This window comes from Symbiopectobacterium sp. RP, assembly GCF_050472005.1.
GTDB lineage: Bacteria > Pseudomonadota > Gammaproteobacteria > Enterobacterales > Enterobacteriaceae > Symbiopectobacterium.
Genome location: NZ_JBGOGS010000001.1, coordinates 108797 through 1023570, shown reverse-complemented (window position 1 = coordinate 1023570; position 914774 = coordinate 108797). Strand labels below are relative to the sequence as shown.

Sequence of the window (914774 nt, the reverse complement as noted above, 5' to 3'; positions counted from 1 at the left end):
GTACCCGATCCATAAAGGCGGCCGTCAGTCTATCCAACACCTGCTCTGGCGCTTTGTTGACATAAATATAGAGGTAGCGCGCATAGGGATAACGCCCGCTGCGAATATTGTCCGGCGCAACATAGTCGTTTCCCTGCGCTGCCAGCGGCAGCATTTTCACTCCGCTGGCGCGAAAACCGATGCTGGCATAACCAATCGCCTGTGTGGAGGTAGCTACGACCTGCACCACCGACACAGAACCCGGTAGCTCATTTACCAGCGGCAAGAAATCACCGCCGCACAGCGCTTGCTGCTTAAAAAAAACCATAGGTGCCTGGCGCTGAGTTGCGCCCGTAGCGCAACACACGGCGCGATGCCCATTCCCCCGTCAGCCCAAGATCGCTCCAGTGGGTAACAGTTTGAGTCGCCCCGCAGCGATGTGTAATAGAGAACAGCGTATCGAGCTGTTGCACGTTCAAACCCGGCAGCGGATTATCCTGATTCACTAACACCATCAGCGCATCCATCGCCACCGGCACAGCCAGTGGTGGATACCCATAGCGTTGCACAAAGGCCTCAATCTCACTGGCCTTCATTGCACGGCTTATCGGACCGAGTTGTACCGCGCCGGAGGCAAGTGCTGTGGGGGGCGATGACGATCCCGCCGCCTGCATCTGTACGTTAACGCTGGGATAATGCTGGTTGAAATCGGTGGCCCAAAACGCCATCAGCGTCGCTAGGGTATCAGAGCAGGCACTTGAGAGATTACCCGCCAGCATTTGCTCACTGTGCGCAGTGTGGCTCCAGCCACTGAATAACAGCGCAGCACAGAGCAATAAATCCGAAAAAAGCGGGGCTGGCATCATAGGTCAACTATCCATCAGGCCGAAGGGGTGGTGCTATTCTCCGACAGAGAGGCAGGGACAATCAACCGGTTAGGAAGCGTAAACATAAAACGCGCTCCGGCACCAGGTTCACTGAGGATCTCCAGCCGCGAATCATGGTGGCTGAGCGCATGCTTAACGATAGCAAGCCCCAATCCGCTGCCGCCCGTTTGGCGTGAGCGGGCTTTGTCCACACGATAAAAACGCTCCGTCAGGCGAGGGATGTGCTCGGCGGCGATACCAGGACCATTATCGCTGACCTGAAACTGCGCACCCTGCGTGATTTTTTGCCAGCACACTTCAATGCGCGTGCCTTCCGGCGTGTGATTAACCGCGTTGTACACCAGATTGGAGAAAGCGCTGTGAAACTGCTCTTCATTGCCGTAAACGCTCAGCCCATCGTTGATGCGAAACACAATTTCGTGACGATCCTGACTCAGCGTCTGTGCTTCGCGTTGTAGTATGCGCAGCATACGTGGCACATCGACCTTTTCCGCCAGATTGATCGGTGCTGCTGCTTCGATTTTCGATAACGTGAGCAACTGTTTCACCAACCCATCCATGCGCCGCGCCTGCTCCTGAATGGTTGGAAGCGCTTTGCTGCGTAAGGCACCGTCCAGCGAATCGTCCTGCATCATCTCTAGGTAACCTTGCAGCACGGTGAGTGGAGTGCGTAATTCATGACTGACGTTGGCGAAGAAATTACGCCGAACCCCTTCCAACTGGTGCATCTGGGTAATGTCGCGCACAACCATCAATAACTGCCCTTCCGAGTACGGCATAACACGGAATTCGACATGGTGTGAATTGATCAACTGCAGGGTCAAGGCCAAGGAGAAATCCTGCTGACGCATGTATTGGGTGAACTCGGGATAGCGCAGCAAGTTGAGGATATTCTGGCCGTTATCTTCCGGCCAACGCAGGCTGAGCAAGTGCTGCGACAGACCGTTGCACCAGATAATGGTGCCCTCTTCGGTGGTAATCACCACACCATCGGGCAGCGACTCGGCACCGCTGCGAAAACGCTTGATCAGCAAAGCCAGCTCGCGCCGCCGCCGCCGATTGCGCAGCTGCATTTGATACAACCCGTAAAACAGCGGCTCCCAACTCCAGCGCCCGGGTGGCGGTGTCATGCTGCGATCGACCCACAGCCAGTAGGAGAGTTTAAGCTGGTTGTAATAATTCCAGCCAAGCACCACCAGCACCGCCGCCAGCATAAACCAGGGCAGGTAGCCGAAAATCAGGCCAAGCAGCAGGGCTGGCAAGCAAAAAAAAGCCAGCTCCAATGCCAGCTTTTTCCACGAAAGACGTTCTAACACGTTAAAAATTCTCCGCTTTGGCGGTATTCAGCCACGATGTCGCGCTCGCTATGGCTCACGCGCACATCAATAACGCGTAGAAAAACGGTACCCCGTTCCCCGGACCGTTTGCACCATTTTATCGTGTCCGCTGGTTTCCAGCACCTTGCGCAAGCGACGAATATGCACGTCCACAGTACGATCCTCAACATAAACGTTAGTTCCCCAAACGTTATTGAGCAACTGCTCGCGGCTGTATACACGCTCAGCGTGCGTCATAAAGAAATGCAGCAGTTTGAATTCGGTCGGCCCCATCTCCAGCGCGTGTTGTTCTGTGGTAACGCGATGCGAAGTTGGGTCCAGACTCAACCCCCTCATTTCGATCACCTCTTCCACCGTCATGGGTGAAATACGGCGCATCACCGCATTGATGCGTGCTACCAGTTCTTTGGGCGAAAACGGCTTGGTGATATAATCATCCGCGCCAACCTCAAGCCCGCGTACGCGATCTTCCTCTTCACCGCGCGCCGTCAACATCATAACCGGAATATCCCGCGTCAGCGCTTCGCGCTTCATGTGCTTGATAAACTGCAATCCCGAGCCACTTGGCAGCATCCAGTCCAGCAGTACCAGATCCGGATAGGGTTCGGACAAACGCGTCACAGCGCTGTCATAATCTTCCGCTTCAACGGACTGATAGCCGTTTTGCTCTAACACGAAGCACACCATTTCACGGATCGGCGCTTCATCTTCTACGACCAGTATGCGTCTTGCCATTGTCCATCCTGCCGTTAGTCAGCGTATGAAACGCGTCAACAATAACGAAATCTCACCATTGCCCGCTTTACCTATATAAGGTGCCTGAGCAGCTTATCTTCTGCGGGCGAAAGCAGTATGCGTCAGTTTTATGACAGATTTATGAAAACCCAAACTGAAGGTAACACCCGATTTAGCCACTGTTTCCAAAATTTTCGCAGCGATAACGACAGCCGTCGCACTCACAGCTTATAATCGCCCTACAGTAGATAGCACGTCTAACAGGAAACGCCATGCGTATCATTCACACCGCAGACTGGCATCTGGGCCAATATTTTTATACTAAAAGTCGCGCACCGGAGCATCAAGCGTTTCTCGACTGGCTCATCGAGCAGATAACCGAACATCAGGTCGATGCGCTGATTGTGGCGGGTGATATCTTTGATAACGGTTCGCCGCCGAGCTACGCACGCGGATGCTCAACCGGTTTGTGGTGGCATTGCGCACCACGGGATGCCAATTGGTGTTGCTGGCCGGAAACCACGATGCGGTAGCAACCTTAAATGAATCGCGCGATCTGCTAGCATGCCTCAATACCCGTGTTATAGACAAACGACATTATTTTGATAACAATTAGCTGTATTTTTTTGCCACATATCATGGCATTGGCTGTAATCATTTTTAAGTCGGTTGGCTATATCACCAACGCCACCGAGGATGTGACGCTGCAGGTCTTCACACTTAATACCCATCAAGGCGCGCCCAGTGCAATTCTGTGCGCGATTCCCTGCGTCTGCGCGACATCCTGCGCAGCTTGGCGGGTCAATCCGGCGTGGAAAAACAGATCGCCTTGCAAGACGCCATCAGCGAACACTACGTGCAATGCTATAGCCAACCGACATTATTTTGATAACAGCCAGCTATGCTTTTTTGCCGCATATCAGGGTATCTGTTGTAATCATTTTTAAGTCGGTTGGCTATATCAGCACGCCTGCGATTTGCGCGACACGCTGGCAATGGCCCTGCCGAGAATTATGCTCATTTCTGCTGTACGGGGTTTCGGGGAGGGTGGGGTATCCTGCTGATTGATTTCGTGGATGATTTCAACAACAGAGAGATGATACCCCATGAAAAAGTCTACCCTACAGGTCTCCGCAGAACCAGATATTGCCGGTGATCCCTTGCATGAACTCATTCGTAACGGTGCCAAGCAACTGATATAGCCAAACGACTTAAAAATGATTACAGCCAATGCCATGATATGTGGCAAAAAAATACAGCTAATTGTTATCAAAATAATGTCGCTTGGCTATATCGGCGTCACTGAGCATAGACGTAAGGAGCTGGTTGCGGTCGAAGATGTTTATCGAGAGTCAGAAGCAAACTGGGCCGAACTTCTTAATGGCCTGCGAGCACGTGGCCTAACCGTATCTCCGAAGCTGGCTACGGGAGACGGTGCCCTTGGTTTTTGGAATGCAATGGCAAAGATATTCCCGGACACGCAGCACCAACGCTGTTGGGTGCACAAAACCGCTAATGTGTTGGCTTCACACCCCAAAGCCATGCAACCGAAAGTTAAGGCTGAGCTGCGGGAGGTTTGGCTAGCAGAGAGCCGCGATGCCGCTAATGAAGCCTTTGATGTTTTGTTGGCAAGGTTTTCAGCGAAGTATCCTGCAGCGATGAAGAAGCTGGAGAAAGCTCGAGAAGAACTGCTGGCATTCTACGACTTCCCGTCAGAGCACTGGGCGTCAATAAGAACGACAAATCCGATTGAATCGGCTTTTGCGACTGTGAGGCTACGAAGCAGAGGCGCGAAGAACGGTGGTTCGAGAGAAACAACCCTGTCAATGGTATTTAAGCTGCTCCAGTCAGCTCAGAAAAGCTGGAACCGACTAAGAGGATTTGACCTGCTGACCTTGGTTGTAAGCAACGTCCAATTTAAGGATGGAGAGCAGATTCACGAAGCATCAGAGCGGAACGTAGCCTGATCGCCATACACCAGATTTGCTAATAACTCCTGTTTTTCGTCCATAAAGTAACCTGCTTTTGATGTTGGATTGAACATATCAAAATCAGGCAATTACACAATCTCGTGTACAGGCTCCCTTGTTGCGTGCTGAGCAGTGAGCTTTCCTGTCTGGAAGAGACAACAATACGATCCATGGCAGCGACTCTCTCTGTTAACTGATTATTATGACTCAGGATATCAGCATAGATAGTTGCATAGGGTTATTAAAGACGTTTTACCCTTCTTTACGCTGTGAAGTGCTAATTTTATAAGCATTATGATGATATTACGTCCAGTTAACGCTAAATAGGTTATTTTTAGCGCAGTTGAGCGTTATCAGGCTTTACAACCTGTCGGGCTGCGTTTATAGTTCGCTTCGTTGTGGAGGGGTGGCCGAGTGGTTTAAGGCAGCGGTCTTGAAAACCGCCGAGTGTAACAGCTCCGTGAGTTCGAATCTCACCTCCTCTGCCAACTTTTTCAATAAGTTATGCAATTTTTAAATGTGGTAAAAACATCACTTAGCGTTAAGTTAGCGTATTATTGCTTAGTTGGTCCCATTTTAGGTGCATCCAAAGATGGCGTGACTCTAACTTTTCTGTCATACACCAGAACCTGATTCTCAGATTTATGTCCACTAAATAGTTACTTATCTTTCATGCTCCCTTTGTAATCTGATATGGCCTTAGCCTTCAAGTCATGAAATGTGCAATCAAGTTCGTAACCAAGTTGTACAGATGATGCTTTTGAACGTGCCTCCATCCATCGATTGCTGAAACCACGACCACTATAATGCCCTTGATGGAGCCTGTACACGAGATTGTGTAATTGCCTGATTTTGATATGTTCAATCCAACATCAAAAGCAGGTTACTTTATGGGCGAAAAACAGTTACATGCTCTGGCTAATGAGCTGGCCAAAAATCTCAAAACCCCTGACGCTCTCAACCAGTTTGATCGCCTGCTGAAAAAGATCTGCGTTGAAGCTGCCCTTAATGCTGAAATGACCCATCACCTCGGGCATGAGAAGCCCCAGTCCAAATCTGGAACTAACACGCGCAATGGCTACTCCACAAAGACTGTTACCACCGGCGATGGTCCGCTGGAACTGCGTACACCACGTGATCGTGATGGTTCCTTTGAACCGCAGCTGGTGAAGAAGAACCAGACCCGGATCACCGGGGAGTTATGCTCATTTCTGGTGTACGGGGTTTCGGGGAGGGTGGCGTATCCTGCTGATTGATTTCGTGGATGATTTCAACAACAGAGAGATGATACCTCATGAAAAAGTCTACCCTACAGGTCTCCGCAGAACCAGATATTGCCGGTGATCCCTTGCATGAACTCATTCGTAATGGTGCCAGGCAACTGATAGCTGCCGCCGTTGAGGTTGAGCTCGAAGCCATGCTGCAACAACATGCTGAACGCCGCCTTGACGATGGGCGTCATGCTGTCGTTCGTAACGGCTATTTGCCACAGCGAACCATACAGACGGGTATTGGGGATGTTGAAATTAAAGTGCCTAAGGTCAGGGAGCGCAGCGGCAACGGAATATGCTTCAACAGCGCGTTGTTGCCGCCTTATCTGAAACGTGCAAAAAGCGTCGAAGAGTTGCTACCATGGCTGTATAGCCAAGCGACATTATTTTGATAACAATTAGTTGTATTTTTTTGCCACATATCAGGGCATTGGCTGTAATCATTTTTAAGTCGGTTGGCTATAGCAGCGATACACCACCGGGCGGCAAGCCGCCATGGCAGCCCTTCCTCCGGCATCATCACAATCGTAGCAATGTTGCGCTAATGCAGGATTACGCCGCGAACGGGCGCAAAAATCAGAAAACCTGCTGGGTTTGGTAACCGGGACGCCTTTTTCATCAACAACCACCAATGCAATCATCATGGATTTGCTGAAGTTATCCTGCAACGTTTGCAGTCGGTCAACGTCAAGGATTTCTTGCAATGGGTATTTGTTGTTCATCATGCTCTTTTCTGTCAGTCAGACACCGTGTCTGAGAATCCGTTCTCACCTCTCCGCCGCCGTAGGAATATCCATTCAGTTCCTATTGATAACGGTTTTGTATTATTTACGATCTCCAGTATGGATGCTATGACCTATCTCACACGGTGCTATTGCGATAAGAATGACAAGAAATTACACCTGAAAATGTTTGTTTTGTTTGAGCCCGATCGACTCTTGCGCTATGACGAGGTAGAGGTTTTCTCTTCACGTTCCGGCCAGCAAACCAACAAAACACCCACCATAATGGCGAACACGCCGATGCACGCCAGCCATGAAAAATGCTCTGGATAGTCGGGTAAGAGAAGCGAAGCAAACCACACCAGCACATAGCTCAGGCTCAAAAATGCGTAGGCTTTGCCCAGCGCCAGACGCTGTAAGGCGAATTGCCAGACAATGAGCGACAGCACGTAACACCCCAGCCCAGCGGTAAGCAGCAGCCACTGGCACGCTGCGCCATCCCACAGTATGCGTATCGACCATACCGGTGGCAATCCAGACAGGGCGTATTTAATCGCCAGCTGCGCGATGCTGACCAACATGACGCTGAGGCACGCCGCTAGATATCCCATGCTGTCGCCTCCACGTTAAACCGTAACACCGAGCAAAACGACGCCCGAGATGATAAACAGAATGCCGAGGCTATGCCGCCACCCAATAGGCTCCTGCCAAATCCAACGGGCGGCCAGCGTGATCCAAACCAGATTCAGACTCAACATCGGATAGGCAATGCCAACAGGAAGCTGTTGCAGTACGACCAGCCACAGCAATAACGCAAGCGCCAGCAGCAGCAGAGCAACACTCAGCCATCGCGCTACATAGGCAGGATGAACCGCTCCAGCCGCCTGTTTTTGGCACATCTGCCCCATGCAGCTCAGCATGCTGACCAGCAAAACCCCCAACCATGCACTCACTGCGCGTGATACTCGACAACGGCAAAGCGTCCTTGCTGATAGACACAGTCCGGCGTTGGCAACGCATGTATCGTCGTCCTGTCGTCATCGTCCAGCAGTAGCATCAGCGTAATATTGCCTTGTTGACGGTGAGCCGCGAGCCAGTCAGGGAAGGCGTCCTCAGAAACAAACCGTTCTGCGCTGTCCTCAAACGCCAACCCCCAAGCAAGTTCACCGCGACGGCTATAGAGAAAAATATCGTTGCGCTGCAACTCCCAGGCAATAGACGAGGAAACCCCTACGCTGTTGGACAGCACATAGCGGCTCGCTTGCAGTTGCGCATGAGCCTGCTCAATCATCGCCTGCGGCTGTTTGGCATTCTCCACACGATCGGGAATGGCAGCGCCCACCAGCAGCGCCAATGCCAGCGGGCACAGCGCCGCGCAGGCCCAGCGATTACGCGGTTGCACAATCGACAGGCTCCCGATCAACGCCCAAGAGAGAAATATCACCGCTGCCGCCAGCATCTTGCCATATTCCTGCGGTGTATAGAGCGGATAGCTCGCAAACCGATGAGGTGCCAAAACCAGCACCACAGACAGCAGCCCTATAACACCAAACAGCATATTGATAAGTGCGTTGGCGCGCAGCGCCTTGGCACCCTCGCGGGCAGCACCCAGCACATGATGAGCCAGCAACGCCGCCAGCGGCGCGTAACAGGGCAGTATATAGGTCAGTAATTTTCCTTTCGCGAGGCTGAAAAACAGCAGCGGCATGAGAGTCCAGCCCAGCAAATAGATCAGGCCGCTGTTCGTTTTCCTATCTCGCCACCCTTGGCACAACGCTCCGGGTAGGAACCCCAGCCAAGGTAACGCACCCAGCAGAAACAGCGGCAGGTAATACCAAAACGGTGCCCGGTGCTGGGCGCCTTCCTGGGCAAAACGCTGGATATGCTCTACCCAAAAAAAGTAGTGCCAGAACGTTGGTTCACGCTCTGCTATGGTTAGCGCCCAAGGCAATGTCACCGCCGCCGCACTTAACACGGCCAACGGCCCATACATCAACAGTGATTTCCACTGTTTCTTTTCTGCCACCCACGGCAGCACGCTAATAACAGGTACCGCCAGCGCCAAAAAGCCTTTGGTCATCACCCCCATGCCACAAGCCATCCCCAGCACCAGATACCCAATGGCCTTCTTGCCCGCGGACTCTGATTCAGCGGCATACCAGAAACTGCACATGGCGAGCGAGAGCCACAGCGCGAGCATAGGATCGAGCACAGCGTAAGTCCCGACACCGTAGACCAGCAAGCAGGAAAGGTAGATTACCGCCGCCAGCAGCGCAGTACGTTTGTCACGCCAGATCCGCCAGGAGAGCCACGCGACCAGACAGGCGGTCAGCGACGAGGAGAATATGGCTCCCGCACGCACCGCAAAGTTGGAATGACCAAAAAGCCATTGAGCGAGATTGTTGATCCAGTAACCCGCTATGGGTTTTTCAAAGTAGCGAATACCTAAAAATCGCGGCACCGCCCAATCTCCCGAGGCCAGCAAGCCACGGCTGATTTCTGCATAGCGGGTTTCATCCGGCTGCCAGAGCAAGCGGTATTCAATAGGAATAACGTAGTAGAGTGCCCACAAAGCGACCAATGCGAGCGTGTAAGTTACTGCTTTCATGACTGACCGACCTGATCGTGTTGGCTATTCAGCCACTGTTGACAGCCTAACCATCCTTCCCGCCCGTCAATGGAGTGGCGCACAACCTGCCCAACGGGCAAATCTGCCTCGGATTCAAGAAGCAACGCCCCCAGAGGACAAAACTGAAGTCCTTCAAGATGTGCCATGGAGAGCAACGCCGAAAATTCCCGCTGGAAGGCGATGCCCTCCACCTCAGCGTGCACGGTATACACCGGTGTCCCTCGCGCGCTGTGCATGGCGTTGAGCAAATAGCGATTGAACTGCTGTGGTTGCACGGTGGAGCCGATAACCTCATCCCAGGTGGGTAGTGAAACCGGAATCTGAACGGTACCTAATGTGCCATCTGCCAGACGAGGCAGAAATGGTGTGCTGCCGCGACAATCGCTGTTGTAGCGGAAACCAAAGCACTGCTTAGCCTCAATGACACGCTGATCTGCCCGCCATCCAGCCACGGCGGAGCAGGTGACGGCCTTGCCCAGCAGATCCTCCAGCGCGGTCTTGCCCAGCGCAATATGGCGATGTAACTGTACTGGGTTCCAAATGCCCGCCCAGGTTTGCCAGGCAAAGTGATCCCAAGCATGAAGCCCCACCTCGTGGGTACGTGCCGTTTGTCGTATGACGTCCGCATTACCGCGCCCAATCAAACGGCCTGGCCAAGCAGTCCCCGCCAGCAGGATGTCCCAGCCATACAACGAAACCGCCTTGGAGCGCAGCATCTTCCACAAAAAAGCCGGTTTGGCCAGACGCCAAAGGTGACGCCCCATATTATCTGGTCCAACGCTGAAAAAGACGCTTGCCTGAATCCCATGTTGCTCCAACGTCTCCAGCAGGCGCGGCATACCCACTCTCGTACCGCGCCAGGTGTCAACATCAATACGCAGCCCGACACGCTTCATGGGGTTGAATCCAGTGAAGGGTGAGCACGCAGGAAAAAGTCCAGCGTTTCGTCAATCGTCCGTTGGATCTCGACCTGTGGCTCCCATCCCAAAAGGCGGCGCGCATTGGCGATGCTTGGTTTACGGTGTTCCACATCCTGATAGCCTTTGCCGTAGTAACTGCCACTCTCCACCACGAACATGCCAGCAAACGGCGGATACATGTGCCGAAGCGGATGACGCTCAAAACTTTCGAGCAACATCTCTGCGAGCTCGCGGATGCTGGCCTCGTTTTTCGGGTTACCGATATTGATAATTCGCCCATCACAGGCGTTGTCACGATTTTCAATGATGCGAAATAACGCCTCGATGCCGTCGTTGATATCGGTAAAACAGCGCTTCTGTTCACCGCCATCAATCAGCTTGATGGGCGATCCTTCCACCAGATTCAGGATCAATTGCGTAATGGCACGCGAACTGCCGATACGGGCGGCGTCCAAGCTATCAAGCCGTGGTCCCATCCAGTTGAAAGGGCGGAACAGCGTAAAACGCAGCCCCTGCTTCTCGCCGTATGCCCAGATCACCCGATCGAGCAGCTGCTTCGATACCGAATAGATCCAACGCTGTTTGTTAATCGGCCCAACCACCAGCGATGAACGATCTTCATCGAACATCTTATCGCTGCACATCCCGTACACTTCAGAAGTGGAAGGGAAGATGATGCGCTTCTGGTGTTTGACGCAGCTACGCACGATTTTCAGGTTCTCTTCGAAATCCAGCTCGAACACCCGCAGCGGATTACGCGTGTATTCAATCGGCGTGGCAATAGCGACCAGCGGCAGAATGACATCACATTTCTTGATGTGATACTCAATCCACTCCGAGTGGATGGTGATATCCCCTTCAACAAAGTGAAAACGCGGGTTAAGCAGGAAACGGGCAATTGCATCGGAACCGATATCCAAGCCGTAGACTTCGTAATTTTCATCTTGCAGCAACCGTTCCGTCAGGTGGTTGCCGATAAAACCGTTTACCCCAAGGATCAACACCCGAACGCGCTTGGGTTGGCACGGCAAGCAGGCATTCAGCCTAGCCCCTTCCACCATGCCTACGGTTTGTGCCAGTTGTTCACCCGCCATAAACACGCTGTTGTCACTCTGACCGGTCACAATCTCCAGCGCATCGCTGCCGCAGGCAACCACCAGTGGTGAAACCGACAACACTGTTCCACTCGGCGCGCAAGGGAAATCCTGTCGCAAACGCGAGGACCACACCGTCAAGCGTGTCGCACCGGCATAACAAAATGCGCCCGGCCACGGATCCGTGACTGCACGCACTAGGTTGTGCAATTCATGCGCAGGCCGCGACCAGTCCATCCGCCCTGCCTCAGGGGTTCGCCGGGTGACATAGCTGGCCTGTGCGTGATCCTGCTCCTGTTGCGGATAGTTACCGGATTTAATCACTGGCAGGATATCGCGTAACAGACTGTCTGCACATTCGCACAGTTTATGGTGCAAACCAGGGGCATCGTCATCCGGTGCGATATCGACCCGCTGTTGCGCGATAATCGGGCCCGCATCGGGTTCTGACGTCATGCGATGCAGCGTGACGCCCGTCTGCGTCTCTCCGTTAACCAATACCCAATTCAGCGGTGCGCGGCCACGGTATTGCGGCAATAGCGAGCCATGCAGGTTAAACGCCCCTAAGGGGGCGCACTGCAAAATCGCATCACTCAGCACGCGGCGGTAATAGAAAGAAAAAATGGCCTGCGGTGCGAGCGCGCGAATGCGTTCACGCCACAGCGGGTGGTTCACGTCTTCCGGTGTATAGACAGGAATACCAGTTCTGGCGGCAATACGAGCCACTGAGCCAAAAAAAGGATTTTCACCGGGCGTGTCCGCGTGGGTGAAAATAGCACTGATGCGATAGCCAGAGGCCAGTAAGGCATTGATGCAAACGCATCCCATATCATGGTAAGCAAAAACAACGGTATTCATTTCACATTACTCTCTTGGTGAGTCTCGTCTTTGCGGGTCTCACCCTTAACGACGCGTTGCACAAAATAACGAGGGCGAGCACGCACATCGTTGTAAATACGGCCAATATATTCACCGAGTATCCCCATCCCCACGAACTGCGCACCGATAAAACTGAACAGAAAGGCAAACAGCATGAAAACACCCTCGGCCGCCCATTCAGGCCCAAATACCAGACGCAACACCACCAGCACAAAGGTCAGAAGGAATCCTAAGAGCGCGATGGCGCTACCTATCACGCTGAGCAGACGTAAAGGCGTCGTGGTCAGGCAGGTCACCAGGTCATACATCAGGCTGATCAAACTGATCACGCTGTACTTGGAATCACCGTGCAGGCGTTCAGCGTGCTCGACAGGAATCTCCGTAGCCTTACGCGCGAAGATATTGGCAAGGATAGGGATAAAGGTGCTGCGTTCGTGGCAGGTCAACATGGCATCGACAATATGGCGCCGATAAGCGCGCAGCATACAGCCATAATCGCCCATGGCCTTGCCAGTGGTACGCTGGATAAAACGGTTTATCAGGTGCGATGACATTTTGCGAAACAGGCTATCCTGACGGTTTTGACGCACCGTGCCCACCACGTCATAGCCTTCATCGGCTTTTGCCACCAGACGCGGGATCTCTTCCGGTGGATTCTGGAGATCGGCATCCAGCGTAATAATTAAATCACCCGTGGCATGGCTAAATCCTGCAATGATCGCAGTATGCTGACCGTAATTCCGGTTAAGCAATACGGCTATCACGTGGCTATCTGGCATTTCGCTGGATTGCACCATCAGTCGCGCTGAGTTGTCATTGCTGCCATCATCAACCAAGACAATCTCATAATCCTTACTCAACGTCTCACAGGTAGCCACCGTGCGCTGAATCAGGGCGGGCAGGCTCTCTTGCTCGTTGAATACCGGGATGACAACGGAGACTTTTTTTATCAAAGGAAAGGTGAACATATCAACCGCAGGCAAGCTCGCGCAGCGCATCGATAACGCGTGATGTGTCGTCATAAGTCATATCCGGAAACAGGGGAATGGATAACAGGCGTTCGCTGTTCCACTCCGTATGAGGAAGTTCAAGTGCGGGAAAACGCTCACGGTAATATTTCTGGGTATGGACGGCGCGAAAATGCAGGCCGGTGCCAATCCCTCGCGCTTGCAGTGCAGCCATTAACGCATCGCGTGAAATACCGCAGCGTTCAGCATCCACACGCAAAATAAACAGGTGCCAAGCGTGGTGATGGGGCCATTCAGGCTGACGTAATGGCAGCAGTGGCGTATCAGCAAGCGCCGATAAATAGCGTTGCGCAATCTCCTGGCGCCGCTGGTTAACGTTCGCCAGCTTGCCAAATTGCACTAACGCAATCGCGGCATGGATATCACTGAGATTGTATTTGTACCCCGGTGTTATCACTTCTGCTTGCGGTGCACGTCCCTGTGCAAGTCTGTCATAAGCATTCACGCCAAGGCCGTGAAATTTAAGGCTGCGGATACGCTCGGCAAGCTGGTCATCATCGGTGACCACCAGTCCGCCCTCGGCGCAGGTCATATTTTTGATGGCGTGAAAAGAGAAAATCGCAGTGCCTTTAGCTCCGACAGGGGCTCCGCGATACTCGGCCCCAACGGCATGCGCCGCATCTTCAATAACGGGGATACTGTGACGGTGCCCGATAGCGCGAATCGCGTCCATATCTGCGGGTGCACCGGCGTAATGCACGGGAATAATGGCGCGTGTGCGGGGCGTGATAGCCGCAGCAATGGCCTCCGGCGTGACCATCAATGTATCGCGATCGACGTCTACCATCACCGGCACAGCGCCAAGCAAGACAACCATGTTGAGGGTTGAAACCCAAGTCAGCGAGGGGGTAATAACTTCATCGCCAGGGGAAATATCCAGCGCCATCAAGGTTACGTGCATCCCGCCCGTCGCGGAACTGAGAGCAATGGCGTGCTTGTTGCCGGTCAATGCGCAAAAAGCAGCTTCCAGTTGCTGATTTTTTGGCCCTGAAGTGATCCACCCGGATAACATGACCGTATTCACGGCAGCAATCTCTTCATCTCCCAAGGAAGGGCGAGAAAAAGGTAAAAAATCAAGCATGACAATATCTTGGTGATAAAATAACAAACGTAAAAAACATCATGATTTCACCGACTTATTTTCTATTACCTCGCAAAAGGAAAACCGCCTTATTTTCTATTACCTCGCAAAAGGAAATAAGAAAAAAGTCGGCTGATAAATATAGGCGAGCCCTGTTTTTTAGCCATTACAAACAATGATACAGGTACGCATTACTAAAATAACCCAGATGAACACCCCAAACACTCCTCATCTGAATTGTGTTTAAAATACGTTTAATTAAACCATTCAATTAAAAGTTCAGTCGGCTCTTCTTATTTTATATATTCATTTAGGTTTTGTTTAAAAATCAATAATAGCCATTAGCGTGGCTTTGTTGAATAAACATATTTTATGCTGCACCCCCGGTGAAACGACAGATCCTCGCAACGCAAAATCATGCAGTTAGGCCTCATAAGAAAACTGTAAACCTGAGGTGACAAGCATTTTCTACCAAAACTGGCTGGCAAAACAGCATGACTTACTATTATTCAACAAAGCCCATTAGCGTCACAATAACATGACGTTCAAAAATAAAAATCACATTATCACTGTGCAAATGACGGTATGGCGGGGTCGATATTCAGGCGTTATTTAAGCCAATGGGGTCAATGAAATTGCCTGAGTTTCACACTGAATCAAGCATTCTCCACAGCCATGACAGCGCGCGCTGTCTACATCAGGCAAGCCACGCTCACTGAGAGAAAGCGCCTGACTTGGGCAAGTATCGATGCAACTGCGGCAATGGCGTTGCTGACTGATACAGGTAGTGCCGATCGCCGGACGTAATCTGGTATCAAAGTGTGCCTGTGGCAATAGCGCTCCCGAGGGGCAATGCTTGATGCATGACTGACAGCCATCGCAACTGGCGTATTCAATGGCCAGCTGCGGATAACCTTCTTCATTGACGATCAGCACCCCCATTGGGCAAGCATTAACGCACTGTTGGCAACGGTCACACTGTTGATAAAACTGTGGTGCAGGCAGCGCACCGGGAGGAAATGGCGCACGTGGTTGAGCGTTATTGGGTAGCGGCTCATGCTGGTGCGAAGCATTAAGAAAGGCGCGGAACAACCCGCGCCGACTGACGTAGCGATGAGACAAATATCCGCGATAGTAGCGCTCATCCTTTTCCATCAGAAAAACATCCGTGATGTTTCGGGCTGCAACCCATAATGACGCTGCATCCCCTGTAGCAGTAAGCGGGTCACGGCTGCCAGTTGGGCATAGAACGGGCTGTGGGGATTTTGCTGCAAGCGTTCCAGATAGCGATCGCTCCAGGGCAGCAAATACGTTTCCAACAGCGTGTGTGCAGCCTGCTCTTTCTCTTGTTCCAACAACGCAGCGAGCGCCAGCAGCATCAATCCGAACTGATCCTCCGGTTCCTGCTGCGCACCGGTAAACGACAGCCCGTGCTGGTGTAGGAAAGCACGATAGCGTACCGTACTTTCTCCCATTAGCAGATTGTCGTTTTCCAGATAGACCGACGCCCAGGGCGGCGCAAACATCTCTCCCTGCCCTTCGAACAGTACCGAGTATTGCCAGATAAACGCTTCTGCGTCAGGCACTGGCCAGTGCTGACACAGCGCTTCCATTTCGGTGCGTTCTGCCCAAGGACACAGCGTAGGCAGCGCAGATAAACTCGCCACGATAGCCTGCACATCTGGGGGTGTCGGCGGATAGTAAAAGAGTGCGCCCAAAAAACGTGGCAACACGGCTATAGATGACATCGGGCTCTCCCCTTAGGATGCCGCCCTGTGCAATAGCATACAGAGCGGCACGGCATTACATCGGCAACGTCCACAAGTTATAGAACGCGACACGGCCCGCTAGCTCAGCGACAATCACTACCAGCGCACAGGCCACCAACAGTGAGCGTCCGGTTTTATAACGAACATGTACCATCGCTCCCATGATGCCCACAGCGAGCAGGATAGCCTGCGCACTAAACCAGGCCAGCTGTGCACTGGTCAGCGCACTGTCTGCGCTCATCAAGGTTGCCATGTAGCTAGGACGAAGGCAGAAGCTCGCCAGCGTAGCCAATACGCTAACGGCCAGTCCAATGCGGCGCGCGCCCAATACCGCTGCCAGCGCACCGCCACCAATCATCGGCGTCAGCAACATCATCAACAGCGTGTAGTTGATGTTCCAGGTTGTCACGGTCGGCAGCTGATAAATGCGCGGGATAGCCAACAAGAACAGCACACCCACCACGGCAGCGATCCAGGTCAGCGCACTGAACAGGCGTTGTGCGCCGCGATTAAGCAGCAACCCCAGCGCTCCGAGACCGCCAAACGCGCAAAACAGCGACGAAAGCACGATTTCGTTGCTCATCGGCGAGTGCCCGGCGCGCAGCAGCACGTTCATGGCACGCAGTGGCTGCCCGAGATGCAGCCCCGCGATCGGCAGGGCCAGACCAAACAGACACATTGCAGCAAACAGGCCAATCGCTAACGGCCGCGCCTCCACCTGTTTTAGCATCCCCGCCACCAACAGCAGGATAAACGCCCCCACCGCACTCTGCGTGAGCACGGTAAAAAACACCAAAGGCAACTCATGCATGGCGCACCTCCTGCAAGTTTTGAATAGCACCGTCTTTATCGCCGCTCGGCCGCGCTTTCGGGTGCGGTTTGACGATCAGATTCGGGTGCGTCAGCGACGCAGAGGGTAACGGTGCGATCTCGTTTTCGCTGCCGTATTTGGCACGCAGTTCATCAATGGGCCCAAAATCCAGCGCGCGCTGCGGACAGGAATCAACACAGATCGGACGCAGATTTTTCTGCAACCGATCTAGGCAACCGTCACATTTGCGCATCACCTTGGCGTACGCATCAAACTGCGGCGCGCCGTAGGGGCAACGCATCTCACAGTAACGGCAGCCAACGCACACGTTCTCATCCACCAGCACTAGCCCATCCTCTTTGCGCTTGTGCATGGCACCGGTTGGGCAACCTGCCACACAGGTCGGATCGTCACAGTGGTTACAGGCAATTGACAGGTAGTAGCTGTAGGTGTCGTTTTGCCAGGACTCGCCCTCTTTTACCCAATTGCCGCCACCGTACTCATAGACACGGCGCAGCTTCGGGCCAAGATCCAAATCTTTATTATCCTTGCAACTGACCTGACAGGTTTTGCAGCCCGAACAGCGCGAGGAGTCAACGTAAAAGCCATATTGTGTCATCAGTCATTTCCCCTTAAGCGCGCTGAATCTCAACCAGGTTGGTGTGTTGCGGATTACCTTTCGCCAGCCGCGAAGGCTCCTGGGAGGTCAGGGTGTTAATGCACCCGCCAACATCGACGCCCCTGCTGTCAAGGCGCGTCCAGGCCCCCTGCGGCATAGCGGCAACGCCAGGGAGAATGCGCTGTGTGACTTTGCAGGGGATTTCTACCACGCCGCGATCGTTAAATACACGCACGCGATCGCCAGATTTCAGTTGGCGCTCCGCAGCATCGATCGGGTTGATCCAGACTTCATCCGGCACGGCTTCATGCAGGAATTGCACGTTGCTGTAGGTGGAGTGGGTGTGGCCCTTGGTATGGAACCCAGTGAGTTGCAGCGGATATTTGGCTGTCATCGTTTTATTGAGATGAGATTCACGCACCACGCAGAACTCAGGAATTGCAGGGATACGATCACCTTCCGGTAACGTCCAGGTTTGAGCCAGTTTGGCTAGCGCTTCGGAATAGATCTCAATCTTGCCTGACGGTGTTTTCAGCGGATTGGCCTGCGGGTCTGTCCGGAAATCCAGGAAGGCAATGCTCTGTTTTTCCGTCGCGATCTGTTGATCGATAACGCCCTTCTCTTTCGCAACCGACCATTCCGGCAAGTAAGTGCGTTTCTCTTTCACCTGTTGGTAATGTTTTTCGACCCACTGCGCCTGCGTGCGGCCTTCGGTAAATTGCGCTTTCAGTCCGAGATGACCAGCAATATCGGCACAGATGTCGTAGGTACTGCGCACTTCCCACATCGGCGTGATGGTTTTCTGGATGGCAATCATGTAGTTGTGCGAGCCCGTTGAATACGAGCTATCAACCAGATCTTCCGCTTCCAGATAACTGGTTTCCGGCAGCAAGATATCAGCAAATTTGGCGCTAGGTGTGATGTGGTTATCAATCACTACGATGGTTTCACACAGGGTGTCATCCGCCAGAATTTTACGCGTGCGGTTGATATCACCGTGCTGGTTCAACAGCGCCTGCCCTGCCTGATTAACCACCATTTTAATGCCGACGCGCAGCTTATCTGCGCCTTTCACGCCCATGGTCGTGGCCGTCATTTTTTCGGGATTAAGGATGGCATCCGTCCAAAGATAGCAAGGGATCGAGGTTTTGATCGGGTTGCTGCCCACCGGCAAGGTTGGAACACCGTAAGGTGTGCCATAAGGCCAGTTACCGTTGTTGGTGCCCTGCAACCCAAAGTGACCAGTAAGCGCTGGCAACGTCTGGATAGCGCGCACAGTTTGCTCACCGTTGGCGTGGCGCTGCGGCCCCCAGCCCTGGCCGATATAGCAGGCGCGCGCACCCGCGATTTCCCGCGCCAGTTGACGAATGCGCACCGCCGGAATGCCAGTGACGGTCGCCGCCCATTCAGGCGTTTTGGCAATGCCATCTGGCCCGGTTCCCAGAATATAATCCTTGTAGCTGGCATTCGCTGCCGCAGACGCGGGCAGCGTGCTGGCATCAAACCCGACGCTATAACGGTTGACCAATGCTTCGTCGATCAGGTTTTCGCTAATCAGGGTGTGAGCCAACCCCGCAACTAATGCCGCATCGGTGGTTGGGCGAATCGCTAACCACTCTGCATGCTGGGTGATAACGGAATCGGTGTAACGCGGATCGATGATCACCACGCGAGCCTGTGATTTTTCTAACGCACGACGCAGTTCCTCCACCTGTCCGCCGCCGGACATACGGGTTTCCGACAGGTTGAGGCCAAAAAACACCACCAGATCGGAATGGGCAATTTGCGTAAAGTGGCTGCCAACATAGGTACCGTGCGTATACGGCGTGGCAGTCTCGATTTGCGCGGTAGAGTAGGTATTGTGATAGTTCAGGTAGCCGCCCGTCAGGTTCAGCAGGCGTTTCCACGCGTGCCTTCCCTGATTGTGGTAATAGGCACCGGATTGGTAGTTGTAGTAGATCGCCTCATTGCCATATTTCTCAGCAATGCGCTTCATTTCCGAGGCGACAAACGCGGTCGCCTCTTCCCAACTGATGCGTTTGAATTTGCCTTCACCGCGTTTACCGACACGCTTCATCGGGTATTTGATACGATCCGGGCTGTAAACGCGCCAGCGGTTAGAACGCCCGCGCAAACAAGGACGGATCTGGTGTTCACCGAACACGCTGTCATCTTTGGCATCTTCCGGCTCGATACGCACGATGCGATCGTCCTTCACAATCACCTTCAACGGACAGCGACTGCCACAGTTAACCAAACACGCGCTGTGACGAACGGTTTCATTGTCGTTCACCACGCCGGTTGGGACCACCGCCGGCTGGGCATTGGCAGAAAACGGCAAGGTGATGGCACTGGTAATCGCCACCGCCGAGCCGATTTTCGCGGCATCGATCACCGCGTCCCGACGAGATATTTCCTGGTGTAGAAGGTCTTCAATAATTTTCTTCATGATTATGATCCCACTTTGCTTACCCTGCTAACCATAAAGGCTTGCTAATAATATGGGATTGATATCGATCAAGCGGGCAAGACCTATTGCCCCCGAAAGGGTAGAAATGTGATCGTGAAACGTCGTTATTTACTTAAATATATAATGCTTTTTGGTTTTAAATGCTGCTTTTTTTTGCAGAAACGCAGGTAATGATAATGAGATTTATTGCCATTTGTGAATAGTGTTTTATCTATAATATAAATAAAAATATTACCACACAGAATTTATAAAAGATACTTACCTTGAAGGGCTTTGTTGAATAAACATATTTTATGCTGCACCCCCGGTGAAACGACAGATCCTCGCAACGCAAAATCATGCAGTTAGGCCTCATAAGAAAACTGTAAACCTGAGGTGACAAGCATTTTCTACCAAAACTGGCTAGAAAAACAGCATGACTCACTATTATTTAACAAAGCCACCTTGAAGAGCAAAAAACAGTCTCCCTCTCATTTACACATAAAATCAAAAGGTTAAATGAAACAATTTCAAGCTCCGCTCGAAGACGTTATCGGGGAGTGAAGAGAGTAGAACACAATACCTAATAACATGAATAATATAGCTTAATTATGTTTATAAAATTCAGATTATACACATTACTATACACATAAGTTTTTGCTTGGCTTATTTTGGGCTATATTTCGCACTCTACTGACACTGTCACCACACTATATCCCTGAGAAGGCCGATAGCCGCTCTTTGTGGTTTTCGCTCATATCAAACGCAAAATCTTCATGCTCTGCCTGCCACGTACCAAACGACATTAGGAACGCGACGGCGGGGTCTATCTTGTTGGCGGATTTCTTCTTGTTCGGGGCTTTGTTGAATAAATTAGAACTTGTAACGACTGCGCCCCATACGGGTCGATTGTTACGTGATGCGAATACTGTTCGGCATTCCTAATAGCGTGATCAGGTTAAGCGCTTTGACCATGGCCATGGCTTCACCCACCTGACCATCGTAGTCTCTCAGACTTAGATGACCACCCAGAAGCCTTTTGAACCGGAACATGGCCGTTTCAGTCACTGAGCGCCGGTGATAGCCCACTTTCTTTTTCCAGATATCGTTACTACCGCTAATGCGCTGATTTGCAACAGCGTGGTTACGCTCGTGGTAGCGATCTTGCCAATATTGCGCCCCCCTTCGTGGCGGGATAAGCGGCCTTATTTTCTTCCTCAGCAGAACATCATAGCAGTAAACTGTATCGTAAGCGCCGTCAGCCGATGCCTCTCTGATTTTCCGGTGGGTCTGGTTTATCAGCGCCGGTAGAGCTTGGGCATCAGTCGTACCACTGAGCGACAAATCCGCACAGATAATCTCATGCGTCACACTGTCTACTGCCAGGTGCAGTTTACGCCATACCCTGCGTCTGTCGGCACCATGGTGCCGGACTTTCCATTCGCCTTCGCCAAAGACCTTCAGGCCGGTTCCATCAATGACCAGATGTGAGATTTCACCACGGGTTGGCGTTTTTATGCTGATGTTCACTGTCTTTGCTCGCTTGCTGAGCAGCGAATAGTCTGGACAATGGAGCGACAATTTAATCAGTTTAAAAATCGAGTCACCAAAGCCCTGTAAAGCCCTCAATGAAAGGCCAAACACGCGTTTCATCATCAGGACTGTGGTGATGGCCATATCTGAGTAGTGGAGCGGTCGTCCACGCCGTTCAGTAGTGTTTTTTTCCGTCCATGCAGCAATGACTGATTCATCTAGCCATACGGTTAGAGAAGCGCGCTGCTTGAGGGCCTTGTTATAAGAGGGCCAGTTGGTGATTTTAAAATTTTGTTTTGCCATGGAGACCTGATTTTGAAACAACTGTGTTGATCTGCTCCGATGATTACCCAAAAGTTCTATTTATTCAACAAAGACCCTGAAGAACTGGGGAGCCAAGGGAAGAACAAATGTTATCGGCGCTTTATTAGGCACAACGCTGTTTGCTATCGGATTATTTGATATCAATATTAACAGCGATGTTTTCTATTCCTGGGTCACACAAGTCCTTATCCCAGTACTCCCTAAAAACAGTGTAATCGTGATGGACAATGCAACTTTTCACAAAAAACATAATATTCAACAAGTCATCATCGATGCAGGGTGTATGGTGGAGCATTTGCCTACATATTCGCCAAGTCTTAACCCCATTGAGCATAAATGGGTACAAGCAAAAAGCAAAAAAAGAGAGAGTGGTTGCGATACAGAGATTTTGTTCTCAGTCCATATGGTGTAATCAAAATTAAGTCGCTTTGCTATAAGACAACAGAACCTCTTCATTGACACAATATCTTACGAAGAAGTTGGTTTACTTATGCCAAGCCGCTACACTAGAACAACGTTCTGTCATCGATTGATTTTCCATCTCAGATGGATGGCTTCGAAAGCCATTTGTACTCGTTATCTCGCTTGCGGTTGTTTACTTTCATTCATCCCAACCCCCTGCTGGAAAAGCAATGCGCCACCTCGCCGTGCTGCCGTATAACAGAAAGCGAGAGGGTATCGACGCCAGTTTTTCGTTTTAACAATTCAAGGAAGGTGTTTGCGTGCAGAAATATTTGTCAGAGGCGCGGAGCCTGTTAACGCTCGCGGTTCCTGTCATTATTGCGCAGGTTTCCCAAACGTCCATGGGTGTCGTTGACACCATTATTGCGGGTGCTTATAGCGCCACCGATATGGCAGCGGTTGCAGTCGGTACCTCCGTGTGGTTACCGGTCATCCTGTTTGGACATGGTTTATTAATGGCGCTCACGCCCGTGGTAGCCCAACTCAACGGCTCTGGCCGACGCCCGCGCATCGCCCATCAGGTTCAGCAGGCGTTTATTTTGGCCGCGATCGTTGCGGTTATCACCATGATAGTGCTGTATAACGGCAAGCATGTTATTGCCATGATGCATACCGACTCACCGGAGCTCGCGAATGTTGCCATCGGCTATCTGCACGTGATGCTGCTGGGAGTACCGGGCTATCTGTTCTATCAGGTGCTACGCTGCCAGTGTGAGGGGTTATCCAAAACCAAGCCGGGCATGGTGATTGGCTTTATTGGCGTGCTGATCAATATTCCGCTGAACTACATCTTTATCTACGGCAAATTTGGCATGCCCGAACTGGGCGGTGTGGGTTGCGGCGTCGCGACAGCTTCTACCTATTGGATCATGATGCTGATGATGGCGTTTTACAGTATGCACGCACGTTGGTTGCGCGATATCAAGTGGCAGCGCTGGCAGATTGATTTCTCCGCCATGCGGCGTCTGTTTTCGCTTGGTTTGCCCATTGCGCTCACCCTGCTGTTCGAAGTATCTCTGTTTGCCATCGTCGCCCTGCTGATCCTGCCGCTCGGCGTCATTGACGTTGCCGGGCATCAGATAGCACTGAATTTCAGTTCTCTGATGTTCGTGTTGCCGTTGTCTATCGGCATTGTCTCGACGATCCGCGTTGGTCACCGGCTGGGGGAAGGTTCCGTGGAAGATGCGCGTGTTGCGGCCTACACCGACATCGCAACCGGCGTGATGTTGGCCTGTTGTACCGCTATTTTCACCGCGTTGCTGCGTGAGCAGATCGCCTTGTTGTATAACAAAAACCCTGAAGTGGTCGCTATGGCGGCGCAGCTGATGCTTCTGGCCGCTATTTATCAGATTTCAGACGCGGTGCAGGCTATCGGTAACGGCGTATTACGTGGCTATAAAGATACGCCTTCCATTTTCTACATCACCTTCGTCTCCTACTGGATACTCGGTTTACCCAGCGGTTATCTGCTGGCAATGACCGATTATTGGGTGCCGCGCATGGGCCCTGCCGGTTTCTGGTGTGGCTTTATCATCGGACTCACTGCTGCCGCCATTATGATGATGCTACGTATCCGTTATCTGCAACGCCAATCGCCCGGTGATATTCTGGCGCGCGCGGCGCGCTAGCCCTGATATCACCCAACGCAAGGGGGAGCACGCCACCAGCGTTGGGTGAAAAAAACGCAAAGTGAACACAAACGCAGCAGTCGTGCGGTTCAACCGCATAAATGTTGCATTTGCGTCTTGCCAGCACCACGTTCACTCGCTATAGCCAAACGACTTAAAAATGATTACAGCCAATGCCCTGATATGTGGAAAAAAATACAGCTAATTGTTATCAAAATAATGTCGCTTGGCTATACTATGCGCCCCGCACGGCAGCACAGGGCATTGCCCGCTGCATTAGTGACCCGTCTTACAAAAGGCGTTCTTAGCTCAGCTGGTTAGAGCACCACCTTGACATGGTGGGGGTCGATGCTTCGAGTCCATTAGAACGCACCATTTCTTGTTCCTCAGTGTTCTTTTATCACTCTGTTTCCAATCTCCTGAAGCTCATTTTTGGCAATAACACCCGATAGTTATCATCAAGAGGCAAACCAAAGAGGTGGTCTGCGCAGGGATTGTGCTTTACACTGTGCGCTGCAAAAATAAGGTGATAAACGATTAGGTAGGCGGTAATGGCGATGAACGGAACGATCACAACCTAGTTTGAAGTGTCGGCTGATACCCGCATTGATAAAGAAAATACGGTGCTTTCTGTGGGCGCGCTAATGGGAAATATCAGGCCGAAATCAACCGCTAAATCCAGTGACGTTCGTTCGATGAAAAAATTGGCGATCACCACCTTCCAAGGTTCGACGTTAATTTTCACAGAAGATGAAATAGACATTTAGGCCACGGTGAAACTGCCCAAGGTGTGAAGCCATTTCGCTGCCGTGTTCACTGCGTCCCTGATGGCGCCCACCAGATTCAAACGCCGTAGCGATCGGGCTTTGCGCCCGGTTACAGCCCCGGCGATTACAGGTATAATCCCACAAATTTTTCTACGGTTTCGAAACGACGATGACAAAACTCACCTTACAAGAGCAGATGCTGAAAGCGGGATTAGTGACCAGCAAAAAAATGGCCAAAGTTGAAAGAACGGCCAAAAAATCACGCGTTCAGGCGCGTGAAGCCAGAGCCGCGGTAGAGGAAAATAAAAAAAATCAGCTTGAACGCGATAAACAGCTCAGCGAACAACAGAAACAGGCTGTGTTATCTAAAGAGTATAAAGCTCAGGTAAAACAACTGATTGAGATGAACAAAATCGACATTGCAAAAGGTGATATTGGTTTTAACTTCACGGACAACAATGTAATCAAAAAGTTGGTTGTAGATAAGCTGACGCAAACTCAGTTGATTAATGGTCGTCTCGCCATCGCGCGTCTGGTTATTGATAACAAGGGTGAGAACCAATACGCAATTATCCCCGCGAGCGTGGCCGAAAAAATTGCGCAGCGCGATGCGAGCAGTATTGTTTTACACAGTGCGCTGAGTCAGGAGTCGCAAGATGATGAAGAAAATCCTTACGCCGACTTTAAAGTGCCCGATGATTTAATGTGGTAACTGACGCAGTAGGTTGTTGTGGTTTTACTGCATTTCACCAACTGACTAGACAATGTTGGTGGTACGGACAAACACCTTACCCCGTGGGGACGACGTATGAACAATGAAATACCCCTTAAATATTATGATATTGTGGATGAGTATTCGACGGAAGCCGCCACGTTGGTGAACGAGTCAGAGCGTGACGCTCTGGCTCACTATTTCAAATTGCTGATCACTCGCTTAATGAATAACGAAGAGATCAGTGAGCAGGCTCAGCACGAAATGGCGCGTGAGGCCCATATCAACGAGCAGCGTATTGATGAGATAGCGACGTTTTTGAATCAATGGGGCGATGCGGAGTTTTTCTCGCTCACCGCCCTTCAATAATGTGTATTAGTCGCGACTAAATCTGACACTGGACCTTGAAAGGTTGAGAGTTACCGGTTTTGATATGGGTGTCTAATCCTTAAACAAAACGCGAGGTAACTCTCATGCTTCATACTAACAATCCCATTATCAAACACAAAGCCGGCCTGCTCAATCTCGCCGAAGAACTCGGTAACGTATCAAAAGCCTGCAAGAGCATGGGCGTGTCACGCGATACATTTTACCGTTATCAGGAACTGGCTGCTGAAGGCGCCATTGATGCGCTGGTTAACCAGAACCGCCGGGTTCCGAACCTGAAGAACCGCGCCGACGAAGCCACTGAACGCGCGCTTGTTGATTATGCTATTGAGTTTCCGCCCCATGGGCAGCACCGGACCTGTAATGAGCTGCGTAAAAAAGGCGTGTTTATCTCCGGCAGCGGCGTGCGCTCCATCTGGCAACGACACGACCTGGAGAACTTCCGTAAACGCCTGAAGGCGCTTGAGGAAAAGCTCGCCAGAGAAGGCATTGTCCTTACCGATGCTCAAATCGCAGCCCTGGAGAAGAAGGCGCACGATGATGAGGCCTGCGGTGAAATCGAGACGGCACATCCCGGGTATCTGGGCTCGCAGGACACCTTCTACGTGGGCAATCTGAAGGGGGTGGGCCGTATCTACCAGCAGACGTTCGTGGATACGTACTCGAAAGTGGCACACTGCAAGCTGTATACGAATAAAACACCGCTCACCGCCGCCGACCTGCTCAATGATCGCGTACTCCCGTTCTACGAGGCTCAGGGACTGCCGGTGCTGAGAATACTGACCGACAGGGGTACGGAGTACTGTGGTAAAGTGGAGCAGCATGATTATCAGCTTTATCTGGCTATCAACGATATCGAGCATACGAAAACGAAGGCGATGTCTCCGCAGGCGAACGGCACCTGCGAGCGCTTCCATAAAACCATTTTGCAGGATTTTTATCAGGTTACGTTCCGCAAGAAGTTATATGGAGACTTGGAAAGCCTGCAGGTAGATCTGGACAACTGGTTGTGGCATTACAATAATGAGCGAACTCATCAGGGAAAAATGTGCTGCGGGCGTACGCCGATGGCCACTTTACTCGATGGAAAACGGAGCTGGGCAGAAAAGAATCTGAACCAGATGTAATCTGACAGACACCTGTATAAATAATCGGTAACTGTCAGATCAGGTCTGAGCTAGTACAACTAATCTGAGTGTCAGAGCTACGCCTTGCTGAACTTTCACTCGCCGTCCGGTGTTCTTGTCTTTCCGCTTCGCTTTTGCTGTTCGCGTTATGATCACGGATGTTTCCCCGATCTCCATATTGGCTTTTTTCCCTTTTCAGCCAACCTGTCCGTTTGCGATAAATGGCAGATCGTCTGCAATTTCACCAATTTTACGGGTGTCACCGCCCCACTCGGCCCGATGCCCTTCCTTTCCCCGGATAAGCCAACATATTCCCTGGGAGCTTAATGTGCGCATAGCCCGATAGAGTCACCTTCACGGTCAATGAGATGAACTAACTTCTTCCCGGTATCAAGAGACTCAACGCGGGCGATATCCCAGTACTCCCTAAAAACAGTGTAATCGTGATGGACAATGCAACTTTTCACAAAAAACATAATATTCAACAAGTCATCATCGGTGCAGGGTATATGGTGGAGTATTTGCCTACATATTCGCCAGATCTTAACCCCATTGAGCATAAATGGGCACAAGCAAAAAGCAAAAAAAAGAGAGAGTGGTTGCGATACAGAGATTTTGTTCTCAGTCCATATGGCGTAATCAAAATTAAGTCGCCTAGCTATAGGGCGCTCGGCTATGAGGTCGAGCGCATCATCAGGAGTAGGGAGCAGGTCGGGGTGAATGTGATTTGTCACGTCAAGGAAGGGGGGTCGGCAAGTCGAAATAAGCGGTAACTTATTGATAAATAATGTCGTGTATTGTTGTGTTTTGTCGCCTATTTTTTGAGCATGAAATGAGTCTAACTATATGATAATTAGTATGTTAGTACTTTAGACCTTCGCTGGTAGTTATACAGTTCCTGCTTGCGTTTAGGCAGCATCTCCACCTCGGCGGGCTGAAAGCCGCGCTCCTAGAACCAATGGATGCTGTGCGTGGTGAGAACGAACAGTTTCTTCAGCCGCTGCTGACGTGCCTGTGCCGCAACGCGTTGTATAGCCAACCGACTTAAAAATGATTACAGCAAATACCCTGATATGTGGCAAAAAAATACAGCTAATTGTTATCAAAATAATATCGCTTGGCTATAGCAACATGTCTCCGCGCGAGGAACTGCGATAGTCAGGATGTACCGCGACGCAGGCCATTTCTCCGATGCTCTCTTCAGGGAACGGGTACAGCGCTTCGCAGGCGATGGTCAGGTTATCGCGGACCACCACGGTAAACTTATCGATCTCCATTTCCAGCTGCTCACGTGAGCGGCGCACCAGAATCCCCTGTTGCTCCAGCGGACGGATCAGCTCGAGAATGCCGCCAATATCGTTGATGGTGGCTCGGCGCACTTGCTCCGCACTCTCCATGACGATCTGCGTACCGATACCGTCACGAGAAAACAGTTCTTGCACCAGTACCCCGTCTTCCTGATAGCTGATGCGCCATCTATTGTTCCGGTGGTGTCCTTGAGTGTCCATTTTTCAGTTAAAAATAGAAATGTTAGCGCCATTTATTGTCCGGTCTGATCCATCTAAAACCGTTGCGATCCGTGCCTAAAACGGGTACATATCCGGGTATCTTAAGTTGGTAACGGGTATCTATGAAACTCAATGCGCGACAGATTGAAACAGCAAAACCCGGTGACAAGGATTACAAACTGCCGGATGGTAATGGGCTGTTTTTGCTGGTAAAAACCACTGGTGCCAAGTACTGGCGTTACCGTTACACCTTTGCCGGCAAGGAAAAAATGTTGGCAATCGGCGTCTACCCTGCGGTATCCCTCGCCGCTGCACGACGGAAACGCGATGAGGCCCGGCAAAATGTGGCTGCGGGCGTCGATCCCGTGAAAGCAAAAAACTATGGTGCTTCGGCGGCAGCGGCGAAAACCATTACCTTTAAAGAGATTACCATCGAATGGCATGAATTTAAAAAAAACCGCTGGTCCCCTCGCTATGCTGCCGACATTTTAGAAGCGTTCGGCAAAGACATCTTCCCGGCGCTAGGCAATCTTGCGGTTGCGGAGATTGAGCCAGTAATGATGCTGGCGGCATTGCGTAAAGTTGAAGCACGCGGCGCCACAGAGAAAGCGGCCAAAACGCGGTGCTGGTGTGGTGAGGTTTTCCGCTATGCGGTGGCAACCGGACGGGCTAAGTTTAACCCTGCCGGGGAGCTGAAAAGCGCCATGGTGAAACACAAGTCTACGCGGCATCCTTTTCTGCGCGTCGACCAATTGCCGGACTTCCTCATGGCGGTGGATGGTTACACTGGCAGCATAATAACGCGCTTGGGCTTGCAAATTCTTATGCTCTCTGGTCTACGTACGCAGGAGCTACGCTATTCACAGTGGGACTGGGTGGATCTTGATGGGGAAAAGCTGTGGTCAATACCGGCTGAGGTGATGAAGATGAGCCGACCACACATTGTACCGCTGTCATCGCAACTGATTGCCCTGTTGCGTGAACTCAAGACACTGAGCGGACGGTATAGGAATATGTTCCCCGGAAGGAATGATCCCTCAAAGGTGATGAGCAACAACACGATTAACCGGATGATAGCGACCATCGGCTATAAGGGAAGGGTAGTAGGGCATGGTTTCCGGCATACGATGAGCACAGTACTCAATGATCAGGGGTTTAACCCCGATTGGATTGAGCTGCAACTCGCACACGTGGACAAAAATGTGATTCGTGGAACCTATAACCAGGCCCTATATCTGGATGGACGGCGGGAAATGATGCAGTGGTACGCGGACTATATCGATCACTTGAGGCTGATTTAAAGAAACTGTTTTTTCCACGCTTCGATCTCGCCGCGTACCCAGCGCGCGGTACGGGTGCCGAGCTTTTTTTGCTTGGGAAATTCACCATTACTGATGCGCAGGTAAATGCAGGATTTTTTTAACCCTACGCTGCGTTCCACTTCTTTAATCGTTATCAGGTCGGTGTCTGAAATTATCGGTGTCATGCTCTGCCCCTTTTCTTCATGGCTTCCAGCAGGATATCCTGCACGTTGCGTTTTGAATCGCGCCGTTCCATCACCAGTTCGTCTACGGTATCGGCGGCGATAATATGGTGTATCCATACCGGGCGGTTATGCCCCGCCTGTATCTGGCGTGTTGGCCCGATACGTTCGATAATTTGTTGGTACTGTTCCAGATCCCACCAGTGCGAGAAAAACACCAGGATGTTTCCGCCATCCTGTAAGTTAAGGCCGTGGCCTGCGCTAGCTGGATGAGCGAATAGCACCGGGATTTTACCGGCATTCCAGTCGCGCAGCGTCTGTGGATCGGAATCAAGCTGTTTACCCTTTGGAAAGGCTTTCAATAAACGGGCTAAATCGCTTTTAAAGTGGTAGGCAACCAGCACCGGCATACCGCCAGATTCGGCAATCACGCTTTCCAGCGCTTGCAACTTGGCGTCGTGGATTTCTGACCAGGTACCTTTGTCGTCGGTATAGATAGCGCCGCTGGCGATTTGCAAACACTTCACGGTTTTTGCGGCGGTGTTTGGCGCTTCAATGCCGTCACCATCCAGTTCCAGAAACATCTCCTTTTCCATTTCCTGATACTGCTGGCGTGCCTTGGGCGGCATTTCCACGCGGATCACGTTATGGATCGGTTCCTCAATAACAAACCAGTCGGCGGCATCCAGTGAGATCGTCACATCGCGTAGCGCGGCCTGTATCTCATCCTGCGAATGGGGAAAGGGTTCCAGCTTTGTCCAGCTTTGGCCGGGAAACTGGATTGCGTTGAACCAGCGCGAGGTAAATGCGCCGTATGTGCGCCCCAGGCGCTGGCCCTGATCGACAAACCACGCTTGCCCCCACAGGTCTACCAGACCGTTTGGTGCTGGCGTGCCGGTGAGATTGCCCCAGCGGTGGACATGCTTATGTGCGACCTTGCCAAGTGCTGCCGCACGTTTGCCGCCGCCGCGCAATCGAAAGGATTTAAGCCGGGTGCTCTCGTCGCCAATTACGCTGGCGAACGGCCAGCGCTCACCCAGCGTTTCAACCAGCCATACCAGGTTGTCATAGTTGGTGGTAAAAACGCTGGCGTTGCTGTTCGTCAGCGCTGCCAGCCGTTCTTTTACGCTACCCATAATGGGCTGGATCTCGATATTGCGCAGATGACTCCATTTGTTGGCTTCATCCGGCCACGTTGACCGTGCCACGCGCAGCGGCGCAAGAACCAACACCGGTTGGGTTTCGGCTCCGCACATAAAGAGATCTTCCAGCGTAGTCAGTGTGGCAACTGTTTTACCCATACCCATGCCAGCCCACACGTTGCAGCGCGGATTATTAATGAGGAAATTGGTGATTAATTCCTGATATGGCCGTGGGGTGTATGGTTTTGTCATTTTCAGCCTCAGAATAGTTTCGCTATATCCACGTCGTAGACTTCCAGCCATGCTTCACGGGGGTAGCATAAAATTCGTGCATCCGTGGACTCATCCCAGTAGTAGGATTCCATCGCGTCATGTTCGTCCTGCCATGTGGTGAGTTGGCGGTAGCTGTACCAGTTACCTGTGGCGCGCCACACTGACCGGACGGAAGCATAGTCTTTGCTGGCACCCAGCAAAGCCGCCATTTCTTCGCGTTCTTTTATCGCCTTATTGGCGATGCGCTGGTAAACAGCATTACGCTGGCAGGCGGTGGCTTCCCGTTTTTCGCTGATCTGCGCTTTGGTGCGTAAAGCTTCATCGCGTTCATCGGTGAGTAATTCATTTTTCTTTGCAAGTTCGGCGGCGAGCATTAATGCTTCGGAGAATGATTGGGGTACTGGGTGTTGAGGCAACTGATAGCCGCCTGTCTGACGGATTGACGGCAAAACGTCTTCGCATACCCAGTCCTGCACTTTTTCAGCAGAAGGTAATTTGCTTCGCATAATGAGACGGTATAAATCCGGCTCTGTCAGGAGGATGATCCCTTTAGAACGTTCCCCTAAACCTAATTCCTTACACTGTAGGAAATTAATTTTAATCAATGACTTACAGTTATATTCTAGTGCTTGGTGTGGTTTCTCGTAACCTAAAGCCTTTGCGACCTCGACAGCGAAAAATACCGGTTTTCCTTTGTACAGCATTCCGCTTATTTCGATATTCAGAGTTTCATTGTGAAAAATTACAGGTTTGGTTAAATTTTGCATGCTAAAGCTCCTCACAAGTTAATGTGCTTAATGAAGCCCCGACGCGATCTCGGGGCGGAATGACTGGATTAGTGGCGCGTCAGGAAGTGTTTAACGTCGTCTTCGTGCCAGTGGTCAAGGCGATCGGCAATGCCCCGTCGCTGCTGGCGGTGGCAGCGCTCGAAAAGCTGCTTCATTTCAGAAAGTACGGTGTTCGAATCTTCACGTTTGCGCAGAATGCGTTTGAGGGTTTGCTTTTCCGCTTCGTGGATGGTTTCACGCAGGGTTTCGGTGACGTAGTAAATACGGCGGCACTCTTTGGCCAGTAGAGGGATGTGCTGCACTTCAAAGGGCATCGGCGACGGGGTGCCGGTCACATCGCGCAGGGCATAATAAACGGCATTGGTCCATGCCTGTTCAAAACGGAAGCCGCGGGTGATGCACCAGACTAAGCGCGCAAGGTTCCGGGTATCGGTGTTCATAAAACGCTCGGGGGCTTCGGGCTGGTAGACGGGGTGACCCACTTCGCGGTCGAGAATATCCAGCACCCATTTGCGAAACTCTTTGGCTACTGGGGTACGGGCAAACATGGCGACGAGATGTGCGCCACGCAGGGAGAAAATGCGGACTGTTTTTTTGTAATTTCCTGAGACCTTCAACTTGAGGGTCTCAGTCATATCAGCCGAAAACTCGTCAAAATTTTGCTTATACAGCATGGTTACCGCGTTGCTGGTTGCGTACTCGAGGGCTTTAGCAAGCTCGGCAGAGGTGAACCAGATCTGCCCGTTGTGAGCGATGGTTTCAAGAACGGTATTGCGGAACATTAAGGTTGTCATAGTAATGATTTCCTTGTTAGTTAAGGAACATCACCACCTAGAGGTCTCAAACTCATATTGGCGGTGAACTGAATAGGGTTGAGACTACCGGCTAACAAGGACCCGGCGAGCCTTGCGGCTCCCCCATCCAGCCCACCATTATTCTGATATGGCGGACTGACGCATAAAAAAACACGCTGTAGGCGTGTTATGCGCCTTGTTAGTTATCCGGGGTCTCAAACCCGGCACCTGAATTTGCAGATGCAGAGTGACTATAGCGCATGGGTTCTCCCTAGGTCAATTGGGTGGTTTATTGTGCTATTTACCACGTATCCCTGTTTTTCACCCTGATGCAGCGGAAATCCTCCAGTTTCACCTTATCGCCGAACGACTTACCTGCCTCCTTAGGCTTAAAGAGCAGTTTTTCGCATTCTGACATGGTGAGTTTCACCTTAGAGAACCGTAGCCACTGAACATCCAGTCCGCCGGGCTTTTTGATAGTTGCCGTTATTTTGTACATTAAGTCTCTCCGAGGTTGTTTATGTGTCTGACGACAATTAAGACGCTGAAAAAAGTGACATAAAAACCGGGGGCAGGGGGCTAACTTGTAAAATTTTGCAGGTTGGCGGTCAGATCGCTTACACTTGGCTTAACGCAGGAGGATTTCCCATGGGCCAAGTTGCATTTGATACATTGCAGGCATCGGAAGAGCTTGAGACTGCTGGCATTTCCAGAGAGCAGGCGCGGGCGATCTCGCTCGTCGTACGCAAGTCTCATGAGGTGGCGGATGTGGCTACAAAGGCTGATATTGCCGAGGTAAAGCGCGATATCGCTGATGTCCGTAAGGACATGGAAGCTCGCTTCGAGAAGAACGAAGCTCAGATGCAGGCTCGCTTCGAGAAAACTGAAGCTCAGATAGCCTTACTCCGTAAAGATGTTGAACATACTGCAAATGGATTATTGATAAAACTGAGTGCTGTGATTCTCGCTATCGCCGGTCTGGCATCAACCATTGTCACGCTGGTAATTAAACTGCTTTGATTTTACACCCCCCTTCCTGCGTCAGGCGGCTAACCTGTTTGCGCAGCCGCCTGTTGTCTTCCGCCATATACCCAATCACCGCCCTGAGCGTCTGCGTTTCCCAGTCCTCGTTAGGCTGTCTGCCCAGACTGACCAGATAGCGGGCATCGTCTATACTCTCGCCGCCGTTGGTGATGGCGACGACCTCGCCCATATTGGGGTGTCTGAAGGTCAGCACCCGTGCGTTATCCAGTTTCATTGAATACCCTCCATATTTTTGCTGTCCAGCACAACCACGGTAAAACCCAGCGCGCGCATCCGGTCGTGTTCCCGAAGTTGATCTGCCCGTGGCTTCTCGCCAGGAGCTTTGCATTCAACGAAAACGAGACGGCCACCAGGTAGCAGTACCAGCCGATCAGGAACAGAGCGGCGTCCGGGGGACACAAACTTGTAGGCAATACCGCCCGCTTTTTTCACTTCCGCTACAAGGTGCTTTTCGATGGTGGATTCACGGATGTAAGCCATCGGTAACCGCCTCTTTCAGTTTGTCCCGCCCGATCTGCATCAGGCAAAAGTCAGAGCGGTTTTCGCTCCACATTTGGTTTAGCGGGTTACGCGCTGACCGGTTTGCTTTCGCCCATATTTTGGCGGCGCGGCGGTAATCGCCCTCGCGTTCAATTTGTGCAGCTTCACGCGCAGCACGGAAATAAAGCGGATTGTCATTTTTTTTAAAAGACATAAGGGTTACTCCTTACGGTAGCGGTAGGCCTCGAACCCGCCAGCAGACAGTGGTAGGTCTAAAGCCCATGCGGGGTTAGTTGCGAGCAGGATGCTCAGGTGTTCGTGGGAGTAATCAGAATGGTCTGGCGCTTCCGTTAAAATCTCGTCATGCACCGTCAGTATGATGTCGTAACCGTTGTCCTCCACACCGGGCATATTCGCGGCCATCACATCACGGGCGGTAGCCTGGGTTACGTTCTCTGCCAGCTTGCCGCCGTAGGTTTGCAGGCGTTGCCATTTCCGGCTGTAGGTGTTGATGCCCATGTAGCTGATCTTGCCGCTGTCGTCGATACGTGCGCCGGGATAACAGACCGCCCGGCCAGAGGGAAGCTGAATACGTAGCCAGCTTCCGTCGCGGCGAAGCTTTAATTTGCGGCAGGAAATGGTTATGCCGGGTGTGGCAATGGCGCGGCGGGTGGCCTGGTCGATCTCCTTCCAGAAGCTGAATGTTGCCGTGTGGGCTTCGCGCCAGAGGCGTTTAAAAGAGTCGCAAACAACATAAGCGCGTTTTGACAGTCCGTAGGTTCGCTTCTGTTTTACCGACCATTCATATGCACGGATAGCTTCATCCAGAATGTTGCGCGGAATATTGGCGATAGCGGCGGAGGCCATTTCTTCGAGGTCGATGTTGTACGCCAGCGAGAACGTCAGAAATGCGCCAACGCCCCCTTCATAGCCCAGCGCCAGCTCCTGCACCTTGCCGACCTGACGCTGATCTTTGTCCACTTCATCCGGGTGGACGCCGAAAGATTTTGCATAGGCCAGTTTGTACAGGTCATGGCCAGCGCGGATCGCCTCGCCTTTTTCATCGGTACCGATGATGGTGTCATAATCCCGGAACGCCTGTAGCTTCCACTTCTCCCCGGCTAACCACGCCAGTACGCGCCCCTCGATGTTGCTAAGGTCAGATACCACCAGTTTTTTATCGGCAGGGGCCATGATGCAGCCGCGCAACGCTGAACTGGTCAACTGCATCACATCGTCGTAAAGCAGGTCGGCGCACCCGGCTTTCAGTGCTTCAATACCACAGTCAATGTCGGCTTGTTTCAGCATTGGTCTGGGTAAATTTTGCGGCTGAAATAAGCGCCCGGCCCAGCGGCCTGTGCGCGATGCCCCACAAAACTGCAATGTGCCGCGCAGACGTCCGTCACGGCTGACGCCTTTCATCAGGGTTTTGTATTTACTGGTGCTGGTGGAGCTGGCCTGTAGGCGGATAGCGAGTAATTCACGAAGTTCAAACGGTAAATCAGGATCGTTAACCCGGCGCTGCAAGGTGCTGGCCTGCATATCGGGCAGTTCGATACCAAAGGCTTCTGCTATGTGTTTCAGCATGGCGTCACGCTGTGTTGCCGCTTGCACCGCGTTGTCCGTGAGCTCCCGCGTTCGTTTGGCCAGAACCTTCTGTTCACTGTCAACCGCCGTCACCGCTGCTTCTGCGAGGGGGACATCCATGAATACGCCGCGATCATTGATACGCTGATCCCGGTGCCAGAGCGCCAGTTCCTGACCTGAGTAATTCCAGGCAGGTAGCTTTTTGTCGATCTCACGCATGGCATCAATATCCAGTCCGGCGTACTCAACGAATCGCTGCCACTCGACAGGGTGTGTTTTCGCGCTAGCGCGGCGGATAGCGCTGTTTTTGGGTCGAGGCTTGCAGAATAGCTGGATCAGTTGCTTACCAGCCTTATCCTTGGCTTTATCCTGCGAAACACTGAGAATGTCACACAGATCGCCCAGCGATCCCGGCAGGCCGTGCGCCAGCGCCCTGACCATTGTATCCCGCCAGCGCTCAACGCCACCGGCAGCTATACCCGGCATGGCGTGATTTAATACCGTGCGGTCGAAATATGAATTATGGGCGTAAATCAGCCCATCAGGATTGGCTAATGCGGTTCGAAGCGCCGTGGGCATGGGCTTTCCGCGGGTCACGTCCCATACCTGCACGGGGTCAGTATCAATAGCCCAGGCAAAAAGCATGATCTCAGCCTCCTCTGTATACGCATGGGTACCGTTTTTGATAGGCACCTCGCTGAAGGTTTCAAGATCGAGATAAAGACGTTCAGGCATGACCATGCCTCCGTATTAAAATCGGTTACAAAAAGCCCCTGGCAGAGCAGGGGCTGGGATAAATTAGCGGGGTAGTTTTGGCGGTATGTATTTGCCGATACGTGATTCTATTGTTGGTAAAACACACATGCTGTCGTTGAACCGGTCGTGCAGAAGGTATACCAGTTTTGAGTCCATGACCTCGAGGGCAGGACGCAGACGGGATCGCCAGATTTCATCAATACGCCTGAAATTATGCAAAACGGCGTGCAGATTGCCAATAAACATTTCTTTCTCGGCATCGCTGATCTCTGGCTGGATTTTCAGAATTCGCTTCACATTGCCATTCTTGTAGAAGAGTTGCTGCGCTGCGACTGCGTCGTCCACTGTCGGGTAAACTCCGATATAAACGTTCTTTTCACCGTTCCATACATAAGCCCTGTAAGGGTTGTATTTGCTCTGGTGATGGTAAACCATCTTAGGCAGGCATTCCCTGTGTGGAGCAATGACCGTTGAGGATTGTTGGTGCAACTTCTTCTCACATTCGATGAAGTAGCGTCGCACCTGACGGCCTTGCTCGTTGCGCTCAACCATCGCCAGCTCTTTTGCTGTGTTCAGGGTGAGATGGTAGTCCTTGCGGTTGTGGCCACCTCGGTTTCTTGCTTCCCAACTTTGGGAAGCAATCATATAGTCCTGATTTTCAAAGAATCCGTACTCTGCTATACGTTCGGTAATCCACGATGCGAAGCGTTTACCTACTTCGAGGAAAGCATGGAGATCGCGAGCATTGCAAAGTAATGCGGGTTCGTTTGATATTGTGCCGTTGAAAACGGGGATGAGTTGAGTAGTCATTTTTTATGTCCTTTCGATTTGTTCAGAATACCCTGTGTTCAGCAGGGTGGTCAGGTACTTGAACACCGTCGAAAGTCGGCCTGCATCCTTAACCTTTCGGCTCTTTTTCGGTATGCACGCTACCCGACCATATCTGAAAAATGGACATAAAAAATCCGCATGACTGTCGGGTGCGGTTTCCGCTTTCGATGGTGTGTTCAGCACCTGTAGCGGACTATAGCTCCCGACTTCCATTAATGTCAATCCTCGCCGGGTGGTGAGTGGGTTTAAATCAACGCTTCTGCGTCAGCGCCTTCGCTCATATTCTCGAAGTCATCCGGCGTCGCTACACCGCCGCCAGCGAAGGCGTCACCATCGCGCAGGAACTGGACGCCGCCCAGTGACGCGTTAATGCGTTTGCCGAAATTGTTATCCATTGCCCATATATCGATGGTGGCGTTAACGTAGCAACCGGCATACGGCTTGCCATCGGCGGCGGTCAACGCGGAACGAGCACGGTCGATAACCAGTGGTCGGGCTTTATTACTGGCGGAGACAAACTTATTACCGGAATAGCCCTCGTATTCTGCTTTTTCATCGCCATCGTGCAGGCAGACTTTCAGGCCGGTGCGTAAGGATTTAAGAACGCTGTCGGTTTTCGGCCCCCATTTTTCTTTCGCTACCTGAGCGATAGCCGCTTCAATTTCTTTCACGCAGGGATGGTCGGGTGGGAAAATAAATGCAGCGCTAAATCGTGGTTCACCTTCGCCATTAACAGTCTTAGGTTCAAACAGCGCAGGGAAGGCCAATCTTACATTTGATAATTTAACTTTCATCGTGATGCTCCTTAAATGAGGGATTCAGCGGCTTCAACATCGTCAAAGTCGTTTACGGGATTGATAATTAATGCCGGTTTGGGATCGGCTTCTGGCACCATGGCGGGTTTTCCATCAGGGCGGGTAATAATGGCTTCTACCTGTGCCCAGCGGCGCGGATTGTCTTTTTTCAGCAGGTTTTCGGCCTGTTTGGGGCCGATCAGTTTATGCGTGTAAATCTGATTGCCCTTCAGCCTGAACGATTTGAGAAGCGCTTCCGCTTCGCGCTCATCACCCCAGATGCGATTCCCCTGTTTACCCTGAACCAGTTTATAGCCGGAAACGGAGTGCCCATTTTGCAGCAGGTTAAATGCCGCAGAGCGGACGCTTTTACACCAGCTTTCGATATGGTCAATCAGCGGTAGCGTTTCGCCCAGCCATTTCCCATCCGATTCAGCCAGCTTCTGACGGGCAGTGGTCAGTGCGTCTTCCAGAGGCGGCGGGTCGGCTATTTCGCTGAAATCATTTATTAGCGCAGCCGCGACATACTCCGCTTGCACCTGGCATTTACCTCGCCGCTTACACCAGCGGCAGGTTTTCTCTCCGGGGTGATAGGCCGAAGCCGGAATAACATCGGGGCCGTTTTTCCCGGCGTCGTCTGCCAGTTGCAGCACATCGGCAGCGATGGCTTTCACGTTCTGCCCGAACTCCTCCAGATTTTGTACGCTGCATTCGTATTCGCTGAGGTGGTTGATGCGGGGCTGGTGGATAAACATGCGTACACGATGGATGTCGGCGATCAGGCTGACCTGCTCCAGCGCCCCGAGGGCGTAAAGCATGAGCTGGGGGTTTTCGAACGCATCCACTTTCTCATAACCGTATTTGAGGTCGTGGATCTGGAGTTCATCACCGAGGATGATGACCGCGTCCGAAGTACCAAACTGATTGGGTATACCAACGATGTGAGAGAAGTCGCATTTCTGCTCTACCAAGAGTATCGCGCCGGGTTGCTGTGCCAGCGTCCAGACCGCTTCAACGTACTCTCCCACCTTATCAACCATTTCCTGGCTGACCTGCGGGACAGGACTGGCTTTTAACTGAGGTTTCAGCCGGTTACGGAGGATCGTTTCGGCCAGATGATGCGCTGTGGTGCCTTCTTCGGCATAACTCGTCGTTTCATCAGCTTCAAACTGCTCCGCTGCCAGTGCCGCGTTGCAATGTAGCCAGCGGTGAGCGGATGAGGGGGACAGTTTCGCGTGAATATCTGGCATGCCTTATCCCTCCGCCAGCGCCTGTTCTGCGAGCATCACAACGTCTGCCAGATTTTCCTGTGGCACCTGCCCCAGCTTCTGGGCACCGAATTTATTCAGGATGTCTACGGCCTGGTGACGATAACCGCCTGTCGTCAGTTCCATAATCAGGTTTCTCGCCTGCTTGAAAATGTCTTCCGGGGTATCGCCAACGGTGGCTTCTGTTTCCTTTTTGGTCACTGTCGGCTTAACACCTGCGCGTTCATCGCGTGGCATATCCAGCAATAATTCGGCGTATTCGCGACGCTCGGTGATCCCCGGCAACGCATCCCAATGCTCAAGTATCTGGACAGCCAGATTGAATACGTCCTCACCATGCAGTTGGGTTGCGCGCGGCACGCCTTTCAGGGCCATCGTCAGCGCGTCAATCTGCGCATTGCGATCTTTGCCGTTGAGCGTTTCCGTCACGTCAACCGCGGCGGTGATTTTATCGCTGTCCAGATAACGGCCCTCGTTACCGTAGAGCGCCGCCAGCGCAACGGCTACCGGCAGGGGTTGGTCTTCAAGACGGGGTTTTTCCTGTTCCGCTTTTTTGGGGCGGGTGCTGTCTGTTTTCGGTTGTGGTGGAGCAGGGGGAGTAAAGACGTTACCGCTCTGCATTGCTGCGATTAGCTGGCGCATTACCTCAGTATTTTCTTTAATGACTACTTCAAGGCTCATGAGGTACCTCAGGTATAAAGGGTGATCGGAAAACGGGCATTGGGGTTTTGTTCCAGTTCATCGCGCTTACGTAACCAGCGCAGGCGGCGAACGGTGTTATTGACTGGCGCAGTGGCCATCGGGGCGGTTTTAACTTTTTCCTGTTGTTGCATCGTGGTCCTCCTCAGCGAACTTAATAAAGCGCCCGCGACCAGGGCCGACGCTTGATAAATTCACATTTGCTTGAGGGACATGCAGCAAAAAGCATGTCCCTCATCACGTTCCTGTCTCGCATTCCGGTTTCAACGGGTTAGCCAAGACATTCAGCGGGCCACTGAATTGCGGGGGGTGACTGCCCTGTCCAGATTGTTAAAGAGCGGGTGGTGTATGCGATCTGTATATTCACAATCGCATAGATAGTATCGAGACTTGTTTTCGCATTGTCAATTCTTTTTCGCATTAATTTTCTCGAGAGAGGTTCTCTTGGTTTTTAAATTAGTCTGGGTAGTACAGCGAATCTTTGACTATGCCTGCCACGTAGAATATTTTTTTTATGGTGTGCGCCTCTAGACGAATAGGGGCATGTTCTGAGTTGATTGAAAGCAAGTTAACAATTCCATCTTTTTGAAAGAGAAATATTTTTACCATTACTTCCCCTTGTGTATCTTGAACTAGTACTTCATCTCCTGGCTTAAATTTCCGGTTAGGCTCTATCACAACAAACTCCCCGTGTTGTATCCGAGGCATCATTGAATCTCCTTGGCACTTGAGTGCAAATGCATCTTTATCCTTTGTTGGCCACAAGACATAGCCATCCCCTTGGCCAACAGCGTATTCTTGAGGATCCCAATAGCCACCACCGCCAAGTTGTGCCGTACCCAGCATCGGTACTTTAGTAAAAGTCAGAGGGATAGGCTGACTAGGGAAAGCTTCATTTTGTTGGATCTCTTCCGGTTGATTATTATCTTTGAGAGTTAAATCCTTATATAGCAAGTCGTTGGCCTCTACATTGAAAAATTTTGCAAGGTTTTGAACCACCGCCAACCTTGGGCTTTTGACTTCACCATTTAGCATTCGGTGCAATGTAGGTTGTGGCATCCCTATTCGCCGTGATAATTCAGTAACACTTTTTACATGCTTCTTTTTCATTAAGCTCTTGATATTTCTGTTTAAATTTTCAGTTCCTACGTGCATTTGTACGTCTCCAGATATAAAAATATGTCTTTTAGCATATTATAATCGAATAATAATAATTTTTTTGCATTGCATACTTCTATGCGAATTGTTATTTTTAATGCGGTTAATGCATAAATTTGGAGTTGAGATGATGAATAAAAAAACACCTCAAGAAGTTGTTAGGGCGCTGCTGGCCCTTGGATTCACTCAAAAAGACCTAGAGAAGGACACTGGTGTAAAACAACCTTCAATAAGTCGAATACTTACGGGGAAGAACGGTGATCCTCGGATATCTACAGTGCGTGCTCTAGAACAGTTCTATCTAGCACAAATAGCTACTACTACTACCAAGGCCAAGGCCAAATAACCCATGCCTATACGGTATTCAACAGGGCTGCACGCCAGAGACGCCAAACCAAAGCCTGCGGTATGTGAAAACTTCTCGCGTTTTAGTGACACCCTGGAAGATCTTCGCAAGGCCATCGGCATCTCGCAGGAAGACACCCGGGCGCAGATGTACGCCAAAAAAGCACACCTGCCCTATATCTGGCATTCGATGAAGGATGTTGCTGTTGGTCGTTATGCGCTCAATGCTGGTGATCGCGATGTGCTGTTCCTTGATATGGACGGCTGCGATGAAGAAGCATGGCGGGCGTTGCGCGACGCACTGGCCTGCTTCTCATGCTTCACGTACTCAACACCCAGCCATCTGCACCCGACGGTTAATGGCGAACAGCGCTGGCGCATTTGCATGGAGCTTGACCGTCCTGTCACACCAGAGGAGTACAAAATCCTTGGCCCGGCGGTAGAAAACTGGCTGATGGACTGTATCAATCTGCTGGATGACTACCCTGTCCGCTGGGACCGTTCCGTCTATAACCCTGACCATATGCTCTACGGACCCGACGAGAACGCAATATTCGAACGTTTCAGCGGCGCGCCTGTTACCGTCGATATCCTGCTGGCAAGGGCGGGTGATTTACCGATCCGCCCCGTATCCGACCACTCTGGCGATGACTTATCGCGTCTCGTCGATCTGAATAACGTTACCCAACAGACCGTTGACGACCTGCGTTCGGCAATGTGGCATCCCTCTGTGCTGGCCGATGCACAACCCAAATGTGGCAGACATAACGCCTGGGCGTCAATGGGCTGTCGTCTCGCGTGGTTTATCGGGACCGAATTTGAAAACCAGGCCAGAGAGCTGTGGCTGGAATGGTCTGTTGCGGGTGGCGGCAGTGCTGCTGATATTACGGAGGCTGAACGCCGCTGGGATGAGGGGAAGCTTGTTGCGGATCGCACGGGCTATCAGGCCATCTTTACCCGTGCACAGAAAGAAGGCTGGATAAATCCCGGTGCAGAGCGTATGCGCTTATCCTCTGCCGCCAGCGTGGATGATTTTGAAGACCTGACCAGTACCGAAGTTGCAGAACCTGCGCCGTTGCCTCCTTTCAGAAGAGACAATAAAGGAGCCATAGAAGCCATTATCGACAACGTAGCGTTAGCGCTTTTGCGTCCTACTTTTACGGGGGTAGAAATTCGTTACGATATTTTCCGCGATGCAATTATGTTGGCCCCAAAAGGAACCAACGGCTGGCGTGCATTCGGCGATGAAGATTATAGCGAACTCCGCGTTATCCTTTCCCGGCGTAGCTTCAAAGAGGTCAATAAAGATCTAATGCGCGATGCTGTTTTTATGGTTGCTAAAAGACAGCCTTTCGATTCTGCTACCACATGGCTCAACGGGCTGGAGTGGGACGGTGTGCCACGTATTGAATATTTCTACCATACGCACTTCGGTACCGCCGACACGCCATACACACGCGCGGTGTCCATGTACATGTGGACGGCGCTGGCGGGCAGGGTGCTGGAGCCGGGCATCAAAGCCGATATGGTGCCTATCCTGGTTGGCGCTCAGGGGCTGCGTAAATCAGCTGGGATTGCAGCTCTCTCACCAGATCCTGAATTTTTTGCTGACATATCTTTTGCTGATAAGGACGACGATCTTGCACGCAAGATGCGCGGATGCCTAGTAGCAGAAATAAGCGAATTGCGCGGACTCAACACCAAAGATCTCGAGTCAATCAAAGCCTGGGTGACACGTACCCACGATAAATGGGTTCCAAAATTTCGCGAATTTACAACTACCTTTGCGCGCCGAGGGATCCACCTTGGGTCATCTAATGAGGACGAGTTCCTTGCTGACAAGACCGGGAACCGTCGCTGGTTGCCTGTGGACGTCGTCGAAATGGTTGATACCGATGCCATAGCGCGAAACAGAGAACTACTGTGGGCGGAGGCACGAGAGACGTTTAAGCACCTTGGTGGCATCCAGTTCCGCGAAGCTGAACGCCTCGGCGCGAGTGTCCATGAGCAGTACACTATTAAGGATGCCTGGTTGGAGACGGTAGAGAAATGGCTCGACACGCCCGACCTGATGACTAATAACATTCCGCGAAATTGCGAATTTTTACGCGCTAGCGATGTTCTACGGGATGCGATTGGGTTAAATCCCAGCCATATCGGAAAGCGCGAAGAAATGCGAATTAGTAATGTTTTGCAAAATTGCGGTTATAAGCGCGTTCAGCGTCGTATCGACGGGAAAATGACGCGGGTATTTGAGGCGTTGTACCAACCCGTACCAACCTCAAAATAGAGGTTGGTACATCTTAATTCATTGATTTTAGAGGCCTGTACCAACTGTACCAACTGTACCAACCTATTACTTCTTATGTGTGTGTGATCATATAACTCCGTTTTACCAGTTTATATAAAACAGGTGGGTACGGTGGGTACGGTGGGTACAGGCTGGTACAGGGCGAATTAGTAATTTTTTGCATGTTGGTACGTACCGCAAACTTAACGGCAACAAACACGAAGGGGGGCGAAAATGCAGTTTGTGAATTGCGTGCACGGGAACCAGTGCGTTTTGCCCCCCTGTACTCTCGCGCATGCGCGCGTTTTGTCCTGAGGAGTTCGCACGATGCAAATCGACTGGTTTAACGTCATCATCGATATCGAACGCGCGGGGATGACGCAGCAACAGATAGCGCAAACCCTCCACGTATCCAAGTCAGCGCTGTATGGCTGGAAAGCGGGAGCGGTACCGCGCTACGACGATGGGGAGGCGCTCATTCGCTTATGGGTACTGGTCACAAACAGAGCGCCGCAAGAAATCCCTTACACCCGTTTTTTTCAAAGCCGGTACCGCAAGCGCTAACGTGTCAAAAATACCCGGTTCGTTGCATGATCATGGCGAACGGCGATACCCGCCATTTGTTACAAAAATGTTATTTTCAAAAAGCACCCATTCCGGCGCAGTAAACACGATCTTTTGCGCCCTTCACCCTGTTTTATGCTTGAGCGCCATTTCGTCGGTGCGCTTAACAGCCATTATGTTAAATAGCCCCCCGAATCGATTATTTTAGTCGGAAAACCGAACAGGCCTTTACGCATGCTGCAAGCTCCAAATGCCAACGGAGTAAGCAACATGGGTCGACCTAAAAAGCAAATCGAAGTTCCGGGCGAAATCATTACGTCATCGGAGGTGGAGGGTACGGCTAACCCCCCTGAACAACTGAACGCCGCCACCGCTGGCGCAACGGTTATTACTGATGCGGACGCAGATGGTGGAAGCGGTATTGCTACAGACGCTGTCACAGCCCGCAACGCGGCGCTTTCTGGGCTGAACGCCGCCGCCTTTCAAATCATCACTAAATTCGACGCGTATGGCTTTACCGACCTCACGGATCAGCCGTTAACGAACAACCTCGATTTTATCGACCTGGTTAAACAGGCCACCACGCAAACCACCAGTACCGCAGTCACCAACGAGGACGGGCAGCGCAAGCCGCATAAAGCCCCCGTACTGACTGACAAGGGCTGGCACGTTCCCAGCTAAGGAGAATCCGTCATGTGTGGAGGAGGTTCACCCACCGTTGTGCGGTACGACCCAGAAGCGGAAGCCGCCAAAGCAGCAGACGCCGCCGCCAAGGCAGCAAACGCGGATTCAGCCGCACGCCGTAAACGTAAAAAGGGATCATCCCTGCTTGCCACGGGTTCAGAAGGGGCAGCGGATTCCGGCACGTCACTGCTTGCGTCTGGTGCAAGCGGTAAAACCAACTTGGGGGCGTAACGTGGTCAACGAAACAGCCAGCAAAATAATCCGTCGGGCGGATTCACTGAAAGCATTACGCCAGTCCAATGAATCGGCCTGGCGCGAGTGCTTTGATTTCACCTACCCGTTGCGCGGGGCGGGCTTTTCTTCCGATGTACTGGACGCCAGCAGCGCTAAATCCAGGGTGGCGCAGTTGCTGGACGGTACCGCAACGGACAGCACGCGCATTCTTGCCTCGGCGCTTATGTCCGGTATGACGCCCGCTAATGCGCAGTGGATGGATTTAAACAGCGAAAGCCTCACCGACGAGCAAAAAACGTGGCTATCCACCTGCGCAACGCTGGTATGGGAAAACATTCACGCGGCCAATTTTGACGCGGAAGCCTACGAAGCCTGTTTGGATGTGGTTATTGCTGGCTGGTTCGCACTTTACATCGATGAGGACAAGGAGCAGGGCGGCTTTACCTTCCAGCAGTGGCCGCTATCGCAGTGCTATGTCTCATCGTCTCGTCGTGATGGCATTGTTGACACCCTGTATCGCTGCTACCCGTTAACCGCAGAGCAGGCGGTAAAAGAATTTGGCGACAAAAACGTGAGCGACAAAATCCGCGACGAGGCCAAGAAAAAACCTGACGCGAAATTCGATTTTATTCATGCCATTTTTCCGCGTGATACCTATGTGGCCAATGCCCGTCTCGCAAAAAACATGCGCTTTGCGTCGTATCACATCGACGTCCAGGGCAAGTGCACCGCGCGCGAGTCTGGCTATCATGAATTTCCCGTTGCCGTTCCTCGCTGGATGAAGATCCCCGCCAGCGCCTACGGTGTCGGCCCCGTTTATGACGCGTTGCCCGACTGCAAAGAGCTAAACGAAATTAAGCGCATGGAGAAAGCCGCCGCTGACCTGGCGATTTCCGGCATGTGGATCGTGGAAGACGACGGTGTAATAAACCCGCGCACCGTCAAGGTGGGGCCACGCCGCATTATCGTCGCCAACAGCGTGAACAGTATGAAGCCGCTGTTAACCGGTGCCGATTTCAACGTTGCGTTTACGTCCGAAGAAAAACTACGGGCGCAAATCCGCAAGATTCTGATGGCCGACCAGCTACAGCCGCAAGACGGCCCCGCCATGACCGCCACCGAGGTGCATGTGCGCGTGGCTCTGATCCGTCAATTGCTCGGACCCGTGTACGGACGCTTTCAGGCTGAATACCTGCAAATACTGGTTCAGCGTTGTTTCGGCATTGCGTACCGCGCTGGCATCTTCCCCGCCGCGCCTGAGGGGATGGACTCCGCCAATTTTAACGTGCATTACATTTCCCCGCTGGCGCGCGCGCAGAAGCTGGAGGACGTGACCGCCATTGAGCGTGCCGGGGCCAACATTGCGCAACTGGCACAGATTGATCCCGACGTTACCGACCTGCTGGATACCGACTCAGCGGCTCGCGTGGTGTCCGAAGCGCTGGGCGTTCCCGCCAAGGTGATTCGCAGCGCCGACGATGTGGCCCGTTTACGTGAACAGCGCAGACCGGCACAGCAGCAGGCAGCACAACAGCAAATGCTGATGCAGGCAGGGCAGGAAGCGGCAACCTCGGCAGGTAAAGAAGCCGGTTCCGCATTGGTTCAGCAGATGGTAGGGGGAGCACGATGATCTTAAAGGATGCTCGAGCAGAGGATTACAAGCGCGTTTTTGAAGAAACGCCGGGCGGACAGCAAGTGCTGGATGAGTTAACGCGGCGTTTTGGTGGTGCCGTGTACGTCAAGGGGGGCCCTGAAGGTGAACGCCAGACATGTTTTAACGCCGGGCGACGTGATGTGCTCGATTTTATTTTACGCAGGCTTAACGAAGCAGACGAAGAGATGGAGTAAGCAACAATGTGGAAGCTTAAATTCCCGTTCATGAATCAGGCTGGCGAGGGCGAAGGCTCAGGGGGGAGTGATGGTGGTAACGACGGCGGTGGTAATGCGGGTGGCGAAGGTGGCGGCGCTTTGCTCAATACTGGCGCAGCACAGCAACCGGGCGCGACAGATTGGCTACCGGAAAAATACCGCGTTGTGGGCGAAGACGGTACCCTCAATATTGAAAGCTCTGCCCGCAAACTGGCGGATGCGCATACGCATTTGGAAAAGCGCCTTGGCAGCGGGGACGCGCCGCCAAAAACGGCGGATGAGTATGCACCTAAGGTAGATGCCGAGGGCTTCAATTGGGATGAGTTTAAAGCCGATCCCCAAATGCAGGGCTTCTTAACATCCGCCCACGCCAAGGGGCTAACCAATGACCAGTTAAGCTTTGTGCTCGGTGAGTACATGCAGCGTGTGCCGGAACTGGTGGGCGGTGCCGCACAACGGGATCAGGAAGCCGCCCGCACAGCATTGCGCGAGGTGTGGAAAACCGACGCGGAATTTAACAAAAATATCGGGCTGGCATACCGGGCGTTTAATTCTCTGGCTGATGAGGCCGACAAAGGCCGCATTGACGAGATCGGCAATAACCCGATGGTCATTCGCATGCTGGCAAGAATCGGCGGAGAAATGCAGGAAGATTCCCCCGCTGGCAGTGATATCAATCTGGAAGAGCAACAGACCATTCGTGATTTGATGAAGTCGGATGCCTATATGGATCCGAAACACGCCGATCATGAAAAAGTCTCTGCGCGTGTCCAGGCGTACTACGCGAAAACCTACGGCAACACACCCGTAGCGTAATACTGTGACATGTCACAACAAGCCAGCCTGAGCGCTGGCTTTTTTTATTTGGTCGGGAAACCGAACGCGCACCTTGCGCACAATCACTCTACCAGCCCGGCGTGGTAGCCGGATACCTGATTTCCCGCCGTCTGTAAGCGCCAAGCAGTCGGTGTATTGGGCCGGGAAACCGACACCCCACAGGCGAAACAGAATTGGAGTGCGCATTATGGCTTTTGATGCCAATAAAAGTATGGTCACCGCCGCCTTTGTAACGCAGTTTCATGATTCTTTTGAGATTGCCTCACAACAAAAAGATTCCCGTCTGCAGGCAGCGGTACAGGATCGCGGGCAGATCACCGGTGCGTCGTTCACCATCAACGACATGGGTACCATCGAAATGAACGCCATTACTACGCGTTTCGGTAACACCGTGTGGGATGTGCCGGAAGCCGGCACCCGTAACGCACTGATGGCGGATTACGGTGTGTTCGTTCCTGTCGAAAAGCGCGACCTGCGCAAGCTGATTGCTGACCCTCAGGGGCCCTATCTGCAATTGACGCTGGCCGCCGCCAACCGCCGCAAGGATACGGTGATTTACCGTGCATTGCTGGATGCGGTACCGCGCAAGACGGAAAACAACGGCGCTTACACCAACGTTGCGCTTCCTGCGTCCCAGAAAATTGTAGCGGGTGGCACGGGCTTGACCAAAGCCAAACTGATAGCCGCCAAAGCGATGTTCCGCCGCAACGAGTGCGACGAGCAGAACGGCGAACAGCTTTACATCGCCTACAACGCCGACATGCTGACGCAAATCCTGAGTGACACCACATTGACCAGCGCCGACTTTATGGCGGTCAAGATGTTGCAGGAAGGGTCTGTGTCTAACCACTGGCTGGGCTTCCAGTGGATCGCTTATGAAGCGCTGGATGCTACCAGGGCCGCAAGCGTGACCACTAAAACCACGGTGGCCTGGGCGAAGTCTGCCGTGCATTTCGGTACCGGTGCGGAATATAACGTCGATATCGGTCCGCGTCGTGACAAGAACAACACCATCCAGATTTCCGTGGATGCGTCTTACGGCGCAGGCCGCGCCAACGAGAAGAAAGTGGTTGCGATTGATTTTGTCGCGTAACGCCGCGTGGGTATTGCCGGGGGTAAAACCCCGGCCGTTTTTGTTAAAGGTACCGCTATGGCTTCCAGTGTTTCCAGTGTTTCTATCTGTTCTAACGCGCTGCTTATCCTCGGTCAGAATCCCATTAATGATTTTAAAGAGGACTCTGACAGCGCACGCCTGTGCGCCAACGTTTATCCCACCGTACGTGAAGATTTATTGCGTAAACACCCCTGGAATTGTGCTGTTAAACGCGTGGTGCTCTCCCCCTCCAGTACCGCCCCTGCTTTTGGCGTTGCGTATCAGTTCCCGCTGCCGGGTGACTTGCTGCGCGTGCTATCCGTGGGTGATGAGTCAGACGATATCCAGTACCGACAGGAAGGGCGGAAAATCCTCGCCAACATCAACACACTGAAACTGCGTTACCTCTTCCGCAACGACGATGAATCAACGTGGGATCCGGCACTGGTGGCGCTGGCAGAAGCGTTTATGGCAGCAAAGATAGCCTATGCGGTAACAGCATCCGCCAGCCTGCGCGATGCGCTTACGCAGGAAGCCGCCTATCTGCTGCGTCAGGCCAAGGCCATTGACGGACAGGAAGACCCACCAGAAGCGCTTGGCGGTTATCCGTTGCTCACGTCGAGGTTTTAACCATGCGCGCCAACCTGATAAAAACCAATTTTACCGCCGGTGAAATTTCCCCGCGCTTGATGGGGCGCGTGGATATTGTGCGTTATGCCAATGGCGCAAAACAGGTAGAGAATGCCGTGTGCGTGGTTCACGGTGGCGTTAAGCGTCGCCCCGGTACGCGTTTTATTGCGGCCACGAAATACGCCGATAAAAAATCCCGCCTGATCCCTTTCGTGTTTAACCGCGCTCAGGCGTACGAACTGGAATTTGGCGACGGCTACGTGCGCTTTTTCCAGAACGGTGCGCAGGTGGTTAATGATGATTTAACCCCTTACGAAATCAAAAGCCCGTTCACCGAAAGCATGCTGTCCGAAGTGAAATTCGTGCAGAGCGCCGACACCATGTTTTTGGTTCACCAGGACATCCCGCCGCAACGGTTACAGCGACAGGCGCAAACCGATTGGACGCTGGCTGCTGCTGAATTTGTGGTGATGCCATTTGATGAAATCCGCGACACACCGGAAAAATGGTGCAAGCCCTCGGTAAAAGAGTTTGTCGGCACGTCGATAACGCTCACGCTATACGATACCGAAAGCGCCACGTCCTTTACCGGCAGTGGCTGGGTGGCGGCTGATGTCGGGTCGTATGTGCGTATCAATCGCGGGCTGGTGCTAATCCAATCGGTAAACAGTGCGCAGGTGGCCGCCGGTGTTATCCGTGCTGACCTGTCGGCAACACAGTCCGCCTCACCGGGAGCATGGACGCGTGAAGATAGTGTGTGGTCAGAAGCGTTGGGCTATCCGGGTGCCGTGACGTTCTACCAGCAACGGCTGGTGCTGGCGGGATCTCCTGAGTACCCACAAACGGTGTGGTTCAGTGAAACCGGCGCTTACCTGTCTTTCGAGCTGGGCGATGACGACGACGATGCCATGTCGTTTACGGTTTCCTCTGACCAGCTAAACCCTATCGTGCATTTAGCGCAGATGAACACGCTTATTGCGCTGACCTACGGTGGCGAGTTTACGTTAACCGGCGGCTCGGATGCCGCCATCACACCGACCAATATATCCGTAAAAAATCCCAGCCCCTACGGTTGCAATACTATTCGCCCGGTGCGCGTTGGTACCGAAATCCTTTTTATCCAGCGCGCAGGGCGCAAACTGTTTGCGGTCGCTTATGACCCCGACAGCTACGTCGCCTATTCCGTTAATGATCTCTCTGTATTGTCTGAGCACATCACCGGATCGGGCATTGTGGATATGGCCTACCAGCAGCAGCCGGATTCTATCGTCTGGCTGATACGCGCAGACGGAACCCTGTGCTCTATGGTGCTCGATCGTTCGCAGGATGTGATCGCCTGGTCGCGGCATGTCACCGAGGGTGCCTTTGAGTCGGTATCTTCTATCCCCACCGATTCAGGCGATGCGGTATATACCATCGTCAAACGTGAAATTAACGGCGAGACGGTGCGCTACGTTGAATTGCTGGGAGATGAATTGCGCAGCGATGCGACGGTTACCGGCACCCGTGAGGCAGGGGCAAAAGCGTGGGGAGGCTTACATCACCTCGAAGGAAAAACCGTTGATATCGTGGCAGACGGCAACGTCATGCCCGCACAGGTAGTCACCGATGGCGCTGTCACGTTGACCCGTACCGCGAAAAGCGTCGCCATTGGACTGCATTTCAACACCACCATTGAAACACTGACGCAGGAAATTTCTACCAGCGAAGGCACCGTACAGAACGCCAAGAAACGCACCAGCGAAGTCACCATGCGTTTTCTCGACACCACCGGCGCCACCTGCAACGGGCAAACCCTCCCTTTTCGTCGCTTTGGCCCGAAAATTCTCAACCAGCCGGCACCGCTTTTCACGGGCGATCACTCGTGGGGAAAACTCGGTTGGGAGAAAGGCGAAGACACATTACGCATTCAGCAATTGCAGCCGCTGCCGTTCCATCTGCTGGCTGTGATGACCACTTTCACCAGTAATGGGGGTTAACCATGATCCGACCCGCAACAAAAGAGGATATTCCGGCGCTGGTGCTGCTGGGTATGCGCATGCACCAGGAATCACGCTACCGGAATTTTTCGTTCAGTGCGGAAAAATGCCGCGCGCTGGCGGAGCAACTTATCGATGCCTGTTTTGGGGTTGTGCTGGTCGCAGAGCACGACGGGCAGATTATCGGCTGGATGGGGGGCGGCATCGCTGAACAGTGGTTCTCCAGCGATCGCATGGCGTTTGAATACGGCGTGTTTATCGATGCAGAACGGCGAGGCGCCCCCGCCGGATACCGACTGGTAAAAGCGTTTATTGCCTGGGCGAAAGAAAACGGCGTGCGCGAAATCCGCATGGGTATCACCACGGGCATTCATGAAGCGCGTACCGGTGAACTGTATCAACGGTTGGGGCTGGTACGCGCTGGCCTGTTGTATTCGATGGAGGTTTAACAATGTGTGATCCGGTTACATTAGCCATTGCCGCTATAGGCTCGTCCGTTCTTGCCGCAGGTGGTGCGCTAGCGAGTGGTATGCAGCAAAAAAGCATGGCTGATTATCAGGCGGCACAAGCAGAGGCCGACGCGGAGGCCGCAAAATCAGCGGCGCGGGTTGAGGCCGAACGCATCCGAAAAGCGGGCGCGGCACAGGCATCACAGGCAAACGCTGGGTATGCGGCCTCAGGCGTTGAAACGGGATCGGGAACCGCATTGCGCATTACGTCGGGGATTGTGGGTGATGCGGAAGAAGACGCCACGATGACCATCCTCAACGGGCAAAATGCCGCTTCACGCTATCGGGCACAAGGACAGGCTGACAGGATTAGCGGCCGCAATGCTGCCACGTCTGGTTATATCAGTGCGGGAAGTTCATTACTGTCATCTGGCGCGAAAGCGTATTCTGGCTGGAAGACCGCGCAAGATAAGCCAGCCACCAAAACCGGCGCATCAACAAACAACCTGTTCGGCAACATGGGGATTCATTAATGCGTATCCCAACGGGTAATTTTGGTAACGCGGCTCCCCCCCCCCAGCCAACGCGCGTCAATGTGAGCGGTACGGGGGCTATCGGGCAAGCGGTGGCGGGGTTGGCGGATGATGTAAAGCAAGAGATTAACGCGGTCGTGCGCGCGCGGGCTGGCGAGTCGATGCTCGATTATCAAATCGGTATAAAGGACTCTCTCGAATCAATCCGACGGCGAGTGGAAGAGGGCACACTGCGTGCTGATGAAGTAGAGAATGCATATCACGACGCGGTAGGAAAGCTGGAAAAGCCGCAATTCTCAGGGCTGGGTATTGCAGAAACACAGGTTGCCGAGGGTGGGCTAAAGCACTACGAATCTGATGGACTCACCACGGCGCAGGGCTACGCGCGTGCCGCACTGAAAATCGAAGCGCGTGATCAGGTTGATAGCGGGCTGGATAAGCTGGGTAAACTGACCAACTACCCCGGTGCAGATATCGAAAAAATCAACGCCATGTCTGCTGCGTATGAGGAACAGGGGCGGCTTGCTTATGGTGCGCAGTGGGCCAAAGTACGCCAAAGCTGGGTTGATCAGAATTGGTTTAATCAGGCGCGACAAAAATTGATGGAGGCCAGAAACAACGGCACCGCGCTATCAGATTTGAGTAATCAGCTTACCTCTGAAAAAGGTTTTTATATTGATAAGCTTGATCCAGACAAGCGCACTGCGTTGCTGAATCAGGCTATGGGCTATCAGTCGCGGTTAGAAGCAAAGGCAACAGCGGCAGAGGCAAAGCGGGAAGCATTAGCGTTACGCGCAGTAAATTCAGTTGCCCCATTGATCTACGCGGGAAAGACAGTCAGTGCTGACTTGCAAGATAAAGTCATGACCGCAACGATAGGCACCAGTGCGGAGGGAGAGGCCAGGGAATTATTAAGTCTTGGCCCACAAATTCAGGAGGTGATCAGCAAAGGCCCGTTGGAATCGACTAACTATGTTAGCCAGCTATCCGCCGAACTGAATAAAAAAGGCGGCACGATTGCTGACTATCGCAGGCTTGAAATGTTGGATAGAGCAGTGCAAGCCAACAATAAGCAGTTAATGGAAACCCCATTGCTGTTCAACCAAAACCGCACGGGGGATGCTATTACGCCCCTTGATATGACTGCCCTAAATCCGACAACTGCCGCAGCGATGAGTGCTATGGAGGGCGCTGATATTACTCAACGGGTTGGCGCGACCATTACCGATCGGTCTGCGACCATTGATGCTGTGCGGAACAATACAGGCGTTAATGTTCCACGCCGATTACTTCTTCCGCAGGAGGCGTCTTATCTGTCAGGGGAGTTGAAGAAGCAATCCGTTGAAGGCCAGGCATCGTTGTTATCCCGCCTCAGGAACGCCGTTAATAGCGATACCGATTATCAGTCAATCATGCAGCAAATCGCCCCTGATAGTCCGGTAACAGCTTATGCTGGCAGCCTTGCTGTTACTGATACCCCGCTTACAGTGGAAAGCGATTACTTTGCCGATGACGTAACCGTTACAGGCCAGCAGGTTGCACAACGTCTGCTGATTGGTAATCAAATTCTTAACCCATCAAAAGAGCAACGAAACGAAGACGGAACGCCTAAAAACTTCCCCATCCCGTCTCAAAAGGAATTCACCACTGCAATTGCCAATACGCTTGATAAGGTATTTGCAAATATGCCCCAAGCGTATCAGCAGGGCGAACAAGCCATTCGTTCTTATTATGTTGCTCGTGCGGCTGAGAAGGGGGTGATAACCGGCGTAATTGACCCAGATATTATTAAGGAGTCGATCAAGGCTGTTATAGGGATCGTGGTTGACATTAACGGGCAAAAAACCATAACCCCGTGGGGAATGTCAGAACTGTCATTCAAAACCGCATCAAAGAAAGCGTTTTCGGATGCTGTAACCAATCAGGGTCTTCCTCCTACCGCGCTTGATAAATTCGAAAGCATGGGCATGCAGTACGTTGGTAAAGATCAGTACCTGATGATTTACGGGAAATCCCCGCTGCTAGACCCATCGGGTAAAAAAGTGATCATTACTCTTAGCGGGGCGGGCCAATGAATATTTTAGATTTTGACGCTCGAGGCATTGAAACAATAAAAAACCAACCTGGAGGGATCCAGATTAAGGATATTGGCCCCGCCTTTGCTGATTGGAACGCTCCGCTTGATTTAATTAACGGTGCCTTTCGTGGGTTAAATAACGTCGATTACACGGTAGAAAAAAACCTCGCTGATGCGTTTAGGCCATTAACAGCAGCGGCAGGTTTGGATAAATCGTGGGATGAACGAATTAAAAACATAGCCAGAATTGGTGAAACCAGTAAACCAGATCCGTTAACGACCAGCACGGTAGGGCAATTATTAGATGGCTTTGGCGAAGTTATAGCGCCCGCAGCGGTGGGATCCGCATTGGGGGGGCCGATTGGGGCTGCTGGCTTAACGGGCGTAGCAACCACGCAAGTTAGATATGATGAGGCGTTAAAGAAGGGGGTCGATGATAACACCGCATTTGGAAAGGCCATATTAGAAGGTGGCGTAAATGCTGTTGGCGTAGTAATCCCCTCCGCCCCTTTTGCAAAAAGCCTCAGTACCCGATTGTTGGCTGGAGCTGCAAGTAATGCCGGTTTGGGTGTCGCTCATCGCGCCGCAACACATGAATTACTGGAGCGGAACGGATATAAAGAAATGGCCCAGCAATATAGAGCCTTTGATAAAACCGCGCTGGCGACCGATGTGATCCTTGGGGCTGCGTTCGGCGGGCTGGCCCACCTTTACGCTCGCCCATCGCCTGAGATTGTAGATGCTGCAATGACCGCTCGTGGCGCTGAGCATTTCAGTGAGTCTACCGCCCCCGGTTTACCTGTTGATATTGCGTCCAGCGTGGTGCATCAAAACGCACTGGATCTCGCCATGCGGCAACTGGACGCAGGAGATAGGGTGGATGTGTCGTCACTTGATGGCGTAAACGACGCAGCATTCCTTCTTCACAACGAATCTACGGTTTCAGCAGAAACAATCCGTTTGCGCGGCCTGGCCGATCAATTACTTCCGCGAGGTGAACGTAAGTCGTTAACGGAAGAGTCTCGCAACCTTGAGTATCAATTGCAGAAAGCAAAGTCTGACCTTAATCAACTAGCTGATACACCACTCACTGGTTCAAGAAGGAACTTAGCAAAAGCCCGCGCTGAACGTGCAGCTACGATCGAAACTCTCAACGCTAAAATTTCTGATTTGGCATCTCGATTGAGAGAAACAAAGGAGCAACTAGCACCACATCAGGATGGTGGGCTTTATTATGAAGCACGCTCCAACCTTTCCAGGCTGGAGCAAGGGATCGTTCCCGCCTATTTGCGTTTGATGCTGCGTGATGAGGCCGGAATAACCGATCGCACACGGGGATCATCCCCAGCAGCAGATATTTCATCGCCACAAGACAGCCGCGCCCCACGCGCTCAAGAGAATACCTCTGGCGCTGGTAGTGGTAAGTATCCCCCATCCGTTGAACGACTAAGAGCACTGGTGCTGGCTAACCCTGAGGCTAACGTTATTTCCGCATTTGATAATGAGGGAACGCCGATTCAGCAAAATGTCACGGAGGTTATGGCTGATATCGACGCCAACCTGCAAACTGCACGCCGTGAATCCACCATGTTTGGTACCGCTGTCTCTTGTTTTTTACGTAGGGGATAACCATGCATCCGAATTGTATTCAGGAAGTAGAGAGCGCCATCGGAAGAAAGCTGACGAAAGCGGAAACCGACGGGATAGATACAACGATAAGCTATCACCTGCGTGAACTTGCAAGAGAAGATCGCCAGCGTTTCAGTTCACTATCCCAGCAAGACAGACTGATGGAGGCGGCACAGCGTGCAATGGTTGCCCATATTCAGCGTGCTGAAAAAATCGCAGAGCGCCGGGCGCTTAATATGGTGGCTCAGGTTAAAAATGTTGAGGCACTAACTGAACGTGCTGCCGTGCTGGGCGGTAAAGCGCCATTTCATAAAGCGCTGTTTGAACGGCTGCGGCAATTGGATGTCCGCGTTCGAGGTGAGCGCGCGGCGGCATTCAGTGAAATAGTTGACACGATCAATGCTGTCGAGCCCAGATTTCTTGGTCTGTTCGATAACCCCGTAGCGACGAAAGCGTTTATCTATGAGGTTTACGGTATCAATACCGGGAATCCGGTAGCAGCAAAAGCCTCAAAAGCATGGAACCAGCAGATTGAAGGGTTGCGCCAGCGGGCTAATTCTGCGGGCATGGATATGGGTAAACTTGATTATGGCTACGTCCCGCAGCCGCATGATCTAGCACGCATGGTTAAGGCGGGCAAAGAAAAGTGGACTGACTTTATTCTGCCTGTTCTTGATCGCTCCCGATATCTGAATGAAGACGGTACCGCGATGGATACCGGGCAGATGCGGGACTTTCTCGGCAAAGCCTATGACACAATCACGACTCAGGGAAATAATAAGCTTGAACCTGGTCAGGTTGCTATGGGCAGCCGGGCATCCAAGGGTGATGAGTCACACCGCCAGATTCATTTTAATGGCGCTGACGGCTATCTAAAATACATGGATACCTATGGGCAGGGTACTGTTTTCGAGGGAATGCAAAGCCATATTTTCGGCATAACAAAAGATATTGCGCTAATTGAGGAAATGGGGCCCAACCCCAGCAGGACGTTTGATCTACTCAGGGATACCGCCACAAATAAGGATGCAATCAATCTACGAAAACACCCTGCGTCATCCCGTGAATTTGGTGCAACGCCAGAAATGGTGTGGGATACGCTAAACGGTTCGTTGAATATGCCTGTCGAGGCTAGATTGGCTGACAGACATCAGGGGGTGAGAAACCTACTGACATCTACCAAGCTGGTGAGGACTTTTTTATCGTCAATTACTGATGTTCCTACGCTAATGCTGGCCTCCGCGTACCATAATCTTCCGATGGGGAAAACACTGGTGAATACGCTAAGGAGTTTCAGCTCTGACTACCGTCAAGATGCTGCGCGTCTTGGTTTGGCGACGGACTCCATTATTAGTGATATGAGCCGCTTTCATGGTGAAAAACTCACGCAGGGGTGGACGGGGAAGTTAGCCTCGGCGACGATGCGCGCTACGTTGCTTGAGGGGTGGACTAACGCAATCCGGCGCGGTTTTTCAGTCACCATGATGTCGAAAATCGCATCAATGAGCCGGAATAACTGGAGTGTGCTGGATCAGGCTGATCGGACATTAATGATGCGTCGTGGTATTACTGAAAGCGATTGGGCTGTATGGCAGCAAGCAACACCTGAAACCTTTAAAGGTCAGCCCATGCTAACACCACGCAGCATTCGCGCCATTAGCGGCGCTGATGATATCGCCAAGAACTCTGCGATTGGTAAGTTGCTAGGGTTTATTAACGATGAATCAGAGTATGCCTCTCTTGGCTCCGATATTATGGCTCGTGCTGCAATGATGCAGGGAACGCAGCGCGGCACTTGGGGCGGAGAAATGTTGCGACATTTCATGCTGTTTAAATCATTTTCTTTCGGAATGATGTCGCGTCATTTGCGTCGAATCAGTGAAATCGAGAATGGAACCGGCAAACTCGCATATTCCGCGTCTTTATTAGTGGGTACCACTCTATTTGGCGCACTAGCCATTCAATTAAAGGATATTGCAGACGGCAAAGATCCGCGCGATATGTTTACGGCTAAATTTGGGGCGGCGGCATTTCTACAGGGGGGTGGGATGGGTATCGTTGGCGATATGATCTATACAGGAATGGGCGGCGACAGCCGAGGTGGACAACCCAACTGGATGAACTTGCTTGGCCCCGTGTTTGGCACTAGCATTGATGCTGTTAATGTGACGCTGGGTAATGCAACCAAAGCGGCGTTAGGAAAAGATACGCACGCCGCCGCCGATCTGTTACGCTTTATCAAGCAGAATGCCCCCGGCGTTAACTTTATGAACCTCTGGTATACCAAAGCTGCGTTTGATCATGCATTCTATAACCAGATGATGGAAGAGGCGTCACCGGGTTACTTGCGGCGCATGAAAGACCGAGCACGCAAAGACTGGAATCAGCGTTCCTGGTGGGAGCCGGGTGATAGCACACCGAACAGAGCGCCCGATCTTAGTCGGGCGTTGGGGGATTGATGGGAAAAATATTTTTAGAAAACATTAGCAACTCTTTGAATACCCCTGTCAATCGGCATTGGCTTTTATCTTGCCATTGCGGGTCTTTTTCTTTCTTATATGATTGGACTATTGGCCCGATTGTCCGATGGATTAAAAGCGGTTCTTAGCCTCCACTGATAGATATAGTCAGAAAACCGAACGCCCCCCCATAGCATCATAGCCTCATGTTTATCATGGGGCTTTTTCTTATGCACAACGATCACAAAACCCGCCTTTCCGTACTGAGCGACAAACTCACCGATGCCGTGCTGATCGAAGCCGATCCTGACAACTGGCCCGGCGCAGGTAAAGCCATCGACAAGCACACCAAACAGGAGCGTGGCGATCGCTACTGGTTCAAGAAGAACGCGGCGGCCACACTGACGCTGTTAACCAAGGTGCATACCCTTATCGGTATCCATACGCGCGGCGGAACCCCGACAGCCGAGGGTGACGATGATGATTTTGCTTTAGGTCAGAAGGTTGCAGCCGCTGAACGGGAAGCGGCGGCCATCATTGAGCGGTTACAGAAAGGGAAAAAATGATTTCCTTTGTCGCCTTCTTCATCATGTGGGCGGAGCGCATGAAGTGGGCGGTGCCGGAATGTCATTACCGCGCCGTTAACTGGCTGGAGCATCGCGGCGATTTGGCGGTGCTCCGCTGCTTTCGTGGCTTTGGTAAATCCACTATTCTCGCCGTGTATAACGCCTGGCGGTATTACTGCGACCACACCTACCGTATTTTGCACCAGTCTGAATCCGATGGTACCGCGTATAAAACCAGCCGCGACACACAGAACGTCATCCGAAACCATCCTTTGACGCGCGGCATGCTGCCAGACAGACAGGGAAAAGTAGAACAATGGTGGGTAAATGGCGCGTTAGATAGGCGAAACGCCAGCATGCACGCCAAGGGCATTCTTTCTAACGTCACCTCTGCCCGCGCCGACGAGTGCCAAAACGATGACGTGGAAGTCCCGCGAAATATCCAGACGCCGGAAGCGCGCGAAAAATTGCGGTACCGGCTCGGCGAGCAAACGCACATTCTGGTACCGGGTGGGCGCAAGCTGTATGTCGGTACCCCGCACACTCATGACAGCCTTTATGACGAGGTGGAAAAATTGGGCGCTGACTGTCTTACCATCAAGCTGTTTCACCATGAATACCGTATCGAGGAAAAGGACGCCAGGCACAAGGAATACGCCTTACCGTTCCGGCCGGAATTTGTTTTTGCCGGGATTTACCACGGGGCGCGGCTGTTGGTGGAGGGTACCGATTATCGGTTGATCGCTGACGGTATCGTTTTTGCCGCAGCGCCTGACATGCTGATCGACTGTTACGCCGGGTGCGAGTGGCCGGAACGGTTTACCCGTGACGAAATGCTACGCCGCCGCCGCGAAACGCGCACCATCAACGAATGGGACAGCCAGTATCAGCTACACAGCAAGCCGGTGGGTGATGTGCGACTCAATCCCGATCGCATTCGTGAATACGCTGTGCACCCTGAAATCCGCTATGCCAATGGCGGTTGCTCTATGTGGCTGGGCGGCATGCAAATCGTCGGCGCGATCGCCTGGTGGGATCCGGCCATCGGGAAAATTAAGGCAGATGCCAGCGCCTTTTCGTTGATGCTGACCGATGCGCGTGGGCATTTGTATTGGCAGGTGTGTCAGGCACTCACCGGAGATCAGGCCCAGTTCGATGATAACGACAAAATTATTGGCGGCCAGGTGGTGCAGATACGCGACCTGGTGATCAAGTATCAGATCCCCCGCGTGGTGGTGGAGGTGAACGGCCCCGGCAGTTTTGCCGGAAAACTGCTGCGTCAGGCATTGAAGGGTACCGGGTGCGGCGTTCAGGAAGCGTTTAGCGTTACCAACAAGCAAAAGCGCATTCTCGATGCGTTCGAGGCTCCGCTTTCCTCTCGTTTCCTGTGGGCTCCCAGCGACGTGCTGGACGGCCCCATGTATGACCAGATGCGCGATTTCAATCCAGCGGTTGCCAATCAGCCTGATGACTATATCGACTCAGGCGCGGGGGCAATTAGTCAAACGCCGGTGCGTATCGGTAAATTGGTCGGGAAACCGAACGCCACCAGTCGGGAGAATTGGCAACCCTACGATGGTGAAATCATGGTCGATACTGACCATTAAGGCGAATGTATGGCAGTCCCCGATCAGACCCCCTTCAACGTCTACACCGCAAACGGCGTAACAACCGTTTTCCCCTATGAGTTTTATCTGATCAATGCTGGAGATTTAACCGTGTCGCTGGATGGTGAGGCGGTTTCTACAGGGTTTACCGTGACAGGGATTGGCAACGTTAACGGCGGTGAGGTGACGTTTTTAACGCCCCCGGCAAATGACGTTATCGTCATGCTTGAGCGTGTGGTTGCGCCGGTGCGCCTGACGGAATACCAGGATAATGGCGATTTATTGGCGGATACCGTTAACCTCGATTTTGATCGCCTGTGGATGGCGATAAAGCAAAGCTTTGTTTCACTCGGCTTTGCATTGTTACGGCCTGTTTCTGGTGGCCCATTCAGTGCCAAAGGGTACCGCATTGCCAGTCTTGCCGACCCAGTAAATGATCAGGATGCTGCCACAAAAGGCTATGCAAATACGCTGGATAGAAAAACCAATCAGCACATTGAAACGTTAAACAACGCGACAAACAATCGCGCCCTGCGAGTGCCTGAAGCGGTCATTTCCCCTATACCTAATGCGGCAACGCGGGCCGGTAAGCTGCTTTCCTTTGATGCATCTGGGGCACCCATTGCGGCACTACCACCTACGGGAACTGCCGCCGATGTGTTGACCGAACTGGCACAATCAAACGGTGCTACAAAGATTGGCAGTCAACAACCTGACGGTAAAAGCGAAACGGTGCAGCAGGCATTGAGCGCCATACGTAAAGCGGTAGGCAGCGTCAATACGCTGGTATCCCGTGGCCGGGTTCCGGCATTAAGTGGCAATAATCAGGGTACGCCCGGTATCCAGCTGTATGAAGCCTACCGCAATGGTTATCCGACCCCTTACGGTAATGTCATTCATCTCAAAGGCGCATCGTCTGGCGGGGAGGGTGAATTGCTGATGGGCTGGAGCGGTGCCAGTGGTGCTCATGCCCCGCTTTATATTCGCAGTCGTCGGGATTGGAGGCATGCGCCCTGGTCTGCATGGGCGCAGGTTCTCACCGCCAATGAACTGGCAGGTATTCCGTTGCCGTTCCCGGGCGAAGTTCCCCCTTCAGGGTGGTTGAAATGCAACGGGCAAGCATTTAACAAAACAACCTATCCGGTTTTAGCCTCCCTCTACCCCACCGGCAAGCTGCCCGACCTGCGCGGCGAATTTATTCGTGGCTGGGATGATGGGCGTAAAGTCGATACCGGCCGCAAATTACTGTCAGCGCAAGGTGATGCGATTAGAAACATCACCGGGAAGTTTGCAAATAATGGTTTGGCTTGGGCAGAGGGCACTTCATCGTCGGTGGGGGAAGGCGCATTTACCCGATTAGAGGGCGGTTTCCCCTCTAATAATGATCTTGGATCCGGTGGGTGTCAGTATGAACTCGATATATCGAAGGTCGTACCCACCGCAAATGAAAACCGTCCGCGCAACATTGCCTTTAACTACATTGTGAGAGCCGTATAATGAGCCACTATTCTACTGATATTGAAACCGCCGAATTAGGCGAAAACAGCCTGAGTAAAAATGCGGGATGGATCACGGTTTATCGCGTGCATCCGGACACACGGGAATACCAAAGCGCGAGCATGGAATACCTCATGCCCGGTGTAGGCCTTCCCGCACACAGTTACCCCAATAAACCGGTGTTGCCGGCCGCGGGTCAGGCATTACGGCGCAGCCTTGACGGGTTGTACTGGGAGCATGTACCTGATTATCGCGGTAAAACCGTTTACAACACCGGAACACGCGAAACCTCGACTGTCGCGGCGATGGGTGAGCTACCCGAAAAGGTAACGCTACTGGCTCCGGCAACGGAATTTGATACCTGGAACGGAAAGGAATGGGTAACAGACAAAGCGGCCCAGCACAAAGCAGAAGTCCAGGCGGCGCAGCAGGCGGCAAAGCAGGAATTAGCGTCACGGATGACCGTTGCGAATGCGCGAATTCAGCCGCTACAGGATGCAGCAGACCTCGATATGGCCACGGAGGCAGAAAGGGCGCAGCTTGTCGCGTGGAAAAAATACCGCGTGCTGCTTAACCGTATCGACGTTAGCACAGCGCCTGATATTGCGTGGCCGGAAGCGCCAGACTCAGGCCGCCAGTGATGCTGAGGTCGCAAACGGCATCATAGACAATCAACCTTTAGTCAGGAAACCGAACGCATAACAGTCGAGCATACGCATTACCAACAGACACGGGATGCGTATGCAAATGAATGACAAAGGGTCATACTTTTGGGGCTGGTTGACGGGCGTACTGGCGGCGCTGTCACTACAGGATATTATCTTTGCCGCGGGTGCAGTTTTTACGGCAATCTTCACGGTCTACACCTATCGCTCAAACGACAGAAAAAACAAGGCGCTCGCATCGGAAGCCCGGCGACAAACTGACATTCTGGAACAAATAGCCGATGGTAAGTACAACGTAGAGCCTGACGTGCTTGTCGAAATAATTTCCCACCTGAAAAAAACATTAAGAGAGCAGAAATGAGTGCCTTAAAGACGCGGCTAAGTGCCGTCATTCTCGGGCTCATACTGGCCGGCGCTCCCGCATCGGTTATTCTTGACCGATTTCTTGATGAAAAAGAGGGCAACCATTTAATTGCATACCCAGATGGTGGTGGTGTATGGACGATTTGCGGTGGTGTAACGCGGGTAGATGGCAAGCCGGTAGTGAAGGGCATGAAGCTGACCGCTGAGCAGTGCGCAAAAGTTGATGCCATAGAGCAGAAAAAGGCGCTCGATTGGGTGGAGCGCAACGTTAGCGTGCCGCTCAACGAACCTCAGAAAGTCGGCATTGCCTCATTTTGTCCGTGGAATATCGGCCCGGCTAATTGCTTCACATCAACGTTCTACCGCAAATTAAATGCAGGCGATCTGATTGGTGCCTGTAAAGAAATTAAGCGCTGGATTTGGGACGGTGGGAAAGATTGCCGTATCCGCTCAAACAACTGTTACGGGCAGATTGAACGGCGCGAGCAGGAATCTGCATTAACCTGCTGGGGGCTGGATAAATGAACACGGCTACGCGACTTGTTGTTTTCCTGTTAGCGCTGGCGTCCATCGTCGGCGCGGGTGCCTGGCTGGCGGCGCGCCACTACCAACCCACCATTGATAACCTCAATGGGCTGCTGACAACCTGCAAAACGGAGAAGCGCCAGCAGGATGCGGCGATATCAGCCCAAAACAACGGCGTGGCGGCATTAAAACTTTTAGCCGACCTGCGAGAAGCCAGTGCAAAAGCAAAACAAGAGGAAGCCCGCAAATCGGCACAAACGGAGTATGCCGCTGCGAATGCCGTTCTGTCTGAACAAACCATGGGTGAAGCATGCGCGGCGGCGTCAGCGGCATTTGATGATGAGCTACGGCGGGAGCGTTCGAAATGAATCGCGTAATTCTGGTGGGTGTTTTGGTGCTGGCGGGTTGTGGTGAAACGCCGCGCCCTTATCCTGTTTATGTCGAGGTTAAAGTTCCTGTGCCGGTACCGTGTAAAACTGCCGAGGTATCAAAACCGGCTTTCGCTGTAGAGCAGTTAAAAATCGGTGCACCTATCGATCAGCAGATGCGGGCGCTACGTGCAGAACGTCACCAGCGTATAGGCTACGAGAAAGTGTTAGAATCGGCTATAAATGCTTGCGAGTGATTAGCAGAAATAATATCAATATATTAATCTTTTAATTTAGTTCCCACCAGAACCACCCATCGGCTTCTATCATTGCTAGGCTTTGTTGAATAATAGGTAATCATGCTGTTTTTCCATGCCAGTTTTGGTTGAAAATGCTTGTCATCTCAGGTGTACAGTTTTCTCATGAGGCCTAACTGCATGATTTTACGTTGTGAGGATCCGTCGTTTCACTGGGCTGCCAGCATAAAATCTATTTATTCAACAAAGCCTCATTGCTATTGCATTTCTGCTATCCATCCTCCGGCTCTCTGTGTTGTTTTAATGGAGTTGTAATAACTCTTGTTATTTTGGCGGTCAACCCTTTCCGGGATTATAGGGGTTATAATGGTTGTCTTGAAGAGGGAGAGTCGCAAGCGCGGTAGTAGAGTTTTGTGTTACGGTGGCTTATTGATGCGAAATTTATGTGTTATCTAGCGCAACGCAAAAAGTAACACATAAATTCAATTTATTGTTTTATAATGATTTTAAAGCATGGCTCGCACATGTCGCAGTTAATGCATTTAGGGGTGATCAGTAATGCCATTTCTTTATACCTTGCAAAACTAGCTGCGGATTATACTCGTAACGGCGTAACGGAGCACTCTCTTTCCCCGATATCTCTCGCATAAAATAGCGTAGTAAGCCAAATAATGAATAAAGTTTTCTGTGGCTTTGCCGATATCCATTTTTCTAAGTATAAGCAGGCTAACAACGTATCACATCAGGTCTTATGACAAAATGTATCGGGCAGCAGGGGAATTTAGGGGTTATACAGGCACTGCCTTCTGAACTTGGGGATGCGGCAGCTTTTGAACGCCAGTATTGGCATCACTGTCAAAGACGCTATAACTTTCAGCCTATTTACCGCACCAGCGGCAAACTGTTAGCGATAGAGCTTCTTACTGCTGTGTTTTCGCCAGCGTTCCCGCAGCGTTTTGTTTCACCTGAAACCTATTTTGCCAGTATCAATGTGGCTGAGCGGTTACAGGTAGTGATTGAGCAAATGCAGCTTCTGTCGCGTTGGCATCCTCGCTTTATTCAGCATAGGTATCTACACATCATAAAGGGTTAAAAACCACCATAGCGAAGTGGGCAAGTTCTTCCGGGGTATATACCCGTGATCATTGAAGATGCTTGATTTTACGCGGTAAGGAGATCATGCTCACCCACTATGAAGATATTTATTACCGACAAGCAAAAAGCCGAACTCGAACACCTTCATGACACCAGTCGTGATAAGCGTGTTTGTGATCGCATCAAAGCCGTCCTGCTGGCCTCCGAAGGCTGGAGCTCTGCGATGATTGCGCAAGCTCTGCGTCTGCACGAAACGACGGTAAACCAACATATCAACGATTACGTCAACACTCGCAAACTTAAACCTGAAAACGGTGGGTCTGCAAGTCGGCTTTGTGCTGAAAAGACTGCGCTCTTAATCAGCTAATTATCTCAACATCTCTTCCATCATACCCACGACATCGTGGCTTATGTCGAACATCGCTGGGCTATCCGATTCAGTATTCCCGGCATGAACAAGTGGTTGCACCGTCATGGTTTCTCCTACAAAAAACCGGCGGGCGTACCCCATAAATTCAGTGAAGAAAATCAGAAGCATTTCATTGAATATTATGAGAATTTAAAGAAAACAGCCGGCAATGAGGCGATTCTGTTTATCGATGCGGTTCATCCGACACAAGCCACAAAGCTCAGTTATGGATGGATACGAAAAGGGCATAAAAAGTCAGTTAAAACAACGGGAAGTCGAACCCGTCTGAATATACTGGGTGCGCTGAATCTGAGCGATATCGGCGGTACGGTTATTCACGATTACAAAACAATTAATGACTACAACATTGCTCGTTTTTTCATTGAGATACGCAAACGTTACCCTGATTACCGACAGAGAATCCATGTAATACTGGACGGTGCGGGTTATCACCGAACCCAATTGATTAAGGATTGGGCCTTTGTCGTGAACATAGAGCTTCACTATTTACCGCCTTACAGTCCGAATCTGAACGCGATAGAACGCCTGCGGAAAGTGATGAATGAGCATACACGGAATAATCGCTATTTTGAAAACACCCGCGATTTTCGGGATGCAATATTCAATTTTTTCACCAATAAGAAATAGCGGACTCGCTGACGTCCAGAATTCACGATTGTTTTCAGGTGCTCAAACCTGCATCTTGAGGTTTATTGGGTATAGTCTGCTAATAACGTCAAGGTATTTAGCAGGATGGATAGTCCGGCAAGCAGCGCTGGGGCGCTTTCTTTACGCCCTCGTTTTTGTTGTCGTCCGGATAATCGGCAAATTAACTGACGGGCTGCCGCATTGTCGTCTCCTTCAGCGCGTTGCAGCCGCCATACCAGCACACATGCCATGCTAGCTATCAATAACCTGCGTAGCAGGGCACCAGCACTGCGCTGAAGCCATTTTTCTACATCATGACCGGCACCTTTCAGCAGCTTAAAAAAGGATTCAATACCCCAGCGCCAGTAATATAGCAAAACGACTTAAAAATGATTACAGCCAATGCCCTGATATGTGGCAAAAAAATACAGCTAATTGTTATCAAAATAATGTCGCTTGGCTATAATATGCCTAAAAAGGTGAGCGATGGTTCGCCACGGCGGCCCGTTCGATAGAAACATCCTGTAAAACTACATCTACAAGTCCAGAGGTTGTCATGATCAAGAAAATCGGAGTATTGACGAGCGGTGGCGATGCGCCAGGCATGAATGCGGCGATTCGCGGCGTAGTACGCGCGGCGCTGACGGAAGGTTTGGAAGTCTACGGTATCTATGATGGCTATCAGGGCTTGTACCAGGATCGCATGGAGCAGTTGGACCGCTACAGCGTGTCTGATGTTATCAACCGCGGCGGCACCTTTTTAGGATCGGCGCGTTTCCCCGAGTTTCGCGACGATCACGTACGTGAAGTCGCGGTACAGAACATGAAAAACCGTGGTCTGGATGCCCTGGTGGTGATCGGCGGTGACGGTTCTTACATGGGGGCCAAGCGCTTGACTGAAATGGGCTTTCCGTGTACTGGCCTGCCGGGCACCATCGATAACGATGTGGCAGGCACCGACTACACCATTGGGTATTTCACCGCACTGGAAACCGCACTGGAAGCCATTGACCGTTTACGCGATACCTCTTCTTCTCACCAACGTATTTCCATCGTGGAAGTGATGGGACGCCACTGCGGCGATCTGACGCTGGCCGCGGCGATTGCCGGGGGCTGCGAATTTATTGTGTTACCGGAAGAAGAGTTTAAATCGGAAGATCTGGTGTGTGAAATCAAAGCAGGCATCGCTAAAGGGAAAAAACACGCCATTGTCGCCATTACTGAGCACATCTGCGATATCGACGAACTGGCACGCTATATTGAAAGAGAAACCGGGCGTGAAACGCGTTCTACGGTGCTGGGCCACATTCAACGTGGCGGCTCCCCGGTAGCTTATGACCGTATTTTGGCGTCGCGTATGGGCGCGTATTCTATTGAACTGCTGCTGCAAGGCTACGGCGGTCGCTGCGTCGGTATTCAGAACGAAAAAATGGTGCACCACGATATCATCGATGCCATTGAGAACATGAAACGGCCCTTCAAGCGTGATTGGCTGGAGACGGCGAGAAAGCTGTTCTAAATCTGGTGCCTGTATTCTTTCGCAATAAAAGCCATCCCGCCGTATGACGAGAGGGTGGTTTTTTTTCTTGATGTGGCAGTCTGTCAGGTCGCTGTCGTGTTCGCGGCAGCTAAGCGGGCGTAGGTTGAGGCTGTGTTTTTTATTTCTTTAAAAAATAGCGTTGAAAAAACAGCCATGAGGAAAACCAGCATGAAGACCAATCCGATTAAAACATTACGCCTTGCCCGCGCCTGGTCCTAGGAGTAACTGGCGGAACTCTCCTCCTTAAGCGTCAGAACCGTTCAGCGTATCGAGAATGGTGAGCGTGCCAGTTTGGATACTCTCGGTGCCATCGCGCAGCGTTTGGCGTGAATGTTATAGCCAACCGACTTAAAAATGATTACAGTCAATGCCCTGATATGTGGCAAAAAAATACAGCTAATTGTTATCAAAATAATATAGCTTGGCTATACCGAGTTGATGACGGAAGAGAGTGAGCAAACCCTGAGCGGAGAATCGCTTGAGCTGCGCGTTCAGGCAGCGAAACGTCAGGTGCGGCAAGAGAGCCGTTTCTGGCGCTCGCTTGTGGTTTATGTTGTGGTCAATCTGGTGCTGTTCGTGGTGAACCGAATGACATCGCCAGGCTCCCACTGGTTCCTGTGGCCGCTGCTAATCTGGGGCAGTTTTCTGGCGCTGAATGCCGTGAAGGTGTTCTGGCTGCGCGATCGTTGGCAGCGCTGGGAGCAGTCGCGTGTACAGCGAGTGCTGCGTAAGCCATAATAGCGTCATACACTTAAACGGGTAGTGCTGGCATTGAGCCAGCGTAATAGAGAGATAATAATAGAGGTCTTCGCATGACAAAAGTGACCGTTGCCGCAACGCAGATGGCGTGTTCCTGGGATCTGCCCAAGAATATTGAGAATGCCGAAAAACTGGTGCGACAGGCGCACGCCAAGGGTGCTCAAATAATCCTGATTCAGGAGCTGTTCGCCGCGCCTTACTTCTGTATCGATCAGAGTCCCGAGCACTATGCTCTGGCACAAACGCTGGAAACCAGCCCGCTTATCAAACACTTCTCCGCACTGGCGGCTGAGCTTGAGGTGGTATTGCCGCTGAGCTTCTTTGAGCGCGCCAATAATGCCTATTACAACTCGTTGGTGATGATTGACTCCGACGGTAGCGTGCTGGATGTGTACCGTAAAACGCACATTCCCAATGGTCCGGCGTATCAGGAAAAGCAGTTCTTTATCCCTGGCGATACCGGCTTCAAGGTGTGGCAGACGCGTTACGCTAAAGTGGGTGTGGGCATCTGCTGGGACCAGTGGTTCCCGGAAACCGCGCGCAGCCTCGCGTTGCAGGGCGCAGAGCTGATTTTCTACCCTACCGCTATCGGTTCTGAACCGGCCTATCCGGATATCGACAGCCAGCCACACTGGACGCGCGTGCAACAGGGCCACGCGGCTGCCAATCTGGTGCCGGTGATTGCCTCTAACCGTATTGGGACTGAAGCGAGCAAATATATCGATGGGCTGGAAATGACCTTCTACGGCTCTTCTTTCGTTGCCGATCAAACCGGTGCGCTGTTGGCGCAGGCGAACAAAACGGATGAAGCGGTGCTGGTGCACACCTTCGATCTGGAAGCGATCGCCGCGCAACGCGCCAGTTGGGGGCTGTTCCGCGACCGTCGCCCGGAGATGTACACAGCGCTCGGCACTTCTGACGGCAAGACCCGGAGATAATCGATGTCACCTTCGACTCTCACTTCGACGCCGCGTCAGGATGGCTTTTTTATGCCTGCCGAATGGGCACCTCATGATGCGGTGTGGATGATCTGGCCCTACCGGTTGGATAACTGGCGTAATAATGCCTTGCCTGCGCAGCAGACGTTTGCCGCAGTGGCACAGGCGATTGGTCAGAAGACGCAGGTGATCATGGGCGTGCCAGCGCAGCAGATGGCGCAGGCGCGTAGCCTGATGCCTGCAACGGTGACGATGGTTGCGATGGAAAGCGATGATGCTTGGATGCGTGATACTGGACCGATCGTGGTGCTAAACGGTAACGGTGAGCGCCGGGGTATCGACTGCCAGTTTAACGCTTGGGGCGGCGAGTTGGGCGGGTTGTACGACGACTGGCGACAGGATGAACAAGTCGCGCAGCAGGTGTTGGCGCACCACGGTGATGCACGCTATGCGGCACCGCTGATTCTGGAAGGCGGCTCTATTCACGTTGATGGAGAAGGCACGCTGTTGACCACGGCAGAATGCTTGCTGAATCCGAACCGCAACCCTCATCTGAGTGAGGCTGAGATTGAGCAGTTGATGCGTGACTACCTCAATATTTCCACCATTATCTGGTTGGAAGAAGGGGTGTATAACGACGAAACCGACGGCCACATCGATAACATGTGCTGTTTTGTGCGCCCCGGTGAAGTGGCGTTGCACTGGACGGATGATGAAAACGATCCGCAGTATGCGCGCTCTGTCGCGGCGTATCAGGTTTTATCCCAGGCTCGGGATGCCCAAGGGCGTCCTCTGAAGATCTGGAAGCTGCCTGCGCCGGGTCCGCTCTATGCCACGGAAGAGGAAGCGGCGGGTGTCGCATCGGGTGATGCGATTGAACGTTTAGCCGGTTCGCGTCTGGCGGGTTCTTACGTAAATTTTCTGATCAGCAATCAGCAAATTATCTTCCCGTTACTGGATGCGCATACCGATGATACGGCGCGTGACCTGCTGCAACAGATGTTCCCAGATTACGCCATTGTAGGCGTGCCTGCGCGCGAAATTCTGTTAGGCGGTGGCAACATTCACTGCATTACTCAGCAGATACCGTCGGTCCGTTAAGCCGGTTTCTCTATCACCAAAAGGCTCCGGTAGTCACCGGAGCATCAAACAGCCATTCCCGCCCACCTCTGTCATTCCCGCGAAAGCGGGGAATCTCTTGCAGAAGAGATGCGTTTTTTTCGCAGAGATCTCCGGCTTGCGTCGAAGATGAAGGGAGGCGCCGATATTAATCTATTTGGTTGGCTCTTGATCCAGATTATCCGCAGGAAGTTCACCGGGTAGATATAGCCAACCGACTTAAAAATGATTACAGCCAATGCCCTGATATGTGGCAAAAAAATACAGCTAATTGTTATCAAAATAATGTCGCTTAGCTATAGCAAGGCAGTCGGCCTGCCGGGATGATCGCCATCATGGACAAGAAGGCCATGATCAGCATACCAAACTTCAGCGCTTTCAGGCGCGATTCCTCGTTGACGCGCACCGCTTCAGCCACTTGTTCTGGCGTTGTCGTGGTTTGCGACAGCACGGTGAGCAGGCGATCATTACTGATAAAGTTAATATTATCGAGATTCACCTGTGCCTGAATTTCAGGGGTCAGCACAGGCGTTTGCACAATGTTGCGCATCACGCTGGAGCTAAGCAATCCTACCAACAGCGCACCGGCTACGGCGGTATAGCCAAACGACTTAATTTTGATTACATTATTTAAATGAGCTATTCAATTGATTTTAGACGTAAAGTGATATCTACACGGGAAGAAGAAGGGTTGAGTATCCGAGAAACAGCGAAGCAATTTCGGATTGGCCCTGCCTCTGTATCGCGTTGGATTAATCAAATAGCGTCAAAAGCATCGACCACGCGTCAGCGAAAGAGCGATAAATCCGAGTTGATAAAAGATGTTGAACCATATCCAGATGCTTACCAAAAAGAACGTGCAGAGCGTTTTGGCGTTTGTCAGAAGGCCATTTGGCAAGCTCTTAAAAAGCTGGGATTGACCTATAAAAAAACGCTACGTCATCCGAAAGCCGACGAAAGCGCCCGGCAAGCATTTCAACAAAAAATACAACAGTATGAAAAAGAAGCTAAGCCTGTTGTTTTTATTGATGAAAGTGGTTTTCCACACGATACCCCACGGACTCACGGCTATTCCCCAAAAGGTCAACGGTGTTTTGGCCTGAAGAACGGGGGAGCCAAGGGAAGAACAAATGTTATCGGCGCGTTATTAGGCACAACGCTGTTTGCTATCGGATTATTTGATATCAATATTAACAGCGATGTTTTCTATTCCTGGGTCACACAAGTCCTTATCCCAGTACTCCCTAAAAACAGGGTAATCGTGATGGACAATGCAGCTTTTCACAAAAAACATAATATTCAACAAGTCATCATCGATGCAGGGTATATGGTGGAGCATTTGCCTACATATTCGCCAGATCTTAACCCCATTGAGCATAAATGGGCACAAGCAAAAAGCAAAAAAAGAGAGAGTGGTTGCGATACAGAGATTTTGTTCTCAATCCATATAGCAAACCGACTTAAAAATGATTACAGCTAATGTCCTGATATGTGGCAAAAAAATACAGCTAATTGTTATCAAAATAATGTCGCTTGGCTATATGGTGTAATCAAAATTAAGTCGCTTGACTATAAATAACAGCAGCGCCACGGCTGTCGCAACCACTGCGGTGCGCGTTATCCAATGTGCATACTGCAAATCCATCACGCACCTCGCCTCAACAAAGCATGTTATCCAATCATGACATTACTTCATGACAGCATGGCTAAACACGAGCGCATAGCGCTGAAAAATGAACAGGCACCACAGCAGCGCAATGCCACCCAGTGAAGCCCCCACAAAACCAATCTCATTCATGCCGACATGCGTGATGATCTGGTTGCCCAGCAACGCACCACCGCCGATACCCAGATTATAGATGCCGGAGAACAATGCCATGGCAACATCCGTAGCATCAGAAGCCAGCGTCAGGACTTTTACCTGCATGCCAAGGCTCAGCGCCATGATAACGATGCCCCACAGCACACAGACGATGGACAATCCCAATGGATTATTGGTCATTGGAAACAACAGCGCCATGCACAACGGCAATGCCACGATGCTCGCCACCAGAAAGCCCGCTGGATAGCGATTGCTGTAGCGGCTGAAAAGCATGCTGCCGATGATACCGGCACCGCCAAAAATCAGCAGCAATACGGTGGTGAAATTTTCGCTTAATCCGGCGACCCGCTGCACGAAAGGTTCGATATAGCTGTAAGCGGTAAAATGGGCCGTCACCACCAGCACCGTCAGTGCATAAATACACAGCAGCGCCGGGCGCTTAAGCAGCAATGGCAGGCTTTTCAGCGAACCAGAATGGCTGCTGGGCAACGGAGGCAACAGTTTCATCAACACCAGCAGAATTACAACAGCCACCACGCCAATACCGCTGAAGGTGACGCGCCACCCCATGTACTGCCCGATTAGACGACCGAGTGGCAGGCCCAGTACCATTGCCAGCGCGGTGCCGGTTGCCAACAGGCTCAGCGCCTGCGCTTTCTTGCCCGGCGGTGCCAAACGCACCGCCAACGAGGCTGTAATTGACCAGAAAATGGCATGTGCCAACGCCACACCGATACGTGCCGCCACCAGCACCCAGAAATTCCAGGCCAAACTAGAAATGACGTTGCACACGGCGAACAGGATAAACACATTGATCAGCAGTCCCCGCCGTTCCATATCACTGCATGCCAGCATAAAGGGCAACGACATGGTGCCCACCACCCAGGCATAAATCGTGATAATCAACCCGAGCTGTGCGGCGCTCATCGAAAAACTGACGGCAATATCGGACAACAAGGCAACGGGCGTAAATTCAGCGGTATTAAAAATAAAGGCCGCCATAGCGAGACTGATAACACGAAACCATGCTATCGAACGGGATGAAAGGGTCATGGGCTGCACACTACCAGATATCAACAACGTAGAAAGAAAATCGGCAGCGCGTCGCGCCGCAGGAAGCGGCATCGAACGCTGCACGTGAACAGAAAAATGGCCGGGCTACGCCAAAGGCAGCGCCTACACCGACCAAAATCTGTAAAGCAGATCACATTTTACGCTGAATCGAGGCGAGCCGTGGTACTTTTTTTAAGCCGTTAATCGAAGAACAGCGCGGATTTTAGGTGCCAACGCAAGCATAATCACTGTTTAGAGGGATGAATTTAATGGTTTTATATGGCGTTTCGTTCCCTAACACCCCACTGTTTTTGAAAGCCTTTTCCTAAAAAACAGCAAAAAAAATCTATGGTCACCCCCGTTTTTGCAACACAGATTTTGATTTATGATGGGCTTGCGTAAATCTATTCGGCGTCTGGTGGGCATTAATGCCCGCGCCACGATGAGTTCCACGCCTGCCGAACCTTAAGAAGCCCTCGGCTTCATAGAGCCATTTTTTATGTCAGGTTCATCAGCAGGCCGATATGCCGTTCATGTCATCAATTATCTGTCGTCGCAAAACCAGAAAGTAATCTGTTAACTCACTGAGCCAGCGATTTTTTTCGGTGGCTCTTTTATTTGCTGAACGCCGCCTGATGGACTGTCACCGCCCAGGCTATCCGCGCAAGTTTGTTCGCCAGCGCACACGCCACCACATTCGAGTGAGGCTGACAAGCTGCTTTGTAACCCACTCTGCCAGACGCCCTGGGTTGTGTTCCAGCCGCTGCATAAACACCCGCGCGCATTGCACCAGCCGCCGTCGCAGATTCTTGTCACCCCGCTTGCTGATGCCCATCAGTGTCGTCTTCCCACCCGTGCTGTACTGACGGGGAACCAGCCCTGTCGAAGCCGCAAAATCACGGCTGCTGGCATGGTTTTTACCATCCCCCAGGGGTGTGGCTAACAGGCTCGCTGTTATCGGCCCGACGCCGGGAATGGTCAGCAGACGTTGGGCAGTTTCATCCTCCGCAAGGTGGGTTTTCAGTTCCTTATCGGTTTCATCAATTTCCCCGTTGAGGTAAATATACTGGCTGTGAAGTCTGCTCAGAAGCCTTGCCAGATAAGGTGGGAAATCATTTTCTTCCAGCACCGCGGCCAGACGCCGTATCACGGCAATACCGCGAGGCAGACTGACACCGAACTCCAGTAAAAAAGCGTGCATCTGGTTGGTGGTTTTAACGCGTTGCCGTATCAGCGAGCCACGGACCCGATGTAGGGCAGCCACATTGCCTGCTGGTCTTCCGTGCGGGGTTTTACAAAGCGTATGGAGGGCCGGGAAGCTGCTTCGCAGATATAGCAAACCGACATTATTTTGATAACAGCCAGCTATGCTTTTTTGCCGCATATCAGGGTATCTGTTGTAATCATTTTTAAGTCGGTTGGCTATACCTATGGCCCATGGGGCGGGAACTCAATAGCATAATCAACAACCGTGCGTTCAGTGGCTTCGTCGGCGCGGTTCTTCAGGTTCGAAACCCGGCGGTTCTGGTTAACCAGCGCATCAATGCCGCCTTCAGCAGCCAGTTCCTGATAACGGTAAAATGTATCGCGTGACACGCCCATGCTCTTGCAGGCTTTTGATACGTTACCGAGTTCTTCGGCGAGATTGAGCAGGCCGGCTTTGTGTTTGATAATGGGATTGTTAGTATGAAGCATGAGAGTTACCTCGCGTTTTGTTTAAGGATTAGACACCCATATCAAAACCGGTAACTCTCAACCTTTCAAGGTCCAGTGTCAGATCTAGTCGCGACTAATACACATAATGCGATGCCGGAAACGCATCCTGCGGGATAAAGTCAGGCGGCAAGGGCTCCTCTCGCGCACGCTTTGATACCCGGTGTTCTACGGTGTTAAGCGTGGTAAAGGTTTCGCTGCATTCCAGATTTTGACACTGATGATACTGGCGGATAGTCATTTCGCTTAGGCGGCGACTGGTAGGGGTGCGGGCTACTGCACCGCAAAATGGACACGTGAACATAATGATCTCCCCTGCGGGAGTTGAACTCACGGTTATTCTATTCACTTTCTGCAATCCAGTCAGATATTTTCGCTTCCAGCTCCAGACGTGTGGTAAAACTGCTGCCATCAATCACATGTTCCGCGCGTGAAATATAGCCAAGCGACATTATTTTGATAACAATTAGCTGTATTTTTTTCCACATATCATGGCATTGGCTGTAATCATTTTTAAGTCGGTTTTCTATAACGCCTTGCCGGATGCCGTTACCCCACCACCGGGCAGGATAAACAGCAATGCTCCGTTTTTAACCGTGGCAATCGCGCCCAGCATTTCTGGCATTCGGGTTAAAAACGACATATTGCTTTCTTGTGTCTGGTCGGCGTGGTCAATGTCAATGTTCATCAGCATGTCGCTGATTTGCGCTTTCAGCCCGCAACGGTGCGCGATAGCAGACACCACACGCTCAACAGTCACATCGTGCCAGGACACCTCACGCTTGACATTAAATTCATCACGAAAATCTGCGCTACGTGCCGTGATGTTGAGCACATCCGGCGGGTCTTCATGGGCGACTTCATCAACGGTATAGCCAACCGACTTAAAAATGATTACAGCCAATGCCATGATATGTGGAAAAAAATACAGCTAATTGTTATCAAAATAATGTCGCTTGGCTATACTCTTAACAAAAGGGCGAACGAACTGTGGGAAATCAACTTTGCCTCATGGCCTAAATCAGCGACTCTGCGAGCCATGAAGTGTGCACCGCCGCAGGACTCCATCACCACGGTCGCCGCCTTGCAGGATGCAAGAAAATGAATCAGCTGAGTGCGGGAAAACTTTTTACGCACCAGACCATGCATTAGCGAGCAAAGAGACGATTTCAGCGGAGGATCTCGCCGATGAGCTCCTGATGATCTATCCGGTTCAGCGCCAGCGCTTGGACATCTGGCGTCATTTCCTGCAACCGGCAGGCATCAGTCCAACGTTAAAGAGCGTGGATATAGCTAAACGACTTAATTTTGATTACACCATATGGACTGAGAACAAAATCTCTGTATCGCAACCACTCTCTCTTTTTTTGCTTTTTGCTTGTGCCCATTTATGCGCAATGAGGTTAAGATCTGGCGAATATGTAGGCAAATACTCCACCATATACCCTGCATCGATGATGACTTGTTGAATATTATGTTTTTTGTGAAAAGTTGCATTGTCCATCACGATTACCCTGTTTTTAGGGAGTACTGGGATAAGGACTTGTGTGACCCAGGAATAGAAAACATCGCTGTTAATATTGATATCAAATAATCCGATAGCAAACAGCGTTGTGCCTAATAACGCGCCGATAACATTTGTTCTTCCCTTGGCTCCCCCGTTCTTCAGGCCAAAACACCGTTGACCTTTTGGGGAATAGCCGTGAGTCCGTGGGGTATCGTGTGGAAAACCACTTTCATCAGTAAAAACAATAGGTTTACCTTCTTTTTCATACTGTTGTTTTTTTGTTGAAATGCTTGCGGGGCGCTTTCGTCGGCTTTTGGATGACGTAGAGTTTTTTTTATAGGTCAATCCCAGCTTTTTAAGAGCTTGCCAAATGGCCTTCTGACAAACGCCAAAACGCTCTGCACGTTCTTTTTGGTAAGCATCTGGATATGGTTCAACATCTTTTATCAACTCGGATTTATCGCTCTTTCGCTGAGGCGTGGTCGATGCTTTTGACGCTATTTGATTAATCCAACGCGATACAGAGGCAGGGCCAATCCGAAATTGCTTCGCTGTTTCTCGGATACTCAACCCTTCTTCTTCCCGTGTAGATATCACTTTACGTCTAAAATCAATTGAATAGCTCATTTAAATAATGTGATCAAAATTAAGTCGTTTAGCTATAACACCCTATTGCTAATTCAGATGGTGGCGGCACGCATGGGTATTGCCGCGCTGCCACACTGGGTAGTGGAAAGTTTTGAGCGTCAGGGTTTGGTGGTGAAACGCTGGGTGAAGGATTGTGGAGCCGACTGTACGCTGCGGTACGCGATGGAGAGCAGAGCCAGCCGGTACTTGAAGCCTTTATTCGTTCTGCCCGCCAGCACGCGTGTTCGCATCTGCCGTTCGTGCGGGATGCTGCACGACCCAGCGCTGGTGTACCCAGAAAGCCGCAAAGATAATCAGAGACCCCAGCGCGAAATGCCCCCAGTCGGGCGTCTTCTGCCAGAAGAGGAAGTTAACCAGTAGTCCGGCAGGGACGTGAAAGTTGTTCATGATATAGCCAAGCGACATTATTTTGATAACAATTAGCTGTATTTTTTTGCCACATATCTTGGCATTGTCTGTAATCATTTTTAAGTCGGTTGGCTATACCAATAAGCGTAACGTTTTGCATGATGATCCCCTTCAGAAAGAAAAACACTCTGTTAGCGTACCGCTCACAGGGTGGGGGTGACCATCTCATTAAGCCCGTCATCATGACGGGCAAAAGACAGGGATGGTGTCTATGGCAAGGAAATCAACTTCTTACTACTATCACTACTCACTACAGGGTTACTCAGGGATTTGGTTCACTTTTCAGCGCACCACAGGGGGACATGGAGGCTTCAGCTTGGGATAACTGCTGCCGCATCTCGTTCATTCGCTGTTGATAACGCTGTTCAAGAAGTATTTTTTCTAAGAATTCAGCAGGTTATATATTTGATTGCGCACACGTGTCATTTCTATCTGGCGTTCAACCTGTGCTTGCATCATCTGCGAAATCTGTTTTCTGACGGCCGCTTCATCAAATTTCTCTGCGGTCACCAAAGTGTGCATTTTTTCTATATCATTTATAGCCAAGCGACTTAATTTTGATTACACCATATGGACTGAGAACAAAATCTCGAGCCTGTTTAAGATTTTGTGTAAATGCCTTTTCTCAGAAGTGACCGTCAAGGCGGTCACCGAACTCGATAATAAAGCGACTCATTGCCATACGCCAGTCCTGTAAGGGCATCGTCCATTTCTGTGATGCCGCCTGGATTGCCAGCCATACGACCTTCTTCACCGAGTCATCAGTCGGGAACACCTTGCGTTTCTTGATTGCATGCCGGAGCACGCTGTTCAGTGATTCTATAGCGTTCGTCGTATAGATTACCTTGCGAAGTTCCTGCGGGTACGAGAAGAATGTCGACAGGTTGGCCCAGTTTGACTGCCACCTCCGGCTTATCTGCGGATAGCGGTGATCCCCATGTCCCACCGAACGCCTCTAGCGCCTGAAGCCATAGGTATCTACACATCATAAAGGGTTAAAAACCACCATAGCGAAGTGGGCAAGTTCTTCCGGGGTATAGTCTGCTAATAACGTCAAGGTATTTAGCAGGATGGATAGTCCGGCAAGCAGCGCTGGGGCGCTTTCTTTACGCCCTCGTTTTTGTTGTCGTCCGGATAATCGGCAAATTAACTGACGGGCTGCCGCATTGTCGTCTCCTTCAGCGCGTTGCAGCCGCCATACCAGCACACATGCCATGCTAGCTATCAATAACCTGCGTAGCAGGGCACCAGCACTACGCTCAAGCCATTTTTCTACATCATGACCGGCACCTTTCAGCAGCTTAAAAAAGGATTCAATACCCCAGCGCCAGTAATACCAGCGAGCGACTTCCGCGCTGGTGAGCTCGTTGCTAACGTTTGTGAGCAGCGTCCAGCGTCCGATAAATTTACCGTGAGTATTGGTAAGGCGAACCACAACTAATCTGAGTGTCAGAGCTACGCCTGGCTGAACTTTCACTCGCCGTCCGGTGCTCTTGTCTTTCCGCTTCGGTTTTGCTGTTCGCGTTATGATCACGGATGTTTCCCCGATCTCCATATTGGCTTTTTTCCCTTTCCAGCCAACCTGTCTGTTTGCGATAAATGGCAGATCGTCTGCAATTTCACCAATTTTACGGGTGTCACCGCCCCACTCGGCCCGATGCCCTTCCTTTCCCCGGATAAGTCAACATATTCCCAGGGAGCTTAATGTGCGCATATGCCCGATAGAGTCACCTTCACGGTCAATGAGATGAACTAACTTCTTCCCGGTATCAAGAGACTCAACGCGGGCGATATCAGCCGTCAAAGCATCCATATGAGTCAGACTCTCAGACAAGCCCTCGGTTAGCGTTGAACGACAACCCGCCCTATCGGTTAGAGTTTGAGACAGGGGCGCTATTGGTAAACCATTTGCAGCATCAAGCAGTAGGCTGGTTTGTATAGCCAAACGACTTAAAAATGATTGCAACAGATACCCTGATATGCGGCAAAAAAATACAGCTAATTGTTGGCCTTGTTGAATAAATAGAACTTTTGGGTAATCATCGGAGCAGATCAACACAGTTGTTTCAAAATCAGGTCTCCATGGCAAAACAAAATTTTAAAATCACCAACTGCCCCTCTTATAACAAGGCCCTCAAGCAGCGCGGTTCTCTAACCGTATGGCTAGATGAATCAGCCATTGCTGCATGGATGGAAAAAAACACTACTGAACGGCGTGGACGATCGCTCCACTACTCAGATATGGCCATCACCACAGTCCTGATGATGAAACGCGTGTTTGGCCTTTCATTGAGGGCTTTACAGGGCTTTGGTGACTCGATTTTTAAACTGATTAAATTGTCGCTCCATTGTCCAGACTATTCGCTGCTCAGCAAGCGAGCAAAGACAGTGAACATCAGCATAAAAACGCCAACCCGTGGTGAAATCTCACATCTGGTCATTGATGGAACCGGCCTGAAGGTCTTTGGCGAAGGTGAATGGAAAGTCCGGCAGCATGGTGCCGACAGACGCAGGGTATGGCGTAAGCTGCACCTGGCAGTAGACAGTGTGACGCATGAGATTATCTGTGCGGATTTGTCGCTCAGTGGTACGACTGATGCCCAAGCTCTACCGGCGCTGATAAACCAGACCCACCGGAAAATCAGAGAGGCATCGGCTGACGGCGCTTAGGATACAGTTTACTGCTATGATGCTCTGCTGAGAAAGAAAATAAGGCCGCTTATCCCGCCACGAAGGGGGCGCAATATTGGCAAGATCGCTACCACGAGCGTAACCACGCTGTTGCAAATCAGCGCATTAGCGGTAGTAACGATATCTGGAAAAAGAAAGTGGGCTATCACCGGCGCTCAGTGGCTGAAACGGCCATGTTCCGGTTCAAAAGGCTTCTGGGTGGTCATCTAAGTCTGAGAGACTACGATGGTCAGGTGGGTGAAGCCATGGCCATGGTCAAAGCGCTTAACCTGATCACGCTATTAGGAATGCCGAACAGTATTCGCATCACGTAACAATCGACCCGTATGGGGCGCAGTCGTTACAAGTTCTGATTTATTCAACAAAGCCCTACATATTCGCCAGATCTTAACCCAATTGAGCATAAATGGGCACAAGCAAAAAGCAAAAAAAGAGAGAGTGGTTGCGATACAGAGATTTTGTTCTCAGTCCATATATAGCCAATCGACATTATTTTGATAACAATTAGCTGTATTTTTTTGCCACATATCAGGGCATTGGCTGTAATCATTTTTAAGTCGGTTGGCTATGATATTGATCATGACCGCCTTTGTTATGATGCCAGTAACCCAGAATATGCTTAAATTCGTTGAGCAAAATAATGGCTTTGTTGAATAAATCAGAACTTGTAACGACTGCGCCCCATACGGGTCGATTGTTACGTGATGCGAATACTGTTCGGCATTCCTAATAGCGTGATCAGGTTAAGCGCTTTGACCATGGCCATGGCTTCACCCACCTGACCATCGTAGTCTCTCAGACTTAGATGACCACCCAGAAGCCTTTTGAACCGGAACATGGCCGTTTCAGCCACTGAGCGCCGGTGATAGCCCACTTTCTTTTTCCAGATATCGTTACTACCGCTAATGCGCTGATTTGCAACAGCGGGGTTACGCTCGTGGTAGCGATCTTGCCAATATTGCGACCCCCTTCGTGGCGGGATAAGCGGTCTTATTTTCTTCCTCAGCAGAGCATCATAGCAGTAAACTGTATCCTAAGCGCCGTCAGCCGATGCCTCTCTGATTTTCCGGTGGGTCTGGTTTATCAGCGCCGGTAGAGCTTGGGCATCGGTCGTACCACTGAGCGACAAATCCACACAGATAATCTCATGCGTCACACTGTCTACTGCCAGGTGCAGCTTACGCCATACCCTGCGTCTGTCGGCACCATGCTGCCGGACTTTCCATTCGCCTTCGCCAAAGACCTTCAGGCCGGTTCCATCAATGACCAGATGTGAGATTTCACCACGGGTTGGCGTTTTTATGCTGATGTTCACTGTCTTTGCTCGCTTGCTGAGCAGCGAATAGTCTGGACAATGGAGCGACAATTTAATCAGTTTAAAAATCGAGTCACCAAAGCCCTGTAAAGCCCTCAATGAAAGGCCAAACACGCGTTTCATCATCAGGACTGTGGTGATGGCCATATCTGAGTAGTGGAGCGATCGTCCACGCCGTTCAGTAGTGTTTTTTTCCATCCATGCAGCAATGGCTGATTCATCTAGCCATACGGTTAGAGAACCGCGCTGCTTGAGGGCCTTGTTATAAGAGGGGCAGTTGGTGATTTTAAAATTTTGTTTTGCCATGGAGACCTGATTTTGAAACAACTGTGTTGATCTGCTCCGATGATTACCCAAAAGTTCTATTTATTCAACAAAGCCCAAAATAATATCAATTTCAATGATACGCAGTCAGTCAGTTTGTTTATGGATAAAGGATTAGGCAGCTACAGAAACTATCTGGTGCATTACTCTGACCGCGATCTTATTTATTTTTTCTACAATATCCAGTTGGGTAACAAAGATGACGTCCTTCAATTGGAAGAAGATGAATTGCAGTCATTGCCGTTGATGACGCTGATGCCAGCTTATGCATTGAGCGAAATTCAAAGTGCTTTCAAAATTGCATTTTATCTCTAAGTGCCATTTCTTGTTATTGATATGGTGGTTTCCAGTATTCTGTTAGCACTTGGGATGATGATGATGAGCCCCATCACGATCTCTATCCCGATCAAGTTGATTCTATTCGTCGCGATGAATGGCTGGAGACTGTTAACCAAGGGGTTAATTAGGCTTTGTTGAATAAACATATTTTATGCTGCACCCCCGGTGAAACGACAGATCCTCGCAACGCAAAATCATGCAGTTAGGCCTCATAAGAAAACTGTAAACCTGAGGTGACAAGCATTTTCTACCAAAACTGGCTTGCAAAACAGCATGACTCACTATTATTCAACAAAGCCGGTTAATTACCCAATATACAGAACTCATGACATCATGAATAACATCCTCTTTATGGATTTGTTGAATAAATAGATTTTATGCTGGCAGCCCAGCGAAACGACGGATCCTCGCAACGTAAAATCATGCAGTTAGGCCTCATGAGAAAAGTGTACACCTGAGATGACAAGCATTTTCAACCAAAACTGGCATGGAAAAACAGCATGATTACCTATTATTCAACAAAGTCCCGGACACCACAAGATGCCAATAAACCGCAATTGGCATCCGAGCCTTTTGCTTTATCTCCATTGTCCCAAATCTCATCGGGCGTAGACAATCCTGAGGCTTCGCTGACTGCATCTGCCCGTATGACGAGCTTGTTAGGCAAAATAAATCAGCTGACAGGTGATGGAGTTATGCTCATTTCTGGTGTACGGGGTTTCGGGGAGAGTGGCGTATCCTGCTGATTGATTTCGTGGATGATTTCAACAACAGAGAGATGATACCCCATGAAAAAGTCTAGGCTGTGTCCTTTAATTGCTTGAGCTATAGTATCCATCTGTTTCTACGACACTTTTGATTATGGCTCGCTACGATCTTTCTGATGAAGCATGGGCAATCATTGAGCCCTTGTTGCCAACCGTTTTGACATCTCCGCGGGCCGGCCGGCCATGGGCAGAACATCGAAAAATCTTCAACGGCATGTTCTGGATACTGTGTTAAGGTGCACCATGGCGTGATTTACCTGAACGTTACGGCCCATGGAAAATCGTTTATAACTGTTTCAATAGATGGTCAAAGTCTTGAATCATTAACATTATTTTCAATAAGTTACTTTCATTTCTTGATGCTCATGGACTTGTTGACTGGTCAGCCACTGCGCTGGATGGCAGTAATATCCGTGCGCTCAAATGTGCGGCTGGCGCTCAAAAAAACATCTCGATATTACCAACGATAATAGCTTGGGTCGCTCACGAGGTGGTTATGGCACCAAAATCCACATGGCGACTGACGGAAGCGGCATCCCGCTAAACATCGTACTGAGTGCTGGGCAGGGTCACGAAAGCCTGTTTGCGTTACGACTCCTGGACGGAATTGGCGTGCAACGCCAGAACGGCAGCATGAAGCGTCGTGGCCATGCAGTACTGACTGACAAAGCCTACTCTGGGAATGCACTACGTAACGAGTTGAAAAAAGAGGGATAAAAACGGTTATTTCCCGAAAATCAAATGAAAAACTGGCTTCAGATGGACGCTCGCAACTTGATCGTGATGCTTATCGCCGCCGCAACGTTGTGGAAAGGTGTTTTGGCCGTTTAAAGGAATATCGACGGATCGCCACACGTTATGAAAAAATGGCAAGAAGCTATCTAGCAATGGTGAAACTGGGCTGCATCCGCTTGTTTTACCGCCGGTTACGCAATTAAGGGACACAGCCTACCCTATAGGTCTCCGCAGAACCAGATATTGCCGGTGATCCCTTGCATGAACTCATTCGTAATGGTGCCAGGCAGCTGATAGCTGCCGCCGTTGAGGTTGAGCTCGAAGCCATGCTGCAACAACATGCTGAACGCCGCCTTGACGACGGGCGTCATGCTGTCGTTCGTAACGGCTATTTGCCACAGCGAACCATACAGACGGGCGGGTATTGGGGATGTTGAAATTAAAGTGCCTAAGGTCAGGGATCGCAGCGGCAACGGAATATGCTTCAACAGCGCGTTGTTGCCGCCTTATCTGAAACGTGCAAAAAGCGTCGAAGAGTTGCTACCATGGCTGTACCTGCGAGGCATATCCACCGGTGATTTTCACGAAGCCCTGAGGGCGCTTCTCGGTGAAAAAGCTAATGGCCTCTCTGCCAGTACCATCAGCAGACTGAAACAGCAATGGCTTGAAGAGCACAGGCAATGGTGCCTGCGTGATTTAAGCGATACGCGCTACGTTTATTTCTGGGCCGATGGCATATACAGCCATGTCAGGCAAGATGATCACCTTTGCCTGCTGGTCATTATCGGCGTCACTGAGCATGGACGTAAGGAGCTGGTTGCGGTCGAAGATGGTTATCGAGAGTCAGAAGCAAACTGGGCCGAACTTCTTAATGGCCTGCGAGCACGTGGCCTAACCGTATCTCCCAAGCTGGCTACGGGAGACGGTGCCCTTGGTTTTTGGAATGCAATGGCAAAGATATTCCCGGACACGCAGCACCAACGCTGTTGGGTGCACAAAACCGCTAATGTGTTGGCTTCACTCCCCAAAGCCATGCAACCGAAAGTTAAGGCTGAGCTGCGGGAGGTTTGGCTAGCAGAGAGCCGTGATGCCGCTAATGAAGCCTTTGATGTTTTGTTGGCAAGGTTTTCAGCGAAGTATCCTTCAGCGATGAAGAAGCTGGAGAAAGTTCGAGAAGAACTGTTGGCATTCTACAACTTCCCGTCAGAGCACTGGGCGTCAATAAGAACGACAAATCCGATTGAATCGGCTTTTGCGACTGTGAGGCTACGAAGCAGAGGCGCGAAGAACGGTGGTTCGAGAGAAACAACCCTGTCAATGGTATTTAAGCTGCTCCAGTCAGCTCAGAAAAGCTGGAACCGACTAAGAGGATTTGACCTGCTGACCCTGGTTGTAAGCAACGTCCAATTTAAGGATGGAGGACAGATTCACGAAGCATCAGAGCGGAACGTAGCCTGATCGCCATACACCTGATTTGCTAATAACTCCAATTGAATAGCTCATTTAAATAATGTAATCAAAATTAAGTCGTTTAGCTATACAGGTGACAGAGCGCTATCAGCGCTACAGACGCTCTTTGGCATCGGCAATCGCCTGTGCGACCTGCTGCGGTGACACACCGCCTTTGGCCGCGCGTTTTTCCAAACAGGATTGCAGCGACAGGATGGGATACACGTCATCGCCAATGGTGGCACTGAATTTCTGCAAATCCGCCAGCGGCAATGCTTCCAGCGGCTTACCCTGCCGAATAGCTTCCACCACGGCCTCACCGACAATGTGGTGCGCTTCGCGGAACGGAACGCCTTTTGCCACAAGATAGTCTGCCAGTTCGGTCGCATTGGCGTAACCCTGCTGCGCCGCTTCCTGGCAGCGCGGACGACGGACCTGAATGCCTTCCAACACCAGTGCCGCCATCATCAGACAGTCACGCCAAGTATCGAGCGCGTCGAACAGCCCTTCTTTGTCTTCCTGCATGTCCTTGTTGTACGCCAGCGGCAAGCCTTTGAGCGTCATCATCATGCTGGTCAGCGCGCCTTGCACTCGACCCGATTTACCGCGGATCAGCTCCAGCGCATCCGGGTTTTTCTTTTGCGGCATCAGGGATGAACCGGAGGTCACACGATCGGACAGCTCAACAAATCCGGATTCACCGCTGTTGAAGAAGATCAGATCCTCGGCAAAGCGTGACAGGTGCACCATGCCTATCGAGGCATTAGAGAGCAGTTCCAGCACGTGATCGCGGTCTGACACCGTGTCCAGACTGTTACGCGTGGCAGACGCAAAACCCAGCCAGCCTGCTAGCTGCTCACGATCGATAGGATAGGCCGTCCCGGGCAACGCGCCGCAGCCCAATGGGCTGACATCAAGGCGTTTTAACGTATCTTCCAGGCGGCTTTCATCGCGTGCCAGCATTTCATGGTAAGCCAGACACCAATGGGCAAAGGTCACCGGTTGAGCGCGCTGCAAATGGGTGTAACCCGGCATCACCGCATTCTGATTCGCTTCAGCGGTAGCCACCAACGCGGAACGCAGCTGGCGCACGGCCAGTTGCAGTTCGCTGATTTGCGCTTTACACCAAAGTTTAAGATCGGTGGCGACCTGATCGTTACGGCTGCGGCCAGTGTGGAGTTTTTTACCCAAATCACCCACTTTATCGATCATTTTCTGCTCTACCCAGCTATGAATGTCTTCGGCGTCGCTTTGCAGAATCTGTTCCGGATCAGCTTGCACCTTGGCCAGCAGCACATTCAGCGCCTGCTCTAACTGCTGCTGTTCCTGTTCGCTGAGAACATTGACCGTCACCAGCGCTTTTGACCAGCCGATAGAGCCGATGATATCTTGCTCCGCCAGACGGTAATCAAACCGCAGCGAGTCATTAAATTGTTTGAACCGCTGATCTGCCGCCTGACTGAAACGACCGCCCCACAACGCCATAACCGATACTCCCAAAATGTGCTTCAATGTCTTGTAACCATGCGGGCGGACCCGCATGCTCGCTTCCGTTGCCTTTCAGCCAACGGAAATGCCTTACAGATTAACAGATTTACGCCAGAATCCGCGTGCCAATCGGCGTGCCGTTAAACAGCGCGGGCAGTTGATCGGCATGACGCCAACTGGCGATATCTACCGGGCGACCCAGCGCGCGAGCCGCATCCAGTGCCGCGTTGACTTTAACGATCATGCCATCGGTAATAATCCCCTTCGCAATCAACTGCTCTGCTTTCTGCGCGGTCATTTCCGCAATACGTTGCCCCTTAGCATCGAGGATACCGCTCACGTCCGACAACAGGATTAAATCGGCACCCAGCGTCTCCGCGAGCGCGGTTGCGGCCTGATCGGCGTTAACGTTCATCAAATCGCCTTGTTCGGTAATGCCGATAGAACTGACGATTGGCAGATACCCGGCGCTCAGCAGCGCATTGGGCAGATCGGCAGAACCCGCCTGTGCTTTACCCACGTAACCCAAGGATTCATCCAACTGCGTTACCGTGCTCATGCCGCCATCCACCAGACACAAACCCACCGCGTTGATGGCGTGTTTCTTCGCCCAAGCCAGCAGCGTTTTATTGGCCGAACCCGCCAGCGCACCGGTGATGATGTCGATCTGATCCGCTGGTGTCACGCGCAGCCCATTTTTCTTCACTACGGGTAGCGCCAGTTTTTTCATCAGGTCATCCACTAGGCAGCCGCCGCCGTGCACAATGACCAGCGGGCGCTGGTATTGCTCACGATAGGCAACCAGCGCCGTAAACAGACGCTCCAGCGCTTCTTCGCTGTCCAGTAACACACCGCCCAGTTTGATAATTAACGGATTCATCGCTTTCGTGCCTCAGGATTATGTCAGAGCAAAGATTGGGTTTCAGGGAAACCAAAACGAATATTCAGGCACTGTACAGCTTGCGCCGCCGCGCCTTTAAGCAGGTTGTCTTCCGTGGCGACCACAATCAGGTGCTCATCCTGTACGGAGAAACCGATATCACAAAACGGCAAGCCAACAACTGATTTTAGCGCCGGAACCCCTTTATCGTAGAGGCGCACCAGCGGTTTGTCGTGATAGGCATTGTGGTAAGCTTCCTCCACATCCTGCGCGCTGACCCCCGGCTTCAGGCGACAGGTAATGGTCGCCAGAATCCCGCGCACGAAATTCCCCAGATGCGGCGTGAAGATAACCGGAATGCCCAGGTGGGTCGCAATTTCGGGTTGATGGCTGTGATTGAACACGCCATAAGGTTGCAAGCTCACCTCGCAGAAGCTGCTGGTGAGCGACGCTTTACGTCCGGCTCCGCTCACACCGCTGACTGCATTGATAACCGGCCACAGGTCGGTGTTGAGCAGTTGTGCATCCACCAGCGGTTTCAGTGCCAGCTGTGACGCAGTCGGGTAACAACCGGGGACGGCAATCAGCTGCGCTTGCTTGACGCGCTCCGCCTGAAACTCGGCAAGGCCATACACCGCCTGCGCCAGCCAGTCAGCGTGTTGATGCTCGAAACCGTAGTAGCGGCGATAAAATTCAGCATCCTGCACGCGAAACGCACCTGAGAGATCAAACACCACGCAGCCTGCGGCCAGAAACACTGGCGCAAGATCGTGACTCACTTTGTGGTCGGTCGCCAGAAACACCACATCGATGCCTTTGGCGGCTTCGGCGGCATCCGTCAGCGCCTGTACCGGCAAATCGATGATGCCTTTCAGTTGAGGGTGCAGATCAGAAATGCGTTTGCCCGCATCAACGCTCTGCGCGGATACCGCAAGTGCGGTAAGGTTCATCTGAGGGTGACGATTCAGATAGAGTGCAAGTTCAGCGCCAGTATAACCGCTTGCGCCAACAATCAACGTATTCAGCATGGGATCTGCATACCTTCCACTAAAATAATGTAAACAGTGCATCGTTAAAAACAATGTCGTTAAAACAGGGTATCTACAAAACCCCAAATCCGCTAACGGTATTCGACCGGTGCAAGTGTAGACTATCAGGTAATGTCTCATCCAAGGGTTAGAAACAGTTTCCTTTTGCTACGCGTTATTGCATTTTTATTCAAAATAAATGCATTAGTATTAATACTATCCTAACATAAGGCTGTCAACAGTGAAGATGAATTTACCCCCATTTATTGAGCTGTATCGGGCGTTGATCGCGACGTCTTCCATCAGCGCTACCGATCAGGCGCTCGATCAGAGCAATGAAGCATTAATCAATCTGCTCGCCGGATGGTTTGCCGATTTGGGCTTTCACGTTGAGGTACAGCCAGTGCCCGGTACGCGGCATAAATTCAATCTGCTGGCATGCATCGGCCAAGGCTTGGGGGGCTTGCTGCTGGCCGGGCATACCGATACGGTGCCGTTTGATGATGGCCGCTGGACGCGCGATCCCTTTACCCTGACAGAACACGATAACAAGCTTTACGGGCTGGGCACTGCGGATATGAAAGGCTTCTTCGCCTTCATTCTGGATGCGCTGCGCGACATCGATCCGGTAACGCTGACCAAACCGATTTACGTGCTGGCCACCGCCGATGAAGAGACCACCATGGCGGGCGCCAAATATTTTTCTGAATCTACGCAGATACGCCCGGACTGCGCCATCATTGGCGAACCAACATCGTTGAAACCGATTCGTGCCCACAAAGGCCATATGTCAAACGCAGTGCGGATTCAGGGGCAATCCGGCCATTCAAGCGATCCTTCGCGCGGCGTAAACGCTATCGAACTGATGCACGGTGCCATCTCCCACTTGATGGTGTTGCGCAATACGCTGCAAACCCGTTATCACAACGCGGCGTTCCATATCCCCTATCCAACCATGAATTTCGGCCATATTCACGGTGGCGATGCTGCCAATCGCATCTGTGCCTGCTGTGAATTGCATATGGATATCCGCCCACTTCCAGGATTAACGCTGAACGATTTAAACGGTCTGGTGACAGAAGCGCTGGCGCCAGTGAGCGAGCGTTGGCTAGGACGCGTGAGCGTCAGCGAGCTGCATCCGCCGATCCCCGGCTATGAATGCCCAGTGGATCACGCCTTGGTAGGGGTGATTGAGAAATTACTGGGCGTGCCCACGGATGTGGTGAACTACTGCACCGAAGCGCCGTTTATCCAGACGCTGTGCCCGACTCTGGTGCTCGGCCCCGGTTCGATCGAACAAGCCCACCAGCCTGATGAATATATCGACACCGCATTTATCGCCCCAACGCATAAGTTGATCACCCAGATGGTGCAACATTTCTGCCGGTAAACGGCTTTGTTGAATAATAGGTAATCATGCTGTTTTTCCATGCCAGTTTTGGTTGAAAATGCTTGTCATCTCAGGTGTACACTTTTCTCATGAGGCCTATAGCCAAGCGACATTATTTTGATAACAACTAGCTGTATTTTTTTGCCACATATCAGGGCATTGGCTGTAATCATTTTTAAGTCGGTTGGCTATAACTGCATGATTTTACGTTGCAAGGATCCGTCGTTTCGCTGGGCTGCCAGCATAAAATCTATTTATTCAACAAAGCCAACAAAATTTTAAAATCACCAACTGGCCCTCTTATAACAAGGCCCTCAAGCAGCGCGGTTCTCTAACCGTATGGCTAGATGAATCAGCCATTCTGCATGGACGGAAAAAAACACTACTGAACGGCGTGGACGACCGCTCCACTACTCAGATATGACCATCACCACAGTCCTGATGATGAAACGCGTGTTTGGCCTTTCATTGAGGGCTTTACAGGGCTTTGGTAACTCGATTTTTAAACTGATTAAATTGTCGCTCCATTGTCCAGACTATTCGCTGCTCAGCAAGCGAGCAAAGACAGTGAACATCAGCATAAAAACGCCAACCCGTGCTGAAATCTCACATCTGGTCATTGATGGAACCGGCCTGAAGGTCTTTGGCGAAGGCGAATGGAAAGTCCGGCAGCATGGTGCCGACAGACGCAGTGTATAGCGTAAGCTGCACCTGGCAGTAGACAGTGTGACGCATGAGATTATCTGTGCGGATTTGTCGCTCAGTGGTACGACTGATGCCCAAGCTCTACCGGCGCTGATAAACCAGACCCACCGGAAAATCAGAGAGGCATCGGCTGACGGCGCTTACGATATAGCCAACCGACTTAAAAATGATTACAGCCAATGCCCTGATATGTGGCAAAAAAATACAGCTAATTGTTATCAAAATAATGTCGCTTGGCTATAGCTATCAATAACCTGCGTAGCAGGGCACCAGCACTGCGCTGAAGCCATTTTTCTACATTATGACCGGCACCTTTCAGCAGCTTAAAAAAGGATTCAATACCCCAGCGCCAGTAATACCAGCGAGCGACTTCTGCGCTGGTGAGCTCGTTGCTAACGTTTGTGAGCAGCGTCCAGCGTCCGATAAATTTACCGTGAGTATCGGTAAGGCGAACCACAACTAATCTGAGTGTCAGAGCTACGCCTGGCTGAACTTTCACTTGCCGTCCGGTGTTCTTGTCTTTCCGCTTCGGTTTTGCTGTTCGCGTTATGATCATGGATGTTTCCCCGATCTCCATATTGGCTTTTTTCCCTTTCCAGCCAAGCAGTCCGTTTGAGATAAATGGCAGATCGTCTGCAATTTCACCAATTTTACGGGTGTCACCGCCCCACTCGGCACGATGCCCTTCCTTTCCCCGGATAAGCCAACATATTCCTTGGGAGATTAATGTGCGCATATGCCCGATATAGCCAAGCGACATTATTTTGATAACAATTAGCTGTATTTTTTTGCCACATATCAGGGCATTGGCTGTAATCATTTTTAAGTCGGTTGGCTATATTGATAACGCGGCTGTCCTGCCGGACTTTCAGAACGATACAGTCAAGGTAAACAATGGGATAAACCGCATCCAAGGGGCGATTTTGCCACTCAACAACCTGCTCCATAACGGCATCGGTGACCTTCGATAGCAGGGCGGGTGAGACATCCGCGTCATACAGTTCTTTGAACGCAGCGGCAATTTCGCGGGTGGTCATCCCTTTGGCATACAACGATAAAATATGGTTATCCATCCCGGTGAGCAGGGTCTGGTTCTTCTTCAGCAGTTGCGGTTCAAAGGAACCATCACGATCACGTGGTGTACGCAGTTCCAGCGGACCATCTCCGGTGGTAACAGTCTTTGTGGAGTAGCCATTGCGCGTGTTAGTTCCAGATTTGGATTGGGGCTTCTCATGCCCGAGGTGATGGGTCATTTCAGCATTAAGGGCAGCTTCAACGCTGATCTTTTTCAGCAGGCGATCAAACTGGTTGAGAGCGTCAGGGGTTTTGAGATTTTTGGCCAGCTCGTTAGCCAGAGCCTGTAACTGTTTTTCGTCCATAAAGTAACCTGCTTTTGATGTTGGATTGAACATATCAAAATCAGGCAATTACACAATCTCGTGTACAGGCTCCCTAAAAACAGTGTAATCGTGATGGACAATGCAACTTTTCACAAAAAACATAATATTCAACAAGTCATCATCGATGCAGGGTATATGGTGGAGTATTTACCTACATATTCGCCAGATCTTAACCCAATTGAGCATAAATGGGCACAAGCAAAAAGCAAAAAAAGAGAGTGGTTGCAATACAGAGATTTTGTTCTCAGTCCATATAGTGTAATCAAAATTAAGTCGCTTGGCTATATCATTTGACGATGTTGTGGTGGAATCTGTACTTGTCAGCAGCCAGTAACGGTATTTTAGCGGTTGTTGTAGGGGACGTCACTGTCATTGAACTGGTCGGTGTAATGACAAACACGGCGACAGCATCCGTCAGGTGTTGCGCTTGATTTTGCAGTGATTGTGCAGCCGCAGAGACTTCTTCCACCAGCGATGCGTTTTGCTGTGTTGATGCATCAAGCGAGTTATTAGCAAATCTGGTGTATGGCGATCAGGCCACGTTCCGCTCTGATGCTTCGTGAATCTGTTCTCCATCCTTAAATTGGACGTTGCTTACAACCAGGGTCAGCAGGTCAAATCCTCTTAGTCGGTTCCAGCTTTTCTGAGCAGACTGGAGCAGCTTAAATACCATTGACAGGGTTGTTTCTCTCGAACCACCGTTCTTCGCGCCTCTGCTTCGTAGCCTCACAGTCGCAAAAGCCGATTCAATCGGATTTGTCGTTCTTATTGACGCCCAGTGCTCTGACGGGAAGTCGTAGAATGCCAGCAGTTCTTCTCGAGCTTTCTCCAGCTTCTTCATCGCTGCAGGATACTTCGCTGAAAACCTTGCCAACAAAACATCAAAGGCTTCATTAGCGGCATCGCGGCTCTCTGCTAGCCAAACCTCCCGCAGCTCAGCCTTAACTTTCGGTTGCATGGCTTTGGGGAGTGAAGCCAACACATTAGCGGTTTTGTGCACCCAACAGCGTTGGTGCTGCGTGTCCGGGAATATCTTTGCCATTATTCCAAAAACCAAGGGCACCGTCTCCCGTAGCCAGCTTGGGAGATACGGTTAGGCCACGTGCTCGCAGGCCATTAAGAAGTTCGGCCCAGTTTGCTTCTGACTCTCGATAACCATCTTCGACCGCAACCAGCTCCTTACGTCCATGCTCAGTGACGCCGATAATGACCAGCAGGTAAAGGCGATCATCTTGCCTGACATGGCTGTATATACCATCGGCCAACAATAAACGTAGCGCGTATCGCTTAAATCACGCAGGCACCATTGCCTGTGCTCTTCAAGCCATTGCTGTTTCAGTCTGCTGATGGTACTGGCAGAGAGGCCATTAGCTTTTTCACCGAGAAGCGCCCTCAGGGCTTCATGAAAATCACCGGTGGATATGCCTCGCAGGTACAGCCATGGTAGCAACTCTTCGACGCTTTTTGCACGTTTCAGATAAGGCGGCAACAACGCGCTGTTGAAGCATATTCCGTTGCCGCTGCGCTCCCTGACCTTAGGCACTTTAATTTCAACATCCCCAATACCCGTCTGTATGGTTCGCGGTGGCAAATAGCCGTTACGAACGACAGCATGACGCCCGTCGTCAAGGCAGCGTTCAGCATGTTGTTGCAGCATGGTTTCGAGCTCAACCTCAACGGCGGCAGCTATCAGTTGCCTGGCACCATTACGAATGAGTTCATGCAAGGGATCACCGGCAATATCTGGTTCTGCGGAGACCTGTAGGGTAGACTTTTTCATGGGGTATCATCTCTCTGTTGTTGAAATCATCCACGAAATCAATCAGCAGGATACGCCACCCTCCCCGAAACCCCGTACACCAGAAATGAGCATAACTCCTGTTAATATTGATATCAAATAATCCGATAGCAAACAGCGTCTTGCCTAATAAAGCGCCGATAACATTTGTTCTTCCCTTGGCTCCCCCGTTCTTCAGGCCAAAACACCGTTGACCTTTTGGGGAATAGCCGTGAGTCCGTGGGGTATCGTGTGGAAAACCACTTTCATCAATAAAAACAATAGGTTTACCTTCTTTTTCATACTGTTGTATTTTTTGTTGAAATGCTTGCCGGGCGCTTTCGTCGACTTTCGGATGACGTAGAGTTTTTTTTATAGGTCAATCCCAGCTTTTTAAGAGCTTGCCAAATGGCCTTCTGACAAACGCCAAAACGCTCTGCACGTTCTTTTTGGTGAGCATCTGGATATGGTTCAACATCTTTTATCAACTCGGATTTATCGCTCTTTCGCTGACGCGTGGTCGATGCTTTTGACTCTATATCCAAACGACTTAAAATGATTACACCCAATGCCCTGATATGTGGCAAAAAAATACAACTAATTGTTATCAAAATAATGTCGCTTGGCTATAGTCGGTTAGCGTGTTATGTGATAGATTCGTCTGCAAAGATGCTCATTTACACGAATTTATACAGCTGAGCACATTATGGTTCATTCAAACCCATTTCTCTGATGCGATAATGCAAAAAAACAATCGTATTTCATTCTGTGAGCAAGCAAGTTAAGGTTAAATCATGATCACCACTGACGGTAACAGCGCAGTCGCTTCTGTAGCTTGGCGAGCAAACGATCTCATCGCCATCTACCCGATTACCCCAAGTTCTTCCATGGCCGAACAGGCTGCCTCATGGTCGAGCGATGAGCGTAAGAACGTGTGGGGAGACACGCCCCGGGTGATCGAAATGCAGTCGGAAGGCGGCGCGATTGCTACCGTGCACGGGGCGTTGCAGACGGGGGCGCTGGCGACATCGTTTACCTCATCGCAGGGCTTGCTGTTGATGATCCCGACGCTCTACAAGCAGGCCGGACAGTTAACCCCTTTCGTGTTGCACGTTGCCGCCCGCACCGTCGCTACTCATGCGCTCTCCATTTTCTGCGATCACTCCGACGTGATGGCGGTGCGCCAGACGGGCTGCGCCATGCTGTGTGCCAACACCGTGCAAGAAGCACAAGATTTCGCCTTGATTGCACAAATCGCAACGCTTAACAGCCGCGTCCCCTTTATCCATTTCTTCGACGGTTTCCGCACTTCACATGAAATCAATAAAGTGGAACCGCTCAGTGATGAAGTATTGCTGAAACTGCTGCCCCAGGATGCAATTGCCGCACACCGTGAGCGAGCGCTTACACCTGAACGTCCGGTGATCCGTGGCACCGCCTCCAATCCGGATACTTTCTTCCAGGCACGCGAAGCCACCAATCCGTGGTACAACAACACCTACTCTCACGTTGAGCGGGCGATGGATGCCTTTGCCGAGGTTACCGAACGTCGCTATCAACCGTTTGAATATTACGGGCACCCAGAAGCGACGCGCGTGATTGTGCTGATGGGCTCGGGCGTAGGGACGTGCGAAGAAGTGGTGGATGCTCTGCTCACCCGTGGTGAAAAAGTGGGTGTGCTTAAAGTGCGTCTGTATCGTCCGTTCTCAGCGCAGCATCTGCTCGCCGCTCTTCCGCAAACCGCGCAGAGCATCGCTGTGCTCGATCGCACTAAAGAACCCGGATCCCTAGCAGAACCGCTTTATCTGGATGTAATGACCGCACTGGCAGAAGCCTTTTCCCGTGGGAAGCGGGCAACATTACCACGTACCATTGGTGGCCGTTACGGTCTGTCTTCCAAAGAGTTCACACCACAGTGTGTACAGGCTATTTTTAATGAGTTAGCGCTTGCTAACCCAAGACCGCGTTTTACTGTAGGGATTTATGATGATGTAACCCACCTTTCACTGCCGTTGCCGGAGCAACACTTCCCCTCCAACGCCGGACTGGAAGCGCTGTTCTACGGACTCGGCAGCGATGGCACTGTCTCCGCCACCAAAAATGCCATCAAGATTGTCGGTTCCAGTACACCAATGTTTGTACAGGGCTATTTCGTCTACGACTCCAAAAAAGCGGGCAGCCTGACGGTATCACACATGCGCGTTGGCCCGCACCCGATCAATTCGGCCTATCTGATCGATCAAGCCGATTTCGTCGCGTGCCATCAGTGGCAGTTCATTGAAAAGTACGCCATGGTGGAACGCTTGAAACCCGGCGGTATCTTCCTGATAAACACCCCTTACAGCGCCGACGACCTGTGGCACCGCTTGCCACAAGAGGTGCAGGCAGGCTTGAATCAACGTCAGGCAAGGGTCTATTGCATCAACGCAGCCAAAATAGCCCGTGAATGTCAGCTGGGTGCGCGTATCAACACCGTGATGCAAATGGCATTCTTCCATCTCTCGCAGATTTTGCCTAGTGATGCGGCCGTAGAGAAACTGCGTAGCGCTATCGAAAAGAGCTATGGTAGTAAGGGTGAAGAGCTGATCGCCCGCAACTGGAAAGCGCTGGAAGCCACACTGGCGGCGCTGGAATCCGTTGCGCTGGCAGCGGTTAATCCTGAAAGTCCGCAACGTCCACCTGTGGTATCCAACGCCGCGCCGGACTTCGTTAAAACGGTAACGGCAACCATGCTGGCAGGACTCGGTGATACCTTACCCGTTTCCGCCTTACCACCCGATGGGACCTGGCCCACCGGCACCACCCAGTGGGAAAAACGTAACATTGCAGAGGCCATTCCGCTTTGGAAACCAGAGCTGTGTACGCAGTGTAACCACTGCGTCGCCGCCTGCCCGCACTCGGCTATCCGTGCCAAAGTAGTGCCTGCTGAGGCCATGAGCGACGCGCCTGATTCGCTGCAATCGCTAGATGTCAAAGCGCGTGATATGCGTGGTCAAAAGTATGTATTGCAAGTCGCCCCGGAAGATTGCACGGGATGTAACCTGTGCGTCGAGGTGTGCCCAGCGAAAGACCGTCAAAACCCTGAGATCAAAGCCATCAACATGGAATCCCACATGGATAATCTGAGCGTGGAAAAAATCCACTTTGATTTCTTCCTGCAATTGCCGGAAATCGACAAGAGCAAGTTGGAACGTATCGATATCCGCACGTCACAGTTGATTACGCCGCTGTTCGAGTACTCGGGTGCCTGTTCCGGTTGTGGCGAAACGCCATATATCAAACTGTTAACGCAGCTCTATGGCGATCGTTTGCTGGTCGCCAACGCCACCGGCTGCTCATCTATTTACGGCGGCAATTTGCCCACCACGCCGTGGACCACCGATGCCAACGGACGTGGTCCTGCCTGGGCCAACTCGCTGTTTGAGGATAACGCAGAATTTGGTTTAGGTTTCCGTCTCAGCGTGGATCAACATCGCCAGCGCACCTTGCGTCAGCTCTTGCAGTTAGCACCGCAGCTCCCCGCCGATCTGGTGAGCGCCTTGCAGGAAGAGAACATTGCGCCAGATCTGCGCCGCCAGCAAATTGCACAATTGCGTGAACAGCTGGCCAGCCTCAATGATTCGATGGCACGTGAACTTAGCCACGATGCCTACCATCTGGTAGACAAATCCGTCTGGCTGATTGGCGGTGATGGCTGGGCCTATGATATTGGCTACGGCGGTCTGGATCATGTGATGAGCCTGACAGAAAACGTCAACGTGCTGGTGCTGGATACCCAGTGCTATTCCAACACGGGCGGTCAGCAATCCAAGGCGACACCGCTGGGTGCGGTCACCAAATTTGGGGAAAAAGGTAAACGTAAGGCGCGTAAAGATCTGGGCATCAATGTGATGATGTATGGCCACGTTTATGTCGCACAGATTTCACTGGGCGCACAGCTTAACCAAACGGTGAAAGCAATTCAGGAAGCGGAAGCCTGGCCAGGTCCATCCTTAATCATCGCCTACAGCCCCTGCGAAGAACACGGCTACGATCTGGCGTTCAGTCACGATCAGATGCGTCAGCTGACGGCCACCGGATTCTGGCCACTCTATCGCTTCGATCCGCGTCGTGTGGAAGAAGGCAAACCGGCGTTGGTCACCGATTCCCGTCCGCCCTCCAGCAGCCTGAGTGAGACATTGTTGAAAGAGCAACGCTTCCGTCGGCTGAATACGCAAATGCCGGAAAAGACCACGCGATTGTATGAAGAAGCGGAACAGGATCTGCGTCGTCGTTTTGAGTTCCTGACGATGATGGCAGGTAAAGCAGAGAAGAACACTCAAGAATAAAGCCGACATATCCGACGAGATCCTCAGTGCAAGCCGAGGATCTCGTAAGGAAAATGCGCGCTAGCGAAAGATCTGGCTGACGGCTTCGGCCACTGTCTCTACCTGATGCTCCTGCAACTGGCTGATACTGAGCCGAATAAACTCTCCGCTTTTTACCCCGCTCCCACGCCAACCCTCACGGCAATGCCACGCACGGCCAAGATTACCAGCGCATGGCGCTCCGAAGGTATAGCCAACCGACTTAAAAATGATTACAGCCAATATCCTGATATGTGGCAAAAAAATACAGCTAATTGTTATCAAAATAATGTCGCTTGGCTATAAATCCGAGTTGATAAAAGATGTTGAACCATATCCAGATGCTTACCAAAAAGAACGTGCAGAGCGTTTTGGCGTTTGTCAGAAGGCCATTTGGCAAGCTCTTAAAAAGCTGGGATTGACCTATAAAAAAACGCTACGTCATCCGAAAGCCGACGAAAGCGCCCGGCAAGCATTTCAACAAAAAATACAACAGTATGAAAAAGAAGGTAAACCTATTGTTTTTATTGATGAAAGTGGTTTTCCACACGATACCCCACGGACTCACGGCTATTCCCCAAAAGGTCAACGGTGTTTTGGCCTGAAGAACGGGGGAGCCAAGGGAAGAACAAATGTTATCGGCGCGTTATTAGGCACAACGCTGTTTGCTATCGGATTATTTGATATCAATATTAACAGCGATGTTTTCTATTCCTGGGTCACACAAGTCCTTATCCCAGTACTCCCTAAAAACAGTGTAATCGTGATGGACAATGCAACTTTTCACAAAAAACATAATATTCAACAAGTCATCATCGAGGCAGGGTATATGGTGGAGTATTTGCCTACATATTCGCCAGATCTTAACCCCATTGAGCATAAATGGGCACAAGCAAAAAGCAAAAAAAGAGAGTGGTTGCGATGCCGAGATTTTGTTCTCAGTCCATATGGTGTAATCAAAATTAAGTCGCTTGGCTATAATCTACACGACGAACGCTATAGAATCACTGAACAGCGTGCTCCGGCATGCAATCAAGAAACGCAAGGTGTTCCCGACTGATGACTCGGTGAAGAAGGTCGTATGGCTGGCAATCCAGGCGGCATCACAGAAATGGACGATGCCCTTACAGGACTGGCGTATTGCAATGAGTCGCTTTATTATCGAGTTCGGTGACCGCCTTGACGGTCACTTCTGAGGAAAGGCATTTACACAACATCTTAAACAGGCTCTAATAACGCGCCGATAACATTTGTTCTTTCCTTGGCTCCCCCGTTCTTCAGGCCAAAACACCGTTGACCTTTTGGGGAATAGCCGTGAGTCCGTGGGGTATCGTGTGGAAAACCACTTTCATCAATAAAAACAATAGGTTTGCCTTCTTTTTCATACTGTTGTATTTTTTGTTGAAATGCTTGCCGGGCGCTTTCGTCGGCTTTCGGATGACGTAGCGTTTTTTTATAGGTCAATCCCAGCTTTTTAAGAGCTTGCCAAATGGCCTTCTGACAAACGCCAAAACGCTCTGCACGTTCTTTTTGGTAAGCATCTGGATATGGTTCAACATCTTTTATCAACTCGGATTTATCGCTCTTTCGCTGACGCGTGGTCGATGCTTTTGACGCTATTTGATTAATCCAACGCGATACAGAGGCAGGGCCAATCCGAAATTGCTTCGCTGTTTCTCGGATACTCAACCCTTCTTCTTCCGCTGTAGATATCACTTTACGTCTAAAATCAATTGAATAGCTCATTTAAATAATGTAATCAAAATTAAGTCTTTTAGCTATATCAGCTGCCTGGCAGCATTACGAATGAGTTCATGCAAGGGATCACCGGCAATATCTGGTTCTGCGGAGACCTGTAGGGTAGACTTTTTCATGGGGTATCATCTCTCTGTTGTTGAAATCATCCACGAAATCAATCAGCAGGATACGCAACCCTCCCCGAAACCCCGTACACCAGAAATGAGCATAACTCATAATCCCGCGCGTTACGCACATGTCTCCGTAACGTTATAATCTGGTTAACCCTCGCTGAAGACAGGAACGTACACCATGTCAGTGTTACACAACCGTGTTTCCAATGAGGAACTGAAAGCACGTATGCTCGCGGAAACCGAGCCGCGTACCACAGTTTCCTTTTACAAATATTTTGCGCTTGATGATGCACAAGCGTTTCGCGATAACCTCTACGTACAATTTCTGCAATGTCAAGTATTTGGCCGTGTCTACGTGGCAACTGAAGGTATTAATGCGCAGGTGAGTGTGCCTGCCAGCCGCTTCGACGACTTTAAGGCGGCGCTGTACAGCGCGCATCCGGCGTTGGACAGTGTCCGGCTGAATGTGGCACTGGATGATGACGGAAAATCTTTTTGGGCACTGCGCATGAAAGTTCGCGATCGCATTGTCGCGGATGGCATCGACGATCCGACCTTTAATCCCAGCGATGTTGGTACCTATCTGAAAGCCGAAGCGGTTAACGCCATGGCGAACGATCCGGACACGCTGTTTGTCGATATGCGTAATTATTATGAATATGAAGTAGGGCATTTTGAAAATGCACTGGAAGTACCTTCCGATACTTTCCGCGAGCAATTGCCGATGGCCGCAGAAATGCTCGCTGAGGCGCGTGAAAAAAATATCGTGATGTATTGCACTGGCGGTATTCGCTGTGAAAAGGCCAGCGCCTATATGCGCCATCAGGGTTTTAAGAACGTTTATCATGTGGAAGGTGGCATCATTGAATATACCTGTCAGGCGAAGGCCCAAGGCCTACCGGTAAAATTCATCGGTAAAAACTTTGTCTTCGATGAACGCATGGGAGAACGCATCACCGACGATATTATCGCCCACTGCCACCAATGTGGTGAACCGTGCGATACCCACACCAACTGCCGCAATGCAGGGTGTCATTTATTGTTTATTCAGTGCCCCCGCTGCCAGGTGTCCTATCAGGGCTATTGTAGTGATGCCTGTCAGAGCGAGTTGGCGTTACCGCTGGAAGAGCAGCGTGAGCGGCGTCGCGGACGTCAAACCAGCATGAAGATTTTTAATAAATCACGCGATCGGCTCAGAGGGGCGCTGCATATCCCGGCGCCTGATGAAAACGGCAGCCGTGAACAGTGACAGGGTATTCATGGGGCGCGGTTAATCGGGAAACTTAAGCGCACTGAATATGACGACACCGCCATCAGGCGGTGTCGTCAAGGGATAATCGGTTACTGTGAAATCGGTAGACTAGTGTTTAAGTAAATCTTGAGGCTGAAAATCTGTCGACTCAATTTTAGCAATACCCGCTTCAAGAATATAAATAAGTTGCCTTGCTACATCGGTAGTAAGCCATAAGGTTCGGCCTACATTTGCCTCTGCGGGAGCCTGGTCTGGGGTGGTTAAATAATGCAAACGGATCATCATGGCGTCATAACTGTCAACGGTGCTGATATCCCATCCTACAAGAGGATGTGTCTGAATAACTTCATTTTTTCTGTCCATACATACCCCTTATTGACTAGTTACTAACATGAGTGACTAACGAGGCTTGGGCGGCTCCTTATTGACAAGAGCAACTTGAGTATACTGTGACTTTTGCACAACAGGTGAGTCATTTCGACCCTTTTTTCAAAGAAAAATTTCTGGATATGATATCCACACATTTAAAATGGATATCGGCTTTGTTGAATAAATCAGAACTTGTAACGACTGCGCCCCATACGGGTCGATTGTTACGTGATGCGAATACTGTTCGGCATTCCTAATAGCGTGATCAGGTTAAGCGCTTTGACCATGGCCATGGCTTCACCCACCTGACCATCGTAGTCTCTCAGACTTAGATGACCACCCAGAAGCCTTTTGAACCGGAACATGGCCGTTTCAGCCACTGAGCGCCGGTGATAGCCCACTTTCTTTTTCCAGATATCGTTACTACCGCTAATGCGCTGATTTGCAACAGCGTGGTTACGCTCGTGGTAGCGATCTTGCCAATATTGCGCCCCCTTCGTGGCGGGATAAGCGGCCTTATTTTCTTTCTCAGCAGAGCATCATAGCAGTAAACTGTATCCTAAGCACCGTCAGCCGATGCCTCTCTGATTTTCCGGTGGGTCTGGTTTATCAGCGCCGGTAGAGCTTGGGCATCAGTCGTACCACTGAGCGACAAATCCGCACAGATAATCTCATGCGTCACACTGTCTACTGCCAGGTGCAGCTTACGCCATACCCTGCGTCTGTCGGCACCATGCTGCCGGACTTTCCATTCGCCTTCGCCAAAGACCTTCAGGCCGGTTCCATCAATGACCAGATGTGAGATTTCACCACGGGTTGGCGTTTTTATGCTGATGTTCACTGTCTTTGCTCGCTTGCTGAGCAGCGAATAGTCTGGACAATGGAGCGACAATTTAATCAGTTTAAAAATCGAGTCACCAAAGCCCTGTAAAGCCCTCAATGAAAGGCCAAACACGCGTTTCATCATCAGGACTGTGGTGATGGCCATATCTGAGTAGTGGAGCGATCGTCCACGCCGTTCAGTAGTGTTTTTTTCCATCCATGCAGCAATGGCTGATTCATCTAGCCATACGGTTAGAGAACCGCGCTGCTTGAGGGCCTTGTTATAAGAGGGGCAGTTGGTGATTTTAAAATTTTGTTTTGCCATGGAGACCTGATTTTGAAACAACTGTGTTGATCTGCTCCGATGATTACCCAAAAGTTCTATTTATTCAACAAAGCCGTGGATATCAGTCAGGCGGGCACAAAACAGGTTATTCGGCGCTAATACCGGCATGCTTTTCAAACACGGCAATAAGCAACGCCAGATGTTTTTTGGTCTGCTCTGCGCGGTGTTCGTTGTGCGATTCCAGTTTCAAATTATGTAGCAACAGCTGTGCCGTTCTTTCATCCAATGCAAATGCAAGGGAGGAAAACGCCAGTTCCAGCGCATCAATCTTGTGCTGCTGGTCTCCAATGAGCGTCAATAATTCGCCGAATGTCATGGCTTGTTCTGGTTTCTCTACCGTCATTGTCATGTCTCTCCGTCATCGAGCATCTACAGGCTAGTGTGAAGATTATAGCAAAGCGACATTATTTTGATAACAATTAGCTGTATTTTTTTGCCACATATCAGGGCATTGGCTGTAATCATTTTTAAGTCGGTTGGCTATACAAGGATAAAATAGAAGGTCTCGATTATTAATTCCAGTGATTATTCCGCGCTAAACCAATCGTCGGCGCTCTCCCAGGTTTCCTGAATAATTTCTGAAATTAACGCCTTATCATCCTTGTTTCCTCCCAATACGCTCAGATTGTTGGCTGCGGCGTAACGGACCTGAATGGCACTATAGCCAAGCGACTTAATTTTGATTACACTATATGGACTGAGAACAAAATCTCTGTATCGCAACCACTCTCTCTTTTTTTGCTTTTTGCTTGTGCCCATTTATGCTCAATGGGGTTAAGATCTGGCGAATATGTAGGCAAATACTCCACCATATACCCTGCCTCGATGATGACTTGTTGAATATTATGTTTTTTGTGAAAAGTTGCATTGTCCATCACGATTACACTGTTTTTAAGGAGTACTGGGATAAGGACTTGTGTGACCCAGGAATAGAAAACATCGCTGTTAATATTGATATCAAATAATCCGATAGCAAACAGCGTTGTGCCTAATAACGCGCCGATAACATTTGTTCTTTCCTTGGTTCCCCCGTTCTTCAGGCCAAAACACCGTTGACCTTTTGGGGAATAGCCGTGAGTCCGTGGGGTATCGTGTGGAAAACCACTTTCATCAATAAAAACAATAGGTTTACCTTATTTTTCATACTGTTGTATTTTTTATTGAAGTGCTTGCCGGGCGCTTTCGTCGGCTTTCGGATGACGTAGAGTTTTTTTATAGGTCAATCCCAGCTTTTTAAGAGCGTGCCAAATGGCCTTCTGACAAACGCCAAAACGCTCTGCACGTTCTTTTTGGTAAGCATCTGGATATGGTTCAACATCTTTTATCAACTCGGATTTATCGCTCTTTCGCTGACGCGTGGTCGATGCTTTTGACGCTATTTGATTAATCCAACGCGATACAGAGGCAGGGCCAATCCGAAATTGCTTCGCTGTTTCCCGGATACTCAACCCTTCTTCTTCCCGTGTAGATATCACTTTACGTCTAAAATCAATTGAATAGCTCATTTAAATAATGTAATCAAAATTAAGTCGTTTAGCTATATCGGGATAATAACGGTGTACGCGCTGGGTCAATTCGTGCGTCAAGGCTTCAAGGGCGCCAGCGGGTAAAGGGGCTGATTTGGCTAATGTGAGTTCTACGCGCATGATACTCTCCTTTAATTTACTGGTTATTTATACAGTCAAAGATCAGGGAGAGAAATAGGGCTGATACAAATATGTGGTGGTGAAATGCAAAGGCCGTTAAAAGCCTGTGCGCTGCGAATACGCCGCACACGGGTGGTGAGATTAACGTACTTGCCAGTCCAAGGTTTGACCGGCAAGGAAGGGCACCAGCGCGTCATCCGCTAAGGCGATGCTTTCTGGGAAGGTTGTGGGAGCCTTATGCAGTTCAATCCAGCCCTCATTGATCGGTAAACCGTAAAATGCGGGTCCATTGAGCGAGCAGAACGCTTCTAACTTATCCAGCGCGCCGATCTCCTCAAACACGGTGGCGTAGGCACAAAGCGCGGCCTGCGCGTTGAATACCCCGGCACAGCCACAACTTGCTTCTTTCTTGTGGCGCGCATGAGGCGCTGAATCCGTACCGAGAAAGAAACGGTCGGAACCACTGGCGACCGCATCGCGCAGTGCCTGTTGGTGAATATTACGTTTCAGAATCGGCAGGCAATACAAGTGAGGCCGCACACCGCCCACCAGCATGTGGTTGCGGTTAAACATCAGGTGTTGCGGCGTTACGGTAGCGCCCAGATAGCGATCGCCGTCCAACACGTATTGTGCGGCTTCGAGGGTTGTTATGTGTTCAAACACGATTTTCAGTGTAGGGAAGCGTTTGCGCAGCGGCTCCATGACTGATTCGATAAAACGGGCTTCGCGGTCGAAAATATCGATCGCTGGATCGGTCACTTCGCCGTGAATCAGCAGCGGCATGCCGATGTCTGCCATTTGCTCAAGGATAGGGTAGATAGTGGCAACATCGGTAACACCAAAACTGGAGTTGGTGGTCGCGTTTGCTGGATAGAGCTTGGCGGCGGTAAATATCCCTTGTTGGAAGCCTGCCACGACCTCTTCCGCGTCTAGCGAGTCTGTCAGATAGCATGTCATCAACGGTTGAAAATCGTCACCTGCCGGGATCGTGGCGAGAATGCGTTCGCGATAGGCCAGCGCACTGGCGATGGTGGTGATCGGCGGTGTCAGGTTGGGCATTACAATCGCGCGGCCAAAATGACGACTGGTAAACGGTAACACGGTTGCGAGTACGTCATCGTCGCGCAGGTGAAGATGCCAGTCATCAGGACGGCGAATTTTTAATACGGTAGACAGTGTTGTCATGAAAAGCGCTCCAGCGAGCTAAATGCTAAATGTGACGAGCAGATACGGCGGGACACAAGCATAAGCGCAAAGTGCTGGGAATGCACCCGTTTGTTGCTGGCGAAACCTTATTCGAAGTGAGTGGCGTTCTGTGCTAACCACGGTGGTACACAGGGTACACGGTGGGGAAAGAGTAGCGTATGGTAAGTCCCATCGCTAATTTCTCAGTCTGGCCATTCAAGGCCCGTTGGGATACCCATAGCCAACCGACTTAAAAATGATTACAGCTAATGCCCTGATATAGCTAAACGACCTAATTTTGATTACATTATTTAAATGAGCTATTCAATTGATTTTAGACGTAAAGTGATATCTACACGGGAAGAAGAAGGGTTGAGTATCCGAGAAACAGCGAAGCAATTTCGGATTGCCCCTGCCTCTGTATCGCGTTGGATTAATCAAATAGCGTCAAAAGCATCGACCACGCGTCAGCGAAAGATCGATAAATCCGAGTTGATAAAAGATGTTGAACCATATCCAGATGCTTACCAAAAAAGAACGTGCAGAGCGTTTTGGCGTTTGTCAGAAGGCCATTTGGCACGCTCTTAAAAAGCTGGGATTGACCTATAAAAAAAACTCTACGTCATCCGAAAGCCGACGAAAGCGCCCGGCAAGCATTTCAACAAAAAATACAACAGTATGAAAAAGAAGGTAAACCTATTGTTTTTATTGATGAACATGGTTTTCCACACGATACCCCACGGACTCACGGCTATTCCCCAAAAGGTCAACGGTGTTTTGGGCTGAAAAACTGGGGAGGCAAGGGAAGAACAAATGTTATCGGCGCTTTATTAGGCACAACGCTGTTTGCTATCGGATTATTTGATATACCCGTGATCATTGAAGATGCTTGATTTTACGCGGTAAGAAGATCATGCTCACCCGCTATGAAGATATTTATTACCGACAACCAAAAAGCCGAACTCGAACACCTTCATGACACCAGTCGTGATAAGCGTTTTTGTGATCGCATCAAAGCCGTCCTGCTGGCCTCCGAAGGCTGGAGCTCTGCGATGATTGCGCAAGCTCTGCGTCTGCACGAAACGACGGTAAACCAACATATCAACGATTACGTCAACACTCGCAAACTTAAACCTGAAAACGGTGGGTCTGCAAGTCGGCTTTGTGCTGAAAAGACTGCGCTCTTAATCAGCTAGTTATCTCAACATCTCTTCCATCATACCCACGACATCGTGGCTTATGTCGAACATCGCTGGGCTATCCGATTCAGTATTCCCGGCATGAACAAGTGGTTGCACCGTCATGGTTTCTCCTACAAAAAACCGGCGGGCGTACCCCATAAATTCAGTGAAGAAAATCAGAAGCATTTCATTGAATATTATGAGAATTTAAAGAAAACAGCCGGCAATGAGGCGATTCTGTTTATCGATGCGGTTCATCCGACACAAGCCACAAAGCTCAGTTATGGATGGATACGAAAAGGGCATAAAAAGTCAGTTAAAACAACGGGAAGTCGAACCCGTCTGAATATACTGGGTGCGCTGAATCTGAGCGATATCGGCGGTACGGTTATTCACGATTACAAAACAATTAATGACTACAACATTGCTCGTTTTTTCATTGAGATACGCAAACGTTACCCTGATTACCGACAGAGAATCCATGTAATACTGGACGGTGCAGGTTATCACCGAACCCAATTGATTAAGGATTGGGCCTTTGTCGTGAACATAGAGCTTCACTATTTACCGCCTTACAGTCCGAATCTGAACGCGATAGAACGCCTGTGGAAAGTGATGAATGAGCATGCACGGAATAATCGCCATTTTGAAAACACCCGCGATTTTCGGGATGCAATAGGCTTTGTTGAATAAACTGTATTAGTCGCGACTAGATCTGACACTGGACCTTGAAAGGTTGAGAGTTACCGGTTTTGATATAGCCAAGCGACATTATTTTGATAACAATTAGCTGTATTTTTTTGCCACATATCAGGGCATTGGCTGTAATCATTTTTAAGTCGGTTGGCTATAAAGTTAGCGTTACATCAAGACCATATAAAAAATAAGGTTTTTTGAATTCAGAGCTTCAAGCTACACTGCCATTATCGTGACTGATAAAGACGCCCCCTTAACCATGACAGATGCCTCACGCCCCCAATGGCAACTCTATATGCTGCGCACCGCTAACGGCGCGCTCTATACTGGTATCACGCGCGATGATGTGGCACGCAGAGTGGCACAGCACCAGGATGGAAAAGGCGCAAAGGCACTGCGAGGGAAAGGCGAACTGACACTGGTCTATCACTGTGAGGTGGGGGATCACACCACGGCGTTACGGCTGGAATACCGCCTGAAGCAACTGAGCAAGCAGCAAAAAGAGAGGCTGGTGCGCGACCAGCCTACGACGCTCTCTGACTATATACGTGCTGATGTTCCCTAAAGCGCTCAGGGCAGAAAACGTTGGAAGGGCACAGCATAATCCACGATGCCACTCACGCCTTCAAAATGGTTATCGGAAAGCGGGTACATCTGGAAAGCGTCATCACTATCAGGCCAGCGGCAGCGTAACTGCTGCTCCCGGGCAGGCACAAAACCAAAGCGAGCATAATAAGCGGGAGAACCGAGCACCACCACGGCGGTGTAACCAAACTCGTTTAGCGCATCCAGCCCTTCGTAAACCAGCTTTTCACCCCATCCTTGACGGCGCAGCGTTTCATCTACCACTAGCGGCCCCAAAGCGACCCACTGACGCTCTTCCTCTGCAATGGTCACAGGGCTAAAAGCGACGTATCCCATCACCACGCCTTCGTCATCCGTCGCGACTACGCCAAGCGTTAACAGCCCGTCTTCCCGCAGTTGATGAACCAGTTCGGCCTCTGCCGAGGTGGGAAACGCACGACGCAGCAGCGCATCAATACCCGCTGCATCTACCGGAATTTCCACCCGTACTAACATGTGGTGACCGCGCGATCGTCAGCGTGCATCGCGCCCTCATGTAATCCCGCCTCAACGAAATCGGCCAGACGCAGCAAACCAATGCGCAACGGCGCTGGCATGGCATCCAGATCGATAGAATCCATCAGGTTTTTAACATACAGCCCCAGTTCAGTATCGCCTTCAATGCGCAAACGACGCTGGAAAAATAGCGTATCGGGATCTTCACGGTGTGCGGCGATCAGTACCAGATCGTTGGCTTCAGCGCTGAAGCTGACGTCTTCCACTTCATGCTGGCTCACCACCAAGCGATCGTCTCGCAATGTCACAAACCAGGTCAGCCCGACATCACGGACTTCCACTTTCAGCCAGCGTTCTGTCAGAAATGACAGCTCTCCTTCACCCAACGCCTGCTGAAACTGCCAGCTCAGTACCCGCTCCAACACCTGCCGCTGTAGGGCAAATGGGTTGAATTTCAGAGGCTTACCTAACAAGGCAGGACCTTGACGCACAATCTGTGCCCGTAGTTTTTCCAACACTGATGTACCCCTTATAAAGCAAACCGTTCAATCCAAACCACTCACCCGCTGAACGCAGGGTCCGCTCGGGCCATGCGCACCGCATGTGCTGCTTTTCTCATCGCACTATTTTGCCACAGTCCAGTAAAGCAGACGCGATGCCGGGTCAATAATTTCATTATTATGCAAGAAAATCTCGGTAATGCATGCAAGCAACCCCTATTCATTACACGATAAGCTGGCCTAAATCAAAGTGCTGCACCAGCGGGTTAATTAAGATTCCCTAACGTTAAAGAAGGGTCGTGCGTTGATATCCCCATTTTCCGCATGTCCCCGCCCTGCATCAGCCCTGACATGACATCATGCTGCCTGATGAATGAGGAAACCCGTATGGAATTACTGTCCCCCGCAGGGAACCTGCCTGCACTGAAAGCGGCAATTGATAACGGTGCCGACGCTGTTTACACCGGGCTAAAAGACGATACCAACGCACGCCACTTCGCTGGGTTGAACTTCACGGACAAGAAGTTGCAGGAGGCGAGCGACTATGTGCATCGCCATCAGCGCAAATTGCATATCGCCATCAGCGCAAATTGCATATCGCCATCAATACGTTTGCCCACCCAAACGGCTATCAACGCTGGGAACGCGCTGTCGATATGGCGGCCAATATGGGTGCCGATGCGCTGATCATAGCTGATCTTGCCATGCTTGAGTATGCCGCAGAGCGCTATCCGCATATTGAACGGCACGTCTCTGTACAAGCATCTGCCACTAACGAAGAAGCAATTCGTTTTTATCAGCGCCACTTTGCAGTTCACCGCATCGTACTGCCTCGCGTATTGTCGATCCATCAGGTTAAGCAATTGGCACGTACAAGCCCGGTGCCTCTGGAAGTGTTCGCGTTCGGCAGCCTGTGCATCATGGCTGAAGGTCGCTGTTACCTCTCCTCCTACCTGACGGGGGAATCCTCCAATACCGTCGGTGCCTGTTCGCCCGCTCGTTTTGTGCGCTGGCAGCAAACCGAAAAAGGGATGGAATCGCGCTTGAATAATGTTCTGATCGAGAGATATCAGGACGATGAAAATGCCGGTTATCCCACGCTCTGCAAAGGTCACTATCTGGTGGGCGGCGAGCGTTACCACGCACTGGAAGAACCAACCAGCCTGAACACGCTGGAGTTACTGCCGGAACTGATGGCAGCCAACATTGCCTCAGTAAAAATTGAAGGACGCCAGCGCAGCCCGGCCTATGTCAGCCAAATCACCCGCGTCTGGCGACAAGCCATTGACCAATGCGATGAGCTCGGTTTTCGCCATCAGTTCGAGGTGGAGGTGCTGAGTTACGGGCACTTGCCGCTGGCTTATTCAGCGCGCTGTTTCACCGCTCGCTCAGAAAACCGCGCCAAGGATGAGTGTGAAACCTGCTGCATCAAGTACCCGCAGGGGTGCGCCATGCTGTCGCAGGAAAACCAGCGCGTGTTTGTGCTCAACGGTATCCAGACGCAGAGCGGCTATTGCTATAACCTCGGCAACTAACTGGCGTCCATGCAAGGTCTGGTGGATATCGTTCGCTTGTCGCCACAGTCGTTGGATACGCTGACCCTGGTCGATAGCTTCCGCGCTAACGAGCAAGGTCAGGCACCACTGTCCCTGACGAAAGATGCCGATTGTAACGGCTACTGGCGACGCGTCGCCGGTCTGGAATTGGTGTCCTGACTGGCGTCGGGCGGTGATCCGCCCGATCGCCCGTTTTGAATATAAAAAAGTGCGGGCGTGTGCAATACTGTGAAAAAACACAGTGAGCCTGCCGCAATGTCAACCGATACCCAAACAACACCATTTTCTCACGATATCCCGTTTTCCCTTCTGGATTTAGCGCCGATCCCACAGGGAGCGACGCCCAGAGATGCCTTTCATCATTCGCTCGATCTGGCGCAGCACGCGGAAAAATGGGGTTACCACCGTTATTAGTTAGCCGAGCACCACAACATGACCGGTATCGCCAGCGCCGCAACCTCGGTGCTGATCGGCTATCTTGCTTCCGGCACTGAACGCATCCGGCTAGGCTGTGCCCCTTAATTGCGTAACCGGCGGTAAAACAAGCGGATGCAGCCCAGTTTCACCATTGCTAGATATAGCCAACCGACTTAAAAATGATTACAGCCAATGCCCTGATACGTGGCAAAAAAATACACCTAATTTGTACTAGCTCAGACCTGATCTGACAGTTACCGATTATTTATATAGGTGTCTGTCAGATTACATCTGGTTCAGATTCTTTTCTGCCCAGATCCGTTTTCCATCGAGTAAAGTGGCCATCGGCGTACGCCCGCAGCACATTTTTCCCTGATGAGTTCGCTCAGTATTGTAATGCCACAACCAGTTGTCCAGATCTACCTGCAGGCTTTCCAGGTCTCCATATAACTTCTTGCCGAACGTAACCTGATAAAAATCCTGCAAAATGGTTTTATGGAAGCGCTCGCAGGTGCCGTTCGTCTGCGGAGACATCGCCTTCGTTTTCGTATGCTCGATATCGTTGATAGCCAGATAAAGCTGATAATCATGCTGCTCCACTTTACCACAGTACTCCGTACCCCTGTCGGTCAGTATTCTCAGCACCGGCAGTCCCTGAGCCTCGTAGAACGGGAGTACGCTATCATTGAGCAGGTCGGCGGCGGTGAGCGGTGTTTTATTCGTATACAGCTTGCAGTGCGCCACTTTCGAGTACGTATCCACGAACGTCTGCTGGTAGATACGGCCCACCCCCCTTCAGATTGCCCACGTAGAAGGTGTCCTGCGAGCCCAGATACCCGGGATGTGCCGTCTCGATTTCACCGCAGGCCTCATCATCGTGCGCCTTCTTCTCCAAGGCTGCGATTTGAGCGTCGGTAAGGACAATGCCTTCTCTGGCGACCTTTTCCTCAAGCGCCTTCAGGCGTTTACGGAAGTTCTCCAGGTCGTGTCGTTGCCAGATGGAGCGCACGCCGCTGCCGGAGATAAACACGCCTTTTTTACGCAGCTCATTACTGGTCCGGTGCTGCCCATGGGGCGGGAACTCAATAGCATAATCAACAACCGTGCGTTCAGTGGCTTCGTCGGCGCGGTTCTTCAGGTTCGGAACCCGGCGGTTCTGGTTAACCAGCGCATCAATGCCGCCTTCAGCAGCCAGTTCCTGATAACGGTAAAATGTATCGCGTGACACGCCCATGCTCTTGCAGGCTTTTGATACGTTACCGAGTTCTTCGGCGAGATTGAGCAGGCCGGCTTTGTGTTTGATAATGGGATTGTTAGTATGAAGTATGAGAGTTACCTCGCGTTTTGTTTAAGGATTAGACACCCATATCAAAACCGGTGACTCTCAACCTTTCAAGGTCCAGTGTCAGATCTAGTCGCGACTAATACACCTAATTGTTATCAAAATAATATCGCTTGGCTATAGTTTCTTGCCATTTTTTCATAACGTGTGGCGATCCGTCGATATTCCTTTAAACGGCCAAAACACCTTTCCACAACCTTGCGACGGCGATAAGCATCACGATCAAGTTGCGAGCGTCCATCTGAAGCCAGTTTTTCATTTGATTTTCAGGGAATAACTGTTTTTATCCCTCTTTTTTCAACTCGTTACGTAGTGCATTCCCAGAGTAGGCTTTGTCAGCCAGTACTGCATGGCCACGACGCTTCATGCTGCCGTTCTGGCGTTGCACGCCAATTCCGTCCAAGAGTCGTAACGCAAACAGGCTTTCGTGACCCTGCCCAGCACTCAGTTCGATGTTTAGCGGGATGCCGCTTCCGTCAGTCGCCATGTGGATTTTGGTGCCATAACCACCTCGTGAGCGACCCAGGCTATTATCGTTGGTAATATCGAGATGTTTTTTTGAGCGCCAGCCGCACATTTGAGCGCACGGATATTACTGCCATCCAGCGCAGTGGCTGACCAGTCAACAAGTCCATGAGCATCAAGAAAATGAAAGTAACTTATTGAAAATAATGTTAATGATTCCAGACTTTGACCATCTATTGAAACGGTTATAAACGGTTTTCCATGGGCCGTAACGTTCAGGTAAATCACGCCATGGTGCGCCTGAACACAGTATCCAGAACATGCCGTTGAAGATTTTTCGATGTTCTGCCCACGGCCGGCCGGCCCGCGGAGATGTCAAAACGGTTGGCAACAAGGGCTCAATGATTGCCCATGCTTCATCAATGATTGCCCATGCTTCATCAATGATTGCCCATGCTTCATCAATGATTGCCCATGCTTCATCAGAAATATCGTAGCGAGCCATAATCAAAAGTGTCGTAGAAACAGATGCATACTATAGCTCAAGCAATTAAGGGACACAGCCTAGGCTCCGGTGGCGTCATGCTGCCAAACCACTCCCCGCTGGTGATTGCCGAGCAGTTCGGTACGCTGGAATCACTCTATCCCGGGCGTATCGATTTAGGCTTGGGACGTGCGCCGGGCACCGATCAGCGTACCATGATGGCCCTGCGTCGCCACCAGAATGCGGAAATCGACGATTTCCCCCGCGATGTACAGGAATTACAACGCTATTTTGCTGATGCTCAACCAGACCAAGCGGTGCGTGCCGTACCGGGTCAAGGCTTACAGGTGCCCCTCTGGCTGTTGGGTTCCAGCCTCTATAGCCAAGCGACTTAATTTTGATTACACCATATGGACTGAGAACAAAATCTCTGTATCGCAACCACTCTCTCTTTTTTTGCTTTTTGCTTGTGCCCATTTATGCTCAATTGGGTTAAGATCTGGCGAATATGTAGGCAAATACTCCACCATATACCCTGCATCGATGATGACTTGTTGAATATTATGTTTTTTGTGAAAAGTTGCATTGTCCATCACGATTACACTGTTTTTAGGGAGTACTGGGATAAGGACTTGTGTGACTCAGGAATAGAAAACATCGCTGTTAATATTGATATCAAATAATCCGATAGCAAACAGCGTTGTGCCTAATAAAGCGCCGATAACATTTGTTCTTCCCTTGGCTCCCCAGTTTTTCAGGCCAAAACACCGTTGACCTTTTGGGGAATAGCCGTGAGTCCGGAGCCTGTTTAAGATTTTGTGTAAATGCCTTTCCTCAGAAGTGACCGTCAAGGCGGTCACCTAACTCGATAATAAAGCGACTCATTGCCATACGCCAGTCCTGTAAGGGCATCGTCCATTTCTGTGATGCCGCCTGGATTGCCAGCCATACGACTTTCTTCACCGAGTCATCAGTCGGGAACACCTTGCGTTTCTTGATTGCATGCCGGAGCACGCTGTTCAGTGATTCTATGGCGTTCGTCGTGTAGATTACCTTGCGAAGTTCCTGCAGGTACGAGAAGAATGTCGACAGGTTGGCCCAGTTTGACTGCCAGCTCCGGCTTATCTGCGGATAGCGGTGATCCCATGTCCCACCGAACGTCTCCAGCGCCTGAAGCGCGGCCTCTTCGGTTGGAGCCTGATACACTGCTTTGAGGTCGCGTGTTACCGCCTTATAGTCCTTCCAGGCAACGAAGCGCAGACTGTTGCGCACCATGTGCACGATGCACAACTGGATGCGGGCTTCCGGGTAGACCGTGTTGATGGCATCCGGGAACCCTTTCAGGCCGTCCACACAGCCAATGAGGATGTCGGTCAGGCCACGGTTTTTCAGTTCTTTCAGCACGTTCAGCCAGAACTTTGCACCTTCATTTTCGGCCAGCCACATCCCCAGTAGCTCTTTCTGGCCTTCGATATTGATACCCAGCGCCAGGAACACAGACTTATTGATAACGCGGCTGTCCTGCCAGACTTTCAGAACGATACAGTCAAGGTAAACAATGGGATAAACCGCATCCAGGGGGCGATTTTGCCATTCAATAACCTGCTCCATAACGGCATCGGTGATCTTCGATACCAGGGCGGGTGAGACATCCGCGTCATACAGTTCTTTGAACGCAGCGGCAATTTCTCGGGTGATCATCCCTTTGGCATACAACGATAAAATCTGGTTATCCATCCCGGAGATCCGGGTCTTGTTCTTCTTCACCAGTTGCGGTTCAAAGGAACCATCACGATCAGGTGGTGTACGCAGTTCCAACGGACCATCGCCGGTGGTATAGCCAACAGACTTAAAAATGATTACAGCCAATGCCCTGATATGTGGCAAAAAAATACAGCTAATTGTTATCAAAATAATGTCGCTTGGCTATAACAGTCTTTGTGGAGTAGCCATTGCGCGTGTTAGTTCCAGATTTGGACTGGTGCTTCTCATGCCCGAGGTGATGGGTCATTTCAGCATTAAGGGCAGCTTCAACGCTGATCTTTTTCAGCATGTGATCAAACTGGTTGAGAGCGTCAGGGGTTTTGAGATTTTTGGCAAGCTCGTTAGCCAGAGCCTGTAACTGTTTTTCGTCCATAAAGTAACCTGCTTTTGATGTTGGATTGAACATATCAAAATCAGGCAATTACACAATCTCGTGTACAGGCTCTGAGTCCGTGGGGTATCGTGTGGAAAACCATTTTCATCAATAAAAACAATAGGTTTACCTTCTTTTTCATACTGTTGTTTTTTTGTTGAAATGCTTGCCAGGCGCTTTCGTCGGCTTTCGGATGACGTAGAGTTTTTTTATAGGTCAATCCCAGCTTTTTAAGAGCTTGCCAAATGGCCTTCTGACAAACGCCAAAACGCTCTGTACGTTCTTTTTGGTAAGCATCTGGATATTGTTCAACATTTTTTATCAACTCGGATTTATCGCTCTTTCGCTGACGCGTGGTCGATGCTTTTGACGCTATTTGATTAATCCAACGCGATACAGAGGCAGGGCCAATCCGAAATTGCTTCGCTGTTTCTCGGATACTCGACCCTTCTTCTTCCCGTGTAGATATCACTTTACGTCTAAAATCAATTGAATAGCTCATTTAAATAATGTAATCAAAATTAAGTCGTTTAGCTATACAGCGCGCAGTTAGCGGCAGCATTGGGATTACCGTTTGCCTTCGCCGCGCATTTCGCTCCGGATATGTTGCTTCAGGCAATGGCACTATACCGGGAGAAATTCAAACCCTCCAGCACGCTGAACAAGCCTTATGCCATGGTGTGCGTGAACGTGATTGCGGCTGAAAGTGAGCGCGATGCGCGTTTCTTGTTCACCTCGATACAACAGCAGTTTCTGAATTTGCGTCGTGGGCAACTTGGACCGCTGCCTGAGCCAGTGCAAGATATGGGTTCACTCTGGTCTCCAGCCGGACAGTTTGGTGTGGATCAAGCACTGCGTTTAGCGATCGTGGGTGACAACAGTAAAGTGCAACATGGCTTGCGTAGCTTGCTGCGAGAGACGAAAGTAGACGAAATCATGATCAATGGGCAGATCTTTGATCATCAAGCACGAAAAGACTCTATTTAGGGCATAGGTATCTACACATCTTTTGCAATATCTGCTATTACGTTGCTGCATGATCTCAACTTATCCATCGGCGGGATTGATGCCCGCCTTAACCGGCGTTATCAGCGTCTGCTTAAGCAACACATGACTCCCGCAGCACCATTGGCGTCAGCCGTTAAAGACCTTGCCTGCGCGCAGAAAATAACATTCGCCACTACTCAGGCCGTTTGGCGTTTTTTTAATAATGAACGTATTAGCTTCAGTCAGCTCAATGAACCGATTATTTCGCTGGCTCTCCGGCAGGTTGCACTTAGCCCGCATCCATACGCTCTCGTCGTTCACGACTGGTCTCATTTACAGTTTCGTACCCACAATGGGAAAGAAGAACGTTTGAAAATGACGCATGGTGGCGACGTCGGTTATGAACTACAAACCAGCCTACTGCTTGATGCTGCAAATGGTTTACCAATAGCGCCCCTGTCTCAAACTCTAACCGATAGGGCGGGTTGTCGTTCAACGCTAACCGAGGGCTTGTCTGAGAGTCTGACTCATATGGATGCTTTGACGGCTGATATCGCCCGCGTTGAGTCTCTTGATAGCGGGAAGAAGTTAGTTCATCTCATTGACCGTGAAGGTGACTCTATCGGGCATATGCGCACATTAAGCTCCCAGGGAATATGTTGGCTTATCCGGGGAAAGGAAGGGCATCGGGCCGAGTGGGGCGGTGACACCCGTAAAATTGGTGAAATTGCAGACGATCTGCCATTTATCGCAAACGGACAGGTTGGCTGGAAAGGGAAAAAAGCCAATATGGAGATCGGGGAAACATCCGTGATCATATAGCCAACCGACTTAAAAATGATTACAGCTAATGCCCTGATATGTGGCAAAAAATACAGATGATTGTTATCAAAATAATGTCGCTTGGCTATAACGCGAACAGCAAAAGCGAAGCGGAAAGACAAGAACACCGGACGGCGAGTGAAAGTTCAGCCAGGCGTAGCTCTGACACTCAGATTAGTTGTGGTTCGCCTTACCGATACTCACGGTAAATTTATCGGACGCTGGACGCTGCTCACAAACGTTAGCAACGAGATCACCAGCGCGGAAGTCGCTCGCTGGTATTACTGGCGCTGGGGTATTGAATCCTTTTTTAAGCTGCTGAAAGGTGCCGGTCATGATGTAGAAAAATGGCTTCAGCGCAGTGCTGGTGCACTGCTACGCAGGTTATTGATAGCTAGCATGGCATGTGTGCTGGTATGGCGGCTGCAACGCGCTGAAGGAGACGACAATGCGGCAGCCCGTCAGTTAATTTGCCGATTATCCGGACGACAACAAAAAAGAGGGCGTAAAGAAAACGCCCCAGCGCTGCTTGCCGGACTATCCATCCTGCTAAATACCTTGACGTTATTAGCAGACTATACCCTGGAAGAACTTGCCCACTTCGCTATGGTGGTTTTTAACCCTTTATGATGTGTAGATACCTATGGCTTTTAGGGCGGGGATCTCTAACAGAAGGAAAACGTTTAGCCTATCAGAGATTCCCGCCTACGCGGGAATGACGCCCCTAGGGGAATGGCAAGTGCCATCACCTGCTATCAGCCGTCATCGGCAAGCTGTCAAAGGTGCGCAGTGCCTTCTTACCGTAAGGATCGCCGATCAAACGTTTTGATTCTCGAAACGCAGGGCTGACTAGGCTTTTTTCCGGTTCCTGAAGATCGTAGCTGAGTCCTGCCAATGTTGACCAAGTATGCAGCAGATGCGCACTGCTGTATTTCCGGTTTACGTAAGGGGCATAGTCGATCGGGTGATCTTTCTGCCACTGTGGCGAATTCCAGAGAATGAATGGCACCGTGTACATGGTACGCGTCGGCACAGATTCATCGCGTCCGAGCACGTTGTGCGGCGGCGTCTCGTAAACATCTTCACCGTGATCCGAGAAGTAGAACAGGAAACCATTCGGCTGCGTTTTTTCAAAGGTGCGGATCAGCGTTTCGACCACATAATCGTTGTACAGCTCAGCATTGTCATAATCGTTGTAGACTTCAACATCGCTGTCACTCACGCCGTCAGGAATGCCTTCTCGCCCGACAAATTTCGTTGTTTCTTCCGGATAACGAAATTTGTATTTCATGTGAGTACCTAACAGGTGCACCACAATGAACTTCTTCTCAGCGGGATCGGCCAATACCTTTTCAAACGGCGCGAACACCACGTCATCATACTGACGCGCGCTTTGAGTGCGCTGATTGTTCATATAGAACTGTTCGTCTGTCTGCTGAGAGAACACTGTCAGCAAGGTATTTCGTTTGGTCATGGTCTGCTGATTGGTGATCCAGAACGTTTTGTATCCGGCCTGTTTCATCATGTTCATCAGCGAGGGTTTGGTCAGATAGAGATCCGGCTGCAACTCATCGGCAAACGTCAGCGCCTGCTGCAAGATTTCAATGGTGTACGGACGTGAGGTCACGACATCGTTGAACACCACCAGATTGGGATCGCTTTTACGCAACGCGTCTAGCCGCGGCGTGGTCTCACGACCATAGCCATATAGGCTCATGCGGCTACTGGTGGTTGACTCACCGATCACCAGCACCAGCGTGCGCGGCGTATCACCATTCGCGTCTTTCAGGTTTGCCAGCGGGGGCAATGCCGCATTCTGTTTAAGCATTTCTGTCATGCTTGCCAACTGCTGGCGGTACTCAACATAACCTGCAATATACTGCCACGGTGCGGTAGTGGACATACGGCTCGCCAGATAACCGCTGGCCTCTTCCAGTGTCTCTCCCTCGTTATGCATTTTTTTATAAAGAGGAACACCAAACAGCACTACGGCAATTAAGGTGCATACCGTCACTTTATATTTAAACGGCAGGTAAACTGGTCGCACTTTACGCCACAGGAACCCAACTATCACCGTATAAAAAATCAATATAGCCAAAACTTTCAGACTGAAATATTGACTTACATATTCACCAGCTTCTTTGCTATTAGACTCGAACATCACAAACATAACGCTTTGTGAAAACTCTTGTTTATATATCGAGTAATAACCCAAGGCGATCAAAGAGGTAGCCCATAACAGGATACCCAGTACGCTGCTAATGATTTTGGTTCTGGCAGGGAAAACAAAAACAGGGATCAGCCATAGCAAGCTGTAAAGTAACGAATCGCGTAATCCCGTGGTACCGCTATGACCGGTGAGAACAATGACAAGCTGGAGTGCACAGGAGAAAAACCAAAAATAGAGCAAAAGCCATCCGAGCGAACGCCAACTAAAGCGTTCCTTAACAAAGCGTTCAGACATAGTTAACTCCACACAACATTGTTATTTTTTATGCAGCGCCAAATGGCACTACTTTAATGAGGTCTATTTTTTAGTACCTCTCTTACGGCACCGCAATAACCACGCCGAAGAGTTGGACTATCCCTTTAAAACCTTAAAACAAAATTAAGTTCAGCCGGTGAGTCAAAAAAAACTGCCCACCATTATTGGCGGTCCGCTTTTTATACCAAAAAAAATACAAGGGTAAAAGTTATGTAAAGGGCTATTTTATTCTTAGAAGCGAAGTGTTGAACTTCGCCTCAAAGATAAGCCAATACACCGATTACCTAATGTGATTTTTATTGACCAATATCAGCAGGACGGCGGCGCGGAGCGCGTTGACCTTCACTGCGTTGACCATCACGGTTGAAATTACGGTCACGACGTTCACCCTGACCTTCACGACGAGCATCACCCTGCCCACCGAATGAACGACGGCCACCGTCACGACGATCGCTAGCGCCAGAACGCGGTGCGCCACGGCTGTCACTACGCTCACGACGCTCGAACGGCTGTGCATCACCGATCAGTTGCATGTTCATCGGCTTGTTCAAGATGCGCGTGCGGGTAAAATGCGTCAGCAGATCGCCCGGCATTCCCTTCGGCAATTCGATGGTAGAATGCGATGCGAACAGCTTGATGTTGCCGATGTAACGGCTGCTTATATCCCCTTCGATGGCAATGGCACCAACGATGTGGCGAACTTGAACACCATCATCACGACCCACTTCGATGCGATACAGCTGCATCTCACCCACATCACGACGCTGCGGACGATCGCCATCATAACCCGGGCGACGCTCGCCGAGGTCATTACGATCGCGGAATTCGCGGCGCGGACGCCGCTCGATCGCAGGTTCTGGCGGCAGGATCAGCGGACGCTCACCTTGCGCCATTTTCAACAATGCAGCCGCCAGCGTTTCAATATCCAGCTCTTCAGCCGGTTGCAGCTTAGTCAGCAACGCACGGTACATATCCAGATCGCTGCTTTCCAGTTGTGACTGCACTTTGGCGGCAAACTTCGCCAGACGGCGTTCGCCTAACAGTTCAACATTCGGCAAATCGACTTCAGGGATCGTCAGCTTCATGGTGCGTTCAACGTTGCGCAGCAGGCGACGTTCACGGTTTTCCACGAACAGTAATGCACGACCTGCACGACCGGCGCGGCCAGTACGGCCAATACGGTGCACGTAGGATTCGGCATCCATCGGAATATCGTAGTTCACCACCAGACTGATACGTTCCACATCCAGACCGCGTGCCGCAACGTCGGTGGCGATCAGAATATCCAGACGACCATCTTTCAAGCGCTCCAGCGTCTGCTCACGCAGAGCCTGATTCATGTCACCGTTCAGCGCCGCGCTGTTGTACCCGCTACGCTCCAAGGCTTCAGCCACTTCCAGCGTAGCGTTCTTGGTACGCACGAAAATAATAGCGGCGTCAAAGTCTTCCGCTTCCAGGAAACGCACCAGCGCTTCGTTCTTACGCATACCTTGCACAGTCCAGTAGCTCTGGCTGATATCTGGGCGCGTCGTCACGCTTGATTGAATGCGCACTTCCTGCGGATCTTTCATAAAGCGGCGCGTAATACGGCGAATCGCTTCCGGCATGGTTGCCGAGAACAGTGCCGTCTGGTGCTGAGCCGGGATCTGGGCCATGATGCTTTCGACATCGTCAATGAAGCCCATACGCAACATTTCGTCAGCTTCATCCAGTACCAGACCGCTCAGGTTGGAGAGATCCAGCGTACCGCGTTTCAGGTGATCCAGCAGACGTCCCGGTGTACCGACCACAATTTGTGCACCCTGGCGCAGCGCACGCAATTGAACGTCGTAGCGCTGGCCGCCGTAGAGCGCTACCACACTCACACCGTGCATGTGTTTAGAGAAATCATTACAGGCTTCAGCCACCTGCACCGCCAACTCACGGGTCGGTGCCAGCACCAGCATTTGCGGTGCTTTCAGTTCAGGCTTTATATTGTGCAGCAGCGGTAATGAAAACGCTGCTGTCTTGCCGCTACCGGTCTGGGCCATACCCAGCACGTCGCGGCCATTAAGCAAATGAGGAATACATTCTGCCTGGATGGGAGAGGGTTTCTCATACCCCAGATCCGACAGTGCATTCAAAATATGAGCGGACAGCCCCAAGTCAGCAAAAGAGGTTTCAAACTCTGCCATGTAAACGTGCCTCATAGTTAAATGGCGGCCAGTCTACACGTAATTTGTCGAGAAAATACTCAGTCATTTTCATTGAAAAGTGTGAACTGGCTCAAATTAGATTAAAAAACGAACAAAAAAGCCCTCGCCCGTTAAGGCGATGGAAACGATGGTTCCCGGCTGATTACGTTCGTCAGCTATTGCTGGTCCGATCCTGATAGGTCGTCTTGCTCTTGGCCTAACAATGCCAATTCCAACAATGCATAGCGGTGCTCAACAAAGTTATGTACGTTGTTGGCAACCGCCAGCTTGAACAGCGCCATGGCGTTGTTCTTGTCCCCCAGACTTAGGTAGTGCTTACCTAAATAGAAGTCAGTTTCACTGAGATGCTCAGCGAGCGAAGTGTTATCCGTTGCTTCTGCTTTCAGGCGCTCCATCAGCACAGCTTCACTGATGTTGCCTAGGTAGAATTCGACAATATTCCATCCCCAAGGACCTCTTTCTGCACTGTCATAACGCTTCTTCAGCGCGGCTTTGGCAGCATTGGGATCTATCTCCCGTTCAGCCAAATACAGCCATAACGTACGGAAAGGATCGTTCGGATCGTCTCGATAAAACGCCAGCAGATCATACTGCGCTAACAGGTAACGACCGCCATAATACAAGGCGATGCCCCGGTTCAAACGCGCATAATTGTAAGTTGGATCAAGCTCTAGTACAGAATCAAACGCCTCATAGGCAGCATCAAAATTGACTGCCTGCGTTAAATAAGTGCCGAGATAGTTAAACACTTCCGGCATATCCGGACGGATTGATAGCGCCTGTGAAAAATCATTACGCGCTAACGCTCTCAGTCCGAGACTATCATACAGCACTCCGCGCTCATATAATAGCTGTGCGCGTTCGTCATCGGTTAACGCCCGACTGGCAAGAATTTGTTCCATGCGCGCCAAAATGACTTCCTGCTGTAAAGCAGGCTGCACTGGAATTGCCAATACCGCGTTTTTACGCCAATCCGTGTTGCTGCATCCTGCCAGCATAAGTGCTGTCGCAACATAACACCAGCGTAAGAAAGGCTTCATTTCCCACTCCCGAAGACAAACATTGGATGAACATCCTGTCCCCGCACACTCAATGTAAGGCTATCCGTGCCTCACAAAATGCCCAACTCCCCGCCTGAGCGAGGAGTGGCAAAACAACACAAAACGGCTGTTATTCTTCCTCAGAAGGCGCTGTAGCAGCATCCTGAGACTGAGCAGTTGCTTCCTTGATACTCAAACGTACACGGCCCTGACGGTCAACTTCCAGTACTTTAACCGGAACTTCCTGACCCATTTGCAGGTAGTCAGTGACTTTCTCAACACGCTTGTCAGCGATTTGAGAAATGTGTACCAGACCTTCTTTTCCGCCGCCAACAGCAACGAACGCGCCGAAATCAACGATGCGCGTTACCTTACCTTGGTAGACACGACCTACTTCGATTTCTGCGGTGATCTCTTCGATACGACTAATGGCATGACGCGCTTTCTCACCGTCGGTTGCGGCAATTTTCACCGTACCGTCATCTTCGATCTCAATGGTGGTGCCCGTCTCTTCAGTCAACGCACGGATCACTGAACCACCTTTACCGATCACGTCCTTGATCTTGTCGACGTTAATCTTGATGGTGTGGATACGCGGTGCAAACTGAGAAATATCGCCACGCGGCGCGCCGATTGCCTGTTCCATCACGCCCAGAATGTGCAGACGCGCACCTTTGGCCTGATTCAGTGCAAGCTGCATGATTTCGCGGGTAATACCTTCAATTTTGATATCCATTTGCAGTGCAGTAACGCCTTCGCTGCTACCAGCCACTTTGAAGTCCATATCGCCCAAATGATCTTCGTCACCCAAGATATCGGACAGCACTACAAAGTTATCGCCTTCTTTCACCAGACCCATCGCGATACCCGCAACGGCGGCTTTGATCGGCACGCCTGCATCCATCAGCGCCAGAGAAGCACCACAGACGGAAGCCATGGAAGAAGAACCGTTGGATTCTGTGATTTCAGAAACCACACGCACCGTATACGGGAACTGAGCGGCAGTAGGCATTACAGCCAGCACACCACGTTTCGCCAGACGACCGTGACCAATTTCACGACGCTTCGGCGAGCCAACCATACCGGTTTCACCCACAGAGTACGGAGGGAAGTTGTAGTGCAGCAGGAAGCGATCGGTGGTTTCACCGGTCAATCCATCAATGTTCTGTGCATCACGCTCAGTACCCAGCGTTGCCGTTACCAGCGCCTGAGTTTCACCGCGGGTGAACAGCGCAGAACCGTGAGTTCTCGGCAGAACGCCAGTACGCACATCCAGCGCACGGATCATGTCTTTTTCACGGCCATCGATACGCGGTTCGCCACGCAGTACGCGGCTGCGCACTACATTTTTCTCGATGCTGCCCAAGATGTCCTGAATTTCATTGGCGTCCAGAGAATCATCAGCAGCCAGCAATTCAGCACTAACCTCAGATTTGATAACGTCGATCTGTGCGTAACGCTCTTGCTTCTCGGTGATACGATACGCATCGCCCAGACGCGTCTCAGACAGCGCTTTCACGCGATCCAGCAGTGCAACGTTAACAGCAGGTGCTTGCCAATCCCAACGCGGTTTACCGGCTTCTTTCACCAGTTCATTGATGTTGTCGATAACCACCTGTTGCTGCTCATGACCAAACACCACGGCACCCAACATTTGATCTTCACTCAGCAGATACGCTTCGGATTCCACCATCAGAACTGCGCCCTGCGTACCGGCAACCACCAGATCCAGACGGCTCTGTTTCAGTTCGTCGATGGTCGGGTTCAGCACAAACTGATCGTTGATGTAACCAACACGGGCAGCACCAATCGGTCCATTAAAAGGCAGACCAGACAGGCTCAGCGCCGCAGATGCACCGATCATTGCTACGATATCTGGGTTGATCTGCGGATTTACAGAAACCACCGTTGCGATAACCTGCACTTCATTGACAAATCCATCGGCAAACAGCGGACGGATTGGGCGGTCGATCAGACGAGAAATCAGGGTTTCGCCTTCGCTCGGACGGCCTTCACGACGGAAGAACCCACCAGGGAAGCGACCCGCAGCGTAGGTACGCTCTTGATAGTTAACGGTCAGCGGGAAAAAGTCCTGACCTGGTTTGGCATTTTTCGCCCCGACAACGGTCACGAAAACTGCGGTGTCATCCATGCTGACCATAACGGCAGCAGTGGCCTGACGTGCCATCATGCCCGTTTCGAGCGTAACGGTATTCTGACCGTATTGAAACTTACGTACGATAGGATTTAGCAAAATAATATCCTTTATTCAGGGTTTATCATTCTCGGGTTTACCAGATGCCAGCCGATGTCGTTGTGTTCGGCACAGCGTCTCCCCGTTGATTACAAACCATCTCACTACATCCTCGCGACTAATGACAACCTTCACGTCAGGCTGGAACCAGTCAAGAAAGAGACATAAAGTTTCTCATTAGCCGCGCGAACCTCTGTAGCGAACGGCGACGACAAAGTCGATAATACATTACTCTGTTTTGCAAGCACTTCCTAGAAGAAAGGGGCCCTATGAGGCCCCTTCCCACTGAAATTCGCCAGATTAGCGACGAAGACCCAGACGCTCGATCAGGGTAGCATAACGCGCTACATCTTTACGCTTCAGGTAGTCCAGCAGCTTACGGCGCTGAGAAACCATACGCAGCAGACCACGACGGCTGTGGTGATCCTTTTTGTGCTCGGAAAAGTGGCCTTGCAGATGGTTAATCTGCGCGGTCAATAGAGCAACCTGCACTTCGGTAGAACCACTGTCGTTAGTGCCACGACCGAATTCTGCGACGATTTTTGCTTTAGCTTCAACTCTTAGAGACATTGTAATACTCCAAAACAGTATAGATAAAAAACAGGTGCCGATCTCTAATTCAGCGACCTATGTAACCTATTAAAAATAGGCCGCACCATTCTACTCTCAGCCATGGCCGATCGCAAGGCAGACACGGTAAGCCTTATTCCGAGAATTCGACCACCAGACGCTTGGGTGCCACGCGTCCAGCATCATCGATAATCCCCATACCAATGAACGCATGGGCATCACCTTCGGTGATGCGCACCATCCCTTCAGCGGGGGCGTTAGCCGCCGCAACAGCCTGCCCGAGTTTAAGATAACCCGCCACAACTGGCGGCAGATTCACCTCAGGATAATTGCTGACCGGGCTGTCCATCGGCATCAGCAGCGGATCCAGCACCGCTTCAAGGGATTGCCCTTCCGCTTGCGCCAACAGGGCTTGCAGCTGATCCAATGTGACCATGTGCTCTGCCGGATAAGTGGCAACCTGCACGCGACGCAGATAAGTTACATGGGCACCACAGCCGAGCATTTCACCAAGATCGTCAATGATGGTACGAATGTAGGTGCCTTTGGAACAGTGAATTTCCAGCTCCAGCTCATCCCCATCGTGACGAATAAACAGCAGTTCATACACGGTAATATCGCGCGCTTCACGCGGGACAGTGATCCCCTGACGCGCATACTCATACAGCGGGCGGCCCTGATGTTTCAACGCGGAATACATCGATGGCACCTGCTGCGTGGTGCCACGAAAACGTTCCAGTGCCTCTGCCAACGCCTGCGCGGTAAACGTCACAGCACGCGTTTCCACCACATTGCCATCGGCATCAGAGGTGTCGGTACGCTGCCCCAGACGGGCAATCACCCGGTAACGTTTATCCGAATCCAGCAAATACTGAGAGAACTTGGTGGCTTCTCCTAGGCAGATCGGCAGCATTCCGGTAGCCAGCGGATCCAGCGCACCGGTGTGTCCGGCACGGTTAGCATTAAAAATGCGTTTTACCTTTTGCAGCACGTCATTGGATGACGCGCCTTGCGGTTTATCCAGCAATAATACGCCGTGGATATCACGGCCGCGACGACGAGGACGACTCATCAATCCTCCCGATCGTCGTCACCGTTGGCAGAACGCTTCTCGGCATCATTGCGCAAGACGTTGGTCACTAGGTTGGACATCCGCATCCCTTCCACCAACGAGTTGTCGTAGGCGAAAATCAGTTCCGGCACCACGCGCAAACGCATTGCCTTACCGAGCAATACACGAATAAAACCGGAGGCATCCTGCAATGCCTTGATGCCCGCTTTTACTTGCTCGGGTTCGTTATCGTTCAGAAACGTCACAAATACCTTGGCATACGCCAAATCGCGTGACAGATCGACACCAGAAACTGTCGCCATGCCAATACGCGGATCCTTCACTTCACGCTGAAGAATAATGGCGATTTCTTTCTGTATCTCTTGCGACACACGCTGAGTGCGACTGAATTCTCTAGCCATAATCGAGTCCTCAAGGAAAAATCAGGGGGCACTAGGCCCCCTATAAGTCAATACGACGTGCAAACGTTGCGCGTCTCGTCCTACCCTGACAGGTTAGGCGATAGTACGTTTAATCTCGATAACTTCGAACACTTCGATGTTATCGCCAACACGCACGTCGTTGTAGTTCTTAACGCCGATACCACATTCCATGCCGTTACGCACTTCGTTAACGTCATCTTTGAAGCGGCGCAGAGATTCCAGCTCGCCTTCATAGATAACCACGTTGTCACGCAGCACACGAATCGGGTTGTGACGTTTCACGATACCTTCCGTCACCATACAGCCAGCGATTGCACCAAACTTCGGTGATTTGAACACATCGCGAACTTCGGCAAGACCGATGATCTCTTGCTTGTATTCCGGTGCCAGCATACCGCTCATCGCCTGCTTCACTTCGTCGATCAGATCATAGATGACGGAGTAGTAACGCAGATCCAGACTTTCCGCTTCGACAATGCGACGAGCAGAAGCATCGGCACGAACGTTGAAGCCCAGAATGATAGCGTTGGATGCCGCAGCCAGCGTCGCGTCGGTTTCGGTGATCCCACCGACCCCGGAGCCCACAATCTTCACTTTTACTTCGTCGGTGGAGAGTTTCTGCAACGAATCTGCAATTGCTTCCACGGAGCCCTGAACGTCGGCTTTCATCACGATGTTCAGTTCGGACACTTCGCCTTCGGTCATGTTGGCGAACATGTTTTCCAGCTTGGATTTTTGCTGACGCGCCAGTTTCACTTCGCGGAACTTACCTTGACGATAGAGTGCCACTTCACGGGCTTTCTTCTCGTCACGCACCACGGTGGCTTCATCACCTGCAGCCGGAACACCGGACATGCCGAGGATTTCTACCGGAATGGACGGACCCGCTTCGGTAATTTCACGACCCAGCTCATCACGCATGGCGCGCACGCGGCCATACTCAAAACCGCACAGTACGATATCGCCCTTGTTAAGCGTACCTTCGCGTACCAGTACCGTTGCTACCGGGCCACGGCCTTTGTCTAGGAAGGATTCAATGACCACGCCGCTTGCCATACCTTTACGGATAGCCGTCAGCTCCAGCACTTCTGCTTGCAGCAGAATCGCGTTAAGCAGATCATCAATGCCCGTACCGGCTTTGGCTGACACAGGAACAAACTGGCAATCGCCACCCCACTCTTCAGGGATGATACCGTATTGCGTCAGTTCATTTTTGACGCGATCCGGATCGGCTTCTGGCTTGTCAATCTTGTTGACCGCGACCACCACCGGCACCTTGGCCGCTTTGGCGTGTTGAACGGCTTCGATGGTCTGTGGCATCACACCGTCATCGGCTGCAACCACCAACACCACGATATCCGTTGCCTGCGCACCACGTGCACGCATCGCGGTGAACGCGGCGTGGCCCGGGGTATCCAGGAAGGTGATCATGCCATTTTCAGTCTCAACGTGGTAGGCACCGATGTGCTGGGTGATCCCGCCCGCTTCGCCCGCCGCCACTTTGGTGGAGCGGATGTAGTCCAGCAGAGAGGTTTTACCGTGGTCAACGTGACCCATGATGGTCACGACCGGTGCGCGCACTTCCGCAGCGACACCGGTATCACGGTCGCTCATTACCGCTTCTTCCAGCTCATTTTCGCGACGCAGGATGACCTTGTGGCCCATATCTTCTGCCACTAATTGTGCCGTTTCCTGATCGATAACCTGGTTGATGGTTGCCATGGCACCCAGCTTCATCATCGCCTTGATGACCTGGGAACCTTTCACCGCCATCTTGTTCGCCAACTCAGCAACGGTAATGGTCTCGCCGATCATGACGTCACGGTTAACCGCTTGAACTGGCTTGTTAAAGCCCTGCTGCAACGAGCTAGGTTTACGTTTACCTTTGCCACCGCGAGTTGCGGCACGCGCTTCTTCACGGTCAGCCTTGCTTTCAGATAGGCGGTTGCCTTTCTTCTGCTTGGTGACTTTGGCGCTGCGGGTGCGGCCACGAGGATTACTCTCGACTTCGCGATCGTTTTCATCTTCTGCAACGCGGGCATGGTGGGAAGTGGTTACGTGATAGTCAGTGCTATCCTCTTCTTCACTGCTCGGCGTCTCACTAGCCCATTTAGCGGCATTCTCTTCCGCCATGCGGCGTGCTTCTTCAGCAACGCGGCGGGCATCTTCCTCAACCTTCAGGCGGGCAGTTTCTTCAGTTTTTCGCTTCAGCTCAGCAGCCTCTGCCTCACGGCGGGCCTTCTCTGTCGCCGGAACAGATTTCGTCATACTGGTATTTTGATGATTGCTCAATTTGTCTTTTTCCGCTGCGTCACGCTTGGTTTTTTCAGCGACCTCTCGCTTGGCTTGCTCTTCAGCTTCACGTTTCGCTTTTTCAGCCGCCTCACGTTGAGCCAGTTCTTCCGCTTCCTGCCGTGCACGCTCTTCTTCTTCAGCCTGCTGACTGTTCAGCGGATCGCGCTGAACATACGTGCGTTTTTTGCGAACTTCAATCTGCACTGATTTACTTTTTCCGCCAGTGCTCGGAATATTCAAGGTGCTACGCGTTTTACGTTGCAGAGTCAACTTACCGGCCGCAGAACCGCGTTCGCGGTTCAAATGCTCCAGCAGCGTCTCTTTTTCCTGCTGGGACACGTTATCCGATGCAGACTTGGTAATTCCCGCATTAGCAAATTGCTGTATCAGGCGGTCTACCGGAGTTTGAATCTCTACGGCCAGCGATTGTATGGTTACTTCTGTCATGCTGTTCCTTTCCTGCTACAGTGTCGTTATTCGTTTTCGTCGCCGAACCAGCAGATATTACGGGCGGCCATGATCAACTCACCGGCCTTCTCATCGTTCAGCCCTTCAATATCCGTCAGGTCGTCAACGCCCTGCTCAGCAAGATCTTCCAGCGTACATACTCCACGCGCGGCGAGAGTGAACGCCAACTCGCGCGGTAAAACCGGTAAACTGAGCAAATCTTCAGCCGGTTGGCCACTGCCACGGCTCTCTTCCTGCGCCAACGCCAATGTGGTCAATGCCGCTTTGGCACGCTCACGCAGTGCTTCGATGGTTTCCTCATCCAGACCATCGATCTCTTGGAGTTCCTTGATAGGCACATAGGCCAGTTCTTCAAGTGAGGAGAAACCTTCTTCAACCAGCACGGTGGCAAACTCTTCGTCGATATCCAAGTGCTTGGTAAAGACGTCAATTGCCGCGTGTGCTTCCGCCTGATGCTTGGCTTGCAGGTCTTCCACGGTCATCACGTTCAGTTCCCAGCGGTCATCTGAACGATGCTGTTTCAGCAGTTGGGAAGCCAGACGCACGTTCTGCCCGTTGCGGCCAATCGCCTGTGCCAAGTTGCTGGACTCTACGGCGATATCCATGGTGCAGGTATCTTCGTCAACCACGATGGAAACGACGTCTGCCGGTGCCATGGCGTTGATGACGAACTGTGCCGGATGATCGTCCCACAGAATGATATCAATGCGTTCGCCGCCCAGTTCGCTGGATACGGCCTGCACACGCGCACCGCGCATGCCCACGCACGCCCCCACAGGGTCGATACGCTTGTCGTTGGTTTTCACTGCGATTTTAGCGCGAGAACCCGGATCGCGAGCAGCCGCTTTGATCTCGATAACTTCTTCGCCAATTTCCGGCACTTCGATGCGGAACAGTTCCTCCAGCATTTCAGGGCGTGAACGGCTGACAAACAGCTGTGCGCCACGCGCTTCCGGTCTTACTGAGTACAGCACGCCGCGAATGCGGTCGCCCGGACGGAAATTTTCACGCGGCAGCATATCTTCACGGCCAATCACCGCTTCTGCGTTGTTGCCCAGATCCAACGAAATGTTGTCGCGGTTCACTTTTTTGACCACGCCAGTGACAATATCGCCTTCCTGCTCACGGAACTGATCGACCACCATGGCACGTTCAGCTTCACGTACTTTCTGTACGATAACCTGTTTGGCCGTTTGTGTGGTGATACGGTCAAACGTGACCGATTCGATCTGGTCTTCAATGTAACCGCCGAGTTCAATGCTCGGATCTTCAAATTGGGCTGCAACCAACGTGATTTCACGCGTTGGTTGCGTCACTTCGTTAACAGCAATCCAACGGCGAAACGTATCGAAATCGCCGGTTTTGCGATCGATGCAAACTCGAACATCAATTTGCTGTTCGTATTTTTTCTTTGTCGCTGTCGCTAGCGCAGTTTCCAGTGCTTCAAAAATTTTTTCGCGCGGAACGGCTTTTTCGTTGGAAACTGCTTCAACAACAGCCAGAATCTCTTTGTTCATTCTAGTTGCCTCATCCAAACTTTAAAAGTGGGGTGCCAGGTTCGCCTTCTGGATGTTGCTCAGTGCGAACACTTCATCTTTGCCTTCCACTGTTACGGTAATCATCTCACCTTCAACGGATTTGATAATTCCCGCCCATTTACGACGGTTTTGTACCGCCATGCGCAGCACTAGGGTCACTTCTTCGCCGAGGAAACACACGTAATGTTCTGCGATGAATAAAGGACGATCTAGGCCAGGTGATGACACTTCCAGGTTATAGGCAACCGTAATGGGATCTTCGACATCCAGCACCGCACTCACCTGGTGGCTGACATCAGCACAATCATCAACTGTGATGCCGTCTTCACTATCAATATAGATACGCAGCGTCGATTGGCGACCACGGACAAACTCAACGCCCACCAATTCGTATTCTAATGCTTCAACGGGTGCCGAGATCATCGCTGTCAATTTCTGTTCTAATGTGGACAAGCCCACCCCCAAGACATAAAAAAAGGGCTAAAAGCCCAGTCATGTTGTTGCCAAATAACAAAAAACCCCGAAATATCGGGGCTTTATGCAACTGGACCCTATATACCGCAACAGGCCGCGGTATTACTTCTCGCAAGGATTTTTTCAAAAAACCGCTGTGGGTGTCATAACCGCCACTCAGAGTTCATTTGAAAAAAAAAACTTAAGCGAAAGAAGTGATTTGGTTGCGGGGGCCGGATTTGAACCGACGACCTTCGGGTTATGAGCCCGACGAGCTACCAAGCTGCTCCACCCCGCGTCCGAAAACGGGCAAATAGTACGCCGCCAACCGTGAAAAAGCAAGCTATCAATCAGAGATGATGCGAGGACAAGATCTGAAATCTTCCTCTATTCTATTGAAAAGAAAAGACAGTTGTCAACCCTTGAAAAACAGCCCGCCACGCCCGCACAAAAAACAGAGAAAAATGGCTTGATTCAGCGCAAAAACGCTGAAAAAAACAGCGTTTAAGTTGTATCCTTTATTTTAAGAAACTCAATTGGCAAAAAAACGCTCCCTATCGTGATGAAATGCGCCATTTAAAATAACAAACAGCACACCAAATCAGCATTTAATCCTTACACACCGCTCACCCGCTCATCTTGTAACCCACTGAGTAAAAATGTAAATTTACCGTAAAATTAGAGTGTGATAATAAGGAAACGAAATTTACAACTATCACCATTTTTAGGAATAATGCTAATGACATCGCCTTTTTTTAGTAACATCTTGTTATGCACAGCACAGCACAGCACAGCACAGCACAGCACAGCACAGCACAGCACAGCACAGCAAAATTAACACTAGGTTCAACAAACGTATAGCCAAGCGACTTAATTTTGATTATACCATATGGACTGAGAACAAAATCTCTGTATCGCAACCACCCTCTCTTTTTTTGCTTTTTGCTTGTGCCCATTTATGCTCAATGGGGTTAAGATCTGGCGAATATGTAGGCAAATACTCCACCATATACCCTGCATCGATGATGACTTGTTGAATATTATGTTTTTTGTGAAAAGTTGCATTGTCCATCACGATTACCCTGTTTTTAGGGAGTACTGGGATAAGGACTTGTGTGACCCAGGAATAGAAAACATCGCTGTTAATATTGATATCAAATAATCCGATAGCAAACAGCGTTGTGCCTAATAAAGCGCCGATAACATTTGTTCTTCCCTTGGCTCCCCCGTTCTTCAGGCCAAAACACCGTTGACCTTTTGGGGAATAGCCGTGAGTCCGTAGGGTATCGTGTGGAAAACCACTTTCATCAATAAAAACAATAGGTTTACCTTTTTTTCATACTGTTGTATTTTTTGTTGAAATGCTTGCCGGGCGCTTTCGTCGGCTTTCGGATGACGTAGAGTTTTTTTTATAGGTCAATCCCAGCTTTTTAAGAGCTTGCCAAATGGCCTTCTGACAAACGCCAAAACGCTCTGCACGTTCTTTTTGGTAAGCATCTGGATATGGTTCAACATCTTTTATCAACTCGGATTTATCGCTCTTTCGCTGACGCGTGGTCGATGCTTTTGACGCTATTTGATTAATCCAACGCGGTACAGAGGCAGGGCCAATCCGAAATTGCTTCGCTGTTTCTCGGATACTCAACCCTTCTTCTTCCCGTGTAGATATCACTTTACGTCTAAAATCAATTGAATAGCTCATTTAAATAATGTGATCAAAATTAAGTCGTTTAGCTATAGTGCATTCCCAGAGTAGGCTTTGTCAGCCAGTATAGCCAACCGACTTAAAAATGATTACAACAGATTCCCTGATATGCGGCAAAAAAGCATAGCTGGCTGCTATCAAAATAATGTCGGTTGGCTATACTACATGGCCACGACGCTTCATGTTGCCGTTCTGGCGTTGCACGCCAATTTCGTCCAGGAGTCGTAACGCAAACAGGCTTTCGTGACCCTGCCCAGCACTCAGTACGATGTTTAGCGGGATGCCGCTTCCGTCAGTCGCCATGTGGATTTTGGTGCCATAACCACCTCGTGAGCGACCCAGGCTATTATCGTTGGTAATATCGAGATGTTTTTTTGAGCGCCAGCCGCACATTTGAGCGCACGGATATTACTGCCATCCAGCACACTGGCTGACCAGTCAACAAGTCCATGAGCATCAAGAAATGAAAGTAACTTATTGAAAATAAAGTTAATGATTCCAGACTTTGACCATCTATTGAAACGGTTATAAACGGTTTTCCATGGGCCGTAACGTTCAGGTAAATCACGCCATGGTGCGCCTGAACACAGTATCCAGAACATGCCATTGAAGATTTTTCGATGTTCTGCCCACGGCCGGCAGGCTCGCGGAGATGTCAAAACGGTTGGCAACAAGGGCTCAATGATTGCCCATGCTTCATCAGAAAGATCGTAGCGAGCCATAATCAAAAGTGTCGTAGAAACAGATGGATACTATAGCTCAAGAAATTAAGGGACACACCCTAAAGTCATGAGTTATGCTCATTTCTGGTGTACGGGGTTTCGGGGAGGGTGGTGTATCCTGCTGATTGATTTCGTGGATGATTTCAACAACAGAGAGATGATACCCCATGAAAAAGTCTACTCTACAAGTCTCCGCAGAACCAGATATTGCCGGTGATCCCTTGCATGAACTCATTCGTAATGGTGCCAGGCAACTGATAGCTGCCGCTGTTGAGGTTGAGCTCGAAACCATGCTGCAACAACATGCTGAACGCTGCCTTGACGACGGGCGTCATGCTGTCGTTCGTAACGGCTATTTGCCACCGCGAACCATACAGACGGGTATTGGGGATGTTGAAATTAAAGTGCCTAAGGTCAGGGAGCGCAGCGGCAACGGAATATGCTTCAACAGCGCGTTGTTGCCGCCTTATCTGAAACGTGCAAAAAGCGTCGAAGAGTTGCTACCATGGGGCTTTGTTGAATAAATAGAACTTTTGGGTAATCATCGGAGCAGATCAACACAGTTGTTTCAAAATCAGCTCTCCATGGCAAAACAAAATTTTAAAATCACCAACTGGCCCTCTTATAACAAGGCCCTCAAGCAGCGCGCTTCTCTAACCGTATGGCTAGATGAATCAGCCATTGCTGCATGGACGGAAAAAAACACTACTGAACGGCGTGGACGACCGCTCCACTACTCAGATATGACCATCACCACAGTCCTGATGATGAAACGCGTGTTTGGCCTTTCATTGAGGGCTTTACAGGGCTTTGGTAACTCGATTTTTAAACTGATTAAATTGTCGCTCCATTGTCCAGACTATTCGCTGCTCAGCAAGCGAGCAAAGACAGTGAACATCAGCATAAAAACGCCAACCCGTGGTGAAATCTCACATCTGGTCATTGATGGAACCGGCCTGAAGGTCTTTGGCGAAGGCGAATGGAAAGTCCGGCAGCATGGTGCCGACAGACGCAGGGTATGGCGTAAGCTGCACCTGGCAGTAGACAGTGTGACGCATGAGATTATCTGTGCGGATTTGTCGCTCAGTGGTACGACTGATGCCCAAGCTCTACCGGCGCTGATAAACCAGACCCACCGGAAAATCAGAGAGGCATCGGCTGACGGCACTTACGATACAGTTTACTGCTATGATGCTCTGCTGAGAAAGAAAATAAGGCCGCTTATCCCGCCACGAAGGGAGGCGCAATATTGGCAAAATCGCTACCACGAGCGTAACCACGCTGTTGCAAATCAGCTCATTAGCGGTAGTAACGATATCTGGAAAAAGAAAGTGGGCTATCACCGGCGCTCAGTGGCTGAAACGGCCATGTTCCGGTTCAAAAGGCTTCTGGGTGGTCATCTAAGTCTAAGAGACTACGATGGTCAGGTGGGTGAAGCCATGGTCATGGTCAAAGCGCTTAACCTGATCACGCTATTAGGAATGCCGAACAGTATTCGCATCACGTAACAATCGACCCGTATGGGGCGCAGTCGTTACAAGTTCTGATTTATTCAACAAAGCCCTACCATGGCTGTACCTGCGAGGCATATCCACCGGTGATTTTCACGAAGCCCTGAGGGCGCTTCTCGGTGAAAAAGCTAATGGCCTCTCTGCCAGTACCATCAGCAGACTGAAACAGCAGTGGCTTGAAGAGCACAGGCAATGGTGCCTGCGTGATTTAAGCGATACGCGCTACGTTTATTTCTGGGCCGATGGCATATACAGCCATGTCAGGCAAGATGATTGCCTTTGCCTGCTGGTCATTATCGGCGTCACTGAACATGGACGTAAGGAGCTGGTTGCGGTCGAAGATGGTTATCGAGAGTCAGAAGCAAACTGGGCCGAACTTCTTAATGGCCTGCGAGCACGCGGCCTAACCGTATCTCCCAAGCTGGCTACGGGAGACGGTGCCCTTGGTTTTTGGAATGCAATGGCAAAGATATTCCCGGACACGCAGCACCAACGCTGTTGGGTGCACAAAACCGCTAATGTGTTGGCTTCACTCCCCAAAGCCATGCAACCGAAAGTTAAGGCTGAGCTGCGGGAGGTTTGGCTAGCAGAGAGCCGCGATGCCGCTAATGAAGCCTTTGATGTTTTGTTGGCAAGGTTTTCAGCGAAGTATCCTGCAGCGATGAAGAAGCTGGAGAAAGCTCGAGAAGAACTGCTGGCATTCTACGACTTCCCGTCAGAGCACTGGGCGTCAATAAGAACGACAAATCCGATTGAATCGGCTTTTGCGACTGTGAGGCTACGAAGCAGACGCGCGAAGAACGGTGGTTCGAGAGAAACAACCCTGTCAATGGTATTTAAGCTGCTCCAGTCAGCTCAGAAAAGCTGGAACCGACTAAGAGGATTTGACCTGCTGACCCTGGTTGTAAGCAACGTCCAATTTAAGGATGGAGAACAGATTCACGAAGCATCAGAGCGGAACGTAGCCTATCGCCATACACCTGATTTGCTAATAACTCAAAGCCATCATTGGCCGTAAAAGTTGTTTCCAAGCGTTCGAAAGTTTGCGCTGCTGTGCAGGAAGTAATGAATAACTATGTGTATAACAAATGCAGAAAATCACTGGGTTATTTTATGTATAAATTTGTTTTTATTAATTATTTATTTTTATGTTACTTTCCTCGAAGGAAATCCTCATCTTTGATGTCCAGCGTTGAGGCGACAAATCCACCGCCTACCTTGACGGAACCGGAGGAGGTAATCGCAATACCGTTCGGGTTAATCAGATAAACCTGTCCGTTCCCGGTGACGGCTCCGGCGATCGAGGAGCGAGTGGAGCCGGTTACCCGATTGAGGATCGCAGAGGAACTGCTCGGCTGAATAAAATTAACGGATTGCCCCTGACCGACAGAGAAACTGTTCCAGTTATAGCTAAACGACTTAATTTTGATTGCATTATTTAAATGAGCTATTCAATTGATTTTAGACGTAAAGTGATATCTACACGGGAAGAAGAAGGGTTGAGTATCCGAGAAACAGCGAAGCAATTTCGGATTGGCCCTGCCTCTGTATCGCGTTGGATTAATCAAATAGCGTCAAAAGCATCGACCACGCGTCAGCGAAAGAGCGATAAATCCGAGTTGATAAAAGATGATGTTGAACCATATCCAGATGCTTACCAAAAAGAACGTGCAGAGCGTTTTGGCGTTTGTCAGAAGGCCATTTGGCAAGCTCTTAAAAAGCTGGGATTGACCTATAAAAAAACTCTACGTCATCCGAAAGCCGACGAAAGCGCCCGGCAAGCATTTCAACAAAAAATACAACAGCATGAAAAAGAAGGCAAACCTATTGTTTTTATTGATGAAAGTGGTTTTCCACACGATACCCCACGGACTCACGGCTATTCCCCAAAAGGTCAACGGTGTTTTGGGCTGAAGAACGGGGGAGCCAAGGGAAGAACAAATGTTATCGGCGCTTTATTAGGCACAACGCTGTTTGCTATCGGATTATTTGATATCAATATTAACAGCGATGTTTTCTATTCCTGGGTCACACAAGTCCTTATCCCAGTACTCCCTAAAAACAGGGTAATCGTGATGGACAATGCAACTTTTCACAAAAAACATAATATTCAACAAGTCATCATCGATGCAGGGTATTATGGTGGAGTATTTGCCTACATATTCGCCAGATCTTAACCCCATTGAGCATAAATGGGCACAAGCAAAAAGCAAAAAAAGAGAGGGTGGTTGCGATACAGAGATTTTGTTCTCAGTCCATATGGTGTAATCAAAATTAAGTCGCTTGGCTATACCTTGCGAAGTTCCTGCGGGTACGAGAAGAATGTCGACAGGTTGGCCCAGTTTGACTGCCAGCTCAGGCTTATAGCAAGGCGACATTATTTTGATAACAATTAGCTGTATTTTTTGCCACATATCAGGGCATTGGCTGTAATCATTTTTAAGTCGGTTGGCTATATTGGCAGGCAGGGCTGGTTATTGAAGGAATTTATGCAGGTTAGCCTGACATCGTCAGGCCGTTTTTTCCCATTGCATAATCTGCGCGGGGACATTTGTTTCCGCGGGGAACGTGCGTTTTACCGGGGAGAAGCCCAGCTTCTGGTAAAAGGCACAGGCGCGCAGGTTTTGTTCATACACTTCCAGACTCAGCACAGGGAAGCGCTGCTGCACATGGGTCATCAGCGCGACGCCCACGCCTTTGCCATGCCAGCGATGATGGACAAACAGTGCACCGACAAAACGTTGTTCCATCACGCTGATAAAACCGACGATCGCACCTTCAACCTCATAAACCCAAGTTTCTGAGTTGGGGATATACTGGTCGCGCACCAGCGGTTCGCTTTCCTGCCAATAGGTTGGGTTGATAAACGGGTGCGATCGGGTAGTGCTTTCCAGCCACAGGGGGAGAAGGAGGGCAAGATCCTCTGGCCGGTAGTCCCTAATCACGCGCGGCCTCTTGATAGCAGAAGCAGTCGGTAGTGTGATCGTTGACCAAACCAGCGGCTTGCATAAAGGCATAGCAGATGGTTGAGCCGATAAATTTGAAGCCGCGTTTTTTCAGCGCTTTCGACATGGCATCGGAAACGATGGTTTTGGCGGGCACATCGGACAGCGTGGTGGGGCTGTTGACCAACGGCGTATGGTTAACGAAAGACCAGATAAAATCGGAAAAAGACTCGCCCTGTGCTTCCATGTCACACCAGACGCGCGCGTTGGTGATGATGGCTTCAATTTTGCCGCGATGGCGGATAATGCCACTATCTTGTAACAAGCGCTCGACGTCTTCCTGCGTCATGCTTGCCACCCGTTTCGGGTCAAACTGATGAAAGCTTGCCCGGTAGTTTTCCCGCTTTTTCAATACCGTTATCCATGACAAACCAGCCTGCTGTCCTTCAAGACAGAGCAGTTCGAACAGTTTGACGCTCTCTTTGCACGGTTTGCCCCATTCCGTATCGTGATAATCGAGGTAAAGCGGGTCCTGGGTGACCCATGCGCATCGGTTCATGGTCGCGTTCCTGTGACGTGTGGCGCTTCTGTAATAAGTGCAGGCTATTGCAGTTTCATCAAGTTGTCATTTCATCATGATGTTGCTAAAGATAAGCGCGGTTCAATCACGATCATGGCAAAATTTAACTGTATATACAACCAGTTGTTTGTGTGCATGCTCACAAGAAATCAATAAGATCGGCGCGTGAAAGGCACTGCACTGGTTATACACTATTACACATTGCAAGCGGGGAAGGGGAAGCACATGGCTATTGAGTGGATCGTTGCCTATCTGGCGTTGGGCGGCGTTGTCGGGTTCGTGGCGGGGCTGTTGGGGATTGGTGGCGGCGGCATCATGGTGCCGATTTTAACGGCACTGTTTGCTGCACAGGGTGTACAAGGTGAGCATCTGGTGCATTTGGCTCTGGGCACCTCAATGGCGGCGATTGTCATTACCGCGATCTCCAGCTTGCGCACCCATCACCAGCATCAGGCGGTGTTATGGCCTGTGGTGCTGTGTATTACGCCAGCGATCCTTATCGGCACCTTTGCCGCTACTTGGTTGGCGACGCTGCTGCCTACGCGGGCGCTGGCGATCTTCTTTTCCTGCTTTATGGCCTATGTTTCATTGCAGATGGTGCTCAACATCAAACCCAAAGCGCAGCGCCAGCTGCCGGGAGTGGCTGGGGTATCGCTGGCGGGGCTGATTATCGGTGGTATTTCTGCGCTGGTGGCGATTGGCGGGGGATCACTCACCGTGCCGTTTCTGACCTGGTGTAATGTGCGCATTCAGCAGGCGATTGGCACGTCGGCGGCGGTGGGGCTGCCTATCGCGCTGGCGGGGGCGCTGGGTTATATGATTAACGGCTGGTCCACGGCGGGGATGCCTGCCTACACGCTGGGCTATGTCTCAGTGCCTACCGTGTTGCTGATTTCGGCGGTGAGCTTCTTTACCGCGCCGTTTGGTGCGCGTTTGGCGCATCGTTTGCCGGTTGCTACCTTGAAAAAGATCTTTGCCGCACTGCTACTGGTGCTAAGCCTGAAAATGTTGCAAACGGTGTTCACCGCCTGAGCCGATGGGCCGCGCCGGGCGAAACGGGCCTCTACATCAATATAGCCAAGCGACATTATTTTGATAACAATTAGCTGTATTTTTTGCCACATATCAGGGCATTGGCTGTAATCATTTTTAAGTCGGTTGGCTATAAAGTGCCGCTGAAGTGAAGTTGTTGCAGCATTCTGGCTGTATATCTTGCACTCAGAGGGTATACTGGCGCATTCCATATAAATCCACATGTATCGCGTGAATCTGACATGCAAAAGTTTGATACCAAGACCTTCCAAGGCCTGATCCTGACGTTGCAGGATTACTGGGCTGGCCAAGGCTGCACCATCGTCCAACCTTTGGATATGGAAGTCGGCGCTGGCACCTCTCATCCGATGACCTGTCTGCGCGCGCTGGGGCCAGAGCCTATTGCTGCTGCCTATGTACAGCCGTCGCGTCGTCCTACCGACGGTCGTTACGGGGAAAACCCGAACCGCCTGCAACACTATTATCAGTTTCAGGTCATCATCAAGCCGTCACCAGAAAATGTTCAGGAACTGTATCTCGGTTCTCTGAAAGAGCTGGGGCTGGACCCCACCATTCACGATATTCGTTTCGTGGAAGATAACTGGGAGAACCCGACGCTGGGTGCTTGGGGGCTAGGCTGGGAAGTGTGGTTGAACGGTATGGAAGTCACGCAGTTTACCTACTTCCAGCAGGTGGGGGGGCTTGAGTGCAAGCCGGTGACCGGCGAGATCACTTATGGTCTGGAACGTCTGGCAATGTACATTCAGGGTGTGGACAGCGTCTATGACTTGGTGTGGAGCGATGGCCCGCTGGGTAAAACCACCTACGGTGACGTGTTCCACCAAAACGAGGTGGAACAGTCCACCTATAACTTCGAATACGCCGATGTCGATTTCCTGTTTACCTGCTTCGAGCAGTACGAAAAAGAAGCGCAACAGCTGCTGGCGCTGGAAAAACCGCTGCCGCTGCCTGCCTACGAGCGCATTCTTAAAGCGGCGCACAGCTTCAACTTGCTGGACGCGCGTAAAGCCATTTCCGTTACCGAACGTCAGCGCTATATTTTGCGCATTCGCACGCTGACCAAAGCGGTGGCCGAAGCCTACTACGCTTCCCGTGAAGCGCTGGGCTTCCCGATGTGTAACAAGAAAGAGAGCTAACAGCGATGACTGACAAGACTTTTCTGGTGGAAATTGGCACGGAAGAGCTGCCGCCAAAGGCGCTGCGTTCTCTGGCGGAGTCCTTTGCCGCCAATTTCACCACTGAATTGGATAATGCCGGACTGACACACGGCGACGTGAGCTGGTTTGCTGCGCCGCGTCGTTTGGCGCTGAAAGTGGCGCAGCTGAGTGCCGCACAACCGGATCGTGAAGTCAAAAAACGTGGCCCGGCCATTGCTCAGGCGTATGACGCGGAGGGCAAACCGACCAAAGCGGCTGAAGGCTGGGCGCGAGGCTGCGGTATCACTGTCGATCAGGCAGAACGTTTGACGACGGACAAAGGCGAGTGGCTGTTGTATCGCGCGCTGCTAAAAGGCGGCAGCGCGCAGGGGCTGTTGGCGGATATGGTCGCAAACGCGCTGGCGAAACTTCCGATCCCGAAACTGATGCACTGGGGCGATAAAGAGACCCAGTTTGTGCGTCCGGTGCATACGGTAACGATGCTGTTGGGTGATGAACTGATCCCCGGTCAAGTACTGGGCATTGAATCCGCTCGCACTGTGCGCGGCCATCGCTTTATGGGAGAATCAGAATTCACCATCGATAACGCTGACCAATACCCGAGCATCCTGCTGGAGCGCGGCAAGGTTATCGCCGATTATGAAGCGCGTAAGGCGTTGATCAAAGCCGATGCGCAAGCGGCTGCGTGTCAGATTAGTGGTAATGCCGATCTGAGCGAAAGCCTGCTGGAAGAAGTGACCTCATTGGTGGAATGGCCAGTAGTGCTGACCGCGCAATTTGAAGAAAAATTCTTGGCAGTGCCTGCCGAAGCGCTGGTTTACACCATGAAGGGCGATCAGAAGTATTTCCCGGTGTATGACAACGCCGGAAAGCTGCTGCCGAATTTCATCTTTGTTGCCAACATTGAATCCAAAGATCCGCAACAGATTATTTCGGGTAACGAGAAAGTGGTGCGCCCGCGTCTGGCGGATGCCGAATTCTTCTTCAACACCGACCGTAAAAAACGTCTGGAAGATCATCTGCCGCGTCTGCAAACCGTGCTGTTCCAACAGCAGTTGGGTACATTGCGCGACAAGACCGATCGCATTCAGGCCTTGGCGGGCTGGGTGGCGGAGAAAATCGGTGCCGACGTTGCTCACGCGAAACGTGCCGGTTTGCTCTCCAAGTGCGATCTGATGACCAACATGGTGTTCGAATTTACCGACACCCAGGGCGTAATGGGGATGCACTACGCGCGTCACGACGGCGAAGCCGAAGACGTTGCCGTTGCCCTGAACGAACAGTATCAGCCGCGTTTTGCCGGAGATGCGCTGCCTGCGTCAGGCGTAGCCTGCGCATTGGCGATTGCCGACAAGATGGACACGCTGGCGGGCATTTTCAGCATCGGTCAACACCCGAAAGGGGATAAAGACCCGTTCGCGCTGCGCCGTGCTGCGCTGGGTGTGCTGCGTATTATCGTTGAGAAACAGATGCCGCTCGATCTGCAAACGCTGACGGAAGAAGCGGTACGCCTGTATGGCGACAAGCTGACCAACGCTAATGTGGTCGATGACGTGATCGAATTCATGCTTGGCCGTTTCCGCGCCTGGTATCAGGAAGAAGGTCATAGCGTGGACACCATTCAGGCGGTATTGGCCCGTCGCCCGACTCGCCCGGCAGATTTCGATGCCCGCGTGAAAGCGGTGAGTCATTTCCGTTCGCTGGATGCCGCTACTGCGCTGGCTGCGGCCAACAAGCGCGTGTCTAACATTCTGGCGAAATCCACCGATACGCTGAACACCAACATTGATGCTGCTCTGCTCAACGAGAAAGAGGAAATTCAACTGGCCACCTACGTAACCGCGCTGAAGAGCAAACTGGCACCCTGGTTTGCAGAAGGGCGCTACCAGGAAGCGTTGGCGGAACTGGCAGAACTGCGTGAACCGGTTGATAACTTCTTCGATAAGGTGATGGTTAACGCGGAAGATGAAAGCGTGCATCTGAACCGTCTGACGCTGCTTAATCAATTGCGTAACCTGTTCCTGAAAGTGGCGGATATTTCCGTATTGCAGTAAGTGAACAGCGCGACGCGTAGCATTTAAACAAATAAGGGCCGTTCATGCAGGAACGGCCCTTTTTTCTACCGTTGTCTTGTTACCGCTCTTCTTTCTCAAACGCTGTTTGCAGTGCCATCACCAGCGTATCGCAACCGGCTTTATCGATGGTTATAGCCAAGCGACTTAATTTTGATTACACCATATGGACTGAGAAGAGCCTGTACACGAGATTGTGTAATTGCCTGATTTTGATATAGCAAAACGACTTAAAAATGATTACAGCCAATGCCCTGATATGTGGCTAAAAAATACAGCTAATTGTTATCAAAATAATGTCGCTTGGCTATACCAGCGCCAGCATCAGCCCTTTGCCCCGTACGTTGCCCACGGAGCGGAAGCGTGACTCAAACGGCAGCAGTTGTCCCAGCAAGTATTCCCCCTGAAGTGCGGCATTGGCAGGCAGATTTTCCTGCTCAACAATATCCAACACCGCCATCCCGGCGGCGCAAGCCAGCGGGTGACCACCATAGGTAAAACCCGTCATCAGCAATCCACGCGCATCGCAGTTATCCAGATAGGCCGCTTCGATACGCTGATTCAGCACGGTAGCCGACAGCGGCACATATCCGGCGGTGAGTGCTTTGGCAAACACCATGATGTCTGGTTTTACGCCCCAACCGCGTGAACCAAACATCGCTCCGCTGCGGCCAAATCCGGTGACTACTTCATCGGCGATCAGCAGTACGCCGTATTTATCACAGATCTCGCGCACCAGCGGGCAGAAGTTATAGCCAAGCGACATTATTTTGATAACAATTAGCTGTATTTTTTAGCCACATATCAGGGCATTGGCTGTAATCATTTTTAAGTCAGTTGGCTATAAGACGATAAATCGGCAGGCCAGACACTGATGTGCCACCCATGTGTACGCCGTGATAGGCATTCTTTAGCGAGATAAAGCGTGTGCGTTGCGGCTTGCCTTGTAAAATCCAGTACTGACGCGCCACCTTGAGGGCGCTTTCCACACCGTCTGAGCCGCCCATGCCGTACAACACCCGCCGCATATCTTCTTGTTGCGTCATCTGAATGAGGCGATTAGATAGCGCTTCAGCCATCGGGTGGCTGAAGCCGTCAAACAGTTGGTAGTAAGCCAGTTCATCCATCTGTTTGGCGATGGCGGCTTTCACTTCCGGGCGATTGTGGCCCACGTTTACACACCACAGCCCAGCGAAGCCATCAAGCATTTTGCGCCCTTTATCATCCCAGATGTAGAGGCCGTCGCCTTTAACAATGCGCAGCGGTTCGCGTTCGGCCCAGTCATTCGGGTGTGCCATCGGCTGCCAAAAACGGTAATTGGTGTGGTTATAGCCAAGCGACTTAATTTTGATTACATCATGTGGACTGAGAACAAAATCTCTGTATCGCAACCACTCTCTCTTTTTTTGCTTTTTGCTTGTGTCCATTTATGCTCAATTGGGTTAAGATCTGGCGAATGTGTAAGCAAATACTCCACCATATACCCTGCATCGATGATGACTTGTTGAATATTATGTTTTTTGTAAAAAGTTGCATTGTCCATCACGATTACCCTGTTTTTAGGGAGTACTGGGATAAGGACTTGTGTGACCTAGGAATAGAAAACATCGCCGTTAATATTGATATCAAATAATCCGATAGCAAACAGCGTTGTGCATAATAAAGGAGCCTGTACACGAGATTGTGTAATTGCCTGATTTTGATATGTTCAATCCAACATCAAAAGCAGGTTACTTTATGGACGAAAAACAGTTACAGGCTCTGGCTAACGAGCTGGCCAAAAATCTCAAAACCCCTGACGCTCTCAACCCGTTTGATCGCCTGCTGAAAAAGATCTGCGTTGAAGCTGCCCTTAATGCTGAAATGACCCATCACCTCGGGCATGAGAAGCACCAGTCCAAATCTGGAACTAACACGCGCAATGGCTACTCCACAAAGACTGTTACCACCGGCGATGGTCCGCTGGAACTGCGTACACCACGTGATCGTGATGGTTCCTTTGAACCGCAACTGCTGAAGAAGAACCAGACCCTGTTCACCGGGATGGATAACCATATTTTATCGTTGTATGCCAAAGGGATGACCACCCGCGACATTGCCGCTGCGTTCAAAGAACTGTATGACGCGGATGTCTCACCCGCCCTGCTATCGAAGGTCACCGATGCCGTTATGGAGCAGGTTGTTGAGTGGCAAAATCGCCCCTTGGATGCGGTTTATCCCATTGTTTACCTTGACTGTATCGTTCTGAAAGTCCGGCAGGACAGCCGCGTTATCAATAAGTCTGTGTTCCTGGCGCTGGGTATCAATATCGAAGGCCAGAAAGAGCTACTGGGGATGTGGCTGACCGAAAATGAAGGTGCAAAGTTCTGGCTGAACGTGCTGACAGAACTGAAAAACCGTGGCCTGACCGACATCCTCATTGCCTGTGTGGACGGCCTGAAAGGGTTCCCGGATGCCATCATCAACACGGTCTACCCGGAAGCCCGCATCCAGTTGTGCATCGTGCACATGGTGCGCAACAGTCTGCGCTTCGTTGCCTGGAAGGACTATAAGGCGGTAACACGCGACCTCAAAGCAGTGTATCAGGCTCCAACCGAAGAGGCCGCGCTTCAGGCGCTGGAGACGTTCGGTGGGACATGGGATCACCACTATCCGCAGATAAGTCGGAGCTGGCAGTCAAACTGGGCCAACCTGTCGACATTCTTCTCGTACCCGCAGGAACTTCGCAAGGTAATCTACACGACGAACGCTATAGAATCACTGAACAGCGTGCTCCGGCATGCAATCAAGAAACGCAAGGTGTTCCCGACTGATGACTCGGTGAAGAAGGTCGTATGGCTGGCAATCCAGGCGGCATCACAGAAATGGACGATGCCCTTACAGGACTGGCGTATGGCAATGAGTCGCTTTATTATCGAGTTCGGTGAGCGTCTTGACGGTCACTTCTGAGGAAAGGCATTTACACAACATCTTAAACAGGCTCAAAGCGCCGATAACATTTGTTCTTCCCTTGGCTCCTCTGTTCTTCAGGCCAAAACACCGTTGACCTTTTGGGGAATAGCCGTGAGTCCGTGGTGTATCGTGTGGAAAACCACTTTCATCAATAAAAACAATAGGTTTACCTTCTTTTTCATACTGTTGTATTTTTTGTTGAAATGCTTGCCGGGCGCTTTCGTCGGCTTTCGGATGACATAGAGTTTTTTTTTATAGGTCAATCCCAGCTTTTTAAGAGCTTGCCAAATGGCCTTCTGACAAACGCCAAAACGCTCTGCACGTTCTTTTTGGTAAGCATCTGGATATGGTTCAACATCTTTTATCAACTCGGATTTATCGCTCTTTCGCTGACGCGTGGTCGATGCTTTTGACGCTATTTGATTAATCCAACGCGATACAGAGGCAGGGCCAATCCGAAATTGCTTCGCTGTTTCTCGGATACTCAACCCTTCTTCTTCCCGTGTAGATATCACTTTACGTGTACTAGCTCAGACCTGATCTGACAGTTACCGATTATTTATACAGGTGTCTGTCAGATTACATCTGGTTCAGATTCTTTTCTGCCCAGATCCGTTTTCCATCGAGTAAAGTGGCCATCGGCGTACGCCCGCAGCACATTTTTCCCTGATGAGTTCGCTCATTATTGTAATGCCACAACCAGTTGTCCAGATCTACCTGCAGGCTTTCCAGGTCTCCATATAACTTCTTGCCGAACGTAACCTGATAAAAATCCTGAAAAATGGTTTTATGGAAGCGCTCGCAGATGCCGTTCGTCTGCGGAGACATCGCCTTCGTTTTCGTATGTTCGATATCGTTGATAGCCAGATAAAGCTGATAATCATGCTGCTCCACTTTACCACAGTACTCCGTACCCCTGTCGGTCAGTATTCTCAGCACCGGCAGTCCCTGAGCCTCGTAGAACGGGAGTACGCGATCATTGAGCAGGTCGGCGGCGGTGGGCGGTGTTTTATTCGTATACAGCTTGCAGTGTGCCACTTTCGAGTACGTATCCACGAACGTCTGCTGGTAGATACGGCCCACACCCTTCAGATTGCCCACGTAGAAGGTGTCCTGCGAGCCCAGATACCCGGGATGTGCCGTCTCGATTTCACCGCAGGCCTCATCATCGTGCGCCTTCTTCTCCAGGGCTGCGATTTGAGCGTCGGTAAGGACAATGCCTTCTCTGGCGACCTTTTCCTCAAGCGCCTTCAGGCGTTTACGGAAGTTCTCCAGGTCGTGTCGTTGCCAGATGAAGCGCACGCCGCTGCCGGAGATAAATACGCCTTTTTTACGCAGCTCATTACTGGTCCGGTGCTGCCCATGGGGCGGGAACTCAATAGCATAATCAACAACCGCGCGTTCAGTGGCTTCGTCGGCGCGGTTCTTCAGGTTCGGAACCCGGCGGTTCTGGTTAACCAGCGCATCAATGCCGCCTTCAGCAGCCAGTTCCTGATAACGGTAAAATGTATCGCGTGACACGCCCATGCTCTTGCAGGCTTTTGATACGTTACCGAGTTCTTCGGCGAGATTGAGCAGGTCGGCTTTGTGTTTGATAATGGGATTGTTAGTATGAAGCATGAGAGTTACCTCGCGTTTTGTTTAAGGATTAGACACCCATATCAAAACCGGTAACTCTCAACCTTTCAAGGTCCAGTGTCAGATCTAGTCGCGACTAATACACTTTACCTCTAAAATCAATTGAATAGCTCATTTAAATAATGTAATCAAAATTAAGTCGTTTGGCTATAACGCCGCCGGAGATGCGGATGGTCAGGTTTTCATCCAGCCCGAACGCGCCCATATCAAAAGCATCATGATGCAGTGAGCACAGTGCCAGACCATTATTCACCACACATGGCCCGCCATAGGTTTTCCAGTGGATATGGGCTGCTTCAATACCAACCAGCGCACCATCCAGTCGTAGGTCGTAATCGCAGAAAGCACATCGGGAGTGGTAAGCTCGTAGCACGATATCTCTGAAGCGCGGATCGCGGTTCTTTGAGCGGTCGATAAAATCCAAACCTAGTTGGTTGGCGAGGATCCGCTGAATACTTTCGGGGAAACGATCCATCAGGATCTGCTGGACCAGTTGGTCAATCATTTCAGGGTGAGCTAGCAATTGCTGGTAAGCCGCTTCATCAAAGCCGCCCGCCATCTGGTTATCAATCAGCTCTTTTTTTGTCGGCTGGGTGTTCCCTTTACGCGGTTTGCAACCCTCCGTGTTGGTATAGCCAAGCGACATTATTTTGATAACAATTAGCTGTATTTTTTTGCCACATATCAGGGCATTGGCTGTAATCATTTTTAAGTCGGTTGTCTATATAACAAAAGGAGCAGCCTATGAGTACACGATTTCCTCCCGCATTCCTTTGGGGCGGAGCCACCGCCGCCAATCAGGTAGAAGGCGCATACGATGAAGCGGGCAAGGGACTGTCGATTGTGGACACCCTCCCAGGCGGCAAAGCACGATTAGCCATCGTTGCGTCCGAATCCTTCGATTTTTCGCTGGATACCGCGCGTTATACTTACCCTAACCACAAGGGCATCGACCATTATCACCGTTTCAAGGAAGATATCGCGCTGTTCGCTGAAATGGGCTTCAAGTGTTACCGTTTTTCCATTGCCTGGACCCGTATATACCCTAACGGTGTGGAACAAACGCCCAATGAAGCAGGTCTGGCACACTACAATGCGGTAATTGATACCTGTCTCGCCCACGGCATTGAACCGGTTATCACGATTTCTCACTACGAACTGCCGCTGCATCTGGCCACCGTCTATGGCGGTTGGAAAAACCGCGCACTGGTCGGTTTTTTCGAGCGTTTTTCTCGCACGGTGCTCGAGCGTTTCGGGCACAAGGTCAAATATTGGATGACCTTCAACGAGATCAACAGCGCGACGCATTTTCCGATCATGAGCCAGGGGCTCGTCGTCAAAACCGGAGCCCGGGACGCACAGGTGAAATTTCAGGCATGGCATCACCAGTTTGTCGCCAGCAGTCTGGCAACAAAAATTGCCCGCGAAGTTAATCCGAACATCCAGATGGGCTGCATGATTATTTATGCCACCACCTACGCCTACGACAGCAACCCGGTTAATCAGCTGGCGGCCATGCAACGCACGCAGTCCTTCAATTTCTATTGCGCCGATGTGCAAGCCAACGGCAAATACCCCTACTATGCGCAACGATTGTGGGACTCGCTCGACGTCACTTTAGCGATCGAACCCGGCGATCTTGAACTGCTGGCAAATCATACCGTCGATTACATCGGTTTCAGCTACTACATGTCGACCACCGTGAATGAAACCCACGCGGAGGGTGAAGACACCGAAGGCAATTTACTCGGGGGCACGCGCAACCCGTTTCTCGAGGCCAGCGAATGGGGATGGGAGATCGACCCAACTGGCCTGCGCATCGCGCTGAACCAGCTCTATGACCGATACGGTAAGCCCCTGTTTGTGGTTGAAAACGGATTAGGTGCGATCGATAAACCCGACAGCAACCTCTACGTGGCGGACGATTACCGCATCAATTATCTGCGCCAGCATATTGAGGCGATGGCCGATGCCATTGCTGACGGTGTGACACTGATGGGCTATACCCCTTGGGGCTGTATCGATCTGGTCAGCATGTCGACGGGCGAAATGTCCAAGCGCTATGGCTTTATTTATGTCGATCTCGATGACACTCTTTCTGGCAGCGGCGATCGCCACAAAAAAAAATCCTTCGCATGGTATCAAAAGGTCATTGCCACCCACGGCGAAGATCTCACGCCCTAAAAATGGCGCAAAAAAACGCTTGCCAATAAACGGCAAGCGTTGAATAAGATCAGGTCATAAAAGACTACAGTAGAGTGCCTCACTCAACGTAATGTCCCATGGTGTCGTGAAATGCAGTGAAAACGGCTAATCACGACGTCATCTGGAGGTGGACGATAGGCACCTGTAAACGGCTCTGCGTCATTCCCAAGATTATGAAGCCGAAGCAAACATAGAAGGCGGAATGAGCATCTCGGGGTTATATTAGCATGAACCGTGCCAGATCGTCGTGGTATTGAAAACAAAAAAATAAATCAACCTAATTGATTGAAAAATATATAATTTAAAACGCATCGATTTCGCAACCCATCCTTCTGGCTGATAGCTTGCGCCAAGCATGAATAACCAAACTGTCTCCGAATAGAGACGCAACGTTAGGTTTTATTTTTTCATGTTTTATTTCAATTGCTTATATGTCTCTATATGGAGACATATAAGCAGGGCTTCTGTCGCCATTTTCCAACAGTCTGCTGAACTATCCCGCAATAAAGTTACGCAGATCCTGATGTAACTGTTGCAGCGATTTTTCATCAAGATAGGGCAAATGCCCCGACTCATACCGATTAAATTGCAGATTAGCGCGCAGTTTTTCAGGCAAAGAGAGGTGATTGAGGTGATATTGCGCGACAAAGTAAGGTGTCGCCAGATCGTAGATCCCCCCGAGCACCATCACTTTCATGTGCGGATTCATTTTCATGGTTTCGGACAATGCAGGCAGTAGATTGAAAGAACGGTTTTCTGGCGTCATATTCCAATAGTAAATGGCATTCGAGTCAGAAACATAATCTTGCACCGTATTCACGTTCAATGCTTTTGCCAGATAGTCGCGGTACGCGGAAATAAACCCAGAGCCGATAGTCATAACCGGATCGTAATCGCTCCGCGCAGCCATTTTATCCAGCGAGGCGCCTCGATAACGGCCGTCAGCACGGCTGACCGTATCGCCCTGCTCTGTCAGCAGTTGTTTAACAAACAGCGGGCCTGAAACGCGCAAATCAGCCTTAACCCATTCCCGCGCAGGTATACCGGTGTAGCAGGAAAGTTGCTCAGCAAGCTCTGCTTTCTGCGATTCTGGCAAGAGATTGCCCTGAGCCAACGCCTGTGCATAAGGACCAAGGGAAAACTGTTCAACCTCAGTCAGCAAATGATCCAGATTTTCTGCGACGTTTGCCGAATGCTGATAGTAATGGGCGATTGCCGCATAGGTTGGCAACGCCAGGTAATAGGGCTGATCGATGCCGGGGTTGGATTCAGGACGATCGATATCAATATCCTGGCTCAAATACTGCGACAGCAAAATAATACCGTTAACATCGACGTTGTGCTGCACCTTCAGCAGGTTTGCCAGCGCCACCGTACGCGTCGTACCGTAACTCTCACCAAGCAGGTAACGCGGCGCATTCCAGCGCTGATAACGGCTCAGAAACTGCGTGATAAATTGCGCAAACGCGTGTGCGTCTCCATTAATGCTGTAGGTGTCATTCTTCTTTTGACGCTTCTGCGCCTGCCGCTCCTGAACATTGGCCGCATTGCTGATAAACTGACCAAATCCGGTGCCCGGCGCATCGATAAAGACCAGATCGCTGACATCAAGCAGAGAATAGGCATTATCGATAACCGGATAAGGCGGCAATACGGGTTTGTCCGGCGTGCTGGTGACCACCCGCTTTGGCCCTAAACCTCCCATATGCAGCCAGACGGAAGAAGAACCCGGTCCGCCGTTATAGATAAACGTGATCGGCCGATTCTCCGGCTTCGCCGTCTTCTCCACCGATTTAAAGTAGGCCACGTAGGACAAGGTCGCGATCGGTTCATCGGGATCGTCCGTATTCAGTGCTAATGCGCCCGCTTCGGAACGATAATTAAGGAGACCCTGGTTAAGTTTCACTTGCCCTTCACTCATCACAACATCACTCAGTGCCGGAGCCTGTTCCGGTACTGGCGGCGGTGATGCCATGGCAAACGCGGAGCTTAAGCATAAAGACATCATTATAAAAACAAAACGTTGCAAGTTATTCATGGTATTCCTTTTACATTACCATCCTTATGGGAACCATTTCGTTTCCGATGTCCATCCCCTCAATTTCATGCACTGATTGAAAAGGGCCTGGCGGCTACCACTATTAACATCCATCACATAACTTTGTGTTTCTGGTCGTTGCCCGCTGATATATTTTTCATTTTTACAGTCGTCCTTTTTCCCACACGGCAAATAGTAGGACGTATATTGCGTTCGCTGCGCTACTTCATTTTTCACAGGGAATTTTTCTTCGCTCAGCGTTTCACAGGCACCTTTCGAGATAGTGAAATCCTCAGCTTTTGCGCTGCTTTTCACCCATTGCGTGGCTTTGTTGAATAAACATATTTTATGCTGCACCCTAGGTGAAACGACAGATCCTCGCAACGAAAAATCATGCAGTTAGGCCTCATAAGAAAACTGTAAACCTGAGGTGACAAGCATTTTCTACCAAAACTGGCTGGCAAAACAGCATGACTCACTATTATTCAACAAAGCCCCATTGCGTCGTACAACCATAAAGCAGAAGTGTGGCAAACAATAATGTAAACTTAACATTCATTTCGATTCCTTTTAATACAGATTTCTTACCTTCGGCATAAAATTGTATTATTGGTTCATTTCTTGCGTAGCAATTTATACGATCAATGACATATCGTTTAACTTGCGTTTAGTATTAAAAAGGGAAATATCGAACGAGAAATGAAAAGTATTTGGCTGTTTTGTCTAAATAAAAACAGGGATATAGCCTTAATAATTTACAGTACAAGACAACACATTAACGGCTTGAACGGCACCCGCGAACGCAACGTGAAAGATGAAGGATATATCAATAGATTATCCGCACCGTGAACACGACGCGGATGGAAACATCAGCGAGAAGACAGTTGTTCCAGGCTTTGTTTCGCCAACTGATGGAGGTAGTGCGCGGTAGGGAACAGAGCGCTGTCATCAAGCCGGAATTTCGGATGATGCAGTGCATAAGGCCCGCCCGAACCGACCATCATGAATGTACCCGGCAGTTTTTGCTGATAGAAGGCAAAATCCTCGCCAATCGGGCTGGCATCTACGCGGCGCGCTTCAAAACCTTCTTCATCGGCAACACGGAGGGCAAAATCCACCCATTCCGGCGTATTGACTACGGACGGCGGCCCGGCGTGCCAGATAAACTCGAGCTCAGCGCCAAAGGTGCTGGCAATACCTGCCACAATCTGGAGAAAGCGCTGTTCAATCAGATCGCGCGCTGCTTGGCTAAAGGTGCGTACCGTGCCTTCCACGTAGGCGGTATCTGGGATCACGTTCCAAGTACTGCCGCTGTGTACCTGAGTGATTGACACCACGGCGGTATCATCCGCAGGCACCGTACGGCTGATAATGGTCTGCACCGCACTAATCAACTGGCCGAGAATGATAATGGGGTCGTTACCTTCATGAGGTTTGGCCGCATGGCAGCCTTTAGCAGCGATCTTGATTTCAAAACGATCCACGCCTGCCGTCAGCGCGCCATCTTTACCACCGACCACGCCAACTGGCAACGTTGGGTCGTTGTGAATGCCAAAGATGGCTGCCGCATTATCCAGCGCACCGGTCGCGATCACTTTTGGCGCGCCCAGCCCCGTTTCTTCTGCCGCCTGGAACAGAATGCGCACGGTGCCCTTTAGCTCGGACTCAATGCCTTTAAGCAAAATGGCGGCACCCAGCGCGGCAGATGAGTGAAAGTCGTGCCCGCAAGCGTGCATCACGCCCTGACGCTGAGAGGTGAATTCCACGCCGGACTCTTCTTCAATCGGCAGTGCATCGATATCTGAACGCACGATAACCAACGGGCCATCCTGCACGCCGCCGACTTCTGCGACCAGGCCAGTTTTCAACGGCAGATCCAGAATGCGGATGCCTTCCTTCTCCAGCGCGGCGCGGATTTTCTTGGTGGTTTCAAATTCCTGGTTGGATAATTCAGGGATCTGGTGCAGATCGTGCCGGAACGCCTGAATAAATTGCGCTAACGGCGCATGCTGAGGTGCTGTTTTCACGATGTTTTCTCCACACTGTCCGTGCTTAACGCCGCAGGATAAGCCCGCAGCGCGCAGGGTATTTTATCTAAATAGCTTGTTATTACCGCATCGTCAGATGTCGTATTCGGTATGTTCTGGCATCTTGGTCATCTGGCGCAAGAAACGCTGCGTCTGCGGGTTGTCAGAGAAACTGATCACCTTCTCGGCCGGCCCCTGCTCGACGATATGCCCGTTGGCCATGAAAATAACCCGATCAGCAACCTCTTTGGCAAACTGCATCTCATGGGTCACGATAACCATGGTGGTGCTGTTTTTCGCAAGATTTTGAATCACTTGCAGCACTTCGTGCACGCGTTCTGGATCCAGCGCAGAGGTTGGTTCATCAAACAGAATGGCTTTCGGGTCCACGGCCAGTGCGCGCGCGATACCCACGCGCTGCTGCTGCCCGCCGGACAAGGTCACCGGATACTGATGTGCTTCCGGCAACAGGCCAACCTGCTCGATAAGCCGAAGTCCAATCTCTTGCGCCTGCTTCTTCGGCATTTTTTTCACCACGATCAACGCTTCCGTGATGTTTTCCAGCGCGGTTTTATTCTTGAACAGGTTGTAGTTCTGGAATACCATCGCGGTCTGCTGACGCAGTGCGTAGGCTTCCTTGGCACTATAACGGCGTGTATCCAATACGCGATCGCCAATTTCAATCGTGCCGGACTCCGGTTTTTCCAACAGGTTGAGGCAGCGCAGCAGGGTGGATTTACCCGACCCTGAAGGGCCGATAATCGCCACCACTTCGCCCTGTGCGATATCCAGACTGATATTGTCCAGCACCACTTTGTCGCCAAAGCGTTTTGAGAGGTTTTTTACACTGATCATGGCGGCGTCTCCTTAGCACTGTAATGAGTGGTTCAGTTTCTTTTCCAGCCAGTTTTGCAGTCTGGAATAAACGATGATGACCAGCCAATAAATCAGCCCTACCACTAGGAAGGTTTCAAAGAAACGCAGCGATTCAGCGGCGATCATTTTACCTTCAGCAAACAGTTCAGATACTCCAAGTGCAAAGGCTACCGAGGTGTCTTTGATCAGCGAGATAAAGGTGTTACCTGTGGCAGGCAGCGCATTGAGCATCGCCTGCGGCAGTACGATACGGCGGTAAATCTGCGAACGATTCATGCTGATCGACAGCCCGGCTTCCGTTTGTCCCCAATCGACCGAGACCAGCGCAGCGCGGAAAATCTCCGCCATGTACGCCGAGGTTTTTAGGCTAAAACCGATAATCGCCGCCGACATCGCGGTCAGATCGCTCAGCGCCGGGAACAGCTGCGGCAAACCGAAGTAGATGATAAACAACTGAACCAGCGACGGAATGCCGCGAAACAGCGAGATATAAAACTCAATCACCTTCACCAATACCGTGATCTTGCTTTCCCGCAACAGCGCTAGCACCAGGCCCAGTATCATGGCGAAAATCATGGATACCACGGCTAACAGCAGCGTGGTCGGTAAATAGAGCAAAACCTGAGGAAACACCTTCAGCAGGTAAGCAAAATCGATATTCATGAGCAGTACCATTAATGCTTCCACCGGTGCAAGCACCGGTGGAAAAGAGATGACAAAAAGCGCGTCGGTTAGTGTGCTTGCGGTGCGGTAGTAATGTCCTCACCGAAATATTTCACGGAAATCTCTTTCAGACGGCCATCAGCACGCATTTTCGCCAGCTCGGCATTGAACTGTTCACGCAGTTTGTCGCCTTTTTCATCTTTGTGGAACGGGAAGCTGACTTCCTCGATCAGCAGCGGATCGCCAAGCAGTTTGAACGGCAGGTTGCGCTTGTTGATTTCAGCCAACAGGATCGGGCGGGAGTTTACATAGCCTTCCACGCGCTTGGACAACGCATCATTCATTGCGCCATCGCGGGTTTCATAGGTGCGGATGGTCACGCTGCCGTCAGTAAAGGCTTTCTTCAGGTTATTCAAGTGGTTAGAGCCCAATACGCCCGCTACTGTTTTGCCTTTCAGGTCATCCAGCGTGTTGATATTGGCGTTATCTTTGTGCGTAACAATCTGGCTGCCGTAGTAGCTATACACATCGGCAAAGTTATACTTTTCTTTGCGCACTGGCGTGATCGCCACGACGTTAGCTACGGTATCGAGTTTGTTCGCTTCCAACTGCCCCATCAGGCCGCTGAAATCAGCGGTAACCCACTCGATTTTGTAATTCAGATCTTTCGCGATGGTTTCCGTGATTTCAACGTCAAAACCCACCAGCTTGTTATCTTGCTTAAAGCCGCTCGGGTGGCTTTGTCCGGTAGAACCTACGCGCAGCACCGTGCTGGCCTCTCCGCCCGTCGCCGCTTTTTTGTCCTGAGAGTCACAGCCCGCCATTAGAAAGGCAGTGGTAAGCGCTAACGCAGACAAAGTCAGTTTTTTCATTATCATGTTCATGCCTCTCATTGGGAATTTTTCTTCTTCCACTGGTGATAACCATCTTGGTCTAACACTTTTTCCATATAAATCGTCAGGTGGCCTTTACCCAGATTCGCCTGCCCGACTTCGTTAAAACCGTAATGCTTATACATGTCGATCAGCCAAGGGTGGCTCTGTGCCGTGCCCAAAGAAACCGCTGGTGCCTTGAGTTGCACTATCAGCACCGTTTCTTCCAGCCACTGCATCATCTGGCGGCCAAACCCCTGCCCTTTGTAGTCCGGGTGGGTGGCGAACCACCCCAAATGCGGCAAACCATACGGGCCAGGCTCCGGTCCCCAAGGGTAACGGATGCTAAAAGACGACACCATCACGCCGTCTTTTTCCAGTGCATAAACACCGTGACACGTAATATGGCGACGAACCATATCGATATCCGCCTCAGCCGCGGCAAAGTGAATGCCCAGTTGGCGAATTGGTTCATAGGCCGCCAACGCCAACGCCAGAAAGGCTTCGTCATCTTCCAGCGTGAGCTGGCGAAAAACCGTGCTCATGTTTAAAGCTCACTTACGCTGGCAGCAGACCAGAGTTGTCGGCATAACGAATCACGTCATCCACCTTCTGCGGTGCACAGCCCAAATAGTTGACCGGGTTCAGCCATGCGTCAAGTTCCTGCGCGGTAACCTGTGCCGACAGCACCGGGTCTTCCAGCAGCACCTCTTTGAAGTGACGGTTCTGTTCAAACGCCTTCATGGAGCACTCGTACACCAAATGGTGCGCGGTTTGTTTACCCATACGTTTGCCAATTTCAAACATCACTTTCTCAGAGAGCAACAGGCCATTTTGCAGCTCCAGGTTCGCCAGCATCTGCTTTTCATTCACCGACATACCGCGCAGGATACCCAGCGCATTCTGCAACTGCGCAGAGAGGTAAATGTTCACTTCCGGCAGAGCGATCCACTCAGCGCGCCAGCTCATAGCATCACGCTCATGTTCCACCTTCATGGACTCATGAATCAGCGATGCGCTTTTAAAAATGGGGGCGGTCAGGCTAGCAAGCCCTTCCAATGCCGACGGGTTACGCTTGTGCGGCATGGTGGTGGAGCCAATTTTGCCTGCTGAGAACGGCTCTTCAACTTCGTTGATTTCCGTGCGCATCAGGTTATACAGCTCGTTGCCGATCTTGCCGAGCGTGCCGCTGATCAGCACCACTACGGAAGCATATTCGGAGAAACGATCGCGCGCAGACTGCCAGCCGATGTTCGGCGTACCCAGTCCCAATTTACCCAACGTCAGGCGCTCAATCTGCGGCCCCAATTCGCCTAACGATGCATAGGTACCAATTGCACCATTCACGTTACCCACCAGTACGCGGGCTTTGATTTCTTTCAGACGCTCCAGATGGCGAACAAACTCATCCAGCCATACCGCCAGTTTAAAGCCAAACGTGGTCGGTAGCGCCTGCATGCCGTGAGTACGCCCCGTCATCGGCGTATGCTGATACTTTTTCGCCAGCCGTTTCAACTCAACCGCCATCAATTGCGTGTCGCGTTCGACAATGGCAAAAGCCTGCTGTAATTGCAGTACCGTGGCGGTATCCACGATATCTTGCGTGGTCACACCATAGTGAATATATTCACCCGCGTCGCCACACTGCTTTTGAATCGCGGTGATAGTGGGCATCAGAGAGTGCTTCATACGGACCGCGTCCTGCGCGATCTCCTCCACATTCAGTGCGCTTGCATCCGCTTTCGCGGCAATGGTTTGTGCGGCGTCGGCGGGGATTACGCCCAGTTCACCTTCGGCCAGCGCCAGCGCAACTTCAACGTCAACCTGCTTCGTCAGGCGGTTATGTTCTGACCAGACAGCACACATTTCGGGCGTGCCAAAGTTGTTCCCGATGAGGAGAAAATCAATGAGATGTGATGCCATAGCTTACCCGTTCGTTGGATGTGTCAGGCGGGATTTTTGTCGTCGTTCTAATCTTGGAAATATAGCATGCGACAAATCGGCCCCCATATATCTTCTGGATCTATCTTATATTCAGAATATATAGCCAAGCGACTTAATTTTGATTATACCATATGGACTGAGAACAAAATCTCTGTATCACAACCACCCTCTCTTTTTTTGCTTTTTGCTTGTGCCCATTTATGCTCAATGGGGTTAAGATCTGGCGAATATGTAGGCAAATACTCCACCATATACCCTGCATCGATGATGACTTGTTGAATATTATGTTTTTTGTGAAAAGTTGCATTGTCCATCACGATTACCCTGTTTTTAGGGAGTACTGGGATAAGGACTTGTGTGACCCAGGAATAGAAAACATCGCTGTTAATATTGATATCAAATAATCCGATAGCAAACAGCGTTGTGCCTAATAAAGCGCCGATAACATTTGTTCTTCCCTTGGCTCCCCCGTTCTTCAGGCCAAAACACCGTTGACCTTTTGGGGAATAGCCGTGAGTCCGGGGGGTATCGTGTGGAAAACCACTTTTATCAATAAAAACAATAGGTTTACCTTCTTTTTCATACTGTTGTTTTTTTGTTGAAATGCTTGCCGGGCGCTTTCGTCGGCTTTCGGATGACGTAGAGTTTTTTATAGGTCAATCCCAGCTTTTTAAGAGCTTGCCAAATGGCCTTCTGACAAACGCCAAAACGCTCTGCACGTTCTTTTTGGTAAGCATCTGGATATGGTTCAACATCTTTTATCAACTCGGATTTATCGCTCTTTCGCTGACGCGTGGTCGATGCTTTTGACGCTATTTGATTAATCCAACGCGATACAGAGGCAGGGCCAATCCGAAATTGCTTCGCTGTTTCTCGGATACTCAACCCTTCTTCTTCCCGTGTAGATATCACTTTACGTCTAAAATCAATTGAATAGCTCATTTAAATAATGTAATCAAAATTAAGTCGTTTAGCTATATGAGCAGCTCCCGGAAGATATCAGAACTGCGGTAGAGTTCGTTATTGTTGATGACGGTTCACCGATTAAGTACGACATTGGCACTTTCGACCTGAATATCACCTGGCGGCGTATTAATGAAGATATTCCATGGAATCAGGCTTGCGCACGTAATTTAGGGGTGACTTATGCCAAGTCTGACAAAATTTTTATCACCGATCTTGACCACGAATTGCCGGAATCCTAATTCCGCTATTTGATCAATTGCCGTAACCCCGGCCGCAATTTTTATAAAATCTATCGGGAAAGCCGTGAAAACGGCGTCAAAAAACGCGGAAAAGTGTGTAACGTTGGCGACAGGTATTATGGCCCTCCGAACACGTTCTTTATGTCGCGTGCGCGCTTTATGTGTTTCTTTGGCTATGACGAGGAGTTTGCCGGGAATTATGGCTCAGAAGATTTCCGCTTCGTTAAATACCAAAAATACCAAGGGTCGCACCAACATTATTTGCCGAAGAGCATCCGCTGTTTTGAACGGGAAGTGGACCGGGAAGAGAGTTATAGCCAAGCGACATTATTTTGATAACAATTAACTGTATTTTTTTGCCACATATCAGGGCATTGGCTGTAATCATTTTTAAGTCGGTTGACTATACCATACGTTATAGCGCGACCTTTCCGCCAATACGCCGATTGATAAGCGCAAGAAGCAAGAGTGCAGCTTGTTCGGTTGGCTTTGTTGAATAATAGGTAATCATGCTGTTTTTCCATGCCAGTTTTGGTTGAAAATGCTTGTCATCTCAGGTGTACACTTTTCTCATGAGGTCTAACTGCATGATTTTACGTTGCGAGGATCTGTCGTTTCGCTGGGCTGCCAGCATAAAATCTATTTATTCAACAAAGCCTGTTCGGTTATGAGTATGGGCAGAGCAGTATTTTCCTCAACTTTACCTAGGAAATTAAATACCGTAACAACATAATGCCAGCGACTTTGCCCCCGCTAAATACATGGTGGCGTCCACTGTGGTGGTTCCGTTATCTATGCGGTACATTGGCGCGTTAATCGCATCGCGATTTTCCGGCGGAGGAGGCCTCTCTACCCGCCGGGTTATATCTTACTTACCCAGCGCCAGTTTTTGCTTAAGCGCCGAGCCAATCGCATCGGGAAGAAAGTGTGAGACATCTCCACCGTGTCGGGCGACCTCTTTGACCAAAGAGGAAGAGATAAATGACCATTCTTCCGATGGCATCAGGAACACGCTCTCTAGGGTTGGCATTAAGTGAGTATTCATTTTTGCCAGCTGAAGCTCATATTCAAAGTCGGATACAGCCCGCAGCCCGCGAATTAACACATTCGCTTGCTGCTGTTGGGCGAAGTGCACCATAAGATCGGAAAATCCCACCACCTCAACATTGGTCAAATGTTGCGTTACCTGCCGTGTTAATGCGACACGCTCGTCCAAACTGAACATCGTATTTTTACTGGGACTGGCGGCAATGGCTAACACGAGATGATCGAACAGACGTGAAGCGCGGGTGAGCAGATCAAGATGCCCATTGGTTAAGGGATCGAAGGTACCTGGGTAGATTGCTTTGGTCGCCATGGGAATCCTTAACACCAGAGGGTCAGATAGACGAGTTTGCAGGTGGTGGAAGATAGGGCTCCAGCAGTGTGAGCAAGCGCTGAAGCGCTCCCTGATTCTGGTGCAGCACCTCTACCGCGTGTCGCCCATAATAGAGCCGGTAATCTTCATCCGTCAGCAGGCTGTTCACTTCTTTGACAATACTGTCAGCATCTTTAACGGTGATCAAACCACCTGCTTCTGACAATTTAAGGCAAATATCTTTGAAGTTAAAGGTGTGCGGACCCATCAATACCGGGATGGCATGTGCAGCAGGTTCCAAAGGATTATGTCCTCCCCGTTCCACTAGGCTTCCACCGACAAAAGCGATGTCGGCGATGCCATACAGCATCATCAGTTCGCCCATGGTATCGCCAATCACCACTTGGGTATCAGTCGCCGGAACTTCGCCACTGCTGCGCAGGGTGTAACTAAAACCCAGGCTCTGGGTAAGTGCCTGAGTTGTCGGGAAACGCTCAGGGTGGCGAGGTACCAGAATCAACAGCAAATCGGGAAATCGGTTCAGCAATTCATGGTGCGCGGCCAAAAGAATCGCTTCTTCACCTTCATGAGTGCTGGTTGCAATCCACACCTGGCGTCGAGATGCCCACTGACGCCGTAGTGCTACGGCTCTTGCAGCTAATTCCGGTGTGACAGAAATATCGAATTTCAGACTGCCAGTGACTGCTAAGTGTGAGCACTGTAAACCGAGATCGATAAAGCGTTCACCATCTTCTTGATTTTGAGCGGCGATCAAGGTGGTGCGGCGCAGAATGCTACGAGTTAGGGAGCCAATTTTTTTATAGCCTGCCGCTGAGCGTTCAGAAAGCCGTGCGTTGGCAATAACCAACGGAATATTACGGCGGTGAAGTTCAGTGATAAGGTTTGGCCACAGTTCGGTCTCCATGATGATCACCAGTTTTGGGTTCACCTGATCAAAGAAGCGCTTAAGGGCACAAGGAAGATCGTAGGGGAGATAAACGTGGTAGACATCATTGCCGAAGGCAGACCGTACTCGCTCTGAACCAGTCGGCGTCATGGTGGTTACAGTAATCGGCAAAGAAGGGTAACGGTGGCGAAGCGCTCTTACCAAGGGAATGGCTGCCAATGTTTCGCCAACAGAGACAGAATGCAGCATGATACCGTTGGGTTTGACTTTCTCCGCACAGAATCCATAACGTTCACTCCAGCGGCGACGGTAGGCAGGCGCTTTGCATCCTCTTAGCCACAGACGGAGCCAGATTAATGGTTGAATGAGATAAAGCAAGATGGTGTAAAGGGTTTGCAGCATCGGTATTGGCTATTTTAGAGTTATCGCTGAAAATATTTTAGCTTTTTTGTTAAGGAATGACTATGGCACTGGCTATTAATTTGAGCATGTTTAAGATTTTGTGTAAATTCCTTTCCTCAGAAGTGACCGTCAAGGCGGTCACCGAACTCGATAATAAAGCGACTCATTGCCATACGCCAGTCCTGTAAGGGCATCGTCCATTTCTGTGATGCCGCCTGGATTGCCAGCCATACGACCTTCTTCAGCGAGTCATCAGTCGGGAACACCTTGCGTTTCTTGATTGCATGCCGGATCACGCTATTCAGTGATTCTATAGCGTTCGTCGTGTAGATTACCTTGCGAAGTTCCTGCGGGTACGAGAAGAATGTCGACAGGTTGGCCCAGTTTAACTGCCAGCTCCGGCTTATCTGCGGATAGCGGTGATCTCATGTTCCACTGAACGTCTCCAGCGCCTGAAGCATAGGTATAGCCAAGCGACATTATTTTGATAACAATTAGCTGTATTTTTTTGGCACATATCAGGGCATTGGCTGTAATCATTTTTAAGTCGGTTGGCTATAACGTTTGTGAGCAGCGTCGGCTTTGTTGAATAAATCAGAACTTGTAACGACTGCGCCCCATACGGGTCGATTGTTACGTGATGCGAATACTGTTCGGCATTCCTAATAGCGTGATCAGGTTAAGCACTTTGACCATGACCATGGCTTCACCCACCTGAGCATCGTAGTCTCTCAGACTTAGATGACCACCCAGAAGCCTTTTGAACCGGAACATGGCCGTTTCAGCCACTGAGCGCCGGTGATAGCCCACTTTCTTTTTCCAGATATCGTTACTACCGCTAATGCGCTGATTTGCAACAGCGTGGTTACGCTCGTGGTAGCGATCTTGCCAATATTGCGCCCCCCTTCGTGGCGGGATAAGCGGCCTTATTTTCTTCCTCAGCAGAGCATCATAGCAGTAAACTGTATCCTAAGCGCCGTCAGCCGATGCCTCTCTGATTTTCCGGTGGGTCTGGTTTATCAGCGCCGGTAGAGCTTGGGCATCAGTCGTACCACTGAGCGACAAATCCGCACAGATAATCTCATGCGTCACACTGTCTACTGCCAGGTGCAGCTTACGCTATACCCTGCGTCTGTCGGCACCATGCTGCCGGACTTTCCATTCGCCTTCGCCAAAGACCTTCAGGCCGGTTCCATCAATGACCAGATGTGAGATTTCAGCACGGGTTGGCGTTTTTATGCTGATGTTCACTGTCTTTGCTCGCTTGCTGAGCAGCGAATAGTCTGGACAATGGAGCGACAATTTAATCAGTTTAAAAATCGAGTTACCAAAGCCCTGTAAAGCCCTCAATGAAAGGCCAAACACGCGTTTCATCATCAGGACTGTGGTGATGGTCATATCTGAGTAGTGGAGCGGTCGTCCACGCCGTTCAGTAGTGTTTTTTTCCGTCCATGCAGCAATGGCTGATTCATCTAGCCATACGGTTAGAGAAGCGCGCTGCTTGAGGGCCTTGTTATAAGAGGGCCAGTTGGTGATTTTAAAATTTTGTTTTGCCATGGAGAGCTGATTTTGAAACAACTGTGTTGATCTGCTCCGATGATTACCCAAAAGTTCTATTTATTCAACAAAGCCCATTTTCCATGATGGCCTCTCCTGAAAGAAAAACACCCTGCCAGCGTACCGCTCACAGAGTGGGGGTGACCATCTCATTAGGGCCTGTAAGGGGTTACGAGCAATTATTTTAATTCTTTGAATTTATAACGCGTAAAAAATAACGCTGAGGAGAACGAGATCACAGGGTGAACGGCAGGACGCCGCGAAAGTCAGCGCCGCGTCTGACAAAAATGCCGGGAGCATTTTTGAACGCTGCTAGCAGCGGCCCCGTAGGGGCGAGTCTCATGGATGAGACGAGTTTTCCGCGTCGCTGGCGGCCCGTCAGTGGGCTCGGGCTTCGAAGGCACCGCGTAGCGGCGTTATTTCCCGCGAAAAGCCAAGGGCCACGGAGCGAGGGCGATTGAGCGCCCCGTGTCGGGCGCGTGTGATGCACCGAGCAAATAACTGTGTGGGTTAACGCGCACGAAATGTTCACTGCACCAAAAAAAGGCTGGGCCTAAATTTCTGTGAATTCCCGCTTTCGCGGGAATGACAGGTAGAGTTCGGGATCACCCGTGCGATTACTCCTCAGTACCGTAATACAGTTTCCCGATTTTAATCAGCGGTCTGCCTTGCGATTTGCGGTGCAGATTGCTGTCGCGCAGGGAATAAACGCAACCGCAGTATTCTTGCTGATAAAATTGCTCCCGTTTGCTGATCTCTATCATGCGCACAGAGCCGCCCTCTTTACGCCAGTTGTAATCCCAGTACTCCATACCCGGATAATGTGAGGCGGCCCGCTGGCCGCAGTCATTAATTTGCTGCATGTTTTTCCAGCGCGAGATGCCGAGCGAACTGCTGATCACCGTAAAGCCATTTTCCGCGGCATAGAGTGCGGTGCGCTCGAAGCGCATATCAAAGCACATGGTGCAGCGAACGCCGCGCTCCGGTTCCCACTCCATTCCTTTTGCCCGTTCGAACCAGTTATCCATGTCGTAATCAGCATCGATAAAGGGCACCCCATGCTTCTGAGCGAAGCGAATATTCTCTTCCTTGCGGATGAGATACTCCTTTTGCGGATGAATATTAGGGTTGTAGAAGAAAATGGTGTAGTGAAGCCCGGAGGCCTGAATGGCTTCCATCACTTCCCCTGAACACGGCGCGCAGCACGAATGCAGCAGGAGTTTGTCCGCCCCGTTGGGGAGCGTCAGAATCGGGCGTTTCAATGCAGTGTTGGTCATATATTCTGTTATGTGGCTGGCTATATTTACCTGAAGTGTAGCATTGCAAACGCGCAGGGTGGCTAACGACCTCACCCGGTGTGTTTTCTTGCAACGTTGGTGCGCGTTTTTTGCGCAGAACCATTTTCATGATCTGTCTCATTTCCTGTGTAAATTCCCCTTTTTCTGGGGAAATCGGTAGAATTTCCGGCCCTGATAACCCCCTGTGTTGAAGAGTTGACCGTGTCCACAAGCCTGATTGTTCCTGAACGCCATCTGTTTTCTTACCCACGCTACTGGGCTGAGTGCTACGGCACTGCGCCATTTTTGCCCATAAGCCGCGCAGAGATGGATGAACTGGGTTGGGACAGCTGCGACATTGTGCTGGTGACAGGGGATGCCTATGTGGACCATCCCAGCTTCGGCATGGCCATCGTTGGCAGGATGCTGGAGTCGCAGGGGTTTCGGATTGGGATTATTGCCCAGCCGGACTGGACGCAGAAGAACGACTTTATGCGTCTGGGCAAGCCGAACCTGTTTTACGGCGTGATGGCAGGCAATATAGCAAAGCGACTTAATTTTGATTACACCATATGGACTGAGAACAAAATCTCTGTATCGCAAGCACTCTCTCTTTTTTTGCTTTTTACTTGTGCCCATTTATGCTCAATGGGGTTAAGGTCTGGCGAATATGTAGGCAAATACTCCACCATATACCCTGCATCGATGATGACTTGTTGAATATTATGTTTTTTGTGAAAAGTTGCATTGTCCATCACGATTACCCTGTTTTTAGGGAGTACTAGGATAAGGACTTGTGTGACCCAGGAATAGAAAACATCGCTGTTAATATTGATATCAAATAATCCGATAGCAAACAGCGTTGTGCCTAATAACGCGCCGATAACATTTGTTCTTCCCTTGGCTCCCCCGTTCTTCAGGCCAAAACACCGTTGACCTTTTGGGGAATAGCCGTGAGTCCGTGGGGTATCGTGTGGAAAACCACTTTCATCAATGAAAACAATAGGTTTACCTTCTTTTTCATACTGTTGTATTTTTTGTTGAAATGCTTGCCGGGCGCTTTCGTCGGCTTTCGGATGACGTAGCGTTTTTTTATAGGTCAATCCCAGCTTTTTAAGAGCTTGCCAAATGGCCTTCTGACAAACGCCAAAACGCTCTGCACGTTCTTTTTGGTAAGCATCTGGATATGGTTCAACATCTTTTATCAACTCGGATTTATCGCTCTTTCGCTGACGCGTGGTCGATGCTTTTGACACTATTTGATTAATCCAACGCGATACAGAGGCAGGGCCAATCCGAAATTGCTTCGCTGTTTCTCGGATACTCAACCCTTCTTCTTCCCGTGTAGATATAGCCAACCGACATTATTTTGATAACAGCCAGCTATGCTTTTTTGCCGCATATCAGGGTATCTGTTGTAATCATTTTTAAGTCGGTTTGCTATATCACTTTACGTCTAAAATCAATTGAATAGCTCATTTAAATAATGCAATCAAAATTAAGTCGTTTAGCTATATTTTGCAGAGAAAGAACTGCGCCCGGGCGAGAAATTGAAGCCGATGATTCTCAATGCGACGAACAGCAAGACCATGAAGGCCTTGACAGGCTCTCCTTACATTGAAGACTGGGCCGGAACACGAGTTATAGCCAACCGACTTAAAAATGATTACAACAGATACCCTGATATGCGGCAAAAAAGCATAGCTGGCTGTTATCAAAATAATGTCGGTTGGCTATACTGTTTATGTCGATACAAAGGTGCGCTTCGGCAATAGCTCAGTGGAAGGGCTACGCATAAGCCCTACCCGCGTCACCAAGCCAGTTTTGACACCGGCATCTATTCAGGCATGGAATAACGCTAAAGCAGCCTATAAGCGCGATGGTGACTTGTGCAAAGTGCTTGAACGCATGGACATGTCAGAGGAACACCGTCAGCAGCTTATTAGCGAATGCAGGTAGGCAGCGGCATGATTTGGCATGATATCCAGCAGAACACCGAGGAATGGGAAGTGCTGCGCGTAGGAAAGACCACCGCATCGAATTTCGGGTTAATCATGGCTAACGCAGGGAAAGCGTTTGGCGACCCTGCAAAGCGCTATGCGCTCCAAATTGCACTGGAGCAAATCAAAGGCTGCAAGTTGGAATTCAGCTTTTCAAATGAGCACATGGAGCATGGTCACGAGCAGGAGGCGATAGCGCGTATGCTGTATGAGGACATGAACTTCATCAGCGTAGATAACGGCGGTTTCTTTGACCACGACACATACGGTGATAGTCCTGACGGATTAGTCGACAGTGATGGAGTAATAGAGATTAAATCTGTTATCACACCCACACATTACGCCACATTGCAGCGAGGTAGTTTCGACCCGTCATACCGCTGGCAGTTAATCGGCCATCTGGATTGCACCGGGCGTGACTGGGTCGATTTTGTCAGCTATTGCGCCGACTTCCCTGAAGGAAACCAGTTAATTGTATGCCGCATAAACCGTGATGATTGCATGGATGAAATTAACGCACTAAGGAAAAGGCGAGAGCAATTTTTAACACTGGTCATGGAGGTTAAGCAAAACATATTAAATCAGGTGGCAGCATGAGTGCATGCACGTCGTCGGGTGGCCGTGCAATCAAGTTCAGCCTGACGCGGGAGGGAGGTTGCTGAATATCAAAGCAGCTTGATTACTATAGTTACAATGGTCGATGTCAGACCAGCAATGCCAAGCATTACAGCACTTAATTTTATCAATAGTCCGTTCGCGGTATGTTCAACATCCTTACGGACATCGGCAATCTCTGCGGATAGGTCCTTACGTACATCGGCTATCTCACGCTTCACTTCGGCGATATCAGCGGACAAGTCTTTGCGCACATCGTCGAGATCGCGCTTTGTAGCAAGGTCTGCTACTTCGTGTGATTTTCGCACAACAAGAGATATCGCCTTGGCCTAGTCTTTCGGCAACCCGGCGTTTTCCAGCGTTTCAACGAACTCTTGAGTATCAAATGCAACCTAGCCCATAGCGGATCCTCCTGTGTTAAGCCAAGTGTAAGCGATCTGACCGCCAACCTGCAAAATTTTACCCTTTAGCCCTCTGATAACCACATCCGTTTAATTATGGAGAAATTGTTATGACCAAAATCACCAAAACACAGCTCATGCTTTTTAAGTCTGCTAATTCAGATATAGCCAAGCGACATTATTTTGATAACAATTAGCTGTATTTTTTTGCCACATATCAGGGCATTGGCTGTAATCATTTTTAAGTCGGTTGTCTATATCGAACTACAGGGAACGCTCTACTAGGGCAATCCTGTGTTCTTCGCCGTCGAACTGGCGAAAGCGCTTGGCTATAAAAACCCGCACGAGGCATTACAAAATAACTGCAAGTCATTGATTAAACTTAATTTTAGCCAAGCGCTAGAATTGAATCTAGGATTCAGACCAAAAGGCATCATTCTTGCACCAGAATCCGATCTTTACCGCCTGATACTGAAAAGCAAGCTTCCCTCTGCCGAACGCGTGCAGGATTGGGTATGCGAAGAAGTTTTGCCATCGTTGCGTCAGCAGGGCAGCTATAGCCAACCGACTTAAAAATGATTACAGCCAATGCCCTGATATGTGGCAAAAAAATACAGCTAATTGTTATCAAAATAATGTCGCTTGGCTATACAGCATGAAGTCAGCCCATCGTGACGAAGGCAGCGGCTTACCGGAATACCGCAAGGCCCGAGCCATGCAAATCCAGATGGAGATAGCCGAAAAGACCTTCCAGTGAGCTACAGGGCTTTCCGACACCGCACGCCAAGCCGTTATCGCAGGGCTGATCAACCCGATCGCTGGAGATGAAGTGATTCCAGTACCTGTGTTGGAGGAAAAACACTACACCGCTACGCAAATCGGCAAGATGTTCAATGTCTCGGCGAATAAGATTGGCCGTATTGCTAACGATAACAACATGAAAACCGAGGAATTCGGAGAATACTATCTGGATAAATCGCGCCATAGCAACAAGCAGGTTGAGGCTTTCCGCGGCTTTGTTGAATAAACATATTTTATGCTGCACCACCGGTGAAACGATAGATCCTCGCAACGCAAAATCATGCAGTTAGGCCTCATAAGAAAACTGTAAACCTGAAGTGACAAGCATTTTCTACCAAAACTGGCTGGAAAAACAGCATGACTCACTATTATTCAACAAAGCCGCTTTCCGCTACAACGAGAAAGCACTGGGAAAATTCAATGACATCCTGCTTGCGGAGTTGGAGGCGGCAAACAGCGGACTCGTATAGCTAGAGGGTATGTGCGGAAGAACCTGCATTCCACAAGGGCTACAGCTATTTTGTGCAACCCAAATAACCTCTGAGAGACCCCAACGGCATGATAAAGCATCCATATCCAAGCAACCTAAAAATGCAAGTCACCATACAGCACAGACTTGCAGGGCACGCACATTGCACTGGAGAAACCGGCCTGCTGTAAACAATTCAATCTGCAATATCTATTGGTTCACTTATGGTAGCAATCCACTCGCTTATTCTGTTAACATGCTCTTTTAGTAGATTAAAATCAAAATCCCCTATGTTTATCTCATTACCAAAGGATTTAAATGTCTTTCCATTTATAGCTTCTTCTAAAAAACCTCTTGCTTTATAACTGACATCTTGTGATTCAGAATACGTAATTCCTGATAGTAATGTAATAATTCGACGCACTGGATATTCTTTATGAACGCAAATTGCATCATCTGACTCTAGGAATTGTTTTAAAACACCTGGAAGCTGTTTCAGCTGGAACTTAACAACATCCTGATTTAATTTCAAATCTACTACTACTTCATTTATTACATTTATTGCGACAACTTTATTTTCCTGAACAGGGTCATTACGACAACTATGAATTAGAATCAGATTATTATTTAACTGTTTATATCTGCAATATTGCGAGCTAGCTGGGTTTTCATGGCTCATTCTTACGACTATGAGACGTTGCGCGAACTCTAAATGCTTTTTATCCTCTATCGCCAATCTATATGCTGCTTCAACATCTTTGAAAGTATATGCAGAAATATAATCCTTAATATTCATCTCATCCTCCAGGTCGTGTATTCAATATCTTGATTGCAGTGTAAAATGGCTTTGTTAAATAATAGGTAATCATGCTGTTTTTCTATGCCAGTTTTGGTAGAAAATGCGGCTTTGTTGAATAAATCAGAACTTGTAACGACTGCGCCCCATACGGGTAGATTGTTACGTGATGCGAATACTGTTCGGCATTCCTAATAGCGTGATCAGGTTAAGCGCTTTGACCATGGCCATGGCTTCACCCACCTGACCATCGTAGTCTCTCAGACTTAGATGACCACCCAGAAGCCTTTTGAACCGGAACATGGCCGTTTCAGCCACTGAGCGCCGGTGATAGCCCACTTTCTTTTTCCAGATATAGCCAACCGACTTAAAAATGATTACAGCCAATGCCCTGATATGTGGCAAAAAAATACAGCTAATTGTTATCAAAATAATGTCGCTTGGCTATATTAGCAGACTATACCCTAGAAGAACCTGCCCACTTAGCTATGGTGGTTTTTAACCCTTTATAATGTGTAGATACTTATGCCTTAACCGGGGAGAGGAAGAGAACGAGGATGTTACTCTTCGTCATCACGCAACGGAACGATCAGCATGTCCACATGCACGGTGTTGATCAGTTGACGCGCGGAAGACATCAGCTTGCTCCAAAAATCCTGATGGTGCCCGCATAACACCAAGTCAGCATCATATTTCTTGATAGCATCCACCAAAACCTGCACCAGATCGCCACTGCCACTCAAGGTTTCCGTGATCGGATAACCGGCGTTTTTAGAGAGATCGGTCAACGCGTTTTGCGTTTCTTCAGAAATACGCTGCTGCATGTCGCCCAGATTCACATCAATCAGGGCGGTGTACAGATCGGAGTAATTGACGTCGACGTGGATCAACGAGACTTTGGCATTGTACGGCCTTGCCATCGAGACCGCCTTTTCCACTAACACTTTACTTTCTGGAGAAAGGTCAACAGCAATCAGGATATGTTTATAAGCCATAATAAGCTCCTTCCGTAAAGGCACATTAATGGTTCAGCAGATTTTTCCGCCTGCTAATCTGATACTTAACGGCTTGGCTATAGAATACCACCCCTGCCGATTTTTGTTATGTTCAGCAGATCACACCACCGAATATTTACCACATTCTGCGAGATTATCAACGCCAAGATTATTGGCCGTTTTTCGCCATTTCATCATCACTGACTGGCGTGGCGTTTTTTGCCAGCACTCCGGCTTTGCGTTTTTCCTTTAACCGCTAGCTTTCTCCTTTTATGTTCAGTGTGGTTGAGTGGTGTAGCAGCCGATCCAAGATTGCTGTTGCCAGCACGTTATAGCCAACCGACATTATTTTGATAACAGCCAGCTATGCTTTTTTGCCGCATATCAGGGCATCTGTTGTAATCATTTTTAAGTCGCTTGGCTATATCGCCGAACATCTCTCCCCAGTCGGCGAACCATTTATTTGTATTAGTCGCGACTAGATCTGACACTGGACCTTGAAAGGTTGAGAGTTACCGGTTTTGATATGGGTGTCTAATCCTTAAACAAAACGCGAGGTAACTCTCATGCTTCATACTAACAATCCCATTATCAAACACAAAGCCGGCCTGCTCAATCTCGCCGAAGAACTCGGTAACGTATCAAAAGCCTGCAAGAGCATGGGCGTGTCACGCGATACATTTTACCGTTATCAGGAACTGGCTGCTGAAGGCGGCATTGATGCGCTGGTTAACCAGAACCGCCGGGTTCCGAACCTGAAGAACCGCGCCGACGAAACCACTGAACGCACGGTTGTTGATTATGCTATTGAGTTCCCGCCCCATGGGCAGCACCGGACCAGTAATGAGCTGCGTAAAAAAGGCGTGTTTATCTCCGGCAGCGGCGTGCGCTCCATCTGGCAACGACACGACCTGGAGAACTTCCGTAAACGCCTGAAGGCGCTTGAGGAAAAGGTCGCCAGAGAAGGCATTGTCCTTACCGACGCTCAAATCGCAGCCCTGGAGAAGAAGGCGCACGATGATGAGGCATGCGGTGAAATCGAGACGGCACATCCCGGGTATCTGGGCTCGCAGGACACCTTCTACGTGGGCAATCTGAAGGGGGTGGGCCGTATCTATAGCTAAACGACTTAATTTTGATTGCATTATTTAAATGAGCTATTCAATTGATTTTAGAGGTAAAGTGATATCTACACGGGAAGAAGAAGGGTTGAGTATCCGAGAAACAGCGAAGCAATTTCGGATTGGCCCTGCCTCTGTATCGCGTTGGATTAATCAAATAGCGTCAAAAGCATCGACCACGCGTCAGCGAAAGATCGATAAATCCGAGTTGATAAAAGATGTTGAACCATATCCAGATGCTTACCAAAAAGAACGTGCAGAGCGTTTTGGCGTTTGTCAGAAGGCCATTTGGCAAGCTCTTAAAAAGCTGGGATTGACCTATAAAAAAACGCTACGTCATCCGAAAGCCGACGAAAGCGCCCGGCAAGCATTTCAACAAAAAATACAACAGTATGAAAAAAAGGCAAACCTATTGTTTTTATTGATGAAAGTGGTTTTCCACACGATACCCCACGGACTCATGGCTATTCCCCAAAAGGTCAACGGTGTTTTGGCCTGAAGAACGGGGGAGCCAAGGGAAGAACAAATGTTATCGGCGCTTTATTAGGCACAACGCTGTTTGCTATCGGATTATTTGATATCAATATTAACAGCGATGTTTTCTATTCCTGGGTCACACAAGTCCTTATCCCAGTACTCCCTAAAAACAGGGTAATCGTGATGGACAATGCAACTTTTCACAAAAAACATAATATTCAACAAGTCATCATCGATGCAGGGTATATGGTGGAGTATTTGCCTACATATTCGCCAGATCTTAACCCCATTGAGCATAAATGGGCACAAGCAAAAAGCAAAAAAAGAGAGAGTGGTTGCGATACAGAGATTTTGTTCTCAGTCCATATGGTGTAATCAAAATTAAGTCGGTTGGCTATATGAACAGCGCACACTGCTGCACATCACCGGTGGATGCTTATTTTACGGGATAAGTTCAGTGAGCGATCGCCGACCCGATCTCGCCAGCCGATGGTTATAGCTAAGCGACATTATTTTGATAACAATTAGCTGTATTTTTTTGCCACATATCAGGACATTGACTGTAATCATTTTTAAGTCGGTTGGCTATAGTGAAACTCAAGTCAGAGTTGGTTGATGGCGGGAGGATTATTTTTGTCGGAGGCATAGATTGCGCCTCGGACATGGCGTTTAGCTTGAGCATTCATCAAACCGATGACGAGGAGCACAAACCTCTACAAGAACTGCTTACCCTGCCGGGAACTGAGATTATGATGGCGGTCGCGCTGGGTTTAACGATTCATCCCAACGGGGAGGTTGCCTTGGATGTGGCGGGTAGCCGGGGTGAACTCAACCAACAGGAATGCTCCTCAATATTACGCGATGAGGTATGGAGCTGTTCCCTGCCACACAACGCGGCAGGGAGGCAATTCAACTAATAAAGTCCGACGACTTTCCACCACAGCAATCCTGCGGTCATAAATACCGCCTGATTCACCAGACTGATAATAAAGCCGGAGCGCCACCACACGGCGGTAGGCACATAACCTGCGCCGAACAGTATCGGGCCGCGCGCATGGGTATATTGCGTCAGAGAGCAGTACAGGCTGCTGGTGAATGCCAGCATCAGCGCCATAGGCACGGGCGGAATACCTAAATTGATCCCCACACTGAGAAATACGGCATAGAGCGCGGCAATCTGCGCATTGCCGCTGGCAAAGAAATAGTGGGTATAAAAGTAGGCGGCGTTCAGCAGCAGTAACACCAGAACCCAACTGGTTCCGGCCATCAAATGACCGACGCTGCTGCCAATCAGATCGCCAAACCAAGTGGTGAAGCCCAGCTTTTTAAGCTGGTTGGCCATCATCAGCAGTGCTGCGAACCAGATCAACGTATCCCAGGCCCCTTTTTCGCTTTTGATGTCCTCCCAGCGCAGTACGCCGCTCAACAGCAGGAAAGAGAGGCCCACAAAGGACGCCGTGGTCGCGTCTACGCCCAACGTGTCGCCAAAAATCCACAGTACCAACAGCAGCAGCACGGTAAAGGCCATCAGCCATTCACCACGCGCCATCGGTCCCATTTTTTCCAGTTCACTTATCGCCAGTTTAGGTGCATCAGGCGTGTGGCGGATTTCCGGCTTGGTCAGCCACAGCACCAGCGGTGGAACCATCATCAGGGAGATTATGCATGGCACCACGGCGGCCAGAAACCAACTGCCCCAGGTAATGTGCACGCCGGCATTGGCAGCCAGTTTTACGGCCAGCAGGTTGCCGGTATAGGCAGTCATAAACAGCGCGGCGGTAATATCGTTGACGTTGCCGATGCAAACCACCAGAAACGTCCCGATCTTACTGCGCGAGGCATCTTCCGGCTTAGAGTCGAAACTGCGTGCCAGTGAGTCAGCAATTGGATAGATCACACCGCCGCAGCGTGCCGTATTGCTTGGCATGGCGGGTGACAACACCAGATCGGCGAAGGCCAGGCCGTAGGCCAGCCCCAGCGTCCTCTTTCCCAGCAGACGGATCATCTGTAATGCGATGCGTCGGCCTAGTCCGGTTTTGATAAAGCCGCGTGCGATCATAAATGCCACGACGATCAGCCAAATCAGGGAGCTGTTCAGATCGCTTAACGCGGTTTGAATAGCGCCGCTGGCGCTGGTATCGCCTGCGGCGGCCGTCAGCGCAAACAGCGTCATGCTGATGATGCCGATGGCACCAATGGGAAGCACGTTAGCCACAATAGAGACAATGGTGGCGACAAAAATCACTGCGGAATGCCAGGCGGGAGCGCTGAGGCCGGTTGGTGGGGACTGGTGCCAGAAAAAGGTGGCGATAAGCAGAATAATCGCCAAAGCAAGACAATTCAGGCCATACGACGTTTTGGTCTTCATCCGTTTTCCTTACAACTTGATAGGTATCTGGAAGGAGGAACTTTAATCAGTGTAATCCCTAAGGGTTGCAAGGTTATCAGCGATCATAGTCGCACTGCTATAAAACGCGGGATGAAAATGACACGCTTATTGATTTGAATCGGTTTTTATAAATATTGTTAGTTAAATAATTATCTGAAGTGCGTCACATTTTAAGTGTGACAAAATATGACAAAAGCAGATGCCGTGCGGGGCGAGTAAAAAAAGCGCGAAATTCCTGAATAGGGTCTTGTTAACCAGCGTGCAAATGATTTTTTTATTTATTTAACATACCCACCCACGCGCTTTCGCGCGCGGGTGGGTAGACAGGTTACGGCTTCTCTTTATCCAACGATTTTCCTGACCAGTATAGCTAAACGACTTAATTTTGATCACATTATTTAAATGAGCTATTCAATTAATTTTAGACGTAAAGTGATATAGCCAAGCGACATTATTTTGATAACAATTAGCTGTATTTTTTTGCCACATATCAGGGCATTGGCTGTAATCATTTTTAAGTCGGTTGGCTATATGGCGATCTCAACGGCGAAGTAGAAAGCGTTTCACCAGATACGTTGCAAGATGAAGTACGGCGCGATCAGTATAGCTAAACAACTTAATTTTGATTACATTATTTAAATGAGCTATTTAATTGATTTTAGACGTAAAGTGGTATCTACACGGGAAGAAGAAGGGTTGAGTATCCGAGAAACAGCGAAGCAATTTCGGATTGCCCCTGCCTCTGTATCGCGTTGGATTAATCAAATAGCGTCAAAAGCATCGACCACGCCTCAGCGAAAGATCGATAAATCCGAGTTGATAAAAGATGTTGAACCATATCCAGATGCTTACCAAAAAGAACGTGCAGAGCGTTTTGGCGTTTGTCAGAAGGCCATTTGGCAAGCTCTTAAAAAGCTGGGATTGACCTATAAAAAAACGCTACGTCATCCGAAAGCCGACGAAAGCGCCCGGCAAGCATTTCAACAAAAAATACAACAGTATGAAAAAAAGGCAAACCTATTGTTTTTATTGATGAAAGTGGTTTTCCACACGATACCCCACGGACTCATGGCTATTCCCCAAAAGGTCAACGGTGTTTTGGCCTGAAGAACTGGGGAGCCAAGGGAAGAACAAATGTTATCGGCGCGTTATTAGGCACAACGCTGTTTGCTATCGGATTATTTGATATCAATATTAACAGCGATGTTTTCTATTCCTGGGTCACACAAGTCCTTATCCCAGTACTCCCTAAAAACAGGGTAATCGTGATGGACAATGCAACTTTTCACAAAAAACATAATATTCAACAAGTCATCATCGATGCAGGGTATATGGTGGAGTATTTGCCTACATATTCGCCAGATCTTAACCCCATTGAGCATAAATGGGCACAAGCAAAAAGCAAAAAAAGAGAGAGTGGTTGCGATACAGAGATTTTGTTCTCAGTCCATATGGTGTAATCAAAATTAAGTCGCTTGGCTATATTATTACTGGGTTTATGTGCGCACGCTGGAGAGTGGGTTGACCAATAAAAACGGCGACCGGTTTGCCATTGTTCCCGGCATGATGGCCAATGTGGAGATTAAAACCGGGCAAAAAAGCGTACTCTATTACTTAATCAAGCCACTGAATAAAGTGAATGAGGCGCTGCGTGAACGCTAGCGCCTCTTGAGCGTATTGCTACGTGAAGCTGCAGTATTACAGCAGTTCAGGGAAGAATACTTGCTTGAGCGCCAGCTCTACGCCGCGCACTTCCGCCAGCCCTTTCAGACGGCCAATAGCCGAATAACCGGGATTGGTTTTCTTCTTCAGATCGTCGAGCATCTGGTGACCGTGGTCAGGACGCATCGGAATCGGACGCAGATCGCCCGCCGCTTTACGGCGTGATTCTTCCGTCAGTATCGCTTTCACCACTGCCAGCATATTCACGTCGCCGCCCAGATGCGCCGCTTCGTGGAAGGTTTTCGGGTTCTGCTCGCGACAGGTCGCACGCAGGTGGGTGAAGTGGATGCGATCGCCAAAGGTTTCGATCATCTTGACCAGATCGTTATCCGCACGCACACCGTAAGAGCCGGTGCACATGGTGAAACCGTTGTGGATAGTATCCACGGTATCCTTCATCCATTGCATATCTTCAATGGTGGACACCACGCGTGGCAACCCCAGAATCGGACGCGGCGGATCGTCCGGGTGGATCGCCATGCGGATACCTGCTTCTTCGGCAACCGGCACGATTTGCTTAAGGAAGTAGCCAAGGTGTTCACGCAGCTTGCTATGGTCAATGCCGTCATATTCCGCCAGACGCGCACGGAACTGCTCGAGAGTATAACCTTCTTCCGCCCCAGGCAGACCGGCGATGATATTGCCGGTCAAACGCGCGATATCCGCTTCGGTCATGGCTTCAAAGTAAGCGGCGGCCTGCACCTGCTCTTCTTCGGTGTAATCGTTCTTTGCACCCTCACGTTTGAGAATATGCAATTCAAACGCCGCAAAAGCGATTTGATCAAAGCGCAGCGCTTTGGAGCCGTCCGGCAGTTGGTATTCCAGGTCGGTACGCGTCCAGTCCAGAATCGGCATAAAGTTGTAGCACACGGTGTCGATGCCGCACTGCGCCAGATTGCGCAGTGACTGCTGGTAGTTAGCAATATAGTGCTGATAGCGACCGGTTTGCGTTTTGATATCTTCATGGATCGGTACACTCTCGACCACCGACCACACCAGACCTTTGGCTTTCAATTCGGCTTTACGCTTTTCGATCTCTTCAACTGCCCAGACTTCGCCATTCGCAATGTGGTGCAACGCGGTCACCACACCCGTCGCCCCAGCCTGACGGACATCGTCCAGAGAGACAGGATCGTTCGGGCCATACCAACGCCAAGTTTGTTCCATCTTTATTACCCTTAATCAATAACTTGTAAAATCATCGCTTGCGCTGTTCCCGGTCCACGGCAATCGCTACGGGACGATAGGTCATCAATCTCATCAACCAAAGCGGTAAACAGGCCGACCAATTTTGTTTATCATTCCAATGACAGCCTACACCAGCCAGTGAAAAGCACCAACAAGAAAACAAAATAGGTTGACCAATATCACCAAAATAATGCTTTTTGGACAAATAAATTGGCTTTTTACGTGGAAACAAGTACAATTTTGTCGTGAAACTTTATACCAAAGCGTCTTTTTACATTATTTGGTCAGGCCAATTTTCACCTTGCTCTTCTATAATCTCCACCGTCAAGGGCGAGTGAACGCGCTAGCGCATGATGGCCTACCGTACTCAGGGATATTGTTATGACAACGTCGACCACCGCAACGCATTACGCCACCCTTGCCAACACACCGCTACCAGAGGCCGTACTCCAACCCCAGTACGATCGTAATGCACTCACAAGCCGCATGGTGCACATCGGCTTTGGGGCGTTTCACCGTGCGCATCAGGCACTGCTTACCGACCGCGTTCTGAGTCAGCAAGGCGGTGACTGGGGATACTGTGAAGTGATCTTGTTTGGCGGTGAAAGGCTGATTAGCCAACTGCGTGAGCAGGACCACCGCTATACCGTGCTGGAAAAAGAGGCAGAAGGCAGTCAGGCCATCGTTATCGGTTCGGTCCACGAATCGCTGCATGCACGTCTGGAAGGTATCTACGCCGTGGTGGAAAAACTGGCAGAGCCACAAGTTAACATTGTTTCCTTGACGGTTACCGAGAAAGGCTACTGCATCGATCGTACCAGCGGCAGCGTAGACATCAATAACCCGCTGATCAAGCAAGATTTGGAATTGCCGACCGCGCCTGCTTCTGCACCGGGTCTGCTGGTAGAAGCACTGCGTGTGCGTCGTGAGCGTGGTCTGAAACCGTTTACCGTGCTTTCTTGCGATAACATGCCGGAAAACGGCAACGTGGTGAAACGCGCGGTGCTGGAGCTGGCACAGCTGCGCAGCCCAGAGCTGGCGGAATGGATCGCGGCCAATGTCACTTTCCCCAACACCATGGTGGACCGCATCGTACCTGCCGCCACGCCGGAAACGCTGGCTGAAGTGGAGCAGGCCATTGGCATCACCGATCCTGTAGGCATCGCTTGCGAACCCTTCATTCAATGGGTGGTGGAAGACAACTTTGTTGCGGGGCGCCCACAATGGGAAGTGGCTGGCGCACAGCTGGTGGATGACGTTCTGCCGTTCGAAGAGATGAAGCTGCGCATGCTCAACGGTAGCCACTCCTTCCTGGCTTATCTTGGGTATCTGGCCGGTTACGAACATATTAATGACTGTATGGCGGATGCCCATTACCGTCGTGCGACTCAACGCTTGATGCTGGAAGAACAGGCACCGACGCTGCACGTTAACGAAGATTTACCAGGCTATGCCGCACAGTTGATTGCCCGTTTCACCAACCCGGCGCTGAAACACCACACCTGGCAAATCGCCATGGACGGCACGCAGAAGCTGCCGCAGCGTATGGTGGAATCCGTGCGCTGGCACCTGCAAAACGGCAGTGATTACAGCTGCCTGACGCTGGGCATCGCCAGTTGGATGCGCTATGTGGGCGGCGTGGATGACGCCGGTCAAACCATCGACGTACGTGATCCGATGGCAACACAACTGCGCGCTGTCGTCGATGCGACACAAGACGGTGCAGCACGCGTGCAGGCCCTGTTAGGGTTAACGGCTATCTTCGGCGACGATCTGGCGAAGAATGAAGAGGTTGTATGCCGCGTGACCAAAGCGTATCTGCTGCTGAGTGAGAAAGGTGCAAAAGCGGCGGTATCAACACTGTAACATCCCCTCGTTGTCGCCGGCACCGGCCGGGGACAACGAACAGAAGAAACGCGTGTAACCTGCAAGAGCATGGGAATCTCTTGCAGGAGACGCAGGAGCTTTTGTGATTACGTTTCCTGCGGCGCAGGCACCGATTCAAACAGATAACCGTCGAACGTCGGATCGTCAACATCCGAAATTTCCAGCAGTTTATGCTTCACATTTTCCAGATGCTGCCACATCTCCTGACGCGCCTGTTTGGCATCGCGGCGGGTCACCGCGCGCAGAATACGCTGGTGGTCATCCAGCAGCTGACGCTGGTAGCTGAAATCTACCGTGTGCGAGTGCAAACCGCGCCACATGGAGCTGCGTTTACGCGCCTGCCACACTTCATAAACCATATTGGCCAGTACGCTGTTTTGCGTTGATTGCGCCAGCAAACAGTGAAACAGCTCGTCCGCGCTCTCGTCTACGCTGCCGTTATCCAGCGCCTGACGCTCCTGATCGATAGCCTGCTTCATCTTGAGAATATCGGTCTTGGTCGCCTGCATCGCTGCAAAGGCTGCCACTTCGCTCTCCAGCAGCTGACGCGCCTGCATCAGTTCAAACGGACCGTAACCGCTGTTTGCATTGCGGTTCTTATCTTCGGTTGGAATCTGAATCACATACACGCCGGAGCCTTTACGCACTTCAATCAGTTTCTCTAGCTCCAGAATGATCAAGGCTTCGCGCACCACACTGCGGCTAACGGAAAAACTTTCTGCGATATCACGCTCGGAAGGAAGACGATCACCCACCTGATATTTGCCATCCAGAATATCTTTCCGAATCTTGTTACCGATGTCTTGATATAATCGCATCTTATTGTTTTTCCTTGACAAACAACGATGACGCAAAATTGGCCTGACCAAAGAATAAAAAATACGCAAATCTGACGCAAGTATAACATGAAGCTGTCACATATAGCCAACCGACATTATTTTGATAACAGCCAGCTATGCTTTTTTGCCGCATATCAGGGCATCTGTTGTAATCATTTTTAAGTCGGTTGACTATAAATTGCCACTAGGTGCGCATTTTAACAAACAACATCCACAGGAGCACAGAGCTCACCAAGTTAGCTAACCGCTTACTACGGCGGTTGACCACCGTTGAAAGCAACGGCAAATCCGTTGCTGAAAAATCCGCCATTCTCTATAGCCAAGCGACTTAATTTTGATTACACCATATGGACTGAGAACAAAATCTTTGTATCGCAACCACTCTCTCTTTTTTTGCTTTTTGCTTGTGCCCGGCTTTGTTGAATAATAGTGAGTCATGCTGTTTTGCCAAGCCAGTTTTGGTAGAAAATGCTTGTCACCTCAGGTTTACAGTTTTCTTATGAGGCCTAACTGCATGATTTTGCGTTGCGAGGATCTGTCGTTTCACCGGGGGTGCAGCATAAAATATGTTTATTCAACAAAGCCATTTGCCAGTAGAAAAATCTACGTTGCTCATGCGCTCTCCTTAACAAGCACAATATTATGGAACGCCTTATTCTGTACTGAGCATGATGGCTCATTCTCGCAGTGGGGCATTAGAATGCGCGTGAGTATAACACAGTGCGTTACGCGGTGGTGTCGGATTGATTAAGCCAAGGAGGTAATGATGTTTTTCTGTTCGTAATGCAACTTTTTTATCTTTTTTAACTACCAAGGCTCGCATTATGTATTGTGAATGTTGCGAGTGATACCTTTCATTTCAATTGTATCTGTCATCTTATCGACATCTAGTTGAGAATAAGGAATGACAGCGCGATGAAAAGAAAATGTAAAAGCTGTTTAAATTAACACATGTGCGATTTTTTATTGCCATGTATAGCAAGAGTCCAATACCAAGCCAATGAACACGGCGTGCTCAATCCACTGAATAACGAATAAAACCAATCTCTTACCGCGGTAACATCAAATTTATGTGGCATGGCTGTGACTGATGTGTATCATGATGTTTTAGGTATTTTGTTGCTCTGATTCAGCGACACTGTGTTATTGTTGCTATATACGTCGATATACCCGTCATACTTCACGTTGCACGCGCGGTCGCTACGTTTGTTGCTTCCAATCACTGACTTTAGAAAGTGTCAGGATTAATGAACTTTGTTTCTGACGTTCACCTTTCGGCCAAGTGCAGAGGTGCTCGAATGTGTAACAAACGTTTTTTCTCGTTTGTTGCTGCCCTGCAGCGTGAATTATTTAGCATGTAAGTGTGAAATGTCGCTGTTTTATAATTTTCTCAAAAAATTGTCGCTTCCATCTGCGGTTGCGTGGTGTTCAGCGTTACACCCTTTTCGGAGAATAATTTTTGATTAGCGTTTTTCTTGTAGATGACCATGAACTGGTGCGAACAGGGATAAGGCACATTCTCGACGACACCAAAGGGTTAAAGGTGGTTGGCGAGGCGCACTGTGGTGAAGATGCGGTTAAGTGGTGCCGTCAGCATCCCGTTGATGTCGTCTTGATGGACATGAACATGCCTGGGATCGGCGGGCTGGAAGCCACGCGCAAGATAGCGCGTTTTGCGCCTGCAATTAAAATTATCATGCTAACCATTTACACCGAGAATCCATTACCTGCTAAAGTCATGCAAGCTGGCGCTGCGGGTTACCTCAGTAAGGGGGCAGCGCCGCAGGAAGTGATTTGTGCCATTCGCGCGGTGCATGCGGGCAGTCGTTACATTGCTTCTGATATTGCACAACGTATGGCATTGAGTCAATTGGCTCCGCACACCGAAACCCCGTTGGCGTGTTTGTCTGAACGTGAATTACAAATTATGATGATGATCACTCAGGGGCAAAAGGTCACAGAAATTTCCGAACGGTTAAACCTGAGTCCGAAAACCGTAAACAGTTACCGTTACCGCATGTTTAGCAAACTGAATGTGAGTGGTGATGTTGAGTTGACACATTTGGCTATCCGCCACGGATTGTTTAACGCGGAGCCGTCCATGAGCAGTGAATAACAGGCAGTGAGCGAAGGTTGAGTTATGCTCATTTCTGGTGTACGGGGTTTCGGGGAGGGTGGTGTATCCTGCTGATTGATTTCGTGGATGATTTCAACAACAGAGAGATGATACCCCATGAAAAAGTCTACCCTACAGGTCTCCGCAGAACCAGATATTGCCGGTGATCCCTTGCATGAACTCATTCGTAATGGTGCCAGGCAGCTGATAGCTGCCGCCGTTGAGGTTGAGCTCGAAGCCATGCTGCACATGCTGAACGCCGCCTTGACAACGGGCGTCATGCTGTCGTTCGTAACGGCTATTTGCCACAGCGAACCATAGACGGGTATTGGGGATGTTGAAATTAAAGTGCTTAAGGTCAGGGAGCGCAGCGGCAACGGAATATGCTTCAACAGCGCGTTGTTGCCGCCTTATCTGAAACGTGCAAAAAGCGTCGAAGAGTTGCTACCATGGCTGTACCTGCGAGGCATATCCACCGGTGATTTTCACGAAGCCCTGAGGGCGCTGCTCGGTGAAAAAGCTAATGCCCTCTCTGCCAGTACCATCAGCAGACTGAAACAGCAATGGCTTGAAGAGCACAGGCAATGGTGCCTGCGTGATTTAAGCGATACGTGCTACGTTTATTTCTGGGCCGATGGCATATACAGCCATGTCAGGCAAGATGATCGCCTTTGCCTGCTGGTCATTATCGGCGTCACTGAGCATGGACGTAAGGAGCTGGTTGCGGTCGAAGATGGTTATCGAGAGTCAGAAGCAAACTGGGCCGAACTTCTTAATGGCCTGCGAGCACGTGGCCTAACCGTATCTCCCAAGCTGGCTACGGGAGACGGTGCCCTTGGTTTTTGGAATGCAATGGCAAAGATATTCCCGGACACGCAGCACCAACGCTGTTGGGTGCACAAAACCGCTAATGTGTTGGCTTCACTCCTCAAAGCCATGCAACCGAAAGTTAAGGCTGAGCTGCGGGAGGTTTGGCTAGCAAAGAGCAGCGATGCCGCTAATGAAGCCTTTGATGTTTTGTTGGCAAGGTTTTCAGCGAAGTATCCTGCAGCGATGAAGAAGCTGGAGAAAGCTCGAGAAGAACTGCTGGCATTCTACGACTTCCCGTTAGAGCACTGGGCGTCAATAAGAACGACAAATCCGATTGAATCGGCTTTTGCGACTGTGAGGCTACGAAGCAGACGCGCGAAGAACGGTGGTTCGAGAGAAACAACCCTGTCAATGGTATTTAAGCTGCTCCAGTCAGCTCAGAAAAGCTGGAACCGACTAAGAGGATTTGACCTGCTGACCCTGGTTGTAAGCAACGTCCAATTTAAGGATGGAGAACAGATTCACGAAGCATCAGAGCGGAACGTAGCCTGATCGCCATCCACCAGATTTGCTAATAACTCGCGAAGGTTAAGCAGTGAGTGAACATTTCGATTCCCCCGCGTTTTTAAAAACTGTCACCAGCCAGCCTGGTGTATACCGTATGTACGATGAGAGCAACACGGTCATCTATGTCGGGAAAGCAAAAGATCTAAAAAAGCGCCTCGCAAGCTATTTTCGCAGCAACGTTGCTAGCCGTAAGACGGAAGCGCTGGTGAAGGCTATTCATCAGATTGATGTCACCATCACCCATACAGAAACCGAAGCGCTGCTGCTTGAACACAACTACATCAAGCTCTATCAGCCGCGCTATAACGTATTGCTGCGTGATGATAAATCGTATCCTATGATCTTTCTCAGTGGCGATACTCACCCGCGATTAGCCGTCCATCGCGGTGCCAAGCACGCCAAAGGGGAATATTTTGGCCCCTTTCCAAACGGCAATGCCGTGCATGAAACGCTGGTATTGCTGCAAAAGCTTTTTCCTATTCGCCAGTGCGAAAACAGTGTGTATCGAAATCGCTCGCGGCCATGTCTTCAGTATCAGATTGGGCGCTGCCTTGGCCCCTGTGTCGCGGGGTTGGTCAGTGAAGAAGGCTACAGTCAGCAGGTAGAATATGTGCGGCTTTTTCTTTCAGGCAAAGATCAGCAGGTGCTCAATCAACTGGTCGCGCGTATGGAAGCGGCCAGCCGTCAGTTGGATTTCGAAGAAGCGGCACGTATACGCGATCAAATTCAGGCGGTGCGCCGCGTCACCGAAAAACAATTTGTTTCGGGTGATGGCGAAGATCTGGACGTGATTGGCGTTTCCTTCGATGCCGGTATGGCCTGTGTGCATGTGCTCTTTATTCGTCAAGGCAAAGTGCTGGGGAGCCGCAGCTATTTCCCCAAAGTACCGGCCGGAACCGAGCTGGCGGAAGTGGTACAGACGTTTGTCGGACAGTTCTATCTGCAAGGCAGTTTGTCGCGCACGCTGCCGAGCGAAATATTGTTGGATTTTGCGTTGCCAGAGAAAGAGGTATTGGCGGAATCACTGTCTGAGGTCGCGGGGCGACGTATTCATATCCAAACCAAACCACGCGGTGATCGTGCCCGTTATTTGAAACTGGCGCGCACCAATGCCTCCACGGCATTAGTAACCAAGCTTTCGCAGCAATCCACTATCCACCAGCGTTTAAAGGCGTTGGCTGAGGTGCTTCATCTGGAAAACATCACGCGTATGGAGTGTTTTGATATCAGCCATACCATGGGGGAGCAGACAGTGGCGTCCTGTGTGGTGTTTGATGCCAATGGGCCGCTGCGTTCGGAGTATCGTCGTTACAACATCAGTGGCATCACGCCAGGGGATGACTACGCGGCCATGAACCAGGTTCTGAAACGTCGCTATGGTAAAGCCTTGGAAGAGAGCAAAATTCCTGACGTGATTGTTATTGATGGCGGAAAGGGCCAATTGGGGCAGGCGCTCGAGGTGTTCGATGAACTGGAAGTGCCGTGGGATAAACGCAAACCGCTGCTGCTCGGCATCGCCAAGGGGACAGAGCGCAAGGCGGGGTTAGAAACGCTGTTTTTCGAAGCGACCGGGGAAGGGATCGCCTTACCGGCGGATTCGCCAGCGCTGCACGTTATTCAGCATATTCGCGATGATTCACACGACCACGCTATCGCCGGGCACCGAAAGAAGCGGGCAAAAGTAAAAAACACCAGTTCGCTGGAACTGATTGAAGGGGTTGGGCCAAAACGTCGGCAAATGTTGCTGAAATACTTGGGGGGAATGCAGCCACTGTTAAATGCAAGCATTGATGATATTGCGAATGTGCCAAGAATTTCGCATGCATTGGCAGAAAAAATCTTTCATGCATTGAAACACTAGGGACAATGTAGCAACCTATCCACCAACCGATACTAGCCAAAGTAGCCAATCCCTAGAGCCTGTACACGAGATTGTGTAATTGCCTGATTTTGATATGTTCAATCCAACATCAAAAGCAGGTTACTTTATGGACGAAAAACAGTTACAGGCTCTGGCTAACGGGCTGGCCAAAAATCTCAAAACCCCTGACGCTCTCAACCAGTTTGATCGCCTGCTGAAAAAGATCTGTGTTGAAGCTGCCCTTAATGCTGAAATGACCCATCACCTCGGGCATGAGAAGCCCCAGTCCAAATCTGGAACTATAGCCAAGCGACATTATTTTGATAACAATTAGCTGTATTTTTTTGCCACATATCAGGGCATTGGCTGTAATCATTTTTAAGTCGGTTGGCTATACTCCCTTAATCTACTAAAAAAACAGCAAATTTTACCGTCTGCGATCCCTATTTCATGCGGCATCAGGATCTTTGAAATTCCTAGGCGTGAACGGGCGCAGCAAAGCATTCTGGCGACATCACTCACGCGCTCGCCCCGGTGCAACATCAGGATGGCGGTCAGCCTGCGGGCGTGATTCTTGTCACGCGTTTTATGGATATAGCAAAGCGACTTAATTTTGATTACACCATATTGACTGAGAACAAAATCTCTGTATCGCAACCACTCTCTCTTTTTTTGCTTTTTGCTTGTGCCCATTTATGCTCAATGGGGTTAAGGTCTGGCGAATATGTAGGCAAATACTCCACCATATACCCTACATCGATGATGACTTGTTGAATATTATGTTTTTTGTGAAAAGTTACATTGTCCATCACGATTACACTGTTTTTAGGGAGTACTGGGATAAGGACTTGTGTGACCCAGGAATAGAAAACATCGCTGTTAATATTGATATCAAATAATCCGATAGCAAACAGCGTTGTGCCTAATAACGCGCCGATAACATTTGTTCTTCCCTTGGCTCCCCCGTTCTTCAGGCCAAAACACCGTTGACCTTTTGGGGAATAGCCGTGAGTCCGTGGGGTATCGTGTGGAAAACCACTTTCATCAATGAAAACAATAGGTTTACCTTCTTTTTCATACTGTTGTATTTTTTGTTGAAATGCTTGCCGGACGCTTTCGTCGACTTTCGGATGACGTAGCGTTTTTTTATAGGTCAATCCCAGCTTTTTAAGAGCTTGCCAAATGGCCTTCTGACAAACGCCAAAACGCTCTGCACGTTCTTTTTGGTAAGCATCTGGATATGGTTCAACATCTTTTATCAACTCGGATTTATCGCTCTTTCGCTGACGCGTGGTCGATGCTTTTGACGCTATTTGATTAATCCAACGCGATACAGAGGCAGGGCCAATCCGAAATTGCTTCGCTGTTTCTCGGATACTCAACCCTTCTTCTTCCCGTGTAGATATCACTTTACGTCTAAAATCAATTGAATAGCTCATTTAAATAATGTAATCAAAATTAAGTCGTTTAGTTATAACACGCGCAATGCCTACTTCACAAAGACTGTTACCACCGGCGATGGTTCGCTGGAACTGCGTACACCACGTGATCGTGATGGTTCCTTTGAACCGCAACTGCTGAAGAAGAACCAGACCCGGCTCACCGGGATGGATAACCAGATTTTATCGTTGTATGCCAAAGGGATGACCACCCGCGAAATTGCCGCTGCGTTCAAAGAGCTGTATGACGCTGATGTTTCACCCGCCCTAGTATCGAAGTTCACCGATGCCGTTATGGAGCAGGTTGTTGAATGGCAAAATCGCCCCCTGGATGCGGTTTATCCCATTGTTTACCTTGACTGTATCGTTCTGAAAGTCCGGTAGGACAGCCGCGTTATAGCCAACCGACTTAAAAATGATTACAGCCAATGCCCTGATATGTGGCAAAAAAATACAGCTAATTGTTATCAAAATAATGTTGCTTGGCTATAGAACCGCGCTGCTTGAGGGCCTTGTTATAAGAGGGCCAGTTGGTGATTTTAAAATTTTGTTTTGCCATGGAGAGCTGATTTTGAAACAACTGTGTTGATCTGCTCCGATGATTACCCAAAAGTTCTATTTATTCAACAAAGCCCCAAAACGCAACAATGCAGGCTCGTCGGGCAAAATGGATTAAGTGGATATATGTGAACATCGGTATGTTCTACTCTAACAGCGCTCACTATGGCGAGCCGGTGTACATAATGACCCTTGCAGTTGGTGTATTTCATCGCCGATGGGCCACGTAGCATGCTGTTGTGTTAGGAATACCGAATGGAATTAATTAAAGAACTTGTTAATGCGCTTTGGCACCAAAATTTCGATATTCTTGCTGACCCCAAACTGGTTTGGACGCTCTATTTTATTCTGTTCATGATCCTGTTTCTGGAAAATGGTCTGTTACCCGCGGCCTTTCTGCCTGGAGACAGTCTGCTGGTATTGGTCGGCGTGCTGGTTGCCAAAGGCACGATGAATTATGCATTCACTATCGCATTGCTGACCACCGCCTCCAGCCTTGGCTGCTGGGTGAGCTATATTCAAGGGAAGTGGCTGGGGAATACCCGGGTAGTATAGCCAAGCGACATTATTTTGATAACAATTAGCTGTATTTTTTGCCACATATCAGGGCATTGGCTGTAATCATTTTTAAGTCGTTTGGCTATATAACCGTATGGCTAGATGAATCAGCCATTGCTGCATGGATGGAAAAAACACTACTGAACAGCGTGGACGACCGCTTCACTACTCAGATATGGCCATCACCACAGTCCTGATGATGAAACGTGTGTTTGGCCTTTCATTGAGGGCTTTACAGGGCTTTGGTGACTCGATTTTTAAACTGATTAAATTGTCGCTCCATTGTCCAGACTATTCGCTGCTCAGCAAGCGAGCAAAGACAGTGAACATCAGCATAAAAACGCCAACCCGTGGTGAAATCTCACATCTGGTCATTGATGGAACCGGCCTGAAGGTCTTTGGCGAAGGCGAATGGAAAGTCCGGCAGCATGGTGCCGACAGACGCAGGGTATGGCGTAAGCTGCACCTGGCAGTAGACAGTGTGACGCATGAGATTATCTGTGCGGATTTGTCGCTCAGTGGTACGACTGATGCCCAAGCTCTACCGGCGCTGATAAACCAGAGCCACCGGAAAATCAGAGAGGCATCGGCTGACGGCGCTTAGGATACAGTTTACTGCTATGATGCTCTGGTGAGGAAGAAAATAAGGCCGCTTATCCCGCCATGAAGGGGGGCGCAATATTGGCAAGATCGCTACCACGAGCGTAACCACGCTGTTGCAAATCAGCGCATTAGCGGTAGTAACGATATCTGGAAAAAGAAAGTGGGCTATCACCGGCGCTCAGTGGCTGAAACGGCCATGTTCCGGTTCAAAAGGCTTCTGGGTGGTCATCTAAGTCTGAGAGACTACGATGGTCAGGTGGGTGAAGCCATGGTCAAAGCGCTTAACCTGATCACGCTATTAGGAATGCCGAACAGTATTCGCATCACGTAACAATCGACCCGTATGGGGCGCAGTCGTTACAAGTTCTGATTTATTCAACAAAGCCGCGTTTTGTCGGCAGTAACGCAGAAAATACCGGATTAAGAGTTAAAAAGCGCTTCTAACTGTAACAAAAGCCTAAAGGTTGAGATAGGGAATTATCGCAGGAAAATGTGAGATTTATCGCTGCTGTTTGACAGAAAAGGTTTTTTTGCGGCCGATTTTACATTTTTTGACACAAACAGGTGTTTTCAGACGTTTTGCCCTCTGTTAAGTGACAGAGGTGGCAGGTTTTTTTGTTCGGGTGCTCAGGATTTGTGCACGGTGATTGGCTCAAGATGCACGACGGGATTTTTGGCAAACATATAGCGGTCAACGTTGAATTCAAAGTCATCGGTGGTGGCGCGAAACAGCATTTGCTTGGTGTTTTCCAGATGCTGCCACATCGCTAGCTTGGCGGCGTAGGGATCTTTGCGAATCAGCGCGTTAAGGATTTGATCGTGCTCTTCGCACCAGCTTTCGATCGAGCGTTCGTCAATGTGTTCGTGCAGTTTGAGCCAGTAGGGGTTGTGGATACGCTGGCTCCACATTTTTTCCACGATAGTGGCCATGGCCGAGTTCTGTGTCGCCAGTGCCACCTGAATGTGAAACTTCAGATCCCACTCGGAATCACGGAAACGATCTTCCTGACGCGCATATTCCTGGATCTCCATCAACCGGACAATGTCTTGACGCGTCACTTGTGTCGCCGCAAATTCGGCAATATTACTTTCAATTAACTGGCGTGCCTGCAACAGCTCAAACGGCCCGGCGGTGACAAACTCGATATCCTCGCCGCTGGGCACGCGATGGCTTTGCTGATTGGAAATGACATGAATGCCTGAACCTTTCCGTACCTCGACGTAGCCTTCCACTGCCAGCATGATGATCGCCTCGCGCACGACGGTGCGGCTGACGTTCATCTCTTCTGAAATGTAGCGTTCGGCGGGTAACTTCTCACCAACAAGATAAACGCCACTTTCGATGCGCTGCTTAAGTTCTGCGGCTAACTGTTGGTATAGTCGACGGGGCTCAGTGAGTGCCATATCTTTGCTCTTTAATAGATGACGGTCCGTAAATGGGGAACCTTTCCCTGCGACTTTCCTGCGCCGCAACCTCACCACAGGGGCGAAAAAAAGCTGAGAAAACCATCGCGTCAAGATTTATTATACCACTTATTCGTGAGGCCGACCAACATCAAGGTCACCGTTATGCATTATCAGCTCGCAATAAAAACGCCCGATAACCGGGGTTATCGGGCGTTGAGGCCGGTTTAGCCGTGAGGTAGACAGTGATTAATGCTGCTGTGCCGTCTCGAGCGTTGCCGGTTGTTCTGCTTGCACCACAGGACGGTCTTGGAGAATGACCCAAATCAGAATGGCACCCAGCACGTCAAAGGCTGCCAACACCGCGAACAGCGGGCCGAAGCCGATGGTGTCTGCCAATGCGCCAACCACCAGAGCGAACAGGGTGCTTGCCAGCCAGCCTGCACCGCCGGTCAACCCGTTGGCGGTAGCCACTTCGTTACGACCGAACACGTCAGAAGAGAGCGTGATCAAAGCGCCAGACAGTGACTGGTGCGCAAACCCACCGACGCACAGCAGCGCGATGGCAACATAAGGGCTGGTGAACAGGCCGATAATCCCTGGGCCAATCATCAACACTGCACCCAGCGTTACTACCATTTTGCGCGAAACGATCAGGTTCACTTTGAAATATTTCTGGAACAGCATGGGCATGTAACCACCCAGCACGCAGCCCAAGTCAGCAAACAGCATCGGCAGCCAAGCGAACATGGCAATTTCTTTCAGGTTAAAGCCGTAGACTTTGAACATGAACAGAGGGATCCAAGCATTGATGGTGCCCCATGCCGGTTCAGCCAGGAAACGCGGTAACGCGATGCCCCAGAACTGGCGGTTACGCACGATCTGCCAGGTGGACATTTTCTTACCGTTATCCGCCTGATGCTGAGATTCCTGACCGTTCAGGATGTAATCGCGTTCCTCATCGGTCAGTTTTTTCTGGTCTTTCGGATGGTTATAAAACGCCAGCCAGCACAGTGCCCACACCATGCTTAAGGCACCGGTGATGATAAAGGCCATTTCCCAGCTGTGCATCACGATGGCCCAAACCACCAAAGGCGGTGCGATCATGGCGCCGATTGAAGAACCAACGTTGAAGTAACCCACGGCAACGGAGCGCTCCTTGGCGGGGAACCATTCACTGCTCGCCTTCAGGCCCGCAGGGATCATGGCAGCTTCTGCCATGCCGACCAGACCACGTGAAATGGCCAGACCTTGCCAGCTGTTTGCCATTGCGGTACTGGCGCAGAAAATGGCCCACAGGATGGCGAACATGGCATAGCCGACTTTGGTACCCAACAGGTCCAGTACGTAACCGGCGATGGGTTGCATAACGGTATAACAGGCAGAATAGGCAGCAATGATGTAGGAGTATTGCTGTGTCGTGATATGTAACTGATCTTGCAACGTCGGGGCGGCAACGGCGATAGCATTACGTGTCAGGTAACCGAGCACGGTGCCAATGGTCACCAGCCCAATCATGTACCAACGTAGCCCTTTGATTTTACGCATTTGTGTTTTCTCTCCGAGTCAAAAAAATAACACCGTGCCGCTAGCTGAGCTAACAACCGGTGTTGTGTTTAGCCAACAAGGTTGGCTAGCGCACCTCCCAGAAGGGCGCAATCGCAGGGTTTCAGTAACGGAGCATGTTTGTGGCGTCATTGAGCTTACTTTTAGGAAGGTGGCAAGGCGCATCGATAAGGACGCTTTGCTCGCCTTTTGCTCTCTTGAAACCTGCTTTTGATTTGGACCAGGATTTTTTCTCTTGGGAATGGAATAGAGATTGAATCCCGGTTCAAGACGGCGCTACAATAATTTGTCATACAGCTTTAAAAGTTGAGTGACATCACAAAACCATTATATTTATGCGGAATAGCTAAAATTTGTTCGATATCGGCCTGTGTTGAGAGCTTGCTGCGCGGTGTCCTGACCAATTTGCTAGGCATGTGAATTTTTGCGATCATGACCTCACTAATGATATGAGATATCCATCATAATTGGTGTGATATCTTTCAACAAAGGCCAACGTTGTGCCTGAGCGCACGGTACGGTGAGGAAGAGAGGAAGAGAGGAAGAGAGGAAGAGAGGAAGAGAGGAAGAGAGGAAGAGAGGAAGAGAGGAAGAGAGGAAGAGAGGAAGAGAGGAAGAAGAGTATGTCCCAGTTTCTTAGCGAAGATTTTCTGTTAGACAGCGAATTTGCTCGTCGTTTGTATCATGACTATGCGGCTGACCAGCCTATTTTTGATTACCATTGCCACTTGCCGCCTGAACAGATTGCAGAAAACTACCGCTTTAAAAACTTGTATGACATCTGGTTGAAAGGTGATCACTACAAATGGCGTGCTATGCGTACTAACGGCGTGCCGGAGCGTCTTTGTACGGGTGATGCCAGCGATTGGGAGAAATTCTCCGCCTGGGCAGAAACCGTGCCGCATACCATTGGTAACCCGTTGTACCACTGGACGCATCTCGAACTGCGCCGCCCGTTTGGTGTAACAGGTACGCTGTTAGCACCGGGTACTGCGAAAGAAATTTGGGATCGCTGCAATGCTTTGCTGGAGCGTGATGAATTTAGCGCGCGCGGCATCATGCAGCAGATGAACGTGAAAATGGTCGGTACCACCGACGACCCGATTGACGATCTGCGTCATCACAAAGCCATCGCCGCTGATGGTAGCTTCAACGTCAAAGTGCTGCCGAGCTGGCGTCCTGACAAGGCTTTCAACATCGAGTTGGCCACCTTTAACGATTACATGGCAAAACTGGGTGAAGTGTCTGATACCGACATTCGTCGTTTCAGCGATTTGCAGGCCGCACTGACCAAGCGTCTGGATCACTTTGCCGCACATGGCTGTAAAGTTTCTGACCACGCGCTGGACGTAGTGCTGTTTGCCGAAGCGGATGAAGCGACGCTGGATGGCATTCTGTCCCGTCGTTTGGGCGGTGCTGCACTGAGCGATGTGGAAGTGGCGCAGTTCAAAACTGCCGTACTGGTATGGTTGGGTGCGGAATATGCGCGTCGCGGTTGGGTGCAGCAGTACCACATTGGTGCGCTACGTAACAACAACTTGAGTCAGTTTAAACTGCTGGGGCCTGACGTTGGTTTCGACTCCATCAATGACCGCACGCTGGCACAAGAACTGTCTCGCCTGCTGAGCAAGCAGAATGAAGAAAACCTGCTGCCGAAAACCATTCTGTACTGCCTGAACCCGCGCGATAACGAAGTGCTGGGCACCATGGTCGGTAACTTCCAGGGTGAAGGCATGCCGGGCAAAATGCAGTTTGGTTCTGCCTGGTGGTTCAACGATCAGAAAGACGGCATGCAGCGTCAAATGACGCAACTGGCGCAACTGGGCCTGCTGAGCCGCTTTGTGGGCATGTTGACGGATAGCCGCAGCTTCCTGTCTTACACTCGCCATGAGTATTTCCGTCGCATCCTGTGCCAAATGATCGGCCGCTGGGTAGAAGACGGCGAAGCACCAGCAGACATCAATTTGCTGGGCGACATGGTGAAAAACATTTGTTTTGATAACGCTAAAAACTATTTCGCCATCGAATTATAAGACCGTGGGCAAGGTGACAGGGCGGTAACAACCTGACCCCGATCGCACTTCCTGTCCTGAGCTAGTACATATGAAGCATGAGAGTTACCTCGCGTTTTGTTTAAGGATTAGACACCCATATCAAAACCGGTAACTCTCAACCTTTCAAGGTCCAGTGTCAGATCTAGTCGCGACTAATACAAATAATCCGATAGTAAACAGCGTCGTGCCTAATAAAGCGCCGATAACATTTGTTCTTCCCTTGGCTCCCCAGTTCTTCAGGCCAAAACACCGTTGACCTTTTGGGGAATAGCCATGAGTCCGTGGGGTATCGTGTGGAAAACCACTTTCATCAATAAAAACAATAGGTTTGCCTTTTTTTCATACTGTTGTATTTTTTGTTGAAATGCTTGCGCCGGGCGCTTTCGTCGGCTTTCGGATGACATAGAGTTTTTTTTATAGGTCAATCCCAGCTTTTTAAGAGCTTGCCAAATGGCCTTCTGACAAACGCCAAAACGCTCTGCACGTTCTTTTTGGTAAGCATCTGGATATGGTTCAACATCTTTTATCAACTCGGATTTATCGATCTTTCGCTGACGCGTGGTCGATGCTTTTGACGCTATTTGATTAATCCAACGCAATACAGAGGCAGGGCCAATCCGAAATTGCTTCGCTGTTTCTCGGATACTCAACCCTTCTTCTTCCCGTGTAGATATCACTTTACCTCTAAAATCAATTGAATAGCTCATTTAAATAATGCAATCAAAATTAAGTCGTTTAGCTATAGCACCCTGTGGCACGGCGTCAACGATCGCACCACTTCGCTGCAAGCGCTGGTTACCACAGTGCTGAGCGATGCGGATCACTGGGAACAGGAGCTGACGCAGGTGCCGGGATTGATAGAACAGGTTACGCAGCAGCTGCAAGCGATCGTCGATCGCGGCATGAGAGCGGCAGTAGAAGGGTATTGTTAATGGCTGAAGATTTATCGATACAGAGCATCATCAAAATCCATGCGCTGGACAATGTGGCCGTTGCGTTGCGTGATGTTGCGCAAGGTGAGGCGGTAACCGCGGGTGGCGTCACGGTGACGCTGCCGCAGCCGGTGGCGCGCGGGCACAAATTTGCGCTTTATGACATCGCGCCGGGCGAGATGATCGTGAAGTACGGCTTGCCGATCGGCCATGCGTTAGTGGCAATTGCACCGGGACAGCATATTCACTCCCAGAATGCCAAGACCAATCTGAGCGATCTGGATGAGTATCAATATAGCCAACCGACTTAAAAATGATTATAGCCAATGCCCTGATATAGCCAAGCGACTTAATTTTGATTACACCATATGGACTGAGAACAAAATCTTTGTATCGCAACCACTCTCTCTTTTTTTGCTTGTGCCCATTTATGCTCAATTGGGTTAAGATCTGGCAAATATGTAGGCAAATACTCCACCATATAGCCAACCGACATTATTTTGATAACAGCCAGCTATGCTTTTTTGCCGCATATCAGGGTATCTGTTGTAATCATTTTTAAGTCGCTTGGCTATATGTGGCAAAAAAATACAGCTAATTGTTATCAAAATAATGTCGCTTGGCTATAGCGGCCACAATTTTCCCTTCCTGATGCTTTTGGCGAATGCATTCCACCAGCAACGGGCTGTCGCGGAAGCATTCTGCTCCCTTGACACCGCCCGGTAACACGATGGCATCAAACGGATTATCTGCAACGGAAACCAGCGGTGCATCCGCCACCAATCTTGCGCCACGCGAATAGGTTATCGTTGTGTCGCCATCGCTGGCGACGCTGGCTACAGTGACAGCAATACCAGCGCGTATCAGCAGGTCAAATGTGGTGACGGCTTCGGTTTCTTCGCTACCAGGAGCCAGACAGAGGAGTACCGATGCGGTCATATTTGCTTTCCTTTAGCTTAATCATTTCAAATAAACTCCTGTTTTCCGGCAATGTTAAGCTGTGGGCCCGGGCCCGCTGCAGCAGATAGCCGGTAATATAGTCAATTTCGGTATGACGCTGGGCACGGATATCTTGCAGCATGGAAGAAGTGTTTTTGGCGGTATTCTGAATCAATTGTTCCACGTACAGTTTCACCTGCTCCAGCGAATCGGGGTGGCCTTCACGCTCCATGACGCGCACGATCTCCTGACACAGCAGGTCTATTTGCTCGGGATAAGCGCTTAACGCCCCATTTTTACAGTTATAGAGCACTGTTAACGGATTAATCACACAGTTTACTGCCAGTTTACGCCAGCACGTCACGGCAATATTATTGTACAAGGCGACATCCGGCAGCGCCTGATGCAGCAATGCAGCAAGCGCAGAGTGGTTATCACTGTGAGGAACCGCGCCACGGCTGTTGCCGCTGGTAATGGCACCAATGTGCGTGGTTCCACCGGCAACGTGCACCACCAGCGTCGCATCGCGTCGTGCGGCGTGAGTCGTGACGCCTTGTAACAGCGGTTGGGTCAATACCGGCAACTCTTCCCGGGTGCCCATGCCATTGTGCAACAACAAAATGCTACAGTTCGGGGCGATAGTCGGTAATAAGGCGCTGACGGCATCGGAAACCTGCCAGGCTTTAAGGGTTACCAACAGCAGTTCGCTTTGCATCAGGTGCTCGGGATCGTTTGTCGGCAGCATCAGATTGCACAGTTTTCCGTCCAGCATTTGTACGTTGACGGCACAGTACGGAGCGGGGAAACGCATCCATCCCTGAACGTCGTGGCCTTGCTGATGTAATGCGGCAAGCCAAAGCTGACCCAGTGCGCCGCAACCCAGCACGGTAATTTTCATCTGAAGTTTCCTTTATCGATGCGCGTGGCACGCAGTGTGACGGCGGCGGTTATCTTTTGATTGATTCATTCTGCCTGACAATTATGTGTTATGGCGCGTGAGAAAGGGACTGCAAGCGCCAAGGCGGGCGGATGTTGTTTCTCTGCGGAGAACAGGTATCATGCATGCCACATAACCCTATTCCTACGCATAAATCAGGGAGAATTGATTATGCCATCTTTCGATATTGTATCCGAAATCGATATGCAGGAAATCCGCAACGCGGTTGAGAATGCGTCACGCGAACTGACTAATCGCTGGGATTTTCGTAACGTACCGGCGAGCTTTGAGCTGAATGAGAAAAACGAACAGATCAAAGTGGCCAGCGAGTCAGATTTTCAGGTACAGCAACTGTTTGATATCCTGCGCGAAAAACTGGTGAAACGCGGTATCGAAGCAGGTGCGTTGGAGGTTCCAGAAGAGATGGAACACAGCGGCAAGACGTACAGCGTTAACGCCAAACTGAAGCAGGGCATTGAGCCTGAACAGGCGAAAAAAATCGTCAAGCTGATCAAAGACAGTAAGCTGAAAGTGCAAACCCAGATTCAGGGTGAGCAGCTGCGCGTAACCGGCAAAGCGCGTGACGATTTGCAAAGCGTCATGGCGTTGATTCGCGGAGCCAATCTGGGGCAACCCTTCCAGTTCACCAATTTCCGCGATTAATCGTAAAGGGCCAGCGATGCTGGCCCTATGTGACTCACGCTTGCCCGATCAGCGCTTCGAGCTGTTGACGGTTGGTCTTCTGACGATCGATTTTGACATAGGCGCTGCGCTCTTCCGGTACCACGATGGCTTCCGCTACGCTAGGGTGTATGCGTATCTTTTGTGCTAGTGCGGAGTCGTTCAATGCGTCATCGGGCAGTGCAATGCGCAAGCTGCTTAGATAAGGCGGCTCCTTCATGCTGACACCGATAATCAGCCATAACGCGCAGAGCAGCGCTCCTGCTGCAAACACCCAGGCTGCACCGTGGAATTGAAACAGTGCGCCGCCCATGCTGCCGCCGATAGCAACGCCGATAAATTGGGTGGTGGAGTAGATCCCCATTGCGGTGCCTTTGTAACCCGCTGGTGCCTCTTTGCTGATAAGGGAGGGCAGCAGCGCTTCCATAATATTAAACGCCAGAAAAAACAGTTGAATGCCTGCCACAATAGGCCAAAATTGGCTGCCTGCCATCCATAAAACCACCTCTGCGGCTAACAGCACTACGATACAGCCCACAAACACCCGCTTCATCTGCCGTTTCACTTCGGCATAAATGATAAAGGGCAGCACGCAGACAAAGGAGATCAGCATGGTGTACAGATAGATCTTCCAGTGTGATTCTGCTGGCATACCTGCCTGTTCCAGCACGCGCGGCAGGGCGGCAAAACTCGACATCAGCAGGATATGCAGGCACATAATGCCGATATTGAGTTTTAGCAGACGGCTGTTACTGAGCACTTGGCGAATGCTGCTGTGTACAATGGCGGATTCCCGGTTGAGGGCATGGCTAGCGGCATTAGGGATCCGCGTCAGGGTTATTACAATTCCGAGCGATGCGAGCAGGGCCATGCACCAGAACAGGGACTGTAATCCCCAGGCATGCGCAACGATCGGCCCAAGCACCATGGCGATGGCAAAGGTCACCCCGAAACTGATGCCGATAAAAGCCATTGCTTTTGTGCTATTTTGTTCGCGAGTGAGATCGGACAACAGCGCCATAACGGCGGCGGAGATCGCACCTGCTCCTTGTAACGCACGTCCGAGAATAATGCTCCAGATCGTGGTACTGAGGGCGGCAATCACGCTGCCGAGCACAAACATGAGCAGGCCGATGACGATGAGCGGCTTACGCCCGACGCGATCGGAAAGTAAACCAAAAGGCACCTGAAACAGCGCTTGCATCAGACCATAGATACCAATTGCGAGACCAATCAGCGATTCGCTGGCCCCTTGTAATGCCATGCCGTAGGTTGTTAGCACTGGCAACACCATAAACATGCCGAGCATCCGCAGGGAAAAAACCGCACCTAAGCCCCAAGTTGCGCGCCGTTCGCGCGGCGTCATGATATTGTCTGTGAGGGATGTATCGTTCATGAAAACCTCAAATTCGCGTTGGCGCTATTGTAGTGCCTTACTCATCGGGTCGTAAATGGCAGCATTGTTACTTGATTTGGCGCACGGTCATAAAATGACATAGTAAATGCAGCAAATGTGGGAAAGGGCGAAAAAAAACAGACGATGGGGATCGTCTGTTTTTTCTACGTGCGAACGGTGAAACGTTAGCGCAGTGCGGTTAGCAGCACATCCTGCATTGGCGTCATTGAGTCTACAGACATCATCACGCTCAATGATGTGATGGCAACGATCGAGGACACAAACAGTTTGCGCGCCCACACTTTGTCATCATTGGGTTTTTTGTAGCCCAACAGTGCCATGCCTAACCACCAGATACTTACAGAGGCTGCTACCACCAGATATTTGTACCCGGCATAGCCACCCAGCGACAGTATCAGCGTAGCCACCATAAACGCCACGATATACAGCGTAATATGGTTTTTAGCCACGGAGATGCCTTTCACCACCGGCAGTATTGGAATGTTGGCGGCCTGATAATCTTTGAAACGGAAAATGGCGATAGCGTAGGAGTGCGGCATTTGCCACAGGCTGAAGATCAACAGCAGGATCAACGCACCCGCATCAAACTGGTTGCTTACGGCACAATACCCGATCACCGGCGGTGCAGCACCGGACAGGCTGCCGATCAGCGTGCCGTATACCGAGTGGTGTTTCGTATACAGACTGTAGACGCCAACGTATACCACAAAGCCCATTACTGAAAGCAACATGGCTAGCGGGTTTGCCGCCACGTAGAGCAACGCAAAACCGGCAATACCTAACACAGCCGCATAACTCAGTGACACCTTGACCGAAATCAGCCCCTTCACCATCACTCTGTTTTTGGTTCTCTCCATCTTTTTGTCAATGTCACGGTCGATTACGTTGTTGAAGACGCAAGCGGACGCAACCACTAACGACACCCCAAACAGGGTAGCGATAAAGAGGGGGTAATCAATGCTGCCTTTGGACGCCAGCAGAAATCCCCCGATAACAGAAATCAGGTTGCCAAAAATGATCCCTGGTTTTGTGACTTGTAGGTATTGCTTAATCATCATGTCTGGCTCGATTACGGAATCATCATATTGTGGTGCGCACTCAGCATAATCCAGATGGATCCTACTACCACGATAGCGATAATCAGAATGGCGAACACCAACGCTACCACGTTCCAGCGCTGCTCAGAAGAACTGTTCAGGTGCAGGAAGTAGACCAGGTGAACCAGGATCTGTACCACGGCGCAGCCAACCACACCGGCCATAATCACGCTGGGGGAAGCGGCACCCGCCATCACCAGACAAAACGGGATCACGGTCAGAATGACTGACATGACAAAGCCGATGATATAAGACTGTACGCTACCGTGGCTGGCACCGTGATCGGTCGTTGAATGACTCATTACATCGCCCCCATCAGATAAACTACGGTAAAGACACAAATCCATACCACGTCAAGGAAGTGCCAGAACAGGCTCAGACACATCAAACGGGTTTTCACGGTAGGGGTAATGCCCCAGCGTGAGACCTGAATCATCATCACCAAAAGCCAGATAAGGCCTGAAGTTACGTGAACGCCGTGGGTGCCGACTAGCGCGAAAAAGGCCGACAGGAACGCGCTGCGATCCGGGCCGTATCCTTCTGCGATCAGGTGATGGAATTCATAGATTTCCATCCCGATAAACACCAGACCAAACAGGAAGGTGATAGCCAGCCAGGTGTTGATGCGCGCCACGTTTCCTTTGTACATGGCGATCATCGCCATGCCGAAGGTGATACTGCTCAACAGCAACGCGAAGGTTTCGACCAGCACAAACTTGAGATCAAACAGGTCTTTTCCGGACGGACCGCCCGCCGTGCCAGTTACCAGCACGGCATAGGTGGCGAACAATGAGCCGAAAATGATCAAATCGCTCATGAGGTAAACCCAGAACCCCAGCACCTTGGTGCCGCTGGCGTCGTGGTGCCCATGCTCTGCATGGGCGTCATGAGCAGCGTGATGATGCGTCAGAGTTTCAGTTGTCATGTTTCACACCTGCTTTGCTGATATTGTCGAAGTGCTGGTTCTCAATCTCTTCGATTTGTTTGACCGGAATGTAGTAATCCACATCGCGGTTAAAACTGCGCACAATCCAGGTCACGATCATGGCGACGAAACCGGCAATCGCCATCCACCAGATATGCCAGATCATGGCGAAGCCGAACACCAGACTGAACGCTGAGATAATCACGCCAGCGCCCGTGTTTTTCGGCATATGAATTTCTTCATAGCTGACCGGTTTTTTGTAGGCTTCACCGCGCTCTTTCTGTTCCCAGAAGGCATCGCGTTCCTGAACGTTCGGCACGATGGCGAAGTTATAGAACGGCGGTGGGGACGAGGTTGCCCACTCCAGCGTGCGGCCACACCACGGGTCACCGGTCAAATCACGGTTTTGGTCGCGATCGCGGATACTTACATAGAACTGCATCAATTGGCACAGTACGCCAAGGCCAATCAGTGCGGCACCAACAGAGGCAACGACCAGCAGTGAGTGGAATTGTGGATCAATCTGTTGGCTGAGGCGACGGGTCATGCCCATAAAGCCCAGCACATACAGCGGCATAAAGGCGGTGAAGAAGCCGATAATCCAGAACCAGAACGCGCGTTTGCCCTAGGTTTCGTTCAGCGTGAAGCCAAACGCTTTCGGGAACCAGTAAGTAATACCGGCAAAAATACCAAACACCACGCCGCCGATAATGACGTTATGGAAGTGCGCAATCAGGAACAGGCTGTTGTGCAGTACAAAGTTGGCACCCGGCACCGCCAGCAGCACCCCGGTCATCCCACCGATGGTAAAGGTGATGATAAAACCAGTAGTCCACAACATGGCAGAGTTCGGCTGGATTCGGTCCTGATACATGGTGAACAGCCAGTTGAAGATTTTCACCCCGGTCGGGATGGAAATGATCATGGTAGCAATACCAAAGAAGGCGTTAACGTTCGCGCCAGACCCCATGGTGAAGAAGTGGTGCAGCCAGACGATAAACGACAGTTCGGTAATGGCGATAGTCGCCCACACCAGTGAGGTGTAACCGAACAGACGCTTCTTACAGAAGGTGGCAACCACTTCGGAGTAAACGCCGAAAATGGGCAGAACCAGAATGTACACCTCAGGATGGCCCCAGGCCCAGATGAGGTTGATGTACATCATCATGTTGCCGCCCATATCATTGGTAAAGAAATGGGTGCCCAGATAGCGATCCAGAGTCAGTAAGGCGATGGTGACGGTCAAAATAGGGAAGGCGGTGATGATCAGCACGTTGGTGCACAGTGCCGTCCAAGTAAAGACCGGCATTTTCATCAGCGTCATACCCGGTGCACGCATACGGATAATGGTCGCGAAGAAGTTGACGCCAGTCAGCGTAGTACCCAGACCGGAGATCTGTAGACTCCATATCCAGTAATCCACCCCTACGCCAGTACTGTACTCCTTGCCGGAAAGCGGTGGATAGGCCACCCAACCGGTTTGCGCAAACTCACCGATACCCAGCGACAGGTTGATCAGGACAACCCCTACCACGAATAGCCAGAAGCTGAGCGAGTTAAGGAAAGGGAAGGCCACGTCGCGTGCGCCGATTTGCAGTGGCACTGCCAAGTTCATCAAACCGACCACAAACGGCGTTGCCACAAAGAAAATCATGATCACGCCGTGCGCGGTAAATATCTGATCGTAGTGGTGGGAATTAAGGAAGCCTGCCTCACCGGCAGACGCCAAGACCTGCTGACCACGCATCATGATGGCATCGGCAAAGCCACGAATCATCATGATAAACGCAACGATCATATACATGATGCCGATGCGTTTGTGGTCTACCGAGGTAAACCATTCAGCCCACAGCCACTTCCATTTACAGAAATAAGTGATGGCCGCCAACAGGGCGAGGCCGCCGACGATGATGCCGGCCAGCGTAACCATAATAATGGGTTCATGATACGGAACCGCATCAAGAGTTAGTTTTCCGAACATCGTCTTATCCCTCGGCACCTTGGTGCGAGGCGTGCTCGCTCATGTTCATATTCTCACCGTGTTGCATGCCGCTTGGCTGCGTTTCGCCTTCAGCGTGGTGATGCGCAGGCGCACCGCCGCTTTGCGTGAATTTGCGAATCAGGTTTTCAAACAGCTCAGGTTGCACGCTGGAGAAGTACTCTACCGGGTGGAATTCGCTGGGTTTGGCCAGAGCATTGAATTCCTCCGTGCTGTTCAGCGTTTTGTTGGAGGCGCGCACGGTGGCAACCCAATGGTCGAATTCCTGCTGGCTTGGCGTGGCAATGGCAGTAAATTTCATGCCGGAGAAGCCTTTCCCGCTATAACCACCAGAAATACCGTCATATTTACCCGGCTCGTTGGCGATAAGATGCAGTTTGGTTTGCATGCCCGCCATCGCGTAAATCTGCCCACCCAGACGCGGAATGAAGAAAGAGTTCATTACGGTATCGGAGGTGATTTTGAAATTCACCGGCACATTGGTTGGGAACGCTAACTCGTTGACCGTGGCGATACCCAATTCCGGGTAAACAAACAGCCATTTCCAGTCGAGTGAAATCACTTCGACGGTAATCGGCTTGGCCTCGGAGACCAACGGCTTATACGGATCCAGTGAATGGGTGGTTTTCCAGGTAATGGTACCCATCATAAGAATGATGATGATGGGAACTGTCCATACCACCGCTTCAATCTTGTTGGAGTGTAACCAGTTCGGGGTGTATTTCGCTTTGGTGTTGGAAGCGCGAAACTTCTAGGCAAAAGCGATGGTCATCACGATTACCGGAATAACCACGATCAACATCAACCCGAGTGCTGTCAGAATCAACGACCGTTGCTCCAACCCGAGCTGTCCTTTGGGGTTCATCGATGCCATATCACAACCGCTCAGTAGTGCTGCGGCAGCGAATAAAGACAACATCCCAAAAATTTTATTGTATTTCCTGAGTCTCATCTAGCGACCTCAATAACAAGGGCTCTATTGTCATTTCATGCGAGCGGGCATTTTACGGTAAGGTTACTGCACTGTAAACATGATTAAGGTTATGTCAGCGCTTTATTGCTAATTTTTGCCCTGAATGTCACAATTACCTTGTCGTTAGGAAAAATTTATTAAAAACAGTGAATTAAAATTTATCCCGTAGAGAAGTATGGATGGATAAAAAAAATTACAACCCGCCTGAAGAGGAATTTTCCATCGAACCAACATGATTGCCTCTCACACATTTTCCCAACAATTAAATAGCCAGAAAAAAGTGAGCCAACGTAAAAAAATAACGTTGGCTGATAGCAGACTAGTGAAAAAAAATAATACGATGCGGTGATAACCACGCAGGTTTATCGCTATTTTCAGGCTTCAGGTGACGGTGAATTACGCAGCGATAAATAGTCGAGTACACAACCTAAAAGCGCCCCCGAAATGACAAAAATACCCACTAGCATCAGAAGGTTATCATTGATTGTTTCAATTGCATTGGCACCCAACGCGTGGGCGATGATCAAGGTCAGCCAGATGAATAACAGCGCACACCCAGCGGCCAGGAGACGCAGCACGAAGCGGTAATAGCGGGGATAGGTCATACGTACCATAAATGTGCCGGTACGCTGGGTGTACTCGAGGGTTTGTCTGCATACTAATAGCAGGACTAATCCCGCCACCGAGATCGCAATGGTAAATAAATAGAACCAGGCCCAACCATGGGTCTCTACAAACCAGCCTGCGATCGGGCCAACGTAGACGCGCCCCACGCCCGAAAGTGCGGAAAGCAGCGCAAACTGGGTAGCGGAAAACGACGTGTTGCATAAGGTCATCAGTAACGCCACGAACGCCGCTGTGCCCATCCCGCCGCACAGGTTTTCCAGAAAGATAACCCCAGCCATGCTGATCAGATGTTTGGTCGTGCTCGCCAGCAGCCTGCGTTAGAGATGGCCTGCAAGATGCCGAATAGCAGCAACGTACGGAACAAGGTCATACGTTGCATTATAGCCAAGCGACTTAATTTTGATTACACCATATGGACTGAGAACAAAATCTCTGTATCGCAACCACTCTCTCTTTTTTTGCTTTTTGCTTGTGCCCATTTATGCTCAATGGGGTTAAGATCTGGCGAATATGTAGGCAAATACTCCACCATATACCCTGCATCGATGATGACTTGTTGAATATTATGTTTTTTATGAAAAGTTGCATTGTCCATCACGATTACCCTGTTTTTAGGGAGTACTGGGATAAGGACTTGTGTGACCCAGGAATAGAAAACATCGCTGTTAATATTGATATCAAATAATCCGATAGCAAACAGCGTTGTGCCTAATAAAGCGCCGATAACATTTGTTCTTCCCTTGGCTCCCCAGTTTTTCAGGCCAAAACACCGTTGACCTTTTGGGGAATAGCCGTGAGTCCGTGGGGTATCGTGTGGAAAACCACTTTCATCAATAAAAACAATAGGTTTGCCTTCTTTTTCATACTGTTGTATTTTTTGTTGAAATGCTTGCCGGGCGCTTCCGTCGGCTTTCGGATGACGTAGCGTTTTTTTTATAGGTCAATCCCAGCTTTTTAAGAGCTTGCCAAATGGCCTTCTGACAAACGCCAAAACGCTCTGCACGTTCTTTTTGGTAAGCATCTGGATATGGTTCAACATCTTTTATCAACTCGGATTTATCGCTCTTTCGCTGACGCGTGGTCGATGCTTTTGACGCTATTTGATTAATCCAAAGCGATACAGAGGCAGGGCCAATCCGAAATTGCTTCGCTGTTTCTCGGATACTCAACCCTTCTTCTTCCCGTGTAGATATCACTTTACGTCTAAAATCAATTGAATAGCTCATTTAAATAATGTAATCAAAATTAAGTCGTTTGGCTATAGTGAAAAAAGGTACGCACGATGCCCGACTGATCCGTGCGCCAGAGCAACAGTTGGTTGACTATCTTTGAGCCAATGCGGACGTGATTGGTCAAATCACGCTGGCACCGGAAAAGGTGCCACCCGCCATGATTCGACAGCTTAGCCAGGCAGGGATTGTGGTTTCGGCAGGACATTCCAATGCCACCTTGTAGGAAGCGAAACGCGGGTTTGCTGCCGGTATTCACTTTGCCACACACCTGTTTAATGCCATGCCGTATATTAGCGGACGCGAGCCGGGTTTGGTGGGCGCTATTTATGACGCCCCAGAGATCTACTGCGGCATCATTGCCGATGGCATGCACGTTGATTGGGGCAATATCCGCAACAGCAAACGGATCAAAGGTGAGAAACTCGTGCTGATCACTGATGCCACGGCCCCGGCAGGTGCTGATATCGATAGGTTCACTTTTGCCGGTAAAACCATATACTACCGTGATGGGTTGTGCGTGGATGATAAAGGCACGCTGAGCGGTTCGGCACTGACAATGATCGATGCCGTCAAAAACAGCGTGAAACATGTCGGTATTGCGCTAGATGAAGCGCTGCGGATGGCAACCCTTTACCCAGCGCGCGCCATGCATCTGGACGATCGGTTAGGCAGTATCGAAAGTGGAAAAATCGCCAACCTGACAGTATTTGATGATGGGTACCACGTCCTTCATACCTTAGTAATGGCAATAGCGTCTATACGCGATAACACGTGTAGCAAACGCTTAGGCTATCTGAGGTAGGGGGATATAAAACGAGGCCGAAAAGATAAGCGAGCGTTCAAGAATGACGACAGGCGGACAAGCACAAATAGGGAATGTTGATCTGGTTAAGCAGTTAAATAGTGCCGTTGTCTATCGTCTGATTGATCAACAAGGCCCCATTTCCCGCATTCAGATAGCCGAATTCAGCCAGTTAGCCCCTGCCAGCGTCACGAAAATCACGCGTCAGTTGTTGGAACGCGGGCTGATAAAAGAAGTTGATCAACAGGCCTCTACCGGCGGACGGCGTGCCATTTCCATCATCTGTGAAACACAGCCTTTTCACGCGATCGCAGTGCATCTGGGCCACCACGGCGCAACGATTGCGCTCTACGATCTTCAGGGTAAATCGCTGAGCGATGCTCGCTACCCGTTGACAGAGAGTACACAGGATACGCTGGAAGCCTCGCTGTTTGACGCGATCAGCGACTTTATCACCATCAATCAACGCCGTATTCGGGAACTGATCGCTATCTCGGTCGTGCTCCCCGGCTTGGTCGATCCCTCGGCGGGAATTGTGCATTACATGCCGCATATTAGCGTCGATAACTGGCCGCTAGTACAGCTGCTACAACAGCGCTTCAAGGTCATGTGCTTTGTCGGCCATGATATCCGGAGCCTGGCGCTGGCTGAACACTATTTTGGTGCCACTCACGACTACCCAGACTCTATTCTGGTCCGCGTTCACCGTGGCACCGGGGCGGGCATTTTGGTCAACGGGCAAATATTCCTCGGTAGCAACGGCAACGTGGGCGAAATCGGGCATATTCAAATCGACCCACTTGGCGAACGCTGCCACTGCGGCAACTTTGGCTGTCTGGAAACGGTGGTGTCCAACGGTGCGATAGAGCAACGTGTCGCTCACCTTCTGTCGCAAGGGTACAGCAGCAAACTGACACGCGAAGAGTGCACCATCACCGCCATCTGCAAAGCCGCTAACCGGGGTGATACGCTGGCACAAGATGTGCTCGAGCATGCAGGTAAATATTTAGGCAAAGCGCTTGCCATCGCCATCAACCTGTTCAATCCGCAAAAGGTAGTGATTGCGGGCGAGATCACCGATGCCGAGAAAATTTTGCTGCCTGCTATTCAACGCTGCGTTAACACCCAGGTACTGAAAGAATTTCGTCAGCACCTGCCGATTGAAGTCTCCACATTGAACCACCTCTCTCCCATTGGGGCTTTCGCACTGGTAAAACGTGCCATGCTTAACGGTGTGCTGTTGCAGCATTTACTAGAACCCTCTTGATAGTGGTCGTTTGCGGGATTATGAAATCTGCAAAAATTCGCCCTCAATAGCGACACTGATTATCATTTTTTCATAAACGAGCCTTTCGCATTGAATAAAACACATGCCAAAGGCTTTTTTCATTAAATGATATTGAATTCAAGTGGCATTTTGATGCTAAATCATTGTTATCTATAGCTAAGCGACTTAATTCTGATTACACCATATGGACTGAGAACAAAATCTCTGTATCGCAACCACTCTCTCTTTTTTGGCTTTTTGCTTGTGCCCATTTATGCTCAATGGGGTTAAGATCTGGCGAATATGTAGGCAAATGCTCCACCATATACCCTGCATCGATGATGACTTGTTGAATATTATGTTTTTTGTGAAAAGTTGCATTGTCCATCACGATTACCCTGTTTTTAGGGAGTACTGGGATAAGGACTTGTGTGACCCAAGAATAGAAAACATCGCTGTTAATATTGATATCAAATAATCCGATAGCAAACAGCGTTGTGCCTAATAACGCGCCGATAACATTTGTTCTTCCTTTGGCTCCCCCGTTCTTCAGGCCAAAACACCGTTGACCTTTTGGGGAATAGCCGTGAGTCCGTGGGGTATCGTGTGGAAAACCACTTTCATCAATAAAAACAATAGAGTTACCTTCTTTTTCATACTGTTGTATTTTTTGTTGAAATGCTTGCCGGGCGCTTTCGTCGGCTTTCGGATGACGTAGCGTTTTTTTTATAGGTCAATCCCAGCTTTTTAAGAGCTTGCCAAATGGCCTTCTGACAAACGCCAAAACGCTCTGCACGTTCTTTTTGGTAAGCATCTGTATATGGTTCAACATCTTTTATCAACTCGGATTTATCGATCTTTCGCTGACGCGTGGTCGATGCTTTTGACGCTATTTGATTAATCCAACGCGATACAGAGGCAGGGCCAATCCGAAATTGCTTCGCTGTTTCTCGGATACTCAACCCTTCTTCTTCCCGTGTAGATATCACTTTACGTCTAAAATCAATTGAATAGCTCATTTAAATAATGCAATCAAAATTAAGTCGCTTGGCTATAACGATCGCTCGGGTGGGTTCGAGCCGCTGCGTTTCATCAAACCGGGACACCAACAAGTGGTGCTGGGCTTGGTGACTACCAAAAACGGCGAGTTGGAAGGGCCGGCTTTACTGAAAGTGCGCATCGCGGAAACCGCGAAATATGTCGATATCAAACAACTTTGCCTCAGCCCGCAGTGTGGTTTTGCTTCCACGGAAGAGGGCAATAGCCTGACGGAAGCACAACAGTGGGCCAAGTTGCGTCTGGTTGTGGATACCGCTGCCGCCGTGTGGGGCAAGTAACACACCCGCGCATAACACCGGGGACGCACGCTATCCCCGGTGTATCCTCGCCGTTTTGCCATGGGGTGTCCCAATCTGCAAATCCGTTCATTCCGTTTACCGCGTAATCCCCTGCCACTTGTCCCCTTTTGCAGCAAAAAGCGCTTCTTATGCTGAAGCACTGCCTCTTTTATGTCCATTTTGCGCGTATTACGCGTTTTTATACTGGTTTTATTGCAAAGCAAAGACGGTAAATGCACAAATCATGTGCGGAAGGTTGTGTGAGTGGTGATATTATCTGCTGACTATTGTTGTTAGATTGACGCAATACTTCGCATTTTGGATCGCTACTTGTCTTTTATTGCTATAAACGTTTTACTTAGTACCCTATAACGTCTGCGCGATAAGAATAATTTATACCACGCCGCAGTTCGTCTTCCCATTTTGTCGCATTTATATACAGGAAACACAACGTAACTATGAGTCATCGTTTAACATCCAAAGATATCGTGGCGCTGGGGTTTATGACCTTTGCACTGTTTGCCGGGGCGGGGAACATCATTTTCCCGCCAATTGTGGGTTTACAGGCCGGTGAACACGTCTGGACCGCCGCGCTTGGCTTTTTGCTCACTGCAGTTGGCCTACCGGTGTTGACCGTGGTCGCGCTGGCGCGCGTGGGCGGTGGCGTCGATGCGCTGAGCTCCCCCATTGGCCAGAAGGCAGGCGTTCTGCTGGCGACCATGTGTTATCTGGCCGTCGGACCGCTGTTCGCTACGCCGCGCACCGCTACGGTATCCTTCGAAGTGGGGTTGGCTCCGCTGTTTGGCGATGCTGCCACGCCGCTGTTGATCTATAGCGTGGTCTATTTCGCGTTAGTGATCGGCATTTCTCTCTATCCGGGTCGTCTGCTGGATACGGTTGGCCATGTGCTGGCACCGTTGAAAACTCTGGCACTGGCCGTGCTGGGATTAGCGGCGGTGATGTGGCCTGCGGGTTCGCCGATCCCGGCGACCGAAGCCTATCAAACCGTACCGTTTTCTAACGGTTTTGTGGACGGTTACCTGACCATGGATACTTTGGGTGCCATGGTATTCGGAATCGTTATCGTCAATGCGGCCCGTTCACGCGGCGTGACCGATGCTACGCTGCTGACCCGTTATACCATTTGGGCCGGGTTGATTGCTGGCGTCGGGTTGACGTTGGTGTATCTGAGCCTGTTTAAGCTGGGCTCTGTGAGCGGTGAACTGATTCCTAACGCGCAAAACGGGGCTGAAATCCTGCATGCTTACGTGCAGCACACCTTTGGCAGAATGGGCAGCGGCTTCTTGGCCTTGTTGATTTTTATCGCCTGCATGGTGACGGCGGTTGGCCTGACCTGCGCCTGTGCCGAATTTTTCTCCCAATATTTGCCGTTTTCCTATCGCACGCTGGTGTTCGTGCTGGGGGGCTTCTCGGCGTTAGTCGCCAATCTGGGATTAAGTCATCTGATTCAGCTCTCCATTCCGGTGCTGACAGCGATCTATCCGCCCTGTATCATTCTGGTTTTACTGAGTTTTACTTTGCGCTGGTGGAATCAGTCTTCGCGTATTGTGGCCCCGGTCATGTTAATCAGCCTGTTATTCGGCCTGATTGATGGGGTAAAATCATCGACCTTTGCGTCATTGCTGCCAGCCTGGAGCCTGAGCTTGCCTTTGGGTGAACAGGGATTGGCTTGGTTGCCACCGTCTCTGGTGGTGGTGCTGGCTGCGGTTATTTATGACCGGCTGAGCGGGCGTCAGGAAGTGACGGCGCACCAATAACGCACTAACGCTGCATTTTTCACCACAGGCTGTCGCCTGTGGTTTTTCTTTTGTAAGACAGGGCTGCTTAATTTATGGAACAACAATCCGCTAAGCTAAAGCGTGGGTTAAGCACGCGGCATATCCGCTTCATTGCACTCGGATCGGCGATTGGTACCGGGCTGTTTTATGGCTCGGCCAGTGCCATTCAGATGGCAGGGCCAAGCGTGCTGTTGGCTTATATCATCGGCGGCGTTATCGCCTATATCATCATGCGGGCGTTGGGAGAAATGTCGGTCAATAACCCGCAGGCCAGCTCCTTTTCCCGCTACGCGCAGGATTACCTGGAGCCGATGGCGGGCTATATCACCGGATGGACCTACTGCTTTGAGATCCTCATTGTCGCCATCGCGGATGTGACCGCGTTTGGTATCTACATGAGCGTTTGGTTCCCTGATGTGCCGCACTGGATCTGGGTTCTGAGCGTGGTGCTGATCATTGGGGCCATCAACCTGATGAGCGTGAAGGTGTTCGGTGAGTTGGAGTTTTGGCTCTCGTTCTTCAAGGTCGCTACCATTATCATCATGATCGTGGCGGGCATTGGGATTATCGTGTGGGGTATTGGTAACGGCGGCCAGCCAACCGGAATCAGTAACCTGTGGAGCCACGGTGGTTTCTTTAGTAACGGTGTGATGGGCATGGTCCTGTCGTTGCAACTGGTGATGTTTGCCTACGGCGGTATCGAAATCATTGGTATCACCGCCGGTGAAGCCAAAGATCCGCATAAATCCATTCCGCGCGCGATCAACTCGGTACCGTGGCGCATCTTGGTGTTCTACGTGGGTACGCTGTTTGTCATCATGTCGATTTATCCCTGGAATCAGGTGGGTACCAACGGCAGTCCGTTTGTGTTGACCTTCCAGCATCTCGGCATTACGGCAGCGGCGGGCATTCTGAATTTTGTGGTCATCACGGCGTCTCTGTCGGCGATTAACAGCGACGTGTTTGGCGTGGGCCGCATGATGCACGGCATGGCTGAGCAGGGCAACGCGCCCAAGGTCTTTGCCAAAGTGTCGCAGCGCGGTATTCCGTGGGTCACGGTCATTGTAATGATGGCGGCGCTGCTGGTGGCGGTTTACCTTAACTACATTATGCCGGGCAAAGTGTTTTTGGTGATTGCATCGCTGGCAACCTTTGCCACCGTATGGGTGTGGATAATGATCCTGTGCTCGCAAATTGCGTTCCGCCGTCGTTTGAGTGAGAACGAGGTGAAGGCACTGGCGTTCCCGCTGCCGGGTGGGCTGGCATCTTCGGTAGTGGGTATCGTATTCCTGGTGTTTATTATCGGACTGATTGGCTACTTTGAAGAAACGCGCGTTTCCCTCTACGTGGGCGTGCTGTGGATTGCGTTGCTGCTGTTGGGCTATGCCGTTAAACAGAAACGGCAGAAGCGGGCGAATGGCAACGCGTAAGCGTGGTTGAGCGGCAATGACAAAACGGGGCGTAAAGAGCCTGTTTAAGATTTTGTGTAAATGCCTTTCCTCAGAAGTGACCGTCAAGACGGTCACCGAACTCGATAATAAAGCGACTCATTGCCATACGCCAGTCCTGTAAGGGCATCGTCCATTTCTGTGATGCCGCCTGGATTGCCAGCCATACGACCTTCTTCACCGAGTCATCAGTCGGGAACACCTTGCGTTTCTTGATTGCATGCCGGAGCACGCTGTTCAGTGATTCTATAGCGTTCGTCGTGTAGATTACCTTGCGAAGTTCCTGGGGGTAGGAGAAGAATGTCGACAGGTTGGCCCAGTTTGACTGCCAGCTCCGGCTTATCTGCGGATAGCGGTGATCCCATGTCCCACCGAACGTCTCCAGCGCCTGAAGCGCGGCCTCTTCGGTTGGAGCCTGATACACTGCTTTGAGGTCGCGTGTTACCGCCTTATAGTCCTTCCAGGCAACGAAGCGCAGGCTGTTGCGCACCATGTGCACGATGCACAACTGGATGCGGGCTTCCGGGTAGACCGTGTTGATGGCATCCGGGAACCCTTTCAGGCCGTCCACACAGCCAATGAGGATGTCGGTCAGGCCACGGTTTTTCAGTTCTGTCAGCACGTTCAGCCAGAACTTTGCGCCTTCATTTTCGGCCAGCCACATCCCCAGTAGCTCTTTCTGGCCTTCGATATTGATACCCAGCGCCAGGAACACAGACTTATTGATAACGCGGCTGTCCTGCCGGACTTTCAGAACGATACAGTCAAGGTAAACAATGGGATAAACCGCATCCAGGGGGCGATTTTGCCATTCAACAACCTGCTCCATAACGGCATCGGTGACCTTCGATACCAAGGCGGGTGAGACATCCGCGTCATACAGCTCTTTGAACACAGCGGCAATTTCGTGGGTAGTCATCCCTTTGGCATACAACGATAAAATCTGGTTATCCATCCCGGAGATCAGGGTCTGGTTCTTCTTCACCAGTTGCGGTTCAAAGGAACCATCACGATCACGTGGTGTACGCAGTTCCAGCGGACCATCGCCGGTGGTAACAGTCTTTGTGGAGTAGCCATTGCGCATGTTAGTTCCAGATTTGGACTGGTGCTTCTCATGCCCGAGGTGATGGGTCATTTCAGCATTAAGGGCAGCCTCAACGCTGATCTTTTTCAGCAGGCGATCAAACGGGTTGAGATCGTCAGGGGTTTTGAGATTTTTGGCCAGTTCGTTAGCCAGAGCCTGTATAGCCAAGCGACATTATTTTGATAACAATTAGCTGTATTTTTTTGCCACATATCAGGGCATTGGCTGTAATCATTTTTAAGTCGGTTGGCTATATCTGCCAGCCAGCAGGTTACTCCGCAGTTCCGGCCACTGGCGTTTCAGATGGTCGGGGAGTTCACTCACGCTTATTCCGTCCACATCCGGCGCGCCTTTGTTGGCTTTTACTCTTTTCAGCGCCTACTTCAGATTTTCTTGGTTGAGGATAACCTCCATGAGACTATCCCCTGACGACGGGCTTTCCCGCTCCGGTTGTGTCTGGACGGTTTCAGCCCCTGATGGGGTAGGAGTCGGGGCTTCACCCCTTCTGCTCTCATCGGGGTCGCATTGCGTTTTCTGCTGCATGACCGTTCAGAACCTCCGGCGATACTCGCCACTCGCCACTCATCACTGTTCGGACCTTCAGGTTTCCCCTACTATGCCCTCTGCTGACTTCTGCATAGCGATCAGCGCACCTCACGATGAGCTCAGTCCTGAATGCAGGACGCTATGCAGACCTCCCGGGGTAAGCCCGACCGCCTTCACCACACACCTGCCTGATTTACTCACTCGACCCTTGATGGTTATGGCCTTCGCGATCATATGCTCGCTCTGCCGATCGGATGAGCCTTGTATCAGGTTTCTGTTCGTCAGGTCATGGCTTTGCTCCACGCTTCCTTCAGACCCCACCTCGCGATGACGCCCTTGCACTTCGCTAGTCCTTCGCCACCATCAGGCTGTACAGGGGACTTTCACCCCCAAGCTGTCGGGCATGCCCGGCACACATATAGCTAAACGACTTAATTTTGATTACATTATTTAAATGAGCTATTCAATTGATTTTAGACGTAAAGTGATATCTACACGGGAAGAAGAAGGGTTGAGTATCCGAGAAACAGCGAAGCAATTTCGGATTGGCCCTGCCTCTGTATCGCGTTGGATTAATCAAATAGCGTCAAAAGCATCGACCACGCGTCAGCGAAAGATCGATAAATCCGAGTTGATAAAAGATGTTGAACCATATACAGATGCTTACCAAAAAGAACGTGCAGAGCGTTTTGGCGTTTGTCAGAAGGCCATTTGGCAAGCTCTTAAAAAGCTGGGATTGACCTATAAAAAAACGCTACGTCATCCGAAAGCCGACGAAAGCGCCCGGCAAGCATTTCAACAAAAAATACAACAGTATGAAAAAGAAGGTAACCCTATTGTTTTTATTGATGAAAGTGGTTTTCCACACGATACCCCACGGACTCACGGCTATTCCCCAAAAGGTCAACGGTGTTTTGGCCTGAAGAACGGGGGAGCCAAAGGAAGAACAAATGTTATCGGCGCGTTATTAGGCACAACGCTGTTTGCTATCGGATTATTTGATATCAATATTAACAGCGATGTTTTCTATTCCTGGGTCACACAAGTCCTTATCCCAGTACTCCCTAAAAACAGGGTAATCGTGATGGACAATGCAACTTTTCACAAAAAACATAATATTCAACAAGTCATCATCGATGCAGGGTATATGGTGGAGCATTTGCCTACATATTCGCCAGATCTTAACCCCATTGAGCATAAATGGGCACAAGCAAAAAGCCAAAAAAGAGAGAGTGGTTGCGATACAGAGATTTTGTTCTCAGTCCATATGGTGTAATCAAAATTAAGTCGATTGGCTATAACTTATTGAAAATAATGTTAATGATTCCAGACTTTGACCATCTATTGAAACGGTTATAAACGGTTTTCCATGGGCCGTAACGTTCAGGTAAATCACGCCATGGTGCGCCTGAACGCAGTATCCAGAACATGCCATTGAAGATTTTTCGATGTTCTGCCCACGGCCGGCCCGCGGAGATGTCAAAACGGTTGGCAACAAGGGCTCAATGATTGCCCATGCTTCATCAGAAATATCGTGGCGAGCCATAATAAAAAGTGTCGTAGAAACAGATGGATACTATAGCTCAAGTAATTAAGGGACACAGCTTAGGCCTGATCTTCGGCCAGTTCGCGCAGATACTGGAAAATTTGACGGTAAGACTTGGGCGGCTTGTTAGCGGCTTTTTCTTTCTGCGCATTGCGCACTAGTGAGCGCAACTGCTGGCGGTCGGCGGCCGGGTAGAGCCCGAGGATATCCGGGATGGCATCATCCCCTTTCTCAATCAGTCTGTCGCGCAGTTGTTCCAGTTTGTGAAACAGAGCGACCTGTTGGTTGTGGTGGTTCTTCAGCTTATCCAGTGCGATTTGAATCGGTTCTGGATCGCGGGCACGCAACATCTTACCGATCAGCTGCACCTGACGACGGCGGCCTTCTTTTTTGATGCGTTGCGCCAGCTCAACCGCAGCACGCAGATCGTCATCCAGCGGGATGCGCTCCAGCGCATTTTTACCGAGCTCAATCAGCTCCACGCCAAGATCTTTCAGTGCTTCTGCATCGCGTTTGATTTCACTTTTACTGACCCAGATGATCTCATCATCTTCGGCGTGCGGCTCCGGTACGTCGTCCAGCCACTCTTCAGGGTGTTTGTTCATCATCTCTTTCCGTAACAGTTCGGGCATGTGACGCGGTTAACGCCATAAAAAAGACGCCGATCCTAACAGGTTTGGGCTTTTTGCGAAATTATCCTGATATCCTGTTAGACTCAAGCATACACCTTTAGGCGCAGAAGAGGGGCAAGGCAGACGCCATTTCCCGGCTTCTGAACGGCTTTTAACTCAGTATGGCAGAACGATGACAATAATCACTCAGGTTGCAGAACAGCGTAAAGCATTGGAGCAGGCAGTCGCACAGGCATTGGAGCTGGCTCGCGCCGCTTCAGATGCGGCAGAGGTGGCCATTTCCAAAACCACAGGGATCAGCGTCAGCACGCGCTACGGCGAGGTTGAAAATGTGGAATTCAACAGCGATGGCGCGTTGGGAATTACCGTATACCACCAGCAGCGTAAAGGCAGTGCGTCATCGACCGACTTGAGCCCGGAGGCCATCGCTCGCACCGTGCAGGCTGCGCTGGATATTGCCCGTTATACTTCGCCCGATCCTTTTTCTGGCCCGGCAGAACAAGAAGTGCTGGCATTTGACGCTCCCGATCTCGACCTGTTTCATCCTGCTGCCTTGGATGCGGAAAAGGGTATTGAGCTGGCTGCGCGCGCCGAGCAGGCGGCGCTCAAAGCCGATACGCGCATTACCAATACCGAAGGGGGCAGCTTTAACAGCCACTACGGTATCAAAGTGTTTGGCAACAGTCACGGCATGCTGCAAAGCTATTTGTCGAGCTGCCACTCTATGTCGAGCTGTGTGATTGCCGAAGTGAACGGCGATATGGAGCGCGATTACGCTTACACCGTAGGGCGCGCGCTGGACGATCTGCAAAGTCCGGAATGGGTCGGCGAAGAGTGCGCTCGCCGCACGCTCTCACGTTTATCACCGCGCAAGTTGCCGACCATGGAAGCACCAGTGATGTTTGCCGCCGAAGTGGCTACCGGCCTGTTCGGCCACTTGGTGGGGGCGATCAGCGGCGGCAACGTGTACCGTAAATCAACTTTCCTGCTCGATAAGCTGGGCCAACAGATCCTGCCGGATTGGCTCACCATCGAAGAGCTGCCGCATTTGCGTAAAGGGCTGGCGTCTACCCCGTTTGACAGCGAAGGAGGACGTACCGCGCAGCGTGACATCGTTAAAGACGGCGTGCTGCAAACTTGGCTGTTGACCAGCTATGCAGCGCGTAAACTCGGCGTGAAGAGCACTGGCCATGCCGGCGGCATTCACAACTGGCGTATTGCGGGTCAGGGGCTTAATTTCCAACAGATGCTCAAGCAGATGGATAAAGGCCTGCTGGTGACCGAACTGATGGGGCAGGGTGTGAGTGCGGTCACGGGCGATTACTCGCGCGGTGCGTCAGGTTTCTGGGTGGAAAATGGCGAGATTCAGTATCCGGTGAGTGAAATCACTATTGCCGGTAACCTGAAAACCATGCTGCGCGATATGGTGACGTTGGGGGATGATATTGAAACCCGCAGCAATATCCAGTGCGGTTCGGTGCTGCTGCCTAGCATGAAGATCGCCGGGATATAATCAGGCAACATGACTGCCCTGAAATCAGGACAGTGGGCGCGTGCTTAGCGATGATATTCGCCAGCGGCCTCAGGCTGATAGAGCAATTCCAGCACTTCCACGCGAGTTTCCGCACCGTTATGCAACTGCCAGTTAATGGTATAGCAAAGCGACTTAATTTTGATTACACCATATGGACTGAGAACAAAATCTCTGTATCGCAACCACTCTCTCCTTTTTTGCTTTTTGCTTGTGCCCATTTATGCTCAATGGGGTTAAGATCTGGCGAATATGTAGGCAAATACTCCACCATATACCCTGCATCGATGATGACTTGTTGAATATTATGTTTTTTGTGAAAAGTTGCATTGTCCATCACGATTACCCTGTTTTTAGGGAGTACTGGGATAAGGACTTGTGTGACCCAGGAATAGAAAACATCGCTGTTAATATTGATATCAAATAATCCGATAGCAAACAGCGTTGTGCCTAATAAAGCGCCGATAACATTTGTTCTTCCCTTGGCTCCCCCGTTCTTCAGCCCAAAACACCGTTGACCTTTTGGGGAATAGCCGTGAGCCCGTGGGGTATCGTGTGGAAAACCACTTTCATCAATAAAAACAATAGGTTTTCCTTCTTTTTCATACTGTTGTATTTTTTGTTGAAATGCTTGCCGGGCGCTTTCGTCGGCTTTCGGATGACATAGAGTTTTTTTTATAGGTCAATCCCAGCTTTTTAAGAGCTTGCCAAATGGCCTTCTGACAAACGCCAAAACGCTCTGCACGTTCTTTTTGGTAAGCATCTGGATATGGTTCAACATCTTTTATCAACTCGGATTTATCGCTCTTTCGCTGCCGCGTGGTCGATGCTTTTGACGCTATTTGATTAATCCAACGCGATACAGAGGCAGGGCCAATCCGAAATTGCTTCGCTGTTTCTCGGATACTCAACCCTTCTTCTTCCCGTGTAGATATCACTTTACGTCTAAAATCAATTGAATAGCTCATTTAAATAATGTAATCAAAATTAAGTCGTTTGGCTATATTTGATTAATCCAACGCGATACAGAGGCAGAGCCAATCCGAAATTGCTTCGCTGTTTCTCGGATACTCAACCCTTCTTCTTCCCGTGTAGATATCACTTTACGTCTAAAATCAATTGAATAGCTCATTTAAATAATGTAATCAAAATTAAATCGTTTAGCTATACCTGAACGTTACGGCCCATGGAAAACCGTTTATAACCGTTTCAATAGATGGTCAAGGTCTTGAATCATTAACATTATTTTCAATAATGTTACTTTCATTTCTTGATGCTCATGGACTTGTTGACTGGTCAGCCACTGCGCTGGATGGCAGTAATATCCGTGCGCTCAAATGTGCGGCTGGCGCTCAAAAAAACATCTCGATATTACCAACGATAATAGCTTGGGTCGCTCACGAGGTGGTTATGGCACCAAAATCCACATGGCGACTGACGGAAGCGGCATCCCGCTAAACATCGTACTGAGTGCTGGGCAGGGTCACGAAAGCCTGTTTGCGTTACGACTCCTGGACGGAATTGGCGTGCAACGCCAGAACGGCAGCATGAAGCGTCGTGGCCATGCAGTACTGGCTGACAAAGCCTACTCTGGGAATGCACTACGTAACGACTTGAAAAAAGAGGGATAAAAACGGTTATTTCCCGAAAATCAAATGAAAAACGGGCTTCAGATGGACGCTCGCAACTTGATCGTGATGCTTATCGCCGCCGCAACGTTGTGGAAAGGTGTTTTGGCCGTTTAAAGGAATATCGACGGATCGCCACACGTTATGAAAAAATGGCAAGAAGCTATCTAGCAATGGTGAAACTGGGCTGCATCCGCTTGTTTTACCGCAGGTTACTCAATTATAGCCAACCGACTTAAAAATGATTACAGCCAATGCCCTGATATGTGGCAAAAAATACAGCTAATTGTTATCAAAATAATGTCGCTTGGCTATAAGGGACACAGCCTAGTGGGGGCGTGATGCAGCGGGCGACTTCCCGCGTTCGCCGTCTCGGCGCGCCATAAACCTAGCGCGCAGTTTGTCATATACCCAGTTATACACCACGGTATACGGCAGGAAAAACAGGAAGAAGCCGATCTCGACCATCAACGCCTGCCACAGTGTAATCCCCAGCATCCAAGCCGCAACGGGCAGGCCAATCAGGATAAAACCGCCCTCAAAACCTAATCCGTGCAAGATACGCACTTTGGCACCGCGCGCCACGCGAGATACTGGCCACAGGCGATCGAACAGGGCGTTGTAGATGATATTCCACACCATGGCGATGCTGGAGAGCATAATCGCCAATGCACCCATGGAAAACAGCGGCTTGTTAAACAGCCAGGCACCAATGGGAGCCGTGATCAAGAGGGCCACCACTTCGTAGCCGATAGCATGAAACACACGCTCACCCACGCTTCGGCGTTGTACCGCGGTTGTTTGTCTGTTTGCTGCGTTAGCTTGCATACATCACCACACTTTTATTCATCAATTTGGTATTGGATCAATTAACAAAACAAGTGGTGGAGAAGAGCTCTCATCGCTTGACGATGGCAGGTTATATCGTTATTACTGGAAGAGTGAAATTAATATCCATCGATAAAAGCGATGGACTTAAAAAGAGAGCGGCGATGCGCTATTCCCCCGAATCCCTGATTGCCTTTGTTACCGCCGCGCAAACTGGCTCTTTCTCGGCCGCTGCGCGTCAGCTACGTAAAAGCCAATCCACCGTGAGCGCGGCCATTGCCAATCTGGAAGCCGATCTCGGCTTGGTGCTGTTCGATCGTTCCGGGCATCAGCCGCGACTGACGGATGATGGCCACAAGGTGCGTGTGCACGTAGAGGCCATTCTTGCTGCCAGCGACACGCTGGATGCGCTGGCGGTCCGTCTGGCTAACCGGATTGAGCCACGCCTGAGCTTTGTGTTGTCGGATATGTGGAAAGCGGCGCATTACGATCCCTTGCTGCATGCATTCTCTGCCCGCTTTCCTGATATTGAGTTCGAGTGTCTGATCGCTGAAGATGAGGATGCCATCGACCTGCTTAAGGCGCAGCGCGCGCACATGGGGGTGATTCGTACCCAACCACACTATCCGACAGAAATCAGCACCTCACGGCTACACGTGAAAACTGAAATGGCCATCTTTGTTGCCGCACAGCATGCATTGGCGCAGCAACCGTCTGTCTCACCGCAGCAGTTGGCGACGGTACGCCAACTTTATCTGAATACCTATACACGCACAGAACGCCAGCCAAAAGAAGGCGTTATCTGGTCTACCCCCTCTTACCTTATGCTGCTGGAAATGGCAGAACAGGGGCTTGGCTGGAGCATTCTGCCACGCTGGTTGGTCGCCCAGTTTGGTCATCAGGTGTTGGTGGAACTTCCAGTGGCAGGTTGGCCGCAACTGATTGAAATGGATGTGGTGTGGTCAAAACAATATCCGCCAGGACCGGCAGGGTTTTGGATGATTGATAATTTACTGATGCAAAAAGATCATACATCGTCTTGAAATAGATAAGGCCTTGATAGATTGCTACAGACCCACTATTTTCATATTGGCGTGATAAAAAACCACATTATTTAAATGGAAAATAAGTCGATAAATTTAATTATTTTTATTAAACAAGTTACACAATATAATAAGCACCAATGCCTACATGGCGGATTATTGCTTTTTTGCCATTTTCACTGCGTTTTTTTATCGCTCAGGATGTAAAAAACCGCCGAGTTGGATGCAAAAACTGTGATATACCAAAGTGGTACGTAATGCCAGAAACCCCTACCATGGTCAGGATAATTGTGCTATAGCCAACCGACTTAAAAATGATTACAGCCAATGCCCTGATATGTGGCAAAAAAATACAGCTAATTGTTATCAAAATAATGTCGCTTGGCTATATAGCATAAACGAATATTTTCCAATAAAAATGATAACCATATGCAAGACAGAAAGTCTTCCAAGGAATACTGAATCTTTCTTTTAATTTGTTGCAAGTGAGAAAAACATGTCGAATAAACCATTTTATTATCAAGAACCTTTTCCGCTAAGCAAAGACAACACTCAATATCGCCTGATCAGCAGCGATTTTGTTTCCACCGCCCAGTTTGAAGGTCAAGAGATCCTGAAGATCGACCCGCAGGCATTAACCCTGCTGGCACAACAGGCCTTCCATGATGCATCGTTTATGCTGCGCCCGGCTCACCAACAGCAAGTGGCAGATATCCTCCATGATCCTGAGGCGAGTGAAAACGACAAATACGTGGCGCTGCAATTCCTGCGCAATTCGGAAATTGCCGCCAAGGGCATTTTGCCGACCTGCCAGGATACCGGTACAGCGATTATCGTCGGTAAAAAAGGCCAGCAGATCTGGACGGGCGGCAATGATGCTGAAGCGCTGTCCCGCGGTGTGTATAACACTTTTATTGAAGATAACCTACGCTATTCACAGAACGCTGCGCTAGATATGTACAAGGAAGTCAATACTGGCACCAACCTGCCGGCCCAAATCGACCTGTACAGTACGGAAGGGGCGGAATACAAATTCCTGTTTGTCACCAAAGGCGGCGGCTCCGCCAACAAGACCTACCTTTATCAGGAAACCAAAGCACTGCTGACGCCGGAAAAACTGAAAAATTTCCTGGTAGAAAAAATGCGCTCACTGGGCACCGCAGCCTGCCCGCCGTACCACGTTGCCTTTGTTATCGGCGGTACTTCAGCGGAAAGCACGCTGAAAACCGTGAAGCTGGCTTCCACCAAATACTATGACGCGCTGCCGACCAGCGGCAATGAACATGGGCAAGTCTTCCGCGACGTTGAACTGGAAAGTGAGCTGCTGAAAGCCGCACAGGATCTGGGATTAGGCGCGCAGTTCGGCGGTAAATATTTCGCTCACGATATCCGCGTTATTCGTCTGCCGCGTCACGGCGCTTCCTGCCCAGTTGGCATGGGCGTTTCCTGTTCCGCTGACCGCAACATCAAGGCGAAAATTAACCGTGACGGCATCTGGCTGGAGCAGCTGGAGCAGAATCCTGGTAAATACATTCCTGAGCATCTGCGTGAGGCAGGGGAAGGTGAAGCGGTCAAGATTGATCTTAACCAACCGATGGAACAAATCCTGAAAACGCTGTCTCAGTATCCGGTTTCCACGCGTCTCTCCCTGTCAGGCACCATCATTGTGGCACGCGATATTGCTCACGCCAAACTCAAAGAGCGCATCGACAACGGTGAAGGATTGCCGCAGTACGTCAAAGATCACCCGATTTACTATGCCGGCCCAGCCAAAACACCGGAAGGCTATGCTTCTGGTTCGTTAGGGCCCACCACCGCAGGACGCATGGACTCCTACGTTGATCTGTTGCAGGCTAACGGCGGCAGCAAAATCATGCTGGCGAAGGGTAACCGCAGCCAACAGGTGACCGACGCCTGCCATAAACACGGCGGTTTCTATCTCGGCAGCATTGGCGGCCCAGCAGCGATTCTGGCGCAGAACAGCATCAAGAGCCTGACCTGCGTTGAATATCCCGAACTGGGTATGGAAGCGATTTGGAAAATCGAAGTGGAAGACTTCCCGGCGTTCATTCTGGTGGATGACAAGGGGAATGATTTCTTTCAGGTGATCCAGTCCAATAAGTGCACTCGCTGTGCCTGATATTTCTGGCGTTAATCTGCGTTGAATGACGTACGCACCAGATATCTTTTGATGTTAACCCGCGTTGAATGGCGCGGAGGAAACGGGTAACACCAAGATGAGCGGATCTTTATGCAGACATAGGCGACATATTTCGTGCGCGAACCAGTTCGCCTCTATATGCTAACCGCGTGGCACGCGCTCGACACGGGGTGTGCAGTCGCCCACACCCCGTGACCCCGCGCTTTTTGCGGAATAACGCCGCTTCGCGGTGCCTTCAGAAAAAGCTTTCGCCGCATCCATGCGCCATCTTCTTCTTCAGCGTTATTCGATGCGGAACATCACCCCCACACAGTATGCCTCGCCACAAAGATGCATTTTAAATGCATTTTCATAGCTATTCTTTGCTGAGCTTTATAAACTACCCGCAACGCGGTAAAACGCGATAAGAATGTATAAGCTCTCCGAGGTGTATGATGCAAAATCTGATCTGTTATAAAACCCTGCCGCAGTGGAATGCACAGACGCTGCCCGCAGCGTTTCAAGAAAAACACAACACGCAAGTGGGCACTTGGGCGAAGTTGACCGTCCTGAAAGGAGAGCTGACATTCGCCATGCTACATGAAGATGGCTCGCTGATTGAGACTTATCAGTTTACCGAACAGAATCAGCCACCGTTTGTTGAACCGAAAGCTTGGCACCGGATCGTCAGTGCCTCAGCGGATTTGGAGTGCCAGTTAGCGTTTTACTGCACCGCCGAGGATTATTACGCTAAAAAATACGGCCTGACGGCAACCCATTCCGAAGTAGTGGCCGCACTGGTGCAAATACCGGCTGGCAAAGCACTCGATCTTGGCTGCGGTGGCGGCAGAAATGCCCTTTACATGAACCTGCGCGGATTTGACGTTACCGCGTATGACAAAAACCTCAACAGCATCTCGTCACTGAAAGATATCATCAGCAGCGAAAACCTCTCCGGCATTCGCGCCAGCCTGTGCGACATCAACAAAGCTGCGTTAGACCAACAGTTTGACCTTATCATCTCCACCGTGGTGTTGATGTTTCTGGAACGCGAGCGCATCCCTTTCATCGTGCATAACATGCAGGAGTGTACCGCAGAGGGTGGCTATAACCTGATCGTGGCGGCCATGTCCACCGAGGATTTCCCCTGCCCACTGCCTTTCTCCTTCACCTTCCAACACGATGAATTGCGCGAGTATTACGCAGGATGGGAGATCCTGAAATACAACGAAGAGGTGGGTGAATTGCATAAAACCGACGAGAATGGCAACCGCATCAAACTGCGCTTCGCCACCTTACTGGCAAGAAAAACGCCGCCGAACGCGTAACATGCACTGGCTGCGTTTTTAAGCCGGTATCACCGGCCCGAGAAAAGAACGATCAGCTCGCTTTACGTTCTGCTGCCTGACGGTAGGCGACCAAATCTTCGATGGTCAGTACAGGCATGCCGTGCTGTTTAGCAAACGCGATCACTTCCGGCGCACGCGCCATGGAACCGTCATCATTGGTCTGCTCACACAGCACAGCGGCCGGTTTGAAACCGGCCAGCGTTGCCAGATCGATAGATGCTTCGGTATGACCACGGCGAGTCAGTACGCCGCCCGGTTGACCGCGCAACGGGAAGACGTGCCCAGGGCGATTCAAATCGCTTGCACGCGCGTCATCAGCAATGGCGGCGCGAACGGTTGTCATACGGTCAGCCGCAGACACACCGGTTGTCACACCTTCAGCAGCTTCGATGGTGACGGTAAAGCCGGTTTGATAGTGGCTGGTATTGTGCTCCACCATCATGGGCAGTTCCAATTGACGGCGGCGCTCTTCAGTCAGGCACAGGCAGACGATGCCGCTACCGTAGCGAATGGTCATCGCCATTTGCTCAACGGTCATGTTCTCGGCGGCAAATACCATGTCGCCTTCGTTTTCACGGTCTTCGTCGTCCAACACCATAACACCAACGCCTTGACGCAGCGCTGCAAGCGCACGTTCAACGCGTTCAGATGGCGTGCCAAATTCAGAAAGTAATGTCTGATTCATGGTAAAAAACCTCATGTTTATTATGGAGTACCAGAACCAGGGCGAGCTTGAGGAATAACCATTACAACAGATGCGGTTCAATGCGCACCGGGCAATGACTAACAAAATAACGCGAGTGGGCATATGCCCAACAGGATACCGTTACTCTCTCCTATCCGGACTATAACCGTCGGCCCCAGAATTTCACCGGGTCTGCTGACCTCACCACGTAAATCGATAATAACTTATTGATAACGTTACGGCGAGCGCTCGCGGGCTTCCAGACGAAAGCACGATGTTTTAACACCCTGCACTGTCTGGTTTACCGCCGGTGGGGAATTACACCCCGCCCTGAGAAGTAAGCGCGGTAACTATAACGCTATTACCTGAGCGGGGCAATTAGCGCAATGGATAAAATGTGACATCCGCTGGCCTATTGGTAAAAAATTTCTTTATAAATCATACACAAAGCATTACAAGGCGAGTTTTGGTTTATCCCTTTTCATTCACGCATTACACTGACAGTACAGATACCAGAAACCGAGCAGGAAAACGGCATGATTGACCCGAAAAAGATTGAGCAAATTGCACGTCAGGTGCATGAATCCATGCCGAAAGGCATACGTGAACTGGGCGAAGACGCCGAGAAAAAAATTCGCCAGGTACTGCAAGCACAGTTTACCAAGCTGGATCTGGTAAATCGCGAAGAGTTCGATGTGCAAACGCAGGTCCTGCTGCGCACTCGTGAAAAACTGGCGCGGCTGGAACAGCGTTTGAGCGAGTTGGAAGCCAAGTTGGACGCAGAAAAAACCGCTACTTCTGAACAGCAGCCCTCGTAGGCGGTACGACCTCATCGCGGGCACCGGCCACCCGAGGGCCGGTGCAGCAGCGATTATTCTGCTGCCAGTTGCTGTGATTTATGCGGTAACCCCCACCACAGCACTGCCAGCATAATCAGTGCATAGAGCGATTTAGCCCCAAGCATCACCAACAGTGTGCAGCACAACACACTGCCGATATAGCTAAACGACTTAATTTTGATTACATTATTTAAATGAGCTATTCAATTGATTTTAGACGTAAAGTGATATCTACACGGGAAGAAGAAGGGTTGAGTATCCGAGAAACAGCGAAGCAATTTCGGATTGGCCCTGCCTCTGTATCGGGTTGGATTAATCAAATAGCGTCAAAAGCATCGACCACGCGTCAGCGAAAGAGCGATAAATCCGAGTTGATGAAAGATGTTGAACCATATCCAGATGCTTACCAAAAAGAACGTGCAGAGCGTTTTGGCGTTTGTCAGAAGGCCATTTGGCAAGCTCTTAAAAAGCTGGGATTGACCTATAAAAAAACGCTACGTCATCCGAAAGCCGACGGAAGCGCCCGGCAAGCATTTCAACAAAAAATACAACAGTATGAAAAAGAAGGTAAACCTATTGTTTTTATTGATGAAAGTGGTTTTCCACACGATACCCCACGGACTCACGGCTATTGCCCAAAAGGTAAACGGTGTTTTGGCCTGAAGAACGGGGGAGCCAAGGGAAGAACAAATGTTATCGGCGCGTTATTAGGCACAACGCTGTTTGCTATCGGATTATTTGATATCAATATTAGAGCCTGTTTAAGATTTTGTGTAAATGCCTTTCCTCAGAAGTGACCGTCAAGGTGGTCACCGAACTCGATAATAAAGCGACTCATTGCCATACGCCAGTCCTGTAAGGGCATCGTCCATTTCTGTGATGCCGCCTGGATTGCCAGCCATACGACCTTCTTCAGCGAGTCATCAGTCGGGAACACCTTGCGTTTCTTGATTGCATGCCGGAGCACGCTGTTCAGTGATTCTATAGCGTTCGTCGTGTAGATTACCTTGCGAAGTTCCTGCGGGTACGAGAAGAATGTCGACAGGTTGGCCCAGTTTGACTGCCAGCTCCGGCTTATCTGCGGATAGCGGTGATCCCATGTCCCACCGAACGCCTCCAGCGCCTGAAGCGTGGCCTCTTCGGTTGGAGCCTGTGAGGTCGCGTGTTACGAGTTATTAGCAAATCTGGTGTATGGCGATCAGGCTACGTTCCGCTCTGATGCTTCGTGAATCTGTTCTCCATCCTTAAATTGGACGTTGCTTACAACTAGGGTCAGCAGGTCAAATCCTCTTAGTCGGTTCCAGCTTTTCTGAGCTGACTGGAGCAGATTATAGCTAAACGACTTAATTTTGATTACATTATTCAAATGAGCTATTCAATTGATTTTAGAGGTAAAGTGATATCTACACAGGAAGAAGAAGAGTTGAGTGGCTTTGTTGAATAAATAGAACTTTTGGGTAATCATCGGAGCAGATCAACACAGTTGTTTCAAAATCAGGTCTCCATGACAAAACAAAATTTTAAAATCACCAACTGGCCCTCTTATAACAAGGCCCTCAAGCAGCGCTGTTCTCTAACCGTATGGCTAGATGAATCAGCCATTGCTGCATGGACGGAAAAAAACACTACTGAACGGCGTGGACGACCGCTCCACTACTCAGATATGACCATCACCACAGTCCTGATGATGAAACGCATGTTTGGCCTTTCATTGAGGGCTTTACAGGGCTTTGGTGACTCGATTTTTAAACTGATTAAATTGTCGCTCCATTGTCCAGACTATTCGCTGCTCAGCAAGCGAGCAAAGACAGTGAACATCAGCATAAAAACGCCAACCCGTGGTGAAATCTCACATCTGGTCATTGATGGAACCGGCCTGAAGGTCTTTGGCGAAGGCGAATGGAAAGTCCGGCAGCATGGTGCCGACAGACGCAGGGTATGGCGTAAGCTGCACCTGGCAGTAGACAGTGTGACGCATGAGATTATCTGTGCGGATTTGTCGCTCAGTGGTACGACTGATGCCCAAGCTCTACCGGCGCTGATAAACCAGAGCCACCGGAAAATCAGAGAGGCATCGGCTGACGGCGCTTAGGATACAGTTTACTGCTATGATGCTCTGGTGAGGAAGAAAATAAGGCCGCTTATCCCGCCACGAAGGGGGGCGCAATATTGGCAAGATCGCTACCACGAGCGTAACCACGCTGTCGCAAATTAGCGCATTAGCGGTAGTATAGCCAACCGACTTAAAAATGATTACAACAGATACCCTGATATGCGGAAAAAAAGCATAGCTGGCTGTTATCAAAATAATGTCGGTTGGCTATAAGTGTCACCGCGTTTGCTTATCCACAGCAGGCGAACTTTCCCTCCTGAACCCGTTTGTTTCGGTACAAGACCGACATAAGCAGCGAACTCTCGCCCTGATTTAAACGCGGATGCTTCTCCCATGGTGGCAACCGCCGCTGTAGCGATTAACGGTCCCACACCGGGAATTTCCATCAGCCGTTTACAGGTTTCATTCTGTCGCGCCACATTGTTAAGCTGTTTTTCAAGACCATCTATCAGCATGTCCAGCTCACTCAGTCTGTTGTACAGGTCTTCCAGCACGGTGATGAGATACGGCGGCAGCTTCGTTTTCAGCCGCTCCAGTGCAGCCGGTAGCTCCCTGTCCATCGCTGCCTGACCTTTATGGATGGTTTCAACAAACTCCAGTATAGCCAACCGACTTAAAAATGATTACAGCCAATGCCCTGATATGTGGAAAAAAAATACAGCTAATTGTTGTCAAAATAATGTCGCTTGGCTATAACGATATCTAGAAAAAGAAAGTGGGCTATCACCGGCGCTCAGTGGCTGAAACGGCCATGTTCCGGTTCAAAAGGCTTCTGGGTGGTCATCTAAGTCTGAGAGACTACGATGGTCAGGTGGGTGAAGCCATGGTCAAAGCGCTTAACCTGATCACGCTATTAGGAATGCCGAACAGTATTCGCATCACGTAACAATCGACCCGTATGGAGCGCAGTCGTTACAAGTTCTGATTTATTCAACAAAGCCCTTTACGTCTAAAATCAATTGAATAGCTCATTTAAATAATGCAATCAAAATTAAGTCGTTTAGCTATAACTGGACCACCTTTTAATTCAACCTCTTGCCGGGGCGTATGAGCGCCCCTGCTTGCCTCACCTCTCGTTTTTGCTATTTTCAGATAATACCCCAATGACAACGCGCGATTACGCCTGCGAAAAGATGGGCTTTATGCACCGACGGCGCTAGAATAGCCTTTTCAGGATGAAGAAAAATATAGTTTTATTTCAATAAATTATTTTTAAAACTACCTTTGGAGGTGAAAACCATGCTGAGTGTCATTCCCGTATTGATATTTGTTGCACTGGTTATTGTATGGTCAGGGATCAAGATCGTGCCGCAAGGCTATCAGTGGACAGTAGAACGTTTTGGCCGCTACACCAAGACACTGATGCCGGGGTTAAACCTAGTGGTACCGTTCATGGATCGCATTGGTCGCAAAATCAATATGATGGAGCAGGTACTTGAGATTCCCTCCCAAGAAGTGATTTCCAAAGACAACGCCAACGTGACGATTGATGCCATCTGCTTTATTCAGGTAGTGGAAGCGGCACGTGCGGCTTATGAGGTCAGTTCACTCGAATTGGCGATCAAAAACCTGACCATGACCAACATCCGTACCGTGCTGGGTTCTATGGAACTGGATGAAATGCTGTCGCAGCGTGACAGCATCAACACCCGCCTGCTGCATATTGTCGATGAAGCCACTGGCCCGTGGGGCATAAAAATCACCCGTATTGAGATCCGCGATGTGCGCCCACCCGCCGAACTGATCGCCTCGATGAACGCCCAGATGAAAGCCGAACGAACCAAACGTGCCGACATTCTTGAAGCGGAAGGGGTGCGTCAGGCTGCCATTCTCAAAGCGGAAGGTGAAAAGCAGTCGCAAATTTTAAAAGCTGAAGGGGAGCGTCAATCCGCGTTTCTGGAAGCAGAAGCTCGTGAAAGAGCCGCAGAAGCAGAAGCACGCGCCACTCAGATGGTCTCTGATGCTATTGCCTCCGGTAATATTCAGGCCATCAACTACTTTGTGGCACAAAAATATACCGATGCATTGAAAAAGATTGGTTCTGCCGACAACAGCAAAGTTATCATGATGCCCCTGGATGCCAGCAATCTGATGGGCGCTATTGGCGGTATCGCCGAGTTGATTAAAGATAGCGGAAACGCCCGGAGCCAGAATGGACGTTGAACTGCTGGCTGATAATGCCCACTGGGTGTGGCTCTCGCTCGGTGGTCTACTACTGGCGGCTGAAATGCTTGGGGCCAGCGGTTATTTACTGTGGAGCGGCGTGTCTGCCGTTATTATTGGTTTATTAACCTAGGTATTACCGCTGCCTTGGGCGTGGCTGGGAACGTTATTTGCCGTGCTGACCATCATCATCGCGCTGCTGTGGTGATACTGGCTGCGTAGCCGTTCACGCCGGATAGCAGATGCACACTGCTGAACCAACGCAGTCGGCAGCTGATAGGAGTGCGTGCCACTGTCACCAAAGCGGTTGTGGATGGCATCGGCCGTGCCAGAATCGCTGACAGCACCTAGCGGATCAAAACCGATGAAGCTCTGCCCGTCGGCACTACCGTAGAAGTGATTGCTGTTGACGGCATTACGCTACACGTCCGCGCCCTCAAGGTTTAACCGCCCTTCCCGACTATCCCCAACAGTAACACGGCATAGGTATCTACACATCTTTTGCAATATCTGCTATTACGTTGCTGCATGATCTCAACTTATCCATCGGCGGGATTGATGCCCGCCTTAACCGGCGTTATCAGCATCTGATTAAGCAACACATGACTTCCCCAGCACCATTGGTGTCAGCCGTTAAAGACCTTGCCTGCGCGCAGAAAACAACATTCGCCACTACTCAGGCCGTTTGGCGTTTTTTTAATAATGAACGTATTAGCTTCAGTCAACTCAATGAACCGATTATAGCCAAGCGACATTATTTTGATAACAATTAGCTGTATTTTTTTGCCACATATCAGGGCATTGGCTGTAATCATTTTTAAGTCGGTTGGCTATATTTCGCTGGCTCTCCGGCAGGTTGCACTTAGCCCGCATCCATACGCTCCCGTCGTTCACGACTGGTCTCATTTACAGTTTCGTACCCACAATGGGAAAGAAGAACGTTTGAAAATGACGCATGGTGGCGACGTCGGTTATGAACTACAAACCAGCCTACTGCTTGATGCTGCAAATGGTTTACCAATAGCGCCCCTGTCTCAAACTCTAACCGATAGGGCGGGTTGTCGTTCAACGCTAACCGAGGGCTTGTCTGAGAGTCTGACTCATATGGATGCTTTGACGGCTGATATCACCCGCGTTGAGTCTCTTGATACCGGGAAGAAGTTAGTTCATCTCATTGACCGTGAAGGTGACTCTATCGGGCATATGCGCACATTAAGCTCCCAGGGAATATGTTGGCTTATCCGGGGAAAGGAAGGGCATCGGGCCGAGTGGGGCGGTGACATCCGTAAAATTGGTGAAATTGCAGACGATCTGCCATTTATCGCAAACAGACAGGTTGGCTGGAAAGGGAAAAAAGCCAATATGGAGATCGGGGAAACATCCGTGATCATAACGCGAACAGCAAAAGCGAAGCGGAAAGACAAGAACACCGGACGGCGAGTGAAAGTTCAGCCAGGCGTAGCTCTGACACTCAGATTAGTTGTGGTTCGCCTTACCGATACTCACGGTAAATTTATCGGACGCTGGACGCTGCTCACAAACGTTAGCAACGAGATCACCAGCGCGGAAGTCGCTCGCTGGTATTACTGGCGCTGGGGTATAGTCAAGCGACATTATTTTGATAACAATTAGCTGTATTTTTTTCCACATATCAGGGCATTGGCTGTAATCATTTTTAAGTCGGTTGGCTATATTGAATCCTTTTTTAAGCTGCTGAAAGGTGCCGGTCATGATGTAGAAAAATGGCTTCAGCACAGTGCTGGTGCCTTGCTACGCAGGTTATTGATAGCTAGCATGGCATGTGTGCTGGTATGGCGGCTGCAACGCGCTGAAGGAGACGACAATGCGGCAGCCCGTCAGTTGATTTGCCGATTATCCGGACGACAACAAAAACGAGGGCGTAAAGGAAGCGCCCCAGCGCTGCTTGCCGGATTATCCATCCTGCTAAATACCTTGACGTTATTAGCAGACTATACCCCGGAAGAACTTGCCCACTTAGCTATGGTGGTTTTTAACCCTTTATGATGTGTAGATACCTATGCAGTAACACGGTTGGGGATTTTTCATCATGGAAGTATCCTCACGCGGCACAAGCGGTTAGCATGAGCGTTTGTGGTTGATGGAGATAAATCATGACGTTACTGCGCCAACTGGCCACGTGGTTGGGATTAATTTCCCCGGTCACCTATGCCTACCCCGCACTGGATGTTTCTCTGACAAGCGGCGGACGCCTGCATTTGGTGGGCAGTATCCATATGGGCAGCGAAGCCATGTCTCCGCTGCCGGAGGTGTTGCTGCAACAATTGCAGCAGTCTACTGCACTGGTGGTAGAAGCCGATATCTCCGATATGGGTTCGCCGTTGCAGGAAGAGTACGAGCCAATTCCGCTGGCGGAGCGCCTAGATCCAGAACGCTATCAGCTGTTCCAGCAGCACTGTGAGGCACTGGCGCTTAGCCTGAACCGCTTTGAGAATCTGCCTGCTTGGCACGCGGCGCTGACGCTCCAGGCGATGCAAGCGCAATCGCTCGGCCTACGTCCTCACTATGGCATCGATTATCAATTGATTCAGGCCGCCAAAGCGGCAAACATTCCGGTGATTGAACTTGAAGGTCAGCAAGAACAGCTCGCCATGCTGCGACAATTGCCGCAGGGGGGTGTAGCATTACTGGAAGATACGCTGGATCACTGGCACGTTAATGCGCGTCTGCTTCAGGTGATGACCGGCTGGTGGCTGGAAGGACCGCCAGCAAAATCCGCTGCCGCTATGCCGGCGACGTTCAGCCACGCCTTGTCCGAGGTATTGATGCGTCAACGCAATACCCGCTGGCGCGATCAGTTACAAGCACTGCCGAGCGGACATTATGTCGTGGCTGTCGGTGCGTTGCATCTGTACGGCGACAATAGCCTGCCTTCCCTGCTACAACCTGTTAATGCAAAGCAATAACGACGGGATTGATTAAGGAACGAGCACCATGACACCCGCAGTAAAACTTCTGGAAAAAAATAAGGTCGCTTTCCAACTTCACAGCTACGACCATGATCCAAACGAAACCAATTTTGGCGAAGAAGCCGCGCGTAAGCTGGGGCTGAATAAAGAGCAAGTCTACAAAACCCTGCTGGTATCGCTGAACGGCGATGGCAAACACTTAGCCGTTGCCATCACCCCAGTCTCCGGGCAGCTGGATTTAAAGAAGGTGGCGCGAGCCTTTGGTGCCAAAAAAGCGGATATGGCCGACCCTATGCTGGCTCAGCGGGTTACGGGCTATTTGGTAGGCGGTATCAGCCCGTTGGGACAGAAAAAATTTCTGCCAACCGCCATCGATGAACCGGCGCAGCTCTTCCCGGTGATTTACGTTTCCGGTGGCAAGCGCGGACTGGATATCGGGCTTGCGCCCACCGATTTGGCGAAACTGCTGAAAGCGTCATTTAGTGATATTGCCAAACGGGATTAGCGAAGGAATCCCGATGAGCTTACTCCAGTAAGTGATTCGGGTAACTGAGCGCGGCCAACGCCGCCACGGCGTGAAGTATGAAGCGTAAAAGAAGCTGATGGCAGAGAACTCCACGGCTAGTGTGTCCCCTGCCACCGCTTCAGAACGGGTAGTTAATCGATCTTAGCCCCTTTTTCAACCAACAACGTCGGCCCTTGCTTCACGTTGAGGGTTAAGCCTTTGGTTTGCACTTCAGCGTTACGCACGCGGATCCCTTGATCGGCATCGATACGCACGTTGTCAAAATGGAAACCGCTCAAGGGTGCTTCGGGTACACCAATGATGTACGCAGCAGCTTTGCTTTTGCAAGTTGATTCCAGGTTTTCGATCGTCACATTGCTAAAATGCGGCGTCTTATATTTATCAAACTGCTGTTTGGCATCGGTATCTGACGGGTAAATTTGTTCACCCATGGTGAAACCGCCTTCTGCCAGCAGTTTGTCCATTTCGGCTTGCACAATGGGAGCCGCCTTGCATAGCCAAGCGACATTATTTTGATAACAATTAGCTGTATTTTTTTCCACATATCAGGGCATTAGCTGTAATCATTTTTAAGTCGGTTGGCTATAGCAACGAGATCACCAGCGCGGAAGTCGCTCGCTGGTATTACTGGCGCTGGGGTATTGAATCCTTTTTTAAGCTGCTGAAAGGTGCCGGTCATGATGTAGAAAAATGGCTTCAGCGCAGTGCTGGTGCACTGCTACGCAGGTTATTGATAGCTAGCATGGCATGTGTGCTGGTATGGCTGCTGCAACGCGCTGAAGGAGACGACAATGCGGCAGCCCGTCAGTTAATTTGCCGATTATCCGGACGACAACAAAAACGAGGGCGTAAAGAAAGCGCCCCAGTGCTGCTTGCAGGACTATCCATCCTGCTAAATACCTTGACGTTATTAGCAGACTATACCCCGGAAGAACTTGCCCACTTAGCTATGGTGGTTTTTAACCCTTTATGATGTGTAGATACCTATGCCTAGTTGGGCGCGGGCGCGGCGTTGCAAAAAATTGTGGAAAATGGTCAGCAGAAAGCGCTGGAAACCATGTGCCGCGACTGGCCGTTCTTCTCCACGCGTATCGGGATGCTGGAAATGGTGTTCGCCAAAGCGGACCTGTGGCTGGCGGAATACTACGATCAGCGTCTGGTCGACGAAAAACTGTGGCCGTTGGGCAAAGAGTTGCGCGACCAGTTGGCGGCAGATATCAACGTGGTGCTGCGAATTTCCAACGATGACCATCTGATGGCAGATTTGCCGTGGATTGCTGAGTCTATAGCAAAGCGACTTAAAAATGATTACAGCCAATGCCTGATATGTGGCAAAAAAATACAGCTAATTGTTATCAAAATAATGTCGCTTGGCTATAAGCTTCCATCATCGTCTTTTCATCCACCCCGAGCGCAAACAACACCAGAGCGGAGCCGATGCCGGTACGATCTTTGCCGACAGCAAGTGCTGCACCAGTGCCCCTTCTTCTGGTCTCTGCAACAGGGCAAGCAGTTGACTGCGGGATTGTTGAAAGGCAAACGCCGATAGAGTTCCAGCATAAAGGCCTGTGAGTCAAACGCAGAGAGCTGATCTGAACCCAACGACTCCAGACTGGCCGTGACCTCGTGGCGAATCGGGTTGGCGGGGCACGTGTGATAATGCGCGCCTTCCCACAGAATATCAGGCTTGGCCGTCACTTCATCCGGGTCACGATAGTCAACCACGTGCGACACGGGAACACCGGCTAGGTGCTCACAGTCAGCGGCACTCAGCTGATCCAACGAGCCTGCACGGAACAGTTTGCGCGGGCGAATACGTTGCCCATCTGCGGTATACAATCCACCTCAATCACGGAAATTGATGCCGCCCTCTAACGCAACCAAATAGGGATGGCGTGGTGCTGATGTTGTCATACAACTCCTTGCAATACGTGGTGGAAAACTCAGGCACTCAATAACCTGCGTGCTGCATCCAGCACCACCGTAACGGCAGCGGTTTCCGCCAGCTTCATCGTCGCAACATCCGGTGTTTCCTGCTGGGTGCGGTTGACGATGACGCCTGCGACCATGCCCGCCCGCAATCCCTGACTGGAACACATGGTGAGCAGCGTGGCCGACTCCATTTCATAATTCAACACGCCCATGCTTTGCCACTCTTGCATTGAGCCTTGAAAACGTCGCACGACGCGCCCAGAGTAGGTATCGTAGCGCTCTTGCCCCGGATAAAACGTATCCGAAGAGGCGGTTACGCCAATGTGCAGCGGGAAACTGGATGCCTTCGCAGCATCAACCAGCGCGGCAGTGCACGCAAAATCGGCCACAGCCGGATACTCCAGCGGCGCAAAGTGCAGGCTGGCACCGTCCAAACGCACAGCCGCCGTCGTCACCAATACATCCCCCACATTCATATCAGGCTGGATCACCCCTGTGGTGCCCATGCGCAGAAAGGTTCTGACGCCTAATTGCGCCAGTTCTTCCACCGCAATGGAGGTCGAGGGGCCGCCAATACCCGTAGAGCAGATAACCACCGGTTGCCCTGCAAGCGTAGCACGCCAAGTAGTAAATTCACGGTGCGCGGCCAGAAACACAGGGTTATCCATCTCGCGCGAGATTTTTTCAACCCGCACCGGATCGCCGGGCACAATGGCTAACGTCGCCCCTTGCAGCCCCTGTTTGGTTAACCCCAGGTGGAACACATCAGATTCGGACATACTCGTCTCCTCATCATGGGCAAGATAGTACCGTTTATTATCCTAGCGCATCAGTACCCTAACAGCAGTGATATAGCCAACCGACATTATTTTGATAACAGACAGCTATGCTTTTTTGCCGCATATCAGGGCATCTGTTGTAATCATTTTTAAGTCGGTTTGCTATATATCTCACTACCAAAAGAAATCAATACAGTGGTATACACTTATAAATTGCGCGCTGTCACACCAATAATCCCTTTTATGCTCAAGAAGAGAACAACCACCATGCAAAGTGGCCGAACCGCTGGAACTCCGACAAACCGATCGGGCGATGACCCGTGCTGTTACGCCCCATGCCGAGTCAACTATAGCCAAGCGACATTATTTTGATAACAATTAGCTGTATTTTTTTGCCACATATCAGGGCATTGGCTGTAATCATTTTTAAGTCGGTTGGCTATACTGGGCTGCATATTATTCATGAGGGCCAAGAGAGATGCATCGCCGCCGATACCATCATCGTCTGTGCAGGACAGGATTCACGGCGCGAGCTCTATGCGCCATTGCAGGCCAACGGGTGCGCCGTGCATCTGATTGGCGGTGCGGATGTCGCCGCCGAACTGGATGCCCGGCGGGCCATCGACCAGGCCACCCGACTGGCGCTAACGCTGTAGCCGATGACTCAAGCCCCGTTCAGCAAGACGATGCCAGCTTCACCGCGCGCAGCACCACAAACTTGTTGTTGCCCAGCAGCTGTTCGCAGTTGCCGAACAGGTGTTTCAGCTTCGGATAGTAGTTGAGGTGGCGATTGCCTACGATACGCAGCTCACCGCCGTGCGCTAAACAGCGACGCGCATCGCTGAACATGTTCCAGGCCAGATGGTCGGTGATGGTCTGCTGCTGGTGGAACGGTGGGTTACACAGCACCGCTTGCAGCGAATCAGGGGCAATGTTGGCCAGCGAATTATTCACTACAAAACTGGCACGCGGCAGGTCTTGCGGACAGTTGATTTCAACATTCATGCGGCTGGAAGCCAGCGCCATATGAGATTCATCAATAAAACTAACCAGCGCTGAAGGGTTTTGCGCCAGCGCCACCAGCCCGACAACCCCGTTACCGCAACCTAAATCCACCATCTTGCCGTCAATATCACGCGGCAGGTGCTGCATAAAAAAGCGCGTACCGATGTCTAGGCTACCGCGTGAGAACACGTTGGCATGGTTATGGATACGGTAACCATACCCTTCCAGTTCCCACTCAACGGTTTGTGAATACTCACCTACATTGATTTGTGCCACGTCGCAGTGAATCAGGCGTGCCTTTTTCCACGCCAGTGAAGTCCGCGTCGGGCCAATAATTTTTTCAAACAGATGCAACGTGGAAGTATGAATATCGCGCGCCTTCGCGCCGGCAATAATTCGCGTATGCAGTGCGACGACCGCACGTAGCATACGAAGCTGATGCTCCAGCATCGCTAAGGTTTTTGGCACCTTGATAACCACCAGCGATGGCGCATCAGGTAACGCCGTCAGGCTGTCTTGCAACACGACGGACTCCGGCGTAAAGCCGTTGAGCGACAGATTTATGCTGCGTCGCCAGATGGCTCAAATAGCTGTCGCTGACGCAGAGCGGCTCATATGCCTGTAATCCACAGGCCAGTGCACCGAATGTGTCGTTCAGAATCACAACGGGCCCTGGCGCAAGCTCCATGGTAGCAATCTCCTTCAGCAAAAACGCGTCTGCCGCTTCCCAGGCTGGTAAGGTGGAATTCTCAGACGTTTTCGGATAACGCACCAACGTGAACGTTCGCGTTTCCAGTTCCAATTGGCTCATCGGCCTCTCCCGCGTCATAAAGGTTGCGCAGTGTACCCCGTAACGTCGCGGAGCAGTAAATGCTTTTCGTCAGTCAGGGTGAATCTAGGCGCGTGACGCAGGGCCTAGGGCGCATTGGTCGGTTGCGTAAAGTGTTTCTGAATTACTGCCAATATTCTTCCCGTTACCAGCCCTATCTGGCGGAAGAGAATCCCAACACCTTAAATCCGGCGTTTTCTAACGGCTCCATCATGGATATTGGCTACTACTGCCTAGTATTCGCTGTCAGCCTGTGGGGAGTTCCTCACAACGTTCAGGCCAGCGCGGCCCTGTTGGAAAGCGGCGTGGACGGGCACGGCAGCGTCTTACTGAATTACGGGGATTTTGACGTGATTATCGCGCATTCCAAGGTGAGCAACAGCGCCATCCCCAGTGAAATCCAGGGGGAGGAAGGTTCGCTAGTCATCGACAGGCTGTCGGAATGCCAGCAAGTGAGCCTGGTGCCGCGCAACGGTCAACGCATCGATTTGTCCCAACCGCAGCACATCAACAGCATGCTGTATGAAGTGGAAACCTTTGCCTCACTGGTCACCCAGAATGATGTCAATCACGCCTTTCTGGCACGCTCACTCACCGTCGCGCGCTTACAAACAGAAATTCGCAGCCAGACTGGCGTGGTGTTCCCCGCCGACAGCAACGTACTTTTTGAGGATCAATAACGGAGCAGGTGAAAAGCGCTCACAAAATTTGACCTGGATCGACTTTTCACCTATCTTTGCTGATGCAAAGGGGAGTAACTTTTCCGCCGATTAATCGTCATTACGAAGTCATGTGTCCAGCTTGCTATAAAGTGAGTAGAGATATGCCTCCGGTTATCGGGCAATACCAATGAGCATTCCCATTGGCGTTGTAAGTGAGACCTTGCCGGAAGGCGAGGGACATTTGCAACGCGAGTGACCAAACGACCTGTATCTTTCGATACATGTCGTTTTTTTTTACCTGGCCTGCTAGCACGCCAGATAAAAATGAGGCCTGACGGTGTTAATTTTTGTTGCAAGGAACCAGTTATGAACTCTATCGCTACGCCGTGGTTGTGGGGCAGCTTCGCTGTCATCGTTATCGCCATGTTGACGGCAGATCTGCTCTATCAAGGGTGTAAGGGTGCCACCACCATGACCTTTCGCCAGGCTGCCGCCTGCTCATTGATTTGGGTTACGCTGTCGCTCGCCTTCAACGCCGGATTCTGGTGGTATCTGAAAGGCACGCTCGGCGTAGAAGTCGCCAACACCCAAGCCCTCACCTTCCTCACCGGCTATCTGATCGAAAAAGCACTTGCCGTCGATAACGTCTTCGTCTGGCTGATGCTGTTCAGCTATTTCGGCGTGCCCGTGCAATATCAGCGGCGTGTGCTGGTTTATGGCGTGCTGGGTGCCATCATCCTGCGAACGCTGATGGTGTTTGGTGGCAGTTGGCTGGTTACCCAGTTCCAATGGTTGCTTTACGTATTTGGCGCGTTCTTACTGTTCACTGGCCTGAAAATAGCGTTTTCCAAAGACGATGGCGGCGATCTTGCTGACAAGCAGTTAGTGCGTTGGCTACGCGGGCACCTGCGGATGACGGATACCATTAAAAACGAACGCTTCTTCTTGCGAAACAATGGAATTCTGTATGCCACCCCGCTGTTTTTAGTCTTGATTCTGGTTGAGATCAGCGATGTTATCTTTGCCGTTGACAGCATCCCGGCCATTTTTGCGGTTACCACCGACCCGTTCATTGTGCTGACCTCCAACCTGTTCGCCATTCTGGGCCTGCGCGCCATGTATTTTCTGCTGGCTGGCGTGGCAGAGAAGTTCTCACTGCTCAAGTATGGTCTGGCCATCATTCTGGTGTTTATCGGCACCAAGATGATGCTGATCGACCTGTTCCATATTCCTATCGCTATCTCTCTGGGCGTGGTAGCCAGCATTCTGGCCATCACGCTGCTGATTAACCTGTGGGTGAATCAGCGCGCCGCTCGCTAAAGCGCTTATCGCCTCCGTAAAGGGGGCGATTTCTGAACGACTTGCTGCACAAAATCAGAGTTATGCTCATTTCTGGTGTACGGTGTTTCGGGGAGGCTTGCCTATCCTGCTGATTGATTTCGTGTATGATTTCAATATCATAGAGATGATACCACATAAAAAAGTCTACCCTACAGGTCTCCGCAGAACCAGATATTGCCGCTGATCCCTTGCATGAACTCATTCGTAATGGTGCTAGGCAACTGATAGCTGGCGCCGTTGAGGTTGAGCTCGAAGCCATGCTGCAACAACATGCTGAACGCCGCCTTGACGACGGGCGTCATGCTGTCGTTCGTAACGGCTATAGCTAAACGATTTAATTTTGATTACATTATTTAAATGAGCTATTCAATTGATTTTAGACGTAAAGTGATATCTACACGGGAAGAAGAAGGGTTGAGTATCCTAGAAACAGCGAAGCAATTTCGGATTGGCCCTGCCTCTGTATCGCGTTGGATTAATCAAATAGCGTCAAAAGCATCGACCACGTGTCAGCGAAAGATCGATAAATCCGAGTTGATATAGCCAACCGACTTAAAAATGATTACAACAGATACCCTGATATGCGGCAAAAAAGCATAGCTGGCTGTTATCAAAATAATGTCAGTTGGCTATAAAAGATGTTGAACCATATCCAGATGCTTACCAAAAAGAACGTGCAGAGCGTTTTGGCGTTTGTCAGAAGGCCATTTGGCAAGCTCTTAAAAAGCTGGGATTGACCTATAAAAAAACTCTACGTCATCCGAAAGCCGACGAAAGCGCCCGGCAAGCATTTCAACAAAAAATACAACAGTATGAAAAATAAGGTAAACCTATTGTTTTTATTGATGAAAGTGGCTTTCCACACGATACCCCACGGACTCACGGCTATTCCCCAAAAGGTCAACGGTGTTTTGGCCTGAAGAACTATAGCCAACCGACATTATTTTGATAACAGCCAGCTATGCTTTTTTGCCGCATATCAGGGTATCTGTTGTAATCATTTTTAAGTCGGTTGGCTATACTATGCCCTGGTTGTAAGCAACGTCCAATTTAAGGATGGAGAACAGATTCACGAAGCATCAGAGCGGAACGTAGCATGATCGCCATACACCAGATTTGCTAATAATTCCTCATGTGCCATTGCTTTTTTAATGGCGTTTTTCCTTATACTGCTTCCCGCAAACGTCACATTGCCGAGCATTAAAAAACCCAATGCCATTTTAGAGGTTTTCTTCTCTGCAATGCCCCAACACACACTCACTCTTGCGTTACGGAACGGGAACACCGTCTATTTTATGAAAAATACTCAATCTGCTTTTTTACGTTATTTGCTGCAAGGCAGTCTGGTGCAACAAATTGTTATTGGCCTGGTTTTTGGCATCCTGCTTGCCATGCTCTCTCCAGCGAGCGCCCTTGCCGTCGGTTTGCTTGGTACACTGTTCGTCGGGGGGCTAAAAGCGGTCGCCCCGATGTTGGTGTTGCTGTTGGTAATGGCATCGATTGCCAACCACCAACAGGGACAAAAAACCAATATTCGTCCGATACTGGTGCTGTATGCCATCGGCACCTTTTCTGCTGCGCTGGTGGCCGTTGTACTCTGTTTTCTTTTCCCCACGACGCTCGCCTTAAATGAACAAGCCACCGATGTTGTGCCGCCAACGGGCATTGTTGCAGTGCTGAAAGGTTTGCTGATGAGCGTGGTGGCCAACCCGATTCACGCACTGATTAACGCCAATTACATCGGGATTCTGGTGTGGGCCGTTGGTTTCGGTATCGCTTTTCGCCATGCGTCACCCAGCACGAAAACCTTTATCAATGATGCTGCACATGCCGTTTCCCTTCTGGTTCGCACGGTAATTCGCTTTGCGCCATTGGGGATTTTCGGTTTGGTGGCCTCGACGCTGGCCGAAACTGGTTTTGGTGCACTGTGAGGGTATGCGCACCTGTTAACCGTGCTGGTCGCTGGCATGCTCATCGTGGTGTTTGTCGTCAACCCGCTGATCGTGTTTTGGAAAATTCGCTGTAACCCGTATCCACTGGTGCGACCTGCCTGCGTGAAAGCGGTATTATAGCCAACCGACTTAAAAATGATTACAACAGATGCACTGATATGCGGCAAAAAAGCATAGCTGGCTGTTATCAAAATAATGTCGGTTGGCTATACCGCCTTTTTCACCCGCAGTTCTGCCGCCAACATCCCGGTGAATATGGAGCTGTGTCGTAAGCTGAATCTGGATGAAGACACCTATTCCGTCGCCATCCCGTTGGGTGCGACTATCAATATGGCGGGTGCGGCGGTAACCATAACCGTACTGACGCTGGCCGCGGCACATACGCTGGGTATTCATGTTGATATAGCCAAGCGACTTAATTTTAATTACACCATATGGACTGAGAACAAAATCTCTGTATCGCAACCACTCTCTCTTTTTTGGCTTTTTGCTTGTGCCCATTTATGCTCAATGGGGTTAAGATCTGGCGAATATGTAGGCAAATACTCCACCATATACCCTGCATCGATGATGACTTGTTGAATATTATGTTTTTTGTGAAAAGTTGCATTGTCCATCACGATTACCCTGTTTTTAGGGAGTACTGGGATAAGGACTTGTGTGACCCAGGAATAGAAAACATCGCTGTTAATATTGATATCAAATAATCCGATAGCAAACAGCGTTGTGCCTAATAACGCGCCGATAACATTTGTTCTTCCCTTGGCTCCCCCGTTCTTCAGGCCAAAACACCGTTGACCTTTTGGGGAATAGCCGTGAGTCCGTGGGGTATCGTGTGGAAAACCACTTTCATCAATAAAAATAATAGGTTTACCTTTTTTTCATACTGTTGTATTTTTTGTTGAAATGCTTGCCGGGCGCTTTCGTCGGCTTTCGGATGAGGTAGAGTTTTTTTTATAGGTCAATCCCAGCTTTTTAAGAGCTTGCCAAATGGCCTTCTGACAAACGCCAAAACGCTCTGCACGTTCTTTTTGGTAAGCATCTGGATATGGTTCAACATCTTTTATCAACTCGGATTTATCGCTCTTTCGCTGACGCGTGGTCGATGCTTTTGACGCTATTTGATTAATCCAACGCGATACAGAGGCAGGGCCAATCCGAAATTGCTTCGCTGTTTCTCGGATACTCAACCCTTCTTCTTCCCGTGTAGATATCACTTTACGTCTAAAATCAATTGAATAGCTCATTTAAATAATGCAATCAAAATTAAGTTGTTTAGCTATATGCCTACCGCGCTGCTGCTCAGCGTGGTCGCCGCCATTTGTGCCTGTGGCGCATCCGGCGTGGCAGGGGGATCGTTGCTGTTAATCCCACTGGCGTGCAGCATGTTCGGTATCGCCAACGACGTCGCCATGCAGGTGGTCGCCGTCGGCTTTATCATCAGTGTGGTACGAGATTCGGTGGAAACCGCCGTTAACTCTTCGACGGATGTCCTGTTCACGGCTTCAGTATAGCCAACCGACTTAAAAATGATGACAGCCAATGCCCTAGTATGTGGCAAAAAAATACAGCTAATTGTTATCAAAATAATGTCGCTTGGCTATATGTCAATCGGAAGATGCCAAGCTGGCAGAGAAAGAGCGGCTGAACCTGCTGTAACACCTTATCGTTTCCCTCATCTTCTGCATCAAGGCATAGGTATCTACACATCATAAAGGGTTAAAAACCACCATAGCTAAGTGGGCAAGTTCTTCCGGGGTATAGTCTGCTAATAACGTCAAGGTATTTAGCAGGATGGATAGTCCGGCAAGCAGCGCTGGGGCGCTTTCTTTACGCCCTCGTTTTTGTTGTCGTCCGGATAATCGGCAAATTAACTGACGGGCTGCCGCATTGTCGTCTCCTTCAGCGCGTTGCAGCCGCCATACCAGCACACATGCCATGCTAGCTATCAATAACCTGCGTAGCAGGGCACCAGCACTGCGCTGAAGCCATTTTTCTACATCATGACCGGCACCTTTCAGCAGCTTAAAAAAGGATTCAATACCCCAGCGCCAGTAATACCAGCGAGCGACTTCCGCGCTGGTGATCTCGTTGCTAACGTTTGTGAGCAGCGTCCAGCGTCCGATAAATTTACCGTGAGTATCGGTAAGGCGAACCACAACTAATCTGAGTGTCAGAGCTACGCCTGGCTGTCGCCGTCCGGTGTTCTTGTCTTTCCGCTTCGGTTTTGCTGTTCGCGTTATGATCACGGATGTTTCCCCGATCTCCATATTGGCTTTTTTCCCTTTCCAGCCAACCAGTCCGTTTGCGATAAATGGCAGATCGTCTGCAATTTCACCAATTTTACGGGTGTCACCGCCCCACTCGGCCCGATGCCCTTCCTTTCCCCGGATAAGCCAACATATTCCCTGGGAGCTTAATGTGCGCATATGCCCGATAGAGTCACCTTCACGGTCAATGAGATGAACTAACTTCTTCCCGGTATCAAGAGACTCAACGCGGGCGATATCAGCCGTCAAAGCATCCATATGAGTCAGACTCTCAGACAAGCCCTCGGTTAGCGTTGAACGACAACCCGCCCTATCGGTTAGAGTTTGAGACAGGGGCGCTATTGGTAAACCATTTGCAGCATCAACCAGTAGGCGGGTTTGTAGTTCATAACCGACGTCGCCACCATGCGTCATTTTCAAACGTTCTTCTTTCCCATTGTGGGTACGAAACTGTAAATGAGACCAGTCGTGAACGACGGGAGCGTATGGATGCGGGCTAAGTGCAACCTGCCGGAGAGCCAGCGAAATAATCGGTTCATTGAGCTGACTGAAGCTAATACGTTCATTATTAAAAAAACGCCAAACGGCCTGAGTAGTGGCGAATGTTGTTTTCTGCGCGCAGGCAAGGTCTTTAACGGCTGACGCCAATGGTGCTGCAGGAGTCATGTGTTGCTTAAGCAGACGCTGATATAGCCAAGCGACATTATTTTGATAACAATTAGCTGTATTTTTTGCCACATATCAGGGCATTGGCTGTAATCATTTCTAAGACGGTTGGCTATACCTATGGAATCAAGGTGAGAGAAAACAGAGCAATAGCGACATTAATGAGATTGCGTTTCTGCCCGGAACGGGTCCAGCCCACGCTTCTGCATACGCCAAAAACAAATGATGTTGTAGCCATTGAGGATCAAAAATGTGCCTTCAATCAGCGAACCGCCTATTGAACCAAGCCATACGTTATGTATTACCCAGCACAGTGTGGCGCACCAAATGACGCAGCGTGTCGTCAACCCACTGGTGCGGAACAATGCCCAGGTGCTGATCAGCGTACCAATGATCGGCAGCAGCTCAACCGCATGCTTAAGACCCGAAAGCCCGAACACCAGCGTCAGGATAATAAAGGCAAACATCACAAAAAGATTGTGGGTGCGTGTAGCAATCACCGTGCGCCCGGCATTCAGCAGTGCACTGGCGCCAGCGGCATTTGCCCCCATCAAAAAGAAATGGATACCGATGATGGCGCAGTAGAGGGAAAGTTGTAGTTTGAATTTGCGATCGTCACGGTGAAAAAATACGGTAATCCCCACCAAGAAGGCCATCGCCCCCACTGCCTGAGCAAACCAATAACTCGTCATGATCTGTGCCTTGGGAAAAGGAGTGGTGAAAATAAATAAAACGTCGCCAATAAATGGAGCGCTGTTTCATTTTAATTAAAGGCGGGAGATTTTACAACGTTACGCCACTTTTAAATATAGCCAGTTCGCGAAAATCATTGATCTCGTTTTTCTTTCGCCAGCTTTTTGCTATCAGCAATTTGCACAATCATGTCCACAAACTGGGTCAGCAGATCGTCCATTTCCACCCCATGAATCAGGCGGCCGGCATCAAAGTCGATCCAGTGCGGTTTTTTCTGCGCCAACTCGCTGTTGGTTGCCAGTTTCACCGTAGGTACAAAACCGCGCGACCGGTACTGAACAATACCATATGGCAGCCCGCGCCCACCAGCGCGCTGGTAGCCACCGCATCATTACCCGGTGCGCTGAGCAAGTTCAACCCCGGCGTATGCAGGCGCTCGCCATACTTGAGCACGTCCACCACTTTGCTCTGCCCCGCTGTCTGGGTACAGCCCAGTGATTTCTCTTCCAGCGTAGTGATACCACCGGCCTTGTTACCCGGCGAGGGGTTCTCATAAATCGGCTGCTTGTGCTCGATAAAGTATAGCCAAGCGACATTATTTTGATAACAATTAGCTGTATTTTTTTGCCACATATCAGGGCATTGGCTGTAATCATTTTTAAGTCGGTTGGCTATATCTGTGCCGTTCCTGCTCTGGTGCTGGAACACCACCAGCTGTTTCCGCTCGGCAACATGACCGGATATCCCACGCTAAAAGAGAAAATCGCACCAGAAAAATGGATGGATAAGCGCGTGGTATTCGATCCACACGTTAATCTGCTGACCAGCCAGAGCCCCGGCACCAGCATGGATTTCGCCTTGAAGCTGATTGATTTACTGTCCGGGCGTGCCAAAGCGGCGGAAGTGGCAGCGCAGTTGGTGCTGCCACCGGGCATTTATGATTATCGGGATTGATGCCATCAAACCTCTGTGATTCCGTCATCCTCCGCTCGCACGGAGGATGAGGAGCGCGAGGTTAAGGCCGATAGACCTTCACGTTAGTGAACCCCTGCTCACGCAGATACAGCGCCTGCAAACTGCTCATCACACCGCGTTCACAGTACAGCAGATAGGTCTTACCCTGATCAAGATCGCCAAACTGAGTGCTGAGCTTGTAGAACGGCAGCGATTTGATTTCAACACCGGTGAGCGCAAGCGGACGATCGTCTTGCTCATCCACCGAGCGAATATCCAGCAGAATATCGTCAGCAGAAAGCGATGCCACGGTTTCAACTTCCGTTATCTCTTGCGAGGTCTGGGTGGCGATATCGCGGATATCTATATTCCGCGCTTCAAAAATCACCCGGTCCAGAATCTCAAAGTCGAACTTACCTTCTTCCTCTTCGATTTTGGATTTGACTGCTTTTACTGTTGGGCTTTTAGAAATAACCCCGCAATACTCAGGCATGGTTTTGGCAAAATCTTCCGTGCCTAAATGGCGTGCCAGCTTGATAATGTGTTCTTTATCGTGTGAAATCAGCGGGCGCAGAATCAGCGTGTCCGAGGCATTATCGATGAGACGCAGGTTGGTCAACGTTTGACTGGAAACCTGACCTAACGCTTCGCCAGTTACCAACGCCTGAACGCCATAATGCTCGGCAATGCGTGATGCGGCACGCATCATCATACGTTTAAGCACGACGCCCATCTGGCCGTCATCCACTTTTTCTAGGATCTCGCCCACCACGGGTTCAAAATCAATAGCGACAAAGCGCACGCGATGCGAGCTGCCAAAGCGTTTCCACAAATAGTGTGCGACCTGTTTAACACCAATTTCATGCGCTGCGCCGCCCAGATTGAAAAAGCAGTAATGCACGCGACAGCCACGGCGGATAAGCATATAGCTAGACACGCCAGAATCGAACCCGCCGGAAATCAGTGACAGTACATCTTCTTGCGTACCGATAGGGAAACCACCGATGCCTTCATAACGCCCTTTAATCAGCAGCAAACGATCCTGTTCAATCTCCAGATGAACCGTGACCTGCGGCGTGGTAAGGTTAACGTGCGCACTGTCGATGTGCTGATTAAGTCCACCGCCCACATAACGCTCTACATCCTGCGATGAGAAGTCGTGCTTGCCGCGCCGTTTCACGCGTACACAGAAGCTTTTTCCTTCTAGCTGTGGACGATACAGCGCCAACGTTTGTTCAAAAATGTCGTGCACGTCGGTGTAAGCGTGGTCTTCAACGTCCAGAATATGATGAATGCCGGGAATACGGGTTAACGCATCGCGAATCTCTTCGCGTTGGCTTTCCTCTTTGGCTCGGACTTCGATATGATCCCAATGACGGACGACGGCCAGTTGGTCGTCATACTGCTTAAGCACGTTACGAATGTTACCGGTAAGTATCTTAATAAAGCGCAACCGCACAGATTGACTCTTGATGGTGATTTCCGGGAACAATTTAATGATAAACTTCATGATGGCTGTCGTTACTTAGTCAAATGGGCGTAAGTGTTAACCCGAGTGCTACATTCACGTTATCGGTAAACTCGTTCCATAGGGTGATTTTACCAATAGCATCCAAGGCGCGGAGTATATCATCTTCTCGCACGCTGCGCGCAGGAAGGATGTGCTTATCTGTGCGATGGATCAGTAGCGAACAGTAACGATTAACGACACTAAAAGAACAGCATAACTTAGCGATCAGGATGTAAAATAGGTCATGCCTGCAAAAAAAACGTTGCCTCACTCGGAGGCAAACAGCGAAACGCTGAACACAGCTGACTCAGCGCTGAGTTTTGAAGATGCGCTACAACAGCTGGAACAGATTGTCGCCCGCCTCGAGTCGGGCGATTTGCCGTTGGAAGCCGCGCTGAGCGCTTTTGAAAATGGCATTCAGTTAGCGCGTCAGGGACAGCTGCAGCTGCAACAAGCGGAGCAACGCGTACAAATCCTGCTAAGCGATGAACCGAATGCCGCGCTGTTCCCTTTCGCTCAGGGCACGACAACCCCGAACAGTAAACCACTATGACGGAATTCGCTGAGCAATTGCGTGCCCATGCAGATCGCGTTAATCAGGCATTGAACCGTTTTATCACCGACTTGCCGTTTCAGGGTAGTCCGCTGGTTGATGCCATGGCCTACGGTGCGCTGCTGGGAGGCAAACGCCTTCGGCCTTTTTTGGTTTATACCACCGGGCAACTTTTCGGCATTCCTCTGAGCAGCCTGGATACGCCGGCTGCCGCAGTGGAATCTATCCACGCTTATTCGCTGATTCATGACGATTTGCCTGCCATGGACGATGATGACCTGCGCCGTGGTCAACCGACCTGTCACATTAAATTTGGCGAAGCCACAGCGGTTCTGGCCGGGGATGCGCTTCAAACGTTAGCCTTCTCCATTCTGGCTGACGGCTCCATGCCGGAAGTCAGCGACCGCGATCGCCTATCAATGGTTGCAGAACTGGCGTACGCCAGCGGCGTGGCAGGCATGTGCGGTGGGCAAGCGCTGGATTTGGCGGCAGAGGGTAAGCAAGTCGATCTCACCGCACTGGAGCAAATTCATCGCCACAAAACCGGCGCATTGATTCGCACAGCCGTCAGGCTCGGCGCGCTCAGCGCTGGTACTGCGGGTCGGGCGGCACTGCCACACCTCGATCGCTATGCCAATGCCATCGGTCTGGCCTTTCAGGTGCAGGATGACATCCTTGATGTGGTTGGTGACAGTGCCACCACCGGTAAGCGACAAGGGGCCGATCAGCAACTGGACAAAAGCACCTATCCCGGCTTGCTCGGGCTTGACAGTGCACGGGCAAAGGCGTGGGATCTCTATCAGGAATCACTGGTAGCATTGGATGAACTGCAAGCGGCCAGCGCAACGCCGCTCGATACTACGGTACTACGGGCATTGGCGAATTATATCGTCGAGCGAGATAAATAATTTCAACATCACCCAGTGAATTTCAAGCGTGTCGCACGGTGGCAACGCCCCGGATGGATACTGTATTCGCCGCTTGAGAGAGAACGGGGATTACACCTCAGAATGAGTCGCAAATGAGTTTTGATATTGCAAAGTACCCGACACTGGCTTTAGTGGAAACACCTGACGAACTGCGCATGCTGCCGCGTGACAGCCTGCCTAAACTGTGCGATGAACTTCGTCAATATCTGCTGGACAGCGTTAGCCGCTCCAGCGGCCACTTTGCTTCAGGGCTCGGCACCGTTGAACTCACCGTGGCGCTGCACTATGTCCACAACACGCCATTTGACCATCTGGTGTGGGATGTTGGCCATCAAGCCTATCCTCACAAAATCATCACCGGTCGCCGCGATCGCATTTCCACCATCCGCCAGAAAGGCGGCCTGCACCCGTTCCCCTGGCGCGGCGAGAGTGAATACGATGTGTTAAGCGTCGGTCACTCCTCCACGTCGATCAGCGCAGGGCTGGGCATGGCGGTTGCCGCCGAACGAGAAGGCAAAGGACGCCGTACCGTGTGCGTTATCGGCGACGGCGCACTGACCGCGGGAATGGCATTTGAAGCCATGAACCACGCGGGCGATATTCGTTCCGATTTGCTGGTGGTGTTGAACGACAACGAGATGTCCATTTCCGAAAACGTCGGTGCGCTCAACAATCACTTGGCACAACTGTTATCCGGTAAACTCTACTCCACCCTGCGCGAAGGTGGTAAGAAAGTGCTGTCTGGCATCCCGCCGATCAAAGAGCTGGTCAAACGCACGGAAGAACATCTGAAAGGCATGGTGGTACCCGGAACGCTGTTTGAAGAACTCGGCTTTAACTATATCGGCCCGGTCGACGGTCATGATGTGGTCGGGCTAGCGCAAACCCTGAAAAATATGCGTAGCCTGAAGGGTCCGCAGTTGCTGCATATCATGACCAAAAAAGGTCGTGGCTATGCCCCAGCAGAGCAAGATCCTATCAGTTGGCATGCCGTGCCCAAGTTTGATCCTGCCAGTGGTACCTTGCCCAAAAGCAAGGCGAGCCTTCCCAGCTACTCGGCCATTTTCGGTGATTGGCTGTGTGAAATCGCCGCCAAAGACAGCAAGCTGATGGCAGTGACGCCAGCGATGCGCGAAGGTTCTGGCATGGTGCGCTTCTCTCGTGACTACCCACAACAATATTTCGATGTTGCCATTGCCGAGCAGCACGCCGTCACCTTTGCCGCCGGTTTAGCCCTAGGCGGGTACAAACCGGTGGTGGCGATCTACTCCACCTTTTTACAACGCGCCTACGATCAGGTGATTCACGACGTCGCCATTCAGAATCTGCCGGTACTGTTCGCTATCGATCGCGGCGGTATTGTTGGCGCGGACGGCCAAACGCATCAGGGGGCGTTTGACTTGTCCTTCCTGCGTTGCATTCCCGATCTGATTATCATGGCACCGAGCGATGAGAACGAATGTCGCCAGATGTTGTTTACCGGCTACCGTTATCAAGACGGCCCTTGCGCCGTGCGTTACCCACGCGGTACCGGTACTGGAGCCACGCTTGAGCCGTTGCAGGAATTGCCGATCGGGAAAGGGGTGGTACGACGCACGGGCGAAAAAGTCGCTATCCTCAATTTCGGTGCACTGCTGCCGGAAGCACAGCAGGTTGCCGAAAAGCACAATGCGACATTGGTCGACATGCGCTTCGTCAAACCGCTGGATGAAGCACTGATTGCTGAACTGGCAAAAAGCCACGATCTGCTGGTGACATTGGAAGAGAACGCATTGATGGGCGGTGCGGGTAGCGGCGTGAATGAAGTGGTGCTGGCGCAGCGTCTGGGCATTCCGGTGTTAAATCTGGGGTTACCGGACAGCTTTATTCCCCAAGGGACTCAGGAAGAAGTACGCCACGACTTGGGGTTGGATGCGGCGGGCCTCGAACGTCGCATTGAGGAATGGCTGCAATAATCGTGATATCGACCGGGGCAGTCGCCCCGGTTAGGCACCGCGTATGCCGTTTAAGAAAATAGCGGCCAGTGGTGCCCGATCCAGTAGATAATGCCCGCAGAGATAACTCCAGCCACAATATCGTCAATCATGATACCCATGCCGCCGTGCACATTACGATCGAACCAGCGTATCGGCCAAGGTTTGAAAATATCCAGAACACGAAACACCACAAACCCGGCCAGCACCCACTGCCACTGTTCATCCGGGATCGCCATCAGCGTGATCCACATCCCGACAAATTCATCCCAGACGATGCTGCCGTGATCGTGCACCCCCATGTCTTTGGCCGTTTGATGGCACAGGTAAACACCGATGCAAATGCTGAACATGATAGTCAGTGAATACAGTTGCCAGGGCAGGAAGGAGAGCAGATACCACACCGGGATCGCCGCCAGCGATCCCGCCGTGCCCGGCATCCAGGGTGAAAGGCCACTACCAAACCCGGTTGCCAGCAGATGCCTGGGATTGCTCAGGCGCAAACGCTGCTTAGCGGTGCGCTTTGTTTCTCGGTCATGGGCTGAAGTGGTCATAGCCTTTCCAGTTCAGTTCCACTGCGTTATCACCACGGAAAAAGCGCAGCCCCTCGGACGACGGCGCTATCTGACCAATGCAGGTATAGCCTACGCCGAGTTGGCCTAGCGCCATGTCGATCGCCCCGCGATTAATCTCCGGCACGGTAAAGCACAGTTCATAATCTTCCCCGCCAGACAGCGCCCAACGCAGCGCCTGATCGGGTTCAACGTGTTGCATCATTGCCGATGAATAAGGAATAGCATCAAGCTGCACGCGCGCACCACAATCACTTGCGGCCAAAATATGGCGTAAATCCGAGATTAGCCCATCCGACAGATCGATAGCCGCGCTGGCAAGCGTGCGCAACGCCTGACCTTGCAGAATGCGCGGCTGCGGACGCAAATGGCGTTGCACCAATGACTGACGCACCGCGCTGTCACTCACCTGCAAACGTTGTTGCAAAATCGCCAGCCCGGCGGCGCTATCACCCAGCGTTCCGGTCACATAGATCCAATCGCCAATGCGGGCACCGGCACGAGTGAGCGCACGACCGGCGGGCACCAGCCCGTGAATAGTCAACGTAAGGCCGAGCGGACCACGCGTGGTATCGCCGCCGATCAGCTGCATGCCATAGTAATCCAGCAGCGTGAACAAGCTATCGCTGTAGGCTGCCAACCACGCGCTGTTAATTTCGGGCAAGGTAATGGCGAGAGAGAGCCAGGCGGGATCGGCCCCCATGGCTGCCAGATCGCTTAAATTAATGGCCAGCGATTTGTAACCCAAATCAGCAGGATCGATAGTCGGTAGGAAATGCACACCAGACACCAGCGTGTCGGTACTGACGGCTAAAAGCTGCTTTTCTGCCACTGTGAGCAACGCACAATCGTCGCCAATCCCCAATTCTACATCACGACGCGGATTTCCCGCCTTGTAGGCGTTCACATGATTGAAATAGCGGGCAATCAGATCAAACTCACCGTAAACCATAACCGTTTCCGTCAAAAACAATCGCGAACAAGGCCGGTATTCCGGCCCTGAGCGTTACTTCTTGGTTTGGCGCACCGTAGGAGCGACTTTATCCAATACGCCGTTGACAAACTTGTGGCTATCTTCCGCACCGAACACTTTCGCCAGTTCAATGGCTTCGTTGATGGCAACCTTGTAAGGGACGTCATCGCGCTTGCTCAGTTCGAACAGTGCAATACGCAGCACGGCGCGCTCCACCTGCCCCAACTCTTCGAGCTGACGTGACAGGTAGGGTGCCATCAATGCATCCAGTTTTTCTGCCTGCATGGCGACGCCCGCCAGCAACTCACGAAAGTAGCTGATGTCGACATCTTTGACATCCTGCTCACTCAGGAATTGCAGTTCAATATCGGCAATATCATTCTTTGATAATTGCCAAGAATACAGCGCTTGAACCGCACATTCACGAGCGCGGCGACGAGCAGCAGGTTTCACGGAATACCCCTTTCTTAATCAAATTTATTTTATAGCTTTCAATACGTTAATCATTTCCAGCGCGGTCAGCGCAGCTTCTGCACCCTTATTGCCCGCTTTGGTACCAGCGCGTTCAATCGCCTGCTCGATGCTTTCTGTCGTCAAAACGCCAAACGTCACAGGAATATCGCTGTTCATGGCAACATGAGCCAACCCGGAGCTGCACTCACCCGCAACATATTCAAAATGCGCAGTACCGCCACGGATAACCGTTCCCAGTGCCACGACGGCGTCATAGCCATTTTTTGCCAGCGCGCGCGCGGTCAGCGGCAGCTCATAGGCACCCGGTACCCACACAATGGTAATGTTTTCATCTTTGACCTGACCAATACGTTTCAGCGCATCGATAGCGCCTTCCAGCAGGCTATCGTTGATAAAATTGTTGAAACGGGCAATCGCAATCGCGACGCGGGCATCAGGGCTGGCAACAACACCTTCAATGAGGTTCATAGCGTTCCTTATAATCATAATCGCATGCTAATACCCCGCAGGGGGGCGGATTCTATCACATTCTTGTGACGGCGTATCCGGTTTTGTCTGCCACACCCCATAGAGGCCAGAGCAAACCAAAACCGCAGGATATCGACGTCAGGATTGCGGTATGAAACGCAGACGGAGATCGGGGCCAATCTGGCACACCTCCGTCTGCGTAAATGAAGGCACTTGCGCCAACTGCGTCACCCCCGGCAACACACACAGGGCCCGGGCATCATGCCCTAACAGTTTCGGGGCCATATACACGATCAGCTCATCGACCACGCCCGCATTCAACAGTGCGCCTGCCAGCGTAGCACCGGCTTCAACCCAAACCGAATTAATCTGGCGCTTGCCGAGCATCATCATTAGCGCAACCAAATCGACGCCGCCACCGTGGGCGGGCAGAGTAAGGTGTGTCACACTTTCAGGCCATGCGCTGTCATTGTTCGGTTGGGTACTCGCCAGCCAAGTTTGGCCAAGTTGATGGATCAGTTGATGCTGAGGCGTTACGCGTCCATGGCTGTCGACGATCACGCGCACGGGTTGAGGAAGCACTACATCGGGAAGCTGTTGTTGCGTAGCGGCATCCAACGTCTCCCAACGTACCGTCAACAGCGGATCGTCCGCCAACACGGTAGCACTGCTGCTAAGGATCGCGGCGCTTTGTGCACGAAAGCGTTGCACATCCTGACGTGCCTCGGGAGAGGTGATCCACTTGCTTTCTCCGGACGCCATCGCCGTGCGGCCATCCAGCGAAGCAGCCACTTTAAGACGGACATAGGGAACGCCGGTGCGCATCCGTTTCAGAAAACCCAGATTGACCTGCTCGGCATCTTGCATCATCAGGCCGTGACTGACAGCGATACCCGCCTGCTGTAAACGGTGCAAACCGCGCCCGGCCACCTGAGGGTTAGGATCTTGCATCGCCGCCACGACGCGCGCCACACCCGCCGCAATCAGCGCATCAGCACAGGGCGGCGTGCGTCCATGGTGACTGCACGGCTCCAGCGTCACATAGGCGGTTGCTCCTCGGGCCAGTTCACCCGCCATACGAAGCGCATGCACTTCCGCATGCGGTTCATCGGCGCGCAAGTGGTAGCCTTCGCCGACCATTTCACCGTCGCGTGCAATCACACAACCAACGTTAGGGTTTGGAGACGTAGTGAAACGCCCGCGCCGCGCTAATTCAAGCGCGCGCGCCATCCAGAATTCATCTTGCCGTTCCATATGACTAATCCTGTAACCGAGCAATCTCTTCGCCAAACTCCCGAATGTCCTCAAAACTACGGTATACGGAGGCAAAACGAATATAAGCGACTTTGTCCAGACGCTTCAGGGCATCCATCACCAGATTGCCAATCATCTTGGCGGTGACTTCACGCTCACCCGTAGCACGCAGTTGAGATTTGATATGATTGAGGGCGTTTTCAACGTCATCCGCACTGACCGGCCGCTTTTCCAGCGCTTTCAGCATCCCTTTACGCAATTTTTCTTCGTTGAAGGGCTCGCGAACGTCATTACTCTTGATCACCCGGGGAATCACTAGCTCCGCCACTTCAAAGGTGGTAAAGCGCTCATTGCACACCAGACACTGACGGCGACGCCGTACCTGCGTGCCTTCGCCGACCAGACGAGAATCAATAACTTTGGTATCAACAGCGGAGCAGAATGGGCAGTGCATAACATATCCCGATGATTAGCTTCTCTTACGCCTAGTTTACCCTGATTTGATCGACTAACCCAAATATCCAGCGCTTACAGACCAATATTTGCATAGGTGCCAGCATTAACGCAGCATGATTTAACTCTCATTCGCCACTACGCTTATATATAGCCAACCGACTTAAAAATGATTACAGCCAATGCCCTGATATGTGGCAAAAAAATACAGCTAATTGTTATCAAAATAATGTCGCTTTGCTATAACAATCTTTGTGGAGTAGCCATTGCGCGTGTTAGTTCCAGATTTGGACTGGTGCTTCTCATGCCCGAGGTGATGGGTCATTTCAGCATTAAGGGCAGCTTCAACGCAGATCTTTTTCAGCAGGCGATCAAAGTGGTTGAGAGCGTCAGGGGTTTTGAGATTTTTGGCCAGCTCGTTAGCCAGAGCCTGTAACTGTTTTTCGTCCATTAAAGTAACCTGCTTTTGATGTTGGATTGAACATATAGCCAACCGACTTAAAAATGATTACAGCCAATGCCATGATATGCGGCAAAAAAAGCATAGCTGGCTGTTATCAAAATAATGTCGGTTGGCTATATCGTGCATCTTGTCTCTTGATGCTGGCGCTGACGGGCTGTTCAGCGCCTCCGCAAACGCCTACGCTGCAACGGGAAGTGGGGCAGCTTAACCGGCAATTACAAACACTGACGGCACAGGCGTTAGCGCTGGAGCAGCAAAATACCTTAAACAGTCACTCTACCCACGGTGTGTACTTGCTACCCAGCGCGAAAAATAGCGCAATTTTAGAAAGCAATATTGGCAAACTGAGCATTTCCCTGAGCCATATTGAACCCGAGGCGAATGGCACCTAGGCGCTGTTGCACGTTCGGCTACTGGAAGGTACAGCACTGCCTGCGTTTCACGCACAACTCGACTGGGGTCAGCTCGATCTGGTCAGCAGCAAGCCGTTGCCAAGCGAAATTCACACCCAGCAGTTGATGCTCGACGCCCCCCCCCTATTACCCAAAACTGAAGCCATATTTGGCGTTCGGCTAAGCGATGTCACACCGGAGCAGCTCGGGTTTATACGCCTGCATCAAGTTGAAACCAGCCGCCCCTGATACATAAAAAAATCCCTGCCGTAGCAGGGATTTCTCTCAACGTTATCAAACGGCCTTAAGGAAAGATGGAGGGTTGATCCGCCCCTTCCTTCTCGACTTTCTGCACCAGCAGGTGTTCACGCTTCATCCCAAGCTTCAGCGCCAGCGCTGAGGCCACGTAGATAGAGGAGATAGTACCGATAGACACCCCGATCAGCATTGCCAGCGAGAAACCTTCCAGCATCGCGCCGCCAAAAATGTAGAGCATCAATACCACACCCAGCGTGGTGCCGGAGGTCATCAAAGTACGGCTCAACGTCTGTGTCAGCGACACGTTCATGATTTCGTAAGGCGTACCGCGGCGAATCTTGCGGAAGTTTTCACGAATACGGTCAGATACCACGATGCTGTCGTTCAACGAGTAACCGATAACCGACATCAGCGATGCCACGATGGTCAAATCGATTTCGATTTGAAACAGCGAGAACCCCCCCATGGTGATGATCACGTCGTGCGCCAATGCCAGCACCGCCCCCAACGCCAGACGCCATTCAAAACGGAATCCTACGTAGATCAAGATGCAGATCAACGCCGCCAACAATGCCATAGCACCGTCTTGCGCCAAATCGTTACCCACACTCGGCCCAACAAACTCGATGCGCTTCACCGTAGCACTCTGTTCCGTGCCCTGGTTAATCATGCTAACCACTTTGTTGCCCAGCTCCTGACCTGACGTGCCCACGCTTGGCGGCATACGCACCATCACATCACGGCTGCTACCGAAGTTCTGAATCAACGGATCGGCAAAACCGGCTTTTTCCAGAGAGTCACGAATGAGATCCAGATCGGCCGGTTTTTCCAGGTTGATTTCAATCACCGTACCACCGGTGAAATCCAATCCCCAGTTAAACCCGTGCACACCCATAACAATCAGTGACAGGATTAACAAAGTGCCCGAAATGACGAACGCGACGTTATCCCAACGCATAAAGTCATAGACTTTACGACCATAGTTGAGCTGTTCAACAGTATATTCCTGTGCCACGACGCACTCCTCAAATAGACAGCTTGTTAACGCGTTTGCCGCCGTAAACCAGGTTCACAATCGCACGAGTGCCGACAATAGCGGTAAACATCGAGGTCGCAACCCCAATCGCTGTAGTAATGGCAAAGCCTTTGATTGAACCGGTCCCCACAGAGTACAGAATCACTGCCGTGATCATCGTTGTCAGGTTGGCATCGATGATACTGGAGAACGCACCTTTGTACCCTTCATGAATGGCTTGCTGAACCGTGCGCCCGTTCCTGAATTCTTCTTTGATACGTTCGTTAATCAGTACGTTGGCATCTACAGCCACCGCCAGCGTCAACACGATACCGGCAATTCCTGGCATGGTGAGTGTCGCCCCCGGCAACAGTGACATCACCCCAACGATCAGCACCAAGTTAGCCACCAATGCAGTGGTCGCGATCAAACCAAATCCTTTGTAGAACACCACCATAAACAGGATGGATGCCACCAGCCCCCACAAGCAGGCCTCAAGCCCTTGGGTGATGTTTTGCATCCCCAACGTTGGCCCGATGGTACGCTCTTCAACAATCTGAATCGGGGCAATCAACGCACCGGCACGCAGCAACAGAGAGAGCTGACGCGCTTCGTTCGGGTTATCGATACCGGTAATACGGAAGCTGTTACCCAGACGCGACTGAATGGTCGCGACGTTGATCACTTCTTCGTGTTTTTCCAGAATGGAACGACCCGACGTGGCATCTTTCTTACCCCTGTCCTTGTATTCCACAAACAAGGTTGCCATCGGTTTACCGATGGCAACCTTGGTGAAATTGGACATGGCGTTACCGCCCGCGCTGTCCAGCGAGATGTTAACCTGCGGACGACCGTATTCGTCGGCACCCGAGGTGGAATCGGTAATGTGGTCACCGGTGAGGATCACACGCTTGTACAGCACCACCGGGGTGCCATCACGCATGTTTTTCACTTCGGAATCAACCGGAACACGGCCATTGGCTGCTGCCGTCACGTCCGCAGAACTGTTTACCAGACGGAATTCCAACGTTGCCGTCGCACCCAGAATTTCTTTGGCTCGCGCGGTGTCTTGAATGCCGGGCAACTCAACCACGATGCGATCCGCTCCCTGTCGCTGTACCAGCGGTTCGGTCACACCCAGTTGGTTAACACGGTTACGCAGGATATTGATGTTTTGCTGGACGGCGTATTCACGCGCTTCACGCAGGCGCTCGGCGCTCATCATCGCACGCATCAGGTTATCGCCGCTGGCGTTAAACACTAGATCGCGGTGACGGGTGGTGAGATACGAAATCGCGTCGTTACGCGTTGCCACATAGCGGAAACGGATCTCTACGGTATTGTCATCGGCTTTACGCACCGTGGCATAAGGGATGCCCTTTTCACGCAGATCGCTGCGCAGGGAATCCATGGTCTGCTCTTGCAGTTTAGCTAACGCCGTTTCCATATCCACTTCCATCAGGAAGTGTACGCCACCGCGCAGGTCCAGACCCAGTTTCATGGGTTCCGCACGCAGCATGCGCAGCCAGTTTGGCGTAGCGGGGGCCAGGTTCAAGGCCACGACATACTTCTCACCCAATGCATTCATCAGCGCTTCGCGAGCGCGCAGTTGAATATCTGGAGTGGAGAAACGGGCAAGGATCACACCACTTTCTAACGCGAGCGATTTGCTGGTGATCTGCTGTTCTTGTAATACATTCTGGACTTGGATCAGCGTTGAATCACTGGCGGCGATGCCTCGCGCGCCAGTGATTTGTACCGCCGGATCCTCACCATACAGGTTAGGAAGTGCATAAAGCAGGCCGATGACTAATGCCACGACCAGCATCAGGTACTTCCACAAAGGATAACGGTTTAACACGGCAGTTCCCTTCGGGAAAATCAAAAATTACAGGGCCTTGATGGTGCCCTTTGGCAATACGGCAGCCACAAAATCACGTTTGATAACCACTTCATTATTGGTGTCGTTCAGCGCGATAGCGATGTACCCGGTCTCAGAGACTTTGGTCACGCGACCCACCAGACCGCCCGTCGTCAGCACTTCATCCCCTTTGGAAATGGAGTCCATCAGTTTCTTGTGATCTTTAGCGCGCTTTTGCTGAGGACGCAGAATCATGAAGTAAAAAATCAGGCCAAAAACAGCCAGAATAATCACCAGAGAGTACGGACTTTGTGCCGGAGCGCCAGCTGCAGCTACAGCATCAGAAATGAAAAAATTCATTTAACTATCCTCTTTTTTGTTATCAAACCAAACGTGTGCAAAAGTATATGAAATCCAAATGTGCCTAAAACGCTTCAACCGTACACATCACGCGCAGCAGGTACGAAAATCGCGTCGTCAGTCGTGTTGACCTGCCGCCGTTTCAGCAAGGGATGGCGCCGGCTTGCCAATCCGTTGGTAAAAATCTGCCACAAAGTGCTCTAATTTACCCTCTTCGATGGCCTGACGTAAACCCGCCATCAACCGTTGATAATACCGCAAGTTGTGGATGGTATTGAGGCGCGCGCCGAGTATTTCGTTGCAACGGTCGAGATGATGCAAGTAAGCGCGGCTATAATTGCGACACGTGTAGCAATCACAGTGCTCATCCAACGGACGAGTATCATCCTTGTGTACCGCATTGCGGATTTTTACCACGCCGTCGGTAACAAACAGGTGGCTGTTGCGCGCATTGCGCGTTGGCATCACACAGTCAAACATGTCAATGCCGCGTCGCACGCCTTCCACCAGATCCTCAGGCTTGCCGACTCCCATCAGATAACGGAGTTTATCCGCCGGGATCTGCGGGCAAACATGCTCTAGAATGCGGTGCATATCCGCCTTCGGCTCCCCGACTGCCAAGCCGCCCACAGCGTACCCATCAAAGCCAATCTCTACCAGCCCTTTTACTGAGACATCGCGTAAATCTTCGTAAACACTTCCCTGAATGATACCAAATAACGCGTTGTTGTTATTGAGTTCATCAAAACGATCGCGGCTGCGTTTCGCCCAACGCAGCGACATTTCCATCGAGCGTTTGGCATAATCCCAATCGGCAGGATAAGGCGTACACTCATCGAAAATCATCACGATATCAGAGCCGAGATCGTACTGGATTTCCATCGATTTTTCCGGGTTGAGGAAAATCGGGTCGCCGTTGATCGGGTTACGGAAGTGCACACCCTCTTCGGTGATTTTGCGGATGTCGCCCAGGCTGAAGACCTGAAATCCGCCGGAATCGGTCAGGATCGGGCCATGCCACTGCATGAAATCATGCAAATCGCCGTGCAGCTTCATGATCTCCTGGCCTGGACGCAGCCACAGGTGGAAGGTGTTACCCAGCAGGATTTGCGCGCCAGTTTCTTTCACTTCCTCAGGCGTCATGCCCTTTACCGTGCCGTAAGTGCCAACCGGCATAAACGCCGGGGTTTCCACCACGCCACGTTCAAAAACAAGACGGCCACGGCGCGCTCGACCATCGATTTGCAACAATTCGTATTTCACTTTGCCTCCAGCACCGGAAAAACAGTCCGATGTTGTTGTTGGTAAGTTAGTCAACACGCCAACAGATTGCACTCTGCGGCGCGATTATGCGTTTTTTTTCAAAAAGCTGAAGCGTCGTTGTCCACCGCACTGGCAACCTACTCCGCTTCAGCCGCAGGATTACGCGTAATAAACATGGCGTCGCCGTAGCTGAAAAAGCGATACTGCTCGCTCACCGCCGCGCGGTAAGCCGCCATGGTATGCTGATAGCCCGCAAACGCAGACACCAGCATGATCAACGTTGATTCCGGCAGATGGAAGTTGGTCACCAGGGCGTCGATCATGCGATAATGATAGCCGGGATAGATAAAAATGCGGGTATCACCAAAGAAAGGGGCAATCAGCGCCTCTTGCGCCGCACTTTCCAATGAACGCACCGACGTGGTGCCAACAGCGATCACGCGATTACCGCGCGCTTTACACGCCAGCACAGCATCTACCACATTCTGCGGCACTTCAGCATACTCCGCATGCATGATGTGATCTTCGATGGTATCAACCCGCACGGGCTGGAAAGTGCCTGCGCCGACGTGTAGGGTGACAAACGCCATTTCAACCCCTTTCTCGCGCAATGCAGCCAGCAGCGGCTCATCAAAGTGCAGGCCCGCCGTCGGTGCGGCAACCGCACCGGTGCGTTGGCTATACACCGTTTGATACAGTTCACGATCGGCGTCTTCATCCTGTCGGTCAATGTAAGGCGGCAGCGGCATATGGCCGATGTCGTTTAATATCGTCAGCACATCGCGTGGATCATCAAAATGCAGCTCAAACAGCGCATCGTGGCGCTGGGCCATCACCGCTTTGACGCTGCCGTCTTCTCCCAGCAACAGTTCCGTTCCCGGTTTGGGGGCCTTGGACGCTCTAACATGCGCCAGCACACGCTGCGTATCCAGCACGCGCTCAACCAGCACCTCAATCTTGCCACCGCTGGCCTTTTGACCAAACAAACGGGCAGGAATGACGCGGGTATTGTTAAACACCAGCAAATCGCCCGGTGCCAGTTTATCCAGCAAATCGGTGAAAACACCATGGGTCAGGGCTCCCGTCGGTCCGTCCAGCGACAGCAATCGGCAGCCGCTACGCTGCGCCTGCGGATAGTGCGCAATCAGCGCTTCGGGAAGTTCAAACGAAAAATCAGAGACTCGCATGGCTATTCACTTGGTTGTGCTATTTATAAAAGAGTGTTCGACAGGAACAGGTAAAAAACGGCGGTCTAGTCTAGAGCCGTAAGCGCGCGGCTGCAACAAATAAGCAAACGGTGCATGAAATTGATGTAAACTGGCAGAATGAATTTTCTTGCTCATCTTCACTTGGCCACGCTAGCCGATAGTTCGCTTCTCGGCAACCTGATGGCCGACTTTGTGCGCGGTAACCCGCAACAAGGCTTTAGCGATGACGTGGTGTCAGGTATCCGCCTGCACCGCCGCATTAGATGTGCTAACGGACAGTCAGGCCGAAGTAAAAGCCGTCGCCGCACATCACGCTTGACGTACTATGGGACCATTTTCTTGCCCGTCACTGGACGCGCGCATGTCCGCAGCAATCGCTGGAAGCGTTTGTCGCTACCGCTCGTACCCAGATAGAGCCACATCTGGCTGACACGCCGGAACTCTTTCAAAACCTGAATCACTATCTGTGGCGTGAACGTTGGCTGGAGCGCTACGCCGAATTGCCCTTTATTGCTGATGTGCTGCAACGCATGGCGATACGCCGCCCCCGGTTGGCGGCATTAGCAGGCTCATTTGAGGATATCGAGCGCCACTACACCGTCTTTGAAGACTATTTTTGGTGTTTCTATCTAGGTATGATGGAACAGGCTCGTTTGCAACAGCTGTAACGCTGTCGATTTATGCTGGGTATGACCAATCAATTCAATAGACAAAACCTATCTCATCAATCGGTCTGTTAACCTTTATTCATGAGGAAAGAAACCCTATACTGCCTGTTGTTTTTTCATCCTCGTCCTTTTTAATCACTTTTACAGGAGTTATTATGGTCCTGGTAACGCGTCAAGCCCCTGACTTCACCGCTGCTGCCGTATTAGGCAATGGCGAAATCATTGAAAATTTCAGTCTGAAAAAGCACATCAGCGGTAAAGCGGCAGTGATTTTCTTCTGGCCGATGGACTTTACCTTCGTCTGCCCGTCAGAACTGATCGCCTTTGACCACCGCTATAAAGAGTTTCAAGATCGCGGTGTAGAAGTGGTTGGAGTATCTTTTGACTCCGAATTCGTTCACAACGCTTGGCGCAACACGCCGGTGAAAAGCGGCGGTATCGGCCCGGTGCAGTACGCCATGGTCGCCGACGTGAAGCGTGAAATCCAGAAAGCCTACGGCATTGAGCACCCGGATGCGGGCGTGGCACTGCGCGGTTCTTTCCTTGTCGACAAAGAAGGCGTGGTACGCCATCAGGTTGTCAACGATCTGCCGCTGGGCCGTAACGTTGATGAAATGCTGCGCATGGTTGATGCCCTGCAATTCCACGAAGAGCACGGCGAAGTGTGCCCGGCACAGTGGGAAAAAGGCAAATTCGGTATGGGCGCATCGCCAGATGGCGTTGCAAAATACCTGACGGAAAATGCCGACAAGCTGTAATCTCGTCCTTTTCCGCGACAACAAGCCGACGCTATCCCGTCGGCTTTTTTATGTGTGCCGGGCATGCCCGACAGCTTGGGGGTGAAAGTCCCCTGTACAGCCTGATGGTGGCGAAGGACTAGCGAAGTGCAAGGGCATCATCGCGAGGTGGGGTCTGAAGGAAGCGTGGAGCAAAGCCATGACCTGACGAACAGAAACCTGATACAAGGCTCATCCGATCGGCAGAGCGAGCATATGATCGCGAAGGCCATAACCATCAAGGGTCGAGTGAGTAAATCAGGCAGGTGTGTGGTGAAGGCGGTCGGGTTTACCCCGGGAGGTCTGCATAGCGTCCTGCATTCAGGACTGAGCTCATCGTGAGGTGCGCTGATCACTATGCAGAAGTCAGCAGAGGGCATAGTAGGGGAAACCTGAAGGCCCGAACAGTGATGAGTGGCGAGTATCGCCGGAGGTTCTGAACGGTCATGCAGCAGAAAACGCAATGCGACCCCGATGAGAGCAGAAGGGGTGAAGCACCGACTCCTGCCCCATCAGGGGCTGAAACCGTCCAGACACAACCGGAGCGGGAAAGCCCGTCGTCCGGGGATAGTCTCATGGAGGTTATCCTCAACCAAGAAAATCTGAAGCAGGCGCTGAAAAGAGTAAAAGCCAACAAAGGCGCGCCGGGTGTGGACGGAATAAGCGTGAGCGAACTCCCCGACCATCTGAAACGCCAGTGGCCGGAACTGCGGAGTAACCTGCTGGCTGGCAGATACAAACCTCAGCCCGTCCGTAGGGTGGACATACCGAAACCCGAGGGAGGAACTCGACAACTGGGAATCCCGACGGTAATGGACAGGTTCATCCAGCAGGCAGTGATGCAGGTGCTGCAAAGCCAGTGGGATCCGACCTTCAGTGAAAGCAGCTATGGGTTCAGCGTTGGCAGGTCAGCGCATCATGCGGTGAAGCGAGCAAAGAAATACGTGGAAGAAGGCCACCACTGGGTGGTTGGACATCGACCTCGAAAAATTCTTTGACCGGGTAAACCACGATGTACTGATGAGCCGGGTGGCAAAGCGGATAACGGATAAGCGGGTGTTAAAGCTTATCCGGGCCTTCCTGAATGCTGTAATCATGCAGGCAGGGCTGGTCAGCCCACAGATGGAAGGCACACCGCAGGGTGGTCCGTTGTCGCCCCTGTTGTCGAATGTGTTGCTGGATGAACTGGATCGCGAGCTTGAAAAGCGCGGCCTGAAGCACGTCCGCTACGCAGACGACAGCAATATAGCCAAGCGACATTATAGCTGTATTTTTTTGCCACATATCAGGGCATTGGCTGTAATCATTTTTAAGTCTGTTGGCTATAATATAACTGAACCGCCGTATACGGATCCGTATGTACGGTGGTATGGGAGGAAGCGAGCCTGTACACGAGATTGTGTAATTGCCTGATTTTGATATGTTCAATCCAACATCAAAAGCAGGTTACTTTATGGACGAAAAACAGTTACAGGTTCTGGCTAACGAGCTGGCCAAAAATCTCAAAACCCCTGACGCTCTCAACCAGTTTGATCGCCTGCTGAAAAAGATCTACGTTGAAGCTGCCCTTAATGCTGAAATGACCCATCACCTCGGGCATGAGAAGCCCCAGTCCAAATCTGGAACTAACACGCACAATGGCTACTCTACAAAGACTGTTACCACCGGAGATGGTCCGCTGTAACTGCGTACAGCACGTGATCGTGATGGTTCCTTTGAACCGCAACTGGTGAAGAAGAACCAGACCCGGATCTCCGGGATGGATAACCAGATTTTATCGTTGTATACCAAAGGGATGACCACCCGCGAAATTGCCGCTGCGTTCAAATAACTGTATGACGCGGATGTCTCACCCGCCCTGGTATCGAAGGTCACCGATGCCGTTATGGAGCAGGTTGTTGAATGGCAAAATCGCCCCCTGGATGCGGTTTATCCCATTGTTTACCTTGACTGTATCGTTCTGAAAGTCCGGCAGGACAGCCGCGTTATCAATAAGTCTGTGTTCCTGGCGCTGGGTATCAATATCGAAGGCCAGAAAGAGCTACTGGGGATGTGGCTGGCCGAAAATGAAGGCGCAAAGTTCTGGCTGAACGTGCTGACAGAACTGAAAAACCATGGCCTGACCGACATCCTCATTGCCTGTGTGGACGGCCTGAAAGGGTTCACGGATGCCATCAACACGGTCTACCCGGAAGCCCGCATCCAGTTGTGCATCGTGCACATGGTGCGCAACAGTCTGCGCTTCGTTGCCTGGAAGGACTATAAGGCGTTAACACGCGACCTCAAAGCAGTGTATCAGGCTCCAGCCGAAGAGGCCGCGCTTCAGGCGCTGGAGACGTTCGGTGGGACATGGGATCACCGCTATTCGCAGATAAGCCGGAGCTGGCAGTCAAACTGGGCCAACCTGTCGACATTCTTCTCGTACCCGCAGGAACTTCGCAAGGTAATCTACACGACGAACGCTATAGAATCACTGAACAGCGTGCTCCGGCATGCAATCAAGAAACGCAAGGTGTTCCCGACTGATGACTCGGTGAAGAAGGTCGTATGGCTGGCAATCCAAGCGGCATCACAGAAATGGACGATGCCCTTACAGGACTGGCGTATGGCAATGAGTCGCTTTATTATCGAGTTAGGTGACCGCCTTGACGGTCACTTCTGAGGAAAGGCATTTACACAAAATCTTAAACAGGCTCGAGGAAGCTGATCGTGAGATCGGCTCCTATCCCTATTACAAGGGATTACAAATTAATGCATAGCTTATTGAGGTTGCTGCTCCTGAGCGGCGGCACCTAATTTGATGGTCGCTTCGGTGCGCAAGCTGGAAACCAAAGAATCAAACAGCGTTGTTACCGCACTCTGCTCAACTTGGCTGGTAAACTGTGCTTTCTGCTCATCAGTGATGGCGTGTGATTTCACGCTATCCAGCGCAACCAGCACCACATTGCCCGCCTGATCGTGTGCAACACCGTAGCTTACTTTGTCCTGTTGCGGCACAGGCAGGGCAAACACGCTTTCTGCCAATACATTGCCCTGAGAAACTGAGGAGAGCGTCTCTGGTGCGCCAAAGCTGAGATTGGCCGCTTTCAGCGAGTCATCTTTACCTTGTTTCAAGTCAACCAAGATTTTTTCAGCCTGTAGGTTAGCCTGCTGCTGCGCTTTCTGCACTTTCAGCACCTGTACAATCTCGTCACGTACCTGATCCAGAGGGCGCGGCGTTTCTGCACGGTGATCGGTGATACGCAGCACGATCGCACGATCGCCATCGACACCGATCACATCGGAATTGCTGCCCGGAGCACCGTTATCGCCTAACAGGGTGCCACCGAAAATAGCCTGCGTCACCTGCGGGAAGTTCAGCTCAGCAGGCACTTGATCGTGGCTAAACCAGGCCGTCTCAGGGGTTTTTTGGCCCGCCACCTCTTCGGCTGATGCTAATGACTCATTGTCGTTGCTTGCCGCTTCGCTGATTTTACGTTGCAGGGCAAAGAATTCATCCAGCGCTTTTTCACGTTTTGCTCTGACAGCAATGTCATCACGCACCACGCTCAACGGTTTAACCTGCGCGGCCTGAATGTCATCCAGACGTACAATCAGATAACCCACAGAGGATTTTACCGGCTCGGAGAGTTGGCCTTTTTCGGTCAGATTTGCCTGCTGCAATTCATCGACCGTGGCATTGGCATCCATCCAGCCCAGATTGCCACCGTTACGGCGCGATACCACATCCTGCGATTTTTCTTTTGCCAGCGCGGCAAAATCGGCACCGTTTTTCAGTTCATCCAACATGGCACGAGCGTCCGCCTCGGTTTTGAGCTGAATCACGCTAAAGCGCTTGCGCTCAGGTTGGGTAAACTCTTGCTTATTCTTCTCGTAAAACGCCGCGATATCAGCATCAGTGATTTTCACACTGTCCATAACGCGTGCGGCATCCAGCAGCAGATAGCTGACTTTGAAGGCTTCCGGATCGATAAAACGGCCTTTGTTGCTGTCGTAATAGCCCTTAACCTCTTCATCCGTCACGTTCAGCGTTTTGGCAATCGCCGCCACGTCAATCGTTGCCGTTCTCACCACACGATCCTGAGCGGCCTGCGTCACCAGACTGTCGATCTCTTTTGGCAGCGAGAATTGCGTCGCGCCCAACCCCTGAATCAATTGCTGTGTGACCAGTTGCTTACGCAGCAACTCCGCGTAGCGATCCGGTGTTAGACCAAAACGACGTACCTGATCCAGGTACTTTTCGTTATCAAACTGGTTGTTGGTCTGGAACGCGGGAACAGCGAATATGGCCTGTTTGATCTGTGCATCGCTGATGTTAAGTCCAAGCTTACGGGCGTATTGGTCAATCAGCGCCTCATCGATCAGCTGCGAGAGCACCTGTTGACGCACCTGCTGCATATAGCCGTCATTGCCTGCCAGCACGGAAAAGTTTTCTCCCAACTGTTCCTGCATGCGGCTACGCTCGTTTTGCACCGCTTGTTCAAACTGCGCGCGACCGATTTCCTGCCCGTTGACTTTGGCGGCGTAATCTTTAGAGCCGCCGATAAGGTAATCACCCACGCCCGTCAATACGAAGGAGGCGACGATCAAGCCCAGAATAATTTTCAGCACGACGTTATTAGCGGCCGCGCGTAAATTGTCCATCATAATGTGACAACACTCCGCTGGTAGTATGGATAACACGCCCTGCGTTGGCTAAAACCACGCTTCCCTGCGCGTCTGGCAAACCGTAAGCCAGAACATGAACTGCCAGAGAGGAGAGCGGGAAAGACGTTACGCCGCAACGCGACGCCCCTCAGGGTGATGGGCAGTGTTCGCCCGTCATAAAAAAGGCACATCATAAAATGATGCGCCCCTTACCTTACCGACACCGTGGCGTCAGGTAATGTTTGGTAACGCACTCGGATTACAGCACAAACCTGTGACGAGATAATCAGTTAACGGCGTCTTTCAGCGATTTACCGGCACGGAAGCCCGGTACTTTTGCTGCTGGAATGCTGATTTCCTTGCCCGTTTGCGGATTGCGCCCAGTGCGAGCTGCACGCTCACGCACGGAGAACGTTCCAAATCCTACCAGTGCAACGTCATCCCCTGCTTTCAGAGAATCGGTAACAGAACCAATAATTGCATCTAACACACGCCCTGCTGCCGCTTTGGAAACATCAGCATCTGCGGCAATTTTGTCGATCAATTGTGACTTGTTCACTCTCTCATCCCCTCTGAAATCCTGTTGTCACGCTGAATATCCCAAAACGCGACACGTAGCTTTTTTCAATCCTGTCAAACCTTAGCACAGCGTACTGGCTAAGACTAACAATGCCATAACTTAGCGGTACAAAAAAACGCTGGCAAGCGCCATTTCTGCTGTCAGCGTGATTTTTCTCAAGGTTTTTTTGTGATAGGTCACTCTTTCGCGGCCTTGGCGGGCACCGCTTTCGCCTTGGCAGGTGCTTGCTTGGCCTTGACAGGCTCCGGTTGCATACCGTCTGGCGGGTTTTGTAACGCTAACGCAAGCACTTCCTCGATACGTTTGACCGGGTGAATCTCTAGGTCCGCAATCACATTAGCCGGAATCTCTTCCAAATCGCGTTTGTTTTCGTCAGGAATCAATACCATCTTAATGCCACCGCGATGGGCTGCCAACAGTTTCTCTTTCAAGCCCCCGATCGGCAATACTAAGCCCCGCAGCGTGATTTCCCCGGTCATCGCGACATCGGCACGCACCGGGTTACCCGTCAGGCAGGAAACCAGCGCAGTACACATGGCGATCCCGGCGCTTGGGCCATCTTTGGGCGTTGCCCCTTCCGGCACATGCACGTGGATATCACGTTTTTCATGGAAATCGGCATTGATACCCAGTCGTTCAGCACGAGCACGCACCACGGTGAGCGCCGCCTGGATAGACTCCTGCATCACTTCCCCGAGTGAACCGGTGTAGGTTAATTTCCCTTTGCCCGGCACGCACGCGGTTTCAATGGTCAGCAAATCACCGCCAACTTCCGTCCAGGCCAACCCAGTGGCCTGCCCAACGCGGTTTTCTTCATCCGCACGGCCGTAGTCAAAGCGCTGAACGCCAAGGAAATCTTTAAGGTTATCGCCCGTAATCTCAATATGCTTAACGGTTTTATCCATCAGCAGCGTTTTTACCGCTTTACGGCACAATTTGGAGATTTCACGCTCCAGACTGCGCACGCCAGCTTCACGCGTGTAGTAACGGATGATCCCGGAGATAGCACTGTCATCAACGGTCAACTCACCTTTCTTCAGTGCGTTGCGTTCAATTTGCTTCGGCAGCAAATGGCGCTTGGCAATATTAAGCTTCTCATCCTCGGTGTAGCCAGACAGGCGAATCACTTCCATACGGTCCAGCAACGGCGCAGGAATGTTCATCGAGTTAGAGGTCGCAACAAACATCACATCGGACAGATCGTAATCCACTTCCAGATAGTGGTCGTTGAAGGTGAGGTTCTGCTCGGGATCCAATACCTCAAGCAGTGCCGACGCTGGATCGCCACGCATGTCAGAGGACATCTTGTCGATCTCATCCAACAGGAACAGCGGGTTTTTTACCCCAACCTTGGCCATCTTCTGGATCAGTTTGCCCGGCAGTGAGCCGATGTAAGTACGACGGTGACCGCGAATTTCTGCTTCATCACGTACGCCGCCGAGCGCCATACGCACGTACTCACGCCCCGTTGCCTTGGCAATGGAGTGCCCCAGTGAGGTTTTCCCCACCCCCGGCGGCCCGACCAGGCAAAGAATCGGCCCTTTGATTTTGCTGACACGACTTTGTACCGCGAGATATTCAAGAATACGCTCTTTGACGCGATCCAGACCGTAGTGGTCGGTATCCAGGGTTTCCTGCGCTTTGACCAAGTCTTTTTTCACCTTGCTGCGCGCATTCCACGGCACCTGAACCATCCAGTCGATGTAACTGCGCACCACTGTCGCCTCAGCGGACATCGGTGACATCATCTTCAGTTTTTGCAGTTCTGCTTCGGCTTTTTCCCGCGCTTCTTTCGGCATTTTGGCCGCTTCAATCTTGCGTTTCAGCGCTTCATGTTCATCCGGCGCGTCGTCCATCTCACCGAGCTCTTTCTGAATCGCTTTCATCTGCTCGTTGAGGTAATACTCGCGCTGGCTTTTCTCCATCTGCTTTTTCACGCGACTGCGAATACGTTTTTCCACCTGCAACAGGTCGATTTCCGATTCCATCATCGCCATCAGATATTCGAGGCGTTCCGTAATATCATACATTTCCAGCACGGACTGTTTGTCAGCCAGTTTCAGCGGCATATGAGCGGCAATGGTATCCGCCAGACGTGCTGCATCTTCAATGCTGTTCAGCGAGGTCAACACTTCCGGCGGGATTTTCTTGTTCAGTTTTATGTATCCCTCGAACTGATTGACCGCCGTGCGCATCAGGACTTCCTGCTCACGCTCTTCAATTGCTGGTGACGAGAGATATTCCGCCTGGGCAGCAAAATGTTCACCACCGTCAGACAGCGTGGTGATACGCGCACGCTGCAACCCTTCGACCAGCACTTTGACCGTGCCGTCCGGCAGTTTCAGCATTTGCAGAATGGAGGCGACCGTTCCTACCGAGAAAAGATCGTTAATACTGGGTTCATCCGTTGAAGCCTCTTTTTGTGCCACCAACATGATCTTTTTATCGTGATCCATCGCGGCTTCAAGGCAACGAATCGATTTTTCCCGGCCAACAAACAACGGAATGACCATGTGCGGATAAACCACCACATCGCGCAACGGCAATGCGGGGATTTCAATGCGTTCGGAACGCTCAGGGTTCATAGAGCTCTCTCTTAGTTTCGTTTCCGCCAGGTTAAAGGAATCTCGTGAAACGCGGATGTCACGGGTTTCGCCAACAAGTATTGGAGTATATGGGGATAAATGTCCGACATTCAACGACCAGAACATGCGAAAAAAATGGGAGATAAAATCTCCCATTTCAGACTGGTGACAACGACCCTTTAGGTACGTTTGTCAGGCGTGCAATTGACGATTTATTCGCCAGAGGCTTGCTGCGCTTCAGGTTTGCCGTAGATCAGCATGGGCTCAGATTGACCGGTAATCACCGACTCATCAATCACCACCTTATCGACGCTCTCCATGGAGGGCAGGTCGTACATGGTGTCCAACAGCGCCGCTTCAACAATGGAGCGCAAACCGCGTGCACCAGTTTTGCGCGCCATGGCTTTCTTGGCAATCGCCGTCAACGCTTCTTCACGGAATTCCAGCTCAACCCCTTCAAGATTGAACAGCGCTTGATACTGTTTGGTCAGCGCATTTTTCGGTTCACGCAGGATCTGGATCAGCGCATCTTCACTCAGTTCTCTCAGCGTCGCAACCACCGGTAAACGGCCAATAAATTCAGGGATCAGACCGAACTTGATCAAATCTCCCGGTTCTACCTGGCCCAGCAATTCGCCTTCGGTAGCCTTTTGTGCCGTACCCTTCACCGTTGCGGCAAAACCAATACCGCGACCAGTATCAACACGCTGCTCGATGACTTTATCCAGACCAGCAAATGCCCCACCGCAGATAAACAGGATCTTGGAGGTATCAACCTGCAAAAACTCCTGTTGCGGGTGCTTGCGCCCACCTTGCGGCGGTACCGCAGCGATGGTGCCTTCAATCAGTTTCAGCAGAGCCTGCTGCACCCCTTCGCCCGACACGTCTCGGGTGATGGAGGGGTTATCGGACTTACGTGAAATCTTGTCAATTTCGTCGATGTACACAATGCCGCGCTGGGCTTTCCGTACGTCGTAATCGCATTTTTGCAGCAGCTTCTGGATGATGTTTTCCACATCTTCGCCCACGTAACCTGCTTCGGTCAGCGTGGTGGCATCCGCCATGGTGAAAGGCACATCCAGGAAACGGGCCAGTGTTTCAGCCAACAGGGTTTTACCGCTTCCTGTCGGGCCAATCAGCAGAATGTTACTCTTGCCCAGTTCGATGCCGTTGCTGCTATCGCCATTACGCAAGCGCTTGTAGTGATTGTAAACCGCAACCGCCAGAACCTTTTTCGCCTGCTCCTGACCAATCACATAATCATCTAGGTGACGGCGAATTTCATGGGGCGGGGGTAACGCACTGCGTTCACGATGCGGAGCCACTTCCTTGATCTCTTCGCGAATGATGTCATTGCACAGATCGACACATTCATCGCAGATATACACTGACGGCCCGGCAATCAGCTTACGGACCTCATGCTGGCTTTTGCCGCAGAAAGAACAGTACAGCAACTTCCCTGAACCGTCTTTGCGCTTGTCTGTCATCAGTAAACCTCTTCTTTTATCTCTTGCCCGCAGGCCCAACAGCGATATCACTTCAACCTGAATCACGCGCAAGCGCGCATTCGTGAACCACAGGTACGCTATGGCCGGCGGCGTTATTCGCGGTGTGTCATCACGGCGTCAACCAATCCATACTCTACTGCTTCATGGGCAGAGAGGAAACGGTCACGCTCAGTGTCACTCTCTATCACTTCGAGAGGTTTGCCCGTATGTTCCGCCATCAGCTCATTCATACGTTGCTTCACTTTCAGTATTTCACGCGCATGGATTTCGATATCCGTTGCCTGCCCCTGGAATCCTCCCAGCGGCTGGTGAATCATCACGCGCGAATTCGGCAGGCAGAAACGCTTGCCCTTGGCACCGGCAGTGAGCAGGAAAGCCCCCATAGAGCAGGCTTGTCCCATACAGATGGTGCTGACATCCGGTTTAATGAATTTCATGGTGTCGTAAATCGACATCCCTGCGGTGATTACACCACCCGGAGAGTTGATGTACAGATAAATATCTTTTTCCGGGTTTTCAGCTTCCAGGAAAAGCATCTGAGCAACGATCAGGTTGGCAATGTGATCTTCCACCTGACCCGTCAGGAAGATGATGCGTTCTTTAAGCAGTCGGGAAAAAATATCGTAAGAACGTTCCCCGCGCGAAGTCTGTTCTACCACCATCGGCACCAAAGCCATTTGGGGTGCTAATTTTTCTTGTTCGCCACTGTATAACATTCACCTCTCCTTGATAAAATGCTTTTGGTGCCATGTATCAGATTCTACTTGAGATAACGACGGTTGACTATCACGGTCACCCCGACGTCCCCCTTAAGAACGACACCGACTCGCCAAAATCCATGACCACGCGCCTCTGTTTCTTCTAGTTGGGGCATTGCGCGCTATTTCAAGCTTACACTATCCTTTATTTTAGATTAAAGGGTTATCGTGCCCACTGCGTTTACAATGCTTTGCATAGCAAACCGCGTTTTGCATAGAAAATAATATGTCGCGCGCACAAGAAACAATACGGATTTTATAGCCAAGCGACTTAATTTTGATCACACCATATGGACTGAGAACAAAATCTCTGTATCGCAACCACTCTCTCTTTTTTTGCTTTTTGCTTGTGCCCATTTATGCTCAATGGGGTTAAGATCTGGCGAATATGTAGGCAAATACTCCAGCATATACCCTGCATCGATGATGACTTGTTGAATATTATGTTTTTTGTGAAAAGTTGCATTGTCCATCACGATTACCCTGTTTTTAGGGAGTACTGGGATAAGGATTTGTGTGACCCAGGAATAGAAAACATCGCTGTTAATATTGATATCAAATAATCCGATAGCAAACAGCGTTGTGCCTAATAAAGCGCCGATAACATTTGTTCTTCCCTTGGCTCCCCCGTTCTTCAGGCCAAAACACCGTTGACCTTTTGGGGAATAGCCGTGAGTCCGTGGGGTATCGTGTGGAAAACCACTTTCATCAATAAAAACAATAGGTTTACCTTCTTTTTCATACTGTTGTATTTTTTGTTGAAATGCTTGCCGGGCGCTTTCGTCGGCTTTCGGATGACGTAGAGTTTTTTATAGGTCAATCCCAGCTTTTTAAGAGCTTGCCAAATGGCCTTCTGACAAACGCCAAAACGCTCTGCACGTTCTTTTTGGTAAGCATCTGAATATGGTTCAACATCTTTTATCAACTCGGATTTATCGATCTTTCGCTGACGCGTGGTCGATGCTTTTGACGCTATTTGATTAATCCAACGCGATACAGAGGCAGGGCCAATCCGAAATTGCTTCGCTGTTTCTCGGATACTCAACCCTTCTTCTTCCCGTGTAGATATCACTTTACGTCTAAAATCAATTGAATAGCTCATTTAAATAATGTAATCAAAATTAAGTCGTTTAGCTATATCACTCGCGAAACGTTTCAATGCCACCACCACACAGTTTTATCATAGTGCAATCTGGCACATCCGTGGCGATAGCTCTTTTCAAACGTAAATCAGTGATAACAAAAAGCCCACGCCAGAGGCGCGGGCTTTTTTTAGCAAAGATAACCGACCGAAGCCAGACAGCGAATTACGCCGTAGCAGGCTGGTTCATCAGATCGTTGAAGCTGACGGCTTTCTCGACCACTTTCGCCTTAGACAACACCACTTCAACCGCTTGCTCTTCCAAAGCAACGTTGCGCATGTTGTTCATCAGCTCTTTGTTTTTGCTGTAGTAAGCAACCACTTCCTGCGGATCTTCGTAGGCAGAAGCCATCTCTTCGATCAGCGCGTTAACGCGATCATCGTCCGCTTTCAGTTCGTTGATGCTGATCACTTCGCCCAGCAGCAGACCCACGACAACGTGACGTTTAGCTTGCTCTTCAAACAGTTCACGCGGCAGTTCAGCCGCTTGCTTGGCGTTGCCACCAAAGCGTTGTGCCGCTTGTTGACGCAGAACGTCAATTTTGCCGTCGATCAGCGCAGCAGGAACGTCGATATCATTGGCTTTCACCAGACCGTCGATCACCTGAGACTTGATACGGTTACGCACTGCACCTTTCAGCTCACGCTCCATGTTTTTACGCACTTCAGCCCGCAGACCTTCAACAGAACCATCCGCCACGCCGAAACGTGCGATGAATTCTGCGGTCAGTTCCGGCAGTTCACGCTCTTCCACTTTCTTCAGGACGATAGCGAACTGCCCTGCTTTCCCTTTCAGGTTTTCAGCGTGGTAGTCTTCTGGGAAGGTCACGTCGATAGTGAACTCTTCACAGGCTTTGTGACCCACCAGACCTTCTTCAAAGCCTGGGATCATGCGGCCCTGGCCCATAGCCAGAACGAAATCAGACGCTTTACCGCCATCGAACACTTCGCCGTCGATAGTGCCGGTAAAGTCCACGGTTACGCGATCTTCTGCACCAGCGGCAGCATCGGTATCTTTCCAGATGGCTTGTTGCTTACGCAGCGTTTCCAGCATGGCATCAACGTCAGCATCAACCACATCAACCAGCGGTTTTTCAACTTCGATGGTGTCCAAGCCTTTCAGCTCTACTTCCGGATAGACTTCAAACTCTACCGCGTAGGTGAAATCGGCATTCAGCTTGTATTCGCCCGGCACATAGTTCGGTGCACCAACGGGATTGATTTTTTCTTTAATGATGGCGTCAACGAAATGACGCTGCATCAGATCGCCCAACACGTCTTGACGCACGGAAGCGCCATAACGCTGAGCGATAACGTTCATCGGCACTTTGCCTTTACGAAAACCGTCAACGCGCGCTTTTTTAGCAACGTTAACCAGCTCTTTTTTTACCGCTTCTTCAATGCTATCAGCAGTGACGGTAATTGTTACGCGGCGACCAAGGCCTTGGGTGGTTTCAACTGAAACTTGCATCTTGTTACCTCAAAAAATCACAGTGCTCGGTCAGCTCCAAAACCATATACGCATGGGTGTCGGTTTGGACATAACCCCACAGAACCGCGACAGCAACAGCTGGTATCTGAAGCCTGTTCCTTGTCGTCAGAAGCGTCCCGATGACATTTCCGGAAAATAAGACGCGGCATTATAGCGGCATAGAGGGAGTGAGTCGAGAAAAGTGCGCAGACTATTATGACAAGATAAGCGCGCTTTGATGTCGGTCACCTCTTATGCATCTCTTTTTATGCGTCGTTGGCATCAATCAGGCGTCAATGCCAGCACCGCCACAGGCAGGTGATTTCGGGGCCTGGCCCAGCGCATCGGACCACTCTTGCGGCGTGTAAGTATGCAGCGCCAACGCGTGCAGGCCATTTTCCAATTCCGTCGCTAGCGTGGCATAAACCGCGCGATGACGGCCAATGGTGCGCTGTCCGGTAAAGGTTTCACTCACCAATACCACCTTAAAATGGCTTTGCGAACCCGCAGGCACGCGATGTTGATGGCTTTCATTGATCACATCCAGATGCGTGGGGGCAAAAGCTGCGCGCAATTTTGCCTCAATGGTGGCATGCATGACGTCGTCCTTTATTGCTTGTTTATCTTGCCAGACAGTATAGCCAACCGACTTAAAAATGATTACAGCCAATGCCCTGATATGTAGCAAAAAAATACAGCTAATTGTTATCAAAATAATGTCGCTTGGCTATAGCGACCGTCATCTAGGCCTGCAACGTACCAGAGGTCAGCGCCAGCGGTAGCCCGGACGCAAAACCCAGTAGCAACAGCGACAGTGAATACGGCTGACGAAAAAGGGTAAAAAAGCGATGTAGCATGGTAGATCCTTTCCTCTATCCCACAGAACAGGATAGAGGAAAACAGCGTGGGAATTATCGGGCGTTAGCCTTAATGAAGCTGCTGACAGTGGTGTCTTGTGCCATGTCATTGATGACATCGCCCAATACCGTATTAACAGCGTTGGTGATTTTTTCGTTGGTCGCGGTCAACGCGCCCTGAACGTTATAGGTTGAGCGGTAATTTTTGACCTGCTTGTTGCCGTTGGCAGCCTGAGAGATGATCGAAATATCCGCGCGTGCAGCGATATTATGACGCAGGTTGCCTTCTGAAACGTCAGCATACAGTTGGTTTACCACGATTTGCAGCGCAACCGGGCCACCGGTTTCGATCATGTAACCGCGTGCGGAGATCTGTTTTTCCAGCGCTTCTTGCAACAGGAAACGCAGGTCGCGTGAAGGCGTCAGCACGATCAGTTGCCCGTTGCGGTTGATTTTGGCTAATGCCTGATCGGCACGCTGATCGGCCCCGTTGATGCTGACAGTGACGCCCATCAGGGTTGGGTCTTGCGCTGGCACGTTAATTTTAGGAGAGACATCAAGCGTATTGCTTTGATTGGCGCATCCGGCGAGCATCAGCACGGCCAATACGGGAAAAAACAGTTTTTTTAACATTGTGCATTTTCTCAGTAATGATTAGGGTGGTTCGCTGGTAAGAAATTCCCGTTATCATACCATTGCCGGCAGCGGGTGAAAGGACGAATTCAGGGGAAATACTCTGGAAATGGCCATTTTTTTCGGCGCGATGCGGTGAGATATCGCGATCGCCGGATTGACAGATAGTGTGTTCACCTCATTTTGCTGCCAGTGGAATATATAGCCAAGCGACTTAATTTTGATTACACCATATGGACTGAGAACAAAATCTCTGTATCGCAACCACTCTCTCCTTTTTTGCTTTTTGCTTGTGCCCATTTATGCTCAATGGGGTTAAGATCTGGCGAATATGTAGGCAAATACTCCACCATAATACCGGCTTTGTTGAATAAACATATTTTATGCTGCACCCCCGGTGAAACGACAGATCCTCGCAACGCAAAATCATGCAGTTAGGCTTCATAAGAAAACTGTAAACCTGAGGTGACAAGCATTTTCTACCAAAACTGGCTTGGCAAAACAGCATGACTCACTATTATTCAACAAAGCCCCATATACCCTGCATCGATGATGACTTGTTGAATATTATGTTTTTTGTGAAAAGTTACATTGTCCATCACGATTACCCTGTTTTTAGGGAATACTGGGATAAGGACTTGTGTGACCCAGGAATAGAAAACATCGCTGTTAATATTGATATCAAATAATCCGATAGCAAACAGCGTTGTGCCTAATAACGCGCCGATAACATTTGTTCTTCCTTTGGCTCCCCAGTTTTTCAGGCCAAAACAGCGTTGACCTTTTGGGGAATAGCCGTGAGTCCGTGGGGTATCGTGTGAAAAACCACTTTCATCAATAAAAACAATAGGTTTACCTTCTTTTTCATACTGTTGTATTTTTTGTTGAAATGCTTGCCGGGCGCTTTCGTCGGCTTTCGGATGACGTAGAGTTTTTTTATAGGTCAATCCCAGCTTTTTAAGAGCTTGCCAAATGGCCTTCTGACAAACGCCAAAACGCTCTGCACGTTCTTTTTGGTAAGCATCTGGATATGGTTCAACATCTTTTATCAACTCGGATTTATCGCTCTTTCGCTGAGGCGTGGTCGATGCTTTTGACGCTATTTGATTAATCCAACGCGATACAGAGGCAGGGCCAATCCGAAATTGCTTCGCTGTTTCTCGGATACTCAACCCTTCTTCTTCCCGTGTAGATATCACTTTACGTCTAAAATCAATTGAATAGCTCATTTAAATAATGTAATCAAAATTAAGTTTTTTAGCTATATTACAGCGGCCTGCAGGATGTGTTCTCTTTGCTGTTAGGAAATGCAACGCCCCGCTTCCTGTTGCAGGTGCTGGAAAGCCAGATTGAAGCGCTGGCGCAGTATCAGGATGACAGTGGTCTGTGGCATACGCTGCTGGATGACGCCAACTCTTACGTGGAAAGCTCCGCCACCGCCGGATTTGCCTATGGTATTCTGAAAGCGGTGCGCAAACGCTATGTGGATAAGCGCTATGCCGAGATGGCGGAAAAAGCGATTCGCGGCGTGATTGCCAATATAGCCAGGCGACATTATTTTGATAACAATTAGCTGTATTTTTTGCCACATATCAGGGCATTGGCTGTAATCATTTTTAAGTCGTTTTGCTATATCAATCCGCAAGGTGAGCTGGTCAATGTGTCGTTTGGTACGGCGATGGGCCGCGATCTGGACTACTACCGCCAGATCCCGCTGACCTCCATGCCTTACGGTCAGACGATGGCAATCCTGTGCCTGTCTGAGTATCTGCGCGTCTATTTGTAAGCGATAAACCGAAGATTGCCCCGCGAAAGCACTACGTTGCTTCGCGGGGTTTGGCGTTATTTCAGTCCGTTCAGGCTGTAATTCACCGGGATCCAGCGATAACCATTGGTGGTGCCGTTGCGTTCCACACGGGTATTTACATGGCCGATGCCCGGGAACGGCAGGTGCGCGCCCGCCACCAGATAGCCTTCACTGGCTGCCTGGGCAAACAGGGCTTCGCGGGTTTTGGTCGCCTGATCCATATCTGAATCGAAGCTGATGGTGGTTTCCGGTATCGGCATTTGCACTGCTTCGGCGTGCACGATATCGCCCCATGCCAGCAATTTATTGCCGTCACTGACGATGCTATAGGCGGTATGCCCCGGCGTATGGCCTAGTGCAAACACCGGCGTAATGCTAGGCAGCAGTGGTGCATCCCCGCTGAAGGTTTTCACTTTATTTGCTGCCGCCAGGATCTTAAAGACGTCCTGAACCCGCTGGAAAGCGGGCTTGTGTTCAGGGGCGGCTTGCGCCAGATGCTGCGGATCTAACCAGAAATCATACTCTTTTTGCGAAACGTAAACGGTCGCATTCGGGTAGGATAGCTTGCCGTTTTGCACAAGACCGCCAAAATGGTCGCCATGCAGGTGGGTCATCAGGATAGTATCGACCTGTTCGGGACGATAGCCCGCCGCCAATAGGTTTTTCTGTACTTTTCCGACGTTGCTGTTGGCCTGCGTGCCGTTGCCGGTATCAATCAACACCAGATTTTTACCTGTGTTGATCAGAAACGCATTGATGGAAGTTTCAACCGTGGGGGATAAGGATTTCTCTGCCAGCAACTGGCGAATGGTGTTGGGATCGGTGCGCGTAAGCAGTTTGTCCATCGGCATGGCGTTGGTGCCATCTGAAAGCGCGGTAATTTCATATTGTCCCAACAACTGCCGATACTGGCCGGGTTGGGTTTTGACTTGCGTCGTGGCTTCAGCCACGGCGACATCGGGGAGGCCGAAGGCTGTCATCGCTATCAGGCACGCCGCTTTCAAAGGTTTCATCGTATCGTTCCTTGTCGTAAACACCGTGAAAAAGAAATGGGCAATCCCCTTGATTATTAACCGAACTGCAACATTCCTCAAATGTTATCACCCCCTATCGTAGCGTTATAATACAACGGCTATCTGGTGCGGTCACGCGATGTGGGGTTTGGCGCACCACAGGCAATCTGCGATAATGACGGTTTACCAGCCTGCCCGTGCTGGCACCCGATAGTTAAGTGATAGGATGTTATGCTGTACCCAATAAATGAAATGTTTCAAACCCTGCAAGGTGAAGGTTTTTTTACCGGTGTTCCGGCGATTTTTGTACGTTTGCAAAGGTGTCCGGTAGGTTGCAGTTGGTGCGATACCAAACACACTTGGGATAAGTTTGCTGAGCGTGAAACCACACTGGAGAATATTCTGGTAAAGACGCAGGAGAGCGATGCTTGGGCACCGGCCAGCCCGGAAGCGATTCTGGTGCGCATCCAGCAAGAGGGGTATAGCGCCCGGCATATCGTTATCACGGGGGGAGAGCCTTGTATCCATGATTTGACGCCACTGACCGACTATCTCGAGCAAAACGGCTATCGCTGCCAGATAGAAACCAGCGGCACCCATGATGTGCGCTGTTCGCCGCAAACCTGGGTCACGGTCTCACCCAAAGTGAATATGCGCGGCGGCATGGTGGTGCTCGACCGGGCATTAGTGCGCGCTGATGAAATCAAGCATCCTGTGGCGAGAGAGAAAGACATTGAGGCGCTGGATGCTCTGCTGGCGCGTTTACACGATGACAAAGCGCGGATTATCGCCCTACAGCCCATCAGCCAGAAAGACGCGGCGACCAAACTCTGTATCGAAACCTGTATCGCGCGTAACTGGCGTCTGTCGATGCAGACGCACAAGTATCTGAATATCGAATGATTATTTATGCGTCGCGCGATATTTTTCATGCGCTGCCGTAATAATTGCCTTGGCGGCAGCGGCATCTTCCGTTCCTTTTAACTCGACGACTTTACGCCCTTCCGGTAACTGTTTGTAGACGCGGAAAAAGGCCTCCAAACGCTGTTGCTCAATCGGTGGCAGATCGCTAAACGATTTGACGTTATCGTAGGTCGGGTCAATTTTGCTGGTTGGCACCGCGATAATTTTGTCATCCTGCTCACCGGCATCCACCATTTTAAGGATGCCAATCGGGCGCAGTTTGATGAGTGTTCCTAGATGCAACAGTGTACGAGTGTAGAAAATCACATCCAGTGGGTCGTTATCTCCGCCCAATGATTGCGTCAGTGAACCGTAGTTTGCAGGATATACCACTGGCATAGATTGGAAACGGTCAGCAATAATGAAGCCGGTATCGGCATCTGTTTCGTACTTGACATTGCTGCCTGCGGGAATTTCAGTCACCGCATTCAGTCACCGCATATAGCTAAACAACTTAATTTTGATTACATTATTCAAATGAGCTATTCAATTGATTTTAGACGTAAAGTGATATCTACACGGGAAGAAGAAGGGTTGAGTATCCGAGAAACAGCGAAGCAATTTCGGATTGGCCCTGCCTCTGTATCGCGTTGGATTAATCAAATAGCGTCAAAAGCATCGAGCACGCGTCAGTGAAAGATCGATAAATCCGAGTTGATAAAAGATGTTGAACCATATCCAGATGCTTACCAAAAAGAACGTGCAGAGCGTTTTGGCGTTTGTCAGAAGGCCATTTGGCAAGCTCTTAAAAAGCTGGGATTGACCTATAAAAAAACTCTACGTCATCCGAAAGCCGACGAAAGCGCCCGGCAAGCATTTCAACAAAAAATACAACAGTATGAAAAAGAAGGCAAACCTATTGTTTTTATTGATGAAAGTGGTTTTCCACACGATACCCCACGGACTCACGGCTATTCCCCAAAAGGTCAACGGTGTTTTGGCCTGAAGAACGGGGGAGCCAAGGGAAGAACAAATGTTATCGGCGCGTTATTAGGCACAACGCTGTTTGCTATCGGATTATTTGATATCAATATTAACAGCGATGTTTTCTATTCCTGGGTCACACAAGTCCTTATCCCAGTACTCCCTAAAAACAGGGTAATCGTGATGGACAATGCAACTTTTCACAAAAAACATAATATTCAACAAGTCATCATCGATGCAGGGTATATGGTGGAGTATTTGCCTACATATTCGCCAGATCTTAACCCCATTGAGCATAAATGGGCACAAGCAAAAAGCAAAAAAAGAGAGAGTGGTTGCGATACAGAGATTTTGTTCTCAGTCCATATGGTGTAATCAAAATTAAGTCGCTTGGCTATAGATTTCATCGGGTGCATTTTTCGGCTGAGGGAAATCGAGGATATTAATGGGCGCGGCAGATACGGACAGCGCGAAGAAAGCGGCCAGAGTCGTTAATTTGCGCAAGGAAAAGAACATGGTAAAGCCTCTTGTTATACATGGAGAGCCTTTACCATAAAAAAAGCGTGTGACGGAAAGATGAAATCAACGCGGTGGCGTTATTCCCCGCGATAAACGCAGCCCGCCGTGCAGGTTTCTTTCACCATCACGGCGCTCAGCAGAGGCAGCGTGGGTTTTAACTGCTGCCAGATCCAGTGCGCCAGCACTTCGCTGGTGGGGTTTTCCAAGCCGGGGAGTTCATTGAGGTAGTGGTGATCCAACTGCTGCCAAACCGGATTGAATACTGCTTTCAAGTCTGCGAAATCCATCACCCAACCGGTATGCGGGTCGACTTCACCGGTGATTTCCAGTCTCACCATAAAGGAATGTCCGTGCAAACGGCCACATTTGTGCCCTTCCGGCACGTGCGGCAAGTGGTGGGCGGCTTCAAACTGAAAATCTTTAAATAGGGTAGTGACCATAACAACGTTCCTGAAGGGATAACCGAGCGTAAACAAAAGCCGTCCCATACTACCGGAAAGTCGTCCTTGAAGCACGTTTGGTTGACGAATAATCTGATTGATAGGGTGTTCATCTAATCAGGAGACCTATAACGCGGCTTTGTTGAATAAATCAGAACTTGTAACGACTGCGCCCCATACGGGTCGATTGTTACGTGATGCGAATACTGTTCGGCATTCCTAATAGCGTGATCAGGTTAAGCGCTTTGACCATGGCTTCACCCACCTGACCATCGTAGTCTCTCAGACTTAGATGACCACCCAGAAGCCTTTTGAACCGGAACATGGCCGTTTCAGCCACTGAGCGCCGGTGATAGCCCACTTTCTTTTTCCAGATATCGTTACTACCGCTAATGCGCTGATTTGCAACAGCGGGGTTACGCTCGTGGTAGCGATCTTGCCAATATTGCGCCCCCCTTCGTGGCGGGATAAGCGGCCTTATTTTCTTCCTCAGCAGAGCATCATAGCAGTAAACTGTATCCTAAGCGCCGTCAGCCGATGCCTCTCTGATTTTCCGGTGGGTCTGGTTTATCAGCGCCGGTAGAGCTTGGGCATCGGTCGTACCACTGAGCGACAAATCCGCACAGATAATCTCATGCGTCACACTGTCTACTGCCAGGTGCAGCTTACGCCATACCCTGCGTCTGTCGGCACCATGCTGCCGGACTTTCCATTCGCCTTCGCCAAAGACCTTCAGGCCGGTTCCATCAATGACCAGATGTGAGATTTCACCACGGGTTGGCGTTTTTATGCTGATGTTCACTGTCTTTGCTCGCTTGCTGAGCAGCGAATAGTCTGGACAATGGAGCGACAATTTAATCAGTTTAAAAATCGAGTCACCAAAGCCCTGTAAAGCCCTCAATGAAAGGCCAAACACGCGTTTCATCATCAGGACTGTGGTGATGGTCATATCTGAGTAGTGGAGCGGTCGTCCACGCCGTTCAGTAGTGTTTTTTTCCGTCCATGCAGCAATGGCTGATTCATCTAGCCATACGGTTAGAGAAGCGCGCTGCTTGAGGGCCTTCTTATAAGAGGGCCAGTTTGTGATTTTAAAATTTTGTTTTGCCATGGAGACCTGATTTTGAAACAACTGTGTTGATCTGCTCCGATGATTACCCAAAAGTTCTATTTATTCAACAAAGCCCTATAACGCTTTAAGCGTTAAGGATTATCAGAAAAACCATTTAGGCATTTTGGTTATTAAATATTGCCATCGCGTCTTTAATTGTTGCGCGCTGTATAGGTAACCTTATATTCCATACAACTTTAGATTGCATAAATATCGCTATATGGCGGCACGACTTACAAGGACACTGAAATCACGATGACCACTCCGGTTTCGTTGCTGCCGCTTAGTGCCGAGCAGCTTGCGCGTTTGCAGAGCGCCACGGGGGATTTCTCTCCAGCGCAGCTGGCTTGGCTGTCAGGCTATTTTTGGGGCGTCGCGCAGGGCAATGGGGCTCAGAGCGGTGCCGTGTCGGCCGCGTCGCTCCCGGTCAGTGCCGCTGCGCCTGCCCAAAGCATTACCCTTATCTCCGCATCGCAAACGGGCAATGCCCGCCGCGTGGCGGAAAAACTGCGTGACGATTTGCTGGCTGCCAAGCTTGCGGTCACGCTGGTGAATGCAGGCGATTATAAATTTAAGCAAATTGCGCAGGAAACGCTGTTGCTGGTGGTGACCTCCACGCAAGGGGAGGGGGAACCGCCGGAAGAAGCCGTGGCGCTGCATAAATTCCTGTTTTCCAAAAAAGCTCCTGCGCTAAAAACCACGTCGTTTGCGGTGTTCGGATTGGGGGATACCTCTTACGAATTCTTCTGTAAAGCCGGTAAAGATGTTGATGGTCGATTGGCAGAGCTGGGTGCAGAGCGCCTGCTCGATCGCGTGGACGCCGATGTTGACTATCAGACGGCCGCTGAGCAGTGGCGTCGGCAGGTTGTTGATATCCTTCAGGCGCGTATACTGGCACAAGGTGCTGCGGTGGTTCAGGCGAGCGACAGCGGAACGCTGGATGAAATTTCTAGCAGTCCGTACAGTAAAACCTCGCCTTACACGGCGAGTTTCGCCGTGAATCAGAAAATTACGGGGCGTGCGTCCGATAAGGATGTGCGCCATATCGAGATCGATCTCGGGGATTCCGGGCTGCGCTATCAGCCGGGTGATGCGCTTGGGGTGTGGTATCAAAACGATCCGGCGCTGGTACAAGAGTTACTGGAATTGCTGTGGTTGAAAGGGGATGAGCTTGTGACCGTGGCGGGAGAGACATTGCCTTTGTCACAGGCGCTGCAACGCCATTTCGAACTAACGCAAAACACGGCGCCTCTGGTGGAGAAGTACGCCGCGTTGTCCCGCAACGATGCGTTACTGGCGTTGGTGGCTGAAAAGCCAGCGCTGCAACAGTTCGCCCAGCGCACGCCGCTGGTGGATATGGTGCGTCAGGCACCGACGGAATTGACGCCGGAGCAACTGATTGGCTGGTTACGCCCGTTGACACCGCGCCTCTATTCCATTGCCTCTTCCCAGGCTGAAGCCGAAAGCGAAGTACATATCACCGTTGGTGTGGTGCGCTACGACTATGAGGGACGTGCGCGAACGGGCGGTGCGTCAGGTTATCTGGCGGATCGTTTGAATGAAGACGATGAGATTCAGGTCGTTATTGAACATAACGATCACTTCCGCCTACCTGCCGATCCCTCGACGTCCGTCATCATGATCGGACCTGGCACTGGCATTGCCCCGTTTCGTGCCTTTATGCAACAGCGCGAAGCGGACGGTGCCGAAGGCAAAAACTGGCTGTTTTTCGGCAACCCGCACTTTACCGAAGATTTTCTCTATCAGGTGGAATGGCAGCGCTATGTGAAAGACGGGCTGCTGACGCATATCGATCTGGCCTGGTCGCGCGATCAAGCACACAAGATCTATGTGCAGGACAAACTGCGCGAGAAAGGTGAACAGGTGTGGCGCTGGATCCAGGATGGCGCACATCTTTACGTGTGTGGCGATGCCAACCGTATGGCGAAAGATGTGGAGCAGGCGCTGCTGGACATCATCGTTACCCACGGCGGTCTGGATGCCAAACAGGCCGATGAGTTTTTAAGTGAACTGCGCCTTGAGCGCCGTTATCAGCGCGATGTGTACTAGCGAGATCTTTATCAATGAGCGAAAAATTACCAATCGATGAACGTTATCCCGGCCCGTTAGTGGTAGAAGGGAAACTCGCTGATGCGGAGCGCCTGAAGCGGGAAAGTAACTACCTGCGCGGTACCATTGCTGGAGATTTGCAGGAAGGGCTGACGGGCGGTTTTAACGGCGATAACTTTTTACTGATCCGTTTTCACGGCATGTATCAGCAGGATGACCGCGATATTCGCGCTGAACGTGCCGAGCAAAAGCTGGAGCCGCGTCATGCCATGATGCTGCGCTGCCGTTTGCCCGGTGGCGTGATGACGCCGGAACAGTGGTTGGGGATTGATAAATTTGCTGCCGAGAGCACGCTCTATGGCAGCATTCGTATCACCAACCGCCAAACCTTTCAGTTTCACGGTATTCTGAAGCCGAGCGTGAAACCGGCGCACCAGTTACTGAACCATCTGGGGCTGGATGCGTTGGCGACTGCCAATGATGTGAACCGTAACGTGCTTTGTACTTCTAACCCGGTGGAATCCGAGCTGCATCAGCAGGCCTATAACTGGGCGAAGAAGATCTCCGAGCATCTGTTGCCACGTACCCGTGCCTACGCTGAGATCTGGTTGGATCAAGAGAAAGTCGCTACCACCGATGAAGAACCGATCCTCGGGGCGACCTATCTGCCGCGCAAGTTCAAAACCACGGTAGTGATCCCGCCGCAAAACGATGTCGATCTGCACGCCAACGATCTTAATTTTATCGCTATTGCCGATAATGGCCGTCTGGTCGGTTTCAACGTGTTGGTAGGTGGCGGCCTTTCTATCGCCCACGGCGATAAGGCAACCTATCCGCGCACTGCCAGTGAGCTGGGTTATATTCCGATTGAGCATACGCTGGCCGTGGCCGAAGCGGTGGTGACCACGCAACGTGACTGGGGTAATCGCACCAACCGCAAAAATGCCAAAACCAAATATACGCTGGAGCGTGTCGGCGTTGACACCTTCAAACGTGAAGTGGAAAAGCGCGCGGGCGTGACCTTTGAAACGGTGCGCCCGTATGAATTTACTGGCCGTGGCGACCGCATTGGCTGGGTGAAAGGCATCGATAGCAAATGGCACCTAACGCTGTTTATCGAAAATGGCCGTATTCTCGATTATCCGGGGCGCCCGTTGAAAACCGGGTTGGCTGAAATCGCCAAAATCCATAAAGGGGATTTCCGCCTCACTGCGAATCAAAACCTGATTGTGGCAGGAGTGAGTACGCGCAATAAAGCTAAGATTGAAGCGTTGGCGCGCGAGCACGGGTTGATTGACGATAGCGTCAGCAAGCAGCGTAAAAACTCTATGGCCTGTGTATCCTTCCCAACCTGTCCGCTGGCGATGGCGGAGGCCGAGCGTTTTCTGCCGGAATTTGTCAGCGAGGTGGAAGGCATTATGCAGCGCCACAGCGTGGGCGACGAGCATATCGTACTACGGGTAACCGGCTGTCCGAACGGCTGTGGCCGCGCCATGCTGGCGGAAATTGGTCTGGTGGGGAAAGCCGTTGGGCGCTACAACCTGCACTTGGGCGGTAACCGCGAAGGCACGCGTATTCCGCGTATGTATCGCGAAAATATCACGCAGGCGGAGATCCTGAGCGAATTGGATAGTCTGATTGGCCGCTGGGCGCTGGAGCGCCAGCAGGGAGAAGGGTTTGGTGACTTTGCGATTCGTAGCGGCATTATCAAGCCGGTGCTCGATCCGGTGCGTGATTTTTACGATTAACCGGGAGGAATGATGTCGGTATTCTCTCTTGACGCGCTCAATGCGCTACCCAAACCGGAGCAGGCGCAAGCGCTGGCAGAAACCAACGCCCAGTTGGAAACGCTCTCCGCCGAGGCGCGCGTAGCCTGGGCGCTGGAGCACTTGCCGGGAGAGTACGTTCTCTCTTCCAGTTTCGGCATTCAGGCGGCGGTAAGCCTGCACCTGGTCACGCAACTGCGCCCTGATATTCCGGTTATCCTCACCGATACCGGCTACCTGTTTCCGGAAACCTACCAGTTTATCGATACACTGACCGAGCAGTTGAAACTCAATCTGAAGGTGTATCGTGCCGAGCACTCCCCGGCCTTGCAGGAAGCACGCTATGGCAAGCTGTGGGAACAGGGCGTTGAAGGCATTGAACAGTACAACCAGCTAAACAAAGTAGAACCGATGAATCGTGGGCTGAGTGAGCTACAAGCACAAACCTGGTTTGCCGGGTTACGGCGCGAGCAGTCGGGCAGCCGTGGACATCTACCGGTGCTGGCTATCCAACGCGGTGTCTTCAAGGTGTTGCAGATTATCGATTGGGATAACAGGCAGGTGTATCAATACCTCAAGCAGAACGGTTTGTCCTACCATCCGCTGTGGGATCAAGGATACCTGTCCGTAGGGGATACGCATACCACGCGTAAATGGGAATCGGGAATGAGCGAAGAAGAAACGCGATTCTTTGGTTTGAAACGGGAGTGTGGGTTGCACGAGGGGTGAGTGTCACCGACTCACCTCCATCCTTCCAGCCCAATTCCGTCATTCACGCACACCTCCGTCATTCCTGCGAAGGCGGGAATCTCCTACAGGCGAAACAGGTTTCGTCTAACAGAGATCCCCGGCTTTCGCCGAGGATTACGAGGGGGGACAATGACTTTTCAGCAGTCTGCGACCGTTGGTAAACAGCCTTTTTTGTGCACTGTGCTGGCACAGGAATCAGTAGTCCAGCACCGCCCACCAAAATACGCGCCCGATAATATCGACTTCGCTGAGGGATTTCTCTTCCACGGGATGCTCAGCACTGTTGTAACTGCGGATGCTAACCGTGTTTGGCCCAACCTGATACAGCAACTTAATGCGGTTCCAACCGTTTTAGCTGATGGCGTAGATCTTGCCATCAATAATACGCTTATCGTTGGTGTTGACGGCGACGGTGGTGCCATCGGGAATAAATGGTTCCATGCTGTCGCCCTTGGCCGGGAAACAGAGTACGCCGGAGCCATCGGAATTCGCACCGACGCGGCGTAAGGTCGATTTGGAAAACCGCAACTTAAACCCGTTATGATCTTCATTCATGATGCGCCTAGTCCCGCAGGCGAATTCAATATAGCCAACCGACTTAAAAATGATTACAGCCAATGCCCTGATATGTAGCAAAAAATACAGCTAATTGTTATCAAAATAATGTCGCTTGGCTATAAGCCGGAGCTGGCAGTCAAACTGGGCCAACCTGTCGGCATTCTTCTCGTACCCGCAGGAACTTCGCAAGATAATCTACACGACGAACGCTATAGAATCACTGAACAGCGTGCTCCGGCATGCAATCAAGAAACGCAAGGTGTTCCCGACTGATGACTCGGTGAAGAAGGTCGTATGGCTGGCAATCCAGGCGGCATCACAGAAATGGACGATGCCCTTACAGGACTGGCGTATGGCAATGAGTCGCTTTATTATCGAGTTCGGTGACCGCCTTGACGGTCACTTCTGAGAAAGGCATTTACACAAAATCTTAAACAGGCTCCACGGACTCACGGCTATTCCCCAAAAGGTCAACGGTGTTTTGGCCTGAAGAACTGGGGAGCCAAGGGAAGAACAAATGTTATCGGCGCGTTATTAGGCACAACGCTGTTTGCTATCGGATTATTTGATATCAATATTAACAGCGATGTTTTCTATTCCTGGGTCACACAAGTCCTTATCCCAGTACTCCCTAAAAACAGTGTAATCGTGATGGACAATGCAACTTTTCACAAAAAACATAATATTCAACAAGTCATCATCGATGCAGGGTATATGCTGGAGTATTTGCCTACATATTCGCCAGATCTTAACCCAATTGAGCATAAATGGGCACAAGCAAAAAGCAAAAAAAGAGAGAGTGGTTGCGATACAGAGATTTTGTTCTCAGTCCATATGGTGTAATCAAAATTAAGTCGCTTGGCTATATAGCTCAAGCAATTAAGGGACACAGCCTAATAAATAGCGTAACAAGTCTGATGTTGTTGATATACCTAATAAACCTCAAGATGCAGGTTTGAGCACCTGAAAACGATCGTGAATTCTGGACGTCAGCGAGTCCGCTATTTCTGGTAGCGTATTGGTGAAAAAATTGAATATTGCATCCCGAAAATCGCGGGTGTTTTCAAAATAGTGATTATTCCGTGCATGCTCATTCATCACTTTCCACAGGCGTTCTATCGCGTTCAGATTCGGACTGTAAGGCGGTAAATAGTGAAGCTCTATGTTCACGACAAAGGCCCAATCCTTAATCAATTGGGCTCGGTGATAACCCGCACCGTCCAGTATTACATGGATTCTCTGTCGGTAATCAGGGTAACGTTTGCGTATCTCAATGAAAAAACGAGCAATGTTGTAGTCATTCGATATCGCTCAGATTCAGCGCACCCAGTATATTCAGACGGGTTCGACTTCCCGTTGTTTTAACTGACTTTTTATGCCCTTTTCGTATCCATCCATAACTGAGCTTTGTGGCTTGTGTCGGATGAACCGCATCGATAAACAGAATCGGCTTATTGCCGGCTGTTTTCTTTAAATTCTCATAATATTCAATGAAATGCTTCTGATTTTCTTCACTGAATTTATGGGGTACGCCCGCCGGTTTTTTGTAGGAGAAACCATGACGGTGCAACCACTTGTTCATGCCGGGAATACTGAATCGGATAGCCCAGCGATGTTCGACATAAGCCACGATGTCGTGGGTATGATGGAAGAGATGTTGAGATAACTAGCTGATTAAGAGCGCAGTCTTTTCAGCACAAAGCCGACTTGCAGACCCACCGTTTTCAGGTTTAAGTTTGCGAGTGTTGACGTAATCGTTGATATGTTGGTTTACCGTCGTTTTGTGCAGACGCAGAGCTTGTGCAATCATCGCAGAGCTCCAGCCTTCGGAGGCCAGCAGGACGGCTTTGATGCGATCACAAACACGCTTATCACGACTGGTGTCATGAAGGTGTTCGAGTTCGGCTTTTTGCTTGTCGGTAATAAATATCTTCATAGTGGGTGAGCATGATCTTCTTACCGCGTAAAATCAAGCATCTTCAATGATCACGGGTATATACTCTGCCTGTCGTCCCCATTGGTACAGATATTGAAGTAGCCAACGTAGTAGGTGGATCAACGATATCCGTTGCACCTCCACCGGGAATGAGCATTGGCACTCTGGTTGCTGGGGCTAGTTACGACATTGTGAACTCAACTCAGATAGTCAGGTTTACTCGGGTTACTGCGGGGCGGTGGGCCATTCTTTAGAAACAGGCGTGCCGCGTGCGTGTCGCGCTGTGCCGATTTATGACGTGCTGTGGCGTAAAAATGCGGTGTGAATGTGATTTGTCACGCCTAAGTAAGGGAGTCGGCAGGTCGAAATGGACGGTAAGTTATTGATAAAAATGTCGTGTATTGTCGTGCTTTGTTGTGTTTTGTCGCCTGTTTTTTGAGCACAAAAATAAAATAAGCATATGATAAATATCATTTTATAATTTTAGACCTTCGCTGATTATCCAACAGTTGCACGGTCAATACCGGACGTTTGCGCGGTATCCGCCACGGCAATCCCGCGATATTTAATGCGTGTCACATCTGACAGCGGCTCAGGCTCCTGATGAATAGGGTGATCCGGGCTGGCGACGTAAACGTTGTTCATGGTGTACAGCTTGCGCGTATTCACTTCGGAAGAGGCGCGAAAGTGCATATCAGGGGCAATCACGATATCGGCCCGCCCCTGCTCTAAACGCTCCCAAGCACCGGCCAGCACCTCGGTCAGCAATGACACCTGGGTATTGGCTTTCAGCGCCAGCTTATCCAGCAGAGGAAACAGTTTCTCAGTAGGGATCAGCGCTTCAACGACGATAGTGATATGGGTTTCCCAGCCGCGCGCCAGCGCTTCCGCATCGGTGGTCAGTTTATCGGCGGCTTCAAGCAGAATTCTTCCCCGCTCGAGCAACATACGCCCCACATTGGTAAATTTAGTGCGGTGACCTGAGCGATCAAAAAGCACGACGTCGAGCTCTTCTTCCAGCTTCTGCATAGTGTAGCTCAGCGCCGACGGCACGCGCCCCAGCTCATCAGCCGCCGCCGCAAAGCTGCCACGGCGATCGACGGCATCCATCACTCGCAGCGCTTCCAGCGTTAATGCCCGTTCTTTTGCCATTTATTCACTCATTCAGGAATTTTGAATATACCCACCAGATTAACTAGCTAACAATCCAACGTCCACACAATTACTATTTGTTTAGTGTAATTTTTGAGGTGCAGAACCATGATCATATGCAGAACAGCGTAACAGTGCGGTCAAGCTGACTACGGCTGGCTGCAAGCGCGCTACACTTTCTCCTTCGGCCATTATTTCGATCCCGAGCTGCTAGGCTTTGCCTCACTGCGCGTGTTAAACTAGGAAGTGCTCAAGCTAGGCTCTGCGTTTCAGCCACGCACCTACCCGCAGGTCGATATTTTAAATATTCTGCTGCAAGGTGAAGCTGAATATCGCGACAGCAACGGGGGGCATATCCGCGCAAAAGCGGGCGACGTTCTGTTATTGGCCGCGCAGCCTGCGGTAAGCTACAGCGAACACAGTATCAGCGATACAAGGCCGCTGACACGCTTGCAACTGTGGTTCAATGCCTGCCCGTCACGGGAAAACAGCGCACAGCAACGCCTTGCATTGTGCGATGCAAAGGTCAAACTGCTCGCCTCACCGGAAGGTGAAAATGGCAGCCTGCAATTCCGCCAGCAAGTTTGGGTACACCATTTGCAATTGGACGAAGGCGAACAACACACGTTTACGCTCAACGGCAACCGCGCCTATTTTCAGGTGGTTCACGGTGCAATGGAAGCCATGACGCCGCAAGAGAACGCAACGATGTTACAGTGTGGGGACGGCGCTTTCATTCAGCAGGAAAAACAGCTGACTATCCGCGCCAAAGCCCCGCTGCGCGCACTGCTTATCGATCTGGTTGCCTGAGGCACATTCGGCCTACTGATGGATTATCACAGCGCGATCCGCACCTTACATGGTAAGATGGACAACATGTTCATCATCATGCGGTAGGATCAGGCCAATGGATTCAAGTGACCAAGACAAACTCCTTGCCCAAGCGGAAAGTATTTTCCAACAGCGCAATGTGCGCCTTACGCCACAGCGACTCGAAGTGCTTCGGCTGATGGCCCAGCAACACGGCGCGATCAGTGCTTACGATCTGTTGGATCTGCTGCGCGTCTCAGAACCGCAAGCCAAACCCCCTACCGTATACCGCGCTCTGGATTTTCTGCTGGAGCAAGGGGTTATCCATCGAGTGGAATCGACCAACAGCTATGTCATGTGTCACCACATTGAAGAGCATAGCCATACTTCAGCGCTGCTTATTTGCGATCGCTGCGGGCAAGTTACGGAACGTCAGACGGAAGGCATTGAAGCCATTCTTCAGCAGCTGGCACAAAGCGCCACTTTCACGCTGCGTCACAGCGTGGTCGAGGCACATGGCCTGTGTGAAGCCTGTCAGGAAGTGGCTGATTGCCATGAACATGGGCACTGTCATCACGACCATACGGTGCCCATCAAAAATTCAAAACCCGGTCGTTGAGCTGAGAGCACATCACGTCACCGACAAGGCTTCCCCTGAAAGAAACGCCCTGTCGGCTAACGCGGTTTAGCTCCACTCGCCGTTGCGGATAACACCGACGGCCAGCCCTTCAATAGTGAAACTCTGCTCACGCAAATCAACCACGATGGGAGAAAATGCCTCATTCTCCGCCAGAAGTTGTACGGTATTACCTTGACGCTTCAATCGCTTAACCGTCACTTCATCTTCAATGCGTGCCACTACGACCAGGCCGTTACTCACCTCTTGCGTTTTATGCACAGCAAGCAAATCACCGTCCAGTATCCCGATATCTTTCATCGACATACCGCTGACGCGCAGCAGAAAGTCTGCGTGCGGTTTGAACATGGACGGATCGACCTGATAGTGGCACTCGATGTGCTCTTGCGCCAGCAGCGGTTCACCCGCCGCAACACGACCAATCAGCGGCAGGCCCACATTTTCATCTTCCATCAGCAGACGGATACCGCGTGATGCACCGGAGACAATTTCAATTATGCCTTTACGCGCCAGCGCCTTCAAATGCTCTTCCGCCGCGTTGGGTGAGCGGAATCCAAGTTGCTGGGCAATCTCGGCGCGCGTTGGCGGCATGCCGGACTGCGCAATATGATCGCGAATCAGATCATAGACCTGCTGCTGTCTAGTTGTTAATGCTTTCATCTCGCCCCCTGGTTGTTTATACAGCTTATCTGTGAGTATATACAGGTCATCGCGGCTTGGGAATGACAGAGAGGCAAATACCTGTGTTTTTATGCGCTTTGCCTCAAAATAATGCTGAAATCACTCCAGCACGAGCGGCCAGAGAATGCTCACCCAGACAACGGCGGCAAAGACCAAGGCCACAAATACGGCCGCCGAACCGATATCCTTGGCGCGCCCGGAGAGCTCATGGTGCTCCATTCCCACACGATCGACAACGGCCTCAATCGCGCTGTTGACTAGCTCCATCAGCACCACCACCACCACCACGCCAATCAGCAATAGCCGCTCCAGCAGTGACACGGGGAGGCAACATGCAACCAGCACCGCCACGACCAGCAGCATCAGTTCTTGCCGAAATGCGGCTTCGTGCTGCCATGCCTGTTTCAGCCCTTTGAGAGAGTACCCGGTTGCTTTGATAATCCGAGTTACCCCGCTAGCCTTATTCATGTTTTTTCACTCGTTTATCAGAGATTTTTTGCAATTTTCCCGTAACACCGTTGTCTCACACCACAGATCTCCCGTGTACTTTCTGGTATCCTTGCGGCGCATTGCTACTCAAGAGGCTTCTGGTTGTTATGTCCGGCTGGCGTAAAATTTACTATAACTTACTGAATTTCCCACTTAAATTGTTGGTGAAAAGCAAGATAATTCCTAACGATCCCGTGGGGGAGTTAGAGTTAGATCCGTCTCGCCCCATCCTTTATGTGCTGCCCTATAACTCACAGGCGGATTTACTGACGCTGCGCGCAAAATGCCAAGCGTTAGAACTGCCCGATCCGCTGGAACCCACTGAAATTGATGGTGTATCACTGCCCAGCCACGTGTTTATTAACGATGGCCCGCGCGTGTTCCGCTATTACACACCCAAGCAGGAATCCGTCAAACTGTTCCATGATTATCTGGATCTGCACCGCAATAATCCCTATCTCGATGTACAGATGGTGCCCGTGTCTGTCATGTTTGGCCGCTCTCCGGGCCGAGAAGGACAGCACGGCGCGACGCCGCATCTGCGTCTGTTGAACGGCATTGAGAAATTCTTTGCGGTGCTCTGGCTGGGACGCGACAGCTTTGTGCGCTTCTCCAGCATCGTGTCGCTGCGCCATATGGCAACCGAACACGGTACTGACAAAACCATAGCGCACAAACTGGCGCGTGTCGCCCGCATGCATTTTGCCCGTCAGCGTCTGGCCGCCGTTGGCCCACGTTTGCCGGTACGTCAGGAGTTATTCCATAAGCTGCTGGACTCTAAGGCCATCAAGAAAGCCGTTGAAGATGAGGCTCACAGCAAGAAAATCTCCCATGAAAAAGCTCAGCAAAATGCCATCGCCCTGATGGAAGAGATTGCAGCAGACTTCTCTTATGAGGCTGTGCGGCTTTCCGATCGCATTCTGAGCTGGACCTGGAACCGCCTGTATCAAGGCATCAACGTACATAATGCCGAGCGCGTACGCCAGCTGGCACAGGATGGCCATGAACTGGTTTATGTGCCTTGCCACCGTAGCCACATGGACTACCTGCTGCTTTCCTATGTGCTGTATCATCAAGGTCTGGTTCCTCCCCATATCGCAGCCGGTATCAACCTGAATTTCTGGCCAGCAGGCCCGATTTTCCGCCGTCTGGGTGCTTTCTTTATTCGCCGTACCTTCAAGGGCAACAAGCTCTACTCCACCATCTTCCGTGAATATCTCGGCGAGCTGTTCTCTCGCGGATACTCCGTCGAGTACTTTATGGAAGGGGGGCGTTCACGCACGGGTCGTTTGCTGGAGCCCAAGACCGGCACGCTGGCCATGACCCTTCAGGCGATGCTGCGCGGAGGTACCCGCACCATTACGCTGGTGCCTATTTATGTGGGTTATGAGCATGTGATGGAAGTGGGCACCTATGCGAAAGAACTGCGCGGTGTCACCAAAGAGAAAGAAGGTTTCATGCAGATGGTGCGCGGGTTACGCAAACTGCGCAATCTGGGGCAAGGCTATGTGAATTTTGGAGAGCCGCTGTCGCTGACGCCTTACCTCAACCACCATGTACCGCAGTGGCGCGAAGCTATCGATCCGATTGAAGCGCAGCGCCCTACTTGGCTCACACCTACCGTGCAGGATATTGCCGATATCATCATGGTGCGCATTAACAATGCCGCCGCCACCAACGCCATGAACCTGTGCTCCACGGCTCTGCTGGCGTCACGTCAGCGCGCACTGACTCGTGAGCAAATGCATGAGCAACTAGACTGCTATTTGCAGTTGCTGCGCAACGTGCCTTACAGCAAAGATGTCACTGCGCCGAAAAAGAGTGCACCGGAACTGCTGGAACACGCGCTGGCAATGAACAAATTCGAGGTCGAGCAAGATAATATTGGCGAGATCATCATCCTGCCGCGTGAACAGGCTGTGTTGATGACCTATTACCGCAATAACATCCAGCATTTGTTGGTACTGCCATCGATGATCGCCAGCATTGTCATGCACCGAGGAAGGATCACGCAGGATGAGTTAACACGGCAGATGTCATTGATTTATCCGTTAATTCAAGCCGAACTGTTCTTGCATTACAATAAAGAGGCACTGCCTGCCGTCATTGAAACGTTGACCGCAGAACTAGTGCGTCAGGAACTTATTATCATCAAGCAAGATGCGCTGGTGTTAAACCCACTGCGAATTCGCACACTCCAACTGTTGGCTGCTGGCGTGCGGGAGACCCTGCAACGCTACGCGATTACGCTGTCATTACTCGGTGCTAACCCGGAAATGAACCGCGGTACGCTGGAAAAAGAGAGCCGTAATATGGCGCAGCGCCTGTCCGTGCTGCATGGCATCAATGCGCCTGAGTTTTTTGATAAGGCCGTGTTCTCAACGCTGGTTGCCACACTGTGCCAAGAGGGTTACATCAGCGACAGCAGCAGCGTGGATACGCGTAATACCTTGGAACTCTACCGCATTCTTGGCGATTTGATCACACCGGAAGTTCGGTTGACGATTGAAAGTGCTAGCACACCTGCCAGCGCAGAATCGGAAGATGAAAAGCAGGAAGTAGCGCAAGCGTAGTATTGCGCGACTGCGTGGTTTATTGCCGCTTTACTCCGGCATCACAGCCCCAGCACAATCCCCGCAAACAACACCATCCCCACAAAGTTATTGTTGTGGAACGCACGGAAACAGGCATCGTGCTCACGCCCGGCGGTCAGCCATTGCTGATAGCCGAACAGACCAGCTGCCATCAGTACCGTGAGGTAAAATGCCGCCCCCAGTTTCATTTGTAAGCCTAGTACCACCATCAGTGCCAGCATGCTCGCCTGCAACAAGCCGATGATCAAGGTATCAAAACGCCCGAACAGAATAGCGGTGGATTTGATGCCAATCTTGAGGTCATCATCGCGATCGACCATGGCATATTGTGTGTCGTAGGCGACGGTCCAGCAGATGTAAGCTAAAAACATGATCCAGGCGCTTGCGGGCAGGGATTCGCTGACAGCGGCATACGCCATGGGGATTGACCAGCCGAACGCTGCGCCCAACACAAACTGTGGCAGCTGGCTGACGCGTTTCATGAAGGGGTATATCCATGCCAATGCCAACGCTGCCACGGAGAGCCAAATGGTCATACGATTTAATGTCAGCACCAGAGCAAACGCCATCAGCACCAGAACAACGAACAGCACTTTTGCCGATTGCTCACTCACTAAGCCGCTGGGTAAGGGACGAGATGCGGTGCGTTTTACATGCCCATCAAAATGGCGGTCAGCGTAATCATTGATAACACAGCCTGCCGCGCGCATCAGAAATACGCCCGCAACGAAGACCAACAGCGTCCACGGGCTCGGCACGCCACCGCCCGCCAGCCATAATGCCCAGAGGGTTGGCCAGAGCAACAGCAGGGAACCAATCGGCTTATCAATTCGCATTAACCGACAATAAGCGCCCCATTTTCCCGCTGTCATACTTCTTTCCAACGTCATTTCTCCTTAACGGTTACCCCGTTCAACGCCTTGAAAATGATATGCAGGCGAGGAGGGCAAAAACAATTCAGTCAGCAGTATTGGCTGATTAAACAAACGCAAACGGGATCGCCGAGCCCACAGGTTTTCACAGCGCTCAATGTGAATATAATCGCGTTGCAGGGAATCCTGTTTAAACAGATAGCGCCCGAGCGGTGTATCACCAAGCGTTGTCAACGCCGACACAGAGGTGTCAAGGGCTGAAGGGGGAATCAAGGTTCTGGCGGCCACCCAAGGCTGTCCATCACCGTAGATTATCACCTCTCGCAACCAATAACGCGCGCTGTGTGGTAACTCGCGCGGTTCATCACCCAGCATCTCAGTCGCAATGTAACCATTATAGTACGGTACCACCGTCAACTGTGTGCAATGTCGTTCCAGCCGCTGCGTCATCGAACTGGTTTCTTTCAGCCAGATATCGACAGGGGATGGCAACGCCATCGGCGTTTCTTTTAACCAATCAGTCGCGTGCAACCATGCTATGTTGCGCAGCAGTGTTAGCGCTGCATCGGGCATATCCCTACTCCAATGGTGGCTGGCGGAGCATGATGATGGCAGAGATACCGTTTCGGTATATTGCGCGCTCATCACTCACGTCCGTGGTATCACTCTTGCTCGCCGAGTTTGAATACATAACGCGGCACGTATTGTAGCGCACAAACATCATGCCTCGGCACATCCCACCACCGTTAGGTGCGCAATATGATAACATTTTTTTAATCTTTGACAGCGCGTTGGCAAAATTTGATCACTGCTTGCACAGAAAAAAGACAAAAACGGGACATAAAAAAACACTATCTGGTGATATACCAGATAGTGTTCATGTTAAGTGTAAAAGCGTGTTGATGTTACTCATCCGGGCGTCAGCGCGGCGCGCGAGTGCCCAGTGTTGATTACATCATACCGCCCATACCACCCATACCACCCATACCACCCATACCGCCAGCAGCACCTAAGTCGCCTTTATCTTCTTTCGGCAACTCGGTCACCATACATTCGGTGGTGATCATCAGGCCAGCAATGGATGCGGCATATTGCAGTGCAGAACGGGTCACTTTGGTCGGATCCAGAATACCCATGTCGATCATGTTGCCGTAAACTTCTGTTGCGGCGTTGTAACCGTAATTACCTTCACCTGCTTTCACGTTGTTAGCCACAACGGAAGGTTCTTCACCGGCATTTTCCACGATTTGACGCAGCGGAGCTTCCATCGCACGCAGAGCAACACGAATACCCACGTTCTGGTCTTCGTTTTCAGCTTGCAGATTGCGAATGGCATTGGCTACGCGAATTAGCGCTACGCCACCACCAGCAACCACGCCTTCTTCAACGGCAGCACGGGTCGCGTGCAGCGCATCTTCAACGCGTGCTTTCTTCTCTTTCATTTCCACTTCGGTGGCTGCGCCGACCTTGATAACTGCAACGCCGCCTGCAAGTTTGGCAACGCGCTCTTGCAGTTTTTCGCGATCGTAATCAGACGTTGCGTCTTCGATCTGCTGACGAATCTGACCAACACGACCTTGAATAACCACTTCATCACCCACACCGTCGATGATGATGGTGTTGTCTTTGTTGATCACAACGCGTTTTGCTTGGCCCAGATCTTCCAGAGTGGCTTTTTCCAGTTCCAGGCCGATCTCTTCAGAGATAACGGTACCCGCAGTCAGGGTAGCAATATCTTGCAGCATGGCTTTACGACGATCGCCAAAGCCCGGTGCTTTCACAGCGGCAACTTTAACGATACCGCGCATGGTGTTCACCACCAGCGTCGCCAGAGCTTCGCCTTCAACATCTTCTGCGATGATCAGAAGCGGTTTGCCTGCTTTGGCAACGGCTTCCAGTACAGGCAGCATTTCACGGATGTTGGAGATCTTTTTGTCAGCCAGCAGGATGAACGGGCTTTCCAGTTCAACAGAACCGGTTTCCGGTTTGTTGATGAAATACGGGGAGAGATAGCCGCGATCGAACTGCATCCCTTCCACAACGGCCAGTTCATCTTGTAAGCCGGAGCCTTCTTCTACGGTGATAACACCTTCTTTGCCCACTTTCTCCATGGATTCAGCGATCAGTTTGCCCACTGTGTCATCAGAGTTGGCGGAGATGGTACCGACCTGAGCAATGGCTTTGGTGTCAGCGCAAGGAACGGACAGTTTTTTCAGTTCTTCAACCGCAGCGATAACCGCTTTATCGATACCGCGTTTCAGATCCATCGGGTTCATGCCTGCGGCAACGGCCTTCAGACCTTCGTTTACGATAGCCTGTGCCAGTACGGTTGCCGTGGTGGTGCCGTCGCCCGCTGCGTCGTTCGCTTTGGAGGCCACTTCTTTCACCATCTGAGTGCCCATGTTTTCGAACTTGTCTTCCAGCTCGATTTCACGCGCTACGGACACTCCGTCTTTGGTAATGATCGGAGAACCAAAAGATTTATCCAGAACGACGTTGCGGCCTTTCGGGCCTAAGGTCACTTTTACTGCGTTAGCAAGAACGTTCACACCGCGCAGCATTTTTACGCGCGCGTCATTGCCAAATTTTACGTCTTTAGCTGCCATGGTTTATTTCCCTTAAATTCGTTCGATTAAGATGATTACGCTTCAACAATCGCTAGGATGTCGCTTTCAGACATGATCAGGACTTCTTCGTTGTCGATCTTCTCGGCTTTCACGCCATAGCCATCATTGAAAATGACGATATCGCCAACTTTCACATCCAGCGGTTTTACGTCGCCGTTTTCCAGAATGCGACCATGCCCCACTGCCAGTACTTCACCACGGGTAGATTTAGACGCAGCAGAACCGGTCAGAACAATACCGCCAGCAGATTTGGACTCGACTTCTTTACGCTTGACGATCACGCGGTCATGCAATGGACGAATTTTCATTTATAGCTCTCCTTTGAGAAAGTCCATATCAGTTTGGGATTAACGCCGGGTACATTCTCATACCCGCCTTGCGAATTTCTAAGTGGGGACGATTCGCTTCCCTTCAAGGGGAAAAAAGAATTTTTTTTGCGATAGTGATGAAATTCTGATGAGGTGAAATAAAAAAAGATATAAAACATACAGTTAATATCTTTTTCTCAATCAGTATCATTTGTCTTGATCGTCTCTATGCTCGAGATTTTTGCGATCGTCATCTTTGTGGTAAAACTCACCGTCAAAGGTATTGCCGTTACTGCCGGACGATGTGGTGCCAGCGCCGCGCCAAATGTGCAGATGAGGCATCAGTTTGACCGTCAACCGTTTTTGTACCGGGGGCAACAGCAGCAGCAATCCAAGGAAGTCAGTGAAAAAACCGGGAAGCAGAAGCAAAAAGCCCGCCAATACCAGCGATACGCTTTTGAGCATTTCCGCCGCATGGCTCTCTCCCGCAGCGATTTTCTGTTGCATCTGGATAAACGTTTTCACACCCTGATTGCGCACCAGAGAAACGCCAATACAGGAGGTGAACACCACCAGCAGCAATGTCACCGCAACGCCCAGTACTTTCGCAACGCGGATGAACAGCGAAATTTCAATGTAGGCAAAAAGAAAGAGTAGGAATAGCGGTAACCAGCGCACTGGATTCTCCTGATTTATTTAACTGATTGTTATAAAAAGGACTAATACGATCGATGCCTGCATGACTCACAGCCTGCCGTTATCTGTTGTGCATCCTGCCATCATGAAAACATATCACCAGAGATCCAACATCAACCCTTATAATTTAATGAAGTGGTAGCGCAAGCGAGCATTTTCAACCGGTAGGCAGAAAATTTCATTTCGCAATAATCACGAGTGACGAATATCACAATTTATTTACTTTATTAATTACACATCTTCATTGAGTGATCGAAACTACGCTTTTGGGATTCTATACAATATATCATCACCCCAGCGTGGCTTTGTTGAATAAATAGATTTTATGCTGGCAGCCCAGCGAAACGACGGATCCTCGCAACGTAAAATCATGCAGTTAGGCCTCATGAGAAAAGTGTACACCTGAGATGAAAAGCATTTTCAACCAAAACTGGCATGGAAAAACAGCATGATTACCTATTATTCAACAAAGCCCCCAGCGGAGGCAGTTATGGTCAATCGTTCTGCGAATGTTGCCTGTCGTGATACATTTTGTGGTAACACCATCGTGATAATAACTCGCATTTATTGGCACGATTATTTGTTAACACGCTTTTTTGTTATAGCCAAGCGACATTATTTTGATAACAATTAGCTGTATTTTTTTGCCACATATCAGGGCATTGTCTGTAATCATTTTTAAGTCGGTTAGCTATATGGCATTCATACCCTGCGGGCAATTGAAAATTTTTACATCAGCAACCACAAAATCAGCGATATCCCCGAATTCGTGCGTGGCATGGTGATGGTCAAAAAAGCCGCTACCCTAGCAAACCGCGAGCTGAAAACCATTCCCCGCCCAATTGCCGATACTATTATCCGTGCCTGCGATGAAGTGTTGAACAATGGCAAATGCATGGATCAGTTCCCGGTTGATGTCTATCAGGGCGGCGCGGGCACCTCGGTGAACATGAACACCAACGAAGTGCTAGCTAATATTGGCTTGGAACTGATGGGCCCTAACAAAGGTGAATACCAGTATCTCAACCCTAATGATCATCTGAACAAGTGCCAGTCCAACAACGATGCCTACCCCACCGGCTTTCGTATTACGGTGTACAGCGCCATCCTGACGCTGGTAGAGGCTATCACCCAGTTGCAGGATGCGGTGCCAATGACGTTTGGTCAGGAATTCCACGCTTTCTCTGTGCTGCTTAACGAAGAGAACAAAAACCTGCTGCGCACCGGCGAGTTGCTGCTGGAAGTGAATCTGGGCGCGATGGCCATCGGCACGCGGTTAAACACACCGGACGGTTACCAGCAGTTGGCGGTACAACGTTTGGCTGAAGTGAGCGGACTGCCGTGCGTGCCGGCCGAGGATTTGATCGAAGCCCCCTCCGACTGCGGCGCTTACGTGATGGTACACGGTGCGCTAAAACGTCTGGCGGTGAAGATGTCGAAAATCTGTAACGACCTTCGCCTGCTCTCTTCCGGCCCGCGCGCTGGCTTCAATGAAATCAACCTGCCGGAATTGCAGGCAGGCTCTTCTATCATGCCAGCCAAGGTCAATCCGGTGGTACCGGAAGTGGTCAATCCGGTGTGCTTCAAGGTGATCGGCAACGACACCTGCGTCACTATGGCCTCTGAAGCGGGTCAGCTGCAGCTCAAGGTGATGGAACCGGTTATCGGTCAGGCGATGTTTGAATCTATCCATATTCTTACCAACGCCTGCCACAACCTGTTGGAAAAATGCGTTAACGGCATCACCGCCAACAAAGCGGTATGCGAAGCCTACGTGTTCAACTCCATCGGCATTGTTACCTATCTCAACCCGTTTATTGGCCACCACAATGGCGACATTGTCGGCAAAATTTGCGCCGAAACCGGCAAGAGCGTGCGTGAAGTGGTGCTGGAGCGCAGTCTGCTGACCGAAAGCGAACTGGATGACATCTTCTCAGTACAAAACCTGATTCACCCAACCTACAAGGCTAAACGTTACACGGATGACAACGACGCGTCTTAAGCGTTCGATCGGTTAACCCAGCGAGTCTCACCATCGGGCGCGCTCGCATTATAGCAAAGCGACTTAATTTTGATTACACCATATGGACTGAGAACAAAATCTCTGTATCGCAACCACTCTCTCTTTTTTTGCTTTTTGCTTGTGCCCATTTATGCTCAATGGGGTTAAGATCTGGCGAATATGTAGGCAAATACTCCACCATATACCCTGCATCGATGATGACTTGTTGAATATTATGTTTTTTGTGAAAAGTTGCATTGTCCATCACGATTACCCTGTTTTTAGGGAGTACTGGGATAAGGACTTGTGTGACCCAGGAATAGAAAACATCGCTGTTAATATTGGTATCAAATAATCCGATAGCAAACAGCGTTGTGCCTAATAACGCGCCGATAACATTTGTTCTTTCCTTGGCTCCCCCGTTCTTCAACCCAAAACACCGTTGACCTTTTGGGGAATAGCCGTGAGTCCGTGGGGTATCGTGTGGAAAACCACTTTCATCAATAAAAACAATAGGGTTACCTTCTTTTTCATACTGTTGTATTTTTTGTTGGAATGCTTGCCGGGCGCTTTCATCGGCTTTCGGATGACATAGAGTTTTTTTTATAGGTCAATCCCAGCTTTTTAAGAGCTTGCCAAATGGCCTTCTGACAAACGCCAAAACGCTCTGCACGTTCTTTTTGGTAAGCATCTGGATATGGTTCAACATCTTTTATCAACTCGGATTTATCGATCTTTCGCTGAGGCGTGGTCGATGCTTTTGACGCTATTTGATTAATCCAACGCGATACAGAGGCAGGGCCAATCCGAAATTGCTTCGCTGTTTCTCGGATACTCAACCCTTCTTTTTCCCGTGTAGATATCACTTTACGTCTAAAATCAATTGAATAGCTCATTTAAATAATGCAATCAAAATTAAGTCGTTTAGCTATAACCTGCTTTTGATGTTGGATTGAACATATCAAAATCAGGCAATTACACAATCTCGTGTACAGGCTCGACACAGCCTAGCTTAAAAGCCTGATCGCGGGTAAATACATGATTATTTTCCCGCTGTATTTTACTTTCTACCGCAAATATCCCTTCCGAAAATTGTCCGGTGCCCCCCGGTTTGCGGAAGTTTCTCCAGATTAATAACTTTCAGACCCTGTTCGGTTAATGCATAGGCTGCCGCAGACCCTGATGCTCCGGCACCGACCACCACCACATCCGTGTCCATGACTTGTTCCGCATTCGCGGTCATTCCAAAACAGGCTTTGTTGAATAAATAGAACTTTTGGGTAATCATCGGAGCAGATCAACACAGTTGTTTCAAAATCAGGTCTCCATGGCAAAACAAAATTTTAAAATCACCAACTGGCCCTCTTATAACAAGGCCCTCAAGCAGTTCTGTTCTCTAACCGTATGGCTAGATGAATCAGCCATTGCTGCATGGACGGAAAAAAACACTACTGAACGGTGTGGACGACCGCTCCACTACTCAGATATGGCCATCACCACAGTCCTGATGATGAAACGCGTGTTTGGCCTTTCATTGAGGGCTTTACAGGGCTTTGGTGACTCGATTTTTAAACTGATTAAATTGTCGCTCCATTGTCCAGACTATTCGCTGCTCAGCAAGCGAGCAAAGACAGTGAACATCAGCATAAAAACGCCAACCCGTGGTGAAATCTCACATCTGGTCATTGATGGAACCGGCCTGAAGGTCTTTGGCGAAGGCGAATGGAAAGTCCGGCAGCATGGTGCCGACAGACGCAGGGTATGGCGTAAGCTGCACCTGGCAGTAGACAGTGTGACGCATGAGATTATCTGTGTGGATTTGTCGCTCAGTGGTACGACCGATGCCCAAGCTCTAGCGGCGCTGATAAACCAGACCCACCGGAAAATCAGAGAGGCATCGGCTGACGGCGCTTAGGATACAGCTTACTGCTATGATGCTCTGCTGAGGAAGAAAATAAGGCCGCTTATCCCGCCACGAAGGGGGGCGCAATATTGGCAAGATCGCTACCACGAGCGTAACCACGCTGTTGCAAATCAGCGCATTAGCGGTAGTAACGATATCTGGAAAAAGAAAGTGGGCTATCACCGGCGCTCAGTGGCTGAAACGGCCATGTTCCGGTTCAAAAGGCTTCTGGGTGGTCATCTAAGTCTGAGAGACTACGATGGTCAGGTGGGTGAAGCCATGGCCATGGTCAAAGCGATTAACCTGATCACGCTATTAGGAATGCCGAACAGTATTCGCATCACGTAACAATCGACCCGTATGGGGCGCAGTCGTTACAAGTTCTGATTTATTCAACAAAGCCTCCAAAACACGAAAGAATAGCGGCAGTTAGAATTTATTTTACTCTCATTTCGCTCCCCTTGATGTTATACTCGCCATACTTCAAGTTGCAGGTGCGTTGGCTACACTCACTCACCCGAATCACTTACTTGAGTAAGCTCATCGGGATTCCCTCATTTGCCGCGTTACGAGACTCATAAATGAGTCTCGCCCTAAAGGCATAGGTATCTACACATCTTTTGCAATATCTGCTATTACGTTGCTGCATGATCTCAACTTATCCATCGGCGGGATTGATGCCCGCCTTAACCGGCGTTATCAGCGTCTGGTTAAGCAACACATGACTCCCGCAGCACCATTGGCGTCAGCCGTTAAAGACCTTGCCTGCGCGCAGAAAACAACATTCGCCACTACTCAGGCCGTTTGGCGTTTTTTTAATAATGAACGTATTAGCTTCAGTCAGCTCAATGAACCGATTAATTAGTTGTGGTTCGCCTTACCGATACTCACGGTAAATTTATCGGACGCTGGATGCTGCTCACAAACGTTAGCAACGAGATCACCAGCGCGGAAGTCGCTCGCTGGTATTACTGGCGCTGGGGTATTGAATCCTTTTTTAAGCTGCTGAAAGGTGCCGGTCATGATGTAGAAAAATGGCTTCAGCGCAGTGCTGGTGCCCTGCTACGCAGGTTATTGATAGCTAGCATGGCATGTGTGCTGGTATGGCGGCTGCAACGCGCTGAAGGAGACGACAATGCGGCAGCCCGTCAGTTAATTTGCCGATTATCCGGACGACAACAAAAACGAGGGCGTAAAGAAAGCGCCCCAGCGCTGCTTGCCGGACTATCCATCCTGCTAAATACCTTGACGTTATTAGCAGACTATACCCCGGAAGAACTTGCCCACTTAGCTATGGTGGTTTTTAACCCTTTATGATGTGTAGATACCTATGCCCTAAAGGGCCAGCGCAAGCGCTGTTCAAAACGCTAACGTTTTGTCCTACAACTCGAATTATTTAGGGCATATATTTTTATTATGTTGAAACCAATGTGGTTTACACACTGGTTAACGGGTTATATATCAAGAGGAATTGTCATTTACGTATACCGTGATACATTATTGCGAATATTTTAAATACTGTTAATAACCTCTCATTTTGGTTGATAATATTTATTCACCCTACAACCACAAATAAACAACAATGCGTAATATAACGCTAACAAAGAAAAGGCATTGTATATTCTCGTATCGACACGTTTATTCTCAGGGTGAATACCTCTTACTAACAGAATGGTGCGACAAGGGTGTGCCAGCACGTGCCTTTTGACAATCGCGCCCAAATCCAGCTTTAATCAGAGAAGCTCCCGTTGTCAGTGCCTCCAATCTTGCTCTGACAACGCTCTCTTTTGAAAACGGAACACTTCAATAGCGGAACTATGACTATACGACTCGTTGCCCCAGCGTTACTCCTGCTTTTACTGACGTCTGGACCGGAGGTTCACGCGCAGCCCCTTGTGCCGTCAAAAGACGCCACGGTGGCACTGTACCTGCTGCCCGACGCGCCAACATTCGACCAGACTATCCCACAGTTTCGCACGCGCTATAACCTCAGCAACCCCTCATTAACGATGGGTGAATTCCGCGCGGTGGATACTGGAGAGCCCGGCGCACCGCTGACGCGTGCTGCGAGCAGAATCAATGCCCAACTCTACGCCTCAACCGCGCTGGAGCGAGGCACCGGCAAAATAAAAACCATGCAACTGACCTATCACCCTCAGGCGGGTGATCCTGAAACATGCGCTCGCCGTGCGCAGGCTATACAGTATATGGCCGCGCTGCTGCGTCACTTCATTCCCTCGCTCTCCGAGGAACAAAGCAACAAGAAGATTACGGAATTGCTGGATATCGGCAAACGTCAGGGCTTTTACCAACAAACGGAAGGCGCATTGCGATATGTAGTGGCAGATAATGGGGAAAAAGGGATAACATTCGCTGTTGAACCGATTAAGCTAACGCTATCTGAACCGTGATCGCGCTGGCATTGAGTGATGAAAATCCGAGCTTCTCGCGGGTTTGGTCTCTATACTGTCTGAAAAATAAAATTACTTGCTATCCCTATTCGGAGGAAAAAAGATGCGTCATCCATTAGTAATGGGTAACTGGAAGCTGAACGGCAGCACGCACATGGTTATCGAGCTGATCGCCGGTTTGCGTAAAGAACTCAGCACAGTGACTGGCTGCGACGTCGCCATCGCGCCGCCCGAGCTGTATCTGGATCAGGCAAATCATCAATTGGCCGGTGGGAGCATTGCGCTCGGCGCACAGAACGTCGATGTTAACCTGTCCGGTGCCTACACGGGCGAAACCTCTGCCACCATGCTGAAAGACATCGGTGCGAAATACATCATCATCGGCCACTCCGAACGCCGCACCTACCACAAAGAAAACGACGCATTCATTGCGAAAAAATTTGGCGTGCTGAAAGAAGCTGGACTGATCCCCGTGTTGTGCATTGGTGAAACCGAATCAGAAAACGAAGCAGGTGAAACCGAAGCGGTTGTCGCACGTCAGTTGGATGCGGTATTGAGCACATTGGGTGCCACAGCCTTCAACGATGCGGTTATCGCCTACGAACCCGTATGGGCCATTGGCGCTGGCAAATCAGCAACCCCGGCTCAGGCACAAGCGGTACATAAGTTTATCCGTAACCATATCGCCAAGCAGGACAAAGCGGTCGCCGATCAGGTCATCATTCAGTATGGTGGCTCGGTCAACACAGCCAACGCCGCAGAACTCTTCACGCAGCCGGACATCGACGGCGCACTGGTAGGTGGCGCGTCGCTGAAAGCCGATGCCTTTGCCGTGATCGTGAAAGCTGCCGCTGAAGCCAAGCGCGCGTAAGGCGGTAATACTGCAACAGCGCGTCTGTTTTACGGATGCGCTGTTTACTCTCTTGTTCCCGCCCCTCGCTGTACTCCTTTTCTGAAACTCTTGTACCGCCTCGCACCAAGCACTTAATCATTCGCAGTGACTTTTTCAGGTTACTATGCTGTGTCCCTTAATTGCTTGAGCTATAGTATCCATCTGTTTCTACGACACTTTTGATTATGGCTCGCTACGATCTTTCTGATGAAGCATGGGCAATCATTGAGCCCTTGTTGCCAACCGTTTTGACATCTCCGCGGGCCGGCCGTGGGCAGAATATCGAAAAATCTTCAACGGCATGTTCTGGATACTGTGTTCAGGCGCACCATGGCGTGATTTACCTGAACGTTACGGCCCATGGAAAACCGTTTATAACCGTTTCAATAGATGGTCAAAGTCTGGAATCATTAACATTATTTTCAATAAATTAATTTCATTTCTTGATGCTCATGGACTCAGTGGCTGAAACGGCCATGTTCCGGTTCAAAAGGCTTCTGGGTGGTCATCTAAGTCTGAGAGACTACGATGGTCAGGTGGGTGAAGCCATGGCCATGGTCAAAGCGCTTAACCTGATCACGCTATTAGGAATGCCGAACAGTATTCGCATCACGTAACAATCGACCCGTATGGGGCGCAGTCGTTACAAGTTCTGATTTATTCAACAAAGCCACTTTTAATCTGCGCATATAACCACATATCCGCACGCAGTCTCAGATCATCGCGCGCCCAAGGTGAAATCTGCGCCCAGAGGGTTTGTCCCCCCACCGACAGCTTCACTTCGACCTGTTCATCGACGTCGATGCATTCCAACACCTTAGCGGGCAACACGTTACGAATACTGCTTGCCGTTGGCGGTTGCAACACCAAAGAGACATCGACCGCGTTGACACGAATACGCAGCGGCGTTTTCAACGGCATGGCAACCCGATTCACCCACAGTCGTTGTTCGCCCAGCGACAGCGCCGTCATGGCATAACGCTCATGCTGCTCCATCACTTTCACGTTGAGAATGCTGCTTTGCTCATCGCTCGGTAGCCAGGGGCGCATCGCGCTGCTCGCCCACACCTCTTCCAGCCGACCTTCCGCTTTAACTTTACCTTTATCCAGTACCACCACCCGATCGGCGAGCCGCACAATCTCTTCCATGCTGTGGCTGACATACAGGATAGGAATGTTGACCTCTTTCGCCAACGTCTCCAGATACGGTAATAGCTCACGTTTGCGCGGCAAATCAAGCGACGCCAGCGGCTCATCCATTAGCAGCAGTTCCGGTGCGGTTAGCAAAGCGCGGCCAATCGCTACACGCTGCTTTTCGCCACCGGAGAGGGTCAGCGGTAAGCGGTTTAACAGTGCCTCAATGCCCAGCAATGCCACAATGGCATCAAACTGCGATTTCATGGATGACGCCATGCCATAACGCAGATTGCCTTGCACCCGATAATGTGGAAACAGCCGTGCATCTTGGAAGACGTAACCCACATGGCGCTTTTCGGGCGGCAGGCAGATACGTTTCTCGGCATCCATTAACACGCGATCGTTGAGTACAATGCGGCCAGACTGAGGGCGCGTCAGACCACCCACCGCATTGATCAGCGACGTTTTTCCGGCGCCAGATACGCCAAACACCGCAGAAATGCCTGATGCGGGCAATTGGGTATCCACACGCAAATCAAGATCGCCGAGGCGTTGATGAAAATTAAGCTCCAGCATTACACCCCCAACCGTTATAGCCAACCGACTTAAAAATGATTACAGCCAATGCCCTGATATATGGCAAAAAAATACAGCTAATTGTTATCAAAATAATGTCGCTTAGCTATAGCGACCCCAGCGGGTTAACCACTCAGAGAGCAGCAACGACGCCATTGAGAGCAGAATGGCAATCACACACAGGCGCGCCGCGTCAGCTTCTGCACCGGGTGTTTGAATCAATGTGTACATCGCCGACGGGATGGTACGCGTTTCCCCCGGAATATTGGACACAAACGTAATGGTTGCACCAAACTCACCCAGCGAGCGAGCAAACGCCAATACGGTGCCTGCCACAATGCCGGGAAATGAAAGAGGCAACGTGATGGTGAAGAAGACACGCCAAGGGTTAGCACCCAGCGTTCTGGCGGCCAGTTCCAACCGCGTATCCACCGCCTCCAGCGCCAGACGAATTGCGCGCACCATCAGAGGAAATGCGATCACAGCGGAAGCGAGTGCGGCACCACGCCAGCTGAAACTGAAGCTGAGGCCGAACCATTCATAAAGCCATTGGCCGATAATGCCTTTTCTGCCCATCCCAATCAGCAACAAATAGCCAATCACCACCGGTGGCAACACCAGCGGCAAATGGATAATGCTGTCTAACAGCGACTTTCCAGGAAAACGGCAGCGTACCAACACCCATGCCTCCAGGATCCCTAGCGGCAGGCTGAATATTACAGCGGTGATGGAAACTTTAAGACTAAGTTCAATGGCTTGCCATTCGTAATCAGTGAGCATCATCCGCGCGGCGTGAAACCATAGCGTTTGAACACATCCGCAGCGGCAGGCGTTTTCAGGTATTCGTAAAAACCGGTCACCGTCGCGTTGTTATGATCTTTGATGATAGCCATCGGATATTCGACCGGCTTGTGGCTCTCTTTCGGGAAAATGCTGACCACTTTCACCTTGTTGCTGGCGACTGCATCGGAACCGTACACAATCCCCAGAGGCGCTTCTTCACGTTCTACCAGCGCCATGGCGGAACGCACGTCGTTAGCGCGTGCCATCACCGGAGAGAGTTCGTCCCAGGCTTTCAGATTTTGCAGCGCTTCTTTGGCATAGATCCCGGCAGGCACATGGTCCGGATCGCCAACCGCCAGATGGCCCCCTTTCAACAGACCCTTCCAGTCGGTTTTATCCGTGATGGCAAAATGCTTCACATCGTTGGATTTCGGTGCAATCACCACCAGCGCGTTACTCAGCAAGGTGTAGCGTGTCGCGGTATCCGTCAGTTTTTTATCCTGAGCGTAATCCATCCACTGCTGGTCGGCAGAAATAAACAGATCCGCAGGCGCACCTTGCTCAATCTGGCGAGCCAGCGTTGAAGAGGAGGCAAAAGAGGAAACAATATCGACGTTTTTCTCTTTCTTATATTGTGCGGCAATTTCCTGCAACGCATTGGTCAGCGAAGCGGCGGCAAACACGGTGATTTTCTGTTCTGCCGCGAAGGCTGGCATCGCCAAGGTTGCGCTCAGGGTTAGTGCGACACCCCATTTCATCCATTGCTGTTTCATCGGTCTCTCCCAAGAGTAATTGCATCAGGACGTTATCGTTGTATTGGAAATAATATAACGATAAATCCAGCAATGTCATGCGCTTTTGCTCGCATAATCCGAAGAGAGTACATACAAAAAAATAATGCCCGGTCAAATCGACCGGGCATCAGAAAAGAGAAAACCTAGTGGGGTTACTTTCTTACAACGCGTTCATCGGCATGGCCAATACGGGAAAAGACATTAAATACTTCGCCTAAACCGTAGATAGCACCGAGGATGATCGCCATCATCACAGGCAGCATGGCAACTGCAAACAGCAGGCTTTTGAGCAAATCCAACATGCTTACCTCACTTATCGCTAACGGTCCGTTTCTCAATACACGCGACATTCATCGCGAATCTCAACGTACCGCAACGAAAAATCATTACGGGTGATGGTGAATAGTGTACCGTAACTGTAAGAATTAATGCGACCATTTGTGCGGTTTGCCCGCACCGCCCAAACGCGCGACAATAGCGCTGTACCGAACGTCACGCACGCTCGGTTTTGTCTTTTTTAATCTCCCTGGACCGTGACCATGCAAGCTGAAATCCTTCTGACACTCAAATTACAACAACGTCTTTTTGCCAACCCACGACGCATTGAACTGATCAAACAGATTCGTCACACTGGTTCCATCAGCCAAGGTGCCAAACTCGCAGGTATCAGCTACAAAAGCGCTTGGGATGCCATCAACGAAATGAATCAACTGGCAGAGCAGACCATTGTAGAGCGCATGACTGGCGGTAAAGGTGGCGGTGGGGCCACGCTGACGCGTTATGGTGAACGATTGATTCAGCTCTATGATTTGCTAGCACAAATACAGCAAAAGGCGTTTGACGTTCTGCAAGATGATAATTTGCCGCTGGACAGCCTGCTGGCCGCCATCGCGCGTTTTTCACTGCAAACCAGCGCCCGCAACCAATTCTTTGGCACGGTGCAAGCCCGCAGTCGGGACGCGGTTCAGCAGCATCTGAGCGTACTGCTGGCCGATGGAAAGACGGCGGTGAATGTATTACTGACCCAACAGAGCGCCGGGCGATTGGGGCTCAATGAAGGTAAAGAAGTGCTGGTGTTGATTAAAGCGCCCTGGATTGCGGTATACGATGCCGTAGCAACCCGGACGCAATCCGATAATGAGCTGACTGGCACAGTGTCATCGCTGGAAGTGGGACAGGATAGCAGCGAAGTGCTGATCGCACTGGCAAGCGGCGAGACACTCTGCGCCACGGTGCCAAACGAGCAGGTTACACAGCAAAAACTGCGCGTGGGAATGGCGGTGACAGCCTGCTTTAATGCCGATCGTGCGATTGTCGCGACCTTGTGCTGATCGCTGAACTCCCGTGACAGGAATCGCCATAGGAACGGCTTGACAATGACGGCAATGCCCTTTATTTCTGAGAGTATTACTTGCTGAAAAAGAGATAAAGAATGTCGTCGTTGCAAATTTTGCAAGGTGTTTTTCGCATATAGCCAAGCGACTTAATTTTGATTACATTATTTAAATGAGCTATTCAATTGATTTTAGACGTAAAGTGATATCTACACGGGAAGAAGAAGGGTTGAGTATCCGAGAAACAGCGAAGCAATTTCGGATTGGCCCTGCCTCTGTATCGCGTTGGATTAATCAAATAGCGTCAAAAGCATCAACCACGCGTCAGCGAAAGATCGGTAAATCTGAGTTGATAAAAGATGTTGAACCATATCCAGATGCTTACCAAAAAGAACGTGCAGAGCGTTTTGGCGTTTGTCAGAAGGCCATTTGGCAAGCTCTTAAAAAGCTGGGATTGACCTATAAAAAAACTCTACGTCATCCGAAAGCCGACGAAAGCGCCTGGCAAGCATTTCAACAAAAAATACAACAGTATGAAAAAGAAGGTAAACCTATTGTTTTTATTGATGAAAGTGGTTTTTCACACGATACCCCACGGACTCACGGCTATTCCCCAAAAGGTCAACGGTGTTTTGGCCTGAAGAACTGGGGAGCCAAGGAAAGAACAAATGTTATCGGCGCGTTATTAGGCACGACGCTGTTTGCTATCGGATTATTTGATATCAATATTAACAGCGATGTTTTCTATTCCTGGGTCACACAAGTTCTTATCCCAGTACTCCCTAAAAACAGTGTAATCGTGATGGACAATGCAACTTTTCACAAAAAACAGGCTTTGTTGAATAATAGGTAATCATGCTGTTTTTCCATGCCAGTTTTGGTTGAAAATGCTTGTACATCTCAGGTGTACACTTTTCTCATGAGGCCTAACTGCATGATTTTACGTTGCGAGGATCCGTCGTTTCGCTGGGCTGCCAGCATAAAATCTATTTATTCAACAAAGCCCAAAAAACATAATATTCAACAAGTCATCATCGATGCAGGGTATATGGGGCTTTGTTGAATAAATAGAACTTTTGGGTAATCATCGGAGCAGATCAACACAGTTGTTTCAAAATCAGGTCTCCATGGCAAAACAAAATTTTAAAATCACAAACTGGCCCTCTTATAACAAGCCCCTCAAGCAGCGCGCTTCTCTAACCGTATGGCTAGATGAATCAGCCATTGCTGCATGGACGGAAAAAAACACTACTGAACGGCGTGGACGACCGCTCCACTACTCAGATATGACCATCACCACAGTCCTGATGATGAAACGCGTGTTTGGCCTTTCATTGAGGGCTTTACAGGGCTTTGGTGACTCGATTTTTAAACTGATTAAATTGTCGCTCCATTGTCCAGACTATTCGCTGCTCAGCAAGCGAGCAAAGACAGTGAACATCAGCATAAAAACGCCAACCCGTGGTGAAATCTCACATCTGCTCATTGATGGAACCGGCCTGAAGGTCTTTGGCGAAGGCGAATGGAAAGTCCGGCAGCATGGTGCCGACAGACGCAGGGTATGGCGTAAGCTGCACCTGGCAGTAGACAGTGTGACGCATGAGATTATCTGTGCGGATTTGTCGCTCAGTGGTACGACTGATGCCCAAGCTCTACCGGCGCTGATAAACCAGACCCACCGGAAAATCAGAGAGGCATCGGCTGACGGCGCTTAGGATACAGTTTACTGCTATGATGCTCTGCTGAGGAAGAAAATAAGGCCGCTTATCCCGCCACGAAGGGGGGCGCAATATTGGCAAGATCGCTACCACGAGCGTAACCCCGCTGTTGCAAATCAGCGCATTAGCGGTAGTAACGATATCTGGAAAAAGAAAGTGGGCTATCACCGGCGCTCAGTGGCTGAAACGGCCATGTTCCGGTTCAAAAGGCTTCTGGGTGGTCATCTAAGTCTGAGAGACTACGATGGTCAGGTGGGTGAAGCCATGGCCATGGTCAAAGCGCTTAACCTGATCACGCTATTAGGAATGCCGAACAGTATTCGCATCACGTAACAATCGACCCGTATGGGGCACAGTCGTTACAAGTTCTGATTTATTCAGGCTTTGTTGAATAATAGTGAGTCATGCTATTTTTCCAGCCAGTTTTGGTATAAAATGCTTGCCACCTCAGGTTTACAGTTTTCTTATGAGGCCTAACTGCATGATTTTGCGTTGCGAGGATCTGTCGTTTCACCGGGGGTGCAGCATAAAATATGTTTATTCAACAAAGCCATTTATTCAACAAAGCCCTCAATTGGGTTAAGATCTGGCGAATATGTAGGCAAATACTCCACCATATACCCTGCCTCGATGATGACTTGTTGAATATTATGTTTTTTGTGAAAAGTTGCATTGTCCATGAGTTATTAGCAAATCTGGTGTATGGCGATCAGGCTACGTTCTGCTCTGATGCTTCGTGAATCTGTTCTCCATCCTTATAGCTAAACGACTTAAAAATGATTAAAGCCAATGCCCTGATATGTGGCAAAAAAATACAGCTAATTGTTATCAAAATAATGTCGCTTTTCTATAATAGCAGCGATCGAGCTAGGTAACCTCACGGCTAGGGATATCCCACCCTTTGTCGGCCAGCGTGAAATCGGTTTCAAATTGGGACCAACAATCGGGCATCATGGTGGATACATGGAGTTCTGACGCAGGTTCGTCGCTGTGATTCAGCAAACGCATCATGGCCTTGTTGGACATCACAAGGCGACCCGCGCGATCGATCATGCAGAGTGCAACGGGCGTGGTGTCATAGATGGTTTCCAGCTGCAAAACCCGTTCACCGAGCGTTGATATATTGCGATCAACGCCGCGATAACCGCGTAACTCACCGTCGGGACCAAACAAAGGAATGCCGTTGGTTTCCAGAACCACAATTAGTTCATCAGCCCGTTGATTGCGATTCACCAAGCCTGAGAAAGGTCTTTTGGCCGCAACAATTTAACCGAACGTTTGCCCAACCCGTTCTGCTTCACCCAACGGCATAAAATCAAACGGTGTTTTGCCTATCACTTCTTGCGGGGTAAATCCCAGTAGTTCGGTGACCACCTCAGAGGCCCAAGTATAGCAAACCGACTTAAAAATGATTACAGCCAATGCCCTGATATGTGGAAAAAAATACAGCTAATTGTTATCAAAATAATGTCGCTTGGCTATATAACGACCCTGAGCGTCGACTTCCCATACCCAATCAGAGTTGTGATGGAGCAATTCAAACAGATGGTTTACATCGACCTCGTCGAAGCCCAATGGTTTTTCTTCATCATTTTTCATTATTATTGGTACGTCCAAAATGTATGCAGGCAATTGGCGCAATAGAATAAGAATACACGTTACGCTGAGGAGAAAGTATAGCTAAACGACTTAATTTTGATTGCATTATTTAAATGAGCTATTCAATTGATTTTAGACGTAAAGTGATATCTACACGGGAAGAAGAAGGGTTGAGTATCCGAGAAACAGCGAAGCAATTTCGGATTGGCCCTGCCTCTGTATCGCGTTGGATTAATCAAATAGCGTCAAAAGCATCGACCACGCGTCAGCGAAAGAGCGATAAATCCGAGTTGATAAAAGATGTTGAACCATATCCAGATGCTTACCAAAAAGAACGTGCAGAGCGTTTTGGCGTTTGTCAGAAGGCCATTTGGCAAGCTCTTAAAAAGCTGGGATTGACCTATAAAAAAAACTCTACGTCATCCAAAAGCCGACGAAAGCGCCCGGCAAGCATTTCAACAAAAAATACAACAGTATGAAAAAGAAGGCAAACCTATTGTTTTTATTGATGAAAGTGGTTTTCCACACGATACCCCACGGACTCACGGCTATTCCCCAAAAGGTCAACGGTGTTTTGGCCTGAAGAACGGGGGAGCCAAGGGAAGAACAAATGTTATCGGCGCTTTATTAGGACAACGCTGTTTGCTATCGGATTATTTGATACCAATATTAACAGCGATGTTTTCTATTCCTGGGTCACACAAGTCCTTATCCCAGTACTCCCTAAAAACAGGGTAATCGTGATGGACAATGCAACTTTTCACAAAAAACATAATATTCAACAAGTCATCATCGAGGCAGGGTATATGGTGGAGTATTTGCCTACATATTCGCCAGATCTTAACCCCATTGAGCATAAATGGGCACAAGCAAAAAGCAAAAAAAGAGAGAGTGGTTGCGATACAGAGATTTTGTTCTCAGTCCATATGGTGTAATCAAAATTAAGTCGCTTTGCTATATCTGGTATTGATGAAATGGATTTAGAAATATTACAGAGATAACCTTGCCTCTAGGTCAATAGACTGTTTTGAGGGCGTGCGTGTTCGCTCATCGGCAATATTGATAATGATCCCCTTGCTGCGTTATGTTAAACGTCATGCGACGCTCCTCACTATCGGAGCAGGATACATCATTGTTAACAGGACAGGAGTGGTATGGACAGTCTCTTTGTATATGGTACGCTGATGCTAGGGTGTGAAAATGCGCATCTATTGGAATCGATTGGCGGTTCTTGGGTGTAGGGTTCCGTATCCGGTTCGCTGCTTGATGCAGGGTGGGGGGCCGGTATGGGGTATCCGGGGATCGTTCTCGATAGCACCGGAAACCGCGTTGAGGGATATCTGTTCTACTCTGCGCGCCTAGCAGAGCATTGGGATGCGCTTGATGAATTTGAAGGTGAGGAGTATGCCAGGGTGCCGGTAGACGTCACGACAAAAGAGGGAGAGATCGTCACCTCTTTCATGGCTTTGTTGAATAATAGTGAGTCATGCTGTTTTTCCAGCCAGTTTTGGTAGAAAATGCTTGTCACCTCAGGTTTACAGTTTTCTTATGAGGCCTAACTGCATGATTTTGCGTTGCGAGGATCTGTCGTTTCACCGGGGGTGCAGCATAAAATATGTTTATTCAACAAAGCCCTCTTTCATCTACATGGTGGTACCCGAAGTTCGCTAATACAGCGGCGTGAGTACTGACTTTCCACGTATGATGGTGGGCCTGCTATAAAAAAAGCGCTTTTTACGTACACCGCGTCCACTGCCATTATTTTTAATCCTATCAATGTTGATTCGGATTATGTTCATTTAACTTTAATTATCTTTATGAAATAAAATATAAAAAAAGCTATTCCCTCTTATAATTTGATGGCGGTGCCGGAAGCAGGAAGGCCAGCCATTATTATCTCATCAGGAATGCCATTGGCGAGACTTTATACTGCATAGAACGTTTGGATGCAAAAGAGCTAATCAATGGAAGATATGGGGCAATACCGTCAGCTTAATGTTGGCGAGGAATATCAGTTCTCTCAGTATGCTTTATTACTGGCACAGAACAACGGGAAAGAATGTTACCTTCGCTTTCGCGACAAAGCAAATACGGCGGAATGCACAATCCCTGCTAAACAGCGACGTTTGCTTGCTATCGCACCGGCCACAGTTACCGTTGAGCGCGGTGAAGTAGATTGTTTATTTCTTGATTTTACGTTGCTGGCAAAACTGCAAGTGTTTATCGATAAATCAATGAATAAAGAAAGTATTCACTGTCCACGATCGCTGCTGGCAAGCATGCCAACGACACTTGGCAACGAGCCTGAGCAAAAGGAGCTGGAATATTGGCTGCTGCATCAGACGTTGTTGGGAACGGAAGGCATGGCGTGTTTTTCCAATGTATTGAGACAATCTGAATGGTATGCCCTAGTTGAGTTTCTTTTTGATTCTTATCGAAGTAATTCCACCCAGCGTTTGCAGACGCTCTGTGCTCGTTATGGGCTCTCGGTTTCTCATTTTCGACGTTTATCGCGGCGCGCATTGGGCAATACGGCAAAATCTGCGCTACGTGATTGGCGTCTGGGGCAAGCACTGTTTGAATTGATTAATGGCGATAATAATTTAACGACTATCGCAATGAATCATGGATATGCATCACTTTCTCATTTCTCCAATGAGGTGAAAGAAGTGATTGGTGTTTCTCCAAGGAATTTGAAGAAATTATTGCAAGCGAGTTAACGTAAGATGGGTACAGATTTTTCGAAAAAAATACGGGCATCAATAGCCATATTGCTGTTTGTACTAATGCCAATACAGGCATTTGCAGAAACAGTAAATGAGAATAATCAATCTTCTCGACAGGGAAGCGGATATATGGCCCGGCAGGAGAGTGTGAATGGCATTTTTGATGCTATCTCTGCTTCCATGAGGAAACCCGTGATTTTAAGTAAGCTGGCGGCACGTAAAAAAGTCACCGGTGAGTTTGATCTGAGCAGTCCGCAGGATGTGCTGGTATCGGTATCCGAGCAGCTTGGACTGATTTGGTATAGTGATGGCCAGGCGATTTATGTCTATGACGCAACGGAAATGCGTAATGCAGTTATCGTTTTGCGTAATACTTCATTCAGCGCGGTTGAAAGCTTTTTGAAGAATTCTGGTTTGCACGATCCTCGCTTTCCTCTGCGTTCTGATAATCGCAATTCCACTTTTTATGTGTCTGGCCCACCAATCTATGTCGACCTGATCACGAGCACGGCGAAATATCTCGATCAAAAAAATGATACCTTCGACGGACGAGAGAGCATTGCCGTGATTCAACTACACAACACTTTTGTTGAAGACCGCTCCTTTAAATATCGCGATGAAAAAATCGTCATTCCTGGAATTTCGACGGTGATAAATAAAATTATCAGTACCGGACCTACGGCAGGGAGAAGTATGCAGGTGGTGCCGCGTAAACCGGTCAAAACCGAGCTGGATACCTCCGATCTGCCGCAGGATTTGCTTGACAGCTATGCGCATGAAGATGCGATGGCGGCAGCGAATATTGCACGCGACGGCAGTGAAGTGAGTGTTATTGCAGAGCCGGGAACCAATAGCCTTCTGGTGCGAGGAAGCCCTGAGCAGGTTGAATATATTCGTAATCTGGCGAAAACCTTGGATATCGCCAAGCGGCATATTGAACTTTCCGTTTGGATTGTGGATTTACAAAAAGAAGCTTTCGACAATCTTGGCGTTCAGTGGAGCGGCAATCTTAATGTCGGAGGCAATCTGGGTATTTCGCTTAACGGCGGCACGAGCACCATTGATGGTGCCAGCTTTATGGTTACGGCATTGGCATTGAGTGAAAAGAAAAAAGCCAACATTGTTTCCCGCCCCATGCTGCTGACCCAGGAAAATATTCCGGCCATTTTTGACAACAGCCGAACCTTCTATGCCAGCCTAGTGGGTGAGCGCACAGCCCAGTTAGAAAACGTCACCTACGGTACCTTGGTCAGTGTACTTCCTCGTTTTACCGCGAACGGGGAAATTGAAATGATGCTGAACGTTGAAGACGGTAACCAGTTTGATACAACAAAAACTGACGATTCCACGTTACCTGAAGTCGGCAGAACTAATATCAGCACCATCGCCCGCGTACCGAAAGGAAAAAGCTTGTTGATTGGTGGGTATACCCATGATGAAAGAAGCACCGTGGAAGGGAAAATTCCTTTATTAGGTGACATTCCCCTGCTTGGCAAACTGTTCCAATATTCTCGCGACCAAGAATCAAGCATGGTTCGGGTATTCCTCATTCAGCCAAGAGAGATTGATGCACCATTATCACCGGATGCACACACTATGATTAACGATATACGCAAAGATCTAGGTAACGATCAATTGCAAAACTGGATGACCAATTATTTGGACAGCCAAAAATGGCGATAAGCGTTGGGTCTGGTAGCTCTTCTCTCCAGCTTAAGATGGCTCGACGAGAGAAGCAGAATGCAGAAAAAAACGTTTCTGCTGAACAGAATAATGTTTCATCTGGCGATAAAATGCAGGATATGGAAGATCTTTCTCCCGCAGCCAGAGCACAGAAGTTGTATAACGCTGCGGATGATATGTCTGCAGTAGCGGGACTCTTTCGCCAGCGCAGGGAATATGAAAAGAAATCAAGCTCAATGGAAGAAAGCAGCTTTGAGCGCGTGTTAGATGATGATGCTCAGCCGAAAGTAAGCAAGCTGATTCAAGCCCTGAATGGGAAAGAAGGGGCGGCTATTACGAGTTTTTTACAACAGGCGCGCGCATTGTTTCCAGATGAGAGCGATCTGGTGATGGTTTTACGCGAGTTGTTGTATCGGCGAAATCTGGATGAGATACGCCGGAAACGTCTCAAAGCGCTGCTGTCCCAAGTTGAAAAAGAAGCAGATCCCAAGCGCTTAAAAGCCGGAATTAATGTTGCGTTAAAGGCTCGGTTATTAGGCTCGACGCTCAAGATGACTCCCACATTACTGCGTGAGAGCTATCGAAGCTTTTTAGCCAATGATGATACGGACCTGATGCAGTACCAAACGTGGATATCGACCTATGGCGTTGAAAATCGCGGGATCCTGACCACGTTTATGGAAGATGCGCTGTTGGCAGATATTGATGCGGCTGATCCCAGCTGTAGTCACTCGGAGTTTTTCTTTCTTCAGGAAAGAATAAAGCAAATTAAGCGCATTCGATCGAGTGATATTTTGTTTGTGCAGGGGTTACTCAAGAACCCCCTTATTCGTGATGTTGATAAAAAAGAAGAGACTTGGCTGCTATTGCTCTTAGGCATGATCGAACACTCCGATGATGTGGATATGTTGCTTTCGCAAACAGTAGGTCACCATTTACGTTTTGCGGAACATAAAAATCGAGCGGTAGTTTTACAAATGATTTACTACTATTGCAAAAAATTACCTCATGAAGTTTTTTTTTCAGAGGAAGAAAGAATAAAATTATTGATGTATTTTGAAGAAAGACTCAATACAGCATTATGCCACGAACGAATTGAACAGCGGAAAACCGCACAGTGATTTCTATACATAAGTTGAATAAAATAGGTTGATAGGATGATTGACTTTTTAAATCGGGTAAGGAACCATCCGGAACTCTTTATTCTTATATTGATTGTTGTGATCATTTCTATGTTGGTTATTCCTCTTCCAACCTATTTGGTCGATTTCTTGATTGGGTTAAACATTGTTTTGTCCATTCTGGTTTTTTTAGCATCGTTTTATATTGATAAGATACTGAGCTTTTCAACATTTCCCTCTGTGTTGCTGATTACGACACTGTTTCGATTAGCGCTATCCGTGAGTACAAGTCGCTTGATATTAAAGGATGCAGATGCGGGTGACATCATTTCCACGTTCGGTGAATTCGTTATTGGGGAAAGCCTAGTCGTTGGGTTTGTGATTTTTGCAATAGTCACCATTGTGCAATTTATGGTGATAACCAAAGGTGCCGAACGCGTCGCTGAAGTAGCAGCTCGTTTCTCTCTGGATGGCATGCCAGGAAAGCAAATGAGCATTGATGCGGATTTGCGCGCGGGCTCCATTGACGCTGAAGATGCCATGTCTCGGCGCAGTGTGGTCGAGCGTGAAAGCCAACTCTATGGCTCGTTTGATGGTGCGATGAAGTTTATCAAGGGCGATGCGATTGCCGGAATCATCGTCATCTTCATCAACTTCATTGGTGGCATCTGCGTCGGGGTATCCATTAATGGCATGGATATGTCAACCGCGCTCTCTACCTATACGATGTTGACGATAGGTGATGGTCTGGTTGCTCAAATCCCGGCGCTGTTGATCGCCATTGGCGCGGGTTTCATTGTGACGCGTGTCAACGGTGATGGCGACAACATAGGGCGCACCATTGTTGATCAGTTGTTCACCAACCCCTCAGTACTGGTGATTGCGGCGATTATTGCCTTGGGCATCGGCAGCCTGCCAGGATTCCCCTTTTCTGTATTTATGATTTTGGCATTGCTGCTCGCCGGACTTTACGGTTATCAACGTTGGAAAAACAAGAAGGCACAGGCCGCTCTTGAGGGGGCAACGTCACATCAACCTTATGAAGGGGATGTATTGGCCGAAGCGGAAAGCTCACTGGGTATCATTAACAATCTGAATAATGTTTCAGCAGAAACGGTGCCTTTGATTCTTGTCGTTCACAAAAGCGATGAACAGATGCTGGGAAAAGCGAATATTAGTGAACGCTTTCGCAGCCAATTCTTTATTGAATATGGGATAAACCTGCCGGAAATAACGGTGAGAGCGTCCGAGCACATAGAGCCTGAAACAGTCTCTGTGTTAATCAATGAAATTAGCGCAGAGCGTTTTCAAATAAAATTCAATGAATACCGCGTTGTTAACGGTTCTGACGAACTGCTACACCTTGGGATACCGGTGTCTACCATTGATAACATGCAATGGATTGCAGAAGAACAGCGAGAATCTGTCGCTGCATTAGGGTATCAGCTGCGTAGTGGTATTGATGAAATGTATTACACCTTGGCCGCCGTGTTGATTCGTCATGTTAATGAGTATTTCGGCGTTCAGGAAACAAAGCATATTCTCGATAAAATGGAAGAGAAATATCCTGACCTGATGAAAGAAGTTATGCGCCATGCCACTATTCAGCGAATTTCTGAAGTATTACAGCGCCTTTTGAGTGAACGTATTTCAGTACGTAATATGCGGTTAATTATGGAAGCCCTTGCCCAATGGGCACCGCGTGAAAAAGAGGTTATTTCTTTAGTGGAACATGTTCGTGGTGCACTCTCACGTTATATTTGCCATAAATTTTCTGTGGGAAATTCGCTTCGCGTGATTATGTTATCCGCAGAGTTTGAAGACCATATTCGTCAGAGTATTAGAAATACCTCAACGGGTGTGTTCCTTCATCTTGAACCTGCTGTGGCAGATGAGTTGATTGATCGGTTTGCACTGGCCATGGAGAGTGTCGCGATGTCTTGTAAAGATTTAGTTGTGCTCTCCTCGGTGGATATACGCCGTTTCTTAAAGCGTTTTCTCGAGTCACGCTTTAAAGATCTTGAAGTTATATCGTTCGGTGAAATAACCGATACGGTATCAATCAATGTAGTGAAAACCATTTAATTAAGGAAGAACTGAAATGTATATTGATATTGTAAAATTGGTTCGTGATGCGCTGCTGCACAGTGGGGTGGATGAATCCATTCTGAGTGATTTTGATGGCCATTCAACCATTGCGCTCGATTTTGAAAATTATCCCAGCTTGTTAATTAGCAATGTTGATGGGCAGATATGGATCTGGTCACAGCTCAGTGAAAATACACCCGGGTTATTGCAGCATAAATCAGCCCAAATCCAGGAAAAAATTATGGAAGGGTGCCATTTTGCGATGACTGGGCAATTACAGATTGCCGTTAACAACGACACCATCGAATTAAAAGGGTTGGTACATCGTGACTATCTGACTGATGGTGCTCGCTTTGCAGAGGCAATGGACGAATTTTTCCAATTGCAAGAAGCTTTTTTGGGAGTGATTCGCTAATGGCGAACCGACAGCTCTTACGTCAACAAGCACATCCTTTGCGCCTGTCTGGCTCCATAATTGAAGCGCGATTGCCCGGTGTGACTGTCGGGGAAGTCTGCGAAGTTCGCCAAGGCTGGAGCCAGCCAGAGATCCTGGCCCGCGCTCAGGTATTGGGGTTTCATGGCGATACGACACTGCTGAGTTTGATAGGTAATGCGCAAGGTTTGTCGCGAGAGGCGGTAATTTGTCCTACAGGAACAGGGCTGTCGGTAGTACTGAGTCACGACCTGCTGGGTTGTGTGCTGAACCCGTTTGGTGAAGTTGTGGAGCGATTAGCAGGAGAGGAGCGAGGGTTTGCCTGGCAGCGCCGCACCATAGATGCGCCGCCACCACTGTACCAGGAGCGAGTGGGTATCCGGCAGCCATTTTTGACCGGAATCCGAGCTATTGATGGGCTGATTACTTGCGGCGTGGGTCAGCGCATGGGCATTTTTGCATCGGCAGGGTGTGGGAAAACGACCTTGATGCATATGCTTATCGAGCAATCACAGGCCGATGTTTTGGTGATTGCGCTTGTCGGTGAGCGTGGGCGTGAAGTGACGGAATTCATTGAAGCATTGCGTCAGTCCGACCGTCAGAGTCAGTGTATTTTGGTTTACGCGACTTCAGATTATTCATCGTTGAATCGGTGCAATGCTGCGCAGGTCGCAACCACTGTTGCTGAATATTTTCGTGATGCAGGCATGAATGTCGTGCTCTTCCTAGATTCGATTACGCGTTATGCCAGGGCGCTACGCGATGTGGCGTTGGCAACGGGGGAGTCACCGGCGCGACGCGGTTATCCTGCCTCGGTATTTGATGCCCTGCCCAAGCTATTGGAACGCCCAGGCGTCACCCAAACGGGAAGTATCACGGCCTATTACACCATTCTTTTGGAAAGTGATGATGAGCCGGAGCCCATCGCGGAAGAAATTCGCTCAATTCTCGATGGTCATATCTACCTGAGTCGTAAATTGGCGGCCAAAAATCACTATCCGGCGATTGATGTGCTGAACAGTGTTAGCCGCGTTGCTAACCAGGTTTGTGACAGTGAACATCTTCACTACGCGGGCGAACTACGTCGCGTTTTAGCAAAAATTGATGAGCTGCAACTCTTTGTCGATCTGGGGGAATATCAACCGGGCGAGAATGAAGAGAACGACCGTGCGATGAATAAGCGCGATCGTTTGTTTGCCTGGTTAAAGCAACGTGTCGATGAACACGCCGATTTCAATACGATAACCGATGAGATGAAACGTCATGCTTCGTGAAATGAAAACGTTGGTTGGGCATGTTGCCTTAAAAATTCAGCGTAATGATGTTCTGCTCAATAGAAAAAAAAATGAGCACAACACATTAATTACCCAGATAGACAGCTTCGAAAAAGAGATTTCAGCTATTGAGATGCTCAGCCGAAGTTTGTATCCCGGAGGCGAAACCAATAAAGCTAAAATCTTCGCGATACAACGGCGACAGGGTGCACTCAAGAAGAAATTGGCGGACATCAAAGTTCAAAAATCTCAAAAAATTCTCGAACAGGAAAAGTGTGAACAAGAGCGTCTGGCGATATTCGAAAAAAGAAAGTTGCTCGATAGAAAGATAAAGAAGTATGAATCGCTCCAACACCAGGTTCGAAAAAATAAGTGTATCAGAGATGCCAAAATTGAAGATAACGAGATAGAGGAAAGAATATCATGGCGACGTTAAATGGAGTGAAAGCCATTTTTTCTGGCAGTAACCCCAGCATGGGGGAGAATGCGACACAAAGTTTAGAACACATTGTTTTAAATGCCATAAAGCAAAAAGTAAAACAGGTGAAGAAAGGACACGAGGAAGGTGGCTTACCCCCTGTAGCGCTTTCTCACGCCTCGCTATCCGTCGCACTACCGGAACTGCATGCCAGCTTAGGCAAATGGAGAGAAAGCGGGCGAGGAAAAGTTACGCTGTCCACGCAGTCAGAAACGCGCACCGAGGTGGGCAAGACCGTAAATATCAGCGCGACTGAGGTAGCGTTCGGTAAGGGTGTACCAAGGAGTAAAACATCCCAACACCTTGATTTATCAATCTTTTCTTCCAGTGTGTGTAGGGGGGGGGCGATAGTAGGTGGGTTGCATGGTCAGTCTGCTGCCATTGCACTTCAGGAGCGTCGTGATACACCACTTTCCCACGCGATAGTCAGTCAGGTAGCAGATACGGCTGTTTTGCCCTCTGCGAGCATTCCTTCAGAAATGCCTGGCCCCAAGGCTGAAAGTGAGAACTCACCCTCTGTCATTCCACTGCCTAGTGATGCGCAGCACCGCTCGTTTTCGGGGGAGACGCCGGCACGTGGTGCGGATAACGCGTTCGCAGGGGGGGGCCGACAGCCACTTCCCTCTGAGGCAATACTCAGAAACATCGGTAATGCCGCCTTAAATGAAACGGCGTCTGAGAACCAATTGCTGTACCGCTTTTCGGATTGGGGAGATGGGCATCAGGTCAATGTGCTGATAAGCGCACACGCCAAGGCACCACATGTGTTGCAGGTTTCTGATCCGTTGGTTCATCAACGCTTAGCGGATTATGAGGGGCAGGGGCAAGGCGATCCGGAATGGGTGTTTTCTGAGGAAGATGAGCAGCCAAAGAAAGAGCACAACACATTTGCCGATGAGGAAAATGTGTGATTGGTCAACACCTACGCGGCTATTCAAAGCGCGAACTCTCCGAGCACCGCAGAGTGAAAACCTGGCAAAACCAAGGCGTTGACGTATGCCAGCGCTTGGTGCCAGGCAATCACCTGCTGCATTTTATTGCGGATACGGGATGGGAGGGGATTATCGATCTGGAGAGCTGGTTTTGCCACCGAGTGCCTCAAAGCGCTGCATTGTCGAGTGCATCGTGGTCGCCAGATCAGCTGGAGACCCTGTTCATCAATTGTGTTCGGCCTATTGATGGGTTGCCGCAAGACCTCGCATATCAACGTTTGGAAAGCAAAGGTCGGGTGGAAACATCATCTGTTCCACCGCAGGCTTACGCCTGCATGACATCGCAAGGGCGCGTATGGCTGCATACCTTTCCTTCCCACCCCACGTTGGACGAGGGCATCCGCCATTTGAAGGCAGACGATCTGCCTTTATCCATCCAGTTTCAAATTGGCTACAGCCATATCTCTACGGCTTTGCTCAAACGCGTTCAGCGTGGTGATGTGATACTGGTAAATCATGAAGAATGTACGGTTGCCTCATCAAACCATGTTTTGGGGCGCTTTATCAAAATTGAGGAGGGATTTATGTTTGATGAAACGGACGTTACGGCAATGTCAGAAAGTGAAAATGAATTATCTGTGTCAGAGCATATCAATGAAGTTGTTGTTACTCCAGTACGATCGCGTGACGAGATTAAAGTAAAGCTCAGTGCAGTATTGCAACAAAGCACCCTCACTGTTGCGGAATTGGAATCCTTTTATCAAGGTCAGGTTATTCCATGTCATCCTGATGCAGAACAGAATATATCCATTATTGCTAATGGTGTGCCGGTTGCCAAAGGTGAGTTGGTGTGGATTGAGGATCGTTTAGGTATTGAAATAAAAGATATTTATCAAGAGGCTGGTGATGTCTCACGGCAATGATATTTCTCTGATTGCGATACTGGCATTTTCGACGCTTCTTCCTTTTTTAATCGCATGTGGAACCTGTTATATAAAATTTTCCATTGTGTTTGTGATGGTACGCAATGCATTGGGACTTCAGCAAGTTCCTTCAAATATGACATTGAATGGCGTAGCGTTGATTTTATCTTTTTTTGTCATGTTGCCAGTGGTGAAAAATGGCTATGAGCAATTTCAGCAAGCCAATGTCGATACAAGAGACAGTCAATCGGTATTACATTTTGTTGAGAATGGACTGGATAGTTATCGGGATTATCTTGAGAGATATTCTGATGCTGAATTGGCTCAGTTTTTTGAGCGGGCTCACCTTCAACGTGGAGATAATTCCGATAGTGAAGTGCAGGAAGAAGAGCGTACTTCTATCTTGGCATTATTACCCGCTTATGCCTTAAGCGAGATAAAGAGTGCGTTCAAGATAGGTTTCTATCTTTACCTGCCATTCGTTGTTATCGATTTGCTGGTATCCAGTATTTTGCTGGCGCTCGGTATGATGATGATGAGTCCCGTAACCATTTCAGTACCCATTAAATTGGTACTCTTTGTTGTGTTAGACGGATGGACGCTATTGTCCAAAGAGTTGGTAACACAATACCTGGAACTGGCGTTATAGCCGTGGAGAGTCATCATGGATGAAATAGCGTTCGCAGGCAATAAAGCGCTTTACCTGATTTTGACAATGTCGGCATTACCTATTGCCGTAGCCACAATAGTGGGACTGTTGGTGGGTTTATTCCAGACAGTAACTCAACTTCAAGAACAGACATTGCCTTTTGGCGTCAAATTATTGAGCGTAGCGTTGTGTCTGTTTCTTATTTCCGGGTGGTATGGCGATATTATGCTTAATTATGCTCGTGAAGTAATAAGAATAGCACTTGCGTGATAAGCAATATGTTTACTGGAATTTTTTTCGACCTTCACACCTGGCTTTATGAAATGGCTATGGTATCTGCTCGCTTGATGCCAGCGTTTATATTGTTGCCCTTTTTCAACAATAATACGTTGACTGGCGCTATCAGGTTACCCGTTGCCTTGCTTACGGGCAGTGTGTTGTGGCCGCATACGGGAGAAGCGATAGCTGGGTACGATAACATCTGGTTTTTAATTTTAATTGGTAAGGAGTTAGCTGTTGGTCTGATCATCGCTGGTTTTCTGTGTTTACCGTGTTGGGTTATGCACGCGATGGGGAGTTTTATCGATAATCAGCGTGGTGCCACTCTGAGTAGTAGCATTGATCCACTTTCAGGCGTGGATACTTCAGAACTGGCTAACTTTTTCAACCTTTTTGCTGCCGTCATTGTGCTGCAAAGCGGTGGGCTACTGTTAATGCTGGAGGTTTTCGAGAAAAGTTATCAATTATGGCAACCTTATCAATTGGATGTACCGGCCTACCGTACCGTTCTCGGGTTCCTTACGTTGGTGGTAAAGAATGGCGTTATTCTTGCGAGCCCTTTGATTATTATTTTTTTGTTGTCTGAACTTTTTTTAGGATTGCTGGCACGGTTTGCCCAGCAGTTGAATGCCTTTTCGCTGGCATTGACGGTTAAGAGCATTATTGGATTCTTGTTGTTACTGCTCTATTTCACTCCCATGTTGCCCGACCGCATTATGGATTTGCGCCTTTATCCCGTCGATCTACTTGGCTGGTGATGTCGTGGTTATCACGTCAGAGTGAACCTGAAGTATAAAGGGAATTTATGTCTGGAAGTAAAACGGAAAAGCCGACTGACAAAAAGAAAAAAGACGCGGCGAAAAAAGGTCAGTCGTTTAAGAGTAAGGATTTGGTCATTGCTTGTCTGATATTGCTGGGCGTGCAGTACCTGATTAATTTTTCTGGCGTCTTTGAGTTGATGTCCATGTGGCGACTTGTCATCGAAAATGGTTTTACTCACGATGCGCTTGGTTATGCTGAAGCGATGTTTTGGACAGGGCTAAAGTTATTTTTGCCTTTCCTATTGCTTTGTATTGCTGCCTCGGTGTTTCCAACGCTATTGCAAACCGGTTTTTTGCTTGCCAGTAAAGCGCTGAAACTGAATTTTAATGCCTTAAACCCTGTTAACGGTTTCAAGAAATTATTTAGTTTGCGTACAATAAAAGATGTCGTGAAAACCTTACTTTTCCTGACGAGTTTTATCGTCGCCGCTATGGTATTTTGGAATAAACACAAACATATGGTTTTTTCTCAGCTCAATGCTGAGCCCGTACACATATTCCTGGTGTGGGGGAAACTCTTTGGCGCATTAATCTATCTATGTTTATCCTGCGCGCTATTGGTATTTGTATTAGATGCGCTTGCCGAGTACTTCCTTCATATAAGAGATCTCAAAATGGATAAGCAGGAGGTTAAACGAGAATTCAAAGAGCAGGACGGTGATCCGGAAATAAAATCTAAGCGTAAAGAACTGCATGCTGAGCTATTGTCTGAAAAAATAAAAACTGACATTGAAAAATCAGCAGTAATTATTGCTAACCCAACGCATATTGCGGTTGGGATCTATCTCAATATGGAGGTGGTGGGTATTCCATTTATCTCTGTACTCGAGAGAAACCAGAGAGCACTTGCCGTCAGAGCTTATGCTGAGAAGGTGGGCGTTCCTGTCGTTGAAGATATTAAGTTGGCACGACGAATATTTAAAACCCATCAGCGATACTCTTTTGTCAGCATTGAGGAGCTGGATAATGTCATCGGTATCCTTGTGTGGTTGCAACAGGTTGAAAGTGCTTGGGAAAATGAGAATGCCTCGCCCCAGTGAATGCACGGTGAATGAGCGTTCTTTATGTGAATATCAAATAAACGCATGGTTTAATAACGGTCATCAGCAGTAAGCGGTGACCCTACTGAGGAGAGTGAAAATGGAACAAAACACTGGTGTTATCACCGAACAGGAAGCAACGTTATTAATGACCGCAACATTGGAACATGGGGCGACATTAAAAGAGATTCATGGCATTACTGATGACATGATGGAAAATGTCTATGCGTATGCTTATCAGGCATACAAAAATGGCCAGTTAGATGAAGCGGAAAATTTGTTCCATTTTCTTTGCCTCTATGATCTTAAAAATTCAAGCTACTTTATTGGTTTGGGTGCCGTTAACCAGGTAAAGAAAAATTATAGCAAGGCGTGTGATTTTTATTCACTGGCCTATGTCATGGCTGAGAATGATTTCAACCCTGTCTTTTATTCTGGACAGTGTCAACTGCTTATGGGGAATGTTGTTAAGGCATTACAGTGCTTTGATATTATTTGCTCACGCTGTGAGGATTCATCTTTAGTTGCCAAAGCTAAATCGTATATGAGTACGATTCGTCAAAATATGGGAGAGAGTGAAGCGTTAAATAACGCTAAGCCCTCTGAGGAAACCGTTTAATTTTATAGGTCTTAAATAAATGGATGTCTCCAAAACAGGTAAACTAATAAATCTTGCGAATTTGCCATCCAATACTGGAAAAGTAAGCGAAGCAATTTCATCAAAGACGCATATTTCTCAGGTAAAGGGAAAGGCTATTGATCAATTGGCCCAACAACATGCCAGGGAAATGATTGCTGACGATGTCTCGGCACAAACGGCATCTTTAACCTCAGAGAACGTCGAGTCACCCGCAATCCGCCAATCGGCACCGTTAACTAGCAAAGCGCAAATGTTGTTTTTAATGGCGCAGTATCAGGAGATCACCAATGGGATGGACGCGACGCAACGTGTCAATGCCCTAGAGATCTTTTTGACCCAGTCAGAAGCGCGCATGGATAAAGCTCGTGAGCTGTCAGCACATCTGGATGCGTTGCACCAATCCTACGATGGCCTCGAGGCTGAGTTTAACGAGGCGCAAAAGGGCGTTGACGGTGCAACAGATGATGTGGCTCAAGCGCAACGTAAGCTTGATGAGGCGCAGAGCTCGCTGGATGAATTGTTAGAAAAATTAGGTGTTACCGATCCTGATGATCCATCACTGGCAGATAACCATGACGTAACGCAAGCGAAAAAGGAGATTGCTGATGCGCAAAAAGCTCTAGGCCATGCTCAATCAACGTTGTCCGATGCGCGCGCGATTGCGGAGAAAAAGCTTGCTGCTATGCAGATCGTCCTGAATGACATTAATGCCAGTACGGCAGAAATGAATACAAAGTACAACTATGTGGACTTGACATCAAAAGGTGGTGTCGTATACAGCAACGCAGTGGTGCAATCAGAGAAAGCGCTGACTAAAACGGCTGTCATGATCAAGCTGATCAGCGAGTTTATTATGCAAATGGAAGAGGCGTCTGCTGAAAAACTAAAAAACGATCTCGAACTGAACCGCATTCAAGCCAAAGCGCGTCAGGCTGAAATGCAGCGTAAATCTGATGAATACGAAGAGCAGGTTCGTAAAGCGGAAGAAGCACAAAAAATGGCCAGCTGTATTGGTAAAGTTTTAGGCGGCCTAGCGATTGCGTTAGGGGCAATTACTACCGTATTTGGTGGTGGTGGTGTGGCGTTAATGGCTGTCGGTATCGCGTTGATGGTTGCTGACCCCATTGTTGCGGCTGTTACCGGTAAGTCATTAACGGAAATGGTGATGAATCCCCTCATGGAGCATGTTTTTATGCCCCTCATGAATATTCTTGGCGATATTATCACGCAGATTTTTGATAAAACACCACTCGGATTGCTGCTAAATGCCATCGATAAAGCGACGGGTGCCAACATGATGGATACCATCCATATGGTGGTCACTGCCGCAGTGACTATTGCTGCCATTGTTGCTATTTCTTTAGTGGCTAAAACAGCAGCAAAATTCATGATAGAAAAAATGTCTCAGGCAATGACCTCTGCCATTATGCAGTCAATCAAGCAGGCGATAACGCAGGTCATTAATAAAATTATGCCGCAACTTATTAATAACTCTATGAGACAAGGGAGTGCGGCATTAAGTCGGAGCATGCAATCTGTAACAAAACAGGTTGGGAAAATTACAAAAGAGATTAATAAAAAGTTGGATATGATTTCAGATAAAGTAAATGCCAATGTCATGAAGGTATTGAAATTAAACGATCCTGAAGATGCGAAACGCTTAGGTAACATTGCATTGAAACGATTGGAAATGTTGCAAAATGGCGTTCACACGACGATGCCTGTTGTTCAAAGTGGAATGAGTATTAATATTTCAAATATCAGGCTCCAGGCGACAAAAGCTATTGCCGATTTTAAGTTGGCTGCAATGGATGTCAGCATTTTGCGCGATCTTATTAGTAAAATTCTTGCTAATCATGAAGAGGATTCCAAAGTATCTCAATCGGTAAATATGACTTTGTCTGACATGTTAAGTAGTAAAGCCAACACTGGGAAGAGTGTTGTAAGAAATATCAGAGCCTAATAGGAGGCGTTATGGCAGTATCTATTGCAAACCCCAATAATACCGTGTTCCAACAGCGAGCGACTGCTCTTCCTGAAGAGATGCATCGTAAAGGTATGGATAATACCGGTTTCATCGAGAAATCAAATTCCAAACCTTTAGATACCGCTGACTTGAATCGAAATAGAACGATATTAGTACAGCACGCATCCAACCACCTTGTTGGTATTGATATTCAAATTCCTGATATCACCAAGCCGGTTTCTGACACGGATGCGAATTTGTTAAGCAAACAAATTTCTTTGTATTCTCAAAGTAGCGCTTTGGTGCCTGCACAGAATGAAAAAGTGTCTGTAGTTCCGGAGAAAGAGATAGCTAGCCGGTCAGAGAAAATTATGTCTACGACAAGTTTTCTTGGTGGTTATAACAGCATGCGTTTTGCTCCGTTAATTGAGTTGGCGAAAAGCGCGTTATTGAGCAAGCATGCTGAACAAGGCATGAAAACCAACATGCTGGAAACCAGCCAGAAAAGCCTTAAAAGCTCTGTCGAACACAGTATGCAGGCTGCTCGAGAGCAGCTTAAAAAGGATCTTACCAGTAGCATTGTGACAAGTGGTATGGCGTTGGCTGGTGGAATCAAGACCCACAAAGGGCACAGCCACGCTATTAAAGGGTATGAGATTCAGGGTGCCGGCGTTACTCAGCATAAGAGTCTGGGGAATAAACTCGATGCTCAAACAACGCTTTCACGTGTGAAGGATATGAACGATCCGACGTGGTCGCCAGATATGAATCACTTGAAGCAATCCCCCAATCGTGAACACCTGCTGACGCAGCAACAAGAGTTTCAACTCCAAACGACCCTCAGCGCTTCACAGCAACAAATTGGTGTTGGGCAAGCGTTACAGGGCGGGGCGGCGGCAATGGGAACCATTTCTTCCTCTCAGATGATAGTGAGTCAGGCTGAGCAGAATGGCCTACAGCAATTACGGCAATTTGATAAAGATGTCTTTATGCAGGAGAGTCAACGAAACGATGAAAGAGCCCAGGATGCTGAAAAGCTCAAGGCTGCATTGTTGGAAACGCTCAAAAGTATTGCGAAAGACATCAGCGATACTGCCAGTGTTGTTGCCAATAACACCAAAATGTAATTGCTAAACATTGATAATGATATAAAACCGCCTGTTGATACAGGCGGTTTTTTCAGAGGAAAACATGGAAATATTATCTACAACAAGGCCATCATTTCGGGTTGATAGCTATTCACAAGATCAATCTGCTAATAATTTATTTTTGCAGGAACCGATCGCTGATGAGATGAATATATTACCCCGCAGTGATGGTACGCATCGCACTCTTCTCGCTCCTTTCTCATTTATCATGGCTGATGCTGGAAAGCTGGAGGGTTTTTTAAAAAATTTAAATATTAGTGGTTTTCTTGATGAAATGAAGACTATCCAGGCTCGGAGAGAGCTGCTCAGTCATGATGTACAAAAAAGAATGCGTGTTCTCGATGATCTGTTTTTACAGAATCCTGAATTGGAAAATAAGGCCTTTTCGTCTGATACAAAAGAGCCGGTCTATTTGACGCTGGCAAAACGGGGGGGGGCCTCCTATGTAGCTCCGGTTTCCAGTTTATCGAATTCTGACGTGTTTAGTACCTTATCAAGTAAAAAGATTAATGACTTAATTTCTACTGCAATTGGGAAAATGTCTGAAAGCTATTTGAATGTTTTTCAACAGGCAGTTGAGAAACATTCTCAGTTTTATAAAAATTTTTCTGTTTTTATGTCCACGTTGCCACAATTCATTTCCGCGGATGGTGATAAAACTATTCTGGATGACAAAGGATTCAAAAAAAATCTTCAAGAGTTGATGGGTAAATATCCTGTTCCAGGTTTGTCAACGACATTGTTTCCAAGTCAAACGGGGTCTACGGTTCAAGGGGCTAGGCGTGAGGAGTGTGAAGCTTGGGCAAAAGAGTTCGGGCTCAGTGTAGATAACTGTATTTATCAGCTACCCGATGGAACTTATATTGTTCATATTGATATTAGCCCATTGGTTACTATTAATAACTCAGTGGAAAATAAAGATATGTCGTTCAACGCAGCACAGTGGTCTGCATGGCAGACTAGCGTTGATATGCAAAAAGATCACATCCAAAACAGCATGCAAACATTAACCCAGAAATTTGCAAACGCTCATTCAACGTTTGATAATTTAGTTAAAGTATTGAGTAGCACAATTGCAAGCCTTTTGGAGTGCGATAAGCAATTCTTCGTTTAGGGAGGTAGTATGATGAATAATAAAGTTATACATACACACACAGTGCGTAATTCTTATCCTGCTGTTAGAGGAATAAAGAGAAATGTTAAATTTAAATCACTAAAAAACGTGTGTCAATCCAATAAAACATACCGAACTTCTGGCGGGAACATCAAAGGCAAAATAGACTTGATAAAGCAGATGGCTCAAGACCCCGCTCTGTGTATTAAAAAAGATTTGATGAGTGTTAGGAACAGCTCGAAGCGCAATGAAGTGTTAAATGAGAATGTGAAGGCTCAGAAATCTTGTCCTGAAGATACGGTAGGAATTAATAATTTCTTTAACTCACTTCCTAACAGCATCGATTTTTCAAAAAAAATGGAACAGGATGCGATTGAGTTTTGGAAAAATAAAAAAGATATCAAGGGATTTGATGATTTTTTATCGGTACTATCTGCTCCTGGTAGTAATAGTCAATCAGTACAAAAAGTTAAGCTAGCATTGGTTATGACTCAAAAGTTGCATGACTCATGTGCCGATAACGATATTTCTAGTATTGATGCTATAAAGAAGGATGTTAAATTTCTTGTCGACAATGTAAATAAGTATAAGTTGGGTTTTGATTCACCAGTTACGGGTTCTTCGAGAAAAGGCTTTAAAGCACTCAAGTCATTTGATCAATTTATGGATAGAATTTCCGATGCAGCAATATCAAAAGGCTTAGATTATAATAAAGAAATTCATATCATGGTTATGAAGGAAATTGATTCTGTGCCGGATAGTCATTTGCGTGATGTATTACATAAGGAGTGGGAGAATGGCCCTTTCCGTGAATCAATCCGCATTTTTGAAAAGATGGAAAATGTTATTAATGCAACGAGTGGATTCCTGCGTGCTGGTGCTCTTTTTTCTCATCAACCAATCAAGTTAGATCTCTTTAAGGACTACTTGAAGCGGGAAGGGGGGCCCAAAAACAATGATGACAAGAATGAAGTTCCTGTAAAAAAAGATGCTGATGCTGGCAAGGAAAATCAGGGTGTAACTTACATTTATAATGATTATAGTACCAATGTAAATGATTTTAGTAAAGTTATTATTGGGGATAGAGGTAATTTTAAATATAACGGTGATTTTATAATTAAAATTAATGCTGATAAATCGAAACCACAAAAAGAAACTGTATTTTCATCTACAGTGAAAACCCAGTCTCAACATTTTGACGATATCCCTGAGACAACAGCAGGTACGTCAGATATTACGGTTAACAGTAACAAACCTTCCAATGAAACGCTGACTCCACCTGTAACAGTGGGAGGGCATGCAGGGGGGGATGATATCGATGAACCGGCGTTACCCATAGAGACATCTTCAATGCCAGAAACCAATGCCGAACTGAATGCGCGCACTTCTGTTCCACAGGCGCAGCCTCAGAGAGTGGGTAACCCTAGTTCTTCGATGGCCGAACACCAGACTGCTTATATTGGCCCCTTTACCACGGGTAGAACGGGCGCTGCGCAATTTCAGAAATACAAGCATTCCTCTGATAGCGGGCGAGTTGATAAAAAAAAGGAGTCTCCAATTACGCCTTCTAACGATGCTGGTACGGGGATTAAAAGTGATGGTATTCGTTCACGTGATGAGAATGTCAGTCATCCTAACCCTCACGTTAAGGCAGGAGAAAATCCTGTTAGCGATAGGGGAGCGAATCAAGCGCTTCATGCAGCGTCATTCACTCGGCAACGGGAGCAGTTTGCTACGACGTTAACCAAAGCCAAAAGCAACGCAGCGATTGTGCAATCATCTGAGCCTCCGTCGCAAGAGAGGGCTAGTCCTGCGCGTGAGCCTTATATCGGGCCAAACCGAACAGGACGCACTGGTGCCGCAGAGTTTAAACGTTATTGGCAACCAGCAAAAAAAACGATTATTGAAACCGATACCCAGGCTGGACGGCGAGAGCCGCTTTCAGGGCGTGATGAAAAAGCGCTGCTGACAAGATCAAACGCAGCAGGGGTAGAAAAAACCGTTGAGCTTGACGAGGGTAAAGCCAACGAGAAAGCGCACAACGTGTTTGAGACACACACCCAAAAATCCACTACTTCACCTGCACAAGCAATACGTCAACAACAGCAGTTGAACAATGCTGCTGGTATCAGCAAACCAAAGTCTGATACCTATATGGGACCAGACAGAACGGGTAGGACCGGTGCCGCAGATTTCAAAAAATATGCATCGGATTCAAATGCATCTACAGTAAGCCGTACGCTAAACAGGCTAGGTAGTACCGGGCGTGATGATGAACCTTTGGCCAAAGCGGTCTCAAGCAGCACCATTGAAAGGCGCGCTGTAAACAAAACGGATGCAGCTACCCCGGTTACCAGTGGCGTTGAGCACACTGCAGGTGTTTCTCAACACAAAGCACGCGTTGAACCTGAAACCTCGAAGGTTGAAACCACAGATGATGTGTTACTGGAGGATTCTGCGTCCGACATCAGCACTGCCAGAGAGCCCTCTTTGGCCAATCGTCACCAGGTGGCGTCTTCTGGAGAGAAAAATACGGTTACTGCTGCGGGCAACACTGGCTACAAAGGTCCTTTTTGGACGGGAAGGCAAGGTGCTACGGCAAAGCAATCTTATATTAACACTGACAGGTTTGCTAAAAAGTAAACCGTTAACATACTGTTAGGATGAGAGGCCGTCGTCCTGTTTGGTGAAAGCGATCTGACGTCATCTTGATCGCCTCGTCCTATGAGATTGAAAAGGAATTGTAATGAATCAAAACGTTGAGGAACGCATAAATCATGTGGTTTCTTCTATTATAAATTGTTCCTCTGCAGATGTATTACCGGAGAAACATCTATACTATGATCTATTGGCTGATTCACTCATGATGATGGATCTTATGTTAGTGCTTGAACAGGAGTTTGCTCTTAACATTAAAGATGATGCGCTGGACGATGTTAACTATGTTCAGGATCTCTATCGCCTGATTCATGAACGATGCCTCAAGGCGGTCACCGAACTCGATAATAAAGCGACTCATTGCCATACGCCAGTCCTGTAAGGACATCGTCCATTTCTGTGATGCCGCCTGGATTGCCAGCCATACGACCTTCTTCAGCGAGTCATCAGTCGGGAACACCTTGCGTTTCTTGATTGCATGCCGGAGCACGCTGTTCAGTGATTCTATAGCGTTCGTCGTGTAGATTACCTTGCGAAGTTCCTGGGGGTAGGAGAAGAATGTCGACAGGTTGGCCCAGTTTGACTGCCAGCTCCGGCTTAATCGGCGTCACTGAGCATGGACGTAAAGGAGCTGGTTGCGGTCGAAGATGGTTATCGAGAGTCAGAAGCAAACTGGGCCGAACTTCTTAATGGCCTGCGAGCAGTGGCCTAACCGTATCTCCCAAGCTGTCTAGGGGAGACGGTGCCCTTGGTTTTTGGAATGCAATGGCAAAGATATTCCCGGACACGCAGCACCAATGCTGTTGGGTGCACAAAACCGCTAATGTGTTGGCTTCACTCCCCAAAGCCATGCAACCGAAAGTTAAGGCTGAGCTGCGGGAGGTTTGGCTAGCAGAGAGCCGCGATGCCGCTAATGAAGCCTTTGATGTTTTGTTGGCAAGGTTTTCAGCGAAGTATCCTGCAGCGATGAAGAAGCTGGAGAAAGCTCGAGAAGAACTGCTGGCATTCTATGACTTCCCGTCAGAGCACTGGGCGTCAATAAGAACGACAAATCCGATTGAATCGGCTTTTGCGACTGTGAGGCTACGAAGCAGAGGCGCGAAGAACGGTGGTTCGAGAGAAACAACCCTGTCAATGGTATGGTATTTAAGCTGTTCCAGTCAGCTCAGAAAAGCTGGAACCGACTAAGAGGATTTGACCTGCTGACCTTGGTTGTAAGCAACGTCCAATTTAAGGATGAAGAACAGATTCACGAAGCATCAGAGCGGAACGTAGCCTGATCGCCATACACCAGATTTGCTAATAACTCAATTAAGTCGCTTGGCTATATAGCAAAGCGACATTATTTTGATAACAATTAGCTGTATTTTTTTGCCACATATCAGGGCATTGGCTGTAATCATTTTTAAGTCGGTTGGCTATAAAAATCCGGATGGGATAGACTGCTTACTTCAGACAGCAGGGACTGCCATCTGATGCGGTGTTAATCGCCATAATCTGGATACAAGGCATCGTGTGCCGCAAAGGAGGCAGCACAAAACACAGCATGATTTCGGCGAGTTAACCCCGGCAGCATAAATGAAAAATGCGCCTTTAAAAAATTTTTAATTGTTTAAATGTAAGAAAGATGAATCGAGTCAGCGGGTGAAAAGCAAAAAAAACCGAAATAACATTTTGTTATTTCGGTTTTATGCGTTTTATGTCGTCAGGACAAATTATTTCGCAGCAGCAAAACGTGCAGCCGCTTCATCCCAGTTCACCACGTTCCAGGACGCTTTGATGTAATCCGGGCGACGGTTTTGATACTCTAGGTAGTAAGCGTGTTCCCACACGTCAAGTGCGACGATCGGGTAACCGGAAGCGCCAGAAATAGCTTCACCCATTAGCGGGCTATCCTGGTTAGCGGTAGAAACCACGGCCAGTTTGCCGTCTTCTTTCAAGACCAGCCACGCCCAGCCTGAACCGAAACGGGTTGCAGCAGCTTGCTCAAATTTTTCTTTGAATGCATCAACGCTGCCGAAATCGCGTTCAATGGCCGCTTTCAGATCGCCGCCCAGCGTGGTGCCCAGTTTCAGTCCTTTCCAGAACAGGCTGTGGTTAGCGTGGCCGCCGGCGTTGTTACGCAGTACCGCTTTTTTCTCGGCCGGTACTTTATCCAGTTTGGCGATCAGTTCTTCTGCGGAGAGGCTAGCGAATTCTGGCAGACTTTCCAGCGCTGCGTTAGCGTTATTGACGTAAGCCTGGTGGTGCTTGGAGTGATGGATTTCCATCGTTTGTTTGTCGAAATGCGGTTCCAGCGCGTCATAAGCGTAAGGCAGGGATGGCAGTGAATAACTCATATTTATCATCTCCATAGTTATACTACTAAATAATCGCGAGCGTGCTTGATCTCGGTTGTGGCGCGCGCGTGATAGTCAGGTACGGCACGCCTCAAGCGGTAGTGGTTAACAAACAACCGTTTGTTAGCGTCGCGTAATCATGAGGTTCATTATAGTTAATTAAATGATCTTGAAAACGATTATTCGCGTCGCCATCGCACGGAGTTCGAGCATTTACCATCGGAAAACAAACAGTTATATCATTGTTGCCTAAGCTAAAAACAGATTAATCTATCCGCAGTGGCCTCATGCGCTGTCGAGCAGGCGCTGCGGATGGGTATAAACGGTTGCCATGCCTGGGCGGCAAAAGCCCGCCAGCGTCAGGTTACAACGCTCAGCCACATCAATGGCGAGCGACGTTGCCGCTGAAACGGCAAACAGGATCTCGACGCCGCACATCGCAGCTTTTTGCACCATCTCATAGCTGGCACGGCTGGAAACCAACACGGCACCCTAGTGCCAAGGGCGTGTAGCGCACACACCCAGCAGTTTATCGAGTGCCACGTGGCGGCCAACTTCTTCGCAGCCGCCCAAAATAGTCCCTTCACTGGAAAGCTAGGCCTCCGCATGGGTAGAACCGGTCAATTGGCCGATGTGCTGCACGTCTTTGAGCTGCTTTAATGCACCGTCTAGGTTATTCAGCGAGAAGGTCTGCGTAAAGGGCAGCGGTGTGACCGGCTTGCCGATTTCTTCCAACTGTTCGACACCACACATGCCGCAACCGGTGCGGCCGTTCATGGCGCGGCTGCGTTCTTTTAGCCCGGCAAAGCGGCGGCTGGAGAGTTCAATCTGGACTTCAATACCATTGCAGACCGGCTGCACGTCCATGCCGCAAATCCCTTCTGCTGACGTGATGATGCCTTCCGACAGGGAAAAACCTAACGCAAAGGCTTCCAGATCTTTTGGCGTAGTCATCATCACCACATGGGAAATGCCGTTGTACACCAGCGCGACGGGCACTTCTTCCGCCAGCCAGTCCGTTTTGGCCTGAGACAAGCTGCCTTGATGGCGTACCGTTCGCTGGCATGCGCTCTCGAGCGCAGGGATCGCTTCTTCCACGTGATATCCCCATAAGATATTCATTTTGGAGTAGAAAGTCATTATTTCACCCCACAGGGTGTGATGCGAGTTTTATCGTGGCACGCGGTGTGTTGCCTGTGGTTCAGGGCACAAAAAGGGGGCAAAGTGTGCGTTTCCTCGAAGAGTCGCTAAACAGCGCGGCAGAAAAGCCGATTTGTGTATACACTTGGTAGACCGTCCTTGATGTTAGCGATTTTTTGCATATTGGCTCTGTTTTCATCGCGGCTTGGCCGCGTAACCCTACGGCGAAGAACAGGAGACCGCAATGGCACATCACACTGCTGAAGACCGGGTCGCGCCCGGCACCTATGCTCATCCCCTCAATGGCTTTGTTGAATAAATAGATTTTATGCTGGCAGCCCAGCGAAACGACGGATCCTCGCAACGTAAAATCATGCAGTTAGGCCTCATGAGAAAAGTGTACACCTGAGATGACAAGCATTTTCAACCAAAACTGGCATGGAAAAACAGCATGATTACCTATTATTCAACAAAGCCCCCCTCAATCTGAAAAGCGCTATGATAACTTTATTGGTGGCACTTGGGTGCCTCCGGTCAGTAGCGACTATTTCATTAACCTGACACCTGTCACCGGGCAACCCCTGTGTGAAGTCGCCAGCTCCGGCATGCGTGATGTCGATCATGCGCTGGATGCCGCCCATAACGCCAAGGCAGAGTGGGGCGCGATGTCGGTACAGGATCGCGCCTTCCTGCTGAACCGGATTGCGGATCGCATGGAGGAGAACTTGGAACTGCTGGCGTATGCGGAAACCTAGGATAACGGGAAACCGATTCGTGAAACCATAGGGGCTGACGTGCCGCTGGCGATCGACCATTTCCGCTACTTTGCCGCCTGTGCCCGCGCGCAGGAAGGGGCGATCAGCGAAATCGACAAGGATACGGTCGCTTATCATTTTCACGAACCGCTGGGCGTGGTTGCGCAGATTATTCCATGGAATTTCCCCCTGCTGATGGCTTGCTGGAAAATGGCGCTGGCGGCAGGCAACTGCATCGTGCTTAAACCGGCGAAATTGACGCCGTTGAGGTTGAGCTCGAAGCCATGCTGCAACAACATGCTGAGCGCCGCCTTGACGACGGGCGTCATGCTGTCGTTCGTAACGGCTATTTGCCACCGCGAACCATACAGACGGGTATTGGGGATGTTGAAATTAAAGTGCCTAAGGTCAGGGATCGCAGCGGCAACGGAATATGCTTCAACAGAGAGCCGCGATGCCGCTAATGAAGCCTTTGATGTTTTGTTGGCAAGGTTTTCAGCGAAGTATCCTGCAGCGATGAAGAAGCTGGAGAAAGCTCGAGAAGAACTGCTGGCATTCTACGACTTCCCGTCAGAGCACTGGGCGTCAATAAGAACGACAAATCCGATTGAATCGGCTTTTGCGACTGTGAGGGGCTTTGTTGAATAATAGTGAGTCATGCTGTTTTGCCAGCCAGTTTTGGTAGAAAATGCTTGTCACCTCAGATTTACAGTTTTCTTATGAGACCTAACTGCATGATTTTGCGTTGCGAGGATCTGTCGTTTCACCGGGGGGGCAGCATAAAATATGTTTATTCAACAAAGCCGCTACGAAGCAGACGCGCGAAGAACGGTGGTTCGAGAGAAACAACCCTGTCAATGGTATTTAAGCTGCTCCAGTCTGCTCAGAAAAGCTGGAACCGACTAAGAGGATTTGACCTGCTGACCCTGGTTGTAAGCAACGTCCAATTTAAGGATGGAGAACAGATTTACGAAGCATCAGAGCGGAACGTAGCCTGATCGCCATACACCAGATTTGCTAATAACTCGAGCCTGTTTAAGATCTTGTGTAAATGCCTTTCCTCAGAAGTGACCGTCAAGGCGATCACCGAACTCGATAATAAAGCGACTCATTGCCATACGCCAGTCCTGTAAGGGCATCGTCCATTTCTGTGATGCCGCCTGGATTGCCAGCCATACGACTTTCTTCACCGAGTCATCAGTCGGGAACACCTTGCGTTTCTTGATTGCATGCCGGAGCACGCTGTTCAGTGATTCTATAGCGTTCGTCGTGTAGATTACCTTGCGAAGTTCCTGCGGGTACGAGAAGAATGTCGACAGGTTGGCCCAGTTTGACTGCCAGCTCCGGCTTATCTGCGGATAGCGGTGATCCCATGTTCCACCGAACGTCTCCAGCGCCTGAAGCGTGGCCTCTTCGGTTGGAGCCTGATACACTGCTTTGAGGTCGCGTGTTACCGCCTTATAGTCCTTCCAGGCAACGAAGCGCAGACTGTTGCGCACCATGTGCACGATGCACAACTGGATGCGGGCTTCCGGGTAGACCGTGTTGATGGCATCCGGGAACCCTTTCAGGCCGTCCACACAGGCAATGAGGATGTCGGTCAGGCCACGGTTTTTCAGTTCTGTCAGCACGTTCAGCCAGAATTTTGCGCCTTCATTTTCGGCCAGCCACATTCCCAGTAGCTCTTTCTGGCCTTCGATATTGATACCCAGCGTCAGGAACACAGACTTATTGATAACGCGGCTGTCCTGCCGGACTTTCAGAACGATACAGTCAAGGTAAACAATGGGATAAACCGCATCCAGGGGGCGATTTTGCCATTCAACAACCTGCTCCATAACGGCATCGGTGACCTTCGATACTAGGGCGGGTGAGACATCCACGTCATACAGTTCTTTGAACGCAGCGGCAATTTCGCGGGTGGTCATCCCTTTGGCATACAACGATATAGCCAACCGACTTAAAAATGATTACAGCCAATGCCCTGATATGTGGCAAAAAATACAGCTAATTGTAATCAAAATTAAGTCGCTTGGCTATACTGCCATCCAGCGCAGTGGCTGACCAGTCAACAAATCCATGAGCATCAAGAAATGAAAGTAACTTATTGAAAATAATGTTAATGATTCCAGACTTTGACCATCTATTGAAACGGTTATAAACGGTTTTCCATGGGCCGTAACGTTCAGGTAAATCACGCCATGGTGCGCCTGAACACAGTATCCAGAACATGCCGTTGAAGATTTTTCGATGTTCTGCCCACGGCCGGCCGGCCCGCGGAGATGTCAAAACGGTTGGCAACAAGGGCTCAATGATTGCTCATGCTTCATCAGAAAGATCGTAGCGGGCCATAATCAAAAGTGTCGTAGAAACAGATGGATACTATAGCTCAAGTAATTAAGGGACACAGCCTAACCCACTAAACACCATTACCGGATAAGCCATCTTAATAGCCCGGCATTGCCAAAAGTAATAAATCGAGCATGAAACCCTGCGGCACCGAAGCGCGTTTGGTGTAGCGATATCCGTTATCTTGTTTATTCTCCTGCAAGATAGATGAGGCTATCTCGCACTGGTTGTTGAACGATATGCACGGCTTTGTTGAATAAATAGAACTTTTGGGTAATCATCGGAGCAGATCAACACAGTTGTTTCAAAATCAGGTTTCCATGGCAAAACAAAATTTTAAAATCACCAACTGGCCCTCTTATAACAAGGCCCTCAAGCAGCGCGCTTCTTTAACCGTATGGCTAGATGAATCAGCCATTGCTGCATGGACGGAAAAAAACACTACTGAACGGCGTGGACGACCGCTCCACTACTCAGATATGGCCATCACCACAGTCCTGATGATGAAACGCGTGTTTGGCCTTTCATTGAGGGCTTTACAGGGCTTTGGTGACTCGATTTTTAAACTGATTAAATTGTCGCTCCATTGTCCAGACTATTCGCTGCTCAGCAAGCGAGCAAAGACAGTGAACATCAGCATAAAAACGCCAACCCGTGGTGAAATCTCACATCTGGTCATTGATGGAACCGGCCTGAAGGTCTTTGGCGAAGGCGAATGGAAAGTCCGGCAGCATGGTGCCGACAGACGCAGGGTATGGCGTAAGCTGCACCTGGCAGTAGACAGTGTGACGCATGAGATTATCTGTGCGGATTTGTCGCTCAGTGGTACGACTGATGCCCAAGCTCTACCGGTGCTGATAAACCAGACCCACCGGAAAATCAGAGAGGCATCGGCTGACGGCGCTTAGGATACAGTTTACTGCTATGATGCTCTGGTGAGGAAGAAAATAAGGCCGCTTATCCCGCCACGAAGGGGGGCGCAATATTGGCAAGAGCACTACCACGAGCGTAACCCCGCTGTTGCAAATCAGCGCATTAGCGGTAGTAACGATATCTGGAAAAAGAAAGTGGGCTATCACCGGCGCTCAGTGGCTGAAACGGCCATGTTCCGGTTCAAAAGGCTTCTGGGTGGTCATCTAAGTCTGAGAGACTACGATGGTCAGGTGGGTGAAGCCATGGCCATGGTCAAAGCGCTTAACCTGATCACGCTATTAGGAATGCCGAACAGTATTCGCATCACGTAACAATCGACCCGTATGGGGCGCAGTCGTTACAAGTTCTGATTTATTCAACAAAGCCGATATGCACACCAAATTGTGGGTTCAGCCCTGTCATTGACAGCCGATGCTGATTTAGTATGCAAGGCTCTGTGTAATGCAATGCAAATCTGGTCACGCACTGGACGAGTGCAATTAAAAGGCCTGAGTCCGGTAGAGTACCGAATTCAGGCCCAAATAGCCGCCAGATAAACCGTCCAACTTGATGGGGTAAGTTCAAGCAGGCGGTGTAATCATTTTAGTCAAACGCAGGCCTCAACCAACCCAAGTATCACGCAGACCTACGGTACGGTTAAACACCAGATGCGTTTCGCTCGAATAACTGCGATCGGCACAGAAATACCCTTCGCGTTCAAACTGATAGGCTTTTTCCACTTCTGCCTTTACCAAACTCGGTTCAACAAAGCCCTGAACAACTTTTAGCGAATCTGGGTTAATCGTTGCGAGGAAGTCATCCACAGCACTTGGGTTTGGCACGCTGAACAGACGATCGTAAAGACGGAATTCAGCTGGCAGCGCGTGTGCGGCAGAAACCCAATGGATAACCCCCTTCACTTTACGCCCGTCAGCCGGGTCTTTACTAAGCGTTTCAGCATCATAGGTGCAATACAGCGCCGTGATAACGTCCTGTTCATCTTTCTCAACGCGTTCCGCCTTGATGACATACGCATTGCGCAAACGCACTTCTTTACCCAGCACCAGACGCTTGTACTGTTTGTTAGCTTCTTTACGGAAATCGGCACGATCGATATAAATCTTGCGGCTGAACGGCACCTGCCGCGTCCCCATTTCCGGGTTATTCGGATGATTCGGCATGGAAAGCCACTCTTCGTGGCCTTCTGGCAGATTCTCGATAATCACTTTTACCGGATCCAACACTGCCATGGCGCGCGGCGCATGCTCATTAAGATCGTCACGAATACAAGATTCCAACGCCGCCATTTCGACATTATTGTCCTGTTTGGTCACACCGATACGACGACAAAATTCACGCACGGAAGCGGCAGTGTAGCCACGGCGACGCAGGCCGGAAATAGTTGGCATGCGGGGATCGTCCCACCCTTCAACCACTTTCTCCGTCACTAACTGATTCAGTTTGCGCTTGGACATCACCGCATATTCCATGTTCAAGCGCGAGAATTCATACTGGCGCGGATGGCAAGGAATGGTGATATTGTCCAACACCCAATCGTACAGGCGACGGTTATCCTGGAACTCCAGCGTGCACAGTGAGTGCGTAATCCCTTCCAACGCATCGGAAATGCAATGCGTGAAATCGTACATGGGATAGATGCACCACTTTTTCCCGGTCTGGTGATGTTCGGCGAATTTGATACGGTACAGCACCGGATCGCGCATCACGATGAACGGTGATGCCATGTCTATCTTGGCACGCAGACACGCAGTGCCCTCAGCAAATCCACCATTACGCATTTTTTCAAACAGATTCAGGTTTTTCTGAACGCTGCGATCGCGGTAAGGACTGTTTTTACCTAGGGAGGTCAGCGTGCCACGGTATTCGCGGATCTGCTCGGGAGAGAGTTCGTCCACATAGGCCAGTCCTTTGCCGATCAGTTCGACTGCGTACAGATGCAACTGGTCAAAATAATCAGAAGAATAGCGAATCTCACCGCTCCAGGAGAAACCCAACCATTGCACATCCTGCTTGATGGACTCGACGTACTCGATATCCTCTTTCACCGGGTTGGTGTCATCAAAACGCAGATTACACTGACCGTTGTAATCTTTCGCCACCCCAAAATTGAGGCAAATGGACTTGGCATGGCCGATATGCAAGTAGCCATTAGGTTCCGGCGGAAAACGGGTTTGTACTAGGCTGTGTTTTCCAGACGCCAGATCTTCATCAATGATCTGAAGGATAAAATTGGTTGGGCGGGCTTCTGCCTCACTCATGCTTGATTCCTCGATGCAAAACGACACATAACCCGCAATGATCCAACAAGCTACGGCAGGACACAACAGTTACTTGCACTAAATCTTATGAAATACACAGAAAGAAGCAAAACGGCTGATGATTACGCATGATGTAACCGAAAGTGGACGTCTTGTATAGCTAAACGACTTAATTTTGATTACATTATTTAAATGAGCTATTCAATTGATTTTAGAGGTAAAGTGATATCTACACGGGAAGAAGAAGGGTTGAGTATCCGAGAAACAGCAAAGCAATTTCGGATTGGCCCTGCCTCTGTATCGCGTTGGATTAATCAAATAGCGTCAAAAGCATCGACCACGCGTCAGCGAAAGATCGATAAATCCGAGTTGATAAAAGATGTTGAACCATATCCAGATGCTTACCAAAAAGAACGTGCAGAGCGTTTTGGCGTTTGTCAGAAGGCCATTTGGCAAGCTCTTAAAAAGCTGGGATTGATCTATATAGCCAAGCGACATTATTTTGATAACAATTAGCTGTATTTTTTGCCACATATCAGGGCATTGGATGTAATCATTTTTAAGTCGTTTTGCTATAAAAAAACTCTACGTCATCCGAAAGCCGACGAAAGCGCCCGGCAAGCATTTCAACAAAAAATACAACAGTATGAAAAAGAAGATAAACCTATTGTTTTTATTGATAAAAATGGTTTTCCACACGATACCCCACGGACTCAGAGCCTGTACACGAGATTGTGTAATTGCCTGATTTTGATATGTTCAATCCAACATCAAAAGCAGGTTACTTTATGGACGAAAAATAGTTACAGGCTCTGGCTAACGAGCTGGCCAAAAATCTCAAAACCCCTGACGCTCTCAACCAGTTTGATCGCTTGCTAAAAAAGATCAGCGTTGAAGCTGCCCTTAATGCTGAAATGACCCATCACCTCGGGTATGAGAAGCCCCAGTCCGAATCTGGAACTAACACGCGCAATGGCTACTCCACAAAGACTGTTACCACCGGCGATGGTCCGCTGGAACTGCGTACACCACGTGATCGTGATGGTTCCTTTGAACCGCAGCTGGTGAAGAAGAACCAGACCCGGCTCTCAGGGATGGATAACCAGATTTTATCGTTGTATGCCAAAGGGATGACCACCCGCGAAATTGCCGCTGCGTTCAAAGAGCTGTATGACGCGGATGTCTCACCTGCCTTGGTATCGAAGGTCACCGATGCCGTTATGGAGCAGGTTGTTGAATGGCAAAATCGCCCCCTGGATGCGGTTTATCCCATTGTTTATAGCCAAGCGACATTATTTTGATAACAATTAGCTGTATTTTTTTGCCACATATCAGGGCGTTTGCTGTAATCATTTTTAAGTCGGTTGGCTATACCTTAACTGTATCGTTCTGAAAGTCCGGCAGGACAGCAGCGTTATCAATCTGTGTTCCTGGCGCTGGGTATCAATATCGAAGGCCAGAAAGAGCTACTGGGGATGTGGCTGGCCGAAAATGAAGGTGCAAAGTTCTGGCTGAACGTGCTGACAGAACTGAAAAATCGTGGCCTGACCGACATCCTCATTGCCTGTGTGGACGGCCTGAAAGGGTTCCCGGATGCCATCAACACGGTCTACCCGGAAGCCCGCATCCAGTTGTGCATCGTGCACATGGTGCGCAACAGTCTGCGCTTCGTTGCCTGGAAGGACTATAAGGCGGTAACACGCGACCTCAAAGCAGTGTATCAGGCTCCAGCCGAAGAGGCCGCGCTTCAGGCGCTGGAGACGTTCGGTGGGACATGGGATCACCGCTATTCGCAGATAAGCCGGAGCTGGCAGTCAAACTGGGCCAACCTGTCGACATTCTTCTCGTATCCGCAGGAACTTCGCAAGGTAATCTACACGACGAACGCTATAGAATCACTGAACAGCGTGCTCCGGCATGCAATCAAGAAACGCAAGGTGTTCCCGACTGATGACTCGGTGAAGAAAGTCGTATGGCTGGCAATCCAGGCGGCATCACAGAAATGGACGATGTCCTTACAGGACTGGCGTATGGCAATGGGTCGCTTTATTATCGAGTTCGGTGACCGTCTTGACGGTCACTTCTGAGGAAAGGCATTTACACAAAATCTTAAACAGGCTCACGAACCCGGTTAACGCTGCCGCCCCATCTTTATCCTTGGACATGCCATAAGCAATGCCTACCGCAAACAGCACCCCCATGTTTTCAATGATTGCGGCACCGGATTTGATCAGTAACGCTGCCAGCGCACTCTCACTCACCCAACCATTGGGATCGATCCAGTATCCTATCCCCATGAGAATCGCTGCGGCTGGCAACGTCGCCACTGGCACCATCAGCGCTCGTTCTACCCTTTGCAAATAGCTAAGAACACTCACATTATCCTCTCTCTCCCGCCCATAGGTATCTACACATCTTTTGCAATATCTGCTATTACGTTGCTGCATGATCTCAACTTATCCATCGGCGGAATTGATGCCCGCCTTAACCGGCGTTATCAGCGTCTGGTTAAGCAATACATGACTCCCGCAGCACCATTGGCGTCAGCCGTTAAAGACCTTGCCTGCGCGCAGAAAACAACATTCGCCACTACTCAGGCCGTTTGGCGTTTTTTTAATAATGAACGTATTAGCTTCAGTCAGCTCAATGAACCGATTATTTCGCTGGCTCTCCGGCAGGTTGCACTTAGCCCGCATCCATACGCTCCCGTCGTTCACGACTGGTCTCATTTACAGTTTCGTACCCACAATGGGAAAGAAGAACGTTTGAAAATGACGCATGGTGGCGACGTCGGTTATGAACTGCAAACCAGCCTACTGGTTGATGCTGCCCATGGGGCGGGAACTCAATAGCATAATCAACAACCGCGCGTTCAGTGGCTTCGTCGGCGCGGTTCTTCAGGTTCGGAACCCGGCGTTTCTGGTTAACCAGCGCATCAATGCCGCCTTCAGCAGCCAGTTCCTGATAACGGTAAAATGTATCGCGTGACACGCCCATGCTCTTGCAGGCTTTTGATACGTTACCAAGTTCTTCGGCGAGATTGAGCAGGCCGGCTTTGTGTTTGATAATGGGATTGTTAGTATGAAGCATGAGAGTTACCTCGCGTTTTGTTTAAGGATGAGACACCCATATCAAAACCGGTAACTCTCAACCTTTCAAGGTCCAGTGTCAGATCTAGTCGCGACTAATACATATCAGGGTATCTGTTGTAATCATTTTTAAGTCTGTTGGCTATAACGCGCAAAACGCCTGCATATTAAATCATTATATCTATCAATACCCTCACATTATTTCAAGATAAAAAACAGGCTAGACTAACTAATAACCTATCTTTATCATCCAGGCAGTAGCAAATCGGTTCACTGGTTTTGGAACGCTTATCCGGAGATTTATGTATGAGACTTATTCCCGTAACCACATCAGAGCAGGTAGGCAAATGGGCAGCACGACATATTGTGCAGCGCATCAATGCCTTTAATCCCAGCGCTGAGCGCCCTTTTGTGTTAGGCCTGCCAACAGGCAGTTCACCGTTAGAAGCTTATAAAGCGCTTATCGTGATGCACAACGCCGGGCTGGTCAGTTTTAAGCACGTGGTGACATTTAATATGGATGAATATGTCGGTCTGCCGGCCGCTCATCCGCAAAGTTATCACACGTTCATGTATGAGAATTTCTTCAATCACGTTGATATTCCGCAGGAAAATATTAACCTGTTGAACGCTAACGCTCCAGATGTGGTGGCCGAATGCCAACGTTATGAAGATAAAATGGCCTCCTATGGCAAGATTCACCTGTTTATGGGGGGAGTAGGTAATGACGGGCATATTGCGTTTAATGAACCCGCCTCATCCTTAGCCTCCCGTACGCGGATCAAGACGTTGACCGAAGAGACCCGCACCGCGAATTCCCGTTTCTTCGAGGGTGATGTGTCTCAGGTTCCCAAATATGCGCTTACCGTCGGCGTCGGCACCCTGTTAGATGCTGAGGAAGTGATGATTTTGGTGTCTGGCCGTAACAAGGCACAAGCGTTACAGGCTGCCGTAGAGGGCAATGTAAATCACATGTGGACCATCAGTTGTCTGCAACTGCATGCCAAGGCAATCATTGTTTGCGATGAGCCCTCTACCATGGAGTTGAAAGTAAAAACCGTGAAATACTTCCACGAGTTGGAAGCTGAAAGCATTATCGGTCTTTAATCTGTAAGCCGGGAGTTCAAGATGTATGCGTTAACCCATTGTAGTATAGCCAAGCGACTTAATTTTGATCACACCATATGGACTGAGAACAAAATCTCTGTATCGCAACCACTCTCTCTTTTTTTGCTTTTTGCTTGTGCCCATTTATGCTCAATTGGGTTAAGATCTGGCGAATATGTAGGCAAATACTCCACCATATACAGGCTTTGTTGAATAAATAGAACTTTTGGGTAATCATCGGAGCAGAGCAAGACAGTTGTTTCAAAATCAGCTCTCCATGGCAAAACAAAATTTTAAAATCACCAACTGGCCCTCTTATAACAAGGCCCTCAAGCAGCGCGGTTCTCTAACCGTATGGCTAGATGAATCAGCCATTGCTGCATGGACGGAAAAAAACACTACTGAACGGCGTGGACGACCGCTCCACTACTCAGATATGACCATCACCACAGTCCTGATGATGAAACGCGTGTTTGGCCTTTCATTGAGGGCTTTACAGGGCTTTGGTGACTCGATTTTTAAACTGATTAAATTGTCGCTCCATTGTCCAGACTATTCGCTGCTCAGCAAGCGAGCAAAGACAGTGAACATCAGCATAAAAACGCCAACCCGTGGTGAAATCTCACATCTGGTCATTGATGGAACCGGCCTGAAGGTCTTTGGCGAAGGCGAATGGAAAGTCCGGCAGCATGGTGCCGACAGACGCAGGGTATGGCGTAAGCTGCACCTGGCAGTAGACAGTGTGACGCATGAGATTATCTGTGCGGATTTGTCGCTCAGTGGTACGACTGATGCCCAAGCTCTACCGGCGCTGATAAACCAGACCCACCGGAAAATCAGAGAGGCATCGGCTGACGGCGCTTAGGATACAGTTTACTGCTATGATGCTCTGCTGAGGAAGAAAATAAGGCCGCTTATCCCGCCACGAAGGGGGGCGCAATATTGGCAAGATCGCTACCACGAGCGTAACCCCGCTGTTGCAAATCAGCGCATTAGCGGTAGTAACGATATCTGGAAAAAGAAAGTGGGCTATCACCGGCGCTCAGTGGCTGAAACGGCCATGTTCCGGTTCAAAAGGCTTCTGGGTGGTCATCTAAGTCTGAGAGACTACGATGGTCAGGTGGGTGAAGCCATGGCCATGGTCAAAGCGCTTAACCTGATCACGCTATTAGGAATGCCGAACAGTATTCGCATCACGTAACAATCGACCAGTATGGGGCGCAGTCGTTACAAGTTCTGATTTATTCAACAAAGCTTGGCGAATATGTAGGCAAATACTCCAGCATATACCCTGCATCGATGATGACTTGTTGAATATTATGTTTTTTGTGAAAAGTTGCATTGTCCATCACGATTACCCTGTTTTTAGGGAGTACTGGGATAAGGACTTGTGTGACCCAGGAATAGAAAACATCGCTGTTAATATTGATATCAAATAATCCGATAGCAAACAGCGTTGTGTCTAATAACGCGCCGATAACATTTGTTCTTCCTTTGGCTCCCCCGTTCTTCAGGCCAAAACACCGTTGATCTTTTTGGGAATAGCCGTGAGTCCATGGGGTATCGTGTGGAAAACCAATTTCATCAATAAAAACAATAGGTTTACCTTCTTTTTCATACTGTTGTTTTTTTTGAAATGCTTGCCGGGCGCTTTCGTCGGCTTTCGGATGACATAGAGTTTTTTTATAGGTTAATCCCAGCTTTTTAAGAGCGTGCCAAATGGCCTTCTGACAAACGCCAAAACGCTCTGCACGTTCTTTTTGGTAAGCATCTGGATATGGTTCAACATCTTTTATCAACTCGGATTTATCGCTCTTTCGCTGACGCGTGGTCGATGCTTTTGACGCTATTTGATTAATCCAACGCGATACAGAGGCAGGGCCAATCCGAAATTGCTTCGCTGTTTCTCGGATACTCAACTCTTCTTATTCCCGTGTAGATATCACTTTACCTCTAAAATCAATTGAATAGCTCATTTAAATAATGTAATCAAAATTAAGTCGTTTAGCTATAATCACAATGAATATCAGGCCTGATGTTATATAGAACTACATCAACACACTGATTATTAAGTAATTAAACAGAAGTTACCTATCTGGTTTTGCGAAAACTGATTATTGATGACATGAACGGCATATCGGCCTGCTGAAAAACCTGACGACAAAAATGGCTCACTGAAGCAGAGGGCCTTTTCAGGTTCACTAGGAGCGGAACTCATCGAGGCGCGGGCATCTCGCCCACAGAGACGCCGGATAGATTGAAGCAAGCCCACCATTAGTCAAAAATCAGTGTTGCAAAAATGGGGGTGACCATAGATTTTGTTGTTCTTGTGGCAAATCAACGTGTTGAATCTTGAAATGCGTGAGATGGTGATCGATCGCGTGATGGCGCTGGATACCTTATCGTTCGATCTGGACGATCTTAAATGGGTGATCATCATGGTGTTGTTCAATCTACCCGGATGTGAAAACGCCTACCAGCAAATGGAAGATCTGCTGTTTGAAGCAGATGAGGAGTATTTGCATTAAACCGACAAGTCAGAATAAACCACGGTAATCCCTGCGCTTATAGCGGATAAAAAGGCGGAGTGCTGCCCTGAGTGCGCCGCGCCGCTGGTGATTCGCTCCAGCCGCCGCGGCCCTTTTTTGGGCTGCTCGCGCTATCCGGAGTGTGAATTCGTTCGTCCGCTGAAAGCCAATGCGGATGGTCATATTGTGAAGGAGCTGTCTGGGTAACTCTGCCCGCACTGTCAGGGGACGCTGGTGTTGCGGCAGGGGCATTATGGCATGTTTATTGGCTGTAGCAAATACCCGGCGTGTGACCATACCGAGGTCATAGACCGTCCCGATGAAACCGCATTAACCTGTCCACAATGTGGCAAAGGTAAACTGCTGCAACGTAAATCGCGCTTTGGCAAAATGTTCCACGCCTGTGAGCGTTACCTGGAGTGCCAATTTGCGCTCAACCATAAACCGGTGGCGGGAACGTGTCCAACCTGCCACTATCCGCTATTGTTCGAAAAGAAAACGGTGCAGGGCGTCAAACGTTTTTGTGCCAGTAAAGCCTGTGGAAAGCCGGTAACGGCAGAAATTGATACCAATGAGTAATGTAGTGAATGAACAATCGGTTTCTGTCATTCAGGAACTGAGAAAGCAGAATGTCATCGCCTATCCTACCGAAGCGGTTTTCGGCTTGGGGTGTGATCCTGACAGTGAAGCCGCAGTGATGAAACTGCTGGCCTTGAAACAACGGCCTGTCGAAAAGGGGCTTATCCTGATCGCGGCTGATTATCAACAGCTCACCCCCTATATTGATGACAGCCAGCTCAGCGCTGAGCAAAAGGCGGTGATGTTTGCCTCCTGGCCGGGGCCGGTAACGTGGGTGATGCCCGCCAAGTCGAGTAAGCCACGTTGGTTGACCGGGCAATTCTCATCGTTGGCGGTGCGCGTCAGTGCGCATCCTCTAGTTCGTGAGCTCTGCCTAGCGTTTGGCAAGCCAATCGTGTCAACCAGCGCTAATCTGACCGGACTGCCGCCGTGCCGCACGGCACAAGAGGTTCTGACTCAGTTTGGTGAGGCCTTTCCTGTTCTGCACGGAGAAACATCCGGGCGGCAGAATCCGTCTGAAATTCGGGATGTCTTGACGGGCAACCTGATACGACAAGGTTAAAAAGTGGAGATAAAGGTGTCTGAAGTAACGTCATTCGCGGTTTTTGGTCATCCTATTGCGCACAGCAAATCGCCGCAGATACATGCGCTGTTTTCTGAGCAAACCGGCATCTCCTTGACGTATGAACGCCTGTTGGCACCGCTGGACAGCTTTGAACAAACGCTGCGTGATTTTTTTCAGGCAGGGGCGTTGGGGGCGAATATCACCATGCCTTTCAAGGAGCGTGCCTATCAGGAAGTCGATGAACTTAGCCAACGCGCCTCGTTAGCGGGAGCGGTCAATACCGTGAAGCGGCTCGAAGACGCTCGGCTGTTGGGGGATAATACCGACGGTATTGGGCTGCTGAGCGATTTGCAGCGTCTTGCGCTGGTGACACCGCAGGATCGGGTGCTGTTAATCGGTGCGGGTGGCGCCAGCCGAGGCGTTATTCAGCCGTTATTAAGCCATGGGTGTTCGCTGGTGGTGACCAATCGGACGTTTGCCAAGGCGGAAGCGCTCGCGACACTGTTTCAGCCAGTGGGGCAGATTGACGCGTTGCCACTGGATGGACTGGAAGGCGAAAACTTCGATCTGATCATCAACGCCACCTCGTCAGGGATCTCCGGCGATATTCCCGATCTGCCTGCCTCGTTGATCACTGCCTCTACGCTCTGTTATGACATGTTCTATCAGGTCAGCCTGACACCGTTTTTATTGTGGTGCCAGCAGCAGGGAGCATCACAGTTGGCAGATGGTTTTGGTATGTTGATCAATCAGGCGGCACACGCGTTCTTCCTCTGGCACGGCGTGATGCCAGATACCACTCCGGTGATCGAACAGATGAAAAAAGCACTTAACGCATGAATCAGGCGATCCAGTTCCCCGATCGCGAAGCGTGGAGCGAAGAGGATCGTATGATCTACTTCCCTGTATTGATCGGTGGTTTTCAGCGTGAATGCCGCATCAGTGCCGCGCAACTTCAGACGCGTTTTGGGGGAACGGATGCGGATAGCTGGCTGGCGTTGTTCAGAGAGCACCGCTGGGATATCGAAGATCTTTTCGAAGCTCGGGTGCTCAATGAACAGGATGACACCGAGGGATATTACTCGCTGTCCTGAGTCAGATAGTCGTTCTTCCACGTGGCGTAGTTATTGGCGGAGTAGCGCAAACCCTCGATCTCTTCTGCTGTCAGTGGGCGGATTTGTTTCACTGGGCTACCAAGATAGAGGTAACCACTCCGCAAGCGCTTACCAGGCGGTACCAGACTGCCCGCTCCAATCATCACGTCATCTTCTACGATAACGCCATCAAGCAGGATCGATCCCATACCGACCAATACGCGGTTGCCGATGGTGCAGCCGTGTAGCATGGCTTTGTGACCTACGGTGACCTCTTCAGCAATGATCAACGGATTACCCTGCGGGTTGCTCGCTGAGCGCTGGGTTACGTGCAATACGCTGCCATCCTGGATATTGGTGCGTGCGCCGATGTGGATTTCATGTACGTCGCCACGGATCGTGACTAATGGCCAGATGCTGACATCATCACCAAGCGTCGTGTTGCCGATCACAACGCTGGATGGATCGATCATCACGTTTTCCCCGAGAGTGGGGAACGCATCCTTATAAGAACGCAATGCGTGGGAGCCCATATTTACCTCTCAATACATTCGAAAAGAGTAACTTACCCTAATTGTGGTCCTGCTGCTGCCAGAAGTAGCAAAAGTAGGTTGAAAATAGCGCGGGTTGCGCAGGATCTCAACGAAGGGGGTAAAAAACGCGCGAACAGAAAAAAGATCCAAAAAAGGGGTTGTGTAAATTATTAGGATCCCTATAATGCGCCTCCGTTGACACGAAGCGATTCAAGGCGAGGTCAGCAAGAGAAAAACGATTCACTTTCAAATGAAAATAATCGTTGACTCTTAAAGAGGAAAGCGTACTATACGCCACCTCGCGACAGCAGGCTGCAAGCCGAGTCGCAACGCTCTTTAACAATTGATCAGACAATCTGTGTGGGCACTCACAGGACTTTATCGTAAAGCCTTCGGGCTTAAAAAAATAAAAGTCTTGAAGAGTGAACAACAGTTAATTCATTACGAACTGACAGTAATAATTCTTTGAGCATCGCTTCTCGAGTAGAAGCAAATCAAACTTTAAATTGAAGAGTTTGATCATGGCTCAGATTGAACGCTGGCGGCAGGCCTAACACATGCAAGTCGAGCGGTAGCACAAGAGAGCTTGCTCTCTGGGTGACGAGCGGCGGACGGGTGAGTAATGTCTGGGAAACTGCCTGATGGAGGGGGATAACTACTGGAAACGGTAGCTAATACCGCATAACGTCGCAAGACCAAAGTGGGGGACTTTCGGGCCTCACGCCATCAGATGTGCCCAGATGGGATTAGCTAGTAGGTGAGGTAATGGCTCACCTAGGCGACGATCCCTAGCTGGTCTGAGAGGATGACCAGCCACACTGGAACTGAGACACGGTCCAGACTCCTACGGGAGGCAGCAGTGGGGAATATTGCACAATGGGCGCAAGCCTGATGCAGCCATGCCGCGTGTGTGAAGAAGGCCTTCGGGTTGTAAAGCACTTTCAGCGAGGAGGAAGGCAGCAAGGTTAATAACCTTGCTGATTGACGTGACTCGCAGAAGAAGCACCGGCTAACTCCGTGCCAGCAGCCGCGGTAATACGGAGGGTGCAAGCGTTAATCGGAATGACTGGGCGTAAAGCGCACGCAGGCGGTTTGTTAAGTTGGATGTGAAATCCCCGGGCTTAACTTGGGAACTGCATTCAAAACTGGCAAGCTAGAGTCTCGTAGAGGGGGGTAGAATTCCAGGTGTAGCGGTGAAATGCGTAGAGATCTGGAGGAATACCGGTGGCGAAGGCGGCCCCCTGGACGAAGACTGACGCTCAGGTGCGAAAGCGTGGGGAGCAAACAGGATTAGATACCCTGGTAGTCCACGCTGTAAACGATGTCGATTTGGAGGTTGTGCCCTTGAGGCGTGGCTTCCGGAGCTAACGCGTTAAATCGACCGCCTGGGGAGTACGGCCGCAAGGTTAAAACTCAAATGAATTGACGGGGGCCCGCACAAGCGGTGGAGCATGTGGTTTAATTCGATGCAACGCGAAGAACCTTACCTACTCTTGACATCCAGAGAACTTTGTAGAGATACGAAGGTGCCTTCGGGAACTCTGAGACAGGTGCTGCATGGCTGTCGTCAGCTCGTGTTGTGAAATGTTGGGTTAAGTCCCGCAACGAGCGCAACCCTTATCCTTTGTTGCCAGCGATTCGGTCGGGAACTCAAAGGAGACTGCCAGTGATAAACTGGAGGAAGGTGGGGATGACGTCAAGTCATCATGGCCCTTACGAGTAGGGCTACACACGTGCTACAATGGCGTATACAAAGAGAAGCGACCTCGCGAGAGTAAGCGGACCTCATAAAGTACGTCGTAGTCCGGATTGGAGTCTGCAACTCGACTCCATGAAGTCGGAATCGCTAGTAATCGTAGATCAGAATGCTACGGTGAATACGTTCCCGGGCCTTGTACACACCGCCCGTCACACCATGGGAGTGGGTTGCAAAAGAAGTAGGTAGCTTAACCTTCGGGAGGGCGCTTACCACTTTGTGATTCATGACTGGGGTGAAGTCGTAACAAGGTAACCGTAGGGGAACCTGCGGTTGGATCACCTCCTTACCTGATGGTACTGATTCTGTGAAGTGTCCACACAGATTGTCTGATGAAAATGCTGAGCAAAAAGCACCTGTTGATGAATGAGTCTCTGACTCATGCTGATACGAACCGATTAGAGCAGTTGAGTTAATCGGGTTTTCGTGTCCCCATCGTCTAGAGGCCTAGGACACTGCCCTTTCACGGCTGTAACAGGGGTTCGAATCCCCTTGGGGACGCCAACCGATAATGAGTGAAAGACATTATCACCGGTTCTGCGCAACCGACAATAACGTAAAGATGACTTACGAGTCGTGTTTACGATATTTGCTCTTTAACAATCTGGAACAAGCTGAAAATTGAAACGAGCAATATTGGCTCACTACCAATATTGTGATTCTCTCAAGCTTTCACACCCGAGACATTTTCGGGTTGTGAGGTTAAGTGAATAAGCGTACACGGTGGATGCCTAGGCAGTCAGAGGCGATGAAGGGCGTGCTAATCTGCGAAAAGCGTCGGCAAGCTGATATGAAGCGTTATAACCGACGATACCCGAATGGGGAAACCCAGTGCAATTCGTTGCACTATCATGTCATGAATACATAGTGGCATGAGGCGAACCGGGGGAACTGAAACATCTCAGTACCCCGAGGAAAAGAAATCAACCGAGATTCCCCCAGTAGCGGCGAGCGAACGGGGAAGAGCCCAGAGTCTGAATCAGCTTGTGTGTCAGTGGAAGCGTCTGGAAAGTCGCACAGTAAAGGGTGATAGTCCCGTACACGAAGACGCACAGGTTGTGAGCTCGATGAGTAGGGCGGGACACGTGTTATCCTGTCTGAATATGGGGGGACCATCCTCCAAGGCTAAATACTCCTGACTGACCGATAGTGAACCAGTACCGTGAGGGAAAGGCGAAAAGAACCCCGGCGAGGGGAGTGAAACAGAACCTGAAACTGTGTACGTACAAGCAGTGGGAGCATCCTTCGGGGTGTGACTGCGTACCTTTTGTATAATGGGTCAGCGACTTATATTCTGTAGCAAGGTTAACCGCATAGGGGAGCCGCAGGGAAACCGAGTCTTAACTGGGCGTTAAGTTGCAGGGTATAGACCCGAAACCCGGTGATCTAGCCATGGGCAGGTTGAAGGTTGGGTAACACTAACTGGAGGACCGAACCGACTAATGTTGAAAAATTAGCGGATGACTTGTGGCTGGGGGTGAAAGGCCAATCAAACCGGGAGATAGCTGGTTCTCCCCGAAAGCTATTTAGGTAGCGCCTCGTGAATTCATCTTCGGGGGTAGAGCACTGTTTCGGCTAGGGGGTCATCCCGACTTACCAACCCGATGCAAACTACGAATACCGAAGAATGTTATCACGGGAGACACACGGCGGGTGCTAACGTTCGTCGTGAAGAGGGAAACAACCCAGACCGCCAGCTAAGGTCCCAAAGTCATGGTTAAGTGGGAAACGATGTGGGAAGGCATAGACAGCCAGGATGTTGGCTTAGAAGCAGCCATCATTTAAAGAAAGCGTAATAGCTCACTGGTCGAGTCGGCCTGCGCGGAAGATGTAACGGGGCTAAACCATGCACCGAAGCTGCGGCAGCGACACTTAGTGTTGTTGGGTAGGGGAGCGTTCTGTAAGCCGTTGAAGGTGAACTGTGAGGTTTGCTGAAGGTATCAGAAGTGCGAATGCTGACATAAGTAACGATAAAGCGGGTGAAAAGCCCGCTCGCCGGAAGACCAAGGGTTCCTGTCCAACGTTAATCGGGGCAGGGTGAGTCGACCCCTAAGGCGAGGCCGAAAGGCGTAGTCGATGGGAAACAGGTTAATATTCCTGTACTTGGTGTTACTGCGAAGGGGGGACGGAGAAGGCTATGTCATCCGGGCGACGGTTGTCCCGGTTTAAGCGTGTAGGTGGGTGACTTTGGTAAATCCGGGTTGCTATTAAACACTGAGGCGTGATGACGAGGTACTACGGTACTGAAGTGACAGATGCCCAGCTTCCAGGAAAAGCCTCTAAGCATCAGGTAACATTGGATCGTACCCCAAACCGACACAGGTGGTCAGGTAGAGAATACCAAGGCGCTTGAGAGAACTCGGGTGAAGGAACTAGGCAAAATGGTGCCGTAACTTCGGGAGAAGGCACGCTGTGCGAGGTGTAGGGACTTGCTCCTGAAGCTTTGCGCAGTCGCAGATACCAGCTGGCTGCAACTGTTTAATAAAAACACAGCACTGTGCAAACACGAAAGTGGACGTATACGGTGTGACGCCTGCCCGGTGCTGGAAGGTTAATTGATGGGGTTATCCGCAAGGAGAAGCTCTTGATCGAAGCCCCAGTAAACGGCGGCCGTAACTATAACGGTCCTAAGGTAGCGAAATTCCTTGTCGGGTAAGTTCCGACCTGCACGAATGGCGTAATGATGGCCAGGCTGTCTCCACCCGAGACTCAGTGAAATTGAACTCGCTGTGAAGATGCAGTGTACCCGCGGCAAGACGGAAAGACCCCGTGAACCTTTACTATAGCTTGACACTGAACCTTGAGCCTTGATGTGTAGGATAGGTGGGAGGCTTTGAAGTGTGGACGCCAGTCTGCATGGAGCCAACCTTGAAATACCACCCTTTAATGTTTGATGTTCTAACCTGGGTCCGTAATCCGGACTGGGGACAGTGTCTGGTGGGTAGTTTGACTGGGGCGGTCTCCTCCCAAAGAGTAACGGAGGAGCACGAAGGTTAGCTAATCCTGGTCGGACATCAGGAGGTTAGTGCAAAGGCATAAGCTAGCTTGACTGCGAGAGTGACGGCTCGAGCAGGTACGAAAGTAGGTCTTAGTGATCCGGTGGTTCTGAATGGAAGGGCCATCGCTCAACGGATAAAAGGTACTCCGGGGATAACAGGCTGATACCGCCCAAGAGTTCATATCGACGGCGGTGTTTGGCACCTCGATGTCGGCTCATCACATCCTGGGGCTGAAGTAGGTCCCAAGGGTATGGCTGTTCGCCATTTAAAGTGGTACGCGAGCTGGGTTTAGAACGTCGTGAGACAGTTCGGTCCCTATCTGCCGTGGGCGTTGGAGAATTGGGGGGGGTTGCTCCTAGTACGAGAGGACCGGAGTGAACGCACCACTGGTGTTCGGGTTGTCATGCCAATGGCATTGCCCGGTAGCTACGTGCGGAAGAGATAAGTGCTGAAAGCATCTAAGCACGAAACTTGCCCCGAGATGAGTTCTCCCTTGTCCCTAGAGGACGCTGAAAGGCCGTTGAAGACGACGACGTAGATAGGCTGGGTGTGTAAGTGCAGCGATGCATTGAGCTAACCAGTACTAATGACCTGTGAGGCTTAACCTTACAACGCCGAAGGTGTTTTGGTGTTGGTGTAGAGAATCAGAACTCGTGAAGTTCAGCTTGTAGACAGATTGGTCTTGCTGGTCCGTGAGGACGGGTAAGATAAAACAGAATATGCCTGGCGGCGATAGCGCGGTGGTCCCACCTGACCCCATGCCGAACTCAGAAGTGAAACGCCGTAGCGCCGATGGTAGTGTGGGGCTTCCCCATGTGAGAGTAGGGAACTGCCAGGCTTTAAATATAGCGAAGGGGCTGTCCGAGAGGACAGCCCTTTTTGCTGTGCGTGGAGAGCCTGTACACGATATTGTGTAATTGCCTGATTTTGATATAGCCAACCGACTTAAAAATGATTACAGCCAATGCACTGATATGTGGTAAAAAAATACAGCTAATTGTTATCAAAATAATGTCGCTTGGCTATACCACCGGCGATGGTCCGCTGGAACTGCGTACACCACGTGATCGTGATGGTTCCTTTGAACCGCAACTGGTGAAGAAGAAGCAGACCCGGCTCACAGGGATGGATAACCAGATTTTATCGTTGTATGCCAAAGGGATGACCACCCGCGAAATTGCCGCTGTGTTCAAAGAACTGTATGACGCGGATGTCTCACCCGCCCTGGTATCGAAGGTCACCGATGCCGTTATGGAGCAGGTTGTTGAATGGCAAAATCGCCCCCTGGATGTGGTTTATCCCATTGTTTACCTTGACTGTATCGTTCTGAAAGTCCGGCAGGACAGGCGCGTTATCAATAAGTCTGTGTTCCTGGCGCTGGGTATCAATATCGAAGGCCAGAAAGAGCTACTGGGGATGTGGCTGGCCGAAAATGAAGGCGCAAAGTTCTGGCTGAACGTGCTGACAGAACTGAAAAACCGTGGCCTGACCGACATCCTCATTGGCTGTGTGGACGGCCTGAAAGGGTTCCCGGATGCCATCAACACGGTCTACCCGGAAGCCCGCATCCAGTTGTGCATCGTGCACATGGTGCGCAACAGTCTGCGCTTCGTTGCCTGGAAGGACTATAAGGCGGTAACACGCGACCTCAAAGCAGTGTATCAGGCTCCAGCCGAAGAGGCCGCGCTTCAGGCGCTGGAGACGTTCGGTGGGACATGGGATCACCGCTATTCGCAGATAAGCCGGAGCTGGCAGTCAAACTGGGCCAACCTGTCGACATTCTTCTCGTACCCGCAGGAACTTCGCAAGGTAATCTACACGACGAACGCTATAGAATCACTGAACAGCGTGCTCCGGCATGCAATCAAGAAACGCAAGGTGTTCCCGACTGATGACTCGGTGAAGAAAGTCGTATGGCTGGCAATCCAGGCGGCATCACAGAAATGGACGATGTCCTTACAGGACTGGCGTATGGCAATGGGTCGCTTTATTATCGAGTTCGGTGACCGTCTTGACGGTCACTTCTGAGGAAAGGCATTTACACAAAATCTTAAACAGGCTCTGTTCTCCTTGGCTCCCCAGTTCTTCAGGCCAAAACACCGTTGACCTTTTGGGGAATAGCCGTGAGTCCGTGGGGTATCGTGTGGAAAACCACTTTCATCAATAAAAACAATAGGTTTACCTTCTTTTTCATACTGTTGTATTTTTTGTTGAAATGCTTGCCGGGCGCTTTCGTCGGCTTTCGGATGAGGTAGAGTTTTTTTTATAGGTGAATCCCAGCTTTTTAAGAGCGTGCCAAATGGCCTTCTGACAAACGCCAAAACGCTCTGCACGTTCTTTTTGGTAAGCATCTGGATATGGTTCAACATCTTTTATCAACTCGGATTTATTGAGCTTTCGCTGACGCGTGGTCGATGCTTTTGACGCTATTTGATTAATCCAACGCGATACAGAGGCAGGGCCAATCCGAAATTGCTTCGCTGTTTCCCGGATACTCAACCCTTCTTCTTCCCGTGTAGATATCACTTTACGTCTAAAATCAATTGAATAGCTCATTTAAATAATGTGATCAAAATTAAGTCGTTTAGCTATACTTAGGCATACTCTGTTACTCCAGTGTGTGTTTCATCCCCTTTCCTGCTCCCGTTCAGCGGCGACTGGCGTCTTGGGTTCGTGAAACAAAGGAAAGGGGTGTATTAATCTTTCTTGTTACGATTACGGGTTAACCTGATCTAACCAGCCCCATTTGTCTTCGGTTTCGCCGGTAAACAGGCCGAAGAACGCTTTTTGTAATTGTTTGGTGACTGGGCCACAACGACCAATGCCAACCTGAATACCGTCCACGCTGCGCACCGGGGTGATTTCCGCGGCAGTACCGGACATAAAGACTTCATCCGCCAGATAGAGCGACTCACGCGACAGCACCTGCTCACGCACTTCCAGCCCTAGGCTCTGCGCCAGTTTGATAATGGCGTCACGGGTGATACCCGGCAGCGCTGATGAGGTGAACGGCGGGGTGAACAACACGCCATCTTTCACTTCAAACAGGTTTTCACCTGCACCTTCAGACACATAACCATTGACGTCCAACGCAATCCCTTCCTGATAACCGTGGCGACGCGCTTCGCTGCCCACCAACAGGGAGGAAAGGTAGTTACCGCCCGCTTTTGCGGTGGTTGGAATGGTGTTGGCGGCCACACGGTTCCAAGAGGACACCATGGCATCAATCCCCTGAGCCAGTGCGTCTTCACCCAGATACGCCCCCCAGGGAAATGCGGCAATGATGACATCCGTGACGTAACTTTCCGGCGGATTCACGCCCATGCCAACGTCGCCAACGAACACCAGCGGACGAATGTAGGCACTTTTCAGATCATTTTTACGTAGCGTTGCGCGGCAGGCCTCCATTAGGTCATCCACGCTGCACTGCACCGGCATACGATAAATTTTAGCGGAGTCGTGCAGGCGGCGCATATGTTCACGGTGACGGAATACCACTGGGCCTTTATGGGAATCGTAACAGCGCACCCCTTCAAACACGGACGTACCATAATGCAGCGCATGGGACATCACGTGTACTTTAGCTTCCGCCCACGGCACCATCTCACCATTGAACCAAATATAATCAGCTTTGCTTGTCATTCTCTTTATCCTTTCTAATGCCTTCAGGCACGTATTTGTTGTGATGTGTGGGGTTGTATTTCAACACAAGCGAGGCTTTGTTGAATAATAGGTAATCATGCTGTTTTTCCATGCCAGTTTTGGTTGAAAATGCTCGGCATCAACGGCACCCAATCCTTTCAGCGTAACGACGGGGGAATGCCCGTCTCAGTAATGAACGCACACAGAGCAGGCACCGCCTGCGCCATACCCACACCGCCGCCATCATGGCACGCGCTTGTTCGATGGCCTGCTCGGGGAAATTCGGCTGGCTATCATCGACTGGCGTAAACTGCGGGGCAATCTCACTGGTGGCCAGCTGAATGTCTTTAGGGATATCCACCAGCAGCAGGCCGGGACGAGCGCTGCTGGCGATGGCGAAGGCTTCTGCCATAATCTCCGGCAGTGACTCCAGCACATCCGCCAACCCGGTGATCAGGTTAGTGGCACCGGGGCCTGAGGTGGCGATACACACGCCTACCTTGCCGGTCGCGCAGGCATAACCGAGCGCCGCCATGGCAGCGCCTTGTTCATGACGGCACAACAGGTGCTCAACGCCGCCGTCGTAGAGTGCATCGTAAACCGGCATGATCGCGCCACCCGGATAACCAAACACGGTATCGACACCTTGCGCCCGCAACGCTTGCACCACCCATTGAGCACCATTCATAGTTTATTTCCACGACGCTGCCGGGGAGAAACAGGATTTTATGCTGTAAGACATACTCCACTCCCTTCTGTAGTTTTTACCGGCCAACAAAAAAATCCGACCTTACGGTGCGGTTTTTTTTGAATTACGGCTTGATTTTTAAGCCATTCTTCGTCTCAGCGACGCCCCGCACGGTGGGTTAATAATCACCACCACGCTAATAATGACTAGGCTAATCACGAGGGAGAACGCTTTCATAAATGGTTTGTTCTGTCATCACAGTCGAACGAATACCTACAGATTTATCACAGACTTAGCGCCACTGACAATATTTTTTTCTACCACGCTACGAAAGCCGATGAAAAAATCTGCGTTAAATGCAAATTAATCATATAGTATAAACAATTATTCATATTGTGCTTTTTCTTCGAGCTTTCTCCGACGACGACGTAGATTCGTGCAAAGCTGCAAGTCAGCGCCCATTCCAGAGGAAACGTACTGCATGCCAATCACCTTTGTGCGAGCCGTTGCTGATAACGTTGTTTTTATACTGCCGCTTAGGCTCAGGATGGCGCACGCTGCCGGAATTGACAGGAGGGAGCGTTATAGCAAAGCGACTTAATTTTGATTACACCATATGGACTGAGAACAAAATCTCTGTATCGCAACCACTCTTCTCTTTTTTTTGCTTTTTGCTTGTGCCCATTTATGCTCAATGGGGTTAAGATCTGGCGAATATGTAGGCAAATACTCCACCATATACCCTGCATCGATGATGACTTGTTGAATATTATGTTTTTTGTGAAAAGTTGCATTGTCCATCACGATTACCCTGTTTTTAGGGAGTACTGGAATAAGGACTTGTGTGACCCAGGAATAGAAAACATCGCTGTTAATATTGATATCAAATAATCCGATAGCAAACAGCGTTGTGCCTGATAAAGCGCCGATAACATTTGTTCTTCCCTTGGCTCCCCAGTTCTTCAGGCCAAAACACCGTTGACCTTTTGGGGAATAGGAGCCTGTTTAAGATTTTGTGTAAATGCCTTTCCTCAGAAGTGACCGTCAAGGCGGTCACAGAACTCGATAATAAAGCGACTCATTGCCATCCGCCAGTCCTGTAAGGGCATCGTCCATTTCTGTGATGCCGCCTGGATTGCCAGCCATACGACTTTCTTCACCGAGTCATCAGTCGGGAACACCTTGCGTTTCTTGATTGCATGCCGGAGCACGCTGTTCAGTGATTCTATGGCGTTCGTCGTGTAGATTACCTTGCGAAGTTCCTGGGGGGACGAGAAGAATGTCGACAGGTTGGCCCAGTTTGACTGCCAGCTCCGGCTTATCTGCGGATAGTGGTGATCCCATGTCCCACCGAACGTCTCCAGCGCCTGAAGCGCGGCCTCTTCGGTTGGAGCCTGATACACTGCTTTGAGGTCGCGTGTTACCACCTTATAGTCTTTCCAGACAACGAAGCGCAGACTGTTGCGCACCATGTGCACGATGCACAACTGGATGCGGGCTTCCGGGTAGACCGTGTTGATGGCATCCGGGAACCCTTTCAGGCCGTCCACACAGGCAATGAGGATGTTGGTCAGGCCACGGTTTTTCAGTTCTGTCAGCACGTTCAGCCAGAACTTTGCGCCTTCATTTTCGGCCAGCCACATCCCCAGTAGCTCTTTCTGGCCTTCGATATTGATACCCAGTGCCAGGAACACAGACTTATTGATAACGCGGCTGTCCTGCCGGACTTTCAGAACGATACAGTCAAGGTAAACAATGGAATAAACCGCATCCAGGGGGCGATTTTGCCATTCAACAACCTGCTCCATAATGGCATCGGTGACCTTCGATACCAGGGCGGGTGAGACATCCGCGTCATACAGTTCTTTGAACGCAGCGGCAATTTCGCGGGTGGTCATCCCTTTGGCATACAACGATAAAATCTGGTTATCCATCCCGGAGATCCGGGTCTGGTTCTTCTTCATCAGCTGCGGTTCAAAGGAAGCATCACGATCGCGTGGTGTACGCAGTTCCAGCGGACCATCGCCGGTGGTAACACTCTTTGTGGAGTAGCCATTGCGCGTGTTATAGCCAACCGACTTAAAAATGATTACAGCCAATGCCCTGATATGTGGCAAAAAAATACAGCTAATTGTTATCAAAATAATGTCGCTTGGCTATATCAGGTTTCTGTTCGTCAGGTCATGGCTTTGCTCCACGCTTCCTTCAGACCCCACCTCGCGATGACGCCCTTGCACTTCGCTAGTCCTTCGCCACCATCAGGCTGTACAGGGGACTTTCACCCCCAAGCTGTCGGGCATGCCCGGCACACATAAAAAACGGGGCCACTGGCCCCGCGAGTGAAAAACTTAATCGTCGCTATCCGTGTATTCTTCCACCGCATCCATCTGCGGCTTACCGCCGGACAGCGTGTGGAAACGCTTCGGGCGACGAATACGTGCAACATATTTGGCCCAGGTTTTTTCCATGTCGGTGGATGCATCGCGTTCACCGCGGCACATAGCAACGAATTGAATCTCTTCCTCGGTCACCGGTTGGCGTTTACCCAAGTCAAGCTCATTCAGGGCATAGCCATAACGCTCCAGCATCTGGGCTTCTTTGATGGTGAAGTCACCGTGACGAGAGAAGCCGCGTGGATAGGATTTATTATCAAAAAAACGATTCGTTGTAGAGAAGCTTTCCGCCATCTTACACGCTCCTAATTCTTTTATGGTCGTGCTGTTTATGGCGCGGAGTATTAGATAGGCTTGACATTCTGTAAAACAAAACATTTAAATCATCACGACAAATTTTTTTGGAGATAGGCGTGGATACCGAATTACTGAAAACCTTCCTGGAAGTCAGCAGAACCCGGCATTTTGGGCGCGCCGCAGAATCGCTCTATCTGACCCAATCGGCGGTCAGCTTTCGTATTCGCCAATTAGAAAATCAACTTGGTGAAAATTTGTTCACTCGCCATCGCAATAATATTCGCCTGACACCGGCGGGCGAGCGGTTGTTGCCCTACGCAGAGAGTCTGATGGGCACTTGGCAACTGGCTAAAAAAGAGGTCGCGCGTTCGCAGCAGCACCAGTTGCTGTCGATTGGTGCGACGGCATCGCTGTGGGAAGCCTACCTGACACCTTGGCTACAAACGTTATATCAGCAGCGCCCGCTGCTTCAGCTTGAAGCGCGCATTGCACAACGTCACTCTCTGGTGCAACAGCTGCACGAGCGGCGTTTGGACCTGCTGATCACCACCGAGCAGCCCAAAATGGAAGAGTTAACCAGCCATTTGTTAGGAAACTTCTCTCTGGCGTTGTTCGCCACACAGGATGAGGAGCAGACCGAACGACCTTTTATCAAACTGGAATGGGGCGCGGATTTTCATCAACATGAAGGGCGATTATTGAGTAACGAACAGCTTCCTATCCTGACCACCACCTCAGCACACCTGACGCGCCAGCTGCTGCTGACCACCGGCGGTTGTGCCTTTCTGCCGCGCCATTGGGAAAAAACGTACCCATTGCTTTACATACAGCAAAATACGCCACCGGTGATCCGCCCGCTGTATGCCGTTTGGCTGCAAAACAGCGACCAGCAGGCGTTAATCCGTCAACTGCTTAAAAAAAACCTATTGCCGATATGTTGTGAGCCGCGTAGCGCCGTCAGGCGCGTTTAGCGACCAAAAATGTACTAAGCCCTTTCTGCAAGACGATAAAGGCAAACAGCAGGATGCCAATCACTATCTTGGTCCACCAAGAGCTGAGCGTGCCATCAAAGGTGATATAGGTTTGAATCAGACCTTGAATCAGCACCCCAAAGAAGGTGCCCAGTACCGTGCCGACGCCGCCGGTCAGGAGCATACCGCCAATCACCACTGCCGCAATCGCATCCAACTCCACGCCGCTCGCAGCTAGCGCGTAACCCGCGGAGGTATAGCTAAACGACTTAATTTTGATTACATTATTTAAATGAGCTATTCAATTGATTTTAGAGGTAAAGTGATATCTACACGGGAAGAAGAAGGGTTGAGTATCCGAGAAACAGCGAAGCAATTTCGGATTGGCCCTGCCTCTGTATCGCGTTGGATTAATCAAATAGCGTCAAAAGCATCGACCACGCGTCAGCGAAAGCTCAATAAATCCGAGTTGATAAAAGATGTTGAACCATATCCAGATACTTACCAAAAAGAACGTGCAGAGCGTTTTGGCGTTTGTCAGAAGGCCATTTGGCACGCTCTTAAGAAGCTGGGATTCACCTATAAAAAAAACTCTACCTCATCCGAAAGCCGACGAAAGCGCCCGGAAAGCATTTCAACAAAAAATACAACAGTATGAAAAAGAAGGCAAACCTATTGTTTTTATTGATGAAAGTGGTTTTCCACACGATACCCCACGGACTCACGGCTATTCCCCAAAAGGTCAACGGTGTTTTGGCCTGAAGAACTGGGGAGCCAAGGGAAGAACAAATGTTATCGGCGCTTTATTAGGCACAACGCGAGCCTGTTTAAGATTTTGTGTAAATGCCTTTCCTCAGAAGTGACCGTCAAGGCGGTCACCGAACTCGATAATAAAGCGACTCATTGCCATACGCCAGTCCTGTAAGGGCATCGTCCATTTCTGTGATGCTGCCTGGATTGCCAGCCATACGACCTTCTTCACCGAGTCATCAGTCGGGAACACCTTGCGTTTCTTGATTGCATGCCGGAGCACGCTGTTCAGTGATTCTATAGCGTTCGTCGTGTAGATTACCTTGCGAAGTTCCTGCGGGTACGAGAAGAATGTCGACAGGTTGGCCCAGTTTGACTGCCAGCTCCGGCTTATCTGCGGATAGCGGTGATCCCATGTCCCACCGAACGTCTCCAGCGCCTGAAGCGCGGCCTCTTCGGTTGGAGCCTGATACACTGCTTTGAGGTCGCGTGTTACCGCCTTATAGTCCTTCCAGGCAACGAAGCGCAGACTGTTGCGCACCATGTGCACGATGCACAACTGGATGCGGGCTTCCGGGTAGACCGTGTTGATGGCATCCGGGAACCCTTTCAGGCCATCCACACAGGCAATAAGGATGTCGGTCAGGGCACGGTTTTTCAGTTCTGTCAGCACGTTCAGCCAGAACTTTGCGCCTTCATTTTCGGCCAGCCACATCCCCAGTAGCTCTTTCTGGCCTTCGATATTGATACCCAGCGCCAGGAACACAGACTTATTGATAACGCGGCTGTCCTGCCAGACTTTCAGAACGATACAGTCAAGATAAACAATGGGATAAACCGCATCCAAGGGACGATTTTGCCATTCAACAACCTGCTCCATAACGGCATCGGTGACCTTCGATATAGCCAACCGACTTAAAAATGATTACACCCAATGCCCTGATATGTGGGAAAAAATACAGCTAATTGTTATCAAAATAATGTCGCTTGGCTATACAGAGATTTTGTTCTCAGTCCATATGGTGTAATCAAAATTAAGTCGTTTAATTATGGTACGCGCGGGGGTGAGTGAAGATCTGGTGCGTATCTCCGTCGGGATTGAGCACATTGACGATATTATTGCGGATGTGTAGCAGGCGCTTGAGGCTTCACAGCGTGGAGCATAACAGGGCGTTGCAGAAAGGGGGGGGAGCAGGGATGCTCGATAAATTCCCCGGCGGATGCCGGGGAATATAGGCAGGCAACTGCGGCAATCAGGAGCGGTTGACATCCGTTTGCGGTGCAGTTGTTTCAACCGGCTGCTGAACTTCATCCGGTACGGCAACCGGCGCGTCTTGCGGTGCCAGTGTTTCTAAAGGTTGTGCAGGTTCCTGCGCACCGTTGATCTTGTTCGGCATGCCGGAACGCGTTCTGATGGCGCTATCCACATCGCTGGTGTTCACGCTCGCGTCAGCAATCACTTTGCTAACTTTGGTGGTGATGCTGATCGGGGCCGGCGAGTCGGAGTGGAACTCTTCTACGGTACGAGACAGCGGATCGTGCACTTCAACGTACCGGGAACCGTCTGGCTCAACGGTGGCTTTTACCGGCTCATTGATAAACTGAACGCGGGTGCCAACTGGCACGTTGTTGAACAGGAATTTGATGTCGTCAGCGCGCAGACGCACGCAACCGTGGCTCACTCGCAGACCGATACCGAAGTTGGCGTTGGTGCCATGAATCGCATACAAGTTGCCGATGTAGAGCGCATACAGCCCCATCGGGTTATCCGGACCTGCCGGATAGACTTTTGGCAGATATTCGCCGCGTGCTGCATATTCAGCGTGCATTTTGGCGGTTGGCGTCCAGGTTGGACCCGCTTTTTTACGCTGTACGCTGGTGGTCCAGCTGAGCGGCGTATCTTTACCCAGTTCACCGATGCCGATAGGCAATACGATGACAGTTTTGCTGCCTTTCGGGTAGTAGTACAGGCGCATTTCGGCGCTGTTGATAACGATGCCTTCGCGCGGCGCATCTGGCAGGATCAACTGCTGCGGAATAATCATTTTGCTGCCCGGTTGCGGCAGGTAGACATCCGCATTCGGGTTCGCTTCCATCAGGTTGCTCAGGCCCATTTGGTATTGGGCAGCAAAGGCTTCCAACGGCAGCGTGCTGTCGGTTGGAACGTTAATTTCCAGGTTTTCCCCGATCAGACGGCTGTTGGCCGGCGGCAGCGGATAAACAACGGCAAATGCTGATTGACTGAAAGCAGCAGCGGCCAGAAGGGTGGTTAAGATCGCGCGAATACTCATCTTCATATCTTTATTGAGTGTGTGATGCCCGAAGGGCTGTGATGTCAGTTGTTGTTAGCGGTTGAACCGCCCGGATGCGCATTATATGGTCAGAACGCCCCCGGAGGGAAATGGCATGTGCAATGAATCACATTTTTTGCCTCTGGGAGGCAAAAAATGGGGGAATGGCGGTCATTGAGATCTTCGTGATGTCACTCCCGCCTTTTTTTGTCATTCCCGCGCAGACGGGAATCTCCTGCAGGCGAAACACATTCTTTCTGCCTGAGGGTCGAGGACGACAGGCGTTAGATAAAGCGGCTCAGGAAGGCCTGGGTGCGCGGATGTTGCGGTGTAACCAGCACATCATCCGGGCGACCTTGCTCAACCACTACGCCTTCATCAAGAAAGATCACCCGATCGGCTGCTTTGCGGGCAAAACTGATCTCATGGGTGACGACGATAATGGTCAAGCCTTGCTCTGCCAGCGATCGCATCGTTGCCAGCACTTCTCCGATCAGCCCGGGATCGAGTGCCGAGGTGGGTTCGTCAAACAGCATCACGGTGGGGCGAATAGCCAGCGCACGCGCAATGGCGACACGCTGCTGCTGCCCACCGGACAGATGGCGCGGATAGGCATCCGCTTTGTGTTCCAGCCCAACGCGTTTTAGCAGGGCCATAGCATAGGTCTGTGCTTCCTGGCGATCCTGCTTATGCACACCGGCCGGCGCTTCAACGATGTTCTGCAACACGGTCATATGGGGATAGAGGTTGAACTGTTGGAACACCATGCCGATGTGACTACGTTGGCGGGCAATGTCGCTTGGCTATATTTGTGGACGTTGCGCGCGCGTACCAGCGGCGTTTGCTCACGGGATGTTGTCGCTGCGCAATGCGGCTTGCTCATTGAGGTTCCTCTTTGCCAGACACATTGGCTTTTGCCGGGGGCAATCGGCGGGTTTCCGATGCTGGGAGGCGCTCACCTCGGGAGTAATAGCGTTCGATGGCCGATTGCCCAATATTCAGCAGCGAGGTAATAAACAGATATAGCCAACCGACTTAAAAATGATTACAGCCAATGCCCTGATATGTGGAAAAAAATACAGCTAATTGTTATCAAAATAATGTCGCTTGGCTATACCACATCACCGCCACCATCACAACATCGGGATCACAGCAAAGGTACTGTTATAAATGGCTTGTACCGAATAAAGCAGATCGCCCATTGCGATGACGCTGACCAGCGACGTCGCTTTGATCATGCTAATTAACTGGTACCGGTAGGGGGAACGATAGCGCGCATCGCCTGCGGAATGATGATGCGGCGTAACGCACGGCTGCGGCTCATGCCGAATGCCTGCGCGGTTTCTACCTGACAGTGATCGACATAAAGCAGGACGCCACGAATGATTTCCGCCATATAGGCAGCTTCATTCAGTGCCAGACCGGCAATAGCGGCCGTAAGCGTCGTGATTATAGCTAAACGACTTAATTCTGATTACATTATTTAAATGAGCTATTCAATTGATTTTAGAGGTAAAGTGATATCTACACGGGAAGAAGAAGGGTTGAGTATCCGAGAAACAGCGAAGCAATTTCGGATTGGCCCTGCCTCTGTATCGCGTTGGATTAATCAAATAGCGTCAAAAGCATCGACCACGCGTCAGCGAAAGAGCGATAAATCCGAGTTGATAAAAGATGTTGAACCATATCCAGATGCTTACCAAAAAGAACGTGCAGAGCGTTTTGGTGTTTGTCAGAAGGCCATTTGGCACGCTCTTAAAAAGCTGGGATTGACCTATAAAAAAACTCTATGTCATCCGAAAGCCGACGAAAGCGCCCGGCAAGCATTTCAAAAAAAACAACAGTATGAAAAAGAAGGTAAACCTATTGTTTTTATTGATGAAATTGGTTTTCCACACGATACCCCATGGACTCACGGCTATTCCCAAAAAGATCAACGGTGTTTTGGCCTGAAGAACTGGGGAGCCAAAGGAAGAACAAATGTTATCGGCGCGTTATTAGGCACAACGCTGTTTGCTATCGGATTATTTGATATCAATATTAACAGCGATGTTTTCTATTCCTGGGTCACACAAGTCCTTATCCCAGTACTCCCTAAAAACAGTGTAATCGTGATGGACAATGCAACTTTTCACAAAAAACATAATATTCAACAAGTCATCATCGATGCAGGGTACATGCTGGAGTATTTGCCTACATATTCGCCAGATCTTAACCCCATTGAGCATAAATGGGCACAAGCAAAAAGCAAAAAAAGAGAGGTGGTTGCGATACAGAGATTTTGTTCTCAGTCCATATGGTGTAATCAAAATTAAGTCGCTTGGCTATACACCCCTGATTCCCCCAGTAACCCGAAACCCGGCATCTATTATCTGCGCCATGTGGGATTCCTGGGTGCACAGCCGCCCGCTATCAAGGGCCTCAAAACCGCCTCATTTGCCAAGGCAGAAGAGGGCGTGGTCGAATTTGCCGACTGGGGGTTGACCACCAGTGCGTCAATGTTCGCCCGACTGCGTGACTTCTTTATCGAGAAATTTGGTCGTGAAGCTGCCGACGAGGTCATCCCCGGCTGGCAAATCGACGCACTGCGGGACGCTGCCCAGATTGAGTCTGCATCACGCCCCGCGTTTACCGAATTTTCCACTGCTGCTCCGGCAGCGATCCTTCCACCCAACACTGAGGACAACACCGTGGATGAGAAAGAAACCCTGCGCCTGGCGCAGGAGAACGCTGAACTGAAGCGTCAACTTGAGGCACGTCGTCAGGCCGACAGTCAGGCCCAACAACGTCAGCGCCATGAAATGAATGCCGCCTTTGCCGATGGTCTGGTCAGCGAAGGGCGTCTGACTCCTGCCGCCAAAAATGTGGTGGTGGCGCTGCTGGATGCGGTTGAACGTGGCGACCAGCCAGTGGCCTTCAGCGAAGGTAGTCTCACCCAGCCACTGGGCGAGGCGTTCCGAAACGTGCTGAAAACCTCCCCGCTGCTGGTCAGTTTCAGCGAGGTGGCGACCAAGGTACGCGGTAACCCGTTGGGGCAGTCGGTGGAGTTTGCCGATGCCGATCCCGTCAAACTGGCCCTGCACCAGAAAGCGCAGGCCCTGGCGACGTCTGAAAACATTAGCTATGAAGCGGCGGTCAAGCGCTGCCTGTAAGGAGAAAGTATGTCTGATTATCTCAAGGGGAAGCGCGTCGTTGACCCGGTACTGACCACCGTGGGGCGCGGTTACAGGAACGCGTCCTTTATCGGCGAGCAGTTGTTCCCAGTGGTCCATATGGAAAAGGAAGGGGCGAAAGTGCCGACCTTTGGTAAAGGGGTGTTCGCGGTGTATGAAACCCAGCGCGCCGTGGGGGCCGACAGCAATATCATGATCCGCGAAAAGCAGGACGCGATGGATATCGTGCTGGATGAACATGATTTGGCCGCTCCCGTAGATTACCGGGAACGGGCGGAGTCGATGTTCAACGAGGAAGCCAAGGCCGCACGCCGCGCCACCAATGGCATTGAGCTGCGCCGTGAGGTGTATGCCGCCGAATTGGCGCAGAGCATCAATATCTACCCGGCGGATGCCGTCAAAAAACTCACCGCCGCTACCGGTTGGGGAGCCAGGGACAGCAACCCCCTCAAGGATATTGAAGGTGGCATGGAAGTTGTTCGCCAGAACATCGGCCTGCGTCCGAACGTGATCACCCTTGGTGCATCCGTGATGGCCCTGCTGCGGTTCCACCCGGCGCTGCAGGCTGCCATCGGTGCCAATGAGCGCAAGCGCATCACCGAGGAGATCCTCAAGGACCTGTTCCAGGTGGACAAGGTGCTGGTCGGCGCGCCACGGGCGATCGCCGAGGACGGCAAAAAGGTCTCCGACCTGTGGAAGGACAACGTGATGCTGCATTACGTGTCCGGGCCACAGACCAGCGGCGACAGCGCCGATGAACACGAGCCGTCGTTCGGTTACACCTTCCGCCGTCAGGGTATGCCGATGGTCGACAAGTTCGACAGTGTCGGCGGCAAGGTGGTGAACGTGCGTTACACCGATATCTACAAGGTGGCAGTGGTAGGCAGTGATGCCGGTTATCTTATCACCAACGTAAAAGGAGCCTGAGTCATGGTGACCCAACAGGTGGTACTGACCACCACAATGATTGCCGCCGAGGCGTTAACCCAGCACCGACTGGTCGGGTTATCTGGCAAGGTTTTCAAAGGCAGCGGTACCGAACTCGGTGTGGCTGACATCGCAGGCAAAAAAGGCGATGCCGTGCCGGTCAATGTCCTGGGCATTATGGCGGTCGAGGCCGGTAGTGCCATCAGTGTCGGCGAGTTACTGAAATCCGATGACCAGGGTCGGGTTATCCCGGAGTCTGCTTTGGAAAAAGGCGCATTACCGGCCTCGACGGTCGGGGCGGCGCTGGATGCGGCCACTGCCGAAGGTCAGCTTATCCGCATGGTGCGAGGTATCTGATGGATTACTGCACACCTGATGAGGTGGCGGCGGTCATTCCCCGCCAGACGCTGATTGAGCTGACGCAGGACGGGATGGTGATAGGCCAGGCGCTACCGGATGTGGTTAATGAAACGGTGGTTAATGAGGCTATCCGGTATGCGGTCGAGCTGATTGATGCGCATCTGCGCGGGCGCTATACCCTGCCGCTGACGCAGTTACCTACTGTCCTTAAGGATTTGGCGCTGAATCTGGTGTGCCATGCCCTCTATCGCCGCAGTCCTGAGGGTGACTTGCCGGACGCGGTCAAGGAAAGCTACCGCGCTACCGAGAAAACCCTGGTGGCGCTGCGCGACGGCAAGCTGACGCTGGGCATTCAGGCAACACAGAAGGATATGCCCGAGCCGGGGGAATACCGTGTCCGCAGCCGGGAACGGCAGTTCGGTGGCTCTGATGGCCTGTTGGAGCGCTACTGATGGATACCCGTACCCTACTGAGCGCGGTGGTTGAACGACTGCGCCTTCAGCTGCCGGGGCTGCATGTGGATTTTTTCCCCGAACGGCCTGAGCAGTTCCGCCTGAATCATCCGCACGGGGCGGTGCTGGTCAGCTACGGCAAATCCCGCTTTGGCCAGACGCAGGATATCGGCGTGGTTATTCAGCCTCAGACCGTCAGACTGACCGCCACGGTGGTGGTGAGGCAGCTTAACGGCAAAGACGGCGCGGTGGCGGTGCTTGACCAGGTGCGCCAGTGTCTGGGCGGCTGGCGTCCACCCGACTGCCAGCGTGATATCTGGCTGGTCGAGGAGGTCTTTTTGGGGCAGATCGAGGGGCTGTGGCAATACGCGCTCACTGTTGAGACCGTGACGGTCTTTATCCAGAACGACAGCCCCGAAGACAATCCCCCGTTAACCCAGATAAACCCTGAGGAGCAATAAAGATGGCCCTGTTTCGTTATGACGGCCCACCCAGTGGCGTCACCCTGCGTACCGGCGAGGTGCTGCAGGAAGTCCTGCTCTGGCCGGGGCGGGAAGTGAAAATGCCGGAAGATCATGAGTACACCCAGACACTGGTGTGCCTCGGCTATCTGACGCGCCTGGATGCGCAACCGGTCTACCTTGAACCGGCGGCGCGTCCGGTGAAATCCCGCCCCGCCAATACCCCCTCGCCGCCAGAGAAGACGGGCGAGCGTAAAACAGACAGCCCGGGCACGGAGGGAGAAAAAGCATGAGCGATCCCTATGTACACGGCCCGGAAACCATTGAGGTCGAGCGCGGCCCCCGTCCGGTACGTGCCGTCAAATCATCAGTGATAGGACTGATGGGCACCGCCCCGACGGGCGCGGTGAATCAACCGATACAATGCCTGTCAGAAAAGGACGCCGCCCAGTTTGGCCCGGAAATCGACGGTTTTACGATACCGCAGGCGCTGGGGGCGATTTACGATCATGGGGCAGGTACGGTGGTGGTTATCAACGTACTGGATCCAACACGGCACACCCAGCACGTGGATGAAAGCGAGCTGAAATTTGATGCACAGCATCAACGTGCCCACCTTCGCTATGGGTACGTGAGCGCACTGGTATTGAAAAGTGCTGATAGCCAAACTACGTATCGGCGAGAGACGGATTATCGGCTTGAGCCGGTGAGCGGTACGCTAACACGGCAAGCCAACGGCGCTATCCCGGCAGGCGAAGCCTGTATCGCCAGCTACGATCATCTGGATACCGGTCAGGTCACGGCGGCAGATATTCTGGGCAGTATCGATACCGCCGGACGACGGAGCGGCATCAAGGTACTCGACGATGTTTATAATCTGCTGGGCTATGATGCCAAAATTTTGATTGCACCAGTCTATTGTACCCAGACCTCGGCCACCACCGAGCTGGCGGCCTATGCCGACAGGCTCAAGGCCATCGCCTATGTGGATGCGCCGATTGGCACCACCTTTGCGCAGGCTATCGCCGGTCGCGGATCGTCTGGCACCATCAACTTCAACACCGCCTCCGAGCGTGTTCGTCTGTGCTATCCGCATGCCTTGGTCTATGACAAGGCCAGCAACAAAAATCGCCTGGAGCCGCTCTCGCAGCGGACTGCCGGATTGCGGGCGAAAGTCGACCTGGAAAAAGGGTTCTGGTGGTCGTCTTCCAATCAGGAGATTGCCGGGATTGTTGGCATGGAGCGGGCGCTGTCGGCAAAGCTCGGGGATGCCCAAAGTGAAGTTAACCAGCTCAATGAAAACGGCATCACCACGGTATTTAACGGTTTTGGTACCGGTCTGCGGCTATGGGGCAACCGCACGGCGGCGTTTCCGACGGTCACCCATATGAAGAACTTTGAAAACGTGCGGCGCACCGGCGATATGCTCGACGAGGCGCTGCGCTTTTTCAGTCTGCAATATCTGGACAGGCCCATGGATCAGGCATTGATTGATGCCCTGTGCGAGTCGGTCAATGCCTACGGACGCAAGCTGATAGGCGATGGTGCGCTGCTTGGCTTTCGCTGCTGGTATGACAAGGCGCGTAATGAAGAAGAGGAGTTGTCTGCCGGGCATCTGTTGCTGAACTATGCCTATACTCCACCCCCGCCGATGGAGCGCCTGACCTATGAAACCGAAATTACCGCCGAGTTTCTGGCTAACCTGAAAGGAAGCGCATCATGATAAGGAGAGGTGGACACCCGGTATTGCGTCAGCGCTACCGGGTGGCGGTGATAAGCGGGCGTGCGATAAAGGAAAACAGCGGCGATGCGCGGACCTGTGCTGTCAGCGGCATTAATGTTATCGAGGAGAATGCGTATGACCGGTAAAATTCAGCTTAACGCCATTAGCAATGCCAATATTTACGTTAATGGCAATAATCTGCTGGGGCGAGCCGAAGAGGTGAAGTGCCCGGAGATACAGGCCATCATGCAGGAGCGCAAGGCGCTCGGTCTGGTGGGCAAGATAGAGTTGCCCTACGGTTTTGACAAACTGGAGGGGGAAATCAGGTGGAACAGTTTTTACGCCGATGTCGCCCGGCTGGTTGCCAACCCGTTTAGCACCTATCAGCTGCAGTGCCGCTGCAGTGTCCAGCAGTTTGCCAGCCAGGGTCGGTTCAATGAAGTGCCGATGGTGACCTATATGACGGTGATGTTTAAAAAGAACCCGCTGGGCACCTTCAAACAGCATGAAGATCCGGATTTAAGCAGCGCCTTTACCTGCACCTATATCAAGCAGGTACTGGATGGCGAAGAATTACTGGAGCTGGACTACATGGCGAATATTTTTCGCGTCGGCGAGGTGGATATGCTGACAGACTACTGGGCTAATATTGGTGGTTAGCGGCTCATCCCTTTTCAGCGGTGTTACCACGCCGCTATTGTCAACGACGATCGAAAAGTGATCCCACCATTCTTAATGGTGTTTAAAAGACCCTGACCGCGCCAGGGGACAGACTGCCAGGGTCAAGAAATCCTCTCAACCCAGGAGCTTATTATGCACGACACTTACCCCCTGCGTTTTCCCTATCCGCTGGCCAACGGCGAGATGCTGACCCAGGTCACCGTGCGTCGGTTGACCGTGCGCGACATGAAACAGGTACGCAAGCAAAGTCAGGACCCATCAGATTTGGATGAATTGCTGGTTGCCAGCATGACCGGGCTGTTACCGGAAGATTTGGACAAGATGGATCTGGCGGATTACCAGGCATTGCATGGCCGATTTCGCGGCTTTGCGGGGCTGGATACAGTATCCGGGACAACTGCGTAAGGCGGAGGCGTTACTGGCGAGGTGGTTTCGCTGGCAGCCCAGTGAGATTGACGGACTGCCGGTAGAGGAATTTGAGGGCTACCTTAAGGAAGCGGGCGAACAGATAAAGCGTGAAATTGTACGGAGAACAGTCCAAAAAAGAAAGCGAAAAAAACCTTCAGCGGCGAAAAAAGCCAGTGCGATAAAGGGGCCAAAACAGAACGCGAGAAGGGCTAAACCCAGGCCAATCACCGCTGTAGCGATGCCGGACATCATAAAAATGGTTATCCATGACTCGCTTCTCGCCACCATGGGCTCTATTACCCAGTACAGGCCATAACAGTAACATGCCGCCACCACCATACCGATCAGCCCGTTATAGATGTTAAGACGCGTTTCCATGGTTGCCCTCCTTAATTCATTATTAGTGAGTTTACCCTTATGGCGAGTGGTTTTTCAATTGGTGTTGTCGTCTCCGCCGCCCTGCACGGCACGTTCCGGGCTGTTATGGGGAATTCCCAACGTGCACTGGAACGGCTAAGTTCTGCGACCACCCAACTACAGCAGCGTCAGGCATCGCTGATGCGGGCGGTTAGCCGATACGGCGACATTGGCGGAGATGCCGCCCGCCGCCTGAACGGTGAACTGACCCGCATTGGCCATACCCTGTCCCGACTGGAAAGTCAGCAGGCACGCCTGACACGCGCCACCGCCACCGCCTTGCGTGATAATCGCATGAACATCTACGGTCAGGGACTGGAGAGCTACGGCATGGCTCGGGCGGCCTATGGTGCCGTTCAGCCGTCAGTAAAAAAGTACATGTCCTTTCAGGACAACATGATCGATATGGCGATCACGGCGGGCTTTAACACGAAAACCCGCGACGCACTGTGCAAGGATATTCGTGCCTGGAGCCTGCAGTACACTCAGACCCAGGACGATTTACAGGCAGCAAGCAGCTCACTGATTGGCAATAATATCGATGATTTAGATGATCTCCGCGCCTACCTGCCCAGTATTGCCCGCGCGGCCACGGCCACAAAAACCCCGGCAGAGCTGTGGGCGCAAGCCGCCTTTACCACCAAACAGTCGCTGGGCATCGCCGCCAAAGATTTCGCCGCCGTACAGAACATCATGACCTATGGTGGTAAAGCGGGATCGTTTGAAATGGCTGACCAGGTGAAGTGGTTACCCGATTTAGCCCCACAAATGGCGAATGTAGCCCAGGGTGAGGAGGCCGTTGCGGAGATGGTGGCAGCCTTACAGGTGGCAAAAATTGGGGCGGGTAGTTCAGATAAAGCGGCGAATAATTTTAATAATTTTCTCGAAAAACTGTATGCCCCAGAAACAAAAAAACGCTTTGCCGATGTGCATATCGATATTGAAAAGTCATTAATGCAGCAAAAAGCGTATGGCATTTCGCCGATTGAAGGGATGATGAATACCCTGCAAACCTATTTGGCGCAAAAAAGTCCGCAAGCCCTGGCACAATTTAAATCGGCGATGGCGCTGCAGGACAATAAGGCTCGCGATAAGGCGTTATTGGCCCTTCAGCAAAATTTTGGGTTGGGTGAACTGTTCGCTGATATGCAGGTGATGGCGTTTGTACGACCCATGCTGGCCAATATGGAGAAGTACCGCACTATCCGTGCTGGAGCCCTCAACGCCGCCAACACCGACGTGCTGGCGGGGGATTATTCCAAGCGCCTGGCATCGCCCATTGAGAAAATGAAGCAATTGATGATCGCCAGTAGCGATCTGGGGATCACGCTGGGTGAACAATTAACGCCTGCTATTGTTACTGCGGTAGATAAAATACTGCCCTGCGTCACAGCGCTTGGATCATGGATAAAAGCCAATCCTCAATTAGTGACAGGGATAGCTGGTGTCGTCACGGGACTGATCGCCTTTAAGTCTTTTTTGTTTATGTTACGGATGGGACTTAACCTGCTGGCTACCCCTTTCGTGTCTGTGTGGAAAGGTTTTGTAACACTGCGAAGTCAATGGGTGTTATTGCAAAGCACCTTTAGCCAGGGCAGCCTTCGCCGTCTGGCCGGACTCATGGGCCGACTCTCACGCGGCGCGTTGCGTCTTGGGGCGGTGCTCGGCGGCGGACTGGTGCGTGGCCTGATGATAGCGGGACGTGCCGTGCTGTTTATTGGTCGGGCACTGATGCTTAATCCCATTGGGCTGCTGATCACCGGTATTGCTGTCGGCGCTTTCCTGATTTATCGCTACTGGGGGCTCATTAGCGCCTGGTGCAAAGCCCGCTGGGCGGATATCAAACAGGCGTTTTCCGGCGGCATCGGTGGCGTCGCGGCGCTGATTATCAACTGGTCGCCGGTGGGGCTGTTCTATAAGGCGTTCGCGGGGGTTATGCGCTATTTTACTATTGAGTTACCCGCCAATTTTACCGATTTCGGTCGCAACCTGATTGAGGGGCTGGTCAGCGGTATTCGCAGCAAGCTGACCGCGGCGAGAGAGAGTATCAACGAGTTTGGCGGCAGTATCAAAAACTGGTTTAGCGAGACGCTGGGTATTCATAGCCCCTCTCGGGTCTTTATGGGCTTTGGGGACAATATCGTTGAGGGGGCGGCAATCGGTATCAGACGCACCACCCCAAAAACTCGCAGCGCGACCCGCGACTGGCTGGCGGCGTTGTTGCAGGCAGGCTCAGGGCTGGCACTGCCGGGTCTGCCTGGATGGCGACCCGCTCCCATTCCCTCGGTACCGAACGGGGCGGGGCCGCGTGGACATGGGACGACAGGCCAGGGCGGTATCGTGGTGCATTTCAGTCCCAATATTGTGCTTGATGGTCGGTCGCAACCCCCCGGCTCAGCGGTGCAGCAGGCGTTGAGTCTGGGTGTGCGCGAACTGGAGCAGATGCTGGCGCGCGTACTGCAACAACAGCAGCGCAGGAGGCTGGAATAATGTTTGCCGTATTGGGGGATATCCCTTTTCAGCTGGGTACCAGCTTTGATGCCCTGGACGGAACTTTTGGCAATGACTTTGCCGAGCAGGCACGCATTGGCCACAAGCCGGGCTTACAGTTTACCGGGGCAAAACTGGATGAGTACCATCTGACCCTGGTGCTGCATCAGCGTTACTGTGATCCGGCGCGTGAGTGGCAACGGTTGCAGGCGGCGAGCCGTGCCCATCAGGCGCTGGCCTTTGTGCTGGGTAACGGCGATTACAAGGGCTGGTTTGTGGTAACCGACCTGTCGCTGAGTACCCAGCTCTGCAGCGCGCAGGGCAGTGCCCAAGCGCTATCGGTTGAGGTGACGCTGCGCGAATATACCGGCGACCCGCAAAAGCCGCTCCGCCCCCCTGCCGTCAAAGGCGGGTTGCCGAACCTGAATCAGACCCGGCAGGCGGCCTTGCCCGCGTCGGGGCTGGGGCAGACGCTGCGCCAGGCGGTGGGCTTTGCCCGGCAGGCGCAATCGGCACTACAGACCGCCTCCAGCGTCATCCGGGTGGCGCGCCAGATGAAAAGCAATCCTGTGGTGGCGCTGACCCGCGTGCCCGGCGTACTGACCCGTCTCGGCGATGTGGCCGCCCCACTGGCGCAATCGCAACCCTGTCTGCGCCAGCTTACCGGCACCTTACCCGACGCTATCCCGCTCCTGCGGGCGAGCGGTGAGGCGGCAACGATGATAGACCATGCCCAGGACACCCTGCGCGGCCTTGCGCCGGGCGAGAGTCAACATCTGCCCGGTGCGCTCGATACGGTCGCCGGTCTGGTTGGCAATGCCGTGACGGTTTACCAGCATCAGTCAGCACCGCTCAGTCGCCTGGCCAGCCGTATTATTAGCCGGAGGGGATAATGATGTCTGCTGATACGCCTGCCGTCATGATCCATACCACCCGTGAAGGCGAACGCTGGGACACCCTGGCGCATCACTATTATGGCGACCCGCTGGGCTATGGGCGCCTCATTATGGCTAATCCGCAGGTGGCCATTACCGCGTCGCTCCCGGCAGGGATGCAGCTGCTTATCCCTGTCATTGCCGCGGATGACACCGAGGAGAACACACCCCCATGGCTGCGCTAACCCCCCGGTCTGACACGATAACCCCGGTAGATATCCCCACCTTTACCCTGCACTACGACCAGAAAGATATCTCGCGGGAAGTGACGCCTTATGTGCTGTTGGTGAGCTTTACCGACCGGCTGGCCGGGGAATCGGATGAAATTGAAGTCGAGCTGGAAGACAGTGACGGTCGTTGGCGCGAGGCCTGGTATCCGGGCAAAGGCGACAGCCTGACGCTGGCGATAGGTCTGGCCGTTCAACCGCTGCTGGCGTGCGGGACGTTCTCCCTGGATGAGCTGGAATTTTCCGGCCCGCCGGACAGCGTGCGGTTACGGGGGCTATCGGCCCCGGTCACCCACGCGTTGCGTACCCGCAGTAACCGGGCTTTTGAAGCCACCACGCTGCGGGCTATCGCCAGCCGGATAGCCAAAAAACAGCATCTGCGACTGGAAGGTACGATTGCGCCTTTGGCGCTCGACCGGGTGACGCAGTATAACGAAACCGATCTGGCGTTTATCACCCGACTGGGGCGTGAATATGGCTATATTGTCAAGGTGACCGATAAGGCGCTGGTGTTTTCCCATCGTGCGACATTGCGCGAAGCCTCGCCGCTACTGACGCTGACGCCATCTGAAGTAAGCCGCTTTACCCTGCGTGATACGCTGAATCGCATTTATCAACAAGGCAAGGTCAAATACCAGGACACCCGCACCAAAAAACTGGTCACTGTCGGCGTGCTGGCCGATGGCAGCATCGGCACGGTGGCAGAGGAAACCGTCCCTGCCAAGGGAGGGCGCGCCACCAGTGCGGACACGCTGCAGCTGCAAAACCGGGCACGCACTCGCGATGAAGCGGTCGGTAAGCTGTGTGCCGGGCTTAACCGCCACAATGAATACCAGCGCACGGCAAATCTCAGTCTGCCGGGTCAGACCCGGCTAAAAGCCGGTATCACGGTGCAACTGGCGGACTTCGGTCGGCTGTCCGGTGTGTGGCTCGTCACCTCGGTACGGCATGACCTTAACCGGCAAAGTGGCTATACCTGCGAACTGGAGTTAGGCCAGGGGCCGATTGCTCATTCGCATAAAAAAGGCAAGGCCAGCCACAGAGTCTTATGGTCATCGGCCAAAAAGCCGACGGCAGCATTGGCGTGGTGGCAAAAGAAACGCCCGTTGCACAGGAGAAAAATCGATGAGCGGTATAAAATTTACCACGGGCACGGTGAGTGCGGTGGATGAGAAAACGGTTCGGGTACGCGTTCGCCTGCCTGAGCTGGATAATCTGCGTACCGCCTGGCTTGAGGTGCTGCAGCGCAACACACAGAATAACAAGGACTACTGGCTACCGGATATCGGTGAGCAGGTCAAACTGTTACTTGACCCTTATGGTGATGATGGCCTGGTGCTCGGCGCGGTCTATTCACAGGTCGACCAACCGGCTATTGCGTCACGCGATAAACGCCGGGTCGACTTTGCCGATGGCACCTTTGTCGAGTATGACCGCAAAACCCATGTGATGGCCGTCGGCGGCACCCTCCAGACCCTGATACTGACCACCCAGGACACTGTGCATATTCAGACGCAAAATGCGACGGTGAAAGCGAGTAAACGGCTCACACTCGATGCGCCTGATACCTTCTCGACCGGCAACCTGACGGTGCAAAAGCGACTGACTTATCAGGGCGGACTGTCCGGGGACGGTGGCGCTAATATTAACGGCGATATCAAGGCCAGCGGAGATATCCAGGCTGGGAAGGTGTCGCTGGAGAACCATCAGCACAGTAACGGTCATGAGGGCAGGCCGACCGGCAAGCCGATATAAGCGTTTGCAGGCTTTAACGCGCTTTAATACCCCCTGTTGCCCGCCAGTGTCATGCTGCAGGTATGAAAAATGATTATGCAACATCCGTTTACTGGCAACCCGCACTGAACCGTCCCGGCGAAGGGGTTTCAGGACGGGCTGATATTGAGCAGTCCATTCGCATTATACTGGGTACGCCCTGTGGTGCAGACCTGCATCGACCCGATTTTGGCAGCAACCTGTACCGCTATCTGGATATGCCCATCGAGCAGGCTATTCCCCATGTTGTCAGAGAGACGGTCGACGCGCTGCGCCGCTGGGAGCCACGGATGCAACTCCTTGAGGTGAAACCGCGTGCTGAAGCAGAACATCTCTGGCTGCGGGTACGCTGGCAACCGATAACGGACGGCACGCCGCAGATGACGGAGGTTGCATGGCGTTAACCAACAAGAAGCCGGTCTTTGTCAACACCGATGCGGCGGCGCTGACCGCTGAAATGATAGCCTGGTATGAAAAAGTCAGCGGCAAGACGCTCTATCCGGCGCAGGATGAACGGCTGCTGATTAACCTGATGGCCTACCGTGAGGCGCTGGTACGCCTGGCGATTCAAGATACTGCCGAGCAGAATCTGGTGGCCTTTGCGCGTGCCCCGATGCTGGACTATCTGGGTGAACTGGTCGGCGTATACCGCCTGGCGGCTGCGGCAGCCCGTACCCGCCTACGGTTTCAGCTCGAAGAGCCTCCCGCCACGCCGTTGGTCATTCCGGCGGGCACGCGCGTCAGTGCTCGCGACAGTATTGTTTTTGCCACCGATGAGGCGGTCATCCTGAGCGACACCACTGCCAACGTGACGGCCACCTGTACCGAGCGCGGCACACTCGGCAACGGCTGGCAACCGGCGCAAATCAGCACCTTGCTCGACGGCATCAACGATGCTGACCTGAGCGTGACCAATACCGAACCCAGTACCGGTGGTGCTGATCCGGAAGAGGATGAGCATCTGCGTGAGCGTATCCGGCTGGCCCCCGCGTCATTTAGCAACGCCGGTTCGCGCGAGGCGTACCGTTTTCATGCCATGAGTGCCCATCAGGATATCCGCGATGTGGCGGTGATGCGCCCGGTACCGGGGACGGTAGCCCTTTATCCGCTGGTCAAAACCGGTCTGCCGTCCGACACCTTGCTGGCCCTGGTCAGCGGCACATGCGCGGATGAAAAGGTGCGCCCATTAACGGATACCGTCAAGGTGGCCTCGCCGGTTAAGGTGACTTACCGGATTGAAGGGGCTATCCGCGTTTATGCTGGCTACGATAGCGCCGAGGTCATGGCAGAAGTGAAGCAGTCCGCCCAGCGTTATATGGACAAGCAGGCCGCACAGCTGGGTCGTGATATCGTTCCCAGCCAGATACAGGCCACCCTCTCGGTCAACGGGGTTTACAGCGTCGAGCTTAAACAACCGACCCTGCAGGTGGTGAAAGAAAACGAATGGCCCTGGTGTGAAAACATCGACCTGAAGTTAGTGGGGGTGGTCAATGACTGATATCACACCCGATACCCCTGCCCACGAGACCTTACTGCCCCCGCCATTAGCCGACGATAGCCGCTTTCAGTGGCTGGCAATGTTAGCGGGCCGATTGCAGCAGCTTGACCTGACGCCGCTGCTGGTTTACCTGATGGATATGACCGAAACCAGTGCCTTACCCTGGCTGGCCGAACAACTGTCGCTGACCGGCGATAATGGCTGGGATCTGGCCGAATCCGACGATGCCCGCCGGGCGATGCTGAAAAACGCCATTGAACTGCACCGCTATAAAGGTACTCCCTGGGCGGTACGTGAAGTCATTCGCCGTCTGGGCTTTGGGGAAGTCGAACTGAGCGAAGGGGAAGCGGCATTATCGAAAGCATCACCGTTGCATTTAAGCCATCCGACGGGGCATTTTCGGTAGGCCAAGGGAGAGGAACACCTATCGGTACAACCGCTTCCAATAAACCAAGGTTTTATGACATCGAGAATTTAGCTAAAATTTTGGCCAAACCAAGTAATTAAAAGGCTCATAGAGAGTGAAAAAAGGTCAGGAATGGCAAAAATAGGCTATATGAGGGTGTCAAAAAATGACCAAAACACCGATTTACAGCGAAAATCGCTCGTTTGTGCAAATTGCGAGCAGATTTTTGAGGATAAAATCAGTGGAAAAACAGACCAGAGACCTGGGTTAAAACGTGCATTAAAATGCCTGAAATCGGGCGATACATTGGTGGTCTGGAAGCTGGACAGGCTGGGTCGTAGCATTAAACATTTGATTACTTTAATATCCAAACTTGAAGATGAAGGTATTCATTTTCATAGTTTGACGGATGCCATTGATACTTCTACGTCCGCAGGTCGTTTTTTCTTTCATGTGATGAGTGCGTTGGCGCAAATGGAGCGGGAACTGATTGTTGAACGTACTAAAGCGGGTTTAGCAGCCGCAAGAAGCAGAGGACGTATCGGGGGGAGACCTTGCTCATTATCTTCCGCGCAGCAAGAGCAGGCTAAAAAATTACTCGAGTCCGGTCATAGTAGAAAACAGCTGGCATTACTGTATGGGGTGTCATTGGCCAGCATTTACAAATATTGTCCAGTTAACCGGAATGCTCGAAAAGGCCAAAATGGCTCTGATGAAAAATAAGAGTGTAATTTTGTTGCACTGTTGGAAACAAAAGTAGCTTGTCATTTATCGTACGTTTTGGCTTCAAATATCGCGCGGCGCATCATCTTCGGCGAGATTGAGCAGGCCGGCTTTGTGTTTGATAATGGGATTGTTAGTATGAAGCATGAGAGTTACCTAGCGTTTTGTTTAAGGATTAGACACCCATATCAAAACCGGTAACTCTCAACCTTTCAAGGCATAGGTATCTACACATCTTTTGCAATATCTGCTATTACGTTGCTGCATGATCTCAACTTATCCATCGGCGGGATTGATGCCCGCCTTAACCGGCGTTATCAGCGTCTGGTTAAGCAACACATGACTCCCCCAGCACCATTGGCGTCAGCCGTTAAAGACCTTGCCTGCGCACAGAAAACAACGTTCGCCACTACTCAGGCCGTTTGGCGTTTTTTTAATAATGAACGTATTAGCTTCAGTCAGCTCAATGAACCGATTATTTCGCTGGCTCTCCGGCAGGTTGCACTTAGCCCGCATCCATACGCTCCCGTCGTTCACGACTGGTCTCATTTACAGTTTCGTACCCACAATGGGAAAGAAGAACGTTTGAAAATGACGCATGGTGGTGACGTCGGTTATGAACTACAAACCAGCCTACTGCTTGATGCTGCAAATGGTTTACCAATAGTGCCCCTGTCCCAAACTCTAACCGATAGGGCGGGTTGTCGTTCAACGCTAACCGAGGGCTTGTCTGAGAGTCTGACTCATATGGATGCTTTGACGGCTGATATCGCCCGCGTTGAGTCTCTTGATACCGGGAGGAAGTTAGTTCATCTCATTGACCGTGAAGGTGACTCTATCGGGCATATGCGCACATTAAGCTCCCAGGGAATATGTTGGCTTATCCAGGGAAAGGAAGGGCATCGGGCCGAGTGGGGCGGTGACACCCGTAAAATTGGTGAAATTGCAGACGATCTGCCATTTATCGCAAACGGACAGGTTGGCTGGAAAGGGAAAAAAGCCAATATGGAGATCGGGGAAACATCCGTGATCATAACGCGAACAGCAAAAGCGAAGCGGAAAGACAAGAACACCGGACGGCGAGTGAAAGTTCAGCCAGGCGTAGCTCTGACACTCAGATTAGTTGTGGTTCGCCTTACCGATACTCACGGTAAATTTATCGGACGCTGGACGCTGCTCACAAACGTTAGCAACGAGCTCACCAGCGCGGAAGTCGCTCGCTGGTATTACTGGCGCTGGGGTATTGAATCCTTTTTTAAGCTGCTGAAAGGTGCCTGCCATGATGTAGAAAAATGGCTTCAGCGCTGGTGCCCTGCTACGCAGGTTATTGATAGCTAGCATGGCATGTGTGCTGGTATGGCGGCTGCAACGCGCTGAAGGAGACGACAATGCGGCAGCCCGTCAGTTAATTTGCCGATTATTCGGACGACAACAAAAACGAGGGCGTAAAGAAAGCGCCCCAGCGCTGCTTGCCGGACTATCCATCCTGCTAAATACCTTGACGTTATTAGCAGACTATACCCCGGAAGAACTTGCCCACTTAGCTATGGTGGTTTTTAACCCTTTATGATGTGTAGATACCTATGCCTTTCAAGGTCCAGTGTCAGATCTAGTCGCGACTAATACACGCTTGTTTTACCGCCGGTTACGCAATTAAGGGACACAGCCTAGAAAAGTCATTCCCGCTCCTAACCCGTCATTACCGCGAAAGCGGGAATCTCTTGCAGATGTAGCGCGTTTCTTCTGGCAGAGATCCCCGGCTTTTGCCGAGGATGACGAATATAGCTAACCGACTTAAAAATGATTACAGCCAATGCCCTGATATGTGGAAAAAAATACAGCTAATTGTTATCAAAATAATGTCGTTTGGCTATAGAAAAGCGCGTTGCGCTTAACGCTCGTCGCGCCGCCCCGGCACCGCGCCCCATATGCGCCGCGCGTGTACCGTTACCTCTTCGCGATCGTGGTACAGTTGGCGAGCACGGAGTTCGTAGTTGATACCATTCTCACTCAAGCGCTCGCTCAGCAGTGCCAGATTTTGTGTCACTTCCTCATAGCGTTTTTTCATCGGCAACTTGAGGTTGAATATCACTTCCCGGCACCAGCCCTTCACCAGCCAATCGGCCATCAGGTTAGCCACCCGCGCTGGTTTCTCCACCATATCGCACACCAACCAAGTGATATTGTTGCGCGGTGGCTCAAAACGAAAACCATCGGCGGCATGATGTGTCACCTGACCAGTATCCATCAGGCTTTGCGCCATGGTACCGTTGTCCACGGCATGCACCATCATGCTGCGCTTCACCAGTTGATAGGTCCAACCGCCGGGGCACGCCCCCAAATCCACCGCGTACATGCCACTTGCCAAACGCTCATCCCACTCATCAGCCGGGATGAATACGTGGAACGCCTCTTCCAGTTTTAATGTCGAACGGCTTGGGGCATCAGAAGGGAATTTCAGACGCAGGATACCCATGTAAAACGGCGAGTGCTTATTGCTGTAGGAATAGCCCACATAGCAATGCCCCGGGGCAATAAACAACACATGGATAACAGGACGATCTGCTTTTTCATACGGCAGCAGAATGCCGTTTTCCTTCAGGGCGGCGCGCAAAGGCACTGTGAATTTGCGGCAAAACTTCAGCAGCTCTTTGCTTTCATTGGTGTCCGGTACTTCAACGCGCAGTTCTCCAGCCCCTTCAATCGCACCAGTCAGCATGCCGACAATCGGGGTAATGCGATCTTCCGGCGGCAAATCGCGCAACAGCTCACCGCACACGAACCATTGACGGGCAAAAACCAGCCTATCAAACGGCAATGTTTTGATTAAGCGATCGGCATCTTCATGCTGATAGCATTCATACATCACATAGCCACAATTTTCTTTAACCCTGGCGAAGCCAAGAACCTCATGTGTGGTGGCTTTTTCCGTTATCTCTGCCGCACACTCTTTTTCGAAACCGGGGCGGCAATATAAAATTACCTTATTCATTACTTTTCGCCTTTCTTGTCTGGTGCAGCACGCCAATCAACATCAAAACCCATCCGGTCAGGAAGAAAAGACCGCCAACCGGCGTGACAAACGCCCAAAACCGCAGGTGCGACAGCGCCAGAATCGCCAGCGTATGAAACGCCTGTATTCAAGCCCGGTTTTTAGCCAGGCCATCTCGGCAGCGTCCAGCGATTTGCTGAGCACATGCGCACCAAAGGCACCCAACGCTACAAACACAAACCCGCTGATCGCGGAAAACATCAGCATAAAACGACTGTTCATCGTATTTTCCAAAGTAAATCGATTCAAATATTATCCGAACGCCACATATCAACGTGCGGCGTTGTCATAGCGGAAACGAAACTTCTCTTGCTCGCTTGCCGCGCGCGCCAAAATCCAGTGGCGAAAGGCGGCTATTTTACCCAGTTCAGCCTGACTGTCATGACAAACCAGATAAAAAGCATTTTTACTGACCAATACGTCGTTAAATGGGCATACTAACCGACCAGCTTCAATCTCGGTCTGAGCCATCACGTTATTTGCCAAAGCGACCCCCTGTCCGTGGATCGCCGCCTGCAACACCATCGCACTGTAGCTAAATATCGGCCCTTGCTGCACGTTGATCTGCACGCCAAGCTGCCGGGTGTAGGCTAACCAGTCGCGGCGAGACGCATCATGCAACAGGGTATGCCCTACCAGATCCTGCGGGGTTTTTAGCGGATGCTTGCCCGTTAGCAATACCGGAGAACAGACAGGCAACAGATACTCAGCATAGAGCTTTTCAACGCGCAACCCATGCCAGTTGCCACGCCCGTAAAAAATCGCCACATCCACATCATCTGACAAGCGATCTTCCTGACGGTCTACCGCCTGAATTCGCACATCAATCCCCGGAAACTCCGCATTGAAACTCGATAATCGCGGTACCAGCCAATGGATAGCGAAACTGGGTAACAGGCTGACCGTCAATGCACCTTTGGCACTGCGTGACTGTAACTTGCGCGTCGCTTCATTGAGTGAAGAGAAGATCTCTTTTATATCAATATAGTAGCTTTGCCCCTCTTCCGTCAGCAGCAAAGAGCGATTGCTGCGACGAAACAGCTTGAGCCCCAAAAAATCTTCTAATGACTTGATTTGATGACTGACAGCAGCCTGTGTGACAAACAGTTCCTCCGCCGCTTTGGTGAAGCTGAGGTGGCCGGCGGCAGAATCAAATACACGCAACGCATTGAGCGGAGGGAGTCGCTTTGACATAGGGTAATGTTCTTCTTTTTCCTAAGAGGTGCACGGAGGCAGCACCGTTCCAGTCATTAGTTTTTTTTATCCGAGACATTATAATTTGTCCGTTGAGGATGCACCAGCAAATACCTATATTAGCGCCACTTCCTTGAGCCGGAACGAAAGGTGCGGCAGGCGTTTCCTGAAGTGCTTTTGGCTTGTGGTTATGATGTTGTGTTTGCTATTTATTGTCTGCTTTTCAGACATGGTAGCCAAGGCTACTTTTCACTTCCTGTACATTTACCCTGTCTGTCCATAGTGATTTTTATGTGGCACCGCTTTTTAGCGGTGCTTTTTTTGCCTGACAGGCGGCAAATCTCCGTGTGCCAGAAATGACAATTCCCGCGCTGACATTTCAGACTCGCCTTACCGAATGAGTAAGCAACGAAATGGCAGTGCGAGAATCGAGATACAGGTTACACCCGAGGGAAAACTATTTGGCTTCCACCATTTCCTTCAGGTTATCACGGTTGATCTGCTGCTCGTGGCCGTAGGCATCGACGTAGCTGATCATTCCGGTATCTTCATCCACTTTCGGTTTCCCTTCAGCGACAATGGTGCGCCCGTCGTTGGTATGCAGCACATAATTACTCGAACAGGCAGTCAAAGAGAGTGCAGCCATCGCAATGGCAATAATTACTATTTTATTCTTCTAAGACTAGCAAAATCATTTCAATATGCGTTTAAGGATCGTCCTAAAACTTGTTTCCCCGTAAAAAATGCGACAGGATCGTCTGCCAGAAGAGGAACACCATGACAGCATTCAATCCCGCAACCTTTCGTAATGATTTCCCTGCACTCGCGCGATCCGCTGTTTATCTGGACAGCGCGGCAACGGCGCTCAAACCCCAGCCGGTCATTGATGCCATCTCGCAGTATTACACCTCCGAGACCGGTAACGTGCACCGCAGCCAACATGCTCACGCACAGCAGGTGACAGTGCGATTCGAGCAGGTTCGATGCGCGGTAGCCGCCCTGCTTAACGCCGACGATCCGCGTTGCATCGTGTGGACTCGCGGTACGACAGAAGCCATTAATCTGGTGGCGCAAAGCTATGCACGCCCTCGTTTGCAGCCGGGTGATGAAATCATCGTCAGCGAAGCGGAGCACCACGCCAACCTCATTCCCTGGCTGATGGTGGCACAGCAAACTGGTGCACGCGTCGCCAAGCTACCGATTGGCGCGGATGCGCGGCCTAACCTGGAAGCATTGGCCGATCTGATCACCTCACGCACGCGCCTGCTGGCACTGGGCCAGATGTCTAATGTGACAGGGGGACAACCCGATCTGGCGAAAGCGATCGCGCTGGCGCATCAGGCAGGTGCTGTTGTGATGGTTGACGGCGCGCAAGGCATTGTGCACAGCGCACCTGATGTACAGGCGCTGGATATCGATTTTTACGCCTTCTCCGGCCACAAACTTTTTGGCCCGACCGGTATTGGCGTGTTGTACGGCAAAGCTGACCTGCTGGAATCCATGCCGCCTTGGCACGGTGGAGGGAAAATGATGAGCGTGGTCTCTTTTGATGGGTTTACACCGCAGGCCATTCCTCAGCGATTTGAAGCGGGCACCCCCGCTATTGCCGAAGTGCTCGGGTTAGGGGCTGTGCTGACGTGGCTGCAAGGCTATGACTGGCGCGCTGCGAATCAATATAGCCAAGGGTTGGCCCAATTGGCTGAACAGCAGTTGGCTCGTTTCCCCGGTTTTCGCTCACTGCGCAGTCCCAACGCGACCATCCTGTCGTTTACCCTGACCGATGCACATCCGAACGATCTGGCAACGCTTCTTGCAGAGCAGCAGATTGCCGTTCGCGCCGGACACCATTGCGCTCAACCGTTATTCGTGGCACTTGGATTCGATGGCGCAGTACGCGCCTCTTTCGCGCCCTATAATAACGAGCATGATGTCACCGCGCTGGTGACGGCGGTTGGCAATGCGTTGGATTTACTGCGAGATTGATTGACGAACAATGGAACTGGCCTACACCATGACAGAACATCCCATGACAGAGCACACCGCTCACACTTTTGGCCGTGCCATCACTGCAGAGACCTTACAGCACACCTTCGATGCCTGCCGCTCGTGGGAAGAGCGTTATCGGCAATTGATCCTGCTGGCTAAACAGCTTCCGGTCCTGCCGGACGCGTTGAAAAATGACACTATCGCCCTGTCTGGCTGTGAAAATCGCGTCTGGTTGGGCTATGAGAAACAACAGGATGGTCGATTGCACTTTTACGGTGACAGCGACGGGCGTATCGTGCGCGGTTTGCTGGCTGTACTGCTCACGGCGGTAGAAGGCAAACAGGCTGCCGATTTGCTAGGACAAGATCCATTGTCCCTGTTTGACCAACTCGGCCTGCGCGCGCAGCTCAGCGCCTCACGCGCCAGCGGATTATCCGCGCTGGCACAGCGTATTCAAGCCATAGCCGCACAGGCTTAGCCTATTTAGGCCAAGTCTTTTTGTTCGTACCGTGGGTGTTTCGTGCGCGTTAACCCCCGCGGTTATTTGCATCTTACATCGCACGCGCCTGACACGGGGCGCTCAATCGCCCTCGCCCCGTGGCCCTTGGCTTTTCGGGGGAAATATAGACAAGCGACTTAATTTTGATTACACCATATGGACTGAGAACAAAATCTCTGTATCGCAACCACTCTCTCTTTTTTTGCTTTTTGCTTGTGCCCATTTATGCTCAATTGGGGGCTTTGTTGAATAAATAGAACTTTTGGGTAATCATCGGAGCAGATCAACACAGTTGTTTCAAAATCAGGTCTCCATGGCAAAACAAAATTTTAAAATCACCAACTGGCCCTCTTATAACAAGGCCCTCAAGCAGCGCGCTTCTCTAACCGTATGGCTAGATGAATCAGCCATTGCTGCATGGACGGAAAAAAACACTACTGAACGGCGTGGACGACCGCTCCACTACTCAAATATGGCCATCACCACAGTCCTGATGATGAAACGCGTGTTTGGCCTTTCATTGAGGGCTTTACAGGGCTTTGGTGACTCGATTTTTAAACTGATTAAATTGTCGCTGCATTGTCCAGACTATTCGCTGCTCAGCAAGCGAGCAAAGACAGTGAACATCAGCATAAAAACGCCAACCCGTGGTGAAATCTCACATCTGGTCATTGATGGAACCGGCCTGAAGGTCTTTGGCGAAGGCGAATGGAAAGTCCGGCAGCATGGTGCCGACAGATGCAGGGTATGGCGTAAGCTGCACCTGGCAGTAGACAGTGTGACGCATGAGATTATCTGTGCGGATTTGTCGCTCAGTGGTACGACTGATGCCCAAGCTCTACCGGCGCTGATAAACCAGACCCACCGGAAAATCAGAGAGGCATCGGCTGACGGCGCTTAGGATACAGTTTACTGCTATGATGCTCTGCTGAGGAAGAAAATAAGGCCGCTTATCCCGCCACGAAGGGGGGCGCAATATTGGCAAGATCGCTACCACGAGCGTAACCCCGCTGTTGCAAATCAGCGCATTAGCGGTAGTAACGATATCTGGAAAAAGAAAGTGGGCTATCACCGGCGCTCAGTGGCTGAAACGGCCATGTTCCGGTTCAAAAGGCTTCTGGGTGGTCATCTAAGTCTGAGAGACTACGATGGTCAGGTGGGTGAAGCCATGGTCAAAGCGCTTAACCTGATCACGCTATTAGGAATGCCGAACAGTATTCGCATCACGTAACAATCGACCCGTATGGGGCGCAGTCGTTACAAGTTCTGATTTATTCAATAAAGCCTGTTTTGGCCTGAAGAACTTGGGAGCCAAGGGAAGACAAATGTTATCGGCGCTTTATTAGGCATAACGCTGTTTGCTATCGGATTATTTGATATCAATATTAACAGCGATGTTTTCTATTCCTGGGTCACACAAGTCCTTATCCCAGTACTCCCTAAAAACAGGGTAATCGTGATGGACAATGCAACTTTTCACAAAAAACATAATATTCAACAAGTCATCATCGATGCAGGGTATATGGTGGAGTATTTGCCTACATATTTCGCTAGATCTTAACCCAATTGAGCATAAATGGGCACAAGCAAAAAAAGAGAGAGTGGTTGCGATACAGAGATTTTGTTCTCAGTCCATATGGTGTAATCAAAATTAAGTCTCTTTGCTATACCGGCGAACACGCCCATTTCCAGCACTTGCACCCCCAGCACCATGCCTTGCCCGGCAGGACGCATCTCTGCGGCAGGCACCAGTTTGCCCTGAAGTTGTAGCGTAATGTTCATTGCGTTGATGGAAATGATAAAGGTCACTAACCCGATCAGGGCGGCATAGCCTTTGTCACGGGTGGCAAGGCCAATGGGGATGTCGACGGCAAACACCAGCGCCAGGTTGGCTAGGTTGGCAACGGCGGATTTGGCGATCAGTTGACCAAAATTCTGAATAATAGGGTGGTGCAGCAAAGGCAGATATTCGGCCAGGTTGCCGTTACCGAACACATTACCAAACGCGATAAACAACCCGACGATTGGCAGGATCAGCACCGGACCGTACAGCGATTTGCCGAAATTCTGCAACGCATTAACGGCTCTTTTCATTTTTTGCCCTCTTCGTGGCTATTGTTAAGGGTAACGTCTGTTAGGTGTCACCTGAGAAGGTGTAGCGTACGGGTAAAGAATAGTAGTGAATTACGCGGTGAATCTAGTTATTTTATTGTTTTAAAACAAATTACTAAAAATGTAACAAATTACTCTGGGAACTGTGATCGCACAGCGATTGCCATGACGCGGGGATTTTCTCACCCGTGTGGCGATGTGTGCAATGACGAGACAAAAAGATACGATTTTTTTAAGAAAATGTTATATAAGCCGATAGGCAAGGGAATGTTGCCACCCTATAATCGGCGCCACTTTCACTGACTGGTATGATAATTCTTTTAATCCGGTCGTTATTAGCGTGTGACATAATGAGGTCAATATGACGGTAGAACGTACCTTTTCCATCGTAAAACCCAATGCCTTAGCCAAAAATGCCATCGGTGCCATTTACGCGCGTTTTGAAAGCGCCGGATTCACGCTGGTGGCCGCCAAAATGGTGCAATTAACTCGTGCGCAGGCGGAAGGTTTCTATGCCGAGCACCAAGGCAAGCCGTTTTTTGATGGCTTGGTGGATTTTATGACCTCTGGCCCGATCATGGTGCAGGTGTTGGAAGGGGAAAACGCTATTCAGCGCAACCGTGACATCATGGGGGCGACGAATCCGGCGAATGCGCTGGCAGGTACACTGCGCGCTGACTACGCAGACAGTTTTACCGAAAATGCGGTACACGGCTCCGATTCTCCGGAATCTGCTGCACGTGAGATCGCTTATTTCTTCAGTGCTGAAGAGATCTGCCCGCGCCTGCGTTAATCTGGTGTGGCGGTTTTTCTCGCATCAAGCGTAAAAAAACGCGACGGCGGTAGCATCGCTGTTTTAAACTTTGTACAATGCCGCGCCCCGGATTAGCACGCACTGTTTGTCCGGGGCGTTTCTTATTCATATTATCGTCATCTGTCGCGCCACAACGTGTAATAACGAGGCCAAGAGTTACCATTATGAGCATGTCCCAATCTCAGTCTTTAGCGGAAAGTACCACCCTGTCTGCCGCCACCTGTTCCTCCACTGCTACCGATGCTGCACCTGTCGTGAAAACCGACGGCGAAAAGATCAATCTGTTGGATTTGAATCGCCAGCAAATGCGCGCTTTTTTTGCCTCAATTGGTGAAAAGCCTTTTCGCGCCGATCAGGTGATGAAGTGGATGTATCACTACTGTAGCGATGATTTCGCCGAAATGACGGACATCAACAAGGTGCTGCGTCAGAAGTTACAGCAGATCGCCGAGATCCGTGCACCGGAAGTGGTCGCTGAACAACGTTCTTCGGATGGCTCCATCAAATGGGCGATTCTGGTCGGTGGGCAACGGGTCGAAACCGTGTACATCCCGGAAGAAGATCGTACCACGCTCTGCGTCTCCTCGCAGGTGGGCTGCGCCCTTGAATGCAAGTTTTGTTCGACCGCTCAGCAGGGGTTCAACCGTAACCTGCGCGTATCGGAAATTATTGGCCAGGTGTGGCGTGCCGCGAAAATCATCGGTGCTCAGAAAGTCACCGGTCAGCGCCCCATCACCAACGTGGTGATGATGGGCATGGGTGAGCCGTTGCTGAACTTGAACAACGTGGTGCCCGCCATGGAGATCATGCTGGATGATTTCGGTTTTGGTTTATCCAAACGCCGCGTGACGCTTTCTACCTCTGGTGTAGTACCGGCGCTGGATAAATTGGGTGATATGATCGATGTTGCTTTAGCGATATCGCTGCACGCGCCGACGGATGATATCCGTAATGAAATCATGCCCATCAACAAAAAGTATGACATCGCGACCTTTTTAGCCGCTGTGCGTCGCTATCTGGAGAAGTCCAATGCCAATCAGGGGCACGTTACGGTGGAATACGTGCTGCTGGATCACATCAATGATGGCACCGAACATGCGCATCAGCTTGCCGAGTGTTTAAAAAATACCCCCTGCAAGATTAACCTGATTCCCTGGAACCCGTTCCCGGGGGCGTCCTATGGTCGCAGTTCCAACAGCCGCGTAGATCGTTTCTCCAAGGTGCTGATGGAGTATGGTTTTACCACCATTGTGCGTAAGACGCGCGGTGACGATATTGATGCGGCGTGTGGTCAATTGGCTGGCGAAGTGGTCGATCGTACTAAGCGTACGCTGCGCACCAAACGCACGGGTGAACCAATTCAGGTTAAAGCGGTCTAACACCTTAATGTGCTTGGCGAAATGGCATTTGGCATCGAATCAGGGTGCTAAACGCCTTTCATCGGTATATGATGGCGTCCGCGTAGCTAGCATGTATTGGCTGAATACTTGCTGGTGTTTACCGCGTTAACGACAATGCGGGATGCGACAGCGAGCGGACAGGGAATCCGTTTTTTAGCGGAGGGTCAGGATGACACCTCGTATTCAACAAGATTATCTACAACGTCAAGAGTATGTACAGCGTCGTGTTTTATTCGCGCTCGGCATCGTAGTGCCACTGTTGAGTGGGTGTGCCAAGGTGCAGCGCCCGTCGGCGACCGAAGCGTTGGTCACTACGCGGTTGCAACTGGGTATGGCATACCTGAAACGAGACGATCTTGACGCGGCGCTGCGCAACTTGTCGAGTGCCGTTGAGGCCGCTCCAGACGATTACCGTGTCCAGCTGGGTATGGCGTTGTACGAACAGCGCATTGGCGAGTACGGTGCGGCAGAACGACGTTATCAAACCGCGTTGCGTCAGGCACCGGAAAATGCCAGCGTAATGAATAATTACGGTGCGTTTCTCTGTAGTTTAGGGCAGTATGTAGCGGCGCAGAAACAGTTCAGCGCTGCGGCGCAACATCCTGATTATCGGGATGTTGCGCAGGCCTTGGAAAACGCGGGATACTGCCATTTCAAAGCGGGAAAATGTGATGAGGCACACACATTGTTAGTTCGGGCGTTACACTATGACCCGATAAAAGGCGACAGGGTGCTCAGTGAAGTGGGGCATCGACTGAATGCCCAACACCTTAACGAAGCTAGGCACCTTTTGGATATTTATCACCATAGCCTTCCAGCCAGCGCTGAGAGTCTGTGGTTAGAGATTCGTTTCGCCGCGTTGGCGGGCCGTGATGATGAGCGTAACTATCATGGCGACAGGCTGGCGCGAAGTTTTCCACACTCTAAACAGTACCAGCAGTTCTTAGCTAATGAATACTGAAGCCACTCTAGAAAATACCACCCCTGCCACTCCTGGCGAGCGTCTGCGTCAGGCGCGTGAGCATATGGGATTGACACAGCAAACTGTCGCTAAACGTTTATGCCTCAAAGTGACCACCGTGCGAGAGATCGAAGAGGGCAGCCCCTCTCCTGATTTAGCACCTACCTTTTTGCGCGGTTATATCCGTTCTTATGCCAAGCTGGTGCATTTGCCGGAAAGCGAACTGCTGCCCGCGTTGGATAAACACGTGGTGCCGAGAATCGCCAACGTGGCGTCAATGCAAGGCTTTGCCTTGGGAAAAAGCCGTAAGAAACGCGATGGCTGGTTGATGACTTTTACCTGGCTGGTGGTGCTTATCGTGCTAGGGTTAACCGGTGCCTGGTGGTGGCAGAATTATCAGGTGCAGCAGCAAGAGATCAGCTCTATGGTCGATCATGCTGCGGCTAACACGCCGGAAGAAGATGCTGAGAGTCAAACGGCGGTTCCGCTCGCCGCGACCGGCTCACAGACTATCGATTTGACGCAGATTGCGCCGGCCGCGCCGGAAGGTGCAAACACCACCGCGAATTCAGCGTCGGTGAATTCGCCTGCTGCAAATGCAGCAACGACTACGGGTGCGCCGGTGACGCCAGCGCAGGCAGGTAATGGGCATCAGCCTGTTGCACCGGTTACCACGCCCCCTTCTACTGCTACAGAGCCCGCTGCTTCACAGAGCGCAACGCCTGTCAGTGACAACGGCAATACCATTGCCATGACCTTTAGCGCCGATTGCTGGCTGGAAGTGATCGATGCGACAGGCAAAAAACTCTACAGCGGCGTGCAGCGCAGCGGCAGTGTGTTAAACCTGAGCGGTCAGGCGCCTTATCGCTTGAAGATCGGCGCACCGGTAGCCGTGCGAATTCAGTATCAAGGTAAACCGGTGGATTTAAGCCGGTTTGTAAGAAGCAACCAGATTGCTCGTCTGACGCTAGCAGCGGAGTAATTTCAGGTGCCGGTGATGCTGTAAATGTGGAGAAGAAGTAATGCATAACCCTGCACCCATAGTCCGTCGCAAATCAACGCGCATTTACGTCGGCAAGGTGCCTGTTGGTGACGGCGCACCGATTGCCGTGCAGTCGATGACTAACACCCGAACCACCGATGTGGACGCCACGGTAAAACAGATCAAGTTCCTTGAACGCGTTGGCGTGGATATTGTTCGCGTCTCCGTGCCTGCCATGGACGCAGCGGAAGCGTTTAAGCTGATCAAACAGCAGGTTAACGTTCCGCTGGTGGCCGATATCCACTTTGACTACCGTATCGCGCTGAAAGTGGCGGAATACGGCGTAGACTGCCTGCGTATCAATCCCGGCAATATCGGCAACGAAGAGCGTATTCGCTCGGTGGTAGATTGCGCGCGCGATAACAACATTCCGATTCGCATCGGTGTCAACGGCGGTTCGCTGGAAAAGGATCTTCAGGAAAAATACGGTGAACCCACGCCGGAAGCGCTGTTGGAATCTGCAATGCGTCACGTGGACATCCTCGATCGCCTCAACTTCGATCAGTTCAAGGTGAGTGTGAAAGCGTCGGATGTGTTTCTGGCCGTGCAGTCTTACCGTTTACTGGCGGCGCGTATCGATCAGCCGCTGCATCTGGGGATTACAGAAGCGGGCGGCGCACGCAGCGGTGCGGTCAAATCGGCTATCGGCCTAGGGCTGCTGCTGTCGGAAGGCATTGGCGACACGCTGCGTATTTCGCTGGCGGCCGATCCGGTTGAAGAAGTCAAAGTCTGCTTTGATATCCTGAAATCGCTGCGTATTCGCGCACGTGGTATCAATTTCATCGCGTGTCCTACCTGCTCTCGCCAGGAATTCGATGTTATCGGCACGGTCAACGCGCTGGAACAGCGCCTGGAAGATATCATTACGCCGATGGACGTTTCCATTATCGGTTGCGTGGTCAACGGGCCGGGCGAAGCGCTGGTCTCAACGCTGGGCGTGACCGGCGGTAACAAGAAAAGCGGCTTTTATGAAGATGGCGTGCGCCAGAGAGAGCGCTTTGACAACGACGACATGATTGACCAACTGGAAGCGAAAATTCGCGCCAAAGCAGCGATGCTGGATGAAAATAAACGCATCACGGTCAATGTGCTGGACAAATAATCAGCCTTGCGTCGTCAGTGACTGTTAAACCCAGCGGTGGCTTTAACGTTGAACAGAGCACATTGAACCCCCTATAATCGGGTCCATTGAAAAAACGATTTTAAAACGCATAGGGAACTGACGTGGCAAAAAATATCCAAGCCATACGCGGCATGAATGATTATCTGCCTGCTGAAACGGCCTTATGGCAGCGTATCGAAGATAGCCTGAAAAAAGTACTCCGCAGTTATGGTTACAGTGAAATCCGTCTGCCCATCGTTGAGCAGATGCCGTTGTTTAAACGGGCAATTGGCGAAGTGACCGATGTGGTTGAAAAAGAGATGTACACCTTTGACGACCGTAACGGCGATAGCCTCTCACTGCGCCCGGAAGGGACCGCAGGCTGCGTACGTGCCGGTATTGAACACGGTATCCTTTATAATCAGGAACAGCGCCTGTGGTATATGGGGCCGATGTTCCGTCACGAACGTCCGCAAAAAGGGCGCTACCGTCAATTCCATCAGTTAGGCTGTGAAGTGTTTGGTCTGCAAGGGCCGGATATCGATGCCGAACTGATCCTGCTCAGTGCGCGCTGGTGGCGCGAACTGGGTATCGCCGAACACGTGGCGCTGGAACTGAACTCCATCGGTTCGCTGGAAGCGCGGGCGCACTACCGTGATGCGCTGATCACGTTTCTGGAACAACACAAAGATCAGTTGGATGAAGATTGCTTGCGTCGCATGTACACCAACCCGCTGCGCGTATTGGATTCCAAGAACGCGCAGGTGCAGGCACTTCTCAATGATGCGCCGGTGTTGACGGACTATCTGGATGACGAATCTCGCCAACACTTTGAGCAACTGGGTGAACTTTTGACGCAAGCGGGTATCCCATTTACGGTGAATCCGCGGTTGGTGCGTGGTCTGGATTATTACAACCGCACTGTGTTCGAGTGGGTCACCAGCAGTCTGGGTTCGCAGGGCACGGTGTGCGCGGGCGGCCGTTATGACGGCATGGTAGAACAGCTCGGTGGGCATGCCACACCTGCTGTCGGTTTTGCCATGGGGCTGGAGCGTTTGGTGCTGTTAGTGCAGTTGGTTAACCCTGATTTCACCGCACTGCCTGGCGTTGAGGTGTATCTGATTTCCTCTGGCGTTGGCACGCAGTCAGCGGCCATGCAACTGGCTGAAACACTGCGTGATGCGCTGCCTGAGCTGAAACTGATGACCAACTATGGCGGCGGAAATTTCAAGAAACAGTTTGCTCGCGCGGATAAATGGGGCGCTCGTATTGCGCTGGTGCTGGGCGAGAACGAAGTGGCTTCCGGTCAGGTGGTGGTGAAAAATCTGAGCAGCGGTGAGCAGGATACATTGGCGCAGGCGGACGTTGCCGCGCGTCTGGCAACGTTACTGGGTTGAGGAGAGAGACACCGTGGAAGTCTATACCACTGAGAATGAGCAAGTTGATGCGTTGCGCCGCTTTTTGATTGAAAACGGTAAAGCGTTGGTGGTGGGGATTGTGCTCGGTATCGGTGCCCTGGTCGGGTGGCGTTACTGGCAGAATCATCAGTCTGAAGGGGCCATGTCTTCCTCGTTGGCTTACCAGCAGGCCAGTGAAGCATTGGCGAAAGGTGATGCGGCGGGCGTTTCGGCGGCGGAAAAATTCTCGGCTGAGAATAAGAGCAGCTATGGCGTGTTGTCTTCCTTGCAACTGGCGCGCTATCACGCCGATAAAGGGGAGTTCGCTCAGGCGGAAACCCAATTGCGCACAGCGTTGACGCAAACCAAAGATGTCGATCTGCAAGCATTGACCGCGCTGCGTTTGGCGCGCGTTCAGGTGCAGCAGGGTAAAGCCGATGACGCATTGAAAACGCTAGATACCATCACACAGCCGGGATGGGCTGCGATGGTGGCGGATGTGCGCGGCGATGCCTTGGTGAGCAAAGGCGATAACGCGGCTGCGCGTGCGGCATACGATAAAGGGGTGGCGGCGAATCCGCCACAGGCATTGCAGGCGTTGCTGCGTATGAAATTAAATAATCTGCCGGGCTAAGAGGAACGTCATGCAATTGCGTAAAACACTTGTGGTTGGAATGCTTTCTCTGGCTTTTTTGAGTGGATGTTCGCTGTTTAGCGGTGAAGAAGACGTGGTAATCATGTCGCCGCTGCCCAAGGTTGAGAATCAGTTTACGCCAACCAAAGTTTGGAGCAGTTCTGTGGGGAGCGGTCTTGATGGGCACTACTCCAATTTGCGTCCAGCTTGGCAGGGCGATCACGTTTTTGCCGCCGACCGTAAAGGTCTGGTGAAGGCGATGGACTTGGCGAACGGCAAAGAGCTGTGGCGTGCCGATCTCTCTACCAAACGTGGGCTGCTCTCGTCGCGTGAATCCGCGCTGCTTTCCGGCGGTGTGACGGTCTCTGGCGATCGTGTCTATGTCGGCAGTGAGCGCGCAGAGGTATTTGCGCTTAATGCGGCAGACGGTACCCTTGCATGGCAAGCCACGGCAGCGGGTGAAGTATTATCACGCCCGGTGGTGAGTGATGGCGTGGTGCTGGTTCACACCAGCAACGGTATGCTGCAAGCGCTAAATGAAAGTGACGGTACCATTAAATGGACCGTAAACTTGGATATCCCGACGCTGTCGCTGCGCGGTGAATCTGCGCCTGCCACCGCGTTTGGTGCTGCTATTGTCGGCGGTGACAATGGTCGTGTAAATGCAGTGCTGATCAACCAGGGGCAACTGATTTGGCAGCAGCGCATTTCTCAACCGAGCGGTGCGACCGAAATCGATCGTTTGAACGATGTGGATACGACGCCGGTGGTGGCTGGTGAGCTGGTGTATGCGCTCGGCTATAACGGCAACATGACGGCGCTCGATCTGCGCTCTGGCCAGATCGTGTGGAAACGCGAACTGGGCAGCGTGCAGGATTTTGTCATCGATGGCGATCGTATCTACGTCGTGGATCAAAACGATCGCGTGGTCGCTCTCAGCACCAATGGCGGTGTGAATCTGTGGCGACAAAGCGATCTGCTGCACCGTAGCCTGACCGGACCGGTGCTGTATAATGGCTATCTGGTGGTGGGGGACTCCGAAGGTTATCTGCACTGGATCAATACTGCGGATGGTCGTTTCGTGGCGCAGCATAAAGTGGACAATTCCGCTTTCCTGAGCGACCCGGTGGTGGCTAGCGACAAGCTGTTGATTCAGGCCAAGAACGGCGACGTATACGCGTTTACCCGCTAGAGAACAGAATGTATTTGGGCTGCACCGCGCAGACGGGGTGAGCCTTGAAACGGCTCCTGAATGCATCAGGGGCCGTTTCGTCTTTTTAAATGTCAGCGAGTCGATTTGCTGTAATATATTGAAATATAATAAATGAGGTTGTGAAATGATACCTGTCGTCGTGCTCGTTGGGCGCCCGAATGTGGGAAAATCTACCCTGTTTAACCGCCTGACGCGTACCCGTGACGCCCTAGTGGCGGATTTTCCTAGGCTGACGCGTGACCGTAAATACGGTCGGGCGGAAGTTGAAGGGCAGGAGTTCATTATCATTGATACCGGTGGTATCGACGGTTCGGAAGAGGGCGTGGAAACCCGTATGGCAGGGCAGTCGCTGCTCGCCATTGAAGAAGCGGATATCGTGCTGTTTATGGTGGATGCGCGCGCCGGCCTGATGCCTGCCGATCTGGGCATCGCACAGCATTTGCGCAGCCGCGAGAAAGCCACCTTCTTGGTCGCCAACAAAATTGATGTCGTGGATGCGGATATCGCGATGGCGGATTTCTATTCGCTGGGGCTGGGTGAGGTCTATCCCATGGCGGCTTCCCACGGGCGCGGTGTTACCTCGTTGCTGGAAAACGTGTTGCTGCCTTACGCCAAGCAGGAAGATGAACCGGTTGAACTGACGGAAGAAGAGGCTAACGCTGCCTATTGGGGGGAACAGTTAGGCGAAAATACCGGTGAGCCAGAGGACACCGAAGATGACTTCGATCCGGAAAGTATGCCCATTAAACTGGCTATCGTCGGTCGCCCCAATGTGGGCAAGTCCACCCTGACCAACCGTATTCTGGGCGAAGACCGTGTGGTGGTGTATGACATGCCGGGCACTACCCGCGACAGCATTTATATTCCGATGGAGCGCGATGGCCGCGAGTATGTGTTGATCGACACCGCTGGCGTACGTAAACGTGGCAAGGTCACGGAAACCGTCGAAAAATTCTCGGTGATCAAAACGCTGCAAGCGATCGAAGATGCCAACGTGGTACTGCTGGTTATCGATGCGCGCGACGGCATTTCCGATCAGGATCTCTCGCTGTTGGGCTTTATTCTTAATGCGGGACGTTCGCTGGTTATCGCCGTGAACAAATGGGATGGGCTGTCGCAAGAGATCAAAGAGCAGGTGAAAGACATGCTCGACTTGCGTCTCGGGTTCATCGATTTTGCGCGCGTGCATTTTATCTCTGCGCTGCATGGCAGCGGCGTCGGTAACTTGTTTGAGTCGGTACACGAAGCGTATACCTGCGCTACCAAGCGTGTGAACACCTCGCTGTTGACGCGTATCATGCAGATGGCCATTGACGATCACCAGCCGCCGCTGGTTCATGGCCGCCGCGTGAAGCTGAAATACGCTCACGCCGGGGGGTACAACCCGCCGATTGTGGTGATCCACGGCAATCAGGTCAAAGATCTGCCGGATTCCTACAAACGCTACCTGATGAACTACTATCGTCGTTCGCAGAACGTGATGGGTACGCCGATTCGCATTCAGTTCAAAGAGGGGGAAAACCCCTTTGCCGAGAAGCGCAATACCCTCACGCCCAATCAGTTGCGTAAGTGTAAGCGCTTGATGCAGCACATCAAGAAAGGCAAATAGTAGATCAGGAAGATTCATCAACACACACTCACCTCATAAAGCCCGCATGCATTATGTCGGGCTTTTTTTGCTATCAGGGACTATTATAAAGACGCAATAAAGCGCATGATTATAGCCAACCGACTTAAAAATGATTACAGCCAATGCCCTGATATGTGGCAAAAAAATACAGCTAATTGTTATCAAAATAATGTCGCTTGGCTATAATATTGATATCAAATAATCCGATAGCAAACAGCGTTGTGCCTAATAAAGCGCCGATAACATTTGTTCTTCCCTTGGCTCCCCCGTTCTTCAGGCCAAAACACCGTTGACCTTTTGGGGAATAGCCGTAAGTCCGTGGGGTATCGTGTGGAAAACCACTTTCATCAATAAAAACAATAGGTTTACCTTCTTTTTCATACTGTTGTATTTTTTGTTGAAATGCTTGCCGGGCGCTTTCGTCGGCTTTCGGATGACATAAAGTTTTTTTATAGGTCAATCCCAGCTTTTTAAGAGCTTGCCAAATGGCCTTCTGACAAACGCCAAAACGCTCTGCACGTTCTTTTTGGTAAGCATCTGGATATTGTTCAACATCTTTTATCAACTCGGATTTATCGCTCTTTCGCTGACGCGTGGTCGATGCTTTTGACGCTATTTGATCAATCCAACGCGATACAGAGGCAGGGCCAATCCGAAATTGCTTCGCTGTTTCTCGGATACTCAACCCTTCTTCTTCCCGTGTAGATATCACTTTACGTCTAAAATCAATTGAATAGCTCATTTAAATAATGTAATCAAAATTAAGTCGTTTAGCTATAATTGCGCCAAAATGTTTAAACGACGTAATCGATAAAAAAAAATGAGCCTTTAGTCACATAAAAGTGGGCTTTGTTGAATAAATAGATTTTATGCTGGCAGCCCAGCGAAACGACGGATCCTCGCAACGTAAAATCATGCAGTTAGGCCTCATGAGAAAAGTGTACACCTAAGATGACAAGCATTTTCAACCAAAACTGGCATGGAAAAACAGCATGATTACCTATTATTCAACAAAGCCATAAAAGTGAATCAAATGTTATCAGAATGAGGTTGTTTACTGGCTGCGGTTCAGTGTAATGTAGCCGCCATCGTACTGAACGTGATGCGCGTTGCATTATTTACTCACTTACTTATAACTTTACTTACCTTACAAATCACTCGGCAGATTTTGATTTATTATTAATGACATAGTTTTTTCTTTTTCATGACCTGATATCGAGGTCTCGGCATTGCCGACATCCGTTCGGTAAGCCGTTTAAACCTCCTGATTTTATTCATGTCTGGCGGTTTATTGCACAAATTCACGGCATTTTTACTTTTACGATAATAAGGAGTTTAGGATGAAAGTTGCAGTTCTCGGAGCAGCAGGCGGTATCGGTCAGGCTCTCGCGCTCCTGCTCAAAACCCAGCTTCCTTCAGGTTCAGAATTATCTCTTTATGACATTGCTCCGGTAACGCCGGGCGTCGCCGTTGATCTGAGCCATATCCCTACAGCAGTATCCATCAAAGGTTTTTGCGGTGAAGACGCCCCCCCTGCACTGCTCGGCGCGGACATCGTTCTTATCTCGGCCGGTGTCGCTCGCAAACCGGGCATGGACCGTTCCGATCTGTTCAATGTGAATGCGGGGATCGTGCGCAATCTGGTTGAACAGATTGCCCGTACCAGCCCGAAAGCCTGCATTGGTATCATTACCAACCCGGTTAACACGACGGTGGCGATTGCCGCGGACGTACTGAAAAAAGCCGGTGTGTATGACAAGAACAAGCTGTTCGGCGTAACCACGCTGGATATTATCCGCTCCAATACCTTTGTGGGGGAACTGAAAGGCAAGTTGCCGCAAGAGGTTGAAGTCCCTGTGATTGGCGGGCACTCTGGTGTGACGATCCTTCCCCTGTTGTCACAAATTCCTGGTGTAACGTTCAGCGAGCAGGAAGTGGTGGATCTTACCAAGCGTATCCAGAACGCGGGCACGGAAGTGGTGGAAGCCAAGGCCGGTGGCGGATCGGCAACCCTCTCTATGGGTCAGGCGGCGGCGCGTTTTGGGCTGTCTCTGGTACGCGCTCTGCAAGGCGACGATGGGGTTGTGGAATGCGCCTATGTGGAAGGTGACGGCGAGCATGCCCGTTTCTTCGCACAGCCGCTGTTGCTGGGCAAATCCGGCATCGTTGAACGTAAGTCCATTGGCGCACTGAGCCCGTTTGAAAAACAGGCTCTGGATAACATGTTGGGCACCCTGAGACAGGATATCGAATTGGGCGAATCCTTTGTGAGTGGCTCAGTACGCGGTTAATCGGTGTCTTAACGCCAGATGGTGATAAGCCGGAGAGAAGGTGCTCCGGCTTTTTTATATCAGGATTTTGTGTGAGGATCGTCAGGTCTGATAAGTTTTTTCCTATCAATCAGCATGTTACTTTTTGGATCGTAGTAACGGCTGGGCCAGATTTCAGCAGGGTGAATGTTGATTGCCTCGGCGATAAGCCATTCTCCCTTGGTTATAGTTCATAACCGACGTCGCCACCATGCGTCATTTTCAAACGTTCTTCTTTCCCATTGTGGGTACGAAACTGTATAGCCAATCGACATTATTTTGATAACAGCCAGCTATGCTTTTTTGCCGCATATCAGGGCATCTGTTGTAATCATTTTTAAGTCGGTTGGCTATAACACTTCCGGGTTGCCCATCGGGTTAGCCGTCAGTTTCTGGATCAGTGTGCCCGCCATCGCCAGCATCATACCCGCCGTCAGTGCTGCCACCACGCGCGGCCAACGCTAGGGCAACAGCTGCGCCAGCGCCTCACCGTAGCTCCATTACCAGCCTTGTGCACCTTTACCCGGCATCAGCGCTATTACCAAAGCGCCCAGCAACAGCATTATCCCTGCCAGCTGCCCCAGCGGGGGGCTACGGCGTTAATCTCTCCGGCTTTCGCCAACGCAGGCTGGTGCGTGGCGCGTAAGCGCGGCAGCAGCCACAGCACGGTTTGATCGATCAATCCCAGCAGCAACGCCCCTACAATGGCGCCAGCCAGAGCCGTTGCCACAAGCGACGAGCGCCCAGCATGCGGGCCAGCAACGGGGCAAACAGGCCAACAAAGCCGATAATTCCCGCCACGTTCACCAGTTGAGCGCTGAGGAAAATCGCGACACCGAGCGTGGTTAAGCGCGCCAGCACTAGGACTAAGCCCAGATTACTTGCCACGCCATCGTCCAGTCCCAACAGCGTTATAGCCAACCGACTTAAAAATGATTACAACAGATGCCCTGGTATGTGGCAAAAAAATACAGCTAATTGTTATCAAAATAATGTCGCTTTTCTATAAATGAGACCAGTCGTGAACGATGAGAGCGTATGGATGCGGGCTAAGTGCAACCTGCCGGAGAGCCAGCGAAATAATCGGTTCATTGAGCTGACTGAAGCTAATACGTTCATTATTAAAAAAACGCCAAACGGCCTGAGTAGTGGCGAATGTTGTTTTCTGCGCGCAGGCAAGGTCTTTAACGGCTGACGCCAATGGTGCTGGGGGAGTCATGTGTTGCTTAACCAGACGCTGATAACGCCGGTTAAGGCGGGCATCAATCCCGCCGATGGATAAGTTGAGATCATGCAGCAACGTAATAGCAGATATTGCAAAAGATGTGTAGATACCTATGCTCCCTTGGGCTAGGGGCGTGATATCGCATTGGCTAGCGTGGAGGAGCTTAATCCCGCTCCTCGTGAGACTGCCGCTAGCGTGATGAACAAGTGGTTGCACCGTCATGGTTTCTCCTACAAAAAACCGGCGGGCGTATCCCATAAATTCAGTGAAAAAAATCAGAAGCATTTCATTGAATATTATGAGAATTTAAAGAAAACAGCCAGCAATGAGGCGATTCTGTTTATCGATGCGGTTCATCCGACACAAGCCACAAAGCTCAGTTATGGATGGATACGAAAAGGGCATAAAAAGTCAGTTAAAACAACGGGAAGTCGAACCCGTCTGAATATATAGCTAAACAACTTAATTTTGATTACATTATTTAAATGAGCTATTCAATTGATTTTAGAGGTAAAGTGATATCTACACGGAAAGAAGAAGGGTTGAGTATCCGAGAAACAGCGAAGCAATTTCGGATTGGCCCTGCCTCTGTATCGCGTTGGATTAATCAAATAGCGTCAAAAGCATCGACCACGCGTCAGAGAAAGATCGATAAATCCGAGTTGATAAAAGATGTTGAACCATATCCAGATGCTTACCAAAAAGAACGTGCAGAGCGTTTTGGCGTTTGTCAGAAGGCCATTTGGCAAGCTCTTAAAAAGCTGGGATTGACCTATAAAAAACTCTACGTCATCCGAAAGCCGACGAAAGTGCCCGGCAAGCATTTCAACAAAAAATACAACAGTATGAAAAAGAAGGAAAACCTATTGTTTTTATTGATGAAAGTGGTTTTCCACACGATACCCCACGGACTCACGGCTATTCCCCAAAAGGTCAACGGTGTTTTGGGCTGAAGAACGGGGGAGCCAAGGGAAGAACAAATTTTATCGGCGCGTTATTAGGCACAACGCTGTTTGCTATCGGATTATTTGATATCAATATTAACAACGATGTTTTCTATTCCTGGGTCACACAAGTCCTTATCCTAGTACTCCCTAAAAACAGTGTAATCGTGATGGACAATGCAACTTTTCACAAAAAACATAATATTCCACAAGTCATCATCGATGCAGGGTATATGCTGGAGTATTTGCCTACATATAGCCAAACGACATTATTTTGATAACAGCCAGCTATGCTTTTTTGCCGCATATCAGGGTATCTGTTGTAATCATTTTTAAGTCGGTTGGCTATATGAGTCAGACTCTCAGACAAGCCCTCGGTTAGCGTTGAACGACAACCTGCCCTATCGGTTAGAGTTTGAGACAGGGGCGCTATTGGTAAACCATTTGCAGCATCAACCAGTAGGCTGGTTTGTAGTTCATAACCGACGTCGCCACCATGCGTCATTTTCAAACGTTCTTCTTTCCCATTGTGGGTACGAAACTGTAAATGAGACCAGTCGTGAACGACGAGAGCGTATGGATGCGGGCTAAGTGCAACCTGCCGGAGAGCCAGCGAAATAATCGGTTCATTGAGCTGACTGAAGCTATAGCTAAGCGACATTATTTTGATAACAATTAGCTGTATTTTTTTGCCACATATCAGGGCATTGGCTGTAATCATTTTTAAGTCGGTTGGCTATACAAAGCTGTTCACCACGTTCGATGAATGGCTGTAAATCTTTCTTCTTGCCCGGTGCTGTGGGGTCGTCAAGCCAAATGACATCGATGGGTTGCCCATTAACCTGGCCATTTTTCATTTGTGCCTGTGCGGACGCGTTAAGCGGGTACTGCATCAGCGTTCCGCTGTTCAACGCAAAAACAGCTTTACCCGGGCGGCAAATTAACTGGACTTCTCACGAGTAAACGCCCAACGTTCGCCATATTGCTGACGGCTTAACGTCACCAGCTGGGCGGCTGCAACGGCATCAGCGCCAAGCGTGGCAAGGGTTAGCGCTAAAACGATCTTTTTCATCGTGGTATCTCTGTGCAGAGCTGATAACGTGGCAAAATTAACTATCGTTAATCAGCGAGTTACATGAATGAATCTGAACGCGATCATAAGGGCTGCGCGCGGTGAAGTCGAGTCATGGATACCATCGTCATGGTTGTCATCGCTGATATAGCCAACCGACTTAAAAATGATTACAGCCAATGCCCTGATATGTGGCAAAAAAATACAGCTAATTGTTATCAAAATAATGTCGCTTAGCTATAGCTTCAGTCAGCTCAATGAACCGATTATTTCGCTGGCTCTCCGGCAGGTTGCACTTAGCCCGCATCCATACGCTCTCGTCGTTCACGACTGGTCTCATTTACAGTTTCGTACCCACAATGGGAAAGAAGAACGTTTGAAAATGACGCATGGTGGCGACGTCGGTTATGAACTACAAACCAGCCTACTGGTTGATGCTGCAAATGGTTTACCAATAGCGCCCCTGTCTCAAACTCTAACCGATAGGGCAGGTTGTCGTTCAACGCTAACCGAGGGCTTGTCTGAGAGTCTGACTCATATAGCCAACCGACTTAAAAATGATTACAACAGATACCCTGATATGCGGCAAAAAAGCATAGCTGGCTGTTATCAAAATAATGTCGTTTGGCTATATGTAGGCAAATACTCCAGCATATACCCTGCATCGATGATGACTTGTGGAATATTATGTTTTTTGTGAAAAGTTGCATTGTCCATCACGATTACCCTGTTTTTAGGGAGTACTGGGATAAGGACTTGTGTGACCCAGGAATAGAAAACATCGCTGTTAATATTGATATCAAATAATCCGATAGCAAACAGCGTTGTGCCTAATAAAGCGCCGGTAACATTTGTTCTTCCCTTGGCTCCCCAGTTCTTCAGCCCAAAACACCGTTGACCTTTTGGGGAATAGCCGTGAGTCCGTGGGGTATCGTGTGGAAAACCACTTTCATCAATAAAAACAATAGGTTTGACTTCTTTTTCATACTGTTGTATTTTTTGTTGAAATGCTTACCGGGCGCTTTCGTCGGCTTTCGGATGACGTAGAGTTTTTTTATAGGTCAATCCCAGCTTTTTAAGAGCTTGCCAAATGGCCTTCTGACAAACGCCAAAACGCTCTGCACGTTCTTTTTGGTAAGGATCTGGATATGGTTCAACATCTTTTATCAACTCGGATTTATCGCTCTTTCGCTGACGCGTGGTCGATGCTTTTGACGCTATTTGATTAATCCAACGCGATACAGAGGCAGGGCCAATCCGAAATTGCTTCGCTGTTTCTCGGATGCTCAACCCTTCTTCTTCCCGTGTAGATATCACTTTACGTCTAAAATCAATTGAATAGCTCATTTAAATAATGCAATCAAAATTAAGTCGTTTAGCTATACCGACGTACAGCAGCACTTTATCGACTGATACAGCGCACAAAAATGATGGATGAACCGGGGAGCATTGACAAAATGTTGTGACGCAAGTCATGTGTAACTATTTTAATTAACATTTTCTGTACATATTTTTGGGGTAATTTAAGATCCGCGCTGTCATGTCGTGTCATTACCTAAATTCGTTTCTGTTACCCGAAGAGTAAGAAAAGTCATGGAATTAGAATACGAAAGCAAACGCACCCTCTACATCCCTTATGCTGGCCCCATTCTGTTGGAATTCCCTTTGCTGAACAAAGGTAGCGCCTTCACCAATGAAGAGCGTGCCAACTTCAACCTGCATGGCCTGTTGCCTGAGGCCGTGGAGACCATTGAAGAACAGGCAGAACGCGCCTGGCGTCAGTATCAGGAATTCAAAAATGATATGGAGAAGCACGTCTACCTGCGTAACATTCAGAATACTAACGAGACGCTGTTTTACCGCCTGCTGGACGCACACCTGACCGAAATGATGCCGATCATCTACACCCCAACGGTCGGTCAGGCGTGCGAACACTTTTCAGATATTTACCGTCGTGCTCGCGGCTTGTTTATCTCCTATCCGAACCGTGAAAACATCGATGACATGCTGCAAAACGCCACCAAGCAGAACGTGAAGGTGATCGTGGTCACCGACGGTGAGCGTATCCTTGGCCTGGGCGACCAGGGCATCGGTGGCATGGGGATCCCTATCGGTAAACTGTCGCTCTACACCGCCTGTGGCGGCATCAGCCCTGCTTATACCTTGCCCGTCGTGCTGGATGTGGGCACCAACAACCCGCAGCGCCTGAACGATCCACTCTATATGGGCTGGCGCCACCCACGCATCACCGGCGAAGAGTACGATGCCTTCGTGGAAGAATTTATTCAGGCAGTAAAACGCCGCTGGCCGAACGTGTTGCTGCAATTTGAAGACTTTGCGCAAAGCAATGCCACGCCGCTGTTAAACCGTTACCGCGATGAAATCTGCTGCTTTAACGACGACATTCAAGGCACCGCTGCCGTGGCGTTGGGCAGCCTGATTGCCGCCAGCCGTGCTGCTGGCACACAACTGCGCGATCAGACGGTCACCTTCCTGGGTGCCGGTTCCGCCGGTTGCGGTATCGCCGAGCAAATTATCGCGCAGATGAAATCTGAAGATCTGAGCGAAGAAGAAGCGCGTGCCCGCGTGTTTATGGTGGATCGCTTTGGTCTGCTGACCGACAAACTGCCGAACCTGCTCGATTTCCAGAGCAAGCTGGTGCAGAAGAGTGAATTGCTGAGCGAGTGGGACGTTGCCAGTGACGCTATCTCACTGCTGGAAGTGGTGCGCAACGCCAAGCCGACTATCTTGATTGGCGTTTCTGGTCAGCAGGGTCTGTTCACGGAAGAGATCATTCGTGAAATGTACACCCACTGCGCACGTCCTATCGTGATGCCGCTTTCCAACCCGACCTCCCGCGTGGAAGCGCGTCCGGAAGATATTATCCGCTGGACCGACGGTGCCGCACTGGTCGCAACCGGAAGTCCGTTTGCACCGGTTAAGCACAAGAATACGCTGTTCCCGATTGCTCAATGCAACAACTCCTATATCTTCCCCGGTATTGGCTTAGGCGTGTTGGCTTGTGGTGCCAAACGCATTACCGATGGCATGCTGATGGCCGCCAGCCGCGCATTGGCAGACTGTTCACCGCTTGCCAACAACGGTGAAGGGGCCTTGTTACCTGACCTGAAAGACATCCAGGATGTGTCTCGCCGTATCGCGATGGACGTAGCAAAAGCCGCGCAGCTGCAGGGTGTGGCAGAGGTGACCTCCAGCGATACGCTGGCGAAGGCCATTACGCACAACTTCTGGCAACCCCAATACCGCAGCTATAAACGCACCTCGTTCTAAGCGTTTCTGCCACATGAAACACACAGCGGCCCCGATAATGGGGCCGTTTTTATTTGTGTTGAGCTACGGGCGTAATTTGGGGTCGAGCGCATCGCGCAAACCATCCTCTAGCAAATTAAACGCCAGCACGGTCAGGAAAATCGCCAAACTGGGAAACAACGCCACATGCGGTGCCATTACCATATAGCCAAGCGACATTATTTTGATAACAATTAGCTGTATTTTTTTGCCACATATCAGGGCATTGGCTGTAATCATTTTTAAGTCGGTTGACTATAACATTTGTTCTTCCCTTGGCTCCCCCGTTCTTCAGGCCAAAACACCGTTGACCTTTTGGGGAATAGCCGTGAGTCCGTGGGGTATCGTGTGGAAAACCACTTTCATCAATAAAAACAATAGGCTTACCTTCTTTTTCATACTGTTGTTTTTTTGTTGAAATGCTTGCCGGGCGCTTTCGTTGGCTTTCGGGAGTTATTAGCAAATCTGGTGTATGGCGATCAGGCTACGTTCCGCTCTGATGTTTCGTGAATCTGTTCTCCATCCTTAAATTGGACATTGCTTACAACTAGGGTCAGCAGGTCAAATCCTCTTAGTCGGTTCCAGCTTTTCTGAACAAACTGGAGCAGCTTAAATGTAGCCAACCGACTTAATTTTGATTGCATTATTTAAATGAGTTATTCAATTGATTTTAGAAGTAAAGTGATATCTACACGGGAAGAAGAAGGGTTGAGTATCCGAGAAACAGCGAAGCAATTTCGGATTGGCCCTGCCTCTGTATCGCGTTGGATTAATCAAATAGCGTCAAAAGCATCGACCACGCGTCAGCGAAAGATCGATAAATCCGAGTTGATAAAAGATGTTGAACCGGCTTTGTTGAATAATAGGTAATCATGCTGTTTTTCAATGCCAGTTTTGGTTGAAAATGCTTGTCATCTCAGGTGTACACTTTTCTCATGAGGCCTAACTGCATGATTTTACGTTGCGAGGATCCGTCGTTTCGCTGGGCTGCCAGCATAAAATCTATTTATTCAACAAAGCCCAAAAAACATAATATTCAACAAGTCATCATCGATGCAGGGTATATGGTGGAGTATTTGCCTACATATTCGCCAGATCTTAACCCAATTGAGCATAAATGGGCACAAGCAAAAAGCAAAAAAAGAGAGAGTGCTTGCGATACAGAGATTTTGTTCTCAGTCCATATAGTGTAATCAAAATTAAGTCGCTTGGCTATATATGCCATCGGCCCAGAAATAAACGTAGCGCGTATCGCTTAAATCACGCAGGCACCATTGCCTGTGCTCTTCAAGCCATTGCTGTTTCAGTCTGCTGATGGTACTGGCAGAGAGGCCATTAGCTTTTTCACTGAGAAGCGCCCTCAGGGCTTCGTGAAAATCACCGGTGGATATGCCTCGCAGGTACAGCCATGGTAGCAACTCTTCGACGCTTTTTGCACGTTTCAGATAAGGCGGCAACAACGCGCTGTTGAAGCATATTCCGTTGCCGCTGCGCTCCCTGACCTTAGGCACTTTAATTTCAACATCCCCAATACCCGTCTGTATGGTTCGCGGTGGCAAATAGCCGTTACGAACGACAACATGACGCCCGTCGTCAAGGTGGCGTTCAGCATGTTGTTGCAGCATGGCTTCGAGCTCAACCTCAACGGCGGCAGCTATCAGTTGCCTGACACCATTACGAATGAGTTCATGCAAGGGATCAGCGGCAATATCTGGTTCTGCGGAGAGCTGTAGGGTAGACTTTTTCATGGGGTATCATCTCTATGTTGTTGAAATCATACACGAAATCAATCAGCAGGATACGCCACCCTCCCCGAAACCCCGTACACCAGAAATGAGCATAACTCCTTTCAGATGACGTAGAGTTTTTTTATAGGTCAATCCCAGCTTTTTAAGAGCTTGCCAAATGGCTTTCTGACAAACGCCAAAACGCTCTGCACGTTCTTTTTGGTAAGCATCTGGATATGGTTCAACATCTTTTATCAACTCTGATTTATCGATCTTTCGCTGACGCGTGGTCGATGCTTTTGACTCTATAGCCAACCAACTTAAAAATGATTACCGCCAATGCCCTGATATGTGGCAAAAAAATACAGCTAATTGTTGGCTTTGTTGAATAAACATATTTTATGCTGCACCCCCGGTGAAACGACAGATCCTCGCAACGCAAAATCATGCAGTTAGGCCTCATAAGAAAACTGTAAACCTGAGGTGACAAGCATTTTCTACCAAAACTTGCTTGGCAAAACAGCATGACTCACTATTATTCAACAAAGTCCTAATTGTTATCAAAATAATGTCGGTTGACTATATTTGATTAATCCAACGCGATACAGAGGCAGGGCCAATCCGAAATTGCTTCGCTGTTTCTCGGATACTCAACCCTTCTTCTTCCCGTGTAGATATCACTTTACTTCTAAAATCAATTGAATAGTTCATTTAAATAATGTAATCAAAATTAAGTCGTTTATCTATACTTTATCGGCGGCGCTGCGGGCTCTTTGCTGTCTGTGGCCACCTATCAGGTCGCAGGCTGGACGGGCGTTTGCTATGCGGGTGCCGCAGTGAGCCTGCTGAGGCTGCTTATCAGGATTCCCTGCCGAAAACATGGCTGACAGGGCCGTCGATGAGGATGTGTCACATCTCTGGCACATCCGCCCTTTTATCGGTAGGGTATTGACCACCCATTCTATTAAACGACAGGTTAGCCAATGATAAGCCAACAGCAGGAGAAGCAGATTGAACACGCCTCTCCACACGCCACCTTTGCCGAAGGGGTGATCAGTAGCCTGCCGATTGTGATCGGTTATCTTCCCGTCGCCTTCGCTTTTGGCCTGAATGCGGTCAAACTCGGCTATTCACCGTGGGAAGCCGTCTTTATGTCGTGCGTGATTTACGCCGGCGCCAGCCAGTTTGTGATTACCGCCCTGCTCAGCGCCGGGATGTCCATTTGGGTGGCGGCGTTTACCGTCATGGCCATGGATGTGCGCCATGTGCTGTATGGCCCGGCGCTGCGGCACCGAATCTTGCAGCGCCTACCTACGCGCAAAACACCGCTGTGGGCGTTTGGCCTGACCGATGAAGTCTTCGCCGCCGCAACAGCGCGGCTGGCACAAAACAATCGCCGCTGGAGTGAAAACTGGATGCTGGGCGTCGCTGCAGCCTCCTGGATTTCCTGGGCCTGCGGCACAGTGATCGGCGCGTTATTCGGTAATGGGCCGTTGAAAGCGTACCCCGCCGTCGAGGCGGCACTTACCTTCATGCTGCCCGCGTTGTTCCTCAGTTTCCTGCTGGCTTCTTTTAAAAAACGGCAAAGTATGGTCGTGGTGTGCGCACTGGGTGGCGCCCTGCTTGGGTTACTGCTGTTCTCCATTCCGGCCGCGATTTTAGTCGGTATCGGCAGCGGCTGCGCCGCTGCACTGTTTCTTACACCGCCCGTCATGGCTCAACAGGGGGAAAAATCCGCATGAATAGCCAAATAGTACTGATTGGTGTGCTGATCGGCATGGTGAATTTTTTATTCCGCTACCTGCCACTCCGTCTAGGAGGCAGCCGCGCGTCTGGATCACTCAAGCGCGGCAAAGTGGGAGCGGTGCTCGACAGCATTGGCATCGCGTCTATCTGCGCCTTGCTGATCGTTTCCAGCGTCCCAGAGATCCAACAGAATACTAACAAGCTGTTGCCTACACTCATCGGTTGCCTGACGCTCACGCTCTGCTTCTACCGGACACGCAGCATTGTCATATCCACATTGTTGGGCGCGTTTTGTTACGGTATTGCTTTTAAATACCTTTCATTGGGAATTATTTAATATCATTGTGTTAGCAGCACGTTATTAGTGGTTCACGTTACCTTACACAAGGTCACTTACGTTCTGTCACAAAGTCGACGACACAATGCGACTAAATATCGTTTACCTGATTAGTAACTTTAGTTATTATACTGATCGTGATTAATGAGGTTCACATAAAAATGGATAGTTCATCTGTACACAAGCACGGGCTCACTGAAAGTGGTGCGCGTGACAAGAAACCTGAGTTCGATAAAAACAGCTCCTTCTCACCCATCGAACAAATGATCAATCTGCGTGCATCGCGTAATCCAGAGTTTCCTCAACAGGAAATCTTGTTGGTGCGTCTGTGCATGCACATGCAGAACAAGATTCTGGAGCACCGCAACAAGATTTTGCGGGAACAGGGCATCAACGAAACGTTGTTTATGGCACTGATTACGCTGGAATCTCAGGAATCACGTAGTATTCAACCATCAGAATTGAGCGCCGCACTTGGTTCTTCGCGTACCAATGCCACGCGCATTGCCGATGAGTTAGAAAAGCGCGGTTGGATTGAACGCCGTGAAAACGATAGCGATCGTCGTTGCTTACACTTGCATATGACAGATGAAGGCAAAGCGTTTCTCGATCGTCTGCTGCCACCGCAGCACCAGAGTCTGCATTTCATCTGGTCAGCATTGGAAAAAGATGAGCAGAAGCAGTTGGAAGTGCTGATGCGTAAATTGCTGGTGCGGCTGGACGAAATGGACAAGATCGATAATCCATGATCTCGTCAGACCGATAATAACAATACTGTCTTACCTTAAATACATCTTCACACGCGCTGGCGTGTTTGCCAGATGCCTAGGCTGTGTCCCTTAATTGCGTAACAAACGGTAAAACAAGCGGATGCAGCCAAGTTTCACCATTGCTAGTAATTTCTTGCCATTTTTTCATAATGTGTGGCGATCCGTCGATATTCCTTTAAACGGCAAAAACACCTTTCCACAACGTTGCGACGGCGATAAGCATCACGATCAAGTTGCGAGCGTCCATCTGAAGCCAGTTTTTCATTTGATTTTCGGGGAATAACCGTTTTTATCTCTCTTTTTTTCAACTCGTTACGTAGTGCATTCCCAGAGTAGGCTTTGTCAGCCAGTACTGCATGGCCACGACGCTTCATGCTGCCGTTCTGGCGTTGCACGCCAATTCCGTCTAGGAGTCGTAACGCAAACAGGCTTTCGTGACCCTGCCCAGCACTCAGTTCGATGTTTAGCGGGATGCCGCTTCCGTCAGTCGCCATGTGGATTTTGGTGCCATAACCACCTCGTGAGCGACCTAGGCTATTATCGTTGGTAATATCGAGATGTTTTTTTGAGCGCCAGCCGCACATTTGAGCGCACGGATATTACTGTCATCCAGCGCAGTGGCTGACCAGTCAACAAGTCCATGAGCATCAAGAAATGAAAGTAACTTATTGAAAATAATGTTAATGATTCTAGACTTTGACCATCTATTGAAACGGTTATAAACGGTTTTTCATGGGCCGTAACGTTCAGGTAAATCACGCCATGGTGCGCCTGAACACAGTATCCAGAACATGCCGTTGAAGATTTTTCGATGTTCTGCCCACGGCCGGCCCGCGGAGATGTCAAAACGGTTGGCAACAAGGGCTCAATGATTGCCCATGCTTCATCAGAAAGATCGTAGCGAGCCATAATCAAAAGTGTCGTAGAAACAGATGGATACTATACCTCAAGCAATTAAGGGACACAGCCTAGTGTTTTTGGGTCAATACCCGTTCGTATCATGACCGTTCATTAAACGGACCACGTTCCGCTGCCTCACGGCAGCCGGAGCGATATAGCTAAACGACTTAATTTTGATTACATTATTTAAATGAGCTGTTCAATTGATTTTAGACGTAAAGTGATATCTACACGGGAAGAAGAAGGGTTGAGTATCCGAGAAACAGCGAAGCAATTTCGGATTGGCCCTGCCTCTGTATCGCGTTGGATTAATCAAATAGCGTCAAAAGCATCGACCACGCGTCAGCGAAAGATCGATAAATCCGAGTTGATAAAAGATGTTGAACCATATCCAGATGCTTACCAAAAAGAACGTGCAGAGCGTTTTGGCGTTTGTCAGAAGGCCATTTGGCAAGCTCTTAAAAAGCTGGGATTGACCTATAAAAAAACTCTATGTCATCCGAAAACCGACGAAAGCGCCCGGCAAGCATTTCAAAAAAAACAACAGTATGAAAAAGAAGGTAAACCTATTGTTTTTATTGATGAAAGTGGTTTTCCACACGATACCCCACGGACTCACGGCTATTCCCAAAAAGGTCAACGGTGTTTTGGGCTGAAGAACGGGGGAGCCAAGGGAAGAACAAATGTTATCGGCGCGTTATTAGGCACAACGCTGTTTGCTATCGGATTATTTGATATCAATATTAACAGCGATGTTTTCTATTCCTGGGTCACACAAGTCCTTATCCCAGTACTCCCTAAAAACAGGGTAATCGTGATGGACAATGCAACTTTTCACAAAAAAACATAATATTCAACAAGTCATCATCGATGCAGGGTATATGGTGGAGTATTTGCCTACATATTCGCCAGATCTTAACCCCATTGAGCATAAATGGGCACAAGCAAAAAGCAAAAAAAAGAGAGAGTGGTTGCGATACAGAGATTTTGTTCTCAGTCCATATAGTGTAATCAAAATTAAGTCGCTTAGCTATACAGCCATGTCAGGCAAGATGATCGCCTTTGCCTGCTGGTCATTATCGGCGTCACTGAGCATGGACGTAAGGAGCTGGTTGCGGTCGAAGATGGTTATCGAGATTCAGAAGCAAACTGGGCCGAACTTCTTAATGGCCTGCGAGCAGTGGCCTAACCGTATCTCCCAAGCTGGCTAGGGGAGACGGTGCCCTTGGTTTTTGGAATGCAATGGCAAAGATATTCCCGGACACGCAGCACCAATGCTGTTGGGTGCACAAAACCGCTAATGTGTTGGCTTCACTCCCCAAAGCCATGCAACCGAAAGTTAAGGCTGAGCTGCGGGAGGTTTGGCTAGCAGAGAGCCGCGATGCCGCTAATGAAGCCTTTGATGTTTTGTTGGCAAGGTTTTCAGCGAAGTATCCTGCAGCGATGAAGAAGCTGGAGAAAGCTCGAGAAGAACTGCTGGCATTCTACGACTTCCCGTCAGAGCACTGGGCGTCAATAAGAACGACAAATCCGATTGAATCGGCTTTTGCGACTGTGAGGCTACGAAGCAGAGGCGCGAAGAACGGTGGTTCGAGAGAAACAACCCTGTCAATGGTATTTAAGCTGCTCCAGTCAGCTCAGAAAAGCTGGAACCGACTAAGAGGATTTGACCTGCTGACCCTGGTTGTAAGCAACGTCCAATTTAAGGATGGAGAACAGATTCACGAAGCATCAGAGCGGAACGTAGCCTGATCGCCATACACCAGATTTGCTAATAACTCTCAGCATAACCGCGCCCTTCTGATAGAGAAATATTTTCTCTAAAAGTATGAAAAAAAAGTAAATAAAACAATATTTTTCTCCAGATAAAAAGTTAAATTAATTTCTTTTACTGGGAGTATCTTATGCGCAGAGTGACGATATTGGTATTATTCCTGCTAGTTGCACTGACCTGGGGAACCACATGGCTGGCTATGCGGATAGCCGCTGAAACTATCCCTCCGGTGTTTGCAACCGGAATGAGATTTATGTTCGCGGCACCATTCTTAATGAGCATTGCATGGTTAAGAAAAACACCACTTTTATTTCCACCCGGACAACGCTTATTTCAGCTTGGAATTTGTATTTTTTATTTCGCCATTCCTTTCTCATTAATGATTTATGGTGAAACCTATGTCAGCTCCGGACTTGCCTCCATTATATTTGCGAATATGCCTGTGGCTGTTTTGATAGCTTCAGTTATATTTTTGAATGAAAAAATGAACTCAATGCAGATTATGGGGTTAACTATTGCAATAGTTGCACTGGCGGGCATTCTTCTCGAGGAAACGAAAACAAGTACAGAGAGCCACTGGCAGGGAATCATTGCGCTTGTTTCTGCTGTGAACATCCATGCCATAATATATACCCAATGCAAGAAAAGAAGCTGTGCTGTCTCTGTTATTACGTTTAATGCGCTCCCGTGCTTTCTGGCAGGATTGATACTTTCTGCGGCAGGATGGTTTTTCGAAAGACCACAGATATCGGCCTTCTCTATGCACTCAGTATTATCTACTCTGTATCTCGGAGCTTTTGCCGGAGTTTTTGGGATCTTGTGTTATTTTGCTCTTCAGCAAAAGGCTAATGCCTTCCAGGCCTCACTAGTGTTCCTTATATTCCCTCTGATTGCGGTAAGTCTGGAAAACTATATTTATGGTTATGCTATTTCAACATACTTAATGCTACTTATTATACCGTTAGCTATAGGGATATTTCTCACCCTTATCTCCAAAAACATGCCAGCAACCAGCAGGAACAGGAGGGGAACACTACAAACAAACGATCGTACCCCTGATAATGCTAAGCATTCCTGAATGACTTACCGTGTTTTAGTTCATATGAGGGTACGCCAACACAGCCGTCCCTTAAAGATTGATATTAAAGAGGAAGTTTTTTATGTTCATGTTTTTGCCATTTTTGATTGCATTGGGCGTGGTCCTAGCTTCCATAACCGGAAAGGGGCTTTGTTGAATAATAGTGAGTCATGCTGTTTTTCCAGCCAGTTTTGGTAGAAAATGCTTGTCACCTCAGGTTTACAGTTTTCTTATGAGGCCTAACTGCATGATTTTGCGTTGCGAGGATCTGTCGTTTCACCGGGGGGGCAGCATAAAATATGTTTATTCAACAAAGCCCCAACGCGATACAGAGGCAGGGCAAATCCGAAATTGCTTCGCTGTTTCTCGGATACTCAACCCTTCTTCTTCGCGTGTAGATATCACTTTACGTCTAAAATCAATTGAATAGCTCATTTAAATAATCTAATCAAAATTAAGTCGTTTAGCTATACCTTTCTGCACGCGCCCGACATGTACATGGAAAAGCTGATCGTCGGCCCACAGGCCAAAGATGCTATCAATCTGGCACTGCCACTGACGGATAATCTGCGCAATATCGCCATCAAAATTGGCAAACCGTTACAGCAGCTTACGGTGATTACACTGGCGAAACCGCGCCACGATGGGGTGATTGCCGAGATGCAACAACTGGGCGTGAAAGTGTTTGCTATTCCCGACGCTGATGTCGCGGCCTCAATTCTGACCTGTATGCCTGACAGCGAAGTCGATGTGCTGTATGGCATCAGCGGCGCGCCGGAAGGGGTGATTTCCGCTGCGGTGATTCGTGCGCTGGATGGCGATATGCAAGGTCGCCTGCTGGCCCGTCACTAGGTTAAAGGGGACAGTGAGGAAAACCGCCGTTTGGGCGAGCGCGAGCTGGAACGTTGTGCGGAAATGGGGGATCGAAGCCGGACGTGTACTCACTCTGAGCGATATGGCGCATAATGACAACGTGATCTTCTCGGCTACCGCCATCACCAAAGGCGACCTGTTGGAAGGGATTGCCCGTCGGGGTGACATCGCCACCACCGAAACCCTGCTGATTCGCGGCAAATCACGCACCATCCGGCGTATTCGTTCAACACATTATCTCGATCGCAAAGATTCCACGTTGCATGACTTCCTGCTGTAATATAGCCAACCGACATTATTTTGATAACATCCAGCTATGCTTTTTTGCCGCATATCAGGGTATCTGTTGTAATCATTTTTAAGTCGGTTGGCTATAGCATGAATGCACAACGTCTATTGTATTGATTGTTTCACTGTTGTTAAAAAATCGCGTATCGTAAAGGCCCTCTCCCCTGACGCACCGTTTTGTGAGGGGATGGCCTGAGTGGCCGAAAAACATCAGGAGCACAGCACTATGGCAGAGTGGGTAACCGGTAACGTTATTCAGGTAACAAATTGGACGGACAGCCTTTTCAGCATTCAGGTTCAGGCGCCGATTGCAGCGTTCACTGCGGGCCAGTACTCCAAACTGGGATTGGAAATTGGCGGCGAACGCATTCAACGCGCCTATTCCTACGTGAATGCCCCCAGTAATCCCACTCTTGAGTTTTATCTGGTCACGGTGCCGGACGGCAAGCTCAGCCCGCATTTGCATGCTCTGCAACCCGGAATGCCACTGGAAATCACCAAAGAGGCGGCAGGTTTCTTTGTTCTGGAAGAAATCCCTGACTGCGACACACTGTGGATGCTCGCGACCGGCACCGCTATCGGCCCTTATCTGTCGATTTTAGAGGAAGGGAAAGATCTGGATCGTTTCAAGCACATCGTATTGGTGCACGCGGCGCGTTTTGCCAATGATCTTAGCTACTTACCCAAGATGCAGCAGCTACAGCAGCGTTACGGCGATAAACTGCGGATACAAACGGTCATCAGCAGGGAAACACAGGTAGGCTCCCTGACAGGACGCGTTCCGGCGCTTATCAGCAGCGGAGCGTTGGAGAAGGCGGTCGGGTTGGCACTCAATGCGCAAACCAGCCATGTGATGCTGTGCGGTAACCCGCAAATGGTGCGCGATACCCAGCAATGCCTGAAAGAACAACGGGAAATGGCCAAGCACCTGCGTCGCCGTCCGGGGCATATTACCAGTGAGCATTATTGGTGAGAAGATTCGGTGTGGCTGGCTTACAACTATCTGCCCGTTTAGGCAACGCGGTGTTTTTTACGCGGTAATGAAAGGTTATTTTTCAGAAAAATAACTGAGCCAGTCATACACATCATCAAACAGCTGATGATGGACAATAATCGTTTTATTTTCCCGACATATCAGCCCTTCACTTTGCCAATGTGCCAGTATGGCCAACCGACTTAAAAATGATTACAGCCAATCCCCTGATATGTGGCAAAAAATACAGCTAATTGTTATCAAAATAATGTCGCTTGGCTATATTCTGGAAATGGTGACGCGAGTCACGTTGATGATCTGGCCATATTCCTCATGGGTCAGCGGCACAGTATACCAGCCTGTTTTAGGGTGTGTCCCTTAATTGCGTAACCGGTGGTAAAACAAGCGGATGCAGCCCAGTTTCACCATTGCTAGATAGTTTCTTGCCATTTTTTCATAACGTGTGGCGATCCGTCGATATTCCTTTAAACGGCCAAAACACCTCTCCACAACGTTGCGACGGTGATAAGCATCACGATCAAGTTGCGAGCGTCCATCTGAAGCCAGTTTTTCATTTGATTTTCGGGGAATAACCGTTTTTATCCCTCTTTTTTTCAACTCGTTACGTAGTGCATTCCCAGAGTAGGCTTTGTCAGCCAGTATAGCCAAGCGACATTATTTTGATAACAATTAGCTGTATTTTTTGCCACATATCAGGGGATTGGCTGTAATCATTTTTAAGTAGTTTGGCTATAAAAAACTCTACGTCATCCGAAAGCCGACGAAAGCGCCCAGCAAGCATTTCAACAAAAAATACAACAGTATGAAAAAGAAGGTAAACCTATTGTTTTTATTGATGAAAGTGGTTTTCCACACGATACCCCACGGACTCACGGCTATTCCCCAAAAGGTCAACGGTGTTTTGGCCTGAAGAACGGGGGAGCCAAGGGAAGAACAAATGTTATCGGCGCGTTATTAGGCACAACGCTGTTTGCTATCGGATTATTTGATATCAATATTAACAGCGATGTTTTCTATTCCTGGGTCACACAAGTCCTTATCCCAGTACTCCCTAAAAACAGTGTAATCGTGATGGACAATGCAACTTTTCACAAAAAACATAATATTCAACAAGTCATCATCGATGCAGGGTATATGCTGGAGTATTTGCGGCTTTGTTGAATAAATCAGAACTTGTAACGACTGCGCCCCATACGGGTCGATTGTTACGTGATGCGAATACTGTTCGGCATTCCTAATAGCGTGATCAGGTTAAGCGCTTTGACCATGGCCATGGCTTCACCCACCTGACCATCGTAGTCTCTCAGACTTAGATGACCACCCAGAAGCCTTTTGAACCGGAACATGGCCGTTTCAGCCACTGAGCGCCGGTGATAGCCCACTTTCTTTTTCCAGATATCGTTACTACCGCTAATGCGCTGATTTGCAACAGCGTGGTTACGCTCGTGGTAGCGATCTTGCCAATATTGCGCCCCCCTTCGTGGCGGGATAAGCGGCCTTATTTTCTTCCTCACCAGAGCATCATAGCAGTAAACTGTATCGTAAGCGCCGTCAGCCGATGCCTCTCTGATTTTCCGGTGGGTCTGGTTTATCAGCGCCGGTAGAGCTTGGGCATCAGTCGTACCACTGAGCGACAAATCCGCACAGATAATCTCATGCGTCACACTGTCTACTGCCAGGTGCAGCTTACGCCATACCCTGCGTCTGTCGGCACCATGCTGCCGGACTTTCCATTCGCCTTCGCCAAAGACCTTCATGCCGGTTCCATCAATGACCAGATGTGAGATTTCACCACGGGTTGGCGTTTTTATGCTGATGTTCACTGTCTTTGCTCGCTTGCTGAGCAGCGAATAGTCTGGACAATGGAGCGACAATTTAATCAGTTTAAAAATCGAGTCACCAAAGCCCTGTAAAGCCCTCAATGAAAGGCCAAACACGCGTTTCATCATCAGGACTGTAGTGATGGCCATATCTGAGTAGTGGAGCGGTCGTCCACGCCGTTCAGTAGTGTTTTTTTCCGTCCATGCAGAATGGCTGATTCATCTAGCCATACGGTTAGAGAACCGCGCTGCTTGAGGGCCTTGTTATAAGAGGGCCAGTTGGTGATTTTAAAATTTTGTTTTGCCATGGAGACCTGATTTTGAAACAACTGTGTTGATCTGCTCCGATGATTACCCAAAAGTTCTATTTATTCAACAAAGCCCCCAATTGAGCATAAATGGGCACAAGCAAAAAGCAAAAAAAGAGAGAGTGGTTGCGATACAGAGATTTTGTTCTCAGTCCATATGGTGTAATCAAAATTAAGTCGCTTGGCTATGTCGTGCTTGATGCGCCGGAAGCCGGTGCGTTGCAAGTGGGAACACCGGTGCTGTTTCGCGGCGTTGAAGTGGGAATCGTTACTGTGCTGTCTCTGGGGCCGCTGTCCAACAGGGTTATGGTGACACTGCGTATCAGCAAGCGACACCAGCATCTGGTACGCAGCAACTCGGTATTTTGGCTGGCATCCGGCTACAACCTAGAGTTTGGCTTGGGCGGCTGTTTACTGAAAACGGGCACCTTCCAACAGGTTATTCGCGGTGGTATCGCCTTCGCCACCCCGCCCGCGATTCCTTTAGCGCCGATTGCCACACCCGGTAAGCATTTTCTGTTATTGGGCCAAGAACCCAAAGAGTGGCGTGAATGGGGCACCGCCATTCCTGAATAGCCTGCGTTGATCCTGCCGTCGCGTGATGAGCGACGGCAGCCGCACACCGTGTTACACTATCAGAATATTACCCGCACTTTTCTGCTATTGTAACGAGATATTACCACCGTGGTAAAACTCCTCTCTCCTTCTTTGCCCTCCGCGTTTCTCGAGGCGATTCAAGACATCATGCCTGCGCATTTGTCTCTGGATGAATTCATTGCTGCCTGCCAGCGCCCGTTAAGACGCAGTCTGCGCGTGAATACGTTGAAGATTAGCGTGGATGACTTTTTGACACTGGTCGCGGATTGGGGCTGGCAACTAGCGCCAATCCCCTAGTGTAAAGAAGGATTTTGGGTGATCAACCCAGATGAAACGCAACTGCGATTGGGTAACACGGTTGGCCATTTGAGCGGACTGTTTTATTTGCAGGAATCCAGCTCAATGCTGCCAGTCAGCGCATTGTTTTACACGCAGGAAAGCGCGTTATTGTCACGTGAGACAACCCCATCGCCATTGGTGCTGGACGTGGCCGCTGCGCCGGGTTCGAAAACCACACAAATTGCCGCGCGTTTGTGCAACAACGGCGGGATCGTCGCTAACGAGTATTCGGCCAGCCGAGTCAAGGTGCTGCATGCCAATATCAGCCGCTGCGGCGTACACAATAGCGCGCTAACACACTTCGATGGCCGTGTGTTTGGTGCTGCCCTGCCTGAAACGTTCGACGCCATTCTGCTTGATGCTCCGTGTTCCGGCGAAGGGGTAGTACGCAAAGACCCGGATGCGATGCGCCACTGGTCACCGGAAAGTATGGCGGAACTGGCGCAGACCCAGAAGGAATTGATCGTCAGCGCGTTTCATGCGTTAAAGCCTGGCGGTGTGCTGATTTACTCAAGCTGTACGCTCAACGCACAGGAAAATCAGCAGGTGTGTCAGCATCTGCTCGATGCATTCCCTCAGGCCTGTGCCATTGACGCGTTAGATGACCTCTTTCCCGGCGCAGAAGACGCGTTGACTGAAGAGGGATATCTCCACGTGTTCCCACAAGTTTATAACAGTGAAGGTTTCTTTGTCGCGCGGTTGCGCAAAACTGCGACCATTACCCCGTTACCTGCACCGCGTTTTAACGTGGGTAAGTTTCCCTTCACGCCTTTAACCAGCAAAGACAAACACGCGGTGACACTTTCAGCCAATCAGGCGGGCCTAGTCTGGGACCTAGAGCAACAACAACTCTGGCTGCGTGACAATGAAATTTGGCTTTTTCCCACCGCACTCAGCGCACTGTTTGGTAAAATACGCTTCTCGCGCATTGGTCTCAAACTGGCGGAACCCTATGCCAAAGGTTTTCGCTGGCAACATGAGGCCATCGTTGCGCTGGTGGATGCACAGGCACCGCACGCTTACGCTCTCAGCGACACGCTTGCTTGTGAATGGTATCAGGGGTGTGACAGTTATCCTGACGAGATCCCCACCAGCGATGAGATGGTACTTACCTATCAGCACACGCCGATCGGATTAACCAAACGTATCGGCAGCCGTATAAAAAACAACCTTCCGCGCGAACTGGTGCGTGATGGTGCCTGCACGCAGCACGTTATAGCCAACCGACTTAAAAATGATTACAGCCAATGCCCTGATATGTGGCAAAAAAATACAGCTAATTGTTATCAAAATAATGTCGGTTGGCTATATATGGACTGAGAACAAAATCTCTGTATCGCAACCACTCTCTCTTTTTTTGCTTGTGCCCATTTATGCTCAATGGGGTTAAGATCTGGCGAATATGTAGGCAAATACTCCACCATGTACCCTGCATCGATGATGACTTGTTGAATATTATGTTTTTTGTGAAAAGTTGCATTGTCCATCACGATTACCCTGTTTTTAGGGAGTACTGGGATAAGGACTTGTGTGACCCAAGAATAGAAAACATCGCTGTTAATATTGATATCAAATAATCCGATAGCAAACAGCGTTGTGCCTAATAAAGCGCCGATAACATTTGTTCTTCCCTTGGCTCCCCCGTTCTTCAGGCCAAAACACTGTTGACCTTTTGGGGAATAGCCGTGAGTCCGTGGGGTATCGTCTGGAAAACCGCTTTCATCAATAAAAACAATAGGTTTACCTTCTTTTCATACTGTTGTTTTTTTGTTGAAATGCTTGCCGGGCGCTTTCGTCGGCTTTCGGATGACGTAGAGTTTTTTTATAGGTCAATCCCAGCTTTTTAAGAGCTTGCCAAATGGCCTTCTGACAAACGCCAAAACGCTCTGCACGTTCTTTTTGGTAAGCATCTGGATATTGTTCAACATCTTTTATCAACTCGGATTTATCGATCTTTCGCTGACGCGTGGTCGATGCTTTTGACGCTATTTGATTAATCCAACGCGATACAGAGGCAGGACCAATCCGAAATTGCTTCGCTGTTTCTCGGATACTCAACCCTTCTTCCTCCCCTGTAGATATCACTTTACGTCTAAAATCAATTGAATAGCTCATTTAAATAATGTAATCAAAATTAAGTCGTTTAGCTATATCCGTGCGCTCAAATGTGCGGCTGGCGCTCAAAAAAACATCTCGATATTACCAACGATAATAGCTTGGGTCGCTCACGAGGTGGTTATGGCACAAAATCCACATGGCGACTGACGGAAGCGGCATCCCGCTAAACATCGTACTGAGTGCTGGGCAGGGTCACGAAAGCCTGTTTGCGTTACGACTCCTGGACGGAATTGGCGTGCAACGCCAGAACGGCAGCATGAAGCGTCGTGGCCATGCAGTACTGGCTGACAAAGCCTACTCTGGGAATGCACTACGTAACGAGTTGAAAAAAAGAGAGATAAAAACGGTTATTCCCCGAAAATCAAATGAAAAACTGGCTTCAGATGGACGCTCGCAACTTGATAGTGATGCTTATCGCTGTCGCAACGTTGTGGAAAGGTGTTTTGGCCGTTTAAAGGAATATCGACGGATCGCCACACGTTATGAAAAAATGGCAAGAAAATATCTAGCAATGGTGAAACTGGGCTGCATCCGCTTGTTTTACCGCCGGTTACGCAATTAAGGGACACAGCCTAACAGGTGAATCATGCTGGGCTTAATCAATCGTGTACTGGATAAACCCGATGCAGGCAAACTGCTGCTGCGTCTCGCTTTTGGAATTTTGTTGATTTTTCATGGATGGCACAAAATGGTCGATGGGGTTGGTGCCATCGCGGGTATGCTGACAAATGCGGGATTACCGACGTTTATCGCGTATGGTGTCTTTGCGGGTGAAGTCGTTGCCCCCATCTTATTGATTCTCGGCATTCTGACACGTCCTTCTGCCTTAGTGGTTGCGGGTACCATGGTGGTTGCGCAACTTCTGGCTGCACCAGCGGGTTTTGTTTCGCTGGCGAAAACCGGTGCCTGGGGCGCTGAACCGACTGCGGTGTTCTTCTTCGCTGCATTGGCTATCGCGCTGCTGGGCAGCGGGAAATACTCCGTGATGAGTAATCCGAATTTGCGCTAACGCTTCTTCGGTTTGCAAGCAGTAACATGAGACCCGGCGCGCCATTGCCGGGTTTCTGTTTTTTAATCCTTATCAATTATCTTCCTATTACGTTGTCTCAGTCTTGCAATAGCTCGAAGTTCAGGTTTCAATACGCTGCTGGGCTTGCTGACCCCGCCTCAACGGCGGTGTTCCGTTTGCTGCGCATACTCCACTTCTCCCGCGAATATCATGGAATGTTTTGATGTTAAAGATTTTTAATACGCTGAGTCGCCAAAAAGAGGAATTCAACCCCATTCATGCCGGTAACGTGGGCATGTATGTATGCGGCATTACCGTGTATGACCTGTGTCATATCGGTCACGGGCGTACTTTTGTGGCTTTCGATGTGGTTGCCAGGTATTTGCGCTATTTGGGTTACTCGCTCAATTATGTGCGCAATGTAACGGACATAGACGACAAAATCATCAAACGCGCCGCAGAGAATGGAGAAAGCTGCGAACAACTGACCTCGCGCATGATCGCCGAAATGCACGCTGATTTCGATGCGTTGAACATTTTACGTCCCGATCTAGAGCCGCGTGCTACACACCATATCGCCGAAATTATTGAACTGGTGGCGCAGCTGATTGCACGCAAACATGCCTATGTGGCAGACAACGGCGATGTGATGTTTTCTGTCGACAGCGCGCCGGGTTACGGCGTGCTTTCTCGCCAGGATCTGGAACAGTTGAAAGCGGGGGCGCGTATTGAGATTGCGGAAGTGAAACGCAATCCGATGGATTTTGTGCTGTGGAAAATGTCGAAACCAGGCGAGTCGCACTGGACATCCCCGTGGGGGGAAGGTCGTCCCGGCTGGCACATCGAATGTTCTGCCATGAACTGCAAACAGCTTGGCGAGCACTTTGATATTCACGGCGGCGGTTCCGATCTGATGTTCCCGCACCATGAGAACGAAATTGCTCAGTCGACCTGCGCCCATGACGGCCCTTACGTCAACTACTGGATGCATTCCGGTATGGTGATGATCGATCGCGAGAAGATGTCTAAATCGCTCAACAATTTCTTCACCGTACGCGATGTACTGAAATATTACGACGCTGAAACCGTGCGTTACTTCCTGATGTCGGGCCATTACCGTAGCCAGTTGAATTACAGTGAAGAGAACCTGAAACAGGCGCGTGCCTCTTTAGAGCGTTTGTACACTGCGTTGCGCGGCACCGATCCGGCGGCGACGGCTCAAGGTGGCGACGCGTTTGAAACGCGCTTCCGCGCGGCGATGGACGATGATTTTAACACGCCAGAGGCTTACTCGGTGCTGTTTGACATGGCACGTGAGGTGAACCGCCTGAAAGCGGAAGATGCGCTGGCGGCAGATGCGCTGGCAGCCGCGGTGCGCCGTTTGGCGGGCATTCTGGGGCTGTTGGAGCAAGACCCGGAATCCTTCCTGCAAAGCGGTTCTCAAGCGGATGGTGATGAAGTGCAAGAGATCGAAGCCCTGATTCAGCAGCGTAATGACGCGCGTCAGGCCAAAGACTGGGCGCTGGCGGATGTAGCGCGTGCGCGCCTGACAGAAATAGGGATTGTGTTAGAAGACGGTCCGCAGGGCACGACATGGCGCCGTAAATAACGCTATTGTTAGTGGTATCGTGTTAAAAATCGCCCGCGACGGTAAACCTTCTCGGGCGATTTTTATTGGATCAGACTACTGGTTGTTGCTTAGGGCACGACATTTACCGATTGCCCGTCAAAGTTGACCCGCTGACCAGCAATGATCTTGCAGCGTTTACGCGTTTCGACCTGGCCGTCAACGCTAACGCCACCGTCAGCAATCGCGGCTTTGGCGGCAGCGCCGCCCTCACTCCAGCCAAGCAGTTTAAGCAGATCGCACAGTTCAACGTGCGGGTGTTTATCGAGATGAAAAGTTTCCATAACATCCTGCTGTAAGAAAGAAAAAGGCGCGCCTGAGAGCGCGATGTTAACGTGATGTTTATGCGTTAACTGTATACCCGTGCTGTTACGCGTTGCCGTCATGGTACTCTTCGCAGGATTGCAGCGTGTTTTGAATCAGGGTGCCAACGGTCATAGGGCCAACACCGCCGGGCACCGGCGTTATCAGCGACGCGCGCTCCTGTGCGACGGAAAACTCCACGTCGCCCACCACTTTGCCGCTGTCCAGACGATTGATGCCAACATCGATCACGATGGCACCCGGTTTAATCCACTCGCCGGGAATAAAGCTTGGCTTGCCAACGGCAACAATCAGCAAGTCGGCCTGCTCAACGTGTTGACGCAGGTTTTTGGTAAAACGGTGGGTCACCGTGGTGGTACAACCTGCCAGCAGTAGTTCCAGACTCATCGGACGGCCAACGATATTGGAGGCACCCACCACCACGGCATTCAAGCCAAGCATGTCCACGTTGTAACGTTCCAGCAGCGTGATGATGCCGCGCGGCGTGCAGGCACGCAGTAGCGGGTCGCGCTGGCACAGGCGACCGACGTTGTAAGGGTGGAAGCCGTCCACGTCTTTATCGGGTGCGATGAGCTCGATGACTTTGGTGTTATCAATGCCTTCGGGCAGCGGCAACTGAACCAAAATACCATCAATGCTGTTGTCGGCATTCAGTTCGTCGATCAGAGCCAACAGCGCGGCTTCCGAGGTGCTGGAAGGTAAGTCATAAGAGCGAGAGATAAAGCCCACTTCGTCACACACTTTACGTTTGCTCGCGACGTAGATCTGTGAGGCGGGATTATCGCCGACTAACACAACAGCCAGCCCTGGCGCACGCTTGCCTTCGGCCAAGCGCTGCTTGACGCGCGCACAAACTTCATCCTTCACTTGCTGCGCAATCGTTTTACCATCAATAATCTTTGCTGCCATCTCTCTGGAAATCCATCAAATAAAACTACGGGGGATGGCGCTATTTTGTCAGAAGCGACGCGCGCTGTCAGGCACTGTATCAATATAAATTCGTCCGCACCTGACCGCTGTTGGCCTATTCTGTCGCAATTTCAACGCGATTTCTGCCCTTGCTCTTGGCCTGATACAATGCTTTATCTGCACGAATAATCACGCTCTCCGGTGCCTGAGCAGGTGTTGTTCTCACAAAAAGCTAGACGCCAGCGCTGGCGGTAACGACTTTTTCATCCAGCGTGGTGAGTTCATGGGGGATGCGCTGGTGTCTGATAGCTTCCAGCGCCCGTTCTGCAAACGCTACGTCATCCGAAAGCCGACGAAAGCGCCCGGCAAGCATTTCAACAAAAAATACAACAGCATGAAAAAGAAGGCAAACCTATTGTTTTTATTGATGAAAGTGGTTTTCCACACGATACCCCACGGACTCACGGCTATTCCCCAAAAGGTCAACGGTGTTTTGGCCTGAAGAACGGGGGAGACAAGGGAAGAACAAATGTTATCGGCGCTTTATTAGGCACAACGCTGTTTGCTATTGGATTATTTGATATCAATATTAACAGCGATGTTTTCTATTCTTGGGTCACACAAGTCCTTATCCCAGTACTCCCTAAAAACAGGGTAATCGTGATGGACAATGCAACTTTTCACAAAAAACATAATATTCAACAAGTCATCATCGATGCAGGGTATATGGTGGAGCATTTGCCTACATATTCGCCAGCTCTTAACCCCATTGAGCATAAATGGGCACAAGCAAAAAGCAAAAAAAGAGAGAGTGGTTGCGATACAGAGATTTTGTTCTCAGTCCATATGGTGTAATCAAAATTAAGTCGCTTGGCTATAACTGCTTTCACTGGTGTGAACCCTAGCTGAGCATCACCTTGGATCTAAAAAAACGGTATCCCGATATCACTTTCTGTAGCGAATGGCTGACAGCGTGTAACAAGCGCTATCTAATGTGTTGACAGCATCCTATCCGCTCGCTATATTTTCCACATACGGAAATAATTTTTTATATATGGAATTTAAAGTCAGTATAGTGGTCAACAATAAGGTGCACAAGATGAAAAAAAGCCAGAAACCTGCGTGACGTCTCAAATCGTTGAGAAAAATGCAGCTGACAACCCAGAAGCAAATGCACCTGTTGACGCTAGCGATGCCCTTTCTCTCGTGACAAAATCCACCGCACCGGCGTTGACCAAAGGGTTTGCGATACTCAATCTGATTGCCAAGAAATCGGGACTTAACCTAACAGCGATAAAAGATCGGCTGGGACTTCCCAGCAGCAGTTGCCACCATCTGGTCACCACGCTGTGCCAACTGGGTGCATTACAGCAGCAACACGTGCAGGGGGGATATATTCTGGGGCTGAAGCTGTTTGAACTGGGTACCATCGCAGCAAATCAACGACGCATTGAAGAATTTCCCCTGCCCGCGTTGAAAGCGTTAGCACAGGAGCTTCAATTGACGTGCCATCTGGGCGTGATGGAAGGGAGCGAAGCGGTTTATCTTTTGAAGGTTGAAGGCAACAGCAGCATCCAAGTCAACACCTAGGTTGGAAAACGCCTTTCACTACACAGCTCCTCACTGGGCAAGGTGTTGCTTGCCTGGTTACCGGAACAGGCTTTAGAAAAAAAGCTTAGCCATATCAGTTGGCAAACGAAAACTGCCAGCACGCTCACCTCGCCAGAAGCCTATCGCCAGCATCTCATCAGTGTACGTCAACAGGGATGGGCGTTTGATAATGAAGAAGATATCGTCAATATTCGCTGCCTTGCCGCGCCGATAACCGACAGCAGCGGACAGATCATTGCCGCCATCAGTGCGGTTGGCACGGTGCTGGATATCGATCCGGCAAAGCTACAGTGGATTATCGATCCGCTGTGCCGCACTGCTGCCCATATCTCCCGACAACTGGGGAAGTAAAACAGGCATAAAAAAACGGAGTCGATAAGACGCTGTTAGGGTGATAACAAGCCCGCTGAAAATGGTTATTCCCAGCATCTCCGTTATCTCCGTCATTCCCGTGCACCACCGTCACTCTCGCGCAAGCGGGAATCTCTGACAGGCGAAACGCGTTAATTCTCACGAGCCCCCCGGCTTTCGCCGAAGATGACGGGGCTTCAGTTGTCTAAGACTTACTTCAGCAACGCGCTGGCTTTTGCCACCACGTTATCCACCGTAAAGCCAAACACCTCGAACAGTTTTTCTGCCGGAGCCGATTCACCGAAGCTCGTCATGCCAACAATCGCGCCGTTCAGGCCAACATATTTGTACCAGTAGTCTGCAATCCCCGCTTCGATCGCCACGCGGGCGCTCACCGCTTTCGGCAGCACCGCTTCACGGTAGGCCGCATCCTGCTTGTCAAACGCATCAGTGGACGGCATGGAAACCACGCGTACCTTGTGACCCTGCGCGCTAAGCACGTCGCTGGCGGCAACCGCCAGCTCTACCTCTGAACCGGTAGCAATCAGGATCAGGTCTGGCTGACCGTCGCTGTCTTTCAGCACGTAAGCGCCTTTCGCCACGTCCGCCAGTTGCTGTGTGGTGCGTGCCTGTTGGGCTAGGTTTTGACGCGACAGGATCAGCGCCGTCGGGCCATCCTTGCGCTCGATGGCGTATTTCCACGCCACCGCGGTTTCTACCTGATCCGCCGGACGCCAGGTGCTCATGTTTGGCGTCACGCGCAGGCTGGCCAGCTGTTCTACCGGCTGGTGCGTCGGGCCGTCTTCACCCAGACCGATGGCGTCATGGGTATAGACGTAGATACTGCGGACTTTCATCAGTGCGGCCATGCGCACCGCGTTACGGGCATATTCCACAAACATCAGGAAGGTTGCGGTATACGGCAGGAAGCCGCCGTACACCGCCAGACCGTTGGCGATGGCGGTCATGCCGAACTCGCGCACCCCGTAGTGGATGTAGTTGCCCGCCGGGTCTTTATCCAGCGAAACCGAACCGGACCAGATGGTCAGGTTACTCGGTGCCAGGTCGGCAGAGCCACCGAGGAATTCCGGCAGCAGTTTGCCGTAGGCTTCCAGCGCGTTCTGCGAGGCTTTGCGGCTGGCAATTTTTGCCGGGTTGGCTTGCAGGTCTTCAATGAATTTCTGGGCATCAGCCTGCCAGTTGACCGGCAGGTCACCGACGGTACGGCGTTTGAATTCGGCAGCCAGTTCCGGATAGGCTCTGGCATAGGCGGCAAACGTCTCGCTCCAGACGCTCTCTTTCTGTGCGCCAGCGGCTTTGGCATCCCAGGCGGCATAGATTTCAGCGGGGATTTCAAACGGCGGGTATTTCCAGCCCAATTGTTCGCGTGAAGCGGCCACTTCGGCGTCACCCAGCGGCGCACCGTGGGAATCGTGAGTACCGGCCTTGTTCGGTGAGCCGAAACCAATCACGGTTTTGCACATCAGCAGGGACGGTTTGTCCGTCACCGCGTGCGCCTGTTCGATAGCGCGGGTGATGGCATCGGCGTCATGGCCGTCTACCCCACGCACCACGTGCCAGCCGTAGGCCTCAAAACGTGCTGCGGTGTCATCGGTAAACCAGCCTTCCACGTGACCGTCAATGGAGATGCCATTGTCATCATAGAATACCATCAGCTTGCCCAGCTTCAGGGTACCGGCCAGCGAACACACCTCGTGGGAGATGCCTTCCATCATGCAGCCATCCCCCATGAAGACGTAGGTGAAGTGGTCAACGATATCGTGACCCGGACGGTTGAACTGCGCTGCCAGCGTGCGTTCCGCCAGCGCCATGCCGACCGCGTTGGCAATGCCCTGCCCGAGCGGGCCGGTGGTGGTTTCCACACCGTCGGTGTAGCCGTACTCCGGGTGACCCGGGGTTTTGGAATGCAGTTGCCGGAAGTTCTTGAGCGCTTCAATCGGCAGGTTGTAGCCGGTGAGGTGAAGCAGACTGTAGATGAGCATGGAAGCGTGACCGTTGGAGAGGACGAAACGGTCGCGGTTGGCCCAGTAGGGGTTAGCCGGGTTGTGATTAAGGTAATCGCGCCACAGGACTTCGGCGATATCTGCCATACCCATGGGTGCGCCCGGGTGACCGGATTTGGCTTTTTGCACGCCATCCATGCTGAGTGCGCGGATGGCGTTGGCAAGTTCTTTACGAGAGGACATGCTTTACTCCAGATCGAATTGAACAGATGTCTTGCAAAACATACGTTTAACAATCAATACGTTAGCCAAGAAGACCAAAGAGAGATGGCTATAAATGTACATGAAAATGCGGGCGATTGCACATGGAACCATTGGCGAAATAAGAGGATTTCATGGCCATTTTGCGCCAAACAGGATTTTAACTATCATACATGCAACAAAGCCTACTGAAAGTGCGAGTGAATTCGCCGTTTTCCGATATTAAGACCATTCGCTTTCCTCTATGTTGAAACCGAGTTTGATCATATAGCCAACCGACTTAAAAATGATTACAGCCAATGCCCTGATATGTGGCAAAAAATACAGCTAATTGTTATCAAAATAATGTCGCTTGGCTATAGTGGTCAATAAAAAAGAACATCTTTTCTGCCTTTTCGTAAGCAGAACCTGCATGTGTCTGAAAACCAGTGAGGAAAAAAAGGGTATGAGGATCAGAACACCGCTGTTAGCTCTGACTATCACCAGCCTGCTGAGCTGCTGCCAAAACCTGGATAACAATACGCTGATGCAATCTGGGGTGCAGGCGTTTCAGGCAGCAACACTGAGTGACGCGCAAGTCAAAACGCTCAGCGAACAGTCTTGTGCACAAATGGATAAAGAGGCCAACATCGCTCCTGCCGACAGCAACTATACAAAACGACTGAACAACATCGCAGATGCCCTTGGGCACGATATCAATGGCACTCCCGCCAACTATTATAAGGTGTACCAGACTAAAGACGTGAACGCCTGGGCAATGGCCAATGGCTGTATTCGCGTCTACAGCGGGCTAATGGATATAGCTAAACGACTTAATTTTGATTACATTATTTAAATGAGCTATTCAATTGATTTTAGACGTAAAGTGATATCTACACGGGAAGAAGAAGGGTTGAGTATCCGAGAAACAGCGAAGCAATTTCGGATTGGCTCTGCCTCTGTATCGCGTTGGATTAATCAAATAGCGTCAAAAGCATCGACCACGCGTCAGCGAAAGAGCGATAAATCCGAGTGGATAAAAGATGTTGAACCATATCCAGATGCTTACCAAAAAGAACGTGCAGAGCGTTTTGGCGTTTGTCAGAAGGCCATTTGGCACGCTCTTAAAAAGCTGGGATTGACCTATAAAAAAAACTCTACGTCATCCGAAAGCCGACGAAAGCGCCCGGCAAGCATTTCAACAAAAAATACAACAGTATGAAAAAGAAGGTAAACCTATTGTTTTTATTGATGAAAGTGGTTTTCCACACGATCCCCCACGGACTCACGGCTATTCCCCAAAAGGTCAACGGTGTTTTGGCCTGAAGAACTGGGGAGCCAAGGGAAGAACAAATGTTATCGGCGCTTTATTAGGCACAACGCTGTTTGCTATCGGATTATTTGATATCAATATTAACAGCGATGTTTTCTATTCCTGGGTCACACAAGTCCTTATCCCAGTACTCCCTAAAAACAGGGTAATCGTGATGGACAATGCAACTTTTCACAAAAAACATAATATTCAACAAGTCATCATCGATGCAGGGTATATGGTGGAGTATTTGCCTACATATTCGCCAGATCTTAACCCCATTGAGCATAAATGGGCACAAGCAAAAAGCAAAAAAAGAGAGAGTGGTTGCGATACAGAGATTTTGTTCTCAGTCCATATGGTGTAATCAAAATTAAGTCGCTTGGCTATAAACCGGAGCTGGCAGTCAAACTGGGCCAACCTGTCGACATTCTTCTCGTACCCGCAGGAACTTCGCAAGGTAATCTACACGACGAACGCTATAGAATCACTGAACAGCGTGCTCCGGCATGCAATCAAAAAACACAAGGTGTTCCCGACTGATGACTCGATGAAGAAGGTCGTATGGCTGGCAATCTAGGTGGCATCACAGAAATGGACGATGCCCTTACAGGACTGGCGTATGGCAATGAGTCGCTTTATTATCGAGTTCGGTGACCGCTTTGACGGTCACTTCTGAGGAAAGGCATTTACACAAAATCTTAAACAGGCTCGCGTTGTGCCTAATAAAGCGCCGATAACATTTGTTCTTCCCTTGGCTCCCCAGTTCTTCAGGCCAAAACACCGTTGACCTTTTGGGGAATAGCCGTGAGTCCGTGGGGGATCGTGTGGAAAACCACTTTCATCAATAAAAACAATAGGTTTACCTTCTTTTTCATACTGTTGTATTTTTTGTTGAAATGCTTGCCGGGCGCTTTCGTCGGCTTTCGGATGACGTAGAGTTTTTTTTATAGGTCAATCCCAGCTTTTTAAGAGCGTGCCAAATGGCCTTCTGACAAACGCCAAAACGCTCTGCACGTTCTTTTTGGTAAGCATCTGGATATGGTTCAACATCTTTTATCCACTCGGATTTATCGCTCTTTCGCTGACGCGTGGTCGATGCTTTTGACGCTATTTGATTAATCCAACGCGATACAGAGGCAGAGCCAATCCGAAATTGCTTCGCTGTTTCTCGGATACTCAACCCTTCTTCTTCCCGTGTAGATATCACTTTACGTCTAAAATCAATTGAATAGCTCATTTAAATAATGTAATCAAAATTAAGTCGTTTATCTATATCTGCGGATAGCGGTGATCCCATGTCCCACCGAACGTCTACAGCGCCTGAAGCGCGGCCTCTTCGGTTGGAGCATGATACACTGCTTTGAGGTCGCGTGTTACCGCCTTATATAGCCAACCGAAATTATTTTGATAACAGCCAGCTATGCTTTTTTTGCCGCATATCAGGGTATCTGTTGTAATCATTTTTAAGTCGGTTGGCTATAGTCCTTCCAGGCAACGAAGCGCAGACTGTTGCGCACCATGTGCACGATGCACAACTGGATGCGGGCTTCCGGGTAGACCGTGTTGATGCCATCCGGGAACCCTTTCAAGCCGTCCACACAGCCAATGAGGATGTCGGTCAGGGCACGGTTTTTCAGTTCTGTCAGCACGTTCAGCCAGAACTTTGCGCCTTCATTTTCGGCCAGCCACATCCCCAGTAGCTCTTTCTGGCCTTCGATATTGATACCCAGCGCCAGGAACACAGACTTATTGATAACGCGGCTGTCCTGCCGGACTTTCAGAACGATATAGTGAAGGTAAACAATGGGATAAACCGCATCCAGGGGGCGATTTTGCCATTCAACAACCTGCTCCATAACGGCATCGGTGACCTTCGATACCAAGGTGGGTGAGACATCCGCGTCATACAGTTCTTTGAACGCAGCGGCAATTTCGCGGGTGGTCATCCCTTTGGCATGCAACGATAAAATCTGGTTATCCATCTCAGAGAGCCGGGTCTGGTTCTTCTTCACCAGTTGCGGTTCAAAGGAACCATCACGATCACGTGGTGTACGCAGTTCCAGCGGACCATCGCCGGTGCTAACAGTCTTTGTGGAGTAGCCATTGCGCGTGTTAGTTCCAGATTTGGACTGGGGCTTCTCATGCCCGAGGTGATGGGTCATTTCAGCATTAAGGGCAGCTTCAATGCAGATCTTTTTCAGCAGGCGATCAAACTGGTTGAGAGCGTCAGGGGTTTTGAGATTTTTGGCCAGCTCGTTAGCCAGAGCCTGTATAGCCAAGCGACATTATTTTGATAACAATTAGCTGTATTTTTTTTGCCACATATCAAGGGCATTGGCTGTAATCATTTTTAAGTCGGTTGGCTATACCATCCAGAAAGCGCGGGGCATTCCTTCGCAGTGGGTGAAAATGCTCACCAAGCGGTTTAACGTCTGGTGTCAGGGCGAAACGCCGTGGATGGGCGCGGGAGCCGGGCAGTCCTGCAACGCCGATTACACAGAGAAAGATTTGCACGGCCTGGAGTGTTACGCCGGGCTTGACCTGTTCTCTACCGGGGATATCGCCAGCGTTTGCTATACCTTCCCCCTTGGCCGGGAGCTACTGCTTTTAACCCGCCATTACTTGCCAGAAGCGCAGCTACAGAACGTTGCCAACAAAAACCGGGCTATCTATCGCCAGTGGGCGAAAGCGGGCTGGATAAGCAGCACAAAGGGGGATTGCATCGATTATGACCGTATCCGCGATGACATTCTGCGGGATGCGGAGCGATTCGGGATCACGCTGGTGGGCTTTGATACCTAGAACGCCACCCACAATTTACGCACCCAGCTACAGGGCGCAGGGCTGGACGTCGAGCCATTCCCACAAACCTATATGCGGTTCAGTCCGGTGGCGAAGTCAGCAGAGGTATTCGTTAACCGCCGTGTTATCCGGCATAACGGCGATCCGGTGCTGGCCTGGGCGATGAGCAATGTGGTGATGGAGACGGACGCTAACGCCAACATTAAGCCGAACAAGAAGAGATAGACCCCGCCGTCGCGTTCCTGATGTCGTTTGGTACGTGGCAGGCAGAGCATGAAGATTTTGCGTTTGATATGAGCGAAGAGCAGCAGCAAAGACTTGCTAAATTTATGGGTACTTAACAGGAGAACACGCGATGAAATCAACAGTAAGGGGGGGCATGATGGATCAGAAATCTATTGATGAGGTTCTTGGCGAGATGGCCCGTATACAGGGGCATGAGCTTAATGGACAAGACAGGCTGATGATCCGTTCTCGCATATCATCAACATTGGCAGGGCTTTGTTGAATAAATAGAACTTTTGGGTAATCATCGGAGCAGAGCAAGACAGCTGTTTCAAAATCAGGTCTCCATGGCAAAACAAAATTTTAAAATCACCAACTGGCCCTCTTATAACAAGGCCCTCAAGCAGCGCGGTTCTCTAACCGTATGGCTAGATGAATCAGCCATTGCTGCATGGACGGAAAAAAACACTACTGAACGGCGTGGACGACCGCTCCACTACTCAGATATGACCATCACCACAGTCCTGATGATGAAACGCGTGTTTGGCCTTTCATTGAGGGCTTTACAGGGCTTTGTTGACTCGATTTTTAAACTGATTAAATTGTCGCTCCATTGTCCAGACTATTCGCTGCTCAGCAAGCGAGCAAAGACAGTGAACATCAGCATAAAAACGCCAACCCGTGGTGAAATCTCACATCTGGTCATTGATGGAACCGGCCTGAAGGTCTTTGGCGAAGGCGAATGGAAAGTCCGGCAGCATGGTGCCGACAGACGCAGGGTATGGCGTAAGCTGCACCTGGCAGTAGACAGTGTGACGCATGAGATTATCTGTGCGGATTTGTCGCTCAGTGGTACGACTGATGCCCAAGCTCTACCGGCGCTGATAAACCAGACCCACCGGAAAATCAGAGAGGCATCGGCTGACGGCGCTTACGATACAGTTTACTGCTATGATGCTCTGGTGAGGAAGAAAATAAGGCCGCTTATCCCGCCACGAAGGGGGGCGCAATATTGGCAAGATCGCTACCACGAGCGTAACCCCGCTGTTGCAAATCAGCGCATTAGCGGTAGTAACGATATCTGGAAAAAGAAAGTGGGCTATCACCGGCGCTCAGTGGCTGAAACGGCCATGTTCCGGTTCAAAAAGCTTCTGGGTGGTCATCTAAGTCTGAGAGACTACGATGGTCAGGTGGGTGAAGCCATGGCCATGGTCAAAGCGCTTAACCTGATCACGCTATTAGGAATGCCGAACAGTATTCGCATCACGTAACAATCGACCCGTATGGGGCGCAGTCGTTACAAGTTCTGATTTATTCAACAAAGCCCATTGGCAGCCAAAAAACGTCATCGCCAGCGGATGAATGCGCCGGAATACCAGTGGAAGAAACCCGCGCCACGGCGCTAACCAACCCGCACCGCTTCCCCGTCGATAGGCTCACGCTTCCCGTCTTCATCGCGCACCACCATACCAGATCCGGGTAGACCGTAGCGGGAACAGTTACACCAAACGCCCGCAGAATCCGCCGCACCCTGTGTCGTATCCTGCCGCCGTTCGTAGCTGGTGGACTTTTCCAGCATCCCATCTCTTACCATTCCCTCCAACGTCCTGCGGGTTGATTCCTGCATGTGACGCTTGCCGAATGACCCTATGCCGTGGAGCAGGTAGGCCAGCCCGGACACATCGAATGGCGGTCGGCCAATTTCACTCGTTGCCCATTCCCGGTTGTCCGGTTCGAAGTATAGCCAACCGACTTAAAAATGATTACAACAGATACCCTGATATGCGGTAAAAAAAGCATAGCTGACTGTTATCAAAATAATGTCGTTTTTATATATTACGTTGCTGCATGATCTCAACTTATCCATCGGCGGGATTGATGCCCGCCTTAACCGGCGTTATCAGCGTCTGGTTAAGCAACACATGACTCCCGCATCACCATTGGCGTCAGCCGTTAAAGACCTTGCCTGCGCGCAGAAAACAACATTCGCCACTACTCAGGCCGTTTGGCGTTTTTTTAATAATGAACGTATTAGCTTCAGTCAGCTCAATGAACCGATTATTTCGCTGGCTCTCCGGCAGGTTGCACTTAGCCCGCATCCATACGCTCCCGTCGTTCACGACTGGTCTCATTTACAGTTTCGTACCCACAATGGGAAAGAAGAACGTTTGAAAATGACGCATGGTGGCGACGTCGGTTATGAACTACAAACCAGCCTACTGCTAATGGTTTACCAATAGCGCCCCTGTCTCAAACTCTAACCGATAGGGCGGGTCGTCGTTCAACGCTAACCGAGGGCTTGTCTGAGAGTCTGACTCATATGGATGCTTTGACAGCTGATATCGCCCGCGTTGAGTCTCTTGATAGCGGGAAGAAGTTAGTTCATCTCATTGACCGTGAAGGTGACTCTATCGGGCATATGCGCACATTAAGCTCCCAGGGAATATGTTGGCTTATCCGGGGAAAGGAAGGGCATCGGGCCGAGTGGGGCGGTGACACCCGTAAAATTGGTGAAATTGCAGACGATCTGCCATTTATCGCAAACGGACAGGTTGGCTGGAAAGGGAAAAAAGCCAATATGGAGATCGGGGAAACATCCGTGATCATAACGCGAACAGCAAAAGCGAAGCGGAAAGACAAGAACACCGGACGGCGAGTGAAAGTTCAGCCAGGCGTAGCTCTGACACTCAGATTAGTTGTGGTTCGCCTTACCAATACTCACGGTAAATTTATCGGACGCTGGACGCTGCTCACAAACGTTAGCAACGAGCTCACCAGCGCGGAAGTCGCTCGCTGGTATTACTGGCGCTGGGGTATTGAATCCTTTTTTAAGCTGCTAAAAGGTGCCGGTCATGATGTAGAAAAATGGCTTCAGCGCAGTGCTGGTGCACTGCTACGCAGGTTATTGATAGCTAGCATGGCATGTGTGCTGGTATGGCGGCTGCAACGCGCTGAAGGAGACGACAATGCGGCAGCCGTCAGTTAATTTGCCGATTATCCGGACGACAACAAAAACGAGGGCGTAAAGAAAGCGCCCCAGCGCTGCTTGCCGGACTATCCATCCTGCTAAATACCTTGACGTTATTAGCAGACTATACCCCGGAAGAACTTGCCCACTTAGCTATGGTGGTTTTTAACCCTTTATGATGTGTAGATACCTATGAAGTCAAGGAGAGGCTTTTTTTCGTAGGATGAAACATTAAGTCTCCCCATATGTAACCGGATATTGTCAGGTGGCACATACATTAAGGTCGCTCATGAGGCCTTTCTAATACTTGCTGGTACCTGGCTGCGGTATCCTATGGGTATCCTACAAAAAATCAAGGAGTCACGCTATTAACGTAACTCCCTGTTTTATATGGTGGCCCCTGTTGGGTTTGAACCAACGACCAAGCGATTATGAGTCGCCTGCTCTAACCACTGAGCTAAGGGGCCATGTGGGCGTGAATTATACGGTAACATGGCGGGGCAGGTCTAGAGCAACGTTGCCCGTATGCTGGTTTTGTATGCAGCCTAGCCCGTTGTTATCGTTATAATTACCATAAAAATCTATGGTCACCCCCGTTTTTGCAACACAGATTTTGATTTATGATGGGCTTGCGTAAATCTATTCGGCGTCTGGTGGGCATTAATGCCCGCGCCACGATGAGTTCCACACCTGCCGAACCTTAAGAAGCCCTCGGCTTCATAGAGCCATTTTTTATGTCAGGTTCATCAGCAGGCCGATATGCCGTTCATGTCATCAATTATCTGTCGTCGCAAAACCAGAAAGTAATCTGTTAACTCACTGAGCCAGCGATTTTTTTCGGTGGCTCTTTTATTTGCTGAACGCCGCCTGATGGACTGTCACCGCCCAAGCTATCCGCGCAAGTTTGTTCACCAGCGCACACGCCACTACATTCGAGTGATGGCTGACAAGCTGCTTTATAGCCCACTCTGCCAGACGCCCTGGGTTGTGTTCATAGGTATCTACACATCTTTTGCAATATCTGCTATTACGTTGCTGCATGATCTCAACTTATCCATCGGCGGGATTGATGCCCGCCTTAACCGGCGTTATCAGCGTCTGGTTAAGCAACACATGACTCCTGCAGCACCATTGGCGTCAGCCGTTAAAGACCTTGCCTGCGCGCAGAAAACAACATTCGCCACTACTCAGGCCGTTTGGCGTTTTTTTAATAATGAACGTATTAGCTTCAGTCAGCTCAATGAACCGATTATTTCGCTGGCTCTCCGGCAGGTTGCACTTAGCCCGCATCCATACGCTCCCGTCGTTCACGACTGGTCTCATTTACAGTTTCGTACCCACAATGGGAAAGAAGAACGTTTGAAAATGACGCATGGTGGCGACGTCGGTTATGAACTACAAACCAGACTACTGCTTGATGCTGCAAATGGTTTACCAATAGCGCCCCTGTCTCAAACTCTAACCGATAGGGCGGGTTGTCGTTCAACGCTAACCGAGGGCTTGTCTGAGAGTCTGACTCATATGGATGCTTTGACGGCTGATATCGCCCGCGTTGAGTCTCTTGATACCGGGAAGAAGTTAGTTCATCTCATTGACCGTGAAGGTGACTCTATCGGGCATATGCGCACATTAAGCTCCCGGGGAATATGTTGGCTTATCCGGGGAAAGGAAGGGCATCGGGCTGAGTGGGGCGGTGACACCCGTAAAATTGGTGAAATTGCAGACGATCTGCCATTTATCGCAAACGGACAGGTTGGCTGGAAAGGGAAAAAAGCCAATATGGAGATCGGGGAAACATCCGTGATCATAACGCGAACAGCAAAACCGAAGCGGAAAGACAAGAACACCGGACGGCGAGTGAAAGTTCAGCCAGGCGTAGCTCTGACACTCAGATTAGTTGTGGTTCGCCTTACCGATACTCACGGTAAATTTATCGGACGCTGGACGCTGCTCACAAACGTTAGTAACGAGATCACCAGCGCGGAAGTCGCTCGCTGGTATTACTGGCGCTGGGGTATTGAATCCTTTTTTAAGCTGCTGAAAGGTGCCGGTCATGATGTAGAAAAATGGCTTCAGCGCAGTGCTGGTGCCCTGCTACGCAGGTTATTGATAGCTAGCATGGCATGTGTGCTGGTATGGCGGCTGCAACGCGCTGAAGGAGACGACAATGCGGCAGCCCGTCAGTTAATTTGCCGATTATCCGGACGACAACAAAAACGAGGGCGTAAAGAAAGCGCCCCAGCGCTGCTTGCCGGACTATCCATCCTGCTAAATACCTTGACGTTATTAGCAGACTATACCCTGGAAGAACTTGCCCACTTAGCTATGATGGTTTTTAACCCTTTATGGGCTTTGTTGAATAAATAGAACTTTTGGGTAATCATCTGTATTAGTCGCGACTAGATCTGACACTGGACCTTGAAAGGTTGAGAGTTACCGGTTTTGATATGGGTGTCTAATCCTTAAACAAAACGCGAGGTAACTCTCATGCTTTATACTAACAATCCCATTATCAAACACAAAGCCGGCCTGCTCAATCTCGCCGAAGAACTCGGTAACGTATCAAAAGTCTGCAAGAGCATGGGCGTGTCACGCGATACATTTTACCGTTATCAGGAACTGGCTGCTGAAGGCGGCATTGATGCGCTGGTTAACCAGAACCGCCGGGTTCCGAACCTGAAGAACCGCGCCGACGAAACCACTGAACGCACGGTTGTTGATTATGCTATTGAGTTCCCGCCCCATGGGCAGCACCGGACCAGTAATGAGCTGCGTAAAAAAGGCGTGTTTATCTCCGGCAGCGGCGTGCGCTCCATCTGGCAACGACACGACCTGGAGAACTTCCGTAAACGCCTGAAGGCGCTTGAGGAAAAGGTCGCCAGAGAAGGCATTGTCCTTACCGACGCTCAAATCGCAGCCCTGGAGAAGAAGGCGCACGATGATGAGGCCTGCGGTGAAATCGAGACGGCACATCCCGGGTATCTGGGCTCGCAGGACACCTTCTACGTGGGCAATCTGAAGGGGGTGGGCCGTATCTACCAGCAGACGTTCGTGGATACGTACTCGAAAGTGGCGCACTGCAAGCTGTATACGAATAAAACACCGCTCACCGCCGCCGACCTGCTCAATGATAGCGTACTCCCGTTCTACGAGGCTCAGGGACTGCCGGTGCTGAGAATACTGACCGACAGGGGTACGGAGTACTGTGGTAAAGTGGAGCAGCATGATTATCAGCTTTATCTGGCTATCAACGATATCGAGCATACGAAAACGAAGGCGATGTCTCCGCAAACGAACGGCATCTGCGAGCGCTTCCATAAAACCATTTTGCAGGATTTTTATCAGGTTACGTTCCGCAAGAAGTTATATGGAGACCTGGAAAGCCTGCAGGTAGATCTGGACAACTGGTTGTGGCATTACAATAATGAGCGAACTCATCAGGGAAAAATGTGCTGCGAGCGTACGCCGATGGCCACTTTACTCGATGGAAAACGGATCTGGGCAGAAAAGAATCTGAACCAGATGTAATCTGATAGACACCTGTATAAATAATCAGTAACTGTCAGATCAGGTCTGAGCTAGTACAAATCATCGGAGCAGATCAACACAGTTGTTTCAAAATCAGCTCTCCATGGCAAAACAAAATTTTAAAATCACCAACTGGCCCTCTTATAACAAGGCCCTCAAGCAGCGCGCTTCTCTAACCGTATGGCTAGATGAATCAGCCATTGCTGCATGGACGGAAAAAAACACTACTGAACGGCGTGGACGACCGCTCCACTACTCAAATATGGCCATCACCACAGTCCTGATGATGAAACGCGTGTTTGGCCTTTCATTGAGGGCTTTACAGGGCTTTGGTGACTCGATTTTTAAACTGATTAAATTGTCGCTCCATTGTCCAGACTATTCACTGCTCAGCAAGCGAGCAAAGACAGTGAACATCAGCATAAAAACGCCAACCCGTGGTGAAATCTCACATCTGGTCATTGATGGAACCGGCCTGAAGGTCTTTGGCGAAGGCGAATGGAAAGTCCGGCAGCATGGTGCCGACAGACGCAGGGTATGGCGTAAGCTGCACCTGGCAGTAGACAGTGTGACGCATGAGATTATCTGTGCGGATTTGTCGCTCAGTGGTACGACTGATGCCCAAGCTCTACCGGCGCTGATAAACCAGACCCACCGGAAAATCAGAGAGGCATCGGCTGACGGCGCTTACGATACAGTTTACTGCTATGATGCTCTGCTGAGGAAGAAAATAAGGCCGCTTATCCCGCCACGAAGGGGGGCGCAATATTGGCAAGATCGCTACCACGAGCGTAACCACGCTGTTGCAAATCAGCGCATTAGCGATAGTAACGCTATCTGGAAAAAGAAAGTGGGCTATCACCGGCGCTCAGTGGCTGAAACGGCCATGTTCCGGTTCAAAAGGCTTCTGGGTGGTCATCTAAGTCTGAGAGACCACGATGGTCAGGTGGGTGAAGCCATGGTCAAAGCGCTTAACCTGATCACGCTATTAGGAATGCCGAACAGTATTCGCATCACGTAACAATCGACCCGTATGGGGCGCAGTCGTTACAAGTTCTGATTTATTCAACAAAGCCCCCTTTATGATGTGTAGATACCTATGGGTTGTGTTCCAGCCGCTGCATAAACACCCGCGCGCATTGCACCAGCCGCCGTCGTAGATTCTTGTCACCCCGCTTGCTGATGCCCATCAGTGTCGTCTTCCCACCCGTGCTGTACTGGCGGGGAACCAGACCTGTCGAAGCCGCAAAATCACGGCTGCTGGCATGGTTTTTACCATCCCCCAGGGGGGTGGCTAACAGGCTCGCTGTTATCGGCCCGACGCCGGGAATGGTCAGCAGGTGTTGGGCAGTTTCATCCTCCGCAAGGTGGGTTTTCAGTTCCTTATCGATTTCATCAATTTCCCCGTTGAGGTAAATATACTGGCTGTGAAGTCTGCTCAGAGCCCTTGCCAGATAAGGTGGGAAGTCATTTTCTTCCAGCACCGCGGCCAGACGCCGTATCACGGCAATACCGCGAGGCAGACTGACACCGAACTCCAGTAAAAAAGCGTGCATCTGGTTGGTGGTTTTAACGCGTTGCCGTATCAGCGAGCCACGGACCCGATGTAGGGCAGCCATTGCCTGCTGGTCTTCCGTGCGGGGTTTTACAAAGCGCATGGAGGGGCGGGAAGCTGCTTCGCAGATAGCTTCTGCATCAACAAAATCGTTCTTGTTATAGCCAACCGACTTAAAAATGATTACAGCCAATGCCCTGATATGTGGCAAAAAATATAGCTAAACGACTTAATTTTGATTACATTATTTAAATGAGCTATTCAATTGATTTTAGAGGTAAAGTGATATCTACACGGGAAGAAGAAGGGTTGAGTATCCGAGAAACAGCGAAGCAATTTCGGATTGCCCCTGCCTCTGTATCGCATTGGATTAATCAAATAGCGTCAAAAGCATCGACCACGCGTCAGCGAAAGAGCGATAAATCCGAGTTGATAAAAGATGTTGAACCATATCCAGATGCTTACCAAAAAGAACGTGCAGAGCGTTTTGGCGTTTGTCAGAAGGCCATTTGGCAAGCTCTTAAAAAGCTGGGATTGACCTATAAAAAAACGCTACGTCATCCGAAAGCCGACGGAAGCGCCCGGCAAGCATTTCAACAAAAAATACAACAGTATGAAAAAGAAGGTAAACCTATTGTTTTTATTGATGAAAGTGGTTTTCCAGATGATACCCCACGGACTCACGGCTATTCCCCAAAAGGTCAACGGTGTTTTGGGCTGAAGAACGGGGGAGCCAAGGGAAGAACAAATGTTATCGGCGCGTTATTAGGCACAACGCTGTTTGCTATCAGATTATTTGATATCAATATTAACAGCGATGTTTTCTATTCCTGGGTCACACAAGTCCTTATCCCAGTACTCCCTAAAAACAGGGTAATCGTGATGGACAATGCAACTTTTCACAAAAAACATAATATTCAACAAGTCATCATCGATGCAGGGTATATGGTGGAGTATTTGCCTACATATTGGCCAGATCTTAACCCCATTGAGCATAAATGGGCACAAGCAAAAAGCAAAAAAAGAGAGAGTGGTTGCGATACAGAGATTTTGTTCTCAGTCCATATGGTGTAATCAAAATTAAGTCGCTTTGCTATACAGCTAATTGTTATCAAAATAATGTCGCTTGGCTATACTCTTAACAAAAGGGCGAACGAACTGTGGGGAAATCAACTTTGCCTCATAGCCTAAATCAGCGACTCGGCGAGCCATGAAGTGTGCACCGCCGCAGGACTCCATCACCACGCTCGCCGCCTTGCAGGATGCAAGAAAATGAATCAGCTGAGTGCGGAAAAACTTTTTACGCAGCAGCGCATGACCTTTTTCGTTCTGACAGTGAACGTGGAAGGAATATTTACCGAGATCGATACCAATAAGTGTAACGTTTTGCATGATGATCCCCTTCAGAAAGAAAAACACCCTGTTAGCGTACCGCTCACAGGGTGGGGGTGACCATCTCATTAAGCCCCCAATGTTGAGGGCTTTTTCCTATTTCCATTTAGATGCTGTTAATCATCCAAGAAACTGCGCAACACTTCAGAACGACTTGGGTGACGCAGCTTGCGCAGCGCCTTGGCCTCAATCTGACGAATACGTTCACGCGTAACGTCGAACTGTTTGCCCACTTCTTCCAGCGTGTGGTCGGTGTTCATGTCGATACCGAAACGCATACGCAGTACTTTGGCTTCGCGCGCCGTCAGGCCAGCCAGTACATCGTGGGTGGCTGAACGAAGGCTCTCTGACGTTGCAGAGTCCAGCGGCAGTTCCAGCGTGGTGTCCTCGATGAAGTCGCCCAGATGTGAATCTTCATCATCACCGATCGGTGTTTCCATGGAGATCGGCTCTTTAGCGATCTTCAGCACCTTGCGGATCTTGTCTTCCGGCATCAGCATGCGTTCGGCAAGTTCCTCTGGCGTCGGCTCACGGCCCATTTCCTGCAACATCTGACGCGAAATACGGTTCAGCTTGTTAATCGTTTCGATCATGTGAACAGGAATACGGACGGTACGCGCCTGATCGGCGATAGAACGAGTGATCGCCTGACGGATCCACCAAGTGGCATAAGTAGAAAACTTATAGCCACGACGGTATTCAAACTTGTCTACGGCCTTCATCAGGCCGATGTTACCTTCCTGAATCAAATCTAGGAATTGCAGACCGCGGTTGGTGTACTTTTTGGCGATAGAAATCACCAGACGCAGGTTCGCCTCGACCATCTCTTTCTTGGCGCGGCGTGCTTTGGCTTCACCGATCGACATGCGACGGTTGATGTCTTTCACCTGCTCGATAGTCAAGCCGGTTTCTTCTTCGATCTGATGCAGCTTCTGCAAGCTGCGCTGCACGTCTTCTTCCACTTCAACCAGCTTCTCGCTCCAAGGCTTGTTCATGGCTTTGGCGGCGGAGAACCAGGTGTCATTGGTTTCGTTACCGGTGAACAGCGTGACGAAGTTTTTCTTCGGCATTTTGCACTGTTCAACGCAGAGTTTCATGATCAAACGCTCTTGCGTGCGAACGCGATCCATCATGGTACGCATGCTGTTGACCAAGAAATCGAACTGTTTCGGCACCAAACGGAACTGCTTGAAAATGTCAGAGAGCTTCAGGATCTCTTCCGCGGCCTTAGCGTGGTTACGGCCATGGGCTTTGATTGTTTGACGTGTGACTTCGTGCTGTTCACGCAGCTCGGTAAATTTCTGACGTGCCAGCTCTGGATCGATGCTGTTGTCTTCTTCTGCATCGTCGTCGTCTTCGTTCTCCTCGTCGTCATCATCGTCATCGTCCATCTCTTCGCTGGACAATTCAGAGCCGACGTGGGTTGCGGTAGGCGCAAGATCTTCTTCGGCGTTAGGATCGACAAACCCGGTGATCAGATCGGAAAGGCGGCTTTCTTCGGCCTCGACGCGATCGTATTGTTCCAACAGATAAGTGATCGCTTCAGGATATTCGGCAACAGAACACTGAACCTGGTTGATACCGTCTTCGATCCGCTTGGCGATGTCGATTTCACCTTCGCGGGTGAGTAACTCAACGGTGCCCATTTCACGCATGTACATGCGTACCGGGTCGGTAGTACGCCCAATTTCGGACTCTACACTTGAGAGCACCTGAGCAGCAGCTTCTGCGGCATCTTCATCAGTGTCAGACGTAGTTTCTGCCAACAGCAGGTCATCCGCATCCGGTGCTTCTTCCATCACCTGGATGCCCATGTCATTAATCATTTGGATGATGTCTTCGATCTGATCGGAATCGATGATATCTTCCGGCAGATGGTCATTGACCTCAGCATAGGTCAGGTAGCCTTGCTCCTTACCACGGGTGACAAGTAGCTTCAGCTGTGACTGCGGGTTTTGCTCCATAAGACAGTATCCACACTTCAGAGTATTAGGTTGGTGTCGGTCGGCATAATTATACCGGTCATCTTTCACGATGCAGGTGCCTTTCGCTCGCCTGTTCGTTGAAAGCTATTGGGTATAGCCAACAATAACATTTGGGGTATTTCTTCTTCTCGCCGCAGCCCCTTCTAGCGGCTTTGGTAGGGCTTCACCCTGCTGGTTATCGGCAATTAAGCCTCTGTAATCAGTTCGTTCTTGTAAGCGCCTGGTTCAGCATGTGCACCTCGTTACGTTCTTCTGCGGTCAACCCCCGCAAACGTGACTGTGCTATCAATGATTCCAGCCGCTCCTCTAACATATGGTTATACAGGGTAGTCAAGGTATCGATAAACGTCTCTTCTACCTTGTCCTCAACGATCATGTGGTTCCAAGTTGCCATGGTTTCAAGCTGTGAGCCTGATTTATTCTCCCGGTAAAGCTCCAGAAGCTGCCCCGTTGTCAAACCGGGCTGCGCATGGCACGCTTTCACCAGCTCAATAAACAGTGGCACACCGGCCATCTTCGATGCTGCCAACCCCTCCGGGGCCTTCACCAATGCTGCCAACTGCGGATTTTGTACCAGCAACCCTATTAGTATACGCATAGTTGTGCGTTTTAGTTGGGACGGCTGGTAAGGCTGCGCCTGTTCTGCCGTTTTTGGCAGCAGTTTATCCAGTTGGCGATCGTCAAGAATCCCCAGTTTGTTGCCGAGCTGTTGACGTAGATACAGCCGCAGAGTTTCTCCCGGCACCTGAGCAATCAACGGCAATGCATCTCTTCCGAGCTTGGTTCTGCCCTCCGGCGAGCTCATATCCACTTGCTGTTGCAGGGTATCAAACAAGAACGTGGAGAGCGGCAGTGCCTGCTCCATCCTCTGTTCAAACGCTTGTTTACCCTCTTTACGCACCAGAGTATCCGGATCCTCTCCATCAGGGAGAAACATAAAGCGCAACTGGCGACCATCATTCAAATAGGGTAGCGCCGTTTCCAAGGCGCGCCAAGCTGCATCTCGGCCTGCGTGGTCACCGTCATAGCAGCAAACCAGCTGATCGGTAACGCGGAACATCATTTGAATATGGTCTGCGGTCGTGGCAGTGCCCAGTGACGCGACGGCATAATCAATACCGAATTGCGCCAGCGCCACCACGTCCATATAACCTTCAACCACAAGAAGACGTTTTAGTTCCGTGTGATTTTGTTGCGCTTCGTAAAGGCCATACAATTGGCGGCCTTTATGAAAAATTTCAGTTTCCGGCGAGTTCAGGTATTTGGGCAATCCGTCTCCCAACACGCGCCCGCCAAAGGCGATAACGCGGCCGCGCTTATCGCGGATCGGGAACATGACGCGCTCACGGAAGCGGTCATAGGTACGTCCTTGCTCATTTTTAACCAGCATCCCCGCATCGCTCAGGGTTTCACGATCTTCATCGTGACGACCAAAGCGCTTTAATACGTTGTCCCACCCGGCAGGAGCGAAGCCAATAGCGAAGCGGCGAATCACTTCCGCACTCAGGCCGCGTTGTGCCAGATAACCTTGGGCGGCTGCCGTTGGCTGGTTTAACGCCTGTTGATAAAACTCGCTCAGTTGCCCCATCAGTTCATACAGGCTTTGACGCTGATGGCGTTCAAGCGCTGTGGTGCCCGTGCCGGATTCATAAGGCACTTCCAGACTGTGCATGGATGCCAATTCTTCGATACTTTCAACGAACTCCAAGCGATCGTAGTTCATTAAAAAATCGATGGCATTGCCGTGCGCGCCGCAGCCAAAGCAATGGTAAAACTGCTTATCACCGTTTACGGTGAAAGACGGGGTTTTCTCATGGTGAAACGGACAGCACGCGTGAAAGTTCTTGCCCTGCTTCTTGAGCTTCACGCGCGCGTCGATCAGATCGACGATATCAGTGCGTGCCAGCAGGTCATTGATAAAGACGCGTGGGATTCGTCCAGCCATAAGCCCCTGTTTTTAATACAAATAAACGATAGCTTATAAACGACAACGAGCCGCACTTCCTTTCGGAAAGCACGGCCTTCGTATGCAACTGCCAAGTCTGCGGATTAATCACGCGGTGGAGGCCAGGCCTCCAGAAATTAATACAGACGAGTGCGGCGTGCGTTTTCTCGAGCCAGTTTCTTCGCGTGACGTTTCACCGCAGAAGCTTTAGCGCGTTTACGTTCGGTTGTCGGTTTTTCATAGAACTCACGACGACGAACTTCAGCTAAAACCCCCGCTTTTTCACAGGAACGTTTGAAGCGACGCAGCGCTACATCGAACGGCTCGTTTTCACGTACTTTAATTACCGGCATGTGCCTCTCACCTTAATAATAATTCGGTATGTGCTGGCCTTGTGCCAGCCTTTTCAAAAATGGTGCGGAATTCTACTGCAAACGTGATGCGCTTGTAAAGCATTGCGGCGATCATAAAACACCCAACGCGCACGCAGAGCAGAAAATCCAAACCGATAATGGTAGACTATCTGTTGTATGGAGCAAGTGGATGTCGGCTTGCGTGGCAACGAACGTTAGGTAGAACGATGCGCATATTGGGTATTGAAACCTCCTGTGATGAAACCGGGGTGGCGATTTATGACACGGATGCCGGGTTATTGGCTAACCAACTGTATAGCCAAGTAAAATTACATGCTGATTATGGCGGTGTCGTGCCGGAGCTGGCCTCGCGCGATCACGTGCGTAAAACGGTTCCTCTGATTCAGGCTGCCCTGAAAGAGGCGGATTTGTCCGCATCGGACATCGATGGTGTAGCCTACACTGCCGGACCTGGACTGGTGGGCGCATTGTTGGTCGGTGCAACGGTCGGGCGTGCGCTGGCATTTGCCTGGGGCGTGCCGGCGGTTCCGGTTCACCACATGGAAGGGCATTTGCTGGCTCCGATGCTGGAAGATAATCCGCCGGAATTTCCTTTTGTCGCGCTATTGGTTTCTGGCAGTCACACGCAGTTAATCAGCGTCACTGGCATCGGTGAATACCGGTTGCTGGGAGAATCTGTTGACGATGCCGCTGGTGAAGCTTTTGATAAAACGGCAAAGCTGCTGGGACTGGATTACCCGGGAGGTCCGATGTTGTCCAAACTGGCACAGCGTGGCAATGCCTCACGTTTTACCTTTCCTCGCCCGATGACCGACAGACAAGGGCTGGATTTTAGCTTTTCTGGTTTGAAAACCTTTGCCGCCAATACTATTCGCGCCAATGGCAATGATGATCAAACCCGTGCTGATATTGCGCGCTCGTTTGAAGATGCGGTGGTTGATACGTTAGCGATAAAATGTCGTCGAGCGTTGGATGAGACCGGCTTTAAACGTCTGGTGATGGCTGGCGGCGTCAGTGCCAACCGCACGCTGCATGCTCGCCTGACAGAGATCATGGCTAAACGGGGTGGGGCGGTGTTTTATGCGCGGCCTGAGTTTTGTACCGATAATGGCGCGATGATTGCCTATGCGGGCAGTGTGAGGCTGTTACACAATCAAAGTCAGGAATTGGGCGTGAGCGTGCGTCCACGTTGGCCATTGGCTGAGTTGCCTGCCGTTTGACCCAACACCACGCCAGATACCTTCATCTGGCGTGAGTCACTACGTCAGCAATCTTGGTGGGGCGCTACAGTTCTTGTTCGAACAATGTCAAAATGGCGTCGAACAACTGCTTAACGCTAAAGCCGCGTGCTGGCGTGCTGAAAATGGTGTCATCCCCGGCAATGGTGCCCAGAATCCCTTCTGATTTCCCCAGTGAATCCAGCAACCGAGCGATCAATTGCGCAGCACCCGGACTGGTGTGAATAACCACAACAGCATCGTTATAATCGACATCCAGTACCAGATTTTTCAGCGTGCTGGTGGTGGTGGGTACACCCAGTTCTGCGGGGAGGCAATAGACCATCTCCATTTTGGCATTGCGCATGCGCACTGCGCCAAATTTAGTCAGCATACGTGATACTTTTGATTGGTTTATATTTTCAAAACCGTCGTCTTGTAACGCCAACACGATCTCGCTTTGAGAACTAAACTTCTCTTCCTTTAACAGCGCCTTGAACGCTTTGACCAAATCTTCCTGTTTCGTGGAGTTACGCATTCTGCACCGTGTGTTGTGATCGTTGATGCGTGCATTATGCAGTTGGGTGAATTTTTATGCAATATGGGAACTTAAAGAAGTGACTCGGTAGTGGGCAGTACGATATAGACAAGCGACTTAATTTTGATTACACCATATGGACTGAGAACAAAATCTCTGTATCGCAAGCACTCTCTCTTTTTTTGCTTTTTGCTTGTGCCCATTTATGCTCAATGGGGTTAAGATCTGGCGAATATGTAGGCAAATACTCCACCATATACCCTGCCTCGATGATGACTTGTTGAATATTATGTTTTTTGTGAAAAGTTGCATTGTCCATCACGATTACCCTGTTTTTAGGGAGTACTGGGATAAGGACTTGTGTGACCCAGGAATAGAAAACATTGCTGTTAATATTGATATCAAATAATCCGATAGCAAACAGCGTTGTGCCTAATAAAGGAGCCTGTACACGAGATTGTGTAATTGCCTGATTTTGATATGTTCAATCTAACATCAAAAGCAGGTTACTTTATGGACGAAAAACAGTTACAGACTCTGGCTAACGAGCTGGCCAAAAATCTCAAAACCCCTGACGCTCTCAACCAGTTTGATCGCCTGCTGAAAGAGATCAGCGTTGAAGCTGCCCTTAATGCTGAAATGACCCATCACCTCGGGCATGAGAAGCCCCAGTCCAAATCTGGAACTAACACGCGCAATGGCTACTCCACAAAGACTGTTAGCACCGGCGATGGTCCGCTGGAACTGCGTACACCACGTGATCGTGATGGTTCCTTTGAACCGCAGCTGGTGAAGAAGAACCAGACCCGGCTCTCCGGGATGGATAACCAGATTTTATCGTTGTATGCCAAAGGGATGACCACCCGCGAAATTGCCGCTGCATTCAAAGAACTGTATGACGCGGATGTCTCACCCGCCCTGGTATCGAAGGTCACCGATGCCGTTATGGAGCAGGTTGTTGAATGGCAAAATCGCCCCCTGGATGCGGTTTATCCCATTGTTTACCTTAACTGTATCGTTCTGAAAGTCCGGCAGGACAGCAGTGTTATCAATATAGCTAAACGACTTAATTTTGATTACATTATTTAAATGAGCTATTCAATTGATTTTAAACGTAAAGTGATATAGCCAACCGACTTAAAAATGATTACAACAGATGCCCTGATATGCGGCAAAAAAGCATAGCTGGCCGTTATCAAAACAATGTCGCTTGGCTATATCTACACGGGAAGAAGAAGGGTTGAGTATCCGAGAAACAGCGAAGCAATTTCGGATTGGCCCTGCCTCTGTATCGCGTTGGATTAATCAAATAGCGTCAAAAGCATCGACCACGCGTCAGCGAAAGATCGATAAATCCGAGTTGATAAAAGATGTTGAACCATATCCAGATGCTTACCAAAAAGAACGTGCAGAGCGTTTTGGCGTTTGTCAGAAGGCCATTTGGCAAGCTCTTAAAAAGCTGGGATTGACCTATAAAAAACTCTACGCCATCCGAAAGCCGACGAAAGCGCCCGGCAAGCATTTCAACAAAAAATACAACAGTATAAAAAATAAGGTAAGCCTATTGTTTTTATTGATGAAAGTGGTTTTCCACACGATACCCCACGGACTCACTGCTATTCCCCAAAAGGTCAACGGTGTTTTGGCCTGAAGAACGGGGGAGCCAAGGGAAGAACAAATGTTATCGGCGCTTTATTAGGCACAACGCTGTTTGCTATCGGATTATTTGATATCAATATTAACAGCGATGTTTTCTATTCCTGGGTCACACAAGTCCTTATCCCAGTACTCCCTAAAAACAGTGTAATCGTGATGGACAATGCAACTTTTCACAAAAAACATAATATTCAACAAGTCATCATCGAGGCAGGGTATATGGTGGAGTATTTGCCTACATATTTGCCAGATCTTAACCCCATTGAGCATAAATGGGCACAAGCAAAAAGCAAAAAAAGAGAGAGTGCTTGCGATACAGAGATTTTGTTCTCAGTCCATATGGTGTAATCAAAATTAAGTCGCTTGGCTATAGTGTCCGTTCAGTTCACGAGCCAGTTGCTCCGATGCCGCATAGATCTGGCTGGATTGCTCAACGAAGTGGCAGTGTCCACCGTAGAAGGCAATCTGCTCCACTTTGCGCTTGGCTGTACAACTGGGCATAACGGCAATAAAAGGCAGGCCTAACAGACGAGCAAAATAGGATGCCGGGCTGGTGGTGCTGCCGAAAGACGCTTCAATAATGGGGGTGCCTTCCTTAATCCAGCCGTTGCACAAGCCATAAAGAAACAGCGATCGTGCCAGACGATGTTTCAAGCTGCCGCTTGGGTGCGTGCTTTCATCTTTGAGATAGAAGTAAATCCCTGGATAGTGCGGTAACGTCAGGCGAATCAGATGGGTATCGGCTGAACGCTGAAAATCCGCTTCTATCGCGCTAATGGCCTGTTTCACCCATGCCGTTGTCATGATATTGCTCTCTTTACCTGTTTTGCATTTATAGGGATAGCCTATCTGGTTTTGCGGAAAAAAAAGGGTTGTTTTTTTAACTTCAATTGATTGTTGAAAGGGGTTTTTTTCTTTTTAATTGCTTTATTGGGGGGTGTTTTCTCCCATATTGGGTTTTTATGGAAATTAGTCTGTTTTATGGCTCTGGCGAAGGATGATAAAAGGAAAATCAGCGGGTTTTTCCGCACTTTGGTTGCCTTTTCATTCTGTTGCGCGTGAAATAGGGGAAAAATGATTCTGGAATGCCGCTATGCTGGATAAAATCGATCGTGCGCTGCTTAACCTGTTGCAACACGACTGCACCTTGTCGTTGCAAACGCTGGCCGATGCAGTGCATTTGACATCGACCCCCTGCTGGAAACGTCTAAAACGTCTGGAAGAAGAGGGCTACATCCGTGCTCGCGTTGCGCTGCTGGATAACGAACGTCTGGGGCTTGGGTTGACGGCTTTTGTATTATTAAAAACGCAGCAACACAACAGTGCCTGGTATGAAAAATTTTCCCAGGTGGTGTCGGATATGCCTGAAGTATTGTCATTTTATCGCATGGCGGGAGAGTACGATTACTTGATGCAGGTTCAGCTCGCCGACATGAAAAGCTATGATAATTTTTACAAACGTCTGGTCAGCGGCATTCCTGGGCTGATTGATGTGACCTCCAGCTTTGCCATGGAGCGGATAAAGCACACCACCGCACTCCCGATCGTGCCATGATGGATCTCCTCTCTGAGATTCTGCTTTCGGGCCAGCGCCAGCGCTGTTCAAAACGTTAAGGTTTTGTCCTGCAAACCGAATTATTTCGGGTATAAATGATGACGCGCATAAGCTTTCTGTATAATGGCCCTGTGATGTTTCGCAGCCCTTTCTGAAAAATGGAATAACAACAGCGTGCGACTTTTTGCTCAATTGGCCTGGTATTTTCGTCGAGAGTGGCTGCGATACCTCGGGGCCGTGGTTCTTCTTATTATTATCGCCATCTTGCAACTGCTGCCACCCAAGCTGGTTGGGGTGATTGTGGATGGTGTTACGCGCGACGTGATGCCCGTGGCGACGGTGATGAAATGGATCGGCGTGATGCTGCTGATCGCGGTTATGGTGTATCTGTTGCGCTATGTGTGGCGCATCTTTTTGTTTGGTGCTTCATACCAGTTGGCTGTGGAGTTGCGCGACGATTTCTACCGCCAGTTGAGCCGCCAGCATCCTGCCTTTTATCTGCGCCATCGCACCGGCGATCTGATTGCCCGAGCAACCAACGATGTCGATCGTGTGGTGTTTGCTGCTGGTGAAGGCGTGTTGACGCTGGTGGATTCCATGGTAATGGGATGTGCGGTGTTGGTGGTGATGAATACCCAAATCAGTTGGCAGCTTACGCTATTGGCGTTGTTGCCGATGCCCATCGTGGCGTTGGTGATCAAACACTATGGTACACAGTTGCATCAGCGTTTTAAGGGGGCACAGGCGGCATTCTCTTTGCTTAACGATCAGGCGCAAGAAAGCCTGACCAGCATTCGCATGATTAAGGCCTTTGGGTTGGAGGATTATCAGTCGAACCGGTTTGCGGCAGTGGCTGGGGATGCGGGGCAAAAAAACATGCACGTGGCCCGGGTAGATGCGCGTTTCGATCCGACGATTTATATCGCTGTCGGTTTCTCGCATTTGCTTGCCGTTGGCGGCGGCAGTTGGATGATTATTCAGGGGACGTTGACGTTAGGGCAACTGACCAGTTTCGTGATGTATCTGGGCCTGATGATTTGGCCGATGCTGGCGCTGGCATGGATGTTCAACATCGTGGAGCGCGGGAGTGCGGCTTATGGGCGTATTCGCCAGCTGTTGAATGAAGTACCGGTGGTGGCAGACGGCGATGCATTTCTGCCTCAGGGCCGCGGTAGCCTTGATGTTGATATTCGCGCCTTTGCTTATCCACAACAATCGCATCCGGTACTTGACCGGGTGGCGTTCTCGCTTGCGCCGGGCAACATGCTGGGACTGTGTGGCCCCACCGGTTCCGGTAAAAGCACGCTGTTGGCCTTGATCCTGCGCCATTACGATCTCGATGACAGTGAGATTCGCTTTCATGGGCTTCCGCTTGCGACGCTGAATCTGGATAGCCTTCGCCAACGTTTTGCGGTGGTCGGGCAAACGCCTTTTTTATTCTCCGACACCGTGGCGAACAATATTGCGCTCGGGAACCCCAGCGCCACGCTGGCGCAGATTCAACATGCTGCGCGTCTGGCCAGCGTCCATGACGACATTACGCGCTTACCACAAGGTTATGAAACCCAAGTGGGGGAACGCGGCGTGATGCTCTCCGGTGGACAAAAACAGCGTATTGCCATTGCGCGTGCGCTGCTGTTGGACGCGGAGATATTGGTTCTTGATGATGCGCTCTCGGCGGTTGATGGGCGCACTGAGCACCATATTTTGCAAAACCTGAAACGTTGGGGAGAGAAACGCACCCTGATTATTAGCGCGCACCGGCTTTCGGCCCTCACTGAAGCCGACGAAATTCTGGTTTTACAGCAGGGTAGCGTGGCGCAGCGCGGTAGCCACGGCGCATTAGCGTCGCAAGTCGGATGGTATCGCGACATGTTTCGCTATCAGCAGTTAGAGGCGGCGCTGGATGAAGAGCCGGTCAAGGGAGAGATGATAATTGACTAACGCAAAGCGGTTATGGCCGACGTTAAAGCGGCTATTGGCGTATGGTTCCCCTTGGCGGAAATACCTGATGTTGGGCGTGGTGATGCTCTGGATGGCGGCCGCTGCCGAGGTGACTGGGCCCGCACTGGTAAGCTATTTCATCGATAACCTGGTGGCAAAAGGCAATGTTCCTCTGGCTCTGGCAGGGTGCTTGGCGGCGGTTTATATCCTGCTGCAATTGTCCGCCGCACTATTGCATTACGTGCAATCGCTGTTGTTCAACCGTGTTGCGGTAGGGGTGGTGCAACAATTGCGTATTGATGTGATGGATGCTGCGTTGCGTCAACCGCTGAGTACCTTTGATACGCAGCCGGTGGGACAACTGATTTCCCGTGTTACCAACGATACCGAGGTGGTGCGCGATCTGTATGTCACCGTGGTTTCCACCGTGCTGCGCAGCGCGGCTCTGATCGGTGCCATGCTGGTAGCCATGTTCACACTCGATTGGCGCATGGCGCTGATTGCCGTGATGATCTTCCCCGCAGTAGCTATTGTGATGGCGATCTATCAGCATTTCAGTACGCCGATTGTGCGGCGTCTGCGCCGTTATCTGGCAGATATTAACGATGGTTTTAATGAAGCGATCTCGGGGATGTCCGTGATCCAGCAATTTCGCCAACAGTCGCGATTTGGTGAGAAGCTGGGTGCTTCAAGCCGTGCGCATTTTCAGGCGCGGATGCAAACGCTGCGTCTGGATGGCGTGCTGCTGCGTCCGCTATTGAGCCTGTTTTCCGCTATGGTGCTGTGTGGGCTGTTGATTCAGTTTGGTTTTAGTTCGGTGGGAACGGTAGGCGTTGGCGTTCTCTATGCCTTTATCAGCTATCTGGGGCGTCTTAACGAGCCGCTGATTGCGCTGACCACCCAGCAATCCATGTTGCAGCAGGCGGTGGTGGCCGGTGAGCGTATCTTTGAACTGATGGATGCGGTGCAGCAGTCCTACGGCGATGATTCACGTCCGTTAGCGGCGGGCAGCATCGAGATGGACAACGTTTCTTTTGCCTATCGGGATAATCAGCGCGTCCTGAACCATATCAGCGTTCAGGTGCCTGCGCGCGGCTTTGTGGCGCTGGTGGGGCACACCGGCAGCGGCAAGAGTACGTTAGCGAGTTTGCTGATGGGGTATTATCAGCCGGATGAAGGGATGATTCGGTTGGATGACCGTCCGCTGACGTCGCTATCCCATCAGGCATTACGACAAAATGTCGCAATGGTGCAACAAGACCCCATGGTACTGGCGGATTCACTTTATGCCAACATTACGCTGGGGCGTGATATTCCTGAAGATGAAGTGTGGCGCGTGCTGGAGATTGTACAACTCACTGCGCTGGCAACGGCACTGCCCGAAGGCATACGTAGCACCATTGGCGAGCAAGGCAATACGCTTTCTGTGGGACAGAAGCAGCTTCTTTCTCTGGCCCGTGTGCTGGTGAAACCGCCCAAAATACTGATTCTCGACGAGGCGACGGCCAACATTGATTCCGGTACTGAGCAAGCGGTTCAGCGCGCATTGCGTCTTATCCGTCGCCACACCACATTGGTGGTGATTGCGCACCGTCTTTCCACTGTGGTCGAGGCTGATAACATATTGGTGCTACATCATGGTGAAACGGTGGAGCAGGGTACGCACGAGCAATTATTGCAACGTCGTGGGCGTTACTACCAGATGTATCAGCTGCAACTGGCGGCTAGCGAGGATGAACCCATTTCTACCATCTGATCACAGGCACACTGCCTGTTGCGCTGGATTTTTATCCGCGCAACATCACATCTTTATCCTTTCCTTTTACTTCTCCAAGCAGGTTCCAGGTTATTTCCCTGTGCAATTATCGGTTCCTTTCATTTATGGCACAACCTTTGCCTTATCCCAGTCGTGAAGGTTATTCGAAATGGTGGCGGGCGTAAGTCTGAACTTATAGCCAACCGACTTAAAAATGATTACAGCCAATGCCCTGATATGTGGAAAAAAAATACAGCTAATTGTTATCAAAATAATGTCGCTTTGCTATATCTACGTCAGAAGCGAAAGAGCCGGTAAACGTGTGAAGGAAAGCATCACCCACTGGCTGGAGAAGAGACTGAAACTGAAGGTTAATGAGCGGAAAAGCGCGGTGTCGCCACCGTGCGAACGTAAGTTTCTGGATTACAGCATCAGCTCCGGCAAAGGGAAAGCGTGGATCCTCATTGCCCCAGAGTCGATAAGACGGGCTAAATCCCGCCTGAGAGAGATAACCGGGCGCAGCAAAGGCCGCAGTCTGGAACAGGTTATCGGCAAACTCAGGGTATATCTGACGGGATGGCGGAACTACTATAGACAAGCGACATTATTTTGATAACAATTAGCTGTATTTTTTTTCCACATATCAGGGCATTGGCTGTAATCATTTTTAAGTCGGTTGGCTATAGTTGTGGTTCGCCTTACCGATACTCACGGTAAATTTATCGGACGCTGGACGCTGCTCACAAATGTTAGCAACGAGATCACCAGCGCGGAAGTCGCTCGCTGGTATTACTGGCGCTGGGGTATTGAATCCTTTTTTAAGCTGCTGAAAGGTGCCGGTCATGATGTAGAAAAATGGCTTCAGCGCAGTGCTGGTGCACTGCTACGCAGGTTATTGATAGCTAGCATGGCATGTATGCTGGTATGGCGGCTGCAACGCGCTGAAGGAGACGACAATACGGCAGCCCGTCAGTTAATTTGCCGATTATCCGGACGACAACAAAAACGAGGGCGTAAAGAAAGCGCCCCAGCGCTGCTTGCCGGACTATCCATCCTGCTAAATACCTTGACGTTATTAGCAGACTATACCCCGGAAGAACTTGCCCACTTCGCTATGGTGGTTTTTAACCCTTTATGATGTGTAGATACCTATGCCCCAAGGGATGGCTGCGATGATGTGAAAAACGCGCTGGCGAAAGTTATCCTGCTCCATCGCTACTCCTGTAAATATTACGGCGAATCAACATAGTGGCACAGGTGCAAGGGCTTGCAAACGTGTGTTTCGCCGGTCGAGAAACTGAAATCGAGTAAGAAAACGACGGTTGGCTGCGGTCAACTTGCAATTGAGGTGCGCATACCCGATAATGCCCACGCTCTGTACCACGCAGAGTCAACGGATCAATGGAGGCCCTGTCGGTTCTCCCGCAACATTACCCTGTGGACTCGGTCAGGTCCGGAAGGAAGCAGCCGCAGCAGGAAACGTGTGTGCCGGGATGTAGCTGGCAGGGCCTCCACCCTTTATATTCATTTCCTTTTTTATTTTCCGCGCTTTTTTATTCTTATTCTCTTCATTCTGTTCTGCGTATTGCATTCGTTTATTGATGACATTCCATTGCTGATGGGGTGCTCTATTGGTATTAAAGCGCACGTAGATAAGCGTGCTTTGTTGGTCTTTATCTCAAAAACATGATGGCGGTAAGCACGACAAGATATTGTTGCTTTGGGATAAGTAGAAGGATTTCATGGTAGTAAAATAGAATTGCACCAAAAAAAGGCAATAAAAGAAACCTATATTGAGATCAATGCATGTGATTTATAATTGTGATATTTACGTAAGCAAATGGCTTGGAGAGAGTAAAACGCCAGCGATGAGGCTGGCGTAAGATATTCACCCTAAATCATTTAGGTATATACCTGTGATACTTCAATTTGCTTCTGCGCTGGCTGCATACACTTGCCCGAATCGCTCACTTGAGTATGTTCATCAGGATCTTATCGCTTGCTGCCTGGCTGAAAATCGAATTATTCAAGATATAAGCACAATGATTTAACGTACGTATTTCCAAACGGCGGTAGGGACCTTGTCGTACAGCTTGTTCATTGTTAGCTCAGCTAAACGATGATCGGCGGCGGAATAAAACATTTCCAGCTCATCGCTGGACAACTCATACTTGTTCTTCTCGATAACGCGTTCAAGCGTGTCAATCGTTGTACACTTGCGTAAGCGCATCAAATAATCAATTTTTTTCATGGCGACCTTTATCAAAACAATACCAGCACCTGGTGGTTAATTAATATAAAAGCATCTATTGCTTAAGATTTAGCAGATGAACAGACGTTCTCCTGTGAGAACATTCCTAATAACGTGGCTTTAGATCGTTGCCAGCGTTGCAGTTCGGCACCATTAATTTCATAGTTACTGAACAAAGCATAGGTGTCATCTAAATACTGCTCGACCCGTTTTGAAAGCTCGTCTTCATCGGGGTATTTTATTTTAAATGTCAGAATAAATGTAGCTATATGCTCAATCAATTCATTTAATTGGAGATTGATCGCAGATGTTGGATCATTGACCCAGCCATGACTGCTATCCCCCAATGTGGCGATGCTTTCGTCACAGAGATTTTCACACAAGAATCGGAGTTGGGCAATATCATAATGTTTCGGTGAGTACTCATCCATATCGTTCACTCCGTCATGCTGTTATTCCACATTACCTCCGCCTGCTTTTGAAACCTGCAACGCTGATGGAACGTAATAGAAAACCCTGACAACAGTTGGTGACTCCTTGGGTTAAGTGATGAAATAAGCTCACATTTATCCTGATGGAGAGTGCGGATTACACGACATACCGCATCACCCATACGCTAACTATAGCAAAATAATACAGATTATCGCAAAAAATAAGTAAGGTTTTTGACCCTATTTAATCAGATAGACGATCGGTATAGCCGATATATATAATAGTTGATACTGTGTTTCATAATATTACTTTATTAAATTATCTGACTTTGTTGAATAAATCAGAACTTGTAACGACTGCGCCCCATACGGGTCGATTGTTACGTGATGCGAATACTGTTCGGCATTCCTAATAGCGTGATCAGGTTAAGCGCTTTGACCATGGCCATGGCTTCACCCACCTGACCATCGTAGTCTCTCAGACTTAGATGACCACCCAGAAGCCTTTTGAACCGGAACATGGCCGTTTCAGCCACTGAGCGCCGGTGATAGCCCACTTTCTTTTTCCAGATATCTTTACTACCGCTAATGCGCTGATTTGCAACAGCGGGGTTACGCTCGTGGTAGCGATCTTGCCAATATTGCGCCCCCCTTCGTGGCGGGATAAGCGGCCTTATTTTCTTCCTCAGCAGAGCATCATAGCAGTAAACTGTATCCTAAGCGCCGTCAGCCGATGCCTCTCTGATTTTCCGGTGGGTCTGGTTTATCAGCGCCGGTAGAGCTTGGGCATCAGTCGTACCACTGAGCGACAAATCCGCACAGATAATCTCATGCGTCACACTGTCTACTGCCAGGTGCAGCTTACGCCATACCCTGCGTCTGTCGGCACCATGCTGCCGGACTTTCCATTCGCCTTCGCCAAAGACCTTCAGGCCGGTTCCATCAATGAGCAGATGTGAGATTTCACCACGGGTTGGCGTTTTTATGCTGATGTTCACTGTCTTTGCTCGCTTGCTGAGCAGTGAATAGTCTGGACAATGGAGCGACAATTTAATCAGTTTAAAAATCGAGTCACCAAAGCCCTGTAAAGCCCTCAATGAAAGGCCAAACACGCGTTTCATCATCAGGACTGTGGTGATGGTCATATCTGAGTAGTGGAGCGGTCGTCCACGCCATTCAGTAGTGTTTTTTCCGTCCATGCAGCAATGGCTGATTCATCTAGCCATACGGTTAAAGAAGCGCGCTGCTTGAGGGCCTTGTTATAAGAGGGCCAGTTGGTGATTTTAAGATTTTGTTTTGCCATGGAGACCTGATTTTGAAACAACCGTGTTGATCTGCTCCGATGATTACCCAAAAGTTCTATTTATTCAACAAAGCCAAATTATCTTACAAATTAGAGCGAGAATTATCTTAATAAATGGCTTGTAAATCAATGTAAAATACTTGAACTCATCCAACATTCTCGGTAAAAAGGTGACGGGTGTTAGCCACATGTTGTGGTGGGACAGGTTTGTGCGTTGGTCGGGCCGCCACGCGGAGTGATAACAACCATGAATCGACACCTGTCCCCGCAGGGCATTCCTCGTGCTCAGCGTTTGGCGGAACGCGCTTTTGCCACCCTTGAACGTTTTCTCCATATTGAAGCGGTAAGCGGCATTGTGCTGCTTGTGGCTGCTGCTGCGGCATTGGTTTGGGCCAATTCGCCATGGGCGGAAAGCTACCATGCGCTCTGGCATCTACCGATCTCTTTTAGTATTGGCAACACGAAAATCACGCATTCACTGCATTTCTGGATCAACGACGCCTTTATGACACTGTTCTTCTTAGTGGTCGGTATGGAGATCCGTCGTGAAATTCATGAAGGTGCGCTAAGCAGCCTGCGGCAAGCTATGCTTCCGATCGCTGCCGCCGCGGGCGGCGTAATAGTACCCGCGTTGATTTATCTGAGTGTGAACAGCACGCCGTTGCAGCAACAAGGCTGGGCGGTGCCGACGGCAACGGATATCGCGTTTGCCGTGGGGGTGCTGGCACTGTTGGGCAAAGGCATTCCCGGCAATGTACGGGTGTTTTTGCTGGCGTTAGCCATTATTGATGACATTATCGCCGTTTTGATCATCGCGTTCTTCTACTCCGCTGGGCTTGAATACCACGGCTTGATCCCCGTGCTGGTGGGCGTATTGATGGTGTTTGGGCTTCAGAAGATTGGCATCGGGTCGGCTTGGGCCTATGTCATTCCCGGTATCATCGTGTGGTTGGGTTTTCTGCTCACGGGAGCGCACCCGACATTAGCGGGGGTAGTCTTAGGACTCATCACCCCGGTGGCCTCCGTGCGGGTGATGAAGGAGCGTCCATTGGAGCGCCTTTCTTACATTGTGCGCGATCTGATGCACAAGCCGGATACACCTGCGGAGCAGTTAGTCACACCGCTTAAGCAGTTACATCGTGCTCAGCGTGAAGTGTTGCCGCCTGTCACTCGCGTGCAGATGGCGCTGCACCCTTGGGTGGCTTATGGCGTGATGCCGTTGTTTGCTCTGGCGAACGCCGGGGTAAGCATGAATGGCATTGATTTGTCGGGCGCGGGGCCACTCGGCGTGATGATGGGCGTTACGCTGGCACTGGTAGCCGGTAAGTTGCTGGGTGTAGTCGGTGTTAGCTGGCTAATGGTACGCTTTGGTGTGTGCCAGTTACCGTCAGAGGTATCTTGGCGCGGTGTGTTTTTGATTGGGCTGCTCGCCGGTATCGGTTTTACCATGTCGATCTTTATCGCCATGTTAGCCTTCGACGATCCGCAACTGCTGGGCGCGGCCAAGCTAGGGGTGCTGTTGGGCTCGCTGATTGCGGCCACGCTGGGCCTGCTGTGGGGCCGGTATTATGCGCGTCGCCGCCGTGTGCAGCAGGCCGGTCAACCGGTTTAATCCAAACCAAACAGGTCGCGGGTATAGACTTTATCTGCGACATCCTCCAACTCCGGCGCCATGCGGTTTGAGATGATCAAATCAGCCTTGCGTTTGAACGTTGCCAGATCGTTTATCACCGGAGAGCGGAAAAATGTCTCTTCCGTCAGCACTGGTTCATAGACCACGACGCCAATACCTTTGGCTTTGATCCGTTTCATGATACCTTGAATTGCTGAAGCACGGTAGTTATCGGAGCCTGTTTTCATCACCAGACGATAAACACCTACCACGCTGGGATTACGTTTGAGAATATCATCGGCAATGAAATCCTTACGCGTGCGATTTGCCTCGACGATGGCACAAATCAGCCGGTTAGGGACGCTGGCATAATTGGCTAACAATTGCTTGGTGTCTTTGGGCAAACAATAGCCGCCATAACCAAATGACGGGTTGTTGTAATGCGAGCCGATACGCGGATCTAACCCGACCCCTTCAATAATCTGTCTGCTATCTAGCGTATGCATCTGTGCATAGCTATCGAGTTCGTTGAAATAGGCGACGCGCATGGCGAGATAGGTATTGGCGAACAGCTTGATGGCCTCCGATTCCGTGGCATCGGTGTAGAGCACTGGCACCGTTTTCTTGATTGCCCCTTGCAGTAGCAAGGCGGCAAAGCGTTCTGCGCGCGGCGAGCGTTCTCCAATGACAATGCGTGAAGGGTAGAGATTGTCGTGCAGCGCTTTTCCCTCGCGCAGAAATTCGGGAGAGAAAATAATATTATCCGTGGCAAAGGTACACCGCAGTTGTTGAGTGTATCCGACGGGAACCGTTGATTTTATGACGATAAGCGCATCGGGGTTGATGGATAACACATCCTGCACCACGGATTCAATCGACTGGGTATCGAACGCATTGGTGATGGGATCGTAGTTGGTCGGCGTGGCGATAATCACGATATCCGCGTCCTGATAGGCCAACTTTTTATCCGTTGTAGCCACCAGGTTGAGCGGTTTTTCCTTGAGATAATGGTCAATATCTTTATCAACAATCGGCGACACGTTCTGGTTTAAAAGTGCCACTCTGTGTTCGATAACGTCGAGAGCCACCACCTGATTGTGCTGGGCCAATAGCACTGCGTTCGACAACCCGACGTAACCGGTGCCCGCGATAGTACATTTCATCATGTTAAATCCGCCTGAAAAATCCGGGGACAGTATAGAGAGCGTACGTGCATGAATTTTAAACATTGCCAAAACGATGCTGTGCTCGTTGCGTCATTTCAGATTCGCCTGAAGGGGTTTTGTTAGCAATAAGGTAAATGGCGGGGTGTTGCTATCAGAAAACGCCACGCTTGATTGTCGTGTGGCGTTGACGTTTCTCACCAGCTGAAAGGTCTTCTTTGTGAGTGTATGTTGCTCGGCGCAGACTAGGCTGTATCCCTTATAGCAAAGCGACTTAATTTTGATTACACAATAGGCTTTGTTGAATAAATAGAACTTTTGGGTAATCATCGGAGCAGATCAACACAGTTGTTTCAAAATCAGGTCTCCATGGCAAAACAAAATTTTAAAATCACCAACTGGCCCTCTTATAACAAGGCCCTCAAGCAGCGCGGTTCTCTAACCGTATGGCTAGATGAATCAGCCATTCTGCATGGACGGAAAAAAACACTACTGAACGGCGTGGACGACCGCTCCACTACTCAGATATGGCCATCACTACAGTCCTGATGATGAAACGCGTGTTTGGCCTTTCATTGAGGGCTTTACAGGGCTTTGGTGACTCGATTTTTAAACTGATTAAATTGTCGCTCCATTGTCCAGACTATTCGCTGCTCAGCAAGCGAGCAAAGACAGTGAACATCAGCATAAAAACGCCAACCCGTGGTGAAATCTCACATCTGGTCATTGATGGAACCGGCATGAAGGTCTTTGGCGAAGGCGAATGGAAAGTCCGGCAGCATGGTGCCGACAGACGCAGGGTATGGCGTAAGCTGCACCTGGCAGTAGACAGTGTGACGCATGAGATTATCTGTGCGGATTTGTCGCTCAGTGGTACGACTGATGCCCAAGCTCTACCGGCGCTGATAAACCAGACCCACCGGAAAATCAGAGAGGCATCGGCTGACGGCGCTTACGATATAGTTTACTGCTATGATGCTCTGGTGAGGAAGAAAATAAGGCCGCTTATCCCGCCACGAAGGGGGGCGCAATATTGGCAAGATCGCTACCACGAGCGTAACCACGCTGTTGCAAATCAGCGCATTAGCGGTAGTAACGATATCTGGAAAAAGAAAGTGGGCTATCACCGGCGCTCAGTGGCTGAAACGGCCATGTTCCGGTTCAAAAGGCTTCTGGGTGGTCATCTAAGTCTGAGAGACTACGATGGTCAGGTGGGTGAAGCCATGGCCATGGTCAAAGCGCTTAACCTGATCACGCTATTAGGAATGCCGAACAGTATTCGCATCACGTAACAATCGACCCGTATGGGGCGCAGTCGTTACAAGTTCTGATTTATTCAACAAAGCCGCAAATACTCCAGCATATACCCTGCATCGATGATGACTTGTTGAATATTATGTTTTTTGTGAAAAGTTGCATTGTCCATCACGATTACACTGTTTTTAGGGAGTACTGGGATAAGGACTTGTGTGACCCAGGAATAGAAAACATCGCTGTTAATATTGATATCAAATAATCCGATAGCAAACAGCGTTATGCCTAATAAAGCGCTGATAACATTTGTTCTTCCCTTGGCTCCCCCGTTCTTCAGGCCAAAACACCGTTGACCTTTTGGGGAATAGCCGTGAGTCCGGAGCCTGTACACAAGATTGTGTAATTGCCTGGTTTTGATATGTTCAATCCAACATCAAAAGCAGGTTACTTTATGGACGAAAAACAGTTACAGGCTCTGGCTAACGAGCTGGCCAAAAATCTCAAAACCCCTGACGCTCTCAACCAGTTTGATCGCCTGCTGAAAAAGATCAGCGTTGAAGCTGCCCTTAATGCTGAAATGACCCATCACCTCGGGCATGAGAAGCACCAGTCCAAATCTGGAACTAACACGCGCAATGGCTACTCCACAAAGACTGTTACCACCGGCGATGATCCGCTGGAACTGCGTACACCACGTGATCGTGATGCTTCCTTTGAACCGCAACTGGTGAAGAAGAACCAGACCCGGCTCACCGGGATGGATAACCAGATTTTATCGTTGTATGCCAAAGGGATGACCACCCGCGAAATTGCCGCTGCGTTCAAAGAACTGTATGACGCGGATGTCTCACCCGCCTTGGTATCGAAGGTCACCGATGCCGTTATGGAGCAGGTTGTTGAATGGCAAAATCGCCCCCTGGATGCGGTTTATCCCATTGTTTATCTTGACTGTATCATCCTGAAAGTCCGGCAGGACAGCCGCGTTATCAATAAGTCTGTGTTCCTGGCGCTGGGTATCAATATCGAAGGCCAGAAAGAGCTACTGGGGATGTGGCTGGCCGAAAATGAAGGCGCAAAGTTCTGGCTGAACGTGCTGACAGAACTGAAAAACCGTGGCCTGACCGACATCCTCATTGGCTGTGTGGACGGCCTGAAAGGGTTCCCGGATGGCATCAACACGGTCTACCCGGAAGCCCGCATCCAGTTGTGCATCGTGCACATGGTGCGCAACAGTCTGCGCTTCGTTGTCTGGAAGGACTATAAGGCGGTAACACGCGACCTCAAAGCAGTGTATCAGGTTCCAACCGAAGAGGCCGCGCTTCAGGCCATAGGTATCTACACATCTTTTGCAATATCTGCTATTACGTTGCTGCATGATCTCAACTTATCCGACGGTGAGTGAAAGTTCAGCCAGGTGTAGCTCTGACACTCAGATTAGTTGTGGTTCGCCTTACCGATACTCACGGTAAATTTATCGGACGCTGGACGCTGCTCACAAACGTTAGTAACGAGATCACCAGCGCGGAAGTCGCGCGCTGGTATTACTGGCGCTGGGGTATTGAATCCTTTTTTAAGCTGCTGAAAGGTGCCGCTCATGATGTAGAAAAATGGCTTGAGCGCAGTGCTGGTGCCCTGCTACGCAGGTTATTGATAGCTAGCATGGCATGTGTGCTGGTATGGCGGCTGCAGCGCGCTGAAGGAGACGACAATGCGGCAGCCCGTCAGTTAATTTGCCGATTATCCGGACGACAACAAAAACGAGGGCGTAAAGAAAGCACCCCAGCACTGCTTGCCGGACTATCCATCCTGCTAAATACCTTGACGTTATTAGCAGACTATACCCCGGAAGAACTTGCCCACTTAGCTATGCTGGTTTTTAACCCTTTATGATGTGTAGATACCTATGGCTTCAGGCGCTGGAGACGTTCGGTGGGACATGGGATCACCGCTATCCGCAGATAAGCCGGAGCTGGCAGTCAAACTGGGCCAACCTGTCGACATTCTTCTCGTCCCCCCAGGAACTTCGCAAGGTAATCTACACGACGAACGCTATAGAATCACTGAACAGCGTGCTCCGGCATGCAATCAAGAAACGCAAGGTGTTCCCGACTGATGAGTCGGTGAAGAAGGTCGTATGGCTGGCAATCCAGGCGGCATCGCAGAAATGGACGATCCCCTTACAGGACTGGCGTATGGCAATGATTCGCTTTATTATCGAGTTCGGTGACCGTCTTGACGGTCACTTCTGAGGAAAGGCATTTACACAAAATCTTAAACAGGCTCTACAGAGATTTTGTTCTCAGTCCATATGGTGTAATCAAAATTAAGTCTTTTAGCTATAATTCTCGTTGCCCACGCCGGCGTGCGCGTGGGCAATAGCCACACTTTTTCTGCGTCGTTAGCTGATTTTTACCGACATTAGCGCTAGAATCCCCCTCCTTTACTGTTCCCTCGGGGAACAGCCTGACTTGTGATCAGACCAGAGAGACACCATGTTTAAACCGGAACTGCTTTCTCCGGCCGGTACGCTGAAAAATATGCGCTACGCCTTCGCGTATGGCGCTGATGCGATTTATGCCGGTCAACCCCGTTACAGCCTGCGAGTACGTAATAACGAATTCAATCACCAGACGCTGGCGCTCGCCATCAATGAAGCCCACGAACTGGGGAAAAAATTCTACGTGGTGGTGAACATCGCCCCGCATAACGCCAAGCTGAAAACCTTCCTGTGCGATCTTCAACCCGTGATTGATATGGGGCCGGATGCGTTGATCATGTCCGATCCCGGCCTGATCATGCTGGTAAGAGAAAACTTTCCACACATGCAAATTCACCTTTCAGTGCAAGCCAATGCGGTGAACTGGGCAACGGTGAAATTCTGGCAGCAGATGGGACTGAGCCGCGTGATCCTGTCTCGCGAACTCTCACTGGAAGAGATTGCCGAAATTCGCCAGCAGGTACCGGACATGGAGCTGGAAATTTTCGTGCACGGCGCATTGTGCATGGCCTACTCTGGCCGCTGCCTGCTTTCCGGTTATATCAATAAGCGTGACCCCAATCAGGGTACCTGTACCAACGCCTGCCGTTGGGAATACAAAGTGCAGGAAGGGAAAGAAGATGATACCGGCAATATCGTTCACCTGCATGAACCGATTCCGGTGCAGAATGTAGAACCCACGCTGGGTATTGGTGAGCCGACTGACAAAGTGTTTATGTTGGAAGAGAACCTGCGTCCCGGTGAATACATGAGTGCGTTCGAAGATGAGCACGGCACCTACATCATGAACTCACGCGATCTGCGAGCCATTCAGCACGTGGAACGTTTAACCCAGATGCATGTGCACTCGCTCAAGATCGAAGGCCGCACCAAATCCTTCTATTACTGCGCCCGCACGGCACAGGTTTACCGCCAAGCGATCGACGATGCCGTCGCAGGCAAACCCTTCGATCCGACACAGCTGCAAACTCTGGAAGGTCTGGCACACCGTGGTTATACCGAAGGTTTCCTGCGTCGCCACGTTCATGAAGATTATCAGAACTACGAGTACGGCTATTCAGTATCGGATCGTCAGCAGTTTGTTGGTGAATTTACCGGCGAACGGCGTAACGGATTGGCTGAAGTGGCAGTGAAAAACAAGTTCTCCCTCGGTGACAGCGTGGAGATGATGACGCCGAACGGCAACATTCAATTCACGCTAGATGCGCTGCAAAACGCCAAAGGTGAAGCCATCGATGTCGCACCAGGCAACGGGCATATCGTTTACCTGCCAGTGGCGGATGACGTGGCGCTGAAGTTTGCGTTACTGCTGCGTAACCTGCCAAGTGACGTGACCACCCGTAACCCCAATGCGGCGTAAGGCAGCGCAATCCCCTTGTGTGTCGTCCTCGGCGAAAGCCGGGGGCCTCTCGCAGAAGAACTGCGTTTAGCCTGTAGGGCACAATCTGCGACTTTTCGCAAATTTTAAAAACAGATCACATCAATACCCTTACTATCTGGTTAGTATTGCGTCGCTGAGAAAATCTAGAACGAAAAATAAGCGTAGTGATACTACTAGGCTGTGTCCCTTAATTGCTTGAGCTATAGTATCCATCTGTTTCTACGACACTTTTGATTATGGCTCGCCACGATATTTCTGATGAAGCATGGGCAATCATTGAGCCCTTGTTGCCAACCGTTTTGACATCTCCGCGGGCCGGCCGGCCGTGGGCAGAACATCGAAAAATCTTCAACGGCATGTTCTGGATACTGTGTTCAGGCGCACCATGGCGTGATTTACCTGAACGTTACGGCTCATGGAAAACCGTTTATAACCGTTTCAATAGATGGTCAAGGTCTTGAATAATTAACATTATTTTCAATAAGTTACTTTCATTTCTTGATGCTCATGGACTTGTTGACTGGTCAGCCACTGCGCTGGATGACAGTAATATCCGTGCGCTCAAATGTGCGGCTGGCGCTCAAAAAAACATCTCGATATTACCAACGATAATAGCCTGGGTCGCTCACGAGGTGGTTATGGCACCAAAATCCACATGGCGACTGACGGAAGCGGCATCCCGCTAAACATCGTACTGAGTGCTGGGCAGGGTCACGAAAGCCTGTTTGCGTTACGACTCCTGGACGGAATTGGCGTGCAACGCCAGAACGGCAGCATGAAGCGTCGTGGCCATGCAGTACTGGCTGACAAAGCCTACTCTGGGAATGCACTACGTAACGAGTTGAAAAAAAGAGGGATAAAAACGGTTATTCCCCGAAAATCAAATGAAAAACTGGCTTCAGATGGACGCTCGCAACTTGATCATGATGCTTATTGCCGCCGCAACGTTGTGAAAAGGTGTTTTGGGCGTTTAAAGGAATATCGAAGGATCGCCACACGTTATGAAAAAATGGCAAGAAACTATCTAGCAATGGTGAAACTGGGCTGCATCCGCTTGTTTTACCGCCGGTTAGAGCCTGTTTAAGATTTTGTGTAAATGCCTTTCCTCAGAAGTGACCGTCAAGGCGGTCACCGAACCCGATAATAAAGCGACTCATTGCCATACGCCAGTCCTGTAAGGGGATCGTCCATTTCTGTGATGCCGCCTGGATTGCCAGCCATACGACCTTCTTCACCGAGTCATCAGTCGGGAACAGCTTGCGTTTCTTGATTGCATGCCGGAGCACGCTGTTCAGTGATTCTATGGCGTTCGTCGTGTAGATTACCTTGCGAAGTTCCTGCGGGTACGAGAAGAATGTCGACAGGTTGGCCCAGTTTAACTGCCAGCTCCGGCTTATCTGCGGATAGCGGTGATCCCATGTCCCACCGAACGTCTCCAGCGCCTGAAGCGCGGCCTCTTCGGTTGGAACCTGATACACTGCTTTGAGGTCGCGTGTTACCGCCTTATAGTCCTTCCAGACAACGAAGCGCAGACTGTTGCGCACCATGTGCACGATGCACAGCTGGATGCGGGCTTCCTGGTAGACCGTGTTGATGGCATCCGGGAACCCTTTCAGGCCGTCCACACAGGCAATGAGGATGTCGGTCAGGCCACGGTTTTTCAGTTCTGTCAGCACGTTCAGCCAGAACTTTGCACCTTCATTTTCGGCCAGCCACATCCCCAGTAGCTCTTTCTGGCCTTCGATATTGATACCCAGCGCCAGGAACACAGACTTATTGATAACGCGGCTGTCCTGCCGGACTTTCAGAACGATACAGTCAAGGTAAACAATGGGATAAACCGCATCCAGGGGGCGGTTTTGCCATTCAACAACCGGCTCCATAACGGCATCGGTGACCTTCTATACTAGGGCGAGTGAGACATCCGCGTCATACAGTTCTTTGAACGCAGCGGCAATTTCGCGGGTGGTCATCCCTTTGGCATATAGCCAACCGACTTAAAAATGATTACAGCCAATGCCCTGATATGTGGCAAAAAATACAGCTAATTGTTATCAAAATAATGTCGCTTGGCTATAAATGGGCACAAGCAAAAAAAGAGAGAGTGGTTGCGATACAGATATTTTGTTCTCAGTCCATATGGTGTAATCAAAATTAAGTCGCTTGGCTATACGACCTTCTTCACCGAGTCATCAGTCGGAAATACCTTGCGTTTCTTGATTGCATGCCGGAGCACGCTGTTCAGTGATTCTATAGCGTTCGTCGTGTAGATTACCTTGCGAAGTTCCTGCGGGTACGAGAAGAATGTCGACAGGTTGGCCCAGTTTGACTGCCAGCTCCGGCTTATCTGCGGATAGCGGTGATCCCATGTCCCACCGAACGTCTCCAGCGCCTGAAGCGCGGCCTCTTCGGTTGGAGCCTGATACACTGCTTTGAGGTCGCGTGTTACCGCCTTATAGTCCTTCCAGGCAACGAAGCGCAGACTGTTGCGCACCATGTGCACGATGCACAACTGGATGCGGGCTTCCGGGTAGATCGTGTTAATGGCATCCGGGAACCCTTTCAGACCGTCCACACAGGCAATGAGGAAGAAGAAGGGTTGAGTATCCGAGAAACAGCGAAGCAATTTCGGATTGGCCCTGCCTCTGTATCGCATTGGATTAATCAAATAGCGTCAAAAGCATCGACCACGCGTCAGCGAAAGAGCGATAAATCCGAGTTGATAAAAGATGTTGAACCATATCCAGATGCTTACCAAAAAGAACGTGCAGAGCGTTTTGGCGTTTGTCAGAAGGCCATTTGGCAAGCTCTTAAAAAGCTGGGATTGACCTATAAAAAAACTCTACGTCATCCGAAAGCCGACGAAAGCGCCCGGCAAGCATTTCAACAAAAAATACAATAGTATGAAAAAGAAGGTAGCCCTATTGTTTTTATTGATGAAAGTGGTTTTCCACATGATACCCCACGGACTCACGGCTATTCCCCAAAAGGTCAACGGTGTTTTGGCCTGAAGAACGGGGGAGCCAAGGGAAGAACAAATGTTATCGGCGCTTTATTAGGCACAACGCTGTTTGCTATCGGATTATTTGATATCAATATTAACAGCGATGTTTTCTATTCCTGGGTCACACAAGTCCTTATCCCAGTACTCCCTAAAAACAGGGTAATCGTGATGGACAATGCAACTTTTCACAAAAAACATAATATTCAACAAGTCATCATCGAGGCAGGGTATATGGTGGAGTATTTGCCTACATATTCGCCAGATCTTAACCCCATTGAGCATAAATGGGCACAAGCAAAAAAAGAGAGAGTGGTTGCGATACAGAGATTTTGTTCTCAGTTCATATGGTGTAATCAAAATTAAGTCGCTTGGCTATATCAAAATCAGGCAATTACACAATCTCGTGTACAGGCTCCCTCCGGCGACGGTGACACAAGGGTTTTATGATTAATGGTAAATTTAAGTAAAAATGAGAAATTATTACTCTTTATTTCTGATTGTTTATCCAGAAATAATTTTTCCTCAAATTTTCATGGCGTTAATCTCCCTTAATTTCCGTCTATTATTCCATTTTATGCCATTCATGTCCGTGTTGAGGCAGAAATAATTCCAAAGTGCGTCCGCTCTGGCTTGACAAGGTTTTCATACCCTCCGTAAACTCATTAATGTGGGAATTTGTGGGATAAAGTGGTGAAAGGGGTCATGAAGGGGTAACTCGAGCATGTTTCGTGGGGCTACGCTGATTAACCTCGACAGTAAAGGTCGGCTCGCCGTTCCTACCCGTTATCGGGAAACACTGTCAGAGACATCGCAAGGTCAGATGGTTTGCACCATTGACCTCCATCATCCCTGTCTGCTGCTTTATCCCCTGCCTGAGTGGGAAATCATTGAACAAAAGTTGTCACGTCTGTCGAGCATGAATCCCGCTGAGCGCCGCGTGCAGCGGTTGCTATTGGGGCATGCCAGTGAGTGCCAGATGGACAATGCCGGGCGTCTGCTGATTGCCAGTACGCTACGGCAACATGTGAGCCTGACGAAAGAAGTGATGCTGGTCGGCCAGTTCAACAAATTTGAACTGTGGGATGAGCAGGCTTGGTATCAACAGGTCAAGGACGATATTGACGCTGAGCAATCCTCTGACGCCCTGTTGTCCGAGAGATTGCAGGATTTATCACTGTAGTCATGCTGAAATAAATACATGCCGGAAAATTATAAACACACCACTGTGTTGTTGGATGAAGCGGTTAATGGCCTCAATATCCGCGCTGACGGCACATACATCGATGGCACGTTTGGCCGTGGTGGCCATTCGCGGCTGATCCTTTCCCGTCTCGGACCGGAAGGACGCCTTGTGGCTATCGATCGCGATCCTCAAGCTATAGCGGCAGCAGAGGCGATTCAAGATTCCCGTTTTTCTATTGTTCACGGACCTTTTTCAGCGCTGGCAAGTTACGTGGAGACCCTGGGGTTAACCGGGCGTATTGACGGCGTGTTGCTCGATTTGGGCGTCTCTTCGCCACAACTGGACGATCCTGAACGCGGTTTTTCCTTTATGCGCGATGGCCCGTTGGACATGCGTATGGACCCGACGCGCGGGCAGTCAGCGGCGCAATGGTTGCAAACTGCAGAAGTCGATGACATTGCATGGGTATTGAAAACCTTTGGCGAAGAGCGATTTGCCAAGCGGATTGCGCGCGCCATTGTGGAACGTAACAGCACAGAACCGATGACGCGCACAGGCGAGTTGGCGGCGCTGATTGCGGCGGAGAGCCCGATCAAAGAGCGGCATAAGCACCCGGCAACCCGCAGTTTTCAGGCAATCCGTATCTATATCAACAGTGAGCTGGATGAGATCGAGCAGGCGCTGAACGGCGTGCTGACGGCACTCGCACCGCAGGGCCGCTTGTCGATCATCTGTTTTCATTCGCTGGAAGATCGTATTGTGAAGCGTTTTATGCGTCATCACAGCCGTGGGCCACAGGTGCCAGCTAGGATCCCGCTTACTGAAGCACAACTGCGGGCGCAAGGCGGTCAAACGCTGAAAACGGTAGGCAAGATGATGCCGCCGGAAGCCGAAGTGGCAGAAAACCCGAGAGCGCGTAGCTCTGTGTTACGTATCGCGGAACGGCTAGCGGAATGATAAGCAACGAGCGGCACAGCCTAGCAGGCATTATCGGCCAGGACATTCTTCGTCACGGCAAATTGCCAGTGCTGCTGCTGATTGGTGCGTTGGTTTCTGCGGTGCTGCTGGTGACGACCGCGCATAAGACGCGCTTGCTGACCGCACAGCGCGAGCAGTTGTTGTTGGAGCGTGATGCGTTGGATATCGAATGGCGCAACCTGATTCTGGAAGAGAACGCCTTGGGCGATCACAGTCGGGTGGAGCGTATCGCAACGGAAAAGCTGCACATGGGGCACGTGGACCCGGCGCAGGAAAATATCGTAGTCAAACAGTGAGTCTGGTTGAGCATGAGAACATAGGTACTCATTTGGCATGAAAGCAGCGCGCACAGGAAAGTTGAAACGACAGGAAGATAAGGCCAGCTTTGTAAGCTGGCGTTTTGCGTTGCTCTGTACAGGCATACTGTTCGCAATGGTGGGGCTGATGTTGCGCACCGCCTATTTGCAGGTGATCAACCCGGATCAACTGGTACGTGAAGGGGATATGCGCTCCCTGCGTGTGCAGGAGGTTCCCACTGCGCGCGGCATGATCAGCGATCGCGCCGGGCGTCCGTTGGCGGTCAGCGTGCCCGTTAACGCCATCTGGGCCGATCCCAAAGAGTTGAATGAACACGGCGGCGTGTCGCTCGACACCCGCTGGAAAGCGCTTTCTGATGCGCTGGATTTGCCGCTCGATCAGATAGCGGCGAAAATCAACGCTAACCCGAAAGGGCGCTTTGTCTATCTGGCGCGTCAGGTGAACCCCGCTATCGGTGAATATGTTAACAAACTCAAGCTGCCGGGCATTTATCTGCGCCAGGAGTCACGCCGTTACTATCCTGCTGGTCAGGTGACGTCTCACCTGATTGGTTTCACCAATATTGATGGGCAGGGCATTGAGGGCGTTGAGAAAAGTTTCGATCGTTGGCTGACCGGGCAACCGGGTGAGCGTACGGTGCGCAAAGACCGTTTTGGTCGCGTGATTGAAGATATCTCTTCCGTTGACAGTCAGGCTGCACACAACCTGATGTTGAGCATTGACGAGCGCCTGCAAGCATTGGTTTATCGCGAGCTGAACAACGCCGTGGCCTTCAATAATGCCGAATCTGGCACCGCCGTGCTGCTGGATGTCAGTACTGGTGAAGTGCTGGCGATTTCTAACAGCCCTTCCTACAATCCGAACAATCTGGCGGGTACCCCCTCCGATGTCATGCGTAACCGCGCTATTACCGACATTTTTGAACCGGGTTCGACGGTAAAACCGATGGTGGTGATGACGGCGCTGCAACGTAACGTTGTCAAAGAAAACAGCCTGCTCAATACCTTGCCCTATTACATCAACGGTCATGAGATCAAAGACGTTGCCCGCTACGCGGAACTGACTCTGACCGGGATACTACAAAAGTCGAGTAACGTCGGTGTTTCACGGCTGGCGTTAGCGATGCCCTCCTCAGCGCTGGTAGACACTTACTCGCGTTTTGGTTTGGGAAAAGCGACCAATTTGGGGTTGGTCGGAGAAAGTAGTGGATTATACCCTCAAAAACAACGGTGGTCTGACATAGAGAGGGCCACCTTTTCTTTCGGCTATGGATTGATGGTGACGCCGCTGCAACTGGCGCGCGTTTACGCCACTATTGGTAGCTATGGTATCTATCGTCCGCTCTCCATTACCAAAGTCGATCCACCAGTGCCGGGGGAACGCATTTTCGCCGAGCCTATCGTGCGCACAGTGGTGCATATGATGGAAAGTGTTGCACTGCCCGGTGGTGGCGGAACCAAGGCTGCGATCAAGGGATACCGTGTTGCCATTAAAACCGGTACGGCAAAAAAAGTGGGACCGGACGGCAAATACATCAATAAATATATTGCCTATACCGCAGGCGTCGCGCCTGCCAGCAACCCACACTTTGCGCTGGTGGTGGTGATTAACGATCCTAAGGCGGGTAACTACTATGGTGGTGCGGTTTCTGCGCCGGTGTTCGGCGCCATCATGGGCGGCGTACTGCGCACCATGAACGTTGAGCCGGATGCGCTGCCCGTCGGCGATAAAAATGATTTTGTGATTAACCATAAAGAGGTTTCAGGTGGCAGATCGTAATCTGTGCGATTTACTGGCACTGTGGGTGCAGGATGTCCCACCGCGCCAACTGCGGGAAATGACGCTGGACAGCCGTGTTGCAGCGGCGGGCGATCTGTTTGTGGCCCTAGTTGGCCACAGCGTGGATGGGCGTCGCTATATTCCTCAGGCGATTGCGCAAGGGGGGGCGGCCGTGATCGCAGAGGCAGACGGTGAAGCTGCCGATGGCACGGTACGTGAAATGCACGGCGTTCCGGTTGTGTATCTGAGTAATTTGAACCAACGTTTGTCGGCGTTGGCGGGGCGTTTTTATCAGCAGCCTGCGGAAAAATTACGGCTGCTCGGTGTGACCGGCACCAACGGCAAAACCACAACCACACAGTTGCTGGCCCAATGGAGCCAACTGCTGGGCGATACCAGCGCCGTGATGGGCACCGTGGGTAATGGTCTGTTAGGGCGCGTCAATCCCACAGCGAACACCACGGGCTCGGCCGTCGATATACAGCACGTTCTGAATCAGCTGGTTGAACAAGGCGCTACTTTTGCTGCGATGGAAGTTTCCTCGCACGGCTTGGTACAACATCGTGTTGCCGCGTTGCCGTTTGCGGCGGCGGTTTTCACCAACCTGAGCTGCGACCATCTGGATTACCACGGTGATATGGAAAGCTATGAGGCTGCCAAGTGGTCTCTCTTCTCAGAACATAAAGTGGGTCAGGCGATCATTAATGCCGACGATGGGGTGGGGCGACGCTGGCTGGCGCAGCTGGCGGATGCAGTGGCGGTGTCGCTGTACAATAATCTGGTGCCAGGCTGCCGTGGCCGCTGGCTGAAAGCCACCGCCGTCGATTATCACGACGAAGGCGCTTCAATTGCGTTTGACTCTAAATGGGGCAGCGGCCGCATAGAAAGTCGCCTTATGGGTGAATTTAACGTCAGCAATCTGCTAATGGCACTGGCAACGTTACTTTCCCTTGGCTACCCACTGGATAGATTACTGGAAACTGGCGCACAATTGCAGCCGGTTTGCGGTCGCATGGAAGTGTTTAAAGCACCGGGTAAACCGACTGTGATTGTGGACTACGCCCACACGCCGGATGCGCTGGAGAAAGCGCTGGCAGCGGCGCGTCCGCATTGCTCCGGTCAACTGTGGTGCGTATTTGGTTGCGGCGGCGATCGTGACAAAGGTAAGCGCCCACTTATGGGGGCCATCGCGGAACAACTGGCCGATCGCGTTGTGGTGACGGACGATAACCCTAGGAGCGAAGAGCCGCAGGCTATCGTGAAAGACATTCTTGCCGGTTTGGTGGATGCCGGACGAGCACTGGCGGTGCATGGTCGCGCTGAAGCGGTGACCAGTGCCATTATGCAGGCCAACGTGGACGATATTGTGTTGATTGCAGGTAAAGGCCATGAAGATTATCAGCTGGTAGGCAATCAGCGTCTCGATTATTCCGATCGCGTGACTGCCGCGCGTCTGCTGGGGGTTATCGCATGATTCGCGTGACGTTGCAGCAGCTGGCCACGGTGTTAAATACCACACTCCTAGGGGAGGATGTGGCGGTGGAAACAGTGTGCACCGATACCCGAAAATTGACGCCGGACTGCCTGTTTATCGCTCTACGCGGTGAAAAGTTTGATGCCCATGATTATGCCCATCAGGCAGTACGCTGTGGTGCGGCGGCTCTGTTGGTCAGTAAGCACTTACCTATCGACGTGCCACAACTGTTGGTGGGGGATACCCGTCTGGCATTGGGCGAACTGGGTGCCTGGATGCGTCGCCAATCTTCTGCGCGTGTGCTGGCACTGACCGGCTCTTCCGGCAAAACCTCCGTCAAGGAGATGACGGCAGCGATTTTGCGTCAGTGTGGTGACGTGCTTTACACCGACGGCAATTTCAATAATGACATTGGCGTGCCGTTAACGTTGCTGCGCCTCACCCTTGATCATCGCTTTGCGGTGATTGAGTTGGGAGCTAACCATATTGGTGAGATTGCCTATGCCATCAATCTGGTACGTCCGGATAGCGCGCTGGTGAATAATCTGGCAGCCGCACATCTGGAAGGGTTTGGATCGTTGGACGGCGTAGCGCGCGCCAAAGGGGAGATCTTTAACGGTTTGCCCACCAAGGGTATTGCGGTGATTAACGCCGACAGCAATGACCTGACGCGGTGGCACGACGTGCTGCGCGACAAAACAGTATGGCAATTTTCACCGCAGCAAGGTGAATACACAGACTACTACGCCAGCGATATTCGCAATGAAGGTGGGGGCACCCTGTTTGAACTCCATACGCCGTTTGGTGCGCTGGAGGTCAACGTGCCGCTGCCGGGTCGACATAACGTGGCAAACGCGCTGGCGGCTGCCGCATTGGCGATGTCCGTAGGTGCAGGGCTGCAGCAGGTAAAAGACGGGCTGGCGCAGCTCAAGGCCGTGCCGGGGCGCTTGTTCCCCATCATGCTGGCGGCAAAAAAACTGCTGCTGGATGACAGCTACAACGCCAATGTGGGGTCGATGACTGCGGCGGTCCACACGCTGGCGGAGATGCCGGGCTACCGCGTACTGGTGGTGGGCGACATGGGTGAACTTGGTGAGGATGCCGAGGGGTGTCACCAGAAGGTGGGCGAAGTGGCGCGTGACGCAGGCATTGATACGGTGTTGAGCATTGGCACCTTAAGTCAGGCCATCAGCCTCACCAGTGAACGTGGTGAACATTTTTCCGATCGGGCCGCATTGATCGCGCGTTTGCAAACGTTGCTGTCGGCGCATGGCACGATCAGCATTTTGGTTAAAGGCTCCCGGAGTTCTGCGATGGAGCATGTGGTACATGCATTACAGGAGAATGCAGCATGTTAGTGTGCCTAGCCGAACATCTGGTCAAGTTTTATTCCGGCTTTAACGTCTTCTCGTATTTGACGTTTCGCGCCATTGTCAGCCTGCTGACCGCGTTAGTGATCTCCTTGTGGATGGGACCGCATCTGATCGCCTGGCTGCAAAAATTGCAGATCGGGCAGGTGGTGCGCAATGAAGGGCCTGAGTCTCATTTCAGCAAACGCGGCACGCCAACCATGGGCGGTGTCATGATTCTGGCAGCGATCATCTTTTCGGTACTGCTGTGGTCCAATTTGTCCAACCCCTATGTGTGGTGTGTGCTGCTGGTGCTGCTGGGCTACGGTATCGTCGGTTTTGTCGATGATTACCGCAAAGTGGTACGCAAAGACACCAAAGGGGTGATCGCGCGCTGGAAATATTTCTGGCAATCGCTGATTGCGCTGGCGGTGGCGTTTGCCCTGTATGCCATCGGCAAAGGCACACCGGCCACGCAGTTAGTGGTACCGTTCTTTAAAGATGTGATGCCGCAACTGGGCCTGCTCTACATTTTGCTGACCTACTTTGTCATCGTCGGCACCAGTAACGCGGTCAACCTCACTGACGGATTGGATGGTTTGGCGATTATGCCGACCGTGTTTGTTGCCGCTGGTTTTGCGCTGGTGGCGTGGGCGACGGGCAACATGAATTTTGCCGGTTACCTGCATATCCCTTATATCCGCCACGCCAGTGAACTGGTGATCGTCTGTACGGCGATCGTCGGCGCGGGCCTAGGTTTCCTGTGGTTTAACACCTATCCGGCGCAGGTATTTATGGGCGATGTCGGCTCACTGGCGCTCGGCGGCGCGTTGGGCAGCATTGCCGTCCTGCTGCGTCAGGAATTCTTGCTGGTGATTATGGGCGGGGGGTTCGTGGTTGAAACCCTGTCGGTGATCCTTCAGGTCGGTTCATTCAAGCTACGCGGGCAGCGTATCTTCCGCATGGCACCGATTCACCATCACTATGAACTTAAAGGGTGGCCAGAGCCGCGCGTGATTGTGCGTTTTTGGATTATTTCGCTGATGCTGGTGCTGATTGGCCTGGCAACGCTGAAGGTACGGTAACACTATGATGGACTATCAGGGTAAAAACGTTGTCATTATTGGCCTAGGGATAACCGGGCTTTCCTGCGTTGATTTCTTCCTGACGCGCGGTGTGACGCCGCGCGTGGTGGATACCCGTGTTAGTCCGCTTGGTTTGGATAAGTTGCCTGCCGAGGTTGATCGCCACCTTGGTTCGTTAAATGAAGAGTGGCTGTTAGCGGCTGACCTGATCGTCGCCAGCCCCGGTATTGCACTGGCAACACCCGCGCTGGCCGATGCCGCCGCCGCAGGCGTAGATATTGTGGGCGATATCGAGTTGTTCTGCCGTGAAGCGCAGGCACCGATTGTGGCTATTACTGGCTCCAACGGTAAAAGTACGGTCACTACGCTGGTCGGCGAAATGGCTAAGGCAGCCGGTTGGGCGGTCGGTGTCGGCGGAAATATTGGCCTGCCGGCGCTGACGCTGCTGAAACAGCCGTGCCAACTGTATGTTCTGGAGCTGTCGAGCTTCCAATTGGAAACCACGTCCAGCCTGTGCGCCGCCGCTGCCAGCATTCTCAACGTTACGGAAGATCATACCAACCGCTATCCGTTTGGTATCCAACAGTATCGTGCTGCCAAGTTACGTATCTATGACCATGCGCAGGTGTGTGTGGTGAATGCTGATGACGCGCTAACTATGCCGATTAAAGGCGCTGACGCTCGCTGCATCAGCTTTGGCGTGGACATGGGCGACTATCACCTCAACACCCAGCAGGGCGAAACTTGGTTACGTGTGAAAGGCGAGCGCGTTTTGAATACCAAAGAGATTTCCCTAGTGGGGCAACATAACCACACCAACGCGCTGGCGGCGCTGGCATTGGCGGATACGGTGGAAATTCCTCGCGCGCCCGCGTTAACGGCACTCACCACCTTTACCGGTTTGCCGCACCGTTTCCAGTGCGTGTTGCAGCGTAACGGCGTGCGCTGGATTAACGATTCCAAAGCAACCAACGTTGGTAGCACGGAAGCGGCGCTGAACGGATTACACGTTAAAGGCACACTGCACTTGCTGTTAGGAGGCGACGGTAAGTCAGCCGATTTTTCGCCGCTGCTGCGTTATGTTCAGGGTGACAATATTCGCCTGTATTGCTTCGGGCGTGATGGCGCCCAACTGGCGGCGTTGCGGCCAGAGATAGCAGAGCAAACCGAGACGATGGAGCAAACTCTGCGCGTTATTGCCACGCGCGTCGAACCGGGCGATCTGGTACTGCTGTCTCCGGCGTGTGCCAGCCTCGATCAGTTCAAAAGCTTCGAACAGCGCGGCGATGAGTTCGCCCGATTGGCGGAGGAACTTGGCTGATGCGTTTTATTGGGCTGCCAGTGATTGAACGACTGAAAGGCTGGGTCATGGGGACGCAGGAAAGCGATGTGCAGAGCATCGTGATGTATGACCGCACCCTGCTCTGGCTGACGTTCGGGCTGGCCGTCATCGGGTTCGTAATGGTGACCTCGGCATCCATGCCTGTGGGGCAGCGCTTGACCAGCGACCCGTTCTTTTTTGCCAAGCGTGACGCGTTTTACCTTGGTCTGGCATTTGCGTTGGCGTTGATCACCATGCGCGTGCCGATGGAAGTCTGGCAGCGTTACAGTCCGATATTACTACTGCTCACACTGGTGATGCTCCTAGTGGTGCTGGTGGTCGGCAGTTCGGTAAATGGTGCTTCACGCTGGATCGCGCTAGGGCCACTGCGTGTGCAGCCTGCGGAGTTGTCGAAGCTGGCGCTGTTTTGCTACCTCTCCAGCTACATGGTGCGCAAGGTAGAGGAAGTTCGTAACAACTTCTGGGGCTTTTGCAAACCGATGGGCGTGATGGTGGTGCTGGCCGTTCTACTGCTGGCGCAGCCCGATCTGGGAACGGTGGTTGTGCTGTTTATCACCACGCTGGCGATGTTGTTTTTGGCTGGTGCCAAGCTGTGGCAGTTTCTCTCCATCATTGGCTGCGGCATGTTTGCCGTCGGTTTGCTGATTGTGGCGGAACCCTACCGTATGCGCCGCGTGACGTCGTTTTGGAATCCGTGGGAAGATCCGTTTGGCAGTGGCTACCAGTTAACCCAGTCGCTGATGGCATTTGGCCGCGGCGAGCTGTGGGGGCAAGGATTAGGAAACTCGGTGCATAAACTGGAGTATTTACCGGAAGCGCACACCGACTTTATTTTTTCCATTTTAGGCGAAGAGCTCGGCTATATCGGTGTGGTTTTGGCGTTGTTAATGATATTCTTCGTCGCTTTTCGGGCCATGTCCATCGGCAAGCGCGCGTTGGAGATCGATCAGCGATTTTCCGGCTTTTTGGCATGTTCTATCGGCATCTGGTTTAGTTTCCAAACGCTGGTAAACGTAGGCGCTGCTGCGGGAATGTTACCCACCAAAGGGTTGACGCTGCCGTTAATCAGTTACGGTGGCTCGAGTTTGATCATCATGTCAACCGCCATTGTGTTGCTGTTGCGGATCGATTTTGAGACGCGCCTGACCAAGGCGCAGGCGTTCACGAGGAGTGCCAAATGAGTGGCGAAGGTAAGCGCTTGATGGTGATGGCAGGTGGCACCGGAGGACATGTCTTCCCAGGGCTGGCGGTCGCACATCATTTGATGGCGCAGGGTTGGCAGGTTCGTTGGCTGGGAACTTCCGATCGCATGGAAGCAGATTTGGTACCAAAAAACGGCATTGAGATTGATTTTATTCGTATTTCCGGTTTGCGCGGCAAAGGCATTACGGCGCAACTGTGTGCACCATTGCGGATTTATCGCGCGGTGCGTCAGGCGCAAGCGATCATGAAACGCTATCAACCGGACGTGGTGCTGGGCATGGGCGGCTATGTGTCTGGAGCGGGCGGCCTCGCTGCGTGGTTATGCGGTATCCCGGTGGTGCTGCATGAGCAAAACGGCATTGCGGGATTAACCAACTGCTGGCTATCGCGCATTGCGCGCAAGGTATTACAGGCTTTTCCCGGTGCGTTTCCCAACGCTGACGTGGTGGGTAACCCGGTTCGTACCGATGTGCTGGCGTTGCCTACACCCGATGAACGTTTGGCCGGGCGTGAAGGCCCGATCCGTGTGCTGGTGGTGGGCGGAAGCCAAGGGGCTCGGGTGCTAAACCGCACGTTGCCGGACGTGGCCGCGCGACTGGGTGCTAACGTCACTGTCTGGCACCAGACGGGCAAAGGCGCGTTGTCTGAGGTACAGCAGGCTTATGCAGCAGCAGGTGTGCCGCAGCATAAAGTCACCGAATTTATTGATGACATGGCGCAAGCCTACAGTTGGGCCGACGTGGTGGTGTGCCGCTCTGGTGCGCTTACCGTCAGTGAAATTGCCGCCGCCGGTTTGCCTGCGCTGTTTGTGCCCTTTCAGCATAAAGATCGGCAGCAATATTGGAATGCACTGCCGCTGGAACAGGCAGGTGCGGCCAAAATTATTGAGCAGTCGGCACTGAGTGTTGATGCAGTAAGCGATGTGCTGTCCGGTTGGGAGCGTGCCACGTTGCGCGATATGGCACAGCGTGCCCGTTCCGTGGCGATGCCGGATGCCACTGAACGCGTGGCTGCCGAAGTGGCCGCTGCCGCGCAGTAAGGTGCGGCTGACAGAATAGAATGTATGGGGGCAGGTCGTCTTCCCATGACAAATGAATGAAGTACAAGTGAAAAGGTAGCGGTAGAAAAAGTGAATACACAGCAATTGGCAAAACTGCGTTCCATCGTGCCCGAAATGTATTGCGTGCGGCACATCCATTTTGTCGGCATCGGTGGTGCTGGCATGGGCGGTATTGCCGAAGTGTTAGCGAACGAAGGATACCACATCAGCGGCTCTGACCTGGCACCGAACGCGGTGACGCAGCAGTTGGCGGCGCTGGGGGCGCAGATCTATTTTCATCATCGCCCTGAGAACGTGAAAGATGCCAGCGTTGTGGTGGTATCCAGCGCCATCAGCGCAGATAATCCGGAAATCGTTGCGGCCCACGAGGCGCGTATTCCGGTGATCCGTCGCGCCGAAATGCTGGCCGAATTAATGCGTTTTCGCCACGGTATCGCGATTGCCGGAACTCACGGCAAAACCACGACCACCGCGATGGTCGCCAGTATTTATGGCGAGGCTGGTCTGGATCCGACCTTTGTCAACGGTGGGTTGGTGAAAGCTGCGGGTGTGCATGCGCGCCTGGGCTCCAGCCGTTACCTGATTGCGGAAGCGGACGAAAGCGATGCGTCCTTCCTGCATCTGCAACCGATGGTGGCGATTGTCACCAATATCGAAGCAGATCATATGGATACCTATCAAGGCGATTTTGAAAATTTAAAGCAGACGTTCATCAACTTTTTGCACAATCTGCCGTTTTATGGCCGTGCGGTGATGTGCGTGGACGATGCGGTGATCCGTGAATTGCTGCCGCGCGTAGGGCGTCATATCGCCACCTACGGTTTTAGAGACGACGCCGATGTGCGCGTGGCGGATTACCATCAGTCCGGTGCGCAGGGGCACTTTACGCTGGCGCGTCAAGGTAAGCCGCTGTTGCAGGTTACGCTGAATGCACCGGGCCGCCATAACGCGTTGAACGCGGCAGCAGCGGTTGCCGTGGCGACGGAAGAGGGCATTGATGACGCGGCAATTTTGCGCGCACTGTCCAGTTTTCAGGGAACCGGGCGTCGTTTCGATTTTCTGGGCGAATTCCCGCTGGATGCGGTAAATGGCAGCGCAGGCAGTGTGATGTTGGTGGATGACTACGGCCACCATCCGACAGAAGTGGATGCGACGATCAAAGCCGCTCGTGCCGGTTGGCCGGATAAACGCGTGGTGATGGTGTTTCAGCCGCACCGCTACACGCGTACGCGCGATCTGTATGACGATTTTGCCCACGTGTTGTCGCAAGTGGATGTGTTGCTGATACTGGATGTGTACTCGGCGGGAGAAAGCCCCATTCTTGGTGCTGATAGTCGCTCGCTGTGCCGTACCATTCGTGGACGCGGCAAGGTCGATCCGATTCTGGCCACCGATCCGGATATGCTGGCCACGTTGTTGGCGCCGACGTTACACGATGGCGATCTGGTGCTGATTCAAGGCGCGGGCAATGTGGGTAAGCTGGCGCGTAAACTGGCGGATACCCGCTTACAACCTCTGGTTACGGAGTGAGTATGGCGGAAAAAGTGGCAGTGCTGCTGGGAGGGACATCGGCGGAGCGTGATGTGTCACTGCGTTCCGGTCAGGCGGTGGTTGCCGGACTAAAAGAGGCTGGGGTTAATGCCGAAGCCGTTGATCCGCGCGATTTTCCGGTCACTCGCCTGAAAGAGGCAGGGTTTGGCAAAGTGTTTATCGCCCTGCACGGTCGCGGCGGTGAAGACGGCACGCTGCAAGGGGTATTGGAGTTTTTGCAGCTGCCTTACACCGGCAGTGGGGTGATGGCGTCGGCGCTGACCATGGACAAGTGGCGCACCAAGTTGGTGTGGCAGTCGTTGGGATTACCGATCGCCCCTTATGTCGCGTTGACGCGGGTACAGTATAACGCGTTAACGTCTGAGCAGTTGCAGTCAGCCTGCGCGCATCTCGGGTTGCCGCTGATCGTGAAACCGAGCCGTGAGGGTTCCAGCGTCGGTATGAGTAAAGTGACGCAGCAAGAGGAACTGGTGACGGCGCTGGACACCGCGTTTCAGCATGACGACGATGTGCTGGTTGAGAAGTGGCTGAGTGGGCCGGAGTACACGGTGGCGCTGTTAGGCGAGACGATTCTGCCCTCGATTCGTATTCAGGCGGCGGGCGCGTTTTACGATTATGACGCGAAGTACCTCTCTGACGAGACGCAGTATTTTTGTCCCAGTGGGCTGCTGGCTGAGCAGGAGCAGGCCATCAGTGTACTAGCACAAGCGGCCTTTGCGGCATTGGGGTGTCGCGGCTGGGGACGCGTTGACCTGATGCTGGACGCGGACGGAGCGTTTTACCTGTTGGAGGTGAATACCTCGCCCGGTATGACGGATCACAGCTTGGTGCCGATGGCTGCTAGGCAGCACGGGATGAGCTTCTCGCAGCTCGTCGCGCAGATCCTGGCCTCGGCTGTTTGATATGTCGCAGGCGGCGCGGAATTTGCGCGGACGCGACGAAGAGCCAAAAGGCGGGCGTCGCAGTAACGGTGGGCAGCTGGCTGGATTGTTGTTCCTGCTGGTGGTGCTGGGCACCATCCTGTGGGGCGGCTGGATGGTGTTGCAGTGGATGAAGGATGCCAGTCGGTTACCGCTTTCTCGTTTGGTGGTTACCGGTGAGCGGCACTACACCACCCATGATGATATTCGCCAGGCGATATTGTCGCTGGGCGCGCCGGGCACCTTTATGACCCAGGATGTGGATGTTATCCAGCAGCAGATTGAACGTCTGCCGTGGATCAAACAGGCCAGCGTGCGTAAGCAGTGGCCTGACGAATTAAAGATTCATCTGGTTGAATATGTGCCCGTAGCGCGGTGGAATGACCAGCTGATGGTGGATGCAGAAGGAAATTCCTTCAGCATGCCCGCCGAACGGGTCGGTAATCGCAAAATGCCGTTGCTGTACGGGCCCGAAGGCAGTGAAAACGGTGTGTTGGAAGGCTACCGCACCATGAGTCAGGTGTTGGCGGGCAGTAAGCTGACATTAAAAATGGTGGCGATGAGTGCACGGCATTCGTGGCAGTTGGGGCTGGAAGATGACATCCGTCTGGAATTGGGGCGTGATGAACGGGCCCGGCGTTTGGAACGTTTTCTTGAGCTTTACCCGCTGTTGCAGCGGCAGGCTCAGAACGACAATAAACGTGTTAGCTACGTGGACTTACGTTACGACACCGGTGCCGCGGTAGGATGGGCACCGCCTCTGCTGGATCAGCAGCAGGGAAATGCTCAGCGAAAAGACGTTGATCAAAAACAGAACGGTAATCAGCAACAGAATCAGGCACAGGCTAAACAACAATGATCAAGTCGACGGACAGAAAACTGGTAGTTGGGCTGGAAATCGGTACAGCAAAAGTGGCTGCACTGGTAGGGGAAGTTCTGCCCGATGGCATGGTCAATATCATCGGCGTGGGCAGCTGTCCGTCACGCGGGATGGATAAAGGCGGCGTTAACGATTTGGAATCCGTTGTAAAATGTGTACAGCGGACCATCGACCAAGCCGAACTGATGGCGGATTGTCAAATTTCTTCCGTCTATCTGGCGCTGTCGGGCAAGCACATCAGTTGCCAGAATGAAATCGGTATCGTGCCGATTTCGGAAGAAGAAGTGACGCAGGATGACGTCGAGAGCGTGGTGCACACGGCGAAATCTGTGCGCGTGCGCGATGAACACCGTATTTTGCATGTGATTCCGCAAGAGTACGCCATTGATTACCAAGAGGGGATCAAGAACCCGATTGGGCTTTCGGGCGTGCGCATGCAGGCAAAGGTGCATTTGATCACCTGCCATAACGATATGGCGAAAAACATTGTCAAAGCCGTAGAGCGCTGCGGTTTGAGAGTGGATCAACTGATTTTTGCCGGCTTGGCTTCCAGCTACGCCGTGCTGACAGAAGATGAGCGCGAGTTGGGCGTTTGCGTGGTGGATATCGGTGGTGGCACCATGGATATCGCGGTCTATACCGGCGGTGCGCTGCGTCACACCAAAGTGATCCCTTACGCGGGCAATGTGGTGACCAGTGACATCGCTTATGCATTTGGCACGCCGCCCACGGATGCGGAAGCGATCAAGGTACGCCACGGTTGTGCATTAGGCGCGATTGTCAGCAAGGACGAAAATCTGGAAGTACCGAGCGTTGGTGGTCGGCCGCCACGCAGTCTGCAACGACAGACGCTGGCTGAAGTGATTGAACCGCGTTACACCGAATTGCTCAATTTGGTGAACGATGAAATTTTGCAATTGCAGGAGCAACTACGTCAGCAGGGCGTGAAGCACCATTTGGCCGCCGGCATTGTGCTGACAGGCGGTGCCGCTCAGATCGACGGGCTGGTTGATTGCGCCAAGCGCGTATTCCACACGCAGGTGCGTATCGGCCAGCCACTGAATATAACAGGCTTAACGGATTATGCGCAGGAGCCCTTCTACTCAACGGCGGTCGGGCTGCTGCATTACGGTAAAGAGTCTCACCTGGGCGGTGAGCACGAAGTAGAAAAACGTGGCTCAGTGGGCAATTGGTTTAAACGCATCAGTAGCTGGCTGAGAAAGGAATTTTAATGTTTATCAGAGACCGTGTGGCACACTTGACGGTCTCGCGGTACAGGCACAAAACGGAGAGAAATTATGTTTGAACCAATGGAGTTAACCAACGACGCGGTGATTAAAGTCATCGGCGTCGGCGGTGGCGGCGGTAACGCCGTCGAACATATGGTGCGTGAGCGCATCGAAGGTGTCGAATTCTTCGCAGTGAATACCGATGCGCAGGCACTGCGCAAGACTGCGGTGGGTCAGACTATTCAGATTGGTAGCGGCATCACCAAAGGGCTGGGCGCAGGTGCCAACCCGGAAGTGGGTCGTAACTCGGCGGAAGAAGACCGTGAAGCGCTGCGCGCTGCGCTTGATGGCGCGGACATGGTGTTCATCGCTGCCGGTATGGGCGGCGGCACCGGTACCGGTGCAGCCCCCGTGGTGGCTGAAGTGGCAAAGGATCTCGGTATCCTGACGGTTGCGGTTGTGACCAAGCCCTTCAACTTCGAAGGCAAAAAACGCATGGCGTTTGCCGAGCAGGGGATTGGTGAGATGTCCAAACATGTGGATTCGCTGATCACCATCCCTAACGACAAACTGCTGAAAGTACTGGGTCGCGGTATTTCTTTGCTGGATGCGTTCGGTGCAGCGAACGATGTACTGAAAGGCGCTGTCCAAGGTATTGCCGAACTGATTACCCGTCCGGGCCTGATGAACGTGGACTTTGCGGACGTGCGCACCGTGATGTCAGAAATGGGTTATGCCATGATGGGGTCTGGCGTGGCGCGCGGTGAAGACCGTGCCGAAGAAGCGGCTGAAATGGCGATTTCCAGCCCGCTGCTGGAAGATATCGACCTGTCTGGCGCGCGCGGCGTGTTGGTCAACATCACGGCGGGTTTTGACCTGCGTCTGGATGAGTTCGAAACCGTGGGTAACACCATTCGTGCGTTCGCCTCTGACAATGCCACCGTGGTGATTGGTACCTCGTTGAATCCGGACATGAACGACGAACTGCGCGTCACCGTGGTGGCGACCGGTATCGGCATGGACAAGCGTCCGGAAATTACGCTGGTGACCAACAAGCAAGCCAGCCAACCGGTTATGGATCACCGTTATCAGCAGCACTGTATGACGCCGCTGACGCAGGAAAAACCGGCGGCCAAGGTGGTTAATGACCAAACGGTACAAACTAACAAAGAGCCTGACTATTTGGATATTCCCGCATTTTTGCGCAAACAAGCGGACTAACTTCCGCTTTGTGATTGGAATCTCCGCTCTTTGTGCTAAACTGCCCCGCCGATCCTGGTGTAAGCTAGGGCGGTTGGTTCAGTATAGCCAAGCGACATTATTTTGATAACAATTAGCTGTATTTTTTTGCCACATATCAGTGCATTAGCTGTAATCATTTTTAAGTCGGTTGGCTATAACATTGCGAGATAATACGATGATCAAACAACGTACATTAAAGCGTATCGTACAGGCGACGGGCGTCGGTTTGCATACCGGCAAGAAAGTCACGCTGACGATGCGACCTGCACCGGCGAATACCGGGGTCATCTATCGCCGCACTGACTTGAATCCACCGGTTGATTTTCCGGCTGATGCCAAATCCGTGCGTGATACCATGCTCTGTACTTGCCTAGTAAACGAGCATGACGTGCGTATTTCAACGGTGGAACACCTGAACGCCGCCTTGGCGGGGTTGGGTATCGATAACATCGTGATTGATGTTGATGCCCCGGAAATTCCAATTATGGATGGCAGTGCAAGTCCGTTCGTTTACCTGCTGCTTGATGCCGATATTGAAGAGCTGAACTGTGCCAAAAAGTTTGTTCGCATCAAACAGCCTGTTCGGGTTGAAGACGGTGATAAATGGGCAGAACTGACCCCGTATAACGGTTTCAGCCTTGATTTCACTATCGATTTTAACCACCCAGCCATTGATGCAGGTTCACAGCGCTATTGCCTTGATTTCTCAGCAGATGCGTTTATTCGCCAGATCAGCCGTGCGCGTACTTTCGGCTTTATGCGTGATATCGAATACCTGCAATCCCGCGGCCTGTGCTTGGGCGGCAGTATGGATTGCGCTATCGTGGTAGACGATTATCGTGTGCTGAACGAAGATGGCCTGCGTTTTGAAGACGAGTTTGTGCGTCACAAAATGCTGGATGCTATCGGCGACCTGTTCATGTGTGGTTATAACATCATTGGTGCGTTCTCTGCGTTCAAATCTGGTCACGCGCTCAACAACAAATTGTTGCAGGCGGTGTTGGCTAAGCAGGAAGCGTGGGAATACGTCACCTTTGAAAACAAGCGCGAAGTGCCATTGGCGTTCAAAGCGCCTTCTACGGCGTTGGCGTAACCGACATCGGGCGTTAGTGTCGTCGTTCAGGCGAATGTGACAGGTTATTTCTTCTGTTGGCTGGTTTTACTCGTACCCTCTCCGGCGAGTGAAGCCAGCCTTTCTAATATTTTCCTCAATTTTTCCGGACTGTGGCTGGCTAAATGTCGGAGCGTCTCGGCACTTTGTTTGCTCAGCTGACGGGGCGGCGTATCTGAATTTTTGTTTTCTGCGCTCAAATTATCCTTTCCCGATACCGTTTCATCCCCTTTTGCGGCCAGCGCGGGATTAATCCTGATGTCGATCGATGCCAATGATGGTAATATCTGAACGCGCAATGCTGAGAGTAGCGAGGGTTGCTCATAACGTAACCGCATTAACCAGCTTGCATTGGCAGTTTCCAGAATCAGGTGGCCTTGTCGATAATTCGCGACGCGACACCACGGGTGCAGCTGAGAAGGCAGTAAGCCTTTCAGGGCCCGATTAAGTTTTAACAAGACGATAGCGCTCTGTTGGACATCGTGCAAGGGGCCTTTATTTCCCCCTGACACGCTATCGAGCAGGGACTCCAGTGATTGGGGGCGGCTATCACGCATAGGCATCAGGCTCCGGTGGGCAAATAAACTCGTCATGGGTATTCTAAATCGTTGGCGACAATTTGGCAGACGTTATTTTTGGCCACATCTCCTGTTGGGGATGGTTGCGGCCAGCCTTGGTCTGCCGACCAGCCTTAACGAAACCAACGAGCATGCTTCTGCGTCAAACGCGACGGCCAGTATCAGTCGCCAGAATCCCGTTGCTTTCAGCCTGACCGAACTGGCCAGTTTGAAAGAGGTGCATCGCCGTACGTCATTTGGTATCGATTATTGGCATCAACATGCCATTCGCACGGTTATTCGCCATCTCTCGTTTGCGTTGACGGTGCCTCAGGCACACGCATTGCCGGAGGCCGAGGCGGCGTTGAGTGCTCACCCGCTGGTGATTCTGGATACGCTCAATGCGCTATTGACGTTGCCGGAAACCCCCTCGGCGTTACACCCTTTACCGCGTGGCACCCTAGTTTTTGCCGCTTCTCCTCACCGTACCGGGCTGTGGTTGTCTCAAGTCCGTGGCATCCGTGCCGGGCCAGCACGCTCTGCCTGACACGCCGTTTCACTCGCGTTTTCCTAGCGTATAACGATGAACATGGACAATGTCACTGTTCTGAATACAAACGCGAATACCGCTTCTTCTCGCCGATCTCCGGATTGCGATGAAAGGAATTATGAGTAGCTATCGTATCGTCGCTGAAACAGTGGCCTACGTGAGAATAAAATCATTATGTTAACCAGTATTCTGACTAAAGTTTTTGGCAGCCGTAACGATCGTACGCTGCGCCGTATGCGTAAAGTGGTTGATGTGATCAACCGAATGGAACCGGCCATCGAAGCGCTGTCGGATGATGAACTGAAGGCAAAAACCGCTGAATTCCGCGCGCGTCTTGAAAAAGGGGAAACCCTTGAAGCGTTACTGCCTGAGGCGTTCGCGGTGGTGCGTGAAGCCAGTAAGCGTGTGTTTGGTATGCGCCATTTTGACGTCCAGTTGATGGGCGGCATGGTACTGAACGAACGCTGCATCGCAGAAATGCGTACCGGTGAAGGTAAGACTCTGACCGCAACGTTGCCTGCCTACCTCAATGCCCTGACCGGCCGTGGCGTGCACGTGGTGACAGTGAACGACTACCTGGCACAGCGTGACGCCGAGAATAACCGCCCGCTGTTTGAATACCTGGGCTTGACGGTTGGCATCAACCTGCCGGGCATGCCTGCACCAGCCAAACGTGAAGCCTATGCGGCCGATATCACTTACGGTACCAACAACGAGTACGGCTTTGACTATCTGCGCGACAACATGGCATTCAGCCCCGAAGAGCGCGTGCAGCGTAAGCTTTATTATGCGTTGGTGGATGAAGTGGACTCCATCCTGATTGATGAAGCGCGTACCCCGCTGATCATTTCCGGTCCGGCGGAAGATAGCTCCGATCTCTATATTCGCGTCAATAAGATCATTCCGCACCTGATTCGTCAGGAAAAAGAAGACTCCGATACCTTCCACGGTGAAGGGCACTTCTCGGTGGATGAAAAAGCGCGTCAGGTTAACCTGACCGAACGCGGTCTGGTACTGGTGGAGGAACTGCTGGTAAAACAAGGCATCATGGATGATGTGGAGTCGCTGTATTCTCCAACCAATATCATGCTGATGCACCATGTTACCGCAGCGCTGCGCGCCCATGTGCTGTTCACCCGTGATGTTGACTACATCGTAAAAGACGGCGAAGTGATCATCGTGGATGAGCACACCGGTCGTACCATGCAGGGGCGTCGCTGGTCCGATGGTTTGCACCAAGCGGTGGAAGCCAAAGAGAACGTGAAGATCCAGAACGAAAACCAGACGCTGGCATCGATCACCTTCCAGAACTACTTCCGCCTGTACGAAAAGCTGGCTGGGATGACCGGTACGGCCGATACCGAAGCGTTCGAATTCAGCTCCATTTATAAGCTCGATACCATTGTGGTACCGACCAACCGCCCGATGATCCGTAAAGATTTACCCGATCTGGTCTACATGACTGAACAGGAAAAGATCGACGCGATCATTGAAGATATTAAAGAGCGTAGCGTGAAGGGCCAGCCAGTGCTGGTGGGGACTATCTCCATCGAAAAATCGGAAGTGGTGTCAGAAGCGCTGACCAAAGCAGGCATCAAGCACAACGTCCTGAACGCCAAATTCCACGCCAAGGAAGCGGATATCGTTGCGCAGGCCGGTCAGGAAAGTGCAGTGACCATCGCCACCAACATGGCGGGCCGTGGTACCGATATCGTGCTGGGCGGTAGCTTGCAGGCCGATTTGGCGCTGCTGGACGATCCGGATGAGGCCGCGATTGCCGAAGCTAAAGCCGCATGGCAAGTACGTCACGATTCGGTATTGGCAGCTGGTGGTTTGCACATTATCGGTACGGAACGTCATGAATCACGCCGTATCGATAACCAGTTGCGTGGCCGTTCTGGTCGTCAGGGGGATGCGGGTTCCTCCCGTTTTTACCTGTCGATGGAAGATGCGCTGATGCGTATTTTTGCTTCCGATCGCGTCTCCAACATGATGCGTAAACTGGGAATGAAACCGGGTGAAGCCATTGAGCACCCGTGGGTGACTAAAGCGATCGCTAACGCCCAGCGCAAAGTGGAAAGCCGCAACTTTGATATTCGTAAGCAGTTGCTGGAATATGATGACGTTGCTAACGATCAGCGTCGTGCCATTTACACCCAGCGTAATGAATTGCTGGACGTGCTGGATATCAGCGAAACCATCAACAGCATCCGTGAAGATGTGTTTAAACTGGCTATTGATAACCACATCCCGCCGCAGTCGCTGGAAGAGCAGTGGGATATCGAAGGGCTGGAGCAGCGCCTGAAAAACGATTTCGACCTCGATTTGCCGATTTCAGCATGGTTGGATGAAGAGCATACGCTGCATGAAGAGACCCTGCGTGAGCGTATCCTGCAACAGGCCATCGATGTCTATCAGCGTAAAGAAGAAGTGGTCGGTATCGATGTGATGCGCAACTTCGAGAAGGGCGTGATGCTGCAAACGCTGGATTCTCTGTGGAAAGAGCATCTGGCGGCGATGGATTATCTGCGTCAGGGTATCCACCTGCGCGGTTATGCGCAGAAAGATCCGAAGCAGGAGTACAAGCGCGAATCCTTCTCGATGTTTGCCAGCATGCTGGAGTCCTTGAAATATGAAGTGATCAGCACGCTGAGCAAGGTGCAGGTCAGAATGCAGGAAGAAGTTGAAGCGCTGGAGCAACAGCGTCGCGAAGCGGCGGAGCGTCTGGCGTGTCAGCAACAGCTGAGCCACCAGAGCGACGATCAGGTCAGCGCGGCGGCAGCGGCTGCCGGGCAGGGCGATCGCAAGATTGGTCGTAACGATCCGTGCCCGTGCGGCTCTGGTAAAAAGTACAAGCAGTGCCATGGCCGTTTGCAGCACTAATGCCTCGCTCACTGTGATATAACGAAGAGGCGGTCAATGGCCGCCTTTTATTTGGCTGGAGTCTGAAGGAGTAAGTCGTGCGTAAACACCTGAACGTTGCGGTAGGCATTATTCGTAATGCGCAACGCGAGTTTTTTATCGCCCGTCGCCCTCAGGGCGTACACATGGGAGGAATGTGCGAGTTTCCTGGCGGAAAAGTGGAGCCGGGCGAAACTGCGGAACAGGCGCTGATTCGTGAACTGCGTGAAGAAGCAGGGATTGAAGCGCTGGCACCGATAGCGCTGAACAGCAAAACCGTGGAAACCGATGAGCGCATCATTACGCTGCACTTCTTTATGGTTGAACGCTGGCAGGGTGAACCCTATGGGCGTGAAGGGCAGCCTTCTCGCTGGCTGGATGCCGCGTCGCTGCTGGAAGATGAATTTCCTCCCGCCAACGCCGAGATGATCCGCTGGCTGAAGGAAACGCATTGCTAAATCGGTGCAACAACCCCCGCTGATTAATCGTCAGGCGTTAATGGCGAGGTTCTTCGCTCCATTCGTCGCTGTTCGAAATATCTTCATTGCTCGGGATGCGCTTTTCTTCATCTGCCCATTCCCCGAGGTCGATAAGCTGGCAGCGTTTGCTGCAAAAGGGGCGATAAGGGCTATTTTCTCCCCACTCAACCGACTTTTTACAGGTAGGGCAGCTAACAGTGAAGGTTTCGTTATCCATGCTTTTTTCCTACAACAATATCGGTTAACAACAGGCTAATTCAAAGGACAGATGCGCAGGAACCTGACCATTTTCACTGTCTAATGGCAAGAAGCGAATCGCAAAGCGTGATTTATGGCCTGATACCTGAGGGTAAAGCTGATGCTCGATAGCCAATTGCAAACGAATCAGGTCGGCATCTACCGCGTTATCTTGAAAGAATCCGTTCAAACTGGTTTGTGCCCGAAAAGTACCCGAGTGGCGAATTAGCTCCAGCACCTGGTCGAGTGAGTTTTTTAGCGGTGACAGCGAGTGTAGCCAGGTATCGATCACTTGTTGCTTCTGCGCCTGCGGCTGATGCAGCCACAGATGCAGGGTTGGCACATCAAAACTGCAACAACCGCCCGGAATGCTCAGGCGCTGCCGTACCATGCCAATTAACTTGTCTTCGCGCAAGAATTGCCCCATGCGTGGGGCAGACATCAGCACAGCAGCGAGTTGCTTCAAACGCTGGCGTAGTGCATGGATACGGTCATGATCGACGCCGGGTACATCGCTCCATTGCAGTAGCTTTTGTTGCTGACGCTCCAGCTCTTTGAGCAGTTCAGTACGAATGTCTCCGCGTTCTAGCACGTCGAGCAAATCGACCAGGGCACGGAAGAAGGCCAGCGCACTGCCCATATCTGCCCAACTGTGATTTTCATGCAGCTGTTGTAGCAGCGTTTCCAAACGTAGCCAAGTACGCGTCTTTTCATTGAGTGGGTATTCAAACAACACGGTGGAAAGGGCATCGCTCATTGTTACTTGTCCTGTCGGTCGTTGTCGGCGGCAAGGGCGAGGTAGCGTTGATGTAACGCGGCGACCTGCTCCATCCACGCCCCAGTGCGACCGTTGTTATCAATAATGTCATCCGCGCAGGCCAACCGCTGTTCACGCGTTGCCTGTGCCGCGAGTATGTTCTCAGCCTGCTGGCGATTTACCTTGTCGCGAGCAAGCAGGCGTTCTAATTGCGTGTCTCTTTCCACATCAACGACCGCCACGCGCTGTGCCAGGGATTGCAGCCCATTCTCCACCAACAGCGGCACTACCCACAGCACATAGGGGCCTTTTGCCTGCTGCCATTGTCGCCGTGTTTCTGCATGAATCAAGGGGTGCAATAAGGCATTTAGCCACGTTTTATCCTCTGTTGAGGAAAAGATGCGCTGGCGGAGCATGGCACGATTCAAGGTGCCATCGCTATTCAACATATCGTTACCAAAATGCGCCTGAATAGCCGATAACGCTGGCGCACCGGGCTCTACCACCTGACGTGCGATGACATCGGCATCGACAACCGGGATCCCAAAGGTGGCGAAGGCATCGGCGACCAAACTTTTGCCGCTGCCGATGCCACCTGTTAAGGCTACGATATAGGTCATAACGCCTTGCGTGAAAATGAGCAGGTAAATTTATGGGATTCTAGCCCAAATAAAGGGAAAATCGCAGTCTTGTTGTTGCATTATAGCCAAGCGACATTATTTTGATAACAATTATCTGTATTTTTTTGCCACATATCAGGGCATTGGATGTAATCATTTTTAAGTCTTTTGGCTATATTACTGCGTATGATGAGGTAACTGGGAATGGCCTTCTCCCTTTGTACTTTACGTGGCCGCATTGCTGGCATACTCGCTGCTATAACCAGAAAGATAACCGTCATGCGTATTGAAGAAGATCTGAAGCTCGGTTTCAAAGATGTCCTTATTCGCCCCAAGCGTTTTACCTTGAAAAGTCGTTCTGATGTTGAATTGGAACGCCAATTCACCTTCCTTCATGCTCAGAGCTCCTATTCTGGTGTACCGGTGATTGCAGCCAATATGGATACCGTAGGCACCTTTCGCATGGCGTGTGCGCTGGCGGAATTTGATGTGCTGACCGCGGTACATAAGCACTACAGCGTTGAGCAGTGGGCGCAGTTCGTCAACGACGCGCCTGAAACGGTATAGCCAAGCGACATTATTTTGATAACAATTAGTTGTATTTTTTTGCCACATATCAGGGCATTGTGTGTAATCATTTTTAAGTCGGTTGGCTATATATTCCGCAGAATCGGGATTAGCGCTTCCTGATAGGCAACATAGGGAAGGGTGGAGGCGGCTGTCAGCCCAGCGCGTTGCGTCAAGGCGAGCAGCGTGAAAAGATAGCTCAATGCCTCTCCTCGTATCAGTGTGCCAACTAGCGGGATCTTCAGCAAAAAACGCTCTTCCTGCCGTCGTAGGGCTATGGAGCGGGCGCGGCACACTGGATATCACAGTACGATGCTCACCGGTAGCGTAAGTAGCAGTAGCGCGCGATGGGCTACCACATCTGCCAGTGCCAAAACGCACTGAGTCAGTGGCGGTAGCGGTGTCTCGAATGCCTCATACAGGCTGGCAAATTCGGGTAATACCCATATCAGCATGATGATACTCAGCGTAACGCTAACGCCCAGAACAAAACCAGGATAGCGCAGCGCTTGTTTCACTTTCTTTTGCAGTTGAAGCTGCTGCTCTTGCTGCGCCGCCAACTGTTGGCAACACACATCCAGTTTGCCGGTCATCTCCCCAACGGCAACCAGGGTAGGATAAAGCGTAGGAAATACCTGTGGGTAGTGGTACAGGACATCGGAAAAAGATTCGCCTTCGGCAATGTCATCGGCTAATGCGTTAATCAGGCATCGCCATCCCGGCAGTTCATGCTGTTCGGCCAGCAGTCGCAGTGCATTCAGCAGCGGCAGGCCAGCCTGTATAGCTAAACGACTTAATTTTGATTAGATTATTTAAATGAGCTATTCAATTGATTTTAGACGTAAAGTGATATCTACACGGGAAGAAGAAGGGTTGAGTATCCGAGAAACAGCGAAGCAATTTCGGATTGGCCCTGCCTCTGTATCGCGTTGGATTAATCAAATAGCGTCAAAAGCATCGACCACGCGTCAGTGAAAGAGCGATAAATCCGAGTTGATAAAAGATGTTGAACCATATCCAGATGCTTACCAAAAAGAACGTGCAGAGCGTTTTGGCGTTTGTCAGAAGGCCATTTGGCAAGCTCTTAAAAAGCTGGGATTGACCTATAAAAAAAACGCTACGTCATCCGAAAGCCGACGAAAGCGCCCGGCAAGCATTTCAACAAAAAAACAACAGTATGAAAAAGAAGGTAAACCTATTGTTTTTATTGATGAAAGTGGTTTTCCACACGATACCCCACGGACTCACGGCTATTCCCCAAAAGGTCAACGGTGTTTTGGCCTGAAGAACGGGGGAGCCAAGGGAAGAACAAATGTTATCGGCGCGTTATTAGGCACAACGCTGTTTGCTATCGGATTATTTGATATCAATATTAACAGCGATGTTTTCTATTCTTGGGTCACACAAGTCCTTATCCCAGTACTCCCTAAAAACAGGGTAATCGTGATGGACAATGCAACTTTTCACAAAAAACATAATATTCAACAAGTCATCATCGATGCAGGGTATATGGTGGAGTATTTGCCTACATATTCGCCAGATCTTAACCCCATTGAGCATAAATGGGCACAAGCAAAAAGCAAAAAAAGAGAGAGTGGTTGCGATACAGAGATTTTGTTCTCAGTCCATATGGTGTAATCAAAATTAAGTCGCTTGGCTATAAAACGCTCTATGCGTTACCGCTCAGCCCGTTGGATCTGGCGCTGAACGGCCAGCAGACAGAAAACTACTTTGTCGGTTGGCTATAACGTGCGGCGTGGTCTGGTGGACAGCGAATACAATACCCGGCGCGCACAGTGTGAGGCAGCAGCGCGGCATTTTGGTGTGAAAGCGCTGCGCGATGTCTCACTGGCACAGTTTGAAGCCGAGCGTGCGGGGCTGGATGCGATAGTGGCACAGCGTGCGCGCCATATCGTCACCGAAAACCAGCGCACGCTGGAAGCCGCCGCGGCGCTTACGGCAGGCGATATCCCGCATCTTTCCCGTCTGATGGCGGAATCGCACTGCTCAATGCGTGACGATTTTGCCATTACGGTGCCGCCTATCGACACGCTGGTTGCGCTGATCGACGACTATATCGGTGAACGCGGCGGGGTACGTATGACCGGCGGTGGTTTCGGCGGCTGTGTCGTTGCTCTGTTGCCTACTGCGTTAACGGCAGAGGTCTGTGATCGGGTGGCGCGGGATTATCCGGCCCGCACTGGCTCGCCAGCTACGCTTCATATCTGCCAGCCGTCGGCAGGGGCTGGGGTGTTGCCTGCATCAGGGCAGTAGAAACAGGGTCGCCAGCCCGAGGAAGATAAAAAAGCCGCCAGTGTCGGTGATCGCGGTGATCATCACGCTTGAGCCGACGGCGGGATCGCGGCCCAGTTTTACCATTGCCAGCGGGATCGTCACTCCCATGCTGGCGGCCAGCAGCAAGTTGAGCAGGATGGCCAGCATCATGACGCCGCCCATAGCGATGTTGCCGTACAGCAGCACGGTGATGACGGCGAGCACGGCGCCCCACACTAGACCATTGACAACGGCAACGCCCAACTCTTTAAACAGCAAGGTCGATTTTTTGCCGTGATCCAGCTGGTGTAGCGCCAGCGCACGCACGATCATGGTGATGGTTTGGTTGCCGGTATTGCCGCCGATGCCAGTGACAATCGGCATTAACGTTGCCAACGCCACCAGATGCGCCAGCGTGTCTTCGAACAAGCCAATAACCCGGGACGCGATCAAGGCGGTGCAGAGGTTGATGGCCAGACAGCCTGAACGGTTTTTTACCGCTGTGGCCACCGGCGCATAGACATCTTCTGACGCCGTCAATCCGCCCGAGCGGCGCAGATGGTGATCGCTGGTGCGACTAACCCGATCCAGAATATCTTCCACGGTGACGCGCCCCAACAGCTTGCCTTTGCTGTCGACAACGGCGGCGGAAATCAGATCGTAGCGTTCGAACGCGCTGGCGACGTCATCCGTTTCCGTTTCCGGTTTGAACAGAATCAGCTCAGTATCCATTGCCTGCTCAACCCGTGTGTTTGGCTTGTGTAGCAGAATATTGGTCAGCGTGAGTTCACCCAGCAGGCGGTTTTTACGATCGGTGACAAACAGTTTGTCGGTAGCGTCGGGGATCACCTTATGCCAACGCAGAAAACGTTGTACTACTGCCAGTGTAACGTCCGGTCGTACCGTCAGCAGGTTGAAATCAACCAGATAACCGACAGAATCTTCGTCGTACTGGATGGTTTCTCGCAGTTGTGCCCGCTGGCGGGGCTCCAGCGCGGTGAGTATACGGCCCAACAGGTGGCGCGGCAGGCGACGTGCTAACTGCGCCTGCTCATCGATATCCAGCGGACGAATGGCGCGCAGGATATCTTTGTCGCTCATCTGGGCGATCAGACCATCAGAAATGGTGTCCGAAGCCTCATATAACACAAAGCCACGTTTCTCGAGCGGTGTCAGGCACCATAGCGCTTGTCGCGCTTCGGGCGGCAGCGATTCCAACAGGTCTGCAAGGTCAGCAGCATGTAATTCGGTAAGCAGTGCACAGATCTCGGCGGTGTGGTCGAGAAGCCGCTTCTTTTCATCCTCATCACCCGGGGGCTGCTGGATGATGAGGCTTTCCACCAGCGCAGGATTGTCCAGCAACAACAAGGAAATGCGGTGGCGAATGGCCGAGAGCTTTTTGACGCTTGGCATGATCGTTTTTCTCAGTGATTATCACGTTCACGTGCTAGAAATCGAGTATTGTCAGTGCCTTTTACTATGGATAGTCAGACAACACTCATGCCTTTTTGTTGACGGGGCGCTCTTATCCTTTGCGTACCCGCGCAGCCAGCCCTTTTAGGAAGTAGCGTATAACCTGATCGCCGCAGGTGCGATAGTTTTTGTGGTCAGGTGCGCGCATCATTGCGGTGATTTCCGGCAGTGAAATACGAAAATTTTGTGTCAGCAGAATTGCCTGAATATCATCCGTTTTTAATGAGAAAGCGACACGCAGTTTTTTCAGGATAATGTTATTGGTCACCTTGCGTTCAAACTGCGGCGCAGGCTGTTTTTCATCTTGACCGCGTTTTTGCAGAATCAGCCCAGTCAGGAAATAACTCATCACGATGTCCGGGCAAGGCTGATAGCCTTCCTCTCCCTCTTTTTTGACGTAGCTCGCCAACTGCTGGGGAGGGACGGTCATCTCCACCAGCGCCAGAATCTTTAGCAGGTGGTCATTATTGAAATTCAGCATATAGCGTACACTGCGCAAGATATCATTGTTCATCATTACCGGTTTTTTCTCGCCATTCGTTTTGGTTATTGTTGGAGAGTATAAGGGATCGCGGAAAATGTGACACTGAAGTGTTAAAACGGGGTGTGCGATACTTTTTATTAACGTGCGAGCGCTACTCTTTTTTAACGAAGGAAAGCGTGGGGTTGACCGGCGATGATTTCAGCGTTTGTTCGATACGTTGCTGTTTATCTTGATGATGGAAAAAAGCACTAACGGAGGAGTAAGCAAAACGGCCTACGAGGATAAAGAAACTGATCAGGAGAATCGCTTGCGCAATTCGCGAACCGCTTCGTCTCTCGCGGGACGATTGTCGCTTATTGGACTGGGTTGACAGGGTGGTTCGTCGCTTGTGTATCAGGGTAGCCATTATTATCACTCTCGTATCTGCGCTTATGCGCTGTTTCTATTTATTCATAATTGATGAAGTTGGTCAATCCTTCGACTTATTGTTGTGATCCTGATGGATTTCGCCGATCGCGGAGTGGTGAATATTTGGGGTTTCTGTGCCATACATAATAAATCGGCGCAACGCTGGTCATTGATACCAACACTAGGCTGTGTCCCTTAATTGCGTAACCGGCGGTAAAACAAGCGGATGCAGCCCAGTTTCACCATTGCTAGATAGTTTCTTGCCATTTTTTCATAACGTGTGGCGATTCGTCGATATTCCTTTAAACGGCCAAAACACCTTTCCACAACGTTGCGACGACGATAAGCATCACGATCAAGTTGCTAGCGTCCATCTGAAGCCAGTTTTTCATTTGATTTTCGGGGAATAACCGTTTTTATCCCTCTTTTTTCAACTCGTTATAGCAAAGCGACTTAATTTTGATTACACCATATGGACTGAGAACAAAATCTCTGTATAGCCAACCGACTTAAAAATGATTACAGCCAATGCCCTGATATGTGGCAAAAAAATATAGCTAATTGTTATCAAAATAATGTCGCTTGGCTATATCGCAACCACTCTCTCTTTTTTTGCTTGTGCCCATTTATGCTCAATTGGGTTAAGATCTGGCGAATATGTAGGGCTTTGTTGAATAAATCAGAACTTGTAACGACTGCGCCCCATACGGGTCGATTGTTACGTGATGCGAATACTGTTCGGCATTCCTAATAGCGTGATCAGGTTAAGCGCTTTGACCATGGCCATGGCTTCACCCACCTGACCATCGTAGTCTCTCAGACTTAGATGACCACCCAGAAGCCTTTTGAACCGGAACATGGCCGTTTCAGCCACTGAGCGCCGGTGATAGCCCACTTTCTTTTTCCAGATATCGTTACTACCGCTAATGCGCTGATTTGCAACAGCGTGGTTACGCTCGTGGTAGCGATCTTGCCAATATTGCGCCCCCCTTCGTGGCGGGATAAGCGGCCTTATTTTCTTCCTCAGCAGAGCATCATAGCAGTAAACTGTATCCTAAGCGCCGTCAGCCGATGCCTCTCTGATTTTCCGGTGGGTCTGGTTTATCAGCGCCGGTAGAGCTTGGGCATCAGTCGTACCACTGAGCGACAAATCCGCACAGATAATCTCATGCGTCACACTGTCTACTGCAAGGTGCAGCTTACGCCATACCCTGCGTCTGTCGGCACCATGCTGCCGGACTTTCCATTCGCCTTCGCCAAAGACCTTCAGGCCGGTTCCATCAATGACCAGATGTGAGATTTCACCACGGGTTGGCGTTTTTATGCTGATGTTCACTGTCTTTGCTCGCTTGCTGAGCAGCGAATAGTCTGGACAATGGAGTGACAATTTAATCAGTTTAAAAATCGAGTCACCAAAGCCCTGTAAAGCCCTCAATGAAAGGCCAAACACGCGTTTCATCATCAGGACTGTGGTGATGGTCATATCTGAGTAGTGGAGCGGTCGTCCACGCCGTTCAGTAGTGTTTTTTTCCGTCCATGCAGCAATGGCTGATTCATCTAGCCATACGGTTAGAGAACCGCGCTGCTTGAGGGCCTTGTTATAAGAGGGCCAGTTGGTGATTTTAAAATTTTGTTTTGCCATGGAGACCTGATTTTGAAACAACTGTGTTGATCTGCTAGGCTTTGTTGAATAATAGTGAGTCATGCTGTTTTTCCAGCCAGTTTTGGTAGAAAATGCTTGTCACCTCAGGTTTACAGTTTTCTTATGAGGCCTAACTGCATGATTTTGCGTTGCGAGGATCTGTCGTTTCACCGGAGGTGCAGCATAAAATATGTTTATTCAACAAAGCCGACCTGCTCCGATGATTACCCAAAAGTTCTATTTATTCAACAAAGCCTGTTTTTTCCTGTCAATACGCTTGAAGAAACGCAGAGAAAAAGCAGTGTCACCGTTTTCTTAACGTAAAAATGCCGTTTTGCTGCTTTTCTCGCTTGATAAAAATAAACGCAATGATAATGTGGCTGCGCCTGCTTCACAAAAGATGAGCAGGGCAGCGGCTTTCGTTTGTCACACAGCTTTTACCATCAGGATTAATAATGCAAAAAATCGCGCTGTCTATTGCGATGTTGTTTTTTTTGCCATCCGTCGTTGTTACCAGTGTCGCCAGTAAACCGGCTCCCATAGCAAAAGAATTAAAACAACAATTATTAGGTTCACCGATCTATATTCAGATCTTCAAAGAAGAGCAGATACTGGAACTGTACGCCAAGGTAGGAAATGAATATCGCCTGCTGGAGCACTACCCCATCTGCAAATATTCCGGCGGATTAGGGTCCAAGCGTGTCGAGGGCGATCTGAAAAGCCCGGAAGGTTTCTATCAGGTTGATCTGCGGCAGTTAAAACTTGACAGCCATTACTACAAAGCGATCAACATTGGTTTTCCTAATGAATACGATCGGGCGCAGGGCTATTCCGGGCGCTATTTGATGATTCACGGTGAATGTGTCTCTGTTGGCTGTTATGCCATGACCAACAACTATATCGACGAAATTTACCGTTATGCTGAAGCGGCATTACGTAATGGACAAACCAAAATTGATTTGGCGATATATCCTTTCCGTATGACGGAAACCAACATGCAGCGCCACCGTAATTCCACGTATAACAGTTTCTGGCGCCAACTTCAGCCGGGTTATGCATATTTCAACCAGAATTATCAGCCACCGTTAATCACGGTAAATAACGGACAGTATGTGGTTAATCCATCCGTTATCAGCAGTGAAAAACCATCACGCTATGCGTTCACCCAAACAAAATAGTACGAACTCACTTGGCATAATTTGATGCCAGGTTTCATTCCCCGTCAGCGGCTGCGTCGCCAACACAGTGACGACATCGTTGGGCGTCGTTTGCTGCTGAAAATCGATTTCCACATCCTGATCCAATAACGTTGCCTTACCAAAAGGCGCACGCCGCGTGATCCAGTACAGCTTGGTGGAGCAGTATCCCATCACAAAACGTCCGTCAGAGAGCAGCATGTTGAACACGCCTTTACTTCTCAGCACATCGGCTTGCGATGCGATAAAGCGGAACACCGCAGGCCAACTGGCGGGCGAGCGTGGGTAACGCTGCGCCAGCTGATTGAGCAGCCAGCAGAAGGCGTACTCGCTGTCCGTTTGTCCCACGGGGCGGAAATGGCCGGTTTTCAGCCCGCGATACCCCTTCAACTGACCGTTATGGGCGAACGTCCAGTTACGCCCCCAGAGCTCGCGGGTAAAGGGGTGGGTATTTTCCAGCGTGACCGCGCCGCGATTCGCCTGACGAATGTGCGACACCACCGCGCAGGATGTGATCGGATATTCCTGCACCAAGCGGGCAATAGGAGAGTTGAAACTCGGCAACGGATCTTTGAACGTGCGACAGCCATTGCCTTCATAAAAGGTAATGCCCCATCCATCTTTGTGTGGCCCGGTGCCGCTGCGCTGTATAAGCCCGGTAAAACTGAAACAAATATCCGTCGGAACGTTTGCGCTCATCCCAAGCAGTTCACACATGTCCCCTCCTACCCCCTACTGCTAGCAATTTGGCGATATTACTGCCCTTTTGCCATTTCTTTTTCGACTAACTGAATCAGGATATGAATCGCTTTTATGTGCACTTCCTGAATACGGTCAGCGTAACCAAAGTGCGGTACGCGAATTTCGACATTCGCCGTGCCCGCCATTTTGCCGCCATCTTTACCCGTCAGGGTGATGACCTTCATTCCTTTGGCGCGAGCGGCATCAATGGCTTTGATGATATTACCGGAATTACCCGAAGTAGAAATCCCGAGCAGTACATCCCCTTCACACCCCAACGACTCTACGTAGCGAGAAAACACGAAATCGTAGCCAAAATCATTGCTCACGCAGGAGAGATGGCTGGGATCGGAAATAGCAATCGCCGGGTAACCAGGGCGGTTCTCACGATAACGACCGGTCAATTCTTCGGCAAAATGCATCGCATCGCAATGTGAACCGCCATTGCCGCAGGAAATCACTTTGCCACCCGCCTTGAACGCATCAGCCAGCAACACTGCAGCATTCAGGATCGACTGAATGTTCGCGTCGTCACTCAGAAAAGCGTCCAGCGTAGCCGCAGCCTCTTTCAGTTCACTACGGATTAAGTCCTGATACATAGGATCCTCTCGTTTTGTTCGGTAACAGGCGATAACTCTGCATCGCACAGGAGGTGCGCGCAGAGGGAATGCTGGCAGTGTAACGGATCGTGGAAACCGCGAGAAGTACGCTATGCCGCAATCAAGACAATTGCTGATGTTTATCACTACCGGGGTAAAAACACACCAGTTTGTGAGTTAAGTTATAATTGCGTTGTAAATAAATTGATAAAAAAGACGCGATGCACTATACACTATAGCCAAGCGACTTAATTTTGATTACACTATATGGACTGAGAACAAAATCTCTGTATAGCCAAGCGACATTATTTTGATAACAATTAGCTGTATTTTTTTGCCACATATCAGGGCATTGACTGTAATCATTTTTAAGTCGGTTGGCTATATCGTAACCACTCTCTCTTTTTTTGCTTTTTGCTTGTGCCCATTTATGCTCAATTGGGCTAAGGTCTGGCGAATATGTAGGCAAATACTCCACCATATACCCTGCATCGATGATGACTTGTTGAATATTATGTTTTTTGTGAAAAGTTGCATTGTCCATCACGATTACCCTGTTTTTAGGGAGTACTAGGATAAGGACTTGTGTGACCCAGGAATAGAAAACATCGCTGTTAATATTGATATCAAATAATCTGATAGCAAACAGCGTTGTGCCTAATAACGCGCCGATAACATTTGTTCTTCCCTTGGCTCCCCCGTTCTTCAGCCCAAAACACCGTTGACCTTTTGGGGAATAGCCGTGAGTCCGTGGGGTATCATCTGGAAAACCACTTTCATCAATAAAAACAATAGGTTTACCTTCTTTTTCATACTGTTGTATTTTTTGTTGAAATGCTTGCCGGGCGCTTCCGTCGGCTTTCGGATGACGTAGCGTTTTTTTATAGGTCAATCCCAGCTTTTTAAGAGCTTGCCAAATGGCCTTCTGACAAACGCCAAAACGCTCTGCACGTTCTTTTTGGTAAGCATCTGGATATGGTTCAACATCTTTTATCAACTCGGATTTATCGCTCTTTCGCTGACGCGTGGTCGATGCTTTTGACTCTATAGCCAAGCGACATTATTTTGATAACAATTGGCTGTATTTTTTTGCCACATATCAGGGCATTGGCTGTAATCATTTTTAAGTCGGTTGGCTATATTTGATTAATCCAACGCGATACAGAGGCAGGGCCAATCCGAAATTGCTTCGCTGTTTCTCGGATATTCAACCCTTCTTCTTCCCGTGTAGATATCACTTTACGTCTAAAATCAATTGAATAGCTCATTTAAATAATGTAATCAAAATTAAGTCGTTTAGCTATAATCTACACGACGAACGCTATAGAATCACTGAACAGCGTGCTCCAGCATGCAATCAAGAAACGCAAGGTATTCCCGACTGATGACTCGGTGAAGAAAGTCGTATGGCTGGCAATCCAGGCGGCATTACAGAAATGGACGATGCCCTTACAGGACTGGCGTATGGCAATGAGTCGCTTTATTATCGAGTTCGGTGACCGCCTTGACGGTCACTTCTGAGGAAAGGCATTTACACAAAATCTTAAACAGGCTCTGTCGATATTGTCACATACCCCAAATAGCCCCCTATTTACATCCCTATTCGCAGCATTGGACACTCTACGCAAACGCATAATAGTATAGTGTCGATAACACTATCATCGTAGGTATTTGCCACTGTGAGCGATCTGTATACCGCCGAAGGCACAATGGATAAGAATTCCCTCTGGCAGCGCTATGTTCCATTAGTGCGCCATGAAGCCTTGCGTTTACAGGTTCGCCTTCCCGCGAGCGTTGAGCTGGACGATCTGCTGCAAGCAGGAGGCATTGGCCTGCTGAGTGCCGTTGAACGCTTCGACTCTTTGCAGGGAACCGCCTTTACCACCTACGCCGTGCAGCGCATCCGAGGTGCGATGTTGGATGAGTTGCGCAGCCGGGATTGGGTGCCGCGCACTGTGCGGCGTAATGCGCGGGAAGTGGCACAGGCGATGCAGCAGGCGGAACAGCAACTTGGCCGCGCGCCCACGGAGCAAGAAGTGGCGCAGTCGTTAAACATCACGCTGGAAGATTATCGTCAGATATTGCTGGATACCAATAATAGCCAGCTGTTCTCTTACGATGAATGGCGTGAAGAACACGGCGACAGTGCTGAGGCGCTTCTTGAAGGCAATGAAGAAGCGAATCCGCTCCATCAGCTGATGGAAGGCAGTTTACGCCATAGCGTGATGGACGCTATCGAGAATTTACCAGAGCGTGAGAAATTGGTTTTGACGCTCTATTACCAGGAAGAACTCAACCTGAAAGAAATTGGGGCCGTTCTTGATGTTGGTGAATCTCGTGTCAGTCAGCTGCATAGCCAAGCGATAAAGCGACTGCGCGCGAAGCTTATGCAGGAACAGTAACCACTGAGCCTGTTTAAGATTTTGTGTAAATGCCTTTCCTCAGAAGTGACCGTCAAGGCGGTCACCGAACTCGATAATAAAGCGACTCATTGCCATACGCCAGTCCTGTAAGGGCATCGTCCATTTCTGTGATGCCGCCTGGATTGCCAGCCATACGACTTTCTTCACCGAGTCATCAGTCGGGAATACCTTGCGTTTCTTGATTGCATGCTGGAGCACGCTGTTCAGTGATTCTATAGCGTTCGTCGTGTAGATTACCTTGCGAAGTTCCTGCGGGTACGAGAAGAATGTCGACAGGTTGGCCCAGTTTGACTGCCAGCTCCGGCTTATCTGCGGATAGCGGTGATCCCATGTCCCACCGAACGTCTCCAGCGCCTGAAGCGCGGCCTCTTCGGTTGGAGCCTGATACACTGCTTTGAGGTCGCGTGTTACCGCCTTATAGTCCTTCCAGGCAACGAAGCGCAGACTGTTGCGCACCATGTGCACGATGCACAACTGGATGCGGGCTTCCGGGTAGACCGTGTTGATGGCATCCGGGAACCCTTTCAGGCCGTCCACACAGGCAATGAGGACGTCGGTCAGGCCACAGTTTTTCAGTTCTGTCAGCACGTTCAGCCAGAACTTTGCGCCTTCATTTTCGGCCAGCCACATCCCCAGTAGCTCTTTCTGGCCTTCGATATTGATACCCAGCGCCAGGAACACAGACTTATTGATAACGCGGCTGTCCTGCCAGACTTTCAGAACGATACAGTCAAGGTAAACAATGGGATAAACCGCATTCAGGGGGCGATTTTGCCATTCAACAACCTGCTCCATAACGGCATCGGTGACCTTCGATACCAAGGCGGGTGAGACATCCGCGTCATATAGCTAAACGACTTAATTTTGATTACATTATTTAAATGAGCTATTCAATTGATTTTAGACGTAAAGTGATATCTACACGGGAAGAAGAAGGGTTGAGTATCCGAGAAACAGCGAAGCAATTTCGGATTGGCCCTGCCTCTGTATCGCGTTGGATTAATCAAATAGCGTCAAAAGCATCGACCACGCCTCAGCGAAAGATCGATAAATCCGAGTTGATAAAAGATGTTGAACCATATCCAGATGCTTACCAAAAAGAACGTGCAGAGCGTTTTGGCGTTTGTCAGAAGGTCATTTGGCAAGCTCTTAAAAAGCTGGGATTGACCTATAAAAAAAAACTCTATGTCATCCGAAAGCCGATGAAAGCGCCCGGCAAGTATTTCAACAAAAAATGCAACAGTATGAAAAAGAAGGTAAGCCTATTGTTTTTATTGATGAAAGTGGTTTTCCACACGATACCCCACGGACTCACGGCTATTCCCCAAAAGGTCAACGGTGTTTTGGCCTGAAGAACGGGGGAGCCAAGGGAAGAACAAATGTTATCGGCGCTTTATTAGGCACAACGCTGTTTGCTATCGGATTATTTGATATCAATATTAACAGCGATGTTTTCTATTCCTGGGTCACACAAGTCCTTATCCCAGTACTCCCTAAAAACAGGGTAATCGTGATGGACAATGCAACTTTTCACAAAAAACATAATATTCAACAAGTCATCATCGATGCAGGGTATATGGTGGAGTATTTGCCTACATATTCGCCAGATTTTAACCCCATTGAGCATAAATGGGCACAAGCAAAAAGCAAAAAAAGAGAGAGTGGTTGCGATACAGAGATTTTGTTCTCAGTCCATATGGTGTAATCAAAATTAAGTCGCTTGGCTATACAGCTCTTTGAACTCAGCGGCAATTTCGCGGGTGGTCATCCCTTTGGCATACAACGATAAAATCTGGTTATCCATCCCGGTGAGCCGGGTCTGGTTCTTCTTCACCAGTTGCGGTTCAAAGGAAGCATCACGATCACGTGGTGTACGCAGTTCCAGCGGACCATCGCCGGAGGTAACAGTCTTTGTGGAGTAGCCATTGCGCGTGTTATAGCCAACCGACTTAAAAATGATTACAGCCAATGCCCTGATATGTGGCAAAAAAATACAGCTAATTGTTATCAAAATAATGTCGCTTGGCTATATGGCCATCACCACAGTCCTGATGATGAAACGCGTGTTTGGCCTTTCATTGAGGGCTTTACAGGGCTTTGGTGACTCGATTTTTAAACTGATTAAATTGTCGCTGCATTGTCCAGACTATTCGCTGCTCAGCAAGCGAGCAAAGACAGTGAACATCAGCATAAAAACGCCAACCCCTAGTGAAATCTCACATCTGGTCATTGATGGAACCGGCCTGAAGGTCTTTGGCGAAGGAGAATGGAAAGTCCGGCAGCATGGTGCCGACAGACGCAGGGTATGGCGTAAGTTGCACCTGGCAGTAGACAGTGTGACGCATGAGATTATCTGTGCGGATTTGTCGCTCAGTGGTACTGATGCCCAAGCTCTACCGGCGCTGATAAACCAGACCCACCGGAAAATCAGAGAGGCATCGGCTGACGGCGCTTAGGATACAGTTTACTGCTATGATGCTCTGGTGAGGAAGAAAATAAGGCCGCTTATCCTGCCACGAAGGGGGGCGCAATATTGGCAAGATCGCTACCACGAGCGTAACCACGCTGTTGCAAATCAGCGCATTAGCGGTAGTAACGCTATCTGGAAAAAGAAAGTGGGCTATCACCGGCGCTCAGTGGCTGAAACGGCCATGTTCCGGTTCAAAAGGCTTCTGGGTGGTCATCTAAGTCTGAGAGACTACGATGCTCAGGTGGGTGAAGCCATGGTCATGGTCAAAGCGCTTAACCTGATCACGCTATTAGGAATGCCGAACAGTATTCGCATCACGTAACAATCGACCCGTATGGGGCACAGTCGTTACAAGTTCTGATTTATTCAACAAAGCCTCAATTGGGTTAAGATCTGGCGAATATGTAGGCAAATACTCCACCATATACCCTGCATCGATGATGACTTGTTGAATATTATGTTTTTTGTGAAAAGTTGCATTGTCCATCACGATTACCCTGTTTTTAGGGAGTACTGGGATAAGGACTTGTGTGACCCAGGAATAGAAAACATCGCTGTTAATATTGATATCAAATAATCCGATAGCAAACAGCGTTGTGCCTAATAAAGCGCCGATAACATTTGTTCTTCCCTTGGCTCCCCCGTTCTTCAGGCCAAAACACCGTTGACCTTTTGGGGAATAGCCGTGAGTCCGTGGGGTATCGTGTGGAAAACCACTTTCATCAATAAAAACAATAGGTTTACCTTCTTTTTCATACTGTTGTATTTTTTGTTGAAATGCTTGCCGGGCGCTTTCGTCGGCTTTCGGATGACGTAGCGTTTTTTTATAGGTCAATCCCAGCTTTTTAAGAGCTTGCCAAATGGCCTTCTGACAAACGCCAAAACGCTCTGCACGTTCTTTTTGGTAAGCATCTGGATATGGTTCAACATCTTTTATCAACTCGGATTTATCGCTCTTTCGCTGACGCGTGGTCGATGCTTTTGACGCTATTTGATTAATCCAACGCGATACAGAGGCAGGGCCAATCCGAAATTGCTTCGCTGTTTCTCGGATACTCAACCCTTCTTCTTCCTCATTGCCTGTGTGGACGGTCTGAAAGGGTTCCCGGATGCCATTAACACGATCTACCCGGAAGCCCGCATCCAGTTGTGCATCGTGCACATGGTGCGCAACAGTCTGCGCTTCGTTGCCTGGAAGGACTATAAGGCGGTAACACGCGACCTCAAAGCAGTGTATCAGGCTCCAGCCGAAGAGGCCGCGCTTCAGGCGCTGGAGACGTTCGGTGGGACATGGGATCACCGCTATTCGCAGATAAGCCGGAGCTGGCAGTCAAACTGGGCCAACCTGTCGACATTCTTCTCGTACCCGCAGGAACTTCGCAAGGTAATCTACACGACGAACGCTATAGAATCACTGAACAGCGTGCTCCGGCATGCAATCAAGAAACGCAAGGTATTCCCGACTGATGACTCGGTGAAGAAGGTCGTATAGCCAAGCGACATTATTTTGATAACAATTAGCTGTATTTTTTGCCACATATCAGGGCATTGGCTGTGATCATTTTTAAGTCGGTTGGCTATATGCCAAAGGGATGACCACCCGCGAAATTGCCGCTGCGTTCAAAGAGCTGTATGACGCGGATGTCTCACCCGCCCTGGTATCGAAGGTCACCGATGCCGTTATGGAGCAGGTTGTTGAATGGCAAAATCGCCCCCTGCATGCGGTTTATCCCATTGTTTACCTTGACTGTATCGTTCTGAAAGTCCGGCAGGACAGCCGCGTTATCAATAAGTCTGTGTTCCTGGCGCTGGGTATCAATATCGAAGGCCAGAAAGAGCTACTGGGGATGTGGCTGGCCGAAAATGAAGGCGCAAAGTTCTGGATGAACGTGCTGACAGAACTGAAAAACCGTGCCCTGACCGACATCCTCATTGGCTGTGTGGACGGCCTGAAAGGGTTCCCGGATGCCATCAACACGGTCTACCCGGAAGCCCGCATCCAGTTGTGCATCGTGCACATGGTGCGCAACAGTCTGCGCTTCGTTGCCTGGAAGGAGTATAAGGCGGTAACACGCGACCTCAAAGCAGTGTATCAGGCTCCAACCGAAGAGGCCACGCTTCAGGCGCTGGAGGCGTTCGGTGGGACATGGGATCACCGCTATCCGCAGATAAGCCGGAGCTGGCAGTCAAACTGGGCCAACCTGTCGACATTCTTCTCGTACCCGCAGGAACTTCGCAAGGTAATCTACACGACGAACGCTATAGAATCACTGAACAGCGTGCTCCGGCATGCAATCAAGAAACGCAAGGTGTTCCCGACTGATGACTCGGTGAAGAAGGTCGTATGGCTGGCAATCCAGACGGCATCACAGAAATGGACGATGCCCTTACAGGACTGGCGTATGGCAATGAGTCGCTTTATTATCGAGTTAGGTGACCGCCTTGACGGTCACTTCTGAGGAAAGGCATTTACACAAAATCTTAAACAGGCTCTTCAATTACAGTTTTCACTGACTCAATTATTGTCATTGTTCTTTATGCATCCTTGGCCGAACATGAAACCCTGTTTTTCAATACCTTATTTGCAGCTTAACAAACTCTACATGGCACTTCTACCTGAAAGAAAACCCGGCCGATACGCCTGTGCTCACCCATGGCGCTATCTATCCTTTCGATGGCAAGTATCGGTAATAACATCGTTTTTCCTATCCCGTCCGGGCAACATTTTCGCTACACTCAGCGCTGGTAACGATAACCGCTGCTAGGTGTACGACAGGCAGCATTTTATGAGGGCAGACGATGAGTCAACAAAAATTGGGCGTGCTGATGGTGAATCTGGGGACGCCCGAAGCCCCGACGCCGCAGGCGGTGAAACGCTATCTGGCACATTTTCTTAGTGATAAACGCGTCGTAGATACGCCGCGCTGGCTCTGGTGGCCGCTGTTGAATGGCGTGATCCTGCCTTTTCGTTCTCCCCGTGTCGCCAAACTCTATCAGTCTATCTGGACGGTTGACGGTTCTCCGCTGTTGGCATTCAGTCGACGTCAGGAATGTGCGCTCTCCGCCCGTTTAGGCGACGATATTCCGGTGGCGCTTGGCATGAGCTATGGTTCGCCGAGCTTGCTGTCGGCGCTGGATAGCCTGTTGTCGCAAGGTGTCACTCAACTGGTTGTGCTGCCGCTTTATCCGCAATACTCCTGCTCTACCACCGGTGCAGTATGGAATGGGCTGGCCGATGCACTGCGCACGCGCCGCCAGGTGCCCGGTATCCGTTTTATCCGCGACTATGCGACGCACCCGGTCTATATTGATGCGCTAAAGCAGCGTGTGGAAGCGTCATTTGCGCTGCACGGCGTGCCAGACCGCTTAGTTATATCGTTCCATGGCATTCCGGTGCGTTATGCTACGGAAGGGGATGACTATCCTCTGCGCTGTCAGGCGACGGCACAGTCGCTGATCGCTGCATTGGGGCTGGCACCGGAACAGGCGCAAATGACATTCCAATCACGTTTTGGCCGTGAACCTTGGCTCACCCCTTACACGGATGAAACATTAAAGGGATTACCTGCGCAGGGGATCAAACGCATTCAGGTTATTTGCCCTGGGTTTGCAGCCGATTGTCTGGAAACGTTGGAAGAAATTCAGGAGCAGAACCGGGAGATTTTCCTGCATGCTGGCTGTGAACAGTTTGCTTATATTCCGGCGTTAAATGATGATGCGCGGCACATTGATTTGTTTGAAGCGCTGGTGCGTGACGAGTAGTTAAAACAGTACAGATAAAAGAGCGCAGCGGAGTTACCGCTGCGCATCGGTATCAAATCGGGCACTCTTTTAGTTCTTCTGCTTTTACCTGCTCAAGCTGTAGCAGGGTAATCATGCTGTTGGCGATTTCACGTTCACCCATCACCACCTGATTGGCACCGTGTTCGGTGATATAGCTGACTTCATCGTCATAATGTGCGCGCGCAATGATCTCCAGATCCGGGCGTTTTTCACGCGCTGCCGCAACGATTTCTCCTGCCTCATAGCCGTTAGGAATGCTCAGCAGCAGCCAGCGGGCGCAATCCAACTGAGCCAACTCCATGATTTCCACTTTAGTGGCGTTTCCCAGTACGGCCTTGATGCCTTGCTCGCGCAGAGCATCCACCCGCGCACGCGAATTCTCGATGACCACAATAGGAATGCCTTCCTGATGCAGTTTGGCACCGATCAGGCTGCCAACACGGCCATAACCGACCAATAGGGCGTGATTAGACATATCAACCGGAATTTGCTTCTCTTCTTCGATGGCTTCTTCCACGATCTGCTCATCAATGGTCTCTGTTTTCTCCAGATAGCGCTCCAGCAGAGTAAAAAGCAGCGGGTTGATCATAATCGACAGAATCGCCCCTGCCAGCTCCAGATTGCGCCCTTGCTCAGACAAGAGACCGAGCACAACACCCAGGCCCGCCAAGATAAAGGCGAACTCACCAATTTGCGCTAGGCTGGTCGAGATAGTCAGTGCGGTACGTTTGGAGTGGCCGAACAGACGTACCAGTACAAAAGCGGCCGCTGATTTACCGAACACGATAATGGCCAATGTAATGATGACGGCCATCGGTTCGTTCACCAGAATCATCGGATCGAACAGCATGCCCACCGAAACAAAAAACAGTACGGCGAAGGCGTCACGCAGTGGCAGTGTATCGTGGGCAGCGCGTTGACTGAGTTCTGATTCGTTCAGCACCACACCCGCAAAGAAGGCACCCAGTGCGAATGAAACATCAAACAGCTTCACGGCACCGAAAGCGATGCCGAGAGCCATCGCCAATACGGCGAGGGTGAACAGTTCCCGTGAGCCGGTAGCGGCGCTTTTTGCCAACACCCAAGGCACTAGGCGACGGCCCACCACAATCATCAGCGTGATAAAAGCAACCACTTTGCCGATGGTCCAAGCCATGTCACGAATCAGCTTACCGGTATCAGCATGCTCAGCGCCTATCATGTCACGGAACGCGGGCAGCAATACCAGCGTCAACACCATCGCCAAATCTTCTACGATCAACCAGCCAATGGCGATTTGTCCGCGCTGGCTGTCAATCAGTTGCCGTTCTTCTAATGCGCGCAGCAGCACTACGGTACTGGCAGTGGATAAGCACAGCCCAAACACCAAGCCGCTTGCCAGACTCCAGCCGAGCAGGGTGGAAAGGCCCATCCCCAGCAGCGTGGCAACGGCGATTTGTGCAATGGCACCGGGAATAGCGATGGATTTCACCGCCATGAGATCTTTAAGAGAGAAATGCAGGCCGACACCAAACATCAGCAGAATAACCCCAAGTTCAGCCAATTCAGGTGCTAACGCGGTATCCGCGACAAAACCTGGGGTAAACGGCCCCACCAGAACCCCTGCGACCAGATAGCCGACTAAAGGGGATATGCGTAGTCGATTGGCCAGAATCCCCAGCAAGAACGCGAGGAGCAGCCCTACGGCAATAGTGGATATTAGTGGTGTGGTTGCATGCATCTCGACTCCTTTTACCATTGTTGAAAAACGTTCATGAGCAGACTTCTTGAACAAATTCTATTTCATTTGAAGAAATCCTGCTTGGGAAAATGAGGGTATTCTAGTAAAAATCTTAGTTTACTCATCGAATCTAAGTCTAACATAGATTTCATGATGCTTTCGTCAGATAAGCATTGATAAACCAAAGTTATTGCTATCATGAAGATACTTTCTCATGTCTGTTATGCCGCATTTTCATCCTGTGTGCTGAGAGGAACCGGTTTCTCTGTGTTAAAAACCTTAGAATAGCGGGGGTAAATGACATAAATACAACAGAATCAAATGAACTGACCATTTTCATCAGCTTTCTCTAGTGATTCATGCGCACAACGCAGGTTTTTCTTGTGATACAGGTCACAGGGTGCAAATGAAATCGAGCGTTGAGTAAAAGTGCGCTATTCTGGAGGGGTATCTCAATCTGCGCGTACCTGACTAAGACTAGGACGGGCAGAGGGCTGCTATCGCATTATTTTAACAAGGGTTGTTTATTTAACGGAGAGTTTCCATGCGTTTTGCAACGAAAGCATTAGGACGTGCTATTGCGATGTCGCTGGTTTTTACCTCGGCAGGGGCGTTGGCGTGGGAAAAAGATAAAACCTATGACATCACCATCCTCCACACCAACGATCACCACGGCCATTTCTGGCATAACAAATACGGCGAATATGGGTTGGCAGCGCAAAAAAACGCTGGTGGATCAGATTCGTCAGGAGGTGGCCGCTAAAGGCGGCAGTGTGCTGCTGCTGTTCGGCGGGGATATAGCCAAGCGACTTAATTTTGATTACACCATATGGACTGAGAACAAAATCTCTGTATCGCAACCACTCTCTCTTTTTTTGCTTTTTGCTTGTGCCCATTTAGGCTCAATTGGGTTAAGATCTGGCGAATATGTAGGCGAATATGTAGGCGAATATGTAGGCAAATACTCCACCATATACCCTGCATCGATGATGACTTGTTGAATATTATGTTTTTTGTGAAAAGTTGCATTGTCCATCACGATTACCCTGTTTTTAGGGAGTACTGGGATAAGGACTTGTGTGACCCAGGAATAGAAAACATCGCTGTTAATATTGATATCAAATAATCCGATAGCAAACAGCGTTGTGCCTAATAACGCGCCGATAACATTTGTTCTTCCCTTGTCTCCCCCGTTCTTCAGGCCAAAACACCGTTGACCTTTTGGGGAATAGCCGTGAGTCCGTGGGGTATCATGTGAAAAACCACTTTCATCAATAAAAACAATAGGTTTGCCTTCTTTTTCATACTGTGGTATTTTTTGTTGAAATGCTTGCCGGGCGCTTTCGTCGGCTTTCGGATGACGTAGCGTTTTTTTATAGGTCAATCCCAGCTTTTTAAGAGCTTGCCAAATGGCCTTCTGACAAACGCCAAAACGCTCTGCACGTTCTTTTTGGTAAGCATCTGGATATGGTTCAACATCTTTTATCAACTCGGATTTATCGCTCTTTCGCTGACGCGTGGTCGATGCTTTTGACGCTATTTGATTAATCCAACGCGATACAGAGGCAGGGCCAATCCGAAATTGCTTCGCTGTTTCTCGGATACTCAACCCTTCTTCTTCCCGTGTAGATATCACTTTACGTCTAAAATCAATTGAATAGCTCATTTAAATAATGCAATCAAAATTAAGTCGTTTAGCTATATCGAGATGTTTTTTTGAGCGCCAGCCGCACATTTGAGCGCACGGATATTACTGCCATCCAGCGCAGCGGCTGACCAGTCAACAAGTCCATGAGCATCAAAAAATGAAAGTAACTTATTGAAAATAATGTTAATGATTCTAGACTTTGACCATCTATTGAAACGGTTATAAACGGTTTTTCATGGGCCGTAACGTTCAGGTAAATCACGCCATGGTGCGCCTGAACACAGTATCCAGAACATGCCGTTGAAGATTTTTCTATGTTCTGCCCACGGCCGGCCGGCCCGCGGAGATGTCAAAACGGTTGGCAACAAGGGCTCAATGATTGCCCATGCTTCATCAGAAAGATCGTAGCGAGCCATAATCAAAAGTGTCGTAGAAACAGATGGATACTATAGCTCAAGCAATTAAGGGACACAGCCTAGCGTAATTATCGCTGTGAGAGGCATACAGCTTTTAGTACTATAGCGGTATAAAATAGTAGAGCCTGTGTATTTATTTACGTTACGCCTGATAACAATCCGGATAATAGCGCGCAGTCCACTGGTAGCTGGAAAGCTAGGGGCGGTAGCGTGGTCATTTTCTGGTTTATATGCGTTAACTGAAGGAAAGCGAGTGAGCCTCAACACCTTGACCTATAACCGGATCTTGATCGTAAAGCTGCGTTTTCATGGGGATATGCTGTTGACTACGCCGCTTATCAGCACGCTAAAAGCGCGTTACCCAGAAGCTGCTATTGATGTGCTGCTCTACGAGGACACCAGCCCTATCCTTTCCAAGCATCCCGATATCCACCGGTTATACGGTTTAAAAAGAAAAACCGCTGGCGCAATGGAGAAAGTCAGTGATTTTCTCGCCATGCGCAACACCCTCAAACGCAATCGCTATGACCTGATTGTGAATCTGGCCGACCAGTGGCCAATCGCGCTGCTGATTAAATCGTTGAACTGCCCTTATAGCCTCTCCATTCAACGCGGAGGCGCCAGACAGTCGCTATGGCGCGCCTGTTTCACACGTTGTCTGGAACCAACGGGGCAACATATCGTTGAGCATAACTTCTCTTTGCTTGCCCCTCTGGATGTGCCAGAGGAAGACAGGACACGGCCGCTGTCGCTGTGCTATGGCCCGGAAGATGCTGACCGCGTTTTTGCCCTCGCGCCTGAATTAGCGGCAACGCCTTATGTGGTCATCCAGCCGACCGCCAGACAGTATTTTAAATGCTGGGATAACGATAAATTTGCGCAGGTTATTGATCATCTGAAACAGCAAGGGTTAGAAGTCGTCCTTACCTGTGCCTCTGGTACCGATGACTTGGCGGTGGTGAAGGAGATCAGCACCTTATGCGAACACAAACCTAATCTGTCGCTTGCCGGTAAAACGCATTTTCTTGAACTGGCCGCATTGATCGACAACGCCGTACTCTATATCGGCGTCGACTCTGCACCAATGCACATGGCAGCAGCGCTCGCAACGCCAACAGTTTGCCTGTTTGGGCCGACGGATCACGGCAAATGGAGACCTTGGTCAGATAACCATATTGTCCTGTGGGCGGGAGACTACACCGCCATGCCTGAGAGAGAGCATCTCGATAGGAATAAAAAATACCTGTCATGTATCCCTGCTCAGGACGTAATTCACGCCGCAGCAAAGTTGCTGGCCGATCCTACGGGTGCTTCGCTAAATACCGCAGAAAGATAAGGAATTCTGCATGAATATTGCCTTCTGCTTGTATAAATATTTCCCGTTTGGCGGCTTGCAGCGCGATTTCCTCAGTATTGCTCAGGTCTGCGTCAAGCACGGTCACCGTGTGCGAGTGTATGTGTTGTCTTGGCAGGGAGAAGAGCCTGAGAATCTTGAGATTATTTTGGTGCCCACGGTGGGTATCAGCAATAACACGCGGCATCAACGCTACAGTGAGTGGATTCAACACCATCTGCAATTGCACCCTGTCGATCGCGTGGTGGGATTCAATAAAATGCCGGGACTGGATTTTTATTACGCCGCGGATGTGTGCTACGCAGAAAAGGTTGAGCAGGAGAAAGGATTTTTCTATCGCTTAACGCCGCGTTACAAGCACTATACCGCTTTTGAAAAAGCGGTGTTCAGCCCATGCGTAAACACCAAAATGCTGATGCTGACTCAACGCCAGATTGCAGATTTTAAAAAACATTATGGCACGCAGGATGAGCGTTTTCTGATTCTTCCACCGGGCATTGCGCTGGACAGAAAATATGACCAGCAGACTCCCGGCGTTCGCCAGACCTTTCGTCATGCGCAAAACATCTCCGAAAACGCCCTAGTACTGCTGCAAGTCGGCTCAGATTTCAAGCGTAAGGGAGTCGAGCGCAGCCTGCGCACTGTTGCCAGCCTGCCGGAAGCACTACGGGAAAAGGTCGTTTTCCTAGTTGTCGGCCAAGATAAACCCGACCGTTATCAGGCGCTGGCGGGTCAGTTAGGGATTGATAAACAGGTGCGCTTTTTCGCTGGGCGTAGCGATGTTCCTGATTTTATGGCCTCCGCAGATCTGTTACTCCACCCTGCACATCAGGAAGCCGCAGGCATTGTGCTCCTTGAAGCGATTACTGCCGGGCTACCGGTTATCGTGACAGAGGTATGTGGCTACGCCTTCCATATTGATAAGGCACAAGCAGGCCAAGTCATCACCTCCCCCTTCAGTCAGAAAGTGCTGAACGCTGCGCTGCACAGGGCATTAGGACAAACGGAAACGTTGCATCGCTGGTCGGAGAATGCCCGGCATTATGCCGATACGGAAGATCTTTACAGCTTACAGGAAAAAGCCGCGCAGCTGATTGCGGGCCAGGATCGTCACTAAATGAAAAGCGTCATTACGTTAAAAGAGCCATTCGCTTCACTCTGGCAGGAACGCGACCCGTTTGAAGAAGTCAAAAAACTGGATGGCGATGTCTTTCGCGCACTAGAGAGCCGAAAAACATTACGTTTTACTTTGGCCGGACGCTCTTGGTTTATCAAAATACATCGCGGTACGGCATTAAAAGAGGCACTCAAAAACCTGCTTTCATTACGACTGCCCGTATTGGGCGCCGATCGTGAATGGAACGCGATTCAGCGTTTGCGCGATCTCGGTGTAGACACCATGACGGGCGCCGCATTTGGCCAGCGGGGAATAAACCCGCTACAGCGCGAATCTTTTATCATTACAGAGGATTTAAGCCCGGCCATCAGCTTGGAAGATTATTGCGCCAACTGGCCGAAGAATCCGCCAATGCTTGCCGAAAAACGGCGACTGATTCGCCGTGTGGCAGAAATGGTGAGAAAGATGCATGCCGGTGGCGTCAATCACCGTGATTGCTATATTTGCCATTTCTTGCTGCGTCAGCCTTATCAGCCCACCGATACGCAATTTACACTTTCGCTCATCGACCTGCATCGGGCACAACTCCGCGAACGTGTTCCGCTGAGATGGCGTAATAAAGATCTTATCGGCCTCTATTTTTCCTCACTCGATATCGGGCTGAGCAAACACGATCTCTTGTTTTTCCTGAAGATCTATTTTGATCATCAACCCTTGCGTACTACGTTGCGTCAGGAACAATCGCTATTTCATGAAGCGTTTACCAAAGCAGAAAAAATTCGAGAAAGAACAGAGCGTAAGGCACTTTAACCCGAGTCCTGATTATCATTATGAATATACTTTTCGTCGGTGAGGCCACCTCTGGTTTCGGCGGGATTGAGACAGTAATAAAAAAGGTCACTCGCTTCCTGGAAAGTGACAAAAACACTAAAAACACCTATACCTTATATTTCCTCTGCCGTGATAACCGCATGGATAAAGCTTGGCTGGAAGGAAAGCACTTTATTTGCCATCGTTCCGGCATCAAGATCTCCTTTCTGCGTAGAATGAGCCACGCGTGTGCGCTGGCGCGCTTCATTAAACAGAACCAACCCGATACGGTTATTGCTTTTGATGCGCCATCCTGTCGCGTTGTGGCACAAGCGATCCGTTACAGTAAGAAAATGCTGCCGCTGATTTCGTGGCTGCACTACTCTCTCGACCACAAAAAACATGCCAAACAGGCACTGGTCGCGGATCATCACTTGGCCATCAGCTCCGGTATCAAGCAGCAATTAATAAAGCGTGGGGTTTCTCCCGAACGCATCTCTTTGATTTTTAACCCAGTCACGCCACAAAGTGTCGTGATTCCGCGCCCAACCGATAAAACCGTCTTTATCTATGTCGGGCGTCTTAAGTTTGAGGGTCAAAAGCGTCTTAAAGACATGTTAGATGCTTTCTCCGGTTTGCACGGTGAATGGGAATGCCATTTTATCGGTGATGGTTCAGATGCGGAAATATGCCAGGCCTACGCGCATCAACTGGACATTGCAGATCATTTGCATTGGCACGGATGGCAAGAAAAGCCGTGGGAATATGTTCAAAAGCAAATACCATCTGTCAGCGCATTACTTCTCACATCCTCATTTGAAGGGTTTGGGATGGTTTTAGTTGAAGCGATATCTTATGGGGTTTATTGCATTAGCAGCGATTGCCCATCAGGACCAGGTGATATCATCAAGAATGGTGTGAATGGGCAACTTTATGCCCCGAGTAATATCAAAGAGTTTATTAAGATATTATCTCAAGTACAAAAAAAAGAAATCAATCACAATGTAGAAGAAATTAAAAAATCCATCAGTGGATTTTATGATGAAAACTATTACTCTACATTCATGAAATCTATTTCCAATCATAACAATCAAAAAACATTAAATTAATGGTGATATTGTGTATTTTAATATCAAAGATGTTATAAAAGAGAAAATAACACTAAATGACAATATTGATACATTACGTATCAATGCATTTAATATTGCTTATGGAATAGACAAAAACTTTATATTTGGCTGCGGAATATCCATATCTTCCATATTGTTAAACAATAAAGGAAGAGAAATAGTATTTCATATTTTCACCGATTGTTTTGATGAAAAAAACATCTCAGAATTTACTGAACTTAGCCATCAATACAACACCCAAATCATCGTTTATCTTATCAACTGTGATGAGTTAAAAAAATTACCAAGCACTAAAAACTGGTCTTATGCAACCTATTTCCGTTTTATCATTGCTGATTTTTTCAATGGGTTATCATCTAAAGTACTTTATCTTGATGCTGATATTATTTGTAATGAGAAACTGGATGAGTTAATAAATCTAGACTTGGGCGTTCATATCGCTGCCGTGGTCAGTGAAGGAGAGAAACCTTGGTGGAGCAAGCGAGCACATGCGTTAGGGGATGAGGATATAAGTAATGGTTATTTTAATGCAGGATTCCTTTTAATAAACATTCCTTTATGGGCGAAAGAAGATATCAGTCGACAAGCAATGAATCTTCTTTCCAAAGATGAAATAAAAGAAATGATATCATTTTTAGATCAAGATATATTAAACATATTGTTTGTGAATAAAGTTATTTTTTTGGATAAAAAATACAACACCCAGTTTAGTATTAACTATGAGCTAAATGAAAATAAAAACATGCTCACCCCCATCACCAATAACACGGTATTCATTCATTATATAGGCCCAACAAAGCCGTGGCATGAGTGGGCCATTTATTATGACTCATCATGCTATTTTACAAACGCAAAAAATAACTCCCCATGGAAAGACGCTGAATTGCTTAAAGCTCATTCAGCTAATCAGCTGCGTTATTGTGCCAAACATGAATTTCATAATAAAAAAATATTTTCAGGTTTAAAAAACTACTTACTTTATTTCTTAAAAAAATCATCTAATTCAGAGCATAGAAAATTATGTATTTTGATAGCAGTGTGATCAAGAATAAGATTGAATTTCTTGGTGCGCACAAAACCAACAAAGAGAAGATGTTGCATATTGCATACGGTGTCGATAAGAATTTTTTATTCGGTGCTGCAATTTCGGCCACATCGACGATTATAAACAGTGAAATTCCTATCACCTTACACTTTTTCATTGACTCCATAAGGTATGATGATCTTCATCGTTTCAAGAAAATGTCTGGTAGATTTAATGTAGATATATTCATATATAACATTAACAAAACACCATTAAAAGACTTACCCACAAAAAATTGGCCTTATTCTGCTTATTACAGATTAATCGCATTCGATTACTTGGAATCATATACAGATCGAGTATTATATCTTGATGCCGATATTGTATGTAAAGCTCCCCTTGACGAATTAATACATTTATCTTTTGATAATGCTATTTGTGCGGTTGTCACTGATATTGAGGGGATGGATAAGAAAGCAATTGAAAGACTCGATTGTCCAGAAATAGAAGATGTCTATTTTAATTCTGGTGTAATGTTTGTGGATTTAAAAAAATGGCATCAACAAAACTTAACCTCGAACGTTATTAAATTTATCTTTGAACATTCAGAACTAAAATATCCGGATCAAGATGCATTAAATATGCTTTTGCTCGGCAAAACATTTCTCTTACCCAGAAAATACAATAGCATCTATAGTATAAAAAGCGAGTTATACGACAGGACTCATCAGAAATATAAAAAAATCATAAATAATGAATCTATCTTAATTCATTATGTTGGTACAACTAAGCCTTGGAATGAATGGGGACAATATCCTTCAACAATATTCTTTCAAAAAGCATATCTAGCCTCAGAATGGAATGATGTACCGTTACTTAAACCCCGAACATCTTTACAATGGAAGAAAATATCAAAGCATGAGTTCCGGAAATATCACTTATTTAGCGGGATTTTAGCAAGATTAAAGTATATCATAACAAAATAAGAGAATTGTTTCATGAATGTATATTTTTTAGAATGGAATGCCAATTATGAAAAGCTCATGATAAAAAATTTATGGCCGCATGGCGTCACAGAAATAAAAAATGTCATGAAGCATTTTACAAGAAATAATATTAGACTTAAAAAAGCCAGTATTAATAATTGGTTATTCATTAAGATACATGTTTTTTTAAAACTAAGAAAAATCAAAGAGGATGATTTAATAATTTGTAATGGATGTAGTTTTTTAGGTTTTCTTGATATAATAAAAACACTCCCATGTAAAAAAGCCTTAGTGATTCGAGATACTATAATTCATTTAGAAAGAGGAATGAAAGAAAACAAAAGATGGCTTCCACCTGACGGAGATATTATTAAAGAAATAGATTCACATTTTGATAAAGTATATAGTTTCGACCCATCCGACTGTAAAAAATATAACTTCATATACTTAAAGCAGTTCCTTCCATTTACATCCCAAGATATTGACACCATACTTAAAACATCAAAAAACAAATTATCTGAAAAAACATGTTTTTTCATTGGTGAATACAGGCCTGATCGCGAAAAAACTCTCCAAGACATTTTTCCTTATTTTAAACATTTAAATTACAAACTTGATTTTTATCTTTTTGATAAATATAATAAATCAATAAATTACCCATTTTTTTGCAAAAATCAATCTCTTGATTATAAAGAAAATATAGAGAAAGTTATTGAGTCTGACGTTGTTATAGAAATAAACCACCCAGGACAAGATGGTTTAACGTTACGAACGATAGAGGCTCTTGCTTTTAACAAAAAAATAATAACCAACAATATAAAAATAATACAATATGATTTTTATACTGAAGACCGTTTTTTCATATTAGGGTATAATGACATTGACTCCTTGCAAAGTTTTTTAGAAAGACCATTAATACCTGTAGATATTGAATTGATAAAAGAATACACAGCTGATAGAATGTTAAATCGATTGATTTCAGATATTTACCACCACAACAGACATCAACAAAGTAATATATTTAATTAACAGCATGCTTTTCCACATCTCTTATTAAGTAAGAGAACAACATTCGAATCTTACCTAGGGCATGGCTACAATGCGATTTATAATAATGGCTCCAGCATATACTGAATGGAGTGGTGGAGTTATCGTTCTACATAAATTATGTCATATTCTCAACCAACTTGGAGAATATGCTTACTTACATCCCATGGTCGAAGAATATCCTTTATCTTGGAAAAAACATTTTATTGAGATAAAAGCAAAAATAAAACTAAAATATAAGAGCAGAAAGTATAAAACAAACAAAATGCTCCAAACCCCTGTAATTAATAAATTAACAAAAGACGATTTAGAAAATTCTATTGTTGTCTATCCAGAGATAGTATCAGGAAACCCGTTAAAAGCTAAAAATGTAGTCAGATGGTTCTTACACTATCCTGGCTATCAAACAGGAAACGTAAATTATTTCTCTCGCGAACTGTATTTCTCATACGGTGAATTTGGCAGAGATTTTAAGCTATATGGTTCCCACACATCTGACACAGTACTTCATGTATTTCATCAGATGAATGATATTTATAATGAGATTGGTGCATCTAAAGAACGAAAAGGTACAGCATATTGCATTAGAAAAGGTCAAGGAAGAAAGATAATCCATGACCTATCTGATTCAATTCTTATCGACGAAAAAAAACATGAAGAAGTAGCTGAAATATTTAAGCGTGTAAAGTATTTTATCTCTTATGACCTATATACTGGATATTCGTTGTTTGCCATAATGTGTGGCTGTATTCCGATTGTTGTTCCTGATGAAAATTTATCACTAACAGAATGGCAATCTGACCCTAAGATGCGATTAGGTATTGCATATGGGTTTGAGCAAATTGAAGAGGCGACCAAAAACCGTAAAGCCGCATTAGATTTAGTGTTTGAAAAAGAAAATGAATCAATTCTTAACGTCAAAAAATTTATAATTGAGTCGAAAGAGTATTTCTCCGTAGATTAAATCCTTACTTGCTTCAGAAAACACATGGGCTATAAAATGAAAAACCCCTTCAGCATTAGTTACTACACAGATGACGAATTACGTTCATTTGGTTTTAAACATGTGGGCAAGAATGTTCAGGTAGCTCAAAGCCACCGTATGGCTAGATGAATCAGCCATTGCTGCATGGACGGAAAAAACACTACTGAACGGCGTGGACGACCGCTCCACTACTCAGATATGACCATCACCACAGTCCTGATGATGAAACGCGTGTTTGGCCTTTCATTGAGGGCTTTACAGGGCTTTACAGGGCTTTGGTGACTCGATTTTTAAACTGATTAAATTGTCGCTCCATTGTCCAGACTATTCGCTGCTCAGCAAGCGAGCAAAGACAGTGAACATCAGCATAAAAACGCCAACCTGTGGTGAAATCTCACATCTGGTCATTGATGGAACCGTCCTGAAGGTCTTTGGCGAAGGCGAATGGAAAGTCCGGCAGCATGGTGCCGACAGACGCAGGGTATGGCGTAAGCTGCACCTGGCAGTAGACAGTGTGACGCATGAGATTATCTGTGCGGATTTGTCGCTCAGTGGTACGACTGATGCCCAAGCTCTACCGGCGCTGATAAACCAGACCCACCGGAAAATCAGAGAGGCATCGGCTGACGGCGCTTAGGATACAGTTTACTGCTATGATGCTCTGCTGAGGAAGAAAATAAGGCCGCTTATCCCGCCACTAAGGGCATAGGTATCTACACATCTTTTGCAATATCTGCTATTACGTTGCTGCATGATCTCAACTTATCCATCGGCGGGATTGATGCCCGCCTTAACCGGCGTTATCAGCGTCTGGTTAACCAACACATGACTCCCCCAGCACCATTGGCGTCAGCCGTTAAAGACCTTGCCTGCGCGCAGAAAACAACATTCGCCACTATTCAGGCCGTTTGGCGTTTTTTTAATAATGAACGTATTAGCTTCAGTCAGCTCAATGAACCGATTATTTCGCTGGCTCTCCGGCAGGTTGCACTTAGCCCGCATCCATACGCTCCCGTCGTTCACGACTGGTCTCATTTACAGTTTCGTACCCACAATGGGAAAGAAGAACGTTTGAAAATGACGCATGGTGGCGACGTCGGTTATGAACTACAAACCCGCCTACTGGTTGATGCTGCAAATGGTTTACCAATAGCGCCCCTGTCTCAAACTCTAACCGATAGGGCAGGTTGTCGTTCAACGCTAACCGAGGGCTTGTCTGAGAGTCTGACTCATATGGATGCTTTGACGGCTGATATCGCCCGCGTTGAGTCTCTTGCTACCGGGAAGAAGTTAGTTCATCTCATTGACCGTGAAGGTGACTCTATCGGGCATATGCGCACATTAAGCTCCCAGGGAATATGTTGGCTTATCCGGGGAAAGGAAGGGCATCGGGCCGAGTGGGGCGGTGACACCCGTAAAATTGGTGAAATTGCAGACGATCTGCCATTTATCGCAAACGGACAGGTTGGCTGGAAAGGGAAAAAAGCCAATATGGAGATCGGGGAAACATCCGTGATCATAACGCGAACAGCAAAAGCGAAGCGGAAAGACAAGAACACCGGACGGCGAGTGAAAGTTCAGCCAGGCGTAGCTCTGACACTCAGATTAGTTGTGGTTCGCCTTACCGATACTCACGGTAAATTTATCGGACGCTGGACGCTGCTCACAAACGTTAGCAACGAGCTCACCAGCGCGGAAGTCGCTCGCTGGTATTACTGGCGCTGGGGTATTGAATCCTTTTTTAAGCTGCTGAAAGGTGCCGGTCATGATGTAGAAAAATGGCTTCAGCGCAGTGCTGGTGCCCTGCTACGCAGGTTATTGATAGCTAGCATGGCATGTGTGCTGGTATGGCGGCTGCAACGCGCTGAAGGAGACGACAATGCGGCAGCCCGTCAGTTAATTTGCCGATTATCCGGACGACAACAAAAACGAGGGCGTAAAGAAAGCGCCCCAGCGCTGCTTGCCGGACTATCCATCCAGCTAAATACCTTGACGTTATTAGCAGACTATACCCCGGAAGAACTTGCCCACTTAGCTATGGTGGTTTTTAACCCTTTATGATGTGTAGATACCTATGCCACGAAGGGGGGCGCAATATTGGCAAGATCGCTACCACGAGCGTAACCACGCTGTTGCAAATCAGCGCATTAGCGGTAGTAACGATATCTGGAAAAAGAAAGTGGGCTATCACCGGCGCTCAGTGGCTGAAACGGCCATGTTCCGGTTCAAAAGGCTTCTGGGTGGTCATCTAAGTTTGAGAGACTACGATGCTCAGGTGGGTGAAGCCATGGCCATGGTCAAAGCGCTTAACCTGATCACGCTATTAGGAATGCTGAACAGTATTCGCATCACGTAACAATCGACCCGTATGGGGCGCAGTCGTTACAAGTTCTGATTTATTCAACAAAGCCATTGATGGATTCACAACCATTATTGCATCAGGAACCGGATTCTTAAATATAGGCTCGTATGTGCACATTGGTGGATACACGTTTCTTTCCGCGGGCGCAGGAATAATCATCAAAGATTTTTGTGGCCTTTCACAAGGTGTCAAAATTTACAGCAAGTCTGATGACTACTCAGGAAAGAAACTGACTAATCCAACAATAAGTGAAGAGTACACAGGTGTGATAAAAGGTACAGTTACCCTCGAGAAACATGTTATCATCGGCTCTGGAACTGTTGTTCTTCCTAATATAACGCTTAAAGAGGGCGTATCCTTCGGAGCACAGTCTCTCGTCACCAAAGATTTAAATGAATGGGGAATGTACTTTGGCTGTCCAGCAAAAAAATTAGAGATAGAGAAAGCCTTTGTTGAATAAATAGATTTTATGCTGGCAGCCCAGCGAAACGACGGATCCTCGCAACGTAAAATCATGCAGTTAGGCCTCATGAGAAAAGTGTACACCTGAGATGACAAGCATTTTCAACCAAAACTGTCATGGAAAAACAGCATGATTACCTATTATTCAACAAAGCCATAGAGAAAAAGAACTCCTTATACTCGAAAAAAATTTTTTAGCGAGTCAGGAACTTAAACAAAAAAATTAATGAGCCTGTACACGAGATTGTGTAATTGCCTGATTTTGATATGTTCAATCCAACATCAAAAGCAGGTTACTTTATGGACGAAAAACAGTTACAGGCTCTGGCTAACGAGCTGGCCAAAAATCTCAAAACCTCTGACGCTCTCAACCAGTTTGATCAGCCTGCTGAAAAAGCTCAGCGTTGAAGCTGCCCTTAATGCTGAAATGACCCATCACCTCGGGCATGAGAAGCACCAGTCCAAATCTGGAACTAGGCTGTGTCCCTTAATTGCGTAACCGGCGGTAAAACAAGCGGATGCAGCCCAGTTTCACCATTGCTAGATAGTTTTTTGCCATTTTTTCATAACGTGTGGCGATCCGTCGATATAGCCAACCGACTTAAAAATGATTACAGCCAATGCCCTGATATGTGGCAAAAAATACAGCTAATTGTTATCAAAATAATGTCGCTTAGCTATATCTACGGTAGCATGTGGGGCAATCAATGGCTGGACGCTTACCTGAGGAATACCTTCCAGCCCAAAAAAACCGGTTTAGTCGATATCGTAGAAACGGGGTCTGGTACAGGGTATTACTGGCGAAAATTTTCGGACGGGAAGAGGCTTTGTTGAATAATAGGTAATCATGCTGTTTTTCCATGACAGTTTTGGTTGAAAATGCTTGTCATCTCAGGTGTACACTTTTCTCATGAGGCCTAACTGCATGATTTTACGTTGCGAGGATCCGTCGTTTCGCTGGGCTGCCAGCATAAAATCTATTTATTCAACAAAGCCACGGGAAGATAGAAATTTTTGGGCGTCTGAATTCAACATATGGTGCGCCGCTTGATGTCATTTTCCCGAAAGTATTTACCGAAATCCCGTTTCTTTTTGTGAAATAAAATGGCGACCCAGAAGTTAACGGCTGGGTGATGAGAGCCAGAAATTTGTCAAAAACAGGGTTTTCAGTGCAGTGGAATCTGTGGAGTAATTCCGGGCGGGGGCGTGCAATGGAGGTTTGCTATCACGCCATTGGGGGTTGAGAGAGTGCCTCCACCGCTATTGCCCCCTTCAGGATGCGGTAGACCTCGATATGGCCACGGATGAAGAAAAAGCAGCGCTGACTGAATGGCAAAAATACGTGGTGCTGTTGAGTCGTGTTGATGTGAATGCCACTGACATTGAATGGCCAGAACAACCAATGTGATTGCGGAGCAAACTAGGGCGCTCGGCTATGAGGTCGAGCGCATCATCAAGAGTAGGGAGCAGGTCGGGGTGAATGTGATTTGTCACGTCAAGGAAGGGGGTCGGCAAGTCGAAATAAGCGGTAAGTTATTGATAAAAATGTCGTGTATTGTCGTGCTTTGTTGTGTTTTGTCGCCTATTTTTTGAGCGATGAAGTCATTCAATGTATTGATATTTATGGTTTTTATGTGTTTTAACTCCGCTGCTTTCCTTACAGCAGGCGTTTATGCACCATTTTCAGCGCTGATAGCACTGAATCAGTGGCGAAACGGGCGAATCATGAAGCTATTTTCTTATTTTATGTGGATGAACACAGTTTACGCAGGGTGAATTTGTTATTATAGCCAAGCGACATTATTTTGATAACAATTAGCTGTATTTTTTTGCCACATATCAGGGTATTGGCTGTAATCATTTTTAAGTCGGTTGGCTATACATAAAGAGTTAAAATAATTAGTGTTACATTATAACATATTAAGCGCGTGGCTTGCGCACCTTGCTGTGGATGTTGAATGGATTACACAGCGTGGAGATAGAACAACATGAGGAGCCTGAATGAACGATTCAACGCAGCCTATTGATGAACAAACGCTGCTTGGCATGTCAGAAGCAGACTATATGAATAGCACTCAGCGGGATTTTTTCCGTCGGCGGTTGGAAACGGAGCGGCAGACTATCTTGGCGCACATTGGGGAACTGAAGGGAGAGATCTATCGCTACGATACCAGTGGTGATGATGTCGACAAAGCGGCGCATGAAGAAGAACTACGCGTGTTGTTCAGACAAATCGACAGAGAAAGCCGTCTGCTGCCAAAGGTAGATGATGCGTTGCGCCGTATCGAAATGGGAGATTATGGCTATTGTATTGAAACCGGAGAACCCATTGGCCTGCGCCGGTTGCTGCTGCGCCCAACGGCAGAACGCAGTATTGATGCCAAACAGACGCAAGAGCAGCGTGAGCCCCAGTACCGCAAGGTGAAATAACCTGCCCGTAGTTGGCACTGCACGCTATTACGCTGTGTGCCCACCTTGATAACGCATGGCGTATGCCTGTCTTCCTTAAATCGGCCTTGCATCTGTCGCCAATAACACGTGCAATACATACCACGACACACCTTGCCCTGACGCAGCGTTGGGGCAAATCTTTATAGAAGATGTCAGGATAGCCGCAAATTTCCCCAAAGACGTGCTCTCTGTTGCAGGCCGGTTGTGGCAGAAAAAATAGTGAATTACTCGATTACTACAGTGAATTATCACGATGTGATACCTTGAGTGTAGCTAAATCTAGTTATAAGAAAAAATTAATCAGTGACTTGTTTTACATTTTTTCTATGCTCGGCTCTCTAAGCTGGTCTCGGTGACAAGGTCTGCGGCTCTCGCCAATGCGAAAGAACGTCAGGTCCATCGCGTGCTGAACCAGATTGATGGTGATGAAACGCGGACGATATTCAATGGTTAAAAAAACAATGTCAGCCAATAAATCGATAGATATGTATGCCGTTCAGGTTTTTGTGACCGTGGCGGAAGAGGGAAGCATGACAGCGGCCGCTTCCCGGCTAGGGCTGACGCCATCGGCTGTGTCGCAGACCATTCGCCAGTTGGAAGATGATTTTGGCGTGATGCTGGTAAACCGTACGCGCCGTCCGTTTGTTCTGACGCCCTATGGTATTGCGCTCAAAAATCGCGGTGAGGTGCTGACGCAAGAAATTGCCAACCTGAAAGCACAAGTACTGGAAGCGGGTAAGGGCATCAAACCGGACCTGCGTATCGGCCTAGTGGATTCTTTTGCGATCACCTGCGGATCGGTATTTACCAAACGTTTATTGAGCAGCTCATCGCAGCTGTTAATCAGAACCGGGCTGAGTCCCCAACAAGGTGAAGCACTGATTCGGCGTGAACTGGATCTCATCGTGACCAGCGATCCGCTGATGGACAGCGACAGCGTGGTGCGTTATCGCCTGTTCTCTGAAGGCTATTTCATTATCACGCCTCCGGATTATCGTAAACGTATCAGGACGATTGAAGATCTTCGCGAGCTTTCGGCCACCATGCCTCTGGTACGTTTTAACCGCAACTCTCAGATTGGCATGCAGATTGAACGTTATCTGCGCCGGATTGATATCCGTGTACCTAATCAGCTCGAATTTGATAATGCGGATACCCTGACGGCAATGGTTGTCGCAGGTTTGGGATGGGCAGTGACCACACCGATCAGCTTTTTACAATCGGAAGCGTATTCGCGCCAGGTGCTGACCCATATGCCCGAACAGCTGAACATGAAGCGCTCGTTGTATATTTTGGCGCATCGTGATGAATACAGCGCCTTTGTCCAGGAGGCCTGTGACGTGACGCGTGAAATTATCGAAACGGTATTTATTCCTAAACTGGAAAGCCTGCATCGCGGTATTGAAAAATTGGTCTCAATCAATGCCGGGCTTTGTTGAATAATAGGTAATCATGCTGTTTTTCAATGCCAGTTTTGGTTGAAAATGCTTGTCATCTCAGGTGTACACTTTTCTCATGATGCCTAACTGCATGATTTTACGTTTCGAGGATCCGTCGTTTCGCTGGGCTGCCAGCATAAAATCTATTTATTCAACAAAGCCTCAATGCCGATGAAACCTCGGAATAAGGACAACGAATTTCAGTAAAAAAACCTAAAGCAATGTAATAGCGCCAGGCGCTATTACAGAAAAATAAAATAAGCATCTTTGATGTGGTGGGTTGTATACCCTGAATAATGTGCCGAGTTGGTAAAGTGACCGGAGAAACGCCTTTAGGTCACTCATCACAGCATTCGCAACACGCTAATAGGCTTTGTTGAATAATAGTGAGTCATGCTGTTTTTCAAGCAAGTTTTGGTAGAAAATGCTTTTCACATCAGGTTTACAGTTTTCTTATGAGGCCTAACTGCATGATTTTGCGTTGCGAGGATCTGTCGTTTCACCGGGGGTGCAGCATAAAATATGTTTATTCAACAAAGCCCGCTAATACTACTCGATATTGAAAAATATCGTGCGGCCTTTTATTGGCTGATGAATCCATGGACCCTATTTGTAAGCAGCGTGAACCGGTGGGTCAATAATAAAAACGGTTCATGAATTAAAAAAGGAATAGTGACTATGTCAAATAACACCCGTATTGAAGAAGATCTGTTGGGTACCCGTGAAGTTTCCTCCGATGCTTATTACGGTATTCATACGTTGCGTGCCATCGAGAACTTTTATATCAGTAATCATAAAATCAGTGATATTCCTGAATTTGCCCGCGCGATGGTTATGGTTAAAAAAGCGGCTGCATTAGCGAACCGTGAATTGAAAACCATTCCCCGCCTGATCGCCGATACCATTATCCGCGCCTGCGATGAAGTATTGAACAACGGCAAATGCATGGATCAGTTCCCGGTTGATGTCTATCAGGGCGGTGCGGGCACCTCGGTGAACATGAACACCAACGAAGTGCTCGCCAACATTGGTCTGGAACTGATGGGCCATAAAAAAGGCGAATACCAGTACCTCAACCCTAACGATCATCTGAACAAATGCCAGTCCACCAACGATGCCTATCCCACCGGCTTTCGTATTGCGGTGTACAGTTCCATTCTGAAACTGGTCGAAGCCATCACTCAGCTGGCGGATGGCTTCGAGCACAAGGCCAAAGAATTTGAAACCATCCTGAAGATGGGACGCACCCAGCTACAGGACGCGGTGCCGATGACGCTGGGCCAGGAATTCCATGCTTTCTACGTACTGCTGAAAGAAGAGAACAAAAACCTGCTGCGTACCGCAGAACTGCTGCTGGAAGTGAATCTGGGTGCGACGGCCATCGGCACGCGACTGAATACGCCGGATGAGTACCAGCATCTTGCGGTACAACGCCTGGCAGAAGTAAGCGGGCTGCCGTGCGTCCCGGCCGAGGATTTGATCGAAGCCACCTCCGACTGCGGTGCTTACGTGATGGTGCATGGTGCGCTGAAACGTCTGGCGGTGAAGATGTCGAAAATCTGCAACGACCTGCGTCTGCTCTCTTCCGGCCCGCGCGCTGGCCTCAATGAAATCAACCTGCCGGAATTGCAGGCGGGCTCTTCCATCATGCCGGCCAAGGTCAATCCGGTGGTAGCGGAAGTGGTCAATCAGGTGTGCTTCAAGGTGATCGGCAACGACACTTGCGTCACTATGGCGTCTGAAGCTGGTCAGTTGCAGCTCAACGTGATGGAACCGGTCATCGGTCAGGCGATGTTCGAGTCTATCCAGATCCTAACCAACGCCTGCTACAACTTGCTGGAAAAATGCGTCAATGGCATCACCGCCAACAAAGCCGTTTGTGAAGCTTATGTCTTCAATTCCATCGGTATTGTCACCTACCTCAACCCGTTTATTGGCCACCACAATGGCGACATTGTTGGCAAGATTTGCGCCGAAACCGGTAAGAGCGTGCGTGAAGTGGTGCTGGAGCGTGGCTTGCTGACCGAAAGTGAACTGGATGACATTTTCTCCACGCAGAATCTGATGCATCCGGCCTACAAAGCGAAGCGTTATACCGACGAAAACGCCTAACTCTTCGATTGATTAACCCCAGGCACAGGTTAGCCTTGTGCCTGATGTCCACTTATAAAAAAAGATAATAACAATACCATCGCACGACTTTTAACCGAGTTATGCTCATTTCTGGTGTACGGGGTTTCGGGGAGGGTGGCGTATCCTGCTGATTGATTTCGTGGATGATTTCAACAACAGAGAGATGATACCCCATGAAAAAGTCTACCCTACAGGTCTCCGCAGAACCAGATATTGCCGGTGATCCCTTGCATGAACTCATTCGTAATGGTGCTAGGCAACTGATATAGCCAACCGACTTAAAAATGATTACACCCAATGCCCTGATATGTGGCAAAAAAATACAGCTAATTGTTATCAAAATAATGTCGCTTGGCTATATCGTTCTGAAAGTCCGGCAGGACAGCCGCGTTATCAATAAGTCTGTGTTCCTGGCACTGGGTATCAATATCGAAGGCCAGAAAGAGCTACTGGGGATGTGGCTGGCCGAAAATGAAGGCGCAAAGTTCTGGCTGAACGTGCTGACAGAACTGAAAAACCGTGGCCTGACCGACATCCTCATTGCCTGTGTGGACGGCCTGAAAGGGTTCCCGGATGACATCAACACGGTCTACCCGGAAGCCCGCATCCAGTTGTGCATCGTGCACATGGTGCGCAACAGTCTGCGCTTCGTTGCCTGGAAGGACTATAAGGCGGTATAGCCAACCGACTTAAAAATGATTACAGCCAATGCCCTGATATGTGGCAAAAAATACAGCTAATTGTTATCAAAATAATATCGCTTGGCTATAACACGCGACCTCAAAGCAGTGTGTCAGGCTCCAACCGAAGAGGCTGCGCTTCAGGCGCTGGATACGTTCGGTGGGACATGGGATCACCGCTATCCGCAGATAAGCCGGAGCTGGCACTCAAACTGGGCCAACCTGTCGACATTCTTCTCGTACCCGCAGGAACTTCGCAAGGTAATCTACACGACGAACGCTATAGAATCACTGAACAGCGTGCTCCGGCATGCAATCAAGAAACGCAAGGTGTTCCCGACTGATGACTCGGTGAAGAAGGTCGTATGGCTGGCAATCCAGGCGGCATCACAGAAATGGACGATGCCCTTACAGGACTAGCGTATGGCAATGAGTCGCTTTATTATCGAGTTCGGTGACCGCCTTGACGGTCACTTCTGAGGAAAGGCATTTACACAAAATCTTAAACAGGCTCTTGACCTTTTGGGGAATAGCCGTGAGTCCGTGGGGGATCGTGTGGAAAACCACTTTCATCAATAAAAACAATAGGTTTTCCTTCTTTTTCCTACTGTTGTATTTTTTGTTGAAATGCTTGCCGGGCGCTTTCGTCGGCTTTCGGATGACGTAGAGTTTTTTTATAGGTCAATCCCAGCTTTTTAAGAGCGTGCCAAATGGCCTTCTGACAAACGCCAAAACGCTCTGCACGTTCTTTTTGGTAAGCATCTGGATATGGTTCAACATCTTTTATCAACTCGGATTTATCGCTCTTTCGCTGACGCGTGGTCGATGCTTTTGACGCTATTTGATTAATCCAACGCGATACAGAGGCAGGGCCAATCCGAAATTGCTTCGCTGTTTCTCGGATACTCAACCCTTCTTCTTCCCGTGTAGATATCACTTTACGTCTAAAATCAATTGAATAGCTCATTTAAATAATGTAATCAAAATTAAGTCGTTTAGCTATAATTTCAACATCCCCAATACCCGTCTGTATGGCTCGCTGTGGCAAATAGCCGTTACGAACGACAGCATGACGCCCGTCGTCAAGGCGGCGTTCAGCATGTTGTTGCAGCATGGCTTCGAGCTTAACCTCAACGGCGGCAGCTATCAGTTGCCTGGCACCATTACGAATGAGTTCATGCAAGGGATCACCGGCAATATCTGGTTCTGCGGAGACCTGTAGGGTAGACTTTTTCATAGGGTATCATCTCTCTGTTGTTGAAATCATCCACGAAATCAATCAGCAGGATATGCCCCCCTCCCCGAAACCCCGTACACCAGGAATGAGCATAACTCGCAACACGCTCAACATTGAACGTCTTGAGGCGTTACCGGCTTGCGGATTTAACCAAAATGGCCGAGATGAGTAAAAAAGAGAATGCCAGAATAGGCCGAGAGCTGGAAAGGGTAAGAATCACTACAATTCTCACCTCTGTTTGCGCACTTGTAATTTCAGTACTTACTTACCTTTTTTTCTGATGTTTTCAGCAGAATCGGCAACGAAGGTATAACTTGTTCTCAGATTCCTTTCGGCTGGCTGTGGCGTAGGCTTAGGTGCTGTTTGCGGCTTACTTTCTTCAGAGGGTTTATTTGATTCGCTCATTTAATTTCTCCGTGTCTGAATAGTAAATTTTGGCGAGTTAACGATATAGCTAAACGACTTAAAAATGATTACAACAGATACCCTGATATGCGGCAAAAAAGCATAGCTGGCTGTTATCAAAATAATGTCGGTTGGCTATATCAGATGTGGAAATGCGCCGCCAGACGCTATCTTGCACTTAATCCCAAGGCTACGCTTCGGCGTGGCTTTTTTATGTGTGCCGGGCATGCCCGACAGCTTGGGGGTGAAAGTCCCCTGTACAGTCTGATGGTGGCGAAGGACTAGCGAAGTGCAAGGGCGTCATCGCGAGGTAGGGTCTGAAGGAAGCGTGGAGCAAAGCCATGACCTGACGAACAGAAACCTGATACAAGGCTCATCCGATCGGCAGAGCGAGCATATGATCGCGAAGGCCATAACCATCAACGGTCGAGTGAGTAAATCAGGCAGGTGTGTGGTGAAGGCGGTCGGGTTTACCCCGGGAGGTCTGCATAGCGTCCTGCATTCAGGACTGAGCTCATCGTGAGGTGCGCTGATCGCTATGCAGAAGTCAGCAGAGGGCATAGTAGGGGAAACCTGAAGGCCCGAACAGTGATGAGTGGCGAGTATCGCCGGAGGTTCTGAACGGTCATGCAGCAGAAAACGCAATGCGACCCCGATGAGAGCAGAAGGGGTGAAGCCCCGACTCCTGCCCCATCAGGGGCTGAAACCGTCCAGACATAACCGGAGCGGGAAAGCCCGTCGTCCGGGGATAGTCTCATGGAGGTTATCCTCAACCAAGAAAATCTGAAGCAGGCGCTGAAAAGAGTAAAAGCCAACAAAGGCGCGCCGGGTGTGGACGGAATAAGCGTGAGCGAACTCCCCGACCATCTGAAACGCCAGTGGCCGGAACTGCGGAGTAACCTGCTGGCTGGCAGATACAAACCTCAGCCCGTCCGTAGGGTGGACATACCGAAACCCGAGGGAGGAACTCGACAACTGGGAATCCCGACGGTAATGGACAGGTTCATCCAGCAGGCAGTGATGCAGGTGCTGCAAAGCCAGTGGGATCCGACCTTCAGTGAAAGCAGCTATGGGTTCAGCGTTGGCAGGTCAGCGCATCATGCGGTGAAGCGAGCAAAGAAATACGTGGAAGAAGGCCACCACTGGGTGGTTGGACATCGACCTCGAAAAATTCTTTGACCGGGTAAACCACGATGTACTGATGAGCCGGGTGGCAAAGCGGATAACGGATAAGCGGGTGTTAAAGCTTATCCGGGCCTTCCTGAATGCTGTAATCATGCAGGCAGGGCTGGTCAGCCCACAGATGGAAGGCACACCGCAGGGTGGTCCGTTGTCGCCCCTGTTGTCGAATGTGTTGCTGGATGAACTGGATCGCGAGCTTGAAAAGCGCGGCCTGAAGCACGTCCGCTACGCAGACGACAGCAATATAGCCAAGCGACATTATAGCTGTATTTTTTTGCCACATATCAGGGCATTGGCTGTAATCATTTTTAAGTCGGTTGGCTATACCGGTTTTGATATGGGTGTCTAATCCTAAAACAAAACGCGAGGTAACTCTCATGCTTCATACTAACAATCCCATTATCAAACACAAAGCCGGCCTGCTCAATCTCGCCGAAGAACTCGGTAACGTATCAAAAGCCTGCAAGAGCATGGGTGTGTCACGCGATACATTTTACCGTTATCAGGAACTGGCTGCTGAAGGCGGCATTGATGCGCTGGTTAACCAGAACCGCCGGGTTCCGAACCTGAAGAACCGCGCCGACGAAGCCACTGAACGCGCGGTTGTTGATTATGCTATTGAGTTCCCGCCCCATGGGCAGCACCGGACCAGTAATGAGCTGCGTAAAAAAGGCGTATTTATCTCCGGCAGCGGCGTGCGCTCCATCTGGCAACGACACGACCTGGAGAACTTCCGTAAACGCCTGAAGGCGCTTGAGGAAAAGGTCGCCAGAGAAGGCATTGTCCTTACCGACGCTCAAATCGCAGCCCTGGAGAAGAAGGCGCACGATGATGAGGCCTGCGGTGAAATCGAGACGGCACATCCCGGGTATCTGGGCTCGCAGGACACCTTCTACGTGGGCAATCTGAAGGGGGTGGGCCGTATCTACCAGCAGACGTTCGTGGATACGTACTCGAAAGTGGCGCACTGCAAGCTGTATACAAATAAAACACCGCTCACCGCCGCCGACCTGCTCAATGATAGCGTACTCCCGTTCTACGAGGCTCAGGGACTGCCGGTGCTGAGAATATTGACCGACAGGGGTGCGGAGTACTGTGGTAAAGTGGAGCAGCATGATTATCAGCTTTATCTGGCTATCAACGATATCGAGCATACGAAAACGAAGGCGATGTCTCCGCAGACGAACGGCATCTGCGAGCGCTTCCATAAAACCATTTTGCAGGATTTTTATCAGGTTACGTTCGGCAAGAAGTTATATGGAGACCTGGAAAGCCTGCAGGCAGATCTGGACAACTGGTTGTGGCATTACAATACTGAGCGAACTCATCAGGGAAAAATGTGCTGCGGGCGTACGCAGATGGCCACTTTACTCGATGGAAAACGGATCTGGGCAGAAAAGAATCTGAACCAGATGTAATCTGACAGACACCTGTATAAATAATGGGTAACTGTCAGATCAGGTCTGAGCTAGTACAACTAATCTGAGTGTCAGAGCTACGCCTGGCTGAACTTTCACTCGCCGTCCGGTGTTCTTGTCTTTCCGCTTCGCTTTTGCTGTTCGCGTTATGATCACGGATGTTTCCCCGATCTCCATATTGGCTTTTTTCCCTTTCCAGCCAACCTGTCCGTTTGCGATAAATGGCAAATCGTCTGCAATTTCACCAATTTTACGGGTGTCACCGCCCCACTCGGCCCGATGCCCTTCCTTTCCCCGGATAAGCCAACATATTCCCTGGGAGCTTAATGTGCGCATATGCCCGATAGAGTCACCTTCACGGTCAATGAGATGAACTAACTTCTTCCCGGTATCAAGAGACTCAACGCGGGCGATATCAGCCGTCAAAGCATCCATATGAGTCAGACTCTCAGACAAACCCTCGGTTAGCGTTGAACGACAACCCGCCCTATCGGTTAGAGTTTGAGACAGGGGCGCTATTGGTAAACCATTTGCAGCATCAAGCAGTAGGCGGGTTTGTGGTTCATAACCGACGTCGCCACCATGCGTCATTTTCAAACGTTCTTCTTTCCCATTGTGGGTACGAAACTGTAAATGAGACCAGTCGTGAACGACGGGAGCGTATGGATGCGGGCTAAGTGCAACCTGCCGGAGAGCCAGCGAAATAATCGGTTCATTGAGCTGACTGAAGCTAATACGTTCATTATTAAAAAAACGCCAAACGGCCTGAGTAGTGGCGAATGTTGTTTTCTGCGCGCAGGCAAGGTTTTTAACGGCTGACGCCAATGGTGCTGCAGGAGTCATGTGTTGCTTAAGCAGACGCTGATAACGCCGGTTAAGGCGGGCATCAATCCCGCCGATGGATAAGTTGAGATCATGCAGCAACGTAATAGCAGATATTGCCAAAGATGTGTAGATACCTATGAGTCGATAAGACGGGCTAAATCCCGCCTGAGAGAGATAACCGGGCGCAGCAAAGGCCGCAGTCTGGAACAGGTTATCGGCAAACTCAGGGTATATCTGACGGGATGGCGGAACTACTACAGTCTGAACGAGTTACCGTCACTGACGCGCAACCTGCTGGGGTGGGTAAGAAGGAGGTCGTGCAGTCTGCTGTGGAAACAGTGGAAGAAAGGGCGGACTCGTTATAGCGAGCTCAGGGTGAGAGGGGGCGGTATAGCCAACCGACTTAAAAATGATTACAGCCAATGCCCTGATATGTGGCAAAAAAATACAGCTAATTGTTATCAAAATAATGTCGCTTGGCTATAAGGACCTTGCAGCCCAGACAGTGGGCAGTTGTCACAAGCAATGGCGGATCAGTCTGTCACCAGCGCTGTGCATAGCCCTACCAAATAGACATTTCAGAGAAATGGGCCTGCCGGATATAAGGTGGGCGACGATATAACATATAGCCAACCGACTTAAAAATGATTACAACAGATACCCTGATATGCGGCAAAAAAGCATAGCTGGCTGTTATCAAAATAATGTCGGTTGACTATAACTGAACCGCCGTATACGGATCCGTATGTACGGTGGTGTGGGAGGAAGTTGATCGTGAGATCGGCTCCTATCCCTATTCCCTGAAATCACACAGCGCCCACTTAGCGGCGGTGTTAACTAAATTCTGCCAATAAGGGGCACCCGAAAAGCGGCATCGTCACCGCCTTTGGCAGAACCATTATAACTGTGCCAAGGCGAAGCATTATGAAAGAAATATCTCTTTATACCCGTGATCATTGAAGATGCTTGATTTTACGCGGTAAGCAGATCATGCTCACCCACTATGAAGATATTTATTACCGACAAGCAAAAAGCCGAACTCGAACACCTTCATGACACCAGTCGTGATAAGCGTGTTTGTGATCGCATCAAAGCCGTCCTGCTGGCCTCCGAAGGCTGGAGCTCTGCGATGATTGCGCAAGCTCTGCGTCTGCACGAAACGACGGTAAACCAACATATCAACGATTACGTCAACACTCGCAAACTTAAACCTGAAAACGGTGGGTCTGCAAGTCGGCTTTGTGCTGAAAAGACTGCGCTCTTAATCAGCTATTTATCTCAACATCTTTTCCATCATACCCACGACATCGTGGCTTATGTCGAACATCGCTGGGCTATCCGATTCAGTATTCCCGGCATGAACAAGTGGTTGCACCGTCATGGTTTCTCCGGCTTTGTTGAATAAACATATTTTATGCTGCACCCCCGGTGAAACGACAGATCCTCGCAACGCAAAATCATGCAGTTAGTCCTCATAAGAAAACTGTAAACCTGAGGTGACAAGCATTTTCTACCAAAACTGGCTTGGCAAAACAGCATGACTCACTATAGCTAAACGACTTAATTTTGATTGCATTATTTAAATGAGCTATTCAATTGATTTTAGACGTAAAGTGATATCTACACGGGAAGAAGAAGGGTTGAGTATCCGAGAAACAGCGAAGCAATTTCGGATTGGCCCTGCCTCTGTATCGCGTTGGATTAATCAAATAGCGTCAAAAGCATTGACCACGCGTCAGCGAAAGAGCGATAAATCCGAGTTGATAAAAGATGTTGAACCATATCCAGATGCTTACCAAAAAGAACGTGCAGAGCGTTTTGGCGTTTGTCAGAAGGCCATTTGGCACGCTCTTAAAAAGCTGGGATTGACCTATAAAAAAAACTCTATAGCCAAGCGACATTATTTTGATAACAATTAACTGTATTTTTTTGCCACATATCAGGGCATTGGCTGTAATCATTTTTAAGTCGGTTGACTATACGTCATCCGAAAGCCGACGGAAGCGCCCGGCAAGCATTTCAACAAAAAATACAACAGTATGAAAAAGAAGGTAAGCCTATTGTTTTTATTGATGAAAGTGGTTTTCCACACGATCCCCCACGGACTCACTGCTATTCCCCAAAAGGTCAACGGTGTTTTGGCCTGAAGAACGGGGGAGCCAAGGGAAGAACAAATGTTATCGGCGCTTTATTAGGCACCACGCTGTTTGCTATCGGATTATTTGATATCAATATTAACAGCGATGTTTTCTATTCCTGGGTCACACAAGTCCTTATCCCAGTCCTCCCTAAAAACAGTGTAATCGTGATGGACAATGCAACTTTTCACAAAAAACATAATATTCAACAAGTCATCATCGATGCAGGGTATATGGTGGAGTATTTGCCTACATATTGGCCAGATCTTAACCCCATTGAGCATAAATGGGCACAAGCAAAAAGCAAAAAAAGAGAGAGTGGTTGCGATACAGAGATTTTGTTCTCAGTCCATATGTTGTAATCAAAATTAAGTCGCTTGGCTATATTATTCAACAAAGCCGGTTTCTCCTACAAAAAACCGGCGGGCGTACCCCATAAGTTCAGTGAAGAAAATCAGAAGCATTTCATTGAATATTATGAGAATTTAAAGAAAACAGCCAGCAATGAGCCGATTCTGTTTATCGATGCGGTTCATCCGACACAAGCCACAAAGCTCAGTTATGGATGGATACGAAAAGGGCATAAAAAGTCAGTTAAAACAACGGGAAGTCGAACCCGTCTGAATATACTGGGTGCGCTGAATCTGAGCGATATCGGCGGTACGGTTATTCAGGATTACAAAACAATTAATGACTACAACATTGCTCGTTTTTTCATTGAGATACGCAAACGTTACCCTGATTACCGACAGAGAATCCATGTAATACTGGACGGTGCGGGTTATCACCGAACCCAATTGATTAAGGATTGGGCCTTTGTCGTGAACATAGAGCTTCACTATTTACCGCCTTACAGTCCGAATCTGAACGCGATAGAACGCCTGTGGAAAGTGATGAATGAGCATACACGGAATAATCGCTATTTTGAAAACACCCGCGATTTTCGGGATGCAATATTCAATTTTTTCACCAATACGCTACCAGAAATAGCGGACTCGCTGACGTCCAGAATTCACGATTGTTTTCAGGTGCTCAAACCTGCATCTTGAGGTTTATTGGGTATATGATTTAAAAAGAATTGTTTCATATGATCCTGATAGTGGACTTTTTAAAAGGAAAGTCGCTTTCAGGAAAACACACCCCATTGGTTCTGTCATTGGCAAGTTTGATAAAGACGGATATTTACGTGGAAGCGTGCTAGGCAAAAAATTTCAATTACATCGCCTAGCGTGGTTCTATAGACAAGCGACTTAATTTTGATTACAACATATGGACTGAGAACAAAATCTCTGTATCGCAACCACTCTCTCTTTTTTTGCTTTTTGCTTGTGCCCATTTATGCTCAATGGGGTTAAGATCTGGCGAATATGTAGGCAAATACTCCAGCATATACCCTGCATCGATGATGACTTGTTGAATATTATGTTTTTTGTCTTTGTTGAATAATAGTGAGTCATGCTGTTTTTCCATGCCAGTTTTGGTAGAAAATGCTTGTCATCTCAGGTGTACACTTTTCTCATGATGCCTAACTGCATGATTTTGCGTTGCGAGGATCTGTCGTTTCACTGGGGGTGCAGCATAAAATATGTTTATTAAACAAAGCCATGTTTTTTGTAAAAAGTTGCATTGTCCATCACGATTACACTGTTTTTAGGGAGTACTGGGATAAGGACTTGTGTGACCCAGGAATAGAAAACATTGCTGTTAATATTGATATCAAATAATCCGATAGCAAACAGCGTGGTGCCTAATAAAGTGCCGATAACATTTGTTCTTCCCTTGGCTCCCCCGTTCTTCAGGTCAAAACACCGTTGACCTTTTGGGGGCTTTGTTGAATAAATAGATTTTATGCTGCACCCCCAGTGAAACGACAGATCCTCGCAACGCAAAATCATGCAGTTAGGCATCATGAGAAAAGTGTACACCTGAGATGACAAGCATTTTCTACCAAAACTGGCATGGAAAAACAGCATGATTACCTATTATTCAACAAAGCCCCTTTTGGGGAATAGCCGTGAGTCCGTGGGGTATCGTGTGGAAAACCACTTTCATCAATAAAAACAATAGGTTTACCTTCTTTTTCATACTGTTGTATTTTTTGTTTAAATGCTTGCCGGGCGCTTTCGTCGGCTTTCGGATGACGTAGCGTTTTTTTATAGGTCAATCTCAGCTTTTTAAGAGCTTGCCAAATGGCCTTCTGACAAACGCCAAAACGCTCTGCACGTTCTTTTTGGTAAGCATCTGGATATGGTTCAACATCTTTTATCAACTCGAATTTATCGATCTTTCGCTGACGCGTGGTCAATGCTTTTGACGCTATTTGATTAATCCAACGCGATACAGAGGCAGGGCCAATCCGAAATTGCTTCGCTGTTTCTCGGATACTCAACCCTTCTTCTTCCCGTGTAGATATCACTTTACGTCTAAAATCAATTGAATAGCTCATTTAAATAATGCAATCAAAATTAAGTCGTTTAGCTATAATAAATAGAGGCAACCACGAGGCGTTGTGTTATTAACCAGCTAACGATTAACGTCCCTGCTTTACCCGCGCCTCGCGTTACGCATTTTTTTACATAAGACGCTATAAAAAATATTTCATGCCGGCGTATCTGGTGTATATTGGAGAATCAAAAAATATCTTGTAAGCTAATAATGTCTCTTCTTTTTAAAGGAACACCATGATGAGTTTTGACGTGCTAAGTAATATTCGTTCTCTTCGCGCTCAGGCCCGAGATACCGATCTTGAAACCCTGGAAGAGCTGTTAAGCAAATTCACTGCAATTGTGGAAGAGCGCCGCGAAGAAGACAGCAAAATTCAGAAAGAGCAGGCAGAACGTTTGGCAAGACTGGATGCCATTCGTGCTCAGCTTCTTGAAGACGGTATTGATCCGGCTGAACTGCTGGAAAGCGTGAAATCCAAACCGGCCAAGGCCAAACGCGATCCTCGTCCGGCGAAATATAAATATATTGATGAGAATGGCACCGAGCAAACCTGGACCGGCCAAGGCCGCACGCCGAAAGCGATCCGTGAAGCCATTGATGGCGGAAGCAAAACGCTGGAAGATTTCGAGATTTAATTTGTTCTCTTCCTTGCCGTATTAGCGCGCATCACTTGTCTTGTTATGCATGGAGTAACGTTGTACTCCATGCATATCTTTTCTAATCTGCGATCGTTATTACCACCTGCGTTTCGCCTTCCTTGACAAAAAGTTTTTATCCCCCAAAGACCCGATTAAAATGGCGGAAAAATTAATACCGCTGGTGTATTAGCATGCGTATCAATCAGGATCCGATTTTCTTTGATCGTTTGCAGCCAACAAAAGAAGTGATATCACTAAGAAGCAATACTGCGATGAAAGACGGCTTCGATGTTATATCCATCAGGATCGCGTACAAATGCCGCATAATAATGGGCATGATACAGCGCTCGAATTCCTAGCTTGCCATTATCCTGTCTGCCCGCCTCGATTGCCTCATGATAAAATGTATCAACAATATCACGCGTTTCAGCAGTAAATGCAAAATGCGTCGCCGGGCAAGGTAATGCTTTTCCATGATAGGGGCTTTGTTGAATAAATAGATATTATGCTGCATAGCCATAAAGGCTGCGGATTCCCTTGACGTAAAATCAGTATGTTAAATCCAGAGCGTAGTGATGCATCCCGGAGCGATCAGCATTTTAATCCAAAACAGGCGTGTCATAACAGCATTATTCTCTATTATTCAACAAAGCCCCTGATAGATCCAAAATTCGCCGCCAAGATCGCTGGACTTTCCATATCCTTCCAACACACCAAAACTTAACGCATGATTAAAATCTTTAATCAGACGATACCCTAGCGGTGCCAGCGCGCTTTCATAAAACTGCCGACTGCGACCACCGGAACACTTAAATGATCTAACATTGAACGTTCCCCCTGTTATAAACACAAAACCGCTTGCACATTGATGCATCCTGTTTTCATCCTGAAAACCCATCCGTTATCCCCTAAATAATTCGAGTTGCAGGACAACACGTTTACGTTTTGAACGCCGTTTGCGGCGGGCTCGTTAGAAGTGAGGTCTAGGGATGGACCGAATAACGAGTGCAGCCAACACACCTGTAACTTGAAATATGACGGGTATATAGCTAAAAGACTTAATTTTGATTACACCATATGGACTGAGAACAAAATCTCTGTATCGCAACCACTCTCTCTTTTTTTGCTTTTTGCTTGTGCCCATTTATGCTCAATGGGGTTAAGATCTGGCGAATATGTAGGCAAATACTCCACCATATACCCTGCATCGATGAGGACTTGTTGAATATTATGTTTTTTGTGAAAAGTTGCATTGTCCATCACGATTACACTGTTTTTAGGGAGTACTGGGATAAGGACTTGTGTGACCCAGGAATAGAAAACATCGCTGTTAATATTGATATCAAATAATCCGATATAGCCAAGCGACATTATTTTGATAACAATTAGCTGTATTTTTTTGCCACATATCAGGGCATTGGCTGTAATCATTTTTAAGTCGGTTGGCTATACCTATGGCTTCAGGCGCTGGAGACGTTCGGTGGGACATGGGATCACCGCTATCCGCAGATAAGCTGGAGCTGGCAGTCAAACTGGGCCAACCTGTCGACATTCTTCTCGTACCCGCAGGAACTTCGCAAGGTAATCTACACGACGAACGCTATAGAATCACTGAACAACGTGCTCCGGCATGCAATTAAGAAACGCAAGGTGTTCACGACTGATGATTCGGTGAAGAAGGTCGTATGTCTGGCAATCCAGGCGGCATCACAGAAATGGACGATGCCCTTACAGGACTGGCGTATGGCAATGAGTCGCTTTATTATCGAGTTCGGTGACCGCCTTGACGGTCACTTCTGAGGAAAGGCATTTACACAAAATCTTAAACAGGCTCCCTAAACAGTGTAATCGTGATGGACAATGCAACTTTTCACAAAAAACATAATATTCAACAAGTCCTCATCGATGCAGGGTATATGGTGGAGTATTTGCCTACATATTCGCCAGATCTTAACCCCATTGAGCATAAATGGGCACAAGCAAAAAGCAAAAAAAGAGAGAGTGGTTGCGATACAGAGATTTTGTTCTCAGTCCATATGGTGTAATCAAAATTAAGTCGCTTGGCTATAATATCCGTGCGCTCAAATGTGCGGCTGGCGCTCAAAAAAACATCTCGATATTACCAACGATAATAGCCTGGGTCGCTCACGAGGTGGTTATGGCACCAAAATCCACATGGCGACTGACGGAAGCGGCATCCCGCTAAACATCGTACTGAGTGCTTGGCAGGGTCACGAAAGCCTGTTTGCGTTACGACTCCTGGACGGAATTGGCGTGCAACGCCAGAACGGCAGCATGAAGCGTCGTGGCCATGCAGTACTGGCTAACAAAGCCTACTCTGGGAATGCACTACGTAACGAGTTGAAAAAAAGAGGGATAAAAACGGTTATTCCCCGAAAATCAAATGAAAAACTGGCTTCAGATGGACGCTCGCAACTTGATCGTGATGCTTATCGCCGTCGCAACGTTGTGGAAAGGTGCTTTGGCCGTTTAAAGGAATATCGACGGATCGCCACACGTTATGAAAAAATGGTAAGAAACTATCTAGCAATGGTGAAACTGGGCTGCATCCGCTTGTTTTACCGCCGGTTACGCAATTAAGGGACACAGCCTAGTACGATCTTCAAAATGGTCAGCGTGCCGAGCGCCAGCCATGCATTCGAATCAACAATCCAATAGGACGTTATATCAATCACACCTAAACTAAATGTAAACGTAGATTATACGCTTCGCTTTCGGCTTTCTGGCAAGAAAAAACGATACGCATTATCTGTACCGTTTAAAGATGGAAGTGACGGGCTAGCATTGGGCCGGTAAAGGTTTTCTTTAAATAGAAACCGCGAGGTAGCGTCATGATGGGCTGACCAAACTCGCCGATCGCTTGTGTTAGCGCCTTGCTGTTGGCTCCTTTGGGGCGTAATTGTAATACCTCGCCGTGACGCGCGGTGATGCTCTCCACTTTGCCGAGCACAATCAGGTCCATCAGTTCTTCCCAATCCCTACGCAGCAGATCTTCCTCCTCGGGAGAGGGGCTCCAGATAAGCGGCGTGCCGATGTGCCGTTCGCCAAGCGGGATGTCACGCGACCCTTCTACCGGGATCCACAGCACTCGAGCCAACTTATGCCGCACATGGCTGCTTTCCCATGTCACACCGCTGTTGCCGGTCAGCGGAGCCACCGACACGAAGGTGGTTTCAAGCGGCCTGCCCCGGTCATCAATCGGAATAGTTTTTAGCTCCACGCCAATTTCCGGAAAATCCTGTTCTGGTTTGCTGCCCGCACTGGCACCGAGAAAGCGCTCAAGCAATACACCGATCCATCCTTTGTCGCGTTTAAGGTTGGCTGGCAGCGGCAGATTGGCTTGTACAGCAAGTTCTGCCAGCGTATAGCCGGCAAGCGCCTGTGTGCGCTCAAGTAGCGCATGTTCATCGGCGGGTGGTGTTGCAATCGGATTGGGCATATTCACCTATGAAACAGAATGTCAGACTGACTAAAAAATACAGCATCCATCAGGTTTTTCAACAGGGCGCTGCCGTGCCGAAAGGAAAACAATAATAGCATGATTCATAGCGTATTTTTTTGTTTATCCCGCCAATGTATAGCCAAGCGACTTAATTTTGATTACACCATATGGACTGAGAACAAAATCTCTGTATCGCAACCACTCTCTCTTTTTTTGCTTGTGCCCATTTATGCTCAATGGGGTTAAGATCTGGCGAATATGTGGGCAAATACTCCACCATATACCCTGCATCGATGATGACTTGTTGAATATTATGTTTTTTGTGAAAAGTTGCATTGTCCATCACGATTACCCTTTTTTTAGGGAGTACTGGGATAAGGACTTGTGTGACCCAGGAATAGAAAACATCACTGTTAATATTGATATCAAATAATCCGATAGCAAACAGCGTTGTGCCTAATAAAGCGCCGATATAGCTAAACGACTTAATTTTGATTACATTATTTAAATGAGCTATTCAATTGATTTTAGACGTAAAGTGATATCTACACGGGAAGAAGAAGGGTTGAGTATCCGAGAAACAGCGAAGCAATTTCGGATTGGCCCTGCCTCTGTATCGCGTTGGATTAATCAAATAGCGTCAAAAGCATCGACCACGCGTCAGCGAAAGATCGATAAATCCGAGTTGATAAAAGATGTTGAACCATATCCAGATGCTTACCAAAAAGAACGTGCAGAGCGTTTTGGCGTTTGTCAGAAGGCCATTTGGCAAGCTCTTAAAAAGCTGGGATTGACCTATAAAAAAACGCTACGTCACCCGAAAGCCGACGAAAGCGCCCGGCAAGCATTCCAACAAAAAATACAACAGTATGAAAAAGAAGGTAAACCTATTGTTTTTATTGATGAAAGTGGTTTTCCACACGATACCCCACGGACTCACAGCTATTCCCCAAAAGGTCAACGGTGTTTTGGCCTGAAGAACGGGGGAGCCAAGGGAAGAACAAATGTTATCGGCGCGTTATTAGGCACAACGCTGTTTGCTATCGGATTATTTGATATCAATATTAACAGTGATGTTTTCTATTCCTGGGTCACACAAGTCCTTATCCCAGTACTCCCTAAAAAAAGGGTAATCGTGATGGACAATGCAACTTTTCACAAAAAACATAATATTCAACAAGTCATCATCGATGCAGGGTATATGGTGGAGTATTTGCCTACATATTCGCCAGATCTTAACCCCATTGAGCATAAATGGGCACAAGCAAAAAGCAAAAAAAGAGAGAGTGGTTGCGATACAGAGATTTTGTTCTCAGTCCATATGGTGTAATCAAAATTAAGTCGCTTGGCTATATGCCAAAGGGATGACCACCCGCGAAATTGCCGCTGCGTTCAAAGAGCTGTATGACGCGGATGTCTCACCCGCCCTGGTATCGAAGGTCACCGATGCCGTTATGGAGCCGGTTGTTGAATGGCAAAATCGCCCCCTGGATGCGGTTTATCCCATTGTTTACCTTGACTGTATCGTTCTGAAAGTCCGGCAGGACAGCCGCGTTATCAATAAGTCTGTGCTCCTGGCGCTGGGTATCAATATCGAAGGCCAGAAAGAGCTACTGGGGATGTGGCTGGCCGAAAATGAAGGCGCAAAGTTCTGGCTGAACGTGCTGACAGAACTGAAAAACCGTGGCCTGACTGACATCCTCATTGCCTGTGTGGACGGCCTGAAAGGGTTCCCGGATGCCATCAACACGGTCTACCCGGAAGCCCGCATCCAGTTGTGCATCGTGCACATGGTGCGCAACAGTCTGCGCTTCGTTGCCTGGAAGGACTATAAGGCGGTAACACGCGACCTCAAAGCAGTGTATCAGGCTCCAGCCGAAGAGGCCGCGCTTCAGGCGCTGGAGACGTTCGGTGGAACATGGGATCACCGCTATCCGCAGATAAGCCGGAGCTGGCAGTCAAACTGGGCCAACCTGTCGACATTCTTCTCGTACCCGCAGGAACTTCGCAAGGTAATCTACACGACGAACGCTATAGAATCACTGAACAGCGTGCTCCGGCATGCAATCAAGAAACGCAAGGTGTTCCCGACTGATGACTCGGTGAAGAAAGTCGTATGGCTGGCAATCCAGGCGGCATCACAGAAATGGACGATGCCCTTACAGGACTGGCGTATGGCAATGAGTCGCTTTATTATCGAGTTCGGTGACCGCCTTGACGGTCACTTCTGAGGAAAGGCATTTACACAAAATCTTAAACAGGCTCGTATCGTCTGGAAAACCACTTTCATCAATAAAAACAATAGGTTTACCTTCTTTTCATACTGTTGTTTTTTTGTTGAAATGCTTGCCGGGCGCTTTCGTCGGCTTTCGGATGGCGTAGAGTTTTTTTATAGGTCAATCCCAGCTTTTTAAGAGCTTGCCAAATGCCCTTCTGACAAACGCCAAAACGCTCTGCACGTTCTTTTTGGTAAGCATCTGGATATGGTTCAACATCTTTTATCAACTCGGATTTATCGATCTTTCGCTGACGCGTGGTCGATGCTTTTGACGCTATTTGATTAATCCAACGCGATACAGAGGCAGGACCAATCCGAAATTGCTTCGCTGTTTCTCGGATACTCAACCCTTCTTCCTCCCCTGTAGATATCACTTTACGTCTAAAATCAATTGAATAGCTCATTTAAATAATGCAATCAAAATTAAGTCGTTTAGCTATATTATGCGATTCTTGCGCTGCGTCTGTGGATAAAACCGTCATGGAGCAATCTTTCACCACTCCGCCGGACAGCTGTTTTCTGTGTGGTTTATTTGCAGTGAATATGTCGTGGGTTAAATCGGTATTTTTTTGAAAATAAAGGAAGAATTTTGAGGTTGTTCGCTGCGATTTTAACGACAGAGAAAATGTTTTCCGCATGCTTTCATTTGGTTATGCACAGTGATATCCACAAAAATAGTGAATAAAAGCACTATGCCTGATGCACGCTGTTTATAACTCTTCCCCTTTCTGTGGGTTAGCCGCAGGTTATTCGTAGAATCAATGCCGTTAAGCAGGAGTTTACCGGGTGACGGGAGTGTGAAACAATCAGGTTATCTTTGCATTGAAAGTTTTCGAGGTAGTCCGGTGATCGATGATGATGGCTACCGCCCTAACGTTGGTATTGTAATCTGCAATCGGCTTGCTGAAGTGCTCTGGGCGCGCCGTTATGGTCAGCACTCCTGGCAGTTCCCGCAAGGGGGCATCAACCCGGGTGAAAGCCCTGAACAGGCCATGTATCGCGAACTGTTTGAAGAAGTGGGACTCAGGAAAAAGGACGTCCGTATTCTGGCTTCAACCCGTAGCTGGTTACGTTACAAATTACCAAAACGTTTGGTGCGTTGGGATACAAAACCGGTTTGTATCGGTCAAAAGCAGAAGTGGTTTCTGCTACAGTTAATGTGCAACGAATCTGATATCAATATGCAAAGCAGCGGCACGCCGGAGTTCGATGGCTGGCGCTGGGTGAGTTACTGGTATCCTGTGCGTCAGGTGGTGTCGTTTAAACGCGACGTTTACCGTCGGGTGATGAAGGAATTTATCAGCCCGGTTATACAACTGCAAGAGAACGCCGCGGCGAGGGCGCCTTCGGTGCCTCGGCGCAAAAGAGGATAAGTCGCGCTCATCATGCTCACGCGTTTGCAAGAAATCGTTGAGAAAGTGGCGGCGGCATCGCGCTTAAATGATGCGCTGGATCTGTTGGTCAATGAGACCTGCCAGGCGATGGATACGGAAGTCTGTTCTATCTATCTGGCCGATCACGATAGCCAATGTTATAGCCAAGCGACATTATTTTGATAACAATTAGCTGTATTTTTTTGCCACATATCAGGGCATTGGCTATAATCATTTTTAAGTAGGTTGGCAATATCTGCTATTACGTTGCTGCATGATCTCAACTTATCCATCGGCGGGATTGAGGCCCGCCTTAACCGGCGTTATCAGCGTCTGCTTAAGCAACACATGACTCCCGCAGCACCATTGGCGTCAGCCGTTAAAGACCTTGCCTGCGCGCAGAAAACAACATTCGCCACTACTCAGGCCGTTTGGCGTTTTTTTAATAATGAACGTATTAGCTTCAGTCAGCTCAATGAACCGATTATTTCGCTGGCTCTCCGGCAGGTTGCACTTAGCCCGCATCCATACGCTCCCGTCGTTCACGACTGCTCTCATTTACAGTTTCGTACCCACAATGGGAAAGAAGAACGTTTGAAAATGACGCATGGTGGCGACGTCGGTTATGAACTACAAACCCGCCTACTGCTTGATGCTGCAAATGGTTTACCAATAGCGCCCCTGTCTCAAACTCTAACCGATAGGGCGGGTTGTCATTCAACGCTAACCGAGGGCTTGTCTGAGAGTCTGACTCATATGGATGCTTTGACGGCTGATATCGCCCGCGTTGAGTCTCTTGATACCGGGAAGAAGTTAGTTCATCTCATTGACCGTGAAGGTGACTCTATCGGGCATATGCGCACATTAAGCTCCCAGGAAATATGTTGGCTTATCCGGGGAAAGGAAGGGCATCGGGCCGAGTGGGGCGGTGACACCCGTAAAATTGGTGAAATTGCAGACGATCTGCCATTTATCGCAAACGGACAGGTTGGCTGGAAAGGGAAAAAAGCCAATATGGAGATCGGGGAAACATCCGTGATCATAACGCGAACAGCAAAAGCGAAGCGGAAAGACAAGAACACCGGACGGCGAGTGAAAGTTCAGCTAGGCGTATAGCCAACCGACTTAAAAATGATTACAACAGATACCCTGATATGCGGCAAAAAAGCATAGCTGGCTGTTATCAAAATAATGTCGGTTGGCTATAGCTCTGACACTCAGATTAGTTGTGGTTCGCCTTACCGATACTCACGATAAATTTATCGGACGCTGGACGCTGCTCACAAACGTTAGCAACGAGATCACCAGCGCGGAAGTCGCTCGCTGGTATAGCCAAGCGACTTAATTTTTATTACACCATATGGACTGAGAACAAAATCTCTGTATCGCAACCACTCTCTCCTTTTTTGCTTTTTGCTTGTGCCCATTTATGCTCAATGGGGTTAAGATCTGGAGAATATGTAGGCAAATACTCCACCATATACCCTGCATCGATGATGACTTGTTGAATATTATGTTTTTTGTGAAAAGTTGCATTGTCCATCACGATTACACTGTTTTTAGGGAGTACTGGGATAAGGACTTGTGTGACCCAGGAATAGAAAACATCGCTGTTAATATTGATATCAAATAATCCGATAGCAAACAGCGTTGTGCCTAATAAAGCGCCGATAACATTTGTTCTTCCCTTGGCTCCCCCGTTCTTCAGCCCAAAACACCGTTGACCTTTTGGGGAATAGCCGTGAGCCCGTGGGGTATCGTGTGGAAAACCACTTTCATCAATAAAAACAATAGGTTTGCCTTCTTTTTCATACTGTTGTATTTTTTGTTGAAATGATTGCCGGGCGCTTTCGTCGGCTTTCGGATGACATAGAGTTTTTTTTATAGGTCAATCCCAGCTTTTTAAGAGCTTGCCAAATGGCCTTCTGACAAACGCCAAAACGCTCTGCACGTTCTTTTTGGTAAGCATCTGGATATGGTTCAACATCTTTTATCAACTCGGATTTATCGCTCTTTCGCTGACGCGTGGTCGATGCTTTTGACGCTATTTGATTAATCCAACGCGATACAGAGGCAGGGCCAATCCGAAATTGCTTCGCTGTTTCTCGGATACTCAACCCTTCTTCTTCCCGTGTAGATATCACTTTACGTCTAAAATCAATTGAATAGCTCATTTAAATAATGTAATCAAAATTAAGTCGTTTGGCTATATTACTGGCGCTGGGGTATTGAATCCTTTTTTAAGCTGCTGAAAGGTGCCGATTGTGATGTAGAAAAATGGCTTCAGCGCAGTGCTGGTGCACTGCTACGCAGGTTATTGATAGCTAGCATGGCATGTGTGCTGGTATGGCGGCTGCAACGCGTTGAAGGAGACGACAATGCGGCAGCCCGTCAGTTAATTTGCCGATTATCCGGACGACAACAAAAACGAGGGCGTAAAGAAAGCCCCCCAGCGCTGCTTGCCGGACTATCCATCCTGCTAAATACCTTGACGTTATTAGCAGACTATACCCCGGAAGAACTTGCCCACTTAGCTATGGTGGTTTTTAACCCTTTATGATGTGTAGATACCTATGCCTGAAGAACTAGGGAGCCAAGGGAAGAACAAATGTTATCGGCGCTTTATTAGGCACAACGCTGTTTGCTATCGGATTATTTGATATCAATATTAACAGCGATGTTTTCTATTCCTGGGTCACACAAGTCCTTATCCCAGTACTCCCTAAAAACAGTGTAATCGTGATGGACAATGCAACTTTTCACAAAAAACATAATATTCAACAAGTCATCATCGATGCAGGGTATATGGTGGAGTATTTGCCTACATATTCGCCAGATCTTAACCCCATTGAGCATAAATGGGCACAAGCAAAAAAAGAGAGAGTGGTTACACCGGATTGCGCTGTGAAGGTCGTCAGCATCATAGCCTACTTCCGGGCGTGCACGGTAATTGAATGTGTAGGGTCGGTTTCAGGAAAATCGGATGCTAGGGCAGGGGAATGAAATGTGCGCAATACGCTGACGAAGTGAATGGTGTTGTGGCATGCTGTGCAGTATGTCTCAATGCATCCTGTCACGTTTATGTGAATAAAAACGCAAAAGCGTATATCCTTCTTCTCTTGTGGAGACCTTGCCAGTATTGTCAGGCAGGGTGATTGACATTGTGGGATGATGCCCCTGAGTTATCGATGCTTGTTGCGTCAATCGGTTAGGGGGGCGTACTTCGGTATTTGGAAAAACTGAATTATTATTTATGAACAAACCATCATTTTATAGGGATCTTGCCGCACTGATTACGGGTGAACGCCGCTTTGTCACTATTTTGGCCAACAGCAGTGCGCTTCTGTTTGAGCGCCTGGAGGGCGTCAATTGGGCGGGTTTTTATCTTCTGGATGATGACACGCTGTTTCTTGGGCCATCAAGGCCGGGTTGCCTGTGTGCGCATTCCTGCGGGCAAAGGCGTTTGTAGGCGCGCGATAGCGGAGAACCGCATTCAACGTGTCGATGATGTGCATGCTTTTCCTGGTCACATCGCCTGCGATGCCGCCAGTAATGCCGAGATCGTGTTGCCGCTTTCTGTGAACGGCCAGCTGATTGGCGTGCTGGATATTGATAGCACGTCCTATGCGCGTTTTGACGAAGAAGGTCTTAAAGCGCTGGTCGCCGTGCTCTGCGCACAATTGCAACAGAGTGATGTGCTGATTTTTATCAATTCTCTCACGCAGAGAGAAGGATAACGTAGCAATTGCTGATGGCGTCATTATAATGTCGCCTGTTCATGCCTGCGCTGGTTGGCAAACCCGTTGTAATCAGGAAATTTCATGGAAAATCAACCTAAGTTGAACAGTAGTAAAGATGTCATTGCCTTTTTGGCAGAACGGTTTCCGCTTTGTTTCACCACTGAAGGTGACACTCGGCCTTTGAAAATCGGTATTTTTCAGGATCTTGTCACGCGTGTGTCAGAGACTGACAGTGTGAGTAAAACGCAATTGCGTTCTGCATTGCGCCTTTATACCTCCAGCTGGCGTTACCTGTACGGCATCAAGCTGGGTGCCCAACGTGTGGATTTGGATGGCAATCCGTGCGGTGAATTGGAACAGCAGCATGTCGATCACGCTCGCAAGCAGTTGGAAGAAGCGAAAGCGCGCGTTCAGGCGCAGCGAGCTGAGCAGCAAGCAAAACGTCGCGCTGCGGGTGAAACTACCGATCAACCTGCGCGTCAGCGTAAACCTGCCCCGCGTCGCGAGCGCCCAGCAGCCGACAGTGCTCCGCGTCAACCTCGTTCCACTGCGCCGCGTGCTTCTGCGCCTCGCCAGCCCAAAGCGGCTACCGAGCGTGCGCCGCAACCGCAGCGTGTTAACGTGACGGATATTACTGCCCTGAAAATTGGTCAAGAGATCAAAGTCAGAGCGGGCAAAGATGCCATGGACGCTACGGTGCTTGAGATTGCCAAAGGTGAAGTTCGGGTTCAACTGGCTTCCGGTCTGGCAATGATTGTGCGCGCAGAACACTTGCAGTTCTGATACGGAGGGCCAACCAGGGCATGAACACATTAATCCGAATGACGGTGCTTGCTGCCGCATTGCTCGCAGGCGCAGGCGTGAGCGTGGCTAAAGAAGCACCTGTCTCGCGCAGTGAGATGATCACGCGTGCAGATCAGATTCCCCAACTGCACCAGGAACTTCAGCATGCCACCGAGAGCAATCGCATTACATTGCGTTTCTTACGCTCGCACTACCGGCAGATAGCGCTCGATGAACAATTTTCCGAGAAAATTTTCAACCGCTATCTCAACATGCTGGACTACAGCCATAACGTGCTATTGGCCTCCGATATCGCCGAATTTGCCAATCAAAAAGGGCAGTTGGGTGAAGACCTGAAAGGCGGCAAACTGGACGTGCCCTATGCGCTCTACAATCTGGCGCAAAAACGCCGTTTCGAGCGCTTGCAATATGCCCTCTCCGTATTAGAGAAACCCATTGATCTCACAGGAACAGACACCATTGAGTTGGATCGCAGCAAATCGCCGTGGCCACAAAATGTCGGTGAGCTGAACCGCCTGTGGGATGCCAAAGTGAAATATGACTGGCTGACGTTAAAACTCACCAGTAAAGATGATAAAGAGATCAAGGAAACGCTCACCAAGCGTTACCAGTTTGCCATCCGTCGTTTGGCGCAGAGCAACAGTGAAGACGTTTTTCAACTGGTGATGAATGCGTTTTCGCGAGAAATGGATCCCCATACCGGCTATTTATCACCGCGTAATACGGAACAGTTTAACACTGACATGAGCCTTTCTCTGGAAGGTATCGGTGCAGTGTTGCAAATGGATGATGATTACACGGTCATAAACTCCATGGTGGCGGGTGGCCCGACGGCAAAAAGTAAAAGTATCACTGTTGGCGATCGCATTGTCGGCGTCGGACAAAACGGCAAACCGATGGTAGAAGTGATCGGTTGGCGGCTTGATGACGTGGTGGCGTTGATTAAAGGTCCCAAAGGCAGCAAGGTGCGGCTTGAAATTTTGCCCGGTGGCAAAGGCACCAAAACCAAAACGGTCACTTTGACCCGTGAGCGTATTCGTCTGGAAGATCGCGCGGTGAAAATGTCGGTTAAAACCGTGGGCAAAGAGACCATCGGGGTGCTAGATATTCCCAGTTTTTACGTGGGCTTGACGGATGACGTCAAAGTGCAATTGCAAAAGCTGGAAAAACAGAATGTCAGCAGCATTGTGATTGACCTGCGTGGCAACGGTGGCGGTGCGCTGACTGAAGCGGTAGGGCTTTCCGGTCTGTTCATTCCCAGCGGCCCTGTGGTGCAAATCCGTGACAACAACGGCAAGGTGCGTGAAGACAGCGATACCGATGGCGTGGTCTACTATAAAGGTCCGCTGGTCGTGCTGGTCGATCGTTTCAGTGCGTCGGCATCAGAGATTTTCGCTGCCGCCATGCAGGACTATGGCCGTGCATTGATTGTGGGTGAACCAACCTTTGGTAAAGGCACGGTGCAACAGTATCGCTCCTTGAACCGTATTTACGATCAGATGCTGCATCCGGCGTGGCCGGGATTAGGTTCCGTCTCCTACACCATTCAGAAGTTCTACCGTATTGATGGCGGCAGCACGCAGCTGCGCGGTGTCACGCCGGATATTCTGATGCCGACGGGCACAGAGGCAGTTGAAATCGGTGAGAAATTTGAAGATAACGCCTTGATCTGGGACAGCATCAATGCGGCACGCTATGGCAAGCTGGGGGATCTGAAATCCTATATCAGTGCGCTGAAAGAGCAGCACCAGTCGCGTATTGCCAAAGATCCTGAGTTCCAATATATCATTCAGGATGTTGCCCGTTACAACGCCAATAAAGAGAAACGTAATATCGTTTCCCTTAATTACGCACAGCGTGAAAAAGAGAATAACGACGACGAAGCATTACGTTTGAATCGTCTTAACGAACGTTTCAAACGCGAAGGTAAAAAACCACTGAAATCTCTGGATGATTTACCCAAGGATTATCAGGCTCCGGATGCCTATCTGGAAGAAACGGTGCATATTGCCAGCGATCTGTCGCACAGCGTGAAATAGCCTCACGCCACGCAGTACCGCCCCTTGTCAGCCTAACGGTTGACAGGGGGCTTAATGTGTATTAGTCGCGACTAGATCTGACACTGGACCTTGAAAGGTTGAGAGTTACCGGTTTTGATATGGGTGTCTAATCCTTAAACAAAACGCGAGGTAACTCTCATGCTTCATACTAACAATCCCATTATCAAACACAAAGCCGGCCTGCTCAATCTCGCCGAAGAACTCGGTAACGTATCAAAAGCCTGCAAGAGCATGGGCGTGTCACGCGATACATTTTACCGTTATCAGGAACTGGCTGCTGAAGGCAGCATTGATGCGCTGGTTAACCAGAACCGCCGGGTTCCGAACCTGAAGAACCGCGCCGACGAAACCACTGAACGCACGGTTGTTGATTATGCTATTGAGTTCCCGCCCCATGGGCAGCACCGGACCAGTAATGAGCTGCGTAAAAAAGGCGTGTTTATCTCCGGCAGCGGCGTGCGCTCCATCTGGCAACGACACGACCTGGAGAACTTCCGTAAACGCCTGAAGGCGCTTGAGGAAAAGGTCGCCAGAGAAGGCATTGTCCTTACCGACGCTCAAATCGCAGCCCTGGAGAAGAAGGCGCACGATGATGAGGCCTGCGGTGAAATCGAGACGGCACATCCCGGGTATCTGGGTTCGCAGGACACCTTCTACGTGGGCAATCTGAAGGGGGTGGGCCGTATCTACCAGCAGACGTTCGTGGATACGTACTCGAAAGTGGCACACTGCAAGCTGTATACGAATAAAACACCACTCACCGCCGCCGACCTGCTCAATGATAGCGTACTCCCGTTCTACGAGGCTCAGGGACTGCCGGTGCTGAGAATACTGACCGACAGGGGTACGGAGTACTGTGGTAAAGTGGAGCAGCATGATTATCAGCTTTATCTGGCTATCAACGATATCGAGCATACGAAAACGAAGGCGATGTCTCCGCAGACGAACGGCATCTGCGAGCGCTTCCATAAAACCATTTTGCAGGATTTTTATCAGGTTACGTTCCGCAAGAAGTTATATGGAGACCTGGAAAGTCTGCAGGTAGATCTGGACAACTGGTTGTGGCATTACAATACTGAGCGAACTCATCAGGGAAAAATGTGCTGCGGGCGTACGCCGATGGCCACTTTACTCGATGGAAAACGGATCTGGGCAGAAAAGGATCTGAACCAGATGTAATCTGACAGACACCTGTATAAATAATCGGTAACTGTCAGCTCAGGTCTGAGCTAGTACACTTAATGAGATGGTCACCCCCACCCTGTGAGCGGTACGCTAACAGGGTGTTTTTCTTTCTGAAGGGGATCATCATGCAAAACGTTACGCTTATTGGTATCGATCTCGGTAAACATTCCTTCCACGTTCACTGTCAGAACGAAAAAGGTCATGCGCTGCTGCGTAAAAAGTTTTCCCGCACTCAGCTGATTCATTTTCTTGCATCCTGCAAGTCGGCGATCGTGGTGATGGAGTCCTGCGGCGGTGCACACTTCATGGCTCGCCGAGTCGCTGATTTAGGCCATGAGGCAAAGTTGATTTCCCCACAGTTCGTTCGCCCTTTTGTTAAGAGTAACGGCTTTGTTGAATAAATAGAACTTTTGGGTAATCATCGGAGCAGATCAACACAGTTGTTTCAAAATCAGGTCTCCATGGCAAAACAAAATTTTAAAATCACCAACTGGCCCTCTTATAACAAGGCCCTCAAGCAGCGCGGTTCTCTAACCGTATGGCTAGATGAATCAGCCATTGCTGCATGGACGGAAAAAAACACTACTGAACGGCGTGGACGACCGCTCCACTACTCAGATATGACCATCACCACAGTCCTGATGATGAAACGCGTGTTTGGCCTTTCATTGAGGGCTTTACAGGGCTTTGGTGACTCGATTTTTAAACTGATTAAATTGTCGCTCTATTGTCCAGACTATTCGCTGCTCAGCAAGCGAGCAAAGACAGTGAACATCAGCATAAAAACGCCAACCCGTGGTGAAATCTCACATCTGGTCATTGATGGAACCGGCCTGAAGGTCTTTGGCGAAGGTGAATGGAAAGTCCGGCAGCATGGTGTCGACAGAAGCAGGGTATGGCGTAAGCTGCACCTGGCAGTAGACAGTGTGACGCATAAGATTATCTGTGCGGATTTGTCGCTCAGTGGTATGACTGATGCCCAAGCTCTACCGGCGCTGATAAACCAGACCCACCGGAAAATCAGAGAGGCATCGGCTGACGGCGCTTAGGATACAGTTTACTACTATGATGCTCTGCTGAGGAAGAAAATAAGGCCGCTTATCCCGCCACGAAGGGGGGCGCAATATTGGCAAGATCGCTACCACGAGCGTAACCACGCTGTTGCAAATCAGCGCATTAGCGGTAGTAACGCTATCTGGAAAAAGAAAGTGGGCTATCACCGGCGCTCAGTGGCTGAAACGGCCATGTTCCGGTTCAAAAAGCTTCTGGGTGGTCATCTAAGTCTGAGAGACTACGATGGTCAGGTGGGTGAAGCCATGGCCATGGTCAAAGCGCTTAACCTGATCACGCTATTAGGAATGCCGAACAGTATTCGCATCACGTAACAATCGACCCGTATGGGGCGCAGTCGTTACAAGTTCTGATTTATTCAACAAAGCCAAGAGTAACAAGAACGATTTTGTTGATGCAGAAGCTATCTGCGAAGCAGCTTCCCGGCCCTCCATACGCTTTGTAAAACCCCGCACGGAAGACCAGCAGGCAATGGCTGCCCTACATCGGGTCCGTGGCTCGCTGATACGGCAACGCGTTAAAACCACCAACCAGATGCACGCTTTTTTACTGGAGTTCGGTGTCAGTCTGCCTCGCGGTATTGCCGTGATACGGCGTCTGGCCGCGGTGCTGGAAGAAAATGTCTTCCCACTTTATTTGGCAAGGGTTCTGAGCAGACTTCACAGCCAGTATATTTACCTCAACGGGGAAATTGATGAAATCGATAAGGAACTGAAAACCCACCTTGCGGAGGATGAAACTGCCCAACGCCTGCTGACCATTCCCGGCGTCGGGCCGATAACAGCGAGCCTGTTAGCCACCCCCCTGGGGGATGGTAAAAACCATGCCAGCAGCCGTGATTTTGCGGCTTCGACAGGGCTGGTTCCCCGCCAGTACAGCACGGATGGGAAGACGACACTGATGGGCATCAGCAAGCGGGGTGACAAGAATCTGCGACGGCGGCTGGTGCAATGCGCGCGGGTGTTTATGCAGCGGCTGGAACACAACCCAGGGCGTCTGGCAGAGTGGGTTAAAAAGCAGCTTGTCAGCCATCACTCGAATGTGGTGGCGTGTGCGCTGGCGAACAAACTTGCGCGGATAGCCTGGGCGGTGACAGTCCATCAGGCGGCGTTCAGCAAATAAAAGAGCCACCGAAAAAAATCGCTGGCTCACTGAGTTATAGCCAACCGACTTAAAAATGATTACAGCCAATGCCCTGATATGTGGAAAAAAATACAGCTAATTGTTATCAAAATAATGTCGCTTGGCTATAACAGATTACTTTCTGGTTTTGCGACGACAGATAATTGATGACATGAACGGCATATCGGCCTGCTGATGAACCTGACATAAAAAATGGCTCTATGAAGCCGAGGGCTTTTTAAGGTTCGGCAGGTGCGGAACTCATCGTGGCGCGGGCATTAAATGCCCACCAGACGCCGAATAGATTTACGCAAGCCCATCATAAATCAAAATCTGTGTTGCAAAAACGGGGGTGAGCATAGATTTTTTTTAGCGTTTTCTGATGCTTTTATTCACCATTGAAGCAGGAATGAGCGATATTTAATTTTTGTTTGATATAAATCAAGTAGACTTATACCTGTGCATTTATAATTGATAATCGTTATTAGTTTTGTTTGTTTTCTGAGTAGTTACAGCCATTATACCGCGTGAATTCACTCAAGGATTCTGCGGTTTCTCTTTGAGAGCCCAACTATGACGCTAGGTCTACACACTCTTCTTGATATTCCCCTCAATATCAGCGCAGTGGTTGCGCGAATTCGCCTCAGCGGTGAGTACCACCAACGTTTACTGGAGTTAGGTATTCGTGTCGGGGGTGAGATTCGGGTTATTCAGCGTGAAGTAAACCAGCCGTTGATGCTGGTTGCGGGCGACGGTCGTATCGCGATTAATTGGGATATGGGCAAGCAGGTTTGGGTGGCACCGCAGGTTACCCAAGGTTGATGCCATCAGGCAGCAACAGGGTGGCATTAATTCAACGAGGAGTGGTATTCATGACAGAGGCCGTATTTCCCGTAGGCAGTTCTTGGCGTGTGCAAGGTTATCAAAAAGGATCAACGGATTACCGTAAGCGCTTGCTGGCGTTAGGGGTGACACCGGGGGTGATCTTCACGGTCACTCGGGTAGCGCCGTTGGGCGATCCTATCGAATTGCGTTTGCGTGGCGCTGCTATCAGCGTGCGCAAGAGTGAAGCACAAATATTGATCCTGGAACCGTGCTGATTTTCAGGATCTGTATTTGCTAGGTATGTGGATTGCAAGGCATGCCTGCCTGATAATAGCTCGTTTGAGTAAGGAACCGTTATGGTCACTCATCCCGTCATTGGTGTTGTTGGCAACCCCAATTGTGGCAAAACCACCCTGTTCAACCTGCTGACAGGGGGAAAACAAACGGTGGGGAATTGGCCAGGGGTCACCGTCGAGAAAAAGGTCGGTCAGTGCCTCTACAAAGGTCAACGCTTCACGCTGGTCGATCTTCCCGGCGTCTACTCGCTCAATCCGGCTTCGGAAAGCGCGGAGGATGAGCGCGTCGCGCGCGATTATATCCTCTCCGGCGAAGCACATTTGGTGCTAAATATTCTTGATGCGGCCAATCTTGAGCGCAACCTGTATCTGACGGCGCAGTTGCTGGACATGAATGTGCCCATGATCGTTGCGGTGAACATGATGGATATCGCCTCTTCGCGCAAGCTGGAGATCGATATTGCCGCTCTGCAAAACCGGCTAGGTTGCCCCGTTATCCCCATCACCGCCAGCCAAAACAAAGGGATGGATGTGTTGCGCCAGGTGTGCCTGTCCGCGCTGGCGGACATTCGTTCACCCAACGTTGAAGTGCCTTACGATGCGCCGCTGAAAAATGCCGCGGTGCAAATGGCGTTGCGTTTAGCGGACATTCCAAACGTAACCCATCCGTATTGGTTAGCGCTGCAATTGCTGGAAGGGGATACTACGGTTCGCACTCGCATACCGGCACCCTTGTTGACAGAGATGGATGCACAGGTTGCCACGCTTACAGAAACCTATGACGATGAACTGGATATCTTCCTTGCCGATGGACGTTATCAGTTTGTCTCCTCCATCGCCAATCAGGTGGTGATTCGCCGCAGCAATGTCTCTGCGACGCTCACTGATAAAATTGACCGTGTGGTTCTGAATCGCTTTTTCGGTATTCCGATCTTCCTGCTGGTAATGTACCTGATGTTTATCTTCACCATCAAGGTGGGGAGTGCGTTTATCGACTTTTTCGATCAGTTTGTCGGCGCGCTGCTGGTGGATGGGTCAGGAACGCTGCTGCGCGCTATTGGCACGCCTGAGTGGCTGGCGACGCTGGTGGCTGATGGCATTGGTGGAGGGATTCAAACGGTTTCCACCTTTGTTCCGGTTATCGGTTGCCTCTATCTGTTCCTCTCCTATCTTGAAGATTCCGGGTACATGGCGCGCGCGGCGTTTGTTATGGACCGCTTCATGCGCAGCATTGGGCTTCCAGGGAAAGCGTTCGTGCCCTTGATTGTCGGCTTTGGTTGTAATGTGCCCTCTGTTATGGCCACGCGTACCATGGAAAAGCACAGCGATCGCATCGTTACGGTGATGATGGCCCCCTTTATGTCGTGCGGAGCGCGTTTACCTGTCTATGTGCTGTTTGCGACGGCATTGTTCACCAGTGGTGGGCAAAACTTGGTGTTCGGACTTTATCTGGTGGGTATTTTTGCCGCTATCGCCACTGGCTTTATGCTGAAAAATACTGCGTTACAAGGCGATGCCTCTGCGTTCGTCATGGAGATCCCGCCATACCATTTGCCAGGACTGCGCAGCGTGCTAATTCGTACTTGGGATCGGCTTAAGGGTTTTATTCTGCGTGCAGGCAAACTGATTGTCGTGGTCGTTACCGTGCTCAGCTTTTTCAATTCCATGGGGACCGACGGTTCGTTTGGTAATCAGGACAGTGATAAATCAGTGCTTTCTTCCATCGGTCAGAAAATTGTTCCGGTGTTCGCGCCGATGGGGATAAAAGCAGAAAACTGGCCTGCTGCTGTCGGTGTTTTTACCGGTATTTTTGCCAAAGAAGCGGTGGTGGGTACACTGGATTCACTGTATGGCGCGATGGCTGATAGGCAATCAGGTGAGCAGGAAGAGGACGCACCGTTTAATCTGGGCGAAAGCGTTGTTGCCGCACTGGCAACCATTCCAGATAATTTTGCCAAACTTGGTGGAGAGCTCCTCGATCCGCTGGGCATCAATGTTGGCGATTTAAGCGATACCGCCGCCGTAGCGGAACAGAATGAATTTTCCGTCTCATCGCTGGATATCATTGCGCACCTGTTCGATGGCCGCTTAGGCGCGGTGGCCTACTTGCTGATGGTTTTGCTGTATGTGCCTTGCGTCGCAGCATTGTCAGCTATCTGGCGCGAAGTGGGCACTGCATGGGCGTTGTTCTGTTTTGTGTGGACGATAGAGCTGGGCTATGGCGCTGCGGTACTGGTGTATCAAGCGGGGCGGTTTGCTAACCATCCCCTTTATTCTGCCTCTGCCATTGGTGCTGTGCTGGCAGTGTGGGCGATTACCGTATTTTTCCTGCGCCGCAATGGCAATCTGAGGCAGCAATCTGAGGTGGTGCGTGCAGCGTAAACCCATGGCCGTACGAATCCGGAGGACGAAATGACACTGATTGAACTGCGCAATTTCGTGAGGCAAAGACAACGCGTTTCGTTGCAAGAGATCAGCCAACGCTTCCATGTAGAAACCGGTGTGGTTGAAGGCATGATAGCTATCTGGGTCCAGAAGGGAAAAATTAGCAGTCACGAAAATGCCAGTGGCGGTTGTAGTGGCTGCTGTTCCTGCGAGAAAGGGCTGCGGTTTTACTACGAGTGGGTAGGGTAACGATTTATCATAAAGGGCTAGCCGCGCTATGCGGCTAGCTCTTGCGCATTAACGGCCGACTTTCAGCTGTTGAAAATAGTTTTCATACAGCGTGCTGGCGCTACCAACATCATTTTGCCATTCCCCTTTCTGAATGGTTTCTTCATCAGGGTAGAGGGTCTTGTCATTTGCCACCTCAGCAGGCAGTAATTTTTTCGCTGCCAGATTGGGCGTCGGGTAACCGATGGTTTCAGCAACCTTTGCTGCCACATCCGGGCGCAACAAGAAGTCGATGAGCTTCATGGCACCCTCTTTGTTCTTGGCGTTGGCGGGGATTGCCAAACTGTCCATCCAGAAAATGCCACCTTCTTTTGGCCAGATAACGTTGAGCGTTGTTCCTGACTGGCGGGCAATGTAAGCAGAGCCGTTCCAGATCATACCCAGATTGACTTCACCTTCGATAAACGGATTCCCGGGGTTATCGGAGTTAAAGGCCAGCACGTTCGGCATCAGCGTCTTTAATTCGTTATATGCAGCTTCTATCTCTTTCGGATCGGTGGTATTAGCCGAGTAGCCGAGTTTGCGTAATGCAATCTGGAACACTTCACGGGCATCGTCGGTCAGCAACAGACTGCCCTTATACTTTGCATCCCAAAAATCACCCCAGCCGGTCACTGTTGCCGGGTCGATGGCATCACGGTTGATGCCGATAGCGGTGGCTCCCCAGATGTAGGGAATGGAGTATTCGTTGTTCGGGTCGAAGGATTTGTGCAGCAGACTAGGATCAAGATTGTGGAAATTGCTCAGTTTGCTGGTATCAATCTTTTGCAGCATCCCTTCTTTGCTCATTTTGGACACGAAATAGGTCGAAGGCACCACCAAATCATAAGTACCATCCTGATAGGTCTTCAGCTTGGCATACATGCTTTCGTTGGATTCGTAGGTGGAGTAAATCACCTTGATGCCCGTTTCCTTGGTGAACTGTTCCAGCAAACCGGGGGGGACATACTCTGTCCAGTTATAGAAATAGATCGTCTTGTTATCCTTCGCATTGGCGGCATTCAGGCTGAGCGCCATGGCGCACGCGGCCAGCAGGTAGGGCAATTTTTTCACAATAAACCTCCTTAACGTCCCAAAGGTTGGAATGATGATTTTTTGGTGCGATCCCGCAGTATTAACTGACTGCTAAGCACCAGCAGTAACGATAACAACAGCAAAATGGTGGCCAGCGCGTTGACTTCGGGTGAAACACCCACTTTGACCATGGAATAGATTTTCAGCGGCAAGATTTCATAAGAAGGACCCGTGACAAAGGATGATACCACCACATCATCCATGGACAGGGTAAAGCTCAGCAACCAACCGGCGGCAACGGCAGGCATCGCAAGGGGCAGAATAATCTTGCGTAGTATGATGATTTCACTGGCCCCTAAATCTCGAGCGGCTTCCAGCATTCGAATATCAAACCCTTTCAAACGCGAATACACCGTGACCACGACAAACGGCAGGCAGAACGTAATGTGCGAAAACAGCAGCGACCAGAATCCGAGCGAAATCCCGAGCAGCATAGACAGTACCAGCAGGGAGATAGCCATGACGATATCTGGCGACATCATCACCACAAACAGCATGCCGCTGACAAAGGGCTTACCGCGAAAGTGATAACGGTAAAGTGCCACGGCGGTGAGCGAGCCGATCGCCGTGGCAAACGTGGCGGAAAATACCGCCATCGTCAGTGAATGGCTGGCAGCCTGGAGCAGGCTGTCGTTGTTTAACAGCAGGCGATACCACTCAAGGGTAAATCCTTGCCAGTTAATGCCAAAACGCGCCTGATTAAATGAATTCACAATCAGAATCAGGATCGGAATATACAGATAGGCGTAGATCAGGCTCATAAAGCCGCCGCGCAATAAACGTCCCATCATTCCAGATCCACCTTTTTATTCAATAAACGGGCTGCGCGGTAGTACACAAACAGCATCAGGCCCATAACCAACGTCAGACAAATGCTGGTGGCCGCGCCAAAGGGCCAATCGCGAATATTCAGGAATTGGCTCTTTATCACGTTGCCAATTAGCAGGTTTTTCGCACCTCCCATCAGGTCAGCCACGAAAAATAGCCCCATCGCAGGCAGCAGTACCAGCAGGCAGCCCGCAATAATGCCGGGCATGGTCAGCGGGATCACAATGCGGATGAACGACTGCCACTTGTTGGCCCCCAGATCCTGTGCCGCTTCCAGATACGCGTTGTCGAGTTTTTCAATGCTGGAGTAGAGTGGCAACACCATGAACGGCAGCAGGATATAGACCAGACCTAACACCACCGCCTGTGAGGTGTACATAATGCGCAGCGGATCGTCGATAATCCCAGTCCATAACAGAAACTCGTTTAGGTAGCCTCGTGTGCTCAGGAAAATTTTCAATCCGTAGGTACGAATCAACGAGTTGGTCCAGAACGGGACAATCAGTAGGAACAGTAGCAGCGGTCGTATTTTTTCCGGTAGCCGCGCCATGATGAAGGCAAAAGGGTAGCCAATCAGCAGGCAACATAACGTAGCGATGACCGCCATATTTAACGAATGCAGCAGCACCGAAGCGTACAGGGGATCGCTCAGCCGCGTATAGTTTTCCAGCGTGAACACCATAGTGATCAAGTCGGCATCATCGCGCGTCAAAAAGCTGGTGCCAATGATCATCAGGTTAGGAATGAACACAAACAGCATCAGCCAAGCAACGATGATGGTAATGATGATGTTTTGAAAACGTTTACGCGGTGGCTTCATCGTGCAGCACGACCTCCCAGCTCTCTACCCAGGTGATAGCCACCTTTTGGTTGAGTGAGTGATCGACATCGGGGTCATCTTCATTGAAGAACTCGCTGACCATCACCATTTTTCCGTTCTCCAGCTCAATGGTGGAGTCAAGCGTCATGCCCTTGTAGTTGCGTTCACGCACATAACCGATCATGCCTTCGACTGCACTGTCGTCATTAATTTCCTCTACGCGCAAATCTTCGGGGCGCAGCAGGACTTTTAATGATTGCCCAGTGCTCACCGGAAAATTGACAGTGATAGGGCAGACGCGGCCTTCAACCATAGACTGAACGCGACTCCCCTGTTCGGAGGCGATCACGGTAGCATCAAAAATGTTGATTTCACCAATAAAACTGGCAACGAACAGATTACAGGGTTCTTCGTAGATTTCTCGTGGTGTACCGTCTTGTTCAATTTTGCCGTCGCGCATCACCACGATGCGGTCTGACATGGTGAGCGCTTCTTCCTGATCGTGCGTAACAAAGATGAAGGTAATACCCAGCTTACGTTGCAGTGCTTTCAGTTCATTTTGCATTTGCTTACGCAGTTTGTAATCCAGAGCGGAAAGCGATTCATCCAGCAATAATACCTTGGGCTTGTTCACCACGGCACGGGCAATAGCGACACGCTGTTGCTGCCCACCAGACAGTTGATGCGGGCGACGCGTTGAAAACTCGTCCAACTGAACCATTTTCAAGGCGTCCATGACGCGAGGTGCGATCTCGGCAGACGGTGTTTTCTGCATTTTCAACCCGAAGGCGACATTGTCAAACACGCTAAGATGGGGAAATAGCGCATAGCTCTGAAATACCGTGTTGACGTAGCGCTGTTCGGCGGGCTGATGGGTAATGTCCTGCTGCTCAAGTAAAATGGCACCGTTATCGACATTTTCCAATCCGGCAATCAAACGCAGTACCGTGGTTTTTCCACAGCCGGAAGGGCCAAGAATGGTCAAGAACTCACCGTGATTAATGGTGAGATCGAAATGGGAGATGATGTCTTTGCCATCAAATCCTTTACGTACATCGCGCAGTTCAACAACCGGCACGGATGCGGAAGAAAGGTTTTCATTCATGGTGGTCTGGCTCAGTTTCCATCGTTGGTGCATGCATAGTATGTAAAGCGCTGCATGACCAAGGTTATCACCTTTGCGTGTATAGCCAAGCGACATTATTTTGATAACAATTAGCTGTATTTTTTTGCCACATATCAGGGCATTGGCTGTAATCATTTTTAAGTCGGTTGGCTACATAGCGTCGTTAGGGGGGCATTCTACGGGAAACCCCAGTGTACGCCAACTTATACGCGTACTCTTGCAACGAAGAAAGCCCGTTAATCATGAGATTAGCGATTCCGGTGTACCCCATGAGTGCTGAGATAAAAAGTTGTAATTATTATGTGCTGTTGACGTTAAAAAAATGCGACCGTGGCGCGAACAAAATAGCAGCGTAACGCCCTGGTTTTATGAATCCAATGATTTGTCCGTCCGCAAAAGGCGGTTTTGATGCATTCGCTGGCTAAGATGGTAAAAACTGACCTGACGCAATATTTGCCGGGAAAGCCATCAGCATAATATCCATCAGGGTTCAGGGGGCTGAAATATGGAAAAATTACTCGATCGGTTTTTAAATTATGTCACTTTTGATACGCAGTCTAAGCCGGGCGTAAGGCATGTGCCGAGCACGGAGGGTCAACTCAAGTTGGCGCTCGCCTTGCAGCAGGAACTGATAACGCTTGGATTCGATCAGGTTGCCCTGAGTGAGCATGGCTGTGTCATGGCGACACTAGGCTGTGTCCCTTAATTGCGTAACCGGCGGTAAAACAAGCGGATGCAGCCCAGTTTCACCATTGCTAGATAGTTTCTTGCCATTTTTTCATAACGTGTGGCGATCCGTCGATATTCCTTTAAACGGCCAAAACACCTTTCCACAACGTTGCGACGGCGATAAGCATCACGATCAAGTTGCGAGCGTCCATCTGAAGCCAGTTTTTCATTTGATTTTCGGGGAATAACCGTTTTCATCCCTCTTTTTTTCAACTCGTTACGTAGTGCATTCCCAGAGTAGGTTTTGTCAGCCAGTACTGCATGGCCACGACGCTTCATGCTGCCGTTCTGGCGTTGCACGCCAATTCCGTCCATGAGTCGTAACGCAAACAGGCTTTTGTGACCCTGCCCAGCACTCAGTACGATGTTTAGCGGGATGCCGCTTCCGTCAGTCGCCGTGTGGATTTTGGTGCCATAACCACCTCGTGAGCGACCCAGGCTATTATCGTTGGTAATATCGAGATGTTTTTTTGAGCGCCAGCCGCACATTTGAGCGCACGGATATTATAGCCAAACGACTTAAAAATGATTACAGCCAATGCCCTGATATGTGTCAAAAAAATACAGCTAATTGTTATCAAAATAATGTCGCTTGGCTATAGCAATGGTAAAACTGGGCTGCATCCGCTTGTTTTACCGCCGGTTACGCAATTAAGGGACACAGCCTAGTTACGCTACATGAAAAAACTTCTCGCGACGGATCGTGGATAAGTATCAGCAAACGAGCGCCAAACAACGCCCAAATAACCATACAAAAAGTAGTTTTTTAAATTTTAAATCGCCTTGTTTAATTATATTATTGATATACCCGTGATCATTGAAGATGCTTGATTTTACGCGGTAAGAAGATCATGCTCACCCACTATGAAGATATTTATTACCGACAAGCAAAAAGCCGAACTCGAACACCTTCATGACACCAGTCGTGATAAGCGTGTTTGTGATCGCATCAAAGCCGTCCTGGTGGCCTCCGAAGGCTGGAGCTCTGCGATGATTGCGCAAGCTCTGCGTCTGCACGAAACGACGGTAAACCAACATATCAACGATTACGTCAACACTCGCAAACTTAAACCTGAAAACGGTGGGTCTGCAAGTCGGCTTTGTGCTGAAAAGACTGCGCTCTTAATCAGCTAGTTATCTCAACATCTCTTCCATCATACCCACGACATCGTGGCTTATGTCGAACATCGCTGGGCTATCCGATTCAGTATTCCCGGCATGAACAAGTGGTTGCACCGTCATGGTTTCTCCTACAAAAAACCGGCGGGCGTCCCCCATAAATTCAGTGAAGAAAATCAGAAGCATTTCATTGAATATTATGAGAATTTAAAGAAAACAGCCGGCAATAAGCCGATTCTGTTTATCGATGTGGTTCATCCGACACAAGCCACAAAGCTCAGTTATGGATGGATACGAAAAGGGCATAAAAAGTCAGTTAAAACAACGGGAAGTCGAACCCGTCTGAATATACTGGGTGCGCTGAATCTGAGCGATATCGGCGGTACGGTTATTCAGGATTACAAAACAATTAATGACTACAACATTGCTCGTTTTTTCATTGAGATACGCAAACGTTACCCTGATTACCGACAGAGAATCCATGTAATACTGGACGGTGCGGGTTATCACCGAACCCAATTGATTAAGGATTGGGCCTTTGTCGTGAACATAGAGCTTCACTATTTACCGCCTTACAGTCCGAATCTGAACGCGATAGAACGCCTGTGGAAAGTGATGAATGAGCATACACGGAATAATCGCTATTTTGAAAACACCCGCGATTTTCGGGATGCAATATTCAATTTTTTCACCAATACGCTACCAGAAATAGCGGACTCGCTGACGTCCAGAATTCACGATTGTTTTCAGGTGCTCAAACCTGCATCTTGAGGTTTATTGGGTATAGAATGAAAACCACGCTGTCTTGTTTGATATTACTGCAAACTCAGTTGGATCTTTTTTTATTCATTATAGCCAATCGACATTATTTTGATAACAATTAGCTGTATTTTTTTGACACATATCAGGGCATTGGCTGTAATCATTTTTAAGTCGGTTGGCTATATCGCATAAGCAAAGCTGATGCAATTATCTTCGCCTAATTCTTTTTCTAAATGGTTTCTGATTGAAACGTTAGTTTCAGTATTATTGCAGAAAACATTTGGCATGTATTTTCTCCATTGCTGAGGCTTTGTTGAATAAACATATTTTATGCTGCACCCCCTGTGAAACGACAGATCCTCGAAACGTAAAATCATGCAGTTAGGGCTCATGAGAAAAGTGTACACCTGAGGTGACAAGCATTTTCAACCAAAACTGGCTTGAAAAACAGCATGACTCACTATTATTCAACAAAGCACATTGCTGAATAAAATTCTTGATAATCTATATCATAGACATGAGAACATGTTGTTACGGGGATTAAACGGAATGCTTTTGGCTGAATACGTAGACGTTACCCTGCTGTGAAGTATGTCTATAAAAAGAAAGGATTTCTATGGAATGTGAATATTTAGATGGGTATTATTTCATGGTGAAACTGTTGAATATGAAATTTTTTTGCTACTTTTAAAAGTAAATGGAGTGTATCTAAATTTCTAATTGGTTTTACTGAGCATGGACAACGATTGACAACATATCTGTTGTTCGCAATAATATGCAAAATTTTTCCCTGGTGTTGGCCAATTTGGCGTATGATCCTCTTCTGGAGGATCATTTTTTTTGACTCTATTCCCTCATTCTTACACTCTAACCATAATTCTTTTAATTTATTAATACCAGATGTACTAAAGTACAGTCTTACCCTAGCTTTGTTGAATAATAGGTAATCATGCTGTTTTTCCATGCCAGTTTTGGTTGAAAATGCTTGTCACCTCAGGTGTACACTTTTCTCATGAGCCCTAACTGCATGATTTTACGTTGCGAGGATCCGTCGTTTCACTGGGCTGCCAGCATAAAATCTATTTATTCAACAAAGCCTCTTACTCTGTGCTTTTGATTGCAACAATACCTATTGATGTGCTGCCAGTCATATTCACAACCCCTTCAAAACAGTCCGTTTTACTCTGATGGTAAAGTCACCTCCCCCCTCGTCATCCTCGGCGAAAGCTAGGGATCTCTGCGAAAATCTTCGGCAAGAGATTCCCGCTTTCGCGGGAATAACGGTGGAGGGAGGGCCGTTTTCATATTACTTATCGGGTGGTTGCGACCCGTTGTTTTTTCTGTTTCATGGCATAACTGATGCCAAGCACGACCAACCATACGGGAATCAGCAGAACGGAAATCTGAATCCCTAGAGTGATTAACATGATCACTAAAATGCAGGCCAGAAACAGCAGGCAAATATAGCCAACAGACTTAAAAATGATTACAACAGATACCCTGATATGCTGCAAAAAAGCATAGCTGGCTGTTATCAAAATAATGTCGGTTGGCTATATAATTGCCCAGCGGATAGAGCAGCGCTTTGAATTTAGTCTGCACGCCTTCCTACTCTTTGGCTTTGCGGAATTTCAGGCGCGCCAAGCTGATCATGGCCCAGTTTATCACCCGTGCAGACACCACCAATGCCATCAGGAGTTCGAACGCTTTGCCCGGAATCAGGTAATTGATCAGAACGCACAGCGCAGTGGCGGCGGCAGATATACCAATGGCAACAACGGGTACACCGCGTCTATCGACGGTTAACAGCGCTTTCGGGCCATTACCTTGCTTGGCAAGGCCGTAAAGCATACGGCTGTTACAGTACACGCAGCTGTTGTAGACTGATAATGCCGCTGTCAACACCACAATGTTGAGAATGGTTGCCACGGCATTACTGTCGAGGTTGGCTTTGTTGAATAATAGTGAGTCATGCTGTTTTGCCAAGCCAGTTTTGGTAGAAAATGCTTGTCACCTCAGGTTTACAGTTTTCTTATGAGGCCTAACTGCATGATTTTGCGTTGCGAGGATCTGTCGTTTCACCGGGGTGCAGCATAAAATATGTTTATTCAACAAAGCCGTCGAGGTTGTGGAAAATCATGACAAACGGGCTCCCCCCCTTCCAGGACCTTTCCCCAAGGACATAGGTATCTACACATCATAAAGGGTTAAAAACCACCATCGCGAAGTGGGCAAGTTTTTCCGGGGTATAGTCTGCTAATAAGGTCAAGGTATTTAGCAGGATGGATAGTCCGGCAAGCAGCGCTGGGGCGCTTTCTTTACGCCCTCGTTTTTGTTGTCGTCCAGATAATCGGCAAATTAACTGACGGGCTGCCGCATTGTCGTCTCCTTCAGCGCGTTGCAGCCGCCATACCAGCACACATGCCATGCTAGGCACCAGCACTGCGCTGAAGCCATTTTTCTACATCATGGTAGGCACCTTTCAGCAGCTTAAAAAAGGATTCAATACCCCAGCGCCAGTAATACCAGCGAGCGACTTCCGCGCTGGTGAGCTCGTTGCTAACGTTTGTGAGCAGCGTCCAGCGTCCGATAAATTTACCGTGAGTATCGGTAAGGCGAACCACAACTAATCTGAGTGTCAGAGCTACACCTAGCTGAACTTTCACTCGCCGTCCGGTGTTCTTGTCTTTCCGCTTCGCTTTTGCTGTTCGCGTTATGTGTACTAGCTCAGACCTGATCTGACAGTTACCGATTATTTATACAGGTGTCTGTCAGATTACATCTGGTTCAGATTCTTTTCTGCCCAGATCCGTTTTCCATCGAGTAAAGTGGCCATCGGCGTACGCCCGCAGCACATTTTTCCCTGATGAGTTCGCTCAGTATTGTAATGCCACAACCAGTTGTCCAGATCTACCTGCAGACTTTCCAGGTCTCCATATAACTTCTTGCCGAACGTAACCTGATAAAAATCCTGCAAAATGGTTTTATGGAAGCGCTCGCAGATGCTGTTCGTCTGCGGAGACATCGCCTTCGTTTTCGTATGCTCGATATCGTTGATAGCCAGATAAAGCTGATAATCATGCTGCTCCACTTTACCACAGTACTCCGTACCCCTGTCGGTCAGTATTCTCAGCACCGGCAGTCCCTGAGCCTCGTAGAACGGGAATACGCTATCATTGAGCAGGTCGGCGGCGGTGAGCGGTGTTTTATTCGTATACAGCTTGCAGTGCGCCACTTTCGAGTACGTATCCACGAACGTCTGCTGGTAGATACGGCCCACCCCCTTCAGATTGCCCACGTAGAAGGTGTCCTGCGAGGCCAGATACCCGGGATGTGCCGTCTCGATTTCACCGCAGGCCTCATCATCGTGCGCCTTCTTCTCCAGGGCTGCGATTTGAGCCTCGGTAAGGACAATGCCTTCTCTGGCGACCTTTTCCTCAAGCGCCTTCAGGCGTTTACGGAAGTTCTCCAGGTCGTGTCGTTGCCAGATGGAGCGCACGCCGCTGCCGGAGATAAACACGCCTTTTTTACGCAGCTCATTACAGGTCCGGTGCTGCACATGGGGCGGTAACTCAATAGCATAATCAACAACCGCGCGTTCAGTGGCTTCGTCGGCGCGGTTCTTCAGGTTCGGAACCCGGCGGTTCTGGTTAACCAGCGCATCAATGGCGCCTTCAGCAGCCAGTTCCTGATAACGGTAAAATGTATCGCGTGACACGCCCATGCTCTTGCAGGCTTTTGATACGTTACCGAGTTCTTCGGCGAGATTGAGCAGGCCGGCTTTGTGTTTGATAATGGGATTGTTAGTATGAAGCATGAGAGTTACCTCGCGTTTTGTTTAAGGATTAGACACCCATATCAAAACCGGTAACTCTCAACCTTTCAAGGTCCAGTGTCAGATCTAGTCGCGACTAATACATATAATCTGACGGAAGTCGCCAATTCACTGTTTACGTCTCAGTCGGGCGTGAGTCGCCATATCCGAGAACTGGAAGAAGAACTGGGCATCGAAATCTTTATTCGCCGCGGCAAACGACTGCTTGGCATGACCGAGCCATGCAAAGAATTACTGGTGGTCGCGGAACGTATTTTGAATGATGCCAACAACATTCGTCGTCTGGCTAATGTGTTCACCAATAACGATGTGGGTCAACTGGTGATTGCCAGAGTTATTAGCAAATCAGGTGTATGGCGATCAGGCTACGTTCCGCTCTGATGCTTCGTGAATCTGTTCTCCATCCTTAAATTGGACGTTGCTTACAACTAGGATCAGCAGGTCAAATCCTCTTAGTCGGTTCCAGCTTTTCTGAGCAGACTGGAGCAGCTTAAATACCATTGACAGGGTTGTTTCTCTCGAACCACCGTTCTTCGCGCGTCTGCTTCGTAGCCTCACAGTGGCTTTGTTGAATAAATCAGAACTTGTAACGACTGCGCCCCATACGGGTCGATTGTTACGTGATGAGAATACTGTTCGGCATTCCTAATAGCGTGATCAGGTTAAGCACTTTGACCATGGCCATGGCTTCACCCACCTGACCATCGTAGTCTCTCAGACTTAGATGACCACCCAGAAGCCTTTTGAACCGGAACATGGCCGTTTCAGCCACTGAGCGCCGGTGATAGCCCACTTTCTTTTTCCAGATATCGTTACTGCCGCTAATGCGCTGATTTGCAACAGCGGGGTTACGCTCGTGGTAGCGATCTTGCCAATATTGCGCCCCCCTTCGTGGCGGGATAAGCGGCCTTATTTTCTTCCTCAGCAGAGCATCATAGCAGTAAACTGTATCCTAAGCGCCGTCAGCCGATGCCTCTCTGATTTTCCGGTGGGTCTGGTTTATCAGCGCCGGTAGAGCTTGGGCATCAGTCGTACCACTGAGCGACAAATCCGCACAGATAATCTCATGCGTCACACTGTCTACTGCCAGGTGCAGCTTATGCCATACCCTGCGTCTGTCGGCACCATGCTGCCGGACTTTCCATTCGCCTTCGCCAAAGACCTTCGGGCCGGTTCCATCAATGACCAGATGTGAGATTTCACCACGGGTTGGCGTTTTTATGCTGATGTTCACTGTCTTTGCTCGCTTGCTGAGCAGCGAATAGTCTGGACAATGGAGTGACAATTTAATCAGTTTAAAAATCGAGTCACCAAAGCCCTGTAAAGCCCTCAATGAAAGGCCAAACACGCGTTTCATCATCAGGACTGTGGTGATGGTCATATCTGAGTAGTGGAGCGGTCGTCCACGCCGTTCAGTAGTGTTTTTTTCCGTCCATGCAGCAATGGCTGATTCATCTAGCCATACGGTTAGAGAACCGCGCTGCTTGAGGGCCTTGTTATAAGAGGGCCAGTTGGTGATTTTAAAATTTTGTTTTGCCATGGAGACCTGATTTTGAAACAACTGTGTTGATCTGCTCCGATGATTACCCAAAAGTTCTATTTATTCAACAAAGCCATTGTGGGTACGAAACTGTAAATGAGACCAGTCGTGAACGACGAGAGCGTATGGATGCGGGCTAAGTGCAACCTGCCGGAGAGCCAGCGAAATAATCGGTTCATTGAGCTGACTGAAGCTAATACGTTCATTATTAAAAAAACGCCAAACGGCCTGAGTAGTGGCGAATGTTGTTTTCTGCGCACAGGCAAGGTCTTTAACGGCTGACGCCAATGGTGCTGCGGGAGTCATGTGTTGCTTAACCAGACGCTGATAACGCCGGTTAAGGCGGGCATCAATCCCGCCGATGGATAAGTTGAGATCATGCAGCAACGTAATAGCAGATATTGAAAAAGATGTGTAGATATAGCCAACCGACTTAAAAATGATTACAGCCAATGCCCTGATATGTGGCAAAAAAATACAGCTAATTGTTATCAAAATAATGTCGCTTGGCTATATCCAGTTTGACGGCGGGAAAACTTTTCAACTCGGCGACTTTCTCACTAATGGTGTCCTGATACCTTCGGTCTATCGTTGAACGTTGCTTCAAAGCTTTTCCAGATAACCTTTACCATCTGTTTCCTCGGTTTTTAAAGAGCATATCCGCTTGGGATGAAAAAATAATAAGATATTTATCTAATCCATGCAATAATTATCTAATCTATGCAATAATTATCTAATCTATGCAATAATTATCTAATCATAAATCTAATTATTTGACGCTATGCTATCGGCATTCACTCAATGCCGTCATGATTGCCAATCTCTCAGCAGGTGGTATAGCTAAACGACTTAATTTTGATTGCATTATTTAAATGAGCTATTCAATTGATTTTAGACGTAAAGTGATATCTACACGGGAAATCGCGTTGGATTAATCAAATAGCGTCAAAAGCATCGACCACGCGTTAGCGAAAGAGCGATAAATCCGAGTTGATAAAAGATGTTGAACCATATCCAGATGCTTACCAAAAAGAACGTGCAGAGCATTTTGGCGTTTGTCAGAAGGGCATTTGGCAAGCTCTTAAAAAGCTGGGATTGACCTATAAAAAAAACTCTACGTCATCCGAAAGCCGACGAAAGCGCCCGGCAAGCATTTCAACAAAAAATACAACAGTATGAAAAAGAAGGTAAACCTATTGTTTTTATTGATGAAAGTGGTTTTCCACACGATACCCCACGGACTCACGGCTATTCCCCAAAAGGTCAACGGTGTTTTGGGCTGAAGAACTGGGGAGCCAAGGGAAGAAGAAATGTTATCGGCGCTTTATTAGGCACAACGCTGTTTGCTATCGGATTATTTGATATCAATATTAACAGCGATGTTTTCTATTCCTGGATCACACAAGTCCTTATCCCAGTACTCCCTAAAAACAGGGTAATCGTGATGGACAATGCAACTTTTCACAAAAAACATAATATTCAACAAGTCATCATCGATGCAGGGTATATGGTGGAGTATTTGCCTACATATTCGCCAGATCTTAACTCAATTGAGGGTTTTGTTGAATAATAGTGAGTCATGCTGTTTTTCCAGCCAGTTTTGGTAGAAAATGCTTCTCACCTCAGGTTTACAGTTTTCTTATGAGGCCTAACTGCATGATTTTGCGTTGCAAGGATCCGTCGTTTCACTGTGCTGCCAGCATAAAATCTATTTATTCAACAAAGCCCCAATTGAGCATAAATGGGCACAAGCAAAAAGCAAAAAAAAGAGAGAGTGGTTGCGATACAGAGATTTTGTTCTCAGTCCATATGGTGTAATTAAAATTAAGTCGCTTGGCTATACACCCGGCTTCCGCCAGAATATAGCCAAGCGACATTATTTTGATAACAATTAGCTGTATTTTTTGCCACATATCAGGGCATTGGCTGTAATCATTTTTAAGTCTCTCGTCGAACGTGAACTTATTGACATTAAGATGCATTCTGCGCAATATATCTCAAATTATCGAGCAGAATGCAACGGCGCGGCGATTATCACGCCGTCTGCATCATCTGTGTCGCTAGTGAAACAGTTGTACCAGCAGCGGAAAGATAAAAGGTGCAATCAGCGAGGTCATGATACCGCAAATCACCAATGCTAATGAGCTGAACGCCCCTTCCTGAAAATCGATCTCGACGCAACGGGCCGTGCCCAGCGCGTGTGACGCCGTGCCCATGGCGAGTCCGCGCGCTGCCTTGGTGCGAATGCCCACGCGATTAAACAGCGTGTGCCCGAAAACTGCACCGAGAATGCCGACAAAAATCACACAAACCGCGCTGATGGCGGGAATGCCGCCGATGGTGCTTGCGACCGCCATAGCGATAGGCGTGGTTACCGATTTAGGCAGCACTGATGCGGCGATCTCGGGCGTGGCAGCAAGCCACAGCGCAATGAGCGTACCGGAAATAATGGCCGCCATACTGCCGATAAAGCAGACGCTGATGATGGATTTCCAACGCGCACGGATCTGATGAAGCTGTTCATAGAGCGGAAACGCCAACGCCACCACGGCGGGCTGCAACAGATCGTTCAGCACTTTACTGCCTGCGAAGTAGTTTTCGTAAGGGATATTGAGCAGCAGTAATACCGGGATCAGGATAGCCATCGACACCAGCAGTGGGTTTAGCAGTGGCATTTTGCATTTTATCGCCAACTTGCGCGCCGCGAAGAAGGTCAGCAAGGTCAGAGGTAATGACCACCAGATGTTGGACAACATTATTTTTTCCCTTCCTCATCGGGTGTTTCGTGCGTGGTGATGATGTGTTCGCGTTGCATCAACTGCGTGCAAAAACCGACGACCAGCATTACCACCAGCGTACTGATAAGACAGGACACCACGATGGGGCCAAACTGCTTGCTCAGCAGATCATAGTAATTCATGACGCCCACTCCGATAGGCACAAACAGCAGCGCCATATAGCGAATCATCAAATGGCAGCCGGGTTTTACCCAAGGTGCAGGAAGGATCTGCGAAGCCAGCAGAGCAAAGAGGATAAGCATACCGATAATGCTGCCGGGAATAGTCAGCGGGAGTAACGCGGATATCGCATTACCTGCGAACAGACACAGATAAATAAGTGCGAAAGCGCGTAAATACTGCCCGCAAAGGATTGTCGTATTACGCATGGGAAGTTCCTGATAAGCTGAGACGATTATCATAGCTCTAATCAATTTGGTGTGCCACAGATCACAGGTTTCTCCCGCTGACTTTCCCCGCCGTTATTGAAACAATTCAGGCCGCTGTACGGCGTCACGCAGTGCGCGGGTCAAGCATGTTAAGGCCTGTTGCGAGATAATATAGGGCGGCATCACATACAGCAGCTTACCAAAAGGCCGGATCCACACACCGCGCTCGACAAAAAAGCACTGCACGCGCGCCACGTTCACAGGTCGTGTGGTTTCCAGTACGCCAATCGCACCCAGAACACGCACGTCCTCTACCAACGCGGCATCCAGTAATGGCAGTAATTCAGCGCGCAATTGGCGCTCAATTGCCATCACCTGTGGCTGCCATTTCCCATCTGCCAGCAGTTCAAGGCTGGCATTGGCGGCGGCACAGGCCAATGGGTTAGCCATAAAAGTCGGGCCATGCATAAAACAACCCGCCTCGCCGTTGCTGATGGTGTCTGCGACGTTACGCGTGGTCAAGGTGGCTGACAGCGTCAGGTATCCTCCGGTCAGCGCTTTACCCAGACAGAGAATGTCGGGGGCGATATCGGCATGTTCACAGGCAAACAGCGTCCCCGTGCGGCCAAATCCGGTCGCTATTTCGTCTGCTATCAGTAAGATACCGTGGTTATTGCACAACTCGCGCACGCGCTTGAGGTAAGTGGGGTGGTATATACGCATTCCGCCTGCGCCCTGAACCACCGGTTCAAGGATAACGGCGGCGATATCATGACGGTGCGTTTCCAGCATATCACGTAGCGGCTGGATATCAGACTCATACCACTCGCCATCAAAGCGGCTGCGTGGTGCATCGGCAAACAGGTGTTCAGGCAGATATCCCTGATAGAGGCTGTGCATGGCATTGTGCGGGTCACACACCGACATCGCACCAAAGGTGTCACCATGATAGCCGTGACGCAGGGTCAAAAAGTGCGCCCGACGCTCGCCACGCGCCTGCCAATATTGCAGCGCCATTTTAAGCGCCACTTCCACGGCCACCGAACCAGAGTCGGCCAAAAACACACACTCCAACGGTGCAGGCGTAATAGTGACCAGCCGTTGGCATAGCGCGATGGCTTGAGGGTGTGTAATGCCACCAAACATCACATGCGACATCTGAGCTATTTGCTGCTGCAAGGCTTGGTTCAGACGCTGGTGGTTATAGCCGTGGATCGCCGCCCACCAAGAAGACATGCCATCCACCAACTCTCGCCCATCGTCCAGTTGCAGGTGATACCCATGTGCCGCTACCACCGGATAACAGGGAAGGGGGTGTGTCATTGAGGTGTAAGGATGCCAGATATGGCGTTGATCAAATTCCAAGTCTGCGTTCGAAAGCAACATTATCAATAAACCGTGTTGTAAACTAAATTAACACTCATGTGGTTGACAGTATAGCGTTGTCATTTACACTTACGCCACATTTTCATGTCGCACTGGCGGCATGGCACCCTGTCGAACAAAGAGGCCAACCATGTGGCAGAACGTATTCATTGGACGCTGGAGCAAGCGCAACAACTGTTTGATAAACCGTTTTTAGAGTTGATGTTTGAGGCGCAGCAGGTGCATCGTCAGCATTTCGATCCGCGTCAGGTGCAGGTCAGCACGTTGCTCTCCATCAAAACGGGCGCCTGCCCGGAGGATTGCAAATATTGCCCACAGAGTGCGCGTTATCGCACCGGGCTGGAAGAGGAGCGATTGATGCAGGTCGAGCAGGTGCTGGATTCCGCGCGTCAGGCTAAAGCGGCAGGCTCAACCCGTTTCTGTATGGGAGCCGCTTGGAAAAATCCCCATGAGCGCGATATGCCTTATCTGGAACAGATGGTGAAAGGCGTCAAGGAAATGGGGATGGAAACCTGCATGACGTTAGGCACTTTACACGGCAATCAGGCGGAACGACTGGCTGACGCCGGGCTGGATTTCTATAACCATAACCTGGACACCTCGCCGGAGTTCTACGGCAACATCATCACCACCCGTACCTATCAGGAACGACTGGATACGCTGGACAAAGTGCGCCACGCGGGAATTAAAGTCTGCTCCGGCGGCATTGTCGGATTAGGCGAAACGGTGCGTGATCGTGCCGGATTGTTGGTGCAACTGGCAAACCTGCCGACGCCGCCGGAAAGCGTGCCAATCAATATGCTGGTGAAAGTAAAAGGTACGCCGCTGGAAAATAACGACGATGTTGAACCTTTCGATTTTATTCGCACTATCGCCGTTGCTCGCATCATGATGCCCACCTCCCACGTGCGACTGTCTGCGGGTCGCGAACAGATGAGCGAGCAGACCCAGGCAATGTGTTTTATGGCTGGTGCCAACTCCATTTTTTATGGCTGCAAGCTGCTGACCACCCCCAATCCGAAAGAAGACAAGGATTTGATCCTGTTTCGCAAACTGGGTCTCAATCCTCAGCAAACGGAAACGGAGGCCGGTGACAACCAACAGCAGATACAGCTGGCGCGGCAGGTGCTGGAAGCCGATACTGAACAGTTCTATAACGCTGCCGTGTAACACTTATGGGATGGCAAAAACGCATAGATACGGCGCTGATCGCGCGCCGTGAGCAAGATGCTTATCGCTCACGTATTGTTAATCAGGGCGGTGGGCGTTGGTTGACGCAGCAAGGGCAGCGCTACCTGAATTTCTCCAGCAATGACTATCTGGGCTTAAGCCAGCATCCAGCCATTATTGAGGCCTGGCAAACCGGTGCAACGCGCTATGGCGTGGGCAGCGGCGGTTCAGGACATGTCACAGGGTATACCGATGCGCATGCGGTGTTGGAGGGAGAAGTGGCGCAATGGCTGGGTTACCCGCGTGCGCTGCTGTTTGTCTCCGGTTATGCCGCGAATCAAGCGGTGGTTGCCGCCCTGATGCAGGGACAAGATCGCATTCTGGCGGACAAGCTCAGCCATGCGTCATTACTGGAAGCTGCTGCCCAGTCACCGGCCGCTCTGCGGCGCTTTGCGCACAATCAACCGGCAGCGCTGCAACGCCTGCTGGCAGGGGATTGCCCGGGCGAAACCCTTGCTGTCACGGAAGGTATTTTCAGTATGGACGGTGACAGCGCACCGCTGGGGGCACTGCATGCGTTGACGCAGGCGCACGGCGCCTGGCTGATGGTAGATGATGCACACGGGATAGGCGTGTGCGGCCAGCTGGGCCGTGGCAGTTGCTGGCAACAGGGGATAAAACCCGAATTGCTGGTCGTGACGTTCGGCAAGGCGTTTGGCGTGAGCGGAGCTGCACTGTTGTGCAGCGAATCGGTGGCCGACTATTTCTTGCAGTTTGCCCGTCACCTGATCTACAGCACCAGCATGCCACCGGCCCAGGCTTGCGCATTACGCGCGGCGTTGTTCTGTATTCAGCAGGGTGATGCGCTACGTGACAGGCTAGGCCGCCATATTGCTCAGTTTCGCGCCGGAGCTGGGGATTTGCCTTTTACCTTGATGCCATCCCACAGTGCCATTCAACCGTTGATTGTCGGCGACAATGTTGCCGCGTTGCGCGTGGCACAGCGTCTGCGTGAACAGGGACTCTGGGTCAGTGCGATGCGCCCGCCCACCGTGCCGCCCGGTAGTGCTCGGCTGCGTATTACGCTGACGGCCAGCCACACGGATGATGACATCGCCCGTCTGCTTGCCGTTTTGCACTCGGTGGCGTATGAGCAAGGAGAGGGTGTCAATGAGTAATAAATTGCATAACAAGCGGGCCATTGCACAGGCTTTTGGTCGTGCGGCACAGCGCTACACCCGATTTGCCGAACTGCAACGGACCAGCGGTGAGCATCTGATGACCTTGGCGCTACCGCTGGCCGGACAGAGGATACTGGATGCGGGCTGCGGCACCGGCCATTTCAGTCAACGCTGGAGTGCGCTGGGTAAACAGGTGATCGCCTTGGATCTTTCTGCTGGCATGTTGCAACAGGCTGTGGCTGAACACAGTGCAGATGCCTACGTACAAGGGGATATTGAACATTTGCCGTTAGCGGATGCCAGAATCGATCTTTGCTTCAGCAATCTGGCGGTGCAATGGTGCGAAGATCTGCCGCGTGCGATTGCGACCTGTTATCGGGCCACGCGTCCCGGCGGCGCAGTGGTGTTTTCTACGCTGGCTGAAGGTTCCCTCGGCGAACTGGCGCAAGCATGGCTGAGCTTGGATGGATCAAAACGCGTCAATGATTTTTTGCCGTTGGCACAAATCGCCGATGCCTGCCGCCCTTATCGTCATAGGCTCTACCCGCACACGCTGACCTATCGTTTTGCGACCGTAAGCGATGTGATGCACTCGTTGAAAGGGATTGGCGCCACCTGGCTACATGGCGATCGTTCGCGCGGTTTACTTACCCGGCGGCGGTTACAAGCGCTGGCACAGGTTTATCCTGCTGCACCGGGCGGCTTTCCCCTCAGTTATCATTTGGTTTATGGAATTATTTATCGTGACTAAACGTTGGTTTATTACCGGAACAGACACAGAAGTGGGCAAAACCATTGCCAGCGGCGCATTGCTACAGACTGCTGCACGGGCAGGGTATCGCTGTGCGGGCTATAAGCCGGTAGCTTCCGGTGCAGAGATGACCCCACAGGGCATTCATAATGAAGATGCTTGCCATCTGCAAGCGTGCAGCAACGTGTCGCTTACTTACGATGAGGTCAATCCGTTGGTGTTTATTGAGCCAACCTCGCCGCATATAGTGAGCCGGGTTGAGCAGCAGCCCATCGATTTCGAGGTGATGTCGCGCGATCTGGCGGCCTTGACCGAAAAGGCTGATTGGGTGCTGGTGGAAGGCGCGGGGGGCTGGTTCACGCCACTGACTGTGCAGCAGACGTATGCCGACTGGGTACAGCACGAGCAATTGCCGGTGATTCTGGTGGTGGGCATCAAATTGGGTTGCATCAATCACGCATTACTGACGGCTCAGGCCGTTACGCAGGCAGGATTGACGCTGGCGGGGTGGATTGCTAACGATATTCAACCGACCGGACGCTGGCATCAAGACTATCTGGAGACGCTGCAACGTCATCTTCCTGCGCCGCTGCTTGGCGAAATTCCTTATGTTGATACTCCACATACACTAAATTTGGGGGCGTATTTAGATATTACTCTATTGTGTGTCTGAATATCATTATAGTTGCCTACAAATAAGGTGTTTACCTTCTACGGATATTTTTATCTCAGAACATAATCTATGTTCTATATAATAACTATCTCTATCTAAGGTAATGAATATGGCGACGATTAGTCAGTGTTGTAATATGGCAATATGTGCTGCTGGCGTTGAATCTGAGGATGAAAAAAATAAGATAATGTCCCCCAAGGGGGTTCTTGAACATATTATTAATTTTTTCACTGCCGGCGGCATACGTCGTGCTAATGAGAGACTATATACTAAATTATATCAATCCTTGTCAGATAAGTTGTCAAAGGAGTCTTTGGGGATGCCAGAGCTGATGCCTGATTCCCTTACGCTCGATGACATTGATGGATATTCAGTATCATTCTTGCTACCAAAAGTAAATAACAACACTGGCACCGTTACCGTCGAAGTACATAAATGCACAGGCAAAGGAAAATACTGTGACTATGTGAAAGGGGAGATTCGGCTTTTGGATTATATGGAAAAATGCTGCAAGCTAATTTTATCGCAGTCAGATTTATTAGATCCAGAAACAAAGCAAAAACTTATCTATGGAGCGACATATGAACTCGAACAGGAGATTATATAGGATATGGAGCCGGAACACCCTGTAACATTATAAAGCAGTCGTACACTTATTCTGTTGCAGGGGAAGCCATAAGGTGTACTAGCTCAGACCTGATCTGACAGTTACCGATTATTTATACAGGTGTCTGTCAGATTACATCTGGTTCAGATTCTTTTCTGCCCAGATCTGTTTTCCATCGAGTAAAGTGGCCATCGGCGTACGCCCGCAGCACATTTTTCCCTGATGAGTTCGCTCATTATTGTAATGCCACAACCAGCTGTCCAGATCTACCTGCAGACTTTCCAGGTCTCCATATAACTTCTTGCGGAACGTAACCTGATAAAAATCCTGCAAAATGGTTTTATGGAAGCGCTCGCAGATGCCGTTCGTCTGCGGAGACATCGCCTTCGTTTTCGTTGATAGCCAGATAAAGCTGATAATCATGCTGCTCCACTTTACCACAGTACTCCGTACCCCTGTCGGTCAGTATTCTCAGCACCGGCAGTCCCTGAGCCTCGTAGAACGGGAGTACGCTATCATTGAGCAGGTCGGCGGCGGTGAGCGGTGTTTTATTCGTATACAGCTTGCAGTGTGCCACTTTCGAGTACGTATCCACGAACGTCTGCTGGTAGATACGGCCCACCCCCTTCAGATTGCCCACGTAGAAGGTGTCCTGCGAGGCCAGATACCCGGGATGTGCCGTCTCGATTTCACCGCAGGCCTCATCATCGTGCGCCTTCTTCTCTAGGGCTGAGATTTGAGCGTCGGTAAGGACAATGCCTTCTCTGGCGACCTTTTCCTCAAGCGCCTTCAGGCGTTTACGGAAGTTCTCCAGGTCGTGTCGTTGCCAGATGGAGCGCACGCCGCTGCCGGAGATAAACACGCCTTTTTTACACAGCTCATTATTGGTCCGGTGCTGCCCATGGGGCGGGAACTCAATAGCATAATCAACAACCGTGCGTTCAGTGGCTTCGTCGGCGCGGTTCTTCAGGTTCGGAACCCGGCGGTTCTGGTTAACCAGCGCATCAATGCCGCCTTCAGCAGCCAGTTCCTGATAACGGTAAAATGTATCGCGTGACACGCCCATACTCTTGCAGGCTTTTGATACGTTACCGAGTTCTTCGGCGAGATTGAGCAGGCCGGCTTTGTGTTTGATAATGGGATTGTTAGTATGAAGCATGAGAGTTACCTCGCGTTTTGTTTAAGGATTAGACACCCATATCAAAACCGGTAACTCTCAACCTTTCAAGGTCCAGTGTCAGATCTAGTCGCGACTAATACACATAAGGGTTGCTTACACAGTCACAATTCATTGAATGATTTCTGCTCATCAACACTGTGATCTTATGGTTATGCAGAGTGCCCATAAGATCCGTGTTGGCGATGGTAACTTTCGCTTCCCTTTACTGGTGAGTGCACCACTTGCGTTACCAAGCGGCTTTTTTGTGCAAAACGTCAAAAAGCCATGCATAAGTGAAATCTTTGCAAAAACGCTAAAAAATTCTGATTTCCCTCAGCACCATGACGATAAGATGTTTCGCTAAAGCAGCAGGCATGGGGGCTTGTGGGAGTTATCCACTACTTCTGTGGATAACCATGTGCATTAGGTTTAGAAAAACGGTGGCAAGCGAGAATTGGCGCTGGTTTTGGTTGAGTTGATGTGATTCTCTACTTTTTTATTTAATTGATATAAATCAGTTAGTTAATTAAAATCAAGTCTCGGTTTATCTCCGACTGATGGTTGCATGTTTTTACAGCACAGGTCTAACCATTTTGTTAAGACAAATACGCATTCTGGGGATAAATAGCACATTTTAACTGGATAAATGTGTAACGCTGTGTTAGCGCTTTTTGCGCTCGCTTTCCTCTTTCCAATGCCCTACGCTGGCCGATGATTTACTCCGCGCATCATTTTCGCCAACAAATGACTGGATGCTGTTTTTATATCCAGTATACTGTGGGTAAACGAATTTCTGAGGCGCACTGTTAGTGCTATGCTTGACGCCTCACACTATTGTTGAATGTTACTGTGCGTTGCCTAGTTTCGCGACGCTTGGTCCACTTTCTGGCAGGTTGTTCATGAGCAAACCCTTTAAACTGCACTCCGAGTTTACCCCCTCAGGCGATCAGCCTGAAGCGATCCGTCTGCTGGAAGAGGGGCTGGAGGCGGGGTTGGCGCATCAGACGTTGCTGGGGGCAACCGGTTCGGGAAAAACCTTTACCATTGCCAACGTGATTGCGGATCTTAACCGCCCCACCATGGTGTTGGCACCCAACAAAACCCTGGCGGCGCAACTCTATGGTGAGATGAAAGCGTTTTTCCCTGATAACGCGGTTGAGTATTTCGTCTCTTACTATGATTACTACCAGCCCGAAGCCTATGTACCTAGCTCGGACACTTTTATCGAGAAAGACGCGTCGGTTAACGAGCATATTGAACAGATGCGTCTGTCAGCTACCAAAGCGCTGCTGGAACGGCGCGATGTGGTGGTGGTCGCGTCGGTCTCGGCTATTTACGGGTTGGGCGATCCCGATCTCTATCTGAAAATGATGCTGCACCTGACGGTAGGCATGATTATCGATCAGCGCTCGATTTTGCACCGACTGACCGAACTGCAATATTCGCGTAACGATCAGGCCTTTACGCGTGGTACTTTCCGTGTGCGCGGCGAAGTGATTGATATTTTTCCGGCGGAATCCGATGAGATTGCGTTGCGCGTTGAGCTGTTCGATGAAGAAGTTGAACGCCTGACGCTGTTCGATCCGCTCACTGGCCAGCAGCTACAAACGGTGCCGCGCTATACCATCTACCCGAAAACCCACTATGTCACCCCGCGTGAGCGTATTCTTCAGGCGATGGAAGATATCAAGGTGGATCTCGCTGAGCGTCGCAATGTATTGTTGGAAAACAATAAACTGCTGGAAGAACAGCGGCTGACGCAGCGTACGCAATTCGATCTTGAGATGATGAACGAACTCGGTTATTGCTCCGGTATCGAAAACTATTCGCGCTATCTTTCTGGACGCGGGCCGGGTGAGCCGCCGCCAACGCTATTTGACTACCTGCCTGCCGATGGATTGTTGGTGATCGATGAATCCCACGTAACGATCCCGCAATTGGGCGGCATGTACCGCGGTGACCGGGCGCGTAAAGAAACGCTGGTCGAATATGGTTTTCGTCTGCCGTCAGCGTTGGACAACAGGCCGATGAAGTTTGAGGAGTTTCAAGCGCTCGCACCGCAAACCATCTATGTTTCGGCGACACCCGGCAATTACGAACTGGAGCATTCCGGCAGTGATGTCGTCGATCAGGTGGTGCGGCCTACGGGACTGCTTGACCCGCTACTGGAAGTGCGTCCGGTTGCGACGCAGGTGGACGATTTGTTGTCTGAAATCCGCAAACGCGTTGCGTTGAACGAGCGCGTGCTGGTCACCACATTAACCAAACGTATGGCGGAAGATCTCACCGAATACCTGGAAGAACACGGTGAGCGCGTGCGTTATCTGCACTCGGACATCGATACCGTCGAGCGCGTTGAAATCATCCGTGACCTGCGACTGGGCGAATTTGATGTGCTGGTGGGTATCAACCTGCTCAGAGAAGGGTTGGACATGCCAGAAGTGTCGCTGGTGGCTATTTTGGACGCGGATAAAGAGGGCTTCCTGCGTTCGGAACGCTCCTTGATTCAGACCATCGGCCGTGCCGCACGTAACCTTAATGGTAAAGCCATCCTGTATGGCGACAAGATTACGCCATCAATGCAGCGCACCATTCAGGAAACGGAGCGGCGACGCGAGAAGCAGCAAGCGTACAACGAAGCGCACGGGATTGTGCCTACCGGGCTTAACAAGAAAATCGACGATATTTTGCAATTGGGGCAACCGACGCCGAAAGGCAAAGGGCGTACTGGTCGTAAAGCCGCTGAACCTGCCACAGAATATCATGCACTGACGCCAAAAGCGTTGGAGCAAAAGATTCGTGAACTGGAAGGCCAAATGATGAAGCATGCGCAGAATTTGGAGTTCGAAGAAGCTGCGGCATTGCGTGACCAGATTCATGCGTTACGTGAGCGATTTATCGCCGCATCCTGATTTCCGTTCGCGCAAGGAGCCGACATGACATTTTCTATACCCGATGTAGATGTACTGTTTATCGCGGGCTTCGGCCCGATCGCTGTGGACGCGGTGGCCAGTCGATCGCTCTATCTGGACACGCTACATTTGCCGCTTAAACCGTTGGGGGAGTCGAGCGATTATCTGGTCGCCGATACGCTCGATGGAGTGAAGCACTTCGCGCTGTGGCCGTTGGCGCAGGCGACTCAATCCTGCTTCGGCACTGAGCATTGGCCGGATGACGTCACCGTGCCGCAAACCTGGTTGGAGTTTGAGGTTGCTGATATGGTGGTCGCCACGGCGGCGGTTAAACGGGCGGGATATATAGCCAACCGACTTAAAAATGATTACAGCCAATGCCCTGATATGTGGCAAAAAAATACAGCTAATTGTTATCAAAATAATGTCGCTTTGCTATACCTTGCTGGTAGATAACCGACTCGAACCGTGGGGGCAGTGGGTGACGCGTTTCCTTAGCCCGGAAGGCATTCTGGTTGGCGTTACCCATACGCCGTGGCTGCGCGGGGAATAGCCCTCGGCTGTAGTACGGTTAGCCTAGACGTTGCAGGGTAATTTCCAGCGCTTGGCGCAGCAATTCGCGATCGTGATGGTGCGGCACGTCAGCCGCGCTTAATGGCTGCTGTACGATGAGACGATCGTTGATGCCCTGCACCGAGGTGTGTGGACTCACGATAACCGCATCCACCACTTTACGCCCCACCTTGTTTTCGATCATAGCGAGCTTTTGTGCCAGTGTTGGGCAGCGGCCTGATTGAGTTCTCGTCCCAGATTGCCGATATAGACCATCTGCGCTGGTGTGCGGCGCAGGGCTCGCGCCAGATCGTCCAGCAACAGCAGAGGCATCAGGCTGGTCAGAAAGCTGCCTAGACCAATCAGGATCACATCGGCCTAGTCGATGGCATCAATCGCTTCCTGCGTCGCCTTGACCGCGGGATGGAGTTGCAACTCCTGTGGTAGTGCATTCAGATTGTCTATAGCCAAGCGACTTAATTTTGATTACACCATATGGACTGAGAACAAAATCTCTGTATCGCAACCACTCTCTTTTTTTGCTTTTTGCTTTTTGCTTGTGCCCATTTATGCTCAATTGGGTTAAGATCTGGCGAATATAGCCAACCGACTTAAAAATGATTACAGCCAATGCCCTGATATGTGGCAAAAAATACAGCTAATTGTTATCAAAATAATGTCGCTTGGCTATATGTAGGCAAATACTCCAGCATATACCCTGCATCGATGATGACTTGTTGAATATTATGTTTTTTGTGAAAAGTTGCATTGTCCATCACGATTACACTGTTTTTAGGGAGCATGTTTAAGATTTTGTGTAAATGCCTTTCCTCAGAAGTGACCGTCAAGGCGGTCACCGAACTCGATAATAAAGCGACTCATTGCCATACGCCAGTCCTGTAAGGGCATCGTCCATTTCTGTGATGCCGCCTGGATTGCCAGCCATACGACTTTCTTCACCGAGTCATCAGTCGGGAACACCTTGCGTTTCTTGATTGCATGCCGGAGCACGCTGTTCAGTGATTCTATAGCGTTCGTCGTGTAGATTACCTTGCGAAGTTCCTGCGGGTACGAGAAGAATGTCGACAGATTGGCCCAGTTTGACTGCCAGCTCCGGCTTATCTGCGGATAGCGGTGATCCCATGTCCCACCGAACGTCTCCAGCGCCTGAAGCGCGGCCTCTTCGGTTGGAGCCTGATACCACTGCTTTGAGGTCGCGTGTTACCGCCTTATAGTCCTTCCAGGCAACGAAGCGCAGACTGTTGCGCACCATGTGCACGATGCACAACTGGATGCGGGCTTCCGGGTAGACCGTGTTGATGGCATCCGGGAACCCTTTCAGGCCGTCCACACAGGCAATGAGGATGTCGGTCAGGCCACGGTTTTTCAGTTCTGTCAGCACGTTCAGCCAGAACTTTGCGCCTTCATTTTCGGCCAGCCACATCCCCAGTAGCTCTTTCTGGCCTTCGATATTGATACCCAGCACCAGGAACACAGACTTATTGATAACACGGCTGTCCTGCTGGACTTTCAGAACGATACAGTCAAGGTAAACAATGGGATAAACCGCATCCAGGGGGCGATTTTGCCATTCAACAACCTGCTCCATAACGGCATCGGTGACCTTCGATACCAGGGCGGGTGAGACATCCGCGTCATACAGCTCTTTGAACGCAGCGGCAATTTCGCGGGTGGTCATCCCTTTGGCATACAACGATAAAATCTGGTTATCCATCCCGGTGAGCCGGGTCTGGTTCTTCTTCACCAGCTGCGGTTCAAAGGAAGCATCACGATCACGTGGTGTACGCAGTTCCAGCGGACCATCGCCGGTAGTAACAGTCTTTGTGGAGTAGCCATTGCGCGTGTTAGTTCCAGATTTGGACTGGGGCTTCTCATGCCCGAGGTGATGGGTCATTTCAGCATTAAGGGCAGCTTCAACGCAGATCTTTTTCAGCAGGCGATCAAACTGGTTGAGAGCGTCAGGGGTTTTGAGATTTTTGGCCAGCTCGTTAGCCAGAGCCTGTAACTGTTTTTCGTCCATAAAGTAACCTGCTTTTGATGTTGGATTGAACATATCAAAATCAGGCAATTACACAATCTCGTGTACAGGCTCGTATCGTGTGGAAAACCACTTTCATCAATAAAAACAATAGGTTTACCTTCTTTTTCATACTGTTGTATTTTTTGTTGAAATGCTTGCCGGGCGCTTTCGTCGGCTTTCGGATGACGTAGCGTTTTTTTATAGGTCAATCCCAGCTTTTTAAGAGCTTGCCAAATGGCCTTCTGACAAACGCCAAAACGCTCTGCACGTTCTTTTTGGTAAGCATCTGGATATGGTTCAACATCTTTTATCAACTCGGATTTATCGCTCTTTCGCTGACGCGTGGTCGATGCTTTTGACGCTATTTGATTAATCCAACGCGATACAGAGGCAGGGCCAATCCGAAATTGCTTCGCTGTTTCTCGGATACTCAACCCTTCTTCTTCCCGTGTAGATATCACTTTACGTCTAAAATCAATTGAATAGCTCATTTAAATAATGTAATCAAAATTAAGTCGTTTAGCTATAACTGCGCAATAGCCGGTTCTTCATTGTGCCCGATAACCAGATCGGCGTGCGCTTTAACGGCGTCATCACTATTTCCCATGGCAACACCGAGCCCGGCGGCTTCGAGCATACTGATGTCATTGAAGTTATCGCCAAAGGCCAGCACTTCGCTCATGGAATACCCCTGAGACGTGACCCATTCACTCAGCAGCTTGCCTTTATTATTCCCGCTTTGGGCAACATCAACCTGATCCTGCTAGGAGCACTCGCAGGTCAAGCCAAACTCCGCCATGACCCGATTGACAAAGTTGTCCAATGCTTGCGTATCCGAATGCGACAGGGCGAATTTCCAAATGTTTTGCACCCGATCGGCGGCGTTCAGCAGGTTGTCAACGTGAAGGAAGGTAGGGTGCTGGTGTGGCAGCAGCGTTTCTCCCCACACCTGAGTGCGAATCACATGGCCGGTCGGTTCTTGGTACAGCATGCCGTCATCGGCGTACATCAGTCCGTGAATGCCATACTCGCCTAACAAGGTCAGCACGTTTTTAGCCTGAGCCGCCGTCAGCGGATTGGCTTGCGATGTTTGTTTATGCTGATAATCGTACAGATAGGTGCCATTGCAACAAATCGCTGGTGTATCCAGATCCAACGCCTGATAGAACGGATGAATCGCGGAATGCTGCCGCCCTGTGGCGATCAGCACTTTGACACCCTGTTGGCGCGCCAGCGCCAGTGCAGTGAGGGACTCCGGTAAAATTTTCTTTTGTTTGTCCAGCAATGTGCCATCCAAATCAAGAGCAATGATACAATACGTCATAGCGATCCTATTAAGAGAGTCTAGAATTGCGTTAATGCCCATAATGTTACACCCTAAGTAGCATGGCGCAAAATGCGACAAACCAAGGAGAAAAGCATGCAGCAAGTGGTCTATGTCGCCAGTCCGGAAAGCCAGCAGATTCACGTCTGGCAGTTGGCGTCTTCGGGGCAGCTCACGTTGTTACAGGTTGTCGATGCGCCGGGTCAGGTGCAGCCGATGGTGATAGCACCCAACAAACAGCGTCTTTACGTTGGGGTACGCCCGACGTTCTCGGCCATCAGTTACCGCATCGATGCGCAAGGTTTGCTGACGCAGGTGGGGTCTGCCTCGTTGCCGGGAAGTCCGACGCATTTGTCCACTGACCGCCAAGGGCGTTTTCTGTTTAGCGCATCCTACAGCGGTGAAACGTTGAGCGTCAGCCCGATTGATGCCGAAGGCATTGTAGGGGGGCCGATTCAACAACTGGATGGACTGTCAGGCTGCCACTCGAGCAATATCGACCCTCAAAACCGAGTGCTGTGGGCACCGTGTTTGAAAGAAGATCGCATTCGTTTGTATGACGTTTCTGCTGAGGGTGAGCTGTCCGTTGGGGCGCAAGAAGACCTCCACGCGGTGGATGGTGCAGGTCCACGGCATATGGATTTTCACCCCAATCAGCGTTTTGCCTACTGTGTGAATGAGTTGAACAGTACGGTTGACGTGATTGAGTTGCACTCGGTTGCGGGCAAGGCGCGCACCGTACAGTCGCTGGATGCCATGCCGCAGGGCTTTGCGGATACCCGCTGGGCGGCGGATATTCATTTGACGCCAGATGGTCGTTTCCTTTATTGCAGCGATCGTACTGCCAGCCTGTTAAGTATTTTCCAAGTGTCTGAAGATGGCAGTATAACGCTGGTGGGGCATCAACCAACGGAGATGCAACCGCGCGCTTTCAATATCGATCACCGGGGTGAGTTTGTGATTTCTGCTGGACAGAAGTCCCAGCACATTGAGGTGTATCGCATCGATCAGGAAAGTGGAAAGCTGCAACCATTAGCGCGCTATGCGGTAGGGCAGGGGCCGATGTGGGTGAGTGTATTGGCGCTTGATTGAGTCGTGCAGGAATCGTGGCTTCATTTTTCGTCATCCCCGGCGAAGGCCATAGGTATCTACACATCTTTTGCAATATCTGCTATTACGTTGCTGCATGATCTCAACTTATCCATCGGTGGGATTGATGCCCGCCTTAACCGGCGTTATCAGCGTCTGGTTAAGCAACACATGACTCCTGCAGCACCATTGGCGTCAGCTGTTAAAGACCTTGCCTGCGCGCAGAAAACAACATTCGCCACTACTCAGGCCGTTTGGCGTTTTTTTAATAATGAACGTATTAGCTTCAGTCAGCTCAATGAACCGATTATTTCGCTGGCTCTCCGGCAGGTTGCACTTAGCCCGCATCCATACGCTCCCGTCGTTCACGACTGGTCTCATTTACAGTTTCGTACCCACAATGGGAAAGAAGAACGTTTGAAAATGACGCATGGTGGCGACGTCGGTTATGAACTACAAACCCGCCTACTGCTTGATGCTGCAAATGGTTTACCAATAGCGCCCCTGTCTCAAACTCTAACCGATAGGGCGGGTTGTCGTTCAACGCTAACCGAGGGCTTGTCTGAGAGTCTGACTCATATGGATGCTTTGACGGCTGATATCGCCCGCGTTGAATCTCTTGATACCGGGAAGAAGTTAGTTCATCTCATTGACCGTGAAGGTGACCCTATCGGGCATATGCGCACATTAAGCTCCCAGGGAACATGTTGGCTTATCCGGGGAAAGGAAGGGCATCGGGCCGAGTGGGGCGGTGACACCCGTAAAATTGGTGAAATTGCAGACGATCTGCCATTTATCGCAAACGGACAGGTTGGCTGGAAAGGGAAAAAAGTCAATATGGAGATCGGGGAAACATTCGTGATCATAACGCGAACAGCAAAAGCGAAGCGGAAAGACAAGAACACCGGACGGCGAGTGAAAGTTCAGCCAGGCGTAGCTCTGACACTCAGATTAGTTGTGGTTCGCCTTACTGATACTCACGGTAAATTTATCGGACGCTGGACGCTGCTCACAAACGTTAGCAACGATCTCACCAGCGCGGAAGTCGCTCGCTGGTATTACTGGCGCTGGGGTATTGAATCCTTTTTTAAGCTGCTGAAAGGTGCCGGTCATGATGTAGAAAAATGGCTTCAGCGCAGTGCTGGTGCACTGCTACGCAGGTTATTGGCGGAAGGCAACCCCGCCAGTAGTTTGATGGCTTCCAGCGCCTGAAGCGTGCCGATGACCCCGACCACTGGGCCGAGCACACCGGCGGTGCGGCAGTTACGCTGCGGTTCTGTCGCTCTGGATAGAGACAGGCGTAACAGCAGTGTGGGTAGGGGGGCGTTAGCACCAGCAACTGTCCGCTAAAACCAACCGCACTGCCGCTGACCAGCGGCGTTCACCGCGTGGTGTAAGGGCGTTCCTGCGAGACGCTCAGTGAGCGTTACCACCTCGGTTAACGGGTTGAGTGCCAAGAGCTGCTGTTTGGCGAGCGTGGCTTTGGGGCGAGAAATATCCTGCGTGCGATAGAGGATTTGCCGTTGTAGATTGGAAATATGCAGTTGCTCGTCATCGGCGATCGTCAAGCTGCCGACTCCAGCGGCAGCGAGATAGAGCGCGGCGGGCGCGCCTAGCCCGCCCATGCCGACCAGCAGCACGCGGGATTTTTTCAGCCTTTCTTGTCCTTCCGGGCCGATATCTTCCAGCAGCAATTGACGGCTGTAGCGTAAGAACTCTTGATCGCTCAGTGCCGGATCGTTAAGCATCATGACCCTCCTGATTTTCAATCAGGCTAAGCAGGGTGGCAGTGGCCTGGCGCCAGTCGGCGGCCTGCGTGATTGCGCTGAGCACTGCAATACTGCCGACGCCGGTAGCCAGCACGTTCGGCACGCGGTCAATACTGATGCCGCCAATGGCCACGGTAGGGAAACGTCCTTGTAGCGCGTCAATGTGACGCTTCAATTCGCTCACGCCCTGCGGAGCGGAGGGCATCTCTTTGGTTTGTGTTGGGAAGATATGCCCGAGGGCGATATAAGACGGTTTGAGCGCTACGGCGCGAGCCAGTTCCACGTCGTCGTGGGTTGAAATCCCCAAACGTAGCCCCGCATTGCGGATTGCCTCCAGATCGGCGCTATCCAGATCCTCTTGGCCCAGATGCACGCCGTATGCCCGATGTTTGACAGCAAGTTGCCAAAAATCGTTAATAAACAAGCGTGCCTGATAATCCTGCCCGAGCGCGATGGCCTGCATGATGGCGGTCTCAGCTTGTTCTGCGGTGTTGTCCTTAATGCGTAACTGGATGGTTTTTACGCCAGCACTGAGCAGGCGCTCGATCCAGGTTACACTGTCCACTACCGGATAAAGTCCTAGCAGGGGGGCGGTCGCGGGAAATGCCAGATTCATTTGGCTTCCTCCCCGAGCAGTGTCGTGGCACTGTGGTAGAGCTCGCTGCCGCGCGCTCGGAATTGGACCGACATCTCTGCCATGCCGACTTCTATCGGCTGCGCTTCCACAGTTGGGGTGAGATTTTTTTCCGCGTATTCAAGCACTTCCTGCGAAATTTTCATCGAGCAGAATTTGGGGCCGCACATGGAACAGAAGTGTGCCACTTTGCCGGATTCTTGCGGCAGGGTTTCATCGTGATAGGCGCGTGCGGTTGTCGGGTCGAGCGCCAGATTGAACTGGTCTTCCCAACGAAACTCAAAGCGTGCTTTGGACATGGCGTTATCGCGGATCTGCGCACCGGGATGTCCTTTCGCCAGATCGGCTGCATGTGCGGCTATCTTGTAGGTGATAAGCCCCTGCTTCACATCCTCTTTGTTGGGCAGCCCAAGGTGTTCTTTCGGTGTAACGTAGCAGAGCATGGCGCAACCGAACCAGCCAATCATCGCGGCCCCGATACCGGAAGTGAAGTGGTCATAGCCGGGGGCGATATCGGTGGTCAGCGGCCCCAATGTATAGAACGGCGCTTCGTGGCAGTGCTCCAACTCTTCGGTCATGTTGCGGCGAATCATCTGCATCGGCACATGCCCCGGCCCTTCAATCATCACTTGCACGTCATACTCCCAGGCGATGTTGGTCAACTCACCCAAGGTATGCAGCTCGGCAAACTGTGCCTGATCGTTGGCATCCTGAATGGAGCCGGGACGCAAGCCATCGCCCAGCGACAGGGCAACATCGTAGGTTGCACAAATCTCGCAGATTTCACGGAAGTGGACGTAAAGAAAGTTCTCCTGATGGTGCGACAGGCACCACTTCGCCATGATGGAGCCGCCGCGCGATACGATGTCGGTCAGGCGCTGTGCGGTCATCGGCACATAGCGCAGCAGCACCCCCGCGTGAATGGTGAAGTAATCAACCCCTTGCTCTGCTTGCTCAAGCAGCGTATCGCGGAACATTTCCCACGTGAGGTTTTCCGCCACACCATTGACCTTCTCTAGTGCCTGATAAATAGGAACGGTGCCAATTGGTACTGGGCTGTTGCGCAGTATCCACTCGCGGGTTTCGTGAATATAGCGTCCGGTGGAGAGATCCATCACGGTATCGGCCCCCCACAGCGTGGACCAGACCAGTTTTTCCACCTCTTCCTCGATAGACGAGGTGAGCGCAGAGTTGCCGATGTTAGCGTTCACCTTGACCAGAAAATTGCGCCCGATAATCATCGGTTCAGATTCGGGGTGATTGATGTTGGACGGGATGATGGCACGGCCTGCGGCGACTTCTTGGCGCACAAATTCCGGGGTGATGTTGTCCGGCAGGATCGCGCCAAAGCTTTGTCCCGGGTGCTGGTGGCGCAACACTTCACTGCGAATACGCTCACGTCCCATGTTCTCGCGGATGGCGATAAACTCCATTTCCGGCGTGATGATCCCTTGGTGCGCATAGTGCAACTGTGTGACGCACTTGCCTGAGTGGGCACGTTTGGGCTGCGGTAACTGTTCAAAGCGCAGGTGATCTAACCCGGCATCCGCCAATCGCTGCTGGGTAAAACGGGAACTGACGCCAGAAAGTGGCTCGGTGTCGTTACGTTCAGCAATCCAATCGGCACGCAGTTTGACCAGCCCGGTACGCACGTCCGGCCGTGCGTCGGGATCGCCATACGGCCCTGCCGTGTCATACACCGGCACGGCTTCGTTAGGTTCATAGCGAGGATTGTCTTTGTCGCCACCTAACAGCGTTGGGCTAAGGGCGATTTCCCGCATCGGTACACGGATATCACTGCGCGACCCAGTAAGGTAGATACGCGTGGAGTTAGGGAAGGTGGTGCCGCGCAAGTTATGAATAAACGCCTCGGCGGCTTCGCGCTTTTCGCGACGGCTAGACGGGGTTTTTGGCGTTGTAGCGGGTGATTGAGACATAGCATGTTCCTGATTATGGTTAAGGAAAAATGCTTGTCTGGAGCTCGCAGGGAGTAATTATGGTTGTCTTGGCCCCGATTTTACGCGCTATGCCGGTAACAACATGGCGTTGATAACGGTGACAAAACAGAATGGATTACTCTTGTTCCCTTCGCAGGTTTTAACCTGATCAGGTTCCGCGGATCCCGGATAAACGGTCTCAGCCTGCGGTTTATGTAGGACATAAACACGCTAGGCACTCCGACAAGATACGCCCGATATTCAGCACAGCGGCTGTTTACCAGGCAATAACCCCATTACCATGAGGTTAATAAAACGCTAACACTTTAGGTCGTCTGAGAGATACTGTCAAAATGTAAGGTGGGGCGATGGTGTTATTCTTTATCAATGACCAGACGAATCAATCGATCTTCCAGAGCAAAGCGTTCCGCCATGGCTTCGCCGACGCTTGACAGCGCTTGCTGAAACTCAATGCTGTTGTCGTGATCGATGGCGGTCGCCAGACTGCTGTCGTAGAAATCCATAATGAATTGCGTGTTGGCCTGTAACGTCAGCGCCAGACGGTGCGTTTGCGCCAGCTTTTGATCGCTCAGTGCGACTGCCTCTTGCAAGATGCGCTCATAGACATGGAAATGGCAGGCTGAAAGATAGTCCACAAGGTTGTGGCAAAAATCATCCAGCGCCTGCTCATCGAGCGGGGTGTGTTTATCTTTGTTTGGCTTAATGCCGACCAGATGGTAATAGGCAATCAGAAGTTGCTTGCGCGCTTGTAGCCATTGGTCGATTAACGCATTATTGCCACCAACGTACTCAGTCAGACTTTGTAATTGGTTTAACATTGTTGACTCCGTGCATTGATAAGAAAGAACAATCGGTGACGATGGAATTCTGCCATATCCCTGACAGTTAAAATGCCAGTGAAGTGTCTGTGGAGCAATAGAAAAGATATGGAACAAACATTAAAAGGTGATGAGCATGGGTGGTGGGTGGTCAGCCATGATAGTCAAGTGTGGCTACCCGAAGGGAAGCTCCCGTATGGCATGGCGGCGCAGTGCGGATTGGAAGGCATTGTTGGACGCAAGATAGGGGAGTGGCAGGGGGAGTGCGTGTGGCTGGTCAGTCACCAGAAAACGTCGCAGATGGATTCTGTACGCCAACTGCTGGATGAAGACGTGGCGCTGTTTCAACTGGCAGGACGCGGTGTACAACTGGCCGAGTTTTATCATTCGCACCAGTTTTGCGGCTATTGCGGGCAGAAAATGGTGCACAGCAAAACGGAGCTGGCGTGCTTGTGTCCGCAGTGTAAAGAGCGGTATTACCCACAAATCGCCCCGTGTGTGATCGTGGCGATCCGGCGTGGCGAAGAGATCTTGCTGGCGCAACACCAACGTCACTGCGGCAATATGTATACCGTGCTGGCAGGTTTCGTGGAAGTGGGAGAAACGCTCGAACAGGCAGTCGCCCGTGAAGTGATGGAAGAGAGCAATATTCGTATTAAAAATTTGCGCTACATCAGCTCACAGCCTTGGCCGTTCCCGCATTCGCTGATGATGGCATTCATGGCGGAGTATGCCGACGGTGACCTACGCCACGATCCCAAAGAGCTCAGAGATGCCGGTTGGTTCCGCTACGATCAACTGCCGATTCTCCCGCCGCCGGGTACGGTCGCGCGACGTTTGATTGAAGACACTGTAGTACTGTGTCGCGATGGGCAGGAATAGCGTCGTTGGCGTGCTACACTTCGCGCCAATCGTTTCGTTATCGCGTTTTGACCCTCTCTTAGGATGACAAAAGGACACCGCATGCCAGACCTGAAAAATGATCGCTATCTGCGCGCGCTACTGCGCCAACCCGTTGATGTTACGCCGGTATGGATGATGCGCCAGGCAGGTCGCTATCTGCCAGAGTACAAAGCAACGCGCGCACAGGCGGGTGATTTTATGTCGCTGTGCAAAAATCCAGAGCTGGCTTGTGAAGTTACGCTACAACCGCTTCGGCGCTATGCGCTGGATGCCGCCATCCTGTTTTCCGATATTCTTACCGTGCCGGATGCCATGGAGTTGGGACTCTATTTCGAAACGGGGGAAGGACCGCGCTTTACCCATACGGTTCGAACCGCTGCGGATGTGGCGCGATTGCACGTTCCCGATCCTGAACAGGAGCTGGGCTACGTGATGGATGCGGTTCGCACCATTCGCCGCGAACTGGCCGGTGCGGTGCCATTGATCGGTTTTTCCGGCAGCCCCTGGACGCTGGCAACCTATATGGTGGAAGGCGGCAGCAGTAAGGCGTTTACGGTTATCAAGAAAATGCTGTTTGCTGAGCCACAGACGCTCCACGTGCTGCTGGATAAGCTGGCTGACAGTGTGATTCTGTATTTGAATGCGCAGATCAAGGCCGGTGCGCAATCGGTGATGATTTTCGACACCTGGGGCGGAGCGTTGAGCGGGCGCGATTACCGTGAGTTTTCACTGCACTACATGCACAAAATTGTGGACGGTTTGCTGCGTGAGCATGAGGGGCGGCGCGTACCGGTGACGCTGTTTGCCAAAGGCGGCGGTCAGTGGCTGGAAGCGATGGCAGCGACAGGGTGCGATGCGCTGGGTCTGGATTGGACCACGAATATTGGTGAGGCGCGGATGCGGGTTGGGGACAAGGTGGCGCTGCAAGGCAATATGGACCCGTCAATGCTCTATGCGCCACCTGCGCGTATCGAGCAAGAAGTTGAGACGATTTTGACCGCGTTCGGCCAGGGGAATGGCCACGTGTTCAATTTGGGACACGGGATTCATCAGGATGTGCCACCGGAACATGCCGGTGCCTTTGTGGATGCGGTGCACCGGTTGTCGCGTCCGTTCCATCAATAATCGCCATCATCAAGATTGGACGCGCCTTAAGGAGTAGGGTGATGGATATGCAAGCATTGAAAGCGGAGCAGAAACGGCGGGCGCAGGAGATCGTGCATGTTGACAGCCTGCCCTTTGTCGAGTCCAGGTTTATTGGAGGGGCTGATGTCGGGTTCGAGCAAGAGGGCACGGTGACGCGGGCGGCGATTGCGATATTGCACTACCCTTCACTTCAGCTGGTTGAGTACCAGATTGCCCGTATCCCGACGGTAATGCCCTATGTGGCGGGGTTGCTCTCTTTTCGTGAGTGTCTTGGCCTGTTGGCCGCGTGGGAACAGTTGGTGCAGAAGCATGATTTGCTGTTTGTTGACGGTCACGGTATTTCACATCCCAAGCTGTTGGGCGTTGCCAGCCATTTTGGGTTATTGATGGATGTCCCGACCATTGGCGTGGCTAAAAAACGGCTGTGTGGTCAGAGTGCCCCGCTTTCTGAAGCCGCCGGTAGCCAAAGCGCGCTGATGGACCATGACGAACAGATTGGCTGGGTGTGGCGTAGCAAGGCACCCTGTAATCCGCTCTTTATCTCAACCGGCCATCGAGTGAGTCTGAACAGCGCGCTGATGTGGGTAAAACGCTCCCAGCAGGGCTATCGTTTACCCGAACCCACGCGTTAGGCGGACGCCGTTGCCTCACAACGGCCAGCCTTTCAACGCTGGCTGCATGAAAATCCGCAATAATGCAGGCGGGATGCGGTAAGTTTAAGAATTCAGGCATAGGGCAAGGCAAAATTTTCAGGTACACTGCCTGCCATTAAAAATAATTAGCGTCGACGATGTTACTTAATCCTATTCACCTGCGCCTAGAGAAGCTGGAAAGCTGGCAGCACGTGACTTTTATGGCTTGCCTTTGCGAGCGTATGTATCCGAACTATTATGAATTCTGCCGCCAGACCGAGTTTGGTGATGCGCAACTGTATCGCCGCATCCTCGATCTGGTGTGGGAAGTGCTGGTGGTGAAAGAGGCCAAGGTCAATTTCGACAGCCAGCTGGAGAAATGGGAAGACGCTATTCCCTCCGCGGATGATTACGATTTATACGGTGTCTATCCGGCCATTGACGCATGCATTGCATTGGGTGAACTGATTCATTCGCAAGCTGAGTGGTGCCGCGCTCGAGCATGCGATTGCCATTAGCGAAACCTCCATTCGCACGGTAGCGATGCTGGAAATGACACAAGCTGGCCGTGAAATGACGGACGAAGAACTCTACATGTTGCCCGCGATCGAAGAAGAATGGGACATTCAGTGGGAGATTTTTCGGTTGCTGGCGGCATGCGAAGAGCGTGATTTGGAATTGATTAAAGGGCTGCGCGCCTACCTGCGGGAAGCAGCAATACTGGCATAAATTTAGGCCAATAAGGCGATAAAACGTGATTTAAGGCCCTAAATGACAAGTTGAAGGGCTTCACATCCGCCCCCTGTCTGGTCTACATTTGGGGGGCGTAAAAAAGTGGCTGTCGGTGCGTGTATGCAGGAGAGTGCTTTTGAGCATATCCGTCGCACTCGATGCTAAGCAAGCGATAAACACACTGTAAGGATAACTTATGAATAAGACTCAACTGATTGATGTGATTGCAGACAAAGCTGACCTGTCCAAGGCTCAGGCTAAAACAGCGTTAGAAGCCACTCTGGCCGCGGTAACTGAGTCTCTGAAAGCAGGCGATGCAGTACAATTAGTGGGTTTTGGTACGTTTAAAGTGAACCATCGTAACGAGCGCACTGGCCGCAACCCGCAAACGGGTAAAGAAATCAAAATCGCTGCGGCGAATGTCCCGGCATTTGTTTCGGGCAAAGCACTGAAAGACGCTGTTAAATAAGCGAATGCCAGTGAAGGATTCAAGCAAAGGGGCGTTAGCGCCCCTTTTGCTTTTGTGGCGCAGGTTGGGCTCGGTGGTTATCGCCGGATTGATCACCGCCTGTTCCAGCCATTCACCACCGCCAACGACCTCCTCCACTGGCTATGTAGGCGATCGTGCGGTGGTGCGCGTGTGGCGCAAGGATGACAGCCAACAACACAGCACGCAGTTAGTGACGCTCTCCAATGCGTTGCAGGATGATAACCTGTGGCCCAATCTGCACGGGGTGGAAACGCGTTATCTGTTTGTTCAAGACCATCTGCGTGAAATAAAGCGCAGTTATCGTTGTGCCCATCCGGAAAGCCTCCATCTTCGTTTTGCTGACGATGGCACGGTGAGCTTTATGCAACGGCAACTCGACGATCGGCGTGAAAGCGTGTCTGACGATGAGATAGCGCTGTTTCAGTTTGATGCCAAGCGGGTGCTGGAACTCAGCGAGGTGTTACGCACTGGCAGTGTGAAACTGCGTCAGGGGGTGCTACAGGGCAATCGCGTGCTCACCTGTGATGGGCAGAATGTCAGCCCTGATTTTGATCTGCTCTCGCTGAGATGGATAGCGGAACAGCGACAGCATCGCCCCGATGTCACGCTGCGCGTGGTGTGGTTGGATGCCCCTGCGGGAACGCAACTGCTGCTGGTGGCTGAGGAAGACTTGTGCCAATGGAAGCCGTTTGCCAGCGAGTAGGGTTAAATCTACCCGTCATTCCCGCCTACTTCTTGTCGTTCCTGCATACTCTTTGTCATTCCCGCGTAGGCGGGAATCTCTCACAGGTTAAACGCGTTTCTTCTGCCAGAGGTCCCCGGCCTACGCCGAGGACGAAGAAGGGGAATACCACCTATCACTCCCGCATTATTGCTTTTGCTCACGAGCAATGGCGCGGTAGCCGATATCATTGCGGTAGAAACTGCCGTTCCAGCGGATATCTTTGGCAACCTCATACGCTTTCTGCTGCGCCAGTGCGACAGTGCTACCCAAGGCGGTCACGCACAGCACGCGCCCACCGCTGGTGACTACGTCATTTCCACGCAGTGCGGTGCCAGCCTGAAACACTTTGCTGCCTTCCACTTCTTCCTGTGGTAAGCCGCTGATGACATCGCCGGAAGCGTAGTCACCGGGGTAACCGCCTGCCGCAATCACCACGCCCAGCGCCGGGCGCTCATCCCAGACGGACGTTGTCTGATCCAGCTTGCCCTCACAGGCTGCCAGACACATCTCCACCAGATCCGAGCGCAGGCGCATCATGATCGGTTGTGTTTCCGGATCGCCAAAGCGGCAGTTAAATTCGATCACCTTAGGTTGGCCCGCGTCATCGATCATCAACCCGGCATACAGGAAACCGGTATAGGTGTTTTCCTCAGCCTTCATGCCGCGTACGGTTGGCCAAATCACCTGATCCATCACGCGTTGGTGGATCTCATCGGTCACCACCGGGGCAGGAGAGTATGCGCCCATACCGCCCGTGTTCGGGCCAGTGTCTTTATCGCCCACACGTTTGTGGTCTTGGCTGGTGGCCATGGGCAATACGTTATCGCCGTCGACCATGACGATAAAGCTGGCCTCTTCCCCTTCCAGAAACTCCTCGATGACGATACGGTGCCCGGCATCACCAAACGCATTGCCTGCAAGCATATCCTGAACCGCGTTTTCCGCTTCTTCCTGCGTCATGGCAACGATAACGCCTTTGCCCGCCGCCAGGCCGTCAGCCTTGATCACGATAGGCGCACCGTGCTTACGCACATAGGTTAGTGCAGGCTCAACCTCGGTGAAATTCTGGTAGAACGCGGTGGGGATCTGCTGGCGCGCTAGGAAGTCTTTGGTAAAGGCCTTGGAGCCTTCCAATTGTGCGGCAGCTTGAGTCGGGCCAAAAATCGTCAGACCCGCAGCACGGAAAGCATCAACCACGCCAATCACCAGCGGTGCTTCAGGACCAACGATCGTCAAACTAATCTGTTTTTCCTGGGCAAAAGCAACCAGCGCCGGAATATCGGTAGCGGAGATCGCCACGTTTTGCAGCGCAGGCTCACGTGCCGTACCCGCATTACCGGGCGCGACATAGACATTATCTGCCAGCGGCGACTGGGCGGCTTTCCACGCCAGCGCGTGTTCGCGCCCGCCATTACCAATGATTAAAATGTTCATCTGTGTCATATCCTGAATTAGTGGCGGAAATGGCGCATGTCGGTGAAGATCATGGCAATGCCGTGTTCGTTAGCGGCGGTGATAACCTCGTCATCACGAATGGAACCTCCCGGCTGAATCACACAGGTAATGCCAACGGCGGCGGCGGCATCGATACCGTCACGGAACGGGAAGAACGCATCAGAGGCCATTACGGAGCCTTCAATCTGCAATCCTTCGTCACCTGCTTTAATTCCCGCGATTTTTGCGGAATAGACGCGGCTCATCTGTCCTGCACCGATGCCGACAGTCATATTATCACGGGCATAGACGATGGCATTGGATTTGACGAACTTCGCGATTTTCCAGCAGAACAGTGCATCGCGCAGTTCGGTTTCTGTCGGTTGACGCTCTGTGACAACGCGCAGTTGACCCGCATCAACCATGCCCAGATCGCGATCCTGTACCAGCAGGCCACCGTTGACGCGTTTGAAATCCAGCCCGGAAACGCGTTGCTGCCATTGGCCGCAAATGAGGACGCGCACGTTCTGTTTTGCCGCTGTTACTTTCAAGGCCGCTGCACTGGTTGAGGGCGCGATGATCACTTCTACAAACTGACGAGTGATGATCGCTTGCGCGGTGACTTCGTCCAATTCGCGGTTAAATGCGATGATGCCGCCAAATGCAGAGGTAGGGTCGGTTTTGTAAGCGCGCTCGTAGGCCGCCAGAATAGACTCACCAATAGCAACGCCACAGGGGTTGGCGTGTTTCACGATGACGCAGGCCGGTTCGGCGAACTCTTTTACGCACTCCAGTGCCGCATCGGTGTCAGCAATATTGTTGTAAGACAGCGCGTTACCCTGCAACTGTTCTGCTGTCGCAACAGAGGCCTCTTTCAGCGTCTCTTCAATATAGAAGGCGGCCTGCTGATGGCTGTTCTCGCCGTAACGCATGTCCTGCTTCTTGATGAAGTTCAGGTTCAGCGTGAGCGGGAAGTGGCCGGCCGGCTTATCTGTCTCTCCGTGGTAAGGAGGAACCATCGTGCCAAAGTAGTTGGCAATCATGCTGTCGTAGGCCGCGGTATGTTTAAAGGCTTTAATCGCCAGATTGAAGCGAGTTTCTAACGTCAGGGAACGCGCATTGGCATCCATTTCGTTGATGATGTCAGTGTAGTCACTGCTTTTTACCACGATAGCGACATCGTTATGGTTCTTGGCGGCGGAACGCACCATGGTCGGGCCGCCAATATCGATATTTTCGACGGCATCAGCCAGTGAACAATCGGGGCGGGCCACCGTTTGCGCGAAGGGATACAGGTTTACCACCACCATATCAATGGGGCTGATGTCATGTTCTGCCATAATGGCGTCATCCGTGCCGCGACGACCCAGGATCCCGCCGTGTACTTTTGGGTGCAGGGTTTTAACGCGACCATCCATCATCTCTGGGAAGCCCGTATAGTCGGACACTTCAGTGACGGGTAAACCCGCATCAGCCAACAGGCGGGCAGTACCGCCAGTGGAAAGCAGCTCCACGCCACGTTGAGAAAGCGCCTGAGCAAATTCGACAATACCGGCTTTGTCAGAAACGCTGAGTAAAGCGCGGTGGATAGGACGAGGTTGTGACATGGTGATGTATCCCTTAGGCATAAAAGAACAGTATATGAATGAAGTTTTGCTGTTTTTATCTTTATCTGGATAAAACTGCATTCCTATTCTGTTCTTGTGCGGTAATTTTGCGCGGGAGAATTGTAGCGAAAACGTTTGCGTGATGCTCGTCTAATTTTAGGGAGAATCTCATTTGTGGATAACATTGTGCAAAAGTTGGTATAAAGCGGGGTTTTGCTGTGGAATTCAGCAAACAGTCAATTTTATTCAAGATACCTATTGCAGGCTGCGCGGAAATCCCTATACTGCGCCACCACTGACACGGCAACAGCGACACGCAGTTGCGGTAACAGTCGGAAAGTTAAACGCGAAATTGAAAAATTAACGTTGACTTTTCAGCGGTGCAGCGTAGTATACGCCTCCCGTGCCACGGTAGATGTGGCAACGCTCTTTAACAATTAATCAGACAATCTGTGTGGGCCCTCACGGGACTTTATCGTAAAGCCTCAGGGCTTAAGAAGAGTGAACATCAGTTAATTCATTACGAACTAACAGTAATAATTTTTTGAGCATCGCTTCTCGAGTAGAAGCAAATCAAACTTTAAATTGAAGAGTTTGATCATGGCTCAGATTGAACGCTGGCGGCAGGCCTAACACATGCAAGTCGATCGGTAGCACAAGGGAGCTTGCTCCCCGGGTGACGAGCGGCGGACGGGTGAGTAATGCTTGGGAAACTGCCTGATGGAGGGGGATAACTACTGGAAACGGTAGCTAATACCGCATAACGTCGCAAGACCAAAGTGGGGGACCTTCGGGCCTCACGCCATCAGATGTGCCCAGATGGGATTAGCTAGTAGGTGGGGTAATGGCTCACCTAGGCGACTATCCCTAGCTGGTCTGAGAGGATGACCAGCCACACTGGAACTGAGACACGGTCCAGACTCCTACGGGAGGCAGCAGTGGGGAACATTGCACAATGGGCGAAAGCCTGATGCAGCCATGCCGCGTGTGTGAAGAAGGCCTTCGGGTTGTAAAGCACTTTCAGCGAGGAGGAAGGCAGCAAGGTTAATAACCTTGCTGATTGACGTGACTCGCAGAAGAAGCACCGGCTAACTCCGTGCCAGCAGCCGCGGTAATACGGAGGGTGCAAGCGTTAATCGGAATGACTGGGCGTAAAGCGCACGCAGGCGGTTTGTTAAGTTGGATGTGAAATCCCCGGGCTTAACTTGGGAACTGCATTCAAAACTGGCAAGCTAGAGTCTCGTAGAGGGGGGTAGAATTCCAGATGTAGCGGTGAAATGCGTAGAGATCTGGAGGAATACCGGTAACGAAGGCGGCCCCTAGGACGAAGACTGACGCTCAGGTGCGAAAGCGTGGGGTGCAAACAGGATTAGATACCTTGGTAGTCCACACTGTAAACGATGTCGATTTTGAGGTTGTGCCCTTGAGGCGTGGCTTCCGGAGCTAACGCGTTAAATGAGCCTGTACACGAGATTGTGTAATTGCCTGATTTTGATATGTTTAATCCAACATCAAAAGCAGGTTACTTTATGGACGAAAAACAGTTACAGGCTCTGGCTAACGAGCTGGCCAAAAATCTCAAAACCCCTGACGCTCTCAACCAGTTTGATCGCCTGCTGAAAAAGATCAGCGTTGAAGCTGCCCTTAATGCTGAAATGACCCATCACCTCGGGCATAAGAAGCCCCAGTCCAAATCTGGAACTAACACGCGCAATGGCTACTCCACAAAGACTATTGCCACCGGCGATGGTCCGCTGGAGCTGCGTACACCACGTGATCGTGATGATTCCTTTGAACCGCAACTGCTGAAGAAGAAGCAGACCCGGCTCACCGGGATGGATAACCAGATTTTATCGTTGTATGCCAAAGGGATGACCACCCGCGAAATTGCTGCTGCGTTCAAAGAACTGTATGACGCGGATGTCTCACCCGCTTGGTATCGAAGGTCACCGATGCCGTTATGGAGCAGGTTGTTGAATGGCAAAATCGCCCCCTTGATGCGGTTTATCCCATTGTTTACCTTGACTGTATCGTTCTGAAAGCACGGCAGGACAGCCGCGTTATCAATAAGTCTGTGTTCCTGGCGCTGGGTATCAATATCGAAGGTCAGAGAGCTACTGGGGATGTGGCTGGCCGAAAATGAAGGCGCGAAGTTCTGGCTGAACGTGCTGACAGAACTGAAAAACCGTGGCCTGACCGACATCCTCATTGCCAGTGTGGATGGCCTGAAAGGGTTCCCGGATGCCATCAACACGGTCTACCCGGAAGCCCGCATCCAGTTGTGCATCGTGCACATGGTGCGCAACAGTCTGCGCTTCGTTGCCTGGAAGGACTATAAGGCGGTAACACGCGACCTCAAAGCAGTGTATCAGGCTCCAACCGAAGAGGCAGCGTTTCAGGCGCTGGAGACGTTCGGTGGGACATGGGATCACTGCTATCCGCAGATAAGCCGGAGCTGGCAGTCAAACTGGGCCAACCTGTCGACATTCTTCTCGTACCCCCAGGAACTTCGCAAGGTAATCTACACGACGAACGCTATAGAATCACTGAACAGCGTGCTCCGGCATGCAATCAAGAAACGCAAGGTGTTCCCGACTGATGACTCGGTGAAGAAGGTCGTATGGCTGGCAATCCAGGCGGTATCACAGAAATGGACGATGCCCTTACAGGACTGGCGTATGGCAATGAGTCGCTTTATTATCGAGTTCGGTGACCGTCTTGACGGTCACTTCTGAGGAAAGGCGTTTACACAAAATCTTAAACAGGCTCTGAACTGTGAGGTTTGCTGAAGGTATAGCTAACCGACTTAAAAATGATTACAGCCAATGCCCTGATATGTGGCAAAAAAATAATGTCGCTTGGCTGTATCAGAAGTGCGAATGATGGCTAGGCTGTCTCCACCCGAGACTCAGTGAAATTGAACTCGCTGTGAAGATGCAGTGTACCCGCGGCAAGACGGAAAGACCCCGTGAACCTTTACTATAGCTTGACACTGAACCTTGAGCCTTGATGTGTAGGATAGGTGGGAGGCTTTGAAGTGTGGACGCCAGTCTGCATGGAGCCAACCTTGAAATACCACCCTTTAATGTTTGATGTTCTAACCTGGGTCCGTAATCCGGACTGGGGACAGTGTCTGGTGGGTAGTTTGACTGGGGCGGTCTCCTCCCAAAGAGTAACGGAGGAGCACGAAGGTTAGCTAATCCTGGTCGGACATCAGGAGGTTAGTGCAAAGGCATAAGCTAGCTTGACTGCGAGAGTGACGGCTCGAGCAGGTACGAAAGTAGGTCTTAGGATCCGGTGGTTCTGAATGGAAGGGCCATCGCTCAACGGATAAAAGGTACTCCGGGGATAACAGGCTGATACCGCCCAAGAGTTCATATCGACGGCGGTGTTTGGCACCTCGATGTCGGCTCATCACATCCTGGGGCTGAAGTAGGTCCCAAGGGTATGGCTGTTCGCCATTTAAAGTGGTACGCGAGCTGGGTTTAGAACGTCGTGAGACAGTTCGGTCCCTATCTGCCGTGGGCGTTGGAGAATTGGGGGGGGTTGCTCCTAGTACGAGAGGACCGGAGTGAACGCACCACTGGTGTTCGGGTTGTCATGCCAATGGCATTGCCCGGTAGCTACGTGCGGAAGAGATAAGTGCTGAAAGCATCTAAGCACGAAACTTGCCCCGAGATGAGTTCTCCCTTGTCCCTAGAGGACGCTGAAAGGTCGTTGAAGACGACGACGTAGATAGGCTGGGTGTGTAAGTGCAGCGATGCATTGAGCTAACCAGTACTAATGACCTGTGAGGCTTAACCTTACAACGCCGAAGGTGTTTTGGTGTTGGTGTAGAGAATCAGAACTCGTGAAGTTCAGCTTGTAGACAGATTGGTCTTGCTGGTCCGTGAGGACGGGTAAGATAAAACAGAATATGCCTGGCGGCGATAGCGCGGTGGTCCCACCTGACCCCATGCCGAACTCAGAAGTGAAACGCCGTAGCGCCGATGGTAGTGTGGGGCTTCCCCATGTGAGAGTAGGGAACTGCCAGGTTTTTATATTGATTATCAGACGGTGTCTGGTAATGAAAAAGTATCGGTGGAGCGGTAGTTCAGTCGGTTAGAATACCTGCCTGTCACGCAGGGGGTCGCGGGTTCGAGTCCCGTCCGTTCCGCCACCCTATTTAGGGGCGTAGTTCAATTGGTAGAGCACCGGTCTCCAAAACCGGGTGTTGGGAGTTCGAGTCTCTCCGCCCCTGCCATATTTATCAATGGATTATCTGACCTCTATAGGTGCCGAAAACGCCACTTAGCGTATTGCTAGCGTATTATCGCTTCTCTGGCTTAATCTCAGGTACATCTAAAGAGGGGGTAACCTTTACCTTCCTGTCGTATACTAAGACTTGGCTTTCAGATTTGTGTCCACTGAATAGCTGCTTATCCTTTGTGCTACCCATGTAATCCGAGATACCTTTAGCCTTCAAATCATGAAATGTACAATCAAGATCGTAACCAAGGAGCCTGTACACGAGATTGTGTAATTGCCTGATTTTGATATGTTCAATCCAACATCAAAAGCAGGTTACTTTATGGACGAAAAACAGTTACAGGCTCTGGCTAACGAGCTGGCCAAAAATCTCAAAACCCCTGACAATCTCAACCAGTTTGATCGCCTGCTGAAAAAGATCAGCGTTGAAGCTGCTCTTAATGCTGAAATGACCCATCACCTCGGGCATGAGAAGCACCAGTCCAAATCTGGAACTAACACGCGCAATGGCTACTCCACAAAAACTGTTACCACCGGCGATGGTCCGCTGGAACTGCGTACACCACGTGATCGTGATGGTTCCTTTGAACCGCAGCTGGTGAAGAAGAAGCAGACCCGGCTCACCGGGATGGATAACCAGATTTTATCGTTGTATGCCAAAGGGATGACCACCCGCGAAATTGCCGCTGCGTTCAAAGAAATGTATAGCCAAGCGACATTATTTTGATAACAATTAGCTGTATTTTTTGCCACATATCAGGGCATTGGATGTAATCATTTTTAAGTCGTTTGGGTATATGACGTGAATGTCTCACCCGCCCTGGTATCGAAGGTCACCGATGCCGTTATGGAGCAGGTTGTTGAATGGCAAAATCGTCCCTTGGATGCGGTTTATCCCATTGTTTACCTTGACTGTATCGTTCTGAAAGTCCGGCAGGACAGCCGCGTTATCAATAAGTCTGTGTTCTTGGCGCTGGGTATCAATATCGAAGGCCAGAAAGAGCTACTGGGGATGTGGCTGGTCGAAAATGAAGGCGCAAAGTTCTGGCTGAACGTGCTGAGAGAACTGAAAAACCGTGGCCTGACCGACATCCTCATTGCCTGTGTGGACGGCCTGAAAGGGTTCCCGGATGGCATCAACACGGTCTACCTGGAAGCCCGCATCCAGTTGTGCATCGTGCACATGGTGCGCAACAGTCTGCGCTTCGTTGCCTGGAAGGACTATAAGGCGGTAACACGCGACCTCAAAGCAGTGTATCAGGCTCCAACCGAAGAGGCCGCGCTTCAGGCGCTGGAGACGTGATGCAGGGTATCGGTGGGACATGGGATCACCGCTATCCGGCATGCAATCAAGAAACGCAAGGTGTTCCCGACTGATGACTCGGTGAAGAAGGTCGTATGGCTGGCAATCCAGGCGGCATCACAGAAATGGACGATGCCCTTACAGGACTGGCGTATGGCAATGAGTCGCTTTATTATCGAGTTCGGTGACCGTCTTGACGGTCACTTCTGAGGAAAGGCATTTACACAAAATCTTAAACAGGCTCTACAGAGATTTTGTTCTCAGTCCATATGGTGTAATCAAAATTAAGTCGCTTGGCTATATAAGACGGTAATTCACCATTTGGATTGTCCGCTCCACCCAACATGTTGTTTCCTTGAGGTTTTCACACCAGAAAGGACATCAGCATGCTGAGCAGAGAGGACTTTTACATGATAAAGCAAATGCGCCAGCAGGGTGCGTATATTGTCGATATTGCCACTCAGGTTGGTTGCTCTGAGCGGACTGTCAGACGCTACCTGAAATACCCGGAACCTCCGGCCAGAAAAACACGCCACAAAATGGCCAAACTCAGGCCGTTCATGGACTATATCGACATGCGTCTGGCAGAGAACGTCTGGAACGGCGAGGTCATCCTCGCGGAAATTAAAGCGATGGGTTATACCGGTGGACGCTCCATGTTGCGTTACTACATCCAGCCCAAACGTAAGATGCGGCCATCGAAGAAAACGGTTCGCTTCGAAACTCAGCCCGGTTAGCAGCTTCAGCATGACTGGGGGAAGTTGAGGCTGAGGTTGCCGGGCAACGATGCAGGGTTAACTTCACGGTTAACACGCTCGGGTTCTCACGTCGCTTCCATGTCTTCGCGGCACCAAAACAGGATGCTGAATATACCTATGAGTCACTGGTTCGCGCCTTCCGTTACTTCGGCGGCAGCGTGAAAACCGTGTTGGTCGATAACCAGAAAGCCGCAGTGCTGAAAAATAACAACGGGAAGGTGGTGTTCAACTTCGGGCTCCTGCTGCTGGCTGATCACTATGGCTTCCTGCCACGGGCCTGCCGCCCGCGAAGGGCCAGCAGCAAAGGTAAGGTGGAGCGGATGGTAAAATACCTCAAGGAGAACTTCTTCGTCCGGTACCGCCGGTTCGACAGCTTCGCCCATGTTATAGCCAAGCGACATTATTTTGATAACAATTAGGTGTATTTTTTGCCACATATCAGGGCATTGGCTGTAATCATTTTTAAGTCGGTTGGCTATAATCAGTTACTGGAGCAGTGGATGGCTGACGTTGCCGACAGGAGGGAACTTCGCCAGTTCAGGCAGACACTGGAATAGCGCTTCACGCAGGAACAGGTGCATCTGCAGCCGTTACCGGATACTGACTTTGATACCCGTTACTTCGATATCCGGCATGTCTCCTGGGATGGCTATATAGAGCTTGGTGGGAACCGTTACAGCGTGCCGGAAAGCCTGTGTGGCCACCCGGTCTCAATACGGATCTCGCTGGATGATGAACTGAGGATCTACTGTAATGAGCAGCAGGTGGCATCGCGCCGGCTCTGTTCGGCTACATCCGGCTGTCAGACCGTGCCGGAGCACTACGCCCCGCTCTGACAGCAGGTCAGTCAGGTGGAACATCGGCTGCTGAGTGCGTATGAGGAGCTGTTGTGATGCATGAACTGGAGATACTGCTGGGTCATCTGAAAATGGAACATCTGGGCTACCACGTCGAAAGCCTGCTGGAGCAGGCGGCCAAAAAAGAGCTGAACTACCGCGAGTTCCTGTGCATGGCGCTGAAACAGGAATGGAACGGGAGACATCAGCGCGGTATGGAGTCCCGGCTGAAACAGGCCCGCTTCCCGTGGGTCAAAATGCTGGAGTAGTTCGACTTCGGCTTCCAGCCAGGTATCGATCGTAAGGTCGTCCGGGAACTGGTCGGGCTGGCGTTCGTGGAGCGTAGCGAAAACGTGATCCTGCTGGGGCCGCCAGGTGTGGGCAAAACGCACCTGGCAGTAGCACTGGGGGTCAAAGCGGCTGATGCCGGTCACCGGGTGCTGTTCATGCCACTGGATAAGCTGATCGCCACACTTATGAAGGTAAAGCAGGAAAACCGGCTGGAGACACAGCTACAGCAGCTTGGTTACGCCCGGGTACTGATACTGGATGAGATAGGCTATCTGCCGATGAGCAGTGAGGAAGCCAGTCTGTTCTTCCGGTTGCTGAACCGTCGGTATGAAAAAGCGAGCATCGTGCTGACGTCAAATATAAGGGTTCGCCGACTGGGGAGAGATGTTCGGCGATAACGTGCTGGCAACAGCAATCTTGGATCGGCTGCTACACCACTCAACCACACTGAACATCAAAGGAGAAAGCTACCGGTTAAAGGAAAAACGCAAAGCCGGAGTGCTGGCAAAAAAACGCCACACCAGTCAGTGATGATGAAATGGCGGAAAGCGGGCAACATTAATGAGCAATAGCGGACATTAAAAATGGCGAAAAACGGCCAATAATCTTGGCGTTGACAAGGCAGCCTCCAGCGAGTATCGTATTTACCCACCACCAGAAGTTCCAATCTCTTGGGTGGTGGGACCGGACGGGGTTGGAACTACCGACCTCACTGACACCGGCGCATCTTGGGATGCCCCCGCTTGGCCCACCATAGAATTGCAGCTAAGCGCACGACAAAAAAGAGCACAAACGCGCTTGGTGTCGTCAATAAGGTCAGGCAGGGTTCCAATCTTGGCACCTGAATTTGCAGGTGCACGTTAACAATACCGCCATCGGCGGTGGGTGGCAAGGGGTTTACTGCTTCAGTAACTGAATGCGTGTTCGCAAATCTGCACTTTTATTGCAAACTTATTAATCTGAACCGAACAGATCGCGAGTATACACCTTATCCGCGACATCTGCCAATTCCGGTGCCATACGGTTAGAGATAATCACATCTGCCATTTCTTTGAATGCTTCAAGATCGCGGATAACGCGAGAACGGAAGAATGTCTCCTCCTTAAGCACTGGCTCGTAAACAACAACCTCAATACCCTTGGCTTTAATACGCTTCATCACGCCTTGAATAGCCGATGCGCGGAAATTATCTGAGTCTGCTTTCATCACCAAGCGATAAACGCCTACCACTTTAGGATCACGCTCAATAATGGAATCAGCAATAAAATCTTTGCGAGTACGGTTTGCTTCAACAATCGCGCTAATCAGACTATTTGGCACACTGGCATAGTTAGCGAGTAGTTGCTTAGTATCTTTAGGCAAGCAATAACCACCGTAGCCAAAAGACGGGTTGTTGTAATGGCTGCCAATACGTGGATCTAACCCTACGCCATCAATAATTTGTTTGCTATCCAAACCGTTAATCTGAGCATAGCTGTCCAGTTCGTTGAAATAGGCTACGCGCATTGCCAGATAGGTATTAGAAAACAGCTTGATGGCTTCTGCTTCAGTTGAGTCTGTGAATAAGACCGGCACATCTTTTTTGATTGCACCTTCAAGTAACAGGTTGGCAAATTCTTTAGCCTGCTGTGAACGCTCACCGATGACGATACGTGATGGGTAAAGATTATCGTGTAGCGCACGACCTTCGCGCAGAAACTCAGGGGAGAAAATTATGTTATCAGTACCGAATTTATTGCGTAATTCTTCAGTATAACCTACAGGTATAGTAGACTTTATAACAATTAACGCCATTGAATTTATCGTCAGCGCATCGCGAATTACAGATTCGAGCGATTTAGTATTAAAATAGTTCGTTTTTGGATCGTAATCAGTGGGTGTTGCTACAATGATGAAATCAGCATCAGTGTAAGCAAGCGATTTATCCGCCGTAGCCTTAAAGTCAAGTTTTCTGCTTGATAGAAAATTCTCTATTTCACTATCGGCTATTGGGGACTTGCGATTATTTAAGAGTGTTATTTTCTCATCAACTATATCTAATGCTATAACATGATGATGCTGTGCCAGCAGTATAGCATTGGAAAGGCCAACATAGCCTGTACCAACAATTGCGATTTTCATTTATTCAACCCTTATTACAATAACTAGGCTGTGTCCCTTAATTGCTTGAGCTATAGTATCCATATGTTTTTACGACACTTTTTATTATGGCTCGCTACGATCTTTCTGATGAAGCATGGGCCATCATTGAGCCCTTGTTGCCAACCGTTTTGACATCTCCGCGGGCCGCCCGGCCGTGGGCAGAACATCGAAAAATCTTCAACGGCATGTTCTGGATACTGTGTTCAGGCGCACCATGGCGTGATTTACCTGAGCGTTACGCCCCATGGAAAACCGCTTATAACCGTTTCAATAGATGGTCAAAGTCTAGAATTATTAACATTATTTTCAATAAGTTACTTTCATTTCTTGATGCTCATGGACTTGTTGACTGGTCAGCCACTGTGCTGGATGGCAGTAATATTCGTGCGCTCAAATGTACAGCTGGCGCTCAAAAAAACATCTCGATATTACCAACGATAATAGCCTGGGTCGCTCACGAGGTGGTTATGGCACCAAAATCCACATGGCGACTGACGGAAGCGGCATCCCGCTAAACATCGAACTGAGTGCTGGGCAGGGTCACGAAAGCCTGTTTGCGTTACGACTCCTGGACGGAATTGGCGTGCAACGCCAGAACGGCAGCATGAAGCGTCGTGGCCATGCAGTACTGGCTGACAAAGCCTACTCTGGGAATGCACTACGTAACGAGTTGAAAAAAAGAGGGATAAAAACGGTTATTCCCCCGAAAATCAAATGAAAAACTGGCTTCAGATGGACGCTCGCAACTTGATCGTGATGCTTATCGCCGTCGCAAGGTTGTGGAAAGGTGTTTTGGCCGTTTAAAGGAATATCGACGGATCGTCACACGTTATGAAAAAATGGCAAGAAACTATCTAGCAATGGTGCAACTGGGCTGCATCCGCTTGTTTTACCGCCGGTTACGCAATTAAGGGACACAGCCTAGCATTTGATTAAGATAAAAAACCATTCAATTCTGATAAAATTCACGATACCAAGAGACAAATTTACGCACTCCCTCATCGAGGTTAATTTTAGGCTGGTGACCTGTTACAGAGAAGAAGGCTTCAGTATCGGCCCAAGTTTTATAAACATCCCCTGATTGCATTGGTAAGAAATTTTTAATTGCTTCAATCCCTAATTCTTTTTCCAAAGCTATAACAAAATCCATCAATTTTATTGGACTACCGTTTCCAATATTATAAACACGGTAAGGAGCAGAGCTTGCTGCCGGACTGCCAGTCTCAACGCGCCAGCAATCATCTCGCTCAGGAATAATATTGATAATTCGAATAATCCCCTCTACTATATCGTCAATATAGGTAAAATCGCGACTAAGCTCACCATTATTGTAAATATCAATTGGCTTATTACTCAATATATTTTTAGTAAATTTAAATAATGCCATGTCGGGGCGTCCCCACGGGCCATAAACTGTAAAAAAACGCAAGCCTGTGGTAGGAATATTATACAAATGCGAATACGCGTGAGCCATCAACTCATTGGCTTTCTTTGTTGCCGCATACAGTGATACGGGGTGGTCAACTGTATTCTTTGTAGAAAATGGGACTTTTTCATTGAGACCATATACTGAACTTGATGATGCATATACCAAATGTTTAACTTGATGTTTACGACAGCACTCAAGTACATTTAAAAATCCAACCAAGTTACTATCTGAATAAGCCGAGGGGTTTTCTAATGAATACCGCACCCCTGCTTGTGCAGCAAGGTGAATAACGAAATCGAATTTATTATCCTCAAACATTGCATCAAGAGATATTTTATCACAAATATCTAAAATACTGAATTTGAATTTAGAGTGATGAGAGATCTCTTTCAATCTAGCCTTTTTTAAGGAAATATCATAGTAATCATTTAAATTATCCCCCCCCCAAACTTGATTTTTATCATTTAGAAGTAATGAGTTAGCCGTTTGAAACCCAATAAATCCAGCCGCACCTGTTATAAAATATTTCATAGAATTTTTCTTTTAGAATAAAAATGGCTTTGTTGAATAAACATATTTTATGCTGCACCCCCGGTGAAACAACAGATCCTCGCAACGCAAAATCATGCAGTTAGGCCTCATAAGAAAACTGTAAACCTGAGGTGACAAGCATTTTCTACCAAAACTGGCTGGAAAAACAGCATGACTCACTATTATTCAACAAAGCCAATAAAAATACGTTACATGATTAGGCAGTTACATCTTTAATTGCGTTAATATATTTCTCGATAACAAACTTTTCATCAAATTTTCTTTCAACCAATTCTCGGCTTTTGTGCCCCATAGCAAGTCGCTGTTCATGAGATAGTTTGATTATTCTGTCCATCGCATGAATTAAACTTTCAGCGGATCTAGGCTCACATAGAAAACCATTGACTCCATCTTCGACTGTTTCTTTACAACCAACATTATTAGTAGTTACTATTGGTTTCCCCATTGCTGCTGCTTCAAGCAAAGACCTCGGTACACCTTCCCTATAAAAAGATGGCAATACAACACAATCAGCACGACCAATTTCTTCCTCTACCTTATCAGATATACCAAGGTAATTAATATATCCAGTGTCTACCCATGAGGATATTTGTTCCTTACCAATAGCACCAGAGTGTTTTCCATCAATAAAGCCTAACAGATAGAACTCAACTTCAGCACCATATATATCTTTAAGTTTATGTGCCGCACGGGCATAATAACTAATACCTTTATCAAAAAGCATTCTAGCTACTAATATAAATCTGACCACTTGATCATTCGGTGCTGGTGAAAAAGAAAAACGTTCAAGATCAACACCCGACCCTGGCAATAAATCGATAATATTTTCATTAACAATCCCTTTGCACAAAAAAAACTCTTTATCATCTTTATTTTGAAAGAATATTTTATTAGCTCTTGGTTGCGATATTTTATAAAGTTTACGTGCAATTTTATTGGTCATGCTATCATTAATGAATACACTCCCTAAACCAGCAATGTTATTTATGACATTGATTTTTAAGTAGGATGCAGCTAAAGTACTATAAATGTTATTTTTGGGAGTAAAGTTTAATACAAAAGCTGGTTTGCTTTTTTTATATATTTTATAAAACCCCCATAAAGTAAGTAGGTCTTTTAAAGGATTCTTTCCTCTTTGTTGTATATCAACACTAATGAAATCGCATCCTAGATCAATAAGTTTAATTGAATAGCTATCCTTAGGTGCAATGATTAACACTTTATACCCAAGTGCAAACAATTTAAGAATTGTATTTCTTCTAAAGTTGTATATATACCAACTTGTATTAGCACTAATAGCGATTGTTATCATATCAATTCACAACTTTGAGATCAAATTTAAAGAAAGTCTTACTACATGATGCATATCATAGTATTTGTATTCAGCCAAACGCCCACCGAAAATGACAGAATCTTCTTGCTTGGCTAAATTTCTATATAAAGAGTATGTTTCTTGATTTTTTTTATCATTAATAGGGTAATATGGTTCCAAGCCCGACTTGTATTCAATAGGATATTCCCTTGAAATAATTGTTTTTTTAGAATTTATAAAATAAAAGTGTTTGTGTTCAATTATCCTTGTAAAGGGAACTTCAAAGTCGGTATAGTTAACAACAGCATTACCTTGATAATTTTCCTCATCTAAAACTTCAGTCTCAAACTTCAAACTCCTGTACTCTAGATGGCCAAATTTATAGTTAAAAAATTGATCTATTGGTCCAGTGTAGATAATTTTCCCTGCCTTGCTTCTGTAAAAATCTTGTTTAAGATTAAAATCCTCATTTAGTAGAACATCGATACCGTTTAATAACTTCTCTATTATTTTTGTATACCCACCAATAGGGATTCCTTGAAATTTATCTGAAAAGTAATTGTTATTATATACAAATCTTACAGGCAACCTATTGATAATGAATGGGGGTAATTCTGTAGCACTACGCCCCCATTGTTTCTCTGTATAGCCTTTAATCAAGGTAGCGTAAATATCGCGCCCAATCAATTTTATGGCCTGTTGTTCTAAATTATTAGGCTCAATCCCAACTAATTCCTCTTGCTGTTCAGCAATTTTATCCTTTGCTTCCTTAGGAGTTGTAACTCCCCACATCTGATAAAATGTATTCATATTAAAAGGAAGATTAAATATTTTCCCTTTAAAATTTGCTATCGGCTCGTTAACAAAATTATTGAACTTAACAAATTGATTTAGGTAGTCCCAAACATCCTGATCATTAGTATGAAATATATGGGCACCATATTTATGAACTTGAATACCCTCCATGTTTTCTGTATAAATATTACCACCTATATGTTCTCTTTTTTCCAAAACAAGAACTTTCATCCCTTTTTTTTTGAGTTCATATGCACATATGCTACCGAATAGACCAGAACCCACAATTATGAAATCATATTCAACACTACCATTAATTTTTTTCATATTCATTACCAAAAAGATCCAAATAACTCATCGTAAAATATATCAGGGAATTTTTCGAAGCCGGCACCAGGATATAAGGTTATCTCACCAAAAGTAACTTTCTGATCAAACCAATAAAGATCAACTCTCGCAAAATCAATATCTTCTGCAATTTTTTCGGCTGCCAGAATCATTTCATCCAAAAAAAAAGGTTTTGGTGGTAGAGGTGTTACTTTAGGGTAACTGTACTCAAGATCATACTCATTCCATTCAGGGTCGAGTATTGAACGTTGATGATTAGTAAATCTTCCAACATCGAATTGAACAAGTTTTACCTTCCCGTGAAATACAAAAAATTTATAATCATCAGGGACTGATCCTTCAAACTCCATAAACTCTTCAATAAAAATTTTTCTTGGTATGTTTGCATATGCCCACTCCCCAAGGACTCTAGCCTGATCGTGCGAAAACCATTTTTGTCTCAATTTTTCAAGTTCATGTAATGGTGGAAGTTGATTATCTTTAATAAAAAGATTTGTTTGGCTTCCATGGTTAGCTTTAATAACAAAGTTTGAGGGCAATTTTTCATGGTAAAGAGATTCTAGAGAGATCCCTTCCCATAATACTCTTGGTATATATACGCTATCTGTTTTCTCTTGGACATATATTTTCGAGGCTAATTTATCAGCCATTATCGTAAGTAATGGATTCCTGTCATGAATCTTTCTATATTGAATTTTTTCATTAAATGTTGTTGGCATTTTTAAATTGGGTAATTCTTTGAATCTTCTAAAATAGAGAACGAAAATATTAAATTTCAGCGGAGTCCGAGCTAGTACAGTTGAAAATATTTTATAAGAAATACTTGGCATACTACTCCTCACAGAACAATCTTTTGATCTCGGTTTTCATCTTTTCCAGTGAAAATTTTTCTCTATGAGCATCAATATCACTGCAATTAATTTTTAAGTTTCTAGCTTTAAGTATAGCGTTTCCATATTGAGCAATGTCTTCATTTACTAAAAAGCCAGTGAAGCCATGGTTCACAATTTCAGGACTACCTGCAATTATTGTGGATACAACAGGCTTACCAGCGGCAATCGCTTCAATCAACACTGTTGGTAGAGCTTCGCTAGACTTAAAGTAATGATTGCATCCATCATAATTTATGATGCCTCTTTCTAAAGATGTAAAGCAAACTACATCTGCCCATAGATAGTAATTAGCAACATTATTTTGCCAACCGACCATCTCTACTTGGACTAAAGACTTATCGATAAGCTCATTAATGAATTTTGAGTACCATAGATGACCTATATAATCACCTACAATCTTTAATTTTATTTTTTTTTCTAAGAATTCTTTTTGAGAGAGTACATCTATTAAGAAATGAATTCCTTTCTGTGGTGTTAGTGCACCAACATAAAGTATATTAATTTCGTCTACATTTTTTTCTTTTTCTACGATTGAGTATGGAGGAAAATAAAATCCATTTAGAATCACAGATGCAGTATCATTTTTTATCGTATTCTTAATATATTCTGATGGGCAAATTATTCTATAGCATGAGTTTTTTATTATTAAGTTTAAAATAAAAGAGTTTTTAATTTCTCCATGTAAATGCCATATAACTTTAATGCCAAATAATTTTGAAAATAAACATGCTAGACTTAACCCTCTAATATCATATGTATATATGTAATTACATTTTTTTTGCTTGGTTCGGTATATTACCCAAAGATTAATTAGTATCAAAAAGAAAAAGTATTTAATTATATGAAAGAATTTAAGCAATTGCGTTTTACCATCAAAGTTGCCGTTTCCAAAGATTTTCTTTAAAAAAAATTCAAAAGGAAGGCATAGTTTTTCACAGCTTGTTCCATCATATAAATCAGCGACTGGATTAGGCGCACAACGGTGTACAGTAACAACATCAAAATCTAGCGCGATGAGTGAATTGAATATGTTAAACGCAACTTTTTGTGCGCCAGACACCTTGGCACTAAACGCATCAAGGAATAGTATTTTTTTATTTTTCATTAATACAGCTCACAGCATGATCAAAATATTCTAATACTTTGGATTGCGAAAAATTATTTTCAAACCATTTAGAGTGCTCAATACAGCATTTTTCAATTTCATCATCGTCGAGGTTTAAGAAAATCTTTATTTTCTGAAGTAAATCAAAAGAGTCTTGTGTATTAAATAAAAAACGATCATTTGGTACCATCAAAGGCAAAGCACCAGCTTTTGAAAACAAGCCAATACAACCCGATGCAATCGCTTCTAATGCAAACATGGAATGCCCTTCAAAACGCGAGGCTAAAATTACGGCTCGACTTTCTGATAAATAAGAAAGAACTTCACAATGAAGCATTTGTCGTACAATACTCACTGATTCAGAAATCGCAGAATTAAGAAACATTTTTTCAATTTTTTCATAGAAGATACCATCACCAACAATCAAAAAAGAATATCCATTTAAATCACTTTTCTTAAGTCCAGACAATGCATATAAAATATCCTTAAATCCTTTCTGCAAAAAACCCTCTTTATTCATACGGCCCAATATAAAAATCTTTTTCTTCTTCTTGAACACATCACTTGATGTTTTTATATCTATATTTAATGTATTAGGTATTTTGAAAAAATTTTTATTAGATATAAGATACTCATTATCCTTCAGAAAGCTTTTTTTTAAAAAATTTATATGATAATCATTAGTCGAACAATAATTGACAAGATATGACGGAATGATTGTTTTTTGAATAAACTTATTAATTTTATTGTTTATCCCAGGAAAAAACTCTGTATATTCAGTATCACTCGTAGAGTGGTATCTAACAATCGTTTTGGGAAGAATTTTTTTATCTAAAAATCGTATAATTAATGGTTCATCTCCTGATTCAATAAATAGTAAATCAATTTTTTTTTGTTTACATATAAAATTTAATTTCTGCGCTATTTTTTTTGCATTGAGGACATATCGTATATACTTAATTTTAGATAGAGCGTTTTCTCGAATAATTACCACGTCATCAATATTAATCTCTTGACAATCTAAAAGATCGGTAGTAGTGAATACAGTTAAATCATAGTTACGCGCCTTGCTTAGCGAATCAAGTAAATACTTATACGCATTGGCATACCCATTATGCATTGGGTAAAAATCTTTACAATAAAACAATATTTTTATACGCATTGATTATAATTCTTTCTCTTTGATTATAATTCTTTCTCTTTTATTATAAAAATAGCAAGAAAAAAGCAACCAATATAATATAGCTTGCACAGAAACTATATGGTTAAACGTTTCACCTTTCACATGAATTAAAAATAAAGATGCACCTAAAAGGATCGCTACAAAATTCAACCTATAACCTGAATAAACCGTTATTAAATAAAGCTTTATCAAATCAATAACTATATTTAGTAACAGTCCAAAAATACCGTAAAATAATATCATCCTCAGATATCCGGCATCTGTATTTAAGTAATACAATCCATTGTCTTGCATATATCTGCCATGCCCAAATAAGAATGTATCAAGATCAATAGTGAAGTACATTGATTTAAGAATGTCAGTGGATTCACTTGACATATTTCCATGCTGCTTCCAGTTATAATATAGCTCAAAGGCAAAATTTATGTATCTATTAAAATTATCTGTATATGATGAGAATAAGTAAAAAAATGTTATTGACATCATGAAACATGCCAATATAGTGACTAAAACCCTCCTGACAAATAAATCCTTGGCCAAGAAAAAAATTGAAAAAAAGAATCCCAAAAAAACTATTCTACCAGCACTTACTCCTGCAAACAAAAACGCTATAAGAAAGGTAATGATTAACAGAGGAGTTGTTTTATTTTCTTTGAAATAAAATGATGTAATAATAAATGACATTACCCATGATGCTGATAGTGTAAAGTATTGCCCGCCAGATAAAGATAGCCTCTTAACCCCCTCATACCTACCAAAACTATCATATTGAGTACCATCTGGTGACCTGAAAATTTCCATTAATTCGTTAACACTCGGAAATAAAAAACAAATCAACACAAAAAATGCTTGAATAGTGTAAATAACAAATATTGCTTTGGCACTAAAATACACAAGATCATCATTGATTTTTTTATTAGCAAGCTGGGCTAATAAATAAATAGTTATTATAGAAAAGACCTGCGATAAAAGTGCCCAATGTTTACTGTAGTCATTCGTGTCATGGTAATATGGAAATATGAAACAAAACAAAAATAATAAGCAATATAATGGGAAAAGAAGAATAAATATTTTACTCTTAAATATTCCAAAATTTATTACCAATTTACGTGTGTTTAAGAATAACAATAAAAATGATAATATGATAAAAGCTAATACTGTTGAATTATAAAAAAAAGGAACTCTTATTGAAAAGACGCTAAAAAATAGCAAAATATATATAGTTAATGAACTCATCTTATTTGGAGCCTGTACACGAGATTGTGTAATTGCCTGATTTTGATATGTTCAAGGCTTTGTTGAATAAATAGATTTTATGCTGGCAGCCCAGCGAAACGACGGATCCTCGCAACGTAAAATCATGCAGTTAGGCCTCATGAGAAAAGTGTACACCTGAGATGAGAAGCATTTTCAACCAAAACTGGCATGGAAAAACAGCATGATTACCTATTATTCAACAAAGCATATGTTCAATCCAACATCAAAAGCAGGTTACTTTATGGACGAAAAACAGTTACAGGCTTTGGCTAACGAGCTGGCCAAAAATCTCAAAACCCCTGACGCTCTCAACCAGTTTGATCAGCCTGCTGAAAAAGCTCAGCGTTGAAGCTGCCCTTAATGCTGAAATGACCCATCACCTCGGGCATGAGAAGCACCAGTCCAAATCTGGAACTAGGCTGTGTCCCTTAATTGCGTAACCGGCGGTAAAACAAGCGGATGCAGCCCAGTTTCACCATTGCTAGATAGTTTCTTGCCATTTTTTCATAACGTGTGGCGATCCGTCGATATTCCTTTAAACGGCCAAAACACCTTTCCACAACGTTGCGACGGCGATAAGCATCACGATCAAGTTGCGAGCGTCCATCTGAAGCCAGTTTTTCATTTGATTTTCGGGGAATAACCGTTTTTATCCCTCTTTTTTTCAACTCGGAGTTATTAGCAAATCTGGTGTATGGCGATCAGGCTACGTTCCGCTCTGATGCTTCATGAATCTGTTCTCCATCCTTAGATTGGACGTTGCTTACAACCAGGGTCAGCAGGTCAAATCCTCTTAGTCGGTTCCAGCTTTTCTGAGCAGACTGGAGCAGCTTAAATACCATTGACAGGGTTGTTTCTCTCGAACCACCGTTCTTCGCGCCTCTGCTTCGTAGCCTCACAGTCGCAAAAGCCGATTCAATCGGATTTGTCGTTCTTATTGACGCCCAGTGCTCTGACGGGAAGTCGTAGAATGCCAGCAGTTCTTCTCGAGCTTTCTCCAGCTTCTTCATCGCTGCAGGATACTTCGCTGAAAACCTTGCCAACAAAACATCAAAGGCTTCATTAGCGGCATCGCGGCTCTCTGCTAGCCAAACCTCCCGCAGCTCAGCCTTAACTTTCGGTTGCATGGCTTTGGGGTGTGAAGCCAACACATTAGCGGTTTTGTGCACCCAACAGCGTTGGTGCTGCGTGTCCGGGAATATCTTTGCCATTATTCCAAAAACCAAGGGCACCGTCTCCCGTAGCCAGCTTCGGAGATACGGTTAGGCCACGTGCTCGCAGGCCATTAAGAAGTTCGGCCCAGTTTGCTTCTGACTCTCGATAACCATCTTCGACCGCAACCAGCTCCTTACGTCCATGCTCAGTGACGCCGATAATGAGCAGCAGGCAAAGGCGATCATCTTGCCTGACATGGCTGTATATGCCATCGGCCCAGAAATAAATGTAGCGCGTATCGCTTAAATCACGCAGGCACCATTGCCTGTGCTCTTCAAGCCATTGCTGTTTCAGTCTGCTGATGGTACTGGCAGAGAGGCCATTCGCTTTTTCACCGAGCAGCGCCCTCAGGGCTTCGTGAAAATCACCGGTGGATATGCCTCGCAGGTACAGCCATAGTAGCAACTCTTCGACGCTTTTTGCACGTTTCAGATAAGGCGGCAACAACGCGCTGTTGAAGCATATTCCGTTGCCGCTGCGCTCCCTGAGCTTAGGCACTTTAATTTCAACATCCCCAATACCCGCCCGTCTGTATGGTTCGCTGTGGCAAATAGCCGTTACGAACGACAGCATGACGCCCGTCGTCAAGGCGGCGTTCAGCATGTTGTTGCAGCATGGCTTCGAGCTCAACCTCAACGGCGGCAGCTATCAGTTGCCTGGCACCATTACGAATGGGTTCATGCAAGGGATCAGCGGCAATATCTGGTTCTGCGGAGACCTGTAGGGTAGACTTTTTCATGGGGTATCATCTCTCTGTTGTTGAAATCATCCACGAAATCAATCAGCAGGATACGCTACCCTCCCCGAAACCCCGTACACCAGAAATGAGCATAACTCTCAACTCGTTACGTAGTGCATTCCCAGAGTAGGCTTTGTCAGCCAGTACTGCATGGCCACGACGCTTCATGCTGCCGTTCTGGCGTTGCACGCCAATTCCGTCCAGGAGTCGTAACGCAAACAGGCTTTCGTGACTCTGCCCAGCACTCAGTACGATATTTAACGGGATGCCGCTTCCGTCAGTCGCCATGTGGATTTTGGTGCCATAACCACCTCGTGAGCGACCCAGGCTATTATCGTTGGTAATATCGAGATGTTTTTTTGAGCGCCATCCGCACATTTGAGCGCACGGATATTACTGCCATCCAGCGCAGTGGCTGACCAGTCAACAAGTCCATGAGCATCAAGAAATGAAAGTAACTTATTGAAAATAATGTTAATGATTCTAGACTTTGACCATCTATTGAAACGATTATAAACGGTTTTCCATGGGCCGTAACGTTCAGGTAAATCACGCCATGGTGCACCTGAACACAGTATCCAGAACATGCCGTTGAAGATTTTTCGATGTTCTGCCCACGGCCGGCAGGCTCGCGGAGATGTCAAAACGGTTGGCAACAAGGGCTCAATGATTGCCCATGCTTCATCAAAAAGATCGTAGCGAGCCATAATCAAAAGTGTCGTAAAAACAGATTGATACTATAGCTCAAGCAATTAAGGGACACAGCCTAGTTCATTTACTTTGATATGAATATTTTATTACACGGGATGTTTTTTGTTACAACAGAACCAGCACCGATTACAGCCCCATCACCGATAATAACGCCTTTTAATATAACAACATTTGATCCAACCCACACTCGATTTCCAATAATAACCTCAGCCTTATTAAATCCTGACTTTGAGTACTCAACATCACATTGAATATTATGATCATGATCATAAATTTTTACTCCCTCACCAAACATACATCCAGAACCTATTTCAATTTTATCCATAGAATTTATGGATACATCATTATTAAAAAAAACATTCCCTTTTATAATAATATTTCCGCCATCCACACATACTTTTAATCCACTTCTTGCGACCAATCGGCCATAGCAACGAAAATTCCCTCTTGCATACGTTAACAATGAATTAGGACCTATCGTTGATGTAATAGGCATACTAACATGATGTAAAAGACACCATAACCGCGCCCGGATAATTGCTATAATATTTCTAATCATTTTTTATCAACACCCGATATAATAAAAACATTAAAAATGCTGAAATAAATTCAGATATAACAATTGAATACGCAACACCTAACCCATCATAATATTTTGAAAGAATAATCAACAAAGGAAAATGTGTAATAGTAACGGCAAGAATAACTTTGTTAAAAGGCTTTATATAACCTAATGCTAATATACCTTGAACACCATATACATTACTAATTGAAACAAAGAATATTGACCAACTATATATTTTAAGAATCTTTTCAGCATACATCCAATCAGCAATAAGATAACTTGTGATTATCTCAGAGAATAGATAGATAAAAATAACATATAATGCAGCAGATCCTATCTGGAAACATGCTAAAAACTTTCTTCTAGACTTCAACTCATCATCTTTAGTATTTATCATACGACAAATGAAAGGGTAAACAGCTTGTATTATGGGACTCAATGCTGCACCACCAGCCTTTGTAACACGATCAGCGATACCAAAAGCTGTGATGCCAGAATGCGATCCAACTAATGTGTAATAGAAACCAGGAAAAGACGTATATAGGGAAGCTAATGCCTGGAATCTAAACATACTCCATCCCCAAATAAAATAACTCTTAAGTTTCGCTGAAGACAGTACAACATTATACAATGACAGATATGGTAATGTTAAATAAATTGCTCCTGAAAGCCTCAGCAACACTAATCCAAGCAGAAGACCCCAAAGTCCCTGGTCATTAGAAACTAATAAGCATAATGGTAAGAATACTAGATTAACTAAAAGTGTCACAACGCTAACTTTCAAAACCTTATTTACAGCCATATATAGCCAGACAGGCGAGAATGACTGTGCCGCACCCAATAGCACTCCCCAAAAAACATATAACCCGATGTTATCATACAAGGAATATGCTAGAGAAGTAATTGTGAGAAAAATCAATACAATCACTTTTACATGCAGAACACCGACTAAAGCATTATGTGTAAACTTATTCTTACCTGCTTTGCCTGTTATCTTCCTCACCATTGAATAGTCAAAAGCATAATCTATTATAATAGCAACCCAAGCAGCTACTAGATTTGCCGTAAAATAATATGACAGATACTCTTTTGAAAAAACATTAGACAAGACTGGAATTATAAGTAATGGTATAATTAACCGTGAAAATTTTACAACACCTAAATAGAATATGTTTTTTATCAATGACATCATGATTTGTAAAAACTTCTCATCTGCATAATCATTATCTTAAAAAACAATTTCGTTCTAAAAAAATCTGGTTTAACTTTTAGGTATTTCAACCCATCTATAAAAAAACCAATAACATTATTTTTCTTACCTCTAAACACAAATTTTTTTGCGTTTCCATAAGTATTCTCTATAATGTGATCAGTGATATATTTTCTCCTTACATCACATGCTTTTTCTAGTTGTGCATACATATTTTTTCTTGATACGCTATTTTTATGAATGCGGTAGTTTAACAATGGGGCTTCTATATTCAAAACCTTTGCACCATTAAAGAATATTGCTTCTAACCACAAAGCATAATCTTCCGCCATAAAATATTCATCTTTATATTTCAACTCATATACCCACCGTTTGGCCATTACTGTTGGATGAGAAAATGGGGAGTTAAATGGTATATATGACATTATCTCATCTTGTGTTAAAGGATATTTAGAATAACCTATTGTCTGATTATTGTTATCAATCTTTACGAGATTCGAACCAACAATATCAAAACCGCACTCCAAATATTTAACTTGTTCCTCTAATCTATTGGGCATGGATATATCATCTGCATCCATTCTTGCAATATATTTTCCTTTAGCACACTGAACGAGTTCATTGAGAGTATATACTAACCCTTTATTATATCTCTCATATATCTTAATCCTTGAATCGTTCAATTTATTTAGAATTTCAGATGTACCATCAACGGAGCCATCGTTAATAATGATAATTTCAATATTTGTATAAGACTGTTGAATGATTGATTCTACTGCTTCTTTAATATAATTCTCAGCATTAAAAACTGGTATGATGACACTTATTAATGGTTTTTCCATAGATGAATGTACCCAAAAAGGCCACCAACCCGCCACCTACGCAGACTGGCAGCTATTACTCTCATTTATTTATGAGCTTTATATTCACATGTATAATAAAGAGTTGTAATTACCATACTCATAATAACCAGCTGCGCGCTTAAAAATTGCGTTAAGTATTACACCTTTAATTTCTGCGCCATTCTGCTCAAAGCGACGAATACTCACTTCAATCTCTTTTACCGTATTCATCTCAAAACGGGCAACAAGTAAGGATGTGCCCGCATGGCGACTAATAATGGACGCATCCGTTACAGCAAGAATAGGTGGGGTATCTAGGAGTACCAAGTCATAATTTTCAGCACTCCACTTAATAAATTCGGCGAAACGACCATGCATCAATAACTCAGAAGGATTCGGTGGCACCTGACCACGCGGAATAAAATCCATACCCTCCATATAAGTTTTACGCACCGCATCTTTGGCTTGGATCTGCCCGGAGAGAATATCAGAAAGCCCATTGTTGCTCTGTACCCCCATCAACTCATGGGCATAGCCTTTGCGCATATCACAGTCAATGATCAGTACACGCTGCCCCGCCTGAGCGATAACAGCCCCTAGGTTGGCACTGATAAACGTTTTACCAATAGAGGGACTGGCACCCGAAATCATCAGTACATTATTTTTAGCTTCCATCATGGCAAAGTTCAGGCTGGTGCGTAAGCTGCGGATGGCCTCAATGGCTAAATCAGTCGGGTTACCTATAGCAAGCAGTTCTGTAAAAAGGGTGTTGCTTTCCTTGCCCTTGGCCAACAACGCTTTGTCTTTCTTCTGTTGCCACTCAGAGAGAGGTACACTGGCATAAACGTTAATGCCCAACTCCTCTAGTTGCTCTGGGCTTTCAATTCCTTTGTGCAATAGGGTTTTCAAAATCACAAATGCCGTGGAGACCATCCCACCTAAAATCATCGTCAGCAACACAATCAATGGCTTTTTAGGTTTAACGGGTCTAGGCTGCACAACCGCCTTATCAATAATACGTACATTGCCCACTGTGCTGACTTTGTTGATGCTCAGTTCCTGCTGTTTATTCAGTAGTTGCATATACACTTCTTGCCCCGCCTGCACATCACGGGTTAAACGCAAAATCTCTTGCTGGGTTTTCGGCATGGCACCTACACGCTTATTCAGCTTATCGCGCTCTTGCTGCAAGGTTTTGCGTTTTTCCATCAGCGCACGGTAGGCAGGGTGCTCACGGGTATAGAGTTTGGAGATCTCTGCTTCTTTAAACGTCAATTCATTAAGTTGAGATTCAACAGATACCATGGTATCCAAAACTGCTTTCGCCTCTAACGAAAGATCAACAGAGTCATTTTGTTGGCGAAAGGTGTTTAATTTATTTTCTGCATCATTCAGTTGACCACGCACATTTGGCAACTGTTCTTTTAAAAACTCAAGGCTACGCCCTGCTTCTTCTGATTTACGCTCAACGTTTTGTTGCAGATAGTTCTGGCTGATACTGTTTAGAATCTTGGTGGTTAAGATAGGATCTTCACCTTCTAAGCTTAACCCCAAAACACCGGTATCCTTCCCTTTATCAGCAACAGTAAAATCATCTAATAATGCATTAATTGCTGTTAACGGATTAAGTTTTCTTAGGCGAAAAACGGTACCGTTCTTAGCTTGAATATCACTTACCAAGAGATCAATACCATTATGACTCTCTACCTGTCCCACCTTACCGGAGAAAGAAACGGTGCCCCCTCCCGTTAAAGTGTAATTCTCTTTATCGATAACGTTCAGCGTCAGTGGTTCATCCTGCCAACTTTCAGGGACATCAAGGCGAGATACAGCAATTTGGCCTGGCAGAGCATCCGTTAAGCGCGCAATACCTTTACCAATGATGGGAAAGTATTTCTGACGCACATCAATATCTAATGCCAAATCAGTAATAGTCTTTCCCATTACCATACGCGACTTGATTAACTCGATTTCAGCCGCTGATTGCGGTTTTGAATCCGGCAACATGCTGGAGATATCTTTAAGCAGTGAATCGCCACCGCTTTGCTCTACCTGTATCAATGCATCCGCTTTATAAATTGGTGTAGCCAGCATGGCATACATAATACCAACTATGGTAAACAGCGCCGTTACACCAATAATCAACCAACGATTATCTAGCAGGGTTCCAAGCAATCGCCCCAAATCAATCTCATCTGAACGATCAGTTTCAGACGTTTTCACTGAATTTTTCTCTGCCATCGGTTTCTCTGAAAATTATCGATTTAAAGCCTGCGCCCATTTTTGGGCCGACTGCTCTAGTTGCAAATAAACAAATTCAAAAGCTTCACGGCTTTTGCGATAAGGGTCAGCAATTTCTCTCTGGTTCAGCCAGTGGCCAAACAGCATGGTCTTGCCACGCACTTCCGGTGCCATGCGCCCCACTGCATCGATGTGGCCTTTTTCCATCACCAAAATCAGGTCATATTCTCTGCACAAGGATTTGGTGAGCTGTTGGGCTGAATGCCCTTCCAGTGAAAGGCCGTGCGCACTGGCTACATCACTGGCAGTGTTGTCCGTGGAGTGCTCAACCAGAGCGCCAAGTCCAGCCGAAGCGATTTTTTTAGTTGGCAATAGCTGTTTTAATAACCGCTCCCCAGTCGGGGAGCGGCAGATATTGCCGACGCATACTACTAAAATGGAATCAAACATGACGTTCTTCGCGTATCCGTGAACGATTACGGCCAAGTACGCACACGCAGCGCGCCTTCGGTTAGATCATTAAATGCTGATATGGTTGGAGCCAATTGCGAAATTACGCGGTTCCAACGCACCAGAGGTGCGGTCGTTACATAAACCACATCATAGGGCTGCAGCTGGAACTCCGTCCCCATCACCAGCGATGTAGCATCCGCAGTATTCAACTGGTAGATATCGGCTAATTTCGGGCCTTGTGTACCGCGCAGCGGGCGAATAACAAACACACCGGTGGCGTCAGACATCGCCTGATCCATCCCTTCCGCATTGCCGAGCGCTTCGGTGAGCGTCATGCCGCTGCGGTCCATTTTCAGCGTGCTTTGCTTTTTTACTTCCCCCATCACAAACACCTTCAGACCATCGTTGCGTGGCACATAAAGGATATCGCCGGGGTAAAGAAGTTGGTTCTGAGAAAGGTCGCCGTTTTGCATCAACGCCTGAAGGGAAATACGTTTTTCCTGCCCGTTGTGGGTCAGCACCACATTACGCCAATCAGCGTTTTCAGTCAGCCCACCCGCTTTATTGATGGCATCCAGAATAGTTAACGGCACGTTAGTGACAGCCTGCTGACCAGAAGTCGCCACTTCACCAGAAACATATACTTTCTGCGAGCGGAATGCGGCAATGCTCACTTCCACCTGTGGAGATTCAATGTATTGCGCCAAGCGGTGCATTATCTCATCGCGAACCTGGGTGACTGCTTTACCCGCAACAGTCACTTTGCCAATATAAGGGTAAAAAATAGTGCCGTCAGCGTGTACCCAGTTGCCAGTATCTGCTGCTGCACGGTAAGTACCTGCAGGGGTGGTCAATTCAGGGTGATCCCATACGGTAATCATCAGCACGTCACCGACGCCTATATGATATTCGTAGCTTTGCAGTTCACGATCCAGTGCTGAGTTTGCTTGAGCTACCAGCGGTTTTGCCCGCATTTTCTCAATCAGGTAGGGCGTCATCGGATAAACATTGACCAGTTTACTGATGTTGAAATCTGCATCCTGTTGTTTAATCACTTCCTTGCCACCGGTCGTCAAATGCGAACCAGGAAAAATGGTACAACCGCTCAGCAACGCGACAGATACCATCACGGGTATCACTTTTCTTTTGTAAGTTATCATCCTGTTTATGCCATAACCTTTAATAAGTTATAAGTTGCCGCCGATCCTCTGCCTCTATCATAAAGAATTCGGGTGCTATTGATTCCATGAGTTACGGCTGTAAAAACGGGTAATTTACTTGTTCAGTGGCGTTTGGCTCACGTTGCTGCGCAAATGCTTAGGCTGACCGCTACCGCGGCGAGCCCACGTCAGCAAACGCCATACCCGGGTAATTGACCAGAAATAGCCGATGAATGCCAGTAAAAACAGGCTAAGCATAACAGACTCTCGGATTCCTGCACGCTCACCAATAATACCTACCAGCGCAAAGATAAACGCCACACCAACAATGGCTAACAGGGTTTGACGCGGCCCCAGCCCCGCACGCAGTAAAATATGGTGAAGATGCTGGAGATCCGGCTTTAAGGGGCTGTCGCCACGGCGAATTCGGCGCGTCATGATAGTGACCATATCCATCAGTGGCACGGCGATAAACCATAATGCAGTCACCGGAGGTATTACGGCGTCATGACCTTGCGTTGCGACAACCAGCAACCAGATAACGGTGAAGCCAATCAAGGTGCTGCCAGCATCGCCCATAAAGACTTTAAATTTTTCTCCCAAGGGGATACCGAGATTGAGAAGAATATAAGGAATGGATGCAGCCAACAGGCACAAACTCCACTGCGCCAGTTCATGCTCACCACCCAGATAAAACATCACGGCTAGCGCACCAAAGGTGACGCAAGAGAGTGCCCCCAGTAAGCCATCGATGCCATCGACCATGTTGAAAGCATTGATAGCGCCCCAGACCGCGAGCAGCGTCACTGCGTAGCCCGCCCAGCCAAGCACCAGCTCATAGCCAAACAGAATGTTACCCAGGCTCGCAAGATGAAGCCCGGAATACATCATGATACTGGCTACCAGCGCTTGCAGGAAAATACGAGGCATAACAGGGAGATCGAAGCGGTCGTCCAACACGCCAACAAAAAGTAACGCACTGGCGCAGACCATGTAGAGAGAAAAATCAGGTAGCCATTCAGGATGAAGGGCATAGAGGATCCACAGGGCGAGATAAATAGAAACACCCCCCACGAGGGGGATGTGCCCGCGGTGTTTTTTGCGTGAGTTCGGTTTATCCACTAACCCTACTTTTATTGCTGTTTTTCTTGCCAGAAAAAGCGCAATAAAAGCGCTTATAAAGATAACCGTAATTTCTTGCATTTTTGCACCATCATCAACCGTGAAGTTACTTCGCACCAGGCACGCTACCGCTCTTGGCTTATAGCCGCCAACGTGCTGCTAAAATACAGAATACCGTTCGTGGACCACATTATGATTCTTGGGTACTTATTTATTGTTACGGGCTAGTCAAGCAAAAAAACACAAAACTTTCAGAAAAAAAACCTACAGTGCCGCGCACGCCACTAACTATGGTATAGTGTAGTATAGTATGGAGCACATTTCACTCTGTACAGGAAGTTCGTGGATTTACAAAGATCTTCAGATTAGGCCTATCCCGCGCAACAAAACCGCAATAACCTTAGGAAATCACATTTCTTTTTATGTTTGAGTGCTTTTTAAACAAAACAGTTTTATTTAATAATTCCTTACAAATGCTAGCACTCTTGTGCGTGGCGAGATACCGTTTTTTGAAAGTTAGCGATTTTAAATCAGCAAGTTACAATACTAAATAGTTGTAAGTAAAGTAATTATGTTTGCAATGATTTTGTGAAAATGTTGTTTGGCGGGCAATGCCCCCACAAATGCTGGTTCAATGCAGTCTGCGCTGCTACCCTATATCGGTTCTGGTTGATGAAGGTGAAAAAATTTATATGGAGTGGATCGCTGATCCCACTATCTGGGCCGGTTTGGCACCGCTTGTGGTGTTGGAACTGGTATCGATGACCTTGTCTTTATTGCCATTCTGGCGGAAAAACTCCCCGAAAAACTCAGAGATCGTGCCCGTGTCGTCGGTCTGTCACTCGCGCTATTGATGCGTCTGGTGCTGCTTGCCTCTATGTCCTAGCTGGTTTCCCTCACCGTCCCGCTTTTCACCCTGTTTCAACAGCCGTTTAGCGCGCGCGATATCATTATGGTGATTGGCGGACTGTTTCTACTGTTCAAGGCCACGGTAGAACTCAATGAGCGGTTAGAAGGCAAAGATCAGGAGCAGCATGGCCAACGTAAAAGAGCGCGCTTTTGGGCGGTTGTGATGCAGATTGTAATTCTGGATGCCATTTTTTCGCTGGATTCGGTGATTACCGCTGTCGGCATGACGGATCATCTGCTGGTGATGATGTCTGCCGTCACCATCGCCATTGGATTAATTGTACTAGCTCAGACCTGATCTGACAGTTACCGATTATTTATACAGGTGTCTGTCAGATTACATCTGGTTCAGATTCTTTTCTGCCCAGATCCGTTTTCCATCGAGTAAAGTGGCCATCGGCGTACGCCCACAGCACATTTTTCCCTGATGAGTTCGCTCATTATTGTAATGCCACAACCAGTTGTCCAGATCTACCTGCAGACTTTCCAGGTCTCCATATAACTTCTTGCGGAACGTAACCTGATAAAAATCCTGCAAAATGGTTTTATGGAAGCGCTCGCAGATGCCGTTCGTCTGCGGAGACATCGCCTTCGTTTTCGTATGCTCGATATCGTTGATAGCCAGATAAAGCTGATAATCATGCTGCTCCACTTTACCACAGTACTCCGTACCCCTGTCGGTCAGTATTCTCAGCACTGGCAGTCCCTGAGCCTCGTAGAACGGGAGTACGCGATCATTGAGCAGGTCGGCGGCGGTGAGGGGTGTTTTATTCGTATACAGCTTGCAGTGCGCCACTTTCGAGTACGTATCCACGAACGTCTGCTGGTAGATACGGCCCACCCCCTTCAGATTGCCCACGTAGAAGGTGTCCTGCGAGGCCAGATACCCGGGATGTGCCGTCTCGATTTCACCGCAGGCCTCATCATCATGCGCCTTCTTCTCCAGGGCTGCGATTTGAGCGTCGGTAAGGACAATGCCTTCTCTGGCGACCTTTTCCTCAAGCGCCTTCAGGCGTTTACGGAAGTTCTCCAGGTCGTGTCGTTGCCAGATGGAGCGCACGCCGCTGCCGGAGATAAACACGCCTTTTTTACGCAGCTCATTACAGGTCCGGTGCTGCCCATGGGGCGGGAACTCAATAGCATAATCAACAACCGCGCGTTCAGTGGCTTCGTCGGCGCGGTTCTTCAGGTTCGGAACCCGGCGGTTCTGGTTAACCAGCGCATCAATGCCGCCTTCAGCAGCCAGTTCCTGATAACGGTAAAATGTATCGCGTGACCCGCCCATACTCTTGCAGGCTTTTGATACGTTACCGAGTTCTTCGGCGAGATTGAGCAGGCCGGCTTTGTGTTTGATAATGGGATTGTTAGTATGAAGCATGAGAGTTACCTCGCGTTTTGTTTAAGGATGAGACACCCATATCAAAACCGGTAACTCTCAACCTTTCAAGGTCCAGTGTCAGATCTAGTCGCGACTAATACAGATTAATGCTGCTCGCCAGCAAGCTGTTAACCCGGTTTGTAAACGCTCACCCAACTATCGTCATTCTTTGCCTCAGCTTTCTACTGATGATTGGCTTTAGTCTGGTTGCAGACGGTTTTGGCTACCATATTCCCAAAGGCTATCTCTATGCAGCAATCGGTTTCTCTGTATTGATTGAGGTGCTATAGCTAAACGACTTAATTTTAATTACATTATTTAAATGAGCTATTCAATTGATTTTAGACGTAAAGTGATATCTACACGGGAAGAAGAAGGGTTGAGTATCCGAGAAACAGCGAAGCAATTTCGGATTGGCCCTGCCTCTGTATCGCATTGGATTAATCAAATAGCGTCAAAAGCATCGACCACGCGTCAGCGAAAGAGCGATAAATCCGAGTTGATAAAAGATGTTGAACCATATCCAGATGCTTACCAAAAAGAACGTGCAGAGCGTTTTGGCGTTTGTCAGAAGGCCATTTGGCAAGCTCTTAAAAAGCTGGGATTGACCTATAAAAAAACTCTACTTTTCACAAAAAACATAATATTCAACAAGTCATCATCGATGCAGGGTATATGGTGGAGTATTTGCCTACATATTCGCCAGATCTTAACCCAATTGAGGGCTTTGTTGAATAAATCAGAACTTGTAACGACTGCGCCCCATACGGGTCGATTGTTACGTGATGCGAATACTGTTCGGCATTCCTAATAGCGTGATCAGGTTAAGCGCTTTGACCATGGCCATGGCTTCACCCACCTGAGCATCGTAGTCTCTCAGACCTAGATGACCACCCAGAAGCCTTTTGAACCGGAACATGGCCGTTTCAGCCACTGAGCGCCGGTGATAGCCCACTTTCTTTTTCCAGATATCGTTACTACCGCTAATGCGCTGATTTGCGACAGCGTGGTTACGCTCGTGGTAGCGATCTTGCCAATATTGCGCCCCCCTTCGTGGCGGGATAAGCGGCCTTATTTTCTTCCTCAGCAGAGCATCATAGCAGTAAACTGTATCCTAAGCGCCGTTAGCCGATGCCTCTCTGATTTTCCGGTGGGTCTGGTTTATCAGCGCCGGTAGAGCTTGGGCATCAGTCGTACCACTGAGCGACAAATCCGCACAGATAATCTCATGCGTCACACTGTCTACTGCCAGGTGCAGCTTACGCCATACCCTGCGTCTGTCGGCACCATGCTGCCGGACTTTCCATTCGCCTTCGCCAAAGACCTTCAGGCCGGTTCCATCAATGACCAGATGTGAGATTTCACCACGGGTTGGCGTTTTTATGCTGATGTTCACTGTTTTTGCTCGTTTGCTGAGCAGCGAATAGTCTGGACAATGGAGCGACAATTTAATCAGTTTAAAAATCGAGTCACCAAAGCCCTGTAAAACCCTCAATGAAAGGCCAAACACGTGTTTCATCATCAGGACTGTGGTGATGGCCATTCTGAGTAGTGGAGCGGTTGTCCACGCCGTTCAGTAGTGTTTTTTTCCGTCCATGCAGCAATGGCTGATTCATCTAGCCATACGGTTAGAGAACAGCGCTGCTTGAGGGCCTTGTTATAAGAGGGCCAGTTGGTGATTTTAAAATTTTGTTTTGCCATGGAGACCTGATTTTGAAACAACTGTGTTGATCTGCTCCGATGATTACCCAAAAGTTTTATTTATTCAACAAAACCAATATCTGCTATTGCGTTGCTGCATGATCTCAACTTATCCATCGGCGGGATTGATGCCCGCCTTAACCGGCGTTATCAGCGTCTGGTTAAGCAACACATGACTCCCCCAGCACCATTGGCGTCAGCCGTTAAAGACCTTGCCTGCGCGCAGAAAACAACATTCGCCACTATTCAGGCCGTTTGGCGTTTTTTTAATAATGAACGTATTAGCTTCAGTCAGCTCAATGAACCAATTATTTCGCTGGCTCTCCGGCAGGTTGCACTTAGCCCGCATCCATACGCTCTCGTCGTTCACGACTGGTCTCATTTACAGTTTCGTACCCACAATGGGAAAGAAGAACGTTTGAAAATGACGCATGGTGGCGACGTCGGTTATGAACTACAAACCAGCCTACTGGTTGATGCTGCAAATGGTTTACCAATAGCGCCCCTGTCTCAAACTCTAACCGATAGGGCAGGTTGTCGTTCAACGCTAACCGAGGGCTTGTCTGAGAGTCTGACTCATATGGATGCTTTGACGGCTGATATCGCCCGCGTTGAGTCTCTTGATACCGGGAAGAAGTTAGTTCATCTCATTGACCGTGAAGGTGACTCTATCGGGCATATGCGCACATTAAGCTCTCAGGGAATATGTTGGCTTATCCGGGGAAAGGAAGGGCATCGGGCCGAGTGGGGCGGTGACACCCGTAAAATTGGTGAAATTGCAGACGATCTGCCATTTATCGCAAACGGACAGGTTGGCTGGAAAGGGAAAAAAGCCAATATGGAGATCGGGGAAACATCCGTGATCATAACGCGAACAGCAAAACCGAAGCGGAAAGATATAGCCAACCGACTTAAAAATGATTACAGCCAATGCCCTGATATGTGGCAAAAAATACAGCTAATTGTTATCAAAATAATGTCGCTTGGCTATAGATACCTATGCCCATGAAGGCGGGAATCTCATGTAGAGGAGACGCGTTTATTCTCGCAGAGATCCCCAGCTTTCGCAGAGGATGACAAGGGGTAAAGTAAGGTTGTCGGCAGTTTCAATCAGCGTTTCAAACACAGATTGGCGATATCGTCGCCAATCTGCCATTCCTTCTACCGTCATAACCTTAGACGCTGATCAAATTAAGAATTTTCCGTACGCAGAAAAAAGCGGCAATCAATCATTTTTTTATTTTTTTATCCCCATCCATTGACAAAAGTTAAGGCCGCAACGTTACAAGCGTTTAGCCAGTGTGTAACAATTCCTCCCCATGTTATCCACAATTTCAGTGTGTTTTGTTCACTTGCAATAGCCGAAAATTCTCACTATCTTGTTATCATTCAAAACCAAAACCCCTATATGTAGTGTTCACCCCACACACCGCAGCACTAGACTGTCGTGTGCGTTTTCGATCGAGGAAAACGCTATAGCATTGGGAAAAACGGATAGGTACTACACCACATGAACCAGAGCCTGCTAGTAACCAAACGCGATGGCAGCAAAGAACGCATCAATCTGGACAAGATTCACCGGGTGATTACCTGGGCAGCGGAAGGCCTGCACAATGTGTCAGTGTCTCAAGTCGAACTGAGCTCCCACATTCAGTTTTATGACGGCATCAAGACCGCCGATATCCATGAAACCATTATTAAAGCTGCCGCTGATCTGATTTCACGCGACAGCCCGGACTACCAATATCTGGCAGCACGTTTGGCCATTTTCCACTTGCGTAAAAAAGCCTACGGCCAGTTTGAACCACCAGCGTTGTTCGATCACGTCACCAAAATGGTAGAACTGGGCAAATACGATACCCACTTATTGCAGGACTATACGCCACAAGAGTTCGCTCAGATGGACGCTTTCATCGATCACTGGCGCGACATGATCTTCTCTTACGCTGCGGTCAAGCAGCTGGAAGGGAAATATCTGCTGCAAAACCGCGTCACCGGTGACATCTACGAAAGCGCCCAGTTTCTGTATGTACTGGTGGCTGCCTGCCTGTTCTCCGGTTACCCGCGTGAAACGCGTCTGGATTACGTCAAACGCTTCTATGACGCGATTTCTACCTTCAAGATTTCATTGCCAACGCCGATCATGTCCGGCGTGCGTACCCCAACCCGTCAGTTCAGCTCCTGCGTGTTGATTGAGTGCGGCGACAGCCTGGATTCCATTAACGCCACCTCCAGTGCTATCGTGAAATACGTTTCACAGCGTGCCGGTATCGGCATTAACGCTGGTCGTATTCGTGCGCTGGGTAGCCCGATTCGCGGTGGTGAAGCGTTCCATACTGGCTGTATTCCTTTCTATAAACATTTCCAGACTGCAGTGAAATCCTGCTCACAGGGCGGTGTGCGCGGCGGAGCGGCAACTTTGTTTTACCCACTGTGGCATCTGGAGGTGGAAAGCCTGCTGGTGCTGAAGAACAACCGTGGCGTGGAAGGCAACCGCGTGCGTCACCTCGATTACGGCGTGCAGCTGAACAAGCTGATGTATCAGCGTCTGGTCAAAGGACAAGAAATCACCCTCTTCAGCCCTTCTGACGTACCCGGCCTGTATGACGCGTTTTTCGCCGATCAGGATGAGTTCGAACGCTTATATCAGCAGTATGAAAAAGACGACAGCATCCGCAAGAAATCCATGAAAGCGGTCGATCTGTTCTCACTGATGATGCAAGAACGCGCCTCTACAGGCCGTATCTACATTCAACATGTCGATCATTGCAACACCCACAGCCCGTTTGAACCGACCATCGCACCGGTGCGTCAGTCCAACCTGTGCCTGGAAATTGCGCTGCCAACCCACCCTCTGGAAGACGTCAACGACGAAAAAGGTGAGATCGCGCTCTGCACCCTCTCCGCGTTCAACCTTGGCGCATTGAATAGCCTAGATGATTTGGAAGATTTGGCGCGTCTGGCAGTACGTGCACTGGACGCCCTGTTGGACTATCAAGATTACCCGATTCTGGCCGCCAAACGCGGTGCTATGGGCCGCCGCACGCTCGGCATCGGCGTTATCAACTTTGCCTACTATCTGGCGAAAAACGGCGTGCGCTACTCCGATGGCAGTGCCAACAATCTGACGCACAAGACCTTTGAAGCCATTCAGTACTACCTGCTGCAAGCCTCAAACGAGCTGGCGCGCGAACAGGGTGCCTGCCCGTGGTTTGACCAAGCCACCTATGCCCGTGGAGTGCTGCCTATTGACACCTACAAACGCGATCTGGACGGCATTTGCAGCGAACCGTTGCATTACGATTGGGAAGCACTGCGCGACAGTATCAAAACACACGGTCTGCGTAACTCCACGCTCTCTGCGTTGATGCCGTCGGAAACCTCGTCACAAATTTCCAACGCCACCAACGGTATCGAACCACCACGCGGTCACATCAGTATCAAGGCGTCAAAAGACGGCATTTTGCGCCAGGTGGTGCCGGATTACAAAACCCTGAAGGATGCCTACGAATTACTGTGGGAAATGCCGAACAATGACGGCTACCTGCAACTGGTTGGGCTGATGCAGAAGTTTGTCGATCAGGCTATTTCTGCCAACACCAACTACGATCCGGCGCGCTTCCCGTCAGGAAAAGTGCCGATGAAACAGTTGCTGACTGACTTGCTTACCGCCTATAAGTTCGGGTTGAAAACGCTGTATTATCAAAACACCCGTGACGGTGCAGAAGACGCACAGGAAGATATCCTGGCCGATGCGCAGGATGACGGTTGCGAAGGCGGTGCCTGTAAGATTTAAACCGCTTCCCGCGTAGGGTATTGTTTACGTTAGTTTTTTCAGGAAGCAGTTAAATGCCTCCTGTCCCTTTTTGGAGATACATCCCTATGGCTTATACCACCTTCTCACAAAATAAAAACGATCAGCTTCTGGAACCGATGTTCTTTGGTCAGTCCGTTAACGTAGCGCGTTACGATCAGCAAAAATATGAAATATTCGAGAAGCTAATAGAGAAACAGCTCTCCTTTTTCTGGCGTCCAGAAGAGGTGGATGTGTCTCGCGATCGCATTGACTATCAAGCGCTACCGGAACATGAAAAGCACATCTTCATCAGCAATCTGAAATACCAAACGCTGCTGGACTCCATTCAAGGACGCAGCCCGAACGTCGCATTGTTACCGCTGATATCCATCCCAGAGTTGGAAACCTGGATAGAAACCTGGGCATTTTCAGAAACCATCCATTCTCGTTCCTATACCCATATCATCCGCAATATTGTCAACGATCCGGCACTGGTGTTCGATGATATCGTCACCAATGAGGAGATTCTGAAACGTGCAAAAGACATCTCTTCTTTCTATGACGATCTGATCGAACTGACCAGCTATTATCACCTGCTGGGTGAAGGCACGCATCAGGTGAACGGTAAAACGGTCACCGTTAATCTGCATGCCTTGAAGAAACAGCTTTATCTGTGCCTGATGAGCGTCAACGCGCTGGAAGCCATCCGTTTTTATGTCAGTTTCGCCTGCTCATTCGCCTTTGCAGAACGCGAACTGATGGAGGGCAACGCCAAAATCATCAAACTGATCGCCCGCGATGAAGCGCTGCACCTGACCGGTACCCAGCATATGCTGAATCTGATGCGTTCCGGCCAGGACGATCCGGAAATGGCACAAATCGCCGAAGAGTGCCAACAGGAATGCTACGACCTGTTTGTGCTGGCAGCACAGCAGGAGAAAGAGTGGGCGGAATACCTGTTCCGCGACGGCTCGATGATTGGCCTGAACAAAGACATTCTCTGCCAGTACGTTGAATACATCACCAATATTCGCATGCAAGCGGTAGGGCTGCCCTTGCCGTTCCAAACGCGCACTAACCCGATCCCGTGGATTAATGCCTGGCTGGTCTCTGACAACGTGCAGGTTGCCCCGCAAGAAGTGGAAGTGAGTTCTTATCTGGTCGGCCAAATTGATTCTGAAATCAACGCCGACGACCTGAGTGATTTCCAGCTCTAAGTTGATGAGCAACTCAACCATCACACTGCGCGTCTCTGGCGCGCAGCTTGTCAACAACGACAGCGCCACCTCGTTACTCGACGTGCTTGAACAACACTGCGTACCCGTGGAATATCAGTGCCGCTCGGGTTATTGCGGTGCCTGCCGCTTACGACTGCTGAAAGGCCGCGTCGCCTATCGCCAAACACCCCTTGCCTGTGTACAGCAAGACGAAATCTTGCCGTGCTGCTGCATGCCAGTGAATGATATTGAGTTAGAGCTGTGAGCGTTTGGTATACCCGGTCCAATGCTAAAATATGGGTTCCATGACGCTCATGAGCCTGCGGCATTACCTCTTCAGAATAACTGCGCATTCTGCGGAATTTCTTGCTCACTTCCTAGGCTGTGTCCCTTAATTGCTTGAGCTATAGTATCCATCTGTTTCTACGACACTTTTGATTATGGCTCGCTACGATCTTTCTGATGAAGCATGGCAATCATTGAGCCCTTGTTGCCAACCGTTTTGACATCTCCGCGGGCCGGCCGGCCGTGGGCAGAACATCGAAAAATCTTCAACGGCATGTTCTGGATACTGTGTTCAGGCGCACCATGGCGTGATTTACCTGAACGTTACGGGAGTTATGCTCATTTCTGGTGTACGGGGTTTCGGGGAGGGTGGCGTATCCTGCTGATTGATTTCGTGGATGATTTCAACAGATGATTTCAACAACAGAGAGATGATACCCCATGGAAAAGTCTACCCTACAGGTCTCCGCAGAACCAGATATTGCCGGTGATCCCTTGCATGAACTCATTCGTAATGGTGCCAGGCAACTGATAGCTGCCGCCGTTGAGGTTGAGCTCGAAGCCATGCTGCAACAACATGCTGAACGCCGCCTTGACGACGGGCGTCATGCTGTCGTTCGTAACGGCTATTTGCCACAGCGAACCATACAGACGGGTATTGGGGATGTTGAAATTATAGCCAAGCGACTTAATTTTGATTACACCATATGGACTGAGAACAAAATCTCTGTATCGCAACCACCCTCTCTTTTTTTGCTTTTTGCTTGTGCCCATTTATGCTCAATGGGGTTAAGATCTGGCGAATATGTAGGCAAATACTCCACCATATACCCTGCATCGATGATGACTTGTTGAATATTATGTTTTTTGTGAAAAGTTGCATTGTCCATCACGATTACACTGTTTTTAGGGAGTACTGGGATAAGGACTTGTGTGACCCAGGAATAGAAAACATCGCTGTTAATATTGATATCAAATAATCTGATAGGAAACAGCGTTGTGCCTAATAACGCGCCGATAACATTTGTTCTTCCCTTGGCTCCCCCGTTCTTCAGCCCAAAACACCGTTGACCTTTTGGGGAATAGCCGTGAGTCCGTGGGGTATCGTGTGGAAAACCACTTTCATCAATAAAAACAATAGATTTGCTTTTTTTTCATACTGTTGTATTTTTTGTTGAAATGCTTGCCGGGCGCTTTCGTCGGCTTTCGGATGACGTAGCGTTTTTTTATAGGTCAATCCCAGCTTTTTAAGAGCTTGCCAAATGGCCTTCTGACAAACGCCAAAACGCTCTGCACGTTCTTTTTGGTAAGCATCTGGATATGGTTCAACATCTTTTATCAACTCGGATTTATCGCTCTTTCGCTGACGCGTGGTCGATGCTTTTGACGCTATTTGATTAATCCAACGCGATACAGAGGCAGGGCCAATCCGAAATTGCTTCGCTGTTTCTCGGATACTCAACCCTCTTCTTCCCGTGTAGATATCACTTTACGTCTAAAATCAATTGAATAGCTCATTTAAATAATGTAATCAAAATTAAGTCGTTTAGTTATAATCTACACGACGAACGCTATAGAATCACTGAACAGCGTGCTCCGGCATGCAATCAAGAAACGCAAGGTGTTCCCGACTGATGACTCGGTGAAGAAGGTCGTATGGCTGGCAATCCAGGCGGCATCACAGAAATGGACGATGCCCTTACAGGACTGTCGTATGGCAATGAGTTGCTTTATTATCGAGTTCTGTGACCGTCTTGACGGTCACTTCTGAGGAAAGGCATTTACACAAAATCTTAAACAGGCTCCTTTATTAGGCACAACGTTGTTTGCTATCGGATTATTTGATATCAATATTAACAGCGATGTTTTCTATTCTTGGGTCACACAAGTCCTTATCCCAGTACTCCCTAAAAACAGTGTAATCGTGATGGACAATGCAACTTTTCACAAAAAACATATATTCAACAAGTCATCATCGATGCAGGGTATATGGTGGAGTATTTGCCTACATATTCGCCAGATCTTAACCCCATTGAGCATAAATGGGCACAAGCAAAAAGCAAAAAAAGAGAGAGTGGTTGCGATACAGAGATTTTGTTCTCAGTCCATATGGTGTAGGCTTTGTTGAATAAATAGATTTTATGCTGGCAGCCCAGCGAAACGACGGATCCTCGCAACGTAAAATCATGCAGTTAGGCCTCATGAGAAAAGTGTACACCTGAGATGACAAGCATTTTCAACCAAAACTGGCATGGAAAAACAGCATGATTACCTATTATTCAACAAAGCCTATGGTGTAATCAAAATTAAGTCGCTTGGCTATATGACCGTGCATTTTTATAAAAAACCGAGGAAATAACAAAATAACGCACAACGCAGACTAAAACACCAATTAAAAAAACATCCAATTTACTCAATCGCCAAAAAACGCAATCAAGGCCATATGTTATTCTAAAAACACCGCCATATTGACAATAAAAAGCCTATGAATATTATCAAAGGTAATCAGCTGTTATCCAGATAACAATCACTGACGCGCATGATAGCGATTTATCATTTATTACGTCAAAAATTTAATGAGGAAAAATAATGGATATCAAAAAGCCCTATTTGCTTTTTCTTGGTGATGCGCACGATCAGTTAGCCGCCAAGGTCGCTATCGGCATCAAGCAATGGCATCCCGAATATTGTGTGGGCCAATACCCTATGGCGGACTGTCACGCGGATTGCGGCCTGTCGGATCTGGATATCGCAGCAGCACGCGCCGCCGGAGCACAAACCCTAGTGATTGGCGTAGCCAACCGGGGTGGCATTATCTCTCGGCAATGGATCGCCATTTTGCGTGAAGCGCTAGAAAGCGGCATGGATCTCGCTGCCGGACTGCACAACAAACTCGCTGACGTACCGGAATTGTGCGAACTGGCGGCAAAACTGGGACGTTCCTTGTTTGACGTGCGCCATCCAACGGAAACCTACCCGGTGGCAAACGGTCGCAAGCGCAGCGGCAAACGCCTGTTGCCCGTCGGCACCGATTGCTCCTGTGGCAAAATGTACACGGCGCTGGCCATCGAAAAAGAGATTCTGGCAAGCGGCGGCAAGGCGACGTTCCGCGCTACCGGCCAGACCGGTATTCTGATCAGCGGTGCAGGTGTTAGTATTGATGCCGTGGTTTCTGACTTCATCGCCGGTGCCGTTGAAGTATTGGCGCCCGCCAATGATGCAGATCATTGGGATGTGATTGAAGGCCAAGGTTCACTGTTCCACCCATCCTTCGCAGGCGTAACCAGCGGGATTATTCACGGTGCGCAACCGGATGCGCTGGTACTGTGTCATGAACCAACACGCAAAACCATGCGTGGCGTTGACTACCCGCTCCCCGATCTGGAGGCCTGCATGGCACTCAACCTGTCGATGGCGCGGCTGACTAATCCTAACGCCCGATTTGTTGGCATCTCAGTGAATACCTCGGCACTGGATGAAGACGCCGCCCTCGCTCTGCTGGCAACCATTGAAGCTGAATTCGGCCTGCCGGCGGTTGATCCGGTGCGTCACGGTGTGGGCCGTATCGTTGAAGCATTGGCCAACCTATGACCGAACTTACCTTATCTCGTGAAAGCTGGCCGCTGCGTGAAGTGTTTACCATTTCACGCGGCAGCAAAAGGCAGGCCGATGTGGTGGTTGCCGCCCTTCGGGCCGGTGATATTACCGTCTACGGTGAATGTCTGCCTTACGCACGCTACGGTGAGTCGCTCGACAGTGTCACAGAGCAAATCGCTTCGCTTGAGAGCGATTTGCGCAACGGTCTGGACAGACTCACGCCGCAATCCCGTTTGCCGGCGGGAGCGGCGTGCAACGCGCTCGACTGCGCCTTATGGGATTTGGAGTGCAAGCTCTATCGTCAGCGCATCTGGCAACTCCTCACTCTGCCGGTATAGCAAAGCGACTTAATTTTGATTACACCATATGGACTGAGAACAAAATCTCTGTATCGTAACCACTCTCTCTTTTTTTGCTTGTGCCCATTTATGCTCAATGGGGTTAAGATCTGGCGAATATGTAGGCAAATACTCCACCATGTACCCTGCATCGATGATGACTTGTTGAATATATGTTTTTTGTGAAAAGTTGCATTGTCCATCACGATTACACTGTTTTTAGGGAGTACTGGGATAAGGACTTGTGTGACCCAGGAATAGAAAACATCGCTGTTAATATTGATATCAAATAATCCGATAGCAAACAGCGTTGTGCCTAATAAGGAGCCTGTACACGAGATTGTGTAATTGCCTGATTTTGATATGTTCAATCCAACATCAAAAGCGGGTTACTTTATGGACGAAAAACAGTTACAGGCTCTGGCTAACGAGCTGGCCAAAAATCTCAAAACCCCTGACGCTCTCAACCAGTTTGATCGCCTGCTGAAAAAGATCTGCGTTGAAGCTGCCCTTAATGCTGAAATGGCCCATCACCTCGGGCATGAGAAGCCCCAGTCCAAATCTGGAACTAACACGCGCAATGGCTACTCCACAAAGACTGTTACCACCGGCGATGGTCCGCTGGAACTGCGTACACCACGTGATCGTGATGCTTCCTTTGAACCGCAACTGTTGAAGAAGAACCAGACCCGGCTCTCCGGGATGGATAACCAGATTTTATCGTTGTATGCCAAAGGGATGACCACCCGCGAAATTGCCGCTGCGTTCAAAGAAATGTATGACGCGGATGTCTCACCCGCCTTAGTATAGCTAAACGACTTAATTTTGATTAGATTATTTAAATGAGCTATTCAATTGATTTTAGACGTAAAGTGATATCTACACGGGAAGAAGAAGGGTTAAGTATCCGAGAAACAGCGAAGCAATTTCGGATTGGCCCTGCCTCTGTATCGCGTTGGATTAATCAAATAGCGTCAAAAGCATCGACCACGCGTCAGCGAAAGAGCGATAAATCCGAGTTGATAAAAGATGTTGAACCATATCCAGATGCTTACCAAAAAGAACGTGCAGAGCGTTTTGGCGTTTGTCAGAAGGCCATTTGGCAAGCTCTTAAAAAGCTGGGATTGACCTATAAAAAAAACTCTATGTCATCCGAAAGCCGACGAAAGCGCCCGGCAAGCATTTCAACAAAAAATACAACAGTATGAAAAAGAAGGTAAACCTATTGTTTTTATTGATGAAAGTGGTTTTCCACATGATACCCCACGGACTCACGGCTATTCCCCAAAAGGTCAACGGTGTTTTGGCCTGAAGAACGGGGGAGCCAAGGGAAGAACAAATGTTATCGGCGCTTTATTAGGCACAACGCTGTTTGCTATCGGATTATTTGATATCAATATTAACAGCGATGTTTTCTATTCCTGGGTCACACAAGTCCTTATCCCAGTACTCCCTAAAAACAGTGTAATCGTGATGGACAATGCAACTTTTCACAAAAAACATAATATTCAACAAGTCATCATCGATGCAGGGTATATGGTGGAGTATTTGCCTACATATTCGCCAGATCTTAACCCCATTGAGCATAAATGGGCACAAGCAAAAAGCAAAAAAAGAGAGGGTGGTTGCGATACAGAGATTTTGTTCTCAGTCCATATGGTGTGATCAAAATTAAGTCGCTTGGCTATATCTACACATCTTTTGCAATATCTGCTATTACGTTGCTGCATGATCTCAACTTATCCATCGGCGGGATTGATGCCCGCCTTAACCGGCGTTATCAGCGTCTGGTTAAGCAACACATGACTCCCCCAGCACCATTGGCGTCAGCCGTTAAAGACCTTGCCTGCGCGCAGAAAACAACATTCGCCACTATTCAGGCCGTTTGGCGTTTTTTTAATAATGAACGTATTAGCTTCAGTCAGCTCAATGAACCGATTATTTCGCTGGCTCTCCGGCAGGTTGCACTTAGCCCGCATCCATACGCTCCCGTCGTTCACGACTGGTCTCATTTACAGTTTCGTACCCACAATGGGAAAGAAGAACGTTTGAAAATGACGCATGGTGGCGATGTCGGTTATGAACTACAAACCCGCCTACTGGTTGATGCTGCAAATGGTTTACCAATAGCGCCCCTGTCTCAAACTCTAACCGATAGGGCAGGTTGTCGTTCAACGCTAACCGAGGGCTTGTCTGAGAGTCTGACTCATATGGATGCTTTGACGGCTGATATCGCCCGCGTTGAGTCTCTTGCTACCGGGAAGAAGTTAGTTCATCTCATTGACCGTGAAGGTGACTCTATCGGGCATATGCGCACATTAAGCTCCCAGGGAATATGTTGGCTTATCCGGGGAAAGGAAGGGCATCGGGCCGAGTGGGGCGGTGACACCCGTAAAATTGGTGAAATTGCAGACGATCTGCCATTTATCGCAAACGGACAGGTTGGCTGGAAAGGGAAAAAAGCCAATATGGAGATCGGGGAAACATCCGTGATCATAACGCGAACAGCAAAAGCGAAGCGGAAAGACAAGAACACCGGACGGCGAGTGAAAGTTCAGCCAGGCGTAGCTCTGACACTCAGATTAGTTGTGGTTCGCCTTACCGATACTCACGGTAAATTTATCGGACGCTGGACGCTGCTCACAAACGTTAGCAACGAGCTCACCAGCGCGGAAGTCGCTCGCTGGTATTACTGGCGCTGGGGTATTGAATCCTTTTTTAAGCTGCTGAAAGGTGCCGGTCATGATGTAGAAAAATGGCTTCTGCGCAGTGCTGGTGCACTGCTACGCAGGTTATTGATAGCTAGCATGGCATGTGTGCTGGTATGGCGGCTGCAACGCGCTGAAGGAGACGACAATGCGGCAGCCTGTCAGTTAATTTGCCGATTATCCGGACGACAACAAAAACGAGGGAGTAAAGAAAGCGCCCCAGCGCTGCTTGCCGGACTATCCATCCTGCTAAATACCTTGACGTTATTAGCAGACTATACCCCGGAAGAACTTGCCCACTTAGCTATGGTGGTTTTTAACCCTTTATGATGTGTAGATACCTATGCTTTTTAAGAGCTTGCCAAATGGCCTTCTGACAAACGCCAAAACGCTCTGCACGTTCTTTTTGGTAAGCATCTGGATATGGTTCAACATCTTTTATCAACTCGGATTTATCACTCTTTCGCTGACGCGTGGTCGATGCTTTTGACGCTATTTGATTAATCCAACGCGATACAGAGGCAGGGCCAATCCGAAATTGCTTCGCTGTTTCTCGGATACTCAACCCTTCTTCTTCCCGTGTAGATATCACTTTACGTCTAAAATCAATTGAATAGCTCATTTAAATAATGTAATCAAAATTAAGTCGTTTAGCTATAATGCCCGCGTCACGATGAGTTCCGCACCTGCAGAACCTTAAAAAAGCCTCGGCTTCATAGAGCCATTTTTTATGTCAGGTTCATCAGCAGGCCAATATGCCGTTCATGTCATCAATTATCTGTCGTCGCAAAACCAGAAAGTAATCTGTTAACTCACTGAGCCAGCCATTTTTTTCGGTGGCTCTTTTATTTGCTAAACGCCGCCTGATGGACTGTCACCGCCTAGGCTATCCGCGCAAGTTTGTTCGCCAGCGCACACGGAGTTATTAGCAAATCAGGTGTATGGCGATCAGGCTACGTTCCGCTCTGATGCTTCGTGAATCTGTTCTCCATCCTTAAATTGGACGTTGCTTACAACCAGGGTCAGCAGGTCAAATCCTCTTAGTCGGTTCCAGCTTTTCTGAGCAGACTGGAGCAGCTTAAATACCATACCATTGACAGGGTTGTTTCTCTCGAACCACCGTTCTTCGCGCCTCTGCTTCGTAGCCTCACAGTCGCAAAAGCCGATTCAATCGGATTTGTCGTTCTTATTGACGCCCAGTGCTCTGACGGGAAGTCGTAGAATGCCAGCAGTTCTTCTCGAGCTTTCTCCAGCTTCTTCATCGCTGCAGGATACTTCGCTGAAAACCTTGCCAACAAAACATCAAAGGCTTCATTAGCGGCATCGCGGCTCTCTGCTAGCCAAACCTCCCGCAGCTCAGCCTTAACTTTCGGTTGCATGGCTTTGGGGAGTGAAGCCAACACATTAGCGGTTTTGTGCACCCAACAGCGTTGGTGCTGCGTGTCCGGGAATATCTTTGCCATTGCATTCCAAAAACCAAGGGCACCGTCTCCCGTAGCCAGCTTGGGAGATACGGTTAGGCCACGTGCTCGCAGGCCATTAAGAAGTTCGGCCCAGTTTGCTTCTGACTCTCGATAACCATCTTCGACCGCAACCAGCTCCTTACGTCCATGCTCAGTGGCGCCGATAATGACCAGCAGGCAAAGGCGATCATCTTGCCTGACATGGCTGTATAGCCAAGCGACATTAATTATTTTGATAACAATTAGCTGTATTTTTTTGCCACATATCAGAGCATTGGCTGTAATCATTTTTAAGTCGGTTGGCTATATATGCCATCGGCCCAGAAATAAACGTAGCGCGTATCGCTTAAATCACGCAGGCACCATTGCCTGTGCTCTTCAAGCCATTGCTGTTTCAGTCTGCTGATGGTACTGGCAGAGAGGCCATTAGCTTTTTCACCGAGAAGCGCCCTCAGGGCTTCGTGAAAATCACCGGTGGATATGTCTCGCAGGTACAGCCATGGTAGCAACTCTTCGACGCTTTTTGCACGTTTCAGATAAGGCGGCAACAACGCGCTGTTGAAGCATATTCCGTTGCCGCTGCGCTCCCTGACCTTAGGCACTTTAATTTCAACATCCCCAATACCCGTCTGTATGGTTCGCTGTGGCAAATAGCCGTTACGAACGACAGCATGACGCCCGTCGTCAAGGCGGCGTTCAGCATGTTGTTGCAGCATGGCTTCGAGCTCAACGTCAACGGCGGCAGCTATCAGTTGCCTGGCACCATTACGAATGAGTTCATGCAAGGGATCACCGACAATATAGCCAAGCGACATTATTTTGATAACAATTAGCTGTAATCATTTTTAAGTCGGTTGGCTATATCTGGTTCTGCGGAGACCTGTAGGGTAGACTTTTTCATGGGGTATCATCTCTCTGTTGTTGAAATCATCCACGAAATCAATCAGCAGGATATGCCACCCTCCCCGAAACCCCGTACACCAGAAATGAGCATAACTCATGGATGCCTCTCAGGCGCAAAGCGATGTCGCCTCCTTCGACGTACTTGAACCCATTGCCGATGGTTTCCGCAACTATCAGAAAGCGCAATACAGCATCAGTCCAGAAGCATTGCTAGTGGACAAGGCGCAGTTGCTTACCCTTACAGCACCGGAAATGACCGTACTGCTCGGCGAGTTGCGCGTACTGAACATCAATACCGGGCAAACAGCGCACGGTGTCTTTACCCAACGCCCAGGCACCTTGACCACAGATTTCTTCATCAACTTGCTGGATATGAATACCACCTGGCACCCGATTGATGCATCGCACACCCTGTTTGAAGGGCGCGATCGTACGGGTCAGCCAAAATGGACAGGAACACGCGTAGATCTGATTTTCGGTTCACACTCACAGCTACGAGCGCTGGCAGAGGTTTACGCCAGTGCTGATGCGCAGGCATCGTTTGTGCACGATTTCGTGGCTGTCTGGAATAAAGTAATGAATCTGGATCGTTTTGATCTGGTGTAGCGGTTATTCGGAGCTAGGGTCGTGCAGTAAGGCTCTTCTGGCGTCCCAACATGGTCTTAGGGCCATGTTGGGGCATAACCACAGAGCGGATTGCCGCCAGTGGCGTAATCCCGCTCATCAGTTTTACAAAGTAACAGGCAACCCCTTTGACAACCCCGCCATCCAAGAAAAAGTGCAAAGTCCAAGTTCCTGTCGTCATCACCAGAATAGTTAGGACACACACGCTAAGCCACTTCTGTCGTTGCATAAATACCTCACGCTAAAATTGCACGTAATAAAACGTGCCGAAATTTGATACCAAGTAAACAAGAAATACATACCAGCATATACTACAACAGAGTGATAATGGCAGTACGAAAATATGTAGGATTTCTTACTTTTCGGAATAAGCAACCAGCATAACCCTATCTGTAAGCACTATGTTCTTGCTGGTTTGACGTTTCTTTTTTCTGCACCAAGCTATACCATCCAAAAGATGACCCTTCCTGCGGAGAGGCGGCAATGACGCTGCAAATTGGAATTTATGTTTTTGATAATGTTTAGGTATTATATTTTTCAGGGCCCTATGAAGTCTTTACCTGCGCAACGCGTGTGGCGGGTGGATCCGAACCGCGTTTTAGCGTGTTCACGCTCGGAGAAAAGCCTGCCTCAGTGCGCGCACGTGCTGGATTAAAGATCGATCCCGACTACGCCCTCGACGATCATTCTGCGTTGGATTGTCTGATCGTCCCCTGAGGGGTGGTTACCGCAGAGATGGAAAAACCCGAAGTTATTGAATGGCTTGCTCGCCAAATCATGCAAACAACCATTACTGCATCTGTTTGCACTGGTGTTTTTTTGCTTGCAAAAACCGGGCTATTTGACAACCGTTCGGTAACTACCCATTGGGAAGACATTGCCGATTTGAAGACGATGTTCCCTACGCTGGACGTGAAAAGTGATGTGCGCTGGGTTGATCAAGGAGCGTTTGTGTCGTCAGCAGGGATTTCTGCTGGTATTGATATGAGCCTGCATCTAGTCGAGCGTTTTGCGGGACGTACGCTGGCAGAAAGAACCGCCCGACAACTGGAGTTTGACTGGACAGAAAACCCTGACTGATGCAAAACAGGCTATCAAACCAACCTCAGATTGATGAAAAAGTCACTTTACCCCTCGTTCTCCTCGGTGAAAGCCGGGGATCTCTGTGAGAATGAACGCGTGTCTTCGGCAAAAGATTCCCGCCTTCGCGGGAATGACGATGGTGGGTGGGAATAGCGGTGGGTCTCCGCAACTCTAGGCTGGCTCACCAGCCTGTTACTGTGCTTTATTTCACTGCATTGCTCATGATTTTACCGAGTTTTACCACCCACTCCTCACCGCGTTGCATCGCCGACGCATAAGCTTTGTCGTTTACCGTAGTGACCGGTTGGATCTCCAGCACTCGTCCCTTAAACAAGGTTGAGCACACTTGGTGCACCACTTTTTCATTCATTATTGTTTGCAGGCAGCAAAATCGGGGCGCATCCGGTATCGCCAGATCTTTCATTTCCGGTTTGATACGCTGACGCAACATTTCTTTTTCAGCACTGGCGACTACTGCGTCCAAATCGCGATCGCTGGATGCCACGGGGATGTTGCCTTTTGCATCTGCCGGTAAGGTATAAAGCGTGACCAGTACTTTACGCATGGTAGCAGGATCAACGTATTCCACCTGAAAAGTATGGTAATCCGAGACCACTTCAACCGTGCGTCGCTGCAACCCATCTAACGTTTTCGGTAACGCATCGGCAATCTGCTGCGTGGTATAACCCTCGATAACGTCGGAACTCATCGTCTGTGCCAAACCATACAGCGGCAGCAGCATCAACAATCCGCACATACCCTGTTTTATTCTCATGGTGAACTCCTGACAGTGAAAAAGTATGCGTATGCCATCACGCAGTATTCTATAGCAAAACGACTTAAAAATGATTACAGCCAATGCCCTGATATGTGGCAAAAAAATACAGCTAATTTTTATCAAAATAATGTCGCTTGGCTATAGTTATAACACTAGCGCCAAAAAGGATTTTCTATCCTGCTATTAGCGGCTTTTTTTACCGGAATGCCGAGAATTTGCCTCTAATGTGATCAAAAACAATACGTTAAAAACCAGCAGGTTTCATGCAGGGTACTGTTTGCTCTTGGGCTTACGTGTATGATTGCAAGCCATATCAAAGCGACTTAATTTTGATTACACCATATGGACTGAGAACAAAATCTCTGTATCGCAACCACTCTCTCTTTTTTTGCTTTTTGCTTGTGCCCATTTATGCTCAATGGGGTTAAGGTCTGGCGAATATGTAGGCAAATACTCCACCATATACCCTGCATCGATGATGACTTGTTGAATATTATGTTTTTTGTGAAAAGTTGCATTGTCCATCACGATTACCCTGTTTTTAGGGAGTACTGGGATAAGGACTTGTGTGACCCAGGAATAGAAAACATCGCTGTTAATATTGATATCAAATAATCCGATAGCAAACAGCGTTGTGCCTAATAAAGCACCGATAACATTTGTTCTTCCCTTGGCTCCCCCGTTCTTCAGCCAAAAACACTGTTGACCTTTTGGGGAATAGCAGTGAGTCCGTGGGGTATCGTGTGGAAAATCACTTTCATCAATAAAAACAATAGGTTTTCCTTCTTTTTCATACTGTTGTATTTTTTGTTGAAATGCTTGCCGGGCGCTTTCGTCGGCTTTCGGATGACGTGGAGTTTTTTTATAGGTCAATTCCAGCTTTTTAAGAGCTTGCCAAATGGCCTTCTGACAAACGCCAAAACGCTCTGCACGTTCTTTTTGGTAAGCATCTGGATATGGTTCAACATCTTTTATCAACTCGGATTTATCGCTCTTTCGCTGACGCGTGGTCGATGCTTTTGACGCTATTTGATTAATCCAACGCGATACAGAGGCAGGGCCAATCCGAAATTGCTTCGCTGTTTCTCGGATACTCAACCCTTCTTCTTCCCGTGTAGATATCACTTTACGTCTAAAATCAATTGAATATCTCATTTAAATAATGTAATCAAAATTAAGTCGTTTAGCTATAGCAGGATGGATAGTCCGGCAAGCAGCGCTGGGGCGCTTTCTTTACGCCCTCGTTTTTGTTGTCGTCCGGATAATCGGCAAATTAACTGACGGGCTGCCGCATTGTCGTCTCCTTCAGCGCGTTGCAGCCGCCATACCAGCACACATGCCATGCTAGTGCGTAGCAGGGCACCAGCACTGCGCTGAAGCCATTTTTCTACATCATGACCGGCACCTTTCAGCAGATTAAAAAAGGATTCAATACCCCAGCGCCAGTAATACCAGCGAGCGACTTCCGCGCTGCTGATCTCATTGCTAACGTTTGTGAGCAGCGTCCAGCGTCCGATAAATTTACCGTGAGTATCGGTAAGGCGAACCACAACTAATCTGAGTGTCAGAGCTACGCCTGGCTGAACTTTCACTCGCCGTCCTCAAGAGACTCAACGCGGGCGATATCATCCGTCAAAGCATCCATATGAGTCAGACTCTCAGACAAGCCCTCGGTTAGCGTTGAACGACAACCCGCCCTATCGGTTAGAGTTTGAGACAGGGGCGCTATTGGTAAACCATTTGCAGCATCAAGCAGTAGGCTGGTTTGTAGTTCATAACCGACGTCGCCACCATGCGTCATTTTCAAACGTTCTTCTTTCCCATTGTGGGTACGAAACTGTAAATGAGACCAGTCGTGAACGACGGGAGCGTATGGATGCGGGCTAAGTGCAACCTGCCGGAGAGCCAGCGAAATAATCGGTTCATTGAGCTGACTGAAGCTAATACGTTCATTATTAAAAAAACGCCAAACGGCCTGAGTAGTGGCGAATGTTGTTTTCTGCGCGCAGGCAAGGTCTTTAACGGCTGACGCCAATGGTGCTGGGGGAGTCATGTGTTGCTTAACCAGACGCTGATATAGCCAACCGACTTAAAAATGATTACAGCCAATGCCCTGATATGTGGCAAAAAAATACAGCTAATTGTTATCAAAATAATGTCGCTTGGCTATAACGCCGGTTAAGGCGGGCATCAATCCCGCCGATGGAATAAGTTGAGATCATGCAGCAACGTAATAGCAGATATTGCAAAAGATGTGTAGATACCTATGCCTGAAGAACTGGGGAGCCAAGGGAAGAACAAATGTTATCGGCGCGTTATTAGGCACAACGCTGTTTGCTATCGGATTATTTGATATCAATATTAACAGCGATGTTTTCTATTCCTGGGTCACACAAGTCCTTATCCCAGTACTCCCTAAAAACAGGGTAATCGTGATGGACAATGCAACTTTTCACAAAAAACATAATATTCAACAAGTCATCATCGATACAGGGTATATGGTGGAGTATTTGCCTACATATTCGCCAGATCTTAACCTAATTGAGCATAAATGGGCACAAGCAAAAAGCAAAAAAAGAGAGAGTGGTTGCGATACAGAGATTTTGTTCTCAGTCCATATGGTGTAATCAAAATTAAGTCGCTTGGCTATATCCAGAACATGCCGTTGAAGATTTTTAGATGTTCTGCCCACGGCCTGCCGGCCCGCGGAGATGTCAAAACGGTCGGCAACAAGGGCTCAATGATTGCCCATGCTTCATCAGAAAGATCGTAGCGAGCCATAATCAAAAGTGTCGTAGAAACAGATGGGTACTATAGCTCAAGCAATTAAGGGACACAGCCTAGTATCCAGAATCTGTCCGTGGAGCACTTCGTCTCCGGTACACAACATCTCCACCCTCAGCATGTTCTACTCCTGTGTTTTTCTTTCACTGTAAAAACTCCCTCGCAGAAAGACAATCGCCGCGCTCACCGCTACCCACTTTTTGTGAAAGCGCCTAAATCGTAACGTCAACTTTACAACCATCGTAACGGAGTTTTGACATACTTTACGGAATACTCTAGTCTGCACTGCCATAAGAAAAAGAGATAGCATCACACTCAGGAGAAAGGGTGAAAAATCGTACATTTGGCAGCATATTTATCGTCGCGGGCACCACTATTGGCGCGGGTATGCTCGCTATGCCGTTGGCAACCTCCGGCGTGGGTTTCAGCGTCACTTTCGCTATCTTGTTGAGCCTGTGGCTGCTGATGTGCTACAGCGCGTTATTACTGGTCGAAGTCTATCAGTATCAGCCATCCCATACCGGTTTAGGCACGCTGGCAAAAATTTATCTGGGTCAGTGGGGCCAATGGCTCACGGGCTTCAGCATGCTGTTTTTGATGTATGCCCTCACCGCCGCCTATATCAGTGGCGCTGGCGAACTGCTGGCAAGCAGCCTGCACCAGTGGAGTGGCTACGCGCTCCCATCGTCTGCGGGTATTATGCTGTTTACCCTGCTTGCGGGCAGCGTGGTATGCATCGGCACCACATCAGTAGATTTCTTTAACCGTCTGCTGGTTAGCGGAAAATTGCTGATGCTGCTGGTCATGCTGGGGATGATGATTCCGCACGTCGAAAAACAGAACCTGCTGACACTCCCGCTGCAACAAGGGCTCACGCTCTCCGCACTGCCTGTGGTACTGACGTCATTTGGCTTCCACGGCAGTATTCACAGCATTGTGCATTACATGGGGGGAGATAGCCGCAAGTTGCGCCGTATCTTTATCATCGGCAGCGCCATACCGCTGTTTGTGTATCTGTTCTGGCAGCTGGCAACGCTTGGCGCGCTGAGTGGCAACACCTTCACGGCGATCCTGGCGCAGCAAGCCGGTTTAAATGGGCTGATGCAAGCGATCCGAACGTTGGTTGCCTCCCCTCACGTAGAAGTTGCGGTCCACCTTTTCGCCGATCTGGCGCTGGCAACCTCCTTCCTTGGCGTGGCTCTTGGTCTGTTTGACTATCTTGCCGATTTGTTCAAACGCAAGAATACGGCGCGTGGACGACTACAAACGGGTGCACTGACGTTTATGCCGCCACTGATTTTTGCGTTGTTCTATCCGCAAGGATTTGTCATGGCGCTGGGTTATGCCGCCATTGCGCTCGCGGTGCTGGCGTTGTTAATTCCGGCGCTGCTCAGCTGGCGCGTGCGGCAACAGCACCTTGTGGGTGCATCGACGCCGGGCGGTACACCGGCACTACTGCTGGTGTTTTTATGCGGTATCGGCATTATTGCAATACAGTGCGCCATGGCGAGTGGCTGGCTGCCGACGGTAGGCTGATCGCCTATCCCATCAGGGCTCACTAACACCCATTTTTTATGACGCTACGCGTTGGCTTAGAAAGTAAAGCCTGCGCCCAAGTAGAACGTATCAGCCACTTTGTTATCAGAGCGTCCGCTTTCACCACCGATATTGATATAACGGTAGCCAAGATCCAGATTAAGCGGGCGTAACAACTGCCAGCGCACGCCGCCTTTTGCTTCTACATAGTGATCGATATGGCTGGAGAACGTGTCCGTCGCATAATACCCTTCACCATACAGAGAGAAATAGCGGTTGATCGGGAACTGCAACCCACCGCCCAGCGCCACACCATAACCGTCGGTCGCGTGTTGCTGGTTCAAATAGAGCGCTTTGCCGCCCACAGTCAGTGATGCCGCACCCAGCGGCAGCGTATAGCCCAAACCGAAACCGTACACGTCATTATTGTCTTTACCGTGACCGTAACTGACGTTAGCGCCGAGACCAGGAACGCCCAGACCAAAGCCCGCGCTCGCGCCCGCATAGTCATCACCCGCTTCCCCGGAGAGGCTGATAGCCTGAGCCGTCGCTGTTGCCAGCAGCAAGCTGCCTGCCAGGGCAATCGCAATCTTTTTCATTGTGTTTATCCTTAAATCGATCATTAAACGCTATACCCTAAATAATTCGCGTTGCAGGAAGGCGGCAAGGGAGTGAATCCCGATAAGCTTACTCAGGTCAGTGATTCGGGTGAGCGAGCACTGCCAACACATCTGCAACGTGAAGTATGACGGGTATACAATCAAGACATAGCATCTGAGGGATTTTACCTGAATCAGCCCCAGTGACCAGCAACAAATTGCATTAACATCATCAACGAACGCGTAAAAAAACCGCTTAATTCGTGCCATTGAGGTAGATTTTTTCCGCCCAGGCTTGCAGCTGCACCCGCGCAATTTTGATGCCGCCGCCGTGTAATTCTGCAGGCAACGCGTAGTAGGCGACCGGCTGTTGAAAGCCCGCTAACTGCGGCGTGAGCCAGTCACGGATAGCAGCAAGCGTCACCTCGGGGGAGACGTCTATTACAGCCACCGGACGCTGACCGAATTCGGCATCCGCCACCGGCACTACGCAAGCCTGTTGCACCTTCGGATGTGCCAACAGCAGCGCTTCAATATTTTCCGGTTGGATACCTTCACCGCCGCTGAAAAACTGATTGTCCAACCGCCCCAGCACATGCCACTCATTGTGTTGGAACACCCCGCTGTCGCGCGTATGGAACCAACCGTCACTGTCCGTGAGCGGCAGCAACGCACCGTCCCGCCAATACCCTGCGGCCATGCTGTCACCGCGCAGCAAAATTTCCCCGTCCTGCACCGCTATTTCACGTGCCAGTAAAGGAAGACCGACGCCAGCTTGACCATCAGCCCGTTTGGCACAGACCGTTGAAGCCATTTCCGTCATGCCATAACCACACCAGCAGCGAATACCTCGAGCCTCAGCCTGCTGAGTCAATTCCAGAGGAATCGCAGCACCGCCAAGCAAAACGGCGCTCAACACGTCAGGCAAATTACCTTGCGCCAACAACCGCCATAACTGCGTCGGCACCAATGAGGCATACGAACAATCCTGCAACGCGTGCTCCAACGGTTGCGCACTGCGCAGCACTAGCCGCGCTCCCGCCGTCAGCCAGCGCCAGGCAATGCCTTGCCCTGATACGTGAAATAAGGGCAGCGACAGCAACCAACTGTCCTGCGCCGTAAAGGCCATCAGTTCAATGACCCCTTGCGCACTGGCGATATGGGCGGAGAAAGCATGCGCCACCGCCTTCGGCAGCCCGCTGGAACCGGAGGTCAGTGTCAGGGTGGCAAGGCGTGAAGCCTGCCATTCAGGGGATTGTCGCTCTGAGGGCGTCTCCGCAGTGAAACTCTCGGGATAATAAAGGGGATGGCATGGCACCGGAACGTCAACGTCTGGCGGCGAGACAGAAAGAAAATACGCCACGCCAAGCGAGGGTAACAGTCTGGACAGCAGCGACGCTGGCAATTGCGGATTCAGCGGCAACACCCGCGCACCGCATTGCAGCAACGCCAGATAGCTGAATAGCATCGCGGCGCTGTTTTTCCCACGCAGTGCCACGATATCGTCAGGGTTGACCCCTTGCCGGGAAAAGTCCGCGGCAAGTGCGGTGCAATGCGATGCCAGCCGTTGCCAGCTCCATGCCTGCACCTCCACCGTCAGCGCTAACGCCTGCGGTTTTCGCGCTGCCCAATATCGCCAAGGCCAGTCCGTTATGCCTGCCATACCTTATCCAGTGATTCCAACGATTGCAGCGGCAGCACACTATCCGGCCAGGCGCGAACCACCTGTCCCTGCATCAGATCCAGCGTATCCAAACCGGGAACAACATTCGGCGTCAACCACTGGGCAATACGTGCCAGCTGCGTCAGCCCTAAACTCGACTCAATGCTGGAACTGACTACCGCCGTCAAACCGGCCTGATGCGCCTCGCGCACCAACTGCTCGCAGCGTGCCAGGCTGCCCACCAGCGTCGGCTTGATGATAATCGCGCTTACGCCGGGTTCGGCTTGCACGCGAAAATCGGCCTCACGCACGCTTTCATCCCAGGCGATAGCAATACCGGTGTCACGGGCAAAGGCGCGGGATTCTTCACGGGTTTTGCACGGCTCTTCAAGAAACGCAATGCGTGAACGCAGTTCCGGCGCCACATAGCGTGCAAAACCATCGGCTTTGACACGCGTCCAACTACGATTGGCATCCAGACGTAGCGTCAAATCTGGCAGTGCTTCCAGCAACACATTGACTATCATGCCGTCACGCACCGCTTCGTATAACCCTACCTTGATTTTCGCCACTTTGTCGCCCGGCATGCCTTGCAGCAGCGCAAACAGCTCATCCGGATCGCCGCTGCACAACGGCGCTTTATGGTAATCAGCAGCCAGCGGCAAGCGCGCATCGCACTCGGCAAGCGCACAGCTTAGCCCGAACGCCACCGACGGTCGCAATGCGGCATCATCCGGCTCGTCTCCCGTTTGCCACTGTGTCAGCGCCGCACACAGGGCAGCCTGCGCTTGCGGCAGCGTTTCCTGACTGAACTCCGGCAACGGGGCGACTTCACCCCAGCCTTCGTGCGCGCCATCGCGCAGGTGCAGGATCAGCCCCTCGCGGGTTTTTAGGCGCTGATTGCGCAACACTACGCCCGCGTCCATCGGAACGCTATAGCGATAAACCGACGCGCTACGCATTATGGATTACGCTTAAATTTGCTGAAGTCGGGCTGACGTTTCTCATTGAAGGCGTTACGACCTTCCTGCCCTTCCTCCGTCATGTAGAACAACATGGTCGCGTTGCCAGCCAACTCCTGAAGCCCTGCCTGGCCGTCGCAATCGGCGTTGAGTGCCGCTTTCAGGCAGCGCAGCGCCATCGGGCTGTTTTGCAGCATTTCGCGACACCAGCGCACCGTTTCTTTCTCTAGGGAAGCCAACGGCACAACGGTGTTGACCAGTCCCATATCCAGCGCCTGAGCCGCATCGTATTGGCGGCACAGGAACCAGATTTCACGCGCCTTTTTCTGGCCCACGATACGCGCCATGTAAGAAGCGCCCCACCCACCGTCAAAGGAGCCAACGCGCGGACCGGTTTGCCCGAAAATCGCATTTTCTGCGGCAATGGTCAGATCGCACATCATGTGCAACACATGACCACCACCGATGGAGTAACCGGCAAGCATCGCCACAACCGGTTTCGGACAAGTACGGATCTGACGCTGGAAATCCAGCACATTGAGGTGATGAACGCCGCTGTCGTCCTGATAGCCGCCGTAATCGCCGCGCACTTTCTGATCGCCACCGGAACAGAACGCTTTGTCACCGGCACCGGTAAGAATAATCACGCCGATACCGTCATCGTAGCGGGCATTTTCCAGCGCCTGGAGCATCTCTTTTACCGTCAGCGGACGAAACGCGTTACGCACCTGTGGGCGGTTAATGGTGATTTTGGCAATGCCGTCCGTCGATTTGTGGTAGAGAATATCGACAAAATCACCGCTGCAATCGTGCCATTCAACCGGGGCATACAGCAGTTCTTCACTCGGATAAAGCATGGTGTTCCTTCCTTCATAGGGTGCCAGTGCGCTACCGTGGCAGAGAGATAATCAGCCCTGCGCCTGTGCGGCGTCGGGCAAAGTGATAAACCTACGTATCTGTTGTGCATAGGCTGCCGGGTTGGCACGGTGAGCATTGTGGCCCGCCCGCGCAACCGACAACAGTGGCAAGCGATATGTCTGGGCAATAGCCTGAAATTTTTGATCCTGCGCGCCACACAGATAACCAAAGGGTAAACCGCGACGGCGCACCGCATCCAGTAACCACGGTTGTCGACCTAGCGAGGTGGCTTCCAGCATATCTGCCACGGCAACGGCATCGTTGTGACTGCGCAGAGATACTAACGTCTGGCGCGTTTCATCATCCAAATCTGCAAACACGCCCCGGCGATACCAGTCAGCCAGTACCACGGATAAGGGCTCATGGCGAAAACGCCACGCCCAACGCGCATCGTGCTCCATGCGCGCCTGACGCGCTGTATCTTCCTGCACCCCAGGGTTGCCGCCTTCCACCAGCAGGCCACGTAATCCTTCCGCCGCTTCACCGGCCCAAGAGGCCGCGAAATCCATTGCGATACGCCCACCTAACGAATAACCAATCAGCCAGTAACGGGTGATGCCCTGCGCACACAATGTCAGCGCTAACTGCTGGCGCATCTCGCTGAAATCACGGACACGCACACACGTCGAAGCGCCATGGCTCGGTAAATCCACTTGCAGAATGGGCCACTCTGGCAACAGCGGGCACAGCGCCTGCCAGTCATCACCGCGACCAAGCAACCCATGCAACAGCACCAGCCAAGGTGTCTCTGGCGTAACATCGGGAGGCGCAATACGCAGGCAGTGCAAGCTCATCGCGGGACCAGCACTCATAGTGAGAGCGCTTCTAAACGGGCAATGTCGCTTTCCAGCTGTGTTTCAATCTCACCGCTGGCAACCTGCGTCGCGAGTTGATTGAGCGTGTCAGCCCCAGCCTTGGCTTCGACGACGGCCTCCAGCAAGGTTACGCCACCTTGTGCCCAGCAAGCCGCCGTGGCTTCGCTCACCTGTTGCCAGCTTTCCGCTCGAACGTAGTTCAGTCCGAACATGGCCGCAACGTGGCTAAACGCCACGTCTTGCGGCATGCAATAAAAGGCTTCTCGCGCCCGAGCGGGTGTCGGCAGCAAAGAGAAAATCTGTCCGCCGTTGTTGTTCAGCACCATCAGCACCAGCGGAGCCGGTGCCTGACGCAGAAACGCCAGCGAATTCATGTCGTATAACGCGGAGAGATCGCCCACAATCCCCAGCGTCGGCAACCCGTTTGCCCGCTGGACTCCCGCCATCGTAGCGATCAGGCCATCAATGCCGCTGGCACCGCGATTGCCATACACGTTATAAGCACCCGGCAACTGCGCCAGTGCATCGATCAGGCGAATCACCAGACTATTGCCCGCAAACAGTTGACCATTTGGCGGTAGCAGCGCCGCCAAATGGTGCGCCAATGGCGCTTCGCCAAAGGGTCCCGCCAACCGCGCGGCCACATAATTACGGACCGCCTCTACGCACGCCGACAATCCACGCGCCCACGGTGCCTGCGCGTGCGCCGGATGGGCATTAAGCCAGTCACTGACAGGGGCCACCAGACGACGCCCGCGATGGTGGGCCGGATCGAGCCGCCCCGGCATCGGGTCAATCAGCCAGAACTCTTGCGGACAGCAGTGCTCCTGCCAATGCAACACGCGTTTTCCAGTCAGACTCCCACCAAATTGCAAGACCACCTCGGCCGCCTGCAATTGCTGCGCAGCGGTCGGATGCGCCAGCCATAAATCCGCATAAGGCAACGGTTGGCCAGTTTGCGAGAGGGCATCGCCAATCAACGGCCAACCTAACGTTTCCGCCCAGGCCGTCAGTTCTGCCCCTTCTTGCGCAGTCACCCGGCCCACCAGAACCACTCCGCGCTTTTTACGCCACAGCGGCCAATCGGGCTCCACGGCGACCGCCGTTTGATGTGCTACCCGCAGCCAAGGCGCGCGCGTTTGCCACCATCCGCCCAATGTAGCCAGCCAGTCCTGATACAAATCGTCGTCATCGGGGCCATACAGCGGTTCAGCAAAAGGGCAGTTGATATGCAACGCGCCGTGGGTTAATTCCCCCACCGCTCCATCGATTGCCGACACCAGCCAGCGTGCGGGCAAATCCGGCGTCGGGCGCGGCAGATTGAGTACCTGAGTAGGGTGAGAGGCATACATACCCTGCTGGCGAATGGCCTGATTGGCCCCACAGTCAATCAATTCGGGCGGACGATCGGCAGTCAGCACCACCAACCGTTCCCCGGTCAACCCTGCTTCAATGATCGCCGGATAAAGATTGGCTGTTGCCGTACCCGACGTCACAATGATTGCCACGGGTTCACGCGATGCCTTGGCTAAGCCAAGCGCAAGATGGCCCAACCCACGTTCGTCGAAATGGGTATGGCAGACTACCGATGCATGCGCAGCCGCGGCTAGCGTTAACGGTGTTGAGCGCGAGCCCGGCGCGATGCAAATATGGCGAACGCCATGACGAGTCAACGCCTCAAGCAATAATGTGGCCCAGCGACGATTAAATACACTTGTTGACATGGTGGACTCGACTGCTCTGATTTCAGGATATACCGCTTATTATATTTTTTTTCATGATGCTGACTTTGATATAAACCCGCACTCTGCACAACAAAGATAAAACAAAACTATGACACTTCGCCATCGAATAGTGTCTTTAACCCTGCCGCTTTGTTATCCAGCTCTACCCATTCTTGCTCTGGATCAGATCCCGGCAAAATGCCAGCACCGGCATAGAGGTTGATTTTATCGCCATTGATCTCTGCTGAACGTAAGGCAACGCAAAATTCGGCCTGCGCCAGTGAAAGATAACCAGCAGAACCGGCATACCAGCCGCGCGTAAACGGCTCAACCTGACGAATAAACGCACGCGCTGCCTGGCGGGGCAACCCAGCCACCGCCGCAGTCGGCTGCAAATCATTCAGGCAGGCGGTATCAGAAGCCTGATGCAGCGTGGCGCGGATCGCGCGGCGCAAATGTTGCACTTTACGCAACCTTATCACTTCCGGGTGCATAACATCCAACGTGGCGGCGGAGTGCTGCAACCGTTGGCTGATATCGTCCACCACGAATTGGTTTTCGCACTGGTTTTTTCTGTCGTTCATCAACCACTGCGCGAGCGTCTCGGCGGTGCGGTCGTTGTCATCGCTGGCGACCGTTCCGGCCAGCGCTTCCGTGTTCAGGGTCGTCCCCTGGCGTAAGTAAAGGAGCTCAGGGCTGGAGCCCATAAAAGCCTGTTCAGCATTGTGGGCCAGCATAAAGTGGAAGCAGCGATGATTGGCGGCGCGGCTGGCGGCCATCATACTTGCCGCGCGCAGCGGCTGCGACAACGTCAGCGTGGTACAGCGCGCCAAAACCACTTTTGCCATCTCATCGGCGGTAATACTGGCCAGTGCCTGTTCGAGCATGCTAACCCACCCTTCCCGCGAAGGTTGATGCTCTTGCGCCACAATGCGACTGGTCAGCGGCGCAATGGGATGCGCGGGCAACAGGAATTTGATAAACGCGGCGGCTTCATCGGCATCCGCCTGCAATGAGGTCTCACTGAACAGATTCACTTTGAGGCTCAGTTGGTTGCCCTGACGAATGACTTCAACGCGCGGTAAAAAGAGATAGTCAGCCGATTCTCCCCCTTCCACAGTGGTGTGCTCAAAGCCGTTGAGCCCCCAGACACGCACATCCGGCGCACTGCGGTGACGCTTAAAAAAACCTTCGGCATCAGTGATATGGCGAAAACCGCGTACGATACCGCACACGGCAGCTTCTTCCGGCTCCTGCCGGTGCTGCCAGTAAAACTGGGGATAAACAGGCTGGGTGGCCAACCAAGGCAACAATGACGGCTCACTCTCTTCTGTCGCAGCGACATCCATGGGCAAAGAGACGACGAGTTGTCGACTTCCCGGCAATGCTGGCTGCGGTTCACGCAATACCTGCTGCATACGACGCAACAAGTGAGAAAGTTGTTTCACCCTTACCCCAAAGCTCAAACGTAAAGCACGGGATTATACGGCAAAAAACGGATGATGTGAGACAGGCTTCTGTGCCATCTACGGCCAACTCATTGTAAACAAGCACAACAGCAAAGAGTTATTAGCAAATCTGGTGTATGGCGATCAGGCTACGTTCCGCTCTGATGCTTCGTGAATCTGTTCTCCATCCTTAGATTGGACGTTGCTTACAACCAGGGTCAGCAGGTCAAATCCTCTTAGTCGGTTCCAGCTTTTCTGAGCTGACTGGAACAGCTTAAATACCATTGACAGGGTTGTTTCTCTCGAACCACCGTTCTTCGCGCGTCTGCTTCGTAGCCTCACAGTCGCAAAAGCCGATTCAATCGGATTTGTCGTTCTTATTGACGCCCAGTGCTCTGACGGGAAGTCGTAGAATGCCAGCAGTTCTTCTCGAGCTTTCTCCAGCTTCTTCATCGCTGCAGGATACTTCGCTGAAAACCTTGCCAACAAAACATCAAAGGCTTCATTAGCGGCATCGCGGCTCTCTGCTAGCCAAACCTCCCGCAGCTCAGCCTTAACTTTCGGTTGCATGGCTTTGGGGAGTGAAGCCAACACATTAGCGGTTTTGTGCACCCAACAGCGTTGGTGCTGCGTGTCCGGGAATATCTTTGCCATTGCATTCCAAAAACCAAGGGCACCGTCTCCCGTAGCCAGCTTCGGAGATACGGTTAGGCCACGTGCTCGCAGGCCATTAAGAAGTTCGGCCCAGTTTGCTTCTGACTCTCGATAACCATCTTCGACCGCAAGCAGCTCCTTACGTCCATGCTCAGTGACGCCGATAATGAGCAGCAGGCAAAGGCGATCATCTTGCCTGACATGGCTGTATAGCCAACCGACTTAAAAATGATTACAACAGATACCCTGATATGCGGCAAAAAAGCATAGCTGGCTGTTATCAAAATAATGTCGGTTGGCTATATCGCGTTGGATTAATCAAATAGCGTCAAAAGCATCGACCACGCGTCAGCGAAAGATCGATAAATCCGAGTTGATAAAAGATGTTGAACCATATCCAGATGTTTACCAAAAAGAACGTGCAGAGCGTTTTGGCGTTTGTCAGAAGGCCATTTGGCAAGCTCTTAAAAAGCTGGGATTGACCTATAAAAAAACTCTACGTCATCCGAAAGCCGACGAAATCGCCCGGCAAGCATTTCAACAAAAAATACAACAGTATGAAAAAGAAGGTAAACCTATTGTTTTTATTGATGAAAGTGGTTTTCCAGACGATACCCCACGGACTCACGGCTATTCCCCAAAAGGTCAACGGTGTTTTGGCCTGAAGAACTGGGGAGCCAAGGGAAGAACAAATGTTATCGGCGCTTTATTAGAGCCTGTTTAAGATGTTGTGTAAATGCCTTTCCTCAGAAGTGACCGTCAAGGAGGTCACCGAACTCGATAATAAAGCGACTCATTGCCATACGCCAGTCCTGTAAGGGCATCGTCCATTTCTGTGATGCCGCCTGGATTGCCAGCCATACGACCTTCTTCACCGAGTCATCAGTCGGGAACACCTTGCGTTTCTTGATTGCATGCCGGAGCACGCTGTTCAGTGATTCTATAGCGTTCGTCATGTAGATTACCTTGCGAAGTTCCTGGGGGTACGAGAAGAATGTCGACAGGTTGGCCCAGTTTGATTGCCAGCTCCGGCTTATCTGCGGATAGGGGTGATCCCATGTCCCACCGAATGTCTCCAGCGCCTGAAGCCATAGGTATCTACACATCTTTTGCAATATCTGCTATTACGTTGCTGCATGATCTCAACTTATCCATCGGCGGGATTGATGCCCGCCTTAACCGGCGTTATCAGCGTCTGGTTAACCAACACATGACTCCCCCAGCACCATTGGCGTCAGCCGTTAAAGACCTTGCCTACGCGCAGAAAACAACATTCGCCACTACTCAGGCCGTTTGGCGTTTTTTTAATAATGAACGTATTAGCTTCAGTCAGCTCAATGAACCGATTATTTCGCTGGCTCTCCGGCAGGTTGCACTTAACCCGCATCCATACGCTCCCGTCGTTCACGACTGGTCTCATTTACAGTTTCGTACCCACAATGGGAAAGAAGAACGTTTGAAAATGACGCATGGTGGCGACGTCGGTTATGAACTACAAACCCGCCTACTGCTTGATGCTGCAAATGGTTTACCAATAGCGCCCCTGTCTCAAACTCTAACCGGTAGGGCGGGTTGTCGTTCAACGCTAACCGAGGGCTTGTCTGAGAGTCTGACTCATATGGATGCTTTGACGGCTGATATCGCCCGCGTTGAGTTTCTTGATACCGGGAAGAAGTTAGTTCATCTCATTGACCGTGAAGGTAACTCTATCGGGCATATGCGCACATTAAGCTCCCAGGGAATATGTTGGCTTATCCGGGGAAAGGAAGGGCATCGGGCCGAGTGGGGCGGTGACACCCGTAAAATTGGTGAAATTGCAGACGATCTGCCATTTATCGCAAACGGACAGGTTGGCTGGAAAGGGAAAAAAGCCAATATGGAGATCGGGGAAACATCCGTGATCATAACGCGAACAGCAAAACCGAAGCGGAAAGACAAGAACACCGGACGGCGAGTGAAAGTTCAGCCAGGCGTAGCTCTGACACTCAGATTAGTTGTGGTTCGCCTTACCGATACTCACGGTAAATTTATCGGACGCTGGACGCTGCTCACAAACGTTAGCAACGAGCTCACCAGCGCGGAAGTCGCTCGCTGGTATTACTGGCGCTGGGGTATTGAATCCTTTTTTAAGCTGCTGAAAGGTGCCTGCCATGATGTAGAAAAATGGCTTCAGCGCTGGTGCCCTGCTACGCAGGTTATTGATAGCTAGCATGGCATGTGTGCTGGTATGGCGGCTGCAACGCGCTGAAGGAGACGACAATGCGGCAGCCCGTCAGTTAATTTGCCGATTATCCGGACGACACAAAAACGAGGGCGTAAAGAAAGCGCCCCAGCGCTGCTTGCCGGACTATCCATCCTGCTAAATACCTTGACGTTATTAGCAGACTATACCTCGGAAGAACTTGCTCACTTCGCTATGGTGGTTTTTAACCCTTTATGATGTGTAGATACCTATGGCCCTGAAGCGCGGCCTCTTCGGTTGGAGCCTGATACACTGCTTTGAAGTCGCGTGTTACCGCCTTATAGTCCTTCCAGGCAACGAAGCGCATCCAGTTGCGCACCATGTGCACGATGCACAACTGGATGCGGGCTTCCGGGTAGACCGTGTTGATGGCATCCGGGAACCCTTTCAGGCCGTCCACACAGCCAATGAGGATGTCGGTCAGGTCACGGTTTTTCAGTTCTGTCAGCACGTTCAGCCAGAACTTTGCACCTTCATTTTCGGCCAGCCACATCCCCAGTAGCTCTTTCTGGCCTTCGATATTGATACCCAGCGCCAGGAACACAGACTTATTGATAACGCGGCTGTCCTGCCGGACTTTCAGAACGATACAGTCAAGGTAAACAATGGGATAAACCGCATCCAGGGGGCGATTTTGCCATTCAACAACCTGCTCCATAACGGCATCGGTGACCTTCGATACCAGGGCGGGTGAGACATCCGCGTCATACAGTTCTTTGAACGCAGCGGCAATTTCGCGGGTGGTCATCCCTTTGGCATACAACGATAAAATCTGGTTATCCATCCCGGAGAGCCGGGTCTGGTCCTTCTTCACCAGCTGCGGTTCAAAGGAACCATCACGATCACGTGGTGTACGCAGTTCCAGAGGACCATCGCCGGTGGTAACAGTCTTTGTGGAGTAGCCATTGCGCGTGTTAGTTCCAGATTTGGACTGGGGCTTCTCATGCCCGAGGTGATGGGTCATTTCAGCATTAAGGGCAGCTTCAACGCAGATCTTTTTCAGCAGGCGATCAAACGGGTTGAGAGCGTCAGGGGTTTTGAGATTTTTGGCCAGCTCGTTAGCCAGAGCCTGTAACTGTTTTTCGTCCATAAAGTAACCCGCTTTTGATGTTGGATTGAACATATCAAAATCAGGCAATTACACAATCTCGTGTACAGGCTCCTTTATTAGGCACAACGCTGTTTGCTATCGGATTATTTGATATCAATATTAACAGCAATGTTTTCTATTCCTGGGTCACACAAGTCCTTATCCCAGTACTCCCTAAAAACAGTGTAATCGTGATGGACAATGCAACTTTTCACAAAAAACATAATATTCAACAAGTCATCATCGAGGCAGGGTATATGGTGGAGTATTTGCCTACATATTCGCCAGATCTTAACCCCATTGAGCATAAATGGGCACAAGCAAAAAAAGAGAGAGTGGTTACGATACAGAGATTTTGTTCTCAGTCCATATGGTGTAATCAAAATTAAGTCGCTTGGCTATAGCTTGAAACAAGCTGCTTTAGCGTTGTTATTCGACCTGTGCTTTCACTCGCGCGATATAGATTTCACGCAGTCGTTTGGCGATCGGGCCGGGCTTACCGGTGCCGATGGTTTCGCCGTCCAGTGAAACCACTGGCAGTACAAAGGTGGTGGCTGAACTGAGGAAAATCTCGCTGGCGTGGTAGGCCTCTTCCGGTGTGAAGGGACGCTCTTCCAGTGTGATATTGTCCTTGGCGGCGAGTTCCAGCACTGACTGACGGGTGATACCGTGCAAAATGTCATTGCTCAGTTGGCGCGTTACCACGGTGTTATCGGCCAGCACGATATAGCAGTTGCAGGAACTGCCTTCGGTGATAAACCCGTTTTCCACCAGAAACGCGTCATCCGCGCCTTTGCTGTGGGCCACTTCTTTTGCCAGACAGGCGGCCAGCAGGCTGACGGTCTTGATATCACGGCGGTGCCAGCGAATATCTGGGCAGGTCACTACATGCAGGCCGGTTTCGGCTTTCGGGTTATTGATAACCGAGTGTGCCTGGGTAAACAGCACTAGCGTGGATTTCACTTCCGCACCTAGAAAATGAAAATCACGATCGCCCGCGTTGCCACGGCTCAGCTGTAAATAGATCGCCCCTTCGTGCAGCTGGTTTTTGTCGATCAGCGCCAAATGGATCTTTTTCAGTTCATCAATAGTAACTGGCAGTTGCAGTGCGAGTTCACGGCAGGAACGCTGCAAGCGCGTAATGTGGCCGTCATATTCAGCCAGCTTCCCATTGATGACCGCTGTCACTTCGTAGACGGCGTCGGCGAACAAAAAACCGCGGTCAAAAACGGAAACCTTGGCGTCCTGCTCTTCTACATACTGACCGTCAACATACACAATACGTTGCATTACAACACTCCTAAAGAAGGTAAATGGCCTGGCAGTAAAAGTGCGTGCCAGACCACACGCGAATCAGCACTAGCCCCACAGTGCGGCTGAAGGCGCGTTGATGATGCTGCCTTGGTAATCCAGCCCGTTATTGCGATCGCGTTGCAGCAATAGCGGGCCATCCAAATCCACCACATCAGCCCCATGCGCCACGATAAACGCAGGTGCCATCACCAACGATGTACTGACCATGCAGCCTACCATAATTTTTAGCCCGTGCTTGACTGCTTCATCACGCAGACGCAGCGCTTCGGTTAAGCCGCCGATTTTATCCAGTTTGATGTTATAGCTAAACGACTTAATTTTAATTACATTATTTAAATGAGCTATTCAATTGATTTTAGACGTAAAGTGATATCTACACGGGAAGAAGAAGGGTTGAGTATCCGAGAAACAGCGAAGCAATTTCGGATTGGCCCTGCCTCTGTATCGCATTGGATTAATCAAATAGCGTCAAAAGCATCGACCACGCGTCAGCGAAAGAGCGATAAATCCGAGTTGATAAAAGATGTTGAACCATATCCAGATGCTTACCAAAAAGAACGTGCAGAGCGTTTTGGCGTTTGTCAGAAGGCCATTTGGCAAGCTCTTAAAAAGCTGGGATTGACCTATAAAAAAAACTCTACGCCATCCGAAAGCCGACGAAAGCGCCCGGCAAGCATTTCAACAAAAAATACAACAGTATGAAAAAGAAGGTAAACCTATTGTTTTTATTGATGAAAGTGGTTTTCCACATGATACCCCACGGACTCACGGCTATTCCCCAAAAGGTCAACGGTGTTTTGGCCTGAAGAACTGGGGAGCCAAGGGAAGAACAAATGTTATCGGGAGCCTGTTTAAGATTTTGTGTAAATGCCTTTCCTCAGAAGTATAGATATCTACACATTATAAAGGGTTAAAAACCACCATAGCGAAGTGGGCAAGTTCTTCCGGGGTATAGTCTGCTAATAACGTCAAGGTATTTAGCAGGATGGATAGTCCGGCAAGCAGCGCTGGGGCGCTTTCTTTACGCCCTCGTTTTTGTTGTCGTCCGGATAATCGGCAAATTAACTGACGGGCTGCCGCATTGTCGTCTCCTTCAGCGCGTTGCAGCCGCCATACCAGCACACATGCCATGCTAGTGCGTAGCAGGGCACCAGCACTGCGCTGAAGCCATTTTTCTACATCATGACCGGCACCTTTCAGCAGCTTAAAAAAGGATTCAATACCCCAGCGCCAGTAATACCAGCGAGCGACTTCCGCGCTGGTGAGCTCGTTGCTAACGTTTGTGAGCAGCGTCCAGCGTCCGATAAATTTACCGTGAGTATCGGTAAGGCGAACCACAACTAATCTGAGTGTCGGAGCTACGCCTGGCTGAACTTTCACTCACCGTCCGGTGCTCTTGTCTTTCCGCTTCGGTTTTGCTGTTCGCGTTATGATCACGGATGTTTCCCCGATCTCCATATTGGCTTTTTTCCCTTTCCAGCCAACCTGTCCGTTTGCGATAAATGGCAGATCGTCTGCAATTTCACCAATTTTACGGGTGTCACCGCCCCACTCGGCCCGATGCCCTTCCTTTCCCCAGATAAGCCAACATATTTCCTGGGAGCTTAATGTGCGCATATGCCCGATAGAGTCACCTTCACGGTCAATGAGATGAACTAACTTCTTCCCGGTATCAAGAGACTCAACGCGGGCGATATCAGCCGTCAAAGCATCCATATGAGTCAGACTTTCAGACAAGCCCTCGGTTAGCGTTGAACGACAACCCGCCCTATCGGTTAGAGTTTGAGACAGGGGCGCTATTGGTAAACCATTTGCAGCATCAAGCAGTAGGCGGGTTTGTAGTTCATAACCGACGTCGCCACCATGCGTCATTTTCAAACGTTCTTCTTTCCCATTGTGGGTACGAAACTGTAAATGAGACCAGTCGTGAACGACGGGAGCGTATGGATGCGGGTTAAGTGCAACCTGCCGGAGAGCCAGAGAAATAATCGGTTCATTGAGCTGACTGAAGCTAATACGTTCATTATTAAAAAAACGCCAAACGGCCTGAGTAGTGGCGAACGTTGTTTTCTGCGCGCAGGCAAGGTCTTTAACGGCTGACGCCAATGGTGCTGGGGGAGTCATGTGTTGCTTAACCAGACGCTGATAACGCCGGTTAAGGCGGGCCTCAATCCCGCCGATGGATAAGTTGAGATCATGCAGCAACGTAATAGCAGATATTGCAAAAGATGTGTAGATACCTATGCCGATACACAGTGAGGGATGCCCATTCATTTTATGCCGGGATCAAAATTTCCGTAGCAACCACTAGCACAATCAGCCCGACCAATACTGGCACGGATGTGCGTTTTACCACTTCGAACGGCGAAACCTTCGCCATCCCCGCCACCGCAACCACTACGCCAGACACCGGAGAAATGGTTCTGCCAAGGTTAGAAGCTTGCAGCATCGGGATCGCCAGATAGGCTGGGTTGATGCCCATCTGTGAAGCCAGCTTAGGGATCAGTTCGACAAACGCATAGAACGGTGCGTTACCCGACCCGGTGGTCATTGCCGCCAACATGGTGATCACTACCAGCACTAGCATGATAAGCAGAGCGCCGCTGCCAAAGGATTGCACCAACCCAATCAAACCGCTGATAAAGCCGATGGTGCTCAACCCCTGTGCAAACACACCGGCAGCAACCAACAGCACCACAACGCTGGAGAAGGCCTCGCACATGCCCTTATAAGCGACATCCAGCCCAGCATAAATGGTTTTGGCGTTAAAGAAACGCAGGAATTCACACATAGCAGCCAGCAGCATGCAGATCACCAGAATGGTGATAATGTGCAGCTCCGGCCCCCACTTGCCATCAAAAATCAGCACACCGATGATCGGCGTGAACGGCAAAATGGCGTACAGGCGCGGCGCATTGGTTTCAATGTCTTGCGCTTCGACCATTTCGTGGCTGATGTTCTCTTTTCGGTCGATATAGCGCTGCCAGAAAAAGTGGGCAATAGCCATAGACACAATGGCGGCAATGGAGATCGGCAGTGTCACCTTAAAGGCAAAATCCACCAGCTTCATTTGCGAAGCCTGCGCCGCCAGCACCACGTCGCCAGAGGTCGGCGACAGGATCAATGCCGCCGGCGAGGCGCAGATAGCCGCCGCCGCTCCACGGCTGATGCCCACATTCACCATAACTGGGAACAGCGTTGCCATCAGCAACACACCCAATCCGGTGGCAGATGACACAGCGAGTGACATCAAGCAGGCTAGGAAATAGCCGGCAATCATCAGCAAATAAGGTGAGTTGATCACTTTCAGCGGGCGTGAAACCAGTTTTACCACAACATCATTGGCACCAATATGCGTCATGTAGGCGGCAAAACCGCACAGTACCATGATCATCATGCCAAGGTCGCCGCCGCGGCTCATCAGCAGAATTTTGACGTATTCAACAATATCCGTTAAGCCCCACCCCGTGGACTTCGCACTGGCGGGCAGTACGCTTTTCCCCATCAGCACGCTGATCAACAGCAGCATCAACCCGCCAGCCATCAGAACGCCGGTCGCGGAATAGCTTTTAATGATATAACGGCCCACCAGCACCGTCACAACAACACCTATAAGGAGTTCGATCATGATGTTTCTCTGTAGAAAGTGAACGTAAACAAATGCCTGACGGGCAGACATAAAATAGCGCTCTGGTATAAGGAAATGTGATAAAAACAGGGAAGTTTACTGATTTGTAGAAAAACTACAAATGGCAAAGGGCTTTGTTGAATAAATCAGAACTTGTAACGACTGCGCCCCATACGGGTCGATTGTTACGTGATGCGAATACTGTTCGGCATTCCTAATAGCGTGATCAGGTTAAGCGCTTTGACCATGGCCATGGCTTCACCCACCTGAGCATCGTAGTCTCTCAGACTTAGATGACCACCCAGAAGCCTTTTGAACCGGAACATGACCGTTTCAGCCACTTTCCAGATATCGTTACTACCGCTAATGCGCTGATTTGCAACAGCGGGGTTACGCTCGTGGTAGCGATCTTGCCAATATTGCGCCCCCCTTCGTGTATGTGGCAAAAAATACAGCTAATTGTTATCAAAATAATGTCGCTTGGCTATACCGCAATGGTGGTCAACGGATTGGCTAGGGGCAAAATTAACACTAGGCCCAGACCAACGGTCTTAATAAGTTCCAGCATATGGCCTCCAATGCTTATTGGGCACTGCTCTTCTGGCGATAGAGCAAACAGCGGCAGCGTATTCAGGCGAGTTAAGCTGACGGCAATTGTTGCTCATCGGCCATTTTTTTAAAGCGCTCCAGCGTTTGTTTCAGCATATCTTGTGAAAACAACGTGAAGAGCTGGCCTACTTTTCTGCCGATCAATCCACCCGGTGGTGTAAATCGAATCCACAACGTGACGTTAACCTCGCCATTGGGGGCAGGTGAGAATGTCAGCCTCCCTTCGTTCGGAACCAGTGCGCCAGGAAGTGAACGCCAATGCATGGCTTCTCCCGGTTTCTCTTCCACGATGCGTGCTCGCCACTCCAGCAGCGAGCCGAGCGGCGTATTGGCGCGCCACAGGGAGTCCATCTGATTAAGGATAGTGATCGTTGCAAAATGGCTCATCAGCACCGGCAGCGTTTCCGGCTTGCGCCACAAGGCATACAGTGCATCGGCAGAATGCGCGATAGTGATGCTCCCGCTTAAGGCATCAGGAGCGCGCTTACTGGCAAAACCCAATGATTTAAAGAAAGAAGATGGCACGCAGGCTCCTCTGTGATGTGGACTTACCGCTTACAACATTGGTTGTTATTTTTGCCGCTTCTTTCCACTTAGGCAAGGCTTGCTCTGTCTCTGGAAGACGCGTAGCTAACGTAAAGGAAAGAACATCAGGCGTTCACTGTAATAGATGTCGCCCAGTTTCATTGCATCTAGCTCCTGTCCATATTGGCAAAAACAGGCCTTTTGATACAAGCGATACGCTGCCAAATTGGAGGGTGTTACGCTCAGTAATATAGCCAACCGACTTAAAAATGATTACAGCCAATGCCCTGATATGTGGCAAAAAATACAGCTAATTATTATCAAAATAATGTCGCTTGGCTATATCAGGAAAAACACCTAGGAACGTTGGGAACATATTCGATTATCGATCCTGAGGATGAATTATATCGTGAAGGATTGGATGAAGATGATTGGATTGTAGAAAATGTAGACTGGTTAGCAGACTGTTTCGAAAATAACCAGGTTCCTATTGAAGAGTGCTATTTCCGTTTTTTTTATCAGGCGATCAATCCGCAGGATTGGCGTTGTAGCAGCTGTGCTGGTTGCATGTAATCCCGCCAAACCCGTAGAGCCATTTTACTCTCCTTCGCGTTTTAACCTCCAGCGTTATATCTGTCCTGCCACTCCCTTTACTTTCGCGCCGAATTCTGGAATAAGGCACGCAACAGCGTGGTAGGGGAAGGTAAACTCGTGTGAAAATGATACGCTGTGATGCGATACCCTCAATCAACGTGGAGTGAACATGGAAACCGAGATTTTGCAGTTAAGCGCCCAGATTGGAGCGTGCCTGACTGCGTTGGGTGCAAAGGTGACCTGTGCAGAATCCTGTACGGGAGGCTGGATAGCGAAATCGATTACTGATGTGGCGGGGAGTTCCTGCTGGTTTGACTATGGATTTGTCACTTACAGCAACCAGGCAAAACAGCGCATCATCGGTGTCAGTGAGGAAACGCTCGCCCAATACGGCGCAGTGAGTGAGCAAACCGTACGAGAAATGGCGCAGGGGGCCTTGCGCGCAGCGGGGGCTGATTATTCACTTTCTGTGAGCGGCATTGCTGGCCCCGACGGCGGTTCTGACGAAAAACCCGTTGGTACCGTCTGGTTTGGCTGGTGTGACAAGCATGGCAACCTACTGGCGCGTGAAATGCTGTTTCTTGGCGATAGGCATGCTGTGCGGCTTCAGGCCGTGCGTTTCGCACTTCAGATGCTTTTGGATGGATTTCTGCAAAAATAATCTTGATGCTGTATGTGTATACAGTATAATGCTGTTAATGATTCGGTGACACGCCTGTTTGATTACATACCAGTGTCAGTCACATAAAGCGCGCGGCCGTGTAGTGAGAGCGTTACGCCGCATGACAGGAGTAGAAATGGCTATTGACGAGAACAAACAAAAGGCATTGGCGGCTGCGCTGTGCCAGATCGAAAAGCAATTTGGTAAAGGTTCTATCATGCGTTTGGGCGAAGACCGCTCAATGGACGTTGAAACGATCTCTACCGGCTCTCTGTCACTTGATATTGCCTTGGGGGCTGGTGGGCTGCCAATGGGGCGTATCGTTGAAATCTACGGACCAGAATCGTCAGGTAAAACCACACTAACGCTGCAAGTTATCGCCGCTGCACAGCGTGAAGGTAAAACCTGCGCATTTATCGATGCTGAACATGCACTCGATCCGATTTATGCCAAAAAACTGGGTGTTGACATCGATAACCTGCTGTGTTCTCAGCCTGATACCGGCGAGCAGGCGTTAGAGATTTGCGATGCGTTGACGCGTTCAGGCGCAGTTGACGTGATCATCGTTGACTCCGTGGCGGCACTGACGCCGAAAGCGGAAATCGAAGGTGAAATCGGTGATTCCCACATGGGTCTGGCGGCTCGCATGATGAGTCAGGCGATGCGTAAGCTGGCCGGTAACTTGAAGCAGGCGAATACGCTGCTGATTTTTATCAACCAGATCCGTATGAAAATTGGCGTTATGTTTGGTAACCCGGAAACCACCACGGGGGGTAACGCGCTGAAGTTTTATGCTTCTGTACGTCTCGATATTCGCCGCATTGGCTCCATTAAAGATGGAGAAGAAGTGGTGGGCAGCGAAACCCGCGTGAAAGTGGTGAAAAACAAAGTGGCTGCGCCCTTTAAACAGGCTGAGTTCCAGATTATGTACGGTGAAGGGATCAACATCCACGGTGAATTGGTCGATCTTGGCGTGAAACATAAGCTGATTGAGAAAGCGGGTGCTTGGTATAGCTACAACGGCGACAAGATCGGGCAAGGCAAAGCGAATGCGTGCAATTACCTGAAAGAAAACCCAGCAGTCGCGGCCGAATTGGATAAAAAACTGCGTGAAATGCTGCTGCACAACAAAGATCATGTGTCTGCACCAGCAAGCGAAGCGGGTTTCTACGATGATGCAGAAACCGCTGGTAGTGAAAATAACGGCGAGTTTTAAACCGCGTTAAGTGACTTAAATTGTACTAGCTCAGACCAGATCTGACAGTTACCCATTATTTATACAGGTGTCTGTCAGATTACATCTGGTTCAGATTCTTTTCTGCCCAGATCCGTTTTCCATCGAGTAAAGTGGCCATCGGCGTACGCCCGCAGCACATTTTTCCCTGATGAGTTCGCTCATTATTGTAATGCCACAACCAGTTGTCCAGATCTACCTGCAGGCTTTCCAGGTCTCCATATAACTTCTTGCCGAACGTAACCTGGTAAAAATCCTGCAAAATGGTTTTATGGAAGCGCTCTCAGATGCCGTTCGTCTGCGGAGACATCGCCTTCGTTTTCGTATGCTCGATATCGTTGATAGCCAGATAAAGCTGATAATCATACTGCTCCACTTTACCACAGTACTCCGTACCCCTGTCGGTCAGTGTTCTCAGCACCGGCAGTCCCTGAGCCTCGTAGAACGGGAGTACGCGATCATTGAGCAGGTCGGCGGCGGTGAGCGGTGTTTTATTCGTATACAGCTTGCAGTGCGCCACTTTCGAGTACGTATCCACGAACGTCTGCTGGTAGATACGGCCCACCCCCTTCAGATTGCCCACGTAGAAGGTGTCCTGCGAGCCCAGATACCCGGGATGTGCTGTCTCGATTTCACCGCAGGCCTCATCATCGTGCGCCTTCTTCTCCAGGGCTGCGATTTGAGCGTCGGTAAGGACAATGCCTTCTCTGGCGACCTTTTCCTCAAGCGCCTTCAGGCGTTTACGGAAGTTCTCCAGGTCGTGTCGTTGCCAGATGGAGCGCACGCCGCTGCCGGAGATAAACACGCCTTTTTTACGCAGCTCATTACAGGTCCGGTGCTGCCCATGGTGCGGGAACTCAATAGGATAATCAACAACCGTGCGTTCAGTGGCTTCGTCGGCGCGGTTCTTCAGGTTCGGAACCCGGCGGTTCTGGTTAACCAGCGCATCAATGCCGCCTTCAGCAGCCAGTTCCTGATAACGGTAAAATGTATCGCGTGACACGCCTATGCTCTTGCAGGCTTTTGATACGTTACCGAGTTCTTCGGCGAGATTGAGCAGGCCGGCTTTGTGTTTGATAATGGGATTGTTAGTATGAAGCATGAAGAGTTACCTCGCGTTTTGTTTAAGGATTAGACACCCATATCAAAACCGGTAACTCTCAACCTTTCAAGGTCCAGTGTCAGATCTAGTCGCGACTAATACAAGTTACCCTACCGGATTAAGGAAATTTCGATTCAGTGAGGAAGTTATGATAAAAAGGGAACCAGACAAAGAGAAGGTGGTGCGTGGAACATGGGCAAAGTAACGCGAGAAGCGCAGTGCCAAATCAAGAACGCGGAGACAAAAGAGACCGCACAAGGAGCAGGTTGCCCTTATTGGTTGCTGACTGAGGTCAATGCATTTCATTTTCTTATCTTACGCTCTGCCAAGTAGGAACTGTTATCATGCCTGCGAGTCTGCTTCGCTACCTTACCTTGTTCGCCCTGTTGCTACTACTGACAACCGGCACGCTGGGCTACAATATCGTGAACAACTGGTTGGCAGAGAAGAAATCTACGCTCAACACCCTCGCGCTTGGGATGCAAAAGCGTATCGATGCCTACCGCTTTTTCACTTACCAAATCTATAGCAATCTGAACAACGACGCCGTCGCTGACGGAGAAGACAGCGTCAATGCCATCAGTCTGCTGCCGGATGTGTTCTATGTGGAAAAAAACGGCCAGAAAACCGATGCGCTCATCTTTGGTCAGCACGATAAATCAACACTGAGCGCGGTGCGCAAGATTTCACGTTATCTCGATATCCTGTGGGGTGCAGAGAGCGATATCTACTTCATGTACTACCTCAACGGTGTAGATAACAGCCTGAGCATGATTTCCACGCAGATACTGAAAGACATTTCCGCACAGTTTCGTGGCAGCTATATCACCGCGATTGCCGAAGCCCGACGCACGGATATGCTGCAACAGTCAAACGCGCTTGATGAACGCGAGAGCTTCTCTCCCATCCGCAAGCTGCGCTTTTATAATGACTACTATTTTACACTGCGCACCACCTTCAACCAGCCGGGCCATCTGGCGACCATCATTGCCTTTGATTTGCCCATCAACGATCTGATCCCACATACGCTGTCGCGCGACAATTTCATCCTGCGTTCGAACACCGTGGGAACCAGCAGTGAAGCATTTACCAATAACGAGGATACGACCCGCGTTCAGCTAAACGGTTCGCTGTTAGAGGTGGCTGCACCGCTGGTTAACGCGCCGGTGAATATCGTTTATCAGTTACCTCTGCGGCAATTCGCTGCCGATATGGCGCGTAATAATATCTGGTTGCTGCTGCTAAATCTGGCGCTGCTGGCGCTAACCCTGACTGGGTTCTACCTGTGGCGTCAGCCCAACAGCGATGCGCGCGACGATCCGTCACCGCGCTTGCGGAAACAGCAGGCGCTTTATCAGGAGATCGTTAAACGCGTTCCGATTGGTATTCTGGTTTATGATTTTTCTGCCAACCGCGTGGTGGTACAAAACGCCATTGCCGAGCATCTGTTGCCCCACCTGAGTTTGGAGAAAATCGCCGCGATGGCGCGCGAGCATCAGGGCGTAGTGCAGGCAACCATCAACAACGAGATGTACGAGATTTTTCAGTTCAGCCACTCGCAGATGCCAGAGTACAACCTGTTTCTGATTCGCGAGCAGGATAAAGAAATCTTGGTGCATAAGAAGATGCAATTGGCGCAGCGCGAATATGACAAAAACGTGCTGGCGCGCCAACGGCTGTTAACCAATCTTCGTCAGGAGCTGCATACGCCAATGCAGGCTTTACAGCAACATTTGCTGTCCCTGGCACAAACAGCGGATGACGATATTCGCACCAGATTGTTACGTAAAGCCTCAGATGAAGCGGCACAAACGATCGCGCTGCTGGATAATATTGCACTCCATGACCGGCTCGGCAGCGACACATGGCAACCGGACGTGGTGCCCTTTTCTCCCCTTGCGATGATGGATAGCTTGCTGCTTGCGAATCTGCCGCGTCTTTCCCAAAAAGGGCTGCACCTGTTTCATCACTACCGCTTAGAACCACAACGTTTGTATGTGGGCGACATGACCATGCTGCGAAAAGCGCTGCTGCTGCTGCTCGATTACGCCATCACCAATACGGATTACGGCAAGATAACGCTCACGCTGGAAGCAGATGCCGAGCAGGCGGACAAACTCGCTATCCTGCTCAGCGATACTGGCACCCGCATGTCAGCGGCAGAACTGGATAATCTGCGCCACCCCTGGCTAGCGGTGCCATCGGCGGATCGCTCCCAACAAAATTCGGGATTTGCACTGTTCCTGTGCCATCAACTCGCGCGTAAGCTTGGCGGCGAGCTGAGTATCTCCTGTAAACAAGATCTCGGCACGCACTATCAGCTGACGGTCACGTTGCCCGCCAGCACCAACAGCGTAGATGAAGACGAAAAACTGCTGGAAGACATGACGGTGCTGTTAGACATCACCGCCAATGAGTTACGTCTGATCGTGCAGCACCTGCTCTGTAGTTGGGGGGCCGAATGTGTCACCGCCGATGAGCGCCAGATGCCCCAGGAGTTCGATCTGCGTATTGTCGATGACGAAGCAAAAATGGCGGATAACACGCTGCTGGTGAACGGTGAGGATACCCAAGTGACCTTACTGGCGCCGCGTCGATTACGTACCAATTTTAATATCAGTCAGCTGCTGCAAGATGCCGTATTGACCTTGATTGAGCAACAATTTGAGGTCGCTACGCAGGATGCTGCGCCGACGGATATTCACGAATATGCCCGTCAACTAAAAGCCAGCGACTATTTTTCGCTGTTCGTTGAAACGGTACCCGACGACATTGTCAAACTATATACTGATGCAGAAACAGGCGACTTTTCAACGCTGGCACAAACGGCGCATCGACTTAAGGGGGTGTTTGCTATGCTAAACTTGCACCTTGGCAAACAATTGTGTGAACAACTTGAGCGGCATATTACCGAACAGGCGAGTGAAGAAATCAAACACAATATTGATGAGATCGACGAACTTGTCCGTGTATTATTGCAGCCTAATGGCCAACAAGACGAGTAAATAAAACGATGAGTAATTTAAACGTAATTATCGCTGACGACCATCCGATTGTCCTTTTTGGCATTAAAAAATCGCTTGAACAAATTGAGTGGGTTAACGTGGTGGGCGAGTTTGAAGATTCAACATCGCTGATCAATCACCTGCCAAAATTGGATGCCAACGTTTTAATTACCGATTTATCCATGCCAGGCGATAAATACGGTGATGGCATAACGCTGATCAAATACATCAAACGCCATTTCCCCCATCTGGCGATCATTGTGCTGACAATGAATAACAACCTCGCCATTTTAAGCGCGGTGTTGGATCTTGATATCGAAGGTATTGTATTGAAACAAGGGGCACCGACCGATTTGCCCAAGGCGCTGGCTGCCTTGCAAAAGGGCAAGAAATTCATCCCTGATAGCGTTGCCAAGGTACTGGAAAAAATCAGCGCCAGCGGTTACGGCGACAAGCGCCTGTCACCGAAAGAGAGCGAAGTGCTGCGCCTGTTTGCAGAAGGCTTTCTGGTGACGGAAATTGCTAAAAAGCTGAACCGCAGCATCAAGACCATCAGTAGCCAGAAAAAATCTGCCATGACCAAGCTGGGTGTTGATAACGATATTGCCTTGCTGAAATACCTCTCTTCCATCAACGGAGCCGAACCGGGAGAAAGTGCGTAAGCGCTGAGTTTTCACTTTCACGCGCTCACCCCGTCGTTCCTGCTGACCTAGGAACGACGAACGTTACCACTAACACTCCTACGTTGCGCTACTCCGCTGTTCACGCACTTGAAGACTGTATTGCGCCAAACACTGTTGCAGTACATCCAGCGTAACCGGTTTCGATAAACAATTGTCCATCCCCGCCGACAAACAACGTTGTCGTTCTTCCGCGAGTGCGTTGGCGGTGACGCCAATCACGGGCGCTTCCCAGCGTTGCGCGCGCAGGGTGCGCGTCAGCGTATAGCCATCCATATTCGGCATGTTGACATCGGTCAGCACAATATCAGCCGTTTGCTTTGCCAGCGTGCTTAACGCATCCACGCCGTCATTAGCGGTAACGACCTGATAACCCAACGATTCAAGCTGATCGGCGAGCAAACGACGGTTGATCGGATGATCGTCCACCACCAGAATCAATATATCGCTATTGTCCACTAGGTTATAGTGCGTTTGGGAACGTGTACTCGGCACGGCCAGCGCCCCCTCTTCTCCGTCTTTGTTACGGCATAGGCGTTCCAGCAGCGCCGGTAAATCCGGCAATCCGGCGGTGCTGATGACCAAGCGCCCTGCCTCACTCTCCTGCGCGCTGCCGATGTGCATGTGACTAAACAGCACACTCCAGCGCGAAAGCGGCGGCGTAGCCTGTGGATAATCGCTGATGACGATGTCATCCTCATGAACAATCTGGTCAGAATAACGGGCCGCAGAGAGACCATATTGTTGCAGTAAACTGAGCGCGTTGTGCTCAAGACTGGCATTACGCATCCTCAGCCAGCAGGTTTTCTGCCTGAGCGCATCGCTGACCGTCGGGACGTCGTAATGTGCCTGATAGAGCGGAATACGAATGCCAAACTGACTGCCCAGCCCGGGTTCCGATATCAGTGACATGTCGCCATCCATCAGGTTTACCAGCTTTTCACAGATGGCTAATCCCAACCCGGTCCCTTGAAAATGGCGCTGAACGCCGCTACCCGCCTGGAAAAACGGATCGAACAGCTTGAGCGCCTCGCGAGGGTTAATCCCCACGCCAGTATCCCGTACCCAAAATTCGAGATAGCCGTCGGTGCAACACACCTGAAAGATAATGCAGCCGGTATCGGTAAATTTAATCGCATTGCTCACCAGATTAGAGAGCACCTGCTGCAAACGTACCGGATCACCCGACAACGTTGCTGGCACCGACGGATCGATAAAGCAGTAGAGCGTCAGATTTTTTCGTACCACCAGCGGCAGATAGTTGCTGGTGATGTGGCGGACCACTTCCTGTGGGGTAAAAATAGCGGGTTCGATTTTAAGCTGTTCAGACTCTATCTTGGAAAAGTCGAGAATATCGCTGATGATTTTGAGCAGCAGTGCCGAGGAGTTCTGCATCGCTGCCGCCAATCGATTCGCATCTTTCGACAGGCTTTTGGTACGGAGTAAATCCAGATTACCGATAATCCCGTACAGCGGCGTGCGCAGTTCATGGCTAACTGTGGCCAAAAACATCGATTTAGACTGACTCGCCTGTTCAGCCGCATTGGCCATTTCTTGCAGAGACTCTTCCATCTTGACCCGCGCGCTCACATCGGAGAGCACACAAATCGCCACATTTTCATTACGATAGCGAGAATGAACGAAACTGATTTGCAAGTGATGGTTCCTGCTGGTAACCACATCGACATATTTTGATTGCTGTTCACAGATAATGCGCGTGATCTTGAGCCGGTCTTCATGGGTTAACAAATTCAGGTAGTTATGCGCCAGTTCGTTGCTAAGCAGATTAGTGCCGTCGCTGATGCGCAAAATACAGATGCCTACCGGCGCAGAAGCCACGATTTTACGGTTAAACTGCTCGTTCTCTTCCAGCTGAGAGGAGTTAATTTGCGCGGGCAGAAACATCTTGCGTTCGAATGTCCAGGTGAGAATAAACAGCACCAGCGCAGAGAGCAGGTTTAACAACACGATATTGATAATCAGCGCGTTTAACTGCGAGAGCAGCACGCTGAACGGCATAAAATAGACGATATTAAAGGCAGTTGGCGGTAAGGCTTTCTTCAGGATAATTTCGTCGTAACCGTCCACATAACCAAAATAGGTGCGATCGTTCGGGTAGCTGGACGTCATAGAGCCATTGTGCTCTTTATCGGTAAATTGCAGCAACGGCTGATTGAACTGATCGAGCAGCTTGGCACCGACCGTAAATTTGCCTGCGGCAACAAAATCATCCAGACGGATGGTTTGCTCGATGCCCATCAGGGTTTCCAGACGATCCCCTTTATAAATCGGTGTAATGGCATACAGATAGCCGATATCGGGATCGGAGGCCGGGGTTATCCAATACACCGTTTCATCGCGCCATTCGCCTTGCGTCGCATGCTTTTTATCGGCAAAACGTTCTTGCAGGTTCTGCAACAAATTATCGCGATCCAGTGCCTGATTGCGGATACCAAAATCCATCATGCACTGCCAGGCACCATCGACAAAAAACACCCGGTTCAGATCATATACCGTGGAGAAGTTATCCTGCCAATCGGTAAAAAAAGCGCTGACGGCATTCAACTGCCCTTTTTGGGTCTGATAGATAGCCTGACAGTCTGCACCTGCGGTTAAGAGATAGAGCGAAAGCAGCGGTGTACGCAGGGTATTGGCGGAAGACGGCGTAGCGTGCGCGGGCGCTGTATTGACATGGCTGACAGCCACATAGCGTAATTCCCGCACGATGTCCGTGGTGCGACGAATATACTCCTGCGACTGATCGTAGCTCTGGTTATATTCTAGGCGCAACTCAGCTTCTTTATCGTTGAGCAGCTTGCTGAAATAGAAGATGGAAATCAGCGCCCCCAGCATCCATAACATCATCGCCAGCACCCTGAACAGGTAGCGGGAAATTTTCAGCGTCGTGTGAAATGAAGCGAGGTATTTCAAATTTATTCCATCAAGTAGGTAAATGGTTGCAGGGGAAAGGCGTGTTGATACAGTACCGAGAGGGCATAAAAAAAGCCAGCATCTGAGGTGCTGGCTTTTGTTTCATTGGTGTAGCACGCGATTATTCGTCGTCAGCCACATCGTCGTCGATTTCAGCATCATCATTAATGCCGTCTTCTTCTTCGGCGACTTCACCCGGCGCGGTTGCCACGCTGTCGAGCTCTTCATCTTCGACCGGCTCAGCAACACGTTGCAGCCCTACCACGTTTTTGTCTTCCGTAGTGCGGATAAGCGTCACGCCCTGGGTGTTACGGCCTACGATGCTGACCTCAGAGACACGGGTGCGCACCAACGTACCGGCATCTGTGATCATCATGATCTGATCCAGCTCATCGACCTGCACCGCACCAACAACCTTACCGTTACGCTCGCTCACTTTGATAGAGATAACGCCTTTGGTCGCACGAGACTTGGTCGGGTATTCACTCACCGCAGTACGCTTACCGAAGCCGTTTTGCGTGACAGTAAGGATATCACCTTCACCGCGCGGCACGATCAGAGACACCACGCGATCGTCACCTTGAAGGTTGATACCGCGTACACCAGTAGCGGTACGTCCCATAGCACGCACAGCCGCTTCGGAGAAGCGCACCACCTTACCTTCCGCAGAGAACAGCATCACCTCGTTCTCACCGTCCGTCAAATCAACGCCGATCAGTTCGTCGCCCTCATTGAGATTAACGGCAATAATCCCTTTCGAACGTGGATTGCTAAACTCGGTCAGCGCCGTTTTCTTCACCGTACCGCTGGCAGTCGCCATAAACACGTTTTGGCCTTCTTCGTATTCACGCACCGGCAAAATGGCAGTAATGCGCTCTTCCGGCTCCAACGGCAACAGGTTGACGATAGGACGCCCACGCGCACCGCGGTTTGCTTCCGGCAATTGGTACACCTTCAGCCAGTAGAGACGGCCACGGCTGGAGAAGCAGAGGATCGTGTCATGGGTGTTAGCCACCAGCAGACGGTCGATAAAATCTTCTTCCTTGATGCGTGCCGCTGACTTGCCTTTGCCCCCACGACGCTGCGCTTCATAGTCGCTCAGCGGTTGGTATTTGACATACCCCTGATGGGAAAGCGTAACCACTACATCTTCCTGATTGATCAGGTCTTCGATATTGATGTCAGCGCTATTGGCCGTGATTTCCGTGCGACGCGCATCGCTGTACTGTGTCTTGATCGCTTCCAGCTCTTCACGAATGACTTCCATCAAACGCTCAGGGCTGGTCAGAATGCGCAGCAGTTCGGCGATCTGCAACAGCAACTCTTTGTATTCATCCAGCAGCTTTTCGTGTTCCAGACCGGTCAGTTTTTGCAACCGCAGATCCAGAATCGCCTGAGCCTGCTGCTCAGTCAGGTGGTATTTACCGTCACGAATCCCAAATTCCGGCTCCAGCCAGTCAGGACGCGCAGCATCATTACCAGCACGCTCCAGCATCGCCGCAACGTTGCCCAGATCCCAAGCTTGAGCAATCAATGCCGCCTTGGCTTCTGCCGGCGTTGGTGCATTGCGAATCGCTTCAATGATCGGATCGATATTTGCCAGCGCAACCGCCAGGCCTTCTAAAATATGGGCACGCTCGCGAGCTTTGCGCAGTTCAAAAATGGTTCTGCGCGTCACCACTTCACGGCGGTGGCGAACAAAGGCAACCAGAATGTCCTTGAGCGGCATGATCTTCGGCTGGCCCTGATGCAATGCCACCATGTTGATGCCGAACGAGACCTGAAGCTGAGTCAGCGAGTAGAGGTTATTCAGTACCACTTCACCCACAGCATCGCGTTTGATCTCAATCACGATACGCATGCCGTCTTTATCGGACTCATCGCGCAATGCGCTGATGCCTTCGACGCGTTTCTCTTTCACCAACTCGGCGATTTTTTCAATCAGGCGCGCTTTGTTCACCTGATAGGGAATCTCGTGCACGATAATGGTTTCACGACCATTTTTGTCGTCCACTTCCACTTCGGCGCGTGCGCGGATGTAAATTTTGCCGCGCCCGGTACGGTACGCCTCTTCAATGCCGCGTCTGCCGTTGATGATCGCCGCAGTCGGGAAATCCGGCCCTTTGATATGCGCCATCAAGCCTTCCAGGCTGATGTTTTCGTTGTCGATATACGCTAGGCAGCCGTCGATCACTTCCGTCAGGTTGTGGGGGGGGATGTTGGTCGCCATCCCAACGGCAATACCGGAAGAACCGTTCACCAGCAGGTTAGGAATACGCGTCGGCATTACATCGGGGATCTGTTCTGTGCCATCGTAGTTGGGCACAAAATCGACCGTCTCTTTTTCCAGATCCGACAGAAGCTCGTGGGCGATTTTCGACATGCGAATTTCGGTATAACGCATGGCCGCCGCCGAGTCGCCATCTATCGACCCGAAGTTGCCCTGACCATCCACCAGCATGTAGCGCAGGGAGAAAGGTTGCGCCATGCGCACGATGGTTTCATACACGGCGGAATCACCGTGCGGGTGGTATTTACCGATAACATCGCCGACCACACGGGCCGATTTTTTATAGGGTTTGTTCCAGTCATTTCCCAGCACGCTCATCGCGTACAGCACGCGTCGGTGCACGGGTTTCAAGCCGTCACGAACATCAGGCAAGGCACGCCCGACAATAACGGACATGGCATAGTCCAGATAGGAGTTTTTCAACTCATCTTCGATATTGACCGGTGTTATTTCTCTGGCAAGGTCGCTCATGGAGCCGCTATCCCTCTATTAACGCATCAACCCGAGTTCAAAAGGTGGAAAATGGTAGCACAAAACCCACCTGACAGGGAAAATACACGCACGAGTAATGACGCTTTTCTTTCATTCACCGCCTTTTGCATCGCCGAGGCAAAAAGGAGAATCGCTACTACATCCTGCCTACACCCGATATACTCACCGCAGATGAGAATAACAAAAGGTTGTATACCGCATGAACGCAGAAATACAGACACAGAATGTCGATCATGATGAAATCGCCAAGTTTGAAGCCGTCGCCTCACGCTGGTGGGATCTGGAAGGTGAATTCAAACCGCTGCACCGCATCAACCCGCTGCGACTTGACTACATCGCACGCCGCGCCGATGGGCTGTTTGGCAAGCAGGTGCTGGATGTCGGCTGTGGTGGCGGCATTCTGGCGGAGAGCATGGCGCGCGAAGGTGCAGAGGTTACCGGATTAGACATGGGTGCCGAACCGTTGCAGGTTGCCAGGCTGCATGCGCTGGAGAGCGGCGTCAGCGTGCAGTATGTGCAGGAAACCGTGGAGGCACATACCGGGCGCTATGACGTGGTGACGTGTATGGAGATGCTGGAACATGTGCCAGACCCGCAATCGGTGGTGCGCGCCTGTGCCGCCTTGGTCAAACCAGGCGGACACGTGTTCTTCTCGACCATCAACCGCAATGCCAAAGCTTGGCTATTGATGATTTTCGGTGCTGAATACGTGCTGAAAATGGTGCCGAAGGGCACTCATGACGCGAAGAAATTTATTCGCCCGGCGGAGTTGCTGAATTGGGTGGATGGCACCTCGCTGGCGGAACAGCACATCACCGGTCTGCACTATAACCCGCTGCGCGATCGTTTTACGCTCGGTCCTAATGTGGACGTGAACTATATGCTGCATACGCAGCGCGATGCTGAATAAGTCCGCGTTGGCTGGCTGACGTTGCTGACAGCCAGCGACTCTCACCGTCATTCCCGCCCACCGTGGCCATTCCCATGAAGCATAGGTATCTACACATCTTTTGCAATATCTGCTATTACGTTGCTGCATGATCTCAACTTATCCATCGGTGGGATTGATGCCCGCCTTAACCGGCGTTATCAGCGTCTGGTTAAGCAACACATGACTCCCCCAGCACCATTGGCGTCAGCCGTTAAAGACCTTGCCTGCGCGCAGAAAACAACATTCGCCACTACTCAGGCCGTTTGGCGTTTTTTTAATAATGAACGTATTAGCTTCAGTCAGCTCAATGAACCGATTATTTCGCTGGCTCTCCGGCAGGTTGCACTTAGCCCGCATCCATACGCTCCCGTCGTTCACGACTGATCTCATTTACAGTTTCGTACCCACAATGGGAAAGAAGAACGTTTGAAAATGGCGCATGGTGGCGACGTCGGTTATGAACTACAAACCCGCCTACTGGTTGATGCTGCAAATGGTTTACCAATAGCGCCCCTGTCTCAAACTCTAACCGATAGGGCGGGTTGTCGTTCAACGCTAACCGAGGGCTTGTCTGAGAGTCTGACTCATATGGATGCTTTGACGGCTGATATCGCCCGTGTTGAGTCTCTTGATACCGGGAAGAAGTTAGTTCATCTCATTGAGCGTGAAGGTGACTCTATCGGGCATATGCGCACATTAAGCTCCCAAGGAATATGTTGGCTTATCCGGGGAAAGGAAGGGCATCGGGCCGAGTGGGGCGGTGACACCCGTAAAATTGGTGAAATTGCAGAAGATCTGCCATTTATCGCAAACGGACAGGTTGGCTGGAAAGGGAAAAAAGCCAATATGGAGATCGGGGAAACATCCGTGATCATAACGCGAACAGCAAAACCGAAGCGGAAAGACAAGAACACCGGACGGCGAGTGAAAGTTCAGCCAGGCGTAGCTCTGACACTCAGATTAGTTGTGGTTCTCCTTACCGATACTCACAGTAAATTTATCGGACGCTGGACGCTGCTCACAAACGTTAGCAACGAGCTCACCAGCGCGGAAGTCGCTCGCTGGTATTACTGGCGCTGGGGTATTGAATCCTTTTTTAAGCTGCTGAAAGGTGCCTGCCATGATGTAGAAAAATGGCTTCAGCGCAGTGCTGGTGCCTAGCATGGCATGTGTGCTGGTATGGCGGCTGCAACGCGCTGAAGGAGACGACAATGCGGCAGCCCGTCAGTTAATTTGCCGATTATCCGGACGACAACAAAAACGAGGGCGTAAAGAAAGCGCCCCAGCGCTGCTTGCCGGACTATCCATCCTGCTAAATACCTTGACGTTATTAGCTGTATTAGTCGCGACTAGATCTAACACTGGACCTTGAAAGGTTGAGAGTTACCGGTTTTGATATGGGTGTCTAATCCTTAAACAAAACGCGAGGTAATTCTCATGCTTCATACTAACAATCCCATTATCAAACACAAAGCCGGCCTGCTCAATCTCGCCGAAGAACTCGGTAACGTATCAAAAGCCTGCAAGATCATGAGCGTGTCACGCGATGCATTTTATCGTTATCAGGAACTGGCTGCTGAAGGTGGCATTGATGCGCTGGTTAACCAGAACCGCCGGGTTCCGAACCTGAAGAACCGCGCCGACGAAGCCACTGAACGCGCGGTTGTTGATTATGCTATTGAGTTCCCGCCCCATGGGCAGCACCGGACCAGTAATGAGCTGCGTAAAAAAGGCGTGTTTATCTCCGGCAGCGGCGTGCGCTCCATCTGGCAACGACACGACCTGGAGAACTTCCGTAAACGCCTGAAGGCGCTTGAGGAAAAGGTCGCCAGAGAAGGCATTGTCCTTACCGACGCTCAAATCGCAGCCCTGGAGAAGAAGGCGCACGATGATGAGGCCTGTGGTGAAATCGAGACGGCACATCCCGGGTATCTGGGCTCGCAGGACACCTTCTACGTGGGCAATCTGAAGGGGGTGGGCCGTATCTACCAGCAGACGTTCGTGGATACGTACTCGAAAGTGGCGCACTGCAAGCTGTATACGAATAAAACAGCGCTCACCGCCGCCGACCTGCTCAATGATAGCGTACTCCCGTTCTACGAGGCTCAGGGACTGCCGGTGCTGAGAATACTGACCGACAGGGGTACGGAGTACTGTGGTAAAGTGGAGCAGCATGATTATCAGCTTTATCTGGCTATCAACGATATCGAGCATACGAAAACGAAGGCGATGTCTCCGCAGACGAACGGCATCTGCGAGCGCTTCCATAAAACCATTTTGCAGGATTTTTATCAGGTTACGTTCGGCAAGAAGTTATATGGAGACCTGGAAAGCCTGCAGGTAGATCTGGACAACTGGTTGTGGCATTACAATAATGAGCGAACTCATCAGGGAAAAATGTGCTGCGGGCGTACGCCGATGGCCACTTTACTCGATGGAAAACGGATCTGGGCAGAAAAGAATCTGAACCAGATGTAATCTGACAGACACCTGTATAAATAATGGGTAACTGTCAGATCAGGTCTGAGCTAGTACATATTAGCAGACTATACCCCGGAAGAACTTGCCCACTTAGCTATGGTGGTTTTTAACCCTTTATGATGTGTAGATACCTATGCTCTCTCAGGCGGGATTTAGCCCGTCTTATCGACTCTGGGGCAATGAGGATCCACGCTCTCCCTTTGCCGGAGCTGATGCTGTAACTCAGGAACTTACGTTCGCACGGTGGCGACACCGCGCTTTTCCGCTCATTAACCTTCAGTTTCAGTCTCTTCTCCAGCCAGTGGGTGATGCTTTCCTTCACATGTTTACCGGCTCTTTCGCTTCTGACGTAGATATTGCTGTCGTCTGCGTAGCGGACGTGCTTCAGGCCGCGCTTTTCAAGCTCGCGATCCAGTTCATCCAGCAACACATTCGACAACAGGAGCGACAACGGACCACCCTGCGGTGTGCCTTCCATCTGTGGGCTGATCAGCCCTGCCTGCATGATTACAGCATTCAGGAAGGCCCGGATAAACTTTAACACCCGCTTATCCGTTATCCGCTTTGCCACCCGGCTCATCAGTACATCGTGGTTTACCCGGTCAAAGAATTTTTCGAGGTCGATGTCCACCACCCAGTGGTTGCCTTCTTCCACGTATCTCTTTGCTCGCTTCACCGCATGATGCGCTGACCTGCCAACGCGGAACCCATAGCTGCTTTCACTGAAGGTCGGATCCCACTGGCTTTGCAGCACCTGCATCACTGCCTGCTGGATGAACCTGTCCATTACCGTCGGGATTCCCAGTTGTCGGGTTCCTCCCCCGGGTTTCGGTATGTCCACCCTGCGGACGGGCTGAGGTTTGTATCTGCCAGCCAGCAGGTTACTCCGCAGTTCCGGCCACTGGCGTTTCAGATGGTCGGGGAGTTCGCTCACGCTTATTCCGTCCACACCCGGCGCGCCTTTGTTGGCTTTTACTCTTTTCAGCGCCTGCTTCAGATTTTCTTGGTTGAGGATAACCTCCATGAGACTATCCCCGGACGACGGGCTTTCCCGCTCCGGTTGTGTCTGGACGGTTTCAGCCCCTGATGGGGCAGGAGTCGGGGCTTCACCCCTTCTGCTCTCATCGGGGTCGCATTGCGTTTTTTGCTGCATGACCGTTCAGAACCTCCGGCGATACTCGCCACTCATCACTGTTCGGGCCTTCAGGTTTCCCCTACTATGCCCTCTGCTGACTTCTGCATAGCGATCAGCGCACCTCACGATGAGCTCAGTCCTGAATGCAGGACGCTATGCAGACCTCCCGGGGTAAGCCCGACCCCCTTCACCACACACCTGCCTGATTTACTCACTCGACCGTTGATGGTTATGGCCTTCGCGATCATATGCTCGCTCTGCCGATCGGATGAGCCTTGTATCAGGTTTCTGTTCGTCAGGTCATGGCTTTGCTCCACGCTTCCTTCAGACCCCACCTCGCGATGACGCCCTTGCACTTCGCTAGTCCTTCGCCACCATCAGGCTGTACAGGGGATTTTCACCCCCAAGCTGTCGGGCATGCCCGGCACACATAAAAAAGCCGCCCGGAGGCGGCTTGATGGATTATTTCACTTGCATTCCCGGCTGAGCACCGCTATCCGGGCTGAGCAGGAAAATTTCCTTGCCGCCAGGGCCTGCGGCCATCACCATACCTTCCGACACGCCGAATCGCATTTTACGTGGTGCCAGGTTGGCGACCATGATGGTCAAACGCCCTTCCAGCGCTTTCGGATCGGGGTAAGCCGTGCGGATGCCGGAGAAAATCTGGCGTGTTTCACCGCCGAGATCCAGTGTCAATCGCAGCAGCTTGTCAGAGCCCTCCACGAAATCTGCCTGTTTGATCAGCGCAATGCGCATATCCACTTTGGCAAAATCGTCAAAAGAGATGGTCTCCTGAATGGGATCGTCAGCCAGCGGACCGGTCACGACCTTCTTGGCACTCATGTCCTCTTTGGAAGCATCAACCATCGCATTAACCTTGTCGAGATCGATACGGTTGAACAACGCTTTGAACGCTTTCACGTCGTGACTAAGCAGCGGTTGTGCTACCGCATCCCAGGTCAACGTAGTGTTGAGGAAGGCTTCGGCGCACTCGGCCAGCGACGGCAATACCGGTTTCAGGTAGGTCATCAGCACTCGGAACAGGTTGATACCCATGGAGCAAATCGCCTGCAAATCCGCATCGCGGCCTTCTTCTTTTGCCACTACCCACGGGGCTTGTTCGTCCACATAGCGGTTGGCGATGTCGGCCAGCGCCATGATCTCGCGGATGGCTTTGCCGGATTCGCGGTTGGCGTAGGCTTCGGCAATATTGTCAGCCGCATTGGCGAAGGTGGCATAAAGCTCGGCATCAGCCAAGGTTTCCGCCAGCTTTCCGCCCAAACGCTTATTGATGAAACCGGCATTACGTGACGCGAGGTTAACCACTTTGTTAACGATATCGGCATTCACGCGCTGCACAAAATCTTCCAGATTGAGGTCGATATCGTCAATGCGTGACGATAGCTTGGCCGCATAGTAATAACGCAGGCAATCGGCATCCAGATGTTGCAGATAGGTCTCTGCCTTGATAAAGGTGCCGCGCGATTTGGACATCTTGGCACCGTTTACCGTCACATAGCCGTGCACAAACAGGTTGGTTGGCTTACGGAAACCGCTGCCTTCTAACATGGCAGGCCAGAACAGGCTATGGAAATAGACGATATCTTTACCGATGAAATGGTATAGCTCAGCACTGCCCTCTTTACGCCAGAACTCATCAAAATCGATATCACCGCGTTTGTCGCACAGGTTTTTAAACGATCCCATGTAACCGATCGGTGCATCCAGCCAAACGTAGAAATATTTGCCCGGGGCATCCGGCACTTCGAAACCGAAGTAGGGCGCATCGCGGGTGATATCCCACTGTTGCAGGCCGGCATCAAACCACTCTTGCATCTTGTTGGCGACCTGCTCCTGCAACGCACCGGATCGCGTCCAGGCTTGCAGCATTTCGCTGAATGCGGGCAAATCAAAGAAGAAGTGCTCCGACTCGCGCATCACCGGGGTCGCACCGGAAACCGCCGATTTCGGGTCGATCAGTTCCGTCGGGCTATAAGTCGCGCCGCACACTTCGCAGCTGTCACCATACTGATCGACCGCTTTACATTTCGGGCAGGTGCCTTTGACGAAACGGTCCGGCAAGAACATGCCTTTTTCCGGATCGTAGAGCTGAGAAATGGTGCGGTTCTTGATAAAACCGTTCTCTTTCAAACGACCATAGATAAGACCGGACAACTCCCGGTTCTCTTCACTGTGGGTGGAGTGATAATTGTCGTAGCTAATCTGAAAGCCAGCGAAATCCCGCTGATGTTCCTCACTCACGTCCGCAATCATCTGCTCCGGTGCCACACCCATCTGCTGTGCTTTCAACATGATTGGCGTACCGTGGGCGTCATCCGCACAGATAAAGTGAACCTGGTGACCGCGCATTCGCTGATAACGGACCCAGATATCAGCCTGGATATGCTCCAGCATGTGACCGAGGTGGATTGATCCGTTAGCATAAGGCAACGCGCAGGTTACCAATATTTTCTTAGCGACTTGAGTCATAGTGGGGAACTTACTTTCTTTCATGATGATGAGAGGAAATCCCGATGTTAACCGATAGGCCCTTGTGGCGTAAACCGCTGTAAGCGGAAAACCCTGTCAAACGCGGGCAATGCGGCGTTCTCGTTGCCCGGGGCGATTTTTTCACTGAGGTCAACGATCGGGGCGGGGCATTCTGTTATGCTATGGCTGTTTTTCCACAAAATAATGAGAACGATAAGGAGCCGGGATGAACGCAACAATCCCTGAGCAGACCCCCGATACGCTGAAGGCACTGGTGACCGGTGTCCTCTCCACGTTTAAGCACCCGACGCTGAAAAATAACCTGACAATGCTCAATGCCTTGCATCACTGTGTCTTGCTGGATGAGGTGCTGCGCATCGAACTGGTGATGCCATTTGCCTGGTTGAGTGGGTTGGACGCATTAAAAGAAACCGTCAGCCCAGAGTTGATGCGTTTAACCTGTGCCAAGGATGTGGAATGGCGCCTGACACACAGTATTGCCACGCTGCGCCGTGTTAACAATCAGGCGGGTGTCAAAGGTGTTAAAAACATTATTGCCGTTAGCTCTGGCAAGGGGGGCGTAGGGAAATCCAGCACAGCGGTGAACATGGCGTTGGCGCTGGCCGCAGAGGGAGCGTCGGTGGGTATTCTCGATGCCGACATCTATGGCCCTTCCATTCCGAGCATGTTAGGCACTGCCAGCGAGCGCCCGACCTCTCCGGATGGTCAGCACATGGCACCGATCATGGCTTATGGTCTGGCGACCAACTCTATCGGTTATCTGGTGACGGATGATAATGCTATGGTGTGGCGTGGCCCGATGGCGAGTAAAGCGCTGTTGCAACTGCTGCAAGATACGCTCTGGCCGGATCTCGATTATCTGGTGTTAGATATGCCTCCGGGCACCGGGGATATCCAGTTGACGCTGGCGCAAAATGTGCCACTGACGGGCGCAGTGGTGGTGACGACGCCGCAAGATATCGCGTTGGTGGATGCCATGAAGGGCATCACCATGTTCGAGAAAGTCAGCGTGCCGGTGTTGGGTATCGTCGAGAACATGAGCGTGCATATTTGCAGCCACTGTGGTCATCTGGAACCGATTTTTGGCACCGGCGGCGCGCAGAAACTGGCGGAGAAATACAACTGTGCCCTGTTGGGGCAACTGCCGCTGCATATCTCTCTGCGTGAGGATTTCGATCGCGGTGAACCCACCGTTGCCAGCAAGCCAGACAGCGAGTTCACCTCACTGTATCGCGAACTGGCCGGGCAAGTGGCTGCACAGCTTTACTGGCAAGGTGAAGTCATTCCGACCGAGATTTCGTTCCGCGCGGTGTAACCGATTTTATGCATGGTCAATAGGGTTCCCGCATTGGCGGGAACTGCCTTTAGATCAACCCGCATGTCCACTTGGCGGATTCTCGTGTTGATGGGCTACTCGCCCATTATCAGCGTTTCCGACGTTATGTCGGGACTTCTACAGCTCATTTAAACCAAGCGCCAATCAAAACGCGCTGTGGGTATCTCAGGTGCGATACCTGTGATAGTTTTTCGGTCCAACGAACCGACTGATGTTGATGGATAGCGCGATGACGATAATCTTAAGATGGCTCATTTTCACACTGCCAGTTGCCACTCTCCTGGCATGTGCGCCTTATAATTACGAGGCGCATCAGAACAAAAGACCCGGTATGCATGTCAATGGTCCACCACTATATTCGATGGGGCATGATGAGGTATTCAGAAGGGACCTGCGTATGGAACGTGTCCGTGCTCGCGGATCTGTAGATAACAGCACGGATTGTGGCAAACCTATTGGCTGGTAACGCGGTGGTAACTTCAGCATTACTGATCTCCCTGCGGTGAAAGCGTGCCGCTTCACTGTTGAGCTAGCTCGGTGAGCGGGAAACGTGCCACATAAAACCTCGCTTCAACCTGTTTTCACGTTTGTCATCTTTCGTTGCGCCGAGACAGCGTGTGCACGCTCACCAATTCCCTTGCAAACCAGAAATGACCATGAGTAGGGCTGGCGCTGCCTGCCTTAACTCCCTATAATTCGCTCGTTACTGTTTGTTTACCCGTTACTATGCCATTCGGCATTTCCCTCATTTATCAGGTCATTTATTGTCATGGCTGCGACGTCTCACCAGTGTGTCATCATCGGAATTGCAGGAGCATCCGCTTCTGGCAAAAGTCTTATTTTCAGTACGCTCTATCGCGAGTTGCGCGATCAGGTGGGGGGATGAGCATATCGGTGTCATCCCGGAAGACAGTTATTATAAAGATCAAAGCCATCTGAGCATGGAAGAGCGGGTGAAAACCAACTACGGCCACACCAATGCCATGGACCATGACCTGCTGTTAACGCATCTGAAAATGCTCAAAGCCGGACAAGCGATTGAGTTACCACAGTACAGTTATGTTGAGCATACCCGCAAGTAAGAGACGGTACGTTTGTTGCCGAAGAAAGTGATCATTCTGGAAGGTATCTTGTTACTGACTGAAGTCCGCCTGCGCTCTGAGCTGAATTTTTCTATTTTTGTCGATACCCCGCTGGATATCTGCTTGCTGCGCTGTATGCGCCGTGATGTGAACGAACGCAGTCGCTCCATGGACTCGGTCATGGAACAGTATCAAAAAACGGTACGCCAAATGTTTTTGCAATTTATTGAACCGTCCAAGCAATATGCAGATATTATCGTGCCACACGGCGGTAAAAACCGTATTGCGATTGATATTCTGAAAGCCAAAATCAGTCAGTTTTTTGAATAATTCACCGAAGACGGCGTAAACGAGAAAAGGGAACAACATGAAACTGTGCGATCGTGACATAGAAAGCTGGCTAGACGATGGACGCCTGGTTATCACCCCCCGTCCTCCCGTTGAACGAATCAACGGTGCAACGCTGGATGTGCGGCTGGGTAATCAGTTTCGCGTTTTCAGCGGACACACTGCCGCATTTATCGATTTAAGCGGCCCAAAAGACGAAGTTAGCGCGGCGCTCGATCGCGTGATGAGCGATGAAATCAACTTGCCGGAAGGCGAAGCGTTTTTCCTGCATCCTAGCGAATTGGCGCTGGCGGTGACGTTGGAATCGGTGACATTGCCGGATAATCTGGTGGGCTGGCTCGACGGTCGCTCATCGTTGGCGCGCCTGGGATTAATGGTTCACGTTACTGCGCATCGCATCGATCCAGGCTGGCAGGGTAGAATTGTGCTGGAGTTCTATAATTCAGGTAAGCTACCGTTGGCATTACGCCCTGGCATGATTATCGGTGCATTGAGTTTTGAACCGCTCTCTGGCCCGGCCGCGCGCCCCTACAACCGTCGTGAAGATGCAAAATACAAAGATCAGCAGGGCGCTGTGGCGAGCCGAATCGATAAGGATTGATCGCCAGTGCATAATGCTGTTGCACTGATTGTTGGGAGAATGGCATGAAAAGAGTGTTGACGACGCTGGCGATTTTGCTTGTGGTGTTGGCTGTCGGTATGACGGCGCTGGTCATGCTGGTGAATCCCAACGATTTTCGCGCTTACATGGTAAGCCAGGTTGATGCCCGCAGCGGATACCGTTTGCAGTTGGAGGGAGACCTCCGCTGGCACGTTTGGCCGCAGCTCAGCATTCTCTCTGGCGGTATGTCGCTAACCGCGCCGGGCGCGGCGGCACCGATTGTCAGTGCAGAAAACATGCGTCTGGATGTGAAACTCTGGCCGCTATTGTCACATCGTCTGGAAGTGAAGCAGGTGATGCTCAAAGGCGCGGTGGTGCGCTTAACGCCTGAAAGCGAAGCGCATCGCTCCAGCACCGCGCCCATTGCGCCAGCCGGTTCGTCAACGCCTGAAGATACGCGCAATTGGCGACTTGCCATTAATCAGTTGAAAATCGTGGATAGCCTGTTGATTTTGCAGCGCGGTGACGACGAACAGCTCAACGTACGCGATATCAACCTCACGTTGGAAGAGAGCAGTGAGCGCCAGCTGGTGCTGGAATTGACCAGCCGCATTAATCGCGATCAGCGCGACCTTGCCGTATCACTTCAGGCGAATCTCGATATGCAGCACTATCCGCAGCAAATCGACGCCAGCATCGAACAATTTCAATACCAACTTCAGGGCGCAGGTATTCCCGTTGGCGGCATTAGCGGCAGTGGTAGCCTCCTAGCCAGCTATCAACAAGCTGCTGGTGCTACTCAGCCAGAAAAAGTCACAATAAGTCAGTTCACGCTGGCGGCAAGTGACAGTCAGCTGAGCGGGAATGCGACAGCAATCCTAGGTGATCACCCTATCTATACGCTGGACATCAACGCGGCACGGCTAAACCTTGATGCGCTGCTGGGAAGTGCGCCAACGGCACAAACGCAAAACGCTTCGCCAGCCGCGATCAAGACCGTTACGCCGGTAGTCTCGACGGAGCGCGGGTTGAGTGAGGGCGATGCCTTATGGCAATCGTTTAGTGCGCAGTTGGCATTGCAGGTAGACACGCTTATCTACCGTGGCCTGACATTCAGCAAGGTAAACCTCAACGCGGTTAATCAGGTCGGCGTACTGACTCTTTCCTCGTTGCATAGCGAGCTTAACGGCGGGCGTATCGCACTGACCGGAAAAATGGATGCGAAGGCAACACCTAAAATCACTTTGCAACCCACTATTGAGGGTGTGAGCGTTGAGCCGCTGACAGTCGCGTTTGCGTTGCCGCAAACGGTAAGTGGCAAACTGTCGTTAAAGGGACAATTTAGTGGCGATACTTTCTCGCTGGATGCATTGATGCGTCAGTGGCGGGGTAACGCGACATTGCATGTGGACAACCTGCGTTTTCAGGGCGTGAATATTCAGCAGATGATTCAGTTGGCGGTGGTGCGCAATAACAGCAATGTACAGGCGTTAGAGCGCTACGATCGTTATACTGACATTACGCGGTTGACCGGCAATGCCGATCTCAATGCAGGCAAACTGCGGGTAAGTGATATCACCGGTCAATCTGCGCTGCTGTCGCTCACCGGCACCAGCCAGTTTGATCTCCCGGCTCAACAATGTGACATGAATTTTAACGTGCGCATTACCGACGGCTGGCGTGGCAACGAGCAGTTAGTGGAGATTTTAAAATCTACCAGCGTGCCTCTGCGTATTTATGGCCTGATCAATAACTTGAGCTATCAACTACAAGTCGATCAGCTGCTGCGTAAACGCCTTCAGGATGAGATGAAAAAGCGGCTCAATGAGTGGGCAGACAAAAACCAGCAGAGCCAGACCGGCAAAGGGCTAAAACAGCTTCTCGACAAGCTTTGATTGCCTATGTCGTGGTCTTAAGATCGAGGGCGATAAATAGGGGGACTCATTATTTCCGCCCCCTTCGCCAATCAAGAACGCTACTCGTCATTCCCGCGAAGGCGGGAATCTCCCACAGACTAAACGCATTTCCGCTGGCAGAGGCCCCTGACTTTTGCCGAGGACGGCAGAGATAGCTACCAAGACAATAACGTTCGCCAATGGTTTTTTTCTTTCAATACGGCTTTGTTGAATAAATAGAACTTTTGGGTAATCATCGGAGCAGATCAACACAGTTGTTTCAAAATCAGCTCTCCATGGCAAAACAAAATTTTAAAATCACCAACTGGCCCTCTTATAACAAGGCCCTCAAGCAGCGCGGTTCTCTAACCGTATGGCTAGATGAATCAGCCATTGCTGCATGGATGGAAAAAAACACTACTGAACGGCGTGGACGACCGCTCCACTACTCAGATATGGCCATCACCACAGTCCTGATGATGAAACGCGTGTTTGGCCTTTCATTGAGGGCTTTACAGGGCTTTGGTGACTCGATTTTTAAACTGATTAAATTGTCGCTGCATTGTCCAGACTATTCGCTGCTCAGCAAGCGAGCCGAGCAAAGACAGTGAACATCAGCATAAAAACGCCAACCCGTGGTGAAATCTCACATCTGGTCATTGATGGAACCGCCCTGAAGGTCTTTGGCGAAGGCGAATGGAAAGTCCGGCAGCATGGTGCCGATAGACGCAGGGTATGGCGTAAGCTGCACCTGGCAGTAGACAGTGTGACGCATGAGATTATCTGTGCGGATTTGTCGCTCAGTGGTACGACTGATGCCCAAGCTCTAGCGGCGCTGATAAACCAGACCCACCGGAAAATCAGAGAGGCATCGGCTGACGGCGCTTAGGATACAGTTTACTGCTATGATGCTCTGCTGAGGAAGAAAATAAGGCCGCTTATCCCGCTCAGGGCATTGGCTGTAATCATTTTTAAGTCGTTTGGCTATATTTCTTGCGTTGTCGAGTGACATGAGTGAGGGGGAGCGCAACCGGCAGATATTTCAAACCTCACTGTACGTGTTTATCATCATGATGCTGGCCTTTTATGGCATAGGTATCTACACATCTTTTGCAATATCTGCTATTACGTTGCTGCATGATCTCAACTTATCCATCGGCGGGATTGATGCCCGCCTTAACCGGCGTTATCAGCGTCTGGTTAAGCAACACATGACTCCCGCAGCACCATTGGCGTCAGCCGTTAAAGACCTTGCCTGCGCGCAGAAAACAACATTCGCCACTACTCAGGCCGTTTGGCGTTTTTTTAATAATGAACGTATTAGCTTCAGTCAGCTCAATGAACCGATTATTTCGCTGGCTCTCCGGCAGGTTGCACTTAGCCCGCATCCATACGCTCCCGTCATTCGCGACTGGTCTCATTTACAGTTTCGTACCCACAATGGGAAAGAAGAACGTTTGAAAATGACGCATGGTGGCGACGTCGGTTATGAACTACAAACCCGCCTACTGCTTGATGCTGCAAATGGTTTACCAATAGCGCCCCTGTCTCAAACTCTAACCGATAGGGCGGGTTGTCGTTCAACGCTAACCGAGGGCTTGTCTGAGAGTCTGACTCATATGGATGCTTTGACGGCTGATATCGCCCGCGTTGAGTCTCTTGATACCGGGAAGAAGTTAGTTCATCTCATTGACCGTGAAGGTGACTCTATCGGGCATATGCGCACATTAAGCTCCCTGGGAATATGTTGGCTTATCCGGGGAAAGGAAGGGCATCGGGCAGAGTGGGGCGGTGACACCCGTAAAATTGGTGAAATTGCAGACGATCTGCCATTTATCGCAAACAGACAGGTTGGCTGGAAAGGGAAAAAAGCCAATATGGAGATCGGGGAAACATCCGTGATCATAACGCGAACAGCAAAAGCGAAGCGGAAAGACAAGAACACCGGACGGCGAGTAAAAGTTCAGCCAGGCGTAGCTCTGACACTCAGATTAGTTGTGGTTCGCCTTACCGATACTCACGGTAAATTTATCTGTATTAGTCGCGACTAGATCTGACACTGGACCTTGAAAGGTTGAGAGTTACCGGTTTTGATATGGGTGTCTAATCCTTAAACAAAACGCGAGGTAACTCTCATACTTCATACTAACAATCCCATTATCAAACACAAAGCCGGCCTGCTCAATCTCGCCGAAGAACTCGGTAACGTATCAAAAGCCTGCAAGAGCATAGGCGTGTCACGCGATACATTTTACCGTTATAGCTAAACGACTTAATTTTGATCACATTATTTAAATGAGCTATTCAATTGATTTTAGACGTAAAGTGATATCTACACGGGAAGAAGAAGGGTTGAGTATCCGAGAAACAGCGAAGCAATTTCGGATTGGCCCTGCCTCTGTATCGCGTTGGATTAATCAAATAGAGGCTTTGTTGAATAAATCAGAACTTGTAACGACTGCGCCCCATACGGGTCGATTGTTACGTGATGCGAATACTGTTCGGCATTCCTAATAGCGTGATCAGGTTAAGCGCTTTGACCATGGCCATGGCTTCACCCACCTGACCATCGTAGTCTCTCAGACTTAGATAACCACCCAGAAGCCTTTTGAACCGGAACATGGCCGTTTCAGCCACTGAGCGCCGGTGATAGCCCACTTTCTTTTTCCAGATATCGTTACTACCGCTAATGCGCTGATTTGCAACAGCGTGGTTACGCTCGTGGTAGCGATCTTGCCAATATTGCGCCCCCCTTCGTGGCGGGATAAGCGGCCTTATTTTCTTCCTCAGCAGAGCATCATAGCAGTAAACTGTATCCTAAGCGCCGTCAGCCGATGCCTCTCTGATTTTCCGGTGGGTCTGGTTTATCAGCGCTGGTAGAGCTTGGGCATCAGTCGTACCACTGAGCGACAAATCCACACAGATAATCTCATGCGTCACACTGTCTACTGCCAGGTGCAGCTTACGCCATACCCTGCGTCTGTCGGCACCATGCTGCCGGACTTTCCATTCGCCTTCGCCAAAGACCTTCAGGCCGGTTCCATCAATGACCAGATGTGAGATTTCACCACGGGTTGGCGTTTTTATGCTGATGTTCACTGTCTTTGCTCGCTTGCTGAGCAGCGAATAGTCTGGACAATGGAGCGACAATTTAATCAGTTTAAAAATCGAGTTACCAAAGCCCTGTAAAACTCTCAATGAAAGGCCAAACACGCGTTTCATCATCAGGACTGTGGTGATGGCCATTCTGAGTAGTGGAGCGGTTGTCCACGCCGTTCAGTAGTGTTTTTTTCCGTCCATGCAGCAATGGCTGATTCATCTAGCCATACGGTTAGAGAACAGCGCTGCTTGAGGGCCTTGTTATAAGAGGGCCAGTTGGTGATTTTAAAATTTTGTTTTGCCATGGAGACCTGATTTTGAAACAACTGTGTTGATCTGCTCCGATGATTACCCAAAAGTTCTATAGCCAACCGACTTAAAAATGATTACAGCCAATGCCCTGATATGTGGCAAAAAAATACAGCTAATTGTTATCAAAATAATGTCGCTTGGCTATATTTATTCAACAAAGCCTCAAATAGCGTCAAAAGCATCGACCACGCGTCAGCGAAAGATCGATAAATCCGAGTTGATAAAAGATGTTGAACCATATCCAGATGATTACCAAAAAGAACGTGCAGAGCGTTTTGGCGTTTGTCAGAAGGCCATTTGGCAAGCTCTTAAAAAGCTGGGATTGACCTATAAAAAAACTCTACGTCATCCGAAAGCCGACGAAAGCGCCCGGCAAGCATTTCAACAAAAAATACCACAGTATGAAAAAGAAGGAAAACCTATTGTTTTTATTGATGAAAGTGGTTTTCCACACGATACCCCACGGACTCACGGCTATTCCCCAAAAGGTCAACGCTGTTTTGGCCTGAAAAACTGGGGAGCCAAGGGAAGAACAAATGTTATCGGCGCTTTATTAGGCACAACGCTGTTTGCTATCGGATTATTTGATATCAATATTAACAGCGATGTTTTCTATTCCTGGGTCACACAAGTCCTTATCCCAGTACTCCCTAAAAACAGTGTAATCGTGATGAACAATGTAACTTTTCACAAAAAACATAATATTTAACAAGTCATCATCGATGCAGGGTATATGGTGGAGTATTTGCCTACATATTCGCCAGATCTTAACCCCATTGAGCATAAATGGGCACAAGCAAAAAGCAAAAAAAGAGAGAGTGGTTGCGATACAGAGATTTTGTTCTCAGTCTACATGGTGTAATCAAAATTAAGTCGCTTGGCTATGCTGGATGAGCCCCTTTCCGCACTGGATGTGCGTATTCGCCGCCATCTGTGTGAACAAATCCGTCGCATTCAACGTGAACTGAACCTGACGGCTATCTTTGTTACCCACGATCAGGAAGAGGCGTTGACGCTATCCGATCGTATAGCCAACCGACTTAAAAATGATTACAACAGATACCCTGATATGCGGCAAAAAAGCATAGCTGGCTGTTATCAAAATAATGTCGGTTGGCTATATCGTGCTGATGAACAACGGGGAAATCGTACAAGATGGCGATGCGGTGTCGCTGTATACCCAGCCTGCCAATCTGTTTGCCGCCAGCTTTATCGGCAGCTATAACCTGCTGAGTGCCGCGCAGGCGCAACAGTTGACGGGAGAACACTTCACTGGTCAGGTGGCACTTCGTCCTGAATCCATCACGCTGGGTACGTCTGAACAGGGCATCGCCGGGAAGATCCTCAACCACAGCCTGTTAGGTAACGTGGTGCGGTACCGTATCGTGGTTAACGGCGTAGAGCTGGCTGTCGATGTACTGAATCGTGCACCGGGCGATCTGCATCGAGCAGGTAGCACGGTAGGGGTGCATATTACTGCCAATGCGCTGCGCGAAGTGGTTTAGTTAAGCCATATCATGGATGAATAGAATATGCGAAAATCGATATTTTTTTAAATCGTTGCAGCCCGTTACCGTGTGGTCATTGCTCCCCTTTTGTTGCACGGAAACCCTATGCCGCACGATCTGAATGACCTTACTCACTCGCTTAACGCGCATAGTCTGCGTGAATTACCCGCTCGTTTGGGATGCCCGGTGTGGGCCTATGATGCGCACACCATCGTGGCGCGTATTGCACAACTCCGTCAGTTTGACACCATCCGCTTCGCGCAAAAAGCCTGCTCCAACACGCATATTCTGCGTCTGATGCTCGCACAAGGTGTAAAAGTGGATTCGGTATCGCTGGGGGAAATTGAGCGCGCCCTAGTGGCCGGGTTTGTGCCGGGTACGGCAGATCACGAGATTGTGTTCACAGCCGACATGCTGGATGTGCCGACGCTGGCGCGTGTGGTGGAACTGAATATTCCGGTTAATGCAGGTTCAGTGGATATGCTGGCCCAGCTGGGGGCGGCTCAGCCGGGTCACCCGGTGTGGCTGCGCGTCAATCCGGGATTTGGTCACGGCCATAGCCAGAAAACCAACACCGGCGGTGAGAACAGCAAACACGGTATCTGGTATGCCGATTTACCGCTGGCGCTGGCGCAAATCCAACGCTACTCCCTGAAGTTGGTCGGCATTCATATGCATATCGGTTCCGGCGTGGACTACGGCCATCTGGAGCAGGTGTGTGATGCCATGGTGCGTCAGGTGGTTGAGTTTGGTCAGGATGTTGAAGCGATTTCCTCTGGCGGTGGGCTTTCCATTTCTTATCGCGTGGGTGAGCCGGTGATCGATACCGAGCACTACTTTGGCCTGTGGCACGCAGCGCGTCAGCGTATTGAGACACACCTTGGCCACCCGGTGACACTGGAAATCGAACCGGGACGTTTTCTGGTGGCGGAGTCTGGTGTGTTGGTGGCGCAGGTGCGTGCGGTCAAAAACATGGGCAGCCGCCACTTCGTGTTGGTGGATGCCGGGTTTAACGATCTGATGCGCCCCGCCATGTACGGCAGCTATCACCATATTTCGTTATTGCCGGCAGATGAGCGTTCTCTTGCTGGCGCACCGTTACGCGATACCGTAGTAGCAGGGCCATTGTGTGAATCCGGTGATGTGTTTACGCAACAGGCTGGCGGTGGCGTGGAAACGGTGGCGTTACCTGCGGTACAGGTTGGCGATTATCTGGTGTTCCACGACACCGGGGCTTATGGTGCCTCCATGTCCTCCAACTACAACAGCCGCCCACTACTGCCGGAAGTGCTGTTCGAAAATGGCGAAGCACGCTTGATTCGCCGCCGCCAAGCCATTGAAGAATTACTGGCACTCGAGGCGCTTTAACCACGCCATGTTGTGTATCCTCCTCAGCGTCTACGGATGCTGGGGAAAGGATGACGCCACGATAAGCCGCAGGAATACGCTCCTCCCCTCCCCTGCAATGTGATAAACCTCTCGCTTTCTTGTTCCGCAACACAAAAATATTTATATAAATGCCCAATTTTTTCGTGTTGCAACACATAGGTTATTTTATTGCCAAGGAGTTATAGCTAAACGACTTAATTTTGATTACATTATTTAAATGAGCTATTCAATTGATTTTAGACGTAAAGTGATATCTACACGGGAAGAAGAAGGGTTGAGTATCCGAGAAACAGCGAAGCAATTTCGGATTGGCCCTGCCTCTGTATCGCGTTGGATTAATCAAATAGCGTCAAAAGCATCGACCACGCGTCAGCGAAAGAGCGATAAATCCGAGTTGATAAAAGATGTTGAACCATATCCAGATGCTTACCAAAAAGAACGTGCAGAGCGTTTTGGCGTTTGTCAGAAGGCCATTTGGCAAGCTCTTAAAAAGCTGGGATTGACCTATAAAAAACTCTACGTCATCCGAAAGCCGACGAAAGCGCCCGGCAAGCATTTCAACAAAAAATACAACAGTATGAAAAAGAAGGTAAACCTATTGTTTTTATTGATGAAAGTGGTTTTCCACACGATACCCCACGGACTCACGGCTATTCCCCAAAAGGTCAACGGTGTTTTGGCCTGAAGAACGGGGGAGCCAAGGGAAGAACAAATGTTATCGGCGCGTTATTAGGCACAATGCTGTTTGCTATCGGATTATTTGATATCAATATTAACAGCGATGTTTTCTATTCCTGGGTCACACAAGTCCTTATCCCAGTACTCCCTAAAAACAGTGTAATCGTGATGGACAATGCAACTTTTCACAAAAAACATAATATTCAACAAGTCATCATCGATGCAGGGTATATGGTGGAGTATTTGCCTACATATTCGCCAGATCTTAACCCCATTGAGCATAAATGGGCACAAGCAAAAAAAGAGAGAGTGGTTGCGATACAGAGATTTTGTTCTCAGTCCATATGGTGTAATCATTTTTAAGTCGCTTGGCTATATTACGTAAAAAAGACATGATGATACCTATCCATTTTCCAACCCCTAGTGATGTTAAGCTACGGCAAGATACGGGAATTCTTACATACGTCTTTTTTTATAGGTCGAGGGCAGTATAACAAACTGAAATTGTTGAAAGTTACCCAATGTAAACCCCAATCGCGTACAGGGGATATGTCGACGAGGGGCGCTCGTGGTATGCTCAAGTAAAAAACGTTTATTCTCATCATGGTCTACAGGGCGTGTGCCTTTGTGCGGCCAGGCAATGTTGCGTTATTTATGTTTCTTTTATGTAAACGTAATTAACAAAACGTTCAAAAATTGATATGCTGGAGTGCATGACGATCTTACGGCCGGGTACGCCACCCTACATTTTCACAGGCGGAGGACACATCGCCTGACGCGTAACCGGGTATGGACATCACAACCGGGAGCGAGAGCGCCGGACATAACGAAGACAATGAGAGCGAGGAGATAATCGTGCTAAAAGAATATCGCAAGCACGTGGCCGATCGGGCTGCACAGGGCATCGTACCTAAGCCGTTAGACGCTTCACAGATGGCAGCGCTGGTGGATGCGCTGAAGAAACCGCCTGTTGGCGAAGAAGAGGTGTTGCTGGATCTGCTGGTAAACCGCGTGCCGCCGGGCGTTGATGAAGCCGCCTATGTTAAAGCCGGTTTTCTGGCGGCTGTCGCGAAAGGGGAAGCCCATTCTCCGTTGGTCAGCCCGGAAAAAGCCGTTGAACTGCTTGGCACCATGCAAGGCGGTTACAACATTCATCCGCTGATTGAAGCACTGGACAATGAGGCATTGGCTCCCATCGCTGCCGATGCGCTGTCGCATACTCTGCTGATGTTCGATAACTTCTACGATGTGGAAGAGAAGGCAAAAGCCGGTAACGTACACGCCAAACGCGTGGTGCAATCCTGGGCTGATGCCGAATGGTTCCTGTCTCGTCCTAAACTGGCAGAGAAAATTACTGTCACCGTTTTCAAAGTCACCGGTGAAACCAATACCGATGATCTTTCTCCGGCACCCGATGCTTGGTCTCGCCCTGATATCCCACTGCATGCGTTGGCGATGTTGAAAAACGCCCGCGATGGCATTACGCCAGATCAACCCGGTGCCGTTGGCCCGATCAAACAGATCGAAGCGCTCAGCCAGAAAGGATACCCGCTGGCCTACGTGGGTGACGTGGTGGGAACCGGTTCTTCGCGTAAATCTGCCACCAACTCGGTGCTGTGGTTTATGGGGGAAGATATCCCGCACGTGCCGAACAAGCGCGGTGGTGGTGTGGTGGTGGGCGGCAAAATTGCACCTATCTTCTTCAACACCATGGAAGATGCGGGCGCGTTGCCGATCGAAGTCGATGTGAACGAATTAAACATGGGAGATGTGATCGACATTTACCCCTACAAAGGTGAAGTGCGCCTGCACGACAGCGATACCGTGCTGGCAACGTTTGCACTGAAAACCGACGTACTGCTCGATGAAGTGCGTGCGGGCGGTCGTATTCCGCTGATCATTGCTCGCGGTCTGACTACCAAAGCGCGTGAAGCGCTGGGCCTTCCGGCGAGCGATGTCTTCCGTCAGGCGAAGGATGTGGCGCAGAGTACGCGCGGCTTCTCGCTGGCGCAGAAGATGGTGGGCCGCGCCTGTGGCATTGCTGGGATTCGTCCGGATCAGTATTGCGAACCCAAGATGACCTCCGTCGGTTCTCAGGACACCACCGGTCCGATGACCCGTGACGAACTGAAAGATTTGGCCTGCCTTGGCTTTTCCGCTGACATGGTGATGCAGTCATTCTGTCACACGGCCGCCTATCCGAAGCCGGTTGACGTCACCACGCATCACACGCTGCCGGACTTTATCATGAACCGTGGCGGTGTTTCCCTACGTCCAGGCGATGGCGTTATCCACTCTTGGCTCAACCGCATGCTGCTGCCGGATACTGTAGGCACCGGCGGTGACTCCCATACCCGTTTCCCGATCGGTATTTCCTTCCCGGCAGGCTCCGGACTGGTGGCGTTTGCTGCCGCCACGGGCGTGATGCCGCTGGACATGCCGGAGTCGGTGCTGGTGCGCTTCAAAGGCAAGATGCAAACGGGGATTACCCTGCGTGATCTGGTGCATGCCATCCCGCTGTATGCCATCAAACAGGGCTTGTTGACGGTTGAGAAGAAAGGCAAGAAGAACATCTTCTCTGGCCGCATTCTGGAAATTGAAGGGTTGCCCGATCTGAAAGTGGAGCAGGCATTTGAACTGACCGATGCCTCAGCAGAGCGTTCTGCCGCTGGGTGTACCATCAAGCTGGATAAAGCCCCGATTATCGAGTACCTGAACTCTAACATCGTGCTGCTCAAGTGGATGATCGCTGAAGGCTACGGCGATCGTCGTACGCTGGAGCGTCGCGTGCAGGGCATGGAAAAATGGCTGGCCGATCCGCAGCTGCTGGAAGCCGATCCCGATGCGGAATACGCAGCAGTGATCGATATCGATCTGGCTGACATCAAGGAGCCCATCTTGTGTGCGCCGAACGATCCGGACGATGCGCGCTGGCTGTCTGATGTGCAGGGTGAGAAGATTGACGAAGTGTTTATAGGTTCCTGCATGACCAATATCGGCCACTTCCGTGCTGCGGGTAAGCTGTTGGATCAGCACAAAGGCAAACTGCCGACGCGTTTGTGGGTTGCGCCACCGACCAAGATGGACGCCGCGCAGCTGACGGAAGAGGGCTATTACAGCGTGTTTGGCAAGAGCGGTGCGCGCGTCGAGATCCCTGGCTGCTCCTTGTGCATGGGCAATCAGGCGCGAGTAGCTGATGGTGCAACGGTGGTATCGACTTCTACCCGTAACTTCCCGAACCGCTTGGGTACTGGCGCTAATGTCTATCTGGCGTCTGCGGAACTGGCGGCGGTGGCGTCATTGTTGGGCAAACTGCCGACGCCTGATGAATATCTTGCTGCGATGGCTCAGGTGGATAAAACCGCGCAGGATACTTATCGCTACCTGAATTTCGATCGGCTGGATCAGTATACGGCGAAAGCGGACGGGGTGATTTTCCAAAGCGCTGTCTAGTTTCTGTGTGTGATGAATACGACAAGAGCCTATAGCGCGGCAAATCATTTGACACCGAAAGGCAAAATATTTGATACGCTCAAAAATCACACAAATGAAAATTATTTGATACCAATTGCTGTACTGATGTAACGCTTTTATTGTCCCTAAAACATCATGAACTTGGTTTTAACGTTTCCGGCTTATGATAAGTTTGCACTTTAAATAATTTTGTGTTGAGACGCTTCTTCGCGCGTTTGTCCAAAAAGCGGATATATCGGAACTGTTGGAAGCGATGAACAGTTGCACGCTCTATATTGGCCCCTCAGGTATTCTCCTCGCTTGCCGCCCCGCGTGATCGCGTTGCGGGCTATTTCGTGATACCACTCACCATCAAGCTCATATAGCCAAGCGACATTATTTTGATAACAATTAGCTATATTTTTTTGCCACATATCAGGGCATTGGCTGTAATCATTTTTAAGTCGTTTGGCTATAGAATCGCGAGTAATGGCTGCCGATATATTCAAAATTACTCGCCTGATACACCACGCCACAACGCCCATCTGCAAAGGATTGTACCCATTGCACCTGAGGATAAGGTAACCTGATAGTTTTCAGTGCGTAGCTGATCGCTCGTGACTCTGAATTTTTAGGCATGTCATCATGCAGCCATAAGCGGTTAAGCTCCATATACTCACGATTCCCTGTACCAGAGACCACTTTTGCGCCACTTTTAGGATTCAGGGCGTATCCCCACTGCATCACGCCAACCAAAGCCCTACCGGAGAATACCCCAAGATGTAGCTAGGAATTATTAACAAACCGCCGGCTATAATGCCGACTTGTTACAATGACGCGGGCCAGCCAACAGGCAATGGTTTCTACCCGCAATTCGTGTGAGCCGTATCCAACAATCTGCTCGTTATCTAAAATGGGTTTGGGTGGCGAGAGGATACGGGACGTATTGATGTGCTTCATTATTGGTCTCCGTTGGCTTTGTTGAATAATAGTGAGTCATGCTGTTTTTCCAGGCAGTTTTGGTAGAAAATGCTTGTAACCTCAGATTTACAGTTTTCTTATGAGGCCTAACTGCATGATTTTGCGTTGCGAGGATCTGTCGTTTCACCGGGAGTGCAGCATAAAATATGTTTATTCAACAAAGCCGTCTCCGTTTGGCGTTCGGAGACTCAGGGTGAGAGATTGCTCATCCTCATTTCATTAAATGCCTTACAATGCGGACACTTAATCTGGATGTAAATCGCGTCTGCTTTTGCCAACAATCGGTGACAACCACAGCAACGCATCTCTTGTAACATCTTCTGATATCCCTATTTAATCAAGGAATATCATGTTACACGTTAAGTATTGTGAATGTGATTAACCCACTGTAATTGATCTATTTTGGCGATCGATAACAGTTTATTGATCGTCAATATCGCTGATGTTTTGTGTAATTCGACAGGAGTTCAGTAGTGCAATTTTACTGCATATAAAACACCCAAAAACAGATTGAAATTTAACCTAATCATCTGTTTTAGCCTTAAATCGGCATTTTGGCTAAAATTTAAACGGAAAATACAGGGCTTTTTATCATGCATTTTCTTCATATAGCCAACCGACTTAAAAATGATTACAGCCAATGCCCTGATATGTGGCAAAAAAATACAGCTAATTGTTATCAAAATAATGTCGCTTGGCTATAACCGGTAGCTTTCTCCTTTGATGTTCAGTGTGGTTGAGTGGTGTAGAAGCCTATCTAGGATTGCTGTTGCCAGCACGTTATCGCCGAACATCTCTCCCCAGTCGGGGCTTTGTTGAATAAACATATTTTATGCTGCACTCCCGGTGAAACGACAGATCCTCGCAACGCAAAATCATGCAGTTAGGCCTCATAAGAAAACTGTAAATCTGAGGTTACAAGCATTTTCTACCAAAACTGCCTGGAAAAACAGCATGACTCACTATTATTCAACAAAGCCCCCAGTCGGCGAACCATTTATTTGACGTCAGCACGATGCTCGCTTTTTCATACCGACGGTTCAGTAACCGGAAGAACAGACTGGCTCCCTCACGGCTCATCGGCAGATATAGCAAAACGACTTAATTTTTATTACATTATTTAAATGAGCTATTCAATTGATTTTAGACGTAAAGTGATATCTACACGGGAAGAAGAAGGGTTGAGTATCCGAGAAACAGCGAAGCAATTTCGGATTGGCCCTGCCTCTGTATCGCGTTGGATTAATCAAATAGAGGCTTTGTTGAATAAATCAGAACTTGTAACGACTGCGCCCCATACGGGTCGATTGTTACGTGATGCGAATACTGTTCGGCATTCCTAATAGCGTGATCAGGTTAAGCGCTTTGACCATGGCCATGGCTTCACCCATCTGACCATCGTAGTCTCTCAGACTTAGATGACCACCCAGAAGCCTTTTGAACCGGAACATGGCCGTTTCAGCCACTGAGCGCCGGTGATAGCCCACTTTCTTTTTCCAGATATCGTTACTACCGCTAATGCGCTGATTTGCAACAGCGTGGTTACGCTCGTGGTAGCGATCTTGCCAATATTGCGCCCCCCTTCGTGGCGGGATAAGCGGCCTTATTTTCTTTCTCAGCAGAGCATCATAGCAGTAAACTGTATCCTAAGCGCCGTCAGCCGATGCCTCTCTGATTTTCCGGTGGGTCTGGTTTATCAGCGCCGGTAGAGCTTGGGCATCAGTCGTACCACTGAGCGACAAATCCGCACAGATAATCTCATGCGTCACACTGTCTACTGCCAGGTGCAGCTTACGCCATACCCTGCGTCTGTCGGCACCATGCTGCCGGACTTTCCATTCGCCTTCGCCAAAGACCTTCAGGCCGGTTCCATCAATGACCAGATGTGAGATTTCACCACGGGTTGGCGTTTTTATGCTGATGTTCACTGTCTTTGCTCGCTTGCTGAGCAGCGAATAGTCTGGACAATGGAGCGACAATTTAATCAGTTTAAAAATCGAGTCACCAAAGCCCTGTAAAGCCCTCAATGAAAGGCCAAACACGCGTTTCATCATCAGGACTGTGGTGATGGCCATATCTGAGTAGTGGAGCGGTCGTCCACGCCGTTCAGTAGTGTTTTTTTCCGTCCATGCAGCAATGGCTGATTCATCTAGCCATACGGTTAGAGAACCACGCTGCTTGAGGGCCTTGTTATAAGAGGGCCAGCTGGTGATTTTAAAATTTTGTTTTGCCATGGAGAGCTGATTTTGAAACAACTGTGTTGATCTGCTCCGATGATTACCCAAAAGTTCTATTTATTCAACAAAGCCCGTCTGGTCTAAAAGCCCCTCGTTGGTTGAAAATAGAACAAGGGATTAGGGATATTGATGAAAAACTAATCTGATGTAGTCAGGCTGCCTGCTGAGTTGCATGAAAATAAAGTATGGTCGGCGGTTAATTATGCGGGAGTTCCTTACAGGGAAGGTATTTTCCCTGTGGGAGATTCCCGCTTTTGCGGGAATGACAGAAAGTGCTGCGTGTGAATAGCTGATTATGAGAAATACGCTTAGCCAGTAAATTACAGGGTTTTTCTTAACGCACTTTGCCAGTCAGATAATGTAATGCCTAACGCTTTGATTTTGTTACCGGCAAGCGTTGAATAGGTAGGCCGGTGCGCAGGAGTGGGATATTGCGCTGTAGTAATCGGTGTGAGCGTCGGCGCTTTACTCAAAACCGCTTTCTGCACCGCCACAGCAAATATCGCCTGAGCGAATTCAAACCAGCTCACTTCTTTATCACCCGAGTAATGGTAGATGCCACCAGCAGCATTTTGTTGTAGCAGTGCAATAATCGCCTGTGCCAAATCCCCCGCATAGGTGGGGCAGCCACGCTGCTCGTCAACAATGCTTAACGCATCCCGATCTTTGCCTAAACGCAGCATGGTTTTCACGAAGTTATTGCCGTATTCACTAAACACCCAAGCGGTGCGCACGATAATAGCATCGGGTGCAGCCGCACTAACAGCGCGTTCACCCGCCAGTTTGGTGATGCCATAAACGCTGAGCGGATTGGTCGGGCTCGCTTCGGTGTAGGGCGTGCTGGCGTTGCCATCGAAAACGTAATCGGTTGAAACGTGCACCAAACGAATGCCGTGCTGCGCAACCACGTCTGCAAGATTAGCAGGGCCAGCGGCATTAATGCGTTCCGCCAATTCCACTTCACTTTCTGCTTTATCCACTGCCGTATAGGCTGCGGCATTGACAATGGCATCCGGTTTAAAAGCACTCACGGTTGCAGTAACTTGAGCCAGAACGGTGATATCCAATTCGGCAGAGTCAGTGGCAAGAATTTGCCAGTCTGCGGGTAATCTGTCTTGAAAACAGCGCCCAAGCTGGCCGTTTGCGCCGGTCAATAACACTCTCATTAATCCAGCTCCCTGAAGCGTTTACCTAGCTTATCCTTTTCTGAAAGCAACGGCGATTCCAGCGGCCATTCAATCCCTATGTCAGGATCGTTCCACAATAGGCAACCTTCATCGGAAGGTTGGTAATATTCTGTGCATTTGTATTCAAAGTCTGCGATGTCGGAGAGCACAGCAAAGCCATGTGCCAACCTTGGTGGTAGCCAAAACTGCGTTTTGTTTTCCTCGGTGAGTAACACGCCAAACCATTTGCCATAGCTAGGGGAATCTCGGCGAATGTCGACTACTACATCATAAACTTCACCACGCACTACACGCACCAGTTTTCCCTGTGGGCGTGTTTTCTGGAAATGCAGCCCACGCAGCACACCTTTCGTTGAACGTGAGTGGTTATCCTGCACAAAATCCAGATCGATGTTCAACATTTGCTGGTAACGATTTTTCTCAAACGTTTCTAAAAAGAATCCTCGTGCGTCACCAAAGACTTTAGGCTGAATAACTTTTGCACCATAAATAGGGGTATCGATAACTTGCATAGTGTTTTTAATAAGTAATAGGTTGAAAGTTAGTTTATCCTGTTCGAGATCCTCGGTATAAGCCGAGGATGACGCATGTCAGTTACTGCTGGGATTCTTCAATCACTCGCGCCAGATATTGCCCATATTGGGTTTTACTTAGCAATTGGGCTTCTTGAGCCACCTGCTCACGTGAGATCCAACCTTTGCGGAAGGCAATTTCTTCCAGGCAAGCAACCTTCATCCCCTGACGCTTTTCGATGGTGTGAATAAACTGAGAGGCTTCAATCAGGCTATCATGAGTGCCGGTATCCAGCCAGGCAAAACCCCGGCCAAGCAGTTCCACGTTGAGCGTGCCTTGCTCCAGATACATCTGGTTCAGCGTGGTGATTTCTAATTCACCGCGTGCGGAAGGTTTAACCTGCTTAGCCATTTCGAATACGTTATTGTCATAAAAATAGAGCCCTGTCACCGCCCAGCTAGATTTGGGCTTAAGGGGTTTCTCTTCAATCGAGAGGGCTTTGAAATCTGCATCAAATTCCACTACGCCAAAGCGCTCTGGGTCGGTCACCTGATAACCAAATACCGTTGCGCCTTGTTCTTGCGCTACCGCACTTTCCAGCTTTTTACCGAAGCTCTGGCCAAAATAGATATTGTCACCCAAAATCAACGCACAGCGCTTACCGTTAATAAACTCTTCACCGATGATGAACGCTTGAGCCAGCCCGTCAGGGCTCGGCTGCTCCGCATAGCTGAGGTTGATACCAAAGTGGCTGCCATCACCTAACAGGCGTTGGAATGAGGGAAGGTCTTCGGGGGTACTGATAATCAAGATATCCTGAATGCTTGCCAACATCAGTACTGAGAGTGGGTAATACACCATGGGTTTGTCATAGATGGGCAGTAGTTGCTTCGATATGCCACGGGTGATGGGGTAAAGTCTGGTGCCAGAACCGCCTGCCAATACGATGCCTTTCATTGTTTTAACCTTTGCTATGGATACTTGAAGTAGCTGGTTGAGATCATACAATATCGATGCGGAATTGTTTGAACTATAAGAATAGTTACGCATTTCATGTAGCGTTGTGAGTAATTGGGGCTTTGTTGAATAAATCAGAACTTGTAACGACTGCGCCCCATACGGGTCGATTGTTACGTGATGCGAATACTGTTCGGCATTCCTAATAGCGTGATCAGGTTAAGCGCTTTGACCATGGCCATGGCTTCACCCACCTGACCATCGTAGTCTCTCAGACTTAGATGACCACCCAGAAGCCTTTTGAACCGGAACATGGCCGTTTCAGCCACTGAGCGCCGGTGATAGCCCACTTTCTTTTTCCAGATATCGTTACTACCGCTAATGCGCTGATTTGCGACAGCGTGGTTACGCTCGTGGTAGCGATCTTGCCAATATTGCGCCCCCCTTCGTGGCGGGATAAGCGGCCTTATTTTCTTCCTCAGCAGAGCATCATAGCAGTAAACTGTATCGTAAGCGCCGTCAGCCGATGCCTCTCTGATTTTCCGGTGGGTCTGGTTTATCAGCGCCGGTAGAGCTTGGGCATCAGTCGTACCACTGAGCGACAAATCCGCACAGATAATCTCATGCGTCACACTGTCTACTGCCAGGTGCAACTTACGCCATACCCTGCGTCTGTCGGCACCATGCTGCCGGACTTTCCATTCTCCTTCGCCAAAGACCTTCAGGCCGGTTCCATCAATGACCAGATGTGAGATTTCACCAGAGGTTGGCGTTTTTATGCTGATGTTCACTGTCTTTGCTCGCTTGCTGAGCAGCGAATAGTCTGGACAATGGAGCGACAATTTAATCAGTTTAAAAATCGAGTCACCAAAGCCCTGTAAAGCCCTCAATGAAAGGCCAAACACGCGTTTCATCATCAGGACTGTGATGATGGCCATATCTGAGTAGTGGAGCGGTCGTCCACGCCGTTCAGTAGTGTTTTTTTCCGTCCATGCAGCAATGGCTGATTCATCTAGCCATACGGTTAGAGAACCGCGCTGCTTGAGGGCCTTGTTATAAGAGGGCCAGTTGGTGATTTTAAAATTTTGTTTTGCCATGGAGACCTGATTTTGAAACAACTGTGTTGATCTGCTCCGATGATTACCCAAAAGTTCTATTTATTCAACAAAGCCAGTAATTGGGTGTAACCTTATTCTCACAGGTACGTTATGATGGCAGAAGAATGACAACGGATAACAAGAGAGTTAATGCATGGCAACAACATTGAAAGCGATTATCCCCGTCGCCGGTCTGGGTATGAACCTGCTGCCGGTAACAAAAGCGATCCCAAAAGAGATGCTGCCGTTGGTGGATCGTCCGGTAATCGAGAAAATCGTTAACGAGTGCGTCAATGCCGGTATCAAAGAGATTGTGCTGGTTACACACGCCTCAAAAAACGCCATTGAAAACCACTTCGATACCTCTTTCGAGCTGGAATCTTTGCTGGAAGAGCGGCAAAAACGCCAACTGCTGGCAGATGTACAAGCCATCTGTCCTAAGGGCGTGACGATTATGAACGTGCGCCAGGGTGAAACACTGGGGTTGGGCCACGCCGTCAGCTGCGCGCGACCTATCGTGGGCAACAATCCGTTTGTAGTGGTGTTGCCGGATGTGGTGATGGATGAAGTCAGTGCCGATCAGAGTAAAGAGAATCTGGCACAGCTGATCGCACGTTTTGAAGCAACGGGCCACAGCCAGGTGCTGGTGAAACACCGCCCTTATGAAGTGCTACCGGAGTACTCAGTGGTGGAATGCGCTAAGCCATTGAACCACGCAGGTGACGCCGCGGTTATCACTTCCATGATTGAGAAACCGGAAGTGCCACCGGAAGAAGGGTCAGATTTGTCGGCGGTCGGGCGTTATGTACTCTCTGCTGATGCTTGGTCTATTCTGGAAAAAACGCCTGCCGGTGCTTGGGGGCGTATCCAACTGACCGATGCCATTGCCGAACTGATTGAGCAAAACCATCAGGTAGATGCGGTGCAGATCGCAGGCCGCAGCTTTAACTGTGGGCGCAAGCTGGGTTACATGCAGGCATTTGTCGCTTATGGCCTGCGTAATCCTGAATTTGGCGATGCGTTTAAAGCCAGCATTAAAGCCCTGCTGAGCAAACCAGAAAACGTGTAATTATTGATTTTTTCAGTAATTGGCCCACCATGGTATGGATTCATACCATGGTGGGTTATTGGTATCCATGCTGTATCGCATAATAAAAACGGTCTCTTACAAAAATTGATCTGATTTTCTCTTTTTAGTTCTTTTTTTATCGATTTTTACAAAAACATTATTTGTTGAATTACTTTTTGATAATGACTCACTGATGGATACCTTGAGCTCTGGATAGGTGTGGAATAAATCACCGGCTTTGTTGAATAAATCAAAACTTGTAACGACTGCACCCCATACGGGTCGATTGTTACGTGATGCGAATACTGTTCGGCATTCCTAATAGCGTGATCAGGTTAAGCGCTTTGACCATGGCCATGGCTTCACCCACCTGACCATCGTAGTCTCTCAGACTTAGATGACCACCCAGAAGCCTTTTGAACCGGAACATGGCCGTTTCAGCCACTGAGCGCCGGTGATAGCCCACTTTCTTTTTCCAGATATCGTTACTACCGCTAATGCGCTGATTTGCAACAGCGTGGTTACGCTCGTGGTAGCGATCTTGCCAATATTGCGCCCCCCTTCGTGGCGGGATAAGCGGCCTTATTTTCTTCCTCAGCAGAGCATCATAGCAGTAAACTGTATCCTAAGCGCCGTCAGCCGATGCCTCTCTGATTTTCCGGTGGGTCTGGTTTATCAGCGCCGGTAGAGCTTGGGCATCAGTCGTACCACTGAGCGACAAATCCGCACAGATAATCTCATGCGTCACACTGTCTACTGCCAGGTGCAGCTTACGCCATACCCTGCGTCTGTCGGCACCATGCTGCCGGACTTTCCATTCGCCTTCGCCAAAGACCTTCAGGCCGGTTCTATCAATGACCAGATGTGAGATTTCACCACGGGTTGGCGTTTTTATGCTGATGTTCACTGTCTTTGCTCGCTTGCTGAGCAGCGAATAGTCTGGACAATGGAGCGACAATTTAATCAGTTTAAAAATCGAGTCACCAAAACCCTGTAAAGCCCTCAATGAAAGGCCAAACACGCGTTTCATCATCAGGACTGTGGTGATGGCCATATCTGAGTAGTGGAGCGGTCGTCCACGCCGTTCAGTAGTGTTTTTTTCCGTCCATGCAGCAATGGCTGATTCATCTAGCCATACGGTTAGAGAACCGCGCTGCTTGAGGGCCTTGTTATAAGAGGGCCAGTTGGTGATTTTAAAATTTTGTTTTGCCATGGAGACCTGATTTTGAAACAGCTGTGTTGATCTGCTCCGATGATTACCCAAAAGTTCTATTTATTCAACAAAGCCCATGGCAATGCGTTGTTGATCTTGAATGTCAAACCGCTCCATAATAAAAAGCTCTTTATTCTCTGATAGATAAAAGTTTGGAACGGTGAGGCCACACAGTTTTGCCAGCGACATGCAGATAAACTCATTTTCTGCTAGCCGGGGAAATTCCTAGTCTCCCGTTTTCGCTATCAGGTTGGGATAGAGCACCGCCCCTTTGCTTTCTGCGCTAAACATTACCTTAGGTTGAACGCCTGAAACAGATGTTTGCAGGAGGTATTTATTGAGCAGGTAGCTAAATGCACTTTCTTTTAAATCCCACTTTAATAAATTGCCAAGATTTTCTGAGGAGGGTTTAGGAAAATTGATGCCACTATCATAAGATAATGCGCCTATTCCAGTATAGCCAAGCGACATTATTTTGATAACAATTAGCTGTATTTTTTGCCACATATCAGGGCATTGGCTGTAATCATTTTTAAGTCGGTTGGCTATATCTTGTTGTAGTGCAAGAAACAGCATGTCGGTCACGGTACCGGCATAGCGTTGTAGGCTGTGTCCCTTAATTGCGTAACCGGCGGTAAAACAAGCGGATGCAGCCCAGTTTCACCATTGCTAGATACTTTCTTGCCATTTTTTCATAACGTGTGGCGATCCGTCGATATTCCTTTAAACTGCCAAAACACCTTTCCACAACGTTGCGATGGCGATAAGCATCACGATCAAGTTGCGAGCGTCCATCTGAAGCCAGTTTTTCATTTGATTTTCGGGGGAATAACCGTTTTTATCCCTCTTTTTTTCAATTCGTTACGTAGTGCATTCTCAGAGTAGGCTTTGTCAGCCAGTACTGCATGGCCATGACGCTTCATGCTGCCGTTCTGGTGTTGCACGCCAATTCCGTCCAGGAGTCGTAACGCAAACAGGCTTTCGTGACCCTGCCCAGCACTCAGTTCGATGTTTAGCGGGATGCCACTTCCGTCAGCTGCCATGTGGATTTTGGTGCCATAACCACCTCGTGAGCGACCCAAGCTATTATCGTTGGTAATATCGAGATGTTTTTTTGAGCACCAGCCGCACATTTGAGCGCACGGATATTACTGCCATCCAGCGCAGTGGCTGACCAGTCAACAACTCCATGAGTATCAAGAAATGAAAGTAACTTATTGAAAATAATGTTAATAATTCCAGACTTTAACCATCTATTGAAACGGTTATAAACGGTTTTCCATGGGCCATAACGTTCAGGTAAATCACGCCATGGTGCGCCTGAACACAGTATCCAGAACATGCCGTTGAAGATTTTTCTATGTTCTGCCCACGGCCGGCCGGCCCGCGGAGATGTCAAAACGGTTGGCAACAAGGGCTCAATGATTACCCATGCTTCATCAGAAAGATCGTAGCGAGCCATAATCAAAAGTGTCGTAGAAACAGATGGATACTATAGCTCAAGCAATTAAGGGACACAGCCTAGTTTTTCTGATATATGATGCCGTATAAATCCTTCTGGAATATTCATTTCAAAAATGGGAAATAATCTTCCAGAGTTATAAATCATTTTTTGTGCGGTGGACATGGTGACCGAGATAGTTGGGCTGTTATCATTATCATAACTAAAATGATAGCTACCTTTGTCAAACGAGAGTCTCCCTGAATATCCCATCGGCGTATTCACGCTAATGTGCTTTATAGGTTGCGATAGTATATTGAGGTCAATCGTCATTAAACAGTGTCTCCAAATCATCGAATTGCGGCAGATGGGTGGACTGCACCGGCTTTGTTGAATAAACATATTTTATGCTGCACCCTCGGTGAAACGACAGATCCTCGCAACGCAAAATCATGCAGTTAGGCCTCATAAGAAAACTGTAAACCTGAGGTGACAAGCATTTTCTACCAAAACTGGCTGGCAAAACAGCATGACTCACTATTATTCAACAAAGCCGACTGCACCGTCAATTCAAGGCCTAATGCAGTGGTATGCGGTAAACAACTTTAGTGAGCCGGTGTAATTGCCGTTCTCTATTTCAGATATCACTGTTCGATGTATACCAGCACGTTTAGCCATGTTGCTTTGCGTCCAGCCGAGTGCTTTACGTTTTTGCCGGCATTTGATGCCTATCGCTTTCATATTGGGCAGCATAACGACTCCTTTGTTGTTATATACCCGTGATCATTGAAGATGCTTGATTTTACGCGGTAAGAAGATCATGCTCACCCACTATGAAGATATTTATTACCGACAACCAAAAAGCCGAACTCGAACACCTTCATGACACCAGTCGTGATAAGCGTGTTTGTGATCGCATCAAAGCCGTCCTGCTGGCCTCCGAAGGCTGGAGCTCTGCGATGATTGCGCAAGCTCTGCGTCTGCACGAAACGACGGTAAACCAACATATCAACGATTACGTCAACACTCGCAAACTTAAACCTGAAAACGGTGGGTCTGCAAGTCGGCTTTGTGCTGAAAAGACTGCGCTCTTAATCAGCTAGTTATCTCAACATCTCTTCCATCATACCCACGACATCGTGGCTTATGTCGAACATCGCTGGGCTATCCGATTCAGTATTCCCGGCATGAACAAGTGGTTGCACCGTCATGGTTTCTCCTACAAAAAACCGGCGGGCGTCCCCCATGAATTCAGTGAAAAAAATCAGAAGCATTTCATTGAATATTATGAGAATTTAAAGAAAACAGCCGGCAATAAGCCGATTCTGTTTATCGATGCGGTTCATCCGACACAAGCCACAAAGCTCAGTTATGGATGGATACGAAAAGGGCATAAAAAGTCAGTTAAAACAAGGGGAAGTCGAACCCGTCTGAATATACTGGGTGCGCTGAATCTGAGCGATATCGGCGGTACGGTTATTCAGGATTACAAAACAATTAATGACTACAACATTGCTCGTTTTTTCATTGAGATACGCAAACGTTACCCTGATTACCGACAGAGAATCCATGTAATACTGGACGGTGCGGGTTATCACCGAACCCAATTGATTAAGGATTGGGCCTTTGTCGTGAACATAGAGCTTCACTATTTACCGCCTTACAGTCCGAATCTGAACGCGATAGAACGCCTGTGGAAAGTGATGAATGAGCATACACGGAATAATCGCTATTTTGAAAACACCCGCGATTTTCGGGATGCAATATTCAATTTTTTCACCAATACGCTACCAGAAATAGCGGACTCGCTGACGTCCAGAATTCACGATTGTTTTCAGGTGCTCAAACCTGCATCTTGAGGTTTATTGGGTATATATGGTGGAGTATTTGCCTACATATTCGCCAGATCTTAACCCCATTGAGCATAAATGGGCACAAGCAAAAAAAGAGAGAGTGGTTGCGATACAGAGATTTTGTTCTCAGTCCATATGGTGTAATCAAAATTAAGTCGCTTGATTATATCTGTACTATTGTTCACGTACAAGCGCAGTTAAATGTACGAACAAATTTAAATGTACGGACAAGATAGAATGTACGGATATTAAAGCGAAAGCGTTTTAGCGCAGCTTTGTGATATTGATCAGCTATGCGGGAAAAAAACCGTTGCTTATGAAAGAATCGTTGTATCGGCGCATTGTGCGTGAACTTGCACAGCAAATCCTTTCCGGACAGTACCCGGTGGGCTCCCTGTTACCGACGGAAATGGCGCTGTGCGAACACTATCAGGTCAGCGGACACACCATGCGAGAGGCGCTTCGCGACCTGACCGAACAGGGATTGATACGCGACGCAAGGGGTCAGGCACACAAGTGGCTGACAAAGCGCAGCATGAAGGGCTAAACCACCCGCTGGCTTGTCTGGAAGATCTGTTTTTTCTAGCGAAAAACAATCCGCGCGTAGTGAAAAGGATTGATGAAGTGGTTGCTGACTATGACCTAGCACAGACTATCGGCTGTGAGCCGGGATCTCGTTGGCTACACGTTGCCAGCATTCGGGAAGACAGCGAAAACAAAGACGCCCCCATCTGCTTGACAGACAGCTACGCCAGCGCCACCTTCACCAAAGTGCGCCAATTGGTGCGCAGCGATCTGATCGAAACCCACTACGGCATTCAAAGTGAGGAGGTGCGGCAGACCATCTCTGCGGTCACCGTGTCAGCGAAAATTGCCAAGGTGCTGGGCGTTGAGCTAGGATCGCCCACACTGAAGATTGTACGCTGCTATCAGGATCGCGATGGCAATACGTTTGAAACCACGATTTCGGTGCACCCTGCCGATCGCTATGCGTGTTCTATCGTACTGACGCGGGCAAAAGGCTGAGAACATCGCGTTCCTCATGAAACGGATATGAATCACTCACACGTTGCAGATACGTTTAGAATTCAGCAGTTATAGTGCGCGCAGTATAACTACGGAGAGAAATTTTTGGACAGTCAAAGCGATATACGTTGTGAAAACATTGATCATGAGGGCATCGATCGTGTAAGCACTGATCGTAAAAACAACAGCATTATCTCTCCGGCAAACTGACACACCCTAATGTGCGTAGCTTGCCGGTAACGGCAGGCGGCGCAATCAGCATTTCGATCACGATTGCATCCCTCTGTTAAACGTTTATCCATGACGGCAGATACGGAAAGCCGTATAAACAGGAAGCATCAGGATGCATCTCTACACTTACGCACTCTTCCCTCCCGGCCATCAGCGCCTTTATATCCAGTAATTACTTGCTTTCAGGCAGCGCTGAAGGCTTTATAGCAGCGCACCACCACCTTAAAGCAAAGCGATCATACTGAATACACGCCCGGTTTTTCTGGATATTCTGGCGCTCTTGGCGTTCCGGCATCACTACGTTCACGTTATCGCTTCTCAGCGGTTAAGGAGCCGAAATGGACGATCACCCCAGTCAGCAATCTACAACGCGTTGCAAAGGATGACACGCTAACTCGTTTGCTTCTCCATCCTCTCTGCCACGCATAACAATTAGTCCGTTTGCACATCATGCCCTTGAAGGACGGCTTCTCCACGTCTTTAAAAAGACGTCCTGAAAGCGATGTGCCTAAAAATGAGTAACGGTTATGACTCAGATGTTAGAAAACTTGCCCGTTCGCCGTCAGCAGTCGGTAAAAAAAAGCTACCTTATTGCAGATGAAGCGACAAAAAGCCTTGATAGCACCTTGACCTCGCTTTCTAGCAACCTGGACGGTTTGGTTGAGGCTGAGGCAAAGGAGCGCTTACTTGAAAATGGTCCCAACCAGGTAGCGCAAGAGAAAGCGCCTCCCGCGTTAACACAGCTCATCAGTGCCTTTAATAACCCCTTTATTTTTATTTTACTGGCATTGGCCGCCATCGGTACGTTTACCGATTATTGGCTGCCCTTGCAGCGCGGAGAAGAGAGCGATTTAACGGGTACCATCATCATTCTGGTCATGGTAACGCTGAGCGGTCTGCTGCGTTTCTGGCAAGAGTTCCGTACTAATCAGGCAGCAGAAGCGTTGAAATCGCTGGTGCGCACCACCGCCACCGTACTGCGCCGCGCCCATCCCAATGCTCGCGCGGGATGCCGTGAGATCCCTCTGCAAGCGTTAGTACCTGGCGATATCATTTTACTTTCGGCAGGTGACATGGTGCCCGCAGATGTAAAACTGGTTGAATCACGCGATCTGTTTATCAGCCAGGCAGTCCTCACCGGTGAATCCCTTCCCGTAGAGAAATATGACACCTCAGCCCATGTGGCAGAGAAATCCTGTCAGACGCCTGTCGATCAGAAGGGGGGATCTCTGCTGGAAATGGGCAATATCTGCCTGATGGGCACCAATGTCTCCAGCGGAATCGCCAAAGCCGTTGTAGTGGCTACCGGCAATCACACCTACTTTGGTTCGTTGGCTAAATCCATCATAGGCACTCGGGCGCAAACGGCGTTCGATCGCGGTGTCAACAGCGTGAGCCGCTTGTTGATCCGCTTTATGTTGGTGATGGTGCCCGTGGTATTGCTGATTAACGGTTTTACTAAAGGTGACTGGGCCGAAGCAGCGCTTTTTGCGTTGGCCGTCGCGGTTGGTCTGACGCCAGAAATGTTGCCAATGATTGTCACAGCCAACCTGGCGAAAGGGGCAATCAGAATGTCGCGCAGCAAAGTAGTCGTCAAGCATCTCAACGCCATCCAAAACTTTGGTGCCATGGATGTGCTCTGCACCGACAAAACCGGGACATTGACGCAGGATCGCATCATTCTCGAGCACCATCTGTGCGTCAACGGTAGAGAGAGCGAGCAGGTGCTGAGACTGGCCTGGTTGAACAGCTTTCATCAAAGCGGGATGAAAAATCTGATGGACAAGGCCATCATCCGCTTCGGCAAGGAAAAGCCGGACATTGCGGCGCTGACCCAACATGACAAAATCGATGAGCTGCCCTTTGATTTTATTCGCCGCCGCCTGTCCATTTTACTCAACAGCGGAAACCAGCAGTACCAGTTGATCTGTAAGGGCGCGCTAGAAGAGATGCTCGCCATTGCGACTCATATCGACGATAACGGTGAAAAGCATCCACTGGACGATGCCCGTCGTAGCGCGCTGCTTGCACTGGCAGAGCGTTATAACCAGCAGGGTTTCCGTGTATTGATGATAGGAACGCGTGAATTTGGTGCCAGCGATTACCACTTCCCACTTAGCGAAGCCGATGAGCGGGACATGGTAATCCATGGCCTATTGACCTTCCTCGATCCTCCGAAACCCTCATCCGCTTGCGCGATCACCGCACTGCGAGAAAACGGTGTGCAGGTCAAAGTGCTCACGGGCGACAACCCGGTGGTATCCAGCAAAGTGTGCAAAGATGTTGGGCTTGATGCAGACCAGCCACTGCTTGGTGCGGATATCGATAAAATGGATGATGCCACGCTAGCGCGCGAAGTTGAGCAACGTACACTGTTTGTCAAGCTGACGCCGATGCAAAAATCGCGCGTACTAAAAATGTTGCAACGCAACGGTCATACCGTCGGCTTTTTGGGGGATGGTATCAACGATGCTCCGGCACTGCGTGATGCTGATGTCGGTATTTCGGTGGATACCGCAACGGATATCGCCAAAGAGTCAGCAGAAATCATTCTGCTGGAAAAAGACCTGATGGTACTGGAACAAGGGGTGATCACCGGACGTGAGACATTCGGCAATATCATCAAATACCTGAACATGACCGCCAGTTCTAACTTCGGTAACGTGTTTTCCGTGTTGGTTGCCAGCGCCTTTATTCCCTTTTTACCGATGCTGGCCATTCATCTGCTGCTGCAAAACATGATGTACGACATCTCCCAGCTCAGCCTGCCGTGGGACAAAATGGATAAGTCGTTCTTACAGCGCCCGCGCAAATGGGATGCAAAGAACATTGGTCGCTTTATGCTATGGATTGGACCGACCTCTTCGTTGTTCGACATTACGACCTTTGCCGTGATGTGGTATGTGTTCGCCGCCAACAGCGCCGAGCATCAGGCATTATTTCAGTCAGGCTGGTTTGTTGAAGGGCTGTTGTCGCAAACGCTGGTAGTGCATATGTTGCGCACGCAGAAAATTCCCTTTATTCAAAGCACCGCAGCGCTACCGGTGATGCTGACCACCGCATTGATCATGGCGATCGGGATCTATATTCCGTTCTCACCACTGGGGGCGTATATCGGTTTAACGCCGCTTCCATGGGAATATTTCCCCTGGTTGGTCGGCACCTTACTGAGCTACTGCCTGCTCACTCAGGTGATGAAACGCATCTATATCCGACGTTTCGGCCAGTGGTTCTAAGCTGAACAGACGGTTACTCACGCAACATTGCGCGTCTTTTGCCCTGCGGCGTGAGTCATCTTAATCGTAGAGTTTCTCTTCATCACCGCGCGTTGGCGTTCAGCTGGCGTGCAGTCGTTTGACGGAGGCATTAAGCGCCATCGTACCATGCAGCAAAATGTTGCTGGCAGGGCGCAGTGGTGATGCCAGACGCTGCTGCAATAACCTGATCGCCTCCTCGCCCAATTCATCACGCGGCACATGCAGCGAGGTCAGCGGAATATCATGCAACGCCAACAGGTTAAAACCATCGATGCTCATGATGGAAATATCCTGCGGTACGCGCATCCCCGCATGTTGCAGCGCATTCATTGCTCCTAACGCCATAAAATCGCCGCCGGCTAAAATATAGCCAAGCGACATTATTTTGATAACAATTAGCTGTATTTTTTTGCCACATATCAGGGCATTGGCTGTAATCATTTTTAAGTCGATTGGCTATAGCGGTTGGTCGCTGATCGTTCGGGCATTGTGCGAGAAACTCCGTCAGCGTTCACTTTCTGCAGCGCTAAAACCGTTTGCCAGCAGCAGATGGCGTGGCTCGTCAAAAGGAAGATTATGGGCGTTAAGCGCTTCACGGATCCCTTGTAAACGCCACTCCATGGTATAGCGCCGCAAGCAGACAAGATTGAGAATGTTATGGTACCCCTGCTCAATCAAATACTGCATCGCCACTTGGCCAATCAAGCGCTGATCCGGTGAGACGCTGGATAAACGCATCTTTCTGTCATAGCTGTTAATCAGGATACAGGGTTTACCCAAATCCGCCGCTAGGGCGTGAATATAGGGATCATCTATCCCGATTAGCAGGGCTGCTTCCGTAAGGGGATCGTTCATTTTTTCCAGAAACAGAGCTGCATCACTGTTGTTTTCTTCCAGTCCACAGTATAGCCAAACGACTTAATTTTGATTACATCATATGGACTGAGAACAAAATCTCTGTATCACAACCACTCTCTCTTTTTTTGCTTTTTACTTGTGCCCATTTATGCTCAATGGGGTTAAGATCTGGCGAATATGTAGGCAAATACTCCACCATATACCCTGCATCGATGATGACTTGTTGAATATTATGTTTTTTGTGAAAAGTTGCATTGTCCATCACGATTACCCTGTTTTTAGGGAGTACTGGGATAAGGACTTGTGTGACCCAGGAATAGAAAACATCGCTGTTAATATTGATATCAAATAATCCGATAGCAAACAGCGTTGTGCCTAATAAAGCGCCGATAACATTTGTTCTTCCCTTGGCTCCCCCGTTCTTCAGCCCAAAACACCGTTGACCTTTTGGGGAATAGCCGTGAGTCCGTGGGGTATCGTGTGGAAAACCACTTTCATCAATAAAAACAATAGGTTTACCTTCTTTTTCATACTGTTGTATTTTTTGTTGAAATGCTTGCCGGGCGCTTTCGTCGGCTTTCGGATGACGTAGAGTTTTTTTTATAGGTCAATCCCAGCTTTTTAAGAGCTTGCCAAATGGCCTTCTGACAAACGCCAAAACGCTCTGCACGTTCTTTTTGGTAAGCATCTGGATATGGTTCAACATCTTTTATCAACTCGGATTTATCGCTCTTTCGCTGACGCGTGGTCGATGCTTTTGACGCTATTTGATTAATCCAACGCAATACAGAGACAGGGCCAATCCGAAATTGCTTCGCTGTTTCTCGGATACTCAACCCTTCTTCTTCCCGTGTAGATATCACTTTACGTCTAAAATCAATTGAATAGCTCATTTAAATAATCTAATCAAAATTAAGTCGCTTTGCTATACTCGCTAACCTATATGGAACCGATTGCGAAAACGTAAAGAAAAACTACGGTCGCAACATAGATCGCTTTGTTGAAGGTAAGCACTATAGCCAACCGACTTAAAAATGATTACAGCCAATGCCCTGATATGTGGCAAAAAAATACAGCTAATTGTTATCAAAATAATGTCGCTTGGTTATACTTCAAGCTCGAGGGCGAGAAATTACGTGAGTTTAAGCACAAGGTGACTAATTGTCCCTTTGTGAAAATCGTTCGCAACGTCCGGCATCTGATGCTCTGGACAGAACGCGGAGTGGCCCGTCACGCCAAAATGCTCGAAACCGATCAAGCATGGGAAGTATTCGAAAAGTTGGAGGACTGCTCCTTCAATCAACGTCAGCGAGATCTCTTCGATACTGATTCTGCCATCACTCTCACGATACCGAGAGAAGGGCGTTGGCTGGTTTGTTACCGAAATAGACAACATCAGATTATTAATATCGATGGCAAGGACGGTGTCGATGGCGAGTATATCCGAAAACTGCGGCGCGATGTCCATCTGCTCGTTCAGACACTACAGGATTTTGGCTATCGCACATTAGTTATAGCCAACCGACATTATTTTGATAACAGCCAGCTATGCTTTTTTGCGGCTTTGTTGAATAAATCAGAACTTGTAACGACTGCGCCCCATACGGGTCGATTGTTACGTGATGCGAATACTGTTCGGCATTCCTAATAGCGTGATCAGGTTAAGCGCTTTGACCATGGCCATGGCTTCACCCACCTGACCATCGTAGTCTCTCAGACTTAGATGACCACCCAGAAGCCTTTTGAACCGGAACATGGCCGTTTCAGCCACTGAGCGCCGGTGATAGCCCACTTTCTTTTTCCAGATATCGTTACTACCGCTAATGCGCTGATTTGCGACAGCGTGGTTACGCTCGTGGTAGCGATCTTGCCAATATTGCGACCCCCTTCGTGGCGGGATAAGCGGCCTTATTTTCTTCCTCAGCAGAGCATCATAGCAGTAAACTGTATCGTAAGCGCCGTCAGCCGATGCCTCTCTGATTTTCCGGTGGGTCTGGTTTATCAGCGCCGGTAGAGCTTGGGCATCAGTCGTACCACTGAGCGACAAATCCGCACAGATAATCTCATGCGTCACACTGTCTACTGCCAGGTGCAGCTTACGCCATACCCTGCGTCTGTCGGCACCATGCTGCCGGACTTTCCATTCGCCTTCGCCAAAGACCTTCAGGCCGGTTCCATCAATGACCAGATGTGAGATTTCACCACGGGTTGGCGTTTTTATGCTGATGTTCACTGTCTTTGCTCGCTTGCTGAGCAGTGAATAGTCTGGACAATGGAGCGACAATTTAATCAGTTTAAAAATCGAGTCACCAAAGCCCTGTAAAGCCCTCAATGAAAGGCCAAACACGCGTTTCATCATCAGGACTGTGGTGATGGCCATATCTGAGTAGTGGAGCGGTCGTCCACGCCGTTCAGTAGTGTTTTTTTCCGTCCATGCAGCAATGACTGATTCATCTAGCCATACGGTTAGAGAAGCGCGCTGCTTGAGGGCCTTGTTATAAGAGGGCCAGTTGGTGATTTTAAAATTTTGTTTTGCCATGGAGACCTGATTTTGAAACAACTGTGTTGATCTGCTCCGATGATTACCCAAAAGTTCTATTTATTCAACAAAGCCAGTTTTCACCAGATTATCGCGGAAAAACGGTTTACAGCACGGAAACACGGCAGGAACAGACTGTAACCCAATTCGGCGAACTGCCGGATAATGTCACGCAGCTGAAGCCAGAAAGCGAGTTCGATGCGTGGGACGGTAAAAAGTGGGGGCTTGATAAGGAAGCGCAAGCGGCTGCTGCGCACAAAGTTGCGAAGCAGGAACTTGTATCCCGCAAAGCGAGCGCGGCGTCACGCATTAATGAACTAACGTACGCAGTCAATCTCGATATTGCCACGGATGAAGAAAAAGCCGCGCTGACTGAATGGCAAAAATACGCGGTACTGTTGAGTCGTGTTGATGTGAATGCCACGGATATCGAGTGGCCGGAACAGCCACAATATAGCCAACCGACTTAAAAATGATTACAGCCAATGCCCTGATATGTGGCAAAAAAATACAGCTAATTGTTATCAAAATAATATCGCTTGGCTATAATGGGCGTTATTTCTTTCAGCCCGCCACATTCGGCGGGCTTTGTTTGTAGATCACAGTTATTTTTATCTACGTTGCAGCACAGAGCATGAAGACTGTGTTGAGCATCAGAATAACCCTTTCACCGCTTTACCGCATCATTAGCGCTGCTGCGTGCATTCTCCATCAGGTCGCTGAATGACGAAGATTGCAGCCGCTCGCGCAAATCTTCATCACAGCGCTGAAAGCTCAGCGAAAACGCTATCTTTTTCGCCTTGCCATAGCGATCAAGTTCGGTTCGCGTTGTCTGCATGCCAGTGAGCACATACATGCCGTAAATCTGCCCGGTGCCCTCGATCAGCGGCCAGGGACGGCCGCTGTACGCCTGAGTATTCAGGGCGGGACAGCTCACCGCCGGTGATTTCCGGGTACAGAACGCCGTCCAGCGTGATTTGATCTTCTCCCGCGCCGATGTACTGCCATTTTGCCGAGCGGTTGATACGCTCATTTTTAACGTGCCGCCATCGCTTCGACTGGCGTAGCTGCTGGTGTGGCAAGGTCTTCAGTTCAAACACAAACAGCCCGTAAACCATCATCATGGTGACTTTCTCCTGTTAATCTGCGTCTCTGAAACTGCCGCGCTTCATCCGGTCGAGGCGCGCCAACTCAGCGTTAAGTTTTTCACTGACAATGCGCCCGATTTCGCGCGCGTCCTCCCGCTCTGCGCCGTGCAGATGGATATGGATTTCAGGCGGAAGCGAGCCTGCTGCGGAAGGCAGCGACGGCGCTCGGTTGGTGGGTGAAACGGGCGGAAGTTCCGCCCGAAACACGGGTTGTGACGCAGCAACGAACACGGGGCGCGAGGTGATTGCCGCGATATCGGCGTCAGGTTGCCTTTCCAGCGTGCTGGGTCTGGCACCGGTTTTTACCGTTGGCAGGCTGGCAAGCTGGGATCCCTGCCACTCCCCCGCACTGCCAGTGCGCGCGGCAGGTTTTTAAAGACGATATCGCCGGGGCCAATCCGCTTTTTGGTTTCGTCCAGCAGGCCGGTAGTGTTGTCCGCCATTTTTTGTAAGCGGCGCTGGGTGCCTGTCTCGCCGGTTAACAGCGGTGGCGAGGTGATTGTGGGCGGCCTGGTATTCCCGTCCCTGCTCTCGTCAGGTTTGGGCGACCCGCTCCAGCCCTTTTGCACCATTTTTTTCTGCTGTGGATCCCATTCCCACATAACGGGATCTTTCTTCAGGTTTTCCGCCTTGATGCGCGCCGCTTCCAGACCGGACGGGATAAGCTCGAGTTTTTCCAGTACCCAGCCGATCCCCTCCATCAGTTTTTGCAACGGCCACAGCAACACAGTGAACGCGGCACCTAACACCCGGCCAAAGGTTTCACCGGCTGACGTGCATTTTTCCAATGCCTGACGGCTGCTATCTACGGGCGTGAACAGTTTCACAAACCCGTCCCACACCCGGCCAACCGCACCACCGATTGCGCCGAAAACCCGTGTCAGGGTAAAAAACGCATCCCGGAACGGCGCAAGCTGCTGCATGATGCCGCTGAACATACCGCTGAAAAAGGCTTTGATCGGCTCCCAGTTACGCCAGATAAGCGCACCGACACCGACAAACGCGGCACCGATAAGCCCTATCGGGCTTGACAGCGCCGACAATGCCCCCCCAACAGGGACACCGCACCGGTGATAATGCCCCATATGGCAGGCAAACCGGTGAGGCGCAACAACAGGCCGCCAATGCCTTTACCCAGAGACACCAACGCCGAAAGCGGCGAGGTGAATACAGAAAACAGCATGCCGCGCACGGGTGTCAGCAGCGCAGAAAACCGGGAAAAGCCCCCCGCCACGTCACCCAGCATTTGAAACATCGTGATCGCGCCGCCAGCGAAGTGGCCCCAATCGCCGCCGTCAGGGTTAAAGCACTGCCGCCCATAAGCAGTAAGGTTTGGGTGAGTTTGGGGTTATCTTTACCCCATAGCATCATGCGGTTAATAACATTGCTCAGACCCTGGGTGAGTTGTCGCAGTGGCCCATCTGCGGTTTCTGCTATCTGGATGCGAAACCCTTCCCAGGCGCTATCTAACTCTTTCAGATCGCCGCCCAGGTTATCGGCCATCACCCTAGCGGCTTTTTGTGCTTCACCGCTGGCGTTTTTTAACTCCCCGGCCAATTTACCGAGTGCGCCACTGCCCGCAGCCTGAACTAACGTTTGCAGACCAACAAAGGCTTCTTCACCTGCAATATCTTTAAAAAAGGAAACCTGAGCGGTATTGCCATATTTTTTGGTGGCTTTATACAAATCAAGCAATATAGCCAAGCGACATTATTTTGATAACAATTAGCTGTATTTTTTTGCCACATATCAGGGCATTGGCTGTAATCATTTTTAAGTCGGTTGGCTATACTTCGCTGAAAACCTTGCCAACAAAACATCAAAGGCTTCATTAGCGGCATCGCGGCTCTCTGCTAGCCAAACCTCCCGCAGCTCAGCCTTAACTTTCGGTTGCATGGCTTTGGGGAGTGAAGCCAACACATTAGCGGTTTTGTGCACCCAACAGCGTTGGTGCTGCGTGTCCGGGAATATCTTTGCCATTGCATTCCAAAAACCAAGGGCACCGTCTCCCGTAGCCAGCTTGGGAGATACGGTTAGGCCACGTGCTCGCAGGCCATTAAGAAGTTCGGCCCAGTTTGCTTCTGACTCTCGATAACCATCTTCGACCGCAACCAGCTCCTTACGTCCATGCTCAGTGACGCCGATAATGACCAGCAGGCAAAGGCGATCATCTTGCCTGACATGGCTGTATATGCCATCGGCCCAGAAATAAACGTAGCGCGTATCGCTTAAATCACGCAGGCACCATTGTCTGTGCTCTTCAAGCTATTGCTGTTTCAGTCTGCTGATAGTACTGGCAGAGAGGCCATTAGCTTTTTCACCGAGAAGCGCCCTCAGGGCTTCGTGAAAATCACCGGTGGATATGCCTCGCAGGTACAGCCATGGTAGCAACTCTTCGACGCTTTTTGCACGTTTCAGATAAGGCGGCAACAACGCGCTGTTGAAGCATATTCCGTTGCCGCTGCGCTCCCTGACCTTAGGCACTTTAATTTCAACATCCCCAATACCCGTCTGTATGGTTCGCGGTGGCAAATAGCCGTTACGAACGACAGCATGACGCCCGTCGTCAAGGCGGCGTTCAGCATGTTGTTGCAGCATGGCTTCGAGCTCAACCTCAACGGCGGCAGCTATCAGTTGCCTGGCACCATTACGAATGAGTTCATGCAAGGGATCAGCGGCAATATCTGGTTCTGCGGAGACCTGTAGGGTAGACTTTTTCATGGGGTATCATCTCTCTGTTGTTGAAATCATCCACGAAATCAATCAGCAGGATACGCCCCCTCCCCGAAACCCCGTACACCAGAAATGAGCATAACTCCCATTTCGGCAACCACTTCACGGATCGCCTGATCGTTCGCCGCCGCTGATTGTTTGATGCACTCGATTTCCTGCGGAATTTGAACTGAGAAACGAGAAAATCGCTGCCGAGAACATACCCGGTGCGGCAAGCGGCAGCGTGATGCGTCGTAATACGTTGAAGTGGCTGGCCCCTAGGCTCATTGCCGCCTGCTCTAAACGATAATCCATGCCTTGCAGCGTCGAAGACAAAATAATGGTGGCAATCGGCAGCGCAATCAGGGCATGCCCGATAACAATACGGGTGAAGCTGTTAAACAGTGCCAACTCGGAAAAGAAGAAGAACAGCGTCAACACCGCAATCACGTTAGGCACAATCATCGGCAACACGATCAGCGCATACACCAGCGTTTTGCCGACAAAACGACAGCGCACCAGAGCCAGAGCGGCAAACAGCGCCAGTACCATGGCTAACAAGGTGGACATTAGCGCAATGGTAAACGACAGGCCGATAGCCTGTAGCCACTGTGAGTCCTGCAAAATCGCGCGCATCCACTTCAAAGAGAATCCTTGCGGTGGAAACGACAAATAGCTATTGGTACTGAATGCCAGAGGAAAGATCATCGCAATCGGGACCAACAAAAAAGCGAGGGTCAACAGCGTGATCAGTAGCGGCAGCCAGCCGGGGCGGTTTCCGTTCATCCTTTCGCCTCAAAAAGTCGTTCCAATCCCACAACCCGAACATAGACCCAAAACAGCAATAAGGTGCACAGCAGCAGCAACGCAGACAGCGCCGACGCGAAGCCCCAGTTGAAATAGACTTCCAACTGATTTTCGATAACCATGGCGATCATGCTGTCGCGCGGGCTGCCCATCAGCGCCGGTGTCACGAAGAAGCCAATAGACAAAATAAACACCAGCAGGCTACCTGCGGCAACGCCAGGCAGCGACAGCGGCAAAAAGATGCGCCCAAAGGCTCGAAAGCGCGAAGCACCAAGGCTATACGCGACCCGCAGCAATTGCGGATCGATGCCGCGCATCACGCTGTAAAGCGCCAGTACCATATAGGGCAGCAAGATGTAGGTCATACCGATTAACACGCCGAGCGGGGTATACATCAGTTTGAGCGGCGTATCGATAAGCCCCAACGCGCGCAGCACCTGATTGACAAACCCATCACTGCCCAACAGCATCATCCAGGCATAAGTGCGCACCAACACACTGGTAAAATGGGGGATAACGATGATGACAATCGCCATACTGGCTAATCGCGCAGGGAGTTTGCACAACACCCAGGCCACCGGATACCCCAACAGCAACGTCACCAGCGTGACGAGCAGCGAGGTGCGCAGCGTAATCCACAGCACTTGCAGCCAGACCGGCTCCTGTACAATGCGCGCAAAGTGTTTGCTGGTAAAACCGGGATCGAACAGGCTGTAACCGAGCATTTTCGCCAGCGGAATCAGCAAAAAAATCGTCAGGGCCAGCAGCGTTGGAGCCAGCAATAGCCAGGGTTTCCAGCGACTCAGACGCCTGTCATCACGCCCGCTCATCGCTGAACCTCGGCGGGAATAAACCAGAGACTTTCCGTTGCCCACCCGATACGCACGCTGGCACCCGGCCGCAGTGTCCCCTCCAACGCCGAGTTCTGTAACTGTGCTAATAGCGTCGCGCCATCACTCAGCACCAGCGTTAATTTAAGCGTATGCCCCAGATAGAGCATTTCAGCAATGGTGGCGCTAAGCGGCAAATGGGCTGATGTATCCCCCGGCAGGCCAATATGAATATGCTCAGGCCGCAGCACCGCAAAGACCGACTCCCCTACCCTTAGATGAGCAACGCCCTTACCGCACACCGTTTCACCGCTTGAAAGGCGCACGTCATAGCCGTGTTGCTGAATGGCGCTTATCTGACCGTCGATAAAGTTGGATTGGCCAATAAATTCAGCCACCCAGCGATTCTTTGGTTTGGTATAGAGATCGTGCGGGGTATCAATTTGGGCAATCCGCCCCTGTTGCATCACAGCAATACGATCGGACAAGGTCAAGGCTTCTTCCTGATCGTGGGTGACGAACACCACCGTAGAGCCGGAAGTCACATGCAGCCGTTTTATTTCCAACTGCATATGTTCGCGCAGCTTTTTATCCAGAGCACCCAGCGGCTCGTCCATCAACAGTGCCGCCGGGGAAAAGATCAACGCACGCGTCAGCGCAACGCGCTGCTGCTGCCCACCGGACAGCTCGCGCGGCAAACGATGCCCTTTATCATCAAGCTGGATCAACGCCAACGCATCCGCCACTTTCTGCTTGATGTCACGACGCGCCACGCCGCGCATTTCCAGCGGAAACGCCAAGTTATCCGCCACCGAGAGGTGCGGAAACAGCGTGTAGTGCTGAAACACCACGCCAAGGTCGCGTTTTGCCGGGGGCAAATGCGTAATATCCTGATCGTTAATCAGGACGCGTCCTTGGCTGGGTTCGGTAAAGCCCGCAACCATCATCAACATGGTGGTTTTTCCTGAACCGCTGGCACCGAGCAACGTCACAAACTCGCTTGGCGCAATCGCCAAATCCAGATTATCGACAACAGCAGCCTGTTCGTAGCGCCGGGTCAGCCCCTCAAGGCGGAGTGCAGCTCCCGGCTGACGCCGGGAGCTACGGTGTGTTGAATCCGTTTTCATTACCCCTGACCCAAGATCCATGGTTGCCAGATTTTGCCCACTTCCTCAATGTTATCTGTCCACCACTGCGCATTTTGTACAAAGGAGCGCGAGTAATACTCAGGGTTGGAAGGCAGTTTCACCAAATCCTCTGGACGAACAAACTGGAAGGCTTTTTTATTGGTGGGACCATAGGCGATAAACTGGGTAATTTTCGCCTGAACCTCGGGCTGTAACGCAAAATCAATCAGCAGCTGCGCATTTTCCGGGTTCGGCGAGCCTTTCAGCACGCTCCAATACTGCAACTGCTGTTTAATCTGGTTCCACTCAATGGCTAACGGCGCGCCCTGATCGATCAGCGCTTGTGCACGACCGTTCCACAAAGCCCCTAACACCGCTTCTTTGCGCTCCATCAATTGTACGGATAGCGCCCCAGTATCCCACCATTTCACGACATGGGGTTTGATTCGGCTCAGAGAAGCAAACGCATGCTTGATATCAATCGGGTAGATGTCTTTCATGTCTACGCCATCGGCAAGCAAGGCAAATTCCAGCTCAGTAGAACTGGTGCGCAGATCCGTTAAGGTACGCGGACCGGGGAAACGTTCCGCATCCCAAAATTCTGCCCAAGTACGCGGATGGTTGCCATCACGGAAGACATCCGTGTTGTAAACCATCACAGTCGAGAAGAACAGGTTACCGACTATATTGGGACGGCGTACTTCGGGGAAGATATCGTCGGGATTGGTAAACTTCATGCCCGCGTAGTTGATTGGCATCAACGCGCCGGCCGCATTGAGGTTGGTTTGTGTGACATCGCCGATATCCAGCACATCAAGCGTCACACGTCCTGCTTTGATCATTGCCATGATCTGCGCAGCCGTAGAAGGCTGAATGATCACTTTAATGCCGGTCAATTCCGTAAAAGGTTTATAGACCGCATTTTCCAGCGCTTCCTGATAGCTTCCACCAATCCCGCGCACAATCACTTCTTTGCTGGGTGCAGCAAAAACCGCAGGTGAGAGGGCACCGAGCAGAGCCCCTGCACCAATAATCGATGTTTGTTTTATTAAGCGACGACGATCGGCATTAACCCCTTCATCAACGCTGGACGGCATGAAACCCTGTTGCTTTTCGTTTCCTTTGTTCATATGTTTTCCTTTGAGAAACAAACGGTAAGAAACTACTTTTCTCTGATGTCAGCAACATAAGACACGGTTTAATCAAAACGAGGATTAAACAAAAAATGGTGTTCCAGCAACACATTGATTAGTCAAATATAGCCAAGCGACTTAAAAATGATTACAGCCAATGCCCTGATATGTGGCAAAAAATACAGCTAATTGTTATCAAAATAATGTCGCTTGGCTATAATGAAACGAAGGCGCGAAGGTATTTCTTTATCATGTTACAGCGGTGGCAATAACCACCGCTATTTTAGTGCTTATTATTTTTACTGCTTTATAATTATATCTATTTATTATTGTTAAATAATTCCCTGGTGTTGGCATTTTTCCAATGACCCAGAAGACGCCAAGCATCATCGGAAAGTTTTAAATTCGCTTTGATTTTCTCCTCATCTTTCGTGATTACCTGCGCCATCAACCAATCGGCGACGATCATCGGACTCACTTTCGACCACCATGCCACTGCGGATGAACTGCGCACGATATACAACATTTCATCAGCTTCATTGGCTAAAGGAGAGCTGGCTCGGTCTGTCATCGCGACGACATAGGCTCCCCGTTGCCGGGCAAGGCTCATCAAATCAATGGTATAGGGGATGTAACGCTCCCACCCGATACCAATAAACACATCCTGCTCATTCACTTGCAATATACGGTCTGCCACATCACCGTGACCGATATTGAACACCTCGGTGTTGCCGAGAAAATGATTCAATTGCATCGCCAGATAGGAGACCATGGAAAACGACGTTCCGTTACCACTCACCCAAATACGCCTTGCGGCAGCGATACGCCCAGCGACTGCTGAAACAATACGGTCTTCATTCAGTTCTGCCGTGGCTTTCAAGAGCTGGCTGGCATTGGCAAACACGCTCTCTTTTAATTCTGTCTCACTGGGCAACGCAGGTTCGCGATGCAAGATGCCGCTGGCGCCAGTGCGCTCAATCAAAGCATCTCCCAATGATTCTTTCATGTGGGCGTAGCCCTCATACCCCACTGCACGTGAAAAGCGCACAATGGCGGCATCACTGATGTTCATCACAGCGGCCAACTGGCGGGCCGTCATGAATGCTACGCAATCTTTGTTGTGTTCGATGTAGCGTGCAATCATCTGCTGTGACGGTGTCAAGCGCGAAAAACGTTCCCTCAATAAAGCGGTGAACTCCATACTGCCCCCTTAAAGAATCAGTTGCTACATTTAAAATCAAAAATGTAGTAATTGCAACACTGCATTTTATTTTTTCTTATTAACGCATAAAAAAATAAGTAGCAGGCTATTAATAACCCATTCATGAAAGAATGGTTGTATTTGCTTCAGACATAAAACATTTTAGGCCAATTTGCAGATAACCGCTTGCCAATACGGCTTCGGAACAGCGACGTTGCGCAGGAGACGGAATATAGAAGAAAACGTTGGCGGCGGTACGCTACAGTCTTAACTCCCCTGCTACCACCGTGATCACAAAAAACCATCATGATAAGCAATATTGCAACATCAACACTGCTGCTTTCTTTTAGGGCACGTTTTACCCACAGCTTGACCTCCGCCGTCAAACTTGCAAACAAAACAAAATCGTCCAAGCACATCGCTTTTGCAGAAACACTGCTTAGGATAAAAAAAGGCGGCACCCGATACCCACCTTGAGTCACTGACGCGTTTCGAGGCGTATCCCTACAGCTGTTCACGTTCGCATCGGCTTTGTTGAATAAATAGATTTTATGCTGGCAGTCCAGTGAAACGACGGATCCTCGCAACGTAAAATCATGCAGTTAGGCATCATGAGAAAAGTGTACACCTGAGATGACAAGCATTTTCAACCAAAACTGGCATGGAAAAACAGCATGATTACCTATTATTCAACAAAGCCGTTCGCATCAACAACGTATTCGGGAAGATAAGTATCAGCATCTTGGCAATGCGCTTGATCGGGTTAAGGAGATTCGGCAATTTTTAGACGGTTTTTCGCCAACAGAACAAGCGCCCCCCGCCCCGCAAGTCAGATTACGCCGTGCAGTAAACCAGCATCTGACGCGATCCTATGAAAATTCGTCAGGCGTTTCGTTTACGCAGCAAAAGCGGCGATTTATGCCATCAGTCAGCATGTCGATCAAAAAAAGCAAACGGTAAACCTCGATAATTTCACACACCTCACGACGGATATAGCCAAGCGACTTAATTTTGATTACACCATATGGACTGAGAACAAAATCTCTGTATCGCAAGCACTCTCTCTTTTTTTGCTTTTTGCTTGTGCCCATTTATGCTCAATGGGGTTAAGATCTGGCAAATATGTAGGCAAATACTCCACCATATACCCTGCCTCGATGATGACTTGTTGAATATTATGTTTTTTGTGAAAAGTTGCATTGTCCATCACGATTACACTGTTTTTAGGGAGTACTGGGATAAGGACTTGTGTGACCCAGGAATAGAAAACATCGCTGTTAATATTGATATCAAATAATCCGATAGCAAACAGCGTTGTGCCTAATAACGCGCCGATAACATTTGTTCTTCCCTTGGCTCCCCCGTTCTTCAGGCCAAAACACCGTTGACCTTTTGGGGAATAGCCGTGAGTCCGTGGGGTATCGTGTGGAAAACCACTTTCATCAATAAAAACAATAGGCTTACCTTATTTTTTATACTGTTGTATTTTTTGTTGAAATGCTTGCCGGGCGCTTTCGTCGGCTTTCGGATGGCGTAGAGTTTTTTATAGGTCAATCCCAGCTTTTTAAGAGCTTGCCAAATGGCCTTCTGACAAACGCCAAAACGCTCTGCACGTTCTTTTTGGTAAGCATCTGGATATGGTTCAACATCTTTTATCAACTCGGATTTATCGATCTTTCGCTGACGCGTGGTCGATACTTTTGACGCTATTTGATTAATCCAACGCGATACAGAGGCAGGGCCAATCCGAAATTGCTTCGCTGTTTCTCGGATACTCAACCCTTCTTCTTCCCGTGTAGATATCACTTTACCTCTAAAATCAATTGAATAGCTCATTTAAATAATGCAATCAAAATTAAGTCGTTTAGCTATATCGTTACCTGAAACTCGCATAACGTCCACTGGCAACCAGCAGTTTTCCTTTATCAGGTAAAAACAATGCGGCCTTACTCACGCAGAGTAAGGCCGCATATCGATGCCAGCGACTTATTGTTATTAGCGGATTTCACCCGCCACGCCGTAGAGACCGTTACGCCGTTGCAGCATCTGACCGCCATCACGCGTCAGCGGTACCCAGCCGACAGCACCACGTTTCACCGTCGGTTCGGTAAACATCAGATCGAACGGAATGGAGATATAGAAGCCCTTGGTAAAGCTGCCCTCGCCATAGTCTTTGCTGCTGACATCGGTTTTGGTAGCAAACACTCCGGCGGTGATGCCGCTGTCAAAGCGACGCGACAAATCGACCGTGACACCGTAGTCTCCGGCCAGATAGCGCCCGACGCTGATTTTCGCAAACGATCCTTCAACGTAAGGCATTTCCCAATACGCGGTAAGGTGCCCGGTCACTACGTCATAATCCGCCGTGCGCATAATGTCATTCCAGTCACGCTGCTTAACGTAGTTGACATCCAGCCCCAGCGCCCAGCGCTCACCGAACGGACGGTACAGCACTTCTGAGCCGACCCCGGCATACATCATTTCCAGATAACCGCCGTACACTTGGGTGTACCAGTCTGTCGCTGGGTTATCCATACGTGTCAATTGCAGGTTGGTCAGCAGCAAATCGGAAGAGGTTACATATTCACGAATCCAGGTTCTGACGCGCGATAAAGTAGTATCAGTCGGGGGCGTTTTATAATTAAAACGATCGTAGTTGTTGATCAGGTTCAATGACGCTGCCCCACCCACAGACCAGTGATCGCTCAGACGATAATCCGCACTACCTTTCAGCGCCACCTGATACATATAAAACGATTCTGCACCACCTACGGATTGCGTCAAGGCAGGCTCTATTCCGTAGGTAAAGCGAGATGGCTCGCTACGTAGCACCGATTGCCCATTGATATCAGAGAGCGGTTCTGCACGGTGGGTTACGGGATCTGGCTGACCTAACGGAATTGACGCCGATTGCACATCGCGGAACGCTTTGGTATCCACCGCTGTACTTTCCACAGGCAGATGCTGACTGCGGCGTACGATATGGTATTCCCCTACGCTCTTGGGCACATGGTTGGCCAAAACGGTGGCCGCACGCCGATTGGCGTCATTTTTATCGCGGTATTTCTCTTGATCGGCAACAATAGTGACCTGCTGCTCATCGGCATAAATATCGGCATCGCGATAACCGGCTTTCTCATCCAACTCACGCGCCACTTGCTGCCAGTTGGTACCGTTATCCAAATGAACGGGCGCATAAACAGGCGGAACATCTTCTGGATGCACCGGGCGCAGATCGTTAAAGTTGGTGCGCAAGCTAAAGCCCCACATCATGGTGTTGCCACGCTGCCAGGAAAGGGTGGTATCAAAGAAATCACTGACGCGGTAGACCATACCGATGTTGAAAGGGGAATCTTGTTTGATTTTCTCTGACGCTTTACGGCCCTGATCTGCGGCTTCAGCACTGTAATCGTTACCGTCATATTCCAGCTTAAGGCGCAGCGGATTCCATAGAGTTTGATACTCAATACCGCCAAACAGCGCAGCCGGTCCATGGAAAAAATTCCCCACTTCAAATTGCCCACCGCCTGTTTTATAACTACCGCTGCGCTGGCAGAAACTGGCTTTAAATTCACAGGCTGGGTTTTTAATATTGCCGCTTTCGGCCATGTTGCCCCAGCCAATGCCGAACGTGAAATCAAACGGCCCCATGCGCTTGCTGGCCACCAAGTATTCGCTGTCAAACAATCCAGTACCGGCAATATCACGTAAACCAAAAGAAACATCTGGCATCCATGCGCTTTCCTGCCAAAGCCGCGCTTTAACGTCGAAAGATTTGTCTTTATAACTTTGGTTACCGCTGAAATTGACGTCCTGACTATAAAGTAGAGTACGAATGTCGGTATAACGCACCGTAGTTTCCAGCCAGTCAAACAGTTGCATTGACACAGAATAACGCCGGTACTCTTCGTTACCCCGATAGTTCAGGTTGAATTCACCGCTGCGTGCCATGCGCGCCGTCGGCATTTGCAGTAACCCGGTGCCACCAAAATCAGACTGCGATACACCAGCACTGTCAAAGCGAGTATTGGAATTGGTGACGTCTTTAAGACTATCACTTTGCTGGGCGACATCCTGCGCCATAACCTGACCACTCAGTACACTGCCGATGGCCAACGACAGACAGCCTATTTTAAATCTTCTGTTCTTTGTCATCAGTGTGGGATCCGGTTAGCCAGAAAATCAGCAAGTTGCTCGTTCAGAGCAACAAACTCGTTGGGTAATACGCCGGGATCGAAACCAATAAACAGCGTTTCACCCGCCGCAGGCTCAATATGCTGCTGGTTCCACAGTGCCAGTGGCACTTTGCGCCATACACCTTGACCATCGATAAGGTAACCCGCATCTCGATTGGCACCGGTCAGAAAGCGGCGATCCAGCACATAATCTCTAACCGTCCCGCCGGATTGCAACGCCACATCACCCACGGTTTTCAGCTCCTCGATATCAGGATCGGTGTTAATCAACCCAGCTAGGGTAAAGCGGGATGCCAACGGCGCAATATAGAGCGCATAATCGCCCACCAACGGACGATTGGCACGTGGGGTTACACGCACTCTGTCAGGATCGAGCGGTGTTGAGATTCTCCCAGCCACATCAACCTGATCCAGCATTTTACGCATCAGCCAAGCTGAAATCGCAAGGTCGCCATCACCAGAGTTACGCCAGCGGGTTTCCAACTCAGCCAGCGATTTACGCAGTGCTTCTGCCTGTGCATAGACTTTTTGCGTACTGCCATAATCAGAAATCAATGCAGTGCGCCAGTTAACGTCAGCGGGAAACCTAACCTGCTGATAAAAATCCGCCAGCCGTGTGCCGTCTGCTTGCTTCACCACCGCCAGCGTCTGCTGCGGCGTTTTTACCGTTAACTGTGCGGCCTGTACCGCCCCGGCAGTTAACAGCATCAGGAGTGCCATACGGGTAAATGCCAACATGTCAGTCCCTTATTGTACGTAGGGTTTCAATACCGTGAATTTAATCAGTGCCATGTCCGGCCCCATCTGTTGCCAGGTTTGCACTACCTGCCCAGTCGTTGGCTCGAGCCAGTAGGTATTGGTGTATTCCGCGTTTAAGACAGGAATAGAGACCTGTTCGGTAAATTTCAACAGTTGGTGCGGCTTGTCCAAAATGGTCACCGTCTCTTTACCGCGCGCCTGAAACACGGATTCTACCGCATAATCACCGCGTTGCACCTGCGACCATGCCATTTTTCCCTGCCAATGCAATGAGGTTGAGGGTTTTAATAAACCGACAGCGAGCGGATCAGGCGTGACATTGATGACATGAGCAATATCCTCACCGAAACCCTGCGTTTTAACGAGGCGGCCATTCTGCGTCACGACAATATTGCGGTCTGCACCAATCCATTTGAACTGACCGTTTTCAGCAAAAGCCAGCACCACAAAGGCCTGGGGTGCTTTTCCGACTCTCAGGTAAGCTGAGGCATAGGGCGTTTGTGCCACTTTCTCAGCAGACACCTGCACATTGCCCAGCCCCCAAATCGCCAGCGTGGCGATTTTTTGGAATGCATCCATCTTCTGCGAACAACCGATCAACGCCAACGCGAACAGTGGCAACAGCACCAGCACTCTGAGTTTTGCCACGAGCATTTTTTTTATCATTACGTGAATATCTCGCAAAACAGCCAGAAATAACAAAAGAAAGGCCACCGAAGTGGCCTTGAATACTAAATGACCTTAACGAGGTACAGTACCCGTCGTGGTGGTACCGGTGTTACCACCGTCATTATCATTGGCAGTAACAGCAATAGCCACACCAGCCGCAACGGCAGCAGTAACACCCGGCGCAATAGCAGCGGTAGTACCCGCCGCAGCACCCGCAGCACCCGCACCACCTGCACCAGCAGCTACAGCGGTAGTGCCTGTGGTGGTGGCAGCAACCGTGCCAGCCGTACCGACTTCAGCAGTAAACGCACTGGAGGACATAGCAACTGCCAAGGCCAACGTAAGTAACGTCTTCTTCATTACGATTTCCTTTATTAACAAATGAAGCGCTTCAGGGAGGAATACCGTTCAGGAGAACCGCATCCCAACCTTCTTTACCGCGATGCGCGGCACAGCCCACTCCGACCGCGGCGACATCGCTCCACTGAGGAGACTCTCAGCAATAGATTATAGGACAGGGAATCTCAACGCTCCCCATTCACTGACTCAGGTTTTTTACACACGCTTAAAAATAGCAAGATCTCGCTACAATAAACAGTGAAATTGGGCTTTGTTGAATAATAGTGAGTCATGCTGTTTTGCCAAGCCAGTTTTGGTAGAAAATGCTTGTCACCTCAGGTTTACAGTTTTCTTATGAGGCCTAACTGCATGATTTTACGTTGCGAGGATCTGTCGTTTTACCGGGGGTGCAGCATAAAATATGTTTATTCAACAAAGCCGTGAAATTGTAAATTACGCTCGTATCAACGTTAACAAAGACGGGTAGCGGCAAAAAGGCAATCAATCATAACCGCATGATTAACTTTAATTTAATGAGAAATATCTATGCAAAACGCCGAATGGCGACACTATTCGGCGTTTATTTAACAACGTAATTTTAAGAAATAACTTATTCCAACCACTCGGTGTGGAATACGCTTTCCTTATCAGTGCGTTTATAGGTGTGTGCGCCAAAGTAATCGCGCTGCGCCTGGATCAGGTTGGCAGGCAACACCGCTGAGCGATAGCTGTCGTAATAAGCGATGGCCGCAGAGAAAGTTGGTGTCGGGATACCGTTTTGCACCGCATAGGCCACAACATCACGCAATGCCTGCTGGTAGTCATCGGCCGCTTTCTTGAAGTAAGGTGCCAGCAACAGGTTGGCAATATCCGGCGTTGCCGCGTAGGCATCCGTAATTTTTTGCAGGAACTGAGCGCGAATAATGCAACCAGCACGGAAAATCTTGGCAATTTCACCGTAGTTTAGGTTCCACTGATGCTCTTCTGAAGCCGCACGCAGTTGTGAGAAACCTTGCGCATAGGAAACGATCTTACCCAGATAGAGCGCACGACGCACGTTTTCAATAAAGGTAGCCTTGTCACCGCTAAACGGTTTTACCTGCGGACCAGTCAGCACTTTGGAAGCAGCAACACGCTGATCTTTGAGTGAGGAAATATAGCGCGCAAACACAGATTCGGTGATCAGCGACAGCGGTTCGCCAAGATCGAGCGAGCTTTGGCTGGTCCATTTGCCGGTGCCTTTGTTAGCCGCTTCATCCAAAATAACATCAACCAGATAGTTACCCTCTTCATCTTTCTTGGTGAAGATACCTTTGGTGATATCGATCAGGTAGCTGCTCAGTTCCCCTGCATTCCATTCAGAGAAGGTTTTTGCCAGTTCGTCATTGGACAGGTTCAAGCCATGCTTCAGCAATGAATAGGCTTCGGCAATCAATTGCATATCGCCGTATTCGATGCCGTTGTGCACCATTTTTACATAGTGACCGGCACCGTCTGGCCCGATATAAGTGACGCAGGCTTCTCCTTCGGCACGGGCAGCAATTTTTTCCAAAATAGGCGCCACCAGCTCATAGGCATCTTTCTGCCCACCCGGCATGATGGAAGGCCCTTTCAGTGCGCCCTCTTCACCACCGGAGACACCAGTGCCGATAAAGTTGAACCCTTCCACAGACAGCTCACGGTTGCGGCGGATGGTGTCCTGGAAGAAGGTGTTGCCGCCATCAATGATGATGTCGCCTTTATCCAGATAGGGCTTCAGGGATTCGATCGCTTTGTCCGTGCCTTCGCCCGCTTTTACCATCAACAAAATACGGCGCGGAGATTCCAGAGACGCCACAAATTCTTCAACGGTGTAATAAGGCACCAGTTTTTTGCCGGGATTTTCGGCCACCACGTCTTCGGTTTTTTCACGAGAGCGGTTGAAAATGGACACGGTGTAACCACGACTTTCGATGTTAAGCGCCAAATTGCGCCCCATCACCGCCATACCCACCACGCCAATTTGCTGTTTGGACATTAAAGCAACTCCTGTCTGAAGGATAACCTGCCTGTATCACGACGACGACAGACAACGCAAAAGCAGGCGGATATGGTAACTCAGCTTAAGGCATGTGGATAGTGATAGGCGATAGATGGGCATACAGGTTTTATTTCTCTTTTGGTTGCGGCACAGAGTGGCTACACACAAACATCTCTATTGCAACCAAGTGTTGTCATATAGTGACATTTTGTTCTTTACGCCTATAATGTCACCATATACCCAATAAACCTCAAGATGCAGGTTTGAGCACCTGAAAACAATCGTGAATTCTGGACGTCAGCGAGTCCGCTATTTCTGGTAGCGTATTGGTGAAAAAATTGAATATTGCATCCCGAAAATCGCGGGTGTTTTCAAAATAGCGATTATTCCGTGTATGCTCATTCATCACTTTCCACAGGCGTTCTATCGCGTTCAGATTCGGACTGTAAGGCGGTAAATAGTGAAGCTCTATGTTCACGACAAAGGCCCAATCCTTAATCAATTGGGTTCGGTGATAACCCGCACCGTCCAGTATTACATGGATTCTCTGTCGGTAATCAGGGTAACGTTTGCATATCTCAATGAAAAAACGAGCAATGTTGTAGTCATTAATTGTTTTGTAATCCTGAATAACCGTACCGCCGATATCGCTCAGATTCAGCGCACCCAGTATATTCAGACGGGTTCGACTTCCCGTTGTTTTAACTGACTTTTTATGCCCTTTTCGTATCCATCCATAACTGAGCTTTGTGGCTTGTGTCGGATGAACCGCATCGATAAACAGAATCGCCTCATTGCCGGCTGTTTTCTTTAAATTCTCATAATATTCAATGAAATGCTTCTGATTTTCTTCACTGAATTTATGGGGTACGCCCGCCGGTTTTTTGTAGGAGAAACCATGACGGTGCAACCACTTGTTCATGCCGGGAATACTGAATCGGATAGCCCAGCGATGTTCGACATAAGCCACGATGTCGTGGGTATGATGGAAGAGATGTTGAGATAAATAGCTGATTAAGAGCGCAGTCTTTTCAGCACAAAGCCGACTTGCAGACCCACCGTTTTCAGGTTTAAGTTTGCGAGTGTTGACGTAATTGTTGATATGTTGGTTTACCGTCGTTTCGTGCAGACGCAGAGCTTGCGCAATCATCGCAGAGCTCCAGCCTTCGGAGGCCAGCAGGACGGCTTTGATGCGATCACAAACACGCTTATCACGACTGGTGTCATGAAGGTGTTCGAGTTCGGCTTTTTGCTTGTCGGTAATAAATATCTTCATAGTGGGTGAGCATGATCTTCTTACCGCGTAAAATCAAGCATCTTCAATGATCACGGGTATACCCTGCATCGATGATGACTTGTTGAATATTATGTTTTTTGTGAAAAGTTGCATTGTCCATCACGATTACACTGTTTTTAGGGAGTACTGGGATAAGGACTTGTGTGACCCAGGAATAGAAAACATCGCTGTTAATATTGATATCAAATAATCCGATAGCAAACAGCGTTGTGCCTAATAAAGCGCCGATAACATTTGTTCTTCCCTTGGCTCCCCCGTTCTTCAGGCCAAAACACCGTTGACCTTTTGGGGAATAGCCGTGAGTCCGTGGGGTATCGTGTGGAAAACCACTTTCATCAATAAAAACAATAGGCTTACCTTCTTTTTCATACTGTTGTATTTTTTGTTGAAATGCTTGCCGGGCGCTTTCGTCGGCTTTCGGATGACGTAGAGTTTTTTTTTATAGGCCAATCCCAGCTTTTTAAGAGCTTGCCAAATGGCCTTCTGACAAACGCCAAAACGCTCTGCACGTTCTTTTTGGTAAGCATCTGGATATGGTTCAACATCTTTTATCAACTCGGATTTATCGCTCTTTCGCTGACGCGTGGTCGATGCTTTTGACGCTATTTGATTAATCCAACGCGATACAGAGGCAGGGCCAATCCGAAATTGCTTCGCTGTTTCTCGGATACTCAACCCTTCTTCTTCCCGTGTAGATATCACTTTACGTCTAAAATCAATTGAATAGCTCATTTAAATAATGTAATCAAAATTAAGTCGTTTAGCTATATTTAGCGATTGGAATTGATAGAAAGGGTATCTAAAAAATGGTGGGTCGTGCAGGATAACTCAGCCGTTGGCCTCGCCCCTTCGGGGTCAACGCTAACGCGTTGCTGTCTCGCTTCGCTCGGCTCGAACCTGAACGCAGCTTCTCACCTGCACGACAGACGCACATAAATATTTAACGATTGGAATTGATAGAAAGGATATCTAGAAAATGGTGGGTCGTGCAGGATAACTCGGCCGTTGGCCTTGCCCCTGCGGGGTCAACGCTAACGCGTTGCTGTCTCGCTTCGCTCGGCTCGAACCTGCAACCAATTGATTAAAAGTCAACTGCTCTACCGACTGAGCTAACGACCCATCATGGTGCTACTTCGGCGTTTTCACCTTGCCTTGGCAACGGCGGCATATACTACTAACTTATCAGCTCAGTGCAACCTATTTTCCTGAAAAACGGTTCAACTGCTTAATCATCAAACGACAAAGCACAAAAATCGCTCATGGCGCGCAATTTTTGTGCCTAGAAAGGGGTTAGAGCCCAGTCAGCCGTTTTTGCGCCTGCTTGGCGCTTTCGGTATTAGGATATTGTTTGATGACCTGCTGGTAGACAGCCTTCGCTTTATCCGTCTGCCCCTTTTCCTGCATGATCACCCCAACCTTGAGTAAGGCTTCGGAGCTTTTAGGGGATTTCGGGTAATTCTTGACCAGGTTCGCAAAATAGTAAGCGGCGTCGTCTTTCTTACCTTTGTTGTAGTTCAACTGACCCAGCCAATAGTTGGCATTCGGCTGATAAGTTGAGTCAGGGTATTTTTTGACAAATGACTGAAAAGCTGCAATAGCCTGATCGTACTGCTTTTTCTCTAGCACCAATGCCGCCGCAGCATTGTAGTCGCTGTTGGCATCACCGGTACTGGCCGGTGCAACCGGCGCGCCCGCACCATTACTGGCGGGACTGGAGGTAGACGCACCCGTATCCGTTGCTGGCGCAGAAGACGCCGACGGCGTTGACGACGAGGAGCCCATGCTATCCATTTGCTGATAGATTTGCTTCTGGCGTTCAACAACCTGATTCAACTGGTACTGATTTTCCTGAATCTGCCCACGCAAACTGTCAATATCGCGCTGCGTATCAGAGAGCTGCTGCTGAAGTTGAGTTAATAGCTGGCTATGAGCGTTAGAAATACGCTCCATTTGGGTGACACGGTCTTCCACCAAGCCAGAGCCGACATTACTGATTGGCGCTTGGGCAGTAGCGGCCCAAGGGACCGCTACGCCAACCAATAACGACAGACCCACGAGATGACGTCTGAAGTTACTGTTCATGCAATGCTCTTAGTATACCAAGACCGCACGACGGTTTTTGGACCATGCAGCTTCGTCATGACCCAGAACCACAGGTTTCTCTTTACCGTAAGAAACGATAGAGATCTGATCGGAAGAAACACCTTTGCCTTGTAGGTACATCTGAACAGCGTTAGCACGACGTTCACCTAGGGCGATGTTGTATTCCGGCGTACCGCGTTCATCCGCATGACCTTCGATAGTCACTTTGTAGGACGGGTTGCTGCGCAGGAAGGAAGCGTGCGCGCCCAGCATCTGAGCGAAGTCAGAACGGATATCGTACTTGTCCAAATCGAAGTATACGATGTTGTTGCGTTGCAGTTCTTGCATTTGCAGGCGAGCCTGCTCAGAATAAGACATATTGCCGTTTTCATAACCCCTGCCTGCAGTGCCAACGGTAGACTGGTCATTGACGTCTTTCTTGTGTGAACTACATGCGGCGATAGCCAGCACCGGCAGAGCCAACATCAGGCCTTTCAGTACTTTATTGAATTGCATCTCTTATGTCCTTTGAAAAAATTATTTATGTTTATAAATACGGCGACCAAGCAGGGAATTTAACCTGTCCATCAGCTGCCGGAAGACGCGCTTTGAAACGTCCGTCAGTAGACACCAGCTGCAGCACAGAGCCCAGCCCCAGTTTAGAGCTGTAAATCACCATAGTGCCGTTCGGTGCAATACTCGGCGTTTCGTCCAGATAGGTGCCCGTAATGACTTGAACGGCCCCCGTCACTAGATCTTGTGTAGCAATATGCTGAGCACCACCGTTGGAGCTCACCATCACTAGCATTTTGCCATCGTCACTGACTTCTGAGTCCTGATTCTGCGCCCCTTCCCAAGTGATACGCTGCGGAGCTCCGCCATTAACGTTAATTTTGTAGACTTGCGGACGTCCAGCCTGATCCGAAGTATATGCCAAAGTTTGGCTGTCGGGGAACCAGGTTGGTTCAGTATTGTTGCTGCGACCATCCGTCACTTGACGGATCTGACCGGAGCCGATGTCCATGACATACAGGTTCAGGCTGCCGCTTTTGGAAAGTGCAAAGGCCAGTTTGCTGCCATCCGGGGAAAACGCCGGAGCACCGTTGTGACGCAAGAAGGACGCAACCTGACGGATTGCCCCATTAGCCAACGTTTGAATCACCAGCGCAGAACGACCGCTTTCAAAGGTAACGTATGCCACTTTGCTGCCATCCGGCGACCAGGCCGGAGACATCAGCGGTTCTGGAGAACGATGCACTACAAACTGGTTGTAGCCATCATAATCAGATACACGCAGTTCGTAAGGGAACTGACCACCGTTAGTCTGCACCACATAGGCTATACGTGTACGGAAGGCACCTTTGATACCGGTTAGCTTCTGGAACACTTCATCACTGGCGGTATGCGTGGCATAACGCAGCCATTGCTTGGTGACCTTGAACTGGTTTTGCGCCAATACGCTGCCTGGGTTACCCGAGGTATCAACCAGTTGATAAGAGATCACGTAGCTACCATCTGCACCCGGCTGAACCTGACCCACGATGACGGAGTCAATCCCCAGCGCCGTCCAGGCAGCAGGCGTGACTTCCGAGGAAGAACCCGGCTGCTGCGGCATACGACTGGGATCGATCGGATTGAATTTACCGCTGTTACGCAGATCCGCACCAATGATACCGCCAATATCTTCCGGCGCTGCGCCGCCGCCAGCCCACTTGAACGGAACCACGGCGATAGGACGTGCCGAGTCAACCCCTTGGGTAATCTCGATACGCACTTCGGCGTGTAGCGCTGTGACCCACAGCATTAAAAAACCTAGTGCAACTTTACATGCCTGCTTCATTTCATCTCCCTTATCCAGAGGTATCGCCTCGGATAAATTAGCAGAATTTTAACAAACCGGTATCACCAAAACACAATACCCGTGGGTGGTGCTATCATCCTTGTCCTAAAGATATAGCCAAGCGACATTATTTTTATCAGGGCATTGGCTGTAATCATTTTTAAGTCGGTTGGCTATACCATGCGGCACCGTTAGCATCGTACTGCACGCCACGATTATTGCGGTTTGAAATCAATCGGTGCATTTTTGAAAGCTTCATACACATCCGTGCTTGGCGGCTTCGGTATTCTTGCCTGCTTGGCTGCGGCAATCGCCGCCTGACACAGTGCCGGGTCTCCACTTTTCGCTTCAACGGAAACGAGCAGACCGTCAGGTGCCAGTTTGATGCGCAATGTACAGGTTTTACCCCGATAAAGCTGCCAGTCATAAAATTTACTCTGGATCGCCGCGCGCACCTGGCCGCCATAACTGTCCAGTGCGGCACCTGAGGCACCGCTCTTTTTCGCCGTGCCGGCACCGGCTGGCGCACCGCCACCTGATTTAGGCGCGTTTTTCGACGAAGCCAAACCACCGAGAAGATCGTCAACGGAATCAGACTGTGCAGCAGCTTCTGCGGCGGCTTTAGCTTTCGCATCAGCAGCCGCTTTCGCTTTGGCATCGGCTTCAGCTTTCACCTTGGCTTTCGCATCAGCTTTCGCCTTGGCTTTCGCATCAGCTTTCGCCTTGGCTTTCGCATCAGCTACCGCTTTGGCCTTCACTTCTTCTTCAGCCTGCTTTTTCGCAGCAGCAGCGGCTGCTTTGGCTTGTTGTTCAGCTTCTGCTTTCGCCTTCGCGGCAGCGGCTTCCGCCTGCTTACGCTGCTCGGCCTGTTCTTGCGCCTGCTGCTTAGCGTCCTCTTGCGCTTGAAGGCGCTCTTTCTCAAGCTCTTTTAAACGCTGTTGCTCAGCAGCCTGCTTCTGCTGTAACTCTTCAGCTTGCTGCTCAACCTGCTTTCTACGCAACTGTTCCGCGCGTTTTGCATCACTCTGCTGTTGCTGCTGGCGGTTGTACTGTTCAACGACGGCATTGGGATCAACCATTACCGCATCGATTGCAGAGCCGCCACCGCCGCCGCTGGCATCCATAGAGGAGTGGAATGAGCTCCACACCAGCAAAGCAATCAGTATGATGTGCAAAACGGCCGAGACAATAATGGCGCGTTTTAACTTATCAGGTTTTTCGGTGGCCTTTAGCACAAGCGGTTCCCAAATACTGTGTTGCCGTAATAAACAATTGCCAGAAAAAACATCACGCTTTGACTGCAACGCATTGATTATATAGGCTGAGTCATCAGACCTACTGATTTGACCCCAGCCTGGCGCAGCAAGTTCAGCGCTTTGATGATCTCATCATAAGGCACGTCTTTCGCGCCCCCGATCAGAAACACCGACTTGGGGTTTTCAGCCATACGCGCCTGGGCTTCCGCCACAATCTGCTCAGCGGGAAGTTGTTCCATCCGCTTTTGTTCAATAACCAGACTGTACTGACCGACGCCAGACACTTCGACAATCACCGGCGGATTATCGTTGCTGGAGACGGTTTTGGAATCTGTCGCATCAGGCAAATCCACTTCCACGCTCTGTGTGATGATGGGGGCCGTTGCCATGAAGATCAGCAACAACACCAGCAGCACGTCCAGTAATGGAACGATGTTAATTTCGGATTTTAGATCCCGGCGACCACGTGAACGAGCCATGCTGCCTCCTGATTACTTACTACTTTCAGTGAAGGCCTGACGATGCAGGATAGCGATGAACTCTTCCATGAAGTTGTCGTAGTTCTGCTCCAGTTTATTCACACGCTGATTCAGGCGGTTATAGGCCATTACCGCAGGGATCGCCGCAAACAGACCGATGGCGGTCGCAATCAGTGCTTCGGCAATACCCGGAGCAACCATTTGCAACGTGGCCTGCTTAACCGCCCCCAACGCGATAAAGGCGTGCATGATCCCCCATACCGTACCGAACAGGCCGATATACGGGCTGATAGAGCCAACAGTACCCAAAAACGAAATGTGGGTTTCCAGCATTTCCAGTTCGCGGTTAAGGGAAATGCGCATGGTACGAGAAGCGCCCTCTACCACCGCCTCTGGCGCATGGCTGTTAGCCCGATGCAAGCGGGCAAATTCTTTGAAGCCGGAATAGAAGATCTGCTCTGAACCTGCCAGCGAATCGCGGCGCGTCTGGCTTTCCTGATACAGTCGGGAGAGTTCAATGCCTGACCAGAATTTATCTTCAAAGGCTTCAGTTTCACGCGTAGCAATGTTCAAAATGCGCGTGCGTTGGATGATGATCGCCCAAGAGGCGATAGAAAAACCAATCAAAACCAGCATGATAAGTTTCACTAAAAGACTAGCTTTCAGGAACAAATCAAGGATATTCATGTCAGTCACTGCTTAAACTCCGCAACAATAGACTTAGGAAGCGCGATGGGCTTCATGTGATGTGGATCGATACAAGCGATCAATACGTCTGCCTGACTTAACAGATCGCCGTGAGAATTGAGAATACGCTGAGCAAACGTGAGAGAAGCACCGCGTATCACTGTGATTTCACTCTCTACGTTCAATAAATCATCCAGACGCGCCGGAGAAAAATATTCGACCGCCATACGACGCACAGCGAAAGCCACATGCTCTTCCAGCAAGGCGCACTGATGAAAGCCGTGCTGGCGTAACATTTCTGTCCGCGCACGCTCATAGAAGGCGATATAACGGGCGTGATACACCACGCCACCGGCGTCTGTGTCTTCATAGTAGACACGTACAAGCCAACGAAACAACGTATTGCTCACTCTACATCCCGGTAATACAACGAAACACCGCTACTATACGCAAGAGAAATGAGGTTTGGAATGGGTTGCTTAGAGGGAAATTAAATAATTATGGGTTGCGGGAAACCCATAACCAAACGGAATAGGCCATACCCGTCATACTTCGAGCTGTAGGTGCGTTGGTTACGCTCACTCACCCAAATCACTTACCTAAGTAAGTTCATTGAGATCCGCTCCCTTGTCGCCTTCCTACAACTCGAATAATTTAAGATATATACTAGCGAAAGACGTAAATAAGCCCTGCGAGCAGGATCACAAAGGCAGGAAAAGGCGCAAAAATCACGCGCCACAGCAGGTGTTGCTGGCGAAACCCTACCCCGTATATCACACCGGTACAAACGGCCCATACCAGCAACGGGCCTTGCCACACGTCCAACGCGCTGGTACGTGCAGCAAAGCGTGTCGGGTCCCACATCACACAGCCCGCCATCAGCAACGCCATAAGCAGGGCAAGAACCCGTAACGGGCCCTTGTCCATCAGTTGGTAGAGTTTATCAACCAGACTGCTCATTGCGCGTTGTCTTCTGCCGCTTTCGCTTTCTTTGCTTCACTCTGCTCTAACGCCAGAGCGGTAATAATCCCCAGCGAGCAAGCAAGAAGCGTTCCGAGTATCCAGGCAAAATACCACATCATTAAGCTCCTTACTTAGTACAGAGAGTGGGTGTTCTGTTCAATATGCTCTTTGGTAATGCGACCGAACATTTTGTAGTAACACCATGCCGTATAAGAGAGCACGATGGGTACAAAAATAATGGCGACGATCGTCATCACTTTCAGCGTGTACAAGCTGGAGGTGGCATCCCACATGGTCAGGCTTACGTTCGGTTGCGTGATGGAAGGCATCACAAACGGGAACATGGCAACCCCAGCGGTCAGGATAACGCAGGCGATAGTCAGCGAGCTGAACAGGAAAGCCAAGCAGCCCTTGTTCGCACGCGCCATCGCGATGATCAGCAACGGTAGCACCACACCCAGCAACGGGATAGCCCACAGCACCGGATGCGCGGTAAAGTTCGCTAACCAGGCCCCGGCCTGATGCGCCACTTCTTTGTGCAGCGGGTTAGACTCAGCCGCCCTGTCCAACACGGAGGTGATAGTATAGCCGTCAATACCGTAGATTACCCACACGCCGGCCAACGCAAAGGTCACCATCATTACCAACGCCGACAGTTGAGCCGCACCTTTCGAGCGCACATACAGATCGCCATCGGTACGCATCATCAAGTAGGTAGCACCTTGCGCCAGGATCATGGTCAGGCTGACAACGCCCGCCAACAGGCCAAACGGGTTCAGCAGTTGGAAGAAGTTACCGGTGTAGAACAAGCGAACATTGGCATCGATATGGAACGGTACGCCCTGCAATAGGTTACCGAACGCCACACCAATCACCACTGGCGGCACAAAGCTACCGATGAAGATGCCCCAGTCCCACATATTGCGCCAACGCGCGTCTTCCAGCTTGGAGCGGTAGTCAAAACCGATCGGACGGAAGAACAGCGATGCCAGTACTAGGATCATTGCGATATAGAAGCCGGAGAATGCTGCAGCATACACCATCGGCCATGCAGCAAACAGCGCCCCACCCGCGGTGATCAGCCACACCTGGTTACCGTCCCAGTGTGGAGCGATACTGTTAATCATGATACGGCGTTCTACATCATTACGCCCCATCACGCGCACCAGCACGCCAACCCCCATATCGAAGCCGTCAGTGATAGCGAAACCGATCATCAGCACGCCAATCAACAGCCACCAGATAAAACGTAATACTTCATATTCAAACATAGTGGACTCCTGTTTACCGTGCGTCCTGAGCCAGCGTCAACGGCTGTTCAAAGTGGTAACGCCCTGTTTTCAGGCTGCTTGGGCCGAGGCGCGCGAATTTGAACATCAGATACATTTCGGCGACCAGGAACAGCGTATACAAACCGCAGATCAAGCCCATCGATAGCAGGATGTCACCCACCGTCAGCGAAGAGTTCGCTACCGCCGTGGGCAGCACTTCACCGATAGCCCACGGTTGGCGACCGTACTCGGCAACAAACCAACCAGCTTCAACCGCAATCCACGGTAACGGAATACCGAACAAGGCAGCGCGCAATAGCAGCTTGTTTTTACCGATACGGTTTCTGATAACGCTCCAGAACGACAGGCCGATAATCAGCAGCATCAGCACGCCACAGGCTACCATGATGCGAAACGAGAAGTAGAGCGGCGCAACGCGAGGAATAGAGTCCTTAGTTGCCTGCTGAATTTGTGCTTCAGTCGCATTAGCAACGTCCGCGGTGTAACGTTTGAGCAGCATGCCATAACCCAGATCCTGTTTGGACTGGTTAAAGGCTTCACGCACAGCCGGATCAGTATTACCCGCGCGCAACTGCTCCAGCAACTCATACGCTTTCATGCCGTTGCGAATACGTACCTGGTGACCATCCATCAGTTCACGCAGCCCCAGTACCACGCCGTCCGTCGAACGCGTGGCAATAATCCCCAGCATAAACGGAATGCGCACGGCGAACTGGTTCTCCATTCTCTCCTGATTGGGAATGGCGAACAGCGTAAAGCTGGCAGGTGCCGGTTGGGTTTCCCACTCGGCTTCAATCGCGGCCAATTTGGTTTTTTGCACGTCGCCCATTTCATAACCGGATTCATCACCCAGTACGATAACTGACAGCACAGCTGCGGTGCCAAAGCTGGCAACAATGGCAAATGAGCGTTTGGAAAAGGCCAAGTCACGGCCCTTAAGCAGATAGTAAGCACTGATGCCCAGAATGAACATGGCACCCGTGGTGTAACCAGCAGCGACGGTATGAACGAACTTCACCTGCGCAATCGGGTTCAACACCAGTTGTGAGAAGCTCACCATTTCCATACGCATGGTTTCGAAATTGAATTCAGAAGCGATGGGGTTTTGCATCCAGCCGTTTGCAACCAAAATCCACAGCGCGGAGAAGTTAGACCCCAACGCCACCAACCATGTCACGGCCATGTGTTGCACTTTGCCTAGGCGATCCCAGCCAAAGAAGAACAAGCCAACAAACGTTGATTCGAGGAAGAACGCCATCAGGCCTTCGATAGCCAGCGGTGCGCCGAAAATGTCCCCGACATAGTGGGAGAAATAGGACCAGTTAGTACCGAAGTGGAACTCCATGGTCAGCCCGGTGGCCACGCCCAGTGCAAAGTTGATACCAAACAACTTGCCCCAGAACTTGGTCATATCCTTGTAGATTTGTTTGCCCGTCAGCACATAGACCGTTTCCATGATCGCCAACAAAAACGCCATCCCCAGCGTTAATGGTACGAAAAGAAAATGGTACATCGCGGTTAAGGCAAACTGTAAACGTGACAGTTCGACTATATCAAACATCTTGACTCCTTGCTCCTCGCAGGAAGGTTTTAGCTTGTAAATGCAAACAAGCCGCTAAACACCCAAAAAGAACACAACAGAAAATTGCTTCAGAACCGGCTTTTATAAACAACGAGAGTTCACCGTTAAACCAATAACACGCCAAAGAAAACACGTTAAAAATAGCCAAAAACAATACCACAAACAGGGTAGCGGCTATATTACGCCTGTAACCCCCTAGAATAAATAGGTTTTTACGTGACACAGATTGTGTTTTTGGTTTCAAATCAACTTTCCCCTTTCGGCACACCTTTGGTGAAAATTGATGTGGCGCAATTTAAGCGCATTTCCCCATCGATAGCCAGCTTAAGATTTTGATCTGACGCAAATAGCACGCCCAATGTTAATTTCTGGTTTACCAAGTTTTCGTCATACGATTACTTGTTAAATAAATGTAAAAATAGACTTGACAATAGCATAAATTAGCAAACCAATTTTTGACTTGCTCGCGCAGATTTAATTTAACGCACTATCAAGCGTAGATGATTTAATCATAACCACATTGTTTAAGTTGTTAATTTAATGTTGCCATAGTTAATATATTGAGCGGTGAGTTAATAACGGCTCTTAATTATTTTTTGTTTTCATCTTTTATTACTGTACTGGCAATAAAAATCTATGGTCACCCCCGTTTTTGCAACACAGATTTTGATTTATGATGGGCTTGCGTAAATCTATTCGGCGTCTGGTGGGCATTTAATGCCCGCGTCACGATGAGTTCCGCACCTGCCGAACCTTAAAAAAGCCTCGGCTTCATAGAGCCATTTTTTATGTCAGGTTCATCAGCAGGCCGATATGCCGTTCATGTCATCAATTATCTGTCGTCGCAAAACCAGAAAGTAATCTGTTAACTCACTGAGCCAGCGATTTTTTTTCGGTGGCTCTTTTATTTGCTGAACGCCGCCTGATGGACTGTCACCGCCCAGGCTATCCGCGCAAGTTTGTTCGCCAGCGCACACGCCACCACATTCGAGTGATGGCTGACAAGCTGCTTTTTAACCCACTCTGCCAGACGCCCTGGGTTGTGTTCCAGCCGCTGCATAAACACCCGCGCGCATTGCACCAGCCGCCGTCGCAGATTCTTGTCACCCCGCTTGCTGATGCCCATCAGTGTCGTCTTCCCATCCGTGCTGTACTGGCGGGGAACCAGCCCTGTCGAAGCCGCAAAATCACGGCTGCTGGCATGGTTTTTACCATCCCCCAGGGGGGTGGCTAACAGGCTCGCTGTTATCGGCCCGACGCCGGGAATGGTCAGCAGGCGTTGGGCAGTTTCATCCTCCGCAAGGTGGGTTTTCAGTTCCTTATCGATTTCATCAATTTCCCCGTTGAGGTAAATATACTGGCTGTGAAGTCTGCTCAGAACCCTTGTCAGATAAGGTGGGAAGTCATTTTCTTCCAGCACCGCTGCCAGACGCCGTATCACGACAATACCGCGAGGCAGACTGACACCGAACTCCAGTAAAAAAGCGTGCATCTGGTTGGTGGCTTTAACGCGTTGCCGTATCAGCGAGCCACGGACCCGATGTAGGGCAGCCATTGCCTGCTGGTCTTCCGTGCGGGGTTTTGGCAATGCACTAACGCGCCAATACAGCTTTCACGGCATCGCCGATATCCGCCAAGCTACGCACCGTTTTCACACCAGCCGCTTCCAGCGCCGCAAATTTATCATCCGCCGTGCCTTTACCACCCGCAATGATGGCACCTGCATGGCCCATACGCTTGCCCTTTGGTGCCGTCACACCGGCGATGTACCCTACCACCGGTTTGGTGACATGCGCTTTGATATAGACTGCCGCTTCCTCTTCCGCTGTGCCACCGATTTCACCGATCATCACGATGGCCTCGGTTTGTGGATCCTGTTCGAACAATGCCAGAATATCGATAAAGTTGGAACCCGGAATCGGGTCACCGCCGATACCAACACAGCTTGACTGACCAAGCCCGGTGTCGGTTGTCTGCTTCACCGCTTCGTAGGTTAGCGTTCCTGAACGAGAAACGATCCCCACCTTGCCCGGTTTATGAATATGGCCGGGCATAATGCCAATTTTGCACTCACCGGGGGTGATAACGCCCGGACAGTTAGGCCCAATCATCCCCACGTCGCTCTGTTCCAGCTTCACCTTCACGGTCAGCATATCCAGCGTCGGAATACCTTCAGTGATACAGATAACCAGTTCAATTCCCGCATCAATCGCTTCCAGAATTGAGTCTTTGCAAAACGGTGCCGGGACGTAAATCACCGAAGCCGTCGCGCCGGTCGCTTCCACCGCTTCGTGCACGGTATTGAACACCGGTAATCCCAAATGTTCAGTGCCGCCTTTACCGGGCGTCACGCCGCCCACGAGCTTGGTACCATAAGCGAGCGCTTGCTCAGAGTGGAAGGTGCCTTGGCTGCCGGTGAATCCCTGGCAAATGACTTTAGTGTGCTTATCAATCAGAATAGACATTATTTACCCTCCGCTGCCTTCACAACCTGCTGAGCTGCATCTGTCAAACTGGTGGCTGCGATGATATTCAGGCCGCTGTCTGCCAGTTTCTTGGCACCCAGTTCCGCATTGTTTCCTTCCAGGCGCACCACCACAGGTACGTTAACGCCCACTTCGGCTACCGCACCGATGATGCCGTCAGCGATCAGATCACAGCGCACGATACCGCCAAAGATATTGACCAGTACCGCTTTCACGTTGTCGTCGGAGAGAATGATTTTAAAGGCTTCGGTCACGCGCTCTTTGGTTGCACCACCGCCCACATCCAGGAAGTTGGCCGGCGCACCGCCATGCAGTTTGACGATGTCCATGGTGCCCATGGCAAGACCCGCACCGTTCACCATGCAACCAATGTTGCCATCAAGCGCCACATAGTTCAGTTCCCACTGTGCAGCATGCGCTTCGCGAGAATCTTCTTGGCTCGGATCGCGCATTTCGCGCAGCTCCGGCTGGCGGAACCGCGCATTGCCGTCAGCGCCGAGTTTACCGTCCAGACAGACCAGATCGCCCTGCTTGGTGATCACCAGCGGGTTAATCTCCACCAGTGCCAGATCGCGCTCTAGGAACAAGGTCGCCAGACCCATGAAAATCTTGGTGAACTGCGCCACTTGCTTGCCGCTCAGCCCCAGTTTAAAGGCCAACTCACGCCCCTGATAAGGCTGCGGGCCGGTCAATGGGTCGAGCGCGGCTTTATGAATCAGTTCCGGCGTTTCTTCTGCCACTTTTTCAATTTCCACCCCACCTTCGGTTGAGGCCATAAACACCACACGACGCGTAGCGCGATCGACCACGGCACCGAGGTAGAGTTCTTGATCGATATCGGTTGCGGCTTCCACCAGAATCTGATGCACAGGCTGGCCTTGCGCATCCGTTTGGTAGGTCACCAAACGTTTGCCCAGCCAATTTTCCGCAAACGCGCGAATATCTTCTTTGCTGCTCACCACTTTTACGCCGCCCGCTTTACCGCGGCCACCCGCATGTACCTGGCATTTCACTACCCACGGACCGGCACCAATTTTCGAGGCGGCCTCTTCTGCTTCGCGCGGCGTGGTGCAGGCATAACCGGTCGGCGCCGGCAGGCCATATCGAGCAAAGAGCTGTTTTGCCTGATATTCATGTAAATTCATGATGTTCTATCCATCTCGGTTTGAAGATAAGTCACATGACTTTCTTGATATTATTGGATAACGCCGCCAAGGGCGGCTGCATAGCACAAAGTAAACTAATACCCACCGTATGACCGCCGCTCGGCAGGTGGTGGCAGTCTACGCCATCACGCGCTATACATCGAGCAGCAGGCGTGTTGGATCTTCCAGCATCTCTTTTAGCGTGACCAAAAAGCCCACGGATTCACGACCATCGATCAACCGGTGATCGTAAGAAAGCGCCAGGTACATCATCGGCAGAATCACCACCTGACCATCCACGGCCATCGGTCTGTCTTTAATGGCATGCATGCCCAGAATCGCACTCTGTGGTGGGTTGATGATAGGGGTGGACATCAGGGAGCCGAACACGCCACCGTTGGTAATAGTAAAATTACCGCCGGTCAGTTCTTCTACCGTCAGCTTGCCGTCGCGCCCTTTTACTGCGAGATCTTTGATTTTCTTCTCAACGTCAGCCATGCCCAGCGCATCAACATCGCGTAGCACTGGCGTAACCAGACCACGCGGTGTGGAGACGGCGATACTGACATCGAAATAGTTGTGGTACACCACATCTCCGCCGTCGATGGAGGCGTTCACCTCAGGATAGCGTTTCAGCGCTTCCACCACGGCTTTGATGTAGAACGACATAAAGCCCAGACGTACGTCGTGGCGTTTTTCAAACGCTTTGCCGTACTGCTGACGCAGGTCCATAATCGGTTTCATGTTGACTTCGTTAAAGGTCGTCAGCATGGCGGTACTGTTTTTCGCTTCGAGCAAGCGTTCAGCAACCCGCTTACGCAGTCGCGTCATTGGCACGCGTTTTTCGCTGCGATGAGCCAGCGCCGGTGCAGCATCTGCGGCTTTCTCTGCTTTTTTGTCGCTGCCGCTGGCAGCCTGCGCTGCCAGATGTTTTTCGACATCTTCACGCGTGATACGGCCACCCACGCCACTGCCTTTAATCGCAGCCGCATCCAGACCGTGCTCACCGATCAGGCGACGAATCGCCGGGCTGAGCGCATCACTGTTCTCTTCGGTCAACCCTGCGGTATGGCGCTGGGCAGGCGTAGACTCTTTGCTCTGCGCTTTCTCGCTGGTTTCCTTGCCGGAGCTATCGCCACGGCGCAGACGCCCAAGAATTTGGCGCGATGTCACCGTAGCGCCTTCGCTTTCCAGCACGGCATCCAGCACACCCGCTTCTGGTGCAGGCACTTCCAACACCACTTTATCCGTTTCAATTTCGACCAGCACTTCATCACGCTGGACGCTGTCACCCGGCTTTTTGTGCCAGGTCGCCACGGAAGCATCAGCTACCGATTCGGGAAGGTCAGGGACAAGAATATCTACGCTACTCATTATCTATCCTTTTATTTAATCAACGTTCAGCGCGTCATTAACCAGATCTTGCTGTTGTTTCTGATGCACAGACATATAACCGACCGCTGGAGAGGCGGAGGCCGGGCGTCCGGCGTAACGCAAAGACGCTCCAAAGGGAATCACTTCGCGGAAATGGTGCTGGCTGCAATACCATGCCCCCTGATTGAGCGGCTCTTCCTGACACCAGACAAAATCATGCACGTGTGCGAACGGCGCTAACGCCGCCTGCACCGCCTGCTGCGGGAACGGGTAGAGTTGTTCGATGCGCACAATCGCCACGTTGTTCTGCTCATTCTTACGACGCTGTTCCAATAAATCATAGTAGACCTTGCCGGAACAGAGCACGACGCGCTTCACTCCTTGCGGATCAAGTTCGTCAATTTCACCGATAGCCGGCTGGAACGCGCCATTAGCCAACTCTTCCAGCGAGGAGATCGCCAGCGGATGGCGCAACAGCGATTTCGGTGACATCACCACCAGCGGACGCCGCATACCGCGCAGCGCCTGACGACGCAACATATGGTAAACCTGCGCCGGCGTCGACGGAATGCACACCTGCATGTTTTGCTCGGCACACAGTTGCAGATAACGCTCGAGACGCGCTGAGGAGTGCTCAGGGCCTTGACCTTCATAGCCATGCGGCAGCAGCATCACCAAGCCGCACATGCGTCCCCACTTCTGCTCACCGGAGCTGATGAACTGATCGATCACCACTTGAGCACCGTTGGCGAAATCACCGAACTGCGCTTCCCAAATGGTCAACGTATGCGGCTCTGCCGTGGCGTAGCCGTATTCAAACGCCAGAATCGCCTCCTCGGACAACACCGAGTCCCACACGTTAAAGGTGCCCTGCGCATTATGCACATGTTCCAGTGGTGTGTAGCTCGAGCCATTCTTTTGGTTATGCACCACGGCATGGCGGTGGAAGAAGGTGCCACGGCCACTGTCTTCACCGGAAATACGAATAGGAATGCCATCATCCACCAGTGTGGCGTAGGCCAGTGTTTCCGCGCCGCCCCAATCGAAGGGCTTGTTACCCAGCGCCATTTCGGCACGATCGGCGTACACCTTGACGACGCGCGGATGCATTTCAATGGCTTCCGGCACTTCACTGATGCGTTTTGCCAATTCTTGCAGGCGTTTCATCTCCACCTTGTGCGGATAAGGCTCATCCCACTCGTGGTTAAGGTAAGGCATCCAGGTGAAAGATTGCATGTCCATTTCACGCCACTCTTCCACCACGCATTCTCCTGCATCCAGCGCGTCGCGATACAGGTTAACCTGCTCGGTGGCATCCTCCAGCGTGATGCTTTTTTCCAGTTCCAGGCGATCGGCATACACCTTACGCGGCGTCGGGTGTTTTTTGATCTTCTGGTACATCATCGGCTGCGTCGCACTTGGCTCATCTGCTTCGTTGTGACCATGGCGGCGATAACAAATCAGATCAATAAACACATCGCGTTTGAATTCATTGCGGAAATCCAACGCCAGGCGCGTCACATAAGCGACCGCTTCCGGATCGTCAGCGTTAACGTGGAAAATTGGCGCCTTCACCATTTTACCAATGTCGGTGCAATATTCCGTGGAACGAATATCCAGCGGGTTGGAGGTGGTAAAACCGATGCGGTTGTTGATCACGATACGCAACGTACCGCCCACTTCATAGCCGCGCACGGTGGACATATTCAGCAGTTCCTGCACCACGCCCTGCCCGCTGATGGCCGCATCGCCGTGAATCGTCACCGGCAATACGCGCGGACCGCTCTCACTGCTGAGACGATCGAGGCGTGCACGCACGGAACCGGTTACCACCGGGCTGACAATCTCAAGGTGCGAGGGGTTAAACGCCAGCGCCAAATGCACCAGACCGCCTTCGGTGGCAAATTCGGACGAAAAGCCCTGATGGTATTTCACATCACCGGTGCCGAGATGCTCTTTATGCTTACCAGCAAATTCATCGAACAAATTCTGTGGCTTTTTCCCCAACACGTTAACCAGAACATTGAGGCGGCCACGGTGCGCCATGCCCAGCACCACTTCACGCGTGCCGTTGTTGCCCGCATGGCGGATCATCTCTTTGAGCATCGGCACCAGCGCATCGCCACCTTCCAGCGAGAAGCGTTTAGCACCCGGATATTTGGCCCCTAAATAGCGCTCCAGCCCTTCCGCCGCCGTCAGCTCTTTCAGGAAGCGACGCTTCTCTTCCAAACTGAAAGAAGGCTGGCCGGTAATGGATTCGATACGCTGCTGAATCCAGCGTTTCTCATCGGTGCTCGTGATATGCATGTATTCAGTAGCGATAGAACCGCAGTAGGTACGCTTCAAGGCGTCATACAATTCACCGAGTTTAATGGTCTCTTTGCCGATGGCGAACGAGACCACGTTATAAGTGTCCTGAAGGTCATCAGCCGTCAGGTTATGGTAAGCCAGATCCAATTCTGCAACTGGCGCTTGAGGACGTAAGTCGATCGGGTCCAGCTTGGCTTGCTGATATCCACGGAAACGAAACGCGTTTATCAGCTGCAATACTTTGACCTGCTTGGCGTCAATGTCAGGATCGGTCACAGAGGAGCTAAAGCGCGAAGCATCTTTTGCCAGACGACGGAAATAGTCGCGCGTTTTGGAATGCAGTTGATCGGGTTTGACCCCCGCCGTAGGCAACTGCTGGAAGATAGACCGCCAGCTAAGATCGATAGAATCCGGATCGGTTAAAAAATCTTCATAGAGCTGTTCTATGTAGGACTGGTTCGCGCCCGCCAGATAGGAGGAATCCAGCCAAGCCTTCATTGCGCCGTTCTGCATTGTGATCCCTTAAGCTAATAAGCTTCAGTTTTCGCCGTGGTTAACATGTCCTGTGCCGTAAAAAAATCAGGCGCCGTAAACGGTTCATTCCCTGTCAGATTCGCAGGGCCAGGGTGTCCTTCCCCTTTAAGGAACCTTTAAAAACCGGTTTGGCGCACAAGCCCATTTTTAAAGGTTTCCTATCATCCCCCCGCAGCGAGCCGGAGGGATAATCATGTTACGTCTTACCATTGCACAATACGGCAGTTTTACCTCTGCGCCGTAATTTCTCTGCGCGGCGTCGCTTAGGCTGTTTCGCGGTACACCTTAGGCACTGCGTTGCAACAACATCGATTTGATGTGACCAATCGCCCGCGTTGGGTTAAGGCCTTTCGGGCAGACATTAACGCAGTTCATGATGCTGTGGCAGCGGAATACGCTGAATGCATCATCCAGCGAATCTAGGCGCGGCTTGGTTTCCGTATCACGGCTGTCGATCAGGAAACGGTAAGCTGCCAGTAGCCCCGCCGGGCCCACAAATTTATCCGGGTTCCACCAGAACGACGGACAAGACGTAGAACAGCAGGCACACATGATGCACTCATACAATCCATCCAGCTTGGCACGCTGGTCCGGTGACTGCAAATGTTCACGCGCCGGTGGATTCTGCCCATTATTCAACAAGTAAGGCTTTATTTTCTCATATTGGGCATAGAACTGTCCCATGTCCACCACCAAATCACGGATTACCGGCAATCCCGGCAGCGGACGGATAACAATTTTACCTTTGGCCCGTTGCAGCGCCGAAACCGGCGTGATGCAAGCCAACCCGTTTTTGCCATTCATGTTAAGGCCGTCAGAGCCACACACCCCTTCACGGCAAGAACGGCGGAACGCCAGCGTAGGATCTTGCTCTTTCAGCTGGATCAGCGCGTCAAGCAGCATCATGTCGCGCCCTTCTTCCGCCTCCAGGGTGTAATCCTGCATGTGCGGTGCGTCATCGACATCCGGGTTATAGCGATAAATTGAAAATTCAAGTTTCATCGTGCCATCTCCGCGACATTAATAAGTACGTATTTTCGGCGGAAACGCCGGACGTAATTTAGGCTGCATGTTCACCTCGCGGCGCGTCATGCTCTCGTGTTGCAGCAAATACAACGAATGACACAACCAGTTTTCATCATCACGATCCGGATAATCGAAGCGGCTATGCGCACCGCGGCTTTCGGTGCGGTAATTGGCGGAGACGGCCGTGGCATAGGCAGTTTCCATCAGGTTATCCAACTCGAGACACTCAATGCGCTGGGTATTGAACTCCGTAGAGGTGTCATCAAGGCGCGCATTTTTCAGGCGCTCGCGAATCACCTTCAGCTCTTCCAACCCTTTCGCCATTGCATCCCCTTCCCGGAACACCGAGAAGTTGTTCTGCATGCAGGATTGCAATGCCTTGCGGATTTCCACCGGATCTTCTCCGGTACGGTTATTGTTCCAGCGATTCAGACGTTCCAGTGCAGCCTCAACATCGCTGTCGCTGGCATCGCACAGCTCACCCTGCTCTTGTAATGATTCTTGTAAATGCATGCCCGCAGAGCGGCCAAACACCACCAGGTCAAGCAGCGAGTTACCGCCCAGACGGTTAGCACCGTGCACGGAAACGCAGGCAATTTCACCTACGGCGAACAGCCCCGGCACCACCACATCTTCGCCCTTTTCATTGACCGTCAACGCCTGGCCACTCACCTTGGTGGGAATGCCTCCCATCATATAGTGGCAGGTGGGGATGACCGGAATCGGTTCTTTCACTGGATCGACATGCGCAAAGGTGCGAGACAGTTCCAAGATGCCCGGCAGGCGGGATTCCAGCACATCTTTACCCAGATGATCGAGTTTCAGCTTGGCATGCGGGCCCCACGGACCGTCGCAGCCGCGCCCTTCACGGATTTCAATCATGATGGAACGCGCAACAACATCACGCCCTGCCAAATCTTTGGCGTTAGGCGCATAGCGCTCCATAAAACGCTCACCGTGCTTGTTGAGCAGATAGCCCCCTTCGCCACGGCAGCCTTCAGTGACCAGCACACCCGCACCCGCAATCCCGGTCGGGTGGAACTGCCACATTTCCATATCCTGCACCGGCACACCGGCGCGTAATGCCATACCGACACCGTCGCCGGTATTGATGTGGGCATTGGTAGTAGATTGGTAAATGCGTCCTGCACCACCGGTAGCCAGTACCGTCGCACGTGCTTTGAAATAAACCACTTCGCCGGTTTCGATACAGATAGCGGTACAACCTAATACAGCGCCGTCCTGATTTTTAACCAGATCCAGCGCATACCATTCAGAAAAGATGGTGGTGTGGTTTTTCAGGTTTTGCTGATAGAGGGTATGCAACAGAGCATGTCCAGTACGGTCTGCCGCCGCTGCGGTACGCACTGCCTGCTCACCGCCGAAATTCTTCGATTGCCCGCCGAACGGACGCTGATAGATGCGACCGTCATCCAGACGAGAGAAAGGCAGCCCCATGTGCTCCAATTCCAGAATGGCTTCCGGGCCGGTTTTGCACATGTATTCGATGGCATCCTGATCGCCAATATAGTCCGACCCTTTTACGGTATCGTACATGTGCCATTCCCAGTTATCCTCATGTGTATTGCCCAGAGCCACGGTAATACCGCCTTGAGCAGACACGGTGTGCGAGCGCGTCGGGAACACCTTGGACAGCAGCGCACAGGAAAGTTCCATTTGAGAGATTTGCAACGCAGTGCGCATACCTGCGCCGCCTGCGCCGATAACAACGGCATCAAATTGCCTAATTGGTAAATTCATCACGCCCCCCACACCACAACGGTTCCATAAATAACGTACACCAGCAGCGCTACCACGATGGCGAATTGCAATATCAGACGCAACGCCAGCGGCTTGATGTAGTCAGTCAGCACTTGCCACATCCCTATCCAAGCGTGAATCAGGATGGCGAACAGCGTCAGCAGCGTGAACACTTTGGTGAGGGGCATCGCGAAGAAACCGCGCCAAACGGGATAGGTGATATCCCCCGCCGTCGCGATAAACCCCACGAGATAAATCACGTAGAGCACGATAACAATGGCAGAAGCGCGAATGAGTAGCCAATCGTGAACGCCATTACGTCCTAATGCAGAAGCATTGCTTACCATACGAGGACTCCAGCCAGTAGTGAAAGCACGACAGTAATGATAAAAGAGAGCCTTGCGGAACGATTTCCCGACACGAGATCTTCTTCCAGAAAGCCAAAGTCCATCATCAGATGGCGTAATCCACCAACAATGTGGTAGGCCAGCGCGGTGAGGATGCCCCACAGAATAAATTTAACAATCACGCTATCCAGAATGGCCGCGGCGTACAGAAACCCCTCTTCTGAAGCAAGAGAGTGCCCGAGCAGCCACAGCAGGATTCCGAGGGCCACAAAGGTAATGACGCCAGAGACACGGTGAAGAATTGAGGCTATCGCAGTTACGGGAAACTGAATCGTTTGCAGATTCAGATTGACAGGTCTTTGTTTTTTCACGGATTTGCTCACACACCTTTATTATTTTTCGTTCCTCCGGACCTGTAACTAGGTCAGACAGCGCGAAGAATGCAGCCACATGCTTCCGGGTGATACGTTGGCCTTAACGTCAACATCCCATGTTAAACGGCACATGACTTATTCACGCTGGGTGCTCCTACTTCAGGGGGTTCCGGAGACCTGACGCGAGTATAAGTACTTCACAATCTTATTACAATTAGCCCACAAATTGTTTAGTGACATTTCAGCTAAACAGTGAGTGAGATCACTTATTTCACATTTTATACAAAATTAACCAACTCATTTGACATATATTAGACAATTAAATTACAAATAGGGCTGTAATATGAAAGTCGCCCGTTAAAGAATTCAAGATAGACTTTCCCAAGCGACATAACTTGTGTAACAGTGGAAAGTCGAATTCCACGTAGAAAGTCATGTTAATGACTAGAGTAGACTAGAATTTAGAGAATCGTTACTAACCAGAAAAACACGGTTTTCCTTTGATGGGGTGGTGAGCCGGCCACTGCCCGATGCTGTACCCTGATAGGTGCCAATAACAAGACTTCGGTGATTGGCCGAGTTTCTGCGTTCGGTGTACAGGCATAACGGTATTTCTTCGGTGATAAATTTTTAAAATTAAAGCGCTAAGGAGACTGTAAATGGCTGATAAGAAAGCGACACTTACCCTAAATGGTAAAGAGCCCATCGAGCTTGATGTGTTGTCCGGCACGCTTGGGCAAGACGAAATCGATATCCGTAGCCTCGGTTCCAAAGGCTTTTTTACGTTCGATCCGGGATTTACTTCCACGGCGTCTTGCGAATCCAAAATCACCTACATTGACGGTGATAAAGGCGTGCTGCTGCATCGCGGCTTCCCTATCGACCAATTAGCAGAGAAATCTACTTATCTGGAAGTCTGCTACATTCTACTGTTCGGCGAAGCACCAACCCCCGAGCAATATGGCACCTTCAAAACCACAGTAACCCGTCACACCATGATCCACGAACAGATTACGCGTCTGTTCCACGGTTTCCGTCGCGACTCTCACCCGATGGCGGTGTTGTGCGGCGTAACCGGTGCATTGGCGGCGTTCTACCACGATTCACTGGATATCAGCATTGAGCGTCACCGCGAAATCGCCGCGTATCGCCTGCTGTCCAAAATGCCGACCGTGGCCGCCATGTGTTACAAATACTCCCTCGGTCAGCCGTTCGTTTACCCGCGCAACGACTTGTCCTACGCCGGCAACTTTCTGCATATGATGTTTGCTACGCCGTGCGAAGAGTATGTGGTGAATCCGGTACTGGAACGCGCAATGGACCGCATCCTGATCCTGCATGCCGATCATGAACAGAACGCGTCCACCTCGACGGTGCGTACCGCAGGTTCTTCCGGCGCAAACCCGTTTGCCTGTATCGCTGCGGGCATCGCGTCTCTGTGGGGGCCTGCGCACGGCGGTGCCAACGAGGCCTGTCTGCGTATGCTGGAGGAAATCAACTCAGTTGAGCATATTCCTGAGTTCGTCAGACGCGCCAAGGACAAGAACGACTCTTTCCGTCTGATGGGCTTCGGCCACCGGGTATATAAAAACTATGACCCGCGTGCCACCGTAATGCGTGAAACCTGCCATGAAGTGCTTAAAGAGCTGGGCATGAAAGATGACCTGCTGAAAGTGGCCATGGAGCTGGAGCACATTGCGCTCAACGATCCCCACTTTATCGAGAAGAAACTCTACCCCAACGTGGATTTCTACTCCGGTATCATCCTGAAAGCGATGGGCATTCCGTCTTCTATGTTCACCGTGATCTTCGCGATGGCACGTACCGTCGGCTGGATTGCTCACTGGAACGAAATGCACGACGACGGCTTGAAGATTGCACGTCCGCGCCAGCTGTATACCGGCTACGGCAAACGCGACTTCACCTCTTCACTCAACAATCGCTAAGCGTCATCAGCGAAGCAAATACTCCGAATGCCGGGATTTTCCCGGCTTTTTTACGTCTCAATGCTGGCAATGTGGGCACCAGAAAAACGGGCGTGACGAGAGCATGGTGCGCACGATGGGATGTCCGCAGCGCTCACACGGTTTTCCTTCACGGTCAAAAACATTGAAACGGAACAATGCGTCGTGATGGTGATTGTCATCCACCGTTCCCCGCGTGTGATAGGCATAGGTATAGCCAAGCGACTTAATTTTGATTACACCATATAGACTGAGAACAAAATCTCTGTATCGCAACCACTCTCTCTTTTTTTGCTTGTGCCCATTTATCTCAATGGGGTTAAGATCTGGCGAATATGTAGGCAAATACTCCAGCATATACCCTGCATCGATGATGACTTGTTGAATATTATGTTTTTTGTGAAAAGTTGCATTGTCCATCACGATTACACTGTTTTTAGGGAGTACTGGGATAAGAACTTGTGTGACCCAGGAATAGAAAACATAGCTGTTAATATTGATATCAAATAATCCGATAGCAAACAGCGTTGTGCCTAATAAAGCGCCGATAACATTTGTTCTTCCCTTGGCTCCCCCGTTCTTCAGGCCAAAACACCGTTGACCTTTTGGGAAATAGCCGTGAGCCCGTGGGGTATCGTGTGGAAAACCACTTTCATCAATAAAAACAATAGGTTTGCCTTCTTTTTCATACTGTTGTATTTTTTGTTGAAATGCTTGCCGGGCGCTTCCGTCGGCTTTCGGATGACGTAGAGTTTTTTTTATAGGTCAATCCCAGCTTTTTAAGAGCTTGCCAAATGGCCTTCTGACAAACGCCAAAACGCTCTGCACGTTCTTTTTGGTAAGCATCTGGATATGGTTCAACATCTTTTATCCACTCGGATTTATCGCTCTTTCGCTGACGCGTGGTCGATGCTTTTGACGCTATTTGATTAATCCAACGCGATACAGAGGCAGGGCCAATCCGAAATTGCTTCGCTGTTTCTCGGATACTCAACCCTTCTTCTTCCCGTGTAGATATTACTTTACCTTTAAAATCAATTGAATAGCTCATTTAAATGATGTAATCAAAATTAAGTCGTTTAGCTATATAGTCAACCGACTTAAAAATGATTACAGCCAATGCCCTGATATGTGGCAAAAAAATACAGCTAATTGTTATCAAAATAATATCGCTTGGCTATAGTTCATAACCGACGTCGCCACCATGCGTCATTTTCAAACGTTCTTCTTTCCCATTGTGGGTACGAAACTGTAAATGAGACCAGTCGTGAACGACGGGAGCGTATGGATGCGGGCTAAGTGCAACCTGCCGGAGAGCCAGCGAAATAATCGGTTCATTGAGCTGACTGAAGCTAATACGTTCATTATTAAAAAAACGCCAAACGGCCTGAGTAGTGGCGAATGTTGTTTTCTGCGCGCAGGCAAGGTCTTTAACGGCTGACGCCAATGGTGCTGCGGGAGTCATGTGTTGCTTAAGCAGACGCCGATAACGCCGGTTAAGGCGGGCATCAATCCCGCCGATGGATAAGTTGAGATCATGCAGTAACGTAATAGCAGATATTGTAAAAGATGTGTAGATACCTATGCCATCGCGGTAGGGCATTGCTATGCCATACCGCCTTGATACGCACCTCGCTCGACCCCCTCTGGCAATAAGGTTTCTTAATAGACAAGCAATAAAGATGCCACTTTATCCCATTAAAATTTTTATATTATTTTAAAAAAAACAGTGGGTTGATTAACACTAGGCGGGATTGGGGATATCAACAAAGGTCACATCAAGCCCGTGCTGCTGCGCCAGCCACTTCCCCAGCGCCTTAATACCGCCACGCTCTGTCGCGTGATGGCCTGCCGCATAGAAATGCAGCCCCATCTCGCGAGCGATATGAATCGTCTGTTCCGATACTTCCCCGGTGATGAACGCCTCCACGCCAAAGCGTGCAGCTCGCTCAATAAAGCCTTGGCCGCCACCGGAGCACCAGGCCAACCGTGTTATCTGTAACGGTGCATTATCCCTACAATGCAGCACGGAACGCCCCAATCGCGTCTCCAGGCGCTCACGTAACGCCTCACCACTCACCGGCTGAGTCAGTTCGCCATAAGGCAACAGTTGCTCAATCTCACCCAACACAGTGATATCTAACAGTGCCGCCAGACAGGCGTTATTACCTAGCTCGGGGTGTGCGTCCAACGGCAAATGATAGCCATATAGGTTGATATCGTTCGCCAGCAATGTTTTTAAGCGGCGCCGCTTCATGCCGGAAATAACCGGAGACTCGTTTTTCCAAAAATAGCCATGGTGTACCAGTACTGCATCGGCCTGTTGAGCAACTGCCACATCCAGCAATGCCTGCGAGGCGGTTACCCCAGTGATGATCCGTTGCACGTTCTCACGCCCTTCAACCTGCAACCCGTTAGGTGCATGATCCTGAAATGCAACCACATTCAGTTGCTGATTGATCACTGTTTCCAATTCGCTGTTGCGCATAATGCTCCTTAATATGCCTGATTCTGGCCTTTTTCCTGCAACGCTTTCGCAGCTTCAAAAGCCTCCAACGTCATTTGTCTGGCCTGCTTATGATCGACCATCGGCGTCGGATAATCCAACCTGCATCCTTCCCGCTGTGCCCAGCGATGCGGCTGGTGAATATCACACTCTGGCACCTCCGCCAGTTCGGGCACCCACTGGCGGATAAACGTTCCTTGCGGATCGAAACGCTCCCCCTGCGTGGTAGGGTTAAAAATACGAAAATAAGGCGCTGCGTCCGTGCCAGTGGAGGCCCGCCCACTGCCACCCGCCATTGTTCGCGGCCAAATCACCGTCCAACAGTTAGTTGAGAAATAAAATAACGTTCCCCTGCCCGCCAGTCGATAAGCAAATCTTTTACCAGAAAACCGGCGCAGATCATGCGTAGCCGATTATGCATCCATCCGGTGCCGTTCAATTGGCGCATTGCGGCATCGACAATCGGAAAACCGGTTTTACCTTGTTGCCAGGCTGTCAGCGCTTTTTCGTCTTGTCGCCATTGTACCTGCTGCGTCCACTCCACAAACGGGTGATGCTTACACAAACGTGGCTAGGCAACTAGCTGATGGCGATATAGCCAAACAACTTAAAAATGATTACAACAGATGCTCTGATATGCGGCAAAAAAGCATAGCTGGCTGTTATCAAAATAATGTCGGTTGGCTATAAAACTCACGCCATATCAGTTCGCTCAACCAAGTAAATGCCCCGCCGTCAGACCGCTCTAACAGATTGGGATGTTCTGCACGCAGGCGATTGAGGCACTGACGCGGGGAGATAACGCCCAATGCCAAATAAGGCGAAAGCTGGCTAGTGCCTTGCTGTGCGGGAAAATCACGCTGTTGGTCATAATCCGCCACGGTGGATTGGCAAAACTGGCGTAATCGTGCCAACGCGGCCTGTTTGCCCGCCGGAAAAAGCGTCTCGTCAACTGCCTGTTGAGGATAATCGAAGGGGGTCAACGCATCCAATTTCCCCACGTCTACATTGGCGCGCTTTTTCGGCGCAGGGAAGCAGGTAATCTCCATCTCCAGCAAACGCTGGATAAACGCTTTGCGAAACGGAGTAAGGACTTTGAACATCTCCTGTTTTCCCGTCACCATGCTGCCTAGCGCCAGCAAGACGCTGTCATCAAACCCCTGACACACCACCTGCCCGTGCAATTTGGCTTCCAGCGCGCGATTCCGTTCACGTTCATTAATTTCGTACTGGTATAGCCAAGCGACTTAATTTTGATTACATTATTTAAATGAGCTATTCAATTGATTTTAGACGTAAAGTGATATCTACACGGGAAGAAGAAGGGTTGAGTATCCGAGAAACAGCGAAGCAATTTCGGATTGGCCCTTCCTCTGTATCGCGTTGGATTAATCAAATAGCGTCAAAAGCATCGACCACGCGTCAGCGAAAGAGCGATAAATCCGAGTTGATAAAAGATGTTGAACCATATCCAGATGCTTACCAAAAAGAACGTGCAGAGCGTTTTGGCGTTTGTCAGAAGGCCATTTGGCAAGCTCTTAAAAAGCTGGGATTGACCTATAAAAAAAACTCTACGTCATCCGAAAGCTGACGAAAGCGCCCGGCAAGCATTTCAACAAAAAAACAACAGTATGAAAAAAAGGTAAACCTATTGTTTTTACTGATGAAAGTGGTTTTCCACACGATACCCCACGAACTCACGGCTATTCCCCAAAAGGTCAACGGTGTTTTGGCCTGAAGAACGGGGGAGCCAAGGAAAGAACAAATGTTATCGGCGCTTTATTAGGCACAACGCTGTTTGCTATCGGATTATTTGATATCAATATTAACAGCGATGTTTTCTATTCCTGGGTCACACAAGTTCTTATCCCAGTACTCCCTAAAAACAGGGTAATCGTGATGGACAATGCAACTTTTCACAAAAAACATAATATTCAACAAGTCATCATCGATGCAGGGCATATGGTGGAGTATTTGCCTACATATTCGCCAGATCTTAACCCCATTGAGCATAAATGGGCACAAGCAAAAAGCAAAAAAAGAGAGAGTGGTTGCGATACAGAGATTTTGTTCTCAGTCCATATGGTGTGATCAAAATTAAGTTGCTTGGCTATATCAGCCGTCAAAGCATCCATATGAGTCAAACTCTCAGACAAGCCCTCGGTTAGCGTTGAACGACAACCCGCCCTATCGGTTAGAGTTTGAGACAGGGGCGCTATTGGTAAACCATTTGCAGCATCAAGCAGTAGGCTGGTTTGTAGTTCATAACCGACGTCGCCACCATGTGTCATTTTCAAACGTTCTTCTTTCCCATTGTGGGTACGAAACTGTAAATGAGACCAGTCGTGAACGACGGGAGCGTATGGATGCGGGCTAAGTGCAACCTGCCGGAGAGCCAGCGAAATAATCGGTTCATTGAGCTGACTGAAGCTAATACGTTCATTATTAAAAAAACGCCAAACGGCCTGAGTAGTGGTGAATGTTGTTTTCTGCGCGCAGGCAAGGTCTTTAACGGCTGACGCCAATGGTGCTGGGGGAGTCATGTGTTGCTTAACCAGACGCTGATAACGCCGGTTAAGGCGGGCATCAATCCCGCCGATGGATAAGTTGAGATCATGCAGCAACGTAATAGCAGATATTGCAAAAGATGTGTAGATACCTATGCCCTTTACCGTCTGGGATTCCATCCCACGTACAGCGATATAATATTATGCAGTGCCTCAGTCCACACGAGCGGGAGGTATTATGGGGCTACAAATAGGGACTAAATAACAGTAAAATCAGTGAGTTATCCGGAATATCCATTAAAGCTATCAGCGCATACCGTAATCACGCGATGCAGAAGTTGATGCTGAAAAACCATGCAGATCTCCACGAGTGGTTACACAGTATCGCCGCCGAGAACCTTTCCTGCTATTTCAAGCATAAAAGACAAAGGACGCACAGGGCGTCCTCAGTCTGATGGCAAAGTTGCTTTACCCCTTGTCATCCTCGGCGAAGGCCGGGAATGACGGGGTGTAGTGCTGTTTGTCAGCGCCCCCCTAAAGGAACGCTTATTTAGCATTTGCCAGCACGGCACTGACAATATCTACCGCTTCTTTCTCAATGCGCGCGCGATGCTCCGCGCCCAGGAAACTTTCGCAGTAAATCTTGTAGGCCTCTTCCGTGCCCGATGGACGCGCTGCAAACCAGCCGTTATCCGTCATCACTTTCAATCCGCCAATAGAGGCACCGTTACCCGGAGCAGCCGTCAAACGTGCCGTGATCGGATCGCCAACCAACGTACTGGCAGCAACCTGTTCAGGTGATAAGCGCGACAGCGCCGCTTTTTGCGCGTGAGTCGCAGAGGCTTGAATACGGTTGTAACTCGGCGCACCAAAACGGGCCGCCAGCACATCATAGTGTTGCTGCGGATTTTTACCGGTTACCGCAGTGATCTCAGCCGCCAGCAGACACATGATGATGCCATCTTTATCCGTTGACCATGGCGTGCCATCGAAGCGCAGGAAGGATGCGCCCGCACTCTCTTCAGCGCCAAAACCAAAGCTGCCATCGAATAAACCATCAACAAACCATTTGAACCCGACCGGCACTTCCACCAGTTTACGCCCAAGGCAGGCCACCACGCGGTCTATCATGGCACTGGAAACCAGCGTCTTGCCGACAGCAACAGATTGCCCCCACTGCGGACGATGACGGAACAGGTAGTCTATAGCAACCGCCAGATAGTGATTCGGGTTCATCAGACCCGCGGGCGTCACAATGCCGTGGCGGTCATAATCAGGATCATTGGCAAAGGCCAGATCAAATTTGTCACGCAGCGCCAGTAATCCCGCCATCGCTGACTCTGAAGAGCAGTCCATGCGGATAACGCCGTCATGATCCAAGGTCATAAAGCGGAACGTCTGATCGACCGCATCGTTGACCAAGTGTAAATTCAACTTGTAGTGCTCTGCGATGCGCTGCCAGTAGGCAATGCCTGAACCACCCAACGGATCGACACCCAGTGTCAGCCCTGCCTTCTGAATGGCGGGGATATCCACGACCTCACGCAATCCCTCGACATAAGTTTGCACCAGATCTTGCTCATGCACATGACCGCTCTGCCAGGCTTTATCCAGCGTCAGGCGTTTTACTGCTTTTAACCCATCAGCTAGCAGGGCGTTGGCACGTTTTTCGATAACGCTGGTGACATTGGTATCAGCGGGCCCGCCATTGGGCGGATTATATTTAATACCGCCATCTTCCGGTGGGTTGTGAGACGGAGTAATCCCAATCCCGTCAGCCTGAACATTGCCTTTGCAATTATGCACCAGAATGGCATTGGAGATAGCGGGCGTCGGCGTAAAGCCATTGTCCTGCTGCACCACCACTTCAACGCCGTTCGCTGCCAACACTTCCAGCACTGAGATAAAAGCCGGTTCCGACAGCGCGTGGGTGTCTTTACCCACAAAACAGGGGCCGGTGATCCCTTGCTTTTTGCGTTCTTCGGCAATCGCCTGAGCGATAGCCAGAATATGCGCCTCATTAAAACTGTGGCGCGCCGCGCTGCCGCGGTGACCCGATGTCCCGAACTTCACTGCATGTGCGGCGTTATCCACATCGGGGCGTAATACATAATACTGTGACGTTAATTGCGCTACATTAATCAAATCACTTTGCCGGGTGGGTTGTCCGGCTCTGGGGTGATTAGCCATCGGCGTTCTCCCTGACGCTATTCGTTAAGACGCTATTTGCTAAATAGTACCGCACACTTTTTCGACAAGCTCCGTGGGGAACTGCATCGATTGCATGATTTGCTCAACCATGCTGCGTTTGCGATCCGTATTGGTATTGGTGATGACCCAGTAAGGCGTGCCCTGAATATGCTTGGGTTTGGTATGGACACCATGCTGAAGCAGTGTGTGTTCGTCGCCAGCAAAATAAACGCGCGTGCGGCCATGAAGCTGCTCGGTTGCCGCAGAAAAAGCGTTCGGTTCGAGGCAATATAAGGTGGAGAGCACCAGCATAAAGCGATTGATAGCTTTACTTTGCGCGGCGTATTCATCGGACAACAACAGTTCACGCACAGCCCTTACACCATCACGCGGTTTTGTGGCTACACTCGCTGGCGTCTGCGCTTTCGTTGTGGCCGTTTCAGAAGCGGCGACCACCTGCACTGCCCGAAAATTCAACATGCGACGCAGAATATCCGAGGCGCTTTCACCAATGTGCTGCGTGTGGCTGGCAATATAACGATACAGCTCTTCGTCGACCTCAATAGTTTTCATCTTTATCCAGTACTGTTTTTACTCTAATTAATCGGCAAGAAGTATATAGGCGAATCAATACCACCGAACAGCGGCATTACACAAACAATATCGAAAGTCAGACGATCCCCCATCTGCTCCCTCGCCCCATTACCTGTAACCTGCAAAAAACATAGTCTTCATTTTCCACAGGGCAACATCATCAGCAGCAGTCATGATACCCTAAGCGCCTGTCTCTCTGAATGAACTTCACCATGAAATTGAATTATCGCTTGCAAAATGCGCAACAACCCATGAATGCGCTGCCTATCCTGTTGATTTACAGTCTGTTTGGTAATCTGGATAACCTAGGTATTCTGGCGCGAGACCTGTAAAAGCAGCAGGATGTCATTCAGGTCGACTTACGCAACCACGGATTATCCCCACGCACGCAGGAAATGAACTATAGCCAAGCGACTTAATTTTGATCACACCATATGGACTGAGAACAAAATCTCTGTATCGCAACCACTCTCTCTTTTTTTGCTTTTTGCTTGTGCCCATTTATGCTCAATGGGGTTAAGATCTGGCGAATATGTAGGCAAATACTCCACCATATACCCTGCATCGATGATGACTTGTTGAATATTATGTTTTTTGTGAAAAGTTGCATTGTCTATCACGATTACCCTGTTTTTAGGGAGTACTGGGATAAGGACTTGTGTGACCCAAGAATAGAAAACATCGCTGTTAATATTGATATCAAATAATCCGATAGCAAACAGCGTTGTGCCTAATAAAGCGCCGATAACATTTGTTCTTCCCTTGGCTCCCCCGTTCTTCAGGCCAAAACACCGTTGACCTTTTGGGGAATAGCCGTGAGTCCGTGGGGTATCGTGTGGAAAACCACTTTCATCAATAAAAACAATAGGCTTACCTTCTTTTTCATACTGTTGTTTTTTTGTTGAAATGCTTGCCGGGCGCTTTCGTCAGCTTTCGGATGACGTAGAGTTTTTTTTATAGGTCAATCCCAGCTTTTTAAGAGCTTGCCAAATGGCCTTCTGACAAACGCCAAAACGCTCTGCACGTTCTTTTTGGTAAGCATCTGGATATGGTTCAACATCTTTTATCAACTCGGATTTATCGCTCTTTCGCTGACGCGTGGTCGATGCTTTTGACGCTATTTGATTAATCCAACGCGATACAGAGGAAGGGCCAATCCGAAATTGCTTCGCTGTTTCTCGGATACTCAACCCTTCTTCTTCCCGTGTAGATATCACTTTACGTCTAAAATCAATTGAATAGCTCATTTAAATAATGTAATCAAAAGGCTTTGTTGAATAAATAGAACTTTTGGGTAATCATCGGAGCAGATCAACACAGTTGTTTCAAAATCAGGTCTCCATGGCAAAACAAAATTTTAAAATCACCAACTGGCCCTCTTATAACAAGGCCCTCAAGCAGCGCGGTTCTCTAACCGTATGGCTAGATGAATCAGCCATTGCTGCATGGACGGAAAAAAACACTACTGAACGGCGTGGACGACCGCTCCACTACTCAGATATGACCATCACCACAGTCCTGATGATGAAACGCGTGTTTGGCCTTTCATTGAGGGCTTTACAGGGCTTTGGTGACTCGATTTTTAAACTGATTAAATTGTCGCTCCATTGTCCAGACTATTCGCTGCTCAGCAAGCGAGCAAAGACAGTGAACATCAGCATAAAAACGCCAACCCGTGGTGAAATCTCACATCTGGTCATTGATGGAACCGGCCTGAAGGTCTTTGGCGAAGGTGAATGGAAAGTCCGGCAGCATGGTGCCGACAGACGCAGGGTATGGCGTAAGCTGCACCTGGCAGTAGACAGTGTGACACATGAGATTATCTGTGCGGATTTCTCGCTCAGTGGTACGACTGATGCCCAAGCTCTACCGGCGCTGATAAACCAGACCCACCGGAAAATCAGAGAGGCATCGGCTGACGGCGCTTAGGATACAGTTTACTGCTATGATGCTCTGCTGAGAAAGAAAATAAGGCCACTTATCCCGCCACGAAGGGGGGCGCAATATTGGCAAGATCGCTACCACGAGCGTAACCCCGCTGTTGCAAATCAGCGCATTAGCGGTAGTAACGCTATCTGGAAAAAGAAAGTGGGCTATCACCGGCGCTCAGTGGCTGAAACGGCCATGTTCCGGTTCAAAAGGCTTCTGGGTGGTCATCTAAGTCTGAGAGACTACGATGGTCAGGTGGGTGAAGCCATGGCCATGGTCAAAGCGCTTAACCTGATCACGCTATTAGGAATGCCGAACAGTATTCGCATCACGTAACAATCGACCCGTATGGGGCGCAGTCGTTACAAGTTCTGATTTATTCAACAAAGCCCCTAGAACCCATAACATTGCCGTTCTGATGGCGATGTTTCTCAAAAATTGCATAAGCAAGCTCCAGATATAAAATAACGTGCGGTAGGGTTATTATTTTTAAAAATAATCATCAGGTTTGAAACAATCCCCAAAAGGGGAAAACGCGCGATGCTTTACGCCTGCAAGCACACGACGAACCTGCTACTTTCATCGTCAATATTAAAAGAATATTTAGTAGTTTCCCTCCGTGATCTACAGAACACTGTCACTAAAAATCAGTAATTAGCTCTATTTTTCAAAAAGATAGGTAAAAATGTACTAACAATTCCGCCGCTAAAGTAATTAAAAAAACTGGCAAAATGGTGAAAAAGAACTACCGAATAAATACCATTATTTAATAGCGGTTATTTCCGCTTTGCGCTAGGGGAAAGATATAAGTTTCTCCCACCCCCAGCGTCTGATATTATTACTTGATATGTAGGTGATAAACCGCACCATACCATTAAGAATAAAGAGGTTATTTTATCCATGGCGCTCATAGGCATTTTCTTTGGCAGTGACACCGGCAATACCGAAAACATTGCCAAGACAATCCAACAGCAACTGGGCAGTAATGTTGCAGAGGTTCATGACATCGCCAAGAGCAGCAAAGAAGATATTGAAGCGTTTGATATCCTGCTGCTTGGTATACCGACCTGGTACTATGGTGAGGCCCAGTGTGATTGGGACGATTTCTTTCCTACATTAGAAGAGATTGATTTTAATGGGAAAACTGTTGCCTTATTTGGCTGTGGTGATCAAGAAGATTACGCAGAATACTTTTGTGACGCGATGGGAACGCTGCGCGATATTATTGAACCGCGCGGGGCAACGATTGTCGGTAACTGGTCAACTGAAGGTTACTATTTCGAAGCGTCTAAAGGGCTGGCAGACAATAATCACTTCATCGGTCTGGCCATTGATGAAGATCGTCAACCTGAACTGACCAGTGAACGCGTGAGTGCCTGGGTCAAACAAATCAGCGAAGAGCTCAACCTGAAAGCACTGGTAGGTTAATCGCCCCTGTTTTACACAGAAGCCCTGATAGCAATGTCAGGGTTTTATTAATAGATAAAATCAATTAAATTAATAGAAACATTTTTTTAACTTCCCGGTGTAAGCCTGTACAATAGTACCCATCGGTTTTGTACGTTTATCAATTTTCTCCATTTTACAACAAGAGATTGCGCGCGAATGCACACTTTCTTTATGGAGACGGTATTGTTAACATCCCATGGTTTTCATTTTTAATGCGCGGTTCTATAACTGAGACGCCATTACAATTTTTGAGCCGACCGATGTCATAGGCTTAATTGCCTCCATCGATGAGAAAGTAACAGGACTAAACCCGCATGACTGACAATAACACTGCATTAAAGAAGGCCGGCTTGAAAGTCACTCTGCCAAGACTGAAGATTCTGGAAGTATTGCAGGATCCGGAGTGTCATCACGTCAGCGCGGAAGATTTGTATAAAAAACTGATAGATATGGGAGAAGAGATCGGTCTGGCGACCGTTTATCGCGTGCTTAACCAGTTTGATGATGCCGGTATTGTCACCCGTCATAACTTTGAAGGTGGTAAGTCAGTGTTTGAGCTGACACAGCAACACCACCATGATCATCTTATTTGCTTGGATTGCGGACGCGTTATTGAATTCCGTGATGAATCTATCGAAGCGCGTCAGCGCGAAATCGCAGACAGACACGGTATCAAACTGACTAACCACAGTTTGTACCTTTATGGCCATTGCAGTACGGGCGACTGCCGCGAAGAAGAAACGCTCCACGACCCGAAATAAGTCAAGCTTTCTTTTTTATTAAATTAACTTATTGTTTTTATTGTTAAAATAAAGATCCACATGCTGACCACTAGTCAACGCTAAGCCCTGCTTTTTGGGCTTTTCTTTGGACGCAAAAGTGGGGGCTCGCGGATCTTCACTCAAACAACAACCAACGGGCGGGTGCAAGCTCCGCCGCCGGGTTGCCTTACCTCACATGTTATCTGGTATAAGAGTGGCATCGGGTTGATTAACATCGATTCGGGGCCTTACCACATTCTCCTGCCTTCTGCGTTTTTTTCTTGCTACCATGAGTCATTGATTTTCAAGTTGACCAATAAGCAGGTGTAATGATGGGATTATTGAACCGGAACGATATTGAAATCGAAATCAGTCTTTGTACTCGCGATGATGCACCTAAAACCGCGAAGGTAAAACTACGTGATGTCGAGGACGCGGAACACATGGCCGCCCTAGCGGCCAAAATGGAACGCCTTAACGCGACGCGCGATGCGGAAATTGGCAAACTGCGCGCCAGCGCACAGGCGTTGCGCGGTCACGGTGTATCGCTGACAGGAAGCACGGCCACCATTCAAAGCGCCATCCGGCGCACTGAACAATACAACTAGACATTAGAGCGAGAGCGGCGACAGCTGGCCGCGGTTACGCAAGCGTGTGCGCGTTATGACCGTATGCAGCAGACCCCCCAAAAGAGGCGTAATGGCGGCATCATGGCGGTAGCGGGTGCAACGGCGGGCGGTTATAGCCAAGCGACATTATTTTGATAACAATTAGGGCTTTTTTGAATAATAGGTAATCATGCTGTTTTTCCATGCCAGTTTTGGTTGAAAATGCTTCTCATCTCAGGTGTACATTTTTCTCATGAGGCCTAACTGCATGATTTTACGTTGCGAGGATCCGTCGTTTCGCTGGGCTGCCAGCATAAAATCTATTTATTCAACAAAGCCGTTATGATCACGGATGTTTCCCCGATCTCCATATTGGCTTTTTTCCCTTTCCAGCCAACCTGTCCGTTTGCGATAAATGGCAGATCGTCTGCAATTTCACCAATTTTACGGGTGTCACCGCCCCACTCGGCCCGATGCCCTTCCTTTCCCCGGATAAGCCAACATATTCCTTGGGAGCTTAATGTGCGCATATGCCCGATAGAGTCACCTTCACGGTCAATGAGATGAACTAACTTCCTCCCGGTATCAAGAGACTCAACGCGGGCGATATCAGCCGTCAAAGCATCCATATGAGTCAGATTCTCAGACAAGCCCTCGGTTAGCGTTGAACGACAACCTGCCCTATCGGTTAGAGTTTGAGACAGGGGCGCTATTGGTAAACCATTTGCAGCATCAAGCAGTAGGCTGGTTTGTAGTTCATAACCGACGTCACCACCATGCGTCATTTTCAAACGTTCTTCTTTCCCATTGTGGGTACGAAACTGTAAATGAGACCAGTCGTGAACGACGAGAGCGTATGGATGCGGGCTAAGTGCAACCTGCCGGAGAGCCAGCGAAATAATCGGTTCATTGAGCTGACTGAAGCTAATACGTTCATTATTAAAAAAACGCCAAACGGCCTGAGTAGTGGTGAATGTTGTTTTCTGTGCGCAGGCAAGGTCTTTAACGGCTGACGCCAATGGTGCTGCGGGAGTCATGTGTTGCTTAACCAGACGCTGATAACGCCGGTTAAGGCGGGCATCAATCCCGCCGATGGATAAGTTGAGATCATGCAGCAACGTAATAGCAGATATTACAAAAGATGTGTAGATATAGACAAGCGACTTAAAAATGATTACAGCCAATGCCCTGATATGTGGCAAAAAAATACAGCTAATTGTTATCAAAATAATGTCGTTTGGCTATAACAGACTGGACAGTATTGATGCTGCCGAATTGCTGCGAGATGTCGCACAGAGCATCCAGAACGACGCGCAGGAGAGCCGCTGATGCCCGATGCAATGGATGTTATCCAGTGGCACGAGGAAGAAGCGCGTCAGCGCCATATTTGCCGCGCGTTATCCAGACACAGTGCGGTTTCGCGGGTGCGCTGTGTCCGGTGTGATGCACGCATCCCGCCAGCCCGCCGCCGTGCGGTTCAGGGCGTGCAGTACTGCGTGACCTGCCAGGAAACCATTGAGCGTAAACACAGACACGACAGCAGGAGGAAAGCATGAAACCGATCTTGAAATGGGCAGGCGGAAAGTCTCGTCTGATGCCACGCTTAAGGCCTTTGCTGCCAACGGTGGATTGTCTGGTTGAGCCGTTTGTGGGTGGCGCATCGGTCTTTCTCAATACCGATCACCGCCGCTATGTGCTGGCCGATATCAATCCCGACCTGATTAACTTCTACCAGGAGGTGATGGATGCACCTGAAAGCGTTATACGGGCCGCGCTACCCCTGTTCAGACACAACAATAACCACGAAGACTATTGACTATTATAGCTAAACGACTTAATTTTGATTACACCATATGGACTGAGAACAAAATCTCTGTATCGCAACCACTTTCTCTTTTTTTGCTTTTTGCTTGTGCCCATTTATGCGCAATGAGGTTAAGATCTGGCGAATATGTAGGCAAATACTCCACCATATACCCTGCATCGATGATGACTTGTTGAATATTATGTTTTTTGTGAAAAGTTGCATTGTCCATCACGATTACCCTGTTTTTAGGGAGTACTGGGATAAGGACTTGTGTGACCCAAGAATAGAAAACATCGCTGTTAATATTGATATCAAATAATCCGATAGCAAACAGCGTTGTGCCTAATAAAGCGCCGGTAACATTTGTTCTTCCCTTGGCTCCCCAATTCTTCAGGCCAAAACACCGTTGACCTTTTGGGGAATAGCCGTGAGTCCGTGGAGTATCGTGTGGAAAACCACTTTCATCAGTAAAAACAATAGGTTTACCTTCTTTTTCATACTGTTGTTTTTTTGTTGAAATGCTTGCGGGGCGCTTTCGTCGGCTTTTGGATGACGTAGAGTTTTTTTTATAGGTCAATCCCAGCTTTTTAAGAGCTTGCCAAATGGCCTTCTGACAAACGCCAAAACGCTCTGCACGTTCTTTTTGGTAAGCATCTGGATATGGTTCAACATCTTTTATCAACTCGGATTTATCGCTCTTTCGCTGAGGCGTGGTCGATGCTTTTGACGCTATTTGATTAATCCAACGCGATACAGAGGCAGGGCCAATCCGAAATTGCTTCGCTGTTTCTCGGATACTCAACCCTTCTTCTTCCCGTGTAGATATCACTTTACGTCTAAAATCAATTGAATAGCTCATTTAAATAATCTAATCAAAATTAAGTCTTTTAGCTATATCAGTCGACAGAGATACTGACTCAGTACGCTGAGGAGGTGCTGAATATCCGTGGGCTATTTGACACAGTGGTTGGCGAGGATTCGCCGATCCTGACCCGATTGAAGCAGTGGAAGATTGTACCGAAGTTGGTCGTTGATGTGAGCAACGCGGAGTTCTGTCACTAACTGTACGGGGGATCTGTGGCCTCCGACATCCGATTGGCGCAAAACCGCCTCTTTAACGACTTCTGGTGTGTCTCCAGTGGGGCAATACATGTAACCCTTCGATGACAGGGGGATACTGCTGATATCTGGCATGGGACTGGGGTTACAGAGATGATTTCTGTTGTTTGTGGAGGTTGACGGATGACGAAATATTCCTATATACATGAACTTGATCAGGCATATAAGACTGAGAGAGAGGTGCGGCACGAACGTTATAGGAAAAATGTTTGTGCTGTCTGTGCCCGTTCTTGTGGTTATGCGCGATATAAGCGCGACGGTGAAAAATATTTCAGAAACAGACGGGCCAACGAAAAAAACAGTTCAGCAGGGTTTTTCTTCAACTAGGCTGTGTCCCTTAATTGCGTAACCGGCTGTAAAACAAGCGGATGCAGCCCAGTTTCACCATTGCTAGATACTTTCTTGCCATTTTTTCATAACGTGTGGCGATCCGTCGATATTCCTTTAAACGGCCAAAACACCTTTCCACAACGTTGCGACGGCGATAAGCATCACGATCAAGTTGCGAGCGTCCATCTGAAGCCTGTTTTTCATTTAATTTTCGGGGGTAACCGTTTTTATCCCTTTTATTTTCAAAATGTTACGTAGTTCATTCCCAGAGTAGGCTTTGTCAGCCAGTACCGCATGACCGTGACGCTTCATGCTGACGTTCTGGCGTTGCACGCCAATGCCATCCAGGAGTCGTAACGTGAACAGGCTTTCCTGAGCCTGCCCAGCACTCAGTACGATATAGCCAACCGACATTATTTTGATAACAGCCAGCTATGCTTTTTTGCCGCATATCAGGGCATCTGTTGTAATCATTTTTAAGTCGGTTGGCTATATTTAGCGGGATGCTGCTTCCGTCGGTCGCCATGTGGATTTTGGTGCCATAACCACCTCGTGAGCAACCCAGGCTGTTATCGCTGGTAATATCGAGATGTTTTTTTGAGCGCCAGCCGCACATTTGAGCGCACGGATATTACTGCCATCCAGCGCAGTTGCTGACCAGTCAACAAGTCCATGAGCATCAAGAAATGAAAGTAACCTAGGCTTTGTTGAATAATAGTGAGTCATGCTGTTCTGGCATGCTTGTTTTGGGCAAAAATGCTGGTCACACCGGGAGCACCACCAAGATCTTGGTGTAACATACTGATTTTACGTTAATGGAATCCGCAGCCTTTATGGCTGTGCAGTATAATATCTATTTATTCAACAAAGCCCTTGAGGGGGAAAACAGCTTCAAAAAAATTGTGCAATAAAGCCATAAGGGCTTTTCGCTTTATATCCGCCCCCGCATTGGACGAGGGATTTGGGCGTTTTTCGCTAATTTCTCTTATAGCATTTAAAAACAACAAGGAGTAACAATAGAAAAGCATATCGACTTTACATTAGGAGTACACGACATGAACATCACATCCATCGCAAAATCTGGATTCAATGTGATAAAGGATGATTGTAGAGGAATAAAAGAAAGTACTCTAAAGCGATTTAGAGATAATGGTAAGGTGTTAACATTCGCGAACAAAATAAAAAAGATAAGTAATACAGCTCTCGCATTTATCAAAAAAAATCCTAGAAAAATTACAACGGCTATTGGATTTGCATCAATACTTGTTGGAGTAACCACTGCGAATCCTGGGCTTGTTTGCGTAGGTATTTCCTCTTTGGTTGCTGCTACTCTATTTATCCCATCTACACCATCTACACCATCTACACCATCTACACCATCTACACCATCTACACCATCATCGGTGATGTTACCACCTGTTCACGAGAGTGAATTTTTATCTAATGGCCCTGAAGTCTGATTAGACTACGGTTCGTGCTAAGCTGTGTCCCTTAATTGCTTGAGCTATAGTATCCATCTGTTTCTACTACACTTTGGATTATGGCTCGCTACGATCTTTCTGATGAAGCATGGGCAATCATTGAGCCCTTGTTGCCAACCATTTGGACATCTCTGCAGGCCGATCGGCCATGGGCAGAACATCGCAAAATCCTCAACGGCATGTTCTGGATACTGTGTTCAGGCGCACCATGGCGTGATTTACCTGAACGTTACTGCCCATGGAAAACCGTTTATAACCGTTTCAATAGATGGTCAAAGTTTGGAGTTATTAACATTATTTTCAATAGGTTACTGGCTTTGTTGAATAAATCAGAACTTGTAACGACTGCGCCCCATACGGGTCGATTGTTACGTGATGCGAATACTGTTCGGCATTCCTAATAGCGTGATCAGGTTAAGCGCTTTGACCATGACCATGGCTTCACCCACCTGACCATCGTAGTCTCTCAGACTTAGATGACCACCCAGAAGCCTTTTGAACCGGAACATGGCCGTTTCAGCCACTGAGCGCCGGTGATAGCCCACTTTCTTTTTCCAGATATCGTTACTACCGCTAATGCGCTGATTTGCAACAGCGTGGTTACGCTCGTGGTAGTGATCTTGCCAATATTGCGCCCCCCCTTCGTGGCGGGATAAGCGGCCTTATTTTCTTCCTCAGCAGAGCATCATAGCAGTAAACTGTATCGTAAGCGCCGTCAGCCGATGCCTCTCTGATTTTCCGGTGGGTCTGGTTTATCAGCGCCGGTAGAGCTTGGGCATCAGTCGTACCACTGAGCGACAAATCCGCACAGATAATCTCATGCGTCACACTGTCTACTGCCAGGTGCAGCTTACGCCATACCCTGCGTCTGTCGGCACCATGCTGCCGGACTTTCCATTCGCCTTCGCCAAAGACCTTCAGGCCGGTTCCATCAATGACCAGATGTGAGATTTCACCAGGGGTTGGCGTTTTTATGCTGATGTTCACTGTCTTTGCTCGCTTGCTGAGCAGCGAATAGTCTGGACAATGGAGCGACAATTTAATCAGTTTAAAAATCGAGTCACCAAAGCCCTGTAAAGCCCTCAATGAAAGGCCAAACACGCGTTTCATCATCAGGACTGTGGTGATGGTCATATCTGAGTAGTGGAGCGGTCGTCCACGCCGTTCAGTAGTGTTTTTTTCCGTCCATGCAGCAATGGCTGATTCATCTAGCCATACGGTTAAAGAAGCGCGCTGCTTGAGGGCCTTGTTATAAGAGGGCCAGTTGGTGATTTTAAAATTTTGTTTTGCCATGGAGACCTGATTTTGAAACAACTGTGTTGATCTGCTCCAATGATTACCCAAAAGTTCTATTTATTCAACAAAGCCCTTTTTTGCCGCATATCAGGGCATCTGTTGTAATCATTTTTAAGTCGGTTGGCTATATGTCTGGTAATGCCAGTCCTACGCGATTAAATAAACCACTTATTGAAAATACTGATCAAACGATCAGATAAAGTTCTTAACTGTTCGAACGTTCGAACACATAATACCCACACGCTGCGGCAAAAACGCGCAGGACATGAAGCCTCAACTCCCTTGGTGATTGGGGCTTTTTATGTATTGAAAACAGAGTTAACAATCAAGACTATATGAAATCCAAATTATTATATTAGTAGATGTCGCATGAATATTAACTCAACTAATTACTCGCCAATCATACGCCCTTTGCCCGGTAGCCTTGTGCCTAATCCTCTTTCTGGGGAGTTAGGGAGTGTCAGAAATGAGTCGGTGTTTTTTGATTGTTTGTCGGATATCAGGCGAACGCTTGTTCCGATGCTTAAGAACATAGTTAGATTTTGTCAAGCGCTTTCTAACGAGCTGGTTACACTGGTATCATGTCAAGAAAATGCCAAAAAAGGCACATCAGAGCTAGATATTAGTAACACCGGATTAATGACAGAAAAACCGCAGACAGCAGACGTCCTCCGCTATGTTGACCAGCTGGTCAAAGAGACCAATATAGGATGGTATGAAATAAATCAAGATAACCCTGAGCGCTTGTGTGACCAGGAAGCCCGGCGCAATTTTAACCGCATGGTGCTGACGATAGGGCTTGAAGGTCTGTCCTTCGAGGCTTGTACCCGAATGACAGAGCATCTGGAAGGGGAATATGGCCAACATCTACGAGGCGTGCTGAATTTTGCTGCAGAGCAAGTCGGACAGACAGAGGAAGATCCGCTAAAAGTCTCCACAGTCTACAAATACTCGATATTCATTGAGGATTTAATCATAACCCTGCATGAAAGGCTAGGGCACTATGACGTTCGGGTTGAGCCCGGCATCAATATCCAAAGATACAGTGAACTGACATCGCGAGATATCAAGACGCTGTCTGGTGTTGGTATCAGTGTGGAAACGTTGACAGCGAATTCTTACTGAATAAAATAATTACGTCGCACGTCGCACGTCGCACGTCGCACGTCGCACGTCGCACGTCGCACGTCGCACGTCGCACGTCGCACGTCTCGCTTGTTGCTCCCTCTATATCAGTTTGGTACAGATGTGCGATAGGGCCCCGGTTAATGCCATAGGTATCTACACATCTTTTGCAATATCTCAACTTATCCATCGGCGGGATTGATGCCCGCCTTAACCGGCGTTATCAGCGTCTGGTTAAGCAACACATGACTCCCGCAGCACCATTGGCGTCAGCCGTTAAAGACCTTGCCTGCGCGCAGAAAACAATATTCACCACTACTCAGGCCGTTTGGCATTTTTTTAATAATGAACGTATTAGCTGTACTAGCTCAGACCTGATCTGACAGTTACCGATTATTTATACAGGTGTCTGTCAGATTACATCTGGTTCAGATTCTTTTCTGCCCAGATCCGTTTTCCATCGAGTAAAGTGGCCATCGGCGTACGCCCGTAGCACATTTTTCCCTGATGAGTTCGCTCAGTATTGTAATGCCACAACCAGTTGTCCAGATCTACCTGCAGGCTTTCCAGGTCTCCATATAACTTCTTGCCGAACGTAACCTGATAAAAATCCTGCAAAATGGTTTTATGGAAGCGCTCGCAGATGCCGTTCGTTTGCGGAGACATCGCCTTCGTTTTCGTATGCTCGATATCGTTGATAGCCAGATAAAGCTGATAATCATGCTGCTCCACTTTACCACAGTATTCCGTACCCCTGTCGGTCAGTATTCTCAGCACCGGCAGTCCCTGAGCCTCGTAGAACGGGAGTACGCTATCATTGAGCAGGTCGGCGGCGGTGAGCGGTGTTTTATTCGTATACAGCTTGCAGTGCGCCATTTTCGAGTACGTATCCACGAACGTCTGCTGGTAGATACGGCCCACCCCCTTCAGATTGCCCACGTAGAAGGTGTCCTGCGAGCCCAGATACCCGGGATGTGCCGTCTCGATTTCACCGCAGGCCTCATCATCGTGCGCCTTCTTCTCCAGGGCTGCGATTTGAGCATCGGTAAGGACAATGCCTTCTCTGGCGACCTTTTCCTCAAGCGCCTTCAGGCGTTTACGGAAGTTCTCCAGGTCGTGTCGTTGCCAGATGGAGCGCACGCCGCTGCCGGAGATAAACACGCCTTTTTTACGCAGCTCATTACAGGTCCGGTGCTGCCCATGGGGCGGGAACTCAATAGCATAATCAACAAGCGCGTGTTCAGTGGCTTCGTCGGCGCGGTTCTTCAGGTTCGGAACCCGGCGGTTCTGGTTAACCAGCGCATCAATGGCGCCTTCAGCAGCCAGTTCCTGATAACGGTAAAATGTATCGCGTGACACGCCCATGCTCTTGCAGGCTTTTGATACGTTACCGAGTTCTTCGGCGAGATTGAGCAGGCAGGCTTTGTGTTTGATAATGGGATTGTTAGTATGAAGCATGAGAGTTACCTCGCGTTTTGTTTAAGGATTAGACACCCATATCAAAACCGGTAACTCTCAACCTTTCAAGGTCCAGTGTCAGATCTAGTCGCGACTAATACATATTAGCTTCAGTCAGCTCAATGAACCGATTATTTCGCTGGCTCTCCGGCAGGTTGCACTTAGCCCGTATCCATACGCTCCCGTCGTTCACGACTGGTCTCATTTACAGTTTCGTACCCACAATGGGAAAGAAGAACATTTGAAAATGACGCATGGTGGCGACGTCGGTTATGAACTACAAACCAGCCTACTGCTTGATGCTGCAAATGGTTTACCAATAGCGCCCCTGTCTCAAACTCTATAGCCAACAGACTTAAAAATGATTACATCCAATGCCCTGATATGTGGCAAAAAAATACAGCTAATTGTTATCAAAATAATGTCGCTTGGCTATATCGCCCGCGTTGAGTCTCTTGATACCGGGAAGAAGTTAGTTCATCTCATTGACCGTGAAGGTGACTCTATCGGGCATATGCGCACATTAAGCTCCCAAGGAATATGTTGGCTTATCCGGGGAAAGGAAGGGCATCGGGCCGAGTGGGGCGGTGACACCCGTAAAATTGGTGAAATTGAATACGATCTGCCATTTATCGCAAACGGACAAGTTGGCTGGAAAGGGAAAAAAGCCAATATGGAGATCGGGGAAACATCCGTGATCATAACGCGAACAGCAAAAGCGAAGCGGAAAGACAAGAACACCGGACGGCGAGTGAAAGTTCAGCCAGGCGTAGCTCTGACACTCAGATTAGTTGTGGTTCGCCTTACCGATACTCACGGTAAATTTATCGGACGCTGGACGCTACTCACAAACGTTAGCAACGAGATCACCAGCGCGGAAGTCGCTCGCTGGTATTACTGGCGCTGGGGTATTGAACCCTTTTTTAAGCTGCTGAAAGGTGCCGGTCATGATGTAGAAAAATGGCTTCAGCGCAGTGCTGGTGCCCTGCTACGCAGGTTATTGATAGCTAGCATGGCATGTGTGCTGGTATGGCGGCTGCAACGCGCTGAAGGAGACGACAATGCGGCAGCCCGTCAGTTAATTTGCCGATTATTCGGACGACAACAAAAACGAGGGCGTAAAGAAAGCGCCCCAGCGCTGCTTGCCGGACTATCCATCCTGCTAAATATAGCCAAGCGACTTAATTTTGATTACACCATATGGACTGAGAACAAAATCTCTGTATCGCAACCACTCTCTCTTTTTTGGCTTTTTGCTTGTGCCCATTTATGCTCAATGGGGTTAAGATCTGGCGAATATGTAGGCAAATACTCCACCATATACCCTGCATCGATGATGACTTGTTGAATATTATGTTTTTTGTGAAAAGTTGCATTGTCCATCACGATTACCCTGTTTTTAGGGAGTACTGGGATAAGGACTTGTGTGACCCAGGAATAGAAAACATCGCTGTTAATATTGATATCAAATAATCCGATAGCAAACAGCGTTGTGCCTAATAACGCGCCGATAACATTTGTTCTTCCCTTGGCTCCCCCGTTCTTCAGGCCAAAACACCGTTGACCTTTTGGGGAATAGCCGTGAGTCCGTGGGGTATCGTGTGGAAAACCACTTTCATCAATAAAAACAATAGGTTTGCCTTTTTCATACTGTTGTATTTTTTGTTGAAATGCTTGCCGGGCGCTTTCGTCGGCTTTCGGATGGCGTAGAGTTTTTTTATAGGTCAATCCCAGCTTTTTAAGAGCTTGCCAAATGGCCTTCTGACAAACGCCAAAACGCTCTGCACGTTCTTTTTGGTAAGCATCTGGATATGGTTCAACATCTTTTATCAACTCGGATTTATCGCTCTTTCGCTGACGCGTGGTCGATGCTTTTGACGCTATTTGATTAATCCAACGCGATACAGAGGCAGGGCCAATCCGAAATTGCTTCGCTGTTTCTCGGATACTCAACCCTTCTTCTTCGCGTGTAGATATCACTTTACGTCTAAAATCAATTGAATAGCTCATTTAAATAATGTAATCAAAATTAAGTCGTTTAGCTATACCTTGACGTTATTAGCAGACTATACCCCGGAAGAACTTGCCCACTTAGCTATGGTGGTTTTTAACCCTTTATGGGCTTTATTGAATAATAGGTAATCATGCTGTTTTTCCATGCCAGTTTTGGTTGAAAATGCTTGTACATCTCAGGTGTACACTTTTCTCATGAGGCCTAACTGCATGATTTTACGTTGCGAGGATCCGTCGTTTCACCGGGGGTGTAGCATAAAATATGTTTATTCAACAAAGCCCATAAATAGGCACAAGCAAAAAGCCAAAAAAGAGAGAGTGGTTGCGATACAGAGATTTTGTTCTCAGTCCATATGGTGTAATCAAAATTAAGTCGCTTTGCTATAACCGGGCTGAGTTTCGAAGCGAACCGTTTTCTTCGATGGCCGCATCTTACGTTTGGGCTGGATGTAGTAACGCAACATGGAGCGTCCACCGGTATAACCCATCGCTTTAATTTCCGCGAGGATGACCTCGCCGTTCCAGACGTTCTCTGCCAGACGCATGTCGATATAGTCCATGAACGGCCTGAGTTTGGCCATTTTGTGGCGTGTTTTTCTGGCCGGAGGTTCCGGGTATTTCAGGTAGCGTCTGACAGTCCGCTCAGAGCAACCAACCTGAGTGGCAATATCGACAATATACGCACCCTGCTGGCGCATTTGCTTTATCATGTAAAAGTCCTCTCTGCTTAGCATGCTGATGTCCTTTCTGGTGTGAGAACCTCAAGGAAACAACATGTTGGGTGGAGCGGACAATCCAAATGGTGAATTACCGTCTTATATCACTGGCGCTGACACAGACAACAGCGTTAGAATGGCCCTGCATAGCAACCGGTAATTGATATGATGATCGCTCGTGAAACGGACTCCTTCTCGATATAATACCGAGTGATCCTTTGCCCGAGTCAGTTCAATACGGATGATAGAGTTTTCACCGTGGCGAATTTCCATACCAGAAATATAATAGTCCGCCTGTGATTTTTCGATTGCAGATAGGTAGCTACTGTAATCTTGGACGCTGCGTGTCAGACAAGACGAAACAACGTTAATGGGCAAATCCAGACAATGCAACCAATCAATCAGCTGATCGTGGAGTGAAATAGCTTGGTATCGATGCTGCATCTCAAAGATGAACAATGCAATATTGCATGTTCTCTTTTCAACGGAAGCATCAAAGGCGGTCATGTCATTGTGGTTCGCGGTCAAGGTCGGTTGAACCGCTTTTTCAGGGAGATTGGCGACTTGAACCTCAGGGACAAAACGATAGCCCTTGCCGTAGATGTTATCGATAAATCTTTTTTTTCTTGAGTGACCCAACGTGCGGCGCAAAACATAAATACAACGCGTTAATGACTCATCGGAGACCAATCCCCCCTTCCAGACATGTTCAATTATTGCATCTTTTGAAATAACGGTATGTGCGTTTTGTAACATAAAGAGTAATACCGCACTCTCTTTCGGCGCTAAATAGATAGCGCCTTTATCTTTTGTCAGTAATTGACCATTATGAAAAGAAAAGCCTTCAAATATAAATTGATGAAATTCCATTTTTACTATTCCTTACGAAATAGAGGCATAACTTTGCGCAATAAAGGAATAACACGAACACTCACTTAACAGAGCTATTCCCAACAAGCGGTAATGACTTTACTTCGGTTTTTTAGAGCAAACAGATGAAATACTGCTTAAAACGTTTTTCAGGCATATCAGCAGAACAAAAGTGGCAGAACCAACGTCACAGATAATATACGAGAATCGATAATTTTAATCACCAAATTCATTGGTAAGTCCAGACCAATGCACTAAAAACCCCGAGTAAAAAAAACAACGCTTTCATCAACACAAAATACTATAAAAATAAATTAATCCGAAATTTAATATCAAAAGCAAATAATATTACTTACATAACAAGTAGTTATCTACAGCCGCCTCCCACTGATATTGTTCTCTAGGTTTGGCAGGCGCACCCGAAGATTTCTCAACACGCATGTAATCTATGCTGTGCGTAGGCATACCAGCCTGCTTGACCTTGCCGCATATCATGGATTTTTTGCCAGGATCTTGCATCGTCGCGCGAATATGCTCCCAAAATTGACTCACCTGCTTTTCGGATAGTTGTGCAAAAGCTTCACCTAAGCATTTTCCATGTGCCATCTTGGCATATTGTGTACCAATACGGTTTGCATCAAACCATGTGTAGCTTCCCGCCAAGGCATAAAGAAATACAGCTCGGTCGAACTTCTGAGCACGAACGCATTCATTCATTTCAGCATAGAGCACATCGGGCTCACCAGAAGCACTATAAAGGGGATCGGTACGACATGTTTCTTCTGCAAACTCAAGGTCTGTACTGTTTCTGCTAGCGCTATCTGGAAGTGAACCTGTCGCAGACTGACATCCCACCAACAACAACGATAGAAACAGAGTGCTGGTTGCGAAAAAAATGGGTTTACCAGTCATAATTTTCATCAGGATCGAGACCATCCGATAACAAGACTTTTTGCATCCACTCGTTATACATAAACCGCATAGCATGCATAGCATAATTATTGATCTCATCATCATCTAACCCCTTAATTACTTCGCTAATGTCTTTGATATCTCCATCAGTTTCATAAAGCGAAACGGTGGAGTTTGATAGAGAATTAATCGTTGTCATTGCTTATTTTCCTTAATTATCATCATTATCCGATACCAACACTTCACGCGACGGTGAATACGTTCCAAGTTGTTCGTGAAGTTTTTCCAGTGTTTGCTGAGAAAGTTGTTCGCAACTCTCATACAATGATTGCGTGTCAAAAAACGTATCTATTTGATTATCAACAAACGTCTCTGGTAAAAATTCGACCAGTTGCTCACGATACTTAAATACATATCGCAAATCTTGATGATACTCAAAAATGACGCCTCCCCGGTGTATACTATCAATATAGGCCATTAATCTGCGTTTATAACGGCGTCTGTCGCTAGGAAGAAGGATGTAAAAAGGCGTTTTGTCATCTCGGCCATCAATCTCATCGGCCCAGCTTTCAAACAAGGTACAAATCACACTTTCCTTATTGACAGTGTCACTCAGCAAACGCTTTGCACGCTGGCGAACCTGTCCATAGAGTTCATTTACAATGCCTTGTTTATCCTCAATAAAACCGGTTACTGTTTCAATTGATGTCACAAGGCCGTGTTCATAACCATCGCGATAGGCCTGCTGACGTATTGCCTCAGCATCACGACTGGCATCGCTGATGATCTTTTTGGCATGTTCACGGGCCTGCGCCACGACGTTGATTCTCAGATTATGTGCTACACGATTCTTGTTTGTTAACAGCACATTTTCTTGCAGCATATTTGTATATGATGTCTCAACTTCTTTGAGCATATTGAATGGCCATCCTCATTGCTAATTCATTATCACCGGTTAATGTTGGCGACGCAGTTTCCACATCATCTCCTGGTGAAAACAATAATGGCAGTCGTTCTCTCATTACCCTCGAGACAGAAGCGGAGAATAAATCAATTTCTCGTTTAGCGCACCACGCATATTGCTCAAGAGAATAAGTAGATGCATTCACTGGCTTAGTTTCAATAATATTCAACAATGAAAACTGCCTGACGGATTTTTCAAGCTTCCACCAGACTCCACACTGAAAAAGATTGCTCTTATGGCGTTGACAAGCCACCATAAAGGCCGCTTTGGGTAACAAATGCCAATGCGCAGCTAAATATCGCTCTCTTTCATTATTTAGGTCGAGCGGTTCAACCGAAAGAGAAAAGTTTTCGATTAAAATGTCATTTATAATTCGATGACATCCTGGCGTCGAAAATCCAGAGGGAAGTGAAAAACGTTTTGGATGAATCCATGATATCGGATTATATATTATATTTAGAATATTACAGCATTCCCTTTGCTCTTTATGCATTAATCTTTCCATGACATTCAGATATCTGCTATTTTTTATCTTCAGGAACATCTACACTGGGTTTAGGATCATCCGGTGTACGTTTATTATTAGTCTGCGTCAAGATATGCTTCTTTAGCCTACTTAAAAATTCATGATGGCTTTGACTAATAAATAACAGCACGGCAGCTAACAAGGCAACGGTTACCACGCCAAGGCTTATTAACCACATCGGTGTGTCAGACTTTGTTGCTTGAATGGATACCGGTGTATGCCGCTGAACGTCATTAATCTTAGATAACACGACGGAAATATTGTCGTAATTAACGTCCTCAAAGCTATTCTTAAGAAAGCGCTTTACATCACTGATTAATAAGGTGGTATCAGTAATACTATTATCATGATTGAGCAATGTTGAAAGATGAACAGCCGCTCTTTTCCTATAACCATCGCTGGAGCTCATATCATAGCTCACATGTACGCGCGCAGAAACCACCCCTGAAATTGACAACAACGAATGCTCAAGTCGTTGCTCGATTCCGGAATAGAGGCGAGCCTTTTCAGCACGCGGAGAAGAAACAAGCGCATCGGCAGGAAACATCTGCGCAATGTCGATTGCTGGAGGGCGTGGCAGCCCATAAGTATTCATTAAATCAACAGAAGCAGAAAAATCCTGAGAACTGACAGAGAGACTATACCCCTCTTTTTTGACCTCATTTTTATCAACCTTGATGTTATTGCGCTGTAACAGCGCAATAACATCATTAGCCTGCTGTTGATCTAACCCTTTCAGCAAAATATCTTGCTTACAGCCTACAAGAAAAACTGCCAATATGGGAAATAACAGGTATTTATTCATGATTATGAACGTAATAATGTTTCAACAGTACTGACCCCTTTACGCGTCAATGTACTGATGAGTGATACATGTAAGTTATAGTCAGAAGTTCGTTGCTGAAGTTCTGCCAACATTTCAGGATCTGTTGAAGCATTGGTGTTCTCCAACAATGAAATCACGTCACGCTGTTCCGCAGACATATTTACCGATTCCCGCGCATAAGCGCGAAGCAGACGATCTTCCAACGACACATTGGCAGATTCTGGCATGGTAATATCATGCCAATTGCCAGACAACTGTGTCACCATACTGGTGTTATGATTCATAGCCTATTCCTAGTAACAACATTAACGGAAGTTGGTAATAATCGCAGAGCCCACATCTTTGTATACCTTCACAACGTTAGATTGTGCATTACGGTAGAGCGTATACTCTGACAAGCGAGACTGATAAGTCGCCAACAGCTCTGGGTTAGAGGGGTCATTTGCCAGTTTTTCTAGCGCCGACTTCAATTCAGAATTAAGTTGTGTCACACCATTATCGAAGGTTGATGATTTATTAGACAAATAACCATTCCATGTGAAATCTGTACTTATTGAATCCTTGTTACTCATATAAAATCCTTACTTGTGTTTTTGGGAAATACCAATGTCCAGCGCCAAGTTTTATATAGCTTTTTTCGCCAAATTTAAAAGATTTATCTTTGAACCAATCAGTTTCCAGCTCGACAGAAAAGTGAACATACCTTCCACCCCATTGTTGATAGTATTGATTGACAAAATTCTTGATACTTTCGAGCATACCATCCTCAATGACGCCAAATATAACAAAGGTGATAGTATCGCCATTGTCTATCTCACGGAAAGAGAGCGCCATTTTTTTTAATCCTTGATTGGCAATACTCCTGATTGTTTTATCCTCCAGATTATCTAGCCTTACTGAATCAATATAAGGGAATTTTTCTTTCAGCGCAGAAATAAAATCACCGCGTGCCTTTTCACTTAATTCATTTCTTTCTGTACTAATTCTAAGAATCGGATGTTGTGGGTCACTCAACCGTATCTGATGAAACTTCAATGCAGGCCAATAGGTTTCCACCCAACGAGAAATTCGCTCTTCTTCACTGGCAATATTGACAACATTAACCTGTTGGCGCAGCGGATTTCTGACCATGGTTTGAACAGCCCAATCAGTCGCTTTTTCACTGCCAGCAAAAACATAAATCCAATTATCGCGAGCATAAACTATCTGATAATCCTCAGAGGCAAAATTCAATAATGTTGAGACATTATCAAGCTGACGCTGTTTTCCCGTAAGGTAGCCATAGCCCGCGACAAACACGGCACTCACTAAAGCAACTGCTGCCAATGTTTTATACCATACACTTTTGGTATTCTTGACAATCTCGGTAGTCGTTGGTGATTGTCCCCTGGCACTGTCCAGATATTCTCCGGATAAGATAGCGTCCGAGAATTCAGAATGTTGATTTCGCCAGACAAATTTTTGCATCCCAACGGTGATAACTTCATTTTCTGACAATGCTATCATTGGTGAGCCATCGTCAGAGATCTCACGCATATAAACCTCGCATGAGTCGCCCAGTTTAACGATTATCTCGAAACTTACATCCGGTTGCTCAGCAGGAATATAAATAGTATTATCAGGCATCTGTGTGCCATTATATTGCTTGCTAATCGTTTCTTCATCAGTAGAAAGAAAAAGTGTGTTCCCTTCAAGCAAAGCAAACTCACACCCACGTAAAACTCCGTTAAGAAGCCTAACGACTATCCTTTTTTCTTTATCGATATTTTTATCTTCATCCAATAACATTGCTAAATTCTCAAGGAGATCGATACCATTACGTTCACTTTGGACAAGATATACCAACGGACCACCAACATCTTGATTCAATAATAATGGAAAATTGATTTCACATCAGATTTGGCAAGCAGTAACTTAATGATTGTCAAGAAAAAGAATGAGAATGTATATCTTCAGATAGAAAAAGGCTTTGTTGAATAATAGGGAATAATGCTGTTATGACACGCCTGTTTTGGATTAAAATGGGCTTTGTTGAATAAACATATTTTATGCTGCCCCCCCGGTGAAACGACAGATCCTCGCAACGCAAAATCATGCAGTTAGGCCTCATAAGAAAACTGTAAACCTGAGGTGACAAGCATTTTCTACCAAAACTGGCTGGAAAATCAGCATGACTCACTATTATTCAACAAAGCCAATTAACGCCTGACGAAAGACAATATTACAACCGATTAGACTTGTGGAGAAAGGAAGGCTACCTAAAGACTATTCCTATAGTCAGGGGGGCAATGGAAGCTGTAGATGCTGGCGAAAAAGGATTGCCTCACCCACGGTTAATTAACTGGGAAGAAAAACGGGTGGCATGGGAAAATCGCGTGATATTAGCCGAAGAGAAGCGGATCACAGCGGAAGCAAATAAAGTTTATGCCAAAGTAGAAATTGACCCATCTAAAGACGAACGCTTTAAGAATTACATAGGGCGTTACGGTGCTGTCAGAAGCGAGTAATCCCCAATATGGTGGGTTGTGCAGGATTTGAACCTGCGACCGATGGATTAAGAGTCCACTGCTCTACCAACTGAGCTAACAACCCGTAGTGGCATAATTAATTAGAGGGCGGTGACGAGAAAAGCTTTCACAACCAGAGAGAAAATACCTAAAACTCCAGCGCTCAGCATCCAGCGAATTAACTTCTGCTCAGAGCGGATACCCGCCATTTCAAGCTGTAAGTCCTTTCTAACCAAGGATATTTGAGTCGTCATATCCTTACGGACATCGGCTATCTGCGCGTCGGTCTTCTCGAAGCGGGCTTGCATCTGAGCTTCGTGCTTCTCGAAACGAGCATCAACCTTATCGAATCTGGCATCAATTTCCTTGCGCACGTCCTCAAGGTCACGCTTGGTAGCGACATCCGCCACCTCATGAGACTTGCGTACGACGAGCGAAATCGCCCGTGCCTGCTCTCTGGAAATACCAGCAGTCTCAAGCTCTTCTGATGCTTGCAATGTATCAAATGCAACCTGGCCCATAGCGGATCCTCCTGTGTTAAGCCAAGTGTAAGCGATCTGACCGCCAAACTGCAAAATTTTACCCGTTAGTCCTATGATAACCATATCCGTTTAACTATGGAGAAATTGTTATGTCTAAATTAGTTGTCATTGAAAATACCGTCGTCCGTCAGGATGCTTTCGGGCGTTACTGCCTGAATGACCTGCACCGCGCCGCCGTTGCACAAGGTAAAGCGACAGAATCGCAACGACCTTCAAATTTTTTACGTACTGAAGGGATCGCGGCATTTGTTCAATCTTTGAGCAATGCTCAAAAAAGAGCTTCGGTTAATGTCATTAAATGTATTAGTCGCGACTAGATCTGACACTGGACCTTGAAAGGTTGAGAGTTACCGGTTTTGATATGGGTGTCTAATCCTTAAACAAAACGCGAGGTAACTCTCATGCTTCATACTAACAATCCCATTATCAAACACAAAGCCGGCCTGCTCAATCTCGCCGAAGAACTCGGTAACGTATCAAAAGCCTGCAAGAGCATGGGCGTGTCAGGCGATACATTTTACCGTTATCAGGAACTGGCTGCTGAAGGCGGCATTGATGCGCTGGTTAACCAGAACCACCGGGTTCCGAACCTGAAGAACCGCGCCGACGAAGCCACTGAACGCGCGGTTGTTGATTATGCTATTGAGTTCCCGCCCCATGGGCAGCACCGGACCAGTAATGAGCTGCGTAAAAAAGGCGTGTTTATCTCCGGCAGCGGCGTGCGCTCCATCTGGCAACGACACGACCTGGAGAACTTCCGTAAACGCCTGAAGGCGCTTGAGGAAAAGGTCGCCAGAGAAGGCATTGTCCTTACCGACGCTCAAATCGCAGCCCTGGAGAAGAAGGCGCACGATGATGAGGCCTGCGGTGAAATCGAGACGGCACATCCCGGGTATCTGGGCTCGCAGGACACCTTCTACGTGGGCAATCTGAAGGGGGTGGGCCGTATCTACCAGCAGACGTTCGTGGATACGTACTCGAAAGTGGCACACTGCAAGCTGTATACGAATAAAACACCGCTCACCGCCGCCGACCTGCTCAATGATAGCGTACTCCCGTTCTACGAGGCTCAGGGACTGCCGGTGCTGAGAATACTGACCGACAGGGGTACGGAGTACTGTGGTAAAGTGGAGCAGCATGATTATCAGCTTTATCTGGCTATCAACGATATCGAGCATACGAAAACGAAGGCGATGTCTCCGCAGACGAACGGCATCTGCGTGCGCTTCCATAAAACCATTTTGAAGGATTTTTATCAGGTTACGTTCCGCAAGAAGTTATATGGAGACCTGGAAAGCCTGCAGGTAGATCTGGACAACTGGTTGTGGCATTACAATACTGAGCGAACTCATCAGGGAAAAATGTGCTGCGGGCGTACGCCGATGGCCACTTTACTCGATGGAAAACGGATCTGGGCAGAAAAGAATCTGAACCAGATGTAATCTGACAGACACCTGTATAAATAATCGGTAACTGTCAGATCAGGTCTGAGCTAGTACAACTAATCTGAGTGTCAGAGCTACGCCTGGCTGAACTTTCACTCGCCGTCCGGTGCTCTTGTCTTTCCGCTTCGGTTTTGCTGTTCGCGTTATGATCACGGATGTTTCCCCGATCTCCATATTGGCTTTTTTCCCTTTCCAGCCAACCTGTCCGTTTGCGATAAATGGCAGATCGTCTGCAATTTCACCAATTTTACGGGTGTCACCGCCCCACTCGGCCCGATGCCCTTCCTTTCCTCGGATAAGCCAACATATTCCCTGGGAGCTTAATGTGCGCATATGCCCGATAGAGTCACCTTCACGGTCAATGAGATGAATTAACTTCTTCCCGGTATCAAGAGACTCAACGCGGGCGATATCAGCCGTCAAAGCATCCATATGAGTCAGACTCTCAGACAAGCCCTCGGTTAGCGTTGAACGACAACCCGCCCTATCGGTTAGAGTTTGAGACAGGGGCGCTATTGGTAAACCATTTGCAGCATCAAGCAGTAGGCGGGTTTGTAGTTCATAACCGACGTCGCCACCATGCGTCATTTTCAAACGTTCTTCTTTCCCATTGTGGGTATGAAACTGTAAATGAGACCAGTCGTGAACGACGGGAGCGTATGGATGCGGGCTAAGTGCAACCTGCCGGAGAGCCAGCGAAATAATCGGTTCATTGAGCTGACTGAAGCTAATACGTTCATTATTAAAAAAACGCCAAACGGCCTGAGTAGTGGCGAATGTTGTTTTCTGCGCGCAGGCAAGGTCTTTAACGGCTGACGCCAATGGTGCTGGGGGAGTCATGTGTTGGTTAACCAGACGCTGATAACGCCGGTTAAGGCGGGCATCAATCCCGCCGATGGATAAGTTGAGATCATGCAGCAACGTAATAGCAGATATTGCAAAAGATGTGTAGATATAGCCAACCGACTTAAAAATGATTACAGCAAATGCCCTGATATGTGGAAAAAAATACAGCTAATTGTTATCAAGATAATGTCGCTTGGCTATAATTTCTTCACATCCGGGTTGAGGTAATTTGCCAAACGTGAAAGATCGGCATTGAGCAACAGCGTACCGTGGTGAAAGCCACGATCCTTGGTTTCCCGGTAGGTAGACCCCGAAACCTTACGTTCACCGTCAGGCGTATCCACCACCAGATCGTTACGCCCCGAAGCCGCTACGCCTAGCGCGGTCAGCGCATTAAGAATGATGGCGGTTGAAACGCTTTTATCGTAACCCTGTTTTCCGTCCATAAAGGTAAAGCAGGTGTTGCCCAAATCGTGGAAAACGGCGCCGCCACCGCTGCTGCGACGCGCCAGCTTGATGCCATCCTCCTCCATCTTGCGCGTGTTGCACTCTTTCCACGGGTTTTGCGCCAGACCAATCACCACGGTTTCCGCATTGCGCCAGAGAAACAGCACGTGCTGCGTGGGTGACATTTTGTGAAAGATGCACTCTTCGACGGCCAGATTAAACTAGGGATCGTAAGAGTCAGACAGCAACAAACGGAGTGAAGACATTGAGGCTCCATGCGCAAACGACCTGCCGACATCGGCAGCCGTTACTTGAGAGTGGAATCAGATTCGGCGCGCCTGCCAGTAGGCCCGCTTCCAGTAGACGTTATCCAATGACGATCGCATTACACCCTGGCTGGTCGAGGCGTGAATAAACTGATCGTCTTTATCATAAATACCCACATGCAATCCGCTGCTGCCGCTGCCGGTTTTGAAAAACACCAAATCACCTGGCAACAGGTCGTCCCGGTCAATGCGGGAACCCAATTCCGTTTGCGCCTCGGTGGTACGCGGCAGTTGCATACCGAAACGATCGCGAAAGGTTAAATAGACAAAGCCAGAGCAATCGATGCCACGGTGATCCAGCCCGCCATAGCGATACGGCGTGCCACGCCACTGCGTGAGCTGTTCATTAAGTTGGCTTATCACCATGATGGAGTCGAGCAGACGCGAATTAGGCGGTGGAGCGCGGTGGCTGCTGCACCCAACCAAAAACAAACTTGCGATCAGCAACCCCTGAATCAAACGCATCTGCGGTATCCTGCGAGTATCGGTTCGTTTTGTTGTTCACCGCGCCCTGCGGAGAATGTCACGCTATCAGAATGATATTACAGCCTAATTTAGCGTTGATTTCACTGTTTTGGCAAGCCTGACGCGGTAAATGACCGGTTACTTGGACACCGGCACCAACCAGTCGCTCTCGCCAACGCGATGACGCTGGAAGTCTATAGCCAAGCGACATTATTTTGATAACAATCAGCTGTATTTTTTTGCCACATATCAGGGCATTTGCTGTAATCATTTTTAAGTCGGTTGGCTATATGCCAAAAACCGGGGCCAGTCGTTCAGGCTGCATGACGCCTGCTGCGTCGCCAGCATCAATCAATTTACCTTTTGAAATCAAACATATATCATCATCCTGCTGTAAGCTATGATTTAAATCATGAGCGCTGGCTAGCACAATCAACCCTACCTGACACAACACTTTCAGCATGGCATCAAGCGCCACGCGTTGCGCTACGTCCAGACCAGTGGCGGGCTCATCGAGCACCAACAGGCGAGCATAAGGATTCAGCGAAGGCCATGCCTGTAAGAATACGGCGGCAAGATGTACACGTTGCCACTCGCCGCCGGACAGCTCCGTCAACGGACGCGTCAATTTATCCGTTATAGCCAAGCGACTTAATTTTGATTACATCATATGGACTGAGAACAAAATCTCTGTATCGCAACCACTCTCTCTTTTTTTGCTTTTTGCTTGTGCCCATTTATGCTCAATGGGGTTAAGATCTGGCGAATATGTAGGCAAATACTCCAGCATATACCCTGCATCGATGATGACTTGTTGAATATTATGTTTTTTGTGAAAAGTTGCATTGTCCATCACGATTACACTGTTTTTAGGGAGTACTGGGATAAGGACTTGTGTGACCCAGGAATAGAAAACATCGCTGTTAATATTGATATCAAATAATCCGATAGCAAACAGCGTTGTGCCTAATAACGCGCCGATAACATTTGTTTTTCCCTTGGCTCCCCCGTTCTTCAGGCCAAAACACCGTTGACCTTTTGGGGAATAGCCGTGAGTCCGTGGGGTATCGTGTGGAAAACCACTTTCATCAATAAAAACAATAGGCTTACCTTCTTTTTCATACTGTTGTATTTTTTGTTGAAATGCTTGCCGGGCGCTTCCGTCGGCTTTCGGATGACGTAGCGTTTTTTTATAGGTCAATCCCAGCTTTTTAAGAGCTTGCCAAATGGTCTTCTGACAAACGCCAAAACGCTCTGCACGTTCTTTTTGGTAAGCATCTGGATATGGTTCAACATCTTTTATCAACTCGGATTTATCGCTCTTTCGCTGACGCGTGGTCGATGCTTTTGACGCTATTTGATTAATCCAACGCGATACAGAGGCAGGGCCAATCCGAAATTGCTTCGCTGTTTCTCGGATATTCAACCCTTCTTCTTTCCGTGTAGATATAACTTTACCTCTAAAATCAATTGAATAGCTCATTTAAATAATGTAATCAAAATTAAGTCGTTTAGCTATACATTTTACCGTTATCAGGAACTGGCTGCTGAAGGCGGCATTGATGCGCTGGTTAACCAGAACCGCCGGGTTCCGAACCTGAAGAAGCGCGCCGACGAAGCCACTGAACGCGCGCTTGTTGATTATGCTATTGAGTTCCCGCCCCATGGGCAGCACCGGACCAGTAATGAGCTGCGTAAAAAAGGCGTATTTATCTCCGGCAGCGGCGTGCGCTCCATCTGGCAACGACACGACCTTGAGAACTTCCGTAAATGCCTGAAGGCGCTTGAGGAAAAGGTTGCCAGAGAAGGCATTGTCCTTACCGACGCTCAAATCGCAGCCCTGGAGAAGAAGGCGCACGATGATGAGGCCTGCGGTGAAATAGAGACGGCACATCCCGGGTATCTGGGCTCGCAGGACACCTTCTACGTGGGCAATCTGAAGGGGGTGGGCCGTATCTACCAGCAGACGTTCGTGGATACGTACTCGAAAGTGGCGCACTGCAAGCTGTATACGAATAAAACACCGCTCACCGCCGCCAACCTGCTCAATGATCGCGTACTCCCGTTCTACGAGGCTCAGGGACTGCCGGTGCTGAGAATACTGACCGACAGGGGTACGGAGTACTGTGGTAAAGTGGAGCAGCATGATTATCAGCTTTATCTGGCTATCAACGATATCGAGCATACGAAAACGAAGGCGATGTCTCCGCAGACGAACGGCATCTGCGAGCGCTTCCATAAAACCATTTTGCAGGATTTTTATCAGGTTACGTTCCGCAAGAAGTTATATGGAGACCTGGAAAGCCTGCAGGTAGATCTGGACAACTGGTTGTGGCATTACAATAATGAGCGAACTCATCAGGGAAAAATGTGCTGCGGGCGTACGCCGATGGTCACTTTACTCGATGGAAAACGGATCTGGGCAGAAAAGAATCTGAACCAGATGTAATCTGACAGACACCTGTATAAATAATCGGTAACTGTCAGCTCAGGTCTGAGCTAGTACACGTAAACGTAACAGCGAGTATCCCTTGTTCAATGAGTGCATAACGCTATCCTGTACACTGCGGTCACACCCGCAAACTCAACTCTGCTTAACTCGACCGTCATTTCGTGTAGCGTCACTGCACGCCGTTCATCTCGCTAAGGCATTCCAAGTGCCGAGTAGCGATCAAAACGCCACTTTACGCCGCCCTGTCAACCAAGCGCCGACAAACTCTGGCATCACTTCTGTCGCCGCGCCGTAGATTTTTTCATCAAACTTGCTCTCAACCTGACTCGGCTCGAGATTCAGTTCTATGGTGTAAGCACCATGGGTGTGCGCTTCATGAACGAATCCCGCCGCCGGATAAACATGACCGGACGTTCCGATAGCGATGAAATAATCGGCCTGCGCCAGCGCCTGATAGATACGTTCCATACCAAGAGGCATTTCTCGGAACCACACCACGTGTGGGCGCAGTCGCGCGGGAAACTGGCAACAGTGGCAGCGTTCATCAGCAGCGATATCACCGGTCCAGTCGATAACCTGTCCACTCTGGCAACAGCGCACCTTGAGCAATTCACCGTGCATATGAACAACCCGTTGGCTGCCCGCACGCTCGTGCAGGTTATCGATATTTTGCGTCACCAACAGGAAGTTATCTCCGAGCGCCGCCTCAAGATTGGCTAACGCCAGATGCGCTGCGTTGGGCACCACCTCTGGCTGCTGCAACTGCTTACGGCGCGCGTTGTAAAACGCCTGCACCAGTTGCGGATCGCGTTGAAATCCTTCCGGCGTGGCGACATCTTCCACCCGGTGCTCTTCCCACAGACCATCCGCCGCACGAAAGGTGCGGATGCCAGATTCTGCTGAAATCCCCGCGCCGGTCAGAACCACCACGCGCGGGCTTTTTGATTCATTCACCGCCAGATAATCCTTATGGAAAATACGTGAACGCAGACGCTGCTGACGCAGTCGCTTTCCTTGATGAAACCGGATCATCCTTTGACGCGTATGCATGTCTGCTCCTGTGAAAGCTGGGTGGAAAGCGTCTATACCCGTCATACTTCAAGCTGCATGTGCGTTGGCTGCGTCCGCTCACCCGAATCACTTACCTGAGTAAGCTCATCGGGATTCTCTCCCTTGCCGCCTTCCTGCAACTCGAATTATTTAGAGTATAACGCTGCCTGCTTGATTGCCAATAAGCGTTTACCGCTAAAAAAACTGCTGCGAAGAAAAGTGCAGCAGGGCAGCGCCCCGAACGTCACCTGCATCACCATAGTGTGCCTTCTCAATGCGCGGTAAGTGCGCAACCGGCAGCAAATACTCAGGCAACCGCGTCGGGAGAAACTGATAGATCTCGTAGAAGTTAGACAACCCACCGCCCAGCACCAGCAAATGGGGGTCAAACATTGTCAACAGATTCCCCACGCAGGCCGCCAGCACGCTCATATAGCGATCGACGTGCGCCAGCGCGTTTGCTTCACCCGCCCGATAGTGGCGAATAATGCTGACAGCATTAAGACTTTCGCCATAGGTATGCGCATAAAGCTATTCAAAAACTCAGCCAGAAATATAATTTTCAATACAGCAAGATTGACCACAGCCGCATTTCACCCGAGAGATATCCTCCCCCATAATATCCAGTGCATCCACCGGTAGCCGGAAATGGCCGAATTCGCCGGTAATGCCGTTTCGACCATCAATCACTTCGCCGTTAATCACCAGACCACCACCGACACCGGTGCCAAGGATCAGCCCCAACACCACAGGATACTGACGGAATTCACCCTCCCAAGCTTCCGAAAGGGCAAAGCAGCTGGCATCGTTGGTCATGCGCACATCACGCTGCGACAGGCGTTGCAAATCCGCCTGTAGTGGTTTTCCCATGGTTGCAGGCAGGTTAGCAGTAAACAGCGCACCATCATCCCCGCCACGCATATAGCCAAGCGACATTATTTTGATAACAATTAGCTGTATTTTTTTGCCACATATCAGGGCATTGGCTGTAATCATTTTTAAGTCGTTTAGCTATATCGAGCATATGCGCACATTAAGCTCCCAGGGAATATGTTGGCTTATCCGGGGAAAGGAAGGGCATCGGGCCGAGTGGGGCGGTGACACCCGTAAAATTGGTGAAATTGCAGACGATCTGCCATTTATCGCAAACGGACAGGTTGGCTGGAAAGGGAAAAAAGCCAATATGGAGATCGGGGAAACATCCGTGATCATAACGCGAACAGCAAAAGCGAAGCGGAAAGACAAGAACACCGGACGGAGAGTGAAAGTTCAGCCAAGCGTAGCTCTGACACTCAGATTAGTTGTGGTTCGCCTTATAGCCAAACGACTTAAAAATGATTACAGCCAATGCCCTGATATGTGGCAAAAAAATACAGCTAATTGTTATCAAAATAATGTCGCTTGGCTATATTAGGCACAACGCTGTTTGCTATCGGATTATTTGATATCAATATTAACAGCGATGTTTTCTATTCCTGGGTCACACAAGTCCTTATCCCAGTACTCCCTAAAAACAGGGTAATCGTGATGGACAATGCAACTTTTCACAAAAAACATAATATTCAACAAGTCATCATCGATGCAGGGTATATGGTGGAGTATTTGCCTACATATTCGCCAGATCTTAACCCCATTGAGCATAAATGGGCACAAGCAAAAAGCAAAAAAAGAGAGAGTGGTTGCGATACAGAGATTTTGTTCTCAGTCCATATGGTGTAATCAAAATTAAGTCGCTTGACTATACATGGCTCACTCCTCTGTGGCTGAATAGGTTATGCGATTGCAAGTGGCCGTAGCGCTATTGCCCGCTTAGCACGCGAGCGGGCTCAATACGGCTGGCGCGCCGCGCCGGATACCAACTGGCCAGCAAGCTCAACACCACGGCGGTGAGCAGTACCAAAACCACATCCATCATGTGCAATTCTGACGGCAGAAAATCGATAAAATAGATATCGCCCGACAGAAAATGGTGTCCGGTCAGCGATTCAATCCCGTGCATGATCACACTCAGCTGTAACGTCGCCACCACCCCGATCACGGCACCGATCACACAGCCAAGCAGACCTGCCAGTAGTCCATACCAGATGAAAATGGCACGGATCAGCCTGTCGCTCGCCCCCAAGGTGCGCAATACGGCAATATCGCTGCTTTTGTCTTTCACCGCCATCACCAGCGTGGAAACAATGTTAAAACAGGCAACGCCAATCACCAGTACCATCGCTAAATACATGATAGTCCGAATCATCTGGATGTCGCGGTACATGTAACCGTAGGTGCCAATCCAGTCACGAATATAGATATAGGTGTCGGTCACTTTCCCCGCGTCACGCACCAGTTTGCTGGCGGCAAACACGTCGTCGACCTTGATGGCAATGCCGCTGACATCATCACCCATGTCAAGATACTGCTGCGCGTCAGCCAACGGGATCAACGCCAGACTGTGATCGAGTTGCCCGCTAAGTTGCAGAATACCGCTCACGTGCAGGCGAATGCGCTTCGGCTGCAACAGCTTCATTTGCGGATCGCTATTGGGGATCATCACCGTCACCCAATCCCCGGTTTTCACCTCAAGCGCCTGAGCAACGCCCTTGCCGAGAATAACCTGCTGCTCACCTGCTTTGAAATTGGCCCACGCATTTCCTGTCACAAACGTTGGCAAAGTACTGAGGCGTTGTTCCTGTTGCGGATCGACGCCTTTCATCTGTATCGCGCGCAGTCTGGCACCGCTCTCCAGCAGCCCAGTAAAATGCACATAGGGCGCAGCGGCAACAATACTAGGCACCTGCTCAATTTTAGGCAGCATGTTCTGCCAGCCGGTGAAGGGCGGATTGACCGGTTCCATTTCACCATGAGGCACCACAGCCAAAATACGATTTTTCAATTCACGTTCGAAGCCGTTCATCGCACTGAGGCCGACGATCAGCACCGCCACCCCGAGCGCAATACCGATGGTGGAGATCACCGAAATCAGGGAAACCATGCCACCGCGCCGACGGCCACGGCTAAAACACAGGCCAATCAGCAGGGAGAGCGGGGGAAAACTCATTGCGCGGCTCCCATCAGGGTTAACTCTTGCTGAAGTTGCCCGTCACGCATCTCCAGCTGGCGACGCAAACGCGCAGCCAGCGACAAATCGTGAGTCACCACCAGAAACGCGGTGCTCTGACGCACGTTTAACTCGCCCAGCAGTTCAAAAATGGTATCCGCCGTGCGCTGATCGAGGTTACCCGTAGGCTCATCCGCCAGCACCAGCGACGGGTTATTCACCAACGCGCGGGCGATGGCCACGCGCTGACGTTCCCCGCCGGACAATTCGCTAGAACGGTGCTCGCGCCGTGCATACAGACCCACGGCGGCCAGCATAGCGCGCGCCTGATCCTGCGCCTGCGCAGGCGGCGTGTTGCCAATCAGCAGTGGCATCGCCACATTTTCCAACGCGGTGAAATCCGGCAATAAATGGTGAAACTGGTAGATAAAGCCCAGTTCACGGTTGCGCAGCGCCGATTTAGCGGCGGCGGAGAGCCCACTGAGCGCCTGACCTTTGAAGATAACATCACCCGTGCTGGGCGCATCCAGCCCGCCCAGCAGATGCAACAGGGTACTTTTCCCCGAACCGGAACTACCGACAATCGCCATCATTTCGCCGGCCTGCATGCTGAATGTCACATGATGCAGCACTTCGGTGGACAGCTTCCCTTCTTGGTAGGTCTTGCACAGATCATTACATTGCAACAACAGGGAATCATTCATAGCGTAAAGCCTCTGCGGGATGAACGGCGGCGGCGCGCCAGGAAGGATAAAGGGTAGACAGCAGGGCAACGATCATCGCCACTAGCGCGATGGTCACCACCTGCACCGCATCAATATGAACGGGTAGCGCGGCACCATCCAGCAACAGCCCCAATGCCGGGATCAGCGTATTGATCTGGCTAGCCAACAGCGTACCGAGCACTGCGCCCAGCAGAGCACCAACCACCCCGGCGCTTCCCCCCTGTACCATAAACACCGCCATAATCTGGCGTTGGGTCAGCCCCTGCGTTTGCAAAATGGCCACCTCTCCCTGCTTTTCCATCACCAACAACCCTAACGACGTAATGATATTGAACGCCGCGACGGCGACGATCAGGCTCAACAACAGCCCCATCATATTTTTTTCCATGCGAACGGCCTGAAACAGTTCGCCCTTGCGCTCACACCAATCTTTCATCACCAACCCTTGTGGCACCGGCTGTGCACTGAACGCCACAATATCCAACGGGTTTTCCAGCCACAGGCGCCAACCGGTTATGTGCCCGGTCGGGTAACGCATCAGACGCGACGCATCCTGCTGATTCACCAGCATCTGGTAACCATCCACTTCACTACCTGCGGCAAAGGTACCTGCTACGGTAAACAAGCGCTGACTGGGAATGCGCCCCATTGGCGTGAGTTGACTGGCACCGGTGACCATAATACGCAGTTGTTCAGCACGTTTGACCCCAAGTTGAGAGGCCAACTGCTCGCCAAGGATCACCTGGTATTCACCCGCTTGAAGTTGAGTGAGCGAGGTATTTTTCAAAAAACGCGACAAAGGCTCGGGTTCATCGGGATTAATGCCCAGCATGACTCCGACTGCCACACTGCGCGCGCTTTGCAACACCACTTCACCCGTGGTGATTGGCGCTATGCGCGTTATGCCCTGTAAGGTGCTCAACGATGATGCAGGCAATGCCTGTGGGTCAAGTGAACCGCTCGCTGTGGTCACCACCGCCTGCGGCATCAATCCCAGGATGCTCTCCTCAAGCTCCTGTTCAAATCCGTTCATCACCGACAATACGGTCACCAGCGCCATGACGCCTAACGTGATGCCAATGGCCGATAACCAGGAGACAAATCGCCCAAAGCGATCCGATGCTCGCCCACGCATATAACGCAGGCCAATAAATAAAGCGACAGGTTGATACATGAAATCCGTCTGGATAAGGTTGCTAAAGCAAAGTGATCAAGGATAATAAAGGGTCATATCACTTTATGGAACCCTACCCCGCTTTCTACACTGCTTTTTCTTATGCTGGAACGGGGCAACACCAGATATTCGGAATATGCCTGAAAAAAATCGCTATGCTCTGCCCATAAAAGCGGGTGAACAACGTCTGTTAGGCCAACTAACCGGCGCTGCCTGTGCCGTTGAGTGTGCCGACATCATTGAACGCCACGCCGGGCCGGTTGTACTTATCGCACCCGATATGCAAAACGCGCTGCGGCTACGCGATGAACTTCAGCAGTTTACGGTGCATCCGGTCACCACGTTGTCTGACTGGGAGACGCTGCCTTACGACAGTTTCTCGCCGCATCAAGAGATCATCTCGGCGCGTCTCTCCACACTGTATCACCTCCCTGAAATGACCCGCGGCGTACTGGTGTTGCCAGTCAATACGCTAATGCAGTTGGTGTGCCCGCACACCTTCCTGCACGGCCATGCGTTGATGGTGAAAAAAGGACAACGCCTGTCGCGCGATAAACTGCGCGCGCAGTTGGAGCAGGCAGGCTATCGCAGTGTCGATCAGGTAATGGAACACGGGGAGTTTGCCACGCGCGGTGCGCTGCTGGACCTCTTCCCCATGGGCAGTGAAGAACCCTACCGCATCGATTTTTTCGATGATGACGTAGATAGCCTGCGCGTATTTGATGTTGATAACCAGCGCACGTTGCACGAAGTGGCACAAATCAGCCTGCTACCTGCGCATGAATTTCCTACCGACAAAAATGCCATCGAACGCTTTCGCAGCCAATGGCGCGAAACCTTTGAAGTGCGTCGTGATGCCGAGCATATTTATCAACAGGTCAGCAAAGGCACCTGGCCTGCGGGCATTGAATATTGGCAACCACTGTTTTTTGAACAGCCGCTCAGCACGCTGTTCAGCTATCTCCCCAGCAATACGCTGTTGGTTAATACAGGCGATCTTGAAGCAAGCGCTACCCGCTTTTGGTCCGATATTCAACAACGTTTTGAAAGCCGCCGCGTAGACCCGATGCGTCCTCTGTTAACGCCGGACACCTTGTGGTTGCGAGTCGATGCGTTGTTCAGTGAACTGAAAGCCTGGCCGCGCGTTCAGCTCAGCAAAGAAACGCTGACGGAAAAAGCAGCGCACCGCAACCTCGGTTACCAAACGCTTCCGGACATCGCCATCCAGCATCAGAACAAAGCGCCGCTGGATGCACTGCGACGTTTTTTGGAAGGTTTTACCGGACAGGTGATCTTTTCCGTTGAAAGCGAGGGGCGTCGTGAAACCCTTCAGGAATTACTGGCACGCATCAAACTGGCACCAGCGCCAATTACCCGCTTGGATCAGGCGGACAAACCCGGCGCTTATCTGATTATCGGTGCCAGCGAGCACGGTTTTATCGACACGCTGCGCCAACGCGCCTTGATTTGTGAAAGCGATCTGCTCGGTGAACGCATTGTACGTCGACGTCAGGACAGCCGTCGCACCATTAATACCGATACACTGATCCGCAACTTGGCCGAACTGCATCCGGGCCAGCCGGTGGTGCATCTGGAGCACGGCGTTGGGCGTTACGTCGGCCTCACGACGCTGGAAGCCGGTGGCATCACCGCAGAGTACATGATCCTGACCTACGCAGGGGAAGATAAACTCTATGTTCCGGTTTCGTCATTGCACCTCATCAGCCGTTATTCCGGTGGGGGCGATGAAAATGCACCATTACACAAACTGGGCGGCGATGCCTGGTCACGTGCGCGGCAAAAAGCGGCAGAGAAAGTACGCGATGTGGCAGCCGAACTACTGGATATCTACGCGCAGCGCGCAGCGAAAAGCGGATTTGCCTTTAAGCACGATCGCGAACAATACCAACTTTTCTGCGAGGGGTTCCCATTCGAAACCACACCGGATCAAGCGCAAGCCATCAATGCCGTACTGAGCGATATGTGTCAGCCGCTGGCAATGGACCGGCTGGTATGCGGTGACGTCGGCTTCGGTAAAACCGAAGTTGCGATGCGCACCGCGTTCCTCGCGGTGGAAAACCACAAACAGGTAGCCGTGCTGGTGCCGACCACTCTGCTGGCACAACAGCATTACGACAATTTCCGCGATCGCTTTGCCAATTGGCCCATTCGTATCGAAATGCTCTCCCGTTTCCGCAGTGCCAAAGAACAGACGCAGGTGCTGGAACAAACGCAGGAAGGCAAGGTAGACATTCTGATTGGCACCCACAAACTGCTGCAAAGTGACGTGCACTGGCGCGACCTTGGGCTGCTGATTGTGGATGAAGAGCACCGCTTTGGCGTGCGCCACAAGGAGCGTATCAAAGCGATGCGTGCTAACGTGGATATCCTGACGCTGACCGCCACACCGATCCCACGTACTCTGAACATGGCGATGAGCGGGATGCGCGATCTCTCGATTATTGCCACACCGCCCGCGCGCCGTCTGGCGGTAAAAACCTTTGTTCGCGAATACGATGGCCTGTTGGTGCGTGAAGCGATGCTGCGTGAAATTCTGCGCGGCGGACAGGTTTATTACCTCTACAACGACGTAGAAAACATCGAGAAAGCCGCTCAACGCCTGGCGGAGTTGGTGCCTGAAGCGCGCATCACGATTGGTCACGGCCAAATGCGCGAACGGGATCTGGAACGGGTAATGAGCGATTTCCATCATCAACGTTTTAATGTTCTGGTGTGCACAACCATCATCGAAACCGGCATCGATATTCCCAGCGCCAACACCATCATCATTGAGCGCGCAGACCATTTCGGTTTGGCCCAGTTGCACCAGTTGCGCGGGCGCGTCGGACGTTCGCACCATCAGGCCTATGCTTATCTGCTGACGCCAAATCCGAAGGTGATGAGTACCGATGCGCACAAGCGTCTGGAAGCCATCGCATCACTGGAGGATTTGGGTGCAGGCTTTGCACTGGCAACCCATGATTTGGAGATTCGCGGCGCGGGTGAACTGCTTGGCGAAGATCAAAGCGGGCAAATGACAACCGTCGGTTTTTCACTCTATATGGAACTGCTGGAAAGCGCGGTCGATGCGCTCAAAGCCGGGCGCGAACCCTCTTTGGAAGATCTGATCAGCAGTCGAACCGAGGTGGAATTACGCCTACCGTCCTTGCTGCCGGAGGCCTTTATCCCTGACGTCAACACGCGACTGTCATTCTACAAGCGCATTGCCAGCGCCAAGGACGATAGCGCATTGGAAGAGCTGAAAGTGGAACTTATCGATCGCTTTGGTACCCTGCCGGATGCCACGCGCCATCTGTTGCAGATTGCCGCGCTGCGCCAGCACGCGCAATCGCTGGGCATCAAACGTATCGAGGGCAACGAAAAAGGCGGATTTATCGAGTTCAGTGCCCATAACAGGGTCGATCCTGCACATCTGATTGGCCTGTTACAGAGCGATCCTCGCGTCTATCGTTTGGATGGCCCTACCCGCTTGAAATTTATTAAAGACCTCAGCGAAAGGCCAGAGCGTATCGACTTCATTGCTGGACTTCTGACTGACATGGCTCAGCACACCTTGGCGGCATAAGCCTGCACAGTGGTGACTACTATCGCTTAGCCACCACTGTGTGCGGGGTTGGATATAACGTAAACACACTGCACTAAAACTGACGTTAGGGAGACTATAACGTCAGCAAAAGGCCCATGCTGTATAGCCAAGCGGCATTATTTTGATAACAATTAGCTGTATTTTTTTGCCACATATCAGGGCATTGGCTGTAATCATTTTTAAGTCGGTTGGCTATACCATGGCTGTACCTGCGAGGCATATCCACCGGTGATTTTCACGAAGCCCTGAGGGCGCTTCTCGGTGAAAAAGCTAATGCCCTCTCTGCCAGTACTATCAGCAGACTGAAACAGCAATGGCTTGAAGAGCACAGGCAATGGTGCCTGCGTGATTTAAGCGATACGCGCTACGTTTATTTCTGGGCCGATGGCATATACAGCCATGTCAGGCAAGATGATCGCCTTTGCCTGCTGCTCATTATCGGCGTCACTGAGCATGGACGTAAGGAGCTGCTTGCGGTCGAAGATGTTTATCGAGAGTCAGAAGCAAACTGGGCCGAACTTCTTAATGGCCTGCGAGCACGTGGCCTAACCGTATCTCCGAAGCTGGCTACGGGAGACGGTGCCCTTGGTTTTTGGAATGCAATGGCAAAGATATTCCCGGACACGCAGCACCAACGCTGTTGGGTGCACAAAACCGCTAATGTGTTGGCTTCACACCCCAAAGCCATGCAACCGAAAGTTAAGGCTGAGCTGTGGGAGGTTTGGCTAGCAGAGAGCCGCGATGCCGCTAATGAAGCCTTTGATGTTTTGTTGGCAAGGTTTTCAGCGAAGTATCCTGCAGCGATGAAGAAGCTGGAGAAAGCTCGAGAAGAACTGCTGGCATTCTACGACTTCCCGTCAGAGCACTGGGCGTCAATAAGAACGACAAATCCGATTGAATCGGCTTTTGCGACTGTGAGGCTACGAAGCAGAGGCGCGAAGAACGGTGGTTCGAGAGAAACAACCCTGTCAATGGTATGGTATTTAAGCTGCTCCAGTCAGCTCAGAAAAGCTGGAACCGACTAAGAGGATTTGACCTGCTGACCCTGGTTGTAAGCAACGTCCAATTTAAGGATGGAGAACAAATTCACGAAGCATCAGAGCGGAACGTAGCCTGATCGCCATACACCAGATTTGCTAATAACTCAGATATCACTTTACGTCTAAAATCAATTTAATAGCTCATTTAAATAATGTAATCAAAATTAAGTCGTTTAGCTATAATTCATCATTCAACCCCGGTAGCGTGTCGGAAGAACCGTAATCACATGACAGAATTGACTAACGTAATGAGCAGAATGAAGCCTTACGTGGCGATTTAGTGGGAGGGGATGAAAGAGAAGGCCCAAAAATTGGAGCCTTGATGTTCGATGTGGACGATTTGTGGATAATTGTAGAAATAAATCCTTTTATTTCAGGATGATAAGTCTTAAAGCATCCCCTCCGAAGAGGGGTTTTTTGTGCCTGGATGGCGTATTTACTCAAACGCGGCGGGTTTTGCTGCTGCTGCGGTCGCGTGGTTGACGGCAGAGTGACCACCCGCGCTGCCTTTAACGGCGAACTCGGTGGTCGGGCGTACCCAATCGCTGTGGCGCGGTGCTTCCGCATCGTAGGCTGGCGCAGGCGCTTTGGTCATCGGTGCGGAGGCTGAGTGCTGTTGTTTAGCCATACTGCGTAACGGTTGTACCGCACGAGTCGTGGTCGAAACAGAAGGCTCGGCAAGCACGGGCGCAGGTTCGACAGCGGCAATGGGTGCAACGGTCTCAATCGCGTCGGCTGCTGTCACGGCCGTTTCAGCGGTTTCGACTTCAGTCGTTTCAACTTCAGCAATCGCTGGTGCGGTTTCTTCTGTTGCCTGAGGAATCGCCGCTACTGCGGCGTGTTCCTCAACGGCTTCAACAGGTGCCTGTCCAGCGCTAGCTGCGGGTACCGCTGGTGTTACCACCGGCTGTTCCTCGACAACTGGGCTTTGCTCTGAGGTGGTTTCCGTGCCAGCGACAGGCTCAGTCACTTCTGCATCAGCAACCTCAACGGGTTCTGTTGTTACGACCGCCTCAGGGACTACAGCCTGTTCAACGGTAACAGGTGTTTCGACCGAGTCTTGTGCGACATTTTCAGCTGCAACCGGCGCAGGACTAACCGTGTCGTCTACGAGTGGTGCGCTGACGATGTCCGTTGCAGGTGCTGCAACAGGCTGTATTTGCTCGTCAAGTGCAGCAATGACTGGCAGTGCCACAATGGGTGCTTCGACAGCTGGTGCCAGCTCAGTCGATTGTTCGTCGTTTTGTGCCAATGCAGCCACCGGATAGCGGACCCACACTTTACCGGATGCCATCTCCGGCGAAGCAGAAGCCTGCGCCAACGGCATCGGCGATTGTGTCGGATAACACTCATCACGATAGCGACGACGACGTTGACCACTCACGCGCAGATGACGCGGTGAACGGCGCGAGCGGCGTGGCATATTGGCATCACTACGGCCCGCCTCTGCCTGCTCTGCGTTGGCTTCAGTCTCCGCAGGCGCGTTTGTCACGGCATCCGTCAACAGTGGCAGCGCGTGTTCTGCTACCGGTGCAGGGGATGTTGATGCTTCAACCTGGCTTTCAGCGTGTGCTGCGTCACCGTCAATGATACGCACTTTCTGTGTTAACTGGCGGCGCTGACGGCGCGGCATTACCGGCGTCGGTTTCTCCTGTTCACCCTCATCCTGTGCGCTTTCTTCATCGCGGTTTAGGGCTTTAACATCTTGCTGGGCCTGACGTTTTTCATCCTGACGACGACGTTGACGCTCTGCACGTTGTTCACGACGTTGCTGATCGTCACGTGGTGCTTTTTCTACCGCTTCTTCAACAGGAGCGGCAGATTCTGTCACCGCTGGCGCGTTCTGACGTTTGTTGCGACGCTTCTCATCCCGTGATTCGCGGTTGCTGTCACGGCTTTCTTTGTTACCATCACGGCCGTCACGTGCGCCATCACGTCGATTACGATCGCGACGGTTGCCCGATCCTTGACGACGACCGGAACGACGCTCTTGCCGTTGCTCCGTCGAGGCGGTTTCTTGCGTGTTGGTGCTTTCCGGTTGGCTTTCCGCGCTGGTGAACATGTTTTTCAACGCGCCGAACAGACGGCCAAACAGCCCAAGCGTTGCAGGCGCAGAAACTTGCTCTGGCGCTGTTTTTGTTGCTGGTTTCGGTGTGATTACTGGCGATTCAGGCAAGTCAGGCATGGTGAACGTGGCCAAGGCCGGTTGCTCAGGAATCTTGCGCTCCAGAGATTGCTCTTCCTGAACCTGTTGTGCCTCTGCATCAAGACGCTGCGGCAGCAGATAGCTGAGCGTGGTCTTTTCTTCACCTTTACGCACACGCATAACGTGGTAGTGCGGCGTTTGCATACCATCGTGCGGTACGATAACGGCACGAACGCCACCCTGACGTTTCTCAATGGCATTCACGGCTTCGCGTTTTTCGTTCAGCAGATAAGACGCGATAGGCACCGGTACGATAGCGTGAACTTCCTGGGTGTTCTCTTTCAGCGCTTCTTCTTCAATCAAACGCAGGATAGAGAGCGACAGGGATTCGTTATCACGGATAGTGCCCGTCCCGCTACAGCGCGGACAGACGTGATGGCTGGATTCACCGAGCGACGGGCTCAACCGTTGACGAGACATTTCCAGCAGGCCGAAGCGAGAGATGCGACCAATCTGAATACGGGCGCGATCCTGACGAACGGCATCGCGCAGGCGGTTTTCCACTTCGCGCTGGTGGCGAACCGGGGTCATGTCGATAAAGTCGATAACAATCAAGCCACCGAGGTCACGCAGACGCAACTGGCGGGCGATTTCATCAGCCGCTTCGAGGTTGGCGTTGAAGGCGGTTTCTTCGATATCACCGCCGCGTGTTGCACGGGCCGAGTTGATATCGATCGCCGTCAATGCTTCTGTGGTATCGATGACAATCGAGCCGCCAGAAGGCAAGCGCACTTCACGCTGGAAAGCGGATTCAATCTGCGATTCGATCTGATAGTGGCTGAACAACGGAATTTCACCGCTGTACAATTTGATTTTGCTGCTGAAATCTGGACGGCCCAAGGCAGAAATATGCTCTTTGGCAAGGTCGAGGATTTTCGGGTTATCGATAAGAATTTCACCGATATCCGGGCGTAAATAATCGCGGAATGCGCGAACAATAACATTGCTTTCCTGATGAATCAGGAAAGGGGCAGGGCGACCTTCTGCCGCTTTTTTGATGGCATCCCAGTGTTTCAGACGGAACGCCAGATCCCACTGGAGCGCATCGTCAGATTTGCCGACACCAGCGGTACGCACGATAAGCCCCATGCCATCAGGCAGTTCGAGCGAGCTCAGTGCTTCTTTCAATTCTGTGCGATCGTCGCCTTCAATGCGACGAGAAATGCCACCTGCGCGCGGGTTATTCGGCATCAACACCAGATAGCTGCCCGCCAAGCTGATAAAGGTAGTCAGCGCTGCGCCCTTGTTGCCACGCTCTTCTTTGTCAACCTGAACAATAACTTCCTGTCCTTCGCGCAACACGTCTTTGATGTTGGGACGACCGTGGGAGGCATAGTTACTGGGGAAGTATTCGCGAGCAATCTCTTTTAACGGAAGGAAACCATGTCTTTCTGCTCCGTAATCAACAAAAGCAGCTTCAAGACTGGGTTCGATGCGGGTGATTTTTCCTTTATAGATATTGGCTTTTTTCTGCTCATGGCCTGGGCTTTCAATATCCAGATCGTAGAGACGTTGACCATCAACCAAAGCAACACGCAACTCTTCTTGCTGAGTAGCGTTAATTAACATTCTTTTCATCTTAACTTACTCGTTATTTTTACTTGCATCATTGATAGAGCTACGGACAAAGATGCTGAATGACCGGGTTCACCGATGGCCTCGTGGCTTATCGCAGGGACGTCAACCTCCCGGTTGTCGCTTGCATAGAGGCGCATATTTCGGTAGCCTGTATTTCCTGATGGAAAACAGCACATTTATTGAGGGAACAGCTTCTGAAAAAGGGTCACCAGATCTGATTCCATTTACCGGTCAAGCTGCCATCCGCAGCCCGCTAACTGCTTGATTACGCATTACGTCTTACGCCATTGCTGCGTTTATGCGTTATCAGGCAAATTTGCCTATTTTGCCCTTTCCACTGTTTCAGGAAGATAGGCGGGTAAAACCACAGCATTATTCCATTGCTGGTACTGTTATAGCAAGGTGACTTTATGGATGTGCAACAAGATTGTTGTCGTGATTTTTATCAAATGTGCGAGCAGTATGACTGAAGTTCGCGCGTTCGATGGCAATCAGTTGGCCCAATATCTCGGTAACAGCCCATTAAGTACCTGACAGACAGTTAAACACATAAAAAGGAGTGGCGCTATCTGCACGGTCTATTTAGAATCGCGCATCATGAAAACAGAGAATCCATCAGTACAATTTATCGCAGTTTCTGCCGATGAAGCAGGGCAGCGTATCGACAACTTTTTGCTGGCGCGGCTTAAAGGCGTGCCGAAAAGTATGATTTATCGCATCTTGCGTAAAGGCGAGGTGCGAGTGAACAAAAAACGTACTAAGCCGGAATATAAGCTACTGGATGGCGATGTGGTGCGTGTTCCTCCCGTGCGCGTAGCGGAACGCGATGAACCAGCGGTGTCAGCCAGTCTCGATAAGGTAACCGCGTTAGCCGATTGCATTTTGTATGAAGATGACAGCTTGATCGTGCTCAATAAACCCTCCGGCACGGCGGTGCATGGCGGCAGCAGGCTGAGCTTCGGTGTCATCGAAGGGTTGCGCGCGCTGCGGCCTGAAGTGCGCTTTCTGGAATTGGTGCACCGGCTCGATCGTGATACCTCAGGCGTATTGCTGGTAGCAAAAAAACGTTCGGCGCTGCGTGCGCTGCATGAACAACTGCGGCTCAAGGGCATGCAGAAAAATTATCTGGCGCTGGTACGCGGTCAGTGGAAATCCCATTGCAAAGTGGTGCAGGCACCGCTGTTAAAGAATATTTTGCAGAGCGGCGAGCGCGTAGTGCGGGTCAGTAGCGAAGGGAAACCCTCAGAAACCCGTTTCAAAGTGGAAGATCGTTTTGAGCAGGCGACGCTGGTGCGCGCCAGTCCGGTGACGGGGCGCACCCATCAGATCCGCGTACATACGCTGCACGCAGGCCATCCTATCGCGTTTGACGATCGCTATGGCGACAGAGAATTTGACCGGCAACTGGCTGCTACCGGGCTGTCGCGTTTGTTCTTGCATGCGCAGTCGTTGAGCTTTGAGCATCCGGCCACCGGTGAGATGATGCGTGTCGAAGCGCCGCTTGATGGGGCATTACGCCACTGCTTACAGGTGTTGTGGCAGCAGAAATATAGCCAACCGACATTATTTTGATAACAGCCAGCTATGCTTTTTTTGCCGCATATCAGGGTATCTGTTGTAATCATTTTTAAGTCGGTTGGTTATAGCATCAGTGATGTTTGGTAATCTAGCTAAAACAGTAACTCCCGCCACCAACCGTCATTCCCGCGAAGGCGGGAATCTCGTGCGGAAGAAACGCGTTTATTCTCACAGGGATCCCCGGCTTTTGCCGAGGATAACGAGAGGGACTGTGACGCGGTGCGTGCTGGTTACCCTAATCCGGTCCATGTTAATGGGTTGACGCCCTCATGGCGCAGCATCTCGCACAGCGCAATAAGCGGCAGGCCAACCAAGGTATTGGGGTCGCGTCCGGAAAGTTTATCAAACAGGGCAATCCCCAATCCTTCACTTTTGAAACTGCCTGCACAGTACCACGGCTGCTCTCGCGCCAGATAGGCCGCAATGTCTTCCTCACTCAGCGCACGAAAATGCACCTCAAAGGGCTCGACCTGCGATTGCAACGCGCCACTGGCGCTGTTGAGCAGCGCCAAACCAGTATAAAAGGTGACGCGGTTACCGCTGGCCTGACGCAACTGCTGCGCTGCCTTTTCCGCAATCAGCGGTTTTCCTGTAATAACACCGTTAAGCATGCAAACTTGGTCGCCACCGATAATCAGGTGCGTGGGATAGCAAGTAGCCAGCGCTTGCGCTTTTTCCCGTGCCAATCGCTCAACCAGCGCGACGGCGCTTTCTTGCGGACGTGGCGTTTCATCGATATCGGGATTGGCACACTGAAAAGGCAGTCCCAGCTTGTCGAGCAGGCTTTTACGGTAAGGAGAGGTAGAGGCAAGCACAATCTGAGACATAATTTTTACGATAAACTGTAGCGTAATCAAAAAAGGCATTTTACACTGTGCGCCGCTGAGAAAGCGAATCTGGGCGATCGCGAATCTTGATAAAATATAGCCAAGCGACTTAATTTTGATTACACCATATGGACTGAGAACAAAATCTCTGTATCGCAACCACTCTCTCTTTTTTTGCTTTTTGCTTGTGCCCATTTATGCTCAATGGGGTTAAGATCTGGCGAATATGTAGGCAAATACTCCACCATATACCCTGCATCGATGATGACTTGTTGAATATTATGTTTTTTGTGAAAAGTTGCATTGTCCATCACGATTACACTGTTTTTAGGGAGTACTGGGATAAGGACTTGTGTGACCCAGGAATAGAAAACATCGCTGTTAATATTGATATCAAATAATCCGATAGCAAACAGCGTTGTGCCTAATAACGCGCCGATAACATTTGTTCTTCCCTTGGCTCCCCCGTTCTTCAGGCCAAAACACCGTTGACCTTTTGGGGAATAGCCGTGAGTCCGTGGGGTATCGTGTGGAAAACCATTTTCATCAATAAAAACAATAGGTTTTCCTTCTTTTCCATACTGTTGTATTTTTTGTTGAAATGCTTGCCGGGCGCTTTCGTCGGCTTTCGGATGACGTAGCGTTTTTTTATAGGTCAATCCCAGCTTTTTAAGAGCTTGCCAAATGGCCTTCTGACAAACGCCAAAACGCTCTGCACGTTCTTTTTGGTAAGCATCTGGATATGGTTCAACATCTTTTATCAACTCGGATTTATCGCTCTTTCGCTGACGCGTGGTTGATGCTTTTGACGCTATTTGATTAATCCAACGCGATACAGAGGCAGGGCCAATCCGAAATTGCTTCGCTGTTTCTCGGATACTCAACCCTTCTTCTTCCCGTGTAGATATCACTTTACGTCTAAAATCAATTGAATAGCTCATTTAAATAATGTAATCAAAATTAAGTTGTTTAGCTATAGTAAGACAACGCCGCCTTTTCCTTTGACTCTAAGTCGTTACGACGTTAGTATGCGCACCCTATGCAAGAGGTAAAATTACCCCTGACCCTGGATGCGGTTCGCACGGCTCAAAAACGTTTAGACTATGTCGGTGTTTACACAGTTGCACGCGTTGCCGAGTCTGTGGTCAGTGTGGATAGTGATGTTCAGGTCTCTTTATCGTTTCATATCGATAATCAGCGCTTGGCGGTGATTAACGGCAGTGCACAAGTGGCCGTTACGCTGATGTGCCAGCGCTGCCAAAAGCTGTTCGAACATCAGATTCACACCAAATTTTGTTTCAGTCCTGTCGTCAATGACGAGCAGGCAGAGGCTCTGCCGGAAGCGTATGAGCCAATCGATGTCGATGAGTTTGGCGAGGTCGATTTGCTGGCAATGGTTGAAGATGAGATTATTCTCGTATTGCCCATCGCTCCGGTACATGATTCTGAACACTGTGAAGTGTCCGAAGCGGACATGGTGTTCGGTAAACTGCCTGAAGAGGTGGAGAAACCGAACCCGTTTGCCGTATTAGCCAGTTTAAAGCGTAAGTAATTAAGGAGTAAGGTCCATGGCCGTACAACAGAACAAACCTAGCCGTTCCAAACGTGGTATGCGTCGTGCTCACGATGCCCTGACCACCTCTTCTGTTTCCGTAGACAAAGTTTCTGGCGAAACTCATCTGCGTCATCACATCACTGCGGATGGCTACTACCGCGGTCGCAAGGTTATTGCCAAATAATTCTCGCGAATTATTAGCGAGGCAATACCTTGACACGCCTCACACTGGCGTTAGATGCAATGGGCGGGGACGTCGGTCCCTGCGTAGCGGTGCCTGCGGCATTGCAGGCACTGGCTTCTAATCCGGGTCTTCACTTGTTATTGGTCGGCGATCCCGCTGCGCTTCATCCATTACTCGCCAAAGTCGATTCTGCTTTACTGTCCCGGTTGGAAATTGTGCCGGCTGAATCGGTTATTGTGAGTGATGCGCGTCCATCGCAGGCGATCCGTGCCAGTCGTGGTACGTCGATGCGCATTGCGCTGGAACTGATTAAAACGGGTAGGGCACAGGCGTGCGTGAGTGCCGGAAATACCGGTGCCTTGATGGGACTGGCGAAACTGTTGCTCAAGCCGTTGGAAGGTATTGATCGTCCTGCTTTGGTGACGGTGTTGCCGCATCAGCAGCAGGGCAAAACGGTGGTGCTGGATCTGGGTGCCAACGTCGAGTGTGACAGTGTGCAATTGGTACAGTTTGCTGTGATGGGTTCAGTGATGGCCGAAGAGGTGCTGTCGCTGCACAATCCGCGCGTTGCACTGCTGAACATCGGCGAAGAAGAGACCAAAGGCTTGGCCGCGATTCGCGATGCGGCCGCGCAGTTAAAGAATACGCCCTCGATTAACTATATTGGTTATCTTGAAGGCAATGAGTTACTGACGGGCAAAACCGACGTGATGGTCTGTGACGGCTTTGTGGGTAATGTCACATTGAAGACGATGGAAGGCGTGATAAGGATGTTCCTGTCACTGCTAAAATCGTCGTCGACGGATGTCGGACGTAAAGCGAAGCAAGCGTGGTGGCTCACGTTGATCGGCTGTTTTATCCAAAAGCGATTGGCGAAACGGTTCGGTCATCTCAATCCTGATCAATATAATGGCGCATGTCTGTTAGGGCTGCGGGGCACCGTGATAAAAAGCCATGGCGCGGCAAACCAACGGGCGTTTGCCGTCGCTATCGAACAGGCAATGCAGGCGGTGCAGCGGCAACTTCCCGACAGGATTGCGGCGCGCTTGAAAACTGTATTACCCAAGAGTGACTGAGCGTACATGTATACTAAAATAATCGGAACGGGCAGTTTTTTGCCTGAACAAATCAGGACGAACGCTGATTTAGAACAATTGGTCGACACTTCCGATGAGTGGATTGTGACGCGCACCGGTATCCGTGAGCGCCGCATTGCCGGGCCGGATGAAAACGTGGCGACCATGGGACATCAGGCCGCGCTGAACGCGCTGGAGATGGGGGGCATCGATAAGGACAAGATTGGCTTGCTGATTGCTGCAACCACGTCCTCTACGCACGCATTTCCGAGTGCTGCCTGTCAGATTCAGCAGATGCTGGAGATCCGCGATACTATCGCTTTTGACGTCGCCGCGGCTTGCACAGGGTTTACCTATGCGCTCAGCATTGCCGATCAATACATTAAAAACGGCGCGGTAGATTACGCGCTGGTGATTGGTTCAGATACGCTGGCGCGTACTTTGGATCCTGCCGATCGCGGTACCATTATTCTGTTCGGTGACGGTGCGGGCGCGGTGGTGTTGGGCCAGTCGGAACAACCCGGCATCTTGTCAACCCACCTGCATGCAGATGGTCGCTATGGCCACCTGTTGACGCTGCCTCATCAGGATCGTGCGCATCAGGATCAACCTGCCTATCTGACCATGGCTGGCAACGAAGTGTTCAAAGTAGCCGTAACGGAACTTGCGCATATCGTTGAAGAAACGCTGCATGCCGCACAACTCGATAAGAGCGAGTTGGACTGGTTGGTGCCGCATCAGGCTAACCTGCGCATCATCAGTGCCACGGCGAAGAAATTGGGTATGGGCATGGACAAGGTTGTGCTGACACTCGATCGCCACGGCAATACGTCGGCCGCTTCCGTACCCAGCGCGCTGGATGAAGCAGTGCGCGATGGACGGATAAAACCCGGTCAGTTGATCCTGCTGGAAGCCTTTGGCGGCGGGTTCACCTGGGGTTCTGCGCTGGTTCGTTTTTGATCAAACGGGACGTTTAATATGACGCAATTTGCAATGGTATTTCCGGGGCAAGGTTCCCAGACAGTCGGCATGTTGGCTGAACTGGCAGCACAGTACCCGGTAGTACAAGAAACCTTTGCACAGGCTTCTGAGGTATTGGGTTACGACTTGTGGCAGCTCACTGCACAAGGCCCAGCGGAAGAACTGAATAAAACTTGGCAAACCCAACCGGCACTGTTGACGGCGTCGGTGGTGATTTGGCGGGTGTGGCAGCAGCAGGGCGGCAAACAGCCCGCGCTGATGGCCGGCCACAGTCTGGGTGAATATTCGGCACTGGTATGCGCCGGTGCTCTGGACTTTCAGGAAGCGGTGCGTCTGGTTGAGCTGCGCGGCAAACTGATGCAGGAAGCCGTGCCGGAAGGTACGGGCGCGATGTACGCTATCATTGGTCTGGATAACGATGCTATTGCGGCTGCCTGTGAAGCGTCTGCAGAGGGGCAAGTGGTTTCTCCGGTGAATTTCAACTCGCCGGGACAGGTGGTGATTGCGGGTAACAAAGAAGCCGTTGAGCGTGCTGGTGTAGCTTGCAAAGCCGCCGGGGCCAAGCGTGCGTTGCCGCTGCCGGTGAGTGTGCCCTCCCACTGCGCGTTGATGAAACCTGCGGCAGAAAAACTGGCAGAGGCGTTAAAAACGATTACGGTTACTACGCCAGCCATTCCAGTGCTTAACAACGTTGATGCGCGTAGCGAAACCGATCCTGATGCCATTCGTGCGGCGCTGGTAAAACAGCTTTACAGCCCGGTGCGTTGGACTGAGTGTGTCTCCTACGTTGCTGCTCAAGGCGTTGAGAGCTTGCTGGAAGTGGGACCAGGCAACGTGTTGACCGGGCTGACAAAACGTATTGTTGACACCCTGAGTGCGGCGGCAGTTAACGATCCGGCTTCACTGTCTGCGGCCTTGGAACAATAAAACGGAGAGTACCATGAGCTTTGAAGGAAAAATTGCCCTGGTAACGGGTGCAAGCCGCGGTATTGGCCGTGCGATAGCAGAAACGCTGGTGGCTCGCGGTGCCACAGTGGTGGGAACCGCTACCAGCGAAAATGGCGCGCAAGCCATCAGCGAGTGGTTGGGCGCCAATGGCAAAGGGTATATGCTCAACGTCGCCGATCAGGCGTCCGTTGAAGCGGTATTGACAGCGATTCGTGCGGATTTCGGTGAAATCGACATTTTGGTCAACAACGCAGGCATTACGCGTGATAACCTGTTGATGCGAATGAAAGACGACGAGTGGCAAGATATCATCGACACCAATCTGACATCGGTATTTCGTCTGTCAAAAGCGGTGTTACGTGCCATGATGAAAAAACGCTTTGGCCGTATCGTCACCATCGGTTCCGTAGTGGGAACCATGGGGAACGGCGGACAAGCGAACTATGCGGCAGCGAAAGCGGGCCTGATCGGTTTTAGCAAGTCGCTGGCGCGCGAAGTAGCCTCACGTGGCATTACTGTCAATGTGGTTGCGCCAGGTTTTATCGAAACCGATATGACGCAGGCATTGACAGAAGAACAACGTGCAGGCATTTTGAGCCAAGTTCCTGCGAACCGACTTGGGGAAGCGAAAGAGATCGCAAGTGCTGTTGCCTTTTTGGCCTCCGATGAGGCTGGTTATATTACGGGTGAGACGTTGCATGTCAACGGCGGCATGTATATGATCTAGTTAGCTCGGAATTTATTTGCGTTATTTGCGGTGAAAACCGCAAAATAGCACAAAATCGTGGTTAGACCAGCCGAGATTTTGTTGCATCTTTTTCAACATTTTATACACTACGAAAACCATCGCGAAAGCGAGTTTTAATAGGAAATTTAAGAGAATGAGCACTATCGAAGAACGCGTTAAGAAAATCATCGTTGAACAGCTTGGTGTTAAACCGGAAGAAGTGGTTAACAACGCTTCCTTCGTTGATGATCTCGGCGCTGATTCTCTTGACACCGTTGAACTGGTAATGGCGCTGGAAGAAGAATTTGATACTGAAATTCCAGACGAAGAAGCAGAAAAAATCACAACTGTTCAGGCAGCCATTGATTTTATTCAGGCTAACCAGCAGTAAGCGAACATATCTAGGCGGTCATTCGACCGCCTAAGTTTTCTTTATCCCGCAGTGTCATATTTTCCCTCCCTGGAGGACAAGCGTGTCTAAGCGTCGTGTAGTTGTGACCGGACTGGGCATGTTAACTCCTGTCGGCAATACAGTTGAGTCCACCTGGAGTGCTCTTCTTGCCGGTCAGAGTGGCATCAGCCTGATCGACCATTTCGATACTACTGCCTATGCAACCCGTTTTGCTGGCTTAGTAAAGAATTTCAATAGTGAGGATTTCACCTCGCGCAAAGAAGCGCGCAAGATGGATGCTTTTATCCAATACGGTATTGCTGCTGGCATTAATGCCATGCGTGATTCCTGTATTGAAGTGACGGAAGAAAACGCGACGCGCTTCGGTTCGGCGATCGGTTCCGGCATTGGTGGCTTGGGGCTCATTGAAGAGAACCACAGTTCACTGGTGAACGGCGGTCCGCGTAAAATCAGTCCGTTCTTTGTCCCTTCCACCATTGTTAACATGGTGGCTGGGCATCTGAGCATCATGTTCGGACTGCGTGGTCCGAGTATTTCCATTGCCACTGCCTGTACTTCTGGCGTGCATAATATTGGCCATGCGGCGCGCATCATTGCTTACAACGATGCAGATATTATGCTGGCCGGCGGCGCGGAAAAAGCCAGTACGCCTCTGGGCGTTGGTGGATTTGGCGCAGCCCGTGCACTTTCCACACGTAACGACAATCCTCAGGCGGCAAGCCGTCCGTGGGATAAAGATCGTGATGGTTTTGTGCTGGGTGACGGTGCCGGGATCATGGTGCTGGAAGAGTATGAACATGCGAAGAAACGCGGCGCGAAATTTTACGCCGAAATCGTTGGCTTCGGCATGAGCAGCGATGCCTATCACATGACGTCACCGCAGGAAAATGGCGCTGGCGCTGCGTTGGCGATGCAAAATGCCCTGCACGATGCAGGTATTACCCCGGCCCAGATTGGGTATATCAACGCGCATGGTACCTCTACGCCAGCGGGTGATCTGGCGGAAACGCACGCAGTCAAATCTGTGTTTGGTGAACAAGCGAGCCGCGTAATGGTGAGCTCAACCAAATCCATGACCGGCCACCTTTTAGGGGCTGCGGGTGCTGTGGAATCTATCTTCGCGGCGCTGGCGCTGCGCGATCAGGCTGTTCCGCCGACCATCAATCTGGATAACCCGGACGCAGGTTGCGACCTGGATTTTGTACCGCATGAAGCACGTCAGGTTTCCGATATGGAATACACACTGTGTAACTCCTTCGGTTTTGGCGGCACTAACGGTTCACTGGTGTTCCGCTGCGTGTAATGGCGCAGCGATACCGCTAAAAGCCCGGGTAACCGGGTTTTTTTGCCTGTCACTCACCATTGTGGGCAGGGCATAATTCAGAACGAGCCACTTGTTGCCGTCATGGGTTACTGGCACTCTGAACGTCACCCTGTTGCCACCACCCTTGGCGTTGTTGGCTTCGGCGTTCATGAACCTGTGGGTGAGGACAGCGTATGTTTTGGATAAATGGCCAAGCGCAAGAGCAGATAGCCGTTACCGATCGTGGCCTCCAGTATGGTGACGGGTGCTTCACCACCGCACGCGTGCTGGAAGGCAAGATCGTGTGGTTGCCATTGCATATGGCGCGGTTACGTCAGGACACTGCGCGTTTGCATATTCCGTTTGCGGCATGGGATAGACTGCAAGCCGAAATGGAGCGGGCGGCACAGGGCGTGGAGCAAGGCGTAGTGAAAACCATCGTAACCCGTGGTAGTGGCGGACGAGGTTATAGCATGCTGTCTTGTGGCGCGCCGACGAGTATAGTCATGCAGATGCGTTATCCTGCTCAATACACCGAATGGCGCAAGCAGGGTATATCTCTTGGCATCAGTCCGGTCACGTTGGGGCGCAATCCGCGATTGGCGGGCATTAAACACCTGAATCGTCTGGAGCAGATCCTGATACGCCAGGAGATGGAAGCGCAAGGTGTCGATGACATGGTGGTGCTTGACACTGAGGGCTGCATAGTGGAATGCTGTGTGGCTAATTTGTTTTGGCGCAAGGGCTATCAGGTATTTACGCCGGATTTGTCACTCGCGGGTGTGAACGGTGTGGCGCGTCAGCAGGTGATGACCCGCTTGGCCCAGTATCCCGATTATCGGTTACAGCTAGTGCGTGAACCTGTGACGACGCTCGCCGATGCTGATGAAGTGTTTGTTTGTAATGCATTGATGCCGGTGCTTCCGGTCAATCAAATTGATACTTGGTGTTATCGCTCCAGAGCGTTGTACCAACTACTGAGCCCTAACGGTTAGTCGATGGTTGAATGATGAAAAGAAAGAAAACGCTATTTTTTCTGCTGGTGGTGATGGTACTCGCCTCGGCACTCGGCGCTGCATGGCATAACCTGCAACAGTTTGCCCGCTCGCCGCTGTTGATTGAACAGGAGACCATTTTCACCATCCCGGCCGGAACCGGCAAAGAAGTCCTGGAAACCTCGCTGACAGAACAGCAGGTGATCTCTCCAACGGTGCTGTTTCAGTGGCTGCTGCGCGTGGAGCCAGAATTGGCAAAGTTCAAAGCGGGCACCTATCGCCTGATGCTGGGTATGACGGTACGGGAGATGCTGGCGTTGCTGGCGAGCGGCAAAGAGGCGCAGTTTTCTATTCGTTTTGTCGAAGGATCGCGACTGCGTGACTGGCTGGAAACGTTGAAAACCGCACCCTACCTGACGCACAGCGTACAGGATAAAACGCTGCAAGAGATTGCTGCACTGCTGGACATTAAAGAGGCGGAGAACCCGGAAGGCTGGCTCTACCCTGACACTTACCTTTACACCGCAGGCACGCGCGACAGCGATCTGCTGCTGCGGGCGCATCATCGTATGCGTAATGTGGTGGACGGAGTGTGGAAAAATCGCGAGACGGGGTTGCCCTATGCGTCGCAGGAGGAACTGCTGACCATGGCCTCCATCGTAGAAAAAGAGACGGCAGTTAAAGAGGAGCGCCCTCAGGTCGCGTCGGTGTTTGTAAATCGTCTACGCGCAGGCATGCGTCTGCAAACCGATCCTAGCGTGATTTATGGTATGGGTGAGGGTTATCGTGGTGTGATAACGCGTAGCGCACTGGATACCGCAACGCCGTATAATACCTATGTGATTGCCGGGTTGCCGCCTACGCCAATCGCCATGCCGAGCCGAGCTGCACTTGAAGCTGCCGCGCATCCGGCAAAAACAGATTATCTTTATTTTGTGGCGGACGGGAGGGGGGGACACCGTTTCACGACCAACCTTGCCGATCACAACCGTGCAGTGCGCGCTTACCGCTCAATGCTGAAGGACCGGGATGAACAGTAAATTTATCGTGATTGAAGGATTGGAAGGCGCAGGTAAAACCAGTGCGCAGAACACCGTATTAGCGACTTTACGGACGCACGACGTGCAGGATGTGGTTTTTACCCGAGAACCGGGCAGTACGCCATTGGCCGAGCGACTACGTGACCTGATAAAACAGGGTGCCGACGACGAGAGAATCACGGATAAAGCTGAATTATTGATGCTCTATGCTGCACGCGTACAGCTGGTGGAAAATGTCATCAAACCCGCCTTGGCGCGGGGCACCTGGGTGATTGGCGATCGCCACGATCTCTCCTCGCAGGCTTATCAGGGCGGTGGGCGCGGTATGGATCAACAGCTCATGCAGTCACTGCGTGATACCGTGCTGGGCACATTTCGTCCCGATCTTACTTTGTACCTTGATATTCCGCCGGAGCAGGGGTTGGCGCGTGCACGCCAGCGCGGTGCACTCGACCGCATTGAGCAGGAATCATTGGATTTCTTCGCCCGTACTCGTGCACGTTATCAGGCGCTGGCTGCCAACGATGCCACCATCGTTACCATTGATGCCTCACAACCGTTGGACAAGGTGAGTGCGGATATTGAAGCTGCTCTGGTGCAGTGGCTTGGTCAGCAACAGGCACAAGATGCTGCACTGTTGTCGGTACTGGAGCGCTAAGCATGGAATGGTATCCATGGCTGAATGGGCCCTATCGGCAGCTGATTGAGGGATATCAGGAGGGGCGAGCACACCACGCGGTGTTGCTGCACGCGTTGCCGGGTATAGGGCGCGAATCGCTGGTGTATGCGTTATCAAGACGCGTGCTCTGCCAGAAGCCAGAGGGCATGAAAAGCTGCGGCGAATGCCATTCCTGTAAATTGATGATGGCGGGTACGCACCCGGACTGGTATGCCCTCAGCCCGGAAAAGGGCAAACAGACGTTAGGGGTTGATGCGATACGCAGCGTATTGGAAAACCTCTATCAGCGTTCACGGCAGGGTGGTGCCAAGCTGGTATGGATTGAAAACAGCGAGCAGCTGACTGAAGCGGCGGCCAACGCGTTGTTAAAAACCCTGGAAGAACCGCCAGAAGCGACCTATTTTTTGCTGGGTTGTCATGAGCCAACACGTTTGCTGGCGACGCTGCGCAGCCGCTGCCTGCACCTTTATCTGCCTACGCCTGACGAAGCAGAAAGCGTTGTTTGGCTCAATAAACGACACCCTGCGTCTGAGCAGGCGCTGCAAACCGCGCTGCGTTTGCAGGCAGGTGCGCCGCTGGCGGCTGATCACCTGCTGCAAGATGATACCGCACGCCAGCGCACGGCATTATGTCAGGCGCTGGCAAACGCGGTGTCAGCGCGTGCTTTTTATTCGCTGTTGCCTCAACTGAACCATGATGACGCACCGGAGCGTCTTCACTGGCTTTCCTCGCTGCTACTGGATGCGTTAAAAATACAGCGTGGAGCCGCGCGCGCGCGCGTTAACCTCGATCAGGATGTGCTGATAGCGCTGTTAGCTAGCCAGTTACCTGCTACGGAAATAGACGCCATGCTTGCTCGTTGGCTGCGTTGCCGTCATCAGCTCCTGACGGTGACAGGCGTAAACCGTGAACTCCTGCTGGCCGATGTGTTGCTGGAATGGGAACAACGGTTCCAAACGGTAAACCTGAATTCTCTCCCTTCTTTCTCTGTTTGAGAAGCGTTGAGTAAATAGCATGTTATTAGTGGATTCGCACTGCCACCTTGATGCTCTGGATTATCAATCTCTGCATAAAGATGTGTCTGATGTGTTGACCAAAGCACGGGCGCGTGACGTCGGCTTTGTGCTGGCGGTGGCAACCACGCTGTCCGGTTATCGCACCATGCGTGAACTGATCGGCGATCGCCCGGGAGTGGCTTATTCGTGCGGTGTGCATCCTCTCAATCAGGACGCACCGTATGATTATGCTGAGCTACGCCAACTGGCTGCTGATCCACTCGTGGTGGCGATGGGTGAAACCGGCCTCGATTACCACTATGAGCCGGAAACTCAGGAGTTATTAGCAAATCTGGTGTATGGCGATCAGGCTGCGTTTCGCTCTGATGCTTCGTGAATCTGTTCTCCATCCTTAGATTGGACGTTGCTTACAACCAGGGTCAGCAGGTCAAATCCTCTTAGTCGGTTCCAGCTTTTCTGAGCTGACTGGAACAGCTTAAATACCATTGACAGGGTTGTTTCTCTCGAACCACCGTTCTTCGCGCGTCTGCTTCGTAGCCTCACAGTCGCAAAAGCCGATTCAATCGGATTTGTCGTTCTTATTGATGCCCAGTGCTCTGACGGGAAGTCGTAGAATGCCAGCAGTTCTTCTCGAGCTTTCTCCAGCTTCTTCATCGCTGCAGGATACTTCGCTGAAAACCTTGCCAACAAAACATCAAAGGCTTCATTAGCGGCATCGCGGCTCTCTGCTAGCCAAACCTCCCGCAGCTCAGCCTTAACTTTCGGTTGCATGGCTTTGGGGAGTGAAGCCAACACATTAGCGGTTTTGTGCACCCAACAGCGTTGGTGCTGCATGCCTGGGAATATCTTTGCCATTATTCCAAAAACCAAGGGCACCGTCTCCCGTAGCCAGCTTGGGAGATACGGTTAGGCCACGTGCTCGCAGGCCATTAAGAAGTTCGGCCCAGTTTGCTTCTGACTCTCGATAACCATCTTCGACCGCAAGCAGCTCCTTACGTCCATGCTCAGTGACGCCGATAATGAGCAGCAGGCAAAGGCGATCATCTTGCCTGACATGGCTGTATATGCCATCGGCCCAGAAATAAACGTAGCGCGTATCGCTTAAATCACGCAGGCACCATTGCCTGTGCTCTTCAAGCCATTGCTGTTTCAGTCTGCTGCAGAGAGGCCATTAGCTTTTTCACCGAGAAGCGCCCTCAGGGCTTCGTGAAAATCACCGGTGGATATGCCTCGCAGGTACAGCCATGGTAGCAACTCTTCGAGGCTTTTTGCACGTTTCAGATAAGGCGGCAACAACGCGCTGTTGAAGCATATAGCCAAACGATTTAAAAATGATTATAGCCAATGCCCTGATATGTGGCAAAAAAATACAGCTAATTGTTATCAAAATTAAGTCGCTTGGCTATATAGGCCCATTGACGCAGTTGCATCAGGCGCTTTCTCGTCCTTATGATGAACAGCCTGAATATGAATCGCTGGCGGCAGTGCCGCCAGCGTGGGGTAAAGCGTTGGAAGTGTCTTGTTCGAACTAGGTTAACGGCGCAGAAAAACTTGCGGCGTCGCGTCGTCGGGATGCGGGTGTACCAGCACGTCGGCCTGATACCACTGCGTGAGCTTTTCGCTTTGCAATACCGCTGGCGGCGTGCCTTGTGCCACCAGTTTTCCCTGATGCAGTAGTGCAATGCGATCAGCATAGAGCGCGGCCAGATTCAGGTCGTGCAGAATGCAGCACACCGCAAGGGGCTGCTGTTGTGTAAGTAGCTTAAGCAGACGCAGCAGGTGTTGTTGATGATAGAGATCAAGTCCAGATGTCGGTTCATCCAGAAACAGCCAGCAGGGCGTCGGTGTCGGATGCCATAACTGCGCCAGTACGCGAGCCAACTGCACGCGCTGCTGCTCCCCGCCGGAAAGATGGCGGTAATCCTGTTGAGCTAACGCCGTGCATTCGGTTAACGCCATGACATAATCGACCACGCTGTCACCTGCACAATCGTGGCGATAGGGCGCACGTCCCATAGCAACCACGTCGCACACGCTAAACGGAAAATTCAGCGCGCCGTGTTGACGCATGACGGCGCGGGTTTGTGCCAAAGCATCAGGCTGCCAGTCAGCGAGCGCTTTTCCGGCCAGCTGACATTCACCGCTATCGGCTGCCAAATATCCGGTGAGCAGACGCAGCAGCGTGGATTTTCCCGCCCCATTCGGGCCAATAATCGCGACGATCTCACCGCAGTTGATGTCCAACGAAACATCATCAATCAATGTGCGTCCGGCAACCTGATAGTGCAGATGCTGTGCCATCAGGCGATTAGTCATGGGTTCGTCCCTTGTGCGTGACAATGAGCCATAGGAAGTAGGGACTGCCTATCAAACTGGTGAGCAAACCGACGGGTATTTCCGCAGGAGCCAGCACCATGCGAGCCAGCGTATCGGCCGCGATAAGCAATCCTGCACCTGCCAGCGCTGATCCGGGTAGCAACCAGCGGTGATCGGCACTCAGGTTCATGCGTACCAAATGTGGAATGACCAACCCGATAAACGCAATCACGCCGCTGACCGCCACTGCCGTGCCTACCAGCAGTGCGCTGAGCAGCAGTAATATAAGCTTGGTCTGTTTTACCTTCACGCCCAGATAGTGTGCGTCTTCATCACCCAACTGAAGCAGATTGAGTTTGCGGGCATAGCACTGTACGCACACCATCACGGGAACGATCAGAGAAGCGGCCACCAGCAGCACCGGCCACTGCGCTTGTCCCAGGCTGCCCATCCCCCAGAGCGAAAACTGACGCAATTGCTGATCGTTACTGATGTAGGTCAGTACGCCAACGGCTGCTCCACATAGCGCATTCAGTGCAATGCCGGTTAACAGCAGGCGCGTCACGCCGCCGCGCTCATCGCGTCCCAGCATAAACAGAATGGCTGTCACCGTCAGACTGCCGGCGAAAGCGGCCAACATCGGGCTATAGAGCGCTAGCAACGGCGGAAGGCACAAAGGCATCAACAACGCAAACGCGACAAACAACGCTGCTCCGCTACTGATACCCAGCAATCCGGGATCAGCTAGTGGGTTGCGGAACAGCCCCTGCATCGCTGCACCGGCTGCGGCGAGCGCGCTGCCCACCAACAGTGCCAGCAGGACGCGCGGTAGGCGAATATTGAGCCAGATATGCCACAGCGGATCGCTGATCGGAGCATGCCACAATTGGCGGAAGGAGAGGGTGAGTGCCCCCATATTGGCGGCACCCAGCATTAACAGCAGAGTGAAACACACCAACCCCGCCAGAATCAGGCGGGGACGTTGCCGTAGTCTCATTTTAGCTGCTCGGCGGCGTGACGCAGCGTGGTTAACTGCGCAGGGGTTTCCAGCGTAAAGCCAAGCATCGCCATATCATCGACCACCACGACACGGCAGTGTTTGCCCGCAGGGGTCAGTGCAACACCGGGCAACTGCCAGATTTTCTCTTCGCCCCCTAAACTCTGCAATTCTTGTGCGGAGATCAACAACAGATCGGGCGCACTGGCGATAACGCCTTCTTGCGATAGCGGCTGGTAACGCACTACATCAGGCATGGCATTTTGTAATCCGGCAGCGCGAATTACCGTATCGGCGGGAGTATTTTTCCCTGCCGCCATGGCCGTCATGCCAGCGTGACTGAGAACAAACAGCGCTTTGACGGGCAGCGGTTGCTGTGCCACGGCAGACACCTGCTGCTGATAACGGTCGGTCAGTACTTTGCCTTCGCTCTCTTTCTGCAACGCCTGTGCAATCGTGTTGATTTTCTGCGGAATGCTTTCCAGCGTCGGTTGTGCAGGTACCATGATCACTTTGACGCCGCTGTCTGCCACTTGCTTGAGCACCAGAGAGGGCTGTGACAACTCACTGGCAATCACCAACGACGGTTTTAATGACAGAATGCCTTCCGCATTCAATTGGCGCATATAGCCAACGTCCGGCAGTGCTTTCGTTGCGGGCGGGTGCATGCTGGTGCTGTCGCGGGCAATGAGTTGCTGCTCAGCGCCAAGCGCATAGATGATTTCGGTGACATCACCGCCAATGGAGACGATACGTTCATTGGCGCTGGCACTCAGTGGTAGCGTCAGGAGCAGTGCGTAAAGCCAGTTTTTCATGCGACCAGTTCCTTATTTGCGGTGAGCGCCTCGATTTGTTTGCGCCATTGTGCCTGTTCTGGCGTGCCTTCAGTGCGCTGGCCAAACAGCTGTGCGATTTGCGTGCCATCAGCCGCATAGAGTTCCAGGCTGGTGATGACACCGTCTGCGGTTGGTTTACGGGTGATCCAGCTTTCGGCAATCGCATCTTCAATCAGGTGCAGGGTGAAATCCGGGTTGAAAATGTTGATCCATTCCGCGTGCTGCGCCATTTTCTCCACCCGGGCGATGGGGCCGGTGAAAATCTGTACGCAGCCACGGTTGCCAACGAACACCATGATGTCGTTTTGATCCTGCTGCGCAGCGGTAAGAATTTGCGACAGGGCGCTGTTATCGACCTTGCAGGCCAGATCGTCTTTAACGGCGTGGAAAGCCTGTTGACGCGTAAGATTGTAGCGTTTAAGTAGAATGAAAAATTGGTGTACATCCGTCATGGCACGCCATTCGGCTTCAAATGCCGCCTGGTCGATGCTGGGAGCCTGAGTGGTCGCAGGGGTTTCCTGACGTAACTGCACCTCTGGGTTAACGTCTGTGACAAATTCAGCCAGATAGGCGTCCCATGCCGCCATATCGGTCTGTTCGGTGGCATATACCTTCAGGATAGCATCACCCTGATGGTCAAAAAATTGAATGCTCTGACGCTCGCCCCGTGCGGTCTCTTCCCGCAGACTGAATGCCACATTCCACTGATGCAAAAACAGGCGAAGATCCAGCACATAAGGATTGAGGATCAACCCCGCATGACCGTCCAAATGTTGATTTTGGTAAACGCCAACCTGTTCGTGCACTGCATAGGTGTTACGCGTGATGGACTTGGTCTGGCCTACCTTCTCCAGCGCCAGCAGCCAGCGCTTGGCATCCCCTAGAAAGCGTTGCGCATCATGACCGACGCGTGCATGCGCCAACACTGCTTCATTGATGCCGAGCGTCGTGGCGATATCACGAGCGTACTGGCGGGGATTGTTGTTTTTGGCTTGCAGGTATTGAGCATAAATCGCGTTCGGGTTCGGCATTGTCTGTTCCTGTGGTCGTTCTGCGATGGATATTATCGTATTAGAAATAATTAACTTAATAAATGAGAATCATTTTCATGTTGCCAAAAGGTGACATCAAGTGAAGATTTTTTAATACGTCGGAAACAGGTAAGCCAGCAGAGGATGGTGGAGCGGCAACGCACGACCAGGAATGACCGTGCGCGGTTGAAAGGCAGTAGGGCGTTAGAAGCGGCTGTCTACCGCATCAGCTAATTGTGCAAGCAGGGTTTCAGTGTCCTGCCAGCCTAGGCAGCCATCGGTAATCGATTTACCGTAAACCAGCGTTTGCGGCGCAGCCAACGGTTGCTGACCTTCAACCAGAAAGCTTTCCACCATAACACCTGCAATGGCGCGCGAACCCGAACGTATCTGTTGACACACATCTGCACACACATCCATTTGTCGCTGGTACTGTTTGTAGCTGTTGCCGTGGCTAAAATCCACCACTAACTGTAATGGTAAAGCAAATTCGCGCACCAGTTCGCAGGCGGCCTGAATATCAGCGGCGTGATAATTGGGATGTTTCCCGCCGCGCAGAATGATATGGCCATAGGGGTTGCCGTGCGTCTGGTAGATGGTCATTTGCCCTTGTTTATCTGGCGAGAGAAACAGATGAGACGCGCGCGCGGCACGGATGGCATCAATAGCGATGCGTAGATTGCCGTCGGTGCCATTTTTGAAACCAACCGGGCAGGAGAGGGCGGAAGCCATTTCGCGGTGAATCTGGCTTTCCGTGGTTCGCGCGCCAATGGCACCCCAGCTGATGATATCGGCAATGTATTGCCCGGTGACCATATCCAGAAATTCTGTTGCGGTTGGTAGACCAAGCGCGTTGATATCTAGCAGCAGACGGCGTGCCAATGCCAAGCCGTGGTTGACCTGATAGCTACCATCAAGGGCTGGATCGGAAATTAACCCTTTCCAGCCGACAACGGTGCGCGGCTTTTCAAAATAAGTGCGCATCACGATTTCCAGCCGATCCTGATAGCGAGCACGCCGTGTAGCAAGCTGGCGCGCATAATCGAGGGCAGCATCAACATCGTGGATAGAACAGGGGCCAACGATCGCTAGCAAACGAGGATCTTTTCCGGTGAGAATATTTTCTATCCTATTTCGTGACATTGTCACATTTTCTGCAACCGCAGGTGAAACCGGCAATTGCGCCAGCAGCACCTGCGGCGCGATCAGACGATCGCGCCGCTGGCTGCGTAACTCATCAGTTTTTAACATGCAATATCTCTGCTTACGGGTCGGTCAGGGGATCGTGTCGCATGGCGTTTCGTCTTGCAAAAAAACGCCGCTGAACCAAGGGGTAACGCGCATAGAAAATAAGTCATCGCTCACACTGCGTTTATCTTCCTGAAGATAAGGCTACGTGAGTGAATGGCTCGCGCATCATGTCAGACGGCGGCGGGACTCTTGGGCGCTAAGCGAGTGTCAGTTTTTCCCCGTCTCCTACCAAATGGGCTGCTTCGCTACGACGACATGTCGGGAAGTCATGACATCCACGATAACCGAATCAGGGGGCAATTCAACCCGCTTTCGTTAAAAAATGATAATGTACTAGTATGTGAGAAGACTCATGCCTAATATGTCGATGATCTTGGCGGAAATCTCCTCCACGGAGTAGTTTGTCGTGTTGAGATAAGGAATCTGGTGACGTCGAAACAGCGCTTCTACTTCGCTCAGTTCCATCCGGCACTGACGCAATGACACATAACGACTGTTGCCGCGACGTTCTTCCCGGATCGCCGCCAAACGTTCGGCATTGATGGTCAGCCCGAACAGTTTGTGTTGAAACGGTTTAAGCGCTTCAGGCAGACGCAAATTGTCCATATCATCGGCGATGAAAGGGTCGTTGGCCGCGCGAATGCCAAACTGCATGGCGAGGTACAGGCTGGTGGGCGTTTTGCCGCAACGGGACACGCCGAGTAAAATCACCTGTGCTTGATCGAGATTGCGTAATGAAATGCCGTCGTCGTGGGCATAGGTATCTACACATCATAAAGGCTTAAAAACCACCATAGCTAAGTGGGCAAGTTCTTCCGGGGTATAGTCTGCTAATAACGTCAAGGTATTTAGCAGGATGGATAGTCCGGCAAGCAGTGCTGGGGCGCTTTCTTTACGCCCTCGTTTTTGTTGTCGTCCGGATAATCGGCAAATTAACTGACGGGCTGCCGCATTGTCGTCTCCTTCAGCGCGCTGCAGCCGCCATACCAGCACACATGCCATGCTAGCTATCAATAACCTGCGTAGCAGGGCACCAGCACTGCGCTGAAGCCATTTTTCTACATCATGACCGGCACCTTTCAGCAGCTTAAAAAAGGATTCAATACCCCAGCGCCAGTAATACCAGCGAGCGACTTCCGCGCTGGTGATCTCGTTACTAACGTTTGTGAGCAGCGTCCAGCGTCCGATAAATTTACCGTGAGTATCGGTAAGGCGAACCACAACTAATCTGAGTGTCAGAGCTACGCCTGGCTGAACTTTCACTCGCCGTCCGGTGTTCTTGTCTTTCCGCTTCGGTTTTGCTGTTCGCGTTATGATCACGGATGTTTCCCCGATCTCCATATTGGCTTTTTTCCCTTTCCAGCCAACCTGTCCGTTTGCGATAAATGGCAGATCGTCTGCAATTTCACCAATTTTACGGGTGTCACCGCCCCACTCAGCCCGATGCCCTTCCTTTCCCCGGATAAGCCAACATATTCCCTGGGAGCTTAATGTGCGCATATGCCCGATAGAGTCACCTTCACGGTCAATGAGATGAACTAACTTCTTCCCGGTATCAAGAGACTCAACGCGGGCGATATCAGCCGTCAAAGCATCCATATGAGTCAGACTCTCAGACAAGCCCTCGGTTAGCGTTGAACGACAACCCGCCCTATCGGTTAGAGTTTGAGACAGGGGCGCTATTGGTAAACCATTTGCAGCATCAAGCAGTAGTCTGGTTTGTAGTTCATAACCGACGTCGCCACCATGCGTCATTTTCAAACGTTCTTCTTTCCCATTGTGGGTACGAAACTGTAAATGAGACCAGTCGTGAACGACGGGAGCGTATGGATGCGGGCTAAGTGCAAGCTGCCGGAGAGCCAGCGAAATAATCGGTTCATTGAGCTGACTGAAGCTAATACGTTCATTATTAAAAAAACGCCAAACGGCCTGAGTAGTGGCGAATGTTGTTTTCTGCGCGCAGGCAAGGTCTTTAACGGCTGACGCCAATGGTGCTGGGGGAGTCATGTGTTGCTTAACCAGACGCTGATAACGCCGGTTAAGGCGGGCCTCAATCCCGCCGATGGATAAGTTGAGATCATGCAGCAACGTAATAGCAGATATTGCAAAAGATGTGTAGATACCTATGGACGATATAGCTAAACGACTTAATTTTGATTACATTATTTAAATGAGCTATTCAATTGATTTTAGACGTAAAGTGATATCTACACGGGAAGAAGAAGGGTTGAGTATCCGAGAAACAGCGAAGCAATTTCGGATTGGCCCTTCCTCTGTATCGCGTTGGATTAATCAAATAGCGTCAAAAGCATCGACCACGCGTCAGCGAAAGAGCGATAAATCCGAGTTGATAAAAGATGTTGAACCATATCCAGATGCTTACCAAAAAGAACGTGCAGAGCGTTTTGGCGTTTGTCAGAAGGCCATTTGGCAAGCTCTTAAAAAGCTGGGATTGACCTATAAAAAAAACTCTACGTCATCCGAAAGCTGACGAAAGCGCCCGGCAAGCATTTCAACAAAAAAACAACAGTATGAAAAAGAAGGTAAGCCTATTGTTTTTATTGATGAAAGTGGTTTTCCACACGATACCCCACGGACTCACGGCTATTCCCCAAAAGGTCAACGGTGTTTTGGCCTGAAGAACGGGGGAGCCAAAGGAAGAACAAATGTTATCGGCGCTTTATTAGGCACAACGCTGTTTGCTATCGGATTATTTGATATCAATATTAACAGCGATGTTTTCTATTCCTGGGTCACACAAGTCCTTATCCCAGTACTCCCTAAAAACAGGGTAATCGTGATAGACAATGCAACTTTTCACAAAAAACATAATATTCAACAAGTCATCATCGATGCAGGGTATATGGTGGAGTATTTGCCTACATATTCGCCAGATCTTAACCCCATTGAGCATAAATGGGCACAAGCAAAAAGCAAAAAAAGAGAGAGTGGTTGCGATACAGAGATTTTGTTCTCAGTCCATATGGTGTAATCAAAATTAAGTCGCTTGGCTATAAGTGAGCCACTGTAGTCTGTCGTAATGGCAATAGTAGGCGGTCAGCGTAAAAAGTAAGGGCCCCAAACGAGGCCCTTGTTGCTGCATTATTTTTGATATTTCATCATGCTGTATGTAGGGTACAGCGTGGCGAACGTCAGCGCATCGAGGCGTAATTTTTTTGGATGATGATGCTCTGACGCGGATGAAATCATTTTTTATTGATTCGCGCAGGCCGCGTGTCCTGTGCGTGTTACCGGTTACGCAAACCGCCTTACTACATGGAGGCAGTCATAGTGACCAAGAGCCGCCATCCTAACAGCGGCTTAGGGGAAAAAATATCTGCTGGCGCACAAAATTGGCGTAAATTACCGGGGATCGTGGTGATCAGAAGCGGTATTTGCTGCTGCCGTCACAACGTGTGGTATCAGCGGTAATCACGCAGCGGTTTTTACTGCCAGTAACACCACAACCAGACGATAGCCACCGCCAGCAGCAGCCAGGGCAGCACTTTGATGGCGGTAACAACCAGCCCCCCCACCAGCATCACCACCGCAGCAATGACCAGTGCGCCCAGTACGCCAATCAGTGAAATCCCGGTGACCATTAGCATCACGAAAAAGCCCACAACGAACAAAAACTCCAGCATGATTTCTCTCCTCAATCAGGTGTACCGTACTAACGGCGAGTTCTGTGGGAGGTATTACAAGAAGTATGCCAACCTTCCAATTCTGATAACATATTGATTTATAAGAAGGGAATGTCGGTGTGGGCAATAGTTTGTGGCTATTTTGACTAACAGTTGGTGTTTTTTATGCCGCGCAATCGCGTACCAGCGCCAGTGCCGCTTCCACCACCGGGATGCCAGCGCCGGGTTTGTGGGCATTTTCGCTTAAATGACGGCGCCATTGACGCGCGCCGGGAATACTTTGGAACAAGCCCAGCATATGGCGGGTGATATGGCCCAAATAGGTTCCGTTGGTCAGCTCACGCTCAATGTAGGGATACATCGCTTCCACCACGCTAAACGGGCTGACGGCGGGGGCATCAATACCGAACAGTTGCGAATCGACATCCAGTAGCAGGCCGGGATTTTGATAGGCTTCGCGTCCCATCATCACCCCATCGAGCTGCGTCAAATGGGTTTTTGCCTCTTCCAGCGTTTTCACACCGCCATTAATGGCGATGGTCAACGCTGGAAAATCGTGCTTGAGCTGATAGACGCGTGGATAATCCAGCGGCGGGATCTCGCGATTCTCTTTTGGACTCAGGCCTGAAAGCCAGGCTTTGCGCGCATGGATAATAAAGGTATCGCACTGGCCGCGCTCGGCCACGGTGTGAACAAAATCGCACAGGAAAGCGTAGCTATCCTGATCGTCGATGCCGATGCGAGTTTTCACCGTAACCTGGATCGATACCCGATCGCGCATCGCTTTGATGTAATCCGCCACCAGTTCTGCTTCTGCCATCAAGCAGGCACCAAAGCGTCCATTCTGCACGCGGTCCGAAGGGCAGCCGACGTTGAGATTGATCTCATCGTAGCCGCGCTGCTCTGCCAGCTGCGCGCACTGCGCCAGCGCAGCAGGATCGCTGCCGCCCAGCTGCAACGACACCGGATGCTCGGTATCACTGTAAGCCAGATAATCGCCCTTACCGTGAATAATGGCGCCGGTCGTGACCATCTCGGTGTACAGCAGCGTTTGACGGGTCAGTTGGCGGTGGAAATAACGGCAATGACGATCGGTCCAATCACGCATCGGCGCGATGGAGAAGCGGTTGAGGTTGTAATTGCTGGCTTTCTCAGGTACTGCGCTTTTCTTATGCGGGTTGGGAATTTCTTTATTTTCGTGCATTTTGGGCGGTTTTGTCTTATTTTTGCATTCACGGGACACCATAAGGGACACCACAATTTGGTGTCCTAGTATGCGGAGATAGTAACGAAATGGCATACTTTACGATTGCTAAACGCCCCCGCGCAGATGGGGCGGTAAGATACCGCTGCACTGTTGGGGTGAAGGATCAGGGTAAACACCTTTACCGTGAAAGTAAAACGTTTGGAAAATTAGCCGTAGCAAAGAGCTGGGGTACACGTCGTGCCGCCGAACTTGAGGAGCATGCTGTCCCGTCCGATTCCGATGCAAGTCAAATAAGTGTTCGTCAACTGCTGATGAAGTATAGCCAACCGACTTAAAAATGATTACAGTCAATGCCCTGATATGTGGCAAAAAAATACAGCTAATTGTTATCAAAATAATGTCGCTTGGCTATATCGACGAGAAGCAAAAAGCCGTGATGGTAAGAGATAGGAAGGATCCCCGCAAGAAAGACGGTAATCACATGATGGTTCCGTTATTGGGAAATGCCTAGGGGATTGTTCAGCGACAACCAAAGAAATCAGAACTGATTTTTCCCTACAATGCGAAATCTGTCACTGCGGGGTTTCAGTGGGTGCGTTCTGCTTTGGGGAGCGAAGACCTTCGCTACCACGACCTGAGGCGGGAGGGGGCTAGCCGGCTTTTTGAGGCAGGGTTTAGTATCATAGGTATCTACACATCTTTTGCAATATCTGCTATTACGTTGCTGCATGATCTCAACTTATCCATCGGTGGGATTGATGCCCGCCTTAACCGGCGTTATCAGCGTCTGGTTAAGCAACACATGACTCCCCCAGCACCATTGGCGTCAGCCGTTAAAGACCTTGCCTGCGCGCAGAAAACAACATTCGCCACTACTCAGGCCGTTTGGCGTTTTTTTAATAATGAACGTATTAGCTTCAGTCAGCTCAATGAACCGATTATTTCGCTGGCTCTCCGGCAGGTTGCACTTAGCCCGCATCCATACGCTCCCGTCGTTCACGACTGGTCTCATTTACAGTTTCGTACCCACAATGGGAAAGAAGAACGTTTGAAAATGACGCATGGTGGCGACGTCGGTTATGAACTACAAACCAGCCTACTGCTTGATGCTGCAAATGGTTTACCAATAGCGCCCCTGTCTCAAACTCTAACCGATAGGGCGGGTCGTCGTTCAACGCTAACCGAGGGCTTGTCTGAGAGTCTGACTCATATGGATGCTTTGACGGCTGATATCGCCCGCGTTGAGTCTCTTGATAGCGGGAAGAAGTTAGTTCATCTCATTGACCGTGAAGGTGACTCTATCGGGCATATGCGCACATTAAGCTCCCAGGGAATATGTTGGCTTATCCGGGGAAAGGAAGGGCATCGGGCCGAGTGGGGCGGTGACACCCGTAAAATTGGTGAAATTGCAGACGATCTGCCATTTATCGCAAACGGACAGGTTGGCTGGAAAGGGAAAAAAGCCAATATGGAGATCGGGGAAACATCCGTGATCATAACGCGAACAGCAAAAGCGAAGCGGAAAGACAAGAACACCGGACGGCGAGTGAAAGTTCAGCCAGGCGTAGCTCTGACACTCAGATTAGTTGTGGTTCGCCTTACCGATACTCACGGTAAATTTATCTGTACTAGCTCAGACCTGATCTGACAGTTACCGATTATTTATACAGGTGTCTGTCAGATTACATCTGGTTCAGATTCTTTTCTGCCCAGATCCGTTTTCCATCGAGTAAAGTGGCCATCGGCGTACGCCCGCAGCACATTTTTCCCTGATGAGTTCGCTCAGTATTGTAATGCCACAACCAGTTGTCCAGATCTACCTGCAGGCTTTCCAGGTCTCCATATAACTTCTTGCCGAACGTAACCTGGTAAAAATCCTGCAAAATGGTTTTATGGAAGCGCTCTCAGATGCCGTTCGTCTGCGGAGACATCGCCTTCGTTTTCGTATGCTCGATATCGTTGATAGCCAGATAAAGCTGATAATCATACTGCTCCACTTTACCACAGTACTCCGTACCCCTGTCGGTCAGTATTCTCAGCACCGGCAGTCCCTGAGCCTCGTAGAACGGGAGTACGCTATCATTGAGCAGGTCGGCGGCGGTGAGCGGTGTTTTATTCGTATACAGCTTGCAGTGCGCCACTTTCGAGTACGTATCCACGAACGTCTGCTGGTAGATACGGCCCACCCCCTTCAGATTGCCCACGTAGAAGGTGTCCTGCGAGCCCAGATACCCGGGATGTGCTGTCTCGATTTCACCGCAGGCCTCATCATCGTGCGCCTTCTTCTCCAGGGCTGCGATTTGAGCGTCGGTAAGGACAATGCCTTCTCTGGCGACCTTTTCCTCAAGCGCCTTCAGGCGTTTACGGAAGTTCTCCAGGTCGTGTCGTTGCCAGATGGAGTGCACGCCGCTGCCGGAGATAAATACGCCTTTTTTACGCAGCTCATTACTGGTCCGGTGCTGCCCATGGGGCGGGAACTCAATAGCATAATCAACAACCGCGCGTTCAGTGGCTTCGTCGGCGCGGTTCTTCAGGTTCGGAACCCGGCGGTTCTGGTTAAGCAGCGCATCAATGCCGCCTTCAGCAGCCAGTTCCTGATAACGGTAAAATGTATCGCGTGACACGCCCATGCTCTTGCAGGCTTTTGATACGTTACCGAGTTTTTCGGCGAGATTGAGCAGGCCGGCTTTGTGTTTGATAATGGGATTGTTAGTATGAAGCATGAGAGTTACCTCGCGTTTTGTTTAAGGATTAGACACCCATATCAAAACCGGTAACTCTCAACCTTTCAAGGTCCAGTGTCAGATCTAGTCGCGACTAATACAATTTATCGGACGCTGGACACTGTTTACAAACGTTAGCAACGAGATCACCAGCGCGGAAGTCGCTCGCTGGTATAGCCAAGCGACATTATTTTGATAACAATTAGCTGTATTTTTTGCCACATATCAGGGCATTGGATGTAATCATTTTTAAGTCGGTTGGCTATAACACGCGCAATGGCTACTCCACAAAGACTGTTACCACCGGCGATGGTCCGCTGGAACTGCGTACACCACTTGATCGTGATGCTTCCTTTGAACCGCAACTGGTGAAGAAGAACCAGACCCGGCTCACCGGGATGGATAACCAGATTTTATCGTTGTATGCCAAAGGGATGACCACCCGCGAAATTGCCGCTGCGTTCAAAGAACTGTATGACGCGGATGTCTCACCCGCCCTGGTATCGAAGGTTACCGATGCCGTTATGGAGCAGGTTGTTGAATGGCAAAATCGCCCCCTGGATGCGGTTTATCCCATTGTTTACCTTGACTGTATCGTTCTGAAAGTCCGGCAGGACAGCCGCGTTATCAATAAGTCTGTGTTCCTGGCGCTGGGTATCAATATCGAAGGCCAGAAAGAGCTACTGGGGATGTGGCTGGCCGAAAATGAAGGCGCAAAGTTCTGGCTGAACGTGCTGACAGAACTGAAAAACCGTGGCCTGACCGACATCCTCATTGGCTGTGTGGACGGCCTGAAAGGGTTCCCGGATGGCATCAACACGGTCTACCCGGAAGCCCGCATCCAGTTGTGCATCGTGCACATGGCGCGCAACAGTCTGCGCTTCGTTGCCTGGAAGGACGATAAGGCGGTAACACGCGACCTCAAAGCAGTGTATCAGGCTCCAACCGAAGAGGCCGCGCTTCAGGCGCTGGAGACGTTCGGTGGGACATGGGATCACCGCTATCCGCAGATAAGCCGGAGCTGGCAGTCAAACTGGGCCAACCTGTCGACATTCTTCTCGTACCCGCAGGAACTTCGCAAGGTAATCTACACGACGAACGCTATAGAATCACTGAACAGCGTGCTCCGGCATGCAATCAAGAAACGCAAGGTGTTCCCGACTGATGACTCGGTGAAGAAGGTTGTATGGCTGGCAATCCAAGGGGCATCACAGAAATGGACGATGCCCTTACAGGACTGGCGTATGGCAATGAGTCGCTTTATTATCGAGTTCGGTGACCGCCTTGACGGTCACTTCTGAGGAAAGGCATTTACACAAAATCTTAAACAGGCTCCTATTCCCCAAAAGGTCAACGGTGTTTTGGCCTGAAGAACTGGGGAGCCAAGGGAAGAACAAATGTTATCGGCGCTTTATTAGGCACAACGCTGTTTGCTATCGGATTATTTGATATCAATATTAACAGCGATGTTTTCTATTCCTGGGTCACACAAGTCCTTATCCCAGTACTCCCTAAAAGCAGGGTAATCGTGATGGACAATGCAACTTTTCACAAAAAACATAATATTCAACAAGTCATCATCGATGCAGGGTATATGGTGGAGTATTTGCCTACATATTCGCCAGATCTTAACCCCATTGAACATAAATGGGCACAAGCAAAAAAAAAGAGAAGAGTGGTTGCGATACAGAGATTTTGTTCTCAGTCCATATGGTGTAATCAAAATTAAGTCGCTTGGCTATATTACTGGCGCTGGGGTATTGAATCCTTTTTTAAGCTGCTGAAAGGTGCCGGTCATGATGTAGAAAAATGGCCTCAGCGCAGTGCTGGTGCCCTGCTACGCAGGTTATTGATACTAGCATGGCATGTGTGCTGGTATGGCGGCTGCAACGCGCTGAAAGAGACGACAATGCGGCAGCCCGTCAGTTAATTTGCCGATTATCCGGACGACAACAAAAACGAGGGCGTAAAGAAAGCGCCCCAGCGCTGCTTACCGGACTATCCATCCTGCTAAATACCTTGACGTTATTAGCAGACTATACCCCGGAAGAACTTGCCCACTTAGCTATGGTGGTTTTTAACCCTTTATGATGTGTAGATACCTATGCCAGATGGGTCAGGCAGCGGGTATCATCATCGTTGAACAGTTCGGCGGCTTGGGTTTGTATTGTGGGATCTTTGTTTCTTATCCAGCACCCATTTGCGGAACTCTTTGGCGATCGGCGTGTTGGCTAACATCGCAATCAGGTGCGCGCCGTGCAGGGAGAAAATGCGAAGCCCAATCTTGCGTAAGCTATTGTTTATTCCATTGGTCACTGAATCAATGACCAATGACATACCCTCTGTGAACTCATCTCGATTCTGGTTGTAAAGGTTAGTAACTGATTTGACGCTGGAGTAGTCGAGCGCTTTAGCAAGCTCGGTAGAAGTGAACCAGATCTGCCCGTTGTGGGAGATGGTTTCAATAACGGTATTGCGGAACATTAAGGTTGTCATAGGCTTTGTTGAATAAATAGATTTTATGCTGGCAGCCCAGCGAAACGACGGATCCTCGCAACGTAAAATCATGCAGTTAGGCCTCATGAGAAAAGTGTACACCTGAGATGTACAAGCATTTTCAACCAAAACTGGCATGGAAAAACAGCATGATTACCTATTATTCAACAAAGCCGTTGTCATAGTAATGATTTCCTTGTTAGTTAAGGAACATCACCACCTAGAGGTACTAAGCTCTGTATGGTGGCGAGCTGGATAGGGTTAGTACGACCGGCTAACAAGGATCCGGCGAGCCTTGCGGCTCCCCCATCCAGCTCACCATTATTCTGATATGGCGGACTGACACATAAAAAAACACGCTGTAGGCGTGTTATGCGCCTTGTTAGTTATCCGGGGTACTAAACCCGGCACCTGAATTTGCAGATGCAGAGTGACTATAGCGCATGGGTTATCCTTGCGTCAAGTTGGCGTAAAATGCATACTTACAACAGATATATTTTTGGCTACGGCTCTATGTAATCTCTCTAAACAATATGGTTTTTCAGGAGTCAAGATAAAAATGAATATGCTTTTTATTATCACGATATTTATTGCTATGCTCTCAATGTCTGGCTGTACAAAATGGGAACGCCGTGGTGCAACAGAATTTGAACATAATTCAGAGTATGCTGCTTGCAAGGCACTGGGGTACGAGCGTTTTCCCCCCGATCTTGTTACAAATTTTGAATTTGATTTTAAAGACCAATATGTACCCTGTGATGATAAAAAGAAGTGCTCGCCATATAGAAAAATACCTTCTTTCAGGACAGTAGAGAAAGATCGCAATAAAAGTGCAAGAGATTCGGTCATAGAGTCATGCATGTATGAAAAAGGTTGGCATGAAAAAACTTATTACTGGCCTCCTTTTAGTTAAGTTTAATTAGGTAGGATGCTAACGGGTAAAATTTTGCAGATTGGCGGTCAGATCGCTTACACTTGGCTTAACACAGGAGGATCCGCTATCGGCTAGGTTGCATTTGATACTCAAGAGTTCGTTGAAACGCTGGAAAACGCCGGGTTGCCGAAAGACCAAGCCAAGGCGATATCTCTTGTTGTGCGAAAATCACACGAAGTAGCAGACCTTGCTACAAAGCGCGATCTCGACGATGTGCGCAAAGACTTGTCCGCTGATATCGCCGAAGTGAAGCGTGAGATAGCCGATGTCCGTAAGGATATTGGACAGATAGACAAACGCCTCGATTTCGCTGAGAAACGATTTGACCGTCTGCAATGGTTCTTGCTGGCGGGTATTCTGAGTTTGTTGTTTAAAGACGTACTTCCGAAACTGTGGGGCGGTTAAAGATGTCTGGTAGTGATTTCTATCACTCGTTTCCATACCCCAAGTGCCATGGCGAAGCCAGCGGTCAGACCAAACCCTATCACCATAGGTATCTACACATCTTTTGCAATATCTGCTATTACGTTGCTGCATGATCTCAACTTATCCATCGGCGGGATTGAGGCCCGCCTTAACCGGCGTTATCAGCGTCTGGTTAAGCAACACATGACTCCCCCAGCACCATTGGCGTCAGCCGTTAAAGACCTTGCCTGCGCGCAGAAAACAACATTCGCCACTACTCAGGCCGTTTGGCGTTTTTTCAATAATGAACGTATTAGCTTCAGTCAGCTCAATGAACCGATTATTTCGCTGGCTCTCCGGCAGGTTGCACTTAGCCCGCATCCATACGCTCCCGTCGTTCACGACTGGTCTCATTTACAGTTTCGTACCCACAATGGGAAAGAAGAACGTTTGAAAATGACGCATGGTGGCGACGTCGGTTATGAACTACAAACCCGCCTACTGGTTGATGCTGCAAATGGTTTACCAATAGCGCCCCTGTCTCAAACTCTAACCGATAGGGCGGGTTGTCGTTCAACGCTAACCGAGGGCTTGTCTGAGAGTCTGACTCATATGGATGCTTTGACGGCTGATATCGCCCGCGTTGAGTCTCTTGATACCGGGAAGAAGTTAGTTCATCTCATTGACCGTGAAGGTGACTCTATCGGGCATATGCGCACATTAAGCTCCCAGGGAATATGTTGGCTTATCCGGGGAAAGGAAGGGCATCGGGCCGAGTGGGGCGGTGACACCCGTAAAATTGGTGAAATTGCAGATAATCTGCCATTTATAGCCAACCGACTTAAAAATGATTACAGCCAATGCCCTGATATGTGGCAAAAAAATACAGCTAATTGTTATCAAAATAATGTCGCTTGGCTATATCGCAAACGGACAGGTTGGCTGGAAAGGGAAAAAAGCCAATATGGAGATCGGGGAAACATCCGTGATCATAACACGAACAGCAAAACCGAAGCGGAAAGACAAGAACACTGGACGGCGAGTGAAAGTTCAGCCAGGCGTAGCTCTGACACTCAGATTAGTTGTGGTTCGCCTTACCGATACTCACGGTAAATTTATCGGACGCTGGACGCTGCTCACAAACGTTAGCAACGAGATCACCAGCGCGGAAGTCGCTCGCTGGTATTACTGGCGCTGGGGTATTGAATCCTTTTTTAAGCTGCTGAAAGGTGCCGGTCATGATGTAGAAAAATGGCTTGAGCGCAGTGCTGCTGCCCTGCTACGCAGGTTATTGATAGCTAGCATGGCATGTGTGCTGGTATGGCGGCTGCAACGCGCTGAAGGAGACGACAATGCGGATGCCCGTCAGTTAATTTGCCGATTATCCGGACGACAACAAAAACGAGGGCGTAAAGAAAGCGCCCCAGCGCTGCTTGCCGGACTATCCATTCTGCTAAATACCTTGACGTTATTAGCAGACTATACCCCGGAAGAACTTGCCCACTTAGCTATGGTGGTTTTTAACCCTTTATGATGTGTAGATACCTATGCCTTACAGGACTGGCGTATGGCAATGAGTCGCTTTATTATCGAGTTCGGTGACCGCCTTGACGGTCACTTCTGAGGAAAGGCATTTACACAAAATCTTAAACAGGCTCCTTTATTAGGCACAACGCTGTTTGCTATCGGATTATTTGATATCAATATTAACAGCGATGTTTTCTATTCCTGGGTCACACAAGTCCTTATCCCAGTACTCCCTAAAAACAGGGTAATCGTGATGGACAATGCAACTTTTCACAAAAAACATAATATTCAACAAGTCATCATCGATGCAGGGTATATGGTGGAGTATTTGCCTACATATTCGCCAGATCTTAACCCCATTGAGCATAAATGGGCACAAGCAAAAAAAGAGAGAGTGGTTGCGATACAGAGATTTTGTTCTCAGTCCATATGGTGTAATCAAAATTAAGTCGCTTGGCTATATCTACACATCATAAAGGGTTAAAAACCACCATAGCTAAGTGGGCAAGTTCTTCCGGGGTATAGTCTGCTAATAACGTCAAGGTATTTAGCAGAATGGATAGTCCGGCAAGCAGCGCTGGGGCGCTTTCTTTACGCCCTCGTTTTTGTTGTCGTCCGGATAATCGGCAAATTAACTGACGGGCATCCGCATTGTCGTCTCCTTCAGCGCGTTGCAGCCGCCATACCAGCACACATGCCATGCTAGCTATCAATAACCTGCGTAGCAGGGCAGCAGCACTGCGCTCAAGCCATTTTTCTACATCATGACCGGCACCTTTCAGCAGCTTAAAAAAGGATTCAATACCCCAGCGCCAGTAATACCAGCGAGCGACTTCCGCGCTGGTGATCTCGTTGCTAACGTTTGTGAGCAGCGTCCAGCGTCCGATAAATTTACCGTGAGTATCGGTAAGGCGAACCACAACTAATCTGAGTGTCAGAGCTACGCCTGGCTGAACTTTCACTCGCCGTCCGGTGTTCTTGTCTTTCCGCTTCGGTTTTGCTGTTCGTGTTATGATCACGGATGTTTCCCCGATCTCCATATTGGCTTTTTTCCCTTTCCAGCCAACCAGTCCGTTTGCGATAAATGGCAGATCGTCTGCAATTTCACCAATTTTACGGGTGTCACCGCCCCACTCGGCCCGATGCCCTTCCTTTCCCCGGATAAGCCAACATATTCCCTGGGAGCTTAATGTGCGCATATGCCCGATAGAGTTACCTTCACGGTCAATGAGATGAACTAACTTCTTCCCGGTATCAAGAAACTCAATGCGGGCGATATCAGCCGTCAAAGCATCCATATGAGTCAGACTCTCAGACAAGCCCTCGGTTAGCGTTGAACGACAACCCGCCCTATCGGTTAGAGTTTGAGACAGGGGCGCTATTGGTAAACCATTTGCAGCATCAACCAGTAGGCGGGTTTGTGGTTCATAACCGACGTCGCCACCATGCGTCATTTTCAAACGTTCTTCTTTCCCATTGTGGGTACGAAACTGTAAATGAGACCAGTCGTGAACGACGGGAGCGTATGGATGCGGGTTAAGTGCAACCTGCCGGAGAGCCAGCGAAATAATCGGTTCATTGAGCTGACTGAAGCTAATACGTTCATTATTGAAAAAACGCCAAACGGCCTGAGTAGTGGCGAATGTTGTTTTCTGCGCGCAGGCAAGGTCTTTAACGGCTGACGCCAATGGTGCTGGGGGAGTCATGTGTTGCTTAACCAGACGCTGATAACGCCGGTTAAGGCGGGCCTCAATCCCGCCGATGGATAAGTTGAGATCATGCAGCAACGTAATAGCAGATATTGCAAAAGATGTGTAGATACCTATGCGTCATGAGTGGGGGCAATTGTTGTATGTGGTTTCTGGGGTTGTGGTACTGCGTCTCGCACAGGAGCGTTTTTTGGCACCGACCCATTTTGCTATCTGGTTGCCTCAGGGGGTTGAGCACACTTGCTACAACCAACGTCAGGCCACCATTCGCACCATCAATTTTGATGCGCGTTGGTATGCAGAACTTCCCGAAACGCCGTGCCTGCTTGAGGTTGGCCCGCTGTTTAAGGCGATTCAGGATGATTTGTTCGCGCGTGACGTACTGATCCCTCACGATAAACCAGACCTACGCTTGTGTCGTGTGTTTTGCGATCAAATGACGGTGGCACCGCGCCAACGCAATTACTTGCCAGGAACCGACGATCGCCTGTTGGCTCCAGTGTTGCATGCGCTGGAGCAATGCCCGGCGGATAACCGTACGCTGGCGCAATGGGCAACCGAGGTCTACAGCACGGAACGCACGCTGTAGCGGCGCTGTCAGGCATTACTCGGTATGTCGTTCAGCGAGTGGCGACAACGGCTACGCTACCTGCAAGCGTTAGCGTTGTTGCGTTAGGGCATGAGCGTGCAGTCTGTAGCGCTGGAAGTCGGCTACAGCTCTTCATCGGCGTTTATCGCCATGTTTCGCCAGCAAAGTGGGTCCACGCAGGAAGGATATCGAACCAGACCTTAATCGATGGGGATAGCGTTGGGATTCTTCCCTATTCGGTGGCAAAATGGTGCCCCTGTTTTTCTTGCAAGCGTTGCCTGACCGGGGTCGTACATGAAAATTGTGGTTGATGAGAATATGCCATATGCGCGCGAGCTGTTCAGCCGTGTGGGTGAGGTGGTGGCCGTGCCGGGAAGGCCGTTGCCCGTTGAGGCGTTGACACAGGCACACGCCCTGATGGTGCGCTCCGTCACGCCGGTTAACGCCGCGCTGTTAGCGGATTCGGGCGTGACCTTCGTCGGCAGCGCCACGGCGGGTACCGATCACGTGGATGAGGCCTGGCTGCGTGAGCAGGGGGTCGGATTTTCAGCCGCGCCGGGTTGCAATGCCATTGCGGTGGTGGAATACGTTTTTTCTGCGCTGCTGATGCTGGCGGAGCGAGATGGCTTTCAGCTGCGCGACAAAACCGTCGGGATTGTCGGTGTGGGCAACGTCGGACGGCGTTTGCAGGCTCGCCTCAACGCCTGGGGGGGGAAGACGTTACTGTGCGATCCCCCTCGCGCCCGCAAGGAGGATGTTGTTTCCTTTTTACCGCTGGATGCGCTGTTGCGTGACGCGGATATTGTCACGCTGCATACGCCCTTGACCAAGGGTGGCCCAGATAACACCCTGCACTTGATTGATGACGCGGTGCTCGCCGCCTTGCCCACAGGCCGTATTTTGATCAATGCGTGTCGCGGGCCAGTGGTTGATAACTCAGCCCTGCTGCGAGTGTTACAGCAAGGCAAGGATCTGCGAGTGGTGCTGGACGTGTGGGAACCGGAGCCGGGCCTTTCGCTGGATTTGCTGGCGCGTGCGGACGTGGGTACGGCGCATATTGCTGGCTATACGCTGGAAGGCAAGGCGCGCGGTACCACGCAAGTGTTTGAGGGGTTGTGCCAGTTTATCGGGCAGCCTCAGCAAGTGCCGCTGTCATCGCTGTTGCCCGCCCCGGATATCACGGATGTTCACGTAACGGCCCCTCTCGATCAAGCGTTGCTGAAGCGTCTGGTGCATCTGGTGTATGATGTACGCCGCGACGATACGCTGTTGCGCCAGTCTGCGGGTCAAGCTGGCGGATTTGATCGTCTGCGTAAACACTATCAGGAGCGCCGCGAATGGTCTTCGCTGCGTGTCACTTGTTCTGATGAGGCTAGTGTGGCCTGTCTGAATGCATTGGGTTTCACTGCCGTCTTGCCGTAATACGGTGAGAGGGTGTCATGAAATACGACGTTTTTAGCGTAGGGTATTCGGGGGGGGGCAATATATCGCCCGAGCAAGAGGTATTGACGAATGGGGGAACACCACATGTCTGACGGCTGGAATATTGCGCTATTGGGTGCAACGGGTGCGGAGGGAACGGCACTGCTGGAGTTATTGCAAGAGCGCGCGTTTCCCGTAGGCACGCTCTATTCGCTCGCCAGCGAACGCAGCGTGGGGGAATCCGTGAGGATCAACGGTAAATCCTGGCAAGTTGAGGATGCGGCCGAGTTTGATTGGTCTCAGGCACAGTTGGCCTTCTTTGTCGCGGGCAGCGAAGCGAGCGCACGCTATGCTGAAGAAGCGGGTAACGCAGGTTGCCTGGTGATTGATAGCAGCGATCTGTTCGCGCTGGAGCCGGATGTCCCGTTGGTGGTGCTGGGGGTCAACACCCATGTGCTGGCGGATTACCGTAATCGCAATATCGTCGCGGTGGCAGACAGTCTGGTGAGTCAGCTGCTGCTCGCTATTAAACCGCTGATCGAGCAAGCCGGGCTGTCACGTCTTCACGTCACCAATCTGCTCTCTGTGTCTGCGCTGGGCAAGGCAGTGTGGCACAAGAGCGTCGACTGGTGGATCAAGTGCGTAAGGTGTTACAGGACGAAGGGCTGCCTATCTCCGTCAGCTGCTTACAGGCTCCGGTGTTTTACGGCCACGCACAGGTCGTGCATCTTGAGGCATTACGACCGCTGTCTGCGGAGGAAGCCCGGGATGAGCTCGCACGCGCTGAAGATGTTCAGCTCAGCGATGAAGACGACTACCCGCCGCAAGTGGAAGATGCTTCTGACAACGTTCAACTCAAGATTGGTTGCCTGCGCAATGATTACGGTATTCCCGAACTGCTGCAATTCTGGTCGGTTGCGGATAACGTACGCTTCGGCGGCGCGTTGATGGCGGTGGAAACGGCAGAACGGCTGGTGCAGGAGTATCTGGAGTAATGTCAGACAGTAATTTGCCGCAGCAGTCTGCTGGTATCAAGGTGGCGCTGGGCATTGAGTATGACGGCAGCCGCTATTATGGCTGGCAGCGTCAGGCTGAAGTAGAGAGCGTGCAAGGGCATCTGGAACAGGCGCTGAGTAAAGTGGCCGATGAGCCGATTACCGTGTTTTGCGCCGGCAGAACCGATGCTGGTGTGCACGCTACCGGACAAGTAGTGCACTTCACCACCCATGCTCAGCGCAAAGATGCCGCTTGGACCATGGGCGTCAATGCCCATTTGCCAGCAGATATCGCCGTGCGCTGGGTGAAAACCGTCGATGATGATTTTCATGCGCGTTTTAGCGCCACGGCACGTCGCTATCGGTACCTTATCTGTAATCATCGCCTGCGCCCGGCGGTACTGGCGCGTGGCGTAACGCAGTTCCACTTCCCGTTGGATGCGGCGCGCATGGAACGCGCCGGGCAAAGCCTACTGGGTGAGAATGATTTTACCTCGTTTCGCGCCGTGCAATGCCAATCGCGCACGCCGTGGCGCAATGTAAATCATTTAAAGGTTACGCGTCATGGCGCTTACATCGTGGTAGATATTAAAGCCAATGCGTTTGTTCATCATATGGTGCGCAATATCGTTGGTAGCCTGATGGAAGTGGGATGCGGTAATCAACCTGAATCCTGGATAGCCGAACTGCTGGCGGCTAAAGATCGCACGCTGGCTGCCGCCACGGCGCGCGCCGACGGTCTTTATCTGGTAGCAGTAGATTATCCGGCACGTTTCGAACTGCCCGTTGCGCCAATGGGCCCGCTGTTTCTGGAAGGTTGACCAGTGGCAGGCGGTTGTATCGCACCACGCTAAACACGAGAGGATTCTCACGGCATTGCGCCGTGAAACATGCACATGATGGAACTTGTCGCGTTTATACGCTTTATCATCGATTTTATTCTGCATATTGACGTTCACCTTTTGGAACTGGTTGCGCAATACGGTGTCTGGATTTATGCCATTCTGTTTTTAATCCTGTTTTGCGAAACAGGTCTGGTGGTGACGCCATTTCTGCCGGGGGATTCCCTGTTGTTTGTCGCTGGCGCACTGGCGGCGTTGCCCACTAACGATCTGGATGTGCACACCATGGTGGCGCTGATGGTTGTGGCGGCCATACTGGGAGATGCGGTCAATTACACCATCGGGCGTTTGTTCGGGGAAAAGCTGTTCAGTAACCCCGATTCGAAAATTTTTCGCCGCAGTTATCTGGATAAAACGCATCAATTTTATGCCCGTCACGGCGGTAAAACGATTATTCTGGCACGCTTCGTACCGATTGTGAGAACATTCGCGCCGTTTGTCGCCGGTATGGGGCATATGCGCTACCGCCATTTTGCTCTCTATAATGTGGTAGGGGCATTACTGTGGGTATTACTGTTTACCCACGCAGGTTACCTGTTCGGCGACCCGCAGATTGTGCAAGAAAACTTGAAGTTATTGATTGTCGCGATTATTTTTATCTCTATTTTGCCAGGGATCATTGAAATCTGGCGGCATAGACGAGCGGCGGCCCGGGTGAAGAGCGCGTCGGGTTCACAAGAATAAACACGGTAATCGCTCCGGTTTGACCAGTTTTCTATCCACAGTCCCGGAGTGTTATGGTTTAATGAGCGGCATTTATGGTCTGCCCCTGATGACGACCTGCGTTATCGGTGCCTTGCAATTCGGGTGTAAACACAGGTTCAGGCTGCGGTAAACGGGCGTAGTGACGGGGCAGAGCGGACTGGCCACGGCCAGGTTCAAGCAGAAAGGTTATCAATGAGCTGGATTGAACGAATTCTTAACAAGAGCAACATTACACCGACCCGCAAGGCCAATATTCCTGAGGGGGTATGGACAAAATGTGACAGTTGTGGTCAGGTGCTTTATCGCGCTGAATTGGAGCGTAACCTTGAGGTGTGTCCCAAGTGCGACCACCACATGCGACTTTCTGCCCGTGCGCACTTGAATGCGTTTCTGGATAAGGACAGCGTGGTTGAGCTGGGTAGTGAGCTGGAGCCCAAGGATACGCTGAAGTTCAAAGACTCGAAGAAATACAAAGATCGTCTGGTTGCTGCACAAAAGCAGTCTGACGAAAAAGACGCGTTGGTGGTGATGAAAGGCACGTTGTATGGCATGCCGGTGGTTGCTGCTTCCTTTGAGTTTGCCTTTATGGGCGGTTCCATGGCCTCTGTGGTCGGCGCGCGTTTTGTGCGTGCGGTTGAGCAGGCGTTGGAAGATGGCTGTCCGCTGGTGTGTTTCTCCGCCAGCGGCGGTGCGCGTATGCAAGAAGCGCTGATGTCGCTGATGCAAATGGCGAAAACCAGTGCAGCGTTGGCAAAAATGCGCGAGCGCGGTCTGCCCTATATTTCGGTGTTGACCGACCCGACCATGGGCGGTGTTGCCGCCAGTCTGGCTATGCTCGGCGATTTGAATATTGCTGAACCGAAAGCGCTGATTGGTTTTGCCGGTCCGCGCGTTATCGAACAGACGGTACGTGAAAAATTGCCGCTAGGTTTCCAACGCAGTGAATTCCTGCTGGAAAAAGGGGCGATTGACATGATCGTGCGCCGCCCGGAAATGCGCTTTAAGTTAGCCAGCATACTGTCTCGGCTGACCAACCACCCCGAGCCGGTGGACACCGCTGAGGTTCGTCCGCCGGAAGTGACCACTGAACCGCAGGATGATGCGCAATAAGTGACACGTGAACAGGGTGCAGCAGGATTGTGCTTAGGCCGTTCTGTGCACCCTGTATCAATGAACCGTAAGCCAGTAACGGGACTCATGGAAAATCTTCTCATTCCCCAAGCCACGTCGCCTTTGGCCGCGTGGCTTCATTATCTGGAGCACCTGCACGCCACTGCTATTGACATGGGATTGACGCGTGTTAAACAGGTTGCCGACCGTCTTCACCTGCTGCATCCGGCCCCAACGGTGTTTACCGTCGCGGGTACCAACGGAAAAGGCACTACCTGTTGTACGCTGGAAGCCATTTTGATGGCGGCGGGTTTACGTGTCGGTGTTTACAGTTCTCCCCATCTGTTGCGTTATACCGAGCGTGTGCGTATCCAAGGCCAAGAATTGCCGGAAAGCGCGCACACTAAGGCGTTTGCCGAGATCAAGGCAGGGCGTGGCGATGTCTCATTGACCTATTTCGAGTTTGGCACCCTTGCGGCACTGCATCTGTTCAGGCAGGCAAATCTGGATGTGGTGATTCTGGAAGTCGGGTTAGGTGGGCGTCTGGATGCCACCAATATTGTGGATGCTGACGTGGCGGTGGTGACCAGTATTGCGCTCGATCATACTGACTGGTTAGAGCATGACCGCGAAAGTATTGGTCGCGAAAAGGCCGGTATCTTCCGCGGTAATACTCCTGCCGTGGTGGGTGAGCCGGATATGCCCGCCTCTATTGCTGCTGTGGCTGAAGAGAAAGGGGCATTGTTGTTCAGGCGTGATCGTGATTGGCATTTTGCACTGGAAGGCGACGGCTGGTATTGGCAATCGGCTGACGGAGAGCGCATGACGCTGCCCCTGCCGAACGTACCGTTGCCCAATGCTGCTACGGCGCTGGCCGCGCTGCGCCAGGGGCCAATTGATGTCTCTCTGGCGGCTGTCGAACAGGGGTTGCGTCGCGCGGCGTTACCGGGCCGGTTCCAAACGGTGAGTGAACAGCCGAAACTGATTCTGGATGTCGCACATAATCCCCATGCAGCAGCCTATCTGGCTGGGCGATTGGCGCAGTTGCCAAAAACGGGCAAAGTACGTGCGGTGATTGGTATGCTGGCCGATAAAGATATTCCCGGTACGCTGGCGCACCTCAAGCCCGTGGTGGACGAATGGTATTGCGCCCCGTTGGAGGGGCCACGTGGTGCCAGCGTTGAATTGATAGCGCCCCACCTAGAGAGATGCCGGTCGTTTAACGATGTCGCGACTGCCTGGCATCAGGCGATGCAAGATGCAGATACGCAAGATACCGTCGTGGTGTGCGGATCTTTTCATACGGTAGCGCATGTGATGGAAGCACAGGAGGAGAGGGGGTCGAATGGCAAGTAAGTTTCAAAACCGTCTGGTCGGCACCATTATTCTGGTGGCGTTGGGCGTTATTGTGCTGCCAGCGCTGCTGGACGGTAAAAAGAAACATTACGAAGATGAGTTTGCAGCGATCCCGCTGGTGCCAAAGCCGGGTGACGGTACGGAGGCCGAATCGCTGCCTTCACTGAATCAGTCGTTGCCCAGTCAGCCGTCGGAAGGGGCACAGCAGGCGATGCAAGGACAACCGGCTCTGGGCGGTGTAACCGCACCTGAGGATGATGGCACTATGCAGGTACCGCCGAGCAGTACGCCACCGTCGTCTTCCGCACCGATAGAAATTGCACCGCCCGCTGTGTCGGTGCGCCCGGTCCCCCCTAAAGTGGACGTGAAGCCGGAAACCAAACCCAAGGCGAAGCCAGAAATTAAACCGGAAGTGAAAGCTGAGCCGAAACCGGAAAACAAGCCGGCAATTCCTACACCGCCGCCCGCAGCGCAACCGGAAGTGAAGCCGGAAGGTGCGCCCGCAGGACAAGCTTACGTGGTGCAACTGGGCGCACTGAAAAATGCGGATAAGGTGAATGAAATTGTTGCCAAGCTGCGCCTGTCGGGATACCGCGCCTATACGGTGCCGTCGACACCCGTCGCGGGGGAGATAACCCGCATTTACGTCGGGCCGGATGCGTCAAAACAGAAATTACAGTCTGCCCTCGGCGAACTGCAACAGCTGAGTGGGCTGACTGGGCAGGTCAGGAACTACAGCACACGTTAAGGGTTGCCAGAGGGCTAATTCCGCTGAGGTTGTTGGGAAAGTCGACTAAAATGCTCATCCCCGCCCACCGCGTCATTTCCGTGCAGGCGGAAATCTTTTGCAGAAGTCACGTCTGCTTCTGCGGGAGACCCTCCGCCTACGCGGAGGATGACGAGGAAAAAAAGTGACTTTGTCAGTACGCCTCAAGCAAATTCACCTATCGGTGAAATCGTTGGGAAATAGGCTACGCAAACGTTTTCTTTTTCTGTTAGAATGTGCCGCGAACAGGATGATGAGCGGCGCTACGCTCTCTTGAACTGGCGGTAATGACTGCTGGTGTGAGAGAGATTGTGTTGGCATCGTTCGTGAGTGAGAGAATTAATGGTTTGGGTTGATTACGTCATCATTGGCATTATTGGTTTCTCAGCGCTGGTCAGTTTGATCCGGGGCTTTGTTCGTGAGGCGCTTTCGCTGATCACTTGGGGCAGTGCATTCTTTGTTGCCAGCCATTATTACCCATACCTGTCGGTCTATTTCACGCGTTTTGAAGACGAGCTGGTGCGCAACGGGGTTGCCATCGCCATTCTGTTTATTGCGACATTGATTGTGGGAGCGATCGTAAACTATGTGATTGGTTCACTGGTTGAACGAACCAGGCTTTCAGGCACCGATAGAGTACTGGGCATTTGCTTTGGTGCATTGCGCGGTGTGTTGATTGTCTCTGCATTGCTGTTCTTTTTGGATACCTTTACCGGTTTTTCACAAAGCGACGACTGGAAACGGTCCCAGCTTATCCCGCAGTTTAGCTATATCATCAGGTGGTTTTTCGACTACCTGCAAAGCACGTCAAGTTTTTTGCCGCAGCACATAGAGCTGCGGTAGCGCTGATGAGGAAAAGACAACATGTGCGGTATTGTCGGTATCGCCGGTTTTACACCGGTAAACCAGTCGATTTATGACGCGTTAACGGTGTTACAGCACCGTGGACAAGATGCCGCAGGCATCGTCACCATCGACCCCATGAACTGCTTCCGTCTGCGTAAGGCTAACGGCCTAGTGAAGGACGTATTCGAGGCGCGCCACATGCAGCGCCTGCAAGGCAATATGGGCGTGGGGCATCTGCGTTATCCTACCGCGGGCAGCTCCAGCGCATCGGAGGCCCAGCCGTTTTATGTCAATTCCCCGTTTGGCATCACGCTGGCGCACAACGGTAACCTGACCAACGCTCATAAACTGCGCAAACAGCTGTTTGAGCAAGGGCGTCGCCACGTTAACACCACCTCTGATTCCGAGATTCTGCTCAATATCTTTGCCTGCGAGTTGGATCGTTTCCAACACTACCCGCTGGATGCCGACAACGTGTTTGCTGCCGTTGCCGCCACTCATAAAATGATTCGCGGTGCCTATGCGTGCGTTGGGATGATCATCGGGCACGGTTTGTTCGCTTTCCGCGATCCAAACGGTATCCGTCCGTTGGTGATTGGCAAGCGCGAACTGGCCGATGGTCGCATCGAGTATATGGTGGCTTCGGAAAGCGTGGCGCTTGATACCCTTGGCTTTGAGTTCTTGCGTGACGTAGCGCCGGGAGAGGCGGTTTACATCACTGAGAAAGGGCAATTGTTTACGCGCCAATGCGCCGAGAACCCGAAAAGTAATCCATGCCTGTTCGAGTATGTCTATTTTGCTCGCCCAGACTCTTTTATCGACAAAATTTCGGTCTACAGCGCCCGCGTGCGCATGGGCCAAAAGCTGGGCGAGAAGATTGCCAGCGTGTGGGAAGATCTGGATATCGATGTGATAATTCCTATCCCGGAAACCTCCTGCGATATCGCTTTGGAGATTGCGCGCATTATCGATAAGCCGTACCGCCAGGGCTTTGTGAAAAACCGCTATGTTGGCCGTACCTTTATCATGCCGGGTCAGGAACAGCGTAAAAACTCGGTGCGCCGCAAACTGAACGCCAACCGCGCCGAGTTCCGTGACAAAAACGTGCTATTGGTGGATGACTCCATCGTGCGCGGCACCACTTCGGAGCAAATTGTCGAGATGGCGCGTGAAGCGGGGGCGCGCCGCGTCTATCTGGCCTCAGCCGCGCCGGAAATTCGTTTCCCCAACGTGTATGGCATTGATATGCCGAGCGCCAATGAGCTGATTGCCCACGGTCGCGAAGTGGAAGAGATTCGCCAGATTATTGGTGCCGACGCCCTGATTTTCCAGGATCTCGACGATCTGATCGCTGCCGCGCGGAAAGAAAACCCGGATATCGTGCAATTTGAATGCTCGGTGTTTAACGGTATCTACGTGACCAAAGATGTCGATCAGGGTTATCTCGACTATCTGGAAGGATTGCGTAATGACGATGCCAAAGCGCTGCGCAGCCAGAACGAAGTCGAAGATCTGGAGCTGCATAACGAAGGCTGATGTCATTCAAGGCGAAAGCTGAGGATCTCTGTGCGAAGAAACAGGTTCCTTCTGTAAGAGATTCCCGCCTGCGTGGAAATGACTGACTTGTTGCTTATTGAGCGGGGATAAAGCAAAGTCTGCCCGTAATCCTTTTTGCACAGCAGCATCTCGAGGTTTGGCATGAAACGACTCATCATTGGACTTTCCGGTGCCAGCGGCGCGGTTTATGGCGTGCGCCTGTTACAGGTGTTACAACCGTTGGACGACGTGGAAACCCATTTGATCATGAGCCCGGCCGCCCGACAAACGCTGACGCTGGAGAGTGATTTCAGCGTACGCGATGTGCAGGCATTGACGGACGTGGTGCATGACAGTCGTGACATTGCGACCTCACTCTCGTCCGGTTCATTTCGTACCGCGGGAATGGTAATTCTCCCCTGTTCCATCAAAACCCTTTCAGGGATTGTGCACAGCTACAGTGATAACTTATTGATTCGTGCCGCAGACGTAATATTAAAAGAGCGTCGTCCGTTAGTGTTGTGCGTGCGTGAAACCCCGTTGCACCTCGGGCACCTGCGCCTGATGACGGCAGCAGCAGAAATGGGAGCAGTGATCATGCCGCCCGTTCCCGCGTTTTATCACCGTCCGCAAACCTTGCAAGACGTGGTGGATCAAACGGTTAACCGTGTACTCGATCAGTTTGATATTGCGTTGCCTGAAGCGCTGTTCACACGCTGGCAGGGCAGTTAACGCCGCCCAACCGTAAAAACACACCAATCAGGTGCAATTTCTCTCATCTTTTCCCTCGTTTTCTCGCCTGTCTGCGCAAGGTTTGCACTACGCTTAAGCGATGATGCGTTGTTATGGTGAAAATGTTGATTGATTTGCACCAAAATGTTGCCGGGGAAGCGCGCCGTCTCTTTCCTGATCGACACACTCATCATCACCCTCATCAGGGTGCCCCTATCACTACGCGCCTGCGGCAGATTTCGGATTTATCCGCATTATGTTGCGATTATGGTGTGGATTTTGCGGGGTTTCTGCTGATGAGACTGGCATCCCTTTCGTGCAAGAGCGTGCAGGCGTCTGACCGCCCCTTTACGCTTAGTGATATTCATTCTTTTTGATCATCATTCCATCAAGATATAGCCAAGCGACATTATTTTGATAACAGCCAACTATGCTTTTTTGCCACATATCAGGGTATCTGTTGTAATCATTTTTAAGTCGGTTGGCTATAAGGGTTGCGAAATGAAAAAATTATTCAGAATTCTGCCGTTGGCCTTAGTTATAGCTAAACGACTTAATTTTGATTACATTATTTAAATGAGCTATTCAATTGATTTTAGACGTAAAGTGATATCTACACGGGAAGAAGAAGGGTTGAGTATCCAAGAAACAGCGAAGCAATTTCGGATTGGCCCTGCCTCTGTATTGCGTTGGATTAATCAAATAGCGTAAAAAGCATCGACCACGCGTCAGCGAAAGAGCGATAAATCCGAGTTGATAAAAGATGTTGAACCATATCCAGATGCTTACCAAAAAGAACGTGCAGAGCGTTTTGGCGTTTGTCAGAAGGCCATTTGGCAAGCTCTTGAAAAGCTGGGATTGACCTATAAAAAAACGGCTTTGTTGAATAAACATATTTTATGCTGCACCCCCGGTGAAACGACAGATCCTCGCAACGCAAAATCATGCAGTTAGACCTCATAAGAAAACTGTAAACCTGAGGTGACAAGCATTTTCTACCAAAACTTTCTGGAAAAACAGCATGACTCACTATTATTCAATAAAGCCTAAAAAAACTCTACGTCATCCGAAAGCCGACGAAAGCGCCCAGCAAGCATTTCAACAAAAAAAATAACAGTATGAAAAAGAAGGTAAACCTATTGTTTTTATTGATGAAAGTGGTTTTCCACACGATACCCCACGGACTCACGGCTATTCCCCAAAAGGTCAACGGTGTTTTGGGCTGAAGAACGGGGGAGCCAAGGGAAGAACAAATGTTATCGGCGCTTTATTAGGCACAACGCTGTTTGCTATCGGATTATTTGATATCAATATTAACAGCGATGTTTTCTATTCCTGGGTCACACAAGTCCTTATCCCAGTACTCCCTAAAAACAGTGTAATCGTGATGGACAATGCAACTTTTCACAAAAAACATAATATTCAACAAGTCATCATCGATGCAGGGTATATGGTGGAGTATTTGCCTACATATTTGCCAGATCTTAACCCCATTGAGCATAAATGGGCACAAGCAAGAAGCAAAAAAAGAGAGAGTGGTTGCGATACAGAGTTATTAGCTGTATTAGTCGCGACTAGATCTGACACTGGACCTTGAAAGGTTGAGAGTTACCGGTTTTGATATGGGTGTCTAATCCTTAAACAAAACGCGAGGTAACTCTCATGCTTCATACTAACAATCCCATTATCAAACACAAAGCCGGCCTGCTCAATCTCGCCGAGGAACTCGGTAACGTATCAAAAGCCTGCAAGAGCATGGGCGTGTCACGCGATACATTTTACCGTTATCAGGAACTGGCTGCTGAAGGCGCCATTGATGCGCTGGTTAACCAGAACCGCCGGGTTCCGAACCTGAAGAACCGCGCCGACGAAGCCACTGAACGCACGGTTGTTGATTATGCTATTGAGTTCCCGCCCCATGGGCAGCACCGGACCAATAATGAGCTGTGTAAAAAAGGCGTGTTTATCTCCGGCAGCGGCGTGCGCTCCATCTGGCAACGACACGACCTGGAGAACTTCCGTAAACGCCTGAAGGCGCTTGAGGAAAAGGTCGCCAGAGAAGGCATTGTCCTTACCGACGCTCAAATCGCAGCCCTGGAGAAGAAGGCGCACGATGATGAGGCCTGCGGTGAAATCGAGACGGCACATCCCGGGTATCTGGGCTCGCAGGACACCTTCTACGTGGGCAATCTGAAGGGGGTGGGCCGTATCTACCAGCAGACGTTCGTGGATACGTACTCGAAAGTGGCGCACTGCAAGCTGTATACGAATAAAACACCGCTCACCGCCGCCGACCTGCTCAATGATCGCGTACTCCCGTTCTACGAGGCTCAGGGACTGCCGGTGCTGAGAATACTGACCGACAGGGGTACGGAGTACTGTGGTAAAGTGGAGCAGCATGATTATCAGCTTTATCTGGCTATCAACGATATCGAGCATACGAAAACGAAGGCGATGTCTCCGCAGACGAACGGCATCTGCGAGCGCTTCCATAAAACCATTTTGCAGGATTTTTATCAGGTTACGTTCGGCAAGAAGTTATATGGAGACCTGGAAAGCCTGCAGGTAGATCTGGACAACTGGTTGTGGCATTACAATAATGAGCGAACTCATCAGGGAAAAATGTGCTGTGGGCGTACGCCGATGGCCACTTTACTCGATGGAAAACGGATCTGGGCAGAAAAGAATCTGAACCAGATGTAATCTGACAGACACCTGTATAAATAATCGGTAACTGTCAGATCAGGTCTGAGCTAGTACATATTAGCAAATCAGGTGTATGGCGATCAGGCTACGTTCCGCTCTGATGCTTCGTGAATCTGCTCTCCATCCTAAATTGGACGTTGCTTACAACCAGGGTCAGCAGGTCAAATCCTCTTAGTCGGTTCCAGCTTTTCTGAGCTGACTGGAGCAGCTTAAATACCATTGACAGGGTTGTTTCTCTCGAACCACTGTTCTTCGCGCCTCTGCTTCGTAGCCTCACAGTCGCAAAAGCCGATTCAATCGGATTTGTCGTTCTTATTGACGCCCAGTGCTCTGACGGGAAGTCGTAGAATGCCAGCAGTTCTTCTCGAGCTTTCTCCAGCTTCTTCATCGCTGCAGGATACTTCGCTGAAAACCTTGCCAACAAAACATCAAAGGCTTCATTAGCGGCATCGCGGCTCTCTGCTAGCCAAACCTCCCGCAGCTCAGCCTTAACTTTCGGTTGCATGGCTTTGGGGAGTGAAGCCAACACATTAGCGGTTTTGTGCACCCAACAGCGTTGGTGCTGCGTGTCCGGGAATATCTTTGCCATTGCATTCCAAAAACCAAGGGCACCGTCTTCCGTAGCCAGCTTGGGAGATACGGTTAGGCCACGTGCTCGCAGGCCATTAAGAAGTTCGGCCCAGTTTGCTTCTGACTCTCGATAACCATCTTCGACCGCAACCAGCTCCTTACGTCCATGCTCAGTGACGCCGATAATGACCAGCAGGTAAAGGCGATCATCTTGCCTGACATGGCTGTATATGCCATCGGCCCAGAAATAAACGTAGCGCGTATCGCTTAAATCACGCAGGCACCATTGCCTGTGCTCTTCAAGCCATTGCTGTTTCAGTCTGCTGATGGTACTGGCAGAGAGGGCATTCGCTTTTTCACCGAGAAGCGCCCTCAGGGCTTCGTGAAAATCACCGGTGGATATGCCTCGCAGGTACAGCCATGGTAGCAACTCTTCGACGCTTTTTGCACGTTTCAGATAAGGCGGCAACAACGCGCTGTTGAAGCATATTCCGTTGCCGCTGCGCTCCCTGACCTTAGGCACTTTAATTTCAACATCCCCAATACCCGTCTGTATGGTTCGCGGTGGCAAATAGCCGTTACGAACGACAGCATGATGCCCGTCGTCAAGGCGGCGTTCAGCATGTTGTTGCAGCATGGCTTCGAGCTCAACCTCAACGGCGGCAGCTATAGCCAAGCGACTTAATTTTGATTACATTATTTAAATGAGCTATTCAATTGATTTTAGACGTAAAGTAATATAGTCAACCGACTTAAAAATGATTACAACAGATACCCTGATATGCGGCAAAAAAATACAGCTAATTGTTATCAAAATAATGTCGCTTTGCTATATCTACACGGGAAGAAGAAGGGTTGAGTATCCGAGAAACAGCGAAGCAATTTCGGATTGCCCCTGCCTCTGTATCGCGTTGGATTAATCAAATAGCGTCAAAAGCATCGACCACGCGTCAGCGAAAGATCGATAAATCCGAGTTGATAAAAGATGTTGAACCATATCCAGATGCTTACCAAAAAGAACGTGCAGAGCGTTTTGGCGTTTGTCAGAAGGCCATTTGGCAAGCTCTTAAAAAGCTGGGATTGACCTATAAAAAAACTCTACGTCATCCAAAAGCCGACGAAAGCGCCCGGCAAGCATTTCAACAAAAAATACAACAGTATGAAAAAGAAGGTAAACCTATTGTTTTTATTGATGAAAGTGGTTTTCCACACGATACCCCACGGACTCACGGCTATTCCCCAAAAGGTCAACGGTGTTTTGGCCTGAAGAACGGGGGAGCCAAGGGAAGAACAAATGTTATCGGCGCTTTATAAGGCACAACGCTGTTTGCTATCGGATTATTTGATATCAATATTAACAGCGATGTTTTCTATTCCTGGGTCACACAAGTCCTTATCCCAGTACTCCCTAAAAACAGGGTAATCGTGATGGACAATGCAACTTTTCACAAAAAACATAATATTCAACAAGTCATCATCGATGCAGGGTATATGGTGGAGTATTTGCCTACATATTCGCCAGATCTTAACCCCATTGAGCATAAATGGGCACAAGCAAAAAAAGAGAGAGTGGTTGCGATACAGAGATTTTGTTCTCAGTCCATATGGTGTAATCAAAATTAAGTCGCTTGGCTATATGATGGTGACTCGCTTTCCCCTGTGCGCTGCATCGTGCAGGAGGAGCGAGATTGTTCACTTTGCTTTTATCCGCGTGTCACTGGCATGGATTCTGCTACTCAGGATCGTACTGAACAGGGGTGTTCAGTACGTTTTTTTATGCTGTGCTTACCGTTGGTTTAGCGACGACCCTTATCCTGTATAGCCAACCGACATTATTTTGATAACAGCCAGCTATGCTTTTTTGCCGCATATCAGGGTATCTGTTGTAATCATTTTTAAGTCGGTTGGCTATATCCCTCCGATCATGGATGTGTGTAATCGTGCGACACCCACCTGCCAAATGAAAAAAGGACAAGAGTTGAGTGCGGTAATTTTGTTACACTTTGCAGTATTGCGACGTAGTTTTTTCGGGGATCACGATGAAGTTGATGTTTGCCTCAGATATTCACGGCTCGCTAACGGCGACGGAGCGGGTGCTCGATATTTTTACCCACAGCGGTGCCGAGTGGCTGATGCTTTTGGGGGATTTCCTCAATCACGGCCCGCGCAATCCGCTGCCGGAGGCTTATCAGCCTGCCGAGGTGGCGAGCCGATTAAATGTGTTTTCCCGTCAAATTGTGGCGGTGCGCGGTAACTGTGACAGCGAAGTGGATCAGATGCTGCTCGACTTTCCGATCACGGCACCGTGGCAGCAGGTGCTGTTGCCGCAGCAGCGTCTTTTCCTGACGCACGGTCATCTCTACCATCCTCAGCATCTTCCGCCGTTACAGGCAGGTGATGTGCTGGTGTACGGGCACACCCACCTTCCAGTGGCTGAGCGTCAGGGGGAGGTCTACTGCTTTAATCCTGGCTCCGTCAGCTTGCCAAAAGGGGGCAATGTGCCCAGCTATGGCATGTTGTCACAAGGGGAGCTTCAAGTTTTACCGTTAATGTGTGGCGAGCCTATTGCACAGGTGACTATTAGTCACTAAGTTATCAACGATCTTGCACGACTAACGCTTAGTACGTTTAAAACAGACGCGCGTCGCAACGCGCCAATACTGAAGGGTTCAGAGGATGGTGGAGCAAAGTCAAGCGACAGGGACCGAGTGGGTGGATATTGTTGACGAGAACAATGACGTTATCGCCCAGGCCAGCCGCCAACAAATGCGCGCTCAACGTTTACGTCACCGCGCCACCTATATCGTTGTTCATGACGGCATGGGAAAAATACTGGTTCAACGCCGTACCGAAACAAAAGATTTCTACCCTAGTTGGTTGGATGCGACAGCCGGGGGAGTAGTGCAAACCGGCGAGCACATGCTCGAGTCGGCCCGTCGTGAAGCGGAAGAGGAACTGGGCATTGCCGGTGTGCCTTTCGCCGATCATGGCCTGTTCTATTTTGACGGTGACAATTGTCGTGTCTGGGGGGCGTTATTCAGTTGCGTTACCCACGGCCCGTTTGCCTTGCAGGAAGAGGAAGTGGCTGAGGTGTGCTGGATGACCCCGCAGGAGGTCACCGCACGCTGCGATGAGTTCACGCCGGATTCGCTCAAAGCACTGTCGCTGTGGATGAGCCGTTACAACGAGCAAAGCTACGGCAAACCCATTACGCGTGACCCAGTGAAAACTGATGATGAGGTTGCCGCATCGGACGACGCTGAAGAGTAATTGGATTAAGCTGTGCTGCAGGCTATCCGTGGTGGCACGCAGCACAGACCATTATGCGGTAACGACAGTCTGTCGCGAGCCGGGACACACCAGTTGACGGCTCTTGATGTGGTACATATCCAGATCCTCACGCAGGAAGAATGCCATCTCCCACGGATTTTTGTGAATGAACGCCTCGTGTACCTGTTCGAACAGCGGATTGTGTGGCGGGATCAGATAGGCGTCGCCCTCAATCAAGGTGTAGTTCCACTCAATAGCGCGTTCAAAGGTGTAGTGTGAGCGCTCATCCATCGAAAAGAAACAGTGTGGGTTGCGTTTGAGCTGCCGGGATTTGAATGTCTCAGGGAAGGTGATAAGAAACACATCATTGTCCACCGAAGAGAGAAACGCCAGAACCGTGGTATGGGGTTGCTCTTGCGCCATGGTGACCAGTACGCCTACCTTGTTGGTGAAATCATGGTGTTCCGTCTCTGGCAACGCATTCAGTGGCGTAAACGCCACCGCGCGTTCTTCCCGTGTATCCTGAGGATAGCGATAGTCCGGTGCGCGGATATCCAGTACGCAGCTAAGCCCATAATCACCTGGCACTCACGCGGCTCCAGCAGCACCCAATCTTCATCCACCTCCGCCACGCGCCCTTTGTAAGAGGCTCGATAAACGGAAATGTTGGCATCAAACTGATCTACCCCGGTGCGATTATCAAGATGCAGCGTGGCGAAATCACCGACGGCCAGCGCGTGGCCTTTAGGGAAGAAAACCCGCAGTGCATTGTTAGTGCGCGGGTAGACGCCGCAAATGTGCATCACCACCTTTCCCTGCTGGTAGCAGGCTAAAACCCCCAGCGTCTGCTTGCCGAGATAGTGAACCAGATTCATGCTGTGCATTCCTTACGAAGTGAATAGCGAAGCGCTAATATGTTGTTTTTCTGTTTGTTTCGAGATTATTTGTCTGCGTGTACGCTGTCAATAGACCTTGCCATGAAAACAGACAGGCCGATAATCATCGGGTTACACTAGATATATCGGTCAAATAAAAGGAAATATAGCCAAGCTACTTAATTTTGATTGCACCATATGGACTGAGAACAAAATCTCTGTATCGCAACCACTCTCTCTTTTTTTTGCTTTTTGCTTGTGCCCATTTATGCTCAATGGGGTTAAGATCTGGCGAATATGTAGGCAAATACTCCACCATATACCCTGCATCGATGATGACTTGTTGAATATTATGTTTTTTGTGAAAAGTTGCATTGTCCATCACGATTACACTGTTTTTAGGGAGTACTGGGATAAGGACTTGTGTGACCCAGGAATAGAAAACATCGCTGTTAATATTGATATCAAATAATCCGATAGCAAACAGCGCTGTGCCTAATAACGCGCCGATAACATTTGTTCTTCCCTTGGCTTCCCCGTTCTTCAGGCCAAAACACCGTTGACCTTTTGGGGAATAGCCATGAGTCCATGGGGTATCGTGTGAAAAACCACTTTCATCAATAAAAACAATAGGTTTACCTTCTTTTTCATACTGTTGTATTTTTTGTTGAAATGCTTGCCGGGCGCTTTCATCGGCTTTCGGATGACGTAGAGTTTTTTTATAGGTCAATCCCAGCTTTTTAAGAGCTTGCCAAATGGCCTTCGGAGTTATTAGCAAATCAGGTGTATGGCGATCAGGCTACGTTCCGCTCTGATGCTTCGTGAATCTGTTCTCCATCCTTAAATTGGACGTTGCTTACAACCAGGGTCAGCAGGTCAAATCCTCTTAGTCGGTTCCAGCTTTTCTGAGCTGACTGGAGCAGCTTAAATACCATACCATTGACAGGGTTGTTTCTCTCGAACCACCGTTCTTCGCGCCTCTGCTTCGTAGCCTCACAGTCGCAAAAGCCGATTCAATCGGATTTGTCGTTCTTATTGACGCCCAGTGCTCTGACGGGAAGTCGTAGAATGCCAGCAGTTCTTCTCGAGCTTTCTCCAGCTTCTTCATCGCTGCAGGATACTTCGCTGAAAACCTTGCCAACAAAACATCAAAGGCTTCATTAGCGGCATCGCGGCTCTCTGCTAGCCAAACCTCCCGCAGCTCAGCCTTAACTTTCGGTTGCATGGCTTTGGGGAGTGAAGCCAACACAATAGCCAACCGACTTAAAAATGATTACAGTCAATGCCCTGATATGTGGCAAAAAAATACAGCTAATTGTTATCAAAATAATGTCGCTTGGCTATATTTGATTAATCCAACGCGATACAGAGGCAGGGCCAATCCGAAATTGCTTCGCTGTTTCTCGGATACTCAACCCTTCTTCTTCCTGTGTAGATATCACTTTACGTCTAAAATCAATTGAATAGCTCATTTAAATAATGTAATCAAAATTAAGTCGTTTTGCTATAGATCACTGAGAATGAGTTATCCTTTTCGTTTCTCTTTTTGGTCCTTACTGGATCTATGCCATCGGACACGTCCTTTCTTGCATAGTAGGCTTTGTCGTGAGCTTCCTGCAAAGACATGAGTGGATATTTACCCACGGTTAAAATCTTCTATTTGCCATCCAGCTTGAAGCGTAACTGCCATACCTTTTTCCCAGAGGCAGGTATGTAAAGGTACAGGCCATTGCTATCAAGCAGGCGATAGGGCTTGTCTTTTGGCTTTGCTGCTTCAATCTGTTTGACAGTGAGCATGGGTAAAATTCCGGTGGGTAAAATACTTTATCCGTTTTTTACCCGCTAAAGAGTGCGGCTGTCAACGTTCTATTGCGAACGCTAGCGAACAGTAATTGCTTATGATTGCTGATTGTTCGGGGATTTAACGAACGCCTGCGGATGCTGGCGAACAGTGTAATGGCGTCCCCAGCAGGAATCGAACCTGCAATTAGCCCTTAGGAGGGGCTCGTTATATCCATTTAACTATGGAGACTTCAGTGAGGACATTATACGCATTTTGGCCGTAAGCATAAGCACATGAATGTGCGATTGATTAATATCTCGTCAATCGGTGGTAAAAAAAGTGTGAAGAATGTGGGTGTGCAAGGCATTGGATCTGAGTCTCTGCACCATAAAAACCCGTTTTTTGGCTTGCTAATTCAGTAATACACGCATTAATAAGCACTATTACGTTAGCTTTCCTCGATGAAGCGCAATAAAATGTTACACTACCAACGACCATCTCCTGTCAGAATGCGTTCTTCGCAGTCAATGCGTTGAAAGGGGTCGGGGGGATGCTATACGCTTGTAACGTTGGCGAAACGCAATTTTATCAGGGAGAATCAGTATGAATAACCGTTTGAGTGGGGTGGTGCTGGCCAGTGTCATGCTGGTTGGGTGCGCCAGCTCTTCGGATAAAACAACCCAAGGGCGTTCCGACCCACTTGAGGGACTCAACCGCACCATGTTCAACTTTAACTACAATGTGCTGGACCCGTACATCGTCCGGCCTGTAGCTGTTGCTTGGCGTGACTATGTACCAAAACCCGCGCGTAATGGACTGAGCAATTTCCTCAGTAACCTGGAAGAACCCGCCTCGATGGCAAACTATTTTGTGTCGGGCGATCCTTACAAGGCCATGATCCACTTTAACCGCTTCTTCCTGAACACCCTGTTGGGGATGGGGGGATTATTCGATCTTGCCTCGGTGGCGAATCCGAAGCTGGCAAAAGAAGAACCGCGCCGATTCGGTACTACCTTGGGAAGCTACGGAGTGAGCTATGGTCCATATGTGGTATTGCCGGGTTATGGCAGCGCGACGCTGCGTGAAGACGGTGGCGGCATGGTTGATACGCTCTATCCGGTCCTGAGTTACCTGACGTTCTGCGCTTCCGCTGGTAAATGGGTCGTGGAAGGGGTAGAGACGCGAGCACAACTACTAGATTCAGATGGTCTGCTGAGAAACTCGTCCGATCCATATCTGATGGTGCGCGAGGTTTATTTCCAACGGCATGATTTCTTGGCGCGCGGTGGCCATCTGGCCCCACAAGAGAACCCGAACGCCGCTGCCATCGAAAATTCTCTTCAGGAGATCGATGCGCCTGATCCGGTTCCCGCTGTACCTGCCAAATAGCCCTTTCTCTGGCATCACACGTAAAAATGCTCCCGGTGGAGCCTTTTGCTTTATGTCCATTCATCCGAAATAAAACACTGCAATAATCCGAACCAGTACGGTGTGAGTTATGCTCATTTCTGGTGTACGGGGTTTCGGGGAGGGTGGCGTATCCTGCTGATTGATTTCGTGGATGATTTCAACAACAGAGAGATGATACCCCATGAAAAAGTCTACCCTACAGGTCTCCGCAGAACCAGATATTGCAGGTGATCCCTTGCATGAACTCATTCGTAATGGTGCCAGGCAACTGATATAGCCAAGCGACATTATTTTGATAACAATTAGCTGTATTTTTTGCCACATATCAGGGCATTGGCTGTAATCATTTTTAAGTCGGTTGGCTATAACACGCGCAATGGCTACTCCACAAAGACTGTTACCACCGGCGATGGTCCGCTGGAACTGCGTACACCACGTGATCGTGATGGTTCCTTTGAACCGCAGCTGGTGAAGAAGAACCAGACCCGCCTCACCGGGATGGATAACCAGATTTTATCGTTGTATGCCAAAGGGATGAGCACCCGCGAAATTGCCGCTGCGTTCAAAGAGCTGTATGACGCGGATGTCTCACCCGCCCTGGTATCGAAGGTCACCGATGCCGTTATGGAGCAGGTTGTTGAATGGCAAAATCGTCCCCTAGATGCGGTTTATCCCATTGTTTACCTTGACTGTATCGTTCTGAAAGTCCGGCAGGACAGCCGCGTTATCAATAAGTCTGTGTTCCTGGCGCTGGGTATCAATATCGAAGGCCAGAAAGAGCTACTGGGGATGTGGCTGGCCGAAAATGAAGGCGCAAAGTTCTGACTGAACGTGCTGACAGAACTGAAAAACCGTGGCCTGACCGACATCCTCATTGCCTGTGTGGACGGTCTGAAAGGGTTCCCGGATGCCATCAACACGGTCTACCCGGAAGCCCGCATCCAGTTGTGCATCGTGCACATGGTGCGAAACAGTCTGCGCTTCGTTGCCTGGAAGGACTATAAGGCGGTAACACGCGACCTCAAAGCAGTGTATCAGGCTCCAGCCGAAGAGGCCGCGCTTCAGGCGCTGGTGACGTTCGGTGGGACATGGGATCACCGCTATCCGCAGATAAGCCGGAGCTGGCAGTCAAACTGGGCCAACCTGTCGACATTCTTCTCGTACCCGCAGGAACTTCGCAAGGTAATCTACACGACGAACGCTATATAGCCAACCGACATTATTTTGATAACAATTAGCTGTATTTTTTGCCACATATCAGGGTATCTGTTGTAATCATTTTTAAGTCGGTTGGCTATAGCTGCCGCCGTTGAGGTTGAGCTCGAAGCCATGCTGCAACAACATGCTGAACGCCGCCTTGACGAGGGGCGTCATGCTGTCGTTCGTAACGGCTATTTGCCACCGCGAACCATACAGACGGGTATTGGGGATGTTGAAATTAAAGTGCCTAAGGTCAGAGAGCTCAGTGGCAACGGAATATGCTTCAACAGCGCGTTGTTGCCGCCTTATCTGAAACGTGCAAAAAGCGTCGAAGAGTTGCTACCATGGCTGTACCTGCGAGGCATATCCACCGGTGATTTTCACGAAGCCCTGAGGGCGCTTCTCAGTGAAAAAGCGAATGCCCTCTCTGCCAGTACCATCAGCAGACTGAAACAGCAATGGCTTGAAGAGCACAGGCAATGGTGCCTGCGTGATTTAAGCGATACGTGCTACGTTTATTTCTGGGCCGATGGCATATACAGCCATGTCAGGCAAGATGATCGCCTTTGCCTGCTGGTCATTATCGGCGTCACTGAGCATGGACGTAAGGAGCTGGTTGCGGTTGAAGATGGTTATCGAGAGTCAGAAGCAAACTGGGCCGAACTTCTTAATGGCCTGCGAGCACGTGGCCTAACCGTATCTCCCAAGCTGGCTACGGGAGACGGTGCCCTTGGTTTTTGGAATGCAATGGCAAAGATATTCCCGGACACGCAGCACCAACGCTGTTGGGTGCACAAAACCGCTAATGTGTTGGCTTCACTCCCCAAAGCCATGCAACCGAAAGTTAAGGCTGAGCTGCGGGAGGTTTGGCTAGCAGAGAGCCGCGATGCCGCTAATGAAGCCTTTGATGTTTTGTTGGCAAGGTTTTCAGTGAAGTATCCTGCAGCGATGAAGAAGCTGGAGAAAGCTCGAGAAGAACTGCTGGCATTCTACGACTTCCCGTCAGAGCACTGGGCGTCAATAAGAACGACAAATCCGATTGAATCGGCTTTTGCGACTGTGAGGCTACGAAGCAGAGGCGCGAAGAACAGTGGTTCGAGAGAAACAACCCTGTCAATGGTATGGTATTTAAGCTGCTCCAGTCTGCTCAGAAAAGCTGGAACCGACTAAGAGGATTTGACCTGCTGACCCTGGTTGTAAGCAACGTCCAATTTAAGGATGGAGAACAGATTCACGAAGCATCAGAGCGGAACGTAGCCTGATCGCCATACACCAGATTTGCTAATAACTCCGAAGGCCATTTGGCAAGCTCTTAAAAAGCTGGGATTGACCTATAAAAAAACTCTACGTCATCCGAAAGCCGATGAAAGCGCCCGGCAAGCATTTCAACAAAAAATACAACAGTATGAAAAAGAAGGTAAGCCTATTGTTTTTATTGATGAAAGTGGTTTTCCACACGATACCCCACGGACTCACGGCTATTCCCCAAAAGGTCAACGGTGTTTTGGGCTGAAGAACTGGGGAGCCAAGGGAAGAACAAATGTTATCGGCGCGTTATTAGGCACAACGCTGTTTGCTATCGGATTATTTGATATCAATATTAACAGCGATGTTTTCTATTCCTGGGTCACACAAGTCCTTATCCCAGTACTCCCTAAAAACAGTGTAATCGTGATGGACAATGCAACTTTTCACAAAAAACATAATATTCAACAAGTCATCATCGATGCAGGGTATATGGTGGACCTACATATTCGCCAGATCTTAACCCCATTGAGCATAAATGGGCACAAGCAAAAAGCAAAAAAAAGAGAGAGTGGTTGCGATACAGAGATTTTGTTCTCAGTCCATATGGTGTAATCAAAATTAAGTCTCTTGGCATATATGACTATGCCTCAGCGGCCTACCCAAATCGGTTGACTCCAGCTTCCCATCTAAGGTAAAAAAGCGGTTCGTGCTTCAGTTAAATTTGCAACAAAATGACACGTGTTCCCCCTGTCCAAACATTGTATGCATGGCGGTTTCTTTATCGGGGAATATATGTTAACAGCATAATATAACGAAGTTTTTTACTATAACGGTGTTATATGCAAGTTTTGATTATGCGTCATGGTGATGCAGTACCTGACGCAGCCAGTGATGCGCTTCGTCCGCTCAGTGCGCGCGGTGTTGAAGAGTCGCGTCAGATGGCTTTTTGGCTACATGACCAGGGGGTGGCTATTACGCGTGTTTTGGTGAGTCCTTATGTCCGCGCCCAGCAAACGCTGTCCACCTTGCGTGGTATCCTTTCCCTGCCTGATGAAGAAGATTGCCTGCCAGCACTGACGCCGGGCGGCGATGCCGCCTTTATCAGTGATTATCTGCTGGCATCGGCCGGTGAGGGGATCGAATCGGTATTGATCGTCTCGCACCTGCCCTTGGTCGGGTATCTGGTGGCGGAACTCAGTCCGCAAACCGGAGCGCCGATGTTTGCCACCTCGGCGGTGGCCTGCGTTACTCTCGATGCGCAGTCGGGGGCTGGTGTGTTCGATTGGCAAATCAGCCCGTCACAGTTGGCGCTTAAATCCTGATCTGAGCTTACGCCGTCGCAAATGTCAGGCGACAGCGCGCAAGCTGGGTGCATTAGCGCGACGGTTCAGTGCCCGCTTTTATCTAACCGTACGCCGCATCCAGTTCCACCAACACCAACAGTGCGGCGTCACCGCCGAACTCTTTGGTGGCCTGATGGAAAGCCAGTACATCCGGATGTTGTGCCAGCCAGAGTGGCGTTTGCTGTTTGAGAATATGCTTACCGTGGCCGTGCATCACACAGGCGCAGTAAACGTGTTCACGGCGACAGGTCGCGAGCAGGGCACCTAGTTCTTGCTTGGCTTGCAACTGGGTTAATCCGTGCAGATCGAGAAACAGATCTGGGGAATAGTCGCCGCGCCGCAGTTTTTTTAGCTCGTAATGGCTGCTGCCGAGGCGCACGTAACGCGTGGGGCTGTCGCTGTCCAGTTGAGGCTGAAATTCGTCGGAAAAATAAAAGCTGGCATCCACTTGTTCCTGCAACACCTTGCGCGGCGGCAGCTTCCCTTCTACCTGATTGCGCTGGGGACGGTGTACATAGGTATCTTGGCGCAGCGTTTTGGTGCCGGCCACGGAGGCGCGGAATAGCTGTGCGTCGCCATCATTCAACGCGTGTTTTTTACTCATTCGGTCACCCCTGTGTGTCTCTCACGGTCCTTATTACGTCGGCGTATCTGCTTCCCGATGGGGCGGCCTGGCGTTAGGGCATCAATTCATACGGCATTTGCCATAAATGACATGGGCCCCAGTGTAACCTGTAATAGTGCCTGTGCTACCTTTTTAATAGCAAACCCGAAATTGGCAAACAACAGAAGGGGAGAATCGATTGATAAGCAACGCAGAGGATTTCTGCGCGGTCGGGGTGATATCTGCTGATTTGTCGTTGGCTTCATGGCAAACTAAGCGGCATTTCCGGACAGGTGGGGTCTGTGGAGGACTAACTTGGATAAAATTTTCGTCGACGAGGCGGTCAAAGACCTGCATGCCTTGCAAGACATGTTGCGCTGGGCGGTAAGCCGTTTTAACGCAGCAGAGCTCTATTATGGACATGGCGCCGATAACCCGTGGGATGAAGCGCTGCAGCTGGTGCTGCCCACCCTGTATTTGCCCCTTGATTTCCCTGTGGATATGTATGGCTCGCGTCTGACGGTATCGGAACGCCAGCGTGTGGTTGAGCGCGTTATTCGTCGCGTTAATGAACGTCTGCCAGTGGCTTACCTGACCAACAAGGCGTGGTTTTGCGGATTCGAGTTTTTTGTTGATGAGCGCGTGTTGGTGCCGCGTTCGCCAATCGGTGAGTTGATTTCACAGCAGTTCGCTGGATTGATCGTCGATGAGCCGCAGCATATTCTCGATCTTTGCACTGGCAGCGGTTGCATCGCGATTGCGTGTGCGCACGCTTTCCCCGATGCTGAAGTGGATGCTGTCGATCTCTCCAGCGATACGTTGGCCGTCGCCGAGCAGAATATCCAGCAACACGGCCTGGAACAGCAGGTCACACCGATTCGTTCCGACTTGTTCAGCTCGCTGCCGCCGCTCGCGTATGACCTGATTGTCACCAATCCCCCGTATGTGGATGCGGAAGACATGGCGGATTTGCCACAGGAGTTTCGCCGCGAGCCGGAACTGGGCCTTGCGGCGGGCAATGACGGGCTGGATTTGGTACGCCGCATTTTGGCATGCGCGCCAGATTACCTTAATGAGCAGGGCGTGCTGATCTGTGAAGTGGGCAACAGCATGGTGCATTTGATGGATCAGTATCCGAATATTCCTTTTACCTGGCTGGAGTTCGAGCACGGTGGTGATGGCGTATTTATGCTGACAAAAGATCAACTGGTGGATTGCCACAGCCATTTTGTGGCGTATCGGCAATAAAAACACCGGCTATGCCGGGCTCACCCCGGCAATATAAATCATAATGCAGTACAGAATAGCGATGTTACACAGAAAGGAGCCGTGATGGCAGGCAACAGTATTGGCCAGTTCTTCCGCGTCACCACGTTCGGCGAATCCCACGGTATTGCGTTGGGATGTATCGTTGATGGCGTACCGTCGGGCATTCCGCTGACTGAAGCGGATCTGCAACGCGATTTGGATCGCCGTCGCCCCGGTACCTCGCGTTATACCACGCAGCGCCGCGAGCCGGATCAGGTGCGTATTTTATCTGGGGTGTTTGAAGGGCTCACCACGGGTACCAGCATTGGCCTGATCATCGAAAATACCGATCAGCGCTCTCAGGATTACAGTGCGATCAAAGACGTGTTCCGCCCTAGTCATGCCGATTATACCTACGAACAAAAATACGGCGTGCGTGACTATCGCGGTGGCGGCCGCTCTTCGGCCCGTGAAACCGCAATGCGTGTGGCCGCTGGTGCCATTGCCAAAAAATACCTGCAAATGACACACGGTATTCAGGTACGTGGTTATCTGGCGCAAATGGGCGATGTTACCTGTGAATTGAAAGCGTGGGATATCGTCGAGCAAAACCCGTTTTTCTGCCCCGATGCCGACAAGATCGATCCGCTGGATGAATTGATGCGTGCCCTGAAAAAAGAGGGTGACTCCATCGGCGCTAAAGTCAGCGTTGTCGCCGAATCGGTGCCCGTTGGTTTGGGTGAACCAGTGTTTGACCGTTTGGATGCCGACCTAGCCCACGCATTGATGAGTATCAACGCGGTAAAAGGCGTAGAAATCGGCGATGGATTTGCGGTTGTCACCAAACGCGGCAGCGAAAACCGTGATGAAATTACCCCGCAAGGGTTCCAGAGTAACCATGCGGGCGGCGTGCTGGGTGGCATTAGTAGCGGACAGGCGATTGTCGCGCATCTGGCGTTGAAACCCACCTCTAGCATCACGGTGCCGGGGAAAACCATCAACCGTCAGGGTGAAGCAACGGAAATGATCACCCGTGGACGTCACGATCCCTGCGTGGGGATTCGTGCTGTGCCGATTGCGGAGGCAATGATGGCGATTGTATTGATGGATCATCTGTTGCGTCAGCGCGCCCAGTGTGCGGACGTCGTGAGTCAGGTTCCTCGTTGGTAAACTAAACATGAAAAAAGGGTGGTTGGGGGTCATTGCCGTGCTGTTAATCGCGGGCGTATGGGCAAAAACCCCGTGGCAAGAGATCGCGCATCCGGTGCCGGGTACGGCGCAGGCCATTGGTGCGTTCTCTAACGGTTGTATTGTCGGTGCGCAGCCGTTGCCGCTGGAATCCGTGAATTATCAGGTGATGCGTGTCGATCAACACCGCTATTTCGGTCATCCGGATTTGCTGGCGTTTATCACGCGACTAAGCGCTAATGTGAAAAAGCAGACTGGCGGTATTGTGCTGGTGGGCGATATGGGAATGCCGGCTGGCGGTCGATTCAGCAGCGGCCATGCCAGTCACCAGTCCGGTCTGGATGCGGATATTTGGTTACAGATGCCGCTGCAGCGTTGGACGGCACAGCAACTCCTGAAACCGCAGCCTATCGATTTGGTTGCAGCCAATGGTCGTCAGGTCAACCCACGCTTGTGGCAGCCACAGGTGACGGCGTTGATCAAATTGGCCGCGCAGGATCAAGAGGTCACCCGCATCTTTGTCAACCCGGCCATCAAGAAACAGCTGTGTCAGGAAGCGGGACAGGATCGTGACTGGCTGCGCAAAGTGCGTCCTTGGTTTGCGCACAGGGCGCATATGCACGTGCGGTTACGCTGCCCGACAGACAGCCTGGAATGTCAGGATCAGGACACGCCACCCGCAGGTGATGGGTGCGGTGCCGAATTGAGCAGTTGGTTTACGCCACGCCATCCGACCCCTGAAGCGCCAGTGAAAACGCCACCTCCGCTACCGGCCTCGTGTCAGGCATTACTCGATAAACATCTGTTGGTGAACTAAGTCATGGAATGGTTTTTAGTCAGCCCCGAAATGCTTTGGGTGTTGTTTGCTTTTGCAGCACTTGCCGGTTTTATCGATTCTATCGCGGGGGGAGGTGGGTTACTCAGTATTCCAATTCTGCTCTCGGCAGGACTAAGCCCAGCGCAGGCGCTGGCAACCAATAAACTGCAAGCGGTCGGTGGATCTTTTTCTGCCAGTCTCTATTTTGTCCGCCAGCGCGCCGTGAGGTTAAGTGAACAGAAGCTGCCCATCGCCTTGACCTTTTTAGGTTCAACGTTTGGTGCCTGGTTGATTCAGCAGATTCACGCGGATTTTTTGCGCCAGATCCTGCCAGTTCTGGTGATCGGTATCGTGCTCTATTTCCTGTTAATGCCGAAAATTGGCGATGAAGATCGCCAGAACCGTTTGTCGGGCCTTCCGTTTGCCTTTTTGGCGGGCGGGTGTATCGGGTTCTATGACGGTTTCTTTGGCCCCGGCGCTGGTTCTTTCTACGCGCTGGCGTTTGTCACGCTCAGCGGTTTTAGCCTGCCTAAAGCCACGGCGCATGCCAAGGTGCTCAATTTCACTTCCAATTTTGGTGGGTTGCTGTTCTTTATTCTGGGCGGTCAGGTGGTCTGGGGCGTTGGGCTGGTGATGCTGGTCGGGCAGGTGTTGGGGGCCCGTCTCGGTGCTCGCATGGTGCTCAATAAGGGGCAAAAGCTGATCCGTCCGATGCTGGTGATTGTGTCTGCCTGTATGAGCGTGAAGTTGATTTATGATAACCACGGCAGCGATATTGCCCAATGGATAGGACACCTCTGGTCATGACCACCTCTAGTGTAAGCACTACGCACGATTACCGCGATCTCATTACTTTGTTCGCCCAGTGCTTTGAGCAGGACTATAACACTCGGCTGGTGAAAGGGGATGATGAGCCTATCTATCTGCCTGCTGATGAACAGTTTTCCTATCATCGTATTGTGTTCGCGCACGGGTTTTATGCCAGTGCATTTCATGAAATTTCGCACTGGTGCATTGCCGGTGAGGCGCGACGCAAGCTGGTGGATTTTGGCTATTGGTACTGCCCGGATGGCCGCGATGCGGCAACGCAGGGGCAGTTCGAGCAGGTAGAAATCAAGCCACAGGCGTTTGACTGGCTGTTTTGCGTAGCTTCGGGCTTTCCCTTTAATGTCAGCTACGACAATCTGGAAGGGAGTATTGAGCCGGATCGCATCGCGTTTCAGCGCACCGTACATGCACAAGTGATGACCTATCTGGAGCAAGGTATTCCGGCGCGTCCATTGCACTTTATTCGTGCATTACAATACGCCGCCGTTGACGGCGGAGCAGTTCCCGTATCCCGCCGATCTCAACTGATGCGGATAAACGTTATAGCCAAGCGACATTATTTTGATAACAATTAGCTGTATTTTTTGCCACATATCAGGGCATTGGCTGTAATCATTTTTAAGTCGGTTGGCTATAATAGTGAGGATGTTAGATGATCGCAGAATGTGAAGCGCATATTCTTGCGCTGATTGATGATATGGTAGAGCATGCCAGCGATGATGAACTTTTTGCCGGTGGCTACCTGCGCGGTCATTTGACGCTGGCAGTGGCAGAGGCTGAAGAGCAGGGGGATACCTCGGTTCAGGCGCTCTATCAGCGCATTTGCGACAGCGTACAGCAAGCGATTAAAAATGGTGAGCTTTCGCCGCCGGATCAGATATTAGTCAATGGTATGTGGGATGATTTATTTCAGCGCGCCTCGCAGATCAATTGATAACGTACTCGCACTGACTCGGTAGATGGCTTTGTTGAATAAATAGATTTTATGCTGGCAGCCCAGCGAAACGACGGATCCTCGCAACGTAAAATCATGCAGTTAGGCCTCATGAGAAAAGTGTACACCTGAGATGACAAGCATTTTCAACCAAAACTGGCATGGAAAAACAGCATGATTACCTATTATTCAACAAAGCCTCTATTTGATTAATCCAACGCGATGGCTTTGTTGAATAAACATATTTTATGCTGCACCCCCGGTGAAACGACAGATCCTCGCAACGCAAAATCATGCAGTTAGGCCTCATAAGAAAACTGTAAACCTGAGGTGACAAGCATTTTCTACCAAAACTGGCTGGCAAAACAGCATGACTCACTATTATTCAACAAAGCCCAACGCGATACAGAGGCAGGGCCAATCCGAAATTGCTTTGCTGTTTCTCGGATACTCAACCCTTCTTCTTCCCGTGTAGATATCACTTTACGTCTAAAATCAATTGAATAGCTCATTTAAATAATGTAATCAAAATTAAGTCGTTTAGCTATAGTACCGGCACCTCAATCAGCATGAAAATAACCGTCAGAAACACCACCAGTGCCAATGAAAAAAAACTGGATATAGCCAACCGACTTAAAAATGATTACGGCCAATGCCCTGATATGTGGCAAAAAATACAGCTAATTGTTATCAAAATAATGTCGCTTGGCTATACGTGGCTGAGCATGCGGGTGATCAGCCCAAGAAATTGCCTAGGGTCAATCAGCGACATCGCCGCTTCCGGCGATAGCGTTAGCCCCAATTCCTGCAACGGTGCCATATAGCCAACCGACTTAAAAATGATTACAGCCAATGCCCTAATATGTGGCAAAAAATACAGCTAATTGTTATCAAAATAATGTTGCTTGGCTATACCAACGGTAAGCTGACGCGTCAGCAGGCTGCGCATTTGCAAGCTCATTTGATTTAATTCAGGCAATGCCGCCACCATCCTGAGCAGGACGTAAACCAGCAGCATCAACAATACGCCGCCCAGCAACACCACAATCAGAGAGCGCGGTAAGCGTGTGCGACACAATAGCGCCACTACCGGCTCAAGCACGATAGCCAAAAACAGGGAGAGCAGGATGATGGAGAGGATGGATGCCGCCAGATGGATCCCCATCATGACGATAGCTAATGCGGCTATAGCCAAGCGACATTATTTTGATAACAATTAGCTGTATTTTTTGCCACATATTAGGGCATTGGCTGTAATCATTTTTAAGTCGGTTGGCTATAACAGCAACATGCGGTTCAGCAACATATCATCGGAAAATACAAGTGTTTTCATGGTGGCCTGCTTAGGGTTAACACGACGTTTAAATCCTGCCGCACGCAATAAAATCCATTTTTGCAAATGTACGTCGGACAGCCTGTTCTACAACAGAAAATATAGCGGCTTTTCGCAGCAACGTCGTTTTTAGCGCTATTTACCCCAGTGCTTTCTGAGGTAATCCACCGCCGGTACGGTTTGAGGTTGATGAATAAATCCCTCACGAAAGAGCACGCTACCTTTCACTTCCGGCAGCGCTTCATTGAGCGTCAACTGCCGCCGCAGTTCAGGCACGCCGCC

858 protein-coding genes, 10 tRNA genes, 4 rRNA genes, 2 other RNA genes, 302 pseudogenes, 2 riboswitches and 2 other annotated features (2 of these 1180 running past the window's edge) are annotated in these 914774 nt (G+C 50.0%); of the genes and pseudogenes, 606 read left to right on the top strand and 570 right to left on the bottom strand.

Going from position 1 to position 914774, the window contains the following annotated elements:
- From ACD630_RS06645 to phoB, 3 genes and pseudogenes are all read right to left on the bottom strand, one after another.
- Nucleotides 1-845, bottom strand: a pseudogene (locus tag ACD630_RS06645) (PstS family phosphate ABC transporter substrate-binding protein) (it extends 83 nt beyond the left edge of the window).
- 14 nt (nt 846-859) lie between these two features.
- Nucleotides 860-2182: a phosphate regulon sensor histidine kinase PhoR gene (gene phoR, locus ACD630_RS06640; RefSeq protein WP_430358521.1), complete on the bottom strand. Its 1323-nt coding sequence runs from the start codon at nt 2180-2182 to the stop codon at nt 860-862.
- 66 nt (nt 2183-2248) lie between these two features.
- The gene (phoB, locus tag ACD630_RS06635) at nt 2249-2938 is read right to left on the bottom strand and encodes a phosphate response regulator transcription factor PhoB (protein WP_430358520.1); all 690 of its coding nucleotides are present in this window, start codon (nt 2936-2938) and stop codon (nt 2249-2251) included.
- 272 nt (nt 2939-3210) lie between these two features.
- On the opposite strand from phoB, the pseudogene sbcD reads away from it, so the two are divergent.
- From sbcD to ACD630_RS06615, 4 genes and pseudogenes are all read left to right on the top strand, one after another.
- Nucleotides 3211-3812: pseudogene (gene sbcD / locus ACD630_RS06630) on the top strand (exonuclease subunit SbcD); the annotation flags it as partial.
- Nucleotides 3813-3823: 11 nt separating this feature from the next.
- Nucleotides 3824-4006 (top strand): hypothetical protein, encoded by a 183-nt coding sequence (locus tag ACD630_RS06625; protein WP_430358519.1) that lies wholly within the window; start codon nt 3824-3826, stop codon nt 4004-4006.
- A 176-nt stretch (nt 4007-4182) separates the two neighbouring features.
- Nucleotides 4183-4905: pseudogene (locus tag ACD630_RS06620) on the top strand (IS256 family transposase); the annotation flags it as partial.
- Between the two features lie 403 nt (nt 4906-5308).
- A tRNA-Ser gene (locus ACD630_RS06615) sits at nt 5309-5396 on the top strand.
- 66 nt (nt 5397-5462) lie between these two features.
- Here ACD630_RS06615 and ACD630_RS06610 read toward each other — a convergent pair.
- Nucleotides 5463-5633: pseudogene (locus ACD630_RS06610) on the bottom strand (tyrosine-type recombinase/integrase); the annotation flags it as partial.
- 165 nt (nt 5634-5798) lie between these two features.
- Between ACD630_RS06610 and ACD630_RS06605 the strand changes: the two are divergent.
- Nucleotides 5799-6143 (top strand): annotated as a pseudogene (locus tag ACD630_RS06605) (transposase); the annotation flags it as partial.
- Between the two features lie 59 nt (nt 6144-6202).
- Nucleotides 6203-6550: pseudogene (locus ACD630_RS06600) on the top strand (transposase); the annotation flags it as partial.
- 75 nt (nt 6551-6625) lie between these two features.
- Here the strand turns inward: ACD630_RS06600 and ACD630_RS06595 are convergent.
- From ACD630_RS06595 to ACD630_RS06525, 15 genes and pseudogenes are all read right to left on the bottom strand, one after another.
- Entirely contained in the window at nt 6626-6904 is a 279-nt protein-coding gene (locus tag ACD630_RS06595) for a PocR ligand-binding domain-containing protein (protein WP_430358518.1), read from the bottom strand.
- Nucleotides 6905-7122: 218 nt separating this feature from the next.
- Entirely contained in the window at nt 7123-7512 is a 390-nt protein-coding gene (gene arnF, locus ACD630_RS06590) for a 4-amino-4-deoxy-L-arabinose-phosphoundecaprenol flippase subunit ArnF (protein WP_430358517.1), read from the bottom strand.
- Between the two features lie 15 nt (nt 7513-7527).
- Complete coding sequence (arnE, locus tag ACD630_RS06585; protein WP_430358516.1) at nt 7528-7854, bottom strand: 4-amino-4-deoxy-L-arabinose-phosphoundecaprenol flippase subunit ArnE; 327 nt, start codon at nt 7852-7854, stop codon at nt 7528-7530.
- Nucleotides 7851-9509 carry a lipid IV(A) 4-amino-4-deoxy-L-arabinosyltransferase gene (gene arnT / locus ACD630_RS06580; RefSeq protein WP_430358515.1) on the bottom strand — a complete coding sequence of 553 codons (1659 nt, stop codon included), beginning with the start codon at nt 9507-9509 and terminating at the stop codon, nt 7851-7853. The genes arnE and arnT overlap by 4 nt, the downstream gene beginning before the upstream one ends.
- Nucleotides 9506-10426 (bottom strand): 4-deoxy-4-formamido-L-arabinose-phosphoundecaprenol deformylase, encoded by a 921-nt coding sequence (gene arnD / locus ACD630_RS06575; protein WP_430358514.1) that lies wholly within the window; start codon nt 10424-10426, stop codon nt 9506-9508. Before arnD ends, arnT begins: the two co-directional genes overlap by 4 nt.
- Entirely contained in the window at nt 10423-12402 is a 1980-nt protein-coding gene (gene arnA / locus ACD630_RS06570; RefSeq protein ID WP_430358513.1) for a bifunctional UDP-4-amino-4-deoxy-L-arabinose formyltransferase/UDP-glucuronic acid oxidase ArnA, read from the bottom strand. Before arnA ends, arnD begins: the two co-directional genes overlap by 4 nt.
- On the bottom strand, nt 12399-13391 hold the full coding sequence (arnC, locus tag ACD630_RS06565; protein ID WP_430358512.1) for an undecaprenyl-phosphate 4-deoxy-4-formamido-L-arabinose transferase: 993 nt from the start codon (nt 13389-13391) through the stop codon (nt 12399-12401). The genes arnA and arnC overlap by 4 nt, the downstream gene beginning before the upstream one ends.
- Before the next feature lies 1 nt (nt 13392).
- Entirely contained in the window at nt 13393-14532 is a 1140-nt protein-coding gene (arnB, locus tag ACD630_RS06560; RefSeq protein WP_430358511.1) for a UDP-4-amino-4-deoxy-L-arabinose aminotransferase, read from the bottom strand.
- Between the two features lie 612 nt (nt 14533-15144).
- Entirely contained in the window at nt 15145-15687 is a 543-nt protein-coding gene (gene napF, locus ACD630_RS06555) for a ferredoxin-type protein NapF (protein ID WP_430358510.1), read from the bottom strand.
- Nucleotides 15687-16280, bottom strand: coding sequence for a TorD/DmsD family molecular chaperone (locus ACD630_RS06550; RefSeq protein ID WP_430358509.1), 594 nt, complete (start codon nt 16278-16280; stop codon nt 15687-15689). The genes napF and ACD630_RS06550 overlap by 1 nt, the downstream gene beginning before the upstream one ends.
- A gap of 55 nt (nt 16281-16335) precedes the next feature.
- Nucleotides 16336-17112, bottom strand: coding sequence for a dimethyl sulfoxide reductase anchor subunit family protein (locus ACD630_RS06545; protein ID WP_430358508.1), 777 nt, complete (start codon nt 17110-17112; stop codon nt 16336-16338).
- Nucleotides 17105-17731 carry a DMSO/selenate family reductase complex B subunit gene (locus ACD630_RS06540; RefSeq protein ID WP_430358507.1) on the bottom strand — a complete coding sequence of 209 codons (627 nt, stop codon included), beginning with the start codon at nt 17729-17731 and terminating at the stop codon, nt 17105-17107. Before ACD630_RS06540 ends, ACD630_RS06545 begins: the two co-directional genes overlap by 8 nt.
- A 13-nt stretch (nt 17732-17744) precedes the next feature.
- A complete protein-coding gene (locus ACD630_RS06535) occupies nt 17745-20180 on the bottom strand; it encodes a DMSO/selenate family reductase complex A subunit (protein ID WP_430358506.1) in 2436 nt (811 codons plus the stop codon).
- Nucleotides 20181-20890: 710 nt separating this feature from the next.
- A pseudogene (locus ACD630_RS06530) lies at nt 20891-21046 on the bottom strand (hypothetical protein); the annotation flags it as partial.
- Between the two features lie 46 nt (nt 21047-21092).
- Nucleotides 21093-22016: an IS5 family transposase gene (locus ACD630_RS06525; protein ID WP_430358505.1), complete on the bottom strand. Its 924-nt coding sequence runs from the start codon at nt 22014-22016 to the stop codon at nt 21093-21095.
- A gap of 58 nt (nt 22017-22074) precedes the next feature.
- Between ACD630_RS06525 and ACD630_RS06520 the strand changes: the two are divergent.
- The 9 genes and pseudogenes from ACD630_RS06520 to ACD630_RS06480 form a co-directional block, all read left to right on the top strand.
- Nucleotides 22075-22341 (top strand): annotated as a pseudogene (locus tag ACD630_RS06520) (transposase); the annotation flags it as partial.
- A gap of 32 nt (nt 22342-22373) precedes the next feature.
- A complete protein-coding gene (locus tag ACD630_RS06515; RefSeq protein WP_430358504.1) occupies nt 22374-22496 on the top strand; it encodes a hypothetical protein in 123 nt (40 codons plus the stop codon).
- A 263-nt stretch (nt 22497-22759) separates the two neighbouring features.
- Nucleotides 22760-24127, top strand: coding sequence for an MATE family efflux transporter (locus ACD630_RS06510; protein ID WP_430358503.1), 1368 nt, complete (start codon nt 22760-22762; stop codon nt 24125-24127).
- A gap of 45 nt (nt 24128-24172) precedes the next feature.
- Nucleotides 24173-24448 carry a hypothetical protein gene (locus ACD630_RS06505; protein WP_430358502.1) on the top strand — a complete coding sequence of 92 codons (276 nt, stop codon included), beginning with the start codon at nt 24173-24175 and terminating at the stop codon, nt 24446-24448.
- Nucleotides 24426-24502: transfer RNA gene (locus ACD630_RS06500), tRNA-Val, on the top strand. The genes ACD630_RS06505 and ACD630_RS06500 overlap by 23 nt, the downstream gene beginning before the upstream one ends.
- A 209-nt stretch (nt 24503-24711) precedes the next feature.
- Nucleotides 24712-24894, top strand: a pseudogene (locus ACD630_RS06495) (cold shock domain-containing protein); the annotation flags it as partial.
- 169 nt (nt 24895-25063) lie between these two features.
- Nucleotides 25064-25606 carry a DUF2058 domain-containing protein gene (locus ACD630_RS06490; RefSeq protein ID WP_430358501.1) on the top strand — a complete coding sequence of 181 codons (543 nt, stop codon included), beginning with the start codon at nt 25064-25066 and terminating at the stop codon, nt 25604-25606.
- A 96-nt stretch (nt 25607-25702) separates the two neighbouring features.
- Complete coding sequence (locus ACD630_RS06485) at nt 25703-25975, top strand: YmjA family protein (protein WP_430358500.1); 273 nt, start codon at nt 25703-25705, stop codon at nt 25973-25975.
- A gap of 104 nt (nt 25976-26079) precedes the next feature.
- Nucleotides 26080-27120 carry an IS481 family transposase gene (locus ACD630_RS06480; RefSeq protein WP_430358499.1) on the top strand — a complete coding sequence of 347 codons (1041 nt, stop codon included), beginning with the start codon at nt 26080-26082 and terminating at the stop codon, nt 27118-27120.
- Between the two features lie 39 nt (nt 27121-27159).
- Here the strand turns inward: ACD630_RS06480 and ACD630_RS06475 are convergent, their stop codons facing one another.
- Genes ACD630_RS06475 through ACD630_RS06465 form a run of 3 tightly spaced genes read right to left on the bottom strand, consistent with a single transcriptional unit; the run spans nt 27160 to nt 27587 of the window.
- Nucleotides 27160-27297 carry a hypothetical protein gene (locus ACD630_RS06475; RefSeq protein ID WP_430358498.1) on the bottom strand — a complete coding sequence of 46 codons (138 nt, stop codon included), beginning with the start codon at nt 27295-27297 and terminating at the stop codon, nt 27160-27162.
- An 18-nt stretch (nt 27298-27315) separates the two neighbouring features.
- Nucleotides 27316-27456 (bottom strand): hypothetical protein, encoded by a 141-nt coding sequence (locus ACD630_RS06470; RefSeq protein WP_430358497.1) that lies wholly within the window; start codon nt 27454-27456, stop codon nt 27316-27318.
- Nucleotides 27444-27587, bottom strand: coding sequence for a hypothetical protein (locus tag ACD630_RS06465; RefSeq protein WP_430358496.1), 144 nt, complete (start codon nt 27585-27587; stop codon nt 27444-27446). Before ACD630_RS06465 ends, ACD630_RS06470 begins: the two co-directional genes overlap by 13 nt.
- On the opposite strand from ACD630_RS06465, the gene ACD630_RS06460 reads away from it, so the two are divergent.
- Nucleotides 27567-27893, top strand: a complete 327-nt coding sequence (locus tag ACD630_RS06460) for a transposase (RefSeq protein ID WP_430358495.1) — start codon at nt 27567-27569, stop codon at nt 27891-27893. The genes ACD630_RS06465 and ACD630_RS06460 overlap by 21 nt on opposite strands.
- An 80-nt stretch (nt 27894-27973) precedes the next feature.
- On the opposite strand, the pseudogene ACD630_RS06455 reads toward ACD630_RS06460, so the two are convergent.
- Nucleotides 27974-28589: pseudogene (locus ACD630_RS06455) on the bottom strand (hypothetical protein); the annotation flags it as partial.
- 161 nt (nt 28590-28750) lie between these two features.
- Between ACD630_RS06455 and ACD630_RS06450 the strand changes: the two are divergent.
- The gene (locus ACD630_RS06450) at nt 28751-29929 is read left to right on the top strand and encodes a tyrosine-type recombinase/integrase (RefSeq protein WP_430358494.1); all 1179 of its coding nucleotides are present in this window, start codon (nt 28751-28753) and stop codon (nt 29927-29929) included.
- On the opposite strand, the gene ACD630_RS06445 is transcribed toward ACD630_RS06450, so the two are convergent.
- The 5 genes from ACD630_RS06445 to ACD630_RS06425 form a co-directional block, all read right to left on the bottom strand.
- On the bottom strand, nt 29926-30114 hold the full coding sequence (locus ACD630_RS06445; RefSeq protein ID WP_291969447.1) for a helix-turn-helix transcriptional regulator: 189 nt from the start codon (nt 30112-30114) through the stop codon (nt 29926-29928). The two genes, ACD630_RS06450 and ACD630_RS06445, sit on opposite strands and share 4 nt — an antisense overlap.
- On the bottom strand, nt 30111-31505 hold the full coding sequence (locus ACD630_RS06440) for an SNF2-related protein (RefSeq protein WP_430358493.1): 1395 nt from the start codon (nt 31503-31505) through the stop codon (nt 30111-30113). Before ACD630_RS06440 ends, ACD630_RS06445 begins: the two co-directional genes overlap by 4 nt.
- Nucleotides 31506-31513: 8 nt before the next feature.
- On the bottom strand, nt 31514-32293 hold the full coding sequence (locus tag ACD630_RS06435) for a BRO family protein (RefSeq protein WP_430358492.1): 780 nt from the start codon (nt 32291-32293) through the stop codon (nt 31514-31516).
- A gap of 68 nt (nt 32294-32361) precedes the next feature.
- Nucleotides 32362-33096: a BRO-N domain-containing protein gene (locus tag ACD630_RS06430; protein WP_430358491.1), complete on the bottom strand. Its 735-nt coding sequence runs from the start codon at nt 33094-33096 to the stop codon at nt 32362-32364.
- Nucleotides 33097-33409: 313 nt separating this feature from the next.
- Nucleotides 33410-33607 (bottom strand): DUF1187 family protein, encoded by a 198-nt coding sequence (locus ACD630_RS06425; RefSeq protein ID WP_430358490.1) that lies wholly within the window; start codon nt 33605-33607, stop codon nt 33410-33412.
- A 149-nt stretch (nt 33608-33756) separates the two neighbouring features.
- Here ACD630_RS06425 and ACD630_RS06420 point away from each other — a divergent pair, with 149 nt between their 5' ends.
- Nucleotides 33757-34128: a hypothetical protein gene (locus tag ACD630_RS06420; protein WP_430358489.1), complete on the top strand. Its 372-nt coding sequence runs from the start codon at nt 33757-33759 to the stop codon at nt 34126-34128.
- On the opposite strand, the gene ACD630_RS06415 is transcribed toward ACD630_RS06420, so the two are convergent.
- From ACD630_RS06415 to ACD630_RS06370, 10 genes are all read right to left on the bottom strand, one after another.
- Nucleotides 34115-34366: a hypothetical protein gene (locus tag ACD630_RS06415; RefSeq protein ID WP_430358488.1), complete on the bottom strand. Its 252-nt coding sequence runs from the start codon at nt 34364-34366 to the stop codon at nt 34115-34117. The genes ACD630_RS06420 and ACD630_RS06415 overlap by 14 nt on opposite strands.
- On the bottom strand, nt 34363-34632 hold the full coding sequence (locus tag ACD630_RS06410; protein WP_291972955.1) for a VRR-NUC domain-containing protein: 270 nt from the start codon (nt 34630-34632) through the stop codon (nt 34363-34365). Before ACD630_RS06410 ends, ACD630_RS06415 begins: the two co-directional genes overlap by 4 nt.
- Nucleotides 34616-34846 (bottom strand): ANR family transcriptional regulator, encoded by a 231-nt coding sequence (locus tag ACD630_RS06405; protein ID WP_430358487.1) that lies wholly within the window; start codon nt 34844-34846, stop codon nt 34616-34618. The genes ACD630_RS06410 and ACD630_RS06405 overlap by 17 nt, the downstream gene beginning before the upstream one ends.
- 5 nt (nt 34847-34851) lie before the next feature.
- Nucleotides 34852-36954, bottom strand: a complete 2103-nt coding sequence (locus ACD630_RS06400; RefSeq protein WP_430358486.1) for a DNA polymerase I — start codon at nt 36952-36954, stop codon at nt 34852-34854.
- A gap of 63 nt (nt 36955-37017) precedes the next feature.
- Nucleotides 37018-37785, bottom strand: a complete 768-nt coding sequence (locus tag ACD630_RS06395) for an antA/AntB antirepressor family protein (protein WP_430358485.1) — start codon at nt 37783-37785, stop codon at nt 37018-37020.
- Between the two features lie 266 nt (nt 37786-38051).
- Complete coding sequence (locus ACD630_RS06390; protein ID WP_430358484.1) at nt 38052-38600, bottom strand: DUF2815 family protein; 549 nt, start codon at nt 38598-38600, stop codon at nt 38052-38054.
- Between the two features lie 11 nt (nt 38601-38611).
- Complete coding sequence (locus ACD630_RS06385) at nt 38612-39850, bottom strand: DUF2800 domain-containing protein (protein ID WP_430358483.1); 1239 nt, start codon at nt 39848-39850, stop codon at nt 38612-38614.
- Nucleotides 39851-39853: 3 nt separating this feature from the next.
- Entirely contained in the window at nt 39854-40549 is a 696-nt protein-coding gene (locus ACD630_RS06380) for a hypothetical protein (RefSeq protein WP_430358482.1), read from the bottom strand.
- Between the two features lie 8 nt (nt 40550-40557).
- Complete coding sequence (locus tag ACD630_RS06375; protein WP_291973386.1) at nt 40558-40701, bottom strand: hypothetical protein; 144 nt, start codon at nt 40699-40701, stop codon at nt 40558-40560.
- Nucleotides 40702-41023: 322 nt separating this feature from the next.
- On the bottom strand, nt 41024-41722 hold the full coding sequence (locus ACD630_RS06370) for a S24 family peptidase (protein WP_430358481.1): 699 nt from the start codon (nt 41720-41722) through the stop codon (nt 41024-41026).
- 130 nt (nt 41723-41852) lie between these two features.
- On the opposite strand from ACD630_RS06370, the gene ACD630_RS06365 reads away from it, so the two are divergent.
- From ACD630_RS06365 to ACD630_RS06245, 25 genes and pseudogenes are all read left to right on the top strand, one after another.
- Nucleotides 41853-42071, top strand: coding sequence for a helix-turn-helix transcriptional regulator (locus ACD630_RS06365; protein ID WP_430358480.1), 219 nt, complete (start codon nt 41853-41855; stop codon nt 42069-42071).
- A 3-nt stretch (nt 42072-42074) separates the two neighbouring features.
- Nucleotides 42075-44360: a VapE domain-containing protein gene (locus ACD630_RS06360; protein WP_430358479.1), complete on the top strand. Its 2286-nt coding sequence runs from the start codon at nt 42075-42077 to the stop codon at nt 44358-44360.
- 327 nt (nt 44361-44687) lie between these two features.
- The gene (locus ACD630_RS06355; RefSeq protein ID WP_430358478.1) at nt 44688-44924 is read left to right on the top strand and encodes a hypothetical protein; all 237 of its coding nucleotides are present in this window, start codon (nt 44688-44690) and stop codon (nt 44922-44924) included.
- Nucleotides 44925-45158: 234 nt separating this feature from the next.
- Nucleotides 45159-45605, top strand: coding sequence for a hypothetical protein (locus ACD630_RS06350; RefSeq protein WP_430358477.1), 447 nt, complete (start codon nt 45159-45161; stop codon nt 45603-45605).
- Nucleotides 45606-45840: 235 nt separating this feature from the next.
- Nucleotides 45841-47472, top strand: a complete 1632-nt coding sequence (locus ACD630_RS06345) for a portal protein (protein WP_430359926.1) — start codon at nt 45841-45843, stop codon at nt 47470-47472.
- Nucleotides 47469-47690: a hypothetical protein gene (locus ACD630_RS06340; protein WP_430358476.1), complete on the top strand. Its 222-nt coding sequence runs from the start codon at nt 47469-47471 to the stop codon at nt 47688-47690. Before ACD630_RS06345 ends, ACD630_RS06340 begins: the two co-directional genes overlap by 4 nt.
- A 6-nt stretch (nt 47691-47696) precedes the next feature.
- Nucleotides 47697-48527 (top strand): hypothetical protein, encoded by an 831-nt coding sequence (locus ACD630_RS06335; protein WP_430358475.1) that lies wholly within the window; start codon nt 47697-47699, stop codon nt 48525-48527.
- Nucleotides 48528-48735: 208 nt separating this feature from the next.
- Complete coding sequence (locus ACD630_RS06330; protein WP_430358474.1) at nt 48736-49641, top strand: phage capsid protein; 906 nt, start codon at nt 48736-48738, stop codon at nt 49639-49641.
- 57 nt (nt 49642-49698) lie between these two features.
- On the top strand, nt 49699-50271 hold the full coding sequence (locus tag ACD630_RS06325) for a hypothetical protein (protein WP_430358473.1): 573 nt from the start codon (nt 49699-49701) through the stop codon (nt 50269-50271).
- A 2-nt stretch (nt 50272-50273) separates the two neighbouring features.
- Nucleotides 50274-52250 carry a hypothetical protein gene (locus ACD630_RS06320; RefSeq protein ID WP_430358472.1) on the top strand — a complete coding sequence of 659 codons (1977 nt, stop codon included), beginning with the start codon at nt 50274-50276 and terminating at the stop codon, nt 52248-52250.
- Between the two features lie 2 nt (nt 52251-52252).
- Nucleotides 52253-52699: an N-acetyltransferase family protein gene (locus ACD630_RS06315; RefSeq protein WP_430358471.1), complete on the top strand. Its 447-nt coding sequence runs from the start codon at nt 52253-52255 to the stop codon at nt 52697-52699.
- 2 nt (nt 52700-52701) lie between these two features.
- Nucleotides 52702-53232: a hypothetical protein gene (locus tag ACD630_RS06310; protein ID WP_430358470.1), complete on the top strand. Its 531-nt coding sequence runs from the start codon at nt 52702-52704 to the stop codon at nt 53230-53232.
- Between the two features lie 101 nt (nt 53233-53333).
- The gene (locus tag ACD630_RS06305) at nt 53334-55307 is read left to right on the top strand and encodes a hypothetical protein (RefSeq protein WP_430358469.1); all 1974 of its coding nucleotides are present in this window, start codon (nt 53334-53336) and stop codon (nt 55305-55307) included.
- Nucleotides 55304-56938: a hypothetical protein gene (locus tag ACD630_RS06300; protein ID WP_430358468.1), complete on the top strand. Its 1635-nt coding sequence runs from the start codon at nt 55304-55306 to the stop codon at nt 56936-56938. The genes ACD630_RS06305 and ACD630_RS06300 overlap by 4 nt, the downstream gene beginning before the upstream one ends.
- 2 nt (nt 56939-56940) lie before the next feature.
- Nucleotides 56941-59397 carry a hypothetical protein gene (locus tag ACD630_RS06295; RefSeq protein ID WP_430358467.1) on the top strand — a complete coding sequence of 819 codons (2457 nt, stop codon included), beginning with the start codon at nt 56941-56943 and terminating at the stop codon, nt 59395-59397.
- A gap of 230 nt (nt 59398-59627) precedes the next feature.
- Nucleotides 59628-59963 carry a hypothetical protein gene (locus ACD630_RS06290; protein WP_430358466.1) on the top strand — a complete coding sequence of 112 codons (336 nt, stop codon included), beginning with the start codon at nt 59628-59630 and terminating at the stop codon, nt 59961-59963.
- Entirely contained in the window at nt 59960-61570 is a 1611-nt protein-coding gene (gene terL, locus ACD630_RS06285) for a phage terminase large subunit (protein ID WP_430358465.1), read from the top strand. The genes ACD630_RS06290 and terL overlap by 4 nt, the downstream gene beginning before the upstream one ends.
- A 9-nt stretch (nt 61571-61579) precedes the next feature.
- Complete coding sequence (locus tag ACD630_RS06280) at nt 61580-63067, top strand: phage tail fiber protein (protein WP_430358464.1); 1488 nt, start codon at nt 61580-61582, stop codon at nt 63065-63067.
- Nucleotides 63067-63708 (top strand): tail fiber assembly protein, encoded by a 642-nt coding sequence (locus tag ACD630_RS06275; RefSeq protein WP_430358463.1) that lies wholly within the window; start codon nt 63067-63069, stop codon nt 63706-63708. The genes ACD630_RS06280 and ACD630_RS06275 overlap by 1 nt, the downstream gene beginning before the upstream one ends.
- Nucleotides 63709-63814: 106 nt before the next feature.
- Nucleotides 63815-64093 (top strand): hypothetical protein, encoded by a 279-nt coding sequence (locus ACD630_RS06270; RefSeq protein ID WP_430358462.1) that lies wholly within the window; start codon nt 63815-63817, stop codon nt 64091-64093.
- Entirely contained in the window at nt 64090-64620 is a 531-nt protein-coding gene (locus ACD630_RS06265; RefSeq protein ID WP_430358461.1) for a lysozyme, read from the top strand. Before ACD630_RS06270 ends, ACD630_RS06265 begins: the two co-directional genes overlap by 4 nt.
- Complete coding sequence (locus ACD630_RS06260) at nt 64617-64988, top strand: hypothetical protein (RefSeq protein ID WP_430358460.1); 372 nt, start codon at nt 64617-64619, stop codon at nt 64986-64988. Before ACD630_RS06265 ends, ACD630_RS06260 begins: the two co-directional genes overlap by 4 nt.
- Nucleotides 64985-65245 carry a hypothetical protein gene (locus ACD630_RS06255; protein WP_430358459.1) on the top strand — a complete coding sequence of 87 codons (261 nt, stop codon included), beginning with the start codon at nt 64985-64987 and terminating at the stop codon, nt 65243-65245. The genes ACD630_RS06260 and ACD630_RS06255 overlap by 4 nt, the downstream gene beginning before the upstream one ends.
- 751 nt (nt 65246-65996) lie before the next feature.
- Nucleotides 65997-66338, top strand: coding sequence for a hypothetical protein (locus tag ACD630_RS06250; RefSeq protein WP_430358458.1), 342 nt, complete (start codon nt 65997-65999; stop codon nt 66336-66338).
- A 99-nt stretch (nt 66339-66437) separates the two neighbouring features.
- Nucleotides 66438-67456: pseudogene (locus ACD630_RS06245) on the top strand (IS630 family transposase).
- Between the two features lie 3 nt (nt 67457-67459).
- On the opposite strand, the gene ACD630_RS06240 reads toward ACD630_RS06245, so the two are convergent.
- Nucleotides 67460-67774 carry a hypothetical protein gene (locus ACD630_RS06240; protein WP_430358457.1) on the bottom strand — a complete coding sequence of 105 codons (315 nt, stop codon included), beginning with the start codon at nt 67772-67774 and terminating at the stop codon, nt 67460-67462.
- Between the two features lie 12 nt (nt 67775-67786).
- Here ACD630_RS06240 and ACD630_RS06235 point away from each other — a divergent pair, with 12 nt between their 5' ends.
- From ACD630_RS06235 to aguA, 5 genes and pseudogenes are all read left to right on the top strand, one after another.
- Nucleotides 67787-67912, top strand: coding sequence for a hypothetical protein (locus ACD630_RS06235; RefSeq protein ID WP_430358456.1), 126 nt, complete (start codon nt 67787-67789; stop codon nt 67910-67912).
- Between the two features lie 41 nt (nt 67913-67953).
- Entirely contained in the window at nt 67954-68916 is a 963-nt protein-coding gene (gene pfkA, locus ACD630_RS06230; protein WP_430358455.1) for a 6-phosphofructokinase, read from the top strand.
- 246 nt (nt 68917-69162) lie between these two features.
- Nucleotides 69163-69675 (top strand): annotated as a pseudogene (locus ACD630_RS06225) (2TM domain-containing protein).
- Between the two features lie 74 nt (nt 69676-69749).
- Nucleotides 69750-70634 carry an N-carbamoylputrescine amidase gene (gene aguB / locus ACD630_RS06220; protein WP_430358454.1) on the top strand — a complete coding sequence of 295 codons (885 nt, stop codon included), beginning with the start codon at nt 69750-69752 and terminating at the stop codon, nt 70632-70634.
- A gap of 3 nt (nt 70635-70637) precedes the next feature.
- Nucleotides 70638-71735: an agmatine deiminase gene (gene aguA, locus ACD630_RS06215; protein WP_430358453.1), complete on the top strand. Its 1098-nt coding sequence runs from the start codon at nt 70638-70640 to the stop codon at nt 71733-71735.
- A 310-nt stretch (nt 71736-72045) separates the two neighbouring features.
- On the opposite strand, the pseudogene ACD630_RS06210 reads toward aguA, so the two are convergent.
- Nucleotides 72046-72351, bottom strand: a pseudogene (locus tag ACD630_RS06210) (MFS transporter); the annotation flags it as partial.
- A 36-nt stretch (nt 72352-72387) separates the two neighbouring features.
- Between ACD630_RS06210 and ACD630_RS06205 the strand changes: the two are divergent.
- A complete protein-coding gene (locus ACD630_RS06205) occupies nt 72388-73233 on the top strand; it encodes an IS630 family transposase (RefSeq protein ID WP_430358452.1) in 846 nt (281 codons plus the stop codon).
- Nucleotides 73234-73440: 207 nt separating this feature from the next.
- On the opposite strand, the gene ACD630_RS06200 is transcribed toward ACD630_RS06205, so the two are convergent.
- The 7 genes and pseudogenes from ACD630_RS06200 to ACD630_RS06170 all read right to left on the bottom strand — a co-directional run.
- Nucleotides 73441-74628: a sugar transporter gene (locus ACD630_RS06200; protein ID WP_430359925.1), complete on the bottom strand. Its 1188-nt coding sequence runs from the start codon at nt 74626-74628 to the stop codon at nt 73441-73443.
- 614 nt (nt 74629-75242) lie between these two features.
- Nucleotides 75243-75960 (bottom strand): annotated as a pseudogene (locus tag ACD630_RS06195) (IS110 family transposase); the annotation flags it as partial.
- Nucleotides 75961-76062: 102 nt separating this feature from the next.
- Nucleotides 76063-76323, bottom strand: a pseudogene (locus ACD630_RS06190) (helix-turn-helix domain-containing protein); the annotation flags it as partial.
- Nucleotides 76324-76417: 94 nt separating this feature from the next.
- A complete protein-coding gene (locus tag ACD630_RS06185) occupies nt 76418-76645 on the bottom strand; it encodes an ogr/Delta-like zinc finger family protein (RefSeq protein ID WP_430358451.1) in 228 nt (75 codons plus the stop codon).
- A gap of 37 nt (nt 76646-76682) precedes the next feature.
- Complete coding sequence (locus ACD630_RS06180) at nt 76683-76829, bottom strand: hypothetical protein (RefSeq protein WP_430358450.1); 147 nt, start codon at nt 76827-76829, stop codon at nt 76683-76685.
- Nucleotides 76830-76870: 41 nt separating this feature from the next.
- Nucleotides 76871-77251, bottom strand: a pseudogene (locus ACD630_RS06175) (phage late control D family protein); the annotation flags it as partial.
- A 54-nt stretch (nt 77252-77305) separates the two neighbouring features.
- Nucleotides 77306-77514: pseudogene (locus tag ACD630_RS06170) on the bottom strand (IS110 family transposase); the annotation flags it as partial.
- On the opposite strand from ACD630_RS06170, the pseudogene ACD630_RS06165 reads away from it, so the two are divergent.
- A pseudogene (locus ACD630_RS06165) lies at nt 77475-77630 on the top strand (LysR substrate-binding domain-containing protein); the annotation flags it as partial. The pseudogenes ACD630_RS06170 and ACD630_RS06165 overlap by 40 nt on opposite strands.
- A 23-nt stretch (nt 77631-77653) precedes the next feature.
- On the opposite strand, the gene ACD630_RS06160 reads toward ACD630_RS06165, so the two are convergent.
- Nucleotides 77654-78475, bottom strand: a complete 822-nt coding sequence (locus tag ACD630_RS06160) for an IS630 family transposase (RefSeq protein WP_430358449.1) — start codon at nt 78473-78475, stop codon at nt 77654-77656.
- A 36-nt stretch (nt 78476-78511) separates the two neighbouring features.
- Between ACD630_RS06160 and ACD630_RS06155 the strand changes: the two are divergent.
- A pseudogene (locus ACD630_RS06155) lies at nt 78512-78789 on the top strand (LysR substrate-binding domain-containing protein); the annotation flags it as partial.
- On the opposite strand, the gene ACD630_RS06150 reads toward ACD630_RS06155, so the two are convergent.
- From ACD630_RS06150 to ACD630_RS06130, 5 genes and pseudogenes are all read right to left on the bottom strand, one after another.
- Nucleotides 78692-78961 carry a hypothetical protein gene (locus ACD630_RS06150; protein WP_430360131.1) on the bottom strand — a complete coding sequence of 90 codons (270 nt, stop codon included), beginning with the start codon at nt 78959-78961 and terminating at the stop codon, nt 78692-78694. The pseudogene ACD630_RS06155 and the gene ACD630_RS06150 overlap by 98 nt on opposite strands.
- 324 nt (nt 78962-79285) lie before the next feature.
- Nucleotides 79286-79450: a Spy/CpxP family protein refolding chaperone gene (locus ACD630_RS06145; RefSeq protein ID WP_430358448.1), complete on the bottom strand. Its 165-nt coding sequence runs from the start codon at nt 79448-79450 to the stop codon at nt 79286-79288.
- A gap of 79 nt (nt 79451-79529) precedes the next feature.
- Nucleotides 79530-79869 (bottom strand): annotated as a pseudogene (locus tag ACD630_RS06140) (transposase); the annotation flags it as partial.
- A gap of 20 nt (nt 79870-79889) precedes the next feature.
- On the bottom strand, nt 79890-80459 hold the full coding sequence (locus ACD630_RS06135; protein WP_430358447.1) for a hypothetical protein: 570 nt from the start codon (nt 80457-80459) through the stop codon (nt 79890-79892).
- Between the two features lie 126 nt (nt 80460-80585).
- Entirely contained in the window at nt 80586-80849 is a 264-nt protein-coding gene (locus ACD630_RS06130; RefSeq protein WP_430358446.1) for a hypothetical protein, read from the bottom strand.
- A gap of 137 nt (nt 80850-80986) precedes the next feature.
- Between ACD630_RS06130 and ACD630_RS06125 the strand changes: the two are divergent.
- Nucleotides 80987-81909, top strand: a pseudogene (locus ACD630_RS06125) (IS5 family transposase).
- A gap of 180 nt (nt 81910-82089) precedes the next feature.
- Nucleotides 82090-82218: a hypothetical protein gene (locus ACD630_RS06120; RefSeq protein ID WP_430358445.1), complete on the top strand. Its 129-nt coding sequence runs from the start codon at nt 82090-82092 to the stop codon at nt 82216-82218.
- A 74-nt stretch (nt 82219-82292) separates the two neighbouring features.
- Here ACD630_RS06120 and ACD630_RS06115 read toward each other — a convergent pair.
- Nucleotides 82293-83216: pseudogene (locus ACD630_RS06115) on the bottom strand (IS5 family transposase).
- A gap of 81 nt (nt 83217-83297) precedes the next feature.
- Between ACD630_RS06115 and ACD630_RS06110 the strand changes: the two are divergent.
- The 4 genes and pseudogenes from ACD630_RS06110 to ACD630_RS06095 all read left to right on the top strand — a co-directional run.
- Nucleotides 83298-83711, top strand: a pseudogene (locus ACD630_RS06110) (EscR/YscR/HrcR family type III secretion system export apparatus protein); the annotation flags it as partial.
- Between the two features lie 362 nt (nt 83712-84073).
- Nucleotides 84074-84319, top strand: coding sequence for a hypothetical protein (locus ACD630_RS06105; protein ID WP_430358444.1), 246 nt, complete (start codon nt 84074-84076; stop codon nt 84317-84319).
- A gap of 115 nt (nt 84320-84434) precedes the next feature.
- Nucleotides 84435-85278 (top strand): annotated as a pseudogene (locus tag ACD630_RS06100) (IS5 family transposase).
- 39 nt (nt 85279-85317) lie between these two features.
- A pseudogene (locus tag ACD630_RS06095) lies at nt 85318-86533 on the top strand (IS256 family transposase).
- A gap of 105 nt (nt 86534-86638) precedes the next feature.
- Here ACD630_RS06095 and argH read toward each other — a convergent pair.
- The 3 genes from argH to argC all read right to left on the bottom strand — a co-directional run bounded on the left by argH (nt 86639) and on the right by argC (nt 89920).
- Nucleotides 86639-88009 (bottom strand): argininosuccinate lyase, encoded by a 1371-nt coding sequence (gene argH / locus ACD630_RS06090; RefSeq protein WP_430359924.1) that lies wholly within the window; start codon nt 88007-88009, stop codon nt 86639-86641.
- 109 nt (nt 88010-88118) lie between these two features.
- Nucleotides 88119-88892 carry an acetylglutamate kinase gene (gene argB / locus ACD630_RS06085; protein ID WP_430358443.1) on the bottom strand — a complete coding sequence of 258 codons (774 nt, stop codon included), beginning with the start codon at nt 88890-88892 and terminating at the stop codon, nt 88119-88121.
- A gap of 23 nt (nt 88893-88915) precedes the next feature.
- Entirely contained in the window at nt 88916-89920 is a 1005-nt protein-coding gene (gene argC, locus ACD630_RS06080) for an N-acetyl-gamma-glutamyl-phosphate reductase (protein WP_430358442.1), read from the bottom strand.
- Nucleotides 89921-90161: 241 nt separating this feature from the next.
- On the opposite strand from argC, the gene argE reads away from it, so the two are divergent.
- Nucleotides 90162-91310, top strand: a complete 1149-nt coding sequence (argE, locus tag ACD630_RS06075) for an acetylornithine deacetylase (protein WP_430358441.1) — start codon at nt 90162-90164, stop codon at nt 91308-91310.
- A 256-nt stretch (nt 91311-91566) separates the two neighbouring features.
- A pseudogene (locus ACD630_RS06070) lies at nt 91567-92162 on the top strand (IS5 family transposase); the annotation flags it as partial.
- Nucleotides 92163-92223: 61 nt separating this feature from the next.
- On the opposite strand, the gene ACD630_RS06065 reads toward ACD630_RS06070, so the two are convergent.
- On the bottom strand, nt 92224-92835 hold the full coding sequence (locus ACD630_RS06065) for a hypothetical protein (protein WP_430358440.1): 612 nt from the start codon (nt 92833-92835) through the stop codon (nt 92224-92226).
- Nucleotides 92836-92854: 19 nt separating this feature from the next.
- Nucleotides 92855-93394, bottom strand: a pseudogene (locus ACD630_RS06060) (IS256 family transposase); the annotation flags it as partial.
- A 60-nt stretch (nt 93395-93454) separates the two neighbouring features.
- Here ACD630_RS06060 and ACD630_RS06055 point away from each other — a divergent pair.
- Nucleotides 93455-93709: a transposase gene (locus ACD630_RS06055; protein WP_430358439.1), complete on the top strand. Its 255-nt coding sequence runs from the start codon at nt 93455-93457 to the stop codon at nt 93707-93709.
- Here the strand turns inward: ACD630_RS06055 and ACD630_RS06050 are convergent.
- From ACD630_RS06050 to ACD630_RS06035, 4 genes and pseudogenes are all read right to left on the bottom strand, one after another.
- Nucleotides 93702-93884: a hypothetical protein gene (locus tag ACD630_RS06050; RefSeq protein ID WP_430358438.1), complete on the bottom strand. Its 183-nt coding sequence runs from the start codon at nt 93882-93884 to the stop codon at nt 93702-93704. The two genes, ACD630_RS06055 and ACD630_RS06050, sit on opposite strands and share 8 nt — an antisense overlap.
- A gap of 63 nt (nt 93885-93947) precedes the next feature.
- A pseudogene (locus ACD630_RS06045) lies at nt 93948-95195 on the bottom strand (IS256 family transposase).
- A complete protein-coding gene (locus tag ACD630_RS06040) occupies nt 95146-95466 on the bottom strand; it encodes a transposase (protein WP_430359923.1) in 321 nt (106 codons plus the stop codon). The pseudogene ACD630_RS06045 and the gene ACD630_RS06040 overlap by 50 nt, the downstream one beginning before the upstream one ends.
- 25 nt (nt 95467-95491) lie before the next feature.
- Nucleotides 95492-95761, bottom strand: coding sequence for an IS630 transposase-related protein (locus tag ACD630_RS06035; protein WP_430358437.1), 270 nt, complete (start codon nt 95759-95761; stop codon nt 95492-95494).
- On the opposite strand from ACD630_RS06035, the gene ACD630_RS06030 reads away from it, so the two are divergent.
- The 5 genes and pseudogenes from ACD630_RS06030 to ACD630_RS06010 form a co-directional block, all read left to right on the top strand.
- Nucleotides 95748-95891 (top strand): hypothetical protein, encoded by a 144-nt coding sequence (locus ACD630_RS06030; RefSeq protein WP_430358436.1) that lies wholly within the window; start codon nt 95748-95750, stop codon nt 95889-95891. The genes ACD630_RS06035 and ACD630_RS06030 overlap by 14 nt on opposite strands.
- Nucleotides 95892-95986: 95 nt before the next feature.
- Nucleotides 95987-99520: a pyruvate:ferredoxin (flavodoxin) oxidoreductase gene (nifJ, locus tag ACD630_RS06025; protein WP_430358435.1), complete on the top strand. Its 3534-nt coding sequence runs from the start codon at nt 95987-95989 to the stop codon at nt 99518-99520.
- Between the two features lie 105 nt (nt 99521-99625).
- Nucleotides 99626-99844, top strand: coding sequence for a hypothetical protein (locus tag ACD630_RS06020; protein ID WP_430358434.1), 219 nt, complete (start codon nt 99626-99628; stop codon nt 99842-99844).
- Nucleotides 99768-100598, top strand: coding sequence for an IS630 family transposase (locus tag ACD630_RS06015; RefSeq protein WP_430358433.1), 831 nt, complete (start codon nt 99768-99770; stop codon nt 100596-100598). The genes ACD630_RS06020 and ACD630_RS06015 overlap by 77 nt, the downstream gene beginning before the upstream one ends.
- Nucleotides 100516-100734, top strand: a pseudogene (locus ACD630_RS06010) (transposase); the annotation flags it as partial. The gene ACD630_RS06015 and the pseudogene ACD630_RS06010, both read left to right, overlap by 83 nt.
- A 22-nt stretch (nt 100735-100756) precedes the next feature.
- Here ACD630_RS06010 and ACD630_RS06005 read toward each other — a convergent pair.
- Entirely contained in the window at nt 100757-101284 is a 528-nt protein-coding gene (locus tag ACD630_RS06005) for an IS630 transposase-related protein (protein ID WP_430358432.1), read from the bottom strand.
- Nucleotides 101285-101587: 303 nt separating this feature from the next.
- On the opposite strand from ACD630_RS06005, the gene ACD630_RS06000 reads away from it, so the two are divergent.
- Nucleotides 101588-102658 carry a rhodanese-related sulfurtransferase gene (locus ACD630_RS06000; RefSeq protein ID WP_430358431.1) on the top strand — a complete coding sequence of 357 codons (1071 nt, stop codon included), beginning with the start codon at nt 101588-101590 and terminating at the stop codon, nt 102656-102658.
- A gap of 111 nt (nt 102659-102769) precedes the next feature.
- Here the strand turns inward: ACD630_RS06000 and bssS are convergent, their stop codons facing one another.
- The 8 genes and pseudogenes from bssS to pyrC form a co-directional block, all read right to left on the bottom strand.
- A complete protein-coding gene (bssS, locus tag ACD630_RS05995; RefSeq protein ID WP_430358430.1) occupies nt 102770-103024 on the bottom strand; it encodes a biofilm formation regulator BssS in 255 nt (84 codons plus the stop codon).
- Between the two features lie 230 nt (nt 103025-103254).
- Nucleotides 103255-104177 (bottom strand): annotated as a pseudogene (locus tag ACD630_RS05990) (IS5 family transposase).
- 106 nt (nt 104178-104283) lie between these two features.
- Nucleotides 104284-104541, bottom strand: coding sequence for a hypothetical protein (locus ACD630_RS05985; RefSeq protein ID WP_430358429.1), 258 nt, complete (start codon nt 104539-104541; stop codon nt 104284-104286).
- A 182-nt stretch (nt 104542-104723) separates the two neighbouring features.
- Nucleotides 104724-104858, bottom strand: a pseudogene (locus ACD630_RS05980) (DinI-like family protein); the annotation flags it as partial.
- A gap of 23 nt (nt 104859-104881) precedes the next feature.
- Complete coding sequence (locus ACD630_RS05975) at nt 104882-105313, bottom strand: transposase (protein WP_430359922.1); 432 nt, start codon at nt 105311-105313, stop codon at nt 104882-104884.
- 42 nt (nt 105314-105355) lie between these two features.
- Nucleotides 105356-105703: an IS630 transposase-related protein gene (locus tag ACD630_RS05970; protein ID WP_430358428.1), complete on the bottom strand. Its 348-nt coding sequence runs from the start codon at nt 105701-105703 to the stop codon at nt 105356-105358.
- Complete coding sequence (locus tag ACD630_RS05965) at nt 105704-105844, bottom strand: DinI-like family protein (RefSeq protein WP_430358427.1); 141 nt, start codon at nt 105842-105844, stop codon at nt 105704-105706.
- 141 nt (nt 105845-105985) lie between these two features.
- Nucleotides 105986-107029 (bottom strand): dihydroorotase, encoded by a 1044-nt coding sequence (pyrC, locus tag ACD630_RS05960; protein WP_430358426.1) that lies wholly within the window; start codon nt 107027-107029, stop codon nt 105986-105988.
- A gap of 315 nt (nt 107030-107344) precedes the next feature.
- Here pyrC and ACD630_RS05955 point away from each other — a divergent pair, with 315 nt between their 5' ends.
- The 4 genes and pseudogenes from ACD630_RS05955 to ACD630_RS05940 all read left to right on the top strand — a co-directional run.
- Entirely contained in the window at nt 107345-107617 is a 273-nt protein-coding gene (locus ACD630_RS05955) for an IS630 transposase-related protein (RefSeq protein WP_430358425.1), read from the top strand.
- A complete protein-coding gene (locus ACD630_RS05950; RefSeq protein ID WP_430358424.1) occupies nt 107550-107711 on the top strand; it encodes an IS630 transposase-related protein in 162 nt (53 codons plus the stop codon). The genes ACD630_RS05955 and ACD630_RS05950 overlap by 68 nt, the downstream gene beginning before the upstream one ends.
- Complete coding sequence (locus tag ACD630_RS05945) at nt 107635-107922, top strand: transposase (protein ID WP_430359921.1); 288 nt, start codon at nt 107635-107637, stop codon at nt 107920-107922. The genes ACD630_RS05950 and ACD630_RS05945 overlap by 77 nt, the downstream gene beginning before the upstream one ends.
- Nucleotides 107923-107955: 33 nt before the next feature.
- Nucleotides 107956-108888: pseudogene (locus tag ACD630_RS05940) on the top strand (IS630 family transposase); the annotation flags it as partial.
- A gap of 31 nt (nt 108889-108919) precedes the next feature.
- Here the strand turns inward: ACD630_RS05940 and ACD630_RS05935 are convergent.
- Complete coding sequence (locus ACD630_RS05935) at nt 108920-109042, bottom strand: hypothetical protein (RefSeq protein ID WP_430358423.1); 123 nt, start codon at nt 109040-109042, stop codon at nt 108920-108922.
- Between the two features lie 123 nt (nt 109043-109165).
- Between ACD630_RS05935 and ACD630_RS05930 the strand changes: the two genes are divergently transcribed.
- A complete protein-coding gene (locus ACD630_RS05930; RefSeq protein ID WP_430358422.1) occupies nt 109166-109471 on the top strand; it encodes a GIY-YIG nuclease family protein in 306 nt (101 codons plus the stop codon).
- A gap of 5 nt (nt 109472-109476) precedes the next feature.
- Here the strand turns inward: ACD630_RS05930 and ACD630_RS05925 are convergent, their stop codons facing one another.
- Nucleotides 109477-109986, bottom strand: a complete 510-nt coding sequence (locus tag ACD630_RS05925) for a GNAT family N-acetyltransferase (RefSeq protein ID WP_430358421.1) — start codon at nt 109984-109986, stop codon at nt 109477-109479.
- Nucleotides 109980-110504: a ubiquinone anaerobic biosynthesis accessory factor UbiT gene (ubiT, locus tag ACD630_RS05920; protein ID WP_430358420.1), complete on the bottom strand. Its 525-nt coding sequence runs from the start codon at nt 110502-110504 to the stop codon at nt 109980-109982. Before ubiT ends, ACD630_RS05925 begins: the two co-directional genes overlap by 7 nt.
- A 369-nt stretch (nt 110505-110873) precedes the next feature.
- On the opposite strand from ubiT, the pseudogene ubiU reads away from it, so the two are divergent.
- The 3 pseudogenes from ubiU to ACD630_RS05905 all read left to right on the top strand — a co-directional run.
- Nucleotides 110874-111781 (top strand): annotated as a pseudogene (gene ubiU / locus ACD630_RS05915) (ubiquinone anaerobic biosynthesis protein UbiU); the annotation flags it as partial.
- A pseudogene (locus ACD630_RS05910) lies at nt 111773-112201 on the top strand (U32 family peptidase); the annotation flags it as partial. The pseudogenes ubiU and ACD630_RS05910, both read left to right, overlap by 9 nt.
- A 96-nt stretch (nt 112202-112297) precedes the next feature.
- Nucleotides 112298-112552: pseudogene (locus ACD630_RS05905) on the top strand (LLM class flavin-dependent oxidoreductase); the annotation flags it as partial.
- 192 nt (nt 112553-112744) lie between these two features.
- On the opposite strand, the pseudogene ACD630_RS05900 reads toward ACD630_RS05905, so the two are convergent.
- Both ACD630_RS05900 and ACD630_RS05895 read right to left on the bottom strand, forming a co-directional pair.
- A pseudogene (locus tag ACD630_RS05900) lies at nt 112745-113786 on the bottom strand (IS481 family transposase).
- 113 nt (nt 113787-113899) lie between these two features.
- A pseudogene (locus ACD630_RS05895) lies at nt 113900-114693 on the bottom strand (IS5 family transposase).
- 134 nt (nt 114694-114827) lie between these two features.
- On the opposite strand from ACD630_RS05895, the pseudogene ACD630_RS05890 reads away from it, so the two are divergent.
- Nucleotides 114828-115133 (top strand): annotated as a pseudogene (locus ACD630_RS05890) (LLM class flavin-dependent oxidoreductase); the annotation flags it as partial.
- Between the two features lie 18 nt (nt 115134-115151).
- Here the strand turns inward: ACD630_RS05890 and ACD630_RS05885 are convergent.
- From ACD630_RS05885 to ACD630_RS05870, 4 genes and pseudogenes are all read right to left on the bottom strand, one after another.
- The gene (locus tag ACD630_RS05885; RefSeq protein ID WP_430359920.1) at nt 115152-115376 is read right to left on the bottom strand and encodes a transposase; all 225 of its coding nucleotides are present in this window, start codon (nt 115374-115376) and stop codon (nt 115152-115154) included.
- Nucleotides 115377-115391: 15 nt separating this feature from the next.
- Nucleotides 115392-115601 carry a hypothetical protein gene (locus ACD630_RS05880; RefSeq protein WP_430358419.1) on the bottom strand — a complete coding sequence of 70 codons (210 nt, stop codon included), beginning with the start codon at nt 115599-115601 and terminating at the stop codon, nt 115392-115394.
- A pseudogene (locus tag ACD630_RS05875) lies at nt 115585-116887 on the bottom strand (IS256 family transposase). Before ACD630_RS05875 ends, ACD630_RS05880 begins: the two are co-directional and overlap by 17 nt.
- 40 nt (nt 116888-116927) lie before the next feature.
- Nucleotides 116928-117389 carry an IS630 transposase-related protein gene (locus ACD630_RS05870; protein WP_430358418.1) on the bottom strand — a complete coding sequence of 154 codons (462 nt, stop codon included), beginning with the start codon at nt 117387-117389 and terminating at the stop codon, nt 116928-116930.
- Between the two features lie 32 nt (nt 117390-117421).
- Between ACD630_RS05870 and ACD630_RS05865 the strand changes: the two are divergent.
- The 3 genes and pseudogenes from ACD630_RS05865 to ACD630_RS05855 form a co-directional block, all read left to right on the top strand.
- A pseudogene (locus tag ACD630_RS05865) lies at nt 117422-117874 on the top strand (LLM class flavin-dependent oxidoreductase); the annotation flags it as partial.
- Between the two features lie 42 nt (nt 117875-117916).
- Entirely contained in the window at nt 117917-118696 is a 780-nt protein-coding gene (locus ACD630_RS05860) for a hypothetical protein (RefSeq protein WP_430358417.1), read from the top strand.
- An 81-nt stretch (nt 118697-118777) separates the two neighbouring features.
- Nucleotides 118778-119326: a hypothetical protein gene (locus ACD630_RS05855; protein WP_430358416.1), complete on the top strand. Its 549-nt coding sequence runs from the start codon at nt 118778-118780 to the stop codon at nt 119324-119326.
- A gap of 115 nt (nt 119327-119441) precedes the next feature.
- On the opposite strand, the gene cptA is transcribed toward ACD630_RS05855, so the two are convergent.
- From cptA to ACD630_RS05780, 15 genes and pseudogenes are all read right to left on the bottom strand, one after another.
- Nucleotides 119442-121160 (bottom strand): phosphoethanolamine transferase CptA, encoded by a 1719-nt coding sequence (gene cptA, locus ACD630_RS05850; RefSeq protein WP_430358415.1) that lies wholly within the window; start codon nt 121158-121160, stop codon nt 119442-119444.
- A 317-nt stretch (nt 121161-121477) separates the two neighbouring features.
- Complete coding sequence (locus tag ACD630_RS05845; protein WP_430358414.1) at nt 121478-123355, bottom strand: DEAD/DEAH family ATP-dependent RNA helicase; 1878 nt, start codon at nt 123353-123355, stop codon at nt 121478-121480.
- Nucleotides 123356-123531: 176 nt separating this feature from the next.
- Nucleotides 123532-124416, bottom strand: coding sequence for a lipoprotein NlpI (gene nlpI, locus ACD630_RS05840; protein ID WP_430358413.1), 885 nt, complete (start codon nt 124414-124416; stop codon nt 123532-123534).
- A 130-nt stretch (nt 124417-124546) separates the two neighbouring features.
- Nucleotides 124547-126670, bottom strand: coding sequence for a polyribonucleotide nucleotidyltransferase (gene pnp / locus ACD630_RS05835; RefSeq protein WP_430358412.1), 2124 nt, complete (start codon nt 126668-126670; stop codon nt 124547-124549).
- 300 nt (nt 126671-126970) lie between these two features.
- Entirely contained in the window at nt 126971-127240 is a 270-nt protein-coding gene (rpsO, locus tag ACD630_RS05830) for a 30S ribosomal protein S15 (protein ID WP_430358411.1), read from the bottom strand.
- Nucleotides 127241-127373: 133 nt separating this feature from the next.
- Entirely contained in the window at nt 127374-128312 is a 939-nt protein-coding gene (truB, locus tag ACD630_RS05825; RefSeq protein WP_430358410.1) for a tRNA pseudouridine(55) synthase TruB, read from the bottom strand.
- On the bottom strand, nt 128312-128713 hold the full coding sequence (gene rbfA, locus ACD630_RS05820) for a 30S ribosome-binding factor RbfA (RefSeq protein ID WP_430358409.1): 402 nt from the start codon (nt 128711-128713) through the stop codon (nt 128312-128314). Before rbfA ends, truB begins: the two co-directional genes overlap by 1 nt.
- 93 nt (nt 128714-128806) lie before the next feature.
- The gene (gene infB / locus ACD630_RS05815; protein ID WP_430358408.1) at nt 128807-131476 is read right to left on the bottom strand and encodes a translation initiation factor IF-2; all 2670 of its coding nucleotides are present in this window, start codon (nt 131474-131476) and stop codon (nt 128807-128809) included.
- A 26-nt stretch (nt 131477-131502) separates the two neighbouring features.
- Nucleotides 131503-133014 (bottom strand): transcription termination factor NusA, encoded by a 1512-nt coding sequence (gene nusA, locus ACD630_RS05810; protein WP_430358407.1) that lies wholly within the window; start codon nt 133012-133014, stop codon nt 131503-131505.
- 21 nt (nt 133015-133035) lie between these two features.
- On the bottom strand, nt 133036-133488 hold the full coding sequence (gene rimP, locus ACD630_RS05805; RefSeq protein ID WP_430358406.1) for a ribosome maturation factor RimP: 453 nt from the start codon (nt 133486-133488) through the stop codon (nt 133036-133038).
- A 221-nt stretch (nt 133489-133709) separates the two neighbouring features.
- Nucleotides 133710-133786, bottom strand: a tRNA-Met gene (locus tag ACD630_RS05800).
- 457 nt (nt 133787-134243) lie between these two features.
- On the bottom strand, nt 134244-134444 hold the full coding sequence (locus tag ACD630_RS05795) for a hypothetical protein (RefSeq protein ID WP_430358405.1): 201 nt from the start codon (nt 134442-134444) through the stop codon (nt 134244-134246).
- A complete protein-coding gene (locus ACD630_RS05790; RefSeq protein WP_430359919.1) occupies nt 134369-134800 on the bottom strand; it encodes a transposase in 432 nt (143 codons plus the stop codon). Before ACD630_RS05790 ends, ACD630_RS05795 begins: the two co-directional genes overlap by 76 nt.
- Before the next feature lie 24 nt (nt 134801-134824).
- Nucleotides 134825-135190 (bottom strand): IS630 transposase-related protein, encoded by a 366-nt coding sequence (locus ACD630_RS05785; RefSeq protein WP_430358404.1) that lies wholly within the window; start codon nt 135188-135190, stop codon nt 134825-134827.
- Between the two features lie 162 nt (nt 135191-135352).
- Nucleotides 135353-135915: pseudogene (locus ACD630_RS05780) on the bottom strand (IS5 family transposase); the annotation flags it as partial.
- A gap of 167 nt (nt 135916-136082) precedes the next feature.
- Here ACD630_RS05780 and ACD630_RS05775 point away from each other — a divergent pair.
- The 3 genes and pseudogenes from ACD630_RS05775 to ACD630_RS05765 all read left to right on the top strand — a co-directional run.
- Nucleotides 136083-136436 (top strand): annotated as a pseudogene (locus ACD630_RS05775) (transposase); the annotation flags it as partial.
- A 63-nt stretch (nt 136437-136499) separates the two neighbouring features.
- Nucleotides 136500-137423: an IS5 family transposase gene (locus ACD630_RS05770; protein WP_430358403.1), complete on the top strand. Its 924-nt coding sequence runs from the start codon at nt 136500-136502 to the stop codon at nt 137421-137423.
- 49 nt (nt 137424-137472) lie between these two features.
- Nucleotides 137473-138444: pseudogene (locus ACD630_RS05765) on the top strand (IS256 family transposase); the annotation flags it as partial.
- Nucleotides 138445-138577: 133 nt separating this feature from the next.
- On the opposite strand, the gene ACD630_RS05760 reads toward ACD630_RS05765, so the two are convergent.
- Entirely contained in the window at nt 138578-138850 is a 273-nt protein-coding gene (locus ACD630_RS05760; protein WP_430359918.1) for a filamentous hemagglutinin N-terminal domain-containing protein, read from the bottom strand.
- A gap of 18 nt (nt 138851-138868) precedes the next feature.
- Here ACD630_RS05760 and ACD630_RS05755 point away from each other — a divergent pair, with 18 nt between their 5' ends.
- Genes ACD630_RS05755 through ACD630_RS05745 form a run of 3 tightly spaced genes read left to right on the top strand, consistent with a single transcriptional unit; the run spans nt 138869 to nt 139822 of the window.
- Complete coding sequence (locus tag ACD630_RS05755; RefSeq protein ID WP_430358402.1) at nt 138869-139603, top strand: IS630 family transposase; 735 nt, start codon at nt 138869-138871, stop codon at nt 139601-139603.
- On the top strand, nt 139530-139694 hold the full coding sequence (locus tag ACD630_RS05750; protein ID WP_430359917.1) for a transposase: 165 nt from the start codon (nt 139530-139532) through the stop codon (nt 139692-139694). Before ACD630_RS05755 ends, ACD630_RS05750 begins: the two co-directional genes overlap by 74 nt.
- Nucleotides 139619-139822 carry a hypothetical protein gene (locus tag ACD630_RS05745; RefSeq protein ID WP_430358401.1) on the top strand — a complete coding sequence of 68 codons (204 nt, stop codon included), beginning with the start codon at nt 139619-139621 and terminating at the stop codon, nt 139820-139822. Before ACD630_RS05750 ends, ACD630_RS05745 begins: the two co-directional genes overlap by 76 nt.
- 114 nt (nt 139823-139936) lie before the next feature.
- Here the strand turns inward: ACD630_RS05745 and ACD630_RS05740 are convergent, their stop codons facing one another.
- On the bottom strand, nt 139937-140371 hold the full coding sequence (locus ACD630_RS05740) for an N-acetyltransferase (protein ID WP_430358400.1): 435 nt from the start codon (nt 140369-140371) through the stop codon (nt 139937-139939).
- Nucleotides 140364-140930 carry a DNA-3-methyladenine glycosylase I gene (locus tag ACD630_RS05735; RefSeq protein WP_430358399.1) on the bottom strand — a complete coding sequence of 189 codons (567 nt, stop codon included), beginning with the start codon at nt 140928-140930 and terminating at the stop codon, nt 140364-140366. The genes ACD630_RS05740 and ACD630_RS05735 overlap by 8 nt, the downstream gene beginning before the upstream one ends.
- Before the next feature lie 246 nt (nt 140931-141176).
- On the opposite strand from ACD630_RS05735, the gene ACD630_RS05730 reads away from it, so the two are divergent.
- The 3 genes from ACD630_RS05730 (at nt 141177) to glyS (ending at nt 145215) form a co-directional block, all read left to right on the top strand.
- Nucleotides 141177-141983 carry a sulfite exporter TauE/SafE family protein gene (locus tag ACD630_RS05730; protein ID WP_430358398.1) on the top strand — a complete coding sequence of 269 codons (807 nt, stop codon included), beginning with the start codon at nt 141177-141179 and terminating at the stop codon, nt 141981-141983.
- A 242-nt stretch (nt 141984-142225) separates the two neighbouring features.
- Nucleotides 142226-143140 carry a glycine--tRNA ligase subunit alpha gene (glyQ, locus tag ACD630_RS05725; RefSeq protein ID WP_430358397.1) on the top strand — a complete coding sequence of 305 codons (915 nt, stop codon included), beginning with the start codon at nt 142226-142228 and terminating at the stop codon, nt 143138-143140.
- Nucleotides 143141-143145: 5 nt separating this feature from the next.
- Nucleotides 143146-145215 (top strand): glycine--tRNA ligase subunit beta, encoded by a 2070-nt coding sequence (glyS, locus tag ACD630_RS05720; RefSeq protein ID WP_430358396.1) that lies wholly within the window; start codon nt 143146-143148, stop codon nt 145213-145215.
- A 325-nt stretch (nt 145216-145540) separates the two neighbouring features.
- On the opposite strand, the gene ACD630_RS05715 is transcribed toward glyS, so the two are convergent.
- The 3 genes from ACD630_RS05715 to ACD630_RS05705 form a co-directional block, all read right to left on the bottom strand.
- A complete protein-coding gene (locus ACD630_RS05715) occupies nt 145541-145999 on the bottom strand; it encodes an aminotransferase class III-fold pyridoxal phosphate-dependent enzyme (RefSeq protein ID WP_430358395.1) in 459 nt (152 codons plus the stop codon).
- A gap of 67 nt (nt 146000-146066) precedes the next feature.
- Nucleotides 146067-146660, bottom strand: a complete 594-nt coding sequence (locus ACD630_RS05710; protein ID WP_430358394.1) for an aminotransferase class III-fold pyridoxal phosphate-dependent enzyme — start codon at nt 146658-146660, stop codon at nt 146067-146069.
- Complete coding sequence (locus tag ACD630_RS05705) at nt 146585-146776, bottom strand: transposase (RefSeq protein ID WP_430358393.1); 192 nt, start codon at nt 146774-146776, stop codon at nt 146585-146587. The genes ACD630_RS05710 and ACD630_RS05705 overlap by 76 nt, the downstream gene beginning before the upstream one ends.
- A 194-nt stretch (nt 146777-146970) precedes the next feature.
- On the opposite strand from ACD630_RS05705, the gene ACD630_RS05700 reads away from it, so the two are divergent.
- On the top strand, nt 146971-148182 hold the full coding sequence (locus ACD630_RS05700; RefSeq protein WP_430359916.1) for an IS256 family transposase: 1212 nt from the start codon (nt 146971-146973) through the stop codon (nt 148180-148182).
- On the opposite strand, the gene ACD630_RS05695 is transcribed toward ACD630_RS05700, so the two are convergent.
- From ACD630_RS05695 to ACD630_RS05680, 4 genes and pseudogenes are all read right to left on the bottom strand, one after another.
- Nucleotides 148111-148338: a transposase gene (locus tag ACD630_RS05695; RefSeq protein ID WP_430359915.1), complete on the bottom strand. Its 228-nt coding sequence runs from the start codon at nt 148336-148338 to the stop codon at nt 148111-148113. The two genes, ACD630_RS05700 and ACD630_RS05695, sit on opposite strands and share 72 nt — an antisense overlap.
- Nucleotides 148260-148700, bottom strand: a complete 441-nt coding sequence (locus tag ACD630_RS05690; RefSeq protein ID WP_430358392.1) for an IS630 transposase-related protein — start codon at nt 148698-148700, stop codon at nt 148260-148262. Before ACD630_RS05690 ends, ACD630_RS05695 begins: the two co-directional genes overlap by 79 nt.
- Nucleotides 148701-148764: 64 nt before the next feature.
- Nucleotides 148765-149805, bottom strand: a complete 1041-nt coding sequence (locus tag ACD630_RS05685) for an IS481 family transposase (protein WP_430358391.1) — start codon at nt 149803-149805, stop codon at nt 148765-148767.
- Nucleotides 149806-149974: 169 nt separating this feature from the next.
- A pseudogene (locus tag ACD630_RS05680) lies at nt 149975-150451 on the bottom strand (phosphorothioated DNA-binding restriction endonuclease); the annotation flags it as partial.
- 116 nt (nt 150452-150567) lie between these two features.
- Here ACD630_RS05680 and ACD630_RS05675 point away from each other — a divergent pair.
- Complete coding sequence (locus ACD630_RS05675; RefSeq protein ID WP_430358390.1) at nt 150568-152007, top strand: glycoside hydrolase family 1 protein; 1440 nt, start codon at nt 150568-150570, stop codon at nt 152005-152007.
- A 514-nt stretch (nt 152008-152521) separates the two neighbouring features.
- Here ACD630_RS05675 and ACD630_RS05670 read toward each other — a convergent pair.
- The 10 genes from ACD630_RS05670 to ACD630_RS05625 form a co-directional block, all read right to left on the bottom strand.
- Nucleotides 152522-154066 carry a S10 family peptidase gene (locus ACD630_RS05670; protein ID WP_430358389.1) on the bottom strand — a complete coding sequence of 515 codons (1545 nt, stop codon included), beginning with the start codon at nt 154064-154066 and terminating at the stop codon, nt 152522-152524.
- Nucleotides 154067-154090: 24 nt separating this feature from the next.
- Complete coding sequence (locus ACD630_RS05665; protein WP_430358388.1) at nt 154091-154423, bottom strand: hypothetical protein; 333 nt, start codon at nt 154421-154423, stop codon at nt 154091-154093.
- Between the two features lie 512 nt (nt 154424-154935).
- Nucleotides 154936-156093, bottom strand: coding sequence for a M20 peptidase aminoacylase family protein (locus ACD630_RS05660; protein WP_430358387.1), 1158 nt, complete (start codon nt 156091-156093; stop codon nt 154936-154938).
- A 93-nt stretch (nt 156094-156186) separates the two neighbouring features.
- Nucleotides 156187-156948: an amino acid ABC transporter ATP-binding protein gene (locus ACD630_RS05655; RefSeq protein WP_430358386.1), complete on the bottom strand. Its 762-nt coding sequence runs from the start codon at nt 156946-156948 to the stop codon at nt 156187-156189.
- Nucleotides 156949-156960: 12 nt separating this feature from the next.
- Entirely contained in the window at nt 156961-157632 is a 672-nt protein-coding gene (locus ACD630_RS05650; RefSeq protein ID WP_430358385.1) for an amino acid ABC transporter permease, read from the bottom strand.
- A 68-nt stretch (nt 157633-157700) separates the two neighbouring features.
- A complete protein-coding gene (locus ACD630_RS05645; RefSeq protein ID WP_430358384.1) occupies nt 157701-158510 on the bottom strand; it encodes a transporter substrate-binding domain-containing protein in 810 nt (269 codons plus the stop codon).
- An 11-nt stretch (nt 158511-158521) separates the two neighbouring features.
- Nucleotides 158522-159049: a GNAT family N-acetyltransferase gene (locus ACD630_RS05640; protein ID WP_430358383.1), complete on the bottom strand. Its 528-nt coding sequence runs from the start codon at nt 159047-159049 to the stop codon at nt 158522-158524.
- 13 nt (nt 159050-159062) lie between these two features.
- A complete protein-coding gene (purB, locus tag ACD630_RS05635) occupies nt 159063-160427 on the bottom strand; it encodes an adenylosuccinate lyase (RefSeq protein WP_430358382.1) in 1365 nt (454 codons plus the stop codon).
- A gap of 143 nt (nt 160428-160570) precedes the next feature.
- Nucleotides 160571-161002, bottom strand: a complete 432-nt coding sequence (locus ACD630_RS05630; protein ID WP_430359914.1) for a transposase — start codon at nt 161000-161002, stop codon at nt 160571-160573.
- Between the two features lie 25 nt (nt 161003-161027).
- Complete coding sequence (locus ACD630_RS05625; protein WP_430358381.1) at nt 161028-161390, bottom strand: IS630 transposase-related protein; 363 nt, start codon at nt 161388-161390, stop codon at nt 161028-161030.
- 56 nt (nt 161391-161446) lie between these two features.
- Between ACD630_RS05625 and ACD630_RS05620 the strand changes: the two are divergent.
- Nucleotides 161447-161968, top strand: a pseudogene (locus tag ACD630_RS05620) (glycosyltransferase family A protein); the annotation flags it as partial.
- A gap of 553 nt (nt 161969-162521) precedes the next feature.
- On the opposite strand, the gene coaD reads toward ACD630_RS05620, so the two are convergent.
- From coaD to ACD630_RS05595, 5 genes and pseudogenes are all read right to left on the bottom strand, one after another.
- Complete coding sequence (gene coaD / locus ACD630_RS05615) at nt 162522-163010, bottom strand: pantetheine-phosphate adenylyltransferase (protein ID WP_430358380.1); 489 nt, start codon at nt 163008-163010, stop codon at nt 162522-162524.
- A 22-nt stretch (nt 163011-163032) separates the two neighbouring features.
- On the bottom strand, nt 163033-164319 hold the full coding sequence (gene waaA / locus ACD630_RS05610; protein ID WP_430358379.1) for a lipid IV(A) 3-deoxy-D-manno-octulosonic acid transferase: 1287 nt from the start codon (nt 164317-164319) through the stop codon (nt 163033-163035).
- Nucleotides 164320-164435: 116 nt separating this feature from the next.
- Nucleotides 164436-164744: pseudogene (locus tag ACD630_RS05605) on the bottom strand (transposase); the annotation flags it as partial.
- Between the two features lie 208 nt (nt 164745-164952).
- Nucleotides 164953-165876, bottom strand: a pseudogene (locus tag ACD630_RS05600) (IS5 family transposase).
- Between the two features lie 617 nt (nt 165877-166493).
- Entirely contained in the window at nt 166494-167153 is a 660-nt protein-coding gene (locus ACD630_RS05595; protein ID WP_430358378.1) for an epoxyqueuosine reductase QueH, read from the bottom strand.
- 222 nt (nt 167154-167375) lie between these two features.
- Between ACD630_RS05595 and ACD630_RS05590 the strand changes: the two are divergent.
- Nucleotides 167376-167711: pseudogene (locus ACD630_RS05590) on the top strand (YgiQ family radical SAM protein); the annotation flags it as partial.
- A 5-nt stretch (nt 167712-167716) separates the two neighbouring features.
- Here the strand turns inward: ACD630_RS05590 and ACD630_RS05585 are convergent.
- Both ACD630_RS05585 and ACD630_RS05580 read right to left on the bottom strand, forming a co-directional pair.
- Nucleotides 167717-168511, bottom strand: coding sequence for an IS630 family transposase (locus ACD630_RS05585; protein WP_430358377.1), 795 nt, complete (start codon nt 168509-168511; stop codon nt 167717-167719).
- Nucleotides 168512-168664: 153 nt separating this feature from the next.
- On the bottom strand, nt 168665-168871 hold the full coding sequence (locus tag ACD630_RS05580) for a hypothetical protein (RefSeq protein ID WP_430358376.1): 207 nt from the start codon (nt 168869-168871) through the stop codon (nt 168665-168667).
- 4 nt (nt 168872-168875) lie between these two features.
- On the opposite strand from ACD630_RS05580, the gene ACD630_RS05575 reads away from it, so the two are divergent.
- Both ACD630_RS05575 and ACD630_RS05570 read left to right on the top strand, forming a co-directional pair.
- Nucleotides 168876-169112, top strand: coding sequence for a hypothetical protein (locus tag ACD630_RS05575; protein WP_430358375.1), 237 nt, complete (start codon nt 168876-168878; stop codon nt 169110-169112).
- Complete coding sequence (locus tag ACD630_RS05570) at nt 169103-169750, top strand: lambda exonuclease family protein (RefSeq protein WP_430358374.1); 648 nt, start codon at nt 169103-169105, stop codon at nt 169748-169750. Before ACD630_RS05575 ends, ACD630_RS05570 begins: the two co-directional genes overlap by 10 nt.
- A 68-nt stretch (nt 169751-169818) precedes the next feature.
- Here ACD630_RS05570 and ACD630_RS05565 read toward each other — a convergent pair whose 3' ends face one another.
- Nucleotides 169819-170022 (bottom strand): hypothetical protein, encoded by a 204-nt coding sequence (locus ACD630_RS05565; RefSeq protein WP_430358373.1) that lies wholly within the window; start codon nt 170020-170022, stop codon nt 169819-169821.
- Nucleotides 170023-170463: 441 nt separating this feature from the next.
- Here ACD630_RS05565 and ACD630_RS05560 point away from each other — a divergent pair, with 441 nt between their 5' ends.
- From ACD630_RS05560 to ACD630_RS05545, 4 genes are all read left to right on the top strand, one after another.
- The gene (locus tag ACD630_RS05560; RefSeq protein ID WP_430358372.1) at nt 170464-170742 is read left to right on the top strand and encodes a BRO-N domain-containing protein; all 279 of its coding nucleotides are present in this window, start codon (nt 170464-170466) and stop codon (nt 170740-170742) included.
- Nucleotides 170743-170767: 25 nt separating this feature from the next.
- A complete protein-coding gene (locus ACD630_RS05555; RefSeq protein ID WP_430358371.1) occupies nt 170768-170926 on the top strand; it encodes a hypothetical protein in 159 nt (52 codons plus the stop codon).
- 90 nt (nt 170927-171016) lie between these two features.
- The gene (locus ACD630_RS05550) at nt 171017-171196 is read left to right on the top strand and encodes a hypothetical protein (RefSeq protein ID WP_430358370.1); all 180 of its coding nucleotides are present in this window, start codon (nt 171017-171019) and stop codon (nt 171194-171196) included.
- 91 nt (nt 171197-171287) lie between these two features.
- Nucleotides 171288-171440, top strand: a complete 153-nt coding sequence (locus ACD630_RS05545) for a hypothetical protein (protein ID WP_430358369.1) — start codon at nt 171288-171290, stop codon at nt 171438-171440.
- Nucleotides 171441-171635: 195 nt separating this feature from the next.
- Here the strand turns inward: ACD630_RS05545 and ACD630_RS05540 are convergent, their stop codons facing one another.
- Both ACD630_RS05540 and ACD630_RS05535 read right to left on the bottom strand, forming a co-directional pair.
- Nucleotides 171636-172235 carry a hypothetical protein gene (locus ACD630_RS05540; protein ID WP_430358368.1) on the bottom strand — a complete coding sequence of 200 codons (600 nt, stop codon included), beginning with the start codon at nt 172233-172235 and terminating at the stop codon, nt 171636-171638.
- Nucleotides 172236-172397: 162 nt separating this feature from the next.
- Nucleotides 172398-172589, bottom strand: a pseudogene (locus ACD630_RS05535) (IS5/IS1182 family transposase); the annotation flags it as partial.
- Nucleotides 172590-172608: 19 nt separating this feature from the next.
- Here ACD630_RS05535 and ACD630_RS05530 point away from each other — a divergent pair.
- Nucleotides 172609-172737 carry a hypothetical protein gene (locus ACD630_RS05530; RefSeq protein ID WP_430358367.1) on the top strand — a complete coding sequence of 43 codons (129 nt, stop codon included), beginning with the start codon at nt 172609-172611 and terminating at the stop codon, nt 172735-172737.
- 58 nt (nt 172738-172795) lie between these two features.
- Here the strand turns inward: ACD630_RS05530 and uspA are convergent, their stop codons facing one another.
- Nucleotides 172796-173230, bottom strand: a complete 435-nt coding sequence (gene uspA / locus ACD630_RS05525; protein WP_430358366.1) for a universal stress protein UspA — start codon at nt 173228-173230, stop codon at nt 172796-172798.
- 169 nt (nt 173231-173399) lie between these two features.
- Nucleotides 173400-173709: pseudogene (locus tag ACD630_RS05520) on the bottom strand (ATP-binding protein); the annotation flags it as partial.
- Between the two features lie 87 nt (nt 173710-173796).
- Here ACD630_RS05520 and ACD630_RS05515 point away from each other — a divergent pair.
- From ACD630_RS05515 to ACD630_RS05500, 4 genes and pseudogenes are all read left to right on the top strand, one after another.
- Nucleotides 173797-174348, top strand: a pseudogene (locus ACD630_RS05515) (helix-turn-helix domain-containing protein); the annotation flags it as partial.
- 34 nt (nt 174349-174382) lie between these two features.
- Complete coding sequence (locus ACD630_RS05510; RefSeq protein WP_430358365.1) at nt 174383-174850, top strand: IS630 transposase-related protein; 468 nt, start codon at nt 174383-174385, stop codon at nt 174848-174850.
- Nucleotides 174763-175095, top strand: a pseudogene (locus ACD630_RS05505) (IS630 family transposase); the annotation flags it as partial. The gene ACD630_RS05510 and the pseudogene ACD630_RS05505, both read left to right, overlap by 88 nt.
- Before the next feature lie 32 nt (nt 175096-175127).
- The gene (locus ACD630_RS05500; RefSeq protein ID WP_430358364.1) at nt 175128-175280 is read left to right on the top strand and encodes a hypothetical protein; all 153 of its coding nucleotides are present in this window, start codon (nt 175128-175130) and stop codon (nt 175278-175280) included.
- On the opposite strand, the gene ACD630_RS05495 is transcribed toward ACD630_RS05500, so the two are convergent.
- On the bottom strand, nt 175270-175398 hold the full coding sequence (locus ACD630_RS05495) for a hypothetical protein (RefSeq protein ID WP_430358363.1): 129 nt from the start codon (nt 175396-175398) through the stop codon (nt 175270-175272). The genes ACD630_RS05500 and ACD630_RS05495 overlap by 11 nt on opposite strands.
- An 11-nt stretch (nt 175399-175409) precedes the next feature.
- Between ACD630_RS05495 and ACD630_RS05490 the strand changes: the two genes are divergently transcribed.
- A complete protein-coding gene (locus tag ACD630_RS05490; protein WP_430358362.1) occupies nt 175410-175745 on the top strand; it encodes a hypothetical protein in 336 nt (111 codons plus the stop codon).
- On the opposite strand, the gene ACD630_RS05485 is transcribed toward ACD630_RS05490, so the two are convergent.
- Complete coding sequence (locus ACD630_RS05485) at nt 175742-177196, bottom strand: DASS family sodium-coupled anion symporter (protein ID WP_430358361.1); 1455 nt, start codon at nt 177194-177196, stop codon at nt 175742-175744. The genes ACD630_RS05490 and ACD630_RS05485 overlap by 4 nt on opposite strands.
- 660 nt (nt 177197-177856) lie before the next feature.
- On the opposite strand from ACD630_RS05485, the gene ACD630_RS05480 reads away from it, so the two are divergent.
- The 3 genes and pseudogenes from ACD630_RS05480 to ACD630_RS05470 form a co-directional block, all read left to right on the top strand.
- Nucleotides 177857-178324, top strand: coding sequence for an IS630 transposase-related protein (locus tag ACD630_RS05480; RefSeq protein WP_430358360.1), 468 nt, complete (start codon nt 177857-177859; stop codon nt 178322-178324).
- Complete coding sequence (locus ACD630_RS05475; RefSeq protein WP_430359913.1) at nt 178237-178677, top strand: IS630 family transposase; 441 nt, start codon at nt 178237-178239, stop codon at nt 178675-178677. The genes ACD630_RS05480 and ACD630_RS05475 overlap by 88 nt, the downstream gene beginning before the upstream one ends.
- A gap of 22 nt (nt 178678-178699) precedes the next feature.
- Nucleotides 178700-178879: pseudogene (locus ACD630_RS05470) on the top strand (secretion protein HlyD); the annotation flags it as partial.
- 36 nt (nt 178880-178915) lie between these two features.
- Here ACD630_RS05470 and uxuA read toward each other — a convergent pair.
- A complete protein-coding gene (gene uxuA, locus ACD630_RS05465; RefSeq protein ID WP_430358359.1) occupies nt 178916-180106 on the bottom strand; it encodes a mannonate dehydratase in 1191 nt (396 codons plus the stop codon).
- A 402-nt stretch (nt 180107-180508) separates the two neighbouring features.
- Here uxuA and ACD630_RS05460 point away from each other — a divergent pair, with 402 nt between their 5' ends.
- Nucleotides 180509-181993, top strand: coding sequence for a mannitol dehydrogenase family protein (locus ACD630_RS05460; RefSeq protein WP_430358358.1), 1485 nt, complete (start codon nt 180509-180511; stop codon nt 181991-181993).
- A gap of 107 nt (nt 181994-182100) precedes the next feature.
- Here the strand turns inward: ACD630_RS05460 and ACD630_RS05455 are convergent, their stop codons facing one another.
- Nucleotides 182101-182832 carry an FCD domain-containing protein gene (locus ACD630_RS05455; RefSeq protein ID WP_430358357.1) on the bottom strand — a complete coding sequence of 244 codons (732 nt, stop codon included), beginning with the start codon at nt 182830-182832 and terminating at the stop codon, nt 182101-182103.
- A gap of 121 nt (nt 182833-182953) precedes the next feature.
- Between ACD630_RS05455 and ACD630_RS05450 the strand changes: the two genes are divergently transcribed.
- The gene (locus ACD630_RS05450; protein WP_430358356.1) at nt 182954-183097 is read left to right on the top strand and encodes a hypothetical protein; all 144 of its coding nucleotides are present in this window, start codon (nt 182954-182956) and stop codon (nt 183095-183097) included.
- Here ACD630_RS05450 and ACD630_RS05445 read toward each other — a convergent pair.
- A complete protein-coding gene (locus ACD630_RS05445; RefSeq protein ID WP_430358355.1) occupies nt 183094-183291 on the bottom strand; it encodes a hypothetical protein in 198 nt (65 codons plus the stop codon). The genes ACD630_RS05450 and ACD630_RS05445 overlap by 4 nt on opposite strands.
- Before the next feature lie 1021 nt (nt 183292-184312).
- On the opposite strand from ACD630_RS05445, the gene uvrY reads away from it, so the two are divergent.
- The 4 genes and pseudogenes from uvrY to ACD630_RS05425 all read left to right on the top strand — a co-directional run.
- Nucleotides 184313-184969 carry a UvrY/SirA/GacA family response regulator transcription factor gene (uvrY, locus tag ACD630_RS05440; RefSeq protein ID WP_430358354.1) on the top strand — a complete coding sequence of 219 codons (657 nt, stop codon included), beginning with the start codon at nt 184313-184315 and terminating at the stop codon, nt 184967-184969.
- Nucleotides 184970-185086: 117 nt separating this feature from the next.
- A pseudogene (locus tag ACD630_RS05435) lies at nt 185087-186331 on the top strand (IS256 family transposase).
- A 43-nt stretch (nt 186332-186374) separates the two neighbouring features.
- Nucleotides 186375-188207, top strand: coding sequence for an excinuclease ABC subunit UvrC (uvrC, locus tag ACD630_RS05430; protein WP_430358353.1), 1833 nt, complete (start codon nt 186375-186377; stop codon nt 188205-188207).
- Between the two features lie 127 nt (nt 188208-188334).
- A pseudogene (locus tag ACD630_RS05425) lies at nt 188335-188526 on the top strand (IS256 family transposase); the annotation flags it as partial.
- Nucleotides 188527-188681: 155 nt separating this feature from the next.
- Here ACD630_RS05425 and ACD630_RS05420 read toward each other — a convergent pair.
- Nucleotides 188682-188825, bottom strand: a pseudogene (locus ACD630_RS05420) (hypothetical protein); the annotation flags it as partial.
- Nucleotides 188825-189646, bottom strand: a complete 822-nt coding sequence (locus tag ACD630_RS05415; RefSeq protein WP_430358352.1) for an IS630 family transposase — start codon at nt 189644-189646, stop codon at nt 188825-188827. The gene ACD630_RS05415 and the pseudogene ACD630_RS05420, both read right to left, overlap by 1 nt.
- Before the next feature lie 36 nt (nt 189647-189682).
- Between ACD630_RS05415 and ACD630_RS05410 the strand changes: the two are divergent.
- A pseudogene (locus tag ACD630_RS05410) lies at nt 189683-190027 on the top strand (transposase); the annotation flags it as partial.
- 106 nt (nt 190028-190133) lie between these two features.
- Here the strand turns inward: ACD630_RS05410 and ACD630_RS05405 are convergent.
- A pseudogene (locus ACD630_RS05405) lies at nt 190134-190205 on the bottom strand (hypothetical protein); the annotation flags it as partial.
- A 254-nt stretch (nt 190206-190459) separates the two neighbouring features.
- On the opposite strand from ACD630_RS05405, the pseudogene ACD630_RS05400 reads away from it, so the two are divergent.
- Together ACD630_RS05400 and ACD630_RS05395 are read left to right on the top strand one after the other, a co-directional pair.
- Nucleotides 190460-190756: pseudogene (locus tag ACD630_RS05400) on the top strand (DedA family protein); the annotation flags it as partial.
- Between the two features lie 86 nt (nt 190757-190842).
- Nucleotides 190843-191696: pseudogene (locus ACD630_RS05395) on the top strand (IS5 family transposase); the annotation flags it as partial.
- A gap of 296 nt (nt 191697-191992) precedes the next feature.
- Here ACD630_RS05395 and exuR read toward each other — a convergent pair.
- Nucleotides 191993-192769, bottom strand: coding sequence for a transcriptional regulator ExuR (gene exuR, locus ACD630_RS05390; RefSeq protein ID WP_430358351.1), 777 nt, complete (start codon nt 192767-192769; stop codon nt 191993-191995).
- A 249-nt stretch (nt 192770-193018) separates the two neighbouring features.
- A complete protein-coding gene (locus ACD630_RS05385) occupies nt 193019-194317 on the bottom strand; it encodes an MFS transporter (protein WP_430358350.1) in 1299 nt (432 codons plus the stop codon).
- A gap of 641 nt (nt 194318-194958) precedes the next feature.
- Here ACD630_RS05385 and uxaC point away from each other — a divergent pair.
- Nucleotides 194959-196368: a glucuronate isomerase gene (gene uxaC, locus ACD630_RS05380; protein WP_430358349.1), complete on the top strand. Its 1410-nt coding sequence runs from the start codon at nt 194959-194961 to the stop codon at nt 196366-196368.
- Nucleotides 196369-196512: 144 nt separating this feature from the next.
- On the opposite strand, the gene ACD630_RS05375 is transcribed toward uxaC, so the two are convergent.
- Both ACD630_RS05375 and ACD630_RS05370 read right to left on the bottom strand, forming a co-directional pair.
- Nucleotides 196513-196704 (bottom strand): hypothetical protein, encoded by a 192-nt coding sequence (locus ACD630_RS05375; protein ID WP_430359912.1) that lies wholly within the window; start codon nt 196702-196704, stop codon nt 196513-196515.
- The gene (locus tag ACD630_RS05370) at nt 196626-197096 is read right to left on the bottom strand and encodes an IS630 transposase-related protein (RefSeq protein WP_430358348.1); all 471 of its coding nucleotides are present in this window, start codon (nt 197094-197096) and stop codon (nt 196626-196628) included. The genes ACD630_RS05375 and ACD630_RS05370 overlap by 79 nt, the downstream gene beginning before the upstream one ends.
- Nucleotides 197097-197192: 96 nt before the next feature.
- Here ACD630_RS05370 and ACD630_RS05365 point away from each other — a divergent pair, with 96 nt between their 5' ends.
- A complete protein-coding gene (locus ACD630_RS05365) occupies nt 197193-197321 on the top strand; it encodes a hypothetical protein (RefSeq protein WP_430358347.1) in 129 nt (42 codons plus the stop codon).
- A 17-nt stretch (nt 197322-197338) separates the two neighbouring features.
- A pseudogene (locus ACD630_RS05360) lies at nt 197339-197617 on the top strand (UxaA family hydrolase); the annotation flags it as partial.
- Nucleotides 197618-197670: 53 nt separating this feature from the next.
- Here the strand turns inward: ACD630_RS05360 and ACD630_RS05355 are convergent.
- Nucleotides 197671-197817 carry a transposase gene (locus ACD630_RS05355; protein WP_430358346.1) on the bottom strand — a complete coding sequence of 49 codons (147 nt, stop codon included), beginning with the start codon at nt 197815-197817 and terminating at the stop codon, nt 197671-197673.
- A gap of 4 nt (nt 197818-197821) precedes the next feature.
- Between ACD630_RS05355 and ACD630_RS05350 the strand changes: the two genes are divergently transcribed.
- Complete coding sequence (locus ACD630_RS05350; RefSeq protein ID WP_430358345.1) at nt 197822-197950, top strand: hypothetical protein; 129 nt, start codon at nt 197822-197824, stop codon at nt 197948-197950.
- Here ACD630_RS05350 and ACD630_RS05345 read toward each other — a convergent pair.
- Both ACD630_RS05345 and panE read right to left on the bottom strand, forming a co-directional pair.
- Nucleotides 197946-198260 (bottom strand): annotated as a pseudogene (locus ACD630_RS05345) (DJ-1/PfpI family protein); the annotation flags it as partial. The gene ACD630_RS05350 and the pseudogene ACD630_RS05345 sit on opposite strands and share 5 nt — an antisense overlap.
- Nucleotides 198223-199158: a 2-dehydropantoate 2-reductase gene (gene panE / locus ACD630_RS05340; protein ID WP_430358344.1), complete on the bottom strand. Its 936-nt coding sequence runs from the start codon at nt 199156-199158 to the stop codon at nt 198223-198225. The gene panE and the pseudogene ACD630_RS05345, both read right to left, overlap by 38 nt.
- 210 nt (nt 199159-199368) lie before the next feature.
- On the opposite strand from panE, the gene ACD630_RS05335 reads away from it, so the two are divergent.
- The gene (locus ACD630_RS05335) at nt 199369-199860 is read left to right on the top strand and encodes a YajQ family cyclic di-GMP-binding protein (RefSeq protein WP_430359911.1); all 492 of its coding nucleotides are present in this window, start codon (nt 199369-199371) and stop codon (nt 199858-199860) included.
- A 34-nt stretch (nt 199861-199894) separates the two neighbouring features.
- Here ACD630_RS05335 and ACD630_RS05330 read toward each other — a convergent pair whose 3' ends face one another.
- From ACD630_RS05330 to ACD630_RS05285, 10 genes and pseudogenes are all read right to left on the bottom strand, one after another.
- Entirely contained in the window at nt 199895-201274 is a 1380-nt protein-coding gene (locus ACD630_RS05330) for an MFS transporter (protein WP_430358343.1), read from the bottom strand.
- 185 nt (nt 201275-201459) lie between these two features.
- A complete protein-coding gene (gene cyoE / locus ACD630_RS05325) occupies nt 201460-202350 on the bottom strand; it encodes a heme o synthase (RefSeq protein ID WP_430359910.1) in 891 nt (296 codons plus the stop codon).
- 14 nt (nt 202351-202364) lie between these two features.
- Nucleotides 202365-202694, bottom strand: coding sequence for a cytochrome o ubiquinol oxidase subunit IV (locus ACD630_RS05320; RefSeq protein ID WP_430358342.1), 330 nt, complete (start codon nt 202692-202694; stop codon nt 202365-202367).
- Nucleotides 202694-203317 (bottom strand): cytochrome o ubiquinol oxidase subunit III, encoded by a 624-nt coding sequence (locus ACD630_RS05315; protein WP_430358341.1) that lies wholly within the window; start codon nt 203315-203317, stop codon nt 202694-202696. Before ACD630_RS05315 ends, ACD630_RS05320 begins: the two co-directional genes overlap by 1 nt.
- Nucleotides 203307-205298: pseudogene (gene cyoB, locus ACD630_RS05310) on the bottom strand (cytochrome o ubiquinol oxidase subunit I). Before cyoB ends, ACD630_RS05315 begins: the two are co-directional and overlap by 11 nt.
- Before the next feature lie 4 nt (nt 205299-205302).
- Nucleotides 205303-206268, bottom strand: a pseudogene (gene cyoA / locus ACD630_RS05305) (cytochrome o ubiquinol oxidase subunit II).
- Between the two features lie 395 nt (nt 206269-206663).
- Nucleotides 206664-207298: pseudogene (locus ACD630_RS05300) on the bottom strand (MFS transporter); the annotation flags it as partial.
- Nucleotides 207234-207395, bottom strand: coding sequence for a hypothetical protein (locus ACD630_RS05295; protein ID WP_430358340.1), 162 nt, complete (start codon nt 207393-207395; stop codon nt 207234-207236). The pseudogene ACD630_RS05300 and the gene ACD630_RS05295, both read right to left, overlap by 65 nt.
- Nucleotides 207320-207853 carry an IS630 family transposase gene (locus ACD630_RS05290; protein WP_430359909.1) on the bottom strand — a complete coding sequence of 178 codons (534 nt, stop codon included), beginning with the start codon at nt 207851-207853 and terminating at the stop codon, nt 207320-207322. Before ACD630_RS05290 ends, ACD630_RS05295 begins: the two co-directional genes overlap by 76 nt.
- Nucleotides 207777-208142 carry an IS630 transposase-related protein gene (locus ACD630_RS05285; protein WP_430358339.1) on the bottom strand — a complete coding sequence of 122 codons (366 nt, stop codon included), beginning with the start codon at nt 208140-208142 and terminating at the stop codon, nt 207777-207779. The genes ACD630_RS05290 and ACD630_RS05285 overlap by 77 nt, the downstream gene beginning before the upstream one ends.
- Nucleotides 208143-208179: 37 nt before the next feature.
- Between ACD630_RS05285 and nagA the strand changes: the two are divergent.
- Together nagA and nagC are read left to right on the top strand one after the other, a co-directional pair.
- Nucleotides 208180-208950 (top strand): annotated as a pseudogene (gene nagA / locus ACD630_RS05280) (N-acetylglucosamine-6-phosphate deacetylase); the annotation flags it as partial.
- Between the two features lie 43 nt (nt 208951-208993).
- Nucleotides 208994-210217: a DNA-binding transcriptional regulator NagC gene (gene nagC, locus ACD630_RS05275; protein ID WP_430358338.1), complete on the top strand. Its 1224-nt coding sequence runs from the start codon at nt 208994-208996 to the stop codon at nt 210215-210217.
- Nucleotides 210218-210518: 301 nt separating this feature from the next.
- Here nagC and ACD630_RS05270 read toward each other — a convergent pair.
- A pseudogene (locus ACD630_RS05270) lies at nt 210519-210947 on the bottom strand (transposase); the annotation flags it as partial.
- Complete coding sequence (locus ACD630_RS05265; protein WP_430358337.1) at nt 210871-211236, bottom strand: IS630 transposase-related protein; 366 nt, start codon at nt 211234-211236, stop codon at nt 210871-210873. The gene ACD630_RS05265 and the pseudogene ACD630_RS05270, both read right to left, overlap by 77 nt.
- A gap of 39 nt (nt 211237-211275) precedes the next feature.
- Here ACD630_RS05265 and ACD630_RS05260 point away from each other — a divergent pair.
- From ACD630_RS05260 to proY, 3 genes and pseudogenes are all read left to right on the top strand, one after another.
- Nucleotides 211276-211554 (top strand): annotated as a pseudogene (locus tag ACD630_RS05260) (5-methyltetrahydropteroyltriglutamate--homocysteine S-methyltransferase); the annotation flags it as partial.
- Nucleotides 211555-212012: 458 nt separating this feature from the next.
- Nucleotides 212013-213332 carry a branched-chain amino acid transport system II carrier protein gene (gene brnQ, locus ACD630_RS05255; protein WP_430358336.1) on the top strand — a complete coding sequence of 440 codons (1320 nt, stop codon included), beginning with the start codon at nt 212013-212015 and terminating at the stop codon, nt 213330-213332.
- Nucleotides 213333-213406: 74 nt separating this feature from the next.
- On the top strand, nt 213407-214783 hold the full coding sequence (proY, locus tag ACD630_RS05250) for a proline-specific permease ProY (RefSeq protein ID WP_430358335.1): 1377 nt from the start codon (nt 213407-213409) through the stop codon (nt 214781-214783).
- Between the two features lie 70 nt (nt 214784-214853).
- Here the strand turns inward: proY and ACD630_RS05245 are convergent, their stop codons facing one another.
- A complete protein-coding gene (locus ACD630_RS05245; protein ID WP_430358334.1) occupies nt 214854-216053 on the bottom strand; it encodes an IS256 family transposase in 1200 nt (399 codons plus the stop codon).
- Between the two features lie 832 nt (nt 216054-216885).
- Here ACD630_RS05245 and ACD630_RS05240 point away from each other — a divergent pair.
- Both ACD630_RS05240 and ACD630_RS05235 read left to right on the top strand, forming a co-directional pair.
- The gene (locus ACD630_RS05240; protein ID WP_430358333.1) at nt 216886-217707 is read left to right on the top strand and encodes an IS630 family transposase; all 822 of its coding nucleotides are present in this window, start codon (nt 216886-216888) and stop codon (nt 217705-217707) included.
- Nucleotides 217632-217790, top strand: coding sequence for a hypothetical protein (locus ACD630_RS05235; protein ID WP_430358332.1), 159 nt, complete (start codon nt 217632-217634; stop codon nt 217788-217790). The genes ACD630_RS05240 and ACD630_RS05235 overlap by 76 nt, the downstream gene beginning before the upstream one ends.
- On the opposite strand, the pseudogene ACD630_RS05230 reads toward ACD630_RS05235, so the two are convergent.
- Nucleotides 217730-217977: pseudogene (locus ACD630_RS05230) on the bottom strand (transposase); the annotation flags it as partial. The gene ACD630_RS05235 and the pseudogene ACD630_RS05230 sit on opposite strands and share 61 nt — an antisense overlap.
- A gap of 59 nt (nt 217978-218036) precedes the next feature.
- Nucleotides 218037-218582 carry a ribosome biogenesis factor YjgA gene (yjgA, locus tag ACD630_RS05225; protein WP_430359908.1) on the bottom strand — a complete coding sequence of 182 codons (546 nt, stop codon included), beginning with the start codon at nt 218580-218582 and terminating at the stop codon, nt 218037-218039.
- 199 nt (nt 218583-218781) lie between these two features.
- Between yjgA and pmbA the strand changes: the two genes are divergently transcribed.
- Nucleotides 218782-220122, top strand: coding sequence for a metalloprotease PmbA (gene pmbA, locus ACD630_RS05220; protein WP_430358331.1), 1341 nt, complete (start codon nt 218782-218784; stop codon nt 220120-220122).
- Between the two features lie 44 nt (nt 220123-220166).
- Here the strand turns inward: pmbA and ACD630_RS05215 are convergent.
- The 4 genes and pseudogenes from ACD630_RS05215 to ACD630_RS05200 form a co-directional block, all read right to left on the bottom strand.
- Nucleotides 220167-220259 (bottom strand): annotated as a pseudogene (locus ACD630_RS05215) (nucleoside diphosphate kinase regulator); the annotation flags it as partial.
- Nucleotides 220260-220285: 26 nt separating this feature from the next.
- Entirely contained in the window at nt 220286-220819 is a 534-nt protein-coding gene (locus tag ACD630_RS05210; RefSeq protein ID WP_430359907.1) for an IS630 family transposase, read from the bottom strand.
- Nucleotides 220743-221108, bottom strand: coding sequence for an IS630 transposase-related protein (locus ACD630_RS05205; protein ID WP_430357993.1), 366 nt, complete (start codon nt 221106-221108; stop codon nt 220743-220745). Before ACD630_RS05205 ends, ACD630_RS05210 begins: the two co-directional genes overlap by 77 nt.
- A gap of 32 nt (nt 221109-221140) precedes the next feature.
- Nucleotides 221141-221272, bottom strand: a complete 132-nt coding sequence (locus tag ACD630_RS05200) for an IS630 transposase-related protein (RefSeq protein WP_430358330.1) — start codon at nt 221270-221272, stop codon at nt 221141-221143.
- A gap of 34 nt (nt 221273-221306) precedes the next feature.
- On the opposite strand from ACD630_RS05200, the pseudogene ACD630_RS05195 reads away from it, so the two are divergent.
- Nucleotides 221307-222007: pseudogene (locus tag ACD630_RS05195) on the top strand (IS5 family transposase); the annotation flags it as partial.
- A gap of 88 nt (nt 222008-222095) precedes the next feature.
- Here ACD630_RS05195 and ACD630_RS05190 read toward each other — a convergent pair.
- Nucleotides 222096-222596 carry a multidrug/biocide efflux PACE transporter gene (locus tag ACD630_RS05190; protein WP_430358329.1) on the bottom strand — a complete coding sequence of 167 codons (501 nt, stop codon included), beginning with the start codon at nt 222594-222596 and terminating at the stop codon, nt 222096-222098.
- 164 nt (nt 222597-222760) lie between these two features.
- On the opposite strand from ACD630_RS05190, the gene ACD630_RS05185 reads away from it, so the two are divergent.
- The 4 genes from ACD630_RS05185 to tehB all read left to right on the top strand — a co-directional run bounded on the left by ACD630_RS05185 (nt 222761) and on the right by tehB (nt 227107).
- The gene (locus tag ACD630_RS05185) at nt 222761-223639 is read left to right on the top strand and encodes a LysR family transcriptional regulator (RefSeq protein WP_430359906.1); all 879 of its coding nucleotides are present in this window, start codon (nt 222761-222763) and stop codon (nt 223637-223639) included.
- Between the two features lie 247 nt (nt 223640-223886).
- Nucleotides 223887-224114 carry a hypothetical protein gene (locus ACD630_RS05180; RefSeq protein ID WP_430358328.1) on the top strand — a complete coding sequence of 76 codons (228 nt, stop codon included), beginning with the start codon at nt 223887-223889 and terminating at the stop codon, nt 224112-224114.
- 21 nt (nt 224115-224135) lie between these two features.
- Entirely contained in the window at nt 224136-225779 is a 1644-nt protein-coding gene (gene fumA / locus ACD630_RS05175; protein ID WP_430358327.1) for a class I fumarate hydratase FumA, read from the top strand.
- A gap of 455 nt (nt 225780-226234) precedes the next feature.
- Nucleotides 226235-227107, top strand: a complete 873-nt coding sequence (gene tehB, locus ACD630_RS05170; protein ID WP_430359905.1) for an SAM-dependent methyltransferase TehB — start codon at nt 226235-226237, stop codon at nt 227105-227107.
- A gap of 52 nt (nt 227108-227159) precedes the next feature.
- Here the strand turns inward: tehB and ribB are convergent, their stop codons facing one another.
- Nucleotides 227160-227813 (bottom strand): 3,4-dihydroxy-2-butanone-4-phosphate synthase, encoded by a 654-nt coding sequence (ribB, locus tag ACD630_RS05165; RefSeq protein WP_430358326.1) that lies wholly within the window; start codon nt 227811-227813, stop codon nt 227160-227162.
- 139 nt (nt 227814-227952) lie between these two features.
- Nucleotides 227953-228155, bottom strand: a riboswitch (FMN riboswitch).
- Nucleotides 228156-228349: 194 nt separating this feature from the next.
- Between ribB and ubiK the strand changes: the two genes are divergently transcribed.
- A complete protein-coding gene (ubiK, locus tag ACD630_RS05160; RefSeq protein WP_264626435.1) occupies nt 228350-228631 on the top strand; it encodes a ubiquinone biosynthesis accessory factor UbiK in 282 nt (93 codons plus the stop codon).
- Nucleotides 228632-228846: 215 nt separating this feature from the next.
- A complete protein-coding gene (locus tag ACD630_RS05155; protein WP_430358325.1) occupies nt 228847-229449 on the top strand; it encodes an IS630 transposase-related protein in 603 nt (200 codons plus the stop codon).
- Here ACD630_RS05155 and ACD630_RS05150 read toward each other — a convergent pair.
- Nucleotides 229440-229814 (bottom strand): annotated as a pseudogene (locus ACD630_RS05150) (transposase); the annotation flags it as partial. The gene ACD630_RS05155 and the pseudogene ACD630_RS05150 overlap by 10 nt on opposite strands.
- Nucleotides 229815-229850: 36 nt before the next feature.
- Nucleotides 229851-229985: pseudogene (locus ACD630_RS05145) on the bottom strand (IS256 family transposase); the annotation flags it as partial.
- Between the two features lie 171 nt (nt 229986-230156).
- Here ACD630_RS05145 and ACD630_RS05140 point away from each other — a divergent pair.
- Nucleotides 230157-230864: pseudogene (locus ACD630_RS05140) on the top strand (IS5 family transposase); the annotation flags it as partial.
- Between the two features lie 95 nt (nt 230865-230959).
- On the opposite strand, the pseudogene ACD630_RS05135 reads toward ACD630_RS05140, so the two are convergent.
- Nucleotides 230960-231367: pseudogene (locus tag ACD630_RS05135) on the bottom strand (transposase); the annotation flags it as partial.
- 104 nt (nt 231368-231471) lie between these two features.
- Here ACD630_RS05135 and ACD630_RS05130 point away from each other — a divergent pair.
- The 8 genes and pseudogenes from ACD630_RS05130 to ybaK form a co-directional block, all read left to right on the top strand.
- Nucleotides 231472-231651, top strand: a pseudogene (locus ACD630_RS05130) (IS5/IS1182 family transposase); the annotation flags it as partial.
- A gap of 353 nt (nt 231652-232004) precedes the next feature.
- Nucleotides 232005-232928, top strand: coding sequence for an SPFH domain-containing protein (locus tag ACD630_RS05125; RefSeq protein ID WP_430358324.1), 924 nt, complete (start codon nt 232005-232007; stop codon nt 232926-232928).
- Nucleotides 232918-233375 (top strand): annotated as a pseudogene (locus ACD630_RS05120) (NfeD family protein). Before ACD630_RS05125 ends, ACD630_RS05120 begins: the two are co-directional and overlap by 11 nt.
- 74 nt (nt 233376-233449) lie before the next feature.
- A complete protein-coding gene (locus tag ACD630_RS05115) occupies nt 233450-233701 on the top strand; it encodes a hypothetical protein (protein WP_430358323.1) in 252 nt (83 codons plus the stop codon).
- Nucleotides 233688-234560, top strand: a complete 873-nt coding sequence (locus ACD630_RS05110) for a hypothetical protein (RefSeq protein WP_430358322.1) — start codon at nt 233688-233690, stop codon at nt 234558-234560. Before ACD630_RS05115 ends, ACD630_RS05110 begins: the two co-directional genes overlap by 14 nt.
- A 27-nt stretch (nt 234561-234587) precedes the next feature.
- A complete protein-coding gene (locus ACD630_RS05105) occupies nt 234588-234953 on the top strand; it encodes a hypothetical protein (protein WP_430358321.1) in 366 nt (121 codons plus the stop codon).
- 104 nt (nt 234954-235057) lie between these two features.
- Nucleotides 235058-235873: a TraB/GumN family protein gene (locus ACD630_RS05100; RefSeq protein WP_430359904.1), complete on the top strand. Its 816-nt coding sequence runs from the start codon at nt 235058-235060 to the stop codon at nt 235871-235873.
- A gap of 28 nt (nt 235874-235901) precedes the next feature.
- Nucleotides 235902-236381 (top strand): Cys-tRNA(Pro)/Cys-tRNA(Cys) deacylase YbaK, encoded by a 480-nt coding sequence (ybaK, locus tag ACD630_RS05095; RefSeq protein ID WP_430358320.1) that lies wholly within the window; start codon nt 235902-235904, stop codon nt 236379-236381.
- Nucleotides 236382-236533: 152 nt separating this feature from the next.
- Here the strand turns inward: ybaK and ACD630_RS05090 are convergent.
- Nucleotides 236534-236893, bottom strand: a pseudogene (locus ACD630_RS05090) (exo-poly-alpha-D-galacturonosidase); the annotation flags it as partial.
- Between the two features lie 62 nt (nt 236894-236955).
- Nucleotides 236956-237081 carry a hypothetical protein gene (locus ACD630_RS05085; protein WP_430358319.1) on the bottom strand — a complete coding sequence of 42 codons (126 nt, stop codon included), beginning with the start codon at nt 237079-237081 and terminating at the stop codon, nt 236956-236958.
- 63 nt (nt 237082-237144) lie between these two features.
- Here ACD630_RS05085 and ACD630_RS05080 point away from each other — a divergent pair, with 63 nt between their 5' ends.
- On the top strand, nt 237145-237375 hold the full coding sequence (locus ACD630_RS05080) for a hypothetical protein (RefSeq protein ID WP_430358318.1): 231 nt from the start codon (nt 237145-237147) through the stop codon (nt 237373-237375).
- 21 nt (nt 237376-237396) lie between these two features.
- Nucleotides 237397-237726 (top strand): annotated as a pseudogene (locus ACD630_RS05075) (phosphoenolpyruvate carboxylase); the annotation flags it as partial.
- A gap of 52 nt (nt 237727-237778) precedes the next feature.
- Here ACD630_RS05075 and ACD630_RS05070 read toward each other — a convergent pair.
- Nucleotides 237779-238316 (bottom strand): annotated as a pseudogene (locus ACD630_RS05070) (tyrosine-protein phosphatase); the annotation flags it as partial.
- A 29-nt stretch (nt 238317-238345) separates the two neighbouring features.
- Nucleotides 238346-239113 carry a uridine phosphorylase gene (gene udp / locus ACD630_RS05065; RefSeq protein WP_430358317.1) on the bottom strand — a complete coding sequence of 256 codons (768 nt, stop codon included), beginning with the start codon at nt 239111-239113 and terminating at the stop codon, nt 238346-238348.
- A 443-nt stretch (nt 239114-239556) separates the two neighbouring features.
- On the opposite strand from udp, the pseudogene fadH reads away from it, so the two are divergent.
- Nucleotides 239557-239769 (top strand): annotated as a pseudogene (gene fadH / locus ACD630_RS05060) (NADPH-dependent 2,4-dienoyl-CoA reductase); the annotation flags it as partial.
- 19 nt (nt 239770-239788) lie between these two features.
- On the opposite strand, the pseudogene rlmG reads toward fadH, so the two are convergent.
- Nucleotides 239789-240929, bottom strand: a pseudogene (gene rlmG / locus ACD630_RS05055) (23S rRNA (guanine(1835)-N(2))-methyltransferase RlmG).
- A gap of 98 nt (nt 240930-241027) precedes the next feature.
- On the opposite strand from rlmG, the pseudogene ACD630_RS05050 reads away from it, so the two are divergent.
- From ACD630_RS05050 to ACD630_RS05030, 5 genes and pseudogenes are all read left to right on the top strand, one after another.
- A pseudogene (locus ACD630_RS05050) lies at nt 241028-241627 on the top strand (Gfo/Idh/MocA family protein); the annotation flags it as partial.
- 348 nt (nt 241628-241975) lie between these two features.
- Nucleotides 241976-242929, top strand: a complete 954-nt coding sequence (locus tag ACD630_RS05045; protein WP_430358316.1) for a TerC family protein — start codon at nt 241976-241978, stop codon at nt 242927-242929.
- A gap of 155 nt (nt 242930-243084) precedes the next feature.
- Nucleotides 243085-243273, top strand: a pseudogene (locus tag ACD630_RS05040) (IS256 family transposase); the annotation flags it as partial.
- Nucleotides 243274-243307: 34 nt separating this feature from the next.
- A complete protein-coding gene (locus ACD630_RS05035; protein WP_430358315.1) occupies nt 243308-243493 on the top strand; it encodes an IS630 transposase-related protein in 186 nt (61 codons plus the stop codon).
- Between the two features lie 82 nt (nt 243494-243575).
- Nucleotides 243576-243773 carry an IS630 transposase-related protein gene (locus ACD630_RS05030; protein ID WP_430358314.1) on the top strand — a complete coding sequence of 66 codons (198 nt, stop codon included), beginning with the start codon at nt 243576-243578 and terminating at the stop codon, nt 243771-243773.
- A gap of 246 nt (nt 243774-244019) precedes the next feature.
- On the opposite strand, the gene ACD630_RS05025 is transcribed toward ACD630_RS05030, so the two are convergent.
- Complete coding sequence (locus ACD630_RS05025; protein WP_430358313.1) at nt 244020-244205, bottom strand: hypothetical protein; 186 nt, start codon at nt 244203-244205, stop codon at nt 244020-244022.
- Between the two features lie 40 nt (nt 244206-244245).
- Between ACD630_RS05025 and sstT the strand changes: the two are divergent.
- Nucleotides 244246-245319 (top strand): annotated as a pseudogene (gene sstT / locus ACD630_RS05020) (serine/threonine transporter SstT); the annotation flags it as partial.
- An 8-nt stretch (nt 245320-245327) separates the two neighbouring features.
- Here sstT and ACD630_RS05015 read toward each other — a convergent pair.
- Both ACD630_RS05015 and ACD630_RS05010 read right to left on the bottom strand, forming a co-directional pair.
- On the bottom strand, nt 245328-245759 hold the full coding sequence (locus tag ACD630_RS05015; protein WP_430359903.1) for a transposase: 432 nt from the start codon (nt 245757-245759) through the stop codon (nt 245328-245330).
- 24 nt (nt 245760-245783) lie between these two features.
- On the bottom strand, nt 245784-246149 hold the full coding sequence (locus ACD630_RS05010; protein WP_430358312.1) for an IS630 transposase-related protein: 366 nt from the start codon (nt 246147-246149) through the stop codon (nt 245784-245786).
- A gap of 36 nt (nt 246150-246185) precedes the next feature.
- On the opposite strand from ACD630_RS05010, the pseudogene ACD630_RS05005 reads away from it, so the two are divergent.
- Together ACD630_RS05005 and ACD630_RS05000 are read left to right on the top strand one after the other, a co-directional pair.
- Nucleotides 246186-246416 (top strand): annotated as a pseudogene (locus ACD630_RS05005) (serine/threonine transporter SstT); the annotation flags it as partial.
- A 15-nt stretch (nt 246417-246431) separates the two neighbouring features.
- The gene (locus tag ACD630_RS05000; protein WP_430358311.1) at nt 246432-246617 is read left to right on the top strand and encodes a hypothetical protein; all 186 of its coding nucleotides are present in this window, start codon (nt 246432-246434) and stop codon (nt 246615-246617) included.
- Here ACD630_RS05000 and ACD630_RS04995 read toward each other — a convergent pair.
- The 3 genes and pseudogenes from ACD630_RS04995 to ACD630_RS04985 all read right to left on the bottom strand — a co-directional run bounded on the left by ACD630_RS04995 (nt 246612) and on the right by ACD630_RS04985 (nt 249164).
- Nucleotides 246612-247910 carry a hypothetical protein gene (locus ACD630_RS04995; protein ID WP_430358310.1) on the bottom strand — a complete coding sequence of 433 codons (1299 nt, stop codon included), beginning with the start codon at nt 247908-247910 and terminating at the stop codon, nt 246612-246614. The genes ACD630_RS05000 and ACD630_RS04995 overlap by 6 nt on opposite strands.
- Nucleotides 247911-247996: 86 nt before the next feature.
- Nucleotides 247997-248530 carry a YgjV family protein gene (locus ACD630_RS04990; RefSeq protein ID WP_430358309.1) on the bottom strand — a complete coding sequence of 178 codons (534 nt, stop codon included), beginning with the start codon at nt 248528-248530 and terminating at the stop codon, nt 247997-247999.
- Between the two features lie 134 nt (nt 248531-248664).
- A pseudogene (locus ACD630_RS04985) lies at nt 248665-249164 on the bottom strand (hypothetical protein).
- A gap of 27 nt (nt 249165-249191) precedes the next feature.
- Between ACD630_RS04985 and ACD630_RS04980 the strand changes: the two are divergent.
- A pseudogene (locus ACD630_RS04980) lies at nt 249192-249485 on the top strand (DJ-1/PfpI family protein); the annotation flags it as partial.
- A 61-nt stretch (nt 249486-249546) separates the two neighbouring features.
- Here ACD630_RS04980 and thiI read toward each other — a convergent pair.
- Nucleotides 249547-250995 carry a tRNA uracil 4-sulfurtransferase ThiI gene (gene thiI / locus ACD630_RS04975; RefSeq protein WP_430358308.1) on the bottom strand — a complete coding sequence of 483 codons (1449 nt, stop codon included), beginning with the start codon at nt 250993-250995 and terminating at the stop codon, nt 249547-249549.
- Between the two features lie 244 nt (nt 250996-251239).
- Between thiI and xseB the strand changes: the two genes are divergently transcribed.
- The 3 genes from xseB (at nt 251240) to dxs (ending at nt 254432) form a co-directional block, all read left to right on the top strand.
- On the top strand, nt 251240-251548 hold the full coding sequence (gene xseB / locus ACD630_RS04970) for an exodeoxyribonuclease VII small subunit (RefSeq protein ID WP_430358307.1): 309 nt from the start codon (nt 251240-251242) through the stop codon (nt 251546-251548).
- Entirely contained in the window at nt 251545-252456 is a 912-nt protein-coding gene (gene ispA, locus ACD630_RS04965; RefSeq protein WP_430358306.1) for a (2E,6E)-farnesyl diphosphate synthase, read from the top strand. The genes xseB and ispA overlap by 4 nt, the downstream gene beginning before the upstream one ends.
- Nucleotides 252457-252569: 113 nt before the next feature.
- Nucleotides 252570-254432, top strand: coding sequence for a 1-deoxy-D-xylulose-5-phosphate synthase (dxs, locus tag ACD630_RS04960; RefSeq protein ID WP_430358305.1), 1863 nt, complete (start codon nt 252570-252572; stop codon nt 254430-254432).
- Between the two features lie 50 nt (nt 254433-254482).
- On the opposite strand, the gene pgpA is transcribed toward dxs, so the two are convergent.
- From pgpA to ACD630_RS04925, 7 genes and pseudogenes are all read right to left on the bottom strand, one after another.
- Nucleotides 254483-255004: a phosphatidylglycerophosphatase A gene (pgpA, locus tag ACD630_RS04955; protein ID WP_430358304.1), complete on the bottom strand. Its 522-nt coding sequence runs from the start codon at nt 255002-255004 to the stop codon at nt 254483-254485.
- The gene (gene thiL / locus ACD630_RS04950) at nt 254985-255974 is read right to left on the bottom strand and encodes a thiamine-phosphate kinase (RefSeq protein WP_430359902.1); all 990 of its coding nucleotides are present in this window, start codon (nt 255972-255974) and stop codon (nt 254985-254987) included. Before thiL ends, pgpA begins: the two co-directional genes overlap by 20 nt.
- A 54-nt stretch (nt 255975-256028) precedes the next feature.
- Nucleotides 256029-256448 (bottom strand): transcription antitermination factor NusB, encoded by a 420-nt coding sequence (gene nusB / locus ACD630_RS04945; protein WP_222158284.1) that lies wholly within the window; start codon nt 256446-256448, stop codon nt 256029-256031.
- Between the two features lie 24 nt (nt 256449-256472).
- Nucleotides 256473-256937 (bottom strand): 6,7-dimethyl-8-ribityllumazine synthase, encoded by a 465-nt coding sequence (gene ribH, locus ACD630_RS04940; RefSeq protein ID WP_430358303.1) that lies wholly within the window; start codon nt 256935-256937, stop codon nt 256473-256475.
- Nucleotides 256938-257075: 138 nt separating this feature from the next.
- Entirely contained in the window at nt 257076-258191 is a 1116-nt protein-coding gene (gene ribD, locus ACD630_RS04935; protein WP_430358302.1) for a bifunctional diaminohydroxyphosphoribosylaminopyrimidine deaminase/5-amino-6-(5-phosphoribosylamino)uracil reductase RibD, read from the bottom strand.
- 4 nt (nt 258192-258195) lie between these two features.
- Nucleotides 258196-258645 carry a transcriptional regulator NrdR gene (gene nrdR / locus ACD630_RS04930; protein ID WP_291970478.1) on the bottom strand — a complete coding sequence of 150 codons (450 nt, stop codon included), beginning with the start codon at nt 258643-258645 and terminating at the stop codon, nt 258196-258198.
- A gap of 240 nt (nt 258646-258885) precedes the next feature.
- Nucleotides 258886-259095, bottom strand: a pseudogene (locus tag ACD630_RS04925) (transposase); the annotation flags it as partial.
- A gap of 149 nt (nt 259096-259244) precedes the next feature.
- Between ACD630_RS04925 and ACD630_RS04920 the strand changes: the two are divergent.
- A pseudogene (locus ACD630_RS04920) lies at nt 259245-259748 on the top strand (DUF3251 domain-containing protein).
- Nucleotides 259749-259803: 55 nt separating this feature from the next.
- On the opposite strand, the gene secF reads toward ACD630_RS04920, so the two are convergent.
- From secF to ACD630_RS04890, 6 genes are all read right to left on the bottom strand, one after another.
- Complete coding sequence (gene secF / locus ACD630_RS04915) at nt 259804-260772, bottom strand: protein translocase subunit SecF (protein WP_430358301.1); 969 nt, start codon at nt 260770-260772, stop codon at nt 259804-259806.
- A gap of 10 nt (nt 260773-260782) precedes the next feature.
- Nucleotides 260783-262633, bottom strand: a complete 1851-nt coding sequence (secD, locus tag ACD630_RS04910) for a protein translocase subunit SecD (RefSeq protein ID WP_430358300.1) — start codon at nt 262631-262633, stop codon at nt 260783-260785.
- A gap of 27 nt (nt 262634-262660) precedes the next feature.
- Complete coding sequence (yajC, locus tag ACD630_RS04905) at nt 262661-262993, bottom strand: preprotein translocase subunit YajC (RefSeq protein ID WP_430358299.1); 333 nt, start codon at nt 262991-262993, stop codon at nt 262661-262663.
- Nucleotides 262994-263110: 117 nt separating this feature from the next.
- Nucleotides 263111-264256 (bottom strand): tRNA guanosine(34) transglycosylase Tgt, encoded by a 1146-nt coding sequence (gene tgt / locus ACD630_RS04900; RefSeq protein WP_430358298.1) that lies wholly within the window; start codon nt 264254-264256, stop codon nt 263111-263113.
- A 137-nt stretch (nt 264257-264393) separates the two neighbouring features.
- Nucleotides 264394-265443, bottom strand: coding sequence for a tRNA preQ1(34) S-adenosylmethionine ribosyltransferase-isomerase QueA (gene queA / locus ACD630_RS04895; RefSeq protein WP_430358297.1), 1050 nt, complete (start codon nt 265441-265443; stop codon nt 264394-264396).
- 6 nt (nt 265444-265449) lie between these two features.
- On the bottom strand, nt 265450-265599 hold the full coding sequence (locus tag ACD630_RS04890; RefSeq protein WP_430360130.1) for a hypothetical protein: 150 nt from the start codon (nt 265597-265599) through the stop codon (nt 265450-265452).
- On the opposite strand from ACD630_RS04890, the pseudogene ACD630_RS04885 reads away from it, so the two are divergent.
- The 5 genes and pseudogenes from ACD630_RS04885 (at nt 265582) to ACD630_RS04865 (ending at nt 269570) form a co-directional block, all read left to right on the top strand.
- Nucleotides 265582-266132, top strand: a pseudogene (locus ACD630_RS04885) (ACP phosphodiesterase). The gene ACD630_RS04890 and the pseudogene ACD630_RS04885 sit on opposite strands and share 18 nt — an antisense overlap.
- A gap of 155 nt (nt 266133-266287) precedes the next feature.
- Nucleotides 266288-266890, top strand: coding sequence for a peroxiredoxin C (locus ACD630_RS04880; RefSeq protein ID WP_430358296.1), 603 nt, complete (start codon nt 266288-266290; stop codon nt 266888-266890).
- Between the two features lie 593 nt (nt 266891-267483).
- Nucleotides 267484-267906 (top strand): reverse transcriptase domain-containing protein, encoded by a 423-nt coding sequence (locus tag ACD630_RS04875; protein WP_430358076.1) that lies wholly within the window; start codon nt 267484-267486, stop codon nt 267904-267906.
- Nucleotides 267878-268321 (top strand): reverse transcriptase domain-containing protein, encoded by a 444-nt coding sequence (locus ACD630_RS04870; RefSeq protein WP_430358295.1) that lies wholly within the window; start codon nt 267878-267880, stop codon nt 268319-268321. The genes ACD630_RS04875 and ACD630_RS04870 overlap by 29 nt, the downstream gene beginning before the upstream one ends.
- Nucleotides 268322-268361: 40 nt before the next feature.
- Nucleotides 268362-269570, top strand: a pseudogene (locus ACD630_RS04865) (IS256 family transposase).
- Between the two features lie 98 nt (nt 269571-269668).
- On the opposite strand, the gene ppiD reads toward ACD630_RS04865, so the two are convergent.
- From ppiD to bolA, 10 genes are all read right to left on the bottom strand, one after another.
- Nucleotides 269669-271555 carry a peptidylprolyl isomerase gene (gene ppiD / locus ACD630_RS04860; RefSeq protein ID WP_430358294.1) on the bottom strand — a complete coding sequence of 629 codons (1887 nt, stop codon included), beginning with the start codon at nt 271553-271555 and terminating at the stop codon, nt 269669-269671.
- Between the two features lie 286 nt (nt 271556-271841).
- The gene (gene hupB / locus ACD630_RS04855) at nt 271842-272114 is read right to left on the bottom strand and encodes a nucleoid-associated protein HU-beta (protein WP_430358293.1); all 273 of its coding nucleotides are present in this window, start codon (nt 272112-272114) and stop codon (nt 271842-271844) included.
- A 197-nt stretch (nt 272115-272311) separates the two neighbouring features.
- Nucleotides 272312-274720, bottom strand: a complete 2409-nt coding sequence (lon, locus tag ACD630_RS04850; RefSeq protein ID WP_430359901.1) for an endopeptidase La — start codon at nt 274718-274720, stop codon at nt 272312-272314.
- Nucleotides 274721-274932: 212 nt separating this feature from the next.
- Nucleotides 274933-276207 (bottom strand): ATP-dependent protease ATP-binding subunit ClpX, encoded by a 1275-nt coding sequence (gene clpX, locus ACD630_RS04845; protein WP_430359900.1) that lies wholly within the window; start codon nt 276205-276207, stop codon nt 274933-274935.
- A 113-nt stretch (nt 276208-276320) separates the two neighbouring features.
- Nucleotides 276321-276944 carry an ATP-dependent Clp endopeptidase proteolytic subunit ClpP gene (gene clpP, locus ACD630_RS04840; protein ID WP_430358292.1) on the bottom strand — a complete coding sequence of 208 codons (624 nt, stop codon included), beginning with the start codon at nt 276942-276944 and terminating at the stop codon, nt 276321-276323.
- 192 nt (nt 276945-277136) lie between these two features.
- Complete coding sequence (locus tag ACD630_RS04835) at nt 277137-277343, bottom strand: hypothetical protein (protein ID WP_430358291.1); 207 nt, start codon at nt 277341-277343, stop codon at nt 277137-277139.
- On the bottom strand, nt 277268-277738 hold the full coding sequence (locus ACD630_RS04830; RefSeq protein ID WP_430359899.1) for an IS630 family transposase: 471 nt from the start codon (nt 277736-277738) through the stop codon (nt 277268-277270). The genes ACD630_RS04835 and ACD630_RS04830 overlap by 76 nt, the downstream gene beginning before the upstream one ends.
- Nucleotides 277621-278088 (bottom strand): IS630 transposase-related protein, encoded by a 468-nt coding sequence (locus ACD630_RS04825; protein ID WP_430358290.1) that lies wholly within the window; start codon nt 278086-278088, stop codon nt 277621-277623. The genes ACD630_RS04830 and ACD630_RS04825 overlap by 118 nt, the downstream gene beginning before the upstream one ends.
- A gap of 205 nt (nt 278089-278293) precedes the next feature.
- On the bottom strand, nt 278294-279598 hold the full coding sequence (gene tig, locus ACD630_RS04820; protein WP_430358289.1) for a trigger factor: 1305 nt from the start codon (nt 279596-279598) through the stop codon (nt 278294-278296).
- Between the two features lie 286 nt (nt 279599-279884).
- Nucleotides 279885-280196: a transcriptional regulator BolA gene (gene bolA / locus ACD630_RS04815; RefSeq protein ID WP_430359898.1), complete on the bottom strand. Its 312-nt coding sequence runs from the start codon at nt 280194-280196 to the stop codon at nt 279885-279887.
- A 58-nt stretch (nt 280197-280254) separates the two neighbouring features.
- On the opposite strand from bolA, the gene ACD630_RS04810 reads away from it, so the two are divergent.
- Entirely contained in the window at nt 280255-280380 is a 126-nt protein-coding gene (locus tag ACD630_RS04810) for a hypothetical protein (RefSeq protein ID WP_430358288.1), read from the top strand.
- A 129-nt stretch (nt 280381-280509) separates the two neighbouring features.
- On the opposite strand, the gene ACD630_RS04805 is transcribed toward ACD630_RS04810, so the two are convergent.
- From ACD630_RS04805 to ACD630_RS04790, 4 genes are all read right to left on the bottom strand, one after another.
- Nucleotides 280510-281088: a lipoprotein gene (locus tag ACD630_RS04805; RefSeq protein ID WP_430358287.1), complete on the bottom strand. Its 579-nt coding sequence runs from the start codon at nt 281086-281088 to the stop codon at nt 280510-280512.
- A gap of 54 nt (nt 281089-281142) precedes the next feature.
- Nucleotides 281143-281388 carry a hypothetical protein gene (locus tag ACD630_RS04800; RefSeq protein WP_430358286.1) on the bottom strand — a complete coding sequence of 82 codons (246 nt, stop codon included), beginning with the start codon at nt 281386-281388 and terminating at the stop codon, nt 281143-281145.
- Entirely contained in the window at nt 281313-281507 is a 195-nt protein-coding gene (locus ACD630_RS04795; protein WP_430358285.1) for a transposase, read from the bottom strand. The genes ACD630_RS04800 and ACD630_RS04795 overlap by 76 nt, the downstream gene beginning before the upstream one ends.
- Before the next feature lie 102 nt (nt 281508-281609).
- A complete protein-coding gene (locus ACD630_RS04790) occupies nt 281610-282317 on the bottom strand; it encodes an IS630 family transposase (RefSeq protein WP_430358284.1) in 708 nt (235 codons plus the stop codon).
- A gap of 77 nt (nt 282318-282394) precedes the next feature.
- Here ACD630_RS04790 and ACD630_RS04785 point away from each other — a divergent pair.
- Nucleotides 282395-282874 (top strand): annotated as a pseudogene (locus ACD630_RS04785) (glycoside hydrolase family 88 protein); the annotation flags it as partial.
- A gap of 56 nt (nt 282875-282930) precedes the next feature.
- Here the strand turns inward: ACD630_RS04785 and ACD630_RS04780 are convergent.
- Complete coding sequence (locus ACD630_RS04780; RefSeq protein ID WP_430359897.1) at nt 282931-283908, bottom strand: MBL fold metallo-hydrolase; 978 nt, start codon at nt 283906-283908, stop codon at nt 282931-282933.
- 231 nt (nt 283909-284139) lie between these two features.
- On the opposite strand from ACD630_RS04780, the gene queE reads away from it, so the two are divergent.
- Nucleotides 284140-284811, top strand: coding sequence for a 7-carboxy-7-deazaguanine synthase QueE (queE, locus tag ACD630_RS04775; protein ID WP_430358283.1), 672 nt, complete (start codon nt 284140-284142; stop codon nt 284809-284811).
- Here queE and ACD630_RS04770 read toward each other — a convergent pair.
- Nucleotides 284812-285297 (bottom strand): annotated as a pseudogene (locus ACD630_RS04770) (inorganic diphosphatase); the annotation flags it as partial. It abuts the gene before it with no gap.
- A gap of 51 nt (nt 285298-285348) precedes the next feature.
- On the opposite strand from ACD630_RS04770, the gene ACD630_RS04765 reads away from it, so the two are divergent.
- The 3 genes and pseudogenes from ACD630_RS04765 to ACD630_RS04755 all read left to right on the top strand — a co-directional run bounded on the left by ACD630_RS04765 (nt 285349) and on the right by ACD630_RS04755 (nt 286241).
- Nucleotides 285349-285507 carry an IS630 transposase-related protein gene (locus ACD630_RS04765; RefSeq protein WP_430358282.1) on the top strand — a complete coding sequence of 53 codons (159 nt, stop codon included), beginning with the start codon at nt 285349-285351 and terminating at the stop codon, nt 285505-285507.
- A 3-nt stretch (nt 285508-285510) separates the two neighbouring features.
- Nucleotides 285511-286062, top strand: a pseudogene (locus ACD630_RS04760) (IS630 family transposase); the annotation flags it as partial.
- 32 nt (nt 286063-286094) lie between these two features.
- Nucleotides 286095-286241, top strand: coding sequence for a hypothetical protein (locus ACD630_RS04755; protein WP_430358281.1), 147 nt, complete (start codon nt 286095-286097; stop codon nt 286239-286241).
- Between the two features lie 150 nt (nt 286242-286391).
- Here the strand turns inward: ACD630_RS04755 and queD are convergent, their stop codons facing one another.
- A complete protein-coding gene (gene queD / locus ACD630_RS04750; protein WP_430359896.1) occupies nt 286392-286754 on the bottom strand; it encodes a 6-carboxytetrahydropterin synthase QueD in 363 nt (120 codons plus the stop codon).
- A 190-nt stretch (nt 286755-286944) separates the two neighbouring features.
- Nucleotides 286945-287862: pseudogene (locus ACD630_RS04745) on the bottom strand (IS5 family transposase).
- A gap of 255 nt (nt 287863-288117) precedes the next feature.
- Here ACD630_RS04745 and cysJ point away from each other — a divergent pair.
- The 3 genes from cysJ to cysH are packed head-to-tail and all read left to right on the top strand — an operon-like array spanning nt 288118 to nt 292427.
- Nucleotides 288118-289932, top strand: coding sequence for an NADPH-dependent assimilatory sulfite reductase flavoprotein subunit (gene cysJ / locus ACD630_RS04740; protein ID WP_430358280.1), 1815 nt, complete (start codon nt 288118-288120; stop codon nt 289930-289932).
- Nucleotides 289933-289964: 32 nt separating this feature from the next.
- Nucleotides 289965-291680 (top strand): assimilatory sulfite reductase (NADPH) hemoprotein subunit, encoded by a 1716-nt coding sequence (gene cysI, locus ACD630_RS04735; protein ID WP_430359895.1) that lies wholly within the window; start codon nt 289965-289967, stop codon nt 291678-291680.
- A 12-nt stretch (nt 291681-291692) separates the two neighbouring features.
- Nucleotides 291693-292427 (top strand): phosphoadenosine phosphosulfate reductase, encoded by a 735-nt coding sequence (gene cysH, locus ACD630_RS04730; protein WP_430359894.1) that lies wholly within the window; start codon nt 291693-291695, stop codon nt 292425-292427.
- A 216-nt stretch (nt 292428-292643) separates the two neighbouring features.
- On the opposite strand, the pseudogene ACD630_RS04725 reads toward cysH, so the two are convergent.
- A pseudogene (locus ACD630_RS04725) lies at nt 292644-293033 on the bottom strand (S24 family peptidase); the annotation flags it as partial.
- A 91-nt stretch (nt 293034-293124) separates the two neighbouring features.
- Here ACD630_RS04725 and ACD630_RS04720 point away from each other — a divergent pair.
- From ACD630_RS04720 to ACD630_RS04710, 3 genes and pseudogenes are all read left to right on the top strand, one after another.
- Nucleotides 293125-293415: pseudogene (locus ACD630_RS04720) on the top strand (transposase); the annotation flags it as partial.
- Nucleotides 293412-293849, top strand: coding sequence for a transposase (locus ACD630_RS04715; protein ID WP_430359893.1), 438 nt, complete (start codon nt 293412-293414; stop codon nt 293847-293849). The pseudogene ACD630_RS04720 and the gene ACD630_RS04715, both read left to right, overlap by 4 nt.
- The gene (locus ACD630_RS04710) at nt 293774-293965 is read left to right on the top strand and encodes a hypothetical protein (protein WP_430358279.1); all 192 of its coding nucleotides are present in this window, start codon (nt 293774-293776) and stop codon (nt 293963-293965) included. Before ACD630_RS04715 ends, ACD630_RS04710 begins: the two co-directional genes overlap by 76 nt.
- Here the strand turns inward: ACD630_RS04710 and ACD630_RS04705 are convergent.
- A pseudogene (locus ACD630_RS04705) lies at nt 293949-294942 on the bottom strand (IS630 family transposase). The gene ACD630_RS04710 and the pseudogene ACD630_RS04705 overlap by 17 nt on opposite strands.
- Nucleotides 294943-295430: 488 nt before the next feature.
- Nucleotides 295431-296094, bottom strand: a pseudogene (locus tag ACD630_RS04700) (LysR family transcriptional regulator); the annotation flags it as partial.
- Between the two features lie 159 nt (nt 296095-296253).
- Here ACD630_RS04700 and ACD630_RS04695 point away from each other — a divergent pair.
- Nucleotides 296254-296904, top strand: a pseudogene (locus ACD630_RS04695) (pirin family protein).
- 97 nt (nt 296905-297001) lie between these two features.
- Nucleotides 297002-297523 carry a zinc uptake transcriptional repressor Zur gene (gene zur / locus ACD630_RS04690; RefSeq protein WP_430358278.1) on the top strand — a complete coding sequence of 174 codons (522 nt, stop codon included), beginning with the start codon at nt 297002-297004 and terminating at the stop codon, nt 297521-297523.
- A gap of 66 nt (nt 297524-297589) precedes the next feature.
- Here zur and lexA read toward each other — a convergent pair whose 3' ends face one another.
- Together lexA and ACD630_RS04680 are read right to left on the bottom strand one after the other, a co-directional pair.
- Nucleotides 297590-298201, bottom strand: a complete 612-nt coding sequence (gene lexA, locus ACD630_RS04685; protein WP_430358277.1) for a transcriptional repressor LexA — start codon at nt 298199-298201, stop codon at nt 297590-297592.
- A gap of 120 nt (nt 298202-298321) precedes the next feature.
- Nucleotides 298322-298690 carry a diacylglycerol kinase gene (locus tag ACD630_RS04680; RefSeq protein WP_430358276.1) on the bottom strand — a complete coding sequence of 123 codons (369 nt, stop codon included), beginning with the start codon at nt 298688-298690 and terminating at the stop codon, nt 298322-298324.
- A gap of 128 nt (nt 298691-298818) precedes the next feature.
- Between ACD630_RS04680 and plsB the strand changes: the two genes are divergently transcribed.
- Nucleotides 298819-301284: a glycerol-3-phosphate 1-O-acyltransferase PlsB gene (gene plsB / locus ACD630_RS04675; RefSeq protein WP_430358275.1), complete on the top strand. Its 2466-nt coding sequence runs from the start codon at nt 298819-298821 to the stop codon at nt 301282-301284.
- 41 nt (nt 301285-301325) lie between these two features.
- Here the strand turns inward: plsB and ubiA are convergent, their stop codons facing one another.
- The 5 genes from ubiA to ACD630_RS04650 form a co-directional block, all read right to left on the bottom strand.
- On the bottom strand, nt 301326-302195 hold the full coding sequence (ubiA, locus tag ACD630_RS04670; RefSeq protein WP_430358274.1) for a 4-hydroxybenzoate octaprenyltransferase: 870 nt from the start codon (nt 302193-302195) through the stop codon (nt 301326-301328).
- A gap of 6 nt (nt 302196-302201) precedes the next feature.
- Nucleotides 302202-302750 carry a chorismate lyase gene (gene ubiC, locus ACD630_RS04665; protein WP_430358273.1) on the bottom strand — a complete coding sequence of 183 codons (549 nt, stop codon included), beginning with the start codon at nt 302748-302750 and terminating at the stop codon, nt 302202-302204.
- 377 nt (nt 302751-303127) lie between these two features.
- Nucleotides 303128-304783 carry a chaperonin GroEL gene (gene groL / locus ACD630_RS04660; protein ID WP_430358272.1) on the bottom strand — a complete coding sequence of 552 codons (1656 nt, stop codon included), beginning with the start codon at nt 304781-304783 and terminating at the stop codon, nt 303128-303130.
- Between the two features lie 35 nt (nt 304784-304818).
- Nucleotides 304819-305112: a co-chaperone GroES gene (locus tag ACD630_RS04655; RefSeq protein ID WP_430358271.1), complete on the bottom strand. Its 294-nt coding sequence runs from the start codon at nt 305110-305112 to the stop codon at nt 304819-304821.
- A 207-nt stretch (nt 305113-305319) separates the two neighbouring features.
- Complete coding sequence (locus ACD630_RS04650; RefSeq protein WP_430358270.1) at nt 305320-305790, bottom strand: FxsA family protein; 471 nt, start codon at nt 305788-305790, stop codon at nt 305320-305322.
- Between the two features lie 712 nt (nt 305791-306502).
- Between ACD630_RS04650 and ACD630_RS04645 the strand changes: the two are divergent.
- Nucleotides 306503-307810, top strand: a pseudogene (locus ACD630_RS04645) (aspartate ammonia-lyase); the annotation flags it as partial.
- Here ACD630_RS04645 and ACD630_RS04640 read toward each other — a convergent pair.
- From ACD630_RS04640 to ACD630_RS04625, 4 genes and pseudogenes are all read right to left on the bottom strand, one after another.
- Complete coding sequence (locus ACD630_RS04640; protein WP_430358269.1) at nt 307807-307959, bottom strand: hypothetical protein; 153 nt, start codon at nt 307957-307959, stop codon at nt 307807-307809. The pseudogene ACD630_RS04645 and the gene ACD630_RS04640 sit on opposite strands and share 4 nt — an antisense overlap.
- A 32-nt stretch (nt 307960-307991) precedes the next feature.
- Nucleotides 307992-308417 (bottom strand): annotated as a pseudogene (locus ACD630_RS04635) (IS630 family transposase); the annotation flags it as partial.
- A complete protein-coding gene (locus ACD630_RS04630) occupies nt 308383-308706 on the bottom strand; it encodes an IS630 transposase-related protein (RefSeq protein ID WP_430358268.1) in 324 nt (107 codons plus the stop codon). The gene ACD630_RS04630 and the pseudogene ACD630_RS04635, both read right to left, overlap by 35 nt.
- A gap of 164 nt (nt 308707-308870) precedes the next feature.
- Nucleotides 308871-309098, bottom strand: a complete 228-nt coding sequence (locus ACD630_RS04625; protein ID WP_430358267.1) for an FAD-dependent oxidoreductase — start codon at nt 309096-309098, stop codon at nt 308871-308873.
- Between the two features lie 39 nt (nt 309099-309137).
- Here ACD630_RS04625 and ACD630_RS04620 point away from each other — a divergent pair.
- From ACD630_RS04620 to ACD630_RS04590, 7 genes and pseudogenes are all read left to right on the top strand, one after another.
- Nucleotides 309138-310061: pseudogene (locus ACD630_RS04620) on the top strand (IS5 family transposase).
- Nucleotides 310062-310353: 292 nt separating this feature from the next.
- The gene (locus ACD630_RS04615; RefSeq protein ID WP_430358266.1) at nt 310354-310578 is read left to right on the top strand and encodes a hypothetical protein; all 225 of its coding nucleotides are present in this window, start codon (nt 310354-310356) and stop codon (nt 310576-310578) included.
- A 2-nt stretch (nt 310579-310580) separates the two neighbouring features.
- Complete coding sequence (locus ACD630_RS04610; protein ID WP_430358265.1) at nt 310581-311030, top strand: hypothetical protein; 450 nt, start codon at nt 310581-310583, stop codon at nt 311028-311030.
- Nucleotides 311031-311530: 500 nt separating this feature from the next.
- A complete protein-coding gene (locus ACD630_RS04605; RefSeq protein WP_430358264.1) occupies nt 311531-312124 on the top strand; it encodes a DUF1454 family protein in 594 nt (197 codons plus the stop codon).
- A gap of 103 nt (nt 312125-312227) precedes the next feature.
- Nucleotides 312228-312995 carry a triose-phosphate isomerase gene (gene tpiA, locus ACD630_RS04600; protein ID WP_430358263.1) on the top strand — a complete coding sequence of 256 codons (768 nt, stop codon included), beginning with the start codon at nt 312228-312230 and terminating at the stop codon, nt 312993-312995.
- 206 nt (nt 312996-313201) lie between these two features.
- Nucleotides 313202-313473, top strand: a pseudogene (locus ACD630_RS04595) (transposase); the annotation flags it as partial.
- A 1-nt stretch (nt 313474) separates the two neighbouring features.
- A pseudogene (locus tag ACD630_RS04590) lies at nt 313475-313633 on the top strand (IS5/IS1182 family transposase); the annotation flags it as partial.
- Nucleotides 313634-313673: 40 nt separating this feature from the next.
- Here ACD630_RS04590 and modC read toward each other — a convergent pair.
- The 4 genes from modC to ACD630_RS04570 form a co-directional block, all read right to left on the bottom strand.
- The gene (modC, locus tag ACD630_RS04585; protein ID WP_430358262.1) at nt 313674-314729 is read right to left on the bottom strand and encodes a molybdenum ABC transporter ATP-binding protein ModC; all 1056 of its coding nucleotides are present in this window, start codon (nt 314727-314729) and stop codon (nt 313674-313676) included.
- A 102-nt stretch (nt 314730-314831) separates the two neighbouring features.
- Nucleotides 314832-315512 (bottom strand): molybdate ABC transporter permease subunit, encoded by a 681-nt coding sequence (modB, locus tag ACD630_RS04580; protein ID WP_430358261.1) that lies wholly within the window; start codon nt 315510-315512, stop codon nt 314832-314834.
- Entirely contained in the window at nt 315509-316285 is a 777-nt protein-coding gene (gene modA, locus ACD630_RS04575) for a molybdate ABC transporter substrate-binding protein (protein WP_430358260.1), read from the bottom strand. Before modA ends, modB begins: the two co-directional genes overlap by 4 nt.
- Before the next feature lie 173 nt (nt 316286-316458).
- The gene (locus ACD630_RS04570) at nt 316459-316608 is read right to left on the bottom strand and encodes an AcrZ family multidrug efflux pump-associated protein (RefSeq protein WP_430358259.1); all 150 of its coding nucleotides are present in this window, start codon (nt 316606-316608) and stop codon (nt 316459-316461) included.
- Between the two features lie 237 nt (nt 316609-316845).
- Here ACD630_RS04570 and modE point away from each other — a divergent pair, with 237 nt between their 5' ends.
- From modE to ACD630_RS04550, 4 genes and pseudogenes are all read left to right on the top strand, one after another.
- Entirely contained in the window at nt 316846-317637 is a 792-nt protein-coding gene (gene modE / locus ACD630_RS04565) for a molybdenum-dependent transcriptional regulator (protein WP_430358258.1), read from the top strand.
- A 175-nt stretch (nt 317638-317812) separates the two neighbouring features.
- On the top strand, nt 317813-318493 hold the full coding sequence (locus tag ACD630_RS04560; RefSeq protein WP_430358257.1) for an IS630 family transposase: 681 nt from the start codon (nt 317813-317815) through the stop codon (nt 318491-318493).
- An 81-nt stretch (nt 318494-318574) separates the two neighbouring features.
- Complete coding sequence (locus tag ACD630_RS04555) at nt 318575-318703, top strand: hypothetical protein (protein ID WP_430358256.1); 129 nt, start codon at nt 318575-318577, stop codon at nt 318701-318703.
- A 64-nt stretch (nt 318704-318767) separates the two neighbouring features.
- Nucleotides 318768-319691 (top strand): annotated as a pseudogene (locus ACD630_RS04550) (IS5 family transposase).
- 221 nt (nt 319692-319912) lie between these two features.
- Here the strand turns inward: ACD630_RS04550 and ACD630_RS04545 are convergent.
- The 4 genes from ACD630_RS04545 to ACD630_RS04530 form a co-directional block, all read right to left on the bottom strand.
- Nucleotides 319913-320038: a transposase gene (locus ACD630_RS04545; protein WP_430358255.1), complete on the bottom strand. Its 126-nt coding sequence runs from the start codon at nt 320036-320038 to the stop codon at nt 319913-319915.
- 187 nt (nt 320039-320225) lie between these two features.
- Complete coding sequence (locus ACD630_RS04540; protein ID WP_430359892.1) at nt 320226-320591, bottom strand: PAS domain-containing protein; 366 nt, start codon at nt 320589-320591, stop codon at nt 320226-320228.
- Between the two features lie 33 nt (nt 320592-320624).
- Nucleotides 320625-320780: a PAS domain-containing protein gene (locus ACD630_RS04535; RefSeq protein WP_430358254.1), complete on the bottom strand. Its 156-nt coding sequence runs from the start codon at nt 320778-320780 to the stop codon at nt 320625-320627.
- Between the two features lie 27 nt (nt 320781-320807).
- A complete protein-coding gene (locus ACD630_RS04530) occupies nt 320808-320957 on the bottom strand; it encodes a hypothetical protein (RefSeq protein ID WP_430358253.1) in 150 nt (49 codons plus the stop codon).
- Nucleotides 320958-321070: 113 nt separating this feature from the next.
- Here ACD630_RS04530 and ACD630_RS04525 point away from each other — a divergent pair, with 113 nt between their 5' ends.
- From ACD630_RS04525 to ACD630_RS04415, 23 genes and pseudogenes are all read left to right on the top strand, one after another.
- The gene (locus ACD630_RS04525) at nt 321071-321436 is read left to right on the top strand and encodes an IS630 transposase-related protein (RefSeq protein ID WP_430358252.1); all 366 of its coding nucleotides are present in this window, start codon (nt 321071-321073) and stop codon (nt 321434-321436) included.
- Nucleotides 321360-321695, top strand: coding sequence for a transposase (locus ACD630_RS04520; protein WP_430359891.1), 336 nt, complete (start codon nt 321360-321362; stop codon nt 321693-321695). The genes ACD630_RS04525 and ACD630_RS04520 overlap by 77 nt, the downstream gene beginning before the upstream one ends.
- Nucleotides 321626-321784 (top strand): annotated as a pseudogene (locus ACD630_RS04515) (transposase); the annotation flags it as partial. The gene ACD630_RS04520 and the pseudogene ACD630_RS04515, both read left to right, overlap by 70 nt.
- Before the next feature lie 432 nt (nt 321785-322216).
- Complete coding sequence (locus ACD630_RS04510; protein WP_430359890.1) at nt 322217-322471, top strand: gamma-glutamylcyclotransferase family protein; 255 nt, start codon at nt 322217-322219, stop codon at nt 322469-322471.
- A 450-nt stretch (nt 322472-322921) separates the two neighbouring features.
- Nucleotides 322922-323677: a helix-turn-helix domain-containing protein gene (locus ACD630_RS04505; protein WP_430358251.1), complete on the top strand. Its 756-nt coding sequence runs from the start codon at nt 322922-322924 to the stop codon at nt 323675-323677.
- A gap of 6 nt (nt 323678-323683) precedes the next feature.
- Complete coding sequence (sctC, locus tag ACD630_RS04500; protein WP_430358250.1) at nt 323684-325366, top strand: type III secretion system outer membrane ring subunit SctC; 1683 nt, start codon at nt 323684-323686, stop codon at nt 325364-325366.
- Nucleotides 325357-326487, top strand: coding sequence for a type III secretion system gatekeeper subunit SctW (gene sctW, locus ACD630_RS04495; protein ID WP_430358249.1), 1131 nt, complete (start codon nt 325357-325359; stop codon nt 326485-326487). Before sctC ends, sctW begins: the two co-directional genes overlap by 10 nt.
- A gap of 36 nt (nt 326488-326523) precedes the next feature.
- Nucleotides 326524-328572: an EscV/YscV/HrcV family type III secretion system export apparatus protein gene (locus tag ACD630_RS04490; protein WP_430358248.1), complete on the top strand. Its 2049-nt coding sequence runs from the start codon at nt 326524-326526 to the stop codon at nt 328570-328572.
- 16 nt (nt 328573-328588) lie between these two features.
- Nucleotides 328589-328990, top strand: coding sequence for an SPI-1 type III secretion system chaperone SpaK (spaK, locus tag ACD630_RS04485; RefSeq protein WP_430358247.1), 402 nt, complete (start codon nt 328589-328591; stop codon nt 328988-328990).
- Nucleotides 328990-330282: a type III secretion system ATPase SctN gene (gene sctN / locus ACD630_RS04480; RefSeq protein WP_430358246.1), complete on the top strand. Its 1293-nt coding sequence runs from the start codon at nt 328990-328992 to the stop codon at nt 330280-330282. The genes spaK and sctN overlap by 1 nt, the downstream gene beginning before the upstream one ends.
- Entirely contained in the window at nt 330272-330718 is a 447-nt protein-coding gene (locus ACD630_RS04475; protein ID WP_430358245.1) for a hypothetical protein, read from the top strand. Before sctN ends, ACD630_RS04475 begins: the two co-directional genes overlap by 11 nt.
- Entirely contained in the window at nt 330706-331671 is a 966-nt protein-coding gene (locus tag ACD630_RS04470; protein ID WP_430358244.1) for a hypothetical protein, read from the top strand. Before ACD630_RS04475 ends, ACD630_RS04470 begins: the two co-directional genes overlap by 13 nt.
- A complete protein-coding gene (locus ACD630_RS04465) occupies nt 331668-332615 on the top strand; it encodes a FliM/FliN family flagellar motor switch protein (protein ID WP_430358243.1) in 948 nt (315 codons plus the stop codon). The genes ACD630_RS04470 and ACD630_RS04465 overlap by 4 nt, the downstream gene beginning before the upstream one ends.
- Nucleotides 332599-333264: an EscR/YscR/HrcR family type III secretion system export apparatus protein gene (locus tag ACD630_RS04460; RefSeq protein ID WP_430358242.1), complete on the top strand. Its 666-nt coding sequence runs from the start codon at nt 332599-332601 to the stop codon at nt 333262-333264. The genes ACD630_RS04465 and ACD630_RS04460 overlap by 17 nt, the downstream gene beginning before the upstream one ends.
- Nucleotides 333265-333279: 15 nt before the next feature.
- Nucleotides 333280-333534, top strand: a complete 255-nt coding sequence (locus ACD630_RS04455; RefSeq protein WP_264626929.1) for an EscS/YscS/HrcS family type III secretion system export apparatus protein — start codon at nt 333280-333282, stop codon at nt 333532-333534.
- 8 nt (nt 333535-333542) lie between these two features.
- Complete coding sequence (sctT, locus tag ACD630_RS04450) at nt 333543-334301, top strand: type III secretion system export apparatus subunit SctT (protein ID WP_430358241.1); 759 nt, start codon at nt 333543-333545, stop codon at nt 334299-334301.
- A gap of 47 nt (nt 334302-334348) precedes the next feature.
- The gene (locus ACD630_RS04445; protein ID WP_430358240.1) at nt 334349-335404 is read left to right on the top strand and encodes an EscU/YscU/HrcU family type III secretion system export apparatus switch protein; all 1056 of its coding nucleotides are present in this window, start codon (nt 334349-334351) and stop codon (nt 335402-335404) included.
- Nucleotides 335405-335504: 100 nt separating this feature from the next.
- Entirely contained in the window at nt 335505-336023 is a 519-nt protein-coding gene (locus ACD630_RS04440; protein ID WP_430358239.1) for a SycD/LcrH family type III secretion system chaperone, read from the top strand.
- 19 nt (nt 336024-336042) lie between these two features.
- Nucleotides 336043-338007 (top strand): type III secretion system translocon subunit SctE, encoded by a 1965-nt coding sequence (gene sctE, locus ACD630_RS04435; RefSeq protein WP_430358238.1) that lies wholly within the window; start codon nt 336043-336045, stop codon nt 338005-338007.
- A gap of 11 nt (nt 338008-338018) precedes the next feature.
- On the top strand, nt 338019-339137 hold the full coding sequence (locus tag ACD630_RS04430) for a hypothetical protein (RefSeq protein WP_430358237.1): 1119 nt from the start codon (nt 338019-338021) through the stop codon (nt 339135-339137).
- Between the two features lie 64 nt (nt 339138-339201).
- Nucleotides 339202-340272, top strand: coding sequence for an IpaD/SipD/SspD family type III secretion system needle tip protein (locus ACD630_RS04425; protein WP_430358236.1), 1071 nt, complete (start codon nt 339202-339204; stop codon nt 340270-340272).
- A gap of 9 nt (nt 340273-340281) precedes the next feature.
- Nucleotides 340282-342915, top strand: a complete 2634-nt coding sequence (locus ACD630_RS04420; protein WP_430358235.1) for a hypothetical protein — start codon at nt 340282-340284, stop codon at nt 342913-342915.
- Nucleotides 342916-343018: 103 nt separating this feature from the next.
- Nucleotides 343019-343312 (top strand): phosphopantetheine-binding protein, encoded by a 294-nt coding sequence (locus ACD630_RS04415; protein ID WP_430358234.1) that lies wholly within the window; start codon nt 343019-343021, stop codon nt 343310-343312.
- Here the strand turns inward: ACD630_RS04415 and ACD630_RS04410 are convergent.
- Nucleotides 343244-343534: pseudogene (locus ACD630_RS04410) on the bottom strand (transposase); the annotation flags it as partial. The gene ACD630_RS04415 and the pseudogene ACD630_RS04410 overlap by 69 nt on opposite strands.
- Between ACD630_RS04410 and ACD630_RS04405 the strand changes: the two are divergent.
- Nucleotides 343528-344210, top strand: a pseudogene (locus ACD630_RS04405) (IS256 family transposase); the annotation flags it as partial. The pseudogenes ACD630_RS04410 and ACD630_RS04405 overlap by 7 nt on opposite strands.
- A gap of 435 nt (nt 344211-344645) precedes the next feature.
- Here ACD630_RS04405 and sodA read toward each other — a convergent pair.
- Together sodA and fdhD are read right to left on the bottom strand one after the other, a co-directional pair.
- Nucleotides 344646-345269, bottom strand: coding sequence for a superoxide dismutase [Mn] (gene sodA / locus ACD630_RS04400; RefSeq protein ID WP_430358233.1), 624 nt, complete (start codon nt 345267-345269; stop codon nt 344646-344648).
- Nucleotides 345270-345554: 285 nt separating this feature from the next.
- Nucleotides 345555-346391 (bottom strand): annotated as a pseudogene (fdhD, locus tag ACD630_RS04395) (formate dehydrogenase accessory sulfurtransferase FdhD).
- 479 nt (nt 346392-346870) lie between these two features.
- Between fdhD and ACD630_RS04390 the strand changes: the two are divergent.
- The 4 pseudogenes from ACD630_RS04390 to ACD630_RS04375 all read left to right on the top strand — a co-directional run.
- Nucleotides 346871-347431, top strand: a pseudogene (locus ACD630_RS04390) (aldehyde dehydrogenase family protein); the annotation flags it as partial.
- Nucleotides 347425-347607: pseudogene (locus tag ACD630_RS04385) on the top strand (IS256 family transposase); the annotation flags it as partial. The pseudogenes ACD630_RS04390 and ACD630_RS04385, both read left to right, overlap by 7 nt.
- A gap of 1 nt (nt 347608) precedes the next feature.
- A pseudogene (locus ACD630_RS04380) lies at nt 347609-347797 on the top strand (transposase); the annotation flags it as partial.
- A 173-nt stretch (nt 347798-347970) separates the two neighbouring features.
- Nucleotides 347971-348162, top strand: a pseudogene (locus tag ACD630_RS04375) (IS256 family transposase); the annotation flags it as partial.
- 63 nt (nt 348163-348225) lie between these two features.
- Here ACD630_RS04375 and ACD630_RS04370 read toward each other — a convergent pair.
- Nucleotides 348226-349113 (bottom strand): annotated as a pseudogene (locus tag ACD630_RS04370) (IS256 family transposase); the annotation flags it as partial.
- On the opposite strand from ACD630_RS04370, the gene ACD630_RS04365 reads away from it, so the two are divergent.
- Complete coding sequence (locus tag ACD630_RS04365; protein ID WP_430358232.1) at nt 349097-349228, top strand: hypothetical protein; 132 nt, start codon at nt 349097-349099, stop codon at nt 349226-349228. The pseudogene ACD630_RS04370 and the gene ACD630_RS04365 overlap by 17 nt on opposite strands.
- Here ACD630_RS04365 and ACD630_RS04360 read toward each other — a convergent pair.
- Nucleotides 349190-349480: pseudogene (locus ACD630_RS04360) on the bottom strand (transposase); the annotation flags it as partial. The gene ACD630_RS04365 and the pseudogene ACD630_RS04360 sit on opposite strands and share 39 nt — an antisense overlap.
- Nucleotides 349481-349833: 353 nt before the next feature.
- Here ACD630_RS04360 and ACD630_RS04355 point away from each other — a divergent pair.
- Nucleotides 349834-350757, top strand: a pseudogene (locus ACD630_RS04355) (IS5 family transposase).
- A gap of 288 nt (nt 350758-351045) precedes the next feature.
- On the opposite strand, the gene glnS reads toward ACD630_RS04355, so the two are convergent.
- Nucleotides 351046-352704, bottom strand: a complete 1659-nt coding sequence (gene glnS / locus ACD630_RS04350; RefSeq protein WP_430358231.1) for a glutamine--tRNA ligase — start codon at nt 352702-352704, stop codon at nt 351046-351048.
- A gap of 192 nt (nt 352705-352896) precedes the next feature.
- On the opposite strand from glnS, the gene ACD630_RS04345 reads away from it, so the two are divergent.
- From ACD630_RS04345 to ACD630_RS04335, 3 genes and pseudogenes are all read left to right on the top strand, one after another.
- Complete coding sequence (locus ACD630_RS04345; protein ID WP_430358230.1) at nt 352897-353220, top strand: IS630 transposase-related protein; 324 nt, start codon at nt 352897-352899, stop codon at nt 353218-353220.
- A 27-nt stretch (nt 353221-353247) separates the two neighbouring features.
- On the top strand, nt 353248-353583 hold the full coding sequence (locus ACD630_RS04340; RefSeq protein ID WP_430358229.1) for a hypothetical protein: 336 nt from the start codon (nt 353248-353250) through the stop codon (nt 353581-353583).
- A pseudogene (locus ACD630_RS04335) lies at nt 353577-354791 on the top strand (IS256 family transposase). The gene ACD630_RS04340 and the pseudogene ACD630_RS04335 overlap by 7 nt, the downstream one beginning before the upstream one ends.
- A gap of 29 nt (nt 354792-354820) precedes the next feature.
- Here ACD630_RS04335 and ACD630_RS04330 read toward each other — a convergent pair.
- Nucleotides 354821-355082: pseudogene (locus tag ACD630_RS04330) on the bottom strand (PTS transporter subunit EIIC); the annotation flags it as partial.
- A 60-nt stretch (nt 355083-355142) separates the two neighbouring features.
- On the opposite strand from ACD630_RS04330, the gene ACD630_RS04325 reads away from it, so the two are divergent.
- A complete protein-coding gene (locus ACD630_RS04325) occupies nt 355143-355556 on the top strand; it encodes a hypothetical protein (protein WP_430358228.1) in 414 nt (137 codons plus the stop codon).
- Here ACD630_RS04325 and ACD630_RS04320 read toward each other — a convergent pair.
- Nucleotides 355525-355794: pseudogene (locus tag ACD630_RS04320) on the bottom strand (helix-turn-helix domain-containing protein); the annotation flags it as partial. The gene ACD630_RS04325 and the pseudogene ACD630_RS04320 overlap by 32 nt on opposite strands.
- A gap of 305 nt (nt 355795-356099) precedes the next feature.
- Here ACD630_RS04320 and nagB point away from each other — a divergent pair.
- Nucleotides 356100-356900: a glucosamine-6-phosphate deaminase gene (nagB, locus tag ACD630_RS04315; protein ID WP_430359889.1), complete on the top strand. Its 801-nt coding sequence runs from the start codon at nt 356100-356102 to the stop codon at nt 356898-356900.
- A gap of 68 nt (nt 356901-356968) precedes the next feature.
- On the opposite strand, the gene ACD630_RS04310 is transcribed toward nagB, so the two are convergent.
- Nucleotides 356969-357151, bottom strand: a complete 183-nt coding sequence (locus ACD630_RS04310; RefSeq protein ID WP_430358227.1) for a transposase — start codon at nt 357149-357151, stop codon at nt 356969-356971.
- 26 nt (nt 357152-357177) lie between these two features.
- Here ACD630_RS04310 and ACD630_RS04305 point away from each other — a divergent pair.
- Nucleotides 357178-358101: pseudogene (locus ACD630_RS04305) on the top strand (IS5 family transposase).
- A 40-nt stretch (nt 358102-358141) separates the two neighbouring features.
- Here the strand turns inward: ACD630_RS04305 and ACD630_RS04300 are convergent.
- A complete protein-coding gene (locus tag ACD630_RS04300) occupies nt 358142-358819 on the bottom strand; it encodes an IS630 family transposase (protein WP_430358226.1) in 678 nt (225 codons plus the stop codon).
- A gap of 399 nt (nt 358820-359218) precedes the next feature.
- Between ACD630_RS04300 and ACD630_RS04295 the strand changes: the two are divergent.
- The 5 genes and pseudogenes from ACD630_RS04295 to ACD630_RS04275 form a co-directional block, all read left to right on the top strand.
- Nucleotides 359219-359428, top strand: a pseudogene (locus ACD630_RS04295) (DUF494 family protein); the annotation flags it as partial.
- A 27-nt stretch (nt 359429-359455) separates the two neighbouring features.
- Nucleotides 359456-360007, top strand: a pseudogene (locus tag ACD630_RS04290) (topoisomerase DNA-binding C4 zinc finger domain-containing protein).
- A complete protein-coding gene (tsaC, locus tag ACD630_RS04285) occupies nt 360000-360569 on the top strand; it encodes an L-threonylcarbamoyladenylate synthase type 1 TsaC (protein ID WP_430358225.1) in 570 nt (189 codons plus the stop codon). The pseudogene ACD630_RS04290 and the gene tsaC overlap by 8 nt, the downstream one beginning before the upstream one ends.
- A 15-nt stretch (nt 360570-360584) precedes the next feature.
- Nucleotides 360585-361412, top strand: a complete 828-nt coding sequence (aroE, locus tag ACD630_RS04280) for a shikimate dehydrogenase (protein ID WP_430359888.1) — start codon at nt 360585-360587, stop codon at nt 361410-361412.
- On the top strand, nt 361409-361666 hold the full coding sequence (locus ACD630_RS04275) for a DUF1488 domain-containing protein (RefSeq protein WP_430358224.1): 258 nt from the start codon (nt 361409-361411) through the stop codon (nt 361664-361666). Before aroE ends, ACD630_RS04275 begins: the two co-directional genes overlap by 4 nt.
- On the opposite strand, the gene ACD630_RS04270 is transcribed toward ACD630_RS04275, so the two are convergent.
- The gene (locus ACD630_RS04270; RefSeq protein WP_430358223.1) at nt 361651-362199 is read right to left on the bottom strand and encodes a gamma carbonic anhydrase family protein; all 549 of its coding nucleotides are present in this window, start codon (nt 362197-362199) and stop codon (nt 361651-361653) included. The two genes, ACD630_RS04275 and ACD630_RS04270, sit on opposite strands and share 16 nt — an antisense overlap.
- 503 nt (nt 362200-362702) lie before the next feature.
- Here ACD630_RS04270 and ACD630_RS04265 point away from each other — a divergent pair.
- From ACD630_RS04265 to ACD630_RS04245, 5 genes and pseudogenes are all read left to right on the top strand, one after another.
- Nucleotides 362703-364244, top strand: a 16S ribosomal RNA gene (locus ACD630_RS04265).
- Between the two features lie 139 nt (nt 364245-364383).
- A tRNA-Glu gene (locus ACD630_RS04260) sits at nt 364384-364459 on the top strand.
- 196 nt (nt 364460-364655) lie between these two features.
- Nucleotides 364656-367562, top strand: a 23S ribosomal RNA gene (locus ACD630_RS04255).
- A gap of 114 nt (nt 367563-367676) precedes the next feature.
- A 5S ribosomal RNA gene (gene rrf, locus ACD630_RS04250) occupies nt 367677-367792 on the top strand.
- Together the 16S, 23S and 5S rRNA genes with 1 tRNA gene alongside form the textbook arrangement of a ribosomal RNA operon.
- Before the next feature lie 191 nt (nt 367793-367983).
- A pseudogene (locus ACD630_RS04245) lies at nt 367984-368982 on the top strand (IS256 family transposase); the annotation flags it as partial.
- Nucleotides 368983-369144: 162 nt separating this feature from the next.
- On the opposite strand, the gene ACD630_RS04240 reads toward ACD630_RS04245, so the two are convergent.
- The 7 genes and pseudogenes from ACD630_RS04240 to ACD630_RS04210 form a co-directional block, all read right to left on the bottom strand.
- Nucleotides 369145-369510, bottom strand: a complete 366-nt coding sequence (locus tag ACD630_RS04240) for an IS630 transposase-related protein (RefSeq protein ID WP_430358222.1) — start codon at nt 369508-369510, stop codon at nt 369145-369147.
- A gap of 159 nt (nt 369511-369669) precedes the next feature.
- The gene (locus tag ACD630_RS04235) at nt 369670-370596 is read right to left on the bottom strand and encodes a branched-chain amino acid transaminase (protein WP_430358221.1); all 927 of its coding nucleotides are present in this window, start codon (nt 370594-370596) and stop codon (nt 369670-369672) included.
- On the bottom strand, nt 370580-370708 hold the full coding sequence (locus ACD630_RS04230) for a hypothetical protein (RefSeq protein WP_430360129.1): 129 nt from the start codon (nt 370706-370708) through the stop codon (nt 370580-370582). Before ACD630_RS04230 ends, ACD630_RS04235 begins: the two co-directional genes overlap by 17 nt.
- A gap of 17 nt (nt 370709-370725) precedes the next feature.
- A pseudogene (locus tag ACD630_RS04225) lies at nt 370726-371284 on the bottom strand (thiamine pyrophosphate-binding protein); the annotation flags it as partial.
- A gap of 138 nt (nt 371285-371422) precedes the next feature.
- Nucleotides 371423-371521 carry an IlvGEDA operon leader peptide gene (locus ACD630_RS04220; protein ID WP_195314403.1) on the bottom strand — a complete coding sequence of 33 codons (99 nt, stop codon included), beginning with the start codon at nt 371519-371521 and terminating at the stop codon, nt 371423-371425.
- Nucleotides 371522-371881: 360 nt separating this feature from the next.
- Complete coding sequence (locus ACD630_RS04215; protein WP_430359887.1) at nt 371882-372250, bottom strand: transposase; 369 nt, start codon at nt 372248-372250, stop codon at nt 371882-371884.
- Between the two features lie 65 nt (nt 372251-372315).
- A pseudogene (locus tag ACD630_RS04210) lies at nt 372316-373356 on the bottom strand (IS256 family transposase); the annotation flags it as partial.
- A 13-nt stretch (nt 373357-373369) separates the two neighbouring features.
- Here ACD630_RS04210 and ACD630_RS04205 point away from each other — a divergent pair.
- Nucleotides 373370-373510 (top strand): hypothetical protein, encoded by a 141-nt coding sequence (locus ACD630_RS04205; RefSeq protein ID WP_430358220.1) that lies wholly within the window; start codon nt 373370-373372, stop codon nt 373508-373510.
- A gap of 122 nt (nt 373511-373632) precedes the next feature.
- Here the strand turns inward: ACD630_RS04205 and ACD630_RS04200 are convergent, their stop codons facing one another.
- The gene (locus ACD630_RS04200; protein ID WP_196908179.1) at nt 373633-373971 is read right to left on the bottom strand and encodes a DUF413 domain-containing protein; all 339 of its coding nucleotides are present in this window, start codon (nt 373969-373971) and stop codon (nt 373633-373635) included.
- Nucleotides 373972-374090: 119 nt separating this feature from the next.
- Here ACD630_RS04200 and hdfR point away from each other — a divergent pair, with 119 nt between their 5' ends.
- Nucleotides 374091-374945 carry an HTH-type transcriptional regulator HdfR gene (hdfR, locus tag ACD630_RS04195; protein WP_430358219.1) on the top strand — a complete coding sequence of 285 codons (855 nt, stop codon included), beginning with the start codon at nt 374091-374093 and terminating at the stop codon, nt 374943-374945.
- On the opposite strand, the pseudogene ACD630_RS04190 reads toward hdfR, so the two are convergent.
- Nucleotides 374932-375204 (bottom strand): annotated as a pseudogene (locus ACD630_RS04190) (ABC transporter permease subunit); the annotation flags it as partial. The gene hdfR and the pseudogene ACD630_RS04190 overlap by 14 nt on opposite strands.
- Before the next feature lie 33 nt (nt 375205-375237).
- Between ACD630_RS04190 and ACD630_RS04185 the strand changes: the two are divergent.
- The gene (locus ACD630_RS04185) at nt 375238-375603 is read left to right on the top strand and encodes an IS630 transposase-related protein (protein ID WP_430358218.1); all 366 of its coding nucleotides are present in this window, start codon (nt 375238-375240) and stop codon (nt 375601-375603) included.
- Nucleotides 375527-375808, top strand: coding sequence for a transposase (locus tag ACD630_RS04180; protein ID WP_430359886.1), 282 nt, complete (start codon nt 375527-375529; stop codon nt 375806-375808). Before ACD630_RS04185 ends, ACD630_RS04180 begins: the two co-directional genes overlap by 77 nt.
- On the opposite strand, the pseudogene ACD630_RS04175 reads toward ACD630_RS04180, so the two are convergent.
- Nucleotides 375799-376602, bottom strand: a pseudogene (locus ACD630_RS04175) (IS256 family transposase); the annotation flags it as partial. The gene ACD630_RS04180 and the pseudogene ACD630_RS04175 overlap by 10 nt on opposite strands.
- On the opposite strand from ACD630_RS04175, the gene ACD630_RS04170 reads away from it, so the two are divergent.
- Both ACD630_RS04170 and ACD630_RS04165 read left to right on the top strand, forming a co-directional pair.
- A complete protein-coding gene (locus tag ACD630_RS04170; RefSeq protein ID WP_430358217.1) occupies nt 376586-376723 on the top strand; it encodes a hypothetical protein in 138 nt (45 codons plus the stop codon). The pseudogene ACD630_RS04175 and the gene ACD630_RS04170 sit on opposite strands and share 17 nt — an antisense overlap.
- A gap of 21 nt (nt 376724-376744) precedes the next feature.
- Nucleotides 376745-376828 (top strand): annotated as a pseudogene (locus ACD630_RS04165) (PLP-dependent transferase); the annotation flags it as partial.
- 120 nt (nt 376829-376948) lie between these two features.
- On the opposite strand, the gene ACD630_RS04160 reads toward ACD630_RS04165, so the two are convergent.
- The 3 genes and pseudogenes from ACD630_RS04160 to ACD630_RS04150 all read right to left on the bottom strand — a co-directional run.
- Nucleotides 376949-377986, bottom strand: coding sequence for a L,D-transpeptidase family protein (locus tag ACD630_RS04160; protein ID WP_430359885.1), 1038 nt, complete (start codon nt 377984-377986; stop codon nt 376949-376951).
- A 284-nt stretch (nt 377987-378270) separates the two neighbouring features.
- A pseudogene (locus ACD630_RS04155) lies at nt 378271-378780 on the bottom strand (amino acid ABC transporter ATP-binding protein); the annotation flags it as partial.
- A gap of 85 nt (nt 378781-378865) precedes the next feature.
- A pseudogene (locus ACD630_RS04150) lies at nt 378866-379439 on the bottom strand (ABC transporter permease subunit); the annotation flags it as partial.
- A gap of 34 nt (nt 379440-379473) precedes the next feature.
- On the opposite strand from ACD630_RS04150, the gene ACD630_RS04145 reads away from it, so the two are divergent.
- The 11 genes from ACD630_RS04145 to ACD630_RS04095 all read left to right on the top strand — a co-directional run bounded on the left by ACD630_RS04145 (nt 379474) and on the right by ACD630_RS04095 (nt 386168).
- Nucleotides 379474-380301 carry an IS630 family transposase gene (locus ACD630_RS04145; protein WP_430358216.1) on the top strand — a complete coding sequence of 276 codons (828 nt, stop codon included), beginning with the start codon at nt 379474-379476 and terminating at the stop codon, nt 380299-380301.
- 66 nt (nt 380302-380367) lie between these two features.
- Entirely contained in the window at nt 380368-381138 is a 771-nt protein-coding gene (locus tag ACD630_RS04140; protein WP_430358215.1) for a hypothetical protein, read from the top strand.
- Between the two features lie 9 nt (nt 381139-381147).
- Nucleotides 381148-382086, top strand: a complete 939-nt coding sequence (locus ACD630_RS04135; RefSeq protein WP_430358214.1) for a hypothetical protein — start codon at nt 381148-381150, stop codon at nt 382084-382086.
- A gap of 3 nt (nt 382087-382089) precedes the next feature.
- Nucleotides 382090-382443: a capsid cement protein gene (locus tag ACD630_RS04130; RefSeq protein WP_430358213.1), complete on the top strand. Its 354-nt coding sequence runs from the start codon at nt 382090-382092 to the stop codon at nt 382441-382443.
- Entirely contained in the window at nt 382443-382898 is a 456-nt protein-coding gene (locus tag ACD630_RS04125; protein WP_430358212.1) for a gp436 family protein, read from the top strand. The genes ACD630_RS04130 and ACD630_RS04125 overlap by 1 nt, the downstream gene beginning before the upstream one ends.
- Nucleotides 382898-383359, top strand: a complete 462-nt coding sequence (locus tag ACD630_RS04120) for a Gp37 family protein (RefSeq protein WP_430358211.1) — start codon at nt 382898-382900, stop codon at nt 383357-383359. Before ACD630_RS04125 ends, ACD630_RS04120 begins: the two co-directional genes overlap by 1 nt.
- A 2-nt stretch (nt 383360-383361) precedes the next feature.
- Nucleotides 383362-383652, top strand: a complete 291-nt coding sequence (locus tag ACD630_RS04115; RefSeq protein WP_430358210.1) for a hypothetical protein — start codon at nt 383362-383364, stop codon at nt 383650-383652.
- Nucleotides 383649-385082, top strand: coding sequence for a phage tail sheath subtilisin-like domain-containing protein (locus ACD630_RS04110; RefSeq protein WP_430358209.1), 1434 nt, complete (start codon nt 383649-383651; stop codon nt 385080-385082). Before ACD630_RS04115 ends, ACD630_RS04110 begins: the two co-directional genes overlap by 4 nt.
- A complete protein-coding gene (locus tag ACD630_RS04105) occupies nt 385079-385228 on the top strand; it encodes a hypothetical protein (protein ID WP_430358208.1) in 150 nt (49 codons plus the stop codon). Before ACD630_RS04110 ends, ACD630_RS04105 begins: the two co-directional genes overlap by 4 nt.
- Nucleotides 385218-385742 carry a phage major tail tube protein gene (locus ACD630_RS04100; RefSeq protein WP_430358207.1) on the top strand — a complete coding sequence of 175 codons (525 nt, stop codon included), beginning with the start codon at nt 385218-385220 and terminating at the stop codon, nt 385740-385742. The genes ACD630_RS04105 and ACD630_RS04100 overlap by 11 nt, the downstream gene beginning before the upstream one ends.
- A 153-nt stretch (nt 385743-385895) precedes the next feature.
- Nucleotides 385896-386168: a phage tail assembly protein gene (locus ACD630_RS04095; RefSeq protein WP_010615536.1), complete on the top strand. Its 273-nt coding sequence runs from the start codon at nt 385896-385898 to the stop codon at nt 386166-386168.
- A gap of 78 nt (nt 386169-386246) precedes the next feature.
- Here ACD630_RS04095 and ACD630_RS04090 read toward each other — a convergent pair whose 3' ends face one another.
- A complete protein-coding gene (locus tag ACD630_RS04090; RefSeq protein WP_430358206.1) occupies nt 386247-386549 on the bottom strand; it encodes a hypothetical protein in 303 nt (100 codons plus the stop codon).
- Between the two features lie 39 nt (nt 386550-386588).
- Here ACD630_RS04090 and ACD630_RS04085 point away from each other — a divergent pair, with 39 nt between their 5' ends.
- The 12 genes and pseudogenes from ACD630_RS04085 (at nt 386589) to ACD630_RS04030 (ending at nt 396535) form a co-directional block, all read left to right on the top strand.
- Nucleotides 386589-389078: a phage tail tape measure protein gene (locus tag ACD630_RS04085; RefSeq protein ID WP_430358205.1), complete on the top strand. Its 2490-nt coding sequence runs from the start codon at nt 386589-386591 to the stop codon at nt 389076-389078.
- The gene (locus tag ACD630_RS04080) at nt 389078-389971 is read left to right on the top strand and encodes a phage tail protein (RefSeq protein WP_430358204.1); all 894 of its coding nucleotides are present in this window, start codon (nt 389078-389080) and stop codon (nt 389969-389971) included. Before ACD630_RS04085 ends, ACD630_RS04080 begins: the two co-directional genes overlap by 1 nt.
- Complete coding sequence (locus tag ACD630_RS04075; RefSeq protein ID WP_430358203.1) at nt 389971-390198, top strand: tail protein X; 228 nt, start codon at nt 389971-389973, stop codon at nt 390196-390198. The genes ACD630_RS04080 and ACD630_RS04075 overlap by 1 nt, the downstream gene beginning before the upstream one ends.
- Nucleotides 390186-391412, top strand: coding sequence for a phage late control D family protein (locus ACD630_RS04070; protein ID WP_430358202.1), 1227 nt, complete (start codon nt 390186-390188; stop codon nt 391410-391412). The genes ACD630_RS04075 and ACD630_RS04070 overlap by 13 nt, the downstream gene beginning before the upstream one ends.
- Nucleotides 391366-391995 carry a phage baseplate assembly protein V gene (locus ACD630_RS04065; RefSeq protein ID WP_430358201.1) on the top strand — a complete coding sequence of 210 codons (630 nt, stop codon included), beginning with the start codon at nt 391366-391368 and terminating at the stop codon, nt 391993-391995. The genes ACD630_RS04070 and ACD630_RS04065 overlap by 47 nt, the downstream gene beginning before the upstream one ends.
- Nucleotides 391996-392057: 62 nt before the next feature.
- Nucleotides 392058-392417, top strand: coding sequence for a GPW/gp25 family protein (locus ACD630_RS04060; protein ID WP_430358200.1), 360 nt, complete (start codon nt 392058-392060; stop codon nt 392415-392417).
- The gene (locus ACD630_RS04055) at nt 392408-393511 is read left to right on the top strand and encodes a baseplate assembly protein (RefSeq protein WP_430358199.1); all 1104 of its coding nucleotides are present in this window, start codon (nt 392408-392410) and stop codon (nt 393509-393511) included. The genes ACD630_RS04060 and ACD630_RS04055 overlap by 10 nt, the downstream gene beginning before the upstream one ends.
- Nucleotides 393504-393854, top strand: a pseudogene (locus ACD630_RS04050) (phage tail protein I); the annotation flags it as partial. The gene ACD630_RS04055 and the pseudogene ACD630_RS04050, both read left to right, overlap by 8 nt.
- A gap of 195 nt (nt 393855-394049) precedes the next feature.
- A complete protein-coding gene (locus tag ACD630_RS04045; RefSeq protein WP_430358198.1) occupies nt 394050-394640 on the top strand; it encodes a recombinase family protein in 591 nt (196 codons plus the stop codon).
- 258 nt (nt 394641-394898) lie between these two features.
- Nucleotides 394899-395978: a hypothetical protein gene (locus ACD630_RS04040; RefSeq protein ID WP_430358197.1), complete on the top strand. Its 1080-nt coding sequence runs from the start codon at nt 394899-394901 to the stop codon at nt 395976-395978.
- A gap of 1 nt (nt 395979) precedes the next feature.
- Nucleotides 395980-396210: a hypothetical protein gene (locus ACD630_RS04035; RefSeq protein ID WP_430358196.1), complete on the top strand. Its 231-nt coding sequence runs from the start codon at nt 395980-395982 to the stop codon at nt 396208-396210.
- Between the two features lie 202 nt (nt 396211-396412).
- A complete protein-coding gene (locus ACD630_RS04030) occupies nt 396413-396535 on the top strand; it encodes a hypothetical protein (protein ID WP_430358195.1) in 123 nt (40 codons plus the stop codon).
- On the opposite strand, the gene rlmM is transcribed toward ACD630_RS04030, so the two are convergent.
- The 4 genes and pseudogenes from rlmM to ACD630_RS04010 form a co-directional block, all read right to left on the bottom strand.
- Nucleotides 396532-397632 carry a 23S rRNA (cytidine(2498)-2'-O)-methyltransferase RlmM gene (gene rlmM / locus ACD630_RS04025; RefSeq protein WP_430358194.1) on the bottom strand — a complete coding sequence of 367 codons (1101 nt, stop codon included), beginning with the start codon at nt 397630-397632 and terminating at the stop codon, nt 396532-396534. The genes ACD630_RS04030 and rlmM overlap by 4 nt on opposite strands.
- Nucleotides 397625-397914, bottom strand: a pseudogene (locus ACD630_RS04020) (DUF423 domain-containing protein). Before ACD630_RS04020 ends, rlmM begins: the two are co-directional and overlap by 8 nt.
- A 48-nt stretch (nt 397915-397962) precedes the next feature.
- Complete coding sequence (locus ACD630_RS04015) at nt 397963-398886, bottom strand: transcriptional regulator GcvA (protein WP_430358193.1); 924 nt, start codon at nt 398884-398886, stop codon at nt 397963-397965.
- 457 nt (nt 398887-399343) lie between these two features.
- Nucleotides 399344-399553, bottom strand: a complete 210-nt coding sequence (locus ACD630_RS04010) for a YgdI/YgdR family lipoprotein (protein WP_430359884.1) — start codon at nt 399551-399553, stop codon at nt 399344-399346.
- A 110-nt stretch (nt 399554-399663) separates the two neighbouring features.
- On the opposite strand from ACD630_RS04010, the gene csdA reads away from it, so the two are divergent.
- The gene (gene csdA, locus ACD630_RS04005) at nt 399664-400869 is read left to right on the top strand and encodes a cysteine desulfurase CsdA (RefSeq protein WP_430358192.1); all 1206 of its coding nucleotides are present in this window, start codon (nt 399664-399666) and stop codon (nt 400867-400869) included.
- A 10-nt stretch (nt 400870-400879) separates the two neighbouring features.
- Nucleotides 400880-401350, top strand: a complete 471-nt coding sequence (gene csdE / locus ACD630_RS04000) for a cysteine desulfurase sulfur acceptor subunit CsdE (protein ID WP_430358191.1) — start codon at nt 400880-400882, stop codon at nt 401348-401350.
- Between the two features lie 73 nt (nt 401351-401423).
- On the opposite strand, the gene ACD630_RS03995 is transcribed toward csdE, so the two are convergent.
- On the bottom strand, nt 401424-401594 hold the full coding sequence (locus tag ACD630_RS03995) for a hypothetical protein (protein WP_430358190.1): 171 nt from the start codon (nt 401592-401594) through the stop codon (nt 401424-401426).
- 90 nt (nt 401595-401684) lie between these two features.
- On the opposite strand from ACD630_RS03995, the pseudogene ACD630_RS03990 reads away from it, so the two are divergent.
- Nucleotides 401685-402602: pseudogene (locus tag ACD630_RS03990) on the top strand (IS5 family transposase).
- Between the two features lie 54 nt (nt 402603-402656).
- Nucleotides 402657-402932, top strand: a complete 276-nt coding sequence (locus tag ACD630_RS03985; RefSeq protein ID WP_430359883.1) for a transposase — start codon at nt 402657-402659, stop codon at nt 402930-402932.
- A gap of 104 nt (nt 402933-403036) precedes the next feature.
- On the opposite strand, the pseudogene ACD630_RS03980 reads toward ACD630_RS03985, so the two are convergent.
- A pseudogene (locus tag ACD630_RS03980) lies at nt 403037-403465 on the bottom strand (PTS transporter subunit EIIC); the annotation flags it as partial.
- Between the two features lie 379 nt (nt 403466-403844).
- Between ACD630_RS03980 and ndk the strand changes: the two are divergent.
- The 9 genes from ndk to der all read left to right on the top strand — a co-directional run bounded on the left by ndk (nt 403845) and on the right by der (nt 413655).
- The gene (gene ndk, locus ACD630_RS03975; RefSeq protein WP_430358189.1) at nt 403845-404276 is read left to right on the top strand and encodes a nucleoside-diphosphate kinase; all 432 of its coding nucleotides are present in this window, start codon (nt 403845-403847) and stop codon (nt 404274-404276) included.
- A 191-nt stretch (nt 404277-404467) separates the two neighbouring features.
- Entirely contained in the window at nt 404468-405676 is a 1209-nt protein-coding gene (locus ACD630_RS03970) for a bifunctional tRNA (adenosine(37)-C2)-methyltransferase TrmG/ribosomal RNA large subunit methyltransferase RlmN (protein ID WP_430358188.1), read from the top strand.
- Between the two features lie 190 nt (nt 405677-405866).
- Nucleotides 405867-406658, top strand: coding sequence for a type IV pilus biogenesis/stability protein PilW (gene pilW, locus ACD630_RS03965; protein WP_430358187.1), 792 nt, complete (start codon nt 405867-405869; stop codon nt 406656-406658).
- On the top strand, nt 406648-407640 hold the full coding sequence (rodZ, locus tag ACD630_RS03960; RefSeq protein WP_430358186.1) for a cytoskeleton protein RodZ: 993 nt from the start codon (nt 406648-406650) through the stop codon (nt 407638-407640). Before pilW ends, rodZ begins: the two co-directional genes overlap by 11 nt.
- A 40-nt stretch (nt 407641-407680) precedes the next feature.
- Nucleotides 407681-408802: a flavodoxin-dependent (E)-4-hydroxy-3-methylbut-2-enyl-diphosphate synthase gene (gene ispG / locus ACD630_RS03955; RefSeq protein WP_430358185.1), complete on the top strand. Its 1122-nt coding sequence runs from the start codon at nt 407681-407683 to the stop codon at nt 408800-408802.
- Nucleotides 408803-408924: 122 nt separating this feature from the next.
- Nucleotides 408925-410199: a histidine--tRNA ligase gene (hisS, locus tag ACD630_RS03950; protein ID WP_430358184.1), complete on the top strand. Its 1275-nt coding sequence runs from the start codon at nt 408925-408927 to the stop codon at nt 410197-410199.
- A gap of 13 nt (nt 410200-410212) precedes the next feature.
- Nucleotides 410213-410833 (top strand): YfgM family protein, encoded by a 621-nt coding sequence (locus ACD630_RS03945; protein WP_430358183.1) that lies wholly within the window; start codon nt 410213-410215, stop codon nt 410831-410833.
- A gap of 10 nt (nt 410834-410843) precedes the next feature.
- Nucleotides 410844-412025 (top strand): outer membrane protein assembly factor BamB, encoded by a 1182-nt coding sequence (bamB, locus tag ACD630_RS03940; RefSeq protein ID WP_430358182.1) that lies wholly within the window; start codon nt 410844-410846, stop codon nt 412023-412025.
- A gap of 145 nt (nt 412026-412170) precedes the next feature.
- Nucleotides 412171-413655, top strand: a complete 1485-nt coding sequence (gene der / locus ACD630_RS03935) for a ribosome biogenesis GTPase Der (protein ID WP_430358181.1) — start codon at nt 412171-412173, stop codon at nt 413653-413655.
- 172 nt (nt 413656-413827) lie between these two features.
- On the opposite strand, the gene ACD630_RS03930 is transcribed toward der, so the two are convergent.
- Nucleotides 413828-414418 (bottom strand): IS630 transposase-related protein, encoded by a 591-nt coding sequence (locus ACD630_RS03930; protein WP_430358180.1) that lies wholly within the window; start codon nt 414416-414418, stop codon nt 413828-413830.
- A 598-nt stretch (nt 414419-415016) separates the two neighbouring features.
- On the opposite strand from ACD630_RS03930, the gene mdh reads away from it, so the two are divergent.
- Complete coding sequence (gene mdh / locus ACD630_RS03925) at nt 415017-415967, top strand: malate dehydrogenase (protein WP_430358179.1); 951 nt, start codon at nt 415017-415019, stop codon at nt 415965-415967.
- Between the two features lie 59 nt (nt 415968-416026).
- On the opposite strand, the pseudogene ACD630_RS03920 reads toward mdh, so the two are convergent.
- From ACD630_RS03920 to ACD630_RS03905, 4 genes and pseudogenes are all read right to left on the bottom strand, one after another.
- Nucleotides 416027-416167, bottom strand: a pseudogene (locus ACD630_RS03920) (helix-turn-helix domain-containing protein); the annotation flags it as partial.
- Nucleotides 416168-416338: 171 nt separating this feature from the next.
- Nucleotides 416339-416900, bottom strand: a pseudogene (locus ACD630_RS03915) (iron chelate uptake ABC transporter family permease subunit); the annotation flags it as partial.
- An 88-nt stretch (nt 416901-416988) separates the two neighbouring features.
- Nucleotides 416989-417285 carry a hypothetical protein gene (locus ACD630_RS03910; RefSeq protein WP_430358178.1) on the bottom strand — a complete coding sequence of 99 codons (297 nt, stop codon included), beginning with the start codon at nt 417283-417285 and terminating at the stop codon, nt 416989-416991.
- A gap of 53 nt (nt 417286-417338) precedes the next feature.
- Nucleotides 417339-417407: pseudogene (locus ACD630_RS03905) on the bottom strand (helix-turn-helix domain-containing protein); the annotation flags it as partial.
- Nucleotide 417408: 1 nt separating this feature from the next.
- Here ACD630_RS03905 and ACD630_RS03900 point away from each other — a divergent pair.
- From ACD630_RS03900 to ACD630_RS03890, 3 genes and pseudogenes are all read left to right on the top strand, one after another.
- Nucleotides 417409-417660 (top strand): annotated as a pseudogene (locus ACD630_RS03900) (winged helix-turn-helix domain-containing protein); the annotation flags it as partial.
- 35 nt (nt 417661-417695) lie between these two features.
- Nucleotides 417696-418163, top strand: a complete 468-nt coding sequence (locus tag ACD630_RS03895) for an IS630 transposase-related protein (RefSeq protein ID WP_430358177.1) — start codon at nt 417696-417698, stop codon at nt 418161-418163.
- The gene (locus ACD630_RS03890) at nt 418046-418432 is read left to right on the top strand and encodes a transposase (protein ID WP_430359882.1); all 387 of its coding nucleotides are present in this window, start codon (nt 418046-418048) and stop codon (nt 418430-418432) included. Before ACD630_RS03895 ends, ACD630_RS03890 begins: the two co-directional genes overlap by 118 nt.
- On the opposite strand, the gene ACD630_RS03885 is transcribed toward ACD630_RS03890, so the two are convergent.
- Both ACD630_RS03885 and ACD630_RS03880 read right to left on the bottom strand, forming a co-directional pair.
- Nucleotides 418342-418875, bottom strand: coding sequence for a hypothetical protein (locus ACD630_RS03885; RefSeq protein WP_430358176.1), 534 nt, complete (start codon nt 418873-418875; stop codon nt 418342-418344). The genes ACD630_RS03890 and ACD630_RS03885 overlap by 91 nt on opposite strands.
- 19 nt (nt 418876-418894) lie before the next feature.
- Nucleotides 418895-419226: pseudogene (locus ACD630_RS03880) on the bottom strand (YebY family protein); the annotation flags it as partial.
- A 166-nt stretch (nt 419227-419392) separates the two neighbouring features.
- Between ACD630_RS03880 and ACD630_RS03875 the strand changes: the two are divergent.
- Nucleotides 419393-419926 carry a hypothetical protein gene (locus ACD630_RS03875; protein ID WP_430358176.1) on the top strand — a complete coding sequence of 178 codons (534 nt, stop codon included), beginning with the start codon at nt 419393-419395 and terminating at the stop codon, nt 419924-419926.
- Here the strand turns inward: ACD630_RS03875 and ACD630_RS03870 are convergent.
- Both ACD630_RS03870 and ACD630_RS03865 read right to left on the bottom strand, forming a co-directional pair.
- On the bottom strand, nt 419836-420183 hold the full coding sequence (locus ACD630_RS03870; RefSeq protein WP_430359881.1) for a transposase: 348 nt from the start codon (nt 420181-420183) through the stop codon (nt 419836-419838). The two genes, ACD630_RS03875 and ACD630_RS03870, sit on opposite strands and share 91 nt — an antisense overlap.
- A 54-nt stretch (nt 420184-420237) precedes the next feature.
- A complete protein-coding gene (locus ACD630_RS03865; protein WP_430358175.1) occupies nt 420238-420573 on the bottom strand; it encodes an IS630 transposase-related protein in 336 nt (111 codons plus the stop codon).
- 246 nt (nt 420574-420819) lie between these two features.
- On the opposite strand from ACD630_RS03865, the gene ACD630_RS03860 reads away from it, so the two are divergent.
- The gene (locus ACD630_RS03860) at nt 420820-422517 is read left to right on the top strand and encodes an NAD-dependent malic enzyme (protein ID WP_430358174.1); all 1698 of its coding nucleotides are present in this window, start codon (nt 420820-420822) and stop codon (nt 422515-422517) included.
- Between the two features lie 63 nt (nt 422518-422580).
- On the opposite strand, the pseudogene ACD630_RS03855 reads toward ACD630_RS03860, so the two are convergent.
- From ACD630_RS03855 to ACD630_RS03845, 3 pseudogenes are all read right to left on the bottom strand, one after another.
- Nucleotides 422581-422700 (bottom strand): annotated as a pseudogene (locus ACD630_RS03855) (glutathione ABC transporter permease GsiD); the annotation flags it as partial.
- Nucleotides 422701-422785: 85 nt separating this feature from the next.
- Nucleotides 422786-422998 (bottom strand): annotated as a pseudogene (locus ACD630_RS03850) (transposase); the annotation flags it as partial.
- 16 nt (nt 422999-423014) lie between these two features.
- Nucleotides 423015-423149, bottom strand: a pseudogene (locus ACD630_RS03845) (IS256 family transposase); the annotation flags it as partial.
- Nucleotides 423150-423186: 37 nt separating this feature from the next.
- Here ACD630_RS03845 and ACD630_RS03840 point away from each other — a divergent pair.
- Complete coding sequence (locus ACD630_RS03840; protein WP_430358173.1) at nt 423187-423405, top strand: IS630 transposase-related protein; 219 nt, start codon at nt 423187-423189, stop codon at nt 423403-423405.
- Between the two features lie 80 nt (nt 423406-423485).
- Nucleotides 423486-423728 carry a transposase gene (locus tag ACD630_RS03835; protein WP_430358172.1) on the top strand — a complete coding sequence of 81 codons (243 nt, stop codon included), beginning with the start codon at nt 423486-423488 and terminating at the stop codon, nt 423726-423728.
- 18 nt (nt 423729-423746) lie between these two features.
- On the opposite strand, the pseudogene ACD630_RS03830 reads toward ACD630_RS03835, so the two are convergent.
- The 3 genes and pseudogenes from ACD630_RS03830 to ACD630_RS03820 all read right to left on the bottom strand — a co-directional run.
- Nucleotides 423747-424283 (bottom strand): annotated as a pseudogene (locus tag ACD630_RS03830) (transposase); the annotation flags it as partial.
- Nucleotides 424284-424325: 42 nt separating this feature from the next.
- Nucleotides 424326-424577 (bottom strand): IS630 transposase-related protein, encoded by a 252-nt coding sequence (locus tag ACD630_RS03825; protein WP_430358171.1) that lies wholly within the window; start codon nt 424575-424577, stop codon nt 424326-424328.
- Nucleotides 424578-424841: 264 nt separating this feature from the next.
- A complete protein-coding gene (locus ACD630_RS03820; protein WP_430358170.1) occupies nt 424842-424973 on the bottom strand; it encodes an IS630 transposase-related protein in 132 nt (43 codons plus the stop codon).
- 35 nt (nt 424974-425008) lie between these two features.
- On the opposite strand from ACD630_RS03820, the pseudogene ACD630_RS03815 reads away from it, so the two are divergent.
- From ACD630_RS03815 to mprA, 4 genes and pseudogenes are all read left to right on the top strand, one after another.
- Nucleotides 425009-425149, top strand: a pseudogene (locus ACD630_RS03815) (hypothetical protein); the annotation flags it as partial.
- Nucleotides 425150-425245: 96 nt separating this feature from the next.
- Entirely contained in the window at nt 425246-426004 is a 759-nt protein-coding gene (locus ACD630_RS03810) for an AzlC family ABC transporter permease (protein ID WP_291971669.1), read from the top strand.
- The gene (gene ygaH, locus ACD630_RS03805) at nt 426001-426345 is read left to right on the top strand and encodes an L-valine transporter subunit YgaH (RefSeq protein WP_430358169.1); all 345 of its coding nucleotides are present in this window, start codon (nt 426001-426003) and stop codon (nt 426343-426345) included. The genes ACD630_RS03810 and ygaH overlap by 4 nt, the downstream gene beginning before the upstream one ends.
- A gap of 161 nt (nt 426346-426506) precedes the next feature.
- Entirely contained in the window at nt 426507-427094 is a 588-nt protein-coding gene (gene mprA, locus ACD630_RS03800; RefSeq protein WP_430358168.1) for a transcriptional repressor MprA, read from the top strand.
- Nucleotides 427095-427184: 90 nt separating this feature from the next.
- Here mprA and ACD630_RS03795 read toward each other — a convergent pair.
- Nucleotides 427185-428024: pseudogene (locus tag ACD630_RS03795) on the bottom strand (IS5 family transposase).
- 181 nt (nt 428025-428205) lie between these two features.
- On the opposite strand from ACD630_RS03795, the gene ACD630_RS03790 reads away from it, so the two are divergent.
- The 4 genes and pseudogenes from ACD630_RS03790 to ACD630_RS03775 all read left to right on the top strand — a co-directional run bounded on the left by ACD630_RS03790 (nt 428206) and on the right by ACD630_RS03775 (nt 430867).
- Nucleotides 428206-428865 carry an IS630 transposase-related protein gene (locus ACD630_RS03790; RefSeq protein WP_430358167.1) on the top strand — a complete coding sequence of 220 codons (660 nt, stop codon included), beginning with the start codon at nt 428206-428208 and terminating at the stop codon, nt 428863-428865.
- Nucleotides 428840-428923: pseudogene (locus ACD630_RS03785) on the top strand (hypothetical protein); the annotation flags it as partial. The gene ACD630_RS03790 and the pseudogene ACD630_RS03785, both read left to right, overlap by 26 nt.
- A 122-nt stretch (nt 428924-429045) precedes the next feature.
- A pseudogene (locus ACD630_RS03780) lies at nt 429046-429767 on the top strand (IS256 family transposase); the annotation flags it as partial.
- Between the two features lie 152 nt (nt 429768-429919).
- Nucleotides 429920-430867 (top strand): DMT family transporter, encoded by a 948-nt coding sequence (locus ACD630_RS03775; protein WP_430358166.1) that lies wholly within the window; start codon nt 429920-429922, stop codon nt 430865-430867.
- Between the two features lie 303 nt (nt 430868-431170).
- Here the strand turns inward: ACD630_RS03775 and ACD630_RS03770 are convergent, their stop codons facing one another.
- On the bottom strand, nt 431171-431302 hold the full coding sequence (locus ACD630_RS03770) for an IS630 transposase-related protein (protein WP_430358165.1): 132 nt from the start codon (nt 431300-431302) through the stop codon (nt 431171-431173).
- A 39-nt stretch (nt 431303-431341) separates the two neighbouring features.
- Here ACD630_RS03770 and glpX point away from each other — a divergent pair.
- The 3 genes and pseudogenes from glpX to ACD630_RS03755 all read left to right on the top strand — a co-directional run.
- Nucleotides 431342-432020 (top strand): annotated as a pseudogene (glpX, locus tag ACD630_RS03765) (class II fructose-bisphosphatase); the annotation flags it as partial.
- A 234-nt stretch (nt 432021-432254) separates the two neighbouring features.
- Nucleotides 432255-433001: a ferredoxin--NADP(+) reductase gene (gene fpr, locus ACD630_RS03760; protein ID WP_430359880.1), complete on the top strand. Its 747-nt coding sequence runs from the start codon at nt 432255-432257 to the stop codon at nt 432999-433001.
- A gap of 190 nt (nt 433002-433191) precedes the next feature.
- Nucleotides 433192-433383, top strand: coding sequence for a hypothetical protein (locus ACD630_RS03755; protein ID WP_430358164.1), 192 nt, complete (start codon nt 433192-433194; stop codon nt 433381-433383).
- On the opposite strand, the pseudogene ACD630_RS03750 reads toward ACD630_RS03755, so the two are convergent.
- Nucleotides 433380-433667, bottom strand: a pseudogene (locus ACD630_RS03750) (transposase); the annotation flags it as partial. The gene ACD630_RS03755 and the pseudogene ACD630_RS03750 sit on opposite strands and share 4 nt — an antisense overlap.
- The gene (locus tag ACD630_RS03745) at nt 433654-433803 is read right to left on the bottom strand and encodes a hypothetical protein (RefSeq protein ID WP_430358163.1); all 150 of its coding nucleotides are present in this window, start codon (nt 433801-433803) and stop codon (nt 433654-433656) included. The gene ACD630_RS03745 and the pseudogene ACD630_RS03750, both read right to left, overlap by 14 nt.
- An 11-nt stretch (nt 433804-433814) precedes the next feature.
- Between ACD630_RS03745 and ACD630_RS03740 the strand changes: the two genes are divergently transcribed.
- A complete protein-coding gene (locus ACD630_RS03740; RefSeq protein ID WP_430359879.1) occupies nt 433815-434183 on the top strand; it encodes a transposase in 369 nt (122 codons plus the stop codon).
- 44 nt (nt 434184-434227) lie between these two features.
- Here ACD630_RS03740 and ACD630_RS03735 read toward each other — a convergent pair.
- Nucleotides 434228-435150: pseudogene (locus ACD630_RS03735) on the bottom strand (IS5 family transposase).
- 192 nt (nt 435151-435342) lie between these two features.
- Here ACD630_RS03735 and ACD630_RS03730 point away from each other — a divergent pair.
- Both ACD630_RS03730 and rsmF read left to right on the top strand, forming a co-directional pair.
- Nucleotides 435343-435726 (top strand): annotated as a pseudogene (locus ACD630_RS03730) (MlaD family protein); the annotation flags it as partial.
- A gap of 108 nt (nt 435727-435834) precedes the next feature.
- Nucleotides 435835-437283, top strand: a pseudogene (rsmF, locus tag ACD630_RS03725) (16S rRNA (cytosine(1407)-C(5))-methyltransferase RsmF); the annotation flags it as partial.
- Between the two features lie 89 nt (nt 437284-437372).
- Here the strand turns inward: rsmF and ACD630_RS03720 are convergent.
- Nucleotides 437373-437813 (bottom strand): transposase, encoded by a 441-nt coding sequence (locus ACD630_RS03720; protein WP_430359878.1) that lies wholly within the window; start codon nt 437811-437813, stop codon nt 437373-437375.
- A gap of 13 nt (nt 437814-437826) precedes the next feature.
- Nucleotides 437827-438201 (bottom strand): IS630 transposase-related protein, encoded by a 375-nt coding sequence (locus ACD630_RS03715; RefSeq protein ID WP_430358162.1) that lies wholly within the window; start codon nt 438199-438201, stop codon nt 437827-437829.
- Between the two features lie 30 nt (nt 438202-438231).
- Here ACD630_RS03715 and ACD630_RS03710 point away from each other — a divergent pair.
- The 3 genes and pseudogenes from ACD630_RS03710 to cysS all read left to right on the top strand — a co-directional run.
- Nucleotides 438232-438766, top strand: a pseudogene (locus tag ACD630_RS03710) (IS5 family transposase); the annotation flags it as partial.
- Between the two features lie 24 nt (nt 438767-438790).
- On the top strand, nt 438791-439213 hold the full coding sequence (locus ACD630_RS03705; protein WP_430358161.1) for a DoxX family protein: 423 nt from the start codon (nt 438791-438793) through the stop codon (nt 439211-439213).
- 223 nt (nt 439214-439436) lie between these two features.
- Nucleotides 439437-440822 (top strand): cysteine--tRNA ligase, encoded by a 1386-nt coding sequence (gene cysS / locus ACD630_RS03700; RefSeq protein WP_430358160.1) that lies wholly within the window; start codon nt 439437-439439, stop codon nt 440820-440822.
- 89 nt (nt 440823-440911) lie between these two features.
- On the opposite strand, the gene ybcJ is transcribed toward cysS, so the two are convergent.
- Together ybcJ and folD are read right to left on the bottom strand one after the other, a co-directional pair.
- Nucleotides 440912-441124 carry a ribosome-associated protein YbcJ gene (ybcJ, locus tag ACD630_RS03695; protein ID WP_430358159.1) on the bottom strand — a complete coding sequence of 71 codons (213 nt, stop codon included), beginning with the start codon at nt 441122-441124 and terminating at the stop codon, nt 440912-440914.
- 85 nt (nt 441125-441209) lie between these two features.
- Nucleotides 441210-442073: a bifunctional methylenetetrahydrofolate dehydrogenase/methenyltetrahydrofolate cyclohydrolase FolD gene (gene folD, locus ACD630_RS03690; RefSeq protein WP_430358158.1), complete on the bottom strand. Its 864-nt coding sequence runs from the start codon at nt 442071-442073 to the stop codon at nt 441210-441212.
- Nucleotides 442074-442397: 324 nt separating this feature from the next.
- Here folD and ACD630_RS03685 point away from each other — a divergent pair.
- The 3 genes and pseudogenes from ACD630_RS03685 to ACD630_RS03675 all read left to right on the top strand — a co-directional run.
- Nucleotides 442398-442820 (top strand): annotated as a pseudogene (locus tag ACD630_RS03685) (transposase); the annotation flags it as partial.
- Nucleotides 442821-442852: 32 nt separating this feature from the next.
- On the top strand, nt 442853-442978 hold the full coding sequence (locus tag ACD630_RS03680) for a hypothetical protein (protein WP_430358157.1): 126 nt from the start codon (nt 442853-442855) through the stop codon (nt 442976-442978).
- 217 nt (nt 442979-443195) lie between these two features.
- Nucleotides 443196-444035: pseudogene (locus tag ACD630_RS03675) on the top strand (IclR family transcriptional regulator).
- Between the two features lie 212 nt (nt 444036-444247).
- Here ACD630_RS03675 and tkt read toward each other — a convergent pair.
- Nucleotides 444248-446242, bottom strand: a complete 1995-nt coding sequence (gene tkt / locus ACD630_RS03670; protein ID WP_430358156.1) for a transketolase — start codon at nt 446240-446242, stop codon at nt 444248-444250.
- A 463-nt stretch (nt 446243-446705) separates the two neighbouring features.
- Between tkt and ACD630_RS03665 the strand changes: the two are divergent.
- From ACD630_RS03665 to ACD630_RS03650, 4 genes and pseudogenes are all read left to right on the top strand, one after another.
- A pseudogene (locus ACD630_RS03665) lies at nt 446706-447062 on the top strand (metalloprotease); the annotation flags it as partial.
- Between the two features lie 33 nt (nt 447063-447095).
- Nucleotides 447096-447461, top strand: coding sequence for an IS630 transposase-related protein (locus ACD630_RS03660; protein ID WP_430358155.1), 366 nt, complete (start codon nt 447096-447098; stop codon nt 447459-447461).
- Nucleotides 447385-447918, top strand: coding sequence for an IS630 family transposase (locus ACD630_RS03655; protein ID WP_430359877.1), 534 nt, complete (start codon nt 447385-447387; stop codon nt 447916-447918). The genes ACD630_RS03660 and ACD630_RS03655 overlap by 77 nt, the downstream gene beginning before the upstream one ends.
- A gap of 21 nt (nt 447919-447939) precedes the next feature.
- A pseudogene (locus tag ACD630_RS03650) lies at nt 447940-448230 on the top strand (transposase); the annotation flags it as partial.
- Here the strand turns inward: ACD630_RS03650 and ACD630_RS03645 are convergent.
- From ACD630_RS03645 to ACD630_RS03635, 3 genes and pseudogenes are all read right to left on the bottom strand, one after another.
- Nucleotides 448221-448400 (bottom strand): hypothetical protein, encoded by a 180-nt coding sequence (locus tag ACD630_RS03645; RefSeq protein WP_430359876.1) that lies wholly within the window; start codon nt 448398-448400, stop codon nt 448221-448223. The pseudogene ACD630_RS03650 and the gene ACD630_RS03645 overlap by 10 nt on opposite strands.
- A 25-nt stretch (nt 448401-448425) precedes the next feature.
- The gene (locus ACD630_RS03640; RefSeq protein ID WP_430358155.1) at nt 448426-448791 is read right to left on the bottom strand and encodes an IS630 transposase-related protein; all 366 of its coding nucleotides are present in this window, start codon (nt 448789-448791) and stop codon (nt 448426-448428) included.
- Nucleotides 448792-448868: 77 nt separating this feature from the next.
- Nucleotides 448869-449833: pseudogene (locus ACD630_RS03635) on the bottom strand (IS256 family transposase); the annotation flags it as partial.
- 88 nt (nt 449834-449921) lie between these two features.
- On the opposite strand from ACD630_RS03635, the pseudogene ACD630_RS03630 reads away from it, so the two are divergent.
- Nucleotides 449922-450697, top strand: a pseudogene (locus ACD630_RS03630) (terminase TerL endonuclease subunit); the annotation flags it as partial.
- Between the two features lie 231 nt (nt 450698-450928).
- Complete coding sequence (locus tag ACD630_RS03625; RefSeq protein ID WP_430358154.1) at nt 450929-451852, top strand: IS5 family transposase; 924 nt, start codon at nt 450929-450931, stop codon at nt 451850-451852.
- A 131-nt stretch (nt 451853-451983) separates the two neighbouring features.
- Here ACD630_RS03625 and ACD630_RS03620 read toward each other — a convergent pair.
- A pseudogene (locus ACD630_RS03620) lies at nt 451984-452322 on the bottom strand (hypothetical protein); the annotation flags it as partial.
- Between the two features lie 100 nt (nt 452323-452422).
- On the opposite strand from ACD630_RS03620, the gene ACD630_RS03615 reads away from it, so the two are divergent.
- Together ACD630_RS03615 and ACD630_RS03610 are read left to right on the top strand one after the other, a co-directional pair.
- Nucleotides 452423-452821 carry a hypothetical protein gene (locus tag ACD630_RS03615; protein WP_430358153.1) on the top strand — a complete coding sequence of 133 codons (399 nt, stop codon included), beginning with the start codon at nt 452423-452425 and terminating at the stop codon, nt 452819-452821.
- A 59-nt stretch (nt 452822-452880) separates the two neighbouring features.
- Nucleotides 452881-453567, top strand: coding sequence for a transposase (locus tag ACD630_RS03610; protein ID WP_430358152.1), 687 nt, complete (start codon nt 452881-452883; stop codon nt 453565-453567).
- Nucleotides 453568-453940: 373 nt separating this feature from the next.
- On the opposite strand, the gene ACD630_RS03605 is transcribed toward ACD630_RS03610, so the two are convergent.
- Nucleotides 453941-454016 (bottom strand) — tRNA-Ile (locus tag ACD630_RS03605).
- Between the two features lie 382 nt (nt 454017-454398).
- Nucleotides 454399-454542 (bottom strand): annotated as a pseudogene (locus ACD630_RS03600) (IS110 family transposase); the annotation flags it as partial.
- Nucleotides 454543-454581: 39 nt separating this feature from the next.
- Here ACD630_RS03600 and ACD630_RS03595 point away from each other — a divergent pair.
- The 3 genes from ACD630_RS03595 (at nt 454582) to ACD630_RS03585 (ending at nt 458098) form a co-directional block, all read left to right on the top strand.
- Nucleotides 454582-455916 (top strand): hypothetical protein, encoded by a 1335-nt coding sequence (locus tag ACD630_RS03595; protein WP_430358151.1) that lies wholly within the window; start codon nt 454582-454584, stop codon nt 455914-455916.
- A gap of 120 nt (nt 455917-456036) precedes the next feature.
- A complete protein-coding gene (locus ACD630_RS03590; RefSeq protein ID WP_430358150.1) occupies nt 456037-457077 on the top strand; it encodes an IS481 family transposase in 1041 nt (346 codons plus the stop codon).
- 103 nt (nt 457078-457180) lie between these two features.
- Nucleotides 457181-458098 carry an IS5 family transposase gene (locus ACD630_RS03585; protein WP_430358149.1) on the top strand — a complete coding sequence of 306 codons (918 nt, stop codon included), beginning with the start codon at nt 457181-457183 and terminating at the stop codon, nt 458096-458098.
- A gap of 85 nt (nt 458099-458183) precedes the next feature.
- Here the strand turns inward: ACD630_RS03585 and ACD630_RS03580 are convergent.
- Nucleotides 458184-458792 (bottom strand): annotated as a pseudogene (locus ACD630_RS03580) (IS110 family transposase); the annotation flags it as partial.
- A gap of 92 nt (nt 458793-458884) precedes the next feature.
- Here ACD630_RS03580 and ACD630_RS03575 point away from each other — a divergent pair.
- Entirely contained in the window at nt 458885-459706 is an 822-nt protein-coding gene (locus tag ACD630_RS03575; protein ID WP_430358148.1) for an IS630 family transposase, read from the top strand.
- A 60-nt stretch (nt 459707-459766) separates the two neighbouring features.
- Here the strand turns inward: ACD630_RS03575 and ACD630_RS03570 are convergent.
- The 4 genes and pseudogenes from ACD630_RS03570 to rpsU form a co-directional block, all read right to left on the bottom strand.
- Nucleotides 459767-460024 (bottom strand): annotated as a pseudogene (locus tag ACD630_RS03570) (IS110 family transposase); the annotation flags it as partial.
- A gap of 116 nt (nt 460025-460140) precedes the next feature.
- The gene (gene rpoD, locus ACD630_RS03565) at nt 460141-461988 is read right to left on the bottom strand and encodes an RNA polymerase sigma factor RpoD (RefSeq protein WP_430358147.1); all 1848 of its coding nucleotides are present in this window, start codon (nt 461986-461988) and stop codon (nt 460141-460143) included.
- Nucleotides 461989-462208: 220 nt separating this feature from the next.
- The gene (dnaG, locus tag ACD630_RS03560; RefSeq protein WP_430358146.1) at nt 462209-463954 is read right to left on the bottom strand and encodes a DNA primase; all 1746 of its coding nucleotides are present in this window, start codon (nt 463952-463954) and stop codon (nt 462209-462211) included.
- A 137-nt stretch (nt 463955-464091) separates the two neighbouring features.
- Nucleotides 464092-464307 (bottom strand): 30S ribosomal protein S21, encoded by a 216-nt coding sequence (gene rpsU / locus ACD630_RS03555; RefSeq protein ID WP_001144069.1) that lies wholly within the window; start codon nt 464305-464307, stop codon nt 464092-464094.
- A gap of 227 nt (nt 464308-464534) precedes the next feature.
- Here rpsU and tsaD point away from each other — a divergent pair, with 227 nt between their 5' ends.
- A complete protein-coding gene (tsaD, locus tag ACD630_RS03550) occupies nt 464535-465548 on the top strand; it encodes a tRNA (adenosine(37)-N6)-threonylcarbamoyltransferase complex transferase subunit TsaD (RefSeq protein ID WP_430358145.1) in 1014 nt (337 codons plus the stop codon).
- A 64-nt stretch (nt 465549-465612) separates the two neighbouring features.
- Here tsaD and argR read toward each other — a convergent pair whose 3' ends face one another.
- From argR to ACD630_RS03535, 3 genes and pseudogenes are all read right to left on the bottom strand, one after another.
- Complete coding sequence (argR, locus tag ACD630_RS03545) at nt 465613-466083, bottom strand: transcriptional regulator ArgR (protein ID WP_430358144.1); 471 nt, start codon at nt 466081-466083, stop codon at nt 465613-465615.
- Between the two features lie 71 nt (nt 466084-466154).
- Nucleotides 466155-466286, bottom strand: a complete 132-nt coding sequence (locus ACD630_RS03540) for a hypothetical protein (RefSeq protein WP_430358143.1) — start codon at nt 466284-466286, stop codon at nt 466155-466157.
- Between the two features lie 29 nt (nt 466287-466315).
- A pseudogene (locus ACD630_RS03535) lies at nt 466316-466435 on the bottom strand (transposase); the annotation flags it as partial.
- 161 nt (nt 466436-466596) lie between these two features.
- Here ACD630_RS03535 and ACD630_RS03530 point away from each other — a divergent pair.
- The 3 genes and pseudogenes from ACD630_RS03530 to ACD630_RS03520 form a co-directional block, all read left to right on the top strand.
- Nucleotides 466597-467136: pseudogene (locus tag ACD630_RS03530) on the top strand (IS256 family transposase); the annotation flags it as partial.
- 157 nt (nt 467137-467293) lie between these two features.
- Nucleotides 467294-467734: an IS630 transposase-related protein gene (locus ACD630_RS03525; RefSeq protein ID WP_430358142.1), complete on the top strand. Its 441-nt coding sequence runs from the start codon at nt 467294-467296 to the stop codon at nt 467732-467734.
- Nucleotides 467647-468087: a transposase gene (locus ACD630_RS03520; RefSeq protein WP_430359875.1), complete on the top strand. Its 441-nt coding sequence runs from the start codon at nt 467647-467649 to the stop codon at nt 468085-468087. Before ACD630_RS03525 ends, ACD630_RS03520 begins: the two co-directional genes overlap by 88 nt.
- Before the next feature lie 21 nt (nt 468088-468108).
- Here the strand turns inward: ACD630_RS03520 and ACD630_RS03515 are convergent.
- Nucleotides 468109-468543 (bottom strand): annotated as a pseudogene (locus ACD630_RS03515) (pyridoxal-phosphate dependent enzyme); the annotation flags it as partial.
- Between the two features lie 289 nt (nt 468544-468832).
- Between ACD630_RS03515 and ACD630_RS03510 the strand changes: the two are divergent.
- From ACD630_RS03510 to ffs, 7 genes and pseudogenes are all read left to right on the top strand, one after another.
- Nucleotides 468833-469294: an Lrp/AsnC family transcriptional regulator gene (locus tag ACD630_RS03510; protein WP_430358141.1), complete on the top strand. Its 462-nt coding sequence runs from the start codon at nt 468833-468835 to the stop codon at nt 469292-469294.
- A gap of 174 nt (nt 469295-469468) precedes the next feature.
- On the top strand, nt 469469-471238 hold the full coding sequence (locus ACD630_RS03505; RefSeq protein WP_430358140.1) for a SmdA family multidrug ABC transporter permease/ATP-binding protein: 1770 nt from the start codon (nt 469469-469471) through the stop codon (nt 471236-471238).
- Nucleotides 471231-472994 (top strand): SmdB family multidrug efflux ABC transporter permease/ATP-binding protein, encoded by a 1764-nt coding sequence (locus ACD630_RS03500; RefSeq protein WP_430358139.1) that lies wholly within the window; start codon nt 471231-471233, stop codon nt 472992-472994. The genes ACD630_RS03505 and ACD630_RS03500 overlap by 8 nt, the downstream gene beginning before the upstream one ends.
- Before the next feature lie 153 nt (nt 472995-473147).
- Nucleotides 473148-473312 (top strand): hypothetical protein, encoded by a 165-nt coding sequence (locus ACD630_RS03495; protein ID WP_430358138.1) that lies wholly within the window; start codon nt 473148-473150, stop codon nt 473310-473312.
- Nucleotides 473269-473538 (top strand): annotated as a pseudogene (locus tag ACD630_RS03490) (group II intron reverse transcriptase/maturase); the annotation flags it as partial. The gene ACD630_RS03495 and the pseudogene ACD630_RS03490, both read left to right, overlap by 44 nt.
- Before the next feature lie 132 nt (nt 473539-473670).
- Nucleotides 473671-474132, top strand: coding sequence for a hypothetical protein (locus tag ACD630_RS03485; protein ID WP_430358137.1), 462 nt, complete (start codon nt 473671-473673; stop codon nt 474130-474132).
- A gap of 273 nt (nt 474133-474405) precedes the next feature.
- Nucleotides 474406-474502, top strand: an RNA gene (gene ffs, locus ACD630_RS03480) — signal recognition particle sRNA small type.
- Between the two features lie 539 nt (nt 474503-475041).
- Here ffs and ACD630_RS03475 read toward each other — a convergent pair.
- The 3 genes and pseudogenes from ACD630_RS03475 to ACD630_RS03465 form a co-directional block, all read right to left on the bottom strand.
- Complete coding sequence (locus tag ACD630_RS03475; RefSeq protein WP_195315224.1) at nt 475042-475245, bottom strand: HHA domain-containing protein; 204 nt, start codon at nt 475243-475245, stop codon at nt 475042-475044.
- 62 nt (nt 475246-475307) lie between these two features.
- Nucleotides 475308-475676, bottom strand: a complete 369-nt coding sequence (tomB, locus tag ACD630_RS03470; protein WP_430358136.1) for an Hha toxicity modulator TomB — start codon at nt 475674-475676, stop codon at nt 475308-475310.
- 380 nt (nt 475677-476056) lie between these two features.
- Nucleotides 476057-476979: pseudogene (locus ACD630_RS03465) on the bottom strand (IS5 family transposase).
- 247 nt (nt 476980-477226) lie between these two features.
- On the opposite strand from ACD630_RS03465, the gene nhaA reads away from it, so the two are divergent.
- Nucleotides 477227-478591 carry a Na+/H+ antiporter NhaA gene (gene nhaA / locus ACD630_RS03460; RefSeq protein ID WP_430358135.1) on the top strand — a complete coding sequence of 455 codons (1365 nt, stop codon included), beginning with the start codon at nt 477227-477229 and terminating at the stop codon, nt 478589-478591.
- Here the strand turns inward: nhaA and ACD630_RS03455 are convergent.
- The gene (locus tag ACD630_RS03455) at nt 478588-479754 is read right to left on the bottom strand and encodes a nucleotide sugar dehydrogenase (protein WP_430359874.1); all 1167 of its coding nucleotides are present in this window, start codon (nt 479752-479754) and stop codon (nt 478588-478590) included. The two genes, nhaA and ACD630_RS03455, sit on opposite strands and share 4 nt — an antisense overlap.
- Before the next feature lie 369 nt (nt 479755-480123).
- On the opposite strand from ACD630_RS03455, the pseudogene ACD630_RS03450 reads away from it, so the two are divergent.
- Nucleotides 480124-481046, top strand: a pseudogene (locus ACD630_RS03450) (IS5 family transposase).
- A gap of 44 nt (nt 481047-481090) precedes the next feature.
- On the opposite strand, the gene ACD630_RS03445 reads toward ACD630_RS03450, so the two are convergent.
- Nucleotides 481091-481399 carry a transposase gene (locus ACD630_RS03445; RefSeq protein ID WP_430358134.1) on the bottom strand — a complete coding sequence of 103 codons (309 nt, stop codon included), beginning with the start codon at nt 481397-481399 and terminating at the stop codon, nt 481091-481093.
- Nucleotides 481400-481459: 60 nt separating this feature from the next.
- On the opposite strand from ACD630_RS03445, the pseudogene ACD630_RS03440 reads away from it, so the two are divergent.
- The 5 genes and pseudogenes from ACD630_RS03440 to ACD630_RS03420 form a co-directional block, all read left to right on the top strand.
- Nucleotides 481460-482353, top strand: a pseudogene (locus ACD630_RS03440) (IS256 family transposase); the annotation flags it as partial.
- A 53-nt stretch (nt 482354-482406) separates the two neighbouring features.
- A complete protein-coding gene (locus ACD630_RS03435; protein ID WP_430358133.1) occupies nt 482407-482898 on the top strand; it encodes a hypothetical protein in 492 nt (163 codons plus the stop codon).
- Nucleotides 482899-482918: 20 nt separating this feature from the next.
- Nucleotides 482919-483257 (top strand): annotated as a pseudogene (locus ACD630_RS03430) (transposase); the annotation flags it as partial.
- A gap of 243 nt (nt 483258-483500) precedes the next feature.
- Nucleotides 483501-484865, top strand: coding sequence for a tRNA 5-hydroxyuridine modification protein YegQ (gene yegQ / locus ACD630_RS03425; RefSeq protein ID WP_430358132.1), 1365 nt, complete (start codon nt 483501-483503; stop codon nt 484863-484865).
- 257 nt (nt 484866-485122) lie between these two features.
- Nucleotides 485123-485970, top strand: a pseudogene (locus tag ACD630_RS03420) (IS5 family transposase).
- A 22-nt stretch (nt 485971-485992) separates the two neighbouring features.
- Here ACD630_RS03420 and ACD630_RS03415 read toward each other — a convergent pair.
- Nucleotides 485993-486874, bottom strand: a pseudogene (locus tag ACD630_RS03415) (IS256 family transposase); the annotation flags it as partial.
- Between the two features lie 38 nt (nt 486875-486912).
- On the opposite strand from ACD630_RS03415, the gene ACD630_RS03410 reads away from it, so the two are divergent.
- Complete coding sequence (locus tag ACD630_RS03410) at nt 486913-487044, top strand: hypothetical protein (protein WP_430358131.1); 132 nt, start codon at nt 486913-486915, stop codon at nt 487042-487044.
- A 12-nt stretch (nt 487045-487056) separates the two neighbouring features.
- On the opposite strand, the pseudogene ACD630_RS03405 reads toward ACD630_RS03410, so the two are convergent.
- Nucleotides 487057-487473 (bottom strand): annotated as a pseudogene (locus ACD630_RS03405) (IS256 family transposase); the annotation flags it as partial.
- 12 nt (nt 487474-487485) lie between these two features.
- Between ACD630_RS03405 and ACD630_RS03400 the strand changes: the two are divergent.
- The 17 genes from ACD630_RS03400 (at nt 487486) to ftsZ (ending at nt 505462) form a co-directional block, all read left to right on the top strand.
- Complete coding sequence (locus ACD630_RS03400) at nt 487486-487788, top strand: IS630 transposase-related protein (RefSeq protein ID WP_430358130.1); 303 nt, start codon at nt 487486-487488, stop codon at nt 487786-487788.
- Between the two features lie 21 nt (nt 487789-487809).
- A complete protein-coding gene (locus ACD630_RS03395) occupies nt 487810-488253 on the top strand; it encodes an IS630 family transposase (protein ID WP_430359873.1) in 444 nt (147 codons plus the stop codon).
- Nucleotides 488254-488611: 358 nt separating this feature from the next.
- Nucleotides 488612-489070, top strand: a complete 459-nt coding sequence (gene mraZ, locus ACD630_RS03390; RefSeq protein WP_430358129.1) for a division/cell wall cluster transcriptional repressor MraZ — start codon at nt 488612-488614, stop codon at nt 489068-489070.
- Between the two features lie 18 nt (nt 489071-489088).
- Nucleotides 489089-490030, top strand: a complete 942-nt coding sequence (gene rsmH, locus ACD630_RS03385) for a 16S rRNA (cytosine(1402)-N(4))-methyltransferase RsmH (protein WP_430358128.1) — start codon at nt 489089-489091, stop codon at nt 490028-490030.
- Nucleotides 490027-490347 carry a cell division protein FtsL gene (gene ftsL, locus ACD630_RS03380; RefSeq protein WP_430358127.1) on the top strand — a complete coding sequence of 107 codons (321 nt, stop codon included), beginning with the start codon at nt 490027-490029 and terminating at the stop codon, nt 490345-490347. The genes rsmH and ftsL overlap by 4 nt, the downstream gene beginning before the upstream one ends.
- A gap of 37 nt (nt 490348-490384) precedes the next feature.
- Nucleotides 490385-492148 carry a peptidoglycan glycosyltransferase FtsI gene (locus ACD630_RS03375; RefSeq protein WP_430358126.1) on the top strand — a complete coding sequence of 588 codons (1764 nt, stop codon included), beginning with the start codon at nt 490385-490387 and terminating at the stop codon, nt 492146-492148.
- Complete coding sequence (gene murE / locus ACD630_RS03370; RefSeq protein WP_430358125.1) at nt 492135-493622, top strand: UDP-N-acetylmuramoyl-L-alanyl-D-glutamate--2,6-diaminopimelate ligase; 1488 nt, start codon at nt 492135-492137, stop codon at nt 493620-493622. Before ACD630_RS03375 ends, murE begins: the two co-directional genes overlap by 14 nt.
- Nucleotides 493619-494980 carry a UDP-N-acetylmuramoyl-tripeptide--D-alanyl-D-alanine ligase gene (murF, locus tag ACD630_RS03365; protein WP_430358124.1) on the top strand — a complete coding sequence of 454 codons (1362 nt, stop codon included), beginning with the start codon at nt 493619-493621 and terminating at the stop codon, nt 494978-494980. The genes murE and murF overlap by 4 nt, the downstream gene beginning before the upstream one ends.
- On the top strand, nt 494974-496056 hold the full coding sequence (mraY, locus tag ACD630_RS03360; RefSeq protein WP_430358123.1) for a phospho-N-acetylmuramoyl-pentapeptide-transferase: 1083 nt from the start codon (nt 494974-494976) through the stop codon (nt 496054-496056). Before murF ends, mraY begins: the two co-directional genes overlap by 7 nt.
- A gap of 4 nt (nt 496057-496060) precedes the next feature.
- Nucleotides 496061-497377 (top strand): UDP-N-acetylmuramoyl-L-alanine--D-glutamate ligase, encoded by a 1317-nt coding sequence (gene murD / locus ACD630_RS03355; RefSeq protein ID WP_430358122.1) that lies wholly within the window; start codon nt 496061-496063, stop codon nt 497375-497377.
- Nucleotides 497377-498579, top strand: coding sequence for a cell division protein FtsW (gene ftsW, locus ACD630_RS03350; protein ID WP_430358121.1), 1203 nt, complete (start codon nt 497377-497379; stop codon nt 498577-498579). The genes murD and ftsW overlap by 1 nt, the downstream gene beginning before the upstream one ends.
- Nucleotides 498576-499640, top strand: coding sequence for an undecaprenyldiphospho-muramoylpentapeptide beta-N-acetylglucosaminyltransferase (gene murG, locus ACD630_RS03345; RefSeq protein WP_430358120.1), 1065 nt, complete (start codon nt 498576-498578; stop codon nt 499638-499640). The genes ftsW and murG overlap by 4 nt, the downstream gene beginning before the upstream one ends.
- 90 nt (nt 499641-499730) lie before the next feature.
- Entirely contained in the window at nt 499731-501191 is a 1461-nt protein-coding gene (gene murC, locus ACD630_RS03340; protein WP_430358119.1) for a UDP-N-acetylmuramate--L-alanine ligase, read from the top strand.
- Between the two features lie 2 nt (nt 501192-501193).
- Nucleotides 501194-502114, top strand: a complete 921-nt coding sequence (locus ACD630_RS03335) for a D-alanine--D-alanine ligase (protein ID WP_430358118.1) — start codon at nt 501194-501196, stop codon at nt 502112-502114.
- Nucleotide 502115: 1 nt separating this feature from the next.
- Entirely contained in the window at nt 502116-502991 is an 876-nt protein-coding gene (ftsQ, locus tag ACD630_RS03330; protein WP_430358117.1) for a cell division protein FtsQ, read from the top strand.
- A complete protein-coding gene (gene ftsA / locus ACD630_RS03325) occupies nt 502988-504244 on the top strand; it encodes a cell division protein FtsA (protein WP_430358116.1) in 1257 nt (418 codons plus the stop codon). Before ftsQ ends, ftsA begins: the two co-directional genes overlap by 4 nt.
- Before the next feature lie 66 nt (nt 504245-504310).
- Nucleotides 504311-505462 carry a cell division protein FtsZ gene (ftsZ, locus tag ACD630_RS03320; RefSeq protein WP_430358115.1) on the top strand — a complete coding sequence of 384 codons (1152 nt, stop codon included), beginning with the start codon at nt 504311-504313 and terminating at the stop codon, nt 505460-505462.
- A 35-nt stretch (nt 505463-505497) separates the two neighbouring features.
- On the opposite strand, the gene ACD630_RS03315 is transcribed toward ftsZ, so the two are convergent.
- A complete protein-coding gene (locus ACD630_RS03315; RefSeq protein WP_430358114.1) occupies nt 505498-505620 on the bottom strand; it encodes a hypothetical protein in 123 nt (40 codons plus the stop codon).
- A gap of 38 nt (nt 505621-505658) precedes the next feature.
- Here ACD630_RS03315 and lpxC point away from each other — a divergent pair, with 38 nt between their 5' ends.
- Nucleotides 505659-506576 carry a UDP-3-O-acyl-N-acetylglucosamine deacetylase gene (gene lpxC / locus ACD630_RS03310; protein ID WP_430359872.1) on the top strand — a complete coding sequence of 306 codons (918 nt, stop codon included), beginning with the start codon at nt 505659-505661 and terminating at the stop codon, nt 506574-506576.
- Between the two features lie 44 nt (nt 506577-506620).
- Here lpxC and ACD630_RS03305 read toward each other — a convergent pair whose 3' ends face one another.
- Entirely contained in the window at nt 506621-507151 is a 531-nt protein-coding gene (locus tag ACD630_RS03305) for a DUF721 domain-containing protein (RefSeq protein ID WP_430359871.1), read from the bottom strand.
- A gap of 34 nt (nt 507152-507185) precedes the next feature.
- Here ACD630_RS03305 and secM point away from each other — a divergent pair, with 34 nt between their 5' ends.
- The 3 genes from secM (at nt 507186) to mutT (ending at nt 511060) form a co-directional block, all read left to right on the top strand.
- Nucleotides 507186-507698 carry a secA translation cis-regulator SecM gene (secM, locus tag ACD630_RS03300; protein ID WP_430358113.1) on the top strand — a complete coding sequence of 171 codons (513 nt, stop codon included), beginning with the start codon at nt 507186-507188 and terminating at the stop codon, nt 507696-507698.
- 177 nt (nt 507699-507875) lie between these two features.
- Nucleotides 507876-510584, top strand: coding sequence for a preprotein translocase subunit SecA (gene secA, locus ACD630_RS03295; RefSeq protein ID WP_430358112.1), 2709 nt, complete (start codon nt 507876-507878; stop codon nt 510582-510584).
- A 77-nt stretch (nt 510585-510661) separates the two neighbouring features.
- Nucleotides 510662-511060: an 8-oxo-dGTP diphosphatase MutT gene (gene mutT / locus ACD630_RS03290; RefSeq protein WP_430358111.1), complete on the top strand. Its 399-nt coding sequence runs from the start codon at nt 510662-510664 to the stop codon at nt 511058-511060.
- 37 nt (nt 511061-511097) lie between these two features.
- On the opposite strand, the gene yacG is transcribed toward mutT, so the two are convergent.
- Genes yacG through coaE form a run of 3 tightly spaced genes read right to left on the bottom strand, consistent with a single transcriptional unit; the run spans nt 511098 to nt 512695 of the window.
- The gene (gene yacG / locus ACD630_RS03285) at nt 511098-511298 is read right to left on the bottom strand and encodes a DNA gyrase inhibitor YacG (RefSeq protein ID WP_430358110.1); all 201 of its coding nucleotides are present in this window, start codon (nt 511296-511298) and stop codon (nt 511098-511100) included.
- A 24-nt stretch (nt 511299-511322) separates the two neighbouring features.
- The gene (gene zapD / locus ACD630_RS03280; RefSeq protein WP_430358109.1) at nt 511323-512075 is read right to left on the bottom strand and encodes a cell division protein ZapD; all 753 of its coding nucleotides are present in this window, start codon (nt 512073-512075) and stop codon (nt 511323-511325) included.
- Nucleotides 512076-512077: 2 nt separating this feature from the next.
- Nucleotides 512078-512695: a dephospho-CoA kinase gene (gene coaE / locus ACD630_RS03275; protein ID WP_430358108.1), complete on the bottom strand. Its 618-nt coding sequence runs from the start codon at nt 512693-512695 to the stop codon at nt 512078-512080.
- 279 nt (nt 512696-512974) lie between these two features.
- On the opposite strand from coaE, the pseudogene ACD630_RS03270 reads away from it, so the two are divergent.
- Nucleotides 512975-513259: pseudogene (locus ACD630_RS03270) on the top strand (IMP dehydrogenase); the annotation flags it as partial.
- Here ACD630_RS03270 and ACD630_RS03265 read toward each other — a convergent pair.
- Together ACD630_RS03265 and ACD630_RS03260 are read right to left on the bottom strand one after the other, a co-directional pair.
- Entirely contained in the window at nt 513208-513333 is a 126-nt protein-coding gene (locus tag ACD630_RS03265) for a hypothetical protein (RefSeq protein ID WP_430358107.1), read from the bottom strand. The pseudogene ACD630_RS03270 and the gene ACD630_RS03265 sit on opposite strands and share 52 nt — an antisense overlap.
- A gap of 231 nt (nt 513334-513564) precedes the next feature.
- Nucleotides 513565-514044 carry a type II secretion system F family protein gene (locus tag ACD630_RS03260; RefSeq protein WP_430359870.1) on the bottom strand — a complete coding sequence of 160 codons (480 nt, stop codon included), beginning with the start codon at nt 514042-514044 and terminating at the stop codon, nt 513565-513567.
- Nucleotides 514045-514078: 34 nt separating this feature from the next.
- Between ACD630_RS03260 and ACD630_RS03255 the strand changes: the two are divergent.
- Both ACD630_RS03255 and ACD630_RS03250 read left to right on the top strand, forming a co-directional pair.
- Nucleotides 514079-514900, top strand: a pseudogene (locus tag ACD630_RS03255) (IS630 family transposase).
- A 23-nt stretch (nt 514901-514923) separates the two neighbouring features.
- Nucleotides 514924-515536, top strand: a pseudogene (locus ACD630_RS03250) (galactokinase); the annotation flags it as partial.
- Here the strand turns inward: ACD630_RS03250 and ACD630_RS03245 are convergent.
- The 5 genes and pseudogenes from ACD630_RS03245 to ACD630_RS03225 all read right to left on the bottom strand — a co-directional run bounded on the left by ACD630_RS03245 (nt 515525) and on the right by ACD630_RS03225 (nt 519543).
- Nucleotides 515525-516949, bottom strand: a complete 1425-nt coding sequence (locus ACD630_RS03245) for a magnesium transporter (RefSeq protein ID WP_430358106.1) — start codon at nt 516947-516949, stop codon at nt 515525-515527. The pseudogene ACD630_RS03250 and the gene ACD630_RS03245 sit on opposite strands and share 12 nt — an antisense overlap.
- A gap of 112 nt (nt 516950-517061) precedes the next feature.
- Nucleotides 517062-517526 (bottom strand): DUF1456 family protein, encoded by a 465-nt coding sequence (locus tag ACD630_RS03240; protein WP_430358105.1) that lies wholly within the window; start codon nt 517524-517526, stop codon nt 517062-517064.
- Nucleotides 517527-517644: 118 nt separating this feature from the next.
- Nucleotides 517645-517899 carry a YfgG family protein gene (locus ACD630_RS03235; protein ID WP_430358104.1) on the bottom strand — a complete coding sequence of 85 codons (255 nt, stop codon included), beginning with the start codon at nt 517897-517899 and terminating at the stop codon, nt 517645-517647.
- A gap of 197 nt (nt 517900-518096) precedes the next feature.
- Nucleotides 518097-518336: pseudogene (locus tag ACD630_RS03230) on the bottom strand (transposase); the annotation flags it as partial.
- A gap of 283 nt (nt 518337-518619) precedes the next feature.
- Nucleotides 518620-519543 (bottom strand): annotated as a pseudogene (locus ACD630_RS03225) (IS5 family transposase).
- A gap of 455 nt (nt 519544-519998) precedes the next feature.
- On the opposite strand from ACD630_RS03225, the gene dpaA reads away from it, so the two are divergent.
- Nucleotides 519999-520721, top strand: a complete 723-nt coding sequence (gene dpaA / locus ACD630_RS03220; protein WP_430358103.1) for a peptidoglycan meso-diaminopimelic acid protein amidase — start codon at nt 519999-520001, stop codon at nt 520719-520721.
- Here dpaA and ACD630_RS03215 read toward each other — a convergent pair.
- The 4 genes from ACD630_RS03215 to ACD630_RS03200 all read right to left on the bottom strand — a co-directional run bounded on the left by ACD630_RS03215 (nt 520692) and on the right by ACD630_RS03200 (nt 523347).
- Entirely contained in the window at nt 520692-521456 is a 765-nt protein-coding gene (locus tag ACD630_RS03215) for a class II glutamine amidotransferase (protein ID WP_430358102.1), read from the bottom strand. The genes dpaA and ACD630_RS03215 overlap by 30 nt on opposite strands.
- A 38-nt stretch (nt 521457-521494) precedes the next feature.
- Nucleotides 521495-522079 (bottom strand): D-sedoheptulose 7-phosphate isomerase, encoded by a 585-nt coding sequence (gene lpcA / locus ACD630_RS03210; RefSeq protein ID WP_430358101.1) that lies wholly within the window; start codon nt 522077-522079, stop codon nt 521495-521497.
- A gap of 226 nt (nt 522080-522305) precedes the next feature.
- A complete protein-coding gene (locus tag ACD630_RS03205; protein WP_430358100.1) occupies nt 522306-523133 on the bottom strand; it encodes an IS630 family transposase in 828 nt (275 codons plus the stop codon).
- An 82-nt stretch (nt 523134-523215) separates the two neighbouring features.
- Nucleotides 523216-523347: an IS630 transposase-related protein gene (locus ACD630_RS03200; protein WP_430358099.1), complete on the bottom strand. Its 132-nt coding sequence runs from the start codon at nt 523345-523347 to the stop codon at nt 523216-523218.
- Nucleotides 523348-523381: 34 nt separating this feature from the next.
- Here ACD630_RS03200 and ACD630_RS03195 point away from each other — a divergent pair.
- Together ACD630_RS03195 and ACD630_RS03190 are read left to right on the top strand one after the other, a co-directional pair.
- Nucleotides 523382-523600: pseudogene (locus ACD630_RS03195) on the top strand (transposase); the annotation flags it as partial.
- A 158-nt stretch (nt 523601-523758) separates the two neighbouring features.
- Nucleotides 523759-524481 carry an RNA polymerase sigma factor FliA gene (locus ACD630_RS03190; RefSeq protein ID WP_430358098.1) on the top strand — a complete coding sequence of 241 codons (723 nt, stop codon included), beginning with the start codon at nt 523759-523761 and terminating at the stop codon, nt 524479-524481.
- A gap of 39 nt (nt 524482-524520) precedes the next feature.
- On the opposite strand, the pseudogene ACD630_RS03185 reads toward ACD630_RS03190, so the two are convergent.
- Nucleotides 524521-525351 (bottom strand): annotated as a pseudogene (locus ACD630_RS03185) (IS256 family transposase); the annotation flags it as partial.
- Nucleotides 525352-525383: 32 nt separating this feature from the next.
- On the opposite strand from ACD630_RS03185, the gene ACD630_RS03180 reads away from it, so the two are divergent.
- Nucleotides 525384-525854: an IS630 transposase-related protein gene (locus tag ACD630_RS03180; protein WP_430358097.1), complete on the top strand. Its 471-nt coding sequence runs from the start codon at nt 525384-525386 to the stop codon at nt 525852-525854.
- A complete protein-coding gene (locus tag ACD630_RS03175; RefSeq protein ID WP_430358096.1) occupies nt 525737-526207 on the top strand; it encodes an IS630 family transposase in 471 nt (156 codons plus the stop codon). Before ACD630_RS03180 ends, ACD630_RS03175 begins: the two co-directional genes overlap by 118 nt.
- A 21-nt stretch (nt 526208-526228) precedes the next feature.
- Here the strand turns inward: ACD630_RS03175 and ACD630_RS03170 are convergent.
- Nucleotides 526229-526444: pseudogene (locus ACD630_RS03170) on the bottom strand (transposase); the annotation flags it as partial.
- Nucleotides 526445-526532: 88 nt separating this feature from the next.
- Between ACD630_RS03170 and ACD630_RS03165 the strand changes: the two are divergent.
- A pseudogene (locus ACD630_RS03165) lies at nt 526533-527294 on the top strand (IS5 family transposase); the annotation flags it as partial.
- On the opposite strand, the gene ACD630_RS03160 reads toward ACD630_RS03165, so the two are convergent.
- Complete coding sequence (locus ACD630_RS03160) at nt 527262-528032, bottom strand: IS630 family transposase (RefSeq protein WP_430358095.1); 771 nt, start codon at nt 528030-528032, stop codon at nt 527262-527264. The pseudogene ACD630_RS03165 and the gene ACD630_RS03160 sit on opposite strands and share 33 nt — an antisense overlap.
- A 12-nt stretch (nt 528033-528044) precedes the next feature.
- Between ACD630_RS03160 and ACD630_RS03155 the strand changes: the two are divergent.
- From ACD630_RS03155 to hemH, 3 genes and pseudogenes are all read left to right on the top strand, one after another.
- A pseudogene (locus tag ACD630_RS03155) lies at nt 528045-528461 on the top strand (IS256 family transposase); the annotation flags it as partial.
- An 88-nt stretch (nt 528462-528549) separates the two neighbouring features.
- A pseudogene (locus ACD630_RS03150) lies at nt 528550-529431 on the top strand (IS256 family transposase); the annotation flags it as partial.
- Between the two features lie 340 nt (nt 529432-529771).
- Nucleotides 529772-530734, top strand: a complete 963-nt coding sequence (gene hemH, locus ACD630_RS03145) for a ferrochelatase (protein WP_430358094.1) — start codon at nt 529772-529774, stop codon at nt 530732-530734.
- A 52-nt stretch (nt 530735-530786) separates the two neighbouring features.
- Here the strand turns inward: hemH and ybaL are convergent, their stop codons facing one another.
- Nucleotides 530787-532475, bottom strand: a complete 1689-nt coding sequence (gene ybaL / locus ACD630_RS03140) for a YbaL family putative K(+) efflux transporter (RefSeq protein ID WP_430359869.1) — start codon at nt 532473-532475, stop codon at nt 530787-530789.
- 544 nt (nt 532476-533019) lie between these two features.
- Between ybaL and ushA the strand changes: the two are divergent.
- Nucleotides 533020-533275: pseudogene (ushA, locus tag ACD630_RS03135) on the top strand (bifunctional UDP-sugar hydrolase/5'-nucleotidase); the annotation flags it as partial.
- A gap of 20 nt (nt 533276-533295) precedes the next feature.
- Here the strand turns inward: ushA and ACD630_RS03130 are convergent.
- Complete coding sequence (locus ACD630_RS03130; protein WP_430358093.1) at nt 533296-534141, bottom strand: IS630 family transposase; 846 nt, start codon at nt 534139-534141, stop codon at nt 533296-533298.
- Nucleotides 534142-534188: 47 nt separating this feature from the next.
- A pseudogene (locus tag ACD630_RS03125) lies at nt 534189-534539 on the bottom strand (IS5 family transposase); the annotation flags it as partial.
- A 253-nt stretch (nt 534540-534792) separates the two neighbouring features.
- Here ACD630_RS03125 and rfaQ point away from each other — a divergent pair.
- From rfaQ to ACD630_RS03055, 14 genes and pseudogenes are all read left to right on the top strand, one after another.
- Nucleotides 534793-535875, top strand: coding sequence for a lipopolysaccharide core heptosyltransferase RfaQ (rfaQ, locus tag ACD630_RS03120; protein WP_430358092.1), 1083 nt, complete (start codon nt 534793-534795; stop codon nt 535873-535875).
- Nucleotides 535876-535885: 10 nt separating this feature from the next.
- Nucleotides 535886-537010 carry a glycosyltransferase family 4 protein gene (locus tag ACD630_RS03115; protein ID WP_430358091.1) on the top strand — a complete coding sequence of 375 codons (1125 nt, stop codon included), beginning with the start codon at nt 535886-535888 and terminating at the stop codon, nt 537008-537010.
- The gene (gene rfaP / locus ACD630_RS03110) at nt 537011-537820 is read left to right on the top strand and encodes a lipopolysaccharide core heptose(I) kinase RfaP (RefSeq protein ID WP_430358090.1); all 810 of its coding nucleotides are present in this window, start codon (nt 537011-537013) and stop codon (nt 537818-537820) included.
- A gap of 20 nt (nt 537821-537840) precedes the next feature.
- Nucleotides 537841-538929 carry a lipopolysaccharide 1,6-galactosyltransferase gene (gene waaB / locus ACD630_RS03105; protein ID WP_430358089.1) on the top strand — a complete coding sequence of 363 codons (1089 nt, stop codon included), beginning with the start codon at nt 537841-537843 and terminating at the stop codon, nt 538927-538929.
- Nucleotides 538930-538939: 10 nt separating this feature from the next.
- On the top strand, nt 538940-539992 hold the full coding sequence (waaO, locus tag ACD630_RS03100) for a lipopolysaccharide 3-alpha-galactosyltransferase (protein ID WP_430358088.1): 1053 nt from the start codon (nt 538940-538942) through the stop codon (nt 539990-539992).
- Nucleotides 539989-540960, top strand: coding sequence for a glycosyltransferase (locus ACD630_RS03095; RefSeq protein ID WP_430358087.1), 972 nt, complete (start codon nt 539989-539991; stop codon nt 540958-540960). The genes waaO and ACD630_RS03095 overlap by 4 nt, the downstream gene beginning before the upstream one ends.
- 12 nt (nt 540961-540972) lie before the next feature.
- Nucleotides 540973-541989, top strand: coding sequence for a hypothetical protein (locus ACD630_RS03090; protein ID WP_430358086.1), 1017 nt, complete (start codon nt 540973-540975; stop codon nt 541987-541989).
- A 61-nt stretch (nt 541990-542050) separates the two neighbouring features.
- On the top strand, nt 542051-542971 hold the full coding sequence (locus ACD630_RS03085; protein ID WP_430358085.1) for a WavQ: 921 nt from the start codon (nt 542051-542053) through the stop codon (nt 542969-542971).
- A 24-nt stretch (nt 542972-542995) separates the two neighbouring features.
- Nucleotides 542996-543121, top strand: a complete 126-nt coding sequence (locus tag ACD630_RS03080; RefSeq protein WP_430358084.1) for a hypothetical protein — start codon at nt 542996-542998, stop codon at nt 543119-543121.
- A pseudogene (locus ACD630_RS03075) lies at nt 543105-543689 on the top strand (IS5 family transposase); the annotation flags it as partial. The gene ACD630_RS03080 and the pseudogene ACD630_RS03075, both read left to right, overlap by 17 nt.
- A 47-nt stretch (nt 543690-543736) precedes the next feature.
- Nucleotides 543737-545053 (top strand): transposase, encoded by a 1317-nt coding sequence (locus ACD630_RS03070; RefSeq protein ID WP_430358083.1) that lies wholly within the window; start codon nt 543737-543739, stop codon nt 545051-545053.
- 16 nt (nt 545054-545069) lie between these two features.
- Nucleotides 545070-545348, top strand: a pseudogene (locus tag ACD630_RS03065) (IS5/IS1182 family transposase); the annotation flags it as partial.
- 115 nt (nt 545349-545463) lie between these two features.
- Nucleotides 545464-545814: a hypothetical protein gene (locus ACD630_RS03060; protein WP_430358082.1), complete on the top strand. Its 351-nt coding sequence runs from the start codon at nt 545464-545466 to the stop codon at nt 545812-545814.
- Between the two features lie 302 nt (nt 545815-546116).
- Nucleotides 546117-546291, top strand: a pseudogene (locus ACD630_RS03055) (IS256 family transposase); the annotation flags it as partial.
- Between the two features lie 12 nt (nt 546292-546303).
- Here ACD630_RS03055 and ACD630_RS03050 read toward each other — a convergent pair.
- Nucleotides 546304-546405: pseudogene (locus ACD630_RS03050) on the bottom strand (IS5 family transposase); the annotation flags it as partial.
- 630 nt (nt 546406-547035) lie between these two features.
- On the opposite strand from ACD630_RS03050, the gene ACD630_RS03045 reads away from it, so the two are divergent.
- The 5 genes and pseudogenes from ACD630_RS03045 to ACD630_RS03025 all read left to right on the top strand — a co-directional run.
- Nucleotides 547036-547224 carry a tail fiber assembly protein gene (locus ACD630_RS03045; RefSeq protein WP_430358081.1) on the top strand — a complete coding sequence of 63 codons (189 nt, stop codon included), beginning with the start codon at nt 547036-547038 and terminating at the stop codon, nt 547222-547224.
- A 593-nt stretch (nt 547225-547817) separates the two neighbouring features.
- Nucleotides 547818-548246, top strand: a complete 429-nt coding sequence (locus ACD630_RS03040; protein WP_430358080.1) for a TraR/DksA C4-type zinc finger protein — start codon at nt 547818-547820, stop codon at nt 548244-548246.
- A 467-nt stretch (nt 548247-548713) separates the two neighbouring features.
- A complete protein-coding gene (locus ACD630_RS03035) occupies nt 548714-549706 on the top strand; it encodes a LysR family transcriptional regulator (RefSeq protein ID WP_430359868.1) in 993 nt (330 codons plus the stop codon).
- Between the two features lie 678 nt (nt 549707-550384).
- Nucleotides 550385-551818 (top strand): aspartate ammonia-lyase, encoded by a 1434-nt coding sequence (gene aspA / locus ACD630_RS03030; protein ID WP_430359867.1) that lies wholly within the window; start codon nt 550385-550387, stop codon nt 551816-551818.
- A 362-nt stretch (nt 551819-552180) separates the two neighbouring features.
- A pseudogene (locus ACD630_RS03025) lies at nt 552181-552939 on the top strand (transposase); the annotation flags it as partial.
- On the opposite strand, the gene ACD630_RS03020 reads toward ACD630_RS03025, so the two are convergent.
- From ACD630_RS03020 to ACD630_RS03005, 4 genes and pseudogenes are all read right to left on the bottom strand, one after another.
- Nucleotides 552928-553092, bottom strand: coding sequence for a hypothetical protein (locus tag ACD630_RS03020; RefSeq protein ID WP_430358079.1), 165 nt, complete (start codon nt 553090-553092; stop codon nt 552928-552930). The pseudogene ACD630_RS03025 and the gene ACD630_RS03020 sit on opposite strands and share 12 nt — an antisense overlap.
- 31 nt (nt 553093-553123) lie before the next feature.
- Nucleotides 553124-553486 (bottom strand): IS630 transposase-related protein, encoded by a 363-nt coding sequence (locus tag ACD630_RS03015; RefSeq protein WP_430358078.1) that lies wholly within the window; start codon nt 553484-553486, stop codon nt 553124-553126.
- Between the two features lie 36 nt (nt 553487-553522).
- Nucleotides 553523-553756, bottom strand: a pseudogene (locus ACD630_RS03010) (IS256 family transposase); the annotation flags it as partial.
- Nucleotides 553757-554017: 261 nt separating this feature from the next.
- The gene (locus tag ACD630_RS03005) at nt 554018-554161 is read right to left on the bottom strand and encodes a hypothetical protein (protein WP_430358077.1); all 144 of its coding nucleotides are present in this window, start codon (nt 554159-554161) and stop codon (nt 554018-554020) included.
- Nucleotides 554162-554917: 756 nt separating this feature from the next.
- Between ACD630_RS03005 and ACD630_RS03000 the strand changes: the two genes are divergently transcribed.
- From ACD630_RS03000 to ACD630_RS02990, 3 genes are read left to right on the top strand one after another with little or no spacing between them, the layout of a single operon-like run.
- Nucleotides 554918-555340, top strand: coding sequence for a reverse transcriptase domain-containing protein (locus tag ACD630_RS03000; RefSeq protein WP_430358076.1), 423 nt, complete (start codon nt 554918-554920; stop codon nt 555338-555340).
- A complete protein-coding gene (locus tag ACD630_RS02995) occupies nt 555312-555692 on the top strand; it encodes a reverse transcriptase domain-containing protein (RefSeq protein ID WP_430358075.1) in 381 nt (126 codons plus the stop codon). Before ACD630_RS03000 ends, ACD630_RS02995 begins: the two co-directional genes overlap by 29 nt.
- Nucleotides 555693-555720: 28 nt before the next feature.
- Complete coding sequence (locus ACD630_RS02990; RefSeq protein ID WP_430358074.1) at nt 555721-556761, top strand: IS481 family transposase; 1041 nt, start codon at nt 555721-555723, stop codon at nt 556759-556761.
- A 39-nt stretch (nt 556762-556800) separates the two neighbouring features.
- Here the strand turns inward: ACD630_RS02990 and ACD630_RS02985 are convergent, their stop codons facing one another.
- Nucleotides 556801-557685 carry a hypothetical protein gene (locus tag ACD630_RS02985; RefSeq protein WP_430358073.1) on the bottom strand — a complete coding sequence of 295 codons (885 nt, stop codon included), beginning with the start codon at nt 557683-557685 and terminating at the stop codon, nt 556801-556803.
- Between ACD630_RS02985 and ACD630_RS02980 the strand changes: the two genes are divergently transcribed.
- Both ACD630_RS02980 and ACD630_RS02975 read left to right on the top strand, forming a co-directional pair.
- Nucleotides 557677-558072, top strand: coding sequence for a group II intron maturase-specific domain-containing protein (locus ACD630_RS02980; protein ID WP_430358072.1), 396 nt, complete (start codon nt 557677-557679; stop codon nt 558070-558072). The genes ACD630_RS02985 and ACD630_RS02980 overlap by 9 nt on opposite strands.
- Nucleotides 557996-558208, top strand: coding sequence for a hypothetical protein (locus tag ACD630_RS02975; RefSeq protein ID WP_430360128.1), 213 nt, complete (start codon nt 557996-557998; stop codon nt 558206-558208). Before ACD630_RS02980 ends, ACD630_RS02975 begins: the two co-directional genes overlap by 77 nt.
- On the opposite strand, the gene ACD630_RS02970 is transcribed toward ACD630_RS02975, so the two are convergent.
- Nucleotides 558149-558286 carry a hypothetical protein gene (locus ACD630_RS02970; RefSeq protein WP_430358071.1) on the bottom strand — a complete coding sequence of 46 codons (138 nt, stop codon included), beginning with the start codon at nt 558284-558286 and terminating at the stop codon, nt 558149-558151. The genes ACD630_RS02975 and ACD630_RS02970 overlap by 60 nt on opposite strands.
- A gap of 303 nt (nt 558287-558589) precedes the next feature.
- On the opposite strand from ACD630_RS02970, the pseudogene ACD630_RS02965 reads away from it, so the two are divergent.
- The 5 genes and pseudogenes from ACD630_RS02965 to ACD630_RS02945 all read left to right on the top strand — a co-directional run.
- Nucleotides 558590-558976, top strand: a pseudogene (locus ACD630_RS02965) (helix-turn-helix domain-containing protein); the annotation flags it as partial.
- A 193-nt stretch (nt 558977-559169) separates the two neighbouring features.
- Nucleotides 559170-559505 (top strand): IS630 transposase-related protein, encoded by a 336-nt coding sequence (locus ACD630_RS02960; protein ID WP_430358070.1) that lies wholly within the window; start codon nt 559170-559172, stop codon nt 559503-559505.
- Between the two features lie 53 nt (nt 559506-559558).
- Nucleotides 559559-560086: an IS630 family transposase gene (locus ACD630_RS02955; RefSeq protein WP_430358069.1), complete on the top strand. Its 528-nt coding sequence runs from the start codon at nt 559559-559561 to the stop codon at nt 560084-560086.
- Complete coding sequence (locus ACD630_RS02950) at nt 560011-560163, top strand: hypothetical protein (RefSeq protein WP_430358068.1); 153 nt, start codon at nt 560011-560013, stop codon at nt 560161-560163. The genes ACD630_RS02955 and ACD630_RS02950 overlap by 76 nt, the downstream gene beginning before the upstream one ends.
- Nucleotides 560120-560773: pseudogene (locus ACD630_RS02945) on the top strand (IS630 family transposase); the annotation flags it as partial. The gene ACD630_RS02950 and the pseudogene ACD630_RS02945, both read left to right, overlap by 44 nt.
- A gap of 104 nt (nt 560774-560877) precedes the next feature.
- On the opposite strand, the gene ACD630_RS02940 reads toward ACD630_RS02945, so the two are convergent.
- The 4 genes from ACD630_RS02940 to ACD630_RS02925 all read right to left on the bottom strand — a co-directional run bounded on the left by ACD630_RS02940 (nt 560878) and on the right by ACD630_RS02925 (nt 562170).
- Nucleotides 560878-561060 (bottom strand): hypothetical protein, encoded by a 183-nt coding sequence (locus ACD630_RS02940; protein ID WP_430358067.1) that lies wholly within the window; start codon nt 561058-561060, stop codon nt 560878-560880.
- Nucleotides 560985-561194, bottom strand: a complete 210-nt coding sequence (locus tag ACD630_RS02935; RefSeq protein WP_430358066.1) for a transposase — start codon at nt 561192-561194, stop codon at nt 560985-560987. The genes ACD630_RS02940 and ACD630_RS02935 overlap by 76 nt, the downstream gene beginning before the upstream one ends.
- Before the next feature lie 122 nt (nt 561195-561316).
- Nucleotides 561317-561619: a transposase gene (locus tag ACD630_RS02930; protein WP_430358065.1), complete on the bottom strand. Its 303-nt coding sequence runs from the start codon at nt 561617-561619 to the stop codon at nt 561317-561319.
- Between the two features lie 80 nt (nt 561620-561699).
- A complete protein-coding gene (locus tag ACD630_RS02925) occupies nt 561700-562170 on the bottom strand; it encodes an IS630 transposase-related protein (protein ID WP_430358064.1) in 471 nt (156 codons plus the stop codon).
- A 235-nt stretch (nt 562171-562405) separates the two neighbouring features.
- On the opposite strand from ACD630_RS02925, the gene ACD630_RS02920 reads away from it, so the two are divergent.
- The gene (locus ACD630_RS02920) at nt 562406-562804 is read left to right on the top strand and encodes an H-NS family nucleoid-associated regulatory protein (RefSeq protein ID WP_430358063.1); all 399 of its coding nucleotides are present in this window, start codon (nt 562406-562408) and stop codon (nt 562802-562804) included.
- A 257-nt stretch (nt 562805-563061) separates the two neighbouring features.
- Here ACD630_RS02920 and ACD630_RS02915 read toward each other — a convergent pair.
- From ACD630_RS02915 to ACD630_RS02905, 3 genes and pseudogenes are all read right to left on the bottom strand, one after another.
- Nucleotides 563062-563286 (bottom strand): annotated as a pseudogene (locus ACD630_RS02915) (VOC family protein); the annotation flags it as partial.
- Nucleotides 563287-563450: 164 nt separating this feature from the next.
- Nucleotides 563451-563705, bottom strand: coding sequence for a hypothetical protein (locus tag ACD630_RS02910; RefSeq protein WP_430358062.1), 255 nt, complete (start codon nt 563703-563705; stop codon nt 563451-563453).
- 170 nt (nt 563706-563875) lie between these two features.
- Nucleotides 563876-564238 (bottom strand): transposase, encoded by a 363-nt coding sequence (locus ACD630_RS02905; RefSeq protein ID WP_430358061.1) that lies wholly within the window; start codon nt 564236-564238, stop codon nt 563876-563878.
- 27 nt (nt 564239-564265) lie between these two features.
- Here ACD630_RS02905 and ACD630_RS02900 point away from each other — a divergent pair.
- The 3 genes and pseudogenes from ACD630_RS02900 to ACD630_RS02890 all read left to right on the top strand — a co-directional run.
- Nucleotides 564266-564607: pseudogene (locus ACD630_RS02900) on the top strand (transposase); the annotation flags it as partial.
- Nucleotides 564608-564660: 53 nt separating this feature from the next.
- The gene (locus tag ACD630_RS02895) at nt 564661-564852 is read left to right on the top strand and encodes a transposase (protein WP_430358060.1); all 192 of its coding nucleotides are present in this window, start codon (nt 564661-564663) and stop codon (nt 564850-564852) included.
- 17 nt (nt 564853-564869) lie between these two features.
- Nucleotides 564870-565408: pseudogene (locus tag ACD630_RS02890) on the top strand (IS5 family transposase); the annotation flags it as partial.
- A 178-nt stretch (nt 565409-565586) separates the two neighbouring features.
- Here the strand turns inward: ACD630_RS02890 and mutH are convergent.
- Both mutH and ACD630_RS02880 read right to left on the bottom strand, forming a co-directional pair.
- Nucleotides 565587-566267, bottom strand: a complete 681-nt coding sequence (gene mutH / locus ACD630_RS02885; RefSeq protein ID WP_430358059.1) for a DNA mismatch repair endonuclease MutH — start codon at nt 566265-566267, stop codon at nt 565587-565589.
- Between the two features lie 151 nt (nt 566268-566418).
- Complete coding sequence (locus ACD630_RS02880) at nt 566419-566760, bottom strand: transposase (RefSeq protein WP_430359866.1); 342 nt, start codon at nt 566758-566760, stop codon at nt 566419-566421.
- Nucleotides 566761-566778: 18 nt separating this feature from the next.
- Between ACD630_RS02880 and ACD630_RS02875 the strand changes: the two genes are divergently transcribed.
- Together ACD630_RS02875 and ACD630_RS02870 are read left to right on the top strand one after the other, a co-directional pair.
- Nucleotides 566779-567600, top strand: a complete 822-nt coding sequence (locus ACD630_RS02875) for an IS630 family transposase (protein ID WP_430358058.1) — start codon at nt 566779-566781, stop codon at nt 567598-567600.
- Between the two features lie 19 nt (nt 567601-567619).
- A pseudogene (locus tag ACD630_RS02870) lies at nt 567620-568501 on the top strand (IS256 family transposase); the annotation flags it as partial.
- A gap of 76 nt (nt 568502-568577) precedes the next feature.
- On the opposite strand, the gene ACD630_RS02865 reads toward ACD630_RS02870, so the two are convergent.
- Entirely contained in the window at nt 568578-568952 is a 375-nt protein-coding gene (locus ACD630_RS02865; RefSeq protein ID WP_430358057.1) for an IS630 transposase-related protein, read from the bottom strand.
- Between the two features lie 441 nt (nt 568953-569393).
- Between ACD630_RS02865 and rppH the strand changes: the two genes are divergently transcribed.
- From rppH to ACD630_RS02850, 3 genes are all read left to right on the top strand, one after another.
- The gene (gene rppH, locus ACD630_RS02860) at nt 569394-569921 is read left to right on the top strand and encodes an RNA pyrophosphohydrolase (protein WP_430358056.1); all 528 of its coding nucleotides are present in this window, start codon (nt 569394-569396) and stop codon (nt 569919-569921) included.
- A 267-nt stretch (nt 569922-570188) separates the two neighbouring features.
- On the top strand, nt 570189-571037 hold the full coding sequence (locus ACD630_RS02855; RefSeq protein ID WP_430358055.1) for a hypothetical protein: 849 nt from the start codon (nt 570189-570191) through the stop codon (nt 571035-571037).
- Between the two features lie 82 nt (nt 571038-571119).
- Entirely contained in the window at nt 571120-571266 is a 147-nt protein-coding gene (locus tag ACD630_RS02850; protein ID WP_430358054.1) for a hypothetical protein, read from the top strand.
- A 6-nt stretch (nt 571267-571272) separates the two neighbouring features.
- Here the strand turns inward: ACD630_RS02850 and ACD630_RS02845 are convergent, their stop codons facing one another.
- Both ACD630_RS02845 and ACD630_RS02840 read right to left on the bottom strand, forming a co-directional pair.
- A complete protein-coding gene (locus ACD630_RS02845; RefSeq protein WP_430359865.1) occupies nt 571273-571806 on the bottom strand; it encodes an IS630 family transposase in 534 nt (177 codons plus the stop codon).
- Complete coding sequence (locus tag ACD630_RS02840) at nt 571730-572095, bottom strand: IS630 transposase-related protein (protein ID WP_430358053.1); 366 nt, start codon at nt 572093-572095, stop codon at nt 571730-571732. Before ACD630_RS02840 ends, ACD630_RS02845 begins: the two co-directional genes overlap by 77 nt.
- A gap of 155 nt (nt 572096-572250) precedes the next feature.
- Between ACD630_RS02840 and ACD630_RS02835 the strand changes: the two genes are divergently transcribed.
- The 13 genes and pseudogenes from ACD630_RS02835 (at nt 572251) to ACD630_RS02775 (ending at nt 583658) form a co-directional block, all read left to right on the top strand.
- Complete coding sequence (locus ACD630_RS02835; RefSeq protein ID WP_430358052.1) at nt 572251-572481, top strand: hypothetical protein; 231 nt, start codon at nt 572251-572253, stop codon at nt 572479-572481.
- A 47-nt stretch (nt 572482-572528) separates the two neighbouring features.
- Nucleotides 572529-572924: pseudogene (locus ACD630_RS02830) on the top strand (transposase); the annotation flags it as partial.
- Between the two features lie 250 nt (nt 572925-573174).
- Nucleotides 573175-573658 (top strand): annotated as a pseudogene (locus tag ACD630_RS02825) (GAF domain-containing protein).
- Nucleotides 573659-573742: 84 nt separating this feature from the next.
- Nucleotides 573743-574444 (top strand): RNA chaperone ProQ, encoded by a 702-nt coding sequence (gene proQ / locus ACD630_RS02820; RefSeq protein ID WP_430358051.1) that lies wholly within the window; start codon nt 573743-573745, stop codon nt 574442-574444.
- Between the two features lie 20 nt (nt 574445-574464).
- Entirely contained in the window at nt 574465-576504 is a 2040-nt protein-coding gene (gene prc / locus ACD630_RS02815) for a carboxy terminal-processing peptidase (protein ID WP_430358050.1), read from the top strand.
- Between the two features lie 159 nt (nt 576505-576663).
- Nucleotides 576664-577704 (top strand): IS481 family transposase, encoded by a 1041-nt coding sequence (locus ACD630_RS02810; protein WP_430358049.1) that lies wholly within the window; start codon nt 576664-576666, stop codon nt 577702-577704.
- 131 nt (nt 577705-577835) lie between these two features.
- Nucleotides 577836-578096 (top strand): annotated as a pseudogene (locus tag ACD630_RS02805) (IS110 family transposase); the annotation flags it as partial.
- Nucleotides 578097-578171: 75 nt separating this feature from the next.
- Nucleotides 578172-579095 (top strand): annotated as a pseudogene (locus ACD630_RS02800) (IS5 family transposase).
- A gap of 55 nt (nt 579096-579150) precedes the next feature.
- Nucleotides 579151-579903 (top strand): annotated as a pseudogene (locus tag ACD630_RS02795) (IS110 family transposase); the annotation flags it as partial.
- A 573-nt stretch (nt 579904-580476) separates the two neighbouring features.
- On the top strand, nt 580477-580725 hold the full coding sequence (locus tag ACD630_RS02790) for a FeoA family protein (protein ID WP_430358048.1): 249 nt from the start codon (nt 580477-580479) through the stop codon (nt 580723-580725).
- A 20-nt stretch (nt 580726-580745) separates the two neighbouring features.
- Complete coding sequence (locus ACD630_RS02785; RefSeq protein WP_430358047.1) at nt 580746-581003, top strand: FeoA family protein; 258 nt, start codon at nt 580746-580748, stop codon at nt 581001-581003.
- A gap of 81 nt (nt 581004-581084) precedes the next feature.
- Nucleotides 581085-583406, top strand: a complete 2322-nt coding sequence (feoB, locus tag ACD630_RS02780; RefSeq protein ID WP_430358046.1) for a Fe(2+) transporter permease subunit FeoB — start codon at nt 581085-581087, stop codon at nt 583404-583406.
- Between the two features lie 30 nt (nt 583407-583436).
- Nucleotides 583437-583658, top strand: coding sequence for a FeoC-like transcriptional regulator (locus ACD630_RS02775; RefSeq protein WP_430358045.1), 222 nt, complete (start codon nt 583437-583439; stop codon nt 583656-583658).
- Nucleotides 583659-583706: 48 nt separating this feature from the next.
- On the opposite strand, the gene potD is transcribed toward ACD630_RS02775, so the two are convergent.
- The 4 genes from potD to potA are packed head-to-tail and all read right to left on the bottom strand — an operon-like array spanning nt 583707 to nt 587524.
- Nucleotides 583707-584750 (bottom strand): spermidine/putrescine ABC transporter substrate-binding protein PotD, encoded by a 1044-nt coding sequence (gene potD / locus ACD630_RS02770; protein WP_430358044.1) that lies wholly within the window; start codon nt 584748-584750, stop codon nt 583707-583709.
- 11 nt (nt 584751-584761) lie between these two features.
- Nucleotides 584762-585562 (bottom strand): spermidine/putrescine ABC transporter permease PotC, encoded by an 801-nt coding sequence (gene potC, locus ACD630_RS02765; protein ID WP_430358043.1) that lies wholly within the window; start codon nt 585560-585562, stop codon nt 584762-584764.
- Nucleotides 585559-586419, bottom strand: a complete 861-nt coding sequence (potB, locus tag ACD630_RS02760; RefSeq protein ID WP_430358042.1) for a spermidine/putrescine ABC transporter permease PotB — start codon at nt 586417-586419, stop codon at nt 585559-585561. Before potB ends, potC begins: the two co-directional genes overlap by 4 nt.
- A complete protein-coding gene (potA, locus tag ACD630_RS02755) occupies nt 586403-587524 on the bottom strand; it encodes a spermidine/putrescine ABC transporter ATP-binding protein PotA (RefSeq protein WP_430359864.1) in 1122 nt (373 codons plus the stop codon). The genes potB and potA overlap by 17 nt, the downstream gene beginning before the upstream one ends.
- Before the next feature lie 526 nt (nt 587525-588050).
- Here potA and ACD630_RS02750 point away from each other — a divergent pair.
- Nucleotides 588051-588236, top strand: a pseudogene (locus ACD630_RS02750) (peptidase T); the annotation flags it as partial.
- 11 nt (nt 588237-588247) lie between these two features.
- Here the strand turns inward: ACD630_RS02750 and ACD630_RS02745 are convergent.
- Nucleotides 588248-588786, bottom strand: a pseudogene (locus ACD630_RS02745) (IS5 family transposase); the annotation flags it as partial.
- Nucleotides 588787-588799: 13 nt separating this feature from the next.
- Here ACD630_RS02745 and ACD630_RS02740 point away from each other — a divergent pair.
- Both ACD630_RS02740 and ACD630_RS02735 read left to right on the top strand, forming a co-directional pair.
- The gene (locus ACD630_RS02740; protein WP_430358041.1) at nt 588800-588943 is read left to right on the top strand and encodes a hypothetical protein; all 144 of its coding nucleotides are present in this window, start codon (nt 588800-588802) and stop codon (nt 588941-588943) included.
- A gap of 195 nt (nt 588944-589138) precedes the next feature.
- Nucleotides 589139-590164 (top strand): annotated as a pseudogene (locus ACD630_RS02735) (IS630 family transposase).
- A gap of 622 nt (nt 590165-590786) precedes the next feature.
- Here the strand turns inward: ACD630_RS02735 and ACD630_RS02730 are convergent.
- From ACD630_RS02730 to ACD630_RS02710, 5 genes and pseudogenes are all read right to left on the bottom strand, one after another.
- Nucleotides 590787-591119: a hypothetical protein gene (locus tag ACD630_RS02730; RefSeq protein ID WP_430358040.1), complete on the bottom strand. Its 333-nt coding sequence runs from the start codon at nt 591117-591119 to the stop codon at nt 590787-590789.
- A gap of 346 nt (nt 591120-591465) precedes the next feature.
- Nucleotides 591466-592099: pseudogene (locus ACD630_RS02725) on the bottom strand (amino acid permease); the annotation flags it as partial.
- 253 nt (nt 592100-592352) lie between these two features.
- Nucleotides 592353-592583: a hypothetical protein gene (locus tag ACD630_RS02720; protein ID WP_430358039.1), complete on the bottom strand. Its 231-nt coding sequence runs from the start codon at nt 592581-592583 to the stop codon at nt 592353-592355.
- A 1-nt stretch (nt 592584) separates the two neighbouring features.
- Nucleotides 592585-592821, bottom strand: coding sequence for a hypothetical protein (locus ACD630_RS02715; RefSeq protein ID WP_430358038.1), 237 nt, complete (start codon nt 592819-592821; stop codon nt 592585-592587).
- A gap of 110 nt (nt 592822-592931) precedes the next feature.
- Complete coding sequence (locus tag ACD630_RS02710; protein WP_430358037.1) at nt 592932-593972, bottom strand: IS481 family transposase; 1041 nt, start codon at nt 593970-593972, stop codon at nt 592932-592934.
- A gap of 75 nt (nt 593973-594047) precedes the next feature.
- Between ACD630_RS02710 and ACD630_RS02705 the strand changes: the two are divergent.
- A pseudogene (locus ACD630_RS02705) lies at nt 594048-594320 on the top strand (LysR family transcriptional regulator); the annotation flags it as partial.
- Between the two features lie 30 nt (nt 594321-594350).
- On the opposite strand, the pseudogene ACD630_RS02700 reads toward ACD630_RS02705, so the two are convergent.
- The 3 genes and pseudogenes from ACD630_RS02700 to ACD630_RS02690 all read right to left on the bottom strand — a co-directional run.
- Nucleotides 594351-594554 (bottom strand): annotated as a pseudogene (locus ACD630_RS02700) (IS256 family transposase); the annotation flags it as partial.
- A 52-nt stretch (nt 594555-594606) separates the two neighbouring features.
- Nucleotides 594607-595530: pseudogene (locus ACD630_RS02695) on the bottom strand (IS5 family transposase).
- Between the two features lie 60 nt (nt 595531-595590).
- Nucleotides 595591-595917 carry a hypothetical protein gene (locus ACD630_RS02690; protein WP_430358036.1) on the bottom strand — a complete coding sequence of 109 codons (327 nt, stop codon included), beginning with the start codon at nt 595915-595917 and terminating at the stop codon, nt 595591-595593.
- A gap of 52 nt (nt 595918-595969) precedes the next feature.
- Here ACD630_RS02690 and ACD630_RS02685 point away from each other — a divergent pair, with 52 nt between their 5' ends.
- From ACD630_RS02685 to ACD630_RS02670, 4 genes and pseudogenes are all read left to right on the top strand, one after another.
- Nucleotides 595970-596125, top strand: coding sequence for a hypothetical protein (locus tag ACD630_RS02685; protein ID WP_430358035.1), 156 nt, complete (start codon nt 595970-595972; stop codon nt 596123-596125).
- Between the two features lie 386 nt (nt 596126-596511).
- Nucleotides 596512-596709, top strand: a pseudogene (locus ACD630_RS02680) (IS630 transposase-related protein); the annotation flags it as partial.
- Complete coding sequence (locus ACD630_RS02675) at nt 596633-597100, top strand: IS630 family transposase (protein WP_430359863.1); 468 nt, start codon at nt 596633-596635, stop codon at nt 597098-597100. The pseudogene ACD630_RS02680 and the gene ACD630_RS02675, both read left to right, overlap by 77 nt.
- A gap of 97 nt (nt 597101-597197) precedes the next feature.
- Nucleotides 597198-597425, top strand: a complete 228-nt coding sequence (locus ACD630_RS02670; RefSeq protein ID WP_430358034.1) for a hypothetical protein — start codon at nt 597198-597200, stop codon at nt 597423-597425.
- Between the two features lie 165 nt (nt 597426-597590).
- Here ACD630_RS02670 and ACD630_RS02665 read toward each other — a convergent pair whose 3' ends face one another.
- From ACD630_RS02665 to bioA, 3 genes are all read right to left on the bottom strand, one after another.
- Entirely contained in the window at nt 597591-598286 is a 696-nt protein-coding gene (locus tag ACD630_RS02665) for a CidB/LrgB family autolysis modulator (RefSeq protein ID WP_430358033.1), read from the bottom strand.
- A complete protein-coding gene (locus tag ACD630_RS02660; RefSeq protein WP_252318136.1) occupies nt 598286-598696 on the bottom strand; it encodes a CidA/LrgA family protein in 411 nt (136 codons plus the stop codon). The genes ACD630_RS02665 and ACD630_RS02660 overlap by 1 nt, the downstream gene beginning before the upstream one ends.
- Nucleotides 598697-598789: 93 nt before the next feature.
- The gene (bioA, locus tag ACD630_RS02655) at nt 598790-600082 is read right to left on the bottom strand and encodes an adenosylmethionine--8-amino-7-oxononanoate transaminase (protein ID WP_430358032.1); all 1293 of its coding nucleotides are present in this window, start codon (nt 600080-600082) and stop codon (nt 598790-598792) included.
- 132 nt (nt 600083-600214) lie between these two features.
- Here bioA and bioB point away from each other — a divergent pair, with 132 nt between their 5' ends.
- The 5 genes from bioB to ACD630_RS02630 all read left to right on the top strand — a co-directional run bounded on the left by bioB (nt 600215) and on the right by ACD630_RS02630 (nt 604464).
- Nucleotides 600215-601252 (top strand): biotin synthase BioB, encoded by a 1038-nt coding sequence (gene bioB, locus ACD630_RS02650; protein WP_430359862.1) that lies wholly within the window; start codon nt 600215-600217, stop codon nt 601250-601252.
- A 5-nt stretch (nt 601253-601257) separates the two neighbouring features.
- On the top strand, nt 601258-602430 hold the full coding sequence (bioF, locus tag ACD630_RS02645) for an 8-amino-7-oxononanoate synthase (RefSeq protein ID WP_430358031.1): 1173 nt from the start codon (nt 601258-601260) through the stop codon (nt 602428-602430).
- Nucleotides 602423-603184 (top strand): malonyl-ACP O-methyltransferase BioC, encoded by a 762-nt coding sequence (bioC, locus tag ACD630_RS02640; protein ID WP_430358030.1) that lies wholly within the window; start codon nt 602423-602425, stop codon nt 603182-603184. The genes bioF and bioC overlap by 8 nt, the downstream gene beginning before the upstream one ends.
- Nucleotides 603177-603857, top strand: coding sequence for a dethiobiotin synthase (bioD, locus tag ACD630_RS02635; RefSeq protein ID WP_430359861.1), 681 nt, complete (start codon nt 603177-603179; stop codon nt 603855-603857). The genes bioC and bioD overlap by 8 nt, the downstream gene beginning before the upstream one ends.
- 136 nt (nt 603858-603993) lie before the next feature.
- Nucleotides 603994-604464: a hypothetical protein gene (locus ACD630_RS02630; RefSeq protein WP_430358029.1), complete on the top strand. Its 471-nt coding sequence runs from the start codon at nt 603994-603996 to the stop codon at nt 604462-604464.
- A gap of 132 nt (nt 604465-604596) precedes the next feature.
- Here ACD630_RS02630 and ACD630_RS02625 read toward each other — a convergent pair.
- Nucleotides 604597-605623: pseudogene (locus ACD630_RS02625) on the bottom strand (IS481 family transposase).
- Between the two features lie 172 nt (nt 605624-605795).
- Between ACD630_RS02625 and ACD630_RS02620 the strand changes: the two are divergent.
- The 3 genes and pseudogenes from ACD630_RS02620 (at nt 605796) to ACD630_RS02610 (ending at nt 609088) form a co-directional block, all read left to right on the top strand.
- A complete protein-coding gene (locus ACD630_RS02620; protein WP_430358028.1) occupies nt 605796-605987 on the top strand; it encodes a hypothetical protein in 192 nt (63 codons plus the stop codon).
- Between the two features lie 535 nt (nt 605988-606522).
- The gene (uvrB, locus tag ACD630_RS02615; RefSeq protein WP_430359860.1) at nt 606523-608535 is read left to right on the top strand and encodes an excinuclease ABC subunit UvrB; all 2013 of its coding nucleotides are present in this window, start codon (nt 606523-606525) and stop codon (nt 608533-608535) included.
- 24 nt (nt 608536-608559) lie between these two features.
- A pseudogene (locus ACD630_RS02610) lies at nt 608560-609088 on the top strand (glyoxalase).
- Nucleotides 609089-609106: 18 nt separating this feature from the next.
- Here ACD630_RS02610 and ACD630_RS02605 read toward each other — a convergent pair.
- The 6 genes and pseudogenes from ACD630_RS02605 to ACD630_RS02580 form a co-directional block, all read right to left on the bottom strand.
- Nucleotides 609107-609552: pseudogene (locus ACD630_RS02605) on the bottom strand (2-phospho-L-lactate transferase CofD family protein); the annotation flags it as partial.
- Nucleotides 609479-609718, bottom strand: a complete 240-nt coding sequence (locus ACD630_RS02600) for a hypothetical protein (protein ID WP_430358027.1) — start codon at nt 609716-609718, stop codon at nt 609479-609481. The pseudogene ACD630_RS02605 and the gene ACD630_RS02600, both read right to left, overlap by 74 nt.
- 37 nt (nt 609719-609755) lie before the next feature.
- Nucleotides 609756-609890, bottom strand: a complete 135-nt coding sequence (locus ACD630_RS02595; RefSeq protein WP_430359859.1) for a transposase — start codon at nt 609888-609890, stop codon at nt 609756-609758.
- Nucleotides 609891-609918: 28 nt separating this feature from the next.
- Nucleotides 609919-611128: pseudogene (locus ACD630_RS02590) on the bottom strand (IS256 family transposase).
- Entirely contained in the window at nt 611038-611619 is a 582-nt protein-coding gene (locus ACD630_RS02585; RefSeq protein ID WP_430358026.1) for an IS630 transposase-related protein, read from the bottom strand. Before ACD630_RS02585 ends, ACD630_RS02590 begins: the two are co-directional and overlap by 91 nt.
- 32 nt (nt 611620-611651) lie before the next feature.
- Nucleotides 611652-612452: pseudogene (locus ACD630_RS02580) on the bottom strand (pyridoxal phosphatase).
- Nucleotides 612453-612548: 96 nt separating this feature from the next.
- Between ACD630_RS02580 and pgl the strand changes: the two are divergent.
- Nucleotides 612549-613544 carry a 6-phosphogluconolactonase gene (gene pgl, locus ACD630_RS02575; RefSeq protein ID WP_430359858.1) on the top strand — a complete coding sequence of 332 codons (996 nt, stop codon included), beginning with the start codon at nt 612549-612551 and terminating at the stop codon, nt 613542-613544.
- 87 nt (nt 613545-613631) lie between these two features.
- Nucleotides 613632-614753: a hypothetical protein gene (locus tag ACD630_RS02570; RefSeq protein WP_430358025.1), complete on the top strand. Its 1122-nt coding sequence runs from the start codon at nt 613632-613634 to the stop codon at nt 614751-614753.
- Here ACD630_RS02570 and ACD630_RS02565 read toward each other — a convergent pair.
- The 4 genes and pseudogenes from ACD630_RS02565 to rsd all read right to left on the bottom strand — a co-directional run.
- Nucleotides 614708-615289: pseudogene (locus ACD630_RS02565) on the bottom strand (HesA/MoeB/ThiF family protein); the annotation flags it as partial. The gene ACD630_RS02570 and the pseudogene ACD630_RS02565 overlap by 46 nt on opposite strands.
- On the bottom strand, nt 615282-615926 hold the full coding sequence (gene thiE, locus ACD630_RS02560) for a thiamine phosphate synthase (RefSeq protein WP_430358024.1): 645 nt from the start codon (nt 615924-615926) through the stop codon (nt 615282-615284). The pseudogene ACD630_RS02565 and the gene thiE, both read right to left, overlap by 8 nt.
- Nucleotides 615923-617881, bottom strand: a complete 1959-nt coding sequence (gene thiC, locus ACD630_RS02555; RefSeq protein ID WP_430358023.1) for a phosphomethylpyrimidine synthase ThiC — start codon at nt 617879-617881, stop codon at nt 615923-615925. Before thiC ends, thiE begins: the two co-directional genes overlap by 4 nt.
- A gap of 129 nt (nt 617882-618010) precedes the next feature.
- A riboswitch (TPP riboswitch) is annotated at nt 618011-618134 on the bottom strand.
- 121 nt (nt 618135-618255) lie between these two features.
- Nucleotides 618256-618720: a sigma D regulator gene (gene rsd / locus ACD630_RS02550; RefSeq protein WP_430358022.1), complete on the bottom strand. Its 465-nt coding sequence runs from the start codon at nt 618718-618720 to the stop codon at nt 618256-618258.
- Nucleotides 618721-618828: 108 nt separating this feature from the next.
- On the opposite strand from rsd, the gene nudC reads away from it, so the two are divergent.
- The 6 genes and pseudogenes from nudC to ACD630_RS02520 all read left to right on the top strand — a co-directional run bounded on the left by nudC (nt 618829) and on the right by ACD630_RS02520 (nt 623326).
- Complete coding sequence (nudC, locus tag ACD630_RS02545; RefSeq protein ID WP_430358021.1) at nt 618829-619602, top strand: NAD(+) diphosphatase; 774 nt, start codon at nt 618829-618831, stop codon at nt 619600-619602.
- Between the two features lie 81 nt (nt 619603-619683).
- Nucleotides 619684-620748 (top strand): uroporphyrinogen decarboxylase, encoded by a 1065-nt coding sequence (gene hemE, locus ACD630_RS02540; protein WP_430358020.1) that lies wholly within the window; start codon nt 619684-619686, stop codon nt 620746-620748.
- A 38-nt stretch (nt 620749-620786) separates the two neighbouring features.
- Nucleotides 620787-621398, top strand: a pseudogene (nfi, locus tag ACD630_RS02535) (deoxyribonuclease V); the annotation flags it as partial.
- Between the two features lie 161 nt (nt 621399-621559).
- A pseudogene (locus ACD630_RS02530) lies at nt 621560-622130 on the top strand (YjaG family protein).
- Between the two features lie 199 nt (nt 622131-622329).
- Nucleotides 622330-622602, top strand: a complete 273-nt coding sequence (hupA, locus tag ACD630_RS02525) for a nucleoid-associated protein HU-alpha (protein ID WP_430358019.1) — start codon at nt 622330-622332, stop codon at nt 622600-622602.
- A 4-nt stretch (nt 622603-622606) separates the two neighbouring features.
- Nucleotides 622607-623326: a DUF1481 domain-containing protein gene (locus ACD630_RS02520; protein WP_430358018.1), complete on the top strand. Its 720-nt coding sequence runs from the start codon at nt 622607-622609 to the stop codon at nt 623324-623326.
- Nucleotides 623327-623491: 165 nt separating this feature from the next.
- Here ACD630_RS02520 and purD read toward each other — a convergent pair whose 3' ends face one another.
- A complete protein-coding gene (purD, locus tag ACD630_RS02515; RefSeq protein WP_430358017.1) occupies nt 623492-624781 on the bottom strand; it encodes a phosphoribosylamine--glycine ligase in 1290 nt (429 codons plus the stop codon).
- Nucleotides 624782-624798: 17 nt separating this feature from the next.
- A complete protein-coding gene (gene purH / locus ACD630_RS02510) occupies nt 624799-626388 on the bottom strand; it encodes a bifunctional phosphoribosylaminoimidazolecarboxamide formyltransferase/IMP cyclohydrolase (protein WP_430359857.1) in 1590 nt (529 codons plus the stop codon).
- 582 nt (nt 626389-626970) lie between these two features.
- Nucleotides 626971-627880 (top strand) — a sequence feature (16S ribosomal RNA rRNA prediction is too short).
- Nucleotides 627881-627917: 37 nt separating this feature from the next.
- Between purH and ACD630_RS02505 the strand changes: the two are divergent.
- The 4 genes and pseudogenes from ACD630_RS02505 (at nt 627918) to ACD630_RS02490 (ending at nt 630631) form a co-directional block, all read left to right on the top strand.
- A pseudogene (locus tag ACD630_RS02505) lies at nt 627918-629123 on the top strand (IS256 family transposase).
- Nucleotides 629124-629308: 185 nt separating this feature from the next.
- Nucleotides 629309-630180: a sequence feature (23S ribosomal RNA rRNA prediction is too short), on the top strand.
- A gap of 127 nt (nt 630181-630307) precedes the next feature.
- A 5S ribosomal RNA gene (gene rrf / locus ACD630_RS02500) occupies nt 630308-630423 on the top strand.
- Between the two features lie 47 nt (nt 630424-630470).
- Nucleotides 630471-630547 (top strand) — tRNA-Asp (locus tag ACD630_RS02495).
- Nucleotides 630548-630555: 8 nt separating this feature from the next.
- Nucleotides 630556-630631 (top strand) — tRNA-Trp (locus ACD630_RS02490).
- Between the two features lie 66 nt (nt 630632-630697).
- On the opposite strand, the pseudogene ACD630_RS02485 reads toward ACD630_RS02490, so the two are convergent.
- A pseudogene (locus tag ACD630_RS02485) lies at nt 630698-630874 on the bottom strand (tyrosine-type recombinase/integrase); the annotation flags it as partial.
- Nucleotides 630875-630958: 84 nt separating this feature from the next.
- On the opposite strand from ACD630_RS02485, the pseudogene ACD630_RS02480 reads away from it, so the two are divergent.
- From ACD630_RS02480 to istB, 3 pseudogenes are all read left to right on the top strand, one after another.
- Nucleotides 630959-632149: pseudogene (locus ACD630_RS02480) on the top strand (IS256 family transposase).
- A gap of 176 nt (nt 632150-632325) precedes the next feature.
- Nucleotides 632326-633533 (top strand): annotated as a pseudogene (gene istA / locus ACD630_RS02475) (IS21 family transposase).
- 56 nt (nt 633534-633589) lie between these two features.
- Nucleotides 633590-634386: pseudogene (istB, locus tag ACD630_RS02470) on the top strand (IS21-like element helper ATPase IstB).
- Between the two features lie 82 nt (nt 634387-634468).
- Here the strand turns inward: istB and ACD630_RS02465 are convergent.
- Together ACD630_RS02465 and ACD630_RS02460 are read right to left on the bottom strand one after the other, a co-directional pair.
- A pseudogene (locus ACD630_RS02465) lies at nt 634469-634669 on the bottom strand (ash family protein); the annotation flags it as partial.
- Nucleotides 634670-634778: 109 nt separating this feature from the next.
- Nucleotides 634779-635945 (bottom strand): nucleotide sugar dehydrogenase, encoded by a 1167-nt coding sequence (locus tag ACD630_RS02460; protein ID WP_430358016.1) that lies wholly within the window; start codon nt 635943-635945, stop codon nt 634779-634781.
- A gap of 86 nt (nt 635946-636031) precedes the next feature.
- Between ACD630_RS02460 and ACD630_RS02455 the strand changes: the two are divergent.
- Nucleotides 636032-636877, top strand: a pseudogene (locus tag ACD630_RS02455) (IS5 family transposase).
- 38 nt (nt 636878-636915) lie between these two features.
- On the opposite strand, the gene ACD630_RS02450 reads toward ACD630_RS02455, so the two are convergent.
- From ACD630_RS02450 to ACD630_RS02420, 7 genes are all read right to left on the bottom strand, one after another.
- Complete coding sequence (locus ACD630_RS02450; protein WP_430358015.1) at nt 636916-637926, bottom strand: NAD-dependent epimerase; 1011 nt, start codon at nt 637924-637926, stop codon at nt 636916-636918.
- Between the two features lie 217 nt (nt 637927-638143).
- On the bottom strand, nt 638144-639259 hold the full coding sequence (locus ACD630_RS02445; protein ID WP_430358014.1) for a glycosyltransferase family 4 protein: 1116 nt from the start codon (nt 639257-639259) through the stop codon (nt 638144-638146).
- 6 nt (nt 639260-639265) lie between these two features.
- Nucleotides 639266-640381 carry a UDP-galactopyranose mutase gene (glf, locus tag ACD630_RS02440; RefSeq protein ID WP_430358013.1) on the bottom strand — a complete coding sequence of 372 codons (1116 nt, stop codon included), beginning with the start codon at nt 640379-640381 and terminating at the stop codon, nt 639266-639268.
- A gap of 5 nt (nt 640382-640386) precedes the next feature.
- On the bottom strand, nt 640387-641232 hold the full coding sequence (locus tag ACD630_RS02435) for an ATP-grasp fold amidoligase family protein (RefSeq protein ID WP_430358012.1): 846 nt from the start codon (nt 641230-641232) through the stop codon (nt 640387-640389).
- A gap of 1 nt (nt 641233) precedes the next feature.
- Entirely contained in the window at nt 641234-642400 is a 1167-nt protein-coding gene (locus ACD630_RS02430) for a glycosyltransferase family 4 protein (RefSeq protein ID WP_430358011.1), read from the bottom strand.
- Nucleotides 642390-643562: a glycosyltransferase family 4 protein gene (locus ACD630_RS02425; protein WP_430358010.1), complete on the bottom strand. Its 1173-nt coding sequence runs from the start codon at nt 643560-643562 to the stop codon at nt 642390-642392. Before ACD630_RS02425 ends, ACD630_RS02430 begins: the two co-directional genes overlap by 11 nt.
- 3 nt (nt 643563-643565) lie before the next feature.
- Nucleotides 643566-644819, bottom strand: a complete 1254-nt coding sequence (locus ACD630_RS02420) for a hypothetical protein (RefSeq protein ID WP_430358009.1) — start codon at nt 644817-644819, stop codon at nt 643566-643568.
- A gap of 262 nt (nt 644820-645081) precedes the next feature.
- Between ACD630_RS02420 and ACD630_RS02415 the strand changes: the two are divergent.
- A pseudogene (locus tag ACD630_RS02415) lies at nt 645082-645256 on the top strand (IS256 family transposase); the annotation flags it as partial.
- A gap of 12 nt (nt 645257-645268) precedes the next feature.
- On the opposite strand, the pseudogene ACD630_RS02410 reads toward ACD630_RS02415, so the two are convergent.
- From ACD630_RS02410 to wecA, 10 genes and pseudogenes are all read right to left on the bottom strand, one after another.
- Nucleotides 645269-645523: pseudogene (locus ACD630_RS02410) on the bottom strand (transposase); the annotation flags it as partial.
- A gap of 18 nt (nt 645524-645541) precedes the next feature.
- Nucleotides 645542-646794: pseudogene (locus tag ACD630_RS02405) on the bottom strand (IS256 family transposase).
- 96 nt (nt 646795-646890) lie between these two features.
- Nucleotides 646891-647501: pseudogene (locus ACD630_RS02400) on the bottom strand (IS5 family transposase); the annotation flags it as partial.
- A gap of 98 nt (nt 647502-647599) precedes the next feature.
- Nucleotides 647600-647701: pseudogene (locus ACD630_RS02395) on the bottom strand (DapH/DapD/GlmU-related protein); the annotation flags it as partial.
- 355 nt (nt 647702-648056) lie between these two features.
- Complete coding sequence (locus ACD630_RS02390; RefSeq protein ID WP_430358008.1) at nt 648057-649262, bottom strand: hypothetical protein; 1206 nt, start codon at nt 649260-649262, stop codon at nt 648057-648059.
- The gene (locus ACD630_RS02385) at nt 649259-650122 is read right to left on the bottom strand and encodes a glycosyltransferase family 2 protein (RefSeq protein WP_430358007.1); all 864 of its coding nucleotides are present in this window, start codon (nt 650120-650122) and stop codon (nt 649259-649261) included. Before ACD630_RS02385 ends, ACD630_RS02390 begins: the two co-directional genes overlap by 4 nt.
- An 84-nt stretch (nt 650123-650206) precedes the next feature.
- Nucleotides 650207-652363: a tyrosine-protein kinase Wzc gene (gene wzc / locus ACD630_RS02380; protein ID WP_430358006.1), complete on the bottom strand. Its 2157-nt coding sequence runs from the start codon at nt 652361-652363 to the stop codon at nt 650207-650209.
- Between the two features lie 15 nt (nt 652364-652378).
- Complete coding sequence (locus ACD630_RS02375; RefSeq protein ID WP_430358005.1) at nt 652379-652813, bottom strand: protein tyrosine phosphatase; 435 nt, start codon at nt 652811-652813, stop codon at nt 652379-652381.
- Nucleotides 652814-652839: 26 nt separating this feature from the next.
- A complete protein-coding gene (locus tag ACD630_RS02370; protein WP_430358004.1) occupies nt 652840-653976 on the bottom strand; it encodes a polysaccharide export protein in 1137 nt (378 codons plus the stop codon).
- Nucleotides 653977-654090: 114 nt separating this feature from the next.
- The gene (wecA, locus tag ACD630_RS02365) at nt 654091-655179 is read right to left on the bottom strand and encodes a UDP-N-acetylglucosamine--undecaprenyl-phosphate N-acetylglucosaminephosphotransferase (protein ID WP_430358003.1); all 1089 of its coding nucleotides are present in this window, start codon (nt 655177-655179) and stop codon (nt 654091-654093) included.
- A gap of 611 nt (nt 655180-655790) precedes the next feature.
- Here wecA and ACD630_RS02360 point away from each other — a divergent pair.
- A pseudogene (locus ACD630_RS02360) lies at nt 655791-656296 on the top strand (TerC family protein); the annotation flags it as partial.
- 48 nt (nt 656297-656344) lie between these two features.
- On the opposite strand, the gene ACD630_RS02355 reads toward ACD630_RS02360, so the two are convergent.
- Nucleotides 656345-657385 carry an IS481 family transposase gene (locus ACD630_RS02355; RefSeq protein WP_430358002.1) on the bottom strand — a complete coding sequence of 347 codons (1041 nt, stop codon included), beginning with the start codon at nt 657383-657385 and terminating at the stop codon, nt 656345-656347.
- 104 nt (nt 657386-657489) lie between these two features.
- Here ACD630_RS02355 and ACD630_RS02350 point away from each other — a divergent pair.
- Together ACD630_RS02350 and ACD630_RS02345 are read left to right on the top strand one after the other, a co-directional pair.
- Nucleotides 657490-657672: pseudogene (locus ACD630_RS02350) on the top strand (hypothetical protein); the annotation flags it as partial.
- 35 nt (nt 657673-657707) lie between these two features.
- Complete coding sequence (locus ACD630_RS02345; RefSeq protein WP_430358001.1) at nt 657708-658196, top strand: IS630 transposase-related protein; 489 nt, start codon at nt 657708-657710, stop codon at nt 658194-658196.
- Here the strand turns inward: ACD630_RS02345 and ACD630_RS02340 are convergent.
- A pseudogene (locus ACD630_RS02340) lies at nt 658164-659086 on the bottom strand (IS5 family transposase). The gene ACD630_RS02345 and the pseudogene ACD630_RS02340 overlap by 33 nt on opposite strands.
- Nucleotides 659087-659177: 91 nt before the next feature.
- Here ACD630_RS02340 and ACD630_RS02335 point away from each other — a divergent pair.
- From ACD630_RS02335 to ACD630_RS02310, 6 genes and pseudogenes are all read left to right on the top strand, one after another.
- On the top strand, nt 659178-660095 hold the full coding sequence (locus ACD630_RS02335; RefSeq protein ID WP_430358000.1) for a hypothetical protein: 918 nt from the start codon (nt 659178-659180) through the stop codon (nt 660093-660095).
- 501 nt (nt 660096-660596) lie between these two features.
- Entirely contained in the window at nt 660597-662882 is a 2286-nt protein-coding gene (gene nrdA / locus ACD630_RS02330) for a class 1a ribonucleoside-diphosphate reductase subunit alpha (protein ID WP_430357999.1), read from the top strand.
- A gap of 86 nt (nt 662883-662968) precedes the next feature.
- A complete protein-coding gene (gene nrdB / locus ACD630_RS02325) occupies nt 662969-664099 on the top strand; it encodes a class Ia ribonucleoside-diphosphate reductase subunit beta (protein ID WP_195314691.1) in 1131 nt (376 codons plus the stop codon).
- A 4-nt stretch (nt 664100-664103) separates the two neighbouring features.
- Nucleotides 664104-664364 (top strand): class I ribonucleotide reductase maintenance protein YfaE, encoded by a 261-nt coding sequence (gene yfaE / locus ACD630_RS02320; RefSeq protein WP_430357998.1) that lies wholly within the window; start codon nt 664104-664106, stop codon nt 664362-664364.
- Nucleotides 664365-664539: 175 nt separating this feature from the next.
- Nucleotides 664540-664715: pseudogene (locus ACD630_RS02315) on the top strand (transposase); the annotation flags it as partial.
- A 110-nt stretch (nt 664716-664825) separates the two neighbouring features.
- Nucleotides 664826-665059, top strand: a pseudogene (locus ACD630_RS02310) (IS256 family transposase); the annotation flags it as partial.
- Nucleotides 665060-665082: 23 nt separating this feature from the next.
- On the opposite strand, the gene ACD630_RS02305 reads toward ACD630_RS02310, so the two are convergent.
- Nucleotides 665083-665514, bottom strand: a complete 432-nt coding sequence (locus ACD630_RS02305) for a transposase (protein ID WP_430359856.1) — start codon at nt 665512-665514, stop codon at nt 665083-665085.
- Nucleotides 665436-665846: an IS630 transposase-related protein gene (locus ACD630_RS02300; protein WP_430357997.1), complete on the bottom strand. Its 411-nt coding sequence runs from the start codon at nt 665844-665846 to the stop codon at nt 665436-665438. The genes ACD630_RS02305 and ACD630_RS02300 overlap by 79 nt, the downstream gene beginning before the upstream one ends.
- Before the next feature lie 90 nt (nt 665847-665936).
- Between ACD630_RS02300 and ACD630_RS02295 the strand changes: the two are divergent.
- From ACD630_RS02295 to ACD630_RS02280, 4 genes and pseudogenes are all read left to right on the top strand, one after another.
- Nucleotides 665937-666155 (top strand): annotated as a pseudogene (locus tag ACD630_RS02295) (transposase); the annotation flags it as partial.
- A 182-nt stretch (nt 666156-666337) separates the two neighbouring features.
- Nucleotides 666338-666502 (top strand): annotated as a pseudogene (locus tag ACD630_RS02290) (transposase); the annotation flags it as partial.
- Between the two features lie 471 nt (nt 666503-666973).
- Entirely contained in the window at nt 666974-667975 is a 1002-nt protein-coding gene (gene dgcN, locus ACD630_RS02285; protein ID WP_430357996.1) for an N-acetyltransferase DgcN, read from the top strand.
- On the top strand, nt 667972-668319 hold the full coding sequence (locus ACD630_RS02280) for a hypothetical protein (RefSeq protein ID WP_430357995.1): 348 nt from the start codon (nt 667972-667974) through the stop codon (nt 668317-668319). The genes dgcN and ACD630_RS02280 overlap by 4 nt, the downstream gene beginning before the upstream one ends.
- On the opposite strand, the gene ACD630_RS02275 is transcribed toward ACD630_RS02280, so the two are convergent.
- Complete coding sequence (locus ACD630_RS02275; protein WP_430357994.1) at nt 668283-668690, bottom strand: hypothetical protein; 408 nt, start codon at nt 668688-668690, stop codon at nt 668283-668285. The two genes, ACD630_RS02280 and ACD630_RS02275, sit on opposite strands and share 37 nt — an antisense overlap.
- A 25-nt stretch (nt 668691-668715) precedes the next feature.
- Here ACD630_RS02275 and ACD630_RS02270 point away from each other — a divergent pair.
- The 4 genes and pseudogenes from ACD630_RS02270 to ACD630_RS02255 form a co-directional block, all read left to right on the top strand.
- Nucleotides 668716-669126: pseudogene (locus ACD630_RS02270) on the top strand (transposase); the annotation flags it as partial.
- A gap of 35 nt (nt 669127-669161) precedes the next feature.
- A complete protein-coding gene (locus ACD630_RS02265; RefSeq protein WP_430357993.1) occupies nt 669162-669527 on the top strand; it encodes an IS630 transposase-related protein in 366 nt (121 codons plus the stop codon).
- Nucleotides 669451-669984: an IS630 family transposase gene (locus tag ACD630_RS02260; RefSeq protein WP_430359855.1), complete on the top strand. Its 534-nt coding sequence runs from the start codon at nt 669451-669453 to the stop codon at nt 669982-669984. The genes ACD630_RS02265 and ACD630_RS02260 overlap by 77 nt, the downstream gene beginning before the upstream one ends.
- The gene (locus ACD630_RS02255) at nt 669909-671357 is read left to right on the top strand and encodes a transposase (RefSeq protein ID WP_430357992.1); all 1449 of its coding nucleotides are present in this window, start codon (nt 669909-669911) and stop codon (nt 671355-671357) included. The genes ACD630_RS02260 and ACD630_RS02255 overlap by 76 nt, the downstream gene beginning before the upstream one ends.
- Here the strand turns inward: ACD630_RS02255 and ACD630_RS02250 are convergent.
- Both ACD630_RS02250 and ACD630_RS02245 read right to left on the bottom strand, forming a co-directional pair.
- Entirely contained in the window at nt 671344-671649 is a 306-nt protein-coding gene (locus ACD630_RS02250) for an IS630 transposase-related protein (protein WP_430357991.1), read from the bottom strand. The two genes, ACD630_RS02255 and ACD630_RS02250, sit on opposite strands and share 14 nt — an antisense overlap.
- A 326-nt stretch (nt 671650-671975) precedes the next feature.
- A pseudogene (locus ACD630_RS02245) lies at nt 671976-673305 on the bottom strand (IS256 family transposase).
- Nucleotides 673306-673489: 184 nt separating this feature from the next.
- Between ACD630_RS02245 and ACD630_RS02240 the strand changes: the two are divergent.
- The 3 genes and pseudogenes from ACD630_RS02240 to ACD630_RS02230 form a co-directional block, all read left to right on the top strand.
- A pseudogene (locus ACD630_RS02240) lies at nt 673490-673999 on the top strand (catalase/peroxidase HPI); the annotation flags it as partial.
- 753 nt (nt 674000-674752) lie between these two features.
- A complete protein-coding gene (locus tag ACD630_RS02235) occupies nt 674753-675097 on the top strand; it encodes a DJ-1/PfpI family protein (protein ID WP_430357990.1) in 345 nt (114 codons plus the stop codon).
- A 33-nt stretch (nt 675098-675130) separates the two neighbouring features.
- Nucleotides 675131-675253, top strand: a complete 123-nt coding sequence (locus tag ACD630_RS02230; protein WP_430357989.1) for a hypothetical protein — start codon at nt 675131-675133, stop codon at nt 675251-675253.
- 49 nt (nt 675254-675302) lie between these two features.
- Here the strand turns inward: ACD630_RS02230 and ACD630_RS02225 are convergent, their stop codons facing one another.
- From ACD630_RS02225 to ACD630_RS02210, 4 genes are all read right to left on the bottom strand, one after another.
- Nucleotides 675303-675842, bottom strand: a complete 540-nt coding sequence (locus ACD630_RS02225) for a hypothetical protein (RefSeq protein WP_430359854.1) — start codon at nt 675840-675842, stop codon at nt 675303-675305.
- Nucleotides 675843-676211: 369 nt separating this feature from the next.
- Nucleotides 676212-677033, bottom strand: coding sequence for an IS630 family transposase (locus ACD630_RS02220; protein WP_430357988.1), 822 nt, complete (start codon nt 677031-677033; stop codon nt 676212-676214).
- 32 nt (nt 677034-677065) lie between these two features.
- Nucleotides 677066-677470, bottom strand: coding sequence for a hypothetical protein (locus ACD630_RS02215; protein ID WP_430357987.1), 405 nt, complete (start codon nt 677468-677470; stop codon nt 677066-677068).
- Nucleotides 677467-677931, bottom strand: coding sequence for a hypothetical protein (locus ACD630_RS02210; RefSeq protein ID WP_430357986.1), 465 nt, complete (start codon nt 677929-677931; stop codon nt 677467-677469). The genes ACD630_RS02215 and ACD630_RS02210 overlap by 4 nt, the downstream gene beginning before the upstream one ends.
- Before the next feature lie 199 nt (nt 677932-678130).
- On the opposite strand from ACD630_RS02210, the gene ACD630_RS02205 reads away from it, so the two are divergent.
- Nucleotides 678131-678505: a transposase gene (locus tag ACD630_RS02205; RefSeq protein ID WP_430357985.1), complete on the top strand. Its 375-nt coding sequence runs from the start codon at nt 678131-678133 to the stop codon at nt 678503-678505.
- Between the two features lie 22 nt (nt 678506-678527).
- Here ACD630_RS02205 and ACD630_RS02200 read toward each other — a convergent pair.
- Nucleotides 678528-678659: pseudogene (locus ACD630_RS02200) on the bottom strand (IS5/IS1182 family transposase); the annotation flags it as partial.
- Between the two features lie 330 nt (nt 678660-678989).
- Here ACD630_RS02200 and tyrP point away from each other — a divergent pair.
- Nucleotides 678990-680198, top strand: coding sequence for a tyrosine transporter TyrP (gene tyrP, locus ACD630_RS02195; protein ID WP_430357984.1), 1209 nt, complete (start codon nt 678990-678992; stop codon nt 680196-680198).
- Nucleotides 680199-680254: 56 nt separating this feature from the next.
- On the opposite strand, the gene ACD630_RS02190 is transcribed toward tyrP, so the two are convergent.
- The 8 genes and pseudogenes from ACD630_RS02190 to ACD630_RS02155 all read right to left on the bottom strand — a co-directional run.
- Nucleotides 680255-680797, bottom strand: coding sequence for a YfaZ family outer membrane protein (locus tag ACD630_RS02190; protein WP_430357983.1), 543 nt, complete (start codon nt 680795-680797; stop codon nt 680255-680257).
- A 256-nt stretch (nt 680798-681053) separates the two neighbouring features.
- Nucleotides 681054-682460 carry an o-succinylbenzoate--CoA ligase gene (gene menE / locus ACD630_RS02185; RefSeq protein ID WP_430357982.1) on the bottom strand — a complete coding sequence of 469 codons (1407 nt, stop codon included), beginning with the start codon at nt 682458-682460 and terminating at the stop codon, nt 681054-681056.
- On the bottom strand, nt 682448-683422 hold the full coding sequence (gene menC / locus ACD630_RS02180; protein ID WP_430357981.1) for an o-succinylbenzoate synthase: 975 nt from the start codon (nt 683420-683422) through the stop codon (nt 682448-682450). Before menC ends, menE begins: the two co-directional genes overlap by 13 nt.
- On the bottom strand, nt 683422-684279 hold the full coding sequence (menB, locus tag ACD630_RS02175; protein WP_430357980.1) for a 1,4-dihydroxy-2-naphthoyl-CoA synthase: 858 nt from the start codon (nt 684277-684279) through the stop codon (nt 683422-683424). The genes menC and menB overlap by 1 nt, the downstream gene beginning before the upstream one ends.
- Before the next feature lie 51 nt (nt 684280-684330).
- Entirely contained in the window at nt 684331-685152 is an 822-nt protein-coding gene (menH, locus tag ACD630_RS02170) for a 2-succinyl-6-hydroxy-2,4-cyclohexadiene-1-carboxylate synthase (protein ID WP_430357979.1), read from the bottom strand.
- Complete coding sequence (gene menD / locus ACD630_RS02165; RefSeq protein ID WP_430357978.1) at nt 685149-686879, bottom strand: 2-succinyl-5-enolpyruvyl-6-hydroxy-3-cyclohexene-1-carboxylic-acid synthase; 1731 nt, start codon at nt 686877-686879, stop codon at nt 685149-685151. Before menD ends, menH begins: the two co-directional genes overlap by 4 nt.
- A gap of 107 nt (nt 686880-686986) precedes the next feature.
- A complete protein-coding gene (gene menF / locus ACD630_RS02160; RefSeq protein ID WP_430359853.1) occupies nt 686987-688327 on the bottom strand; it encodes an isochorismate synthase MenF in 1341 nt (446 codons plus the stop codon).
- 144 nt (nt 688328-688471) lie between these two features.
- A pseudogene (locus tag ACD630_RS02155) lies at nt 688472-689194 on the bottom strand (IS256 family transposase); the annotation flags it as partial.
- A gap of 82 nt (nt 689195-689276) precedes the next feature.
- Between ACD630_RS02155 and ACD630_RS02150 the strand changes: the two are divergent.
- Complete coding sequence (locus ACD630_RS02150; RefSeq protein WP_430357977.1) at nt 689277-689705, top strand: IS630 transposase-related protein; 429 nt, start codon at nt 689277-689279, stop codon at nt 689703-689705.
- A 22-nt stretch (nt 689706-689727) separates the two neighbouring features.
- Here the strand turns inward: ACD630_RS02150 and ACD630_RS02145 are convergent.
- Nucleotides 689728-690069, bottom strand: a pseudogene (locus tag ACD630_RS02145) (transposase); the annotation flags it as partial.
- A gap of 41 nt (nt 690070-690110) precedes the next feature.
- Here ACD630_RS02145 and ACD630_RS02140 point away from each other — a divergent pair.
- Both ACD630_RS02140 and ACD630_RS02135 read left to right on the top strand, forming a co-directional pair.
- Nucleotides 690111-691190 carry a hypothetical protein gene (locus tag ACD630_RS02140; protein ID WP_430357976.1) on the top strand — a complete coding sequence of 360 codons (1080 nt, stop codon included), beginning with the start codon at nt 690111-690113 and terminating at the stop codon, nt 691188-691190.
- 72 nt (nt 691191-691262) lie between these two features.
- Nucleotides 691263-691421 (top strand): hypothetical protein, encoded by a 159-nt coding sequence (locus ACD630_RS02135; protein WP_430357975.1) that lies wholly within the window; start codon nt 691263-691265, stop codon nt 691419-691421.
- Between the two features lie 19 nt (nt 691422-691440).
- Here ACD630_RS02135 and ACD630_RS02130 read toward each other — a convergent pair.
- Nucleotides 691441-692313 (bottom strand): annotated as a pseudogene (locus ACD630_RS02130) (IS256 family transposase); the annotation flags it as partial.
- Nucleotides 692314-692360: 47 nt separating this feature from the next.
- On the opposite strand from ACD630_RS02130, the gene ACD630_RS02125 reads away from it, so the two are divergent.
- Complete coding sequence (locus tag ACD630_RS02125; protein WP_430359852.1) at nt 692361-692702, top strand: transposase; 342 nt, start codon at nt 692361-692363, stop codon at nt 692700-692702.
- 40 nt (nt 692703-692742) lie between these two features.
- Here ACD630_RS02125 and ACD630_RS02120 read toward each other — a convergent pair whose 3' ends face one another.
- Both ACD630_RS02120 and ACD630_RS02115 read right to left on the bottom strand, forming a co-directional pair.
- Nucleotides 692743-693603, bottom strand: a complete 861-nt coding sequence (locus tag ACD630_RS02120; protein ID WP_430357974.1) for a D-amino-acid transaminase — start codon at nt 693601-693603, stop codon at nt 692743-692745.
- 69 nt (nt 693604-693672) lie between these two features.
- Nucleotides 693673-693927, bottom strand: a pseudogene (locus tag ACD630_RS02115) (dipeptide epimerase); the annotation flags it as partial.
- A gap of 36 nt (nt 693928-693963) precedes the next feature.
- Between ACD630_RS02115 and ACD630_RS02110 the strand changes: the two are divergent.
- On the top strand, nt 693964-694329 hold the full coding sequence (locus ACD630_RS02110) for an IS630 transposase-related protein (protein ID WP_430357973.1): 366 nt from the start codon (nt 693964-693966) through the stop codon (nt 694327-694329).
- Nucleotides 694253-694516, top strand: a complete 264-nt coding sequence (locus ACD630_RS02105) for a transposase (protein WP_430359851.1) — start codon at nt 694253-694255, stop codon at nt 694514-694516. The genes ACD630_RS02110 and ACD630_RS02105 overlap by 77 nt, the downstream gene beginning before the upstream one ends.
- Before the next feature lie 11 nt (nt 694517-694527).
- On the opposite strand, the gene ACD630_RS02100 is transcribed toward ACD630_RS02105, so the two are convergent.
- From ACD630_RS02100 to ACD630_RS02075, 6 genes and pseudogenes are all read right to left on the bottom strand, one after another.
- Nucleotides 694528-695007 (bottom strand): hypothetical protein, encoded by a 480-nt coding sequence (locus ACD630_RS02100; protein WP_430357972.1) that lies wholly within the window; start codon nt 695005-695007, stop codon nt 694528-694530.
- Nucleotides 695008-695832: a hypothetical protein gene (locus ACD630_RS02095; RefSeq protein WP_430357971.1), complete on the bottom strand. Its 825-nt coding sequence runs from the start codon at nt 695830-695832 to the stop codon at nt 695008-695010.
- 70 nt (nt 695833-695902) lie between these two features.
- Nucleotides 695903-697255, bottom strand: a complete 1353-nt coding sequence (gene dcuC / locus ACD630_RS02090) for an anaerobic C4-dicarboxylate transporter DcuC (protein WP_430359850.1) — start codon at nt 697253-697255, stop codon at nt 695903-695905.
- 185 nt (nt 697256-697440) lie between these two features.
- Nucleotides 697441-697689 (bottom strand): annotated as a pseudogene (locus ACD630_RS02085) (IS5/IS1182 family transposase); the annotation flags it as partial.
- Nucleotides 697690-697742: 53 nt separating this feature from the next.
- Nucleotides 697743-697823, bottom strand: a pseudogene (locus ACD630_RS02080) (stress protection protein MarC); the annotation flags it as partial.
- Nucleotides 697824-697894: 71 nt separating this feature from the next.
- Nucleotides 697895-698389, bottom strand: a complete 495-nt coding sequence (locus tag ACD630_RS02075) for an SRPBCC family protein (protein WP_430357970.1) — start codon at nt 698387-698389, stop codon at nt 697895-697897.
- A 226-nt stretch (nt 698390-698615) separates the two neighbouring features.
- Here ACD630_RS02075 and ACD630_RS02070 point away from each other — a divergent pair, with 226 nt between their 5' ends.
- The 4 genes from ACD630_RS02070 (at nt 698616) to recA (ending at nt 700860) form a co-directional block, all read left to right on the top strand.
- Nucleotides 698616-698750, top strand: a complete 135-nt coding sequence (locus ACD630_RS02070; protein ID WP_430357969.1) for a hypothetical protein — start codon at nt 698616-698618, stop codon at nt 698748-698750.
- Nucleotides 698684-698962, top strand: a complete 279-nt coding sequence (locus tag ACD630_RS02065; RefSeq protein ID WP_430357968.1) for a hypothetical protein — start codon at nt 698684-698686, stop codon at nt 698960-698962. The genes ACD630_RS02070 and ACD630_RS02065 overlap by 67 nt, the downstream gene beginning before the upstream one ends.
- A 190-nt stretch (nt 698963-699152) precedes the next feature.
- On the top strand, nt 699153-699644 hold the full coding sequence (gene pncC / locus ACD630_RS02060) for a nicotinamide-nucleotide amidase (protein WP_430357967.1): 492 nt from the start codon (nt 699153-699155) through the stop codon (nt 699642-699644).
- A gap of 136 nt (nt 699645-699780) precedes the next feature.
- Nucleotides 699781-700860 carry a recombinase RecA gene (gene recA / locus ACD630_RS02055; RefSeq protein ID WP_430357966.1) on the top strand — a complete coding sequence of 360 codons (1080 nt, stop codon included), beginning with the start codon at nt 699781-699783 and terminating at the stop codon, nt 700858-700860.
- 79 nt (nt 700861-700939) lie between these two features.
- Here the strand turns inward: recA and ACD630_RS02050 are convergent.
- Nucleotides 700940-701980, bottom strand: a pseudogene (locus ACD630_RS02050) (IS481 family transposase).
- A 344-nt stretch (nt 701981-702324) separates the two neighbouring features.
- Between ACD630_RS02050 and rcsD the strand changes: the two are divergent.
- Complete coding sequence (gene rcsD, locus ACD630_RS02045) at nt 702325-704985, top strand: phosphotransferase RcsD (protein WP_430357965.1); 2661 nt, start codon at nt 702325-702327, stop codon at nt 704983-704985.
- Between the two features lie 8 nt (nt 704986-704993).
- Nucleotides 704994-705647, top strand: coding sequence for a response regulator transcription factor RcsB (gene rcsB / locus ACD630_RS02040; RefSeq protein ID WP_430357964.1), 654 nt, complete (start codon nt 704994-704996; stop codon nt 705645-705647).
- A 78-nt stretch (nt 705648-705725) separates the two neighbouring features.
- Here the strand turns inward: rcsB and rcsC are convergent, their stop codons facing one another.
- Nucleotides 705726-708596, bottom strand: coding sequence for a two-component system sensor histidine kinase RcsC (rcsC, locus tag ACD630_RS02035; RefSeq protein ID WP_430357963.1), 2871 nt, complete (start codon nt 708594-708596; stop codon nt 705726-705728).
- A gap of 121 nt (nt 708597-708717) precedes the next feature.
- The gene (gene gyrA, locus ACD630_RS02030) at nt 708718-711357 is read right to left on the bottom strand and encodes a DNA topoisomerase (ATP-hydrolyzing) subunit A (RefSeq protein WP_430357962.1); all 2640 of its coding nucleotides are present in this window, start codon (nt 711355-711357) and stop codon (nt 708718-708720) included.
- 220 nt (nt 711358-711577) lie between these two features.
- Between gyrA and ubiG the strand changes: the two genes are divergently transcribed.
- From ubiG to ACD630_RS02005, 5 genes are all read left to right on the top strand, one after another.
- On the top strand, nt 711578-712288 hold the full coding sequence (ubiG, locus tag ACD630_RS02025; protein ID WP_430357961.1) for a bifunctional 2-polyprenyl-6-hydroxyphenol methylase/3-demethylubiquinol 3-O-methyltransferase UbiG: 711 nt from the start codon (nt 711578-711580) through the stop codon (nt 712286-712288).
- A 120-nt stretch (nt 712289-712408) separates the two neighbouring features.
- On the top strand, nt 712409-712693 hold the full coding sequence (locus tag ACD630_RS02020; RefSeq protein WP_430357960.1) for a hypothetical protein: 285 nt from the start codon (nt 712409-712411) through the stop codon (nt 712691-712693).
- Between the two features lie 48 nt (nt 712694-712741).
- Nucleotides 712742-713470 carry a hypothetical protein gene (locus ACD630_RS02015; protein WP_430357959.1) on the top strand — a complete coding sequence of 243 codons (729 nt, stop codon included), beginning with the start codon at nt 712742-712744 and terminating at the stop codon, nt 713468-713470.
- A gap of 1 nt (nt 713471) precedes the next feature.
- Nucleotides 713472-713681: a hypothetical protein gene (locus ACD630_RS02010; RefSeq protein ID WP_430357958.1), complete on the top strand. Its 210-nt coding sequence runs from the start codon at nt 713472-713474 to the stop codon at nt 713679-713681.
- A gap of 65 nt (nt 713682-713746) precedes the next feature.
- Nucleotides 713747-714787 carry an IS481 family transposase gene (locus tag ACD630_RS02005; RefSeq protein ID WP_430357957.1) on the top strand — a complete coding sequence of 347 codons (1041 nt, stop codon included), beginning with the start codon at nt 713747-713749 and terminating at the stop codon, nt 714785-714787.
- Between the two features lie 109 nt (nt 714788-714896).
- Here ACD630_RS02005 and ltrA read toward each other — a convergent pair whose 3' ends face one another.
- On the bottom strand, nt 714897-715814 hold the full coding sequence (ltrA, locus tag ACD630_RS02000) for a group II intron reverse transcriptase/maturase (RefSeq protein WP_430357956.1): 918 nt from the start codon (nt 715812-715814) through the stop codon (nt 714897-714899).
- Between the two features lie 573 nt (nt 715815-716387).
- Nucleotides 716388-718415 carry a methionine--tRNA ligase gene (gene metG, locus ACD630_RS01995; RefSeq protein ID WP_430357955.1) on the bottom strand — a complete coding sequence of 676 codons (2028 nt, stop codon included), beginning with the start codon at nt 718413-718415 and terminating at the stop codon, nt 716388-716390.
- Nucleotides 718416-718641: 226 nt separating this feature from the next.
- Between metG and apbC the strand changes: the two genes are divergently transcribed.
- The 8 genes and pseudogenes from apbC to ACD630_RS01955 all read left to right on the top strand — a co-directional run bounded on the left by apbC (nt 718642) and on the right by ACD630_RS01955 (nt 726212).
- Nucleotides 718642-719751 carry an iron-sulfur cluster carrier protein ApbC gene (apbC, locus tag ACD630_RS01990; RefSeq protein WP_430357954.1) on the top strand — a complete coding sequence of 370 codons (1110 nt, stop codon included), beginning with the start codon at nt 718642-718644 and terminating at the stop codon, nt 719749-719751.
- Nucleotides 719752-720541: 790 nt separating this feature from the next.
- Nucleotides 720542-721184 (top strand): annotated as a pseudogene (udk, locus tag ACD630_RS01985) (uridine kinase).
- Nucleotides 721185-721221: 37 nt separating this feature from the next.
- Nucleotides 721222-721803 carry a dCTP deaminase gene (gene dcd / locus ACD630_RS01980; RefSeq protein ID WP_430357953.1) on the top strand — a complete coding sequence of 194 codons (582 nt, stop codon included), beginning with the start codon at nt 721222-721224 and terminating at the stop codon, nt 721801-721803.
- A 44-nt stretch (nt 721804-721847) separates the two neighbouring features.
- A complete protein-coding gene (asmA, locus tag ACD630_RS01975; protein WP_430357952.1) occupies nt 721848-723698 on the top strand; it encodes an outer membrane assembly protein AsmA in 1851 nt (616 codons plus the stop codon).
- Nucleotides 723699-723994: 296 nt separating this feature from the next.
- A pseudogene (locus ACD630_RS01970) lies at nt 723995-724653 on the top strand (IS5 family transposase); the annotation flags it as partial.
- A gap of 175 nt (nt 724654-724828) precedes the next feature.
- Nucleotides 724829-725749 carry a hypothetical protein gene (locus tag ACD630_RS01965; protein ID WP_430357951.1) on the top strand — a complete coding sequence of 307 codons (921 nt, stop codon included), beginning with the start codon at nt 724829-724831 and terminating at the stop codon, nt 725747-725749.
- 84 nt (nt 725750-725833) lie between these two features.
- Nucleotides 725834-725959: pseudogene (locus ACD630_RS01960) on the top strand (helix-turn-helix domain-containing protein); the annotation flags it as partial.
- Nucleotides 725960-725993: 34 nt separating this feature from the next.
- Nucleotides 725994-726212, top strand: coding sequence for an IS630 transposase-related protein (locus ACD630_RS01955; RefSeq protein WP_430357946.1), 219 nt, complete (start codon nt 725994-725996; stop codon nt 726210-726212).
- Here the strand turns inward: ACD630_RS01955 and ACD630_RS01950 are convergent.
- Nucleotides 726180-727102: pseudogene (locus tag ACD630_RS01950) on the bottom strand (IS5 family transposase). The gene ACD630_RS01955 and the pseudogene ACD630_RS01950 sit on opposite strands and share 33 nt — an antisense overlap.
- Nucleotides 727103-727179: 77 nt before the next feature.
- On the opposite strand from ACD630_RS01950, the pseudogene ACD630_RS01945 reads away from it, so the two are divergent.
- The 6 genes and pseudogenes from ACD630_RS01945 to acnB all read left to right on the top strand — a co-directional run bounded on the left by ACD630_RS01945 (nt 727180) and on the right by acnB (nt 734137).
- A pseudogene (locus ACD630_RS01945) lies at nt 727180-727971 on the top strand (IS630 family transposase).
- Nucleotides 727972-727983: 12 nt separating this feature from the next.
- Nucleotides 727984-728614 (top strand): annotated as a pseudogene (locus tag ACD630_RS01940) (TOBE domain-containing protein); the annotation flags it as partial.
- A gap of 108 nt (nt 728615-728722) precedes the next feature.
- Nucleotides 728723-729985, top strand: a complete 1263-nt coding sequence (gene lysA, locus ACD630_RS01935; RefSeq protein WP_430357950.1) for a diaminopimelate decarboxylase — start codon at nt 728723-728725, stop codon at nt 729983-729985.
- A gap of 238 nt (nt 729986-730223) precedes the next feature.
- Entirely contained in the window at nt 730224-730691 is a 468-nt protein-coding gene (locus ACD630_RS01930) for an IS630 transposase-related protein (protein WP_430357949.1), read from the top strand.
- Nucleotides 730574-731047, top strand: a complete 474-nt coding sequence (locus tag ACD630_RS01925; RefSeq protein ID WP_430359849.1) for an IS630 family transposase — start codon at nt 730574-730576, stop codon at nt 731045-731047. Before ACD630_RS01930 ends, ACD630_RS01925 begins: the two co-directional genes overlap by 118 nt.
- A gap of 492 nt (nt 731048-731539) precedes the next feature.
- Nucleotides 731540-734137 carry a bifunctional aconitate hydratase 2/2-methylisocitrate dehydratase gene (acnB, locus tag ACD630_RS01920; RefSeq protein ID WP_430357948.1) on the top strand — a complete coding sequence of 866 codons (2598 nt, stop codon included), beginning with the start codon at nt 731540-731542 and terminating at the stop codon, nt 734135-734137.
- Nucleotides 734138-734291: 154 nt separating this feature from the next.
- Here the strand turns inward: acnB and ACD630_RS01915 are convergent.
- The 4 genes and pseudogenes from ACD630_RS01915 to ACD630_RS01900 all read right to left on the bottom strand — a co-directional run.
- Nucleotides 734292-735097 (bottom strand): annotated as a pseudogene (locus ACD630_RS01915) (protein mom).
- Between the two features lie 209 nt (nt 735098-735306).
- Complete coding sequence (locus ACD630_RS01910; protein ID WP_430357947.1) at nt 735307-735423, bottom strand: Com family DNA-binding transcriptional regulator; 117 nt, start codon at nt 735421-735423, stop codon at nt 735307-735309.
- Between the two features lie 393 nt (nt 735424-735816).
- Nucleotides 735817-735924: pseudogene (locus ACD630_RS01905) on the bottom strand (ATP-binding protein); the annotation flags it as partial.
- 172 nt (nt 735925-736096) lie between these two features.
- Nucleotides 736097-736207 (bottom strand): annotated as a pseudogene (locus ACD630_RS01900) (ATP-binding protein); the annotation flags it as partial.
- Nucleotides 736208-736242: 35 nt separating this feature from the next.
- Here ACD630_RS01900 and ACD630_RS01895 point away from each other — a divergent pair.
- The gene (locus tag ACD630_RS01895; protein ID WP_430357946.1) at nt 736243-736461 is read left to right on the top strand and encodes an IS630 transposase-related protein; all 219 of its coding nucleotides are present in this window, start codon (nt 736243-736245) and stop codon (nt 736459-736461) included.
- Here ACD630_RS01895 and ACD630_RS01890 read toward each other — a convergent pair.
- The 5 genes and pseudogenes from ACD630_RS01890 to ACD630_RS01870 form a co-directional block, all read right to left on the bottom strand.
- Nucleotides 736429-737352 (bottom strand): annotated as a pseudogene (locus tag ACD630_RS01890) (IS5 family transposase). The gene ACD630_RS01895 and the pseudogene ACD630_RS01890 overlap by 33 nt on opposite strands.
- 323 nt (nt 737353-737675) lie before the next feature.
- Nucleotides 737676-738521 carry a dTDP-4-dehydrorhamnose reductase gene (gene rfbD, locus ACD630_RS01885; RefSeq protein WP_430357945.1) on the bottom strand — a complete coding sequence of 282 codons (846 nt, stop codon included), beginning with the start codon at nt 738519-738521 and terminating at the stop codon, nt 737676-737678.
- Nucleotides 738521-739054, bottom strand: a complete 534-nt coding sequence (gene rfbC, locus ACD630_RS01880; protein ID WP_430357944.1) for a dTDP-4-dehydrorhamnose 3,5-epimerase — start codon at nt 739052-739054, stop codon at nt 738521-738523. The genes rfbD and rfbC overlap by 1 nt, the downstream gene beginning before the upstream one ends.
- Before the next feature lie 82 nt (nt 739055-739136).
- The gene (rfbA, locus tag ACD630_RS01875; protein WP_430359848.1) at nt 739137-740012 is read right to left on the bottom strand and encodes a glucose-1-phosphate thymidylyltransferase RfbA; all 876 of its coding nucleotides are present in this window, start codon (nt 740010-740012) and stop codon (nt 739137-739139) included.
- A gap of 173 nt (nt 740013-740185) precedes the next feature.
- Entirely contained in the window at nt 740186-741109 is a 924-nt protein-coding gene (locus tag ACD630_RS01870; RefSeq protein WP_430357943.1) for an IS5 family transposase, read from the bottom strand.
- Between the two features lie 154 nt (nt 741110-741263).
- Here ACD630_RS01870 and ACD630_RS01865 point away from each other — a divergent pair, with 154 nt between their 5' ends.
- Nucleotides 741264-742178 (top strand): sugar phosphate nucleotidyltransferase, encoded by a 915-nt coding sequence (locus ACD630_RS01865; RefSeq protein WP_430357942.1) that lies wholly within the window; start codon nt 741264-741266, stop codon nt 742176-742178.
- 289 nt (nt 742179-742467) lie between these two features.
- On the opposite strand, the pseudogene ACD630_RS01860 reads toward ACD630_RS01865, so the two are convergent.
- The 6 genes and pseudogenes from ACD630_RS01860 to ACD630_RS01835 form a co-directional block, all read right to left on the bottom strand.
- Nucleotides 742468-743391, bottom strand: a pseudogene (locus ACD630_RS01860) (IS5 family transposase).
- A gap of 60 nt (nt 743392-743451) precedes the next feature.
- Nucleotides 743452-743601 (bottom strand): annotated as a pseudogene (locus ACD630_RS01855) (HipA domain-containing protein); the annotation flags it as partial.
- A gap of 15 nt (nt 743602-743616) precedes the next feature.
- Nucleotides 743617-743976 (bottom strand): hypothetical protein, encoded by a 360-nt coding sequence (locus ACD630_RS01850; protein WP_430357941.1) that lies wholly within the window; start codon nt 743974-743976, stop codon nt 743617-743619.
- A 31-nt stretch (nt 743977-744007) separates the two neighbouring features.
- Nucleotides 744008-744853: pseudogene (locus tag ACD630_RS01845) on the bottom strand (IS5 family transposase).
- A gap of 45 nt (nt 744854-744898) precedes the next feature.
- On the bottom strand, nt 744899-745165 hold the full coding sequence (locus ACD630_RS01840; protein ID WP_430357940.1) for a HipA N-terminal domain-containing protein: 267 nt from the start codon (nt 745163-745165) through the stop codon (nt 744899-744901).
- A gap of 237 nt (nt 745166-745402) precedes the next feature.
- Nucleotides 745403-745510: a hypothetical protein gene (locus tag ACD630_RS01835; protein WP_430359847.1), complete on the bottom strand. Its 108-nt coding sequence runs from the start codon at nt 745508-745510 to the stop codon at nt 745403-745405.
- Nucleotides 745511-745665: 155 nt separating this feature from the next.
- Between ACD630_RS01835 and ACD630_RS01830 the strand changes: the two are divergent.
- The 5 genes and pseudogenes from ACD630_RS01830 to mgtA all read left to right on the top strand — a co-directional run bounded on the left by ACD630_RS01830 (nt 745666) and on the right by mgtA (nt 751178).
- Nucleotides 745666-746691, top strand: a pseudogene (locus ACD630_RS01830) (IS630 family transposase).
- 16 nt (nt 746692-746707) lie between these two features.
- On the top strand, nt 746708-746839 hold the full coding sequence (locus ACD630_RS01825; protein ID WP_430357939.1) for a transposase: 132 nt from the start codon (nt 746708-746710) through the stop codon (nt 746837-746839).
- A gap of 123 nt (nt 746840-746962) precedes the next feature.
- Complete coding sequence (locus ACD630_RS01820) at nt 746963-747232, top strand: GntR family transcriptional regulator (RefSeq protein WP_430357938.1); 270 nt, start codon at nt 746963-746965, stop codon at nt 747230-747232.
- Complete coding sequence (locus ACD630_RS01815) at nt 747202-747711, top strand: GntR family transcriptional regulator (RefSeq protein ID WP_430357937.1); 510 nt, start codon at nt 747202-747204, stop codon at nt 747709-747711. Before ACD630_RS01820 ends, ACD630_RS01815 begins: the two co-directional genes overlap by 31 nt.
- Before the next feature lie 758 nt (nt 747712-748469).
- A complete protein-coding gene (gene mgtA / locus ACD630_RS01810; protein WP_430357936.1) occupies nt 748470-751178 on the top strand; it encodes a magnesium-translocating P-type ATPase in 2709 nt (902 codons plus the stop codon).
- A gap of 99 nt (nt 751179-751277) precedes the next feature.
- Here mgtA and ACD630_RS01805 read toward each other — a convergent pair.
- From ACD630_RS01805 to ACD630_RS01795, 3 genes and pseudogenes are all read right to left on the bottom strand, one after another.
- Nucleotides 751278-752105: pseudogene (locus ACD630_RS01805) on the bottom strand (LacI family DNA-binding transcriptional regulator); the annotation flags it as partial.
- Nucleotides 752106-752127: 22 nt separating this feature from the next.
- Nucleotides 752128-752661 carry an IS630 family transposase gene (locus tag ACD630_RS01800; protein WP_430359846.1) on the bottom strand — a complete coding sequence of 178 codons (534 nt, stop codon included), beginning with the start codon at nt 752659-752661 and terminating at the stop codon, nt 752128-752130.
- Nucleotides 752585-752950 carry an IS630 transposase-related protein gene (locus ACD630_RS01795; protein ID WP_430357935.1) on the bottom strand — a complete coding sequence of 122 codons (366 nt, stop codon included), beginning with the start codon at nt 752948-752950 and terminating at the stop codon, nt 752585-752587. Before ACD630_RS01795 ends, ACD630_RS01800 begins: the two co-directional genes overlap by 77 nt.
- A gap of 34 nt (nt 752951-752984) precedes the next feature.
- Here ACD630_RS01795 and ACD630_RS01790 point away from each other — a divergent pair.
- Nucleotides 752985-753705, top strand: a pseudogene (locus ACD630_RS01790) (ORF6N domain-containing protein); the annotation flags it as partial.
- On the opposite strand, the gene ACD630_RS01785 reads toward ACD630_RS01790, so the two are convergent.
- Nucleotides 753673-754596, bottom strand: coding sequence for an IS5 family transposase (locus ACD630_RS01785; RefSeq protein ID WP_430357934.1), 924 nt, complete (start codon nt 754594-754596; stop codon nt 753673-753675). The pseudogene ACD630_RS01790 and the gene ACD630_RS01785 sit on opposite strands and share 33 nt — an antisense overlap.
- 23 nt (nt 754597-754619) lie before the next feature.
- Between ACD630_RS01785 and ACD630_RS01780 the strand changes: the two genes are divergently transcribed.
- Nucleotides 754620-755066: a tail fiber assembly protein gene (locus ACD630_RS01780; RefSeq protein ID WP_430357933.1), complete on the top strand. Its 447-nt coding sequence runs from the start codon at nt 754620-754622 to the stop codon at nt 755064-755066.
- A 2-nt stretch (nt 755067-755068) separates the two neighbouring features.
- The gene (locus ACD630_RS01775; RefSeq protein ID WP_430357932.1) at nt 755069-755194 is read left to right on the top strand and encodes a hypothetical protein; all 126 of its coding nucleotides are present in this window, start codon (nt 755069-755071) and stop codon (nt 755192-755194) included.
- Nucleotides 755195-755263: 69 nt separating this feature from the next.
- On the opposite strand, the pseudogene ACD630_RS01770 reads toward ACD630_RS01775, so the two are convergent.
- The 44 genes and pseudogenes from ACD630_RS01770 to sdhC form a co-directional block, all read right to left on the bottom strand.
- Nucleotides 755264-755714, bottom strand: a pseudogene (locus tag ACD630_RS01770) (phage tail protein).
- Nucleotides 755715-756046: 332 nt separating this feature from the next.
- Complete coding sequence (locus ACD630_RS01765; protein ID WP_430357931.1) at nt 756047-756787, bottom strand: hypothetical protein; 741 nt, start codon at nt 756785-756787, stop codon at nt 756047-756049.
- Between the two features lie 154 nt (nt 756788-756941).
- Nucleotides 756942-757448 carry a phage tail tape measure protein gene (locus ACD630_RS01760; protein ID WP_430357930.1) on the bottom strand — a complete coding sequence of 169 codons (507 nt, stop codon included), beginning with the start codon at nt 757446-757448 and terminating at the stop codon, nt 756942-756944.
- 84 nt (nt 757449-757532) lie between these two features.
- Nucleotides 757533-758465: pseudogene (locus tag ACD630_RS01755) on the bottom strand (IS256 family transposase); the annotation flags it as partial.
- 114 nt (nt 758466-758579) lie between these two features.
- A complete protein-coding gene (locus ACD630_RS01750) occupies nt 758580-759242 on the bottom strand; it encodes an ABC transporter permease (protein ID WP_430357929.1) in 663 nt (220 codons plus the stop codon).
- Nucleotides 759239-760093 carry an ABC transporter permease gene (locus ACD630_RS01745; RefSeq protein ID WP_430357928.1) on the bottom strand — a complete coding sequence of 285 codons (855 nt, stop codon included), beginning with the start codon at nt 760091-760093 and terminating at the stop codon, nt 759239-759241. The genes ACD630_RS01750 and ACD630_RS01745 overlap by 4 nt, the downstream gene beginning before the upstream one ends.
- On the bottom strand, nt 760090-761220 hold the full coding sequence (locus ACD630_RS01740; protein WP_430357927.1) for an ABC transporter ATP-binding protein: 1131 nt from the start codon (nt 761218-761220) through the stop codon (nt 760090-760092). The genes ACD630_RS01745 and ACD630_RS01740 overlap by 4 nt, the downstream gene beginning before the upstream one ends.
- A complete protein-coding gene (locus tag ACD630_RS01735) occupies nt 761220-762350 on the bottom strand; it encodes an ABC transporter substrate-binding protein (protein ID WP_430357926.1) in 1131 nt (376 codons plus the stop codon). The genes ACD630_RS01740 and ACD630_RS01735 overlap by 1 nt, the downstream gene beginning before the upstream one ends.
- A gap of 322 nt (nt 762351-762672) precedes the next feature.
- A complete protein-coding gene (locus tag ACD630_RS01730) occupies nt 762673-763554 on the bottom strand; it encodes a MurR/RpiR family transcriptional regulator (RefSeq protein WP_430357925.1) in 882 nt (293 codons plus the stop codon).
- A 146-nt stretch (nt 763555-763700) separates the two neighbouring features.
- Nucleotides 763701-763967: a hypothetical protein gene (locus ACD630_RS01725; protein WP_430357924.1), complete on the bottom strand. Its 267-nt coding sequence runs from the start codon at nt 763965-763967 to the stop codon at nt 763701-763703.
- Nucleotides 763968-764423: 456 nt separating this feature from the next.
- Nucleotides 764424-764645 carry a hypothetical protein gene (locus tag ACD630_RS01720; RefSeq protein ID WP_430357923.1) on the bottom strand — a complete coding sequence of 74 codons (222 nt, stop codon included), beginning with the start codon at nt 764643-764645 and terminating at the stop codon, nt 764424-764426.
- Nucleotides 764570-765001: a transposase gene (locus ACD630_RS01715; RefSeq protein ID WP_430359845.1), complete on the bottom strand. Its 432-nt coding sequence runs from the start codon at nt 764999-765001 to the stop codon at nt 764570-764572. Before ACD630_RS01715 ends, ACD630_RS01720 begins: the two co-directional genes overlap by 76 nt.
- Nucleotides 764923-765390, bottom strand: a complete 468-nt coding sequence (locus ACD630_RS01710) for an IS630 transposase-related protein (protein ID WP_430357922.1) — start codon at nt 765388-765390, stop codon at nt 764923-764925. Before ACD630_RS01710 ends, ACD630_RS01715 begins: the two co-directional genes overlap by 79 nt.
- 159 nt (nt 765391-765549) lie before the next feature.
- Entirely contained in the window at nt 765550-767709 is a 2160-nt protein-coding gene (locus ACD630_RS01705) for a YjbH domain-containing protein (protein WP_430357921.1), read from the bottom strand.
- Complete coding sequence (locus ACD630_RS01700; protein ID WP_430357920.1) at nt 767709-768488, bottom strand: capsule biosynthesis GfcC D2 domain-containing protein; 780 nt, start codon at nt 768486-768488, stop codon at nt 767709-767711. Before ACD630_RS01700 ends, ACD630_RS01705 begins: the two co-directional genes overlap by 1 nt.
- A gap of 9 nt (nt 768489-768497) precedes the next feature.
- On the bottom strand, nt 768498-769163 hold the full coding sequence (locus tag ACD630_RS01695) for a YjbF family lipoprotein (protein ID WP_430359844.1): 666 nt from the start codon (nt 769161-769163) through the stop codon (nt 768498-768500).
- 87 nt (nt 769164-769250) lie between these two features.
- Complete coding sequence (locus ACD630_RS01690; RefSeq protein ID WP_430357919.1) at nt 769251-769511, bottom strand: hypothetical protein; 261 nt, start codon at nt 769509-769511, stop codon at nt 769251-769253.
- A 616-nt stretch (nt 769512-770127) separates the two neighbouring features.
- Nucleotides 770128-771534, bottom strand: a complete 1407-nt coding sequence (gene gndA, locus ACD630_RS01685) for an NADP-dependent phosphogluconate dehydrogenase (RefSeq protein WP_430357918.1) — start codon at nt 771532-771534, stop codon at nt 770128-770130.
- Between the two features lie 253 nt (nt 771535-771787).
- Nucleotides 771788-772813 (bottom strand): IS630 family transposase, encoded by a 1026-nt coding sequence (locus ACD630_RS01680; protein WP_430357917.1) that lies wholly within the window; start codon nt 772811-772813, stop codon nt 771788-771790.
- A 43-nt stretch (nt 772814-772856) separates the two neighbouring features.
- Nucleotides 772857-773174 carry a transposase gene (locus ACD630_RS01675; RefSeq protein ID WP_430359843.1) on the bottom strand — a complete coding sequence of 106 codons (318 nt, stop codon included), beginning with the start codon at nt 773172-773174 and terminating at the stop codon, nt 772857-772859.
- Nucleotides 773096-773566 (bottom strand): IS630 transposase-related protein, encoded by a 471-nt coding sequence (locus tag ACD630_RS01670; protein WP_430357916.1) that lies wholly within the window; start codon nt 773564-773566, stop codon nt 773096-773098. Before ACD630_RS01670 ends, ACD630_RS01675 begins: the two co-directional genes overlap by 79 nt.
- 75 nt (nt 773567-773641) lie before the next feature.
- Nucleotides 773642-773769, bottom strand: a non-coding RNA gene (locus ACD630_RS01665) — RtT sRNA.
- 42 nt (nt 773770-773811) lie between these two features.
- Nucleotides 773812-773953, bottom strand: a tRNA-Lys gene (locus tag ACD630_RS01660).
- Nucleotides 773954-774124: 171 nt separating this feature from the next.
- Nucleotides 774125-774916: a cell division protein CpoB gene (gene cpoB, locus ACD630_RS01655; protein ID WP_430357915.1), complete on the bottom strand. Its 792-nt coding sequence runs from the start codon at nt 774914-774916 to the stop codon at nt 774125-774127.
- 9 nt (nt 774917-774925) lie between these two features.
- Nucleotides 774926-775432: a peptidoglycan-associated lipoprotein Pal gene (pal, locus tag ACD630_RS01650; protein ID WP_430357914.1), complete on the bottom strand. Its 507-nt coding sequence runs from the start codon at nt 775430-775432 to the stop codon at nt 774926-774928.
- A 31-nt stretch (nt 775433-775463) separates the two neighbouring features.
- On the bottom strand, nt 775464-776756 hold the full coding sequence (gene tolB, locus ACD630_RS01645; RefSeq protein WP_430357913.1) for a Tol-Pal system beta propeller repeat protein TolB: 1293 nt from the start codon (nt 776754-776756) through the stop codon (nt 775464-775466).
- A gap of 215 nt (nt 776757-776971) precedes the next feature.
- Entirely contained in the window at nt 776972-777991 is a 1020-nt protein-coding gene (tolA, locus tag ACD630_RS01640) for a cell envelope integrity protein TolA (protein ID WP_430359842.1), read from the bottom strand.
- 77 nt (nt 777992-778068) lie between these two features.
- On the bottom strand, nt 778069-778491 hold the full coding sequence (gene tolR, locus ACD630_RS01635; RefSeq protein WP_222160037.1) for a colicin uptake protein TolR: 423 nt from the start codon (nt 778489-778491) through the stop codon (nt 778069-778071).
- 12 nt (nt 778492-778503) lie between these two features.
- Nucleotides 778504-779187, bottom strand: a complete 684-nt coding sequence (tolQ, locus tag ACD630_RS01630) for a Tol-Pal system protein TolQ (RefSeq protein ID WP_430357912.1) — start codon at nt 779185-779187, stop codon at nt 778504-778506.
- Nucleotides 779184-779588, bottom strand: coding sequence for a tol-pal system-associated acyl-CoA thioesterase (ybgC, locus tag ACD630_RS01625; RefSeq protein WP_430357911.1), 405 nt, complete (start codon nt 779586-779588; stop codon nt 779184-779186). Before ybgC ends, tolQ begins: the two co-directional genes overlap by 4 nt.
- Before the next feature lie 256 nt (nt 779589-779844).
- A complete protein-coding gene (gene ybgE, locus ACD630_RS01620; protein WP_430357910.1) occupies nt 779845-780138 on the bottom strand; it encodes a cyd operon protein YbgE in 294 nt (97 codons plus the stop codon).
- On the bottom strand, nt 780135-780257 hold the full coding sequence (gene cydX, locus ACD630_RS01615; protein WP_430359841.1) for a cytochrome bd-I oxidase subunit CydX: 123 nt from the start codon (nt 780255-780257) through the stop codon (nt 780135-780137). Before cydX ends, ybgE begins: the two co-directional genes overlap by 4 nt.
- Before the next feature lie 15 nt (nt 780258-780272).
- Nucleotides 780273-781412 (bottom strand): cytochrome d ubiquinol oxidase subunit II, encoded by a 1140-nt coding sequence (cydB, locus tag ACD630_RS01610; RefSeq protein ID WP_430357909.1) that lies wholly within the window; start codon nt 781410-781412, stop codon nt 780273-780275.
- 13 nt (nt 781413-781425) lie between these two features.
- Complete coding sequence (gene cydA / locus ACD630_RS01605) at nt 781426-782994, bottom strand: cytochrome ubiquinol oxidase subunit I (protein WP_430357908.1); 1569 nt, start codon at nt 782992-782994, stop codon at nt 781426-781428.
- On the bottom strand, nt 782987-783259 hold the full coding sequence (locus ACD630_RS01600) for a hypothetical protein (protein WP_430357907.1): 273 nt from the start codon (nt 783257-783259) through the stop codon (nt 782987-782989). Before ACD630_RS01600 ends, cydA begins: the two co-directional genes overlap by 8 nt.
- Nucleotides 783260-783919: 660 nt before the next feature.
- Nucleotides 783920-784594, bottom strand: a pseudogene (locus tag ACD630_RS01595) (IS110 family transposase); the annotation flags it as partial.
- Nucleotides 784595-784607: 13 nt separating this feature from the next.
- Entirely contained in the window at nt 784608-785480 is an 873-nt protein-coding gene (gene sucD, locus ACD630_RS01590; RefSeq protein WP_430357906.1) for a succinate--CoA ligase subunit alpha, read from the bottom strand.
- On the bottom strand, nt 785480-786646 hold the full coding sequence (gene sucC, locus ACD630_RS01585) for an ADP-forming succinate--CoA ligase subunit beta (protein ID WP_430357905.1): 1167 nt from the start codon (nt 786644-786646) through the stop codon (nt 785480-785482). The genes sucD and sucC overlap by 1 nt, the downstream gene beginning before the upstream one ends.
- Nucleotides 786647-786799: 153 nt before the next feature.
- Complete coding sequence (gene odhB / locus ACD630_RS01580) at nt 786800-788020, bottom strand: 2-oxoglutarate dehydrogenase complex dihydrolipoyllysine-residue succinyltransferase (protein WP_430357904.1); 1221 nt, start codon at nt 788018-788020, stop codon at nt 786800-786802.
- 15 nt (nt 788021-788035) lie between these two features.
- Nucleotides 788036-790843 (bottom strand): 2-oxoglutarate dehydrogenase E1 component, encoded by a 2808-nt coding sequence (gene sucA / locus ACD630_RS01575; RefSeq protein ID WP_430357903.1) that lies wholly within the window; start codon nt 790841-790843, stop codon nt 788036-788038.
- A gap of 306 nt (nt 790844-791149) precedes the next feature.
- Complete coding sequence (locus ACD630_RS01570; RefSeq protein ID WP_430357902.1) at nt 791150-791866, bottom strand: succinate dehydrogenase iron-sulfur subunit; 717 nt, start codon at nt 791864-791866, stop codon at nt 791150-791152.
- A gap of 18 nt (nt 791867-791884) precedes the next feature.
- Nucleotides 791885-793651 (bottom strand): succinate dehydrogenase flavoprotein subunit, encoded by a 1767-nt coding sequence (gene sdhA / locus ACD630_RS01565; RefSeq protein WP_430357901.1) that lies wholly within the window; start codon nt 793649-793651, stop codon nt 791885-791887.
- Nucleotides 793651-793998 carry a succinate dehydrogenase membrane anchor subunit gene (gene sdhD, locus ACD630_RS01560; RefSeq protein WP_430357900.1) on the bottom strand — a complete coding sequence of 116 codons (348 nt, stop codon included), beginning with the start codon at nt 793996-793998 and terminating at the stop codon, nt 793651-793653. The genes sdhA and sdhD overlap by 1 nt, the downstream gene beginning before the upstream one ends.
- Complete coding sequence (gene sdhC, locus ACD630_RS01555; RefSeq protein WP_430357899.1) at nt 793992-794381, bottom strand: succinate dehydrogenase cytochrome b556 subunit; 390 nt, start codon at nt 794379-794381, stop codon at nt 793992-793994. Before sdhC ends, sdhD begins: the two co-directional genes overlap by 7 nt.
- A 650-nt stretch (nt 794382-795031) precedes the next feature.
- Here sdhC and ACD630_RS01550 point away from each other — a divergent pair.
- Complete coding sequence (locus ACD630_RS01550) at nt 795032-796318, top strand: citrate synthase (protein ID WP_430357898.1); 1287 nt, start codon at nt 795032-795034, stop codon at nt 796316-796318.
- A 57-nt stretch (nt 796319-796375) separates the two neighbouring features.
- Here the strand turns inward: ACD630_RS01550 and ACD630_RS01545 are convergent.
- The 6 genes and pseudogenes from ACD630_RS01545 to ACD630_RS01520 form a co-directional block, all read right to left on the bottom strand.
- Nucleotides 796376-796543: pseudogene (locus ACD630_RS01545) on the bottom strand (zinc finger domain-containing protein); the annotation flags it as partial.
- Nucleotides 796544-796681: 138 nt separating this feature from the next.
- Nucleotides 796682-797098 (bottom strand): annotated as a pseudogene (locus ACD630_RS01540) (transposase); the annotation flags it as partial.
- The gene (locus tag ACD630_RS01535) at nt 797022-797387 is read right to left on the bottom strand and encodes an IS630 transposase-related protein (RefSeq protein ID WP_430357897.1); all 366 of its coding nucleotides are present in this window, start codon (nt 797385-797387) and stop codon (nt 797022-797024) included. The pseudogene ACD630_RS01540 and the gene ACD630_RS01535, both read right to left, overlap by 77 nt.
- A 126-nt stretch (nt 797388-797513) precedes the next feature.
- The gene (locus ACD630_RS01530; protein WP_430357896.1) at nt 797514-797939 is read right to left on the bottom strand and encodes a hypothetical protein; all 426 of its coding nucleotides are present in this window, start codon (nt 797937-797939) and stop codon (nt 797514-797516) included.
- 141 nt (nt 797940-798080) lie between these two features.
- Nucleotides 798081-798824: a type 2 GTP cyclohydrolase I gene (locus ACD630_RS01525; RefSeq protein ID WP_430357895.1), complete on the bottom strand. Its 744-nt coding sequence runs from the start codon at nt 798822-798824 to the stop codon at nt 798081-798083.
- A gap of 8 nt (nt 798825-798832) precedes the next feature.
- Nucleotides 798833-800077: pseudogene (locus ACD630_RS01520) on the bottom strand (FAD-binding domain-containing protein); the annotation flags it as partial.
- A 35-nt stretch (nt 800078-800112) separates the two neighbouring features.
- Here ACD630_RS01520 and ACD630_RS01515 point away from each other — a divergent pair.
- From ACD630_RS01515 to ACD630_RS01505, 3 genes and pseudogenes are all read left to right on the top strand, one after another.
- Nucleotides 800113-800433: an IS630 transposase-related protein gene (locus ACD630_RS01515; protein WP_430357834.1), complete on the top strand. Its 321-nt coding sequence runs from the start codon at nt 800113-800115 to the stop codon at nt 800431-800433.
- Nucleotides 800434-800492: 59 nt separating this feature from the next.
- Complete coding sequence (locus ACD630_RS01510; protein ID WP_430359840.1) at nt 800493-800933, top strand: transposase; 441 nt, start codon at nt 800493-800495, stop codon at nt 800931-800933.
- 682 nt (nt 800934-801615) lie between these two features.
- Nucleotides 801616-801804 (top strand): annotated as a pseudogene (locus tag ACD630_RS01505) (hypothetical protein); the annotation flags it as partial.
- 91 nt (nt 801805-801895) lie between these two features.
- Here ACD630_RS01505 and pgm read toward each other — a convergent pair.
- Together pgm and seqA are read right to left on the bottom strand one after the other, a co-directional pair.
- Nucleotides 801896-803539 carry a phosphoglucomutase (alpha-D-glucose-1,6-bisphosphate-dependent) gene (gene pgm / locus ACD630_RS01500; RefSeq protein ID WP_430357894.1) on the bottom strand — a complete coding sequence of 548 codons (1644 nt, stop codon included), beginning with the start codon at nt 803537-803539 and terminating at the stop codon, nt 801896-801898.
- 39 nt (nt 803540-803578) lie between these two features.
- On the bottom strand, nt 803579-804112 hold the full coding sequence (gene seqA / locus ACD630_RS01495) for a replication initiation negative regulator SeqA (RefSeq protein WP_430357893.1): 534 nt from the start codon (nt 804110-804112) through the stop codon (nt 803579-803581).
- 221 nt (nt 804113-804333) lie between these two features.
- Here seqA and ACD630_RS01490 point away from each other — a divergent pair.
- Nucleotides 804334-804537: pseudogene (locus tag ACD630_RS01490) on the top strand (esterase); the annotation flags it as partial.
- On the opposite strand, the gene ACD630_RS01485 reads toward ACD630_RS01490, so the two are convergent.
- The 3 genes from ACD630_RS01485 to ACD630_RS01475 form a co-directional block, all read right to left on the bottom strand.
- Nucleotides 804479-804634, bottom strand: a complete 156-nt coding sequence (locus tag ACD630_RS01485) for a hypothetical protein (protein ID WP_430360127.1) — start codon at nt 804632-804634, stop codon at nt 804479-804481. The pseudogene ACD630_RS01490 and the gene ACD630_RS01485 sit on opposite strands and share 59 nt — an antisense overlap.
- A complete protein-coding gene (locus ACD630_RS01480; RefSeq protein WP_430359839.1) occupies nt 804559-804990 on the bottom strand; it encodes a transposase in 432 nt (143 codons plus the stop codon). Before ACD630_RS01480 ends, ACD630_RS01485 begins: the two co-directional genes overlap by 76 nt.
- A gap of 69 nt (nt 804991-805059) precedes the next feature.
- A complete protein-coding gene (locus ACD630_RS01475; RefSeq protein ID WP_430357834.1) occupies nt 805060-805380 on the bottom strand; it encodes an IS630 transposase-related protein in 321 nt (106 codons plus the stop codon).
- 94 nt (nt 805381-805474) lie between these two features.
- Between ACD630_RS01475 and ACD630_RS01470 the strand changes: the two are divergent.
- The 4 genes and pseudogenes from ACD630_RS01470 to ACD630_RS01455 all read left to right on the top strand — a co-directional run bounded on the left by ACD630_RS01470 (nt 805475) and on the right by ACD630_RS01455 (nt 808880).
- Nucleotides 805475-806398 (top strand): annotated as a pseudogene (locus tag ACD630_RS01470) (IS5 family transposase).
- Between the two features lie 564 nt (nt 806399-806962).
- On the top strand, nt 806963-807490 hold the full coding sequence (fldA, locus tag ACD630_RS01465; protein ID WP_430357892.1) for a flavodoxin FldA: 528 nt from the start codon (nt 806963-806965) through the stop codon (nt 807488-807490).
- Between the two features lie 335 nt (nt 807491-807825).
- Entirely contained in the window at nt 807826-808272 is a 447-nt protein-coding gene (gene fur, locus ACD630_RS01460; RefSeq protein ID WP_264645041.1) for a ferric iron uptake transcriptional regulator, read from the top strand.
- Between the two features lie 329 nt (nt 808273-808601).
- Nucleotides 808602-808880 (top strand): hypothetical protein, encoded by a 279-nt coding sequence (locus ACD630_RS01455; RefSeq protein WP_430357891.1) that lies wholly within the window; start codon nt 808602-808604, stop codon nt 808878-808880.
- A gap of 320 nt (nt 808881-809200) precedes the next feature.
- Here ACD630_RS01455 and ACD630_RS01450 read toward each other — a convergent pair whose 3' ends face one another.
- Entirely contained in the window at nt 809201-809998 is a 798-nt protein-coding gene (locus tag ACD630_RS01450; protein WP_430357890.1) for a hypothetical protein, read from the bottom strand.
- Between the two features lie 52 nt (nt 809999-810050).
- Here ACD630_RS01450 and ACD630_RS01445 point away from each other — a divergent pair, with 52 nt between their 5' ends.
- Genes ACD630_RS01445 through ACD630_RS01435 form a run of 3 tightly spaced genes read left to right on the top strand, consistent with a single transcriptional unit; the run spans nt 810051 to nt 810696 of the window.
- Nucleotides 810051-810209, top strand: a complete 159-nt coding sequence (locus ACD630_RS01445) for a hypothetical protein (RefSeq protein WP_430357889.1) — start codon at nt 810051-810053, stop codon at nt 810207-810209.
- Nucleotides 810209-810436 carry a TraR/DksA C4-type zinc finger protein gene (locus ACD630_RS01440; protein WP_430357888.1) on the top strand — a complete coding sequence of 76 codons (228 nt, stop codon included), beginning with the start codon at nt 810209-810211 and terminating at the stop codon, nt 810434-810436. The genes ACD630_RS01445 and ACD630_RS01440 overlap by 1 nt, the downstream gene beginning before the upstream one ends.
- Nucleotides 810433-810696, top strand: coding sequence for a DNA adenine methylase (locus ACD630_RS01435; RefSeq protein ID WP_430357887.1), 264 nt, complete (start codon nt 810433-810435; stop codon nt 810694-810696). Before ACD630_RS01440 ends, ACD630_RS01435 begins: the two co-directional genes overlap by 4 nt.
- A gap of 28 nt (nt 810697-810724) precedes the next feature.
- On the opposite strand, the gene ACD630_RS01430 is transcribed toward ACD630_RS01435, so the two are convergent.
- Entirely contained in the window at nt 810725-811546 is an 822-nt protein-coding gene (locus ACD630_RS01430; protein ID WP_430357886.1) for an IS630 family transposase, read from the bottom strand.
- Between the two features lie 597 nt (nt 811547-812143).
- A pseudogene (locus tag ACD630_RS01425) lies at nt 812144-812835 on the bottom strand (IS5 family transposase); the annotation flags it as partial.
- 356 nt (nt 812836-813191) lie between these two features.
- Between ACD630_RS01425 and ACD630_RS01420 the strand changes: the two are divergent.
- Nucleotides 813192-813596 carry a hypothetical protein gene (locus ACD630_RS01420; RefSeq protein WP_430357885.1) on the top strand — a complete coding sequence of 135 codons (405 nt, stop codon included), beginning with the start codon at nt 813192-813194 and terminating at the stop codon, nt 813594-813596.
- Between the two features lie 80 nt (nt 813597-813676).
- Nucleotides 813677-813958 (top strand): annotated as a pseudogene (locus ACD630_RS01415) (transposase); the annotation flags it as partial.
- Between the two features lie 27 nt (nt 813959-813985).
- Here ACD630_RS01415 and ACD630_RS01410 read toward each other — a convergent pair.
- Nucleotides 813986-814910, bottom strand: a pseudogene (locus tag ACD630_RS01410) (IS5 family transposase).
- A 372-nt stretch (nt 814911-815282) separates the two neighbouring features.
- Here ACD630_RS01410 and ACD630_RS01405 point away from each other — a divergent pair.
- Nucleotides 815283-816038 (top strand): hypothetical protein, encoded by a 756-nt coding sequence (locus tag ACD630_RS01405; RefSeq protein WP_430357884.1) that lies wholly within the window; start codon nt 815283-815285, stop codon nt 816036-816038.
- Between the two features lie 167 nt (nt 816039-816205).
- Complete coding sequence (locus ACD630_RS01400) at nt 816206-816421, top strand: hypothetical protein (protein ID WP_430357883.1); 216 nt, start codon at nt 816206-816208, stop codon at nt 816419-816421.
- Between the two features lie 34 nt (nt 816422-816455).
- Here ACD630_RS01400 and ACD630_RS01395 read toward each other — a convergent pair whose 3' ends face one another.
- The 12 genes and pseudogenes from ACD630_RS01395 to ACD630_RS01340 form a co-directional block, all read right to left on the bottom strand.
- Nucleotides 816456-817496: an IS481 family transposase gene (locus ACD630_RS01395; RefSeq protein WP_430357882.1), complete on the bottom strand. Its 1041-nt coding sequence runs from the start codon at nt 817494-817496 to the stop codon at nt 816456-816458.
- Nucleotides 817497-818687: 1191 nt separating this feature from the next.
- Nucleotides 818688-819506, bottom strand: coding sequence for an IS630 family transposase (locus ACD630_RS01390; RefSeq protein ID WP_430357881.1), 819 nt, complete (start codon nt 819504-819506; stop codon nt 818688-818690).
- Between the two features lie 386 nt (nt 819507-819892).
- A pseudogene (locus ACD630_RS01385) lies at nt 819893-820243 on the bottom strand (IS21 family transposase); the annotation flags it as partial.
- Nucleotides 820244-820324: 81 nt separating this feature from the next.
- Entirely contained in the window at nt 820325-821095 is a 771-nt protein-coding gene (locus tag ACD630_RS01380) for a winged helix-turn-helix domain-containing protein (RefSeq protein WP_430357880.1), read from the bottom strand.
- Between the two features lie 348 nt (nt 821096-821443).
- The gene (locus ACD630_RS01375; protein ID WP_430357879.1) at nt 821444-822007 is read right to left on the bottom strand and encodes a hypothetical protein; all 564 of its coding nucleotides are present in this window, start codon (nt 822005-822007) and stop codon (nt 821444-821446) included.
- The gene (locus tag ACD630_RS01370; protein ID WP_430357878.1) at nt 821997-822206 is read right to left on the bottom strand and encodes a hypothetical protein; all 210 of its coding nucleotides are present in this window, start codon (nt 822204-822206) and stop codon (nt 821997-821999) included. Before ACD630_RS01370 ends, ACD630_RS01375 begins: the two co-directional genes overlap by 11 nt.
- A gap of 12 nt (nt 822207-822218) precedes the next feature.
- Nucleotides 822219-822890, bottom strand: coding sequence for a hypothetical protein (locus ACD630_RS01365; RefSeq protein WP_430357877.1), 672 nt, complete (start codon nt 822888-822890; stop codon nt 822219-822221).
- 16 nt (nt 822891-822906) lie between these two features.
- A complete protein-coding gene (locus tag ACD630_RS01360; protein WP_430357876.1) occupies nt 822907-823476 on the bottom strand; it encodes a hypothetical protein in 570 nt (189 codons plus the stop codon).
- Nucleotides 823477-823492: 16 nt separating this feature from the next.
- The gene (gene sctJ / locus ACD630_RS01355) at nt 823493-824302 is read right to left on the bottom strand and encodes a type III secretion system inner membrane ring lipoprotein SctJ (RefSeq protein WP_430357875.1); all 810 of its coding nucleotides are present in this window, start codon (nt 824300-824302) and stop codon (nt 823493-823495) included.
- Nucleotides 824303-824304: 2 nt separating this feature from the next.
- Complete coding sequence (sctI, locus tag ACD630_RS01350) at nt 824305-824607, bottom strand: type III secretion system inner rod subunit SctI (RefSeq protein WP_430357874.1); 303 nt, start codon at nt 824605-824607, stop codon at nt 824305-824307.
- A gap of 21 nt (nt 824608-824628) precedes the next feature.
- Complete coding sequence (locus ACD630_RS01345) at nt 824629-824895, bottom strand: type III secretion system needle complex protein (RefSeq protein ID WP_430357873.1); 267 nt, start codon at nt 824893-824895, stop codon at nt 824629-824631.
- Nucleotides 824888-826192 (bottom strand): PrgH/EprH family type III secretion apparatus protein, encoded by a 1305-nt coding sequence (locus ACD630_RS01340; RefSeq protein WP_430357872.1) that lies wholly within the window; start codon nt 826190-826192, stop codon nt 824888-824890. Before ACD630_RS01340 ends, ACD630_RS01345 begins: the two co-directional genes overlap by 8 nt.
- Before the next feature lie 419 nt (nt 826193-826611).
- On the opposite strand from ACD630_RS01340, the gene ACD630_RS01335 reads away from it, so the two are divergent.
- Nucleotides 826612-826830: a hypothetical protein gene (locus ACD630_RS01335; protein ID WP_430357871.1), complete on the top strand. Its 219-nt coding sequence runs from the start codon at nt 826612-826614 to the stop codon at nt 826828-826830.
- A gap of 9 nt (nt 826831-826839) precedes the next feature.
- Here the strand turns inward: ACD630_RS01335 and ACD630_RS01330 are convergent.
- A tRNA-Lys gene (locus tag ACD630_RS01330) sits at nt 826840-826915 on the bottom strand.
- 16 nt (nt 826916-826931) lie between these two features.
- Entirely contained in the window at nt 826932-827351 is a 420-nt protein-coding gene (locus ACD630_RS01325; protein ID WP_430357870.1) for a hypothetical protein, read from the bottom strand.
- A 110-nt stretch (nt 827352-827461) separates the two neighbouring features.
- Between ACD630_RS01325 and ACD630_RS01320 the strand changes: the two genes are divergently transcribed.
- Both ACD630_RS01320 and ACD630_RS01315 read left to right on the top strand, forming a co-directional pair.
- Nucleotides 827462-827689 carry a KilA-N domain-containing protein gene (locus ACD630_RS01320; protein ID WP_430357869.1) on the top strand — a complete coding sequence of 76 codons (228 nt, stop codon included), beginning with the start codon at nt 827462-827464 and terminating at the stop codon, nt 827687-827689.
- Nucleotides 827690-827773: 84 nt separating this feature from the next.
- On the top strand, nt 827774-828814 hold the full coding sequence (locus ACD630_RS01315) for an IS481 family transposase (protein ID WP_430357868.1): 1041 nt from the start codon (nt 827774-827776) through the stop codon (nt 828812-828814).
- A gap of 39 nt (nt 828815-828853) precedes the next feature.
- Here ACD630_RS01315 and ACD630_RS01310 read toward each other — a convergent pair whose 3' ends face one another.
- Nucleotides 828854-829738 (bottom strand): hypothetical protein, encoded by an 885-nt coding sequence (locus tag ACD630_RS01310; protein WP_430357867.1) that lies wholly within the window; start codon nt 829736-829738, stop codon nt 828854-828856.
- Between ACD630_RS01310 and ACD630_RS01305 the strand changes: the two genes are divergently transcribed.
- Nucleotides 829730-829891, top strand: coding sequence for a hypothetical protein (locus ACD630_RS01305; RefSeq protein WP_430357866.1), 162 nt, complete (start codon nt 829730-829732; stop codon nt 829889-829891). The genes ACD630_RS01310 and ACD630_RS01305 overlap by 9 nt on opposite strands.
- On the opposite strand, the pseudogene ACD630_RS01300 reads toward ACD630_RS01305, so the two are convergent.
- The 5 genes and pseudogenes from ACD630_RS01300 to ACD630_RS01280 all read right to left on the bottom strand — a co-directional run.
- Nucleotides 829864-830325: pseudogene (locus ACD630_RS01300) on the bottom strand (lipoate--protein ligase); the annotation flags it as partial. The gene ACD630_RS01305 and the pseudogene ACD630_RS01300 overlap by 28 nt on opposite strands.
- Before the next feature lie 108 nt (nt 830326-830433).
- Nucleotides 830434-830901 (bottom strand): NlpC/P60 family protein, encoded by a 468-nt coding sequence (locus tag ACD630_RS01295; protein WP_430357865.1) that lies wholly within the window; start codon nt 830899-830901, stop codon nt 830434-830436.
- Between the two features lie 58 nt (nt 830902-830959).
- Nucleotides 830960-831172, bottom strand: coding sequence for a hypothetical protein (locus ACD630_RS01290; protein ID WP_430357864.1), 213 nt, complete (start codon nt 831170-831172; stop codon nt 830960-830962).
- Nucleotides 831173-831187: 15 nt separating this feature from the next.
- Nucleotides 831188-831547, bottom strand: coding sequence for a hypothetical protein (locus tag ACD630_RS01285; RefSeq protein WP_430357863.1), 360 nt, complete (start codon nt 831545-831547; stop codon nt 831188-831190).
- A 15-nt stretch (nt 831548-831562) separates the two neighbouring features.
- Entirely contained in the window at nt 831563-832384 is an 822-nt protein-coding gene (locus ACD630_RS01280) for an IS630 family transposase (protein ID WP_430357862.1), read from the bottom strand.
- Between ACD630_RS01280 and ACD630_RS01275 the strand changes: the two genes are divergently transcribed.
- The gene (locus ACD630_RS01275; protein ID WP_430359838.1) at nt 832376-833350 is read left to right on the top strand and encodes an IS481 family transposase; all 975 of its coding nucleotides are present in this window, start codon (nt 832376-832378) and stop codon (nt 833348-833350) included. The two genes, ACD630_RS01280 and ACD630_RS01275, sit on opposite strands and share 9 nt — an antisense overlap.
- Nucleotides 833351-833572: 222 nt before the next feature.
- Here ACD630_RS01275 and cobB read toward each other — a convergent pair whose 3' ends face one another.
- Complete coding sequence (gene cobB / locus ACD630_RS01270) at nt 833573-834403, bottom strand: Sir2 family NAD+-dependent deacetylase (protein ID WP_430357861.1); 831 nt, start codon at nt 834401-834403, stop codon at nt 833573-833575.
- A 195-nt stretch (nt 834404-834598) separates the two neighbouring features.
- A pseudogene (locus ACD630_RS01265) lies at nt 834599-835312 on the bottom strand (ROK family protein); the annotation flags it as partial.
- 73 nt (nt 835313-835385) lie between these two features.
- Here ACD630_RS01265 and ACD630_RS01260 point away from each other — a divergent pair.
- From ACD630_RS01260 to ACD630_RS01250, 3 genes are read left to right on the top strand one after another with little or no spacing between them, the layout of a single operon-like run.
- Nucleotides 835386-835817, top strand: a complete 432-nt coding sequence (locus ACD630_RS01260) for a hypothetical protein (RefSeq protein ID WP_430357860.1) — start codon at nt 835386-835388, stop codon at nt 835815-835817.
- Complete coding sequence (locus ACD630_RS01255) at nt 835805-836122, top strand: transposase (RefSeq protein ID WP_430357859.1); 318 nt, start codon at nt 835805-835807, stop codon at nt 836120-836122. Before ACD630_RS01260 ends, ACD630_RS01255 begins: the two co-directional genes overlap by 13 nt.
- Nucleotides 836047-836199 carry a hypothetical protein gene (locus tag ACD630_RS01250; protein ID WP_430357858.1) on the top strand — a complete coding sequence of 51 codons (153 nt, stop codon included), beginning with the start codon at nt 836047-836049 and terminating at the stop codon, nt 836197-836199. Before ACD630_RS01255 ends, ACD630_RS01250 begins: the two co-directional genes overlap by 76 nt.
- Before the next feature lie 2 nt (nt 836200-836201).
- Here the strand turns inward: ACD630_RS01250 and lolE are convergent, their stop codons facing one another.
- The 3 genes from lolE to lolC are packed head-to-tail and all read right to left on the bottom strand — an operon-like array spanning nt 836202 to nt 839348.
- On the bottom strand, nt 836202-837449 hold the full coding sequence (gene lolE, locus ACD630_RS01245) for a lipoprotein-releasing ABC transporter permease subunit LolE (protein WP_430357857.1): 1248 nt from the start codon (nt 837447-837449) through the stop codon (nt 836202-836204).
- The gene (gene lolD, locus ACD630_RS01240; protein WP_430357856.1) at nt 837446-838153 is read right to left on the bottom strand and encodes a lipoprotein-releasing ABC transporter ATP-binding protein LolD; all 708 of its coding nucleotides are present in this window, start codon (nt 838151-838153) and stop codon (nt 837446-837448) included. Before lolD ends, lolE begins: the two co-directional genes overlap by 4 nt.
- Nucleotides 838146-839348, bottom strand: a complete 1203-nt coding sequence (gene lolC, locus ACD630_RS01235; protein WP_430357855.1) for a lipoprotein-releasing ABC transporter permease subunit LolC — start codon at nt 839346-839348, stop codon at nt 838146-838148. The genes lolD and lolC overlap by 8 nt, the downstream gene beginning before the upstream one ends.
- 136 nt (nt 839349-839484) lie before the next feature.
- Here lolC and mfd point away from each other — a divergent pair, with 136 nt between their 5' ends.
- On the top strand, nt 839485-842934 hold the full coding sequence (gene mfd, locus ACD630_RS01230) for a transcription-repair coupling factor (protein WP_430357854.1): 3450 nt from the start codon (nt 839485-839487) through the stop codon (nt 842932-842934).
- Nucleotides 842935-843149: 215 nt separating this feature from the next.
- Nucleotides 843150-844072: pseudogene (locus tag ACD630_RS01225) on the top strand (IS256 family transposase); the annotation flags it as partial.
- A gap of 359 nt (nt 844073-844431) precedes the next feature.
- Here the strand turns inward: ACD630_RS01225 and rne are convergent.
- Nucleotides 844432-847779 (bottom strand): ribonuclease E, encoded by a 3348-nt coding sequence (gene rne, locus ACD630_RS01220; RefSeq protein ID WP_430357853.1) that lies wholly within the window; start codon nt 847777-847779, stop codon nt 844432-844434.
- A gap of 597 nt (nt 847780-848376) precedes the next feature.
- Here rne and rluC point away from each other — a divergent pair.
- On the top strand, nt 848377-849351 hold the full coding sequence (rluC, locus tag ACD630_RS01215; RefSeq protein ID WP_430357852.1) for a 23S rRNA pseudouridine(955/2504/2580) synthase RluC: 975 nt from the start codon (nt 848377-848379) through the stop codon (nt 849349-849351).
- A 236-nt stretch (nt 849352-849587) separates the two neighbouring features.
- Here the strand turns inward: rluC and ACD630_RS01210 are convergent, their stop codons facing one another.
- Both ACD630_RS01210 and ACD630_RS01205 read right to left on the bottom strand, forming a co-directional pair.
- Nucleotides 849588-850184, bottom strand: a complete 597-nt coding sequence (locus tag ACD630_RS01210; RefSeq protein WP_430359837.1) for a Maf family protein — start codon at nt 850182-850184, stop codon at nt 849588-849590.
- Between the two features lie 119 nt (nt 850185-850303).
- The gene (locus ACD630_RS01205) at nt 850304-851125 is read right to left on the bottom strand and encodes an IS630 family transposase (protein WP_430357851.1); all 822 of its coding nucleotides are present in this window, start codon (nt 851123-851125) and stop codon (nt 850304-850306) included.
- 98 nt (nt 851126-851223) lie between these two features.
- Between ACD630_RS01205 and yceD the strand changes: the two genes are divergently transcribed.
- From yceD to fabF, 8 genes are all read left to right on the top strand, one after another.
- On the top strand, nt 851224-851736 hold the full coding sequence (yceD, locus tag ACD630_RS01200) for a 23S rRNA accumulation protein YceD (protein ID WP_430357850.1): 513 nt from the start codon (nt 851224-851226) through the stop codon (nt 851734-851736).
- Nucleotides 851737-851752: 16 nt separating this feature from the next.
- The gene (gene rpmF / locus ACD630_RS01195; RefSeq protein WP_009112338.1) at nt 851753-851923 is read left to right on the top strand and encodes a 50S ribosomal protein L32; all 171 of its coding nucleotides are present in this window, start codon (nt 851753-851755) and stop codon (nt 851921-851923) included.
- 29 nt (nt 851924-851952) lie between these two features.
- Nucleotides 851953-852999: a phosphate acyltransferase PlsX gene (plsX, locus tag ACD630_RS01190; RefSeq protein ID WP_430357849.1), complete on the top strand. Its 1047-nt coding sequence runs from the start codon at nt 851953-851955 to the stop codon at nt 852997-852999.
- A gap of 6 nt (nt 853000-853005) precedes the next feature.
- Complete coding sequence (locus tag ACD630_RS01185; RefSeq protein ID WP_430357848.1) at nt 853006-853959, top strand: beta-ketoacyl-ACP synthase III; 954 nt, start codon at nt 853006-853008, stop codon at nt 853957-853959.
- Between the two features lie 18 nt (nt 853960-853977).
- Entirely contained in the window at nt 853978-854907 is a 930-nt protein-coding gene (fabD, locus tag ACD630_RS01180; RefSeq protein ID WP_430357847.1) for an ACP S-malonyltransferase, read from the top strand.
- Nucleotides 854908-854920: 13 nt separating this feature from the next.
- Nucleotides 854921-855655, top strand: coding sequence for a 3-oxoacyl-ACP reductase FabG (gene fabG / locus ACD630_RS01175; RefSeq protein WP_252319469.1), 735 nt, complete (start codon nt 854921-854923; stop codon nt 855653-855655).
- 154 nt (nt 855656-855809) lie between these two features.
- Nucleotides 855810-856046 (top strand): acyl carrier protein, encoded by a 237-nt coding sequence (gene acpP, locus ACD630_RS01170; RefSeq protein WP_012765204.1) that lies wholly within the window; start codon nt 855810-855812, stop codon nt 856044-856046.
- 82 nt (nt 856047-856128) lie between these two features.
- Entirely contained in the window at nt 856129-857370 is a 1242-nt protein-coding gene (fabF, locus tag ACD630_RS01165; RefSeq protein ID WP_430357846.1) for a beta-ketoacyl-ACP synthase II, read from the top strand.
- Here the strand turns inward: fabF and ACD630_RS01160 are convergent.
- Nucleotides 857347-857541, bottom strand: a complete 195-nt coding sequence (locus tag ACD630_RS01160) for a hypothetical protein (protein WP_430357845.1) — start codon at nt 857539-857541, stop codon at nt 857347-857349. The two genes, fabF and ACD630_RS01160, sit on opposite strands and share 24 nt — an antisense overlap.
- Nucleotides 857542-857564: 23 nt before the next feature.
- Here ACD630_RS01160 and pabC point away from each other — a divergent pair, with 23 nt between their 5' ends.
- The 5 genes and pseudogenes from pabC to ACD630_RS01135 all read left to right on the top strand — a co-directional run.
- Nucleotides 857565-858365: an aminodeoxychorismate lyase gene (gene pabC / locus ACD630_RS01155; protein WP_430357844.1), complete on the top strand. Its 801-nt coding sequence runs from the start codon at nt 857565-857567 to the stop codon at nt 858363-858365.
- A 14-nt stretch (nt 858366-858379) separates the two neighbouring features.
- Nucleotides 858380-859405: an endolytic transglycosylase MltG gene (gene mltG / locus ACD630_RS01150; protein ID WP_430359836.1), complete on the top strand. Its 1026-nt coding sequence runs from the start codon at nt 858380-858382 to the stop codon at nt 859403-859405.
- Nucleotides 859395-860063, top strand: coding sequence for a dTMP kinase (gene tmk, locus ACD630_RS01145; protein ID WP_430357843.1), 669 nt, complete (start codon nt 859395-859397; stop codon nt 860061-860063). Before mltG ends, tmk begins: the two co-directional genes overlap by 11 nt.
- A gap of 2 nt (nt 860064-860065) precedes the next feature.
- Entirely contained in the window at nt 860066-861079 is a 1014-nt protein-coding gene (gene holB / locus ACD630_RS01140) for a DNA polymerase III subunit delta' (RefSeq protein WP_430357842.1), read from the top strand.
- Nucleotides 861080-861098: 19 nt separating this feature from the next.
- Nucleotides 861099-861416: pseudogene (locus ACD630_RS01135) on the top strand (TatD family hydrolase); the annotation flags it as partial.
- A 29-nt stretch (nt 861417-861445) separates the two neighbouring features.
- Here the strand turns inward: ACD630_RS01135 and ACD630_RS01130 are convergent.
- Nucleotides 861446-862408 (bottom strand): annotated as a pseudogene (locus ACD630_RS01130) (IS256 family transposase); the annotation flags it as partial.
- Between the two features lie 23 nt (nt 862409-862431).
- Between ACD630_RS01130 and ACD630_RS01125 the strand changes: the two are divergent.
- Entirely contained in the window at nt 862432-862632 is a 201-nt protein-coding gene (locus tag ACD630_RS01125) for a hypothetical protein (RefSeq protein ID WP_430357841.1), read from the top strand.
- A gap of 1 nt (nt 862633) precedes the next feature.
- On the opposite strand, the gene ACD630_RS01120 is transcribed toward ACD630_RS01125, so the two are convergent.
- From ACD630_RS01120 to ACD630_RS01090, 7 genes and pseudogenes are all read right to left on the bottom strand, one after another.
- Nucleotides 862634-863416, bottom strand: coding sequence for a heme ABC transporter ATP-binding protein (locus tag ACD630_RS01120; RefSeq protein WP_430357840.1), 783 nt, complete (start codon nt 863414-863416; stop codon nt 862634-862636).
- Nucleotides 863409-864413: a FecCD family ABC transporter permease gene (locus ACD630_RS01115; protein WP_430357839.1), complete on the bottom strand. Its 1005-nt coding sequence runs from the start codon at nt 864411-864413 to the stop codon at nt 863409-863411. The genes ACD630_RS01120 and ACD630_RS01115 overlap by 8 nt, the downstream gene beginning before the upstream one ends.
- Nucleotides 864410-865228: a heme/hemin ABC transporter substrate-binding protein gene (locus ACD630_RS01110; RefSeq protein ID WP_430357838.1), complete on the bottom strand. Its 819-nt coding sequence runs from the start codon at nt 865226-865228 to the stop codon at nt 864410-864412. Before ACD630_RS01110 ends, ACD630_RS01115 begins: the two co-directional genes overlap by 4 nt.
- On the bottom strand, nt 865225-866280 hold the full coding sequence (locus tag ACD630_RS01105; RefSeq protein ID WP_430357837.1) for a hemin-degrading factor: 1056 nt from the start codon (nt 866278-866280) through the stop codon (nt 865225-865227). Before ACD630_RS01105 ends, ACD630_RS01110 begins: the two co-directional genes overlap by 4 nt.
- Nucleotides 866281-866484: 204 nt before the next feature.
- On the bottom strand, nt 866485-867531 hold the full coding sequence (locus tag ACD630_RS01100; protein ID WP_430357836.1) for a 3-deoxy-7-phosphoheptulonate synthase: 1047 nt from the start codon (nt 867529-867531) through the stop codon (nt 866485-866487).
- Nucleotides 867532-867864: 333 nt separating this feature from the next.
- A pseudogene (locus ACD630_RS01095) lies at nt 867865-868293 on the bottom strand (kinase/pyrophosphorylase); the annotation flags it as partial.
- A 9-nt stretch (nt 868294-868302) separates the two neighbouring features.
- The gene (locus tag ACD630_RS01090; RefSeq protein WP_430357835.1) at nt 868303-869619 is read right to left on the bottom strand and encodes a hypothetical protein; all 1317 of its coding nucleotides are present in this window, start codon (nt 869617-869619) and stop codon (nt 868303-868305) included.
- Nucleotides 869620-869701: 82 nt separating this feature from the next.
- On the opposite strand from ACD630_RS01090, the gene ACD630_RS01085 reads away from it, so the two are divergent.
- Both ACD630_RS01085 and ACD630_RS01080 read left to right on the top strand, forming a co-directional pair.
- On the top strand, nt 869702-870022 hold the full coding sequence (locus ACD630_RS01085; protein WP_430357834.1) for an IS630 transposase-related protein: 321 nt from the start codon (nt 869702-869704) through the stop codon (nt 870020-870022).
- Nucleotides 870023-870040: 18 nt separating this feature from the next.
- A pseudogene (locus tag ACD630_RS01080) lies at nt 870041-870415 on the top strand (IS630 family transposase); the annotation flags it as partial.
- A gap of 562 nt (nt 870416-870977) precedes the next feature.
- Here ACD630_RS01080 and pspG read toward each other — a convergent pair.
- Complete coding sequence (gene pspG / locus ACD630_RS01075) at nt 870978-871175, bottom strand: envelope stress response protein PspG (protein ID WP_430357833.1); 198 nt, start codon at nt 871173-871175, stop codon at nt 870978-870980.
- Nucleotides 871176-871338: 163 nt separating this feature from the next.
- Complete coding sequence (gene dusA, locus ACD630_RS01070; protein ID WP_430359835.1) at nt 871339-872379, bottom strand: tRNA dihydrouridine(20/20a) synthase DusA; 1041 nt, start codon at nt 872377-872379, stop codon at nt 871339-871341.
- 89 nt (nt 872380-872468) lie between these two features.
- Here dusA and ACD630_RS01065 point away from each other — a divergent pair.
- Nucleotides 872469-873064: pseudogene (locus ACD630_RS01065) on the top strand (hypothetical protein); the annotation flags it as partial.
- A gap of 39 nt (nt 873065-873103) precedes the next feature.
- Nucleotides 873104-874030, top strand: a complete 927-nt coding sequence (locus tag ACD630_RS01060; protein ID WP_430360126.1) for a hypothetical protein — start codon at nt 873104-873106, stop codon at nt 874028-874030.
- A 34-nt stretch (nt 874031-874064) separates the two neighbouring features.
- On the opposite strand, the pseudogene ACD630_RS01055 reads toward ACD630_RS01060, so the two are convergent.
- Nucleotides 874065-875105 (bottom strand): annotated as a pseudogene (locus ACD630_RS01055) (IS481 family transposase).
- A 260-nt stretch (nt 875106-875365) separates the two neighbouring features.
- On the opposite strand from ACD630_RS01055, the pseudogene ACD630_RS01050 reads away from it, so the two are divergent.
- The 4 genes and pseudogenes from ACD630_RS01050 to ACD630_RS01035 form a co-directional block, all read left to right on the top strand.
- A pseudogene (locus tag ACD630_RS01050) lies at nt 875366-876406 on the top strand (IS256 family transposase); the annotation flags it as partial.
- Between the two features lie 65 nt (nt 876407-876471).
- Nucleotides 876472-876720 (top strand): annotated as a pseudogene (locus ACD630_RS01045) (transposase); the annotation flags it as partial.
- Nucleotides 876721-876742: 22 nt separating this feature from the next.
- Nucleotides 876743-876889 carry a hypothetical protein gene (locus ACD630_RS01040; protein WP_430357832.1) on the top strand — a complete coding sequence of 49 codons (147 nt, stop codon included), beginning with the start codon at nt 876743-876745 and terminating at the stop codon, nt 876887-876889.
- Between the two features lie 76 nt (nt 876890-876965).
- Entirely contained in the window at nt 876966-877196 is a 231-nt protein-coding gene (locus tag ACD630_RS01035; protein ID WP_430357831.1) for a hypothetical protein, read from the top strand.
- Nucleotides 877197-877238: 42 nt separating this feature from the next.
- Here the strand turns inward: ACD630_RS01035 and ACD630_RS01030 are convergent, their stop codons facing one another.
- Nucleotides 877239-877673, bottom strand: a complete 435-nt coding sequence (locus ACD630_RS01030) for a BRO-N domain-containing protein (protein WP_430357830.1) — start codon at nt 877671-877673, stop codon at nt 877239-877241.
- A 427-nt stretch (nt 877674-878100) separates the two neighbouring features.
- On the opposite strand from ACD630_RS01030, the gene ACD630_RS01025 reads away from it, so the two are divergent.
- The 4 genes from ACD630_RS01025 to ACD630_RS01010 all read left to right on the top strand — a co-directional run bounded on the left by ACD630_RS01025 (nt 878101) and on the right by ACD630_RS01010 (nt 880915).
- Nucleotides 878101-878514 carry a hypothetical protein gene (locus ACD630_RS01025; protein ID WP_430357829.1) on the top strand — a complete coding sequence of 138 codons (414 nt, stop codon included), beginning with the start codon at nt 878101-878103 and terminating at the stop codon, nt 878512-878514.
- Nucleotides 878515-878658: 144 nt separating this feature from the next.
- On the top strand, nt 878659-878940 hold the full coding sequence (locus ACD630_RS01020) for a hypothetical protein (RefSeq protein WP_430357828.1): 282 nt from the start codon (nt 878659-878661) through the stop codon (nt 878938-878940).
- Nucleotides 878941-879063: 123 nt separating this feature from the next.
- Entirely contained in the window at nt 879064-880053 is a 990-nt protein-coding gene (locus ACD630_RS01015) for a hypothetical protein (protein ID WP_430357827.1), read from the top strand.
- Nucleotides 880054-880615: 562 nt separating this feature from the next.
- Nucleotides 880616-880915 carry a transposase gene (locus ACD630_RS01010; RefSeq protein ID WP_430359834.1) on the top strand — a complete coding sequence of 100 codons (300 nt, stop codon included), beginning with the start codon at nt 880616-880618 and terminating at the stop codon, nt 880913-880915.
- Nucleotides 880916-880937: 22 nt separating this feature from the next.
- On the opposite strand, the gene ACD630_RS01005 is transcribed toward ACD630_RS01010, so the two are convergent.
- Entirely contained in the window at nt 880938-882254 is a 1317-nt protein-coding gene (locus tag ACD630_RS01005) for a hypothetical protein (RefSeq protein WP_430357826.1), read from the bottom strand.
- 37 nt (nt 882255-882291) lie between these two features.
- On the opposite strand from ACD630_RS01005, the gene ACD630_RS01000 reads away from it, so the two are divergent.
- From ACD630_RS01000 to ACD630_RS00950, 11 genes and pseudogenes are all read left to right on the top strand, one after another.
- On the top strand, nt 882292-882765 hold the full coding sequence (locus ACD630_RS01000; RefSeq protein ID WP_430357825.1) for an AraC family ligand binding domain-containing protein: 474 nt from the start codon (nt 882292-882294) through the stop codon (nt 882763-882765).
- A 294-nt stretch (nt 882766-883059) separates the two neighbouring features.
- On the top strand, nt 883060-884187 hold the full coding sequence (locus tag ACD630_RS00995; RefSeq protein ID WP_430357824.1) for a DUF3410 domain-containing protein: 1128 nt from the start codon (nt 883060-883062) through the stop codon (nt 884185-884187).
- A 105-nt stretch (nt 884188-884292) separates the two neighbouring features.
- A pseudogene (locus tag ACD630_RS00990) lies at nt 884293-885182 on the top strand (aspartate-semialdehyde dehydrogenase).
- Entirely contained in the window at nt 885182-886003 is an 822-nt protein-coding gene (gene truA / locus ACD630_RS00985; RefSeq protein WP_430357823.1) for a tRNA pseudouridine(38-40) synthase TruA, read from the top strand. Before ACD630_RS00990 ends, truA begins: the two are co-directional and overlap by 1 nt.
- 78 nt (nt 886004-886081) lie before the next feature.
- A complete protein-coding gene (locus ACD630_RS00980; RefSeq protein WP_430359833.1) occupies nt 886082-886768 on the top strand; it encodes a DedA family protein in 687 nt (228 codons plus the stop codon).
- 213 nt (nt 886769-886981) lie between these two features.
- A complete protein-coding gene (gene accD / locus ACD630_RS00975; protein ID WP_430357822.1) occupies nt 886982-887899 on the top strand; it encodes an acetyl-CoA carboxylase, carboxyltransferase subunit beta in 918 nt (305 codons plus the stop codon).
- 87 nt (nt 887900-887986) lie between these two features.
- Nucleotides 887987-889255, top strand: a complete 1269-nt coding sequence (gene folC, locus ACD630_RS00970; protein ID WP_430357821.1) for a bifunctional tetrahydrofolate synthase/dihydrofolate synthase — start codon at nt 887987-887989, stop codon at nt 889253-889255.
- Nucleotides 889245-890003, top strand: coding sequence for a cell division protein DedD (gene dedD / locus ACD630_RS00965; protein WP_430357820.1), 759 nt, complete (start codon nt 889245-889247; stop codon nt 890001-890003). Before folC ends, dedD begins: the two co-directional genes overlap by 11 nt.
- Before the next feature lie 360 nt (nt 890004-890363).
- Nucleotides 890364-890864: a colicin V production protein gene (cvpA, locus tag ACD630_RS00960; protein ID WP_430357819.1), complete on the top strand. Its 501-nt coding sequence runs from the start codon at nt 890364-890366 to the stop codon at nt 890862-890864.
- Nucleotides 890865-890885: 21 nt separating this feature from the next.
- The gene (gene purF, locus ACD630_RS00955; RefSeq protein ID WP_430357818.1) at nt 890886-892403 is read left to right on the top strand and encodes an amidophosphoribosyltransferase; all 1518 of its coding nucleotides are present in this window, start codon (nt 890886-890888) and stop codon (nt 892401-892403) included.
- A gap of 162 nt (nt 892404-892565) precedes the next feature.
- On the top strand, nt 892566-893135 hold the full coding sequence (locus ACD630_RS00950; protein ID WP_430357817.1) for a UbiX family flavin prenyltransferase: 570 nt from the start codon (nt 892566-892568) through the stop codon (nt 893133-893135).
- On the opposite strand, the gene ACD630_RS00945 is transcribed toward ACD630_RS00950, so the two are convergent.
- Entirely contained in the window at nt 893132-893329 is a 198-nt protein-coding gene (locus tag ACD630_RS00945) for a hypothetical protein (RefSeq protein ID WP_430357816.1), read from the bottom strand. The genes ACD630_RS00950 and ACD630_RS00945 overlap by 4 nt on opposite strands.
- A 220-nt stretch (nt 893330-893549) precedes the next feature.
- On the opposite strand from ACD630_RS00945, the gene ACD630_RS00940 reads away from it, so the two are divergent.
- From ACD630_RS00940 to ACD630_RS00920, 5 genes and pseudogenes are all read left to right on the top strand, one after another.
- Nucleotides 893550-893711: a hypothetical protein gene (locus tag ACD630_RS00940; protein ID WP_430357815.1), complete on the top strand. Its 162-nt coding sequence runs from the start codon at nt 893550-893552 to the stop codon at nt 893709-893711.
- Nucleotides 893712-893846: an IS630 transposase-related protein gene (locus ACD630_RS00935; protein WP_430357814.1), complete on the top strand. Its 135-nt coding sequence runs from the start codon at nt 893712-893714 to the stop codon at nt 893844-893846.
- 21 nt (nt 893847-893867) lie between these two features.
- Nucleotides 893868-894089, top strand: a pseudogene (locus ACD630_RS00930) (IS630 transposase-related protein); the annotation flags it as partial.
- A gap of 184 nt (nt 894090-894273) precedes the next feature.
- Entirely contained in the window at nt 894274-894732 is a 459-nt protein-coding gene (locus tag ACD630_RS00925; protein WP_430359832.1) for a transposase, read from the top strand.
- A 65-nt stretch (nt 894733-894797) separates the two neighbouring features.
- Nucleotides 894798-895838 (top strand): IS481 family transposase, encoded by a 1041-nt coding sequence (locus tag ACD630_RS00920; protein ID WP_430357813.1) that lies wholly within the window; start codon nt 894798-894800, stop codon nt 895836-895838.
- 83 nt (nt 895839-895921) lie between these two features.
- Here the strand turns inward: ACD630_RS00920 and ACD630_RS00915 are convergent.
- Nucleotides 895922-897093 (bottom strand): annotated as a pseudogene (locus tag ACD630_RS00915) (IS256 family transposase); the annotation flags it as partial.
- 76 nt (nt 897094-897169) lie between these two features.
- On the opposite strand from ACD630_RS00915, the gene ACD630_RS00910 reads away from it, so the two are divergent.
- The 5 genes and pseudogenes from ACD630_RS00910 to yfcD all read left to right on the top strand — a co-directional run bounded on the left by ACD630_RS00910 (nt 897170) and on the right by yfcD (nt 899681).
- Nucleotides 897170-897331, top strand: a complete 162-nt coding sequence (locus tag ACD630_RS00910; protein ID WP_430357812.1) for a hypothetical protein — start codon at nt 897170-897172, stop codon at nt 897329-897331.
- Nucleotides 897267-898034, top strand: a pseudogene (locus tag ACD630_RS00905) (IS630 family transposase). The gene ACD630_RS00910 and the pseudogene ACD630_RS00905 overlap by 65 nt, the downstream one beginning before the upstream one ends.
- The gene (locus ACD630_RS00900; RefSeq protein WP_430357811.1) at nt 897946-898233 is read left to right on the top strand and encodes a hypothetical protein; all 288 of its coding nucleotides are present in this window, start codon (nt 897946-897948) and stop codon (nt 898231-898233) included. Before ACD630_RS00905 ends, ACD630_RS00900 begins: the two are co-directional and overlap by 89 nt.
- Before the next feature lie 217 nt (nt 898234-898450).
- Nucleotides 898451-899002, top strand: a complete 552-nt coding sequence (yfcE, locus tag ACD630_RS00895) for a phosphodiesterase (RefSeq protein ID WP_430357810.1) — start codon at nt 898451-898453, stop codon at nt 899000-899002.
- An 85-nt stretch (nt 899003-899087) separates the two neighbouring features.
- A complete protein-coding gene (gene yfcD / locus ACD630_RS00890) occupies nt 899088-899681 on the top strand; it encodes an NUDIX hydrolase YfcD (protein ID WP_430357809.1) in 594 nt (197 codons plus the stop codon).
- 51 nt (nt 899682-899732) lie between these two features.
- On the opposite strand, the pseudogene ACD630_RS00885 reads toward yfcD, so the two are convergent.
- The 6 genes and pseudogenes from ACD630_RS00885 to ACD630_RS00860 form a co-directional block, all read right to left on the bottom strand.
- Nucleotides 899733-900556, bottom strand: a pseudogene (locus ACD630_RS00885) (hypothetical protein).
- 175 nt (nt 900557-900731) lie between these two features.
- Nucleotides 900732-901334 (bottom strand): IS630 family transposase, encoded by a 603-nt coding sequence (locus ACD630_RS00880; protein ID WP_430357808.1) that lies wholly within the window; start codon nt 901332-901334, stop codon nt 900732-900734.
- 16 nt (nt 901335-901350) lie between these two features.
- Nucleotides 901351-901826: pseudogene (locus tag ACD630_RS00875) on the bottom strand (transposase); the annotation flags it as partial.
- 70 nt (nt 901827-901896) lie between these two features.
- Nucleotides 901897-902028: an IS630 transposase-related protein gene (locus tag ACD630_RS00870; protein ID WP_430357807.1), complete on the bottom strand. Its 132-nt coding sequence runs from the start codon at nt 902026-902028 to the stop codon at nt 901897-901899.
- Nucleotides 902029-902056: 28 nt separating this feature from the next.
- Nucleotides 902057-902353: pseudogene (locus ACD630_RS00865) on the bottom strand (Arm DNA-binding domain-containing protein); the annotation flags it as partial.
- A gap of 160 nt (nt 902354-902513) precedes the next feature.
- Nucleotides 902514-902588, bottom strand: a tRNA-Arg gene (locus ACD630_RS00860).
- Nucleotides 902589-902942: 354 nt separating this feature from the next.
- On the opposite strand from ACD630_RS00860, the gene mlaA reads away from it, so the two are divergent.
- Both mlaA and ACD630_RS00850 read left to right on the top strand, forming a co-directional pair.
- A complete protein-coding gene (gene mlaA / locus ACD630_RS00855) occupies nt 902943-903728 on the top strand; it encodes a phospholipid-binding lipoprotein MlaA (RefSeq protein WP_430357806.1) in 786 nt (261 codons plus the stop codon).
- A gap of 381 nt (nt 903729-904109) precedes the next feature.
- A pseudogene (locus ACD630_RS00850) lies at nt 904110-904955 on the top strand (IS256 family transposase); the annotation flags it as partial.
- On the opposite strand, the gene ACD630_RS00845 reads toward ACD630_RS00850, so the two are convergent.
- Entirely contained in the window at nt 904937-905080 is a 144-nt protein-coding gene (locus tag ACD630_RS00845) for a hypothetical protein (protein ID WP_430357805.1), read from the bottom strand. The pseudogene ACD630_RS00850 and the gene ACD630_RS00845 overlap by 19 nt on opposite strands.
- On the opposite strand from ACD630_RS00845, the pseudogene ACD630_RS00840 reads away from it, so the two are divergent.
- The 3 genes and pseudogenes from ACD630_RS00840 to sixA all read left to right on the top strand — a co-directional run.
- Nucleotides 905034-906211, top strand: a pseudogene (locus ACD630_RS00840) (IS256 family transposase); the annotation flags it as partial. The gene ACD630_RS00845 and the pseudogene ACD630_RS00840 sit on opposite strands and share 47 nt — an antisense overlap.
- 16 nt (nt 906212-906227) lie before the next feature.
- The gene (locus ACD630_RS00835; RefSeq protein ID WP_430357804.1) at nt 906228-906809 is read left to right on the top strand and encodes a transposase; all 582 of its coding nucleotides are present in this window, start codon (nt 906228-906230) and stop codon (nt 906807-906809) included.
- 227 nt (nt 906810-907036) lie between these two features.
- Nucleotides 907037-907519 (top strand): phosphohistidine phosphatase SixA, encoded by a 483-nt coding sequence (sixA, locus tag ACD630_RS00830; RefSeq protein WP_430357803.1) that lies wholly within the window; start codon nt 907037-907039, stop codon nt 907517-907519.
- 82 nt (nt 907520-907601) lie between these two features.
- On the opposite strand, the gene smrB is transcribed toward sixA, so the two are convergent.
- Nucleotides 907602-908144, bottom strand: coding sequence for an endonuclease SmrB (gene smrB, locus ACD630_RS00825; protein ID WP_430357802.1), 543 nt, complete (start codon nt 908142-908144; stop codon nt 907602-907604).
- A 315-nt stretch (nt 908145-908459) separates the two neighbouring features.
- On the opposite strand from smrB, the gene prmB reads away from it, so the two are divergent.
- The 6 genes and pseudogenes from prmB to ACD630_RS00795 all read left to right on the top strand — a co-directional run bounded on the left by prmB (nt 908460) and on the right by ACD630_RS00795 (nt 913159).
- A complete protein-coding gene (prmB, locus tag ACD630_RS00820) occupies nt 908460-909392 on the top strand; it encodes a 50S ribosomal protein L3 N(5)-glutamine methyltransferase (protein ID WP_430357801.1) in 933 nt (310 codons plus the stop codon).
- A gap of 84 nt (nt 909393-909476) precedes the next feature.
- Nucleotides 909477-910562 (top strand): chorismate synthase, encoded by a 1086-nt coding sequence (gene aroC, locus ACD630_RS00815; protein ID WP_430357800.1) that lies wholly within the window; start codon nt 909477-909479, stop codon nt 910560-910562.
- 7 nt (nt 910563-910569) lie between these two features.
- Entirely contained in the window at nt 910570-911397 is an 828-nt protein-coding gene (gene mepA / locus ACD630_RS00810; protein ID WP_430357799.1) for a penicillin-insensitive murein endopeptidase, read from the top strand.
- Between the two features lie 3 nt (nt 911398-911400).
- The gene (locus tag ACD630_RS00805; protein WP_430357798.1) at nt 911401-912204 is read left to right on the top strand and encodes a sulfite exporter TauE/SafE family protein; all 804 of its coding nucleotides are present in this window, start codon (nt 911401-911403) and stop codon (nt 912202-912204) included.
- Nucleotides 912201-912753, top strand: a pseudogene (locus ACD630_RS00800) (elongation factor P hydroxylase). The gene ACD630_RS00805 and the pseudogene ACD630_RS00800 overlap by 4 nt, the downstream one beginning before the upstream one ends.
- A gap of 124 nt (nt 912754-912877) precedes the next feature.
- The gene (locus tag ACD630_RS00795) at nt 912878-913159 is read left to right on the top strand and encodes a YfcL family protein (RefSeq protein ID WP_430357797.1); all 282 of its coding nucleotides are present in this window, start codon (nt 912878-912880) and stop codon (nt 913157-913159) included.
- Between the two features lie 344 nt (nt 913160-913503).
- Here the strand turns inward: ACD630_RS00795 and ACD630_RS00790 are convergent, their stop codons facing one another.
- On the bottom strand, nt 913504-913671 hold the full coding sequence (locus tag ACD630_RS00790; RefSeq protein ID WP_430357796.1) for an IS630 transposase-related protein: 168 nt from the start codon (nt 913669-913671) through the stop codon (nt 913504-913506).
- A 57-nt stretch (nt 913672-913728) separates the two neighbouring features.
- On the opposite strand from ACD630_RS00790, the gene ACD630_RS00785 reads away from it, so the two are divergent.
- Nucleotides 913729-913983 carry a hypothetical protein gene (locus ACD630_RS00785; protein ID WP_430357795.1) on the top strand — a complete coding sequence of 85 codons (255 nt, stop codon included), beginning with the start codon at nt 913729-913731 and terminating at the stop codon, nt 913981-913983.
- 56 nt (nt 913984-914039) lie between these two features.
- Here ACD630_RS00785 and ACD630_RS00780 read toward each other — a convergent pair whose 3' ends face one another.
- The 3 genes from ACD630_RS00780 to ACD630_RS00770 form a co-directional block, all read right to left on the bottom strand.
- A complete protein-coding gene (locus ACD630_RS00780) occupies nt 914040-914354 on the bottom strand; it encodes a hypothetical protein (RefSeq protein WP_430357794.1) in 315 nt (104 codons plus the stop codon).
- 81 nt (nt 914355-914435) lie between these two features.
- Nucleotides 914436-914558: a hypothetical protein gene (locus ACD630_RS00775; protein WP_430357793.1), complete on the bottom strand. Its 123-nt coding sequence runs from the start codon at nt 914556-914558 to the stop codon at nt 914436-914438.
- A gap of 69 nt (nt 914559-914627) precedes the next feature.
- Nucleotides 914628-914774, bottom strand: the end of a protein-coding gene (locus ACD630_RS00770; protein ID WP_430359831.1) for a glycoside hydrolase family 10 protein. It continues 1173 nt past the right edge of the window; only the last 147 of its 1320 coding nucleotides appear in the window; the start codon falls outside the window, past its right edge; its stop codon occupies nt 914628-914630.

Bases quoted from the DNA above. Each gene is read 5' to 3' on its own strand.
- ACD630_RS05295 (WP_430358340.1), bottom strand. From the start codon at position 207,395: ATGGGCACAAGCAAAAAGCAAAAAAAGAGAGAGTGGTTGCGATACAGA.
- ACD630_RS04570 (WP_430358259.1), bottom strand. From the start codon at position 316,608: ATGTTGGATTTGCTCAAAAGCCTGCTGTTTGCAGTTGCCATGCTGCCT.
- purD (WP_430358017.1), bottom strand. From the start codon at position 624,781: ATGAACATTTTAATCATTGGTAATGGCGGGCGCGAACACGCGCTGGCG.
- ACD630_RS06015 (WP_430358433.1), top strand. From the start codon at position 99,768: ATGATTACAGCCAATATCCTGATATGTGGCAAAAAAATACAGCTAATT.
- sdhA (WP_430357901.1), bottom strand. From the start codon at position 793,651: ATGAATTTACCAATTAGGCAATTTGATGCCGTTGTTATCGGCGCAGGC.
- yjgA (WP_430359908.1), bottom strand. From the start codon at position 218,582: ATGAACAAACACCCTGAAGAGTGGCTGGACGACGTACCGGAGCCGCAC.
- ACD630_RS01955 (WP_430357946.1), top strand. From the start codon at position 725,994: ATGAGCTATTCAATTGATTTTAGACGTAAAGTGATATCTACACGGGAA.
- pilW (WP_430358187.1), top strand. From the start codon at position 405,867: ATGACACCTCGTATTCAACAAGATTATCTACAACGTCAAGAGTATGTA.
- ACD630_RS01745 (WP_430357928.1), bottom strand. From the start codon at position 760,093: ATGAGCGGGCGTGATGACAGGCGTCTGAGTCGCTGGAAACCCTGGCTA.
- ACD630_RS06380 (WP_430358482.1), bottom strand. From the start codon at position 40,549: ATGAGCCTTGAAGTAGTCATTAAAGAAAATACTGAGGTAATGCGCCAG.
- ACD630_RS02015 (WP_430357959.1), top strand. From the start codon at position 712,742: ATGGCGCATGGTGGCGACGTCGGTTATGAACTACAAACCCGCCTACTG.
- sctJ (WP_430357875.1), bottom strand. From the start codon at position 824,302: ATGAATAAATACCTGTTATTTCCCATATTGGCAGTTTTTCTTGTAGGC.
- ACD630_RS04125 (WP_430358212.1), top strand. From the start codon at position 382,443: ATGGATTACTGCACACCTGATGAGGTGGCGGCGGTCATTCCCCGCCAG.
- rpmF (WP_009112338.1), top strand. From the start codon at position 851,753: ATGGCCGTACAACAGAACAAACCTAGCCGTTCCAAACGTGGTATGCGT.
- rcsB (WP_430357964.1), top strand. From the start codon at position 704,994: ATGAGTAATTTAAACGTAATTATCGCTGACGACCATCCGATTGTCCTT.
- sucA (WP_430357903.1), bottom strand. From the start codon at position 790,843: ATGCAGAACGGCGCAATGAAGGCTTGGCTGGATTCCTCCTATCTGGCG.
- modC (WP_430358262.1), bottom strand. From the start codon at position 314,729: ATGCTGGAGCTTAATTTTCATCAACGCCTCGGCGATCTTGATTTGCGT.
- nrdB (WP_195314691.1), top strand. From the start codon at position 662,969: ATGGCTTATACCACCTTCTCACAAAATAAAAACGATCAGCTTCTGGAA.
- ACD630_RS04095 (WP_010615536.1), top strand. From the start codon at position 385,896: ATGCACGACACTTACCCCCTGCGTTTTCCCTATCCGCTGGCCAACGGC.
- ygaH (WP_430358169.1), top strand. From the start codon at position 426,001: ATGAATAGCCAAATAGTACTGATTGGTGTGCTGATCGGCATGGTGAAT.
- wzc (WP_430358006.1), bottom strand. From the start codon at position 652,363: ATGGCAGAGAAAAATTCAGTGAAAACGTCTGAAACTGATCGTTCAGAT.
- tehB (WP_430359905.1), top strand. From the start codon at position 226,235: ATGCAAAATCTGATCTGTTATAAAACCCTGCCGCAGTGGAATGCACAG.
- csdE (WP_430358191.1), top strand. From the start codon at position 400,880: ATGGAACTGGCCTACACCATGACAGAACATCCCATGACAGAGCACACC.
- ACD630_RS03510 (WP_430358141.1), top strand. From the start codon at position 468,833: ATGCTGGATAAAATCGATCGTGCGCTGCTTAACCTGTTGCAACACGAC.
- ACD630_RS06295 (WP_430358467.1), top strand. From the start codon at position 56,941: ATGCATCCGAATTGTATTCAGGAAGTAGAGAGCGCCATCGGAAGAAAG.
- ACD630_RS05190 (WP_430358329.1), bottom strand. From the start codon at position 222,596: ATGCAAGCTAACGCAGCAAACAGACAAACAACCGCGGTACAACGCCGA.
- ACD630_RS04490 (WP_430358248.1), top strand. From the start codon at position 326,524: ATGATTGACTTTTTAAATCGGGTAAGGAACCATCCGGAACTCTTTATT.
- ACD630_RS02430 (WP_430358011.1), bottom strand. From the start codon at position 642,400: ATGAAAAATAAAAAAATACTATTCCTTGATGCGTTTAGTGCCAAGGTG.
- arnD (WP_430358514.1), bottom strand. From the start codon at position 10,426: ATGAAGCGTGTCGGGCTGCGTATTGATGTTGACACCTGGCGCGGTACG.
- ACD630_RS04090 (WP_430358206.1), bottom strand. From the start codon at position 386,549: ATGGAAACGCGTCTTAACATCTATAACGGGCTGATCGGTATGGTGGTG.
- zur (WP_430358278.1), top strand. From the start codon at position 297,002: ATGGATTCAAGTGACCAAGACAAACTCCTTGCCCAAGCGGAAAGTATT.
- ACD630_RS05985 (WP_430358429.1), bottom strand. From the start codon at position 104,541: ATGACGGTAGAGAAACCAGAACAAGCCATGACATTCGGCGAATTATTG.
- ACD630_RS03970 (WP_430358188.1), top strand. From the start codon at position 404,468: ATGTCCCAATCTCAGTCTTTAGCGGAAAGTACCACCCTGTCTGCCGCC.
- ACD630_RS05795 (WP_430358405.1), bottom strand. From the start codon at position 134,444: ATGGGCACAAGCAAAAAGCAAAAAAAGAGAGGGTGGTTGCGATACAGA.
- mgtA (WP_430357936.1), top strand. From the start codon at position 748,470: ATGACTCAGATGTTAGAAAACTTGCCCGTTCGCCGTCAGCAGTCGGTA.
- pyrC (WP_430358426.1), bottom strand. From the start codon at position 107,029: ATGACAACACTGTCTACCGTATTAAAAATTCGCCGTCCTGATGACTGG.
- sdhD (WP_430357900.1), bottom strand. From the start codon at position 793,998: ATGGTAAGCAATGCTTCTGCATTAGGACGTAATGGCGTTCACGATTGG.
- arnF (WP_430358517.1), bottom strand. From the start codon at position 7,512: ATGGGATATCTAGCGGCGTGCCTCAGCGTCATGTTGGTCAGCATCGCG.
- tomB (WP_430358136.1), bottom strand. From the start codon at position 475,676: ATGGATGAGTACTCACCGAAACATTATGATATTGCCCAACTCCGATTC.
- ACD630_RS06000 (WP_430358431.1), top strand. From the start codon at position 101,588: ATGTCAGTGTTACACAACCGTGTTTCCAATGAGGAACTGAAAGCACGT.
- cpoB (WP_430357915.1), bottom strand. From the start codon at position 774,916: ATGAACAGTAACTTCAGACGTCATCTCGTGGGTCTGTCGTTATTGGTT.
- ACD630_RS03875 (WP_430358176.1), top strand. From the start codon at position 419,393: ATGATTACAGCCAATGCCCTGATATGTGGCAAAAAAATACAGCTAATT.
- ACD630_RS06180 (WP_430358450.1), bottom strand. From the start codon at position 76,829: ATGTGGAAAAAAATACAGCTAATTGTTATCAAAATAATGTCGCTTGGC.
- ACD630_RS02255 (WP_430357992.1), top strand. From the start codon at position 669,909: ATGGGCACAAGCAAAAAGCAAAAAAAGAGAGGGTGGTTGCGATACAGA.
- mprA (WP_430358168.1), top strand. From the start codon at position 426,507: ATGGATAGTTCATCTGTACACAAGCACGGGCTCACTGAAAGTGGTGCG.
- ACD630_RS04030 (WP_430358195.1), top strand. From the start codon at position 396,413: ATGACGAATATAGCTAACCGACTTAAAAATGATTACAGCCAATGCCCT.
- tmk (WP_430357843.1), top strand. From the start codon at position 859,395: ATGAACAGTAAATTTATCGTGATTGAAGGATTGGAAGGCGCAGGTAAA.
- ACD630_RS05000 (WP_430358311.1), top strand. From the start codon at position 246,432: ATGATGACAGCCAATGCCCTAGTATGTGGCAAAAAAATACAGCTAATT.
- ACD630_RS04420 (WP_430358235.1), top strand. From the start codon at position 340,282: ATGATGAATAATAAAGTTATACATACACACACAGTGCGTAATTCTTAT.
- ACD630_RS00870 (WP_430357807.1), bottom strand. From the start codon at position 902,028: ATGAGCTATTCAATTGATTTTAGACGTAAAGTGATATCTACACAGGAA.
- ACD630_RS04145 (WP_430358216.1), top strand. From the start codon at position 379,474: ATGAGCTATTCAATTGATTTTAGAGGTAAAGTGATATCTACACGGGAA.
- ACD630_RS05370 (WP_430358348.1), bottom strand. From the start codon at position 197,096: ATGAGCTATTCAATTGATTTTAGAGGTAAAGTGATATCTACACGGGAA.
- ACD630_RS05285 (WP_430358339.1), bottom strand. From the start codon at position 208,142: ATGAGCTATTCAATTGATTTTAGACGTAAAGTGATATCTACACGGGAA.
- arnT (WP_430358515.1), bottom strand. From the start codon at position 9,509: ATGAAAGCAGTAACTTACACGCTCGCATTGGTCGCTTTGTGGGCACTC.
- ACD630_RS05785 (WP_430358404.1), bottom strand. From the start codon at position 135,190: ATGAGCTATTCAATTGATTTTAGACGTAAAGTGATATCTACACGGGAA.
- ACD630_RS01865 (WP_430357942.1), top strand. From the start codon at position 741,264: ATGGCAACAACATTGAAAGCGATTATCCCCGTCGCCGGTCTGGGTATG.
- ACD630_RS04205 (WP_430358220.1), top strand. From the start codon at position 373,370: ATGATTACAGCCAATGCCCTGATATGTGGCAAAAAAATACAGCTAATT.
- ACD630_RS02595 (WP_430359859.1), bottom strand. From the start codon at position 609,890: ATGCTCCCTAAAAACAGTGTAATCGTGATGGACAATGCAACTTTTCAC.
- ACD630_RS04080 (WP_430358204.1), top strand. From the start codon at position 389,078: ATGTTTGCCGTATTGGGGGATATCCCTTTTCAGCTGGGTACCAGCTTT.
- ACD630_RS03130 (WP_430358093.1), bottom strand. From the start codon at position 534,141: ATGAGCTATTCAATTGATTTTAGACGTAAAGTGATATCTACACGGGAA.
- napF (WP_430358510.1), bottom strand. From the start codon at position 15,687: ATGGAAAAGGATGAGCGCTACTATCGCGGATATTTGTCTCATCGCTAC.
- ACD630_RS03840 (WP_430358173.1), top strand. From the start codon at position 423,187: ATGAGTTATTCAATTGATTTTAGAAGTAAAGTGATATCTACACGGGAA.
- ACD630_RS01335 (WP_430357871.1), top strand. From the start codon at position 826,612: ATGGAAGCTGTAGATGCTGGCGAAAAAGGATTGCCTCACCCACGGTTA.
- ACD630_RS03265 (WP_430358107.1), bottom strand. From the start codon at position 513,333: ATGATTACACACAATGCCCTGATATGTGGCAAAAAAATACAACTAATT.
- ACD630_RS02250 (WP_430357991.1), bottom strand. From the start codon at position 671,649: ATGAGCTATTCAATTGATTTTAGACGTAAAGTGATATCTACACGGGAA.
- ACD630_RS06425 (WP_430358490.1), bottom strand. From the start codon at position 33,607: ATGTACAAAATAACGGCAACTATCAAAAAGCCCGGCGGACTGGATGTT.
- ACD630_RS05755 (WP_430358402.1), top strand. From the start codon at position 138,869: ATGAGCTATTCAATTGATTTTAGACGTAAAGTGATATCTACACGGGAA.
- ACD630_RS01035 (WP_430357831.1), top strand. From the start codon at position 876,966: ATGGCATGTGTGCTGGTATGGCGGCTGCAACGCGCTGAAAGAGACGAC.
- queD (WP_430359896.1), bottom strand. From the start codon at position 286,754: ATGGTCACTACCCTATTTAAAGATTTTCAGTTTGAAGCCGCCCACCAC.
- odhB (WP_430357904.1), bottom strand. From the start codon at position 788,020: ATGAGTAGCGTAGATATTCTTGTCCCTGACCTTCCCGAATCGGTAGCT.
- ACD630_RS01325 (WP_430357870.1), bottom strand. From the start codon at position 827,351: ATGGGCCAGGTTGCATTTGATACATTGCAAGCATCAGAAGAGCTTGAG.
- ACD630_RS01305 (WP_430357866.1), top strand. From the start codon at position 829,730: ATGCAGCAACGTAATAGCAGATATTGCAAAAGATGTGTAGATATAGCC.
- lolE (WP_430357857.1), bottom strand. From the start codon at position 837,449: ATGAGTTTTCCCCCGCTCTCCCTGCTGATTGGCCTGTGTTTTAGCCGT.
- sctN (WP_430358246.1), top strand. From the start codon at position 328,990: ATGGCGAACCGACAGCTCTTACGTCAACAAGCACATCCTTTGCGCCTG.
- ACD630_RS05045 (WP_430358316.1), top strand. From the start codon at position 241,976: ATGAACTCTATCGCTACGCCGTGGTTGTGGGGCAGCTTCGCTGTCATC.
- ACD630_RS02620 (WP_430358028.1), top strand. From the start codon at position 605,796: ATGCAGAGTGCCCATAAGATCCGTGTTGGCGATGGTAACTTTCGCTTC.
- bioA (WP_430358032.1), bottom strand. From the start codon at position 600,082: ATGTTGCTTTCGAACGCAGACTTGGAATTTGATCAACGCCATATCTGG.
- lpxC (WP_430359872.1), top strand. From the start codon at position 505,659: ATGATCAAACAACGTACATTAAAGCGTATCGTACAGGCGACGGGCGTC.
- nifJ (WP_430358435.1), top strand. From the start codon at position 95,987: ATGATCACCACTGACGGTAACAGCGCAGTCGCTTCTGTAGCTTGGCGA.
- ACD630_RS06550 (WP_430358509.1), bottom strand. From the start codon at position 16,280: ATGTCATCTATAGCCGTGTTGCCACGTTTTTTGGGCGCACTCTTTTAC.
- ACD630_RS05455 (WP_430358357.1), bottom strand. From the start codon at position 182,832: ATGCGATTATATCAAGACATCGGTAACAAGATTCGGAAAGATATTCTG.
- ACD630_RS01390 (WP_430357881.1), bottom strand. From the start codon at position 819,506: ATGAGCTATTCAATTGATTTTAGACGTAAAGTGATATCTACACGCGAA.
- nhaA (WP_430358135.1), top strand. From the start codon at position 477,227: ATGAATCGACACCTGTCCCCGCAGGGCATTCCTCGTGCTCAGCGTTTG.
- ACD630_RS05575 (WP_430358375.1), top strand. From the start codon at position 168,876: ATGTCGGTTGGCTATACTGTTTATGTCGATACAAAGGTGCGCTTCGGC.
- ACD630_RS05155 (WP_430358325.1), top strand. From the start codon at position 228,847: ATGAGCTATTCAATTGATTTTAGACGTAAAGTGATATCTACACGGGAA.
- ACD630_RS04275 (WP_430358224.1), top strand. From the start codon at position 361,409: ATGAATCAGGCGATCCAGTTCCCCGATCGCGAAGCGTGGAGCGAAGAG.
- bssS (WP_430358430.1), bottom strand. From the start codon at position 103,024: ATGGACAGAAAAAATGAAGTTATTCAGACACATCCTCTTGTAGGATGG.
- fabD (WP_430357847.1), top strand. From the start codon at position 853,978: ATGACGCAATTTGCAATGGTATTTCCGGGGCAAGGTTCCCAGACAGTC.
- ACD630_RS04425 (WP_430358236.1), top strand. From the start codon at position 339,202: ATGGAAATATTATCTACAACAAGGCCATCATTTCGGGTTGATAGCTAT.
- rsmH (WP_430358128.1), top strand. From the start codon at position 489,089: ATGCCGGAAAATTATAAACACACCACTGTGTTGTTGGATGAAGCGGTT.
- ACD630_RS02370 (WP_430358004.1), bottom strand. From the start codon at position 653,976: ATGATAACTTACAAAAGAAAAGTGATACCCGTGATGGTATCTGTCGCG.
- ACD630_RS01085 (WP_430357834.1), top strand. From the start codon at position 869,702: ATGAGCTATTCAATTGATTTTAGACGTAAAGTGATATCTACACGGGAA.
- rfbD (WP_430357945.1), bottom strand. From the start codon at position 738,521: ATGAGAGTGTTATTGACCGGCGCAAACGGCCAGCTTGGGCGCTGTTTT.
- nagC (WP_430358338.1), top strand. From the start codon at position 208,994: ATGACGACAGGCGGACAAGCACAAATAGGGAATGTTGATCTGGTTAAG.
- tolB (WP_430357913.1), bottom strand. From the start codon at position 776,756: ATGAAGCAGGCATGTAAAGTTGCACTAGGTTTTTTAATGCTGTGGGTC.
- ACD630_RS02265 (WP_430357993.1), top strand. From the start codon at position 669,162: ATGAGCTATTCAATTGATTTTAGACGTAAAGTGATATCTACACGGGAA.
- bolA (WP_430359898.1), bottom strand. From the start codon at position 280,196: ATGCATGCCACCATTGAGGCAAAATTGCGCGCAGCTTTTGCCCCCACG.
- ACD630_RS05570 (WP_430358374.1), top strand. From the start codon at position 169,103: ATGCAGGTAGGCAGCGGCATGATTTGGCATGATATCCAGCAGAACACC.
- ftsL (WP_430358127.1), top strand. From the start codon at position 490,027: ATGATAAGCAACGAGCGGCACAGCCTAGCAGGCATTATCGGCCAGGAC.
- ACD630_RS04100 (WP_430358207.1), top strand. From the start codon at position 385,218: ATGACCGGTAAAATTCAGCTTAACGCCATTAGCAATGCCAATATTTAC.
- ACD630_RS01700 (WP_430357920.1), bottom strand. From the start codon at position 768,488: ATGTTGGCATTTACCCGTATGGCACTCCTGATGCTGTTAACTGCCGGG.
- ACD630_RS06350 (WP_430358477.1), top strand. From the start codon at position 45,159: ATGCTGCAAGCTCCAAATGCCAACGGAGTAAGCAACATGGGTCGACCT.
- glnS (WP_430358231.1), bottom strand. From the start codon at position 352,704: ATGAGTGAGGCAGAAGCCCGCCCAACCAATTTTATCCTTCAGATCATT.
- argB (WP_430358443.1), bottom strand. From the start codon at position 88,892: ATGAATCCGTTAATTATCAAACTGGGCGGTGTGTTACTGGACAGCGAA.
- ACD630_RS02220 (WP_430357988.1), bottom strand. From the start codon at position 677,033: ATGAGATATTCAATTGATTTTAGACGTAAAGTGATATCTACACGGGAA.
- cysS (WP_430358160.1), top strand. From the start codon at position 439,437: ATGTTAAAGATTTTTAATACGCTGAGTCGCCAAAAAGAGGAATTCAAC.
- ACD630_RS02935 (WP_430358066.1), bottom strand. From the start codon at position 561,194: ATGGAAAAACAGCATGACTCACTATTATTCAACAAAGACAAAAAACAT.
- ACD630_RS01430 (WP_430357886.1), bottom strand. From the start codon at position 811,546: ATGAGCTATTCAATTGATTTTAGACGTAAAGTGATATCTACACGGGAA.
- ACD630_RS04990 (WP_430358309.1), bottom strand. From the start codon at position 248,530: ATGACGAGTTATTGGTTTGCTCAGGCAGTGGGGGCGATGGCCTTCTTG.
- ACD630_RS02730 (WP_430358040.1), bottom strand. From the start codon at position 591,119: ATGGAAAAACAGCATGATTACCTATTATTCAACAAAGCTAGGGTAAGA.
- zapD (WP_430358109.1), bottom strand. From the start codon at position 512,075: ATGAGCGATGCCCTTTCCACCGTGTTGTTTGAATACCCACTCAATGAA.
- ACD630_RS01475 (WP_430357834.1), bottom strand. From the start codon at position 805,380: ATGAGCTATTCAATTGATTTTAGACGTAAAGTGATATCTACACGGGAA.
- ACD630_RS01395 (WP_430357882.1), bottom strand. From the start codon at position 817,496: ATGCTTCATACTAACAATCCCATTATCAAACACAAAGCCTGCCTGCTC.
- ACD630_RS02875 (WP_430358058.1), top strand. From the start codon at position 566,779: ATGAGCTATTCAATTGATTTTAGACGTAAAGTGATATCTACACGGGAA.
- ACD630_RS05085 (WP_430358319.1), bottom strand. From the start codon at position 237,081: ATGACCGGCACCTTTCAGCAGCTTAAAAAAGGATTCAATACCCCAGCG.
- ACD630_RS02585 (WP_430358026.1), bottom strand. From the start codon at position 611,619: ATGAGCTATTCAATTGATTTTAGACGTAAAGTGATATCTACACGGGAA.
- ACD630_RS03835 (WP_430358172.1), top strand. From the start codon at position 423,486: ATGATTTTACGTTGCGAGGATCCGTCGTTTCGCTGGGCTGCCAGCATA.
- groL (WP_430358272.1), bottom strand. From the start codon at position 304,783: ATGGCAGCTAAAGACGTAAAATTTGGCAATGACGCGCGCGTAAAAATG.
- rpsO (WP_430358411.1), bottom strand. From the start codon at position 127,240: ATGTCTCTAAGAGTTGAAGCTAAAGCAAAAATCGTCGCAGAATTCGGT.
- ACD630_RS06375 (WP_291973386.1), bottom strand. From the start codon at position 40,701: ATGCAACAACAGGAAAAAGTTAAAACCGCCCCGATGGCCACTGCGCCA.
- ACD630_RS04505 (WP_430358251.1), top strand. From the start codon at position 322,922: ATGGAAGATATGGGGCAATACCGTCAGCTTAATGTTGGCGAGGAATAT.
- brnQ (WP_430358336.1), top strand. From the start codon at position 212,013: ATGAGTCATCGTTTAACATCCAAAGATATCGTGGCGCTGGGGTTTATG.
- nrdA (WP_430357999.1), top strand. From the start codon at position 660,597: ATGAACCAGAGCCTGCTAGTAACCAAACGCGATGGCAGCAAAGAACGC.
- aguB (WP_430358454.1), top strand. From the start codon at position 69,750: ATGACAAAAGTGACCGTTGCCGCAACGCAGATGGCGTGTTCCTGGGAT.
- ACD630_RS03775 (WP_430358166.1), top strand. From the start codon at position 429,920: ATGCGCAGAGTGACGATATTGGTATTATTCCTGCTAGTTGCACTGACC.
- ACD630_RS03680 (WP_430358157.1), top strand. From the start codon at position 442,853: ATGGGCACAAGCAAAAAGCAAAAAAAGAGAGAGTGGTTGCGATACAGA.
- ACD630_RS03625 (WP_430358154.1), top strand. From the start codon at position 450,929: ATGGCAAAACAAAATTTTAAAATCACCAACTGGCCCTCTTATAACAAG.
- ACD630_RS04755 (WP_430358281.1), top strand. From the start codon at position 286,095: ATGGGCACAAGCAAAAAGCAAAAAAAGAGAGAGTGGTTGCGATACAGA.
- purB (WP_430358382.1), bottom strand. From the start codon at position 160,427: ATGGCATCACATCTCATTGATTTTCTCCTCATCGGGAACAACTTTGGC.
- ACD630_RS03085 (WP_430358085.1), top strand. From the start codon at position 542,051: ATGGCTACAATGCGATTTATAATAATGGCTCCAGCATATACTGAATGG.
- coaD (WP_430358380.1), bottom strand. From the start codon at position 163,010: ATGGCGACCAAAGCAATCTACCCAGGTACCTTCGATCCCTTAACCAAT.
- acpP (WP_012765204.1), top strand. From the start codon at position 855,810: ATGAGCACTATCGAAGAACGCGTTAAGAAAATCATCGTTGAACAGCTT.
- ybaL (WP_430359869.1), bottom strand. From the start codon at position 532,475: ATGCATGCAACCACACCACTAATATCCACTATTGCCGTAGGGCTGCTC.
- glyS (WP_430358396.1), top strand. From the start codon at position 143,146: ATGACTGACAAGACTTTTCTGGTGGAAATTGGCACGGAAGAGCTGCCG.
- ACD630_RS06205 (WP_430358452.1), top strand. From the start codon at position 72,388: ATGAGCTATTCAATTGATTTTAGACGTAAAGTGATATCTACACGGGAA.
- ACD630_RS05715 (WP_430358395.1), bottom strand. From the start codon at position 145,999: ATGTCGCTTGGCTATAACTTCTGCCCGCTGGTGCGCGAGATCTGTGAT.
- modA (WP_430358260.1), bottom strand. From the start codon at position 316,285: ATGAAACAGCAATGGATGAAATGGGGTGTCGCACTAACCCTGAGCGCA.
- ACD630_RS04200 (WP_196908179.1), bottom strand. From the start codon at position 373,971: ATGGCGGAAAGCTTCTCTACAACGAATCGTTTTTTTGATAATAAATCC.
- mutH (WP_430358059.1), bottom strand. From the start codon at position 566,267: ATGCCCAATCCGATTGCAACACCACCCGCCGATGAACATGCGCTACTT.
- arnA (WP_430358513.1), bottom strand. From the start codon at position 12,402: ATGAATACCGTTGTTTTTGCTTACCATGATATGGGATGCGTTTGCATC.
- dgcN (WP_430357996.1), top strand. From the start codon at position 666,974: ATGGATATCAAAAAGCCCTATTTGCTTTTTCTTGGTGATGCGCACGAT.
- ACD630_RS01710 (WP_430357922.1), bottom strand. From the start codon at position 765,390: ATGAGCTATTCAATTGATTTTAGAGGTAAAGTGATATCTACACGGGAA.
- ACD630_RS04470 (WP_430358244.1), top strand. From the start codon at position 330,706: ATGGCGACGTTAAATGGAGTGAAAGCCATTTTTTCTGGCAGTAACCCC.
- ACD630_RS05500 (WP_430358364.1), top strand. From the start codon at position 175,128: ATGGGCACAAGCAAAAAGCAAAAAAAGAGAGAGTGGTTGCGATACAGA.
- fumA (WP_430358327.1), top strand. From the start codon at position 224,136: ATGTCGAATAAACCATTTTATTATCAAGAACCTTTTCCGCTAAGCAAA.
- tsaC (WP_430358225.1), top strand. From the start codon at position 360,000: ATGAGTAATGTAGTGAATGAACAATCGGTTTCTGTCATTCAGGAACTG.
- ACD630_RS02205 (WP_430357985.1), top strand. From the start codon at position 678,131: ATGTGTAGATACCTATGCCTGAAGAACTGGGGAGCCAAGGGAAGAACA.
- ACD630_RS06405 (WP_430358487.1), bottom strand. From the start codon at position 34,846: ATGTCTTTTAAAAAAAATGACAATCCGCTTTATTTCCGTGCTGCGCGT.
- nrdR (WP_291970478.1), bottom strand. From the start codon at position 258,645: ATGCACTGCCCATTCTGCTCCGCTGTTGATACCAAAGTTATTGATTCT.
- ACD630_RS00995 (WP_430357824.1), top strand. From the start codon at position 883,060: ATGAAAATTGTGGTTGATGAGAATATGCCATATGCGCGCGAGCTGTTC.
- ACD630_RS05645 (WP_430358384.1), bottom strand. From the start codon at position 158,510: ATGATAATGAAAAAACTGACTTTGTCTGCGTTAGCGCTTACCACTGCC.
- ACD630_RS06135 (WP_430358447.1), bottom strand. From the start codon at position 80,459: ATGGAGATCGGGGAAACATCCGTGATCATAACGCGAACAGCAAAACCG.
- ACD630_RS04055 (WP_430358199.1), top strand. From the start codon at position 392,408: ATGGCGTTAACCAACAAGAAGCCGGTCTTTGTCAACACCGATGCGGCG.
- ACD630_RS05700 (WP_430359916.1), top strand. From the start codon at position 146,971: ATGGACGAAAAACAGTTACAGGCTCTGGCTAACGAGCTGGCCAAAAAT.
- modB (WP_430358261.1), bottom strand. From the start codon at position 315,512: ATGATGCTCACTGATTACGAATGGCAAGCCATTGAACTTAGTCTTAAA.
- ribB (WP_430358326.1), bottom strand. From the start codon at position 227,813: ATGAATCAGACATTACTTTCTGAATTTGGCACGCCATCTGAACGCGTT.
- ACD630_RS05415 (WP_430358352.1), bottom strand. From the start codon at position 189,646: ATGAGCTATTCAATTGATTTTAGACGTAAAGTGATATCTACACGGGAA.
- uxuA (WP_430358359.1), bottom strand. From the start codon at position 180,106: ATGGAACAAACTTGGCGTTGGTATGGCCCGAACGATCCTGTCTCTCTG.
- ACD630_RS04640 (WP_430358269.1), bottom strand. From the start codon at position 307,959: ATGGGCACAAGCAAAAAGCAAAAAAAGAGAGAGTGGTTGCGATACAGA.
- ACD630_RS06395 (WP_430358485.1), bottom strand. From the start codon at position 37,785: ATGACTACTCAACTCATCCCCGTTTTCAACGGCACAATATCAAACGAA.
- ACD630_RS05745 (WP_430358401.1), top strand. From the start codon at position 139,619: ATGGGCACAAGCAAAAAGCAAAAAAAGAGAGGGTGGTTGCGATACAGA.
- ACD630_RS02190 (WP_430357983.1), bottom strand. From the start codon at position 680,797: ATGAAAAAGATTGCGATTGCCCTGGCAGGCAGCTTGCTGCTGGCAACA.
- metG (WP_430357955.1), bottom strand. From the start codon at position 718,415: ATGACTCAAGTCGCTAAGAAAATATTGGTAACCTGCGCGTTGCCTTAT.
- ACD630_RS05445 (WP_430358355.1), bottom strand. From the start codon at position 183,291: ATGACTCACTATTATTCAACAAAGCCGGGCACAAGCAAAAAGCAAAAA.
- ACD630_RS03000 (WP_430358076.1), top strand. From the start codon at position 554,918: ATGGAGGTTATCCTCAACCAAGAAAATCTGAAGCAGGCGCTGAAAAGA.
- ACD630_RS04790 (WP_430358284.1), bottom strand. From the start codon at position 282,317: ATGAGCTATTCAATTGATTTTAGACGTAAAGTGATATCTACACGGGAA.
- ACD630_RS06335 (WP_430358475.1), top strand. From the start codon at position 47,697: ATGTGGAAGCTTAAATTCCCGTTCATGAATCAGGCTGGCGAGGGCGAA.
- ACD630_RS04475 (WP_430358245.1), top strand. From the start codon at position 330,272: ATGCTTCGTGAAATGAAAACGTTGGTTGGGCATGTTGCCTTAAAAATT.
- ACD630_RS05200 (WP_430358330.1), bottom strand. From the start codon at position 221,272: ATGAGCTATTCAATTGATTTTAGACGTAAAGTGATATCTACACGGGAA.
- uxaC (WP_430358349.1), top strand. From the start codon at position 194,959: ATGTCCCAGTTTCTTAGCGAAGATTTTCTGTTAGACAGCGAATTTGCT.
- ACD630_RS06400 (WP_430358486.1), bottom strand. From the start codon at position 36,954: ATGCCTGAACGTCTTTATCTCGATCTTGAAACCTTCAGCGAGGTGCCT.
- ACD630_RS06540 (WP_430358507.1), bottom strand. From the start codon at position 17,731: ATGACACAATATGGCTTTTACGTTGACTCCTCGCGCTGTTCGGGCTGC.
- ACD630_RS05485 (WP_430358361.1), bottom strand. From the start codon at position 177,196: ATGAAGACCAAAACGTCGTATGGCCTGAATTGTCTTGCTTTGGCGATT.
- pal (WP_430357914.1), bottom strand. From the start codon at position 775,432: ATGCAATTCAATAAAGTACTGAAAGGCCTGATGTTGGCTCTGCCGGTG.
- waaB (WP_430358089.1), top strand. From the start codon at position 537,841: ATGAATATACTTTTCGTCGGTGAGGCCACCTCTGGTTTCGGCGGGATT.
- ACD630_RS04345 (WP_430358230.1), top strand. From the start codon at position 352,897: ATGAGCTATTCAATTGATTTTAGAGGTAAAGTGATATCTACACGGGAA.
- ACD630_RS03305 (WP_430359871.1), bottom strand. From the start codon at position 507,151: ATGCGTGATAGCCGCCCCCAATCACTGGAGTCCCTGCTCGATAGCGTG.
- ACD630_RS03090 (WP_430358086.1), top strand. From the start codon at position 540,973: ATGAATGTATATTTTTTAGAATGGAATGCCAATTATGAAAAGCTCATG.
- ACD630_RS03715 (WP_430358162.1), bottom strand. From the start codon at position 438,201: ATGAGCTATTCAATTGATTTTAGACGTAAAGTGATATCTACAGGGGAG.
- ACD630_RS03745 (WP_430358163.1), bottom strand. From the start codon at position 433,803: ATGCTTGCTGGGCGCTTTCGTCGGCTTTCGGATGACGTAGAGTTTTTT.
- ACD630_RS05185 (WP_430359906.1), top strand. From the start codon at position 222,761: ATGCGCTATTCCCCCGAATCCCTGATTGCCTTTGTTACCGCCGCGCAA.
- ftsA (WP_430358116.1), top strand. From the start codon at position 502,988: ATGATCAAGTCGACGGACAGAAAACTGGTAGTTGGGCTGGAAATCGGT.
- dxs (WP_430358305.1), top strand. From the start codon at position 252,570: ATGAGTTTTGATATTGCAAAGTACCCGACACTGGCTTTAGTGGAAACA.
- ACD630_RS06515 (WP_430358504.1), top strand. From the start codon at position 22,374: ATGGGTACAAGCAAAAAGCAAAAAAAGAGAGAGTGGTTGCGATACAGA.
- ACD630_RS01695 (WP_430359844.1), bottom strand. From the start codon at position 769,163: ATGCTCGTGGCAAAACTCAGAGTGCTGGTGCTGTTGCCACTGTTCGCG.
- ACD630_RS06545 (WP_430358508.1), bottom strand. From the start codon at position 17,112: ATGCATGAGTTGCCTTTGGTGTTTTTTACCGTGCTCACGCAGAGTGCG.
- ACD630_RS05950 (WP_430358424.1), top strand. From the start codon at position 107,550: ATGCTTACCAAAAAAGAACGTGCAGAGCGTTTTGGCGTTTGTCAGAAG.
- ACD630_RS05495 (WP_430358363.1), bottom strand. From the start codon at position 175,398: ATGATTACAGTCAATGTCCTGATATGTGGCAAAAAAATACAGCTAATT.
- accD (WP_430357822.1), top strand. From the start codon at position 886,982: ATGAGCTGGATTGAACGAATTCTTAACAAGAGCAACATTACACCGACC.
- cysJ (WP_430358280.1), top strand. From the start codon at position 288,118: ATGACCACTCCGGTTTCGTTGCTGCCGCTTAGTGCCGAGCAGCTTGCG.
- phoB (WP_430358520.1), bottom strand. From the start codon at position 2,938: ATGGCAAGACGCATACTGGTCGTAGAAGATGAAGCGCCGATCCGTGAA.
- ACD630_RS06430 (WP_430358491.1), bottom strand. From the start codon at position 33,096: ATGTTCCGCAATACCGTTCTTGAAACCATCGCTCACAACGGGCAGATC.
- rne (WP_430357853.1), bottom strand. From the start codon at position 847,779: ATGAAAAGAATGTTAATTAACGCTACTCAGCAAGAAGAGTTGCGTGTT.
- ACD630_RS01895 (WP_430357946.1), top strand. From the start codon at position 736,243: ATGAGCTATTCAATTGATTTTAGACGTAAAGTGATATCTACACGGGAA.
- ACD630_RS04060 (WP_430358200.1), top strand. From the start codon at position 392,058: ATGAAAAATGATTATGCAACATCCGTTTACTGGCAACCCGCACTGAAC.
- truB (WP_430358410.1), bottom strand. From the start codon at position 128,312: ATGAGTCGTCCTCGTCGTCGCGGCCGTGATATCCACGGCGTATTATTG.
- coaE (WP_430358108.1), bottom strand. From the start codon at position 512,695: ATGACCTATATCGTAGCCTTAACAGGTGGCATCGGCAGCGGCAAAAGT.
- arnB (WP_430358511.1), bottom strand. From the start codon at position 14,532: ATGCTTGATTTTTTACCTTTTTCTCGCCCTTCCTTGGGAGATGAAGAG.
- queA (WP_430358297.1), bottom strand. From the start codon at position 265,443: ATGCGAGTCTCTGATTTTTCGTTTGAACTTCCCGAAGCGCTGATTGCG.
- ACD630_RS02010 (WP_430357958.1), top strand. From the start codon at position 713,472: ATGGCATGTGTGCTGGTATGGCGGCTGCAACGCGCTGAAGGAGACGAC.
- ndk (WP_430358189.1), top strand. From the start codon at position 403,845: ATGACGGTAGAACGTACCTTTTCCATCGTAAAACCCAATGCCTTAGCC.
- ACD630_RS02920 (WP_430358063.1), top strand. From the start codon at position 562,406: ATGATGAGTTTTGACGTGCTAAGTAATATTCGTTCTCTTCGCGCTCAG.
- ACD630_RS05730 (WP_430358398.1), top strand. From the start codon at position 141,177: ATGGCTATTGAGTGGATCGTTGCCTATCTGGCGTTGGGCGGCGTTGTC.
- ACD630_RS06270 (WP_430358462.1), top strand. From the start codon at position 63,815: ATGAATGACAAAGGGTCATACTTTTGGGGCTGGTTGACGGGCGTACTG.
- ACD630_RS04085 (WP_430358205.1), top strand. From the start codon at position 386,589: ATGGCGAGTGGTTTTTCAATTGGTGTTGTCGTCTCCGCCGCCCTGCAC.
- ACD630_RS03590 (WP_430358150.1), top strand. From the start codon at position 456,037: ATGCTTTATACTAACAATCCCATTATCAAACACAAAGCCGGCCTGCTC.
- ACD630_RS03215 (WP_430358102.1), bottom strand. From the start codon at position 521,456: ATGTGTGAACTGCTTGGGATGAGCGCAAACGTTCCGACGGATATTTGT.
- ACD630_RS06595 (WP_430358518.1), bottom strand. From the start codon at position 6,904: ATGATGAACAACAAATACCCATTGCAAGAAATCCTTGACGTTGACCGA.
- tkt (WP_430358156.1), bottom strand. From the start codon at position 446,242: ATGTCCTCTCGTAAAGAACTTGCCAACGCCATCCGCGCACTCAGCATG.
- cptA (WP_430358415.1), bottom strand. From the start codon at position 121,160: ATGTCTGAACGCTTTGTTAAGGAACGCTTTAGTTGGCGTTCGCTCGGA.
- proY (WP_430358335.1), top strand. From the start codon at position 213,407: ATGGAACAACAATCCGCTAAGCTAAAGCGTGGGTTAAGCACGCGGCAT.
- ACD630_RS03930 (WP_430358180.1), bottom strand. From the start codon at position 414,418: ATGAGCTATTCAATTGATTTTAGACGTAAAGTGATATCTACACGGGAA.
- ACD630_RS02905 (WP_430358061.1), bottom strand. From the start codon at position 564,238: ATGATTACAGCCAATGCCCTGATATGTGGCAAAAAAATACAGCTAATT.
- ACD630_RS05870 (WP_430358418.1), bottom strand. From the start codon at position 117,389: ATGAGCTATTCAATTGATTTTAGACGTAAAGTGATATCTACACGGGAA.
- ACD630_RS01420 (WP_430357885.1), top strand. From the start codon at position 813,192: ATGAACATCACATCCATCGCAAAATCTGGATTCAATGTGATAAAGGAT.
- ACD630_RS02120 (WP_430357974.1), bottom strand. From the start codon at position 693,603: ATGCAACGTATTGTGTATGTTGACGGTCAGTATGTAGAAGAGCAGGAC.
- fpr (WP_430359880.1), top strand. From the start codon at position 432,255: ATGGCAGAGTGGGTAACCGGTAACGTTATTCAGGTAACAAATTGGACG.
- ACD630_RS03810 (WP_291971669.1), top strand. From the start codon at position 425,246: ATGATAAGCCAACAGCAGGAGAAGCAGATTGAACACGCCTCTCCACAC.
- pgl (WP_430359858.1), top strand. From the start codon at position 612,549: ATGCAGCAAGTGGTCTATGTCGCCAGTCCGGAAAGCCAGCAGATTCAC.
- ACD630_RS06065 (WP_430358440.1), bottom strand. From the start codon at position 92,835: ATGATTACAGCCAATGCCCTGATATGTGGCAAAAAAATACAGCTAATT.
- tsaD (WP_430358145.1), top strand. From the start codon at position 464,535: ATGCGCATATTGGGTATTGAAACCTCCTGTGATGAAACCGGGGTGGCG.
- ftsW (WP_430358121.1), top strand. From the start codon at position 497,377: ATGCGTTTTATTGGGCTGCCAGTGATTGAACGACTGAAAGGCTGGGTC.
- ispG (WP_430358185.1), top strand. From the start codon at position 407,681: ATGCATAACCCTGCACCCATAGTCCGTCGCAAATCAACGCGCATTTAC.
- ybaK (WP_430358320.1), top strand. From the start codon at position 235,902: ATGACACCCGCAGTAAAACTTCTGGAAAAAAATAAGGTCGCTTTCCAA.
- ACD630_RS05315 (WP_430358341.1), bottom strand. From the start codon at position 203,317: ATGACAACTGAAACTCTGACGCATCATCACGCTGCTCATGACGCCCAT.
- ACD630_RS05080 (WP_430358318.1), top strand. From the start codon at position 237,145: ATGGCATGTGTGCTGGTATGGCTGCTGCAACGCGCTGAAGGAGACGAC.
- ACD630_RS01530 (WP_430357896.1), bottom strand. From the start codon at position 797,939: ATGCCCTACCGCGATGGCATAGGTATCTACACATCTTTTACAATATCT.
- ACD630_RS01100 (WP_430357836.1), bottom strand. From the start codon at position 867,531: ATGTTAAAAACTGATGAGTTACGCAGCCAGCGGCGCGATCGTCTGATC.
- ACD630_RS05685 (WP_430358391.1), bottom strand. From the start codon at position 149,805: ATGCTTCATACTAACAATCCCATTATCAAACACAAAGCCGACCTGCTC.
- gndA (WP_430357918.1), bottom strand. From the start codon at position 771,534: ATGTCCAAACAGCAAATTGGCGTGGTGGGTATGGCGGTGATGGGGCGC.
- ACD630_RS03820 (WP_430358170.1), bottom strand. From the start codon at position 424,973: ATGAACTATTCAATTGATTTTAGAAGTAAAGTGATATCTACACGGGAA.
- ACD630_RS01365 (WP_430357877.1), bottom strand. From the start codon at position 822,890: ATGCTGCAAGAAAATGTGCTGTTAACAAACAAGAATCGTGTAGCACAT.
- ACD630_RS05540 (WP_430358368.1), bottom strand. From the start codon at position 172,235: ATGAATATTAAGGATTATATTTCTGCATATACTTTCAAAGATGTTGAA.
- ACD630_RS02790 (WP_430358048.1), top strand. From the start codon at position 580,477: ATGACGCTAGGTCTACACACTCTTCTTGATATTCCCCTCAATATCAGC.
- ACD630_RS00785 (WP_430357795.1), top strand. From the start codon at position 913,729: ATGAAAATAACCGTCAGAAACACCACCAGTGCCAATGAAAAAAAACTG.
- ACD630_RS03585 (WP_430358149.1), top strand. From the start codon at position 457,181: ATGGCAAAACAAAATTTTAAAATCACCAACTGGCCCTCTTATAACAAG.
- panE (WP_430358344.1), bottom strand. From the start codon at position 199,158: ATGAAAATTACCGTGCTGGGTTGCGGCGCACTGGGTCAGCTTTGGCTT.
- ACD630_RS05320 (WP_430358342.1), bottom strand. From the start codon at position 202,694: ATGAGTCATTCAACGACCGATCACGGTGCCAGCCACGGTAGCGTACAG.
- ACD630_RS01105 (WP_430357837.1), bottom strand. From the start codon at position 866,280: ATGCCGAACCCGAACGCGATTTATGCTCAATACCTGCAAGCCAAAAAC.
- ACD630_RS00980 (WP_430359833.1), top strand. From the start codon at position 886,082: ATGGAACTTGTCGCGTTTATACGCTTTATCATCGATTTTATTCTGCAT.
- ACD630_RS04880 (WP_430358296.1), top strand. From the start codon at position 266,288: ATGGTCCTGGTAACGCGTCAAGCCCCTGACTTCACCGCTGCTGCCGTA.
- sucD (WP_430357906.1), bottom strand. From the start codon at position 785,480: ATGTCTATTCTGATTGATAAGCACACTAAAGTCATTTGCCAGGGATTC.
- ACD630_RS03660 (WP_430358155.1), top strand. From the start codon at position 447,096: ATGAGCTATTCAATTGATTTTAGACGTAAAGTGATATCTACACGGGAA.
- ACD630_RS03995 (WP_430358190.1), bottom strand. From the start codon at position 401,594: ATGGGCACAAGCAAAAAGCAAAAAAAGAGAGAGTGGTTGCGATACAGA.
- udp (WP_430358317.1), bottom strand. From the start codon at position 239,113: ATGTCCGAATCTGATGTGTTCCACCTGGGGTTAACCAAACAGGGGCTG.
- ACD630_RS01290 (WP_430357864.1), bottom strand. From the start codon at position 831,172: ATGATTACAGCAAATGCCCTGATATGTGGCAAAAAAATACAGCTGATT.
- lolD (WP_430357856.1), bottom strand. From the start codon at position 838,153: ATGAATGATTCCCTGTTGTTGCAATGTAATGATCTGTGCAAGACCTAC.
- ACD630_RS03540 (WP_430358143.1), bottom strand. From the start codon at position 466,286: ATGGGCACAAGCAAAAAGCAAAAAAAGAGAGAGTGCTTGCGATACAGA.
- lysA (WP_430357950.1), top strand. From the start codon at position 728,723: ATGCCGCACGATCTGAATGACCTTACTCACTCGCTTAACGCGCATAGT.
- ACD630_RS03180 (WP_430358097.1), top strand. From the start codon at position 525,384: ATGAGCTATTCAATTGATTTTAGACGTAAAGTGATATCTACACGGGAA.
- nagB (WP_430359889.1), top strand. From the start codon at position 356,100: ATGAGACTTATTCCCGTAACCACATCAGAGCAGGTAGGCAAATGGGCA.
- ACD630_RS05010 (WP_430358312.1), bottom strand. From the start codon at position 246,149: ATGAGCTATTCAATTGATTTTAGACGTAAAGTGATATCTACACGGGAA.
- ACD630_RS01730 (WP_430357925.1), bottom strand. From the start codon at position 763,554: ATGGAGTTCACCGCTTTATTGAGGGAACGTTTTTCGCGCTTGACACCG.
- tolR (WP_222160037.1), bottom strand. From the start codon at position 778,491: ATGGCTCGTTCACGTGGTCGCCGGGATCTAAAATCCGAAATTAACATC.
- murF (WP_430358124.1), top strand. From the start codon at position 493,619: ATGATTCGCGTGACGTTGCAGCAGCTGGCCACGGTGTTAAATACCACA.
- ACD630_RS01750 (WP_430357929.1), bottom strand. From the start codon at position 759,242: ATGAACGGAAACCGCCCCGGCTGGCTGCCGCTACTGATCACGCTGTTG.
- pncC (WP_430357967.1), top strand. From the start codon at position 699,153: ATGGAAACCGAGATTTTGCAGTTAAGCGCCCAGATTGGAGCGTGCCTG.
- pgpA (WP_430358304.1), bottom strand. From the start codon at position 255,004: ATGACCACTTCAGCCCATGACCGAGAAACAAAGCGCACCGCTAAGCAG.
- spaK (WP_430358247.1), top strand. From the start codon at position 328,589: ATGTATATTGATATTGTAAAATTGGTTCGTGATGCGCTGCTGCACAGT.
- ACD630_RS04115 (WP_430358210.1), top strand. From the start codon at position 383,362: ATGGCCCTGTTTCGTTATGACGGCCCACCCAGTGGCGTCACCCTGCGT.
- pfkA (WP_430358455.1), top strand. From the start codon at position 67,954: ATGATCAAGAAAATCGGAGTATTGACGAGCGGTGGCGATGCGCCAGGC.
- ACD630_RS03040 (WP_430358080.1), top strand. From the start codon at position 547,818: ATGAACGATTCAACGCAGCCTATTGATGAACAAACGCTGCTTGGCATG.
- ACD630_RS01370 (WP_430357878.1), bottom strand. From the start codon at position 822,206: ATGACAACGATTAATTCTCTATCAAACTCCACCGTTTCGCTTTATGAA.
- ACD630_RS01775 (WP_430357932.1), top strand. From the start codon at position 755,069: ATGATTACAGCCAATGCCCTGATATGTGGCAAAAAAATACAGCTAATT.
- plsB (WP_430358275.1), top strand. From the start codon at position 298,819: ATGTCCGGCTGGCGTAAAATTTACTATAACTTACTGAATTTCCCACTT.
- lolC (WP_430357855.1), bottom strand. From the start codon at position 839,348: ATGTATCAACCTGTCGCTTTATTTATTGGCCTGCGTTATATGCGTGGG.
- glf (WP_430358013.1), bottom strand. From the start codon at position 640,381: ATGAAAAAAATTAATGGTAGTGTTGAATATGATTTCATAATTGTGGGT.
- ACD630_RS06260 (WP_430358460.1), top strand. From the start codon at position 64,617: ATGAACACGGCTACGCGACTTGTTGTTTTCCTGTTAGCGCTGGCGTCC.
- ACD630_RS04545 (WP_430358255.1), bottom strand. From the start codon at position 320,038: ATGGACAATGCAACTTTTCACAAAAAACATAATATTCAACAAGTCATC.
- ACD630_RS00950 (WP_430357817.1), top strand. From the start codon at position 892,566: ATGAAACGACTCATCATTGGACTTTCCGGTGCCAGCGGCGCGGTTTAT.
- ACD630_RS03335 (WP_430358118.1), top strand. From the start codon at position 501,194: ATGGCGGAAAAAGTGGCAGTGCTGCTGGGAGGGACATCGGCGGAGCGT.
- ACD630_RS03790 (WP_430358167.1), top strand. From the start codon at position 428,206: ATGAGCTGTTCAATTGATTTTAGACGTAAAGTGATATCTACACGGGAA.
- ACD630_RS06445 (WP_291969447.1), bottom strand. From the start codon at position 30,114: ATGACACCGATAATTTCAGACACCGACCTGATAACGATTAAAGAAGTG.
- ACD630_RS03885 (WP_430358176.1), bottom strand. From the start codon at position 418,875: ATGATTACAGCCAATGCCCTGATATGTGGCAAAAAAATACAGCTAATT.
- ACD630_RS05460 (WP_430358358.1), top strand. From the start codon at position 180,509: ATGACAACGTCGACCACCGCAACGCATTACGCCACCCTTGCCAACACA.
- ACD630_RS01535 (WP_430357897.1), bottom strand. From the start codon at position 797,387: ATGAGCTATTCAATTGATTTTAAAGGTAAAGTAATATCTACACGGGAA.
- ACD630_RS04630 (WP_430358268.1), bottom strand. From the start codon at position 308,706: ATGAGCTATTCAATTGATTTTAGACGTAAAGTGATATCTACACGGGAA.
- ACD630_RS05355 (WP_430358346.1), bottom strand. From the start codon at position 197,817: ATGTCGGTTGGCTATATGGTGGAGTATTTGCCTACATATTTGCCAGAT.
- sctW (WP_430358249.1), top strand. From the start codon at position 325,357: ATGGCGATAAGCGTTGGGTCTGGTAGCTCTTCTCTCCAGCTTAAGATG.
- ACD630_RS04780 (WP_430359897.1), bottom strand. From the start codon at position 283,908: ATGAAACCTTTGAAAGCGGCGTGCCTGATAGCGATGACAGCCTTCGGC.
- ACD630_RS01000 (WP_430357825.1), top strand. From the start codon at position 882,292: ATGCGTCATGAGTGGGGGCAATTGTTGTATGTGGTTTCTGGGGTTGTG.
- rfaP (WP_430358090.1), top strand. From the start codon at position 537,011: ATGAAAAGCGTCATTACGTTAAAAGAGCCATTCGCTTCACTCTGGCAG.
- ACD630_RS04130 (WP_430358213.1), top strand. From the start codon at position 382,090: ATGGTGACCCAACAGGTGGTACTGACCACCACAATGATTGCCGCCGAG.
- ACD630_RS01740 (WP_430357927.1), bottom strand. From the start codon at position 761,220: ATGAAAACGGATTCAACACACCGTAGCTCCCGGCGTCAGCCGGGAGCT.
- ACD630_RS01250 (WP_430357858.1), top strand. From the start codon at position 836,047: ATGGGCACAAGCAAAAAGCAAAAAAAGAGAGAGTGGTTGCGATACAGA.
- ACD630_RS03860 (WP_430358174.1), top strand. From the start codon at position 420,820: ATGGAATTAGAATACGAAAGCAAACGCACCCTCTACATCCCTTATGCT.
- ACD630_RS06200 (WP_430359925.1), bottom strand. From the start codon at position 74,628: ATGACCCTTTCATCCCGTTCGATAGCATGGTTTCGTGTTATCAGTCTC.
- ACD630_RS02950 (WP_430358068.1), top strand. From the start codon at position 560,011: ATGGGCACAAGCAAAAAGCAAAAAAAGAGAGAGTGGTTGCGATACAGA.
- ACD630_RS03640 (WP_430358155.1), bottom strand. From the start codon at position 448,791: ATGAGCTATTCAATTGATTTTAGACGTAAAGTGATATCTACACGGGAA.
- rodZ (WP_430358186.1), top strand. From the start codon at position 406,648: ATGAATACTGAAGCCACTCTAGAAAATACCACCCCTGCCACTCCTGGC.
- ACD630_RS02280 (WP_430357995.1), top strand. From the start codon at position 667,972: ATGACCGAACTTACCTTATCTCGTGAAAGCTGGCCGCTGCGTGAAGTG.
- ACD630_RS04230 (WP_430360129.1), bottom strand. From the start codon at position 370,708: ATGGAAAAACAGCATGATTACCTATTATTCAACAAAGCCTCGCTTGTG.
- feoB (WP_430358046.1), top strand. From the start codon at position 581,085: ATGGTCACTCATCCCGTCATTGGTGTTGTTGGCAACCCCAATTGTGGC.
- menB (WP_430357980.1), bottom strand. From the start codon at position 684,279: ATGCTTTATCCGAGTGAAGAACTGCTGTATGCCCCGGTTGAATGGCAC.
- sctC (WP_430358250.1), top strand. From the start codon at position 323,684: ATGGGTACAGATTTTTCGAAAAAAATACGGGCATCAATAGCCATATTG.
- murD (WP_430358122.1), top strand. From the start codon at position 496,061: ATGATGGACTATCAGGGTAAAAACGTTGTCATTATTGGCCTAGGGATA.
- ACD630_RS01295 (WP_430357865.1), bottom strand. From the start codon at position 830,901: ATGCGTTTGATTCAGGGGTTGCTGATCGCAAGTTTGTTTTTGGTTGGG.
- dusA (WP_430359835.1), bottom strand. From the start codon at position 872,379: ATGCACGAAAATAAAGAAATTCCCAACCCGCATAAGAAAAGCGCAGTA.
- ACD630_RS06325 (WP_430358473.1), top strand. From the start codon at position 49,699: ATGGCTTCCAGTGTTTCCAGTGTTTCTATCTGTTCTAACGCGCTGCTT.
- infB (WP_430358408.1), bottom strand. From the start codon at position 131,476: ATGACAGAAGTAACCATACAATCGCTGGCCGTAGAGATTCAAACTCCG.
- uvrB (WP_430359860.1), top strand. From the start codon at position 606,523: ATGAGCAAACCCTTTAAACTGCACTCCGAGTTTACCCCCTCAGGCGAT.
- ACD630_RS04810 (WP_430358288.1), top strand. From the start codon at position 280,255: ATGATTACAGCCAATGCCCTGATATGTAGCAAAAAAATACAGCTAATT.
- ACD630_RS02450 (WP_430358015.1), bottom strand. From the start codon at position 637,926: ATGAAATATTTTATAACAGGTGCGGCTGGATTTATTGGGTTTCAAACG.
- fldA (WP_430357892.1), top strand. From the start codon at position 806,963: ATGGCGCTCATAGGCATTTTCTTTGGCAGTGACACCGGCAATACCGAA.
- tpiA (WP_430358263.1), top strand. From the start codon at position 312,228: ATGCGTCATCCATTAGTAATGGGTAACTGGAAGCTGAACGGCAGCACG.
- cydX (WP_430359841.1), bottom strand. From the start codon at position 780,257: ATGTGGTATTTTGCCTGGATACTCGGAACGCTTCTTGCTTGCTCGCTG.
- ACD630_RS05675 (WP_430358390.1), top strand. From the start codon at position 150,568: ATGAGTACACGATTTCCTCCCGCATTCCTTTGGGGCGGAGCCACCGCC.
- ACD630_RS03410 (WP_430358131.1), top strand. From the start codon at position 486,913: ATGTGGCAAAAAATACAGCTAATTGTTATCAAAATAATGTCGCTTGGC.
- ACD630_RS05510 (WP_430358365.1), top strand. From the start codon at position 174,383: ATGAGCTATTCAATTGATTTTAGAGGTAAAGTGATATCTACACGGGAA.
- ACD630_RS04890 (WP_430360130.1), bottom strand. From the start codon at position 265,599: ATGAGCAAGAAAATTCATTCTGCCAGTTTACATCAATTTCATGCACCG.
- cobB (WP_430357861.1), bottom strand. From the start codon at position 834,403: ATGCATACGCGTCAAAGGATGATCCGGTTTCATCAAGGAAAGCGACTG.
- terL (WP_430358465.1), top strand. From the start codon at position 59,960: ATGATTTCCTTTGTCGCCTTCTTCATCATGTGGGCGGAGCGCATGAAG.
- yajC (WP_430358299.1), bottom strand. From the start codon at position 262,993: ATGAATTTTTTCATTTCTGATGCTGTAGCTGCAGCTGGCGCTCCGGCA.
- ACD630_RS02210 (WP_430357986.1), bottom strand. From the start codon at position 677,931: ATGACTCCCCCAGCACCATTGGCGTCAGCCGTTAAAGACCTTGCCTGC.
- ACD630_RS05240 (WP_430358333.1), top strand. From the start codon at position 216,886: ATGAGCTATTCAATTGATTTTAGACGTAAAGTGATATCTACACGGGAA.
- ACD630_RS01405 (WP_430357884.1), top strand. From the start codon at position 815,283: ATGAATATTAACTCAACTAATTACTCGCCAATCATACGCCCTTTGCCC.
- ACD630_RS05770 (WP_430358403.1), top strand. From the start codon at position 136,500: ATGGCAAAACAAAATTTTAAAATCACCAACTGGCCCTCTTATAACAAG.
- ACD630_RS05480 (WP_430358360.1), top strand. From the start codon at position 177,857: ATGAGCTATTTAATTGATTTTAGACGTAAAGTGGTATCTACACGGGAA.
- ACD630_RS06250 (WP_430358458.1), top strand. From the start codon at position 65,997: ATGACAAAATGTATCGGGCAGCAGGGGAATTTAGGGGTTATACAGGCA.
- ACD630_RS02740 (WP_430358041.1), top strand. From the start codon at position 588,800: ATGATTACAGCCAATGCCCTGATATGTGTCAAAAAAATACAGCTAATT.
- ACD630_RS03315 (WP_430358114.1), bottom strand. From the start codon at position 505,620: ATGATTACAGCTAATGCACTGATATGTGGCAAAAAAATACAGCTAATT.
- rpsU (WP_001144069.1), bottom strand. From the start codon at position 464,307: ATGCCGGTAATTAAAGTACGTGAAAACGAGCCGTTCGATGTAGCGCTG.
- menD (WP_430357978.1), bottom strand. From the start codon at position 686,879: ATGTCAACAAGTGTATTTAATCGTCGCTGGGCCACATTATTGCTTGAG.
- sodA (WP_430358233.1), bottom strand. From the start codon at position 345,269: ATGAGTTATTCACTGCCATCCCTGCCTTACGCTTATGACGCGCTGGAA.
- potA (WP_430359864.1), bottom strand. From the start codon at position 587,524: ATGAATGAAAACCTTTCTTCCGCATCCGTGCCGGTTGTTGAACTGCGC.
- ACD630_RS06410 (WP_291972955.1), bottom strand. From the start codon at position 34,632: ATGGCTTACATCCGTGAATCCACCATCGAAAAGCACCTTGTAGCGGAA.
- tig (WP_430358289.1), bottom strand. From the start codon at position 279,598: ATGCAAGTTTCAGTTGAAACCACCCAAGGCCTTGGTCGCCGCGTAACA.
- ACD630_RS01550 (WP_430357898.1), top strand. From the start codon at position 795,032: ATGGCTGATAAGAAAGCGACACTTACCCTAAATGGTAAAGAGCCCATC.
- prc (WP_430358050.1), top strand. From the start codon at position 574,465: ATGAACACATTAATCCGAATGACGGTGCTTGCTGCCGCATTGCTCGCA.
- ACD630_RS02720 (WP_430358039.1), bottom strand. From the start codon at position 592,583: ATGGCATGTGTGCTGGTATGGCGGCTGCAACGCGCTGAAGGAGACGAC.
- ACD630_RS05385 (WP_430358350.1), bottom strand. From the start codon at position 194,317: ATGCGTAAAATCAAAGGGCTACGTTGGTACATGATTGGGCTGGTGACC.
- ACD630_RS02345 (WP_430358001.1), top strand. From the start codon at position 657,708: ATGAGCTATTCAATTGATTTTAGACGTAAAGTGATATCTACACGGGAA.
- ACD630_RS01115 (WP_430357839.1), bottom strand. From the start codon at position 864,413: ATGAGACTACGGCAACGTCCCCGCCTGATTCTGGCGGGGTTGGTGTGT.
- ACD630_RS04560 (WP_430358257.1), top strand. From the start codon at position 317,813: ATGAGCTATTCAATTGATTTTAGACGTAAAGTGATATCTACACGGGAA.
- csdA (WP_430358192.1), top strand. From the start codon at position 399,664: ATGACAGCATTCAATCCCGCAACCTTTCGTAATGATTTCCCTGCACTC.
- ACD630_RS04605 (WP_430358264.1), top strand. From the start codon at position 311,531: ATGACTATACGACTCGTTGCCCCAGCGTTACTCCTGCTTTTACTGACG.
- ACD630_RS03015 (WP_430358078.1), bottom strand. From the start codon at position 553,486: ATGAGCTATTCAATTGATTTTAGACGTAAAGTGATATCTACACGGGAA.
- ACD630_RS05655 (WP_430358386.1), bottom strand. From the start codon at position 156,948: ATGATCAGTGTAAAAAACCTCTCAAAACGCTTTGGCGACAAAGTGGTG.
- ACD630_RS01455 (WP_430357891.1), top strand. From the start codon at position 808,602: ATGATGGGATTATTGAACCGGAACGATATTGAAATCGAAATCAGTCTT.
- ACD630_RS05035 (WP_430358315.1), top strand. From the start codon at position 243,308: ATGAGCTATTCAATTGATTTTAGACGTAAAGTGATATCTACACGGGAA.
- ACD630_RS01315 (WP_430357868.1), top strand. From the start codon at position 827,774: ATGCTTCATACTAACAATCCCATTATCAAACACAAAGCCGGCCTGCTC.
- ACD630_RS04530 (WP_430358253.1), bottom strand. From the start codon at position 320,957: ATGAAAAATGATGAAGAAAAACCATTGGGCTTCGACGAGGTCGATGTA.
- mlaA (WP_430357806.1), top strand. From the start codon at position 902,943: ATGAATAACCGTTTGAGTGGGGTGGTGCTGGCCAGTGTCATGCTGGTT.
- ubiC (WP_430358273.1), bottom strand. From the start codon at position 302,750: ATGCCCGATGCAGCGCTAACACTGCTGCGCAACATAGCATGGTTGCAC.
- ACD630_RS02355 (WP_430358002.1), bottom strand. From the start codon at position 657,385: ATGCTTCATACTAACAATCCCATTATCAAACACAAAGCCGGCCTGCTC.
- ubiA (WP_430358274.1), bottom strand. From the start codon at position 302,195: ATGACGTTGGAAAGAAGTATGACAGCGGGAAAATGGGGCGCTTATTGT.
- waaA (WP_430358379.1), bottom strand. From the start codon at position 164,319: ATGCTGCAAACCCTTTACACCATCTTGCTTTATCTCATTCAACCATTA.
- ACD630_RS02445 (WP_430358014.1), bottom strand. From the start codon at position 639,259: ATGATAACAATCGCTATTAGTGCTAATACAAGTTGGTATATATACAAC.
- ACD630_RS01840 (WP_430357940.1), bottom strand. From the start codon at position 745,165: ATGACGATTGACCTCAATATACTATCGCAACCTATAAAGCACATTAGC.
- menC (WP_430357981.1), bottom strand. From the start codon at position 683,422: ATGCGTAGCGCGTCGGTTTATCGCTATAGCGTTCCGATGGACGCGGGC.
- ACD630_RS02230 (WP_430357989.1), top strand. From the start codon at position 675,131: ATGAAAAAGTCACTTTACCCCTCGTTCTCCTCGGTGAAAGCCGGGGAT.
- ACD630_RS04015 (WP_430358193.1), bottom strand. From the start codon at position 398,886: ATGTCAAAGCGACTCCCTCCGCTCAATGCGTTGCGTGTATTTGATTCT.
- ACD630_RS03475 (WP_195315224.1), bottom strand. From the start codon at position 475,245: ATGAAAAAAATTGATTATTTGATGCGCTTACGCAAGTGTACAACGATT.
- thiI (WP_430358308.1), bottom strand. From the start codon at position 250,995: ATGAAGTTTATCATTAAATTGTTCCCGGAAATCACCATCAAGAGTCAA.
- ACD630_RS03175 (WP_430358096.1), top strand. From the start codon at position 525,737: ATGCAACAGTATGAAAAAGAAGGTAAGCCTATTGTTTTTATTGATGAA.
- ACD630_RS01735 (WP_430357926.1), bottom strand. From the start codon at position 762,350: ATGAACAAAGGAAACGAAAAGCAACAGGGTTTCATGCCGTCCAGCGTT.
- ACD630_RS02925 (WP_430358064.1), bottom strand. From the start codon at position 562,170: ATGAGCTATTCAATTGATTTTAGACGTAAAGTGATATCTACACGGGAA.
- ACD630_RS04445 (WP_430358240.1), top strand. From the start codon at position 334,349: ATGTCTGGAAGTAAAACGGAAAAGCCGACTGACAAAAAGAAAAAAGAC.
- ribH (WP_430358303.1), bottom strand. From the start codon at position 256,937: ATGAACCTCATTGAAGGTGTTGTTGCCAGCCCTGATGCCCGCGTCGCG.
- ACD630_RS06365 (WP_430358480.1), top strand. From the start codon at position 41,853: ATGATGAATAAAAAAACACCTCAAGAAGTTGTTAGGGCGCTGCTGGCC.
- ACD630_RS03455 (WP_430359874.1), bottom strand. From the start codon at position 479,754: ATGAAATGTACTATCGCGGGCACCGGTTACGTCGGGTTGTCGAACGCA.
- pmbA (WP_430358331.1), top strand. From the start codon at position 218,782: ATGACAATAATCACTCAGGTTGCAGAACAGCGTAAAGCATTGGAGCAG.
- sctT (WP_430358241.1), top strand. From the start codon at position 333,543: ATGTTTACTGGAATTTTTTTCGACCTTCACACCTGGCTTTATGAAATG.
- hemE (WP_430358020.1), top strand. From the start codon at position 619,684: ATGCCAGACCTGAAAAATGATCGCTATCTGCGCGCGCTACTGCGCCAA.
- dcd (WP_430357953.1), top strand. From the start codon at position 721,222: ATGAAACTGTGCGATCGTGACATAGAAAGCTGGCTAGACGATGGACGC.
- ACD630_RS01210 (WP_430359837.1), bottom strand. From the start codon at position 850,184: ATGTCTCAGATTGTGCTTGCCTCTACCTCTCCTTACCGTAAAAGCCTG.
- ACD630_RS04235 (WP_430358221.1), bottom strand. From the start codon at position 370,596: ATGACAAGCAAAGCTGATTATATTTGGTTCAATGGTGAGATGGTGCCG.
- ACD630_RS02425 (WP_430358010.1), bottom strand. From the start codon at position 643,562: ATGCGTATAAAAATATTGTTTTATTGTAAAGATTTTTACCCAATGCAT.
- glyQ (WP_430358397.1), top strand. From the start codon at position 142,226: ATGCAAAAGTTTGATACCAAGACCTTCCAAGGCCTGATCCTGACGTTG.
- ACD630_RS06415 (WP_430358488.1), bottom strand. From the start codon at position 34,366: ATGAAACTGGATAACGCACGGGTGCTGACCTTCAGACACCCCAATATG.
- ftsZ (WP_430358115.1), top strand. From the start codon at position 504,311: ATGTTTGAACCAATGGAGTTAACCAACGACGCGGTGATTAAAGTCATC.
- ACD630_RS01835 (WP_430359847.1), bottom strand. From the start codon at position 745,510: ATGGCTAAACGTGCTGGTATACATCGAACAGTGATATCTGAAATAGAG.
- ACD630_RS05965 (WP_430358427.1), bottom strand. From the start codon at position 105,844: ATGCGCGTAGAACTCACATTAGCCAAATCAGCCCCTTTACCCGCTGGC.
- lpcA (WP_430358101.1), bottom strand. From the start codon at position 522,079: ATGTATCAGGACTTAATCCGTAGTGAACTGAAAGAGGCTGCGGCTACG.
- ACD630_RS03705 (WP_430358161.1), top strand. From the start codon at position 438,791: ATGCTGGGCTTAATCAATCGTGTACTGGATAAACCCGATGCAGGCAAA.
- ACD630_RS01205 (WP_430357851.1), bottom strand. From the start codon at position 851,125: ATGAGCTATTCAATTGATTTTAGACGTAAAGTGATATCTACACGGGAA.
- rbfA (WP_430358409.1), bottom strand. From the start codon at position 128,713: ATGGCTAGAGAATTCAGTCGCACTCAGCGTGTGTCGCAAGAGATACAG.
- ACD630_RS05265 (WP_430358337.1), bottom strand. From the start codon at position 211,236: ATGAGCTATTCAATTGATTTTAGACGTAAAGTGATATCTACACGGGAA.
- ACD630_RS00795 (WP_430357797.1), top strand. From the start codon at position 912,878: ATGATCGCAGAATGTGAAGCGCATATTCTTGCGCTGATTGATGATATG.
- ACD630_RS01705 (WP_430357921.1), bottom strand. From the start codon at position 767,709: ATGACAAAGAACAGAAGATTTAAAATAGGCTGTCTGTCGTTGGCCATC.
- ybgE (WP_430357910.1), bottom strand. From the start codon at position 780,138: ATGAGCAGTCTGGTTGATAAACTCTACCAACTGATGGACAAGGGCCCG.
- ACD630_RS06340 (WP_430358476.1), top strand. From the start codon at position 47,469: ATGATCTTAAAGGATGCTCGAGCAGAGGATTACAAGCGCGTTTTTGAA.
- menH (WP_430357979.1), bottom strand. From the start codon at position 685,152: ATGAGTGCTGGTCCCGCGATGAGCTTGCACTGCCTGCGTATTGCGCCT.
- mepA (WP_430357799.1), top strand. From the start codon at position 910,570: ATGAAAAAAGGGTGGTTGGGGGTCATTGCCGTGCTGTTAATCGCGGGC.
- ACD630_RS04035 (WP_430358196.1), top strand. From the start codon at position 395,980: ATGGCATGTGTGCTGGTATGGCGGCTGCAACGCGCTGAAGGAGACGAC.
- queE (WP_430358283.1), top strand. From the start codon at position 284,140: ATGCTGTACCCAATAAATGAAATGTTTCAAACCCTGCAAGGTGAAGGT.
- sucC (WP_430357905.1), bottom strand. From the start codon at position 786,646: ATGAATTTACATGAATATCAGGCAAAACAGCTCTTTGCTCGATATGGC.
- ACD630_RS04680 (WP_430358276.1), bottom strand. From the start codon at position 298,690: ATGAATAAGGCTAGCGGGGTAACTCGGATTATCAAAGCAACCGGGTAC.
- ACD630_RS02980 (WP_430358072.1), top strand. From the start codon at position 557,677: ATGCAGCAACGTAATAGCAGATATTGCCAAAGATGTGTAGATACCTAT.
- ACD630_RS02520 (WP_430358018.1), top strand. From the start codon at position 622,607: ATGCCAGTGAAGGATTCAAGCAAAGGGGCGTTAGCGCCCCTTTTGCTT.
- ACD630_RS03895 (WP_430358177.1), top strand. From the start codon at position 417,696: ATGAGCTATTCAATTGATTTTAGAGGTAAAGTGATATCTACACGGAAA.
- fabG (WP_252319469.1), top strand. From the start codon at position 854,921: ATGAGCTTTGAAGGAAAAATTGCCCTGGTAACGGGTGCAAGCCGCGGT.
- ACD630_RS02385 (WP_430358007.1), bottom strand. From the start codon at position 650,122: ATGGAAAAACCATTAATAAGTGTCATCATACCAGTTTTTAATGCTGAG.
- ACD630_RS06320 (WP_430358472.1), top strand. From the start codon at position 50,274: ATGCGCGCCAACCTGATAAAAACCAATTTTACCGCCGGTGAAATTTCC.
- ACD630_RS02960 (WP_430358070.1), top strand. From the start codon at position 559,170: ATGAGCTATTCAATTGATTTTAGACGTAAAGTGATATCTACACGGGAA.
- ACD630_RS00805 (WP_430357798.1), top strand. From the start codon at position 911,401: ATGGAATGGTTTTTAGTCAGCCCCGAAATGCTTTGGGTGTTGTTTGCT.
- ACD630_RS05845 (WP_430358414.1), bottom strand. From the start codon at position 123,355: ATGGCAGAGTTTGAAACCTCTTTTGCTGACTTGGGGCTGTCCGCTCAT.
- cydA (WP_430357908.1), bottom strand. From the start codon at position 782,994: ATGTTTGATATAGTCGAACTGTCACGTTTACAGTTTGCCTTAACCGCG.
- ACD630_RS02865 (WP_430358057.1), bottom strand. From the start codon at position 568,952: ATGAGCTATTCAATTGATTTTAGACGTAAAGTGATATCTACAGGGGAG.
- ACD630_RS05625 (WP_430358381.1), bottom strand. From the start codon at position 161,390: ATGAGCTATTCAATTGATTTTAGACGTAAAGTGATATCTACACGGGAA.
- dedD (WP_430357820.1), top strand. From the start codon at position 889,245: ATGGCAAGTAAGTTTCAAAACCGTCTGGTCGGCACCATTATTCTGGTG.
- ACD630_RS04110 (WP_430358209.1), top strand. From the start codon at position 383,649: ATGAGCGATCCCTATGTACACGGCCCGGAAACCATTGAGGTCGAGCGC.
- fur (WP_264645041.1), top strand. From the start codon at position 807,826: ATGACTGACAATAACACTGCATTAAAGAAGGCCGGCTTGAAAGTCACT.
- ACD630_RS05925 (WP_430358421.1), bottom strand. From the start codon at position 109,986: ATGTTAGTACGGGTGGAAATTCCGGTAGATGCAGCGGGTATTGATGCG.
- ACD630_RS06525 (WP_430358505.1), bottom strand. From the start codon at position 22,016: ATGGCAAAACAAAATTTTAAAATCACCAACTGGCCCTCTTATAACAAG.
- potB (WP_430358042.1), bottom strand. From the start codon at position 586,419: ATGAAGCCACCGCGTAAACGTTTTCAAAACATCATCATTACCATCATC.
- ACD630_RS06280 (WP_430358464.1), top strand. From the start codon at position 61,580: ATGGCAGTCCCCGATCAGACCCCCTTCAACGTCTACACCGCAAACGGC.
- clpX (WP_430359900.1), bottom strand. From the start codon at position 276,207: ATGACAGACAAGCGCAAAGACGGTTCAGGGAAGTTGCTGTACTGTTCT.
- ACD630_RS02110 (WP_430357973.1), top strand. From the start codon at position 693,964: ATGAGCTATTCAATTGATTTTAGACGTAAAGTGATATCTACACGGGAA.
- bamB (WP_430358182.1), top strand. From the start codon at position 410,844: ATGCAATTGCGTAAAACACTTGTGGTTGGAATGCTTTCTCTGGCTTTT.
- ACD630_RS02390 (WP_430358008.1), bottom strand. From the start codon at position 649,262: ATGATGTCATTGATAAAAAACATATTCTATTTAGGTGTTGTAAAATTT.
- ltrA (WP_430357956.1), bottom strand. From the start codon at position 715,814: ATGGAGGTTATCCTCAACCAAGAAAATCTGAAGCAGGCGCTGAAAAGA.
- folD (WP_430358158.1), bottom strand. From the start codon at position 442,073: ATGGCAGCAAAGATTATTGATGGTAAAACGATTGCGCAGCAAGTGAAG.
- sctI (WP_430357874.1), bottom strand. From the start codon at position 824,607: ATGAATCATAACACCAGTATGGTGACACAGTTGTCTGGCAATTGGCAT.
- gyrA (WP_430357962.1), bottom strand. From the start codon at position 711,357: ATGAGCGACCTTGCCAGAGAAATAACACCGGTCAATATCGAAGATGAG.
- ACD630_RS00935 (WP_430357814.1), top strand. From the start codon at position 893,712: ATGAGCTATTCAATTGATTTTAGACGTAAAGTGATATCTACACGGGAA.
- modE (WP_430358258.1), top strand. From the start codon at position 316,846: ATGCAAGCTGAAATCCTTCTGACACTCAAATTACAACAACGTCTTTTT.
- ACD630_RS01440 (WP_430357888.1), top strand. From the start codon at position 810,209: ATGCCCGATGCAATGGATGTTATCCAGTGGCACGAGGAAGAAGCGCGT.
- murG (WP_430358120.1), top strand. From the start codon at position 498,576: ATGAGTGGCGAAGGTAAGCGCTTGATGGTGATGGCAGGTGGCACCGGA.
- nudC (WP_430358021.1), top strand. From the start codon at position 618,829: ATGGAACAAACATTAAAAGGTGATGAGCATGGGTGGTGGGTGGTCAGC.
- menE (WP_430357982.1), bottom strand. From the start codon at position 682,460: ATGGCAGGCATAACGGACTGGCCTTGGCGATATTGGGCAGCGCGAAAA.
- ACD630_RS04455 (WP_264626929.1), top strand. From the start codon at position 333,280: ATGGATGAAATAGCGTTCGCAGGCAATAAAGCGCTTTACCTGATTTTG.
- ACD630_RS02930 (WP_430358065.1), bottom strand. From the start codon at position 561,619: ATGATTTTGCGTTGCGAGGATCTGTCGTTTCACTGGGGGTGCAGCATA.
- ACD630_RS01825 (WP_430357939.1), top strand. From the start codon at position 746,708: ATGGTGGAGTATTTGCCTACATATTCGCCAGATCTTAACCCCATTGAG.
- rluC (WP_430357852.1), top strand. From the start codon at position 848,377: ATGAAAACAGAGAATCCATCAGTACAATTTATCGCAGTTTCTGCCGAT.
- ACD630_RS06485 (WP_430358500.1), top strand. From the start codon at position 25,703: ATGAACAATGAAATACCCCTTAAATATTATGATATTGTGGATGAGTAT.
- nusA (WP_430358407.1), bottom strand. From the start codon at position 133,014: ATGAACAAAGAGATTCTGGCTGTTGTTGAAGCAGTTTCCAACGAAAAA.
- yceD (WP_430357850.1), top strand. From the start codon at position 851,224: ATGCAAGAGGTAAAATTACCCCTGACCCTGGATGCGGTTCGCACGGCT.
- ACD630_RS06535 (WP_430358506.1), bottom strand. From the start codon at position 20,180: ATGAAGAAAATTATTGAAGACCTTCTACACCAGGAAATATCTCGTCGG.
- ACD630_RS01360 (WP_430357876.1), bottom strand. From the start codon at position 823,476: ATGGAAAGATTAATGCATAAAGAGCAAAGGGAATGCTGTAATATTCTA.
- mfd (WP_430357854.1), top strand. From the start codon at position 839,485: ATGCCTGAAAAAAATCGCTATGCTCTGCCCATAAAAGCGGGTGAACAA.
- apbC (WP_430357954.1), top strand. From the start codon at position 718,642: ATGAACGCAACAATCCCTGAGCAGACCCCCGATACGCTGAAGGCACTG.
- ACD630_RS01680 (WP_430357917.1), bottom strand. From the start codon at position 772,813: ATGAAGATATTTATTACCGACAAGCAAAAAGCCGAACTCGAACACCTT.
- cydB (WP_430357909.1), bottom strand. From the start codon at position 781,412: ATGTTTGAATATGAAGTATTACGTTTTATCTGGTGGCTGTTGATTGGC.
- argH (WP_430359924.1), bottom strand. From the start codon at position 88,009: ATGGCGTTGTGGGGCGGTCGTTTCAGTCAGGCGGCAGATCAGCGGTTC.
- ACD630_RS05335 (WP_430359911.1), top strand. From the start codon at position 199,369: ATGCCATCTTTCGATATTGTATCCGAAATCGATATGCAGGAAATCCGC.
- ACD630_RS01185 (WP_430357848.1), top strand. From the start codon at position 853,006: ATGTATACTAAAATAATCGGAACGGGCAGTTTTTTGCCTGAACAAATC.
- mltG (WP_430359836.1), top strand. From the start codon at position 858,380: ATGAAAAGAAAGAAAACGCTATTTTTTCTGCTGGTGGTGATGGTACTC.
- secM (WP_430358113.1), top strand. From the start codon at position 507,186: ATGGGTATTCTAAATCGTTGGCGACAATTTGGCAGACGTTATTTTTGG.
- ACD630_RS06420 (WP_430358489.1), top strand. From the start codon at position 33,757: ATGGGCCAAGTTGCATTTGATACATTGCAGGCATCGGAAGAGCTTGAG.
- ACD630_RS02235 (WP_430357990.1), top strand. From the start codon at position 674,753: ATGGAAAAACCCGAAGTTATTGAATGGCTTGCTCGCCAAATCATGCAA.
- ACD630_RS05595 (WP_430358378.1), bottom strand. From the start codon at position 167,153: ATGACCAACACTGCATTGAAACGCCCGATTCTGACGCTCCCCAACGGG.
- ACD630_RS04135 (WP_430358214.1), top strand. From the start codon at position 381,148: ATGTCTGATTATCTCAAGGGGAAGCGCGTCGTTGACCCGGTACTGACC.
- ACD630_RS06385 (WP_430358483.1), bottom strand. From the start codon at position 39,850: ATGCCAGATATTCACGCGAAACTGTCCCCCTCATCCGCTCACCGCTGG.
- ACD630_RS02630 (WP_430358029.1), top strand. From the start codon at position 603,994: ATGGCAATATGTGCTGCTGGCGTTGAATCTGAGGATGAAAAAAATAAG.
- ppiD (WP_430358294.1), bottom strand. From the start codon at position 271,555: ATGATGGACAATTTACGCGCGGCCGCTAATAACGTCGTGCTGAAAATT.
- yfcE (WP_430357810.1), top strand. From the start codon at position 898,451: ATGAAGTTGATGTTTGCCTCAGATATTCACGGCTCGCTAACGGCGACG.
- bioF (WP_430358031.1), top strand. From the start codon at position 601,258: ATGGGATGGCAAAAACGCATAGATACGGCGCTGATCGCGCGCCGTGAG.
- ACD630_RS06390 (WP_430358484.1), bottom strand. From the start codon at position 38,600: ATGAAAGTTAAATTATCAAATGTAAGATTGGCCTTCCCTGCGCTGTTT.
- ACD630_RS06235 (WP_430358456.1), top strand. From the start codon at position 67,787: ATGATTACAGCCAATGCCCTGATATGTGGCAAAAAAATACAGCTAATT.
- ACD630_RS04800 (WP_430358286.1), bottom strand. From the start codon at position 281,388: ATGGGCACAAGCAAAAAGCAAAAAAGGAGAGAGTGGTTGCGATACAGA.
- ACD630_RS06370 (WP_430358481.1), bottom strand. From the start codon at position 41,722: ATGCACGTAGGAACTGAAAATTTAAACAGAAATATCAAGAGCTTAATG.
- wecA (WP_430358003.1), bottom strand. From the start codon at position 655,179: ATGCAAGAAATTACGGTTATCTTTATAAGCGCTTTTATTGCGCTTTTT.
- thiE (WP_430358024.1), bottom strand. From the start codon at position 615,926: ATGAATCTGGCATTTCCCGCGACCGCCCCCCTGCTAGGACTTTATCCG.
- folC (WP_430357821.1), top strand. From the start codon at position 887,987: ATGGAAAATCTTCTCATTCCCCAAGCCACGTCGCCTTTGGCCGCGTGG.
- seqA (WP_430357893.1), bottom strand. From the start codon at position 804,112: ATGAAAACTATTGAGGTCGACGAAGAGCTGTATCGTTATATTGCCAGC.
- ribD (WP_430358302.1), bottom strand. From the start codon at position 258,191: ATGGAACGGCAAGATGAATTCTGGATGGCGCGCGCGCTTGAATTAGCG.
- dpaA (WP_430358103.1), top strand. From the start codon at position 519,999: ATGCAAAAAATCGCGCTGTCTATTGCGATGTTGTTTTTTTTGCCATCC.
- ACD630_RS01570 (WP_430357902.1), bottom strand. From the start codon at position 791,866: ATGAAACTTGAATTTTCAATTTATCGCTATAACCCGGATGTCGATGAC.
- rpoD (WP_430358147.1), bottom strand. From the start codon at position 461,988: ATGGAGCAAAACCCGCAGTCACAGCTGAAGCTACTTGTCACCCGTGGT.
- proQ (WP_430358051.1), top strand. From the start codon at position 573,743: ATGGAAAATCAACCTAAGTTGAACAGTAGTAAAGATGTCATTGCCTTT.
- ACD630_RS05705 (WP_430358393.1), bottom strand. From the start codon at position 146,776: ATGGACAATGCAACTTTTTACAAAAAACATAATATTCAACAAGTCATC.
- yfaE (WP_430357998.1), top strand. From the start codon at position 664,104: ATGAGCAACTCAACCATCACACTGCGCGTCTCTGGCGCGCAGCTTGTC.
- asmA (WP_430357952.1), top strand. From the start codon at position 721,848: ATGAAAAGAGTGTTGACGACGCTGGCGATTTTGCTTGTGGTGTTGGCT.
- ACD630_RS02685 (WP_430358035.1), top strand. From the start codon at position 595,970: ATGATTACAGCCAATGCCCTGATATGTGGCAAAAAAATACAGCTAATT.
- ACD630_RS06290 (WP_430358466.1), top strand. From the start codon at position 59,628: ATGCACAACGATCACAAAACCCGCCTTTCCGTACTGAGCGACAAACTC.
- ACD630_RS04765 (WP_430358282.1), top strand. From the start codon at position 285,349: ATGAGCTATTCAATTGATTTTAGACGTAAAGTGATATCTACACGGGAA.
- ACD630_RS06265 (WP_430358461.1), top strand. From the start codon at position 64,090: ATGAGTGCCTTAAAGACGCGGCTAAGTGCCGTCATTCTCGGGCTCATA.
- ACD630_RS04625 (WP_430358267.1), bottom strand. From the start codon at position 309,098: ATGATTACCCAAAAGTTCTATTTATTCAACAAAGCCTGTTTTGGAATG.
- ACD630_RS04835 (WP_430358291.1), bottom strand. From the start codon at position 277,343: ATGGGCACAAGCAAAAAGCAAAAAAAGAGAGAGTGGTTGCGATACAGA.
- yfcD (WP_430357809.1), top strand. From the start codon at position 899,088: ATGGTGGAGCAAAGTCAAGCGACAGGGACCGAGTGGGTGGATATTGTT.
- cvpA (WP_430357819.1), top strand. From the start codon at position 890,364: ATGGTTTGGGTTGATTACGTCATCATTGGCATTATTGGTTTCTCAGCG.
- truA (WP_430357823.1), top strand. From the start codon at position 885,182: ATGTCAGACAGTAATTTGCCGCAGCAGTCTGCTGGTATCAAGGTGGCG.
- mdh (WP_430358179.1), top strand. From the start codon at position 415,017: ATGAAAGTTGCAGTTCTCGGAGCAGCAGGCGGTATCGGTCAGGCTCTC.
- ACD630_RS01375 (WP_430357879.1), bottom strand. From the start codon at position 822,007: ATGACTGGTAAACCCATTTTTTTCGCAACCAGCACTCTGTTTCTATCG.
- aguA (WP_430358453.1), top strand. From the start codon at position 70,638: ATGTCACCTTCGACTCTCACTTCGACGCCGCGTCAGGATGGCTTTTTT.
- ACD630_RS06360 (WP_430358479.1), top strand. From the start codon at position 42,075: ATGCCTATACGGTATTCAACAGGGCTGCACGCCAGAGACGCCAAACCA.
- smrB (WP_430357802.1), bottom strand. From the start codon at position 908,144: ATGAGTAAAAAACACGCGTTGAATGATGGCGACGCACAGCTATTCCGC.
- ACD630_RS03755 (WP_430358164.1), top strand. From the start codon at position 433,192: ATGGCCAACCGACTTAAAAATGATTACAGCCAATCCCCTGATATGTGG.
- ACD630_RS01380 (WP_430357880.1), bottom strand. From the start codon at position 821,095: ATGGAATTTCATCAATTTATATTTGAAGGCTTTTCTTTTCATAATGGT.
- rlmM (WP_430358194.1), bottom strand. From the start codon at position 397,632: ATGAATAAGGTAATTTTATATTGCCGCCCCGGTTTCGAAAAAGAGTGT.
- ACD630_RS02710 (WP_430358037.1), bottom strand. From the start codon at position 593,972: ATGCTTCATACTAACAATCCCATTATCAAACACAAAGCCGGCCTGCTC.
- ACD630_RS03200 (WP_430358099.1), bottom strand. From the start codon at position 523,347: ATGAGCTATTCAATTGATTTTAGACGTAAAGTGATATCTACACGGGAA.
- ACD630_RS04065 (WP_430358201.1), top strand. From the start codon at position 391,366: ATGAGCGGTATAAAATTTACCACGGGCACGGTGAGTGCGGTGGATGAG.
- ACD630_RS02840 (WP_430358053.1), bottom strand. From the start codon at position 572,095: ATGAGCTATTCAATTGATTTTAGACGTAAAGTGATATCTACACGGGAA.
- thiC (WP_430358023.1), bottom strand. From the start codon at position 617,881: ATGTCTCAATCACCCGCTACAACGCCAAAAACCCCGTCTAGCCGTCGC.
- ACD630_RS03770 (WP_430358165.1), bottom strand. From the start codon at position 431,302: ATGAGCTATTCAATTGATTTTAGACGTAAAGTGATATCTACACGCGAA.
- ACD630_RS04440 (WP_430358239.1), top strand. From the start codon at position 335,505: ATGGAACAAAACACTGGTGTTATCACCGAACAGGAAGCAACGTTATTA.
- ACD630_RS02665 (WP_430358033.1), bottom strand. From the start codon at position 598,286: ATGTTGTCCAACATCTGGTGGTCATTACCTCTGACCTTGCTGACCTTC.
- recA (WP_430357966.1), top strand. From the start codon at position 699,781: ATGGCTATTGACGAGAACAAACAAAAGGCATTGGCGGCTGCGCTGTGC.
- ACD630_RS03865 (WP_430358175.1), bottom strand. From the start codon at position 420,573: ATGAGCTATTCAATTGATTTTAGACGTAAAGTGATATCTACACGGGAA.
- dcuC (WP_430359850.1), bottom strand. From the start codon at position 697,255: ATGATCGAACTCCTTATAGGTGTTGTTGTGACGGTGCTGGTGGGCCGT.
- ACD630_RS06440 (WP_430358493.1), bottom strand. From the start codon at position 31,505: ATGACAAAACCATACACCCCACGGCCATATCAGGAATTAATCACCAAT.
- ACD630_RS06150 (WP_430360131.1), bottom strand. From the start codon at position 78,961: ATGATTACAGACAATGCCAAGATATGTGGCAAAAAAATACAGCTAATT.
- ACD630_RS03245 (WP_430358106.1), bottom strand. From the start codon at position 516,949: ATGCCAAGCGTCAAAAAGCTCTCGGCCATTCGCCACCGCATTTCCTTG.
- ACD630_RS06105 (WP_430358444.1), top strand. From the start codon at position 84,074: ATGATTACCTATTATTCAACAAAGTCCCGGACACCACAAGATGCCAAT.
- potC (WP_430358043.1), bottom strand. From the start codon at position 585,562: ATGATGGGACGTTTATTGCGCGGCGGCTTTATGAGCCTGATCTACGCC.
- ACD630_RS06480 (WP_430358499.1), top strand. From the start codon at position 26,080: ATGCTTCATACTAACAATCCCATTATCAAACACAAAGCCGGCCTGCTC.
- purH (WP_430359857.1), bottom strand. From the start codon at position 626,388: ATGTCACAACCTCGTCCTATCCACCGCGCTTTACTCAGCGTTTCTGAC.
- ACD630_RS02940 (WP_430358067.1), bottom strand. From the start codon at position 561,060: ATGGGCACAAGCAAAAAGCAAAAAAAGAGAGAGTGGTTGCGATACAGA.
- secA (WP_430358112.1), top strand. From the start codon at position 507,876: ATGTTAACCAGTATTCTGACTAAAGTTTTTGGCAGCCGTAACGATCGT.
- ACD630_RS04240 (WP_430358222.1), bottom strand. From the start codon at position 369,510: ATGAGCTATTCAATTGATTTTAGACGTAAAGTGATATCTACACGGGAA.
- ACD630_RS01280 (WP_430357862.1), bottom strand. From the start codon at position 832,384: ATGAGCTATTCAATTGATTTTAGAGGTAAAGTTATATCTACACGGAAA.
- ACD630_RS02910 (WP_430358062.1), bottom strand. From the start codon at position 563,705: ATGGGTTTTCAGGATGAAAACAGGATGCATCAATGTGCAAGCGGTTTT.
- ACD630_RS04185 (WP_430358218.1), top strand. From the start codon at position 375,238: ATGAGCTATTCAATTGATTTTAGAGGTAAAGTGATATCTACACGGGAA.
- sctE (WP_430358238.1), top strand. From the start codon at position 336,043: ATGGATGTCTCCAAAACAGGTAAACTAATAAATCTTGCGAATTTGCCA.
- ubiK (WP_264626435.1), top strand. From the start codon at position 228,350: ATGATTGACCCGAAAAAGATTGAGCAAATTGCACGTCAGGTGCATGAA.
- ACD630_RS06185 (WP_430358451.1), bottom strand. From the start codon at position 76,645: ATGTTCACGTGTCCATTTTGCGGTGCAGTAGCCCGCACCCCTACCAGT.
- ACD630_RS00920 (WP_430357813.1), top strand. From the start codon at position 894,798: ATGCTTCATACTAACAATCCCATTATCAAACACAAAGCCGGCCTGCTC.
- ACD630_RS05330 (WP_430358343.1), bottom strand. From the start codon at position 201,274: ATGAACGATACATCCCTCACAGACAATATCATGACGCCGCGCGAACGG.
- ACD630_RS01485 (WP_430360127.1), bottom strand. From the start codon at position 804,634: ATGGGCACAAGCAAAAAGCAAAAAAAGAGAGAGTGGTTGCGATACAGA.
- ACD630_RS06470 (WP_430358497.1), bottom strand. From the start codon at position 27,456: ATGCGCACATTAAGCTCCCAGGGAATATGTTGGCTTATCCGGGGAAAG.
- ACD630_RS03115 (WP_430358091.1), top strand. From the start codon at position 535,886: ATGAATATTGCCTTCTGCTTGTATAAATATTTCCCGTTTGGCGGCTTG.
- ACD630_RS02005 (WP_430357957.1), top strand. From the start codon at position 713,747: ATGCTTCATACTAACAATCCCATTATCAAACACAAAGCCGGCCTGCTC.
- ACD630_RS04825 (WP_430358290.1), bottom strand. From the start codon at position 278,088: ATGAGCTATTCAATTGATTTTAGACGTAAAGTGATATCTACACGGGAA.
- ACD630_RS02660 (WP_252318136.1), bottom strand. From the start codon at position 598,696: ATGCGTAATACGACAATCCTTTGCGGGCAGTATTTACGCGCTTTCGCA.
- thiL (WP_430359902.1), bottom strand. From the start codon at position 255,974: ATGGTTTACGGTGAGTTTGATCTGATTGCCCGCTATTTCAATCATGTG.
- ACD630_RS01930 (WP_430357949.1), top strand. From the start codon at position 730,224: ATGAGCTATTCAATTGATTTTAGACGTAAAGTGATATCTACACGGGAA.
- arnC (WP_430358512.1), bottom strand. From the start codon at position 13,391: ATGTTCACCTTTCCTTTGATAAAAAAAGTCTCCGTTGTCATCCCGGTA.
- ACD630_RS01670 (WP_430357916.1), bottom strand. From the start codon at position 773,566: ATGAGCTATTCAATTGATTTTAGACGTAAAGTGATATCTACACGGGAA.
- cyoE (WP_430359910.1), bottom strand. From the start codon at position 202,350: ATGATTAAGCAATACCTACAAGTCACAAAACCAGGGATCATTTTTGGC.
- ACD630_RS05125 (WP_430358324.1), top strand. From the start codon at position 232,005: ATGCTGAGTGTCATTCCCGTATTGATATTTGTTGCACTGGTTATTGTA.
- ACD630_RS01445 (WP_430357889.1), top strand. From the start codon at position 810,051: ATGATTACAGCCAATGCCCTGATATGTGGCAAAAAAATACAGCTAATT.
- ACD630_RS06020 (WP_430358434.1), top strand. From the start codon at position 99,626: ATGCTCCTGCAACTGGCTGATACTGAGCCGAATAAACTCTCCGCTTTT.
- rfbA (WP_430359848.1), bottom strand. From the start codon at position 740,012: ATGAAAGGCATCGTATTGGCAGGCGGTTCTGGCACCAGACTTTACCCC.
- uspA (WP_430358366.1), bottom strand. From the start codon at position 173,230: ATGGCTTATAAACATATCCTGATTGCTGTTGACCTTTCTCCAGAAAGT.
- ACD630_RS02420 (WP_430358009.1), bottom strand. From the start codon at position 644,819: ATGAGTTCATTAACTATATATATTTTGCTATTTTTTAGCGTCTTTTCA.
- ACD630_RS03375 (WP_430358126.1), top strand. From the start codon at position 490,385: ATGAAAGCAGCGCGCACAGGAAAGTTGAAACGACAGGAAGATAAGGCC.
- ispA (WP_430358306.1), top strand. From the start codon at position 251,545: ATGACGGAATTCGCTGAGCAATTGCGTGCCCATGCAGATCGCGTTAAT.
- ACD630_RS02810 (WP_430358049.1), top strand. From the start codon at position 576,664: ATGCTTCATACTAACAATCCCATTATCAAACACAAAGCCGGCCTGCTC.
- ACD630_RS06300 (WP_430358468.1), top strand. From the start codon at position 55,304: ATGAATATTTTAGATTTTGACGCTCGAGGCATTGAAACAATAAAAAAC.
- ACD630_RS00910 (WP_430357812.1), top strand. From the start codon at position 897,170: ATGATTACAACAGATACCCTGATATGCGGCAAAAAAATACAGCTAATT.
- aroC (WP_430357800.1), top strand. From the start codon at position 909,477: ATGGCAGGCAACAGTATTGGCCAGTTCTTCCGCGTCACCACGTTCGGC.
- ybcJ (WP_430358159.1), bottom strand. From the start codon at position 441,124: ATGGAAACTTTTCATCTCGATAAACACCCGCACGTTGAACTGTGCGAT.
- ACD630_RS05935 (WP_430358423.1), bottom strand. From the start codon at position 109,042: ATGATTACAGCCAATGCCCTGATATGTGGCAAAAAAATACAGCTAATT.
- der (WP_430358181.1), top strand. From the start codon at position 412,171: ATGATACCTGTCGTCGTGCTCGTTGGGCGCCCGAATGTGGGAAAATCT.
- lexA (WP_430358277.1), bottom strand. From the start codon at position 298,201: ATGAAAGCATTAACAACTAGACAGCAGCAGGTCTATGATCTGATTCGC.
- hupA (WP_430358019.1), top strand. From the start codon at position 622,330: ATGAATAAGACTCAACTGATTGATGTGATTGCAGACAAAGCTGACCTG.
- ACD630_RS04460 (WP_430358242.1), top strand. From the start codon at position 332,599: ATGTCTCACGGCAATGATATTTCTCTGATTGCGATACTGGCATTTTCG.
- ACD630_RS06275 (WP_430358463.1), top strand. From the start codon at position 63,067: ATGAGCCACTATTCTACTGATATTGAAACCGCCGAATTAGGCGAAAAC.
- ubiG (WP_430357961.1), top strand. From the start codon at position 711,578: ATGAACGCAGAAATACAGACACAGAATGTCGATCATGATGAAATCGCC.
- mraZ (WP_430358129.1), top strand. From the start codon at position 488,612: ATGTTTCGTGGGGCTACGCTGATTAACCTCGACAGTAAAGGTCGGCTC.
- yacG (WP_430358110.1), bottom strand. From the start codon at position 511,298: ATGGATAACGAAACCTTCACTGTTAGCTGCCCTACCTGTAAAAAGTCG.
- ACD630_RS04070 (WP_430358202.1), top strand. From the start codon at position 390,186: ATGGCTGCGCTAACCCCCCGGTCTGACACGATAACCCCGGTAGATATC.
- ACD630_RS06355 (WP_430358478.1), top strand. From the start codon at position 44,688: ATGCAAATCGACTGGTTTAACGTCATCATCGATATCGAACGCGCGGGG.
- argC (WP_430358442.1), bottom strand. From the start codon at position 89,920: ATGCTGAATACGTTGATTGTTGGCGCAAGCGGTTATACTGGCGCTGAA.
- ACD630_RS04270 (WP_430358223.1), bottom strand. From the start codon at position 362,199: ATGGGCTCCCACGCATTGCGTTCTTATAAGGATGCGTTCCCCACTCTC.
- ACD630_RS02895 (WP_430358060.1), top strand. From the start codon at position 564,661: ATGGACAATGCAACTTTTCACAAAAAACATAATATTCAACAAGTCCTC.
- ACD630_RS06160 (WP_430358449.1), bottom strand. From the start codon at position 78,475: ATGAGCTATTCAATTGATTTTAGACGTAAAGTGATATCTACACGGGAA.
- argR (WP_430358144.1), bottom strand. From the start codon at position 466,083: ATGCGTAACTCCACGAAACAGGAAGATTTGGTCAAAGCGTTCAAGGCG.
- ACD630_RS01320 (WP_430357869.1), top strand. From the start codon at position 827,462: ATGTCTAAATTAGTTGTCATTGAAAATACCGTCGTCCGTCAGGATGCT.
- ACD630_RS01525 (WP_430357895.1), bottom strand. From the start codon at position 798,824: ATGCGCAACAGCGAATTGGAAACAGTGATCAATCAGCAACTGAATGTG.
- ACD630_RS02435 (WP_430358012.1), bottom strand. From the start codon at position 641,232: ATGCCAAGTATTTCTTATAAAATATTTTCAACTGTACTAGCTCGGACT.
- ACD630_RS06435 (WP_430358492.1), bottom strand. From the start codon at position 32,293: ATGCAAAATTTAACCAAACCTGTAATTTTTCACAATGAAACTCTGAAT.
- ACD630_RS01720 (WP_430357923.1), bottom strand. From the start codon at position 764,645: ATGGGCACAAGCAAAAAGCAAAAAAAGAGAGAGTGCTTGCGATACAGA.
- rfbC (WP_430357944.1), bottom strand. From the start codon at position 739,054: ATGCAAGTTATCGATACCCCTATTTATGGTGCAAAAGTTATTCAGCCT.
- bioC (WP_430358030.1), top strand. From the start codon at position 602,423: ATGAGTAATAAATTGCATAACAAGCGGGCCATTGCACAGGCTTTTGGT.
- ACD630_RS03080 (WP_430358084.1), top strand. From the start codon at position 542,996: ATGGGCTATAAAATGAAAAACCCCTTCAGCATTAGTTACTACACAGAT.
- holB (WP_430357842.1), top strand. From the start codon at position 860,066: ATGGAATGGTATCCATGGCTGAATGGGCCCTATCGGCAGCTGATTGAG.
- ACD630_RS04875 (WP_430358076.1), top strand. From the start codon at position 267,484: ATGGAGGTTATCCTCAACCAAGAAAATCTGAAGCAGGCGCTGAAAAGA.
- ACD630_RS03240 (WP_430358105.1), bottom strand. From the start codon at position 517,526: ATGATGAACAATGATATCTTGCGCAGTGTACGCTATATGCTGAATTTC.
- ACD630_RS04220 (WP_195314403.1), bottom strand. From the start codon at position 371,521: ATGAAAGCGTTCTCCCTCGTGATTAGCCTAGTCATTATTAGCGTGGTG.
- ACD630_RS01910 (WP_430357947.1), bottom strand. From the start codon at position 735,423: ATGCGTTGCTGTGGTTGTCACCGATTGTTGGCAAAAGCAGACGCGATT.
- ACD630_RS03235 (WP_430358104.1), bottom strand. From the start codon at position 517,899: ATGGCTACCCTGATACACAAGCGACGAACCACCCTGTCAACCCAGTCC.
- ACD630_RS01030 (WP_430357830.1), bottom strand. From the start codon at position 877,673: ATGATTTTACGTTGCGAGGATCCGTCGTTTCGCTGGGCTGCCAGCATA.
- lon (WP_430359901.1), bottom strand. From the start codon at position 274,720: ATGAACCCTGAGCGTTCCGAACGCATTGAAATCCCCGCATTGCCGTTG.
- pspG (WP_430357833.1), bottom strand. From the start codon at position 871,175: ATGCTGGAGTTTTTGTTCGTTGTGGGCTTTTTCGTGATGCTAATGGTC.
- dnaG (WP_430358146.1), bottom strand. From the start codon at position 463,954: ATGGCTGGACGAATCCCACGCGTCTTTATCAATGACCTGCTGGCACGC.
- ACD630_RS02975 (WP_430360128.1), top strand. From the start codon at position 557,996: ATGATTACAGCCAATGCCCTGATATGTGGCAAAAAAATACAGCTAATT.
- ACD630_RS01515 (WP_430357834.1), top strand. From the start codon at position 800,113: ATGAGCTATTCAATTGATTTTAGACGTAAAGTGATATCTACACGGGAA.
- rcsD (WP_430357965.1), top strand. From the start codon at position 702,325: ATGCCTGCGAGTCTGCTTCGCTACCTTACCTTGTTCGCCCTGTTGCTA.
- ACD630_RS06005 (WP_430358432.1), bottom strand. From the start codon at position 101,284: ATGAGCTATTCAATTGATTTTAGACGTAAAGTGATATCTACAGCGGAA.
- ACD630_RS02225 (WP_430359854.1), bottom strand. From the start codon at position 675,842: ATGCTGCTGCCGCTGTATGGTTTGGCACAGACGATGAGTTCCGACGTT.
- pabC (WP_430357844.1), top strand. From the start codon at position 857,565: ATGTTTTGGATAAATGGCCAAGCGCAAGAGCAGATAGCCGTTACCGAT.
- ACD630_RS01120 (WP_430357840.1), bottom strand. From the start codon at position 863,416: ATGACTAATCGCCTGATGGCACAGCATCTGCACTATCAGGTTGCCGGA.
- yegQ (WP_430358132.1), top strand. From the start codon at position 483,501: ATGTTTAAACCGGAACTGCTTTCTCCGGCCGGTACGCTGAAAAATATG.
- ACD630_RS01870 (WP_430357943.1), bottom strand. From the start codon at position 741,109: ATGGCAAAACAAAATTTTAAAATCACCAACTGGCCCTCTTATAACAAG.
- ACD630_RS04525 (WP_430358252.1), top strand. From the start codon at position 321,071: ATGAGCTATTCAATTGATTTTAGACGTAAAGTGATATCTACACGGGAA.
- ACD630_RS01795 (WP_430357935.1), bottom strand. From the start codon at position 752,950: ATGAGCTATTCAATTGATTTTAGACGTAAAGTGATATCTACACGGGAA.
- ACD630_RS02775 (WP_430358045.1), top strand. From the start codon at position 583,437: ATGACACTGATTGAACTGCGCAATTTCGTGAGGCAAAGACAACGCGTT.
- ACD630_RS06490 (WP_430358501.1), top strand. From the start codon at position 25,064: ATGACAAAACTCACCTTACAAGAGCAGATGCTGAAAGCGGGATTAGTG.
- ACD630_RS05955 (WP_430358425.1), top strand. From the start codon at position 107,345: ATGAGCTATTCAATTGATTTTAGACGTAAAGTGATATCTACACGGGAA.
- ACD630_RS04655 (WP_430358271.1), bottom strand. From the start codon at position 305,112: ATGAAAATTCGTCCATTGCATGACCGCGTGATCGTCAAGCGTAAAGAA.
- ACD630_RS06255 (WP_430358459.1), top strand. From the start codon at position 64,985: ATGAATCGCGTAATTCTGGTGGGTGTTTTGGTGCTGGCGGGTTGTGGT.
- clpP (WP_430358292.1), bottom strand. From the start codon at position 276,944: ATGTTATACAGTGGCGAACAAGAAAAATTAGCACCCCAAATGGCTTTG.
- ACD630_RS06460 (WP_430358495.1), top strand. From the start codon at position 27,567: ATGGACAATGCAACTTTTCACAAAAAACATAATATTCAACAAGTCATC.
- aspA (WP_430359867.1), top strand. From the start codon at position 550,385: ATGTCAAATAACACCCGTATTGAAGAAGATCTGTTGGGTACCCGTGAA.
- ACD630_RS03020 (WP_430358079.1), bottom strand. From the start codon at position 553,092: ATGAAAGTGGTTTTCCACACGATCCCCCACGGACTCACGGCTATTCCC.
- hemH (WP_430358094.1), top strand. From the start codon at position 529,772: ATGAGTCAACAAAAATTGGGCGTGCTGATGGTGAATCTGGGGACGCCC.
- ACD630_RS06030 (WP_430358436.1), top strand. From the start codon at position 95,748: ATGATTACACCCAATGCCCTGATATGTGGCAAAAAAATACAACTAATT.
- ACD630_RS04430 (WP_430358237.1), top strand. From the start codon at position 338,019: ATGGCAGTATCTATTGCAAACCCCAATAATACCGTGTTCCAACAGCGA.
- ACD630_RS04805 (WP_430358287.1), bottom strand. From the start codon at position 281,088: ATGTTAAAAAAACTGTTTTTTCCCGTATTGGCCGTGCTGATGCTCGCC.
- ACD630_RS00945 (WP_430357816.1), bottom strand. From the start codon at position 893,329: ATGATGAGTGTGTCGATCAGGAAAGAGACGGCGCGCTTCCCCGGCAAC.
- ACD630_RS03005 (WP_430358077.1), bottom strand. From the start codon at position 554,161: ATGAGCGAATCAAATAAACCCTCTGAAGAAAGTAAGCCGCAAACAGCA.
- rsd (WP_430358022.1), bottom strand. From the start codon at position 618,720: ATGTTAAACCAATTACAAAGTCTGACTGAGTACGTTGGTGGCAATAAT.
- ACD630_RS03575 (WP_430358148.1), top strand. From the start codon at position 458,885: ATGAGCTATTCAATTGATTTTAGAGGTAAAGTGATATCTACACGGGAA.
- ACD630_RS05640 (WP_430358383.1), bottom strand. From the start codon at position 159,049: ATGAGCACGGTTTTTCGCCAGCTCACGCTGGAAGATGACGAAGCCTTT.
- ACD630_RS01125 (WP_430357841.1), top strand. From the start codon at position 862,432: ATGATTATAGCCAATGCCCTGATATGTGGCAAAAAAATACAGCTAATT.
- mraY (WP_430358123.1), top strand. From the start codon at position 494,974: ATGTTAGTGTGCCTAGCCGAACATCTGGTCAAGTTTTATTCCGGCTTT.
- ACD630_RS01435 (WP_430357887.1), top strand. From the start codon at position 810,433: ATGAAACCGATCTTGAAATGGGCAGGCGGAAAGTCTCGTCTGATGCCA.
- ACD630_RS04555 (WP_430358256.1), top strand. From the start codon at position 318,575: ATGATTTTACGTTGCGAGGATCCGTCGTTTCGCTGGGCTGCCAGCATA.
- ACD630_RS03035 (WP_430359868.1), top strand. From the start codon at position 548,714: ATGGTTAAAAAAACAATGTCAGCCAATAAATCGATAGATATGTATGCC.
- ACD630_RS05530 (WP_430358367.1), top strand. From the start codon at position 172,609: ATGATTACAGCCAATGCCCTGATATGTGGCAAAAAAATACAGCTAATT.
- xseB (WP_430358307.1), top strand. From the start codon at position 251,240: ATGCCTGCAAAAAAAACGTTGCCTCACTCGGAGGCAAACAGCGAAACG.
- ACD630_RS00845 (WP_430357805.1), bottom strand. From the start codon at position 905,080: ATGGCTTCGAGCTCAACCTCAACGGCGGCAGCTATAGCCAACCGACTT.
- ACD630_RS02375 (WP_430358005.1), bottom strand. From the start codon at position 652,813: ATGTTTGATTCCATTTTAGTAGTATGCGTCGGCAATATCTGCCGCTCC.
- ACD630_RS01785 (WP_430357934.1), bottom strand. From the start codon at position 754,596: ATGGCAAAACAAAATTTTAAAATCACCAACTGGCCCTCTTATAACAAG.
- ACD630_RS05235 (WP_430358332.1), top strand. From the start codon at position 217,632: ATGGGCACAAGCAAAAAGCCAAAAAAGAGAGAGTGGTTGCGATACAGA.
- ACD630_RS04045 (WP_430358198.1), top strand. From the start codon at position 394,050: ATGGCAAAAATAGGCTATATGAGGGTGTCAAAAAATGACCAAAACACC.
- purF (WP_430357818.1), top strand. From the start codon at position 890,886: ATGTGCGGTATTGTCGGTATCGCCGGTTTTACACCGGTAAACCAGTCG.
- ACD630_RS06330 (WP_430358474.1), top strand. From the start codon at position 48,736: ATGGCTTTTGATGCCAATAAAAGTATGGTCACCGCCGCCTTTGTAACG.
- exuR (WP_430358351.1), bottom strand. From the start codon at position 192,769: ATGGCACTCACTGAGCCCCGTCGACTATACCAACAGTTAGCCGCAGAA.
- ACD630_RS02835 (WP_430358052.1), top strand. From the start codon at position 572,251: ATGGCATGTGTGCTGGTATGGCGGCTGCAACGCGTTGAAGGAGACGAC.
- ACD630_RS04120 (WP_430358211.1), top strand. From the start codon at position 382,898: ATGGATACCCGTACCCTACTGAGCGCGGTGGTTGAACGACTGCGCCTT.
- ACD630_RS00790 (WP_430357796.1), bottom strand. From the start codon at position 913,671: ATGAGCTATTCAATTGATTTTAGACGTAAAGTGATATCTACACGGGAA.
- ACD630_RS04075 (WP_430358203.1), top strand. From the start codon at position 389,971: ATGATGTCTGCTGATACGCCTGCCGTCATGATCCATACCACCCGTGAA.
- ACD630_RS05930 (WP_430358422.1), top strand. From the start codon at position 109,166: ATGACAGATGCCTCACGCCCCCAATGGCAACTCTATATGCTGCGCACC.
- ACD630_RS01160 (WP_430357845.1), bottom strand. From the start codon at position 857,541: ATGAACGCCGAAGCCAACAACGCCAAGGGTGGTGGCAACAGGGTGACG.
- ACD630_RS06315 (WP_430358471.1), top strand. From the start codon at position 52,253: ATGATCCGACCCGCAACAAAAGAGGATATTCCGGCGCTGGTGCTGCTG.
- nlpI (WP_430358413.1), bottom strand. From the start codon at position 124,416: ATGAAGCCTTTCTTACGCTGGTGTTATGTTGCGACAGCACTTATGCTG.
- ACD630_RS04415 (WP_430358234.1), top strand. From the start codon at position 343,019: ATGAATCAAAACGTTGAGGAACGCATAAATCATGTGGTTTCTTCTATT.
- ACD630_RS02990 (WP_430358074.1), top strand. From the start codon at position 555,721: ATGCTTCATACTAACAATCCCATTATCAAACACAAAGCCGGCCTGCTC.
- ACD630_RS02460 (WP_430358016.1), bottom strand. From the start codon at position 635,945: ATGAAAATCGCAATTGTTGGTACAGGCTATGTTGGCCTTTCCAATGCT.
- ACD630_RS05555 (WP_430358371.1), top strand. From the start codon at position 170,768: ATGTGGCAAAAAAATACAGCTAATTGTTATCAAAATAATGTCGCTTGG.
- ACD630_RS05970 (WP_430358428.1), bottom strand. From the start codon at position 105,703: ATGAGCTATTCAATTGATTTTAGACGTAAAGTGATATCTACACGGGAA.
- ftsQ (WP_430358117.1), top strand. From the start codon at position 502,116: ATGTCGCAGGCGGCGCGGAATTTGCGCGGACGCGACGAAGAGCCAAAA.
- sixA (WP_430357803.1), top strand. From the start codon at position 907,037: ATGCAAGTTTTGATTATGCGTCATGGTGATGCAGTACCTGACGCAGCC.
- ACD630_RS05205 (WP_430357993.1), bottom strand. From the start codon at position 221,108: ATGAGCTATTCAATTGATTTTAGACGTAAAGTGATATCTACACGGGAA.
- ACD630_RS04710 (WP_430358279.1), top strand. From the start codon at position 293,774: ATGGGCACAAGCAAAAAGCAAAAAAAGAGAGAGTGGTTGCGATACAGA.
- ACD630_RS06450 (WP_430358494.1), top strand. From the start codon at position 28,751: ATGAAACTCAATGCGCGACAGATTGAAACAGCAAAACCCGGTGACAAG.
- ACD630_RS05710 (WP_430358394.1), bottom strand. From the start codon at position 146,660: ATGGACACAAGCAAAAAGCAAAAAAAGAGAGAGTGGTTGCGATACAGA.
- ACD630_RS05735 (WP_430358399.1), bottom strand. From the start codon at position 140,930: ATGAACCGATGCGCATGGGTCACCCAGGACCCGCTTTACCTCGATTAT.
- ACD630_RS06475 (WP_430358498.1), bottom strand. From the start codon at position 27,297: ATGGAGATCGGGGAAACATCCGTGATCATAACGCGAACAGCAAAAGCG.
- ACD630_RS01345 (WP_430357873.1), bottom strand. From the start codon at position 824,895: ATGAGTAACAAGGATTCAATAAGTACAGATTTCACATGGAATGGTTAT.
- ACD630_RS05670 (WP_430358389.1), bottom strand. From the start codon at position 154,066: ATGAATAACTTGCAACGTTTTGTTTTTATAATGATGTCTTTATGCTTA.
- pgm (WP_430357894.1), bottom strand. From the start codon at position 803,539: ATGGCTAATCACCCCAGAGCCGGACAACCCACCCGGCAAAGTGATTTG.
- ACD630_RS06310 (WP_430358470.1), top strand. From the start codon at position 52,702: ATGTGTGATCCGGTTACATTAGCCATTGCCGCTATAGGCTCGTCCGTT.
- cysH (WP_430359894.1), top strand. From the start codon at position 291,693: ATGTCGGTATTCTCTCTTGACGCGCTCAATGCGCTACCCAAACCGGAG.
- ACD630_RS01110 (WP_430357838.1), bottom strand. From the start codon at position 865,228: ATGAAAAACTGGCTTTACGCACTGCTCCTGACGCTACCACTGAGTGCC.
- ACD630_RS04160 (WP_430359885.1), bottom strand. From the start codon at position 377,986: ATGAGTATTCGCGCGATCTTAACCACCCTTCTGGCCGCTGCTGCTTTC.
- ACD630_RS05650 (WP_430358385.1), bottom strand. From the start codon at position 157,632: ATGAATATCGATTTTGCTTACCTGCTGAAGGTGTTTCCTCAGGTTTTG.
- ACD630_RS04105 (WP_430358208.1), top strand. From the start codon at position 385,079: ATGATAAGGAGAGGTGGACACCCGGTATTGCGTCAGCGCTACCGGGTG.